This window comes from Paraburkholderia hayleyella (assembly GCF_009455685.1).
GTDB classification, from domain to species: Bacteria; Pseudomonadota; Gammaproteobacteria; order Burkholderiales; family Burkholderiaceae; genus Paraburkholderia; species Paraburkholderia hayleyella.
This window is the reverse complement of sequence record NZ_QPES01000001.1, coordinates 576,158-1,498,903: the sequence shown is the minus strand read 5'-3', so window position 1 is coordinate 1,498,903 and position 922,746 is coordinate 576,158. Positions and strand designations below refer to the sequence as shown.

Below are 922,746 nucleotides of genomic sequence, written 5' to 3'. Positions count from 1 at the left end.
AAGGCGACCAACGAATATCTCGCGGAATCCAACAAGGACTTCAAGGAGATGGTCGAGTTGATGCAAACCTACGTGCCCGACTTCGAGCCGGAAATGTTCGCCAAGGCGCATGCGCTCGCGGTCAGCATCGAACAACTGACCACGATGAGCGACGACGCACCGGCGGCAGACACCGCCACAACACCTGCCGCAACGCCAGCCGCCGCCTCGACACCCTCTGCGGCCAAGCCGCGACGCCGCACCCGCAACCTCGTTTAAGCCTGTTTTTCAACGGCCGGGGCACCTCTGCCGCATCGCATGGCATCGCCTCGGGCCCGTTTCTGTTTCATCACTGGAGTATCGCTATGGGCAGCGCCGTACTACACCCACATTCCACCCAACCCTCGAAGCCGAATCGGTGTGACACACCCTCCGGAGCCCACGCCGACAGCGTTGCGCCATCGGGCCAGCGCCCCGATCTCGCCGCGCCCAACGCTTGCGCGGCAGAGCGCATCGACGCCGTGAAGCGCAACGGTTACGGCCAGACCGTGCCGATGAGCAGCGACAGCCAGAATACGATCGCCGTGGAGTTCATCACCGCCAGCGCGTCGGTCACCAACCTGAAGCTGCAAACCGATGGCATTGCGATCTTCGAAAACAGCATCAAGTGGCGCTCCTACCAGATCCAGCAATTGCAGGTCTTCATCGACATGCTCAACGACTCGATCCACGGCAGCAATACTTCGACCTATTTGCCGCTGCGCAAGGTCGACATAGACAGCCTGATCGACCCCAACGGCCAGCCGCTAGCGTTCTCCCCCTCCTCACGCGCTTCGCCCACTGGCAAGGATGACCTCTGGTACACCAGCCGCGAAAGCAAGGAATACCTCGAGCAGGTGCTCGGCATGACCTGGGACACGGATTACACGCGCGGCCCCTCGAACAAGGACGCAGCCGATGCCACCGTGGGGCAAATGCAGACGTGGATCAAGATCTGCCAGACCACGCAAAACACGCTCACCACACTCAACCAGCAAGACACCGGGCAAATCAACAAGATCGAGGGTCAATATCAGACCGACATCAACCAGGCCACTGATTCGATCGCCGCGATGACTGCCGCGGGGCTCTCCGTCTTTACCTGAGCCAAGCCGGATCGCCCGGATCGCATCCAGCAACCGCCGCCGGACAGTTTTTGCCGCCCTGCTTTTTGCTTTGTGTCCGCTTTGTATCCGTTGTATTCGCTTTGTGCTTTTTGCTTTTTGCCACACTAATTTTTCCTGGAGCTCACGATGAGCGCAGCAATCGACAACCGGTCCGCCAAGCCCGACGTCTCCCATCACGCCCCGCTCGACCATGAGCGCCACGCGCGGGTCCATACCGACAAGATCAAGCACGCCAGTAAAGGCTTAAACCGCCACCAGGCGAGCTACAAAAAGGAAAAGACCCCGCACGTCTCCAGCCTGAAGATCATGCAGTTGCGCGAGGATCTGGAGCGCAAGTTCGGTTACGACGATCCGAACGACGACGACAGCCAGGACAACCAGCCCATCAACCCATCGACCGATGATCTGAAGCAGCAATCGAAGCTGTTCAGCGGCACGCCACGGCACGAGGAGCATCAGCAGCCAGGCGCCGCCCAACCGGGCCGGCCCACCGGCACAGGTCTCGGCGCCGCGCGCAAGGAACAGGCCGCGGCGGCCTGGCTAGGGGCGGCGCCTATTACGCCCCCGGCGAGCTCCATGCCTGAGGTCAGCGATTTCAACATGGGCATCGAGGTGATGCTGATGGCGTTGAACAGCATGAGCATCCAGCAGGCTTCCGTGGAGGAGTACACCAACGCGATGAACGCCCGCACCGATCAGGCCAAGCTGGTGGAAGCCGCCATCACGGCGTTGCAGAACACCCAGGCCGGCGCGGCCCCGGGGGCGACAAGCACCCCGTTCAACGGGATCGATACCTCGTCGCTCATCGACTCCAACGGGCAGCCGTTCCAGTGGCCGCCAGGCACATGGAATAATACTGATGGCAGCAACACCCCTCCCGCAGGCACCTCTCCCAGTGCGATCACTGACGTTTACCTCGCCAAGGTACTGGGGCTCAGCAACGTCCCCCCCTATGACTCCACTAAATCCCCCGATACGACCTACGGCGCATCGAACGACCAGATGAGCAAATGGGTCGATCAGTTGCAGGTCCAGCAAAGCACACTGAGCAACAGCAACGCCAAGGACATGATCAACCTGCAAACCAACATGGGGCAGTACCAGACCGACGGCACCGAAGCGGCCCAGATCCAGGAGAAGTGCTACACGATGAATACCACCATCATCAGCAAGATCTAGGCGTCACACGTGCGCCAGCGGCCCTTCTGCGGCCAGGCGCCCGGGTTTCCCCGCTCCATGGTTGTCGCCCTGCGCGCGTGCCCGAACAGCCCGCGCGGCCCTTTTTGCGTCCGGCTTCTTTGGCATCCAGCCTCTTTGGTATCCGGCACATCCGGCCCGTCCCGCGCGACAAAATATTTTCGTTCTGGTTTTTATGCATGAGGTAAAGCATGACTGCACTCATCGATCACACGCGTTCCGCCCGTCTCGACACAGAACGGCACACCAGCATGGTCAAGACGTGCCGCGACGACGTCAAAAAACGCGAAAGACCCACGACCCCCAATGCCCGCAAGATGTACGACTACATGTGCGGCACGCTCTCCAGCAGCGATAACGATCAGGACGACGTCGACGGCGACGTCGACGTCGCCACGCTCAATCCGGATGCGCAAACCGACACCAACGCCTATGTGCCAGAACAGCCCGCCCGGGAAAAGCCCACTCCGGAACAGCACGGGAGCGGCTCGCCCGCAGCCGGACATGACGCTTTCACCGCCCCCGCCCCCACTGACGATTACACCGCCGCCCCACCCGCGCACGACGATCAGCGCCTGACCTTTACCCTGCGTCCCGCGAACAGCCTGCCCTATCTGGGCGATTTCAATATGGCGATCAGCGTGGCGCAGATGGAAATTTCCGGAATGGACGTGCAGCAAACCGCGCTCCTGCAGCTCAAGTTCGGCGCGGACCTGAGCAGCTACTCGGCCAAGCTGATCCAGGCCGCGATCACCATGCTGCAAAACAGTATCGAAGCCAAAAACATCGGCTCTGACTCCGCCTATGAAACGCTGACCTCGCTGGGCGACTGGCAAAGCTTCGGCAGCGGGCCCAACGGTGGAACCTTCGCCTGGCCTAATAACACGTTCATATACTGGTACCAGCGGACCGGCCAGAGCGGTGACCCAAGCACTCCCATCTCTCCCGCGGTGAGCGACAGCGTGATCTCAATGATGTTTCTCCAGTCGGTTTTGGGCCTCCCGGGATCAAACGCTCCGGACATAGGCGAATCCTGGTCCAAGCCCAAGATGCCCAATGGCAACGACAATCCGGATATAAAAACGTGGAGCTATATCTACACGGTTCCGGTCGGGACCATTAAAACCTGGACCACGACGTTGCAAAGCAGGATGAGCACGCTGACCACCAATAACAGTCAGGCCATGAACAACATGGAGAACGCCACGAGTCAGTACCAGACTGCCGTCAGCACCGCCGCGCAAAACCTGCAAAAGATGATCGACATGCTGATGTCGCTCATCAGCAAGCTGTAAGCCCTGCGCACGCTCCCTCAAACGCGCCTTCCAGAACGGCTGCCACGGAAAACGCGCGTTTGATGGAACGGTTTGCCGCGAATTGTTACTCACCCTCTGAAACCCTTGCTGCAAGCCGCTTCCAACTTAAATCAGGGCCATGACGCGTTCGGGTCCGCGCCAGCCCCCGAACGCAAGAACCCAGAACCTGCCCCCGGTGCGCTCCGGCGTACTTCCCGAGCCGCCGGGGCAAACCAAAAGCCAGAGATTCAAGGCAGTTTGAAGCCCTATATAGCGAGACGCAGGCTTTTACATGACCAGTCAATCGTTTGCCCAAACCCCGATCCAGCAAGCGGCCGCCGAAGCGCTCAGCCCTATCCAGCAGGCTGCGCAAGCCGCACTCAGCGCCATCCTCGAAGGCGTGACGCCGGGGCAACTGGCCGGCATCCCCCCCGATGGCTACGAAACGCTCTACGCGCTCGGCCACCGGCTATATCAGCAAGACGAATACCTCGATGCCCTGCGCATCTTCGGCTTTCTGCTGACACAAAATTTTCATGACCGCCGCTTCATGCTCGCCTTTGGCGCCACGCTGCAAATGCTAGGCCGCTTTGAGGAAGCCCTGAAGTACTACGTGGTCTGCGGCACGCTGAAGCTGGACGACCCGGCCCCAGCGTTTCATCTGGCCGAATGCCTGCTGAAAATGGGCCGCACCAGTGACGCCCGCGAAGGGTTTGAAGCCATTTTGATGGATGGTGAAAGAACGGGAAAACACCATCCATTTATTGACCGCGCACAGGCAATGCTGGATCTGCTGTCGCGCGAATCCTCCCCAAAGGAAGCTGTATGACTACTTCAATCGCTGCTAAACCTGTTCTCGCTCATCCTGCGCTGGATGCCTTGCCGCAAAACGGCAAGCTCGCGGCGCCGCTGGAGCTGGGAAGCACAAGGTTGCACGACAAAAAACAGGCTCAGGCCGATCAGGCGCTGACGCTCGCGCTCGATTCAGTCCCGCAAGGGCTGACATTTTCCAGCCAGAAAGTAGAGCTGGAAGCGCCTGCCGATCCGAGCCTCCTGAACAACATGGACAGCACCCGCATCCTCGGCATCCTGAACGCACTCGGCAAGCGCCCGAGCGGCGGCAGCCAGGACGCCAAGACCAAAGAAGCCAAGGGTCAGGCCGGCCATGGCCACGCGGTCTCGACAAACGTCGACGACATGGGCTCGCTGATGCTGATGCTCGGTCTGATGCAAGGCAACCTCGCCGCCGAGGAAGCGTCCGCGGCCACCAGTGACATCACGACCTCGAACGAGACGCTGGCCGCGCGGCAAAAAGCCCAGATCGACGCCCTGCAGAAACAGCTCGACGCCCAGGCCAAAGCCGACAAGGTTCAAAGCCCGGTGCTCAAGTGGTTCACCAAGATCGCAGCCGTGGTCGGCGCGGTCGTGGGTGTGGCCGCGGCCATTGCCCTGTCAGCCGTCAGCGGGGGCCTCGCCACGCCGCTGCTCGCCGTGGCCTGTATCGGTCTTGCCGCCGCCACGTTCGACCTGGCCAGCACGATCAGCCAGGCCAATGGCGGCCCCTCGTTCGACATCAGCGGGCCCCTCGAGACGAAGATCAGCAGCGGACTGATTGCGCTGGGCGTGCCGAAAAGCAAGGTCGATGGCATCAGCAAACTGATTACCGGGATAGCCCTGTCCGTCACGGGGTTCGCGCTGATCAACCCCTCGTCATTTGGTGAAACCTTTGGCGGTATCGCCGAACTGGCGGGCGCCAGCCAGGACCAGGCCGCCTACGTCGCGGGCGCCTTTACCGCGGCGCTCGAAATCGGCATGGCGATTGCCGCTATTGCCATGACCGGCGGCGCCTCTGCCGCTGGCGAAGTGTCCGAAGCCACCGGCCTCGTCGGCAAGATCCAGCAACTCGTCATGCAAGGCGGCGCCAAGCTTCAATTTGGCATGAAGTGCGTCAACATCACCACCGATGTCGTGTCGGCTGGCGGCAACATCGCTGCCGGCGGCGTCAATATTGATGCGAGCGTGCTGCAGCGCTCGGCTGACGAACTGACTGCGCAAGGCACCTCGCTGGGTGCGGATATTGCAAGCCTGCAAATCGAAACCGCGCAGGATACGCAAGTGCTCAACACCGTCATGAACTACTACAAGTCCTTGCCGCAACTGATCTCAAGCATCATTAAAAGCCTGGCTCAAGCGCGCCAGCAGGCCACCTCGATCGCGGTGGCCTGACCTTCTGCCGCGCCCTGGCCATAAGGCCATGGCGTGGCGCGCTTGTGAAAACGTAACGTTGCCAAAGGAATTCATCATGACAGCCATTGTTTCCAACCCGTTCGCGGCACTGACCAACACCTTGCCCACAGGCTTTGCCTCACCCGCACCCACGCTGAAAGAACCCTCGCACTCCGTCAAACACGGCGCGATGGTCACGTCCGTGCTGACGCAAGGCAAATCGCCCTTGTCCAGCACCGATTCAGAAATCGATGCGCTCAACGCCGATATCGACAACACCCAGCTCAACCCCACCACAGCCGCTCAGCCTCCGCTGACCTACGCCCAGCGTGAGCGCGGTCTGGCGCTGGCAGCGATGTCGGAAAATACCTTTTCGATGGCTCAGGTGTTCAGCTTTCTCACGCAGTTGCTGACGATGTTCGCGGATCTCCGGGCGAAGAACAATCTGATCCAGCAGAAAAGCAACCAGCTGAATGTCGAGGCCATTGCCGATAAAGCCAACGATCAAGCCGCTGCGGCCAAGTCGGCGTTTATCGCGGGCCTCCTCGCCGGCATTGCGGGCGTCGCGGGCGGCATGCTGGCATTAGGTTTCGGCGTCATGTCAGGCCGTGCCACCAACGATTCCAAAGCCTTCATGATTCAGCCGGATGCGCCCGAAACAGCCACGCTCAACAACCAGCAATTCGACGAATTGAATGAACCGGTTCTGCACGGCACGACGGGCGAAGAAGAAAACCTGTCGTTCGCTGACGTCCAGAACAACTACATCATCGAAACGGACGATCAGGTAGCGCTCGAGCCGCAAGATGAGGTCTTCAAGCCTCACTCTGAGCAAATGCAGGCGCAAGCGTCCCAGCCTTCCGCGGCGCCCACGACAAGCGCCAAAAAACTGGCTGCCGGCATCAGCCAGGATGATTCGCTCAACGCCCTGAATGGTGCAAACCCGCCGCAAACCTCGAACGGCGTGCTTGAGCAGGATATCGAGCTGGACGTGATCAAGAGCCCGAAGGCGACCGAAAACGCCACGGAGTCCGTGCTCGATACCCAGGAAAAGATCCAGTCCAGCATCGAAACCGGTGCCACGACCTCGTCAGATACCGAAACGCCTGACATGTCGACGGTCAGTCTGGAAAAAGCGGCCTCGCTTGACGACCCGGACGCCCCGGACGCCCCATCGCCGACGGACACGGCCAAAGCCGAGGCGGCAGCGAAAAAACAGGCGGAGATGAACAAACAGCACTTCGAGATGCATCTGAACCAGGCTGGCGCGTGGAGCGAAAAGGGCCGCGCACTGTCGACGCTGAGCGATGGCCTCAGCAATTTTGTGGCCGCGTTCTTCAAGAAAGCCTCGGATGCCCAAACAGCCGCCGCCACGACGCAAGATTCTTTGGTCGCGCAAGATCAGGCGAACAAGGACATGGCGAACCAGATGTATCAGCAGTTCGACAGTGCAGCGGCAACCATTATCGACGGTGAAAAGCAGCTCGTGCAAAGCATGAACGCCGCTGCCCAGCAGGTTCGTTTCTCATGAACCAGGCCGCCCTCATGCCGTCCGCCGCCCAGGAAGAAGAAGAGCAGGCGCTGGCGCTTCTGCACCAGGCGCTGGCCGCGCATGCGGCGGCTTCTCCCCTGCCGGCCGAAGCCCTGGCTGCCGTCGCGGGTTTGGGTCACACCCTGCTCAGCCAGGGGCGTTACCTCAAGGCGGTGGATGCTTACCGCTTTCTGGTGATTCATGACCCGGTCACGCTGGCGTACCGCTATGGGCTGGCCCGCTCGCTGCAACTGGCTGAGCTGTTCGAAGATGCCTTGATGCAATACCAGACGGCGCTCGTGCTGGATGGCAACCCCTCGACCTACGGCCTGCGGCTGGCCGAGTGCCAGTTGGCGCTCGGCCAGCGGCCGCAGGCGCTCGCCACCCTGCGCATGGCGCTGGCCAACCATGACCCCGCGACGGGCTCGGCCTCCGCGCTGACCCGTGTGCAACAACTGTTATCCGTTCTGGAAGCCCATCATGAAGAAACCCGTGTCCAAACCGGTGAATGAGCCGCTGGACAGCGATGAAATCCGCCTGCTCACCAGCATCGGGTTCATTGCCGCCAGCGTCGGCGCATTGCGTTACGCCACAGAGATTTTCGAGGCGTTGCGTGTGCTTCGGCCTGGCGCGCCGTTTCCCTATATCGGCATCGCGGTGGCGATGATGAATGCCGGACGCCCCGCCGATGCCGCGCTTTTTCTGCAACGTCATGCCACCCCTGCATGCCCGACCGACGTGACGTTGCAGACCTTTCTCGCGCTCGCGCAGCGGCAATCCGGAGAAAACGGCCGCAGCGAAAAACTGCTGGGCGACATCGTGCAGCGCAAGGACACACTCGCCTCCGAGCGGCGTCTGGCCCAAACCCTGCTGGCTAATCCGCCGCGCTGAATGTTCGGCGCCCGCCAGGGGCTGGGCCTGAACCTGAATCAGGGCCGCCTGCCGTGCGTCGATTGTCATGTGCGGCACAGGCTGCTCGACATCTGTTTTTTGTTTTTTGTTTTGTGTTTTTGCCTGACCCTTCGGAGATTTGCCTCATGTCCGCCGCCGCCCCTATCAACCCGCTCGCCGCCGATGCGCTCTCTAGCGTCACCTCTGACATCGCGGTCACGGACACGTCAGTCGCGGCCCCCATGGCGGTTCCCGTTCCGCCTCCGCCCAGCCAGGCGACGCTCGAAGCATTTCGCAATGCGCTCGCGGGCGCCACGCCACCGGCTAGCGTCACGCCAACCAGCGTCACTGGCGCCACCGCCAATGCCCGTAACGTGGCCAGCGCTGCCAGCGCAGGCGCGGGCAGCGCCGACACGGGGCTCGCCAGCACACCGATTGGCGCACGCATCATCGACAAGCTGCAAGGCATGTCGAACACCATGGACCACAACTTCCGCATCGCCGACCAGGCACTCAGTGGTGCGGGCACGGTGCACGACATCATGCGGGTGCAGATGTCGCTGGTGTCGTGGTCCTACCAGACCGAACTGGTCACCAAGGCCGTCGCCAAGGCGTCGCAGGATGTCGATCAACTACTGAAGATGCAATGAACCTCCGTCTTTGTTGTGCCGCCCTCTCCGATTTCACCGGCGCTCTGGCTCGCGGAGCAAGCCTCCGGTTTGTCGCGCTCACCCGTCTGATGCCTCGGCGGCGCACCGTCGCCATCGCCCTCACGGCCTGCATGCTGGCTGCCTGTAGCGGCCGCACCGAGCTGCTCTCCGGCCTGCAGGAAAACGAGGCCAACGACATGCTCGCAGTGCTGCTGTCGGCGGGTATCGGCGCGGACAAGGAAGTCAGCAAGACCGGCGCGACCGTGCGTGTCGATACCAACCGTGTCGCCCAGGCCGTCTCCCTGCTGCAAAGCCAGGGCCTGCCGCGCGATCCGCACGTGACCTTCGGCGATGTGTTCCGCAAGGACGGGCTGATCTCGTCACCGGTTGAAGAGCGCGCCCGCTATGTGTATGCGATGTCGCAGGAACTGTCCTACACGCTGAGCAAGATCGACGGCGTGCTCGTGGCGCGCGTGCATATCGTGCTGCCCGAGCAGACCACGCGCGGCGATGCGCCCCCCCACCGTCGTCGGCGGCGATCTTTATCAAGTACCGGCCCGATTCGCCGCTCGATACGCTGCAGCCGCAGATGCGGCGGCTGATCGCCGATAGCATTCCGGGCCTCTCGCCCGACAAGATTTCGTTCGTCTTCGTGCCGGGTGAAGCGGCACCGGTATTCAACGCGCGCCCGGCGCAAATGAGCAGCTTGCTGGGCGTGCGGGTCGCGCCTGAATCGTTCTGGCTGCTGGCCATCCTGCTGGGTGGGGCATGCCTCATCACGCTGGGCGCGCTGGGCTATGCGCTGCGGGGCAACGCGGGCAACCTGCGCCTGCCCGTACGCCGCGCCGTGCCGAACGAAGCCGCCGACGATTAGCCGGAGCCCCTCATGTTCAGCCCTGAGCTCTGGCGCGCCGTTTTCGAACACCATCGCGCACGGGTGCCCGCGCTAGTGGATTTCGTGCTGAACCCCGCGCATGGCGCGCTGCCTTCGCGGGTGGCGCGGGCCTTGCGCGTCAGTGCCGAACCGGTGCGCGCCACGCTGCCCTACGATGCCCGCCCCTGGTCGCGTTGCCTGTTGCTGGGCTACGCCGAACTGGAAGCGGCCAGCCCCGAACTGAACTGTGACATGGACATGATCTGGTTTGCCAGCCAGGGCGCCGCGCAGCAAATGCGGGTCGCCACGCATTTAGGTGCGCTGCAGCTCGCACTGCCGCTGCGCCGCCGCGTCAGCCGCGCGCTGCTGGCGCCATTCGTCGAGCGCGACATGCTGGATGCCGTGCGCTTTGCCCAGCGCCAGCCCGCCGCCGACGACGCTTTTTTGCTCGAAGAAGCCCACGCCTGGAGCAGCGAACAGCTCGCCCAGGCCATGGCGCCGTTAGGGCTGGCCTGCCTGCACCGGGCGCAAGCGATGGTGCCTGCGCGCCTCGCCTGGCGCTGGCAGTTGCGCCGCCCTACCGCTTCGATCCGCACCGACATGGAGCCCGCCCTGGCGTGGCGCATGTCGCTTGATGTCGCCCGCCAGCTGGAGCCCGTATGGTTTTCCTAAGCCGCCAGCCTGCCGCTGCCAGCAGCACCGAAGACAACACCGAAGGCCATCTGCCGCCGCGCCATCCGCCAGGCCAGGTGGTCCTGCGGCGTGAGGCCGTCTGGCAACTGAACGACGCGCAGCAGATGCTGGCCGAAGCCCGCGCCGAGGCCAGCCGTCTCGCACGCGCCGCGCAGGATGCTTACGACGAAATGCGCGAGCGCGGCTACAAGGATGGCCGCGAAGCGGCCAAGCGCGAACACTCGATGCACATGATCGAGCAGGTGGCCAGTTCGCTGGGCTATCTCGAACAGGTCGAAACCCGCATGGTCGAACTGGTGCTCAGCGCGGTGCGGCGCATCGTCTGCGATGCGCCCGAACATCAACGCGTGACGGATGTCGTGCGCAGCGTGCTGGCCACGGCCCGCACCCAGCCCCAGTTGACCTTGCGCCTGTCGCCCTCGCAAGCCGACCTGATCCAGCCCCGGCTGGACGCGATCCTCTCGGCCTACCCCAACATCCGCGCCGTGCATGTGCAGCCGGATACGCATATCGCGCCGGATAGCTGCATTCTCGAATCCGATCTCGGCTTTATCGAAACCTCGCTCGAAACCCAGCTCGATGCGCTGCGCACCGCCTTCGTCAAGGTACTGGGCGAAGGCCGCAGCAGCGAGTCCACGCCGCGTCACAGCCCCGGCGCCTTCGGCCTCCCGGCCGAAGGCCACGACAGCGGCTACGCCGGCACGCTTCCCGGTCACCAGGACCTGCAATGAAACAGTACGGCCACATCATGGATCTGATGACGCTCGCGGTGCAGGACGCCGAGCTGATCCAGTTCAAGGGCCGCGTGATGCAGGTGGTCGGCACGCTGATTCGCGCCACCGCGCCTTCGGTGCGCATCGGCGAGATCTGCCGTTTGCGCAACCCTGGCGAGCCACACGACATGCATGCCGAAGTCATCGGCTTGACGCGCGATGCCGCGCTCCTGACGCCGCTGGGCAGCACCCACGGCATTTCGTCGTTTACCGAAGTGATTCCCACCGGCAAGGCGCATGAGGTTCCCGTTGGCGAAGGCTTGCTGGGCCGTGTGCTGGATGGCCTCGGCCAGCCGCTCGATCAGGCCACGCACGGCAACTTGCGCCCGGACGCGACCTACCCGGTGTATGCCGACGCCCCCCATCCGCTGGAGCGGCGCGTGATCGACACCCCGCTGCCGCTCGGCGTGCGTGCCTTCGACGGCCTGCTGACCTGCGGCGAAGGCCAGCGTATCGGCATCTTCGCCGCGGCCGGGGGCGGTAAATCGACCTTGCTCGGGATGCTCGCCAAAGGCGCGGAAGTCGATGTCACCGTGATCGCGCTGATCGGTGAGCGGGGCCGCGAAGTGCGCGAATTCATCGACCGCGATCTCGGCCCCGAAGGGCTGAAAAAAGCGGTCGTGGTGTGCGCCACTTCGGACAAATCCTCGATGGAACGGGTCAAGGCGGCCTACGTCGCCACCGCCATCGCCGAGTACTTCCGCGACCGCGGCAAGAAGGTGCTGCTGCTGATGGATTCGGTCACGCGTTTTGCCCGTGCGCTGCGCGAAATCGGCCTCGCCGCCGGCGAGCCGCCGACGCGGCGCGGCTATCCGCCTTCGGTGTTCGCCACGCTGCCCAAGCTGATGGAGCGCCCTGGCGCCACGCTCACGGGCTCAATCACGGCGATGTACACCGTGCTGGTGGAAGGCGATGACATGACCGAGCCGGTCGCCGACGAAACCCGCTCGATTCTGGATGGCCACGTCGTGCTCTCGCGCGAGCTGGCCAACGCCAACCATTACCCCGCTATCGACGTGCTGGCTTCGGTCAGCCGTGTGATGAGCTCGATTGTGGAGCCCGGCCATCAGGCTGGCGCGCGGCGCATGCGCGAGCTGCTGGCCAAGTATCACGAGGTCGAGCTGCTGGTGAAAATCGGCGAATACAAAAGCGGCAGCGATCCGCTGGCGGACGAAGCCGTGGAAAAAATCGACGAGATCCGCGCCTTCCTGCGCCAGGAAACCGACGAGCATTCGAGCTACGACGACACCATGCAGCATCTGGACGTGCTGACGGGTGGCGGACACCGTCCGCGCAGAAGGAATAGCTGATGAGCGCGAGATCCGACACGGAGGCCTTGAGCGAAGTCTGCGACGTGGTCAGCAAACGCGCCGAAGACAGCGCGGAGAAGCTGCGCTTCGCCCGTGAGGTGACCCAGGCGGCGGCACACGAGAACGAAGTGCTGCAACAGCGGGTGGAGCAGCATTTGCGCGCCGCCAAGGATCTCGTGACGATGCTCGACCGCGAACTAAGCGCGGCCCCGGCGACCGAGCGCAAGGTCAACGACAACAACGCCCGCATCAAGGCCAAATACGAAGAGCTGGCGCTCCTGCGCGAGGCCGCCAGGGAGAGCGAGAAAAAACTGGAGGAAGCGCGCGACGAGGAAATGCAGGCACGCAACCTGTACGTCCAGGCGCGCCAGCGTCAGCAAAAACTCGAAGACACCGTGACGCACATGGTGAACGCGAAAACCTTGCGCGCCACGCGCGTCGAAGACAACGAGCTCGATGAAGTCGCGCTGCAACTGCATCAGCAGCATGTTTTGCAAGACGCCGAGGACGAGCAGGCCGGCGCCGACCGCGCCGCCGTGCCCGTTGTCAGCAAGCGCTGGGCAGGCGCGCGCACCGGCCCGGAGCGTGGCAGCGCGGATGCGGCCACGACCACGGCCACGACCGACCTGCACGCGCCTCAGGACAGCGCCACCGCAGCCGGAGACAACAACACCCAAAACCATAAAAAAGACCACGAAGTCGAGGCCAGACCTATGGGAGCTACGCAATGAAAACGGTTCAGACACCCCCTACCGCGTCGCGCGCACCGAGCCCGCATGACGAAGAACATCGCAGCCACGACAGTCTGGCGCCCGGCACGGGCACGCCTGGACTCAACGCCCCGAAAGGCGTCGGAGACGACGAGCGCGAGCGCTTTCGCCGCGCGCTTCAGACGGACGTGCCTGCTGCGGGCGCAGACCAGGTGCTCACGCACCTCGACGTATCCGCTCGCCTCGCACGGCGCGGCGACGGCGACGACAGCGGCAAGCCACGCGAGGCCGCAGACGAGAGCGGCAGCGATGGCCAGCACGACGGCAACCGCCACAGCGTCACGGCCGCGAGCCCTGGCACGCCCCAGCCGCAAGGCATGGGCGACCTGCTACGCCTGATGCGGCGCGGCGCGAGCGCCCAGAGCAGCAGCGACACGCAGCACCGTTACAGCGCGACGCGCCAGGCACTCGATCTCGAACTCGTGATCAGCGCCGTCGAGCGGCTTTGGACCGATGCCGATGGCGGCCGCCACGGCACACTCAGCGCCGAACTTAACCAGGCCACCCTGCCCGGCGTCACGCTCAGCCTCAGCGATGACGGCACCACGCTCTGGGTCGCCTTCCAGTGCCACCTCAAAGCGCCTTACGAGCGGCTTGGCAGCAACCGCTACGTCCTTGCGGAAAAACTTGCCGTGCGTCTTGAGCGCGACGTCATGGTGCAAGTCAGCCATGGCCGGGAACCCACGCTCGAAGCTCGCGGCCTCTACCAGTCAGATGATGAATAACCTTGTTTTCGCGCCCCAGCAGGACGCTGCGCCAGCGGCCGACAGCGCCACCGCCACCCCGGCCACGGCAACGGCGCACCCCGCTCGTGCAGCGGCCGCGTTACGGCTCCCCCGGCTAAGCCCCCAGGAAGCCCTGGCACGCACCGCGATCGCCCAGCGCGCCCGTGACCTGGCGCTGTGCGCCGCCAACGGCTGGCGCATCACACTCGTGCCCATGCCGCTCAGCGACAGCGCCGCGCCTGACGCCGGCACGCCCAGCGCACCGCTCTTCAGCGCGCTGCGCTGGTCGGACTGCCGCTTCGATCTTTTTTGCGCACCGGAGATGGCGGAGCGCTTCCTGCTCGAAAACTTCGGCGCGTTGCCCGCCACCGAGGGCAGCCCGGTACTGCGCCTGATCGCCTTCGAATACTGGATGCAGGATTTTCTGCGGCAAAGCGGCCTGGCCGTGCGCGGCATGCCAGAAACCCTGCCGCACAACGCCACCGCCCCGGCTACCGCATTGCCGTTTCGCTATCACTGGCATGCCCATGGGCCGGGAGCCTCTGCCGGGCTCGCGGCACTCAGCGGCGAGCTGCATAGCGATACCGCCGGCCACCTGCTGCTCGCCAAGTTGCTGAACCGCCCCAGCATGGAGCGCCCGACGCCCCGCACGCTCGCCCATGTACGGCTGCCACAGCGGCTCAAGGTGGGTCACACCCGCCTCACGCGGCGCGCCTTCAGCGCGCTGCGCCCTTACGACGTGCTGCTGGTGCAGGCCAGCCAGTGGCATGAACGCGTTTTGCACATTACCGCTGGCCCTGGACTCGCATGGCATGCCCGTTGCGAAGGCCAGCATCTCGTTGTCACCCGAGGACTGCACACCATCATGGAATACGCCAACGAACCCAATCTCGACGCCGACGACACCTGGTCGCACGACGATGCCCCCCCTGCCCACGAACAGGTTTCGCGCCCCAGTGCCTCGGCGCCCGCGCCCTACGCCGAAGACGATGACGAGGATCTGCTTTCGGGCGAGCCCTCGCACCAGGCCGTGCTGGACGCGCTGGAGCGCGTGCCAGTTACGCTCGAGTTCGATCTCGGGGACTGCGAGATGACGCTGTCGCAGTTGCGCAGCCTCACGCCGGGTTCGGTGCTGGACCTGGAGCGCCCCGTGTCGCAGGCGGTGTCGATTCGCGCCAACGGCACCCTGCTCGGCACCGGCGAGCTGGTTGAAATCGACGGCCGGATCGGCGTCTCGATCGTGCGCATAGCGTTAGAGGAGGACGCCTCGTGAACCTCCCGGTCGATCCGGTTGGCCTCGCGCTAACGCTTGCGCTGTTTTCCCTCGTACCGATGCTGGTCGTGGTCTGCACCTCGTTTCTGAAAATCTCGACGGTGCTGATGATGCTGCGCAACGCACTCGGCATTCAGCAAGTGCCGCCGAATATCGCGCTCTATGCGTTGTCGCTGATTCTCACGTCATACATCATGGCGCCCGTGGCACAGCGCATGTACGACCAGGTCTCCGCCTCGCCGACCGAAACGCGCAGCCTCGACACGTTTTTCCACCAGATCGACTCCGGCGCCGAACCCTTGCGCCATTTCATGATGCGCAACTCGCAGCCCGCGCAACGCGACTTCTTTCTCGATACCGCACACCGCCTCTGGGGCAAGGACACGCCCGCGGACCTGAAAGAAGACAACTTCATGATCCTGATGCCCGCCTTCATGGTGAGCGAGCTGAAGGTAGCGTTTCAGGTGAGCTTTCTGCTCTTCCTGCCGTTCCTGCTGATCGACCTTGTGATCTCGAACATCTTGCTGGCGATGGGGATGATGATGGTCTCGCCCACCATGATCTCGCTGCCTATCAAGCTGTTTCTTTTCATCATGCTCGATGGCTGGACCCGTCTGATTCACGGCCTCGTGCTGTCCTATTTATGAATACGCCGGATCTCACCGCCTATCTGGCGCAGATGCTGTATCTGACGCTGCTGCTGTCCTTGCCTGTGATTCTCGCGGCCTCGGCGGTAGGTGTGCTGATGGCGATCCTGCAAGCGCTCACGCAAATCCAGGAGCAGACGCTGCCGATCGCCATCAAGCTGATCGCCGCCGGTGTCACGCTGTTCATGACCGCCAGCTGGATGGGCAGCGAGATGTTCATGTACGCCATCAGCATCTTCGATATGCTGCCGCGCCTCGGAGTCCACGGATGACCGAGCTGGACCTGCCCTTGATGTTTGGCCTGCCGCCGAAGGCGCTCGCGCTCGGCTGGCTCACGGCGCTGCCACGCATGACCGCGTTGTGGGCCGTGGTGCCGATCCTCACGCGCCAGACGTTTCCGGGCTTGCTCAGCCTGTCGGTCAGTGCCGGTTTTGCGCTGCTGCTGGCGCCGACCATCGGACGCCATTTCGGCCCTGATGGTGTATCGATGACGCTGATGCTGGTGCTGGCCACCAAGGAGCTGCTGCTCGGGCTGATGCTGGGCTTTTTGCTGGCGCTGCCGTTCTGGGCCATCGAGGCGCTCGGCTTTCTGATCGACAACCAGCGCGGCGAAAGTATTTCCGGCACGCTGAACCCGTTCGATGGCCAGGACACCTCCACGCTCGGCCAGCTGTTTCACATCGCCTTCATCGTCTACATCTTCACCAGTGGCAGTTTCACGTTGTTGCTAGGCATCCTGTACGACTCGTATCTGTGGTGGCCGCCGTTATCGTTCTGGCCAAAAATGACGTTGGCCGATACCGCGTTCTGGCTGCACAGCCTGAACCACATGGTCGAGATCATGTTGCTGCTGGCCTCGCCGGTGGTGCTAGGCATGCTGTTCGTCGAAATGGGGCTGGCGCTGATCTCGCACTTCGCGCCGCAACTGCAGGTGTTCTTTCTGGCGATGCCGCTCAAAAGCGCGCTCGCCTTCATGGTGCTGGCCGCCTACACCCCCACGATGTTCCATTACATCCAGCAGTACGTGAATGAGCTGCCGCTGGCCTTGCCGAATATGTCCCAGATGATGGGGCGGCAATGACCGAAAAGACCGAACAGCCCACCCCCAAAAAGGAACGCGACGCGCGCGAAGAAGGTCAGGTCGCGCACAGCAAGGACTTCTCGCAAGCGGTGCTGGTGCTGATTACGCTCTTGTGGCTGATCTTTGGCGGCAAGAGCATGGCGGAGCATCTGGGACACGCCATTCTCGCGCCCGCCGACCTGCTGACGCTGCCGTTCACGATTGCGCTCGAAGCCATTCTCAAGCGCATGGTGAGCGAGCTGGTCTGGCTGATGCTGCCGTTCGTGCTGATTCCGATCGTGTTCGGGCTGATCGTCGAAATCGCCCAGGTGGGGGTGACGCTGTCGTTCAAGGCGCTGGTGCCGACGGGCAAGCATCTGAACCCGGTCGAAAACGCCAAGAACATCTTTTCCAAAAAGAGTTTGTTCGAACTGTGCAAGACCGTCATCAAGATCACCGTGCTGTCGGCCATCGTCTGGCTGCTGCTGTGGCACAACCTGCCCTCGCTGGTGTGGCTGCCCAGTTCGAGCATTGCGCAATGCGCGGCGGTATTCACCAGCTTGCTGGAAAAACTCACGCTGTTCATGGCGCCGGTTTATGGCACGCTCGCCGCCGCCGATGTGATCTGGCAAAAGCGCCAGCATCACAAGGAACTGATGATGAGCCACGACGAAGTGGAGCGCGAATTCAAGGAGATGGAGGGCGACCCCCATATCAAGCAAAAGCGCAAGGAGTTGCACAAGGAGCTCTCGAATAACAAGGACGTGCAGCGCAGCGCTTCGGCCAGCGCGCTGGTGGTCAACCCGACGCACGTCGCCGTCGCGCTGTACTACGACGAAGCCCGCACCGCGTTGCCGATCGTCTGGGCCAAGGGCGCGGATGGCCTCGCGCGGCAGATGATCCAGGCCGCGAAAGCGGCGAAGGTACCCGTGTTGCGCAATATCGACCTGGCGTGGAAGCTCTACGAACAAGGCGAAAAAAACCAGTACATCCCGAGTGAGCTCATCGGCCCCGTGGCCGACATCATCCGCGTCGTCAACGATATGAAAAACGAAGGACAGCTATGACTGATCTCCTGCAAGCCTGCCCCGGCCTTGAGCACTATCTCGCCCAGCGCCAGTTGCACCGCTCGATGTGGCAGCCGCGCGGCGAACTCGAACTCACGGTCAATGAAAACCTGGTCTTGCGCCTGACGCTGACCGGGCTGCATGCCGTCGTCGTGCAATGCCGCGTGGCAACCCTGCCGCTCGGCGAAACCGCCCGGGCGCGCATGCTGCGCGAAGCGCTCGAAGGCACCGGCATGCTGCTGGCGCAACTGCCCGGCGGCCTTGCCATCGATCCCTCCAACCAGCATCTGTGGTGGCAGGACGCCTTCAGTTGCCAGGCCAACGAACACGAAATCGATGCGGTCCTCGAACAGTTCATCGATGCGGTCCGTACCATCCGCGACACGCTCGAACATGGCAACGCGCCCCGTCCTTCCTCGCTTTTTGATTTGCGCTCACGTATATGACCTTTACGACCTGGGCGACCTGTGCGCCCCACTCCTTTTTACGCCGCCCGCTGTGCACCTTGCTCACGGCGCTGCTGCTGGCAGGCGCCAGCCCGCTGGCGAGCGCGGCGGCCCCCTGGCCCGCGGTCAATTATTCGTACTACGCCGAAAACACGCCGGTGCAACGCGTACTGGCCGACTTCGCGGCAACCTTCAGCCTGAGGCCGCAAATCAGCCCACTGGTCAGTGGCCGCGTCAGTGGTCGCTTCAATACCGCCACGCCCTCCGAGTATCTGAACCGTCTGGGCGGCATTTATGGCTTCACCTGGTTTGCCTATGGCGGCGTGCTGTACGTCAATCCAGCCAACGAGATCGTCACCCGCACACTGCCCGTCAGTGGCGGCAACACCATCGCCGCGCGCGAAGCGTTAAGCGCGCTGGGCGTGATCGATCCGCGTTTTGGCTGGGGTGACATGGCGGATTCGGGGGTCGTGATGGTGTCCGGGCCGCCGCCCTATGTGGACCTGGTGGAGCGCATGCTGAACAGCCTGCCGCGCGTGGACCAGCGCCAGACGGTCGCGGTATTCCGTCTGCAACACGCGCAGGTGGATGACCGGCAGATTCAATACCGCGATTCGCAAATCATCGTGCCTGGGGTGGCCACCACCCTGCGCAACTTGCTGATGGATGCAGGCAGTGTCGGCAACTCGATGCGCGCCGCCGCGAAGCCACCGGGCAGCGGCCCGGCGCCGCTACCGGGGCTGCCCGCGCTATCGCCGATGCAAGCCTTGGGGAGCAACCCGGCGGCAGCGGCCGGCATGGCCGGTATGGGTGCCATGGGAGCAGCAGGCGCGATGGGAGCAGCGGGCGCGGCAGGAGCGGCAGGCGGCGGCGATGTGAGCGGTACCGGCAATCGCGCAGCGGTCGAAGCCTTTCCGGCGCTCAACGCCATCGTGATTCAGGATTCGCCAGACCGCATTCCGGTGTACGCCGCGCTCATCAAGCAGCTCGACGTGCCGACCGCCGTGATCGAAATCGAAGCGATGGTGATCGATATCAACAAGGCGCGCATGGATCAGCTCGGCGTGACCTGGAGCGGCCAGATCGGGAATATCGCGGGTTCGGTGGGTTCGGGCGCGACGGTTGCCTCTGTCGGCCTCGGCGCCGCAGCGGCAGCCGCGGGCGCGGCCGCGACAGGCGGCGCGAGCCTGCTGGCGAGCGCGGGCAACTACTTCGCCAGCAACATCCAGGCGCTGGAGCAAACCGGCGATGCGCACGTGGTCTCGCGTCCGTCGGTGGTCACCAGCGACAACATCGGCGCGGTGCTGAACCTGAACCAGACCTTCTACGTGAAGACGGTGGGCGAACGCGTTGCCTCGGTCACGCCGATCACCGCCAATACGACGCTGAAAGTCACGCCGCGTGTCGTGATCCGCGATGGCCGCCAGGCCATCCAGATGGCGATCGACATCCAGGATGGACGCGTGTTGTCGAATGCCGTGGATGATTTGCCGACGGTCGTGACCAGCGCGGTCAGCACCCAGGCGATCGTGCGTAACGGCGAGAGTCTGCTGGTGGGCGGCTACGACACCGACGAGGCCACGGTGACCGCAGCGGGCGTGCCGTTCCTGAGCAAGATTCCATTGATTGGTTATCTCTTTGGCAGCCGCTACAGCATGAACCAGCAGCGCGAGCGGATGTTCCTGATCCGGCCGCATATCGTCACGCTGGCCAGCGATGTCGAGCAAAGCGCGCCGCCGGGCAGCCTGCCGAGCATCCAGGCGCCGGTGCCACAGCCGTTCCCGGCGCTGCCGCCGCCGCCCGTGCCCGCGATGATTCCGAACCAGCAGCCGTATAGCATCGCGCCGCTGCCGCGCTGAAAGAGGAAGCGGAACGCGTGAGAAATCACGCAAATCACGCGTTCCGGCGCACCCCAGGCGCACCGCGCACGGCTCCTCCGTGCGCGGTGCGCTTTTTTCGTTTTATTCCTGTCTAAATCAGATAAAAAATCAAATAAAATCAGACAAATCCGGCTTAAAGAAAAATTATTTAAAAACGGAACGGTTCGACGCAAACGGTTACCTAACAGGTATTCGTTGCATGGTGCCGTATTGTGCAATACAGGCACGCTGGAGAAGCTGATGAAGATGAGTCAAGTCTGAAGAAAGGAGATTCCGTCATTACGCTACGACACAGACACGTTGTGACGTTATGCGCTCATGCACTTCGCATATTCATGCGCGTAATCCGGTGTGATTCGGTTAAAAATGAATTCACGTCTACCAACGGCAAAGGCCGGGCTCGCGCCCCCCTCGGCCGGGATAATCGCGCTTTTATCCGGGCGCGATCACCCGGGGTTTAATTGGGATAGTCATTAACGAATGATCGCCTATACTGCCGGACACATTACCGCTTACCGCATCATCCATTTGCTGCAAGCTGACTGAAAACCCTAATTATTATTCATTGAGTGAATTCAATCGGGGTTTTCTGAAAACCATGCAATAGCACGCTGCCGTGCCGCCGAATTTTTTCTTGATTAGTCATTTGATCTTAATCACGTAACTCACAGATAAACTACAGACAAAATCATGAGTCAAGCAAAGTTGTTCTTTAAACCATTTTCAAATACAGCACGGTCAGCAGTGTCATCGGAGCACCTTAAGCCGACGTCGTCAGGCACGCCAGGCAGCAAAACCCAGGGCACGTCCCATGAACCGAGAACCACGAACAGCAACGGCAACGAGATCCAGCCCAAAACCCTGAGGGGTCACGCCGCCCTGCAGGACAAACCGCAGGCTTTCCCCAGCAACGCGCTGGGCGCCATGTTCGAGCGTTTGCTGCAAGACAACGATCCACAGCTACAGAAAAAAACCGACTACATCGACTGGGCATTGCAGCAATACAACGACTCTGCAATCCAACGGCTCGCCTCCAAAGCAGGGGTGACTGAGGCTGAAGTGTCGGGTCTTCCCGATTCGTTCACGAATGCGGTGGATCATGCAATCAGTTGCGAAGCCCGGGATCTGCGCCAGAACCTCAAGACACGGCCCATGCGCAGCCTGGTTCTGACCCGTGCCCCTGATTCATCGGTCGCAAGGATTAACAGCAAGATCAGGGAAAACTGGCCGTCTGCCGTGCCGACGCTGGGCCAGCACGCCAGCAAAAATGAAAACGCAAACGAAAAACGGCCAGAAAAACTAAAGGCGCTCAACGGCGCCATTCAATTCATCCTGCAAGACCATGCACGCAATTCGGATGGTGCCAGCCTCACGGACTTCACGGGCCCGCTTTGCTTTGCCAACCAACCGCTCCACACGTATTGCCCCCGCCAGGAGCAGGAATCCATTTCCGAGCAACTGGAACGGGCATTTTTAAAATTCGCGGATCACGATGCGGGCATCGCGTTACAGCTGGCCACTTGCGTATCGCATACGGGTGGCATACACATCGTGGACTTGCTGAATGACATCGGCGCTCATCCGTGGGCTCAATGGGGCAAACAGGCCTTTGCCGGGGTCGCCAAAGAAAGCCTTCAGACCCGTGCCTTTAATCTGGCCCACGAGGCGCAAACCGGATACTGCGTCGAGCACACCATGAAGTTCACCGATATCTGGTCCAACGGCGACGGTGTTCTGCTCGAACCCGAGCTGAGTTTTCTGGAGCTGGATTATCGGTACATCGTGGACCTGAACGGGGTACTGTCATTCGACCCGGCGATCACGCTCAAAACCGCGGCCATCCCGCTTGAGACGGAAGCCGTCGTCGAAAAGCAGTCGCTTGACCTGATCGGCAAGATCACTGCACTTTTCTCACCGGTGAGCGAGCTTCCCTTGTTTGACCCGCAGCGTGACGGTTTTGCCACGCACAACGACTGGCAGACGTTCTCGACGCTCATCACTTTGCTCGACGGCCATGCCGACGCCCCATCCATTTGCGAGAAACTGCTTGCCCTGAACGATCGCTTAGCACCTGTCACGCCAGGCTATGGCAGCGAGCCCATCCCCGCAAGCACCCTGCGCACCCTACCGATACCGCACCTGATTCAGGCACTGAGAACATGGTATTTGCAGCAGCCACGCGGTCAGACACAAACGGCGCTAGCCAATGAAATCGGGCACCTGATCGGCATACTGGAAAAACGGCACTTCACGGCCGCGGGCATTTCCCGCCTGAAAAACCTCCATACAGCCCTTATCCCGCAACCATTAACCAGCCAGGCCTGAGATAACGGACCAGCGGACCAGCGGATCAGCGTCCCAGCCGGAAAGCCTCACGCAGCAATGGAACTGATTGCCCCGTCCTGTTACTCAGACGAGGTAACGGCCCTTCAACCCTGCTACTGCTCAAGGCTTACACATCATGGACGTTTTAAAGTTAATCGAACAAATCGGCGCGGTCATTGGCTTGCCGCAACTCAAGCTGGATGCGCGCGGCCTCGCGCGGGTGCGGATTGAAGGCTCGCCCGACCTGAATCTCGAAGCCGATAACGAGGTCAATTGCCTGCACCTCTACAGCACGATCGGCACGATTCCCGAAACCCTGACGCTCGACCTGTGCGAGAAACTGCTGACCGCCAATACCTTCGGCAGCAAGACCGGCGGGGCCAGCCTCGCGCTCGACAAGCTGGGCGGCGAAATCATTCTGTGTCATCGCATCGAAAGCGACGATATGAAAGCCGAAACGGTTCAGGCAACCCTGGAGCGTTTTGTCGCGGCCGCCGAATACTGGGTCAAGGAACTCAGCGGCACGGGCGATACCCCCGCCGCCGAAGCCCCCCGCGATGAAAAAGCGAAGCAGTTAATGCGTGACAACTTCGCCATGCTCAACAACCGGATCTGATCTGCGCTTACCACGCTTTGCGCAGCGTTAGCTCGTTGCGATTGTCGAACCTGCGGTAGCTCACGTGATCGACCGTATGACGCACCAGCCACAACCCAAGACCTCCCGCATGACGCTGTTCCAGCGGCACGCACAGGTTGGGCTGTGGCGCTTGCGTCGGATCGAAGTACGGGCCGTCATCGTCCAGCACCAGCTCGACTGCGCAATCATCGCGCCATGCACTCACCCTGAACTGCCGCTCACCATCGCGGCCATACGCATGCGACAAAATGTTGGCCAGCAGCTCGTCGACGGCGAGCCCCAGCGCGAGCGCCACGGTATCGGGCACGCCAGCGCCCTCCATCCATTGGTTGAAAGCGTCCATGCACTGGCTCACGGCATGCGGTTCGGCACAAATGCAGCATTGAAATTCAGGAAAGCTCATGGAGAGGATGCACCTGGTGTTGTGTCGGCTAGTTACGCAAATCAGTCAGCGCTGGCGCCAACTAACGCCAGTTTATGAAGCAACGCGTCAATCTGCCAGTTTCCTTTTAAGTTTCATGCGTGCCGCAACACGCCGCCGGGGTCCCGCACTGCTAGTCGAGGCCATTTGGCCATGGTGCGCGACATTGCTCGCGTGCATCGTTTTGACGAGCATCGCCTACGCCGCGATCGAGCGCAGCATGCGCCGTGAACAAGCCATCGAGCAAACCGGCGCGCCTGTCTGGGAGTTGCGCGACCAGTTCGAAACCGCGCTCGCGCGAGGCATGCCGCTCGAAGCGCTGCCAAACGGCGATGCGTTAATCCAGGCCAACCTCGTGCGGCATCCGATGCTGACTTCGGTCGATGTCTTCACGCCACTAGGCCGCACCGTGTTCAGCACCGATGCCAGCACCATCGGCTCGCTGGTGCCGGCGAACTGGCAAGCGGTGTTTCAGCACTGGCGCGTGCACATCACACCGCGCTGGCTGGCGCGCAAGGACGGCTACACCACCTATGGCGTGCCCCTACTCGATCATCGCGCGATGCTGGCAGGCTATATCAGCATCACCTACCGCACCCCCGCCGCCCCGCCGTTCGACATGCCCCTGGTCAGCCTGAAGGGTGCGCTGACCAGCCTCACCTGTACCCTGCTGGCATGCTTCCTGTTTGCCGTGACGTACCGCCCCGTCAACCGTTTCGTGCTCAGTCAGACCACACGCATCGCCCGCGCCCAGGAGCGTAGCGCGGCGGCGCTCATCCCCCACGCGGCCGCCTCTGCCGAACCTGCTGAAGCGGCCGGCACAGCGTCAGCCGAGGTCCGCTCCACGCCCCTCGATGAAGCCCTGGCCCGGCTGCGCGCCAGCGAAGCGCGCATCGCAGCAGCCGAGCGCTTTCTCTCAAACCGGGGCAGCCGCGATGAACAAGCCTGATCGCCCCACGTTCAAGCATCTGCTCTGGCTCACATGGGGTGTTTCGTTCGTGCTGATTGTCTGGTGCAGCATGCAGGCCTTGTGGAAAATGCACCATATCCGCCACGAAGCCGCGAGCATGCATGCGGGGACCTACGCGGCGCGCCTTGCGCGCCAGTTCGACAACATGGGTTTCACCGCACTCGATACCCCGGCCGGGCTGGCTCAGGTCAACGCGATCTTCCACCGGCGCATGGAACGCTTCCCCGATATCGACGAACTCGTATTGCACGACCGCACAGGCAACCAGCCGCTGATGCGCAGCCTGCGCAACAGCGCGCAGGCGGTGCCTGACAGCAGTGTCGTTTTCACGCTGCCGCTTGCTAACACGGGGCATGAGCCGTTCTGGATCAGCGTGCGCGTTTCCGACCGCCTGCGTCTCAACGACTGGCTGCAAATCACGTTGATCGCACTGTGCCTGCTCAGCGCAACCTCGCTGCTGATGGTCGAAGCGCTGTATTTTTCGCTGGAGCGCGGGCCATGGCAGCGCGAGCGCACCATGCGGCGTCTGATCGTGAGCGCCTGTCACGGGCAATTCAACCGGCTCTGGAAAAGCACGCGCCGCAACGATGCCGATCTGCGGCCGCAAATGCTGACCGGCATGATGCTCACGCTGATCGACCGTTACGAACGCGTCGTGCGCCTGGCGCAATCGCAGGCGCGCACCGAAACCTCCTCCGAGCGGCAGCAGATGCTGCGGGCGCTGCCCGATCTCGTGCGCGCTGACGACACCTTCGACACGCCGCAGCGCATCGCTCGCGTCAGCGCGAGTGTCGCCTGCTATCACCGTTTTTCGGCGGTGCTGCATGCCGCGCTCTGGTCGGGCACGGCCTTCGCCTTGCTGCAACCGACGCCCCTTGCACTCGGCGCGCTGGGGTTCGGCGTGGTGCTCGGCGCGTTGGGGCGGTTTCGTCTTGGCACCCTCTATGCATTGCTGCTGGCTGCGCTGCTGCTGACCTTGCTCGGGATCACCGCCGCTTCGCCACCGCCCTTGCCCCAGATCTTGCTGGGCATGGCCGCCACGCTCGGCGCGCGGGTCGCGCTGGCGCTCGATCAGCGCAATCCGCTGAGCCAGCGGCACGAACGGCTTTCGGTCTGCCGTGGCGTGGCGCTGGGAGCGCTCGTGATTGGCCCGGTGTTTGGCGTGTTCGCCGCGACGCTGCTGCATGCCAACGACAGGGTGGTGCTGCTCTGGCTGCTACTCGCCATCGCGCTCGTACTCATGCTGCATGCGGCATTGCCGGTGGCGGCCTATGTGCCGCTACCGATGCGCCGCGTGCGCCGCACTGAACTGCTGAGCGTGCTGCTAGTGGGGCTCGGCACTGGTTTGATCCTGCAAACGGTGTACTACCAGTTCAGCAGCGCGGATCGCATCGCGGTGCGTGACGCCGCCATCGCCGTGCTGTTTTTTTGCACCTGGCTGGGGCTATATCAGACCCGTCGGCTCTCGCTTTATCACGTCCTCGCGCTCGCGTTGCTGACGCTGCTGTGGTCCACTACACAGCATCCGATACCGCCCTTGACCGCGCTCGCGTTGTGGCTAGGCATGCGCGGCCGCAGTTGCCTGTACCGCCGCCCCGGCACGCCCTTCCTGCTACTGCTGTGTCTCGACTGGCTGTGCACCAGCGCAGCGCTGCTCTGGCCTGCGCTGCTGCATCTGGGCACGCCACCGGCCGCCCTCATGATCAAGCGTGACCTGTTCGAGCTGATCGCACTCAGCGCGGGCGTGCTGCTGCTGTGCGCCGGCTGGCTCCATACCCGTCTGGCTGGACGCCCGCATGCTCTCGCGTAACCGTTTTTTCATCTCCACCATCGCCTTGCTGGCGGCGATCGGCTGCATCTGCGGCTGGTTTCTGACTAAAAGCCAGCAGATTTACACCGGCGCCTCGCAGCAAGTCGCGGTGCAGTCGATCAACTGGATCTGGCAGACCGCGCAGCACAACAGCCTCGCGCAACTCGATTTGCAAGCCGGGCGGCTCGACGCTTATCCAGGACTGCCCGAGGCCCTCGCCAACGGCCAGGTGCAAATACTCGAGCGTGCCGCACATGCGGCGACGCGCGGCTTGAGCTCGCAGGCCTGGCTTGAACTCTACGATCATGACGGCACCCTGCTCTATGCCAACCACCATGGCACCGAGACCCAGCCGCTCCTGAGCAGCATGCTGCACACCGCGCTCAAACTGCATCCCGAGCGCAGTATCGGCGGCGTCGTGCCCTGGCAAAACCAGCGTTACATGTGGGTTTATGCCATCGCGCTGGGCAGCAGCCCGGTGTCGGGCTATGCCGTGTTCGGTCTCGACATGGAAGACACGCTGGCGCAAATCGCCACCACCACGGGCTCCGAAGTTTTTCTCGTCAACCTGCGTGGCACCGAGGTCATGCGCAGTGGCAACCGCACGCTGACACTGCCGCCGCAACGCGTGCCGCAAGGCGCGGGCAGTGTCGCGCTCGATACGCTTGAAGGCCAGCGCTACGAAGTGATCTCCGTGCCGATCACCAGCCCCACCGGCCATCTGGCGGGCGCGCTGATCGCCGCGCGGGCGCTGCCCGCCGGGCTCACGCCCGCCGAGCATCATTTCCTGATTTCGCTCGGTGCGATTGGTCTGGCCATCTTCGCGGGGATCCTGTGCGTCGGAGTGTTGCTGAACCGGCTGTCGGGCGCGGCGGAACGCATCGTCGACGCCACGCAACGCCTGGCGCGGCTCGATACCGGGCCGCGCCTCGACCCCGAAGACGAGGAGTTGCCTGGCGTGCTGGGCCAACTGGCGCGTCACACCGGCGCGATCCGCACCTCGCTGATCCAGTTCGAACTCGTGCAGGACGAGCAACGTTTTGCCTGGCAGCGTCAGGAAGCCGTGATCCGCGAACAGCTTGAAGTGCTCTCCGAGCGCCTCGGCGCGGGCGAACGCGATGCGATCCTGCAAGAGCTGCAGCACGTTGGCAGCATTCCCGCTGGCAACCAGCTACTCGCGCTCTCGGGCACGCTCAGCCGCCTCACGCACCTCATCGCCGGACAGCAAAAACGCCTGCTGGCGTTGCTCGAAGAAGTCGAGCGTTCTGTCGAAACCCGCGCCGCGCTCGCCAGCTTGCAGCGCGAACTGGCCATTGCGCACGATCTGCAACAGGCCATCCTGCCGCGCTCGCAACCGGCAACCCAAGCCGTCAACATCGAAGCCAGCATGGTGCCCGCACGGGAGATCGGCGGCGATTTCTATGCCTATACGCTGCTCGACGAGCATCATCTGGCGATTGATCTGGGAGATGTGTCAGGCAAAGGCGTGCCCGCCGCGCTTTTCATGACCTTGGTGCGCACCCTGCTGCGTCATGGCAGCGGCCTGCAAATGGAGCCCGCCGAACAGATCGAATGGCTCAACACGCTGCTGGCCAGTGACAACTCGCAGACCATGTTCGTCACGCTGTTCCATGGCGTGCTGGATTTGCGCAGTGGCACCCTGACCTACGTCAACTGCGGCCATCCGCCGCCGCTCCTGTGCCGCCCAGGCCATCTGCCCGAGCCCCTGCCGCTGCAACCCAACCCAGCGCTCGGCATCATCATGCAGCGGCGCTTTCTGGCCGCCGAGGTCGTACTCGCGCCCGGCGACACACTGTTTATGTATACCGACGGCGTCACCGAAGCGAGCGACGTAAGCCAGACACTGTTTGGCGAAACACGCCTCATCGACACGCTGGACGCGGCGCTCGCCACGGGGAGCCGCGCCCTGCCCGCCCAGGTGATCGCCGCGGTGCGGGCGTTCGAACAAGGCCAGGCCCCCTCCGACGATATCGCCTGCATCAGCCTCACGTATCGCGGGCCCGAAGCAAGGCCAACGGCCTGAAAGCGCCGGACAAGCGCCGGACATATCCCCTGGGCCCGGCCGTGTGTCACCGGTACCGGTACCGGTACCGGCATCGGCATCGGCCCCCCTCCACGTGCGGCCAACCCCTCCCAGCCGCCGCGAAACATGCGCCAACGCTCGCTTAAGGCTCGCCCAGCAAGGGCGGACAAAAAAATGGAACTAACTTCCGGGCACTGTTACTCAAGGTGCGTCTACGGCTTGTTTTGCGTCCGGATCCACGATTCACCCGGGCTACCGTTTTTCACTCTTTCGCACGGAGCGTCCACCTTTTTTGTGGATGACAGATTCCATGACAGCCATTGGCAACATTTCCGGCAAATACGCCCTCAAGCAGCCGACTCAGTTGCAAAACAGCAAAGCCGTCTCGCAAGACGAGGAGCTCACGCTCAAACTTGTTGAAATGCCTGTGTCGCATTTGCCCAGACCACTGTCGAAAACCAGCAAAACCAGCAAGACCAACAACGTCAGCATCTCGCTTGGCTCGAGTAGCAGCGAGCCGCCCATGACCAGCACAGACATGGGCGGCATCATCAGCATCCTGCGCGGCGGCGCGAAGCGGCGTGGCAACGCGCGCGACACAGCTCAACCCGAGCGCCATGACGAAGATGAAACCTCCAGCACACAAGCCGACCTCGACTGGTTCGCTGACCTGTGCCGCGCCAGTGCCGGCACAACAGCCAGACTGGACCAGGCTGCCAGCGACTTGCTTGAGCAGGGAGAGCAGCGCTTTGGCGATCCGGTCGCGCTGTATTACGCGCTGTGGCTGGCCAAGGATTCGGCGCAGCCCAACGCCGTACTGCAGAAAGCCATTGCGCAGCAGGAAGCCAACCACGGCAATCTCATCGAGATTGATACGGCGACCTATCTGGGAATCAAGGACGTCCACGAGGAAGCGAAAACACGGGTCAGTCATCACCAGGCTGCGGGCCTGATCGATGCCGTGAGCAGCTATGTGCTGGACAAACCTGACCTGTATAGCACGCTGAAAGCCATCGTCGCGCTGTTCCCGGGCAAATCCCTCTCCACGGCACTGGATATGGTCGGCAAGGGGCTGCATCGTGCCATCAGCAGAAAGTCCGGCATGTCCGATTCGCGCATGGATATCGAACTGTTCAATCTGGTGCGGGACCACCGCATCGTGCAAAACGTCGTCACGCTACGCGAGAGCGCCATTCCGCTGCTCAAGAAGTTTCCCCCCACCTCGTTGTCTGCCTCGACCCGTTAGCAAGGAAATCGGCTAGATGGAATACAACAGCGACGATGACGACCCGCGCCTCGAACTGATGCTCGAGGAATTACTGCGCCACGTCAGCAGCGCCCAGGTCACCGCCGTCCACTTCGAGGACCTGGCGACGCGGCTCGGCATCACCGATCTGGAGCGGCGCTCGGCGTTTCTCAGCGCTCTTGTGACACTGGTGAAAAGTATTCCGCCCAGCGCCTTCACGGACAAGCAGCGCAGCTCCAATATCCTCGCCATCCTGACCGCTTCCACGCGCGCCGCCGACCTGGCCGATTCGGTCGAGGAAGGTGCGCCAGAGCCCGTTCTGATCAAGCCGCCGGTCACGGGTCACTCACGCACGGTTCTGGGCGCCGCGGCGCCCGCAGCTGGCCGCAAACCCCATGGCACATGAGCCCGACATGCTAGAAGAGATCATCGACCAGTACGGCAAGCGGCTGGGCCTGTCCGGCTGGCCTTGTTCACCCGATCATGTCGCCCAGCTGGTGCTGGATGATGAGCGCCATCTCACGGTCGAGCGCATCGGCAGCGATGTGCTGGTGTACGCCAGCGCGCCGCTGATGGAATCCTCCAGTGAACACCTCGAAACGCTGCTCGGCGAAAACTGGCTCAACGAAACCGCGTTGCTGCCGACCACCGCCACGGGGATCGTACCCGGCGATACCGGCCCGCTGCTGGTCGTGGCCATGCGCCACGCGATCCGCGATTTCGACGAAACCATCCTGCACGATTCCAGCCAGGCACTGCTGGCCCGGCTTGCCAACCTGTAGGGCGTGCGATGCCAATCCAGCGAAAAATCACGGTTCATATTCCGCACACGGTGCCTAGCGCACCGTCGGCCAAATCGCAGTTCATCTACGGCATCGAGGAGATCGTGGATGGCATCGAGCAAGAGCTGGAGCTGCCCGATGCCTCGCTGCTGATCGCCGACGAAACTCCTAACGGCTCGCGGCTCGACTGGCTGTTCCAGATGCCCAGCCTGCGCGATCAGGTGGGGCGCGACTTGCAACCCGAGCGGCGGCTGCTGATGGTGACCACGCGCCACGCCCTCGACATGAACCTGCAACGCCTGCGCCTGCATCTGCGCCGCTTGCGTCACGTGTATCCCGAACATACGGCCCTGCTCGATGAGGCGGAAGCGATCCTGCAAGACTTCAACGCCTCGAAGAACCTGCTTCACATGTACATGAACTCACTGCTTCAGGGATAACACCGTTGACCGATCTCTCCCACGTAAAGGGCAGCCACGTCGCAAGCGCCGCTAATGCCGATGCGGATACCCATGACCTGCTGGCAACCCTGGGTTACATGTACTGGCGTCACGGACGCTCACAGGAAGCGCGCGTGCTGTTCGACACGCTACACCTGTGCGGCGATAGCAGTGCCACGACCGCGGCATTACGCGCGCTGATGCGCATCGACACTAACGCCCCCGAAGAAGCCGAAGCCATCATCAACCAGATCAGCGAAGAAGACGCGCAACTGATGCCGATCCTGCTGCTGCTGCGCTCCGAAATTCTTTCCGAGCTGGACCAGCCGGAGGCCGCCGCCGAAGCGATGCAGCGCTTTTTGCAAGCCCGCATGCAACAGGCCGCACTGGATGCGGCAACGTCCGCCGATGGCGTCACCGCCGAAAACGCCGCAGCCAGCGACGAACTCACACCATGAACCGCCCGATGAATACCCTTCGCACCCAGCTCCAGCGCCTGATTCTCGCCTCCGTTAGCCGAGGCGACCTGATGCTGGCAGCGGGCGTGCTCGGCATCATTTTCATCATGATCTTGCCGTTGCCGACCTTCGTCGTGGACGTGCTGATCGCCTTCAACATGAGCGTGGCCGTGACCTTGCTGCTGGTCGCGCTGTATCTGCCCTCGCCGCTGCATTTCGCCTCGTTTCCATCGGTGCTGCTGGTCACCACGCTGTTTCGTCTCGGCATCAGCATCGCCACCACACGGCTGATCCTGTTGCAAGCGGACGCGGGGCACATTGTCTACACCTTCGGTAACTTCGTGGTGGGCGGCAATCTGGTGGTCGGGCTAGTGGTGTTCCTGATTCTCACGATCGTGCAGTTCGTGGTGATCACCAAGGGCGCGGAGCGGGTAGCTGAAGTGGCCGCGCGCTTTTCACTGGATGCGATGCCGGGCAAGCAGATGTCGATTGACGGCGACTTGCGCGCAGGCTCGATCGACATGGAAGAAGCCCGCCGCCGCCGCTCGCTGGTAGAAAAGGAAAGCCAGCTTTACGGCGCGATGGACGGCGCGATGAAGTTCGTCAAGGGCGATGCCATTGCCGGGCTCATCATCGTCGCGGTCAACCTGATCGGCGGGCTCATCATCGGCACGATGCAAAACGGCCTGTCCGCGAGCGAGGCCATGAGCACGTACTCGGTGCTCACCATCGGCGACGGCCTGATCGCGCAAATTCCCGCGCTCTTTATCGCCATCAGCGCCGGGATGATCGTCACCCGCGTCTCGACCGATACGCAAAAGGGCAGCAACGTCGGCCAGGATATTTCGGCGCAGGTCCTCGCGCGTCCCCGCGCGCTGCTGATCGCCGCGGCGGCCATGCTGACGATGGCGGTGATTCCCGGCATGCCGAGCATGATCTTCGTGATCCTGAGCGTGCTGCTGGCGGCCGTGGGTTATGCGCTGTCGCAAGCCACGCCTGAGCAGATCAGCAGCCGCGCGGGCTCGACCTTTGGCGAGAGTGGCGGCACCCCTGCGGCCAGCGGCGACTCCGCCTCGCACAAGGCGCCGATGGAATACGCCACCGCCGTGCCGGTGATGCTCGACGTGCATGCCGGGCTCAAATCGTCGTTCGGCGTGCAAGCCTTGAATGACGAACTGATCGCCGTGCGTCAGGCGCTCTATAACGATCTCGGCGTGCCCTTCCCCGGCATTCAGTTGCGCTTTAACCCGGAGCTGGAGCCGGGCCGCTACGCCATCCTGCTCAACGAAGTTCCCGTCGCCTCGGGCCACGTGCGCCCGGACAGCCTGCTGGTCCGCGAAAGCACGCGCAATCTCGATGCCTTAGGCGTGGCGCACGAAACCGAGCGCACGTTCTTGCCTGGCATCCCAACAGTGTGGGTTTCGGGCAAGCTGGAGCGTCTGCTCGGCGATGCGGGAATCGGCTTTTTCACGCCCACCAAGATTTTTTCGTATCACCTGGCCGCGGTGCTCAAGCGCTATAGCGCTGATTTCATCGGGATTCAGGAAACCAAATCGCTGCTGTCCGGGCTCGAAACGCGCTTTGGCGAACTCATCAAGGAAGCCACGCGGATTTTACCGGCGCAGAAAATCGCTGAAATTTTGCAGCGGCTGGTCTCGGAAGGCGTGTCGATCCGCAATTTGCGCACCATTCTCGAAGCGCTGATCGAATGGGGGCAAAAGGAAAAGGATTCGGTGCTGCTGACGGAGTACGTGCGCTCCGCGCTCAAACGCCAGATCAGCTACCGCCATAGCAGCAACCAGAACGTGTTGAGCGCCTACATGCTGACGCCCGATGTCGAGGAAACCGTGCGCGACGCCGTGCGGCAAACCTCGGCGGGCAGCTATCTGGCACTCGACCCGGATGTGTCGAAGCAGTTGCTGCAAAACATTATCGAAATGGTGGGCGATGTGACTCAATCGTCGCTGCGGCCCGTGCTGCTGACCTCGATGGATATCCGCCGCTATTTGCGCAAGATGATCGAAGCAGATTTGTATGAACTCGCGGTGCTGTCGTACCAGGAGCTCGCCACTGAAATAAACATCCAGCCGCTGGGCCGTATCGGCCTTTAACGTAACGGATGGGGGGCTGGACATCGTCCAGCAGGAAATACATGCAAGTGACTACAACAACACAGCGCGATGTTTGCGCCAACGCAAAGCGGCGAGGCAACCTGCTACCTGCCCCGCTGCGACAACACTTATTGCGCCACCAGCGCCGCCTCGACCGATGCGGCGGTTTCGAACAGGATCAGGAAACCGCAGGTTTCGAACACCTGCTGCACCAGCCCATGCAAGCCGACCAGCACCATCCGGCCATGCATCGCGTGCAACTGCTTGCCCGCGATCAGGATGGAGCGCAGGCCCGCCGAACTGATGTAGGTCAGCGCCGAGAAATCGATGATGAGCTGCCTGATGTCTGGGTGGATCGCCTCGCTCAGCGTCTTGCCAAAGCTTTCGGACACACTGCTGTCCAGCCTGCCTGTCAACGCCACAATCAGGGCGTCTCCACGTTGATCGATCGTCGTGCTGAGTGTCTTGCCTTGTGCCATGAGTTCCTCCTGACATCCCCGTATGCATTATGAGTAGCGACGATACCTCATATCGCCCGTCAGATGAACTCTATATTGTCTCTGGCGTTCATGGCGGAACCCGCGTGCCTTTGCCGCTGGCCGAAAACGAACTGTTATCGCTCGGCCAGGATGATGACAACGATATCGCGCTAGCTGACGAGGGCATCGCCCCGAACCATGTGCAGATCCGTCACGAAGACGGCGTCTGGCAATTGCTCTTGCTCGCCCCCGGCCGCAATGAGCAGGGCGAGGCGCTCGAAACCGATGAATGGCATCCCATGCCGCAGGCGTTTCAGGTCGGCGACGTGTGGCTAAGCGTGCTGCCCGAGAACAGCCCGATGCCCGATCCAGCTACGTGGCTTGCCACCGGACAGCGTGAGCATGAAGCCGCGCACAAACGCGGCAACGATGACGGCGCGGATGGCGCGGATGGCACGGATCACGGCAGCGAAGAGGCCGGCCGCGAGCGCCACGACGATGACGACGATGACGACGATGAGGATGAAGACCAGCGTCATACGCCAGGCCATACAACGTGGCGTGCGAGCGACACTCATCACGATGCGCCCGGTGACGATGACGATGATGAAGACGCTCAGCGCCCGCCAGCGGCGAAACTCGCGCGTCATCGCCGCACCTCGGTGCTAGCCCTCGTCGCGCTCGGCGTCTGCGCCTTGCTGCCACGCGCGCTAGGGCCCGGGCATCTGTTTCACCTCAATGGCAGCAGCAACCACACGGCAACGACAACGGCAACGGCCAAGGCCACGGGCAAAACCCTGGCCCCCGCCACCGCCCAGGTTCAGGCGCATGCGCCACGCGCCGCGTCGGCCAGTGCCGTGCCGCTCAATCCGCAACTTGTCGCCATTCTGGCCTTGCCGCGCTGGTCCGGCCTGCGAGCAACGCGCCGTGCCGACGGGGTCGAACTGGTGTCGGGCTCGCTGCCCGATCGCGCCAGCTATGACGCGCTCGCCGCGCAACTCTCGCGGGTCGTGCCGCGTCCGGCACTCAATGTGCTCACGGGCGAGGACGTGCGCGACATCGTGCGCAGCACGCTTGACGACTACGCGCCCACGCTCAACGTCGATCTCGACAACAAGCGCCACGTCACGCTGAGCGGCGCGGCCATGACGCCGCAGCAAGTCGACATGGTGCTGGGCCGCTTGCGTCACGCCTTGCCTGACTACACCATCAACGCCGGACAGATCGACTTTCCCACGGACGTGGTGCGGCGCACGCGCGCCGACCTCGCCGCGGCGGGGCTCAAGCAGGCCGAAGTGCAATGGGATGGCCAGCGGATCATGGTGAGCGGCGATTTCAACGCGGAGCAGGAAAATGCGCTCGATGGCGCGCTGCATGTGCTCGATGAGCGTTATCGCAGCCGTATTCCGTTCACCGCGCACATCGCACATGCTGGCGATCCAGGCAGTGGCACCACGGAAGCCTCCGACAATTCGCTGCCCTTCACGATCCGCTCGGTGGTAGGCGGCCTCAACCCCTATCTGATGATTGCCGACGGCACGATCATTTCCCCTGGCGGCACTTACCGCGGCTGGCATCTCAAGGCAATCGAGGCCGATCGCATTCTCTTTGATTCTCCACGTCTTCTGATGGTGCAACGATGACAACCAGGCTACCGCTTACTCCCCAGCAGCCCGCTCCCATGACCGACCTCGAGGCCGAACTGCAAGGCCCCCAGGGCGAGCAGCGAGCCCAGGCCCTGCTCGCGCAGCTCAAGACGATCGCCGAGCGTATCGACCACGAGTTGCGCCAGAAATCGACTCCCGAGCGCTTCCGGGAGCTAATGGCCGTCAAGCAGGCGCTGAGCGCATCCAGCACCGTCATTTCCACCCTGAGCCGCATAACACATTGATTGATGCCCAGCCGGCCCCGCATTCACGGAGATCCACGCGATGACAACCTACAACTCGCCTAATTCACTGAGTATCGACAACTTCGCCACGGTCGTGGGCAACTCCGTCGAGAACAGCGAAACCGATTTGCAGACTTCGATCAATGCGCTCGGCAAAACGCCGACGCAAGAAAGCCTGCTGCTGCTGCAACAAAAAATGCAAACGTGGTCGATGCTGGTATCGCTGCAGGCGACGGTGATCAAGGAAATTGGCGACACACTTAAAGGCATCATCCAGAAATCGGCCTGATGCCAGGCGAGGCTCGATGACAAAACGGTTTGGCATGCACCACGTCACGCCTAGCCGTTTTAAACGCTGGCGTTTTAAAACGGTTGGCCGGATCGAGGCAGCCGTCTTTAAAGATTTCGTCAGACCGGCGCGGGCGGAGTCTTACTCGCCAGCAACCGGTCGATCCAGCCACGCAGCGCATCGACTTCGACAGGCTTGTGCAGCAATGGAATTTCCCGCTCGGCAGCTTGCGTGAGGCGCGAGGGATCGGTGTCGCCGCTGACCAGCAGCACCGGAATGTCGGGGTCGTTGTATTCCTCGCGCACCCGGTCAATCACCTGGATGCCGGTCTCGTGATCGCGCAGCCGGTAATCGCTGACAATCAACGCCGGTTTGTCACGCATATGGGCCACCTTGTCGAGCAGGCTGTTGCCGCTCGCGGCCGCCACCACCCGGTAACCCCACCCTTCCAGCAGCAAACTCAGGCCTTCGCGGTTTTGCGCGTCGTCGTCCACCACCAGAATCAGTTGCCCCGCATGCCGTTTCGTTTCGGCCAGCTCAGCCGCGCTGGCCTCGTGCAACGCGGCGGCGGCGGGCCATTGCAACGCCTCCGGTGCCGCACGCGCCACGCTCAGCATGAACACCGTGCCACGCCCTTCAGTGGAACGCAGTGTCAACGTATGACCGAGCAGCGCGGCGGTACGGCGCACGATCGCCAGCCCCAAACCCAAACCTTTGCCCCGGTCGCGCTCCGGGTTTCGCAACTGGTGAAACTCAAGGAAGATCCGCTCGTGCTCGCGTGCCGGAATGCCCGGGCCGGTATCCCAGACCTGAATCTCAAGCCGCTCGCCACGGATGCGGCAGCCGAGCAGCACCCGCCCGCGCACGGTATGCACGATCGCGTTGCTCACCAGGTTGCGCAAGATGCGATCGAGCAGCATCGGGTCCGAACGCACCACCGCATGGCTGGGCCGCACATGCAGCGACAAACCCTTTTGCTGCGCCTGCGGCGTGTATTCGGAACGGATCTGGTCAAGCAGTCCATCCAGCGCGAACGCTTCGATCCGTGGGTTAATCACACCGGCATCGAGACGCGAAATATTCAGGAGCGCATCGAACAGATGCCCCATGGCCGAAGTCGCGCGCGTAATGTTCTCGACCAGATAGCGGCTGCGGCTGGAGAGTTTTTCGAGCGCCAGCAAGCCTAAAAAAAGACTCATCGCGTGCACCGGCTGACGCAAATCATGGCTGGCGGCCGCGAGAAAACGGGATTTTTCGAGGTCGCTGCGTTCGGCGGCGTCTTTTTCCAGCCGCACCTGATCGAGCAGCGCGAGATTCTCGAAGCCCAGCCGCAAGGCATCGAGATGCGTTTTGTTCATGCGGTGAATAAAGGCCAGCGTGGCCACCAGATAAGCGCTGCCAGCGATCACCAGCGAAAAGTTGAGCGCGGAAGGCTGCACGGCCAAGGCCAGGAACGGCGGCGCGAAGGCAGGCACTTCAAACGCGTACACCACCGGCAACACCATGTAATTCGAATAAATGGCCCCGGTGCCGAGGCCAAACAGCACAACGATAAAAAACAGCTGGTATTCGAGCGGAACGAAAAACGTCCAGTACGCAAACGGAAACCCCCAGAGCGCACCGGACAGCAGATTGCCGAACATCATCTGTCGCAGCCAGCGCAATGACGCACTGGGCTCATGCCGTGTGCGGTCGTAATACAGCATCGCCAGACAACGTGCGAGCGCGAGGCAAAGCATCAACACCAGCCAGCCCATGACTTGCGGCAACGCCACGACGTCGCGCATCACCGCCGCCACACCGCACGCGGAGAGCACCGAGCCGGTTAGCGCAAACGGAAAACTGCGACGTAACGAAGAAACCTGCACAGCCGCGATCCGCTCACTGTAAACGGACGGCTGTGCAGGCCGATCAGGAAAAAACCGGATCACAACGTGGCCTATTTAGAAGCCCATGCAGCAAAACGTTGTTCCAGTTCGTCCCCGTGGTCGGTCCAGAATTCACCATCCTGGCGCACGGCGTTCTTGATGTTTTGCGGCGAGTTGGGCAACAGCGCCAGGGTCTTGGCGTCGAGTTTGGCAATGCCGCCATTGTTGACCGGACCATAACCGATGCGTTTGGCGAAATCCGCCGTGGCGCCCGGTGACGTGGCATAGGCAATGTACTTGTAGGCGGCGGCCAGGTTCGGCGTGCCCTTGACGATGGCCCAGTAGTCGAGATCGTAGATGCTGCCATTCCAGGCGACCTGCAGGTTCTTGCCATCCTTGCGCGCGGCGTTGATCCGGCCATTGAAGGCCGACGTCATCACCACGTCACCCGCCACGAGGAACTGCGGCGCCTGCGCACCGGCTTCCCACCACTGGATGTAAGGCTTGAGTTCGGTCAGCTTCCTGAAGGCGCGATCAACACCCGCCGGCGTGGCCAGCACGCTGTATACGTCTTTAGGCGCAACGCCATCGGCCATCAGCGCAAACTCAAGATTGCCGCGCGCCATCTTGCGCAGGCCGCGCTTGCCAGGAATCTTCTTCACGTCCCAGAAGTCTTTCCAGCCTGTCGGCGCGGTTTTCAGCGCATCGGCGTTGTAGGCTAGCGCGGTCGACCAGACAAAGGCCCCCACGCCGCATTCGTCGATCGAGCCTGGAATGTAATCGGCGCGTTTGCCAATCTTCGAGAAATCCAGCTTTTCGTACAGCCCTTCGCTACAGCCGCGCCCCAGATCGCCCGATTCCACATCGACCACATCCCACGAGATGTGTTTGGCTTCGACCATCGCCTTGACCTTGGCCTGCGAGCCGTCGTATTCGACCACCGAAACCTTGGTGCCCGACGCCTTCTCGAAGGGTTGGACAAATGCCGCGCGCTGCGCATCGCCATTCGCGCCGCCGAAGTTAACGACAGTCAGGCTTTGCGCTTGCGCCGCGCCTGCAATCATCATCAGACCGGTGACCGGCCATACGATGCTCTTCATCATGAGTCTCTCCTCGCACCTTCAGTACTTCAGTATTGGACTGCTTCGGTACTGCTCCTGTTTTACTGCTCCTGTTTTTATGCCTGCTTGCCCTGTACCCCGTGCCACGCGCGGCATGTCGCGGCGACACGAGCGCCACACACGCCACACACGCCACGAACGCCACGGCTGTTACGCGTGAGCGCTCACCGCCAACGTCAGCGCGCCATCGAGCGCATCCAGCAAAAGGTCAGCATGTTCTCCTGAAAACGGTAGCGGCGGGCGAATTTTCAATACATTTCCTTGCACACCGGTGGCCGAAATCAGCACGCCCGCCTCGCGCATGCCATTGACCACGCGCGCGGCAAGCTGCGCGACGGGCTGTGACGCATCCTCGGGGGCCTTCAGCTCGACCCCGGCGAAAAGCCCCGTGCCCCGTACTTCGGCAATCAGCGGGTGACGCCCTGCCAGCCAGCGCAAGCCCGCGTGCAGATGCTCGCCGACGTAAAGCGCGTTCTCACCGAGCTTTTCTTCCTCGAGTACATCCAGCACGGCCGAGGCGGCCGCGCACGACACCGGATTGCCCCCGAAGGTATTGAAGTAACGCACCGCCGCGCCAAACGACGCGATGATCTCCGCGCGCAATGCCACGCCCGCCACCGGATGACCGTTGCCCATCGGCTTGCCCATGGTCACGATGTCGGGCACCACGCCATGGCGCTCGAAACCCCACATCCGCTCACCCAGACGCCAGAAGCCCGCTTGCACCTCATCGGCGATCAGCACGCCACCGGCGCGACGGATCGCTTCGGCCGCGCCCGCAAGCGCGTCGCACGGATGCGAGCGCACGCCATCGCTGGAAAAAACCGTATCGACCAATAGCGCCGCCGGACGCACGCCATGCGCTTGCAGGTCGTCGATCGCCGCTTGCACGTGCCCGGCGAAACTGAGCGCGCCACCCGTGCCCGGCGCGGGCACGGTGCGTACCATCGGGCCCAGCGCCATGCCCAGCGATGGCGAGACTTCCGCCACCGCCGCCGTCACGCCGTGATACGCGCATTCGGTCACGATCACCCCCGTGCCGCCGGTAAAGGCACGCGCGGCACGCAGCGCCAGATCGTTGGCTTCGCTGCCCGTGCAAGTCAGCATCAGCTGATAACCGGCCGCCGGTAACAGCGCCAGCAAACGCTCCGCGTAATCGAGAATGCCGGTATGCAGATAACGCGTGTGCGTGTTGAGTTGCGCGGCCTGGCGCGCGATCGCCTCGACCACGCGCGGATGACAATGGCCTACCGCCGCCACATTGTTATAGGCATCGAGGTAACGCCGCCCTTCGTCGTCGTAAAGCCAGACGCCCTCGCCGCGCACCGGATGCAACGGGCGCTCATAAAACAGACGGTAAGCCGGCCCGAGCAGATGCGCGCGGCGCGCCAGTAAACTGGCCGCCGTTTCAGCCGCCGCCGCGGCCACCCGGATCTCGCGCGCTTCAATGACGGACATCGCAAACCTCCGTAACACAACAGGTATGAAGATAATCGCGCGCTTCATCGCGCGACAGTGTCAGAAGCCGGTGCAGCCCACGCCAGGCCAGCGCGTTGTTGCGCAAGATGTATGTGCTGTTTTCCGGCATGTGCTGGGCCCGCCATTCGGTGATCGCCACGGTCATCACCAGCCGCGCGGCGATCAGGTCGAACAGCACGTCGATCTCCGCCGCTTCGAGCGGCAGCACCGCGTGATAGCCCCGCACCATGTCAGCGACATGCTGCAGCGGATTGCCTTCGATACTGATGTGGTACGAACACGCCACGGCCAGGTCCTGGATCAGCGGGGCGTAGATGATATCGCCGAAATCGAGAATGCCGGACACCGTTTCTTGCCTCGCGGTATCCACCAGCACGTTGTGGCCATTCATATCGTTATGGATCACCTGAGCGCGCAAGGCAGGCAGCACGGGGTTGGTGTAGCACTCGAAATTGCGCACGAAGCCCTCCGCCATGCTGCGCCGCTCGTCGCCCTCAAGCCGCTCGACTAGCCGTGTCAAGGCCTGCATGCGCTTGACGTCCCACAACAACGGATAATTGGCCGCCGGATGAAAAAAGCCGCGCAACGCAAGGTCAAGCTGTGCCAGACTCATGCCCAGATTGCGGCGTAAAAGCGGGGTAGCCACAATACGATGCAGAGGTTCGCCTTGCAGATACGAAAAGAGTCGCACCACGCGCTGGTCATCCACACCAATTTCCACGACAGGCTCGTAGCTGCCATTGAGCCCCGGATACAGCATCGAAACCGGCAACCCCGGATCGACGCGCGCCACATGACGAAACGCTTCGGTCTGAAAGTTGACGACGTCTTGCGGCTCGCTGGGATGGGTGATTTTCAGCAGGTATTCGTGGCCGTCGGCAGTCTTCAGATGAAAGTTCTGGTCACGCTCGCCGGTCAGCAGTGTGACGTCTCCTGCCAGACCGAATACCGATACGGCAATATCGCGTGCGGCGCTGGCCGACACCTGGCCCGCTGGATTGAGCAGCGAAGCCTGCAAGGTCAGCGGATAAAGATCCGACATAGCACTCCCAATGCGTGATGAACGTGAGGAACGTGAGGAACGTAAAGAACGTGATAAACGTGATGAAAATATTTTTATCTGCCCCCCGGCAAGCGAATCGGGAACTTGCGGGAACTTGCCGGGGAAGATTTCCCAGCCATCGTAGCGACAATGGCGCGGCACGATAGGGCCAATTTCCACGTCTGATTGAGACCACCTCCCACAGAAGACCCCATGGAAGCGATTCTCCTCAGCGATCTGATCTTGCCGCAGCTCACCCCTGACAGCGGCGAATCGCTACAAAACCAGATTGCGCAGTGCATTCAGCGTTGCGTCCTCGATGGCTTGCTCAAGGTGGGGCACCGCATGCCCTCCACCCGGGCGCTGGCCAGCCAGCTCAAGGTGTCGCGCATCACCGTGCTGCGCGTGTACGAACGTTTGACTAGCGAAGGCTATTTGAGCGCGAGCGTCGGCAGCGGCACCTATGTCGCCGATACCTTCGCCCAGCGTGGGCCGCGTGAGCGCGTGGCGCCTGCGGCCACGGGCATTTCGCGGCGTGGCGCGCAAATCGTCTCCAGCACGCAAGGGCTGGTGCAACTGGAAGGCGCCTTCGTGCCCGGTGTCGCGGATATCTCGCAGTTTCCGTTTCATGTCTGGCAGCGCCTGCAAAACCGCTATCTGCGCAAGGAATTCAACATGCTGACCGGCTATGGCGCAGGCGGAGGCTATATGCCGCTGCGACGGGCGCTGGCCAGCTATCTGCGCATCTCGCGCGGGGTTCAGTGCGAACCTGAGCAGGTCATCATCACAGCGGGCACGCATCAATCGCTCGACTTATGCGCACGCATGCTGACCGATCACGGCGACACGGCCGCCACCGAGGATCCCTGCCACTGGGGCATTCCCACCGTGATGCGCGCGGCCGGTTTGAACCTGCTGACCTGCAAGCTCGATAGCGAAGGCGTGGTGCTCGATGAAGCCGCCCTCGCCGCCACGCCGAAGCTACTGGTCACCACCCCTTCACATCAATATCCGTCGGGCGCGGTGATGTCATTGCAGCGGCGCACCGAACTCCTGCACCTCGCGCACGAACGTGACTTCTGGATTCTCGAGGACGACTACGACAGCGAGTTTCACTACGACGAGCGGCCCTTGCCGTCGCTGCAAGGCCTCGATACCCATGGCCGGGTGCTGTACATGGGCACCTTCAGCAAGGTGCTGTATCCGGGCTTGCGGATGTCATATGTGGTGGTGCCGCCCGCGCTGGCCGAGGCTTTCGCCACCAGCCTCGCGCAACTCTTTCGCCCAGGGCAGATCACCACGCACGCGGCGATGACGGACTTCATCACCTCAGGGCATTTCTCCACTCACGTGCGCACGATGCGCGGCGTGTATGCCGAACGGCGGGCGGCGCTGCTCGATTCGTTCGCGCGGCATCTGGAAGGCGCCGCGGTGCTTTCGGGCGGCCGCGCCGGGTTGCATCTGCAATGTCATTTCGACCCGGCGCTCGACGTCCCGGCGCTGGTTGCCGCAGGCGCCGCCGTCAAGCTTTCGCTGCGCGAACTGCAGTACTACCAGATCGAGCCCGGCCAGCCGAACGGGCTAGTGCTTGGCTACGGTGGCGTGCCGACCTCACAGATCGACGAGAAAGTCGCGCTGCTGGCGCAATGCCATCAGCAGTTGCACCGATGAAAAAGTGACAAAGCCCGGGCGCAAGAGACGTTCCGTTCAGGACCGGTTCGAGGCCCGAGCTGAAAGCCCCCGCGCAGGGTTGACCTGAAGCGCGCGAGCAGTGCATCGGGCGTGGCATTACAGGCAGGGTATGGCTTCAGCGGCAAGTGCGAGACGTAACTCACGGCGTGGTTCATGACGAGGTTCACGCCGCACCGCCACAGCCACAGCCACAGCCGCTGGTGCTGGTGCTGGTGCTGGTGCTGGTGCTGGTGCTGGTGCTGGTGCTGGTGCTGGTGCTGGTGCTTCGGCTTGAACCGCGCTATCGCACAAGCCACTTTGCACCGCGAGCAGCGCGGCCTGGGTACGGTTCGGTACGCCCAGCACGCCGAAGATCGAGGAGATATGGTTCTTCACGGTTTTCTCGGTCATCGCCAGACGCTCGCCGATTTCGCGGTTGCGCAGCCCCACGCCAATCAGGCGCAGCACGTCGCACTGACGCGAGGTCAGCCGTCCAATCACACTCGTGGCGGACGTCGCGGCCGCAGCGCGCGTGGGCGCATGCATGAGCAGCAAGCCGCGCGCACCGCGCGCGACCCGCGTCATGACGCCGAACAGTTCATCGCAATCGCAGGATTTATGCACGAAAGCACTGGCTCCGGCAGCAAACGCTTCATGCGCATCGCGCAGGCTATCCGTCGAGGAAAGAACAATCAGGGGGGCATTGCGCGCCGCCGCCCGAAGCCGCCTGATCAGATCCGCACCGCCCAGATCGGGCAAGTAATAATCGGCGACGATCATCTCGACGTCCGGCATGCGGCTCAGCCGGACCAGCGCTTGCGCCCCGCTCTCCGCCATCAGCAACTGCAGCTGTGGCATCCGTGCTCGTAACGTCAACGCCAGCCCTTCCCTGAACATGGCGTGGTCGTCAATCAGGCAGATTGTTCCCATTGCATCACCCCCGTGATTGCCGCCTGTCGCTGCCGCCTCAACACCTTTGCGATATGTGCCAAAAACTCACATTGCAAATCACGCTAGCGGTCATATTCAGGCAGCTAGATAAACCTGTTGCATCTGGTCTTGCGAATTTTTTTGTCGTACTGAGTCTTTGGTGGGAATTCTAATTCGCCAGATTGCAAAGCTGTAAGGCCAATTCAAATCGCATCGTATAGCCAACCCAAATTTTCCTGATGAGGGTCATCAGCGAGACTAATACCGCTACCGCTACCGCCACCGTTACCGGCTATGGCTGAACCCGCGACGCGTGCTGCCGCCAGGTTTAGTTTTCGGCACAGTCCGGATAGCCGGCCAGCGCGCCTGGCATAGCGTGACGCCGCGCCAGGCGCTCGCCCGCCACGTGCGGCGGCTCCGGCGCCAGCATATCGAGCCGGTAGCCCAGCGCATACACCGTGCGGATATTGCACGGCGCTGACGCCGAGAGCGCGAGCTTTTTGCGCAGCATATGAATGTGCTGCTCGATCGAACGCGCGGCAATCTCCTTGCCCGCATCCCAGACACTCGCGGCGATTTGCGCCCGGCTCAGCAATTTTCCGGGGTTGGAGAAGAACAGCCAGGCTAGCGAAAACTCGCGTGCCGTCAACGCGACCTCGACGTCATGCACGAAGAGCGTCCCCACGCCCCGGTGCAACGTATACGGCCCATGCTGAATACAGTCGCTCAAACCACGACGCCCTTCGCGCTGCAAGATCAGATACACGCGAAAGCGGATCTGCTCGACGTCGTCACGATGCACAACGTCCTGTGCACCCGCATGCGCCAGCGCCAGCAGGTCAGACCAGTCTGGATGGCGCGTCAGCACAATCACGGGCGTAAACAGGTCCGGATTGGCATTGCGCCACGACAGCAACGGTTGCGCGGCAACGGTGTCGTTCTTCACGTCGATCAGCACCATGTCGTAGCGCCCGCCACGCATTGCGTGCAGCAACTTGCGATCATCGCTGTAGGCATCCACCGCGACACCATCGTGACCCAAACATTCTCCGATGCCGTGTATCAATACGGCATCACCACTCGCTATCCCCACTCTCACGCGATTCTCCATAACGATTTTTATAGATATTGAAAAATGACAAAGCGGCAGTCATGCACTTTTATCTTGCTGATTTGCACCATTTTTGTGCCATGACTCAACCGCTGTTTTAAGTCCAACTCCCGTTAGTGCAATAAAAAGCGAATCCGGATGCATCACAAACGAAATTTTTACTGGATATAACGTTTTATTCAGGTGCGCCTGAATTTTCTACTGTCACACTCCAGCTATTGAATAGTTCATTGAATGCAGGCTGAATGAAATAATTCTTTATTCAAGGAACCAGGCGCCATCACGCAATTTCTCTATCCAGCTAATTCTGGAAAAACGACAATTCGCTACACATGAAAAATTCCATGTATGCTACCGTCCGCGCAACAATTTATTTTCGTTCAATTCTTCTTCCAGTTAGCCTTCTCCGAAATTACGTCATGGCTTTATCCGCGGCGCGTTCACATTAATTACACAATGCGTTCCACCCTGCGCTGCAGGGTTTTCGTGAGCCGTGCATGGCATGCGGCAATCCAGCGATTACATGGCAATTCAATACGTTTCGGTTCAACTGGAATTATGGCTAGCAAAGAAATGCGTTGTATTAATCTGCTTCGTGTGATGCCGATGTGCTGCATCGGTTTTGGCAAAACCGCTTCACTTCCGTCACCCTTTTTGTACGCCTCAGATCATGCGGGGTTTTTCCTGTGTCACGGGCAGCCCAATGTGTCGCAACGGATCTGTATTCATCGCGGCCGTAGCGCCTGGCACACCCGCACTGGCTACATGGCGCCCGTTTGTGCCGCCACCGATATCCGGCTCTATCCCGCCTCGCAGGCTTCGCTCGCCTTGCGTGCTGAAGGCGCTAAAGAGGCCCCTCTATCCACCGATACCGAAGCGCTTTTGCTGCAACGCATAGCGCGAGGCGAAAGCGCCGCGCTCAGCCAGTTGCACCGGCTCTACCAGCCTCGGCTGGCACGATATCTGGCACGCCTGACACGCAAGCAACACCTGATTGACGAAGTCATCAACGATGTTTTGCTGGTGGTCTGGAACAAGGCGGTGCATTTTCGCGGCGAGTCGCGCCTGTCGACGTGGCTCATCGGCATCGCCTATCGCGCCATGCTCGGCGCGCTGCGTCAGGACGAAGCCCATGCCTGCGAGCCACTCACGCCCGACATGGAAGAAACCTGTGACCTGGCACGGCCCGATTCCGAAGAGCTCAGCGACTGGTTATACAAGGCGCTCGAACAGCTCAACGACGAGCATCGTCAAGTGATCCAACTGGCTTATGTGCTGGGCTATTCGACAGAAGAAATCGCCGAGACCCTGCAATGCCCCATCACCACGGTGAAATCCCGCCTGGTCCATGCGCGCAACCGCTTGCGGACGATCTTGCCCACGCTTTCCGGCCGGCCCCCCATGACGCCCGAGCCGCTCACTCACCTGCCGTGGGGCCCGGATTCCAGCACTGACTGGGCGCCAGACAAACGCTGAGCGGCGCCCGGCGCAGCCGTCCCACTTCGCTCATGCACACCGTATTTCGCTAGCACACTGCACGCGATGCCCTGTGTCCCTTACCTTGCAAAGCGGGACAGCCACCTGGTGGCTGTTGCGCGGCCATTGAAGTCTTGCTGCAGATCCGGCCCACACGCTCCGGATCTGACCCACCATCACTTACTGCAAGAGGCATTCATGGAACAGAGCATCATCGCGTACCACCGCCCGGGTGCGGCAACCCCCGCCCTGACAAGCGCTAACGCCCGCGGTGCCGGAGACGACCAGCAGGCGAACATCGAAAAAATGCTGGAAAACATCCTGGCGATCCTGCAGCAAAAACTGCAAAGCGCGTCGCAAGACTCCGCGGCGGCACCCTCCATCCAAGGCGGGCTGACGGCAACGGATGGCGGCGCTCAGCCAACGGCTGCGGCGCGCTCAGGAACAGGAACAGGAACAGGAACAGGAACAGAGACAGGGACAGGGACAGGGACAGATATAGGTGCCGGAGCCGATACCAGCAGCGCGCCGGAAGCGGGTCCAGCCATGGGCACCGGGTCAGCGGCTTCGACACACGCCGCCTCGGGGCAACAGCTTGCCATCTCGCACGAACAGATTGCCGCGATGCTGCAACAGGTTCGTGAATTGCTGCAGCAAATCCAGCAGCAACCTGCTGGCAGCGTCGGACAGATGGATCCGCAAACCGCGCAAATTCTCGATGACGTCTTGCAGTTGCTGCAGCATCTGGAAGAAGGTCAGCCAGGTGGCGCGCAACCCGCGGGCGGCGCTGCCGCAGGAGGCAGTCCGGCAAGCGGCATGCAACCCGCAGAGGCACCGCCCGGCAGCCCTGCGGAGGCCAAAGCCCAGTTGCCATCGACCCTCATGGCCTTGGCCGGCGATGTCATCAAGCTGCTCTCCGAGCTGAAAGCAATACGGGGTGGACACGCCGGTGGCACTAACGGTGCCGGTGGCGCCAGTGGCCCAGGGAGCGCAGGGAGCGCGGGCGGTACGTCCCCAGCGGGGAACGCAGGCAGCGCAAGTCAGCCGTCCAAGGGCAGCTTCGCCCAAAATCACCCCAACCTCCAAGCGCTCTTTAACCTGCTAACCAAGCTCGCGCCGATGATTCTCCAGTTCGTCAAGCCACTCGCACTAGCGATCTAACGCGAACGCGGCCATCAGACACACGGGCACGGCGAACTGCATTGAGCCGTATTGCCCGTGTGCCGTATTCATCGGCCATGTTCGTGTCGCCCCGGATGCCACGCTTTAACGCATTTAACGTGCTGCATTGAACGTGTTGGGCATGGCATCCGTCCGGCTCGCAGCAGCAGCGGGCGCGGCCAGCGCAACATCCGCACCCTCAGCCGGAGGCTGCGCCGACAAAATGCGTGGCGTCAGCAAAAAGAGCCGCTGAAAACGCCGCCCCTGGCTATGACGAAAGCGAAACAGGCCACCGATGAACGGGATCTGCGACAGCCACGGCACAGCGGTTTCGGAATGATCGTTCTGGTCGATGGAATAACCCGCGATCAGCAGGCTCTCGCCTTCGTTCATCAGCGCCTGGGTGTCGATGGTGCTGCTCTCGATGACAGGCAGCGGGCCCACTTTCTGTTCGGTTAGCTTGCCGTCTTCGATATGCATGTCGAGGCGAATCTGCCGCCCAGGCGCAGCCGTCACGATCGTGGGCAACACGCGCAGGGAAACTCCGGCCGAAACGCTGTACAGATCGCCCGACTGATAACCGCCCACTTCCACGTAGAACGTCTGCTTGTTTTCCATCACGGCCTCGACGTTATCCAGCGTCTCCACTTTGGGGCTGGCGATGATGCGCGCCTGGTCGCTTTGTTGCAGCACGCTGATGCGGCCCAGCAAATAGCGGCCCGAGCCGCCAATCACGGCAGTCAGCACGCCGCCCGGCGCCAGCAGCGCGCCACTGGCATCGCGCTCGCCATTGTCCAGCCGTCCGGTGCCGCTGCTGCCATGCACATGGCTGCCATGCAACTGCCAGTCCACGCCCAGTTCCTGAAGCGCGTTATCGGTGATCTCGATGATGCTGGCGTCGATTTCGAGCACGCCAGGGCGCAAGTCCAGCGAATGAATCAGCGCGCCAAAGGCCTCCATGTTTCCCGCCCGATCGCGCACAAGAATCGAGTTGCTGCGCGTATCCGCCTCAATCATGGGCACCTGGGGCGAGGTCAGCGCCTCATCGGCGGCATCGTGTGCGCGACGCGGAAAGGCCCCGCCTGAGCTGCCTGCCCGGCCCGCGTCGAAGCGCTCCCCGAACCCCACCGGGCGGTCAGAGGTTTCATCGAAACGTTCAGGCCATGACGCGCTGCCGGCCTCCCCACTCAAGCCCAGGCCCCCGAGCCCAGGCAACGGCGGCATCCCACTCCCCCCGGCTTGCTGTACACCGCTGGCCACCCCTCGCGCCTCTTCGCTACGTGCACTGGGCATGCGATAAGCCGAACGCTCGGGCGCGGCCAGGGCCGCTATCGCGCCATCGTTTTGCCCATACAGGCTGCGCAACACCGCCGCCACTCCGCGCACGGTCACCGCGCGGCCATTCACCGTGATGTGCCGGTCCGTCGCCCATGCGTACTGCAACGGAAAGCGCTGCACGATGACACGTGCATCGGGCACCGAGGCGTGATCGATCAGCGCTGCCACGCTGGCCACGAGCTCAACGTAGCGCGGCGGCCCAGACACCAGCGCCGTGCGCGACAAGCTGTCGTAGCGCACAGGAAAACGCGGATCATCGATCTTCAAACGCTGCAACGTGCCACGCAAGGCCTCGACGCTGACATGGGCGAGACCGACCGTCGCGCTTTTCGCCTCGTTCGCACCGAAAATACGCAGCACGGCGCCGTCGTAATACCAGAGCACCCCAAACGAATTCGCCATCTGCTCCAGAAAGCGCTGCGGACTCGAGGAAAAACTGCCGGACACCGTGCCTTCGACGTTGGGCGAAATCCAGGTCATCAGATGCTGGCTAGCGCTGAAATCGCGCAGTACATCCTTCAGATCCTTGTGCTCGGCGACGTACTCGAAGCGGCTGCTATGCCATGCAATGGGGGCAGCCAGCGCAGCGGCAGACAGCAGGCTGGAAAGACAGGAGAGCGTCGCGCAGGCAACACGGACGCGGCGCAAAAAAAATATCGTCATGAAACCCAGCGAGGCAAAGAGCGAAAAACAGGAACCAGGAGCCAGGAGCCAGGAACTGGCCAGCGGCAGCATGGGGCCATGCCGGCCACCCTGCAGCGGCTCTGGCAAGGTGGCATGGGCATGACCGCGACCGCATGACAACCTGACGACGCGGCAGCTTGAACGCGCAAACGCGTGCCTATTGGCCGAGGGTCTCGGAAGGCGACTCGTTGAACTGCTTGCGATAGCCCTTGGCGAAAGCCGAGCGGCTTTTCACGCCCCAGCGGCTGGCGGTATCGAAGATCGAGGCGTCGGTGCAATCTTCGTTGAGCAGGTCATCGCGGATGCCATCCAGACGCAGACGCCGCACCAGGCTGCCAGGCGACATCCCGAGCGAACGCTTGAAGGTGAGCTGCAAGGCACGCTCGGTAACGTCGATCTGCGCGGCGATTTCGCGCGTGCTGAGATCGCTGCGCTCAAGGTTATCGACGATGTAGCGATACGCGCGGCGATACTTCGGCGGCAAGCGCACAGAGATATCGTCAGTGGGCGGCGCCTGGCGGCTGTGGCGCTGCAAGGGCCCAAGGGTTGGGGCTTCGTTGCGCAAACAGCGCAGCGCCTCGGAGGCATAACTCGAATACAGCTTGAGCGCTTGCACCGCATCGCCCTGGCGTGATGCGACTTTCGCCGCGCAATACAGGTAATCGAAATTGCAGCGGCGGGCATGCCTATCGGTTTCGGTGCTGGCGAGTTTGGCCAGCACCGTATCGGCCAGTTCGTCGTGACCGCCCGCTAGCGCCGCGAGCAATACGTCAAGCCGCGCGAGAAAGATCTGGCCTGGCGCGCTAGCGCCTGGAGGCTGATGCAGCAACGCCAGCAATGCGCCATTGGGCAGCGCTTCGCCCTGGGCCAGTTGCGCGAGCTGCTCCAGATACGCATGACGCTGTGTCAGCAGCAGCGGTGGCGTCTCGGACACCCCGGTGGCGCTCAATTGCTGCGTCAGCACCGCGCGCTCGGCTGGGCCGCACATAGCCGCCGTGCCCGCCGAGCGCCAGAAGGCGTGGTCGCTCAGCAAGGTAGCGTTACGGATTTGCAATTGCACTTCGAACTCGCGCGCAAGCAAGCCGACGACCTGGCGCCAGAGCGGCTCATCATGCCTGTCCGCCAGTTGTGCGGCGTGCAGCAGCGTGGCATCGGCTTCACCTTGACGGCCCACCTGATGATGCGCCAGCGCGAGACCTAGCAGGGCTTCCAGCGTCTCACCCGGTTCTGGGCTGGCATCGCGCGACATGCGTGAAAAGCAGTTCGCCATGGCGCCGTATCGCTCGCGCATCATGAGCTGCCAGCCCGTGTTGCGGCATGACAGGCTACGCAAGCGCGAATCGTTGCCCACCACGCGTTTTTGCGCACGCCGGTACAACTCCTCGGCGTCTTGCGCCGAACCCAGCAACAGCGATACATCAGCGGCGGCGACCAGCCGCACATCATCTTGCGCCTCGAACTTGCGGTTGCGCTCCAGCACATCGTCAACGAAGCACCAGGCGCGTTGTGGCTCGCCATCGAGCATCGCCTGGCAAAACGCTGGAAGCTGCCGACGCAAGGCAAGGCCCGACGACAGCGCGAAGTAAACACCTGAGAACATGGATCGGCACCTCTGTAAAAGCGTCCAGCTAGCGCTTTAAACGCTGGACAGCGGAGACGAGTCATCATAAGCAGAGTGCCGCGCGCAATTTTCAAATACGCGCAGTGCGATCTACAACAATGCTCACTACACATGCCCTCACTACGTTTGACGTCAATGCCCCATGACCTGCGTTGCTGCCGGTGCTACTGCGGGTGCTGCTGCGGCACCGGCTGACGTCGAGGTCGAGGTCGAGGTCGAGGTCGAACCCACCATGCCTTGCGCAAAATCCCTGGCGAAGCCGCCCAGTGCCACGTCGCCCAGCACCTGCGAGGTGAAAACGCTCACCAGCACGATCAGCATCATGAGACCCAACACGCCCCGCAGTGGCTGCGACAGCGAATTCGGCGCAAGCCGGTCAGCCGCGTGCGCGATCACGCCAAAGCCAAGATCGACCAGGAGCAGCACCAGCATGAAGGGGGTGGCCAGCCGCGCGATCATCATCCACATCGAATCGCCACGCTGCAGCAAAAAGGTTTCGGCCATCTGCGACAGCGATGGCCAGAGTGCATACGGTGGCCACCAGCGAAACGACTGGAACAGCGCACTGAGCAAAAACAGCATGCCGCCACCGAGATAGAACAGCGCCACGCTCAACTGCAGCAAGATCGTCGCAACCGGTGTGCTGGAATCCCCGCGCAACGGATTGCTCATCTGCACACTGTTAAAGCCGGTGAGTCCGTCGATCAGCATGCCGACACTTTGCGCGACCCAGAACACGGTCGATGCCACATAGCCCAAGGCCACACCAAGAAATGCTTCCTTGCCCGCCAGCACCAGCAGCAGCGCGCCACTGAGATGCTCGAACGGCTCAAGTGGCTGCCCGGCTGCGACGAAGTACGTCAGCAAATACACCACGCCATTGCGGGCGATGCCGGGCAGCACGATATCGCTGGTAGCGGGCAGCAGCATGAAGGCACACAGGATGCGTACGCCAAACAGCAACAGTGCGACGCACAGGCTTTGGTAAGCGGCAAAACCGTTCAGCAGAGCCTGGGCCACGGCACTCCAGCTCGCGTCCATGGGCTAGCGCGGCTGAAGGGCACGCCGCGCCCATGCCAGATCGAGGGCCTCGTCTTCGGCGCGGCGCTGGGCCGTGCGTGCCGCGCGCAGGGTAAGACGGCGCAGTTGTGCTGCGCCAGCGTCGCGCCGGATGTCGGCACGCACCAGCGCCAGGCGTGCCGAGGTCAGTTCACGCAGCGGCGCTTGCACGGCGCGGCGCGCTTCGTCTTCGCGCGCCAGGGCCTGTTGCAAGGCGTGCCGTAACGGCTCGCCTTGCATGGCGTAATGCAAATACCGTGCCGCGGGCAAGGCGCGTCCCGTGGCCAGCAGCCGGTTCATGTACGCCTCGTGTTCGCTCACTTGCGCATGCGCCGCCAAGCTGCACTCACCAGCGGCTTCCAGCGCGGCTTGCGCTTCGGCATGGCGACGCTGGGCCTCGCGCAATTCGCGCTCAAGCCGCGCGCGGCTCTGCTCGCGCGCCGCAAGCAAGGCGCGCCAGGCTGCCATCGTGGCTGTCGCCGACGTCACTGCCGCGCCGCTCATCGCAAGGCAAACGCCGTGACGGCTGTACGCGTGGCATCCATGCTGGAAATTTCAGCCGTGTCCTGGTTAAACCATGTTTCGATTTCGGCATGGCGTGCAATCGCCTCGTCGGCAAGCGCATCGCGCCCCGTCTGATATTCGCCGATCTGCAATAACAGTTCGACTTCCTGATAGCGCGCCAGCAGCGTGCGTATCCGCGCCGCCCCCGCGCAATGCAGTGCTGACGCGACCTGAGGCATCACCCGGCTCAGGCTACGCAACACATCCAGCGCGGGATAACGGTTGCGTGCCGCTAGCGTGCGCGACAGCACGAGGTGGCCGTCGAGCAAACCCCGGACTTCCTCGCTCACCGGGTCGTCACCGTCATCGTCTTCGGCTAGTACCGTGTAAAACGCGGTGATCGAGCCCTGCCCCGCCATGCCGGCACGTTCCAGCAAGCGCGGCAATTCAGCGAACGCCGAGGGCGGATAGCCGCCGCGCGCAGGCGGCTCGCCCAGCGCCAAGCTCAGTTCGCGCCAGGCCCGGGCAAAACGCGTCAGCGAATCCATCAACAGCAGCACGCGCAAGCCCTGATCGCGGAAGTATTCCGCCAGCGCCGTACCGCTTTGCGCCGCGCGAGCACGCTCCAGCGCGGAACGCTCGGCCGTCGCGCACACCACCACACTGCGCGCCATGCCGGCCGGCCCCAAAACCCGTTCGATGAATTCCCGCACCTCGCGGCCCCGCTCGCCGAGCAGAACGATCACATTGACATCGCAAGCCGTGCCGCGCGCCAGCATCCCCAGCAACGTGCTTTTACCCACGCCTGCTGGCGCAAAAAGGCCCACGCGCTGGCCTTCGCCGATCGTGGCCAGGCCGTCGATCGCGCGCACGCCGGTGGCCAGCGGTGTGTCGATCAAACGGCGCGTCATGGGCTCGGGAGGCTCGCCTACGAGCGGCCGCCAGCCTTCGGCTGGCACCGGGCCGCACCCATCGAGCGGTGCGCCAAACGCATCGACCACGCGGCCCAGCAAGCCCGGCCCAACCGGCACCGAGACCAGGCAGCGCAAGCCCGCCACGCGGGTCACCCGCGACAGGCCCGCGATGCGGCCAAACGGTGCGAGCAAGGCGAACTGCCGCGTAAAGCCCACGACTTCCGCGCGTTGCAGCAAGCTGCCATGGACGTCATAGAGTGCGCACAACTCGCCCAGCATCACGTCGAGTCCACCGACCTTGAGCAAGGTGCCCAGGGCTTCGATCACCTTGCCGTAACGCACCGGTGCAGCGGCGTGGGCCAGGGCGCGATCGAGCGCGGAGAAATAGCTATCGAGTGGAGCTGAGGTGGCCTTCATCGTCACTTTGGCGCGAAGGCGAATAGCGCCGGGACGTCGTCGGCGGCGCCACGCGGCGCTGACGACACTGACGGCGCTGACAGCGGCGGCTCGGGCATGACGTCGGCCAACGCCTGGGCGAGAGCACGCAACTGCGCTTCGAGGCTGGCATGCAGCACGCCATGATCCCATTCGCACACACAAGTGCCCGCCGCCAGCGCTGGATCAGCCTGCACCTTCGGCTGCACCAGCCAGCGATGCGCGAGACACACCTCGGCAAACGCAGCCGCGGCCAGCGTGCATTCATCAGGCGCAACCGTAATGTGCAGAAACGATGCCGCTTCGAGATGCAGGCCCACGGTGCGGGCCACGTGCGCGAATACGTGCGCGCGCGGGACCTCGCCGACAATCTGCGCGACAGTCTGCTCAACGATTTGCGTGATGCGCGTCTGGACGTCTTGCAGCGCTGCCTGTCCGGCCATCACGTAACGCAGGTGGGCCGCATGTTCATGCACCAGGGCGCGCTGCCGCCCGCTGTCTTCACAATGACGGGCATGGCTATCAGCGCGAAGATGAGCGAGATCGAGCACGCAAGCCGCACTCCAGTGCGCGCGACGCACAATCGCATCGGCCTCGCGCTGTGCCTGCTCCCGTTGCGCCTCGGCCGCACGCGTGGCGTATCCGGAGGCCTCGTCGAGCCGCACCAGTTCGGCCCAGTCATGGGCTTGCACGACATCGTCGGCCAGCGCGACGCTCGCATGAGAGGTTCTTAGCCAAATAACCATTGCAACTCCGGAAACAGCAACGGGACCATGGCAAGAAAACAGGCACTTTCAGCGCCAGGTGGCGCCACGTCAGCGTGGCCTGTGCCGGGGTTCATGCTGATGCTGATGCCAACGCCAAGGTCAAAGTCAAGGTCAAGGTCAAAGCCAAAGGCAAGGTCAAGGCCAGCGCCAGGATCCGCACCCAGGGCTTGCAACGTCGAGGTGATGAGCGCCTCGGCCATGGCCACGGGGCAAGCCTGATCGTGCTGAATCCAGCGCCAACCCAATCGTGCCAGCGCGAGCGGCGTGCAAACGTCAGGCAAGGGCCGGGCGCGGCCAGGCAACGCGCGTGCGCTCAGTTGCATGAGCGTGGTGAGCGCAGGCTCGCCGAGCACGAGGCTCAAAGCCTGGCGTTGCGCACGGGCAACCACGAGCCGCAAGGCCGCGCGCGAAGCAAATAGCGCCCGCGCCGCTAGCGCCCGAACGAGCCACTCGGGTTCGAGCAACGCGAGGCGGCTCGCTTGCGGCACCAGCGCACCAAGCGAGACCGGCGTGGGCAGCAAGGCCGCACGCAGCACCGGCCACTGTGCGCTCGCCGCGGACGCTGCAGGACAACGCCCCCATGCATGGCACTGCTGCGCGATAAGGTACTGCAGCACGGCATGCACACGCGCCTGGTACGCGTGCAACCAGGGAATCAGCGCTGCAGCTGAAGGCCCAGGATCGCTGGCGGACGGCATCACGTCTGGCGGCGCATAAGCCCGATGCACCGCGTCATCCACGAGCGCTATCTGCCTCACACTCATGTTGTGCGCCGCCCGCGTTGCAGCCGTTGCAGCAAGCGCGTCCGTTGTGCGTCGAAGCTCCGGCGCAAAGGCGCGTGCCAGCGCCATGCCAGCACACCCGGCAAGATCAGCAACACCCCGGCTGCGCCCAGCCACGCAGCCATGCCCTCGCCCCATGCGTCGTCCCACGTCCCGCGCGCAGCGCCCGCTGCCCGCGCGACAGGCGGCTCAACGCCGGGGACCATCGTGACGCTGACGTTGTCGTAAGTCAGCCCCTCGACCGCATGCACGACGAGATTTTTCAGGCCCGGCGTAAGCGTCGTCACATCCGCTCCGGGCAGGTACTTGATAAACACCGAAGCCGACGAAGGCCGCGTCACCGGTGCCAGTGGATCATTGTTCGGCACCACGATCTGAACGTTGGCATACACCACCCCGTCGATTCTCGAAAGCACTTCCGAGAGCTGCTGCGAGACGCCATAAATAAAACGCACGCGCTCTTCAGTCGGGGTGGAAATCAAGCCTTCCTTTTTAAACAGTTCCCCGAGGTTCTGATAGCGCTGATGCGGCAAGCCATGCGCACGCAACACGTTGAGCGCGCGTGAAAACTGGTTATCGCTGACCGACACCGCCCACGTCTTGCCCTCTTCCTCGCTGTCCTTGGCCGCGCTGATACCCGCGTCGAGCAGCACCGCGAGGGTATCGTTGGCATCGGCTTCGGAGAGTTTCGTGAAGAGCGTCTTGCTGCAGCCACACATCATGGTCAGGGTCAGCATCACGAGCACGCCCGTGCGCCACCCGCCGCTCCAGCCATGCCAACGCATCCCGCAGATACCCGCGAGGGCCTGACGCAGGTTTGTTCGTGCCACAGGGCATCCTCGCCTACTGGTTTTTCATCAAGGTCTGAATCGCGTTCTTGCTGCCTTGCGCGACGGTCTGGCCGAGATACAGCCGGGCCGTCATCGCCGCGACCTGGAACTGGATCTTCATTGATTCAGCCACGGCTTCCTGGGTGCTCATCATGTGCACCGTGCCGCTGAACTGGTTGACCTCGCCATTGAGCGCGCTGAACGCATGATCCTGCTCAGCGACAATCCGCGCCACGGCGGAAGGCCCATGGCCACCCGCCGGATGTGACGTCACGCTCGCTCCAGACGGCATGGAAGAGGCCAACGTCGCTGAGGCCTCGCGCGCAGCATCCAGGCGGCTGCGAAAACGCGCGATGGCATCAGCCTCGGGCGCCTGCCCGGCAGCCAGCTCCGAAGGCGGTGCGATATGTCCGGCCGGGGCCGCGGCCCCGGCCATGTGCCACGTGGGCGGCAGCGGCCCAGCTACAGACAACGGTGGCAGCGCCTGAACGGCGGCAATCGGTAGCGTCATCCATCGCTCCTGGGTTGGGCTTGAGGACCGTTAAAAAATGGCATGCATACCTGCGGCATGCCTCTGAGCATCGGGCAGACAGGTAGCCGCTCAGGCGCGCAGATGATGCCGCTGCAGCCGATGATCCATCACGCCTCCCGGCACCCGCGCGGCCTCTCGTGTCACGGCCAGCGGAGCGGCAGTCTCGCGCGCCTGGTGCTCTGTCTGCAGGCCCAGCAACGTCGCCACCAGTTCCACCGAATCCGGATCTTCATTGCCACTGACCACGTCATGGGCATAGACATGCCATTGCGGATCCTCCATGCCATACAGGCTCACCGCGATCAAGGCCCGGACATAAGGCGCAAACGTGCCGCGCAAGGGCTGATGCTCGAGCTCGCGCAGTACCCGCACCGCCTCGCTGTAGCGTGAACGGCGAATCAGCATCCAGCCGTCGTAAGCCCCCAGTTCGATGAAGTTAGGCCGTAACACACGCAATGCGGCGAGCAACCGTTCCGACTGTTCGAGGTGCCCCAAACGCGCACCATGCATCAGCACTTCCAGCAATGCCGTCACCAGCGTGTCATTGCACGCCATTTCGTTCGCCACGCTCATGCGCTCGTCTCCTCGCTCGATGTGATCCGGGCAGCGCGTGCTTTTTCCTGAAGCGGCACTGCATGGGAGTACGACCGTAGCGCAAACGTGAGGCGCGGCCCTGCCGCGCAGGCGAACTGGCAACGCGGCAAGCGAACTGCTTGCCTGTCATCCCTCGCACTTCGTCCTGGCGCGCGGGATTTCGCTTGTGCTGCCGCTCGCATCCCATTCCCCCAGCACACTGCGCTCCGTCTTCTCCTTCCTGGTCGTGCACACCCATGTCCGAAGAAAAGGCCGAAGCCCCCACCGCGAAAAAACTACGCGAAGCGCGACGCGATGGCAAAACCTCGAAAAGCAGCGACATCCCTTTCGCAGGCTGCCTGCTGGCCGCGAGCCTGGGCTTTAGCATCGCCGCGCCGCAGATGGGCGAACAGTTGCGTTTGCTGATGCAAGACAGCCTTGCCGTGAAGCATGCCAGCGCGGCGGATTTCTCCTTGCGCGATGCGCTGCTCGATGCTGGACGGCATATGGCATGGCTCGTCTTACCCGTCGTGCTCGGCGCGCTTGTGCTCGGGCTGGCGACAGTCATGGCGCAAGTCGGCTTCAGGGTGTCGTTCAAACCCATCGCACCCAAGCTCGATTCGCTCAATCCAGTGACGGGGCTGAAACGGATTTTCTCGCTACGCTCGGCCATCGATCTGGCGAAGGCCGTCATCAAGGCGCTGGTGATCGGCGCTGTGCTCTGGCAAACACTACTGGAACTCATGCCCGTGCTCGTGGGCGCAGCCTGGCAGCCACTCGCCGGGCTGGACCGCATCGCGTGGAGCGTGCTGTGCCAGGTGCTAGGCACAGCCGCACTGTTATTCGCCGCGATCAGCGTGCTCGACTATCGCTTGCAACGCTGGCTGTTTATCCGCGACCAACGCATGAGCAAAAGCGAGATCAAACGCGAATACAAGGAAACCGAAGGCAATCCGCTTATCAAGGGGCAGCGCCGCCGCCTCGCCCAGGAAATGGCTGCCGATAGCGTGATCGGCAAAGTCGCGCAAGCGCAGGTGGTGCTGGTCAATCCCACGCATGTGGCCGTCGCCTTGCGTTACGCCCCCGACGAATGCGGCTTGCCACGGGTCATCGCCAAAGGCGCCGACGCTCAGGCGCGGCGCATCCGGGAACAGGCCATGCGCTCGGGCGTGCCCATCGTCGGCAATCCGCCGCTGGCGCGCGCGCTGTTTCATGTGCCGCTGGAACACACCATCCCCGAGCCGCTCTTCGATGCGGTGGCCGCCGTGCTGTCGTGGCTCGAGGAAATGGGCACGCATATGCCCGAAGCGCCATGACAGCCGGGAGCGCCTCGACATGAAGACCTTCGTACTGCGCGACTTCGGTGGCGAAACCGCGATTGCGGCGCTGGTGATCGCGGTCGTCGCGCTGATGATCCTGCCGCTGCCGCCCTTCCTCATCGACCTGCTGCTAACCCTCAACATCGCCATCAGCATCGTGTTGCTGATGGTGACGATGTACACGCCCAACACGGCCTCGCTATTTGCCTTTCCTTCGCTACTGCTCTTCACGACACTGTTCCGGCTATCGCTGAATATCGCTTCGACCAAATCGATCCTGCTGCATGCCCAGGCCGGACACATCATCGACAGCTTCGGCAAGCTCGTCGTGGGCGGCAACCTGGTGGTCGGGCTGGTGGTGTTTCTGATCATCACCACTGTGCAGTTCATCGTCATTGCCAAAGGCTCGGAGCGGGTCGCCGAGGTAGGCGCGCGGTTTACGCTCGATGCCATGCCAGGCAAGCAGATGAGCATCGATGCCGATGTCCGGGCGGGCAACCTCAGCGCCGATGAAGCGCAGCGCCGCCGCGCCCTGCTCGCCACCGAAAGCCAGATGCACGGCGGCATGGATGGTGCGATGAAGTTCGTCAAGGGCGATGCCATCGCCGGCTTGCTCATCACGCTCGTGAACATCGTCGCGGGCATCGTGATCGGCATCAGCTATCACGGCATGAGTGCCGGGGAAGCCGCCAACCGCTTCTCGGTACTGTCGATCGGCGACGCGATGGTGTCGCAGATTCCCTCGCTGCTGATCTCGGTCGCGGCGGGCATTCTGATTACACGTGTCGCCAATGAGCAGGGCAAGCCGCGCTCGCTGGGGACGGAGATCGCGCTGCAGTTGTCGTCCAGCTCACGTGCGCTCTTTGGTGCGGCCGCGCTGCTGTGCGGTTTTGCCCTGGTGCCGGGGTTTCCCAGCCTGCTCTTCGTGCTGCTCGCGCTGATCCTCTTTGCCGCGGCCATGGTGCTGCAACGTCAGTTGGGCCACGCGGCGCGCACGAAAGGCCCGGAGTTACCCGCGCTGCACATCGAGGGCGCACGCGGCGAGGTGCCTTCGATTACCACGCAAGCGCCGCCTTTCGCGGCACCGCTGGCGCTCAAACTGTCGGCGCAACTGGGGCGGCGGCTCGACAGCAACGAGTTCAACCGCGCCTTCGAAACCATCCGCCGCACGCTGACCCATGATCTGGGGCTGCCGTTTCCGCGCATCGCCGTGTGGACCACCGATACGCTGCCACCTCTGGCCTATCAGTTACTACTCCATGACGTGCCGCAAAACGCTATCGAACTGGGCGAGCACGCCACGAACCTTGAACACACGTTGACGGGCGCGGTCTATCACGCGGTGCAGGCTAGCCCGCACCGGTTCTTTGGCTTACAGGAAACGCAATGGATGCTGGAGCATGCCAGCCGTGATTTTCCGGGGCTGGTAGCGGAAGTGCAGAAGGTGGTATCGACCTTGCGCGTGGCTGAAGTGCTCAAGCGTTTACTCGAAGAGCATGTCCCCATCCGCAACCTGCGCTCGATCCTTGAAAGCCTGGTGGCCTGGGGCGCACGCGAGAAAGATCCGTTGCTACTGACTGAATATGTGCGGGGCGATCTCGGCAGCTTTATCGTCCATCGCGCCACGGCGGGCAGCCAGCGCTTGTCTGCGATCGTGCTGGAAGCGAGCGTCGAGCAGGCGATCCGCGACTCGGTGCGGCAAACGCCAACGGGCAACTTCATCACGCTGGACCCCGAACAGATCGAGCGCCTGGTTGACGACACCGAAGCTATCGCCCAGGCGCACCCTGTGCCGCAACTGGCTGTGGTCACCTCGATGGATGTGCGGCGCTACTTTCGCCGCATGATCGAGTACCGCTTGCCAACGCTGCAGGTGTACTCGTTTCAGGAACTGGGCGATGTCGAACTGCAGCCCGTAGGCTGTGTGATGACGCGTCCGGCGGCTCAGGCTACGTGATGCGCCGCTATTTGCTGCATGAATTGCATCTGACACGCGCGGCAACGCTCGCCGATCCCTCGTTCATGCCACTCAGGCCACACCTGCCGCAACCGCATGAAACGCGGCACGCTCGCGCAACGCATCAGGGCAAGGCGGCCAGCGCCGCGCAACGCGTGTGGGCACAGCGCGATTGGCCCGAGGGGTTGGCTGAGCAACGTTTTATCGCGCTCTTCCATGCCCAGGCGGAAGACTTCGCTCGTGGCAGCACAGCGTGCCAGCACCCTCGCGGCAATGCCGCCGAGTCGCGTGCGGAGGCCGCCAGCCGACGGCTGGAAGACTCCATGGACTATGCGGATCAAAGTGCTGGCATCGATGACGCTCGCGGCATCGGCACGCTTGACCCGGATCACTCCGCCGCCCCCCGTGTCTCTTGCGCCTCGCGCTCCGGAGCCGGACGGGACACCCTGGACGCCTCGCATCTCGCCACCCGGATCGCCTCTTTTTGCCAAAGCCCAACCGCATGCAACGGCGGCAACTGGGATATCTCGCTCGAACTCGATCCTGCCATCGTGCCGCACACACGCTTGCACCTGAAGCTTTCGCCTGGCGCCTTACTGCTTCGCTTCGACGTGCGAAGCTCACACGCCTGCACCCTACTATCGAACGCCCGTGATGCGTTGGGCGCGCATCTCGAAGCCCGGCTCGAACGGCGTATCGAGATTGAAATCGACCCCCTGGATAGATAAACCGTGTCTGACTGTCTCGAAGTGCTTCCCGCGTTTGAACCCCTGGGGCCGTGTTTGCGAACCTACACACCGGCGCTGGCCCGCCTCGCGCGCGCACTCTTTCGTGCCATGCCCGATACGGCTCCGGCAAGCCATGCCGGACAACGCTTCGCCGCGCATGCCTTACGCGATCTGAGCCAGGCGTTCATCGTGCTGCAGCGCCCGCTCACGCTCGTGTTCGATACCGCAGATGGCGCACTCATCGTGCAGCTCGATGCGAGCCGCCATCTCGCACTCGAAGCCATCGCGCTCGAAAGCGATGCCCAGCAACGTCACGCGCTCGCCACACTGTGGCTCGCCGAGGCCCTCGCCGTACTCGCCGATGCCGGTCTCACTCACGTCACGCTCAACGAATTGCGCTACACCAGCACGGCGCAACGGGCTCAGGGGCTGGTGCTGGAGTACAACCTGCGTGCGGCCGAGAATGCGCCCGGTAGTGCGGCCGGTAGTGCGCCCGATAATGCGCCCGATAATGCGGCCGACAACTTGTCCAGGCTACGCGATGTTCTCGTACTGCTCACGGTTCCGGATGCGCTCGCCGCGCGACTCGAACACAACCTGCACGGCCTGCCAGCGCCATCCGCTCATTTCGCTGACCTGCTGCTGCCGACGCGGCTACGCGTGCGCAGCCGTCATTGCAATCGTGCACGGCTCGCGGCCCTGCGCGAGGGCGACATCCTGCTGGGCTGGCCGCGCGCGCGCGGCTACTGCGATGGCGCCCCGCTCCATGGCGTCATGCTGCACTGGGGTGCCGCCAGCGGCCACAGCATCAGCGCACGCGCATGCGTTATCAGACGAACTCTTTTGCTCGAAACTTTCCCCCACACCATGCGCTACCCTCCCGACGACACCCTGCACGAAACAACCGCGAGCCACACGCCCCACGCCACCGGCATCGATCTCAATGCCCTCGAATTGCCCGTGCATCTCGAAGTGATCTGCGCCAGCTTGCCGCTGTCGCAACTCAGCACGCTCGCGCCTGGCTACGTGCTGGAACTCCCGCTGGCCCTCGCCGATGCCCAGGTTCGACTGGTCTCCTACGGCCAGACCCTGGCCTTTGGCGAACTCGTCGCAGTAGGCGACCAGCTTGGGCTGCATATCCAGCGCATCACACATCCCGATGAACGGCACACCTGAAATCGCCTCGCTGCTTGTCGCCGCGCTAGCACTCGCGGTACTGCCTTTTGCCGCGATGGTCGTCACTTCGTACACCAAGATCGTCGTGGTGCTAGGCCTGTTGCGCAGCGCCCTGGGCCTGCAACAGGTGCCTCCCAGCTCCGTGCTGAACGGCGTAGCTATTCTTGTCTCGTGTTTCATCATGGCGCCGGTCGGAATGGAAGCCGCGCAGCGGGCCCATCTGAGCAGCGAGCAAAGCGCTGGTGCGCAAGTCATGCCCCTGCTCGATGCCGCACGTGAACCGTTTCGCGTGTTCTTGCAAAAACACGCCGCGGCCCGTGAAAAAGCCTATTTCATGCGCGTCGCCCACGAGATCTGGCCGGCCGCCCGCGCGGCGGCACTCAAGCCGGATGACCTCATCGTGCTCGCGCCTGCATTCACGTTAAGCGAGCTCTCGGCCGCATTCAGGATCGGTTTTTTGCTGTACCTGTCGTTTGTCGTGGTGGACCTGGTGATCGCCAATATCCTGATGGCGCTTGGCTTGTCCCAGGTCAATCCGACCAATGTCGCCATCCCGTTCAAGCTGCTGCTGTTCGTCTCGCTCGATGGCTGGTCCACGCTGATGCACGGCCTCATCACCACCTATCGCTAGACGATGAGCTATGACGCCCTGACCCATCTGACCACGCAGGCCCTGACGCTGTGCCTGCTGGTATCGCTCCCCGCGGTGGCCGTCGCGGCTTTCAGTGGCCTCGCTATCGCCTTCTTGCAGGCCATCACCTCATTGCAGGATTCGAGCATTGGACAAAGCGTCAAGCTAGTCCTGGTCACACTGGTGGTCGTGCTAAGCGCGCCGTGGGGCGCCGCGCAGATTCAGAACTTCGCTCACGTAGTTTTGCAGTTGATGTTTATCTGAGGCTCAACTTAAGTTCAGCGGGCAAGCTGCATGAAGCGGCATGACGCCTGATGAACAGTCACATGAACTGCGCGGAAAAATATCCGGAATTTTGGAATGCCAGGTTTTCATGCAGGACAAGGAGTTCGCAAGGAGTTCGCTCATGATCCGAGAATTTCGCTTGTTGACCGGAGTTCATGCCGGTGCCCGACTACAGTTCAGCGATCAACCCATGACGCTTGGCCGCAGTGCTCACGCCGATATCGTCATCAACGACTGGGACGGGCCGGATATGCAACTGGTGCTGGAACCCGAAGGACGTGTCACCCTGGGCGTAGCGGACTGCACGCAGCCTGCTGTGGTGCTCGAAGACCTGGTGCCACGGCGCTTCGGTGACATCGTGCTATGCGTGGGCCCGGCTGACGTGCCCTGGCCTGGCGAGCTGCAACTGTTGCAGAACCTCCTGACACCGGCCAAGGCGTCTCATGCGGCTGCACGCGTACAAGGCGTGTCTCGCTCACGTCTCAGCAAAACGGTGCTGGGCGCGGGTGCGCTTGGCGTACTCGCGCTGGTATGGAGCGGCCTCGCGCCACAAGCGGCCAACCCGCCACTGCAGCATGCATCGCTAGCCGAATTACGCGCCGGACTGGCACGTCTGCATCTGCCTGATATCGAACTCCGTGATGAAGCCCATGGCTTCAGCGCCCATGGCATCGTCGCTAGCGCGGCGCAAGGCGATGCGGCCCAACGCGCACTAAACACGCTGGCTGGCACAACGCTGGCGTGGCATGTCAAAACGCAAGCCGAACTCACGCAGCAGTTGCAGGAATCGCTTCACGACGAACCGAATGTGCAGGCGAGCTATCTCGGACAACGCCGTTTCGCACTGCACGGAGAGGCCCTTCACCCCGCGCTGCTACGTCTTTCCGCGCAACGTTTTCGCGCCGATCTTGAACCGCTGGTAGCCGATGTTGCGGTGCAAGTCAGCCGTAGCGCGCCAGCCTCGGCCTATGGCGAAGTTGAATCCGTGCTGTCGAGCTCCGACGTGAGGTACGTCGAATCCAGCGACGGCGCGAAGCACTTCAGCCAGGACACCGCCTTGGCTGCAACGCCTTCCTTATCGGTTCCCGCGCCTTCCCTACAGCCCTGAAATGCCCACCATGTTCGAACTGCTCAACGATGCGCTCGTCAAGACGCTCAATGATTTGCCCCACCATGCCGGCCAGCCTCATGCCCGGGACGCCCTGTTTCAGGCAGCCAGCACACTGGAACAGGCCGCACGCGCCTGTCTCAATGCCAGCAGCCCGACTCAGGCAGCCGCGCATCGGGTGGTAGCCGATGGTCTGAATGCCGCCGCCGAGCTCTGCCGCCTGGCCGCTGCGTAAAGAGTGTCGTGCGCGGGCCCATAACGGCCAGCGCACCGCGCGAAACCCCTCACGGGGTTGTCTTTCCTGTGGTTAAACCCTGATCCAAGGAGATGTGAAATGGAAGCACCAGGCATATCGGCTAACGTCAAGGCTCAAATCGACCAGATGCAAAAAGCTTCAGATGATGAAAACGCGATGAATCTGGCAAACACGCAGGCCAAGTTGGCCACCATGGGTCTCAAGGCGGCCAAGGAACTCGTCGGCTAGCGCTGTGCGGCACGCCACCCGGGCCGCGCGTGGCGTGCTGCGCCAGCCTCATGCCTGCCTGCATGCATGCCGCACATCGCGCCATGCAGCACTCACGCACTCACGTTTTAATCACGTCCATCCTGCCATGTCCGCGATCAACAGCCATTTCCCCGTCTCACCTGATGACACCGGTCACCAGGATGACCAGGCCAGTACCAATGCGAAAGCACTCGAAGCCGCACTCGAAGAATTCGTCTCGAGCACCGTGCTGCGAATTTTCATGAGCACCAAGGCACGTCTTACTGAAAGCAATCGAGCGTTCAATAACGACGACTGAAATCCGTTTGTGCCGCGCATCGGCCACCGGATCAGCGTGGGCCCAGTGCGAGCGTTTTGCACAACCACACCGTTACCAGACAAGGAACACCACGATGCAATACAACGTCGGCAATCCAGGTTCTCCCCTTTTCAATCACTACACACCCGGGTTTTTATCGCAAGACGACCCGGTGTCCAACACGGCGCATGCTCAGGAGGCATCCAGCACGTTGTCGGCGTACATGAAGGAAAACAGTCTGGCGACCGTGCATCTGGAAGACCTGTATCACCTGGCTAACGATCAGTCCGCGCCCGACGCCGTGCGTTCGGCTGCGGCGTTCATGCTGGGCCACCCCAAGATCTATCAGACCATCGAAACCCATGACATAGCGGGCCAGGATGGCATCTCCGGCACGGACAATTTTGACTGGGCCAAAGGGGAGCACGGTTCGCCTGGAAGTACGGCTCCGGCTCCGGCTCCGGCTCCGGCTCCGGCTCCGGCTCCGGCTCCGGCTCCTGCTCCGGCTCCGGCTCCTGCTCCTGCTCCTGCTCCTGCTCCTGCTCCTGCTCCTGCTCCTGCTCCTGCTCCTGCTCCTGCTCCTGCTCCTGCTCCTGCTCCTGCGCAGTCTCCAATATCCGGGATGACATACCAAGCCGCCTCGACCACGCTACTCGCGTACATGAAGCAAGCGAACAAAGCCGTCGTCAATCTGAACGATCTGTATCACCTGGCGACGGATTCTTCCACGGCAAATGCGGTGCGCTCTGCAGCGACGTTCATGCTGCAGCATCCGGACATCTATCAGAAGATCGAAACACATGATGTCGCAGGAAACGATGGCATCTCGGGGCGCTCGAACTTCGAGTGGGCCGCGAAGATCGAAGCCCGCTCACCCGAGCAAATTCTGCTGGAGAGCGAAACCCAGGAGGCTGCGGAAAACCTGCTTGCCTACATGCAGCAGGCGAACAAGCCGGTCGTCAATCTGAAGGACCTGTACCAGCTATCCACCGATGCATCGCTCAGCGATGCGATACGTGAGGCCGCCACGTTCATGCTGCAGCATCCGGACATCTATCAGAAAATCGAAACACACGATGTGGCAGGAGCCGATGGCATCTCGGGGCGCGCGAACTTTGAGTGGGCCGCGCACGGCGGAGCATCACAAGCCGGGACCAACGGTATCAGCCCCAACGTCGCCAAAGCGATCGCGGCCATGGAACAGGCCACACGCGACGAAAACGCGATCAATCTGGCCTCGACCCAGGCCAAGCTGCATGCAATGGGAATGAAGGGGGCCAAAGATATCGTCGGCTAAGCATCAGGCATGTCCGTACCGGGCACTTCACGTTGCTCCAGCGTCAAGTGCCTGGAAACCCGGCCACGCTGCGAACGTGCGGGATCGAGCGCATTGCTGGCAGCGCCGCTCATGCACGCTTCATGCACCACTCAGCTCACGGCCCACTTCGCGCACTATTTCAAGCCAGGCACGGCCTGCTGGCGCAGGCTGGGAATCAGCACGCAGCACGATACCCACTGGCTCATCGGTCGCCACCAAAGGCAAAGGCAAACGTGTCAACGCACCGTATGCCAGGTCATAGCGCACGGCACTGGCCGGCACGAACCAGACCGCATCGTTCTCCAGCGCCAACGCGCGGCCAAGCGAAACCGACAACACTTCAACCACCGCCTGCAAGGGCGGCTCGCCCCACGCCCCGAGCAAGCTCTGTGCCGACTGCCGGATCAGCGTGCCCAGCGGCGGCAACACCAGTGGAAACTGCGCTAGCAACGCAGTGGGCAACCCTTCGTGATGCAGCAGCGGGTGGCCAGGACGCACGACCGCGACCAGCGAATCGCAGTAAAGCTGCTCAAAATTGAGCCCCACCATGCGCTCCGGCTCGGCGATGCGGCCAATGGCGAATTCGATCACACTCGCTTTCAGCTGCTCCAGCAGCGCGTTGTTGGCGGCGGTTGTCACACGCACCACGGCATGCGGCCAGCGCGCAGCGAAGCGCTTCAGCACGAGCGGCACCAACGCGGGCGCAACGCTTGGCAAAATGCCAATTTCCAGAGCCGCCGCCGAACCATCACCTCGCGTCAACAGATCGACCCCCTGACGCAATGCGCTCACGCAGGCGTTTGCATGTGGCATAAAAAGCGCGCCCTCGGGCGTCACGACCGCGCCATGCCGGCCGCGCTCAAATAACGTCACGCCCAGCATCGTCTCAAGCTCGGCAAGCGTCTTCGAGACGGCAGGCTGGGTCAGCGAGAGGCTGGCCGCCGCCTTGTGCATGCTGCCCAACTGCGCCACCGCCAGAACACACTGGAGATGACGCAGCTTGACGCGATTATCTATACCCTGACGTTTCATAAGGAATGGTTATGGATAAAGCGAAAAAACATCATTTTGCATAACTTTTTGTTTTAGATAAAGTCGCACCATCCTGGAACTGCCCCACCCGGACACAACCACAACCACAAACAGGACAATCCGCGATGAACGACCCTCAACTGAGACCCCGCGATTTCGCTTCACACCCCGCTTACGTGACTCCAGACTACCGCTCGTCCATGAAGCGCGGCCCCACGCAAGCGTTGATTCCGCTGCGGGAGCGGCTACGCAATCAGCATGTGCCGGTCTATGGCGCGCAAGACCTCGGCGCACTCGACCATGATCTGACACGCAACGCGGTACGCAATGGCGAGCCATTAGGCGAACGTATCATTGTGACAGGCCGGGTGCTTGACGAAGATGGCCGGCCGGTACGCCATACGCTGGTGGAGGTGTGGCAGGCGAACGCGGCGGGACGCTATGTGCACAAGACAGACCAGCACGGCGCGCCGCTGGATCCCAATTTTCTGGGTGCGGGACGCTGCCTGACAGACGACACCGGATGCTACCGCTTTCTCACGATCAAGCCTGGCGCCTACCCGTGGGGCAACCATCCGAATGCATGGCGTCCCAACCACATTCATTTTTCACTGTTTGGCGAGTACTTCGGCTCACGCCTCGTGACGCAGATGTATTTCCCGGGCGATCCACTCCTCGCGTTCGATCCAATCTACCAGGGCACACCGGCCGCTGCGCGCGAACGTCTGGTGTCACGCCTGTCGCTGGATGCCACCGAAGAAGGTCATGCACTCGGCTACCAATTCGATATCGTGTTGCGCGGCCGCGATGCCACGCCGATGGAGCGTTAAACCATGACTGCATTTAAGCAAACCCCGTCGCAAACAGTTGGGCCGTATTTCGCATATGGTCTGTGCCCGGAGCAATACGGCTACGATTTCAAAAGCCTGCTAACGCCCGCACTGGCCCGCCACGACACCCCTGGCGAAGCCATTGTGATTATCGGACGCGTGTTTGATGGCGATGGCAACACGATAAACGACGCAATGCTCGAAATAAGCCAGGTGGATAGTCAGGGCCACTACCCCGCCACGCGCGAGGAGGTGGCTACAAGCGGCTTTCGCGGGTTCGCCAGGACCGGCACTGGAACCGATCCAGAGCAGCGTTTTATCGTAGAGACGATTAAACCAGGTGTTGCACCCGAACGCGTGGCAGCGGGCGAAGCGCCTCATCTCAATGTGATTGTGACCATGCGGGGCCTGTTGTTGCACGCATTCACGCGGATTTACTTCGGTGACGAAGAGGCCGCCAATGCACGCGACCCGGTGCTTTGTTCAGTGCCTGCTGCGAGGCGCGCCACCTTGATTGCGCAAAAGGACTGCCAGACAGACCAGACGGTGTACCGCTTTGATATTTATATGCAAGGTCCGCTTGAAACCGTCTTTTTTGATTTATGACGCAACACCTGCGTTGATACGCAAGGCCGCAGCCGCGGCCGCGGCCGCGGCCATATTTCCAGGCAAATATGGAATCAGCAGAAAAACGTAGAAAAATGTAAATGCATGCAGTAAAAAAGTAATAGCTCGCTACCTGCGGGCTATTACGCATTATTACGCATTTCGTATTTACAAATAACGATGCTTATCGGTTTGGCTTGCCAGACTAGCGTCGCAAAAATGAATTCAGCACCGAAAATGTTCGATATTTTGTCCAGCGTGAATTGCACGGGTCAGCCAGTCTGGCCGATCCCCGTTTCCATCCCATACATTGCCATAGGCATCACGATACTTTGGCTTTGCTGCTTCGATCTCTATCGCTTCGGATAAAGCCTCAAACGTAATGCCAAATTCGTCCATACGCCGCCGTATCCACAGAATCAAACGCTCACGCGCCTGCCCGTCGAGTTCCAGCACTCGTTGTTCCTCTCGCTGTTTCATAACATACCGGTTTCGCGGCGACCCTGCGCTCGCACTAGAATCAATTACCTTGCGCCTTTCAGCGCAACCTGAATTCAGAATAATGGACCCGTCAATTAAACTCACATTGTTCACAATGCAGTTGCAAAGATGAGCCATATGCACGACGACGTTTTGAATGCGTCATTTCGACAGTGGGTCAAAATTCACGTCCTGGATGGGTGGCATTTTTGCTGTCGATGCCCGTGCCGCGAAAACTCATGGCGCACTGGTGACAACGCTGATCCGAAACGAATTCTAACACTGCTTCCCCCTTGCTAGTCACGCAGTATTTACCCCAGCGGCCAAAGGCCATGCGCCTCGTGCCATGCCAGCCAGCATCAACGGCTGGACCTGCCCCTATCCAGAAACTCAGAGCCGGGAAAATAAAGGCCTGGCGACCGGTGACGGACTGAATGTGTGTCGTTACACAAAATCTCTTGACGCTCAAAGCCTTATCCGGTTAAGGTGCTCCCTGAAGTTCAAGAAGTTCGATTGTTGCTCATCAATTCCCCGCATTCCAAGCGGTATTCGTTGTCCTCTCCCTCCTTGATGCTTCTAGCGCTCCGCTCTGGAGCTATATTTCTTATTTTTCAGGATATTCTATGGATACCGGTACCGTTAAATGGTTTAACGACAGCAAAGGTTTTGGTTTTATCACACCTGATGCAGGTGGCGACGACCTCTTTGCTCACTTTTCTGAAATCAGCGGCGATGGTTTTAAAACACTCGCTGAAAATCAAAAAGTCAGCTTTGAAACAAAGCAAGGCCCGAAAGGCTTGCAAGCAGCCAATATCAAACCGCTGTAAGTTTTACGATTAGTGTGACAAATTCGGGCCCACTTCGATGGGTTCGGATGCAGCGACCTCCCTTGCGTGGAATTTATCCCGAATCCACCATCTTGTTGACTAACAATTAAAACAAAATAACCATTTTTATTTGATTCAAGTCAACCGCATCGCTGCGCTACTTTTTTCAATTCCTTCCAGGAAAAAGCTTTTCCGGCTTAAACCTTTATTTGTACCCTGATGTGTTGCAATTGGGAGCGGGGTACTGCGCTATATTAAAAAATAATATGCAAAAAAATCATACTCATCACTATCAAGGTTATGCAATTCGCCCTTCGGCGCACCAGCTACCCGACGGCTTTTTTTCATCCAATTTATTACTGGAACGTCCTGATCACAGGATGAATGCACAACGCTACCAGTTTTATTCACTCGATTATTTCAAAAGTGAAGAACAGGCACTGCAGCATTCATATATATGGGCACGCAACTGGGTCGATACGCGCGGCTAGCCAATCACTCATTCCCAATAGAAAAAGCCACGCTGTGTTTGCGCACAGCGTGGCTTTTAATTTTTGGTGGGCCTCCCGTGAGTCGAACACGGCACCAACGGATTATGCGTACCAGCTACAGCTTTCGCTGCCCCTTTCGGGTTTGTGGTCTGGACTGTCTCTTGTCTTTACGACTTGCCCGTACAGTCTCTACACGTTCTCCCGATTTCCGGAGAGCTTCGCTCGGGATTGCCACGGCTTGTACCGCTTGCACCTATTGTATAAGCCAGAGGTTTCCCCGAATTTGAGCAATTCTACCAAGGGGCAGAGTGAACTTACCCCAAGGCAACCCATCTGGTGTTTTCCGTGCTCAAGTACTGCAAAGCCGTACTGCAAAGCCGTACTTCAAAGCCTTAGGAAAACAACCGGTCAAGTCCGCTGCTCTAACCAGGCATGAGCTAGAGGCCCTGATACCTTAACTGCAGCCAACCCTCCGGCAACAATTAACAGGCTGCGAATATTACACGAAAAAAATCATCGAAGCAGCAATTGTGTATATGCCACAACGCCAGCAGAAACCTCATTCACCGCCTGTCACCCGGAGGGACCCTGTATGCCCTCTCTCGGCGCACCATCCGCACAACCCTCGTCACGCCGGTCATGCGAATGCTGCAATGGGTTTTAACTTAACTACCCTCGAGGAACGATTTCAGCTTGTCTGAGCGGCTTGGATGACGTAGCTTGCGCAACGCCTTGGCTTCGATCTGGCGAATCCGCTCACGCGTCACATCAAACTGCTTGCCGACCTCTTCAAGCGTGTGATCGGTACTCATCTCGATACCGAAACGCATGCGCAGTACCTTCGCTTCACGCGGCGTGAGCGAATCCAGCACATCCTTGACGACATCGCGCATGCTCGCATGGAGCGCGGCATCCGCTGGCGCCACCGTATTGGTGTCTTCGATGAAGTCGCCCAGATGGGAATCGTCATCGTCACCAATCGGTGTTTCCATCGAAATCGGCTCTTTCGCAATCTTCATGATCTTGCGAATTTTGTCTTCCGGCATTTCCATTTTTTCCGCCAGCGTCGCCGGATCAGGCTCAAGGCCTGTTTCCTGCAAAATCTGGCGTGAAATACGGTTCATCTTGTTGATCGTTTCGATCATGTGAACCGGAATGCGGATCGTGCGTGCCTGGTCAGCAATAGAGCGCGTGATCGCCTGGCGAATCCACCACGTCGCATAAGTCGAAAACTTGTAGCCACGACGATATTCGAACTTGTCCACCGCTTTCATCAGGCCGATGTTGCCTTCCTGAATCAGGTCGAGAAACTGCAAGCCGCGATTGGTGTACTTCTTGGCAATCGAGATCACGAGACGCAGGTTCGCCTCGGTCATTTCGCGCTTGGCCTGACGCGCCTTCAGCTCACCCGCGGCCATCTGGCGGTTGGTCTCTTTCAGGTCTTTCAGCGGCAGCACGACGCGCGCCTGCAAGTCGAGCAAACGCTGCTGCTGCTCACTGATCGCCGGAATATTGCGCGTCAAAATGGCGCTGTACCCATGCCCTTCGGCCACGATCTTTTCCGCCCAGGTCAAATCGGTTTCATTGCCCGGGAAACGGGTGATGAATTCAGCACGCGGCATACCGCATTTATCGACCACCGTATGCAGGATTTGACGCTCCACCTGACGCACTTCGTCGACCTGCGCACGCAGCGTGTCACACAGACGCTCGACCGTGCGCGCCGTAAAGCGGATGGTCATCAGTTCGGTCTGAATGGTTTCCTGTGCCTTCAGGTACGCCTTCGATTTATAGCCTTCTTTCTCGAACGCGCGGCGCATCTTGTCGAACCACTCGCTAATCAGCGCGAATTTTTCCAGCGACGTCCGCCGCAACGCTTCCATCTGCGCAGCGTTTGCCGTGGCCTGTGCCGCGCCATCGTCCTCTTCTTCGTCTTCTTCGCTTTCTTCCGCTTCTTCAGGCTCGCTTTCGATCGCTTCAGCCTCTTGCGGCGAGAAGCCATCGGCATCTTCCGCATTGGCGTCGATCAGCCCATCCACCAGCTCGTCGATGCGAATTTCTTCATTTGCGACGCGCTCAGCCATGGCCAGAATGTCGGCGATCGTCGTCGGGCAGGCGGAGATCGCCATCACCATATGCTTCAGGCCATCTTCGATGCGTTTGGCGATTTCAATTTCGCCTTCGCGGGTGAGCAGCTCGACAGTGCCCATTTCGCGCATGTACATCCGCACCGGATCGGTCGTGCGGCCGAACTCGGAATCGACCGTCGACAACGCGACTTCAGCTTCTTCTTCCACTTCATCATCCGATGAAGCAGCCGGCGCGTTGTCGTTCAGGAGCAGGGTTTCCGCGTCTGGTGCCTGCTCATAGACCGCCACGCCCATATCGTTGAACGTGCTGATAATCCCTTCGATCGCCTCGGTTTCAGCAAAATTGTCCGGCAGGTGATCGTTGATTTCAGCGTAGGTCAGAAACCCCCGTTCCTTGCCAAGCTTGATCAACGCACGCAACTTCGCGCGCCGTTCCTCGAGTTCTTCAGCGGTACCAGGCTGGGTTGAGGCAAAAGCGTCTTTCAACAAGGCCTTTTCTTTTGCACGGCGATCGCGCGCCTTGACCTTTTCGACCTTGGCGGGCACAACGGCAACTTCTTCGCCTGAGGGAGGAATGTCCCCGGCGGGTACTTCGTTCAGCTTTTTCGTCATGGAGTTCGCCGTACCGGCTGTAGTCTCGACTCGCGGCTGCTGGACAACAGCCGGTTGAACCGTGGATGCTTGCGTCTTGCGTACTGCCGTATCGTCCGTCACGGCAGCCGCTTCCCTGGTACTTCTTGAGCCCGGCCGCCTGGCGGCGGGCGCGGCGGCTTTCGCCGCCTTGTGCGGAGCCAGCGCTACTGAAACCGCTGTAGCCTGGGCCTCCTGGGATTCCGGGGATTCCTGTTGCGCAATCGCGGCCTTGCTTGCAGCAGACCCTTTCCTGGCGGAAGAAGCAGTTTTAGCCTGCGTGAGCGGTGCGACCTCTTTTACGGCCTCTTTCGGGGCTTTTTTTGAGCGGGCAGAACGCTTGCCAGCCCCAGCTGTCAGCGTCTTGTCCTTCACCTCGCCCGCCACGTCGGCCTCACTCATATCACCCGCTTTTCTCCCGCTGGTAGTCTTTGCCATTGCAATCGCCCTTTTTTGCCTGGGAATCCTGGAAAAATCCTGGAAATTATGGGAAGACCCTGGAAATATAACTACTGGAAACAGCTGAAAACCTTTAATTATAACACTGCGGCACCTCCCCCTCCTTCGAGCTCGCGTTTCATGGCCGCTCGCATCTGGTTCAGGCTGGTGTATTCCTGCAATTCTTCCGGACTATGTGTGGACTGCCTCGACAGAATTTCAAGACGCTTGCCACATGCGTCATAACGCATTCTGAGAATCGCCGCCTTCAGTTCCTCGCCGACAATCCGTTCCTGTTCCTGACGTTTTTCCGCGACCGCAGGATCATTCGGATTGGCCATCAGCAGGTCACGCACGTTTTCATCATAGTTCAGAATTTTGCGAAAAATTTCTTCAAAAGTTGCTGCATTTGCGCCATTGCGCAGCAAGTCCGACAACAATTGAAATTCCGCCGCATCGCCCAGCGCCCGGGCATGCGTCGTCACTTCTTCAAACAGTTCCGCGTGCCGGCCGATGCTCAGCAATGCCTGTTCGGCTTGCGTATCGAGCACCGCGACAATGCGCGGATACATCACCAGATTGCGCAGCGTGATCTCTTCGATGCCGGTCACACTGCGGCGATCCTTGCGAGCCGGTGCGTTACGAGCTACCGCGGCAATCCGCGCATCGACTTCGCATAACGCCGCCACCTCATCGAATGGCACATCCAGCCGATCCGCAAACAGATGCATGATCTGTGAGCGTAATGCATTTGCAGGCAGCGCTTGCAGCAAAGGTTTGGCGTCGAACAATGCTCGCGCCCGGCCTTCTGGCTGATCCAGCTGCTTGCCCGCCAGCGCCTCATTCAGCAAAAACTGCGATAGCGGCAACGCCCGCTCGACCTGCTCGCCAAACGCCTCGGCGCCAAACTCACGCACATAACTGTCGGGATCATGCTCGGCAGGCAGAAACAAAAAACGGATCGTGCGATTGTCCGCCGCATGCGGCAAGCACGCGTCAAGCGCCCGCCGCGCCGCGCGACGGCCCGCCGCATCGCCATCGAAACTGAACACGACGGTGTCCGTCTGACGAAACAGCTTGTGCACATGAACCGGTGTGCAAGCCGTGCCAAGGGTCGCTACGGCATTCTGAAAACCAAGCTGGGCCAGCGCCACCACATCCATATAGCCTTCAACCACCAGCACGTAACGCTGCTCGCGGATCGCCAGGCGGGCTTCGAACAGGCCATAAAGCTCGCTGCCCTTGTTAAATAGCGGCGTTTCCGGGGAATTCAAATATTTCGGTTCGCCGCCATCCAGCACGCGGCCCCCAAAGCCAATCACCTGACCTTTCACATTCCGGATCGGAAACATGATCCGCTCGCGGAAACGGTCGTACCGGCGTGCCTCACCCGGGCCGGTGGTCTTCTCGCTGACAATCACGAGCCCCGCTTCGATCAGGACATCATCGCGGTAATCGGGAAAAGCGGCTTCGAGATTTTGCCAGTTGCCAGGTGCGTAGCCGAGCCCAAAACGGGCCGCGATCTCTCCCGTCAAGCCACGCTGCTTCAGATACTGAATCGCGTTCGGCGCGCCACGCAACTGTTTGCGATAGAAATCGCAAGCCAGTTGGGTGGCCTCCGCCAGCGCAACCGTCACAGCCTTCGAAACCGGCGCAGCGTAAGCTCCCCCCTGGCTCCCCGTTCCACCCGCGCCTCCTGCGCCGCCACCGCGCGTGGGCGAAGGCTCTTGCGGCACGGTGAGCCCAACCGATTGCGCCAGCTCATTAACGGCCTCGGGGAAGCTCAGCCCCGCGTGCTCCATCAGAAAACCAATGGCTGTGCCATGGGCTCCGCAGCCAAAGCAGTGATAAAACTGCTTGGTGGGACTCACGGTGAACGACGGGCTTTTTTCGTTATGAAACGGGCACAGCCCCATAAAATTCGCGCCGCCCTTTTTCAGTTGCACATACCGCCCGACCACATCGACGATGTCGATGCGGTTTAGCAGATCCTGCAGAAACGAGTGGGGAATCACAGCCGGGCACACCCTTGAAAACGAAGCGGCACGTCGCAACGTGCCGCCCTGAAAGCCAAACAGAAAAACTAGCCGGCGAGTGCTGCCTTGACCCGTGCGGAAACGGCTGTCATGTCAGCGCGGCCAGCCAGCGCGGGCTTGAGCACACCCATCACCCGGCCCATGTCCTGCGGGCCCGCCGCGCCCGTCTGGGCAATCGCCGCGGCCACTTCAGCCTCCACTTCGGCCGCGGAAAGCTGGGCAGGCATATACGCGGTCAGCACGGCTAACTCGGCGTTTTCCTGGGCCACGAGATCCGTGCGCCCGGCGGCCTCGAACTGGCTTATCGAGTCTTTGCGCTGCTTGATCATTTTGTCGATGACGGCGGTAACCGCGCTATCGTCGAGCGTCACGCGCTCATCGACTTCGCGCTGCTTGATCGCCGCCAGCACCAGACGGATCGTGCCAAGACGCTCGCTATCGCGGGCGCGCATGGCGGCTTTCATGTCATCGTTGATCTGGTCTTTAAGACTCATCGGGCTCACCTTTCACCTGAATGCATGGAATTGAAAAAGCGCGCGAAACATTGAAAATTCGCCGAAAACACAAATAATGTGCAACACAAACCACAATACAAACCGCACACAAACCGCACACAAACCGCACACAAACGTTACGCATCAATACAAAAACCCGCTTGGGGCAAAGTCCTCAAGCGGGTTGATGCAAAGGCCGGCAAGTATACCAGAGCAACCGCATTTCACGGCACTCAACGGCCAAGCACACCCTTTCCGGTACGTACCTGTGCGTTCATGCGCCCATGCCGCGCGGCCATCTAGTTTGTACTGGAGAGGCTGCGCGTGTATTCAGCCGCGGCCTCGCCTGCCGCCACGCCCGAAGCCCAAGCCCATTGAAAGTTGTAGCCGCCCAGCCAGCCGGTCACATCGACCGCTTCGCCAATGAAATACAAGCCCGGCACCCGGGCGCTCATCATCGTCGTCGACGAAAGTTCGCGCGTATCCACACCGCCACGCGTCACTTCGGCCTTGCGATAGCCTTCGGTGCCATTCGGCGTGAGACTCCAGCACGACAGCGCCGCGCCGATGTGGCGCAAGGTCTTGTCTGGCAAATCCGCCACCCGGGCTTGCGCAGGCACGCCGTGCGTTGCCAGCCAGGTGTCCGCGACTCGCCCCGGCAGCCATTCAGCGAGCAGGTTCGCCAGATTGCGCCGAACGCTGGTTTTGGCCTCCAGCAACGCTTGCACCGCATCGCGCTCAGGCAGCAAGTTCACCTGGACCGGCTCGCCAGGCTGCCAATAGCTCGAAATTTGCAATACGCCAGGGCCTGACAGCCCACGATGGGTAAAAAGCAGATCTTCGATAAATTCGGCTCCGTTGCGGCCCTTGCCCGTCGCCATCTGCACCTCCATGGAGACGCCCGCCAGCGCGGCAAATGGCGCCCAGTCGCTCGCGGCAAAGGTCAGCGGCACGAGTGCCGGACGGGTATCGACCAGCTTGTGGCCAAACTGCCTGGCCACGCGAAAGGCAAAATCGGTCGCGCCGATCTTCGGGATCGACAAGCCGCCCGTGGCAATGACAAGCGCACGGGCTTCGATGGGCCCGGAAGGCGTATCCAGAATAAAACCAGCGCCCTCACGGCGTCTGACCTGGCTGACTTCAAGCGGCCTGCGCCAACTCACCTGGCCCGCCTCGCATTCGTTTTTCAGCACGTCGATCACGGCATCGCTCGACTGGTCGCAAAAAAGCTGCCCTTTATGCTTTTCATGCCAGCTCACGCGATAGCGCTTGAGCAGCGCAAGAAAATCGCGTGGCGTATAGCGGGCCAGCGCCGAGCGGCAAAAATGCGGGTTGGCCGAGAGGTAATTGGCTGGCCCGGCATGCAGATTCGTAAAATTGCACCGGCCACCGCCAGAAATGCGGATTTTCTCTGCCAGACGCGAGGCGTGGTCAACCAGTACGACACGCCGCCCGCTCTGCCCCGCGACTGCCGCGCACATCATGCCCGCCGCGCCCGCGCCGATTACCGCAATATCAAATACTTTCATGGCGCGGATTGTACCCGCGTACCCGCCTGTCCGCGGCGCTCTCGCCCGCGCTGCTATACTCTGCAATTCGGTTTTTGGGCAATGCCGGTTTTTGTCCACGCCGCCCTCTTTTTTCTGTCTTGCCTTCCTTCCATGCTCGTTCTCGGCATCGAAAGCTCCTGTGACGAAACGGGTCTTGCGCTTTACGACACAGCGCGCGGCTTGCTCGCGCATGCCCTGCATTCACAAATAGCGATGCACCGCGAATACGGCGGTGTCGTACCGGAACTCGCTTCCCGCGACCATATCCAGCGTGCGCTGCCCCTGCTCGAAGAAGTACTGGATCAAGCCCGCATCACACGCGCGGCAATCGACACGATCGACGCGATCGCGTTCACCCAGGGCCCAGGGCTCGCGGGCGCGTTACTGGTCGGCGCCAGCATCGCCAATGCGCTCGCCATGGCATGGGATAAACCCGCCATCGGCATTCATCATCTGGAAGGACATCTGCTCTCGCCGCTGCTAGTGGAGGCTCCTCCGTCCTTTCCGTTCGTCGCGCTGCTAGTCTCAGGCGGCCACACGCAACTGATGCGCGTCACCGATGTCGGCCTGTACGAAACACTCGGCGAAACCCTGGATGACGCCGCAGGCGAAGCCTTCGATAAAACCGCCAAGCTGCTGGGCCTCGGCTATCCGGGCGGGCCGGAAGTCTCGCGCCTGGCGCAGTTCGGCACCCCAGGTGCAGTCATGCTGCCACGGCCCATGCTGCATTCAGGCAATCTCGACTTCAGCTTCAGCGGGCTCAAAACCGCTGTGCTGACGCAGGTGAAAAAGCTCGGCGCGAATGTTTGCGAGCAGGACAAGGCGGATCTGGCGCGAGGATTTGTCGATGCGGCGGTTGACGTGCTGGTCGCCAAATCACTCGCTGCACTCAAGCAAACGGGACTGCGACGCCTGGTCGTGGCAGGCGGGGTCGGCGCCAACCAGCAATTGCGCGAGGCCTTATCGGCAGTTGCCGCGCAACGCGGCTTCGAGGTGCACTATCCCGATCTGGCGTTATGCACCGACAACGGCGCCATGATTGCGCTGGCCGGTGCGCTCAGGCTTCAGCGCTGGCCGGAACAGGCTGACGAACAGGCTGACAAGCGCTACGCCTTCACGGTCAAGCCACGCTGGGATCTGGCTGCACTCGCACGTTAAACCTCTCTAGCCCCTCTACAGGGACAGCAGAAAAGCCAGGGGCCGCTCTCATCAAGCGGCCCCTGGTTTTTTATAGCGTTGCAACAGGAACGTGGCGCCGTCAGGCCGCGATACACCGTTTGTCGTGTTCGATCAGCGCATAGGCGCTGTGATTGTGAATCGACTCGAAATTCTCGGCTTCCAGCACGTAAGCCACAATCCGTTCGTCGGCATTCAGACGCTGTGCGACGTCGCGCACGAGGTCTTCGACAAACTTCGGGTTTTCGTAAGCGCGCTCGGTGACAAATTTTTCGTCCGGGCGTTTGAGCAGACCCCAGAGTTCACACGAGGCCTCTTCTTCGGCAATGCGGATGAGCGCTTCCACCGGCACCTCAGCCGTAAGTTCGGCGTCAATCGTGACGTGCGAACGCTGGTTGTGCGCGCCATATTGCGAGATCTTCTTCGAGCAGGGGCACAGGCTGGTAACCGGCACCATCACCTTGAGAAACACCCTCGTCACCCCAGCGCGCACGTCGCCAGTCAGGCTCACTTCGTAATCGAGCAGACTTTGCACGCCCGACACCGGCGCGGTCTTGTTCACGAAATAGGGAAAAGAGACTTCGATCCGCCCATCTTCGGCCTCTAGCCGCTGCAGCATCGCCGCCAGCAAGGTGCGAAAACTGGACAACTCGAGCGGCATTTTGTTTTCTTCGAGCAGCGCGATGAAGCGCGACATATGCGTGCCTTTTTGCGTTGCAGGCAAGCGCACATCGAGATTCCACACTCCCACCGTGGGCTGCACATCACCATTTTGCGTGCGCACGGTCAGCGGATGGCGCACGGCCTTCACACCCACGCGCTGGATCGGAATCTCACGCGTATCAACGGTGCTTTGCACATCGGGCATGACAAAAGCGGGATTCATCTGATTCATGTTCGGTCCCTGGCTTGCCGCACACACTGCAACCACGGCGCGCAACGGCAAGCCATTCAAAAATGGAAAACGTGAAAAATTCAGGTCAAAGGAGTGCTTAAACCGAGCGCACGGATTTTAATTTAGGCGCGGCTGTGCGACTAGCCGATTGCGCCACGGCAGCGCTCGCACGATCGTCGAAAAAGCGCTCACGGATGGAACGCACGATGCCATCGGCGTCGAGACCGCAATCGGCCAGAAGCTTCGCCGGTTCACCGTGGTCGATGAAACGGTCAGGCAGGCCCAGTTGCAGGACGGGGCGAAGCATGCCCTGCTCCAGCAGCGCTTCGACGCAAGCCGAGCCGGCCCCGCCCATCACGCAGCCTTCTTCGAGCGTGACCAGATAATCGTGAGTCTCGGCAAGCTGACGCACGAGTTCGGTATCGAGCGGCTTGACGAAGCGCATATTGGCCACCGTGGCATCCAGCACCTGTGCCGCAGCCAGCGCAGGCGCGACCATCGTGCCAAAGGCCAGCAGCGCAATGCGCCGGCCGGCCGGTTGCGTGCTCTCGCGGCGAACTTCGCCGCGGCCCACGGGCAGCGCCACCATTTGCCGAACCGTCGCCACCCCCGTACCCGCGCCGCGCGGATAACGCACGGCGCTGGGGTTGGGCTGCTGCAAAGCCGTGTACAGCATCTGACGGCATTCGTTTTCGTCCGATGCGGCCATCACGGTCATGTTCGGAATGCAGCGCAGGAACGCCAGATCGTAAGCGCCCGCGTGCGTCGCGCCATCCGCACCGACAAGCCCCGAGCGATCAATCGCAAACACCACGGGCAAATTTTGCAGCGCGACGTCATGAATCAGCTGGTCATAAGCGCGTTGCAGGAACGTCGAATAAATCGCCACCACCGGTTTCATGCCATCAGCGGCCAGCCCGCCCGCGAACGTCACGGCATGCTGCTCGGCGATGCCCACATCGAAGTAACGCTGCGGAAAGCGCTTTTCGAATTCGACCATGCCCGAGCCTTCACGCATCGCTGGCGTGATCGCCACCACACGCGGATCGAGTTCGGCGGCATCGCACAGCCATTCGCCAAATACCTGCGTATAAGTTTTCCTGGCCGGTGTGGCAGACGGCTTGATGCCTTCAGCCGGATTGAATTTGCCCGGGCCGTGATAGAGCACGGGATCGGCTTCGGCCAGCTTGTAACCCTGGCCTTTTTTCGTGACGACATGCAGAAATTGCGGGCCACGCAGCTCGCGGATGTTTTGCAAGGTCGGGATCAGCGAATCCAGATCATGACCATCAATCGGGCCAATGTAGTTAAAGCCGAACTCTTCGAATAAGGTCGCCGGAACAATCATGCCCTTGGCGTGTTCCTCAAGCTTGCGCGCCAGATCGAGAACCGGAGGCGCAACACGCAGAACCCGCTCGACACCTGCGCGGGCCGCGGCATAAAAGCGCCCCGACATCAGACGCGCCAGATGCCGGTTCAAGGCGCCCACCGGCGGCGAAATCGACATGTCGTTGTCGTTCAGAATGACCAGCAGCGGCACATCATCGGCCACGCCCGCGTTGTTCATGGCCTCGAACGCCATGCCAGCGGTCATCGCGCCGTCGCCGATTACCGCGATGGCGAAACGCTCATCGCCTTGCAGCTTGCCCGCTATCGCCATGCCGAGCGCTGCGGAAATCGACGTACTCGAATGTGCCGTGCCGAAAGTGTCGTAGTCCGACTCGCTGCGGCGCGGAAAACCCGAGATCCCGTCTTGCTGACGCAGCGAATGCATCTGGTCGCGGCGACCCGTCAAAATTTTGTGCGGATAGGTTTGGTGGCCCACATCCCAGACAATCCGGTCGTGCGGTGTATCGAAGACGTAATGCAATGCAATCGTCAGCTCGACCGTGCCAAGATTAGACGACAAATGGCCGCCAGTCTGGGAGACACTATCGAGCACAAAAGCACGCAACTCGTCAGCGAGCGGTTGCAATTGACGGCGCTCAAGGCAGCGCAAGGCGGCCGGGTCGTCGATGGTTTTCAGCAAGTCGTACATGTCGTTCCATTGTAGGAAAACTTGGCGCCAGCACTTCACTCGCGCCGGAGCCCAACACGGTGGGCCAATGCGCTCAGCTCACCCGGTTCACTACCAAGTCAGCCAGCTCGGCGAGACGCAGCGCCCGTGCGCCGAACGGCGCCAGCGCCGCGTGGGCTTCCGAGCGCAAGTGCGCAGCCAGCGTGCGTGAAGCCTCCAGCCCCATGATCGAGACGTAGGTCGGCTTGCCATCCTTCGCGTCCTTACCCGCGGTTTTGCCCAGAACCGCGGAATCAGCCGTGACGTCGAGAATATCGTCCACCACCTGGAATGCCAGCCCCACCGCGGCGGCGTAGGTATCCAGCGCGTGCATCTGCTTGGCATCAGGCGCCACGCCCGCCAGCGCCCCCATGCGCACCGCCGCGCGCAACAGCGCGCCGGTTTTCATGCGGTGCATGGTTTCGAGTTGCGCGCGAGAGAGCACATGGCCCACGCTGGCCAGGTCAATCGCCTGCCCGCCCGCCATGCCGGTCGAGCCGCTGGCCAGCGCCAGCTCACGCACCAGCGCCGCCTGCTGGGCCGGAGCCAGGATCTCGGCGGTCAGCGCGACGAACGCCTGAGACTGCAGCGCATCGCCCACCAGCAACGCGGTCGGTTCATCGTATTGAACATGTACCGTCGGCCGCCCACGGCGTAAGGCATCATCGTCCATGCAAGGCATGTCGTCATGCACCAGCGAATACACGTGAATCATTTCGAGCGCGGCGGCCGCGGCATCGAGGCATTCGGCAGAGGCCCCGCTCAGCTCGCCCGCTGCATGGCACAGCAACGGCCGCACCCGCTTGCCGCCACCCAGCACGGCATAGCGCATCGCCTCATGCAATTGCGCAGGCTCGGTTGTCGCTGGCGGAAGATAATTTTCGAGCGCGGTCTCGACACGTTCGAGCACCCAACGCGTCCACTGTTGAAAAGTCATAAATCGTCTCCGCTCCCGGCAACGAAAGTACCTGCGGCATTCGGGGGAAAGGGCTTGAGGGTTTCGCCATCGAGCATGCGTACCTGCTGCTCGACGGTTTCCAGTTGCTGCTGGCAAAACGTGACGAGCGCCGCGCCGCGCCGGTAGGCCGCAAGCGAGGCTTCCAGGCTCAGGCTGCCGTCTTCCATTTGCGCCACCAGCCCTTCCAGTTCGGCCAGCGCCGCTTCATAGCTCACGGGCAGCGGCACACCCGCAGCCTCCGGCTCCGGAGCAGATGAAGCAGGCCGACGGGCTGACTTGCGAGCGGGCTGGTTGACGGGCTGTTCGGCAGAAATTTCGCCCGCCTCCCCGGCTGCCCCGGCCATCTTCTCGACCTTCTCCTCGACCTTCTCTTCTAATGCGCTTTTCGCCATGAATCATCGCAAAATTAAAACAAGTCGGACATTCTACGGCAAAAGTGGGTTATTCGATCCGCCAAGGCACACAAGGGCCATGGGGCACGCCCCCAAGACCCGCGTCTTGCTGCTGAAAAACAAGATCCAGCATCCCAGCCCCGCGCAACCACGAAATCCGGATATTTTTAACCAGCATCAGTGATTTTTATGCGACTTGTCCGATACTCCCAAAAAAGAAAGCTGATATAGTCAATAGTTCCCTAAGTCGATTTTTCGATGGTTGGGTTGTTCACTGCTTTCACGTTTTTATCGGGAGTGGGAATGTCCAATCTGAGCAATGCTTTGCAGCTAAGGTCAGTCCATAGCCAGTTGCCAGTCACGGCTTACTTTGACACAGCGCTTTTGGCGCGTGAAATCGAAGCCCTTTTCAAGAAAGGCCCCCGTTATATCGGGCACGAACTCATGGTGCCCGAGGCAGGGGACTACTTTGCGCTGCCCAGCGAAAACGAGGGCCGCGTGCTTGTGCGCAACCAGGGCGCACAGCCTAACATCGAGTTGCTCTCCAACGTCTGCCGTCACCGCCAGGCGATCATGCTCAATGGCCAGGGCCAGACCAGCAATATCGTGTGCCCGCTTCACCGCTGGACCTACGATCTGAAAGGCGAGCTTCTCGGCGCACCGCATTTTCCTGACAATCCTTGTCTGAATCTCAATGCCACGCCGTTACAAAACTGGAACGGCCTGCTGTTCGAGGCTGAAGGCCGCCAGGTGGCAAAGGATCTGGCTCGCCTGGGCCCACGGCACTATTTCGATTTTTCGGACTATATGTTCGACCACATCGAAATCCACGAATGCAACTACAACTGGAAAACCTTCATCGAGGTTTATCTGGAGGATTACCACGTTGTGCCATTCCATCCGGGGCTAGGCAGCTTCGTATCGTGCGACGACCTGACATGGGAGTTTGGCGAGTGGTATAGCGTGCAGACCGTTGGCGTGCATAACAAACTGGCCAAACCCGGCAGCCCGGTCTATAGCAAATGGCACGATGAAGTCCTGCGTTATCGCGGTGGCACGCCCCCCGAGTTCGGCGCGATCTGGATGGTGTATTACCCTGGCATCATGATCGAGTGGTATCCGCACGTGCTGGTGGTGTCATGGCTGATTCCGCGTGGCCCGCAACACACCACGAATATCGTCGAGTTTTACTACCCCGAAGAGATCAAGCTGTTTGAGCGCGAGTTTGTCGAAGCGGAACGGGCGGCCTATATGGAAACCGCACGTGAAGACGACGAAATCGGCGAGCGCATGGATGCCGGCCGGCGTGCGCTGATGGAGCGCGGCGAATCACAGGTAGGGCCTTATCAAAGCCCCATGGAAGATGGAATGCAGCACTTTCATGAGTTTTTACGACGCGAGCTTGGGGCGATCTGAGGTTGAGCCAAGGCGCAGTGATCGGGCGAGAGATCTGGACCCTGGACCTTCTCTCGCCGCCGCTGCCGCCTGGCGGCGCCAGCGGGATATCCGCGCCACGGCGGCCATCCACATTCCCGTGCCATGAACCCCACCCTACGCCTTCTCCCCCACCGTATTGCCACGCTTGCCACACCAGTTCCGCTTCGCACAGCACTTCAGGAACACCGGTGTCCGGCTTTCCGCGCGTTCTTGCAACATCGCATCCCGCGGCAATCGGCGCTCATCCTGCCCGCGGCGTTTAGCGTGTAACGAATGACCAATTAGGCTTCCATGCCGTTTGCGGTGAGCGTGCCATGGGCGAGTTTCGTGAAACAGCAAATAGCAAATAGCTGAAGAGTCCGGCATCGCGGTCGATCAGGCCATCGTCGCCGGGAACGAGGATGATCGGTCTCAGCATTTTTGTTTAGACTAGCAACGCCCCATACAAGACGTTCCCTCCCCCGCTTAACGCCGCAACTGCCTGTTTCAGGAGCCGCCATGCCTCACACCCGCTACACGACGCTCATCGCCCCCGATAATCTCGCGCAGCGCCTCGCTGCCGCGCCCGACAGCATCTTTATCGCTGATTGCCGCTTTAATCTGGCTGACACCGCAGCAGGCATGACGGCCTATGCGGCTAACCATCTGCCGGGCGCACATTACCTGCATCTGGATCGGGATCTGTCCGGTGCCAAAACCGGGCTCAATGGCCGCCATCCGCTGCCCGAGCGCACGGCGTTTGCCGACAAGCTCGCGGCACTCGGTTTGCGTCAGGGCCAGCAAGTCGTCGCTTACGATGCGGATGGCGGGATGTTTGCCGCACGCTTGTGGTGGCTGTTGCGCTGGTTAGGACACGACGCAGTGGCACTGCTCGATGGCGGCTTGCCTGCCTGGCAAGCCGCGGGGCTGCCGCTCTCGCAAGCGATTCCTGCCACGCCTCCAGGTGACTTCAAGGCAGGTGCTCCGCTCGCGGTGACGGTCGATGTGCAAACCATCGAGCACAACCTGAAAACCCACGAGCGCATTCTGATCGACGCGCGCGCGGCAGACCGTTATCGCGGCGAAAACGAAACGCTCGATCGTGTGGGTGGGCATATTCCTCACGCACTCAATCACTTTTTCAAGAATAACCTCGCGGCGGATGGCCGTTTCAGAAGCGCTCACGATTTACGCGAGACGTTTAGCCCGCTGCTGGCGGGTGTACCGCCTGAGCGGGTGGTGCTGCAATGCGGCTCTGGCGTGACGGCGTGCCACAACGCATTGGCCATGGAAATCGCGGGGCTCCACGGCGCGGCGCTATATCCCGGTTCATGGAGTGAGTGGAGTGCTAACCCCGCCCACCCCGTGGCCACCGGGGCTCAGCCCTAGCCAGCACAGGGCTTTTAGTACTTCCAGTTCTAGTGCAACTTCACCCGTGGCACGGTCGAGCGACGCAGCCAGTGGGCGAAGGTATCGAGCACCATGCGCGGATAGCCGTGTAGCGCGGCAATGTGCAAGCGGTACAGCGACATGTACATGAAGCGCGCGAAGAGCCCTTCGATCAGCATGTTGCCGCCAATCACCCCGCCCATCAGATTGCCCACGGCACTGAAATGCCCGAGCGAGACGAGCGAGCCGAAATCCCGGTAGGTAAACGACGGCAAGGGCTTGCCGTCGAGCCGGCAGGCCAGCGCCCTGAGCAAAAAGCTGGCCTGCTGGTGCGCGGCCTGGGCGCGCGGCGGCACGTTGTGCCCGGTGCCAGGCCACACGCATGCGGCGCAATCGCCCAGCGCGAAGATGTTGTCGTCGATCTCGCTTTGCAGCGTTTGCCGCACGTTCAATTGACCGAGCCGGTTCACGGGCAGCCCATCAAGCTGGCTCAAAATGGCGGGTGCCTTGATGCCCGCGGCCCACACGGTCAGATCCGCCCGTACGGTCTTGCCGCTTGCGGTACGCACAAGGCTGGGCGTGACTTCGGCAACAGCCTCGCCCGTCATCACCTGCACGCCCAGCTTGAGCAGTAGCTCGGTGGTCGCGTTCGAAACCCGCTCTTGCAGCGCGGGCAAAATGCGCGGCCCTGAGTCAATCAGCACGATGCCGATGTCGGTGCGCGGATCAAGCTTATGCAAGCCGTAAGCAGCCAGCACCTGGGCGGTACTGCGCAACTCGGCGGACAATTCGACGCCCGTTGCGCCTCCTCCGACGATCGCCACCTGAATGCAAGGCCCGGCGTGCGTTCGCGCCACCCCGGGCCCGCCCGAGGCTTCTGACAACGCATCCGATGCATCCGACGGGACAGCCACGCCATCCGCGACCGCTTCCGCGTGCTCATACACCCGATGTTCGGCGCGCATGCAAGCGGCAATCAGGCGTTTGCGAAAGCGCTCGGCCTGGCCGACGCTATCAAGCGCGAACGAATGCTCCGCCGCCCCCTGCACACCAAAGAAATTAGTGGTGCTGCCAACGGCCAGCACCAACGTGTCATATTCGAGAACGCGCGCGGGCAAAAGCTCGGCGCCATCATCCGCATCAATGATGGGAGCCAGCGTAATACGCTGCGCGCCGCGATCCAGCCCAGTCAGCTCGCCCTGCTGAAACTCAAAGCCATGCCAGCGCGCCTGCGCGGCGTATTCGAGTTCTTGTGTGAACGGATCCATGCTGCCTGCGGCCACCTCGTGCAGCAACGGCTTCCAGATATGCGTGGGATAACGGTCAACCAGCGTCACCTGAACCCGTGGTGGGCTTCGACGCTTGCCGCTGACATAGCGGTCGCCGAGCCGGGTGGCGAGCTCCAGCCCGCCCGCCCCCCCACCTACGATAATGAAACGATGCATCCAATCCTCCACGTCCTTCTGTTGCGCGAGCGCCCTACCCCATCAGTGTTCAATGTGCCTCCTCCCAGTTCGCGCCTGCACCCACTTCGGCGACCAGCGGTACTTTCAGTGTGGCAACGCCACACATCAGCTCTGGCAGCCGCTGCCGCACAACGGCCAGCTCGCTATCGGGCACTTCAAGCACCAGTTCATCGTGCACCTGCATGATCATCCGGGTGCCCACGCCCGCCTGCTCAAGCCATTGCTGCACGGCAATCATCGACAGCTTGATCAGATCGGCGGCCGTCCCCTGCATCGGCGCATTGATCGCGGCGCGTTCCGCCGCCTGACGCCGCGGCCCGCTGCCGCCATTGATCTCGGGCAGCCACAGACGGCGTCCAAACACGGTTTCGACATAGCCGTTCTGTTTTGCACTGGCACGGGTTTCATCCATATAGCGCGCGACGCCCGGATAGCGCATGAAATAGCGGTCGATATAGAGCTTCGCTGCCTCACGCGTAATTCCCAGATTGGCCGCAAGACCAAACGAGCTCATACCGTAAATCAAACCGAAGTTGATCACCTTCGCCACACGCCGCTGGTCAGCGGAGACCTCGAGCGGCGTTACCGCGAAAATCTCGGCGGCTGTGGCACGGTGAATGTCCTCGCCTTGTGCGAACGCGCGCAACAGCGCTTCATCGTCCGACAGGTGCGCCATGATGCGCAGTTCGATCTGCGAATAATCCGCCGACACCAGTTGATGTCCCGGCGGCGCGATAAACGCTTCGCGGATGCGCCGGCCTTCAGCGGTGCGCACCGGAATATTCTGCAAATTGGGATCGTTCGAAGCCAGCCGTCCGGTCACGGCCACCGCCTGCGCGTAGTTGGTATGCACGCGGCCGGTATGCGCGTTGATCATGCGCGGCAATTTGTCGGTGTAGGTCGACTTGAGCTTGGACAAACCACGATGCTCGAGCAGCAACTTGGGCAAGGGGTAATCTTCGGCTAGCTTTTGCAGCACTTCTTCATCGGTGGAAGGCGCCCCCCCGGGGGTTTTCTTGACCACGGGCAACTGCAGCTTGTCGAAGAAAATCTGGCCAATCTGTTTGGGCGAACCCAGGTTGAATTCGCCTCCGGCGAGCACATACGCCTCACGCTCCAGCTCGATCAGGCGCGCGGCGATTTCGCTGCTTTGACGCCGCAGTTTTTCGCTGTCGATCAACACGCCCGTGCGCTCCATCTTGCACAGCACACGCGAGGTCGGCAGTTCGATATCGCGGTAAACGTAAGCGAGGCCGGGCTCGGCGGCCACTTGTGGGTACAGCGCCTGATGCAGCCGCAGCGTGATATCCGCATCTTCAGCCGCATAGGCTGCAGCCTGCTCAAGCGCGACTTCGTCAAAGCCGATTTGCTGCGCGCCCTTGCCCGCGACCTCTTCGTACTTGATCGTCTTCACACCGAGATGACGCAGTGCGAGACTGTCCATGTCATGCGTGCGATGCGACTCAAGCACATACGATTGCAGCAGCGTGTCGTGTGCGATGCCGCCTAGCTGGATACCGTAATTGGCGAGGACCTGTTCGTCATACTTCAGGTGCTGGCCGACTTTTTGATGCCTGGCGCTTTCGAGCCATGGTTTAAGCCGCGCCAGCACTTCGTCGCGCGGCAACTGGAGCGGGGCATCCGGCCCGCGATGGGCAAGTGGAATATAAGCCGCCTGCCCCGGCTCGACTGAAACCGACAGTCCAACCAGTTGCGCCTGCATCGGGTCCAGCGAGGTGGTTTCGGTATCAAACGCGGTGAGTTCGGCGGCTTCGATCTTGCCCTGCCAGTGCTCGAACTGCGCCCAGGTTTGCACCGTGTCGTAGTGCCGTTCGACTTCCGCTGCCGCAGAAGCGGCCACGCTCGCGCCAGGCGCATCCGCCACGGCGGCGGCATCGACTTCGCGCAGCCAGGTCTTGAAGCCATGCCGCAAAAAGATGTCGCGCAATGTCTCGCGGGCCTCGGCGCGCGTGGCGAGCGTCATGCCAAACGACGCGACATGGGACGTGAGATCGCAAGCGGTATCGACGGTGACCAGCTTGCGCGCAAGCGGTAAAAAATCGAGCGCACGCCGCAAGTTCTCGCCCACCGCGCCCTTGATTTCATCGGCATGAGCCATCACGCCATCAAGCGAACCATATTGCGCGAGCCATTTGAGCGCGGTTTTAGGGCCGCATTTATCAACGCCAGGCACGTTGTCCACGGTGTCACCGATCAGCGACAGGTAATCGACAATGCGCTCGGGCGGCACGCCAAATTTGGCGATCACACCTTCGCGGTCAAGCACCTCATTGGTCATCGTATTGATCAGCGTGAGGTGATCGGTGACCAGTTGCGCCAGGTCTTTGTCGCCGGTCGAGACCAGCACGTTCATGCCCTGCTGTTCGGCCAGCCGGCCCAGTGTGCCGATGACGTCATCGGCTTCGACACCTTCGACCATCAGGAGCGGCCAGCCCAGCGCCTGCACGGCCTCATGAATCGGGCCGATCTGCTGCGCCAGATCGGCAGGCATGGAAGGACGGTTCGCCTTGTAATCGGGATACCAGTCGTCGCGGAAGGTTTTACCCTTGGCATCGAAGACGCACACGCTATACTCTGCGCTGACTTCCTTGCGCATGCGCCGCAGCATGTTGATGATCCCGTAAAGCGCACCCGTCGGACCACCATCGGGGCCTCGCAGATCAGGCATCGCATGGTAGGCCCGGTACAGATAACTCGAACCGTCGACCAATAGCAGGGTCTTACCTTCCAAGTTTTGATCTTCAGGCATTATGAACAAGAGAAAATTGATTCCGAGTCTGCGATCGCTCGCAGATCAAGAGCGCGCGACAGCCAAGAAGGCCCGCGCATCGTGGCAGATGTTCACGATTATGGCAGAGTTTATTGAGGCGACTGAGTACCTTTCGGAGATCCGCCCGGCTGTCAGCATCTATGGTTCAGCACGTCTGAAACCCGAATCGCCGTACTATCAGTTAGCCATGCAAATCGCCCGCAAGCTCTCCGATGCAGGCTTTGCGGTGATCTCCGGCGGTGGCCCCGGCATCATGGAAGCCGCCAACCAGGGCGCGCATGCGGGCAAGTCGCCTTCGGTTGGACTCAACATCGAACTGCCGCACGAGCAATCCGGCAACCAGTGGCAAGACATCTCGCTGCGCTTTCGCCATTTCTTCACGCGCAAGGTCACGTTCGTGAAAAACTCGGATGCGGTCATCGTGATGCCAGGCGGCTTTGGCACACTCGACGAACTCGCCGAAGTGCTCACGCTGATTCAAACCAAAAAGTCGCGCCACGTACCGATCATTCTGGTGGGCAGCGAGTTCTGGAAAGGCTTGCTGGCGTGGTTCAGCGGTTCGCTCACGCCGATGGGCCTGATCAATCCGGCTGACATGAACTTGATGCAGGTGATCGACGATCCGGATCAGGTCCTCGAAGCCGTGCTGGCGTTTTATGAAGACCGCGAAGAAAGCCCGGAAAACACCGGCGACGAAACCCAGGAAACACGTCCCGACGACGACCGCATGTTCTATCTGTAATCAGGTACGGCGCACAACGTCCGCGCCCTGGTAAAAAGTAACAAGCGGAAGGCTTCACCGGCCTTCCGCTTTTATTTTTCCCACACACAGTCTTGCCACGGCATCACTGCACGGCATCACTGCACGGCATCATTGCACGGCATCACTGAAAGGCGACCTCGGCGAAACTGCGCAGCTTGCGGCTATGCAAACGATGCAAACCATTGGTGCGCAAAATCTCCATGGCCTTCACGCCAATCTGCAGATGCTGGTCCACCTGCGCGCGATAAAACTGGTCAGCCATCCCAGGCAGCTTGAGTTCGCCATGCAGCGGTTTGTCCGACACGCACAGCAAGGTGCCGTAGGGCACGCGAAAACGGAAGCCATTCGCGGCAATCGTCGCGCTTTCCATATCCAGCGCAATCGCGCGGCTTTGCGACAGCCGCTGCACGGGCTCACGATGATCGCGCAACTCCCAGTTGCGGTTATCCACACTCGCTACCGTCCCGGTACGCATCACGTGCTTGAGTTCGACGCCATCGAGCCGGGTCACCTGCGCCACCGCGCGCTCCAGCGCCACCTGGATTTCGGCGAGCGCGGGGATCGGCACCCACAGCGGCAAATCGTCATCGAGCACGTGGTCTTCGCGCACATAACCATGCGCCAGCACGTAATCGCCGAGACGTTGTGTGTTGCGCAAGCCCGCGCAGTGTCCCAGCATGATCCAGGCATGTGGGCGCAGCACGGCGATGTGATCCGTGATGGTCTTGGCGTTCGAGGGGCCCACGCCGATATTCACCATCGTGATGCCGCTGCCATCGGCGCGCTTCAGATGATAGGCCGGCATCTGCGGCAGACGCGGCGGCGGCGTGCCCTGGCTTTCCGCGCAACCCAGGTTGGCGTTGCCCGTCACGACATCGCCCGGCTCGACAAACGAGGTGTATTCGCTGCGATAGGCGCGCACCTCGGGATCATCAGAGGCGGACATCAGCGTGCGGCCCAGTTCGATGAACTCGTCGATATAAAACTGGTAGTTCGTATACAGCACGTAATTCTGGAAATGCGCGGGCGAAGTCGCCGTGTAGTGGCGCAGCCGGTGCAGCGAAAAATCAACCCGCGCCGCCGTGAACAGCGCCAGCGGATGCGGCTCGCCCGCGCCTGGCACATAGGTGCCGTTGACAATGCGGTCGTCCAGCAGCGCCAGATCGGGCGTGTCGAAGACATCGCGCAGCGCCAGCAGCCGTTCGCGGTCCAGGTCGCCTTCCAGATGAATGCCTTCCGTGAAGGCAAAATGCACCGGAATAGGCTGCGCCGACACACCCACTTCAATCTTCACATGATGATTTTTGGCCAGTAACCGCAGCTGCTCGTTGTAATACTCATCAAACAGTTCAAGCCGCGTGACCGTGGTTTCGAACACACCCGGCCCCGCGACAAAACCATATGAACGGCGCGAATCAATGTGCGTATTGACCTCGGTGCGCACCCGCACGAACGGATAGCAGGCCCGCACCCGGCGCTCGAACGGCTCGTTGAGCCGGTAACGTTCGAAAGCATCGCGTAAGAAGGCAGTATTGGTGTCGTAAATTTCGGCAAGCCGTGCGACGGCATCGGCGGCGTCGGCGAAAGCTTCCGTGGGAAAGGGGTTCGGCGGCGTTTGCGCCGTGCGCTGGCTGGTGGGGTTCTTCATCTTCGTCGCTCTCAAGAGATGCGTCGAAGTTACCACGGAACCGCACCACAACAATGGGCCTGAAGCTGCCACAGCCCGCCTCTGGCCGCCGCTCAAACCCGCTAAAACAAAGCAAAATCAGATAATTGCGAGAGTACCGCCAGGCGGGATTTGTTAGAATCGGGCTCCTTTTTGGAGAACCCTCATGAAGCCGCTCGTTCCCGCCGTCCTCGCGCTTACCGTGTTTTTCGCCTGCGGGAGCGCCTTCGCCGCCCCGGACGCCGCTGATGTCACCGAGGCGCAGGCGCAGGAACCCGCCGCCCAGTCCGCCAACGAGCGCGCCGGCCTGCCCGATCTGAAGGCGATCAACCGCCCTCCCGCCGAAGTCAGCTCGAAAGTCGATATTAATGTTCCGCGCACGCCGAGCTTTCATGAACGCAGCGGCAATGGCACCGAAATCACCGAGTACCGGGATAAAGGCAAACCCGTCGAAATCAACGTGCGCTCCAATTTCGGCACGCGCTACCAGATGAGCGCCCCCATCGACACGTCCCCCACCGTGCGCGATAACGGCCGCGCCAGCACACGGCTGCCCTCGGTGAACCTGCGCTACTAGCGCGAACGACGTCAGGGCGTGCGGCATCCGCGCCGTCCGCCTCGTGGCCCTCGTGGCTATTCCTGTTTATCCCACGCCTGTTTGTCTGTTTGTCTGTTTGTCTGTGTTTCCGTAGCGGTCCGTGCCGCGCTCAAAAGCTGCCAAATCGCTGTACGACCGTCAATCGCCCCGCCTGTCGCACACGCTGTACCGCGCCAGTCCATTCCTCCGATTCCCGTTTCTCTGCATGGCTGTCTTTACTGCTGTCTCCTCCTCCGATCTCACCGACTGGCTGCGCCATTACTCACTGGGCGAAGTCATCGAATTTCGCGGCATTACGTCCGGCATCGAAAACAGCAACTTTTTCCTGACGACGTCGCAAGGCGAGTACGTGCTGACGATTTTCGAAAAACTGACGGCCGCGCAACTGCCGTTTTATCTGGACCTGATGCGCCATCTCGCCGCCCATCAGGTGCCGGTGCCCGACCCGCTGCCACGCGACGATGGCGCGCTGTTCGGCATGCTGCATGGCAAGCCCGCGGCCCTCGTGACCAAGCTGGAAGGCGCGCCAGAGCTCGCGCCCAGCGAAGCGCACTGCATCGAAGTCGGCCAGATGCTGGCGCGGCTGCATCTGGCTGGACGCGATTTCGCACCCTATCAGCCCAACTTGCGCAGCCTGCCATGGTGGCGCGACACCGTACCCACGCTGCTGCCGCATCTGAACGACGCACAGCGCACACTGCTCACCTCCGAGCTGGCCTGGCAGGAGGCCTTCTTCGCCTCCGCCGCCTATGCCGAACTGCCCGCTGGGCCGTGTCATTGCGACCTGTTCCGCGACAACGTGCTGTTTGCCACGCGTCCAGCCGCAAGCGCGTCACACGCACACAGTGCCACCGCCAGCAACACCCGCCTCGGCGGCTTTTTCGATTTTTACTTCGCGGGCTGCGACAAATGGCTGTTCGACGTCGCGGTCACGATCAACGACTGGTGCGTCGATCTGGCTAGCGGCCAGCTTGAGCCACAGCGCACTGGCGCGCTGCTGCGCGCGTACCAGACCGTGCGCCCCTTCACCGCAGCGGAAACCGCACACTGGAACGATATGCTGCGCGCTGCGGCGTATCGTTTCTGGGTTTCTCGCCTATACGACTTCCATCTGCCGCGCACGGCGGAGCTGCTGCAACCGCATGACCCCGGTCATTTCGAGCGCATCTTGCGCACGCGCCTCACGGGCGCGGACCTTTCCCGCTATCTTTCCTGATACCCGACCTCATGCAACTCATCGACGCTCCCGCCAAAAACGGTTATCTCTGGCTGCGGCAAGGCCTCTGGCTCTTGCGCCAGAATCCGCTAGCACTGTTGACCCTCTTTCTCTCCTATCTGCTAGTGATGGCGCTCGTGGCGAGGTTTGTCCCGGTGGTGGGCAGCGTGCTGCCGCTGCTGTTTATTCCAGGCATCGCCGTGGGGTTCATGAGCGCCTGCCGCAACACGATTGCCGCCCAGCCGGTGTTTCCCACCTTGCTAGCCGATGGTTTTCGCACTTATGGCGCTCAGGTCGCGCGGCATCTGCTTCTGCTGGGCGTGCTGTACACGGCCGGCATCATGCTGGTACTAGGGCTCTCGTCGCTGGCCGACGATGGCCTGCTGCTGCAATACCTGCTCAACAACCAGCCACTGCCCACGGACCCCGACGTGTTCGCCAGCAGCGGTGTGCCCCTCGCCGCGCTGACGGCGTTTGTGCTCTATGTTCCGGTGATGATGATGTTCTGGTTCGCGCCGGTGCTCACGGCCTGGCACGATATACCGCCCGTCAAGGCGATATTTTTTAGCCTGGTGAGCTGCTGGCGCAACCGGAGGGCGTTTTTCGTCTACGGCGCGCTGTGGGTGAGCACCATCATCGTGATGTCGCTTGGGATCTCGATGCTGTTGCAAGCATTCGATCTGGGCAAATACGCTTATGGCGTGCTCATGGCAGCATCGATTCTGTTGACGACCGCGCTTTATTGCTCGTTTTACGCCACCTATCGAGGCTGCTTCGACGTCCCCTCACCCGGCCAGCCCGATCTGCCGCCCGCCCTATGAGCGAGCATGCCGGATCGACCGCGACAACCCTGCCCGAGGTCAACGCAAATGCACGCTCGCGTGAGCCCGGTGCACCATCGAGCAGCGCACTGGTGTGGTTTCGCCGCGATCTGCGTAGCACCGATCACGCCGCGCTCTATCACGCGTTACGGGATTACGAGCGAGTCTGGTGCGTCTTCGTTTTCGATACGTCGATTCTCCAGCCGCTGCTCGACGACGCCCGCGAAACCCAGCCCGATACGCCCCCGCAAGACCGCCGCGTCGAGTTCATCCTGAGCGCGCTAGCTGAGCTGGACGAGGCGCTACGCGCCAACGGAGGCGGTTTGCTGGTGCGGCACGGCGATCCACTCGCACTGATTGCTCCTCTCAGCGCTGAACTGGACGTGACGGCGGTCCTGGCCAATCACGATTACGAACCTGCGGCGCTGGCGCGCGATGCCGCCGTCGCGGCGCAACTGCACGCCGCGGGCCGCCAATGGCACACCTTCAAGGATCAGGTGATCTTCGAGGGCGACGAGATTCTGACCGCCGCCCAGACTCCGTTCTCGGTTTTTATGCCGTACCGCCGCAGCTGGATGAAGCGCCTCACGCCCGCCGATCTCGCCCCCTATCCGGTTGAAGCGCACTGGGCGCATCTCGCCGCCGTGCCCGCCGCGCTCGATTGGGCCCCGCCGACACTGGCGCAGCTCGGCTTCGGCCCGGCTCCGTCTCCTGAACGGCAAGTTCCGGGCGGCATGCGTGGGGCGCAACAGCTGCTGGACGATTTCATGACGCGCATCGGGCGCTACGCCGAACAACGCGATTTCCCGGGCGTGAAGGGCCCGAGCTATCTGTCGGTGCATCTACGTTTCGGCACGATCTCGATCCGCACGCTCGCGCGCGCCGCATATGCCGATGCCCTGCAACCGCATGGCCGGGGCAGCGCGACGTGGTTGTCCGAGCTGATCTGGCGAGATTTTTTCTTCATGATTTTGGCGCACCACCCACGGTTAGCCGAGGGCGAAGTCTTCAACCGCAAGTTCAAGGCGCTGTGCTGGGATGACGGCCCTCAGGCGCAGGCGCACTGGCAGGCATGGTGCGCGGGGCTCACGGGCTATCCCCTGATCGACGCCGCCATGCGGCAATTGAACCAGACCGGTTACATGCACAACCGCTTGCGTATGTTGAGCGCGAGTTTTCTGGTCAAGGATCTGGGACTGGACTGGCGCTGGGGCGAGCGTTATTTCGCGGCCCGCCTGAATGATTTCGATTTCGCCGCGAACAACGGCGGCTGGCAGTGGGCGGCTTCGACGGGCTGCGATGCGCAGCCGTGGTTCCGCATGTTTAATCCGGTCAAGCAATCGGAGACGTTTGATCCGGAGGGCCGCTTTATCACGCGTTATTTGCCGCAGCTAGCAAGCTTGCCACCGAAGTGGATTCACAAGCCATGGCTCGCGCCCGCCGATGTGCTCGCCGAGGCAGGCGTCGTGCTGGGGCAGGATTATCCGTGGCCCATCGTCGATCATGCCGAGGCCCGGCTGCTAACGCTGGCGCGCTTTGGGGTTTGACGCGCCAGCGCGGGCCTTCCGGCACGTGCGGCACGTGCGGCACATTAGACAGATGCCTCGATGGCCTTCCGCTTCCACGGCGCGCGGGCCTCTTACGCCTCGGGCAAGCGCCGGGCCTGACTCAAAAAATCCCATATCAGCGCGCTCGCATCGGGCCCGCTCGCCGAATGAAACGGCACCGTATCGTCGCCACCGCTCCACGCATGCCCTAGACCCGACACCTCGCACAGCCGCACCACCGCTTGTCCGGCGCGCCTGTAGTCGTGCCAAGTCACGCTCACCCCGGCTTCACGGCTCTCATGCACCACACTCGCGGCAGGCAAATGGTTCAGATACGCGAAGGCCGCCGCGAGCTGCCTTGCGTTCACCGGTGCGACCACGGAATCGGCGTCGCCCTGAATGATGAGTGCCGGCATGCCAGGATACGCCGCCACATCGAGCGCCTGATCCAGCAGCGCCACCGGCTCGTGCCGCAGGCCTCGGCGCATCACATCCATAGCGGCAATGCCAGAGCGTGCTTCACCGAACGCGGGGCCCGAATGCAGCGCCAGCGCCGCAAAACGCCGCGGATCATGCAGCGCCAGTTGCGTCGCCAGCCCGGCCCCGGCCGATAACCCTGCGACATACACCCGCTCGCTGTCGAAGCCATATTCGGCCAGCAACGCATCCACGAGCGACACCACGGCCTGCGCTTCCGTAACGCCCGCGTGATCGCCTGTGCCATACCAGTGCCAGCAACGATGCGGATGAGCCTGCTGCGACTGCTCGGGGTACGCCACCGCAAAACCAAAGCGGTCGGCCAGCAAGTTCATCCGCGTACCTTCGGCGAATTCGTCGATGGACTGGTTACAGCCGTGCAGCATCACGAGTAGCGGCCTGCCCGCCTGCGTGTGGCCCGCGGGAAGGTAGAGGCCGTACTGCAAATGATTGACGAGCCGCCCTGGCGCCGGGGACACCGGATGCCGCGCGCATGTCCAGACCCCGCCCGCCCATGCCGCGGCGCGGGGACGAACCCGCGATTCATACGCTTCGGGCGCCATGGGCGGCGGACTGGCCGCTGGCTGGCCGGGCGCACGGTGCGGGGAGCTGGGTGGCGTTGCGGCATGGGCAGAATTGGCCTGAATGTCGAGTAAGCGACGCAGACTGCCCATCCAAAATTTAGTCAGGCTTTTGACCATGAGAGAGCCTCGCAAAAAACGCCGTGCCCCGAACAGAACCGGGCACACACGGAAAAATCGATGCCGGATGGTGCAGTGCACCATAACACATCCATCGCACCAGACCGCTGTCAGACACAAGGCTCAGACCTGGCTCAGACCTGGCTTCGGCATGCCCCCAGCACTACGCCGTTACCCCCTCGTTATGGCACCGCCCGCTATACTTACCCTCTGCGCGTTCCGCCGCACTCCGGCCGCGAACGCGCGGTTTCGTTTCCATCTTATGCAAGCCTGCGCGTCAATGCTGTTGCCATGCTTGTCCTGATTGGCCCCGTCATGCCTGATTTCCCGTTTCAGTTCTGGTATCCACTCACCCGTCTGGGTGGCGTGGGCCTGACCCTACCGCTCGCGCTGGCCACCGCGTTGTGGCTTATACCGGGTTATGGCTGGCGTATCGCCTGCCGCTGGCTGGTGCTGCTCGGCGTAGCAATCAGCGTGGTCGCCTTGACCAAGATCGCGTTTCTGGGCTGGGGCATCGGCGTGCGAGCCTGGGATTTCACCGGGATCAGCGGCCACGCCATGCTCTCCAGCGCCGTCTTTCCGGTGGCGTGCAGTCTCGTGCTAGTCAATATGCGGCCGCTGCTGCGTCTGGGCGGCGTGCTGGCTGGGCTCGCCATCGGCGTAGCCGTGAGCGTTTCGCGTGTCGTGCTCGATGCGCATTCATCCGCTGAAGCGGTTGTGGGCTGTCTCTTCGGCGCACTCACGGCAGGGGTGTTCATCGGCAGTATCTGGCACATCCGGCCCCTCAAGCTCAACGTCCGCGTCATCGGGTTCAGCCTGGTGGTGCTGACCGTCGCATTGCATGACGTCCGGCTGCCCACCCATCGTTGGGTCACGCAAATCGCCCTCGACCTTTCCGGCCATGAGCGGCCCTTCGTGCGTGCGCGCTGGAAAACCCAGCGTCCACACCCCGCCGCACCGGCCGTCCCTCCCGCGCTCAAACCCAATCCCCTCGTCACATCGCCCCCGTCATCGGGGCTTTCAGCGCTACCGCACCTCTAACACGTCAATCCGGTAGCGCCTGCCTGCCGTTATCACTGCGGTCCGGTGCCATTCTGGATGCGCTATCACCACGGCTATATTACGATGGCGGTTTTGTTGCGATCCCGCGTGCTTCTGTCACGCTTTTGCCGCGCCTCGCCTCTTGTCGCGCTCTTGCCTCTTGTCGCGCTCTTGCCTCTTGCCGCGCTTTTGCCGACCCCATGCTTTTTCTGGAGACTTCGCCGTGCCGTTCATGCTCCTGCCTCACCTGCCGCATCGGTCTCGTCATTGGCTGCAATGCGCGTTGCTGGGCGCAAGCGCCCTGCTCGGCCTTGCTCCCGGCGGCGCCCACGCCGATGAGGAGCTGGTCGTGTCAGCTGCCGCCAGCCTGACCCAGGCATTCAAGACAGTGAGCACGGCCTTCGAACAACACCATCCGGGCACCCATGTCCTGCTCAACTTCGGCGCCTCCGACGTCCTGATGCAGCAAATCGTGAAAGGCGCGCCCGCCGATGTGTTCGCCTCCGCCGATCAGCCAGCCATGGATCGGGCCGTGGCTCAGCAGGCGGTCGTCGCGGACACGCGGGCCAATTTCGCCGCCAATTCGCTGGTGCTGATCGTCCCCGCCGACAGCCGCTTCGCGCCCGCCACGCTCAACGCGCTCGGTGCGGCGGACATCAAGCGCGTGGCTTATGGCGATCCCGCCTCGGTGCCCGCTGGCCGCTATGCGCAAGGCGCGCTGCAAGCGGCAGGCGTATGGCCCGCCGTCAGCGCCAAAGGCGTGCTGGCAGCGAATGTGCGGCAAAGCCTCGATTACGTCGCCCGGGGCGAAGTGGATGCGGGCTTTGTTTTTGGCACCGATGCGGCACTGATGCCGCAACGCGTGAAGGTCGTGCTCACCGTTCCCACCCCGACCCCGATCACCTACCCGCTCGCGCAAGTCACGGATAGCCGCCATCCCACGCTGGCGCGAGCGTTCATCGCGTTTGTGCGCTCGCCCGCGGGCCAGACACTGCTCGGCCAGTACGGTTTTAAACCGGCCGTCACGGCCACGAGTCATTAACAGCCTGTGATGTTTTTAATCCAGCGCGTCTGACATCCGGCATCCCGGTCATTTTTCCCCACTTTCTTGCTCATGCACCAGGCCTGGATTCCCCTTCTGCTCTCACTCAAGGTGGCCGGCTGGGCCACGGCGCTCAATCTGTTATTCGGTGTTGCCGCAGGCTTTGGTCTTGCGCGCTGGCGCTCAGGCGCGCGTGATCTCGTCGATGCGCTGTTGACGCTGCCGCTCGTGTTGCCGCCCACCGTGCTGGGCTACTACTTGCTGGTGCTGCTAGGGCGGCGGGGCGTGTTCGGCGCCTGGCTCGAACAATGGGGCATTCAACTGGTGTTCACGTGGCAAGGCGCGGTGATCGCATCGAGCGTGGTCGCGTTTCCGCTTGTGCTGAAATCGGCGCGGGCGGCCTTCGAGACCCTTGATCCCCAGCTCGAACGCGCTGCCCGCACGCTAGGCGTGAGCGAAGCCGCGATTTTCTTTCGCGTCACGTTGCCGCTCGCGGCGCGCGGCATTCTGGCGGGGGGCTTGCTGGCCTTCGCCCGGGCACTCGGCGAGTTCGGCGCGACGCTGATGATCGCGGGCAATCTGCCCGGCCGCACCCAGACGCTTTCGGTGGCGGTCTACGCCGCCGTGCAGGCGGGCGACGATCAAACGGCGGGGTTTCTCGTCTTCGTCACGTCAGTGACATGCGTTGTGATTCTTTTGCTCGCCGGCCGCCTCGTGCCGCCGCATGCGCTTGGGACACCCCGCTGATATGCCGCTCACCGTCGTCTTCCGTAAAACGCTCAGCACCGCTGGACGCCACTTCACGCTCGATGCCGAATTTACCGCGCAAGCGCCGCGGCTGGTGCTGTTCGGGCCGTCGGGCGCAGGCAAGAGCCTGACGCTGCAGGCGATCGCGGGGTTGCTGCAACCCGATGAGGGCACGATTGCATTCGATGGCGAGCCATGGTTTGAGCACGCCCGTCACATCGACCTGAAGCCGCAGCAACGCAGGCTGGCGTATCTGTTTCAGGATTACGCGCTGTTTCCGCATCTGAATGTGCGGCAGAACATCGCCTTCGGTCTTCATTCAGGCTGGCGCAATCCGCCTGCGCGAGGGGAAGCCGCGGCAACGCCAGGCCAGGCCGCGGTGAACTACTGGCTTGATGCGCTTGAACTGCGGACGCTAGCCGGACTTCGCCCCGCCCAGCTTTCCGGTGGACAAAAGCAGCGCGTGGCACTGGCGCGGGCGCTCGTCACGCAACCGCGCCTGCTCCTGCTCGACGAACCGTTTTCAGCACTGGATAGCGCTCTGCGCCAGCGGATGCGGCATGAACTGGCCGAGCTGCAGGCACGGCTGGCCATTCCGCTGGTGTTGATCACCCATGATGCCGACGATCTGGCGTTATTCGGCGACCAGGTGATACAGGCCACCCAGGGTCGGGTACGCGCTCAGCATGCCCCGAGCGTCAAGCTGCACATGGTTTGATTTTCGGTTTTGAATCCCGGTCCCAGGGTTCGGGATTCACTCGGGATCCAAGATGCCAGACGGCTTTCAGTCGTTTACGCCAAGAATCACGCTAGACGCCTTGAATACCGCCGTCGCGCGCTGACCCGGCGCCAGAGCAAGCGCATCCACGCTGGCATTCGTCACGACAGCAGCAATGACGGTGCTGTCATCCAGCGCCAGCGTGACCTCGGCGTTCACCGCGCCGCGCTTCACGCTAGCCACCGTCCCCTGCAACTGGTTACGTGCCGAGAGTGTGAACCCGGCCTCATCCCCGGCCTCGTCGTGCGTCAGCAGCATCACCCACGAGGCCTTGATCAGGGCGAATACCGCTACGCCTTCGCTCAAGCCCAGCGCGGCAGTGCTGTCGCTCGTCAGGAGCGCGACGATCGTCTGGCCGCCGGGCAGCGCCAGCGTGACTTCATCGTTGACGGCGCCGCGCTGGAGCGCCACCACCTTGCCGTACAACTGGTTACGTGCACTGGTTTTCATGCTTAATCTCCCGATCAGTTCCCAGTCAGGCGCAAAGCCTTCGATGGCCTGGCTGGCCCGTTCAATAAACTTGCGATGTTCGTGTTCGATCAGTGCAAAGGTTTCGATGAGACGCAGGGCGCGCGGCGTCAGCGTCGTGCCACCGCCGCCCTTGCCGCCCGCCGCGCGGATCACCAGTGCCACGCCCGCCAGATTGTTCATGGCGTCGATGGCGTCCCACGCGGCTTTGTAGCTCATGCCCACGGTTTTAGCCGCGCCGGTAATCGAACCGGTATCGCGGATCGCCGCCAACAACGCCATGCGTGCCGCGCCACCGAGTGTCTGTGCACCGGACTGGAACCAGACCGAGCCGTCGAGTTCAAGTGGGCTGGCAGAGTGGCGGGAAGGTGGCTGGGGCATAGGTTGCATGGCAGGCGGAGAGGACGCTCAGGTGAAACACAGAAGATGTGTTGACGGCGAACCCGGTGATTATAGCGAGCCTCTCCTGTGCCACAGGGATAGCGAGGCAAAGTGGAAACCTTCTGCGGACATTTCCGCCCGAACGGTTACTCAAGCTGCCTATCCATCGTTTATCTGTTAAAAACTTCAAAAATGCCAAAAAATATTTCAGCGCCCTTTAAAATTAATAATATAAATTCCGTCAATTCCGATAATCAGCCGCTCCTGAACGTCCCGAACAATATCAATGACGTTTTAAATAATATCAAGAAATCAATCGAATCCCCCACGGAGCGCCGCGCCACTACCCTCCCGGCATTCAACGTTTTATCAGAAACAACCTTGCCATTTGGCTGCGGTGTTTCACACCCACCTGAAACAGTAGATCTTGATTCAACCAGCAACGCTACGACTATTTTCCCATCTCTTTTTACACCCCAAGCCACATCAAAAGAAAAATACGAAAAATACGAAAAACTCAAGGCAACCTTTTCACATAAGCACAAGCAATTCATCAACGAAACTCAAGCCATTATCATCCATTATCTTGAAACGATTATAGAAGAAGCCAATGGCAAATCTTTTCAAGAAATTTATCAAATTCAAGCCGAGCATCGTCCCAACAGCCAATTCCATCAATATCAAACAGAACTTGAAAAATTAAAATCAATCCAATTTAAAAAAATTTCAAATCTGAGAGAAACTCTGCAATCAATTAATGAAAAATACAGCGCCTTCAAGAAAAGTCAGCCAGCACAATTCAATGAAGGCTCTTTTAATTATGCAGATATCAGTCAAGCCCTTGGTTCGTACAAATATAAAAATGTCGTTCACACGTTGATCAACAAGCTGCCCCCCGAACTCCAGAGGCAGGTCTCTTCCGCTGAAATCGGACTCATTTGCAACACCATTTTTGATAAAAATATTAAATGCCCTGAAAATTTAAATACAGAAATCGATCATGACCTCGATTTAAACCTCTGGAGCCAAGAGCAAAAGAATTATCTCGCAACAATCTTCTCAAGCTATAACTCGCTCGAGTTCAATGCGGACAGTTTTTTCAACTTGCTCAATATGGATACCTTTTCCTCGGTCGCAGCAAAAATACTTGACACAACACCCGATAATGTCAAACCCGATCTGACCATCACCAATTATTTACGTCAAGTCTGGAAAAGATCGAGTTCCCTGCACCGTTTCCCCCGGATTTACTTCACCGATCTCAGACTTCTTGGAAATTCAAAAAAAATCTCTTTTATCCAGATAGAAGAAAATGTTTTATTCGATGGCCATGAAGAATATCTCAAACCCATGGAAACACAAGCAGCACAGCTAGCCCGTTATCAGGAATATCTAGCTTGCTATCTCTTATATATGTGCGAAAAAATCACACATATCACCCTCAATAACGAAAATTACGATTCCATGCCAGCAGGCCTGTTCTCTTCGGCCAAGTTTCCGAAATTACCCGAACTCACGCATCTGAGCCTCAAAGATATTGAGCTAAACGAGGCCGATATCAACAATTTTCTGAAAAACACACCGAAACTCACCTCGATCTCCATTGAGCCGTCTTCCCCCAGCCAGCAAAAGCTGTTGGAAGCCTACGACCTCGCCAAGCTCAAGGCCAGTGGCATCCCGGCATGAGCCAGACTGATCTTTTTTCATTTATGCTTAAAAATTCTTAATTTTTAGGCACAGGCATCGTGGATCTGGATCCTCGTCAAACCGCCGCCGTGCGTGCCGTGATCGAAACCGGCAGTTTCGAGCAGGCCGCCGTGCGGCTCAATCTCACCGCCTCCGCCGTTTCGCAACGCGTGCGCGCCCTGGAGATCCGTCTCGGTAATCCGCTGGTCGTGCGTACCCGGCCCTGCCGCGCCACGCCGGTCGGGCAACGCCTGCTGCAATATCTGCGGCGCACGGCGCTGCTCGAAGATGACTTCGCCAGCGATCTGGCGCACGCCAGCGAGGCGCTGCTTTGCATCGCCGTCGCGGTCAATGCCGATACGCTGTCCACCTGGTTTTTCCCGGCGCTCGCCGATGTGCTGCTGCAGGAAAACGTCCTGCTCGATCTCAGCGTCGAAGACCAGGATCACACGCATGCACGGCTTGCCTCGGGGCTGGCGATTGGCTGCATCACCACCGAAAGCACGCCGCTGCGCGGCTGCTCCGCCGAGCATCTGGGCGCGATGCGCTACCGCCTGGTGGCGGCGCCGCGTTTTGTCGCCCGCTGGTTTCCCGCAGGGCTCACGCGCGAAGCCGCACGGCGTGCGCCGGTGATGCTGTCCTCGCGCAAGGACGCGTTGCAAGCGCGTTTTCTCGAAGCGCATTTCGGCCTGCCGCCAGAGGCCTATCCCAGCCATTACGTGCCCGCCGCCGTGCCGCGCTATCTGGCGATTCAACGCGGCCTGGCCTATGGCATGGTGCCGGAGCTTGAGTTTGGCGATGCGCTCGAACAAGGCGCGTTAATTGATCTCGCCCCGGCCCAGCCCACCGATATCGAGTTGTACTGGCACACGTGGAAAGTTCAGTCGCCGCGTCTGGAGAAGCTTTCCGCGCAGATCGTCACATTGGGTCGCGCCGCGTTAGCCACGGGTCAAACCACGGACGTTGCCACGGATGCCGTCTCAGCCATCGGCTAACGTTCAACGCCAAATGGCGCAAACCGGTGCCAACGTTTTCTCGGCCTCCTTGCGCCGGGCTCGGCCTGGACACGCGCAAGATGAGCGGCCACAATGTCCGCCCCGCTTCCTCTTCGCCTCAATACCCCCGCGAGAAACCAGGCATCATGAAAACCGCCGACCGGCACGCGTTGCTCCAGCAAGCGTTGCAGTTATATAGCCAGGAAGAAATTGCCGCCCAATGCGGCAAGAACATCCGGACCCTCCAGCGCTGGGTGGCGGATCAAAGCTGCCCCGCACTGGCCGAGGCGACGCTGCGGCACATGATCGAAAGCAAAACCAGCACCCCCTCTCTCAAGCATGAACCGGGGTTCCGCCTCATCGACCTGTTTGCGGGAATCGGCGGGATTCGCCGTGGCTTCGAGGTACACGGTGGGCAATGCGTCTTCACCAGCGAGTGGAACAAGTTTTCCCAAAAGACCTATCAGGAAAACTATCGGGATGACGCTGAAGTCCACCCGTTTGTCGGCGACATCGTGACGTATGCCGCCGAGGCCATTCCGGCGCACGACATCCTGCTCGCGGGCTTTCCCTGCCAGCCCTTTAGCATCGCGGGCGTCAGCAAGAAAAATTCGCTTGGCCGCCCTCATGGCTTCGAATGCACGACGCAAGGCACGCTTTTTTATGAAGTGGCACGGATCATTGCCGCCCGGCGTCCGGCGGCCTTTCTGCTGGAGAATGTGAAGAACCTGCTGTCGCACGACAAGGGCAAGACCTTCGCCACCATCATCGACGTGCTGCGTCACGAACTGGGCTACGAGGTTCAATACAAGGTGATCGACGGCAGGCACTTCACGCCGCAACACCGGGAGCGGATCGTGATTGCCGGTTTCCGCGAGAAAACCGGCTTTACCTTCGACGATCTGGAACTGCCGGACGTTGGGCCGCGCCTGGGTTCGATCCTGCACAAAACCGATGGCAGTGAGCCGGTGCTAAAGCATGACGCCGGGCGCTATTTCGACCATGCCACCCGCCAGGTGCAACCCCGGTATACGCTCACGCCCAAGCTGTGGGTCTATCTGCAAGCCTACGCGGCCAAACATCGGGCAGCGGGCAATGGCTTCGGTTATGGCCTGGTCACGCCAGACAGCGTGACACGCACGTTGTCCGCGCGATATTTCAAAGACGGCTCCGAAATCTTGTGCGCGCAGGGCGAGGGCCAACGCCCTCGCCGCTTAACGCCGCGAGAATGCGCCCGCTTAATGGGTTTTCCGGACGACTTCGTGATTCCGGTGAGCGATACCCAAGCCTATCGCCAGTTCGGCAATAGCGTGGTGGTCCCGGTCATGCAGGAAGTCGCCCGGATCATGACACCTCACGTCAAGATGCTGCTTGCCCGAAACACTCACGACCTGCAGTAGCCCGTGGCCCGGCTAATCCGGGCGGGCATGGCAGGCGCACGGGGTACGCGCCGGTTTAATGTTTAATACAGCACGACCGAGCGAATCGACTCGCCCTTTTTCATCAGATCGAACCCCTCGTTGATCCGCTCAAGCGGCAGACGGTGCGTGATCAGATCGTCGATATTGAGCTTGCCTTCCATATACCAGTCGACAATCTTCGGCACATCCGTGCGCCCCCGCGCGCCGCCAAAAGCCGAGCCTTTCCACTCGCGCCCCGTCACCAGCTGAAACGGCCGCGTGCTGATTTCCTCTCCCGCGGCCGCCACCCCGATGATGAACGACTGCCCCCAGCCCTTGTGCGTGCACTCCAGCGCCTGACGCATCACCTTCGTGTTGCCAATGCATTCGAATGAATAATCCGCGCCGCCATCCGTGAGTTGCACGATGTGATCCACCACGTTGTCGACTTCACGCGGATTGATAAAGTGCGTCATGCCAAATTGCCGCGCGAGTTCGATACGCCCCGGGTTCAGATCGACCCCGATGATCTTGTCCGCGCCGACCATCTTCGCGCCCTGGATCACATTCAGGCCTATGCCCCCCAGACCAAACACCACGACGTTCGCACCCGCCTCGACCCGGGCCGAATACACCACCGCGCCAACACCCGTGGTCACCCCGCAGCCGATGTAGCAGATCTTGTCGAACGGCGCATCCTCACGCACCTTCGCCACCGCGATCTCGGGCACCACGATGTAATTCGAAAACGTCGACGTGCCCATGTAATGGAACAACGGCTTGCCCTCAAACGAAAAACGCGTGCTCGCATCCGGCATCAGCCCACGGCCTTGCGTCGAACGAATCGCCTGGCACAGGTTCGTCTTGCGCGACAGGCAAAACTTGCACTGGCGGCATTCCGGCGTATAGAGCGGGATCACGTGATCGCCCTTGCTTAACGTGCCAACGCCCGGCCCCGTATCCACCACGATGCCCGCCCCTTCATGGCCGAGTATCGCCGGGAACAGTCCTTCCGGATCCGCTCCCGACAGCGTGTAGTAATCCGTATGGCAGATCCCCGTGGCCTTCACTTCGATCAGCACTTCTCCCGCTCGCGGGCCTTCCAGATCGACTTCTTCGATCGTCAGGGGCGCGCCCGCTTTCCATGCAATTGCTGCTCTGGTTTTCATCAGCCTTCCTAAAACAGACAAGTTGAACTGCAAAGCCAATCCGGCCAGGGCGCCCCCGATGGCCTGTTCATCGCGGGCGATGCTCACGCCGGATCGCCAGGATCATCAAGCTCAAACGTGTGCAACGGCGGGCTTTTCTGCCTTGATCTCCGCCCACGTGCGGCGAAACCATTCGGCAATCGCCACGTTTTGCTCGAACAGCGAATATTTCACCCCGCCGCCGTAATCGGGCATGTCGATCATGTCTGTGGTGATGTAGCGCAAGGGGCTATCCGGCGTGTCGCGGTGATGCCGCAACACGCGGCGCACGACGTCCTTGCAGGGCTCGACGCGATAAGCGTTCCATGGCAGATGCCATTCGCCTGGCGCTGGCTTGAAAAACGGATACTGACAGGCGCGGCCATACGTGCCGCCGTCTTTCAGTTGCCACGGGTTCTTGGGACCATTCGGCGAGACGGGCCTGATCTGCAGCCAATGCGTCATGTTCATGCCGATCCACTGATCGAGCACATTGCCTTCTTCATAGGGATCAATGACAAACTGCCCGGACTCCACCTCGGCGCGAATGCCGCTTACGTCCTGCTCTTCGGGGTTGTCCACCTTCAGCAGAACATGGCTGTGGTCAAGCACGAAGTTAAACGGCACCCCACGTTGCCGCACCTGCCGGGCGATTGGCGTGATGCGCCGAAGGTCTTCCGACCACATGTAGATATGTACCTCGAAGCCGATGCCAATCCCTATTTTTTGCCCCAGGTCATAGGCATGCAGATAAAACTCGACGATCTCCTGATCGGTGAGCACATGACCTTTGGCGTGCTTCGTGTACAACATGATGTTGTGAAACTCGCCGCCCGCGTCCTTGCACAGGCGCAGATTGACGGCGAGCAGCGCCTCATCGCGGCCCGCCATGTACGACCACAAGCCCGTGCGGATCGGCACGCCATGCCGGTCAGCCGCGCGCAGATATTCTCTTTCCTGGCCCGGTTGCGGCATGCGGTCGAAGTGGTCGAACACGCCGGACGCTTTCAGCATGCGGAACTGCTCGTCTACCGACACGGCTTGCGTATGTTGTACGCCCCGGCCGTTACAGCCAATCGAAAATTCCATCTCATCTTCCTCTCATGTTTCTCTTGTGCGCCTGATGGTTACACCGTGGACGGCTGTGTTGCGCCTGACACCGGGTGCAATACATGTACGGCTGGGGACACCGCTTCCTTTGCCTGCAAACGTTCGATCATCTTGCGAATGCGCGCGGGCGCATTGTCGATGCCGAGCCGGGTGTACTCACGCACGCCAGTGCGCTCCTGTTCACGCTGGACGTAGTCGAGCAGCACAGCGTCTTCCTCGAAGGTCAGTGTCATCAGACGGGCCACATCGTCCGACACAAGGGCATCGTCCGGGTGATAGTTGCGTAGATGCAGCCAGAAATAATGCGTGGTCGATTCCGTTTCGGGCGTCAGGAAGTTGAAGCTGTACGAGCGGAAACCACCATCCTTGTTCGCCTCGGTTGGCTCGAGGCCTGCGTCGATGCTGCCGAAATCCACATAGGACGTAGACGGCAGATGCAGGTAGTAGTACTGCCAGCGATCCACCTTGCCCGCGAAATTCGCCATCGTTGCGACCAGCGGCACAGGCGGCGCATCGTTGATCCAGCGCCAGGCCAGCACGTGCGAATCGCCCTGCTCCACCTTGACGCCGACATCCTCGCCCGCGGCATTGCCAATCGTCTTCTTGTGGACGTAGCTGGTATGCGCCGGATCAACGAGGTTGTCGGTGATATTCAGGTAATTGGTCTTGAAGTGAAGGTATTGCCCATCGACCAGGCCCCAGCCCGCATCGCCGTAATGCGGCACATCGATCACCGTGGTGGTGTCGGCCAGCTCCGGATCGCCCATCCAGATCCACACGGCGTTGTACTTCTCAATGAGCGGAAAGGACCTGGCACGCGCGGTGGGCGGAATATTTTGCTGGCCAGGGATGCGCACGCAAACACCCGAGCCATCGAACGTCATGCCGTGATATCCGCATTGCACATGATCGCCTTTCAGCTCGCCCAGCGAGAGCGGCGCGAGTTTGTGAGGGCAACGATCGACCAGCGCGGCGGGCGTACCGTCTTCGCACCGATACAGCACGACCTGCTCGCCGAGGATCGTGCGCGACAGCAGGTGCCGCCCGACTTCACTGCTCCACGCCGCAACGTACCAGGCATTTTTGACAAACGTACTCATGGGGAGACTCCGTTATCTTGACCTAAACCTCATTGCACCCGACACCCTGTCAGGCATCCAGCACCAGTTCACCTTCGGTGGCTCTTGAAACGCATACGCACATCAGATGTTCGCGCTCTTCATCGGACAAGGCGTAATCGCGGTGGTCCGGCGTACCGCTCAGCACGCGCACCGCACACACGCCGCACTCACCTCGTTGACAATCGAACAGGGGATCGAGCCGCGCGTCGATCATCGCGGCGAGAATGCTGGTTCCCGCGGGCACCTCGAGCGCCAGACCACTCCGTTGCAGCACGACCCGGCAGGGACGATCACCCGCTGCTGCAGGCGGCGCGCCGAACAGTTCGAAGTGGACTTGTGCGGGAGACCATTGTTTGTCGCGCGCGGCGGCGATCACCGCGTCGATCAGGGGACGGGGGCCGCAGACGTAGAGATGACGATGCGGCGCCGGTGATCCGATCACTTCGGCCAATGGCATCCCCCGGGTGGGATCGCCATAGTCGAAGTAGAGACTCGCCTGCTCGCCACACAGCTGCGAGACGTCATCCCGGTACGCCATCGTGTCCGGCGTGCGCGCGGCGTAGTGCAAGTGATACGCCGCACCTTTCGCGCTGAGCTCTCGCGCCATCGACAGGATCGGTGTAATACCGATCCCACCCGCCATCAGCACGGCCTCATGCGGTTCATCGTGCAACGGAAAATCGTTCTGCGGCAACGCGGCACAAATCGGCTCGCCCGTTTGCAGCGCATGCATGAAGCGTGATCCGCCTGCGCCCGCCGCTTCCAGTTTGACCGCGATTTCGTAGTCGCCCGACAGGTCAGCGCTGTTGACCAGCGAATAACAGCGTTCGCCGGGCAGCGATGCTTGCCGTGCCCCCGGCGCAGTGGCGGGCAGGCTCCCGCTAGCGGCCAGGTCCACCTTGAACCTGAGGTGCGCGCCAGCCGAAAAGGCCGGCAACGGTTTGCCATCGGCGGCCTTCAGCTTTAACAGGCGGATCTCCGCCGTCAGCGGGACGGTGTCGGCCACGATGAGTTCGAGTGGCCATTCAGATGTCGTCGACATGAGTTCCCTTCCTGCTCTAGACCTGGTTGCTCCCCGACGCTGCAGTGGGCGACAGCATGTTTAATGGGGGACGTCCGGGATTGGGGATTAAATCGTGCGCTAGCGCATCAGGCGCGCGACGAATGGTGCAGTAATGTGCGCGGCTAGCGCCTCACCGCCTGGCAAGGAAGAACTGTGGGGGAGCCATACGTTTGGCATTGCGATAATTGAGCGGCGCGGGGGCATGCCTGTTCCGCCATTGCAGCGGGATACGCGGCATCGCGTGATGCCGCAGACCCTCTTTCCACGCACATTCGATCGCCACGCGAGACATCGTTGCTTCCCTGAGTTCCTTGTTGCGGGTCAAGTATAGGGAGAGCTTTATGCTGGACGTAGCGGTAAATCAACAGCACCCCGCTGCAAAATTTGCAACGGCGACGCTCAGGCATCCCGCTCAGGCATCCCGATCAGGCATCCCGATCAGGCATTCAGAAGATTAGGGTTAGGCCGCGCCCGTCTCTTCCTTGAGCAGGCTGGCCAGCTGTTCGTTCATGATGGCGATGAGCGCGGTCACCGCTGGCGGCAAGATGCGCGCCGAGCGGACATAGATACCCAGGTGCGCCGCTACGTTGTCCGACTCGCGCAACGGCACATACGCCAGCCGCCGCTCCGCACAGAGCGTTTTGAGGCCGATACGTGTCTGAAACCCGATGCCCGCCCCGCGCATCGCCAACTGGCGCATCAACTCGATCGCACCGGCGTACACCACCGGTTGCACCGGCTTGGCCGCGTTTTGTAGCAACAGCAGCAAGAGCGAATGCACCGCGAAATCCGGGTTGGTCATGACGAGCGGGAACGCCGCACAATCGGCGAATGACACTTCCTCGCGGGCCGCGAGCGGGTGATCCGGCGCCATGATCGCGCACAGGCGGAAAATGCCGCCACCAACACAAGTCAAGTCCGGGCTATCGCGCATCGCAAACGCGACACCCACATCGACCTCGCCGGACGATACCTGCTGCGCAATCGACTCCGAGCCCTGCATGAAGGTATGAAGACGCACCTTCGGATAGCGCCGCAGCATGTCTTCGAGTACCGCGGGCAGAAAGTCGGCGTTCAGGCTCTCCGCCGCCGCCACGCGAATTTCACCGCGCTCCACGCCCTGCAGCTGCTCCAGTTCGGCGAGCGTGCGCTGCTCGTCTTGCAGCACGGTGATGACATGTTGCGCGAAAATCTGGCCAGCTTGCGTCAGACGCAAACCGCTGGGCAAGCGTTCGAATAACGCGGCGCCAATCTCGTCCTCCAGATTGAGCAGTTGCCGGTTAAGCGCCGAACCATCGACGTGCAAACGACGCGCCGCTTCGCGGATCGACCCCGAACGGCAAATCGCATCGAAGTAGCGAATGGCCTTGGCATGAATATTCATGTGCGGATGCTAGCAGAAGCACGCAGCAAACATCATCGTGGGCTTGCCAGGGCTTGGGTTAACTTGGGTTAAGTTAAGGTTAAGCTTTGGCTCACCGGGCGGCGCGGCAAGCGCCCCTCCTTCCCGGCCCCTGAAGCCCCCTGCGATGCAAGCATCTGAACTGCCGATTGTGAACTCACCTTCGCCATGACCGATATCGTCGACCGCGCGACGCGCAGCCGCATGATGTCGGGCATCCGTAGCCGCAACACCCGGCCTGAAATCTTGCTGCGCAGCCTGCTGCACCGGCGCGGGCTGCGCTTTCGCCTCGACGTGCGCACGCTGCCTGGGCGGCCCGATATCGTCTTGCCACGCTATCGCGCAGCGGTCTTCGTGCACGGCTGTTTCTGGCATGGACACACGTGCCCGCTATTCAAATGGCCACAAACCCGGCCCGAATTCTGGCGCGAAAAAATCAGTCGCAATCGCCGTCACGATCTCACCGCGCAAGCCGCGCTTGTGGCCCAGGGCTGGCGTGTGGCGGTGATCTGGGAGTGCGCCTTGCGCGGCCCCCGGTGTCATCCGGAAGAGGTGGCGCAGCGGCTCATCGACTGGCTTCAGGAAGGTGGAACAGCCTTTGAGCAACGCGGCTAGACCGGCTGCAACGGCACACCAGAGCGCCGTGCACGGGTGATACACTCGGGCGCTTCAAGACAGCGGGCGGCAAGGCAGGTGTCCCGCCTCTTGCTTCAAAGCGCTTTTCATACGGCATCCTGAAGGAGAAAAATCATGGCTGAGTTCCGTCTCTGGTCCAGCACATTCCCCGCTAATGGCTTCATGACAAAAGCGCAGGAATTCGACAACAAGGCGTTTGGTGCCAACGGCGAAAACCGCTCACCGGCGTTGCAATGGGACGCGCCACCCGAAGGCACGCAAAGCCTGGCACTGACGGTTTATGACCCTGACGCGCCGACAGGCAGCGGTTTTTGGCACTGGGTCGTGGTCAACCTGCCGGCTGATTTGCGCGCCCTGCCCGAAGGCGCAGGCGCGGCGGATAGCCCCTTGTTGCCGCTTGGCGCGCTGCAATTGCATAACGATTACGGGCTGCCTGGCTTTGGCGGCGCGGCGCCCCCTCGCGGTGACCACGCCCATCGCTACATCTTCAAGCTGCACGCGCTCAAGGTCGCGCATCTGCCGCTCGATGCGTCAACCACCAATGCCATCGGCCGCTTCATGATTCATCTGAATGAACTGGCCTCGGCGGCTTACACCGGGCTCTACGCGCTGCCATAAGCCGACGTATCCGCCAGCAAGCCCTGCCTGGCCGCGGGCGAGCCTTCGGCACCCGCTCCCGGCCTCCCGCTTTACCGCCTGATCCCATGTCTGCCTTGTCACCCCAGTCCCCGCACCCGCTGCGCCCCACACCCGCGGCCTCGAGCGCCGTGCGCGTGCCCAGCGCCGAACCCGGCCTTGCCGTGCCTCAGCGCTACTGGGCCATTCTCGTGGTCGCGCTCGGTGTCACCCTGGCCGTGCTCGATGGCGCGATCGCCAACGTCGCGCTGCCCACCATCGCGCGCCAGTTGCATGCCAGCGCAGCCAGTTCGATCTGGGTCGTCAACGCTTATCAGCTCGCCGTCACGATCTCGCTGCTGCCGCTGGCCGCGCTCGGCGACCGGATCGGCTATCGCCGGGTATACCTCTCGGGCCTCGTCCTCTTCACCGTGGCCTCACTCGGCTGCACGCTCGCGCACTCACTGCCCACGCTCGCGCTGGCCCGGGTGTTTCAGGGCTTCGGCGCGGCGGGCATCATCAGCGTCAACACCGCGCTGGTGCGAATGATCTATCCCAGCGCTCATCTCGGACGCGGCATCGCGCTCAACACGATGGTCGTCGCCATTGCCTCCGCGCTCGGGCCCTCGGTCGCCTCGGGCATGCTCGCCCTCGCTTCATGGCCCTGGCTTTTCGCAGTCAACGTGCCAATCGGCCTCGCGGCCCTGGCGCTCGGCTTCAAGGCCCTGCCCGCCAATTCAAGCCGCAGCAGCGCCCCTTACGATTACCTCAGCGCCTTGCTCAACGCCTGTGTCTTTGGCCTGCTGATCTTTGCCGTCGATGGCCTGGGCCAAGGCCAGAGCCTGGCTTATGTCGCCGCTGAAGCCCTCGGTGCGCTCGTGCTGGGCTACTTCTTTGTGCGGCGGCAACTCACCCGGCCCGCGCCGTTGCTGCCCGTCGATCTGCTGAAGATTCCCATCTTCGCCCTGTCGATTGCCACCTCCGTGTGTTCGTTCTGCGCGCAAATGCTGGCATTCGTCTCGTTGCCGTTCCTGCTGCAAGACACCCTGGGGCTGTCGCAAGTGCAAACCGGGCTGCTCATTACGCCCTGGCCGCTGGCGATCATCGTCATCGCACCGCTCGCGGGCGTGCTGTCGGACCGGGTGTCGGCGGGATGGCTCGGCGGCATTGGGCTAGCGTTGCTAAGCGCCGGGCTGCTCCTGCTCGCCACGCTTGGCGCGCACCCGGAGCCGTTTACGCTCGCGTGGCGCATGGCTTTATGTGGCGTGGGATTCGGCTTGTTTCAGGCTCCCAATAACCGCGCCATGCTGGCCGCAGCGCCGCGCGAACGCAGCGGCGGCGCCAGCGGCATGCTCGGCACCGCGCGTCTGACCGGGCAAACACTCGGCGCGGCGCTGGTGGCGCTGATTTTCGGCATTGCGCCGTTGCGCGGGCCAACGCTCGCGTTATATGTAGCGGCCGGTTTTGCGCTGGCCGCGGCACTCGTCAGCATCTTGCGGGTCAAGCAGCACCATGGCGGCGCGCCGCGTTGCGCCTGATGCCTTGTCTGGCGCCCTCGCCGGGTTTCGGTTGGTTGCAATAGTGCAAATCAAGCGTCAAAGACGGGCTATATCCAGTATCCAGAACCGGGCTGCCTGATTGAGCCTAAACCCGCTACATTTCGTGATCCTGCGGTTTGAGGTTTGATTCCGCATCATTCATAACGGAACGGGCCGAGGCAAAGCGTCCGCTGTCGCTGGGAGAGCTTGTCGTGAGTCGCCGCCGGTCGCATTTTGTTTCCGCTGCTTCAAACCCGTTCTCTTTTACTTTTTCTCTTCCCCTACTCGCACAACTGCTGCTGGCGTTTGCCCTGCTCCTCAGCGTCACCCCCGTCCAGGCCGACTGCTTCGACCTCTACGCGCAGTCCGGCGCGCGTCCCGGTACCGCCTCCTGTCCCAGCGATGTCGCCAGCAACACCCCCGGCGGCATGGGCCACTACGCCTGCCTCAACGACCTCGCCGCCATCCACCGCTACTGCCGCACCCCCAGCCCCGTCCTGCCTGAAACCAGTTGCCCCGTCGCCGATCCGGTCTATCCCGGCACCGGCGTCACCACCCTCGAAGAAACCGATTACGCCACCGGCGATGAACCGCCCGTCGTGTTCCAGCGCCAGTACCGCTCCGCCGCCCTGCTGCCCCGCACCTCGTCCAGCGGCGCAGGCAGCGCATTCGGCGCGGGCTGGTCGCATAACTGGCAGCGCCGCCTCGACCTGGCCGCCTCCTCCTCCGCTGCACCGCGCATCACCGCATGGCGCGATAACGGCATGCCGGTCACGTTCAGCCCGTCCGCTGGCCTCTGGCGTCTCACCCGTGGCACAGGCTGGCTGCTCGCGCGCAGCGGCAACGACTGGACGCTGACCAACGCCCGCACCGGCAACACCGAAACCTATTCCCCCCATGGCGTGCTGCGCTCAGTGCGCACCGTCAACGCGGTCATCACCGAACTCAGCTACAGCGATGCCCAGACCCCCGGCAACATCGCGCCCGTCCCCGGGCTGCTGACCGGGATCGACCACTACCAGTTGCAGCGCCGCTTCGCCGCCTCGTTCAGGCTCGCCTATGACGCCCAGCAGCGTCTGGTGCAGATGACCCGCCCCGACGGCGGCATCACGCGCTATGGCTATGACAGCAACGGCAACCTGAATGCCGTGACCTGGCCTGACGGCACGATCCGCCGCTACGTCTACGACGATCCGCGCTTCGTCAGCGCGCTGACCGGCGTCATCGACGAAACCGGCTCGCGCACGGCCACCTGGACCTATGACGCAGAAGGCCGGGCCATCGCGGTCAGCCATCCGGACAGCACGCGCAATGTGCAGTTCGCGTATGGCGGGGGCCGCACGACCGTCACCCGCAGCCAGGGCAGCACGACGCTCGACTTCAGCGCGGCAGGCGGCGTGCTGCGCCCGGACGGCAGCCGCGAGGCGCGCCTCACCTGGGACGCGGCCGGCAACCTGGACTCACGCAGCACAGGCGAGGGCCGCCGCATCGACTACACCTACGACAGCGCGAACCGGCCCGTCCAGGTGGTGCGCCACGACACGTCCGGCACCACGACAACCCGCGTGCGCTATGCCGATGCGCTGGGGCTGCGGCCTGCCGCCGTGGCTGAGCCGGGGATGATCCGCGCGCTGGTCTATGACGACAGCGGCAGCCTGACGGGCGTCTCGGAGCAGCCGACGACAGATCCAACCGGCGCAAGCGGCTTCGCGGCGACGGCGAGCGGCGCGGCGCAGACCTATGGCATGGCCTATGACCGGCTGAACCAGCCGGTGTCCATGACACGCTACGAACAGGGCGTGCCGACTGACCGCTGGGACTTGCGCTGGGACATGAACGGCAACCTGCGGCTGCTGGCGGGCGGGCCGGACAACGCCGTGCTGGAGATCGGGCGTGACGATGCGCACCGGGTGAACTGGATCAGCGCGGGGGACTTTTCGGTCACGCCGGTCTATGACCTGCGGGGCCGGCTGGTGCAATTCGGCTACAGCGAACGCTACGTGGCGCAGAGCGTGCAGACGTGGCGCAAGCTTGAGGTGACTTACCGCTACGCCGCCGATGGGCGGGTGACCGAGCGTCACGCGACGGTGCGTGTGGGCAGTGGCACGCCGGTGGCGCTGTCGCAGGCCGAGACGGATGGCTGGCTGGATAACTACGAGGCGGGGGTGGTGCCTGCGGGGCCTCAGGCGGGATGGGGGCCGGTGGCGGATGCGCGGTCGTTGCGCGCGGCGACGGGGGGCGCGGCGGCCGGGGCCGGTCCGCCGCAGGAAGCCGGGCTGGAGCCGGTTTGTGTCGAATGCATGCTGCTGCCGCATCCCGCGCTGAAACTGGCGCCGAGGGTGTATGGGTTCATGCGGGGTTACCTGGCCGGGCTGCGCCGGGGGGAGGTCGGGGTTGAGGTTGAGGGGGAGCAGTGCACGCCTGCCATGCTCGACCAGTCAACGATAAACTGGGGGCGAAATGACAATCAGCTTTCTCACACATTCCGGCATCTGGACGCCAGAAATATTCCCCGCAAGCCCGTGATGGACGCAATTGAAAAAGATTTGGCTGAAAAAGGGCATTTTCTGGAGATGGGTGGTGATGGAGTCACTTTTACAGTGAATATACATGGAGTTGCGATTGACTATTCTGCATATAGATTTTTCATTCATGAAATTCGAGTAGGTTCGATTAGGCCAGAAAAATAATCATACAAGGAATAAGGTATGTCACGCCCTCTCGCACCACACGAATACAAACTGCTCGATTTTTTGCTTGAAGCAAACGAACCACTATATGGAAAATGGACCCGGCAATGGAGAGACCAAATTAAAACATGCCAGGTCCGGGAAATTGACACACCCTATTTTTTGGCAGTATGCCATGATGATGAAATAGAAAAATCAGGACAAAAAACTTTAACATTAGGGCGCGAGCTAATTAGTATAGACGGACGTATTCCCGTACTAATTTACGCAATAGTTGTAAAAACACAGGATAATTACTATGTCGATATTTTCTCGATAGACCGGCTGGATGGCGAGAAATTAATAAATTACCCCATGCCGGGCAATGGATTAATGGTGATGGAAGCTGGGATGCGTGTTGGAGGCGCAGATCTAAGATATGCCTATAAAGAAAATCCTCTTGCGCCGCGATGGCGGTTAGTATAAACAACTAGCCCGGCATTTAAATGTTATCAAATTATGAATAAATTAAAGTTTATTAAAAATACAGATGAATTTAACACCTTGCTTTCGCGTGCAGAGTCAGGCATCAGAAAAATTACAGAAGCGCCACCCGAGCAGAAATTTTTATACTTTGATCCGATCGATGCCGGAACTCCTGAATATTATGACTTTATCAAAAATTTAACAAAATTCTCCAATTCAAAAGAATTTTCGTTCTTACTCACAAAGCCAGATCCAATAAATATCTATTTCAAACTTTTTGGCAAATATCCCGCCATGAAATTCAATAACCATCATGATGGAAGTGATTATCAAAAATTCCTTGATGCCGATCCCGGAAACAGTCCTAGCGATGCAGTTATTTGTATTGCAGAACGTTACGTGGTTTTGCCAGATGCAGATGACTGGATAATATATGCCGACCGGAGAGTGGAACTATCAACCCTCTCCGGCTCTCCAGAAATATACGAATTCACCCGAAAAAACTATCCATTCAATGTATTTTTCAACCCGGATGTTTATGATAATGATTTTTATTGAATCAAAACTTTTCAAGTTCGTGTTCGATACAAACCCCTATCAACATGGCACCGTTCAAACGCGGTGCCATGCCGATGCCAGGTCCAACCATACCGGTGCTGCAAAATACCCGACACGCCCAAGTGTTTACTGCTAAGTGGTTGGGTTCTCTAGTGGTCCCTAATACCGGCTACCTAACGCTGAACCCTGGCGCCCGTAAGCCGTCGCATCGACGCGCCGCACCACGTTTCTGGCCACCGCGGACGCCCGCGCCACGCGCCGTAAATCGCCAAGAAACGTATCGCGCCAGACCGACAAATTATTCTCCCGCAGCCGCGCCATCATGTCGGTGTAGCGCGCCTGACGTTCGGCCAGCGGCATCGACAGCGCTCGCTCCAGGGCCTCGGCCATCTGCGACAAATCGAACGGATTCACCACCAGCGCCCCAGGCATTTGCTCCGCCGCGCCCGCGAACTGCGATAGCACCAGCACACCCGGATCCTCGGGATTTTGTGCTGCGACATATTCCTTGGCGACGAGGTTCATGCCATCGCGCAGCGGCGTCACGTAACCGACATGCGCCTGGCGAAACAGCGCCATCAGCAAGTTGCGTTCGTACTTGCGGTTCAGATACTGAATCGGCGTCCAGTCGAGCTGGGCGAAGCGGCCATTGATTCGTCCGGCTTCGCCTTCCAGGTTCTGGCGAATGCGCTGATAAGTCTGCACATCGGAGCGGGTCGGCGGTGCGATCTGCACCAGCGAGACGCGTCCATGCCAGTCCGGTGCCCCCAGCAACAAGCGCTCGAACGCCTGGAAGCGCTCCACCAGTCCCTTCGAATAATCGAGCCGGTCCACGCTCATGATCAGCTTGCGGCCATGCATGCCCTCACGCAGGCTGCGCACGGGTTTGCGCGCCGTGAACTGTTGTGCGACCCGGGCAATCGCATCGGGATAAATCCCGATGGGGTAGGCCGCGACTTTCAGGAACTGGCCCCACGCATACAGCACCCCCGCTTCATCGACGCTGCCATGGCATGACCCGCGTTCAACATAATCGACGAACGACTGGCAATCCGCCTCCGTCTGAAAACCCACGACGTCATAACTGCACATCGCCCTCACGAGTTCCTCATGCGGCGGCACCGTGCGCAGCACTTCGGGCACCGGAAACGGAATATGCAGGAAAAAGCCGATGGGGTTTTTCACGCCCAGCTCACGCAGGCAGCGGGCGAATGGCAACAGGTGGTAATCGTGGACCCAGATGATGTCATCCGGTTCGAGCAACGTTTTGAGTTGCTTGGCAAGCATCGCGTTAACACGCAGATAACCGGCATATTCCTGACGGTCGTAGCGCGACAAGTCGTTGCGGTAATGAAAAGTCGGCCATAGCGTGGCGTTCGAAAACCCCCTGTAATACTGGTCGTAATCGCGTCGGCTCAAGCCCACTGTGGCGTAGGTCACATTGCCCTGGCGCTCGATCACCGGCGAGCGCGTCTGGCTGGCGGCTTCGCCCGTAATTTCACCGCTCCAGCCAAACCAGACACCCCCGGTTTCCTGGAGCGCGTCCAGCACGCCAATCGCCAATCCCCCCGCCGCAGGACGGCCAGGCTGGGTGGGGGCAACACGGTTCGATACCACGATCAATCGGCTCATTACGGACTCACCTCATTCAATGTGTTCGTTGTCTGCGGGAATGTTCCGGAGCAAGGCATGCAAATGCCGTGCCCATATCTTGAAATTGAGCGATGAAAATGTATGCAAATGTTTCAGGCGTCTTGCGCGACACCGAGATCGCGCTGATATTCCAGCCCTTCGGGACGCACGCCATCTGTGCGGGACTCGTCATCCGCCGGGATCACGGGGGTGGCAGGAGTCGTGGGGATGGTAGAAGTAGCAGGCAAGGAAGGCGCCGCGTGGTTCGCTGCAAGCGGAGCGGAAACAGAACACCGCGCGGCGCGCCGGGTGGAATCTCGCATGACGGCTCCTTCGTAATCGGGTGAGAGGCCTGTTTAAGGCTCAAGCGGCAGGTAAAAAATACGCAGGCCTTGTAACAAGGAAAAACAACGAAAAACAGCGAAAAACCGGCTAGCCTGCGAATCAGTCCGCGAAGCGCGGTATTTCCCGCGGTTGCGACGGCGGATCGCCGATGGGGGGAGCAGCAGGCTCGGGGGTGGGGTCCGGTTCGCGGGGATCGTCGGGTAGCGGCGGATCATTGGGCTCGGGGCGATGCCCACTGAGTGGGACACTCTCATGGCATGGATACATGACCTTGGCTCCTGGTTGAGGCGCATTCACGCGAATGCGCGAGATTGCCTCGAACCACTCACGCAAGTCCCGTGCCGCCGTCACCCTGTACTGGCCGCCAGGCCACTACTCATCGAATACCCACTTCGCGTGCGCCCGGCAGCATGGCCGGGGCGGGTTCAAGCTTGCGCAGGCTCGTCCGTGGCCGCATCAGCGGCGGATTGCGCCTCCTGGTTATATTCGACGAGGCGGTTATACAAAGTTTTAAGGCTGATCCCCAACACCTCCGCCGCCCGCGTTTTCACGCCGCCACATTGTTCGAGCGTTGCCAGGATCAGTTGCCGGTCGGCCTGCGCCAGCGACGTCCCAAAGGCAATCGTAACCGCCGTGCCCGCCGCGGGCCGCGCCAGCGAAATCTGCAACGGCACGGCGGCGACCTCCGCCGAATCCGTGCTCGACATGATGTAGGCGCGTTGCAGATAGTTCTTCAACTCACGGACGTTACCCGGCCACGCATAGCCGGACAGCATCTCCTTGAGCACGGTGGGCAGCTGTTTGTGCGTGCCGTGCTGCTCATTGAGTTCATCGAGAAACGCCTGCGCCAGCAGCGCCACATCCTGGCCGCGCTCGCGCAACGGGGGCAGACTGATCGGAAACACATTCAGCCGGTGATACAGATCCAGCCGCAAGCGGCCTTCCAGCACCGCCTGCTCAGGGTCGCAGTTGGTCGCCGCGATCAGCCGCACGTCGGTTTCGATCTCGCGCGTGGTCCCGACCCGCATGAACATCCCGGTTTCCAGCACGCGCAATAGCTTGACCTGAAGCTCGGCGGGCATCTCGGTAATTTCATCGAGAAACAGCGTGCCACCATTCGCTCGCTCGAAATAGCCCTTGTGCTGCCGGTCGGCCCCCGTGAACGCGCCACGCTCGTGACCAAACATTTCGGATTCGATCAGGTTCGGCGAGATCGCGCCGCAATTGACCGCGAGGAAAGCCTGCTTGCGCCGCAAGCTCAACTGGTGGATGGTCTGCGCCGCGACTTCCTTGCCGGTACCGGATTCGCCTGCGAGCATCACCGAGGCGGACGTGGGCGCGACCCGGCTGATCTGGTCGTACACCGCCTGCATCGGCGCGGAGTGGCCCAGCATCATCCCGAAACGTCCCATCCGGCGCAATTCGCCACGCAGCGTGCCAATTTCCGCTTTCAGATCACCCGTGCGCGGCAAGCGCGACAAAATCGCCTTGACGCGTTGCACGTTGGTCGGTTTCACGAGGTAATCGGCGGCCCCCATTTTCAACGCGCTCACGGCGGATTCGACCGTCGCATGACCTGTGATGACAATCACTTCGACGCCCGAGCGGGGGTCCAGCTCTTGTAGCAGATCAACGCCGCTGCCATCGGGCAGCTTAAGATCGGTGAACACCACGTCGGGCATCTGCCGCGTCAACTGGATGCGTGCTTCGCGCAGATCGGCCGCGAGCGCGGTGGTCAGGCCATCTTCCGCGATGATCACGGCAAGCGCGTCGCGGGTCTCGGCGTCATCATCGACAATCAGTACGTGTGGCATCGCATCTCGCAAGCCCGAAGGCATTGATGAAGGTGGAGCGAAACCGCTCACGCGAGGCATGCGTTCAGGCGCACCGTCTACTGGCGTGCACCTTCGCCGCTCTGGCGGAATCATTCAATTAGCATCACACGAACAACAATCATGAATAAAAATCGTAAGAATCGTCTGATTGTTGTTAATTTGTCGATTATACGGCTTATTTGAGATAGCCCATGGCGCGGTGCGGATCTGCAAGCCAGCATGCGGCACGCCAGGCGCCTCAGTTCGCTTTCCTGAACGTGCCGCTTATCTGAAACCGGGCTTTAGCTGCGTGGATAAGGCCAAGGCCTGGCGCCCGCGCGACGCCGCTCGACATTCAGGGTATGGCGAGCGCTCTCCTGCTCATGTGCCGCCTGATTCAGTGGCGGCGCAACGCCCGGCGCGAGTGAACCGCCCTCGCCCTCCCAACGGTTCAGCTCCCGCGCCAGCCGCACCTGGGAGGCACGCTGCTTTTGCGTCCACTGCCACACCAGCATTCCGCCCACCGCGGCCAATGCACCCATCAATATGCCTGTTCTCAGTCGTGCCATCTCTTGCTCCTTTTAAGTCCTTTTAAGTCCTTTTGCAGCGTAAAAATCCTGCTTCGCCTCATGCCGCGCCGCACCATGTCATGTCATGTCCCAGGCAAGACCAAGCGCGACCGCCAAGACTAATCAGGTCCATGGATACCACTCCGAGGCGACTCCCCCGGTTTCATCTGCGTTGCCTGCAAGCATCGTACCCACTGGCACACGAGATCCAGACTGCCCGTGCCTGTGACAGGTGTTCGGCGTCCTGCTGGCACGCATGCATCCATGCTTCCTGCATGACCGCGTTCATGCCGCGCCATGCTTTATGCAAGTGCACCTTGCTGGGACAGGCATGCCAGTGGTTAAATTGCACGCCTGGACACGCTAACGCTCCATTCATCCGTACAGGATCCTTGATGGCACCCACCGATCTGGACGCGCCAGCGGCTCATACAGCTGCCGCGCGCGGGCGCTCTGGCACCGCACCGTCGCACATGGCCCCAAGCGTGAATGGCCTGCAAACGTATGGTTTGCTCTACGGCTCGTCATCCGCGATGCTCGAACTGTACGCGCAGATCGACCACCTCGCGGCCACCGACGCCACGGCGCTGATTGTCGGCGAATCCGGCACGGGCAAAGAACTGATCGCCCGCACCATTCATCTGCACAGCACGCGTCACACGAAACCCTTCATCGCCGTCAACTGTGGCGCCATTCCCGATGACCTGATCGAAGCCGAGCTGTTCGGACACGAAAAAGGCAGTTTCACCGGCGCGGTGCAAGAACGCACCGGTTATTTCGAACACGCCAGCGGCGGGACGCTTTTTCTCGACGAAATCACTGAAATGACTCCCGCGCGGCAAGTCAAACTGCTGCGTGCACTGGAAACCGGAACGTTCTATCGCGTCGGCGGCAATGCGCTGATTCATGCCAACGTGCGAGTGATCGCCGCGACCAACCGCGACCCGGCAACCGCCGTCAAGGAAAACGGCCTGCGTGAAGATTTGCTGTACCGGCTTGCGGTGTTTCCGTTGCGCGCACCGCCGCTGCGCGAACGGGAAGACGACCGCGAACTGCTGGCCCAGCATTTTCTGTCCGAGCTGAACCACCAGGAAAACACGCACAAGGTTTTTAGCAAGCGTTCGCTCGATACCCTGCGCGGCTGGTCCTGGCCGGGAAATGTGCGCGAGTTGAAAAACGTGGTGTATCGCGCCTTCATCCTCGCGGAAAAAACGCTTGAGCTACCCCATCCGCACCAGGCGCTACGCGTGAAAAAACCGTTCGCGCCAAGCGACGCGATGAGCGTCTGGGTGGGCACGCCGCTGGCCGAGGCGCAAAAACAGATCATTCTCGGCACGCTCAAGCATTGCAACGGCGACAAGCGCCGTGCAGCCAAAACGCTCGGCATCAGCCTGAAAACGCTCTATAACCGCCTGAGCCTCTACGATCAGGCGGACGCTAGCGAGATCAACGACCTCCACCACGCTGACGACACGAACAGCGCCAACGCATAACGACAACGTGTAACGCCAACGCATAACGACAACGGCGCGCCCCAGGTATTTTTACAAGACAAGCCAGGGCCTGCGATCCTCCTTGCCGTCATCCCCAAGTTTTTGCAAATCCTTGCAATTCCCCCCTGCCATTTTCAGCAGGCATCCTGCACAATGCCGCTCGCAAACGACCGGATGATGGACCGGATCGCCCCCGGACAAAACCGGATAAAACCCAGCACTACGATGTATCTGGGTGGTGGCACAGCAAGCCGCCAGCAGTCAGGAATGCCTCATGCAAAACACGATGGACCCAACGTGCCCGACGCGCACCTCGCCTCGGGCATACGCGCTTACGGCTGTCGCCGCGATCACACGAGGCGCGTTATTACTCGTAGCAGCCAGCGTGGCGACGGCATTGAGTGGCTGCAGCTCGCTCTATACCGAAACCGCCACCACAGGCGCGGGCATTGCCGGTGCCGCGCTCGCCGCCAAGGTCACGAACAACGCCGCCGTCGCCTCAGGTATTGGCCTCGGCGCAGTAGCCCTGGCCCGTGCAGGCGTGCAGTATTCCCAGCGCGTGATTCATCGTGATACGCAAAACCGCATCGCTGCCGCCGCTGGGGGGCTCGATACCGGAGCCATCGCCAAGTGGAGCGTCCAGCATGCCGTCCCCATCGAAAACGACGAACACGGCAGCGTCACCGTCAGTCGCACGATCAGCAGCGGTGCGCTCGATTGCAAAGAAATTGTGTTTTCGGTCGATCAGGCAACCAGCACCAAGACGGCCGCCAGCAGCGCGTTTTACGTCGCGGCGATCTGCCGCGACGGCACGACATGGAAATGGGCCTCGGCTGAACCCGCCACCGAGCGCTGGGGAGCCCTGCAATGACGGCTCATTTCGAGCGCCTCAAGCATCTCAAGCATCTCAAGCATCTCAAGCAGGCCAGCGTGACTTGGGGAGTGGCGCTGTGTCTCAGCCTGAGCGTACTGTGCAGTGGCTGTGCCTCGGTGGGGGCGGCCAGCGGTGCAGCGGCAGGCATGCTCTCGGGGCTGGTGAGCGCGAACCCTGCCGTAGGGATCGGCGTAGGCATCGCCGTGCAAGCCGCCACGGACGAAGCCGTCAAGCGCTATATGAAATCCATGCACGGCGATCAGCAAGATGCCATTGCCGCCCTGGCGGGCGGGCTGGCAGTGGGTCAGAGCCGTCCTTGGCAAGTGCAACACATACTGCCGCTCGAAAACGGCCGCGGCCAGGTTCGGGTCACGCGGGCCTTCAGTTCGGCGCTCGCGCTATGCAAAGAATTTATGTTTTCGGTCGCGCAAGGCAGCAAGCCCGATGCCCCCGAGGCCTGGTACAACGCCAGCGCCTGCCAGAGCAGCGGTGGCGGCTGGAAGTGGGCTCAGGCCGAACCCGCCGTCGCGCGCTGGGGCAACTTGCAATAACGCTGGACAGGCCGCCGGCCTGAGCACCCATCCAGCGGCTCGGCCGTGCAACGCGATGCCGCAATGCTTTTCTATTTGCCTTTCTGTTTTATCTGCTTGATCTGTTTCATTTGCCTTCAGAACTGGCTCATGGCCTGATTTTCAGCTAAAAATCAGCAATCTTAATCAATTCAATAATCGACTAATACACAATATATAATTCTCAGCAATCCTATTATTTATTGCCTATACTACCCGCACTTTCCAACCTTAATGACAATACTTAAATCGCGCTCAAGTTCACGTCATTAATGCAGGTGAAACGGCAATCGAGTAGCCATTCTTTTTCGCCGCTATTCGTCTGTTTACCGAGACACAGCCCGGTGACGCGCTCCCGCGAACACAACACCCAGATTCTCCACGAACTCATCTCACTGGTTCTTTTTGTCAATCCTCAGCGCTACCTTTTCACGCCATCGCCCCGTGTTTTATATCTAGTCAGGAGGATGCATGACGAACAAGTTCCCGTTTTAATTTACCCGGCCAGCCGTATCGATTCGTCGATGCACACGTGTTAAATAACGTTCTTCATACTCGCCATAACAAGAACAAAGATAAATGCGCGCATGAAATCAGGTACGAGGTACTTAACATGCACAAGATCAATATCAACTGGAATTCAGGCGATAGTAGCCAGTTCTGGAACATGGCGGACCTTTTACAGGAGCAAACCGTTGAGCTTGCTGGCGATCTGTTCGCATTCGTCGAACGCGCCGCGCCCGATGAGCTGAACTCCATCCTCATTCAATACCGCTTCTTCACTGTTTATTACATCCCGGATATCGCCATCCTCATCGCTCGCCTTCAGGATGGCAAACTTCGCAGCTTTATGGCCGACGTCCTGTTCGACGAACTGGGCCGGGGCGACCCTGCCGGAGCGCATCCGCGTCTCTATGACGATTTCCTGAGAAGCCTCAACAGCCAGAACGACGAACTGGACTCGCTGGCGCTAGCCGACAATATCGACATTCTCGACAGTACCCGCAGCAAACTCGTCAGCAGCAACACGAGTTCCGCCTACTCGGTCGGGCTACGAGGCATGGGGGGCGAATGCGTGTGCCAGATCTACCTGGCAAGGCTCTACGAGCACCTCATCAAGAATCCGTTCATTCAGCAAAACCGGCCGTCCATTGACTGGAGGTTCTGGGACCTGCATATCGGCGAACACGATATCGCGCATCGGCTCACGACACGCCAGTTAATCAACGAAGAAATCATCCAGCAAGGCAACGAAGCAATCAGTGACCTCGGGCTCGGCTACCAGGAGAGCATGCATTCGTGGGGAGACTTCTGGAATAACGTCCTCGCCTCCGCGACATCTTCCGATGTCAGACGCACGCGGATTTCCTCCACTTTTGAGTTTCAGCCTGCGGCCTTGTCTGCCGGCATAAGCCATAACGTCACGCTTAACTAGTTTTATTTGCGGAGCCTGATATGAAACAAACTCACGCGCAATTTCACCTCGCCATAGCCGTGTTCGACCTGGAGGTATCGCGGCAGTTTTATCGTGATGTGTTGGGGGGCGAGGAAGGACGGTCCACAGACAACCTGATCGACTTCAACTTCTATGGCCATCACCTGGTGCTGCACATCGCACCGGAACAATGCGCCCGGACATCGGGGACGTTTGAATCGAAGTTTCACGACGAGAAGGTCACCGTGCCACATTTTGGCCTGAATTTCGACAGGCAAACCTGGAGCGAACTGGCTGAGCGAATCAAGTCACGGAATTATCCGTTCGTCGATCCCCCTCACGTGCGCATGGCGGGAAAACCGGGCGAACACGCCACCCTCTTCATCATGGATCCCTCGGGCAACGCACTTGAGTTCAAGGCCTTCAAAAACCACGATGAGGTGTTTTCGAAAATCTTCGATCCGAAGACCCGCGATCTATCCAGCCTTGAGGCAGAAGTGGCTGCCGCCGTCTATCAAACGTAACGTCGAGCATTCGATGCCCGCGCGAACCCGGCTAAAATCATGCCGGTTCGCGCGGGCTCTACTTTCAGGATTCGACATCCTCCAGACTGAAAATTTCAGTCTGGTCGTTGTACGAGAAAATTTCACCATAACGGCCCCAGTTGATCACCGCGTCGAGCGTTTCTTCGGCGGCGCTGTCCGAGAGAAAATCTTCCAGTTCCTGCTCGAAACGCACGCGCGGTGCGCGATGTCCGGGGCGCTCATTGAGCACTTTCTTGATCCGTGCCGCGAGCGGCACATGGCGCAGCAAATGCTCGGCGAACATCAGCTTGCGCTCCTGGGTGCCAAACTCGGCAAACACGCGGGCAGGCGGTGTCAGGAAAATATCGCCCTCGCGCACATCGGCAAAGCCCAGATGCTGCAACACTTCGGCTACCGGGAACAGATCGTCCACCTCCAGATGCAGCGAACGCGCAATTTCAGGCATATCCGCGCGACCGTGATACGGCGCGGCGGCGAGCATTTCGATCAGACCCGCCATCAGGTTGGTCGACACATGCGGCAGCCAGTTGCCCAGCTCCAGCCCCCGGCGCATCGCTTCGCCGATCTGGCGCGCGGTCATCTTGGCGTAGATGTCGTCCACAAGGCGGCGGAACGCCGGATCCAGCCGGTTACGCGGATGCTTGAACGGCACCTTGATTTCAGCGATCACCCGCCCCGGATTGGATGAGAGCACCAGGATCCGGTCGCACATGAACACCGCTTCTTCGATGTTGTGCGTGACGATCAGCACCGCCTTGATCGGCATGCGCCCCTGCGTCCATAAATCGAGCAGGTCGGTACGCAAGGTTTCGGCAGTCAGCACGTCGAGCGCGGAGAACGGCTCGTCCATCAGCAGCAGCGTCGGATCGACCACCAGCGCGCGGGCAAAACCCACGCGCTGGCGCATGCCGCCCGAAAGCTCGCGCGGATAGGCATTCTCAAACCCGTCGAGACCAATCAGGTCGATCGCGGCGAGCGCGCGTTCGCGTCGCTCGCGTGCGCCGACGCCTTGCGCTTCCAGCCCCGCTTCGACGTTTTGCAGCACCGTCAGCCACGGAAACAGCGCGAAGGTCTGGAACACCATCGCCACGCCCTTGGCCGGACCCGAAACCGGCTCGCCCAGATAGCTGACCTCGCCATCGGTCGGCTCGATCAAACCCGCGATGATGCGCAGCAAGGTGGATTTGCCCGAGCCCGAGCGGCCTAGCAGGCCGACAATTTCGCCCTCACGCAGCGTCAGGTTGACATCGTCGAGCACGAGCAGTTCGCCCTGGGTTTTATTGAACCCCCGGCAAACATCCTTCACTCGCAGGATTTCAACGCTCGTGTTCGCCCCTTGTGCACCCGTGTGGGACGGCGTGGCCGCCGAAGCAGAAGCCGCAACGGTGGCGGTTTTAGGGGGTTTGGAATTTTGCATCGCGTTTTGCCTCAATGTTGCCCAGTCTCAGTCTTCATTCCAGTTTCAGTCGAGCCGCAGCTTCGCTTCGGCATACGCGTACAGCGGACGCCATAGCAGGCGGTTAAACAAGGTCACGAATAGCGACATCACGGCAATGCCCATGATGATCTTCGGATAGTCGCCCGCCTCGGTGGTCTGCGCAATGTAGGCGCCCAGGCCATGAGCCACCACCCGGGTGTCGCCCCACTGCACGTATTCGGCGACGATGCTGGCGTTCCACGCACCGCCCGAGGCCGTGATCGCACCCGTGACGTAATACGGAAAAATACCTGGCAGCATCACCTGACGCCACCATTGCCAGCCGCGAATCTGGAGGTTCGCCGCGGCTTCGCGGTAATCGTTGGGATAAGCGCTGGCCCCGGCGATCACATTGAACAGGATGTACCACTGCGTGCCCAGCACGATCAGCGGTGACAGCCAGATGTCCGGGTTCAGGTGAAAACGCACGATCAGCAGCACGAATACCGGAAACAGCAGGTTGGCCGGAAACGCCGCCAGAAACTGCGCGAGCGGCTGGATTTTTTCAGCGAGTGCGGGCCGCAGGCCGATCAGCACACCGATCGGCACCCACACCACCGACGCCAGCGCAATCAGCAAAATCACCCGCAGCAGCGTGGCGAGCCCAAGCAGGAACACATGACCGACCTCATCAAGCGAGACACCCGTACGCACGTAGGCCACGACGTAATACACGATGTACACCGTCGCGGCGAGCACCACGCTGGCCCAGACGAGATCGCCCCAGCGCGAGGCGGGCCCGGACTGCGAGCGGGTATGCCTCGCTTGCTTGCGCCATGCGGGCAAACGCAGCGGTACGCGCGCGGCTTTGGCAAAGAGCCAGCCCACCGGCACCAGCAAACGATGAATCAGCCGCGTGCGGCGGATCAGGTCGAGCAGCCAGGATTCGGGGGCATTGCCAGAGCTGGTGGTTTCCATGCGGAACTTGTCGGCCCACGCCACCAGCGGACGGAACAGAAGCTGGTCATAGGCGAGGATCACGATGGTCATGGTCAGGATGACCCAGCCAATTGCATGCAGATCGGTGTTCGAGATCGCCTGTGCCAGATAAGAGCCAATGCCAGGCAATGTGATGGTGTTGTTGCCAACCGTGATGGCCTCGGAAGCGACGACGAAAAACCAGCCGCCCGACATCGACATCATCATGTTCCAGATCAGGCCGGGCATCGAAAACGGCACTTCCAGCTTCCAGAAGCGCTGCCAAGCGGTCAGATGAAACCCGCGCGAGACTTCATCAAGATCGCGTGGCACCGTGCGCAGCGACTGATAAAAGCTGAAGGTCATGTTCCACGCCTGGGCGGTGAAAATAGCGAAGATCGCCGCCAGTTCCGCGCCCAGCACGCGCGCTGGAAACAGCGCGAGAAAAAACGTCACCGTAAAGGAGATATAGCCCAGCACCGGCACCGATTGCAGGATGTCGAGAATCGGCACCAGCACCTGCCCGGCCCGGCGGCTCTTGGCCGCCAGCGTGCCATAGAGCAGCGTAAACACCAGTGATGCGACCATCGCCGCCAGCATGCGCAACGTGGTGCGCATCGCGTATTCCGGTAAATGGGTCGGATCCAGCGAGATGGTCTGGGTTTTGAGCGTGGCAATGGGCGCCATCGTTTCGTGAAAACCGATCGCAGCCATCGCTATCACGCAGATGATCAGGGGAAACGCCACAAAGTCCCAGCGGTTGGGTAAAACCCGCCACGCCGAGGCACTAGCCGTCCGGTTTGGGTTGAAATCCATCAAAGCCCCTCCCCGCGCACAAGCTGCGAGATGTGCGCGATGTGCGAAATGTGCGAGATGTGCAATGGCGCCGGGATAATGCCGGGGGTCACCCAGGCACGGCTGCAAAAAAGGCGGTCCGGACAGTGGAATTCAAACATGGCTAAACGCATGGGCGCGGTGATTCGTTGGCGTGAACAACGCGTGGACCGGCGAGAGACAAACCGGCACGACACTACTACTTCCTGTATTTCAGGGCCATCCGCGACATGCCCGGCGATCGGGCCTGGATTGCAGCGGGATTCAGTTCAGAGTCAAAACGGATAAGACTGCAATTTGGCCGACAATTTGGCCGACAATTTGGCTGACAATTTGGCTGACATCAGACGCAGCAGCGAATAAGCCGCCAGCGCCTCATGCCGGCTGGCGGCCCGTGGCCAGGTCACGTGAAGGCTTAAACGCTTCCCGTAATGCGTGCAGGCGCCCAGCAGAAGCCTCTGGCGGCACCATGGCAAGTGGGCGCAAGCCGTTCAGCAGTTCAAGCCATTCCGTTAACTTTCAGCTCATTGAATGAAGCCAACGGTGATCGCGGAGCGGATGGTACAGCAAGAGCGGAATGCCGCCGTGCGTGCGCCAGACCGCAAACCCCGCAAACCAGATAGCCGCAGCAGCGGCGGACCCCAGGCGTTAAGACCGGTACCCACAATCTGGCGGTATCACACGCCATCCCGGCAACGCTAGCCAAACCCGCCTCCCCAGCGCGTCCTGGCACAATCCCGGAATTATGCCGTGAAGCCCGCCATCGCGGAACCCGCCGTGACGAACAATCCGTTAAAAACTTTCACGCGAGCCGCGAACAACATGCTGAAAATGCGCTGAAAACGGGGTCAAGGCAAAGCCCGCCTTGCTTTCCGGCTCCTTCTCGGGCCATGCCGGCGGGCGGGCCATTTCAAGGCTTTTGTGAAGGCGGGTATGATCGACCCTCACCACGCATTGCGTAACAGGAGGTTTGCATGAAGGGAAATCTGGTGATTGTCTGCCGCGATCAGGACGCTAATGCGTTCGACCAGTTGATGGCCGAATATGGCGCATTCCAGACGCGCTTATCGTCCACCGCGTGGTATCTGAAAATGGACGTCGCGCCAGAAATTATTCAGGAAGAAATTCTCGCGCTGCTCGGCAAATACACCACGCATTACATCTTCGAAGCCGAAACCGTCACCTGGAATACCGTCGATAGCGATGCCGCTACCGCACTCAACACGTTATTCGGCGAGTAAGGCCCGCGCTACAGCCCGGCACCTTGCAACCTGCGCCGCGTCCCTCGCCCGGGCCGCGCGGCGCTTTCCCCCCGAGGGCTCCAGCCACCGCGCTCACCCTGCATCGGTCATGGCCGCTGTCCGTGAGCGCGATGCCAGCGGAAACACCATGCGCACACGCAAACCATGCCCCGTCTCCGTCTGATTGGTAATTTCGCACTCGCCGCCCGCGCGCCGCACTAGCCGCTCGACAATCGCCAGCCCCAAGCCGCTATGGCCGTTACCGCCGCGCGCCGGATCGAGCCGCACAAAGGGCCGGCTGGCATTTTGCAAATCGTGCGCAGCAATGCCGCGGCCATGATCGCTGACCGATAGCGTAAAACCCTCTGCCGTGCGCGCCGTGGCCACCACTACTGGCGGCTCGCCATACGCATGCGCGTTATCCAGCAGGTTCGATAAAATCCGGTCCAGCGTCGCCGCCGGCAAACGAAATGCCGCCCCCGCCGCCAGATCGGTTTGCACCGCGGCAGCGGGGGCGCTCACCGCACGGTAGTTGTGAATCACGCGCTCACACTGTGCGTCGACCTCCACCACCCCGCTGCGATCCGCGCTATCGTGCGCGAACACCAGAAACTGCTCGACGATATGCGTCATCGAATCCACATCGCGCACGACGCCATCGCGCATCCTGGCGTCATCCATCATTTCGGCGCGCAGGCGCAAGCGCGCGAGCGGGGTCTTCAGATCGTGCGCGACGCCCGCTAGCATCACCGCGCGGTCATTCTCGGTGCGGGCGACTTCCTGCACCATCTGGTTGAAACCTTGCGTGAGCTGACGCAACTCACGCGGGCCCCGTTCGGGCAGCGGCGGCACAGGCAAGTTGCGGCCAAAGCGCGTCACCGCCTGGGCCAGCAAACGCAAGGGCCGCTGCAACTGCCAGGCCGCGAGCAGCGCCGCCATCACCGCCGCCGAAAAAATCATCGTCAGCCACAACACCATGCGATCCAGCGAGCGCGGCGGCCGCAGCGGCTGAACCGGCACCACGATCCAGTTGCGATCGCGGGCGGCTTTCACCCAGAGTGTCGGCGGCTTGCCCGGCATGCCAAGACGAACTTGCGTCGTGGCTGGCAAACGCTCGCGCAGATCATCGAGAAAACGACGCAGCGGCTCTGGCAAATCGGTGCGGTTTTCAGGCACATCGGGGCTTTGCGGATCGACGAGCTGCACCCGCGAAGGCAAAGGTTGATCGGGTGCATGGATCACGTGCTGTCGCACGGCATCGACCACGAACACGGCTTCTTCGACGGCGTAACGGGTCTGCTGCTGGTTGCGCTCAAGGCGCATCAAGGCATACCAGGCGAAATGCGACAGCAGCAGCGAACCGATGACCAGTAGCGCCAGCCGCCCGAACAGCGAATCAACCGCTCGTCGCATGCTGCTCGCCATTCGGCACGAAAACATACCCCCGGCCTCGCACCGTCTGGATAAAACGCGGCAGCGCCGGATCGGTTTCGAGAATGCGGCGCAAACGCCAAACCTGCACGTCGATGCCGCGATCGGTGCCGTCGTATTCAGGACCGTGGAGCAGCTCCAGCAAACGCTCACGGGTGAGCGTGCGCATCGGATGGTTGACGAAAATTTTCAGGAGCGCGAATTCGCTACCGGAAAGCACGACCGGTTTGCCATCGTGATCCAGCATGCGCGCCTGGAAATCGAGCGAGAAACGGCCGAAGACGAACGGCTCGCGTTGCTCGGGTGCGGCAGCCGTTACCGAGGTTTGCCTGCGGCGCAGCACGGCCTGCACCCGCGCCAGTAACTCGCGCGGATTAAACGGTTTGCCAAGATAATCATCCGCGCCCAGTTCGAGGCCGACGATGCGATCGATGTCATCGGCGCGAGCCGTCAGCATGATGACCGGAATGTCATCGCCCGACGCGCGCAGCCGCCGCAGCGCCGTCAGGCCATCCACCCCGGGCATCATCAGATCGAGCACGATCAGATCGGGCCGTTCGCGCTCCAGCCTGCGCTCAAGTGTGGCGGCATCATGCAGCACCGAAACCTCGATGCCTTGCCGGACCAGATATTCGCGCAACAAATCGCGCAATTCGGCGTCGTCATCGACGACAAGAATTTGAGTAGTCATGGGACGCAAGTTTAAACCGCGCGGCCCTGCTTTCAGGTGTGTGGCAGGGGGCAAAAGGTTACCGGGAGTTACCGCCTGTTACGACGAAAGGCGCTCGTAATGCCGCGTAACAACGGCGCCTCTGTGCGTAATACAGCACAGCGCGGCAGCGCTTAGGCTGTGCCCTGACCCGCGTGAAGTCCGCGCTTTCCTGACGTCAGCCAAGCCGCGCCCCCTGTTTTTGTTTTTGCCGCGGCCGCTGTGTCATGACAAGCATGAGGCTCTCAGCGGCCTGGTTTTTCATTTAAGGAGCTCTGCCATGTTTGCCATGTTCAATCGTTTTTCCACACGCTCGCCGCGTCTGCTCACCGTCACCGCCACGGCCCTGTCGCTGGTCATGGGCAGCGCCTACGCCGCCTCGTCCGATGACACCCCCGGCCCCGGCTGGCATGGCCACGGGATGCTGCGGCAGATTAGTCAGCTACACGACCCGTTGCATCTGAATGCCGCCCAGGAACAACAATGGCAAACGGCGCTCGCCACCACTCAGCAAAACCGTCAGGCCGCCCGCGCCAGCCATGAGCAAATGAAACAGCAATTCCAGGCGCTGCAACAGCAGCCGATTCTTGACCTGAATGCATTGCACGCCGCCCAGCAACAGGCGCAGCAGCAAGCGGCGCAACGCCGTGAGCAAACTATTGGCGCCTGGCTAGCGGTCTACAACGGTCTCGACGATCAGCAAAAAACGTTAGTCAGCACCGCGCTCAAACAGCATTTCGCGCGGATGGAAGCGCGCCACGGCAAGATGCGCAAGCTCATGAAACCGCATGGCCCGGCTACATCCGCAGCAGCAGCGGCACCGGCAGCGTCGGCTCCGGTGGTCCAGCCGTAAGCGGCTCAGCCCGCACAGAGCAGCAAGGCCCCGGCCAGGCGTGAGCCTGGCCGGGGCCTGATCCGCCTTTCAGGCCAGATCGAACAGCAACACCTCGGCGTTCTCACCCTGCTCCAGCGTGACAGCCTCCACCGCGCTCAACATCGCCGCGTCGCCCGCCGTGAGTATCGTACCGTTCACGCTCAACCTGCCGCGTACCAGATGCACATAGGCCTGCCGTCCAGGCGCGAGCGCCAGCACCGCGCGCTCCGGGCCATCGAACAAGCCCGCATAGATCGACGCATCCGCGTGAATCGTCACCGCGCCCTCGCGTCCATCGGGTGCGGCTACGATGCGCAAGCGCCCGCGTTTTTCCGCCTCGCCGAAGCGCTTTTCTTCGTAACCGGGCGGCTCGCCGATGCGCTGCGGCAAGATCCAGATTTGCAGCAGATGCAGCGGCGCTTCTTTCGACGCATTGAATTCGCTATGCCTCACGCCCGTGCCCGCGCTCATCCGCTGCACGTCACCGGGGCCGATCGTCGAGCCATTGCCCATGCTGTCGCGGTGCGCCAGCGCACCTTCGAGCACATAGGTGACGATCTCCATGTCACGGTGACCATGCGCGCCAAAGCCTTGGCCCGCTTCGATGCGGTCTTCGTTGATGACCCGTAGCGGGCCGAAATGCATGTGCTTCGGATCGTGATAATCGGCAAACGAAAAGCTGTGATACGAATCGAGCCAGCCGTGATTGGCGTGGCCGCGTTCGGCAGAACGACGAATCTCGAGCATGATGTTCTCCCTGACCCTGCGTGTGAATGTGAATGCGGGAAATACCGTGGCGCATCGAGGCGTCTCGATGCGCCTCAAGGAAGCGAGTCTCGAATGTAGGGGTGAAGCGCGCTTTTCACAATCGCGCCAAAAGCACCGGATCGTTCTATTAATCACGGTAATAAAACGAATCCAATCTCCGGCGATGCCCCTCGCCAACGCCCTCGCGCAGCCTGCCGCCGGTTGTCTGGCGGTTGCCAGTTTCCAGCCCGGCGGTGTATCGTGTGCGCTGCTAACGCGGGGGTCCTGCGGTGCAGCCTGTTGCAAACGGCGCGCCACGTGGGTGAGAAATACCCTTTGAACCTGATCTGGATAATGCCAGCGCAGGGAAGCGTCCGGGCTTCGCCATACTCCTGCGCCCATCCAGCGCATCCCGTCTGCGAACCCGCCCTCTTCCCCTCGCCCGTCTTCCTTCCAGCCTCCAGCCGTTCCGCCCCGTCTCCTGCGTAGCCCCCACCCCATCAGGAGAGACGCATGAACGCCAACCCCAAATTCCTTTCGGCCGACGCCCATGTCGATGAAGCCGCCGTTGCACCGCTGCCGAATTCCCGCAAAATCTACGTCACGGGCTCCGAGCCCGACATTCGCGTGCCGATGCGCGAAATTATCCAGGCCGATACGCCTGACAGCTTCGGTGGCGAAAAAAATCCACCGGTCTACGTCTACGACACCTCGGGCCCCTACACCGACCCGCAAGCCCAGATCGACATCCGCGCGGGCTTGCCCGCCCTGCGTCAGCGCTGGATCGAAGCACGCGGCGATACTGAGGCGCTATCCGGCCTGAGCAGCCATTTCAGCCGCGAGCGTGCGAGCGACGACGCCACCACCGATCTGCGCTTTCCGGGGCTACAGCGCACCCCGCGTCGCGCACGCAGCGGCGCCAACGTGACCCAGATGCATTACGCCCGGCAGGGCCTCATCACGCCCGAGATGGAATACATTGCGATCCGCGAAAACCAGTGCCGCGCGGAGTACCTCGAAAGCCTGCGCACGAGCGGCCCGAACGGCGCCAAGCTGGCCGCCATGATGGGCCGCCAGCATCCGGGCCAGAGCTTTGGCGCGGCCACGTTCGATCCCGGCGCGCTCACGGCCATCACGCCGGAGTTCGTGCGCGATGAAATCGCCCGCGGACGCGCGATCATCCCCGCCAACATCAATCACCCGGAAAGCGAGCCGATGATCATCGGCCGCAATTTCCTCGTGAAGGTCAATGCCAATATCGGCAACTCGGCGGTGACCTCGTCGATTGGCGAGGAAGTCGACAAGATGACCTGGGCGATCCGCTGGGGCGGCGACACGGTGATGGACCTGTCGACCGGCAAGCACATTCACGAAACACGCGAATGGATCATCCGCAACAGCCCCGTGCCCATCGGCACGGTGCCGATTTACCAGGCACTCGAAAAGGTCAACGGCCGCGCCGAAAACCTGACCTGGGAAATCTTCCGTGACACGCTGATCGAGCAGGCCGAGCAAGGCGTCGATTACTTCACGATTCACGCGGGCGTGCGTTTGCAATACGTGCCGCTGACAGCGAAACGCATGACCGGCATCGTCTCGCGCGGCGGCTCGATCATGGCGAAATGGTGTCTCGCGCATCACCGCGAAAGCTTTCTCTACGAGCATTTCGAAGACATCTGCGAAATCATGAAAGCGTATGACGTGAGCTTTTCGCTAGGCGATGGCCTGCGTCCCGGTTCGATCTACGACGCCAACGACGAAGCCCAGCTCGGCGAGCTCAAAACCCTGGGCGAACTGACGCAAATCGCATGGAAGCACGATATCCAGACCATGATCGAAGGCCCCGGCCACGTGCCGATGCAGCTCATCAAGGAGAACATGGATCTGCAATTGCAATGGTGCGACGAAGCCCCGTTCTACACGCTCGGCCCGCTCACCACCGATATCGCGCCAGGCTACGACCACATCACCTCGGGTATCGGGGCGGCGATGATCGGCTGGTTTGGCACGGCGATGCTCTGCTACGTCACACCCAAGGAGCACCTGGGGCTACCCAACAAGGACGACGTCAAGACCGGCATCATCACCTACAAGCTCGCGGCCCACGCCGCAGATCTGGCCAAGGGCCACCCTGGCGCGCAGGTGCGGGATAACGCGCTGTCGAAAGCGCGTTTCGAGTTCCGCTGGGAAGACCAGTTCAACCTCGGGCTCGATCCGGACAAGGCACGTGAATTTCACGACGAAACGCTGCCCAAGGATTCGGCCAAGGTCGCGCATTTTTGCTCGATGTGCGGGCCGCATTTCTGCTCGATGAAAATCACTCAGGACGTGCGCGAATTCGCCGCGCAGCAAGGTCTCAGCGATGACGAGGCACTGCAAAAAGGCATGGAAGTCAAAGCGGTCGAATTTATCAAAAACGGCGCGGAAATCTATCGCCGCCAGTAAGAGCGACTTACGCCAGGCGAGGCCGGTCCGGACGTAGCCCGGAACCGGCTGCTCGCGCAGCGTGCGGCTGCAACATCTCATTACAACAATCTCGCGGCCACCCGTTACCATCCTGCAAGTAAGCTGTTCAACCTGTCGTTTGCCGTTTGCCTTTTTCCCTTTAATTAACCAGAGGAATACACCATGAAATCCATTCAACGAATAAGCGCGCTGGCGATTGTCCTAGCCACCGTCATGAGCCTGTCTGCCTGTGACAACATGACCCGCCGCCAGCGCGATACCGCCATCGGCGCAGGTATTGGCGCTGCCGCTGGCGCGGCCATTGGCGACAATGCGCTGTCAACGATCGGTGGCGCGGCAGCGGGTGGCCTGATCGGCAATCAGATCGGGAAGTAAACCGAAACCGCGCACGCGGCGCTTTTGCGCAGCATTTTGCAATACCGCCTACCTGTTTTCCCCGCAGCGCCTGCCTGTTGTACAGTCAGGCGCTGTTTTCATTGCTTCAGACCTGAACTGAAATAAGCGGTTACCCGATCGCAACCTGGCACAAGCCGCAACGACGTATGCTCCAGGCATCATGTCGTGTGCGTCGTCTGCACCCTGCGATGCCTCATCAGGAGTTTGCCGTGTCTACCGTTTTTTCTGCCTATCGTTTCATCAGTTCCATCAGTTCCATCAGTTCCATCAGTTTCATCAGCTTCATCAGCTTCATCAGCCGCGCCCTCAACGCCGTCCCCAGCCACTCAAGCACTCGTTCAGCCCGCCGCTGGGCCCGGCCACTGGTCTTGCCCGCGCTCGCGCTGAGCCTTTCCGGCTGTTATTACGCTGGCCCCTATGGTTATGGCTATAGCCCGTATGGCTATGGCAGCTATTACTCCACTGATTACTCCACTGTTCTCCCTGGCACGGCGGTTCAAACAGAAACCGTTGTCACTCCGTCTGGCGTAGATACCAGCGCCAACGTCCAGCAAACCACGTTCACCACCACCACCACGCAATACGCACCGGTTGTCGTCGCACCGCCGCCCGTCTATCTCGCTCCTCCGCCCGTTCCCGTTTACTACCCGGCTTATTCGACGTGGTACGGCGGCCCCCGCTGGTGGGGCGCGCCAGCGATATCGCTCAACTTTAACGGCTATTGGGGCGGGCACCGGGGATACGGGGCATACGGAGGCGGTCGCCGGGGATACTGGGGCGGATATCGGGGCTACCGGGGACGCGGGCGGCGCTAAACCCGCTGTTCGTGAGCAATAAGCCCGGGCAAGCCACTCGCAAACCCTCCCCGCGCTCGCCAATCGAGGCGTGCTGAGGCATGCTGTTTCATTCAAATGTAAAAATTTTTGTTAAAAAGAGGTGCTACCATGCCCTCGCGTTCCGCTTGACTCCTTGCGCGAGGCTTCTTCGATGACCCCCGGTAACCTCCTTCAGTTGCTCATCCTCGCGGCCTTATGGGGTGCCTCTTTTCTTTTTATCCGGGTGGGAGTGGGCGATTTCGGCGTTGCGCCACTCATGGCGCTGCGAGTCGGCATCGGCGCGCTGTTTTTACTGCTTGTGCTTTTCGCCCGGCGTCCCGCACGCGAAATCTTTGACACCGTTCGCCGCCGCGCCAAGCCATTGCTTGTGGTGGGCATTCTGAACTGCGCCGCGCCGTTTTGCCTCTTCGCCTATGCGGAGCTGACGCTATCGGCCGGCGCCACCTCGGTGATCAACGCGGCCACGCCGTTATGGGGCGCGCTCATCGCGTTTCTCTGGCTCAAGGAACGTTTGAGCCCGTTGCGCAGCATCGGGCTCATCATCGGCTTCGCAGGCGTGCTGCTGCTCGTCTGGAACCAGATCGCCGCGCCGCATGACAGCACTGCCACCGTGCTCACTACCGCGCTCGCCGCGGCCGCCGCGCTGGCCGCAACCTTGTTCTACGGCATCGCCGCAAACTGCACGAAACGCTATCTGGGTGGTGTCGATCCCCTGACCTCGGCCGCAGGCACCATGACGGGCGCCACGCTCGTATTGCTGCCTTTTGCCTTCGCCAGCTGGCCTGCGGCACCGGTCTCAGTGTCAGCCTGGAGCGCCGTCATCGCGCTGGGCGTGGCCTGCACCGGGGTCGCCTATATGCTGTTTTTTCATCTGATCGCCGCAGCGGGCCCTACTCGCACGATCACCGTGACCTTCGTGATTCCTGTCTTCGGGATTTTGTGGGGCACGCTGTTTCTTGACGAACAGGTTTCTGGCGGCATGCTGCAAGGCTGTGCGGTGATCCTGCTCGGCACGGCGCTGGCAACCGGTGCCATTCGGCGCATCCCAGGCATGAGTCGCGCCACGACGCCTGAATAAAGCCCGAATCAGTGCGCCCGGCCAGCCGGACACACCCAAAAAAAATGCCCGTGCTTCATCGAAGCACGGGCTATTAAACCGTCACCTTACGAGGATAGGTGACGGGGCCAGCGGGGCCCATAAGAGGTCTTCGCACCCGGCGAACCCTACATGGACCAGCATCGGGCCTGGCACAGACGTATCCGCCTGAGCCTGCAACCATTCAATGGCTCGTAAAACATCCTTTTATCTTTCTCTACACCGCCCCATCACGCCCCCGGATACAGCGCTTCAGCCAATAAAAGCAGGTTGCATGCCAGAAACCTTCACGCACGCCAAAGCCTCAATAAGCTATTGATTTTTAATAAAATTAATCAAATGGAAGAAGCTTGAAGGACGCTGCGAGGGAGTTTGACGGCAGCAATGTCACGTTACGTTACGTGTGGGCGCCGGAACATGGGGAGGCCTCAGGTACCCACCGCAAAGCGCTAGCGTCAGGCGTTCCAATGCAGCAGTGACCAGCTTTGGCCCGCCCGCGCACGGCGCAACCAGACAATACGACCCGTTTCAAGCGGCCATGCAAGGCAGTGTTCAAGTGGCAGCGCCAGGGCCTGCGCTGCCAGCACGCGCATCACGCCCGCATGCGTGACGGCATGCAACACGGCGTCATCATGAGAAGAAACAGCCGCCAGCCACTGCCCGACCCGCGCGCTCACCTGCGCCACGCTTTCGCCGCCATGTGGCCGTGCGCCCAGAAGATCCGCAGCCCAGGCCTCTAGCGCCGCCCGTTCGATCGCATCCCAGCGCTGGCCTTCCCATGTGCCGAAATTCATCTCGCGCAAGCGCTCGTCGCTGTGCCATACCCCGCCGCCGTCGCGGCCCCATTGAGCCGCGAGCGCCGCGGTCACCGCAGCGGCCCGCGTCAGCGGGCTCGACTGCATGGCGTCGGGAGCCGGTGCGCCCAGCCTGTGCAGCCGCTGCATCAGCGCCCGCGCGCCTTGTTCGGGGGGCTCGGCTAGCGCCACATCGAGCGCGCCGTAGCACACACCTTCTGCAATGGCTAGCGCCGGATGGCGCATCAAGATGAGATCCATGCCAGCCCCAGCAGATAAAGCGCCAGCTCGAACACTTGCTGGGCGAAGCCCAGGCAATCGCCGGTATAGCCGCCGAGACGCCGCACGAAATAACGGCCCAGCGCCATGCGCAAGCCCAGCAGCAGCGCCAGCGCTGCCACGCCCAGGCGCCAGTCGGGCCAGAACAGCCAGATACCGCCCGTGCCCAGCGCCCAGGCAAACCCCGCCTTCGACAACCGCTGGGCCACGGGCTTGGCCCGGCCTTCGGGGCGCACGTAGTCGAGCGTCAGCAAATAGCTGATCGCGCCCATCCGGCTCGCGGCATGCGCGGCGATCATGAGCCAGGCCGCTCGCATGGGCGGCAGCGCCGCCAGCGTCTGCCATTTCAGGCCAAGCACCAGCAGCAGCGCCAGCGCGCCAAAAGCGCCGATGCGCGAATCGTGCATGATGCGCAAGGTGTCCTGGCGCGTATAAGCCCCACCAAACGCATCGACGCTATCGGCCAGCCCATCCTCATGAAACGCGCCTGTCACCAGCAGCGTCGCCACCAGCGACAGCAGCACCGCGACCGGCGCGGGCCACAGCCGCAAGGCGGCGAGATACACGCCCGCCCCGAGCGAGCCCACCAGCGCGCCGACCAGCGGAAAATACCGCGCCGCCGCATTCAGGTAATGCGGCTCATAACCCACCCAGCGGGGCACCGGGATACGTGTGAAATACCCCAGCGCGGTAAAGAAGTAGCGCAGCTCCCGCAGCAACCACACGCGCAGCCCGGCTCGCAAGGGGCCGGGGCCCTTAACGGACGTCACCCTGGACATCGCGTTCGGCAATGCCTGCGGATTCGAAGCTCGCCATTTCGTTGAGAATCGCCAGCGCCGCGCGCAAGAGCGGCAACGCCAGCACCGCGCCCGTGCCTTCGCCCAGGCGCAAATCGAGCGTCAGAAGCGGCTGCGCGCCAAAGTAATCGAGCATGCGCCGATGGCCCGCTTCATTCGAGGCGTGCGCAAACACGCAGTATTCGCGGACCGCTGGCGCCAGCGCATCCGCGACCAGCAGTGCCGCACCCGCGATAAAACCATCGACCAGAATCGTCATGCGTGCCTGTGCGGCGGCAAGATAGGCACCCGCCATCATCGCAATCTCGAAACCGCCGAAGGTTGCCAGCACGTCCACGATCTCCATCGCGTCCATCGTGTCGGGCCGGCTCGCGCCCACATCGTGATGCGCCAGCGCCGCCGCCAGCACATTGCATTTTTTCGCCAGCCCGGCGTTGTCGAGACCGGTGCCGCGCCCTACGCATTCTTCGATCGGCACACCGCACAGGCAGCTCATCAGGCACGCCGCCGACGAGGTATTGGCAATACCCATCTCGCCCAGCCCGATCACATTCGTGCCAAGCGCCGCATGACGGCGCACGCAGGCGGCCCCGGCTTCCAGAGCGGCCAGCGCCTGAGCGTGGGTCATCGCGCGTTCATGGGCAAAATTGCGCGTGCCGGCCCCAAGCGGAATATTGATCAAACCCGCTGCCGCCGGGAGCGGCACGACCACGCCCGCATTGACCACTTCGAGCGTGACACCGCTCACGCGGCTCAACACGTTGATCGCCGCCCCACCGGAGAGAAAGTTCGCCACCATCTGCGCGGTCACGGCTTGCGGATACGAACTCACGTCTTCGTGCGCGATACCGTGATCGGCGGCAAAGACAATCATCACGGGCCGCTCGATGGTCGGCTGCAGGCTTTGCTGAATCAGGCCCATCTGGCGCGCCAGGGTCTCAAGCCGCCCGAGGCTGCCTGGCGGTTTGGTCTTGGTGTCGATCCGGTGTTGCAGCTCAGTACGTAACGTCTGGTCTAGCGGCTCAACAACCGGCACGGCAAAAGAAGCATTCATGGGATTCCGGGTGAAAGGGAAAAATCAGCGAAACGGCAAGGCCTGCACAGCAGGTCTTGCCCTATCAGGCATGCCTTTGCCATGCCTTTGCTTTTAGTCAAAGCCACAAGCCCGGCGCATAGCCATGGAGCGCGGGCACCAGCGCCTCATACCCGCCGTCCCGGATCAGCACCAGCGGATAGCCAAATGCGCGGCTCGCCCGTTCGGGCGTCAGCACCTCGTGCACCGGCCCGCCCTGCGCCCCCCCCTGGCCATCGAGCAATAAGGCATGAGTGGCAAAACGGCGTGCAAGGTTCAGGTCATGGCACGAAAACACGACGATCCGCCCGGATTCCCCGGCCCATTTGCCGAGCGCCTCAAGGCAGCCGACCTGATGCTGCAAGTCGAGATGCGACAGCGGCTCGTCGAGCAGCAGCAAGGGCGCCGCCTGGCACAACACGCCCGCGAGCGCGACCCGTTGCCGCTCGCCGCCCGAAAGCGACAGCACATCGCGTGCCGCCAACGCGGCCAGCCCTAATGTATCGAGCGCGGCAGACGCAGCGACGCGATCGGCGGGCTGCTCCCAGCCCCAGCCCGCCAGATGCGGCAAGCGGTTCGCCAGCACGCTTTCCAGCACGCTCAGGCTAAAGGCGTCATGCGTGTCCTGCGGCATCAATGCCCGACGGCGCGCGAGCGCCATAGCCGGCCAGTGCGCCAGCGCCACCCCATCCAGCTCGATCTGCCCCGCCGCGGGCGGCAGCACGCCCGCCAGCACCGAAATCAGCGTTGTCTTGCCCGCGCCGTTCGGCCCCGCAAGACACCAGATCTGGCCTGCCGCAAACGTCTGGGTCAATGGCGCCAGCAGCAGGCGGCCCCCCGCGCGCAACGTCAAATCGCGCACGCAGAGCGATGCCGCGGCGGGTGCCACGGCAAAAGGCCAAAAAGGGGAAGAAAGTTCGATACCGGACCTCATCCACGCCGCCTGCGCAAAAGCATCCAGAGAAAAACCGGCACGCCGCTCAAAGCGGTGATCACGCCGACGGGCAATTGCGCGGGGGCGATCACTGTACGAGCCACCAGATCCGCGCCCATGACGGCGATACCGCCGCCAAACGCCGCCGCGGGCAGCAACATGCGCTGATCGTTGCCGAACAGCAGCCGCAGCATATGCGGCACCACCAGCCCGACGAAGCCAATCGTGCCGCCCGTAGTCACCGCCGCGGCTGCCGCGAGCGACGCCACCAGATACACCCTCAGCCGCAACCGCAGCACAGGAACACCCAGCGTCTGGGCTACGACATCGCCCCGCAACAGCACATTGAGTTGCGCGGCCACCGGCACGATCAGCGCCAGCCCGACCAGCAAGGCCGCGAGGGCAACCCAGGGCACACCGCCCGCACTCAGATCGCCAGTCAGCCAGAACAGCATGCCGCGCAGACGGCTATCGGGTGCGAGCGTCAAGAGCAGTGTGATGAGCGCGCCCCAGCCCGCCGCGACGACCACGCCCGTCAGCAACAGGCGTGGCGAGGCATCGTACGGTTCGCCCTGCCACAGCGTGCGGTGCGCGAGACCCAGCACCAGCACGATCGAAACCAGCGCACCCGCCAGGGCGCTGGCATTGACCCACCACCACGCGGCCCCGCTCATCATGGCGAGCAACGCAAAACTGGCCGCACCGCCCGACACACCCAGGACATAGGGCTCTGCCAGCGGATTGCGCAGCAGCACCTGCAACAGCGCCCCCGCCAGCGCCAGCAGCGCGCCGCAAGCGAAGCCCGCGAGCGCGCGGGGCAAACGCAGGGTGAGGATGATGTCGGATGCCAGATCGCCCTGCGCGGGCATTCGCCCCCAGGACGTGAGCGCCGCCAGCACCTGACGGGGTGTCAACAGCACACTGCCGATCGCCAGCGAGGCCAGCAGCGCCAGCAACGCCAGTAGCGCCAGAGCCAGCCAGATCAGCCGCGCCCGCCGGCCGTTCATGGCATGGCGTCCGCCAGCGTGGTATTGCGCCGCCGGCTCAGACATCCCGCCTCAACCCACGGCGCACGTTCTCGCTGCAGTGACTGCCACGCTCACTGCTGTTGCCAGCCCAGCGTGAAGTACGCGCCTCGCCCAGGGGTATTGTAGGTATAAGCCAGTTCATAGTCTTTATTGAAGAGATTCTGGATTTGCGCCGAGACGTACCATGCTTTCGTGATGTTGTAGCGCGCCGAGAGGTTCACAAGGCCATAGCCGCCCAGCGCATTGCCGGTATCGTTACGCTCACCGCTCACGAGCCATTCTCCCCCGACACGCCAGCCTGAAATCGAACGGTTCGCCGAAAACGAGGCGAAATGACGCGCCCGGCGATTCAAATCAATGTGTTTGTCTTCATCGACCGGATTTTGAAACGTCAGCGCCGCACGCACCTCCGTTTTGCCCAGTTGCCCGCTCCACGAGCCTTCAACGCCTTGCACTTTAGCCTGGCCAATGTTTTGCGCGACGAAGGTACCGGGGCTCACCTGGGCGTAATCAATCAGGTTCGAATAGCGCGTCTGAAACGCCGTGAGCCGTAACACACCGAGCGCCTCTGAGGCATATTGCACGGCAGCCTCGACGGAATGACTGCGCTCAGGCGCAAGCGCCGGATTACCGCTATAGGGGTAATACAGATCGTTAAAGCTCGGCACGCGAAAGGCATTCGACCAGCTCGCCGTGACCTTCCAGTTTTCGTTGAAATCATAGCCGTAGCCGAGATAGTAGCTGTTCGCCCCGCCAAAACTGGAATACTGGTCGCGCCGCAGGTTGGCCTGAAACTGGTTCGCGCCGAGACGCCCGGTATAGCCGATGAAACCCGAATTCACATGACGTTGCGGCGCGCTGTACTGGTCCGAGTCAAGGCTCTGGTCGAGATGTTCGTAGCCCAGCTGGAGCTTGTGCTGCGGCGCGAGGACAAAATCGTTTTGCCACGTGTATTGCCGGTTATCGGTGTTGTAGTGGTACGTATAAACGTTGTTCTCGGCATTCTGGCTACGGTCGTTGCCCGTTGCGACGATGAAATGCGTCTTCCACCAGTCAGTCAGCTGGCCGTTGGCGAACACGGATATCTGCTGCACCTTGCTATACAGATTGTTCAGGTCGGTCGGCCGGCCAAATGCATTGTCGTAACTATCGTTGCCGTTGGACTGAAAGTAACGCACGCCGGCATTCCACTTCTCGCTGAACTTGTGCTTGAGCATGGCCGAAATGCTCTCGTTCAGATAACCGTTGGCATTCGGATTCGCACTCGGCGCGAGCGCCGGGTTCATCGCTGAAAACCCGTCATCCTTGGCTCGCGCCAGCGCCAGGCTGAAGGTGGTCTTGCCCTCGCCATCGAGCGCCCCATTGACGCCCATCTGCTGGCGTTGCGTGTGATAGCTGCCGTATTCGGCCGAGAAGTTAAAACGCGGCGGATGATTGCCCCCGTCTTGGGTGAACACCTGCACCACCCCGCCAATCGCCCCCGAGCCGTACAACGCCGAGACATTGCCATTGACCACTTCAACGTGATCGACCTGATCGAGCGGAATCTGCGCCAGTTGCGCATTGCCAAGGCTGGCCGAATCGACCCGCACCCCATCTATCAGCACGAGCGACTGGGTCGACGAGGCACCGCGCAAAAAGAGGCTGGTAGGCGAGCCTGGGCCGCCATTGCGCACAATCTGCACGCCAGGGCCGAGTTCGAGCAAGCCAGGCAGATCGCGGGCGGTGGTATCGGCAATTGCTTGCGGCGTGAACAAGGTGGTTTGCGGAATCGCTTCAGCCAGCCGTTGCGGCCCACGGCCCGCCGTCACGACCACGGGCGCGAGCGTCTGCTCAGCGGGGGCGGGCTGGCCGCGGAGAGGGAAGCCGCCACAGCGGACTGAGCCCGCGTAGGCAGCGATAACGTGGCAAACGGCAAACAGACAACAGAGCACAGCATCGCGCGGGCGATGGGGGTGAGCATTGGAGGGTTTCCTGTGGATAGCATGCGCGACCCGCTCCCCGCAGGCCATTGCGTAACAAGGGGTGCGCCCTGGTGCCGGCGCAACTGCAGCTGTCAACGCAAGCGTTGGCACAGCGGCAAAACAGCACACCATCCAGCCTGAATCGCACCCGCTCACTTTGGCCGGTATCCGGGCTGGCGACTCATCGGCTGGCCTTCCCGCGCGTGCAACTCATTGCGCAGTGGCATGGGCGCGCATCTGGCAAAACCATTGCCAAACGCGCGTATCAGGTCGATTTGCATCGAAATGCGGTCGCTTACCGTTGCGGGGGCAGCGCAGGTTGGCTCAGGTCCAGGCGGACTTCGCTCCCTGCTTCCCGTTTAACTGCGCACGCTATGGACAAGCGGGCGCGGGCACCAAAAGTGGCGCCAGTGTAGAAGTGCCCATGCCACGCGTCAACGTCAGGAAAAATCGAACGCTCATTAAAAATGACCTGGGCTCCGCTGCCACCCGCATGCTTTGCGCCCTCGATGCACGTCGCCTGACAGCGTTGTGCTACATCTAGAAACGAGACTCTTTAAGACCATTCTCTATTCCGCGCTAAAATGCACAGCCTATAGAGGACGCAGCACATGCTCACCGAACTCGAAACACTTTCACAAAATATTGGCCAGCTGATTTCCATCAGCCGCCAACACCACGAAGCACGCCTTGCACTCGAAGCCCAACTGGCTCACAAGCATGCTGAATGCGATGCCGCACGTGCCGAGCTCGAAGCCGTCCGGGCCCAGCGCGACGCACTACAGGCCGAACGCGACACCCTCTCAGCAAAAATCGACGATGCCCAGGTACGGCTGAACGCCATTCTCGAAAAACTGCCGCATGGTAAAACCCCCTCCGGGCCCGACGATCCGCTTGACCTGCTCGCTTCCGCTTCGCCATCAGGCTCGCTGGCCGGCATGCCCCGCAAGGAGCGCTCATGACCACCAAGCAAATCGAAGTCACGATTCTCGACCAGCCTTACCGCCTCGCCTGCTCGCCCGAAACCGAGGCCGCACTGCTTGAAGCCGTTGCCCGGGTCGACGCCGAAATGTCGAAAGTGCGAATGCACAGCACGGTACGCGGCACGGACCGTGTAGCGGTGATGGCAGCACTGTCGCTAGCCTCGGAGTTGATCCAGCTGCAAGCCAGCGTGCGTCACGGAGAATCGTTTCCCGCCGAGGAAATCCGGCGTACAATGCACCAGATGAACGAGCAGCTCGGTACTGTGATCAAGCAATATGGTACGCAGTAACCGCAGTAACGAAACGTAGCAAGCCACGTCATTCAAGCTGCAGCAAGTCTGTTTTTAAGGTTTAATTAGCTTCCCTGCCTGGTTCGCCAAGGTCATACATTCCTTGAACCAATGCCTTGTGCACGGTTGCGGAAATTTGTAGCACGGGTGTGCGCGTCACTCTGTCTGATGTACCCGAAGTGCTGCTAACTGCGACCAATTCTGAACCCCAGGTTCAGGATGCCGGCCTAGCGGCTATGGCGGGGACCTATTCAAACGGCACCGGTATTTCCGGTGCCGTTTTCTTTTCAGCCGCATTTTTGTCACCCGTTTTTGCCCTTTTTGTTTTTGCCCTTTCTTTTTGTTTTTGCCTTTTTTCCTTCGGCCTTTCAACGTTCACACCGACTCATGCGCTACTGGCTAATGAAGTCCGAACCAGACGAAGCAAGCATCGACGACCTCGCTCGGGCTCCCCAACGCATCTTGCCCTGGACCGGCGTACGCAATTACCAGGCCCGCAACTTCATGCGTGACACGATGCAGGTCGGCGATGGCGTGCTGTTTTATCACTCCAGTTGCCCGGAGCCTGGCATCGCAGGGTTTGCCGAAGTCGCTTCGATGGCCTATCCGGACCCCACCCAGTTCGATCCCAGAAGCCCTTATTTCGATCCGAAGGCGACTCACGAGACACCTCGCTGGCAACTGGTCGATGTTGTGTTCAAGCAAAAAATTGCGCTGCTTTCGCTCGCCGTACTGCATGCGCATCCGGCGCTCGCTCAGATGCAGGTACTCGCCCGCGGCAACCGCCTGTCGATCACGCCCGTCACCCCTGCCGAATGGCGTTACATCACCCAGCAACTCGCCGTCCCGGCCTGATCCGGCTTAACGTTTCGCCCGCGTTTCGCCCGCGTTTCGCCCGCGTTTCGCCCGCGCTCCGCCCGGCATTCCATTCGCTCACCCAGGCTGCCGGCCAATCGCAAACATTACGTCATCGGGTACCATGAGCGCCTCGCCCGTGCCCGTTGGCCCTGGCGGCGCATGGCGCGATCCTGTGCGTCATGCGCATTACCTTCAAGCAAGGAACCTGATAATGAACAGAAAAACTGCACTCGCTCTGGCGCTGGCCGGCGCCTGCGCCGCTCCGCTCATCCTGGCGTTTACGCCAACCGCTGCCGTGGCAGCCCAAGACGCCTCGCAATCCCAGCCAGCTGGCGTGCTGTCGCTCAATGCACAGTCCAGCATGGATGTCCCGCAGGACACCGTCCACATCACCCTGTTCTATGAGCAGGAAGCCAAAGATCCCGCCACCCTCACCACCGCGCTCAACCAGCACGCGGATGCCGCGTTGCAAAAAGCCAAAGGCGTCACTGGCGTGACCGCTCACACTGGCTCATTCTCCATTGGCCCTTCGAACAATCGTGATGGCCGCATCTCGGCCTGGCGTGGCCGCACTGAAGTCGTGCTCGAATCGCACGATTTCGCAGCCGCATCAAAGCTCGCGGGACAAATGGCTCCGGGCATGCAAGTCGGTGACGTGCAGTTCTCGCTGTCACCTGAAGCCCAGCGTGCCGCCGAACAGAAACTGACTGGCCAGGCCATTGCCACATTCCGTCAGCAAGCCAGCTCAGCCGCGCAGGCCTTCGGCTACGGCAGCTACTCGATCCGCGAAGTGAATGTCGGACGTAACGGCGGCATCTCGCCACGACCCATGATGATGAGCGTGCGCGCCATGAGCAGCGATAACGCCCAGTCAGCGCCCGTGCCGATCGAAGGCGGCACAACAACGGTCACCGTCAGTGTGTCCGGCTCAGTGCAGATGAAGTAAGCCCCCGCGGGCAGCGCGGCACGTCACACCACGCACAGCCTGCCCAGCCAGCAAAAACGCCACGATGATTCAGTCATACCGAATCACCGTGGCGTTTCATCAAGACCCGCCGCCGTGTGCATCTCAGCGCGATGGCGCGATGACGCGATGGCGCGATATTCAGCCAGGGCCTGGCACGCTCGTTTGCCGGACACGCCGGTACGCCCACAGCAGCATCATGACGCCAGCGAACACCATCGGCAGCGACAGCCATTGCCCCATCGAAAAACCCAGCGCAAGCAAGCCGAGAAAATCATCCGGCTCGCGGGCAAATTCAACGATAAAGCGGGCGAGCCCATAGCCAATCAGGAACACCGCGGAGATCGCGCCCACCGGGCGCGGCTTGCTCGAGAAAAACCACAGCACGAGAAACAGCACGACCCCTTCCAGCGCGATCTCGTACAACTGCGATGGATGGCGCGGCAGCAAATGATATTGCGCATACACCGCGCCAAGGTTCCATTGCAGCAGCAGGTGCGGATGCATGACGAACCAGCTTGCGTCTTCGTTGGCCGCGCTGGGAAACAGCATCGCCCAGGGCGCGGCCGGATCGGTCACGCGCCCCCATAGCTCGCCATTGATAAAGTTGCCGAGGCGCCCCGCCGCCAGCCCCGCAGGCACCATCGGCGCGACGAAGTCCGTCACTTGCAGCCACGTGCGCTGCCGCTGCCGGGCAAAAAGCACCATCGCCAGCGTCACGCCCAGAAAGCCGCCATGAAACGACATGCCGCCTTCCCAGACCTTGAAGATATCGAGCGGATGAGCGAAGTAAAAACTCGCCTTGTAAAACAGCACATAACCGAGGCGCCCGCCCAGCACCGTGCCGAGCACGCCGTAAAACAGCATGTCGTCGATATCCTTGCGGGTCCAGCCTTGCGCGGCCACAAACGGCAGCCGCAGCCGCAAACGCGCGACGACAATCGCCGAGATAAAAGCCACCAGGTACATCAGGCCATACCAGCGCACCGCAAGCGGCCCCAGATGAAGGGCGATGGGATCGAAATTCGGATGAATGAGCATCGTAGGAGGAGCGTAGGAAGAAAAAGGAAGAAAGGGTCAGGAAACAGTAGCCGCCATGTTCAAGGCACATTCGGAGAAAGAGTCGGGCTTCAATCGGAAGTCAATCGTGCTTGAATCGGGCTTCAATCGGTCCCCGTTCAGGGCGCACTGCCCGCATGGGCGCGCACGATGTCGATAAAGCCTGCGAGCACGGGGCTGACATGCGCCGTGCGCCAGACCAGGCCGGTTTCGATCGCAGGCACTGATTCGCGCAGCGGCCGGTATACCACCCCCGTGCGGCGCAAGTTGCGCAGCGACTGCGGCACAAGTGCCACGCCCATACCCGCCGAAACGAGACTCACGATGGTCTGCATCTGGATCGCTTCCTGACCAATAGACGGCGTCAGGCCTGCAACGCGATAGCAGCCCATGATGATGTCATAAAAACCCGGCGCCAAATGTCTGGGAAAGATCACGAGCGGTATCTGCCCTACATCGTGCAGGCTCACCGGGGTGTCATGCCACTCCGTGCCGGCGGGCCCATCGGGTGCCACGCGTGCCGCATGCTCAGTCGACAGCGCAATCACAAGGGGCTCGCGCGCGAGCGCCAGCCACGACAGTTGCGCGGCATGGCGTGGTGGCAATGGCGCAATCACCAGCCCCGCGTCGATACGGCCCGCAATCAGCTCGTCGATCTGCACATCGCTGGTGGCTTCGGTGAGCTGCAAGCGCACGCGTGGGTAGCGTGCGCCAAAGTCGCGCAGCAGCAACGGCAGCAGCCCGTAATCCGCCGTCGATACAAACGCCAGCGACAAGCGCCCCGCTTCGCCATGGGCCAGGCTTTGCGCCAGCGGGCGCAAAGCGTCGGCATCGGCCAGCAGCCGCTGCACCTCCGGCAACAAGTCAGCCCCAACGGCCGTCAGTTCGACCGAGCGCCGGGTGCGGGCAAAAAGCGCCACCCCCAGCGACTCTTCCAGCGCGCGAATCGCCTGCGAAAGCGGCGGCTGAGTCATCAGAAGGCGCGCCGCCGCGCGGCCGAAGTGTTTTTCCTCGGCCACCGCGACGAAATAACGTAACTGGCGCAAATCAGGAGTAGCGCTCACAGGAGGCATGATTGATATCTTTTACGACTGAATAAGCCACGAATAATATATTGGACACACAGATCAGGAGGCGGCATGCTTGCGCGACGTTTCTGCAACCGGCTTCTTTACCCCACATACGCTTTCAAACAAAACAGTCTGGATGGAGTTCCTCATGCCCTACAACCGCCGTTCAAAGAACATCACGCAAGGCGTGGCGCGTTCGCCGAACCGTTCGATGTTTTACGCCCTCGGCTACAAAAAAGACGATTTCGACAAGCCGATGATCGGCATCGCCAACGGCCATTCCACCATCACGCCGTGCAATGCAGGCCTGCAACGTCTCGCGGATGCAGCCGTGGCCGCCGTCAAAAGCGCGGGCGCCAACCCTCAAATTTTCGGCACGCCGACCATCTCCGACGGTATGTCGATGGGCACCGAAGGCATGAAGTACTCGCTCGTGTCGCGCGAAGTCATCGCCGATTGCATCGAAACCTGCGTGCAGGGCCAATGGATGGATGGTGTCGTCGTGATCGGCGGCTGCGACAAAAACATGCCAGGCGGCATGATCGGCCTCGCGCGCATGAACGTGCCCGGCATCTACGTGTACGGCGGCACGATTCGCCCAGGCAACTGGAAAGGCACTGACCTGACCATCGTGTCCTCGTTCGAGGCAGTCGGCGAATTCACTGCGGGGCGGATGTCGCAGGAAGATTTTGACGGGATCGAAAAAAATGCCTGTCCTTCAACAGGCTCATGCGGCGGCATGTATACCGCCAACACCATGAGTTCCTCGTTCGAGGCGCTGGGCATGTCGTTGCTATATTCGTCGACGATGGCCAACCCTGACGAGGAAAAAGTCACGTCCGCCGCCGAATCCGCTCGCGTGCTGGTCGAAGCCGTGAAGCGCGACCTCAAACCGCGCGACATCATCACCCGAAAGTCGATTGAAAATGCCGTCGCGGTGATCATGGCGACCGGCGGCTCGACCAACGCGGTGCTGCATTACCTCGCCATTGCGCACGCCGCCGAAGTCGAGTGGGCCATCGACGACTTCGAACGGATCCGCAAACGCGTGCCGGTGATCTGCAATCTCAAGCCCTCGGGCCAGTTCGTCGCCACCGATCTGCACAAGGCAGGCGGTGTGCCGCAAGTGATGAAGATCCTGCTCGACGCCGGGCTGCTGCATGGCGAGTGCATCACGATCACCGGCAAGACGCTGGCCGAAGAGCTCAAAGATGTGCCCTCCGCGCCCCCGCCGATCAGCAAGTGATTTTCCCGATCGCGCAGGCGCTTTATAAGGAAGGCCATCTGGCCATTCTGAAAGGCAACCTGGCCACCGATGGCGCGGTCGCCAAGATCACCGGCCTGAAGAACCCGGTCATCACCGGGCCGGCACGGGTGTTCGACAACGAGCAAAGCGCGCTCGAAGCGATTCTCGCCGACAAGATTCAGGCGGGCGATGTCATCGTGCTGCGCTATCTCGGCCCGAAAGGCGGCCCCGGCATGCCGGAAATGCTGGCGCCGACTTCCGCCATCATCGGTAAAGGGCTGGGCGAGACCGTGGGCCTGATTACGGATGGCCGCTTCTCTGGCGGAACGTGGGGCATGGTCGTCGGGCACGTGGCGCCCGAAGCCTTTATCGGCGGCACGATTGCGCTGGTACGCGAAGGCGATTCGATCACTATCGACGCCCATCGGTTGCTGCTGCAACTGAACGTCGATGACGCCGAACTCGAACGCCGCCGCGCGGCATGGCAACCGCCCGCACCGCGTTACACCCGTGGCGTGCTAGCGAAGTACGCCGCGCTGGCCCTGCCCGCCCACCAGGGCGCAGTCACGGGCTAGCCCGCCAAAGCTCCCGTGCTGGCTGGGCACAATCGCCAGTCAGCACGGCCTGTCAAACCCGCTAACAGAATGTGGGATGCAGCTCACCAGGTGGCCGCGCCGCGCTTTGCTTCTATAATGCGGCGACGATAAGCCGGGCCTATGCCACGGCGGGGAGCGCAATGAAACCAATGTTGTTTGCCGCACTCACGCTAGCGAGTGTTCTGTTGTCTGGCGTTGCCTCACAAAACGCTTCGGCGCAAGGTCTGATGCTCGCCCAGCAGCAAAACTGCATGAGCTGCCACGCCATAGATCGCACTTCAATGGGCCCCGCGCTACGCGACGTAGCCCAACGCTATGCCTCGCGCGACGATGCGCAGGCCTATCTCGCCCGCAAAATCACCGAAGGCAGTACCAGCCTCTGGGGCCCAGTGCCAATGCCCGCCAACACGCAACTCACCCCTGAACAGGCCGCCACGCTGGCTAGCTGGATCCTCTCGCTCAAATAAAAACCGTCTGATTGTTGACTGACTGCTCCGGCATGGGCCTCGTCCACGGATTGGGGCCGTCCTGCCGGGAGGGGCTGCGTTAGCCCTCCGCGTTAGTCTTTGGTCCCGCAGGCATTTCTGCCAGACGCACAGCCAGCTCTTCATGCACCGCCTCGCGTACCCACTCCGCCATTTTAGTTTCGAGCGAGAGCGCGACTTCACGCGTGATCTGGTTGACGAGCCATTGGGTCTGGTCTTGCAGCAGGTCACGACAGCGGGCTTCGACCGCCTCGCGCCCTTCCCCCGTCAGATAACTCATGCAGCGTCCCTGAAGCCGCTCGGCCAGCAGGTCGGCGTTGAGCGCAAGGTAAAGATCGGGCGCCTGAACGGATGAGACGGCGGGGGACGCCACGGCGGCTGCCGCCACGTCCATTTCAGGCACGGCGGGAGACATCACGGCCTCGGCCGCGCCAGGTTCCGGCGCGCCGCGCACGGGATCGCCCACGACCAGGATATCGGTCAGAACCGGAATCGGGGAATCGAGAGAATCAGACGAATCAGACACAAATACACTCCAGCGATAAAGCGGCTGAGCCGATGGATCGATGAGTCGACGGATCAAACAAGAGCCGGCGGTAACAGTCAGGCCTGCTCGCGCCCCGAGGCCTGATCGCCCTGCTTGTAATTGTTCAGCGGATAACCGCGATCACGATAAAAACGATAACGGTCACGACCTGCGGCCAGATCACTGGGGGTATCGCCCACCACTTCCAGCAAGCGCTCGAAGCGGGCGAATTGCGGCGGCACGCTAGCCCCCAGATTCAACAACACCGGATAAGGCGGCACATCGTCAAGCTGTTCAGTCAGCACCACGGGGGTTTGCGCGGCCAGCGCGTTGTCCGCCATGCAATGCGGCACGAAATCGAGCGGTGCGAAGGTCCACAACCGCTCGTCGAACGCGCGCAGGCGCGGGCCTTCAGCCAGGACGACAAGCGGCTGGCCAGCCTGATACGCCTTGCGCACGAGGCGGCATGCATACAGCAACGCATCCCCCACGTTCGAATGAAAATCGATGCGCGTCACAGCACGCCCCAGCGCATTATTGCCCCGCGCGGTCGATCAGGAACTGCGCGAGCAGCGGTACCGGACGGCCCGTCGCCCCCTTGGCCGCACCGCTCTTCCAGGCTGTGCCCGCGATATCGAGGTGAGCCCACGGATACGCCCCGGTGAAGCGCGAGAGGAAGCATGCCGCCGTCACGCTGCCCGCCGGCCGGCCACCAATATTGGCCAGATCGGCGAAATTCGACTTGAGCTGCTCCTGATATTCGTCATCGAGCGGCAAGCGCCAGGCGGGATCGCAGGCTTCTTTTGAGGCATCGAGCAATTCACCCGCCAGCGCATCGTCTTTCGAAAAAAGCCCGCTGTTATGGTGACCCAGCGCGATGATGCAAGCGCCCGTCAGCGTGGCGATATCAATCACGGCAGCGGGTTTGAAGCGCGCCGCGTAAGTCAGCGCATCGCACAAAATCAGGCGCCCTTCGGCATCGGTGTTCAGCACTTCGATCGTGAGGCCCGACATGCTGGTGACGATATCGCCAGGCTTGGTGGCATGGCCCGAGGGCATGTTCTCGCAAGTCGGAATAATACCGACCACATTGAGCTTCAGCCCCATCTCCGCCACGGCGCGCAGCGTGCCGAGCACGGAGCCCGCGCCGCACATGTCGTACTTCATTTCGTCCATGCCCTCGCCAGGCTTGAGCGAAATGCCACCGCTATCGAACGTAATGCCCTTGCCGACCAGCACCACCGGCGCAGCCTTGGCCGCCGCGCCCTGATACTGCAGGACGATGAATTGCGGTGGTTCAACCGAGCCGCGTGTCACCGATAAAAACGAACCCATTTTCAGCGCTTCAAGGCGCTTTTGGCCCAGCACCTCGACTTTCAGGTTCCAGTCTTTGGCCAGTTTTTTCGCGGTGTTCGCCAGATAAGTGGGGGTGCAGACGTTGCCCGGCAAATTGCCGAGATCACGGGTGAGATCCATGCCATTGCCCAACGCCGCGCCGTGTTTGGCGGCGATGCGCGCCGCTTTTTCGTCGCCCGCGTCAACGCTGAACATGACGCGCTTAAGCGAACGCGGGCTGTGATCGGCCTGGCTTTTCAACTGGGTGAATTTATACGACAGTTCGCGCAACGCGACGATGGCGGCGCGCACGCACCAGCTAGCGGCACGCTCTTGCACCGGCAATTGCGCCAGCGTGAACGTCACCTGAGCGAGCTGGGTGCCCAGCAACGCGCGCCATGCCGCCCGCACCGCATCGCCGTAGGCCTTTTGACTGAAGGCATCCTGCTTGCCCAGCCCCACGAGCAGCACGCGCGAGGCGCCGATGCCCGGCACTTCATGCAAAAACAGCGTGGTGCCGTTTTTTCCGTCCATGTCGCCCGCCTTGATGAGGCGGGTCAAAAGGCCTTTGGTGGCCTTGTCGATCTCGCGTGCAGCGCCAAAGAGCGTCTGCGACTCGAATATCCCGATGACGATGCAATCGGATTTTCCGGCGGCAAAGCCGTTTGTCGAGCCTTTGTTCCAGTCACAGGCTTTTATGCTAAAGTCCATCGCGCTTGGTCCTCGGATAAGATCTGGGCTTAGGATGAAAGCCGCGATTATCCGCTATTTTTTCCCCTGGCGGCGGCTCGGACAGTACCTGGGCATTTCATTTACCGGCTTCACCGGCAATCGCCCAGGCGCCATTCAGACGCGCCCTCTCTCCACCCGGAATGATTTTCGAACGCTCCCTCCAGCGCGAACTCGCGTATACGGCTGGTGCCGTGTTCATGGTGCTTCTCACGCTCGTGCTCACGACGATGATGATCCGCATCGTCGGTTTTGCCGCTTCAGGCGAAATCGATCCACGCGATGTGCTGGTTCTCATCGGCCTCACCGTGATCGGCTATCTGGCGATCATGCTGGTCGCCACCCTGTTTATCTCCATCCTGTTCGTGCTGACGCGCTGGTACAAGGATTCCGAGATGGTCGTCTGGTTTGCCTCGGGCGTCAGTCTCACGCGCTTCATCAAACCCATTGGCATTTTTGCCACCCCAATCATCCTTCTCATCGTGTTTTTCGTGTTCGTGGGCTGGCCCTGGTCGAATCAGCAAAACAAGCTGATTCGTGCGCGGTTTCAGCAACGCGACGAGGTTTCGTTGCTCGCGCCCGGGCAATTTCGTGAATCCGCCGCGAGCCACCGGGTGTTCTTCATCGAGAAAATGTCGCCCGACCAGGGCCACGTCGAAAATGTCTTCGTCACGGGCACCGAGAACGGCAAGGTCAACCTGGTCGTGTCCAAAAATGGCCACACTGAAACCCATAAAAACGGTGACCGTTTTGTCGTGCTCGAAAATGGCCGGCGCTACGATGGCGAACCCGGCCATCCGAATTTCCGCATCATGGAGTTCGAGCGCTACGGCGTGAAAATCCAGAGCCAGCCGGTCGTCAACGCACCCAGCACAACCGGCACACCCACGCTCGAACTATTGCGCAACCCGACACGCAACAACCTCGCCGAACTCGCCTGGCGCGCAGGTCTGCCACTGATCGCCATCAACCTGATGCTGCTGGCGATCCCGCTGGCGCACCAGAACCCGCGCCGCAGCCGCACGATCAACCTGGTGATGGCCGTGCTGATCTATCTGACTTATTCAAACCTGCTCAACGTCGTGCAATCGTGGATCGAGCAAGGCAAACTGTCGTTTGGCGTCGGGCTCGTCGGGCTACATCTCATCGTGGCGGCTGTGGTGGCGTTTATTTTCTGGCTGCGAGTGCGCAACCGGCCGCTCTTTTCACGCACTTCACGCACTTCACGCACGCGGCAGCACCGTGCATCGCGGGGGGCTTAAGCGATGCGTCTGTATGAAAAATATTTCGCGCGCCAGATCTACCTGACGTTCATCTTCATCCTGTTCGCGTTTTCCGGGCTGTTTTTCTTTTTCGACCTGATCAACGAGCTGAACTCCGTCGGCCATGGCAATTACCGCCTGGGCTATGCGGTGCTGCGCGTCACGCTGCAAACCCCTTCGCGCTTTTACGAAATCATTCCCGTGGCCGCGTTGATTAGCGCCATCTACGTCTTCGCCCAGATGGCGGCCAACTCCGAATACACCATTTTTCGTGTCTCAGGGCTGGCGACCAACCAGGCGTTGCGCTCACTCCTGAAGATCGGCATTCCGCTGGTGTTTCTCACCTACCTGATCGGCGAAGTGATCGGGCCTTACACCGACCAGCTCTCCGAACGGGTGCGTCTTGAGGCGATGGGCTCATCCGTTTCGAGCAATTTCGAATCCGGCGTCTGGGTCAAGGACACCCTCACCGCCCGTGCCGATGGCGCGCAGGTCACGCGTTTTGTCAACGTCGGAGAACTCAAGCCTGATTCGACTATCAGCAACGTGCGCATTTACGAATTCGACCCGCAGTTCCGTTTGTCGAACGTGCGCATTGCCCAAAGCGGCACCTACCGGCCCCCAGGCCACTGGCAACTCACGGGCGTCACCGACACGCAACTGCTGGATGTCGCACCGTTGCGCGGCAAGCCCACCGATGCCCTGAATCCGGTTTATCAGGCGAAACAAATCGCGCTGCCCGAGTATTTGCTGCGCTCGGAGCTGACGCCGCAAATCCTCTCGGTACTGCTGGTGTCGCCAGAACGCATGTCGATGTTCAACCTCTTTCGCTACATCCAGCATTTGACGGAAAACCATCAGGACAGCCAGCGCTACGAAATCGCGCTCTGGCGCAAGCTGCTGTACCCGTTCGCGGTATTCGTGATGCTGGTGCTGTCGTTGCCCTTTGCCTATTTGCATACACGCGCAGGCGTGGTGGGCATCAAGGTGTTCGGCGGCATCATGCTGGGCATGAGTTTTCAGTTGATCAACACGCTTTTTTCCCACATCGGCACGCTCAATACCTGGCCTGCACCGCTCACCGCCGCCACGCCGGGCCTGATCTATCTCGCACTCGGGCTCATCGGCCTGAAGTGGGTCGACCGGCATTAAGCATGACGCCCGCCACCCTGAAGCCGCACGGCATCGTTTTATTTGGGCATGGTGCGCGCGAGCCGCGTTGGGCCGAACCGTTTGCCCGGCTAGCGGAAAAATTACGGGCCGCACGCGGTACGGCCGGGCCGGTATCGCTCGCGTTTCTTGAACTGATGCAGCCCGACTTGCCGCACGCGATTGCCGCACAGGTACAGGAAGGCTGCCGCACCATCACCGTGGTCCCTGTGTTTTTCGGCCAGGGCGCTCATGTGCGGCGCGATTTGCCTGCCGTGCTTGAGCAGTGCCGCGCCGCGCACCCGAAGGTGACGATCCATTGCGCGCTCACCATCGGCGAAGACGAAACCGTGCTCGATGCACTCGCCGGATATTGCCTGCGGCAAATCTGAGATTCGGCTGTGGCACGGAAAGACTTCCAGTAAAAATCTGACTGCTTCGGCAAATTTCCTGAAAGTCTTCCGTTCGCGCCCAACGTCAAGCCGCGCGCGACATCCCAGGCTGGACAGCGGGCTCAACCGCAACGGCAGCCGAAGCCACCGCGCCCCGCGCCGCAAACGCCTCACCGATCATCAGCAGGCTCGGCTGGGCCGCATCCAGCCACGTGAGCGCCGCGCCCGCCGCAAGCGCAGCCAGCGTCAACGTCAGCACCCGCTCGCGCGGCGTGCTGCACGCTTCAACCAGCGCCACCGGCGTCGTACCCGGCCGCCCGGCCGCAATCAGTTGCTGCGCGATCTCGGGCGCACTGTCGCGGCCCATATAGAACACCAGCGAATCCGCATTCACTTGCTCGCGGATCGCTACGGTATCGGCAGCGCGGCTATGCGTGGCCAGCGCCACACTGCGCGACACGCCACGCAACGTCAGGGAGCGCTTGAGCGAGGCAGCCCCCGCCAGCGCGGCCGTAATCCCCGGCACGACTTCGTACTCGATGCCCGCGGCTTCGAGCGCACGCATTTCTTCGTCAGCGCGGCCAAACAGCATCGGATCGCCGCCCTTCAAGCGCACGACAATCGCATGCCGTTGTGCGGCGTCGATGATCTGCCGGTTGATGAACTGCTGCGCCGTGGAGCGCTGACCGCAACGTTTCCCCACGGCGATCTTGCGTGCCCCTGGCGCATGTTCAAGCATGGCGGGCTCGACCAGCGCGTCGTGCAGCACAAGGTCCGCCGCCGCCAGCAAACGCGCGCCGCGCACCGTAATGAGGTCCGCCGCGCCAGGCCCTGCGCCCACTAGATACACCTTGCCCATAACCGTCGATCCGCTTTGTTGAGTCTCTTCAGTGCGCGTTCTGCCGCTCATGCCGCTCAAGCGGCATACGCCCGGATCATGCCCGCGGCAACCGTATGATGCGTGGCTTCGTCGATCAGGACGAAGGCGCCAGTAGCCGGATGCGAATCGTAGGCGTCGCACACCAGCGGCTTTTGCACGGTCAGCGCAACGCGGCCAATGTCGTTCATCGTGAGTTCATGGCGGTCGGTCGCTTGCAGCAACGTCTGCACATCGAGCACCTGGCGAATCGCGCCAATCCGCGCGAACACCGTGTGGGTGGTTTGCTTCAGCAGATATTTGCGTTGCGTCGAAAGCGGCGTTTCGTCGAACCAGCACAGATCGGCTTCGAGTTTCTTCGCGGGCGTGGGAGCGTCGGTGGACAGCACAAACGTGTCGCCGCGCGAGACATCGATGTCTTCGGCCAGCCGCAAGGTCACGGTCTGCCCGGCAAACGCGCGCTCCACCTGGGCGGTGCCGCCTGGCACGGGGGCGATGATCTCGGCGATGGTCGCGGCACGGTTTGCGGGCAGCACGACAACCGCATCGCCCCGCTTCACTTCGCCCGCTTCGATGCGGCCCATGTAGCCACGAAAATCATCGGCCTGGCTGCCGTCCTGACGCGCGACCCATTGCACCGGAAAGCGCAGCGCCTGACCGGTTGGCAACTCAACAGGCAGCGCTTCCAGCACATCGAGCAAAGGCTCGCCCGCATACCACGGCATGCGTTCGCTGGCCCTGACGATGTTGTCGCCCTTCAGGGCCGAGACGGGCACGAAACGCACCCCAGTCAGCCCGAGCTGACTGGCCAGCGCGACATACGCTTCACGGATTTCATTGAAGCGCGCTTCGCTGTAATCGACCAGATCCATCTTGTTGACCGCGACGATCACATGCTGCAAGCCGAGCAGCTTGACGATCGCGCTATGACGCCGGGTTTGCGGCAGTAATCGCGCGGTGCCCCCTGCATCGTGGGCATCGTGCTCGTGAGTGATACGCGTGGCGTCAATCAGAATGATTGCAGCGTGCGCGGTCGAGGCGCCCGTCACCATGTTGCGGGTGTACTGCTCGTGGCCGGGGGTGTCGGCAATGATGAACTTGCGCCGCGCGGTAGCGAAGTAGCGATAGGCGACGTCGATCGTAATGCCTTGCTCGCGCTCCGCTTCAAGACCATCGGTCAGCAACGAAAGATCAATTTCATCGCCAACGGTGCGTTTGTTTTTGGCCCGTGACAGCGCCGATAACTGATCCGACAACACGGCCTTGCTGTCATACAGCAGGCGGCCGATCAGCGTGCTTTTACCGTCATCGACGCTGCCCGCCGTAATAAAGCGCAGCACGCCGAGGTCTTCAGGTTGATCGATGTTCATGATGAATAATTCCTCGGATGACGGTCTAGAAATAACCTTGTTTCTTGCGCTGTTCCATCGCGGCTTCGGAGGTCTGATCGTCCATCCGGGTCGCGCCGCGCTCGGTGATTTCGGTCACGGCGGTTTCGGCGATGATCTTCTCGACGTCGTCGGCATCGCTGGCGACGGGGCAAGTGCAGCTAATGTCGCCGACGGTGCGAAACCGCACTAACGCGGTTTCGCTGGTTTCGCCATCGCGCAACGGTGTAAGCGGCGTGACCGGCACGAGCAGGCCATTGCGACGCACGATTTCGCGCTGATGCGCGTAGTAGATAGAGGGCAACTCAAGCTGCTCACGGGCGATGTATTGCCAGATATCGAGCTCAGTCCAGTTGGAAATGGGAAACACGCGCAGGTGTTCACCCTGATGCAAGCGGGCGTTGTACAGGCTCCAGAGTTCTGGACGCTGGGCCTTGGGGTCCCACTGGCCAAACTCATCGCGGAACGAGAAGATGCGCTCTTTAGCCCGCGCTTTTTCTTCGTCGCGGCGTGCGCCGCCAATCAGTGCGGTATAGCCGTGTTCAGCGATGGTTTCGAGCAGCGTGACGGCCTGCGCGGCGTTACGCGAATCAGTGGCGCGGCGCAAGCGCACGGTGCCGCGCCGGATCGACTCCTCGACATGGCCCACGACAAGTTGCGCGCCGATTTGCGCGGCACGCCGGTCACGGAAATCAATCACTTCGCTGTAGTTGTGACCGGTGTCGATATGCACCAGCGGAAACGGCAGCGTGGTTTTGCGTTGTGCGCCCAGGCCAAATGCCTTGAGCGCGAGATGCAGCACCACCACGGAATCTTTACCGCCTGAAAACAGCAACGCCGGGCGGCTGCATTCGGCAACGAGTTCGCGCAGGATGTGAATCGACTCCGCTTCGAGCCAGTCGAGGTGGTCCATGCGGCTGGAGGCGCTGGCGTGCGGCGCGGGGGCAGTGCGAGCGAGATCAGGAATCATGGCAGTCAGGGAATCGGGCACGGCAGTCATGGTCGGGGCCTTTCAAAGTTCGGTAGGGTCGCTAGCGGCGGTGGCATGGCGACGTAAAACGGATGTCCTGGAATCCTGGAAATGAGGTGTTACAAACGTTCTCAAGCACGTTCTCAAGCACGTCCTCAAACGTCATGAGTGGCACCCGGCGGAAGAATTCGTGATCAATGAGCCGTGCCTTGTGCCGGCAGCGCACTGGCGACATGCAAACCACATTCCTTCGTATCGCGGTTTTCCCACCACCAGCGTCCCGCGCGGCTGTCTTCGCCGGGGCGAATCGCCCGGGTGCAGGGTTCGCAGCCAATGCTGGGATAGCCGCGCGCGTGCAGCGGATTCACCGGCACCGCGAAGGCCTTCAGATAGGCCCACACTTGCGCCTCGTTCCAATCGGCCAGCGGATTGAACTTGACGATATCGCGTGCGGCGTCGTGCTCCTCTTCATGCAGCTCGGTGCGCGTCACCGACTGCTCGCGGCGCTGCCCGGTCACCCAGGCACTGACGCCGGCGAGCGCCCGGTTCAGGGGTTCGACCTTGCGGATTTCGCAGCACTGGCGCCGCAAGTCGACGCTTTCGTAAAACGCATTCAGTCCATGAAGCCGCACGTATTCATCCACGGCAGCGGCTTGCGGATGCCACTGCTCAATCTCATAGCCATAGCGCTCGCGTACCCGATCGAACATGCCGAGCGTCTCGGCATGCAGACGCCCGGTATTGAGCGAAAAAATGCCGATGCGCACGCCGCGCGAGAGGATCGCATGCGTCAGCAGCATGTCTTCGGCGGCGAGGCTGCTAGCGAGCTTCACGCGGGCATGGCGTGCGGCAATCGAATCGAGCAGCGCATCCAGCCGCTCGACCTTCGCTTCGAGCCCGGCGGGCAACGTCGTGTCGAGGGTCGCGGCGCTCATGATGCAAGGGCCGCACGGCGGCGAAAAAGCGGCTCAGGTTGATCGACCGCACCCTGGTACTGCACGGTGAATTCGTCGAAGGCTTTCAGCGCATCATGTAAATCCTTGTCGGCGCGCACGGCAAAGGCATCGAAGCCGCAACGCGCGAGATAGCCCAATTGATCGCGCAACACATCGCCGATCGCGCGCAGCTCGCCCTGATAGCCATAACGCTCGCGCAACAAACGCGCAATGCTATAGCCGCGGCCATCGCGGAACACCGGAAAATCAACGGCGATGAGCGCGATGTGGGCGAAATCGGCCACGATCTCAGCGGGTTCGCTATCGGGGCTGAGCCACACGCCGAGTTCCGCGGCAGGCCGGGCGCTCAATGCTTCGCGCTCGGCCTGCCATAACGCCAGCGGCAGCAGAAGCGGCCCGCCAGGCAACGCGGCAACAGCAGGCAGGGTGCCGTCTTCGGCTGGGCGCACGACGCTCCAGCCATCGTCCACGATCATGCGGTTTTTAATGATCAAAGCCATTTGGCGGGTTCCTTGTTTCATCCTGGTCCCAAGCGGGAAATCCGGCCTGCCCGGGCCTGTGGGCCTGTGGGCCTATATCAGGCATGTGCGGCATGTACGGGCTGGCGCATGGCGTACACGCGCTCCTTGAAGGGCGCCATGCCGATGCGGTTATAGGTGTCGATAAAGCGTTCGCCATCCTGACGATGGGCGACAAACGTATCAATCACCCTGGAAACCACGTCGGGCATTTCGTCAGCGGAGAACGACGGACCCATCACCCGGCCCAGTTGCGCGCCCTCCGCGCCACTGCCCTGCTCGCCGCCGAGCGTCACCTGATACCACTCCGAGCCATCCTTATCGACCCCTAACACGCCAATGTTGCCGACGTGATGATGGCCGCAGGCGTTGATGCAGCCGGAGATGTTCAGCGACAGGTCACCCAGGTCATGAACGTAATCGAGATCGCTGAAACGCTGCTGGAGCGCGAGCGCAATCGGGATCGATTTGGCGTTGGCCAGTGAGCAAAAATCGCCGCCAGGGCAAGCGATGATGTCTGTCAGCAAGCCGATGTTCGGGGCGGCGAAACCCACGGCCCGGGCTTTTTCCCACAAGGCGAACAGATCGCGTTTTTGCACGTTGGCGAGAATCAGGTTTTGCTCGTGCGACACGCGAATCTCACCGAGCGAATACGCATCGGCCCAATCCGCGACGGCGTCCATCTGGCTATCGGTGGCATCTCCCGGCGCGATGGTCGGGGACTTCAGCGACAGCGTCACCGAGGCATAACCCGGCACCCGGTGCGGCCGGACATTGCGCTCCACCCAGCGGGCAAACGCGCGGTTTTCGAGCAAATGACTTTCGAAGGAGGCATCGGTATCCGGCAGCTTCGCGTACTGCGGCGGCTCGAAATAACGCGCGACGCGGCTCACCTCGGCTTGCGTAAGCGTGGCGGGGCCGTCTTTCAGGTGCTGCCATTCCGCTTCGACTTGCTGGGCGAATTTTTCAGGCGAAAGCGCCTTCACCAGAATCTTGATCCGTGCCTTGTAAATGTTGTCGCGCCGGCCGTAGCGGTTATAGACCCGCAACACGGCTTCGCAATAGCTCAGCAGATGCTGCCAGGGTAAATCTTCACGGATGATCGCGCCCACGATCGGCGTGCGTCCGAGGCCCCCTCCGGCCAGAATGCTGGCCACGATCTCGCCCTGCGCGTTTTTCTTCAGGTACACGCCCAGGTCGTGTACCTGCACGGCGGCGCGGTCCTCGCGCGAGCCCGATACGGCCACCTTGAACTTGCGTGGCAGCCAGGCGAACTCGGGGTGAAACGTCGACCACTGGCGCAAGATTTCAGCCCATGGCCGCGGATCGACGATCTCATCGGGGGCAACGCCGGCGAACTGGTCAGCGGTGATGTTGCGAATGCAGTTGCCTGAAGTCTGGATGCCGTGCATTTGCACCGAAGCGAGCTTAGCCAGGATATCAGGGGTGTCTTCGAGACGGATCCAGTTGTACTGGATGTTCGAGCGAGTGGAAAAGTGGCCATAGCCGCGATCGTAATCGCGGGCGATCTGCGCCAGCATGCGTAACTGGTCCGAGCGCAGGTTGCCATAGGGGATAGCGATGCGATGCATGTAGGCGTGCCGCTGCATGTACAGGCCGTTTTGCAGGCGCAGCGGACGAAATTCTTCTTCGTCCAGCTCGCCCGACAGCCGCCGCCGGACCTGATCCCGGTATTGCGCCACGCGTTCATCAACGATGGTCTGATCGTACTGGTCGTATTGGTACATTTTGGGGACCCTAAAAGTGGCAGAACAAGGCACAACACAAGGGCCCGACACAGGGGCGCCGCAATACAAGGAACACAACATAGGGCGTAACAGCGGCGCGATGAAGTAAGCAAAACCTTCTGACCCCTTCTTCAACCGCGCTCGCTAATGACAGATGCAGCTATGCATATTGGAAAACGTGGATAAATCGTAATAAACTCGCTTTATATTTCAAACGACTAAAAAATTCTTTTTATATGCAACAGGGTTATAAATGAATCTGCACCAGTTTCGCTTTGTGCGCGAGGCCGTCCGGCAAAACTTCAACCTCACCGAAGCCGCCAAGGCCTTGTTTACCAGCCAGCCCGGCGTATCGAAGGCGATCATCGAACTGGAAGATGAGCTTGGCGTCGAAATTTTCACGCGCCATGGCAAACGGGTGCGCTCGCTGACCGAGCCGGGCCGGATCATTCTGGCTTCGGTCGAAAAAATCCTGCAGGAAGTCGAGAGCCTCAAGCGCGTGGGCAAAGACTTCGCCGCGCAAGACCAGGGCAACCTGGTCATCGCGGCGACGCACACCCAGGCGCGCTATGCGTTACCTGCCGCCATCGCCGAATTCAAAAAACGTTTTCCGAAAGTGCATCTGTCGATCCTGCAAGGCAACCCGACCCAGGTCGCGGAAATGGTGCTTCATGACCAGGCTGATCTGGCCATCGCCACCGAATCCCTGGCGGATTACAAGGATCTGGTGTCGTTGCCCTGTTTCCAGTGGCGCCATATCGCGGTGGTGCAGCCAGAGCACCCGTTGCTGGAGCGCAAGCAGTTGTCGCTCGATGATCTGGCGCAATATCCCCTGATTACCTACGGCAATGCCTTCGCCGGACGCAGCAAGATCGACGAAGCCTTCCGCCTGCGCGGGCTCACGCCGGATATCGTGCTTGAAGCAATCGACGCTGACGTGATCAAAACCTATGTCGAACTCGGGCTCGGGGTCGGCATTATGGCTGATCTTGCGTTCAGCGCCGAACGCGATCGCCAGTTACGCGCGATGCCCGTCGGCCACCTGTTCGGCAGCAATGTCACGCGGGTCGCGCTCAAGCAGGGTGCCTACCTGCGCAGCTATGTGTATACGCTGGTCGAGCTGCTCTCGCCGAGCCTGAACCGCAAGCTGATCGAGCACGCGCTCAAGGGCGGACAAGAAACCTACGAGCTATGACGGGCTTCGCGCCTGGCCATGAACGCCCTCTCCTCCCTCCCGACTTGAACCCTCGCTCCTAACCATGCGGACTACACGCGCCATTCACGCCGTCGAACGGCTCAAAACCCGTAGCGGGCATCCTTATTACGCTGCGGTCAGCCTGCCAGGCGGGATGTTTTATCTCACCGACAAAGCCGCGCCGGCAGGGAAACCTCTTTCTGCAGCGCTCGCCCTTGACGAATTCGTCAAGTTTGTCGATGCCTTCGGCCCGCAACAGCCGCGCCGCGCCAGCAAGCTCGATCTCGCCTTCGAAGCGCAGATCAAAAACAGCAAAAGCTGAAAGCGCCATAACAGGCATGAATCATGCGCGCTGGGCGTTTGATACAATCGCTCCAGTTTTTCCTCCCAGACCTTCGCCGTCCCTCACGGGCAGCCTTTACACCGTCGAACCCATCATGAATATCGAGCAAGCGCGTTTCAACATGATCGAACAGCAAATCCGTCCATGGGATGTGCTCGACCTGGACGTGCTGAACCTGCTGTCCATCGTCAAACGTGAAAATTTCGTCCCTGAGGCTTACCGCGATCTGGCTTTTGCCGATTTCGAAATCCCCTTGCCGTGCGGCCAGAACATGCTGCACCCCCGGGTTGAAGCGCGCGTGTTGCAAGCACTCGCGGTCAAAAAACACGAAAACGTGCTGGAAATCGGCACGGGCTCGGGTTATATGGCGGCACTGCTGGCGCATCGGGCACAGCATGTGCTTTCGATCGAAATTGAAGCGGAACTGGTCGCCTACGCCCGCGCCCGGCTCGCGGCCAATGGCGTGCAAAACGCTGACGTCATTTGCGGCGACGGTGCCCGCGGCTGGGACAAGGACAAGGCGGCACCCTACGACGTGATCTGCTTCTCCGGCAGCGTGCCGATGCTGCCGTCCGGCCTGCTTGAACAGCTCAAACCCGGTGGGCGCCTGGCCGTGTTCGTGGGCACCGCCCCGGTGCTGGAAGCGCAAATCATCACGCGTCTCGGCGAACAGCAGTTCCACACCACGGATCTTTTCGAGACGATGGTCACGCCGCTCGTCAACGCGGAACAACCTTCGCGCTTCAAGTTCTGAGCCGGGCCTCGCGTTTGCCCAATCTCCGCCGAACCCCTGCCCCCTGAATCAACCAGACCTGCCGATGCAAAACCTGTCCGCCCCCGCGCTGGCCGCCTGGCTTGCCGATGCGTCACGCGCGGCCCCCGTGCTGCTCGACGTCCGCGAGCCATGGGAAATCGAAACCGCCAAAATCACGGGTAGCCAGACGATTCCCATGCGCGATATTCCCGCGCGCTACGCCGAGCTCGATGACGATGCGCCACTCGTCTGCATCTGCCACCACGGTGCGCGCAGCGCCCAGGTTGCGCGCTTTCTCGAGGCCAATGGTCACGCTGAAGTCTTCAATCTCGAAGGCGGCATTCATGCGTGGTCCCAGCTTGTCGACCCTGCCGTTCCCACGTATTGATCCCACTCACGCCTGCGCCTTGCAGGCGTTCAACGCTTTCCCTCCTTTCGGTCTTCCCGGGCGGGCGGCATGTAATAGCATGAATTACATGCCAATAACTATGCCGAATTCCAGTAAAACACTGGATACATTCAGAAACGTCCTAAATTAATCACCCAGTGTCCTCTGGCACCATGCTCCGACTTGACTTAGGAGCATGTTTGATGAAAATGATCCACGTCGCAGCAACCGTTGCGATGCTTCTCCCCCTTGCTGCTCATGCAACGCTAGGCGCAGCCCCTAGCGAAATTCCGCACTCAACGTCAACGCTCAAACAGCACCCGGCAGCCAAACAGCTCTCGGCGGCACAGGCCGTTGCCCCCAACGCGGCTTACTCCGTACGGCAATCGCAAACATCCGAGGGTGTCACCATCCGCGAATACGTCCTGCCTGACAACATCGTGTTTGCGCTCACCTGGAACGGCCCCATCCGGCCTGACATGACGCAGCTTCTGGGGAGCTATTTCCCCAATTTTGCCCAGGCAAGCCAAGCTGCAGCGCCCGGCCTCGGGCCGTTAGTCGGGGGTGCCGGCGACCTCAAGATCGAATCGTTCGCTCATCCAGGCAGTGCATCCGGCAGAGCTTACCTGCCCAAGCTCGTACCTGCCGGTGTCAATGTCTACGATCTGCCGTGACGCTATTTCCGCGCTATTCCCGTTGAGTGACAAAAATACAAACCATGAAGACTTTTACTTTTAATCAAGCGCTTTGCTGCACTGTACTGGCAGCCAGTACAGTTCTGTCCGCCTGTGGCGGCGGTGGTGGTGGCCAGGATGACAAATCCTGGGTCGCGCCTCCTTCGGTTAACAAGCCCTCCAAACCTGCCGACAAAGGCACGACCGGTGGTGGCAGTGGCACAACGGGCGGCGGTAGCGGAACCACCGGTGGCGGTGGCGGCACAACGGGCGGCGGTGGCGGAACCACCGGCGGCGGCAGTGGCACAACGGGTGGCGGTGGCGGAACCACCGGCGGTGGTGGCGGCACAACGGGCGGCGGTAGCGGAACCACCGGCGGTGGTGGCGGCACAACGGGCGGCGGTGGCGGAACCACCGGCGGTGGCGGCGGCACAACGGGCGGCGATAGCGGAACCACCGGCGGTGGCGGCGGCACAACGGGCGGCGATAGCGGAACCACTGGCGGTGGCGGCGGCACAACGGGCGGCGATAGTGGAGCGAAAGTCGGCAGCAATACGATTCCGATCCTCGTCAAAGAGTTCTCCGCAACGAGCAACAACGTAAATCAGCCATTTGTGACCGTCACCATCTGTCCACCAGGCTCAAAAGATCCCGCCCAGTGCGCGACCATTGACCGCATGGTGCTCGATACCGGTTCAATCGGTGTCCGCGTGCTCAATAGCGCCATCCCGGCAAACTTGCGGGCGCAGTTTACCGCGCTCAATGCTTCAGGCACTTCATCACCACTTACTGAATGTTCGACGTTTGGTTCGGGGTACATATGGGGCCCGATAGCACTAGCCGATGTCCTCATGGGCGATAAAAAAGCCCCCGCCATTCCCATCCAGATTGGCGGCGATCCTAATTTCCCCTCCCTTGATGTCTGCGCACAACGCGGAGGCAAAAACATGGGTACCCCAGAAGCGCTTGATGCGAACGGGCTCGTCGGGATTGGTTTCAGCAAAGTCGACACGTCCGTTGGCTACTACAGTTGCCCAACGGCGACCTCCTGCACGCCGGCAAGCGTCGGCCCCGGCACTCAAGTCACTCACCCTGTGATGGCGTTCGACAGCGATAACAATGGCACTATCATCCGCTTGCCTGATGTACCTGCAGAAGGCGCCCCCACCGTCACGGGAGAACTCATATTCGGCATCGGGACACGCACGAACAATCAAATGCCCGCGAGTGTCTCGATCGTGCCGGTAAACACATTTGGATGGACTACGGTTACGTACGGCGGTATTGCCAGAAACGGCATGTTCGATAGCGGAACCAATTCGATGATGTTTTACGACGGCTCCATCCCTATCAGTGCCACGAACTGGTACATCCCTCCCAAAACACTAAGTCTCACGGCGCTGGTAACGCTCAATGACGGCAGCCAGAAATCCATACCGTTCTCAATAACGAGCCTGGATCAGGTCTGGACCGCCAAGAACCATGCGTACAACAATATTGGCACGCGAGGTTCACAGCACATGTGGGGCCTACCGTTCTTCTTCGGACGAAGCGTTTATAGCGCCGTGCAAGGCGCCACTGTCGGTACGCAAGCGGGGCCATTCACAGCGTTTTAAACCAGCCTGTCTGATTCATCCATGCGGGGGTTGTGAACCGTGTTAACCGAAGAGGGGGCCGATGCCTGATGGCATCGGCCCCCTCTTCCTCTTCACGCTTCACCTCCATTTCACTCGGCCATTACGGCAGCAAGGTCAGCAGCACCTCAACCGTGCGTGCCGTCGCCCCCCGATGCCGTGCGGCAAATGCCGCTGCCGCCGCACCCATCGCGGTACGTTGCGGCTTGTCGCTGAACAGCGTCTGCAGGGTACGCGCCAGTTCAGCCGCGTCTTGCACCTGAAGCACCGCGCCCGCCGCCACGGCATCCGCTGTCGCCTGGGTGAAATTAAACACATGGGGCCCAATCAGCACCGGCACGCCGACGGCACAGGCCTCGATCAGATTTTGTCCGCCAAACGGCAACAGGCTGCCGCCGATAAACGCAATATCCGCCGCCGCGTAATACGCGCCCAGCTCACCCATCGAATCGCCAAGCCAGACCTGGACATCTTCATCCAGCTTCTCAGCCGTCCCGGCGACAGCGCCGTCCACCGCCCATGACGAACGGCGTTCGCAACGCAACCGATGACGCGCCACCAATGCCGCCACCTCGGCAAAACGTTGCGGATGACGCGGCACCAGAATCAGCAGCGCCCGCGCGACATTCAGCGCCGCAAACGCTTGCAGCACCTGTTCCTCCTCGCCTTCACGGGTGCTCGCCGCCACCCACACGGGCCGCGCGCCAAAGGCCGCGCGCCAGGCATGACCCTGCGCCACCTGTTCCGCGGGCGTGTTCATGTCGAACTTGAGATTGCCGAGCACCGTGACATTGCGCGCCCCGAGCGCCAGCAGACGCTCGGCATCGGCGGGGCTTTGCGCCAGCACGCGGGAAAAGCCGCCAAAGACTTCCCGTGTGGCCGCGCCAAAACGCGAGGCACGCCGGAATGAACGCGCCGACATACGGGCATTGGTCAGCACGAGTGGCACACCCCGACGCTGGCATTCTTCGATGAGCGTCGGCCAGACTTCAGTTTCCATGACCAACCCAAGCGTGGGCCGCCAGGCGCGTAAAAAACGCCGCACGGCGTGTGGCACATCGTAGGGCAGATAACTGCGTAGCACGCGCTCGCCGAAAATCTGCTCGCCTGTCGCCCGGCCGCCTGGGGTCATGTGGGTCAGCAGCACCCGTGCGTCAGGGCGTGCTTGCAGCAGCGCCTCGATCAGCGGCTGGGCAGCCCGCGTCTCGCCCACCGAAACGGCATGCACCCAGATCAACGGCGCATGGTCATCGAGCGGCCGCCCCGCGGTGCAGCCAAAACGCTCGGCGATATGCTCGCGGTAACCCCGCTCCTGACGTGAGCGCAACAGCAGGCGCGTCACCGCGGCTGGCGCCGCCAGCCACCAGAGCGCGCGATACAAGGTTCTTAGCATGACGTTCGCGCCCTCTGCTTGCTTCGCACTCGCTCATGCCGCTCTCGAACCCGCTGCACTATCGTATCCACGCTCGCGCTCATGCCTGTCATCGCACTCACCATCCCACTCACCATCGCACTCACACCAGGGCCCGGCCCTGCAGCCGTTGCAAAATGCCTAGCGGAGCGCATTCTGGCTGGACCATCGCTCGCACCGGCAGAAAAAAAGTTTGCTCAAGCATGAACTGGCCCGACATCACGGCGTGCGATGCCTGATCCGAAAAGCAAATCCATACACTGCCAGGCGGAAACGGCATCGTCTGCTGCGGCGAGTTTTTCTGATAATCCTGATCGGCTTTCATGCTGTCGTGCAGCTTCAGCATCAGATGGTCATACGCGCTGCGTCGGGTTTTCGTCACATGCAACAGCTTGAGCAGCCAGGCCGCGCCAGGCAGTTGTGGCCGGATATGAGGCAAAAAGCGCCGCGCCATGTCTTCAAAGGGCTCGCCAACGCGCCACACGCGCGGCATGCCCTGCGGATTCACGTTGGTGAACACGCGCAAGATACGTTCGCCGTAATTGGGCCGCGACGGAAAGGCATCGACATGCAAACGGCTATCGTCCTTGCGCCATGAGGTCTGGCGCGTTTCAACCTGATGCAGCCGCAGGCTGGTGGGTGCCACGCGCAAGGCGCCGCTGTACTCCGGAAAAAGACCGTCGACAAGCGAGCGCGCATTCACCTGATAACGTGTAATCAGCGCACGCACCGCCGAGCGCTGCACGGCGTCGCCCAGCACACCATGCAGCGCCCCTCCATTGGGTTCCAGGCTGATGTTCTTGCGTGCCGGGTCCGCCAGCGCGGGGTCGAGCAAGGCGGACTCACCGCCTTCGACAGCAAAACGCAAATGCGGGAAATACAGCACCTTGCCGCGCTCGACACTCTCCAGCAGCGTTTCGCGCGGCAATGCCAGGTCGTGCCCGCTCCAGTCGGCGGACGTGACTTCGATAATCTGGGATTGGTTCATGGTGGTCTGTGAAAACAAATGGGCCACTGCTGCCTCAACCGGGCGGTGGCAGATGACGCGCAGGGCATGACAGCGCCTGCGCTTAAGGGCTTACAGGCTTACGTGCTGCGTGAGAGCAGGCCGAAACCGGCTAGTGCGGACTTCACCTGTTGCAACGTGGGGGGGTGCCCCGTGGTGCCGAGATTGACGATATTGGTCGACCAGTAGCCTCCGGTGCGCCACGCAGTCTCGAAATTGTACAGTTCGACCGTTGGCCGCTTAAGCGCTGCGGCGATATGAACCAGCCCGGTGTCGACGCCGACCGTGGCCGCTGCGCCATCAAGCAATCCCACCACCGCGGGCAGCGTCAAGGAAGGCGGCACGATCGCCGCCGCGCCGAGCGCCTGGGCGAGACGCTCGCTGGTTGCGCGCTCCGCGGCGCTGCCCCACGGCAGCACAAGCGACGCGCCCCGCTGTACCAGCGCCTCGCCCAGTTCGATCCACGCGGCTTCGGGCCATTGCTTGTCCGCACGTGAGGTGGCATGCACGAACACCACATACGGCACCGGCAAATTCAGCCCGGCTTGCGCGAGCGCCTCTGCGGCGCGCGGCACATTCAGGCCGAAATCAATGAGGTCAGTGGGCTGGGGCGGCGGCTCGTTCAACGCGGCCGCCACCAGTTGCCGCGTGCGCTCGACGACATGCGTATGCGGCGCGATCGGCACACGCCGGTCATAAAAAAAACGCACGGGCCATTCGAAACCTGCGCCTTCGGTCCGGTTCGCCAGCCCCACCAGTTGGCCACGCGCCATGCGCGCCAGCCACGCGGTTTTAATCAGGCCTTGGCAATCGATCACCAGATCGTAGTTTTCCGCCACTAGCGCCTGGCGAAACGCCCGCACTTCGCGCCAGTTGGCCGGTGACAGCAGCCGCTTGCGCCAGCGCCGCAGCGAAACCGGCAGCGCCCGGTGCACCCCGGCCACCAGTTGCACGAGGCTCACGAAGTTTTCTTCGACGAGCCAGTCGATCTGGGCCTCGGGATATTTGCGCCGAATGTCGGCGATCACCGGCATGTTGTGGACGACGTCACCCAGCGATGACACGCGGACAATCAAAATTTTTTGTACGTTCACGAAAGCAGCGCCCGCTAATACGTTAAAACGGCAGTTGGGCAGCCGGCATTTGCGCCAGAATGGCCCGGCGGAAATCATCCTGAATCCGTTCCAGCGCCGCCTGGGTATCGGCTTCGAAGCGCATCACGATAACCGGCGTGGTATTCGACGAACGGGCAAGGCCAAAACCGTCGGCGTATTCGACGCGCAAGCCATCGATGGTCACCACCTGAGCCGCGTCGGGAAACTGGGCGTGTTGCCGCAAGCGCTCGATCAGCGCAACGTTCTCACCTTCTTCGAGCTTGAGCTGCAATTCAGGTGTCGACAGCGAATCCGGCAGCGCATTGAGCACCTGGCTGGGGTCAGCCACGCGCGTGAGAATTTCGAGCAAACGCGCACCGGTGTACAAGCCATCGTCAAAGCCATACCAGCGGTCTTTAAAGAACACGTGGCCGCTCATCTCGCCCGCCAGTGGCGCGCCGGTTTCGCGCAGCTTGGCTTTGACCAGCGAATGCCCCGTCTTCCACATCAGCGGCTCGCCGCCTTTGGCGCGGATCCAGGGCGCGAGATTGCGCGTGCATTTCACGTCATAGATGATCTGCGCGCCCGGATTGCGCGCCAGCACGTCCTCGGCAAACAGCATCAACTGACGGTCGGGATAGATGATCTGTCCATCCTTGGTCACCACGCCGAGACGGTCGCCGTCGCCGTCAAAGGCAAAACCGATTTCAGCATCGGTTTGCTGCAACGTGCGAATCACGTCTTGCAGATTTTCCGGGTGTGCCGGGTCGGGATGGTGATTCGGAAAGGTACCGTCGATCTCGGTGAACAGCTCGACCAGTTCGCACCCCAGCGCCCTGAACAGGCGCGGCGCGAGGCCGCCCGCGACACCATTGCCGGTATCGACCACGATCTTGAGCGGGCGGGCCAGTTTGATATCGCCGACAATGCGCGCGAGGTATTCGGGCGCCACGTCATATTCGACATAACGACCGCTACCGCTGGCAAAACGTCCGGCAACGATGCGCTGATAAAGCGCCTGAATCTGTTCGCCATAAATCGCAGCACCGCGCAGCACCATCTTGAAGCCGTTGTAATCGGGCGGATTATGGCTGCCGGTCACGACAATGCAGGAATCGACGCGGCGCTCGCCATCGGGCAAGGCTAACGGCACGCTCGCCGCGAAATAGCCAACCGGCGTTGGCACCATCCCCACATCCACCACATCGACCCCCACCGAGCGCAAGCCCTGCGCCAGCGCCGTCACCATTTCCGGGCCCGAGAGACGGCCATCGCGCGCCACCACCACGGCATCGCCGCCTTGGGCGCGCACTTCGCTGCCAAAGGCGCAGCCAATCGCATGAGCCGTGGCCGCATCGAGCGTCTTGCCAATCACACCGCGAATGTCATACGCCTTGAAAATGGAAGAGGAGATCATGATGTCGCTCGCTTTTTAACCGTGGAAAGACCGTCGAAACCGGGGCGCCGTGTCATTGGGAAGAGAGGCACAAGAGCCGCACAAGAGCAACACAAGGCCTGTGCGGGACGCGCGCGACGCCACCGCGAACACACGTCAAACACAGGGCTGCTTGAGGGCGGGAAGCCATTCAGTTCCCCCCTATAATTGCGCTTCTTTCGTTTTGAGACGCGCCAGAAAGGCGCCTATTCTAATGCCTCTGCGTGCCCCTCCGATGAAGTTGCTGCCCTGGGCGTCTCCTCGCTTGCACGCCAGCGCGGCGCACACGCCTGGGCGAGCCGCCCTGCCATGCTGAAGCTGATACACCGCAGTCCTCATCCAGACATCGTCCGGGCATTCGCCAACCTCATCTGGCTGGGCCTTGAGCGCTTGACCCAGATCGCCGTGGCCATCGCCATCAGCGGCATGCTCGCGCGCTATTTCGGCCCGGAGGCGTTCGGCAAATGGCAATACGCCAATACCTTGCTGCTCGTGCTGGCGCCCCTCACCTGGGTCTGCGGCGCGGAAATTCTCGTCCCGACCATCGTGCATCGCCAGGCGCCGCTGGGCGTCGTGCTGGGTAGCGCGTTTGCGCTGCGCTTCACGGTTTCCGCCGTGGCGCTGCTACTCACCTGGGGCGGTATTGCCGCGGGGCTCACTGATCCGCTGGTCGGTGCGATGCTCGCGGGGCTCGCGCTGACGATGCTGTTTCGTGAGCCCTTCGTCGGCACAATCAACGCCTGGCTGCAAAGCATGACCTACAGCAAGCCGCAACTGCTGGGCAGCATGGTCATCGCCCTGCTCAAAGCCGGGCTGGTCTATCTGTGCGTGCGCGCCAGCGTGGCGCCGGCACGCTTTGGCTGGCTCTGGGCGCTCGAAGCCGCGCTGCTCGCCGGCGTGCTGCTGGCGTATTACATCGCGCGCCATGGCGGCACGCTCGACTGGCGTCCCGACCGGGCGCTGATGCGCCACTTCGCTAGCGCCGGAAGCGTGTTCTGGCTCGGCCTGATCTGCATGTACCTCTTTCTCAAACTCGACCGGTTGATGCTTGAGCGCACGATCTCGTTCGCCGATCTGGGCCGCTATTCCGCCGCGCAACAGTTGAACGAAAACTGGATCACGCTCGCGCTGATGCTGGCGCAAACGCTCGCGCCCGCTTTCGTCTACCGGGTACACGACGCCTTGCAGCTGCGCCGCAATATTGTGCGGCTCACCGTGCTGACCGCCGGGGTGATGAGCGCTGGCGCGCTCGTGCTCGATCTGCTGGCAGGCGTCATCATTCACCACGTGTTTGGGCCCGATTACGCAGGCGCTAGCGAAATTTTCCGCTGGGCAGTATGGCTCTCGGTACCAGCTGGCATCGAAGCCATCGGTAATCTGGCCGTCCTCAAATACCAGGCTAAATTCGTCTTGCTGGCGAAATGGCTGCTCGCCCTGCTGATCGCGTTCACTGTAAATCAGCTCAGCATTCCGCATTTCGGCGCCTATGGCGCGCTGGTTGGGCTCGCGGCCGGTTATCTGGCGGCGGCGGCGGTCAACTTCTCCTATCTTCGCTATCGGGTGCGCCCATGACGTCCCTTTCCGCTCGCGCACCGGTCACATCCATGACGGCGATGAACACTGAAACTTCGCCACTGGCCGATGTCGCTGTGCTCATGCCCGCCTTCAATGGCCAGGCTGAAGTCGAACGCACCCTCGCATCCTTTAGCGAAAACGCATCGTTCGACGTGCTGCTGGTCGACGATGGCAGCACCCCGCCACTGCAAGCGCCCACACGGCCGGGCATGCGCATCGAAGTGCTGCGGCTGGCGCAAAACGGTGGCATCGAGCGAGCCTTGCAACGAGGCATCGAAGCGCTCGCCGCACGCGGCTACCGCTACGCTGCGCGCATTGATGCGGGCGACCTCGCCGTGCCGCAACGGCTCGCGCAGCAGCGCGCTTATCTCGAGGCCCAGCCGCAGGTGGCAGGGCTCGGCATGTGGGCTCAGGTGGTCACGCCAGCGGGCCAGCCGCTCTTCATGCTGATGCCGCCCACCACGCCCGACGCCATCCGCCGCCTGCGCTTCATGCGGAGTTGCTTCGTGCATCCGTCGATGATGCTGCGCATCGACGCGGTGCTCGCCGTCGGCAATTACCAGGCGCGGTATCGCGCCGCCGAAGATCTCGATTTGTTCTTGCGGCTGATGACGCGTTACGACTGCGCTAATCTGGCGCACACGGGGGTGTATTACGAACTCAACGAAGGCGGCATCAGCGCCACGAAGCGTCGCCGCCAGGTGTGTTCCACCCTGCAGTTGCAACTGCGTTACTTCAATGTCAAGAATCCTTATGACTGGCTCGGCCTGATGAAAAACCTGCTGCATCTGGTCATTCCCTATCGCCTGCTGCGTGGCCTCAAGCGTCGGCTTTTCGCCGCGCGAGGCACGCGCCGCTAACCTGACGCCTGGCGTTTTTCGCCTTCGGCCCTCTCCTTCTTCATGGCTTCGTATGACTTCCACTTCCAAGCCTGCTTCCAGACTTCGCATCAGCCTCGTGTGCAACACCGCATGGGCCATTCACACCTACCGCCACGGCTTGATCCGCACGCTGCTCGCGCGCGGCGTCGAAGTCACGGTGCTCGCGCCACCCGATCGCGCGTTCGAGCCGCTGCGCGCGATGGGTTGCCATTGCATCGCGCTGCCGCTCGCCGCCCAAGGGACCAATCCGCTGGCCGACCTGCGCACGCTGGGCGCGCTATATCGGCGTTACCGCGCGCTCCGGCCGCAGCTTGTGTTCCATTACACCATCAAGCCGAATATCTATGGCTCGATTGCTGCCTGGCTCGCACGCGTGCCATCGGTCGCGGTGACGACCGGGCTCGGTTATGCATTCATCCAGTCCGGGCGCACCGCGCGCTTCGCGCGGCGGCTCTATCGTTTTGCATTTCGGTTTCCGCGCGAAATCTGGTTTCTGAATCAGGATGATCAGGCCACCTTTCTGGCCCAGAAACTGCTCGTGCATCCCGAGCGTGCGCAACTGCTGCATGGCGAAGGGGTCGATCTCGAGCATTTCGCATTTTGCCCACTCCCCCCCTCTGCGCCGCCTGCACCCTTTGTTTTTGTGCTGATCGGGCGCTTGCTCTGGGACAAGGGCGTGGCCGAATACGTCGCTGCCGCGCGCCAGTTGCGCGCGCGCTATCCGCATGCGCGCTTTCAGTTGCTGGGGCCAACGGATGTCGCCAACCCCAGCGCGATTAGCCGGGCCAACGTTGCGACCTGGGAACACGAAGGCGTCATCGATTACCTCGGTGAAGCCGATGATGTGCGGCCCGCGATCACCGCCGCCAGTTGCGTCGTGCTGCCGTCGTACCGTGAAGGCGTGCCCCGCACGCTGCTCGAAGCCGCGGCGATAGGCCGGCCCATCGTCGCTACCGATGTGCCAGGCTGCCGCGATGTCGTCGAGGATGGCGTGAATGGCTTTCTGTGCGCCGCGCGCGATGCCAATAGCCTCGCGGCGGCCCTCACGCGCATACTCGAACTCGATGACGCGGCACGGCAGCAGATGGCCGAGCGCGGCCGGCAAAAAGTCAGCGCCGAGTTCGACGAGCGCGACGTGATTGCCCGCTATCTGGCGCTGATCGAGCGCGTAAGCGCCATCTCACTCCAACCCTGAGACAGGAATCCAGCATGACCATGACAGGCAAGAACCGGGGCACAGTGTTAGTGACAGGCGGCGCGGGCTATATTGGCTCGCATACCTGTGTCGAGCTGCTCGCGGGCGGCTATGAGGTCGTCGTCATCGACAATCTGGTGAATAGCCAGCGCGAAGCACTCAAACGCGTCGAACAGATCAGCGGCAAAAAGCTGACGTTTTATGCCGCCGATGTGCGCGACGAAGCCGCGCTGCGGCACATCTTCGCGCAGCATCCGCTCACGGCGGTGATCCATTTCGCGGCGCTCAAGGCGGTCGGCGATTCGGTCGCCCAGCCGCTCGAGTATTACCGCAACAATCTCGATAGCCTGCTGGTACTGCTCGACGTCATGCGCTCGCAGGCGCTGCGGCATCTGGTGTTTAGCTCGTCGGCCACCGTGTATGGCGTGCCGCAACGCTCACCGATCGATGAATCGTTCCCGCTCAGCGCCACCAACCCTTACGGCCAGACCAAGCTGATGGCCGAGCAGATTCTGCGCGACGTTCAAAGCGCCGATGAGACATGGCGTATCGCCACGCTGCGTTATTTCAATCCGGTCGGCGCGCACGCCAGCGGGCTGATCGGCGAGAACCCGACGGGCGTGCCCAACAATCTGATGCCCTACGTCGCGCAAGTGGCGCTGGGCACGCGGGAGCGGCTGCGTATTTTTGGCGGCGATTACGCCACGCCAGATGGCACGGGTGTACGCGATTACATTCACGTGAGCGATCTGGCGCGCGGACATTTAATCGCGCTCGATGCGCTCACGCAGCGCGATGCGAGCTTCGTCGTCAACCTGGGAACAGGGCGCGGCTACAGCGTGCTCGACGTGGTGCGCGCCTTCGAACAGGCCTCCGGCCGCGCGGTGCCCTACGAGATCGTGGCGCGCCGGCCAGGCGACATCGCCTCATGCTATGCCGACCCCAGCGCCGCGTGGCATCTGCTAGGCTGGCGCGCCACCTGCGATCTCGAACAAATGTGCGCTGACCACTGGCGCTGGCAATCGTCGAATCCACACGGCTTTATATAAACCGCGGTCAATTTTCCGGTCATCTTCATGCTCAGTTTTGCACTTGGCTTCATCGTTTCGCTGACAATCACGCTGCTGATCGTGCGCTACGCACACGTGCATGAAAAATTCTCGACCGATGCGGATCTGGCCGGGGTGCAGAAATTCCACGCGCGCCCTGTGCCGCGTATTGGCGGAGTCGGCATCGTGTTCGGGCTCGTCGTCTCGACGCTCTCCCTGTACGGCACCTATCCCGTGGTCGCGGGCGGTATTCTCGGGCTCAGCGCTTGCGGGCTGCCCGCCTTTGCCTCAGGGCTGAGCGAAGACCTGACCAAGAAAGTCTCGCCGCTCACGCGGCTGCTCTGCACGATGGCGGCAGCGGCCCTCGCCTACTTCATGCTGCAGATCAGCGTCACGCGCATCAGCGTGCCGCCTCTCGACTTCCTGCTGACCTACCCCGTCATTGCGTTCGCCGTGACCGTGCTCGCGGTAGCGGCGCTCGCCAATGCGGTCAATATCATCGACGGCTTTAACGGGCTCGCCGCGATGGTCGCGCTGATGATGTTCGCCTCGCTGGCCTATGTCGCGTTTCAGGTGTCGGACGCAGTCGTGCTGTCCGCCTCGCTCATCATGATGGGTGCGGTGCTGGGATTTTTTATCTGGAATTTTCCGGCCGGGCTGATTTTTCTCGGCGATGGGGGGGCGTACTTTATCGGCTTCATGCTGGCCGAACTCTCGATCCTGCTCGTGATGCGCAATCCGGAAGTTTCGGCCTGGTATCCCGTCTTGCTGTTCATGTATCCGATCTTCGAGACCTGCTTTTCGATTTATCGCAAGAAGTTCGTGCGAGGCATCTCGCCTGGCATACCTGATGGCGTGCATCTGCATATGCTGGTCTACAAGCGGCTGATGCGCTGGGTGGTGGGCTCGCGCACGGCGCGTGAGCTGACGCGGCGCAACTCGCTCACGTCACCGTATTTATGGCTGCTCTGCCTCGTCGCGGTGGTTCCGGCGACACTCTTCTGGCGCCATACGCTGCATCTTTTCTGCTTTGTCGTGGTGTTTGCGCTGACGTATGTGTGGCTTTACCTGAGCATCGTGCGCTTCAGGTCGCCACGCTGGATGGTCGTGCGCCGGAGGGGGAGGTCTTGAGAAGAAGGTTGGGTGAGGAGAAACCGGGCTGTTGCGGGAGCGCGGGTGGCTTCGTCATCGCGCTATCACGTGATTCGTGCGGAGCTGGAGAGAGTTCTAGCCATCAGGCCCGTAACATCAGAGTCGGGTGATAACGCCATACCTTCGGGTCAGCGCTGAGCAACGGCATCCCTTCGTGCAGCGCCTGGGCAATCATCAGGCGATCGAACGGATCAGCGTGATCTACATGGGATGGCAGCAGCGACACAGCCTCCGTATGGTCGCCGGTGATCGGCAGTTCGACGAAACCGGCCAGCCGGAACGCCAAGCGTGCATCTCGAGGATGCACACGCAGATTGCCTTTTGCGTGCTTGATGGTGATTTCCCAGATGGCTGCGACGCTGATCAGCAACGTATTGGCTGAATCCTCGATCAAGCGGGTAGCTTGGGGTGATAGTTGCGGCGCGCCTTCGGCGGCCCACAATGCGATATGCGTGTCGAGCAGCACTCTCACGGCGTTAGCCCCTGCTGTGCGCTTACGTCGAAATCGGCGGCAATCGAGTCGTCACCGGTATTGAACGCCTCGACGCTATCCGGCACCGCAAGGCCAGCGAGCAGATGCCGCGCGGCACCGATGCGGCGAGGCGCCGAAAACGGCACTAGCCGGGCGACCGGCGTACCGTTGCGGGCGATGATAACCTCCGTTTCCTGACCAACCTCGAGCCGCTCGACCAGGCTCGATAGTTTTGACTTCGCATCGTGCATGTTGACTGTGAGCATGCTGCTTCTCCATATTAGCTAATCCAAGTTAGCTAGTATGCGAGGGCAAACCGCAAAATACAAGTAGCTAGCGATGACCCCAAAATCAGGCCAACAAACACTCAATCCGATGCGGCCCAATCCTCAAACCGCAAACCGGTCACACGCGCAAATTCCCGAGTGTTATTCGTCACAAGCACGGCTCCTGCAGCCATCGCATGGCCCGCAATTGCCGAATCATTTCCACCAATAGGCGTCCCGCGTGCGGAAAGGTCACAACGAATCGCGGTGGTGGCATCGACCGCCCTGGCATCCCACGGCAAGATGCCATCCAGTCGCATCACAAATGCCGTCACTAGAATCGAATGCTTCGGCGAAGCTTTTTTCCCAACCGAACCAAAACGCATTTCGGCGTAGGTAATGGCCGAGACAACAACCCGGGATTGCCCGTCTACAGCCGCCTGCAAGCGAGCCAGGACAGCAGACGAGCGCTCACGCATGATGAATGAACAAATGTTGGTGTCCAGCATGTAAAGCTGCTTGCTCATCGGCCAGGCTCGACTTCAACATCGTCAACGCTGGGCAGATTAAAGCGCCCTGCGTCGAGAACATCCGGCCGCTCTCTGAGGAAATCGGGATCGGCCACAGGCTCATTGGAAAACGATGTCCATGTGGGACGAACTGGACGCAGGATCAACGTATCCCCATCCCGACTGATTTCAAGCTCGGCAACACCTTCAAACTCCATATCCTTTGGGATGCGTATCGCCTGGTTTTTTGCATTTTTGAAAATAGATACAGTGCGCATGACATTCTCCTGAATAGTCAACGTTCTTATGCGTCATTCTAAACATAGGTTGGCATATGTCAAACCTGTAGCGACCTGATCTTTAGCGGCCCAACTCCACGAGGCCCGTTCAAACATTTATTCCTTTTCCGTTGGTTCAACCACCCGCCGCCAGCGGCCATCCACGCGCCAGCCGGCTAGCGCCAGCACGCCGTACCACAGCGCCAGCAAGACCCACTGCAACGCAGCAGGCGCTGACCACGCCAGCCATGCCACCCCCGCGCCGCCCAGCATCAGCACGTAGTACCGCAATGCCACCTGCCCATGCGTATGGCCCATTTGCACCAGACGCTGGTAGTAATGTTCGCGGTGCGCCTGCCAAAAGCGCTCGCCGCGCGCGAGGCGGCGCAACAGTGTCACGCTGGCGTCGGCGATAAACGGCGCAAACACCAGCGCAGGAAACCACAGCGGCCACGCGCCATGCTGCCAGCCCCAAAACCCCAGCGCGCCCGCAAGAAAGCCCAGCGGAATCGACCCCGCATCGCCTAAAAAAATACGCGCAGGCGAAAAATTCAGCACGAGAAAACCCAACCCGGCCCCCGCCACGGCAGCACAGACCAGCATCAGTTGTGGTTGCGCGGGCCCGGCCGCCAGCGCATACGTGGCAAAGCCGATGACCGTCATCCCCCGGCGAGGCCATTCACCCCGTCCATGAAGTTGTACAGGTTCACCAGCCAGACCAGCGCCACACCCAGCACCAGCGCCCACCACCAGGCGAGATCCACCGAGCCCGTCACGATGGCGATAGCCACAGCCACCACATGCGCCGCAAAACGCACGCGCGCCGACAGGCCGCGCCGATCGTCGATCTGCGAGACCGCGCCCAGCAGCAACGCCGCGAGCCCGATCCCGTACAAGGCGGGCGCATCCAGCGCGATGAACAACAGCGTGACAGGCAGCACGCCCCAACCGCCGACCCGCGGCACAGGCCGCACATGCAGCGAACGGTGATTCGGCATATCCACCGCCAGCGCCCAGGCCCAGCCCGTGCGCAGCAAGGTCAGCAAGAGGAGAAAACTCAGCGCCGCGGCCAACAGCGCTGTCCCAAACAAGGGAATCAGACTGGACGAGAGCATCTCAACGCGCCTCCCTGAAATCACGCGCGGTCGCAGCCAGGCCTTGTGTCACCGACCACGGCGGGGTCCAGCCCAAGGTCTCGCGCAAGCGGCTGCTATCAATGCGCAGCGCGTTTGTGAGGCGCTCGATTTGCGCCGTTTTGCCGCTTAGCCGCCCAATGCCACGCAGCCATCCAGGGGGCACGGGCAGCAGACGCGCGGGACGCCCCAGCGCGACACCCAACGCGCGCACCAGTTCGGTCACCGTCAGATCGTCGCCATCGCTGACATGCCAGATGCCTGCCACGGAAGTGGAACGTTGCGCCAAAAAACCCATCGCATCGGCCAGATTGCCCGCGTAGACCATGCTGCGTTGCGCGCTCACCGCGCCCAGCGGCAACGGAATACCGTGCGCCACCGCTGCCATTAACCCGCGAAAATTGGCGCGCACCCCCGGCCCATAGACCAGTGGCGGACGCACGATCACCACCTCCAGACCCTGCGCCTCGCCAAACGCCAGCAAAGCCTGCTCCGCCTCATGTTTCGAAATGCCATAAGGATCGGCAGGAGCCGGACGATCGTCTTCGCGCCACGGATGGCCGGGCTCGACATCGCCCAGCGCCTTGACACTGCTGACGAAGATCAGGCGCTGCGCGCCCGAGCGGCGCGCAGCCCGGGCAACATTGAGCGCGCCAGCAACATTGGCTGCCCGGTAGGCCGCGAGTGGATCAAGCGCGGCATCGCGCATCACATGAACCCGCGCCGCCAGATGAACGACCACCTCACACGGCCCGAAGAACGGCATGCCCTCGGCCAGGCTCACAAAATCATCGTCGGCAATCAGGCATTCGCGCACCGGCCCGGCGCACCCGCCCTGGCGCCGCACCAGCCCGGTCACCTCATGGCCGGCCTCGCACAACACCTGACCAAGAGCACGGCCGATAAACCCATTAGCCCCTGTTACAGCAATCCGCATCTTCCGTTTCTCCCCCAGACATCCGCCGAAGCCGCGCAGAATCCGGCCCCTGCCGGGCACAAAAAATGATGGCAGCCGAGATGGTATGAACCCACCTTGGCTGCCATCCTTAGCTACCATCCTTAGCTGCCATCCAACCCGCCCATCGGGCAATCATGAAGCCCCACCCGCACTTCAGCCCGACAACCCCCGTGTGCTGACGCTTTGCAACACCGGCACCGACATCGGCTGATACTCCCGTACCCAGCGCCGCAGGTCACGCCGAACCTCGTCATCGCCAGGAATACGCTGCTGCAACAGCCACGGCAGCAATTCATCGAGGAAATCGCCGTCCACTTCACGCGCCTGGGCAATGCGCAGTTTGGGATGCGGCGTGCGCGTGGTGGCCTCGTCATCGGCCAGCAGTTCTTCGTAGAGTTTCTCACCCGGCCGCAGCCCGGTGAAAACAATCCGGATTTGTCCTTCGCCAAAGCCATACAGCCGGATCAGGTCGCGCGCCAGATCGACGATCTTGACCGGCGAGCCCATGTCCAGAATAAAGATCTCACCGCCCCGGCCCATGCTTGAGGCCTGCAACACCAGTTGCGAGGCTTCGGGAATCGTCATGAAAAAACGGGTGATTTCTGGATGGGTAACGGTAACGGGCCCGCCTTTGGCAATTTGCTGCTGGAACTTCGGAATCACACTGCCCGCACTACCCAGCACATTGCCAAAACGAACGGTTTCAAACTGCGTGCGCGGACTGGTTTGCTGCAACGCCTGGCACACCATTTCAGCCAGACGTTTGCTGGCGCCCATCACGTTAGTCGGATTGACCGCCTTGTCCGTCGAGATCAGGACAAAACGCCGCACATCATGACGAATCGCCGCCCGCGCCACGCGATACGTGCCCAGCACGTTATTGCGCACCGCCTGCCAGGCATTCAGCTCTTCCATTAACGGCACATGCTTGTAAGCCGCGGCATGAAACACAATGTGCGGCGTATAGCGCGCCAGCACCTGGTCGAGCAGCAGTGAATCTTTCGCGTCACCGACCACCGGGACCACGGGTAAATCCGGAAAACGCTCATGCAGCTCCTCGACAAGGCGATACATCGCGTATTCGGACAGATCGAGCGCAATCAGTTGCGCAGGCGCGAAGCGCAGAATCTGGCGGCATAGTTCAGAACCGATCGAGCCGCCCGCGCCGGTCACCATCGCCACCCGGCCTTGCAGCATCGCTTCGACATGCGGCATGTCGATCTTGACCGCCTCGCGGCCCAGCAAATCTTCCAGATCGATGTGCCGCACCTGCGACAAAAATGCCTGACCCTGCGTGAGCGCGGTCAACGCGGGCAAAACCATCGCCCGCACTCCCGCGCGCACGCACACCGTGGCCGCGCGGCGCTGCGCATCCACCGAAGCCGAAGGAATCGCAATGATCGCGTCTTCGACCTTCAACTGCGTGGCCCAATCCTGAAGCTGCTCGATCGGACCCAGCACCCTGTGACCATAAATTTCGCGCCGCTGCTTGGCTGGATCGTCGTCAAGCAAACCCACGAGCCGCCATTCTCCCGAGCGCGACAGTTCGCGCGCAAGGCTCGCACCCGCCGAGCCTGCCCCAATCACAATCACGGGCTTGCCTTGTGCAATCAGGCCGCCATACAGATGGAACTCTTTGGCGGCACGGTACAACGCACGGGAGCCGCCCATCACCAGAAATAACAGCAAAGGAGATACCACCAGCACTGAACGCGGAATGATCGGCGAGGGCTGCAACATCACGGCCCCCGTCATCACAATCAGCGCGCCGGCGGCCACTGCTTTGGAAATACGCAAGAGATCCGGCAGGCTGGCAAACACCCACATACCGCGATACAGACCGAAAATCCGGAACATCGCCGCATAAACAAGCACCACGCCCACCAGCGCCCGCATGCCGCCGAGCCAGAAATCCTGTGGCACCGGGCCGTTAAAACGGATGACATAGGCGGCCAGCCAGGTTGCCACCACCACGCCCAGATCGAATCCGAACGCTGCCAGCGATAGCCAGGATGACTTGGATCTGCTCATAAACGTTTGTCTTAAGAGAACGGAATGAAGGAGGCCTGAAGGCAAAACGCGCCTCCAGGCCCAGAGAGCAAAAATGTCGACAAATAGTAACGTGCGGCTGACTCAATCCGGCAGATAACCGGCCGGGCAAGCCCGTTTGTCGTACTTTTTCAGAAACGGAATGAAACGAAAACGAAAGAAAACGAAACGGGATCGCCCCCATCCTGCGCTATGGCCCTGAGGTGTGGCCCCAATAACGCTAGCGGCTTGCCGTGAACTTCCCAGCCAGGCGAGAATTTTACACGGCGCCCCTCATACGCTCCAGAGCATTCAGGCCGTGAGCCATGCGCTCTGTGATGCCCAAGGATGATCTCAAAAAAATCGTCTAAAATGCGAACCAATTTTTCTGAAATGTTACCTATAGAGCTAGGTATCGCCTGTAGCAGACCCAGGCTGACACCATTCTTTTTTTAAGATTATCCCGATGCGAATTCATACTGGTCGCCACTCAGACTCATTAATTTAGCTGTCTTGCAAAAGCCCAGTTTAAGCATCGGAACAAAACGCCCGAACGAACCTTCGGTGCTTTTTGAGAAAAACTATGTCTTCTGCCCTTCAAATTACGCCCCCCACTCCTGTGATCTGGATGACAGGCTTGCCTGGCGCCGGTAAATCGACACTTGCCAACGCCCTGCACCAGGCCTTCACGGCGCTCGGCAGCCGGTCAATCGTGCTTGACGGGGACGTGCTGCGCAAAAGCCTGTGCTCCGATCTCGACTATTCGGAAACGAGCCGGATCGAAAATATCCGGCGCACGGCTCACGTCGCCAAGCTGTTTCAGCAGCAAGGTTTTATCGTGCTGGTCGCCACGATTTCGCCCTCCAGCGCGCACCGCACGCTCGCACGCTCGATTGTGGGCCATGGGTTTATCGAAACCTATATTCGCGCGCCACTCGCCTTGTGCATGAAACGCGATCCCAAAGGCATGTACGCCAAGGCGCAACGTGGTGAAATGCAGCAGTTCACTGGGGTCTCCGCGAACTACGATGCGCCGCTCACCCCTGACTGGCTCATCGACACCACGGCGAGCAGTCTTGAAGAAGCGGTCGGGTACGTCTTGCATATGCTGCCGCAGGAAACCAGCCGCAGCTGCGCAGATCAATGCGGCTGAATCAAGCACACGGCTGGCGCGCCAGTCTGTTCAGCTTTCCCGCAATGCCCGGTCGAGCGCCACAACCGCAGCCCGGTCACGTGCGCTAGCAAGCGCTGTCTGAAACACCCGCTGACGGTTATGTCCCGCCGTCGCGGGCGAATCCCACAACAGCTCGACTTTCGCCCAGCGCGGCCCACGCCCGCTCTTTGCGGGCACTGACCGGGCTGCAACTGAAACGCGAGGTTCGAACGTGGAGCGCTGAGGTTCGCCTCCCTCCTCATGGGCTCCCGCTGGCGGCATCAGTAACGGCACCGTGCGCGGCACCACCGGCTTGCCAGGCCAGCGCAGCCAAAGCTCACGTGCATCGTACTGGCCCAGTTTGCGGCTCTCTGCCCATACACTCACGGTGCGCGTCGCGGCGTCCAGTGCGACGGCGTACCGCCCAAGCGCAAAACGCCGTGCGGCGAAATTGCTACGCCATAACGGCCGCGGACGACAAATCCAGATAACCACCGCATATAGCGTGGGCGCCGCCACAAGCCAGCCGTTGGTCTCGGCGACAGCCGCTAACGCACGGCGCAAGCCAGCGGTCCAGACAAAAGCGCCGACCGACCATGCCGCAAACAGAAACCCAAAGAAAGCAAAAAGCCGTAGCGCCTGCCGCAACCATTGCGGTAACGGATGAAAGGGGCGCTCAGCGCGAGGACGCGCACCCGGCTGAAAAACCAGCAAAAATACAAACACCAGATTGACATAGGCCCATGGCGACGACTGCATGATGGACAGCGCGTCCGCCAGACTCATGTGCGACAGCGAATACAGCCAGCGCACCAGAATCACGAGCCCGATGGCGCGCAACGCGAAAACCGTCCCGGCACCGGGTATCGTATTCGCTTGCGTTTCTTGCGTGCTCGCCAAGGCATCCTCCTGTCATCCGTCATGGGTTGGCCCGATTCCAGAGTCCAGATTGACCGACTCCCGGTTCACGGCCCGGCCATTATAGGGACAATGCCGGAGGCCCTGACTAGTCAGAGGGTGAAAACCTTTTTACCTGTAACCGAAAAACGTCGGCTGGGAGTACGCCGCACACAGCACAACGCCCCAAGGGCACAAGCCCCTGAGGCGTTGTCATCATTGAGCCCAGACTAGCGACAAGGCAAATGGCTGCCTGATCTAACAGCCCGGTTTGCGCTCAGATGGCGTTCACTTCGCGCAACACGGTACGGCGTTGTTGCCGCAACAGCGCTTCGTAGGAAGCCACGTAGTTTTGCGCCATCACTTTCGATGAAAAACGGGCTTCAAAAGCCTCGCGCACCCGGCTGCGCGGCAGCGACGACAAACGCTTGACGGCGGCCACCGCGCTGATTTCGTCTTCGACGACAAAACCCGACACACCGTTTTCGATCACTTCCGGCACCGAGCCGCGCTTGAAGGCGATCACCGGCGTGCCACACGCCATGGCTTCGATCATCACCAGACCAAACGGCTCCGGCCAGTCGATCGGAAACAGCAAAGCGTGCGCGTTACCGAGGAATTCGGCTTTTTCGGCTTCGCCGATTTCGCCGATGTATTCAACGTGTGGCAACGACATGAGCGGCTTGATGACTTCGTCGTAATAAGCGCGATCAGCACGGTCAAGCTTCGCGGCGATCTTGATTGGCATGCCCGCCTGGCCTGCGATGCGAATGGCGGTATCCAGCCGTTTTTCCGGCGAAATACGGCCGAGAAACGCGAGATAACTTGGCTTGACATCTTGTGGGGTCAGCAGGTTTTCCGGCAAGCCGTGATAAACGGTGGAGAGCCAGTTGGCTTGCGGTAGCGGGCTGCGCTGGTTGTCCGAAATCGACACCACCGGCACATCACTAAAGGTATTGAAAACAGGTTGTAGTTCAGGCAGGTCGAGCCGGCCATGCAGCGTCGTCAGGAAAGGCACCGACTGGCGCGAGAACAGCGAGAAAGGGTAATAGTCGATATGGAAATGCAGCACATCGAATTCGTCAGCGCGACGACGGACTTCTTCCAGCAACAACATATGCGGCGCCATCGTGTCACGAATCGTCGGATCGAGACGCAAGGCCTGCGGCCAGAACGCTTCGAGTTTTGCCGAGGTTTGGGAATCCCCGCTGGCAAAAAGCGTCACGTCATGCCCTTGTTCGACCAGCGCTTCGGTCAGGTAAGACACCACCCGTTCTGTGCCGCCGTACAGCTTGGGAGGAACCGCTTCGTGTAACGGAGCGATTTGAGCGATTCGCATAGGGGTAACTCCTCGAAAAATATCAGGCAAAAAGCAGGTAAAGGCACGGGATTAACGCACGGATGGACCTTCCGTTGACACGTTCAACGGTCTTTTCATAGCGTCAACGCCTGGCGATTATCTGGACCGGACCCCACTGGCGACAGCACTATTTCAAAGTCTTTACCCTGTTACAAAACGGACACATTTTGCAAACCCTTGTTTTATCTCAGGGTTATACCGTCTGACAACACTAGCCGTGCCATACGCCCGTCATTGAATGCAATTTGTAATTATATCTTGAAAACACCCTGGGCTTCCTGATACACAACGCACGGCCCGTTGCCCCATCCTATTTTTAGGATATAAGCCGTACAACATGGCAAACTGCGGCAGCCAGACGACATACCTGGAGGCCTGCAAAGCTGCATCAAACTCTGTGCCACAGCGCTAGATATTGGCTTCAGCATGTTTACAATGCGAGGCATTCGCCCTTGCGGCACCCGCCCCCATCGCCAGAACGGCCGATGACAGCAAACCGATTCCTTCAATCCTCACGCGCAATTGGAACCTCTTACCCTCGTCCAGCGAAATGCCCAGAACGCCCGGTTGGCCCGCTACGCTCACCGGCCGCTGGCGTTTCTCCTGCTCTATATCCGCCGCCATCCGCTCGCACACGGGGTCATCCTGTGCAGCGTGCTGGCGGCAGTCGGCTGCGCGCTCGCATCCCAATACGCGATCAAACATCTGATCGACGTGCTCGGTGCGGGCCGGCACCATCCCGGCCCGCTCTGGGGCGCGTTTGCCATCCTCGTTGGCCTGATCGCCGCCGATAACCTGCTATGGCGTGTGGGCGGCTGGGTGGCCGCCCACACCTTCGTCACGGTCACCGGAGATTTGCGGCGCGACCTGTTCCAGTATCTGAGCGGCCACTCCCCCACCTATTACGCCGAGCGGCAGCCTGGCATGCTGGCCAGCCGTATCACGGCCACCTCGAATGCGATTTACACCGCTGAAAACACCATGGCGTGGAACGTGCTGCCGCCATGCATCGCGGTACTCGGGGCGATCGTGATGATCGTCACGGTCAATCCGCTGATGGCGGCGGGCTTGCTCAGTTGCTCAGCCATTCTCGCCGTGGTGCTCTTCAGGCTCGCCGGACGGGGCTCTGCGCGGCACCACCAGTTTGCAACGCGAGCCGCCTCGGTCGATGGCGAACTGGTCGATGTCATCAGCAACATGGGGCTGGTCCGTGCGTTTGGCATGACGCTGCGGGAACAGGCCCGTTTTGGCACCACCGTGAAAGCCGAAATGGAGGCGCGCCAGCAAAGCCTGCTCTATCTCGAGAAGCTGCGCCTGCTGCATGCGGTGATCACCGCGCTGCTATCGGCCGGGCTTCTCGGCTGGGCCTTATGGCTCTGGGATCAGGGCCGGGCGACCTCAGGCGATATCGTGCTGGTCAGCTCGCTCGGGTTCACCATCCTGCATGGCACACGCGACTTGGCCGTGGCCCTGGTGGATGTGACGCAACACGTTGCACGGCTCGCCGAAGCGGTCAAAACCCTGCTGGAGCCGCATGGCATGCCAGACCGGCCAAACGCGACCGAACTCATCCCGCAAGGCGGTCAGGTCGATTTCGAAAACGTCACGTTTGCCTATCCGCGCCGCAGGCCAATCCTCGATCACTTTGACCTGCATATCGCTGCAGGCCAGCGCGTCGGGCTCATCGGCAAATCCGGCGCGGGCAAATCGACAGTACTGGCGTTGCTGCAGCGCTTTTATGAAACCCAGGGCGGCCAGATCAGGATTGATGGCCAGGATATCGCCAGCACCACGCAAGAAAGCCTGCGCCACGCAATTGCGCTGGTGCCGCAAGACATCTCGCTGCTCCACCGTTCAGTGTATGAAAACATCGCCTACGGGCGGCCAGACGCGAGCCGCGAAGACGTGTTCGCAGCCGCGCGTGAAGCGCGTTGCGCCGATTTCATCGAAGCCATGCCGGATGGCTATGACACCATCGTGGGCGACCGCGGCGTCAAGCTCTCGGGTGGCCAGCGGCAGCGTATCGCCATCGCCCGCGCCATTTTGAAGAACGCACCCATCCTGCTGCTGGACGAAGCGACCTCGGCACTCGACAGCGCCTCTGAAGAAGCCATCCAGCACGCGCTCGATCGCCTGATGACCGGCCGCACCGTGATTGCGATTGCACACCGGCTGTCGACGCTGCATCACTTCGACCGCATCATTGTCATGAGCAACGGCAAGGTGATCGACGATGGCAGCCCGGAAATCCTGCGCAACCGCCCAGGGCTTTATAACGAGCTCCTGTCGAAGCAGCACGGCAAAGCCACGCTGCATCTCGGTGGCAAGAAAGTCGACGAGCAGCAGCCGGCCTGAACCGCTACCGCGCAGCCTGAAGATCGCGGATGAAGTTATCGCGCCAGACCGACACATTGTTCTCGCGCAGTTGCGTCATCATCTCCTCATAGCGCGTCTGACGCTCCGCCAGCGGCATCGCCAGCGCGCGGGCCAGTGCCTCGGCCATGCCGTCGATATCCACCGGATTCACAATCAGCGCGCCATTCAGTTCCTGCGCCGCGCCAGCAAAACGTGAGAGCACCAGCACGCCAGGGTCCGCCGGATCCTGGGCTGCGACGTATTCCTTGGCGACCAGGTTCATGCCGTCGCGCAATGGCGTCACGTAGCCAACATGCGCAGTGCGAAACAACGCCGCTAGCACCGCGCGATCGTACTGGCGGTGAATATAGCGAATCGGCGTCCAGTCGAGCTCGGCAAAGCGGCCATTGATCCGGCCCGACTCGCCTTCCAGCTGCAAGCGGATGTCCTGGTAAGCATGCATGTCAGCCCGCGTCGGCGGCGCGATCTGCAGAAACGACACGTGATTGCGTTGCCAAGGCGCATGTTCGAGCAGACGCTCGAACGCCCGGAAACGCTCGACCAGCCCTTTCGAATAATCGAGGCGGTCCACGCTCATCACCAGCTTGCGCGCGTGCAACGTGGCTTTCATCATGCGCACGGGGCGGCCACGCTCACCCGCTTTCGCCAGTTCGGCGATTTCGTCGGGATACACGCCAATCGGATAAGCCGCCACCTGCAACCTGCGGCCAAACGCCTCGATACGGCGCGGGCCCTGCGGTGGACGCTCGACGCTGCCATTCGCCTCATACACGATGTAATCGCAGAAGGCCTGAACATCGGGCTCGGTCTGAAAACCCAGCAAATCAAACGAACACATCGCCTCCACCAGTTCCCGGTGCGGCGGCACGGCCAGCAGCACCTGGGACGCAGGAAACGGAATATGCAGGAAAAAGCCGATGCGGTTGGTGAGGCCCGCGGCACGCAACGCCTGGGCGAACGGAATCAGGTGATAGTCATGAACCCAGATCACGTCATCGTCCTGCAACAGCGGGACAAGCTGTTGCGCCAGCCAGGTATTGACGCGGCGATAGCCGGCAAAATCGTGGCGGTCGTATTGCAGCAAATCCGCCCGGTAGTGGAACGCGGGCCAGAGCGTCGCATTCGAAAAACCGCGGTAATACTGATCGTAATCGCGCCGCGACAATCCGACTGTGGCGAAGGTCACCGCGCCGCGCTCTTCGAGCCTGATTTGCAGTTGCCCCGACGACTGCACCTCGCCACTCCAGCCAAACCACATGCCACCGGTTTCCTTGAGTGCATCGTAGACGCCGACAGCGAGCCCGCCCGCCGCAGGGCCACCTTCGGAAATCGGGGCGACCCGGTTCGATACGATGATGAGTCGGCTCATAGTGCGATATTTCCGTATGCGAAGCGAAGAGGAATCAAAGTCAAAGACAGGAACAAAAAGGGGGAAGCAGAGGCGAAAGCACGCTCAGGCAGCGCCGCGTAGCCAATCAACGCTAGTTGGCGGCGGCAAGCTGCGCCAGCCACGCCAGCAAAGCCGCGACCGACGCCACACGGGCGCGCGCGCAGGTCTCGCCCGCACCGACCTTGATCGACCAGCCACCGCAGGCATTGACCACGGCAAATCCTTTTTCGTCGGTCAGATCGTCGCCCGCGAACACCGGCGTGCGCCCGGCAAAAGGCAACTCATTGAGAAAAGCTCGCAGCGCCCGGCCCTTGTCCACGTTTTTAGGTTTGATTTCATAGACCATCTTGCCTGGCTGGACCCCGTAAGCCTGCGGGTAATCCGCGACCAGCCGCTGTGTCAGCGTGCGCGCTAGCGGCTCGCATGCCGGTGCATTGCGGTAATGCAGCGCGAGAGCCGCGCCCTTGATTTCGAGCAACATGCCTGGATGCGCCTTCACCGCCTCGGCCAGCACCTGCTCCATCGTCAGCAGCCGCTCATCGTTGAAACCGGTGCGGTGCGTATCGCCATTAGCATCGCGCCGCTCAGCGCCGTGCAACCCCGCGACCGGCAAATCCGGCAGCCCCAGAAAAGCATCGATACTGGCGATGCCCCGGCCCGTCACAATCGCCACGGCGCCTTGCGTGACACGCTGCAACGTCTGCAACAGTGGCACAACCTCGGGCTGAACTTGCACACCCTCCGGCGTCGAAGCCAGTTCAACCAGCGTGCCATCGAAATCAAGAAAAAATGCTGTCTCCCTCAGAGACAGCCCTACCGGAAGTGTTTGCATCGTTTGTATTGTTTGCACCGCTTGCATCGGCTCGTTTTGTGTTGCCACTACGCTGAAGGCAAAGAGCCCGCATCTTACCCCGCCTTCCAGACATTGCCGCAAAAGCAGGAGCCCTCACGCGGCATGCGCCCTGATTTCACCGGCGCTCCGGCCCGATACCCTGCAAAAGCCGCACAATCAGGCTTCGTCAGGCTTTCAGACAGATGCGGCAAATTGCCTCGCCCATCATTTGCGCTCCACGAGACGCGACAGCACACCTGCATTTGCGCTAAAGTCGCAGCCACTGCGACACCCGACACCCGGCCATCAGGCGGCATGAAGACCCAGGCCGTCAGCCATCCTGCTATCAGCCGATCACTTCACGCTCCGTTGGCCGCCTGGCGCTCCCGCATGCTGGAGCGCCCTCGTCCACTCTCGTTCTTTTCCCTGTTCTGGATTCTGTCCGTGCGCTCCTCAATCTCCGCATCCGGCCGCTTCACGCTCCGGCACCTCAAACCTTCGTGTCTTCAGCCCATGGCCCGTGCCGCCTTCTTTTGCATCATGCTTATGCTCGGCTCGCTGGCAGGCTGCTCGCGCGATGCCACGCCGTGGCAATTGACCCATGTATCCGGGCATCTGCCGGATCTCGAGTTCTCGCTCACCGGCGACGATGGTCGGCCCGCGACAGGCGACACCTTCAAAGGCCATACGACGCTGGTGTATTTCGGCTATACCCATTGCCCGGACGTCTGCCCTGAAACCATGGCGCGCCTGATGCAGGTCATGACCTTGCTCGGCGATGCAGCCCAGCAGGTGCGCATTGTGTTCGTCACGGTCGATCCCGCGCGCGACACGCCCCAGGCGCTGCACGCCTACGTCCGCGCCTTCGATACGCAACACATGTTCGGCCTGAGCGGCAGCGAACGGCAAATCGAAGGGCTGGCAAAACGCTACCGCGTTGCCTATCAGATGGAACAGCGCGATCCCAACGGAGACTACGAAGTCACTCATAGCTCGGCGGTTTATATCTTCGATGCGCAAGGCCATGCACGACTACTCGCAACCGATCAGGATTCGGCCGAGGTTATCGCTCACGATTTGCAGCGGCTGATCCAGCACCCCGCCTGAGCCGCGTTCCGGCGTTCAGCGCCCGCGTCTTTTTTCCTTATTTTTTGCCAAAGAACCTATACCTCTGATGAACCTGCTCTACTGGCTCGAACCGTGGGAGCCGTCACCCACTGTCGTCATCGTCATGCTTGTCACCGCCATCCTGTTTGTGCGCGGCGTACGCCGGGCAAAACTCTCCGTGGCACGGCAGATTTCCTTCTGGTTCGGCTTGGGCGCACTGTATGTCGCGCTGCACACGCGCCTCGACTACTTCTTCGAACACGAATTTTTCATGCATCGGGCGCAGCATCTGGTACTGCATCACCTGGGGCCGTTCTTCATTGCGCTGGCGTATCCCGGCACGGCATTACGCGCCGGCATTCCCTTTGCGTGGCGGCAACGTTTCATTCGGCCCGTGCTGCAGACACGTCCCGTGCGAGCCGTACTCGATGTGCTTTTGCACCCGGTGGTCGCGGTCGGGTTATTCGTTGGACTGATTTATTTCTGGCTGCTCTCACCGATTCACTTTATAGCGATGCTCGACTGGCGGCTGTATCGGCTGATGAACTGGAGCATGGTGCTCGACGGCCTGATGTTCTGGTGGCTGGTACTGGATACGCGTCCCGCGCCGCCCGCCCGGCTCGCGCCGGGGGGGCGCGTGTTGATGGTGATCGCCGCGATTCCCCCGCAGATCCTGCTGGGTGCATTCATCTTTTTTTCGCCGCGCGAGCTGTATCCCATCTATTCGATCTGCGGACGCGCCTTCACCTGGCTTAGCCCCATGCGTGACCAGCAAATTGGTGGCCTGCTGCTCTGGATTCCCGGCTCGATGATGAGTGTGATTGGCGCAGTCCTGGCGTTACGTCACTGGATGCGGCTATCGGCTCGCGCCCGGCTGCGTGAAGAACGCATCCAGACATGTGCAATGCCATCTTCATCGTGAATCGCGGAAACCGGATCAAAACCAAACGCGCCGTAAAAAGACTGCAAATGCGCCTGGGCATGCAAACGAATGGCTATTGCTGGCCATTGAGCATCGATATGCGCGAGTGCCTGTTCCATTAGCAGGCGGCCCAGCCCCAAGCCGCGAAAACCCGGACAGGTCAGCACCCGGCCAATCCGGACATCGGCGTCGTCAGGATCGGGAAGCAGCACGCGCAAATAGCCCGCAAGACTGGGCTGCCCAGGCGCGCCCGCATAGGCACGCAAATGCCAGGCGTGCTTGTCCTGGCCGTCGATATCGCCGTAGACACAGTTTTGCTCCACGACAAAAACCGCACTACGCGCTGCCAGCACATCGTAAATTTCAGTCGCCGTGAGTTCGGCAAACGCGCTCCAGCGCCAGGTGAATTCGAAAGTGGAAGAGGAAGCGCCAGGAATCAAAGATGGGGGAGTAAGCGAGGACATGGCGTGTAGAGGATGGTCAGGGGTTTGCTAGCGTAACCTGGCATCGATTTATTCGGTCATTCGTGTGGCCCTCAACCAGACATCCCAAGAGAGGGCAACCGTCATTGCACGAACCGTCTTGTGAATTTGCGCGATATCCATCCCTCTCGCTCGATATCGTCATAGGTTACATGCACGAACAGCCAGTCTCGATTACTAGAGTTCAATACAACAAGAACGACTCCACGAGGCAAGGTCTCAAGCATTGTCGACTGAATCGCCGGGCGTTCATAAAGACGGATGCCCTCGTCGCTGGTATAACGAAGATTTCTCAAGGTCCGGTGCGGTATCTCACATACATTCTGTTGTACCAAATGCCGAATTCCTGCAAGAGAGTTCGCGGATATCAGTCGGGTTTGTAAATCGCAGAGTCCTGTCTGAAAATCAGGCCAAGCGGCAATTGCGTTATACAACATGAGAAGAACCGTGACTATCCAGCGAAGAACGACGAAAGCATCCCTCGAAAGCGGCATTATGGGAGCATCGCCAGTTAACGCCTGCTCGATTTCTGCCTTAATTGTTGCAGGAGTCGGTTGCGCGTGAAAATCATTCTGTCTCTCGCGGAGCAGTGACTCAACGCTCATATCCGAAGAATTCTGTTGTGCGGCCAGTCGGGCAATCATTTGCATCCGGCTTGGCTCGATGCTTGCAATCGACTGAAGGAGCATCGATTTGCCTAGGGAGTGGCCGATTAACCTCTCCAAAGACCCGCTGACGAGCGAGCGCATACCGAGATGTTCATTGTCACCTGTCCTGACTACATCAGCGAATGCCGCTGTGACCTCCATCGATGGTACGTTGCGAAGTGCCCGTACTGATCGCATCGCTGGCGAATCAATAAAGCTTCGCATTGCCCGTAGTGCTGGCGAGTCGATAAGTGCTTGCATCGCGTGCATCGCCGGCGGGTCGATAAGATTCTTCATGGCACGTATCGCCGGCGGATCGATAAGATCCTTCATGGCACGTATCGTCGGCGGATCGATAAGATCCTTCATGGCACGTATCGCCGGCGGGTCGATAAGATTCTTCATGGCACGTATCGCCGGCGGATCGATAAGATCCTTCATGGCACATATCGTCGGCGGATCGATAAGATCCTTCATGGCACGTATCGCCGGCGGATCGATAAGATCCTTCATGGCACGTATCGCCGGCGGATCGATAAGATCCTTCATGGCACGTATCGTCGGCGGATCGATAAGATCCTTCATGGCACGCATTGCGGGCAAGTCGTTGAACACCGGCATTGCCGATTGAGACCGCAAACCTTTTGACCGTTTCCCAGTTTGCGGGTCCGAGAGGTCACCGGGCTCAAACTGTGTATTGTTCTCTGGTCGATCCGAAGCTTCACTCATAACGATAGATCCCTTCTACTTGGGGTGGATTCGGACACAACTATCTTGGGTAAGTCATAACCATCTTCAGCTTCAACTCATCCAGACCCGCTTCTAGAGCGTCAAGGCCATCAGGCGTTGCAAGATGGAAATACTTGGCCTTGAGGCTGCCGAAGAAGCTCCCGATCACCGCGTTGTCAAAACAGTTGCCCTTGCAACTCATGCTCTGCGTAGCTGCGCAACGCACCAGCATCGCCCGATAGGTTGCATCTTGTACTGCCAGCCAGGGGCTGAATGAAGTGTCAATTCGCTGGCGCCCTCTGAGAGGGCGCGATGCTTTCGCCGTTGTAAAAATCCATGCAGGCTGATAGATAGAGCTTCTGTCCGTTTACGTTGAACACAGTTCATCGGTCACCCATTTTGGGTTGGGGACCTTCGCGAAAAAGTTGCGCTGCAGGACATTGGGTACATACGCATCACTCATGCCTAGGACAAGCCGCGAACGCTTCTTCGCCCTAGTCAGTGCGCGCAACCCCATCTTCTTCCGGTTGAAGCTGTTCCATCCAAACACCGTTTTTTCACCATGGGCCATGCGCTCGCGCAGGTTGCCGCGTTCGTCGTATTCGTAGTGCGTGCCTGCGTAGTCCTTCAGCAGGTTGTCAAGCAGGGCGGGACGGCTCTTCGGCCTGGACAGGCTCATATCATGCTCATCGCGCGCGTCACGCTCAAGCAAATTGCTCGCCGGATCAAACGCGAACGTCTCCACCCCCAGCGACGACTGTGCCCATGTCAGCCTCCCGAGCGGGTCATACGCATAGCGGCTCGTGCCACGCCGCATGTCCCCAACCTGCTCAAGCTGGCCCGCCGCGTCATAGCGGTAACGCCGCTCCATGAGCTTGCCCGCGGGATGCTCCCTGATGCCCTGCAGCACCTGATGTGCGAGCCGTCCAGCCGAATCCCGGGTAGTAACCTGCACCAGCCCGTTACCCAGCTCCCGCCCGACGAACTGCACAAGGTATGGCTCGCTCAGGTGCAGACAACCAGGCGCGGCCGAGCATAACCTCCAGGTAGATAAACCAAGGGCCGCAATCGCGGCCCTTGTCCTTGATAAGTCACTTCAGTACGGCTTTCGCAATCCCCTGCGCGGCTGCTTCGATATTTGCTCTTGTCACTGATTCAACAATTACGACATTCTGCATATAGAAGAATCCGCTTTCTTGGACATCATTGTCCGCGTCCTGAGTCAACCTCGCTATATCGTAGAAATTTAGAACAACCTTGCGACCATCTGTGCTCATTTGCACGCCATTTAAATAACCCTTTTCCTCGTGCTCAAACTCAGCAAGCTCGTCGTACCAGCTTGGGTATGTAATCTTAATCTTATCAATCATGATCTCTTACCTTGTCTTTATCTTGCCAAGTGCATCTTTATATGCATTTTCAGTGATAGGCGCGGACGGAGTAATTTCATAGTGAGCCTGATCCTTGCCTCGTTGAATAATCTGCAACGTGTCTGGAACAGTGTCCGAATTAATTTCATGCGGCTCAAATCCTCTGCATGAACAACTTGCTGGATTATCAAAGACAGATACGCCATGCGTAGGCTGAACCATGCCATCTTTGACCTTATATTCCCCTGACCTCGGCTCAAACGAGGGCTCGTTTCCTGGCTTTGCACCACGGAAAACTTTAATCAATCCAAGCGGATCAATCCAGCCAATCGGATTAGGCGCGTACTGGTAAACATTGACCCCACCCACCAGCCCGATCGGATCCCTGCTGATAAACTGCCCCGTGTGCGGATCATAATACCGGTGCCGGTTGTAATGCAGCCCCGTCTCATGATCGAAGTACTGCCCCGCGAAGCGCAACGGATTACTGATCCCGGCCTTGCGTGCCGCATCGCCAATCACTTCCTGCGCCTCACCCCACGCACGGTAATACGCACTCCATGCGATCGTGCCGTTTGCGTCACTCAGCTCCTGCGGCGTCCCGATCTGGTCGCAGTGATAGTACGCGACTGAGTCAAACACCGGCGGCGCAGACGCCGTGGCTTCAGGCACCGCTGCTCCCGTCGCCTGCATGAGCGGCGTGAAGCTCTCCGGCTCATAGACATAATGCGTCGTCGTGCGCTTTTCCCATGACGTTTCATAGGCCAGCAGGTCACCATCCCAGCCGTACAGCGTCAGACCATAGCCAAACTCCCGGTTCAGCCGTTTGCGCTCGGCCTCCCTCCAGCCACTTCCCGCATTCAGATTCCACGGCACCTGCGCTTCCGATGACTTCGCTATCCGCCGTCCCAGCGCGTCGTAGACATAGGTCGCCTCCATCTGTCGTGTAGTCGCTGACACCATCCGGTTGAAGCTGTTCCAGCCAAACACCGTTTTCTCGCCATGGGCCACGCGCTTGCGCAGGTTGCCGCGTTCGTCGTAGTCATAGTGCGTGCCTGCGTAGTCCTTCAGCAGGTTGTCAAGCAGGGCGGGACGGCTCTTCGGCCTGGACAGGCTCATATCATGCTCATCGCGCGCGTCACGCTCAAGCAAATTGCTCGCCGGATCAAACGCGAACGTCTCCACCCCCAGCGACGACTGGGCCCATGTCAGCCTCCCGAGCGGGTCATACGCATAGCGGCTCGTGCCACGCCGCATGTCCCCAACCTGCTCAAGCTGGCCCGCCGCGTCATAGCGGTAACGCCGCTCCATGAGCTTGCCCGCGGGATGCTCCCTGATGCCCTGCAGCACCTGATGTGCGAGCCGTCCAGCCGAATCCCGGGTAGTAACCTGTCTCGGTCCGTTGTAGGAGCCTCCATCCAATCCGGGGCGGTTCACGGAACGGTTCGTGACCATTCAGCAGTCGTGGCACTATCGCCAATGGCAACCTCAAGGCTATCCCAACGATCCGCCGTTTTATCCGTGGATGGAGATCTCAGAAAGGTGAATCGAGCACGCCGAATTCGAAGCAGGGCAGTGCGTAAGGATCAACGTCGAACAGGGGCGATTGACCATTGCCGCCGAATGAACGAAGGGCCGCGCAAGCGGCCCTTCGTTCATTATGGTTAAGCCTTCAGTCTTTTCTTCGCCGCCTCAGAAACAAGCTCATCTTCGTCCGAAGCAAGCTGTACCAGAATGTCCTCTGGCACTTTTGGATTGCATGCAATCCTATGCCTAATACTTGCATCGATATCGTGCGCCAAACGCTCAAATGTAGTACGGCTTATTCTTCGCTTTGTTGCCACGTCCCAGCGGACTTCGCTGTCGCGGCTTTCCGATAAACGCTCAAGCACGTGTACCGAAATGCTGCTGTTAAACGCAACTTGTCGAGACAGTTCGGGATACTTCGACAGCACATCAAACCATACGTCATCTGAAGCGGCTTCTCGAGATTTTAGAAACTCATCTTCGTTATCGCTTTCAACATATTGCTTGAATTCTTCCGCGCTATGAATCATTCTCCGTTTCCCTTAGCATCTCGACACTTCATATTGCCCGTGGGCATTGATTTGCCGGTATCGCCCTTATGTTTACTCATATAGTCGCCGTAAATGTCAGCATCTTGTTTATGAACCAGGTTGTTGTCAACTTGGGCCATTACCTTCCAGGCAGATCCTCCATGCCCCTCGGTATCTTGAGACCACCATAGTTCTGTAGTGGGGTCACGGAAATATTTCACGCGCGTTCCGTTTAACATTGCCTCACAGACCCGATCAAAGCGGTTCACTTCCCACGCCTTTCTACAGGGGCACTTAGCGTTCTGGTTCGCCTTTGGAGACGCTTGTTTTCTTCCTGCACCGACTGGCGTTTTTGACAATCCGAACGGATCGATCCATTCGATAGGATTAGGCGCGTACTGATAAACATTGACCCCGCCCACCAGCCCGATCGGATCCCTGCTGATAAACCGCCCCGTGTGCGGATCATAATACCGGTGCCGGTTGTAATGCAGCCCCGTCTCATGATCGAAGTACTGCCCCGCGAAGCGCAGCGGATTACTGATCCCGGCCTTGCGTGCTGCATCGCCAATCACTTCCTGCGCCTCACCCCACGCACGGTAATACGCACTCCATGCGATCGCGCCGTTTGCGTCACTCAGCTCCTGCGGCGTCCCGATCTGGTCGCAGTGATAGTACGCGACTGAGTCAAACACCGGCGGCGCAGACGCCGTGGCTTCAGGCACCGCTGCCCCCGTCGCCTGCATGAGCGGCGTGAAGCTCTCCGGCTCATAGACATAATGCGTCGTCGTGCGCTTTTCCCATGACGTTTCATAGGCCAGCAGGTCACCATCCCAGCCGTACAGCGTCAGACCATAGCCAAACTCCCGGTTCAGGCGTTTGCGCTCGGCATCCCTCCAGCCACTTCCCGCATTCAGATTCCACGGCACCTGCGCTTCCGATGACTTCGCTATCCGCCGTCCCAGCGCGTCGTAGACATAGGTCGCCTCCATCTGTCGCGTAGTCGCTGACACCATCCGGTTGAAGCTGTTCCAGCCAAACACCGTTTTCTCGCCATGGGCCATGCGCTCGCGCAGGTTGCCGCGTTCATCGTATTCGTAGTGCGTGCCTGCGTAGTCCTTCAGCAGGTTGTCAAGCAGGGCGGAACGGCTCTTCGGCCTGGACAGGACCATGCCGTGTTCATCCCGTTCATCACGCTCAAGCAAATTGCTCGCCGGATCAAACGCGAACGTCTCCACCCCCAGCGACGACTGGGCCCATGTCAGCCTCCCGAGCGGGTCATATGCATAGCGGCTCGTGCCACGCCGCATGTCCCCAACCTGCTCAAGCTGGCCCGCCGCGTCATAGCGGTAACGCCGCTCCATGAGCTTGCCCGCGGGATGCTCCCTGATGCCCTGCAGCACCTGATGTGCGAGCCGTCCAGCCGAATCCCGGGTAGTAACCTGCCCCAGCCCGTTACCCAGCTCCCGCCCGGTTTCCCGGTGCGCCTCATCGCGCTCGAAATCCACCACTGCCCGACCATCAAGCATCAGGCCATGTACGTGGCCAGCCCCGTAAGTCAGCCAGTCGAGCCGGTGGCCATCAGGGCGCACGCTCGCCACCCGCACATCCAGCCCGTTATATTCGTGCCGCCAGACGAAGGTGTGTGCTTTCTGGTCGATCCATATACGCAGCGTCTCGCGCTCGAGGTTGCCCACCGCATCGTAAAACCGCTGTACCCGTGAATGCCCGTTGTTCGCATGCAGCAGGCGGCCCAGCCCGTCGTACGCAAACGACTCGCTCTCCACCTTCACCCCGTCCTGCGGTTGCAGCAACACCCGCCCCCGCTCATTGAACTGCGCCTTCCAGCCCCGGCGGCATTTGAGCCGCCCCATCGCATCGTACTCAAGGGCCTGCATCACATCGCCTTCGAGCTGGTGCGTCACCACGCCGCTGTCCGCCGCGCGGTAATACCGGGTGGTCCTGCCGTCGAAACCCTTCTCGCTGGTGAGCCGCCCGGCCGCGTCATAGCCGAACGTGTATTCGCTGCCGTTCTCGTTGCGCAGGCCCACGATCTGGCCCAGCCGATTCCAGATATAGGACAGCGCATCGCCCTGCGCATTTGTGCGCGATGAAACCAGGCCCGCTGCGTTGTACCGGTAGTGTGTCTGCCGGCTCAGGGCGTCGGTGTGCGTCAGCAGCCGTCCCTCGGCATCGCGTTCGAACACTTCACGGCTCCTGTCAGGCCGCACCAGTGTCACCCGTTGCCCCGCCCCGTATTCATAACGGGTGGTTTCACCTGCCGCGTTGCGCATCGCCGTGAGCCGGCCACGCCCGTCATATGTCCACGTCGTGCTCTTGCCCGGGCAGTCCGTGTAGCGCTCGATCTGGCCATCAGGTCGCCACGCAAGCTGCTTTTTACCCCCCTCCGGATCCGTGATCTCCACCGGCAATCCGGCATCGTTAAAGGCGTACTTCGTCACGCGCCCGGGCGGGTCCGTCGCCTCCGTCACGTTCCCCCTGCTGTCGTGATACCGCTCCCAGCGATGCCCCTCCGGGTCCTGGATACCAGTCAGGTTGTCATGCCGGTCATGCACGAAGTACGCCGTGCGGCCATCGCGTGCCGTGTGCGCAGCCAGGTTGCCGCGCGCGTCCCACGTGAACTGTTCTTCAGCGCCATCAGGATAGACATGGCGGGTGATGTTTTTGGCAGCGTCACGGAAGAACCATTCTTCAGTGTGGTCCGGATACACGACCCGGTACGGGTAGCCATCGATGTCGTAGTACTGCTGCGTGGTGTGGCCCAGCGCATCAGTCACAAGCGTCAGGCGTAGCCGCTCGTGCCATTCGAGCCGCGTGTCGAACGTGCCGTCATCGGCCCATTCGCGGACTGCCTTCGCCTCACGGTGGGTGCCATTCCACTGCAGGTTCATGCCGCGTCCGGTGCGGTCCGTGTAGCGCGTGACGAGATGGTGCGAGTACGTATAGCTCCATGACGCGCCATCTTCGTCGCTCGCCCCGCTCAGGTCACCCGCTTCATCGTAGGTATAACGGGCCAGGGTGCGTCCTTCCTGGCCTGCTTCATCGAGCAGCGCGATGCGCGTGATGCGCCCGTGTTCATCGTGCGTGAGGCCCGCGATCTCGCCTGAACTGCCCGTGACCGTGGCCAGCCGCCCGTCAGCATGGGTGAGCACCAGCGCATTGCCCGAACGGTCCGTGATGCTCCTGAGTACAAAGCGCGTGCCCTCGCGCCCGTAGGTCTCGTTCAGTTGCCCGCCGCGTGTAACCGTGATCTGCGTCTCCGAAACGCGCGTGAGCGTGCTCTGCCCGATGGCGTCGTAATGCGCCTGGCCAGTGGCCAGCAGCGGGTAATCGACACTGCGCCCCGAGGCATCGTGACAGACGAGCGTGTCGCCCCGGATCTCGAAGCCGGTATGAAACGGTGTCGTCCAGCGCGGCCCCAGCGGCCCGCCCGAATCATGTGCGCCAAAGTTCGAGCGGTATGTCCGGGTCCATTCAACAGCCAGTGTGCCGGGCAGGACGAAATCAGTATGGCTGAAGGATTCCTCGCCCAGCCCAAAGCCGATGGCGCCCCCCGTCGCGGCCCTGGGCTGTCCGGCACGGCAGGTTACGCACACCGACGGGCCAGGCATCCGCACCTTCGCCTCGGCAGAGCGTGTTTCAACCTGGTCACCTGCGTGCTGCTTCTTCACCTGGTTGGCCGCGTCGCTCCTGACGCTCGCCTCAAGCCGATGCTTTCTGCTTTCGTAGACCTGTAGCGCACGGAGCAGGAGGTTGAGCATGTACATGATCGTGCCTTCCTTCCCGCTGGCCATGCCGGCGAGCTGCTGCCTGACGACAGGGATGGCCTCGCGCAGCCCCGTGGCCATCTGCCGGATCATGCCCTTTGCCTCTTCCGGCATGAGGGTGGCGGCGAACCCTGTCACCCGGTTGAGCTCATCCTTCGTGGCCGCCTTGCCAACCTCCCAGAGCGCGTCGAACAGGTTGTCAACCGTCTCCAGCGGGCTATGCACGAGCGCGCTGGCCGATACCTGCGAGAACTTGTGGTCCGCCGCTTTCCGGTTCTCCGAGGGGTCGGCCAGCTGTCCGGCGGCGAGATCATCGAGCGCGCGGGCGAGGGTGGCCAGGAGTTTTTCTGCCTCGTCGCCGCAGTCCTTCAGCAGCGCCGTGAGCCGCGCCTTCGCCTCCAGGACAAAGGGTTCCAGCTCGCCCATCAGCGTGGCCGTGACGTGTGCCGCGAGTACCGCCACGATGGCGCTGCCCAGGTCTTTCGCACCCTCCCTGACGGCGTTGCGCACGATGCCCAGGGCCGGGCGCAGCGACATGCGTGCGGCGGCCGTCCCAACCGGGATCGGCAGCACGCCGATCAGGTTGATGCCCAGGCTCGCCCAGTCCAGCGTCTGGTCGATCGCCGGGCGGGGGGTGTTGCGGTTCTGGACGAGCGTCACGATGTCGCCGCAGACGTCGATCGCCGCCATGATGTTGCCGAGTACCGGCAGGGAGGCGGAGACGTCCCGGACTCGCTCCAGTGTTACGTAGCCTCCACTTGACTCGCGCAGCCAGGCATCGAAGCGGGCGGAGCCGGCCGACAGGTCGGCGAGTGTTATCTGGTCAAGTGGGACAACGGCTGCATCGATGCTGGGCAGAAGCGGGGGAGGCTGGGGCATGAGGAACGCTCAGGTAACGCCCGGGGCCCCGATATCCGCAGGCTTCCATCTGGGCGGCTTCTGGTAGCTGCCAGGTGCCCATGGGTCATGGGGATCCTTGCCCAGCTTCACACTGACCGCGCCTGCGACAAGCCCACTTACAAGGGCACGGCCCGCCGCGTCGAGCGTGCCAGCGTGCACTGCGCCCAGACTGTCCGTGACCGTGAACGCGCTGCCACTCACCGGCAAACCGCCCGCGTACTGCCGCAGTACCTCAAGCTGGCCTGGTCCGGATTGGGGCAACGGCGGAAAGCCGCTACCGCTGCCTTGCGGCCCCTCGCTCACGTGACTGGCCGCGTGAACCAGGAACTGCCCCTGCGTGCGGCCGGTGATCCCCTCCGCATTGATGACGAGCTCCGAGTCGCCTGCCCTGAGCCGGATTTCCCTGGCCGCGCCCAGGATGATGCTGTCTGTCGTGCTGGACAGCTCAATGCCCTTCTTCGCGGTGATCCCGATCTGGCCGCTTTGCGCCTCGAGCTGTATCTTTCCCGAGGCCGCTACCAGCCTGATGCCGAGCTGGTGGACAAACAGCGAAAACGCATTGGCCACGCTTACGAAGAACGAGTGGCCAACCGCGATGCCCGCATGCCGGCCCGCTGTCACGGCGAAATCTTCGTTGCTGGCGATGTGCGTGCCTTTCTCCGCTGTCAGGCCGATCCCCGCGCCACTGGCCATGGCGATATGCCGCTCCTTCAACTGCGGAAAATCGTTCCCGCCAGCGCTGGCGCCGGCATGACCCGCCGCGCCCGCCACATCGCCCCGGATCGCATCGTTCTGCGCCCCAATCGCCTTTGCAACTTCACTCTGGTCCGCGTTTTTCTGCTGCGCCTCGTGCTGCTGCGCCAGCTCCGTCAGGCTTTCGTGGAGCTCGCGCGCCCGTGTGAGCCGGGCGAGCGCCTCATCGGCGTTCTTCGCATGCCCCGGCGCTCCCGGCTGGCCATCGGTCGAGATTAGCAGCCCCATCAGCGCGCGCAGCACGCCCCACATATCGGTGCGCAAATCGAAACCCTGGCCCCGTGCGTCCTGTCGTCCCTTCCTGCCCGCGATGCGCCGCAAATTGCCCAGGCTGAGCTGCGACGTACCATGGTCGCTGGCCACCTGCGTCTGGATCTGGCCCCGGGTGTCGTCGATGAGAACCTGCCCGGACTGCGAACCATGATGTTCCTGGCCGCGAAAGCCGGAAACCGGGTTGTTAGCCGCCAGCTCATACGCCGGGCCATTGAACGGGTTGGGCACGCTGGCCGTCACGATGGGCAGGTCAGGGTCGCCGTGATAATGGTCCACGGTGACTTCGTGACCGATGCGCGGGATAAAGGCCGTCCCCATGTTCGCGCCCTGCCACGGCTGCACCACCCTGAGCCAGATACCCGAATGCTCGTCGTTCTGGCCTTCACGGTCCCACGCGAACTGCACCTTCACGCGCCCCAGTGCATCCGTCCATGTGACCTGCCCGGCGGGGCCCACCACCAGCGCTTTTTCCAGCCCGCGGATAAACGGCTTCCCGACGCTGCGCTCAAGCCGGAACGGCTCCCCGAGCGGATGGAGCTCGAACGCCGTCTCGCAGCGGTACGATTGGCCCGCGCCGGACTGCACCCCGATATCCTCGATATCGAGCGTACAGGACACCACCAGGTATTCGCGATTCGCGTCCTGCTGCGGATAGCCTGCCAGCGTGAAGGTGTACCCGGTACTCAGGCCGCGCAGGCTGCCCCTGCCGTGTGCCCGCAATCCGGCACTGCGTCGGGCTTCCATGCGCACGCGCGCCAGATACTGCGCCTCGGCCTGCGGATTGTTGCGCTCGCCAGACATCCCCATCGGCCCTGCCTGCGGCTGGCTATAGTCGGCCCATTCGTAGCTTTCCTGATCCGCCTGGGCCGTCTTGCGCGGGTCCGGGTGTTCCACTCGGAGGTTTGCGCGGGGCTGCGTGTAGTCGTAGTCAACCAGCGTGACGCGGCCGCCCGTCAGCCGGCTTGTCACCGACAGTTCGTGAATGTGTTCTTCGTCAATGCGCTTGCCGGTTGGCGAGACATAGCGAATGGTTTCATATGCCGGGCCGTGGGGCGTGTGCCCGGCAAGCGCATCGCCCAGCACGAGCCGCGCCCGGCCGTCGCTGTATTCCATCCACCACCAGATACCCCATTCTTCCCATAGCCGCTGGAGAAAGGCCCAGTCCGTTTCCCAGGCCTGGCGCTGGATATCGCGCACCGGATAGCCGTTCGCGCTTACGCGGGCATACAGGCGCTTTTCGAGCGGGAAGAGGTATTTGCCGAGCACCGCATCGGTGATCTGCATGACATCCATGTTCTGGAAAATCCGGCAGTCCTGGCTGAGCGTGGCCAGATACAGCCAGGGGCGCAGTTCCAGTTCGTAGACCATTGAGCGGCCATCCTCACCAGCCATGCGCGCGCGGGTTACGATGCCCGTGATTTCCCGTACCCCCGCGCCGATATTGCCTGCGCCCGCGCTTCCCAACTGGCCCGGGACAAAGTGCCCCTTGCCCTCGATCTCGATTCGCACGGTCACTTCGGTGCCGATCACGCTGTCCAGATCCAGGCTAGCCGTCAGGCTCGGCGAAAACGCCAGCGCGTCATCGCTTTTAAGAGTGAGCCGGTAACAGCAGTCATGCAGTCGGCCGAGCGTTTCGGTGCCTTGCAGGCGGACCGGGATGAGGATCGGCTGGCCATCCATGCCGTACGTGGGCAGGGCTGCGCCGGAGACGGCTAGCGTGCGGGGCTGGAGAGGATTGAACATGGGCAGGCGAGTGGGTTCCGGAAAAGGAGCTAGATGCTGGCCAGTATTGAGCCGCACGCGTTCCGCTTGCCGGTGTGCACGGCACGGGGCATCTGTATGGGAGACAGGGTGCGGCCTGGATGAGCTTGCCGCCACCTGTCAGGCAGGCTAGAAAATCATCAGATAAAACACGATCGGATAAATCTGAAAATGGGGTGCGGTCGATGTACCAAGGGGGTGTTCAAATGAATCCAGGCGCCGAACGTATGTATCGCTCTCGACCTCCGTATCGAAGGCCAAGGAAAGTGGCTCGAATGATGTATTCCCACATCCCGTGGCAAACGCATTCTTTTTGTGGACATAGCCCCGCAACAAACCCACGCAAACGACCAATTAGTCAATCAGTCGATATGCGAGTGGTTTGGCGCTTTATTTGAGTGCTAGAGAGGGCTTTGTACTACTTTAGACGGCGCAGTCCCATATATGACAATGGACAATGCGCACAAAAAAGAAAAGCCCTGACGAATCAGGGCTTTATCTTGAGACTGGAGGCGCGAGCCGGAGTCGAACCGGCCTAAACGGCTTTGCAGGCCGCTGCATAACCGCTTTGCTATCGCGCCAAAAACAGAAACGGAAACAATACAACGTGTTGCTCACTAGCTTTTCAAGCAAAAAGGGAAGCGTGGCTTCCCTTTTTAATGGAGCGGGAGACGAGGCTCGAACTCGCGACCTCAACCTTGGCAAGGTTGCGCTCTACCAACTGAGCTACTCCCGCTTAGGGCCTGACTAAACCATGACTGAACGACGATTTAACTATGCTTAACCAACTCAACAACTCAACAACCAAACCCAGCCCAAACTTGAATGACTGGCTTTAAAAAACCTGGAGCGGGAGACGAGGCTCGAACTCGCGACCTCAACCTTGGCAAGGTTGCGCTCTACCAACTGAGCTACTCCCGCATTCCTGCATTCCTGCATTTTCGCCAGCACTTAAAACCTTCAAATGCCGGAGAAAGGAGATTATGTAGAAGCCGCCGAAACGTGTCAACCCCTGCGAGTAGACGAATCATATCTCGTTATGACATGCCGCCCCGCTCACGGATTTGCGGCCACGCCAGCTTCATGTAGTAGAACATCGACCAGATGGTCAGGAACGCCGCCAGATAAATCAGCCACAGGCCATAAATGCGGGTGTCGATCACATACCCGCCTCCCAGCGAGAGTGGCCCATATAGCAGCAGCATCGGAATCGCAATCATCTGGCAGGCGGTCTTGAATTTACCCAGTGAGTTCACCGCCACGCTCTTCGATGCACCGATCTGCGCCATCCATTCACGCAGCGCCGAGATGGTGATTTCACGGCCGACAATCACCAGCGCGATCGCCGCATCCAGCCTTGCCAGTTGCACGAGCACCAGCAGCGCGGCGGTCACCATCAGCTTGTCCGCCACGGGATCGAGAAAAGCACCGAAAGCCGAGGTCTGGTTCCATTTGCGCGCTAAAAAACCGTCGAACCAGTCTGTCAGCGCGGCAAGAATGAAGATGATTGCGGCGGCCCAATTGCGGTTTGTCGCACTCAGCATCGCATCGGGCAGATAAAACACGCCAACGACCAGCGGAATCAAAACGATCCGCAGCCACGTCAGAAATATCGGGAAATTAAACGGCATGAGTTAAGCGTCGCTTCGGACAAGAGAGGGTGCATTGTGCCGTGTCACCGAAGCCGCTACAAGCCAGCACCGGACAAACCCTTTCGGAGGGCCGCCATACGCCTTCGATATCAGCTAGCGCGCCTGAATCCAGACAGCCTTTTGCCTCAGAGGGCCCCTGTGCGCGAGCGCTCAGGGGATTCTTAATGCAGTTGCCGGTAAATCTGCTCGGCCAGCCCGAGCGAAATGCCTTCGACGCTAGCCAGATCTTCGATACTCGCCGCCAGCACGCCGCGCAGGCCGCCAAAACGCGCCAGCAAACGCTGGCGGCGTTTGGCGCCAACGCCCTCCAGTTCTTCAAGCCGTGAGGTTTGCCGTGTCTTGCCGCGCTTCGCCCGCATGCCCGTGATGGCAAAACGATGCGCCTCATCACGAATTTGCGCGACCAGCATGAGCGCCGCGCTTTCTTTCCCAAGCTCCAGGGGTGAGCGGCCATCGGCGAAAATCAGCGTTTCGAGCCCCACCTTGCGCCCTTCGCCTTTGGCTACGCCCACTAGCAAACTGCTGTCGAGGCCCAGCTCCACAAAAACCTGACGCGCAATTTCAACCTGGCCCTTGCCGCCATCAATCAGCACGATCTGGGGTAGCACACTGCTGGCCGCAGCAGTGTCTGCGGCCGGACTGTCCTGCGTTTTATCGGACGTTTTATCGGACGTTTTATCGGGTATTTCATTGAGCCGTTGCGCCGCGGCTTCGGCGATGCGTTTTTCGTAACGACGGGTCAGCACCTGGCGCATGGCCGCGTAATCGTCGCCCGGCGTGATGTCCGTAATGTTGTAGCGCCGGTATTCCCCGGATTGCATCTTGTGATGGTGATACACCACGCATGACGCCTGGGTCGCCTCGCCCATCGTGTGGCTGATATCGAAGCACTCAATGCGCAAACCCGCCAGATCATCGGATTCAAGGCTCAAGATATCGGCCAGCGCACGCGTGCGGGCCTGTTGCGAGCCTTGTTCGGAAAGCAAGCGAGCCAGTGCAAGACTCGCGTTGTGTTCCGCCATTCCAAGCCACGCCCGCTTTTGGCCTTGCGGCTGGCGCAGTAGCGTCACTTTGTGCCCCGCCTGCTGGCTCAACAGTTCAACCAGTTGCCGGTTCGCCGGTGCATGGCTCACCACCAGCACCGGCGGCACGCGATGCCCAAGATAGTGCTGCGCGATAAAGGCTTCGAGCACTTCGGTTTCGATGCTGTCCGGCGCAAAGGAACCCGCGTCGGAACCCGCGTCTTCGCTGCCACTGACATCCGTTCCGGCTTCGGCTTCGGCTGACAGCCGTGGCTCAAGCGCTGACGCTTCAGCCACGGCGGATAAACCCGGCAAATCAGCCGCGGCCGCCTCCGTGGCACCCGTACCGGAAGGCATGGCAAGCGCCAGCCCCCCTTCTGCAACCGTCAGCGCCCGTTCGACATGCAGCGGGAAATGCGCCTTGTCGCCCAGATGGCGCCCACCGCGCACCATCGCCAGGTTCACGCACACGCGCCCGCCCAGCGCGACCACCGCGAGGATATCGACATCGCTCTCGCCGCCCACGTCAATGGCCTGCTGATGCAGCACCGTCGAGAGCGAACTCATCTGGTTGCGCACCGCTGCGGCTTCCTCGAACCTGAGATCGGCGGCCAGCGCCTGCATCTTCTGCTCGAGCTCGTGCATGATTTCGCTTTGCTGCCCAAGCAAAAAACGCGAGGCATTGTTCACATCGCGCGCGTAATCTTCCGCGCCAATCGCACCGACACAAGGTGCCGAACAGCGTCCGATCTGATGCAGCAGGCAAGGCCGGGTGCGGTTATTGAAAACCGAATCCTCGCAGGTGCGCAGTTGAAACACGCGTTGCAGGATCTGAATGCTCTCGCGTACCGCCCATCCGCCAGGGAAGGGGCCGAAGTACTGGTTTTTGCGGTCAACCGCGCCGCGGTAATACGCCATGCGCGGAAAAGGATGGTCGCTCAGCTTCAGATAGGGGTAGGACTTGTCATCCCGGAACAGGATGTTAAAGCGCGGCGCCAATGCCTTGATCAGGTTGTTTTCGAGAAGCAGCGCCTCTGCTTCGGAGCGCGTTACGGTGGTTTCGATGCGCGCGATACGCGCCACCATCATGGCGGTGCGCGGCGAAGCCAGGGTTTTGGTGAAATAGCTCGAAACGCGCTTTTTCAGATCGCGTGCCTTGCCTACATACAGGACGGTATCGCGCGCATCGTAATAACGATAAACGCCTGGCAAATGCGGCAATTGCGCCAGCAGTTTTTTCGGCTCGAACGGGACAGGCGGTTCGGGGCTAGCGGAAGCAGGAGGAGCGGCGGAATCGGTCATTCAGGATCGGGCTGTGCGAGTGCCGCAGCGCAATGAAAGAAGTGGGGCGTGCTTTAGAATCTGGCAGTTTAGAGCATTCTCCGTGCGCCTACGCCATGTTGCGGTAATGAGTAGCAAGGCTTGGCCGCAGGGGTTTCCTTGCAGGCGGCGATGTTCGCCTCTACCGAAGTCAGTGCCCGCCTCATGGTCCCTGGCGCTTCAGCTTTGCTTCAGCTTTGCTTCAGTTTTTTCTCTCCGGCTCATGTCCCCTGCTCTTCCCTCCGACCCACCCGCTTTGCCCTCCGGAAGCCCTGCGTCTCGCACCATGGCCGCTATCACGTGCGATATTTTTTGTGTCGTGATCGACAATTTTGGCGATATCGGAGTCTGCTGGCGGCTCGCGCGTCAGCTCAGCGCGGAGTACGGCTGGCAGATCCGCCTTCTGGTCGATGACCTGCACACGTTCCGCCAGCTTTGTCCCGCGCTCACGCTCGGGCAGACGCGCCAAACGGTCGAGGGCATCATCATCGAACACTGGCATGAGCCCATGCAGGCCAATGCGGCATTGAACGTGGCGGATGTGGTCATCGAAGCATTCGGTTGCGAGCTGCCACCGGCTTATCTCGCGGCCATGGCGCAACGCGCGCGCGCGCCGGTGTGGCTCAACCTCGAATACCTGAGCGCGGAGGACTGGGTCGCCGATTTTCATCTGCGGCCCTCACCGCATCCACGCTATGCGCTGCGCAAAACGTTTTTCTTTCCCGGGCTCGGTGCAGGAACCGGCGGCGTGCTGAAAGAGCGCACGCTGGACGCGCAGCGCAACGCCTTCAGGGCCTCGAACACCGCCCGTGCAATCTGGTGGCAACGCGCCACGGGCACATCACCGCCCGCCTCCAGCGCGACCGTGGTGTCGCTGTTCGCCTACGAAAACCCCGCGCTGCCTTCACTGCTCGAACAATGGCGCGACAGCGCCAAGCCCATCGTTTTACTGGTCCCCGAAGGCCGGATCTCGGGTGCGGTCGCCCATTTTTTGGGGCGGACATCGTTCGCTGCCGGTGCGCAGGCACAGCAAGGCAATCTGAGCGCGCATGCGCTGGCGTTTTCCAGTCAGTCCGATTACGACAGGCTGCTTTGGGCAAGCGATGTCAATTTCGTCCGGGGGGAGGATTCGTTCGTGCGTGCGCAATGGGCGCAAAAACCCTTCATCTGGCACATTTACCCCCAGGCCGACGGGGCGCACCTGCCCAAACTCAACGCAGCCCTCACGCATTACACCCAAGGTCTGCCGCCTGCGGCCGCCACCGCGCTACGCCATCTCTGGCTGGCCTGGAATGGCGTTGGCACGCCTGACTGGGATGAATTCAGCCGTTATCGTCCGCTGTTTGACGCACGCGCCACAAACTGGGCGGAGGAACTCGCCCGAATCGGCGACCTAGCCGGAAATTTGGCCGATTTTGCAAAAAGTCAGTTAAAATAAGCGGTTACCCAACGGCACAAAAGAACGGTCGGCATAAAAACGACACAATCACATAAACCTGCCTCGCACCGCGAGCCGTTGCGCACATTAAAGCTAATTATTTCGTACAGGACAGTTTTATGAAGATCGCTCAGGAACTCCGCACTGGCAACGTCGTGATGATCGGCGGCGACGCAATGGTCGTGCAAAAGGCCGAATACAACAAATCGGGCCGTAATTCCGCCGTCGTCAAGATGAAGTTCAAAAACCTGCTGACTGGCGCAGGCATGGAATCGGTCTACAAGGCCGACGACAAATTCGACGTGGTCATGCTGGAGCGCAAGGAAGTCACCTATTCGTACTTTGCCGACCCCATGTATGTGTTCATGGACACCGACTACAACCAGTTTGAAGTCGAAGCCGAAATGATGGGCGATGCGCTGCATTACCTCGAAGACGGCATGGCTTGCGAAGTCGTTTTCTACAATGAAAAAGCGATTTCAGTTGAACTGCCTACCACGCTGGTCCGGGAAATCATCTACACCGAACCAGCGGTCAAAGGCGATACGTCATCAGGCAAGGTTCTGAAAACGGCCAAGCTCAACACGGGTTTTGAGTTGCAAGTGCCGCTCTTTTGCAATATTGGCGACAAAATCGAAATCGACACCCGCACACACGAATACCGTAGCCGCGCGTAAGCGCCAAGCCTGGCCTGCCTGATCGTGGCGGCCACAGCCTTAAAAAAGCGCCTTCGGGCGCTTTTTTCGTTTCTCCTTATCTCTTTATCTCTTTACACCCATTCCATTGATTTGCGCATGGATGGGAGCAACGCTGCGTTCAATCCTGGCGAAGCGCGTGCACCCGGAAAATTTTTCCGGGTGCACCACCAAATTTGCAACCACGGGCCACCGCATGCCGCCCCAACAGGCCTATTCCGTCGCGTACCTAGCCCTTAACGGGGCTGGCACGTTTTCTGCTGGGAAAGAAACTTCGATCAATCACCCGCCCCCTTAGCAAGGGCGTCACCTGAAATGATTCGATCCGCCATGCCTCATGCCCTGATCGTCGAAGACGACCCCAACAGCCTCTCCGGACTCGCCGCCCTGCTCACCGCTGACGATTTCTCCGTCGCTGTCGCCGCCACGCTCACCGAAGCCCGCGTGGCTATTGCGCGTTTCGTTCCGGACGTTGTGCTAGTCGATCTGAACCTGCCCGACGGCAGTGGGCTCGACCTGTTGCACAGCCTGCCTGCATCGCAGCCAGACCAAGCCGTACCGGTCATCGTGATGACGGGTCACGCAACGGTTGAAAGCGCGATCGAAGGGCTGCGTCACGGCATTTGGGATTACCTGCTGAAACCCGTGAATATTCCGCGTCTGCGCAGTCTGCTGGCACGCATTCCACGCCCCCATGAACTGGGCGAAGAGGTTCACGCCTTGCGTCTGGCCTTGCGGCGACTCGGGCACTTTGGGCCATTGCTAGGAAAAAGCAGCGCCATGCAGCAAGTCTATGACGCGCTAGAACACATCGCATCCACCGAAGCCGCTGTCATGCTTTGCGGTGAGGCCGGCAGCGGCAAGAAACTCACGGCCCGCACACTGCACCAGATGAGCCGCCGCCGCACCGGACCTTTCGTCGTGGCGGACTGCCGCCACATCGCGGCCACCCTGCACGCCACAGGTCAAACGGACATCATGACCTGGTTCGGCGAGACGCCCAACGACGCCAGCCCGCAAGAACCACGCGAACCTGGATTCTTCGAACAGGCCCGCGGCGGCACGCTTTTGCTGGACGGCATGACCGCGCTACCGCTCGCGCAACAAACAGCGTTAATAGAAGCGCTCAAGCTGCAAGAGCGCCTTCGGAGCCGCGGCGCACACGACGCAGGCACGGATTTCCGTCTGGTGCTAGCGCTCAGCCAGACGCCCGCCAACGCTGTTGCACAAGGCACGCTGCATCCAGAACTCGTCTCGCATCTGGACACCACCACCATCACGCTTGCACCGTTACGCGAACGTGGGCACGACCCGGCGTTGCTGGCCTACGCGCTGCTCGACGAGCTGAATCACACCGCGCGCGCCCATGGCACGGCGCACACCACCAAACTGGCCAGCGCAAATTTCATTCAGGAATGTCTCGCTCACGAATGGCCCGGCAACGTCAGCGAATTGCAGGAACGGATTCGCACCGCGTTTTTTGCTTCGGGTGAAGTGCTGGAGTCGCTCTCTACCAGTGCAACCAGCCAGAGTGATGCCTACGCCTTGCAAAGCAGCAGTGTCCGGGTGAACGTTGGAACGGCGCTGTCCGAGGTCGAAGACATGCTGATCCGGGCCACGCTCGAAGCCGTCGGCGGCACCCGGCATCGTGCCGCCTCACTGCTCGGCATTAGCCCGAAAACGCTCTATAACAAGCTGCAACGCATGCAGGCCTAACCGGGGGGCTACACCTGAAGCGTGAACTCTGGCGTGAGACGCACGGGCCGTTGCCGTCGAATGCCAGGCAAACGTCTGGCAAACACCAGGCAAACACCAAGCAAACACCAGGCAAACACCAGGCAAACTTCAGACGGGTTTCAGGCAAAAGCGTGGCGCAACAGCGTTTGGGCTGACTGATATTCCGCCTCGGCGACCAGCTTGCTCCATTTGAGCGCACGGCCGCGCGGCCGCATGCGCCGCAGCCTGCGCTGCGAGGCCTTCGACGGAATAAAACGCAGCCCATCGAGAACCTTGCCCGCTTCATCAGGCTGATTGCACACCAGCACCATGTCACAGCCCGCATTGAGTGCGGCGCTCGCGGCTTCGGTCAGCGTGCCGCCTTGACGGGCGGCTTCCATCGAAAGATCGTCACTGAATACCGCGCCCGGAAAACGCAGCTTGCGCCGCAAGATATCCTGGAGCCAGACCCGCGAGAAACCAGCGGGCATCGAATCGACCTGCGGGTAAATCACGTGCGCCGGAATCACCGCCGCCAGCGATAGCCCCAGCCATTCATAAGGTGCCACGTCATCGCGCAAGATCGTATCGAGCGGGCGCTCATCAACCGGCAGCGCCACGTGTGAATCCGCATGCGCAAAACCATGCCCAGGAAAATGCTTGCCGCAGTTCGCCATCCCCGCCAGGGCCATACCATGATTCAGACTCTTCGCCAGCATCGCCACCACCCGTGGATCACGGTGAAAAGCACGGTCGCCGATCACTTGCGAGTGCCCGTAATCCAGATCGAGCACGGGCGTAAAGCTCATGTCAATGCCACAGGCGCGCAACTCAGCGGCCAGAATGTATCCCACCGCCGTGGCCACTTTGGTCGCTTGCAGCACGTCCTTGTCCCATAGCGCGCCCAATTGGGCCATCGCGGGCAGCACGGTAAAACCATCGGTGCGAAAGCGCTGCACCCTGCCACCTTCGTGATCGACCGCGATCAGCAGATCAGGGCGCACCGCGTGAATCGCGTCCGTCAGCGCCACAAGCTGCTTGCGGCTGCTGTAATGCCGTTTGAACAGAATCACGCCACCAGTCATCGGATGCGACAGACGACGCACATCATCCGCATTGAGTGTCTGGCCCGAGACATCGAGCATTACCGGTCCTGGAGCATTTTTCATCGTTTCCGTTTTCCGTGTTTCGTGTTTAGTTGGTGCATTCCATGGCTGAAAAAACGCGGCGCTCGCAGCCTTAGGGCCTGGGTGATGCGCCAAGGACGCACCTGAAGGCACATCAGGCCGCTCAGGAATGAGTCGTGGCCAACGCAGGCGCCGCCTCGGCGGTTTCAGCGATCACGAAGGACACCGCATAATCACGCTCGTCGCTCAGTGTGACGCGGGCGCTAATGCCGCGTGCCTCGAGCCATGCGGCCAACTCTCCGGATGCGCGCAACACGGGCTGGCCGCTGGCTTCATTCAGCGTCTGCAGGGCGCGCCAGGTCATGGGCCAATGCATGCCAAGACCAATCGCCTTGGAAAAAGCTTCCTTGACGGAAAAACGGGTCGCCAAAAATGCAAGGCCACGGGCGGCGGAGCGCGCATGGCGCGCGTGATAGATCCGCAACTCATCGGGGCCCAGCACTTTTTCCGCGAAGCGGCCACGCGTGCGCGTCATCACCGCTGCCACGCGGCTCACCTGAACGATATCAGTGCCAATGCCATAGACCGTCATCCCGTTTTCCGCCTTATGTCTGTGCGGCAAGACGTGCCGCGACCATCACCGCTTTCATTTCGCGCACCGCGTTATCCCAGCCGGCAAAGATGGCATGCGCCACGATGGCATGCCCGATATTAAGCTCGGCGATGCCAGCGATCGCGGCAATCGTCTGCACGTTGGTGTAATGCAGCCCGTGCCCGGCATTGACCTTGAGGCCGAGTGCCATGCCGAGTTCAACCCCGCGCACAATGCGGGCATATTCGTGCTGTTGCGCGTGGGCGTCATGGGCATCGGCATAACGGCCCGTATGCAGCTCGATCACCGGTGCGCCCGCTTCATGGGCGGCGCGAATCTGCGTCTCGTCCGCGTCGATAAAGAGCGACACGCGCGAGCCCGCTTGCGCGAGCTGCGCGCAGGCCGCGCGCACCAATTCAAATTGGCCCGCGACCTCCAGCCCGCCTTCGGTCGTCAGTTCCGCGCGCTTTTCTGGCACGAGGCATACGTCGTGCGGGCGCACCTCACAAGCGATATCGAGCATCTCCTGGGTGATCGCGCACTCCAGATTCATCCGGGTTTTGAGCTGCGGCCGCAGCGCGCGCACATCGGCGTCCGTGATATGTCGGCGGTCCTCGCGCAAATGCAGTGTGATCGCATCGGCGCCCGCTTCTTCGGCCAGGAGCGCGGCACGCACGGGGTCGGGATAGGCCGTGCCACGCGCATTGCGTAGCGTGGCCACGTGATCAATGTTGACACCCAGGTCAATCACATCGGGGGAAGTCAAAAAGAAGCTCATAGGTTTTGCAAGTCGATCAGAATCTGGCGCGTAGCCAACGGCGTGCCGCCCAGATAGTGGTTGAGCAAAAAACGCATCAGTGTCTTGCTTTGGGCGACCGTCTGCGGTTGATGGTAATCGTCCCGCTCCATGTCCAGCAAAGTCTGCCCCTGGATAACCGGCCAATGCGCGGGTAGTGTGTCCGAGACCTCGCACACGCCGCGCTCAGGATCGAACGTGTAACGCTGTCCGGCTTGCACCGCCTGGCGCGTCACGGTGCGGTCCAGCGCAAGTGCGTAACCGGTCGCGCGCAACAGCACACGTTCAAACGAACGCAATACCTGAACGGGCGGCTCATCATGCGCGAGCCGGGTCAGTGTCAGCACGTAATGCTGGAACAACTGGGGATGAGGGTCTTCGCGGGCACAAAATTTGACCAGCAGTTCATTGACATAAAAGCCGCATAGCAGCGCATCACCGGCTAGTGGCAACATGCCACCCACCCATTCCGCGCCGGTCAGCGTGCGCAGCTCCGAGCGGCCAGACCACGACAGCGAAAGCGGCTGAAACGTTTGCAAGACGCCACGCAATGCCGAATGGGGCCGCTTGGCCCCTTTTGCGACGAGCGCGAGGCGGCCGTGATCGTGCGACAGCACGTCAATGATGAGACTGGTTTCGCGGTACGGGTAGCTGTGCAGCACGAACGCGGGCTGTTCCGTGATCCGCGAACCGGGCGCGGACGGGCGCGGCGGCCGCTGCGTGGGTGTAGCACAGACCTCCGGCGCCGCCGACGCGACAGCGGGCGGTAACAAAGGCGCACGGGCCAGGACATGAGCGTCGGGTCCCTCGCCCGTTTGCAGGGTCAATGCAGCTTCATTCGTACCCATACGCGCGGAGTCCGGCTTCGTTGTCAGCCCAGCCACTCCTCACTTTGATAAACGTTTCGAGGTAAACCGGGCCGCCAAAAAGCTTTTCCATGTCAAGACGCGCTTCGGTACTGATCTGCTTCAGCTTGGCGCCCTTTTGTCCGATGATCATTGCCTTGTGCGTATCACGCTCGACCAGGATCGTGGCAAAAATGCGATGCAAGCGCCCTTCTGTTTCGAACTTGTCGATCAGCACAGTGCTGGTATAGGGCAACTCGTCACCCGTCCAGCGAAACACTTTTTCACGCAGGATTTCAGCCACCAGAAAACGCTCGCTGCGATCGGTCAGATCGTCTTCCGCATAGATCGGCACGCCTTCTGGCAAGTACGGCTTGACGGTCGCCAGCAGACGCTTGATGTCATCGGGATGCTTGGCCGACAGCGGCACGATTTCGCTGAAATCGCGCAACGCGCCCATCTTTTGCATGAAGGGATAAAGCTCGCTTTTATCCTGGATGCGGTCGATCTTGTTGGCGATCAGCAGCGTCGGCACCGACGGCGGAATCAGATCGAGGACCTTCTGGTCGTCCGGGCCGAAACGGCCCGCTTCGATGACAAACAGGATGGCATCGACCGAGGTCAGTGTGGACGTCACGGCCCGGTTCAGCGAACGGTTCAGCGCGCCACTGTGACGCGTCTGGAAACCGGGGGTATCGACAAAAATATACTGGGCGTCGTCAAAGGTATGGATGCCCGTGATGCGATGGCGCGTGGTCTGGGCCTTGCGCGACGTGATGCTGACCTTCTGGCCAACAAGCGCATTCATTAACGTCGATTTGCCCACGTTCGGGCGACCCACGATGGCGACCATGCCGCAACGAAAACCAGGAGGAGTGGGGCTGGAGCTGGGACTATTCATAGTTGGCTACGACAAGTTATGGGGTGAGGCACATGCCGTCTGGCACGCGTTGCGGGCAAGGCAGGCTCAATGGCCAGGCTCAATGACCAGGCTCAATGGCCAGGATCACTGATGCGGACGGAGGCGGCCTCAGGACTAGTCGATTCGAGTGAGGCATCGGCTACAGCCGCGGAAGACGCGAGGGTTAAATCGTGCGGGCCAGGCTTGTCGTCGTCGCGTGCAGCGGCGGGTGGTGCCTCGGTTTTAGCCTCGGTTTTCGGCAAACTCAGCGTGGTGGTGGATACGCCCGGCTTTTCGCTACGCACCGTCCGCTCCGGCCTGTCTTTGTCCTTGTCTTTGTCCTTGTCTTTGTCCTTGTCTTTGTCCTTGTCTTTTTCAGTCCCGGCCACCGGGACCGATTCGACATGCACCGCACGGATCATCGCCAGCGGCGCATGGCCATCCGGCCGCGCCATCGCTTCCAGAACCGTACCCGCACGAGCATCGGCACGCGCCGCGCGCTCGGGCTTGCGCTCCGGTGCGCGCAAATCGAGCGCCGTCTGAACGCCGGTCACACCCGGGACGATCTCCAGTTCAGCATGCTTCGCCGCACGCGCCCCCTTCGAGCGGCGCGGCTTGCCAACCGCAGCAGGCGCACTCGCCAGCACCTCATCCAGCGCCTTGCGGGCTGCGGCCTGCTCTGCCGCCCGGCGGCTGGCGCCAGCCCCCGACACCTTCACCTCCAGCTTCGGCACGGTGCACTCCACCTCAAACTGCTGGTTATGCGCGGCGCCGTGCGTCGCCACCACGGTGTAGGTGGGTAGCGCGATCTTATGACCCTGTAAATACTCCTGCAGCAGCGTTTTGGCATCCTTACCCAGCGTGCGCGGGTCGATATGGTCGAGAATCGGCACATAAAGCCGCTTGATCACGGTCTGCGCCGCCTCAAATCCACCATCCAGGAACACTGCGCCCAAAATCGCTTCCAGTGTGTCTGCAAGAATGGACGGGCGACGGAAACCGCCGCTGCGCAGCTCGCCTTCACCAAGCCTCAGGTTGTCTGAAATATTCAGGGCCTGAGCGATTTCATAAAGGGATTGCTGTTTGACCAGATTGGCACGAACCCGCGATAAATCGCCTTCGTCGAGTTTGCCGAAACGTTGAAATAAAAGTGCAGCCACCCCGCAATTCAGAACGGAATCGCCCAAAAACTCGAGCCGTTCGTTATGCGTGGCGCTATGACTTCGGTGAGTTAAAGCCTGGTGCAGCAATTCCGCATTGCGGAATTCATAGCGCAACCGGCTTTCCAACGGAGATAAAGGCATGGGGCAGAGTATAACGCGGGCACGAGGCCCGCCTGAAAGGCGGGCAGAAGGGACAACCGGGGACGGTGGCTTGCCAGATACCGGAGCCTAAAACAGCAACGCATCGCCGCGATGAGCGATGCGCCGTCATGCATCCAGGCTAAAGAGAAAACCGGTAGGCAAACCGGCCAGCAAACGCGGTGCAAACTCAGTGAAACGAGCCAATACGTTTCATCTGGCCGAAATTCATCCAGATGAAAAACGCCCGTCCTACGATATTTTTGTCGGGCACAAACCCCCAATAACGGCTATCGAGACTGTTATCGCGGTTGTCACCCATCATGAAGTAGCTGCCGGCGGGCACCTTGCAAGTCACGCCGCGGTCGTTGTACGTACAGTTATCGCGTCCGGGGAAATTCTCGGCGCCCACGATAAACGGCGGGACGGCAGCGTTATTCAGAATGGCGTTTTTGCGCCCATCCAGGTCTTCTTCGAAGCGTTTCGCATAATTGAGCCGCTCATCGTCGAAATAATCGGACAGCGGCGTTTCCGCAACGGGTTTGCCGTTGATGCTGAGCTTCTTGTCCTGGTAAGCCACGACATCGCCTGGCAGGCCAATAACACGCTTGATGAAATCGACTGATTCGTCCTTGGGAAAGCGAAACACCACGACATCGCCCCGCTCAAGTGGCCGACCTTCGGTCACTTTGGTATTGAGAATCGGCAAGCGCAGGCCGTAATCGTATTTGTTGACCAGAATAAAATCGCCGACTTGCAGCGTCGGAATCATTGAGCCTGATGGAATCTTGAACGGCTCGACAACAAACGAGCGAACCAGAAACACCACCAGAATGACCGGAAAAAAACTGGCGGAATACTCGAGCCACCAGGGCTGGCGCAACTGCTCATCGCGCAACCGGGCGCGAGTCTGGGCGGCATTTTCGTCGGCAAAACGCTCGCCGACCCGGGCCTGCTGCCGGTCGAATGCGGCAACCGCCTCATCCGCGGCACGCCGCCGCCGTGGGGAAAAAACCAGCTTGTCCGCCACCCACGCCACACCGGTCAAAATGACAAGGATAAAAAGAATCAGGGCAAAATTCATAGGATTCCGTTGCTTCGTATTATTTGTCTTCGACGCGCAAAATCGCCAAAAAAGCCTCTTGTGGAATTTCAACCGACCCCACCTGCTTCATGCGTTTTTTGCCTTCTTTTTGCTTTTCCAGCAATTTCTTCTTGCGCGAAATATCGCCGCCATAACACTTGGCCAGCACGTTCTTACGCAAGGCCTTGATGTTTTCACGCGCGATGATGTGCGCACCGATCGTGGCCTGAATGGCCACGTCATACATCTGGCGTGGAATGATTTCGCGCATTTTCGCCGCGACTTCACGGCCACGGTACTGGCTTTGCGAACGATGCACGATCACGGACAAGGCATCGACTTTTTCACTGTTGATCAGCATATCGACCTTGACCACATCCGACGCGCGATATTCCTTGAACTCGTAATCCATCGAGGCATAACCACGCGATACCGATTTCAGCCGATCGAAGAAATCGAGCACGATTTCACCCATGGGAATTTCGTAGGTCAGTTGCACCTGGCGGCCGTGATATTGCATATTGATCTGGCTGCCGCGCTTTTGCGTGCACAAGGTGATCACCGACCCGACGTAGTCTTGCGGCATATACAGGTTCACGGTGACGATCGGCTCGCGCACCTCTTCGATTTTTGACGGATCAGGCATTTTGGCCGGATTTTCGACCGTCAGCAGTGTCCCATCGCGCTGCACGACCTCGTACACCACGGTAGGCGCAGTGGTGATGAGATCCATATCGAATTCGCGCTCAAGCCGCTCCTGGACGATTTCCATATGCAGCAAGCCCAGAAAGCCACAACGGAAACCAAAACCTAACGCCTGCGAAACCTCGGGTTCGTATTGCAGCGATGCATCGTTAAGCTTGAGTTTTTCGAGCGATTCGCGCAGCGCATCGTACTGGTTCGCCTCAACCGGATACAGCCCGGCAAACACCTGGGGCTTGACTTCCTTGAAACCTGGCAACGGCTCAAGCGCCGGACGCTTTAGCAGTGTCACGGTATCGCCCACCTTCGCCGCCGTCAGCTCCTTGATGCCCGCGATGATGAAGCCCACCTGGCCAGCGGACAGCATCTCGAGATTTTTTGATTTCGGGGTAAAAACCCCGACGTGCTCGACCGGATACTCCGCACCGGTGGCCATCATGCGAATCTTGTCCTTGGGACGCAGCGTGCCGTTCACCAGACGCACCAGCATCACGACACCCACATAGTTATCGAACCAGGAATCAATGATCAGCGCCTGCAAGGGCGCCTCAGGATCGCCCTTGGGGGCCGGCACCTTGGCGATCAGCGCTTCCAGCACGTCTTCCACGCCTAGCCCGGTCTTGGCGCTGCAATGCACGGCGTCCATGGCGTCGATTCCGATGACGTCCTCGATCTCGGCAATGGCATTAGCCGGATCGGCCGCGGGCAGGTCAATCTTGTTCAGAACGGGCACCACCTCGACGCCCAGCTCGATCGCCGTGTAACAGTTGGCGACAGTCTGGGCTTCAACCCCCTGGCTCGCGTCCACCACCAGCAGCGCGCCTTCGCACGCCGAAAGCGAGCGGCTCACTTCATAAGAGAAATCGACGTGCCCTGGCGTGTCGATCATGTTCAGGTTATAGCGCTGGCCATCGCGTGCCCGATACGAGAGGGCCGCAGTTTGCGCCTTGATGGTGATGCCGCGCTCGCGCTCGAGATCCATCGAGTCGAGCACTTGCGACTCCATCTCGCGGTCGGACAGGCCACCGCACAGTTGAATAATGCGATCAGCGAGCGTGGACTTGCCATGGTCGATGTGCGCGATGATCGAGAAATTACGAATATGATCCATTCAGTACCGATCAAGCAAAAAAGGCGCGCTCGGACGGTTACGGAGCACGCCTTGTAGATAGGTGAAAAAGCCGCGCTATTTTAGCCGAAAAGGCCTGCGCCCGGCAGATCTTGCTGAAAACCCGTCTGGATATGCACACAAACGACGGGCAAATCCGGGCATGATTCCCCGTGCGGCGCAGCGTGTGAGAATACGCATTATTATTTATAAAATCAATAACTTATCAGTCACGCCGCAGCGGATTCGGTCCGCGACAATCCTCCGGGGCCAAGCCGTTTACGGGGGACGCCGTGGGAGAGCAAATCGGGCAGTCCATTACCGAATTACCGAAGTCGCGCTGTCGCGCCCCGGCGCGGCCGATGACAACCGCACACTGCGCGACGGCTCGGTATCACGCCACGTCCGCTACCGCTTCGATAACCAGTCCCGCGAAACCACGCTCGGCGTGATGCCCATCGTGATCGAGCGGTGCCTGAACCCTGTGTCGTCGCTCGGCCAGTTCGAGAAGCAGCTCAAGCGGCAGCTCATGCGGCACGATCATCAGTACCGTTACTGGCGGGAAATGCGCGCAGCATGGCAGGAACTCGGAGCATTCATGGAGAAGACCTGCGGGGACGAGATACCGTAGCGGCCCAATCCGAAGTATGAAACCTGCGACATCGGCCCCGGGAATTCACCTGCCTTGTCCGAGGCGATCTGAATAGTCACCCGAACGACAAGCGGGCCCGACGATCTCATCAGCCTGGACGAAGTGCCATTGCCTGAACTCCGGATCGGATAATCGCTGCACACCGATTTTGGCTTAGCGATTTCATTAACGCAGGCATTAAGTTTAAGAATTTTGCATGTGACCCAAGTCAGTTGGAAGATGTGCGAGCACTACTTGATTTGGTCACAGCTGTTGGTGGTAAAAATCCAGACTTTAAGGAAGTGAGGAAATGAAAAAATTACTTGCGCTGACATTTTTCGTTGCCATGTTCTTATCCTTTAATGCGATTGCTGATGAATCAGATATCGAAGGATGTCGAACCGTTAATACAGTGGCTGGTAAGTTAACCATTTCCGGCGCTGACAAAATGAGAGGCGATGGGCTGTACAGTATTGTTGAATTAAATGGGATTGCCTTCGACAAACTATACGGATTCGCTGGATCATGTGACCAGCACGCTTTAAAGAAGGGCTTGGTTGATCGGATATTGATGTACGATTTCAATAATTGAGGGAACAATCCGCCATCGATTTCTCTTTACGACTTCAGGGATAATCCTGCAGTGGTGATTCCTATTAGATGACTGTTACTCATCGATGAAACAAGATGGGTGCCAGATGCCGTATTCCTCAAGCTTCGAGGCGCTAAGTATCGAGATTGGTACAAATTCGACGGTGAGAATCTGGTCAAGGTACGCGTGCAGCGTCCCCCTGAGTAGCATAAGCCAATATGCTTATTGGTTTACAACAGAAAGGCAGCGCCGAACTCCCTTTTTAAGACGAATCTCCGATGCAATAGTCGTGGATTGTCCGCAGTAATTCATTAAATTGACATTCGAAAGATCAAGTTTTACAACATTACCTACCATTTTAATATTCGCCGTATCCGAATCAATTAACTTGAACGCTATTGCATTCCCATCGGAATGCTCTATATCCTTCGCTACGGGATGGACGGAACAACTATTCTTGCCTACCTCACTCTGTGTGATAGCGAGATAGTCAAAATCCGAAATTTTATTATCAACCAATCTAACAGTAAGATTGTGTGTCACCCCATCCTTCTTTATGGAGCACATCCATTTCTCGCCTTCAGCGTGCGAGGCTGTTACGAGCGCAACCGAGCAACAAATTGCAGCCTTAAAAGCGCCGATTGAAATTTTCATTTCTTTCCATCCTTGAGCTCTTTTGTTATTACCGACGTCTCCCCATCTTCAGTAACACCGGGCGTTAGAGCCCGCAGGTTAATGTAACTGTTTTCTCACCAGTTTTCGGGTGTAAGTTGCTCCACCCAATCCAGCACGATTCAATCCTTACTCCTGCAAACATCGCCCTTAAACGTCGTGTAATCAACACTCAACTGGGGGTTCGAGCAGACATCTCGGCAATGTTTATCGAACGCAGTGACATTAAAGCCTTGCTTTTTTTGCATTGCCGCGATTACGCTCCTCGGTGCTCCCGGCAAATACGCACTCGCATGGCGACTCGGACATATATCGCCTAAATCGGCGCATTGAGGAAGAATTTCGTATGCGCGAGTGCATAATTTGTCCGGCAATACACGCGAAACATCACCCATCGCCTTATTAGACAGAAGCTGTCCACCCCCGCCGTCGTTAATAGCACCGTTACACGCAGCAGCTCCAAAAATGATGATGAAAGACACAATATATCCGATCAATCGGCGCATGATTTTCATATAGAAATGTTAGCTTGATACACGTTTAATTAGCTTTTTTTGAACTACCCTTCGGCAAGACTATCGGTTATATCCAAGAGAGCGCGACCCTCCTGAATTTTGCTTTGGTCACAAGAGAACGTCTTGATGATGATATGTCCATTTACGAATCCATTTAACCAATCACGATGCCCTTTTGTGTAATTGCCAGAATTATCTTCCGCAAAACGCGCCGCCAAAGTCGGACCAACTTGAAGGGTAAGTAAGTACTTTGCATAATTACTGCTTATCTCGTTCTTTATAAATGCAGGCGCATCTTTAGGTCCAAGATGGTGAGCCAAATATATGACTTTCGCCTTATCAGCATCACTCAACTCATCAACTGGAAAACCAGATGCCCGTAAACTAGAAAGATTCTCGATTCCATAGTCAACCGCAGTGTAAATTGCCGATTCAGCATCAAAACGCATATCAAGAACTGACTGAACGTTAGCGTCAGACGACGTGGCTTTACCATGAACGTACTTCAACAGCAATTGAGATTTTGCTGAGATATACGTCCGGTCTGCAAGTTTGAACTTGGTGATACCTCCGTCCATCGATACCAAGCCTTTTCCCACCAATTTTTGATAGAGAAACGTTCCCGGTTTAACGGCTAGGCCAATCCATGTGCCATCTAAAAATTGGGTCATCCCTCGTGCAGAAGAGCTCGTAGCCGCAGACTTGCCATCCCACTCGCCAGTGCTTATTCGGATAGTTTTCATCTTCGGCGTCCCGTCCGAATTTAGTACCGCTTTACCCTTCGAAAACACCGGTTTAGTCTGCGGCGTGGTTAGCTTTTTAGCCTCTGCGTTCATAATTGACGCAACGCATTGCGGCGTTATACCTGCGCGTTTTGCTGCGCCGATTACATAATCACGATACTTGTAATTAGAGCCAAGCCGTAGGTTGTCAGCGTTCGGGCACTCGACCCCTACGTTAATAACCGGATGTCCGTCAAGGTCTCGATTATGCTGAACTTCGCCTAGCTCCAACTTGACAGGCTTGCTCGGCTCATGATCCGGCAACCCATCATGCTTGCGCAGTGGAACGTTAATCTTGTGCTTTGGGCTTCTCAAGGTGTGTTGGTGCACTCCGGGGTGAGGCTTGAGTGTCGCAACTTTCTTTTCTCCGCCGCCCATCTTTGAGACGAAGATTTGCGGGCTATCATCCTTTTCCTGCGTCTGGACAAGCGGAATTAAGCCCATATCGTCCGTGGTGAAATGGTATTCACCGCTCGTGGTCACAACCCGCGTAGCGAGGTCGACGATGGGCTTGCCTACCGCGTCGACAAACCTGATCCACAGTTCGCTATAAAAGTCATCGCCATCCTCTTGAGGTGCGGGCTGTTTCGGAATCTTGAGTTTTTGCCCAGGATAAATGTAATTCGGTTCACGTATGCCATTAAGGGTCGCCAACTGGTCTACATCAGTGCCGTGCGCTTGAGCGATCCTGCTGAGCGTATCGCCCGGCGCTACTACATAGGTGCCGTATTCCATTACGCCTGCTCCGATTTGTCATTTGCATCATCGTTTTCCGTGTAGCCGGTCGGCTGCGGGTCATGGTCAATGTCGGAATCCGTGACGACTCCCCATTCGCCCTGTCCAAGAAGTGCCTCTGCCGTGTCGCCGCTATCCGGATTGGTTGTACGCCTTGACCCGCCTGTTGTGCTGTCACCCTGGCTGGCGAGAACGAATGACGCGACATCTTCGTCTCGAGTAAACAGCTTGTAGGACACGTGGGACATGCGCGAGCCGTCAGTCAAATCGCGGAATGCGAGCTTCTGGCTGAACGGTCCAAAACCGCCATGCGGGAGATCTGGCACAGGAATATGCATCGACTCCTTGCCCTTCTTTTGAACGGTGATCGTCTTGAGAAACAAGTCAAACGGACCGCCAAGCGTGATGCTGCCGTCCTTGAGCCGGATGAATGCGCCACCGCATTCCAGAATCAGTTCCTTCTTCGCCACGATACGCACCGTGCCGTTGACGCTGGCGAAACTGATGTCCTTGTCCGCGATAAGGGATATCGGACCGCTCTGCGCCTGCACATCAACAGGACCTTTGCCTGCGAAAATTTTGATGCCGCTCCGCGCGAACATCGATATCTTTTCACCCGTCGCAACCGTGAAGCGCTTGAGCACGCTCCAGTCGGCGTTCTTTCCGGCGACGGCCGACATGTCGCCCTGCGCCGAGAACTGCATGCCCTGGCCCGCCACGAGCGCCGCCGACGCGGGCGTGCTCATCAGCAGTCCCGGCGTCCTCAGACCGTCCAGATTGTCTTTGATCTGCTGCTGCGCGTCGGTGTCCGCAGGTTCGGCCTTGGCACTTTGTGCCGACGCGGCAAGCGCCTTTGCGAGTTCCAATGCGCTCTCAAGCTGCGCGATGGTTTCCTGCATATCGAGCTGGTGCCCGGTTGCGCCGGGGCGCTCATAGGTCGTGACCATCACGCCCCTGCCCGCACGGAGCGCACCCCAGCCCGACGTCCTCTGCTCGTAGCCTTCACCCCGGTACTCCAGCTTGCTGTTCACCAGGTAGCCGAGATTAAGTTGTGACTTGCCCGAATGCTCCGTGCTGAGCTTGATGCCTTCCTGGCCTGCCCAGTCCTCCATGCGCAGTTTGTTGTTCTTCTGCGTGCGGATCACGTTACGCGAGAGCCAGCGCCGGTCATTCGTCACGAGGTCCCGCGCCTGTGAATGGTGATGAAAGCCGCTGATTTCGGGCTTGTCGGGATCGCCATCACGGAAGGAGATTTTTGCTTCATCGTTATCCAGCGCCACGAAGTGCATGCCGGTCTGCAGCTTGCCCGCGAACGGTTTAGCCAGGCGCAGCGGCACGCTCTCCCCCCCTTCGGCCAGTCGTCAAAATCCGCATCGAGCCGCACACCGTAATATCCTGCAGCGTTCAGGTAGCCATAGGGATATTTGTCCGGGCTGCAAACACGTGCGCTGAGCGTGCCGCCGATCTTTGCCCACTTCGCAGGTTCGAGCTGCAGGCGAAAGCGCCGCTTGGCAGGGATCGCCTTGTACTTGTTGGAATAGGGCTGGTCGCGCGCGCCGCTATGCGTAATCTCAGTCATCACCTGCCCCTGGGGGGCATCGGGCAGCATGATGTCGGTTTCGAGCACGCGTGCGCATTGCAGCGCGACGACATTACTCTCGCCTTCATAGATCACCTGGCGGGCCATCGCCGCCTCATGACGCAATTGCGCTTCCCACTTCGCCCCCGCCTGGTCCAGATGCCCGGTGCCATAGATGTACGGCTGGCCGTAGCTTGTGGGATCCTGGGGGGCCACGTTGGCCTCGTCCCTGAATCGCTCCCAGGCGGCCTCGGGGTTGTAGTCCGCGACCACAAATGACTGCGGCACGATCTCCGTGTGCGTCTTCAGTGCCATGACCGCTTCCACGCCAGCCGCCTCAAGGCCAGCCGCCTCACCGTACGGCACAATGAGCCGCGGGTCGTAGATATAGTGATCGATGTCGTCGCCGAAGACGATCTGGTCTCCGTGCTCGGTCTCGACAATGTAGCAATAGATGCCGGCCTTCTCCATGAGCATGTGCACATAGTCGAAGTCCGTCATCTGGTATTGGAAGCGCCACCGCACCTTGGAATAGTTGCTGCGCAACCGGAACAAGATCAGGTGATCGGGAATGCCGTGAGCGCGCAGGATCTTCTGGAGAATCTGCGGGATCGTGAGGTGCTGGAAAACCTGGGTGTTGGTGCCCGCCTGCAGGCGCCCGAAGTGTGACTTGAGTACCACCTGGTACTTCGTGTAGTCCTTCGTAGTCTGCACGGTCGAAAAGCACTCTATGTAGCCAGAGAATGCTCTCGACATCCCGTCGTCGGACACGATCCTGAAAATCGCATCGTGATTAAGATAGTCGGCGCGTGCGAGCTGCTGCGGGTGGGTTAACTCGACGGTGGCGACGTTGGGCTCACCCATCTTTTCGGTTGCCGTAAACGACACGACCGAGAGCGACGCCGCACTGCCCGTGCCAGGCACATCCAGAAAATACGCCTGGCGTCCCGTGACGCCCTGTCGTAATGGATCAAACTCTGCCATTCTCTGCCCTCTGAAAAAGAACCAGCGGCACAACGTCAGTTGCCAAACCCGTTAATTGATCACTTAGAAACCATCAGGTCAATGGAATTAATATGAGATATACATGCCTTGCCTGACAGCGCCAAATTCGGCACTTTTTCAAGCAGGGCATGAAACGTGGCATTTCCTGTACGAACTGGAGATTTGATTCGGAGAGTTCAGCGAAAGTGGTGGAGATTTCTTTCTCGTTCACGGCATCCTGTTCCTTTCCCTGAGGAAAAGACTCGCCACCGCAAAAGTTACTCACAGATTGTGTTGGCAAATCCGTCCGCGAACAGCAAACATTGCACCGGTATTCGGTATTGAGTATTCAGTATTGCCGCCTTGCCAGAATGGCCAAGCCTGTCACGCGCACGAATATCACGGCTTCAAACGCTGGGTCACGGGCCGCGCCAGGGCAGCACGCACGCGGGCTTCATCCAGCCGGTAGTGGCACAGTTCCACACCGTCACAAACCAGCACGGGAACCCGTTCGTCGTAGCGCTGCACGAGCGCCGGGTCGAGATCCACATCCACAACCTCAAGCCGGGCACCCGATTCAGCCAGCAAGGGTGCCAGCGCCGCGCGCATGTCATCGCACAGGTGGCACCACGCACGCCCGTAAAGCATCAGCCGTTGCGACATCCCGTTCGTATCTTCTATCTGGACGCCTCGGCCGGACGCGGAAGTAACGGAATAAACTGGGTGGTTTCGCCACGACGAACCAGCAATGCCACCCGTTTTTGCGGATCGAGATGAGCCGTTGCCGCCTCGAACTGCCGTGCATTAGCAATATCGGTATCGCCCACACGCAAGATCAAATCACCCTTTTGCAAGCCGGCCCGCGCCGCCGGGCCATCGACTCGCTCGATCTGGACACCGCCTTGCAGCTTCAGCACCTTTAACTGATCCGCTGGAATATCGCTGACTGCAATACCGAGCACGTTGGTTGCACGCGGCTTGGGGGCCTTTGATTTTTGCTGCTCGACGGCAGTAGCCACGTCGGCTTGCATCTCCTCAACCATCACCGGCACCTCACGTGTTTGCCCCTTGCGCCAGATGCTCAGCAAGGCCCGGGTTCCCGGCTTCGTGCCGCCCACCATGCGTGGCAAATCCGCCGCTATCTCAACGGGATGGCCATTAAACTTCAGAATAATGTCGCCTGGCTGCACACCGGCCTTGTCGGCCGGGCCACCCGGCTCGACGCTACTGACCAGCGCCCCTTGCGTTTTCGGCAAACCTAGCGAGTCAGCCACATCTTTTGTCACTTCGCCAATGGCTACCGCAATCCGGCCACGCACAACCCGGCCAGACGCCTTGAGCTGCTCAACGACCCGCATCGCTTCGTCAATCGGAATCGCAAACGAAATGCCCATGAAGCCGCCCGTACGGCTATAAATTTGCGAATTGATACCGATCACTTCGCCTTGCATGTTGATCAGCGGCCCCCCTGAATTACCAGGATTCAGCGCGACATCGGTCTGGATAAACGGCAGATAATCGCCGGTATCGCGGCCCTTGGCGCTGACGATGCCCGAGGTCACGGTATTTTCAAGGCCAAACGGGGAACCGATTGCCAGTACCCACTCGCCTACACGCACCTTGTCCGAATCGCCCACCGTGACGACAGGTAAATTAGCCGCGCTAATCTTGACCACCGCAACATCGGTGCGCTCATCGACACCAATCAGTTTGGCCTTGAATTCGCGCTTGTCCGTGAGCGTCACATAAATCGTGTCAGCGCCGTCAATGACATGCGCGTTGGTCATCACATAACCATCGGCGGACAAAATGAAGCCCGAACCCACGCCACTATTTCGTTCCGACCCACCCTTGTCAGGCATGTCCTGACGGCGATCATTCCGGCTACGCGGCACGCCGGGCTGTTTGGGCGCCTGCGGCATGGGAATGCCGAAAAAACGCCGGAAAAAATCCGACATATCGCCATCATCGAACGCAGGCGGCAAACCTTGTGGGTTGTCTCCGGCATCACGCGCAGTCGTGCGGATATTGACGACGGCCGGCCCTACTTTATCAACGAGATCGGCGAAATCGGGAAGATTGATGGTAGGAGCCGCGCAGGCCGCCGGAGAAACGAATGGCAAACACGCTACTACTGCGGCCGCAAGAAATGTGCGCACGCGGAAAATCATCATGGTGTAACCCGCCGAAGAATTGATTACCTGGGAGGCTTGTATTCTATGGCAGATGCAAACTGTTGCAACGCGGCTTGCGGAACTTCCCCGAGCAGCGTGATCCAGAAATCACCCTGACGCTTGACCAGCACGTGGGTCGCGCCACTATTGCCCGCGCCTTCCTTGCGCGTATTTTTTTCTACCGGTTCGATAAAGATCGAAACAGCCGCCAGCCCATCGGAATAAACCATCTGATCGACTGGAATAGGCGGATCTCCGGCATCGCGGGCCGCCATGGGCCGCCGCAACTCACGAATCAGGCGAAACCCCGGCACCACGGGACTGACCTGCCAGCCAAGCGCTTTCATATCAACCGGCTGCACCGGTGTACGCACGACCGTCCAGCCTGCCGTGTTGCGCATGCCGTTGACAATGGCGGCCTTGTCGGTCGGCACACCAATGCGAATCTGGGAAAACGACAGTTGCTCAAGCACCTGTCCGTTGGCATCGAGCGTCTGGGTCCGCAGTAAAAGCCCTGTTTTGACATCTACCCACAACCGGTAGGCGTAACGGTAGGCGTCTTTTGGCGTCAGTTCGATGATCTGGCTTTCCGTGCCCGCGACCCGATCCCGGCCAAGCAGCTTCGGCTCGTAGGTTGCCAGCACCGGCTCACCGCCCGCCATGAGCAAAGCGGGAAAAACATCCTTGTTTTGTCGCTTTTCGACGACGCACAAACGCCGCTCAGGAACGAAGGTATAGAGATCGTCGTTATGGCGAAGCATTTTGCGCGGCTTGCCGTCGAGGCTCTCGATCTGCTCGAATTCACCCTCGGTGCGCGTGGCGTAGTGCGCGATCCGCGATGACTGGACGCTCGTCCCACGCTGGTACAGAAACACGCCTTCGTAATTTTGTTGTTGTGCCGCCAGATGAACGCGGTTGAGCCAGTCGGCCGCAAGACGCGCCGCTGGCTGCTCATTCGATGCGGAAGTGGAGAGGAGCGTCTGAGCCTGGGAAGGCGTGGCCGGCAACAACACAGCCACGCATAGCAGAAATTCAGGTAGCCGCTCCCAAAGCGTTGTCTTGTTCAACCGCAAGGTCTGCATCAGATTATTGACCTTGCGTCGTCATGGCTGCTGTCCGGATAAGGGGCATCGAACCCGCCATCACGGGTTGCTGGGCAAACTGCTGGTGCGCTTCGAGATATTGATCGAGCTGCACATCGCGGATGATATTGCTGGAATCGTCACCGGCCACGGCTGGGGTGATTCGCGCCGCGGAAGCCAGCGCCACGTGCTGCATCGATGCAGACGTCACGTTAGCGGGCATGACGGAAGCATAGGAGGTGTTGGCCTGCGATCCACCCGTGCCTCCCCTCTGTCCCTGCAATTGCGGCACGACAATCCATGTCAGCGTAGCCGCAGCGGCTGCAACGGCAAAGGCCGGCACCATGCGACGACGCAATGCGCCCAGATTAAGCGCGCGGTGCCGTGCGACGGGGGCAACAACATGCGGTTCGTGCTCAAAACGAGCCGCGAAACCGCTAAAAAATGCGCTGCTGGCAGCCGGACTGACGGCTAGCTCATCCGAGCGCAGTACATCCCCGATCAAATGGTAACGGGACCAGGCCTCACGATCAGCGTGATCCAGGTCAGAAAAAAACGTATTGAGATGCGCGTCGCCAAACAGCTCGCCATCAACAAAAGCAGATAGACGCTCGCCGCGCGAGCCCGCCTGTAACTGTGCTTGTGACTGCATCGAGACCGACCCCATGATGCTCTCCATCTTACAAACAACCCTGGTGACACCACCTAACCCAGATATCGCACCGCAGTCCCTTCCAGCAGGCTGGCATTACCAGCGCTTGCCCTCAGGGGTGTCAAGCAACGGACGCAATTTTGCCGCAATGGCTTCACGAGCACGGAAAATTCTTGATCTGACGGTGCCGATCGGACATCCCATCATTTCAGCGATTTCTTCGTAGCTCAGACCTTCAATTTCACGGAGAGTAATGGCGGTGCGCAGTTCGTCCGGCAAAACCGCCATTGCAGCATTGACCGTTTCGGCGATCTGCTTGCTCATCAACATCGACTCGGGCGTGTTGATATCCCTTAGTTGGTCCGCATCGGAGAAAGTTTCCGCTTCTTCTGCATTGGCTTCGGTAGAAGTGGGCGCCCGCCGCCCCTGGGTCGCAAGATAATTCTTCGCCGTATTAACGGCAATCCGGTACAACCACGTATAGAAAGCGGATTCGCCACGAAACTGGGATAGCGCCCGATACGCCTTGATAAAAGCGTCCTGCGCCACGTCCTCGACCTCGGCTGGATCGCGCACGAGACGCGAAATCAGCCGGAGAATCTTGCGATGATATTTACTGACCAGAAGCTCGAACGCCGCCTTGTCGCCCTTCTGGACACGCTCGACCAAAACCTGGTCTATTTCTTTTTCGCTCACCTGATAAATCCGTTTTAACTATGGGGCGCACATCGCGGGGCACCATTGTAGCGTTACCGCCGCAACGTCACGTCGCAGCAATAACAGCCGTTACAGTCTTTACAGTCAAGCGTGTGAGCGACGCCGTGCAAGCACGGCAAGCTCACGGAAAGCGTTAGGCGCGAGCGCATCGGCTGCGACCAGCAGCACCCAGGCGCGACCTGTTTCATTTATCAGCACGATCACAAGCAGGCAGCCCGCCCATTGCGTACACCCTGCAATCTGGCCCTGTGCGAGCGTCATTCCTCTGCGGTCTTGCGCCAGCAGGCTATCAGGCCTGATCTTGAGTAACACGGGCAGACGGCGCCGGTAACGCAGCGCACTCGCCAGCAGCAAGACCAGCGTAACCAACCCCGCCAGCCCAGCCGCTACCCAGCCAAAATGACGCCCTATGGCCTGGCAAACCGCGGCCAGGGCAACCATGGCAAAAAGCGTCGCGGTGCCTTCGAGCATGAAAGAAGGCCGCAACGACAGGCTGCGCGAATCTTCTTGCAGCGCCACCGCTGCGGCGGGATCAAACGCCATTCAGGCGCGCTTGAAAACCAGCGTGCCGTTCGTGCCGCCAAAGCCAAATGAATTTTTCAGGGCGACATCAATTTTCATCTCGCGGGCCGTATTGGCACAGTAGTCGAGATCGCACGCAGGATCCTGGTTGAAAATGTTGATCGTCGGCGGCGATATCTGGTGATGCAGCGCCAGCACCGTGAAGACCGACTCCAGCCCCCCTGCGCCACCCAGCAAATGCCCTGTCATGGATTTGGTCGAGTTTACAACCACGTGCTTCGCATGATCGCCAAGCGCGCGTTTGATACCCGTGGTTTCAGCCAGATCGCCCAGCGGCGTGGATGTGCCGTGCGCGTTCAGGTAATTAACCTGATCGACGTTGACCCCGGCGTTCTTCAGCGCGGCCAGCATGCAGCGGCGCGCACCATCGCCATCCTCTAGCGGCGCGGTCATGTGATAAGCGTCGCCGCTCATCCCATAGCCACCGACCTCGGCGTAAATCTTCGCGCCGCGTGCTTTTGCGTGCTCGTATTCTTCGAGCACCATCACGCCCGCGCCCTCACCCAGCACAAAGCCATCGCGGTCGATATCCCAAGGACGGCTGGCCGTTGCAGGATCATCATTACGCTGCGATAACGCCCGCGCCGCGCCAAACCCGCCGACACCGAGCGGCGATATCGTGGACTCTGCCCCGCCCGCAATCATCACATCGGCATCACCGTATTCGATCAGGCGCGAAGCTTCGCCAATACAGTGCAAACCCGTCGTACAGGCAGTGACGATCGCCAGATTAGGGCCCTTGAAACCAAACTTGATAGACAGATGGCCGGAAATCATGTTGATGATCGACGCGGGCACAAAGAACGGTGAAATCCGGCGTGGCCCACGGTTCAGCAGCTCGGTCTGAGTGACTTCGATCATTGGCAAACCACCAATGCCGGACCCCACCACGACCCCTACGCGCTCAGCGTTTGCCTCGGTAATTTCGAGCCCGCTGTCTTGCATTGCCTGAATACCCGCCGCAACGCCGTAATGGATAAAGGTATCCATATGGCGCGCTTCCTTGCCCGCGATGTAATCCTCAATATTGAAACCCTTCACCTCGCCAGCAAAACGGGTCGAGAAATTCGACGCATCGAACCTGGTGATGTCAGCAATACCGGACTTGCCGGCAACCAGATTGGCCCAGCCATCGGCAACATTATTGCCAACAGGCGAAATCAGCCCCAGGCCTGTAACAACAACACGACGGCGGCTCACGGTAACCCCTTTTTCATAGGATGACAAAAGCGAAAGCCACATCGGTGACAGAAACGGTGTCCTGCCTGCCGTGTGGCTAGTTAACCCGATCGACAAACAAGTCGACTAAAGCGCTAACGCCTGCATCGGCCAGCACGTTATTTCTGCAACCATCGCAAACGACGATCGTGGGGCAGCGCGCAGGAACAATGCACAAACGTAAGCGTAAATGACTAATGATTTAAGCCTTGACGTTCGCGCGAGCGTAATCGATAGCTTGTTGCACCGTTGTGATTTTCTCGGCTTCTTCGTCAGGAATTTCCATGCCGAACTCATCCTCGAGGGCCATAACGAGTTCAACGGTATCGAGCGAATCAGCACCCAGATCATTCACGAACGAAGCCTCGTTCTTGATCTCGGCTTCCGCAACGCCCAGTTGTTCTGCAACGATTTTCTTGACGCGCTGTTCGATGTTGTCCATTACCCCTCCAAGGGAAAAAGTTCAAAAATACAAGTGCGCGCATTTTATCAGGTTTGCCCCCGCAAAAATGCACGGCACACTTCCTGTCCAGCCACCCGTCTGGCACGCATGCAAACATGCCCGACAGGATGGTAGCTGGATCGAATTACGACATGTACATACCGCCGTTGACATGCAACGTCGCACCGGTGATATAGCCGGCATGTGGCGATGCAAGAAATGCTACCGCATGGGCAATGTCTTCGGGACTCCCCAAACGGCCTAGTGGAATCTGGTTTTTTAGTGCGGCCTGCTGTTCGTCAGCTAGCCCTTTGGTCATATCGGTATCGATAAAGCCAGGCGCGACGCAGTTCACGGTAATGTCGCGGCTGCCAATTTCACGCGCTAGCGAACGTGTCATGCCAGCCACGCCCGCCTTGGCCGCCGCGTAATTGACCTGGCCTGGATTACCCGAAACGCCAACCACCGAAGTGATATTGATGATGCGTCCGCTACGAGCCTTCATCATCGGCCGCAACACCGCACGCGACAGGCGAAACACCGACTTCAGATTGGTATCGATGACCACGTCCCAATCTTCGTCTTTCATGCGCAACGCGAGTTGATCCTGGGTAATGCCTGCGTTATTCACGAGCACGTAAAGCGCACCAAACTCCTTGACAATACTGTCGACTAACGCATCAACCGCTGCCGCCTCGTTGACATTCAGCACAGCCCCACGGCCATTCAAACCGGCCTCGGCAAATCCGTTACTAATGGCCTGGGACCCTCTCTCGCTCGTAGCCGTACCTATCACCGTTGCGCCCTGGCGCGCCAGCTCAAGAGCAATCGCGCGACCAATGCCACGTGATGCGCCGGTTACTAGTGCGATTTTTTTATCGAGAATTTTTTCTGTCATAACTATCCAGATTATCTGTTCGTCAATGGCTGAAGACTTGCTGCTCCTTCAGCGCTCAAACGGCAACCAGCCGGAGCGCATCGTCAAGCGATGCTGGATCAACAATCGACAACCCTGCCAGATTGCCATCAATGCGTTTCGTCAAGCCTGACAGAACCTTGCCTGGGCCTGACTCAATCACATGGGTTACGCCTTGCCGGGCCATGACCTGAATGCTTTCGACCCAGCGCACCGGGCCTGCAGCCTGGCGCACCAGCGCGTCCCTGATTGCAGCCGGATCGCTCACCATGGCGACATCGATGTTGTTCACCAGCGCAATAGCCGGAGAACGCACCTCGATCTGTGCCAGATAGTCACGAAGTTTGTCCGATGCAGGCTTCAGCAAGGTTGAATGAAACGGCGCCGATACCGGAAGCGGCAGCGCACGTTTGGCGCCCTTCGCCCTGGCCAGCTCACAAGCCCGCTCAACGGCAGCCGTATGGCCCGCGATCACGACCTGGGCGGGCGCATTGAAATTAACCGCCTCCACGATACCGGCGTCTTTGGCGCTCGATACCTCGAGGCACACGGCCCGCACGACATCATCATCGAGGCCAAGGATCGCGGCCATACCGCCCGCGCCTGGCGCCACCGCCGATTGCATGGCATCGGCACGAAACCGCACCAGCGGTATGGCATCACGAAATGCCAATGCGCCAGCGGCAACCAGCGCCGTGTATTCACCCAGACTATGCCCGGCAACCAGCGCCGGAGCCGGACCACCCGCTGCCTGCCATGCACGGTAAAGGGCATAAGCCGCAGCCAGCATGACCGGCTGGGTATTGGTGGTGAGATTCAGATCCTCGGCCGGGCCCTCGGCAATCAGCCGGCCCAGATCCTGGTTGAGTACATCCGACGCCTCTTGCAGCGTTTCACGCACCACCGCGTGGCCAGCAAAGGCATTGAGCATGCCTACCGACTGAGAACCTTGCCCAGGAAAAACAAACGCAAATTTCATGTCACCCCCAATTCGATATATAGATGCAGCTAACAGGCGGCCGCATTCACGTCCACAAGGACTGCAAATGCGCCAAAGCGCAATCTTCTTTAATAGCGAATAACCGAAGCACCCCAGGTAAAACCACCGCCGACGCCTTCGAGCAGCACGTTCTGGCCGCGCTGAATGCGTCCGTCGCGGACAGCGACATCGAGCGCGAGTGGGATGGAGGCCGCCGAGGTATTGCCATGCTCGCTCACCGTAACGACCATCCGTTCCTGCGGCAAGCCCAGCTTGCGGCAAGTGCTTTGCATGATGCGGATATTGGCCTGATGAGGGATCAGCCAGTCAATCTGATCAGGGGTGAGACTGGCTTTGGCCAGCGCTTCAAGGGCAACCTTTTCGAGCACATTGACAGCAAGCTTGAATACCGCCGGCCCGTCCATGTGCAAAAACGCGCTGCCTGCAATGACGCCACGGTTGACATTGCCTGGCGTGCAGAGAATATGCGCATGACTGCCATCTGCATGCAGCGCGCTAGCCAGCACACCGGGTTCAGCAGAAGCCGAGAGGATAACCGCACCCGCGCCGTCGCCAAACAACACGCAAGTCGTGCGGTCGTTGAAATCGAGAATGCGGGAAAAGGTTTCCGCGCCGATCACCAGCGCGGTGCGATGCTGGCCACTGCGAATAAAGCTGTCAGCCGTGGCCAGCGCATAGGCAAAACCGGAACATACAGCCTGAACATCGAACGCCGCGCCGCCATTACGAATGCCCAGCTTGTTTTGCAGCAAGCAAGCCGTACTGGGGAATACAAAATCCGGTGTGGAAGTTGCAACGATAATCAGATCGATGGATTGCGGATCGATATCAGCAGCTTCAATGGCGCGCTGCGCGGCAATGAATGCCAGATCGCTCGTCGTGGTGTCGCTTTCAGCAAAATAGCGGGCGCGAATGCCGGTGCGTGCAACGATCCACTCATCGCTGGTTTCGACGCCCTGCTGCAAGAGACGCGCAGCAAGTTCCTGGTTAGTCACACGCCCAGGCGGCAGATAGCTGCCGGTGCCAAGCACGCGGGAATAGATTGTCGATTGAGCCATTATGTCTTCAAGAATAGTGGCGCAGCATCAGAGGCCGCAGGAGCAATGGCAAGGGTTACCGAATCTTCATCGCCTGCATGATGCAAGTGTTGAAGAGAACTCGCATTTTCTTCCATCGCCCGCGCAAGGTGTTCAAGCACGCCATTTTTGGCGGCATCATACCCTCGTTTGATCGCCCATTCAAACGCATATGCGTCGGCTGAACCGTGGCTCTTGATGACCAGGCCTCTCAACCCAAGTAGCGCGGCGCCGTTATATTGCCGCGGATCCACCCTCTTTTTAAAACGCAGCAACACAGGCAATGCCAGCACCGCCATGATCCGCGACAGCCACGAACGGCTAAATTCTTCCTTGATGATGTCGGAGAGCATCTGCGCCAAACCTTCCGATGTCTTCAGCGCGACATTGCCGACAAAGCCGTCGCACACAATCACATCGGTCGTGCCCTTGTAGATATCGTCACCCTCGACATTGCCGCGAAAATTCAGCGCGCTGGCGCGCAGCAACTCACCTGCACGCTTGATGGTTTCGTTGCCCTTGATGACTTCCTCGCCGATATTCAGCAAACCGATGGTCGGACGAGCCCGGCCTTCCAGCGCGGACACCAGCGCGTGCCCCATCTCGGCGAACTGCAGCAAGTGCTGTGGCTCGCAATCGACGTTGGCCCCCAAATCGAGCATCATCGTATAGCCCGTGCGGGTGGGCAAGGCAAAGGCGATAGCCGGGCGCTCGATGCCCGGCAGTGTCTTGAGCACGTAGCGGGAAACCGCCATCAGCGCCCCGGTATTCCCGGCTGAAATACAGGCTTGCGCCTCATTTTGCTTGACGCGAGTGAGCGCCACCCGCATTGAGGAATCTTTCTTCTTGCGCAGCGCCACCTCAACCGGGTCATCCATTGCGACGACTTCGGAGGCGGCAACAACCGTGAGCGCGGGATGATCCAGCGCTTTCGCTTTTTTTAACTGGGCGAGAATCGCACTTTCAATGCCGACCAGCACCAGGTGTGCATCAGGATGCGAGCGGACGAAGCTGAGCGCGGCGGGAACGGTCACGGATGGGCCGTGGTCGCCTCCCATGCAATCTATCGTGAGCTTTACAGTCATGGAATGCGACGAATTTCGGGCACAAAAAAGCGGCAATTGAATGCCGCTTTTTTGCTGAGCCGGGAAATGTCAAGCGAGCCGATCACTCAGCAAAACGCTAACGGCATGTGCGTTAAAACAGATAACGACAGGTAACAATTAATCAGCGATTAATCGTTTTTGGTCTTGATGACTTTCCTGCCGCGATAATAGCCATTGGGGCTAACGTGGTGGCGCAGATGAACTTCACCTGTTGTGGGCTCGGTAGCCAAAGGTGCAACGCTGAGAGAATCATGCGAACGATGCATACCGCGCTTTGACGGCGACTTCTTGTTTTGCTGGACTGCCATGACAACTCCTAAAAATTTTTCAGATTCTAACACAGCCAGGCGAAGCCGCTGCCATTACCCAATGGCCAACAAACCGTGCCGCACGCTGGCTCCACTACCTTGCTCAAGCAACTTAAATTAATACTTTCTTCATCCGGGCCGCCGCGTCTTCAGCGCTTCCAGCACCGCAAACGGGTTAGGCCGTTCGGGCTCGATTTCAGGCGCATTCTGCACCCCATCGAGCCCATCAGATGCATCGCCCATGGCATCCGCACCTGAAACACCCGAAACAAGACTTTCGTGCACCACTGGACATACCGCATGTTTCGGTACCAGCGGCAACGCCAGTAATAATTCTTCTTCGATTAACGCCGACAGGTCGAACTGACGTGAACCCACGATAACCTCAACCGTATCCTCATCCAGCGGAAAGGCATCGGCCTCTTCTTCGGAGCTGACAATCCGGTACGTCGCATCGACATCGAACGCCTGTTCATAGGGCGCCAGGCACCGCTGGCATTCAAGCCAGGCCGCACCATGAACCGCAAGCCGCAAGTAGGGCTGCGGCCCCTCGGCGCCGTCATCCTGCAATTCAGGTTGAGTCGCGCCCTCGGCTTGCCAGGTGAACAAGGTGTCGCGGTCTGGCGCCTCGGAGGGAACTTCGTTTAACATGCGCGGCAATTGCGAAACCCGCATCGCACCAGCCGCCTGGCAGCCACTGCGGGCAAATTCGAACAGATCAAGCTCGCGCGGGTCAACCGGTACAGCCGAATGTTGAATCATGCGTATTCCTTCATCAGCAGGGGTTTCGCCACATGATCGCGCCTGACAACGCATCCATCAGTTGCATCCATCAGCTTCTTGAGCAGCTCGCTAACCGGGGCACACTCCAGGACACACCTAGCCGGACGGCACATCGCGTCACATCCTTCGCGTCCTTCGTGTCTGTCCTTCGTGCCATTTCGCATTATTCTTTCGCGTCCAAGTTTCGCCCGAAGCCTAGCCTGGTTGCGTTCGCGCAATGCTGAAAAGCCCAAGATCATAGCCGCTTTGTCTTTTTGAGTCAAACACTTAAGCCCCGTGCGGCCGACCTGGTCGCGCTGCACAGTTCCTGTCTTCTTTTCGCCGCCTAAACACCGCCATGCCGGACTCCGTGATTCGCCCTCCCCGCCTGATTCTCGCGTCAAGTTCACGCTATCGTCGTGAATTGCTTGAACGCCTGCAGCTTCCTTTTGATGTCATCGTTCCGGATCTCGACGAAACCCCACTCAGCCATGAAACACCCGCCGCCACGGCATTGCGGCTAGCCGAAGCGAAGGCGCGTGCTGTCGCGGCCAGCCTCACGGGCAACGACGCGGTACTGGTCATCGGCTCCGACCAGGTGGCCACGCTCGACCAGCGCCAAATCGGCAAACCCGGTAACCACGCCACAGCGCTCTCCCAGCTTCAGGCCATGCGGGGCCGGGAGGTGCTGTTTCACAGCGCGCTCTGCCTGTTCGAGCGCCGTACTGGCGTGGCCCAAATTCAGGATGTCATAACCCGGGTGCGCTTTCGTGACCTGCCCGACACGGCGCTCGAAGCCTATCTGCATGCGGAAAAACCTTACGACGTCGCGGGCAGCGCCAAATCGGAGGGGCTAGGCATCGCGCTGCTCGAAGCGATTCATGCCGACGATCCTACCGCGCTCATCGGCTTGCCCCTGATTGCGCTCACCCAAATGCTGGTCACAGCAGGTTATCCCGTGCTGGAGGCTTCATGAGCGGCATTCTTTACCTGATCCCCAATACGCTGGGAGACGGCGACGCCAGCGCGCTTGACACCGTCTTGCCGGCCTCCGTGCAGGCGCGAGCCGCCGGCCTGGGCTACTACATTGGCGAAAATGCCAAAACCACGCGCGTGTTTCTAAAGAAGATCGGCACTCAACGGCCCATTCAGGAAATCGAGATCCAGGAGCTAAACGTCAATACGCCTGCAGGAGAAATCGACCGCCTGCTCGCGCCCCTGCTGGCCGGTACCGATGCAGGGCTGGTGTCGGAGGCTGGCTGCCCGGCGGTCGCCGACCCCGGCGCGCTGCTGGTGCGGCGCGCACATGAACGCGGGGTCAAAGTGGTGCCCTGCGTTGGACCAAGCTCGATCCTGCTCGCCCTGATGGCATCCGGGCTGAATGGCCAGAGTTTTGCGTTTCACGGTTATCTGCCCATGGATGTCAGCGAACGGGCTAAACGTCTGCGCGATCTGGAACAACTCTCACGCAAAGCACAGCAAACACAGATTTTCATCGAAACGCCTTATCGCAACCGAGCGTTATTCGATACCTTGCTGGCAACCTGCGCCCCATCGACGCGGGTGTGCATCGCGGTCGACCTGACGCTGGAAAGTGAAACGATCATGAGCCGCAGCACCGCCGACTGGAAAAAAAGCGCAGCGCCCGATCTGCACAAGCGTCCTGCGATTTTTCTGCTGCTCGCAACCTGAAACAAAAAAGCCGCGGCGCCCGTTTCCGGGCCGCGGCCTTTTTTCATCTTCTCATCTTCTCATCCACGCTGGCGGCTCATCCGGGCCGCCAGCGGCGCTCAACGCAAGCTCATCTGGCCACCCAGCGCCAGCGCATGCACCGCCGCGCTGCCGGCTGCTGCGCCAAACTTGCGCGCAACCCGGTCCGACAAGCTTTCTTTCACCGTGAAATCAACCAGATCAGGGGCCTTGATGATTTCGCGCGCGACGTAATCGGTATCGCCAAAAGCATCAGCCAGACCCAGCTCAACGCTTGTCGCGCCAGTCCAGAAGAGCCCCGAGAAAATGTCCGGAGTTTCGTGCAGGCGCTTGCCCCGCCCTTCTCGCACGGCCTCAATGAATTGCGTGTGAATCTGGTCAAGCATGGCTTGCGCATGTTCGTCCATTTTCGGCGTATCCGGTGAAAACGGATCGAAGAACGCCTTGTTCTCGCCCGAGGTGCGCATCCGGCGCTGAATGCCCAGCTTGTCCATCAGGCCGGTAAAGCCAAAGCCATCCATCAGCACGCCAATCGAACCGACGATGCTGGCTTTGTCAACGTAGATCTTGTCAGCCGCCGCCGCGATGTAATAGCCCCCCGACGCACACGTGTCGCCCACTACGACATACAGCGGAATCGACGGATGCTTGTGGCGCAGCCTGCGGATCTCGCTATAGACGATGCCCGCCTGCACCGGGCTACCGCCCGGGCTGTTGATACGCAAGATAACGCCCGCGGTGCCCGCATCGCTAAACGCGTCACGCAGCGAGGCGTTGAGATCGCGGGCGTTCGCGGAGGAATCGGCGGCAATTTCGCCATCAAGTGTCACCAGCGCGGTATGACGGCCAGTCGACGCCGCTTTATCGCCCGACACGTCGGAGATACGCCAGATCGCGCCCAGCACGATGAAGAGAAAAACGAAACGGAAAAAAATCTTCCAGCGGCGCGCCGCTTTTTGTTCATGGATTGCAGCCAGCGCAATGCGCTCAAGCGCGGCCCGCTCCCAGCCCGGCTCAGCGGCGGATTGGCGTTTGGGCGGTACGGCAGCGGACTCGAATGGATCAGGGGTGTGATTGTCAGCCATGCTTGCGAATGAAGGTCAGGAAAGTTCAGGAAAGATCGGAGGGACGGGTGGGAAGCGGATACAGCTCAGCATCCGGCAGCCAGAATACCGTACGGCCATCCGCAGTATCGTGCTCCTCAACCCGAACAGGACGCAACCGGCCACCACGGCATGGGCCGCCGACGCATTTTCCGGTGTCGGGCGCATAAATGGCGCCGTGCGTCGCGCACATCAGATACAAGCCGGAAGATTCGAAAAACTGGCCTTCTACCCAGTCAAGCTCCATCGGCACATGCGCGCAGCGGTTCAGATAGCCATGCACCTGGCCGCCATAGCGCACAAAAAACACCACAGCCTCATTTCCGGCAAAAGACGCGGCGCGGCGCACGCCGAGACCGCCATCAATCAGGTCGGCAGCCGTGCAGATCAGTACCGGCGCCAGCGCGGGAGGTTCGGGTTTTGCTTCGCTCATGCGTGCTCGCGCAGCCAGGCCGACAGTTCAGCAACGTTTTGTGCGACAAATTCAGGCTGGAGCGCCTCCAGTGAACTGGCGGCATGCGCGCCGTACGTGACGCCAATCGCGGCAGTGCCTGCGTTCCGCGCCATTTGCAGATCGTGCGTGGTATCGCCAATCATCACCGTGCGGGCAAGGCCCTGTCCCAGTTCGCGGGTGAGTTCGTGCAGCATCGCCGGGTGCGGCTTGGAAAAGGTTTCGTCAGCGCAGCGCGTGCCGTCGAAAAGACTGGTCAGACTGGTCTGATCGAGCGCCCGGTTCAGGCCCACCCGGCTTTTCCCGGTGGCGACCGCCAGCAGATAGCCGTCATCGCGCAACGCCTGCAGCATCTCACGCACCCCGGCAAAAAGCTCAGTGGCCTGATCTTTCAAAAAATAGTGAAACCGGTAGCGTTCAATCAGACGGGGGTAATCAGCCGGGTCCAGGGTCGGTGCGGCCATTTGCAGCGCTTCGCGCAAGCCGAGCCCAATGACATAGCTTGCCGCCTGATCGGCGGGCACCGGCAAGCCGAGATCCTGGCATGCGGCCTGAATGCTGCGCGTAATGTGCGCCGTCGAATCCATCAGCGTCCCGTCCCAGTCGAAGACGATCAGGTCAAATTGCTCACGAGCCATGCGTTGGCCTCTCCGGATGTGCTTCGTTATCGCCTTGCTGCAACAAGGTAAGCTGTTCGAGAAAGCGGCGGCATTCGGCAGGCAGCGGCGCGTCGAACTGCAACGGCGCGCCTGTCACCGGATGGGTCAGTTTCAGGCGGTGCGCATGCAAAAACATTCTCTTCAGGCTGGGGCGGGCATGGGCCCGAACCAGCGCCTTGTTCAGCGCGAAATCGCCATATTTGACATCCCCTGCGATCGGCAGCCCCAAATGCGCCAGATGAACGCGAATTTGATGTGTGCGGCCTGTTTTCAGTTCGGCTTCGAGCAGCGCATATCCGGATTCAGGCCAGCGCTCCACCAGGTTGAATACGGTATGCGAGGGCTGACCGTCCGGCTGCACGCGCACACGCCGCTCGCCGTCTGCGGCGAGGTACTTGTGCAATGGCTCGCGCACGGCACGGCGGTGGCCCCAGCCAGGCTCCCACACGCCATGCACACAGGCAAAATAACGTTTATCCATCTGGTTGGCGCGAATCTGCTCATGCAGATTAACCAGCGCCGCACGTTTTTTTGCCAGCATCAGGATGCCGGAGGTCTCCCGGTCGAGGCGATGCACCAGTTCAAGAAACTTGGCCTGCGGCCGCGCGGCGCGCATCTGCTCGATGACGCCAAATGCCACACCGCTGCCGCCATGCACGGCAACGCCGGCCGGTTTATCAAGCACCAGCAGGCAATCGTCTTCATACAGGGTTGTGAACTGGGCCGCAGGCGCATACGGCACGGCGGGCTCGGCGCTGCTAGCCACCCGGATAGGCGGCACGCGCACCCGGTCGCCCAGCACCAGACGATATTGCGCATCGATCCGGCCCTTGTTCACTCGCACCTCGCCGCTGCGCAAGATACGGTAGATGTGACTTTTCGGCACGCCTTTACAGATGCGCAAAAGAAAATTATCAATGCGCTGGCCCGCCGCATTGTCGTCGATCTCGATGATCGAGACCTGGTCGCTCGCAACCGGTTTATGGGATATTTTGCCTAGCTCTTTCATTCTGAATATAATTTGCCCCAGCAGTCTGCGACGGTCGACGCATTGTCCGGGAGTCTGGCGGATTGCGCAGGCGCAAGCAACAAGGTATTAATTTTACTTGCATACTTGCGTCCGGGCCTGGTTGCTCACCCGAAAAATGAGATGCAACACGCTGTACGCAACGGAAATCCAGTACCCGGCAGGGACGGCGCCCACAGGCGCGTTCGGTCAGGTCGGCTCCGCGGTAACGGAATCCTGGTTAGAAAGAATTTCACTGACAAGCCTCGGCATCGGGCGGTTTGCCCCCTGGCAGGAAGCTTGGCAGTTGGCGAAGATACGGCGTGCGCTCAGTGCGTCCTGCAGAAAGTGCAGGACTGGCGACATCAGAATGAAGCAGGGCACCGCCGGGCGGGACGCCACGAGTTTGTGGCAACCCCTCCCCAACCTGACAATGGCTTTTGCTCCTCCCTCACGCGTCATGGTCACAGTGACGCCCGGCGAGAGCGGTGAAGCGCACGAATGTCAGGTTGCCAGAAACTGCGGCGTGTCCCGCGATGATTTTTTGAAGCCGTGTTCGCCTGTGCCCTGCGGCCCCAGTCCTTCTGACCGGACAAGGCCCTCTCAGGCAGTTCTCCCGCCATGTTTCCCGCTCCAGCGTACTTGTCAACACATCAAAGCGCGGCGCACCACCGTCACGACCCAACGGCTGACAACCGTCCGGGCTCGACGCCAAGCGCGCCGCTCTGGAGCCGTTCATGAAACGCATGCTTTTTAATGCGACGCAGCAAGAAGAACTACGCGTCGCAATTGTCGATGGCCAAAAGCTGATCGACATTGATATCGAAACCGCCGGGCGCGAACAGCGCAAAGGCAATATTTACAAGGGTATCGTGACGCGCATCGAGCCTTCGCTCGAAGCCTGTTTCGTCAACTACGGCGAAGACCGCCACGGTTTTCTCCCGTTCAAGGAAGTCGCCCGCCAATATTTCCGCGATGGTGCTGAAGTCCGTTCAGCGCGCATTCAGGACGCCTTGCGCGAGGGCCAGGAGCTCATCGTCCAGGTCGAGAAGGAAGAGCGCGGCAACAAGGGCGCGGCCCTCACCACGTTTATCTCGCTCGCAGGCCGCTATCTGGTTCTGATGCCCAACAATCCGCGTGGCGGCGGCGTTTCGCGCCGCATCGAGGGCGATGACCGGCAGGAACTGCGCGAAACCATGGGCCAGTTGCAATTGCCCGAAGGCATGAGCATCATCGCGCGCACCGCAGGCATCGGCCGTAGCGCGGAAGAACTGCAGTGGGACCTGAACTATCTGATGCAGTTGTGGCGTGCCATCGAATCCGCCTCGCAAAGCGGCCTGGGCGGCCAGCCAATGCTGATCTACCTCGAGTCGAGCCTCGTCATCCGCGCGATTCGTGACTACTTCCAGCCCGATATCGGCGAAATCCTGATCGACACCACCGAAATCCACGACCAGGCCCGCGCCTTCATGGATATCGTGATGCCGGACAACGTCGGCAAAGTGAAGCGCTATCACGACGATGTCCCGCTCTTCTCCCGCTTCCAGATCGAACACCAGATCGAAACCGCGTACTCGCGCACGGTACCGTTGCCCTCGGGCGGCGCCATCGTGATCGATCACACCGAGGCGCTGGTCGCGGTCGACGTGAACTCGGCCCGCGCCACCAAAGGCGCGGATATCGAAGAAACCGCCGCGCGCACCAATCTCGAAGCCGCCGACGAAGTCGCCCGCCAGTTACGCCTGCGCGATCTGGGCGGCCTGATCGTGATCGATTTTATCGACATGGATTCGCCCAAAAGCCAGCGCGAAGTCGAGCAACGGCTGAAAGACGCACTGCGGCATGACCGCGCACGCGTGCAAATGGGCAAGATTTCGCGCTTCGGGCTGATGGAGCTGTCGCGCCAGCGCCTGCGTCCGGCGCTGTCCGAAGGCAGCCACGTGACTTGCCCGCGCTGCAATGGCACGGGGCACATCCGCGACACCGAATCCTCCGCCTTGCAAGTGCTGCGGATCATTCAGGAAGAAGCGATGAAGGAACACACCGCGGCTATTCATTGCCAGGTGCCGGTTGAAGTCACGGCCTTCCTGCTCAATGAAAAACGCGCGGAAATCAACAAAATTGAAGCGCGCTTCAAGGTCAATGTCGTCCTGATTCCGAACAAGCATCTCGATACGCCGCATTACAAGCTTGAGCGCCTGCGTCATGACGATGCACGCCTGGACGACCCTCGCGCCTCCTGGAAAATGGCGGAAGAAGCCGCACGCGAACTCGAATCCGACACCGGCTACACGAAACGCGCCGAAGACGTCAAACCGAAGCAGGAAGCCGCGGTCAAGGGCATCACCCCCGAAAAGCCCGCGCCCGGCGCGGCGGTTCGCCCCGCGCCTGCAGCGCGCCCGGCAACCCCGGCTGGTGGCGGCTTTATCGGCTGGCTCAAGCAGCTTTTCGGCATCACAACCACTGAACCCGCACCGGCCACCCCGGCAGCACAAAGCAAGTCCGGCCGGCCGGCGCGCGAGCGCGGCGGTGAACGTTCAGGCGAGCGCAACCGTAATCGCCGGAATTCGGCAAGTGGTAACCGTGATACCGCGGGGCGGAGCGAGAATGCCGCGCCGGGCGGACGCCAGGGCCAGACGGCTACGCCACGTCGTGAAGAACGGGAAACACGTGAAGGCCGCGAGGGGCGTGAAAACCGCGAGCCACGTGAAGCACGTGAAACACGTGAGGGCCGCGAGCCACGCGAGGGTCGTGAAGCGCGCGAGGGCCGTGAGCCACGCGAAGGACGCGAGCGTGAAGCACGCGCAGGACGTGAAACACGTGAGCCGCGTGAAGGCCGCGAGCCGCGCGAGCGTGACAACCGCGCGGAACGCGGTGAGGCAACAGAAACAGCCGCGCGCGGCGAGCGTCGGGAACGTGGAGAACGTGGAGAGCGTGGAGAACGCCGGCGCCAGCCAGACTCTGCCGAAGTAGCAGCGAGCAGCCAGACTGGGCAAACCCCAGCGGAAATGGCAGAAAGCGCGTTACTGGCCGATCAGGAAACCGTGGCGCGAGAAGGTGAAGAGCGCCGCCGCCGTCGTCGCGGCCGTCGTGGTGGACGCCGCGAGCGTGACGAAGAGGGCGTCGATCAAACTACGTCATTCAACGACATGGAAGACGATGCCCCTCATGCGCAGGAGATCCAGCCGCAACATGAGCGTGAAGCGACATCCGCTGAGCCAGACTCGGCGGCCGTTATCACCACATCCACAGCAACGCCTGGCACGGTGAGCGTCCTCAGCGCCGAAGCTCCAGCCCAGCCGCAACCGGTGCGGCAACAGCCAGAGCCCCTGACGCGCCAGGTCAGCGCACCACCGCCGCAAGCAGCACCTGTCGTCATGCAGCAAGTCACGACAATGTCTGCCGCCGTTGTGTTCGAAGAAGTCAAAACAGTAACGGCGCAACCTGCCGTGACTAAAGTGACTGAAACCATGGTGACCGAAACCGTGGCAACCGAAACCGCGGTGACTGAAACCGTGGCAGCACCTGCCACCCTGGTGCCCGCCCCAGTGCCCGCACCGGTGGCCGTAGCCGCACCGGTTCAGCCGGAGGCCGCTAGCGCAGTCGCCGCTACACCTGTTACGGCTTTCGCTCCCGTTGCTCCGGTTGCAATTGCTCCTCCACCAGCAGCCGCACCTGTCGTCACGGCACCGCTCGCATCGGCTCCAGCTCCGGCTCCCGCGCCAGCCCCCGTTGCACCAGCAGCAGCGGTGGTTGATACGGCGGCCCTGCAACCGGTACTCGAAAGTGCGGGCCTCGTGTGGGTCAATACCGACGTGAACAAGCTACGTGCCGCCGCAGAAGCCTCCGCGCAAATCGTCCGGCCCAGCCGCGTGCCACGCGAGCGCAAACGCCAGGATGCGGTCGATAGCACGCCCATGCAGCAAATCGAAACCGGCGGGCATTCGCAGTAAGTCCACTGCGCCCGCGCTATCCGGTAGCTCAAAGCCCGTCTTCATTGGCGGGCTTTGGCCGCCGACTCACCCCACGTTTTTCGGAACGTGGGGTTTTTTGTTTTTCAGACGAGGCCCATGGCACAACGCGGCGCGTCCGTGCCAAACAAGGTGCCAAACCGCCTTCCGTTAGAATAGGGGAATAATTTTTCAATAAAATCATCATGTCCCGACGCATCATTCCAGTTGCCGACATCAGCGCTATTCCGGTAATTCCGGCGAACCCGGGGCCACCGTCCCCGGACGGCACGCTGCATGACGCTTTCGCCCGGCCATTACGCGATCTGCGTATCTCGGTAACGGACCGCTGCAATTTCCGCTGCGTCTATTGCATGCCTCGTGCTGTATTCGACAAAAACTATCGCTTCCTCCCCCATAGCGCGCTGCTCAGCTTCGAAGAAATCGAGCGCCTCGCACGGATTTTCGTCGCCCATGGCGTCGAAAAAATCCGTCTCACCGGTGGCGAGCCTTTGTTGCGCAAAAACCTGGAATATCTGATCGAACGCCTTGCCCGGCTGACCACGCCAGGCGGCCAGCCACTTGATCTCACGCTAACCACGAACGGCGCGCTGCTGGCACGCAAGGCACACAGCCTGAAAAACGCGGGCCTGACACGCGTCACGGTCAGCCTCGATGCACTCGATGACCCGCTCTTTCGTCAGATGAACGATGCTGACTTCGCACTCGACGAGGTGCTCACGGGTATCAGTACCGCGCATTCGGCTGGCCTCGCGCCACTCAAGGTCAATATGGTCGTCAAGCGCGGCACCAACGATTCGCAGATCCTGCCGATGGCAAACTATTTCCGCCATTCAGGCATCGTGTTGCGCTTTATCGAATACATGGATGTCGGCACCTCCAATGGCTGGAACATGACCGAGGTGCTGCCATCAGCCGAGGTCATCGCGCAGATCGCGGCGCACTACCCGCTCGTGCCACTCGAAGCGCATAGCGAGGCCGAAACAGCCCAGCGCTGGGGCTATGCCGACGGCGCCGGGGAAATCGGCGTGATTTCTAGCGTGACGCGGGCCTTTTGCGCCACGTGTACTCGCGCCCGGCTTTCGACCGAAGGCAAGCTGTATCTGTGCCTGTTCGCCTCAGCCGGGCACGACTTGCGAGCGCTCGTGCGCCAGGGAACCCGCGATGCCGACCTGGCTGCAGCCATCGCCCATATCTGGCACAACCGCAACGACCGCTATTCGCAACTGCGCGGCAGTGCCCACGGACCCACCCTGCCTGGCGAGCGGCGCGTCGAAATGTCGTACATCGGCGGCTAGCGCCGCCCCACAGGCCCCACTGCCCACTGTTTACCCGGCGTTTCCGTCATGTCCTCCTCCCGCCCCCCTCTCCCCCTCACGGGCCTGCTGCTCGCAGGCGGGCGCGGCACCCGCATGGGAGGCGTCGACAAAGGCTTGCAACTGCTGCACGGCGAGCCGCTCGCGCAACATGTGCTCACACGGCTCGCGCCTCAAACCGGTCCACTGCTAATCAACGCCAATCGCCATCTGGCTGATTACACGGCCCTTGGCGCACCGTTCGCGGCAACGGTGGTCAGCGATACGCTCGCCGGTTTTCCCGGGCCGCTCGCCGGTTTTCCCGGGCCGCTCGCCGGTCTGCTGGCGGGGATGCGCGCGGCCACCACGGAGCTGATGCTGTGCGTGCCGTGCGATACGCCCTTTCTGCCTACCGATCTGGCCCTGCGTCTGATGGAAGCGCTTGAGGCAAGCGAAGCCGATATCGCCACCGCCCTCACCTGTAACCGCGACGGACAGCATGCGCTCCATCCGGTGGTGGCCCTGGTGCGTACGGCGCTGGCTGACGATCTCGCGGCGAGCCTCGCCAGCGGCGAGCGGCGCGTCCGCGCGTGGTACGCGCGCCACACGCTGGCCACAGCGCACTTTCCTGATGAACGTGCGTTCTACAATGCCAACTCTTTGCAGGACCTCGCGCTGCTTGAGCGTTCCTAGGCAAATGGCGCTACCACATTGTTCGCACGAGCTGCACTGCCTGCACCGTGTCTCCCGCTATCCAGCCAGCACCGGCTCCCGCCCGGTCACATCTGCCTGCTTCGATGACACTGTCCAACAATCTTCCTGGTTGTCCAGCCCAGCACGACACTGACGCTTTACCTGTAAACATCGCTCAGGCGCTCGTGCGGCAATGGATTTCACCGCTTGTGGCCACCGAACGGGTACCGCTACGCGAGGCGCTGGGACGCGTCCTCGCCAGCCCTATTGATTCGCCCCTTGCCGTTCCGGCCCACGACAACTCGGCGATGGACGGTTTTGCTTTCTCCAGCGCCGCGCTACAGGCAGCCTCGGCAGCCTCGACATCGTCCGTGCCCGAACTTGAATTAGCCGTGGTCGGCCGGGCGCTCGCGGGCCATCCCTGGCGCGGCGACGTCGGCTCCATGCAGTGCGTGCGCATCACCACGGGCGCGTGGCTCCCCGATGCCTGCGACACCGTGATCCCTCATGAACAGGTTGAACAAACGCCACACGCCATCCGCTTTTCCGCCGCCGCCGTGCGCGGCGGCGCAAACTGCCGCCGCGCTGGCGAGGATCTGCAAGCGGGCCAGATAGCGCTGACGGCAGGCCGGATCGTGCGCGCGGCCGATCTGGGGCTGCTAGCCTCGTTGGGGATCAGCACAGTGAACGTGCGCCGCCGTTTACGCGTGGCTTTTTTCTCGACCGGCGATGAGCTGCGCTCACCTGGCGAGCCACTCGATCCGGGCTGCGTGTACGACAGCAATCGCCACACCCTGTTTGCACTGCTCCAGCGCATGAATTGCGACACGCTCGATCTGGGCATCGTGCGCGACGAGCCCGCCGCGCTCGATGCCGCGTTGCGCACCGCTGTGGCTCACGCCGATGTGGTGCTGACCTCCGGCGGGGTCTCGGCAGGCGAAGCGGATTTCACCCAGACCCTGCTTCAGACGAGAGGCGAGATCGCCTTTCGCGGGCTCGCGCTGCGCCCGGGACGACCGCTCACCTTCGGCCGGATTCATCCAGACAAACCCGCGGAGAGTCCAGCAGACGGGCAACTTGATACAACCCGCGCCACGCTGTTCTTCGGCTTGCCGGGCAATCCGGTCGCAGTAATGGTGACGTTTGCCCTGATCGTGCGCGACGCCTTGCTGGCGCTCGCGGGCGCGCAACCGCAGCCGGTTACACTGCTGGGCGCACGCAGCCGCGTCCTGTTGCGCAAACGGGCCGGGCGCACCGAATACCCACGTGGCATTGCTTCACGCGGCAGCGATGGCCAATGGCAAGTCGCGCCCACCGGCTCGCAAAGCTCTGGCGCACTCAACACGATGAGCGAAGCCAACTGCTTTATCGTGCTGAGCCACGAGCAAACCGACGTGAGTCCAGGCGAGATGGTCGATATCATGCTGTTCGACGGCCTCTTTTGAATTTTTCTGCGACCGCTTTTTTAACGGCAAGCAGGCTTGCGCCAAGCTTTACTTCAACCAACGGGTTTGACCGATATGAAGAAACAAATCACGTTCATCGCACCAGGACAAACAGCCAAAATACTGATTGTGTTTTATATGACGTTCAGCATTCCGCTGCTATTGATCGCAGCCACAGTGATCTTTATCGAATATGGTTCCGTGCCCTTCAGCAAGCTCATCAGCGCGCTGCTGCTGAACGCAATCGTGGCCTTCGTGCTGCTGTGGATCGCCTGCCATATCTACAACTGGGTCGCGGCACGCGTGGGAGGCATCGAGATCCAGCTGTCTGACGTGCCTGAAGAAATCTGATGGCCATCACGATCCGTGCCGCTGTCCCGGCGGATGTCCGCACGATCCTTGCATTGATGGCGGAACTGGCCAGCTTCGAAAAATTGACGCATCTGTTCGTGGCAACTGAGCCCGACTTGCATGAAGCGCTCTTTGGCGTCCAGCCTGCAGCCGAGGTACGGGTTGCCGTGACAGAGGGGCGCATCGTGGGCTACGCGCTCTTTTTTCACAATTACTCGACGTTTATCGGACGGCGCGGGCTGTATCTGGAAGACCTCTACGTGCAACCCGCGCACCGTGGCAACGGCTTGGGCGCTCAGTTGCTGCGCCATCTGGCAGCGCTGGCCATCGAACGGCAATGCGCACGCTTCGAATGGACCGTGCTCGACTGGAACACCTCCGCGATCCGCTTCTACGAAGCCATGGGCGCCAGCGTGCTACCCGACTGGCGCGTCGTGCGCGTCAGTGGCACCGCGCTCGAGCAACTGGCCGCTGCCGCGTCGCAGGCCTGAGGCTACCGCCTCAAGCCTCCCCGTCCAGGGCCGAAACCGGCGCATCGTCCAGCAAGCCGCGGGCCTGCTCCCCCGGCAAGGCTTCGACGTCCCGCAATTTACGGTTCATCGCGCGGGTCCGCACCTCGGCCTGCTCAATCGAACGTGTCACGGTTTCAAGCTGCGAACGGGTTTTCGCCAGCACGTCGCCAAACTTGCCGAACTCCGTCTTCACGGCCCCCAGCACCTGCCAGACCTCGCTTGAACGCTGCTCGATCGCCAGCGTGCGAAACCCCATCTGCAAGCTGTTCAGCAATGCCGTGAGCGTGGTCGGCCCCGCAATCGTCACGCGATACTCGCGCTGCAACAGGTCGGTCAGCCCCGGACGGCGCAGGATCTCGGCGTACAGCCCTTCGGTCGGCAAGAACAGCAGCGCGAAATCCGTCGTATGGGGCGGCGCAATGTATTTTTCGGCAATCGCGCGCGCTTCGGCGCGAATCCGCCCTTCCAGCGCACGCGAAGCTTCCTCCACCGCCACCGCGTCGGCGCGTTCTTGCGCGTCAATCAGACGTTCGTAGTCCTCGCGCGGAAATTTCGCATCGACCGGTAACCACACGGGTACGTTCGCGCCATCCTTGCCCTGCCGGCCCGGCAGCCGGATCGCAAACTCGACGCGCTCGTGACTATGCGGTACGGTCGCCACGTTTTTGGCGTACTGATCGGTCGTCAAAAGCTGCTCCAGCAAGGCTTCAAGCTGCACTTCGCCCCATGTGCCACGGGTTTTGACATTGCTCAGTACTTTTTTCAGATCCCCCACGCCTGCCGCCAGGGTCTGCATTTCGCCCAGCCCGCGATGCACCTGCTCCAGCCGCTCCGAAACCTGCCTGAATGACGCACCCAAGCGCTGTTCAAGCGTGGCGTGCAGTTTTTCATCGACCGTGCGGCGCATCTCTTCAAGCTTCGATGCATTGTTCGCCTCGATGTCTTTCAGGCGCTGCTCGATGGTGGTGCGCACTTCGGCAAAACGACGGTCGTTCGCTTCGCTTAATTGCGTGAACTGAAGCGTCAACGTGTCGCCGAAGCGCTGCAGCGTCACGCCCTGCTCGTCTCGCGCCTGCTGTGACTGCTGCTGCAGGCTGTGGCGCACCGCTTCGAGCTGCTGCGCGTTGGATTCGGTGAGCCGCGCCAGTTGCTGGCCAAAACTGTCGATCTTCCCAGCCTGCACGCTCGTCATGCTGCCGAACTGGGCCGCCAGCGTCTGCTGCAACTGCGCGAAGCCGCCGCCCAGTTCGGTACGCGAGATACGGGCGGTCTCGCTGATCTCGCGGCGCAATTCGCGCTCCAGCCGCTCGCTGGTGCGTGCCTGAGCTTCAGCGGTGGCTTCGAGATGCTCATCGAGTGCTTCGATGCGCGCCACCGTGGACCCACCGCCGGCGCGGCGCAACACCAGCAGCAAGATCAGCACGGCCAGTAGCAAGGCCAGCGCCAGCACCGCGACCGCGGTCAACAACAGCGTGTTCATCGGCGCGGCCGTCCGCTGACCTGCGGATTGACCGGATTCGGCGGATGCCCGGCATTCGGGCCTACGCCCAGCGCCGCGATCAGGTTATCGGCAGCGAGATTGGCCATCGCGCGGCGCGTTGCTTCGGTCGCGCTGGCGATATGCGGTGTCAGCACCACATTGGCCTGCGCCAGCAGCGCCGGATTGAGTTGCGGCTCGCCTTCGAACACATCGAGCCCCGCCGCCGCAATGCGTTTGTGCTGCAACGCATCGGCCAGCGCCGCATCGTCCACGATGCCGCCACGGGCGATATTCGTCAGCGTGGCGCTGGGTTTCATCAACGCCAGTTCGGTCGCGCCGATCGCATGATGATTCTCCTGGGTGTAAGGCAACACCAGCACCACGTGGTCAGCGCGCCGCAGCAGTTCTTCTTTGGCGACGTACTGCGCGTCCAGCGCAGCCTCGATTTCGGGCGCGACACGCGAGCGGTTGTGATAGAGCACCTGCATGTTGAAGCCACGCGCGCGCCGCGCCAGCGCCTGGCCGATCCGGCCCATGCCGATCACCCCCAGTGTCGAGCCGTGGATGTCCGCACCCAGAAAACCGTCATACGACCATTTCTGCCACTGCCCCGCGCGGAGCCAATGCTCCGCTTCCGTCACACGCCGGGCCGCCGCCATCATCAGCGCCCAGCCGAAATCCGCCGTTGATTCGTTGAGCACATCCGGCGTATTGGTGGCCAGCACGTTGGCCGCATTGAACGCGTCCATGTCGAAGTTGTTGTAGCCCACCGCCATGTTCGCCACCACGCGCAAACGGGGTGCTGCCGCGAGCATCGCCGCGCTGACGGTGTCGCCTGCTGTCAGCGCACCGTCCTTGTCCGCCAGGCGCTGGGTAAGCGCCTCAGCGCCAAGCACATCGCCGGTATTCCAGTCGACTTCGAAATACTGCTTTAACCGCTCGACCACCTCCGCGAACATCGGCCGCGCGACCAGGATTTTTTGCATCGTCCTTCTCCCAAAATGTTCTTTAAACACCCTTAAGCCTCCTTAAACACCACTGGGCACATCACGTGCCCAGTGCGCTCAGCGAGAACAGGTGTCACAAGTGCCACAGGTGCCGACTTTAAAAGAACAGCCAGGTCGTCGCCAGAAACAACGGCATCAGCACGACGCCCGACCATGCCAGATAGGCAAAAAAGCTCGGCATGCGAATGCCGCGAGATTCGGCAATCGCTTTCACCATGAAATTAGGTGCGTTGCCGATATAACTGTTCGCCCCCATAAACACCGCGCCCGCCGAAATCGCCATCAGTGTGGTCGCTCCGGTGGTCATCAGCGTGGGCGCATCGCCGCCCGCCAGGTTGAAAAACACCAGATAGGTCGGCGCGTTATCGAGAAAAGACGAAAGCAGGCCTGTCGCCCAGAAATAGGCGGCGTGATTGGGCTGTCCGGAGGCGTCATTGACCAGGCCAACAATGCCGGCCAGCGCGCCGGATGGGCCCGCGCGCAAGATCATGATGACGGGCGCGATCGTGACGAAAATACCGGCGAACAGCTTGGCGACTTCTTCGATCGGCCCCCAGGTAAAGGCATTGCCCGCTCGTGCCGTGCGCGGCGTCACGGCCAGCGACAGCAGCAGCACGCCTAGCAACGCCACATCGCGCACGGCATTTTGCAGCGCGACGTGCGTGCCCAAAACATCGAACGTGATACCGGGCTTCCATAGCCCGCTCATCAACACCAGTGCGATCACCAGCGCCAGCAGCACGAAATTGATCTTGCCGTCGATGCCCAGTGCCGGCGAATCGGGCGTCGGGTCAAGAAAGCGCGAAGACGTTTCTTCGCGGCGGTGGAAGTAATACGAATCGAGCGCATAGAACAGCACCAGCAGCACACCGCAGACGAACAGCATCGGCCGCGCCAGATGCACTGTCGTCCAGAAAAAACTGACGCCGTTCAGAAAGCCCAGAAAGAGCGGCGGATCGCCAATGGGTGACAGCGAACCGCCTGCGTTCGCCACGAGAAAAATGAAAAACACCACCACGTGCACGACATGCTTGCGGTTGTCGTTGGCGCGCAGCAAGGGGCGAATCAGCAGCATCGCCGCACCGGTCGTGCCCATGATGCTGGCAAGCACCGTACCCAGCGCAAGAAATGCGGTATTCAGGCGCGGCGTGCCATGCAGGTTGCCTCGCACGCAAATGCCCCCCGCCACCGTATACAAGGCCGCGAGCAGCACGATGAAGGGGATGTATTCCTCGAGCAGCGCATGCGTCAGGGTTCCGAGCGCAACCTCCATGCCCTGCGTGAGCGCGAAGGGCACGAGAAACACCATGCCCCAGGCCGCGGCGATCTTGCCGAAATGGTGATGCCAGAACGCCGGGGTGATCAACGGGAAAAGCGCGATCGACAGCAAAATGCCTGCAAACGGCATGCACCACCAGGCCGACAGTGCCGCGCCATCGAGCGTGGCCGCACCCGCCAGTTGCGGTCCGCAGGCCAATGCGACGGCGAGCGCCAGGCCCATCCTCGACGCCCTCGATTCAGGTCGTTTCATTTTTCACATCCTGTTAGGTGCGGCGGGAACCCGCCAGAAACCAGAGACTCGATGCCAGACAGCCGGGCAGGGTGGGATATGGCGCCTTGGCCTTTATGCGTCGTGCACGATGATCACGTGAACCCGATACGGCCCATGTGCGCCCAGCACGATGGTCTGTTCGATGTCGCCCGTGCGCGACGGACCCGAAATGAAATTGACCGCGCGCGGCAAGTCTCCCTGCTCGGCGCGAATCAGGCTGAAGGCTTCTTCGTGAGCCGCCACGATCCGCGAAGCAGGCACCAGCGCCAGATGTGTCTCCGGCAACAGCGCCGCGGACGCCCAGGTGTCCGGCCCCGAGAGCAGCACCAGCGAGCCGGTTTCCGCGGTCGCACAGAAGCAACCGGTGATGCCCACCAGATCGCCTGCTACAGGAGGACGGAACGCCACATTGAGACCGGCTTGCGCCCAGGGCAAAGCGGAAAGCGTTTGCCAGGCCACCGCGTCAGTGGGCAAGCCGTTTTGTACCAGATAACGCTGAACCGCCGCCGGCGCGTCATGCAAGGTGGCGACAGTATCGAGCGTCGTGGACATCTTTTGCGCTTCGTCGCAAAACCGTGTGTAGAGCGTGCCGGGATCATCGGGCAGCGCAGGACGTGGCCCCGCTGGATGACGCGTCAGATAATCGGTGACCAGATCGCGCTCGGCGTCGGAAGGTTGTGCTGGGCGTCCCTGGGCCGCGCGAATACGCGCCAGGATATTGCGCCGCGCAATGGATGTATTCATGGGCCAAAACCTCGTGCGTTAAGCCTTACGGTGTGCCGAGAATTATACCGGCGGCCCGGTTTCAACTGGGGCTACCCGAGTGAGCCCCAACCTCGCGCCAACCTCGAACCGGGCGGACGTGCCTCGTTTTTTGCCTGAATTTTTGCGCGAACTCAGGTAGCCCGCTCAACTGGCCGTTTGCGCGGGGGTGGCGATGCCAAAAACCTGACGCAGATAAGCGAGATACGCCGGGTCATCGCACATGTTCTTGCCCGGCGAATCGGACAGCTTCGCCACGGGCTGGCCGTTACAGCGCACCATCTTGATCACGATCTGCAACGGCCGATAGCCCAGATCATTGGTCAGGTTCGTGCCAACGCCGAACGCGAGCTTGCAGCGCCCGCGAAACCGTTCGTAAAGCTGGATCACCTTCGGGATATCCAGCGCATCGGAAAACACCAGCACCTTGGTCCGGGGATCGCAGCGGTTGGCTTCGTAGTGGTTCAAAAGCCGCTCGCCCCAGTCGAACGGATCGCCAGAGTCATGCCGCGCGCCATCGAAGAGTTTGCAGAAATACATGTCGAAATCGCGTAAAAACGCCTGCATGCCGTAGACGTCCGACAATGCAATGCCGAGATCACCGCGATATTCCCGCGCCCAGACTTCGAAGCCGAAGATCTGCGAATCGCGCAAGCGCGGCCCGAGCGCCTGGCACGCCTGGAGATACTCATGCGCCATCGTGCCCAGCGGCGTCAGGCCATGCTTCATGGCATAAAAAACGTTGCTGGTGCCCGCGAGCTGTGCGCCAAGGCCGGACTTCAGCGTGGCGATCACTTCCTCGTGCCAGCGTTTCGAAAAACGTCGGCGCGTGCCGTAATCGGCGATGTTGCATTCAGCGAATTCGGGCCGCCCGCCTAGCAAACCAATCTTCTCCGCCAAGCGCTCGCGCCCTTCGCTATAGTCCGGCTGCTGCTGCGTATGGCGGAAATACACCTCATTGACGATCGCCAGCAATGGAATCTCAAAGAGGATGGTGTGCAGCCAGGGCCCGTTGATCTCGATATCGATTTCGCCATTACCCTTGGCGGAAGGCGTGATCGACACCAGTTTTTCATTGAGATGAAACAGCGCCAGAAAGTCGATGAAATCGCCCTTGATAAAGCGCATGCCCCGCAAATACTCGAGCTCGTCCGCCGTAAAGCGCAACTGGCACAGCTTGCGCACTTCGTCTCGAATCTCGCCGATATATGGCACCAGATCAATATCGGGCGTACGGCAACGAAAACGATATTCGACACTGGCCGCAGGAAAGTGATGCAAAACCACTTGCATCATCGTGAACTTGTACAAGTCGGTATCGAGCAGCGAAGTAATGATCATGGTCTTGCCAGGCGGCAGCGAGGAAGTGACTGAAACGAGGTCGGGGAAATAGCAGGCACAAAGCAGGCACAATTGAGCTGTGGCGCATGTTACCCGAATGCCCGGCGCTCGCCGCCACAGACCCGCCACAAGCGCAAACGCGTGGCGCAACGCCTGGCGCAACTCTTGACGCAGGCCTCATAAACAAATCACGAAACGATCTAGATGCTCATGGGCAGCAAGCTGCCGCGCCCTAAACGTTACGCTACAATAGTGCCTCTCTGGCGTTTCGCCTCTCCCCCCGATACCGCATGCAGGAGCTGCCTGAATGACTCACGTTGTGACCGAAAGCTGCATCCAGTGCCGCTATACCGACTGCGTTGATGTATGCCCGGTGGACTGCTTCCGTGAAGGTCCGAACTTCCTTGCGATCGACCCCGACGAATGCATCGACTGTGCAGTCTGCGTCGCCGAATGTCCGGTCAATGCGATCTACGCAGAAGAAGACGTCCCTGGCGACCAGCAGAAGTTCATCGCCCTGAATGCCGAACTCGCTCAAGGCTGGCCCAGCATCACAAAAACCAAAGCCCCCTTGCCGCAAGCCGACGAGTTCAAGGACGTTAGCGCCAAGCTCGCCCTGCTCGAACGCTAAAACATCCGCGGGCTCGTTCGGCCCGTTCCAGGGTCCAGAGTGTTGACTGTTGACGCCTTGGCGGCATGCTTCTATAATCGCGCTTCTCTGCTGTTTTGTTCCCCGATAGCTCAGTTGGTAGAGCGCCGGACTGTTAATCCGTAGGTCCCTGGTTCGAGCCCAGGTCGGGGAGCCAGAAACCAGCCAGAACAAGTTTTATCTGTTTTTTTGCATGACTGCTGTTCCCCGATAGCTCAGTTGGTAGAGCGCCGGACTGTTAATCCGTAGGTCCCTGGTTCGAGCCCAGGTCGGGGAGCCAAAATATTCGAAGGTTCGCATTAATGCGGGCCTCAAACTGCTGACAACGCTGAAAAAGCCCCGGTTTCGACCGGGGCTTTTTCGTTTAACGGGCGCCATGCTCAGAAACGCTCCGCGCTGGAGCACGCATTTCACAAGCTCAAGTTTTCGTTTCGGCTGTGTTGGCTGTGTTGGCTGGGTTAAGTGATAAAGCAAACTGTTTTTTTTGCTTCCGTCAAAGACAACGCCGAAGCCCTTCAGATTTTTTTAAATCCTGTAAAGCGCTACGCCATCCGGCACACATGTCAAACAACGTCATCGCTGGTATACGATGACGCTTTTCCTTCCGACATCCCGATGAAAGCCCCCCTGTTCCGCCTGTCGCTTGCCGTAGCCGCCACAGCCTTTACGCTTTCCTTCGCCCACAGCGAAGAACTCGCCAGCGTCAACACGCATTTCCGCGTCATGGGTTCCGACCGCGTCGTGGTCGAAGCCTACGATGATCCGCTCGTCACAGGCGTCACCTGCTATGTCTCACGGGCGCGCACGGGTGGCGTCAAGGGCACGCTCGGCATCGCAGAAGATCCGACCGAGGCATCGCTGGCCTGCCGCCAGGTCGGGCCCCTGAGCTTCGCCGGGCCACTTCGGCAACAGTCGGTGGTGTTCTCCGAACGCATGTCGCTGATCTTCAAGACACTGCATGTCGTGCGGGTGGTGGATACCAAACGGAATACCCTGGTTTATCTGACCTATAGCGACCGTGTGATCAGCGGCAGCGCAAAAAATAGCGTCAGCGCCGTGCCTGTTCCGGCGGCCACGCCCATTCCATTGAAGTAACCCGGCACAAGCACCACGGGTCGTGCCGGCCCCCTCTTTTTGCCCACTTTTTGCTCAGGAACACATCCCTTGGCCTCCCCCTCACCCAGCCGCTGGCATGAATTCACTGCAGGTGCGCGCGATACGATTCCGATGATCGTCGGCGCGGCGCCATTCGGCATGATCTTCGGCACGCTCGTCGCCTCCGGGCCGCTGCATCTCTGGCAAGGACAGTTGATGTCGCTTGCGGTGTTCGCCGGGTCCGCCCAGTTCATCGCGCTCGGCCTGATTGCCAGTCATGCCAGCTTCGCCGTGATTCTCGCCACCACCCTGGTCATCAATCTGCGTCACGTGCTCTACAGCGCAACCCTGTCGCCGTATGTCTCGCATCTGCCGCTGCGCTGGCGCTGGGTACTCGGCGGGCTGCTGACCGATGAGGTTTTCGCCGTGGCGTGGGCTCATTACCGGCGACATCCACCCGGCCCTGTCAGCCCGTACTATTTTCTCGGCTCCGGCGTTTCGATGTATGTGAACTGGCAAATCTGGACGCTGGCGGGCCTTCTGTTTGGTGCCGCATTTCCGGGGCTGCAATCGCTCGGGCTCGACTTTGCCATGGTGGCCACCTTTATCGCCATCGTCGTGCCACAGCTCGTCGCGCTGCGCTATCTGGCGGCTGCCGCGACGGCGGGCGTGCTGGCATTTTGCTGGCAGGGCTGGCCTTACAAGCTCGGCTTGCTCGGCGCGGTGCTAGCAGGTGTGATCGTTGGGGTGGTGCTGTCCTGGCGGCACCCCGCCCAAGCTCCAGCAACGGAGTCTGCACCATGAACTATGTGTTGTTGATTCTCGGCATGGCGCTGATCACCTGGCTGGTTCGCGCGGCGGTATTCGTGCTAGGTGAGCGCCTGGTATTTCCTCCACTGCTGCGCACCGCGCTCAGTTTCGTGCCCGTCACCGTGCTGACGGCAATCATCGTCCCGATGACGGTTGCCCCGCATGGCGCAGAAGCGGAACTCACCTGGCGCAATCCGCAGCTTGTCGGTGCGCTGGCGGCGGTGCTGGTCAGCGCATTGACACGCCGCCCGCTGCTGACCATCGCGCTGGGGCTGGCGGTGTTTTTCGCGTGGCAAGGCCTGGTTCTGCGCTAATCGACCAGCAACGAAGCGATGCGGAGGGCCAGACCGCGCAACAAGAGGCTGACAAGAGACCGACAAGAGACCGACAAGAGGCTGGCCCCACATGCCGCGTTCAAGTTTCACGGCCTCCCGCCGATATATCGTTGAAGGCTGTCCTCTGGGCCGGGCCTGACGCAGGAACCATAGGCACGCGCAGGCCCAGGCCGCAAGCCACGACCACCGGGAACCAAGTTCATGGGCCAGATCACCCTTTCACTTAAAGACGAGATCATCAAGTCGCTGCGCCGGGACTTCGAGGCTTTTGTCCGGGTATCGCTCAAGCTCGATCCGCAATTCGCCACCCCTTCCTTCGAAGATTTTCTACGCGCCAAACTGCTCGACAACATGGTGCCGCTGACCGAGCACGCCGTGCAACACATGCTCCAGAACGGCCACTATGCCTGGGCCAAGCGCACGCTCGAAAAAGAGTTTCCGGACGTCGTCACCATCCTGATGCGCCAGGCGGGTGAATTTGGCTTTGGTTTCGCCGCTCGTCCGGAGTGGACGCCGGAGATGCTGGCTCAACAGTGCCACGCATGGGCCGCGGCGATCGTCAACGAAGCGCAGGCCGATGGCACGCTTGTCGAGCCGCTTGCCGCCCAGATCCGGCAATCGGTGCAAGACATTCAGGTACTGGAAGAAAACATGCAAACGCCGGCATGGCGTCTCACGGAAGCGCTGCGGCAACGGGTATACGAAGCGAAGGTCGCATGCGAAACCAGTGTGGGCAGCACCGCCCGCGAAAAACTGGGCGAACTGCGCGGGCTACTGCGGCTTGGCGTATCGCATGGTTTGTTTCAGAAGCAGGAAGCGCAGCAAGTCATGGAATATCTGCGGCTACTGAAACCCGAAATTTTTATCGAAGAGCCCTACGACGTGTTCACCAGGCTCGCGGCGTGGCTGCGCCAGCTTTTCACCGCACCGGCGCCCGCGAAGACGCCTGGCACTTGATTCTTCGTCCTGCGCCCTGCGTCATTGACCCGGCGCCACCCAAAACAGTGGCCCGGGCCAACACGGCACCGGGCCAACCCACTACGTTTGTTGCCTATTGACTGCAGCAGCGCGTTCCAGCCAGCGCGGCTTATTGCACGCCAGGCGCGGTTTGCGCCGGTACCTGGTCAGGTACCGCTTGCATCTGTTCCTTCATTTCGCTGGTTGCCGCTTTTTTCTCGATTTTGCGGTGTTGCTGGGCCTTGTGTACCTGCTGCTTGTAATGATCTTTCGAGATTTTTTTCGAGGCCTTGTATTCAGCGTTGGCCTGCGCATCCGCATCGCGCTTTTGCACCAGCGGATCGGTTGATCCCGGCGCGACCACCGACTGCGGCGCGGGCGTCACGCCAGGCTGAGCCGGGGCGGCCGTCTGAGCGAAAACAGCCGTGGTAGCGAACACGGTCAGGGCAGTGCCAATCAGCAGCGAGCGAATCTGAGTCATGGGAATCCTCTCTATGTTGTAGGGCGCAGGCAGCCAATCTGGCGCAAATGCATGAATCGATGAAAACGTTTGCGCCAGATTGGCCGCCTGGCCTAAGGCCAAGCCTGCGGCGGGATGCAGCAGGCCCCCTAGAGACTAACCGTTCGCCGGCGAAGTTCATAGAAAACCTGACACTGTTACCCAACGTTGCATTTGCTGACAGGTATGAAAACCATGCGCCTTGCATGTGAAAAGCAGGCCCAACTGGCGGTTTCAGCGCCCGCTGGCTTATGATGCAGGCCCACTTTCGTTTTTTCTTGCGTGCTGCGCACCATGCCCAACCTTCATTTCACGCTGACCGGCGATTACGTCGAATTGCATAATCTGCTCAAGCTGACCGGTCTGGCGGACAGTGGTGGTTCAGCCAAGTTGCTGGTGGCGTCGGGAGAGGTCAAGGTCGATGGCCAGACCGAACGGCGCAAGACCTGCAAGGTGCGTGCCGGCCAGGTCGTACTGTTCGGCGACACCCGCATCGCCGTACAGGAAAGCTGAATCTGAGTGTCCGGTTTCCTGTTTCAGCGCCAGCGCTGACTGATCGACAGCGCGGCGCAGAGGCAATAAGCTTTGCCTTCTGTTTGCCCCGCGTTTTCTGTAGCGCGGCAGCGCTCGCGCCCCGGCAACACGCCCGCCTAAGGCAAGCGCCCTGTTCTCGCCCCTCTGTTCCTCGTCCTTTTCATCGCGCAATCCGGCATGCCCAATACCGTCGCCACCCGTCCTCCCACTTACTCGCGCCACGCGATCGATACCGCACGCCTCGCCGCGCCTCTAGCCATCGCCCAGCTCTCGCAGATGGCCATGGGGGTCACCGACACGATCCTGCTCGGCTCGCTCGGCCCGGATGCGCTTGCCGCCGGCGGCCTGAGCGCCAATCTCTTTTTCGTGGTGGTGACGCTGCTGCAAGGCGTACTGACTTCAGTCAGCGTCACGGTCTCACATGCACGCGGCGCACAAGCCGAAGACCGTGTGCCACATATTTACTGGACGGGGTTCGTGCTATCGGTACTGCTCTCCATTCCTGCTTTCATTTTGCTGTCGTTCACCACACCCATTTTGCTGGCGTTCGGCGAGCCTCCCCTGCTGGCGCACAACGTCGGTGAATACGCGGCCGTGCTGCGCTGGGGCACGCTCGGCAGCCTCATCGGAATCGGCCTGATGCGTTCGTTTTTGCCCGCGATTGGCGCGGCCAAACGGCTGCTATGGGTGTCGATCGGAGGCGTGGGGGTCAATGCCTTTCTCAACTACGGCCTGATTCACGGCGCGTTTGGCTTGCCGCACATGGGCTTTCTCGGCTCCGCGATGGCCACCATGATTACTGTCTGGCTCAGCGCCATCGTACTCATGACATTGCTACATCTGCGGCCGCGCTACCGCCATTTCGTCGTGGCGCGGCGGCCAAACCTGCCGCTAATGAGCGAGCTATTTGGTCTCGGCTGGCCGGTAGCGATCACCTACGGCGTCGAAGCCATGCTCTTTCTCGCTACCGGCCTGATGGTCGGGCTGCTCGGCGAAGCGCCGCTGGCGGCGCACCAGATCGCGCTGAATATCGCCTCGGTGGCCTTTATGGTGCCGCTCGCCATCGGCCAGGCCGCCAATGTCCGGGTAGGCTACTGGGCAGGCGCGGGGCAACCGCTAGCCGCACGGCATGCGGGGTTTGTCGCCATTGCGCTGGGCGTGGCGTTCATGGGGCTTTCGGGCCTCGTCATGGTCATCGCACCGCATACGATCGTCGGGCTGTATCTGAACCTCGACAAACCATCGAATGCCACGACCATCGCCCTCGCCAATTCGTTGCTGGCTGTGGCTGCGGTCTTTCAGATCGTCGACGGGATGCAGACCGTGTGTTCAGGCTGCCTGCGCGGCCTGAAAGACACGCGTATCCCCATGCTCGCGGCAGCCTTTGGCTACTGGGGCATTGGCTTTCCCACCGGCTACGTGCTGGCGTTTCATTTCGGCCTCGGACCACGCGGGCTGTGGTGGGGGCTAGCGGCGGGGCTGGCCAGTGTCGCGCTGTTGATGACGCTGCGCTTTCACCGTTTGAGCTTGCGGCTCGTGCCCGCCGTGCCCCAGTTGCCGCAATAAGCCGCCGGGCCCCCGCTTTTTGTCCGTCCAGGGCCCCTCCTCTCATCGTTTGCCGAAGGATCCTGCCTCATGCTTGCCTGGGTTACCCGTCTTTTCCCGTTGTGGGCTGTCCTCGTTTCGCTGGGCGCGTATTTTTCGCCGGGCTCCGTCACGGGCCTCACCCCGTACGTCACCACCTTGCTGATCGTCATCATGCTGGCGATGGGCGTCACGCTTTCGTTCGCCGATTTCCAGCGCGTCTTTACCCGGCCCGCGCCAGTCGTGGCAGGCATCGTGCTGCATTACCTCGTCATGCCGCTCGCCGCCTGGCTCATCGCCAAGGCGCTGCGCATGCCGCCCGATCTCACCGCGGGCATGGTGCTGGTGGGCAGCGTCGCCAGCGGCACGGCCTCCAATGTGATGATCTATCTCGCACGTGGCGACGTCGCGCTGTCCGTGACGATCAGCGCGCTATCGACGCTCGTCGGAGTCTTCGCCACGCCGCTGCTGACACGGCTGTATGTGGATGCGTCGATAGCCGTCAATGTGCATGGCATGCTGCTGAGCATTCTGCAAATCGTCGCGCTGCCGGTCATCGCGGGCCTCATCATCAACCGTCTGTTTAGCCGCTTCGTGCGCAAGATCGAGCCGGTACTGCCGCTGGTCTCGATGGTGGCAATCCTGCTGATCATTTCGGCGATCGTGGGCGGCACGCAGCAAAGCATCGCTTCGGTCGGCCTCATCGTCGCGCTGGGCGTGGTGCTGCATAACACGATCGGGCTCTTGAGCGGCTATTGGGGCGGCCGTCTGCTGGGATTCGACGAGGCGGTCTGCCGCACGCTCGCTATTGAAGTCGGCATGCAGAACTCCGGCCTCGCTGCAACGCTCGGCAAGCTGTATTTCACACCCGTCGCCGCCCTGCCTGGCGCGCTGTTCTCGGTGTGGCACAACCTTTCCGGATCGTGGCTCGCCAGCCGCTGGGCCAGCCGTCCGGCCAAAGGCTCCACGTGGCCCGATGAGACCGCGCGCTAACGCGGCCTCATCAAACGGCCTCATCAAACAACGCCATGACGCAGCGTGCTGCAAGCCCTCCGGCCCGCCCCGTCACACACCTTGCCCAAGTGGCGCGGCGGTTCCTGCCGCGCCCATTCCCCCTTAGAATGACGCGCAGGCTTGGGACTCACCGGAACGGCATGCAACACTCCGCCCCGCCACACCCGCCTGAAACTCGCCCACCCGCCCGCCCAACGGATTAACGCGTCTCTCAAGCCTCGCCAAGCCACTTCACCCTGGCTCCACTCAAGGAGAGCTCTTCGCATGCCGGTGTTTTGCCGATTCCCCACTCGCGCCACCGCACGCCGGCGTGACTGGCACAGTGTGCAAATGCGCATGGTCTGGCTCAGTGCGATGGTCTTGCTGCTTGGCGCCTGTGTCAGCCGCCCCCCTCTCAGTATCGACGAGCGTCCCGTCACGCATGCCCTCTCCACGGCCAGCGCCGCCGCAACGCCGCTCGGACGCGTACTCACCGCGCAGGAGCAAGCTCATCCAGGCCAATCGGGCTTTCGCCTGCTCATCAACGGCGCCGAAGCACTGCAAATGCGCATTGCGCTCGCCCGCGCCGCCACACGCACGCTCGATCTGCAGTACTACATCGCCGATGAAGACACCACCGGCAAACTGCTGCTCGGCTCGGCGCTCTACGCCGCCGATCACGGCGTGCGCGTGCGCATGCTGGTGGATGACCTGAACTTCAAGGATGTCGACCGCGTGATGGCGGCGCTCAATTCGCACGACAACATCGAGATCCGCGTCTTCAATCCGTTTGGCAGCACGCCGCACAGCATGCTGGAGCGAACCACCAACCTCTTCACCCGAATCGACGCGTTCACGCGCCGCATGCACAACAAGGCGATGATCGCGGACAACCAGTTGTCGATTGTCGGAGGACGCAATCTGGGGGATCAGTATTTCAGCGCGAGCGAAACCCTCCAGTTCCGCGATCTCGACGTGCTCGCGGCAGGGCCGGTCACGGCCCTGGTCTCGGCCAGTTTCGACGATTACTGGAATAGCAGCGGAGCCTGGCCGCTACGCGCCCTCAGGCGCCGCACCTTCAGCGCCAGCGAAATCAGCGCAATGCGCGAAGACCTGCGGCAGCACTGGCGCACCAACGCTGAACCCTATAACGCCAAGCCATTGAACGCCACACCGCTCGCCACGCAGATCCGCCAGGATGAGCTCGGCCTCACCTGGGCACCAGCCGAACTCAAAGTCGATTCCCCCGACAAGATCAACCGTCCCAGCAAGCAGTACGTCAGCCCGCCGATGCAGCGTCTGGCTGAACTCATGCAAACGGCGCAGCGCGAGTTTCTGATTACCTCGCCGTATTTCGTGCCGCACCAGGCGGGCGTCGAGCAACTCGGTGCACTCACGGCTCGCGGCGTGCGCGTGGCGGTGCTGACCAACTCGCTGGCCGCCACCGATGCCGTCGCTGTCCAGGCGGGCTACAGCCCTTACCGGGTGCCGCTACTTGAGCGCGGTGTCGAGCTCTACGAATTCAAGCCTTTGCAACAACGCGAACGCGCTCGCGTGGCAGGCTCGAACTCGCGCTCCAGCCTGCATGCCAAAACGTATGTCATCGACCGGAAAATTCTGGTGATTGGTTCGATGAATCTCGATCCGCGCTCGGCGTATCTGAATACCGAACTCGCGCTGGTGATTCATAGCCCGGCGCTGGCCACCGAAGTCGCACGTCTCTTCGAAACGGTGACCACGCCTGAAGTCAGCTACCGCGTCACCCTCGCCAGCCCTGCAGAGCGAGTGCGCCAGCTTCAGGGTGCAACGCGCTCAGCGCTCATCTGGACTGACGAGGAAAATGGCCAGGTGCGCACTTACAGCCTCGACCCCCACGCCGGTTTTTACCGCAACGTGCTAACGGGGCTCTTTTTACTGCTGCCGCTCGATTCGCAGCTTTAGCCGGCACGCCAGCCACGCGCGCGATACCGATACCGATACCGTCGCGCGGCCACGCCAGCCCTGCCCTCGATCCACTGTTCACTGATGGAGCCTAAAGATGACCAGCAACACTCGTATGGAACGCGACACCTTCGGCGAGATCGCCGTCCCCAACGACCGCTTGTGGGGCGCGCAGACCCAGCGCTCGTTGCAAAACTTCCGCATTTCGAGCGAGAAGCAATCACCTGAACTCATCACCGCCCTGGCGCTCATCAAGCGCGCGGCCGCGGAGGTCAATCAAAGCCTCGGCGTGCTCGATGCGAACAAGGCCCGCGCCATCATCCAGGCCGCCGACGAAATCATCGCCGGACAACATGCGAACGAATTCCCGCTGGCGGTGTGGCAAACGGGCTCGGGCACGCAGACCAACATGAACCTGAATGAAGTGATCGCCAACCGGGCCAGCGAGCTGTTAGGCGGCGAGCGTGGCGAAGCCCGCCTCGTGCATCCCAACGACGAGGTGAACCGTGGCCAGTCTTCCAATGATGTGTTTCCGACCGCCATGCATCTGGCCACCGCGCGAGGGCTGGTCGAGCATCTGCTGCCCGCGTTGGGCGCCCTGCGCGACACGCTCGCACAAAAAGCAAAGGCCTTTGCCGGCATCGTGAAAATCGGCCGCACGCACTTGCAGGACGCCACACCGCTCACGCTGGGGCAGGAGTTTTCAGGCTATGTCGCGCAACTCGACCATGGCATGCGCCACATCGAAGTCAGCTTGCCTCATCTGTATGAACTCGCGCAGGGCGGCACCGCTGTCGGCACCGGACTCAACGCGCATCCGCAGTTCGCCACCCAGGTCGCGGCGGTGCTCAGCCGCCTGAGTGGGCTGCCGTTTGTCTCTGCGCCCAACAAGTTCGAAGTGATGGCTGCCGCCGATGCGCTCGTGTTCGCGCACGGCGCGCTCAAAACCGTTGCGGCGAGCCTGATGAAAATCGCCAACGATATCCGCTGGCTAGCCAGTGGACCGCGTTGCGGGCTAGGCGAACTGACGATTCCGGAAAACGAGCCAGGCAGCTCGATCATGCCCGGCAAGGTCAACCCCACCCAGTCCGAAGCCCTGACGATGCTGTGTTGCCAGGTGTTTGGCAACGATGTTGCGGTGAATGTAGGCGGAGCCAGCGGCAATTTCGAACTGAATGTATTCCGCCCGATGATTGCGCATAACGTGTTGCAATCGGTGCGTCTGCTGGCCGATGGCGCACGCAGTTTCAACGAGCATTGCGCAGTGGGCATCGAGCCGAACCGGGCACGCATTGACACACTGCTCAATGAATCCCTGATGCTGGTCACCGCGCTGAATCCGCATATCGGTTACGACAAGGCGGCGCAAATCGCCAAGCACGCGCACAAGCATGGCAGCACGCTGAAGCAGGCCGCGCTGACGCTGGGGTTCGTCACGGAAGCCGAGTTCGATGCCTGGGTGCAGCCGCATGAGATGGTGGGATAGGCCCGTCCATCTCCGTGCTTCACGCTCAGGATCGGTAATACGTTCAAAGGTGGGAAAGCGCCGAAAGCGAATAAGGCCTGGATGAGGTAACCAGGCCTTATTCGCGGAGACTTGAAAGCCGTTGCGAGATGCCATGAAAGTACTGGCCAGGCACTAGCAGGGAAGCTTCGGACGACAGGCGCCCCATGCACTAGTGGTTATCTAGCGGCAGCCCCCGCCCGCGGCTCACGTACTTCTTGCGGCATCGAGCAAACGCCGCAGCGTCACCAGACGCGCGCCCACCAGATCATTGCGCGTGTCGCTATCCACCACGTGTCCGGTCGCGTCGCGGTACCGCTTCCAGGCCTGTTCGGCCCGAGCCAGCGGCGCGCGGGCCGTGGCCGGGAGCTTCATGCGCAAGCGCCGGTAAGTCCGGTTGACGTCCGCGCTGACGCGCTGGCAACGCACATCCGCAGAACACGTCCGATAGCGCGGCCAGCCCGCCTTGCTGGCCACAGCGCGGCGCATGAGCAGCGCCCGCTCGCGCACGGCCTGAAGCTTCATATCAGCGGCCACCAGCGTATACACCGTACCCTGCTTCATGGCGAACACCGCACCCAGCAGCGGCGCTTCGGCCTTGCGCCACGCTAGCCAGCGCTGCTGGCTTTCTTCCCACGCGCGCTGCCGCGCAGCCGGCAGCTTCGAGCGCAACTGCCGGCTAGCCTGATCCAGCACGCTCTGCCAGCCGTTGCGCGCAGCCTCCATGCACTGCACCTGGCCTAGCGTCGATGAACGGTCGGCGCGCGCCAGACACGTGCGCATCGCGGCATCAATCGGCTCAGCCGCCGCAACCTCGGCGCTCGCCATACCGGGGCGCACCAGCATGACGAGCGTCAACGCGGCAGCCAGAAACGCCGTCCGCAGCGCTGCTGCGTCAAATCCAGCAACGGCTCGCCTCATGATCAGTCACGCACGCAGTCAACGAAATATTCGACCCGGCCATCCACTTTCTCACCCACCAGCCCGTGGATATCCGTATGAAATCCTGGGAAGCGTTCGTTGAATTCGCGGGCGAAACGCAGGTAGTTGACGATGGTCCGGTTAAAACGCTCGCCCGGAATCAGAAGCGGAATGCCCGGCGGATAAGGCGTCAGCAAAATCGATGTGACCCGGCCTTCCAGCGCGTCGATGGGCACCCGGTCAATCTCGCGGTGCGCCAGTTTGGCGAAGGCATCCGACGGTTTCATCGCGGGCTCCATGCTGGAGAGGTACATCTCTGTCGTCAGCCGGGCAATGTCATTGGCGCGATAAACGCTGTGAATCTGCCCGCACAGGTCGCGCAAGCCAACGCGCTCGTAGGCGGGATACTGCGCGACGAACTCGGGCAGAACACGCCACAGCGGCTGGTTGTTGTCGTAATCGTCCTTGAACTGCTGCAGCTCGGTGACCATCGAGTTCCAGCGGCCCTTCGTGATGCCAATCGTGAACATGATGAAAAACGAGTACAGCCCGGTTTTCTCGACGATGATGCCGTGCTCCGCCAGGTACTTCGTCACGATTGCAGCCGGAATACCGCTCTCGCCAAAACCACCCCCCATATCCAGGCCCGGCGTCACGATCGTCGCCTTGATCGGGTCGAGCATGTTGAAGCCTTCGGCCAGCGCGCCAAACCCGTGCCAGTGATCGTCTGGACGCAGCATCCAGTCATCGCGCGAGCCAATGCCCTCTTCGGCTAGTTCGTCCGGACCCCAAACCTTGAAGAACCAGTCATCGCCATACTCGGCGTCAACCTTGCGCATGGCGCGGCGGAAATCGAGCGCCTCGGCAATCGATTCTTCCACCAGCGCAGTGCCGCCAGGCGGCTCCATCATCGCTGCGGCGACATCGCACGAGGCGATGATCGCGTACTGCGGGCTGGTCGAGGTATGCATCAGATACGCTTCGTTGAAGCGATGGCGGTCGAACACCCGGTTCTCGGAATCTTGCACGACGATTTGCGAGGCCTGCGAAATCCCCGCCAGCAGCTTGTGCGTGGAGTGCGTGGCAAACACCAGCGCCCCAGTGCGCGGACGGCCCGCGCCAATCGCGTGCATGTCCTGGTAAAACGGATGGAATTCCGCGTGCGGCAGCCAGGCTTCGTCGAAATGCAGCGTGTCGAGCAGATCGCCCAGCAAGTCCTTGATCATCTCGACGTTGTAGACCACGCCGTCATACGTGCTTTGCGTGATGGTCAGAATGCGCGGCCGCAGGTTGGGATTTTTTGCCAGAGCTTCGCGCGCAAACGGATTCGCTTCGATTTTCTTGCGAATGTTTTCCGGCTTGAATTCATCGCGTGGAATCGGCCCGATAATGCCGAAGTTATTACGCGTAGGCGTGAGGAACACGGGAATCGAGCCGGTCATCGTGATCGCGTGCAGGATCGACTTGTGACAGTTGCGGTCCACCAGCACGATATCGCCGGGCGCAACGGTGGCGTGCCAGACGATCTTGTTCGACGTCGACGTACCGTTGGTCACGAAGAACAAATGATCGGCATTGAAAATGCGCGCCGCATTGCGCTCAGACGCCGCCACGGGCCCGGTATGGTCGAGCAACTGGCCCAGTTCATCGACTGCGTTGCACACGTCCGCGCGCAGCATGTTTTCGCCGAAGAACTGGTGGAACATCTGGCCCAGCGGGCTCTTCAAAAACGCCACGCCGCCTGAATGCCCAGGACAGTGCCACGAGTACGAACCTTCCTCGGCGTACTGCACCAGTTCCTTGAAAAACGGCGGAGCGAGCGAATCAAGGTAGACCTTCGCTTCGCGGATGATGTGGCGCGCGACGAACTCCGGCGTGTCCTCGAACATGTGGATGAAACCATGCAGCTCGCGCAGGATGTCGTTGGGCAAATGGCGCGAGGTGCGTGTCTCGCCGTACAGGAAGATCGGGATATCGGCATTGCGCCGCCGCACTTCGGCGACAAACGCCCGCAGCGCCACGATCGCGGCCGCCAGCTCGGGCGTCTCGCCTTCGGCGACGATGCTGGTGTAAGGCAGCAGTTCATCGTCGTCGAGCGACAGGATGAAACATGAGGCGCGGCTTGACTGCTGCGCAAACGATGTCAGGTCGCCATAGCTCGTCAGCCCGAGCACCTCCACGCCTTCTTTCTCGATAGCCTCGGCCAGTGCGCGAATCCCTGAACCCGAGATGTTCTCGGAACGAAAATCCTCGTCGATGATGACGACAGGAAAACGAAACTTCATCGTACTTCTCCAAAAAAACAACCGCTGCCCTGTACTACCCAGCGGTCATTTAGCCAGCGCCCATTGCCGGGCCTGACGCTCAATCATGTACGCCGTGCGGCGCTCACGCCACTCGCTTGCCCCATTCAGGCCCGTGGCAACGTCACACCATGCTGGCCCTGGTACTTGCCGCCGCGGTCCGCGTAAGACACCTCGCACACCTCATCGCTTTCAAAAAACAGCACCTGCGCCACGCCTTCATTGGCATAGATCCTGGCGGGCAACGGCGTGGTATTCGAGAATTCGAGCGTGACGTAGCCTTCCCATTCGGGCTCGAACGGCGTGACGTTGACGATGATGCCGCAGCGTGCGTAAGTGGATTTGCCCAGACACACCGTCAGCACGCTGCGCGGAATGCGGAAATATTCAACCGTGCGAGCCAGTGCAAACGAGTTGGGAGGAATGATGCAAACATCGCCCTTGAAATCGACAAATGATTTTTCGTCGAAGTTCTTGGGGTCGACGATGGTCGAATTGATATTGGTGAAAATCTTGAATTCGTCAGCGCAGCGGATGTCGTAGCCGTAACTGGATGTGCCATAGCTGACGATCTTGCGACCGTCCTCCGCCACCCGGACCTGAGCGGGCGCGAACGGCTCGATCATCTGATGCTCGGCGGCCATGCGCCGGATCCACTTGTCGGATTTGATAGTCATGTTTGAGTGCGTGGCGCGAAAAGCGCGGAAAGAAGAACTGGCCGGCGTGCGGCACGTGACAAGACCCAGTGCTGGCGAGGCCTGGCATGCGCCACCGGGCGATAAGGCGACTATTTTACGTGATGACCTGCAAGACGTTGCTCAAGACGAAAGGCTAAATAGCGCACTCAAAACAGGATCTCAAAACCCACTGTTCAAGATCCACGCCACCCTCACCCTCGTGGCGGGCTTTACTGGCGGATCACGCCGCAGGCCAGCGCCGGACCCACGCCATGGGGCGGCCAGGCATAGGGATCGGTGGCATCGTGATGAATCAGCACCGAGCGTTGCAGCACCGAGCGCACGCCATCCAGCGATACATCCGGCGCGACGATGAAACCCGTTGCCACGCCATTCGCGTCCGCGTGAATATTGCCGAGATCACCCTCGACGCGCGCCCCTGCCCGCAAACGCTCCGCCGCCGGCGAAAACACCGCACCCGCGCTGGAGCCATCGACGGCATTGCAATCGCCCCGCTCATGCACCTGCAAGGCGTGGTCGCTATTCGGCGGCAAACCCGCCACGTTGTAGGTCACTTGCACTCCGTCCGAGCGCTCGATGAAGGTCACCGTGCCCCGCGCGCTATTGCCCATCGTCGAAAACAGCTGGGCATCGGCCCGTTTTTCCTGAGGCGTCAGAAAAGTCGTGCAACCCTCCAGCAACAACGTACAGGCAACCAGAACGAAGAGCCCGGACATCGCCCAGGCATCGAAATCTTTTCTCATGCAATCCTCTTGCCAGCTAGAGGCCGCCCCTGCGGCCACCCTACCCGGCCTGATAGAAGCCGCCATGATACAGCGGACCCAGGCGGGCTCATCGCATTAGGCCTGACTTAGGCCTGACTTAGGCCTGGCATTAGGCCCGGCATCGCCCCACATCGCCCCGGCCCCTCCACGCGCCTCAGGTGTTCTGCACCACGATGTTCGGAAACTTCGATGTCATATCGCGCGCCCGCCCGGCGATATGCAATGCCACTTTGCGCGCGATCGAAGCGTAGATGCCGGCGATGCGCCCGTCCGGATCCGCCACCACGGTGGGTTGGCCCGCATCAGCCTGCTCGCGGATCGAACTCTCCAGCGGCAGGCTGCCCAGCAGGTCGATGCCGTAATCCTGCGCCATCCGCGCGCCACCACCGGCGCCAAACACGTGCTCTTCATGGCCGCAGTTCGAGCAGATATGCAAACCCATGTTTTCGACAATCCCGAGGATCGGAATGCCCACTTTCTCGAACATCCTGAGCCCCTTGCGGGCATCGAGCAGCGCGATATCCTGCGGCGTCGTGACGATCACCGCACCGGTCACCGGGACGCGCTGCGAGAGCGTCAACTGGATGTCGCCCGTGCCAGGTGGCATGTCGACGACCAGATAATCGAGCTCATGCCAGTTGGTCTGGCGCAATAGCTGTTCCAGCGCCGATGTCGCCATCGGGCCGCGCCACACCATGGGATTATCCTGTTCGACAAGAAAACCGATTGAATTAGCCTGCAGACCGTAGCGGCTCAGCGGATTCATCGACTTGCCATCAGGCGATTCAGGCCGCCCTTCGATGCCTAGCATCAGCGGCAATGACGGGCCGTAGATATCGGCATCCAGCATGCCGACCGACGCCCCCTCGCGCACGAGCGCCAGCGCCAGGTTCACGGCGGTGGTGCTTTTGCCCACCCCCCCCTTGCCCGAGGCCACCGCGATGATGTTCTTCACGTTCGGCAGCAACTGGACGCCACGTTGCACCGCATGCGCGGCGATCTGCTGCGACACCTGAACCTGCACGCGCGTCACGCCTGGCACGGCGTGCAATGCGTTGCTCACGCGCGTGCCCAGCGCTTCGAACTGGGTTTTGGCCGGATAGCCGAGGACCAGATCCACGCTGATGGAACCGTCGTCGCCCAGCACGAGATTGCGGAAACTTTTTGTGGCAGCAGACGCAGCAAACGGCAAGCCCGTATTCGGATCAATAACGGTCTCGAGGACCCCGTCCACTAAAACCCGATCAATGCTCATTGAAACTCCATGGGGAAAACACTAATAGCGTGGCAGAAGCGTGGCAGAATCGAACTTCCGTGCCAGCCAAACTGGAAAAAATTGTTGCACGGCATTGCATTAAATGTGCTGGGCGGGCAGTCTTCGCCCGCAGCCAAAACTAAAAGCAGGTAGCAGGGGGTAGAGCAGACGGGCCGGGCCCCCCGCCTGTCTTGCGGCATACTTCAGCCGCTATTGTAGTAGCTGGCGCTGGGCCCTGCCGGTCCTCCTGCTCGACCATCACACCGGTTATAGCAGGGGCGAGGGCGGGAACGTCATCAATAAAGTCGTCAATACTTTTAATTAGAGAGAGGAATCAAAATGAATACAAAAATTGCAACCCGTCTGTCGATATTCGTTGTTGCAGGTACGCTGCTGGCCGGTTGCGCCAGCCAGCAAGGCAACGATGCCGCAGTGGGTACGGGGTTGGGCGCAGGGATTGGCGCAGGCATCGGTGCGCTGATCGGTGGCGGCAAAGGCGCAGCCATTGGCGCAGGCGTCGGCGCGGCAGCCGGTGGCATCACGGGCTACAACTGGCAGGCCATTCGCAACAAGCTGTCGGGCGCAACCGCGGGCACCGGCACGCAGATCACCGAACAGCCGGATGGCTCGCTCAAGCTGAACATCCCCAGCTCGGTGACCTTCGCCACCAACAGCTATGCAATCAAGCCATCGTTTGCGCCAGTGCTCGACCAGGTCGCACAAACACTCGCGCAAAACCCGGAGATCACAGCCCAGGTGGTGGGTTACACCGACAGCACGGGCCGGCCCGCCTACAACCAGACGCTCTCGGTGAACCGTGCGCAAAGCGTGACGAACTATCTCGCACAACGTGGCATCGCAGCACAGCGCCTGTCAGCTGAAGGCCGTGGCGAGACCCAGCCAGTGGGCGACAACAACACCGAAGCAGGACGCGCGCAAAACCGTCGCGTTGAAGTGTTCCTGCGCGCAGTCTCACAACCTGGGCAAACCGTCCAGTAAAAGCCGTACCGGCTTTCAGCGCCCAAACCGGGGGCCGGTTTGGGCGCTGAAAGCAAAAAACCAGGCATGAATTGAATTGGCCAGACTCGGCCAAACGACAAGCAACAGGATTGCAACAAAAAGACTCAAAAGTTTTTCGAACTCCACGGAAAACCCACTGTCTTTCATTACGGTACGTAGCTGGCAGAGCGGCTGCGGCACCATTCTCCTCTTGTCGTTGTTGCTCCGGGGCTCGATAGCGCCCCGGTTTTTTTTGCCACGACGCCGGCCTTCCGCCAAGCCCCCAACGTCTACCGCGAGCTTGCCCCGCGGCCTGCTAGAATCAACGCTTCGTCCGTGGCTCAAGGTCCAGCGCCGCCTGGCCCCGCTCTCCCCCTCTTCAGATTCAGAAAACCTCTATGTCAGCACCCGCCACCGATCCGTCCCGAGGCGTGCCGTCCGGCCGCCGCCAGATTCTCGTCACATCGGCCTTGCCTTATGCCAACGGGCAAATTCACCTGGGTCACCTGGTCGAATACATTCAGACCGATATCTGGGCCCGCACCTTGCGCATGCACGGACACGAGGTCTATTACGTCGGGGCGGACGACACGCACGGCACGCCCGTCATGCTGCGCGCCGAAAAAGAAGGGATCACGCCCAAAGCGCTGATCGAGCGCGTCTGGCAAGAGCACAAGCGCGATTTCGATCATTTCGGCATCTCCTTCGATAACTACTACACCACCGATTCCGACGAAAACCGCGTACTGGCCGAATCGGTCTATGGCGCGCTGAAAGACGCGGGGCTCATCGACGCACGCGAGATCGAACAAGCCTATGACCCTGTACGCGAGATGTTTTTGCCCGACCGTTTCGTCAAGGGTGAATGCCCAAAGTGCGGCGCGAAAGATCAATACGGCGACAGTTGCGAAGTGTGCGGTGCAGCCTATCAGCCTATCGATCTGGTCAACCCGTATTCGGTGGTATCAGGTGCTACGCCAGTCCGCAAAGCCTCCACGCATTACTTTTTCCGCCTGTCCGATCCGCGTTGCGAGCGCTTTCTGCGCGAATGGGTCGGAGGGCTAGCCCAGCCCGAAGCCGCCAACAAGATGCGCGAATGGCTCGGCGACGACGGCGATGCCAAACTGGCCGACTGGGATATTTCGCGCGACGCGCCTTATTTCGGCTTCGAAATTCCCGGCGCACCTGGCAAATACTTTTATGTGTGGCTCGATGCGCCGGTGGGTTACTACGCCAGCTTCAAGCATCTGGCAGCGCAACGCGGCATTGATTTCGATGCGTGGGTGCGCAAGGGTTCGAGCGCGGAGCAATACCACTTCATCGGCAAGGACATCCTTTATTTCCACACGCTGTTCTGGCCCGCGATGCTTGAGTTTTCCGGCTACCGCACGCCGACCAACGTCTTTGCCCACGGCTTTCTGACCGTCGATGGCGCGAAAATGTCGAAGTCACGTGGCACGTTCATCACCGCGCAAAGCATGATCGAAACCGGGCTCAACCCCGAGTGGCTGCGCTACTACTTCGCGGCCCGGCTCAATAGCACGATGGAAGACCTCGATCTGAACTTCGACGATTTCCAGGCGCGCGTGAACAGCGACCTGATCGGCAAGTACATCAATATCGCCAGCCGCACGGCGGGCTTTCTGTTCAAACGCTTCGATGGGCGCGTGCAGGACAGCGCGATGAACCATCCACTGCTTGTCAGCCTGCGCGCGGGCATTCCGCAAATCGCCGCGTTTTATGAAGCACGCGAATACAACCGCGCGTTGCGTCTGACGATGGAATTGGCGGATCTGGTCAATGTCTATATCGATCACGCCAAACCCTGGGATCAGGCCAAGGACGCCGCCAACGCCGTGGCGCTGCATGAAACCTGCAGCGTCAGCCTCGAAGCGTTCCGTCTGCTCACGCTCGCGCTCAAGCCCGTGTTGCCCGCGCTCGCCAAAGCGGTAGAAGGTTTTCTCGGCATTGCACCGCTGCAATGGGCCGATGTCAGCGTGCCGCTCAACTCGGCCCAGCCGGTCAATGCTTACAAGCATCTGATGACACGCGTCGAGCAAAAGCAGATCGACGCCTTGCTGGCCGCCAACCGCGAATCGCTGCAAAGCACCGCTGCGCCTGCTGCCGGCGCGGCGCCAGCCAAACCCGCATCCGCAGCGCCAGGCGCGCCGGCTACGCCAGACACGATCTCGATCGACGATTTCGCCAAGGTCGATTTGCGCATTGCGAAAATCGTCGCTTGCCGTGCGGTGGAAGGCTCTGACAAGCTACTGCAACTCACGCTCGATGTCGGCGAGGAAAAAACCCGCAATGTGTTTTCCGGCATCAAGTCGGCGTATCAGCCGGAGCAACTGGTCGGCAAGCTGACCGTGATGGTGGCCAATCTGGCGCCGCGCAAGATGAAGTTCGGGCTTTCGGAAGGGATGGTGCTAGCCGCCTCAGCCGCCGATGAAAAAACCGAACCTGGCCTCTATGTGCTGGAGCCCGATAGCGGCGCGACCCCCGGCATGCGGGTGAAATAACGCGGGAGTTGCCGCCTGCCTGCCCAACCGGTGCGCAGGCGGCGAAGGCCGCTGGTGGCTGATGTGGCTGATGTAGCTGATGTGGCTGATGCCAAACCTTTAGCGTCTAACCTTTAACGCCGCCACCACCAACGGTCAAAACGGCGCGTATAAAGCAGATCAACCCCTTGAAAGGTTCCGCCATAAGCGGCGACCGACCAGTAACGCGTCAGGTTAAGCGTTGCCTTGACCGCGTTGCTGGCGGACTGCAAGCCTTGTTCGAAGCCGATCACCAGCCGTTCGTTGATCGCCTTCGACACCATCACCACTTGTGAATCGGTCAGGCCCACTTCGCTACGGCCAATCGAAAACTCATCCAGCCCGAATGTCTGCGCGATGCGCTTGCCGCTTTTGGCACCGAGCAGCGCCAGCGCGGCCGTCATCGCACTCTGTTGCCCGAGGTTATTGCCCTGATCCGTGCCATGGTCGAACAACAGCCACGACAGCTTCTCGTTATCGGGCACGTTCGGCTGGGACACGAGCTTGACGTTCGGCGCCTGGAGCGTGCCCGTTACCTGAACCCCTGATTCGACCTGCTGGTTACGGCGCATCGCCAGAATATTGATGCCGGGGTTCGCCACCGGCCCGTTAAACGTGAAGAAGCCATTTTCGATGCCGAGCTTGCGGCCAAACGCGGTATAGGTCGAACCCTGCGCCACGTGGACATTGCCCACCGCACGCAAGGGCTGATTCGGCGCGCTCGTCGCAGTGATGGTGCCGAGCAGCCCTAAATCCGCGCCCTGGCCACGAAAGTGAAAGTTATCGCCCAGGCTGAGTTCAATCTCCGCGCGCGGCGCGAAAGGCCCCACGGGCCGCTCGGAAGTCGTCAGTTTCGGAGGTTTCTCGCCGCGCACAGTACCGTCGGCGCGCACGATCACAACGTCATCGCCGAGCTTCGGCGCGGCTTCCTCTGGCATGTCGAAAAGCGCGCGATCAACCTTGAACTTGCCCTTGATCGCCATGCCGCCCTCCGGGCCCGCACTCGCCACGCTGGCGCTGCCCGAAAGCGACAACTGCCGGTCTGGCGCGGCAAAGAGTTCGAGCTTGTCCGCGACGATGCTCGCATTCAGGTCTGGAGCCGTGCCATCGAAGCGCACCTGCCCTTTGGCACGCAGCGTGCCGCTGCCACCATGAAACTCGACCTGCTGAAAATCGACCTTGTTTTCGGAGAGGCCAATGCGCACGACACCCTCCTTGAGTTGCGCACCCTGGTCGACCAAGGTCGCCGCAAGACCATCGCCCACCAGCGCACCGGAAAGCCGTGGCCGTGCCATCGTGCCCGCCAGCGCGAGCTTGAGCGACAGATGACCATCCAGCAGATAGCTTGGCCCAAGCAGCCCGCCCGTGGTTTTGAGCGAAGGCAGATCGGCATCCAGCTTGCCGCTCAATGGCGCTTCTTCATTGAAGGAGAGCAGGCCGTCACGCAGCGCGAGTGTAGTGTGCGCGTCAGCATCGAGCGCGCCGAGGCGGCTCGCCCGCGCTTGCAAGGTCGCGTTCAGCCGGTTGCCGCCACTGAACTCCGCACGCGCCGCCAGCGCGGTCAGACCCAGCGAAGCAATGCCGTGGCCCACTTCCACCGTGGCATCCCCCTCACGCCGCTGCACCTGGATATGACCGCTGGCCGTATTGCCGAGCGTGAAATCCCAATCGCCATCGAACACCAGATCGGTTTTCACGGGCGGCGGCGTGCCACGGGCCCGCGCTTGCAGCGCTAACAGCCGGGCCAGCGCAACACCGCTCAGCGTCCCTGCCGAGCGGATACGTCCATGATCGAACACCAGCGATTTGAGATCGAGCCGCGCTCCTTCGAACGTTAGCCGGGTGGCACCGAGCGTCACGTGCTGGGGTTCGGCGCTCAGTGCGAGCGGCGTCTCGAGATTGAACGCGGGCAGACCGCGGTTTTGCAGACGCGTGACGCTGCCATTCCAGCGCATGCCACCGCGGCTTTCGCCCAAATGGCCATTGGCGGCTAACGCCAGGTCCAGCGTGCGGCCATAAACCGTGCCGCGTGCCGCCGCCTCCAGCGTATGGTTGGCGCGAGTGCCGCGCAGATGGGCCGTCAGACTCGGCACATCAACGCCGTCGGCGCTCAGTTGGGACGCATCGGTGGTAAAAACCAGCGCCCCGTTCGCGCCATCGCGCAACTCGGCATGGCCTTGTGCCTGGCCGATCCGGTTCGCGCCAAAAGCGACGTTGCTCACCCGGTAATTCAGCATGAAATCGGGATGCGCCAGGTTGCCTGTGATATCGCCATCGGCTTGCACCTTGCCCGCCAGACCGAAACCCAGACGCTCAAGTTCAGGCGCCTCGACACGAAAGCGCAAACGCTCACCCCGTCCGCCGAAACTGCCTTGCAGGCTCACCTGATTGCCCGCCACCGAGAGCGCGGCCTGGCTCGGCAGCAAACGGGTGTCCGCCAGTTGCACCGTACCGCTGCCGGTGAGAGGCAGGCCATCGTAGACACTCTCGCCCAGACGAAACTCCGCGCGCGTCGTCAGTACCGGCGCCAGCGCGCCCGAAGCGTTGAGCGTGCCATTGACACGGGCTTCGATCTTGCGCTTGGGGGAGGCCGCGCGTTCAGCGCCCTTTTTTGCTGGAGCAGGCGTTTGCGCCACCAGCACCAGAGGATTGAAATTCGCCAGCACCGCCTTGAGTGCGTAAGACGAATGCGCATCGTGGTTCAGCACCCCGGAGAGATCGACATGCCCGGCCCCCGCGCTCAGTTTCACCGTATCGAAACTGATCCGTGCCGGAGTGAACGTCGCTTTGGCTTGAGCGCGCAACGCCGCCCTGGCATCGGCGAGATCGAGCGTGAGATGCTGCTCTTCGCCCTTGATCCGGATGCCGATGGGGCCGGCAAGCTGCGTCGGGCTCAGGCTGGCTTCGAGTGCGTTCAGGTCGAGCCCCGCGACGTTCAGGTCAAACTGGCCCTGCTTGCCCGTGAGCGCGCCAGCGCCAGTCAGCGTCGCGTGTTTGACAAGCCGTACAGTCAGGTTCGAGAGCCGTTGGGTCTGGGCGTCGAGATACACCCCGGTACGCGCGTCGATGAGCGGCAGCAAGTTCTGGTCGAGTGCGCCAGGCCGGGCGTTCACGATCGAAACCGTGCCCTTCACCGCGAAGCTGTTGGAGGCGGAAGCGGAAGCGGATGAGGCCGATGACGGAGGCGGCGCCAGTTCAGCGCGCAACGCCAGATCGGCTTGCGGCGCACCTGCGGCAAACGCCTGTGGGTTCACGTGATCGAAAGCCAGCGTTGCGCGCTGCAGCGGCACCGCGGCGAAGGGTGCCGCCTCGATATGCGCGCGGCCCGCGAGTTTCATCCCGCTGGCGTCCAGCTCGGCGCTCAGTTGTTCAAGCGTGCCACTGACCCGCCCTTGCACCTGCACCGCCTCCTCGCTCAGCTTGCCCGCATAGCCCAGCGTGCCATTCAGGGCGAAAGGCCGCACGCCGTCGAGGGTCGCCGTCGCATTCACCGCGCCAAAAGGCGTGCTGAGGCGCTCAACCGACGCTTCGTGATGGCGCCCATCGCTGCGTCCGTGAAAGATCAAGTGCGAGAACGTGGTGGTGCTGGTGCCTTCATGCAAACGAAATGTCTCCACCCGCAAGTCGCGCACGGCCAGTTGCAACGGCAGCCGCAAATCACGCGGCAGCGTCAGCGGGCCACTGCTCGCGGGCGAGGGGGCCAGCCGCAGGTCCAGCGTGCCGAGATGCAGATAATCAAGCGCAAAGCGCCATGGCGCGCGGCTCAGCATCCAGCGCCCCGTCACCCGGTCAAGCGTGAGCGCCATGCCGCTGCCATCCAGGCTGCGCCATTGCAACTGGCGCAACTGCACGCCCGTCGCCAGCGTCCCGCTTTCGAGCGTGCCCGAAAGCCGCCCACCCAGCAGCTTCACCGCGGTTTGCCACGCGTAGCGCGTACCGCGCTCGGTGGTCAGCGCGCCATACAGCAGGCTCGCCAGCAGCACGCTCAGCAGTACGAGCCCGCCCAGCGTCCACACCAGCGTGCGCCATAAGCGACGCCGCCGTCCCGGCGGCGGGGGAAGCGGCGGCGGTGACGACGGAGGCTGATCCGGCGCACTCGGGCTAGCAGAAGTCGCAAAAGCGTCAGTTGTCATGCTCGATCAGTTACGGTGACGGTGCAAAAGTGCCAGACGCGCCTAGAAAGCGATGCCCAGCGTCAGATAAGGACGCACGCTACGGTTGCGGATGCCATAGGCGAGATCAATGTTGACTGGCCCCACCGGGCTACGCCAGCGAGCGCCCAGGCCTGCGCCGGAATAAAAAGTCTTTTCGCTCCAGCTATCGGTGGCCGTCCCGATATCGAAGAACACCGCCGCGCCCCAATCATGGGTAAGCCAGTGCTGATACTCAACCGTTCCGGTCAGCAGATACTTGGTGGGCAGCACCGAGCCGCCCACGTTATTGCCGATGCTCTGGAAGCTGTAGCCCCGCACGGAGTTCGACCCCCCCGCGCGAAACAGCAGCGAAGCCGGAATCCCGCTTGAACCACCGCCACTAAAAACACCGCCCAGCTCGGCGCGCAGCAGTACAAGATCACGCGTGCCCACCGGCAGATATTGCTGGCCACGCACATAGGCGCGCACAAAGCTTTGATCGGCCAGTACGCCCTTCACCGCGAAGCCCGCTTCCGCGTGAATCAGATTGCCGGAATGCGGGAACAGCGGATCGTCGGTATTGCGCCGGGTCCACGACCAGGCAGGCACAAGCGCGTGGCTCGTAGTCGGCGCCCGGGTGTTCTGGTCGAGCCGGTCCTGGTAGTACAGCAGCGAATAAGCGTAATCAATGAACTGCGATGTGCGCGTGCGCTGGATTCCGCCACGCGCACTGTAGATCCGTGTATTGGACACATTCGTGCTGGTGTAGGACGCCAGCACGCTGTTGGTCCACGCGCGCGGGCCAGGCGGCATCGAAAGCTGCACCTGGCCATATTGCTGGATCTGGTCGAGCCGCCCCTGAAGCGAAAACGGCCAGGCCTGACCAAAGGTATCGAGATACGAATAAGAGCCCTGGATATGCGGCCCGTTGTCGGTCGAATACCCCACGCCGCCGCGCACGCTATGGAAAGGATATTCGCTGACCTTGACGTGCATGGGGGTTTCGAGCGGCTTTTGCGGATCGTTATCGACGTCGATCGCCACGCTCGCGTAATAAGGCGTGTTTTGCAACTGACGCTGAAGCTCATTGATGCGCTCCACGTCATAAATCGCACCCACCGTCACGGGGTTCACGTTGGTAACAATCCGCTCGGGATAGCGTTGCGTGCCGCTGACATCAAGCCGGCCCATGGTGAAGGTCGGGCCGCTATCGAACGTCACGCTCAAGCGGGCTTCGTGCTGGCGCGGATTGATGCGGGCTTCGGCCGCGGCGATTTTGGCTCCGATGTAACGGCGCGACTGCAATGCCCTGAGCGCCGCGCTCTTCGCGCTTTCCCAGCTCTCCTGGGAAAACGGATCCCCCTTATGCAGCGCGAATGCCTGGCGAGCGGCCTGTTCCTGGGACGGGTCTTCGCTTTGCACTGGGCCATCGAACGCCAGCGCCACTGCGGCAATCGTCGTGCGCGGCCCGGGATCAACCTTTACCGTCACATGCTGCTTGCCTTCCAGCATGCGGACATCCGTGCGCACCACCGGCGAAAAATAACCTTCGGTCGCCGCCAGATCGCGCACTTGCTGTGGAGTCGCGGTAATCAGGAAATCGAACTGCTCGGCGCTGATGTCGGCGCGTTTGGCAAAGCGCGCGATGTCGAGATGCGCGGCCAGTAGCTTGCGCACCGGACGCGGCTCGACTTCGAGATCCAGCTTGTAGGCCGCCTGCACCGCGCAAGTTTGCAACAGCAGGCCAAGCGCAAGCCCGACGCGCAGCATGCGCAGCAGCCGCGGGAAGCAGGATGCAATGCGGCAGAATGCAATGCGGCAAGATGAAATACGCGACGGGACAGCCGCTGTGGGCGGCCGCAGGCATGTGCCGCACAGGGTTGCATGAATCGCCGCAGACACTGCGCCGGAAGTTTCGCGCCGCGCCTGCGGCGATTTAATCGCACATCCCACCAGACCAAACCTCCAGCCATTGAAAAAAAATGTTGTGCCAACCAGGCTGAAGATGGCGACAGGGGCGACAGCAAAATCAAAACGCGCTATTTGACCACATCGGCATGGTGCCTGGCATCTCTGCCGGCACCCCTGAGCCCCTGGCCTGGACGTTGCCCAAGCCAGGGGCTGGCGCCCCCGTGCGGCTTTTCGGCATATCCTGCTTTGCGGTAAAATCGGCATTCTGGCGGCGGCATTCGGCCCGCCGTCTTTTCTTTTTGCGGACACGCGCCATGTATCAATCGGATATCACCCAGTTCCTGAACCAGCTCAAGGAACAAAAACCCAGCCTCGAAGCCGAACAGCGGCAGGGCCGCTTGCTGCTGTGGGACAAGGCGCCGGTCGATCTCGACGAACGCGAGCGGCAGCAGGCTTCGCGCGTTGAACAGACGCCTTACGTCTACTACCAGAATTTCTAGAGATGGCCCGCGCCGAACGCGCCCGCGCCATGGCGGCCGAGCCCGATGCGGCGCTTGCCGCCCCCGCGACTGATTCGACGCCTAACACCATCGACGGCATAGCATTCGCCCGCCTGTATGGCGAGCCGCTCTTCAAGCTGCCGCATGACCTGTACATCCCGCCTGACGCCCTCGAAGTGTTTCTCGAAACCTTCGAAGGCCCGCTGGACCTGCTGCTCTATCTGATCCGCAAGCAAAACTTCAATGTGCTCGACATTCCGATGGCGGATGTCACGGTGCAATACCTGGGCTACGTCGATCAATTGCGCGAAACCAACCTCGAGCTCGCGGCCGAATACCTGCTGATGGCCGCCATGCTGATCGAGATCAAGTCGCGCATGCTGCTGCCGCTCAAGAAAGCCGATGCCAGCGACGAAGCCGAAGACCCACGTGCCGAACTCGTGCGCCGTTTGCTCGAATACGAACAAATGAAGCTCGCGGCACAACGTCTCGACCAGTTACCGCAACTGGGACGCGATTTTCTGCGTGCCGATGTCTATATCGAGCAGAGCATCACCCCGCGTTTTCCTGATGTGAACGGCGATGATTTGCGCGCCGCGTGGGCCGACGTCATCAAGCGGGCCAAGCTGGTGCAGCACCACCACATCTCACGCGAAGAACTCTCGGTACGCGAGCACATGAGCGTGATCCTGCGCAAGCTGCAACATGCCCGCTTCATGGAGTTCTGCGACTTGTTCGATGTCACGCGTGGCGTACCCGTGGTCATCGTCAACTTTATTGCCATGCTGGAGCTCTCGCGCGAATCGCTGCTGGAAATCACCCAGGCCGAGCCCTTCGCGCCAATCTACGTGCGTCTGGCTTATTTGCCTGTCTGACATCTTGCCCCGAGTGCCTTAAGCGCCAGGCGGCGAACCCCATCCTTGCTCAATCGCTGAGCGGCCTCACACCAACCGGCCCATCATCCTGCCCGAACATGAAAGTCATCAGCTCGATTCACGAATTGCGCGACCAGTTGCGCGGACAAAACCGCACTGCCTTTGTTCCGACCATGGGCAACCTGCACGAGGGCCATCTGTCGCTGATGCGACTCGCGCGCCAGCACGGGGACCCGGTCGTCGCCAGTATCTTCGTCAACCGTTTGCAGTTTGGCCCGAACGAAGATTTCAGCCAATACCCGCGCACGCTCGAAGCCGATATCGAGAAGTTGCAGAAAGAAAACGTGTATGTGCTGTTTGCTCCCACCGAACAGGATTTGTATCCGGAGCCGCAGGCTTATCGCGTGCATCCGCCGCAAGACCTCGGCGATATTCTCGAAGGCGAATTCAGGCCTGGTTTTTTTCAGGGCGTCTGCACGGTCGTGATGAAACTAATGTCGTGTGTGCAGCCGCGCGTTGCCGTGTTCGGTAAAAAGGATTACCAGCAATTGATGATCGTGCGCCAGATGTGTCATCAGTTCGCGCTGCCCACCGACATCATCGCCGCCGAGACCGTGCGTGACGCCGACGGCCTCGCCCTCAGCTCGCGCAACCGCTACCTGCAAGCGGCCGAGCGAACCGAGGCACCGCAACTTGCCACCGCGTTGCATCGCGTGCGCGATGCGGTACTAGGCGGGCGGCGCGATTTCACCACGCTCGAACACGAAGCCATGACGGCGCTCGCGGCACGCGGCTGGCAGCCTGACTACATCGCGGTGCGCCGCCGCTCGGACCTGCTGCCACCCACGGCAAACGACCTGCAAGCGCCCCTCGTGGTGCTCGCGGCAGCCAAAATGGGAGCCACGCGGCTGATCGACAACCTCGAGATCTGACATGGCCTGAGTGCTTTTAACGCCCTGGTTGCACCCCACCTCATCCGCTGGAAAGGAAGCCTCATCATGCAACGCCACATGCTGAAATCGAAGATTCACCGCGCCGCGGTCACTCATTGCGAGCTGCATTACGAAGGTTCATGCGCGATCGACGAAGACCTGCTCGACGCCGCGAACATCATCGAAAACGAGCGGATCGACATCTGGAATATCAACAATGGCGAGCGCTTTTCCACTTACGCGATCAAGGGCGAGCGCGGCAGCGGCATGATTTCGCTGAATGGCTCAGCCGCGCGGCGCGCCCAGCTGGGCGATCTGGTCATCATCGCCGCGTTCGCCATGGTGGATGAAAGCGATCTCAAGGCCGGCTGGAAACCGGATCTGGTATTCATCGCGGAAGGCAACCGCATCAAGGGCCACCGCGATCACGTGCCGGCACAAAGTTGGACCTGAGCGTTGGCCATTGCCTGATTCGCCCGCCCGCTCATTCGTTTTCAAACGCTCATGCCAACTGCCAACCTCACCTTCATCCTGGGCGGTGCGCGTTCCGGCAAAAGCGCGCATGCGGAACAGCTCGCCACCACTCATGCAGCGCACACCGTCACTTACATCGCCACGGCGCGCGGCACCGCTGGCGACCATGAGTTCGCCACGCGCATCGCGCATCACCAGACACGCCGCCCCACGCACTGGCATCTGCTCGAAGCGCCGTGGGATCTGGCTGCGGCCATCGTTCAGGCCGATGGTCATGGTCATTGCATCCTGATCGACTGCCTGACCCTGTGGCTCGCCAATTTTCTCTGTCCATTTGATGAAGCGGATGCCCACGGCATCAGCAAGGACAGCAAGGACAGCGAGGGCGGCAAGCACTACGCGACACAACTCGCAGCCCTCGAAACCGCGCTCACCTCGGCAACCGGCCAGATCATTGTGGTCAGCAATGAGATCGGCCTGGGCGTCGTGCCACTGGGTTCGCTGACGCGTCAGTATGTCGATGAACTCGGGCGGCTCAACCAGCGCATCGCAACGCTCAGCACCCGGGTAACGCTGATGGTGGCAGGCGTGCCTCTCGCCGTGAAAACCGTCGCTCATGCCTAGCCTCAGGACAACGCAGCATGTTTCGAGCTCGCGGTTACGGCAACGTGGCACGCGTCATGGCACGTTGCTTGTACACGCGCTCCGCCACGGCTGCGCCTGCCTCATGCTTTACGCCGGCCTCGCTAGTACACCGGGGCTCATGGCGCACGCGGCCAGCCCTCCCAAGGTCAGCGACGACACCGGCGCAACGGTCTCGCTAGCCGCGCCTGCCAAACGGGTCATCAGCCTGGCACCGCATGCCACCGAGCTGCTTTACGCGGCGGGCGGCGGCGCGCAACTAGTCGGCGCGGCCGCCTATAGCGACTACCCACCCGACGCCCAACGCCTGCCGCGCGTCGGCGACAACAACACGCTCGATCTTGAACGCATCATCGCGCTCAAACCGGATTTGCTAGTGGTCTGGCCGCACGGCGCCACCGAGCGCCAGATCGGGCGCCTGCGTGCCTTGCATATCCCGATGTTCGTGAGCGAGCCACAGCAGCTCGATGATGTTGCACGCACACTCGACAAATTCGGCCAGTTGCTAGGCACCGAATCCCGCGCCCAGGCCGCCGCCCAGGCATACCGGGCTGACATCGCGCAATTGCGGGCGCGTTATGCTGCCCGTTCTCCAGTCCGTGTTTTTTATCAGGTGTGGGATCAGCCGCTGATGACGCTCAACCGGCAAAACATGATCAACGATGTGATAACACTATGCGGCGGACGCAATATCTTCGCGCAACTGCCCCAGCCCGTACCGACGGTGTCGATAGAAGCCGTGCTTGCCGCCAATCCGGAAGCTATCGTGACAACCACGCCCGGCGCGAGCATGCCGGGCCCGCTGCCGCAATCGCTCGAACGCTGGCAGGCATGGCCGAGGCTGACCGCCGTCGCGCGCCATAACCTGTTCGCCCTCAACGGCGACTTGCTCAGCCGCCCCGCGCCCCGCATCGCGCAAGGCGCGCGCAAGGTATGCGAGGCGCTCGACACAACGCGAACGCGGCGTGAAAAAAACGGACGTCCATAAAAAACGCCATTGCCACGGGCCTTGTTGAAGCGCTGCATGAAGCGCTGCACAAGTGCCCATGAAAAAACCCGGGCCCCATGTCATCCATGGGGCCCGGGTTCAGGTCAATGTCAATGTCAATGATTTGAACCTTAGCCACCCAGCCTTGCTTTTTATTTTCGCTAACCGGGTGTCGATGAAAGCCTGATGGTTCAGCGCAACTGACTCGTCATCAGCGTCATGATTTGCCGGGCCGGTTCTGAATCGTCAATCACGCCCTTGTCATCCACCACGGCAATGCGGGTCTGGTTCGGCGTCAGTGCCTTGACGTTGACCAGATACTGCTTCACGACCTTTTCTTTCTTGCCATGGAACATCTGGTTCCAGAAGCCCTGCTCAGCCGTCCCCATGTCTCTCGGATCAGCGTAACGCACGAAGTAAAGGCCGCGCGTGTGGTCACGGTCATCGACGGTGAAATTGCTGCGATCCAGCGCCTGACCCACGTGCAACCAGGCACGCTCATAAGGCTCGTTGATCGTCAGTTCAGACGTGGTGTAAGACGCATCCGTACCGCTTGATGCGGGTGGTTGCGCAGCCAGCGCGACATTCTCCGCAGCGATTTTTGCGGCCTTCGTCTTCGCCGCTTTCGCTTGCGCTGTCGTGCCGCCCGCGAGCGCTGGTGCGGTTTTGGCTCCCGCCGAAGGCATGGCCGCCCCTGGCGTGCCCGTATCCGTGTCAGCGACCGGCCCACGCGTGCTGGCCAGAGCCAGCGAAGCCATCAGCCGCTTCAGATATTCGGTTTCGAGAACGGGATCATTGGGCTTGGCGACCCAGGTCGTGGTGTCATTATGCGGGCCACTCAGCGCTTCGCGCATGCCCTTCTGGCTCACGAACACATAAGTGCCGCCATTGGGTGCCGCTTCCAGCCGGGTGCGGAACTTGTTGCGCTCCGCTGTCACGTATGAATTGCCCGTGGCTATCGCCAGCGTATTGCGAATGATGCCGTCGTTGATTTTGGGGTGCGTTTCGTTCCAGTCGGTTTCCATCACGCCGTTTTCGCGCTGCTCCACCACCAGCAGAAAACCCTGCTCCTGCCAGAAACGCCGGATCTGCGGCCAGGCTTCGGCGGGCGTCTTGTGATCGATGACCAGCCAGCTTTCGGTGCCATCGCGCTGAATATGCATGCCTGCAACTGGCGGCACGACTTCGAGCGCCGAACTCGGCGCGGTATTCTGGATCTGCTTGAGCGTAGAGAGCGACGTCTCGCCGCCCTGCGGCGGCAATGAACGCTGATCGGCCGTCACTTCGATCATGTCCGGCGGTGCTGCCAACGCGGCGGCTTTCGATCTGGAATCGCTCTTATAGTCAATCTGGGTTGGTGCGGGAGAACTGCAACCAGCAGCCAAACCGCCCGCTATCAGCCATGCGGTCAAGCACCGGGTAAGTCGAAGATCATTCATGTTCAGGGAATCCTTCCGCTACGCCACGGGGAGTTTCCGTGGATCAGCCTGCGATTTTACCGTTCCCGGCACAAAGCGGTGGAAAAAGCGCTATTTGCCGGCGTCAGGCTAGCGCGTTGCGTAAAGCCTGGCCCATCGAACAGGTACGCATACCCCCCATTTAAATTCTGCCAGGTGACTCACCAGGCAATACCCTCACTCAATCCCAAAATAATCAATACGCGTACCGGATTTATTTTTTTGGCATCGAAATTTAACACTTATCAACATTTATCCTAGGTTCTTAATTACCCTCTTTTTTAACCCATAACCTATTGTTTAAAAACATTTTTTTATCAAACAAATACACCTGAAAAACATTTTATATTTATCATCATCTGAAAAAACAACATTACGCCAAGAAAACAGAATGCTATCTTGAATTGTAAATCTCAAAATCAGCACCTAATCTACGAGGAGATGTCAATGGCACAAATCCTAAGATATCAAGTGCTCGCGCGATCACTCGCCGCTGCAGCACTTGCGTTTGCTGCCCATGCGCATGCCGAACTTGGCGGAATGATGAGCTCTACACAAAGCGCGTCTGGCGTAGTGCAGCACGTACTGTTAAACGGTGCCGTGCGTGAGCGCTCCAGCGTCGACGCGGGTGGCACCACGATTCGTGAGTACGCCGCAAGCGACGGCCGGATCTTCGCCTATACGTGGCAAGGCCCCACCATGCCCGACCTGCACGCGCTACTCGGCAAATACACCGCTTCGTATCGCACTGGCGCAACGGCCAACCGTGCGATCTCAAACGAACTGCATGCCTCCCGTGTCGAGCGTCCCGATGTGGTCGTGGAGTCGGGTGGCCAGATGCGCAGCTACCTCGGCCGCGCCTGGCTACCCCAGGCCCTGCCTCCGGGCATCTCTCCCAATGACCTGAATTAAAGGAGCGCTACCATGTCTGCCAAACGCGCTTTGCTTCTATTTGTCTGTGCCACGCTCGCCGCTTGCGGTGGGGGTGGAGGGGGTGGCGATGGTGGCTCTGGCAACAACGTTCCACCCGTGACCCAGCAGCCCAACCCACCCACACCGCCTTCATCAAACCTGACGAGTAACGAGGATCCCGCAACGACCAGTCCGCTTCCCGTGACGCAATCGAACATACCGAATGTGCAACCCATCTCGGTAACCACAATGCCAGGCCTGGTGCGCAACATGCTAACGACCAGCGTCACGCTCTGTGTCCCCGGCACCAGCGAATGCGCCACCATCGACAACATCCAGGTCGATACGGGTTCGCAAGGACTGCGGATTCTTAACTCAGCCCTGCCCGCCAGTCTCCAGGCCCTTCCCAGCATTGCCTCCGGCTCAGGAACCAGCGGCCAGTGCGCGGTGTTTGGCTCCGGTTATACCTGGGGCGCGGTGAGAAGCGCCGACATCCGCCTGGCCGGACATATCGCCCCTGGCGCCTCGATCCAGATCATCGCAGACCCCACCGTTCCAACCGTTCCCACCGATTGCGCGAATGCTGGCTTGTCGATGCAAACCGCTTCCAACTTGCGGGCCAATGGCATTTTAGGTGTGGGCCTGTTCACTGCCGATTGCGGTATCAATTGCACTGTTTCGCCGATGCCGCGCTGGTATTACTCATGCAACGCAGCGGGCAACTGCACGCCGAGCACGCAGCCGCTGGCGCAGCAGGTGACCAATCCGGTCAGCCTGTTCAGCGCGGACAACAATGGTGTGGTGATTGATTTGCCTGCGATTACCGATGGAGGCACGCCATCGGTGTCGGGCTCGATGATCTTCGGGATCGGGACGCAAGCCAATAACGGATTGGGCAACGCGAAGGTATTCAAGGCGAACCAGCAATCGGGCTATATCCGAACTGCCATGGACGGCAACGTCTATAACAGCTTTCTGGACAGCGGCTCCAACGGTCTGTTTTTCCCGAATCCCGCCTTGCCGCGCTGTGGTTTATGGTATTGCCCACCCGACACCTCGGACCTTTCCGCCACGATCAGCGGCAGTGACGGCACGAACAGCAGCTTGACGTTTTCAGTCAGCAACGCGCAAACACTCTTCAGCACCTCAAACTACGCGTTTAGCGACCTTGCGGGGCCTTCGGCGAACTCTGTCAACTGGGGGCTCCCGTTCTTCTACGGACGCCGGATTTTTACCGCGATTGAAACCGCTAGCACGCCGGCAGGCGCCGGACCGTACTTCGCGTTCTAGTCTGGAGTAGCCCGGATTCAGAGTCAGCAATAGCTTGAGCAGGGAGAGGAAGGACCCGTGACGAGTGCGCAGGCAATTGTCACGGGCTTTTTTTGCAGGATGCGCAGAACACGTCAGGACAGTAACGGAGACGCGAGGAAAACTAGTCGGAAGCCTCGTTATCTGCAGCCTCTTTCGTTCTCACCATTTTCTGCGGCGCAAGCCAGCGAAACGAAACAAGACCCGCCTGGTTGAACGTGCATTCAACGGCGGCAGGCAGGCTCCTCGTGACCGGTTGAGCCAGCCGTCGTGGCGTAGAGGCGGCCAGAGCGGCTGAAGCGGCCTTTGAAACACCCGCAGCCGCTGAAGCAGCCACAGGCGGCGGAAATGCCAGATACTCAATGCCGCCTTCGACGACCACCCGGCTGCCGCCGATACCGGCGCCAGCATGGGAGACCACCAGTTTGTTCGGCGAGGCTTGCGCCAACGAACGCCGCATCAGTTGCTCACAGGTCGCCGCATTTTTATCCGCTGCGGTACACCCTGTCATCAGCGTGGTCGCGGCCACCAGCGCAGTGGCCGTGAACGCAGTGGCCGCGAAAATACGAACCGTCATCGTGCTTCCTTTTTCGAATCGGCGGCAATTGTAGCGCGAGCCGCCATGGGGCTCGCTGGCACCTGGCCCGCCTCGCTATTGCCCCGTTTGAGCCCGGTTTGAGCCCGGCCACGCGCCAGCACGGGCGCCAGTGCCTGTCCGGTGTAACTGGCTGCCACCCGGGCCAGCCCCTCTGGGTCCGTGGCCGCCACCACACCGCCCCCCGCCGCGCCCCCCTCGGGGCCCAAATCGACAATCCAGTCCGCTTCGGCAATCACATCGAGATCGTGTTCGATCACAATCACGCTATGGCCAGCGTCAACCAGACGATGCAGCACATGAATCAGTTTTTCGACGTCCGCCATATGCAGCCCAACCGTCGGCTCGTCCAGCACGTACAAAGTGTGTGCGGCTTTCTGGCCACGCCGGGTCAGGTCATCGCGCACCTTGCTCAGCTCGGTCACCAGCTTGATGCGTTGCGCCTCGCCACCCGACAACGTCGGTGATGGCTGGCCCAGTGTCAAATACCCCAGCCCCACGTCTTTCATGAGTTGCAACGGATGCGCGATGTTCGTCAACGGTGCGAAAAACACCACGGCTTCGTCAATCTCCATCGTCAGAACTTCGCCGATATTCTTGCCACGCCAGGTCACCGCAAGCGTCTCCGGATTAAAACGCTGCCCATGACAAACATCACACAGTACTTTCACATCGGGCAAGAAACTCATGCCAATGGTTCGCACGCCTTGCCCATCGCATGACGGACAACGTCCATCGCCCGTGTTGAAGGAAAAGCGCGAAGCGCTATAACCCCGCGCCCGCGCTTCCAGCGTATCGGCAAACAGGCGCCGAATCGCATCCCACACACCGATGTACGTCGCTGGACACGAGCGCGGCGTTTTACCAATCGGCGTTTGATCCACCTCCAGCACGCGATCAATCGCCTCCCAGCCCGTGATGCCATCGCAGCCGTGCCAGACCTGCTTCACGTCGAGCGCGGGACGTGCTGCGGTACGGGCCAGCACGCTCGAACGCGAGCGGAGCGCGGTATCCGCGGGAAGGGCCTTGCGCGCGCGCCGCGTCGCGGGCGATGACAGCACCGAGCGTCCCACCGCGTCCAGCAGACTGGTCATCAAGACGTCGCGCGCCAGCGTGGATTTGCCCGAGCCGCTAACCCCGGTGATGGCGACCAGCCGTTGCAACGGCAATGCCACCGTCACCTCGCGCAAGTTATGCAGCCACGCGCGCTGCACGGTCAGCCAGCCGTCGCCGCTCGCGGCAAGCGACACCGGCCGCCGTGGCTGCAGCGGATGCACGATCGGCTGTGCCAGAAACCGCCCTGTCAACGAATCGGGCTGTGCCGCCAGATCGGCAACCTGTCCTTGCGCGACCACCCGGCCGCCCCGCTTACCCGCCCCAGGACCAATATCGATCAGATGGTCAGCATGGCGAATCGTGTCTTCGTCATGCTCGACCACGACCAGCGTATTGCCTTTGTCACCCAGCTTGCGTAAAGCGCTCAGCAAGATCTGGTTATCTCTCGGATGCAAGCCGATCGTGGGTTCGTCAAGCACGTAACACACGCCCTGCAAATTGCTGCCCAGTTGCGCGGCCAGCCGAATCCGCTGCGCTTCTCCGCCAGACAAACTCGGCGCGGCACGGTCAAGCCCGAGATACCCCAGCCCCACCTCCTCCAGAAACTGCAACCGGTTACCGATCTCGCTCACCACATCGCGCGCAATCCCGGCATCGCGTCCTTCCAGCTTCAACGCCTGTATCCAATGGCGGGTTTGCGTCACGGTCCATTGCGCGATTTCAACGATGGGATGCGTATCGAATGTCACCGCCCGTGCGACCGGGTTGAGCCGCGTGCCCGCGCAATCGGGACACGGCGTGTCGCCCATACCATCGGGTTCGGGCTCCTGGGCAGGCAAGCTTTGCTCACGGCCCTGGCCATCCGTGGCAAGCCGGGTGTCGTCGTAGGCCGCACGCTGTTCACGGGTCAGCGCCAGCCCAGTCCCCACGCACGTCGGGCACCAGCCATGCTTGCTGTTATAGGAAAACAGTCGTGGATCCAGCTCCGGATAGCTCGTACTGCATACCGGACAGGCACGCTTGACCGATAACACCTTGAGCGTACCCAGCGATGCGGTCGCCGCACCCTCGCGTAGCGCCTCACTCAAGCCATCGAGCGGCGACAGCAAATGCATCACGCCTTTGCCTAACTCAAGCGTCTCATCGAGTGCCTGACGCAGTTGCGCTTCGTGATCTGGCGTAACGACCAGATCCGCCACAGGCAGTTCAATCGTATGTTCACGGAAGCGATCGAGCTTCGGCCATGCATCGACAGGCACGAACTCGCCATCGACGCGCAAATGGGTATTGCCTCGCGCTTTCGCCCATTTCGCCAGATCGGTATAAACGCCCTTGCGATTGACCACCAGCGGCGCCAGCAGGCCAACATGCTGGCCACGATGCTCGCGCAGCAATTGCGCGGCAATCGCTTCGGCGCTTTGCGCCGTGACGGGCGTGCCGTCGTGGATACAGTGCTGAAGCCCGAGCTTTACATAGAGCAGGCGCAGAAAATGCCAGACTTCGGAGATGGTCGCCACGGTGCTCTTGCGGCCACCGCGCGATAACCGCTGCTCAATCGCAACCGTCGGTGGAATGCCGTACACCGCATCGACTTCAGGACGCCCCGCAGGCTGAACGATCGAACGGGCATATGCGTTCAGCGATTCCAGATAGCGGCGCTGCCCTTCATGAAACAGGATGTCGAACGCGAGTGTCGACTTGCCCGAGCCCGATACCCCGGTAATCACATTGAACTTGCCATGCGGAATATCGACATCGAGCGACTTCAGATTGTGCTCACGCGCATTGACGATACGCACGACATCTTCGCCTTCGATCTTCTGGCGTGCGGTAGCATCGCGGGCCGTCTGGGCCGAAGCGGCCGAGACCTTTGCGCTTGCCGCCACACCGGTGGGCAACGCCTGTTCATACTGGATGAGTGCCTGGCCCGTATACGACGCGGGACACGCCTTCACCGCGTCTGGCGTGCCTGCGCATAGCACGCGGCCACCGCCCTCTCCGCCTTCGGGGCCCAGATCAATCAGCCAGTCCGCCGCACGAATGACATCCAGGTTGTGTTCGATCACGAGCAGCGAATCGCCTCGCGCAAGCAATTTGGCAAACGTCTGCATCAATTTGGCGATATCGTCGAAATGCAAGCCCGTGGTGGGTTCGTCGAACATGAAGAACCTGGCGCCCGGCGCCACAGCTGCCGCACGGGAAGCACGTGCCGGTGCGGCTTCTGCAAGAAAAGCGGCCAGCTTGAGCCGCTGCGCCTCGCCCCCCGAGAGCGTTGGCACTGGCTGCCCAAGCTTCACGTATTCGAGCCCCACATCGACAATCGGCTGTAGCACACGCAACACCTCCGCGTCCTGGGCGAAAAACTGCATCGCCTCGCTCACCGTCAATGCCAGTACGTCTGCAATATTGAGAGCCCGGGAAGGGGCTCCCCGCTCAATCCGGACCTCGAGCAGTTCCGCGCGATAGCGCTTGCCGTCGCAATCCGGGCAACGCAAGTACACATCGCTCAAAAACTGCATCTCGACATGTTCGAAACCGGAGCCACCGCACGTTGGGCAACGGCCATCGCCCGAATTAAAGCTGAACATGCCTGGACCATAGCCACGTTGTAACGCCAGCGGGGCGCGCGCGAACAGCTTGCGAATTTCATCGAAGGCGCCGACATAACTAGCCGGATTCGAGCGTGCGGTTTTGCCAATGGGCGACTGGTCCACGAACACGACATCATGCACGGCCTCTGCGCCCGACAAGCGCCGGTACGCGCCAGGGGTGTGCGACACACGGCCCAATTGCCGCGCCAGCGCGGGATACAGCACATCCTGCACCAAAGTCGATTTACCCGAACCCGATACCCCTGTTACGCAAACCAGGCGTTGCAGGGGTATCTCGATCGTGACATCGCACAAGTTATGCTCGCTCGCACCTTCCAGGACCATGCGTGGCGTTTGCGGCGTCACCGGCCGGCGAGTCCAGCCCGCCGCATCCGCCACATGACGACGCCCGCTCAGATAATCCGCTGTCAGCGTACCGGCGCGACACACCTCGGCCGGCAGACCGTCATAAACAATGGCGCCACCGCGCTCACCAGGGCCAGGCCCCATATCAATGAGCCGGTCAGCCGCGAGCATGACCAAGGGATCATGCTCGACGACCACCAGCGTATTCCCGGCATCGCGCAAACGGTGCATGGCTTCGACAATGCGATTAAGGTCTCGTGGATGCAACCCAATGCTGGGTTCATCGAGTACAAAAAGGGTTTTGGTCAATGAGGTGCCCAGCGCTGTCGTCAGATTGATCCGCTGCACCTCACCGCCTGAAAGCGTACGGCTTTGCCGGTCAAGCGTCAGATAACCCAGGCCGACATCACACAGATAGCGCAGGCGGGTCCGCACTTCAGCGAGCAGCAGACCAAGCGCATCATCAAGCCGTGCCGCCGGCAAGTTAACACCATCGAAGAACTGCCGAACACGGCTAAGCGGCAATAGCATTAAATCGTGAACTGTCAGACCGGGCAACGCTTCGAGCTGCGGCCGTGTCCATTCGACGCCATGTGGCATGAAACGCCGCCCGGCCTCAAGTACGCCATCGGCATTCGCCTTCGTGCCTAAACGCCAAAGCAGCGATTCCGTCTTTAAACGCGCACCGCCACACGTATCGCAGGGCGTATAACTCCGGTATTTCGAGAGCAGCACACGGATGTGCATCTTGTACGCTTTCGATTCCAGATAGCCGAAAAAACGTTTAATGCCATACCAGTGCCGCTGCCATTCGCCATCCCAATCTGGCGCGCCGTCAATCACCCATTCACGCTCCGCCTCCGTCAATTCGGACCATGGGGTATCCGGTCTGATGCCTGACTGGCCCGCATAACGCAGCAAATCGTCCTGACACTCCTTCCATGCGGGCGTCTGCAATGTTTTAATCGCTCCGCCGCGTAAGGTTTTTCGCGGATCAGGAATGACGAGTCCCCAATCCACGCCAATCACCCGGCCAAAACCCCGGCAGGTTTCACACGCACCATAGGCTGAATTGAATGAAAAAAGGGCGGGCTGAGGATCGGCGTAATACAGATCACTTTGGGGATTGTGCAGGCCAGTGGAAAAGCGCCATATTTGCGGCCCGGCCGTTTCATCGGCCATCGCATTCTGAACGTAAATATTTATTCGGCCACCTCCGCGCTTAAGACACGCCTCGATGGCTTCGATCGCACGAGCCCTGTCGACTTGCGCCATGCGAAACCGGTCCGCGACGACATCCAGCACTTTCCGAGGCCCCGTCGGCGTCAGCACCTGACGCTCGGCCTGCACACGCGTATGCCCACTAACCGACAACCATTGCTCAATTTCGTCCGGGGTAGCACTTTCGGGCAACTCAACCGGGAATGTCACGATCAGCCGGTAATCGTGTTCTGCACAGCGGGAAAGCAGTTCGGTATAAATGGTCTCCGGCGTATCGTGACGCACCGGCTGGGCATTTTTACGATCAAAGAGTTCAGCTCCTCGCGCATAAAGCAGTTTCAGATGGTCATTAAGTTCGGTCATCGTGCCAACGGTTGAACGCGAACTGCGAACGGGATTCGTTTGATCAATAGCGATGGCAGGCGGCACGCCTTCTACCCGATCGACTTGTGGACGATCCATCCGGTCAAGGAACTGACGTGCATAAGCGCTAAAGGTTTCGACATACCGTCGCTGCCCTTCTGCGTAAAGCGTATCGAACACAAGACTGGATTTTCCTGAGCCGGAAAGCCCGGTCACAACGGTCATCTCGCCGGTATGAAGATCGAGATCAATATTTTTGAGGTTATGCTGGCGCGCTCCGCGAATGCGGATGAGTCGAGTAGACATCAATTTGATCAACCATCTGGATGAGTTAGCCAAACATCATCCTGCCTGGCTGTAGGGAAGTCCAGTTATATGAAATCGGGAGATGTTGATGCAGGGGAATAATGCAATGCAAAACAGCAAGCACGTTCCGGCAAAAAAAGCGGGGTGATGAGAGAGAAGCGGGGAAAGGGCCGCAGAAAGGACAACGCCCCAGATACGGTTTGTATCTGGGGCGTTGTGCAGAAAGGGGAGCCTGACGATTACCTACTTTCACACGGGAATCCGCACTATCATCGGCGTAGAGTCGTTTCACGGTCCTGTTCGGGATGGGAAGGGGTGGTACCGACACGCTATGGTCATCAGGCAAAGGGGGGGCCGCAGCTGCATGCGCAGGAGCGGCAAACCGGGAAGAAGCAGTAAAAAATGGGGGTGTGAGCGTATGGCACACAGCAAATGACCCACGCATGTCAAACTCCGGTACAGGAGAAGACACACTGGTTATAGGATCAAGCCTTACGGGCAATTAGTATCAGTTAGCTTAACGCATTACTGCGCTTCCACACCTGACCTATCGACGTCCTGGTCTCGAACGACCCTTCAAGGGGCTTGAAGCCCCGGGGATATCTCATCTCAGGGCGAGTTTCCCGCTTAGATGCTTTCAGCGGTTATCTCTTCCGAACATAGCTACCCGGCGATGCCACTGGCGTGACAACCGGTACACCAGAGGTTCGTCCACTCCGGTCCTCTCGTACTAGGAGCAGGTCCCTTCAAATATCCAGCGCCCACGGCAGATAGGGACCAAACTGTCTCACGACGTTTTAAACCCAGCTCACGTACCTCTTTAAATGGCGAACAGCCATACCCTTGGGACCGGCTACAGCCCCAGGATGAGATGAGCCGACATCGAGGTGCCAAACACCGCCGTCGATATGAACTCTTGGGCGGTATCAGCCTGTTATCCCCAGAGTACCTTTTATCCGTTGAGCGATGGCCCTTCCATACAGAACCACCGGATCACTATGACCTGCTTTCGCACCTGCTCGACTTGTCGGTCTCGCAGTTAAGCACGCTTATGCCATTGCACTATCAGCACGATTTCCGACCGTACCTAGCGTACCTTCGTACTCCTCCGTTACACTTTGGGAGGAGACCGCCCCAGTCAAACTGCCTACCATGCACTGTTCCCGACCCGGATAACGGGCCAGGGTTAGAACCTCAAACAAGCCAGGGTGGTATTTCAAGGATGGCTCCACGCGAACTGGCGTCCACGCTTCAAAGCCTCCCACCTATCCTACACAGACCGGTTCAAAATCCAATGCAAAGCTACAGTAAAGGTTCATGGGGTCTTTCCGTCTAGCCGCGGGGAGATTGCATCATCACAAACACTTCAACTTCGCTGAGTCTCGGGAGGAGACAGTGTGGCCATCGTTACGCCATTCGTGCAGGTCGGAACTTACCCGACAAGGAATTTCGCTACCTTAGGACCGTTATAGTTACGGCCGCCGTTTACCGGGACTTCAGTCAGGAGCTTGCACCCCATCATTTAATCTTCCGGCACCGGGCAGGCGTCACACTCTATACGTCCACTTTCGTGTTTGCAGAGTGCTGTGTTTTTATTAAACAGTCGCAGCCACCAGTTTATTGCAACCCCTTCACCCTTCTGGCGCAGGCCAGTCAGGCTACCGGGGCGTACCTTATCCCGAAGTTACGGTACCAATTTGCCGAGTTCCTTCTCCCGAGTTCTCTCAAGCGCCTTAGAATACTCATCTCGCCCACCTGTGTCGGTTTGCGGTACGGTCACCATGAAACTGAAGCTTAGAAGCTTTTCCTGGAACCCCTTCCAGTTGCTTCGTCACCGGAGTGACTCGCCTCGCACCCTTGAATCCTGCGCCCGGATTTGCCAAAGCGCCTTCTCCAATGCAAGGACCGGGACTTCCAACACCCGGACAACCTTCCGCGATCCGTCCCTCCATCGCATTTCATGCTGGTGCAGGAATATTAACCTGCTTCCCATCAGCTACGCATTTCTGCCTCGCCTTAGGGGCCGACTCACCCTACGCCGATGAACGTTGCGTAGGAAACCTTGGGCTTACGGCGAGGGGGCTTTTCACCCCCTTTATCGCTACTCATGTCAGCATTCGCACTTCCGATACCTCCAGCGCACTTTACAGTGCACCTTCGCAGGCTTACGGAACGCTCTCCTACCATGCACATTACTGTGCATCCGCAGCTTCGGTATATTGCTTAGCCCCGTTACATCTTCCGCGCAGGACGACTCGATCAGTGAGCTATTACGCTTTCTTTAAAGGATGGCTGCTTCTAAGCCAACCTCCTGACTGTTTTTGCCTTCCCACTTCGTTTCCCACTTAGCAATATTTGGGGACCTTAGCTGGCGGTCTGGGTTGTTTCCCTCTTGACACCGGACGTTAGCACCCGATGTCTGTCTCCCGTGATTGCACTCTTCGGTATTCGGAGTTTGCTATGGCGAAGTAATCCGCAATGGACCCTTCAACCATGACAGTGCTCTACCCCCGAAGGTGATACACGAGGCACTACCTAAATAGTTTTCGGAGAGAACCAGCTATTTCCAGGTTTGTTTAGCCTTTCACCCCTATCCACAGCTCATCCCCTAACTTTTCAACGTTAGTGGGTTCGGACCTCCAGTACGTGTTACCGCACCTTCATCCTGGCCATGGATAGATCACCTGGTTTCGGGTCTACACCCAGCGACTGGACGCCCTGTTCGGACTCGCTTTCGCTACGCCTGCCCTAATCGGTTAAGCTTGCCACTGAATGTAAGTCGCTGACCCATTATACAAAAGGTACGCAGTCACCCCTTGCAGGGCTCCTACTGTTTGTATGCATGCGGTTTCAGGATCTGTTTCACTCCCCTCCCGGGGTTCTTTTCGCCTTTCCCTCACGGTACTGGTTCACTATCGGTCGATCACGAGTATTTAGCCTTGGAGGATGGTCCCCCCATCTTCAGACAGGATTTCACGTGTCCCGCCCTACTTTCTGTACACTCAGTTCCACACGTCCGTTTTCGCCTACAGGGCTATCACCTGCTAGGGCCGCACTTTCCAGAGCGTTCGGCTAACGGTCATGCTAAAGAGTACTGGCTGCTCCCATTTCGCTCGCCACTACTTTGGGAATCTCGGTTGATTTCTTTTCCTGCGGTTACTTAGATGTTTCAGTTCACCGCGTTCGCTTCGCGCAGCCTATGTATTCAGCTGCGGATGACCCATTCGGGCCGGGTTTCCCCATTCGGACATCTCCGGATCTCAGCTCGTTTGCCAGCTCCCCGGAGCTTTTCGCAGGCTACCGCGTCCTTCATCGCCTGTGATCGCCAAGGCATCCACCACATGCACTTGTTCGCTTGACCCTATAACGAGTGTGTCTCGCACCCCCGCTACAGGTTGAGTTTTTGCGTTGTGCCGTATTCCAGGCCCATCTCTCGATGAACTTTTCATACTTTTGATACAATCACAACCCTGACCAGTCTACTCACGCCCATCTCGAGGCGCTTTTAACCGGTCTCTTTACTACTTCTTCCTGATTTTTAAAGAACGGGACAGCCGGCACTTTCATGCCGCCATGACTGGCGCAAACACCAATGCACAAACCCCGGAGACTTTCCGCTTGCGCGGTGCTCCAGATCCTGTGCAATGATGACTGGCGGGTGACTGGTGGAGGATGACGGGATCGAACCGACGACCCCCTGCTTGCAAAGCAGGTGCTCTCCCAGCTGAGCTAATCCCCCTGTACCCTGTATACCCTGTACAACCCCGGGGATTCCTGCACCCGCCACCACCGCAGACAAAGTTGGTGGGTCTGGATGGACTCGAACCATCGACCCCCGCCTTATCAAGACGGTGCTCTAACCAGCTGAGCTACAGACCCCTGAGTCTGTCCTGATTACAGCCGATAAGCGTGGGCACTTCATCTTGGCACGCAAGCTCCTGAAAGGAGGTGATCCAGCCGCACCTTCCGATACGGCTACCTTGTTACGACTTCACCCCAGTCATGAATCCTACCGTGGTGACCGTCCTCCTTGCGGTTAGACTAGCCACTTCTGGTAAAACCCACTCCCATGGTGTGACGGGCGGTGTGTACAAGACCCGGGAACGTATTCACCGCGGCATGCTGATCCGCGATTACTAGCGATTCCAGCTTCACGCAGTCGAGTTGCAGACTGCGATCCGGACTACGACCGGTTTTCTGGGATTGGCTCCCCCTTGCGGGTTGGCTGCCCTCTGTTCCGACCATTGTATGACGTGTGAAGCCCTACCCATAAGGGCCATGAGGACTTGACGTCATCCCCACCTTCCTCCGGTTTGTCACCGGCAGTCTCCCTGGAGTGCTCTTGCGTAGCAACTAGGGACAAGGGTTGCGCTCGTTGCGGGACTTAACCCAACATCTCACGACACGAGCTGACGACAGCCATGCAGCACCTGTGTTACGGCTCCCTTTCGGGCACTTCCACCTCTCGGCAGAATTCCGTACATGTCAAGGGTAGGTAAGGTTTTTCGCGTTGCATCGAATTAATCCACATCATCCACCGCTTGTGCGGGTCCCCGTCAATTCCTTTGAGTTTTAATCTTGCGACCGTACTCCCCAGGCGGTCAACTTCACGCGTTAGCTACGTTACTAAGGAAATAAATCCCCAACAACTAGTTGACATCGTTTAGGGCGTGGACTACCAGGGTATCTAATCCTGTTTGCTCCCCACGCTTTCGTGCATGAGCGTCAGTATTGGCCCAGGGGGCTGCCTTCGCCATCGGTATTCCTCCACATCTCTACGCATTTCACTGCTACACGTGGAATTCTACCCCCCTCTGCCATACTCTAGCCTGCCAGTCACAAATGCAGTTCCCAGGTTGAGCCCGGGGATTTCACATCTGTCTTAGCGAACCGCCTGCGCACGCTTTACGCCCAGTAATTCCGATTAACGCTTGCACCCTACGTATTACCGCGGCTGCTGGCACGTAGTTAGCCGGTGCTTATTCTTCCGGTACCGTCATCCCCCACCGTATTAGGGCAAAGGTTTTCTTTCCGGACAAAAGTGCTTTACAACCCGAAGGCCTTCTTCACACACGCGGCATTGCTGGATCAGGCTTGCGCCCATTGTCCAAAATTCCCCACTGCTGCCTCCCGTAGGAGTCTGGGCCGTGTCTCAGTCCCAGTGTGGCTGGTCGTCCTCTCAGACCAGCTACAGATCGTCGCCTTGGTAGGCCTTTACCCCACCAACTAGCTAATCTGCCATCGGCCGCCCCTGCAGCGCGAGGTCCGAAGATCCCCCGCTTTCCTCCTCAGAGCGCATGCGGTATTAATCCGGCTTTCGCCGGGCTATCCCCCACTCCAGGACACGTTCCGATGTATTACTCACCCGTTCGCCACTCGCCACCAGGATTGCTCCCGTGCTGCCGTTCGACTTGCATGTGTAAGGCATGCCGCCAGCGTTCAATCTGAGCCAGGATCAAACTCTTCAGTTCAAACCTGTTACTGTTTTCGGCCTCTTTCGAGGCCGGTCGCTCACTCAACGTATTGACAGGTATCTTGCTTCTATACCTGACTTTACTGTGTGAGACTTGATTCTTTCGCTTTATGGGACTCCCGCCCATCCTTACGGACCGGCAGAAACCCCTCGCGCCTCCATCAAGTACCCACACTTATCGGCTGTTAATTTTTAAAGATCATCTGCGAAACCCGCTGCTGCCACACCCGCACAGCACCTGCCAGCCCCACCGTGCCGCCCTGCAGCACAGAAACGAGATTATGGAGAACTTTCCCGATACCGTCAACTTGTTTTTACCAGGGAAGCGCTTTTTCCTGCTCACCCGGACAACCTGCTGCCTGTACCGCCAAAGCCCCGTCCATCAAGGACCTCCCGCTTTCGCACCCCATCCACCCAGAGCGCGAAAGACCGCAATTCTAGTCATGCCGGACTCCGCTGGCAAGCGGTTTTTGCAATAAATCTTTAGCAAAAAATGCGCGACAAAACACTTCGCGGCGTGCTTTAACCGTTAGTGCCGCTCAACCAGCAGGCGGAGGCCCGTCATCGAACAGCGACGTACTAACCTGAAGCTGGACGCCATCAAGTAACTTGCCCTGAATTTGTCGTGCAACCATATCGCCAACATAAGGGATGCTGACATCCAGCTCTACTTGCGCGTAAGCGTTAGCCGTAGCGGACTGGTAAACGACGATGCGCTTCGCGTAGTGGCCCAGCTCACCCATCAGAAAATCGTGTACCTGCTGTTCAGAACACGACTTCGGGATGTTCCAGACCATCAGGTTCATCGTCGTTACCGCCGTGTGCGGCGGACATCGTGTCGCACGCGTATCGGCTGAAACCGCGCACGGCGCCTTGTTTCAGCGATCGCGGCATATCCCAGCGAAACTACGCCCAATAAAGCTAGCGTCACATAAAAGGCCGTCATCGTTGAAACCCTCCTTATGGATTACGTCATCTTATCAGGATCATACGGGTAATACCTGGCGTCTGCCGGGGCCACTCATCGCGCAAAAGCCATCTCTTCGCCGAAGGGCTGGGTCCGCCCTCCAGGCACATCAGGAATTGCAATGAAACATCGCGCCGTAATCATCACTTGCAAACCAGGCTTAACCTGATAGCCGTCCTGCGCAGATCCATTGTCATGGCATCATGACAAGACCCTGATACCCTAACCACAGTATCTCCACCCTATCGACGTTTTCGCTTTGCCCACCTATACCCTTTCCGCCCCGCTAACGGCAGAACTCGAAATCCGTAAAAGCCGCTTTATTGCACACGCGGTCCCCGTCGCGGATCGCACGGCCGCCATGGCCGAACTGCAGCGTCTACGGGATGCGCACCCATCCGCCACGCACGTTTGCTGGGCTTTGCTGGCAGGCGGGCAGTCAGGGATGTCCGATGATGGTGAGCCGTCCGGCACAGCAGGACGGCCGATTCTCGAAGTGCTGCGGCATCACGATCTCGATGGCGTGCTAGCCGCCGTGGTCCGCTACTACGGTGGGGTCAAGCTCGGTGCCGGTGGCCTTGTCCGCGCCTATGCCGACGCCATCGCTACAGCACTACGCGATGCCCCCCGAGTCGAGCGTATTGCGTTGACAACACTGGCTATCGCTATCCCCTATCCTGACGAAGCTCGTGTCCGTCACTGGATCGAGCAAGCACATCATTCACTTCAGGCCAGTGTCCATGACATGGAGGTGCAACTCACCATTCGCTTACCGCTTAATGCCTGCGATCACGCGCGTGTCGCGCTACGCGACCTGACGCAGGGCCGCGCCCAGTTTCCGGAGACCACCGGATAACACCTGCCGTCCTGGTCCAACCCGTTTTCATGCGCTAGCCAGCGCTGTAATTAACGCTCGCTCATCGTGGGCCGCCAACACTATACTGAGACGTCTGACTGGCAAAACAGGAGAACAACGTGGCAATTGATTATCGGGTACGAGTGAAGCGGATAATGCGAGTAACGCAAAACAGCACAAGTTTTGACGGTTACAGCACGCCTCAGGTAACACGCACCCAGGCGCGCGTCGAAATCGTCATGCCACGATGCACACTGGTTTTCAACGACCCGCCATCCATGCAAACGTTTATCAACGCATGTGCCGAGGCGCATGACGAAGCGTTTACCGCGCCCCCTGGCCAAGCGTCAAATACCTCTCCCATCAAACACGTCCACGCTGATGCCGATCAAGCTGCCTGGCGCCGCTTCTACGCGCAGCTGATTGATATGTAAAAAAGCGGGCCGCCAACTGGTTGCGCGAAGCCCGCCAATCTACTTCCTCTGAACAAACCGCCCTAGCCCGCATAAAAAATCAGGCGCCAGGCCATCATATGCCGCGCAGCCCTAGCCCTAGCCCTATTGGCATGGGCCGTGCCAGAGCACTTCCAGCTGCTTTACGGAATCACCCACGCCACCCCACGTCCGCGCGGATCAGACACCGCATCGGGCTTGTTGCCTTCGATCCTGATGACCTGAATATCCCCGTTGAACGCCTGTTCCTTTAGCACATAGCCCTTCGCTTCGACCTGTCTGGCGAGATCGCCGTCAATCGGCTTATAGGGTTCCCAGAAAATCGTATTGGCAGGCAACAACTGGTGGTGAAAGCGCATCTCGCCGACCGCCTGTGCGAGCGGCAAATTGAAGTCGTACAGGTTGTTGATCACCTGGAAAATCGACGTGAAGATGCGCGAGCCTCCCGGTGTACCGATCACCAGCGATACCTTGCCGTCGCGCGTCAGGATCGTAGGAGTCATCGACGACAGCGGGCGCTTTTTCGGTTCGATAGAGTTCGCATCGCTGCCAACCACACCGAACATGTTCGCCACACCCGGCTTGGCTGAAAAATCATCCATTTCATCGTTCAGCACAATGCCCGTGCCTTTGGCAACCATTCCCGAGCCAAAATAGCCATTGATCGTATAAGTGTTGGATACCGCGTTACCCCACTTGTCCACCACCGAAAAATGCGTGGTTTCAGCCTTCTCCGGTAAAGAGGTACCAAGCCCCGGCCGCACGCTTTCGAGAGATGTCGGATTGGTGACATTGACCTCAGCTGCGCGCCTGGCAATGTATGCGTCGCTCGTCAGTTGCTCCACGGGCACCTTGTAAAAATCCGGGTCACCTAGATACTGCGCACGGTCGGCAAATACACGTTTTTCGATTTCTGCAATCAGGTGGATGTACTGGGGCGAATTCAGCGCCACACCCTTGAATGCCAGTGCGAGATCGGCTTTCATCTTCAGCAGTTGCACCAGACCAATGCCGCCCGAACTGGGCGGCGGCGCAGTAATGATGCGGTAGCCGTTCCAGTCCGCCTGAATCGGCTCGCGCCACACCGCCCTGTATTGCGCCAAATCCTGTTTGGTAATCAGCCCGTTGCCGCCACTCATCGACGCCGCAATCAGATCAGCTGTCTTGCCATCGTAGAAATCTTTCGCCCCCTGCTCAGCAATGCGCGTCAGCACCGCAGCCAAGTCTGGCTGTTTGAAGTTCACCCCTTCTTTCATCCCGCTGAAGTAAGTGTCGAAATTAGTCTTGCCGGCGAATTCCTGCGATGCCTTGGCCCGGCGCCTGGCCAGTTGCTCGCTGACGATAAAGCCCTCGCGCGCATATTTAATCGCCGGGGCCAGCACCTGCTTCCACGTCAGCCGGCCAAAGCGGCGTTGTGCTTCCCACATTCCCGCGACCGTGCCGGGCACGCCCACCGCGAAACCGCCATACAAACTTTTGCCCTCAATGACGTTTCCCTGAGCATCAAGAAACATGTTCTTCGTGGCGGCCAAGGGCGCCCGCTCGCGGTAATCAATGAAGTACGGCTTGCCATCCACGTACAGCGTCATCAACCCGCCGCCGCCAATATTGCCCGCCTCGGGATAAGTCACCGCTAGCGTGAAGGCAACGGCAACCGCTGCATCAACCGCATTGCCGCCCTTTCTGAATATTTGTGCGGCCGTGTCAGCACCGTATTGATCGGCCACCGCAATCGCCCCTGCGCTCAATACCGCAGGCTTGGGCGCGGCGGGCGGCTTCGCATGCGCCGGGGCAGCATCGATAAAACCCACCGATATCGACACCCATGCGGCAAACGCAAATGTAGTGGCCGAGAATTTTGCTTTATTGATTAATTTCATTACTTGTCTCCTGAAGCAATCCAACCGTCTGACAAAAAAATACAACGCGGTTTTATAGCAGCAAATAGCGGGTTTGCGAACCCCAAACGAGAGAGATTACGCTCCGCGTTTTACGCCCTCGCCAGCGCCTCGCCAGCGTCAGGCGCGCCCTCTCCCACCCCGTGCAATTTCGTCGCCCGAGCCTTGTGGCAAGCGAGCCGTGACGGGAATCGAGGCCCACGCAAAAAGCCCCGTCACCACAAAAGCTGGGACAAAATCCAGCCAGACCAGGCTCGCGTGACCTTGCACCGTATGTGATATCTGCAGCACGATCCCGCCGAGGGTGACGCCGAGGCCGAGCGAAATCTGTTGAATCACACTCGCCATGCTGGTTGCACGGCCAATGTCGGGGCTCGGAATATCGGCATAGGCGAGCGAATTTAGCGCGGTGAATTGCAGTGAGGGAAACACCCCACCCAGCAACACCACACACCAGATTACCCAGTGCGGCGTACCAGGGAAAAACAGTCCATAGAGGGCAATCACCAGCCCCGCAAAGCCGGCGTTGTACATCAGCACGGTGCGAAAACCATAACGGGCGAGCACGGGCTGCGCGACTGATTTCATGAAAATCGAGCCGAACGCCGACGCACAAGTAATCGATCCAGCCACAAAAGCGTTAAACCCAAGGCCTTCCTGCAGCGCCAGCGGTAATAAAAACGGCACCGCCCCGTGAACTGACCCCCAAGAGTTGGACATAACTCCAATCGTTGGGGGTTTTTTCATGACGAAGTATGACGAGGCGGTTAAGCTCCAGGTGGTTCAGGAGTATTTAGATGGTCGAGGCGGTTTGCGGCACGTGAGTCAGAAGCACGGAATTGGCTATTCGGTGTTGCGGCGCTGGGTGGGCGCTTTTCGGCAACATGGTGAGGCCGGGCTTCGCAAGAAGCACGAAACGTATAGCGCAGAGTTCAAAATGTCGGTGCTCCAGCATATGTGGCGTCACGAACTGTCGTACCAACACACGTGTGCGGTATTCGACTTGCGCGAGGCCAATAGTGTGAGCCGCTGGGAGCGCCAGTATCATGAGGGCGGTCTCGAAGCCCTCAAGCCGCGCCCCAGGGGGCGGCCACCCAAGATGTCACAGCCCAAACAGCACACCCAACCGACGACGCCAGGCGATGAGCGCCCACGCGAAGACTTGCTCAAAGAAATCGAATACCTGCGCGCGGAGGTGGCGTACCTAAAAAAGTTGGACGAGCTGCTCCGGGCCAAGGAGCAGACAGCGCCAAAGAAAAAGCGCAAGCGGTGAGCGTGTTGCGCGAGCATCATCCGCTCGGGGCACTGTTAAGCATTGCAGGCTTGGCGCGCAGCACGTTCTATTACCAGATGGCTGCACGCAAAGCCGGGGATCATCATGCCGAGCTTAAAGCCAGGATTTCTCAGATATTCGCTCGACATAAGGGCCGCTACGGCTATCGCCGTGTGACGGCGGCCCTGCGAAAGGACGGCAGCTTAGTCAATCACAAGACGGTGCAGCGTTTGATGTCGGTATTGCGACTCAAATCGCTGGTACGGCCCAAGAAGTATCGCTCGTACCGCGGAGAACTCGGTCGAGTCGCGCCGAACTTGCTCAAGCGCCAATTCGAGGCGAGCAAGCCCAATGAGAAATGGGTGACGGACGTCACGGAATTTAACGTCGGTGGCAAGAAACTATATCTATCGCCGGTTTTGGATCTTTATAACGGCGAAATCATCGCTTGGGAAAGTAGCGAACGCCCGGATTTTGCACTCATCCAGGGAATGCTAGATAAGGCATTTAGACGCCTGTCGCGCGGCCAAACGCCGATGCTGCACTCCGATCAAGGTTGGGCTTACCAAATGCGCGCCTACCGGGAGCGGCTCGCCAAGCGAGGTTTGGTGCAAAGCATGTCACGCAAAGGTAATTGTCTGGATAATGCCGCGATGGAGAGCTTTTTCGGAACCCTCAAATCAGAGTGCTTTCGCTTGGCCCGCTTCGATTGTGTGGAGCAACTGCGCAGCGCTATTGCTAACTACATCCACTACTACAACCACGAGCGCATCAAGCTAAAGCTAAAAGGGCTGAGTCCTGTGCAGTACAGAACTCAGCCCTTAGCTGCATAACTTAACCGTCCAACTTTACGGGGTCAGTTCACCGAGACTGATACGAAACAGCGAGCCGCCCAGCACACTCGCGTGAAAACTGGGAATCCGCAACAAGCGCAAATCGAGTAATGGCCGCTCCACGCGACGGGCATACGCCACATAGGCAAGCAGCAGCAGCACACCGGCCAGGGTCATGCCGAAGGCCTGGGCATCCGGCACCAAACGCCCGCCAACCAGCGAAAGCCCAAGCAAGGCCAGCGCCGCACCACTGGCGGACAAGACAAAACCGGCCCAGTCGAGCGGCCCCGGATGCGCTTCACGCACATTGGCGATATACCGCTGCGCCAGCCAGATGCCCAGAAGGCCAATCGGAATATTGATGAAGAAAATCAGGCGCCAGTGCAGGTAGGTCGTGATGAACCCACCCAGCGGCGGCCCCAGCACCGGCCCCAGCAGCGCGGGGACGGTCAGATAGTTCACCGCGCGGATGAAATCCGCTTTCGGCACTGAACGGAAAATGATGATGCGCCCAACAGGCACCATCATGGCCCCGCCGACGCCCTCTACAAAGCGCGCGGCGATAAACATCGGCAGCGAGGTCGACGCCGCGCACAGCAGCGAGCCGCCAATAAACACCCCGATGGCGCTGCAAAACACGGTCCGCGGGCCAAACCGGTCCGCCACCCAGCCGCATACCGGAATGAACACTCCCAGACCAATCACATAGCTCGTAATAGCCAGGCGCAGCGTGATCGGGGTTTCGCCAAAATCTCGCGCCAGCGCGGGCAGCGAAGTCACAAGGACGGTCGCGTCCACGTTTTCCATGAACATCGCGCACGCCACGATCAGCGGCACGATGAAAGCGCTTGGAATCAGCAGCATCGGCGGGGCGGCGGACATCAGGCCCGCCGTTTCTGGAGAAAGTTCAGCGGGAGCTAGCGGAACTCAACTCAACTCAACTGAAATCAAATCAGCAAGATCAACGAAAAACGCCTGCCAGCGGCTGCAAAACCGGCTGCAGCAACGGCAGCACCTCGGAGCGGGCGCGCTCGACATCGTTCGGAAAATCGATCTCGATCCAGGGTGCGCCGCTCACATCCGCGACATCGAAAATCTGGCTACGCTCCAGCAGCAGATCGCGCACCGCTTCCTCGTGCGGCATGTGAGCGCAGTCGCGCTCGACATACCCGGCAACGATCTCGGCAAAGCGCCGCGCGGCTTGCGCCCGGAAGCGGAAAAAACCAACCGATTCGCCGATGGTGTCGTAAGCCAGACCCGCCGCGAGCTGTTTGCGCAATTCGACCGGCACACCGTCTTTCAGGCAGAGCTTGACGGGCTCATCGCCCGCTTCGAAATCGCGGTCCAGCAGCAGGCGATTGGCCTGCGGTTGCGCCACCAGCGCCTGCAAAATACTGGCGTCGTACAGCACATCGGCATCCATCAGCAGAACGTCGCCGCCGCGTGTCAGCGCGGGCGCGACGGTATGCACCGTCAGCACGCTGCCCAGGTCATAACGCGGATTGAGCACGATCTCGACCGGATGTGGCCAGCCAATCCGTTGTAGTTCAGCCTCGACCTGTCCGGGCTCAAATCCCAGCGCGAGCACCACGTCTCGCACACCGACCGCCTCCAGCATCTGCAAATGGCGCTCAAGCAAGCTCATGCCGTCAAACTGCAACAGGCATTTCGGAAACTGTCCGCCTTCTGGCTGCTGGAGCCGCAAGCCCATACCGGCGGCAAGAATAATGGCGCGCATTCGCGGTCCTTTGGAAATTAGTCTGTCGCGGGCAAACGCATCGCGCGCCGCCGTTGCCAGTTTCGTTCGCTCAAGTGGAGATACAGCAATCCGGGCACACCTAGCAGCATCTCCCGCGCGCGCTTGGCAAGCGACAGCGCCAGCGCGGCGTCCGGCGGCAAGCCCACGAGCGGCGCCAGCAAAAGATAACCGCCTTCCTGGATACCCAGCGAACCCGGAATCGCAAACGCAGCACCGCGAATCGCCTGGCCGACGCTCTCCAGCAACAACGCGTCAACCCAGCTCACCGGATACCCCAGAAAATACAAGGCGAGCCACACTTCGGCTGTGCCGACAATCCAGCCCGCGAGGCTCAGCGCAAAACTGGCCAGCACCGCGCGGCGCTGGCGATAAAGCGCCTGCACAGCCACATCGACCGCATCGGCGCGCGTCATCAGCACCGACCAGTCGCGCTTGCCGAACACCTTCGAAGCAAAACGCAGCAGCCGTCCGAACAATCCCCGGCGTTGTGCCAGCCAGAACAGCACAATCAGTGCCGCCAGCACTGCCGTCGCCACGCTGGCGGCAAGACGCAAATCCGATGGGGTGTCGTGCGCCGCATAAGCGCCGAAGAGCACGAGGCCCAGCACCGCGAACACGATCTGGGCCAGCGCCTGCAACGTGGTGCTAACCGTGATGGCCGCCGCGGCACGGCGCATGCGCATGCCACGCTGCGTCAGTTGCCGCACCATCATCACCGGGCCGCCGATCTGGCCCGCTGGCAGCAGGCTATTGACGGATTCACCCGCCCAGCGCGCATAGAGCGCATCGCGCGCCGTCACATCCTCGTCATGTCCAAAAAGCACGGAGATCGCAGCGGCATCGAGTACGAGAGGCAGTACATGAAACGCGGCCACCAGCACCAGGCCCCAGCCCGCGGCGAACAAGGTCGCGCTGACCGGGCCAAACCCTTGCCACGCCAGCAAGCCGACGAACAGCGCGGCGCCCGCCGACAGCAAAATCCAGGCAGCCCGATTCACGGGCGAAGCCCCCCGCCTTTGCCACGCTCATGCGAGCCGCGCTGCCTCCATTGCCGGAACACCTGGCGAAAGCCGAAATAGGCAACCGCATCTTTCATGTTGGAAATGAAGCGCCACCAGGGACGCATGGTGGCATGGGTCACGTATTCGAAGGTCAGCGACACGCGCATTTCGTTTGCGCCAGCAGGCGTCACGCGATGACGTAGCTTGTCGCCGTCGAAGAGCACCAGCCCGCCAGGCGCAATCTGCACCGAACCAGGTTCGTCGGGGCGCTCAGGGTCGCGCGTGTGCAACTCGTAGTCGAGCTGGCACGAGGACTGGTCGATCACGCCCAGCAGCACCGTATAGCGGCGTCCATCGTAATAGGACGTGTCGTAATGCCAGCCAATGTGATCGCCTGCACGCGTGTAGTAATAGAGCGCATAGGCGTGGGGGTCATCGGCGGGCGAGAGCTGTAGCTTGTCGCCGCTAATCTGTTCGAGCCATGCCAGCAACGCGGGCGAACGGTACAGCTGGGCGATGAAGGGCGCCAGCCGGTCGATCGTATGGCGGCTGACGCTGCCGCCTTGCTTGTGGCCCGGCAGGTAATTACGGTTCACCTCCGGAAGCAGCGCCTCTGCGCTGCGCACCAGTTGCGCGGTGACTTCGGGAGCCAGGAATCGATCCAGATAGAGAAACGCCCCTTGGCCCGCAAACGCCGTGCGTAGCGACGCGTTATCCAGTGCGCCGAGGCATTCAGCCATCGCGGGTTCAATTTCGGGCACATCAGGCAAAAGCTGTGACTGGGGCGATGCAACAGGTGGGCGCCCGGACGTCGGCTCCGCGACACCCGGCCCGCCAGAATAACCCAGGCTCATTATTGGCTCACTCCCATCTGTCCATTAGCCGCAAGGGGCTGCGCGCGCCGCAGCTCTCGCCGGTAATCGAACATCACCCAGATGGCAAAGAGCGGTGCGCCCATTGAGGCGGCCAGCAAAAAAAACGTCGTGCCCTGCGCCAGCGTGACCAGTGGCAGCAAATACAGCACATCCTCGGTTTCAAAGCCGCCGACCCGCGCTTGCTGGGTGCCGGCCTTGCCACTCATCTCTTCGATTCGCATGCGCAAAAAGAAAATGAGCGCCACGGCAAGACCCGCCAGCACACCGAGCGCCGCCGGCGACACCCACGCACCTTGCATCATGTCTTGCGTTGCCGCGACCCCAATGCCCATCCCCGCGAACAACAGCACCGTGACAAGTGCATCGCTGGCGAGATCGTAAAAATGACCGATGCGGCTAGATTTGCCACTGATACGCGCGAGTTCGCCATCCGTGTGATCGACGAAGTTTGATAACACGATCAGCCAGGCGCCGGCGTTAGACCACGCAAAACCGCCCTGAGCCAGACACCACGCCCCGCAGCAGCCGATCAGCAGGCGCAGGGTCGTCAGATGATTGGGGCTGACACGGGTATTGACGAGCGGCGTCACCAGCCGGCGGGCCAGCCGGGCATCCCATGTGCGGGGCGGTGGAAAAGTCTGAGGAAGGGGGGGGGTTTGAGTCATAGGCGGCAATATATACGGGTTCTACCAACCTTGTCATGTATGCGGCATTCAGGTGCAACCCTGCACACTCACCGGTACCGGCAGCCTGCGAGTCACGCTGCACGGCACCCTGAATCCCGGTAAAGTGCCCTCCCGATACGCCCGGAATAGAACGGGTGACCCGTGATAAAACCGTGCCACCCATCCTGCGCAGCGCAGGCGGCGCATCAAGCATCCGGGCTCTTGACTGATGAAAAGCTGATGAAACTCACCCGTTCCGCCTTGCTCTGCTGCACCTTGCTGACCACGCTACCGCTGGCCTGCCATGCCGCCGCGCTCGATACCCCGCTGGCCTGCACAGTTTCGGCGCACCAGTTTATTGGTGAGCTGCAAGCGCAGCACCTGATCGAACCCAAGCCCATGCGGGTGGAAAGCAATTCGATTAACGCGTTTCGGCCCACGCCGGATGCCGGGCTCACGGCATTCGGCTTTAACGTGTTCGCCGTGGTGGGTTTTGAGAAAGATGATCCGATGTTTCGCCCAGGAACAGGCGAGCCCATCGCGGCATCGGCTTACGGTGCGGTCGTGCTGGGGGGGAAGCCAAGGTGCAAGCGGCCGTGGACAAGGCGGGAAGCCGCGCGATCGTGCATCGGGTGGCGCCGTTTATCACAGCGATTTTTTGCAAGCGAAGCTAAAAACCGCGCAAGCCGCGGCAAACTGCCACAGCCTCAGCGCCGTCGCATCAGAAATACAAAGGTCTTGTCCTGGACCGAACTATCGATCAGTTCGTTGCGGCTTTGCCTGGCAAAAGCCGCGAAATCGCGCTGTGAACCGGGATCGGTGGCAAACACCTTGAGCACCTGACCGCTTTCCATATCGGCCAGCGCTTTTTTTGCCCGCAGAATAGGTAATGGGCAGACCAGCCCCCGGGCGTCGACTTCCTTATGGACCTCAATTTGCATCGGCGATGACCTTCGGAATAAGAGGCTGCGGCAACGCCGCGTGGAATGCCGGATTCTACCGCAGACCTCCGCACCCTGGCGGCCAGGGCCGGCCTGGAAAATGCCCTGGCCGCCCGGGTGATTTCGGCAACGCCAGCCGCGCCGGTGATTGCCGCAGCCCCGGCGCACTCATCCAGGCGCCAGCCAGTCGTCCATGACATCGCGTCGCTGCGCCAGTGCTTCCAGCGTGCCTTCGAACACGAGCGCGCCATGCCCCATCACCGCGACCCGATCCGCCAGACCCGGCGCCAGCACGAAACGCTGCTCGATCAGCAAAAGCGCCACACCGCGCTGCCGCAACTGCGCGAGGCACCCCGCAACTTGCGCCACCGCCTGGTGCGATAGCCCTTCCGCAGGCTCATCGACCAGCAGCAAATCAGGATCGCCGAGTAGCGCCCGTGCCAGCGTCAGCATCTGCTGCTCACCGCCCGATAGCACCCCCGCCCGGGTCGCGGCACGTGTTTGCAAGACAGGAAATAGCGTGTAGGCATCATCCAGCGTGAAGCGCGCGGCCCGCCGCCGCGTCTGCGGGCCCACGCCCAGTTGAAGATTCTCGTGCACGCTCAATGTCGCAAAAATATCCCGATGCTCCGGCACATAGCCGATCCCCTGGCGGGCGATCTCGAAAGTCCGCAACCCGCCTAACGCCGTGCCAGCGAAGCTCACGTGTCCTTCAGTACGCACGAGGCCCATGATGGCGCGTGCCAGCGTGGAACGGCCCGAGCCATTGCGCCCCGCCAGTGCCAGCACTTCGCCCGCGCCCAACCGTAAATCGACATCGCGCAACACCTGGCTTGCGCCATACCAGGCGCGCAAGCCGCGAATCTCCAGCAAGGCCCCGCTCATCCTGGCCACCCCTCGCCCAGATAAGCAGCCCGTACCCCCGCATGGGCGCGAATCGCGGCAGGCGTGCCTGTCGCCAGCACCCGGCCCTGCACCAGCACCGAAATGCGTTCGGCAAAACCAAATACCGCCTCCATATCGTGTTCGACCAGCAACACCGTGCGCCCCGCCGTCGTCGCCCGAATCAGCGCCATGGCCCGTGCCGCTTCAGCGCGGTTCATTCCGGCGGTGGGCTCATCAAGCAAGATCGTGTGGGCTCCGCCCACCAGCGCCAAACCGAGATCCAGTGCACGCTGTCCGGCATAACTCAATGCTTCCGCGCGCGCGTCCTGACATTCATTCAGGCCAAGAGCGTCAAGCATCCGGGCCGCACGTGCGTCAGTTTCCCGCGAATCGCGCCAAAGCCTGCGCCAGTGACCTTTCGCGCCTGCCTGCTGGGCTACGGCGAAACTCACGGCACAACGCAGGTTATCCAGCACGCTCAAACCGCCGAAAACCCGGGTGGTCTGAAAACTGCGCGCGAGACCGAGGCGGCTCACGGCTTGTGGCGTCAAACGGGTGATATCGCGGCCAGCCAGCTCGATGCGGCCCGCGTCCGGATGATCCACACCCGCGATCAAATTGAAGAGTGTCGATTTACCCGCACCATTCGGGCCAATCAGCGCGTGGCGTTCGCCGCGTTCAAGGACCAGATCGACGCCGCACAGAATAGGCGTCGCGCCTATGCACTTTTCAATGCCATACAGCGCCAATGCGGTATCCATGGCGGGACTCATGGCGGGCCTCGGCGAGCCACGCCGGAAGCGCTGCCGGATGCCGTCGTGCGCGCGCGAGGTGAAAGGCTCGAATGGGTTGCGGCTGCGATTGCGGCCAACCCGGCCCAACGCCGGGAGGCACTCCGGGCGGCCAGCCAGCCACTCGCGGCAAGCAGCGCGACCGGCGCCATGACTAACGCTAGCGCGTGGCGGCCAGCCATGGGGGCCGCGGTGCCATCGAGATCAAATGCGACGTCATAAACCCATTGCAGCAAAACGATCACGGCACCGCTCCAGGCCAGCACCGCCCCGGCACCGAGTGCCGTCGGGATCATGCACGCCTGCCAGCCATAACGCCGCCAGTGCGTCACCTGACGCCCGACAAAACCCGTCATGCCATCGGGCGATGCCATCACCACGACGATAAACAGCAAGCCGAGATAAAACGGCCATGCCAAGGTCAGGCTGGCCAGCGCGAGGCTAAACCCCGTCAGCACGATGGCGCCCACAACCGGCCCAAAAAACGATGAAGTGCCGCCGATCACCACCGCGAACAGCACCGCTCCCGAGCGCAGCAGGCTAACGCTTTCCGCTGAAACCAGCTCGACATTGATGAGCCCCAGCGTTCCAGCGATACCGGCAAAAAACGATGCCAGCACAACGACACCGAAACGGATGCGGCGCGGCGAGCCTCCCAGGGCGGCGACCCGCAGCGGGTTATCGCGGACAGCATTCGCCTGGCGCATGAACGGGGTGCGCGTCAAAAACCACATCGCCAGGCTCGCTGCCCCACACCACAAGACGATGACGACATAGGCCTGGCGTGCCGGAGCAAAGGTCCAGGAGCCCCATGGCACGCCATGCGCCCGGTCGATCGAGACACCGGCTTCGCCGCCAAACCAGCCAGGCAAGGTCCAGGCGGCGGCCGCGACCAGCTCCCCCAGACCCAGCGTAATCATGGCGAAAACGGTCCCTGCCTGGCGGGTTGCAATCACGCCAACCACCACGCCCGCCAGCGCACCGCCCAGGCCACCCACCAAGGGCAGCAACGGCAGCGGCACGCCCAGCCGGTTGAACACCTGGGCCGCCAGCAACCCGCCCAGCCCCGAACAGGTGGCATGGCCGAACGACAGCAGCCCCGTGTGGCCCAACAGCAAGTTGCAGGACAGTGCAAACACGATCATCGCGGCTGTCTGCGCCAGATAGGCGAGCAGCCAGCCCGTCGACCAGGCGGGAACCCCAAGCACCGCGACCACCCCCGCCATGGCCAGGACCCACGACAACCCGCGCCAGGTGCCGCGCGTTTGCGGTGACGGTGACGGCGAACCCGCGTAACCGGCACGCGCAGCCGGTCCGCCGCCTGATTCGGGGTTGGGGTGTGCCTTAGGGTGTGCCTTAGGGTGTGCCTTAGGGTGCGTCATCACGCTGTCCAAAAAGACCACGCGGCCGTAAGACCAGCATCACGACCAGCAAACCGTAAGGCACAAGCGGCGCCAGCTCGGCAACGCTTTGCGCCGCCCACTCCGGGGGTAGCACCATACCCAGCGATGCCGCGAGCCCGCCGAATGAAGCGCTGCTAGCGACAGCCAGCGTCTGCACACAGCCAACGAGCAGCGATGCCATCAACGCTCCACCCAGCGACCCCAATCCACCGATCACCACGACCACGAACACCAGCGAACCTACTGCTTGTGCCATCGCGGGTTCAACGACGAAAAGCGGCGCGCCAATCACCCCTGCAAGCGCTGCCAGCCCCGTACCGCAGGCAAACACGCCGGTGAATACACGTGGCACGTTATGCCCGAGCGCCTCGAGCGCACTGGCGTGAGTCAATGCCGCGCGCACGATCAAGCCGGTACGGGAAAAACGCAGCACGCCATAGAGCAGCACGAGCATCGCAGCCGAAACCAGCATCATGAACGCGCGATAGCGCGGAAAAGGCACACCGCCGGGCAGCAGCAAAGGCCCATCAAGCACAGCCGGCACGTTCATGTTGAAGGTTTGCAGGCCCCACACCAGTTTGACGAGCTCGCCAAGCAGATACGCCACGCCGAAGGTCAGCAGCAATTCAGCGAGATGGCCATGCTGGCGCACACGACGCACACGACGCAATAGCCCGCGCTCCAGCAGCGCACCTAGCGCACCGACCGCAAGCGGCGCGAGCAGCAACGCACTCCAGAAGCCCATGCGCAGCGAAATCTCAAGACCGATATAAGCGCCGAGCATGTAAAAGCTCGCATGAGCGAAATTCAACACGCCGAGCATGCTGAAAATCAGTGTCAGGCCTGCCGACAGCATGAAGAGCAACAGCCCGTAGCTGACACCATTCAGCAGATTGATGGCGAACGATTGCACGCGATGCTCGCGCACCAAGGTGTGCGCAGAAAAAGAAAGAGAAAAAGAAAGAAAACCGGGCCGTGCCCGATCAGGCGCGCACAGCCCGCACGTGCAGCCTGTTCATACGTGGCATGTCCATCGGGCCCATCGGATGCGTGGCCATCTGATACAGGTCCCAAAAAAGCGCGCGAGACCGCCGCGCGCCTTTTCCTATTCTGGCTACAGCGGCTCGCCAGCCACGAAACTTAGAGCCGCGCTTCAATCCAGTCTTTCACGCCAGCGAGCGCCGCGGGCAGATTAGCGGGCTCCGTGCCCCCCGCCTGCGCCATGTCGGGACGCCCGCCCCCCTTGCCGCCCACTTGTTGCGCGACAAAATTGACGAGCTCACCCGCCTTCACCTTTTTGCTGGCTTCTGGCGTCACGCCCGCGATCAGGTTGACGCGACCGCCTTCAACCGAAGCCAGAACGATTGCCGCGTTTTTCAGCTTGTCCTTGAGCTTGTCCACTGTTTCACGCAGCGCCTTCACGTCGGCGCCATCCAGCATAACCGCCAGCACCCGGACGCCCGCGACTTCCACCGCCTGGCCTGCCAGCTCATCGCCCTGGCTGGAAGCCAGCCGCGATTTCAACGCGCCCAGTTCTTTTTCGAGCGCTTTCACATGGTCTTGCACCTGTGCGATGCGCTGCGTGAGATCGGACGGCTGTGTTTTAAGTGCGGCCGCAGCGGCATGAACCCGGGCGTCGAGCTCTTGCACATAGCGCACCGCGTTATCGCCCGTGATGGCTTCCACGCGCCGGATACCCGCTGCCACACCACCTTCCATCACGATCTTGAAAAGCCCAATATCGCCCGTGCGATGCACGTGCGTGCCACCACATAATTCGCGCGAAAAGCCCAGATCAAGCACCCGCACTTCATCGCCGTACTTCTCGCCGAAAAGCGCCATCGCGCCACCCTTCACCGCTTCGTCGAACGGCATCAGCCGCACAATGCCAGGCGCGTTAGCCAGAATTTCGGCGTTGACGATATCTTCGACGTGACGGATCTGCTCGTCGGTCATCGGCGCGTTATGGGCGAAATCGAAGCGGGTTTTGTCGGGATCGACCAGCGAGCCTTTTTGCTGTACATGAGCGCCGAGTACTTCGCGCAACGCCTTGTGCATCAAATGGGTCACCGAGTGATTGCGCTCCGTGCGCACGCGCCGCACAGCGTCGATTTCGGCTTTGAGCACATCGCCCAGTTTCAGCACGCCCTGTTCAAGCGTGCCATGGTGGCCCACCACGTCGGCCTGCACCTTGGCCGTATCGACCACGGTAAAACGCACGTCCGCATTGGCCAGCACGCCCTGATCGCCAACCTGGCCACCGGATTCGGCATAAAACGGCGTGTGGTCAAGCACCACGACCGCCTGCTGGCCATGCGTCACCTGGTTGACCGCCGCGCCATCGACATATAGCGCGATCACCTTCGCATCATCGAAAACAACCGTCTCATAGCCATGAAACGTCGTTTTGGCACCGGAATATTCAAGCCCTTGCGCCATCCGGAACTTGCCCGCCGCGCGGGCCTGGTCGCGCTGGCGCGCCATGGCCAGATCGAAAGCGGATTCGTCCACCATCACCTCGCGTTCGCGGCATACGTCCGCCGTCAGGTCCAGCGGGAAACCATAGGTGTCATGCAGCTTGAACGCCAGTTCGCCATCGAGCAGGGTGCCGCCCCGCGCTTCGAGATCAGTCAGCGCGCTGTCAAGAATCGACATCCCGTGTTCGATGGTTTCGAAAAAGCGCTCTTCTTCCTGACGCAGCACCTCGGCCACCCGCACACCGGCCTCTTGCAGCTCGGGATACGCGCCGCCCATCTGCAGGACGAGATCGGGCACCAGCCGGTGGAAAAACGCGTCCTTGCGGCCCAGCTTGTAACCATGGCGAATCGCCCGGCGCACGATGCGGCGCAAGACATAGCCACGTCCCTCGTTACCGGGAATCACACCGTCAACGATCAGGAAAGAACAGGCGCGGATATGGTCGGCAATGACCTTGAGCGAATTGTTGCCCAGATCGGCCACGCTGGTTTCGCGCGCTGCCGCCTTGATCAGGGCCTGAAACAGGTCGATCTCATAGTTACTGTGAACATGCTGCAACACCGCGGCAATCCGCTCGAGCCCCATGCCGGTGTCGACACATTGCTTGGGCAGCGGCGTCATGTTGCCCTGGGCATCGCGGCTGAACTGCATGAACACCAGGTTCCAGATTTCGATGTAACGGTCGCCGTCCTCGTCAGGCGAGCCTGGGGGGCCGCCCCAGACATCCGGGCCATGATCGTAAAAAATTTCGGAGCATGGACCACATGGTCCGACATCGGCCATTTGCCAGAAATTGTCCGAGGCGTAACGCGCGCCCTTGTTGTCGCCAATGCGAATGATGCGCTCGGGCGGCACGCCGACTTCTTTCGCCCAGATATCGTGGGCTTCGTCATCTTCCTGATAGACGGTGACCCACAGCTTGTCCTTCGGCAGTTGATAAACCCCCGTGAGCAACTCCCACGCGTAATGGATCGCATCGCGTTTGAAGTAGTCGCCAAACGAGAAATTGCCCAGCATCTCGAAAAAGGTATGGTGCCGCGCCGTATAGCCGACGTTTTCCAGATCGTTATGCTTGCCGCCCGCCCGCACGCTGCGTTGCGAGGTCGTGGCCCGCGAATAGGGGCGCATCTCGGCGCCAAGGAAAACATCCTTGAACTGCACCATCCCTGAGTTGGTGAAAAGCAGCGTGGGATCGTTGCCAGGCACGAGGCTCGACGAACGGACAATAGTGTGGCCCTTCGACTCGAAGAACTTGAGGAATTTTTCGCGGATTTCGGCAGCTTTCATGGCGGGGCGGGGAGGGTCCTGGCTTGGTCTGGCGGCGTTAGCAGACGCGCCAGACAGTGATTTCATGGTCGGCCGATTATACGGGATCAACACCGCCACGAGGCGGCGCAACCCGCCAGTTGCACCTTGCTGGCCATCCAGCCAGGGCTCACGCACGGCCCCTGCCATCTGGCCTAATCCATCCAGCTGGTTACGACACGGACCCTTAATCGCTTAAGATTGCCTCACCTCACGGGCCTCACGCGGGGTTCACCTGCCGAGGCCGTACATCACCCAGCTTTATTCAGGAGACGAAACCCCGTCATGGGCGCTCTCAGTCATATTCGCGTGCTAGACCTCACCCGCGTGCTGGCCGGTCCGTGGTGTTCGCAAACGCTCGCCGATTTCGGCGCGGACGTCATCAAGATCGAGCGGCCCGGCATGGGCGACGATACCCGGCACTGGGGCCCGCCGTACCTGAAAACACCCGATGGCGCCGAGACTCACGAAGCCGCGTATTACCTCGCGGCCAATCGCAACAAGCGCTCGCTGACCGTGGATATTGCACAACCTGCCGGGCAACAGATTGTCCGCGAACTCGCGGCGCAAAGCGACGTCGTGCTGGAAAATTACAAGGTCGGGCAATTGCAGAAATACGGCCTCGATTACACCTCGCTCAAAGCGCTCAAGCCTGATTTGGTTTATTGCTCCGTGACAGGCTTCGGCCAGACCGGCCCCTACGCGACGCGAGCCGGTTACGACTTTATCGTGCAAGGCATGGGGGGCTTCATGAGCATTACCGGCGAGCACGATGGCCTGCCTGGCGGCGGCCCGCAAAAAGCGGGCGTAGCGATTGCCGACCTGATGACCGGCATGTACGCCACCATCGCGGTCCTCACTGCGCTCACCCATCGTGACCGGACCGGCGTGGGGCAATACATCGACATGGCACTGCTTGACGTGCAGGTGGCCATGCTCGCCAACATGAACACCAATTTCCTCGCTAGCGGCACACCGCCCATGCGCTGGGGCAACGCCCATCCGAACATCGTGCCTTATCAGACCTTTCAGGCAAGCGATGGCTGGATCATCGTCGCCGTTGGCAATGACAACCAGTTTCGCAAGTTCGTCACGGCAGGCCAGCGTGCGGCGCTCGCCGACGACGTGCGCTTTGCCACCAACCCCGAGCGCGTGCGCCATCGTGAGGTACTGGTGCCACTTCTCGCGGCCATGGTGCAAGAAGCCAGCAAGCACCACTGGATCACCACGCTCGAGGCGGCAGGCGTGCCCTGCGGGCCCATCAACGATCTGGCGGAAGTATTCAGCAATGAGCAGGTGCTCGCTCGCGGCCTGCAAGTCGACTTGCCGCATCCGGGCGGCGGCACGGTGCGACTGGTGCGTAACCCCGTCAACATGAGCGAAACACCCCCCGAAACCCGCAGCCACCCTCCGCTCCTGGGCGAACACACCGAGCGCATCTTGCAAGACCTGCTCGGCTACGATGCCAGCAAGCTGGCTACGTTACGCGCGCAGGCGGTGATCTGAGAACACACGAGAACACACCGCCAGCAGCATCAGGCGCCCTAACCGCAAGCCAAGCCACGGATTGCCCGGGTAGCTCGGGTAGAATTGACAGCCCTGTACAGCCGTGCACCGATACGTGGCACGGCACCTCCACCAACCTGCTTCAGCCCGCTCCTTTTTGCATGACTACCGAACGCAACGATCCCCCTGTGGTATCCAATTTCATCCGTAACATCATTGATGACGACAACCGCACCGGCAAATGGGGCCAGCGGGTGGAAACACGTTTTCCACCAGAACCCAATGGTTATTTGCATATCGGACACGCAAAAAGCATCTGCCTGAATTTCGGCATTGCGCGCAGTTATGGGGGCGTGTGTCATCTGCGCTTCGATGACACCAATCCAGAAAAAGAAAGCGTCGAATACGTCGATTCAATCATTGACGCTGTCACCTGGCTCGGCTTCGAATGGAAGCATGATGGCAAGGAGCATCTGTATTACGCCAGTGATTACTACGACAAGCTGTATGCGTTTGCCGAACTGCTCATCGAACGTGGCCAGGCCTACGTGGACAGCCAGTCAGCCGAACAGATGCGCGTCAACCGTGGCTCAGCCACCGAAGCCGGCACGCCATCGCCGTTTCGCCAGCGCACGCCGCAAGAAAATCTCGATCTCTTTCGTCGCATGAAAGCCGGTGAGTTCAAGGAAGGCGAGCATGTGCTGCGCGCGAAGATCGACATGGCCTCGCCCAACTTCAATATGCGCGATCCGGTCATCTATCGCATCCGCTTCGCCCATCACTACCGTACCGGCGACACCTGGTGCGTGTATCCGATGTACGACTACACCCACTGTATTTCGGATGCGCTCGAAAACATCACGCATTCGCTGTGCACGCTCGAGTTCGAAGACCATCGGCCGCTCTACGACTGGATTCTCAACGCGCTGGCCGATGCCGGCGTGTTCAGCCGCCCGCTACCGCAACAAATCGAGTTCTCGCGCCTGAACCTGACTTACGCCATCACCAGCAAGCGCAAACTGCTGCAACTCGTCAACGAAGGCCATGTCGATGGCTGGGACGACCCGCGCATGCCCACTATCGTCGGCATCCGGCGGCGCGGCTATACGCCGGAAAGCATCCAGTTGCTCTGCGAGCGGGTTGGCGTCACCAAGGTGGATTCATGGATTGACATGAGTGTCTTCGAAGGCGCACTACGTGATGATCTGGATGACAAGGCACCACGCATCACGGCTGTGCTCGATCCGCTCAAGCTCATCATCGACAACTTTCCGCAAGACCAGACTGAAACCTGCAGCGCACCGGTGCATCCGCATCATCCCGAACAGGGCACGCGTACCTTTCCGTTCTCGCGCGAGCTCTGGATCGAACGTGAAGATTTCTGCGAAGCACCGCCCAAAGGCTACTTCCGTCTGTTCCCGGGCAACCGCGTGCGGCTGCGTTATGGCTATGTCGTCGAATGCACCGGCGTCGACAAGGATGGCGATGGCAACATCATCGCGGTTCACTGCAACTACTTTGCGGACAGCCGCTCCGGCACCGAAGGTGCGAACAGCTACAAGGTAAAAGGCACGATTCACTGGGTCAGCGCGGCACAAGCCTGCCCCGCCGAAGTCAGGCTATACGACCGCCTGTTCAAGGAAGCACAGCCCGACGCCGGTGGCCGCGATTTTCTGCAGGCGCTCAACCCGGATTCGAAGCGTGTCGTCCGCGCCTGGCTCGAACCTGGCGCAAGCGGAACTCAGGTGGAACAGCGTTTCCAGTTTGAGCGGCACGGCTATTTTATTGCTGACCGTGTCGATTCCACTCCAGACAAACTGGTGTTCAACCGCATCGTGAGCCTGCGCGACAGTTGGGGCAAACCCGCCGCCTGACGTAACCTCTGTGACTTCGCCCGGAGGAATATGGCTGGGGCCCGGCTGCCCTAGCCTGGGGTGGGGTAGCCGGGGTATGAATGAAGCACCCCGCCGCCCCATCACCGCCGCTGCGCTTACAGCGACAAATGCAGTTGCTCAAGCGATAACGTCGTCTGAAAAAGACGCGTGAGGCTCCGGCTGGCATAACGCGCAACATCATCGGGCGCACACCAGCGGTACGCGTCCATTTCGGGAATTAACAGGCCATCCGGGAGCCGTGGAAAAAACGACTCGCATCGGCACTGCGTGAGGTCCAGTTCGCAGGCCTGCGCGCGTGCGGCAAAAAGATGAAGATCCTTGTCGCGCCGAAATACGAAGAGGCCCAGATCCGTCAGCCGTTCTGGCCCAAACACGATGCCCGTCTCCTCGGCCATCTCCCGCAGCGCAGTGACATGCGCGGCCTCCCCATCCTCGCCGTGACCTTTTGGAATGTCCCAGTGCGAAGTCTGCGTGGCATGGGCAAGCAACACCCGGCCCTGCGGATCGAGCAGCACAACGCCACATGAAACAATCCGGCCACTCACGGCCTGCATCCCCCGCTGATCTCCAGGCGCGAGGCCGCTAGCATGCCACGGTGCCCGCCAGCCCTCCGCTCATGGACATAAGCCGCATTCATGGTTTTTTCTGCAATTGCCACTTGCCATGATCCTGGCGGCAGAACTGCGGGTTCAAGCGCATCAACTGCCCTTTCGCTTCGAGCACGACCGTCGCCACGCGGCAAGTCCGGTCGCCATCGGTCGTGGTGTCTTGCGGGGTAATCGTCGCGTCGATACGGACACTATTACGGGTATCGTCGTTGTTCCACTTGTCCGCTTCGCCATCCTGCTTTTTATCGAGCGCATGGAACACGGCCACCTTGATTGAATCAACGTCGCGTTGCTTCATATAACTGATGGGCGTGTCATTCAGAAAACCCAGGTTGGCCGCTTGCGCACTACAAACACCCGCCAGCAACAAGCCAGCCGTAACCAGATGAAACGGAACGCGAATTCGCATCGACATTGATTTTTCTCCTTGAAAAGCCGTTTGCATGATCGTGAAGCGATCATAGAAATAAAGCGGCAAAAGAATAGCATGCGGTCTTCGCGGGCTCACGCGAGTTGCCCCAAGCTCAACGCTTTTATGACACCCGTGGTGAAACCTGGCAGGCGGCTTTTACGCCAAACCCGTTGAAAAACTCACGAGCCGGCATTAAGCGGGGAGGTGTTTATTTTTCAGCGGGGGAACAACGATGTTGCACTTAGGCGCTTTGATAACCTGATCGCCACTCGATCAATGAATCGCTCAAACAGGTCGGCAATCACCAGTGCCGTTGCAAGCGTCGCAAGGAATGCGCCCAGTATGCAAGCCGGAAATTCCGTCAGCGTCAGCGCCTGCGACACGATCAGATACAGCAGGGCATGAGTCGGCGCGGAAACTGTTGGGATACTCAGTCTAATATCGGCTTTAAACGTCGGTCCGATCTGACCCGTGCTGGGATTGGCAAAATTGCCCTGGAGTTGACCTGTCGATCGGGCTCCGACAGTTCCTTTCCACGATCCCACGTCAGAGATTGCCATAAATGGGCAGGCAGGTCCGCCACTGTCTTCTTGAGCGCATCGGCCACGGTGACAGCACCGTAACCTGCGAGCGCAGAGCCGTTTTTTGTGCGGGGAATCAGCCCGTAGTCTTTTTCCCGAGGCAGGTGCACGAGCATGGGATAGCGGCTGGATCGCTCCACCAGTGTCCCGCTTGCGGGGGCTTCTTCCTTAAATAGCAAAGGCCTCCGGTCCTTGCCTACGATCCAGCCCAGCGTCGCTATCCGAAATCCCTTCCAATAGGGCGGACGAGGAATCTCGCCAAGCCCGAAACGGGTGGTCTCGATGGCAACCACCTTTGCCAAGTCTCACCGATCAATCAGAGGATCAGAGGATCAGAGGATCAGAGGATCAGAGGACGTGATTGCTTGCTGGCCCAAGCGCCGATCCAATGCTTCACTGGCGTCATGATTTGTCGGGTTCATGAGAGAGCGCCTAAACGGCAGAGAGCGGTTGACGCTCGGGCAGCAGATTTCGCCACTTATCCGATTCATCGCCTGGCTTGGTCACCAGGTACGCGTGACCATCCTTCGCTACCAGGACTTCACCAGCAGGCGGCACATTCAGAAATTCCATGTGCTGGGTGGCGCAATAGGCGCCAACATCAAGAATGAGCAGATAGTCTCCTGCTTTCACGGATGCGGGAACTGCCACCTCACCCGGCAGAATATAGTCATTCCGCAAGAGCGTGCGTCCTCTGACCTTTACGCTACCGGAGCCTGAATAGTCGGCAATCTCTTGGAAATTCGTGTCCAGAAACACCGTATTGTGAGCGCGTTTGCGCAGCTGGGCAGACGGCATGAGCATGCGAGAGCCATCCGTCACAACGATGTCACCGTTCGAATGGTGCACGATGTCCCGTTTGACGCTCGTGAGCAGGACGCCCGCGTCCGCCAGCACATCGCGGCCAGGCTCGAATAGGAAATTGACCGACTTGGGGATCTGCATCTCGATAGCGAGATCACGGATGGCCGAGAAGTATTGTTCCCAGTCGAAATGCTTCTGGGTCTCCCCCCACAGGCCATAGTCGAATCCATGTCCGCCCGCGAAGTTGATGGATTTGGCTGTCGGAAAGTGTTCCACGAACATCTGGAATATCTGCCGCACGATATTGACCATATCCTGAAGAGAATTCCCGCTGCCGCAATAGACCTCGAAGCACTCCAGTGCCCGTCCACTCGCAGACAGCATCTCAGCGAGCCGCCCCAGTTGCTCGACCTTGATCCCCGGCTTGTCAGAGCACAGGCTGTCAATCCGGGCGCTGATGGTCGGTGCGTTCTGTTGAATAGCAAAGGCTATTTCATCCAGGCTGGCGAGGAACACCCGATGCCCTGTGAGGCTCCAGTAGCTGAGTTCCTGGTCGGAGACATGCCCAGGCGAAATGATGAACCTGTCGAGCCCGTATCTCGTCACAAGTTCATACTCATTGGGCATCTGTAGCAGAAGGCCTGCACCCTCATCGTAAAGCGGTTTCATTATGTGCGGATTGGCGTTCGGGAAGAACGGGACGAATATGGAAACACGCCCTTCCAGGCCGGCTGCTCGATAGGCTGCTTTGACGCGCCTGATGTTCTTGATGAGCTGAGCTTCGCTGTAAATGAAGACGGGTGTTCGGGCTTGCGAGCGAACCTCGGCAAGGTTGACGGTTGAAATCCAGTGATCGGTCAAATGGGCTATATTCGGACGCGCCGAATTGCTCTCTGATACCGCGCATGCAGGCATAATCTTTCTCCTAAGATGACCAAGTGATGAAAATCCTTTGGGAAAAAGGATCTGGGCTATAGCGAAGTGATCGATCGTGTGGCCCGCTCAATGTCGGGCGCCCGCATTAGCTGCTCGCCGATGAGAAGGCTCTTAATCCCACCGGCCCTGAGGCGGAGCACTTCGGTTTCGCTGGTAATGCCGCTTTCGCTCACAACCACGCAATGCGGGTTGAGCATCCTGGATAGTCGTTCTGAAACACTTAAATCGATCGAGAAATCTGAGAGGTTGCGATTGTTGACACCAACCAGCTTGGCGTTCATAGACAGAGCACGCTCGGCCTCGTGCTCGTCATGAACTTCGACCAGCACTCCCATGTCGAGGCGAGCAGCGATTTCTGCCAGCTCCCTGACCAGAAGGTCATCTTCGAGCATCGCCAGAATCAGCAGAATGCAGTCGGCATTCATCGCTCGCGCTTCATAAACTTGGTACGGGTCGACGATGAAATCCTTGCGCAGCACTGGCAAGTGCGAAACTTCTTTTGCGGTCTTCAGATCCTGCGCGCTACCTAGAAAGAAATGTTCGTCAGTCAGGACTGACAGGCAGGTTGCGCCGCCCCGCTGGTAGGCTGTGGCAATTTCTGCCACATTGAAGGCCTCTCTGATGATGCCTTTGGATGGGCTTGCCCGCTTGATCTCAGCGATCAAGGCGATCTGATCCTGCGCGATGCGATCTTCTATGGCCTGTACGAAGTCTCTTGGCGCAGGCAGGCGAGCGGCCGTGCTCTCGAAAGAAGAAAGTGGGCGATCCTTCCAAGCCTTTTGGACTTCCTCGATCTTGTAAGTTTTGATCGTATCCAGGATATTCATTAGTCATCCATTCATGTGTAGAGCAGTTGAGAGGCGGACGACCTCCGGTTAGATACCTCGATCAGGCGCTGCAGACACAAAAGTGCCTTGCCTTCATCAATTGAGGCACAAGCCAAACGCATGGCGTCGAGCCAATCCTCGGCTTCCCCGGCTGCGATCAACGCTCCAGCCGCATTGAGAAGCGCTATATCCCGATAGGGACCAGGCTTCCCTTCGAGCACCTCCCGCAGCGCATCGGCATTGGCTTGTGGATTCCCGCCCTTCAGCGCTTCAGGTCTCACGCGCGACAGGCCGGACATCTCGGGAGTAATCGTGAATTCGCTGAGCCGACCGTTGATGACCATTGAAGCGAAGGTAGGGCCTGTCGTGGTGATTTCATCGAGCCCATCAGAACCATGAACGACGAGCGCCCGTTCGGATCCGAGTTCGGCCAGTGCCTGTGCCAGAGGGCGAACCCAGCGTCGGGAGTAAACCCCGACCAAATGGCGTTTGACGCTCGCAGGATTGACCAAGGGGCCAAGAATATTGAAGATAGTTCTCGTCCCGAGATCAACGCGTACCGACATCACTTGTTTGAGAGCCGGATGGTGCGCCGGTGCAAACATGAAGCCAATGCCGACTTCGGTAATGCAGTGTGCGATATCGTCCGGCGCCAGGTCCAGGTTGACGCCGAGCGACTGCAAGACGTCAGCTGAGCCTGACTTCGAAGAGAACGCCCGGTTACCCTGCTTGGCCACGCGGACTCCTGTCCCGGCTACAACGAATGCCGCGCAGGTTGAGACGTTGTAGGTTCCTGCGTTGTCTCCGCCAGTGCCTAATATGTCCATCGTCCCGGAAGGTGCACTCAGCCTCACCATGTGCGCCCGTATTGATAAAGCTGCGCCGACAATCTCATCAATCGTCTCGCCTCGCATGCGCAAGGCCGTCAGCATCGCTCCGATCTGGGCATGGCTTGCCTCTCCCGAAACGATGCTGTCGATCAGAGTAATCATTTCATGTCGACTCAAAGTGCCCCGAGAAACGAGATGATTGATCATCCACTTGAGATCGCGCGGAACGACTTCTTTTCTGATGTGATTGGGCAATCGGCCTCCCGGTTTTTTATCGGAGAATGTCCGTGATCTTCTGCATGGGTTTTCCGCACTGGCCTCATACGGCGGCGATCTGTTGATCCCAGTCCAGAGCGACGTTTTCCCTGCGGAATGGCGGGCTATCGTGCAGGCGGTTGTCGAGCGTTCGGGCGAACAGATGACCAGAAAAGACAGCTGCTGCGATAGTGCCAGGTGCATAGCAATCACCAATTCGCACCACACGGCGCTGGACACCGTCAATTTCGTTCCTGGCTGGAAGCTGTGCTTCGATTTCCCGATACAGATCGTCGTTCGGCATCTGCGACGTCACTAATACGACCGCGTCAGCCGGCAGGATTCGTTTCCGTCCCGTGAAGACGCAGGAGATCACGACGCCATCTGGCGAGACATGATCCAGCCGCTGCGACACGTGCACGCTACTGCAAAGCTCGATCAGTCTTTTCTGAATTCTGGGTTGTTCAGCCGTGTTGAGCGTGAATGCCGAGACGAGGCTCTCGGGCGTCACGAAATCCACGGCGCAACCTCGATCGACGAGCAGTTCGCCGATCACGCCGGCCATGTAGTAGTGGTCGTCATCGAATATGACCACGCGCCCGCTAGGTATCCTGCCAGCCATCACGTCGTCCGGCGTGAACACGGACAGTCTGTCCAGACCGTCTATCGCTGTCGCATGCGTACGGCCCATGCCATCGGTGCACCATCGCGCGCCTGTCGCTATTGCGATCAGATTGCAATCCGTTTCCAAAGCAATGCTTGCGGAAATAGGGTTTTCTGGCAGCACGAGAACGTTCGGACTCTTGCGCAATTGCCCCAGGCGCCAATCGGCGACACGGCGCCACGCATGCAAGCCAGGCAAGCTGGCCTCCGTCAGTACGCGCCCGCCAAGATGCCGCTCCTTCTCGGCCAGGATCGTCTCGTAGCCGCGGCGGCCAAGCCAGAGTGCTGCTTCGAGGCCCGCCGGTCCTGCTCCAACAACCAGCACCTTGTGCTCGCTTTCCTTTGGCAGGATCGCCTCCGGATGCCAGTCTCTGCGCCATTCCTCGCCTATCGTAGGGTTCTGGGTACAACGCAACGGAACGCTCAGCTTGTCTGATGCGACGCAGATATTGCATCCGATGCATTCGCGGATATCGTCAAATGCTCCGGTTCTGATCTTCTCGGGAAGAAATGGGTCGGCAATAGAAGGGCGTGCCGCTCCGATGAAGTCCAGCTTTCCTGTCGAGATCAGGGAAAGCATGTGATCAGGCGATGTATACCGGCCCACGCCGACTACTGGTTTGCCGGTCACCTGTTTGACGAAGCTGACATAGCGATCCTGAAAACCTTCATCGCTGAAACGGGAAGTTTGCCCGTCATTGTCAAATGGGCCGATGTTTACGTCCCACAGATCCGGCAAGTCTGCCAACATCTCAACAACGTCACGGCCCTCCCCTTCGCTGGAAAGGCCAAACGGACCGGCAAGTTCGTCGACACTGAACCGCAGGGCGACCGCGCAGTTGTCGCCGACCGCGTCCCTGGTGTCCATGATCAGCTCCCGCAGCAGGCGCACTCTGTTTTCGAGGCTGCCCCCGTATTCATCTATCCTCCGGTTATGGTGCCGCGACAGGAAGTGGACCGGAAGGGTCATGTCATGGCCCGCATAGATGTAGACGATGTCGAATCCTGCGCACTTGGCGTTCAACGCCGCATTGCGGTGCCAGCGGCGGACGTCCCGGATGTCGCTCTTGTCCATCTCCCGCGCAGTCACGGGAGCCGTTCCCCGCGTTGGGGTGAGCGATGGTGCGAAGGGAATTGCTCGCGTTTCCAGATTGGTAACGTGAAAACCGTTGTGCGCCAGTTCGATTCCAGCCAGCGCCCCATATCGGTGAATTTCTTCAGATGTCTTAGCGAGAACGGGTATGTCTCGAGCGTCCCAAAGCCGGAGTTCGCGTGGGTGACAGCTGGAATAGTGGATGTCACACTGCTCGGTGCAGATCACACCCCAACCGCCTTCGGCTTTGATCCCCCGCATGCGGGCCATCGCGCTTGGATGCACGCGATTCATGCCGTTGCAGTGTGGGACTTGATAGAAGCGGTTCTTCGCCACGACGGGTCCGATACGCAGTGGCTCAAAAAGCGGTGAGTAGCGGCCCGCATGTGACTCAATCGGGATAGGTGACTTCATTGCACAACGGGCTCACGATCGCCGAATATCGCACTGCCAACCCGGACATGCGTTGCACCATGCGCAATGGCCTGTGCGAAATCGGCGCTCATTCCCATCGACAGGATGGGTAGGCCATGATCGGCAGCTATCGACTTCAAGAGCAAGAAGTAGCTTGATGGATCCTGGCCTGCCGGGGGGATGCACATGAGGCCTTGAACATTCAGGTGGTAGACATTGCGGCATGCCTCAATCAACGATGGCGTATCAGCTGGCAGAACGCCACTCTTCTGAGGTTCATTGCCGATGTTGACCTGGATGTTGACGGTTGGATTACGGCCTTGCTTTTCCGCTTCCTCCGCGATTTCCTGCGCCAACTTAGTGCGATCCACGGATTCGATGACGTCAAATAGCGCGACAGCCTGGCGGGCCTTGTTCGATTGCAGCGGCCCGATCAGGTGGAGCGCCACGCCGGGATTGGCGGCGCGAAGATCGGTCCACTTTGCAACCACTTCCTGCACCCGGTTCTCGCCAAAAATGCGCAGCCCCAGATCAATGGCTGCCTGAATGTCCGCCGCAGCCACGTTTTTCGATGCAGCTACCAACGTCACCGTATCCTGGTATCGGCCATGGGCAATTTCTGCGTTTCGAATAGCATTCGTGATCCGCTCGATGTTAGTGGCAAGTGAGAATTCCATACCTTCTTTCAGAAATCGTGCGTGAACTGGAAACGCCGATGAGAGCTTGTCAGCATGTCTTCGTGCGTGATCGTGATGCCCAGCTCCATTGCCCGGGAAGCGATGCGCTCGCGCAAGGCCTGCAAATCTTCGAGTGCCCCGCCGTGGAGAGCTTCGGCAACGATCAGCACCGTGTCCGACGTGTTGGAGACCACCGATTCCGCTCCTTGCCGGAACACCCAGCGGCGTGAATGGGCATGGTTGGCCTCATCCGCGAAAATGATCTCGCCCACAGCGGGTTGTTCGATCTCGCCTTGAAAGGTCCGATGGGCTTCCAAACCGTTTGCAGGCCGCACGACGATTCCTCCGGAAATATGCGCGCAGTCAAACGCAGCAATCGGAATGGCAGCGTGCATGGATTCCGCGTTGAGCGTATCCACGAGCGGATGAAAATTCGGTAGATTCCGGTCCTTGCGGAAACGACGCAGGAGCGCCTCGGCTGCACAGCGATACTGCGTGGGTTTCAAGTCCATCTCAGCATAGGCCTGGCGCCATGCCTGGATGGATGGAAGCTCGCCCTCCGGTTTCGTTTCCAGCGAAGCGGCAACCTTCGCAAACGTGTCATCGAGAACGCCGGCCTTCAGCTCAGCAGACCGCACCTGTCGAACGACCAGAACCAAGGCCACCAATTCCGGGAATCGATCCCACACCTCGTCGGAATGATTGAAATACATGTTTCGCACCTCTGTGTTGTTATGTGTCCGGGATGAGTGAGGCGCGGCCAAAGGCTCGTGCTCAGACTCGTAGCATTGACTTGGGACGTATCGGAAATGTGAGAACGAGAATGGCGAAAATAACGGCGGCCACGCCGAAGGTCTGTACCAATCCGATCTGTTCGCCGAGTACTAGCGCGGCAAGTGCAACTGCCGTCAACGGAGCGACCGCCGTAAATGTCGCGGCTTCACTCCCGCTCACTCGCGCCGCACCGCTGTACCACAGCAGAAAACCGCCGACCGTGGGCACCAGGGCGTACCAGACGATGGCCGCGATTGCCAAAGTACTGGGCTTGGCAACCGGTAGTTCGAGGAATGCGACGGGCAGCGATACCAGTAAGCCCAACCCCGTCATCGTTGTGGCCTGTAGCAGTGGCTTGAGTGGCACCGGCATGCGCTTGTTGAGCAGGATGAATGCGCTTTCGCAGACGACTGCTCCGAGGATGTAGAGCACACCGGTGAGCGAGGACGGTCCAGTGCCTTTCCATCCCACGGCCATCACCCCAATGGTGGCAAGCAGCACGCTGATGAGCAGCCGCAGCCCCGGTCGATCGCCCAACACCATCACGGAAAAGAGGGCGGAGACAGCCGGCAGAGTACCAATGATCACACCGGCATCCGCAGCAGAAAGATGAGAGAGTCCAGTGATGAGCAGCGTCGTATAGCCAACGCTTCCAGCTCCAGCCTGAAGCAGTAGCAGCCTCCAGTCGCTGCGCGTAAGCTTTGGCCAAGGCTCGCGTTGCAGGAAGATCAGCGTGACCAGCACGGGCAAGGCGAAGGCAAACCGAAGCGCAGTTGCGAGGAACGGCGGCATGTTTCCCGCAATGAGTTTGGACGCGATCACAGTCGAGCCGACAGTCATCATGGCCAACGACAGCAACAAGTATCCGATCGTTCGACTTGACAAATTTTCCCCTTTTACGCACATCAATATGCATAAACAATTCCAGCATTTAAGAGGAACTCAGGGAAACAGTCTTGAACGATATTGCTATGTGCGACTTTTCCTTCAGGTTGGCTCTGCGCGCCGGTGATCGCAAGGCGCAGTGCGCCGCCAAGGCTCCTGCCCTGGCAAGCGCTGCAACGCCGCGAGCGCCGGCGCGCAGAGCCAGCGCGGGTACCTAAAAGGTCATAACATGCTCTAGTCTTACTGTGTCATAAAGTAGATAGTTGAATCCCCCCGACTTCGGGGCGGAGGATCGATGACTGCAGCCGAACACTTTGATCGCTAGTCAGTTGGCGAGAGGGAACCAACGACACACTCAGCGGTCGCTTTGCTGCGGTAAGGGTACGCCATTCCGGGGGCAACACGGGCAAGGCGCGCCTGCGCCCTGAACAATGGCTTCTCATCGAGTGGCCGGTACAGGAAGCCGAGCCCAGCAAATATTTTCTGTCCACGCTGCCTGAGCACATGCCGATCAGCGCTGGCGCATCGAGCGCGACGACCAGGACCTCAAGCAGGACTTCGGCCTGGGGCACTACGAGGGCCGAGGTTGGCGAGGTTTTGCACCATCATGCCGTACTGAGCATCGCGGCCTACGGGTTCCTGATGGCCGAACGCCTCACCGCCGACAAGGGCGTCGGTGGCAAAAAAAACCTCATCGAACGCCAGGTGCCTGCCATGCCCAAGGGTCACATCCCCCGGGGTAGTCCTGCGCGCGCAGCGCCACGTGCCGAACTCGATCACGAGGCCTAAGGAAGGTCTGCAAAAGTCCTGGATTTGATTGGCGCGTGCATTAGAAAGGCAGCAACGGGTACTTCGAAATGAAGGCCCATATTGGTATGGACGCGGAATCGGGCTGGGTTCACACCGTCATTGGCACGGCAGCCAACGCTCACACATCAACGTGGCCGAACAACTGCTTCACGACGAAGAAGCTGATGTGTATGCCGATGCGGGCTATCAGGGTATTGAAAAGCGCTGCGAAAACAGCCCGGTGCGCTGGCACGTTGCAATGAGGCCAGCCAAGCGCAGAAAGCTGGGCCTGAGTGATCGTGTGGATGCGATATTCGATCAGACAGAACGACTAAAAACCGGTGTCCGGGCCAAGGTCGAACATCCGTTTCGCATCCTCAAGCAGCAATTTGGGTACACGAAGACGAGATATCGTGGTTTGAAAAAGAACACCGCCCAAATCACGACACTGTTTGCGCTGGGCAACCTGTGGATGGCGCGCAAGGCTTTATAGAAGGTGCAAACGCCATGGAGGGTGACGTCCATCGCATCGGAAAATACGGGGTGTCATGATTGAGCGCGTTGTGCCACCGTACCGGCAGCAAAAAAACGTGTGGAAAACGGATGATGCAGACCTTCCTTAACTTGTGACAAAGTAAGACTAGTGTCTTGCGTTAGAAGTTTGTTGAACTAATAACTGATTACTGATTCTGCGCGTATAGTGCGTGGATATGATGGAGGTGACGATGAGAGAAAGGCCAAAGGCGCAACTGGTGTTGAGCGAAGTCGAACGCGAACAGCTCGTGGCATTGACGCTGCGTCGCAAGACGGCGCAGACCTTGGCCTCGAGAGCGGGCATTGTGTTGGCTCGTGCGCATGGTATTGACAACAAGGTGGTCGCAGCCCGCCTGCGGGTCACGCCACAGACGGTGTCCAAGTGGCGCGCTCGCTTCGTCAAACAGCGCCTGGACGGATTGTTCTATGCACCGCGCTCAGACGCCCCGCGCAGCATTGATGACGCGCGTGTCGATGCGGTGATCGCCAAGACGCTGGAGTCGGTGCCGGCCGAAGCGACCCACTGGAGCACGCGTACCATGGCGCGCGAGATCGATGTGTCGCAAACGGCAGTCACGCGCATCTGGCGCGCCTTCGGCTTGCAGCCGCATCGCCAAGAAACTTTCAAACTGTCGAGCGGCCTGCTGTTCGTCGAGAAGGTGCGCAACATTGTGGGCCTGTACCTAGATCCACCGCTCAAGGCCATGCGGCTGTGCGTGGTCTGGTGATGGACAACTATGGCACTCACAAGACCCCTTCGATCAAGGCGTGGTTTGCTCGACATCCGCGCTTTCATGTTCACTTCACACCGACCTCGGCATCGTGGTTGAACCAAGTTGAGCGCTGGTTCGCCACCCTCGCCGACAAGTACATCCGCCGCGACACACATCGCTCGACTCTGCAACTCGAGCAAGCAATCAAGCAGTACCTGCAAATCAACAACGCCAACGCCAACCCCAAGCCATTCACGTGGGTCAAGTCCGCAGAGGACATCCTCTCGAGCATCGAGAGATTCAGTTTGCGAATTTCTAACTCAGGACACCAGATCAAGGTAGGCCCAGTTAAATTCCTTCACCGTACCTCTGCGAAAAGAAGGATCGAAAAATGACTCAAGGAGACGCCAAGAGGCAGTTCAAAGCCGGAGTTTGCGGGCAGTCCGGCGTGGTTGCCGTGGAGGCGGCGTCCAGCCGCTCATTCGGCCGGCATACACATGACCAGTTCGGCATAGGTGTGGTCATACGCGGCGCCCAGGACTCCGCCAGCGGCCGCGGGGAAGTGCGCGCTACGTCCGGCAACATGATCACAGTCAATCCGAATGAAGTCCACGACGGCAGACCCGTTGCTGGCGAAGCACGCGCCTGGCGCATGCTCTATCTAGACCCTGCGCTGATCGCGCAATTCTCGAAGGCCATGGGACACAGTACAGGCGTGGAGTTCATCCACCCGGTTCTCAACCACCAGCCTGCGGCAATAGCATTCGGACGCCTCTACACCGCTCTCACCAAGCCTGGTCAGGAACCATGGCAAGAGCTCGTGGAGCAGGAGCTCTTTCAGATCCTGCCCTCGCTCTTGGGACACATTCGATCCACGCAAATGAAGCTGCTGTCCAAGGAGCTGGCACAGGCCAAGGCCCGCATCGACGCTCACCCGGAAGTTCCTGTCTCGCTCACCGAACTCGCTGCCGAAGCAGGATTGAGCCGCTTCCATTTCCTTCGTGCGTTCAAGGCCGCTACACATCTGCCGCCACACGCCTATCGTCTTCAGCGTCAACTGCAGATGGCCCGCCGTCTGATCATGACTGGCTATACGGTTCTCCAAGCGTCCCACCTCGCAGGTTTCGCAGACCAGAGCCATTTGACGCGTCATTTCGTATCGAATTATGGGCTGACGCCAGGGGCACTCTCGCACTCCCTGCGTGCGCAGCATTTACCGGCTCTGTGAATCGCCCCGTGTTTCGCGGAGGCTGATTGGTTTAAGTCAAGCCACCATCGCTGTGGCTTGACTGACGAGTTGCCGATAGTAGTTTGCCTCAGCCTCTGCAGGCGGGATGTACCTGATGGATTCGAGCAGGCGGTGATGGTTGAACCAGGACACCCATGTCGGTCAGTGGCAATATGGGGATATCTGGCTCGAGGGCTACTCCGATACCCCCAGATACCCCAGCTGTAAATGGTTGTCTTCGTGCCTTGCTGGAAACGAAAAACCCCGCGAAGCTTGACTTGACGGGGTTTCGAGGATTTCTTTGGACTTCGTTGGATCTATTTATGGCCCCCCCACGAGGAATCGAACCTCGATTTCAGGTTTAGAAGACCCGTGTTCTATCCGTTGAACTATGGGGAGGCAAGCGGGAGGCAAGCTGCCAACCATGCAAGGCAGCTATAGTAACCGATGAAAGGCGGTTCAAGCGGCTCATGCGTTGCCTCTTGACCGAAAGACTCTACTAAACCGGAATTTATCCGGCTCAAACCGGCTGCGGATGCAGCATAAACCACACCAGACAGCCCGCACCTGCTAGCACGCAGTACCCGCCAAACGCCGCCAGCCGGCCGCGCCCTTCAAAATAACGCATCAAAAAGCGCACACTGAGATACGCCGCAATCGCGGTCAGCACGCCGCCCAGCAAGGCGTCGGCTAATTGATCCGGCGCATGAAACAGCTTTGGCAATTCCAGCAGCCCCGCCGCGAAAATAATCGGCGTGCCCAGCAAAAAGGAAAATTCGGCCGCTTTCGCCGCGCTCAAGCCCGCTGCGTTGCCCGCAATCATCGTGAGACCGCTGCGCGAAAACCCCGGAATCAGCGCACCCACTTGTGCCAGGCCAACCAGAAATGCCTGGCGGAACGTGAGCTTTTCCGGCGCCTGATGCGCACGGGCACGCTGCAACCGGTCGCCCAGCCAGAGCAGTACACCGTTGACGATCAGCGCCAGCGCCACGATGCGCAAATCATGAAAGACGCGCTCGATGCGCTTTTCCAGCAACAGGCCCACCAGACCCGTGGGAATGGTGCCGATCATGAGCGCCCACATCATGTGCCCGTCGTCGCTGCGCCGCCCAGCCAGCGAGCCGCAAAACCCCCGCACGAGCGCCATCCAGCGTTGACGGAAATACCACAGCAAAGCGCATGCCGTACCCAGATGGAGCGCCACCAGAAACGGCAAAAGCTGAGGTGCATGCTTGTCGATATGCAGGCCAAACAGCGCCGGAATCAGTAAGGTATGGCCCAGACTGCTAACCGGAAAGAGTTCGGTCACGCCTTGCAAAACGCTCAGGAAAATCAGAAACAGCAGGCTCAAGGTGGCTCCTCAGCAAAAATCAGTCAGTAAAGAAGCTGGGGGAAATACTCGCGCCAGCCTACCGGATCATGATCGTGAGCGTGACCGTAGACGTCACGCCCGAAAGGGCACCGATTATGCCGGGTGACCCGAGGCGCGCCAAGCGCTGCACACCCCACACACAACAATATCGGGATAAAAAAAGCCGAAACCTGAGTGCGCGTCACTTCAATGAAAGTTTTTTGCGTGTTTGACGAATACCAGGGAAGCCATGCGGAACTGAAGGCTGATCAGGGAAGGGGGCCGCTAAAACGCAGAAGTGGTTCGTCGTTAATTCGCCGGCCCGTGTGTCTGTGCGACTATCGACTCTCCTACTTTCTCATGCAGCCCATGGCTGCCCGCCCTTCATCATGACGCTGCCTTCCGCTCCCCCCACGCTCGAAATCGCCCACGAGGCCTCTGTACTGCGCTTTGCTCCGCAACATGGCGGCCTCTTGCTGTCATGGGTGCTTGACGGCCAACCCGTGATTCATTGGCCCCATGACGCTGACTGGCGCCAGCCCAACAAAATTCGCGGCGGCAATCCGTTGCTGTTTCCCTTTCTGGGGCGTCATTTTGTCGATGGTCAGATAGGCCGATGGCGCGACGCCGAGGGTATCGTGCGCGAATTGCCGATGCACGGCTTCGCCCGCAACCTGCCCTTTGCTGCCCAGATCGACGACACACAGCACAGCATGCGCCTAACGTTGACGGACAGCGCAGCCACCCATCCGGGCTATCCGTTCGGCTTTCGCTTCGAGGCCTGCTATCGGCTAATCGGGTGCGACACGCTGGAAGTCACGCTCACTACGACAAATACTGGCGGCGCGGGTTTGCCTTCGGGTTTGCCTTCGGGTTTGCCTTCGGGTTTGCCTTCGAGGCTGCCTTATTACGCGGGACATCACTTTTATTTCGCGCTGCCTCACGAGCAGCGCAGCACCACCGTGCTCTCCATGCCAGCCAGCGTGCGCCGTCATCAGCTAGCGGATGGCTCAATCAGCCCCGCCGAGGGCGGCGCGCCCCGCTACACGCTCGACGAGGCACGCATTGACGACCGCTTCCATTGCCTTGAGGGGCCACCGCAACAACCCGTGCAACTTATCGCTCCCGGCCTGAAGCGCGTGATCTCGCTCGATCTGAACCGCCCAGGCGCCGTGCCCTGGTACGCCGTGACCACCTGGGCTGAAACCACGGAGGCCGATTATTACTGCATCGAACCCTGGCTTGGCTTGCCCGATGCGATTCATAACGGTGAAGGGTTGCGCTGGCTCGAACCCGGGCAAAGCGAAACAGCCGCGCTCCGCATCAAAGTCACCGCACTGGATTAACGCCGAACCCGCCTTCAATCGCGCAGACAACACGTTCAAGACCTGTCGCCGTATCTCAACACCCTGGGACAAACCCGTTAAAATCGGCGTTTTTGCGCATGCCGCACCGCTGTCATGGGTGAAACCCAGCGGCGAAACCCGGCACACCGCCCTGTCTTGAGAGATTGAATGCTGGGAACACAATTCAGATGGCTGGCCAGTTGCGTGCTGGCCAGCCTGCTAGCCGCCTGCGGTTCGGCGCCCGTGGGGCCGGGATACTACCGCGTCGAGCGCGGCGACACGGTTTCGAAAATCGCGCGCGATCACCGGCAATCCATCCAGAGCATCACGCGCTGGAATACGCTATCCAATCCGGATGCCATCGAGGTCGGCCAGGTGCTGCGCATCGCACCGCCGGCCAATGTGGCCAGCAACAGCAACGGAACGCGCAGCAATACCGCCAAAGGCACAAGCGCCACGACACCCGCACGCCCCGCCGCCACGCGCCCAGCGTCTGCACGCGAGGCCGAGCCCACCAAGCCCCCCGCCTCGTCAATCGCACTCATCTGGCCTGCCGCTGGAACTGTCATACGCCGCTTCGATGGCCGGGATTCGAAGGGCATCGACATCGCCAACAGTGCAGGCACGCCTGTCAAGGCGGCAGCCGCTGGGACCGTGGTTTATGCAGGCAATGGCCTGCGTGGCTATGGCAACTTGCTGATCGTCAAACATAACGCGCAGTACCTGAGCGCCTATGCGCACAACCGGGTACTCCTCGTCAAGGAAGGCCAGAGCGTCACGCAAGGACAAAACATCGCGGAAATGGGCAATACCGACAGCGATCGCGTCATGCTGCATTTCGAATTGCGCTACCTGGGCAAATCAGTTGATCCCTCAACCGCACTGCCCGCTCGCTAGCGCCTGGCCGCCACAGCCCGCCAGGCGCATCAGGCCGCAACGCAGTACCGTTGCCTGATGCGTCACATCACGCGCAACCCCAGTTCCATCACCAGCACCGCTGCCTGTTCGTGCGAAATCGTCGCACCGCGAAACAATCCGGCATCCACCAGCCGCACCCCGCTTAAATCCACCGCGCGCAGGTCCGCGCCCGCGAAACGCGCGTCTTTCAGATTCGCGTCTTTCAGACTGCCGCCCTCAAAAATCGCCTCACGAAAATCGGCGCCCGCCAGATCGGCATCGGAAAAATCGAGCTGCTGCAGCGTCATCTTGCGAAACGACAGGCCGCGTAAATGCGCACCCACCAGCAGTGTCTCGACAAACCTCAGCCCTAACGCCGCGCACGCCTCGAAATTCGCTCCGGTCAGCTTGCAGCCGGTGTAGGTCACTGAGGCGAGATGCGTGCGCCGCCAGTTCGTATTGTTGAAATCGCTCGACTGAAACACGGCGTCGACCAGATCCGCCGAGGCGAAATCGGCCTCACGGCCCCGGCACCGGAGCCAATGACTATGCGCGAGCGATGCGCCGACAAAACGGGTTTCGCTGAGCGTGCAACGCTCGAACACTACGCCACGTAAATCGAGCCGCGAAAGATCCGCTTCAGCGAAGTCGCAATCGACGAAATGCAGGGGCGATGCGACGTGCTGGATCAACCGTTCAACATCGGCCCGTGCGAGTGTCTCGCCGGATAGCGGCGGGTGATTCGCAGAGGGTTCAGACTGGCCCGCGGCAGCGCGTGGCCGGGTGGTAGAAGAAGACATCGTCGGGTTCCTGCGCCGCCCAGTGAAAGACGCGGCGCTAAATGGCAAGCCTGTGGCCAATGTCAGGCATTTGCTGGATAAAGCGGCAGCGTACCTGAACCGCACACAGCGCGAATGCGGCCTGCACGATGGTTTATAGTAGCAAGCCTCTTGCCACGCGCTTCCTCCATGACGTCCTCCGCCCCCGTTCACAGCCCGCTCTATCTCACCTTGCTTGCGGAAACCGCAAAAATCGGCTGGCCCGAACTGGAGCGCTTTTTTGCCCAGGGCATCTTGCTGCACGTCGCACACGATCTTGATCTGGTGAGCGTCGCGGAAGCCATCGCTAGCGACCATACCGGGCTAGTCTCCCAATGGCTCTCGACGGGGCAGGTAACGCGGCTCGAAGCCGCGACCGCTGCGGATTTCACCGCCCGCGATCCCGATTTATGGGCCGTCGTGGTGTCGCCGTGGGTCTGCGTTCAGGAACGCGGTTGAGCCAGCCCCCCTCGGCTATCCCTGCGTCCATACCTGGGGCCAAGGCCCGACTGAATTGCGGACATCGCCGGGTCCTCGCGCTCGCCATTCCTATCGTTCTCGCCAATCTGACTCAACCTCTTCTAGGCGCGGTCGATACCGCCGTCGCGGGACATCTCGACGAGGTGGCCAGCCTGGGCGGCGTTGCGCTCGGCGGGCTGGTTTTCAGTTTCGTGTTCTGGGGCTTCGGTTTTTTACGCATGGGCACGACAGGGCTCGTCGCACAAGCGTTTGGCGCGGGCGATCAGGTTGCGCTCCGTCTGACCCTGGCGCGGGCCCTGCTTCTGGCGGGTGTCATTGGCCTTGCCGTGCTGGCGTTACAAACCCCGTTGATCCACGCAGCACTCACGTTGCTGGGTGGCAGCGCCGCCGTCCAGCAGCAGGCCCAGGCGTACTGCCAGGCGCGGATCTGGGCCGCCCCGCTGGCACTCGCCAATTACGTCATTCTCGGCTGGCTGCTGGGCATCCAGCACGTGCGCCTCGCTCTTGCGCTCCAGGTATTGATTAACGCGATCAATATCGCCGCCGTGCTGCTCTATGTGTATGGCCTGGACAGAGGGGTAACGGGCATCGGCGCCGCCACGGCAACAGCGGATGCGCTTGGCTTTGCTGCTGGGGCAGCGTTGCTGTGGCATCTGCGGCCACGGGGCCTGACTCCACTCAAGTGGGCTGCGCTGTTTGAGCGCCGCGGACTGCAACGTCTCATCGCGCTCAACCGCGACCTCTTCATTCGCACGCTGTGCCTGCTCGCCTCGTTCGGTTGGTTTGCTCACCTCGGCGCGAAGCAAGGGGATATCACGCTCGCCGCCAATGCACTTTTGCTGAATTTTCAAACGTTGATGGCGTATGCCCTGGATGGCTTCGCCCATGCGGCGGAAGCGCTCGTGGGCGCCACGGTTGGCGCGGGTGACCGGCGCGCATTTCGTCAAACGCTGCGCGTGACACTGTTGTGGTCGGTACTTGGCGCGCTCGGGTTTTCGTTGATGTACTGGATGCTGGGCCCCTGGCTGATCGCCCAGCTTACCGACCAGATGGCCGTACGTCTGCATGCCCAGACCTTGCTGCCATGGGCGGTGGCCTTGCCTGTCGTGTCGGTTTGGGGCTTCTTGCTGGATGGCGTGTTCATTGGTGCGACGCGCACGCGTGAGCTGATGCAGGCCATGGTGCTGTCATTCGCGCTATTCGCCATGGCCTCATGGGGGCTGCTCACCGCTTACGGCAACCCTGGCTTGTGGGCAGCGTTACTCCTCTTCATGGCCATGCGCGGCGTCACGCTCGCAGGGTTTTTGCCAGCGCTCATGCGTGGCATCGGGCCCGGCAAGACTTAACACCACGCCGCGCACAGACAGGACACGTCATATCTCACGCATCACCTGTGATTACTCGGGCATGGCCCCCGGCCCATCGACCATCGATGGTGGCTTCTGGTCAATCGGAGCCCCTTTGTAATTGCTGCGGTAGCTGCTGTTACTACAAGCAGCGAGGGCGGATAAAAACAGTATGGTCAAGAGAATGCGTGTCATAAAAGTCCCGTTCAGAAAGATAAAAACGTCCCAAGTTTACCTGTAATGCTGACTGCGGCATGTCAAAAGAACCGATAGTTAAACTCGCTTGGCCAAGCGCGTAAAGCATGTCCTAGTATTGGGAGGTGTTTTTTAATCATTGATGGAGGCTTTTCATGGGTGCCGACGATATTGCGGGATTAATCGGTCTTGGTATTGGGTTACTGATATTGGCTGCTCTCTCTGTATTCGAAATGAAAAGCTATAAAAAAGAACACGACGGCGAAGGCATGATGCATCACTGGCTAGCAAGCCATCATCTGCTCGACTGGCTGCATCGCAGGCATTAACGGCAGATTAGCGGATGAACGGGTTTAACCTCGGCGCGGCACCATTTATCTGCCGCCACGGCAAACGCAACATCGCATTCTACGATGTCATGGCTCACGGCTCGATCCTTTAAAATCAGCGGCTAGTATCCGTCTGCTGTATCTGTCTGATATCTCGCTGTGTTTTCAGGATCCGCCCCGTGTCTTTATTGCCCTTGCCCGAGCCGGCGTTCAACGATGCGCACGCCACCGCCCTGTTCATCCGCGCCGATACGCATTACCTGGCAGGCCAGATTCACGACGCGCTACAACTCTACGAAGCCGTTCAGGTACTGCAACCCGGCCATCCGGATGTCCTGCACCGGCTGGCCCTGGCGTCGCTACAAGCAGATCAGCCCGGGCGCGCCCGCGACTATCTGGACCGTGCCCTGAACGCGGCACCTGCACGCGCGGATATCTGGAACCAGCGCATTGCGCTAGCTAGCGCATATGGCAGCCACCAGGAAGCCTGTGCGTTGTGCCAACTGGCGCTGGACATCGCGGGCGACACGGCCGTGCTACAGCAGCAATTCGGCGACTGCCTGAGACAAACCGGCGAGCCAGCCAAAGCCGGGCAGCACTATCTGCGCGCGCTCGAACTCAATCCGCGGTTGCATGCCGCGAGGTTCGCGCTCGGTACGCTGTACGCTGAAAACGCACAGCACGAAAAAGCGGCTCATCATTTTCAGCAGCTCTGCCACGAAGACCCCACCCATTTGCAAGCCGGCCTCGCGCTGCTCCGCGCGCTCGCCGCACTGGGCGCGCCTCTGTACCCATGGCTGGCGCAGCTCCGTGAGCGTTTTAGCGCCGATGTCTTCGCGCTGAAAGAACTCGCCTTTACGCTCAACCAGCTTGAACACTTCGACGATGCCCTCAGCGTGGCGCAGCAAGGGCTCGCGCTCGATCCGGAACATGCCCTGCTGCATCACAACGCGTCCTACGCCTGCAATATCCTGGGTGACTTCGACGCAGCCCGCGGGCACAGCATCGAAGCTGCCCGCCTCTTGCCTCATGACGCCTCCGCGCAATTTAATCTCGCCCTCACGCAACTGCGTTTCGGCGACTTCGAGCAGGGCTGGAAACAATATGTGTGGCACGAAAAGCTGCCCGAGAACCATGACCTCGTGCGGCCTGACTGGCCCGAGTGGCAAGGCGAAGCCCTCGCGGGATGCCGCTTCCTGCTGATTGGCGAACAAGGTCTGGGCGACCAGTTGCAGTTTTTGCGTCTGGCCGCCTGGCTGCATCAACGCGGTGCGCAAGTAGACGTCTGGGTTGACCAGCCACTCGTCGAACTCGCTCGTCACGTCACGGGTGTGCACACTGCATGGCAAACCTTGCCGCCTGGACCCTACGATTACTGGTGCCGCATGACGCGCGTCGCGGAACACATGAAGCTCGAACTGGCCATGCTGCCCGCCATGACACCCTACCTGGCCGCCCCGCCCGAAGACATCGAGCACTGGCGCAAAAAGCTGGCCATGCTGAACGCCGGACCCTCCGTGCCTTCTATGCGTCCTACGCGCTCCGCGGCGGGCGACACGAAGCGTATCGGTCTCATCTGGGCCGGCAACCCCGATTACAGGTTCGATCGTTACCGCTCGATTGCACTGCCGTTACTCGCGCCCCTGTTGCAGCTACCTGGCGTGACCTGGTTTTCGCTGCAGAAAGGCCCGGCCGAAAATGACCCATGCACCCTCAACGCAGCGGCCCCTATGCAAATGCCCGCCGCGCACATCGAAACCTTCAGCGACACCCTGGCGTTGCTTCATCACCTTGATCTGCTGCTGACCGTCGACACCTCGGTGGCGCACCTGGCCGGTGCTGCGGGGCTACCCATGTGGATCTTGCTGCCAACCTGTACTGACTGGCGCTGGATGGTGAGACGCAACGATAGTCCGTGGTATCCCTCGGCGCGGCTTTTTCGCCAGCGCGAACTGGGCGACTGGGCACCCGTGCTGCAAGACGTCGAAGCCGCGTTGCGCGCATGGCTGAAAACGCCACGCTGACCCTCCCGGGGCATGCCATCGCATGCCATCAAGTGGGCTAGCTCATCGGCCTGCACACACGAAACACGCATGAAAAATCCGCGTCTCGCAAAGAAAAATAACAAGTTTCAATAAACATGCAAACGTCGATTGACGAGTGTATTTGAAACAGGCTAATATCCGTCTCTCTTCGGAGCGTAGCGCAGCCTGGTAGCGCATCTGATTTGGGATCAGAGGGTCGTAGGTTCGAATCCTATCGCTCCGACCAAGCATTTCGGGGAAGACAGCGACATAACATCGTCGCTGTCTGACTTTGAAAAAAACTGCTTGAGCAATGCATCAAATTGGCAAAACACCGCCGCACTCAAAGCACGCCATTGAGCACGCCATTGAACACCCCACCAAGCCCGCCACTAAGCGGGCTTTTTTGCGTCCTTTGGGTTGTTGGGGTTCTTTCCCCCTCCCTTTGCAGCCACGACAGCCGACACCGGATTCAGCCAGCGTTCACCATGCCCAGCGCACGCCGCCATTTCCCGTTATCGTGCGCTGGTGCTCACCGCCCAGGTTCGTCAGATAGCTGAACGTCACATACATGCTGCCGCGCTTCGTCAACTGCGCGGCAAGCCCGACGCCGATTTGTCCGGCCGTCTGCCCGACCTGCGTGCCGAGCGTCGTCGTGCCGCTAAACGTCGTCTTGTCGTTCACGCCGAACGAGCGCAGTACATTCATGCGCAGATACGGCATCCAGTCGACGCCGTTCGCGCTGAACGCCCATTGCAGCCGTGCGCCAATCCGGCCGAGGAAGGTATTACCGTTATTCCACGTGACGTCCGATACGCCATCGTTGAACCGCTCAAGCGCGAGGTACTGCCACACCAGTTGCGCCTGCGGCTCAAGCGTGAGCCCATAGCCAAGCGCAATAGGCAGACCCGCTTCGAGCGAGCCGGTGAACGCGTTGCCATTCGTCGAACCGCTCACGTTGTCATTCGAATGCGTGCGCACCGTTAGCGCGCTGCCCATCACGACAGCGTCCGTGTACCAGCCTCCCGGGCCGATATGCGTCCAGTAGCCGCCCAGGTTGTACGCATTGACCTGCAACGAACCGACATCGAGATCGGGTTGCGCAAGCGCGAAACCCTTGGCGTCCCCCACCGCACGCGAGAACCCGAGAAGAAAGCCGTAGTGATTACGCTGTCCGCCTGGCCGGTTGTCCGCGTATAGTTCCTGCCCAATTTGCGTGCCCCAGACCGTGCCGTCGAACGAGGGGTTCACCTCGCCTTTTTGCTGGATGTCGCTATGCCCGCCCCAAGTGCGCACCCACGATGCGGGCACCGAGCCCTTTTCGGTGAGCAACGACTGTTCACCCTGGCGCTCGTGGAACGTGTCGATCTGCAGCAGGCCGAGCTGGCGCGCGACGGCCGGCGCTTCCGCGTACAGCGGGACTTCAGGACGATAGACAGGCACCTGATTCGCATCCGGTTTCGCCTGCTCGACGGCATTGACGATCGAATCAGGCGTGCCTTCTCCCGTGACGATGGGTGTGACAGGCGGCGTTACAGGTGGCGTCACGGGTGGCGTCACGGGTGGCGTTACAGGCGGTGTAGGCGGTATCACAGGTGGAGGTGGAGAGGGCGCCGACGGAATCGTGTTGCGCAGGTACCAGTTGTTACCCGTGCCACCGGACACTCCACCCTTGGCGAGGAAGTACTTATAGGCCCCGGCACTGACCGCTCCACCCGACAACGCGAATGCACCGGTACCCGTCGTTGCGCCATTCATCACCTGCACAACCTGGATGCCGTTACCTGTCGTCTGTGCACCAGGACCACCGACGTTCGTCACCTTCAGCATGCTGCTACCGCTTGCGTTGCCGCCACTGACGATCAGCTTGTCAGATGCCGCACCGTCACCCGCCAGATAGGTATTCAGCGCAATCGCTGCGTTCTGCCCGACATAGTTGCCCGCAACCGTTAGCGTGTTGCCAACGCCCCGGCCACCCAGTTGCACGAGCCCCGCGTTTATCAGGTTGCCGTTGATCCCGAAGTTGCCCGCAGCCCCGCTGGCGAGGCTCGTAAAGGCATTCGCCACGACAATCGTGCCGTTGTTCGTCACGTTGCCCGTGACGCGGCCGTAGCCGCCAAGCGTCGCGCCCGACGCGACCCTCACGGGGCCGCTGCCGCCCAGGGCAGCCGATGCGCTCGTGCCATCGCCAACGATCACGCTACCTGCATTCACGTTCGTGCCGCCTGCGTAGCTGTTCGCGCCATTCAGCGTCAGCGTGCCGCTGCCCTGCTTCGTCAGCGAACCCGTGCCCGTGATGTTCTGCGCAATCGCCGAATTAAAGCCCTGTGTATCAATCGTGCCGTTGTTCGACGTGATGGACACCGCGCGCTCCGCGGTCAGGTTGAACGTCTGGCCGAACCGCAGCGTGCCGCCATTGAACGTGAGGCCGCCCGACTGTGCGCCCAGCGCATGATCGGTCGCAACCACCAGCGTGCCCTGCGTGATCGTTGTGCCGCCCGTGTAGCTGTTGCCGCCGGCTGCGGTGGGCGTAAGCGTCAATGTGCCCGTGCCCGTCTTCTCGACAGCACCGTTGCCAAGGAGGGTGCCCGCATAGGTGCCGGTCGTGTCCTGCTGGAAGCGTACAAGCCCGTTGCTGGTGACCGACAGCGGCAAGTTCGAGGCATTCGCCTGCAAGGTTGCGCCGGCGTTCACCGTCGCCATGACCGATGCTGTCGTGGTGCCCAGCATGCCCGTGAGATTGAGCGTGCCGCTTTGCACGAGCGCGTTTGAAAACGTTCCCGTGCCCGCCCATGTCCAGTCAGCGCCCTCCATCGTCAGGCTCTGGAAATCCGTGAATGCGTTTGATGCCGTGCCCGAGCCCTGCAACGTCACGGTGTTGGCGCCACGCCCACCTTCGGCCGCGCCGATAATCTGCGAGCCTGTCTGCAGGATCAGCGTCACGTTGCCGTTACCGCCCTTGATCGCGGTGCCGTCACCGCCCTGAATCAGCCCCGCGTTGGTGATGGTTGTGTTGCCGTTGGTCGAGCGCACGCCGATGCCGTTGTTGCTGATGATCTTGCCGCCGGCCAGGTTTGTGATCGTCGCGGTAAACAAACCGCTGACGGTGTTCGACACCACCGCATCAACGTTGCCGCTGCCCGATACGGTGCCCGTGCTCTCGATTGTGCCGCTGTTGATCAGCGTGTCATTGTTGCCCTGCATGTAGACGGCCGTGGCATCGCGGCCGCTCGCATTCATCGTGCCACTGTTGTTGATCGTGCTACTGCCGCCAAGAATCGACACAGCGCGCGCATTGCTGCCCGAGGTTAAAACCGTTCCGGTGTTGGTGATCGTATTGTCCGCCGCACCCGAGTTGACCTGCCCCCATGCAGCTGTCATGCCGTATGAGTTATTGCCCTGGGTCGTGATCGTGCCGTGATTGACGAGTGTGTTGTCGTGACCATTGGCGGCTATGCCATCACTGTAGGCGCCCGTCGTGGCAATCACACCCGACACGCCATTGGTTATCGTATTGCCGTCATGCACGCCGAGCAGTACCGCGCCACGTTGTGTAAAACCCGTACCGTCGCCCGACATCGACAGCTTGCCGTTGTTCGTGATCGCACTCGTGGAATCGACGGTAAAAGGCGTGGTCGTGCCCGGCAGCGTGTAATTGCCGGTTGCGCCTGCATCGATGTTGATCGTCACACCCGAACTGCCGCTCGCCGCGTTCACTGACGAAATGCCGCTGCCTGAGCAGTTCACCGTCGTGTTGCTGCCCGGTACTGGGTTCGTACAGGCGGCCCCGGCGCTGGACGGTACGGCGCCCATGAACAGGATGACTCCGCCAATTCCAGCCACTTTGATTTTTTTCGTCATGTTCAATCCGATCATTCACTTATGTTTTGAAGTCAATCGGTAAAACTGGCGACTTGTATATCATTTATTTCAAAATAACTACAAGAATAATTTTAATGATTTATTTTCAATTACTTATTCGTCTGAATTTATTTATCGAACAATACTGGGCAAGCCATTTTGATTAACGGCGAGACCCGCATTTTTCAGTGGCTTCAGTGGCATGGGTTATTGTCGTTTGCCCTGGATGCTTATTTTTATGTGCTGCGATAGCAATAAAAGCTATTTGCATCATTGCCCGGATTATCATTGCGGCAATCCGGGCATATTTGATGAAACGCCTGCCGCAGGCGGACCTGAAAACCATAAAACGGAAATCTATCCGTGTCCGCCTCGCGGCTTATTCCAGCGCGGCTTATTCCAGCGCTGCTGCCGGGCCAAAAAACTCGTAGTGGGTTTGAGACTCGGGCACGCCAAGCGATTTCAGATATTTTTTCATCGCTTTCATAAATGCAGCCGGCCCCACGAAGTACGCCTCGACATCGCGCGATTGCGGTAACCACTGCGCCAGCAACGCTTCATCGATCAAGCCTGTCGCATCTGCCTCTGCATCCGTCTGGCGCGGCTTCTCATAACAGTAAAAGCGCTTGAGTTGTGGTACGTGGGCTGCGAGCTCTTCAACTTTATTCCGAAACGCCTGAACCCCACCGTTGCGCGCCGCATGAATGAAGTAAATCGGGCGCGGCGCGGCAGCCGCCGCCGTTTGCAGCATCGCCAGCAACGGCGTCACGCCAACGCCTCCGCCAATCAGCACCAGCGGCTTCGTGCCCGGTTTGAGCTGGAACTCACCGGATGGCGCAAAGAGTTCGATGATGTCGCCCTCACCCAGTTGTTCATGCAAATACGTCGAAACCCGGCCATTGGGCTCACGCTTCACGCTGATGCGGTATTCCTGGCCGTTCGCGGCCGCCGATAACGAGTAATTGCGGCGCACCTCCTCGCCGTCAATGACGAGCCGCAAACCGATGTACTGACCCGGTTGGAAATCGAGTAGCGCACCGCCATCCTCGGGCACCAGATAAAACGAGGTGATTTCGTCGCTCTCTTTCACCTTCCGTGCGAGGCGAAAGCGCCGCGTGCCTCGCCAGCCGCCTGGCGCATGTTCTTTCGCGGCGTAGTTCTGCTCTTCAATACCGATCAGCAGCCCGGCAAGCTGCTGATAGGCCGCGGTCCACGCTTCTATCACCGCATCGGTCGCAATGTCCTTGCCGAGTACTTCACGAATCGAACGCAACAGACACTCACCAACGATCGGATAGTGCTCGGGCAAGACATTCAGCGAGACGTGCTTGTTGACGATTTGCGCCACCAGATCACCGAGTTTTTCAAGGTGGTCGATATGGCGTGCGTACATCAACACACTGTGAGCCAGCGCACGGGGTTGTGCGCCGCTGGCCTGGTTGGTCTGATTGAAGAGCGGACGAACCTCCGGATATTCACGCAACATCAAACCGTAGAAATGCGTAGCTAGCGCTTCACCGCCAGCCTCAAGAAATGGCACGGTTGCTTTGACAATCTCACGATGTTCCGCAGAAAGCATGATTGAAACCCTCCTTACTTTTTACTCTTTACTCTCTCAGTAATGCGCCTCACACGATATGCATCGCCAGCGCGCTTTCCCGGTAATGCTCGCCAGCCTTCGCGGCATCACCCAGTTGCTCGTGTAACCGCGCCAGTGCGCGATGCGAGCGAATTTTCAAAGGTTCGTTATCCGCCAGCTTGAGTGCCATTTCAAGGAACGATTGCGCCTTGCCCCACAGTTGCTGATGCAGGCACAGGCGGCCCAGCGCGAACAGCAGATCGGCATCGTCCGGATGGCTCTTTTTCCAGCCTTCGGCTTTTTGAATCAGGGGCAATGCATCGCCGCCCGCGGTCTCGGGATAACGGCGCAGCAAACGGGCATCCCAGTTATGCGCCAACGCTTCCTCGACGATCTTGCGCGCCTCTTGCGGACGGTTCAGCACCACCAGCAATTCGGCAGCCAAATCGGCCAGCCGGGGCGAATGACGCTCGACGGCCGACAGCGAATGCCATAGTTCAAGCAACGCATCCGCGTTATGGCGGCGCTCACGCAACAGGTTCTCCGCCGCAAGCTGGCGCAAGCGCACCGCCGCGGCGGGATGAAGCGCATCGCGTTTTTCCAGCATCCGCACCAGTTTCAGCACTTCGCCCCAAGCCTTGAGCTGCTGTTGCGCACGCAGCGCGATGTGCTGCGCGTGAATGCGGCGCGAGCCCGACGCGGGCAGCTCCGACAGCGCAGCCAGTGCGCCATCGGCGTCATGCGCATCGACGCGCATGTCAGCGGTGGCCATCAAACGTGCGTCCTGCCAGTCAGCCTCGTGAATCTGCGCCAGCCATTCGTCGCGGCGCCCGTACTCGTGCAGCTTGTGCGCCGCATTGGCCGCGATCAGGCCCGCCGCACCCTTGTTACCTGCATCGGCCAGCGCCTCGCGCGCTGATTTTTCGGCCCGCGAAAAACGTCCCGCATACAGGTTGCTGATCGCATCGCGCAACGCCGCATGAGCTTTCGTCACGCGGGCACGGGCGCGATAAGCCGCCACTCGCCGCGGCATGCGCCAGATATTGCGCAGAATGCGCAGCAGCATATAAAGCACGATGAACAGCACGACGAGCCCCACAACGAAGAGGTTCATCGACAGATCGACGCGATAGGGCGGATAGACAAACAGCACCTGCCCCATATCGAAACGCCCAACGGTGGCCAGCGCCACGGCCACCGCGAACAGGATAGCCAGCCAGAGGAGTCCCCGGATTGTCATGATTAACCCCGGCTGCGGTATTGCTGCACCGCTTGCATGCTGCCATCGAGGTTCGGCACCTCAACCCCCGCGGATCCGGCTTGCACCTGCTGCACCAGGCCGCGCACGGTCTGGGTGCGTTTGGCGCTGGCATCGAAGTAACGGGCGAGCGCGGCATCGGCTGCCTGCAGATCGGATTTGAGCGTGACCGGATTGCGCGCCAGCAACGCCAGCCGCGCTGACAGCAAACGCAGTTTGATGTTTTCGCGCACGAAGTAACCCTGATCGGGCGCCACGAGCATCGCATCGGCATGGTCTATACGGCGCACCTGCACCAGGCTGCGCAGTTGCTGCCCCACACCCGAGGCAAACTCTTGCCACCAGACCCGCCAGCGCGGCAAGCCGGTCGCGGCAGCAACCTTCGCGCTATCCGCGGGCGTCGCGGCATGGGGCACGGTGTGACCTAGCGGCGCTTCACCACTCAGCGGCAGTTCGTCGACGAGCGCGACCGCGTTATCAAGCTTGATCGCCATGCCCGTCAGATCAGCCACAGGTGCGGCCTTGAGCTTGTCGATGTCGTGCGCGATGGCACGGCGCACGGCCAATGCCTGCGCGCCTTCCGTGGCGGCAAGGCGCATATCGGCGCTTTGCAGCGCGAACAGCGCCAGTTTGGTGTTGCCTGTTAGTTGCAACTGCTCGCTCGCGCTGGCGAGCATTTGTCCTACTTCGGCAAAGGTCCAGTCGTCACGGTTATGGGCGAGACTGGCGTATTGCTGTTGCAGCGCCTGCTGCGCGCCTTGCGCATCCGCGAGGCGCGTGCCGATCTGCGACATCTGGGTCTCGGCCTGACGCACGCTCGTCAGCGCCTGTTCGGCCTTGGTGCGCAGCTCGGTGGTTTGCACGTCGTTGACCTGCTGACGATGGGTCAGTTGCTGGTCAAGCCGGATCATCTTGCGGTTAAGGGCAACCCCGCCCACGCCAGCGGCACAGGCCAGCACCACGATGACCAGCCACAGCAGCGGCGAGCCCGCGTTGCGTTTGGGTGCCTCACCGGGTGCCTCACCGGGTGCCTCACCGCGTGCCTCACCGCGTGCCTCGGCAGCCGCACGCGGCGGCGCCGGTGGACTGGAACCACCAGCGCCGCTGGGAGGTTGGGGTGAATTCGATGGACGCGCGGCGCTGGACGCGCTGGACGTATCAGGCGCCGCGGCGACAACCGGAGGGGGGGCGAAGCCGGGCCGTTCGGGGAAATATTCGAGTCAGTCATGCGAGCGTGTGCCGGGTTGGACGTTACCGGTTGAACAACGGAAGGAGCAATGGAAGACGAAGGCGCGAAAGAAAGCAGGGCACGGGCAATACGTTCATCGCCCGCGCCAGCCAGCGTCATCCTATCAAAACCCAATGCGCGCGCCGTATCGGCGATACGCGGATGAGAGGTCACGAAATGCGCGCGCTTGAGTGCCGCGCATTCACCGGCGCTCAAGTGCGACTGCGCCAGTTCGTGCAGATTGCGCACGCCTTCAGAGCTAGTCAGCAACCAGGCGTGCGGCGCTCCCGCGAGCAGCGCGTGAACCTGCTCCCAGGCATCGATCGACGGTTCAGGCATGAGGCGGCGGTAAGCCGTCACGGCCTCGACCTGAGCGCCGGCTTCGCCGAGCCGCTGCGCCAGCCATTCGCGTCCGCCATCACCGCGCACGATCAGCACCGGGCGGCCCTCGAACCCCTGTTTGCCGCATTCGGCTTCGAGCGCGGCAAACAGCGCCTCGGAATCGAAACGGGCGTCGTCATCCGGCGCGTCGAGCGGCGGGCTGATCACCCGGTAAGCCGGTGTCGTGATGCCATGCCGCGCCAGCGCCGCCACGCTGCCGGGGCCGACCACCGCAAGCGGCAACGCATGCGGCCAGATTGCGTCGTACTGGGCGAAGGCGTAATCAACCGCATTCGGCGAGACGAACACCACCAGCGCGTAACGCTCGAGCCGCCCGAGCGCCGCGCGCAACGGAGCGAGATCGTTGGCGCTCGCCACGTCGATCAGGGGAAACTCGAGAACAGCCGCCCCGCCGTCTTTGAGTCGCGCCGCCAGCGCCGCGGAACTGCCAGCCGGACGCGTCAACACCGCCGTGAAAACCGCCGCGGGCGGCTGATCGTGAACGCTCCCGCGAGCCGCGGCGCTCATGCCGCGCCTGCCGGGCTGGGTGAATCAGAATCAGGTGAATCAGTTGAACCGGCCGATGCAGCGGAATCGCGGGCACCGGTCACGCCCAGCGCTTGCACGATTTCGAACGCGCCCTGCGCCACCAGATCGGCCGCGACAGCACGGCCCAGCGCGTCCGCTTCGGCGGCGTTTGTCACCGTGGCGGACGCTGCGGCGCTCAGCACGCGCCGGCCATCGGGCAACGCCACGCTGCCGCGCAAATGCAGCACGTGTGCCTGCCACTGCGCGTAAGCCGCCAACGGCACTTCGCAACTGCCACCGAGCATGCGCGACACCGCACGCTCGGCCAATACGGCTAGCGCGCTCGGCTCATGGTGCAAGGGTGCCAGCCAGGCCGCGAGATCGGTACGCGCCGCCGCAATTTCGATGCCGAGTGCGCCCTGTGCCGCAGCGGGCAAACTGTCATGCGCTTCGAGCACGGTACGGATGCGCTCAGTCAGCCCAAGCCGTTTCAAACCCGCCGCCGCGAGGATGATGCCCGCGTAATCGCCACGGTCGAGCTTGGAGAGGCGGGTATCGAGATTGCCGCGCAAAGGCTGGACGACGAGATGTGGATAACGGGCACGCACCATCGCTTCGCGGCGCAGGCTAGAGGTGCCGACCACGCTGCCGGCAGGCAGCGCCGCCAGATTCGGCCAGTGCGGGGAGACAAATGCATCGCGCGGATCGTCGCGCGGCAAGATGACCGGGAGGGCAAAACCGGGCGGCAGCTCCATCGGCACATCCTTGAGCGAATGCACCGCCAGATCGGCGCGACCATCGGCCAGCGCGTTTTCCAGTTCCTTGACGAACAACCCCTTGCCGCCAACCTTCGACAACGTACGGTCGAGAATCTGGTCGCCACGGGTTGTCATGCCCAGAATTTGCACGTCGCAAGCCGGATAGCGCTGGCGCAACGCATCTCGCACATGTTCAGCCTGCCAGAGTGCGAGACGGCTTTCTCTTGAAGCAATCACAAGCGTCCTGGGAGGCGTTGGAAGCGTCTCGGAAGTCATGGCAGGAAGGTCAAATGACAAGAAGGAAGGGTCGGCAATGTTAGCATGCGCTCGCGCTGTATCCGAGCCTTGGCCACGCCCATCCCGGCTTGCCGGGGCACCGGTCAGCGCCCCGCTGGAAGCCGCTGCGAGACCATTGCGCAAGCGCTTTGGCAACCCCTGGAGCGCTTCTCCGGCGACCAACCCGGGGGCGTTTTGCCGCAGTCTCGCCCGCATTGCAACGGACGCTCGCCGGGCCTTCCCCGGCGAGCGCAGTTTCAGCCTTCACGTCTCACGCCTCATGTCTCACGTAATCGCAGTTCATCCATCCACCTGCTCTGGCTTTACTGAGGAACTTCATCGTGACGTCTTCCCGACCGGCGCGCCCTGCCCGCCGCGCTACCGCAACGGCTTCCCCCGACTTCCAGCCAGCCCACGCCGCCGTCATGCCATCCGCTCCGCCTGACGTGCCCGCTGTACAGAAGCCGCTCAGCCGGACCCGCGACAACAAGGATCAGCCGCTCTTCCAGGACATCCGCTACCTGGGACGGCTACTTGGCGATGTCGTACGCGAGCAGGAAGGCGAAGCCGTCTATGAAGTCGTCGAAACGATCCGTCAGACCGCCGTGCGCTTTCGCCGCGAAGACGATAGCGACGCCGCGCTCGCACTCGAAAAGAAGCTGCGCTCGCTGAGCCCTGAGCAAACCGTCAGCGTGGTTCGTGCCTTTAGCTATTTCTCGCATCTGGCGAATATCGCCGAAGACCGCCATCGCAACCGGCGCCATCGGATTCATGCGCTGGCCGGCTCGGCCTCTCAGGCGGGCACCATCGGTTACACGCTGGCGCGCCTGAAGCGCGCCGACGTGGCCACCCCACCTGCGCTGCAACAATTTTTCGCGGCGGCACTGATCATGCCCGTGCTGACCGCCCACCCCACCGAAGTGCAACGCAAGAGCATTCTCGATGCGCAGCACGACATCGCCCGTCTGCTGGCGGAGCGCGATCAGCCGCTCACCCTCACCGAGCGCGCGCACAACGAAACCATGCTGCGCGCCCGCGTGACCTCGCTCTGGCAAACCCGCATGCTGCGCGATGCGCGCCTCACCGTGGACGATGAAATCGAAAACGCGCTGTCGTACTACCACGCCACCTTCCTCAGCGAGATCCCGGCGCTCTACGCGGGCCTCGAAGCCACGCTGGCTGAACACGGCCTGGGCACCCGGCTCGCACCTTTCTTGCAGATGGGAAGCTGGATCGGCGGTGACCGCGATGGCAATCCCAATGTCGATGCCGCGACGCTCAAACGCGCGATCACCCGCCAGGCCGCGGTGATCTTCGAACACTATTTGCAACAGGTGCATGCGCTCGGTGCGGAGCTGTCGGTCTCGAACCTGCTGGCGGGCGCGAGCGATGCCCTTCAGGCGCTCGCCGAAGCATCACCGGATACCTCGCCCCATCGTGTCGATGAACCTTATCGGCGGGCGCTAATCGGCGTCTATGCACGTCTTGCCGCCAGCGCCCGCATGCGGCTCGGCACAGAGGCCCGCGCCATGCTGGACGTCGCGCACGACGCCACGCCTTACGCTGATGCCACGGCGTTCACTGCCGATCTGCAAGTGCTGGTCGATTCGCTCGCCGCGCATCATGGCGCATCGCTGGCCACCCCCCGGCTCGCGCCGCTGATGCGTGCCGCCGAAGTCTTTGGCTTCCATCTGGCGAGCATCGACTTGCGCCAGAGTTCGGACATTCACGAAAGCGTGATCGCCGAGCTGCTGCAACGCGCGGGGGTTGAAGCGCATTACGCCGCGCTGGATGAGGCCGCGAAACAGCGCGTGCTGCTTGCCGAACTCGCGCAAGCCAGGCCGCTGCGCTCGCCCTGGCTCGACTATTCGCCGCTGGCGCAAAGCGAACTGGACATCCTCGAAGCCGCGCGCCAAACGCGTGAGCAGTTCGGCGCGCGTGCCGTGCGCAACTACATCATTTCGCATACCGAAAGCGTCAGCGATCTGCTCGAAGTCATGCTGCTGCAAAAAGAAACGGGCTTGCTGCAAGGGCGTCTCGGCGACCCGGGCGAACCCGCCCAGGCAGGCCTGATGGTGATTCCGCTGTTCGAGACGATCCCCGACTTGCGCGCCGCGCAGCACATCATGGGCGAACTGATGGCGCTGCCCGGCATGAAAGCGCTCATCGAGGCCCAGGGCGGCGAGCAGGAAGTCATGCTGGGCTATTCGGATAGCAACAAGGATGGCGGTTTTCTCACGTCGAGCTGGGAGCTATATCGCGCCGAGCTCGCGCTGGTGTCACTCTTCAGCCAGCACGGCGTCACGCTGCGGCTGTTTCATGGCCGTGGCGGCACCGTCGGACGCGGTGGCGGCCCGACTTATCAGGCCATCCTGTCGCAACCGCCGGGCACGGTCGACGGCCAGATTCGCCTGACCGAACAAGGCGAAGTCATCGCCAGCAAGTTCGGCAACCCGGAGATCGGCCGGCGCAATCTCGAAACCGTGGTTGCTGCGACGCTCGAAGCCTCGCTTCTGCCGAGTGGCAATACGCCCGCGCAATTGCCCGCGTTCGAAGCCACCATGCAAAGCCTGTCCGATACCGCGATGGCGGCCTACCGCGCGCTGGTGTACGAAACGCCTGGCTTTACCGATTATTTTTTCTCGTCCACGCCCATCGCCGAGATCGCTGCGCTCAACATCGGCAGCCGTCCGGCATCGCGCAAGCTGCAAGACCCGAAGCAGCGCCGCATCGAAGACCTGCGAGCGATTCCCTGGGGTTTCTCATGGGGCCAGTGCCGCTTGCTGCTCACTGGCTGGTATGGCTTTGGCAGCGCCATTACGGCTCATCTGGATGAAGCGCCCGACGCCACCGAACGGAACCGCCGCCTGGCGCAGCTCAAGAAAATGCACAAAACCTGGCCGTTCTTCTCGAACCTGCTGTCGAACATGGACATGGTGCTGGCCAAGACTGATCTGGCCGTGGCATCACGCTATGCGCAGCTCGTCGCGGACAAAAAGCTGCGGCAACAAGTGTTCGGCCGCATCGTCGCGGAGTGGGAACGTACCTCGCTCGCGCTGGCCGAAATTACCGGCAAAACCGAACGGCTCGCCGATAACCCCTTGCTGGCGCGCTCGATCAAGAACCGCTTTCCGTATCTCGATCCGCTCAATCACCTGCAGGTGGAACTCCTCAAACGCCATCGCGCGGGTGAGCGCAACCCGCGCCTTGAGCGCGGGATTCACCTGACCATCAACGGCATCGCGGCGGGGCTGCGCAATACCGGTTAGCGGTGAGTGGCCAGGCCAAATTCGGCCAGGAGTGCGTCAGGCCCGTCTTTCACGGCGTGGCAAGGCGCGCTTCAAGCAGCAGCGCGTCAAGTTCGAACGAACCATCGTCCGCGACCGCGTAGTACTGCCGCACTTCGTCTGGAGCGCTGGCCCACAGCGAGCGAATGGCCACCACGCGCGGCTCGGGCGTGCGCATGCGCGCCACCCAGGCCGCGAATTCAAGCGGCAAGCGCCAGCGCTGCCGCACATTCGCCACCATCCCGGCTGCGGCAAAGAACGCGAGCCATTCGTTCGCCCGGTAGTTGCGAATGTGTGAGCCATCGCGCAACAGTTCGACCGCTTGCAGATGCGTGTCGAAGAGTGGCTCGTCATGGCCCGCGATATCGACGAACAACACCCGTCCGCCGGGCTTCAGCACGCGCCGCACTTCAGCAAGCGCGGCACCCACGTCGCGCCAGTGATGCGCACTCATCCGGCTGATCACCCAGTCAAACGAAGCGGCGGCAAACGGCAACTGCTCCGCCGCGCCCTGCTGCGTGCGAATGTTGTCGCAACCCCGCTCGCGCGCGGCGGCCGCCACCGTGGCCAGCATCGGCGGCGCGATGTCATACGCGACCACCGAGGCGGCGTGCGGCGCAACGGCAAAACTGGCGTGCCCCGCGCCACAGCCCATGTCGAGCACCACAGCATCGGGGGTCGTGGCGATCGCCTCAGCCAGCGTGCGCAGGTCCGCACCCGTGGCGTGCACCGGGCTGGCAAGGTAAGCGGCAGCGGTCGCGCCAAAAGCTTCGGCAACCTGATCGTGATGTTTCATGGGAACTCCTGTTTTCAGTTTTGTCGTTGACCTTGTGTCATGAGCCCGCGGCTCGCTGCATCGCTGCATCGCTGGGCCATCGAGCCGCTGCCGCTACAATAGGCCGCCCTCAATACCGGTACAAGACAAGCAATTATTCTGGTATCGACACTACCTGTCGCCGCTCATGACTTCAGCCTCGCCCCCTCCCGATCTCGTCTCCCACGGTTCAGCCAGCGCGCTGGGCGACTTCATCCGCGCCCACCGCGAGCGGCTGACGCCTCAGGCGGCAGGCTTGCCGCCCGGCCCACGGCGGCGCACGCCGGGCCTGCGCCGTGAGGAAGTCGCGCAGCTGTGCGGGGTCAGCCCGACCTGGTACACGTGGATTGAACAGGGCCGCCCGGTGTCGGCCTCCGCCGATGCCCTCGCGCGCATCGCCGTGGCATTACAGTTGTCGCGCGCCGAGCGTGCCTATTTATTCGAACTCGCCGCGCAACGCGACCCCGCCGAGCCGGACCCCGAAGCAGCCGATGCCCCCGCCGCGCTACTCGAAACCGTCGAGCTCGTTGCCGCGCCCGCCTACGTGCTCGATCGTCAATGGAATGCGCTGGCATGGAATGCCCGTGCCGCCGAGCTGTTCACCGGCTGGCTCGATGGCGCGCACGAGCGCAACTTGCTGCGTTTCACCTTCGCCGAAGCCGCCGCGCAAACGCTGATTGTCGACTGGGAGACACGAGCGCGCCGCCTGGTCGCGGAGTTTCGCGCCGACAGCATCCGTCATCTGAACGATGCCCCCACACGCAATCTGATCGACACGCTGAGCGCCACAAGCGAAGCCTTTGCGCGCTTCTGGGCCTCGCAAGACGTGGGCGAGCGCGAAGGCGGCCGGCGCGAATTCAACCATCCAGACCAGGGCCGGCTGGTGTATGACCAGATCACGTTCAAGCCCGCCCAGCGCGAAGATCTCAAGCTGGTCGTGCTGGTACGCCGCTAGCGCACAAGACGCCAGCGGCTTGGGCGCAATGGTAAAATCGGCGGTTTTTCCGGCTGTCTTTCGGCTTTACGGCTGCTGGCTTTCCGGCTGCAATGCCGGCCCTGTTCTTTTTCACCGCGCGCGGATCAGGATCACATTTCTCGCACGCGCCACGCTCTTCACGCTCACGGCACACCATCATGACGTCCCAATTGCATAAAAAAGGCGAGGCCTGGTCGGCCCGTTTCTCCGAACCCATGTCGGATCTCGTCAAACGCTATACGTCGTCGGTGTTTTTCGACAAACGTCTCGGCCTCGTGGATATCGAAGGCTCGCTCGCGCATGCCGCCATGCTGGCCGCGCAAAAGATCATCAGCGCCGACGATCTCGCCGCTATCCAGCAAGGCATGGCGCAGATTCGCGGCGAAATCGAACGAGGCGAATTCGACTGGCAACTCGATCTGGAAGATGTGCACCTGAATATCGAAGCCCGTCTGACCGCGCTGATCGGCGATGCGGGCAAACGCCTGCATACCGGCCGCTCGCGTAACGATCAGGTGGCCACCGATATCCGCCTGTGGCTGCGCGGTGAAATCGACCGCATCGACTCGCTGCTGAAGGCGCTGCGCGCCGCGCTGATCGACCTCGCGCAACAGCACGCCGCGACCATCATGCCGGGCTTCACGCATTTGCAGGTGGCGCAGCCGGTGACCTTCGGTCACCACTTGCTGGCTTATGTCGAGATGTTCGCGCGCGACACCGAACGCATGCGCGACTGCCGCAAGCGGGTGAACCGCCTGCCGCTGGGCGCGGCGGCGCTCGCCGGAACCAGCTATCCGATTGACCGCGCCGCTGTCGCGCGCACGCTGGGTTTTGACGGCCTGTGCGCAAACTCGCTCGATGCCGTCTCGGACCGTGATTTCGCCATTGAATTCACGGCGGCGGCGGCCCTCGTGATGACCCACGTGTCGCGCCTCGCCGAAGAGCTCGTGCTGTGGATGAGCCCGCGCGTCGGCTTCATAGATCTGGCGGACCGTTTTTGCACGGGTTCGTCGATCATGCCGCAAAAGAAAAACCCCGACGTGCCCGAGCTGGCACGTGGCAAGACCGGACGCGTCAATGGCCATCTGATGGCGTTGCTGACGCTGATGAAGGGGCAGCCGCTGGCCTACAACAAAGACAACCAGGAAGACAAGGAACCGCTCTTCGACACGGTCGATACGGTCGTGGACACGCTGCGCATTTTCGCCGAGATGGTCGCGGGCATCACCGTCAAGCCCGAGGCGATGCGTGCCGCCGCCTTGCAGGGGTTTTCGACAGCGACCGATCTGGCGGATTATCTGGTCAAGCGCGGGCTGGCGTTCCGCGATGCTCACGAAGCTGTGGCACGCGCCGTGCGGGTATGCGAGGCCCGTCAATGCGACCTGGCGGAGCTGACGCTCGAAGAAATGCGCGCGGAGTTACCCGGCGTCGCGCACCTGATTGGCGCGGAGGTGTTCGAATATCTGACGCTTGAGGGCTCGGTAGCGAGCCGCAATCATCCGGGCGGTACTGCGCCCGCGCAAGTGCTGGCAGCCGCCAAGGCCGCACGCGAAGCGTTGTGATGGCGACATCCGTGACCAAGCCGCTTTAAAGCGGCTTGAAGGGCCGGACGGCCATGATGTATCGGCGCGGCCTGCCTGCAATACAGGTAGCCCCGCAGGTAGACCCGCAGACAGACCCGCATGCACACCGGCACTCACACCCGGCCTTTCGTTACCTCTTCGGGCTTGAGATCGACAATCGCGTCGAGCGCGGCCCTCACTTCCATGGCGTATTGGGCAAGGCGTTTTTGTTCATCGGTTTCGGGCACGAATGACGGTACCGGTACGGGCTGTCCATTCTCATTCACCGCCACCATCACCACCAGACAATCGGTGGTTTGCAAAAGTTCTCCGCCTTTCGGGTCACCGGCATGCACGGATACATGAATATGCATGCTGGTGCGTCCCGTGTTGACAATCCGCGCGCGCAATTCGACAAGATTGCCCACCAGAACCGGGCGGCGAAAACGGATATTGCCCACGCTCACCGTGACGCAATAGCGTCCGGACCAGACAGCGGAACAGGCGTAAGCGGTCTCGTCAATCCACTTCATGAGCGCTCCGCCGTGTACCTTGCCGCCAAAGTTGACGGAACTCGGCTCGGCGAGAAAGCGGAAGACGGTCTCGGAGCGGTCCATCGCGGCAATCTCAGGAAGATTCATTTTGACTCCGGCTCCAGCCAGCAAATAGGCCACAACGGCCGATTATATGGGCGCAGCCTGGGCGCCACACGCGACGCACTACGGAAGATTCCCGGCTTATTTGTGCCAGGTCACACCTTCGTCAATCGTGCCGTACAGCGTGATGCCGCTAGCGCCGGTTGAGCGCACCGAACTCGAAGTGCCTGTCCCACCTTGCACACAGGCACTACACAGCCAGGCCACCAACGCCAGCGCGAAAACTGTACAAACTGATTTCATCTTCAGGCTTCCTGAAACACATTGATGAATGAGGCTCGCGGCGGCGCCCTATCAGAGCACCACGAGAGCACCACGAGAGCGCCATCAGACCGCTATCAGACCGCCATCGGCGCGCTGAGCGGCGGATGATGCTGGTAGCCTTCTAGCGAAAAATCCGCTGGTTCGATTTTTTCCAGCCACTCTGGCTCATAGACCCCAGTGCGCGCGTAATCGGGCACCCGCTCGGCGATCACGCAGCGCGGGCTCTCATAAGGCTCGCGCGTCAGTTGCTGCTGCAGCATGTCGAGCTGGTTCTCGTAGATGTGCGCATCACCAATGAAATAAGTGAACCAGCGTGGCGTATAGCCCGTCAAGCGCCCCACCAGTTGCAGCAGCGCCGCGCCTTCGGTCAGGTTGAAGGGCGTGCCAAGGCCGACATCGTTGCTGCGAATATAAAGGCATAACGAAATTTCGCGGCGCGCGACATTCGGCAAGAACTGATACAGCAAATGACATGCGGGCAAGGCGATCTGATCGAGCACGGCCGGGTTCCATGCATGAAACAGAATGCGCCGGTCAGCCGGGTTCTTCATGATGGTGTCGAGGCATTGCCGCAGTTGATCGATGGCCTTGTACAGCAGCACCTTGGGCTGGCCGTTCTCCTCGAACCGGGTGACCTGCTGAAAGCCACGCGCCATGGCATCCGCGAGCTGGGCGTGGGCATCGGCGGCGAGCACCTTGTAAGCCGGCCATTGACGCCATTGCACCCCGTACACGTCACCCAGATCATCGGGCCCGCTGCGATAAGGATTCGCCAGCCACTGTGGATTGTCATTGGCATTGGCATCCCAAACCTTGCAACCGAGCGCGCGAAACTCCGCCGCACTGCGCGATGCGCGCAAAAACCCCACGAGCTCGCCCACCGCTGATTTAAATGCGAGTTTTTTCGTCGTCACCGCCGGAAAACCCTGCTGCAGATCGAAGCGCAGCATCGCCCCAGGCAAGCTGATGGTGCGAATGCCTGTGCGGTTCTCCTGCCATGTGCCGGTTTCGAGAATCGTGCGAACGAGGTCAAGGTACTGTTTCATGCGGATCCCTTCGGCCAGGCGCACAGCGCCAGTGGCGATTGAACAACAATCCGCGATTCTAGCAAGCGTGGCCTGCGGTCGCGCGAAAGCCCCTGATGGCATCCCTCTCACGGCAAGCACCGGCGCGAAACATCGCATCAGGTAGAATCGCCGCGCTCCCATTCATTCTTCTTCTGATGACGACCACGCTGACCCTGATCGTCGCTCGCGCCCGCAATGGCGTGATCGGCCGTGACAACCAGTTGCCCTGGCGGCTTCCCGAAGACCTCGCGTTCTTCAAGCGCACAACGATGGGCGCGCCGATCATCATGGGCCGCAAAACGCATGAATCCATCGGCCGCGCGCTACCAGGACGGCGCAATATTGTCGTCACGCGCGATGCCGCGCGACGCTTTCCCAACTGCGATGTCGCCACCAGCCTTGCCGAAGCGCTCACGCTTGCTGCCCAGGATCAGGCGCCGGAAGCCTTTCTGATCGGCGGCGCGCAACTGTACGCCGAAGGCATGCGCTACGCTGACAAGCTGATCATCACCGAGATCTCGGCCGATTTCGAAGGCGATGCGACTTTCCCCGCCCCAGATCCTGTCCACTGGAAAGAAGCCGCTCACGAAACGCATCGGGCGCACGCACCCAACGATTTCGATTACGCCTTCGTCACTTACGAACGGCAAACACCTGGCGAGCACCCTGGCGGCTATTAGCGGCTATTCAATACTCAGCCACATCAGCCGCTTCAGTCGCAACGCTCACCTCGCGCCCATAAAAAAAGCCACGGAATACAAGCTATACGCTTCCGTGGCGGGTTCACTTTGTTACTTTGCCGCGCGCTCAAGTGCGCGCGGCAAACCGCGCCTGCCCCACCTTACTGCCCCGCGATCGTCATCTGTTCGATCAGCACCGAGCCCGTTTGCTTCGTGCCACGCACCAGCGTATCCGCACCGATCGCCACGATATGTCCGAACATCTCCTGCAGCGTGCTGGCCACGGTGATTTCCTCGACCGGATACTGGATCTTGCCGTTCTCGACCCAGAAGCCCGATGCGCCACGCGAATAATCGCCGGTCACGTAATTGACGCCCTGCCCCATGAGCTCCGTCAGCAACAAGCCCGTGCCAAGCTTTTTCAGCATCGCGGCAAAATCGTCTTCCGCGCGTGTCAGGGAACTCACGAACGACAGGTTATGCGAGCCGCCCGCGTTACCCGTGGTCGGCATGCCCAGCTTGCGGGCCGAATACGTCGACAGAAAATAGCCTTCCACCACACCGTCTTTCACAACCGAGCGCCGCTGCGTGCACACGCCTTCTTCATCGAAAGGCGCGCTGCCCATGGCGCGCGGCACATGCGGGTCCTCGACCACTTGCACATGCGGAGCGAACACCGGTTTGCCCAGGCTGTCGACCAGGAACGAAGTCTTGCGATAGAGCGCACCACCGCTCACTGCCTGCACGAAAGCGCCCAGCAGGCCAGCAGCCAGCGGCGCCTCGAACAGCACAGGCACCTTGCGCGTATCGAGCCCACGCGCGCCCAGCCGGGCCAGCGCACGCTCTGCGGCATAGCGGCCCACGGCTTCGGGTGCCGCCAGCTCGGCCGCGCTGCGTTTGGAGGTGTACCAGTCATCGCGCTGCATGTTGCGCCCCGCTCCCGCGATCGGCGCACACGCGATGTAATGCCGCGAATACGGATAACCCGCGAGAAAACCGCGCGAGGTCGCCAGCACAAATTGCGAATGCTGCGCCGACACGCTCGCGCCTTCCGAATTGCGGATACGGGGATCAGTAGCGAACGCCGCGTCTTCAGCGCGGCGGGCAATATCGGCCGCTTCGTCAGCGTCCAGGTTCCATGGCTGGTACAGATCGAGATCGCGCGGCGCAGTTTCGAGCAGTTCGCTTTCAGCCAGCCCGGCACAGTCATCCTCGGCGGTAAAGCGGGCGATGTTGTAGGCCGCCGCGACCGTGTCCCTGAGCGCCGCGGGCGAAAAATCAGAAGTGCTCGCATTGCCGCGCTTGTTGCCGATGAAAACGGTGACGCCCACCATCTTGTCGCGGTTGTGTTCGATTGTTTCAACCTCAGCGCGCCGGACGGAAACCGACAGACCATCGCCTTCGGAAATTTCGGTCGCGGCATCCGTCGCGCCCAGCGACTTCGCGTGGCGCAGGATGTCCGAAGCAATTTCCTTCAGTTCATCTTGCGTATGCGGGAAAAACCGTTGTTTGACGTCCTTGTGTGCAGCCATTGTCGTGCCGTCCTGTCCTGTATTGCCTTTGGATTCGAAAGCCGAAGCCCGCCTGGTGTGGACCTGGTGTGGGCCTGGTATGTGCCTGATATGCGCGCCGGTTCTTCACGACGCCGCGTTACGTCCCGCGATCATAGCAAGGTCCACGTAGGGGCATCCATGATTTGACGATGCAGGCGCGATGAGCCCTGAAGTGCGGACCACGCGATTAGCGCGGTTACAATGCCGCCCATGACACGCAAAACCCGCATCCAGCCCATGGAAACCGCTGTCGTCAACGAAGAAGACGATAACGGTTACGACCGTCCCAGCAAATCGCAGTTAAAGCGCGACATGCATGCCCTTCAAGCGCTCGGCGAAGCGCTGATCGCGCTGCCCAAAGACGCATTGAAACGCATGCCGATGCCAGAAAAACTCGACGATGCCGTGCGCGAAGCACGACGCATCACCGATCACGAAGGCCGGCGCCGCCAGGTTCAGTATGTCGGCCGCGTCATGCGCACACTGCTCGATGACGAAACCGCCGCGTTGCGGCTCGCGCTCGATACGCAGCGCGGCGTCAACAAGGCGGAAACAGCCCGGCTGCACTGGATCGAGCGCACGCGCGACAAACTGCTGGCCGACGACACCGCCCTCACCGATTTCATTCGCCAGCATCCTGGCGTGGATCCGCAGGAAGGCCGCATGCTAATCCGCAATACGCGCCGGGAAACCCTGCAAGGCAAGCCCCCACGTTATTACCGCGAGCTGTTCCAGTGGATCAAGCATGCGGATGATCACGACGCCCATGCCTCTGATGACAACAACCCCGAGGACGCGCATGACGACACCGACACCCAGCCCGACACCCAGCCTTAGGCATCCCGATGAAATCGTCATTGGCCTGGTCTCGGTCAGCGACCGTGCCAGTAAGGGGGTCTATGACGATCAGGGCATTCCGGCGCTGATCTCATGGCTGGATAGCGCGCTCGCCTCGCCGTGGCGGGCGGAAACCCGGTTGATAGAGGACGATGCGGCGGTTATTTCAGCCACGCTAATCGAACTCGTCGATACGGCGGGTTGCGACCTCGTGCTGACAACCGGCGGCACCGGCCCGGCCCGGCGCGATGTCACACCGGAGGCAACGCTCGCGGTGGGGACGAAAGAGATGCCGGGATTCGGCGAGCAGATGCGGCAGATCAGCCTGAATTTCGTGCCAACCGCTATCTTGTCGCGTCAGGTCGCGGTGATCCGCGAGACACCGGGGCACGCCGCACTGATTATCAACTTGCCCGGACAGCCGAAAGCGATCCGCGAAACGCTCGAAGGACTGCGCGAGGCAAGTGGCGCACTACAGGTGCCCGGCATTTTCCCGGCGGTACCTTACTGCATCGACCTGATCGGCGGCCCTTATGTCACCACGCATGCGGCGGTTGTCACGGCATTCCGGCCTAAAAGCGCGCAACGGGCATCCTCCTGAGCCTCATCCGCGGCACGGCTCATGGCACATAAGCCGTGCCGCGTGTCAGACGCGGCGCTTACGCACTGCCCGCTGCGGCATCCGGAGAAACCCGCGCCGCTGGGAGCAAAAAATGCTCGCGGTAGTATTTCAGTTCATCAATGGATTCGTGAATATCGGCCAGCGCGGTATGCATCGCGCGCTTCTGGAAGCCCTTGTAAATACCAGGCTGCCAGCGGCGGCAAAGCTCTTTCAAGGTGCTCACGTCGAGATTGCGATAGTGAAAAAAGCGCTCCAGCTCCGGCATCCAGCGCGCCATGAAACGGCGATCCTGACAAATCGAATTGCCGCACATGGGAGATTTGCCAGGCGGCACATACTCCCCGAGAAACTCGCGGATGCATTCGATCGCGTCGGCCTCGCTCACCATTGAAGCCTGCACCCGCGCGATCAGACCTGAGCGGCCATGGGTGTTCTGGTTCCACTGGTCCATTCTGGCGAGCGTCTCGGCGCTTTGGTGGATAGCGAGCACGGGACCTTCAACAAGGCGGTCCAGCGCCGAGTTCGTGACGACCACGGCAATTTCGATGATGCGGTCGTGATCGGGATCAAGCCCTGTCATTTCCATATCGAGCCAGACAAGATTCATCTCGCTGCGCACGAGCGGTAACGAGGTCGGAGTTACAGAAGTTTCAGTCATGAGAAGACAAGCCCTGGATGTGGTCCGGCATGGAGGCCCCGCCAGGCTGCGCGATACCGGTGAAATAAAAATGCAATGCGGAAATGATGCGGCTAGTACCAATTAATGCCTATTAATGCCAATTGGCGCACATCCACAATACCCATACACCCGCTGCCGCGCCGGTCGGTGCGCCGGTCGGTGCGCTGGTCAGTACATACGCGCCACATGAACCGGCTGCCGCACCAGGCAACAAGAACAAACCTATAATTCTCGCATAGTTACCATGGATCTCTGGATGCCTACCCTGTACTTCACCGTTCTGTTCACCGCCGCCGTTCTGGCCATGACACTCGTCAAACTTTGGCTCGCCACGCGGCAAATCCGCTTTGTCGCGGCGCATCGCGCCGAAGTGCCGGCCCAGTTCAGCAATGCCATCCCCTTGAGCGCCCACCAGCGCGCCGCCGATTACACCATCGCCCGCACCCGGCTGGCGATGGTTGAGATCATTGTGAGCTCGGCGGTACTGATTGGCCTGACACTACTCGGTGGCATCCAGACACTCGATCTGGCCTTCAGCGACTGGCTGGGCCGCGACTACGCCGGACAAATCGCACTGGTCGCCGCCGTCATCGCGCTGCTCAGCGTCATCGATCTGCCCTTCGAGTATTACCGTCAGTTTGTCATCGAAGCGCGCTTCGGTTTTAACCGGATGAGTCGTGGCATTTTCTGCGCCGATCGCGTGAAAGGCCTGATGCTAGGCGTGGCACTCGGACTGCCGCTGCTGTTCGCGGTGCTCTGGCTCATGAATCAGGCAGGCAGCCTGTGGTGGCTATGGACATGGGTGGTCTGGGTCGCGTTCCAGATGCTCGTGCTGGTGCTCTACCCCACACTCATCGCGCCACTCTTCAACAAGTTCGAACCCCTCCAGGACGACGCGCTGAAAAGCCGTATCGAAGCGCTCATGCAGCGCTGCGGTTTTGCCGCCAAGGGGCTCTTTGTCATGGATGGCAGCCGCCGCTCGGCGCACGGCAATGCGTATTTCACGGGCTTTGGCGCCGCGCGGCGCATTGTCTTTTTCGATACCCTGCTCGCCCGCCTAAACGGCTCCGAGATCGAAGCCGTTTTAGCCCATGAACTCGGGCACTTCAAACGGCGCCACGTCATCAAGCGGATGGCTGTCACGTTCGCACTCAGTCTGGTTCTGCTCGCGCTGCTCGGCTGGCTGTCGCAGTGCGTGTGGTTCTACGAAGGGCTCGGCGTGCGGCCCTCGTTGATCGGCGGCAACAACGGTCTCGCGCTTGTATTGTTTTTTCTTGTTGCGCCGGTTTTTCTGTTTTTCGTCACGCCGCTTGGCAGCCTCAGTTCGCGCAAGCATGAATTCGAAGCCGATGCGTTCGCCGCCACCCAAACCGATACCCAGGACCTCGTGAACGCACTCGTCAAACTCTACGAAGACAATGCCTCGACCCTCACGCCTGACCCGCTCTATACCGCGTTCTATTATTCGCATCCGCCTGCGGCACAGCGGATCGAGCGTCTGCAACGGCCCCTCGCATGAGCGCCCACTTGCACGGACGGGTGATTGCGGCACATGGCCGGCACTATCTGGTCGCACCGGAAGACGGCAGTGCCATGCTGCAATGCTTTCCGCGCGGCAAACGCAGCGAAGTCGCCGTGGGAGACCAGGTCACGTACGAACTCGCCTCAGCCAACCAGGGCGTGATTGTCGCTATCGGCGAGCGCCGCAACCTGCTCTATCGTTCCGACCAATATAAATCGAAGCTCTTCGCCGCGAACCTCGACCAGTTGCTGATCGTGCTGGCCACCGAGCCGCATTTCAGCGAAGACCTGCTTGGGCGCGCCCTGGTTGCAGCCGAAGCCAATGAACTCAAACCCCTGATCGTCCTGAACAAAACCGATGTCGAGGCCGAGCTGGCCCGCGCCCGAACACGCCTCGCGCGTTATTCGGCGCTGGGCTATACCGTGCTGGAACTCTCCATCAAAACGCAGCCTGAGCAGGCGCGCGCGGCTTTGGCCCAACATCTGCATGGGCAGGCCACGTTACTGCTCGGACAATCGGGCATGGGCAAATCAACGCTCGTGAACCTGATCATCCCCGATGCCGAAGTCGCCACACGTGAAATTTCCACCGCGTTAAATAGTGGCCGCCACACCACCACGTTCACCCGGCTGTACCCGCTGGAACAAGGCGGCGCGCTCATCGATTCGCCCGGCTTTCAGGAGTTCGGCCTGCATCATCTGACAGAGGGACGGCTGGAGCGCGCGTTTCCGGAGTTTCGTCCGCTTCTCGCACACTGCCGCTTCTATAACTGCCATCACTTGCATGAGCCTGGCTGCGCGATTCTGGAAGCCGTCGCGCAAGGGAAAATCACGCGCGAGCGGCATGCGCTCTACGCGCAACTGGTGCATGAGACCAGCCAGATTGTTCGTTAAGGAAGATTGAAGCGTTTATGCAAAGGCTCAGGCAAGCCACACCGCGATGGTCAGCATCAGCAGCAAGAGCATCCACAGAATGACCGCGCGCCACACCAGCCCCACAGCCGACTGCAACGTGCGTGGCGTGCAGTCGTCACCCACCTGAACCAAACCGCTATCACCGGCGGATAACGCGTCGAGACTCGATGGCTCGGCCAGCGGACCACTGAGCCGTGCGCCCAGCGCGCCGCTGCCGGCGGCAAGCAATACGCCATCGTTTGCATCTGGCCACTGGTGGGCATGATTGCGCCAGGCGTAAATCGCGTCTTCGAAATTGCCCACGATTGCAAAACCCAATGCGGTCAAGCGCGCAGGAACCCAGTCGATCACAAAAAAAGCGCGCTGCGCAAAACTGGAAAAGGCCTCGGTACGCTCAGCGCCCGGCTGGGACCACTGCCGCGAAAGATATTCGGCGATCCGGTACAGCACCGCGCCGGCTGGACCAAACGGCACGATAAACCAGAAAAACACGCCAAATACATGCCGGTGCGAAGCCACCACGGCATGAATCAGGGTCAACCGCACGATTTCGCTAACAGGCATATCCACGGTATCGAGCCCAGTCCACTCATGCAGAATTTCGCGCGCACGGGGCATATCGTCGTTATTGAGCGCGAGATGAATGTCGGTGAAATAGTGGCTGAACTGGCGGAAACCAAGCGTGAAATAAACCACGGCGATATTCCAGAGAAAGGCGAGCGCGAAGTTGATGTGATGCAGCGCGTAATAAACCAGTGCGACAGCGAAGGTCCAGGGCACGACGACGACGAGCCAGGCCAGCACGCCATGCTTTTGCTTGCCCGCGTCGAACCCTTGCGCAGCCCATTGAGCGTGATATTGCAGCAGTGCGGACACCAGATTGCCTGGCGACAACGCACGCATCTGTTCGAGGATGAGAGCCAGCAATACGGAGAAGAAAGTCATGCGATGCGCCGTGTGATTCGGGGTTAGACGAATGATCCAGAACGATAGCACAGGGGCCAAGCCAAAGCTGTTGACAAGCGCCGAGGCAAGTGCAACTCAAGCCGCTAAAAAACGGTAGAGATTGCGCAGCATGCTCGCGGTGGCTCCCCAGATGAAATACGTGCCGCCCGTGTGAGGCACCGCTTCATGGCGCGGATGGCGCGGATATGGCATCGCAAAGAAACGCCGCTCGCCCCCTTTCCAACGCAGCACACGCACTTCGTGATGATCGGGATTCATCAAAAAGGCCAGCGGTACTTCGAAAATTTCTGCCACTTCAAGCCTGTCGGCTTCGAGTGAAAACGGCGTATGGACCAGGCCCACGACTGGCGTCACCAGAAAACCGGTACCCGTCAAATAATCCGGCAACGCACCGAGCACTTCGACCTGTTTCGGATCGAGGCCCACCTCTTCCTCAGCCTCGCGCAATGCCGTAGCAACCGCGCTCTCGTCCGATGGCTCACGACGCCCACCTGGGAAGCTGACCTGGCCCGCATGATCGTGCAGATGATCGGCACGCTGGGTCAGGAGCACGCTCAAGCCTTCGGCGCGCACGACGAGAGGAATCAGCACGGCGGCCACGCGAGGGTCAGTATGCTCACGAGCACGAACGTCCACGGGCTCCGACGTCCATGGCAGCGACTGTCTGAAACGCTCGCGCAAGCCATCGGGTGACAAACGGCGCGGCGCCACTCGCGGCAAACCATGGCCCGCCGATTCGACGGGCAAGGCTTCGGGTTCGAAAACAGGACGAATCAATGGCATTCTCGAAACGGACAAAAAGCGGGGCAATATATGGGGGCGGTTAATCCCCGGTCACACGATGACACGATGACACGATTGTGACGTACCAACAAAAAAGCACCCGGAACGGGTGCTTTTTTGTTGAAGCTTTTACGCCTGGGAAGCTGAACGGTCTTTCAACACCAGCTTTTCCTTGATCCGGGCCGACTTGCCCGAACGCTCACGCAAGTAGTACAGCTTGGCACGACGCACGTCACCGCGACGCTTCACAACGATGCTGGCCAGAATCGGCGAGTACGTCTGGAACGTCCGCTCAACGCCTTCGCCCGAAGAAATCTTGCGAACGATAAACGATGAATTCAGCCCACGGTTACGTTTGGCGATCACGACGCCTTCGTAAGCCTGAACACGCTTGCGCGTACCTTCAACCACGTTCACGTTGACAATCACCGTATCGCCAGGAGCGAAGTCGGGGATGGTTTTGCCAGCGAGCGCGCGCTCGATTTCTTCCTGCTCAAGTATTGCAATCAGATTCATCACTGACTCCTAAAGCCATCTTGTCGGCGTTCGTACCTGCCTTGCGTGCAACGCGTGGCGACGGCCCCGATAGAGGATGGGTTCACATCTGGCACCGTCCACGCATGGCCGGCACCGCCTGTGTCTCATGTAGCATGCGCCCGCAGCCTCAGGCCTCGGGCATGTCCTTCATGAGACTCGCAAGCCATGCCTCATCGGCACGGCTTAACATCTTGCTGATTCTGGCCTGTTCGATCAGTTCAGGCCGCTTGTACAACGTATTACGCAATGCTTCACGCCGACGCCATTTTTCGATCTCGGCATGATGACCGCCGAGCAGTACATCTGGCACCCGCACACCGTCGTAATCTTCTGGACGCGTGTAATGCGGACAATCCAGCAGCCCTGCGACAAAGCTATCCTGCACCGCCGATTGCGCATCGTTGAGCACACCTGGCAACTGGCGCACGACAGAATCCATTAACGCCATCGCGGGTAACTCGCCACCTGACAGCACAAAATCACCCAGACTGATTTCTTCGTCGACACAACGGTCAATCAGGCGCTGATCAATCGCTTCATAACGGCCGCACAGCAAAATCAGGCCCGGCATCTGCGCCAGTTGCATCACCTTGCCGTGATTAAGTGTCGTACCTTGCGGCGACATCATCAGCACGCGCGAGCCGTTGATACCCTGTTGCTCCTGAGCCCGCCGCGCCGCGCCAATTGCGTCTTCCAGCGGTCGCGCCAGCATGACCATGCCGGGGCCACCGCCATAGGGGCGATCGTCAATGGTGCGATAGCTGTCAGTCGTGAAATCGCGCGGATTCCAGGTGCGCAAGCCATAACGCGCCTGTTTCGCCGCGCGGCTGGTAATACCCCAGTCCGTCAGCGCGCGAAACATCTCGGGAAAGAGCGTCACAACATCAAACTGCATCGCCCGCCCCCGCTCTACGCATCATTTAATAGTCTGCTTCCCAGTCAACGGTAATCCGTTTCGCCGCCTGGTCCACCGTCTTGACATACACACCGACGAACGGAATTAACCGCTCACCCATTGCGGGCTTGCCATCCTTGCCACTGACCGGATATTCGATGCGCAAAACCGAATGCGCCCCGTTGTCGATCATGCTGGCAACCTTTCCGAGCGCAACACCTGCCTCGCTCACAACCTCGAGACCAAGCAGATCAACCCAGTAAAACTCACCGGCATCAAGTGCAGGAAAATCACTGCGGCAAAGGTATACCCGTGAGCCGCGCAAGCTGAGCGCCGCGTCACGATCAGCCACGCCATCCAGCGCTGCAACGACACTATCGCCATGGGTTTTCGCGCCCTGTGCCCCAGCTGAGCGCCGCTCGTGATCTTTCAGCAGCCACCAGCGCGGCGCGCCAAGCAAGGCATCCCCACCGCGCCCGGCACCGGCATGAGCGGCAACCTTAACCCAGCCCTTAAGGCCATAGGCATCGACGATCACGCCAACTTCAATGGCATCGGCAGGCCAGCTTTCGGCGGACTCGCCTTGCAGCGGCCAATGAGCCGCTTTTTTATTCGCGCAGACGGGTTCAACGGGTTCAACGGGTTTGCCGGGCTTGCGTGCAAACGCGCCAAACGAAGCTTTGGCACGCCCAGCATCACCAGAACCCGAATCATGCGTTGCCATAAACCGCCCCCAGACTTGCCAGCGTATCAAGCCGCGAATAATTTACCCGGCCAGAACGAACGCCATAACAAACCCGGGTCAACGAGACCCGCGACTGAAGCAGCCGGGCCCACAGCCAGGCCCACATCAGGCTGCGGCCGGTTGTGCCTTTTGTGCTTCCTTGACGAGACGCTGAACGGTCGACGACAGTTGCGCGCCAACACCTTGCCAGTACGTCAGGCGATCCTGGGCGATACGCAGTGCTTCACCCTTCGTGGCGACCGGGTTGTAAAACCCAATGCGCTCGATGAAGCGGCCGTCACGACGGCTGCGTGAATCAGTTGCGACGATATTGAAAAAAGGGCGCTTCTTCGAGCCGCCACGAGCCAAGCGAATGATGACCATACTAGAATCCTTGAAAACCGGGGTTCGGAACCACTGAAACGCGCGATTATAGCCTGAAACCAAAGCCATAACAAACGCTTACCCATTGAAAACTCCGTCAACCCGGTGCCGCCTGAATTGTCATACCGAAAAAAGAGCGCCCGGAAAACAACGACCACAGCCCCAGGGCGGACACAGCGAAAGCCCGGACACCAAGGGAAAGCTGTGTTCAGCGAGGTGCCTGAGCGCGTAAAATGCCTGCGGACGATTTCCCACCTTCAACCCTGCGGCCTACGCCTACATGACAACCCCTGTAACGCAAACCTCCCGGTTCAAATCCAAAACGCTCGCCGCTGCTTTAGCTTTCTTTTTTGGCAGCCTGGGCGCGCATCGCTTCTATCTATATGGACCGCGTGACTGGGCGGGCTGGGCACACCTGCTGGGCACACTCATCGGTATTCCGGGGTTCATGCTGCTCGTGGCAACCGAACGAAGCTCCATCACAGGCTGGGTGCTGGCGTTTGCAGGCGCCGTCTCGCTACTGGCCGCCTTTCTCGCCGCGATTGTTTATGGGCTACGCCCCGACCAGAAATGGGATGCGCAGTTCAACGCCAACACCCAGCGCCGCAGCCACTCCGGCTGGACCGTGATTTTCATCGTCATCTTTTCTTTGCTGATCGGCGCATTTTTGCTGATGACAGGCCTCGCACTGTCGTTTCAGACCTATTTCGAAGCCCAGATTCAAGCCGCCAAAACGCTATCTCAATAATTGCCCGCTCTCAAAACAGCGGCAGTTGCGTCTGGATACGTGCGGCATGCGCCGCCCGGGAGCGCTGAAACTGCGACATATCGAGTATCCCGTGCGTCCGTTCGTTCAAACCGAAACGGCGCACCGCCTGGCGGAAACGCTGTCGCAGCAGGTCTGCCCACAGCCCGTCGCCCTTCATCCTGCTGGCAAACGAAGCATCGTAATTTTTGCCGCCCCGCATATCGCGCACACGGTTCATCACGCGCTCCGCACGATCCGGAAAATGTGCGCTCAGCCAGTCCTGGAATAGCGGCGCAACTTCCCATGGCAAGCGCAACACAATATAGCTGGCGTGAACCGCCCCAGCCACTGCGCAGGCCTCCAGCACCCGTTCAATATCGGGCTCGGTGATAAAGGGAATAACCGGTGCGATGCTGACCCCAACCGGCACCCCCGCGTCGCTCAGCGTACGGATGGTGCGCAGCCTGCGTGCCGGTGCGGCTGCACGTGGCTCAAGCGTGCGTGCAATATCAGGATCGAGCGTGGTGAGGGTGATCGCTGCCATGACCTGCTTGCGCGCCGCCATGGGCGCCAGCAGGTCGAGATCGCGTTCGATCAGCGACGATTTGGTGATGGCCGCGAACGGATGCTGAAACTCCGCCAACACTTCGATGACCCGCCGGGTCAGGCCCAGTTCGCGTTCCGCGGGCTGCCAGGCGTCGGTATTCACGCCCAGCGCGATGGGCTCAACCTCATAAGCGAGTTTTGACAGCTCACGCCGCAACAGGAATGGCGCATTCGTCTTGGCATAGATGCGGCTTTCAAAATCCAGCCCCGGCGATAACCCAAGATAGCTATGCGTTGGCCTGGCAAAACAATAAATACAACCGTGTTCGCACCCCCGATAGGGATTGAGCGACACGTTAAAAGGGATATCGGGTGACGTGTTGCGCGTCAGAATGCTTTTTGCCTGCTCCTCGAAGACCTCGGTGCGCAGCATGGGCGGAGCCTCCGCCAGTGCAGTGGCCCAGCCATCGTCGATCGCATCGCGCTGGTCCACTTCGTAGCGCCCCTGCACATTGGTGATGGCTCCACGGCCCTTGCGTGGTGCAGGAGGGGCAATGGGAAACTCGGGGATGGAATGGGTCACGGGGCACCTGGTTTGAACGGTCGAAATACTGTGCAAATATACAGTATTTCGACCGTTCAAACTGCTTGCTGCCGCTGCCCGCCATGACGATAGCGAGCCGGCCAGGATGCCCCCCCCAACTAATCGTCAAACGCAATAACCAGCGTTTCCTTGACCTCTTCCATCACCACATAGCTCTTCGACTGCACCGCCCCCGGCAGTTGCAGCAAAATGTCGCCGAGCAGCTTGCGGTAATCCGCCATCTCGCCAATCCGCGCCTTGATCAGATAATCAAAATCGCCCGATACCAGATGACACTCAAGCACCTCCGGAATCTTCTGCACCTCACGGCGAAACTGGTCAAACATATTGCCATTCTTGTGGTCGAGCGTAATCTCAACGAATACCAGCAGCGCCGCGCCTAGCTCGCCCGGATTGACCCGTGCGTAATAACCGACAATCACCCCATCGCGTTCCATGCGCCTGACCCGCTCGATACAGGGCGTCACCGAAAGCCCAACCTGTTCAGCGAGATCTTTCATCGCCATGCGGCCGTCTTGCTGCAGTAGCATCAGAATCCTGCGATCGAGCTTGTCCAGCGCGCGAACTGACTGGCGTTGTATACGCATGATTTCCTCCTGAAAAACTCAAAAATACAATAACAAAAACTGTCTCAAGCAAAATATCATAGGCAAAAAACTGGGTACATAGCGCCTGGCCATCTGAATCCGTCATCTGAAAGTCAAACTGCTTCCAGCGCGATTCGCCCTTTGATTCTTTCGGAGCCGTTATGCGTATCGTCGTTCTGGGCAGTGGCGTCATTGGCGTCACCAGCGCGTATTATCTCGCCCGCGAAGGCCATGAAGTCACGGTAATCGACCGTGAGCGTGGCCCGGCCCTCGAAACCAGTTTTGCCAACGCCGGGCAAATCTCTCCCGGCTATGCCGCGCCCTGGGCTGCGCCCGGTATACCGCTCAAAGCCATCAAATGGATGTTCGAAAAACACGCGCCGCTCGCCATCCGGCTGGACGGCACGCAGTTTCAGTTGCGCTGGATGTGGCAGATGCTGCAAAACTGCACCACCGCGCGCTATGTGACCAACAAGGGCCGCATGGTCCGGCTGGCGGAATACAGCCGCGATTGCTTTCAAGCCCTGCGCGCCGATACCGGCATTCAGTACGAAGACCGCACCGGCGGGACGCTCCAGGTTTTTCGCACCCAGCAGCAGCTTGATGGCGCCGCCAAAGACATCGCCGTTCTGCAAGACGCCAACGTTCCCTATGAACTCCTGATGCCCGCCGATCTGGCTCGCGTCGAACCCGCCATGGGCGCGATCTCGCACAAGTTGACGGGCGGGCTGCGTCTGCCCGGTGACGAAACCGGCGACTGCCAGATTTTCACCCAACGTCTCGCTACGCTGGCCGAAGCGCTTGGCGTCACCTTCCGCTATGACACGCCCATCGATGCGCTGGCGCTAAGCGGTGGCCGCATCACGGGCGTGCAATGCGGCGCCGAAATGGTTCAGGCGGATGCTTATGTCGTCGCGCTCGGCTCGTACTCCACCCCACTCCTCGCGCATGCCATCAGGATTCCGGTTTATCCACTTAAAGGCTATTCGCTAACCGCGCCGATCATCGATACCGCCGCAGCCCCGGTTTCGACTGTGCTGGACGAGACCTACAAAATCGCCATCACCCGCTTCGATAACCGGATTCGCGTCGGCGGCATGGCGGAGATCGTAGGCTTCGACAAAACGCTCAAGCGCGCGCGCCGCGAAACACTCGAAATGTGTGTGAACGATCTGTTTCCCGGCGGCGGCGATACTTCGCAGGCGAGCTTCTGGACCGGTCTTCGCCCCATGACACCCGATGGCACGCCGATCGTCGGACGCACGCCGATCCCGAATCTCTTTTTGAATACGGGCCATGGCACGCTCGGCTGGACCATGTCGTGCGGCTCAGGCCAGTTGCTGGCCGATCTGATGTCGGGCAAGCAACCGGCCATTCGCGCGGATGATCTCTCCGTGCATCGTTATTCGCGTGAAGCCAGCGGCACGTCTCTACCCGCTTTCGCTTAAACACGCGCAGCAGCAAAAAAGCCGCGTTCTGTGTCGTTCATACACAGAACGCGGCTTTTTCTCGCCGGTGCAACCACCGCTAGCTAGAACTGGTCCGCCGACAACGCCAGGATACCTTCGCCCCCTCGCGCGCTGACAATCGAGACTTCGAGCGCGACCGCCTGCGGCAAGATATGTTCCGCAAAAAACTGCGCCGTGGCGGTCTTGGCGCCATAAAACGAGGGATCAGTCGCGTGTTTTTCAGCCGCGACCAGCAATGCCCGCGCCATCTGCCAGCCACCCAGCACGATACCCGCCAGCTTCAGATAAGGCACGCTGCCCGCGAACACCGCATTCGGATCGCGCCGGGCGTTCTCCAGCACAAATGCCACGACGTTGGCCAGCGCCTGATGCCCCTGGCTCAAATGAAGATGCATGGAGGCAAACGCCGTGCCGGGCTGCGTCTCAAGCGCCGCCAGCGTGCGAGCAATCTCATCGAGGAGCGTCTGCGCCACGGCACCGCCATCGCGCACGGTTTTGCGCCCGATCAGGTCATTCGCCTGAATCGCGGTCGTGCCTTCGTAGATCGGCAAAATGCGCGCGTCACGGTAATACTGCGCGGCACCGGTCTCTTCAATAAACCCCATGCCGCCGTGAACCTGCACGCCAAGACTCGTCACCTCCAGCGACAACTCGGTGCTCCAGCCTTTCACCACCGGCACCAGAAACTCGTAGATCGCCTGATGGCGCACACGCGCCGCCTCATCCGGATGCGCATGCGCCAGATCGCAATGCGCCGCCGCGACATAAGCCAGCGCACGTGATGCCTCGGTCAGCGCGCGCATCGTTGCCAGCATGCGCCGGACATCAGGGTGGTGAATGATGGGCACCGGTTCTTTCGCCGAACCATCGACGGGACGGCTTTGCACCCGCTCCTTCGCATAGGCCACGGCCTTCTGGCAGGCGCGGTCTGAAATGCCCACGCCTTGCATGCCCACGGCAAAACGCGCGGCATTCATCATGATGAACATGTATTCAAGGCCACGGTTTTCGTCACCGATCCGATAGCCCACGGCACCGCCATGGTCGCCAAACTGCAAGACGGCGGTTGGGCTCGCCTTGATGCCCAGCTTGTGCTCAAGCGAGACGCACTGCACATCGTTGCGCTCGCCCAGCGTGCCATCCGCGTTCAGCAGAAACTTCGGCACGATAAAAAGCGAGAGGCCTTTCACGCCTTCCGGCGCACCCGGCGTGCGCGCCAGCACGAGATGGACGATGTTCTGCGCCATGTCGTGCTCCCCCCAGGTGATAAAAATCTTCGTGCCAAAAAGACGATAAGAGCCATCGCCTTGTGGCTCAGCGCGGCTGCGCACCTGCGCCAGATCCGATCCGGCTTGCGGCTCGGTCAAATTCATCGTGCCCGTCCACTCGCCGGAAATCAGCCTGGGGACATACATCTGCTTTTGTGCTTCGGTGCCGGCGGTCAGCAACGCTTCAATCGCGCCATCCGTCAGTATCGGACAGAGCGCGAAAGACAGGTTCGACGCATTCAGCATTTCGATGCAGGGCGTGGCGACTAGCTTGGGCAAGCCTTGTCCCGCGTAGGCAGCCGGATGCTGAACGCCTTGCCAGCCACCTTGCGCGAACTGGCGAAACGCCTCGCCAAAACCCGGTGTGGCATGCACCACGCCATCGCGCCAGTAGCTGGGATGACGGTCCCCTTCGGCATTCAGTGGCGCCAGCACTTCGCCACACAGTTTGGCCGCCTCTTCAAGCACCGCTTGAACAGTATCGGCATTGGCCTCTTCGAAACCCGGCAGCGCCGCGATCTGTTCGAGGCCAGCCAGCTCTTTCATCACAAACAGCATGTCCTTGACAGGTGCGTGATACATGTCGGTTCTCCTCCAGCCTTTGGCTACGAATCATAAAAAAGGGTGCCAGACAAGCAGGTCCGGCACCCTTTTGTGTATCGCCAAAAACGTCAGTGACGCAAATGGCTTGCGTGTCAGGTAGCGTTAATCAGCCCAGCTCGTTGACGAGCGCAGGAATGACCTCGAACAGATCACCCACCAGGCCATAATCGGCCACTGAGAAAATCGGCGCTTCCGGATCTTTATTGATCGCCACGATGACCTTGGAATCTTTCATCCCGGCGAGGTGCTGGATCGCACCCGAAATGCCAACCGCCACATAAAGCTGCGGCGCGACGATCTTGCCGGTCTGGCCCACCTGATAATCATTGGGCACATAACCCGCGTCAACGGCGGCGCGCGATGCGCCGAGCGCCGCGCCCAGCTTGTCAGCCAAAGGCTCGAGCACGCGGGTGTAATTCTCGCCGCTACCGAGCCCCCGTCCGCCCGACACGATGATCTGCGCCGAAGTCAGTTCAGGCCGCTCCAGCTTGGTCACCTCCCGGCTCACGAACTGCGAGAGGCCCTGATCAGCCGCCGCGTCAATCGTCACCACCGCTGCGCTGCCGCCCGTGGCGGCAACCGGATCAAAACCAGTGGCACGCACCGTGACGACCTTGATGGGGTCCTGCGACTGCACTGTCGCCATCGCATTGCCCGCGTAAATTGGGCGCTCGAAGGTATCCGCCGAAACGACTGCGGTGATGTCGCTGATTTGCGCCACATCGAGCAGTGCGGCGATGCGCGGTGTGATGTTTTTGCCGTAAGCGGTGGCTGGGGCCAGGATATGCGAGTAATTTCGCGCGATCGCCAATACGGTTGCCCCGACGTTTTCCGCCAGCCCGGCTGCCAGCTGCGGCGCATCGGCCAGCAGCACCTGGGTCACACCGGCGATTTTCGCGGCCTGTTCAGCCACGCCCGAAACGTTGTGCCCGGCAACCAGCAGATGAATGTCGCCGCCGATTTTTTGTGCCGCGGCGACCGTGTTGAGCGTCGCCGCCTTGATTGTTGCGTTGTCGTGTTCTGCAATGACCAGAATTGTCATGTCGTCTCTCCCTTACAGCACCTTGGCTTCGGTTTTCAGCTTCTCGACCAGCGTCTTCACATCCGGCACCTTGACGCCCGCGCTGCGCTTGGGCGGCTCGACGACTTTCAGGGTTTTCAGACGGGGGCTGACATCGACACCGAGGTCTTCCGGCTTGAGCGTTTCCAGCGGCTTTTTCTTCGCTTTCATGATGTTGGGTAGCGTCACGTAACGAGGCTCGTTCAAACGCAGATCGGTGGTGATCACCGCGGGCAATGACAACGACAGCGTTTCAGAACCGCCATCGATTTCGCGCGCAACAGCCACCCGGCCATCGGCCACCACGACCTTTGAGGCAAACGTGGCCTGGGGCAAGCCTGCGAGTGCCGCGAGCATCTGGCCGGTCTGGTTCGAATCGTCGTCGATCGCCTGCTTGCCGAGAATGACCAGTTGCGGCTGCTCCTTGTCCATCAGCGCCTTGAGCAGCTTGGCGACGGCCAGCGGCTGCACGTCTTCGTTCGATTCAATCAGGACGGCCCGGTCAGCACCAATAGCCAGCGCCGTGCGCAACGTTTCCTGCGCCTGTGCCACGCCCACCGACACCACAATCACCTCAGTCGCTATACCCGCTTCCTTCAGACGCACGGCTTCTTCCACCGCGATTTCGTCGAAGGGATTCATCGACATCTTCACATTCGCAATATCAACGCCCGTACCGTCCGATTTCACCCGAACCTTGACGTTGTAATCGACCACTCGTTTGACTGGCACCAGGATTTTCATGCACACGCTCCAAAGTTACGAATACGTCAACCTAGCGCACTTTATAGCGATAGCCTTGACGCGGCAACCGCCTCTACACCAGGTGCTGGACGCTGCGATATCTGGCAATCGGGCCTCAGCCCGAGGCCCGATTGCCAGATATCGCAGCAAGAATAGCGAACGATCGTGCGATTTTAATCACAAAAAAATCGGGGAACTAGCCCCGATTGCTGACACGCACTTCTAACGGGAGAATTCTGTGCGGCGGGCACACGGCGGGCACCAGGCCAGCATAACCGCCCGCCACGCAATTACCAGGCGGCAATCACGGCGCCACCGAATTTGCTGTCGATGTATTTCTTCATTTCCGGCGAGTGATAAGCCGCGACCAGTTTAGCCACCCACGGCTCGTTGCGATCCGAGGCCCGGATCACGAGGATATTGGTGTACGGGGCTTTGATGTCTTCAAGCCCAATAGCATCTTGCTGAGGCATCAGGCCCGCCTGCATGGCAAAGTTGGTGTTGATCGCTGCGGCATCGACATCCGCCAGCACACGCGGCACTTGTGCGGCATCCAGCTCGATGATTTTGAATTTTTTCGGGTTGCTCACAATATCCAGCGGCGTCGCCTTCAGGCCCGCTTCGGGGCGCAGCTTCAGCAGCCCCTTTTTTTGCAGCAGCATCAAAGCGCGGCCACCGTTGGTGGGATCGTTCGGCACGGCAATCTTCGCGCCCTCGGGCAACGCGGCCAGCGATTTCACTTTCGCCGAATAAATACCCATCGGGAAGATCACCGTGTCGGCAATTTTGATCAGCTTATAGCCACGATCCTTCACTTGCGCCTGCAAATAGGGGGCGTGCTGGTAGCTGTTGGCATCGAGCTCACCACTGGCGAGCGCCGCATTCGGCTGCACGTAATCGGAGAACTCGACAAGCTTGATGGTCAGGCCGTGCCGGGCAGCGACTTCTTTGGCGACTTCCATCAATTGCGCGTGCGGGCCGGCCGTGACGCCGACCCTGATGGTTTCACCCGCCTGGGCCGCATTCATGAACAGCAACGAGGCACTTGCGAGTGCCGCCAGTTTGAGCATCAGACGACGTTGCATGACAGACCCTTTTAAATGCATAGCAAACAGACCTCGCGGCCCACCCTGTTTTATTTATGGCTCAGGCGACGCACGAGCCAGTCGCCTAACGACTGCACCAGTTGCACGAACACAATCAGAATCACGACGACAGCCAGCATGACCTCCGGCAAAAAGCGCTGATAGCCATAGCGGATACCGAGGTCGCCGAGCCCTCCACCGCCTATCGCACCCGCCATCGCCGAATAGCCAACGAGCGAAACAAAAGTGATCGTCAATCCCGCAACCACGCCAGGCCAGGATTCGGGCAGCAGCACCTTGAACACAATCTGGCGTGTGGTGGCCCCCATGGCTTGAGCGGCTTCAATCAGACCCCGGTCTACTTCGCGCAAGGCGGTTTCGACCAGACGCGCAACGAAGGGCGCGGCGGCGATGGTCAACGGCACAACTGCCGCCATCGTACCGATAGAGGAGCCGACAACGAGCCGGGTAAAGGGAATCACCGCGACCAGCAAAATAATGAAGGGGGTCGAGCGCACGGCATTGACCACGATGCCAATCGTCCGGTTCAACGCGATATTTTGCAGCACGCCCTGACGATCGGTCAGATACAGCAGTACGCCAAGCGGCAAACCGACCAGCGTGCCAATCACCCCGGAAACCCCCACCATTACGAGGGTTTCCCAGAATGACTGGACGAACATGCCGAACATTTCACTCAACATACGAAAGCTCCTCAACCACGACACCCTGTTGCCGCATATACGCCAGGGCCTGCGCCACCTTCACGGGCTCGCCGTTCGCCAGCACCGCGAGCGAACCGAACGCCTGCCCCTGAATCTCATCGATCTGGCCGTGCAGGATGTTGAAATCCAGCTCGTAGCGGCGAATCGTTTCGGAGAGAATCGGCTGGTCCACGCCCGAGCCAATGAACGCCAGACGCAGCAAATGACCACTGCCTGTCTTCAGGCGCTCGGCCACACGGGCCTTTAACGCGGGCGGCAGCTCCTGTGCGATTACATCGCCGATCAATGCACGCGTGACTTCGTGGTGCGGCTGCAGGAACACGTCGATCACCGGCCCCTGCTCCACCACCCGGCCCGCATCCAGCACCGCGACGCGATCGCACACCTGCTTGACGACATCCATCTGATGGGTAATCAGCACCACCGTGAGCCCCAGCTCACGGTTGATTTGCCGCAGCAAGTCCAGAATGGCACGTGTCGTTTCGGGATCGAGCGCGGAGGTCGCTTCATCGGAAAGCAACACTTTGGGCTTACTCGCCAGCGCCCGCGCAATGCCGACACGCTGCTTTTGCCCGCCGCTGATGTGCGCCGGATAGCGGTCTTTTTGCGCCGACAAGCCCACCAGATCAAGCAGCGGCAGCACAACGGCTTTAATTTCAGCACGCTTGAGCCCCGCCAGTTCGAGTGGTAATGCGACGTTGTCAAACACCGTGCGCGATGACAGCAAGTTGAAATGCTGGAAGATCATGCCGATCTCGCGGCGCGCTTCGCGCAATGGCCCGGCTGCAAGCAGCGTCAGGTCGCGGCCATGCACCACGACATTGCCTTCGGTTGGCCGCGTCAGCAGGTTGATGGTGCGCACGAGCGTACTTTTTCCCGCCCCGCTGCGCCCGATGATGCCGAACACTTCGCCCGGCGGAATCGTCAGGTTGACGTTATGTAGTGCTTCGACCCAACCCCGGGGTCCAGCAAAACGCTGGGAGATATTTTTTAGTTCAATCATGAAAAAACGCAAAGGCGGCCCGGCCAATGCGCATCGTTAGCGCTTCGGCAAACGGCCGCTGTTTCTTAACCTGGAATTTGAGTGAGCGGATTCTACCGCAGCCCCGTCATGCCCTTTAATAATCGTTAACCATCTTTTAATAACCCGAAAGCATAAACAGCTCACTCACTCACGCACCGCCATGCCGCTCCTCACAAACCCGCGAGCGTGCGCACATGCGCCACCACGCATCGCCCCAGCGCCGACAGGTTATAGCCGCCCTCAAGACAGCTCACGATCCGGCCTGCGGCATAACGCCGGGCAATCTGGCACACCTGCTCCGTAAGCCAGATGAAATCGTCCTCAACAAGACCCATGTTGCCCAGATCATCCTCGCGGTGCGCATCGAACCCCGCCGAAATAAAGATCATTTCAGGCCTGAACGCCTGCAGGCGCGGCAACCACATCAAATGAGCCGCTTCGCGCATTGCCATACCCTTGGTGCGAGCCGCAAGCGGGATATTGACCATATTGGGCGCCTGGTTATCGGCGCCAGTAAACGGATAGAACGGGTGCTGGAAAAAACCGCACATCAGCACGCGAGGCTCATCCGCAAACGCGGCCTCGGTGCCATTGCCGTGGTGCACATCGAAATCAATGATCGCCACGCGTTGCAAACGGTGGACTTCGAGCGCATGGCGCGCAGCAAGAGCCACGTTATTGAAAAAACAAAAACCCATCGCCCGGGCAGGCTCGGCGTGATGCCCAGGCGGGCGCACGCTGCAAAACGCGTTATCGAAGCGGCCGGCCAACACGGCGTCCGTCGCAGCCAGCGCCGCCCCGGCAGCACGCAGCGCGGCGCGCCATGTATCGGGATTCATTTGGGTATCGGAATCGATGCGGGCATAACCGCTAACCGGGGCATGACTGCGGAGGTAATCGACATGGGCCTGGGTATGCACGCGCAGCAACGCGGCTTCATCGGCCAGCGGCGATGTTTCGCGCTCGATCAGCGCATCGATGCGGCTGGCAATCAGCTGGTCTTCAATGGCCTGCAAGCGCGCAGGACATTCAGGATGATCCGCGCCCATCTCGTGCAGGAAACAGTCAGCGTGAGAATAAAAACCAGTTGCCATGAGCCATTCTTTGATCGCACGGCATGGACGCCAGCCGGGCCTCAGGAGAGTCAGACGCGCCCGGACGCAGCGCACGCAAGCGCCAGGTTACCACATCGCCAGCCGGTTGAAACGCGGCCACGGCCAACCGCCTTCATGAGGCAGAAAGCGTCGGGTATACTGCCCCCCATTCTTTGCCTCTAACTCCCCGTTCCCCAAATATGGCCGCCAAGCTTGCCCTGCCCGCACGAAAGCGTTTTCGCCTGCAGACCATCGCTCTCGCGCTATGTGTCACCGGATCCGTGTTCGCAACGGCGGTGCCGGCCCATGCTCAAAGCCAGCCGGAACGCGCCACACCGGCCAACCAGACCTTCGAAGAAGAAATCGTACCGCAGCGTTACGCCAACAGTACTCAGGTGGACGCGCTCATTAATGAGATGGCGGCGCGCTATGATTTCGATGCCGCCGCGTTGCACGCCTTGTTTTCGCGGGTCAGTTATTCGGCGACAGCCGTCAAGCTGGTAACACCGTCAACGTCGCCCTCAATCAAAAACTGGCAGGTGTATCAGAGGCGTTTTCTGGACGCGGTGCGCATCAATGCGGGGGTGAAGTTCTGGCGTGACAACCAGGCCACACTGCAGCGCGCCTATCAGGAATTCGGCGTGCCGCCGGAAATCATCGTGGGCATTATTGGCGTCGAAACCATTTACGGCCGCTACATGGGCAACTTCCGCGTGCTCGACGCCCTGACCACGCTGAGTTTCGACTACCCCAACACGGCGAACCGGGCTGAGCGTCAGGCACTCTTTCGCAAGAACCTCGAAGATTTCCTGCTGTGGACCCGCGATGCACAGATCGACCCCACCACCGTGCTCGGTTCGTACACCGGCGCCATTGGTATTCCACAGTTCCTGCCAAGCAGCATCGTGCAATACGCGGTGAACTACGACGGCAATCCCCGAATCGACTTACGCAGCAGCCAGGCCGATGCGATTGGCAGTGTCGCCAATTATCTGAAACAAAACGGCTGGGAAAACGGACGCCCCGTGGTATGGAAAATCGCCCAGGACGCGGGCAGCCAGGGAATCGCACAAGCGGCTGCCAATGGCCAGGCGGAACCACGCTGGCCGCTCACGCAATTACTGCGCGCTGGGCTCGTACTCGACGAGCCCAGCGTGGACCTCATGGCTGAAACGGGAACCCCGGTGACGGTGATCGACCTGCCAACGCCTGCCCGCCCAACTGCGTACATGCTGGGCCTAAGAAATTTTTATGTTCTCACGCGCTATAACCGCAGCTTCTTCTATGCGCTAGCGGTTTATCAACTGGGAGAGAAAATTCGGCAGCAAATGCAGGCAAACAGCGTTCCTGACACCGACGCCATGCAATAAAACGCTCTGGCAGCGACACGGCTCAGGCTTGGGCCTTGTCATCCGATGTGAAAACGCCGGTTTGGTAAAAACCGGCGTTTTTTTATGAAGATCCGTGCGCGATGTGGGTTCCGGGTTCCTGGCTCAGGCGGGAAACACGCCCGTGGACAAATACCGGTCGCCCCGGTCGCACACGACAAACACGATTGTCGCGTTCTCAACCTGACGGGCAATCCGCAAAGCCACTTCACAGGCCCCCGCTGCCGAAATGCCGCAAAAAATGCCCTCTGCCGAGGCGAGCCTGCGCGCCATCGCCTCTGACGCCGCCTGGCTCACGTTTTCGACACGATCCACACGGCTACGATCAAAGATTTTCGGCAGGTAGGCTTCAGGCCATTTACGGATACCCGGGATGCGCGAGCCGTCTTCCGGCTGTGCGCCGATAATTTCGACCGCCTGGTTTTGTTCTTTCAGATATTGCGAAACACCCATGATCGTTCCGGTGGTACCCATTGCCGAAACGAAATGTGTGATGCGCCCTTCCGTTTCCTGCCAGATTTCCGGGCCCGTCGTTTCGTAATGCGCCAGCGGATTATCAGGATTCGCAAACTGGTCAAGAATGATGCCCCGGCCTTCGCGCTGCATTTGCCCCGCGAGATCCCGGGCGTACTCCATGCCGCCCGTCACCGGTGTCAGGATGATCTGCGCGCCATAGGCGGCCATGCTCTGACGCCGTTCAACCGATAAATCCTCGGGCATCAGCAGCACCATCTTGTAGCCTCGAATTGCCGCAGCCATAGCCAGCGCAATGCCGGTGTTGCCGCTGGTAGGTTCGATCAGGGTATCGCCCGGCTTGATGAGGCCACGCTCTTCCGCTTTGCGGATCATGAATAACGCCGGGCGGTCTTTCACCGACCCCGCTGGATTGTTGCCTTCGAGTTTGCCAAGAATGACATTGTTGCGACTGCGCACCTCATCATCCGGTACGCGCATAAGCTGTACGAGGGGCGTATTGCCGATCGTGTCTTCGATTGTTTTGTAGGCCATAGCGGAATTTGTCGCCAGATCAGGCGTCAGCGGTGAGCGAAAGCGCAATGGGCGATTCTAAACCACGGGACAAGACTCTGCTGCCGGGCAAAGTGACGCTAAAAAGACTGTTTTCTTCAAGGGACAATGGGAAACCGGGCTGACTGAGGATATTCACAAATTAGCTCGACTAGCATTCTGTCAGTACGGCGCTTAGGGACTGAACCGATTCCACCGCCTGTTCGTTCGTGATGAAGCCGGCAAATCCCATCAGCAAACCGCCCTGCGGCGACCTGCGCATCCGCCATTGGCTCAGGGCCTCGACGGCCAGACCATGGGACTGGGCCGCTTCGGCTAGAACCTTGTCCTTGCATCGCGTATTCAGGTGCGCCAGCACATGGATACCACCCGCCTGGGGCTGGACGTGCAGGCATGAACCGAACGCCTGCACGAGGGCATCGACCAGATAGCCGCGCCGGGCCGCGTACAGTGAACGCATCCTGCGCACGTGCCGGGCAAAGTGGCCTTGTTCCATGAAATCCGCCACCGTGGCCTGAGGCAGGATTGAGCCAGGGCCGCACAGGTAATTCGCTGAATCCGTGAATCGTTCGATCTGCGGTTCAGGCACAACCAGATAGGCCAGGCGCAGGCCGGGGAACAGCACTTTGCTGAAGGTGCCGGTGTAGAGCACGCGTTCATCACGATCCAGGCTTTTCAGTGCAGGCAATGGCCGGCCGTGGTAACGAAACTCACTGTCGTAGTCATCCTCAATGATCCACGCCTGGCGGTGGCTGGCCCATTCCAGCAGTTGTAGCCGCCGGGGCAAGGACAGCGCCACCCCCATCGGGCTCTGGTGCGTGGGTGTCACCACGGCAAAACGCGCCTCGGCGGCCCGCTGTTGGCCGATGTCCACGTTCAGACCCTCCTCATCCACGGGCACCGGCTCCAGCCGCATGCCTGCGCGCGTCAGGAACTGGCGGGCGAAGATATAGCCGGGGTCTTCGTACCATCCGGCATCGCCGGCTCGCAGCAGCGTGCGGCACACCAGTTCCAGCGCGCCCCGGTAGCCCGCCGTGACGAACACCTGCTCGTGCGTGCAAGCGATACCGCGCGAGATGCCCAGATAGGCGGCGATGGCTCGACGCAGCGGTTCATAGCCCACCGGATCGGGATAGCTCATCGCGGCCGCGTCCAGAACGCGCAAATTGTGTCCGGCGAGGCGCGCCCAAGTCTTGCGCGGAAACGCATCCAGCGCCGGCAAGCCGAGCTGGAAAGGCCGGACTTGGCCCGCCTCAGCCTGCAAGCGCGAGGGCGCTGGGGAAAGAAGCCTGGACACAGTGGCATGCCCCGGCTCGCCCAGATTTCCCAGCCGGGGCGAGACGATAGTGCCCGCCGGGCCGCGTGCCAGGAAATAGCCCTCACTGGTCAGCATCTGGTAGGCCATTTCGACTGTGCCTCGTGCCAGGTTCAGTGCACTAGCAAGGCTACGCACGGACGACACTCGATCGCCGGGATGGAGTTTTCCGGTGGCAATCGCATCCCGGTAGCGTCGATACAGCTGCAAATAAAGCGGCGCATCGTGCTCCCGGCTGGGTTTCAGGCGTTGTATATCCATGCCCCATGTCCTATTCATTTATTTAGTTTTTGCACCTTTCTACCAGGACATGAGTTTCCTAAAGTACAGGCTCCATGACAAGGAAAACAACATGAACACCTTTCGCTTGAGCCTCATCGATAACGATCAGGATTACCTGGCCTGTTTCGACGTCATGCGCGCATTGCGGCCTCATCTCCCTCATGCTGCGGCATTCGCTGCGCAGGTCCGTCGCCAGGCTGAACAAGGCTATCGTCTGCTGGCCGCATGGCAGGGCCATCAGGTCATGGGGCTGGCAGGCTATCGCATTCAGGAAAACCTGTTGTATGGACGCTTCCTCTACGTCGATGATCTGGTGAGCATCCCGGGTACCCGCCGCCAGGGTTTGGGCGGCATGCTGATCGCGGCGCTGCGCGAGGAAGCGCAGCGGCAAGGCTGTGCCCATCTGGTGCTCGATACCGCCTTGGGTAATGACCTGGCACAACGCTTCTATTTCCGTCATGGCTTGCTGTCCAAAGGGCTGCATTTCAGCCAGGCGTTACAGGAATAGGAATGAAAAGGCAAAAAAGGCACAAGAAACCATGAACCACCTTCTTTTTCTGGAGTGCAGTCCTGTCGGCAGCGAATCACTAGGCGCGCAGCAGGTGCTGGCGGCTTTGGCCGATTGTGAATCCTTCAGCCACGGCATTCATGTGACCACGCGCAGCCTGGCCATGGAACCGCTTGCGGCGCTGTCGGCGCAATACGCCCAGGCCGTCACTTCGTCCGCGCCATCCGATGATCCGGTCCTGGCACGCTCTGAACGCCTGATTGGCGAACTGGAGGCTTGCGACGGGCTGCTGATCAGCACACCCATGCACAACTTCGCGGTGCCTGCCACGCTGAAATTGTGGATCGACCATGTACTGCGCAAAGAGCGCAGTTTCACCATCACGCCAGAGGGCAAGGCCGGACTGCTGCGGGATCGCCCGGCACTGGTGCTTGTGCGCTCGGGCAACCCGTGCGTCGGAGAGACGGCCAGGCAACCCGACTTCCTGACGCCCTACTTGCGCCATGCGCTGTCCGTCATGGGTATCCACAACGTGCAATTCGTATACTTGCCGGGGTTCCCCTTAAGCGCCGAGATACTGGCTCAAACACGCCATGCACTGACTGCGTTTCTCGTTCCTTCACGTCCCACCGGAGATCTTCCTTGAACACACTTCGCTTGCCCTACCAGACTCTCTCGCCCGAAGCCTATCAAGGCCTCATCCTGACCAAAAAAGCCCTGGACAAGAGCCGTCTCGGACAACAGTTGATCGAACTGGTCTATCTGCGGGTTTCGCAGATCAATGGCTGCGCCTTCTGCCTGGAGATGCACGCAGCGGCTCTGCGCGCCAACGGTGTGCCGGATGCGAAGCTGGACAGCCTGGCGGGCTGGCGTGTGAGCGCACATTTCAGCGACCGCGAACGTGTGGCGCTGGCCTGGACGGAATCGCTGGTGGACGTGGCCGGCCGCCACGCACCTGATGAAGACTTCGAACCGCTCAAGGCGCATTTCAGTGATGCCGAAATCTCCGACCTAAGCTTCGCCATCGCACTGATGAGTGCCTTCAATCGTTTGGCGATTGGCATGCGTCAGTAAGACGTGGATCTACGGATGGCTTTGCCGCAATCCGCAATGCTTTGCTCAAACTGCGTATCGGGCCCGGGCCTAACACAGCCCATTGCAGTCCATCACAGCCCATCGCAGTGCGCGGCTGGAGTCAGCGTGAAATAAAAAACCCGCGGCGAGTACCGCGGGAGCCAGTCATCTGAGTGACGGCTGAAGGAGCATCCAGGCTCTGGCTAACACCGGCCGGATGCCGATGGAAAAGCCGGATGAAACACAGTAGGCGGCTCAGGCCTTGCCCACCGTCCGCCGTCCGCCGCCCACCGCGAGTTATTTTTTGACCGTCACAGCCGGACTATTTCTGGCGGCGGCGTTTTTTTGCGCGACAGCCGCCTGCGAGCCTGCTGCGGCATTCGTCGGGCTCGCTGAACCAGGCCCAATAGCCAAGCCCTCTGCCTCAAGCCGCTCGATGGTATGGCCGCCCAGCCCCTTGACCCGTTTGCCGAGATCGGCGGCATCCTTGAACGGGCCATGTGCCTGCCGTTCATCGAGAATCGCCTTGGCTTTGGCCGGCCCGATACCGCGGATGCCGCGTAGCGCGGCGTCATCGGCCGTGTTGACGTTGACTGCCGCGTAGGCCTGACCGAAGGCCGCCAGCATGGCGGCCGTCACCATGATTTTTCGCATCATGTGGAATCTCCCTCGTGCTACCGGTCAACGACCATCGTCGACCGGGAGACCCCAGTTTAGGCAAACGCCAAGGTGTTTTATAGCTGGCCAGATAGCCAGCGCACGTACTGGCCCACCCCTTCTTGCACACTCAAAAACGGGGCGTCGTAACCGGCTGCACGTAACCGGGTCAAATCGGCCTGAGTAAAGCACTGGTACTTGCCGCGCAATGCATCGGGAAACGGCACGTATTCGATCAGCCCTTGCTGTACCTGCTGTTCGAGCGACAGCGCAGGCTGGTTGTTGAGCGCACGCAGCGTGTTGACAACGCTCGTCGCAATATCGTTGAACGGTTGTGCCCGGCCGCTTCCCAGGTTGAAAATGCCCGAGCGCTCAGGATGATCGAAAAAGAACAGGTTCACCTTCGTGACGTCTTCGACCGAGACAAAATCGCGTGTCTGCTGGCCGGCCGCATAACCGTTGTACTCGCCGAACAGCTTGACCCGGCCTTCGGCGCGAAACTGGTTGAAGTTATGAAACGCCACCGAAGCCATGCGCGCCTTATGGGTTTCGCGCGGGCCATACACATTGAAATAGCGAAAACCCACAATCTGGCTGGCGGCATGAGGCATCAGCCGGCGCACCACCTGATCAAACAGAAACTTCGAATAGCCATAGACATTCAACGGCCGCTCCACTTCACGCGTCTCGACAAAGCGCTCCGAGCCACCGTAAATCGCAGCCGACGACGCATATAAAAACTGCGTGCGTTGCGCGAGGCAGAGCTCCAGTACCGCCCGGCTATAACGGAAGTTGTTTTCCATCATGTAGCGGCCATCGGTTTCCATCGTGTCCGAACAGGCGCCTTCATGAAATACCGCGCGTACCGAACCGAAATCGCCCCGGGCAAAGCGTTCGATGAATTCGGTTTTATCCAGATAGTCGTCAATCTCGCAGTCCACCAGATTGCGAAACTTGTCGGCACGCGTCAGGTTATCGACCGCGATGATGTCTGTATGGCCGCGCTCGTTGAGCGCCTTGACGAGATTGCTGCCGATAAACCCGGCGGCGCCCGTCACGATAATAGTCATGGTCGTTTTGCCTTCATGAAATGCGTTGCAGCGCCCCGATGCCGCCCGCCGCGGCGTGGCGCGCAGGCGCGATCAATCAAAGAGTTCGCTGTATTCAACCGTTGCGGTGCCCAGCTTGCCCACCACCACGCCCGCCGCCCGGTTGGCTAGCGACACGGCATCGACCAGCGAGAGCCCCGCGCCCAGCATCACCGCCAGCGTAGCGATCACGGTGTCACCGGCCCCCGAAACGTCGAAGACTTCGCGCGCCAGCGCCGACACTGTCAGCACCCCGTCATCGGAAAACAGCGTCATGCCTTCTTCCGAACGTGTCAGCAGCAGCGCATCGAACGCCAGCGCTTCACGCAAGCGGGTGACGCGCGCGAGTAAATCGGCTTCGGATTTCCATTGACCGACGACTTCCCGCAGCTCGGCGCGATTCGGTGTGATCAGCGTCGCGCCGCGATAACGCTCCCAGTCATCCCCCTTCGGATCGACCAGAACCGGCTTTTGTGCCGCGCGTGCACGAGCGATCATCTGCGTGACATGCGTCAGGCCGCCTTTGGCGTAATCCGACATCAGGATCACGTCATACGCGGGCAACAGCGCGTCGAAGCGGGCCAGGCCCGCCAGCAGCACCTCGTGCGCGGGCGTGTTTTCGAAGTCGACACGCAACAGTTGCTGCTGGCGCGACAACACGCGCAACTTGATCGTTGTCAGCAAATCCGGGTCACGCTCAAGATGCTCGGTCACCCCGCTGTCCTTGAGCAGATGCACGATGCGCTCGCCCGGCTCGTCATGCCCCACCACGCACAACAGCCCCGCGGAGGCGCCCAGCGCCGCCGCGTTGCGCGCGACGTTCGCCGCGCCGCCGAGACGGTCTTCCTGACGCTGGACATGCACCACGGGCACCGGCGCTTCAGGCGAAATGCGGTTGACGTCGCCAAACCAGTAACGGTCGAGCATCACATCGCCAATGACCAGAACGCGCGCAGCCGCTACCTGGGCACGGGGTACAGACGGCATGGGCAGAGCCTCATCAGCGCTGCCTGGATGATTAGCGGGGCCAGGCGTCGGTGAGTTGAGCATAGGGGCGTCCGATCGAGTGATAGTCGATGCCGAGTTCGGCCATCGCATCTGGTTCGTAGAGGTTACGTCCATCGAAAATCAGCGGTGATTTAAGCACCGATTTCATATGGGCAAAATCCGGGCTCTTGAACTCTGTCCACTCGGTGACAATGACTAGCGCATCCGAGCCCGTCAGTGTTTCATCCTGCGTGCCGGCGAAATGCAGGCGGGCCAGTTGCTGTGGCTCATCGGCCAGATCCAGCGCCAGCACACGACGCGCCTCATCAAGCGCAACCGGATCATAGGCGCGCACACTCGCGCCGCGCTCGAGCAGTTGCGTAATCACGCGACGGCTGGGCGCTTCGCGCATATCGTCGGTATTGGGCTTGAAGGCGAGCCCCCACACAGCGAACGTGCGCCCCGTCAAATCATCGCCCAGCCTGGCTACGATCTTGTTCACGAGCGTTTCTTTCTGTTCGTGATTGACCGCTTCGACCGCTTCCAGAATGCGCAGGTTCTGGCCCATCTCGCCCGCGGTGCGAATCAGCGCCTCGACATCCTTCGGAAAACACGATCCGCCATAACCGCACCCAGCATACAAAAAGTGATAGCCGATCCGGGGATCGGAGCCGATGCCACGTCGTACCGCCTCGATATCCGCCCCCACCCGGTCCGCGAGATTCGCCATTTCATTCATAAACGAGATGCGGGTGGCCAGCATCGCGTTGGCGGCATATTTGGTGAACTCGGCGGAGCGCACATCCATATACAGCATGCGTTCGTGGTTGCGATTGAAGGGTGCGTACAGGCGTTTCATCCGCTCGCGGGCACGCATGCCCGTTTCATCGTTATCGCTGCCCAGCACGATCCGGTCCGGACGCATGAAATCCTCGACCGCCGCGCCTTCTTTCAGAAACTCAGGATTGGAGACAACCGAAAAGCGGTGCTGCGGGCTATTGGCCAGCCCTCGCCGCGCCAGTTCCTCTTCCACTACGGCGCGCACACGCTGCGCGGTGCCAACCGGCACCGTCGATTTATCGACAATCACCTTGAAGCTGTCCATATAGCGGCCAATGTTGCGCGCCGCTTCGAGAACGTATTGCAAATCAGCCGAGCCATCTTCATCAGGAGGCGTGCCGACCGCAATAAACTGCACGTCACCATGCGCAACGCTCGCCTTGATATCTGTCGAGAACGTAATGCGGCCAGCGGCGCGCGTACGCGCGATGATTTCCTGCAAACCCGGCTCGTGAATCGGCACGCCACCGTTATTCAGAATATCGATTTTGCGTGAATCGACATCGACGCAAAAAACATCGTTGCCGATTTCAGCCAGGCATGCGCCTGTCACCAAGCCGACATAGCCCGTACCAATAATGGAGATTTTCATACACGTTCCGGTGTCAAGTTCCGGTAGTAAAGCCAGGGAGAATAAAGCGCGAACGGTGCATGCCATGCGCACCCGGCTTCATCACGCCTGGCGTGGCCTTCAGTTGGGCGCCGCCATGGGTTCGACCCGGCGCGGCGCATAGGTCTCCCAGCCGCTGCAACCCGGACACTGCCAATAAAACAGACGGGCGCGAAAGCCACAGTTCTGGCAGGTATAGCGCGGCAGATTTTTAGTGCGCTGCCGCAGCAGCGAGTACATCGCCGCCAACTCGCTGCGCCGGGGTTCTTCAGCCAGCGCCTGCTGCGCTTCCAGCAGACGCGTCATGCCCGCGAGGCTAGGCGATTTCTCCATCTGGGTACGCGCTAGCGCATGAGCCGTCTCCGGCCCACGCAGCGCTGAAACATACTGATAAGCCACATCGAGCAAATCAGCGGAGGGATAGCGGTCAACCCAGGCGGTCAGCAGATCCGCGCCTTCAGCCTGATGACCCAAGGCTTCATAAGCCTTCATCAACTTGACCGCGACCAGCGGCAAATACGCGGAGTTTTGCGCTTCGACCTGGCGCCAGTGCGTGATCGCCGCCTCATGCTTGCCGCTCATCTCATCGACATCGCCGAAGAGGATCGTCGCCCGCACATTCTGCGGGTTGGCCTTAAGCGCCAGATCGAGTTGCCGCTGTGCTTCATCCGGCTGCTTTTGTTGCAACGCTTCCTGAGCCAGCTCGCAATGAAACTGCGCGATCTCCCGGCTTAACGAAGCGGCGCCCATCGTTTCAAGTTTTCGGGCGGTATCAATGGATTTGTTCCAGTCCTTCTCGATTTCGTAGATCGTCAGCAACGCACGCTGCGCATCCAGGGCATGGGTACCTGACTCGAGCGAGCGAAAGGTCTCTTCCGCCCGGTCGAGCAAACCAGCCTTAAGAAAATCCTGACCCAGCTCGAACAATGCATGATCCCGCTCAGCCGCCGACAAGCTCGTCCGGCTCAGGAGATTTTGATGCACCCGGATCGCACGGTCTGTTTCACCACGACGGCGAAACAGGTTGCCTAATGCAAAGTGGAGTTCAACGGTTTCAGGATCGAGTTTGACGACTTCGATAAACGCGTCGATTGCCTGATCGGGCTGCTCGTTCAACAGAAAATTCAGGCCCCGGAAATACGAGCGCGGCAAATTAGCGCCTTCGGACAACAGCGTCTTGAGGTCATAACGTGCGGCCATCCAGCCAAGCGCGAACGCAACTGGAATAACAAGCAGCCACCAGAAATCTAGATCCATGTGGAATAGCCAGGGAAACGCAATGACAGAAACCGGAAACCGCCTGTGCGAAATCCAGGCGGCAAGGACGAATTAAATCAGTGGCGGCATGGGAGGTTGTGGTTCAACGGCGACAGGTGCTTCACGCGCGATACGCAATTCGCGTTTTAAGCGGCCATTTTCAAAGCGCAGGCGAAACAGCATGGGCAATGCCGACACGAGCCCTGCCAGCAACCCGACAATAAAAAATACGAGACCAATCAGAATAAGCGGTGCTTGCCAGACATAACCCGCCAGAAAATTGAGCGTCGCGGTTTGCGTGTTGGAGAGCGCAAGAACGAGCAACAGCACGAACACCAGAACACGGATCAACCAGACGATAAATTTCATAGTGAGTCTCTGGGCAGAAATATTGGAAGCGGCAGGCCCACCACCGGCGGCACCGCAAAAGTGCCCGTATTGTAATGGAAGCCCCCCAGCGCCGAAAGAAGCCTGATTCCAGCGCGACGATGAGCTGGCGCTTCCCAGCGAGACCCGAACCAGGGCCGCGCCAATAAAAAAAGCGCCCAAAGGCGCTTTTCTGGTCTTTGCCGTCTGGCTATGGCCATCGACGCGATCGGCACAACACTGAGACGCGAGATTGAAAATCGCACAGTGAAGGCAGATCAATCGTCATCTGGCTCATCTGCTTTAAGCGGCTCGCCTGAGCGTCCATCCACCCGTTCACGCAGTTCCTTGCCGGGCTTGAAATGCGGTACGTACTTCTCAGGTACCAGCACCTTTTCCCCTGACTTCGGATTGCGCCCTACGCGGGATGGCCGACGGTTCAGGCCAAAGCTGCCAAAGCCGCGAATTTCGATGCGATGACCGTTGGCAAGCGCCTCCGACATCGCATCAAGCATCGTTTTTACTGCGAAATCCGCATCTTTTAAAACAAGCTGCGGAAAACGCAGGGCCAGTTGAGCGACCAATTCCGATTTGGTCATACTGCAGCAGACCCTCTTAAGGCTTACTGGTTCTGGCCATCAAGTTTGGCTTTCAACAATGCGCCGAGGTTAGTCGTGCCGGTTGCAGCAGCGCTGCTGTCGGACGCCATGCCACGGATCGCTTCTTGCTGTTCAGCCGAATCTTTGGCCTTGATCGACAGGTTAATGCCACGCGACTTGCGGTCGATGTTGATGATCATCGCATTGACCTTGTCACCTTCTTTCAGCACGTTGCGTGCATCTTCCACACGATCCTGAGCGATTTCAGATGCGCGCAGATAGCCCTCAACGTCAGCCGTCAGCGTGACGACAGCACCCTTTGCATCAACCGACTTGACCACGCCGTCAACCGTCGCACCCTTGTCGTTCATGGCAACGAAATTGCTGAACGGATCGCCTTCAAGCTGCTTGATGCCGAGCGAAATACGTTCTTTTTCGACATCAATGCCCAGGACGATGGCTTCCACTTCGTCGCCCTTCTTGTACTTGCGCACGGCTTCTTCGCCAGTTTCGCTCCACGACAGGTCCGAGAGGTGAACCAGACCGTCGATACCGCCAGGCAAACCGATAAACACGCCGAAGTCGGTAATCGACTTGATCGCGCCTTGCAGCTTGTCGCCCTTCTTGAAGTTGCGGCTGAAATCGTCCCATGGGTTCGGCTTGCATTGCTTCATGCCGAGGCTGATACGGCGGCGGTCTTCGTCGATCTCAAGGACCATGACTTCGACTTCGTCGCCCAGCTGGACCACTTTGGACGGTGCAACGTTCTTGTTGGTCCAGTCCATTTCCGACACGTGGACGAGACCTTCAATGCCTGATTCGACTTCAACGAATGAGCCGTAGTCAGTGATGTTGGTGACCTTGCCGAACAGACGCGTGCCCGCTGGGTAACGGCGTGAAATGCCTTCCCACGGATCGTCGCCCAGTTGCTTGATGCCGAGCGAAACGCGGTTTTTTTCCTGATCGAACTTGAGAATTTTTGCTGTGACTTCCTGGCCCACCGACAGCACTTCGCTCGGGTGACGCACACGACGCCATGCGATGTCGGTGATGTGCAACAGGCCATCGATACCGCCGAGATCCACGAATGCGCCGTAATCAGTGATGTTCTTCACCACGCCTTCGACAATCGCGCCTTCTTTCAGCGTCTCGAGCAGCTTGGCGCGCTCTTCGCCTTGCGTGGCCTCGATCACCGCGCGGCGCGACAGCACCACGTTGTTACGTTTGCGGTCAAGCTTGATCACGCGGAATTCGAGCGTCTTGCCTTCATACGGCGTGGTGTCCTTAACTGGACGCGTATCCACCAGCGAGCCCGGCAGGAAAGCACGAATGCCATTGACCATGACGGTCATGCCACCCTTGACCTTGCCCGTGATCGTGCCGGTTACCAGTTCGTTGTTGTCGAGTGCCTTTTCCAGCGACAGCCACGAAGCCAGACGCTTCGCCTTGTCGCGCGACAGAATGGTGTCGCCATAGCCATTTTCCAGTGCGTCGATCGCCACTGAAACGAAGTCGCCCGCCTGCACTTCTACCTCGCCCGCGTCGTTCAGGAACTCTTCGAGCGGGATGTAGGCTTCGGACTTGAGACCTGCATTGACGACCACAAAATTGTGGTCGACACGCACGACTTCGGCGGAAATAACTTCGCCGGCGCGCATGTCTTGCTTGGTCAGCGACTCTTCGAACAGAGCCGCGAAAGATTCGGTATTCGGGTTGGAGGTTTGCAGGTCGGACATAAAGATCGAGATTTACATGGTCCCGCACTGCCGGGTTGTCTGGCAGGCCGATCGGCCTGCTGCTTTAACGACACAGGGCAAAAATGCGAATACCACGCGGAAGGTTAAGGGCTGAACACACGTTGCGCCACACGCTGCAGCACAACACCGACATACCCGCAGGCTTAAAGTACCAGGTACTTTAAGCCTGCGGAACAAGCGCCCGATACCACTGCACCACCTGATTGACCGCCTGGTCGATCGAGAGCGCCGAGGTATCGAGCAGCTTTGCTTCTGCTGCGGGCTTGAGTGGCGCGGCGGCACGCGTACTGTCGCGCTCGTCACGTTCACGCAAATCCTGGAGCAAGTTTTCCATATTAGCAGAAAAACCTTTTTGGATCAATTGCTTATATCGCCGTGCCGCACGCGCTTCGACACTGGCTGTCAGAAACACCTTAAGCACTGCATCCTGAAAGATCACTGTCCCCATATCGCGGCCATCGGCGACAAGGCCTGGCTCCTTGCGAAAAGCCCGTTGCCGGGCCACCAGCGCCGTACGCACCGGTGCGTGCACCGCGATGGCCGAAGCCCGGTTGCCAATGTCTTCCGCACGAATCTCCGCCGAAACATCCATTCCGTCGAGCTGCGCCAGCCCTTCACGAAACGTGATGTGCAGCTCGCCAATCAGTTTCTCGATCGCTACGGCATCGTCAGCCGCGATGCCATAGCGCAGGCTCGCCAGCGCCGCAAGCCGGTAAAGCGCACCGCTATCAAGCAGGTGAAAACCAAGGCTGGCCGCCACCAGTGCGGCAACGGTGCCTTTACCGGATGCAGTCGGGCCGTCAATCGTGATCACCGGCGTTTGATGAAAGGGACGAATGGGTTTCATGAGGAAATCGCGTATAGCCAGATCAAGGTTGAACCAGCGCTAAAAAACGCTCGAAATAATCGGGAAAGGTCTTGCGCACGCAACCCGGATCATTAATGCGTACCGGCACGCCACCCAGACTCACCAGCGAGAAACACATCGCCATCCGGTGATCGTCATAGGTATCAATGACCGCTTGAGGCACAAGCCGTGCCGGGGGCGTGATCACCAGATAATCAGGACCTTCCTGCACCGTCGCGCCCAGCTTGCGCAATTCGGTGGCCATCGCAGCGATCCGGTCGGTTTCCTTCACGCGCCAACTGGCAATATTGCGCAGCGTGGTCGTGCCATCGGCAAACAGTGCCGCCACGGCAATCGTCATCGCGGCATCGGGAATCAGATTGCAATCCATCTCGACCGGCATCAGCTTGCCGTGGTCATGGCCAACGCCACGCACTTCGATCCAGTCTTCGCCCATCGTCACATTCGCACCCATCCGGTTAAGCGCATCGGCAAAACCCACGTCACCCTGGATGCTTGCACGGCCCACGCCCTCCACCCGCACCGGCCCGCCGCCAAGCGCCCCCGCCGCCAGAAAATAGGAGGCCGACGACGCATCGCCTTCCACCATGATCTGCCCCGGCGACTGGTAACGCCGCCCCGCAGGCACGATGAAACGCTGCCAGTTGTCGTGCTCGACCTGAATGCCAAAGCGCGCCATGAGCCGGATCGTGATGTCGATATAAGGTTTGGAGATCAGTTCGCCCTCCACCTCAAGCGTCGTCACACCGCTTGCGCTGCGCACGAGCGGCAGCGTCATCAGCAGCGCCGTCAGGAACTGGCTCGAAACGTCGCCACGAACGCGAATCGGCGCCTCCACGGCAATCCGAGCCGGATGGATGCGCAATGGCGGATAGCCCTCGTTAGCCTCGTAGTCAATCTGCGCGCCGATTTGCCGCAAGCCGTCAACCAGATCCCCGATGGGCCGCTCATGCATCCGCGGCACGCCGTGCACGCGATACTCCCCACCATTCACCGCCAAGGCCGCCGTCAATGGGCGCACCGCCGTTCCCGCATTGCCGAGAAAGAGGTCCGCGTTTTTGGCCGTGAATGCGCCGCGGGTGCCCGAGACCACGCACGCCTGATCGTTATGGCGGAGCTTCACGCCAAGCTGCATGAGTGCCTCAAGCATCACGCGGGTATCGTCGGAATCGAGCAGATGGGTGATTGTGGTTTCGCCTTCCGCCAGCGCGGCCAGCAACAGCACCCGGTTCGAAATACTTTTCGAGCCAGGCAAACGGACCGTGCCGGTCACGCGTGAAAAAGGGCCGAGATCGAGGTAGTTCATGAACGAATCCAGTTCTTCCAGCTTCCTGTTAAGCCGGGCTGCTGCCCGGCTGCCATACACTACGGGCCTCGCGTGAGCGGGCAAAGATGGCTTCGAGTTCGGCGCCGTCAGCGGCGTCGATGGCCGCACGCAAATGAGCCAGAACAGCGCTGTAGGCATCGAGTTCTTCAAGCAGTGCCGTGCGGTTCGCCACGCAAACGTCACGCCACATCTCGGGGCTCGACGCCGCGATGCGCGTGAAATCCCTAAAACCACCCGCTGCAAACGAAAACTTCAGCGCCGCATCAGGCGAGCCCAAAATCTGTTCGACTAGCGCGAAAGACAATACATGAGGCAAATGACTCACAGCAGCAAACACGCGATCATGCTGCGCGCTGGACATTTCATGCACTGTCGCTCCCGTTGCGCGCCACATCGCCGCAATTCGCCCCACGGCTTCTGGCGTGTTTTCCGGCAATGGGCACAACACCACGTTGCGGCCTGAATATAAATCGGCCAGCGCCGCGCCGACGCCACTCGTCTCGCGTCCGGCAATCGGATGTCCTGGGACAAACTGGCCCACCTTTGCACCCAACATGGCGTATGCGGCAGCAACGACATCCGATTTGGTGCTACCCGCATCGGTCACGAGCGTCGCCGGTTCAAGCCAGGGCGCAATCCGTTCAAGCAGCGCCCCGGTTTGCGCCACGGGCGCAGCCAGCAGCACGATATCCGCCCCCGTCAACGCGGCACGCAACGCGGCTTCGTCCGCCCCCGTCAGCGCTTCGTCAATTACGCCTAGCGCCAGCGCATGGGCTAGCGCTGCAGCTGAACGTTCCACGCCGATCACGCATCGCGCGCCCCCGATGCCCGGCTGCTCACGCAATGCCCGCGCGAGCGAGCCGCCAATCAGCCCAACGCCGATCACCACCAGTTTGTTGAAGGAAAACATGGCCACATCGATCATCAGAAGAGTTTTCGGCGCACACCAGGCAAGCGAAGCTGCTCAAGCCAGCGCAAGTGTTTTTTCAAGCGCAGCGAGAAATGCGGTGTTTTCATCAGGCAGGCCAATCGTGACGCGCAACCACTGCGGCAAGCCATAGTTGCCAACCGGCCGCACGATCACACCCTGCTTCAGCAAGGCCAGATTGACCTGGTTGCCAGCGTTGTCGTCATGCCCCACCCGCACCAGCACAAAATTGCCGTGGGACGGGACGTATTCGAGGCCAAGCCGGTCAAATGCCGTGGTCAGATCACGGTAGCCCTCTGCATTGGTCTGCGCGCTTTTGGCGAGAAACGCCTCGTCCTGCAACACGGCAATCGCCGCCGCCTGAGCCAGCGTATTGACATTGAACGGTTGCCGCAGACGGTTCAGCAAATCGGTCAGCGCCGGCTGGGCGATGGCAAAACCCACCCGCAGCCCGGCCAGGCCAAACGCTTTCGAAAACGTCCGCGACACCAGCAAGTTCGGATAGCGCCGCACCCAGCTAATCGCGTCGTAACGCTGGTCTTGCGCGAGATATTCGGTATAGGCCTCGTCCAGCACGACCACCACATTACCCGGCACCTTGTCGAGAAACGCTTCGAGCACCGGGCCCGGAATGAATGTACCCGTCGGATTATTCGGATTGGCGAGGAAGATCAAACGCGTGTCGGCATCGATTGCGGCGAGCATGGCGTCGAGATCATGGCCGTACTGCACCGCGGGCACCACTTTCGCGCGAGCGCCCAGCCCTTGTGTGGCGAGCGCATAAACCGCAAACGAATACTGCGAGTAAATCACCGTCTGCCCTTTTTCGACAAAAGCATGGGCGGCAATTTCAAGAATGTCATTACTGCCATTGCCCAAAGTCACCCAGCCGGCGGGCACACCATAGCGCTGGCTCAATGCAGCCTTCAATTCAAAGCCGTTGGCATCCGGATAGCGGCCCAGCTCGCTCACGGCCCGGCTTATCGCACGCTTCGCTGATTCAGGCATGCCATAGGGGTTTTCATTTGAAGCCAGCTTCACGATGCGCGTTTCGTCCAGACCAAATTCGCGTGCGACTTCCGAGATCGGTTTGCCCGCGATATAAGGTGCGATCTCCCGCACATAAGAAGGGCCGAATGAGAGAGTCATGAGTTTCTCCAGGCAACAGTTAACAGATTGACAGGTGAAAGGCGAAGGAAAAACCGGTTGAAAGACCTGCCCTGAAAAACCAGGCTAACTGGCACGCGGATACGAACCAAGAATCTTCAGGAAAGCGGCTTTTTCCTCGAGTTCGGCCAGCGCCGCAGCAACGGCAGCACTGTCCCGATGGCCTTCGATGTCGATATAAAAGTAGTACTCCCACGTCCCGGCCCGCGCCGGGCGGGACTCGAAACGGGTCATCGAGACGCCATGACGCGCCAGCGGCCCAAGCAGTTTGAAAACGGCGCCCGGCTCGTTCTTTACGGAGACAATCAGTGACGTCTGGTCGCGGCCGCTGCTGCCCACGGGCACCTTGCCGATCATCACGAAACGGGTGCGATTGTGCGGATCATCCTGAATCAGCGCATAAGCGACCTGCAGGCCGTAATGCACCGCCGCGCGGTCACCCGCGATCGCGGCCACGGTCGGATCACTCGCGGCAAGACGCGCCGCTTCCGCGTTACTCGACATCGCCAGACATTCGAGATGAGGCGCATGCGTAGCCAGCCAGCGCTGACATTGCGCCAGCGACTGGGCATGGGCACAAACCCGCGTCACACCCGTCAGCCCGCCGCTTAATGTCAGCAGATTATGGTGAATCGGCAGCGCAAGCTCACCGCCAATGAGCAATTTCGTCTGAAGCAGCAGGTCCAGCGTGCGCGATACCGCGCCTGCCGTCGAATTCTCGACTGGGACAACGCCGAATTCAGCCGCACCCGCATCAACCGAACGAAATACCTCATCAATTGAAGAACAAGGCAAGCCTTCGATCGACTGTCCGAAGTAAAGATGCATAGCCTGTTCGCTATACGTGCCAACCGGGCCCAGATAAGCCGCTCGAAATGGCTGTTCAAGCTCACGGCTGGCCGACATGATTTCACGCCAGATCGCGCTGATATGGTCGCCACCGAGCGGACCCATGCTCATGTCCTGCAGGCGTGCAATCACCTGCTGCTCACGTTCCGGGCGAAATACCGGCGCATTGAAATGCTTCTTGATCTCACCCACTTCAAGCGCAACGGCTGCCCGCTGGTTCAAAAGCGCGATGAGCTGCGTATCAATCGCATCAATACGTTCACGCAAAGGTTTAAGTTGGGAATTAAGTTCGTCGTCCATGCTTGAAAAAAGCGTATCGGTGAGGAGGCTAAACAGGCAAACCCTGCCGCATCAGGCGTGGCGCTGCTCGAATTCGTTCATGTACTCGACGAGTGCCGTCACCGCATCGAGGGGTACCGCGTTATACAGCGATGCACGCATGCCTCCTACCGATTTGTGCCCCTTCAGTTGCACCAGACCTCGTGCCTCGGCACCCGACAGAAAAGCTTCATTGCGCGTGGCATCGGCGAGAAAAAACGGAACGTTCATCCGGGAGCGCGCATGGCGCTCGACCTTGTTCAGATAAAAGCTGCTGGCGTCGATGGTGTCATAAAGCAGTTTCGCTTTGGCGACATTGCGCGCCTCAATGGCCGCCAGACCACCCTGCTTCTTAAGCCATTTGAAGACCAGCCCGGCGATATAGATCGCGTAGGTCGGTGGCGTGTTGTACATCGAATTATTGGCCGCGACGGTTTTCCATTCGAACGCCGTCGGACAAATGCTCAACGCCTGCTCCAGCAGGTCTTCGCGCACAATCACGACCGTCACGCCCGCGATGCCGATGTTTTTCTGCGCACCACCAAACAGAACGCCATATCGGGTGACATCCATGGGACGCGAGAGAAGATGGGATGAAGCATCCGCGACCAGCGGTATCTCGCCCAGGTCGGGAAGATCGAAGGTTTCGATACCGTGAATGGTTTCATTGGTACACAAATGCACGTAGGCCGGATCTTCCGATAGTTGCCACTCCGAACGAGGCGGCACACGCGTGAAACCCTCTGCAGTGGCACCGTTTGCGGCCTGGTGCGCGACGCCATATTTACGTGCTTCGTTCAGTGATTTTTGCGACCAGGAACCGGTCACGACAAAATCAGCGCGCGGCTTCGTGCCAAAGAGATTCATGGGAATAATCGCGTTTTCAGCTAGCCCGCCACCCTGCAGGAAGAGAATACGGTAACTGGCAGGCACGTCGAGCAAATCACGCAAGTCGTGTAACGCTTCTTCGTGAATGGACGAAAACGCCTGGCCACGGTGGCTCATCTCCATCACGCTCATGCCGCTATCGTGCCAGTTGAGCATCTCGTCGGCGGCCTGGCGCAGCACCTCTTCGGGCATCGCCGCTGGACCAGCGGAAAAATTAAAAACGCGCATGAAAAATCCTGGGGCAGGCGAAAAAACGGGAAGACCAATAGCGATAGCGAGAAACGAACTTCGCGCTCAAAAAATAATGGCTGTTTGCGCCTACGCGCAAACAGCCATTATGGCATCACCACCAGAAACCCGCCAAACCTGCTCGCCTGAAAACTCAGGCAGGTCGACGTTGATGCTTCAGCATCTTATTTGGCAGCCTTAACCGCTGCGACATCCTTGTCGGCCTGTTCACGCGTTGCCTTGATCGACTGTGGCATGTACTTTTGCATCAGACCATTCACGACATCACGACCCACCTGATCTTGCACCTGAATAAACTTGCGGCCAGTCGGGCTCTTGTAGAACGTGGTCAGATCCTTGATTTCCTGCGCGCTGTAGTATTTTGCATAGGCATCGTACTGTGCCTGCATTGCATCCTGACGGAATGAATCTGTAGCAAACACCTGGCCTGCGGCTTCAACCAGCTTCGGCACTGCATTTTTTTGCAGCGTCGGCACCGATGCCTGCTTTTGCTTGTCGCTCAACGATTTGTTTTCGCTTAGCGCGTCCGACAGAATTGCCGGAACCAGTTGCTTGGCTTGCATCTGCGCGCTATTGCCAATTGCGCCGACGAGCTTTTGTGCGTCGATCGCATCCAGCAGATCCTTGATCGCAGCCTGCTTGGCCGGGTCAACCGGTGCCGCGGCAGCAGTCGGAGCTGCCTGGTTCTGAAGCGCTTGAGCCATTGCAAAAGTTGGCACGAGTGCTGCCAGCAGCACCAGTTGTTTGAATCGTTTTTGCATCATTACTCCCTCAGAGAAAATAGACGAACTACGCGCCGCGCTGGCTGCGTATCTGGCTGATACGTTAGTCCGTCACCATGCCAGCGCTGCGCTTAACTCTTAACTCAGTTAAACAAAGAAACATCAAACCGTTCAGACGCTATCGTTCTCGCCCGCATCACCTTCACCAGCGGAACTTTCGGCATCATTGTCCACGTCAACTTCCGCTTCCGCTTCCGCTTCCGCTTCCGCTTCCGCTTCCGCTTCCGCTTCCGCTTCCGCTTCCGCTTCCGCTTCCGCTTCCGCTTCCGCTTCCGCTACCTGTTGCAGACCAGAAAGCTTCGTGCCCTCATCAAGACTGATAAGTGTAACACCTTGCGTTGCGCGCCCCATTTCCCGAATCTCCGATACCCGCGTCCGTATTAGCACGCCAGTATTGGTGATCAGCATGATCTGAGCTTCCGGATCGACCAGTGTTGCAGCCACGACCCGACCGTTGCGCTCAGAGGTCTGAATCGCAATCATCCCCTTCGTACCACGCCCGTGACGCGTGTATTCAGTAATCGGCGTACGCTTGCCAAAACCGTTTTCGGTCGCCGTTAAAACGGACTGCTGCTCATCACCCGCCACGAGAAGAGCGATAACCTGCTGCCCGTCTTCAAGTTGCATGCCACGAACACCGCGCGCCTCACGTCCCATCGGGCGGACGTCATTTTCGTCAAAACGGACCGCCTTGCCTGAATCAGAGAAAAGCATCACGTCATGCTGACCATCGGTAATCGCTGCGCCAATCAGGTAGTCACCATCGTCAAGACCGACAGCGATAATCCCCTTGCGCAAGGGTCGACTAAAGGCCTCAAGCGGGGTCTTTTTGACCGTGCCCAGCGCAGTCGCCATAAATACATACTGATCAGCGGAAAACTCCTTCACCGGCAACACGACGTTGATTTTCTCGCCGTCTTGCAGCGGGAACATGTTGACCACCGGACGGCCACGCGAGTTGCGCGAACCCTGCGGCACCTCGTACACCTTGATCCAGTAAACCCGGCCGCGGTTCGAGAAACACAAAATATGATCGTGCGTGTTGGCAATGAAAAGCGTGTCGATCCAGTCGTCCTCCTTCATCGACGTCGCCTGCTTGCCCCGTCCGCCGCGCTTTTGCGCGCGATATTCTGATAGCGGCTGCGATTTGACGTAGCCGGTATGGGACATCGTCACCACCATGTCTTGCGGCGTGATCAGGTCTTCCGTATTGAGCTCGGTGGCGTTGAGTTCGATCTTCGAGCGCCGTGCATCGCCAAATTCGCTTTTAACCGACGTCAGTTCACCGACGATGATTGCCGTGATCCGTTCAGGACGCGCCAAAATATCCAGCAAATCGGCAATCTGGGCCATCACTTCGCGGTACTCGCCAATAATCTTGTCCTGCTCCAGCCCGGTCAGGCGCTGCAAGCGCATCTGCAGAATTTCCTGCGCCTGGACATCCGACAGACGGTACAGGCCACTCTCCTGCATGCCAAACGCCGGGAGCAAGCCATCTGGCCGGTACGCCTCGCGGCCACCCACCAGGGCATTATCGGTTTCAGCACGCGAGAGCATTTCACGCACCAAAGATGAATCCCATGAACGGGACATCAACTCCTGCTTTGCCACAGGCGGTGTCGGTGCGGCCTTGATGAGCCCAATGAATTCGTCAATGTTGGCAAGCGCAACCGCCAGACCCTCAAGTACGTGGCCACGCTCACGCGCCTTGCGCAGTTCGTATACAGTGCGCCGCGTCAGCACTTCACGCCGGTGCGAAAGGAAACACGTCAACATTTCCTTCAGGTTCAGCAACTTGGGCTGGCCGTCAACAAGCGCCACCATGTTCATGCCAAACGTGTCCTGCAACTGGGTCGCCTTGTACAGGTTGTTCAGCACAACCTCGGGCACCTCTCCACGCTTGAGCTCGATCACAACCCGCATACCACTCTTGTCGGACTCGTCCCGAATATCGGAAATACCCTCGAGCTTCTTCTCGTTGACGAGTTCGGCAATGCGCTCCAAAAGTGAGCGCTTGTTCACCTGGTAGGGCAACTCGTCAACAATGATGGCCATGCGCTGGCCGCGATCAATTTCTTCGAAGTGGGTTGTCGCCCGCATCACCACACGGCCCCGGCCGGTGCGGTAACCATCGCGCACGCCAGCGACACCATAAATGATGCCCGCCGTAGGGAAATCAGGTGCCGGGACGATCTCGATCAACTCGTCAATAGTCGCGTCAGGATGCTTGAGCAGATGATGGCAGGCATCAACAACCTCACCCAGATTGTGCGGTGGAATGTTGGTCGCCATCCCCACAGCGATCCCGGACGAGCCATTGATCAGCAGATTGGGAATGCGGGCAGGCAGGATAGAGGGCTGCGTTTCGCTGCCGTCATAGTTAAGTTCGAAATCGACAGTTTCCTTATCGATGTCGGAAATCAGTTCATGGCCAATCTTGGCCATACGAATTTCGGTATAACGCATCGCGGCGGCATTATCGCCGTCAACCGAACCGAAGTTACCCTGCCCATCGACCAGCATGTAGCGCAGCGAAAAACTTTGCGCCATCCGGACAATCGTGTCGTAGACAGCGGTGTCGCCGTGTGGGTGATATTTACCGATGACATCACCGACGATACGTGCAGATTTTTTATAAGCGCGGTTCCAGTCGTTGTTCAGCTCATGCATGGCATACAGGACACGACGATGCACAGGCTTCAGGCCATCGCGGACATCAGGAAGCGCTCGCCCAACGATGACGCTCATCGCGTAATCGAGATACGAGCGGCGCATTTCCTCCTCTAGGGAGATTGGCAGAGTCTCTTTGGCGAATTGATCCATTTATCCGTATCTTTTTGACGTGCAAAAACGGGAGTAAAAAACGGGGACGAACCGGGTGTGGACGAGCCCTGGACAGGAACGAACAGGCGGTAAGCCTGGCGCAGCCCCGCTGCCACCCCTGCCGCCAGCAAAGCCGCAGCGCGCGATTCTAGCATGCAGGACATGGCCCACCGGGTAACGCGCTATATATAACTGGCACATAAGCCCGCCAACGGGCAGTATCCGTCTCTTGCCGGGATCCGCTGCGATGTTGTTCAAGCACCACAATTGCAGCGGGGCTAGAGAGGGGGACGAATTTTTTTTCGTCGGAAGGGAACGATATGGCAGAATGCCAACGCACAAAGTTAGACAGGGCTCGAAGTCTACACAGCGCGTCTTTTGTTTCCGCTCCGATGTTATACTCCGAGCAATGTATGACTTGTCTTTGTCAACAAGCTCGCAGTAAATCTGCGGTAATCTCAATTTCGAGAGGAGAAATATGAATAAACTTTCAAAGCTCGCGTTCATTGCAGCTACCGCAGTAATGGCTGCATCCGCTTCGGCACAGTCGGTGCCGGCTTCGCGACAAGCTATAAACGACAACTGGGTGAACGGCACCGGCGAATACGTGTGGATGAACGGCACGAACGAGCTTTGCTGGCGTGATGCCTTCTGGACACCGGCAACGGCAAACGCAAAGTGCGATGGCGCCCTGGTAGCCCAGGCTCCGACCCCGCCGGCACCGCCTGCTCCGGTTATTACCAGCCAGAAGATCACGTATCAGGCTGATGCGCTGTTCGATTTCGACAAGTCTATCCTGAAGCCTGCGGGCAAAGAAAAGCTGAGCGATCTCGCTTCCAAGATCCAGGGTCTGAACCTGGAAGTCGTGGTTGCAACGGGCTACACCGACCGTATCGGTTCGGACAAGTACAACGACCGCCTGTCGCTGCGTCGTGCTCAAGCTGTGAAGGCCTACCTGGTCAGCAAGGGCATCGAAGCCAACCGTATCTACACGGAAGGCAAAGGCAAGCGCAATCCTGTTACGACTGGCTGCCACCAGAAGAACCACAAGCAACTCATCGCCTGCCTCGCACCGGATCGTCGCGTGGAAGTCGAAGTTGTCGGAACTTCAAAGTAACAAGCTCCGTCGCTTTGCAGCATCGCAAAGCCCCGCTTCGGCGGGGCTTTTTTTATGCGCGTGGCGATCGGTCGCGCGCTTTTCCGTGTTCCCGTGTTTTCGTGGTTTGTATCGCCTATATACTTCGAGGTTCCCTCCTTCGACTTACGCCATTTTCAATGGCCTATCCGCCATGACCAACGCTGATCCCCACGAACTTCAAAAATTTAGCGATCTCGCCCATCGCTGGTGGGACCCGAATGCAGAATTCAAGCCGTTACACGAACTCAATCCCGTCCGGCTCAACTGGATCGACTCACATGCGCGTTTGGCCGGCAAACGCGTACTGGATATCGGATGCGGCGGCGGCATTCTCTCGGAATCCATGGCCGGGCGTGGCGCGCAAGTAAAAGGTATTGACCTCTCCAGCCAGGCGCTGGGCGTTGCCGACCTCCACAGCCTGGAGAGCGGGGTCAACGTTGAGTACGAAGAAATTGCCGCAGAGGCCCTGGCAAACCGCGAACCAGGTTCCTATGACGTGGTGACCTGCATGGAGATGCTCGAACACGTACCGGAACCCGCTGCCATCGTTGCGGCTTGTAAAGCTTTGGTCAAACCTGGCGGCTGGGTCTTTTTCTCGACGCTTAACCGCAATCTTAAGTCGTACCTGTTCGCCGTGATTGGCGCCGAATACATCGTGGGTATGTTGCCCAAAGGCACGCACGATTACGCGCGCTTCATTCGTCCCTCCGAGCTGGCCCGTTTCGTTCGCCTGGCGGAGCTCAACACAGCGGACCTCAAAGGCATTACGTACCATCCCATCAGCAAACATTTTGGTCTGTCGAACAATACCAGCGTCAATTACATGCTGGCCTGCCGACGCGACGGCTGATACGTTACCGCCCTGCATTTTCACCATCTCATGAACCCTGTTACTTCCTCGCCCGCGGCACAGAGCAACGATATCTCGCGGCCAGAACGTGCTTACAAGGCCGTTTTGTTCGACCTCGATGGTACGCTGGCCGACACCGCCCCCGATCTTGCCGCTGCCGTGAACACAATGCGCGAACAACGGGGGCTCGCGCCTGTGCCCTTCGATGTGTTGCGCCCACTGGCTTCAACCGGGGCGCGGGGCCTGATTGGCGCCGCATTTGGTATCACGCCGGAATACGCCGAATTCGCCGCGATGCGAGACGAATTCCTCGCCAATTACGCAACAGATATCTGTGTAAAAAGTGTACTTTTCCCGGGTATCGCTGCCCTGCTGGACGACCTGAACGCACGCGGCATTCGCTGGGGCATCGTCACCAACAAGGTCGCGCGGCTGACCAGCCCGCTGGTCGCGTTGCTCGGGCTGGATACACACGCTCGATGCGTTGTCAGCGGAGACACCACTGCACACTCAAAGCCCCATCCGGCCCCATTGCTTCATGCCGCCACCGCGCTAGGCATCGCGGCGCAAGACATGCTGTATGTCGGCGACGATTTGCGTGATATTCAAGCAGGCCGTGCGGCGGGCATGGCGACGATCGCCGCAGCCTACGGTTATTGCGGCAACAGCCTGAAACCAGCAGATTGGCAAGCCCAGTATCTGGTTCAGTCACCCTCTGAATTGCAGGTGTTACTGCGCGAGATCACCCAGGCAGGATGATGCAAGCACCGCTTGCAAGCGCTCGCGCCTCCCCTGCCAACTTGAAATCCATCGCATTAGCCTCAACTCGGGTTCTATGGGATAATCGACGTCCCATTGGGGCCGACCTGGTTTCGACGTGGGTAGCGAAGCAATTCAGGGCATACCGAGGACCCGTCACCTCGTAAATCAATGGGAAATTTGTAAATGCAAAAATCGAAGTCAAGAACGCGTCTAACGACAGTTCTTTCTCCGCACAAGCCGCCTAAAAACCGGCTTTCCTCGCACAGGCTCGCTGATGGGCCTGGGCCGCAAGGCTAGCGAGGTCATTTACGTCAGATAATCTCCGGTAGTGTCATGACGCCGGGGCCGAAAACTTAGTGACTCGCCGTAACGAAGTGTGTTCGTCCACGTCGGTACGGTTAAATTAAATTGACTGGACTAAGTATGTAGAACTGGTTGTAGAGTGCTTACGGACGCGGGTTCGATTCCCGCCGGCTCCACCACGATTCAAACCCCGCAAGTTCAAAGTTTTGAACTTGCGGGGTTTTTGTTTTTGGGCTTGGTCATGGGGCCTGTCAAAGCCCTGGCTCAGACCTACGCGATGTGAGCCACGCGTGGTTCGTTCTGCCGGCGCCGATAGGCCGTATCCCGGGTCGCCAGCCAGAGGTATAGCGGAGAAGTAACAAGGAGCCCGATCAACCACGAGAGGTCCGCCCCATCGAGGTATCGCGGAATCGGCCCCGTATACATCGGTGTGTTCATGAAAGGTATTTGCACCAGTATGCCAACCGCGTATGCCGCCAACGCCTGCGGGTTAAAGCGCCCATAGATGCCACCGTCCGCCTGGAAAATAGACGGGATGTCGTACTTCCCTTTATGAATCACGTAGAAGTCAATCAGGTTGATCGCAGTCCAGGGAACAAGAACAACGAGCAAGGCCAGCACAAGGTCCACCAGGTTCCCAATAAAGTTTGTGGACGCGCCAATCGCCGCGTAACAGCACGCCGTAAAAATGACAATCGACACCACTGCCCGTGCCTTCGCCGTCGGAATCCAGCGCCATGCGAAGGTTTGTACCGAGGTAATCACAGCGAGGACAGCTCCGTACAGGTTAAGGGCGTTGTGACTAATGACGCTCAGCAGGAAAAGCACGAGCATGAGAGAACCCAGCGGCCCGGTAGCCTGCTTCACCGCGTCCATCGTATCGATTCCCGGCGGAACTGCCAGAACAGCAACGGCACCGAAGATGAACGCCAACGTCGAACCGAGCACACAGCCAAGATAGGTAGCCCAGAATGTCGAGGCAACGCCAACGTTCTCCGGCAGGTAGCGTGAGTAATCCGAAACGTAAGGTGCGAAAGCAATCTGCCAGAGCGCGGACAGTGACACCGTCGCCAGCCAGCCTGCGAAATTGAACCCCCCGCGGGTCAGGAAGTCAGCCGTTCCGATGTGCGTGAGGATGTACCAGAAACCAACCGCGATGCCGATTCCGAGCACCCAGGTGCCGATGCGGTTGAGAATGTGGATGAAGCGGTAACCAATGATGCCGATTAAACCCGAGCCAACCGCGCCAATCACAATACCGGCTGGAACCGATACCGATGACGCGATGCCGTGCACCGACTTGCCTGCGAGCACAATATTGGATGCGAAGAATCCAACGTACATCACTGCGGCGATGACGGTCACCAGCAATGCGCCCCACGAACCAAACTGCGCGCGGCTCTGCACCATCTGCGGGATACCCAGTTGCGGGCCCTGCGCGGAGTGAAGCGCCATTAATATCCCCCGACTGCCTGACCCACGACGATTGCGACGATTCCCCAAAACAGGTTCAGATGAAACATTTGCACGCCAAGCGCACCCGTTACGATAGGCAGGGGTGCGATATTTCCGCCGAACCAGAGTGTGAAAAGGTCTCTAACCTTTCCATGCCGCTCCTCGGGGGGGACGTATCCAATCGTATGCTTCTCGATAAATGGCGACGTGCTGCTATCAACTGTACTCACGATGCTGTCTCCTATATTTCACGCTATCGCACCTATAATTTTTTTGAAATCTTTTGCCCTGAAACCAAAACTCGGCACATACATCGAAACGATGTTGATTGAGTCTCTTTGAACCAGTCCCGCAAAGTGGAACAATTTCCAGCTAAAGCCACGAGAACTGGGTTCTGTACATCACAGAGCCCAGCCCATTGAGTTTGATACGTTTGTGGTTACGGCTATGGTTGCAATCGTGAACGTAGTGCCTGTTTCGTGCCTGTTTCGTGCCTGTTTAGTGTCTGATGTATTCCTGAATAGCGCTTCCTGAGCGCGTCTACACGTTCAAGAAAAATGAGACATGGGTTTATCAGGCAACAGGCAAGCGCACAGGCAAGCACGCTCAAGCTCGACGTCACGACCTTAATTTAGCGAAGCACCTTATTTTTAGAAAATAGGGTTTTATGTGCTTCTAAACAGCTTTTTTATTTCTTCGTCGAGCACCCTTTTCCATAAGGGTTAGCAGAGCACTAGCGCTCATACCGTCAGTACATCGCTGGGTAAACACCGACTACCACACCCTAATCCGCTCTATCTGCTCGCTAGCGGCAAACAGCACCCGCGCGACTTGCCAGATCAAGCGAGTCGCGCTGGCATCCAGGCTCCGTCTTTGCATGTATCCGTTCGGCAGGCTTCTCCTGCTTTTTTTCGCGCGGTATTGTACGTAGGGTTTAAACAGTTTTATTTCACGCCAGGTCGACATGGCTTGATAAAACAACCGAGGTTTACGGTGGCAACTTATACATTGAGACAACTAAAGTATTTTGTAACAACAGTGGAAGCTGGGAGCGTGGCCGAGGCATCGCGTCGCCTCTACATCGCCCAGCCATCCATTTCGGTCGCTATCAAGGGCTTGGAAGAGAGCTTCAATATGCAGCTCTTCATCCGCCATCATGCCCAGGGCGTGTCTCTGACGCCATCAGGAACACGCTTTTACCTTAAAGCGCAGGAACTCCTTCGCATGTCTCACGAGTTCGAACAGAATGCCCTTGCCGACAACGATATCGTGACCGGCCATGTTGACATCGGCTGCTTCGAAACTATGGCGCCACTCTATCTGCCCCAACTCATCGCGGGCTTTCGAACACGCTACCCCGGTGTGGGTATCCGGATGCACGACGGCGAACAACAGGAACTCGTACAGGGGCTCACCACCGGCACCTTCGATCTGGCCTTTCTTTACGATCATGAACTCGACGGGACGATAGAAACCGAACCTCTGATGCCTCCGCAAAAGCCTTATGTCCTGCTGCCAGAGGGCCATCGCTTCGCCAGCCAGAAGCAGGTATCGTTGCACGACTTGTGTCCTGAACCCATGATTTTGCTTGACGTGCAACCTAGCCGAACCTATTTCGTGAGTCTCTTTCACGAACTGGGATTGAAACCCAATATCGTTTTCGGCTCCCCCTCCATCGAGATGGTTCGCGGCATGGTCGGGCAAGGCTTTGGGTTCTCGTTGCTGGTCACGCGCCCGCACTCGGAATGCGCTTATGACGGCAAGAAAGTGGTGATCATCGACATCGCTGAAACCGTCGCCCCATCAGGGCTCGTCAGCGCCCGATCCCGACGGGGCCAACTAACCAGGCCAGCTCAGATCTTTCTGGAGTTTTGTCGAGAGCGGTTGGCCGCCATGCCCCTCCAGCCCAACCCATGACCCCGCCCGACAATCGCGGGCCGCAGCAACCGCCAGAACGGTCACCGCCCCAAGGCTTACAGGTTGATGGGATTGCAAAGGTACTCAACGAGCCGCTCCAGCATCGCATCGCAACCTTCCAGCTGTTCGATCTCAATAAACTCATCGGGCTTGTGCCCCTGGTCCATGCTCGCTGGCCCGCAGATGACAGCCGGAATACCTGCCTGCGTAAACAACCCGCCCTCCGTACCAAAGGCCACCGTGCCGAAATCGCTCGAACCGGTGAGAATCGACAACAGTCGCGCAGCCTGACTATCCGCAGATGTGGCGAGACCCGGATACGAATTCAGTTCTTTCAGGCTGATACCTGTATCTGGCTTTGCCGCCTGCATTTTAGGCAGCAGCTCTTTCTCCGCGAACTGTCGCAGGTCATCAGCCACTTGCTGCGAATTGAAACCGGGTAGCGCCCGTACCTCGAAGTCGAATTCGCACTCGGCGGGCACGATGTTCAGTGCCCGTCCGCCCTTGATCATCCCGGTTTGTACCGTCGAGAACGGCGGGTCGAAACGTTCATCGTGATGAGCCGGCCCGGCGAGTCGCTCACCTATCTCTTCCAGGTGGCCAACAAGACGTGCTGCATACTGAATCGCATTAACACCGTAGGGTGCATAAGCGGAGTGGCACGCATGGCCCTTCACCTGGCACCGCATGGCCAGCTTGCCCTTGTGCCCAAGGACGGGCTTCAACCCCGTCGGCTCGCCAATCAGGCAAAGACGCGGCTTGAGTTCGCGGCTATCAAGTTCGGCCAGCATTGATCGCACACCGAGACACCCCACCTCCTCATCGTAAGAAAAGGCAAAATGCACGGGGAGCTGCAAACGCTGTCGGTAAAACAGGGGCACAGCGGCCAGTACTGAGGCAATGAAACCTTTCATATCGGCCGTCCCCCGCCCATACAGGCGGCCGTCCCGATGCGTCAGCTGGAACGGATCCACGGTCCAGGCTTGCCCCTCTGTCGGAACCACGTCGGTATGACCTGAGAGGGCCACGCCACCGCGGTCTTCCGGGCCGATGGTCGCAAAGAGGTTGGCCTTTGTTCGCTCAGGGTTGTAGAAGAGCTCACTTTTAACGCCGTGGTCGGACAAGTATTGCTGGATAAAAGCAATTAACTGCAAGTTCGAATCACGGCTGACGGTCGGAAACGCAATGAGCCGCTCGAGCAGGTCGCGGCTGGAAAGTTCATTCATTGCCTGGAACGCCATAGCTGGGTGCTGCTGCAGGATTCAAGGCTCGGGCGATGTAATCGTGCATCTGCGGCTGATACGCACGCCATAGCGCATCGACTTTGCCAATAGGGTCGTCGTCGCTCCAGTCGACACGCAAGTTCACGATAGGCCACCTCAGGTCACCGACTATCTTCAGCGCCGCCGAATGAACCGGACCCGCTTCCCCGCCTGCGGCCATTGCTGCATGCATGGCCGCGAGCAGGCGATCTGCCAGGTGTCCTCGCGCGTTTTCAAAAGCAGGCACCATGGCTTCGATGACTTGCCTGTCTGCAAGCAGGTTTCCAGCGGCCACGCATTGCTTTCCTGTCACGGCATGGTGAATGCCAAGCGCTTCTTTCCCACTAAAGCACGCGGTTTGGCCGCGGCTATCAATGACCGTAACTTGCCGATACTGGCTCCATCCATTAGCGCCCAACGCACGGCCCAATGCGGCCTCCGGCGTTAACTGGCCAAACTCGAGCAAATCAAGGATTTCCGGGCCCAGCGCGGGCAACGTGACATTTTGCGTCGCCACAGCACCTACACCCGAGCGTACCCAAGGACAGCGCGCGCCAACGGCAATGCTCGAAGAGCTAATTGCGATACCGAGCTGCCCACTTTCAGGACAGCGCCCGACAATAGAAAACGTCACATGACCTCCGTCAGGTACGGGGCACAAAGCGCGAACGCTTCGGCCCGGATTCTGGTTTTAATCCTGGACATCAGATTTGCTGAGCCTTCCAGTTGTCCGGAATGACTGCGATGACATCGATTTCCATTAACCATTGCGGCTGTCCCAGTGCCGAAACAACGAGCCCGGTAGAAATGGGATAAACGCCCTTGAGCCACTTGCCCACTTCCCGATACACCGGCTCCCGATACCGCGGATCAATGATGTACGTCGTCGTCTTGACGATGTGCGACAGGTCACTACCCGACTCTTCCAACAGTTGCTTGACGTTCTTCATAGCCTGTTCGGCTTGAGCTCCCGGATCACCCAGACCAACGAGCTTGCCATCGAAATCCGTGCCGACCTGACCGCGCACGTAAACGGTATTGCCAGCGCGTACGGCCTGGCACAGGTCGTTATCCAGTATCTGGTTCGGATAGGTATCCTTGGTGTTGAACATCCGAATACGGGTATGGGTAGGCATCAGTTCACTCCAGTTTCGCTGATTTCGTTAGTCTCGCTAACGCTGACGGATTCCTCGACGGCGCGATGGGTCTTTCCCCTGCGTTCCAAGGCATCCTGATAAGAAAGATATGAGCGCTGCGTAGCAATATGTCCCGCCACATGTTTGGCGTCGTGCCAGACGCCCCAGATGAATGACGAACCGCGGCGCGACAGCCAGGGCAAACCCAGGAAATAGATTCCCGGTTCGGACGAGACCCCACGCTGGTGACAGGGCCGCCCCTTGCCGTCGAAAGCATTGACCTTGAGCCACTGGTAATCGAGCGAAAAACCCGTAGCCCAGATAATCGATGTAATGCCTGCCTCAGTGAGGTCGAGGTGATGAAGCGGATTTTTCACGCAATCCGGGTCTGGCAGGAAATCACGGGCGGCCGGTTCTTCAGGGAGGTCAAGGCCGTTTCGCTCAATGTATGCGTCGGCTGCATCCAGCAAGGAAAGATAGTTTTCGTCACCCGCCTTGATATTGGCCGCCAGGTCGGATTCGAACGTCACCACGCCTGCATCGTTAAAAGACTTCGTCAAGCCAACCAGTGTTATTCCTTCGTGCGCGAGACGACGGAAATCTACCGTCTCGCCCCCATGCGCGCCGCTTACCGCGATGGTGACGTGCTCCTTGCCAGGACGCATGGTTTCCGCATCCCATTCACCCAGGACACCAAGCCACCAGCAAAAATCACGCTTGCGATAAGCTCGCGGCGGACGATCATGAGGCCCGACAGAGAGAAATACGTTCCTGCCCGCGCGTCGCAGCTCATCGGCGATCTGCACCCCCGACGACCCTGCGCCCACCACCAGCACGCCGCCAGCGGGTAGTTGCGCGGGGTGGCGATAATCTGCCGAGTGCATCTGGAATAGCTTGTCTTTGTTCGATGTAACCGGTGTAACCGGTGCAATTGGCGGAATCAGCGGGCGCTGAAACGGACCCGTAGCGACAACGACCCGTTGCGCCTCGATAACGCCATCGGAGGTTTCCACGGTGAAGCCCGGCCGATGAGCGTTACGTACGACACTGCGCACTTCAACGCCCGTGCGAACGGGCACATTGAACTTTTTGGCATACACCTCGAAGTAGGCCGCCACGCGATCTTTGGAAGCAAATGCATCAGGGTCCAGATCATCGAACTCAAGGCCAGGGAAGCGGTCATGCCATGCCGGACCATTGGCCACCAGCGAATCCCAGCGGCTTGTACGCCAGCGCTCTGCGATCCGGTCACGCTCAAGGACCAGGTGCGGCACACCCAGTTTGCCCAGGTGCTCGCTCACCGCGATGCCGGCCTGACCGGCGCCAACAACGAGTGTATCGATTGAAGTCCCTGCAACTGTCATGACGGTTTTCCCTCTAGTAGGCATTCGGCAATCCGGTATGTGTCCCGGGAGATCTCTGGCCATCGCAACCGGTTGGATCTTGAATTTTTCGATCCGATAGCGGTTTTAATGAGTTTTGCAATACCGCAGCCTTACGGCTTTGCGTAGACAGGATTCTCTTTAGCCGAGGGGATGAGCGAAATTATTTTTTTTATGGTCGCTAGCTAGGAAAAAGCTCCGATCAAGTTCTGCCGGGCCATGGACACTTCCACGAACCGATTCAGCCCCTTTGCCCTACAGCGGCCTGCACAGCAAGCGGCAAGATTCTGAAAAAGAATGACGTCGCCCTCATCTCTCGATTAAACTTCCAGCTTTGCCTTGAGCTAATAACTGCCGTGTTCCCGCAGTGTTCCTGAGCGTGGCGTTTTTTATTTTCAAGCTATCGTGAATATTAAACGCTGCAGAACAAAATTAATTCACGAATATGAAGTTGAAAATCGCAGTCGTCATTCCAAGTTACAAGGTACGGGAACATATCCTGGATGTATTAAATTCATTCGGCCCCGAGATTTTCCGGATTTACGTTATTGATGATTGCTGCCCTGAAAATTCAGGTGATTTCGTAACCGCCAACTGTAAAGACGAACGCGTCGTCATCATCCGGCATACGGAAAATCGGGGAGTTGGCGGTGCAGTAATGACCGGCTATCAAGCTGCAATTAACGATGGCATGGATATATTCGTCAAGATTGATGGCGATGGGCAAATGGACCCAGACCTGATTCTGGATTTTGTCGCGCCCATTATGGCTGGCGAGGCTGATTACGCCAAAGGCAATCGTTTCTTCGATCTGGAAAAAATTAGCGCAATGCCTAAAATGCGTCTGTTCGGCAATGCGGTGCTGTCATTCATGTGCAAGGTGTCGTCGGGCTACTGGAACCTCTTCGATCCAACCAATGGCTATACGGCCATCCACGCCGATGTCGCGCGCCACCTTCCTTTCCATAAAATCAGCCAGCGTTATTTCTTCGAAACCGACATGCTTTTCAGGCTGAATACCTTGCGTGCCGTGGTCATCGATGTCCCGATGGAAGCAAAATACGGCAACGAGGTTAGCAATCTTAAAATATCCCGGATTGCCGGCGAGTTTTTTGCTAAACATATGCGCAATTTTTTCAAGCGAATTTTTTACAACTACTACCTCCGCGATATGTCGCTGGCTTCTATCGAATTGCCGGTCAGCATTGCGCTACTCGGTTTCGGCTTTGCTTACGGTGGCTATCACTGGATATATTCCGCGCACAAGGATATTCCCACACCATCCGGTACGGTAATGATGTCGGCGTTACCTATTCTTGTCGGCATACAGTTTTTGCTGGGCTTCCTTGGGCAGGATATTGCCTCGGTGCCGGTTCACCCTCTTCATCGAAAAGCCCGCAAGCCTCGCGTCCCCAAAACAGGAACATCTGCATGAATGGGTTTGCCAGTTTCAAGCGCAGGCGGGCCCTGCGTCACCTCGTTATCGCCTGGAAACAAGTCTGATGCAGTTCACGCGTTATCTGATGGTCGGGGGAATCACCTACGCCCTGGACATGGGTGGGTTCTTGCTGTTCTTTAACTATTTCGGAGTAGGCCCGCTCATAGCCAATGCGATCGCCAAAGTACTGGCCGGGCTGTTCGCCTTTTTCGCTCACCGTTATTTCACTTTCGGCGTAGCCAAGGGTGGTGGAACAGCGCGGCAGGCGATCCGCTATTTCTCCCTGCTCGCACTGAATATTCCTTTCTCGGCCCTGATACTGAGCATCATGTTATGGCTGATTCCCATCGCGGTGGTGGCCAAGTTCACGGCGGACATCATTTGCGTATTTTATACGTACTGGTTGAGCAAACACTTCGTGTTTTTGAACCCAGAGGCAGCCTCAAATGCAGCCTCGCCCAGGGTTGCGGCAACCGGAACAAGCCGTGGGCAAAACCGTTTATGAGAAAGCGCTCCATGCCCCATTCATTGCAACGGCTGCAGCCGCTAAACGCCAGCCATCCGTCGAATCACGAATTCGTATACCCATGCCTTACCCGGTAAAGTCTGGTCGGCAAGATTCCTTCTCATTTAAGTGTTTATGAAGACCAGAAACTATGCTTTTATTGGGTTAGGCATCCTCGTGCTAACCGCTTCGCAGTATCTCCTGAACGACCCACTACACCTGGATTCAGTTCGACGCGATAGCCTGGTATGGCTCGCCGGTATTCTGCTAACCGGCGCAATCCTGGGTGTATTGACGCCAGGATATTCACGCGCATGTCTACTCGGCCTCATGCTGGTCTGGCTAATTGCAGGGGTCGGTTTAACCCAGGCACTCGTGGTCGCCGTATGGCTGCTGAGTGCCTGGAGCATCGGCGCAATATTGCTGCGCTGGCTTTACTCCGGTCCGGCCAATCCCAACCCGGCAGTTAGCTCAACCGTAGCCATTCTGCTGGGTACGACAATCTGGCTTGGCATTTGGGGGGTGATGCTGCATTTTCCGGCCAACTACCCGAGCCTTTATCTTGGGCTTTGCCTGTTGCCTCTCCTGGCGCTCCCAAGCCTGAGGCCGCTCATCTTCACGAATCTGCGCGGGCGAACACTAGCGCTCCATCACTGGATGCAGTCCATCCCGTTTTGGGCCTGGGTCGCCGGGCTCGCCCTGATCGCGTGGACCCTGCGCTGGGCCAGCTTGCCAAACCTGGTCTATGACGACCAAGCGCTCCATCTGCGGCTGTGGACCGAACTGCTCTACGAACAACGTGCGTTATTCGATGTGCGCAATCAGATCTGGGCCGTTGCCCCCTTTACGACGGATCTGCTGCATGCAGGCTTGTCGCTGATCGCCGGGGCCACCGCGCGTAGCGCCATGAACCTGACGTTAGCACTCGTGCTGCTCACGCTCTTCGTTCGTATTTTGCAGCGCCTGAATATACCCGCCTGGGTGCAGTGGCTTCTGCTAGTGCTCATGGCCAGCACGCCGATGCTAGGCTATTTGCTGCTGTCGCTACAAACCGAACTCATGCTCGCTGTGCTGGGGCTGGCGGGCCTCTATCTGGTGCTCGAATCAAAGGGCGACTGGCGCAGCCAGGCGATGCCTGGCCTGCTGGCTTGTGCGGCGCTATGCGCTGCCATCAAACTGCCCGGCGCCATATTGGGCGTGGCACTGCTGGCCTCATTCGCGTGGCATTGTTGCTGCAGCCGACGCGCCGCTGCAGCGCCGCCACCTGCGCCACTACGCTGGTCGGCACTGGTTTTATTGATTCCGCTCACCTTCGTAGCATTGCACGCATACCTCATCGCCTGGCAGATGACGGGCAACCCTGTCTTTCCGCTTTACAACGCGGTATTCCGCTCCCCGCTATTGCCGCCCGATAACCTCAGCGATTCCCGCTGGATCCACGGCTTCTCCCTCAACAGCTATATCCGGGCGTTCTTTCAAACCTCTGATTTCCTGGAAAGTGGCAACTATGTAGCAGGCTGGCAATATCTTTTGTTGCTGCCGTTCGCGCTCATCGCAGTCTGGCGCAAGGGCGTACCCGCCGGCTTGCGGCTTGCCTTGCTGCCCCTGTTCGGTTTTGGCCTGGCCATGTTCGCCACAACCCAGTACTGGCGCTATCTGTTCCCGGTCATGCCTATCGCTGGAATCGTGCTGGCCGCGCTTTTCATCAGAACAAGCCGTGGGTGGCAAACCATCGTGATCGCCGTGACCTTGACTTGCATCGGACTCAATTTAGTCTTCTTCAAGCGAATATCGTCGCTGATGAGTTTGCCCGCGCAAGCCGCATACACGAAAGCAGGAAAAATGCAGTTCGAACACCTCCATGCTCCGCCGGCTATCCTGACCGCCGAGGTCAACCGTATAGCTCCTGGCTCCCGCGTTCTTTACCCCCCACGGGACCCTTTTGGGGCAACGCTGCACGGCACCCCCTTATACGTGAACGGGTACGCACCATTCCGTCGTGCTCGCTTTGACGCCTTGAAGAACTCGCAGGACATGGCAAGCTTTCTCGCTGACGAGAAGGTCGATTTTGCGATTTTGCGCCTGGACGGCAAGCTAGACCCTGAAGTGCCCCAAGTGTTGCTACGTGAGTATCTGGCTCAATACGGCATCGCGCTGGCTCAGGAGGGCATGTATATTCTGTATCGCCTGAACCGCACCCCAGTGTCCTACCAGCCGGTATTCGACCTGCACAGCGCCATGCTTAAGCATCCCGGGCAGCCCACCTTACAATTACCGTTACCCGCTTCCGGGACAGAAATCACGGCTACTCAGCAACCATAGGTGCTGACCGTTTTATCGCTGCCGCCAGCGACACAAGTGCGTTACAGCGCGCACCTGCATTGCCCATCGAAAAAAGGCGCTTTTATCGCCCAAATCAATTGGGACGTGGGCACGCCTTATTACCGCCTGGTAGCTTGCCGCGCAGAAGATCAATCGTTTGTCGAAACAGCGCCCATACCGTTGGGCGCGCGCGAGGGGACGCTTTATATTACGGTCCGCGATGCGGCATCGGCACAGATCGAGGACTTGCAGGTGGACGCTCATTAACGGGAACCGGCTGCAAGAACCGGCCGCAAAGCGTCACCATCATGGGTAACAGGAAACTGACAGCGGCACCCGGCGCTCACTGCTCATTGTTCACCGCATGCTTATCGCACCGGCTTAATCATCCTGCGGGCATTTGAGATTACAGCCGTCTGGATCGCCCAGATCACCCTTGCGGCGTCGAGCCGAGGGCGCGCCATGCTGGTACTTCGCCGAAGGAGCCGAGGCCGCAAAAGGCAGCTGCGGATGCGCCTGCAGACGGAACTCCTCTTGCAGGATACCGCCGGGCACACCAGGCGTATTTTGTGCCAGTGCGATTGAACTTGCGCCGAAAAGCGCACCGGTTGCCGCCACAGCGGCGCATGCATGGATCAGTTTCATGTCGTTCGATACGGCGTACAACCGTGCCATGAAGGTGAAATAGAAGGCGTAGAGCGTACCTCAATCGGCTGCCGCACGCAGCCGGTGCTTTTTGGGTCTGCTCCATCCGCACGGTTTGCAGTACGGTTTGCAGTACGGTTTGCAGCAGTTGCCAGACACCTCATCACCCCCTCACCCCACGCCCGCCAGCCCGGCCTCGCACGTCACTAGCGCCCCGCAGTCATGCGGCTCATAACCCGCCAGTTGCGCCACGCTGTGCCGGAACGCTGCCGCGCGCATCACCTCCCGCACCTTCGCCAGCGCACCGTGCGCCAGCGCATCGCGCTCGCAGGCGAAGTAATAATCCTCGTCGACAATCGGAATAAAACCGAGGCCGAAGTGATGCGCCGCGGGCTCCACGCCAAACCCCACATCCGCCATGCCGCTGGCTACGAACGCGGCAATCGCCGAATGCGTCAGTTCGGTCGAGGCATAAGCATTGACCTGCGCCGGATCAATGCCGGCATGCCGCAAGGCAAGATCGAGCAGCATCCGGGTGCCCGATCCCGGCTGGCGGTTCACAAAACGGATATCCTGGCGCGCGAGGTCTTCCAGCCCGCTCACGCCTTTGGGATTGCCTGGCGCCAGAAACAGCCCCTGTTTGCGCCGCGTGAGATGAATCAGCACATGACGTTGCGGGTCTAGCCAGCGCCAGCAGGTTGCAGCGCACGCGGCGCGAAATTCGCCGCGTGGCAGATGAAACCCCGCGAGATCACATTCGCCGCGCGCCAGCGCGGTGACCGCGTCGACGCTATCGCGGTATTTGATGTCGAGCGGAACCCCCTGCGCGCTCAGGGCACTCACCAGTGCCGCCACCGCATAACCATGCGACGCGTGTATCCGGACTTCGGCCCCAAGTGCTTGCAGGGGTTGAACACAGCGGTTCAGATCAGCCGCGACTTCATGGGCCAGGGTCTGCAGACCGCCATCCAGCCGTTCGTGCGCTAGCCGCTGTGCACGCAACACCGCGGCCCCCAGCGCGGAGAGTACCGAGCCGCGCCCGCGGGTTTTTTCGATCAGCGGGGCGCCCAGAGACGCCTCGATTTCACGCAGCACACCCCACGCATGCCGGTAGGACAAACCCTTAAGCACCGCCGCTTGCGCGATGCTGCCGGTTTCTTCGACCAGCATCAGCAGCGGGATGAGATCGGTCAGGCTGGCCGTGTCGCCGTGCTCGCCACGCACCAGCAGGTGTACGGCGCATTCGATCTGGATCATATATGTTGAATGAGTTCCTATTGCGCAAGCCGCTCCGGCCGCCTATCTTTCGCTCTAATTGCCGTCAATAACTGCATTCAATCAACAAAAACAGCGCAGCGCACATTATGCACAAAAATGCATATAGAAACGCTGGAGGAACCCCACGTTGACCGAAACCCCTGTCCTTGCCACGTCATCCGTATCTGCCGTGGAACTGGTGCGGCGTCATGCGCAGCCTGGCCGCTCATTGCTAGCCGTCTTGCACGCCATTCAGGATGAAACCGGCTATGTGCCACCCAGCGCCGTCGCGCCGCTGGCACAGGCGCTCAACCTGTCGCGCGCCGAAGTGCATGGCGTGCTGACCTACTATCACCACTTCCGCACGCAACCGCCCCCGGCCCTCACGATCCAGCTATGCCGCGCCGAAGCATGTCGCAGCATGGGGGTCGAAGCGCTCTCGGCGCATATCGAAGCCTGCACCGGCCAGCGCTTCGACACTTCGGGCAATCCAGCGTTGGGCCTTGAATCGGTCTACTGCCTCGGCCAGTGCGCGCTGGCGCCGGCCATGACCCTCAACGGCACGCTGCACGCCAAAGTCACCGCACAAAAATTCACCGCGCTGCTCGCCGCTGAGCGCGACAGCGCACCGCACACCGGAGAGGGCGCATGACACGCGTCTATCTTCCCCGCGATTCATCCGCGCTGGCGCTCGGCGCGGATGCCCTCGCGGCCACGCTCGTCCGCGAAGCCGCGCGGCGTGGCATGCCACTCGATCTGGTACGCAATGGCTCGCGCGGGCTGCTCTGGCTCGAACCGCTGCTCGAAGTCGTCACGCCAGGCGGGCGCATCGGTTACGCCAACCTCGAAGCCGATGACATCGGCGCGCTGTTCGACGCCGGTTTTCTGACAGGCGGCGCGCATCCGCGCTGCGTCGGCGTGGTCGACGACTTGCCCTATTTAAAGCAGCAGCAGCGGCTCACTTTCGCGCGCATCGGCCTCACCGATCCGCTCTCGCTCGACGACTATCTGGCACACGAGGGCCTGAACGGCCTGAAACAGGCGCTCGCCATGGATGGCAAGGCCGCCTGTGAAGCCCTGATCGAATCGGGTTTGCGTGGCCGCGGCGGCGCAGCGTTCCCCACGGGCATCAAATGGCGCACCGTGCGCGAGGCGACGGCGGCACAAAAATACATCGTCTGCAATGCCGATGAAGGCGACTCCGGCACGTTCTCCGATCGCCTCATCATGGAAAGCGATCCGTTCGCGCTGATCGAAGGCATGGTGATCGCGGGGGTCGTCACCGGCGCAACGCGGGGTTACCTCTACGTGCGCAGCGAATATCCCCACGCCATCGCCACCCTCGAAGCCGCGCTCGCCCAGGCCCGCGCGGCAGGCTGGCTCGGCGAGCGCGTGCTGGGTTCGGCGCACCACTTCGAGTTGCAGGTAGCCAAAGGCGCGGGCGCTTACGTGTGCGGCGAAGAAACCGCACTGCTCGAATCGCTCGAAGGCAAGCGCGGCATCGTCCGCGCCAAGCCGCCGGTACCTGCGCTGGTGGGCCTGCATGGACAACCCACCGTCATCAACAACGTCATCACCCTCGCCACGGTGCCGGTCATCTTTGCGCGCGGCGCGGCGTTTTACCGCGATTTCGGCATGGGCCGCTCGCGTGGCACGCTGCCGTTTCAGCTTGCGGGCAACGTGCGCCAGGGCGGGCTGGTCGAACGGGCTTTCGGCGTCACCTTGCGCGAACTGCTTTTTACCTATGGCGGCGGCAGCGCCAGCGGGCGGCCCATACGCGCAGTTCAGGTCGGCGGCCCGCTAGGCACCTATGTGCCGCCAGCGCAGTGGGACATTCCGCTCGATTACGAGGCCTATGGCGCAATCGGTGCGGTGGTTGGCCACGGCGGCATTGTGGTTCACGACGATACGGCCGATCTCGCCGAGCTTGCCCAATACGCAATGCATTTTTGCGCGCTCGAATCCTGCGGCAAATGCACCCCATGCCGCATCGGCTCGACGCGCGGCGTCGAAGTCATCGCACGGATTCGCCAGGGCGACACCTCTGCCCGTCAGGTGCAACTCTTGCGCGACCTGTGCGACACGATGATGGCAGGCTCGCTGTGCGCCATGGGCGGCATGACGCCTTATCCGGTGCTCTCGGCACTCGAACACTATCCCGAAGATTTCGGTCTCGATGCTGCGGCCCGCACCGCATCCGGCACATCACCTGACGCCGCAGCCGCCTGACCCTGGAGCCCCGCATGTCCGATACCTTTCCCACCTCCGCTCCCGGCGCGTGCGGTTCTGCCGCGTGCGCCTGCCGCAGCACGGCGCGCGCGCCCTTCGACACAACCGATTACGGCACCCCACCGCGCGAAGGCGCAACTGGCATCACACTCGAGATCGACGGCCATTGCGTGAGCGTCGCGGCCGGCACCTCGGTGATGCGCGCGGCAATCGAAGCCGGGGTGAATGTGCCCAGGCTGTGCGCCACCGATTCACTCGAACCGTTCGGCTCGTGCCGTCTATGTCTGGTCGAAATCGAAGGCAAGCGCGGTTATCCCGCATCCTGCACGACGCCCGTCGAAGCCGGCATGAAAGTGCGCACCCAGAGCGAGCGTCTACAGGCGCTGCGGCGCAACGTGATGGAGCTCTACATTTCCGATCACCCGCTCGACTGCCTGACCTGTCCGGCCAATGGCGATTGCGAACTGCAGGACATGGCAGGCGTGACCGGGCTGCGCGAAGTGCGTTATGGCTTCGGCGGCGCGAACCATCTGCAGGCACAGAAAGACGAATCCAATCCGTACTTCACCTACGATCCCGCGAAGTGCATCGTCTGCAACCGTTGCGTGCGCGCCTGCGAAGAAACCCAGGGGACCTTCGCACTCACCATCGCCGGACGAGGTTTTGAATCACGCGTTGCAGCCAGCGAAAACCAGCCGTTCATGGAGTCCGAATGCGTCTCCTGTGGCGCATGCGTGGCGGCTTGCCCCACCGCCACGCTGCAGGAAAAAAGCATCGTGATGCTCGGGCAGGCCGAACATTCGGTCGTCACCACCTGTGCTTACTGCGGCGTGGGCTGCGCCTTCGAAGCGCAGATGAAAGGCAGCCAGGTCGTGCGCATGGTGCCGCACAAAAACGGCCAGGCCAATGAAGGCCACGCCTGTGTGAAGGGCCGCTTTGCCTGGGGCTATGCCACGCACCGGGACCGCATCACAAAACCCATGATTCGCGCGAAAATCACCGACCCCTGGCGCGAAGTCAGCTGGGACGAGGCCCTGGGCCACGCGGCCAGCGAGTTCCGCCGCATTCAGGCCAGACACGGACGCGATTCGATTGGCGGCATCACCTCCTCGCGCTGCACCAACGAAGAGACCTGGCTCGTGCAAAAGCTTGTGCGCGCCGCGTTTGGCAACAACAACGTCGATACCTGCGCTCGCGTCTGTCATTCGCCGACAGGCTATGGCCTCAAAACCACACTCGGCGAATCCGCGGGCACACAGACCTTCGCCTCTGTCGAAAAGGCCGACGTCATCATGGTGATCGGTGCGAATCCCACGGATGGCCATCCGGTTTTCGCCTCCCGCCTGAAGCGCCGGGTGCGCCAGGGCGCGAAGCTGATCGTGATCGACCCGCGCCGGATCGATCTGGTCGAGAGCCCGCATGTGCAGGCGTCACACCATCTGCAACTGCGGCCCGGCACCAACGTCGCCATCGTCAATGCCCTCGCTCATGTGATCGTGACTGAAGGCCTGCTGGACGAAGCGTTTATCGCCCGCCGCTGCGAGCCGCGCGCCTTCGCTGACTGGCGCGCCTTCGCCGCGCGGCCCGAAAACGCCCCCGAAGCCACGGCCGGCCTCACCGGCGTGAGTGCCCAGCAGGTGCGCGCGGCGGCCCGGCTCTACGCCACGGGCGGCAATGCGGCGATCTACTACGGCCTGGGGGTCACCGAACATGCCCAGGGCTCGACCATGGTGATGGGCATCGCCAACCTGGCGATGGCAACAGGCAATCTCGGGCGCGAAGGCGTGGGCGTCAACCCGTTGCGCGGCCAGAACAACGTGCAAGGTTCGTGCGACATGGGCTCGTTTCCCCACGAGCTGCCCGGCTATCGCCACATCGGCGATGCAGCCACCCGCGCGTTATTCGAAGATGCCTGGCAGGCCACGATTCAACCCGAGCCGGGCTTGCGCATTCCGAACATGTTCGATGCGGCGCTGCATGGCAGCTTCCTCGGCCTGTATTGCCAGGGCGAAGACATCGTGCAGTCCGATCCCAATACGCATCACGTGGCCGCGGCGCTCTCGGCCATGGAATGCCTCGTCGTGCAGGATATTTTCCTGAACGAAACCGCGAAGTACGCGCATGTATTTTTACCGGGCGCGTCGTTTCTTGAGAAAGACGGCACCTTCACCAACGCGGAGCGCCGCATTTCGCGCGTGCGCCGCGTGATGCCGCCTCTCGCGGGCCTGGCCGACTGGGAAGTCACATTGCGGCTGGCACGCGCGCTCGGTTATGAGATGGATTACGCTCACCCCAGCGCGATCATGGCTGAGATCGCACGCCTCACGCCGAGCTTTCAGGGCGTCTCGTATGCGAAGCTCGACGCGCTCGGCAGCCTGCAATGGCCCTGCAATGACAGCGCGCCGCAAGGCACGCCCACGATGCACATCGACACTTTCGCACGCGGCCTCGGCAAGTTTGTCATCACCCAGTTCATCGCCTCGCCCGAAAAAATCACGCGGCGCTTTCCGCTGCTGCTGACGACCGGGCGCATCCTGTCGCAGTACAACGTCGGGGCACAGACGCGCCGCACCGAAAACTCCCGCTGGCACGACGAAGACCGACTCGAGTTGCATCCCCACGATGCCGCAGAACGCGGCATCAAAAACAACGACTGGGTAGGCATCGAATCACGCGCGGGTTACACCGTGCTGCGCGCGAAGCTCACGGAGCGCATGCAGCCAGGGGTGGTCTATACGACGTTTCATTTTCCTGAATCAGGCGCGAATGTGATCACCACCGATAGCTCCGACTGGGCCACCAACTGCCCGGAATACAAGGTCACCGCTGTGCAGGTGATGCCGGTCGAACAGCCCTCGCAATGGCAACGGGATTATTCACGCTTCAATACCGAACAGTTGGGCTTGCTGCGCCTCGCGCAAACAGAGCCTGATGGACACGAAACCGCGGATGAGCGTCATGAATGAAGACAACCTGATCGGCATGGCGAACCAGATCGGCGATTTTTTCGCCTCGCTGCCCGGGCACGACGAAGCGCTCGAGGGCATTGCCGATCATATTCGCCGCTTCTGGGAGCCGCGCATGCGGCGCGCCTTGCTCGCCACGCTGGACCTGCCGGAACACGCGGCCGCGCTCTCCGGCCCCGTGCGTGAGGCGCTGCTGAAGTACCGGGCCGAACTGACACCGGCCGCCTGAATCAGACGCCCATCACGGCATACGGCATCACGTGCCGATCATGTGCCGATCATGTGCCCATCATGTGCCCATCACGTGCGGGATCAGCCCGCGGCGGGCAGCGGGGCCGCGAACCATGCTTCGCTATGGCGCAACAGGGCCTCCAGATCATCGCCCAGGTGGCCGCGCGCGCACACATAACCATCGGGACGCAACAAATAGAACGCCGGACGCGTCTGGCCGTAAGCCTGCGTCAAGGACGGCACGCCCTCTTCCAGCCCATCCGTCACGCACCAGACTCGCAACGCTCCGGACAACCGCTGCGAGAGTTCGCCGCTCTGGCGCTGCCATGTAGCCTCCATGGCAGCGCCAGCGGATGTGGTAAAGGCCCCCTCGGACACCTCCTCCGGCGTTGGCGCCAGCAGCAGCCAGAGCGAGAAGAACGCCGGATCGTGCAGCTCATACAGGCGGCCATGTCCCGGCGCGGTGCCGAGCGGCCCATCAAGGACATGCACCATGGCATCGGGTGCGCGTTCGCCAGCGCGTGGGCCGCCATCGAGCGCTCGCTCCAGCGTCAACGGACTGCGCCGATACTGCACCGAGAGCTCGCTCACCTCCTCGCATGCGGCATCGCGCAAAGGCCCAATGCCCGCCAGCACCGGCATCACGTATTCGCGCAGCAGCTTGAGCAGGCCATGGTCAGCCTGCGCCATCTGCGTGACAAAACTGCTCTGGCGCAGCACATCGCGCGCGACCGGATGGCGCTCGGCATGGAATGTATCGAGCAAGGCATCGGGCGCACCACCCGCCAGCACACGCGCGAGTTTCCAGCCCAGGTTGAATGCTTCCTGGATCCCGGTGTTCATGCCTTGCGCGCCCGCAGGGCTATGCACGTGCGCGGCATCGCCCACCAGAAACACCCGTCCAGCACGCATCTGCGTGACCATGCGGCTATTCACGCGGAAATACGACGACCACGTCATCGCCGTCAGATGCACCTGGGCGCCCATGCGCTCGGCAACCAGCGTACGGCATGCATCGAACGAGGGCCCGCCCGTGGCGTTAGCCGCCTCGGCCGCGCTCACGGCCTCGGGGGCATCCGCGCTCGAGGCATGAGGCAAATCGGCAATCAATCGGTACTGCCCCGCGCCCAGCGGAAACAACCCCGCCAGCCCCGCCACCGCAAACAGATGCAACTCGTTATCTGGCCATTCGGTATGGCCTTGCACATCCGCGAGCAAAAACCTCTGCTCGAAGGTCTTGCCCTCAAAACCCATCCCCAGCCGATGCCGGATTGCGCTATGCGCGCCGTCCGCCGCGACCAGACAAGCCGGGTGCAACGTCTCATCATGCCGCCCCGCGCATTGCAGCGTGGCACTCAGGCCCGCCGCACCCTGGGTGAACTCAATCAGCTCCACACCGCGCTCGACCTCGACTCCGAGCGTGGCCAGATGCGCCGTCAAGATATGCTCGGTGAGGGTTTGATCGAGGAACAGCAGATAGGGATAGCGAGTGGCTAACGATTCGAAATCGAACCGCGCGAGGCGCTGTCCCTGCGAATACAGATTGGCGGCATACACCCGGTGGCCGAGTTCGAGAAAGGGTTCGACAGCGCGATGCTGTTCGAGCAGCTCCAGCGTGCGCGCCTGGATGCCGATGGCACGCGAATGCGTCGCGGGCTCGCGGAGCTTGTCGATCAGGCGCACAGGAATGCGCGCGCGGGCCAGACTCATCGCGGCAGCCAGCCCAACAGGGCCGGCGCCCACCACCAGCACAGTCGGAAGAGCGGAAGTCATGACCATGGAACGCTCCTGAAAGTGGCAGGTGGCTTGCAGCTCCAAGCGCCTGCCAAACACACGCCATGCCCGGGCATAGACGTGCCAAATGGTTCGGAAGGCACGAGACAGCCACCCGCGTCAAGCTTGCCGCGTGAAGCATACCGCCGATTCATCCCCCTATCCAGAGACTCACGGAGAGGCCCACGGAGAAACCACCGCCGAGGCCCATGCACATGCCCGCACAGGCTTCCATGCGAACACCCCTGCCGAGTATGGGAAAATGCACGCTTCAGTTGCCCTTCCGCCGCTCCCTCCTTTCCTGGCATTGCGCCCTTCATGGAACACGCTTTCAATCAGGCTTACGCTGCGCACCACAATGGCCGTCTTGAGGAGGCCGCACGCGGCTACCGCACGCTCCTCGACAGCTATCCACTCCATGTCGATGCCTTGCATATGCTGGGCGTGCTGCATCATCAGCAGGGCCAGCACAGCAAAGCCGCCGATCTGGTGCGCCGCGCCGCCGACCTGCGGCCCGGCGATGCCGCACTGCAACTGAACCTCGGCAATGCACTCAAGGCGATGGGGCAGCTGGATGGCGCGATCGAGTGCTTTCGCAACGCGCTCACGCTCGCCCCGACCTTCGTGCTGGCGCATTACAACCTCGGTAATGCTTACGCAGCGGCCGAACGCCACGAAGATGCTGTCGATGCCTTCCAGAAAGCGCTCCGCCTGCAACCGGACGACGTCTCTTCGCACAACAACCTCGGCAATGCCTTGCACGCGCTCGGACAGCATGAAGAAGCCGCCGCCGCATTGCGTCGCGCCCTGGAGCTGCAGCCACAGCATGCCGGCGCACACAACAATCTCGGCATGGCGCTGAATGCGCTGGGCGAATCCGCCAAAGCCACCGAGCATTTCCGCTCAGCACTGGCGCTTCAGCCACAGTTCGTCGCCGCGCATTTCAATCTGGCCAATACGCTCGATGCAACCGGACGCCACGATGAAGCCATCCACGCTTTCGAAGCCGTTCTCGCCTTGCAGCCCAACTTGCCGCTCGCACTCACCGGCCTGGGCAACGCGCTGGCGGCGCTAGGGCAGCACTCGCAGGCCCGGCCGCACTTCGAACGGGCGGTGGGCTTCGATCCGCACCTGGCCCCCGGCTGGTTCGGCCTCGGCACCACCCATCAGGCGCTCGGCGCCCCCGCCGCCGCTGTGCGCGCCTTCGATCAGGCCTTGCGCCTGCGGCCCGATCTGGCTGCCGCGTATCTCAACCGGGCCCTGGCCCGGCTCACGCAGGGCGACTTCGCACGCGGCTTGCCCGATTACGAATGGCGTCTCAAACTGCTCGCGGATGATCCCGCGCCGCCGCTGCCACGCTGGTACGGCGAACCGCTCGCACCGCACCACACCTTGCTGATTCAGGCCGAACAGGGCTTCGGCGATACGCTGCAATTCGTCCGTTTTGTCCCGCTCGCCGCACAGCGCGCCGCACGTGTGATCCTTGCCGTGCAGCGCGAACTGCTGCCGCTACTCGCGCCTGCCGCGCGTAACTGGCGGATCACGCTGGTCGCGCTGGATACCCCTCGCATCGTCGCCGATCTGTACTGCCCGTTACTGAGCCTGCCCCTCGCACTCGGCACCACCTTCGAGACGATTCCGCCACGCACCGCTCATCTGAGCGTGCCGCCCAGTTACCAACGCAAATGGCGCGGCTCACTGGGCGGCCAGTCGCGGCGCAAGATCGGCCTTGCGTGGTCGGGCCGCATCCAGCGCCAGGAAACCCGCTCACTGCCGCTCGCCGCGCTTGAGCCGCTCTTCGCCCTCAAGGGCATCGACTGGATCGTGTTGCAACCCGATCTCAGCCCAGCCGAACACGCCGCACTCACGGCCCATCCGCACGCCGCGTCGATCCACCGTCTGCACGAGAAAATTCACGATTTCGCGGATACGGCCGCCATCATCGAACGGCTCGACGGTGTGGTGTCGGTGGATACAGCGATTGCCCACCTCACAGGCGCGCTGCGTATCCCGCTGTGGCTCATGCTGCCGTTCGCCGCTGACTGGCGCTGGTTCACCGGCACGGCCCGCAGCCCGTGGTATGGCAGCGCGCGGCTTGTGCGCCAACCCCATCCCGGCGCCTGGGCCGAAGTCATCGAAACCGTGGCCCGCGAACTACAACACACGTAAGCGGATTGGCGGATTCATAAAAAAAGCCCCGCACCGTTTCATTCGATATGAATAAAGCGGTGCAGGGCCTGATTCGAACCCGTCTTGAACCCGTCTCGAACCTGTATCAAAGGTGAAGACATCAGGACGCAACCGCCGTTGCGTCCCGCGATGGGCTACTCGCTGCGGGCGACTGTACTGCCCGCGCGGTGCTAGGCCATGCGGTACTGATTGCGCGCCTCCGGCGTGCGATACAGCCAGAGCGTTGCAATCAGGCCGCACAGCGCTGCCGCACTCAACCACAATCCCGGAGCAGCCTTATTGCCTGTGGTGTGGATCAGCAGCGTCGAGATCGCTGGCGTAAATCCGCCGACGGTCGTCGCCAGGCTATACGCCAGCGAAAACCCTGCGGTGCGCACTTCCACGGGCATGACCTCGGTCAAGGCGACGACCATTGCGCCGTTATAGCTGCCGTAGAGAAACGACAGCCAGAGCTCGACTGCCAGCAGACGTTCAAACGACGGTTCAGCCACCAGCCACAGCACAGCGGGATAAGCCGTCAGTAACGTCAGCACAGTAAAGCAGAGCAACACCGGACGCCGCCCGATGCGATCCGACAGCGCCCCCGACAGCGGCAGCCAGATCAGGTTTGACAGCCCCACACACACCGTGACCACCAGCGTATCGAGCGCCGAGAGCTTCAGCACTTCCTTGCCAAAGGTCGGTGTGTACGCGGTGATCATGTAAAACGACACGGTCGTCATGATGACCATACCCATGCCGCCTAACACCACGCGCCAGTTCTGCACCATGGACTGCATGATCTCGCCCATGCCTGGACGATGCTTGCGGGCAAGAAATTCATCGGTTTCTTTCAGCGAGCGGCGAATCAGAAACAGGAACGGCACGATCAAACAGCCAATCAGAAACGGCACGCGCCAGCCCCAGGCACTCATCTGCTCGACGGGCAGCAGTTGGCTGAGCAATACGCCGATCAGCGCGGCGAACACCACCGCGACTTGCTGGCTACCCGATTGCCAGGCGCAGTAAAAGCCCTTGTGGCCTTTGGTGGCCATTTCCGACAGATAAACCGAGACCCCGCCCAGCTCGACTCCCGCCGAGAACCCCTGCAACAGCCGTCCAAGGAGTACCAGCACCGGCGCGAGCACCCCGATCGTGGCGTAGCCGGGAATCGCCGCGACCGTGAGCGTGCCGAGCGCCATCAGCCCAAGCGTAAGAATCAGCCCTTTGCGGCGGCCATGGTGATCAATATAGGCACCCAGCACGATTGCCCCTAACGGGCGCATCAGAAAACCCGCGCCGAATACCGATAAAGACAGCATCAGCGAGACAAATTGATTACCGCTGGGAAAATAAGTGCGGGCAATGGCTGAAGCGTAATAGCCATAAACCATGAAATCGTACATTTCGAGAAAGTTACCGCTAACGACACGGAATACTGTCCGGACTTTCGATTCATTTGGAGACACGTGGGAGACGGTGGACATAGCGCTCTCGATTAGGACGGGCACGCGGCAAAGCACGCGCTTAAACGAAGGGGACAGCGGATAAATAACCAGTAAGGAACCCGCAAGAACGGAAAAAAGCCAGACATCGGATTCAATGCAGCCTCATCACTTCTTCAGGGCAGCGAAGCCCAGCGGCTGGCTGGGGAGGAAAACTGACAGTGCATGCATTTTCATGAAAACGCCAACGTGTAAAGCAAAAGACATTTCCATGAATCGAGGCTGGGGAAAAAGGAACCAGCGATGTTGCCAATGACAATGCCGACGACATTGTGTCGCTTATTAAATACAAATCCCTTTCACAAATTCGCTTTAATCGCACACTCTCATCTGTCTCAATTTAATATCGTTCGGACCGATGCTAAAATCCCCTCGCAGTCATGACTTCGTAACCGATATCTGTGTCGAATACTGATATATACGCATACGCTTTTAGACTTTCAGAGCAATCTGATCGTCTGTTTCCCTGAGCAGCACGGTATTATTACGGCGCTCCCGATGGCTTCACCCTGACCCACCCGGATAACGAGCGCATCCTCGCCTTGTCTGCCGGCGTTTTTTGTCAACATCTGCCCCCCGAGGCCACAAGACCCAACAAGGCGCTGCGAAGAGACCGATGTCGACAACTGTCCCTCTTACCCTGATTGAAGGCAACATGGCGCTGCCGCGGCTGCGCCCACTCGAACTTATCCCTGTGCCATTCGGTCAGGAGTGGTCGCTTCTGCCACCCAACATCAGCTTTCGCACCGAGCTCAAAGCGCTCTACGCCGCGATGCTGCACACCTTTTGCATCGAATCCGGCTCGGTGCATGCGATGTGCCAGTGGGGCCCATCAGGAAATGACGCTACGTCTGCTGCCGCATCTGCTGCTATTGCGGCCGAAGCACCGCCCACGCCCATCATCGTGCCGCTGGCGAAACCAGAAGCCGCGTCCACCATGGCATCGGCCGTGCCAGCCAGCATGCCGCCGCCCTCCACTCGCCGTCATGTGATCGCAGGCAGTGTCTGCGCGCTGAGTGGCGTCGCCCTGCTAGGGTGGCTCGCACTGAGCCATTCGCCAACGTCGAAAACCGTGCTGGATACGCCAGCGTCCGACACCGTGCCGTCCGCCACAACCGGTCAGCCAGAAAGCCATGCCGACAGAATGTCGGGATCTGTCGTGACCGCCCAGGCGCTTCCAGCGCCCGCCTCGGCGTCGACCCAAACGGCCAAAGCGGCCAAAGCGGCCGCGCCAGGCAAATCCGTATTGCCATTGGCCCCAACCACAACGGTTGCTGTCGCTCCCGCGCCGGTCTCGCCGTTAACGCCAACGGCTCCAGAGGCAACGCAACATCCCGCGCAACCACAATCGCAACCATTAACTCAGGCCAAGGCTGCACAGCTCGCCAAACCTCGCTCAACACACGCCAGCAACCGCGTCAAAAAAAGCGCCACGCTGGCCGAACAACCGTCATTCCGCACAGACACGAGAGCGGCCACCCGGATGGCCGCCCGTGCCCCACACCATACAGACAAAACGCGTGGAAAAACCCGTCACGATTACTACGACGACACCTACCTCGCGGCGCCACACAAGATTCATCGGAATGCCAATGTCGCGCGCTGGGATGTCATACCCGACGTCACAGATTCCGCGTATATCCCACCGCGAGCCATGCGTCATGCCGAGGCCACTTCCACTTATTCGGCAGCCGGCCCGTATTCGCCTCCGCCCCCCGCGCCATTGATGACAAACTCTTATCCGTCAGTCGCGCTCTCCGCGAATACCCAGGCGAGCTCCCCCCCTCCGCCGCTGCCACGCACCAACACGGGAGCGGCCGCCCGTGCGCCTTCCGGGGCTGCTGGCAGCGACTGGATGCAAAGCATTTCCCAACGCCGTGTGACCGAAATTCCAGACCAGTTTGCGAAGTAATCACGTGCCGGCTCAAATTCCGGGCTTCCGCGGCTTCCACTCTCACAACGGTTTGAACATAAAAAAACAGCCTGGCAAATTGAATTTGCCAGGCTGTTTTTTTTAAGCTAACGCTATTAATCGTGAAAGCGCGAAAGCGTGAAAGCGCGTCGTGAAAGCGCGGTGAATCCGAATCAGGATTCGGCCACCAAGCCAGAAGGCCCGCGGCTCAACGCGGCATAGGCAAACCGGCTTCGGTCTGACGCTGCAGCACCTGCACCTCGCGCTGCAACTGGCGCAACTGGCCTTGTGCCTTTTCTTTCTCAACACTCAGCGCCACCGCCTGACCTTGTACCTGACGCTGGTAATCGCTCACCTTCGCCTGCTGCGTGCGTGCAACCGAAATATCCGCCTGCAAGCGGCGCGCACGATCTTCCGACAATGCAATCACCCGCTCAATAAATGCTTTTTGTGCCTGCAACTGGGTGCGGCGAATCTCGACCTCCGCCAGTTGCCCCGTTTGCCGCACGAAACCGTCATAAATCGCCTCGGCACGTCCTTCGTCCTGTGATTTGATCACGCGCCAAAAATGCTTGTCCTGGAATAATGCGGCGTAATACGTCATTTCCTGGGGATAGAAAAACAGGCTCGCACCATAACTGCCGTTATAGGTTGTACGTAATTCGACCAGATTTGAATTGTGAATCAGTTGCATCAGCTCAGCGACATCGCCCTGCGCGCCATTAGAGCCTTCTGCAAGCGGTACCGCCGATGTGGTGGGCTGTGGCGTCATGCTTCCCATAGCAGGACGGGTGCCAACCATGGGAATGGTATCGGCGTCTTGTGCGGCGGCAACGCCGCCCTGCAACATCGCGCACGCGGTTGCACACAGCATGACGCGTCGCAGAAGAGAAGGTAAAGGGTACTTCATACGTGCAATGCTCCCTGCGAATCCCAAACAGTTCCGGATTATCACCCGAATTTGCAATCGCGCGAAACTTTCACGTGCCTCACTACAACACTTTAAATCGAGATAAATCACTCAATAGGCATTGGGTCTAATTAATGCACGCATAAACGGCACGCATAAACGGCACGCATAAACGGCACGATTAAACGATTCAGTTTTTTTGAAATACCCGTAGGCGCCTGGCCTGCCGCCGCAGTGGTCCTTAAAAACGGGTTTCCCGCGCCGCGCGCAAAAATGTATCGAGCAAGGGCGTGCAATCGAGCAACTCCGGCCCACCCGCGCGGTGAAACTCCGGATGCCATTGCACCCCCATGACGAATGGCGCGCGCCGCAAGCGCACCGCTTCGATCAGGCCATCCGACGCCGAAACTGCTTCGATATTGAGATCACGCCCCAAGGTTTTGACCGCCTGGTGATGAATCGAATTCACCACGGCATCGCGTTGTCCAGGAAACATGTTCAGCAACGTCGAACCATCCGGAAAATGAATCGCATGCCGATGCTGATCGTAATGCTCGCTGACATGCGCATCGGCCGTGGGCACATCGGTCGCAATGTCCTGGTACAGCGTGCCGCCAAACGCCACGTTAATCAGTTGGCAACCGCGGCAAACGCCCAGTACCGGTTTGCCCGATTCGATGAACTCGTGCAGCAGTTCCAGTTCGTACATGTCGCGCACACGGTCGCCAGGCCATTCCGGGCGGCTCGCTGTTTCCGCGTAAGACTGCGGCGACACATCCGCGCCGCCTTGCAGCAACAGGCCATCCAGATTTCTCGCGTAATCGCGCAGGCGGATATTGCTCGGATGCAGCATGCCCTGATGCCCGACCGTCGGAATCATGAACACCAGCACGTCGCGTGACATGGCCCAATGCGCAATGGATTCTTCGAGATATTGCAAGGTCTTGCCACGCAGCCCCTTAGCACCTGGCTCAGGATGAAAAATCCGCGCGGACACGCCAATACGCAGCGTGCGCTGCGTGATCCGCTGGCCTGCCCGATCGAAGAGCTGGCGGGCGCGGGCCGCGATGATACGGCCAAACACCGACCATGCGGAATCCGTCTGCTTCAGATAGCGCGGCGGCGCAGGCGGCAGCGAGCCAAGCGGTGGCGGGTTCGGAGCGCCGAAATCGGGCGGCACGCCAAACCCGGGGGGGAGTGTCCCGGCCGGACGTGCCGCAGCAGTGGCCGCGCCCCCGGCGCTGGCAGTAGAAGCCATGGCGGGCGGGCTCGCAGCCGCATCCGCATCCGCATCCGTCTGCGACGCTGAGAGGGATGTTGCCGTTGCGGCAGCAACCGGCGCCGCCCCTCCAGCGTCCGGCCCGGCATGCCCAGCCATGGGCTGCCGACGGACCGCCGCCTCTTGCCGGGCGGTCGCAGCCACAGCCGATACCCGCGCCTCAACAGCATCGCGCTGCCGCCCGGCTAACGTGCTACTGCTGTCAGCAGGTTCCGGCGTGAGATTCGAGGCGCTAGCGGGTTCGTCGGTCGCCGCGCGGGCGGCGGGCGAACCCGCTGGATCGGGTTGGGTTGCCTGGATGGCATCGCTGTCCGGGCCTGATACGGCTGAAGAGGAGGGGCCTGGGGAAGGCGAAGGCGGGGAAGAATGGGAAGCAGAAACCGCGCGCGGCGCGTCAGCCGGATCAGACGTTTTTTCATTCATGACGTTGAACCGCCGCGCTGTGGCGCGCGAACGAAAAATGGACGAATCTGGATTATCCGCCAGCCACTCCAGCACGGCAAACCCGCCCGTCCATGCCACCCTGGTTTCAGGGGTCCGGCTGCTCGTCGAACGTCTCGCGCAAGGCAATTTGCATGGCCGCGTGAATCTTCACGCACCAGCGCCACAACAGCATCACCAGAAACGCCGCGCACACCAGAACGGCAATCAGCAAGCCCGTCGGCGGCAAAATACCACCCGAGAGCGCAGCCACCAGCACGAACACGCCCACCATCGAGACCAACGGCACCAGATCCGAAATCGCATAACGCAGCGCTCGCGTAAAGCGCCCCGCCTTGGCAGGTTGCACGCTGACTTCCGCCAGCAACAGCGCCAGCGATTTGGTTTTGCGATACACCGCAACGAGAAACGGCAGCGACAACAGCAACGCCCCACCCCACAGCACCACGCGTTGCATCGGCTCGGACGGCAGCCAGCGCACGAGCCACGGGCTGGCGTAAGGCGCGCTATACGACACCACCAGAAAAATCGCCGCGACCAGCGCCAGATTGATCGCCACTTGCACGACGATGCGGCGGCACAGGCTAAAGAGCGTCGGGCCGCCGCTGCCTGGACGCAAGCTGCCAAGCCACTGCGCATACATGCCAAACACATTGGTCACCAGCGGCGGCATCGCGCGGCCTAGCCGCTGGGTGAGCGGATCAGCCGCGCGAATCAGATAAGGCGTAAACAAAGTGGTCAACGCCGAGACCGCCACGGCAATCGGATAGAGAAACGCACTGGTGACTTTCAGCGTCAGGCCCAGCGACGCGATGATGAAAGAGAACTCGCCAATCTGCGACACGGTCATGCCCACGCGCATCGCCGTGCGGGCGTCCTTGCCCGCGAGAAACGTGCCAAGGCCGCACGAGACAATCTTGCCCAGCACCACGGCAATCGTAATGACCGCGATCGGCCAGGCGTAATCGACCAGCACCCGCGGATTGAGCATCAAACCGATCGTGACGAAGAAAATCGCGGAAAACACGTCGCGCAACGGCATGATCAGGTGCTCGATGCGATGCAGGTGACGCGACTCCGCGATAATCGCGCCGATCAGAAACGCGCCCAGCGCAATGCTGTAATCGAGCTTCATCACCAGCAGGCAAAAGGCAAAGCAAAAACCCAGCACCGCCACCAGCAGCATCTCATCGCTGCCTGCCCGTGCCACGTAGTTAAGCGCGCGCGGTACCAGCAAAATGCCCACGACGAGCGACACCGTCATAAACAGCAGCAGCTTGCCCAGCGTCACCATCGCCACGCCCGCGCTGAGCTCGCCAGTCTGGGCAATGCCGGTAAGCAGCACCAGCATGGCAATCGCCAGGATATCCTCGACGATCAGGATGCCGAACACCAGCTGGGCGAAACGTTCACGCTTCAAACCAAGATCGGACAAGGCCTTGACGATAATCGTAGTGGAGGAAATAGCGAGAATCGCACCCAGAAACAGCGAATCCATCGAACTCCAGCCAAATGCCTGGCCGATTTCATAGCCCACCCACAGCATCAGCACAATTTCCGACAGCGCCGCGACAATCGCGGTCGCACCGACCCGGAACAACTTGCGCAAACTGAATTCAAGCCCCAGCGAGAACATCAGGAAGACCACGCCGAGCTCGCCCAGCGTCTGGATGGTCTGCTGGTCATTGATCAGCTGGAACGGCGGCGTGTAGGGGCCGATGATCACCCCAGCCGCGATATAACCCAGCACCACCGGCTGTTTCAGGCGATGGAACAGCACGGTGACGAGGCCAGCAAAGGCCATCACCACCGCCAGATCCTGAATGAAGCCGAGGCCATGATGCATAGAACCGCTCCTTCTTACATAACGTAATTTCGGGAAGCAAATGGTAACCCACGAGGCATCCCCAGCCGCAGTAAAACAATCCGTTACCGATCTACAATGCACCCACGGCGCGCCTGCCGACGCGGTTTCTAGCCTTATTAGCCGTGTGTCTAGCCTTATTAACCGCGTGATGCGCCAGCCCCGCTCCCCATCGCTCCCCGAGCCGCCTGTCCACAACCGGATTGCCCAGTTTTCTTATGCCTGACATTGCCTCCTCCTTTCCTCCCCTCGCCCAGCTTGCCGCCGATCTCGCCACCGGGCGCACCACCAGCCGCGCCCTGATCGAAACCGCTCTTGAGCGGATCAGCCACCCAGCCGGCCAGGGCGCGACCGTCTTCCTTGAATCAAACGCCCGCGAGGCGCGTGCCACCGCCGCAGCGCTGGACCAGTTACGCGCCTCGGGCATCGTGCTGTCACCCTTGGCGGGCATCCCGGTTTCAGTGAAAGACCTGTTCGATATCGCAGGCCAAGTCACGCGGGCGGGCTCAACCGTGCTCGCCCACGCTGCGCCCGCACGGGTCGATGCGCCCGTTGTTGCGCGGCTACGACGCGCGGGTGCGGTCTTCATCGGGCGCACCAACATGAGCGAATTTGCCTTCTCGGGGCTCGGTCTAAACCCGCATTACGGCACCCCTCTTTCACCCTATCAGCGCGCTGTGCCAGGCGCTGAGCGGATTGCAGGCGGCTCGTCGTCGGGCGCGGCGGCATCGGTCGCGGATGGCATGGCGGCAGTGGCACTCGCCAGCGATACCGGCGGCTCGATCCGCATTCCGGCGGCGCTGTGTGGCCTGACCGGCTTCAAGCCAACCGCAGCGCGCATTCCGCTGCAAGGCGGCGTGCCGCTTGCGCCTTCGCTCGATTCGTATGGCCCCATCGGCGTCTCAGTCGCCTGTTGCGCATTGCTGGACCGGCTGCTCGCAGATCTCGCCCCTGAAATCCCGGCCGCCCGGCCACTGGAAGGTGTGCGGCTGGGTGTGCTAAACCATTACGTCACGGACGATGTCGAACCCGCCGTAGCCCGCGCCATAGAAACTGCGTTACGTCATCTGGACGCCGCGGGAGCGATTGTCAGCGAGATTCGTTTTGCGCCGCTGGAACGGTTACCGGAAATCAACCGTTTCGGTTTTTCGCCCATCGAAGCTTATGCCTGGCAGCGGCCGCTACTCGAGCAGCATCGGCAGCAATACGACCCGCGCGTGCTAAGCCGCATTCTGAAAGGCCAGCCTGCCAGCGCCGCCGATTATCTCGATCTGCTTGCGGAGCGCCGTGCCATGCAGGCAGCCGCTGAGCCGCTGTGGCAGCGCTTTGATGCGCTCGTCGCGCCGACGGTACCCATCATTGCGCCACGCATCGCCGATTTCGCCCATACCGATGCCGCCGATAGCGTATTTACGCGCGTCAATGCGCTCGTGCTACGCAACCCCAGCGTGTTTAATTTCCTTAATAGCTGCGCGCTGTCTCTGCCGTGCCATCCTCACGGCAGCGCGCCCGTGGGCCTGATGCTCGCTGCCGCGCCGTTTCAGGACGAAACGCTGCTAGCGATCGGTCTGGCCGTGGAAGCCGTGCTCAATACCATCCGCTAGCGCACCCGCTCAACGCCCTATCCGCCGCGCCGATCCACCCGATTGCCGTGGATGGCGCGAAGCCTGGCTGCAAGCACAACCAGGCTTCGCGCTAGAATCGTCCCATTGCGTCGTCCCCAAGACATCGGAGCATCGGCTCAACCCTGCTCACCCGTCTCTTTTCCGGTCGTCTTTTCTGCCTCCCTCTTTCCTTTTTGTCACATTGCGATCTATGAACTACCCCTCCGCTACGCTGCGCCACGAGCGCCTGATGCTAGTTCTGCTTGGACTGGTTTGCCTCGGACTCGTCGCCGGTGCTCTGTATTTTCAGCATGTCCGCCATGAAGACCCGTGCCCGCTGTGCATTTTGCAGCGCTATTTCTTTTTGCTCATCGCGCTGTTCGCCTTCCTGGGAGCGCGTTTTCACAGCTGGACCGGGGTCCGCGTACTCGAAGCGATGGCCGCGCTCGCCGCTGCCGGGGGCATCGTCACCGCGGCGCGCCATATGTATGTGCAGGCCAATCCTGGCTTCAGTTGCGGCTTCGATGCACTCCAGCCCATCATCGACAGCCTGCCGCCCGCCACCTGGCTGCCCAGTGTCTTCAAGGTCGGCGGACTGTGCGAAACCCTTTATCCGCCAGTGCTCGGGATCTCACTGCCAGGCTGGTCGCTTATCGCCTTCGTGCTGGCGTTTATTCCATTGGTGCTGAGCCTGTGGCGTCACCGCAATCGTGCCCGTCAGGCGGCACGCCCTTAACCGGTCTGGCAGACACCTGCCGTCAGACCACCCAGAAAATAATGCCCCGGATGCAAACCTGGCTTGCCGATCTGCAACAACTGCTAGCGCATGGCGATGCCGTGGTGCTGGTCACGGTCGCGCGCGCGGAAGGCTCCGCACCGCGCGATGCCGGCACCAAGATGATCGTCACGCGCGATGCCACGCGTCACACCATTGGCGGCGGTCATCTCGAATGGAAAGCCATCGACACCGCTCGCAAGCTACTACGTGATGGCATGCGCGTCGCGCATCTGCGGCGGCTCGAACGCTTCGCGCTCGGCCCCAGCCTCGGGCAATGCTGCGGTGGCGCAGTCGTGCTCGCATTCGAACGGCTTGATATCGGGGACCTGGGTTGGGTCACGACGCTCGCGCGGCGTCTCGCCCACGGCGAAGCCACTGTGCGCAGCGTGGCTTTCGCCACGACGGCCAGCGCGGCCGAAGCCGTGCTGCTCTCCGAGCCGGAAGCGGGTGCCGAACGCGCCGACTGCCTGCTCTGGGACCACGCCAGCGCCTCAGGCATGAGCGCAAACGAAAGTGCGAACGCGAGCGCGCTGCTCACCGAAACCCTCGTGGCCCGCGAATTCGCCATTGAGCTTTTCGGCGCGGGCCATCTGGGCGCCGCACTGGTGCGCGTGCTGGCCACGTTGCCCTGCCGGGTCCACTGGGTGGATGAGCCCGGCGCGGCATTCCCGCCAGACGACATGCTGCACGCCCCCGACGCTCATCCCGACCTGCACTTCGATGCCTGCTCCGACGCCACGCAAGCGGTCATGCAAGCCGCGCCGCAGAGCTATTTCGTCGTCATGACCCAGGATTACATGCGCGACCTCGCGCTCGCCGAGTGCATCTTGCGCCGTGGCGATTACGCGTTTTTTGGCTTGCTCGGCTCCTACGCCCGCCGCCAGCAATTCGAACAGCGCCTCGCCGCACTGGGCATCGATCCCATGCAGATCGCGCGCATGCAATGTCCGCTGGGCATAGCAGGCATCGCCGACAAGGCGCCCGAAAGCATCGCCATCGCCACGGCAGCGCAGCTTTTGCAAGCCTACGAAACCCATGAGCCCGGCCACACGGCTTCCGCGGCCCATACAACGACGCGCCGTTGATCGTTGATCGTTGATCGTTGATCGCTGATTTTCCACTCGCCCTCATCCGGACCTGCTTCCCGTCATGCGCCCTACCTCCACCCCCGCAGCCCCTTCATTCACCACCGCTTTCGCCAACAAAATCGCCACCGCGCCCAAGGCCGAGTTGCACATTCATATTGAAGGCTCGCTTGAGCCCGAGCTGATCTTCAAACTGGCTGAGCGCAATGGGGTGAAGCTTGCCTACGGCAGCATCGAAGCATTGCGGGAAGCCTATGCCTTTACCGACCTGCAATCGTTTCTCGACATCTATTACGCGGGGGCGAGCGTCTTGCTGACAGAACAGGATTTCTACGACATGACCCGCGCCTACACCGAACGGGCGCTGGCCGATCATGTCGCGCATGCCGAAATCTTTTTCGATCCGCAGACCCACACCGAACGCGGCGTGCCGCTTGCGGCCGTCGTGGCGGGCATCGAGCGGGCGCTGGCCGAGGCCGAAACGCGCGGTCTGAGCAGCAAGCTGATCCTGTGTTTCCTGCGCCATCTGCCTGAAGACGATGCGCTCGCCACCTTTGATGCCGCCCTGCCACTCTTTGAGCAATACGCGCACCGCCTGATTGGCGTCGGGCTCGATTCATCGGAAGCCGGCCATCCTCCGGCGAAATTCGAACGCGTCTTTGCCCGGGCACGTTCGCTGGGGTTGAAATGCGTCGCGCACGCAGGCGAGGAAGGGCCGCCGGCCTATATCTATGAAGCCCTTGATCTGCTGCAAGTGGACCGCCTGGATCACGGCGTGCGCAGCATCGAAGACCCGGCGCTGGTCGCCCGTCTTGCGCAAACGCGAGTGGCGCTCACGGTGTGTCCGCTGTCGAACCTGAAACTCTGCGTGTTCGACGACATGGCCCAGCACACGCTCAAGGCACTGCTCGACCAGGGCGTGGCCGTGACCGTGAATTCGGACGACCCGGCTTATTTCGGCGGCTATGTCAACGCGAACTATCTGGCCAGCGCCGAAGCACTCGGGCTGGACGACGCGTCGGTGTATACACTGCTGCGCAACAGCTTCGAGGCATCGTTCATCACTCCCGCCGAGCGCAGCGCGCTGCTCGCCCGGCTCGATGCGCACTGGCATGGGTCGCAAGCCGAAGCCGCGGCGCTCGACGCGAGCTGATCCCCGCCAGGCAACGTTTCAGCGATACAGCTTTTCGTATTTTTGACGCGTCGGCGCGTCAGCCTTTCCCATGCTAGACTCCGCCCTTCATTGGGGAGTAGCCGCCCCGCACTGGCTCCACGTCTTCTGAGCCGTTTCACTCAGAGACCTGGCGCGCACGCTGCGGGGGCGCCTGTCAACAAACTTGGCCTGTCGGGCCATGGCAGCCGCAGCCTCTGGCCTGGCGAGACCGATGATCCATGACTACCGCTATCGGGCCCGGTGTGTCGTGGATCGTCGCTCGCACACATTTCGGCCCGGGGATACCCCACAAAAATGACTCAAGCCTTCCTGATCTCCACCGGCGCCGTCGCGCTCGCTGAAATCGGTGATAAAACCCAGTTGCTCTCACTCGTACTCGCCGCGCGCTATCGCAAGCCGCTGCCGATCATTCTCGGGGTGCTGGTCGCCACGCTCGTGAACCATGCCGGCGCGGGTGCGCTGGGCGCCTGGCTGGGCGCACTCGTCACACCGGGCGCGATGCGCTGGGTGCTAGCGGCATCGTTTATCGCCATGGGGCTATGGATTCTGATTCCCGACAAGCTCGATGCCGACGATGCGCGCGCCACCCGGACCCAGCTCGGGGTTTTCGGCGCAACGGTCATCACTTTTTTTCTCGCGGAAATGGGCGATAAAACCCAGCTCGCCACCGTGGCGCTTGCCGCGCGTTTCCATGATTTTTTTGGCGTGGTGCTCGGCACGACCCTTGGCATGATGCTGGCGAACGTGCCCGCGATCCTCCTCGGCGACCGTTTCGCTCATGCGCTGTCGCCCAGGCTGGTGCACGGAATCGCGGCGGTCATGTTTGTCGTGCTCGGGATCTTGCTGGTTTTGGGCGTGGGTTTTTAGTCAAGGCGCGCAGCGGCCAGGCCCACGTTGCCGCGGCGCCCACCCGCCGCGTGCTATTGGCGTGCTATTGGCGTGCTATTGGCGTGCTATTGGCGTGCTATTGGCGTGCTATTGGCGTGCTATTGCACCGTCTTCACCGCGGAAGCCGGTGCAGCGGGCATCGCGGGGGTAACCACGGGCACCTCGTTGCGGCCAGCGGCAGGAGGCGCCAACGGAATCCTGACGGTGCGGACCACGCCATTACCCAGCGGAAAATCCGCCAGGGCACTGCGCACGAGATACGGCATGGCGTAGACCAGCGCGGGCTGTTGATCGACGTTGCGCGCCTCCACGCGATAGACCTCCTTGCCGCTCACACGCTCCGCGATCCGGATGTTCAGGCTATGTGCAAACACCGGATAGCTCTGGTTCACATAACCCGCCGGAAATGGCCCGTAAGGCCCCCATGGGTCAATGGGCCCGCCCCAGTAATACGGCCAGGGATTGGAGTAATACACCGGCTGCGCCACGGTTATCGTGTCCTGACGCACGCTATACGCCAGCTTCACCAGGTAGTTCGCCTCAGCGGGTTTCACCTGATAGAAGGCATGTGTGGCCAGTTCATTGGCCACGAGCTGTTCGTAGGTGGCTTGCTCAAGGTTGTTTTGCTGGCCTGCGGCGCGGTTGAAGGCATAGGTGCGGGCGGCATCGGCGCCGCTCCAGTCAGAAAATGCCGTCACCTGGCTCGTCACGTAGGTGGTGCAACCGGATAGCAGGGCAGCCAGCGCGACTAGCGCGAGGGTGATGGGGCGGGTCCATCGTTGGAGTGTCATGGTCTTCCTTTCAGGGCAATCATCGCTCGCTTGAAGCGCCCAGATAATACGCTGAGCCAGGCAGACGGCACAATGCGCGACGCGCCTTTGTACAATGAGACGCCTCGTCCGGATGCCTGCAGCGCAATCGTGCTGCCTAGCGCCGGCGTTCCCGGCGCTTCAGGCGACCCAACCCACTCTTTCACTTCCGACGCTCATGGCCGATTCCACCTCCTCCACCGTGATTCACCGCGCCGACTACGCGCCGCCGCCCTTCTTGATCGACACGGTCACACTTGAATTCGATCTCGCGCCCGCTTGCACGACAGTCACCAGCACGCTGCGCATGCGGCGCAATCCCGATGCGGCGCGAGCCGGGCAACTCGAGCTCGCGGGCGAGCAACTCGAATTCGTCAGCGCGGCGCTCGACGGCGCGCCGTATACCGCTCTCCGCGCACATGAACACGGCCTGACACTCGAGCATCTGCCAGACGCGTTCGAGCTCACCCTGGTGGGCCGCTGTAATCCTGGGCAAAACACAACGCTATCGGGCCTTTATGTCTCGGGCGGCAATTTTTTCACGCAATGCGAAGCGGAAGGCTTTCACCGCATCACGTGGTTTCTCGACCGCCCGGATGTGATGTCCGCCTATCACGTCACGCTGCGCGCGGATAAGGCCGCGTATCCCGTGTTGCTCTCCAACGGCAATCTGCTCGAAACGGGCGATCTGCCCGATGGCCGCCACTTCGCGCGCTGGGAAGATCCGTTTCGCAAGCCTTGCTATCTGTTTGCGCTCGTCGCGGGCAAGCTGGTTGCGCTCGAAGAGCGCATTCGCAGCCGCTCGGGGCAAACCAAACTGCTGCAAGTCTGGGTCGAACCGCAGGACCTCGACAAAACCCGGCATGCGATGGATTCGCTGATCCATGCCATTCGCTGGGACGAAACCCGCTTTGGCCTGGAGCTGGATCTGGAGCGCTTCATGATCGTCGCAGTCAGCGACTTCAACATGGGCGCGATGGAAAACAAGGGGCTCAACATCTTCAACACGAAGTACGTGCTGGCGAACCCCGAAACCGCGACCGATACGGACTTCGCTCATGTGGAAGCCGTGGTCGGCCACGAGTATTTTCACAACTGGACAGGCAACCGCGTCACCTGCCGCGACTGGTTCCAGCTCAGCCTGAAAGAAGGGTTGACGGTATTCCGCGATCAGGAATTTTCTGCCGACATGGCGGGCGGCGAGCACAACGCTGCGGCGCGCGCGACCAAGCGCATCGAAGACGTGCGCGTGCTGCGCCAGGCGCAGTTCGCCGAAGATGCGGGCCCGATGGCACATCCGGTGCGTCCGGAAAGCTACACCGAGATCAACAATTTCTACACGATGACGGTCTATGAAAAAGGCGCGGAAGTCGTGCGGATGTATCAGACGCTTTTTGGCCGTGAGGGCTTTCGCCGTGGCATGGACCTGTACTTCCAGCGGCACGACGGCCAGGCGGTGACCTGTGACGATTTCCGCCATGCGCTCGCCGATGCGAACCAGCGCGATCTGACGCAATTCGAGCGCTGGTACAGCCAGGCGGGCACGCCGCGCGTGACCGTCGACACTCACTACGACGCTGCGACATACCGCTATAGCGTCAGCCTCAGGCAGCAGCCAGGCCCGCAGACGCCCGATGCCGCCGCCCGCCCCCTTGAACCGTTGCTGATTCCATTTGCCCTTGGCCTGATCGACGCCCGTGGCGCGGATCTCCCACTGCGTCTCGCGGGAGAAGCCCACGCCGCCGCCAGCACCACGCGCGTGCTGGAACTGACCGAAGCCGAGCAGACTTTCGTCTTCGAAGATATTGCGGCGCGGCCGCTGCCCTCGCTGTTGCGCAACTTCTCCGCGCCCGTGATCGTGGCCTACGATTACAGCGTGGACGAACTGGCATTCCTGCTCGCTCACGACAGCGATCCCTTCAACCGCTGGGAGGCCGGCCAGCGGCTCGCCACGCGTGAGCTGCTCGCGCTCGCCGGGCAAGCCGCACGCGGCGCACCGCTGCAACTGGATGACGCCTTCAGCGCCGCGTTCGCACGCGTGCTGAATGATGCAACGCTCACCCCCGCTTTCCGCGAACTGGCGCTCATGCTGCCTTCCGAAGCCTATCTCGCCGAACAGATGGCCGAATCGAATCCGGCGGCGGTGCATCAGGCACGACAGTTTGTACGTCAGCGTCTGGCGCATGAACTCAGGAACGAATGGCGCGTCGCCTACGAGCACAACCGTACCCCCGGCCCCTACGCCGCGACGCCGGAAGCAGCGGGACAACGTGCGCTCAAGCATCTCGCGCTGTCGTATCTGGCTGAACTGGACGACACCGCCGACGCCGAACGCCTGGCCCGTGCGCAGTACGCCGAAGCGAACAACATGACCGACCGCGCCGCCGCCCTCGTCACACTGATCAGCCTCGCGGCAGCCAGCGGCGGCACCCAGGCCGAGGCCGCGCTCGATGATTTCTATCGCCGTTTCGAAAACCAGCCACTCGTCATCGACAAATGGTTCGCGGTACAGGCAACCCAGCGCGGCAGCGCCACGCGGAATGTCATCGACGTAGTGCGCAAGCTGATGACACACCCCGCGTTCAACCTGAAAAACCCGAACCGTGCCCGCTCGCTGATCTTCAGCTTCTGCATGGCCAATCCGGCGCAATTTCACGCCGCGGATGGCTCGGGTTACGCGTTCTGGGCGGAGCAGGTCATCGCGCTCGATGCGCTCAATCCTCAGGTTGCCGCGCGTTTAGCACGTTCGTTAGAACTCTGGCGGCGCTTCACGCCGGTTCTGCGCGAGGGCATGCACGCCGCGCTAGAGAAGGTCGCCGCACAAGCCAAATCGCGGGACGTGCGGGAAATCGTGGAAAAAGCCTTGAAGTAAATCCCGCTCACGCCGCGACAAAACGCAATGGGCGCCTGATGCCAGGCGCCCATTGCCATCCTTCACGCTGATCGTCCCAGCCCGTCCTCAGGCTTCAGACCAGCGCGCCCGCGGGTTGTTGTAGTTTCTTCGGTTTCAGCGCCAGCGCGGCACGGGCTTTCTTCGCCGCTTCGACCATCGCCAGCAGCGCCGGATCCACCTGTTGCCAATCGCGCGTCTTCAAGCCGCAATCCGGATTCACCCACAAACGTTGCGGCGCAATCCGCTCCAGCGCGAGACCAATCAACGCGGCCATCTCGTCGGATGTCGGCACCCGTGGCGAGTGAATGTCATAGACACCCGGGCCAATCTCATTCGGATAGTCGAAGGTTTCGAAGGCATCGAGCAGCTCCATGTTCGAGCGTGTCGTTTCAATCGAAATCACGTCGGCGTCGAGTGCGGCAATCGAAGCCAGGATGTCGCCGAACTCCGAATAGCACATATGCGTGTGAATCTGCGTCTCGTCCTTCACCCCCGATGACGCCACACGGAACGCATGCACCGCCCACGCGAGATATTCGGCGCGTTCGCGCGCCTTGAGCGGCAAGCCTTCGCGTAATGCGGGCTCATCGATCTGGATCATGCCGATGTGCGCGGCTTCGAGCGCCTGGGTTTCCTGGCGCAGCGCCAGCGCGATCTGCAAGGCGGTCTGCGAACGTGGCTGGTCATCGCGCACGAACGACCATTGCAGCATCGTCACGGGCCCCGTCAGCATGCCTTTCACGGGTTTATCGGTGAGCGATTGCGCATACGTGGCCCAGCCCACGGTCATCGGCTCGGGCAAATACACATCGCCGTAGATCAACGGCGGCTTGACACAGCGCGAGCCATAGCTTTGCACCCAGCCGTTTTCGGTGATCGCGTAGCCCCATAGCAGCTCGCCGAAATATTCAACCATGTCGTTGCGTTCCGCTTCGCCATGCACTAGCACATCGAGCCCGTATGCCAATTGCTTGTCGATCGCCAGGCGAATGTGCTGGCGCATCGCTTCGAGATAGTCGAGATGGCTCAGGCTGCCCTGCTTGTATGCGGCGCGAGCCGCGCGAATCTCGGCCGTTTGCGGAAACGAACCGATCGTGGTCGTGGGCAGGAGCGGCAAGGCAAAACGTTCACGCTGCGCCTGTGCCCGCTGTGCATAAACCGATTCACGCCGGGCTTGCGCCTCGGTCAATTCGGCCAGGGCGCGTTGCACCAGCGGGTTGTGAATCCGGCTCGACGTGCGCCGCGCGGCGCTTGCTGCGCGGGCGTCGTCGAACTCAGCGGCTACCGCACCGCGCCCTTGAGTCAGCGCATCGCGCAAAAGCGCGATTTCGCGTACTTTTTGCACCGCGAACGCGAGCCACGCGCGCAACTCGGCATCGAGTTTCTTCTCATGACCGAGATCGACCGGCGTGTGCAGCAGCGAGCAACTGCTGCCGAGCCAGAGCCGCTCACCCAGACGCTCACGCGCGGCCGTGAGGCGGGCTAGCGTTGCATCCAGATCATTGCGCCAGACGTTGCGGCCATCGACCACGCCACATGACAACACTTTGTCAGCCGGATAAGCGTCGATGAACACATCGAGTTGCGCGGGCGCACGCACGAGGTCAAGGTGCAGCCCGGCCACGGGCAGGGCCTTGAGCCATGCGGCATGCTCGCTGACATCGGCGAAATACGTCGTGAACAGCAGCTTGGGCGCATGCGGCGCCAGCGCGGCATACGCTGCGGGCGCCGCTGCGCGCCAGGCGTCAGGCAAATCCAGCGCGAAAATAGGCTCGTCGATCTGCACCCATTCGATCCCCTGTTCGCGCAAACGCGTCAGCAACCTCTGATACGCAGGCAACAGCCGCTCGAGCAAGCTCAGCGTGTCGCTCAAACCCTCACGCGCCTTGCCTAGCCAAAGCAGCGTCAACGGCCCCACGAGCGCGACCTTCGCCCGATGGCCTGCGGCATGGGCTTCTTCGACTTCTTCGAAAAGCCATTCGACGCCCGCGCCAAATTGCGTCTGCGGCGAATATTCCGGCACCAGATAGTGGTAATTCGTATCGAACCATTTGGTCATTTCCATCGCGGGCTGCGCTGCGTTGCCACGCGCCATCGCGCAGTACTGCGCCAGTGTCAGTTGCGCCGCATCGAAGCCAAAACGTTGCGGCAAGCCACCCACATGGGCCAGGGTTGTCAGCACGTGGTCGTACCAGGCGAAGTCGCCTACGGTGACGTAGGTCAAACCCGCTTCACGCTGCGTCTTCCAGTGGCTCGCCCGCAACTGGCAGCCCGTCTCACGCAGCGCGGCCGCGCCTGCGTCGGTCATGCCATCGCGCCAGTAGCGCTCAAGGGCAAATTTCAGTTCACGCTCCGCGCCAATGCGCGGAAAACCCAGGATGTGTGCAGTGCTCATGGTGTCCTCCAAAGATGGACGCCAGTATTCATTTCAGCGATTTATTATTCAAACGAAAGTTTTTGTGAATTATTATGAATTTCTTTCATGATCCGTAACCGCTCTCCATTGCCTGCCCCATGATCCGCTCCCCCCTCGAACTCCGGCATCTGCAAACGCTAGCCGCCTTGCGCGATACCGGCAACCTGTCACGCGCCGCCCAGCTTTTATGTCTGACGCAATCCGCGCTATCCCATCAGTTGAAGGCGCTTGAAGCGCATTTCGGCATGCCGCTTTTTGTGCGTAAATCAGCGCCGCTCAGCTTTACGCCCGGTGGCAAACGGCTACTGGCGCTCGCCGCAGAGGTGGTGCCCGCGATCGAAGCCGCCGAGCGCGATATTGCCCGCCTCGCGCTCGGCACGGGCGGCACACTGCGTATCGCCGTGGAATGCCATACCTGCTTCGACTGGCTCATGCCCGCGATGGATGTCTTTCGTCAACGCTGGCCGGAGGTCGAGCTCGATATCGTGTCAGGCTTTCACGCTGACCCGATCGGCTTGCTGCATCAGGACCGCGCGGATCTGGCGATCGTCGCCGAAGCCGATCCCGATGAGGCCGTTGCGCATCATCCGCTGTTTCGCTTCCAGATCGTTGGGCTCGTGAGTAACGATCACGCACTGGCGCAACAGTCCCACCTCATCGCGGAAGATTTCCGTCACGAAACCCTCATCACCTATCCGGTGCCAGACGATATGCTCGACATCGTGCGCCAGGTGCTGAGACCTGCCGGTATCGAACCGCGCCGCCGCACCTCCGAACTCACCGTCGCCATTCTGCAGCTCGTGGCAAGCCGTCGCGGCGTGGCTGCGCTACCGTTATGGGCGGTCGCTACCTATCTCGACAAACACTACGTCAGCGCCCGCCCCGTGTTGACGGCGGCAGGCGCAACACTCACAGGCGAGCTATACGCCGCCACCTTGCCCGCGTTTGCCACGCGGCCTTACGCGGCCGATTTCGTTTCGATCATGCGCGAAACCAGCGTGGTGAGCCTGCCGCAAATCGAGCTGCTTTGAGCGCCGTGGACGGCGTTGAACACGAACGATGCGACGCTCAAACCACGAAACGCCAGGGCTCACGGCATAGACGGGTAAAATCGCGGATTCTTTCGCATTTTCCCTTGGCCTTTTTCGGCCCTTTCGGCCCTTTCGTTTTTCCGGAGTCCTGCAATGGCTTTACAGCGCCGCACCACGCTTACGAAATACCTGATCGAGCAACAACGCGAAAACAATAACCTGCCTGCCGATCTGCGCCTTCTGATCGAAGTCGTGGCACGGGCCTGCAAGGCGATCAGTTATCACGTCAGCAAAGGCGCTTTAGGTGAAGCGCTCGGCAGCGCGGGCAGCGAGAACGTGCAGGGCGAAGTGCAAAAGAAGCTCGACATTCTGTCCAACGAAATCTTGCTGGATGCCAACGAATGGGGTGGCAATCTGGCGGGCATGGCATCCGAAGAAATGGAAACGTTCTTCCCGATTCCGAGCAATTATCCAAAGGGCGAATATCTGCTGGTGTTCGATCCGCTCGATGGTTCATCGAACATCGACGTGAATGTTTCGATTGGCACGATTTTCTCGGTCTTGCGCTGCCCCGATGGTCAGCAGCCCACCGAAGCCTCATTTCTGCAGCCAGGTACGCAGCAGGTTGCCGCGGGCTACGCGGTGTATGGGCCGCAAACCGTGCTGGTGCTCACCACGGGCAATGGCGTGAACTGCTTTACGCTCGACCGCGAACTCGGCTCATGGGTGCTCACGCAAAACGACATGCGCATTCCGGCGGATACCCGCGAATACGCCATTAACGCGTCGAACGAGCGCCACTGGTATCCACCGGTCCAGCGTTATGTCAGCGAGCTGCTCGAAGGCCAGGAAGGCCCGCGCCAGAGCAACTTCAATACACGCTGGATTGCCTCGATGGTGGCCGATGTCCATCGCATCCTGAACCGTGGCGGCATCTTTATGTACCCTGCCGACAAGCGCACGCCCGACAAACCGGGCAAGTTGCGGCTGATGTACGAAGCCAACCCGATGGCGTTCATCGTCGAACAGGCGGGCGGCGCGGCCACCAATGGCACCAGGCGAATTCTTGAGATCGCACCGCAAAGTCTGCATGAACGGGTTGCGGTGTTCCTCGGCTCGAAAAACGAAGTGGAACGCGTCACACGCTACCATCTCGAAACAAAAAATTGACCGTCAGGCTTGTCAAGTAGCTGAAAAAATCCATATAATCGCGGTTCTCGTAACGGGACGCCGGTGTAGCTCAGTTGGTAGAGCAGCGCATTCGTAATGCGAAGGTCGGGGGTTCGACTCCTCTCTCCGGCACCATCAAGATTCAAGCAAAAAGCCCAGCCTTATCCTGAACTGACCCCGTAAAGTTGGACGGTTAAGTTATGCAGCTAAGGGCTGAGTTCTGTACTGCACAGGACTCAGCCCTTTTAGCTTTAGCTTGATGCGCTCGTGGTTGTAGTAGTGGATGTAGTTAGCAATAGCGCTGCGCAGTTGCTCCACATAATCGAAGCGGGCCAAGCGAAAGCACTCTGATTTGAGGGTTCCGAAAAAGCTCTCCATCGCGGCATTATCCAGACAATTACCTTTGCGTGACATGCTTTGCACCAAACCTCGCTTGGCGAGCCGCTCCCGGTAGGCGCGCATTTGGTAAGCCCAACCTTGATCGGAGTGCAGCATCGGCGTTTGGCCGCGCGACAGGCGTCTAAATGCCTTATCTAGCATTCCCTGGATGAGTGCAAAATCCGGGCGTTCGCTACTTTCCCAAGCGATGATTTCGCCGTTATAAAGATCCAAAACCGGCGATAGATATAGTTTCTTGCCACCGACGTTAAATTCCGTGACGTCCGTCACCCATTTCTCATTGGGCTTGCTCGCCTCGAATTGGCGCTTGAGCAAGTTCGGCGCGACTCGACCGAGTTCTCCGCGGTACGAGCGATACTTCTTGGGCCGTACCAGCGATTTGAGTCGCAATACCGACATCAAACGCTGCACCGTCTTGTGATTGACTAAGCTGCCGTCCTTTCGCAGGGCCGCCGTCACACGGCGATAGCCGTAGCGGCCCTTATGTCGAGCGAATATCTGAGAAATCCTGGCTTTAAGCTCGGCATGATGATCCCCGGCTTTGCGTGCAGCCATCTGGTAATAGAACGTGCTGCGCGCCAAGCCTGCAATGCTTAACAGTGCCCCGAGCGGATGATGCTCGCGCAACACGCTCACCGCTTGCGCTTTTTCTTTGGCGCTGTCTGCTCCTTGGCCCGGAGCAGCTCGTCCAACTTTTTTAGGTACGCCACCTCCGCGCGCAGGTATTCGATTTCTTTGAGCAAGTCTTCGCGTGGGCGCTCATCGCCTGGCGTCGTCGGTTGGGTGTGCTGTTTGGGCTGTGACATCTTGGGTGGCCGCCCCCTGGGGCGCGGCTTGAGGGCTTCGAGACCGCCCTCATGATACTGGCGCTCCCAGCGGCTCACACTATTGGCCTCGCGCAAGTCGAATACCGCACACGTGTGTTGGTACGACAGTTCGTGACGCCACATATGCTGGAGCACCGACATTTTGAACTCTGCGCTATACGTTTCGTGCTTCTTGCGAAGCCCGGCCTCACCATGTTGCCGAAAAGCGCCCACCCAGCGCCGCAACACCGAATAGCCAATTCCGTGCTTCTGACTCACGTGCCGCAAACCGCCTCGACCATCTAAATACTCCTGAACCACCTGGAGCTTAACCGCCTCGTCATACTTCGTCATGAAAAAACCCCCAACGATTGGAGTTATGTCCAACTCTTGGGGGTCAGTTCAATCCGGCTGGGCTTTTTGCTTTTTGTAGCCATGCAGGCATGGTGTTGGCAAATCCGGGCAAATCCGGGCAACGCAAACCCGCATTTGTTGCTACCGTCCGGCTGCGCACAAGCCATAAGGCTCGCCTGAAACTAAAAGGGCTGAGTCCGTGCAGTACAGAACCCAGCCCTTCGCCGTCCAGTCTTCCTGAACCTTCCAACTTCGGGGAGAAGGCAGTTCAGTTCACGCAAGGTTAGCTTTCCGCATACAGGCCGCCCGTGCTAGCCGGTCAGTCAGTCTGCCCCGTCAAAACCGGTGAACAATCCCCACGCTGGCCGCGAACTGGCTAGCTGACGATGCAGGCGCTGACTGAAACCCATCGCCGATCGTTGCGGTCGCACCGATGATCTTGCCCGCGCCTGCAGTGCCCAGCGTCTGGCCGTTGGCCCGCTGGAACCCCTGTAACGCGTACAGGCCCGTGCGCTTCGACAATGTGTAGTACTCGGACAATGTGACCTGGTGATATTGCGCGGCGTTCTTGATGCCATTCGCCTGAGTCGCCCATGTATAGCTATAGCCAGTGGCAAAATCCCACGCGACGTCAGGCTTCCAGTGCAGTACCGCGCCCGCGGTATTGAAAATAGCCGTATCGGTGTATTTCGAGGCGACGCCTGGAATGTATTGCACGTTCGAATAAGACAGCGCCATATCCCATGTTGAACTGAACTTGTAACCCGCTGTCACGGCAAAGCGTTGCTGCGCCTGTGCGCTCTGATAGCCGTTCGTCAGCGCGGACAAGCCAGGCTGTCCTCCCGAATGCGTTGTCGATGCAGCGCTATAAACACCACCGCCAGGCGTAGCGTTATTACTGCGAGTCAAACCCGCTGCAATTCCGGCCGGCCCATTGGTGTACTGAATCGCACCACTCCATGTCGATCCCTGACTCACACTGCCTGGAATGCCCGCGAAGGCATACGAACCGCTCACGGTGAATCCGTACAACTTGGGCGATGTATAAACCAGCGCGTTGTTCGTGCGATAAAGGCTATCCAGCCCGTCGATATCGCCTGGATGTGCGCCGTAGAACCCCGTCAGCCAGTTCGTCGGACTATAAGCCGAAAGCAGACTGTAATACGAGGTGTATTGCCGCCCGGCAGTCAGCGTGCCATAGGCCGGATGCGTCAACCCAACCCAAGCCTGGCGGCCAAAGAGCGCCTGGTTGTATTGATGCTCACCCGTGTTCAGGTTAAAACCTGACTCAAGCTGAAAAATAACCTTTGTCCCGCCGCCCAGGTCTTCCGCGCCTTTCAGGCCAAAGCGGTTACCCGCCCAGGAACCTGTGGTCGTTCTCACGTTCGCCTTGCCACCCGTTGTCGAGCCCAGCTTGGTCTGACTGCTTTGATAAGTGATACCACTATCCACAACCCCATACAGCGTTACACCACTTTGTGCATGCGCAATGCCGGCCAATAAACCCGCCGCACTCGCCACGACCCTACCTCGCTTTCTCATCAAATCTCTCCAGAGTCTCCTCCAAGAATTACCTATGCCACAGCGCATGTCTGGTGCGACCGCGGCAATCCCATTTCATCCTCAGATGGTCCCATCAGCGGAAAAATGCCGTGAATACTAAGTTTTCTTCAGAGACAAGCATCTTGAAATTGTCTGTATGAACCTGGACAAAATGCCCTCGCACAGTTGACCGGTTAAAAATCGCACGGTCAAAGGGCCAAATACAGGATCCTGGATCCTGTATTGCACGATCTTTGGTCCTTGCAGTTTGAGCCTGGTACCGCCGTGGTTGTAGTAATAGGGTGCGGCTGTAGATCAGAGCCCAAGCTTGTCGCCGTGGCAAAGGCATGTAGCACGACACAAGAACTGAACCCCAAACGGGTTTTGCTGCTTCAAACGTTGCGAGATAAATACATATCCTGACAATGTCATTGAATGTCATTGCATCCGCGCGAAACAACAATCCAATAACAATAATTGTCATATTTTCTTTAATCTAATTTGATACACCTGGAACTGTGCGGTTAATGCAACACAGAATGTAGGCTTTTGTTATCGCACTAGCGTAAAACGGCGAGCCAGGCCGATAATCGCTCCACACAGGAGAAAGATCATGGATGCCAAGTCACCCAAAGCTCCCCCACCACACCAGGTACTCAACGCCGACCCAGAACCGGTCGGTGTTGAATTTTTAGGGGCCGAGCTGCCAGAGCACGTACGTGCTTTTTTTGATGAGCAACGCAAGTTACCAATACAAAAATAACAACATTATGAATTTTTTATTTAAAAATACTTACGGCATCAGGCAAGAAAGTTAACGTCCCGGCTTTATAAAAACGAAGCCGCTTCCTGGCACCCGTAATTCGATATTTGTTTATTTATAAGCCGGTACTTGCGCTGCCACGACAAAGTTTTGTCGTGGCTTTTTATGAGCCCGGCCTTTGCTCACACAGGCCGTTCTCATGAAGTCTTTTTTTCACGCTCACGCACGCCGCGTGGCTGTACTGTGTGCAGGCCTTTTCCTGGCTTGCCCAGCCGTTCACGCGAGTAGCGATGAGAGCGCGTTGACCAGCCTCATCGCCCTTGTCTCGCAACGTCTGACACTCGCTGAACCGCTCGCACGCCTGGAATGGGCTAACCGCGGAGCCCGCTCTCAGAGCGCTTCCCCGTCGGTTGCCACGCGTCAGCATGAAGCGCAATTATTCGCCGAGGTGGAGAAACAAGCCAAAGCGAGCGGCGTGGACCCTGTTTTTGCTCACACGTTTTTTCAAGATCAGATCGACGCAAATCGGGGGCTTCGGCAAGCGCTGTTCGATACGTGGCGCAATCTGCCGCCGGGTGCCGCGCCAGAACCTGCTTCGAGCGCCAGCATTCAAAACCGGCTAGACCGCTTCACGCCGCTCATGATCCTTGCCCTCAGCCGCTTGCAAGATTTGCGGACAGCCGCTGATTGCCCATCACGAATCGCACAAAGTCTGACGGGCTGGAAATCATTGACGCGAGACGACAGTCGCTATACCACCGCACTCAACCAGGCGCTCAGCCATATCTGCGAGACAGGTGGCGTCGGCGCACTGGGATAAATAACTTTTTGTGTACTTTTCGTGTGTTCCGACACGCAACCGGAGGTCACCTCGCCAATCCGTCTGGCACTAGCCCAGTTTTAGCCTGACTGAGTGGCGTCACACGCAAGCCGCGCGCCAGATACGTTTGCAAGATTCGGTATGTGGTCAATTCAAAGCGGCCTGAAGGGCTACGCGCCAATAGCGCTCTGGCCTGATCGAGTGAAGTGGCATGTCCCACGTAACACCACGCATCAACCACATGAAATATCGGTGCAGCTGCGCTGCGTCCATCCTGTTCCTCGAAAACAATCGCGCCATCAAATGGCCATGGCGCACAGACGGGGTCCCCTTTTCCCGCACGAACCTTGCGGTTGTGGCTCGGGCGCAGCGCCGTGATCCATTGCGCTTCCGTCAGCAACGCCCCCAGCTCCCCACCGGTTGCACGCCATTCGACACGTCGCACCTGCTGCGCCAATCGCAAATCTTTCGCTGAACGGCGCTCACCGCTCAAATGTGTCCGCACACGCTGGCGCACACGGACGCTACGTCCAACATAAAGCGGCAGGTCATTCTCACCATAAAACACATACACCCCGCACCCGGTGGGGGCGGCATCGAGCATGGTCTCGGTGATCTCACCCGCCAGCCTGAAACGCCGCACGGTACGCTCGATCTGCGCACGCAACACATCAACCGGCACTAATGTATGGAGCCGCTGCCAAAACTGCCAGAGCAAATCAGCATCTGCCAGCGCCCGATGCCGATCGGAAGGCAGCAGTGCATGGCGCTCAACGAGCGCATCGAGACCATGACGTTTTTCTGCGGGAAACAGCGCGCGTGATAAGCGGACCGTGCACAGCACATCCGGATTGAATGAAAACCCCGCGCGACGGAAAGCACTTTGCAAAAAGCCGCGATCAAAGCTCGCGTTATGCGCGACAAACAGCTTACCGTCCAGTCTTTGAAAAAGCATGGCGGCAATCATTTCAAAAGTAGGCGCGCCCTGAACCATTTCATGAGTAATCCCTGTCAATTGCTGAATGAACGGAGGAATCGGCTGTTGCGGATCAACCAGCGTGCTCCAGCGTGAAACGCCAGCGGGGCCCAGTTCGACGACACCCACCTCGGTGATCCGGTCGCTAGCGGCAGCTCCCCCGGTGGTTTCAAGATCGACGAAGACAATCGGCACATCAACTGCCGCAATCTGCAAAAGTGGTTCAGACATGAAAATAAGGAGGTTTTAAAGCATGCTCGGAAAGACGGCCAGTATGCACCAGTTGTCATCCTCACCAGCATGCGTGCTGCACAATGCCATGCGCACAGGATGAAGCGCATAATGCAAAAAAAAGCCCCCGGCTAACCGGGGGCTTTTTTTGCATCATGCCGCTAATCACTTAGCGGCAGACCAGAATTCCGCGAAAAATTACAGCGGCTGAATATTAGCAGCCTGCTTGCCTTTCGGGCCTGCCTTGATCTCGAAAGAAACACGCTGGCTTTCCTTCAATGACTTAAAACCTTCTGTGCGAATTTCTGAAAAATGGGCGAACAAATCGTCGCCACCCGCGTCCGATGTAATAAAGCCAAAGCCCTTAGCATCGTTGAACCATTTGACGATACCAGTTTCCATAATGCAGTTTCCCTCGAAATTTTAATTAAAACAGGCAATGCCCTCATGCTGATAGCGCGGCGTGCCTTCCGTTCCCCGAAGGCTCATGGCAAATAATATCTGCCAAGCATGACAGCGCAAATGCAGCTGAAACGTTATACGGCCCAGACTCCGCGTCCGTCAAGAAAATTTTTAGTTACGCCATTCGCCTGACGCAAGTTGTTATGCAACCGGCATGAATCACGAGCACGCCACCCTCTGTATGTAAAAGCGAGTGAAAAATCCTGGCGCGACGCAATACAGCATTACGAATATTTCAACCGTGATTTTATTGCACCCGAATGCATCACCTCATGGAATTTTTCTTCGCTAAACGAACCGTCTTTTTATCGGCATACACATAGGTCATGTCGACCATTTCAATGTGATGCGCGATGGCTTGACTATGCATGCAAAAAAAAACTTGCTGTGAGCCGTGATAAACCACACAGCCGAGCCAGCACAATATGGTGATCGCCGCCGCGGCACGCGCGCAAAAAAAGCGCGACTGGAGGGTCGCGCGTGCAAGGTATGGAGATATTTCTAGATGAAAAAGGCTGCCGGTCAGAGCAGCAAGCACAGTATGGAGTTCGGCTGCATCCGGATAAACCAGCTGATTTGCAAACTTCTATTTTGTATATGGCAACAATATTTTTATGCTTTTCCCTATTGCATCCCTATTTCTGCCGATGTAGCAAGCACACAACGCCCAGCGGTTGACACGTTTCAAAAAACTATCTTAAAAATTAATTTCTCTTATTTATCAACTGGTTAGATCAACACCCCATGCATTCCATATCTTGGAATACTTTATTGCGAAAATCGGAAGCTCCCTTGCTGCAGCCCCGTCACTACACTCTGCCTGTCCGGAAACGAACGCGCTGAAATAACACGCGTAATCACGCAGGTTCACCGCAGCATCTCTAACGCCTGCGTGATAGTTTCCCTCAAGCCTGAGCTTTCCAGGCTCACCCCTGCTCTCGGAGTTACAAAGATGAAAAAGACACTACTGGTTGCAGCCCTGACGGGCGTTTTTGCTTCAGCAGCTCAAGCACAAAGCAGCGTGACGTTGTATGGCCTGATCGACGCTGGTATCACTTACACAAACAACCAGAATGGTCATTCGAACTGGCAAGCAACAAGCGGCCAAGTCAATGGTAGCCGCTGGGGCCTGCGTGGTGCTGAAGATCTGGGTGGCGGTCTGAAGGCCATCTTCGTGTTGGAAAACGGTTTCTCGATCATGAACGGTACCCTCGGCCAAAATGGTCGTGAGTTCGGCCGTCAAGCCTACGTTGGTCTGTCGAGCAACGACATTGGCACCGTGTCTCTTGGCCGTCAATACGACAGCGTGGTGGACTATCTGGCTCCACTCGCACTGACCGGCACGCAATACGGCGGCACGCAGTTCGCTCACCCGTTTGACAACGACAACCTGAACAACTCGTTCCGCATCAACAACTCGGTCAAGTTCCAAAGCGCAAACTACTCGGGCTTCCGTTTTGGTGCCCAGTACGGCTTCTCGAACGCAGCAGGCGGCTTTGCCAACAACCGTGCTTACAGCGCGGGCGCATCGTATAACTACGGCGGCCTGAACGTCGCTGCTGCTTACCTGCAACTGAACAACAGCTTCGCACCGGGCGCGACGAACATTTCGAATGCCGGTGGCGCAGTAGCGGGTGACAACACGTTCACCGCAGCCCGTCAGCAAACATGGGGCGCAGGTGTAAGCTACGCGTTCGGCCCGGCAACGGCTGGCCTGGTCTATACGCAAACCAACCTGTCGCAACTGGTTGGTATCGGCGCCAGCGCTTCAGGCATTCCGGGCGGCATTGGCCTCGTGAATGACAGCGCACACTTCCAGAACTTTGAAGTTAACGGCCGTTATGCCATTACACCGGCACTCAGCCTGGCGGGTTCATACACTTACACGCAAGCCAGCATCTCTGGCATCCGTCCAAAGTGGAACCAGTTCAACCTGCAAACAGCCTACTCGCTGTCGAAGCGCACCGATATTTACCTGCAAGGCGAATATCAACGCGCCAACGAAGGTTCGGGCGTGAATGCGAACATCAATGGTCTGGGCGCTGCATCATCGACCAACCAGCAAATCGCTGTGACGGCCGGTATGCGTCACCGCTTCTAAGCCAGCTAGCTGGACTTGCGCCGGAAAACGTTATCTATAACAGTTTCCGGTTGCAAAAAACCCCGCATTTTTCAAATGCGGGGTTTTTTTTATCTGTCGGAATCGCAGACAGAGCCTGACTATCGACCCAATATCCGCGTGTCTCTGGGCCTATGCCCCAAGCATTGAGTGGCACCACGAACACCACGAGAGCAGCAAGGGGACGATGAGGGGACGACAAATGGCCACACTTCTGATCCAGATAAACATGGAGGGAGAAAGGTCATTGAACCAGGAAAGCATTCGCCGGCTCACCGATGAAGAGTGGACCAAAATCAAACACCTTCTACCCGGAACGGAGCCACGCAAAAGCAGCGGGCGGCCCGCCATTAACTCTCGTGCGGTACTGGATGCCATCTACTGGATTGAAGACAGCGGCGAACGCTGGCTTTATCTGCCATCGCACTTCCCTCCCCAACAGACCTGTTATACGAAATATCTGAAGTGGAAACGGGAAGGCATTCTCGACCAGATCCACGCGCTACTTGAGCGCAACGCCTAGCCACCCGAGACATCTTGTGAGGCCAACTTAAGTGGCAGCATCCGGCGCAGGATATTTGACGTCCAGCACGTCAATGAACTGCTGACCCGCCGGCGTATGCAACACGACCCGCTCACCAATCCGGGCCTTTAGCAACGCTCGCGCTACCGGGGAAATCCAGCTCACCCGTCCGTGGTCCAGATCGACCTCATCGACGCCAACGATGGTCACCGTCTGCAACTCACCATCAGGTGCCGCGTAATCGACGGTCGCGCCAAAAAAGACTTGGTCGACATTCTCCTGGCGGCTGCTCTCGACCACCTCAGCCAAATCAAGACGTTTCGTCAAAAAGCGGATGCGCCGGTCGATCTCGCGTAACCGGCGTTTGCCATAGATATAGTCACCATTTTCCGAACGATCGCCATTCGATGCCGCCCAGGACACCAGCCGCACCACTTCGGGCCGTGCCTCGTCGATCAGGTGAAGCAGTTCATCGCGCAAGCGCCGGTAGCCTGCGGGCGTTATATAGTTTTTCGCACCCGCAGGCATCTCGGGCTGGGCGATATCCCGATCGTCATCATTGTCTTCGCTCGACTCCTTAACAAACGCTTTATTCATCGTCATCCACCCTCGCAGCCAAGCCGCCGCCGGTTATCGTTAAGCAAAGCAGCACGATGAAGCAAATTGCCCTTTCGTGCTTTTCTTTTTTTTCAAGTTTGCTATAATCTCGTTTCTGCGTGCGGCTGTAGCTCAGTTGGATAGAGTACTTGGCTACGAACCAAGGGGTCGTGGGTTCGAATCCTGCCAGCCGCACCACTTATTGTTGAAGTGGCCTTCCTGAGGGAAGGCCATTTTATTTCAGGCCGCTGCCGTGTTTAAAAATTTTTGAAGTACGTTGATACATCGCTTTCGCGTGCGGCTGTAGCTCAGTTGGATAGAGTACTTGGCTACGAACCAAGGGGTCGTGGGTTCGAATCCTGCCAGCCGCACCACTCATAAAGGGCTTTCCGCAAGGAAAGCCCTTTATTTTTTAGCAACCGTTTTCAGTACCCGTGATTTAGAGCACTACGCCGCATGTGAGGTAGTGCCGGATATGGCACAGTTCAAAAGCATGAAAAACGGCGCACATTCAATGTCAAGATGAACCGCTCCAGATTGGGTTCCCACTTGATGTCAAATGGCCTCAGCCACCCAATCCAATGCGTAACTTTGCTTTACCGATAACGCTATCCAGCAAATCACAATTGATACGGCAAAAAGTTTTATGGAATTTAGAAAAGATATCAACGGGTTGCGCGCCATTGCCGTCATTGCCGTGGTGTTTTACCACTTTGGTCTCACGCCGTTCCATGGTGGTTTTGTGGGCGTCGATATTTTCTTCGTGATTTCCGGATTTTTGATTACATCGATTGCTTATCAGGATCTGCAAGCCGGAACCTTCTCGGCGGTTCAATTTTTACTGAAAAGGCTACGAAGAATCTTCCCGGCCCTTGCTGTCGTAACGGTCGCCTGCCTGATCTGGGCGGGCTTTTTCTATCTGCCGGGCAACTACAACCGCCTGGTCCGTGATGGGGCGTCGGTTCTGATCATGCGCTCGAATTACATCCTCAACGGAAGAACCGGATATTTTGCACCCCTAGCTGAGCAAAACATTTTTTTACACACATGGTCATTAGCTGTGGAGTCGCAATTTTATCTCGGCTTTGCAGTGTTATGCGGCGTCTTCTGGCCGGCGAACCGTCAGCGACGCGCATCTGGAGCCGCCATGTTCGTGGGGCTGGGTTTGGCTTCTTTCGCGTGGTGTGTCTGGAGAACAGAGATCGATCAGAGTTCGGCGTTTTATCTACTTTGGTCGCGTGCATGGGAGTTCATGGTTGGTGCAGGCGTTGCTGTTTATGGCATGAAAAAATGCAACGACCAGATAGCGAATTTTCTTTCTTTCATCGGCCTAGCGCTGTTATGCGGCAGCATATTTGTTTTTCAGGGAACCGCACCGTATCCCGGATGGCGCGCAGCACTTCCCGTTGGTGGAGCTGCCTTGGTGATTTTTGCTCGTAGCGCCGTTGTTACCCGAATGCTTTCATTCAGGTTTTTGCAGTTTATCGGGCGCATTTCATATTCCGTTTATCTTTGGCATTGGCCCATTTTGCTTGCCTTCCGTGAACGTACAGGCACCAACCCGGAAGGCAAACAAGTCGCTTTATTAATGCTGTTGACGGGTGTGGCGGGCTGGCTATCGTTCAAATTTATTGAGCAGCCCGTACGTCTTCATGACAAGACACACGGCCAGCGACGTTTCGTTACTGCATCGCTGATATGTATTGCCGGAGCATTTTCGTTTTCGGGTGCCATATCTGCCACGAATGGATGGCCGCAACGCTTACCGGAATATTTAAAACCGGTTTTACCTGCCATGAACAATGGCAACCCCCGTTCGACAGAATGCATGCGAACCGTGGATGGAGAGAAAAAAACAGCGGGAGATTTTTGTCATATCGGCACATCCCGGCACAACTCGCCTCCCACGTTAATTCTATGGGGTGATTCGTTTGCGGACCGGCTGCAACCGGTTGTTGATCAGGCTGCCAGTACGCTAGGGCTTGGCGGCATCGTTGCCACGCAAGGCGGATGTCCGCCGTTTAGTGGCAAAGTTTTTAAAGGGTCCGGCGCGGAGATTTTTTCCGGATGTGAACACTACGCGAATTTCGTTTTTGATTATTTCGAAAAAACGCCTTCGATTACCCTCGCCGTTATAGCGGGCGACTGGCAACGTTACGATCCGGATTATGAAGGGGGCGTGATTAAGAAAATCGCGCAAATACTGGCCTCCAGAGGTGGCCAGCTTGTACTGGTAGGGATCGTGCCCAATCCTCGTGAAGACGTGCCTCAGGCATGGGCACGGCGTCAATTTCAAGCCGGGCGTTCGATTCCCGAGTGGACCGTACCCCGGTCAGGGCAGACCGATATTGCCAGTCATGGCGAAAAAATTGTTTCACTGGCCAATGAATCCGGGAACGTGATTAACGTCGACCCATTCAAGTTATTGTGCTTGCCAGATCAGTGTTTTTCAGTGAGAGATGGCCAGGCGCTGTTTAGCGATACCAATCATCTGAGTATGGCGGGTGTCGATTACCTCGCACCCGATCTGATCCACGCGATCAGACATGCTACGGAAAAAATTAAAAACGCCCCGGCGCTGGTCGCCAGGTCAGCGCAGCCAGAAGCGTGGCGGTAAACAAAAACGGGAAATCCGGAAGGCTGGGCGGGTTGTCTGGGGACCATTCCGTTGCATAAAGCGAGTAGGGACGGCATGCCAATCTAGCCCAGCGCGACCTGTCACCGTGCTCCTGATCAGTAATCGCCCCGCTCCCGGTCAATTCGCATCCCGCCGTCCTGACGATGATGTCCTTCGTCGCTCGGCCGCTCACGTGCGATACGCATCACGTCCGGGTTGGTCCGTACACGGCGCATCACGTTGGCCAAATGCACCCGGTCAGCCACCTGAATCACGAAACGCAATACCATTGATTCCTGCGATAAATCTTCATCCATCGCAATGTGAACGATATTGGCATCCGCCGAGGTAATATCGGCAGCGACGCGAGCAAACACGCCCTTCGTATTCTTGACCAGCACTTTCACCGCGACCTCGAACAGGCGCCCAGGCTGAGGCGCCCACGCCACGTCGATCCAGCGTCCCGGATCGCGCTTGTGAATGCGTTGCGCAACACGGCAATCGGTTGTGTGAATCGCCATGCCAAGACCAATGCCGATGTAACCCATGATGCTATCGCCAGGAATCGGGCGGCAGCAGGCCGAAAGCTGAACCGACATGCCCTCGGTACCCGTAATAGCCACCGGCGGAACAGACGAGGCCTGACTGGCCTCACCGCGATTGCTATCGTCATCGGCATCACGGCCACTCATCAGGACTTCAATGCGTTTAGCCATCACTGCGGCAACGCGCCGGCCAAGGCCAATATCCGCAAAAATTTCCTGACTGCTCTTGTTGCCCGTCCATTGCACGAGCTTGTCCCAGACTTCTGGCGTCACCTCCGCCAGCGCCAGCCCGTAGCCCTTCAGCGCTTGCTCAACCAGACGCTCGCCCAGTTGCACAGATTCATTGAGCCGCATCGTCTTCAGATAATGGCGAATCGCCGAGCGCGCCTTACCGGTGCGCACAAAACCTAGCCATGCCGGGTTCGGCTTCGAATACGGTGCGGTAATGACTTCAACGATATCGCCGCTTTTTAGTTCAGTGCGCAAGGGCAGCAATTCGTTATTGATCTTTACCGCCACACACTGGTTGCCGAGATCGCTGTGAATCGAATAGGCAAAATCCAGCGCGGTCGCACCACGCGGCAGCGCCATGATTTTTGACTTCGGGGTGAACACATAAACCGCATCAGGAAAGAGGTCGATCTTTACATGTTCGAGAAACTCGCTGGAGTCCCCCGCTTCGCTCTGGATATCGAGCAAGGACTTGAGCCACTGGTGCGCGCGTTTTTGCACATCATTCAGATCGGCGCCACCGTTCTTGTACAGCCAGTGCGCCGCCACCCCGGCTTCAGCGATTTCGTGCATCTTGCGCGTGCGCACCTGGAACTCGATCGGCGCACCGAAAGGCCCGACTAGCGTCGTATGCAACGACTGATAGCCGTTCATCTTCGGAATGGCAATGTAATCCTTGAACTTGCCAGGTACGGGCTTATAGAGCGCATGCAGTGCACCGACGCAGGTATAGCATTCGAGTGCGCTATCCAGCACGACGCGAAAACCATACACGTCCAGCACCTGCGAGAACGACAACTGCTTGTCGCGCATCTTCTTGTAGATGCTGAAGATGGTTTTCTCGCGGCCCGTGACTTCGGCATCGAGCTTCGCCTCCACGATGGCGCGTTGCACCGCTTCAAGAATCTTGCCAACCACCTCACGCCGGTTACCGCGTGCGCCCTTCACCGCTTTTTCAAGCGTGGCGTAACGGTGCGGGTTGAAGTTGGCGAGGCTCAAATCCTGCAGCTCGCGGTAGGTATTGTTCAGGCCTAGCCGGTGAGCAATGGGCGCGTAGATATCAAGCGTTTCGCGGGCCACACGGCGGCGCTTTTCGGGCGGCACCGCACCCAGCGTGCGCATGTTGTGTAAGCGATCGGCCAGTTTGACGAGAATCACCCGCACATCGCGCGCCATCGCCAGCAGCATCTTGCGAAAATTTTCCGCCTGTGCTTCTTCGCGGCTGCGAAATTCCATCTTGTCCAGCTTGGACAAGCCGTCCACCAGCTCGGCCACCTTCGGGCCAAAACGCTCAGCCAGTTCCGTCTTGCTCACGCCCTGGTCTTCCATCACGTCGTGCAGCAACGCCGCCATGACCGACTGGACGTCAAGCTTCCAGCCCGCACAGACTTCCGCGACGGCAACAGGATGCGTGATGTAGGGTTCGCCACTCTGGCGATACTGGCCAAGATGGGCTTCGTCGCTGAAATGGAACGCCGCCTTGACCTCCTTGATCTCCTCGGGCAGTAGATAGCCCGAAAGCATGGAGGTCAGCGGCGCAATCGAAACGACGTCATGCCGGCGCGGCTGCTCCGGCGTTGCGGTCGGCCCGAACAGGTGGCGAAACGACTGTTCAAGAACCGCATCAATGTACTTGCGTGCAGACGAGGAAGAACCGGCTTCGCGCTCTATATCGGTAGCGGAAGGCGACGGGGTGGTGCTCATGTTCGCCTCCGTTACAGGTGACTTGCCGGTCCGCACGCGCGCCATGGGTTACTGCGTTACTGCTGCGTTACTGCACAACACAGCACAACAGGCGCAACGCGTCTTAGACAGGCACTTTTTTGAGCATTTCAACACCAACCAGCGCAGCTGCGATCTCGCGCAGTGCGACGACGGTCGGCTTGTCACGGCTTTCGATTTTTGGCGTATGGCCCTGGGCGAGCTGGCGTGCGCGATAAGTCGCGGCAAGTGCCAGTTCGAAGCGATTCGGGATCTGTTCAAGACAGTCTTCGACAGTAATGCGAGCCATGTTGGAAATTCCTTCTCAGAATGTTGCGTATTCTACCTTAAGCGCCTGACGTTCCTGCTTGCGGCAGGTGAATCCCCAGTTGCACAAAAAGCCCGGTATGCCGCGCGTACTGCGAAGCGAAGCGCGAACGCGTCGCCGCGACCAGGCATTGCAGCTCGCCGAGTGCACGTTCGAAGTTCTCGTTGATCACCACGTACTCAGCTTCGGCCGCATGAGCCATTTCACTGCCTGCTGCAAGCAGGCGTCGTGTGATCACGTTGGGTTCATCCTGGCCACGCTTTTTCAGACGTTCTTCAAGCGCCTCGAGCGACGGCGGCAAAATAAAAATTTCGACCGCATTGCGAAACTGTTTCTTCACTTGTTGCGCACCTTGCCAGTCGATTTCCAGCAGCACGTCATGGCCCATTTTCATCTGCTCTTCGATCCACAGACGCGACGTCGCATAGTAATTGCCATGCACTTCGGCGCTTTCCAGAAACTCGCCCGCGGCATGACGCGCGAGAAAATCATCGACGCTGGTGAAGCGATAGTGCTCGCCATCCTGCTCTTTCGGACGCGGCGCGCGCGTAGTGTAGGAAATCGACAGGCGAATCGCCGCGTCGCGTGCCAGCAAGGCATTGACAAGCGTCGATTTGCCCGCGCCGGATGGCGCTACCACCATGAACAGGTTACCGGGATAAACGCCTGCATAAGGGTTGCGCCGCGCGCTGCTCTCGCGGCCATCGTGCGAGTCACGTGAATCACGTGAGATATCGGTCATGATTTGCGTGGCTCCATGGTCATTCAAGGTTTTGTACCTGCTCACGCATCTGCTCGATCAGCAGCTTGAGCGTCATCGACGAATCCGCCAGCTCTTTCGCTGCAGCCTTTGAACCCAGTGTATTTGCTTCGCGGTTCAACTCCTGCATCATGAAATCGAGCCGCTTGCCCACCTTGCCGCCCTTCTCGATCACGTGACGCGTTTCGTTCAGATGGGCGCTCAAACGCGAGAGCTCCTCCGTGATGTCGATGCGAATGCCGTACATCGTGACTTCCTGGCGAATACGCTCGGCGATCTCTTCGCGCGAGAGGCTACTACTCGCCGTCCCTTCCGGCATCGCCACGCCTAGCGCTACCTGCAAACGCTCGACGATTTTCTGCTGATGCTTTGTGATCAGTTCTGGCACAAGCGGCGTGATCTTCGCCACGATGGCTTCCATCTCCGTGACATTGCCCAGCAGCATCGCGGCCAGTTGCGCGCCTTCGCGCGCGCGCGCGTCGATCAGTTCAGCCACCGCCTGCTTGCCACACGCGAGCACCGCATCACGCAGTACCTCGGGGGCTACACCGCTTTCTGCCAGTACGCCCGGCCAGCGCAAAATCTCGCCCGCGCGCAAACGCTCTGCTTCGGGAAACACGGCCAGCGCCGCGCGCTCCAGCAGCGCGAGTTGGTCAAGCGCCTGACGATTGGCCGAGCCCGCATTCGTACCCTGCTCGCCGCGCTGCACATTGATACGGATATCAACCTTGCCGCGCGAAAGTTTATTCATCAGCATTTCGCGCAATGTCGATTCACACGCGCGGACTTCTTCCGGCATGCGGAAATTCAGATCAAGAAAACGTGAATTAACCGTACGCAACTCAACCGAGACACTCGCGCCACCTGGGCCCGAAGCCGCTGCAAGTTCGCGCGTGACGCTCGCATAGCCCGTCATGCTGTAGATCATGGTGTATCTCTTGATGGCGGCCATGCCGTTGTAACGGCATGGCCTGGGGGGAAATTCGGCTCGCCTCGTGCGCGCTGGATTCGCTTGATGCACGCTTAAGATCGCTTAAGTACAAGGCCAGAAAACCGCGCATTATCCCATTTTTGAAATGATGTTCCAGCGCACGGGCAAACAGGGACCACGTACTAACCGATGCAGCAACAAGCAGATCCGGTATGCCGCACGGATCAGCGTAAAATCGCGCTTTCCCACCTGCTGGCGCTTTCCCTCCATGAACGACACCTCCCATCGCCCGAGCGGCCGCCGCGCCGACCAGTTGCGCGGCGTGCGCCTCACGCGCCATTACACCCGTCACGCGGAAGGCTCCGTGCTCGTCGAATTCGGCGACACCCAAGTGATCTGCACGGCCAGCATTGCCGAACAGGTTCCCGCGTTTTTGCGCGATCGCGGCCAAGGCTGGCTCACCGCGGAATACGGCATGCTGCCCCGTGCCACGCACACACGCAGCGACCGCGAGGCCGCGCGCGGCAAGCAGTCTGGCCGCACCCAGGAAATTCAGCGTTTGATCGGCCGCGCGTTGCGCTCGGTCTTCGATCTCGAGCTGCTAGGCGCACGCACCCTGCATCTCGACTGCGATGTGATCCAGGCCGATGGCGGCACACGCACCGCAAGCATTACGGGCGCCTTCGTCGCCGCCCATGATGCAGTAAGCACATTGCTCGCCAGCGGCCGGCTCAGCCGCTCGCCGATCATCGATTCAGTCGCGGCTATTTCGGTCGGTATCTTCAAAGGCCAGCCGGTACTCGATCTCGACTACGACGAAGATTCGCAATGCGATACCGACATGAACGTCGTGATGACCGGCAAAGGCGGCTTCGTTGAAATTCAGGGCACAGCGGAAGGCGCACCCTTCTCGCGCACGGAAATGACCGCCTTGCTCGATCTCGCGCAAGGCGGTATCGCCTCGCTGCTAGCCATGCAAAACGCCGCGCTGGAGCTCACGCGTGCCTGAAATGTATCCCCCCAGCACGATCGTGCTGGCGTCGAACAATGCAGGCAAGCTGCGTGAGTTCGAGGCGTTGTTCAGCGCGGCAGGCATCAGTCTGATCGCACAGAGCCAGTTCAATGTGCCGGAAGCCGACGAGCCGCATCCGACCTTCATCGAAAATGCGCTCGCAAAAGCCCGGCATGCCGCGCAACACACGGGGCAAGCGGCGCTGGCGGATGATTCGGGGTTGTGCGTGCCGGCCCTACGCGGCGCGCCTGGGGTGTATTCGGCGCGCTACGCGCAACGTGCAAGCGGCGACACAAACAACGCAAACAACGCAAGCGACGCGGCCAACAACGCCCAGTTGCTCGCTGCGCTACGGCACGAAACCGACCGGCGCGGCTATTACTACTGTGTGCTCGTGCTGGTGCGCCATGCCGACGACCCCGAGCCGCTGCTCGCCGAAGGCCGCTGGCACGGACAGATTCTCGATGCGCCACGCGGTACCCAGGGCTTTGGCTATGATCCGTATTTCTATCTGCCCGAACTCAACGCGACCGCAGCTGAATTGCCTGCCGCCGTTAAAAACCGCCACAGTCATCGCGCGCAGGCATTGCAACAGTTGCTGGCACGCCTGATGGAGGGCGCGTGATCCCCATCAAGCCGGTTTCATCCACGCCGTCCAGCGCGAGCGCAGACCTGCGGGCAAGCAGCAACGTGGTTCAGGCCTTCACCTCGCCGGGCCGAATTCACCTGACCTCGCTGCCGCCGCTGGCGCTTTATGTGCATTTTCCGTGGTGCGTGCGCAAATGCCCGTATTGCGACTTCAATTCGCACGAGTGGAAAGGCGCGACCTTCCCCGAAGACGACTATCTCGACGCCTTGCGCGCAGATCTGGAGCAAGCCTTACCGCTGATCTGGGGCCGTCAGGTGCATACCGTGTTCATTGGCGGCGGCACACCGAGCCTGTTGTCGGCGGCTGGGCTGGACCGGCTGCTGTCCGACGTGCGCGCGCTGTTGCCGCTCGACGCCGATGCGGAAATCACACTCGAAGCCAATCCCGGCACCTTTGAAGCCGCCAAATTCGCGCAGTTTCGCGCCAGTGGAATCAACCGTCTGTCAGTCGGCATCCAGAGCTTCAACGAAGCCCATCTGCAAGCGCTAGGACGGATTCACGATGCAGCCCAGGCACGCCGCGCCGTCGAAGTCGCGGCGAAAACGTTCGACAACTTCAATCTCGACCTGATGTTCGCGCTGCCCCAGCAAACGCTCGCCGAATGCCAGGCCGATATCGAAACCGCGCTGTCGTTCGCGCCGCCTCATCTGTCGCTGTATCACCTGACGCTGGAACCCAACACGCTGTTTGCCAAGTTCCCGCCCGCCCTGCCCGACGACGATCAGTCCGCCGACATGCAGGACTGGATTCACGCGCGCACGACTGAAGCGGGCTATGGCCGTTACGAAGTTTCCGCGTATGCGCAAGCGCACCGGCAAAGCCGGCACAACCTGAATTACTGGCGCTTTGGCGACTACCTTGGGATTGGTGCAGGGGCCCATACCAAGCTGTCATTTCCTGGCCGCATCCTGCGCCAGGCGCGCTATAAGCACCCGGCAACGTTTATCGAACAAACACGGGCCAAACAGCCCGTGCAGGATGAACACGAAATCAGCACCGCCGATCTGCCTTTCGAATTCATGCTGAACGCGCTGCGGCTCGTGGAAGGGTTTCCCGTTCATCGTTTTATCGAACGCACCGGCATGCCGATGACGTCGATCGAATCCGCGCTCAACGAAGCCGAGCGTCGCGGGCTGATTTCGCGCAGCCACGAAACCATTGCCCCCACACCGCTCGGGCAGGCGTTTCTCAACGATTTGCAGGCGCTGTTTTTAAAGGACGCGCGTTGATTCATGGCGTTCGCTATCCGGGGCTTGCCTGAGAGGATGCGTTTCGGGTTACAATCGCGCCTTCCGGAAGAGTGGCAGAGTGGTCGATTGCACCGGTCTTGAAAACCGGCGAAGGGCAACCTTCCGTGAGTTCGAATCTCACCTCTTCCGCCAGAACGTAGCAAAAAACCCCGCGAGCTCAAAAACTCGCGGGGTTTTTTGTTACTGGTTTGCCCTCGATATCCGCCCAACCGATTGGCGCCTGGCGCTGCAACAGCGCTATCGAACCCACGTCACACAAGTACCCATTACAACACCACTGGAGACCCTGCATGTCCTCTTCGCCGCTTGCCGCGAGCCAGCCCGGCGCAACCGTGCCAAACAGCCGCGCGCGAATCGTCTTTGCGAGCTTTATCGGCACCGCTATCGAGTTCTACGATTTCTACGTCTATGCCACAGCCGCTGCGCTGGTCATCGGCCCAGTCTTCTTCCCTCATGGTTCGCCAACAGCACAGGCACTATCCGCTTTTATCACCTTCGGTATCGCGTTCATCGCCCGGCCCATCGGCTCATTTGTGTTCGGTCATTTTGGCGACCGCGTAGGCCGTAAATCGACACTCGTCGCATCGCTGCTCATGATGGGGATCTCAACCACGCTCATCGGCCTGGTTCCCGGCTATGACTCGATCGGCAGCCTCGCGCCAGTGCTGCTGTGCCTGTTGCGTTTCGGGCAAGGCATTGGGCTAGGCGGCGAATGGGGCGGCGCAGCATTGCTGGCCACCGAAAATGCGCCAAAGGGCAAGCGCGGCTGGTTTGGCATGTTCCCGCAACTCGGGCCCTCGATCGGATTTCTCGCGGCGAACGGACTCTTTTTCGGCCTGGCGCTCTCGCTTTCCGACGAGCAGTTCCGCACATGGGGCTGGCGCATACCGTTCCTGGTCAGCGCCGTACTGGTTGTACTGGGCTTGTATGTCCGTCTGAAGATCGCGGAAACCCCTGCGTTCCAGGCGGCGCTAAAGCGCCATGAACGCGTGCGCATTCCTGTCGCCACGCTGCTGACTCAACATGCGAGGCCCACCTTGCTGGGCGCACTGGCGATGGTGGTGTGCTACACGCTGTTCTATATTTCAACGGTGTTTTCGCTGTCGTATGGTGTGTCGACACTGCATTTCACGCGTGAATATTTTCTTGGGCTGCTCTGTCTCGCGGTGATCTTCATGGCGCTCGCCACGCCGCTTTCGGCCTGGGCCTCCGATCGCTTTGGACGCAAGCCCGTGTTATTGAGCGGCATTGTGGCCGCGATCCTCTCCGGCTTCACGATGGCGCCTTTGCTCGGGAGCGGCCAGCCGGCGCTTGTGCTGCTGTTTCTTGTGCTCGAGCTGTTTCTGATGGGCGTCACGTTTGCGCCAATGGGCGCGTTACTACCCGAACTCTTCCCCACGCATGTGCGCTATACCGGCGCGGGGGTCGCTTACAACCTCGGGGGCATTCTGGGCGCGTCAGTGGCACCTTATATCGCGCAGTTGCTGGTGGCGCGCGGCGGACTAACCTGGGTGGGGGGCTATGTGTCGGTCGCGGCTGTCATTAGCCTCGTGGGTGTGCTGTGCATGCGCGAAACACGCGATGCCGAGCTGATACCGACAAACGACGAAGCCACCGAACGCCCATAACGCTCGTAACGCCCATAAGCAGTGGCAACAAAATCACTCGCCAGCGCTGGCGAGTGGCGCACACGCATGGCTAGCGCGTTGGCGCGCTACTCGCTAGACATCAACGCTTTCCGTAGCCGTCTTAGCGCAATCAGGCTGCTGACAACCCGCCTGCCGCAGCCGGTTGCTCTGCATCACCGTGCACATAATCAATCGCACACAGCACTTCATCGACGCAGGGCACACGATGAGTGTCCCCCACCGAGGTCGAACGTAGCGGCGCATACACACCGCAATGAGCCGGTGAGGTCGCCACGAAAATCATCACCGTGCGTTTTTGCAAGGCATGCGCCAGATGCACGAAACCGGTATCCACACCCACCACCAGCGCCGCTCCCTGAATCAGTTGCGCCACTTGCACCACGCTCATTGGCGGCAGCACCGTCGCGCCGGGCACTTGTGCGGCGATCTGCTGTGCCTGCTCCTGCTCAGTGGGCGTCCCCCACGGCAGCACCACACGAAAACCGCGCCGCACAAGCTCATGGCCGACCTCGACCCAATGAGTAAGCGGCCATCTTTTCTCGTCTTTGGAAGTGGCATGAAACAGCAGGGCGAGAGGCGCGTCGTCTGGGTTGGTCCATGGCATTTCAGTATGGGGCACTTGCAGGTTATAAACCGGCGGCCCATCGGGTACATAGCCCAGCGCCTCGCCTGCGCTCACCCGCATGCCCTGCCACGCATCGCACGGCGGACGCGGACCGAAACGGCGGTTATAGGCGAAGGCCGCACCGCGCTCTCCCAGGTCTTGCGACTGATAGCCAAAACGCTGTGATGCACGCGCCAGAAAAGCAATGATGGCGCTCTTGTACACCCCATGAATATCGAGCACGACGTCATAACGTTCGGCGCGTAATTCCGCCAGCGATGCCGCGATCGCCTGAAAATCGGCCCAATGGCGTGCTTTCTTGAAGCGCCGCAGCGGCGCGCACAATACCCGGTCGATGCCCTGGTTCCATTGCGTGACCTCAGCGAAGGCCTCATCCACTGCCCAGTCCACCTTGACGCCCGGAAACGCCCGCTGAATATCGGCAACGACAGGCTGTGCCTGAATCACATCGCCAAGTGACGTTACTTTGACGACAAGAACTCGCTTCATGAAATTTCCGTGGTGTACGTTATTGGCCGACGCAGATTCTAGCCGACCCGCCCCTTGTCTATGACATCCAGACACATTTCGCCGCCGGGCCTTGTCCAGCAAACGGCGGACCTATAATGCTGCGTCCTTTGCTTTCGCAGGCCTGCCATGTCGCGCGTCACGCTTACCCTGAACCTTCCCCGTCTCGTGCGTCGCACCCGGCGTCTGTGGCGCCAGTACGGCATATTCTGGCTCGGCGCTGTAGTGGTCGGCCTAAGCGCTGTGCTCTACGCCAAACTGATCGACTGGGGTTATGACGCGTTTCGCACGATGCAGCAACATTACACCTGGCTGCCGCTGCTGCTCACGCCTGCGCTCGCGGCGCTTTCCGTCTGGCTCACGCGCCGCTTTTTTGTGGGCGCGGAAGGCAGTGGCATTCCTCAGGTGATCGCCACGCTGCACACTCATCCGGGGGAATCGGGCAATCGCCTGCTCACCTGGCGCATCGTGCTGGGCAAGGTGCTGGTTTCGTTTCTAGCTATTCTGGGCGGTTTTACGATTGGCCGCGAAGGCCCCACGGTGCAAATCGGTGCCGCGCTGATGTTCAAGCTGCGACGGCTCTATCCGCGCTCAAATGCACTCATCGAGCATCAGCTTGTGCTGGCGGGCGCAGCGGCAGGGCTCTCGGCGGCCTTCAATACGCCGCTGGCAGGCATCGTCTTCGCCATCGAAGAACTCACCCGCAGCTTTGAAGCACGTACCAGCGGCGTGCTCATCACCGCGATCATCATCTCGGGGGTGATTGCGCTGGGGCTCAACGGCAATTACACCTATTTCGGCACGATCGAGATTGGCACGCATTTTCCCAAGCTGCTCGCGCTCGCGGTGCTGCTCACGGCGGTTGTCACGGGCATCGCTGGGGGGCTCTTCGGCTGGCTGCTGCTCAATACCGCACGCTGGATTCCCGCCCCGCTGCGTACGCTCTATGACAAGCGGCCCATCGTCTTCGCTGCACTGTGTGGCCTCGTCATCGCCGTCTCCGGATTGATCTCGGGTGGCACGACGTTCGGTAGCGGCTATGCCGAAGCGCGCGGATTGCTCGACGGTCACGAGCAGTTATCGCTGTGGTATCCGTTTCTGAAAATGATCTCGATGGTCAGCTCATACCTGCCAGGCATTCCGGGTGGCATCTTCGCGCCGTCGCTGTCGATTGGCGCGGGCTTTGGCAACCTGTTGCATGTTGTGTTCGACGGCATGCAGTTGCAGATGCTGATTGCGCTAGCCATGGTGGGTTATCTGGCGGCCGTTACGCAATCGCCCATTACCTCGTTTGTGATCGTGATGGAGATGATCAACGGTCATGCGCTGGTGATCTCGCTGATGGCGACCGCGCTCATTGCCAGCCGTGTGTCGCGCCTCTTCGCCCCACCGCTGTATGAAACGCTCGCGCTACGCTATATGCCGCCATCGTCCGCGGGCGCGCTTGCGGCTGCGGCACCGGCGCGCTCAGCAGAAAAAAGCGGCACCAGCGACAGCGAGCGCCCTTAACCTGGTCTCACCTGGCCCCACCTGGTCCCTTAACCTGGCGTCATCCACCAAGGCTTAAATGCCCCAATTAAACCCACCGCCTGAAATGACATGAAACAGGCCCAGGCCACTCAGGCCTGGGGAATTTCGATCTTGACTTCGAGTACTTCGAGATTGTCCTGACGCTCAAGACTCACCCGAATATCGTCATCGGAAATCTTGACGTACTTCGAGATAACCGCGACAAGTTCGCGTTGCAACGCTGGCAGATAATCGGCAGGCGCTCGGCCACCGACGCGCTCATGCGCGATGATCAGCTGCAAACGCTCCTTCGCCACCGACGCGGATTTTTTCTTCTCGCCCAGCAAAAACGAAAGAATCGACATGACGTGCGCGCTCCTTACTTGGTGCCGAAGAGGCGCTGCAACAGGCCGGGCTTCTGGTAGTCGGTAAAGCGAAGCGATTTTTGCTCGCCAAGAAAACGTGCCACCACGTCTTTATAAGCTTCGGCCACATCAGTGCCTTCAAGGTGCACGGCAGGCAACCCCTGGTTTGAGGCATGCAACACGGCTTCCGATTCAGGCACCACGCCAATCAGGTCGATGCGCAAAATTTCCTGGATATCGGTGAGCGACAGCATCTCGCCTTCATTCACGCGTTTCGGGTTGTAGCGGGTAATCAGCAAGTGTTCCTTGACTGGCTCGCGGCCTTCGATGGCGCGTTTGGTCTTCGATGACAGCATCCCCAGGATACGGTCGGAATCGCGGACCGATGAGACTTCCGGATTCGTCACGATCAGCGCTTCGTCGGCGAAGTGCATCGCCAGCAGTGCGCCTGATTCGATCCCCGCCGGGGAATCACACACGATGTACTCAAAATCAAGTGCGATCAGGTCGTTGATGATTTTCTCCACACCTTCGAGCGTCAGCGCATCCTTATCGCGCGTTTGCGAGGCAGGCAGGATAAACAGGTTGTCGCACTTTTTATCCTTGATCAGCGCCTGGTTCAGATTGGCTTCGCCCTGAATCACGTTGATCAGGTCGTACACCACGCGGCGCTCGCAGCCCATGATCAGATCGAGATTGCGCAGGCCCACATCGAAATCAATGACGGCTGTTTTTGCGCCACGCAAAGCTAGCGCCGAGGCAAAACTCGCGCTGGTGGTCGTCTTGCCTACTCCGCCCTTGCCCGATGTCACCACAATGATTTTTGCCATTGCCATTTACCTTTACCCTTACCCTGTTATTCGTCAAATGCATGGATTAAATTCTGCAACCGCGACGCCTCATGCGCGCGGCTTCATCAGGTGAGCCGTAATGGCTCGATCACCAGTTTTTCGTGATCCAGCCAGATTTGCACCGCTTGCCCCTGAACCTCAGCGGGCAACGGTGTTTCGGTGGTGCGGTAGATGCCCGCAATCGAGATCAGTTCAGGGTCGAGACACGTGCAAAAAATTCGCGCGTCATGATTGCCTTGCACGCCCGCTAACGCCCGTCCACGCAGTGGCGCGTAAATATGAATGTTGCCTTCCGCGATGACTTCGGCGCCCGCGCTCACCATGCCCAGCACAATCAGATCGCCCTTGGCATAGACCCGCTGGCCGGAACGCAATGGCTTGCTGATCACCATCGCGGGGACAGGTGAACTGGCCTGGCTGTCCGCGCTCGCGTCGGTTGCCGGAGCCGCTGCAGCGGCTTGCACGGTTTCAGCCGCGGCGCTCGCCTCTTGCGCTTCGCTGGCAGGCCGCGCGGCACCACGCCGCTCGGGCGCCTCAAGCAAGGGCAGCCCTGCGGCACCGGCCCAGTCGTGTTGCGCAGGCCGCGCCACCACGCCAACCGGACGCATCCGTACGCTGTGCAGCAAGGTCATGATTTGCTCTAGCGGCACGCGTTCGCCATCGGCCAGCCGCCGCACGTCTATGGCTACGGCATCGTTGGAAAAAAATTCGGGAGTCGCCTCGAAACGGCGAGTCAATTCAGCATGCAACGCATCGAGACCGGTGGTTTTGATCACGAACATCAGCATATCGACCGAGCCGCTGCGCAATTCGAAAAAAGGAGATTTCTTGGGCGACATAGGTTCGACAAAAAATTTTTGCGTATTTTACAGACGTCCTGGCCGCCAGCCAGCTTTTTCGGCTGGGCCAAACGACCGTGGCAATACCGTCACAAGACACGCTACCCGGGCAGAAGAAACTGAAGAATCAGACAGGACGCACCAGCAGCGTTTCCCATTGATCCGAGGCACGCGCCGAGCGGACTTGCTCGCCCGTCGAAATAAAACCGAGGTGTTCGTAAAAATGCCGTGCGTTGCGGTTAGCGTCCGCAACCCAGGCGTAGATATCGGTTGCGCCCTGTGCGACCAGCCACTCGCTCGCGGTGTTGACCAGCAGTTCACCGCCACGTAGATGACGTACCGCAGGCGCGACCCAAAGCGCGCTGACCCGTGCCTGCCAAGCCGTCGCCGCGGCAAAACAGGCGTCGATCAAACCCGCCGGATGGCCCTCTGTATACAAGATGAAGGTCGCCGCGGTGGTGGAAACGGCATGCTGGAAGGCCGTCGCGTCAAGCGTGGCAGGCGCGGCCGCAAGTGCCTCTTCGAGTGTTTCATCGAAGGCATAAGGGGCTTCGCGCAATGCCGCGGTGCGTAGCTGGTGAAGAAGCGCGCCTTGATGGGCCGCAATGCGGCAGACAGTCAGTGAAAGGCTCATGCAGACGGCAACCCGTTGAAACGCCGGCCCGTGGCATACAGCGGCACTGAAACGAAGTTCCAGCCCGATTCGCCTGACTGTACGGACAAAAGGCACCCGGCCACAGCCTCGAGGTGCCTGGCAGCGCTTGGCGCGGAGTCTGGCCGGAGCACGTTCATGGCACTTCGTAAGCGCCGGCGCCATCGGGCCAGGGCGTCAGCAACTCGAAGCCATCGTCGGTGACGGCAACCATATGTTCCCATTGCGCCGACAGCGAACGGTCCTTGGTCACCACCGTCCAGCCATCGCCCAGCACACTCGTTGCCGCACGGCCTGCATTCACCATCGGCTCGATGGTGAACACCATGCCTGGCCTGAGCTTGAGACCCTGCCCCGGCTGGCCATAGTGCAGCACCTGCGGCTCCTCGTGATAAGCCCGGCCAATGCCATGCCCGCAATAGTCCCGCACGATCGAAAAACCTTCCCGCTGCGCCACCGTCTGGATGGCGTGACCCACGTCGCCCAGCGTGGCGCCTGGCCGGACCTGACGAATGCCCGCGAGCATCGCTTCATAGGTGGTATCAACCAGTTGCCGCGCCAGCCTGGCCGGCTGGCCCACGCAATACATGCGGCTGGTATCGCCAAAGTAGCCATCTTTGATGATAGCCACATCGATATTGATGATGTCGCCGTCTTGCAGCATCTCGGTGCGAGCCGGAATGCCATGGCACACCACCTGATTGACTGAAGTGCAAACCGTTTTCGGAAAACCCAGATAACCGACATTGGCGGGAATCACTTTCAGCGTGTTGACGATGTAATCGTTGCATAACGCGTCCAGATAATCTGTCGAGACGCCCGCTTTGACATGCTCGCCAATCATCGCCAGGACTTCGGCTGCAAGAGCGCCCGCCACGCGAAGCCGGGCAATATCGTCAGGGGTTTTACAGGAAATGGCCATGTTCAGTCTTGAATGCGGACATGCGCAAAAGTGGAGGCCGAGCCATTGTACAGATGGCCAGATCAACGCAATGGAAAGGCGTTCGCAATCGCGCAGGCAATGTGGATCGTGCAATCAGGCGCGCCGGGCACGTTGCACGAAAGATGTATAGCTCAAGCTGTTATCAGCGGATGGCAGACATCGTTCGGTCAAAATGCATGGTTTTGCCTGCAGCTTGACCCCGATACAGCAAGAAGCGAGGTGGCTGGACGCGGGCGGGTGAGTCAGGGTAATCGTTAATCATTCGACCCGCCCCGCCCTCGCCTGGCCAGCCACCGATCTTGTTTCCAGGCTGTGTTAAATCCAGTTGCAGATTAATGCCTCACCCCTTTGTTATGGGGTGAGCAACTTGAATGCATCACGATGAACTGCCGACGCCCAAGGCTGTAACGCCAGAAGGCATCGATATTAAAGATGGACTATTACCGGCAGAGTCACTACTCGAACCAGGTGTAATTTGGCTCGCTGCTCCATCCCAGCCAGGTGTGGTTTCATCAAACGCGACTTCATTACTGGAATTTTTTAATTGCTCATCATTTTGAGCATTTATCAATTTTGCCAGCGCGCTCTCGAGACTTTTCATGCGTTCTTCTTGAGATTTAATAATATTTTTAAACTCGTCTTTATTTTTCTTTAACTCCTCAATCTCCCCGCCCTGTTCTTCAATTTTTTTGTTCTGCTCGTCAAGAAGCTTTCTCTGCTCTCCAATAGTATCCTCATACACTCGATTAGACCCATTAGCGGCCACATTAAGTGACACCAATCCATCCTGTGTTTCAACAGCTGATGCCTTCAACGCATCTATCTGATTTTTAACTTCAATGCCCGGAGTCTTGTTTCTAGTGACTTCTTCTGCTAATTTTTTAAATTGAATTTCCATATTTTCAATTTTTTTCTGCTGAACGATCTCACGTGCCGTCCGTTGCACCAGATCATTTAAAATAATGTTCTCACCTATCATTGTTTCAATTCCCTTCATGGCATCCGCAATATTATTCATGACAGCCACCTCTTGAAGCTTTCGCTTCTCATGAAGCCATATAAATAATGCCACCAGGGTTAAAGTTGCGCCAATGAAAGGCACCACTATTCCAAATGCAACAGAAACCACAACACCTAAAGCCCCAATCATGGATACCACTGGAGAAATAAATCCGAGACCCGCAAACAGGCTCTTTTGCGGACCTTCCCATGAAAATGGCCATTTAAACGGAGCACGTTGTGCCGCTTGTACTTTCACCTTGTCACGAAATACTTTTATCTCATCCCGGGCAGCATTAAGTTTTTCGAATGGATTCTGCGTCACATCATTTTTTACGGTTCCAAAAGTGTTGATAGAATGCGCAGCCTGCTCGAGCGAAATCATTGCGGAGCTATATCCCTCCTTCAGGTCCTTCAAATCCTTCAGTGCTTTCGTTGAAAACCCCGCCATAATAACCATGACAGTATTTCCCCGAAGACCGTTTTCCGCACTCTCCAGATTTTTTCTGATTTCCTCAAGATTATTATTTATATTTTTTTTATATGTTTCGAACGTTTGGCAATCTGTTTTGAATGCTGCGGGATCTTTTGCGTTTCCAACAATATTGTCACTGCGGTCCAGCAGGAGCCTAGTTACCTTACCCAGCTTTTCCAATGCGGGAGGGTTTCCATCAAAGCCCGAGGGCTTTTTCTTAGCTGTTTTGGCAGAAGCATCCTTTACCGGCTTGGTACGAGCTTCTTTTTTCGTGTCACTCGCCCCTGGATTTTTATTGATTTTCTTAACATCACCCGCGCCAGAGTTAATAGAAGTTCTGCCAATATTGATCGCCCCCTTTATATTAACCACGGGAGCGCCATCCATCGAAGGATTTTCTTTAACGATAACTGGCGAATAAACTTTAGCATCAGTAAAGTTTGTATTGTTATTTTTATTCGCCCTTTTGATTTTCTCATCACCTAAAAAAGCGTCATCAAAATTGAACCTCGCCCGCGGCGTAAGCTGACCGCCATCTCCACGCGGACCATCCTGATTAACACTTATCGTATGCGTAATAACTTCCTGCTGACAATGTCCAGAGCCACTTTCCTTAGACGAGACTAAGAATTTGTCCTTGTTCTTCAAGCCTGGTTTGTCGTCTTCTGGCTTGTCACCTGACAGGGGATGCCAATCAGAACTGTCAGCCGAGTAGCCGAAGTCCTTGCTCTTGGTATTTGTTGCCACAGTCGACGATGTCATCGCGTCATACCTCGTATCGCTCAAACGAAATTTTTCGTAGAAACCGAGCTTTAGTGACAGCGCATTGAAAATGGTTCGGGAACAGCATTCCGTCTCCCCCCCAACATCGGCCAAACGGGCGCTGAAATTCTGTCAAACCTTTATCGCATAAGGCTGATGCGGCCCAAACCAGACGTTTTTGAGGAACCATTCTAATTTATGTGCAGTGCATAAATGACCGATTTTCGAGCCTCTTCCAGCATGATCTTGCCAGTGGCAGCAAACGAGTCCATAATCGCCCCGCCGCTACGGCCAGCGATACTGTAAAACCTTATATATCAATGAGTTGAATAGCATCAGCTGGGTCAGTTGACGCTGCGGCACAAACTGCAAATGACTGAATCGGTCAGTAACTTGCAGAAGTTACCTAAAGTTCCCCAAGTCCTTGCTTGCCCGCCATGTCCGATCAACCCGCCCATCCTGCAGGCCACTCGATAAACCGCCTCCACGAAGGCGGTTTTTTCATCCGGAGGGCACAGCCCCGGCTCACCGGCTCCCGCACCGGCCTTTTACTGGTCTTTTCTTACCGACTTCATTGACGATGATTCACGACCCCACCGAAACCCACTTGCCGGACTCTCCGCAAAATCCCACCGAAAGCGCCGCAGACAGCGCCACCGCGCCTCGTCACGAAGACCTCCACCATCGCCGCATCCGCAGTTTCGTCACTCGGGCCGGGCGGGTTTCGACGGGGCAGCGCCGTGCCATGGATGAGTTCGGTGCACGCTTTATCGTGCCCTTCGCGCCAGCGCAACCTGACTGGGATGCGCTCTTTGGCCGCCACGCGCCGCGCGTGCTGGAAATCGGTTTTGGCATGGGCGCAAGCACAGCAGAGATCGCCGCACATCGTCCCGGCGAAGACTTCATTGGCGTCGAAGTCCATGAACCCGGCGTCGGTGCGCTGCTCAAGCTAATGGGCGAACAGGCGCTGGCGAATATCCGCATCGTTCAGCACGATGCCGTGGAAGTGCTGGAGCAGATGCTGGCTCCGGCCAGCCTCGACGGTATGCATATTTTCTTTCCCGATCCGTGGCATAAGGCACGCCACCACAAACGCCGCTTGATCCAGCCGCAATTTGTCGCCTTGCTCGCCTCCCGGCTCAAGCCAGGCGCTTATCTGCACTGCGCCACCGACTGGCAGCATTACGCCGAACAGATGCTCGACGTGCTGGGCGCCGAGCCCTCGCTGGAAAATACCGCCGACGGCTACGCCCCCCGCCCCGAATACCGCCCGGTGACCAAGTTCGAACGCCGAGGCTTGCGGCTCGGACATGGCGTGTGGGATCTGGTGTTCCGCCGCCGCCTTACCGGCTGAAGAAGCAAAAAAGGTCTGCCCTCGCGGCGCAGACCTTTTTCGGTTCAAGACCCAGGGATGAGGCGAAAGAGCATCGCTTCATCCCGCACCGCTCGCCCTACCTACTCTGACCAGTTCAACCCGCCGCTATACCCCACCAGCAGGATCAGCAGCCCAAAGCCAATGCGATACCACGCGAACACGGTGAAATCGTGCGTGGCGATGTAGCGCAGCAGCCAGCGCACGCAAGCAAAGGCGCTGATAAAGGCGGCGACAAAGCCAATACCAAACGTGCCGAAAGCATCGAGTGAAAGCGCGCTCCAGTTTTTGTACAGCTCATAAGCCGTCGCGCCAAAAATAATCGGGATTGCCAGAAAGAACGAGAACTCGGTGGCCACCCGGCGCTCGAGACCAAATAGCATGCCGCCGATAATCGTCGAACCTGAACGCGACATACCGGGAATCAGCGCAAAACACTGTGCAAAACCGACTTTCAGCGCATCGAGCGGCCTGATCTCCTCCACCGCTTGCACGCGCGGCGGCGCGGCCCGTTCGTGCTGGCGCGCCTCGACCCAAAGAATCAGCACGCCTCCCACTACCAGCGCCAGCGCAACGGGTACGGGCGAAAACAGCGCCGCCTTGATGGTTTTTTCAAAGAGAAAACCCAGAACCACCGCGGGTATCGTCGCTACACACACATTCAGGACAAAACGCCGGGCACTGGGCTGTGTCGGCAGCCCCACCAGCACGCAGCCAATCCGCCGCCGGAACTCCCAGCACACCGCGAGAATCGCGCCAAGCTGGATCACGACATCAAATGTGTTCGCCTGTTCGCCCGTGAAATTCAGCAAACTGCCGACAACGATCAGATGACCCGTACTCGACACCGGCAAGAATTCAGTCAACCCTTCAACAAGGCCTAAAATCAGCGCCTTGCAACTTAATATCCAGTCCATCCGCAGGCCCTCATTAAATGTTCGTCATGCTTAGAAAGATTGGCCGCGCCTGTCATTTTTCGACGATTTCGACGCGTATGCCATTTGTAAGGACGGTGATTGTACCGGGTTCGTAGTTCACACCGGCAAATTGCAACTGTTCGGGCTTGAACGTGTAGACCGGATAGTTATCCAGCAACTGGGCCGACAGCAGCGTGACGGCTGCGCTGATCTGCTGCGTATAGGCTTGAGCCTGGCCGCTAAGGCTCACGTTTTCAACCTGCGGCGTTTTCAGCACGACGGAGCGGCTGGCCGGATCATAGGCCAGCTGGCTCGACACGGTGAACACGCCCGTCACGGGCTGCGGCATGAACGGGCTCGCCAGACGCACATCCAGTTGCACGGAGACACGGTTCGAATCGGCGAGAAAACCCACGACCGGGTTAGTCAATGCGATCTCGAATACCTGCGAAACCGTGTGCTGATATGGAAACTTGCGCTGCACCGCCGTTTGTACCTGCTGCTGCGAGAACGTGTAGTGCTTGGGGAAAAATGGAAAAATCGAAACAGCGCCAGCAGGCAATGCCAGCGTCACTCCAGCGGCAACCGCTGCGGCACGCAGAAAACGGCGCCTCAGTGGGGCAGCGAAACCAGTCATCGAAATTCTCTCCAGTTGAGATGTCTGCGAGTGCATCGCGGCATAGCGATGCACTCTGTGGGGTGGAGGCGCGGCATCAGGAAAACGAATGCGGGTGCGATTCCCCCTTGGTGTATTCAGGCCAGGTTAACGTGGCACAAGGGTGGCACCAAGGGTGGCACCAAGCGCGACACCAAGGCCGCCGGTTGGGTTTGCCGCTCAAGTTGAGTCAGCCATGCCAGCGCTTCGTCGCGTGAATTGCCGCACATCGGCTGTTGCGCTTGCAGACCGGAGCAGCAAGCAGGCCGCTCAGGCTGGCCGAAAATCGCGCAGCGCAAATCCTCACCAAGTTGCACACAGCGCTCACCTGCGGCCTTGCCTTGCAGCATGCCTGGAATTGGGCTGGAAATGGAAGGTGCAATGCAGCATGCGCCGCATGCCGGGCGGCAGGCAAAACTGGCCTTGTCCGCAGCAAGAAACAGAAACGGGGAAGCAGTAATCGACACTATGTTCCTAAGCTGAAACACCAAACCCGCATTGTGCCATTGCAGTACGCGAGGCTTTCCCTAGCTTCACACCCGGCTTCGCCGCCGTTTGCATGAAGCACATGCTAGCCTTGCTCCGCGCGACAATTTCCGCCATAATTCGCGTCTTCGCCGCGCGCAGTAGCCATGAGTTGCCATGGCCGTCATGGTCAGATGAGCAAAATGGGCAGGTTAGCGCGGGTTCCGGCGAGATAGGTGGTTAAGGTAAGTAAGGTAAGGGGTAAGGGTGTAACAGTGCCGCCATGATTCAAACATGAAACATGGCCAGGTTGCCCCGTCTCTTCAGGTCATGCCTCGGTGGTGAAATTGGTAGACGCGCCGGACTCAAAATCCGGTTCCGAAAGGAGTGCCGGTTCGATTCCGGCCCGAGGCACCAAAGAATATTCAAGCAACGCCAAAGTTTCACCAGAAAACCCCGCCAAGCCTCGCTTCGCGGGGTTTTTTGTTGCCCGCATCTGCAAGGTTTCACCGTTGACAGCGGGGACATGTCGGGGGCACGTACGGGGGCATCAGGGCGAATTCACGGCCCTTGATACCAAAATGCCCCCATAGGTACGGCCATGCCGGAGATACACACCAAGTGTTTCCGCCCTGCTTAAAATCTGCGCAACGCTCATAGACTCTCCTCGTCGTCGCTGTTGATCACATGAACCTCTTCCGCTATGGTTTTCCCGTTGCTATCCGAAACAGCGAAACACCCGCCAGCACGGGTTTGTTTCGATGTTTCGCTTGAAATGGTGGAAGTGGGTGTAACAGACAGATACCGGTTGAAAGCATCATCAAACTGACTGCGCAAGAATCCTTTCTTCGATTCATAGCCAATGCGTATCTGTGCGCTTCGTATGCCGTATTCGCCCAGCCGGTTGGACAGTTGTTTGAGCGTCATCGGCTTGCCGCCGCGCCATGTTGCCCAAGGCTTTTCTTCGTCCAACAGCAGTCCATCCAGCAGGTCAGCAGAAAAGAGGCGCGTTGCTTTCCTCGTTTCGAATACCTCCTGAATGTCCGCCAGCAGTTCGGTCCCTGTGCTTTGGGCCTGTTCGCTACCGCCCGACAGCACAAGCGCAGTCTGCCGCGCCCGCTCTGGCCACGCACCACCTGCATTCCCGGCAATCTGGAGCAACGGCTCCCAGTTGTCAGCGGCGCGGTCGTGCAGCGCATCGAGTATCACTGGGCGCGCAACACGTACTGTTTCTTCGTTGTCGTCGGCCCAGCGCGCCAGTTTCGCGCGCAGACGCTCGAAAAGGCCTGGTTCAGCGTGACGCAGCTTGTCCACTTGTTCGTGCGCCAGCTTGCGCCGTAGCTCCAGCGTGATTGATCGGTCCATCAGCGTGTCAGCAAGGTGGCCGATGCCCGCAATCGCTTTCGCTCCCCATACGAAAAACTGTTTAGGCATGTGATCGTCGCCCACGGTTCGCACCACGTATGCGCTATCCCGTGTGTGTCCGCAGTTCAGCAGGCCCCGCAGTTCCTCGTTCTCGCGCATGAAGGCATCCGCCTCATCAATTAGCAGCGTGGGTTTCCATGCCTCGATAGCGCGAAACAGTGCAGCGGGTGTGATATTGCTGGCGGCAAGCGGGCGGCTCGACAGCCTGCCAATCAGGAAGAGCAACTGTGATTTGCCGCAACGCTTTTCGGGAGCGGTGATGGCTGCAATCGGTGCAACGTCCACCGAATCAATCAGCCAGGTCATCGTGATCCAGAGCGCCGTTGCGTGGGCGGTGGCGGTGTTGCACACAATAAAGCGCTGTACTACGCGCACAAGCTCATCCAGAAGCGCTGCGCCGTCTACTGGCTCGTGCCATGGTTCCACCTCTGGAAAGGGATCATCCGCCCGGCTTTCGCTGCTGCGCGTGGCGAGGATCATCCTGTCGAGCGTCGATACCTTTACGCCCATTCGTCTGGCTTCGGCACCGCGCACCCGGTCGTACTGCATCGGCTTGAGCGCGGCTAGCCGTTCAATGGCCTGTTCGTCGGTTTCGTTTTCCGTTTTCGGTACCGTTGTTTCGGGATCTTCACTGGCAATTGGCGCATCGTCAGTTCGCGGCAATGCCAGCACCTCATCAGCGTTTGGCACCCGCTTATGAGCGACTTCGAACGATACCAGCCAGTCCATCACGTCACCGGCATCAGGCAAGCCGAGCGCGGTCACGTCGAGCCGTTCTACTGTGCAGCGCTGCTCGTCCAGTTTTGCGGTTACCTCGTTGGCATACTTCGCGCCGGGCGCGTCATAGTCCGGCCAAAGCAGGACATGACGGCCTGCCAGCAGCGACCAGTCTGCCGTACCCACGCTCGTCGCGCCGCCGCTGGTGATGCCAATCAACCGGCCCGCGCCAATCTTCGTAAGCGCATCCGCCTTCTGCTCGCCCTCGACGATGACCACCACCGCATCCGCATGTGCGACCAGATCGGGCAAGCCATATAGCAGCTTGCCGCCGCCCTGTTTCGGCTCGCCATGTGTCCAGCGTGCACCGTTGTGCCAGAAGGGACGAATAAACTTCTCGTGCCCGCCGTTAGCCGCTGGCTTGTGCATCCGCACGCGGGCGTAAAGAATCGTACCGTCAGGAACGCGGTACAGATGCAGCGCGACTGGCTCGAAGCCCTCCACCTTCTTTGCCCTGAAGAGCCGTCCCGCTGCTTCCATGTAGTCGGGATCGGTCAAGGCCACGTCCAGAGGAACAGCGCTCATTGCTCCTCCCATGCGCCAAGCTCACGTGCTGCCTGCGTGAATGGAATACCCCTCGCACGTCGATACAGTTCAAGCGCATCGCCGCCAGCTTCTCCACACGCGAAACAGCGCCAGTTACCCTGTTCGGCATGAACGCTTAGGCTTGGATTGCGCTCGCCGTGAATCGGGCAACGCACCTGCATATAGCCCGATGCATTTGGCTTTCCGGCTTCGATGGAGAGCAATGCCAGTACGTCAGCGACGGACGGGATACGGTCGCGGCGAAATGGGAATGAGCTCATTCTGGCCTCTCCATCACGCTGTGTGCATCAGCGCAGGTTGTTACTTCACGGACTGCGGCTTCTTCAAGTGAGTCGATGAACTGCCTAGCGGCCAGTTCGGTGAGTTGCAGCAGGCCTTCTGTCGTAACGGGAGAAAGAGGCAGGCCGGATTCATCACTTTCAGCCGCACCGTTGTTACGCAGGAAACAACAGACGACGCGCGCGCCTGCTGCCAACTGGTGTGCCCGGTTCAGGTACAGGGCAATAGCCGCAGTGGGTAGCCGGAGCGTTTCCGCGTTGGCTGGGAAAATTTCGTAGCCGCTTTCGAGTGGATGCCGCAAACAGTCAGCCAAGGCAAACCTCCACACGGGCAAGTTCAGCAACGGCAACGAGCGCGCCGCCAGCAATGTCGAGTGCGGCACGCTCGGATGGTGCAAGCGCGGCACGACGGATCGCGTCAGCAACGATGGCGGGGATGGATGAAGTTTGGGTTTGCTCGGGACGAGCGAGAACAGGGCGCATGGGATGCGGCCTCCACAGACGGGTTGGATAACCCGACGCCCTACTGTCAAATAGGGTGGCCGGGCACAAGGCAGGGTTGACAGACCGGCGTCCGTGGGAACCGGCGTGCGCGAACGCACCCCCACCAAGGCCCGACCATAAAAGGCACAAGGTATACGGACCGGACGTAAAAAAACCGCTTTGGAGCGGCTGTCCGCCACGAAACATTCCGGCTGTCACCCCGGGTCACTGTTGTTTCAGCGACGCAGCCCGAATAGCGCCACGCATCATTTACCGTCAACCGGTTTTTGTTGATCATTACGATTGAAAGGCATTCCTTGCAATTGATTTTTGTAGTCACATTGACTACAATACTGAAATGATTAAATCCTTCCGACACAAGGGACTTGAGGCGTTTTTCGTCACTGGCAGCAAGGCGGGTATCCAGCCGCATCACGCAGTGAGGCTCAAACTCCTGCTGACCGCGCTGAATCAGGCTAGGCAACCTGAAGACATGAACGCGCCGAACTGGCGCTTGCATCCTCTGCGCGACAACCTGGCCGGACATTGGTCGGTGTGGGTCAACGGCAACTGGCGACTCACATTCCGTTTTGAAGGCGAAGACGCTGAACTGGTTGACTACCAGGACTACCAGGACTACCACTGAAGGAACTGACATGGCACGAATGCACAACCCCGCCCATCCGGGCGAAGTATTGCGGGAATGGATTCCCGAAAACCTGACGGTCACGCAAGCCGCAAAGGCGTTGCAAATCAACCGGGTCACGCTTTCAAACCTGCTTAATGGCAAGGGAAACGTGACCGCGAACATTGCCCTGCGGCTGGCAGCATGGCTTGGCACATCACCTGATTTATGGATCGGGATGCAGTCACAATGGGACTTGTGGCAAGCCGAACAGCAGCCGCGCCCGAAGATCAAGCCACTTGAGCGCGCAGCCGCTTGAATACTGGCAACGTTCAGCATGATCCGGCCTCCGCTTGCGCGATATCCAGCGAGTAGAGGCCAACGCGATGGCGTTCGCCCTGGCCAGTGGTACGCCACACCCATGAAGTAACGATCTGGTGGCCGTCCTGGCGCAGTTCAAACACCCTGCGCGGAACGTGGAGAATATCGAGCCTGGAGTACGCATGAACAGTATCGACTGGGCCATGTTGCAGGGCGCGCAGCAAGCGGACGCGCTGGGCATGGGCTGAATTGTTGTTTGCCATTTCAGCCCTCCGTGCGGTAGTTCACCGGATCGGCAAACCAGCGATGCAATTCGCGGTTTGGCCATGCCGCACAGCGCTGGGTCAGATGCTGACGACGCGGAAAACGGCCTTCGAGTTCACGCTTGCGTAATGTTTCCCGACTGAACGGCACGAACGCGCGCAGGGTGTTCCAGCGGGAAAAACCGTCGAGTGGCAGGGCTTCAGGGGTGGGATCGACGTGTCATCGTTCCAACGGACGCACTTGAGCAAGCCAAGTCGATCCTGTCATCAATCGAGAATGCTCCACCCATCATTGATCTCGACAGCCTAGCAACTACTTAAGCGTTCGTCGACGCATCCGGATCGATCATTCCTAGTGGTGTTCTGCGCTGAAGTTGCGAAATGCGAATGCGATCAAATCGCGCACCAGTTCCAGAAGTCCGCCGACAGGGAAGCCATCGAATGGATCGCCGTGAGCCATCGCATTTCGGCGTTGCGCCAAGGTCGGTCCATGCGTGCCGATCAGTTGACCGATGGCACTACCGCCGCAACGCGCAATCATCGGGATTTGCACATCGGTCAGACCGTCGACTTCCACCAGGTGCTTGAGCGCTCCGGAAAACGTCCGCTCACGTGTTTTAAGCTTGGTCCTATAGCGGTCCATTAAGGCAAGTTCCAGCGTGATCAAAGCAACCAGTTCCCCAGCCTTGATTAAATCGGCGTCTATCCAACCGAGCAAATAGAGCTTCTGCGCGCGGGTGTATTTCAGACGCACAACGTCTGGGATGCGAGCATCCACGTCAAGGTTAGCGATGAAGGTGCGCCATTGATCGGCGTGGTCGAATTGAATGAACACACCCGGATTCCCTTGCACTGGCCACGGCATCAGGAGAGGTTCTCGCCGCGGTGGCAAATCTATATGTGGCAAGTCCACGGATGAGATTTCCTCATTATGGTGATGAGATGGCCGCTTTCTGTGTGCGATCGAGCTTGCGATGAATCAATGACACCAACGTCAGAATGTCGAGCGCATCCTGCTCAGACATGGGCCAGTTCGTTTTGGGTGCATGGGCCAATGGATTACGCACGGCACCGAACAGGCCGATCAGCAGATTCGCAAAGCCTTTCTGTTCGCTTTTCTCCGATTCCGTGATGAGCGGCCCTAACACCAAGACGGGCTGCTGACCAGCAAATGCCTTGTTCACGAGGTCGGCGCCATCGCCGTTCAGGCCTGACAATGCACGAATCCGCTCAGCGACACCTTTTGTCGCCTCGAAGACCGCGTGAAAATAGTTTTCGTCGAGCAATTCGGCACGACAGTAACTCAACACTTCCTCATGCACCGCCCGGCTTTCCAGGGCAGCTTTGAGCCGCCCGGCGCGTGCGCGGGCCACGTCCAAGGTCGTGGCCTTGTCGGCGTGGCCAACCTTGCCATCCTCACGCACGTAGAAGCCCGAGAAGGCCAGCACGACATTGAGTTCATCACGCCGCCAGGCAAACGTCCCCGTATCACGAGCATAACTCACAGGATTCATCGCTCGGTTGATGAACATGATGAGGTGGTTACCCACCTGGTGCTGGTTCTGCGCCGCCGCCAAGGCATTGAATAACCGCTTCCATTTGGTGATGCCTGGAGATACGTCGACGACATTGATCTCCTGGAGCAATCGCTCAATCTGCGTGCCCGTCAGTCCATGTACCGTGTCGGCCAGCACTTGGCAGGCTGCTTCGAGATGCTGCGAGTCGAAAGGGGTAATTCGTGCCGTCACCGCATGCCTCTAAGTTCCGCCAGAAATGCCGTGCCGATTTCCACGGCCTGCTCCGCGCTCATTGGGTCTACATCCGCCCCATGCACGGCCGCATTCATGACGCGAAGGGATTCAAGAAATCGTTCCGCACTGGCCGGCACGATGCCACGTTGATGCAATTCGCGCAGCATATTGCCAATGCCGGCTGGCGCCTTCGACGCAAGGCCGTTGTCGGATAGGATCTCCCGTAAGATCCGCTCGATCTCAATTCGCAACTTGACGACAGACATCAGCGGAAACTCGCGAGCAAACTCCTCGGCGGTTGGCAGCGCCTGCCGCAACTGCGGCGGCAACGCCGGTGAGAGCCAGTATTGGGCGACGCCCATCGGCTTGCTGGAGTCGCGCAAGGCGTATTCGACGATCACTTCATTACGGCCCTTGCACAAAATGATACCGATGGTCGGCTGATCGTCCTTGTGCCGAAGCTGGTCATCGACGGCGGAGAGGTAGAAGTTCATCTTGCCCGCAAACTCAGGCTTGAAGTCTTCGATCTTCAACTCGATTACGACGAAGCAGCGCAGCCGCAGGTGATAGAAAAGAAGATCGAGGTAGTAGTCCTGGCCGCCGACTTCGAGATGGTACTGGTTACCGACGAAAGCGAAGCCCTTGCCGAGTTCGAGAATGAGCGAGCGCAGATGCTCGATAAGGCCGCGCTCCAGGTCACGCTCCAGCATGTCGGGGCCGAACGCGAGGAAATCGAAGGTATAGGGGTCTTTGAGAAGTTGCTGGGCAAGCTCGGACTGTTCAGTGGGCAAGGTCCGCGAGAAATTGGTCAGAGCATTGCCCTGACGAACGAACAACTGGCTCTCGATCTGGTGGACGAGGACAGAGCGACTCCAGCCATGCTCGATCGTCTGCAGGGCGTACCAGGCGCGCTCCTCGGCCACCTTGACCGTATCGAGCAGGCTGACGTTATGCCCCCAGGGCAATTGTGCAACGACCCGTTGCACAAATTCGGCGTCGGGCCAGGCCTCGGCGAACGAACGCATATATTTCAGGTTTCGAGCTGAAAGCCCGGTCATTTCGGGGAAGGCTCGGCGGAGATCGTCCGCCAGCCGGTCAATGACCTTGGTCCCCCAACCCTCGCGCTCCTGCCGGGCCAGAATGTCGCGGCCGATGCTCCAATAAAGCAGGATCAGCTCTCGATTGACCGACAGGCTGGCACGGTGACGCGCCTCGGCAATCTTCCGCTTCAGGTCGCCGACGAAAGCGAAATAGCTCTGCGCGTCGATCTCTGAGGCCGGGTTGGCAGCCTTGGAGCGGCGGGATGGTGGCTTGGACGACGGGGGGCTCATGCCGCTTCCTCCTCTGAAATTACGGCCCGCTTGCTTCCCGGTGGGACGGCACGGCAGCTTTCCTTGCAGTGCCGATAGGGGCGGTAACTCCCTCGGCTCGTGAATGTCTTGTTGCTGTTCGTGTCGGCGGGATTCGCCGTCGGCGACGCAGCCGGCACCATTGGCGCACGGCTGTCGATTGTATCCCGCCGCAGATTGGTCACCTTCTCAGCGGCCGCCCGGATCGGATCGTCCTCGGCATGCACGTACCGCATGAACATGGATACGGTCTTGTGTGCCGTAAGTGCCATGCCGACCTTGACCGGAATCCCGGAGTTGGCAATGTCGGTCGCGGTCCGATGACGGATGCCGTGCATACCGACATGAACCCCATTCGCACGTTTCAGGATTCGCTTCCGGCCGTTGTAATAAGTGCTTTCGGGCAACGGAATCGAGCTGTCAAAGATGGCCGGACACACATAAGGCGAATCGTCGACACGGCAGGCGTTGGACAACAATTGATAGGCTACCTCGCTCATCGGCTTGGAAATATCGCCGGTCTTGCTATCAGGCCAGACGATGCGACGGTTTTCAAAGTCAATCCAAGGCCATTCGAGCAGTCGAATCTCCGACATGCGCGCCGAAAACTCGAATTGCAGGCGAATCGCAAGCGTCAACGTCGGATGTTCCAGACCTTCTGCATCCGCACGGTCAAGATAGGCGTAGAGGCGCGCCAGCTCGTCGTTGACGATGTATCGCGTTTCACCGTTCTCGGGGTATTTCGGCACATGGCGACAGGGATTGGAGCCATCGGGCCGGTAGCGCCAGAGATTCTGGACGCGCTCAAGCGGGTGGATAGCCGTGGCGCACGCTTCACAGCCCACAGTCTTCGCGGCGAGATAAACCGTGTATTTCGATACGGCATCAAGGAAGGCTTGTGCAAAGCCGATCCGGCGCGTGACCTGCAAGGCGCGATACCACCATCGCAGACAAACTACTTCGTGGTGCCACTGCCATCGCGCTTAACCGTGACGTTGAACCTAATCCTGCTGTTAGCTTTCGTAGCTTGTGCGAAGTATTTGGCGCTCATTGCGCCACCTCCGCACGGGCGATGGCTGCAACGGCAAGGAGAGTGGTGCCGGTTATATCGAGCGCTTCCTGGTACGAGGGCGCAAGCGCTGCCGCGCTCAGCGCGTGGCGGATGATGTCGTGGCTGAGGAATTGGGTTTGCCTGGATATGCCAAGGTATGGCCAGAAACACCTGAAAATATCCATCTACTTGTATAATCGCCCCCATGAAAAACCTCCGTTTCGTCGGCTCTACCCAGGACGACCTGCGCAACTTCCCTGCCGAAGCCCGACGCCATGCGGGGTTTGAACTGGACGCTATCCAGCGCGGCATGATGCCCTCCGATTTCAAACCAATGGTCAATGTCGGACCCGGGGCTTACGAAATCCGCATCCACGTCGAAGGAGAGTGGCGCGTAATCTACGTAGCGAAATTTGCTGATGCCGTCTATGTGTTGCACGCATTCCAGAAGAAAACGCAGAAAACCCGCCGTGAAGACATCGAACTGGCTATGCGCCGCTACAGACAACTTGGAGGCTGAATCATGAATGAACCCATCACCGAATCGAGCGGCAACGTGTTTGCCGACCTTGGTTTTTCCGCCGAAGAATCGGCCCTGCTGCAACTGCGCGCCGATCTTATGGCTTCGCTGCGCCAAGCCATCGAAGCGCGAAGCTGGACGCAAGCGCAAGCCGCCAGCATCCTGGGGATTAGTCAGCCGCGTGTGTCGGACCTCATGCGCGGCAAGTGGGGCAAGTTCAGCCTGGATATGCTGGTGACGCTGGCCGTGCGGGCGGGTCTGCATCCCCGCGTGGCGCTTGAGGCAGCCTGAAGGAGGAAACAGCGTGCCGTTCATTGCGACACCTCCAGCGAGTAGAGGCCAACACGATGGCGTTCGCCATGGCCAGTGGTACGCCACACCCATGAAGTAACGATCTGGTGGCCGTCCTGACGCAGTTCAAACATCCTGCGCGGAACATGGAAAACGCACCACAAAGACATCGAAACAAACAAGCCTGGCCTGTATCGCCAGACCCGACGCTATAACGCACATCTATTCGCGCCAAACCACACCTTCATCGGCAAGCGACTGCGTTTAAACATCAAGGCCCATGCACGTAATAAAAATAAAATCGCGCTGTCACGCCCATCACCTTCAGCCATTGCGCTGAGATTAATCAGATAAAACTCTTTTTCGTGTACTCAGTAAATCAAACCGTGTAACGCCCCTCGGAAAATCACCCCCTGCCCGGCCCTTCCTCCCTATTTCATCAGGCATCCGGAAAACCCCCGATCTTCACTGATTTTTACAAAAAGGCCCTGACGACTCGCTCTCCCGGTAAACCCCATTATTTATATTCATTCTGTTTTCGCTAAAAAATCGCGCTTTATCAGCTTGCTCCCGGTGACAAACGGACATCATTTGAGTTTTAATAGCCGACACTCGCCGACGCGCAAAAAACACCAGCAAGCCTGCGCCAGGCAGCCAAATACCCTATCGGCAAATAATTCACCTGACTAGCAGGGAGCAACAATGATAGATGGACTCATCGCGGGCCGAGTCTACGGCCAGCCCTCCGCGCGCGAAGGACAGCAGGGCCGCACCTTCGTCACGGCAAAAGTACGTGCCGCCAGCCAGAACGGCGAGATGCTGTTCGTCAACGTGATTACCTTCGACAGCATGGCGCAGACGGTTCTGCTCGCACTCGATGACGGCGACAGCATCACGCTGGCCGGCACACTCACGCCGAAGGTCTGGACCGACCGCCACGGCGTGGTACGGCCGGCGCTCGATATGGTGGCGCATGGCGTCCTGAGTTCCTACCAGGTACAGCGCAAGCGCCAGGCCACCTGCGTACCGGAACACAAACACTCCCATACCGAAACTGATTTGCAAGACGATCCGCTGGACGTCCCAGCTAGCACCTGACCCCAAGCGGGGCACCCAGCCATTTGCCGGGGCAACCCCATGTCGTTGCTGTGGCTACGGCTCAATCGCTGAATGATTCAGTGGCCTTGGCCGTCACCGAGCGCGGCAAATCTGCGCGACGGCGCGATCAAGCCCCGCCAGGTGCAACGCATCCAGACCGTTTTGTTGCCCCACTTCTCCGGCTGCCAGTGCTATCTGTACCGCACAATCCGCGCTCGTGCGCAATGGCGCCACCTCCTGCAGATTCTGCAAAATCGATACTTGCAATGCATCGAGTTCTGGGCGAATCACGTCACTCAAACTTTGACGTGGCGTCGTCGGCGCCCCCGACAGACGTCGCCAGTTATTGAGCAGCGCGTATTGCACCTCTTTATTGGCTTCGATCTGGTCAGCAAAAATCGCGCGGGCATCAGGCGCATCAATACCATACGTCGGGGCCATCGCAGCGGCATTGGCCAGCACCTGGGCTTCGCGCTGCGGATCATAGACGCTCTGGCCACTGTCCCATTTGCTTAACGCAACCTGATCGGCAATCACAAGGCGGCTCGCCATGGCCTGCACCAGCGGCACAAAGGCATTTGACTGGGCGCTAACGCCGGGTGAGCAGCCTACCGCCAGCCACAACACGGCCATACCGGCAATAAGACGCTGTATCGTGCGTTGCGCCATTCTCATTTGAGATGCCGTCGTCAAGTGGGGAGCAAGTTGCATCATTGATTGAGTCTCTTTATCGTTAGATCGGGCTTCAGGCAGACATCGGCTTCTCTCGCACCGAGGTCGCATCGGCTGATAACCCAGCCAGCTGTTTCAGGGAACCGATGACCGGATTCCCGGATTCCTTAAGTAACACCCCACGACCTGGCGTTCAGATAAAAAACGGCGGCGCAAAATAAAACCGGGTTCGCCGCACTGAACGGCAAACCCGGTTTTTTACTGTACACACCTCAAGCCACGTGAAAACGCCGGCTATCCGCCAAGCTTCATCTGTTATATCCCATCAGCTTGAGACAGTACCGGAATGTTGCAGTATTGCAGTAACGCTTTAACTTATAGCAGCCCCACATCAGCAGCAACCAGACTGGCACGAGCCCGGCCGATATCCACAGGCCGGGTGTCAGGATCAGAATGACCAAAATCATTACCATAAAAGCAAGACAGATCCAGTTGCTCACCGGGAACCAGAACGACTTGAACACCAGCGTCTGGCCCTCGGCTTCCATCGCCCGGCGCGATTTCAGATGGGTCAGGCTGATCAGCGCCCAGTTCAACACCAGCGCGGCCACCACAAGCGCCATCAGTATCTCCAGCGCTCGCGCTGGAACCAGGTAATTAACGATCACACAGGCGAACGTGACCAGCGCCGACAGCCCGATTGCCATGTACGGCACACCACGGCGGTCCACTTTCATCAGCAGGCGCGGCGCGTTGCCCTGCTCGGCCAGGCCGTAAAGCATTCGGCTATTGGCGTACACGCTGCTGTTGTACACCGACAGCGCCGCTGTCAGCACCACCGTATTGAGAATGTTCGCGGTCAAAGTGTAGCCAATCTGCGAAAAGATCATCACGAACGGGCTGGCGCCTGCCGCCACCTGGTTCCACGGATATAGCGACAGCAGCACCAGCAGCGAACCGATATAAAAAATCAGAATCCGGTAAATCACCTGGTTGATAGCTTTCGGAATGCTCTTTTGCGGATCAGCCGCCTCTGCTGCGGTGATTCCGATTAGTTCCAGCCCGCCAAACGAGAACATGATCACGGCCAGTGTCATGAACAAGCCATGAAAGCCATGCGGGAAAAAACCGCCATCGCGCCAGAGGTTGGTGATCGAGGCTTGCGGGCCACCATGGCCGCTCAGCAGCAAATAGCCGCCAAAAAGGATCATGCCGATCACCGCCACGACCTTGACGATGGCAAACCAGAATTCGGTTTCGCCGTAGGCTTTCACATTGGTGAGGTTGATCGCATTAATGCCGATGAAACACACCAGCGTGGACACCCAGGCCGGCACCTGCGGCCACCAGAAATGCACATAGGTGCCGATGGCGGTCAACTCCGCCATGCTGACCAGCACATACAGCACCCAGTAGTTCCACCCAGACAAGAACCCCGGAAAATCGCCCCAGTACTTGTAGGCGAAATGGCTGAAGGTACCCGCCACAGGCTCTTGCGCGATCATCTCGCCAAGTTGGCGCATGATCATGAACGCAATCATGCCGCCCACTGCATAGCCGAGAATCATCGATGGCCCGGCCGACCGCAAGACGCTGGCCGAGCCCATAAAAAGCCCGGTGCCAATGGCACCGCCCAGCGCAATGAGCTGGATGTGACGGTTCTTCAGCCCGCGCTTCAGGCCCTCTTGCTGCTGTGGACTATTCAAGATGTACGCCCCAGTATTGGAAAGTCAGGCCTGGTCGAACGAATCTGGTGAGTCCGATTGCCAGCCATGCGAGAACGGCGAAAAATTTTACACGTCTCAACATCGCCTACCTAGTGGGAAGAACCCGCAGTAAGTGGGGAAAAATTGAATCGAAAGCGCAATACAGTGGCTTAGCGGCTTAGCGACTTGAAATCGTTCGGCGAAGACCCAAGCCGGTTATGTTCCCCCGCCAGATCTTCCACCCAAGCAATCCAGGCAAAACCCCAGCTAAAATACGCGCCGCCGCAAGCGCGCTTCCGTCCATCGCCCAATCTCGCAGTAAAGGCGGCTCGCAGCCCGATCATGCCTTGCGCACCATTCGCTTTTATTTCTCGCTCACTGCTAACGCTAACTTTGACCCGCTTCCCATCCGGATGAATCTCGAAAGCATGCTGTTCAGCCAGGGTTTCGGCGCCCGGCGCCAATGCCGCGCCTTGATCGCCCAGGGTCGCGTCACGCTGGATGGTGTTGCCTGCACCGATCCCGATCACGCCCTCGCACTGTCCGAAGGCTTCACGTTTGGCGTCGATGGCCGCGTCTGGCCGTACCGGGAGCGGGCCTATCTGCTCCTCAACAAGCCCGCGGGCTACGAATGCTCACGCGAGCCCCAGCATCATCCGAGTGTCTTTAGCTTGCTGCCCGCGCAATTTGCCACCCGTGGCGTGCAATGCGTCGGACGGCTCGACCAGGATACGACCGGCCTCCTGCTGTTATCCGATGATGGCCAGTTCGTGCATGCGCTCACCTCGCCCAAACGCAAAGTGCCGAAGCGTTATCTGGCGACAACTCGCCATGCGCTCGATACCGCCCAGCTCGACGCCCTGGCCGCCGGCGTGCTGCTGCATGGCGAAGCCAGGCCGCTCGCCGCACTCGCCGCCCGCGCGCGTAGCGAGCATGTGCTCGAACTCACCGTGCAGGAAGGCAAATATCACCAGGTCAAACGCATGGTGGCAGCCGCAGGCAACCGGGTCGAACACTTGCACCGCGAACGCATCGGCCAGCTCGCGCTGCCCGCCACGCTGGCCGAAGGCGCATGGCAATGGCTTGAAGCCGCCGATCTGGCCTTGTTGCGTAGCTAGCGTCAAGGGATTGGGGGTAGTAGGGTCAGGGCCGGGGGCGGCGAAACCCACGTGCGCAAAAAATCATCCACGCACGGATAACGCAAACGAATATTCAGTTCGCGTTTGAGCCGCAGATTCGACAAACGCCGTGATTCGCGCATGAAAGACAACAACAGCGGATCGAGCTGCTGCTCAGCCTCGGCTGGCGAGATGCGCGGCGGCCGCGGCAAACCGCAGGCGTCCGCCACCCGGTCGAAGTAATCGCCCATTTTCAGTTGCGTGTCGTCGCTCGCGTGAACCACCCGGCCAGGGCGACCATACGTCATTAGCCGCACGATAATCGCAGCGAGATCATCGGCATGGATATGGTTTGTATACACATCGCACGCAGCCTCCAGCGCGGGGGTACCGCGCTCAAGACGAGCCAACGGCAAGCGCCCTGCCGCGTAAATTCCCGGAACACGCGCGATACTCGCCCTGATTGCGCCGCGTGCCGTGGCTTGCCGGAGCTGCCGTTCAGCCGATGCGCGACGCTTAGCCCGCATATTGGCCGGACGCAGCGGCCGTGTTTCATCGATGAGCGCGCCCGCGCAATCGCCATACACCCCCGTCGTACTGGCATACACCAGCCGCAGTGGCGCACGCCTCCGGGCAGGTACAATATCCGCTTTACGTTTACCCCGTATCTGTTCCGCGTAGTGTCCGCATTTGTGCCAGCGGCGGCAGGTATTCGCTGTGTGCGCCGTGTTTTTTGCGGCGCGCATCGGCCTCGCGCTCAGTGCGGCAAGCAGCACCCGGGTACGGTGGTCAGCTTCACCGTCTTTTTGGGGCGGCGCCAGATGCACCACGGTGGTGGCAAGGCCAGCAAGCCGCTTCAGCGTGTGGCGGGCATCGAGATCGCCCACCAGCGGGCTCGCCCCCGCCGCGCGTAAACAGGCCCGGCGCGCGGGCTGGCTGGTGAGGGCAAAAACACGCGCATGGGCGTGCAAACGCTCGACGCAACGCATGCCGATATCGCCACAACCGACAATCAGCACGCGCGGCCTGCGCAAAATCCGGGGCGTTTTCATGGTGGCGCATTGTATGTCAGGCCCAGCCCGCCTTTATTACCGATTCTTCCCTTCCTGATTTCTCTTATGGCATTCAACGTAACCCTTCGGCAAAGCGGCCGACAGTTTCAGGTAGAACCCGACGAACCCGTGCTCACAGCGGCCCTGCGTCAAGGCATCGGCCTGCCTTATGGTTGCAAGAACGGCGCCTGCGGTTCTTGCAAAGGTACGCTCGTCAGCGGCCAGGTCGATCAGGGCGCGCATTCGTCATCCGCTCTATCAAACGATGAAAAAACCCGCGGCATGGCACTCTTTTGCTGCGCCACACCCACGTCCGATCTGGAAATCGACATTCGTGAAATCGCTGGCGCAGGCGACGTGCAAATCAGAAAACTGCCGTGCCGGGTCAACAGCATCGAGCGTCTGGCCGACGACGTCATCGTGCTCAAGCTGCAATTGCCCGCCAACGAGCGGCTGCAATATCTCGCCGGGCAGTATCTGGAGTTTTTGCTGAAGGACGGCAAGCGGCGCAGCTATTCGATGGCCAGCGCACCGCACACCGATGGCCCCATCGAGCTGCATCTGCGCCATATGCCTGGCGGCACCTTCACCGATCATGTGTTTGGCGCCATGAAAGAGCGCGACATCCTGCGCTTCGAAGCGCCGCTCGGCACGTTCTTTCTGCGTGAAGATTCCACCAAGCCCATCGTGCTGCTAGCCTCCGGGACCGGTTTCGCTCCGCTCAAGGCCATCGTCGAACATGCGGTGTTCAAGAACCTCGCGCGTCCGATGACCCTCTACTGGGGCGCGCGCCGCAAGCAAGACCTGTATCTGCTCGAGCTGGCCGAGCAATGGGCCCGTGAGATTCCCAACTTCCGTTTCGTGCCGGTGCTCTCCGAGCCAGACGCCACCGATGCATGGACCGGCCGCACCGGTTTCGTGCACCGTGCGGTGGTAGAAGATCTGCCCGACCTGTCCAGCTATCAGGTGTATGCCTGCGGCGCGCCGGTGATGGTCGAAGCCGCCCAGCGCGACTTCACGCAACATCACGCGCTGCCCGCGGACGAGTTCTACGCCGATTCGTTCACTAGCGCGGCCGATCTGGCCAACCCGGTTTAAAGCGCGCCGCGCAAGCCAGCGGGGCAAGTGCAGCGCCTGCCTCGCCTGGCTGCCCCCGCTGGCTGCCCCCGCTGGCTGCCTGTTGTCTATTCTTTCTTCGCCTTGCCGCATTCCCAGGAGCCTGGCCGCCATGCAATTCAACGATTATCCGATTGATTCACTGATGTACATCACGAACCGGCCTGAGATCGTGTTCACGCACGGCAAAGGTTCATGGCTGCATGACAACAACGGCAAGCGTTACCTCGATTTCGTCCAGGGCTGGGCGGTCAACAGTCTCGGGCACAGCCATGAAGGCATGATCGCCGCGCTCGAACGGCAAGCACGCTTGCTGATCAACCCGTCACCTGCGTTTTATAACGAACCGATGGCGCAGCTCGCGGGCCTGCTGACGCAACACAGCTGCTTCGACAAGGTGTTCTTCGCCAACAGCGGCGCCGAGGCCAACGAAGGTGCGATCAAGCTGGCGCGCAAATGGGGCCGAAAATTCAAAAACGGCGCCTTCGAAATCATCACGTTCAATCACAGTTTTCATGGGCGTACGCTCGCCACCATGTCCGCTAGCGGCAAGCCTGGCTGGGACACGCTCTATGCACCGCAAGTGCCGGGGTTTCCCAAGGCCGAACTCAACGATCTCGACAGCGTGGCGCGGCTCATCAACAGCCAGACGGTCGCGGTCATGCTGGAGCCGGTTCAGGGTGAAGGCGGCGTCGTGCCGGCCACGCGTGAATTCATGCAGCAACTGCGAGCCCTGACGCAGCAGCACAATCTGCTTCTGATCGTCGATGAAGTGCAAAGCGGCTGCGGCCGCAGCGGCACGCTATTCGCCTATGAAAGCGCTGGCATCGAGCCCGATGTCATGACTCTCGGCAAGGGCATCGGCGGCGGCGTGCCGCTCGCTGCGCTGCTGGCCAAGGCTCAGGTCGAAGTCTTCGAAGCGGGCGACCAGGGCGGCACCTACAACGGCAATCCCCTGATGACCGCAGCCGGTTATGCCGTGATGACGCAACTCACCGCGCCGGGCTTTCTCGAGGGCGTGCGGGCACGCGGCGAGTATCTGCGCGCGAAGCTGCTCGAATTATCGCAAGAGCGCGGCTTTGCGGGCGAGCGCGGCGTGGGCCTGCTCCGCGCGTTACTGCTGGGCAAGGATATCGGGCCACAGATCGTCGAAAAAGCGCGCGTGCTCCAGCCCGAAGGCCTGCTGCTCAATGCCGCACGGCCCAACTTGCTGCGCTTCATGCCAGCGCTCAATGTCACCGAAGCCGAAATCGACCAGATGCTGGCGCTGTTGCGCACGGTGCTGGATTCGCTCGATTTTCACCCGGTTGAGCCCTCGGCCTGACCCGCCAGCGCTAGCCCAACAGGCAGGCCTGGACGTAAAAAAAGCGGCAAGCGCTCATGCGCTTGCCGCTTCGTTCCATGAACGCTTTTTCAGCCTATTCGCCCAGATAAGCGGCCCGGACCTTCGGATCGTCGAGCATCTGTTTGGCATCGCCCGACATCGTCACCAGGCCGGAATCCATCACATAGCCGCGATTGGCCGCCTGGAGCGCCAGCCGGGCATTCTGTTCGACGAGCAGTACCGTCAACCCTTCTTTTGAAATTTCCCGCACCACTTCGAAGATCTTCTCGACCATGATCGGCGAGAGGCCCATCGACGGCTCATCGAGCAACAACAACTTTGGTTTGCTGATGATGGCCCGCGCCATGGCTAGCATCTGCTGCTCGCCGCCCGATAACGTGCCTGCGAGTTGCGTGGCACGCTCTTTCAGGCGCGGGAAAAAACCAAACATGCGCTCGACATCCTGACGAATGCCATCCGCGTCCGTGCGCAAATACGCGCCCATCTGCATGTTCTCGATGATCGACATGCGCGCGAAAATACCGCGCCCTTCCGGCACCATCGCCAGCCCGCGCTTGAGCAACTCATGCGCGGGGAGGCCCCTGATTGACTGGCCCATGTACTCGATATCGCCAGCGGCATAGGGTTTGAGGCCGGTAATGGCCTTCATCGTCGTGGTCTTGCCCGCGCCATTGGCACCGATCAGCGTCACCAGTTCGCCCTGAGCGACTTCGAGATCGATGCCTTTGACCGCCTGAATCCCGCCGTAGTTGACCTGCAAACCCTTGATTTTCAGCATGGCTGTGGTTGTCGTGCTCATGTCAGTGAACTCCCGCGCCGAGATAAGCCTCAATCACTTTCGGGTCGCGCCGCACATCCTGTGGCAAACCTTCGGCAATCACCTTGCCGTAATCGAGCACCGAAATCCGGTTGCACAGGCCCATCACCAGCTTGACGTCGTGCTCGATGAGCAGGATCGTGCGGCCATCGGCGCGGATCTTGTCGAGCAAACGGGTCAGTTCGACTTTTTCCGTTGCGTTCATGCCTGCGGCGGGTTCATCGAGCGCGAGCAGCTTCGGCTCGGTCGCCAGCGCGCGAGCAATCTCCAGACGGCGCTGGTGCCCATACGACAGGTTGCGTGCGGTGTAATCGGCGTATTGCAGCACGCCCACATATTCGAGCAACTCCAGCGCGCGCGCCTTGATCTCGCGTTCTTCGCGGCGCTCCGAAGGCGTCTGGAACACCGCGCCCAGCAGCCCATGTTTGGTCCGGACATGACGGCCGACCATCACGTTTTCGAGCGCGGTCATGCCGCCAAAGAGCCGGATATTCTGAAACGTCCGTGCAATCCCCGCGCGGGCCACCTGGTGCACCGCCGTGGGCGTATAAGGCACGCCGTCCAGCTTGAATTCGCCCGAATCCGGTGTGTAGAGCCCGGTAATCACGTTGAAAAAGGTCGTTTTACCTGCGCCATTCGGACCAATCAAACCATAGATTTGCCCTTCTTCGATCTGCAGGCCCACCTCGGACAAGGCCTGAAGGCCACCAAAGCGCTTGTTCACGCCCTTCACCGAGAGCCGGATGCGTTTGCCGCCAGCCCCATTGCTTACGTTATCGCTCATTGTGGTTGTCCTCGAGCCTCAGGCGCGCACCGGCTTCTTGCCGTTGCGCTTCGCCAGTTTCGCCATCTTGTCCTCGTGCTTCGGTGACGGCCACAGGCCCTCCGAGCGATACAGCATGATGAGCACCATCGCCAGGCCGTAAAGCAACTGGCGGATCACTTCGGTATCGACAATCTCATGGCCGAAAAGCGCGTGTTGCAACGGCCCCATCGTCGAGCGCAAAAACTCGGGGAACACCGCCAGCAGCACCGCTCCCAGAATCACGCCCGGAATATGCCCCATGCCTCCCAGCACCACGCACGCGAGCACCACGATGGATTCCCAGAAGGTGAACGACTCGGGCGAAACAAAACCCTGAAACGCGCCGAACATCGCCCCGGACAAGCCGCCAAACGAAGCGCCCATGGCAAACGCCAGCAGCTTCACGTTGCGGGTGTTGATGCCCATCGCCTTGGCGGCGACTTCGTCTTCGCGGATCGCGGCCCAGGCACGGCCAATGCGCGAGTGCTGCAAGCGGGTACACACCCAGATCACGAGCAGCGCGCACAGCACGAACAGGTAGTAATACAGATAGACCGACGGAAACTTCATGCCGAACAACTCATGGGTCTGCGCCAGGCTGAAGCCGCCGATCGTCACCGGATCGATCCCGGTGATGCCCTTCGGCCCATTAGTGATATTCACCGGGCGATCGAGGTTATTCATGAAGATCCGGACGATTTCGCCAAAGCCCAGCGTGACGATGGCGAGGTAATCGCCGCGCAAGCGCAACGTCGGTGCGCCCAGCAAAACGCCAAAGAGCGCCGCCACGGCCATCGCGCACGGCACGATGAACCAGATCGGTGCATGCAGGCCGTTTGGCGCGAGTTGGGCAATCCATTCGAACTGGGTGGTCAGATGCGGCGACGACAGCAGCGCGCCGACATAGGCGCCCACCGCATAGAACGCGATGTAGCCCAAATCGAGCAGCCCCGCGAAACCTACCACCACGTTCAGGCCGAGCGCGAGCATCACGTACAGCATGGCGAAATCGAGCACGCGCACCCAGTAATTGCCGCCCGCCGCCCCAATCAGCATCGGCGCGGCCAGCACCAGCACCGTGGTCACGAAGCCAATCAGCATGGTGCGCGTGCGGTTGTTCTCGGGGATCAGCGTAGTAGAAGGCTCAATCGGTTGAAGCGAAGTCATATGAGTGAGCTCCTTAAGCGCGGTCTGCGACCCGTTCGCCGAGCAGGCCGGACGGACGGAACACCAGCACGACGATCAGCACGATGAAGGCGAAGACATCCTGATAATTACTCCCGAACACGCCATGGGTCAGATTGCCGATATAGCCCGCGCCCAGTTGCTCGATCAAGCCAAGCAAAATCCCGCCGACCATGGCCCCACCGAGATTGCCAATGCCGCCCAGCACCGCGGCGGTGAACGCCTTGATGCCTGGAATAAAGCCCATGTAAAAGTGCGCATTGCCGTATTCGGATGCGATCATCACGCCCGCGAGCGCGGCCAGCGCCGAGCCGATCATGAAGGTCGCGGAGATCACGAAATTCGGGTTCACGCCCATCAGGCTGGCCACATTGGGATTTTCGGCAATCGCCCGCATCGCGCGGCCCAGACGGGTCTTGTGCACCAGCAGCAGCAGCGCGCCCATCACCACAAATGCCGTGACAATGATGACGATCTCGGTCATTGAGATCACCGCACCCGGCGAGGTGTCAGTGGCATGAATCACGTTGATCGGGTTGGTAGGCAGCAGTTGCGGGAACGGTAGCGGATTGCGCGACCAGATCATCATCGCCAGTGTTTGCAACAGGATCGACACGCCAATCGCGGTAATCAGCGGCGCCAGACGGGGAGCACGCCGCAGCGGCCGGTAAGCGACGCGCTCGATGGTATAGCCGACCAGCGCACACACCGCGGCGGCAATCAACAACGCGATGACGAGGGTAGGCACCGCACCCAGTCCAGGAAAATGGTTTTGCAACACGCCAATCGCGGACAACGCGACCATGGCGCCGACCATCAGCACATCGCCATGAGCGAAATTGATAATCCCCAAAATGCCGTACACCATCGTGTAGCCCAGCGCGATGATGGCGTAAATACTGCCCAGCACCAGCCCATTCAGAATCTGCTGGATGAAAATATCCATTTAATGCTCCTTAGCCTGTAACGCCGGATGGCATCCATAAGATGCATGCAACAACCGTGCCACGGCGGATACTCAAAAAGGTCCGATGAAAGATGCAAGCGCAATCAGTACGCCAACGCGCCCTCCTTTCGTTGCCAGCCGCTGGAAGCGGATGTGAAAACGGCACCGCTGGATGATCCGGTGCCGTCAAAGCTTTATTCCCCGTTGATAGTCGTGTTATTGATTCGTACAAACTCCAGCCATTGTCCCGGCTAGCGCCTTGCGATCATCGATCATTTTTCGTGCGGCAGACGAACCAGAAACCCGTCAGCCTGACACTCGATAACGGACCTCCTTAAACCAAGCCTCCCATCTCTCCCAACCCGTCCATTCAAAGGCTGCGGCCCTTGGAACGGGCGCATTGTAACTCCAATTATGCGATAAGCAATATATCGAATCGGCAGGGTTTTCCTCCATTGCAACCATAATTTGAGATAAACCGCGACGCGCTGTCGCAACCGGGTTGCGATTTTCTAAAACGCATAGGTTGCACCATTAATGCATTTTGCATCACCAGGAAAAACCAGAGGGATTTTTAGGCCGTCCATTCAAAATGCTTTATCGCTGGGCCAATGCGTGTACGCGTGTACGAGCGGGTGTCGCGGTTATTTTTGTGTGGCATGGCCGTGAGATATACGGATGGGGCCAGGCGAGACCATGCACGCTGAGCGCGTTGAGGGGGAGGCAAGACTTGTATTAATGCCGTTTTAATTCTCTCGCACTGGCTAAAATCGTTTAAAGCACCGTGGCGCCCTACGCTGGCTGGGCCCACGGCTGAATAACGGTGACATCCCTCAGGCTTCAGGCCCCAGGCTTATAACCCTCTTGCAGCAAGCCTTAAGCCTAACGTTCAGGTTTCATCACGGATGTCCGCGGTCGGGCCATTTGTCTTCACGGAAGCGATACCGTTGTCCCGGCTCGCTTCACTCGCATAGTTTTCGCTGCGCCCAATGACTTCGCCGTTCGCGGCCTTGAGTACGAAAGAGTACGGTTGACTTGCCGTCGATGTCTTGCGCTCGTAGCGGCTATCATTCGCGCTGTTTTCCTGGCACGAAGCGATGCCTTTCTGGGCACTTTGTTTGGAGGCGTAATTCTCACTCGCAAGGATTACCTGATTATTATCAGCACGCAGTACAAAGTGATAGGGCTGAACGGCGCTGGATTTTTTAATGATGTAATGGCCTGGCATTTGAATCTCCTGATTTAGAAGTGGTAAGCCTTGTTGTCGACCGTTTCTGCAACGGCAACGCTTAATATCCAGATAAACGCAAAGGAATTCAAGTGCTGAAGTAGCCTTGGGTAGCAATCACGCATATCTCACGCGTATACCTCATTAAGGCGGCACATTAAAAAAGCCCTCACGGCAAAAACCGTGAGGGCTTTCCAGCACAGAAACCAGCCAATGCCAGCCTCATTGCCTTATTTCAGGCACGCGCCTCACGGCGCATGCTCTCATGTATTCGGCTAAAGCCGAATTACATGTCCATACCCATGCCGCCCATACCGCCAGGCATACCACCAGGCATCGGAGCATCGTCCTTCGGCAACTCACAGACAGCTGCGTCCGTGGTCAGCAGCAGGCCAGCAACCGAAGCGGCATTTTGCAGCGCCGTACGCGTCACCTTCGTCGGATCAACCACGCCCGCGGCAACCAGATCGACGTACTCGCCCGTTGCAGCGTTGTAGCCGTAGTTACCCGTGCCAGCCGCAACCGCTGCCACAACCACGCTGGCTTCTTCGCCGCCGTTCGCTACGATCTGACGCAGCGGCTCTTCCATCGCGCGCAGCACGATCTTGATGCCAGCGTCCTGATCAGGGTTGGAGCCCTTCAGGCCTGCGATTGCCGTGCGTGCACGGATCAGCGCAACGCCACCGCCCGCCACAATGCCTTCTTCCACCGCTGCGCGCGTGGCATGCAGGGCATCTTCGACACGTGCTTTCTTTTCTTTCATTTCGACTTCGGTGGCCGCGCCAACCTTGATCACGGCAACACCGCCAGCCAGCTTGGCCACGCGCTCTTGCAGCTTTTCGCGGTCGTAATCCGACGAGGCTTCTTCGATTTGCGTGCGTACTTGCTTCACACGGGCTTCGATGCTGGCTGCTTCGCCTGCGCCGTCGATGATCGTCGTGTTTTCCTTGCCCACTTCGATGCGCTTGGCTTGACCCAGCTCAGCCAGCGTGGCTTTTTCCAGTGTCAGGCCGGTTTCTTCGGCGATCACCTGACCACCGGTCAGGATGGCGATGTCTTCCAGCATGGCCTTGCGGCGGTCGCCAAAGCCCGGTGCCTTCACCGCCACCGTCTTCAGAATGCCGCGGATGTTGTTCACCACCAGCGTAGCCAACGCTTCGCCTTCGACATCTTCAGCGATGATCAGAAGCGGACGGCCAGCCTTGGCGACTTGCTCCAGTACCGGCAGCAGGTCACGGATGTTCGACACCTTCTTGTCGTGCAACAGCACGAACGGGTTTTCGAGCACAGCAACTTGCTTGTCTGGATTGTTGATGAAGTAAGGCGACAGGTAACCACGGTCGAATTGCATGCCTTCGACGACGTCCAGCTCGTCCTGCAGCGACTTGCCGTCTTCCACCGTAATCACGCCTTCCTTGCCTACCTTGTCCATCGCTTCAGCAATGCGGTCGCCAATCGACGAATCGCTGTTTGCCGAAATCGAGCCCACCTGGGCGATCTCTTTGTTGGTCGTGCAAGGCTTGCTGATCTTGCGCAGCTCTTCGATAGCGGCCGTTACAGCCTTGTCGATACCGCGCTTGAGGTCCATCGGGTTCATGCCCGAAGCGACGTATTTCATGCCTTCGCGGACGATCGACTGGGCCAGCACGGTTGCCGTGGTGGTGCCGTCGCCGGCGTTGTCGCTGGTCTTGGAAGCGACTTCCTTGACCATTTGCGCGCCCATGTTCTGGAGCTTGTCTTTCAGTTCGATTTCTTTGGCGACCGAAACACCGTCCTTGGTGACAGTCGGGCCGCCGAAGCTGCGCTCGAGCACCACGTTACGGCCCTTCGGGCCCAGGGTGACTTTCACTGCGTTGGCGAGAATGTTCACGCCTTCAACCATCTTGGCACGGGCGGAATCGCCGAATACGACATCTTTAGCTGCCATCTTTGTAACTCCTTGAATTCTTTAGAATATGAGACCAAATGAAAGCGTGTGAGCTTACTTTTGCACCACGGCCATGATGTCTTCCTCGCGCATCACCAGCAGTTCGTCGCCATCGACCTTGACGGTCTGGCCAGCGTACTTGCCGAACAGGATGCGATCGCCCACTTTCACGTCAAGCGCAATGTAGGCGCCCTTGTCGTCACGCTTGCCTGGACCAACAGCCATGATGACGCCCTGATCCGGCTTTTCTGCTGCGGCTTCGGGAATCACGATACCTGATGCAGTTTTGGTTTCCTGATCCAGGCGTTTGACGATCACGCGATCATGCAAAGGACGAAGGTTCATAGAGATACTCCTCTCTTAATTGAGATTGAAGAACGCTGAGAAAAACCAGCTGGTGAAACCAACCGGCAAAATTGTTAGCACTCTCGTGCGGCGAGTGCCAAGTATATGGACGACCTGTGACAAATTCAAGAAGGAGGGCGGAAAGTTGTTCAAACCTGTTTTCAAAAAGCAGAAAAAAATCCTTTTAATTCAATGATGTTCAACACCTTATGTTGGCCAGGCGAGCGGGTATACCCGCTCGCCTGGGAGAACTCCACGGAAATCTCCGTATTTTTCCCAAAAAAGCGTGAAAGCGCCGGGGAAAGCTGCTAGCCTCGCCTGACTATTACTGGCCCCATAATCGGCCCCGTCATTTGCCGCCCGCTTACCGCCCACTTACCGCCCGCTTAGGGCTCGCTTCATCCGGCATTCCATGGTTCCATGACTGCGCGTTATTCCAGGCCAGTTCGCATCTGCAGCAAGAAACTGAAACAAGAAATACAACGCTTAAGCGCATTCGTTCGCCTCGTTGCGTCATCGATTGCGCCGGGGCCTGTTTTTTCACGCAGCAGAAACCGGGCAACCTGCTCGTGGTGATCGCTGCTGAGTGCTCATGTGGCCTGTGTTCCACGCCCGGCGCCTGGTACAGCAGGCGCCGTGAGGCAACGGCAGCGATCATGGCTCCAGGCTTCACCTGCAGTCCCTCGCCCTATGTTCCATTCAACTGGGAGAACTTCATCGTGCAACGATCCGAAGCCTACAAGCGCCGTCTGCTGCTTTTGTGCGCCGCGCTCGCGGGTGCGCCGCTCTTTATCGGCACCGCCGCACCCACTGCCGCCTGGGCACAAAACACCGCGAAAACCAGCGCGAAAATATCAAACCCGCAACTGGATGCACTGAGCGCACCCATTGCGCTGTATCCCGACGCGCTGCTCGCCCAAGTGTTGATGGCTTCGACCTTTGCCTCCGATGTCGCCGCCGCGGCGGCCTGGTCGAAAGCCCATCCCAATCTGACAGGCGATGATGCAGTCAAGGCCGTCGCCAGTGAGCCGTGGGATCCCAGTGTGCAATCGCTGGTCGCCTTTCCCCAGGTGCTCGCCATGATGGCGTCCAAACCCAGTTGGGTCTCGCAGTTGGGCGATGCCTTTCTGGCACAACCCAACGACGTCATGGATTCAGTGCAACGCCTGCGGCGGCAAGCACAGCAGGCAGGCAACCTGAAATCTGGCGAGCAGCAAAAGGTCATCGTCGAGCAAAGCACCATCCAGATCGTGCCGGTCAATCCGCAAGTGGTGTATGTGCCGACCTACAACCCAACGGTGGTCTACGGCACATGGCCTTATCCCGCTTATCCACCGGTGTATGTGCCACCGCCACCCGGCTATGCGATTGCGGCCGGCTTCGCCACGGGCCTTGCGTTCGGCGCAGGGGTGGCCGTGGCCAATTCGCTCTGGGGCGGATTCAACTGGAATACCCACGACGTCAATATCAACGTCAATCGTTACAACAACCTCAACGTCAATAACCGGATCAACGCAAATGGCAACACCGCGAACTGGAACCGGAATGACAGCGTCAACCGTCACGCGAATCTGAATCGCGGCCCGGATGGCATGGCAGGCGGCATGGGCATGGCGCAGCGCGATGCCTACCGTGGCCGCGATATCACCGCAGCTCGTACCCAAGCCCAGCAAACCCTGCAAAACCGCACGGGGCAAAGCCTCGGCGGCAACGCCAGCCAGCGCGTTCAGGAGATTCATCAAGGCGGCGCGGCAACCGGTGAAGGTAATTTACGCAGCCAGGCGCACAGCCTGAACCACGACAACGCGTTACGCGGCGCAGGCAACGGCAATGCCGCCCGGCAAGAAATGCAACGCGGCGAAGCTAGCCGTCAGGCGCTCTCCGGCCGCATGCCCTCCGCTACGCGAGGCAGCATGGCGGAGCCCGCCGGCTTGCAAGCGCCGCGGCCCAATGGGCTGGGCGCAAACGGCGGCGGCATCCTGCGGGGTGGCGGCGGGGGTGGCATGCAGCGTGGCGGCGGTCAGCGCCACTTTCATCGCTAACCATTCGCATGATCAAAAAGGAGCCGCTCATGATTCGCTTTTTTGCACCTTTCACCCACCGGATGCAGCGCATTTATCGTATTCACCCGCCTGCTCCGCACCGCACCGTGTTAACGGCAGCGCGCGTCACGCTCGCGTGCGCCGCGCTCGCACTCGGCTCCAGCGCTGTTTGCGCCCAGGCACGCTATCCCACGCCGGATGCGGCCGCCAGCGCCTTCGTCGAGGCGCTCGCCAGCAACGATCACGACGCCATGAAACACGTTCTGGGCAACGATTTCCAGCGCTTCATTCCCACCCGTGAAATCGGCGAAAACGATATTTACGCCTTCCTCGAAGCCTGGTCGAAAGGCCATCAAATCGTTCCGGACACCGCGTCTGCCGCACCCGCATCTGCTGCCCCCCATAGCCAGGCCCCCCAGGCCCCCCACGCCCGTGCTCACCTGGCGGTCGGGACAAGTGGCTGGACCCTGCCGATTCCCCTTGTGCAAAGCGCCAGTGGCTGGCACTTCGATCCTGTCGCCGCCCAGGACGAAATCCTGACGCGCCGCATCGGCCGCAATGAACATGCGGCAATGATGACCGCGCTGGGATATCTCGACGCGCAAAACGACTATCACGCGCTGACGCAGCACTACGCCTCGCGCATCGTCAGCACCCCGAGCCAGCGCGATGGGCTGTACTGGCCAACGGCGCCGGGCGAGCCGCAAAGCCCACTCGGCCCGCTAGCGGCCGTGATGTCACAAAAGGGTGGGCTCAAGGAAGGGTATTACGGTTATCACTACCGGATTCTGACGGCACAGGGCCCGCATGCAAAAGGCGGCGCGCAGAACTATCTCAAGCAGGGTGTGCTCACCCAAGGCTATGCGTTAGTGGCGTGGCCCGTCGAGTACGGCAAGACCGGTGTGATGAGTTTTATCGTCAACCAGGACGGCCAGTTGTACCAGAAGAACCTCGGGCCACGCTCCGCCCGTGCGGCAGCGATGCTCAAGGCGTTCGATCCTGATTCCTCGTGGCAAGCGGTACAGCCTTAACCTCCGGCGGGTGCAACAGGACCGCAGGTCCAACCAGTCCGGCATTCCACCCGCATTCCACCCGCGCCACGCTCGTGGCCGGGTGAGCCGCAAAAATAAAAACGTCCCAAAACCGTTCACAACACTAGCCCGCGCGGCTACGTCCCTGCTGCGCGCGCCACAAACCTTCGAGCGAATACACCGCCAGTGCCACCCAGATCGCGCCATAACCCACCAGCCGGACCTCGCCGAAGGCCTCGTGATAAATCAGCACACCCAGCAGCAGTTGCAACGTCGGCGTGATGTACTGAATCAATCCCAGCATCGATAGCGGAATTCTCCGCGCCCCTGCTGCAAACAGCAGCAGCGGAATCGCCGTGATCGGCCCCGCCAGCACCAGCAGCAGTTTGATACCCAGCGAAGCATCGGCAAAACCGCTTTCACCTTGCGCCGCCATCAGCGCGAGATATACCACCGCCACCGGAAACAACAGCATGGTTTCGAGCGTGAGCCCTTCCAGCGCCCCCAGCTTCGCGGTCTTGCGCAACAGGCCATAGCCGCCAAAGGTCAATGCCAGCGCGAAGCTGATCCACGGCGGCTGTCCATTTTGCCAGGTGAGCCACAACACGCCCGCGGCAGCAATCGCCACCGCCAGCCACTGCACACGCCGCAGCCGTTCGCCGAGAAAGCCCAGGCCAAAGAGCACGTTCATCAGTGGATTGATGAAGTAGCCGAGGCTGGCTTCGACGATATGTCCAGCGTTCACCGCCCAGATATAGATGCCCCAGTTCGTCGAGAGCAATAGGGCGCTGGCTGTAAAACGCGCCAGCAAACGCCGGTCGCGCAACACCGGACCGAGCCAGCGCCACTGCTGACGCCACGTCAGCACGACAAAGAGAAACAGCATCGACCAGACCATGCGGTGAGCCAGCATCTCCAGCGCGGAGATCTGTTGCAGCGCCTTGAAATAAACCGGGAACATGCCCCAGATGACAAATGCGAGAAACGCGTAAATAACGCCCGGATTCATGTTGAATAACCAGCAAAAAGAAGAAAAAGAACGACGGCCCGTCCGCATACAGCAACGATCCGTGCCCCAACTGCAAGCGCCGATTGTAGGCTCGCAGGCGAGCATCCCAGGCAAGCGCCTGTGAAATATCCGCGTTCCGGCCCACCCGCTACACCTTGTCCCGGTACACGCAAGACACGACGGATGCCTGAAATTTCCGCCTTCACGCGAACCTGACCCACGCATGCACGAGTTTTGCGACAATAACGGCTTTTCACTGACCGGGCGGTCGCGCCCTTCGCTTCAGAACAGGACACGGCCGCCTGATTCCAGCCACGCAGCAACGTATCGACACTCGGCACCCGGCACCCGGCACCCTCCTTTCCGCTTCCAGCGCGTTCCTTTATGTGCGCTGTTTTTCGTGATCTCCCGCGCTCCAGGCTCTATGGCACTTCCCGACATCAATCTTCTGTACTCCGCCTCTGGCCTGTTCGTTGGTTTTCTGGTTGGGTTGACTGGCGTGGGGGGGGGCTCATTAATGACGCCTATTCTGGTGTTGCTGTTCGGCGTCCATCCGGCGACAGCCGTCGGCACCGATCTGTTGTACGCCGCGGCAACCAAATCGGTGGGCACGTTCGTGCATGGGATCAAAGGATCGATCGACTGGCGCGTCACGTTACGGCTCGCCGCAGGCAGCGTGCCCGCCGCGGCGCTCACGCTGCTGCTACTGCACCGCTATGGCATGCACTCGTCGAGAACCAGTCAGATCATCCTGAACGTGCTGGGCGCCGCCCTGCTGCTCACCGCCCTGGCGCTGGTGTTCCGGCCGCAACTCGCCGCGCTGGCGGCGCGTCGCACAGCGCCTCCTGGCTCGCGCCGCGCGCTGGGCCTGACGATACTGACCGGAGCCGTATTGGGTGCGCTGGTATCGTTTACCTCGGTCGGAGCCGGGGCGATTGGCGTGACGGTTTTGCTGCTGCTCTATCCTCTGCTGCCCACCACGCGCATCATCGGCTCGGATATCGCGCATGCCGTGCCACTTACGCTGCTGGCGGGCACGGGGCACTGGCTGCTGGGATCGGTGGACTGGACGATGCTGCTGTCGCTGCTGCTCGGCTCGCTGCCAGGTATCGTACTGGGCAGTCATCTTTCATCGCGCGCACCCGATGTGCTGTTGCGGCACATTCTTGCCGTCACGCTGGCGCTGGTCGGCATCAAGCTGGTGTCGAGTTAGGCCTGGAAAAAATAAAACCGGTGAAGCCGTTTGGGCAAGAAAAAACAGCCTGTCTGACACGGAATACCCATTCCGTCCAGACAGGCTGTCTTGCATGGCATACCTGAGCGCACGCCGAGGGTGCCGCTCCCCCCAGCTTAAGCGCGCCCCGGCGCCGCCAGGTTAGTGCGGCTGTATGAACATCTTGTTTTGCACCGACGTCACACCTGCCACGCTTTTCGCGGCCTGGGTCGCCCGCTCGATCTGGCCTGCATCCGGCACCGAGCCCGCCAGGGTCACCGAGCCATTGCGGGCACGCACTGAAATATTCGACACGTCGAGCCCTTGTGCCTTAGCCAGCGCCCCCCTTACCTTGCGCCCCAGCGCGCTGTTCGCATGCTTTCTGGCAGAAGAAGACTTCGCCCCCGAAGCGGCCGCTGGCTGTGCATTGCTCGCCACCGTGCCCAAGGGCGCTGCATCGCTGGTTTGTGCCGACACGTGGCAAGCCGCGACCAATGCCATCGCACCACCCAGCATCTTCAGAAAATCGACCGATTTCATGCCTTTCATACCTTCTCTCCTTTTCACTTCGATTTAAACCGCTTCTAGCCAGCGGCTCAGGGACAACATTCCGAACAGCATCCGGCGCCGCAAGCGGCCTGTGGCATGGCTTGCCATGCGCACGCCATGCCACAGGCCAAACGAGGCCTGGACAAAATACGGAAACCACGAGAGGCGGGAAACAAAAACAGGAAAGCGCGGGCCTATGCAAACCGTCTGAATGCGGTGCTATCCGGGCAGTGCTTGCTGCAGCCTGAGCGAAAGGCATCTGGCTGGCGGCCGGCATGGGCCCGCCGGGCGAGCCGCTTGAAGCCAACCGGAGCCAACCTGAACCTGAAACAGTGGCAACGGGCAACCATGACGCTGTACTGAGCGCAGCGCTGCACAATTTAATCTAGCCGCGCCAGAAGCGCAAAGGGTTTCAGCAGGCGGGCCACACCCGGTTTTTGGCCTGTATGCGCGGCGCGGCCTGTGCCGTCAATCTCATGTACCATCAGCGCGAATCTTCATCCGACCCGCCATCAGGCTAGCGCAAGCGCTCCCCTTCGCAGCCTGGAGCGCCAGGCTGGCCTTGCCTCACACTGTTTTCATGAAGCCATCTTCCGGACGCAAAGCTCCTCCTCGCCTGGTCGCCCGTTTCGTCGCCATCTCCTGGCGCGATCTGGCCCTGTCGTTTGGCCCCATCGTGTTCATCAGCGCCCTCGCCATCTGGGCCGCTGTGCGTCTGATCCAGCCCGCGCCGCCTACCACGCTCACCCTCAGCGCAGGCCCGAAAGACAGCTCGTTTTGGAACTCCGCGCAGAAATACAAGGCGATCCTCGCGCGCAACCACATCACGCTCAATGTCCTGCCCTCCGAAGGCTCGCTCGACAACCTGAAGCGTCTGTCAACGCCTGGCAGCAACGTCGATGTCGGCTTCGTCCAGGATGGCGTCGCCCTTCATGCCACGCATGAGGGGCTGGCTTCGCTGGGGAGCGTGGCCTACGTGCCGCTCGTGATTTTTTATCGCGGCACGCCGCGCACGCGGCTCTCCGAATTCGCCGGCGAGCACCTCGCCATTGGTGCGGAAGGCAGTGGCACCCGCGAGCTCGCGCTCGCCTTGCTCAAAGCCAATGGCATTGTGCCAGGCGGCCCGACAACGCTCGCGCCGCTGTCGGGAGAAGACGCCGCCGCCGCCCTGATCTCAGGCAAGGTCGACGCAGCGTTTCTGGCGGGTGATTCCGCGCAGCCCCCGGTGATGAACCAGCTGTATCGCACCCCGAACGTACTGCTCTACGATTTCATCCAGGCCGATGCTTATGCCCGACGCTTTCCGTATCTGACGAAGATCACCCTGCCGATGGGTTCGTTCAATCTGGGCCAAAACGTGCCTTCGAGTCCGGTTTATCTGGTTGCACCCACCGTCGAACTGGTGGCGCGCGACACCTTGCATCCCGCGCTTTCGGACCTGCTGATCGAAGCGGCTCGTGAGGTGCATGGCAAGGCCGGGCTGCTGCAACAGGCCGGCGAATTTCCCGCGCCGCGCGCCCATGATTTTCCGCTCAGCGACAACGCCCTACGCTATTACCAGTCAGGCAAAAGCTTTTTGTACCGCTCATTGCCCTTTTGGCTCGCCAGTCTCGCGGACCGGTTGCTGGTGCTGCTGGTGCCCCTCATCGTGGTGCTGATTCCCAGCATGCGCCTCGTGCCCGCGCTCTACGCGTGGCGCGTGAAATCGCGGATCTATCGCTGGTACGGCACGCTGATTGCCATCGAACGCGAAGCCCTCAGTGATATCACGGCAGCAGAGCGCCAGGCGCTGCTCGAGCGGCTTGATGTGATCGAGGAATCCGTCAATGGGCTGAAGATGCCGCTCGCCTATGCCGACCAGTTCTATGTATTGCGCGAACACATCGGCTTTGTGCGTTCACGTTTAAGCCGAAGCCACGTCTGGCATGCCACGCCCCCGGATGCGCCCAAGGCTTGATGCACCCGGTCTCCCGAACATCCCCGGCCCGCCCAGGCAAGCGCCCACATGAAGCGTTCAAACCCACGCGTGCCCTCGCCCTCACACCATGAACCCCACTCCGGAAAGCGCCATGACACACGGCATCGAAGCAGCTCAGCCACACTGGTTTTACGATTTCGTCTCACCGTTTAGCTATTTGCTGCTGGAACAGCACGACAAGTGGCCAACCCTCGCTTTCAATGCCACGCCCATCGAACTCGATACGCTCTACCGTCATTGGGGTGGGCGAGCCGCGTACAGCCTGCCCACCAAGCGGATCTTCACTTACCGTCATGCGCTCTTTCGCGCCGAGCAACTGGGCATTCCGTTCCGGATGCCCCCCGTGCATCCGTTTGATTCGCGCGCCGCTATGCAACTGGCGCTCGCCACGAACGCGGATATCCAAGGCGTGCGCGAAATTTTCCGCTTCATCTGGCGCGAAGGGCGTGACCCTTCCACCGCCGAAGGCTTCGCCAGCCTGTGTGAGCGGCTGGGGCAAAACGGCGACGTGCTACAGGCCGCTAACGCTACAGCGCAGGCGCAATTGCAGCGCAATACCGCTGAAGCCATCGCGCTGGGTGTGTTTGGGGTGCCGACGTTTTACCTCGATGGGCAATTGTTCTGGGGCGAAGATGCGCTGCCGATGGTGCTGTACTGCGCCCGCACGCCGAACTGGCTCGAATCGAAAGAAGTCCAGCGCGTCAGCGCACTGCCGTCAGCCGTGAAGCCAGACTAATCCGCGTTAATCCCAGCCCCGGCTCGCAGGCGGCGGCTGTTGCAGCAGCTCGGCACATACGGCCAGCGCAATCGAAGACGGCGCCTTACCGAGAATGCCGGGCACGCCAACGGGGCAAATCATGCGTGCGATCCGAGCTGCGGCAACACCGCGCTCACGCAAGCGCCGCTCGAATTTCACCCGCTTCGTACGCGAGCCAATCATGCCGAAGTAGCCCACAGCACGCCGCCGCATGATGCACTGGGCCAACAGAAAATCAAGCGCGTGGTCGTGTGTCATCACCAGAAAATACGCGCCTGGAGGCGCCTGATCGACCAGCGCTTCAGGCGTGTCGGTGGCTTCGATTGCGACATTGGCGGGCACCGTTGCAGGAAACAGCGCTTCACGTGCATCGACCCATTGCACGACGCACGGCAGTTGCCCCAGCAACGTCACCAGCGCCTGGCCGACATGCCCGGCGCCGAACAGCACGAGATGAAACGATGCATCGCTCATGGCCGGCGCAGGGACAACCACGGACGACGCTGCGACAACTCCGTGGGTAAATCAGTGGGCAACATCACCGGCCTCTTGCATCGGGTTCACCGGGTTCGCTGCGGGCCGCGCCGTTGTCCGTGAAGCACCGCTGGCTGCACGCACCGCACGCACCGCATTCACCGCAGCCAGAATCGCCTCGCCGGTTGCGGGCGCATCGAGCGGCGGATTGACAGGCCGCGCCTCAAAACCCGCGTTTTCGTTTTCGTTTTCGTCCTCGGCCACGCTGGCCACCGCATCGCGCAGCGCGAAAAACACGGAGAACGCCAACAGCAGCGGCGGCTCGCCTACCGCCTTGGAGCGATGAATGCTGTCCGCCACATTGCGATTGTCGAAAAGCTTGACGCGAAACTCCGGCGGGCAGTCATTGCTGGCCGGAATCTTGTAGGTGGATGGCGCATGCGTCATCAAGCGGCCTTGTGCGTTCCACCACAGCGCCTCGGTAGTCAGCCAACCCATGCCCTGGATAAAGCCGCCTTCAACCTGGCCCAGATCCAGCGCCGGATTCAGCGAGGCGCCAGCGTCGTGCAGAATGTCGGCACGCAGCACACGCATCTCGCCTGTCAGCGTATCGATCACCACCTCGGACACCGCCGCGCCATAGGCGTAGTAAAAAAACGGATGGCCTTGCAGCGTGGCGGCGTTCCAGTGCAATCCGGGTGTCGCGTAAAAACCGTCCGACCATAACTGCACGCGCGCCAGATAAGCGGCGGCCACCACCTCATCGAACGGCACCACCGTTGTCCCCACCCTCACCTGATTGTCGGCAAAACGCACCGCGTCAGGTGTGAGCGCCTCATCATGGGCCCCAGCAGCGTAATGCGTCACAGCAAATGCCGCGAGACGCTCGCGCAACTCGCGCGCGGCATTTTGCGCGGCCCGGCCATTCAGGTCAGAGCCGGTCGAAGCCGCCGTGGCCGAAGTGTTGGCGACCTTGCTCGTATCGGTGGCGCTCACGCGCACGCGGTTCAGTGTGAGGCCCAGTTCATGCGCGACGACCTGCGCGACCTTGGTATGAAGCCCCTGCCCCATCTCGGTGCCACCGTGATTCACCAGCACCGAGCCGTCGAGATAGAGATGCACCAGCGCACCCGCCTGGTTCAGATGCGTGACATTAAACGCGATGCCGAACTTGACCGGCGTGAGCGCCAGACCTTTTTTCAGCACCCGGTTTTGCGCATTGAAAACACGTACCGCGGCGCGGCGCGCGCGGTAATCGCTACTCGCTTCCAGTTCGTCGAGCAACTGCGGCAGGACGTTGTCTTCGAGCGTCTGGCCATACGGTGTCTGGTTGCACGAGGTCTGACCATACAGGTTGCGGCGGCGCACATCGAGCGGATCGAGTTTGAGCGAACGGGCGATGTTGTCGATCAGGTATTCGATGGCAAAAGCGCCCTGGGGGCCGCCAAAACCGCGAAACGCGGTATTCGACTGTGTGTGGGTCTTGCCGCAAAAGCCCTCGATCGATACATGGGGCAGCCAGTACGCGTTATCGAAATGACAGATCGCCCGCGTCATCACCGGCCCCGACAGATCGGCGGAATAACCACAGCGCGCCGTCATCTCCACGGCCACGCCTTCGATCAGGCCGCTGTCGTCATAACCGACGTCATAGGTGTAGTGAAAATCGTGGCGCTTGCCCGTGATGAGCATGTCGTCGTCGCGGTCGGCGCGCAGCTTCACGGGGCGCTGCAGCTTCCACGCCGCCAGCGCCGCGCAACAGGCAAACAGGCCCGATTGCGATTCCTTGCCGCCAAACCCGCCGCCCATGCGACGGCATTCGACTTGCACGCCATGCACCGCTACGCCTAGCAGATGCGCCACCAGTTGCTGCATCTCCGAGGGATGCTGGGTCGAACACCACACATGCATGCCGTTGTCTTCTTTAGGTACGGCGTAAGCGATCTGGCCTTCGAGATAGAACTGCTCCTGGCCACCCAATTGCATCTCGCCACGTTCCCGATGCGCCGCGCGGGCGAGATGCGTGGGCGCATCGCCGCGCGTGAGCTTCATCGGCGGCACCACCTGGGCGCCTGCGGCCCGCGCCTGCTGCGCGCTCAGGATCGCGGGCCGCTCGTCATAGACAATCTGCGCGGCACGGGCAGCCCGCCGGGCGATCTCGTGCGAATTCGCCACCACCAGAAAAACCGGTTGCCCCACGTATTGCACGATACCTTCGGCCAGTACCGGATCGTCGTGAACGATCGGACCGCAATCGTTCACGCCTGGAATATCGGCGGCGGTCAACACCGCGACAACGCCGGGCATGGCCCGCACCGCGTCGAGCGAAACCGACACCAGCCGCGCATGCGCCTTTTGCGACAAGCCCAGCGCGGCATGCAGCGTGCCCGCCAGAGGCGGGATGTCGTCGGTGTACGTGGCGCGGCCACTGACATGCAGATGCGCCGATTCATGCGGCGGCGAGGGCTGGCCAGGCTCGATCAAAGAGGCGGCAGAGGCGATATGTGGGTTCATTCAGGAGCTCTCCTTGAGCTTGAGCGGCAATGCGTGCCGCGCGCCTCAGACAGCCGGAGCCAGCGGCGTTGCAACGAGGGCCGCCGCACGAACATCCAGTGCCTGTGGCGGCAAGGGCTCATGGGGCCGGGTTTCGAGCCAGAAGCGATACAGCAGGTTTTGCGCGGCCTGCATGCGGTAGAGGCGGCTCGCGCGCATATCGTCCAGTGGAGTGAAATCGCGGGCCAGCGCCTGCATCGCAGCGCGCACCGTCGCCTCATCCCAGCGCGCCTCCGCGAGCACGGCTTCGGTGTGAGCGGCGCGCTGGGGTGTCGCCGCCATCCCGCCGAACGCGATCCTCGGCGCATGCAGCCGCTCACCGTCCAGCACCAGCGCAAACGCCCCACACACCGCGGAAATATCGGAATCAAAGCGCTTCGACAGCTTGTAGCTGCGGAACTGGAAACCGGGCAGCCCCGCCGCCTGGGTGCTGCGCACAGGCACCTTGAGACTCACGATGAACTCGTGTTCAGCGAGGTCTTTCTTCTGGTACGCCAGATAGAGATCTTCCAGCGCGAGTTCGCGCGTGTGCGCCTCGCGGCCCGCAATCACCACACGGGCGCCGAGCGCAATCAGGCCGGGCATCGCATCGCCAATTGGCGAACCGTTGGCGATATTGCCGCCCAGCGTGCCCGCATTGCGGATCGGCAACGAGGCAAAGCGCCGCCAGATATCGTTCAGCTCGGGATAGTGCTGCACCAGTGCGGCATAGGCGCGCTCCAACGTCACCGCCGCTCCAATTTCAAGCCATTGGGGCGTCATGCCGATCTGTTGCAAGGCATCGATTCGCCCGAGATAAACGAGATCGCCCAGTTCGCGCATCTGCTTCGTCACCCATAAACCGATATCCGTGCCACCCGCCAGAATGCGCGCGGCGGGTCGCTGCGCCTTGAGCTGCGCCAGTGCAGCTAGCGTGCGCGGGGCACTGAAATGCTGGCCGCGATGAACGTAATCAAACGTTTGCGTGCGCTGCAACGGAACCAGCGCAGCGGCCAGCGCGGCCCGGTTAACGCGTGCCGATACCGCCGGCGCGGGCAAGTCGAACATGCGTTCGGCCGCATCGAGAATCGGCCGATAACCGGTGCAGCGGCACAGGTTACCGCTCAGCGCATCGCCGAGCGCCTCGCGCGTGGGCCGTTCGCGCTCGCCATGCACGTGCCCAGCGGTTTCAGGGTCGGGGCCATGCTGTTCATAAAGCGCCCATAGCGACATCACAAACCCCGGCGTGCAAAAACCGCATTGCGAAGCGTGGCACTCCACCATCGCCTGTTGCACCGGATGCAGCGTGCCATCGGGCTGGAGCACATCTTCGACGGTAAACAGAGCCCGGCCATCGAGCGTCGGCAAAAACTGAATGCACGCATTGACCGCCCTGAAACTCACGCCGCCTGCTGTATCCAGTTCGCAGAGGACAACGGTACAAGCGCCGCAATCGCCTTCGGCGCAACCTTCCTTGGTACCGGTGCAATGCACGTCTTCACGCAGATACTGCAAAACCGTGCGCGTCACCGGCGCCTCGCTGATTTCGTGCAAGGTCTGGCGATGGTAAAAACGAATGGGCTGGTTCATGGGGAATGACTCATCAGGAATGACGCGGCTCGATGGATTTGTTCTTGTTCTGGTTTTGGTGCTGACCTGGGCCGCGTCCGCGTTCAACGCGAACCACAAGGCCCAGACGGTTAGAACGCTAACACTGCCCATCAGTGCAACTCATACGGCATGGCACATGCAGATCATGTCAGCAATGCCATAGCGGGATAAACCGCGCGTCTCGCCCAGACAGGACGACGCCTGCAGAAAAAACGGTTCCATGGGAAAATCTCGCGCTTTTGCTGCTTTCAATTGCTGTTTTCCCTATGCCCCCTGATTCGACCGATTCAACCTCCACCGCCCCAACGCCTCCTCCCTGTAACACGCGTATTACCCGCTTTACGCGTTTCAAGCCTCACGCCTCGACTTCACAGATCCTGCCCGTCGTCTTTTTCACCTTTCTCTGTTATCTGACCATTGGCATTCCGCTAGCGGTGCTGCCGGGCTATGTCCACGGCGATCTGGGTTACAGCACGATCCTCGCGGGTGCGGCCATCAGCCTGCAATATCTGGCCACCCTGGCCTCCCGGCCGCTGGCTGGACGCACCGCCGACACCCTCGGGCCGAAACAGGCCGTCGCGCTTGGGCTCACGGGCTGCGCACTGAGTGGCGCGTTGCTGTTCGCAGCCGCGCTGTGTCAGCCTTGGCCCGGGCCGAGCCTGATTCTACTGGCGCTGAGCCGGATCCTGCTCGGCTGCGGCGAAAGCTTGTGCGGCACAGGGGCGATTCTCTGGGGCATTGGCCGCAGCGGCCCAACCAACAACGCTCGCGTCATTTCCTGGAATGGCATCGCCACCTATGGCGCGCTCGCCGCCGGTGCGCCACTGGGCGTGGCGCTCATGCAGACGTTCGGTTTTGCCTCACTCGGGCTCGCGGTGCTGGCCCTGGCCGTGGCGGGCTACACCCTCGCGCGCCGGGTCGCACCCGTGCCCGTGGTGCATGGCGAACGGATGAAGTACCGCAGCGTCTTCACCCGGGTGCTGCCGCATGGCATTGGGCTCGCGCTCGGCTCCGCCGGATTTGGTGTGATTGCGACGTTCATCACGCTGTTTTATGCCGCGCACCACTGGCCGAATGCCGCGCTCTCGCTCACCGTATTCGGCACGCTATTCATCGGTGCACGGCTGCTGTTTTCCAACGCGATTCGTCATTACGGCGGGTTTCGCGTAGCCGTCGTGTCGTTTGCACTGGAATGCGCGGGCTTGCTGATGCTCTGGCTCGCACCCGATGCACACGTCGCGCTCGCGGGCGCGGCATTGACCGGGATCGGTTTCGCGCTGGTGTTTCCGGCGCTCGGCGTCGAAGCCGTGGCGCTCGTGCCGCCCGCCAGCCGTGGAGCGGCGTTGTCGGCGTACTCGGTATTTCTGGATTTATCGCTCGGCATCACCGGGCCGCTAGCGGGGTTGATCGCTGGAGCGTTCGGCTATAGCTCGGTATTTTTGTTCGCAGCAATCGCATCGGCTGCGGCAGCGGGGCTGTCAGCGCTGCTCTATCGGCGCAGCAGGCAAGCGCTAGCCGCCGATCACCGGCAGGCCACGACAGACTAGGCAAAAAAAACCGCAGCGCGTTCGAGACGAACGTGTGCTGCGGCTCAGACTTCCTTTCCTGCCAGGCCAACCCAGTGGCTTAGCGCACCTTGCGCGGGTCCAGCTTCTTGCCGGCTTCCTTGTTGTAACGCTCGACATACTCTTCGATCAGCTTGCGCATGGCGCGTCCGATCTTGCGGTAATCGGATTCGTTCAGGTTCGCCAGCGACACCCGTCCTGAAGGATGCTTGGTGCCAAACCCGCGTCCTGGCAGCAGCACCACGCGCGCCTCGCGCGCCAGGCGGAACAGCAGTTCCGACGGCTCGGTGTTCTTGAACAGCCAGTCGACAAACTCGCGGCCGAACATGCGTTCACCCAGGAACTCCAGATCGAGGATCGTGTAGTAATCCACCTGATTCGGATCGTCGTTTTCGAACGAAATCCCCACCTCCTCATAGAGCGCACGTTTGCGGCTGCGAATCAGACGCTTGAGCGCTTTCTTGTACGCATCCGGCGTATCCATCAGCGAGAACAGCGAGAACAGCACCATCTGCACCTGCTGCGGCGTCGAGAGTCCAGCCGTATGGTTCAGTGCAACGGTACGGCTATCCGCCACCAGACGGTCGATAAACTTGAGCTGATCGGGTTCGGTCGTGATGGATTCGTAACGCTTGTGCAACTCCTGCTTCACGTTTTTTGGCAGCTCCGAAATCAGCCGGTCGAGCACGTTGTCGTAATGCGTTGCAATCGTGCCCAGACGCCAGCCCGTCGCGCCAAAGTACTTCGAATACGAGTACACGAGAATCGTGTTCTGCGGCGCAAGCGCGAAAAGCGAAACGAAATCGTCGGCAAACGTGCCGTACACGTCATCGGTGAGCAAGATCAGGTCTGGTCGCTCCTTGACGATGTCGGCGATGTACTCGAGGCTCTCGTCGCTGATCTTCACCGACGGCGGATTGCTTGGGTTCACGAGGAAGAACGCCTTGACCTTCGGATCACGCAGCTTGTCGAGTTCCTTCTTCGAATACTGCCAGCCGTTTTCCACATCGGCGTTCAGGTTCACGACATTCAACTGGTAGTCGTTCAACTGGGGAATTTCGATGTACGGCGTGAAAATCGGCATACCCAGCGCGATGGTGTCGCCTGGAGCGATCAGATGGTTCTCGCGCATCGTGTTGAAGATGTACGTCATCGCGGCCGTGCCGCCTTCCACGGCGAACACGTCGAATTCGCCAATGAACGGATGGGCGCCGATCATCTCGCGGCGCAAATACTGCCCGACGATGACTTCGGACAGCTTGAGCATGCGGTCAGGCACAGGGTAGTTCGACGCGAGGATGCCTTCGCACATTTCATAGAGAAAATCGCCTGCGTTCAGGCCAAGCTGGTCACGCACATACGACACCGCGCCACGCAGAAAGTCGATACCCGCAACGCCATGGTTTTCGCGCAGGAACAGGTCGAAGCGTTCGGTCAGGCCTTCACGTTGTGGAAAGCCACCGATGCCTTCAGGCATGAACGCAAACGAGCGTTCTGATTCGCGCATGGCGAACAGCCCAAGCTGCCAGAAGCCATGGCGCGGAATCGTGGCGAGAAAGTTCGGGTTGCCGCGCCCGGCGTTCAGCATGGCGACATTCGCCGCACGCTCCACCGCGCCGCCGCCGGCGGCCTTGATCAGTTCATCCTTCAGCTCAAACGGACTGAGTGCGGCCAGTTTGGCCTGTTCACTGCTGCTTTTGCCTTTGGTCATGATGCGGTCTCCGGTAACAGGAAAAAAGGAAAAAAGGAAAAAGATGCTGGCGCTCATGCCGCGCATAGAGCGTGGCGGGCGTCAGCATCGAGCAAAAAATACGGAACAAACAAGGTCAACAGATACGGGACAAGCCGTGCCGCGCGCTAAACCAGCCCCACGACAAGCGGTCCAAGCAAAGTCAAGGCAACGTTGGCGATCGCATAGGTAATGGCAAACGGCACGGTTGGCACGGCGCTTTCGGCCTTGTCGAGCACCCCGCCAAAAGCAGGATTGGCACTGCGCGAACCCGACAGGGCGCCCGCGAGAATCGCCGCATTTTTATAGCCCAGCACGTAGCGGCCAAACAGCATGGTCAGCAAGAGCGGGAACAGGGTGACGAAAACGCCCAGCAAGAAGATCGTCATGCCGCTTTGCTTGACGGTCACGATGGCCTGCAAGCCGGAGTTCAGCCCCACCACCGCGACGAACGCCGCCAGGCCGAAATCCTTGAGCAGTTGCGATGCAGCGGGAGGCATCACGCCATACATCGGGTGCTTGCCGCGCATCCAGCCGAACAGCAGGCCTGCCAGCAGACAGCCGCCCCCTGAACCCAGCGTCAAGGGAATGCCGGCGACATTCACCACCACGAGACCAATCAGCAAGCCCAGCACCAGCCCGACGCCCATATAGATGAAATCGGTCTTGATGCTGTATGGCAGCTCATAACCCGCGGCTTCGACGGCGCGCTTGGTGTCTTTCGACAGACCATAAAACGTGATCACGTCACCGTGTTCGAGCGTGGTTTCGGGCATCACGGGCAGCGGCTTGCCCGCGCGCGTTACCTCCTGCACAAACACGCCGTGACGCAAATCGCGGTCCACACGCGAGCGCACTTCCGCAATCGACGTGTGGTTCATGCCCTTGCGCGTGAACACCCCTTGACGGGTCTGCAGCACGAGACCGCTGCCGTCTTCCGGGCTCACTTCCGGGCCGATCTGCGGCGCGGCGTCGACCATGCCTTCGCGGTGGCCCACGACGAACACCACGTCGTCCTGTTGCAGCACGGTGTCGGGGCTGAGTTCCAGCGCCTTGCCCCCGCGCTGGATGCGCTCGATGGTAATCAGGTCATGCTGCTCGACCTCGATCTCGGACACCTTGCGCCCCACCGCCTGCTTCACGGTATAAGCGCGCCCAACTAACTCAGGCAACGCGGGCAACTGTCCTGCCGTGCGCACGGGGCGTCCTCCGGACATCTCTTTTTCGGCCTCGATGGAGGCTTCGCGCAGCCCTTGCCCCATGAACTTCGGCAAGATGTTGACGCAGACGATGATGGCCCCGAGCGAACCGAACACATAGGTCACCGCATAGGCAATCGCCACATCCGACTGCAAGGATTTCACCTGGTCGGCAGGCAAGCCGAGGCGCGCGATGGCATCGCCCGCGGTGCCGATAATGGCCGACTGGGTGAGCGCACCGCCCGCCAGCCCGGCAGCGAGGCCCTTGTTCAGATGAAACAGCTTGGCGCAGATCACCACGGTCACCAGTGCCGAGATGGCAAGAAACAGCGCCATCGCAATCTCACGCAAGGTTTTGCGGTTCAGCGAGTTGAAAAAGCCTGGGCCCGAATCATAGCCAACGGCATAAATAAAGACCGCGAACATCACAGACTTCACCCCGTTATCGATCGTCACACCCGCCTGGCTAATCACTACGGCAGCCAGCAAGGAGCCCCCGACACCGCCTAGCTGAAACTTGCCGAATTTGATCTGGCCAATGAAATAACCAATGGCGAGCGAGAGGAACAACGCAATCTCGGGTGATTTTTGAAAAATGTCATGTATCCAGGTCATTGTGTCCTCACATTGCAATGCGCGGTGAATAGGAAGCTTGCTTCTGTGGCGTTTTCACTTAGTGCATCATTCAAAAAAAATCCATTGAAAAGAAAATATTCCAGTGGTTATTGCGCAAAACGAAATGATAAAGTTTGCATTAATGTGCGCAGCGAAATTGAATGAAATTCATCGGTCATCATCGTTGAATCTCAAAGCGTGGACTGCGCACACCATACGGCAATATGCTGACAATATCCAGCGTCATATAGCACTTCATTCAGGCTTCGCATCCGCTGGCTAGCCTCTGAAACAGGCCGTGACATATGCATCATGCCCTATAAAAACCCAGGTAATTTAAAGAAAGTTTCCAGAAAATCATGTCCCATCGGTATATCCGGAATTGCACCATCGGCAAAAAATACTTCCGCGCCGCAAGCTCATATCAGCATGCCATTTATTTCAAATTTTTATTGCCGTCAATCATTTTTTATTATTTATTTTTTTCATATCTGAATTGCATGATTTTTGTAAAAAATACCGCCTCACAGCCATTCTCTGAATGAACGGTCCATTTGAGTGAGATCATTCATGGACCTCACTCAACTGGCTTCATCCAGTGATTCATTCCGGAGCATTGCCATGCGCATCATTTTGTTCAGCAGCCACCAGTACGACATCACCACATTTAACGAAGCGAATACCGCATACGGCTACAGCCTGAATTTTCAGGAGTCTCATCTCGATGTGGACACAGCGGTCCTCGCGCGCGGCTATGACGTGGTCTGCCCGTTCGTCAACGATTCACTCGATGCAACGGTGTTGCAACGCCTCCACGAAGGAGGCACGCGTCTGATCGCATTGCGCTCGGCAGGCTCGAACCATGTTGATCTGGACGCGGCACAGCAGCTCGGGCTCACCGTCGTGCGCGTGCCGGCGTATTCGCCCTATGCCGTGGCTGAGCACGCGGTAGGGCTCATCCTCGCGCTGAACCGGCACTTGCCACGCGCCGTGGCGCGCACCCGTGAAGGCGATTTCTCGTTGCACGGCATGATGGGCTTTGACCTGCATGGCAAAACGGTGGGCGTGGTGGGCGCGGGCATCATCGGCCAGGTTTTTAGCCACATCATGGCGGGCTTTGGCATGCAGGTGCTGGCGCATGATCCCGGCCCGCCCGCTGCCGCCATGCTCGCGCTCGGCGCGCGTTACGTGCCGCTCGACACGCTCCTGGCCGAAGCCGATATCGTGAGCCTGCACTGTCCGCTTGTGCCCGCCACTTATCACCTGATCGATGCCACTGCCCTCGCGCGCATGAAACGCGGCGCCATGCTGATCAATACCGGGCGCGGCGGGCTGGTGGAAAGCAACGCGCTGATCGGTGCACTTAAGAGCGGCCAGCTCGGCCATCTGGGGCTCGATGTTTACGAAGAAGAAGGGGGCTTGTTTTTCGAAGACCATTCGAACCAGCCGCTCCAGGACGATGTGCTGGCACGGCTGCTGATGTTTCCAAACGTGATCGTCACCGCGCACCAGGCATTTTTCACCCGCGAGGCCATCAGCGAAATCGCCCATACCACGCTTGGCAACGTCAAAGCGTGGCACAGCGGTGCAGCGCGCAACACCGTCTAGGCAGACACTCAGCAAACGCTTCGCCAGCAACAGGCCCGGAAACGGGCCGCACCGTCTGCTTCGCATCAAGACCGCCGCGGACATGCTTCGATCTGGCCCCCGGCAAGGCTGAAAAGGCCTGGGTACAATCGCCTCCTGATTTACCCTGGTCACCCCAACCAGGCAACCAGGCAACCAGGTTATCCCAGCAGCCACCTGGCTCGACCCCGTGCCTTCCGCTGCGTTTCTCCTTTGCTGCACCTCCCGCCGCCTCTAGCCTCTATTTTCTTCACCATGCCCTTACCTCTACTCGCCCTGGCTATTGCTGCATTCGGCATCGGCACAACCGAATTCGTCATCATGGGGCTACTGCCCGATGTCGCCCGAGATCTCGCTGTTTCCATTCCGGCCGCGGGCATGCTGGTGTCGGCTTACGCGCTCGGCGTCACGATTGGCGCGCCCATCGTCGCTATCGCCGTCGCCAACCTGCCGCGCAAAAAAGCCTTGATGAGCCTGATCGGCGTCTTTATCGTCGGCAACCTGCTGTGCGCGCTCGCGCCCGATTACAGCGTGCTGATGGCCGCGCGCATCGTTACGGCGTTCTGCCATGGCGCGTTCTTCGGCATTGGCTCGGTCGTCGCGGCGGGCCTGGTCGCGCCCAACCGCCGGGCCCAGGCGATTGCGTTGATGTTCACCGGCCTCACGCTGGCGAACGTGCTGGGCGTGCCGTTCGGCACCGCGCTGGGCCAGGCGCTGGGCTGGCGCGCGACGTTCTGGGCGGTGACGGGGATCGGCGTGCTGGCGGCGCTGGCGCTGGCGCTCTGTCTGCCCGCGCGCATCGAGATGAAAGAAGCGAGCCTCATGCGCGAATTCAGCGTGCTGAAAAACCCGCAAGTGCTGCTAGTGCTAGCCATTAGCGTGCTGGCGTCGGCCAGTCTGTTTGCCACCTTCACTTACATCACGCCGATCCTCGAAGACGTCACGGGCTTTTCGCCGCATGCGGTGACCTTCGTGCTGTTGCTATTCGGTCTTGGGCTGACAGTCGGCAGCACGCTGGGCGGCAAGCTGGCCGACTGGCGGCTTCTGCCTTCGTTGCTGGCGTTTTTGCTGGCCATCGTGCTGATTCTCGCGGTCTTCGCCAGCACGATGCACCGGCCGGTGCCCGCGATGGTGACGATCTTCGTCTGGGGCATACTCGCCTTCGCCATCGTGCCGCCGTTGCAAATGCTCATCGTCGATCGCGCCAGTCATGCTCCCAACCTCGCCTCCACGCTCAACCAGGGCGCGTTCAACCTGGGCAATGCGACCGGGGCATGGCTGGGCGGCATGGCGATCGGCACAGGCGTGCCCTTGACCTCATTGCCCTGGGTCAGTGGCCTCGCGGCGCTCGGCGCGCTCGCGCTCACCGCAGGGTCCTTGTCGCTTGAGCGCCGGGCCCAGCGCAACATGTCATTGGCCGCACCGGGTCAATGTAGCCAGGCACCCGCGTCAGCGCCTTCGTCCACCTTGCGCTCTCAACCATGAGAATCATTTTTACGCGTGACTTCATGGCGCTGATCCTGAGCGTCGCCGTTGTTGGGCTGGGCAGCGGCGCGACCTTGCCGCTCACCGCGCTGGCACTCATTCAGGCAGGCTATGGCATTGACGTCGTTGGCCTGCTGAGCGCCGCGCAAGCAGGCGGCGGTTTGCTGATCGCGCCGCTGACGGGCTGGATCACGCGCCGCTACGGAAGCCGTCAGGTCATCATGGGCGCGGTGCTCTGCGCCGGACTCTCCACCCTGCTCATGCAGGCGACGGCCAACCTGTTCGTCTGGGGGATCTTGCGCGTGCTGTGTGGTGCCGCGTTGATGCTGCTCTTCACCATCGGCGAAGCCTGGGTGAACCAGCTCGCCAGCGATACCAACCGGGGCCGCGTGGTGGCGCTCTACGCGACGAACTTCACCCTGTTCCAGATGGCGGGGCCGGTGCTGGTGAGTCAGATCGAAGATTTCACGCAATGGCGCTTCGCGCTGTGCGGCGTCATTTTTCTGTGCGCGTTGCCGGTACTCATGATGATTCGCGCTGCGCCGCACATGACGAGCGCCAGCGAAACCCACGGTAGTTGGCGACACGTGTTACCGCAAATGCCCGCCATCGTCATCGGCACGGGGTTTTTCGCGCTGTTCGATACGATTGCGCTCTCGCTGATGCCACTTTTTGCCATGGAGCACGGCATCGACAGCCGAACCGCCGTATTGTTCGCCTCAGCCCTGTTGCTCGGCGATACCACGATGCAACTGCCCATTGGCTGGCTCGCGGACCGGCTAGGGCGTGAGCGTGTGCACCTGGGCTCGGCGGTGGTGGTCGTGCTGCTCTTGCCGCTCTTGCCCTGGGCCGTGTCATCGCCCTGGATATGCTGGCCCCTGCTGTTTGTGCTGGGGGCCGCAGCGGGCGCGATCTATACCCTGTCGCTCGTCGCCTGCGGTGAACGCTTTCGTGGCACGGCGCTGGTCTCGGCCAGCTCGATGGTCGGCGCGGCGTGGTGCATCGCCAGTTTTGGCGGACCGCTCATCACGGGCTCGCTGATGAAGCACGCCGGTAACGACGCGATGATCGCCGTGCTGCTTGTCGCCGCCCTCGCCTTTCTCACCGCTGCGATATGGGAAAAACGCCGCGCTTTACCGCGCTCTACGTTCTAGTCCTGGTCCTAGTCCTGGTCTCCTGACTCTGGTCCGATAGCGCGAGCGTCACGACGAACCGTGTCACTCGCGCGTGCCATCTCCCTACTCAGCGCGCCGCTCAAAGAGCCGGTTCGCTGTACTCCGATACCAGCTTTGTCGTGAGATAACTTTCAAGCGCCTCGGCGCCGCCTTCCGAGCCAAAGCCCGATTCCCTGATGCCGCCAAACGGCAGCTCGGGCAAGGACAAGCCATGGTGATTCACCGAGAGCATGCCGCACTCCACCTCGCGCGCAATCGCGGCAATCTGGCTCGCCGAACGCGCATAGGCGTAGGCGGCAAGACCAAACGGCAAACGATTGGCTTCGGCAATCGCATCGCCCAGTTCATCAAAACGGTTCAGTAGCGCTACCGGGCCAAACGGCTCGTCATTCATGATGCGCGCGGCAATGGGCACGTCGCCCAACACCGTCGGGGCGTAGGCATAGCCCTTGGCGCCGACGCGCGTGCCGCCTGCGAGTAACACGGCGCCCTGCTCGCGGGCTTCCGCGACCAGCGTCTCGATGTCCGCCACGCGCCGTGCATTGGCGAGCGGCCCGACGTCGGTATCGGCGGCCAGGCCATTGCCCACGATCAGGCGCTGAGCCTCCTGCACAAACGCACTGGCAAAAGCGTCGTACACCGAGCGGTGAATCAGGAAACGAGTCGGCGCGATGCAAATCTGTCCGGCATTGCGGAACTTCGCCGCGCACAAAAGCTGGGCGGCACGGCCAATATCGGCATCGGCGCAGACAATCACCGGCGCGTGGCCGCCCAGCTCCATCGTCACGCGTTTCATATGTTGTCCCGCGAGTGCGGCGAGCTGCTTGCCCACCGCAATCGAGCCGGTAAACGACACCTTGCGGATCACAGGATGCGCAATCAGATGCGTCGAGATCATCGCGGGTGTGCCGAACACGAGATTCACCACGCCCGCCGGCAACCCTGCGTCATGAAACGCCTGAACCAGCATCGCGCACGAGGCAGGCGTCTCTTCGGGACCTTTGAGTATGATCGAGCAACCGGAAGCCAGGGCCGCCGAAATTTTCCGCACGGCCTGATTCACGGGGAAATTCCATGGCGTGAACGCGGCAACCGGGCCCACGGGTTCTTTCACGACCAGTTGCCGCACGGTTTCAGCGCGTGCCGGAACAATCCGGCCATAAGCGCGGCGCGCTTCTTCAGCGAACCAGTCGATGATGTCCGCCGCCGCAAGCACTTCGCCGCGCGCCTGGGCCAACGGCTTGCCCTGCTCTAGTGTCATCAGGTGTGCCGCCTCGGTGGCGCGGTGGCGCACCAGGTCAGCGGCGCGACGCATGAGCGCAGCCCGTTGCTGCGCGCTCTCCCGCCGCCACAGCGCAAAGCCGCGATCCGCCGCCGCCAGCGCCAGATCGAGATCGGCTAGCTCGGCATGGGCTACGTGGCCGATGCGGGTCTCGTCGAAGGGATTGAGTACCTCGATCGTGCGGCCCGCTGCGCCTCCCCGCCATTGGCCGTCGATGAAAAGCTGCGAATCTGGGTAACTGGATTGAATGGTCATGGTTCACGTGCTCTCGGGTAAAACGCGCGGGCTAACCGCGCGGATAACGGATAACAGATAGCGAAAAAGGGAGCCCGACGCGCTCCCGCCAGACGCAGCCTACACCGGTGACCAGGTACCGAACTGACCATTGCGATACACCAGTGGCAAAGCTTCGCTGGCGAGCCAGAGTTTCTGCACCGCGCCAATCATGACGAAGTGCGTATCGATTTGCCAGGCGCTGCGCAAATCGCACGCCATCGCCGCCACCGCGTCATGCAGAATCGGGCAGCCCGGTGTTTCGTCCATCCAGTCACCGCTGGCAAAACGCTGCTCGCCGTGAAGATGGCCCACCCCAGCAAAACATTCGGCCAAACCCTGACGATGACTCGGCAGCAAGTTGATAGAAAACGTACCCGCCTCACGAATCGCGGCGCATGTCGATGACGCGGCATTCAGACAGGCCAGCACTTGCGGCGGATCGACCGTCAGCGAACACACTGCGGTAGCAGTCAAGCCACTGCGCTGCGGCGCGCTGCCGGTCGCCACCACCGTCACCGTGGCCGCAAGCCGGCGCATGGCCTGTCTGAAGGCTTCCTGGCGGGAATCGAGAATCATGATGTTGCCTCATTCACGTTGGATACCGCATCGAGAAACTGGCCCAGGTACTGCGCGACCTGCAGAGGGGCTTCGATCAGCAGGGCATGTTTGAGGGTGTCGAGCACGACAAGCTGGGCATGGGGCATCGCTGCCGCAATCCGCTGGTTAAGCCGGGGCGGGCAGCCGCCATCAAACTCGCCCGTCAGCACGAGTGTGGGGGCTGTCACCTCGGGCAACCACTCCGCCATTTCGGTCGTGGCGTAAATATCGAACACATTGAGAAAAACCCCCGCGTCGGTATCGAGCACCTGCTGCCTGCGCCGTTGCACGATGTCTGGCTGCTGCACGGCAAAAGCGTCCGTAAACCAGCGCGCCACGAGCACCTCCAGCGAGGCGGCAACACCCGTCTTGCGCATCGCCGCCACCAGCCCCTGGACCTTCGCGGCATCGTCCGCGGTACGAAACGCCGCGGTACTCAACAGCGCCAGCGAACGCACATGCTGGGGATAACGTCGGGCATACGCCGGTCCAATCATGCCGCCCAGCGAATGACCAACGAGATGCGCGCGCTCGATGCCAAGCCGCACGCGCAGCGCTTCGAGATCGTCCACCAGATCATCGAGCGTGAATACCGCGTCCGTTGCCGCCGATTCGCCATGTCCACGCAAGTCGTAACTGATGCAGCGATAGCGCGTCTTGAGTTGCCTTGCAGCCTCATCCCACAAGCTGCGCCGGGCGCCAATACCATGCACCATGATCAGCGCTTCACCCTCGCCCTGATCGCTATAGACACATTCCACTGCCTGTTTCATCACAAGATCAAAACGCTCGTCGCGCCGCCTCACACGTTGAAATCGAAACCCGCGCCGCTTTCGGCCAGGCCTGCTGCATCGACATTTGCCACGGCCATTGCCGCCGCGCTTAAGCGCGGGCTTCGCGGTCGCTGCATAGCTCGCCTGCCACGCTCCAGTCCTCCTTGGCGACTTCAGTGAAAATCACATGCACGCTTTCGCGTTTGCCGCCTGCGGCCTCGATGAAAGCATCGGTCAGCGAGCGGCCCAGCTCGCGTTTTTGTTCGAGCGTGCGCCCGGCAAACATTTCGACTTTGATGATTGGCATGACAAAACTCCTGATAAAAAACTGCAACGGGTAAGCGGATGAACCAAAAAAACGGGGGGAAACAAAGCAGGCTGGTTTAAGCTGCCGACGCTACAGCAGGCACACGCTGGCCCGTGAAATGCGGCATCACATCACGTGCGAAACGCTGCATCATGTCGGCCGTTTCTTCATGCGACTGGCCAAACCCTGCGCTGAAAATGACTTCGTCGATTCCGGCCTCAGCGTACTGGCCAAGACGGTCAATCATTTCATCGGGTGGGCAGATCAGGATGTTGCTGGCCATTTCTTCGAGTGTTTGCTTGCGCGGCAGCGGTTCGATCAAGCCGTGGTTCACCACGCCGGGCCCGGAAAACACGTTATCGAAGCGCTTGTAGTACTCGTAGGTGAGCGCGAGCTTGGCGCGCGCATCGGCTTCATCGGTGGCCAGATAAACAGGGCGCTGCAGCGACAGGCGCAAATGCTCGCCGCGTGCGCCCGCCTCGGCCTTGCCGCGATGAAAGGCCTCAACCTGTTGCAGCAAGACGTCGTGTGAGGCTTGCAGCGGTGTGGTCTGAATGTTGAAGCCCTGTTTCGCGCAGTGATAAATGCCTTCAGGCGCCATCGCCGCCACCATCAGCGGCAGCGGCCGCATTGGTCGAGGCATCACGGTCAGCGGATCAAACTTGTAATACGTGCCATCCCATGACACTTCTTCTTCGGTGAGCAGCGCTTGCAGCACCGCGAGCGATTCGTCGAAGCGCTCACGCGTCTCGTTCATCGGCACGCCCAGGCGCTCCAGTTCATAAGCGAAGGCACCGCGCCCTACGCCGACCACCAGGCGGCCATCGCACAGCATGTCGGCTTGAACCGCCTCGCCCGCAAACACGCGCATGTCACGCACAGGCAGCACGACAATGGAAGTCATGATTTCCAATCGCTGGGTAAGCGCGGCAATTTTCACCGCCAGTTGCAGCGGCGAAGGCACGATCAGGATATTCACCAGATGGTGTTCCGGAATGGAAACCGCGCGAAAACCCAGACGCTCGGCTAATACCGCCTGTTCGATCATTTCGTCATAAAGCCGTTTGCCACCGTATTCCTTGCTGGGCAAATAACTCGTTAAAAAATAATTGAAGTCCATCATTGCCTGCCTATAAATAAGTGCCGTGAGTGCCGCCGCACACGCGTGCCGGTACCTGACGCCTGTGCCGTCCGCTTTCGCTCTGGCAGCGTTTGAGTTTGATTACATCTGAAAAAAACAGCGGATCACTCAGTCTTTAAAATCAACCGGGTTCATTTTCGAATTAGCCTGGCTCATTTACATAAACAAGCCACTGCTGAAAATAACCGGGACAGAAAAGCATCGCGTCATTCATTTACCGCAGCCACTTCTGCCCGTACCCGCCTGCCTGGCTTTTCTGCTCGCCTGGGCTTATTTCAAATCAATTGCCAACCCATGCCTTGACCCGGTCAGGATGCCTGGCCACCCAGTCCTCGGCCATCGCATCCGGGGTTTTGCCATTGACCGTCATGTCGTAAATCCATGCGTTAACGTCATCGGTCCTGATCGCTACCCGGGATAAAAAGGCGGCAATCTGCGGCGCTCGCTTTTCAAGCGTGCGGGTGTAACCGATATAAATCGGCTGGGGCGGTGTCTCGCAGGTAATACGGCTTTTTTCGAGCCAGTCCGCACTCTTTTGCGGCTCAATATAGTTGTAGCAACCATCCGCCTTGTATTCCGGCTTGCCTTTCCAGGAATCCATCGCATAGCCATCGAATTTCGGCTCTTCGAGTTTCACCAGATCGTATTGCTGAAATAACGCTTCCGGTTTCCAGTAATAAAACAGCATGCCCTGGTGCGCGGCATAACGTTTTTTCAATTGCGCCTTGAAGAGCGCGTCCGGCACGATATACGCGTCGTAGTATTGCGTCAGTCCGTAGCTTTTCGCCTTGACCCGATAGATATCCGTCACGCCCCAGCCTGGCGCACCCGGCCAGAAATCGCCCCGGCCATCGCCATTGACATCGAACAGCTTCGCAATCTCCGGTTTTTTCAGGTCCGTCACCGAACGGATCTTGTACTTGTCGGCCATATAACGCGGTACGTAAAACCCATCGGTGGCAAAGTACGGTGCCTTGTTCAGCGCCACCGTCTTGCGCTCATCCACGTACTTGCGCAAATTGGCGGTTTGCGCAGCGGACCAGATCGCCGGATGAACATCGACAGCGCCATCGCCCTTGTCCATCGCTGCGAAGATCGCGGATTGATCCGCCGCAATCAAACTCACCTGGGCATCGAGATATTTTTCGAGCACGACTTTGAGCACGGCATCCACCGCGCGAGGTTCGTCCCACGTCAGTTGCCCGAGGACCACCGGGGTTTTGGCGAACGCCGGCGTGATGACCGTCACTGCGGCAGTCACCGCGGCCAGTGTGCAGCGCGCTACAAATCGACGTGCAAATTTTCCAGACATGTGTCTCTCCTCCTAGGGACCAACAGGGCCGCTTGCATTCACGCTTTTCTTGAAGCGCGTTTCTGCCGCGGGGCTTTGACGCCGCATCAGGCGGTCAAAAATAATCGCGCAAAACACAATCGCCAACCCGGCGAGAATGCCGCGTCCGTACTGCACGTTTTGCAACGCGAACATCACGTCGTAGCCCAGCCCGCCGCCGCCAATCAGCGACGCGATCACGACCATCGACAAGCTCATCATGATCGACTGGTTCACGCCTGCGCTGATCGATGGCGCAGCCAGCGGCAATTCCGCTTTGAGCAGGGTCTGCCAAGGCGTCGCGCCATGGGCGTACAACGCTTCCTTGACGACCAGCGGCACCTGATCGAGACCGAGGCACGTCAGGCGAATCAGCGGCGGCATGGAGAAAATCACCGTCGCCACCAGGGCTGGCGGTTTGCCAATCGAGAAGAACGCCACGGCAGGCAGCAGGTAAACAAAGCTCGGCATGGTTTGCATCACATCGAGACAGGGCATGATGCAGGCCTTCACGATGCGGTTTTTAGCCGCCGCGATACCCAGCGGGATCCCCAACACAAGGCACACGATGAAGGCCGCCAGCACCAGTGCCGCCGTGGTCACCGCTTTGTCCCAGAAGCCGAAGAGCCCGAGATAACCCAGCGCCAGCAGCGTGAACACACCCGCTCCGAGGCCGCCCTTGCGCCATGCGGCGAAGCCCAGCAAAGCCAGCGCCAGCGGCCAGGGTACGGCTGCCAGCATGGCTTCGAGCAGCAGCAGCCACGCGTTCATCGCTTGCGTCAAGCCCATGAACTGGCTGGAAAACTGCGTGGTCATCCATTCAACGGCATGATCAATGCCGTTGGCCACAACATCGAGGGCGCCAGGCAAGGCCGGAAAGCTCAGCATCTGCGCATGCAACACAGGCATACCCAAGGCCAGCCAGGGAAGCGCCAGCATCACGAGATACACCAGCACGGCCAGCGCGGCGTAGCCCGTGGCCGGCCTCTGGCTGGCCCCCCCCGGAATACGTCGTGCGCCAGCGGCCAGAACCAAACCGCGCGACGCCAGCGCAGCCAGCCCACCCCATAACGGATGAGTACCGAACAGTTGCAGGAGCGCGGTGAACTCGAGCGCAAGCGCCACCCAGTAGAGCCAGCGGGCACCGTGGCGGGCGCAGTAAAGCGGCGGCAAGGCCCATGCCAGCAGCGTGTGCCGTGACAACATCGAAGCCGTGGAGGGCATCGTTGCCGTTGCCATTGCCGTGGTTGTCGTCGTGGCTGTGCGGGCGGGCTCAAGCGGACGGCCGCGCAGCGTTGCGAGTTTGTCGCTCATGCCTGATGTCCTTGCCGAACGGTTTGCAAAAGAACGCGAGGCGTCACCACCCCCGCGATCGCACCATCGTGATAAATCGCAATCGGCTGTTGCTGCCCGACGGCCAGATCAATCAACGCGTGCAGCGGGCTATCGGTTTGCGCTCGTGGCAGATGCGCCAGATCCGCCGCGCGCGGGCCCTGCAGCTCCATCTCACCCAGATAAGCCGCGAGCGGCAGCATGATCTGCGCGGCCTGCACCACATTCATGCGTGAAATACCCTGCACGAACTCGGCGACGAAACCATCCGCAGGTTGCATCACGATTTCAGCCGGCGTGCCAACCTGAACGAAGCGGCCATCTTTCATGATGGCGATACGGTCCCCGAGGCGGATTGCTTCATCGAGATCATGGGTGATGAACACCGTGGTTTTACCCATGTCGCGCGAGAGGCTCTTGAATTCGTTTTGCAACTGCCGCCGGATCAGCGGATCGAGTGCACTAAACGGCTCATCCATGAGGAGGATGCCAGGGTCGGCGGCGAGAGCACGCGCGAGCCCGACGCGCTGCTGCATGCCCCCGGAAAGCTCGCGCACCTGACAGCCTGCCCAGCCGCCGAGGCCCACCACGTCCAGCACATGCGCCACGGTTTGTGCCCGCGCGGCGGCATTGACGCCGCGCAATTCGAGTGCCAACCCGACATTGCTCTCCACACTACGGTGCGGCAGCAGCGCCATGTTCTGGAACACCATTCCCACCCGGGTCGAACGCAATGCCCGCAACGCACGCGCGTTATAGCGGCAAATCGATTCGCCATCGATCATGACATCGCCCGCCGTCGGCTCGATCAGGCGGTTGATATGGCGAATCAGCGTGGACTTGCCACTGCCCGACAAACCCATCACGCAGAAAATCTCGCCGGGATACACCGAAAAACTGACGTCCTGCACGCTCATCACGCAGCCGTGCTCGCTGCGTACTTGCGCCGCGTCCAGTTCGCCCGCGAGGATGCGCTGCCTCACGTCAGGGGCGAGATGCTCGGCGCCGAAAATTTTCCAGATACCCCGGCAATCGATAATCGCCGGGGCTTGCGCTCCGGCTGACAGAGAACCTTCGCCATCGGGTCCAACCCTTGTTTGTGTCACGGGCTTGCCTTTCGAAAAAGTCGGTTAGCGGAAAACTGCGCCACATCGCTAACGGGTGTGCCTGGGGTGTGCCTGTCTCGCCTGAGAAAAGTCTTAAGTCTGAACCTTTATCTCATTTTTAGGCATCATAGGCCCCTACTACCCTCCAAAAAAGACAATAATCTTGATGGGTATCATCGAAATTTCTAATACAGGTCAATATAGGAAGCGCGATGCACATTGCTGTTCTGGAAACGTTTCTGAAAATTGCTGAAGTCGGCAGTTTCAGCCGCGCATCGCAATTGCTCTTTATCAGCCAGCCCACTGTCAGCGCCCGGATCCAGACGCTGGAAACCAGCCTCGGGCAAAAGCTCTTCCGCCGTCTGAACAATGTCGTGGAGCTCACCCAGGCGGGCCGCGCCTTTCTGCCTTACGCGCAATCGGTGGTGCGTAGCTGGAGCAAGGCGCGTCAGGAAATTGCGCTGCCACAAGGTTTTATCGGCATCCTGACCGTGGGCGCGCCGCCCTCGCTCTGGTGCGACTACCTGCTAGAGCGCATGGCGGCATTCCAGAACACGGTGACGACGGTCGCGTTCAATGCTGTCGTCGCGGATGCCAAGACGGTCCTCGACAAACTCGATGCAGGCGAGATCGACGTTGCGGTGCTGCATGAGCCCACGATCAAAACCGACTGGTCCACCCGCAAGCTGTTTGCCGATTCGCTGGTGCTGGTCTCGACCTCGCCACGCGAGCTGGTGCGCTGGGACCCGCGTTATGTGTTTATCGACTGGGGTGCAGGCTACCGCGAGCAGCATTTCCGTGCGTATCCGGTGGACGATACGCCGCTGGTGTCGTTCAGCGATGCCAGCATCGCGTTGAGCTATTTATTAAATGTCGGGGGCTCGGCTTATTTGCCGCAGCGCTGGCTGGATTTGCCGGAATACCGCGAACGGCTTTTTCCTGTGCCCAATGCACCCGTATTCGAACGGGATGTATTCATGGTGACCGACCGCCAGCTCACGGGCACGGGCTGGCGTAACGATGCGATTGAAACGTTATTCGCTGATTAAATAATATGACATAGTCAGCTAATAACCCCTGTTTAACCCTATCAAATAGTGCAATGCGCATCAATTAGCTGACATGGGCATTCATTTTCGAAGGGTTCTTTATTTTTTTAGGGTGGTTTCACGTTAGACTGCGGGACACAAGAAAAAATGAAGGCACCAAGACATATAAAAATGGCGCTAAAAGCCTGGGGTAACAACATCGTTGGGGAAATTTTCATCAATTGATCGCTGCACGCCATGTCGTGCACGTCAACTCCTTCCATCAACTCGTTACTTTTTTAAAAGGCATAAGCCATGACCCGTATCGGAGCCGCCAATACCTTCAACCCTTACAAGACATCAAATGACGAAGCCCGTAAAAACACCTTTTACAGCGGGCTGAGAACGTGCTCCCTGTCACCCAGTGTGTCCAGTCCAAGGACGCCCTCCCCGAATTTCTTTATCAGCCTCAAGAAATCGCCTGAGCACAATTTGCTCATCATCGCTTCACTGCTGCTCACTATCTTTCCCGACCCAAGCTATCGCACCGCACAAAACGATTCGTTGATTTCGTTACTCGTGAAATTTCCACACCGGCCGGTCAAGGATATTTTTTCCAATGATTTCTGCGGCGACTACATACAAAATTCGGGAAAAATTCCACTAGCCCTGATAGAAGAGCTTCAAGCGCGCCTAAAACATGTAACGCATGAAAACATGCTAAAGCTGTTGCTCACGCTCAGTCTGGACCGCCATATAGGCTCATTCGGAGAACACGCCGAGCTTCAATACGAAGCGTCGAACTACGATATAACCGGAGAACCGGGCCTAGCCGAGCCGACTAATGAGTTAATGCTTGAAGATAAAACAGAAAAAAAACGAAAAAAACGGGAAGCCACCAATGAAAATCAACGTATTGATTGCCCGCTCGAGACACAGCCGAGGTCCCTGCTAGAAACAGCGGTTCACCATGGCAATGGTCCAGCGATAGTGGCACTGATGCGGCCCGGAACAGGTAATGAAGTGCGTGATCACGAAAATAAAACACAGTTGGACCGGGTGATTCTCAGTAACTGGATCAAGACCGTACCCTTTCTGCCATTCGAGACCATTCTGTTTACGCCTGATCTGCATGACGACGCGCTCCGAAAACTCATGACAGCGTTTCCGCCGATGGAACAGCTGGACACCTGGGCGGCCACCGCCCTCCCCAGCGATGCGCTGCTCGTACGCCACCTCATCGGGTTATTCAACGCGGCAACCGGAGCCATCGGAGTCGGCGTCAAGTCAAAAACGACCTCTGACAAGGCCTTCGGGAAAGCGATGAACAAAACCTTTGGCAAAATATTTCTCGACAAGTTATATCGCCGGGTTCATGCAGTCTCAAACGAAGAGGGCCAGCTCAGGCTGGAAAACTTCATCGGACGGGCCTTCACATCGGAGGCGCTCCAGCGTCAGGAATAACGGCACGACAGGAAAATGGCCCGCAGTTGCCGGGCCATCTTTTTGCATCATTTCAGATATCAGGCCGGTTCACACCCTTCACGCGGGCATCACGCGTCCTGCACACAAGCCGAAACCCACTCGGTAGCCCGCCCCCTGGCACCAGCCCGCGAGCGTAATCGTGTCGCCATCCTCAATGAAGCTGCGCGTGCCGCCCGCCAGCGCCAGCGGCGTCTTGCCATTCCAGGTCAGCTCAAGCAGGCTGCCGAACGAATCGGCGGTCGGCCCGCTGATCGTCCCCGAGCCCATCAGGTCACCCACCCGCGTGTTGCAGCCCGACACCGTGTGATGCGCGAGTTGCTGCGCCATGGTCCAGTACAGATGGCGGAAATTCGTGCGGGCAATCACCTCGGCGTACGCGGCGCCCGCTACCTGCATCTGCAATTCGAGCACGATATTGAATGCATGCGGCCCCGCGTCGTGCCTGAGGTAAGCAAGCGGCTCGGGCGTCTGGGGCGGTTGCGCCACGCGGAACGGCTCCAGCGCATCCAGCGTGACGACCCATGGCGAAATCGTCGTGGCGAAGGTCTTCGCGTTAAACGGCCCCAGTGGCACGTATTCCCATTGCTGGATATCGCGGGCGCTCCAGTCGTTTAACAGCACCATGCCGAAGATATGGTCTTCGGCCGTCGCACAGCTCACCGGCTCGCCCAGGGCATTGCCCCGGCCAATGATGAATCCGGTTTCCAGTTCGAAATCCAGCTTGCGGCACGGGCCAAACACGGGCCGCGCCTGATCGGGCAGCTTGAGCTGCCCTTGCGGGCGGCGCACTGGCGTGCCGCTCACCACCACCGATGAAGCCCGTCCGTTATAACCAATCGGCATCTCAGACCAGTTCGGCAACAGCGCATTCGCGGGGTCGCGGAACATCGAGCCCACATTGGTCGCGTGTTCTTTCGAGGAATAAAAATCGGTGTAGCCAGGAATCTCCACGGGCAGATGCAGCGTGGCCTGATCCTGACGCACCAGCACCCGCTCATGCAACACAGGGGCGTCACGCAACGCTGGCGTATCGTGCGCGAAGAGCACGCTCAATTGAACCCGCACGCTGCGCCAGGCATCGCGCCCCAGTGCGATAAACGCATTGAGCGAGCCCTGGCTGAACACTTCACCGCTGGCCGCCTGCGGCAAGTTCAACAGCCCCGCGGCCTGCAACGCAGCCAGGTCGACGATGACCTCGCCCAACGCCACGCCAACCCGCCGCGCCGAATCGCGGGCATCGCTGAACACGCCAAAGGGCAGGTTCTGCAGCGAAAAATCACAGTCTGGTTGATTAGCGCTCTCGATCCAGCTTTTGCGCGACGCGTCCCACGTCATCTGAAGATCATTCACCCTGCTCATCGTTGCTCCGCGTTGAAATGTTTGCTGAGACCTTGCCAGCATTCGAAATAATCAGCCTGTAGCGGCGCATCTTCGAGCGCGAAGCGTGTTGGCCGCAGCAGCGCACGCGTTTCGAACATGAAGGCAAGGGTGTCGCTGACCTTATGCGGCGTCGTCGTGTCGTTCTGCGAGGCGCGCTCGAAGGTTTCGGCATCGGGCCCATGGCCGACCATGCAGTTATGCAGGCTCGCGCCACCCGGCATGAAACCGGTCGCCTTGGCGTCGTACACGCCATGCACCAGACCCATGAATTCGCTGGCCACATTGCGATGAAACCAGGGGGGGCGAAACGTATCTTCCGCCGCCAGCCAGCGCGGCGGAAAGATCACGAAGTCGAGCGTATCGACGCCAGGGGTATCGCTGAGCGACTGCAGCACGAGGAAAATCGACGGATCAGGATGGTCGAAACTGATCGAGCCCAATGTGTTGAAACGGCGCAAATCGTATTTGTAGGGCGCGTAGTTGCCGTGCCACGCCACGACGTCGAGCGGCGAATGACCCAACGGAGCGCGCCAGAGCAAACCGTTGAGCTTGGCCACCAGTTCGAATTCGCCTTCGCGGTCTTCATAGGCCGCATGCGGCGTCAGAAAATCGCGCGGATTCGCCAGGCCGTTCGAGCCAATCGGTCCCAAATCCGGCAAGCGCAGCAACGCACCGAAGTTTTCGCACAGGTAACCGCGCGCGAGCCCATCGGGCAGTGCCACCGCAAAACGAACGCCACGTGGCAACACCGCAATCTCACCGGGCTCGAGGTCCAGCCGCCCCATCTCGGTCGCAATCTGCAAACGGCCCTGCTGCGGCACGATCAACAACTCGGCGTCAGCGTTATAAAAAAAACGCTTCGTCATCGAGCGGTTCGCCACATACAAATGAATGGCGCAGCCGTTCATCGCCTCGGCCGCGCCATTGCCCGCCATCGTCTTCCAGCCCTCGATGAAATCGGTCGGTTGCGTGGGCACGGGTAACGGATCCCAGCGCAAAGGATTAGGCGGGGTGGCGGGCACATCGTGAAAGTTCGCCACGATCCGGCTGGATGGATGAGGCGCCAGCGGCACAAACGGTCGATGAACCGCAGCAGGCCGCAGCCGGTATAGCCAGCTCCTCCGGTTGTTCGCGCGCGGGGCGGTGAATGCGGTGCCGGATATTTGCTCGGCATACAGGCCATACGCCGCGCGTTGCGGCGAGTTACGGCCCTGCGGCAAGGCGCCAGGCAAGGCCTCGCTGGCGAACTCGTTGGCAAAACCAGACTGATAGCCGGGCTCAATCTCTGCTCGCATCGGGTAAGCAGGCTTCGTGGCGGGTTGCATAAAAATCCTTCGTAGAGGTTCAGGCACGCCTTGAAAAGGTGCCCCAGAGGCACGCTACCGCGCGCCACAACACAGCCAGCAACGAGCAGCCAGCAACGAAAAGGCAAAAACAGAGGCGAGCCGATAAACAGTGGCAAATTTACCATAACGAAATTAATTATGAATAGAGGAATTTCAGCCTGACTTTGGCCCGGTTGGCCCTGCTTTGACCCTGCTTTGGCCCCACTGCTTTCAACAAACCACGGTGCCGCCGATATCGTTCTCAACATCCGCGCTATCTCAATATTGAGCATGGCTGTTACCATTAAGCCCCGATTGTCTGCTTCGCTACGGCTTAAGCTCCGCAGCCATACCGCTCCCGCCCCATGATTGCGCAGACCATCCCCGATCTCCTCGCCCGTGCCGCCCGTCATCCGTTCCTGCACGCTCACCTGACGCTGGATGACAACCTCAACGGCGTCTGCCCCGCGCGCGTCATCGCTCATTTTGCGGACAGCACGCTTGGCAGCGTCTACGAGCCCATCTTCGACATCAGCGTGAATGCGCACGCGCAATCGCTGAGCGCAGCGCCTCATAACGCGGAGCGTTTCGGCGACGAATTAGGGTTTCAGGCATTCGTGCAACAGCTGGATCGCGCGCAACCGAATCCGGACGAGCCACGTGATTCAGCCCAGGAATCACCTCGTGAGCTGTTTGAACGCGTTGACGACGAACAGACGCTCGTCACACTGGACCGCATGTCGCGCGCCATGCATGCGATTAATTTTTTTGGCGCGCAACGCCGGGGTTTGCTGTTTTTGCGGGTTCACGAGCGTCTGCTCAAGAGCGTCAAGTATGACCACGGCAAACATTTCTCGACCGTGCTGTTGTCATTTGGCCTGAATCCGGCCCGCATCGTGATTGAACTACCCGGTGCCGCCGTGGCCCATCGCACCTTTCTCGGCTACCTGACGAAGAGTTATCAACGTTATGGCTTCCGGGTCGCGGGGAACCTGTCGAATGCCGGACAGATCCTGTCGGTATCCGATACGGTACGGCTCGACTTCATCAAGATGGATACGGCTAGCGCATTGCGCGATGCCATGATCAAGCCACTGACGAGTTACGCCAAGCGCTTGCATATTCCATTGATCTTCACCCAGGTGAGCGACGAAGCCCAGTTCGAGCTGCTGCGCCAGCACGATGTGCAATTCGTGCAAGGGCCGCTCTTCGCGCCGCCCGCTTCTGCTGCCGTTACAGCCTCATAGGCCCTTGTCAGCCGGTCGCCCCCAGACGACGCGCGAGCGCCTTCAGACGCGGGGCGACGCGCTCACGGAATACGTTTTCATCCATCGACGACGCGGGCCCGCTGCAACTCAGCACCAGCCAGCGCCCATCACGCGGCTCCCGGAACGGGACCGCCACGGCATTGACATCGCCATGCCAGGCGCGAAACGAATAACAACAGCCCGCTTGAGCGAAGGCGTCGATCTCGTGCTGCGCACCGGCCAGCCAAGCCGGGTTCGGTGCCACGTCCGCCAGTTGTGCCAGCAACTCGGCACGAATGGCTGCTGGCTGGACCGCCAGATAAGCCCGCCCCATCGAACTCGTCAGCATCGGTAACTTCGAGCCCGGCGCCAGCCCAAGGGTCAATGCGGTTTCGCTGCGCACGGTGTCCAGATAGATCATGTCGAGCCCATCGCGGCAACCCAGCGATACCGCCGCGCCTACCTCACGGGCCAACGTATGCAAATGAGGCTGGGCGAGCTCTAACGTGCTGGAACCAGAGAGCAGCGCAAAACCCAGCGCCAGCACACCCGCATCCAGAGCGTATTTGCCCAGTGATTCATCAAAACGCAAATAGCCCAGCGTGGTCAGCGTATAAGCCAGGCGATTGACCGTCGCCTTGGGCAAGCCCGTGCGCGCGACAAAATCACGATTGCCAAGAAAAGTCTCGCCCGGGCGAAACGCACGCAACAGCTCAAGCCCGCGTGCGAGCGCGGTGACGAAGCGGCGTTCGTCAACAGCAGCAGCGTCAGATAGATCAGGTGGCAGGAAAGCCGAGAAGGGAGCGATAGAGGAAGAATTCATCGAGTGCTACACTCAAAAAAATTTGCAAAACATTGTTTCGCCTAGCGGAACTATCCGTCAAGTTTATTCGGCGCGTTTTTAATATTTCGACCTTTGGATAAGCCGTTCATCGCGTGCTGTGATGCATCCGTGATGAACGTTCCACCACTTGCCAGACAAGGAACAGGACAAGGAGACAGATGATGGCCGCCGTGCAATTTCACTGGGAAGACCCGTTGTTGCTGGAGCAACAGCTCACCGAAGAAGAGCGGATGGTGCGCGATGCCGCCGCCGCATATGCTCAGGACAAGCTTGAGCCGCGCGTGTTGCGGGCGTTCCGGAACGAAACCACCGACGTTGAAATTTTCCGTGAAATGGGCGCCATCGGCCTGCTGGGTCCGACCATTCCCGAAGAATTCGGTGGCCCGGGCCTCAACTACGTCAGCTATGGCCTGATTGCGCGCGAAGTGGAACGGGTCGATTCCGGCTATCGCTCGATGATGTCGGTACAGTCGTCGCTCGTCATGGTGCCGATCTTCAAGTTCGGCACCGCGGAACAAAAAACCCGCTATCTGCCGAAGCTCGCCAGCGGCGAATGGATCGGCTGTTTTGGCCTGACCGAGCCCGATCATGGCTCCGATCCTGGCAGCATGGTGACCCGGGCCACGCCCGTGGATGGCGGCTATACATTGTCGGGCGCGAAAATGTGGATCACCAATGCGCCCATCGCAGATGTCTTCGTCGTCTGGGCCAAGCTTGCCGAAAACGGCGAGGATGTGATTCGCGGCTTTATCCTCGAAAAAGGCTGGAAAGGCCTGTCTGCGCCCGCCATTCACGGCAAGGTCGGCCTACGCGCATCCATCACCGGTGAAATCGTGCTGGACCAGGTATTCGTTCCCGAGACCCAGCTTTTGCCTGGTGTCCGAGGGCTACGTGGCCCCTTTACCTGTCTGGATTCGGCACGGTATGGCATCGCCTGGGGTGCACTGGGCGCAGCCGAAGCCTGCTGGCATACCGCGCGCAGCTATACCCTGGAGCGCCGGCAATTTGGCCGGCCGCTGGCCGCCAACCAGTTGATTCAGAAAAAGCTCGCTGACATGCAAACCGAATTGACGCTCGCGCTGCAAGGCGTGCTGCGCCTCGGACGCATGAAGGAAGAAGGCAGCGCTGCGGTCGAGATCACGTCGATGATGAAGCGCAATTCGTGCGGCAAGGCACTTGACATCGCCCGGCTGGCGCGCGACATGCTGGGCGGCAATGGCATCTCGGACGAATTTGGCGTGGCCCGCCATCTGGTCAATCTCGAAGTGGTGAATACCTACGAGGGCACGCACGATATCCACGCACTGATTCTTGGCCGGGCGCAAACGGGAATACAGGCGTTTTTCTGAGCGTTTGCCGAAATGGGGCTAAGGGCTCAGGCAGGTTGAAACAGCGGGGTTGAATCAGGTTAAAGGCGATCGGGTTGAAAGCTGCGCGGGGGCACCGTTTGAAACAGCGCCCCCGCACAGCGAATAACATGAATCTGCTGGAAGCCGTGCCGGGTTATTTTCGATCTGGCTGCGGCGTCATCCGCAAATAAGGACGCAACGTGGTATAGCCTTTCGGGAATTTCTGCCGGATCACCTCTTCGTCCTTCAGCGACGGCACGATCACGACATCATCGCCCGGCTTCCAGTTACCTGGCGTTGCCACCTGGTGGTTATCGGTGAGTTGCAGCGAATCAATCACTCGCAACACTTCGTCAAAGTTACGGCCCGTACTCGCCGGATACGTGATGATGAGCCGCACTTTCTTTGCCGGGTCAATCACAAACAGCGAACGCACTGTCACTGTCGTGCTCGCATTCGGATGAATCATGTCGTAGAGCTCGGCCACCTTGCGGTTGCCGTCGGCCAGAATCGGAAAACCCACGTTAGCCGCCTGGGTTTCGTTGATATCCTTGATCCAGCCTTGATGGGATTCGGCGCTATCCACCGACAACGCGATGGTTTTGACATTGCGTTTAGCGAACTCATCGGCAAGCTTTGCCGTCAGGCCAAGCTCAGTCGTGCAAACCGGTGTGAAATCAGCTGGATGGGAAAATAGCACCCCCCAGCTTTGGCCCAACCAGTCATGAAAACGGATCGGGCCGATGCTGGAATCCTGCTCGAAATCCGGGGCGGTATCGCCAAGACGTAGACTCATGATGCAACTCCTTGTGAGGATCAAACGGGCCAGGCCGCAAGTGCCTGCGAGACATGCAATACAGTGTGCAAGACGGGCAGCATACGACAGTAGCACTGCACAATGAACAAACATTGCGTCAGACCGTTATAAGCGGTTGTTATAAGTTTTTGTCATCGTGACGGTTATGTCGCCCATTTCGTTGTCAATTTCTCCTGCGCCGCGGAAACTTTGCCGCCGTGTAAAACTCCATCATGAAATTCGTTTAAACGGGCTGGGCGCCTTTCAGCTATGCCGTACAGGTCATTGCGCAGCCCTATTCCGGCCTCCCTGGAACAAAACATGCGTGAATGCGCTCGCCAGAGGCCGCTTCTTTGGTTACGATTCACGTTCGACGCGACGCGAAGGAAACTGTCAATGTCAGAAATCAATAAGGAGCAATTCATGTCGGATATCAAAACTGTTCTCGCCGATGCTGAGGACCTGTTGAAACAAGCCGCTAGCGCCACAGGCGAACGGGCGTCGGAGCTGCGTGAAACAACACTCGCGCGCATCAAGCAAGCCCGCGAAAAAGCCGCCGACGTACAAGTCGTCGTCGTTGAAAAAGGCAAGAAAGCCGCACGCGCCACCGACGACTACGTCCACGAGCATCCATGGGCCTCCATCGGTATCGCAGCAGGCATAGGCGCACTGATTGGCCTGCTGGTCAATCGCAAGTAAGCGTCTCGCGCTTGGCCCCTGGCAAAGACACGGCAAGCCGGACACGTCTGGCTGGCCGCCAGGACACAACAAAAAACAGACCGCAGACCGGTCAGCGCCCCCCTTTCCGGCCAGCCGGATTTTCTCGCGTATCTCCCCACGCATGGAATGCCTATCAGCCATGACGATCGACACCTCATCGCAGCGCGCGGACCATGGTCCTTTGCGCCGCATCTTCGGCTCTGTCTTCGCAATTTTGCAAACCCGGCTTGAACTGGTCGGCATTGAACTAGCAGAAGAAAAAAGCCGCTTGTTGAGCGTGCTGTTTCTTGGACTCGCCGCGATGATGCTAGCCCTGATGGCATTGATCGCGCTCACCGCGTTAATTGCCATTGTCTTTTGGGATACCCCTTGGCGCTTGGCCGCATTAGGCACAATCACGGGTGTTTATGCGCTCGCAGCCCTTGCGTGCGGCTTGCGCGCACACCATGCCTTGCGCCATTCACCTAATGTTTTCTCCGCCACGCTGAACGAATTCGAAAAAGACCGCGAGATCTTCCGCAAGCAATAGCTCAATAGCGCCCGATAGCCCGATAGCGTCAGGCTGGCTTATTGCCCACCAGGCTTATGCCCCACCTTTTGCCCAACTGCCCATTTCTATGAGCCCAACTCCATCTGATACCGTTCCAGAGCGGCGGCCGGTTGCCCAAGACCTGAGCACGCCGCACCTGCGCGCGGTACGCAAGCAACTGCTGATCGTGCGCGCAAGCATTGAGCGCGAGGAACTCGGCCAGGCCACCACAGAGCTGCGCCAAACCATGACGCATTTCAGCTGGATCAAATTTTTGGTACCCGGTTTTGCCGGGGTACGCGGGAATGCAACAAAACATTCCAGCGCGGGTTTAGGCGCCGTACTCAAACAATATCCACTGTTGAGTTCAATAGCTTCGCTGCTGCTCGCCAAACCCCTGCGCACCACGCTGCTCGCCAGTGCAAAACCCTTGCTCAAATGGGGCGGCCTCGGCCTCGCGGCGTGGGAGGCATACCGCGTCTGGCAACAAGTCCGACGTGACAGCGACAAGCCTGTCCAGCACTAACACCGCTTAACGGGAATGCCAGCATGTCTGTACGGAGGGTCCCATCCCGCCCTCTTCAAAGCGATTAGTGCGCAGCCCGCTGGCGTCAAGCACGAACACCCCGCAAGCGTCCCCATGCATGGGCCCCGACTCCACCGGTTGTGCCTCAAGAACATAGGCTTGCGCAGCGTTATCGCCAGGCAAGACCTTCACGCGGTAAACCATCGTCCCCAATGAGGGCGCCTGGTCAAAACCCACAGGCAATGCCTCGCCACGATAGTGAGGGCGCGCTTCGATGAACTGCGCGGCCCGGTAAAGCGCAGCAACTGCATCCATCCGGTGGGCCCGCCTCACCTGGCCCTGGTACGATGGCACGGCAAACGCGGCGAGTATCGCTCCGATAGCCAGCACGATCATCAGTTCAAGCAGCGTGAATGCGGCCATGCGCTGGCCCATGTGTCTTTCCATGCATCCTCCTAAAAAGGCTGTGTGGCAAGACGCCGCCAATGCGGTTCGACCCGATCATGCTCGATCACCAGTTCAAGCTGCAACCAGACTTGTGACTCCGCGGCAGCGCCAAAACCTTGCGCTGTCAGCCGCCATGCGGCCGCGTCGGGACGAGCCGGCACGGGCAGCAACTGGACCAGACAACGTGGCGGACGGATTGATCCAGGCCAGGCCGGCAGTGGCGCGATAGACGCCTGCTCGAATACGGCTTGCGTGACAGGGCCAGCAGGTTGGGGCAGCGTGTCTGACGACACGCCCAATGTTCCCGCGATGATCGGACGGGCACACAATTTCAACGCAGCATCCGCCGCATGAAACGCCTGCAATACACCGCGCATGTTCGATGCACTGCGGGCCGCCGCGAGCGAGATTTCGAACCAGGCCGCCGTTGTCGCCAGCATCATCGAAACCAGCATCAGAACGACCGGCAGCGCAACGCCAGTCATTCGTGCGCGGCGTGAACCAGCGGCAAATGAGCGCCGCCAAAGCCCTCTCATCGTGTCTCCTTGAGCGCATCACGTGCATCACGTGCATCATGTGCATCACGCCCATCATGTCCGTTACGCACTGCCACATGGCGCCAGAACGCCCGGCGCATGCGGGTATCCGCACTCGTGACCCTCGCCCCGTCACAATCTATATAGGTTGTGCCTTGCTGCCGGGGGGCGCCGCGAACCAGCACGCACAAATCGACTGCCGTAATCTGCTGCCACTGCCCGGGCGCAAAGGCGCTAGCCTCAAGCGCGCGAGCCGCCCCTGCCGGCCAGTAGCGCAAGTGCAAACGCTCCACGCCCTCCACCAGCGGCTGAGCCAAACCTGGCCGGCCATTACCCTCGCAATACAGTTCGGGCTGTCCGGTCGAGCTACTCGTCCTCGCGTAATAACGATTGATGATTTCCGCGCCGCTTGATCCGGCCTGGCCAACGCCTTGCCCGAGACAATCGGTCGGCAACCCCGCAGCCGTTGGCCAGGTGGCCATGCCATCGTCGAAATAGCGCAGCACAATGCCATCGGAAGCGCCCGGCAGAGGTTCGCAGATGACGCTGCCAGCGCTACCCACGGGACGTGCGCCACTGCAACCGAACACCGCAAAGGAACGCTGAACCTGAGTTGCCGCTGCAGGCGTAAATCCGGCTATCTGTATCTGTTGAGCAATCAGCGTGAGCGCGCTCATGCCCGCGTCCTGCATCTGCAAGAAGTCACTGCTCTGCCAGAAGGCCTGCCGTTGCGACTGATACAGCGACACAGCACCCGCCGTCACGATCAGGCCTAGCGCAAGTGCAATCAGCAACTCAGACAAGGTATGCCCGCGCCCGCGAGAGCCCATGCAAATGGGCGCATCTGCGCAAACGCCAACCCGACCCATGCTGAAACAGCACGTCATGGCACAAACACCATGACAGCGCATGCCCGATCGGCTGTGCCAGCAGATTCTCCACAGGATTCTGGCGTGGCACTGGCAGACAGGCCAGACGCTCGCGCCCAGCGCACCTGGACCAGGCTAGCACCGCCCCCACGCGTGATTTCAGTCAGGCCTTTTGGCAAAAGTTGCGCGACGCGCGCCTGCCATTGGGTAACACGCGCGGCACCGCTCCCAGCTTGCCCTTCGTTCGCGGCCTCCGCGATCGCATCAGCGAGAAAAACGGCTTGCTCGCGCTGTAGTAGCGCAACGGTCTCACGGGAGGTCCATAACTGCATGGCAATCAGGCCCATCGCATTCACCGCCATCAAAGCGAGAGCGAGCATCACTTCGATCAGCGAGGCACCCGCGCAATGCGCGATACGGCTCCGTTTCATTGCTCGGCCCCACATCGACCCTCGGCAATCCTGGCGCGACCACCCGCCGCGATCCGGATACAGCGGCGGAAACGCTCGCCTCGCGTTGCCTCGATGCCGAAACGCGGGGCAAAATCAAAGCTGCGAAAACGGCCGATGAGCTGGCCTGCGGGCGGCGTGAACGTAAGATCAGCCAGCATGCCGGAAACTCGCACGCGAGACTCTCCCGACTGCGCCCGCAGCACATGCGTCAATCCAGCAAGCCTAACCACCACCGCCCAGCCACACGACCAGTCGTGCGCGCCGCCGCATACCTGTCCAACAGCCAGACAATGCTGGGCCGAATCCGTGCGGCACAGCGTAACCGGCAGGCCGCGATGCACCGCTTCAGCGCGTGCAAACGCGAGGGCCGCAATGAACTTGCGCGCCTCGGCATCCACCTGATCGCGTACCTGCCAAACCACGAACGACGGCGCCGCCATCATGATGACCAGCATCGTGAGCGCGAGCACCACCAGTGTTTCGACAAGCGTGAAGCCGCGCCACAGCGGCCCTGTGAAAGCATTGTCTTTCATCTGCATCCCTGATCACATTCCAGAATGCAGTCGAATGTAAAGGCTGCGATGCCGCAGAACAATTAGCCAGACGACATAGCCAGATGGCTAGCTGGCGCATGCCTGCGCGTTCACGTAAAAATGTCCACGTAATGCAGGAAGCGGGCTGTGCTGAATACAGCAGGAAGAGCAGGGAAAACGCGGTACTGGCGGATGAAGAGGAAGGACGGGGAAATGCTACAACAGCAGCAACGGCGGCTGATAACCGGACAATCAGCGCTTGGCGGGAGGGCGGCCTTGGGCGGCAGGATTGGCCATGCGGAACTCTTCGATCACGTCCTCAAACTCAGAGACGTCTTCGAAACGCCGGTACACGGAAGCAAAACGGACATAAGCAATGGTATCGAGCGCACGCAATTCGTTCATCACGAGCTCGCCAAGACGCTCGCTGTGCACTTCCCGCTCACCACTGCCCAGCAGTTGATATTCGATGCGCGCCACGGCGGCATCAATCGCATCAGCGGCAACTGGACGCTTGCGCAGCGCCAGTTGCATGCTGGCGACAATCTTTCTGCGGTCGAACTCAGTGCGGCTGCCGTCCTTCTTGACGACCGACGGCAGCGCCAGCTCAACCCGCTCATACGTCGTAAAACGCTTGTCGCAGGCCGGACACCGGCGGCGGCGGCGAATCGCCGCACCGTCTTCGGATACGCGGGAATCGACGACTTGCGTATCGTCATGCCGGCAAAAAGGACAATGCATCGCAGCGGCTTAGCGGTAAACAGGAAAGCGGCGTGTCAGCTCGCTCACCTGGGCACGCACTCGCTCGAGCACGGCTACGTCTTCCGGCGCATCGAGCACGTCAGCAAGCAGATGTCCAACCTGTTGTGCTTCCTGCACGCCAAAACCGCGCGTAGTCATGGCCGGCGAGCCCAAACGCACGCCGCTTGTGACAAACGGCTTTTCCGGATCGTTCGGAATAGCATTTTTATTCACCGTGATGTGCGCGGCGCCCAGCGCAGCTTCCGCCGCCTTGCCCGTGATGTTCTTGGCTCGCAGGTCCACCAGCATCACGTGGCTTTCGGTACGGCCCGAGACAATGCGCAAACCACGTTGCACCAGGGTTTCAGCCAGCACACGAGCGTTATCGAGCACTTGCTGCTGATACACCTTGAATTCTGGCGCCAGCGCTTCTTTGAACGCGACGGCCTTGCCCGCAATCACGTGCATCAGCGGGCCGCCCTGAATGCCTGGGAAAATAGCCGAATTAATGGCTTTTTCGAACTCGGGCTTCATCAGGATCACACCGCCACGCGGGCCGCGCAGGCTCTTGTGGGTTGTCGTGGTGACGAAATCGGCGTGAGGCACGGGGTTCGGATAAACCCCCGCCGCAATCAGACCGGCGTAATGCGCCATATCCACCATGAAATAAGCGCCAGCTTCACGGGCAATTTTTGCCAGACGCTCAAAATCGATCCGCAGCGAAAACGCCGAAGCACCCGCCACGATCAGCTTCGGCTTGTGCTCTTGCGCGAGCTTCCCGGCCGCGTCGTAATCGATATCTTCGGCTTCGTTCAGGCCATAGCTCACCACGTTGAACCATTTGCCCGACATATTGACTGGCGAGCCGTGTGTCAGATGGCCACCATGCGCGAGGCTCATACCCATGATCGTGTCACCGGGTTTGAGCATGGCAAAAAAGACACCCTGATTGGCCTGCGAGCCCGAATTGGGCTGCACATTAGCGGCCCCGGCACCGAAGATCTGCTTGACACGGTCGATGGCAAGCTGCTCGACGATATCGACGTACTCGCAACCGCCGTAATAACGCTTGCCCGGATAGCCTTCAGCGTATTTGTTCGTGAGTTGCGAGCCTTGCGCCGCCATGACGGCCGGGCTCGTGTAGTTTTCCGATGCAATCAGCTCGATGTGATCTTCCTGGCGGCGGTTTTCCTGCTCAATCGCCTGCCACAGGTCAGGGTCGATATTGGCGATGGTGCTCTGGGCTCTGTCAAACATAGCGGTTCCGTTTTGGAGGTTCAGGTTACCGGGATCACATGCGCGATCTTGCACACACAAGCCGCCCACGAGCGGCATGCAATAGCTTGGCCCAGGCTTGGCCCAGCCTGGCCCAAAGCGGGCTAAGACGGGCTAAGGCTGGGGCTAACCCTGAGGTGGCAGATTCAGACAGGACACCGCTCACCCAACAGGCAGCCACCCGCAGTGCGCATTGGCGCAATGATTCCGGCTGCCCAGGCGAACGGCAAAAACGACCCCTTGCGCTTCACGGTGGGTTGCTCCACCTTGGCCCCCAAAAGGGCTTTATCGCCAGTTACACAAGGGTTGAGCGCGCTAGTTTATTGGAAGCGTTACGAATAGGCAACCGAGCCAAAACACGCCCCAAAAAACGGCAAGCTCCCTGTACAGCGGACACTCCTACCCGGCCTTCGCATCACTCGGCGAGCGCCTTGAAGCGCCGCCTCAAGGCACCGTCACGCCTCTTGCTGCACCGCCGCATTGCAAGTAGTCTTGGCATCTTTGCTGGTTTACCGCTCACGGAGCCGTCATGATCGTGTTTGTCACCGGGGCGTCCTCCGGGTTTGGCGCGGCTATCGCCCGCGCTTTTGTCACAGGCGGCCATCGTGTAGTGGCTGCGGCGCGGCGCACCGAGCGTCTGCGTGCACTCGCCGATGAACTCGGTGAAGCCCTGTTGCCATTCGAGCTGGACGTGCGCGACCGGGCCGCCGTCGCAGCCTCACCTGCGCGCTTGCCCACCGGTTTTAACGAAATCAGCGTTCTCGTCAACAACGCCGGCCTCGCGCTCGGGCAGGAGCCCGCCCAGCAAGCTGACATCGACGACTGGCAAACCATGATCGACACCAATTGCAGCGGTCTCGTGCAGGTCACGCGAGCCTTTTTGCCTGGCATGGTCGGGCGCAATCGCGGTCACATATTCAATATCGGCTCAACCGCGGGCAGCTGGCCGTATCCTGGCGGCAATGTGTATGGCGCGACCAAGGCGTTTGTCCAGCAATTCAGCCTGAACCTGCGCGCTGACCTAAGCGGCACGGCCGTGCGTGTCACCAACGTCGAACCAGGTTTATGCGGCGGCACCGAATTTTCGAATGTGCGCTTTCATGGCGATGACGTCAAAGCCGCGAACACCTATCAAAATGTTCAACCCCTGACCGCCGAAGATATCGCTGACTCGGTCTACTGGATCGCCACGCGCCCGGCCCACATCAATATCAATACGATCGAACTGATGCCTGTGGCACAGTCTTTCGCTGGCTTGAGCGTTCACCGGGGCTGAGCTCCTGAATCCGGGCCTGTTAGGCACCACCTGGCACGCCAACCCCGGGCAACGGGTCACGGGCCTGCCCGCTACAAAATGCACGCCAAATGCGTTCCGGTAAAATGCGCCGCTATGATTCCGTCTAACAGTTCGCTTGCAAGCTCGCCCGGCAGCCTGCCCGAGATAAGCGCCCATGGCGCCCATGACGTCCATTTCACATGGCCGGTTCGCGTGTATTACGAAGACACTGACGCAGGTGGCATCGTGTTCTATGCGAACTATCTGAAATTTTTTGAGCGGGCGCGCACTGAATGGCTACGCGCATGCGGCATCGACCAGCGCCGGCTGACCGACGAAACCGGTGTGCAGTTCATCGTGTGCAGCACGGCACTCGATTACCGGGCCCCTGCCCGTCTTGATGACAGGCTGAGCATCACGAGCCGGATCACACGGCTGGGCCGGGCCTCGGTCGATTTTCTGCAAGAAGCCTGGCATAAAGGTACCTTGCTGGCGACAAGCACTAGCCGGATCGGCTGTGTCGGACGGGAGGCGCTGCGTCCCATGGCCATTCCCCCGTCTGTCCTTGCGGCATTGCAGCATGGCATAGCGGAACGCCCCAGCATGGAGCACCGCGCTTGATTTTTCATGCCTCTGCAGCCGCCAGTGCTCGCCAGCGCTGGCCCACAGTCAAGACACGACGAAAAACTGGTTTGGCCATCAGCCTTGCGAGTTCAGGCCTGTTTCAGAACCTTACCGGCGCTTCTTGTGGCCAGATGCCCTTTTCCGGGACGTTATAGCGAAACCCTATGAATCCTACCCAAGACCTGTCGATCATCTCCCTTGTCCTCAACGCGAGCCTGCTGGCTCAGGCGGTCATGGCGCTGCTGCTGCTGCTGTCCCTGCTGTCGTGGACCTTCATCTTTCGCAAATGGTTTGCGCTCCGCCGGGCACGAGCCCAAACCGAGCGCTTCGAGCGCGATTTCTGGTCCGGCGGCGACCTCCAGGCGCTCTATCAAAGTGCCGCCAATAACCGTCACACCATTGGCGCGCTGGAACGTATTTTCGAATCCGGCATGCGTGAATTCCTCAAGGGCAAGGAAAAGCGTCTCAATGATTCCAGCGCGGTTCTGGATGGCGCACGCCGGGCAATGCGCGCGGCTTTCCAGCGCGAAATGGATGCGCTGGAAGCCAATCTGTCGTTTCTCGCGTCAGTCGGTTCGGTCAGCCCGTATATCGGCTTGTTCGGCACAGTCTGGGGGATCATGAATGCGTTTCGAGGCCTCGCCAACGTACAGCAGGCAACCCTCGCCAACGTCGCCCCGGGCATTGCCGAAGCGCTGACCGCAACCGCCATTGGTTTGTTCGCAGCCATTCCGGCCGTCGTTGCCTACAACCGCTACGCGCACGATATCGACCGCCTGGCGATCCGCTTCGAAACCTTCATCGAAGAGTTCTCGAACATCTTGCAGCGTCAAGCGCAATAAGGAGCCCACGATGGCCGGATCCTCCCTTCGCTCCAGCATGCGCGGTGGCCGCTCGCGCCGTGCCATGTCGGACATCAACGTCGTCCCGTATATCGACGTCATGCTTGTCCTGCTTGTGATCTTCATGGTGACCGCGCCGCTCGTCGCGCCCACCATCGTCAATCTGCCGACTGTGGGCGGCGCTTCGCAGCAGCAGCAAGTACCGCCGGTCGTGGTCAACATCCGCGCGAACGGCAATATCAGCATCAAATACAAGGACGATGCGGGCGCCACGCAACAGGAAGACATGACCAAGGCGGATCTGAACAGTTTCGTGACGGATCGCCAGCAGTCTCATCCTGACCAGCCAATGGTGATCGCCGCCGACAAAAGCGTGAAATACGAAGCCGTGATGAATGTCATGTCCGACCTGAAAGCGCGAGGCGTAAAGCGCGTCGGGCTGCTCGTCAAAGCACAATGAACCGCAGGAACACCAGCTACCCGCTCCAGCCACCGCGCGAACGCGGCACCGGGCGCGCGTTCATCTTCGCCCTCGCCATGCACGTGCTGCTGGGGTTCTTTCTGTATCACGGCATTCAGTGGCAAAACAGCACGCCCGCCGGTGCTGAAGCCGAGCTATGGACAGAAATTCCCGATACCCCTGTCCCGCCGCCGCCACCGCCACCTGTGCCGGTACCCGTCGCGCCCGCTCCGGTTGCGCCGGATGAAGACGCGGACATCGCACTCCAGGAAAAAAAGCGCCAGCAACGCGAGGCGGCCCGCGAAGCGCAACTCGCTGAACAACTGCGTCAGCAGCAACAAGCCCAGCAAGAAGCCGAGGCGAAACGCCAGCAACAGCTCGCCGCCGACCAGGCCGCGCAACAAGCCGCGGCGGCAAAACAGAAACAGCTAGCTGAAAAGCAAAAGCAGCAGCAACTGGCCGAACAGCGAAAGCAGCAAAAACAGCAGCAGGAACAGCAAAAGCAGGAAAAATTGGCCGCGCAGGAAAAATTGGCCGCGCAGGAAAAATTGGCCGCGCAGCAAAAGGCACAAACCGAAGCACAAACCGAGGCGCAGAAAAAAATCGACGCGCAAAAAGCCGCCAAAGCCAAGGCTCAGGCCGAGGCGCAAGCGAAGAAGCGCGATGAGGAACGACGCGCGCGTCTCGCCCAGTTGCGCGGCATGGCAGGCGGCGAAGGCTCGAGCGGCGAGGGCCTGGCGAAAAGCGGTACCGGCACTGGCGCGGGCGGCAATGCCACCTCAGCCGGTTATGCGGAAAAAGTTCAGCGGAGCGTGCGCCCGAACATCATCTGGGCAGGCGAGACTCAAGGCCTGGAAACTGTCGTTGCGGTACGCTGTGCGCCGACTGGCACATTGCTAAGTGCGAAGATCATCCGTGCCAGCGGCAACACCCAATGGGACGATGCCGCGTTACGGGCGGTACAGCACTCCGATCCGATGCCGCGTGACACCGATGGCAAAACACCCGCCAACTTTACGATTACATTACGCCCAGCCGGATAGCGGCGGACCCATCTTGAACCGATGGGAACGAATCAGACGTTTGTCAGTCTGTCTGCTGTTATAGCGTGTTGGCACAACTGTTTTAGGGGATTCACACAGCATGAGTTTGATGACCAGACTAGGCCTGCAAACATTTTTGGCATCGTGCCTGATTGCAACGGGCACTGCCGCCCATGCACAACTCAATGTCCTCGTGACAGGCGTCGGTTCCACACAATTTCCGATTGCCGTAGCCAACTTCGCCAATGAAGCCGGCTCAGCCCAACAGGTCAGCGCTATCGTGCGCCAGGATCTGCAGCGCAGCGGCAAGTTCACCAATATTGATGCGGGCACGGCACCCGTCGCCGAAGCCGACTCAGTGGATCTCGGAAGCTGGAAGGCAAAAGGCGCCAATGCGTTCGTGTCGGGCAGCGTAAACCGGCTCGCCAACGGCCAGTATGAAATCCGCTTCAAGCTCTATGACACCGTCAAGCAGCAAAGCCTGGGCGGCCTCGTGCTGGCAGGCCCGGCGACGGAACTCCGGGCCAACGCCCACCGCGTAGCCGACTACATTTATCAGCAGTTAATGGGCGTGCGAGGGGTGTTTAACACCCGTCTGTCGTATATCGTCAAAACGGGCAACCGTTACCAGCTACAGATTTCCGACTCCGACGGGCAAGACGCGCGCATCGCGCTTTCCAGCCCCGAGCCGATTATTTCGCCCTCGTGGTCGCCTGACGGCACGAAAGTCGCCTATGTCTCATTCGAGAAGAAAAAACCCGTCGTCTACATTCACGATCTGCCCACCGGGCGCCGCGTCGTGGTGTCCAACCAGAAAGGCAATAACAGCGCTCCGGCCTGGTCGCCCGATGGCCGCACGCTCGCCGTGGCGCTTTCACGCACAGGCAATACGCAAATCTTCGCCGTCAATGTGGATGGCAGCGGCCTGCGCCGCCTGACTCAAAGCAGCTCGATCGATACCGAACCCGCATTTTCGCCCGATGGCCAGTCGATCTACTTCACCAGTGATCGCGGCGGCGCGCCGCAAATTTACCGGATGCCCGTACAAGGCGAAAGCGCGGGTGCAGCCCAGCGCGTGACGTTCACCGGCAACTACAACACCAGCCCGCGCGTGAGCCCGGACGGCAAGCAGCTCGCGTATATTTCGCGCACGGGTGGCGGCTTCCGGCTGTATGCGCTGGATCTCCAGTCAGGTACCGCGACCGGGTTGACGGACACAACACATGACGAATCGCCAAGCTACGCGGCGAACGGTCAGTACATTCTTTACGCCACACAGGTGAACGGCCGTGGCGTGTTGGCGGCTGTGTCGACAGATGGTCGCAGCCGGCAGGTCCTGTCCGTTCCGGGCGGCAGCGTGCGCGAGCCGTCATGGGGTCCGTTTAGGCAATAACACACAAGGAGAGTAAACATGATGTCGAAATTACGCATTGCATTTGCCGTACTGACCGTAAGCGCATTGGCCGCCTGCCATTCAGGCGTGAAGCTTGATGACAACGCCAACAACAAGGGCGGCGCCGTCGGTACCCAGGTCAACCCCAGCACCGTGACCCAGGTCACGATTGATCCGCTGAACGACCCGAACAGCCCGTTGGCCAAACGCAGCATTTATTTCGACTTTGACAGCTACTCGGTCCAGGACAGCTATCAGCCACTGCTAGAGCAGCATGCGCAGTATCTGAAGAGCCATCCGGAGCGCCGTGTGCTGATCCAGGGTAATACCGACGAACGCGGCACCAGCGAGTACAACCTCGCGCTCGGCCAGAAACGGGCTGAAGCGGTACGCCGTTCGCTGGCGCTGCTCGGCGTACCCGATACGCAAATGGAAGCCGTGAGCCTGGGCAAGGAAAAGCCGATGGCAACGGGTCATGATGAAGCATCGTGGGCACAAAACCGCCGCTCCGATCTCGTCTATCAACAGTAAGTAACCGCAACAGGTGGCAAGCCGTATGACGCACCGTTTCTCCTGGCTGCGGGTAACCGCAGCAACTTGCGCCGCTGGCGCAGCCCTGATATTTGGCACGCCCGCGCATGCGGGCCTGTTCGATGACGATCAGGCCCGCCAGGCCGTGCTGGACCTGCGCGCGAAGTCAGACAATCTGGCTAGCCAGCTGGCCGCGGCACAGCGCACGATCCTCGACCAGTCCAACCGTCTCGACCAGCTTAACCAGCAGGTTGCGACGCTGCGTGGACAAAGCGAAGATCTGGCCAACCAGTTCACCACGTTGCAAAAGCAGCAAAAAGACTACTACACCGATCTGGATAGTCGGCTGAAGAAGTTCGAGCCGCAGCAGCAAACAGTGGATGGCGTGGAAGGTACCGTGCAGCCGGGTGAAACGGAGGCGTTCAATACCGCATCGCAGCAGTTCCGCAACGGCGAATATAAAAACGCAGCGGCTTCGTTCCGCAGCTTTATCGCCCAATACACGCACAGCCCATATCAGCCAACCGCGCAATACTGGCTCGGCAACGCGCTGTATGCGCTGCGCGACTACAAGGGATCGACCGCAGCCTTGCAAAACGTGGTGAAAAACTACCCGCAGCACCCCCGCGCACCGGAAGCGTTACTGGCCATCGCCAACAACCAGGTTGAGCAGGGGCAAAAAACCGCCGCCAAAAAAACCCTCGAGCAACTGATCGCGCAGTACGGCAGCTCAACCGTGGCGCAAACCGCGCAGAGCAAGCTGTCGCAGATCAAATGACGTTTTGTTCGCGGTAACGGCGCTTGCGGCGTTTACGGCGTTTTGCGGTGTTTTTTGTAATCGCCCGCATCAAACAGTTGACAGGGTAAAAAACGGCCCGCTATAATCTCGCTTCTCTTTTGGGTCGTTAGCTCAGCTGGTAGAGCAGCGGACTTTTAATCCGTTGGTCACAGGTTCGAATCCCGTACGGCCTACCAAGAAAATCAAAGGGTTACAGGCCTTACGCCTGTAACCCTTTGTCCGTTTACGGGCTCATGTAGGCACCGTGTAGGCATTTTGGGTCGGCATCAATCCATATCGATCAATCTGCCTTCCGGCAAAATGCTGTCTCATGCCTGGAAGCGAAAATATATCGAAGGTCTGTCGAGAATCGGACTTACAACAGATCACCTACGCTGTCCGGCATCGCCAATCACTCGCTTCCTGCATTTACGACCGCCTTGAAGGGACACCGATGACTGTTTTCACCATAGGCTACGAAGGACTGGACATCGACACGTTCATGTCCCTGCTCACAGAGCACGGCGTTGAGACCATTGTGGACATCCGCGAGCTGCCCCTGTCGCGCAAGCCCGGCTTCTCAAAGAAAGCGTTAGCCAGTGTGCTGAACCTCTCCGGCTTGGAATATGTCCATATGGTCAATCTCGGCTGTCCCAAGCCCGTACGCGATCGCTACCGGGAGGACGGCAACTGGAAGCGGTACACCGGCGGATTCCTCAAATACCTGAAGACACAGACGGCAGCTATCGCAGACCTGTCCAGCCTGGTGAGTTCGTCGAACTGCGCCCTGCTCTGCTACGAGGCTGACTTCAATTTCTGCCACCGCTCAATGGTCGCCAATGCAGTGCGGCAGCACTGCGGCGCTGACGTCGAACACATCTCCAGCGCGAACACTAAAACAGCGCGCCTTGCCGGTCGTCAGCTGGCTTGCGCTTAGGCGGGTAAATCAGACTGATGATCAGCCACTGGTCCTGAAACCGATGCTGGTTACCCATCAGGAACATCAGCTCCTTGCTACCCAGATCTTCCTCCAGCTTGGCGCGGAACGGCTTCTCCCACTCACTACGATAGCTTTCGCGGCATTTCCAGAAGAGCGCCCCCGCCTCCCAGTCGACGATCTTGTGCTTATGCTCCTTCTCGCCGTCAGGCGTGTCACAGACGTATCGGTAGTAGAAGTCAAACGGCACCTTGCGAAGCTGCTTCACCTGCTTGCGCTCTTCTGCCTCAGAAAAGAGATTGCCCTGCATCTGTTCTTGCAGCAGCTTCTCCCGCTCATCATCCGTCCAATCCGGGTTGCGGGCCTTAGTTATGTCGAGGCCGAGCAACCGCTTCGGACGCAGGAGTGCGATCGACAATCCATCGGCAAGCCTCGCCGCGTCGATGGCATCAAAGCTACCAAACGCAGGTATCTTGTCTAACCACTCCCACCGCGACGACCACTCTTTCTTAGGCTCGATCACATTGCTGCAATTGATTGTGTCGACATAGACCTTGTGGCTCTCGGGGCGGTGATCCTTTGTAGCCTTTTCGATGCGCACGTCAATCCACTGCCACTTTCTGAACTGCTGCCCGTCCTCGATCATTCGGAATGGCACCGGGAACAGGCGGCGCATCGCGCCGCTCTGAGCGATGCCCGCGACGCATGAGGTTTCTACGTACTGCGCGCTTGGCGAAGGGTAGGTCTTCGCCAGAATCAGGATGCGCTCGACTCGCCCCAGTGCCATTGCTCTCCCCATCTTCTCGTGTGCAAATACGTCCGCGTAGCAGCAATGCTTCGCAATCTGTCATGCAACATCTGTTTATCCCGACACTACAGCGAGGCCAAATACAATACGGCGCCCCCATCGAGCTCCAATATGGCTAACTCGCCCGGTCACCAAGGCTACTGAGCCGCAACGTCATCCGGAGAAATTACGCTCATACCTGTTCCGTTTTCTCCGTCTGGAAGCCGAGTCTCCGACTGGCACGAAAGAACGTGGAACTGTTGCGGGATATCAGTCTGCCCACGAGTCCCGGCATCGACAAACGATTCTATATCTTCGGTCTGAGGATTATTCAGATCAAGTAACACGCGGGCATGATCCGGCCCAAGAAAAACCACCGAGAATCCTTTGGGGATATTCGTACATTCGTACTTCACATCGAAGTCGAGCGAGTGTGCAAGTCGATATATCTTTGCGGGCCACGCCTCATTTGAGAAGTCCTTGTTCACCCACCTCGCGTACGACACCAGCACTACCGCCGATAGCAAGAGAAACGCAACCGACTGAATGGGCGGCCCGTTATATTTCCCTTCGCCTGACAGTTTCAGCTTTATCCATCCGAAGAGGACAAGTGCATGTATTGCTGCGAACACGGCAACGATTAGTAGAAGCGGATACGCGTACTCGAAGGCTAGCAGTCCCGCCACGATCGCCCTTGTGAAGGGCAATGCCGATGCATCCACCGGGAAGACTCCGTTGATCAGCGAGGAGGCCTTGCCCGTGCTGAATACCACCAAGGCAGACACCGCAATCGATGCCGTAAGCTTCGTAAAACCGTACGCCCATAACCGCGTGAAGAACGAGCTCCGTTCGATAGATACGCCCACGAAGATGGCCGCGAACCCAATCGCCCAAAGTCGTATGGCGAAAAGGTAGTCATCAAGCCATGAGCCTTGGCGACTCATTCCGATAATCATAAGTACGGCGGCTAATACTGCCAACGCGCCCACTGCCCATGACTTGTCCCTTTCCTCTGCTTCCTTTTCATCCGTTCTCTGTCGTTTAGCGACCCGAGCCACATGCAGGAGCTCCGCAATGTGATCCTTCAACGTTTCGGTCGGCCGGCTATTGTTGTACTCTTGGTCGGAAAAGGAAAGCTCCTCATAAAGGGCCTCCAAATGTTGACGAGGGTTGCGTGGTGTCTCGAATCTGTACTTCCGCTCAGTCATTTGATCGCCTGTTTTTTCTTCGCATTCTCAACGCATCCCGACCGGCAGCCGCCGTCGCCAACGGCAAGTGACATGTACCCTTCCACTTTCTGCCCCCGCTGCAACGGACAGCTTCGACCTATGCCTCGATGACGACAGGAAAGGGAAAAGCTCCTCGACGCAGCGAGCCGGCGAGGAAGAGTGATTAGGCATCACTGTCGTCGTGACCCGCCTTCTGAGAACGGTCAGTCATTTGGTAATGCCCTCGTTTTCCAAGGCAGGCAGAAGTAGAAACTAAGCGGCCATGGCCAGCCGCTGCTTCGGGGTAAAACCGCCCAATGCCCTATTCGGGCGCTCGTGATTGTAAGTCCGCATCCAGTCGGCCGCCGCTTCGCGCACCTGCTCCAAGTCTTCCCACAGATATTGCGACAGCCATTCGTATCGCGCAGTCCGGTTGAACCGTTCGATATACGCGTTCTGCTGCGGCTTGCCCGGCTGGATGTATTCCAGCCGGATGCCTTGCCTTTGCGTCCACGTCACGATAGCCGCGCTCAGATATTCCGGGCCGTTGTCGCACCGGATAACCTTCGGCTTGCCTCGCCATTCCAGATGCTGCTTCAGCGTGCGAATCACCCGCTCGGATGGCAACGAGAAATCCACCTCGATGCCCAGCGCCTCCCGGTTGAAATCATCAATTACGTTTAGCGTCCGGATGCTGCGCCCGTCCGCCAGTTGGTCATGCATGAAGTCCATCGACCACACTTCATTGATGGCCTGCGGCACCGACAGCGGCTGTGGCGTCTCCCGCACCAGGCGCTTCTTCGGCTTGATACGCAGGTTCAGTTCCAGCTCGCGGTAAATCCGGTAAATGCGCTTGTGGTTCCAGCCAAATCCCTTCACGTTGCGCAGGTAGAAGTAGCACAGCAGAAAGCCCCAGTTGCGATGGCAGCCCGTGATACGCAGCAGCCAGTCGCCAATCTCTTCGTTCTCCGTGTTCAACTTCGCCTCGTACCGGTAGCACGACTCGCTGATGCCGAACACCGCGCACGCCACACGAATCGACACGCGGCGCTGTTGCACAACCTGCTTTGCCATCTCGCGCCGACGAGATGGCTTCAGAACTTTTTTTGCAGTGCTTCCGAGGCAATCTCTGCCTTGAGTTTCTCCTCGATGTACATCTTGCGAAGCCGGGCATTCTCCGCCTCCAGCTCTTTCATGCGCGACATCATCGACGCGTCCATGCCACCGTACTTCGAGCGCCATTTATAAAACGTGGCCGAACTGATGCACAGTTCCCGGCACAACTCCGGTACCGCCAGTCCAGTCTCCGCGCGCTTAAGCGCTTCCAGTATCTGGCTGTCCGTTAATCTCGACTTCTTCATCTGCAGAACTCCCTCTTAACGAGAAAATTCTACTTCTACAGACGGTGGATTTGCGGGGGCATTACCACTTCAGCATTGGTTTCTCTGATCTGGTAGTAGAGCATATTAACAGCGCTTTCGAATGGGCAGGGCTATCGGATTTCACTGATACGCTGGACATGATGGATACATGGTCAACTGAGCAGATTGCTGACGCAGAGGGACAAGCATTGACGCGTATGCCTCCAGCCACCCATGCCGGTGATCTAGGTAAAACCTCGATAGACCAGTATGCAATTTATGATCCAGAGTCGGGCGACTGGGTATTTGCAGACTTCGATTGAAGAGGGCCGCATGAGACGTTATTTGATTGTACTTGGTGACAAAACCACGGCTGGCGGTGTAGTGATCCAGGCTGAAGAGTCTCACAGGAATCACGGAAAGCCATTGGCGTATCACGGCGCGCAGATATATTGCCATGCGTGCAAGACCACGGGCCACATCTACAACGTGCCGCCATATCGCCCGATGGAGCTGATGGGCAAACAGGTGGCACTCGAAAACGACATCTGTATCTGCAAGTGCAATCCGCCTCCACGACTGATCGCGTCACAGCACAACGCATCAATGTCATTCGAGTCAGGTGAACTGGCTGCGATGGGTTTACATTCAAACGGAAGTGCTATAGCCAAAGAAGAACGGGCAACTCGCGGCGCGTTCGATGAACGGTTCGTCCTCAAGGATGGGAGGGGGAATAGGTTGGCTGATACCCATTACACAATCAGGTTGCCGTCCGGTGAGTTGAAGCACGGGGCGACAGATTCGCAGGGGTACACCCTGCGCTATCAAACCGACAGTGCAGGAAATATTGCTATTTATCTCGGCCACAAACAGGAGGCTTGATGTCTGAAGCACTTTGCACCGCGATAACAAATACTGATCCCAACTCCTGCGTAACGACATCCACCCCGCGATTCGGAAAGCCGTGGCAGGCAACGAATCAATGCCTCGCGTTTCTGGGTGAATGGGAAAGTGGAAGAATGAACGGCATTACGCGTATCTTTTATTCGAATCATACCCATATAGACGTTCAGGTAGTGGAAGGGATGATTTTGCAGGTCTACCGTGATGACCGAGGAAATCCTACGGTCGGATGCGGACACCTTGTCTTGCCGAATGACAATTTGTACGTCGGCCAAATAATATCGGCGGAGCGTGCAAAAAACCTTCTGAGGCACGACTTGGAGCTAGTTCAAAAAAGATTGAACTCTCTTGTGAAAGTCCCGCTTTTTCATTACGAGTACGATGCTATGGTAAGCGTTGTATTTAACGCTGGTGCAGGCAGTGCCGTCAGGGAAATAGCAGATGAAGTCAACCACGGGCACTATGAAACGATGCCTGACCTTATCCGTAGATTCCACGTCAGCAATCCCAGGTTGCGTCAGAGACGCGAATCCGAAGCACGTTTATTTGGAACAGGGGTATACGATGCGCATCATTAAAACACTTTTATTTTTGGTTCCTTGTGTCACGATGTCTTTGTGTTACGCGGACAGTGCGGATGACGACTGCCTCAAGCACCTTAGCGGTAGCAGCAGTATGGACACGACGTGTTATCTCGGGTCTGCGAACGCGATCCAGAAAAAGAGCCAGGCAATAGCAAACAAGTTAGCCGCAGCGATGCCGCATGGCAATCACAATGCTGTGTTACTAAAGGAATTCATGTCCACTGCAGATCGGAACTTGCGGTTTTGCATGCTCAACAAGCAAGCTGGTTCGGAATGGGAGCCTTCTGAAACGGGACCAAACATCCGAAACATGTGGGACGTAATTTACGGAGAGTGTGTCTATAACCGAAGGAAGGAACAATACGCACATCTGCGTGAAATTGAGGAACTGGAAAAGATGAACCATCCATCACAATAGGTAGCGATAAATAATGGAGATGCTGGTGGTCGGCTAAGCCCTTTTTCTTTGCTCCGCAAAATTACATCTGTTCCGCAAAACAGCGAACGCGACACGCTCGGAAAGACGCTCAAGGAAGATCCGCGCCCTCCTAACCCACAGCACCTCAAGCCCCCCTCCCCTCCCCAGCCAACCGTCCCGCATACCAACCCGCCTGACGCCCAAAAAAAGTCGCGTCGGCCAGCGAAAGGCCCGAGCTATAGCCCGGTCCCCAACGCGGCAAGCCGGACGTCGTGCGTCCAGCAGCAAACAGCCCGCGAATCGGCGCTCGTGTTTCGTCGACTACCTGCCCGGTTGGCAAAGTGTCGAGCCCCCCTAGCGTGAAGTGCGGATAGAAAGCGTAGTCAATCCGGCAATCCAGCGCGACAAAGGGTGGCTCATCCAGCGGCTTCAGCCACTTTGCCTCCTTGTGAAAGACCGGATCCCTCCCCTGCGCGGCGAAGTGGTTGTAGGTCTGCACGGTCGCCCAAAGCGTATTTTTCGGCAACTTCAGTTCCTGTTCTACTTCTTCCCAGGTTTCGCCAGCGGCGGCAACATCAATTCGGGCGAAGGCGGGAGGCGCCCGATAAACCGCATGGTCAGCCAGCAGGAATATCCGCTCACCCGCCTGCTGCAGCGCGTGGTAGCCCGTTCTGCCGTGGTAGCCATCCTCATTGATGAAGCGCTGGCCACGCTCATTGACAAAAATTCCTTTGATCAGTGATTCCGGTGCATAAAACGGCAAGCTAACGAACCCCTGATCCATATGAATCGCGGCGCCTCCTACGCTGACGCCCATCAGGATGCCACTGCCGTCATCACCCGGATTGCCAATCGGATCGGCCGAACGCAACAACATAGGCGCGTGACGGCGCACCATGTCACGATTCATCACGAAGCCCCCCGTACACAGCACGATGCCACGCCGCGAGCGCACATAAGCGTCCTGTCCCAACGAGCGAACGACGACGCCACACACGGCTCCAGAGTCATCGACGACCAGCGCCTGCGCGCGAGTGTCATAGCGCACGGTCACCCCAAGCGCGAGCGCACGAGCCGCCAATACGTCCATCAACATCTGCCCGCCGCCCCATCCCGTCCATTGCGGTGTATGTCCACGCGGACACGGACGAGCCACCGTGTTGAAGGGCCACGATTCTTCGCTACCCGACCAGATCAGGCAATCATCGGTTTCCGGCTCGACCATCCGCTCCGGCAAAAAAGTATTCTTGTACCTCAGCCCCTGTGCGACGAGCCAGTCGTGATGCTCAAGACTGCGCTCAGCGTAGAGCCGGATCCTGGCCAGGTCGGCATCGGCACCGCCTGCCAGTTCCAGGTAGCGATATAAATCTTCGGTTTCGTCACAAAATCCAGCTTGTCTCTGGGCAGGCGTACCGCCATTACCGCCCAGATAAATTTCGCCACCTGACAGCGCACTGGTACCCCCATAGCCGGATGCGCGCTCGACGATCAACGTGTCGGCACCGGCCTGTGCCGCCTCAATTGCGGCGCAGGCGCCAGCCGCGCCAAAACCTGTCACGACGACGTCGTGTTCAGCGTCCCATCGAGGGACGTTCCGGCTGTTCAGCGCTTGTGTTGGAGAGCAGTGGACAGGCATAGGCTAACGATTAGTACATTCCCAGAAGCGCTGCGAGGCTGATCCTGCCTGGATCAATGCTCAGGCATATGGATGACTGATTCGAACCCGCTAACTGGCATGCCTCATAGGAGAGCATGGATTCGGGCACGGCCGGCAAATCATTAAGATATCGAAACAAAATAACCGCAGCGAGGGCCGCCGCAGTCACTGAGACCAGCTTCAGAATCGTTAGTCTCATGCTTTCTTCCCCAAGGCAGGACGGACAGCCGCAATCCGATGCGCGCTACTTCCGGTTCGGGCCATACACCTCGAACCAGCATCAGGGTAACGCGCCCTCTTGCCCTGATCTTCATCCGTTTAAATTAGGGGAAAACGTTGACCTGTCGCGCCCGTCAGCGCTTCGGCGCTTCGATGTAACCGCACTTATTCACCTTCATCATCCAGACGGACCATGCGGCGTCACGGCCGATGTTTCTAACATTCATGCATCAGCTTGCGAGGCATGGGGATTTACATCATGCGTCCAACGCTGTCTGCCTCATCCGGAGTCATCGCACCCACGGTAGTGAGGCTGTTTCAGATCAATTCAGTTTAGAGCCAGGACTATGGAAAAAATTATTTACATCCTGTGGCGCGACGGTCAAATTCCCCCCCGACAGTGGAGTCGTACGTTGCGTACAGAACTCACCGACAGGCTTCTTTCTCTCGGTGCACACGGTATCCAGATCAATACGGCCGACACAGAGGTCGAGGCAGCCGCAGCATTGCGCCAGCAAAATACCTACCCCTGCATCGATGGCACCGCAGCCGTGTGGATCGATAGCGCAGTGCCGATGATGCGCCAGCCTTTCGATGACACCGTGCGGGCTATCGTTCCACATTGCGCGGCCTACCTTGTCACCGAATCCCAACTGATTCGCAACACTCGCTTTCCACCCAAAGCAGGCGAACGTACTCCTGGATTCTCACAACTCGTATTCCTGACACGGCCACCGCGACTCACGCATGAGGCATGGCTGGACGTCTGGCAAAACCACCATACCCGTATCGCCATCGAAACCCTCGATAATTTTTTATATATCCAGAATGTCGTGGTCCGACCGCTGACTCATGGAGCCCCTGGATATGACGCGATCATCGAGGAGTGTTATCCGGAGGCTGCCATGACGGATCTTTACGCGATCTTCAAGGCTGTCGGCGATGTCGATCAGTTCCAGCGAAATTTCGACGAGCTAATGCGCAGTTGCGCGCGATTTATCGATTTCGACAAGATCGATGTGGTTCCGACTAGCCAGTACGTCGTCAAGCCCATGCACGGTTGAGAGCGCCATGTATCAGCGCCCGTCACGTCACGATGGCCTCATCAGCGTGCGGTATATCCACCGTCGATCACCAGCTCTGCACCGGTCACATAGCTTCCTGCGGGCGACACCAGATAAAGAATGCCCGCAGCAACATCAACCGGGCTTCCGATTCTTGCGAGCGGCACCTGTGTGGCCATGTAGCCGAACGACGCTTCGGGGTCGCGTTGCATCTGCCGGAATGCTTCTTCAAGCATGGGTGTACGGATATACCCCGGGTGCACTGAGTTAGCCCGGATGTTCTTCGCTGCATAGAGCATCGCGTCGGTTTTCGCCATCATGCGCACAGCAGCTTTTGAAGCGTGATAGGCCGGGACGTCCGGCCCGCCGACAATCCCGTACATCGATGAAAGATTGACGATCGAGCCGCCGCCCGCTGCTTCGATGTGAGGAATCGCGTAACGGGTACAGAGAAATACGCCGTTTACGTTCACATCCATCACGCGCTGCCATTGCGCAAGCGTGATCTCGTGAGTCGGCAGGTTGGGACCATCAATACCTGCATTGTTGACCAGCACATCAAGCCTGCCGAACTGGCTGACAAGCTTGCTGAACGTCCGTTGGACCTCATCCTCACATGTCACGTCCAGCGGCCAGAAAGCAGCTTTGCCGCCAGCCATACCGATCTCCTCCACCAGTTGCCGTCCCTCGCTCACGAGCACATCGAGAATGGCAATGGCCGCACCGGCGGATGCCAGCGTGCGTGCAGTCTCGGCCCCGATCCCGCGCGCACCGCCTGTGATCGCGGCAACCTTGCCGTGCATGCCAAACAGTTTTTCCGTGAGATTCATGTCGTCTCCAAAATTTATGTACTTAATGTACGAACAACGCGTACCCATGATGCCATCGTCATTTCAATTCCAATTCCAGGCCTGCGAGAAACTCAAGACATGTCCGGTTGAAATAATCCCGATGCTCGACCATGACCCAATGGCCGCACTGGCTCATCAGCACGAAACGGGCATGACGGCAGTGTTCGACGAATTTGAGCGCACCCGCGACCGGATTAAACCGGTCGTCCGCGCCCCAGAAACCCAGCACCGGACAGCGTATGTCAGCAAGTGAAGCACTCAGGTTCGGAACACTCATGGTCGACAGCACCTCTACCGGTTGTTCGATGCACACCTTCATGCGCTCGTCGACCAGTGCATCGGTGACAAGCGATGTGTCATACACCAGAAGTTTTAGCAACTCGCGCATGGTGTCCCGATTCATCTGTCGATTCGTGAATAACTGGACCATTTTCTGGATGCCTGGCATTTCGAAATAGGTATCCCGATCTTCGACACCGCCTGGCGCCATCATGATGAGTGCCTCGACATCGGCTGGATACGCCAAGGCATACCCGAGCGCGATGGCCCCGCCTAGCGAGTTGCCGAGCAATACCGCGGGGCCAGCATTGAGCGCCTGCAACTGGCTGCGCAGTGCCTCGACGAAGAAGTCCAGCGTATAAGCCACATCGGCTGGTTTTGCTGATTGCCCATAGCCAGGCAGGTCTACAACAATAGCCCGGTAGCCTGCCGCCCAGAAGGCCGGGTAATTGTGTTTGAAATTGCTGAAACCGCTCGCGCCAGGACCGCTCCCATGAATAAACACAATAGGGCGGCCTGATCCTGTTTCGAAGTGATGCAGCCGCAAAGCGCCGGGCGTATCGGTGAAGATGCCGCTCGGGGCTGCAAGTGGGGGCGTCATGGCTGAATATCTCCGTCGTCGGATGCTGAAGTCATACCAGGATGATTCCTGCCCTTCCCACGCCTGGCATCATCCTTTCAGACTACGAAGAAGCACTACATTTTTTCTATCATCGACATCACTCTCGATGAAGGTAGCGCATGAACAGATTTGATTTCAGTGGCAAGACCGTGCTCGTGACAGGCGGTACCCGAGGCATCGGTCAACGCATTGCAGAACGGTTCCTCGCGGCAGGGGCACAGGTATTCGTTTGCGCACGCACCCAACCGGACACGCTGCCCGAATCCAGTGGTACCTCTGCGACTTTCGTTGCCGCAGATCTGCGCAACATCGAAGAAATCGACGGCCTGCTCGACACGATCTGCCGGGTAACAGGCCGCCTTGATGTACTCGTTAGCAATGCAGGCGGTTCGCCGTTTGTACGGGCTGCAACCGCATCGCCCCGGCTGACTGAATCGATCGTGCATCTGAACCTGATCGCCCCCTTGCACATCGCCCAGCGAGTGAACGCGATCATGCAGCGTCAGGCATGCGGGGGCGTCATGGTATTCGTCGCCAGCGTCAGCGCTTGCCGGCCGTCACCGGGCACTACCGCTTATGGCGCGGCCAAGGCTGGACTGGTGAATGCAGTCGCATCGCTCGCTATCGAATGGGCCCCCCGCGTGCGCCTTTGCGCGGTCAGCCCCAGCCTCGTGCTCACCGATGCCGCAAAAGACGGACATTACGGCAACGCCAGCGCGTTATCAGCAATCTGCGCCACGATTCCAGCCCGGCGGCTTGCTACCCCGGACGACGTGGCATCGGCCTGTCTCTTCCTGGCTTCAGACGACGCAGCCTATAGCTCAGGCACAAATCTTCGGCTTGACGGCGGAGGTGAGATTCCGGCTTTTCTGGCCGCCAGCGGGATGCACGAAGCCTTCGTGGAGAAGTCATAAAGCGGTGTCACCAGGGGCAAGCGCCTAATCCATTCTGATGATTTCCCCCCATCGCATGGGCTCTAGACTCTGTATGCCTAATTCATAAGCAGAAAACGGAGACAGGATGGAGACTCATGCAATTCATCGTCGTCCGCCCCCCATACACAAGGCAAGCATTACATGCAAAGCGTTGCTATGGGGCGCGTGCGCCACCACCATCGGTACACCGGCCTACGCTGGCGATACGATCAACCTGGGTACGGACACCACGCTCGATTACACCTTTACGCTCGGCTACAGTTTGGGCATGCGCACCCGTGCGCCAAGCGGAAACCTGCTTACGCCTGCCAATGCCAACGGAGATGATGGCGAGCGTAACTTCGGAAGAAACAAGCCCATCGAGAACCAGGTCAGCCTGCTGGGGGAGGTCAATCTCAAACACGATGACTGGGGTGTCTTCGTTCGCGCCAACGTGTTCTACAACCAGGCTTATCACCGCCCCAACAATAACGATTCACCTTTTACGGTGAACCACAACGGGGCTTACAACCAGTTCACGAGCGATGCCCGATGGTTCGCGGGAGGTTATCCGCAACTACTAGCCGCCTACGCCTACAACACCTTCCACCTCGGCTCGACCAGCCTGAACGTGAAAGCCGGTGACCAGGTGCTCGCATGGGGCGAAAGCGTGTTTTTTCCGAACATCGCTGGCGCACAAGGGCCGACGAATGCCGCCCGCTCGTATGTCGCAGGTGCCGAGGTCAAAGACATCCTGTTGCCCGTGCCGCAAATTTCGACGCAATGGCAAATCACGCCCAGTTTTAGCCTGCTTGCGTATTACCAGTTTGCCTTCATCGCAAACCGGCTGGTGCCCCCTGGTGGTTACTGGAATTACTCGGATATCGTGGGGCCAGGCGCCCAGTTCATCATTGGCCCCGGCGGGATCCGGATTCCGCGCGGCAACGACATTCGGCCCGGGAACAATCAGCAGTGGGGTGTAGGTGCCCGCTGGCGCGTCTTCGGCGACACGGAGATCGGTGCGTATTACCTGCACTACAACGACATGAACCCCAGCGTGGTCATGACGTACTCTCCGGCGCTGCAATACCAGCAGAAATACTTCGACCACATCAAGCTAACGGGGCTGAGTTTCTCGAGTCAGGTCGGACCGGCCAGCGTTGCCGGAGAGACCTCCTATCGGCAAGGCGCGGCCGTACTGGTGAATACGCCACTGGGCGCGGCTCCAACACGCGGTGACGTGTGGCAATCAAACCTGTCCGCTATTTATTCGATCGGGCCCACCTTCCTCGCGGGATCCCAGACGATCGTCGCGGAAGCCTCGTATGTCCATGTGGGCAATGTCAAACCGCTTAACGGCTCCTCCCAGCTCTACAACTCACGGAATGCCGCGGCGGCCGAGATCGCCTGGACCCTCAGCTACAAAAACGTGTTCAGTGGCTGGGACCTCGACGTTCCCCTCACGTACGCCCATGCGTTCACGGGCACCTCGTCTCTCACCGGCGCCTTGGGATCGTTGACCGGCTCAGGCGACCACCGGGTGACCGCCGGCGCGACGTTCACCCGGCTCAGAAACCTGACGCTGTCGCTGGTCTACGCGAAATTCCTTGGTACACCGAATCCCGTCACGCGCCCACTCGCCGACAGGGACTACATCCTCGGTACCGCCACCTATCGTTTTTGAGCAGCGAGACCGCTCGTCATTCAGCAATGAGGATCTGTCATGAAACGAATCCGTATCACCCTCTTTCAAGCATCCATCCTGACAACATGTGCGCTCGTCTCGATGACGGCATTCTCGAAGATCACTGCCGAAGACCTGAAGGCGCTCGACAGCAAACTGACGCCGCTCGGCGCGCAGCGTAGCGCAAGCAGTGACAGTGGCGTGCCAGCGTGGAGCGGCAAATGGCTCGGCGCACCGCCTGATGTCAAGTACAAGCGGGGCGAGCGCTATCCCGATCCGTTCGCCGACGAGAAGCCGCTCTTTGTGATAACCGCGCAAAACATGGCCCAGTACGCGGACCATTTAACCGACGGCCAGAAAGCCATGTTCAAGCGCTATCCCGACACATTCAAAATGCCTGTTTATCCGAGCCACCGCGATTTTCGCTACACGGATGCGGTGTACAAGGACATCCGCACGTATGCGGCCGGCTCCACGATGACCTCCGATGAAAACGGTCTCATGAATGCACCGCCGCAGGCACCCTATCCCATCTCGCCGACTGCGGCGCAACTGCTATGGAACCAGCGAATGTCATCGGCGATTGGTGCCGAGCAAGCGACCTACGATCAGGCCGTCGTCTACCAGGATGGCAACATCGCATGGGGGAAGGTGCGTTACGACATCTTTTCACCGCGCAACCAGGGGGCGTTCGATATCAAAAGTGACTTGAACAATCGCTCGTTCTACCGCATGGCAACGCAGTTGCCATTGAGCGAACGTGGCACGCTGATTGTCGGCTTCCAGAACTGGGACAAGGCCGGTGCCGATAACGCATCACGCACGTGGGTATACAACCCCGGCACGCGACGCGTGCGTCAGGCGCCTGAGTATGGCTACGACCAGCCGGAAGGTCCGGGTGGGTTTCGCACCGTCGATGACGACCGTCTTTATAACGGGCCAGGTGACCGTTACGAATGGAAGATCATCGGCAAGAAAGAAATTTACGTGCCCTATGACAATTACAAACTGATGGACAGCTCGATCAAATACAGCGACCTGCTGACCAAGGGACATGAAAACCCCGCCTATATGCGCTACGAACTTCATCGCGTCTGGGTCCTGCAGGCAACGCTCAAGCCGGGCTATCGGCACCAATACGCGAAGCGGGTGCTGTATCTGGATGAAGATTCATGGATCGCCCTGCTCGCCGACAACTATGACGCGCGCGGCACGCTGTGGCGCACCAACCTCGCCACGACGGTCTATGCGTATGACGCGAAAACCTTTTATCCCGGCGCGGCGTTCTACCACGACCTCATTTCGGGCGCTTATCTGGCTGACCGCTTAACCAACCAGGAACCCATGCCGAAGCTCAACGATAGTCCGCAATTCAACGAGGCTTATTTCTCGCCCGATGCGATTCGTGGATCGGGTAACTAACTAGCCACGCGATCCAGCCTGTTTCGAACTGCCCAGCCAAGGCCCGATCGTCATCGCGGCAACGTCGCAGGTCACGCTCGTCATCTTGAGGAAATCCTTCATGTCTTCCCCTTTGCTGAGCGCGCTTGGCGACGAACTCTATGCCGCATGGCGCGCTCGCACGCCGGTCAGCCCATTGACCGCGAGGCCGCACCGTCTGTCGTTGCATGACGCTTATTGCATCCAGCAGCGCTTTGTGGAGCGGCGAATCACACTCGGCGAGAAGGTCGTCGGGAAAAAAATCGGTGCCACCAGCAAGGCGGTGCAGGACATGCTCGGCGTGCATCAACCCGATTTCGGCATCCTGCTGTCCGGCATGCACTACAAAACCGGGAAGCCGATTGACATCTCGACGCTGATTGCACCCCGCGCGGAGGGCGAGATCGCTTTCATCCTCAAGCGTGACTTGCGTGGGCCCGGTGTCGAGCGGATTGACGTGATCAACGCGACCGCATCTGTCGCCCCTTGCTTTGAGATTGTCGACTCACGCATTCTCGACTGGGCGATCCGGATTGAAGATACCGTCGCGGATAACGCATCGTGCGGCGTCTATGTGCTGGGCGAGGAACGCGTCGATCCGCGCGCCGTTGATCTGGCCGCCTGCATGATGACGATCGACAAAAACGGCCAGTTAACCGCGCAGGGACGCGGCGATGCCGTCCTGGGGCATCCCGCCGATGCCGTGGCGTGGCTGGCAAACACGCTAAGCGAGTTTGATGTTCCGCTGCGGGCAGGTGAAATTGTGTTGTCGGGTTCGCTCGCCGCCCTGATCCCCGTCATGGCAGGCGACACACTGTCGATGCGCATCAACGGCATCGGTAATTGCACGGTCAATTTTGTCTAACTGAGGAAACAAGGTGCAAAAAATCAGATGCGCGCTGATTGGTCCCGGCAATATCGGCACTGATCTGCTCTACAAGTTACGACGCTCCTCCCTCCTTGAGCCGGTCTGGATGGTTGGAGTCGACCCGGCCTCCGACGGCCTCGCACGCGCCCGTGAATTGGGTTTGAAGACCACCGATCGCGGCGTTGATGGCCTGCTGCCGCACATTCTTGAGGATGACATCCGGATTGCCTTCGATGCAACCTCGGCCTATGTGCACCGCGACAACGCCGACAAGCTCACCGCGCTGGGCGTGCGCATGATCGATTTGACGCCCGCGGCGATAGGCCCATTTTGCGTGCCGCCGGTCAATCTGGACAGCCATCTTGGCGCTGACCAGATGAACGTCAACATGGTCACATGCGGCGGCCAGGCGACCATTCCCATGGTGTATGCGGTCTCCCGCGTACAGCCTGTCGCCTATGCTGAGATCGTCGCAACCGTGGCCTCACGATCAGTCGGGCCGGGTACACGTCGCAATATTGACGAATTCACGCGCACGACCGCTGACGCGATAGAGCGAATCGGCGGTGCGCGCCAGGGCAAGGCCATCATCGTGATTAACCCGGCCGAGCCCCCGCTCATCATGCGCGACACCATTCATTGCCTGACTGACAGCGCCCCCAATGCGAGGCGCTCAGCGCATCCGTGCACGCCATGGTCAAGGACGTGCAGCACTACGTCCCGGGCTATACGTTAAAAAACGGCCCCGTGTTCGATGGCAACCGGGTATCGGTCTTCATGGAAGTCGAAGGTCTTGGAGACTACCTGCCCAGGTACGCCGGCAATCTTGACATCATGACGGCCGCTGCCGCTCGCACCGCCGAACGCTTTGCTGAACAGATGCTGGCCGTCGTGGCCACGAACGGTTAAGGAGCCGCGCCATGTCCGTTACAGGAACCTCAATTACCGTCCACGATATGACGTTGCGCGATGGCATGCATCCGAAGCGGCATCAGATCTCACTGGAGCAGATGCGCACGATTGCGCGCGGCCTGGATGCGGCTGGCGTGCCACTCATCGAAGTCACGCACGGCGATGGGCTGGGCGGTGCATCGGTCAACTACGGCTTTCCCGCGCATTCCGATGAAGCCTATCTAGGCGCCGTGATTCCCGAGCTCAAGCAGGCCAGGGTTTCTGCGCTATTGATACCGGGTATCGGCACCACCGATCATCTGCACATGGCGCATCAACTGGGTGTCGGAACCATTCGCGTGGCGACTCACTGCACTGAGGCGGACGTCGCCGAACAACACATTAGTCTCGCCCGCACGCTCGGCCTGGACACCGTCGGCTTTCTCATGATGGCGCACATGTCATCGCCGGAGCATCTAGCCGAACAAGCCTGTCTGATGGAATCGTATGGAGCGAACTGCATCTACATCACGGACTCCGCCGGATACATGTTGCCGGACGACGTCACCGCGCGTATCCGCCAGGTACGCGATGCGCTCAAGCCTCACACCGAACTCGGCTTTCATGGGCACCACAACCTTGCAATGGGTGTGGCCAACTCGGTCGCGGCAGTCGCGGCTGGAGCCCGCCGTATCGATGCAGCCGCTGCAGGGCTCGGCGCGGGCGCGGGTAATACGCCCATGGAAGTGTTTGTCGCCGTTTGCAAACGGATGGGCATTGAAACGGGCGTCGACGTGTTCAAAATCGCCGACGTCGCGGAAGATCTCGTCGTGCCGATCATGGACGCGCCGATTCGTATCGACCGGGATGCGCTGACACTCGGGTATGCGGGCGTCTATTCGTCTTTCCTGCTTTTCGCCAAGCGTGCGGAAGCGAAATACAAGGTGCCAGCACGTGACATTCTGGTGGAGCTGGGACGCCAGCGCCTCGTCGGCGGCCAGGAGGACATGATCGAAGACACAGCCTTGACCATGGCAAAGGCGCGCAGCAACGCCACCTGAATCCCTTCTATTTCCGGGGACTTCGCAGCGGATGTGACAAAGACCGATTTTTCTGTGTGATTGACTGAACCCAGAAATAACGCAGCGATGTCGTATTCGTTCTTCCATCGTTTCAAAAAGCGGTTGATATGAACTTCAACAAATCAAACGAACCCCACCGTGAACTTCAATCGCGGAGCCGGCGCAAGTTGTTGCAGCAAACGGCTCAGGGAACCCTCAGTACCTTGCTGTTACCCACCGCCGGAAGCTGGTTGCTGGCGGCATGCGGAGCCAGCCTCTCTCCACCGGCTAGCGCGGTAGTCCGGAAAACGCCTGTGCTCGCATCGGTCGATAACTTTCGTGATATGGCGGGTGTCGACGACGACCAGGCCTACCCAAGCGCGATGGGACAAAAATTGCGTCGCGGGGTGTTCTATCGCTCTAATGCGCTTACCCCAACCGCAGCGGATCTCATTACGCTGAACATGCTCGGGATCAAGGCCGTTTATGACCTGAGAACCCCAGCGGAGATCGAAGCGGCCCCTGATATCCTCCCTTCTGGCACGAGCTACATCAACATCAATATAATCGGCACGCCAAACTACACGCTGCCGCCCTTGGCTTCGCCTGCAGATACGGTTGCCATGATGGAGCGGGTCGAGCAGAAGTTCGTCACCGATACGGACGAATGCTCGCGTCTTGGTCAATTATTCACAGCCCTCGCCAACGGCCCGGATACGCAGCTCTACCACTGCACAAGCGGCAAGGATCGTACAGGCTGGGTCGCCGCCGTGCTGCTAACGCTTGCCGGTGTGCCGCAGAGTGTCATCGTTCAAGACTATCTGCTAACGAACACCTATTCGGCGGCGTCTATTCAAGCGGCTCACGAACGCAATATCGCTTCATATGGACAGGCCTACGCGGATATCCTTTATCCCACACTCGGTGTCCAGCAGAGCTTTCTGGATGCCGGGCTAGAGCAGGTCATGGCGAGCTATGGTTCGATGAACAACTACATCACGACAGGTCTGGGCCTGAGCGCTAGCACGCAGACGCGGCTCAAAGAAAAACTGCTGGGCTAAAACAAAAACAAAAAATAACCCTGTAGCGTCAGATATCGTCCATCTTTTCCTCAAGGTCATCCGCCAGCCGGGTCTGACGGATGACGCATCACGACCGGCGACACCCAGCGCAGGGCGACTCACAGGCTTACATGAGCCGCCCTCGCGCGCCCCTCACTCCTCGAACACGTGATGCAATGCGTGAGGAACCGCCCCCTCACGAACCTTGATCTCGAACACCCTGCGCGCGATGCTCGACGGCCTCACGTCCGCAGCATCGAGATAGAACTGGGAGTACCAGTCACGCATCTGATACAAAGGTCCATCGCCCTCGCACAAGAGCGGATTGTCGATCCGGATTTTGTTGTGCCAGATATCCACGTCTTCATAGAAGGCGTTTTGTGCCTCCTTGACGTAAGCCGCGGCAATTTCCATATTTTTCTCGTCCGACAGGCCCTCCACTTTTTTCACAATCACGCCATAACGCAACTCGAAGCTGTTCATGTCAATCGGAACGTGGCAGTTCAGCAGCACTGAATGGATCGGCTGGCCATGGCTTTGCCCCGTCATCTGCGTAAAGTGCACGGCCGGCCCGAAGTAAGTGGACAACGCGATCAGTTGATCATCACCCAGCCGCTCACTGCGCCCAACCAGCAACTGCGTTGCTTTGTGATCCTCAAACAGGTTGGCGAAATAATCGACGGGTGCATGGTGCACTGTGGCGAAGTGCGCCATATCAGAGATGTTGTCCACCAGTTCGCGGCAGTGGGTCTGAATCACCATCTTGTCGATGATCCAGTCTGACCATTCTTGCGAGAAGCAGACGTCAATACGCGGGATTGCGGCCGCAAGCGGTGGTGGGTTGCCTTCCGGATCGTGCCAGACGAACAGGAGGTGGTTCTGTTCACAGGTAGGCCAGGCGCCAATGCGGGCCTTTGGTGGAATTCTCTTGCAATAAGGAATCGATGTGCACTGCCCCGCTCCGTTCCATTGCCAGCCGTGAAACGGACACACCAGCGTGTCGCCCTCCACCCTGCCGAGGCTCAGATCGGCACCCATGTGTGGACAGTACGCGTCCACGATGTTCACCTTGCCGGATGTGTCAGCGAAAGCAACAAGCTTGCGGCCAAAAATAGTGAGCGTGTGGGGCTTTGCATCACGGTAGTCGCGGGCGAGCCCGAGACAATGCCAACCGCGGGCGTAGCGCTCGATGAGAGGTTGGGCTTCGATTCTGTAGGGACGTGCAGACATGAGAGTCTCCTTTCTTAACGAGCGTCAGCAGCCCATGTCTGGAGCCGCGCGCCTCTTGATCAGTGGCACCTGCTTCGGCGAGACCGCACCGGTCTGCGACATCGCACGGCGCTGGGGCTCAATGCAGAAAACGTTGCTGCTTTAAACGGACGGGCGCCTGAACGCTGGACGGCGGTGCCCTGGCCCAGCATGTGGCGGCTGCAGGCCTGCCACGCGTTGCTCCGCGCGCTCGACGCCAAGCCATACAGCGAGTGCAGGGAGCAGAAACACCGCGCCGAACAGGTTGACCAGGAACATGAACGCAAGCAGCACACCCATGTCGACCTGAAACTTCAACGCCGAAAAAGCCCACGTACCGACGCCCATGAACATCGTGACGGCAGTAAACAACGCAGCGGTTCCTCTCTGGCGCATCGCGGTGGCAAACGCATCAGGCAAGCTCGCACCCTGCCTGATTTCATGCTGCAGGCGTTCGTACAGGTAGATGCCGTAGTCAACGCCCACGCCAACGCCCAAGGTGATCACGGGTAATGTGGCGACCTTCAGACCAATCCCGAACCATGCCATCACGGCATTGCACAGAATGGACACGAGCGTGAGCGGCACGATGATGCACAGCACCGCACGCCACGAGCGAAACGTCAGCGCGCACAGCAGCGCAATCGCACCAAAAATGGACAGCAGCATCGTGACCTCAGCGTCTCCCACTGCCTCGTTGGTGGCCGCCATCACGCCCACGTTTCCGCCCGCAAGCCGGAATTCGATACCCGGCACCCGGTCCTGAACCGCGAAGCGCTTGATCTCGTCAATGACATGGGCAATGGTCGCGCCCTCGTGATTCTTCATGTAAATCAGGATCTGAATAGCCTGGCAATTTTGCGTATTCATGCCGTTATCGGGATCGAAACCATGGGCCCCCTGCGTCAGCCCCTCGCTAGAACGTGGAAGTGCCGCCCAGCGCGGATTGCCTTCATTGAAGGCCGCAATCGACACTTTGGCGAGAGAAGCCACGCTCGTCACTGATTGCACGCCATCAATGCCGCGCATTTGCATCTCAAACCGCTCGATGGCATTCATCACGGAAAAATGCATACAGGCATCGTCGAACCCTGTGGTCTCCACGACTACCGACAACACATCCACGCCGATGTTGTACTGATGCGTAATCGCGGCGTTATCGAGGTTGTAACGCGACGTGGCACGCAGTTCAGGCGCACCGACCCCGATGTCGCCGATCTGTAACTTGCGCGATTCCAGCGTGCCAAGCGTGAGCAAACCCAGCGCCACGGCGAAAACGATCAGCGCGGGCAGCGGTTTGGCAAAGACCGCAAAGCCGGACCACAGGCGGCTCCCGCCTCTCGCTGCCACACGTCGTTCACGCAACAGCGTGCGGTTTTCGAGCCGGGTGTAGGACAGTAAAACCGGTAACAACACTTTGTTCGTGACAATCATGAACAGGACGCCAAGACAGGCTGTCACGCCCAGTTCACGCACGATATCAATCTGGATCCGCATGATGACCAGAAAGCCCAACGCGTTGGTCAGAAGTGCGACCGTGCCTGGCACGAACAGCTTGCGGAAAGCCTCGCGTGCAGCTTCAACCGGCTCGCCCCCCGCCACCAGCGCCTGCTTCCATGCGTTGGTCATCTGCACCGCATGCGACACGCCGATCGAAAAAATCAGAAAGGGAACCAGAATCGACATCGGATCAATCCCGAGGCCGAGAACGGGTAACGCACCGAGCAGCCAGACAACAGGCAACAACGCCACCAGCAGGGCCAGCACCGTCACTTTCAATGAGCGTGAATAAAGCAGCAGGAGCACCGCGGTAATGCCAAACGCCAAGGCAAAAAAGCCCATCACGCCGGAAATCCCGTCCTCCACATCACCGACTAGCTTGGCAAAGCCAATGATGTTGACGTCGATGTCCCCCTTCCCGTAATGCGCGCGAATCCGCTCCAGCTCGCGCGCGACCGCCGTGTAATCAAGCCGCTTGCCCGTGGCCGGATCCGTTTCGCGTAATTCAGCACGGATCAGCGCCGATTTGAGATCGTTGCCGACTAGCCGGCCAATCTGTCCGGAACGGGCCACATTGCGTCGCACTTTTGCCAGATCATCCGCATTGGCACTCGAGAACTGGCCGGGCACGACAACATCGCCGCGAAATCCGGCCTCAGTCACCTCCGTGTAGCGAACATTGGGGGTAAACAGGGAAAACACCCGCGACCGGTTAACGCCTGGAATAAAAAATACGTCATCCGTTGCATGACGCAGGTCATCCATAAACTTCTTGTTATAGATGTCCCCCGGACCTTTCCAGCGCAAGCTCACGAGGATCGTGTTGGCGCCAGGAAAAGCGCTGGCATACCGGTCAAAAACCTGCATGTACGGATGTTGCATCGGGATCATCTTGTTGAATCCCGGATCGAGCCGCAGCCGGCTGGCCGACCAGCCCAACGCCACCGTTAGCGCAACGCACAGGGTCAGCAGCAGCCGGCGATGGCGAAAAATAGCATCGCCGCAACATTCGACATACCGCCTCAGCCGCGAGCTGACAACACGATCATTGGGCCGGGAAAGGTCATTCATGTGCGTCTCGCAACAGTATGGGGCGACCCGGCATGCGTCACGCAGCAGGTGCGGCCTGCTTCACCGCCCCCTCCTCGCCACCGAGCAGCCATTCACCGTGCCCCATGTCCAGAACAGCTGCAAGGCTTTGCACGCCACCGAGCTTGCGCACCACAAACGTCCGTCCGCTATCGTCCGACGTCACGATTGCGCCGCCCTGCCCGACCATCACAAGTTCGCCATTGCCAAGCTGTACCGCGCCGAAGAAAGACACCGGAACATGACTGTCCACCGCGCGCCAGGTTTCACCGTGATCGCTGCTTCGCACTACGTTGCCGCGCATGCCGTAGGCAAGCCAGTCACCGTTCGCCAGCATCAACGCCCCGAACAGCGAGCCACTGTACGGCGACACACACTTTTCCCAGGTCGTGCCGTGATCGGTCGAGCGCAACAGCGTGCCGCTCTCGCCGGCGATCAGCAGATTGCCCTTGCCGTCTCCAACGATTGCATTCAGATGGCGATCGCTCCCTGGGTTCCTGACGGCATGCCAAGTCTCGCCTGAGTCGCTGGAAGCCCACAACTGCCCAAAACTTCCGGTGGCAAAAACCCGGCCATCCGGGTCACCCCAGACGGATAGCAAGGGATCGGAATGCATGTGATCCCGATGCACCTCATGCCAATGCAAGCCACCGTCACGGGTCTGCACGATCCACCCATCATGGCCCACCGCGATGCCAAGCTTCGGGGTGGTGAAAAACACCTGGGTCAACGTGGAGGGTTGCTCAGGCGTCACGTCAGCCGGTCGCCATGTCCTCGCACCGTCGTCGCTTAACAAGATCACACCGTGCTCACCAACCGCAACGATGCGCGAACCGGCTCGCGCCAGCCCGTTGATCTGCAGGCGGTCCGCGTGCAATGCGCTCGCCTCGAAAGCCGGCAAGGGCCGTGGCGCGAATGCGATCAATGCAGCACCGAATACCAGCGCCGACAGAGCCAGGCCAGGAAGCGTCCCTTTCACGTTCTTGTCTCCACCATGCGCGGTCTACGCCGCGATCTCGAAGAGAGCGGCAGCGCCCATGCCCCCCCCGATACACATCGTAATCACCACATGCCGTACGCCACGACGTGCACCTTCGAGCAGCGCATGCATGGTCATTCGTGTCCCGGACATACCGAAAGGATGGCCAAGCGCAATGGCTCCGCCATTGACATTCAGGCGATCATCAGGGATCCCAAGCTGATCGCGGCAATACAGCACCTGGCAAGCGAAGGCCTCATTGAGCTCCCACAGGCCAACATCCCGCACAGTGAGGCCATGGCGCCATAGCAGCCTGGGTACGGCCAGCACAGGGCCGATGCCCATCTCGTCTGCACCGCAACCGGCCACGGCCAGGCCACGAAATGTGCCCAGTGGCTGCAAAGCGCGCCGCCGCGCTTCCGCGCGCGACATCACCACCACGGCAGCCGCGCCATCGGATAACTGCGAAGCATTGCCCGCCGTGATGAACGCTCCTTGCGCAATTTCCTGCCCGCCACTCCAGACCGGTTTGAGACTGGAAAGACTCGCCGCCGTGGTGTCTTCACGCCCGCATTCGTCGCGGGCGGCGAGCACGCCTTCATCGCCGGTCAGGTTGCCTTCCTTGTCGAACAAAGCGCGACGAACCTCGAGCGGCACGATTTCTGCATCGAAGCGCCCCGCCATTTGCGCCGCTGCAGTGCGCTGCTGACTCTGCAACGCATAGGCATCCTGCTCGCTCCGGGGGATGCCGTAACGGCGCGACACGATCTCGGCCGTCTCGATCATCGTCATGTAAGCCGCAGGCTGCCAGGCGAGAACCGCTTCGGAACGCGCCCGGTAAACATTCTTGTGCCTGTTCTGGGTCAGCGTGACCGATTCGACGCCACCCGCAACGACGATGCGTTCATCGCCAGACATCACGCTGCGAGCCGCGCTTGCAATTGTCATCAGACCCGACGCACACATCCGGTCCAGCGCCATGCCTGGCACCGAAGCCGGTAAACCCGCCGCGGCGGCTGAAAGCCGCCCGATGTTATAGCCCTGAGTGCCCTGCTGCGCGGCACAGCCCATCAAAACGTCGTCGACGTCTTCGGGTGCAACTGCCGCACGGCGCACGGCTTCACGCACAACATGGCCACCCAGCAGCGGTGCCTCCGTGTCATTGAAAAAACCACGGTACGCTTTGCCGATCGGCGTGCGTGCAACGGAAACAATCACGGCCTCATTCATATTCCGGCTCTCAAAAGCTACAAGTAATAGCGGCTGATCGTGTCGGCCACACAAGCGGGCTTGCTGCTCCCCTCAATCTGGACCGTCACCCGTATCCATGCCTGGACACTACTGTCGAGCAATTCCGCCCGCCGTAACTCACCCACGCCGCGCACCCGCGCACCCACGCGCACCGGCGCCGGAAAGCGAACCCGGTCGCAGCCATAGTTCACTCCGTGGCGCATGCCTGTGATCTGCACGATCTGTGGCAAGAACCCGTTCACCAGCGATAGCGTCAGATAGCCATGCGCGATGCACGCACCGAAGGGCCCATGACGCGCTTGCTCCGGATCAACGTGTATCCATTGGTGATCGCCCGTCGCATCGGCAAAACGCTGAATCCGTGACTGGTCGATCTCAAGCCAGTCGCTGACACCCAGCGGGACACCCGCTGCGGCGATCAACTCGCGCGGATGAGAGAAGACTCGCGGGCCTTCCGTGCCTTCCGGCATGGCAACGGCCTGTTCCTGTGTCGCGGCCATCAGGCTTTCTGACTGCTGACGGACAGGACTTCGCCTGTCATGTACGACGCGTAATCGCTAGCAAGAAACACCATCACGTTTGCCACCTCCCAGACCTCCGCTGCGCGCCCGAACGCCTCACGCGACGCAAGTTGATTCAACAGGTCAGCCGAAGCCGACTTCTTAAGAAAATCGTGCAACGCAATACTCGGCGCGACAGCGTTGATGCGAACCCCGTAGGGTGCGGCCTCGAGCGCCGCACACCGGGTGAAAGCCATCACACCGGCTTTGGCCGCCGCGTAATGCGCCTGCTCTGCCTGCGCCCGCCAGCCCAGCACCGAGGCGTTATTGACGATCGCTCCACGCCCCCTGGCCTGCATGCCAGGCAAGATTGCGCGCGTCATGCGGAAGGTGCCGGTCAAGCTAATATCGATCACGCGCGACCATTCGGCATCGTCCATTTCGACGATGCGCTTTGAACCGCCAAGCCCTGCGTTGTTGATCAAAACGTCGATACCCTCCAGGCACGCTTCGGCGTCGGCAACTAGCGCACGCACGTCGTGTTCCAGCGCAACGTTGCACAACCGGCCGTAGACGTGTTCGAGTCCCGTCTCGTGACGCAAGGTCTGGACAGCCTGGTCAAGCCGCTTTGCGTGAATGTCGGAGAGATATAGCGCGCGGCAACCCTCTTCGGCGCACCGGCGCGCCGCGGCAAAGCCTATGCCCGCACCAGCGGCGGCAGTAATCAGCACGGATTTACCGGCGAGCAACTGGTGACCCGGCACATAGCGGGGCGCCGTTGCAGGGAATGACTCGGTCATGACATACCTCGGGCTTCCTTAGGCATGCCGAGCCCACGCTCGGCAATGATGTTGAGCTGGATCTCGTTGGTACCCGCGTAAATGGTGTCGGCACGGGAGAAAAGGAAGACACGCTGCAAATGGCTTCGCCTGACATCGTCAGGGTCGATCACATTGGCCTGCGGACCTAATACGTCCGCAGCCAGTTGGCCCAGATCACGATGCCAGTTCGACCAGTAATACTTATAAATCAGGGCCTCCCGACGAGGGGGCGCACCGGCTTCGCCGCCACCGGACAACATGCGTAGCGCGTTGTGCCGCATCACACGCAAACCGCTCCACGCTCGTCCGATGCGCTGGCGCAGCACAGGATCGCGCACGGCACCCGTCTCCCGTGCAACGTCGATGATCCATTCAAGTTCACGCACAAACTGCATCTGCTGTCCCAGCGTCGAAAGCCCGCGCTCGAAACCGAGCAGCGTCATGGCAACCCGCCAGCCATCGCCCGGCGCGCCGACGAGATCGCACGCTTTAACGCGCGCGCCGTTAAAGAACACTTCGTTAAACTCGGCGCCCCCGCTCAACTGGCGAATGGGGCGAATCTCCACACCCGGCTGCTCAAGCGGCATGAGCAGAAACGATAAGCCGTCCCTGCCGTGGGAATCCGGGTCGCTGCGGGCTAGCACGAAGATCCAGTCGGATTCGTGGGCGAGTGACGTCCAGACTTTCTGGCCATCCACGCGCCATGAACCGTCATCAGCCCGCGTGGCCCGCGTGCGCACACTGGCGAGATCAGACCCCGCTCCCGGTTCGGAATATCCCTGACACCAGAACTGCGTACCGGCGAGAATCCCCGGCAAAAAACGCTGGCGTTGATCTTCGGTACCGCATGCGATCAATGTCGGGCCGAGAAGGCCTTCACCAATGTGGCCCATGCGCCCAGGCCCCCCCGCGCGGGCATACTCCTCATGAAAAATCATCTGCCCGGTCACAGAAAACCCTCGGCCACCCATTTCGCGGGGCCAGCCCATTCCGCTCCAGCCCGCCTGCGCGAGCACTTGCTCCCAGGCTTTACGCAAGGCTGGCCACGCGTCCTCGTCACCAGGCCAGCCGCGATGTTTCAGACAAGCGAATTCGCCTGTCAGATGAGCCTTCACCCAGCCTGCTACTTCCGCGCGCAGCGCCTCTTGCTTTTCGTTGTTCAAAGCGGCGCTCCTCTGCGAGCAAACGATAAGCGCGCGTCCGGAGCGTTGATATTTTTCATCGCGGGGTTGTGTGTTGCAGAACACCAGGCGGGTTCAATACCGTCAAGGGCATAACGCGCGAGCCAGTCCAGCAACTGCGGCGTGGAGCCGAACCACACACTGGATGCCTGTGCGCGCTTGAAATAAAGATGTGGGTCGTACTCCCACGTAAAACCCACGCCCCCATGCAACTGGATCGCTTCCTGGGCGCAAAACGCATACGCCTCATTGGCCGCGGCCTTGGCGACGGCGACCTCAGACCATAATGAAACGGGCGACCCTGGAATTCCTGCGACCTCATCCCACTCCCGCGCCGCACCGAAGACAGACGAGCGCGCGGCTTCGAGCTGCACCAGCATTTGTGCACAACGGTGCTTGACAGCTTGAAAAGAGGCGATCGTGCGTCCGAACTGCACGCGCTGACTGGTGTAGTCAAGCGTCAGATCGAGACATTGCTGAGCCCCTCCCAGTTGCTCTGCAGCCAAGGCAAGCGCACCTCGCCATGCAGTTTGCTCAAGTATCCTGAGCGCTTCCTTGCCGCCAAGCCATGTGTCAGCGCTTACCGCTACCCCGTTAAACGTCAACCGTGCAAGAGGCCGTGTCCGGTCAAGCGTTTCAAGCACGGTCACGCCCAGCCCCTCAACGCTGGCAGCTTCAAGCGCAAACAAGGCGGTCCTCCGGCCATCCTGTACCAGCGTGGCGGGAACGAGCAATAGATCCGCGCATGCACCGTCAAGCACTTGCTCGACGATGCCGGAGAGCGAAAAACCCTGTGCTGTTTCGTGTGCGAAAACAGTGAGCGGCTGCGTACTGAACGGCATATCGAGCGGCAATGCCAGCGTCGCGCGAACGTCTGCTTGCGCGATCCGTTCGAGCCAGGTTGCAGCGAGCGGCTCGTCACACTGAGCCAGCGCTGCCGCTGCCAGACATCCCGTCGAGAAATAAGGCACGCAGGCAAGACGGCGGCCAAGCTGCTCCATCAGCAGCACTTGCTCCACGACGCCAAGACCTATCCCGCCCATCGCCTCAGGGATTGCCAGCGCACTCCATCCCAGTTCGCAGGCAAGCGTCTTCCAGAGCGCGTCGTCTTGCCCGGCCGAACCATCCAGTACGCGCCGGACATCGGCTGACGCGCTGCGTGCAGCCAGCACATCAGCCGCGGCATTGCGAATCATCTCCTGCTCGTGGGTTAAGGTGGCCTCTCTCACATCACGCTCCATAGACTGGCTGTGCCAGCCGCCTTTGCGTCAGCAATTGCGCCACCGCAGACCCCACCTCATCAGGCACCCAGCGGGCGCCGCGGTCGATTTGCGGGCCTGTCCGCCATCCTTCGGCGAGCGCAATCATGCCGCCGGCAACCTCGAAGACCTGGCCATTCACGTGTGCCGATTGCGCACTGCCGAGCCAGACAACGAGTGGTGCGACGTTGGCAGGATCGAAGTAATCGAACGTGCCGTCCTCGGGCTTGCGCATCATGTCGGCGAACACGCCTTCGGTCATGGAGGTTCGGGCAGCAGGCGCTAACGCGTTGGCACAAACACCGTAACGGTGTAACTCAGCCGCCTGTATCAGCGTCAGTGCAGCAATACCCGCTTTCGCAGCACCGTAATTCGCTTGCCCCACCGAGCCTTGCAGGCCCGCGCCCGAGGTTGTATTGATGATGCGGGCATCAACCGGCTGGCCCGCTTTCGCGGCATCGCGCCAGGTGCGGGCGAGCTGTTGCGACAGGCAAAAGTGCCCGCGCAAATGCACGCGCATGACCTCATCCCAGTCATCGCCGGTCATGCTGGTAAACATCCGGTCCCGGCAAATGCCCGCGTTGTTGACGAGTACATGCACCGTGCCAAAAGCTTCTTGAGCTACGTCGACGATATGCTGAGCCGTGTCAGTGCGCGTAATGTCATCGGAGTTCGCCAGGGCCCGGCCACCGTTTTGCACAATCTCGTGGCACACGGCCTCGGCGGCTTCACGGCGAATATCGTTGACCAGCAATGACGCACCATCACGCGCAAATGCCAAAGCGTACTCACGCCCCAAGCCACCGCCCGCGCCTGTCACGATGACCACGCGTCCGTTGCAGATTCCCATGATTTTCCTCGTGGATAACGTGTCGCTTACAAGCGTTCGATGATGGTTACGTTGGCGAGCCCCCCGCCCTCACACATCGTCTGCAAACCGTATCGGCCACCGCTTCGTTCAAGCTCGTGGAGTAGCGACGTCATCAGCTTTGCTCCCGTAGCGCCCAATGGATGACCCAGGGCGATAGCCCCGCCGTTCGGATTGGTTTTTTCAGGTGCGAAGCCGGTCTCGGCAAACCACGCGAGCACAACGGAGGCAAATGCCTCATTCACTTCGGCGACATCAATCTGATCCATGTCGAGCCCGGCGCGAAAAAGCGCCGCTCGCGTCGCGGGAATGGGGGCGGTGAGCATCCACAGCGGATCGTCACCGAGTACGCTCATGTGATGAATGCGTGCACGAGGTGTCAGGTCGTAGCGCCTCAGTGCCTCCTCCGACACAATCAGGAGCGCCGCAGCTGCATCGCCAGTCTGACTCGCCACTGCGGCGCTCAGCGTGCCGCCCGGCGTCAGGGGGTCGAGTGCCGCCATTTTGGCGAGACTCGTATCGGGACGCGGCGTCTCATCGTGCTTCACGCCTTCGAGCGGAACGATCTCGCGGGCAAAATGCCCAGCCTCGATGGCCGACACCGCGCGCCGATGGCTTTCCAGTGCGTAGCTTTCCATCGCTTCCCGCGACAGATTCCAATGATCGGCAATATTCTGTGCCGCGACAAACTGCGACACGGGTGCATCGCCAAAACGCGCCCGCCAACCCTGGCTGCCAGAAAACGGATCGCTAAAACCAAGTGGAACGGCCACCGTCATCGCAGACGAGATGGGGATTTGAGTCATGGTCTGCACGCCACCCGCAACCACCACATGCTGTACGCCACTCATCACGGCCTGGGCGGCGAAATGCACCGCCTGTTGCGACGAACCACACTGACGATCGACGGTAACGCCCGGCACCTGCAATGGCAGCCCCGCCGCGAGCCAGCAACTGCGGGCAATATTGCCCGCAAGCGGTCCAATCGTATCGACGCAACCGAAGATCACATCGTCGTATTCATTCGAGGGAATCGCATTGCGGCCGACAAGCATGTCAAGCACGAACCCGCCTAGGTCCGCCGCGTGCATATGCGCGAGGCCACCATTGCGCCGCCCCGTTGGCGTGCGGACTGCGTCCACGATATAAGCCTGTTTCACTGTTCCTCCAAAGCGAACGTCTGCGCGGGCCCCACCAGCACACGGCGATCGAGCAGCACGCTGGCCACCCGGGCTTTGTGAAAAGCGCTGTCACCCCAACTGTTCGCCAGCGCCCAGATACGTTTCATGAAAATCTGTAAATCGAGCTCCCACGTGTACCCCATCGCGCCATGCACCTGCATTGCCTGCCGCGCAGCCAGTTGCGCGACAGCCGTCGCCGCAAGCTTGGCGTGAGACACAAAGACAGCACGTTGCGGATGATCTTCGGCTATCGAGCATGCAGCACGTGCGACCACCGGCCGGGCAAACTCATAACGAATCGCCACATCCGCAAGCAGGTGCTTGAGCGCCTGGTACGAACCAATCGCCCGGCCGAACTGCTTGCGTTGCGCGCTGTAGTCAAGCGCCATGTCGAGTAGTCGTTGAGTCAGCCCCAGCATCTGCGCCGCAACCGCGAATGCACCATGGTCCAGCGCGCGCTCGAGCAACGGCTTCGCTTCGCTAGCCGTAGCAATTCGGGCCGCTGGCACAGGTTCCCAATCGAGCGTAAAAAGCCGCCTCGAAGGATCAATGCTGCTCACGGGTTGCCATGCGGCGTCTCCTGGCGCCACGCGATAGAGTTCACCGCGATGCTCACACAGCAGTGTCTGCGCGACGTGAACATCAGCTGTGTAGGGATTGACAGGATGCGTGAAGGCAACGCGCGCACGCCCCTGCGCGATATCGCGCAAAAGCGCATCGCGCCAGGCGCTGGCGGGCAGTCCGCTGAGCACGCCGACAGCGATCAGGGCCGTGTCGATCAACGGCTCCGGGCTACCGAAATAACCGTAAGTCTGGGCCAGCAACGCCCAGTCTGTTTCGTCAAGGCCAAGGCCTCCGTGTTCTTCCGCAACGGACACAGCGGTCAGCCCCTGCGAGGCAAACAAGGACCACAATGCATCGGACCGACCACTGGGAGTGGTCCACAATTCCCGAATCAGCTCCGGCGTCATTTCGATCATCAGGAGACGCTTGACGCTTTCCGCGAGCGCCTCCTGCTCTTCATTGAAGACAAAATCCATGGCATTCCCGTTTAGTCCAATGACGGCTCATGCAGCGTTATGTTCGCGGCATGCCCAGCATCCGTTCCGCGACGATATTGCGTTGAATCTCATTAGTGCCCGCGTAGATTGGGCCTGCCTGCGCAAAGAGGAAGCCATCGAGCCAGTTGCCGAGCGCCTCGTGTTGCGCCAGCGAATCAGGGACGATCTCGGCCTGCGCGCCGAGAATCTCGAGTGCGGTGTAATGCATCCGCAAATCAAGCTCCGACCAGAACACCTTGTTCGTGCTTGATTCCGCGCCGATGTGGCCACCTTTTTGCAGGCGGCTCACCGTCGCGTAAGTCGAGAGCGCGTAGGCCTGTGCATCCATCCATGCTGCGGCGACCCGCTCACCCAGCGTCGGATCGCGCTCAGCCATGAAACGGTTCGCAAGGTACAGGTCACGCAGCGCCTGGGCGGTGCGCTGGAAGCGTGCCGGTGAGCGAAGCATCAGGCCGCGCTCGAAACCGGCCGTCGCCATCGCCACCTGCCAGCCCGCGCCCTCGGCCGCGATGCGGTTCTCAAGTGGAACCCGGACGTCGTCAAAGAAGATCTCGGCAAAGCCGGGCTGACCGTTCAGTTGCCGGATCGGCCGCACGCTCACACCCGGCGCCGATAACGGCACCACCAGGAAAGTCAGGCCGTTGTGACGCAACGATTGCGGCTCGCTGCGAAAAAGTCCGAATAACCAGTCGGCCCATACCGCTCGAGTCGACCAGATTTTTTGGCCATTCAAAATGTATTCGTCGCCGATCCGGATCGCGCTAGCGCGAATCGCCGCCATGTCCGAGCCCGCGTTGGGCTCCGACCAGCCTTGCGCCCAAATATGCTCGCCCGCCGCCATGGCCGGAAGAAATCGCGCCTTTTGCGCCTCCGTCCCAAACTCCATCAGGGTCGGCCCGAGCAGAAAGATACCGTTCTGGTTGACCCGCATCGGCGCATCCGCGCGCCAGTATTCCTCTTCGAAGATGAGCCATTCGATCAGGTCGCAGCCACGCCCTCCCAGCTCGCGCGGCCATGTCACCATGCTCCAGCAGCCCGAATGCAGCGTGCGCTCCCATGCACGATGCGCTGCGAAGCCCTTCTCGGTATCGAAGCTCGGCAACTGTTCGCGCGGGACATGCGTTGCAAGCCACGCCCGGATCTCCGCGCGCAATGCGTTCTGTTGAGCCGTATAGATTAGTTGCATCCGTCAGCCCCTAATGGATCGGCAAAGCGTTCGAACTGCGCGTCGCGCTTCTCCACAAATGCAGCGCGTGCCTCGCCCGAATCCTGAGTCATGTAAGCCTGCAAGGTGAACCCCTGCTCCCAGCGATACTTATCCTCAAGATCGCCATCCTCGATACCATTGAGCGCCTCCTTCGCAAGCCGGACCATAGCGGGGCTCTTGTTCGCTATCTGGCGTGCGATCGTGAGGGCTGCATGACGCAGATCGGCCAGCGGCACGACCCGCTCGAGCGCACCTAGCCGCCAGGCTTCCGCGGCACCGATCATGTCACCCGTGAAGTACATCGAGCGAACTTTCTGCACGCCAAACATCCGTTGCAAATGCGCGCCACCGCCCATTGCACCACGGTCTATTTCGGGCACGCCGAAGCGCGCGCAGTCCGATGCAACAACGATATCGGCGGCCCCACACAGGCCAATGCCACCGCCCAGAACAAAACCGTGCACCGCCGCGATAACGGGCTTGGGATTGCGATGCAGCGCGCGAAATGTTTCATAGTTCCCCGCGTTGACAGCGACGATCCTCTCTGGATAAGTAGCCAGCTCCTTGATATCGACGCCCGCGCAAAAGCCACGTCCTTCACCGCGTACGACGATCACGCGGACGCTATCGTCGCGGCCGATGGCATCGAACGCTTCAGCGAGCGAGTGCCAGCCGGATGCATCCAGTGCGTTGACGGGAGGATGATCGATCACTACCTCAGCGATGCCGCCTTCCCGTTCAATCCGGAACGGCAGCGCTCCGGCAGGCCCAGGGTACTGAGTCTTTTGCATCTTTTACGTCTCCTGCATCTTTTGAGTCTTGTGCGTCACGTTCATTGCTCCCTGTTCGCTGCTATTTACCTCAGGCTGCCTGCACGGCGCAGGCCCGATGTGGCACGCCCAGCATCTCAAGACGCACGGTGGCATCGGCCACCATCCGTGCAATCAGTTCTTCACAGGATTCGATCGCGCCGATCATCGCTGCGGCCTGGCCGCTTGGAAGGATGCCCTCGTCGGGGCGACCTGCAACGATCGCGCGCTGGATCAGAAAAGGCGCATTGGTTGCCATCAACGTCTGGCTGGCGGTATAGCCGTGCTCGCGCAACGCCCGCAGCGCCATGGCAAGCATCGGGCGTATACCCAGACCGCTTTCACGACGCCACGTGTTGGCCGTGCTCAGCGCGAACAGCGTGCGGCGTAGCGGCCCAAAACGTTCAAGCCGCAGCAGATAGGGGTTATCGATCATCCGTTGCGGTAATCCGTCCAGTGCATCGGATACCCGGATCAAGGCTGGATCGGTCACTGCAACGTATCGCGCTAGCGTCGCAGAAGGCACGGGAGACTGGGACGTCATCAGAAAACGCGTACCCATCGCTATGCCTGCCGCACCGTAGCCCAGCGCTGCGGCAAGACCCCGGCCATCGAAAAAGCCGCCCGCAGCCACCACCGGCACGTTGACAAGATCGAGCACGCGAGGCAGCAGTAGCGTAGTTGGCATCGAGCCGGTATGTCCCCCTCCTTCGGAACCCTGAACAGTGACAAGATCCGCACCGAGCTCGACAGCCTTGAGCGCGTGTTTGGGCGCGCCAACGGTTGGCATGCACAGCACGCCGGCGTCCTTGAGGTTGCGAATGGTTTTTGCCTTCGGCCCGCGTCCGTAGCTCACCGCGCGTAGCCCGTGTTCGATAGCCAGATCGACTATCTGCTCAGCGTTCGGCTGAAACATATGAAAATTGATGCCAAACGGCTGGTCCGTCAGCGCTTTGACACGCAGGATCTCGGCCTCGGCATGCTCGGGTGCAAGTGTCGCGCCCGCAAGAAAACCAAAGCCCCCGGCATTGCAGGTCGCCGCAACGAGCTGGGCATCAGCCACCCAGCCCATCGCCGTCTGGACAATCGGATAGCGGCAACCCAGTAAATCACAGAGTTCGGTATGAACGAGATGACTCATGCCGCCTCTCCAGCCGAGGCTTGAGGAACCCCAGCAGGCTCCGGCTCACGCTGCGAATTCGCCATCGCACGCGCGTCGTACCCGCCTAGCCGGTCACCACTTACCAGCTCGTTATGCGCATGGGCAAAGTGATGCCATGCAAATGCGGCATCCATTGCAGCCCGCTTGCCCTGCAGCTCTTCGACATGATTGAGCGCCTGTTTGGTCAAGGCCAAACCCAGCCTCGGCATCTCAGCGATCTTCGCCGCCATCGCGTAGCTCGTCTCGACAAGGCTATCTCGTGGCACAACGCGATTCACCATGCCCATCTCATACGCACGCGCCGCCGACATCCGCTCGCCCAGAAACAGAAATTCTTTCGCAATACGCGGATTCAGCTCGTAGGCATGAGCGAAATACTCCACGCCAGGAATACCCATGCGCACAACTGGATCGGCGAAAAATGCGTCATCCGCTGCGACGATCAGATCGCACACCCACGCAAGCATGAGCCCACCGGCAATGCACGCACCCTGAACCATAGCGATGGTGGGTTTCGGCAGCTCGCGCCACCTGCGGCACATGCCGAGATAGACCTCCTGCTCGCGGACGTAAAGAAACTCGCCGCCGTCCTTGCCAACATGGTCGTACCAGAGAGACGTCCTTTCAAACGACTCATTGATGTCGCGTTCTGGCGTGCCAATATCGTGCCCCGCTGAGAAATGCTTGCCGGCACCGGCTAGAACAATCACTTTGACAGCATCATCATGCGACGCGCGCTGAAAAGCTTCATCAAGCGCATAAGTCATCTTTGAATTCTGCGCATTGTGATAACTGGGACGATTCATCGTGATCGTAGCGACACGGTTCTCGACAGAATAGGCAACCACTTGTCCCGAGTCCTGAGCCTGATTAGTTTGCATCTCGAACCTCAGTGGCGAGGTGCCGGATTGCCACGCACGATGGACGCGCGCAGATTGTGCGGATCAAGCGCACGGATGATTTGCAGTTCCCCGGCAACAGGCGGCGGCGTCGTGTCTAGATCAGGGCTAGCGGCCAGCGGAAACCCGGTGGCATCCTGCACCTCGTCGAAGCTCACACCTGGATGCAGGGAAGCAACACGCACGGCATGATCCGGACCGCCAAAATCCATCACGCAAAGATCTGTGACAATGCGGCGCAAATCAATAAAGGTCTTCGTTCCCGGCAGACGGCGTCCCGGGTTGTAACCCATGCTGCAAACCATATCGACCTCTCCTGCAACGAAGATGCGTTTGCTGTGCCCGGAAACAAAAAACGAATTGGCGTGATGCATGCTGTTGCCCGGAAAACCACGCACGCCCAACAATTGGGTTTTAGGTCGCGCGGGGTCATCGCCAAGCCAGGAGATATTGGTCTGGCCAAAACGGTCAATCTGGGTAGGCATCACGAGCGCATGCCGGTGGCCCTGCCACAGGCAATCGAACACCCGCTCATAAGTCATCCAGCCGCTTGCCTTGACGCGATAGCCTGCCTCTCGCGGACCTGGCGGAACCGGCTCTTCGACAAGCCAGGCTTCACCATCGGTCAACATGAGCGCGTCGTTGTAAGCGAGCCGTGCGAGACCGGCCGCAAGCCGTGGGCCCGTCCCAATGCCCGTCGCCAGCACTTCGCCATCGGCACGCCAGCCCTGCGCAGCCGCGACGATCATCATTTCCGCGAGGGAATAACCGGGAGAATCGCTCACGGGCGCTCCTTTACAAAATCAAAGAATCAAAGAATTAAAGAACTAGAGAACAGGCAACGGCAAAGCCGTTACATGAGACAGACCACCTATCTTTTCGAGGTAATGCGGCTCACTGTGACCGACGATCTCGCGTAGGTACGCGGAAGTTTGCAAAGCGTCTTCCGCGCTTGCCGCGTAGACACGCAGGCACGGCAAATCCCAGCCATACACAGGCGCGCAGGAAGTCGGATGCGCACCGCCCGGTGCGTGCACCACTCCGGTGACGAGTGAGCGCTCAAAAGGGCTGCGGCGCGCCAGTTCGAGATCGTCACTGGCAAGCGACGGGCTGAGCGTTTCAGTCGTGACATAGCAATGCTGCGCGGCACGCGCGAACCATGCATCGAAAAACGGATCGGGACCATCAATGCGCGTATTGCCACGATGATCCGCCGCATTGACGTGCAACAGGGCTGCGTCCAGCTTGATTGCAGGCATCGCTAGTAACGTTTCGCCGTCGTCATAGGGCGACGTAATGGTTCGCAGATGGGGCGCATGATTCATGAGACTCGTGCCCAGACCCACGCGCGTAGGAAGAAAAGGAAGACGCGCGGCTGCGGCGCGCAGGCCAAGCTGCAGCATGCCCTCATCGAGCTCGAAGACGTCGATGCGGCCTTGCTCACGCGCGCGGCGAAAGTGAGGCTCAAGTGCAATCACATCGAGCGACACGAAGCCGAACACGACCTTGCGTACTTTTCCGGCAGCACACAGCAACCCAACATCAGGACCGCCATAGGCGACGATAGTCAGATCCTTCAAAGCCGAGCGGGCTATTTCACGCACGAGTGCCATCGGCTTGCGCCTCGGCCCCCAACCGCCAATGCCGATTGTCATGCCGTCGGCAAGTTGCGCGATCACGTCGCGCGCTGTCATTCGTTTGTCGAGTCGCTTCATCGTCAGGCCTTAGCGGTATCCAATGCTGAAATCGTGGCCCCACATACTGACCTTCGTCGCCTCGAACACCGCGTGCTGCAACCAGTCAACAGTCAACCCGCCAAAGCCATATTCGAAATCGAAACCGCCAGGCGTTTTCATGTAGAACGAGATCATCTGGTCGTTGCAATGCCGGCCCAGTGTTGCCGACAGCTTCACGTCAAACGCTGCGGCGCGATCAAGCGCACGGCCTACCTCGTCCATCGAATCGACCTCGGCCATCACGTGCACACAGCCGGAAGGAACCGCCATTTCAAAGATTGCAAGGCTGTGGTGCCGCGCATTGCGGCAGTGCATGAAGTGAATGCGCTTCTCCGGCTCAGCGGGATCATCGGTGAAGCGAACACGAAAAATGTCTGACAGCTTAAAGCCCAGTACGTCTCGTACAAACGCATCGGTTGCATCAAACTGTGGCGCAGGCAGCACGGTATGGCCGAGCCCCATCGCGCCCGTGACAAAAATCGGCACGCCGACAGGTGAGACGAAACGCCTGAAATCGCAACGCATGCCCCAGTACAGTTCATGCCGGTTACCCGACGGGTCAACGCACCAGGCCATCTCCTGTACGCGGCGGTTCGCTATTTCTTCAAGCGTGCCGCGCATCAGCTCGATCCCTTCGCGCCGAAACGTCGCACACGCCATAGCAAACGCGGCGGCATCGGCCAGTTCCCAACCCGATGCCAGATAGCAGTCGCGGTCTCCAGGAACGATCAGATAGCGGAAATCACGTTCGTCCATCTTGAGATAGAGCGCACCGCCTCGGGCATCCTGGGTTTGCATTCCAAGCACTTCTGCCGCGTAACGGCGCCAAGCCTCAACGCTTGATGCCTGCACGACGACATAACCGAGTGCACAGACATCAATCATGCCGGCCTCCTGAAGAATTCGTTTTCAATGAAAGGATTCTGCAGATGCGAGGCACAAGGCACATCGTCTGTTGGGATGAGGAATCTGTGGAGATTCAGGAGATTTTAGAAAATTCAGGACGCTGCCGTGGCCCGTAGATGGAACTTGAGCACTTTGCCGGCCGCGCTCGTCGGCAATTGCTCGACAAACGTGAAATGACGCGGCACCTTGTAGTTCGCCATGTTGCGGCGTGCCCATTGATTCAGCTCTTCCGCGTTGGCCTGTGCACCCGGTCTGAGCACCACATAAGCGTGGCCGACTTCACCCAGCCGCTGATCCGGCACACCCACCAGGGCCACTTGCGCAATCGCCGGATGTGCAGCAAACAGATGTTCGATCTCAGCGGGGTAGCAGTTAAACCCGCCGACAATAAACAGGTCTTTAATACGGTCGGTGATGTGCAAGTTGCCACGGTGATCGACGCAGCCGAGGTCACCCGTGTGCAACCAGCCGTCACGGTCGATGGCCTCACGCGTCGCCTCCGGCTGCCTGAAATAACCGCGCATCACGTTGTAGCCGCGCACCCAGATCTCGCCTATTTCATCCGGAAGAAGTAACTCGCCGCCTGGCGCTGAAATGCGGATTTCAACATCGGGCATCGGCCTGCCTGAGGTATAGGCAACGGTTTGCGCATCATCGCCATGACGACACAAGGTTGCGAAGCCGCATGATTCTGTCAGTCCGTAGCCCGTGAGCACCGTATCGAATCCTAGTTCAGCGCGCATCCGTTCGATCAGGGTCGGCGCGATTGCGGCGGCACCTGTCACCGCGATCCTCAATGAAGAAAGATCAAGCCCGGCACGCTCAGGCGTGTCGAGCAACGCGTAATAGAGTGTCGGTGGCCCAGGCAAAACCGACACCCGCTCTTTGGCGATGCGTTGCAGTACCTGCTCTGGCCGGAACACGGGATGCGGCAACACGGTCGCACCGCTGACAAACGCGGCAAGCCAGCCAGCCTTGTAGCCAAAGGTATGGAAGAACGGATTGACGATCAGATAGCGGTCATCCTCACGAATTCCCACGATGCGGGCCCAGTCACGCGCAGCCCGAAGATTTTGCCCATGTGTCGTCATCACCCCTTTGGGCCGGCCTGTGGTCCCCGAGGTAAACATCAGGTCCATCACGGTATCTGGCGTTACCTGCGTTTCGCGCTCACGAACCTGGTCAACCGGCACTTGCGCGGCGCGTGCGAGAAACGCCGGCCAGTTTTCGTCATGTGGGTGGGCACGGGCTGTGCTGTCGAACAGGACAATCCGTTCGAGCGTGACAGGCCGGTGTGGCGCCAGCATCGCGGGATAGGACTCGCCGAGGAATGTCTCGCAGCAAAATAGCAGGCGCGCGCCGCTGTCATGCAGAATGCCGCCCGCCTCCATGCCCTTCATCCGCGTATTGACGGGCACTAGTACTGCGCCGACGCTATGGATCGCCAACGCCGTCACGATCCACTCCGGTAAATTCGGTGCCCAGATCGCAACCCGATCTCCGGCCTCTATGCCGCAGGCAAGCAAGGCACGGGCAACCTCGACGCGTGCGTCGTCGAGTTCCGTATAGGTCAGGCTAGCATCGCCGGAGTCGATCGCCAGATGCGTACCGTAACGCTCGGCGGCTTGTGCGATAAGCGCAGGGGTGGTCAGAATGGTGTTGAGTGTCATGATCCAGAGGGCACAAAAAAATGCCTTTCGCGCCGCGGGCACAAAACGGCTCAAACGGCTCAGTCGGGAAAAACCACTCGCAGCGCGGCACTCTCGGGCCTCGCGCAGCACGCGAGGGTCCAGCCTGCAGCGCGTTCCTCATCATCAAGGAGCGGGTTGCGATCAAGCGCAACGCGACCTGTTTCAACCCGGCACATGCAGGCGCCGCACTGTCCCATGCGGCATGAATTCGGCGCGCGTAAACCCGTTCGCAGCATGGCTTCGAGCAAGGTCTCCCCGGGCAGGCTCTCGAACTGGAACGTGGTGCCGTCAAGCACGGTCTCTATCGCCGCCCCCTTTTTTTCCGCAGCGCCAGGCTCCGACGCACCCTGGCCGACATCGCTTGCGGGCGGCAAATCAATCGCATCGGGCAACGAGGCGAACCGTTCCACATGTATCCGCGCCCGAGGCAAGCCCAGCCCGGCCATCGCACCCAGCGCGTGTTCCATGAAGCGCGCGGGGCCACAAATAAAGGTCTCCTGCTGGCTCCAGGGACGAGCCAGTTCTTCCAGATGCCGTTGCTGCGGTATGCCCTGGATGCTGTCGAGCCAGTGAATGAGGCGCAACCGTCCCGGATGCCGCTGCACCAGTTGCCGCAATTCGGCGAGAAAGATCACACTGCTTTCGTCCCGGTTGGCGTAGATCAAGGTCTGTATGCCACGGCCATAGACCAGTGCTGATTTGATAATCGACAAGATCGGCGTGATCCCGCTGCCTCCTGCAAACAGCAGCAGATCGCCATCAAGCGAGCGTGGCGTGAACACGCCCGCAGGGGGCATGACCTCGATCACCTCGCCTTCTTTCAGGCAATCGCATAACCAGTTCGAAGCCCGGCCATCGCGGACACGTTTAACGGTGATCTTGAGTGCTGCATCGACACCGGGTGCGCTCGACAATGAATAGCAGCGCTGCACCTGGGTCTCAGCGCAAGGCACGCGTAACGTGAGGAACTGCCCAGGCTGGTAAGCAAATTCGGGTTCCAGTTCGGGCGGCACGTCGAACATGAAAGAGTAGGCATCGGTGCTTTCCTCAATCACGCTCATGACGGTCAACCGATGAAAACGCACCTCATCCATTACTGTGCACCGTGCGCCTCAGGCTGCGCCCATGATGAGTTGCCCATTGTCGATCCGGTACTCGCTGCCATTGATGAAGCGCGACTCGTCACAGGCGAGGAACAACACAAGGTTTGCTACGTCTTCCGCTAGCGCCAGGCGGCCTTGCGGATCAATACCCTGTTCAAGCAGGCGTCGTGTCTCTTCCGCAGCACCGAAATACTGTGCGGTCATCGGTGTAAAAATCCCGTCTGGATGAATCGAGTTGCAGCGGATCCGATAGCCTTGCTGTTTGCAATAGGCTGCGATCGAACGCGTCATGGCCGTCACCGCCCCTTTACTCGCCGAGTACGCGCAAAACATGCCCATGCCGCCGAGCGCCGCGGCCGACGACATGTTGACGATCGCGCCGCCTTTTGCCTTCATGGCCCGTACGGCAGCGCGGCAACCCAGGAAGTAGCCGTCCGCGTTGACGCGCAGCGTGCGTTGCCAGTCAGCGAGCGAGCCTTCCTCGATGTTGCTGGCAATGAGGATCGCGGCATTGTTGACGAGGATATCCGGTGCGCCGTATTGCTTTTGCGTCGTGCCAAGGACGTCATCCCAGTTCGCCTCCGAGGCGATGTCGTGACGCACAAAATACGCGGCACGCCCAATCTCGCGGGCTAGCTCACGACCATCCTCTTCGTTCACATCGGTCAGGACCACCCGCGCACCTTCGCGTGCGAACAGTAGGGCATCAGCCTTGCCAACGCCACTTGCCGCGCCAGTGACGATTGCGATCTTGCCATCGAGCTTGCCAGTCATTTTTTGTTCCATTCTGGATTTGAACCGTGTTTGAACCGTACCTGAACCGTGCCTGAACCGTGCCTGAACCGTGTGCGTGCGTGTCATGCTGCCGCATGGCTTACCAGTGCCCGAGCGGTTGTGTAGGCTCCATTGACATAGACCAGTGGGTCAACCTCGCCGCTCACCAGCACTTCCGTGAGCCGCCCAATAAAAACGGTATGGGTGCCGTACACGAAACGTCCGTCCTGGGCACAGACAAGACTTGCCTGCGCATCATGAAGATAGGGCACGCCATGAACAGATGTCTGCCAGTTACCGGTAGTAAAACGCGCCTCGCCTTTCAGGCGGCCACTGCAATCTATCGCTATACCCCGATGGCGCGCGGACAGCACGTTCACGCAAAAATCAGCCCCGGCGTCGAGTGGGGCATAGAGCGATGCCGTGCGGTTAATGCAGATCAGGAGCGATGGCGGCTCGGTCGACAAGGCATCCACCGCCGTAGCCGACATCGAATAGCGCCGGCCTGCATGACTGCAACTGATCACGGCCACGGAGCGGGCGAGGCGCCGCATGGCGAGCAACATGTCCGCATGCAAGGGATGGATGGATCCGTCGGTCATGGTGTGACTCCTTCAAGTTCTCTCGATAAGTGCTGCGCAGCCCGACTCGATCCAGCAGCAGCCTGCTGCGCAATATGATTGGCGGCGATGAAACCAAAAGTCATCGCGGGCCCAATGACCGAGCCGGCGCCAGGATAGCTTGTGCCCATCATTGACGCGCTGGTGTTACCAATCGCATAGAGACCTTCAACCGGAGCGCCATTTCCGCGCAAGACCCGCGCTTGTGCATCTGTGACGAGCCCGCCTTTCGTGCCGATATCACCCGCGTCAATACGGACCGCATAGAACGGCGCCTGATCAATCGCGGCCAGGCAGGGATTCGGCTTCACCCCGGGGTCACCGTAGTAGGTATCGAACACGTTATCGCCCTTGCCAAACTCCTCGTCGATCCCTGTCACCGCATACCGCGCCATGTTGCGCAGGGTGCCACTCAGCCCCGCCTCGTCAACCTTGATTCGTGCAGCAAGCGCCTTGATCGTGTCCGCCCGAACCAGCACGTCCCGGAACCGCCTGGGGATAAACGCATCGGGCCTCATTGAGGCGGGCATGATGGGTCCACAGGGATACTTTTGACGAAAGCGTGAATCGAACACCATCCATACCGGCACACTCGCGCCTTCACCGGCATGGTCCCGATACATGGCGCGCACAAATTCCGAATACGGTGCGGCTTCGTTAACAAAACGATGCCCTCGGGCATTGACCACCACGCAACCAGGGAAACTGCGCTCGACAAACAGCGCGCGTTGCTTTTCTTCGCCGGCAACGTCGATGGTTGGCGCCCCCCAAACATGCTCCATTAACGCGAGTGCACCACCGAGCCGTTCACCTTCGGCGATGGCATCGCCCGTATTGGCGGGGGACGCAGCACTCCATTTGGCGCTGGTCGGGTGCGGTAGATAGCGCTCCCGCATCGACTGGTTACGCTCAAACCCTCCTGCCGCGAGAATCACGCCGTGCCGTGCCGACACGTTCAACAGCTGGCCGGCACGCAGCACCTGCACGCCCGTGACGCGGCCGTCCGTTTCAAGCAGGTGATGCATCGGGGTCTCAAGCCAGAGCTGCACGCCACGCTCAAACAGCGCCCAACGCAAACCGCCTGCCAGCGCATTACCCAGCGTCAGACGCCGGTCTCGCGGCGAACGCACGCGCATGCTCCAGTCGAACCAGTAACGCCCGAACTGACCCAACACGAGCCGGATATACCCCGAACTCCGTGAAAACATTTGGTGCGCTTCTTTCGAAGTCACCGCGATACGTCCGCCGATCAGCGTGCCTGGCGACGGTGGACGCAAGTGTCTCAGCTCGTCACCCAGCAACGTGCCGTCAAACGGCAGCGGATCGAGTGTCCGGTAACCGGGCATGGCACCCGGCAGCTTCTGAAAGTAGTCGGCGTACGACGGCAAGGCCTGATAGCGCACCGGCGTTCTCGCTTCCAGATAGCGCAGCATCTCGGGGGCCTGGTCAAGATAGGCATCGATCTTGTCTTCGGGCGTCATGCCTGCTGTGCACGCGTCAAGATACGTGCGTGCTGCCGCGCGCGAATCGCTCGAACCCAACGCGGCAATATGGTGGTTGCATGGAATCCAGATCGAGCCTCCTGAGATCGCCGATGTTCCGCCGTACCACCCGGTTTTCTCGATGACAACAACCGACAGCCCACGATCAGCAGCGCGGCACGCGGCTAGCATGCCGCCAGCACCGGAGCCCACGACAACGATGTCGAAGACATGCCGCTGCATTTTGGTGTCACTCATGGCCGCCCCTTCAGATGAAGAAATCGGTGTTCTCCCGACCGAGCATGACGGCCCCGAGATTCTGGCCAAAGCGGTCGAGGTTATTGGCGTAATGCGCGCGGGCCGCATGCAAATCAAGGAAACGGCGCACAAGCGGGTTGCGTTGATAAATCCCATTGCCGCCCGAATAACGCAGCAGAGAATTCGCAGCCTGGGCACAACGCTCGGCCACTTGTGCGGCCTGGTAGCGGAAGTGCACGCGGCGCTCAATCGAAACCGCACGGCCATCATGAGCGGCGGCAAGCAGTTCGGCGAAGTTGCGCTTGAGGATCACCTGCATCTCATCAATCGCAACTGCCGCACTCGCACAGGCGCTTTGCGCACCGGGATCATCGGTTGTCCTGACGCCACTGTTCGCGCTAACCCGCGTGGCCGCATACGAGGTGAAATCATCAATAGCGCCCTGCAACGCGCCGATGCAAGACGTGCATACCGCGCGCACGAAAATTTGAGCGAAGGGAAGATGAAAAATCACAGCGTCGTTCAGTGCAAGGCCAGGGCTTGTGCCCATCATGCCGTCGAGCGCTTTGTGCGTTCGGTAAGCCGGCACGAATACATCGTCGACAACGATGTCGTGACTGCCCGTCGCGCGCAGCCCGAGCACATCCCAATCGTGTACAACCGTGTAATCGTGTTTGGGCAGAAGGAAGGTTCGATATTCTGGCGCCCCGCCTGCCTTAACGGGAGTCACCAGCGCACCGAGGTACACCCATTCGCAGAGCTCGATGCCGCTCGAAAACTTCCAGTGACCGGACAGCCGGAAGCCTCCTTCTACGGGGCTTACCCGGCCCACGGGCATATAGGAGGAAGCAATGAGCGTCGATACTTCATTGCCCCACACCTCTTCCTGGGCCTGGCCATCGAATAGCGCGAGCTGCCAGTTATGGACACCGATAACGCCATAGATCCAGGCCGTCGACATACAACCGCGCGCAAGCGCAATCTGGATGTCGAAAAAGGTTTGTGGATCGAGTTCGTAGCCACCGTAGCGCCTTGGCTGCAAAACCTTGAAGAAACCCGCTGCCTGCATCTCAGCGATCGTTTCGTCCGGGATGCGCCCTTGTGCCTCCGCCTGTACCGCGCGCTGCGCGAGGACCGGCGCCAGCTCCTGCGCACGAGCGATCAGCGTGGCGGCAAGAGCATCGGAACTGTTATCTCGATGCACGACTGTCTCCTGTTGGGCGGCCTGTGCCGCTCCTGGGTTATGGGTACGGGTGTCAACGATCCGTGCGGCCGGAGATGTGCCACCCCGGCAAGAAAGCGTGATCACGCGTCAAGCACATTCGCGTTGCTCGCGTTGTTCGTGTTGCTTCTCGCAGTTGAAAACCGGGATCACGTGTTCGCCGATATTCCGGATCGTCTCGAGCTGTGCTTCTTGCGGAACCGTGCCCATCTGGCAAAGGAATAGCACTTCGTCGACACCGGCCTCGCGCAAACGCTCCACATATCCGATACAGTCATCAACCGTGCCATACGCGTGATTGGGGTTCATCATCGACAACGCTGGATCGCTGAAATCGACGATCACTTCCTCGGACGCGAAACGTGACCGAATCACCTGCTCGCCATTCCCGGCCTGCATCATGTCGTCGCCCCACTTCGATGGATCGGGACGCTCGCCACCGGTGTACCAGTACGCGAGCGATTCCATGAAATAGCGTTGACCGCGAATGCCAATTTTTCGGGCCTGCTGCCCGTCTTTCATCACCATGGCCGGGCACAACGCGGCAAAATGCTCGGTCGGCCGATAGCCCACCTGATCTTCCGCTTTGCGGTTGGCCCATGCCTCCCGATACAAACGGTTCTTTTTGGCAACCTCATCGGGGCCGCCAAAACCGAGCACGAGTGCGCCCATACCTCTCTGGCCTGCGCGGGTAAGCGCGTCGGAGTTGGTGCAGGCAAGATACATGGGAGGATGAGGATCTTGATAGGGCTTCGGATGAATGGAGCGCTTGGGAATCTTGATGTAGGTGCCATCATGCTCAATTTCATCCTGCACAAACATCTTCGGCACCAGATACATTGACTCGTCGATCATCGGCTGCAGCTTGTCCAGCTCATAGCCGAACGCACCCGCCTCCTGCTGGCTGCCACCTTTGCCAACCCCGAAATGCACGCGGCCTTGCGACAGGATGTCGAGCAAGGCAATACGCTCCGCCACCTTGATCGGATGGTTCATGGCGGGAGGCAGGCAAATCACACCATGGCCGAGTCCAATGCGAGTCGTGCGGCCAGCCAGGTAGGCGAGGAAAGTCTCTGGCGCGCTCATGTGCGCATAGTTGGTGAGCGAGGTATGTTCGACGCACCAGATGGTGTCGAATCCCATCTGTTCAGCGAGAAGAGCCTGTTCCACCGTCTCCTTGAACACTCGATGGTCACCCGCTCGCGTTGCATCCACGGTTTGCGCTTCGTAGATCAGAGAAAATTTCATTATGTAGGTCTCCGTGAATATTTAACCGGACTCTTCCATCACACGCCTGATGAATTCAGGCGCCCATGACTGCCCATGGACGAAAGTGTCGGTGCGCACGTAGAAGCTCGCATCGTCTATTTGGAGTAACGCAGTCAATTTCGTGACCAGACGTGCTGGACCGTTCACAACCACTGACGATCTCATCCAGTCAGACTGGGCGCGCGGGTCAAGGTACGATTACGATCGCAACATGATTTGCGCAATCTGGATCAGACAAATCAGTCACAGAGGAAAAACAAAATGAAAGTCTCGATGCTGCTGTATCCGGTTGACGATATCGACGCAAGCCTGCCATTGTTTGTAGAAGGTCTAGGGCTCAGCATCAAGTTTCGGGACGGCGATCGTTATTGCGCCATCGACGGCGGCGCGATAACAATCGCGCTAGTGTCAAAAGATGAGCAGATCGTCGAAAACACAGCGCTCACGCTAAGGGTCGACGAGGATGAGGATTTGTACTCATCGCTGGAGCGCATGGTTAAGGCAGGAGCGTCGGTTAGGGTTCCGGTGCATGCCGGGCCTCATGAATATCGGGCCGTACTGGAGGACCGCAACGGCGCACTAATCGTGCTATCACAGAAACGCACGGCTGAAGCCAGCTAAGCCATTGTTGGCCACCGCTGGCCACCCGCTGGCCACCCGCTGGCCATCGTTACCTGCCAGCACGCAGGCAGCGCGTTTATCCCAAAGGCACCACACTACCGAGCAAAATGCAGACTAACGTGGCCTGCCTGGTGACACCCGTTTTCGAAAAAATCGATCGAAGATGAGTGCGCACCGTATTTTTGCTAATCCCCGACTCTTCAGCCGCCTCATCGAGTGTGAGTCCATTCGTCAACAACAGCGCGAGCGACGCTTCGGCGGGGGTGAGATCGAACAGCTTGCGGATGATCTCTTGCGCCCCTTGCGGCTTGCGCTCGGGATCACGCAAGAAAAGCGCGACAGCTGGACTGCGCTTGTTATCTTCGGCCCAATCCGATAACAGAATCGAGCGCACCAGCAAACCAAGGCGTGGCTTGTCACGACTACGTGTGATCGGCATCGCCTCGACAATGGCCGCAGCCATGCCTTGATGACCCATCACGGCATGCCGGATCAGCCGTTGCAACGTCCGGTTTTCATGGGCGTTCATGGCTTCCACTTTGCCTCGCGCAATGCATAGCCCATTGGTTTGCGACAGAATTTCGTTTGCGACACTGTTCGCATTAATGATCGAGCCATCCTTGTCGAGTGTGATTGCGCCTACCTGCATGCGGTTGATGGCATTCGCGTACATGGAACGTTCGACCTCCACGCTATCAAGCCGTGAATGCAGTTCGACCGCGCGCTTCAGATGGGGGAGCAGCAAGGTACAGACCGCCTTGTCCTGCGCCGTGAACTGCGTCTCCGCGTGGCTGCGGCAGATGCGAAAACGGCATTCGACACCGGACTGGGTACGCAAATCTGCACCGAGGATGTAGCGCACGTCAGAAGGCTTTAAAAATTGCTTATAGAACTCGCTCGATAACCAGCCGGTATCGCCAAATACTTCGTCAGCTGTCACTACGCGATCCGCTGGAAGCCCAACGAAGGGGTCCAGTGAATAGTAATAATCGTTGTATGACGCTTCATTGGGCACGACCGGGCCGAACTCCGATGCGTGCACCGAAATCGGCGCACGGCGGTCGCTTGCCGCGGCGCGCAAGACTAGCGTGACGTAATTCGCACGCAACTTGTGCCGGATCATTTCGAGAGCACTGGCCCACGGCGTCGGCTCCATCGGCCCTTGATAGATCCGTGCCATCAATTCGCTAAACTCAGCGATACCGTCACCCGCCTGCTCTCTTAATGCCAGGCTCTCTTGCAAAGCCAACCTCGTCGCCATCAGCACTTGCCATCCTCCATAAGATCCATTTGATCCTGCTTCACTAGCAAGCATACGAATCAATCTGGACGACGCTATCGGGAGATTCACTGAAGAGCCAAGCTTTATCTTTTCCTGCGTGTGTCCCATCATCCAAGTGGACGATGCGACAGGCTCGCCATTACACTGCAATGCTTACTATCCATTTCTATCAAGCCTTCTCTGCGACATAGGGGAAAACAACCGAGCGGGTTTACCTGATCCGCGCATGCACCTGATAAACACAGGAAAACACAGGAAAACACAGGATTTCAAATGACACTCGATCCTCAGGCGAAAGCCATGCTTGACGCACTGCCTCTCACACCCGCAGTCGATTTCAGCCAGTTGACCGCTTCTGCCTGCCGTGAAATGGTGACTTCCGGCACCTTCGCCGATGGAGATCCGGTTGCAGTAGAAGAAGACTGGCACATCCCGACACCCCATGGCGAACGCCTGGCGCGGCTGTACCGGCCGGATGGCGAAGGGCCGTTCCCACTGACCGTTTTCTTCCACGGTGGGGGTTTTGTCGTGTGTAGCATCGATACGCATGCGAACCTGTGCCGCTGTCTTGCGCAACGTGCAGGCACGCTGGTGCTTTCAGTTGACTATCGGCTCGCCCCCGAAGCGCGTTTTCCCGCTGCGGCACACGATGCCTGTGAGGCCGTCCGATGGGCCGCCCTGAATGCGCACAAGCTTGGCGCGCGCGATGCGCTGATCGCCCTGGCCGGCGATAGTGCAGGTGGCAACCTGGCCGCCGTCGTGGCGCAACAGATGCGCGGGACCGAGGTCCAGATCGCGCATCAGTTGCTCCTGTACCCTGTGGTTGACTGTGCGACCGAACATCCCTCGTATGAGGCATTCGGTAACGGCTACTTACTCACGGCGGACATGATGCGCTGGTACAAGAACCAGTATTTCGACCATGGCGCCGACCGCGCTGCAGCACTTGCAAGCCCACTCGCCACGACAGATCTCACCGGCATTGCACCCGCCACCGTCATCACCGCCGAATACGACATACTCCGCGACGAAGCAGAGTTGTATGGGTTACGGCTCGCCCAGGCTGGCGTGCCCGTCACCCTGATCCGATGGCCGGGCCAGATGCATGGCTTCGCTAGCGCGCTCGGCGTAGTCGATGCGGCCAACCAGACGCTTTGGTTCGCGGCCGACGCTTTACGGCATGGTTTCGCGCTCGCGGATCAACGGGCCACACATTAAACATTAAGGAACCCGCATCGAGCTCTTGTCACCGCTTCGCCGCTTCACCACTTCACCACTTCACCGTTTCACCGTTTCACCGTTGTGCCAGCGCTGACGGCCAGGCTCAGCTCAACAGGTTCAACCCGGCAAGCTCAACCCAGGTTCTCGAAAATGGCGGCAATACCCTGCCCGCCTCCAATACACATCGTGACCAGCGCATAACGCCCGCCCGTCCGCTGGAGTTCGTAGACCGCCTTGACGGTGACGATCGCCCCAGTTGCGCCAAGCGGATGGCCGAGCGAAATGCCGGAACCATTGGGATTCACCCTGGCCGGATCTAGCTGCAGTTCCTGCGTCACCGCGCAAGCTTGAGCGGCAAATGCCTCATTCGCCTCAACGACGTCGATGTCCCCGATCGTCAGGCCGGCACGCCTTAGTGCGATCTGCGTAGCAGGGACCGGCCCGATCCCCATATACAGGGGGTCGACACCGGCATGAGCGTAGGACACGAGGCGAGCCAGCGGAGTGAACCCGCTCTGCTGGGCTAGCGTGCGCTCCATCAAAAGCACAGCGGCCGCAGCATCGTTAAGCCCCGATGAATTCCCTGCGGTAACCGTACCTTCATCCCGTAAAAAAACAGGACGCAAGGCACTGAGTTCATGCATGGTCAGATCGGTTCTGACATGCTCATCGGTGTCGATTTCAATCTGCTGGCCTTTAACCGTGCTGATCGTGCTGATTAACGGCACGATTTGCTGGCGAAAATACCCTGCCGAAATAGCGTGTGCAGCACGGCGATGAGACTCAAGGGCCAACCTGTCCTGGTCTTCCCGGCTGATAGCGAATCTTCTGGCGACGTTCTCTGCCGTGACGCCCATATGCACCCCATGGAAAGGGTCGCTCAATACGCCAGCCATCATGTCGACCAGGGACGAGTTGCCCATTCTCACGCCGAAGCGTATCTCCGGCGCAAGATACGGCGCACGGCTCATGCTCTCGGCGCCACCGCCGATCGTGACGTCCGCATCACCCAGAATGATGGCCTGAGCCGCGGAAACAATCGCCTGCAGGCCCGAGCCACACAACCGGTTCACGGTCAGCGCAGGTGTCGCGGCTGAAATACCGCCCTGTATTGCCGCAACGCGCGCGAGGTAGCTATCTTTGGGCTCTGTTGCTATCACATTGCCAAAAATCACATGCCCGACCTGATCGCCTGTCACGCCGCTGCGTGCCAATAAGGCTCGCACGACGGCAGCGCCAAGTTCCGTCGGCGTAAAGTTTTTCAGGCACCCACCGAACTTGCCTACTGCCGTTCGAACCGCATCAATCACCACTACCTCACGTTGCATCCCTTGCATCTTTTACACCTCCTAAAATCCAGCTGACCGGGGTACCGCCCGCTTTCTCATGGCAAACCATGAATGATTCGATAGATTCGCCTGAATTATTTTTCGGGCTACCCGGTAACACATCGTCCGACGGGACTACGACAAGCCCCAACACCACGACACTGGAAACTATTCATGCGGAATGCTAAACTGCCGCGCGTCTTTTTAAGCTTTTTATCATGATATTCCGCCCGTACAACCGGATGAACCGGATGACCGCATGGCTTGGCCTGATCGCCATGTGGTTGATCGTTTTCGCTCCGGTTGTGAGCCACATGCGGGCGTCAGTCCGCACGAACGAACCCGTCGCGGAACTGTGCTCGGTGCTTCAACCCCGAGGTATCCAGAGCACGCCAAACATCGCGCAACGGGCTCAAGCCAGCCCGGCACCGGTTCACCTGGGCCATGACGATGCTTTCGGCGCTTGCGGTTATTGCCATCTCTTTAAACATCATGTTGCGATGCCAGGCGTTGCGTCATTCGTGCCGGTCGTGATGTTCGTGATCGCTCATGCCGCGCCAATCGCGCTTTCCACGCGCTTCACCCCGCTCGGTGCCTTTCCGTCCGGGCGCCCAAGAGATCCCCCCGCCATTTCCTGAGCGCCATTACTTCCGATCGCTGTGTCAAACGCGCTGAATCACTGCGTGCGCGGTCGTTCGTCCTACGCATCAAGGAAATGTTCATGTTCAACTTCACATGGGACAAGCTGGGTCTTATCGCCCGCGCTAATGCGCATCGCCGCACCCATCGCGTCACACTCAGCGTGTTACCGCTCTCTATTATTCAGTCACTCGTTCCATCGCTCGCGCATGCAAACGACGCCACCACCAGCACCATGCTGCCCACGGTCACGGTCAACGCTGCGGCAAGCGGCAATGGAGGCGCAGTACAGCCCGCTGTCGACCCCAATCTCCCAGCCTCCGTCGAAACCGTCACCCGCAAGCAGTTTGAAAACTGGAACGTCACCAACACCGAAGACGTGTTGAAGTACATGCCGAACCTTGCCGTGCGCAAACGTTTCATCGGCGATCTGAATTCGATCATCGCCGTGCGTGGCACCAGCAATGCGCAAAGCGCTCGCGGGCTGGTTTATGCCGACGGCCTGCTGCTGAGCAATCTGCTTGGCAATAACTACTCGTTTGCGCCGCGCTGGTCGATGGTCGCGCCAGATGAGATCCAGCAGGTCGACGTTATCTACGGGCCGTTTTCCGCGCTGTATCCAGGCAACTCGCTCGGCGCGACCGTGCTGATCAGCACCCGCATGCCGAAGAAGTTCGAAGCGCAAGCCAACGTAAAAGCGTTCACGCAGCATTTCAGCCTGTTTGGCGTGAACCAGAATTTCAGCGGCACTGAAGCGAGTGCGTCGATTGGCGACCGGATCGGCAAGTTTTCGTATCGGCTCGACGTGAATCATCTGGAGAACACGAGCCAGCCGTTACAGTTCGCCACGCTCACGAAATCCAGCAAACCCGCGACAGCAGGCGACACCCCCGTCACCGGGGCCTATCTCTACAACAATCCGAATAACGTGCCAACGGCCGTGCTTGGCGTGAACGGCGAGGGTATCGAACATACGGTCCAGGACCAGTTCAAGCTGAAACTGCAGTACGACTTCACGCCAACACTCCAGGCCGGTTTCACGCTCGGCTACTGGCACCAGACCTATAACAGTCCAACCTCGACGTTTTTGCGCGATGCGAACGGCAATCCTGTCTATAGCGGCAAGGTCAGCATCGGAGGCTACGAATACACGATTCCGGCTGCCGCGCTCGCGCCAGGCCTTGGACAGAGCGAAAACTGGCTGTACGGTGTCTCGCTGAAAACGCGCAATGCAACGGGCTGGAACGGCGAGGCCATCGCGTCGTATTACGACGTCAGCAATAACGTGGCGCGCACCGCGAACTCAGGCGTGCCAGGCAACGGCGCGGGCACGGTGATTTTCGGTAATGGCACAGGCTGGAAAACGCTGGATCTTAAAACCACATACACGCCAGCTTCGCCCCAGGCTGGGCTGGCGAGCCACTGGCTCAGCTTTGGCTATCACTACGACAACTACTTTCTCGATAACGAAAGCTACAACACGCTGAACTGGCGCGATGGAGCGGCCACGGCGTTTGCCAACTCGTTCAAGGGCAAGACGCAAACACAGGCGGTATACGCGCAGGACGCATGGCACTTCCTGCCGCGCTGGAAGTTCGTCTACGGAGTGCGCTACGAGGACTGGCGAGCCTATGACGGTTCGCAGGCCATCGCCGCAACGACCGTGCCGCTGGCCAATGTGAGCCAGAACCACTTCTCGCCGAAGGCCTCGCTATCGTTCGATGTCACCGATGATCTGACCTTGCGCGCCTCGATTGGCCGGGCGTATCGCTTTGCCACGGTCAGCGAGCTGTTTCAGGGAAAAATCAACGGTTCGTCGATCATCAACAACAATCCCAACCTGAAGCCTGAAGACGCCCTGTCAAAAGAACTGAGCGCCGAATGGGCGCACTGGAACGGGCTGTTCCGTTTCTCGCTGTTTCAGGACGACGTCAAGAACACGATTCTCAGCCAGACCGATACAACGGTGATTCCGAACGTGACGAACTTCCAGAACATCGGCAAGGTACGCTCACGTGGTGTCGAGACCAGCTATCAGGGGCAAGACGTGTTCGTGCGTGGGCTCGACCTGCTGGCAAGCGTGGCTTATACGCAGTCGAAGATCATCGCCAATGCGCAAAACCCCGCCAGCGTCGGCAAGTATTTTTATCGCATCCCGTTGTGGCGCGTCAGCGCCGCCGCGACTTATCACATCGACGCACGTTCAGCGATGACGCTCGCCGCGCGCTATTCAGGCCGTCAATACAACACGCTGACCAATGTGGATACGAATCCGGATGTATTCGGCGGCACCAGTTCGTATCTCGTGGCCGATGCCAAATTCACCTTCAAACCAACGAAGCTCAGTGAAATCGGCGTGGGCGTCGACAACCTGTTCGATGAACGTTACTTCGTCTACCACCCGTATCCGGGCCGCACGTTTTACGTCGAAGCAAGGCTTCGTATGTAAGCGCCGCGATATCTGTCATCAGAGAACAAGCGTTGTTGAGCCCCAGCGCAACGCAAGGCTGCCCGAAACGAAAGATCAATGGATTGACAAGGAAGGATTGAATGACCACTACGACTGCTCAACGTGCCGCCTCACCGGTCAGTGCCGCAAGTGCTGGCTATCGGACGTTATGGCGCTGGCACTTCTACGCAGGCCTTTTTGTGATGCCGTTTCTGCTGATCCTGGCAATCACCGGCACACTGTACTGCTTCCAGCCGCAAATCGAACCGCTGCTTTACCCCCATCGGCTCATCGTCGAAGCGCAAGCCCAACCGCAACTCAGCCGTGATGTCTTGCTGGCCAAAGCCCGCACCGCGATGCCGGCCAATGCGGTCGCGGTGACCGCACCCATTGAAACCGCGCCCAATCGCAGTGTCGAGTTCGTTTTCCGGCTCGCGGATGGCGCCAAACAGAGTGTTTATGTGAACCCCTACAGTGGCGAGGTTCTGGGCACGCTGAGTGTCGAGAACCGCTTCATGCAGGTGGACCGCATGCTGCACCGCAAGCTGCTGCTGGGCAAGCCGGGCGAGTTGCTCATGGAGCTCGCCGCATGCTGGACCCTGGTGATGCTCGGCACAGGCATCGCGCTCTGGTGGCCGCGTGAGAAAACCACGGCACGGGCCGCCTTGTGGCCGCGTTTCGCGTTAAGAGGGCGAGCGCTGTGGAAAAACCTGCATGCGGTCATGGGCATCTGGCTCGCACTCGGCGCACTGGCGTTCGTGCTGAGCGGCCTGCCCTGGACTGGGTCGTGGGGCAAGCAGTTCAAGGCGCTTGCCACCAGTGCGAATCTGGGTGCGCCCGCGGGTTCATGGGGTGGCTTGCCGTTGCGCTCCGCACTGCCGGGGGATCACGCGGCGCACGCCGGGGATATGCCTGCCGCGCCTGCCGCGCCTGCCGCGCCTGCCGTGCCCGACGCGTCCCAAGCGAAGGCCGAGGCGAAGGCGGAGACGGAAGCCATGCCAGGCATGGTCATGGACGACCTGCCACTGCCCCTCACACCATGGGCGGTCGGCAACGTCAAAGTGCCTGAATCCACCGAACCTGGCGGTATGCAAGCACTATCGCTTCAGCGCCTCGTGGCATTGGTGGCATCGCTCGGCGTCAAGAGCGGCTACAACATTGCGCTGCCGACATCGCCCAGCGGGGTCTATACGGTGTCGTATTTCCCTGCCGATCCGAAAATCGAACGCACGATCTATATCGACCAGTACAGCGGTGCGGTGCTCAAAGACATTCGCTACAGCGACTATGGCGTGGTATCCCAGGCTGTGTCCTACGGCACATCGCTGCATATGGGCCGTTATTTCGGCCTCGCCAATCAGATATTGTGTGCGGCGATTTCGTTAGGGCTGGCTGCCATGGCCATCACCGGTTGCGTGATGTGGTGGATACGCCGGCCACGGCGCTCGTTGGGTGCGCCCTCGCGTGAGCGGGCGCCGCCGCCGATGCGCGGCTGGAAAACGGGCCTCGTTTTGCTCGGCATCGTGTTTCCTTTGATGGGCGCAACACTACTGGCCGTCTGGCTCACCGACGGGCTGCTGTTTCGCAGCAAACACGAACTGGCCTCCTGAAGCCGCAAGACAGCCTGTCAAGCGTCGCCGCATCCATTGCACCCATTGCACCCATTGCACCCATTGCACCGACGCTCGACAGGCTGCTAACTCACGCCAGTCTTTACGGTTTGGCAGGACGTCTCGCCTCAAACACAATCGACCATGGGCCGATAATGCCTGCGGATAAATCCTGCAGATTCCAGTAAGAAACAATAAAACCCATGCGGCTCAGTTCAACGAGCATCTCAAGGCCAAATATCGTCCAGACGAGAATCCCTTCGCCAGGCCTGACCGGATCACCGTGGTACAGCTTTTCGCCGAAGTACTCGACGTTATCGCCGGTTTGCACCGCACGGCGTTCGTCCAGCGCTTCCCATGCGTAAAAAGGCACGGTGAAAATGTGACGGCCGCCCGGCTTCAGGACACGATAAATCTCACGGTGCGCATCATAGGGCCGCGGCATATGCTCCAGAACATCGCTTGAAATGACCAGATCGAAAGAGGCATTGTCGAAGGTCAAATCCTGCAAGTCTTCATTCCGGATGCCCTGTACCTCCGAGCCCCTCGGCACGTCAGTGCCAAAATATTCCGAGAAAACGTAAGCGTGCTCATTTTTGAGTGCACTGTGCAGTGGCCCCCCGGACTCGGTGTTATAGATCGAGAATTCTTTCTCACCGAAGCACAGCGGACCGGACGCAGGAAGCTGATACACGGCGCGCACGACAGTGGCAATCTGGCGCTGGCGGTTACTGGAGCCGCAACTGGAACAAGCCCCCGATTCACGCTCGTTATCCGTGAAGCCATTGAACACGGCCGATACACCACACACAGGGCAGTTTCCAGATAACCCTTCGGGCGGAACATCGGCGCGACGGCTTTTGTGCGGCACCATCGGAAAAATCCGGCTTTCACGCAGGCAGGATTCGCCAATGCTTCGATCGTATTTCAACACCATGCTCGCTCCCAAAGGAAAGTCGGAATCGTATCATCCTCGTTCAACCGGAACAGGCTGGAGAACATTTAAAAACGAGGTTTTATTACTGTAAAAGTCAAATATCGGGTTGGGTAATCACACACATTATGTATTTTCAGATAGATGACTGAATCAGGATTGAGCCCTGCGGCGAGAGCAGGCGCATAGTCTGGAGATCAAAAACGGAATACACCATAAGATGATTCACAAGACATGACCGGATAAATCAGCAAAAACCAGCCTGTAACACTTCGCCCACCCGCCCTGATGCCCCCTCGTCCCTACAGATGAACCGCCCACCATGCCGGATGACCTTCGAATTGATCTGAACCTGCTGCGCGTATTTCACGCCATCCTTGAAGAAAACAGCCTGACACTTGCGGGCCGGCGTCTCGGATTATCGCAACCCGCCGTCAGCTATGCGCTTGGGCGGCTGCGCGCGATGTTCAACGATCCGCTTTTCGTGCGTTCCGGCAACGAAATGGTGCCCACCTCAAGTGCCATGGCGATGCGCGAAGCCGTGCGGCAATCCATGGCATCGGCGCAAGACGTGTTGCGCTTCGCCTCGCCGTTCGACGCCGCACACAGCGAGCGCACGTTTCGCCTGGCCATGTCCGATATCGGCACGCTGATCTTTTTACCCAGGCTCTGCGACCAGTTAGCGCTGAGCGCGCCTGGCATCAAGCTGGATGTGCTGTCGCTGCCATTGGCCAGCGTTCAGGAAGCGCTGCGCAGCGGCCAGATCGACCTGGCGATCGGCAATCTGCCCAGCCTCAAACGCACGACCCATTTCACCTCGCTGTTACGCGAGGACTACGTTTGTATGACGCGCTGGCGCGCCGGGCTGCATGGCCGCAAGCTATCGCTCAGCCAGTTTCTTGCGCTCTCACACGTGCTGGTCACATCGGGCGAAAGCGGACATCAGCAAGTCGAGGATCATTTCATCGAACACGATATCCAGCGCAAGATCGTGCTGCGCGTGCCGCATTTCACGGTAGTGCCGGATATTCTCGCGCGCACTGACTGGATCGTTACCGTCCCCCGGCGCGTCGCGCCCGCGTTAAACCGCAGCGAGGCCTTTTCCATTTACGAGTTGCCAGTCAAAGCGCCTGAGATTACGGTGAGCGCACACTGGCATGAAAACTTCGAATACAACGATGCCAACCGCTGGCTGCGTGCGTTAGTCACCCAGACGCTGCGCGAAGAAGCGAAAGACTAAAGGTAGCGCGAGGCTCACATGGCAAAAATCGCGCCCTGCCATCCCGCCACCCCGCACTAAACAATGAACCATTTCCTCTCGATTGTTACTCAGACTGTACCTGCGGCGAGATTTCACTATCTTTACTGCTTTCAAACTTAACAGCTTATAAACGATTATTTTTTAGATTCATATCAATCATGTTATTAGATTCAGGAACATTAAGAGCAAGCGTCGCTATTAATAAAGTAACAAACGCTTTGAATAAGCGCGCCAACCTCGAAAATGGCAAGCTCGGTGGCAAAAAGGTATTCATCACCACACCTGGCTCTGAGTCCGCTCTCAATTACCCCTGTCAAATCAATGACATTTCCACGCCCAATTACATAGCATACAGCCATTCGGCTCAAAAAAATGCTATCAAATCCAATAATACAGAAGAATTATCCAAAAGCAATCAAGCAGCACTTAAATTCGGCATAATCAAAAGCCTGCTGGAAAATACGCAAGAAACAGAAAAATTCAATTTCAGCGAAAACGAATTAAGCTTGCTCATGGAATATGCTTTCGATCAAAATAAAGAAATTCCAGACGATCTTTTTCATGAAGAGAATGCCATGCTGCAGTTTTCACATGAGAAATTAAAAGAAAAAATCATACAGCTGCAAAATTCACAAATTTTGGCAGAAATCAGCGAAAACTCATCGTCTTTTAACAAAGATGATATTTCTGATAGCCTAAGTTATGTACCCGTTGATCCCTACGCCGAATACCGGGGGATGACGAGTTATTCCAGAAAGTCCTGGAAATTAGCCAGAAAGAGGCCTCAATTGGAGAGATGCAGGCCTCATCCATTGCTTTCTCGCGGGAAAAAACCATTGAAATTTTTGCAAAAAAAGGATTGACTCATTTTACCAATAATGGCGGAACCCACGAATCAGGGAAAACAAAAAATAATTGCCTGATCATATCGATAGTCGAGCATCTAATCTGCCTTTTTAAAAACTCAGGCACCTTGCAGAAATCTCGTGAAGATTATGTCAATGATTTCCGTAGGCGACTCAATGAGAAATTTCCGGAGCTAGCCGAAAATAATCTTGGAATTACGGAAGAGCATGGAAAAACTCTGATCGAGATGATCGCCGAAGAGTTTAAAATTAATTTAACCATCAATCACATAGAAGTTATTCCAGATCGGCTTTTTTCAGAAAGCCTCAATCCTCCCTACATTGAAAATCATATAAATTCGACTTTTATCTTCGAGCGCGGTGACTCTATTATCGTTCCGGTACTTAACTGCGAAACTCACTTTGAAGGGTTTTTGCCTAAAACCTCTCTTGACTAAGCTCTCTATCCCAGTGCGCCAGTGCGAACCTCATTCGCACTGCACGAATTATGCAAACCATTAGCAAGATCTCGTTAAAATCACGCCCATTTCATGTTCTCCAGCGCCCGCGAGCAAACAGGAAGCGATAAAAATAAATCCAGTTCTTCTGGAATACCCAGCCCATACATGCCAGCCGCTTCCTGGCCAATATTGTGAATCCCAATCCGCGCACCTTTCCGGATCATCTCGTTATAAGCCAGCGCAACATAATATTCACCATGCGCTTTATGTTTTCTTTTAATCATCGAGGTGACAGCCTTGATAAAATCGCCTCCCTTGCGAAAATTATAGATGCCCACCGCAGCCTCAGCGGGAACAATCTGTTTTTCAGTGACGTTCGTCACGATATTTTCCGACATCGAACAGAAAAATTGCCATTTTGGCTGGCTAGAGGTTATCGTCATAATCATGCCATCCCGGCCATCCTTCGACATATCCGCCAGATAATCGTTAATGTCGACATCAACATATTGATCGCCATTTGCAATCATCAATGGTTCAGCGGGCGTAATAAATTCTCTTGCAGCCAGCACCGCACATGCGGCACCTTCCATTAACCCATCAATACCAATCACACGACAGCCAGGAGCCCACTGTTCGAGCTTTTCTGCCAGGCCATATTGCTCAACATCGGCTTTCTGACAAATAAAAATAAACTGATGTTCACATGCCGGACGTAAGTTATTAATCACGACACGTATCATCGGAATACCCTTTAGCGGAATCAGTGGCTTAGGAGTAGCATAGCCTTCTTTTGTAAAATTATTCCCACTTCCAGCCATTGTAATAACGATATTTAACATCTCATCCTCATTAACGAACTTAATGATACAAACCTATGTATATCTCCGTCGCCAACACAGTCCTTCATGTTTAACCAGCAACGGTACAACAGATTAATTTTCCATCCGGATTATCTTTAAAACATTTGTTCAATGTCCTGATTTTTGCCCGGCATTGTTAATATCCTTTATCGCACGATGAGGCGATTTTTTCATCTGCATCATTTTCACCGAATGGCTGTTTGCTGACCGTATCGGCAACCCTCTGCAGCTCCCCTGCCAGTAATTCAATCACCCGAAAATCGCTTATCGCAACGGAGAGCGCTCGATGATCTTCATGGCTCCCATCCAGGGACGACGGCACTACCAGATGCTTTGATGAAAAGCCGATCTTGCTCCACGGGCGACGCAACGGCACATGATTAAACCGGCCAAAAACCAGCAGGCGACCAAAAGAATCCATTGAGCTGATTTCGAGTAAGACGGGTATACCCTCTACCAGAACAGTCAAGCTAGATAAATTCCAGCCCACTACAAAATAATTAATTCGAAATGAAATACCCACTGCGAGCTGGTTTAATGGCCGGTTCAAGTGCCCATGCAACCCTAGCCAGCGAAAACCACTGCCATCACGAACGTCAATTTCGACTGGATAAAAATTAAACCCCGCATGTTCCGTTTCATGCAATGGAAAAAGTGCATCCCGTCCCGTTATCGCCCTAATCATTTCAATGTAGTTTTTTCGCGCTTCAGTCGTATCTTCCGGCCTACCTGTTTTATATGCCGACAGGCTTGGGTCACGATCCGCCAGTATGCGCAACTGGTTATCGCTCATTTGTGAATGCAAGGCAGCGCAATAAATAATAAAGCGCATTTCCAGCCGTTTTTCACGCAATTCGGCAAGCGCGAGCGATCTCGCCAATACTGCTTCTGGCACAACGATACCTTCTACCGCGACAATATATTTTATTCGCTGAAAAGTTTGTGCATACTGCAAAAATTCTTTTGGTGCACCCACACAAATCATGTCATTCGAACCCGACCAGCTCATTTGTCCAGGTAGCCAAATATCACGATCGTTACCATTTAATTCTGGAAGATACTGATGATGAAAAAATATGTCGTAACGCGTGCGCATGACCCATTCATACTGCAATAAATCAGGTATTTTCTCCGCGCCATAGGCTATTTCATGCCACATCACCAGCAGTGCGGAGTCTATCGGCAAAGCGGATAAATTTCTCAATGCTATTTCTGTTTCAATGGCTGGAACGATAATTATCTCGATACCTCGAATGGCAGCCCTAAGACCTGTTAGCACATCCGGCTGCGCAAATTCCTCACGCAATACCGCGAAATACGATACCGCCCAATCCTCGAGTAAAAACTGAAGTGATTGTGTACAACGCGCATATTCATAATCATATTTATTCAACGACCCCGTTAACATGACTGCAATTTTTTTCTTTCCATAATTTCTCTCAAACATGATTTCACTCTGAATAAATTACAGACATCGAAAATATTTTTAAATCATGAGATCCAGCTGCTTGACAACAGACAACAAACGCATGCTGGCGGGCTGACCAAAAGTGATATCAAAAACAATAATCAGCATTATTTCAAACTCAAACCATCTCCAGCGTCTCTTCCCGGAAAATATCGCTTCATAGAACCTGATTAAATAACAGACTCCAGCAGACTCGGAACTTACCTCAAGCATTGACAACCCAAATTCAAACATTGATCCAGAAAAAAGCGAAGCCCATCACATCTCATTATTTGTAACGATTTACGTCCCATATTAAATGCAGCATGACTACTAGCGTCTCAACCAGTCTTAGTAAATTAGGAAGATAAAACCAATCCATTCCAATATAAGCAACACCCACAGTTATCTCAATAATAGGCGGAGTCCTTTTAATATAAGCCAGATAGCAGATATCTCATATCAAAAAAATACTTCATCACACGTCGGCAGTCATTTTTTATTTAAGCAACGGGATTTTTCTCTCAGAAAATTCCTAGAAATTGACGACCGATTTACTCATTTATTTCCCAAAACGCATAAATTGAATTTATCGTCTCGTAACAAATTCTTTCACTAATGATATTTATAGCGTTCTCGCCATTCCTGCATTGTTCCGAAGCAACCCCGGTGGTATGAAATACCTAAGTTATTCCATCGTATCTAGCCGCTCTTAACGATGCATGCGTCCTGACCGGGTTATTCCGCGACGGGTTTAGCTAGCAGCCATGACGCCCGATGTGCCGACAGCACGCAAGCTATATCTGGGCAAAGAGGATGCGCGGGTTGGGCAACTAAAGAGCAATTCTTCTAAAAATCATCGTGGCAAACTTCGGTGCATCACACATCCTGGAGTGCCTGTGTTAGGTTCGAGACTTGTGGCAGCTGTCCTGAAGGCATACCGTGCCAAGCCTCATGTCACATAGTCATGCCGCATATCGTTCTGGGTAATAGGCGCGCCAGGCGCGCCGGAAATAGCACAACAATGAATCCAGGTTGGAACCAATTAACCGCTGACGTTACGCAAGCCGTGTAAACAAGGTCATTTCTCCATGGCGATTTGTCAGGTTAGACTAAACAGGTTTTTAATACCGTGTCGTGAATAATATGACTTATCCTCTACGACACAAATTTTGCATTTTATTTAAGCTGGCCAAAATTTGGAAATATGTGAATTAATTTAACAGGCGACATAATTGATAAAATTAACTGAAGAACACCCATTCAGATGCCTTTACCCAACCGATAGCGTACTGTATTTGTCACCTTGTCATGAGCTATGCATCCGATTGTTTTTTTCATAATCTTTTTTTATTTATATCATATGTTCAGCCCTCGCATAAATCCAAACTCGCCCCGTCGCAAGGTTTCATTCTCACTGACATCTTCCGATATAAATAGCAATCAATCTTCAAAATTTGATTTCGACAATAAACTCGATAATCAGATCCATCATCACCCCCAGATCACAGCAACAACCCCACTAAATTCCAGCAATGTTTCATGTGAAATTCCGGAATATAATGTCGCAACATCTTTTACGACGCTCCCCCCGGATTTCCCCACTGCTTTTAACCAATTTATTTTTCCATCATTAGATTTATCCATCAACGAAATCGATACTGAAATTCTCGAAAATTCAATTCCTTATCTAGAAACAAGTTTTATTGAATATTTCGGCCTGGATAAAAATAATCCTGAAGCAGGAAACCTTAAATTTGGCGCGCCTCTTTTTTCCGAGCTTTCAGAAGCAGATCATCATTTACTCGAGGCATCAACCAAGCTTTACCGGCATTTCCTTGCCGGGAAAAATCAGATTGAAAATATTCTGCACGAACATGAGATAGATTTTATTGAATCGATCGAACCGCTACCCTCTCTAGCCCAAATAGAAGGAGGATTAAAGGCTGCCAAAGCGTTGATTGACCATATAAATTTCGAATACAATACATATTATTACCTATATCTATCAAGCGAACCTATTCAACCCAGCAATATTTCTGAAAATACTATTCCCAATTCCGATGTTTTTTTTAAATACAGAAAATCTGGCGACGAAGCAACCGCTCTTTACGATCTAAAAAATAACATGGTCCGAGAACGCTCCATCACAAAGGCACTTTCGAAAATCAAAAAACTGAAAATTCATTCAGGCAGTTTTAAAGTAGCTTTAAAAAAAGAATTACATAAATATCTAAAGATACCTAAAAAAAATAGAAATCCAGACGTCATTAAATTTTCCCAGTTGATTATTCTTGGCTGTGTGGTGACCCATCAAAATTATTTGAAATATTCAACCGAGTATTCAAAGCGGATAGAATTTATCAAATTATCCCTTGAGCTGTCCTAGCGCTCGTCATTTTTTATTGCTCAGCCTGTCTGCTCAATGTGCCATCCCGCCAAGGAACCTCGATGGCACCCCAGTTTGCTTACATCAGGACGGAACTAACTCGTCCAGCGTGTTACTCAGCACTCGTGTTACGCGTACGCGCGTCGCAACTTCTTTCATTACTTTCGGCAAGCGGTAGCTCACATTTCACTGTAAAAAAAATGGAGCTTTGTGCGTCCGACGTCTGTCATGATGCAACGCCTAGTTTTCATCATTTAAAATTCTCTAAAACTATGTCAAAGAATTCCTCCTTCCAGAGTATTTCCCCATCGTCGTCGACGACGAATATTTATCAAATTAACCAGGAAATATCATATCCCGTTGGTCAAAACCCGTCTGTTCAACAGATTGAAAATCCTAAAAATTCAACCGCCCACCACACTCAATTTATTCAACCAAAGCCATTTAACGAAAAAGCAAGCGATTCTTCTTCCAACTCAATTGAGTTTAAAACTGAAACCTTTCCGGAATCGAATTTTAACGACCCACTACTTCATCCCGGCAATAAATTTAAGACTACAATTGAATCTAAAAACAGTATTCAAACTGAACCGCCTCCTATCTCACCCAATAAAAACGTAAGCGTTGTCAATACACATCTCCAACAGTCACTTGATCTGAACAAGTTTATCGCTGAATTCACAAAATTCCCCGAGCTTGAATATACTCACAGTAATAAATTTGAAAAAGACACACCCATTTTTAATTTCATCAATTTCAATGAAATACTTGGCTCTATTCAATCCAGTCAAAATCCAGTCCAGTCAAATACTGAAAACAAACTACTCCGCCAGGAGCAGTTTGATAATGCAGAAATTATCCGAAAAACACTAGATAATGAAAAAATTAAGGCCTTTCAAGAACTGTTTTTACATAACAAAATAGAAACTCAAAACGCACCTAAAAAATTGACCCCTGCTTACGATCTATACCAAACCGCGCTCAAATTTCTTCGACGTCACATCCTCGCGGAAAACAACTTGAAAAGCAGAATTGAGAAAATGAATTCATATTGGAATCTTCATCTTCCAAATGATTTTATTTCGATAAAGGATTGTTTAATTCGATTACAAGTAGAATTTTCCTCCTGCATCTCATATTACACTCACAATTCCACTTTGACTGAATTACCCACAGCCTTGAAACCGTATTTTCCAGATTTCTCTAGCCTTAGTCGTGGAGAGCTGCTTGAAAAGCTCAGAGCTTATAAAGAAAATCTGAATAAGGCTATCGACGAGCTAAAGCGGCTCCATCTTTCAACTAAAGATATCAAACTAGAATTTGAAACCTCACTTATAAATTACAAGTTATATTTGAATAATGGAGCACCACGTCATGAATGGACTATTCGTTTCGCTCAAACCGCCGCACTGCTTTCATTTTTGCTTGCCACCGGGTCATTAAGTGATTTTGTCTCTTACTCCAGACCTATGAAATTCATAAACCTCTCCAAAGATCTTTAAATTTCATTTAGCTATTCAATTGCTGGCGCACTACAAACTCCATGCAATTGAATAAACATCCTGCGACGAATAAATATCATATATCCTGAACGGGAACCAATCCGTTCAGGATGTTACTCAAATGCCGCTTTATCAACGACTTTTCAGATCAAATTTATAAATAACCGTTAATGTTTTTCCGCATCGAAGATGTATGAGTACTCGCTCCTGCCTGTCAGGATATTTTTTGACTTCTCTTTATATCGGTACATGCATTAAATATGACATCAATTCATAATTCCTCTTCATACCAGCAGTATCTCTCCCCTGACAACCAAGTTACTCCGCTGCCTCACATCAACCAGAACACCAACGACGATGTTCAAGTTGACCCCAAAAAAACGGGGATTGTCCAGCAAACTATTCAACCTAAATCGATAAAAATCAATAATACGTTATGTAATCAGGAAAATATCCGCCGCTCCGAGCCAGCCATAAAGCAATTCAAAAATTTAATTGTAAATTTTACTTTTCCACCTATTTCCGAAACACCATCTAACGACGATTGCGCTAAAACCGTCAAAATTATCAATACACATCTTCCTAATTTTTTAACTATTTTTTCAGGTCTAACCTTAATAAATAAAGAAGAAATTTTGTCTGAAAAAATAGAAACAGAAAATTCTTCTACGAGCAAGTTCAAGCACGATACAAAAGCAAGAGAGCTAATGAGAACGTCAATGGATTTGCTGAGCAAATTTATTGAGCATAAAAATAAGGCATTAACAAAAATCGAGGAAATTCAAATTCAATCAGAAGTAAAGCTCCATCTCCCAGACACTGCCTTGTTGCATCTAGAATCATTAACGCAACTTAAAGATCAGGTCGATTTGATTATAAAAAATGAAATTTATGATCAACAAAAGAAATTGCCACTGGTACCAGAAAACAACCGTCGAGATTATTGCGGATTAATTACGCAATACAAAAATACAAACACCGAAAAAAATATTTTAGAACCTCTCTTTTCTTATTTAAGATATCTAGATAATAAACTCACCCAACCTAAAATCGCCGATATAGAAAAATATAGAAACACTCTAAATGAAGCGATTTCTTTCGTCAAAAGCATGCAAAACACGCACTACAAAACTGGAGACGTTAAAAAGTCATTTACCAATGCAATAAATGAATACAAATCTCATATAGATAAAACCGGCAAATCTGATCGTTTTGCCATCAACCTTGCACAAATCATGTCACTTGGCGTTTTCTCTATTTATCACGACTTTTTAACCGGGATGGTTTATTTTTCAAATCCCCCAAGATTTTACCAAGCCACCAAAAAATTAGCAGAATCTATTAAATAAGATGCAGCATTCCAAGTGCGCGGGAAATTCGAAATTATTTTCGGCCAATAGTCATGGCAGCGGTAGATTTGTTTTTTCAAAAAAATTTAATCAGTAACAATTTTGCATCATCAATCTTTACTGATTAATATACCGCTTCCATCATCAAACAACGAGATAGTTTTATTTTTAATTAATATGATCAACTATGAGTGAAATTTTAAAATCCGCTTCAAATAACAATTTAACAAATTACAACACCGACTCTAACAATGTAACAGGGCGATCTATAAATCTGGATTCCTTGTCACAAAATAACCGGGCAACACAAGCCCAGCCAATGTTTTTTGATAAAGTCATAAATTCACAATCTGGAACTAACACGCCAGATGGAAAGATTTTAACTGCCATCAAAAAACTAGAATATCCAAAATTCACGGATGTAAATCAAGAAATAAACCTCAGCACCCAAACGCCTAATAATGTAAAAACCATTTGCGACTCTCTGGGCGATCTGGAAAAAATGTTCACGGAGCTTGTTTCTAAAGAAGGTGACCAGGCCTTAAGCAAGCTTATTCTTAGTCTAGGCCGCCGAATTTATGCAACCGAAGAAATTAATCTGATAAGTTCCGCTTTTAATTTATATCAAATACATATTGATGGAAAAAATAAGGTTTTACAAATCAGAAGAGAATGTAAAATTAACTTTTCCGATAAGAAATATCCATCTCGCCAGGAACTCACAACTCAAAACAACAACCTGCATAATATTATAAAACACATTACCGAGCTCGATGAGCGCAAGAATCACCTCTCTCAAAATGTGAAAGCAGACATATTTATCAAAACCATAAAAGAGCAAATTCCAGAAATCGAAAATTTCATCAAAAATACCCGCCTTAATTTTAAAAATAACAAAGAATCCGCCATTTGCGTCATTAAAGAATATCGCTCCGCCCTGACTTCATTAATTAAAAGTATCAAGAATAGTCACATTAAGACAGGCGATATAAAAAAATCATTAAGAAAAACAAAAAAAGAATACGCTGAAAATGTATCAACTCCGGACCCTCTTGTTATAAAGCTGGTTGATGCTTTCTGTTGCGACTCTTATCAAATATATAATGAATTTCTAAAAGATACGTTTACGCACAGCAATCCGGACGAATTTGTTTGCAACCTCAAAAATCCTGACTCAATGCAACCTGTTCACTAACTCACATCCCCCTAGATTTCCCCATCCCTTTTTACGAAAAATTTAATAATCATGTTTCCATCCCGCCCAACTCAAAATAAAAACACTATTTCCCAGCATCCTTCCAATGAAAGCAACACCTTTAATCTCGGAATCTGCAATGAACAAAGTAGCAAAAGACGTAACGAAAACCGCGCTCAAAATCATCCGAAACAATATTACAACAAACCACTCAACAGCAATGTTCATCAAAGCAACAATTTCTCCAGAAACTCCAGCATTAACTTTAATGAAAAATTCCTCGAAGATAAAAACAATTCATCTTCAAATACCGAATCGAATCTCCAACATTTGCAGAATTCCGATTTTTCGCCGGCCATCTCAAACACAACTTCCACCACTCAGACCAATTCCCATTCACAAAACGATAAACCAAATACTCTCCACCAAACATCTGAATCCAAGATCTGGATGGACTCCCTCAGCCCCTCAAAAAATGACAGCAAAATAAATGGCAATTATTTCTTGGATAATTTTTCGCAACTGAAAAAATTATCTTCTAACCAGATCAAAACTCTCGTCACTTTTATTAAAGATAAAAAATCATTCCCTCAGCCCGGGGAAAAATTCGAAAATGAAAAGGATTGCCTCGACGAAATGTTGCTACATTTTTCCAGCATCTATAGCTATCAAATACATGACAAAAAAGTTTTCCTGGATCAAAACGGAACAACAGTATTTGATACAAATTTTTCCGACCCAGAAAGCGATAGTTTATTTCGTAATACGGCTACTTTTCTTGCACTTTTAATTAATAGCATCACCTGCGAATATAAGAAGAGAGATAATATTTTAATTAAACAGCAATCGATCGCTTTTCTTAAGGACACGACCCCTTCGCTTGAAGATTACCGTAAACTAGATAAATTCATCAATGAAATAATTTTAGAAACCACAAATCATCTATCCAAAAATTCAGCAATCGACACTGAATCTTTGCCCGTCAAAATAAAAATCCCCAATCCACCACTTTTTTCAAAAAGACCCATGATCGCCGAGCTTTTTGTAAAATATCTAGAACAAAATAAAATCGAAAACCGTTATGATACGCTGCCTACAATTTCCTCTCTTGCAAAGGAAGTCAAGGAAATCATAGCTTGCATGACAGCCACCCGGATTTCGACTGGCTCGCTCAAAAAATCAATTAGACAAAATTGCGCTGAAATCGAAAAACAAGGATCTTTATCCAATAAACACTGCCTGGAAATTGCCTTATATGTCAGCATATTAACTACAAAAATATTTCTTGAACAAGTCAAAGACGGGCTGTTCCAAGGCTTAATGATATTTAGCAACCCAACCGAATTGATCGAACTTTTACTCAATCTATTGAATAAACATGAGCATACCGCCAGAAAAGGCCAAATTACATTCAACCAATAACCTGAAGCAGAAATAACCCTGCTTTAACAGGCGGCATTATCCATACCCAGGCAGCGCCACAAGAGTTCCCTGGGCTTCTTGTGGCTCCGTTTAAAACATCTGCTTTATTCGGCCGTTCACAATAAATAATCATCAATTTCAGGAACGACTGCCCGAATGGAGTTACTTAGAGCTATCAAGCCATGCTGCCCACTTTCGACGCCATGTGCTGGTTTATTCAAGCTAAAAAGCGCTGAGCGGTTTGGCGGCAGTGCACGAGACATGAAATGTCGTCTCGCATAGGGGTGCCCAGTCCTCATGTAATGCTGGGCCTTCCATCATGTACAGCTACAAACAGGATCCCGATCATGACCACCCTATACGCCCTGTTCCGAGGCCGTTCCAATTCGAGCCCCTCCCGTTCGGATCTCCCAGTCATGCAGCCAGAAAAATCGGACAACATGCCCGAACAGCAACCCAAGGCTGGAGGAACGGCAATAGGAGAATTATCGATGGGCTTAAAATCTCTGCTTTCCCGCTCTTCATCTGCCGGAAATTCACCCAATGAAACGTCGCCCTGCACGACACCACGTATAGATAATACAGACGATTCTTCCCTGCTTTCCATCCGGGAAAAAAGTGAACTCGAAAAAAAACTCGGCAAAATCGAGGCTTCAATTGCTGATTTAAATTGCCCGTCTCAACCTTCCGACAAACACCGCTTTTTTAATTTTATTTCCACCTGCGAGCTGCTTGATCTTGCTCTCTGCGAGATTCACTCCATCACTAATGCCGGCAAAAAAAAGAACATCCTGAATGCATTCACGTCCTGCTTTCATGGCCTGGACTCCGCATTCACCAAACATTGCGAAACATATTTAAACGGCTATCAGGGAACAAGTGCTTCCTCGCTCTTTAACGAGATGGAAATATATTCCTTAGAGGAAGATATTCTTATCATGGCGGTATTTGATTTTTATCGTTTTCTTGTTGCCGAGAAAAACAATCTGTCCGAAAAAACAGAAAAAATCTCCACCAACAAATATAAAAATACAATCCAGCAAGCTCTCGACGAATATGAAAAATCAACTCCCTGGCCCGCATTAAATAATTCGTTTATCAGGATCTTGTATACGCTGACCATTGGCTGCAACTACATTTGCAAGTACAAGCTGGACAACAAAGTCACTTTCGGTCGCAATCTTGATTTTCTGGACCAGATTGCAAACCTCGGCAAGAAACATCAACCGAAAGAATCGGCACTCAAGCTGTCTCCGTCCGGCCCGTCACTCTCCTATTAATTTCAACCGCGACACGCAGCGCGCCTGGGCCAACGACGCGACAGGCTCATCTAGCCTGGCACGTCGTTTCGCATTCTTGATACTTATTACTTACCGCGCCTTCAACAGTACGTTCACCCGCGAGCGGCTCATCCCTTTCAGGCTTGAGCCAATCGCCGCAAGTACCTGAAACCCCGTTGGCTGTTCCAGCGCTTGCGCAAATGCATCCGCCCCTCCGCGTCCGTCCACACCTGCGCGCAAACCGGCCTGGATAGAAACGCTCGCCTCCTCCAGCAAGACATTCATCTGGGCTTGCGCCTGACCGACCTGTTCCAACGCCCGCACCACCTGACGCAGCGTGTCGCGTTGCGCCGATCGATCCCCGATGCTCCAGTTTTGCGGCTCAATCGCTCCCGGCAGCGCAGTTGTGGCCGCCCGGCTCGGGCGGCCCCCCGGAAAACGCTTGCCACCGCCCTGAATCATCATCTGGTCACGCACCTCGGGCCATTCCACTTCGGCTGTCGAGAACACCAGGTCCTGCCTGTCTTTTAACGCTACGCGAATGCCTGCTGGCGCGAGCGCCCGGTCAATCCGGCGCACCAGTGCCTCCTCTGCTTCGGGCGCGGCATCAAAGCTCAGGGTGACCGGCGTCTTGCTCAAGCCACCGGGATACAGCGTCAGCGTCTCGGCGCCACGGTGATTCACCATGGGCCATTCCAGCGCACGCATCTGGAACGGCTGACGTGCACCATGATCTTCGTGATAGCCCAAGTCGCTGTCCAGCACGCCCGCTGTTGCGCTCGCACGTGTTTGCCAGTGTGTGTCGAACGCAGCGAGACGAGACGCCACAGCCGCCCTGTCAGGCGCACCGGCGATGCTCACGCCAAGCGCTTTTTTCAAGGCTTGCAAATGCGTGAGTGTTTGCTCAAGAAACACTTTCGTGCGTTGCGCACCCGTCACGCGCTGATTGAAATCGGCCTGCTGCGCGACAAACGCAATCCGTGCATTCAAGCCCTCGCCGCGATAACGCTCAGCCTTGCGCGCCTGAGGCGTAGCTGACGCCTCGGGCATCTGCGCTGCTGCGGCGCGCGTGGCGGCGGCAGTCTGGGCGCTCGCGCCGCTTGTTAGCGGAGCGACGCGTTCAAGACTGCCGGGAGAAAGATGCACGTTCATCGGATGTCGTTAGCCAATCAATGAGTGCATTAAAGGATATCGAACAGAGAAAGTTGTGCGACCCGTCCATACACTTTGTAGGTGCCTTGCACCGCCACCATGTAGTTGCTCATTTCGTCGTAGGCCTTGGCGTAGTCGAGCTGGCCCACCATGTTCGCCGCCTCGCCGTTCGACACCAGCATCGCTTCGTGGCTCTGGTCGAGCAGGTCAAGCGTGTTTTGCGCGCCGCCGAGCCTGGCGATCTGTGCGCTCAGGTGGTTCACGCCGTTGGTCAGCGAGCCGAGGCTGGCATCGATCAGCGCGCGGGTGGCCGGGTCGTTGGCATTGGCGCCTGGCGCTTTCAGCGCCTCCAGCGCAGCATCGAGATGATTCACCAGTTCGGCCATATGCTCGAGGCTGGTATTGGCAGCCAGGGTCACGTCGTGCCCCACCACCACGTGTTGCTGGCCGTTGTTGCCCGCGTAGGAGTAGCGCGAACCTGCGGGCGCCGACGGGTCATATTGCAACGGCGACGTGCTAGTCAGCGTGCCGGAGAACAGATAGTTACCTTCGCTATCTTTGACACCTGTGCCCTGCACAAGGGTTTCTTTCAGACTCTCCAGGGTGCCTGCCAAGGCGTTCAGGTCGGCAGACGTCGTGCTGCCATCGGCGGCGGCCAGCATCAGGTCCTGGGTTGACATCACGCTCTTGAGCAGGCTATCCAGATGGCTTTCGTTTTGCTGCAGACGGATCGACAACGTGCCGATATTGCCGCGGTACTGGTTCAGCACTGCAGCCTCGCGCTCCAGCAGCAACAAACGCACGCCGCCAATCGGATCATCGGAAGGCTTCAGAATCCGCCGGCCACTATCCATCTGCAGCATCAGGTGAGAGATTTTCTGATTCGACGCACGCAGCGTCTGGATCATCATGTTGCCAAACCGCTGACTGGGAACTCGCATAAAACTCTCCTGCAAAACGTGGGCTTAGAAACTGCTGAGTGTGGTATCGAACAGATCTTTCGCAATGGCGATGATCTTCATGTTCGCCTGATACACCTGGAGGTACTCGCTGATGTTGACGGCTTCTTCATCCTTATCCACGCCGCTCACCGAGAGCCAGTCCAGCTCGGCGTTCTTGCGGATTTCGAGCGCGGTCGCCAGCGCCGCCTGGTTTTGCTGGCTCATCGAGCCCAGCTTGCCAACCAGCATCGTGTAGGTATCGCCGATTGTCACTTCGCCCAAACCTGGCACATTGATTTTTTCATGACTCAAGGCGATCAGCTTGAGCAGGTTGTCGCTGTTGCCTGGTTCGGCTGGATCGCCGGAAAACCCCAGTTGCGTCTGCTTGATGGCTGGATTCACGCCGATCACCCCGGTCACCGGATCGAACGTAAAGAGCGGCTCGCCAGGCTTGCCATCGGTACCAAAACCTGCCGTGATCTGGGCGTTGAACCGGTTGGCGATTTCGCCTGCAAGGGTTTTCAGACCCTCCATTTGCGGCAGCAGCACGCTTTCGCCAAAATCGGCAAGGCCGCCTAGCGTGCCACCCAGCTTCGGTCCGTTGAGCGGAAAACGCGTGCCCGCGACTTCGAGATTGATCGAGAAGGTGCCATCCTGGCGATGTTCGATGGCCACCTTACCCACTTCCGAGCCCGACACCAGCGGCGGACCGCCAGCGAAGGTCACGTCGACTGCGCCATTGGGTTGATGAATCACGCGCACGTCGACCAAACCTGAAAGCTGGTCGATGGCAGCATCGCGCTGGTCGATCAGCTCGGATGGTGTCGCGCCGCTGCTCTGGGACTGGGCGATTTTCTGGTTCAGGTTCGCCACCGTTTGCGCCAGTGAATTGATCTGGCTGGCTGCCGTGCTGCTTTGCTGGCGCAGCATGTCGAGCTGGCCGGCCATCATGTGGCGCAGGTTATTGAAGCTTTGCGTGAGCATCGTCGCCGAGCTGATCACCTGCTCGCGCAGCGGCCCCGACGTCGGATCGGCGCTGACGGCGTCGAGCGCGCCGAAAAAGCCATCGAGCCCGGCCTTAAGACTGCCGTCCTCAAGGTTCATGACTTTCTCGAGCTGGTTGTAATACGACGCTGAAGCACTTTGCTGCCCAAATGCGGAGTTGCTGTACCACATATGCTGGGTTTTGTAGATATCGGCAAAGCGAATCGTCGAGAGCACTTCCACGCCGCCGTTCGGCCTTGCGCCCAGCAAGACCCCTTGACGGGTATAGCCGAGTGTATTGAGGTTAGCGGTATTGCGCGCCGCCACGTTGAGTTGGGCCTGAGCCGCGCGTGTGCCCGACAGGCCAATATGGATCAGGCTCATGATTCGGATTCCGTAGAAGAAGAGGATGGGGCTGGATCAGCCGGAGGCAGCATTTGTGCGATCAGGCAATCAGCGATGCCAAACGCGCGCTGCGAAGCAATCGAATCGGCCACCGCACGGTTAGCATAGGCCAGCATGCTGTCGCTCGTGGTGTCTGCGCCGTTGGCGTCCTTGAAAGTCTGGTTGGCCTGCTGCATGGCGTTAAGCATCTGGTTGATGAACATGCCTTCGAACTGTTCAGCCGCCTGTTCGACCTGGCGCCGGTAAGCGGGATCCTGCGGATCAGCACGGGTGCCGGCATTGCCGCGCACGAGTTCAAGTGGGGTAGATGCGCTCGCCTGGGCAAGCGCCATCGGGTCCAGTGGTGTGACTAACATCTGGCGCTCCTTGATACGTGGGTTCTAAATGGCCACCTGTAGCCTTGAGGCATTCAGTCAATTCTCTAGATCACGACCAGTTCGGCGGAAAGCGCGCCAGCCTCGTCGAGCGCCTGCAAGATCGCCATCAAGTCGTCGGGCGTCGCTCCGGTGCTGTTGATCGTGTCCACAATCGCCTGCAGGCTCGTGCCGCTCTTCCACTGAAACGCGCGCCCACCTGCCTGGGATACCTTCAGATCACTCACGGGCACCACCGTGGATTCGCCTTCACCCAACGCGTTGGGCTGGCTGACAGCAAAGCCTTCGGCGATGGTCACCTTGAGCGAACCGTGGGACACCGCGGCAGGTTTGACAGTGACTCCCTGACTTATAACGACGGTCCCCGTGCGGGAGTTAAATACGATGCGTGGCAGTTCCTTGCCTGCGGTCACATTGAGCGCCGAGAGCTGCGCCACGAAGGCCACGCGCCGGGTCGGATCGTCCGGAGCCACGACATCAACCGAAGTTGCGTCCAGTGTTGTGGCGATGTCGCGCTTAAAAGCGCGGTTGATGACTTCGACGATGTTCGTGGCGGTCTGCACATTGGGCCGCTTCAGGTTGAGCCGCACCGATGGTGTGCTATCGAAGTCAGTGGCAATCTCGCGCTCGATGGTTGCGCCGCGTGGAATGCGTCCGGTGGTAGCGGTATTCACGGTCACACTCGAGCCACTGCGGCCCTGCACCGCGATGCCGGGAATCACGAGGTTGCCTTGTGCCAGCGCATACACCTCGCTGTCCGCACCGCGTAGCGGCGTCATGAGCAAGGTGCCGCCGCGCAGGCTTTTGGCATCGCCCAGCGACGACACCGTGACATCAATCACCTGTCCCTTGCGGTAGCCGGAAGGGAAGGTCGCGCTCACCATCACCGCCGCCACATTGCGTGAGCGCAGGTTGGTGCCATCCGGCAGCCGGGTGCCGAACTGCTTGAGCATGTTCGCCATCGATTGCGTGGTGTACTTCGCCTGAGTGCCATCGCCGGTGCCACTCAAGCCAACCACGATGCCGTAGCCCACCAGGGCGTTCTCACGCAGCCCTTCGACATTCACCAGCGCACCGATGCTTTGCGCCCATGCGCCTGGCAAGCTCAGCGCAAGGACCAGGCCCAGCATCCATCCAGCGATTCTGTTCGTTTTCATCGGCTTTCCTGGTCATCCTGATCGTGTTCGAGTGAGTCTGGCCGCATTTAGAACGGCATCCATGGGCTGTTGAAAAAGCGCATCAGCCAGCCTGGCTGATTCGCTTCCGCCAGCGATCCTTTACCTGAGTACTGAATCCGTGCATTCGCCACACGTTGCGACGACACGCGGTTATCGGTGTCGATATCGGCGGAGCGGACATAGCCGGTCAAGCGCACGGTTTCCTCGCCCTGGTTCAGTAACAAGGTCTTTTCACCCCGCACCTGCAACAGGCCGTTCGGCATCACGCGTTGCACGATCACGGTGACGGAGCCGCGCAAGGTGTTTTGCTGTGAGCTCGAACCGGAGCCGTCGAAGCCACGCTTGACCCCGGCTGAAGCATCGAATGGCAACGCCATGCCAAATACCGCAGGCTTCTTCGCCGCCACGTCGCTGTTCTTGCCGATCTGCGTGCCGCTCTTCTTGCTGGCCTGGGTCGATTCCTGCAACTCGACGGTGAGCACATCACCCGCACGGAAAGCGCGAATATCGGAGGTCAGCGACCACGCCTGATCCGCGACGAACACACCGCCCGCCGTGCCTTTGCGCACTTCCCAGGCGGTGTCAGGCATGTCGTTGGACGGTGGCTCGGCCGGGCCAATGCCGCCCAGGCTGAGGTTGGCGCAGCCGCCCAGCAGCAGCACCAGCGGGGCCAGCCAGGCAACATGGCGAAGCAGCGGCGAAGCGCTCATCGCGCGGCCTGCGACAGGTACTGCATCATGTTGTCGGCTGCAGTCAGCACCTTGGTGTTCATCTCGTAGGTCCGCTGTGCCGCAATCATTTCGACCATCTCTTCAACAGCCTGCACGTTCGAGCCTTCCAGCGCGCCTTGCTTGATCTTGCCCAGCGGGCCGACACCGGGTTCGCCTTCGCTCGGATTGCCGCTGGCGACGGTTTCCAGATACAGGTTGTCGCCAATCGCACGCAAACCTGCCGGGTTGGCGAAATTCGCCAGTTGCAGCTGGCCGACGTCGGTTGAGTTCGTGCCATCGGTGGTCACGGCAACCATGCCGTTCTCGCTGATGGTGATGCCCGTCGCGTTCGGCGGGATCGTCACAGCGGGCACCAGCGGCATCCCTTGCGCATTCGTCATGCGGCCCTGCTCGTTCAGCCGTAACTGTCCCGCACGGGTGTAGCCGGTTTCGCCGTTAGGCATTTCGACTTGCAAAAAGCCGCCGCCAACCACCGCTACATCCAGCGCCTGGCTGGTGGTTTGCAGGTTGCCTGCGGTGAACACTTTTTGCGTGCCCACCAGCCGGGTGCCGTTACCGATCTGAATCCCCGCGCCCGTCGAGTTGTCCGATACCTGTGCGCCAGGCGGCTGTTCGGTGCGGTAAAACAGATCCTCGAACATCGCGCGGTCGCGCTTGAAGCCCACCGTATTGACGTTGGCGAGGTTATTGGCAATCGTCTGCAGCTTGGCTTCCTGCGCCTGAATGCCGGTCTTGCTGATCCACAGTGACTGATTCATGGTGTTGGTATGTCCTTATAAAACAGCTGAGCGCGTCCTTTAAGCACGGATCAACCGGTTACCGGCTTCGCTCAGCTCATCCGCTGTTTTGTAAAGCCGCATTTGCATTTCGAACGAGCGCGTCAGCGCCAGGGTCTGCATCATTTCGTCTACCGCTGAGACGTTGCTGCCTTCCAGGTGCCCGCCCTTGAGCTGCACGGTGTCGTCCGCCTCATAGCTGCTTCCGGTAATAGACGTGATGAAACCGTTCTCATCCTTGCCCACGTCGCTGGCATCGGGGTTCACCAGCAGCAGCTTGCCGACGGTTTGCAACTCGGGTTCGCCGAGCGGCCGCACGTTGATCGTGCCGTCGCTGCCCACCATCACCAGGTCGTGCTCCGGCAAACTCACTGGGCCGCCCTCGCCCATCACGGGCAAGCCCTCTAACGTCAGCGAACCGTCGCTCTCAAGAATCATGCTGCCCGCGCGGGTGTAAACGATGCCGTCCGGGCCATCGAGCGCGAGGTAACCTGGGCCATCAATGGCGACGTCGAGCTTGCGGCCTGTTTCGGTGAGACGGCCCGGCTCGGCATTCACGGCCATCCGGTCGACCTGCACGTCCTGGCGCGAGTCGTAGCCATATCCCTGCACCTTCTTGCTTTGCATCGAGATCAGATCGGCGCGAAAGCCCGGGGTTTGCGCGTTGGCGAGGTTGTTGGCGCGCACGTTCAGAGCGAGCAACGCCTGGTCCGCGCCGCTCATCGCCGTGTAGATAAAGGCGTCCATGGCGTTACAGCGCCTGCATCAAGGTGCGCATCATTTCGTTTTCAGTCGAAAGCACCTTCGAGTTCGCCTGATAGTTCTGCTGCGCGCCCATCAACTGCACGAGTTCGGCGGTCATGTCGACATTCGACTGTTCAAGCGCGCCAATCGCCAGCTTGCCTGCCATGCCGGTACCCGGCACCGAGTACAACGGCTCGCCCGTTCCCGCCGTCATCGCCCAGGCCGAACCTGAGATCGGCTTGAGCGCGTTCTCATTGGCGAAGGTCGCAATCACCAGGCGGCCTGCCGTGACTTTCTGACCATTGCTGTACTGCACTTCCACCGAGCCATCCTCGGCCAGTTGCACGCCGTTCATGGTGCCCGCGGCATAGCCGTCGGTACGGTTGGTCGCCGTGCTTTGCTCGCCTGCGAACATCGTCGTGCCGGTATATTTGATGTCGAGCACCATCGGCTCGGCGCCAGGCGGCGTACCCAGGTCAAACTTGACCGGGCCCGTAGGAGAGGTGAGCTTGCCGTTGGTATCAAAATCCAGCTTCGCCGGCGTGCCCTTGATATCGCCATTCATGGCGTAATGCACTTCCATCTCGTTGTTCGCACCTTTGACAAAATATTGCGTCACGGTGTGCTTACGGCCCAGCGAGTCATACACGGTCGCCACCGACATCCCGTTGTAGGTTTCTGCGTTGTCCTTGTCGAAGGGCGTGACACTCGGCTGCTCCCAGTCCGCCGACATGTTGCCGACGTAATCGAGGCTGCTGCTGGCGGAGGCCGGAACCGATCCGGCAGGCACCTTCAGGTCGCCCATCACGCCACCGTCCGTACCATAGCCTTGCACCTTGCGGCCGAGAAAATCGACGACGTTGCCGTCCTTGTCCGTGTTGAAAATGCCCGCACGGGAGAACTGCAACGCGCCATCGCTGCCGCGCGTGACAAAGAAGCCGCTGCCCTGAATCGCGGCATCCATGCCACGGCCCGTAGAGAAAAAGTTGCCGGTCTGGTCGATCGACTGCGACATCGAACCGACCGACACGCCGGAGGGCTGGGCATTGATGTAGTTCGACGAGAAGTTCGCCCGGCCTGACTTATAGCCATACGTGCCGCTGTTGGCGATGTTGTTGCTGATTGCGCTCAGCTGGTCGTTGACCGCATTGATGCCCGAAAGAGAAATATTGAAGCTCATGACCAGAATCCTTTTTTGGTGGGAGGTGTCTCGCCTGACCCATTCAAGCGGCCAAGGAAGCGTGTAATCGAAGCGGTATCGCACTCGCCGATACCCGCAATGCTCAAGACGATCTTGCCGTCCGGCCCAAGGCGAACGCCTTGCAATTCGCCTTGTATTTCGACCAGCGGTTTCTCGCCAACGTCGGTCTCGACACGCACCGCGTACTGGCCAGGAGGAAGACCGTGTTCAGCGGGATCGAGCGTGAAGTTCACGTCACCCGAGTCTTTCGCTCCCAGCGAAATCTTGTGTTCCTGGCCATCGGGGCCAGTCAGAATGAGATTCACGTCGGCTGCGGCATGCTCTAGCGTCAGGCCGCCCTTGACCGGCTCCGAGCCCAGCTCGAACGAATCCGTCACGACCATCACTTGTGAACCCACTTGAGAACCTAGCGACACCACCAGCATGCTTTCTTGCAGCGCAGCGCTGGCGAGGCTGGTGCTAACCAGCGATTGCATCACCTCGATCTGGTGCATCTGTGCGAACTGCGTGACGAACTGGCTGGCCTCCATCGGCGCCAGCGGATCCTGATTCTGGATCTGCGCGACCAGCAACGTCGTAAACAGATTGGAAAGTTCGTTTTCCTTGGGTTTGGGTGTTTCGCCGGACCCGTGATCCGGTCCTGGTGGAGCGGATGAAGGCGGGACGGCTGCCCTGGATACCGGCTGACCTCCTGCGGCCAGCGGCTCGACACCGGGGTTAGCGTTTGCGTGTGCGGAGCGCATCGCTGGAGTCAAATTCATCATGCTTAGCCCTCGCCTAGTTTGAGCAGATCCTGCTGCATGCCCTTGACCCGAGCCAGCACTTCGATGTTGGTGGAAAACGCGCGTGAAGCCGATAACAAATCGGTCATTTCCTCAACGGGGCTGACGTTGGAATAAAACACCATGCCGTCTTCGTCAGCGAGCGGGTTACCGGGCTCGTGACGACCTACCGGCGGATCGTTGCTGGTGATCACATCGAGCACCTGGACCCGTGTGCCGCCCCCTTCGGGCACGGCGGCAAAGACGGGCTTGCGGGCGCGATAGGCGGTTTCCTCGGTCCCCGCCGTGCCCGCGTTGGCAAGATTGCTGGCGACGGTGTTAAGCCGCACGGTTTGTGCGGTCATGGCCGAGCCGGCGATGCGCGAGATGTCTTTAAAGCTCATGTCGTTCACCCATTGCCTGAGATTGCCGCCTGCAAACCCTTGAACTTCATGTTCAGGAAACGCAGGCTGGTTTGAAAATCGATCGTGTTTTGCGAAAACTCGGCTTGCTCGGTACCCAGCACCACCGTGTTGCCATCTTGCGAAGCACGGGTTGGCAAGCGATACAGCATCTCGTTCGTGTCTGAGCCCAGGGGTGCCGCCGCTGTGGAGTTGGAGAGCGCCTGCTGCAAACTGCGGCGAAAGTCGATGTCGCGCGCCTGATAACCGGGCGTGCTTTCGTTAGCGATATTCGATGCGAGAACCTTGGTGCGTTCCGCGCGCAGCTTCAGCGCAGCGGGGTGAACCCCAAGTGCCTGGTCGAAACTGAGTCCCATCGTGGTAGCTCCCTCTGTTAAGCGCCCGAGCTCGAATGCGTGGGCAACTTGATCCTGATTCCTGATGACAGAGGTGAGGGTAAGAGTCGGCCGCTTGCGCGGCGAGAAATCTGAAAACTTCCTTAATGACGACGTGTTCGCGTCCTGTGCCCTGTATCCCGAATGGGTGTTTGAGGGGAGAGGTGATGTGCAATGTGACGTGAGGCCAGACCTCAAGCCAATATTCGCTACGCGCGGACAAAAGGGTTGCAGCGCCAGGCAGCCCTATAATCCTGGGCATTACCCCTTGCGAGGTCGAGCCTTATGAAGCCGGTTGCCCGTGTGCTGATTGCTGGAATCGCTCTACTGCTCGCCACCCACACGCAGGCGCAAGCCCCTTCCTCCCAGCCTGAAACCGAAGCGCAGGTGCAGCAAGCCGCGTTGAGCTGGCTGAAGCAGGAAATGCAGCGGCGCAAGACCGATCTGCTGCGCGCCACGGCCACCGTGCTGCCCAACCGCCGTCCGGCGCCCGCTTGCGCTGAGCCCTACGCAATCACCCCCGCTGAAACCCGCGCGCTCAACCGTCTGCGTTTTGCGGTGCGCTGCCCAGGCACGGGCCGTGCCACGGTGTATCAGGTGCGCCCCGAGGTCTACGTCAAGCTGCTGGTGAGCACCCATGCCATCGCCCACGGCCAGGCGTTGAGTGCACGTGACGTCACCCTTGCCGAGCGTGATCTGGCGCTCACGCCCGATGCGCTGACCAATCCCGATGACATCGCGCATCGCAGCAGCCGGCGTTCGTTGCAGCCAGGCCAGGTGATTCAGAAACGTTTTTTAAAAAGCACTGAAGCGGTACGGCGCGGACAGGCCGTGCAGATTGTGGCGCGCATCGGCCCCGTCGAAGTTCGGGCGGTAGGAACAGCGCTCCAGGGGGGGGCGCAAGATGACGTGATTCGTGTGCGCAATGCCAGCACGGGCAAGGTCATTCATGCCCGCGTGACGAGCGCGGGTGTGGTCGAGCCCCTCGGCACAGGGGCAAACGCAAACGCTGGCCCGGCTTCGCGTTAAAACTCGCGCTGCAACTGAAACTGAAACTCGCACCGCAGCGTTTTTCGCTCTTGCAAAGCAGGCGTGTGACACGCGTTAGCTGCGTTAGCGCAGCGCCTGAATCTGTCGCGCCACGCTCACGAGCTTGGCTTCATACGCCGGGTCGGTCGCATAGCCGCCTTGCTTCAGCGCTCGCGCAAATGCCCGGGCGTCATCGCCGCTCCCGAGCGCTGCGGCATAACGCGGGCTCTCCTTGATCAGCCGGGTGTAATCCCGAAACGCACTTTCGTAGTCCGGATAAGCGCGAAAACGATCCACCAGGCTAACCGCCGCGCCATTCACGTACTCGGTGGTTCGCGTATCCGCCACGGCACCTTGCCAGCCACCTGTCGCCTTGATGCCAAACAGGTTATGCGCTGAGCGGCCCTGTGCGGTTTGTAGGGGCCGCCGTCCCCAACCCGATTCGAGCGCTGCGTGGGCCGCGATGATGTCAGGCGAGGTTCCCAGATGAGCGCCGGCGCGCGCCGCCCACGGCATGATGTCGTCGAGAAACGCTTGCCGGCCCGCATCCAGGGTTCCGTTCTGCGTCAGCGCCATCACGGCCTGCTTCGCATTGGCGCCTTCAGTAATGGGACCATGGGTGATGGCGCTATCGGACGCCGCGATACGACTTTGCAAACGGGCTACGAGTTGTGCGGCCTGGGCATCCATCGCGCCAGGCAGGCTAGCGTTGCCAAAACCGTTTTGCACCGTGCTCTGGATTTCGCTACGCAGCGCCTTGAACTCCGCCGCGAACGACTGACGGCCCGCATCATGGCGGGCCTGGGGCAACTCGGGGGCGGCAAAACCGCTGCCGCTCTGAGTCGTAAAGTCAGTACGGAACATAGGTATGTTTCTCCCCGTGCAGCAAACGCTGCATCGTTTCGAACTGGGTCGCCAACAGCGTGCTGTTGCGTGCGGCCAAAGCCTTGCAGCGCACGACCAGCGCTTCCAGTTCAGCGTAACGGGCAGCCAGCGCGGCTTGCGCCGCGGGTTGCACACTGCCCGGACGTGTCGCAAATAACCGTTTGAATGCGCCAGGCATGCCACCCAGTACAGAATTGCGCTCACGATGGTTCGCTTCGAGCCGCTCCAACTCAACGCCGATAGCCTCGCCCAGACATTTAAGCGCCGCCGCGTCAAGCTTTTGCGCCACTGTGAACTGCTGCTCAAGCATGATCTGCAGCTTGCGACAGGTTTCGAGATCCGTGGCCAGGCCGGCAATGACCTGGCGTAAAGCCGCCTGGCGTATCGTCATTTGCGGCCACCGTGATAGCGCAACATCAGACTCGCCAGTTTGTCGGCGTCGAAGGTGATTTCGCCTGCATTCAGCGCGCTTTTGATTTCGGCCACGCGTGCAGCGTCGATCGCGGGTGTCTTGTCCAGTGACGCCTGGGTCGCCTTGAGTAACGCGGCATCGCGCCCCGCGCCTTCGCTCGAAGGTGCGCGCTCAGCGCGTACAGCCTTCTTCAGCGCGCCCTCGCCGTCGCGCGCAGGAACTGTTTCGTTAATCATGGTCTGATCGGATAAATTCGTGATTCGCATCGTGGCACCTTGCACCTTGCCCATGTGGACATTAAATAGGACGGGAAACCCCGCTTCACCAAATCAGGACGACACTTTCGCTGCATTGTTTAAATCAGCCGCTGCCGTTGCGCCTTCAGCGTGATCTGACGGGCCCGCGCCGGCGCCAACGCGGGCCCCTGCCTTACCGCGCTGGATGGCGCCATCATTGGACAAATCAAGGGTTGCATCGTGGGGCAACGGTTCTTCTTTCAGGCCAAACTTGCGGGCTACCTCGTGCAAAGTGCGGCCCAGCACGTTAGTGTCATCGTCCACAGCGGCACTACCCGATGTCTTCGCCGCCGCTTGCGCGACAGGTTTGGAGGAGACCGCGTTCGCCCCATCCATCAGCGGCACGATGGTCTTGGGTGCGCCGTACATCGCTTCAAGCATCCGTGCGCGCGATGCGGTCAGCACTAAAAACTCAATCCGGCGATTGGCCGCAGCCCGCGTATCGGGTAACAGTGGGGCACGGTCAGCCATGCCAACAACCTGAAGCACCTGCTTCGAAGCCAGGCCACCGCGCAGCAAATATTCGCGCGAGGCAATCGCGCGCCCGCTCGAGAGCGTCCAGTTCGAATGCACGCGCAAGCCACCGAGGCTGCGGTACTGCACGGAATCGGTATGACCGATGATGAGCAACGAGTTGCCCACTTTCGCAAAGAGCCCGCCCATGCGCTCCAGCAAATCACCGAAGGGCTTGCTGGGATTCGTGCTGCCGCGCTCGAAAACTCCTGTACGTGCGGTGTCATGCAGCATCACGCGCAGCCCATGCGGCGTGACTGCAGTGTGCATGTTGTCTGCCAGATCGCCATCGCTATCGAGCGCCTTGATCAGCGCTTCCAGCGCGTGCAGATCCTCCTGCGATTCGTAATGCACGAGGGTGGGGATCGCACTATCGGCGCTATCGGCACTATCGGAACCCGCCCGGCTCTCGTCCTGAACTGAGGCTTGCCCGGCCAGGCGCTTGCCGTCTTGCGAGGTTGGCGGGTCATTGGGCAGCGCCTCACGCGGCACCGTCGTGGTGTCGAACGGTGCGCGCACGCCATCGAGGAACCCATCGCCACCGTCATACGTCATGCTGCTGGCAAGCTGATGAAGCTTTTGTCGCGTACTTTCCTCATCGCGTGCGCCCAGTACCCACAGCAGCAAAAACAGACACATCAGCGCCAGGCAGAAATCGGCAAACGCGACCTTCCAGTTACCGCCGTGATCGTCGTCATGGTGGCGACGTGCCACCCGCTTGATCACGGTTTCGTGTTTGTGGCTGGCCGCTTTCGCTTTCGCGGCGGGACGGGGAGCGCTCACGCGGGGGCCCCCAACTGGTTAATCCAGGTTTCAAGTTGCACGAAGCTGGGCTTGTTGACCGTTTGCACCAGACGCCGTCCCGAGTCGATCGCCAGCAATGCAGGCTTCCCCGCCGCGAATGACACCAGTACGACTTTCACGCACTCCATGTCGGACATCTCGGACTTGACGAGCTGCTTGAGCGTATTGCACAGCGGGTCCAGCACGCCGTAGCAAAAGAAGATACCGATGAAGGTGCCGATCATCGCGGCAGCCACGCGCTCGGCGATCTCACCGGCGCTCGCGCCCTCGTTCACGCTGTTCATGGCGATCACCACGCCCAGCACAGCAGCGACGATCCCGAAGCCAGGCATCGCCTCAGAGATCTTTTTCAGCGAACTGCACGGCTGTTCGAGATCGGCGTGAATCGCCACGAGTTCCTGCTCCAGCACACCTTCGAGTTCATGCGCGCTGATCTTGCCCATCGCCATCAGGCGGAAGTTATCGACAATGAACGACAGCAGCTTCGGCTCCTTGAGCACCAGCGGATAACGCTGAAAAAGCGGGCTATCGTGAGGCGCTTCGACGTGAACATCGAGCGCCTTGAGGTCGCGCCCAACTTGCAGCAGTTCATACATCAAAAGCAGCAACTGGCGCGGAAACTCTTTATCTTCAGCGCGTGTGGTGGTCGACTTGCGCAACTGGATCATCAGTTCCTTGAGTACGTGCGCGGGATTACCCAGCACCATCGCACCGCCTGCAGCGCCGACGATGATCAGAAGTTCCACGGGCTGCCAGAGCTTGGAGAAATCTCCGCCCATAAACATATAGCCGCCAAAAACGCAGCCCAGCACGATGAAAATACCCAATAACTGTTGCATGATCCTTTCCTGTTTAGCCGATCAGCATCTCAATGCGGATCGAGATACGCACGCATTTTCTGCAGCGCTTTCTTGTTGATCTGGCACACCCGTGCGGTGGTGAGCTCCAGCACAGCGGCGATCTCGGCCAGACTCATATCGAACTCGTAATACAGCTGGATCACCTGCTGCTCGCGCGGGTCCAGTGCGTTGAGCGCCTGCACCAGGCCCAGCCGGTCCAGCACCTGGGCTTCGTGTCCGGGAACATGACCATGCTGCCCATCACGCTCAGCGAGTAGCGCATCGAAACTGATGAGCTCCTGCGCGTTGTCGTCTAGCAATATCTGTTCGCAGGTCGCGCTATCGATACCCAGCTCAGCGCACAACTCATCCTTTTCTGGCTCGCGTCCCAGCTTGCGGCGCAAGGCGCGTTCGGCGGAGCGCAGCCGGTGCGCCCCCTGGCGCGCACCACGTGGACGCCAGTCCTGACGGCGCAGTTCATCGAGAATCGCACCGCGGACGCGCACCACCGCGTAATGAGGAAACTCGTCGTCGGGCTCACCGTAGCGACGTAACGCCTCCAGCAAACCCATGAGGCCAATCTGCTCCAGATCGTCACTATCGATCGCGCTGCCCGTGTGGGAATTCATCTTGCGCACCACACGCCGCACCATCGGCCCGTATTCCAGCATCCAGCGCCGCTCGTCGGCTGGAGCCAGACCCGCACTGGCGCGCTGCACTTGCGTGTATTCGGTATAGGTCGTCGTGCTCATCGTCATATCAGTCAACCATCAGCTTGCCGATGAACAGGTCGGCAAAGGGCAAACGTTTTGCTGAGCCATAGGCCTGGACGTATTCGCGTTTGAGTACGGCGACCAGTTCATCGACGTTCATCTGCCGGATCTGCTCAACCGAATAAGTCGAGAGCACACGGTGCGCGGTTGCGCGCAAAAGTGGCAGCGCCTCGCGGACATGCTTTTCGTGCTTCGCGTCTTCGACCTTGAACACCAGATCCATCGCCAGATAGCGTGACCGTGTGCTACTGCCGCTATCGCGCAACATCACGATCAGCTTGTCGAGCGAGACATAACGGAAGTCACCATCGGCGATCGCCTTTTTTTCTTCCGCACTCACCGGTCCATCCGTCTTGAACGGGCCGATCCTGGCCAGCCAGGCGGTCGTAAGGCCGCCCGCGGCCAGCACGAGCAACGCGACAACCGAGATCACCAGTATCTTTTTCATCAAAATTCACTCTCGTTGAAAAACCGCATGTCAAACCAGGTGTTCGCTACGAAGGCAACGTGAACTGCGCGTTCGGCAAACTCGCCGCCGCCAGCCCCTGGCCGGGTTCATCAGCTCGCTGCTCGCGGGCCTGCTCACGTGCGTCACGGCCTTGGCCGTTACCCTCGTGCTGGCCTGAGCGAGCCGAACTAACCTGCACCGTGACGTCATTGAACTGGCGATTGCCGAGTTCCTGGCGCAATCCTTCGCTGATGGTTTGTAACTGGCGCACGACGTCGCTGTTCGTAGCCGACAGATGCACCTGCACCGAACCCGCTTCATGGCGCAACTCGATCATCACGCTGCCGGCGAGATGTGGATCAAGCCGGATCACTGCACGTTGCGCGCCTTGCTGCGCTTGCATGCTGATGCGCTCGCCCAGTACTTGCAGCAGCTTTTGTTCTGGGCCATCGGCTGTGGCCAGCGCAGCGCCGTTAGCCTGGGCGCTTCTCAGCGTCGTATGCGATGAGCCGAGGTCGAGCAGTGGCGCTGTCATGGCTGAACCTTCGCCCGCATCGCGGCGCGCCCCGGCGAGGCCTGTGCCATCCAGCGCGGGAACACGTTCTGCGAACTGGGCACGCAGCGCTTGTGTCAATGCGGCAGCCAGCGGTGTGATGGGCGCGGCTGCCGATGAGGCTGCCGTTGTCGTGGTAGACGAGGCCGTTGCCGCAAGCTCGCGTACCGCTACCGCACGCCTCAATCCGGACTGTTCCGCGAGAAACGGCATGGCCGTTTGCGCAGCCGTGGCCGCCGATGAGGCAAACGAACGCGCGTCAAGCTCGAGCCCCGAGAGCCGCGAGGCTGCGGCAAGCTGTTGCCGCAGCATGGCGGACGGCACGTCAGACGCGCTGCCTTGCGTTGTCGTGTCAGGCACTGCATCAGCCGCTAGCGCAGCCTGGGGCAACCTGGCGTTGGCCAGTGAATTCACCGTGACAGGCGCCGTCGCGTTCGCCGTCGCGCCTGCATCGGGTGCGCCATGCGTCACGCTCTCTTGCTGCGTCAACAACTGGCTTAAAAATTGTCCTGAAGCGGCCAGTTCCGGTGCCGTCAATAACGCGCCTTCAAATTGCGCGCCAGGAGCGGCCGGATCAAATTCATCGTCCCAAGCGGGCGTCGTCTCACCCGCCCCGCTCACCGCGCCAGGCATCACACCAGACGCATCGGTAGCCAGGCTAAACAGCGATGTGGTCTCAGGCGCTCCGCTCGTGGCGGAAGCCGTGTCCATCGCTAGCGCGACGGGTTTCGTCCGGGGTTGCCCCCCGCGCGCTCCATCATTGCAGGCGAAATCAAAACCGGTCCTCCTCGTGCGCTGCATGCAACGCATACGCTTCCATTCCCACGCGGCGCTCGCCGAGCCCCACCATTTCATTCACCAGACGGCCAGACTCGCTCACCAGCAGTGCCACAGCGGATTGATGAGCGATCTTGACCAGCGCCAGCGCCTGGCGCTCCGAATGATTCAGTGACGGTTTATCCGAGACCCCATTGATCTCGGTCTGAACCTCACGGTTGATCACCGTGAGCGAGCGGAAGTCTTTCCGCAACGTGGAGTCACGCAGCCGCACAGCAAGCTGCAACAGGTTTTCTGTTCGGTCCATGAATGTCATCCGTTACGCTGCTCAACACCTTGCCAGGCATCCAGCAAAGTGGTTATAAGATCCGTCACCTCGTCCACCAGCGTCGGATCGAGCGTGACCCCAGCCTGGTTCAGACGCCAGGAACAGTATTCGTAGAGCTGCGCCAGATTGATCACCACCGGTGCGCCCGATTCGAAATCCAGTGCACTCGACAAACCATTCAGCATGTCGATGCATTTGTTGATGCTCACGCCTTTCTCTTCATAGCGCCTGGCCTCGATGTGCGCGCGAGCGCGGGCCATTTCGTCGAGCAACCCGGTCATCAGCACGATGACCAGTTGCACGGGAGACGCACTGGCTGTCTGCGCTTCGAGGTTCGAGGCTTGATATCCCCCGTAACCGGTGTAATCCATGCTTATTTCCCTCCGAAGGTGGGCAGGCCATCGAACAGTGCGAGCGTTTGCTTCATCTGGCTCTCAAGTTGCTCAACGCGCGTGAACTGGATGAGATAGCGCTTGTAGACTTGATCATATTTGGCCTGAAGAGAGGTTTCCTGCTTGCTCAAGGATTTCTCAATGACCTGTATCGATTCCTGACGTTTCTTCAAATGTCCATCAGTCGGCGACAGCCATGTTTTCAGATAACTATTCATGGACTCACCGATCCCCTGGTTCTTGCCATCGAAGAGGCCCGCCAGCCCATGCGGACTTTTTTCCAGTGCGGCGTTCAGCTTGGTACTGTCCACCGACAGCACGCCAGCGCGATCGGCACTCACGCCGTAATCGAGCAGCCGCACACCATTGACCTGACCGCGCAGCAGGTCATTCAGGCGCTGCTGCAACGCCCGTACCCCGGCATCGGCGGCAAGCGGCCCTGCTGCGGCTGTTTCGCCGCCGCTGGCTGTCAACGTGCGCAACGCTTCAAACAATGCGTTGTATGCGTTGACAAAGCTCTTGACGTTCTCAGCCGTACCGGCCTGGTCGAGCGTGACATCAAGCCGTACCAGCGGATCGTTGCTTCCTGTCACCTGGGTGAAGGTCACGCTGACACCATCGATTCCGCTAAAGGTATTGCTGCTTTGCTCAACCCGTGCGCCGCTAGCCTTGTCGCCGAGATAAAACACGGCGTTCCGGGCTGGCGAGAGTTCTTTCGAGCTTCCCAGTGAAGCGGCAAGTGCAGGATCAGCAATCCCACTCGTATCCAGCGTGATACTGTTTTCGGTGCCGCTCTTGCCTGCGGTCAACACAAGTTGTTGCGTGCCGTTGATCGTCACGACCGAGGCATTCACCCGGCCTTCGTTGCCACTCGCCTGATTGATCGCACGCGCCAGCTCGGCTGGGGTGACATTGCCATTGCTATCGACATTCGCCTTCGAAATATCGACATCGATCGATTCGCCATTCGCCAGCCCGATGCCCAATGTGCCCGCACCGGCGGCGGCCACGCTCGGCATTCCAGAGAACGACAATTGATGTGCGCTGGCCAGTTGCTCGACGAAAAACGAGTAGCTGCCAGGCCTCGCGTTTGAGCCTACCGTGACCGAGCCGAACGCGGGATTCGACAACACGCCACTATGCTTGACCATTTCTTTCGTCAGGCCACCGAGCGCAGTCTCAAAGTTTCTCAGCGCTTCTTGCAGCTTGGCTAGTCCTTCCTTTGCCGCCTTGCTGTTTTCCATTTGCTTATGCAGCCGCGCGGTGGCGTTCTGCATGTAGAGCATCGTTGACTGCTCCGCTAGCATTGCTGGCTTGTTGCCATCCAGTATCGACATAGGAACTCCTTTATTGCCTGACGTTATTCAATCGGATTCGATCAAGGATGAGCCTGGCGCAACCACGCCTGCGTTGCCATCTGGTCCTGGCGCTTTTGCTCACGCACCGCATGGGCTTGCTGCAGCATCTGTTGCTTGCGCTGCAGCACCGTATCGAGACTCTTGTGTTTGATCGCGGCATGCGAGAACGCATCGTGGCTCTCTGCCACGTCTGTCTCGTGACGCACCAGCGTTGCGCGCTGCATCTCAATCAAATCTTGTAAAACGACCTGATAGTCCGCGCGATTAAGCGCAAGCGCCGGGTTATAGCCACGGGCATCGGCAACAATGCCAGGCTCCATGCTGTCCTTGAGGTTTTCCATCCGCGCCAGGGTGTGGCGCTGGCGCTCGCATTGAGCACGCTTGCCTGCCAGATCCAGGCTCAAACGGTCCACTTCGCGGCCGCGTAGCGCGACAAGCCGAGCCAGGCTAGTCACAGTGCGTTCGATTGTCATCGGAGCAGGGCCTCCAGTTGGGCTACGGTGTCGGAAAACGGTGCGGCTTCGGTATTGGTTTGCTGCAAGAAGCGCTCGATCTGCGGATAGCATTCGACCGCGCGGTCGGTTTGCGGGTCCGCCCCGGCGACATAGCCGCCCAGCGGGATCAGGTCGCGCACCTGGGCATAGCGGGACATCAGATCCTTGAGCTCGCGCACGGCGCGCACGTGTCCGGCATCGGCCACCTGAGTCATGCAGCGGCTTACCGAGCGCGCTACGTCGATGGCGGGATAGTGGCCCTGGGACGCAAGATCGCGCGACAGCATGATGTGGCCGTCGAGAATCGCGCGGGCGGTATCGACCACCGGGTCCTGTTCGTCGTCGCCTTCGGCCAGTACCGTGTAAATCGCGCTCATGCTGCCCACGCCTTCGCCATTGCCCGCGCGCTCCACCAGTTGCGGCAACAGGCCAAATACCGAGGGGGGATAACCACGCGTGGCAGGCGGCTCACCGAGCGCCAGTGCCATTTCGCGTTGCGCCATCGCATAGCGCGTCAGCGAATCGACGAGCAGCAGCACATTGCTGCCTGCATCGCGGAAATGCGCGGCCACGGCGTGACACAACTCCGTCGCCATCAGACGCATGAGTGGCGATTCATCGGCCGGGGCAACCACGACAACGGCTTTGCGCAAGCCTTCCGGGCCGAGCGCATGTTCAACGAACTCGCGCACTTCACGGCCACGCTCGCCAATCAGTCCCACCACCACGACATCGGCATCGGTTTGGCGCGTAATCATGCCGAGCAAGACGCTTTTGCCAACACCACTGCCCGCAAAAAGGCCAACACGCTGACCATGTCCCAGCGTGAGCATGCCGTTGATCGCCCGCACACCGACGTCAAGTACACCGTCGATGGGGCGCTTTTTCAGCGGATTGATGTTCTGTGGCTGCAGCGATAGCGGCACGTCACCGCCGAGCGCGCCGAAGCCATCCAGCGGCTCACCGAGACCGTCAATCACCCGACCGCGCCAGCTCGGGCCAATCCGCAATACGCGCTGTGCGCCATCGTCGGGCAGCACGCGTGCACCCGCGACCAGCCCCGCAGGGCGGCGAAACGGCATGAGATAGGACACCTGCTCGCGGAAACCCACCACGCGCGCCTCCAGCCATGTACCCGAAGAGGTTTCGATGCGCGCTTGCTGGCCGGTTTCGAAGGGATAGCCCGTGGCTTCAAGCACGATGCCCGAGACACCGCTCAAACGGCCGACCGCGCGGGCGACGGGGACATCGTTGAACTCCAGGCTGCTGAGGGTCTTGCTGAATGTCGCCGGATTGGCACTGTTGCTGGCAGCAAAAACTGGGGCCGTCATCATGCGTTCTCCGTCCGTGCTGCATCGTCGTGCACGGCCGCACTTGCGCTTTCGATAGTGCTAGTGCTGACCTGTACATCATCGGTCGACGAGGCCACACCCGGTTCGAACGCCGCGCCATTCAGATACTGGTTGATCTGTTCAATACAGGCACTCAGGCGCTGGCCACAGCCCGCATCCATCTCGCGTTCGCCCGCGCCGACGCGGCATTCACCGCTCGCCAGACGGGCATCCGGCGTCAGATGCCAGTGCCGTGCATGCTCAGGCAGCAGCTCATGAATGCGCTGATACTCCTCTGGGTTCAAACGCACTTCAACTGTCTCTGGCGCCTTGGGCATCTCGGCCAGCACTTCGTCCACGAAGGCGAACAGTTGCTCCGGGCGCAGTTCCAGTTCAGCACGAATGACCTGACGGGCTGCCTTCTCCACTAGCGCGGCAATTTCGTTACGCACCGCAGCCCGGTAGTCCTCCTGAACCTGGGTAAAGCCCGCGATCAGCGCCTCAAGCGGCCTGGACATCTCCGCCAGCGCGCTGTTGATGTCACGCTGCCCTGCTTCCCTGGTCGCGGTCCGGCCTCGTTCATAGCCTTCCTGGTAACCCTCGTGATAGCCCGATTGACGCGACTCTTCCAGCATGTCCTCCGAGATAGCCGAAGCCACGCCCGTAAAAACCAGCTCCGTGCCGTCAGGCAGCGGCTCCATGCGTGCGCGCAAGCGCGCCAAGGGAGGAAACACATAGCGGCGGTAAGACTTGGCGGGCTTCATCAGACCACCTCCTCCGCAACCAGTTGCAGCTCAAGCTCACCGCCTTCGGCAAGTTCCTTGACGCGCTCCATGATCTCGCGGCGTGCCTGTTCGACACGGCTCATCGGTGCCGGTGGCGTGCGCCGCAGCATTTCTTCGAACGCCTGTACCGCACGGCGTGGCATCGCGCGCATCAGTGCGGCAGGCAGTGCCGCATCGGCGCCCTTCAATGCCAAGCCCCACAAGTCGTTATCGACCTGATCCAGGATGACGGCAATCACCTCATCGTTTTGGCGCGCGAGGATCGAGAAATCGTAAATCTGCTCTTCAACTTCTGCCACCAGATCCGGATCATGAGCACGCAGCAGCTCAACCAGTTCCATCTGTCCGCTCGGCATACGGTTGATGATTTGCGCCAGTTGACGTACGCCTTCCACTGCGGTGCTTTGCGTACCGAGGTTCTCCAGACAAAGGTCCACCACGGTTTCGAGATCGCGCAGCAAGTCGTAATCAATTTCCTTCAGCCGTGCGATGTTAAGCAAGACCCGTTCACGGCTGGCTTCGGGCAAAGCACGAATCACGAGGCTGGCTTGCTCGGGTGGCAGGAATACCAGGAACATCGCCTGCATACGCACATGCTCGCGCGCCAGGCGATCAGCCAGCCATTGCGGCTGGGCCCATTGCAGGCGAGCCATCTTCGGCCCGATCACATCGCCATAGATGCGGTTCAGCACGCTATTGGCAATCACGCCCCCAGCGCGATATCAAGCGAGCGTTGCAGGAACGAGCGCGAGGCACCACGCACGCCGCTTTGCGCGCGGAACTGCTCGAAAAAGCGTTGCAGCGTGTGCTGTACCGCATCAACCTTGACGCCATTCATACGCGACATCGCCATCGTCACCTCCAGCAGTTCATCGCGCGACAGGCAACGCAGTACTTGCGCAGCAGGCTCTTCGCCCATGCTCAGCAACACGATCGCGGCGCACTCAACGGAGCTGAGATCGACACTCGTGGAAGCGGCGGCCAACGACATCGCGGAAGCCATCGATACAGCGGAAGCAGCCAGTGCCGGCGTAGCGGACGGAGCCGTGGACGGCGTGGCAGATGGGGGAGCGGATACAGCCTGATTCTGGTTATCCATTTTTGCGAATCCACGGTTTGATGACTTCGGCGACACGCTCCGGATCTTGACCCGATAGCAACTTGAGATGCTCGATCAGAACGTCGACATCTGAACCAATCGGCGGCAAGTCATGATCGGTATCGAGCAGCATCATGGGACGGGCCTCTGACGTGATTTCGGCATCGGCCACCGCCGCCATCTCGCCTGCCAGAGCGGCCTGCGGTTGCTGCGCGGTGACCCATTGACGCAGCACGCCAATCAGCGGCCTTAGCACCATGAAGATCAGAAGCAGCCCGGCTAGCGCATAGCCGCCCCAGGTGCCAAACAACACGAGGTTGTCAGGATCCTTCCACCAGATCGTGGCGATCGGGTCAGCCTGCTTGCGGAAATCCAGTGCCGAAACCACCAGGCTATCCTGACGTTCCTTGTCAAGCCCCAGACCATTGCGCAAGATTTTCTCGATCTTCTCGATCTGTTCGGGGCTCCAGCTTTTTGCCTGGCCCGGTGCCGCGGCATTGTTCAGCACGACCGCCACGCTCATCTTTTTGAGCCGCGCTGGGCTACGCTTGATCTGCGTCACGTTGCGGTCGTAGGCGTACTGGCGAGTCTGTGCATTGCGTGCCGAGCGTGATGGCGCAGCCTCACTCGCGGCGGACGGAGGAGCCGGGCGATTCGACAACGAACCCGGCACACCCATCGCAGCGTGAGCGGTATCGTTTTCCTCGCGCACCGCTTCTTGTGTGACCTTGGGTGCTTCGCCGTATTGCTCGCGGGTTTCTTCAATGCGGTCATGGTCGATATCGACCGTGACGCTGGCCCGGAACTGACCCTCGCCCAGCGATGGCAAAAGCAGATCATGAATATTGCGCAGCGCTTCATCACGAATGCGCGTGCTCATTTCGTCATCGGCTGGATTCGCTGAATTCGGGTCCAGCAACGCGGACAAATGATTACCTGCCTGATCGACCACAGCGATGCGCTGCGGATCGAGATTCGCTACGCTGCCGGCCACCAGGGAGACGATCGCCTGCACCTGATCTTTCGACAGCTTGCGGCCGGACTTCAGCGTAAGCACGACCGAGGCGCTGCTTTTATCGCCATCGCCCAGGATGAACGAGGAGGATTTGGCGACCGACAGATGCACCCGCGCCGACGCAACCGGATCGAGCGTTGCAATGCTTTGCATCAACTCGCCTTCAAGACCGCGACGAAAGCGCACATCCTGAACAAACTGGCTCACGCCAAGCGGATCGCTTTTGTCGACTTGCTCAAGCCCCGCAGGCAGCTTCGCCACCACGCCCTTGGCAGCCAGTAGCATGCGCACCTGGCCCAGTTTCGATTCGGGCACCAGAACCTGGCCGCTATCGGGATGCAAGCGGTACGGAATGTGATCCGCTTCAAGCACGGCCATCAAATCAGCCGCAGCCACCGTTTCATGGTTGCCAAAAAGCGGCTTGTACTGGCCATCCTGGTGACGCATCACCATCATCGCCAGCGCCGTAAGACAGATCGCCAGAATCACGACCGGCATGAACTTCATCAGCGCGCTGGATGACGGTAGCTTGATGCCGGTGGGAAACCAGCTAGCGGTCAACGATTTGAATTTATCGAGCACGGTGACGTCTCGTTAGACTTGCATCTTGATGATGTCGTCGAACGCATTCATCATCTTGTTGCGAACCTGGATCAGCATCGAAAACGAGAGGCTGGCCTGCTGGCTGGAAAGCATGGCGCTCACCAGATCATCGCTATCGCCGCGATCAACCGCCGCGACCTGCTCGCTGGCCTGGTGCTGCTGGCCATCGACATTGAATAGCGCCTGTTTGAAGGTATCGGTGAAGTTCTGCGCCGTCGTCGCTTCGGATGCTGTGCTGTCAGCCATCGGCGTATCAGCCGGGCTACGCTGCGTCAGGATCGATGTCAGCATCGGGCTGAGGGATTCAACGTTCATGACCACTCCCAGATAAAGGTCGGTTTAATACAGAACGAATTGTGTCGATCCCGATGGCCGCAGGCGATAAACCTAAACGGAACCTAAATGGCTTTTGATGGATCGTTGATGAGGGCGGCGCAAGGTACGCCAGACGGGCCTGACGGCCAAACGAGCGGGCCTACGGCGATCAGGGGAAAAAAGACACTGGCGCGCGGCATTGCGCCACCACCTCAGACGTGAGCGTGAGACGCGTGAAACGCGTGAAACAAGCGAGCCGTATTTTTAGAATTCGATCGCGTGGTTTATCACGTGCAATGCGACGCATTGCGAGTCAGGCTGCCCCCGGCAATACCCGAGGCGCCTCGGGCGCTTACGGCGCCTGCGGCTCAACAGAAGCAGGCAAGGAAATCCGGAAATCGGTGCCCTGCCCCAGTTCGCTAGACACGTCCACCGTGCCCCCATGGCGCTCAACGACGGCTCGCACGAATGGCAGCCCAAGGCCCACGCCCGCTCCCGCGTCACGTTGCCGCACAGCCTGGAAAAACGGTTCGAACAACCGCTCGATGGTCTCAGCCGTCATGCCAATGCCCTGGTCGATCACGTGCACGACAAACCGTGCATCGGCCGTGGCTACGATCCTCACTTCGATCGTCGTATGCTCGGACGAATACTTGATCGCGTTGTCCAGCACATTCACCACCGAGCGCAACAGCATGTCGAGATTGCCCTGAACATAGGGCTCGCATCCGGTTTCGTTATGCGGGCCGAGCAGCTCAATCGACTTCTCGCTGGCGCTGTGCCACACCTGATCCATGGCTTCGACCGCGAGATCAACCAGCGCCACCGGTGCGAAGACCTTGCGATCCATCCGCTCAGCACGCGAAAGCTGCATGAAGTCTTTCGCCACGCGCAACGAATAATCAACCTGCTCGCGCAAATCTTGCAAAAACACATGGTCGTTACGCACTCCGCCTGCTGCGGTTTCAGCACCGCGCCGCTCGATCAGCGCGAGGATCGTTGTCAACGGGCTACGCAGGTCATGAGCAATATGACGCAGCATCTGCTTGTCGTGCGACACCGTATCGTGCTTTTCTCCGGTATTGATCAGGCAAACCAGATGCAAGGCTTCGCCAGGCTCGGCGGCATCCACGGCTGTGCCGTCAGTGGGCAACAGCGGCTGGCACAACAAGACATGTGCGGCACCGTTCAGCTCAATCTCGCGCACAGCGGGCCGCCCCGCTGCACGGCTTTCGTCGACTAATTCCGTGATGCTCGCCAAGGTGATGCCCTTACCTCCGCTAACATCAGTGGCTGCGCTGCTGTCAAGAAACTCGACCGCTCTCGCATTCCAGATCACCACTTTTCCGCCCATCGCCATGAACACCGGATACGGCAACTGGTTAATCAAGTCGACGTACATTTTTTGCCATACCCGTATTTCGGACATCGCTGTTTTCAGTTCGTGAAGCGTAGCGCTGCTTGCAAGCGCAGATACCGTGCTTGCCGAACCATCCAGTGAACCCATCCCTCCCATCGATGCGGAAATTTCCCGCAAATGCTGGACCTCACGGCGCATCAGCGCGAAGGTTCGACCCAGCCGCTCCCACGCGAAAAACGCATAAATCATCAAGCACGCGGCGGGTAAAAAACCAATCGGTAACCAGATGTGCTGGGTGCACAGCACGACGGGCAACATCAATACCAAAAGGCCCCAGCCAAACGCCATGACATGCATCAGGCGGCCGGAGACAAAACGGCAAATCAGGATCATCCCCAGCGCCAGCACGAGATAAACCGGGACGGTCACTGCCGAGGGCCATTCACGCACCACGCTGCCTGTCATCAATGCGCTGGCAATCAACGCGTCCAGTCCGGCACGTGACACGGCCTCCATATGCAACGACGACACGCGGAACCGGCCTTCCCCTTGCCATGCCGTATATCCGACAAAAACGATTTTTCCGGCGAACGCCGCAGGTGGAACCCGGCCTTCTATCACATCGATGAATGAATAGGATGACAAACTTGACGCACGCGGCAGCATCAGCAACACGGTATCGGTTCGGGTCGCGCCCAGCGACAATGCGTGCGGCTGCTCGTAGTCATCGAGCTTGAAGGGCAACGGCTGGCCCGCCACGCGCAAGGCCTCCAGCGCGATGTGTGAGTACTTCGCATGGCCGATTTGCTGCGAAGGCACGAAGCCGTTCACCACGCCGTAATGGCCTCGCGTCACCGTGCGATGACCATAACCCGCAGCTGCGTCACGCAAGGCAGCGGGCGGACTGAGTGCAGGCTGGCCCGTGCCATCGCTTTCGATACTCGGCAGCGCCAGCACAACCCGGCCATTTTGCCGCACCGCTTGCGTGAAGCCGGGGGTGGCAATGGTGGGAGAAAGCGGGAGATCAATCACGATGCTGCGGGCATCGTGGAGTTTTTCAAGAAGACGCTCGCCGTAATGCAGCGGATCAGTGGGATACAGAATATGGAGGGTTTTTTCGTCGATCTCGATGACCGCGACCCCAGTGGCTTGGGCTGTAGGCAGCCACAGACGCATTGCATCGAACATTGCCCGGTCAAGCGAGCCTGTCGCCATGGTGCCGCCAGGGTGCGAACTCAGCGCTGCCAGCAGCAACATGCCCACCAGGAAAACCCCACGTCCCAATCCCAGACTGGCACAACGCTTCAACCAACGACGCATGAATGGCATCAAGAACCTCTCTTGTCAGTCTGCCGGGAACCCAGCGCTGAAATGCCTGCTCGATGTTTTATGTCCGGACGACGAATGACGGCGCGCCCGAATACGCCGGCGCTGACACAGACTGCTTTCGCGGTGCGGATGCGGCCGATGCTGACGCGATCCGTGTAGTACGCTCCAGCCGATAGCCATAGTTGTAAACCGTCGACACCACCACGTCATTTTTCGCACGCAACTCAAGCGCGCTGCGCAGCTTGCTGATGTAGGTGGCCAGCGTGGCATCGTACTTGCGGTCGATGACGCCCCATATCTGCTTGATCAGCACATCCTTGGTGACGATGCGTCCGATATTCTGAAAGAGATACAACGCCAGATCGAATTCGCGTGCGGATAGCGTCAGCATTTTTTTGCCGTTGACACCATTGACCGTCACGCTGCGCGCATTGGTATCCAGCACATAACGTCCGACCTCCAGCATTGGGGTGCGAGTCACTTCGGGATAGTACTTGCGCAGTTGCGCCTGAACCCGCGCCACCAGTTCGCGCTCACGCACTGGCTTGGAAAGGTAATCGTCCGCGCCGCAGTTCAGGCCGTGAACGATATCGCCCTCGTCATCGTGCTGCGTCACCATCAGCACCGGCAGTAGTTGTGAGAAGCGTTCACGTGTGAGACGCAGCACTTCGATGCCAGGTGTACCCGGCACGTCCCAGTCGAGCAGCAGCAAATCAACGGGTTCGCTTTCAATCATCTGCAGAAAGCTATCGCCGTCATGGCGCACCACTACATCATGTCCCGCCTTCTTGAGCCAGCCCGCCACGGCCTTCGCCTGTTCAATCGAATCTTCCAGGATTGCGATACGCATCTGATACTCCTTACCAGAGTACTAACACTGAAATAACCGGTACAGCCAAATTCGCCTACCCGGAAAACCCTCCATCACTGTTTCTAACTGTAAAAGTATTTTAGGATCGCCTGAATTATTACACTCAGATTTCTTAAATTTCTTAAGATAAATCTTAAAATGTTAAATTTTCATCATAGAAAATAAACTCAGTTTAAAACCTGGGAGAGGTGTGCCGTTTTGTACAGGTGACGCCGCTGCTTAACTCAATGCATGCAATGCAACGCGGCGGACACTCGAAACGATCCCTCGAATCATTTACCCAGGAAATCCTAATCATGTTGAGCCTGCACACCAATTCAGCCGCCATGTCGATCCAGCGCACCCTCAGCAACACGCGGGCCGCAGCGGATACTTCGATGACCCGTCTGGGCACCGGCTTTCGCATCAACTCCGCCAAAGACGACGCAGCAGGCCTGCAAATCGCTACCCGACTGATGGCGCAAACACGCGGCATGAACGTCGCCATGCAGAACACGCAAAACGCCACGTCGATGCTGCAAACCGCCGACGGCGCGTTCTCTGAAGTCAGCAACGTGCTGCTGCGCATGAAAGACCTCGCCACGCAAGCCGCAGACGCATCGTCGTCGGCCGCAGACAAGACCGCCATGCAAGCGGAATACGATGCACTCGGCAGCGAACTGTCGAACATCATGAGCAACACCTCATACGGTGGCGAGAAGCTGCTGAGCGGCGGCAAGCTCGGCGACAAGATGACGTTCCAGATCGGCGCCAGCAAGGCTGAAACAATGGAAGTCAACCTGAAAACTCAATTGAAGACACTGGATGATTCGTTCAAGGCCGTGTCCAAGAACTACACGGCCGCTGCACAAGGCGATGAACTGACGAGCGGCACAGCCTCCGCACAGATCAACGCGATCAATACCGCGCTCAGCGATCTGGGGACCACACGTTCGGCAATCGGTGCGGCACAAAACCGTCTGTCGCACATCAATAACAACCTGGGCAACATGGCCAGCAACACCGCCGACGCTCAGGGCCGCATCATGGACGTCGATTACGCGTCGGAAAGCGCCAACATGACCTCCAAGCAGATTCTTCTGCAAGCCAGCTCCGCCATGCTCAAGCAAAGCTCCAGCATGAGCCAGATGGTGCTGTCGCTGATCCAGTAAGCGGAGTTCATACAGCACTTCGTAGTACCAGAAATGGCAGTACCGACGGCCCGCCTTGTGCGGGCCGTTTTCATTCAGAGAGAGCAGGCGCAGCCTGGACATTCCCCAGAAGCGGGCTCAACGACACACCCGCCAATAAATTTTCATGCCGCTTTAAAGATTCAGCCTCAGCGTCGTTTTGTACAGGTGACGCCGCTGCTTAACTCAACACAACGCGGTGGACACTCGAAACGATCCCTCGAACCATTTACCCAGGAAATCCTAATCATGTTGAGCTTGCATACCAATTCAGCCGCCATGTCGATCCAGCGCACCCTCAGCAACACACGGGCCGCAGCGGATACCTCGATGACCCGTCTGGGCACCGGCTTTCGTATCAACTCCGCCAAAGACGACGCAGCAGGCCTGCAAATCGCTACCCGACTGATGGCGCAAACACGCGGCATGAACGTCGCCATGCAGAACACGCAAAACGCCACGTCGATGCTGCAAACCGCCGATGGCGCGTTCTCTGAAGTCAGCAACGTATTGCTGCGCATGAAAGACCTCGCCACGCAAGCTGCAGATGCATCGTCGTCAGCCGCAGACAAGACTGCCATGCAAGCGGAATACGATGCACTCGGCAGCGAACTGTCGAACATCATGACCAACACCTCATACGGTGGCGAGACGCTGCTAAAAAGCGGCAAGCTGGCATCAAAGATGACGTTCCAGATCGGCGCCAGCAAGGCCGAAACCATGGACGTCAACCTGAAAGTCCAGATCGAAGCACTGGACAAGGCATTCAAAGATTCGAGCGCGAGCTACGACAAAGGCACGGCAGGCACCGAGCTAACCGCGGCAGGCGAAGCTGCCAAGCAGATCGACCTGATCAACACCGCGCTCAGCAGCCTCGGCACATCGCGTTCGGCGATCGGTGCGGTGCAAAACCGTCTGTCACACATCAATAACAACCTGGGCAACATGGCCAGCAACACCGCCGATGCTCAGGGCCGCATCATGGACGTCGATTACGCGTCGGAAAGCGCCAACATGACCTCCAAGCAGATTCTTCTGCAAGCCAGCTCCGCCATGCTCAAGCAAAGCTCCAGCATGAGCCAGATGGTGCTGTCGCTGATCCAGTAAGCGGAGTTCATACAGCACTTCGCAGTACCAGAAATGGCAGTACCGACGGCCCGCCTTGTGCGGGCCGTTTTCATTCAGAGAGAGCTGGCGCAGCCTGGACATTCCCCAGAAACGGGCTCAACGACACATCTGCCAATAAATTTTCATGCCGCTTTAAAGATTCAGCCTCAGCGTCGTTTTGTACAGGTGACGCCGCTGCTTAACTCAATGCACGCAACACAACGCGGCAGACACTCGAAACGATCCCTCAAATCCTTTACCCAGGAAATCCTAATCATGTTGAGCTTGCACACCAATTCAGCCGCCATGTCGATCCAGCGCACCCTCAGCAACACACGGGCCGCAGCGGATACCTCGATGACCCGTCTGGGCACCGGCTTTCGCATCAACTCCGCCAAAGACGATGCAGCAGGCCTGCAAATCGCTACCCGCCTGATGGCGCAAACACGCGGCATGAACGTCGCCATGCAGAACACGCAAAACGCCACGTCGATGCTGCAAACCGCCGATGGCGCGTTCTCTGAAGTCAGCAACGTGCTGCTGCGCATGAAAGACCTCGCCACGCAAGCTGCAGACGCATCGTCGTCGGCCGCAGACAAGACCGCCATGCAAGCGGAATACGATGCGCTCGGCAGCGAACTATCGAACATCATGAGCAATACCTCATACGGTGGCGAGAAGTTGCTGAACAGCGGCAAGCTGGCATCAAAGATGACGTTTCAGATTGGCGCCAGCAAGGCCGAAACAATGGACGTCAACCTCAGCGCCCATTTGACGGCATTGGGCACATCGTTTACGGCCGTGTCCAAGAACTACGCGGCCACGGCACAAGGCGATGAATTGACAGGCAGCACAGCCGCCGAACAGATCGATAAGATCAATACCGCGCTCAGCAATCTGGGGACGACACGTTCGGCAATCGGTGCGGCGCAAAACCGTCTGTCGCACATCAATAACAACCTGGGCAACATGGCCAGCAACACCGCTGACGCTCAGGGCCGCATCATGGACGTCGATTACGCGTCGGAAAGCGCCAACATGACCTCCAAGCAGATTCTCCTGCAGGCCAGCTCCGCCATGCTCAAGCAAAGCTCCAGCATGAGCCAGATGGTGTTGTCGCTGATCCAGTAAGATCAGACCTTTAGCAAGGCCCAATACCTTGTAGTCCTTCAAGCCCGCTTCATGCGGGCTTTTTTTTGCGCCAAGCCACTGCACGGGTGGATCACGGGTCAAGCGCACGTCAATCGGCTTCAAGGCGCTTTTTAAGAATTTATTCAGACTCTTCGCCCGCCTTCTCCAGCGCGACGAAAATCGCGGCATTCGTTCATGTGGAAAAATGCCGTGTCACCACCCAACAGCTCCCCTGCTCCAGCCAAGATTTACTCCGCAGCCAGTGCGGCGTCCGCGCTCGTGCTCGATCCTTGCACGTTGGGACGCCCCTTTCATCTGCTCGAAGATTTCAAGCTGACCTTGCAGCGGCAAATCGACCGCCATCTGCACAACCGTTTCAACCAGCGCCATAACACCGCCTTTACCGTCACCGAAGTGGCCGTCATCGCCTTCGCGCCGACACCTGGCGAAGCCACGTGGCACAGCTATGTCGCCTGCGGCGGCAATATCGCCGTGCGCCTCGACCGGCGCATGCTGCTCGCGCTCCTGGCCTGCCATTACGGCGACCACCGCAACGCCGCGAGCGAAGAACTCGGCCCTGAAACCGCCACGGAACAACGCTATGGACTAGGCACGGGGCTCGCGCTGCTGGGCGAACTGGTCAACTGCATTCAGCCTGACAACAACGAGGACGTCCGTTTCGAGAATCTGTCGCAAACCCCGCCCTCAGCGGGTGCAAGAGTGCTGCGCGTAAACATCATGGAACCCACGCTGGGGCTCTCCGGGTTGCTTGAGTTCGCCATCGACACCATCTGGCTCAACCGGCTTTTTACTTATGCCACGCCGCGCCGCAACCTGAACGCGCCGGGACATGACACCCCGCTCAACACGCGAATTCCCGTCACGCTCATCGCCCAGTTGCTCACCAAGGAAATGATGCTCGACGACATCCTGTACCTGGTGCCGGGCGACATCATTCCCGTGCGCGTACCCGAGACCGCCGACGTGCTGGTCGAAGGCTCGCGCCTTTATAAGGCCGCCATCGCCGAACAGGGCGGCATGCTCTGGCTCACCTCCTTTGAAGACGTGGAGTAACTCCTATGGATATGACCGACGACCTCGATCTGGACGCTGTCCTCGACGGCCTCACGAACGATTCTGCTGAATCGGCTGAAACGGCTGAAACAGCCGCAGCAGCTGGCAGTGCAACGGCACGACGTCCTTCGATCCAGATGCTGCGCAAGATTCCGGTGCGCCTGACGCTCGAAGTCGGCAGCGCCACCCTGCCCCTGTCCGAACTGGTCTCGCTCGAACCCGGGTCAGTCGTCGAACTTGACCGCCTCGCGGGCGAGCCACTGGTCATCAAGGTCAATGGCGCGCCGATCGGGAGTGCTGAGGTGGTCGTCGCAGGCGAAAACTACGGCCTGAAGATTGTTCATCTCGACAATCTCCAGGTGCTCACACAATGAACTCCGGCCTGCACCGGCTCTGGCTTGCAAGCCTCGTTCTGGGCACTGCGTGCCTGGCTTATGCCGCGCCGGCCTCAGCCGATGCCCTCACGCTGCTCTCTGGCGGCAGCAATGGCACACCGCTGACAGTCAAGACCCAGATCCTAGTCCTGATGACCTTGCTAGGGCTCTTGCCCTCGCTAGTGATGACAATGACCAGTTTTCTGCGCTTCGTCATCGTGCTCTCGCTGCTCAAGCAGGCGCTCGGCTTACAGCAGGGGATGCCTGCGCGCATCGTGACCGGTGTAGCGCTGGTACTGACATTGCTCACGATGCGCCCAGTGGGTGAAGCGATCTGGCGCGATGCTTTCGTGCCCTACGACCAGGACAAGATCAGTTTGCAACAAGCGTTAGTAGTCGCCGAAGCGCCGCTATCGCGCTTCATGCTGGCGCAAACCAACAAGGCCGCGCTCCTCCAGGTGGCGCAGCTCTCCGGCACCGGCAATGTGGCCAAAGCGGAAGCCCAGCCGTTTCTGGTGAAGCTGTCAGCGTTCGTGCTGAGCGAACTCAAAACCGCATTCCAGATTGGCGCCATGCTGTTCATTCCATTTCTGGTGATTGATATCGTCGTAGCGTCAGTGCTGATGGCGATGGGGATGATGATGCTTTCGCCCCTTGTGATTTCACTGCCGCTCAAGCTCTTGCTGTTCGTTCTGGTGGACGGCTGGGCGCTGACGGTGAATACGCTGCTGACCAGCGTGCGGAGCGTGTGATGCTGACACCCGATCTCGCCGCGAACCTTGCCATCGACGCCTTGCGTCTGGTCTTGCTCATCGTTTTCGTGCTGATCGTGCCTGGGTTGTTGACCGGGGTGCTGGTGAGCCTCTTTCAGGCCGCCACGCAGATCAACGAACAAACCATGAGTTTTCTGCCGCGTCTGATGGTCACGCTGCTAGCGCTAGCGCTTGCGGGCCACTGGGTCGCTGACCGGCTGATGCATTACACGGTCGAGATCTTCACGCGCGCCGCCCAGCTCGTCGGCTGAGATGGAAGCCACCTTGCACCAGTTGCAGCCGCTGGCGCTGGCGGTGCTCTGGCCGTTTTGCCGGATCGCGGCGGCCTTCGCTACCGCGCCGGTGTTCGGTGAAGCGATGCTGCCCTGGCGCTTGCGCGCACTGATCTCGCTGATTCTCGCGCTGGCGTTGCAGCCATTACTGCCTGCAGCACCCGCCATCGAAGCGCTGTCACTGGCAGGTATCGCCGCGATCGGTGAGCAGATCCTGATCGGCGCGCTGATCGGTTTTGTGTTTCATCTGATTCTTGCTGTGATGACGCTGTTCGGCTCTGTCGTGTCGTCGCAGATGGGGCTGTCGATGGCGGCCATCAACGATCCGCTCAACGGCCAGATGTCGGATGCGCTCTCAAGTGTGATGTACGTGCTGTTCATCTTGCTGTTCTTCAGCGTGGATGGACATCTTTTGCTGTTGCAGGTACTCGCGCGCAGCTTCACCATCTGGCCGGTCGGCAGTGCGTCGTTTAGCGCACAGGCTTTGCAACACCTGGTCTTTGCCATCGGCTGGATGTTCGCTGCGGCGCTCGCGCTGGCGCTGCCGGTGGTGTTCACCACGCTAGTGGTGCAAGTCGGCATGGGCTTGCTCAATCGCGCGGCGCCCACGATGAACCTGTTCGCCTTGGGGTTTTCGATCACAACCATGACCGGCTTACTGTTAGTGACCCTGTTGATCCCTTCGCTGCCTGAGCATTACGGACGCATGGTGAGCCATGTCCTCGACTTGTACGGTGCGCTGGCAAGCGCCAGTCTGGCGCAGGTTACCCCCAGCGCCAACGTTGCCACATTGAGTCATGTCATATCGGGAGGACACCTCGCATGAGCCAGTCCCAAACCGGCGACAAGACCGAAAAAGCCAGCCCGCAGAAACTGCGCAAGGCCAAACAGGAAGGCCAGGTCAGCCGTTCGCGCGATATCGCCACGGCGATCGGCATCTTCGTGAGCCTCAAGCTCATCTTCGCGCTCGCGCCTGGCTGGCTGCAACAGATGAAGAGTCTGTTCGCGCTCTCGATGGCGGATCTGTCCGGCGTCAATGGGCTGGACAACGCGATGTCGCGGCTCTTTCCCGCGACCTTGCTGCTGATCGCCCAGATGCTCGCGCCGCTGGCGCTGGTACCGCTGTGCATTGTGTTCGGCTCGCTCTTTCCAGGCGGCTGGATCATGAGCCACAAGAATTTCATGCCGAAGGGCAACCGTCTGAATCCGCTGTCCAATCTGAAGCGGCTGGTATCGCGCAAGCATTACATCCAGGTGGGTACGACGGTGCTCAAAGCCGTGGCGCTGTCGACTGTGCTGTGGACCGTATGCCGCGCCAATCTCGAACATTTCGTGCACCTGCAAGGCGCAACGTTGCTAGACGCGCTCACAGGAGGCGCCGAACTCTTCCTGAATTCCACGCTCGCATTGAGCGGCGTGCTCATCGCTTTTGCGCTGATCGATGTGCCCGTGCAGCGCGTGCTGTTCATGCGCGAGCAGCGCATGAGCAAGCGCGATATCAAGGATGAAATGAAAAACAGCGAAGGCCGGCCCGAAGTCAAAAGCCGGATTCGCCAGATTCAGCGGCAGTTCGCGCGCCAGGGCATTCGCAAGACGGTGCCCGGCGCGGACGTGGTGATCGTCAATCCGACGCACTATGCCGTCGCGCTCAAGTACGACGAAAGCCGTGCACAAGCGCCCTTCGTCGTAGCCAAGGGCATCGACGAAACCGCCTTGCTGATTCGTGAAGTCGCACGCCAGCACGGCGTCGAGGTACTGGAGCTGCCGCCACTTGCGCGGGCGGTCTATCACACCAGCCAGGTGAACCAGCAGATCCCGGCGGCGCTTTATCGCGCCGTCGCGCAAGTGCTGAGCTATGTCTTGCAAATCAACGCGTTCCAGCAAGGACTGAGCCCGCATCGCCCGCTCATGCCGAACGCTTTCGATATTCCCGAAGAGCTACAGAGGGCCCAGGCATCATGACGTCCAAGCCGCTATCCCGTCTCACCGCGAAGTTCCGCAGCATCAAGTTCTCCGCGCCACTGGCCTTGCTCATCATCCTCTCGATGGTGATCTTGCCGCTGCCGCCGTTCGTGCTGGACATGCTGTTCACCTTCAATATCGTGCTGTCGATCGTCGTGATCCTCGTCGCGGTATCGGTGCGGCGGCCGCTTGAGTTTTCTGCGTTTCCCACGGTGATCCTCGCTGCGACGCTGATGCGCCTGACGCTCAACGTCGCCTCAACGCGCGTCGTGCTGCTCAACGGGCACACGGGCACCAACGCAGCGGGCCAGGTGGTCGAAGCGTTCGGTAACGTGGTGATTGGCAGCAACTTTGTCGTGGGTCTCGTGGTGTTCGTGATTCTGATGATCATCAATTTCGTGGTGGTCACGAAAGGCGCGGAACGGGTCTCCGAAGTCTCGGCGCGCTTTACGCTCGATGCGCTGCCGGGCAAGCAGATGGCGATCGACGCCGATCTCAATGCGGGCTTGATTACCCAGGAAAAGGCGCAACTGCGGCGCGCCGAAGTCACCTCCGAAGCCGATTTCTACGGCGCCATGGATGGGGCATCAAAGTTTGTGCGGGGTGACGCCATCGCCGGGATTCTGGTGCTCATCATCAATTTGCTGGGCGGCTGGGTCATCGGCGTGGTGATGCACGGCCTCTCGACTGCCGATGCCTTCCACCAATACGGCTTGCTGACCATCGGTGACGGCCTGGTGGCACAAATTCCCGCGCTGCTGCTCTCAGCGGCCGCCGCGGTGATCGTGACGCGTATCAGCGATGCCCGCGATTTCGAAGAGCAGGTCAGCCAGCAGATGCTCGCCTCGCCCACCGTGCTGTTCAGTGCTTGCGCGCTGATGGTGGTGCTGGCACTGATCCCTGGAATGCCAACGCTGGTGTTTCTGGGCTTTGCGGCGGTACTGGGTTTTGTAGGCTGGCGCATGATGAAGCGTCGTGCAGTCGAAGCCAGCAGCGATCAGGGCACCGAACGCGAGATGGAAGCCGCGCTGCTCGCCCCGCGCCAGGAACAGCTGGACTGGAGCATGTTGCCGTATGTCGATCCACTGTCGATCTCGCTGGGCTACAAGCTGGTGGCGATGCTCGATGAAAGCCAGGGCGCACCGCTGCTCAAACGCATTCGAGGCACACGCCAGAACCTGTCGGAAACGCTCGGCTTTTTGCTGCCGCCCGTCAGCGCCCGCGACGATTTAAGCCTGCCGCCCGCCAATTACGCCATCGTGCTCAACGGCGCCACCGTCGCTCAGGCCCAGCTTTATCCCGATCGTCTGATGGCGATCCCTTCGCCGACGACTTACGGCGAACCTGATGGCATTCCCGGTATCGACCCGGCTTACAACATGCCCGTCACCTGGATTGATCCGGCGGACAAGGCCCAGGCACTTGGGCTGGGCTATCAGGTCGTGGATACCGCAACGGTCGTCGCCACGCATCTGGCGAAAGTCGTGCGCGATACGCTGCCAGAGCTGTTCAGCTATGACAACGTGAGCGCCATACAGGAGCGCCTCAATGGCATTGCGCCGGTGCTGGGCGATGCGCTCGGCAAAAGCCTCACGCACAGCCAACTGCGTCGCGTGTTCCGCATCTTGCTGACCGAGCATGTCTCGCTCAAGGACATCGAGACGATCGCCGCAACGCTAGTCGAAGCCGCGGACACCACCAAAGACCCGATCTTGCTGGCCGCCGAGGTGCGCTGCGCGCTGCGGCGCCAGTTGACCTCGACCCTGGTCAATCCAGGCAACGAAATCAAGGGCTTCAGTTTGACCAGCGAGCTTGAGAACCTCCTGCTCAGCACGATGAGTCGTGCCGAACAGTCGAACGCAAGGCTGGCGCTGGATAGCATCCCGGTCGAGCCCAATGTGCTGACGCAGTTGCAAACCTATATGCCTGGCGTGCGCGAGCAGATGAAGCAAATGGGTATTACCCCGCTGCTGCTGGTTATTCCACGCTTGCGGCCGCTGCTGGCGCGCTACGCGAAGCTGTTCGCGCCGGGGCTCACTGTGCTGTCGTACAACGAAATTCCAGAGGCCCGCGACGTGAGCGTGGTGGGAACGCTGGGATAAGGTCGCCCGGAAAAGGCGTCGAGCCTGGCTGCGGCTACGGCGGGACAAAGTACACCCGAGCACACTTGGCACACCTGGCACACCTGGATAAACCCGGACAAACCCGCGAGACAAAGGCCAAGGGCCCGGCATTGAACACATTGTGTCGAATGCCGGGCCCTTGGCCTTTGCGGAAAACGGTACGCCAGCCGATTCGCTGGCGCGCCAGTCACGTTACTTCAGCACCGCAAACCACTGATGCAACGACTCCCACTCGCATTGTTTGAGAATGCTTTCGATGTGTGTTGCGAAAGACGTGTTGTGTTGAAAAGCGCGGCAGAACACCTGAATCACCTCAACCGCATCCTCTGCCAGCATGGTCCGCTCCAGCGCATTCGCATAGCCCGCCAGCATCACACGCACCACGCCGAAGCGGACCATGCACTGACGGTAATGCCTCAGCGGTGAACCCTCGCCCCACGGGAACCGTTCGCGGAGCGTTTCGTTTACCAGATAGCGTTCGAGCACCGCTTCCAGATCAGGGCTTTGCGCCAGCCGCGCGCGGCCCTCGCGGTAACGTGCCTCAACGAGACGGGTCTCAGCCTGCCCCTGCTGGTCGGCGCCCAACCCCATCGCCACCTGCTCAAAAATACGCTGCTGATACTCCGAACGGAACGGCGCGCCGGGATTACACAGAAAACGCGCAAACAGCTGGACCTGCAATGCCTCATTGCAAGGCAGGTTCGCCAGGCTTTCGAGAATGGCACCGCTTTCAACCACTTGCGTCATCTGTTCGAGCAAATCCGGCATCAAGTGAAACTGGCCGTCTTGCAGCAAGGTTTCGATCTGGTCGCACAACAGTCCCAGCACAACCAGGCGCTCGACGATAGGCAACTGCCGGGTACGCAGCAATTGCACCGCCCAGGTTCGGGCGGCAAACATCATGTCATCGTTGAGCCCTGAGAGTGGGCGGTGTGTCATGAGCGTGCCCGCACGCGCGGTGACGTCCACGCGCTCGAACTCAAACGCATCGTCGTCGAGCAACGCCAGGCGGGCTGCCTGCGGACAAGACAGCGTAAGGATCTGTTCGTATTGCCCGGCGAACTTGCAGGTATGGCGCGGATACGTGTGACAGGTGTTCGACAGCGCGTCCTCGCCAAGTCTGGCGTGAACCAGGCACAGGCCCGATGCATCCTGCAAGCCACACGAACGCTCCGCTGCATCCAGGCGGATCAGGCCGTAGTCCTCGTCCTTCTGCGCATGGCGGTTACGCTGCACATGCAATTTGAAGAGCGGCTTCATCTCACTATGGTGGGATGCCTTGTAGCGCTGAAAAGTCGCTTTGTCGATCGTTATCCTCCAGCCAGCGCAACACGTATCGGGACACTCGGGCCCCGCACAACTAAACCGCGTCTGATAACGCGGTACGAGCATGGTTTGGGTTAGCAGTTTTGTCATTCGCCTGGCCACTCGTAAAAAATGGGCGGTGAACCTGCGCCAGAGACAAAACGCAGGACTCGATGAAGCGCCATTCTGGAGCGCGGTGCCAGGTGCGGCGAAGAATCTCAAGAAAGCATTAACGGAGGTACAAGAGACGCGGGAGACGCGGGGGACGCAGGGGACGTGGGCAGCGCCGTGCGCGGCAGCGGTGCCAGGCCTGCATCGCATTGGGCCAGCCAGACATCGACGGGAATCAGTCGCAGCCGGGGCAGCGCCTGGCTGAAATGGCGCAGTCCGCCCCAAAGCGTCACGTCGCCGAGGACATAAACGCGATGTTGCGCCCGCGTCAATGCCACGTTCAGCAAGTTCGGCGTCGCGGCCGCCCAGTTCGCCGCGCCAAGACTATTTTGATCCGCGCCCAGCACGAGGATCACGATTTCCTCTTCTTTTCCCTGGAAGGTATGCACAGTGCCGATGCGCTCGCTACACCATTTCTTCCACGCTGCTTTAGAGGGCACGGGGATACCGGCCGCACGCGACCAGTCGAAAGCGAGCAGACGCTGCTGCAACTGGTTGCGCACCGCCTTGAAGGGCGAAATCAGATAGAACGCGGGCAGCGCACGATGCTGTACATAGAGCGATGTCACGAGCGCCAGCACGGCCTGGGTTTGGCGCTCCACGGCCTGCTGTTGCGTGGCGGCCCCCCTGACATCAACCCATGCACTGGCGCCCAGGCCCATCCGGTCGGCAGGCGCCTCGCCCGAGACGCGGCCATACACCATCTTGCCGCGATAGGCGATCTGGTTCGAGATCGAGAACATCGGCTCGGCACAGCGCCGGTGAACCCGCAGCGGGCTGCCAATCCACAAGGGCTCGTCATCGTCGGCAGCCGGCAGCCACGTGCCATAACGGTTGGCCTCGTCGGCCAGACGCTGCACCGAAACACGCGCAGGCGAGTAACGCCCATCCGCCGTATGAGGCGATTGCTGCGACAAAGCGTGAATCAAACGTGAAGGCACATTCAGCACCGGTTCGATCTGTAATGGGTCGCCGACCACCAGCGCACGTTGCGCGCGCCACAACGCACCCAACGCCGCTTGCGGCGTGGCCTGCCCCGCCTCATCAATAAAAAGCCAGCCGATCGAGCCTTGGCCCATGTCACGGAACTGCCGGGCAAACGAAGCAAACGTGGTGGAAACAACCGGCACCACCATGAAGAGGCTTTGCCAGATCAACCGGACATGCTCGGGATCGTCGGGCTGCACACCGCTCAGCATTTTCTGGATCGCCAGCAAATTGCCGCCGAAACCCGGCCCACCCTTTACCGCGACCTCCGCCAGCCACGCCTGATGCAAGGCCAGCGCCGCGGCAAAGAGGGCCGAGCGCAACGCTGATAATTCGGCATCCTGCCAGAGCCCCTGGATTTGATACACATCGCTTTCGAGCGCATCAGGCGATGGGGGCAGCGGAACCTCCGCAAAACGCGTCTGCCATACCGCGAGTTCATCTTGTTTGGCATGCCATTGCGCGCGGGATTCTTCCAATGCCACGCTGGCCTGGTGCCGTTTTATTTGCGCCTGACTCAACCATTCTGCATGGCCCATTGCCACAGCCTGAGCCCGTCTTAAATCGCTGTGCACCTGGCGCTGCGCCAGCGCGTTCGCCGCCACGTCAGCGAGATGCCGCCGCGCTTCAACCGTGCCGAACAGGCGGCTGAGAAAACCGGGGGCGGCGCGGTCGATCAGACGCTCTTCTTCAAGCAGGTGCGCCAGTTGAATCTGGTGCGCTTCAAGATCGCTTTCAGCGGAACGCTTCATTTTTTCCCGCTCCACCACGGTGGCACACGCCGCGTCGAGCGTGACCTGCCAGCGCTGGAGATAAGCGGTTTCAGAGCTGGCGGCTAATTCCGCAGCCAGGTCCGCATAACGCGCGCGCGCCTCCAGCGCATGTCTCACCGCGGCATCGGCCTGGATGAATGCATGACGAGCCTCGGAAAAACTGGGCTGCGGTTGGGGTTGTGGCCAGGCCAGCCAGTCACGGATCGTGCAAGGGCCCTTGGGATCATGGGCATTGGTGCGCGGTGTTGCGGGCCGGTCGTCGAAGTAAAAACGCCGCGCAAAGCGGCGGCGGTTTTGCGCTCGCCCGAGGACGCACGAAAAAAGACCCCACGGCACCTCGCCCGGCGCCAGACGCCTGAAATCACCCTCGTCCTTTTGTGCTGCGATCTTGTGCGCGACCGGCTGCAGGTATTCCGTCCCATGCCATGCCGCACCGATCTGGCTGCGCTGCGGCAACTCACGCGAGATGTTTTCCACCGCCGCGTTGTTCGACGATGCGACCACCATTTCGAACCCGCTTAGCTCTTCGCGCAACGCCCGGATCCGCACCGTCCGCCCCGCGAACGACACCGGCACCGGCGTGCGGGAAATCGCGTCAGCCGCATTGGGCAACGCCGCCAGCCGGCGAGCGCGGCGCACCACATTCTCGGCCATCATGTCGCGCAGCAATGTGGTCTTACCCGTGCCTGGCGGGCCATTCACGGCATACAGGCCGCCCTCTTGCAACAGCTCGAACGCGGAATTAAGCGCGAATTGCTGCATCAGGCTCATCTTCTGCGAGGCGTCGGCGAGCCAATGTCCCGTGTTGAAGCGGCGGGGATGCAACGCCTCCAGGATCACCTCACGGCCCGCTGCGGTGTACAGGTCGATCCGCGACGCGTTGCGCGACTCATTGCATGCGGCACCCAGATACGCCTGGACGGTCGCGGATGTCGCGCCGTTTTGCAACGCGGCGCGGCATTGCTCAAGGTCTTCGATATAAAAGCTGTTCAGGATTTCTACAGTGGGCTCAACAGCCGATGAGGTAGCTTCGGCTTCGGCCTGCGCCGCGGCTGTCGCCGAATCAATGGGCAGGTCTGACGTCCCGGAGGCCTGGGCGCCAACGTCAGCGTCCGCGTTCGTCGTCAGGATTTCGAGCAGGGCAAGCGGTGAACCTGCTGCGGGCGTGTAATCCGACCAGTCAACGAGCAACCGGTACAGATCGAGCAGGCCCGCTGCGTCGAGCGGCGACGGACGCGGCTGCATGGATTGGCTAGCGCGGCGGCTTCGCTCCGCCTCGAAGTTGAACAGCAGATCCGCCAGTTGCTTGCGAGCCGCGGCGAAATGCTCGGCACTCAGCACGGTTAAACCGCTTCGGGCCACCTGGGCCATCGCCCACGGCGCGCTCGACACCCGCACGTGATCGGGCAATACATGCCCTTGTGCATCAAACTGAATGCTCGCCATGCAGGAGCGGCCATCCAGTTCGGTCCGCTCGGCCTCACCGATGGGATGCGCCGCGGCATAGCTACCGTTACCGCTACCGTTGCCGTTGCCGTTGCCGCTACCCGACGGCATAGGCAGTTGCTGCGCGAAAGCGGCGATCTCGCTCATTTCAAACACGCCCAGATACAGTTTGAAACCACGGAGTGTCTTGCCCGGTGCAAGGCTGGCGTGCCAGAGCGGCAAACTGGCGGATACAGCCAGATCGTCGATCCCCAGCCACCTCACACTCCCCTCGTCCGCCTTATCCAGTACCTGCTTTAAATCAAATGGGATAAAAAACTCGATCCTATGCCAGTATTCAATAATATCGAGATATTTTTTTACGGATTTTACGGAGTCGCCCATGACTGTCCACCCCATCAGTTTTTATAATGGATTCGATCATAGCCGAAATTTTGTCCAGCATTTAAATCCCGCCCCAAAATAACGACTGTCATTGAAGCAGCCAGTCTTTATCTCATATTTATTTTTTCTGGCGAATACTATTCTTTTCATTGGATATCTTGCGTGGTTACGCTCTTGTCCAGCTGGACTCTCCCAACGGCTAGCCCATCCTGTCAACCATCTCGCATCAAACCGCTTATTTAAACAACGACTTTTATCGATGTAATCTGATATTAATTAATTTCTATTAATAAGGAAATTTCCGCGGGCCTAAAAATTTGATTCAAAATGGTTTGAGCCAATTAAATTCATCTTCTCGTCTAATGAATTACGCCTCGGATGAAACTGATTTAAATTTCCCACGAACAGACGAGAAATTTCCCAATCGATCAGGCTTTTATTGACAGCCATTCATCCTGCTTCGCCGCTTTATCTGAGCACGCCTACCGTTAGCTAACAGTCTGGCCGCCGGTGTCACGCTCCCGCGCCCGAGACCTCGCACGCTTACGTAGCGGGTGCAACAGCCGTCGCACCGGAGCCCGGATAACGAAACCCCTCGTCGGGTGCATCGCGCTCATACACGCATTCGCCCGCGACGTAGGTTGCCTGGATCGCGCGGTCGTCACCCAGCGTCATCAGCACGAACAACTGTTCGACGATGTCCTTGCAATAGTCCGAACGAAACGCCAGCAATGGCGTCGCCTTGCGATCCAGCAGCACAAGATCCGCTTCAAAGCCTGGCGCCACGGTGCCAATCGTGTCCTCCAGATAAAGCGCTTGCGCTCCTCCCCGGGTGGCCAGATAAAACGCCTGGATCGCATTGAGCCGCGTCTGGTTCAGTTGCGCCACCTTGTACGCTTCGCCCATGGTTCGCAGTTGTGAAAAACTGGTGCCCGCGCCAACGTCCGTTCCCAGGCCAACGCGCACCGGGCGTCGCGGGTCTTTCGCCTCGAACAGACGGAACAGCCCGCTGCCCAGAAAAAGATTCGAAGTCGGGCAATGGGCTAGCGCCGCGCCCATCCGATGGCAGGTACACAGGTCATCTTCACTCAGATGCACGCCGTGGCCGTAGATCGAGCGCGGCCCGACCAGGCCCGCGTGCGCGTAGACCTCCAGATAGCTCGCGCGCTCAGGAAACAGCGCCTGCACCCATTCGATTTCGTTGATGTTTTCACACAGATGGGTTTGCACATAGGCACTCGGCGTGGCATGCCGCAGCGCGCCGCACACCTCAAGTTGAGCCTCGCTGCTAGTCGCGGCAAAGCGCGGCGTGATGCAGTACAACTGCCGCCCACGCTGGTGCCAGCGTTCGATCAGCGCCGTGCTTTGCGACCAGGCAAGCTCAGGGGTATCAAGCAGTGCCGCGGGCGCATGACGATCCATCAGCACCTTGCCCGCGATCATGCGGGTATTGAAACGTGCCGATTCAGCAAAAAATGCGTCCACCGAGGCTGGATGCACGGTGCAATACACCGCCGCCGTAGTTGTGCCCGAGCGCAGCAATTCGCGCAGAAAAACGCCCGCCACGCGCTCGGCATGCGCGGCCTCGGCGAAATGCTGTTCGGCGACGAAGGTGTAAGTGGTCAGCCATTCGAGCAACTGCTCGCCGAACGCCCCGATCATCTCGGTTTGCGGGTAGTGGATATGGGTATCGATGAAGCCTGCCGAAATAATCGCGTCCGGATAGTGCCGCAGTGTCACATCAGGCGGCAGGCGACGTAACACCTCGTGCGCGGGGCCGGTATCGACGATCTTGCCCGCGCCCATCACGACGATCGCATCCGGCGTGTAGGCAAGGCACGTGGCGGGATCCGTGAGGAACGGATCGCCCGTGAACGTCACGAGGTCTGCACGCAGGGCCGTGAGCGGGGCCTTGGCTGGCATGGGCGACATGGCGGTCTCCAGAAAAACGCGGGCTCACATCAGATAATTGCGCCGCAGCGCGGCGACATCGGCTTGCAGTGTGTCGCGCAAATAACGCTCGATGCCACCGTACTGAGCGTCGATGACATCCAGCGCCGCCTGCAAATAATCGGCCTGCACACTAAGCAGGCGCTGGACAACTGCCGGATCCAGCCCAGCCGCCGCTACCCGTTCGCCCATGACTGAATCGGTCGCGGCATTGCTGCGGTTCGACTTGAGATAGTCCTCGAAGATCGCCTCGCGTGCCACGCCCAACGCCGATAGCAGCAAGGCCGTGGCAAAGCCGGTGCGGTCCTTGCCCGCGGTGCAGTGATACAACAGCGTGCGGTTTTGTTCACCCAGCGTCAGCAAGGCCTTGAATTGCGCCTGATACGCCACGGGAAGCTCGCGGTAGAACCCCGTCATCATCGCCTCGGTGTCTTGCGGCGTGGAATGCTTCAGGATCGGCAGCAGTTGCACAGGCGAGAGGTTGCCCCCAAGCACCGGCTCTAACAGCCAGACGAACGCCGCGGCAAAGGGAGCTTCATCCGCCGAGCGCTCCTCGGGCGTGCGGAAATCGACGACGACATCGAGCCCGAACGTCTGAAGCCGGGCGATATCGGCGGGCGATGCCAACCCTGGGTTGGCGCTGCGAAAGAGCCGCCCTTTCTGAATGGTTTGCCCATCCACGGCGGACAACCCGCCCAGATCGCGCAAGTTGCCGATGCGCTCGAACGGTAAATCCGTCCCGGAAGAAAGCGCGTCACCTTGAACCCGGCTCGCGTCATGCGGGATGGACGCTTCGAGCGCCTCATGAGCGGCGGCACGACTGACTTTTGAATGATTTTCCATCTTTGAATGAACCCTTGTTTATATCGATAAAACGTAAAAATTTATATTCGCAGCGCCAATGATCTGGATGCACTTATCCTGCCATACGCGCTGCAGCACCGCATTATCACGCCGGCAAGCTGATTCAGCGGAACGGTTCTTCCATGGCTCGCAGGGATAGGCTGTCAGATGAAGATGAGCCAACCATGGCGAAGACAAGCGGACGGGCTCGGCAAAAAAACGCTCTCGTTAAACGTGGCAGCAAAAGCATGCCCATCGGAAGCTGTCGCTGCGTTTCGCATGAGACGAAACAGGCGCTTGTACCGCGCCGCCTTGCGCGACAAGGCAGGACTCGGACAAATTAGCGCGTGTGACGGCGGCATTCGTTTTGACGCGACTTTTTGCCGAATCAATCCCTCCCTAAAAATCGGGATAAGACTAATCTTAAAATTAAACTGATTTTGAGCACGCTCAAGTCTAATCCTGCGATCAGGTCGATGGGTTGGCTTTGCCGCCAAATCTCAAATTAAGTAGTAGAAAATTCCATGGAAATGTACTTTTCCAGTAAAAATATTCTAAGATATAGACATAAGTACTTGTACTAAAAGCATTTTTCCACATGCAAATAAACGTCAAAAATTGTTCAAACCGTCAAAAAATAAGACAATTCCCATTCATTCTTATTTCATAAAAAGCGATATTCAGTGCATTGAATAGTTATCTTTTTATGGGATAAGTCATGAACAAGGTCTATCGCGTCATCCGTAACAAGAAAACCGGGATGTGGATGGTAGCGCCGGAAAGCGCCAAGGGGCGGGCCAAGAGCCGGGCCCGGTCAACGGTACAGCTCAGCGCGCTGGTCGCTGTCATGGGGTTTTCACTTCCGGCTATGGCAGATAAAACCGATCCGTTCATTGGCGCTGAAGGGCCCACGGGCAATTATTGCTACAACGGGGGAAAGATTGCGACTTGTCTCACTTGGGGCACGGGCTTCAGCGACGTCGCTGGCAAGACTTTTGCTTATATGACGCCATCCGATACCACCTTAAAAGGTGGCGTATGGGCTGGCGATATATCTTCCGGGCTGTTTTATGGCGCCGGGCCGTCTGGCATGAACCGGGTTTTGGTAACGTCAACGGGCACAACCATCTCGGGTACCGATGTCACGCTGAACTCGACGAATGGCGTGAGCGTCGCATCGAAAAAGATCACCTCGCTGGCAGCAGGCACGGCAGATACGGACGCAGTCAACGTCAGCCAGCTCAAAAGCATTACCACGGCGCTCGGCGGCGGCGCAGTCGTTGCCGCCGATGGCACGATCACGGCGCCGTCCTATGTTGTGCAAGGCGGTACTGTCAACAATGTCGGCGCGGCCCTTTCCAGTCTGAACACGGCGGCCAATACCAACGCCGGCAATATCTCAACGCAGACCGGCAGGATCGACACGATCAACAACGGCGGCAGTCGTTACTTCAAGACGGTTGGCAAGAACGACGGTACCGATGACGCCAAAGTCAGCGGCACAAACAGCGTGGCACTGGGCGCCAACTCGGTGGCCGACCGTGACAACACCATCTCGGTGGGCCGCACGGAAATCAAGGACGGCACCGGCGCGGTCACGCAGAGCGGAATCACGCGGCAGATCACGAATGTGGCCGATGGCACACAGACCAAGGACGCGGTGAACAAAGGTCAGCTCGATACGGTGAACACGACACTGACCGCGGCGGTAACGACAGCACAAACGACAGCGGATGAGACCAAGGCGAAACTCAACACGCTGGATGGCCTCGCCGTGAAATACGACAGCACCTCGAAAGACAAGGTGACGCTGGGCGGCGCGGGCACGACCGGCACGGTCACGCTAGGCAACGTGAAGGCGGGCACGGCTGACACCGATGCGGTCAACAAGGGCCAGCTCGATGCAGTGAACACAGCGCTAAACGCGGCGGTGACGACAGCGCAAACGACAGCGGATGAGGCCAAGGCGAAATCCAGCGCGCTGGACGGCCTGGCCGTGAAATACGACAGCACCTCGAAAGACAAGGTGACGCTGGGCGGCGCGGGCACGACCGGCACCGTCGCGCTGGGCAACGTGAAGGCAGGTATCGCCAGCAACGATGCGGTGAACGTGGGACAACTCAAGCCCATGGTCGATGCCCTGGGCGGTGGCGCGAAGCTCGACGCCCAAACCGGCGCGGTCAGCGGCCCCTCCTACGCGATCCAGGGTGGCACCTTCACCACGGTAGGCGATGCCCTGGGCAAGCTCGACACCGCGACGACAAAAAACACCGGCGATATCACCAAGAACACCGGCGACATCACGAACCTGACCAGTACGGTCAATAACCTCAACGCAGGCACAACGGGCCTGGTACAGCAGGACGCAACCAGCAAGGCGATCACCGTCGCCAGCAGCACCGGTGGCACGACGGTGAATATCGCCGGCACGGCGGGAGACCGCCAGTTGAAGGGCATGGCCGCTGGCACTGCCGACACCGACGGCGTCAACCTGAAACAGCTCAAGGGTATGGGCCTGACTACCGACACGGCAGGCAATGTCACGAACGCTTTCGTGGCCTACGACAGCACCTCGAAAGACAAGGTGACGCTGGGCGGTGCAGGCACCACCGGCACCGTCGCGCTGGGCAACGTGAAGGCGGGTATCGCCAGCAATGACGCGGTGAACGTGGGGCAACTCAAGCCCATGGTCGAAGCCCTGGGCGGCGGCGCGAAGCTGGATGCCCAAACCGGCGCGGTCAGCGGCCCCTCCTACGCGATCCAGGGTGGCACCTTCACCACGGTAGGCGAGGCCCTGGGCAAGCTCGACACCGCGACGACAAAAAACACCGGCGATATCACCAAGAACACCGGCGACATCACGAACCTGACCAGTACGGTCAATAACCTCAACGCAGGCACAACGGGCCTGGTACAGCAGGACGCGACGACCAAGGCGATCACGGTGGCCAGTGGCACGGCAGGCACGACGGTGAATATCGCCGGCACCGCAGGCGAGCGCCAGTTGAAGGGCATGGCCGCAGGCACCGCCGACACCGATGGCGTGAACCTGAAACAGCTCAAGGGTATGGGCCTGACTACCGACACGGCAGGCAATGTCACGAACGCTTTCGTGGCCTACGACAGCACCTCGAAAGACAAGGTGACGCTGGGCGGTGCAGGCACCACCGGCACCGTCGCGCTGGGCAACGTGAAGGCGGGTATCGCCAGCAACGATGCCGTGAACGTGGGACAACTCAAGCCCATGGTCGAAGCCCTGGGCGGTGGCGCGAAGCTGGACGCCCAAACCGGTGCAGTCAGCGGCCCCTCCTACGCGATCCAGAGTGGCACCTTCACCACGGTAGGCGATGCCCTGGGCAAGCTCGACACCGCGACGACAAAAAACACCGGCGATATCACCAAGAACACCGGCGACATCACGAACCTGACCAGTACGGTCAATAACCTCAACGCAGGCACAACAGGCCTGGTACAGCAGGACGCGACGACCAAGGCGATCACGGTGGCCAGTGGCACGGCAGGCACGACGGTGAATATCGCCGGCACCGCGGGCGAGCGCCAGCTCAAAGGCATGGCCGCTGGCACTGCCGACACCGATGGCATCAACCTGAAACAGCTCAAGGGTATGGGCCTGACTACCGACACGGCAGGCAATGTCACGAACGCTTTCGTGGCCTACGACAGCACCTCGAAAGACAAGGTAACACTGGGCGGCGCAGGCACGACCGGCACTGTCGCGCTGGGCAACGTGAAGGCGGGTATCGCCAGCAACGATGCCGTGAACGTGGGACAACTCAAGCCCATGGTCGAAGCCCTGGGCGGTGGCGCGAAGCTGGACGCCCAAACCGGCGCGGTCAGCGGCCCGTCCTACGCGATCCAGGGTGGCACCTTCACCACGGTAGGCGATGCCCTGGGCAAGCTCGACACCGCGACGACGAAAAACACTGGCGACATCACGAACCTGACCAGTACGGTCAATAACATCAACGCAGGCACAACGGGCCTGGTGCAGCAGGACGCAACCAGCAAGGCGATCACCGTCGCCAGCAGCACCGGCGGCACGACGGTGAATATCGCCGGCACTGCGGGCGAGCGCCAGCTCAAAGGCATGGCCGCTGGCACTGCCGACACCGATGGCATCAACCTGAAACAGCTCAAGGGTATGGGCCTGACTACCGACACGGCAGGCAATGTCACGAACGCTTTCGTGGCCTACGACAGCACCTCGAAAGACAAGGTGACGCTGGGCGGCGCAGGCACGACCGGCACCGTCGCGCTGGGCAACGTGAAGGCGGGTATCGCCAGCAATGACGCGGTGAACGTGGGACAACTCAAGCCCATGGTCGATGCCCTGGGCGGCGGCGCGAAGCTGGATGCCCAAACCGGCGCGGTCAGCGGCCCGTCCTACGCGATCCAGAGTGGCACCTTCACCACGGTAGGCGATGCCCTGGGCAAGCTCGACACCGCGACGACAAAAAACACCGGCGACATCACCAAGAACACCGGCGACATCACGAACCTGACCAGTACGGTCAATTCAATTACGGGTGGAATGTCGAAGTACACGGCCTTCAATTCGACCGGCACGGCGGCCAGCGCAAGCGGCGCCGATGCGGTGGCGCTGGGCATGGGCACGCTGGCCAGTGGCAAGAACAGCGTGGCGCTGGGCGCCAACTCGGTGGCCGATCGTGACAACACCATCTCGGTAGGCCGCGCGGAAATCAAGGACGGTACAGGCACGGTTACGCAGACAGAGATCACACGTCAGATCACGAATGTGGCCGATGGCACGCAGGCAAAAGACGCGGTGAACAAGGGTCAGCTCGATACGGTACAAACGGCGGCGGCGACAGCCCAAAAGGCCGCAGACGCAGCAAAGTCAGGATTCGACACGCTCGATGGCTTGGCCGTGAAATACGACAGCACCTCGAAAGACAAGGTGACGTTGGGCGGCGCAGGCACCACCGGCACCGTCGCGCTGGGCAACGTGAAGGCGGGTATCGCCAGCAATGACGCGGTGAACGTGGGGCAACTCAAGCCCATGGTCGAAGCCCTGGGCGGCGGCGCGAAGCTGGATGCCCAAACCGGTGCGGTCAGCGGCCCCTCCTACGCGATCCAGAGTGGCACGTACACCACAGTAGGCGATGCCCTGGGCAAGCTCGACACCGCGACGACGAAAAACACTGGCGACATCACGAACCTGACCAGTACGGTCAATAACATCAACGCAGGCACAACGGGCCTGGTGCAGCAGGACGCAACCAGCAAGGCGATCACCGTCGCCAGCAGCACCGGCGGCACGACGGTGAATATCGCCGGCACTGCGGGCGAGCGCCAGCTCAAAGGCATGGCCGCTGGCACTGCCGACACCGATGGCATCAACCTGAAACAGCTCAAGGGTATGGGCCTGACTACCGACACGGCAGGCAATGTCACGAACGCTTTCGTGGCCTACGACAGCACCTCGAAAGACAAGGTGACGCTGGGCGGCACAGGCACGACCGGCACCGTCGCGCTGGGCAACGTGAAGTCAGGTATCACCAGCAATGACGCGGTGAACGTAGCGCAACTGAAGCCCATGGTCGATGCCCTGGGCGGCGGCGCGAAGCTCGACGCCAAAACCGGCGCGGTCAGCGGCCCGTCCTACGCGATCCAGGGTGGCACCTTCACCACGGTAGGCGATGCCCTGGGCAAGCTCGACACCGCAACGACGAAAAACACTGGCGACATCACCAAGAACACCGGCGATATCACGAACCTGGCCAGTACGGTCAATAACATCAACGCAGGCACAACGGGCCTGGTGCAGCAGGACGCGACGTCCAAGACAGTCACCGTAGCGAAAAATCTTGCTGGCACGATTGTCGATTTCACCGGCACGGCTGGAGCACGCCAATTGCGCGGCGTTGCTGCGGGCACGGTCAGTGCCACAAGCACGGACGGGATCAACGGTGCGCAATTGCATGCCGTGGCGACCAGCGTCGCGGGTGCGCTGGGTGGCGGAGCCGCGGTCAACAACGATGGTTCCGTGACGATGCCGAAGTACACGGTCGGCGGCTCGACGGTCAGCGGAGTGGGCGGAGCCATTACCAAGCTGGACGATCGTCTGACGGAAAATTCCACATCGATTAACCAGATCACCAACAGTATTAACAACGGCGGGCTTGGCCTGGTCACACAGGACAAGACGAACGGCAATATCCTGGTGGCAAGTGCGATGGGCGGCAAGCAGGTCAATGTCGCGGGTACCGATGGCCCACGGGTCGTGACGGGCCTGGCGAACGGCAAGGACGATAGGGATGCGGTGTCGATTGCACAGCTCAAGGCCGTCGGCCTGATGGACCCGAATGGTCGGGCGATGGGCGCCGTCGTGTATGACGACCTGTCCCTGGGACGCGCAACGCTGGGCGGCACGAACGGCACCGTGCTGGGCAACGTCGCCAACGGGCTGATTGCCTCTGGTAGCCGGGAAGCCGTGAACGGCAGCCAGTTGTACGCGGTGCAGCAACAGTACGACAAGCTCAATGGCCGGGTCGACGATCTGAATACCCGGGTCGAGAACAACAAGACCAATGGCGGCGGCACGGACGGCAAAGACGGGAACGACACGAGCGACAATGGCCTGATCAAACACGGAGCCGGCGCGGGCAGCATGGTGGTTGACCCGACAGCCCATGCCACCGGCGAGAAAGGCATAGCGATGGGGTCCAACGCCTCGGCTGCAGGTGAGCAAAGCCTGGCGATGGGCGCCGATGCATCGGCACCGGCTAATCGCTCGCTGGCCATGGGTCAGGGCTCGGTGGCAGACCGCGACAACACGGTGTCGATCGGCTCGAAGGGCAATGAGCGTCAGATCACGAATGTGGCAGCGGGCTCGGCGCCCACCGATGCGGTCAATGTCGGCCAGCTCAACAAGGGCTTGACGAGCCTCAACCAGACGGTCAGTTCGGTGGCGCGTAGCGCGTACTCGGGTGTCGCGGCAGCGATGGCGATGCCGAACATGACGCCATCCGGCCCAGGGCGCACGATCGTCGCGGCGGGCGCGGCGAACTACAAGAGTGGTGCGGCGGCAGCAGCAAGCGTGACCTATCGTTCGCTGAACAACCACTGGCTGATGAATGGCGCGGTCTCGCTCACATCGACTGGCGACACGGGGGTACGCGCTCAAGTTGGCTATGAGTTCTAGGGCTATGAGCTCCATGGGCTAGATCCTGGCGCTTGGGCAATAAAGCAGTGCTGGTCCGCCAGCGCTGCTTTTTTATGTGCCCATGTGCCCAGCATGGAGTCATCTCGATAGCGGTTGTCCGCCCCCCCATCCTCACGGCTATCGCTTTTACCGGACACCACCACCCGGGAATTCGTCTGATGCTGCCGCAACAAAACGGTTACCGAATACAGGGTAATCCCGAACCTTGAATTTTCCTGATCTTTATCGACAAAATTCCGTCAATAATTAATCAGCGATTCACTCGGCGCGCCACTCACATCAATCGGCATCAACCGATTATTAAAGATATAGCCATGATGCAGATACCATAAAACATCATGGTCATAATTTTATACAAGCACGCACCGATGGAATCCCCCGAGATAATTTCCAGCCAGCATTGAATTCCGTGCATGACGGAATTTCAACGACTCTTGCACCTGATCCGTGCCATCCAGAAAATAATTTCGCGCCATATCGTCATATTCCTTGATATAAACGTTGTGCATCACACTGGATGCCATATTCATGGGCGGGTTAATTCCATAATTTAGACAGCATATTTCTGGAGGAATAATTTTTATGGAATAGCATAGCGCGGCGCCCTGCTCCAAACGATATGTTCCAGTTGGAAAGCACAAGTTTTTTGCACCGCCCCCTCCCACGCACACCGCCTGGACCATGAATTGCCGCAACAGCACAGGCCGCACCTCGCTCAAGGTCGAATTAATAAATCATTCATATTTTTATTCCATGACTATTTTTTACATGAACAATAACAACTCATCCAAACATTTCAATTAAATTTTGACGCCAGCCCTATGCGACACGGCAACGATTGCAACGCAAGTTCAAGATTTAAAACACCTCATCCCGCCAGCGGCCATTCAATATTTTTCTTCTGATGAAAGAGGCGAAACCCATTACTGTTCTCATGACATTTTTACCACCCATTATTACAAGATAACGCCCGGGTTATGCAAAAAACTTACTTTTTGATTTCTCATAAAAACGTTAATTTCGTACGATCCGATACGGCATCGGGCATTCATCCAGACACATTGTCTCAACACAATGTTGACTTCTGCATTTGCAGATTTTCTTTGGAGTTATGAGCGTGTAAAAAACCGCTGCTGGAGCCATCCCCACAACTCATTACTACCGCCAGCTCCTTTAAAAAGAGATAGCTATGACTGAAACCGAATACTTTCAGCCCCTCAGCGGCAATGCCATGCCCCGCAGCGGTGGAATCGCAACCATGATGCGGCTGCCGCATGTCGAATCGGCGCAAGGGCTCGATGCCTGTTTTGTGGGCGTGCCATTCGATCTGGGCACCTCGAACCGCACAGGCGCGCGTTATGGCCCGCGCCAGATCCGCTGCGAATCCGCACTGCTGCGCCCGTACAACATGGCGACACGCGCCGCGCCGTTCGATTCGCTGCGCGTCGCCGATATCGGCGATGTGGCGATCAACCCCTACAACCTGCCGGATTCGATCAAGCGCATCGAAGCCGCTTTCGACGCCATCCTCAAGCACGGCACGAAGCCCATTACGCTCGGCGGCGACCACACCATCTCCCTGCCCATCCTGCGCTCGATTCATCGCAAGTACGGCAAGGTCGGCATGATCCACGTCGATGCCCATGCCGACGTCAACGACACGATGATGGGCGAGAAGATCGCGCACGGCACGCCGTTTCGCCGCGCCGTCGAAGAGGGTCTGCTGGACTGCCAGCGTGTCGTGCAGATCGGTTTGCGAGGCACAGGCTATGCCGCCGAAGACTTCGACTGGTGCCGCGAACAAGGCTTTCGCGTAGTCCAGGCCGAGGAATGCTGGAACCGCACGCTCGTGCCCCTGATGGCACAAATCCGCGAGCAGATGGGCGATGGGCCGGTCTACTTCACCTTCGATATTGACGGCATCGATCCGGCCTTCGCGCCTGGCACAGGCACGCCCGAGATCGCCGGGCTCACCGTGCCCCAGGCGCTGGAGATTATCCGCGGCACACACGGGATGAACATCGTGGGTTGCGACCTCGTCGAAGTCTCGCCTCCTTACGACCCGTTTGGCACCACCGCGCTGCTCGGTGCGAACCTCGCGTTCGAGCTGCTGTGCGTGCTGCCTGGCGTGCAACGGCGCGATTAAGCCGCGCCACGCCACCAGGCCCCAGGAGCAGCCAGGACGCTTGCGTGAAGCTCAACAGCACGCACTCGCGCCAACCGTCTTGCATCTTGCTGGAATGAAGCAGGTGTGCCGCACACCGGCACGTGCTTCATTGCCATTCATAAAACGATCCGGGCAGTGTCCCGCCGGCTTTCGATCCGGGCGGGACCAGCGACAGCATCGGGCCATTTAGACGGACTACACGGGCTATTCCTATCCATCAGGAGACCATTTTCATGAGCACTTTGAAACAAGTTGCAAACGCCGGCGCCCCAACGGGCGGCGGCATCGAGATCGAGAGCCGCTCGATCGATTACGTTCCTGAAAGCGAACGCCACGCCAAGCTGAGCAGCCAGGGGCCGTTCTGGTTTCTCGGCAACTTTCACTTCTTCACGATCTCGATTGGCTTTGTCGGCCCAGGCATGGGCCTGACTGCGGGCTGGACCACGCTGGCGGGCGCGCTGGGCATCATGTTCGGCACGATTTTCATGGCGTTTCATGGCTCGCAGGGGCCGGACATGGGGTTGCCACAGATGATCCAGTCGCGGGCGCAATTCGGCTATCGCGGCGTGATCCTCGCGCTCATGGCGACGCTCTTTGTTTTCGTTGGCTTCAACGTGGTCAACGTCGCGCTGATTGCCGACGGCATGAAAAGCGTGTTCGGACTCGATCCGACGATGGTCACGATCGTTTCGATTCTCGTCGGCGCGCTGCTGTCCATCTATGGTCACGACCTGATGCACAAGGTGTTCAAGTGGGCGCTGATCGCTACCTTGCCGCTCTATGCGCTGGTGACGCTGGCACTGATGTTCGGCACGACAGGCGCGCCGGTGGTCCATACGCCGGCGCTCGGTTTCAACTGGATCGCATTCGCCACGCAGTTCGCCATCGGCGCGAGCTACAACATCTCGTATGCGCCGTATGTCTCGGATTACACACGCTATCTGCCGAAGAACACCAGCCGCGCCAAGCTCATCGCCGTGATCTTTTTCTCGGCTTCGCTTTCGGGCGCATGGATGATTGGCCTCGGCGCCTGGATGGCGCAGCAGCTCAAATCATCCGATGCGCTCGCTGCCTTGAGCCAGGTGGGTTCGTCGGTCGTGCCGGGGTTAGGCCATCTGATCGTGATCGTGTCGGTGCTGGGCTTTTTGCCGATCATCGCGCTCAATACCTATAGCGCCATGCTGACGCTGCTCACGGGCGTCGATTCGATTCACAAGATCAATCCGACACGCCGTTCGCGCATTCTGTCGATCATCATCATCAGCCTCGTCGTGATGATCTGCGTGATCGCAATTGGCGGCAACGGCATCCACATGCTGCACCAGTTCCTCGTGCTGATGCTGTACTTCCTTGTGCCCTGGACCGCCGTCAACCTGGTCGATTACTTCTTCGTGCGCCATGGCCATTATGCGATCCCCGACTTTTTCACGCCCAAGGGCATTTACGGCGCGTGGCAGTTTCCGGGCATTGCGTCTTATCTGATTGGCTTCGCCGCGATGGTGCCGTTTTTTTACATCAACGATTCCGCCCATCACCACGAAATCTTCATCGGCTACTTCGCCCGTTTGCTGGGTGGCGTGGATATCGCCTGGCTAGTCGGCCTGATCGTCTCGGGTGGGGTGTATCTCTTGCTGAGCCGCTCACTCAACCTCGCCGCCGAAGAGCAGGTGATTCGCGGCTTCAGCGAAAGCGACTTCATCGCTGCCGCGCAGAGTTCGAAAGCAAAGCCACATTAACCGTACGGGCCTCTTTGCCAAGGGCGAGATAGCCTGACGCCCAGGCGTCATGAAAGCGTGGACCTGTAATAAGGTCCACGCTTTTTTTTGGGCGCGCCATGCCATGACGCGGGCAAAAAACAGGGGTAAAAAAAGCCGGCGGCATCAAACAATGCCGCCGGCCTGAAGATCCAGACTTGAATTCACCCCATGAAGCGCCAGACGCGCTCAAGGATTCATCACATCAGTTTTTGACTGTTATGAACAACGCTTCATGTTTCCTGCTTCGCCGCCAGATCGCCCCAGCGCCGCGCCCAAGCGCAGCCCCATGACCATCCGGCGCTCGAATTAATGGGTAATGCGCGCCGAACCACCGCTGGACAACAACCGCACCCGCTCACCCGGACGGAACGTTTCACCATCCGCCGCTTGCGTCACCGCGCGCTCTTCACCGTTATCCAGACGCACGGTGATTTCGAGGCCCGTGCTGACGGCCATGCGGTTTTCAACTGCGTTGCCTGCGACGGCACCTACCAAACCACCCGCGATACCCGTAAGAATCTCGCCCCGGCCACCGCCAATGGCGCTGCCCGCCACCGCGCCCAATGCCGCGCCACCCAGCGCGCCAAGGCCACTGCTATGGCCATCGTTTGAACTCAGTTTCACCGCACGCACGTTGGTGACCGTGCCATACCGCACGGTCGCTTCGCGCTGCGCTTGCGTGGCCGAATACATATTTGCCGAGCTCATATTGGCGCAACCCGTCAGCATCAGCGAACCCGCCACCACAGCGGCAGCAAAAATACGCCCTGTCATTTTCATCTTTCCGTTTCCTTATATCGATCCCCGAAGAGGCTTCAAGGGGATTCATATTTTAGGTGGGGGGATAGACGGTACATCCTGAAAATAAAGGCCTCTGACGATGCGTAACGAATCAGAAACACAACGCGCAAAACGTCTTCCCACGCCTGGCTTCGAACCTTTATCAACGGTCTGGGTTTTCAGGCTTCGACAGGCTGGAGCCACGATGTCGCGCAACGTCGCCTCTGTTCCCGGCGAGCGACGTTGCAGTTACGTAACGTTGCCCCTGTTGTACCCGCCAAACAGCGCGCAACCGGTCCTCAGCGAAATACGCCAGGTACGCCAAGGCCTTGCCGCATAAGGCTTGGCCGCCAGTTGGCAAAACTCGCGCAAACGATGGCCCGATCCTTGCTCAAGAGAAAGCATTCAGCACAAGGCTTAGGGCTCAAGGGGAAAACAATGATTGAATATTTGCCGGACTATCTGATCCGCGAGCAAGCTGCAGTGGGCGCGCTCGTGATCTTTGGCGTCTTGCGGGTGCTAGGCGCGGCGCTGGCGTTTGAGAAAGGCTGGCGCATCTCGACCGTGGAGAAATGCGTGATCGCCACGGCGCTGCTGTACTGCTTGCCGCCGCTGCTTGATTTGCTGCTGAACCTGTACCGGGCTCGCGCGGCGGCAGCGGAATTCGAAGGCCGTGCCGTGGGATGCGCGATTGCGCTATTTTGCGCGCCGATTTTAGGCCACAGGCTCGGCTATGAATAACATCAATGGCGTACAGGGCGTTGAGGGGCGCGCGATGAAGTAAAAAATAAAACGCCATGACCCCGCTGATTCAGACTAGTCGCACGGGAGCCGGTCCCCCGCCGGAGAACCCGTCAGTTAGTGCCGCGCAGTCCCTGCGCGGCACTTTTTTGTCTGAACGCGAAAGCCTTCGAGGACCAGGCTCAACCAGGCTTAAGCAGGCTCAACCCGCTGCGGCCAAGGCCGGCACGCTATGCGCCAGCACGGCCGCCGTGATGAAAACCGCGAGCATCATGAGCGCTTCGAGATGCAACACGTTGACGAACGTGCGCGCATCCATCGTCGAAGCCGTGCGGCGCAACCGGGGCAGCACGAGATAGCGGTTCAGGCCGCCCAGCCCGAGCGCCAGTGCGACCAGCGCGAGCTTGAGCAACAGCACATGGCCCCATAGCGTGGACTGGATCGCTTCGAGCGAGCCCCCCGTGCCGCGCTCAAGGTTAAACGCGCCACTCACCAGCACGAATGCCAGCGCCACCAGCGAGGCATGCGAGAGCTTGAGCGACGTGCGAATCAACACACCGCGCGCAACCGATTCCCCCAGCGCGGGCAGCACCGCAAACCCAGCGGCCAGCACGAGCCCGCCCCAAACACTGGTCGAGAGGACATGCAACGCATGCACCGCGAGCGTCACGGACACGAGGCCATCATCGGCGGCATGCCCCAGTGCAGCCTTGCCCGCAGCGACCGCCAGCGCGCCGACGCCGAACAGCGCATGGCGCGCGCCCCCCCCTGGCCCCAGCAACACGCTCAGCAGCAACAGCAGCGCGCCGCCGAACGCGACACTCCATGCATAGCCGACATACGTTTGCAGCAGCACGACGGGCAGCAGCGCGAACGCGGCGGGCAACCGGACGCCGCCCATCGCGGCCGATTGATACAGCAACCAGCCCAGATCAGCGAGCAGCAGCACGATCGCGGCAGTCAGCATCGAGCGCTGCGCACGCAGCCAGGCCGCCCGGCCTGGTGCGACTGCAGCCCGCGCATCGCTGGCAAGCCACGCGCCCAGCAATGCGGAGCCCACCACGAAGGCAAACGCGACATTCATCAGGGCCGCCATCGCCACCTGCCCCAACCACAAGCCGTCTAGCCTCATTTGACGGTGAAGGCGTAATCGCCCTGGGTACGGTGGCCATCAACCGCAACGGCATTCCAGTGCACCGTATAACGCCCAGGCGCTAATGGTGGGAGCTTCAGATGGAGGATTTTGCTGTTGTTCGCATCGATGCTGGAGGGGCTGGAGGCAGCCGGCTTGCCCGCGGCATCGTTCAGCACGATCTTGCTGAATGCGGCTTCGAGCGGCTCGCTAAACTGGATCACCACCTGGCTGGGCGTGGTGACTTCGGCGTCGGGCGCTGGATCGCGCACGAGCGGCCTGGCATGCGCGAACGCCGCCGAAGCCGCGACACACAGGACAGCCCCCACAGCCAGCGCACGCAACGCTGGTCCGGAAAAATTGAATGGATTCATTGGAGTAGGAAAGTCAGTGAAAGAGAAGAAGGAAGAGGAAAAAGATAGAGGAACGGGTACACACGAACATGAATGAACCCAACGATGAGCACAACGACAGCAGGTACTCATGCAGGGCATGCCGCGAGTGTACGTGCAACGCGGCTGCCCCGTGAAGGCCAAGCGTGTTCTGTGTTTCTGTGTGTTTCTGTGTATTACCAGAGCAGGCCAAATGCCGTCAGCCAGGGCAAATACTCTCCGCGGGCCATCGATGATAGAATGCCCGGTCGTCGCAGCCTCAACTAGCCTCAGCTCAGCCTCAACTGCGCGGCCTTTTAAGAAGTTAAACCGTACCGAATTTAAGCACCGAACCGTTCGAAGTTCGGTCAGGTCCCCCGATCTTGATGGAGTGAAGCGTGTCTTCAAGACGCATTTTCCGCCCGCTGCTTGCCCTTCTGTTGATTGGCAGTGCTGGCGTCTATAGCGCTGCGAAAGCGCAAACCCAGCCTAAAGCCCCTGACACCATGGAAGCACGTGTGCAGGGTTGTACGTCATGTCACGGCTCGCACGGACAAGGCACCGATAACGACTACTTCCCGCGCCTCGCAGGCAAGCCAGCTGATTATCTGTACAACCAGCTCAAGAATTTCCGCGAAGGCCGCCGCAAGTACCCGCCGATGAACTACCTCGTCACGTATCTCTCCGACGATTACCTTCATCAGATCGCCACTTATTTCTCGCAGCAGCGCCCGCCGTATCCGGCGCCAGCCGCGCCGACCGTGTCACCTGAGACACTCGCACGGGGCAAGCAGATCGTGCTGCAAGGCGACGCCAGCAGGCAGGTTCCCGCCTGCGTCGCCTGCCACGGCCAGGCGCTGACGGGCATGCAACCCGCTATTCCGGGCCTCGTCGGCCTGCATGCTGACTACATCAGTGCGCAGCTTGGCGCCTGGCGCTCGGGTACCCGGCACGCGGTGCAACCAGACTGCATGCACACCATCGCCACACGCCTGAGCGACGAGGACGTCAACGCCGCCGCATCATGGCTGGCGCAACAGCCCGCTCCGTCCAACCCCGTGCCGGCACCGGCGCGCTCGCTGAAGCTTCCGCTTGCCTGCGGCAGCGAACCGCAATAAGGCTTCGGGAGAACTCACCTATGAAACGCAAGACCCTGTTCGCCCTTTCGGCTGTCGTCATCGTTGTTGCCGCTGCGTTCGTTCCCATCCGGTGGACGGGCGGCGATAACCTGCATAACGGCACCGCCGTCGCTGCCACGCCTGCCGACCAGGCTGCCCTCGTCAAGCAGGGCGAGTATCTCGCCCGGGCTGGCGACTGTATCGCCTGCCACACCGTGCGCGGCGGCAAGGAGTTCGCTGGCGGCCTGCCGATGGCCACGCCGTTCGGCACGATGTTTACGCCGAACATCACGCCTGACGATCAATACGGCATTGGCAAATGGACCTCGGACGATTTCTATCGCGCGATGCACACGGGCCGCTCGAAAGACGGCAGCCTGCTGTATCCGGGCTTCCCGTTCACGAGCTACACCAAAGTCACGCGCGCGGATTCCGATGCGATCTACGCCTATATCCGCTCGGTGCCACCGGTCAACGTGCCAAGCCATCCGCACGAGCTGAAGTTCCCGTTCAACAACCGCAACCTGCTGATCGGCTGGCGCACGCTGTTTTTCCGTGAAGGCGAGTACAAGGCTGATCCAGCCCAGTCCGTCGAATGGAACCGCGGCGCCTATCTGGTTGAAGGCCTCGCCCATTGCGGCATGTGCCACACCTCGATCAACGCGCTGGGTGGCCCGATCAATTCATCGGCGTTCGCGGGCGGCCTGATTCCGCTGCAAAACTGGTATGCGCCTTCACTCACGTCGAACGCCGAATCCGGCCTCGGCGACTGGGATATCAAGGACATCGCCAGCCTGCTGAAAACCGGTGTATCGCAACGTGGCGCGGTGTTTGGTCCGATGGCTGACGTCGTGCACAACAGCCTGCAATACATGAACGACGCAGATATTCGCGCGATGGCCGTGTATCTGAAGACCATCCCGCAGAAAAGCGACGCGCCGGAGCATCTGCAACTCGAAACCTCGCCACAGTTTGGCAACGAGCTGCTCAAGCAAGGCAAGAAGATCTACGCCGACCAATGCGCGAAGTGTCACGAAGCCAATGGTTTAGGGCAGCCACCGCATTACCCGCCGCTGGCCAACAACCAGTCCATCCAGATGCCATCGGCCGTCAATCCGATTCGCATGGTGCTCAATGGCGGTTATCCGCCGAGCACGGCAGGCAACCCGAAACCCTATGGCATGCCGCCATTCGCGCAATCGCTGTCTAACCAGGAAGTCGCTGCCGTGGTGTCCTACATCCGCATGACATGGGGCAACCATGGCACGGCGATATCGCCGCAGCAGGTGAACGACCTGCGTTCGGCTCCACTCGATTAACCAGCGCAGGATGACTTAAGGGCGCGGCTCGCGGGAAACCGCAGCCGCGCCCTTCGTCTTTCAAGACCTGCTTCAAAACCTGCCTCAAAACCCGTTTAACCTGCTCGATCGATGACGCCGTACCCGAGGAAAAACCTTGCCAGCCGGTGAACGGTTCAACTGCCTGACGCACCTGGCCGGTGCGCTGCTTGCGTTAGCCGGCCTCGTTGCACTCGTCACGCTGGCGGCCCAGCAAGGCGACCCGTACAAGATCGTGAGCTTTGCGATTTACGGCAGCATGCTGGTCGTGCTGTATGCTGTCTCAACGCTTTACCACGGCACGCGTCACCCCCGCTTCAAGGCTGTTTTGCAGAAATGCGATCATTCGGCGATCTATCTGCTGATCGCTGGCAGCTATACCCCATTCACCCTGGTTACCTTGCGCGGGCCGTGGGGCTGGTCGCTGTTTGGCGTGAGCTGGGGGCTGGCTGTGTTCGGCATCGCTCAGGAACTAACGTTAGGGCGGCGCACCCGGCGCGTCTCGATGATGTTGTATGTGCTGATGGGATGGCTAGCGCTGGTCGCCGTGGTTCCTATCGTCGAGACGCTACCTGCGGCTGCCACGGCATGGCTCGTCGCAGGCGGGCTGAGCTATACCGTGGGCATCTGGTTTTTCATCAACGATGAACGCATCCGCCACGGGCATGGCATCTGGCACCTGTTTGTCCTGGCAGGCAGCGTTTGCCAGTTCATCAGCGTGGTGCGCTATGTTGCCTAAACGCCGCATTGCGCGGCACCAGGCTGCGATGGACGCCGCAATAACCATGCAACTTACCGCCAACGAGCGTGTCTGCATGTTGCGTTGAAGCATTAGCATCCGGCATGCCAGACGCGTGCCGCCGATTTTTCCATGACCGGTCACAGGGCGTGAGCCCCTTGAAGTTAGCCCCAAAGTTAGCCCCAAAGTTAGCCCCAGAGTTAGCCTCGGAGTTGGCCTTGAAGCGAGCCCCAAAGCATGCCTCGCAACAATGCGCTGTACCGGTCACCCTACCTGCATTGCAAAGAGTGTTTATGTCTTTTGATTCTCTCGGCTTGTCCGAACCCCTTGTCCGCGCTGTCCACGAACTCGGCTATACCGTTCCCACGCCCATCCAGATGCAGGCTATTCCGGCTGTGCTCAACGGCGGCGACCTGCTGGCAGGTGCGCAAACCGGCACCGGCAAAACCGCGGGCTTCACGCTGCCGATCCTGCAACGTCTAACCACTCTGCCCGCTCCTGCCCATGCCACGGGCAAGCGTCCCGTGCGGGCACTGATTCTCACACCGACGCGCGAGCTTGCCGCACAGGTCGAAGAAAGTGTGCGCCTGTACGGCAAGTATCTGAAACTCAAATCCACCGTGATGTTCGGTGGTGTCGGTATCAACCCGCAAATCGACGCGCTGCGCCGGGGCGTCGATATCGTCGTGGCAACACCCGGACGACTGCTCGATCACATGCAGCAAAAAACGATTGATCTGTCGCAACTCGAAATTCTGGTGCTCGACGAAGCCGACCGCATGCTCGACATGGGTTTCATTCACGACATCAAACGCGTACTAGCCAAACTGCCGCCCAAACGCCAGAACCTGCTGTTTTCCGCGACGTTCTCCGACGAAATCAAAACGCTGGCGGATAACCTGCTCGATTCGCCCGCACTGATCGAAGTCGCGCGCCGCAATACCACCGCCGAAACCATCGCGCAAAAAATCCATCCCGTTGACCGCGATCGCAAACGCGAGCTCCTGACGCATCTGATCCGGCAGCACAAATGGTTTCAGGTGCTCGTGTTCACACGAACCAAGCACGGCGCGAACCGTCTGGCCGAACAACTGGAGAAAGATGGCATCAGCGCCCTGGCGATTCACGGCAACAAGAGCCAGTCGGCACGCACCCGCGCGCTCGCCGAGTTCAAGGACGGCACGCTGCAGGTGCTGGTAGCAACGGACATCGCTGCACGCGGTATCGACATCGACCAGTTGCCGCACGTCGTCAACTATGACCTGCCTAATGTGCCGGAAGACTATGTGCACCGGATCGGGCGCACCGGCCGTGCAGGCGCGACGGGCGAAGCCGTCTCGCTGGTGTGTGTCGATGAGTTGCAATTACTCAAGGATATCGAGCGGCTTATCAAGCGCCCGGTGCCACAAGAGGTCATCGCGGGTTTCGAACCCGATCCAGATGCCAAGCCCGAACCGATTTTGCGACGCAGCCAAGGCGGCGGTGGTGGCAGTGGGCGGCCGCGCCAAGGCTCGGGGGGCGCGGCGGCGCCACGTTCGGGACAGCGTTCAGGGCAACGCTCGGGCGGCCAAAAACCGCAGGCGGCTCAAACCAGTCCGGCGGCGGCCCCCCAAACGTCCAAGCCAGTTAATGCGCCCGCACAGGTCCGCAGGGACAACCCGCGGCACGAAACGACACGCCATCACGGCAAACCCGGCCCGGCGACGCATGATCGTGGCACAGGCAGCGGTGCGCCGCGCGCAACGCCCACTAAAGGCCCGGGGGCATTGCTGGGTGGCGGTGGCCGGACACCCGGACGCGGCGGTGGCAATCGCGGACGTTAAGTACGTTTAACGTACTTAACGTTAACGCTGTCAATACGTCAGATACTTCAAGGCTTCAGCACTGAACCCGGAAATGGCGCGCTATAGCCACCGGGTTCTTTTTTTGTCTCGATCCGGAAAAAGCTGCTGCGCCTACCGCGCGTGCAACGGCATCCACCCTTACCGCTGTACTGCGGCAAACCGCCGTTTCAGTTGCCCGATTTGCCATGCCCAGCGAGCGAGCACCCGATCCCGCTCACCGGTGTCCAGTTCAAAGCCCATTCCGCCCGTCAGATGCGCATAGCGCACACGCTGGGCTTCACCAGTCTCGATCACGCCGGTGAACGTGGCTATTTGCTGTGGCTTCGCTGTGACAAGGTCAGGGGTAACGATGGAAGCAGTGGCCGTGGCAAGGTCGACAGGCACATCAGGCAGCACAGCAAACCGGAGTTGAACCTGATAAAACGCGCCCTCGAAAACATAGGTCAGTGCCGCCCGGCCATTGCAGCGCAACGTCTCCGCCGAGCGCGACTGCGGCCATAGCGCCACGCACAATGTACGGCTATCGGGCGCGTATAGCTCGCCAATGCCGAGTAGCGCCGTGCGTAGTTCACCGGATGAAGCGCTCTGCACCAGCGAGGCGGTAAAACCTGCTTTAGCCACCAACGATGTGCCATCAAACAGCGCGCACAAACCCGGTGGCCAACTCTCGAAGCGTTGCAGCTCAAGGTCTGGCCGCATCGTGGAATGCCTCATCAGACACGTCCAGCAGCAACGGCAATGGCAACGGCAACGGCAACGGTAATGACAACGTTAACGGCCAAGCCAATGCGCCATTGGCTGGGAGCGGAACGAACAGCGTTAGAGAAATCAGCGGAACAGGACATGCTGGGTGAACTTCGTCAGCGGGTAACGGATACCCGGCTGAATTTTTGCAGGCAGATCAAGCGGTTTGAGCAGCATCTTCACGCACATATCAGCGGACATGTACCGGCGCACCACAGCATTCACCTGCGCCGCCCGCCCGCGTTGATAAGCCGGATCGTGCGCATGCCCAGGGTAGCGCGCCGCCAGCACGTGACGCAACGCAATTTCGGAATCCTCATTGCGAATCTCCCTCACCCGGCGCAGCAGCGCACCGAGCACCGCAAGCCGACTATTGCCTTCGATCTTGTTGTACTGGCGGAAGTACTTGAGAAAGTGCTTGTAATGACGCACCTCGTCCGTGCGAATGTTATCGGTAATCTCACGCAACACGGGCTCATCGGACGACTCGCGGATGGCCCGGTACAGTGTTGCGGTCCCGGTTTCGACGACGCAGCGCGCAGCAAGCTCAAGCGCCCGGGTTTTTTCAAAATCTTCGAAAGAGCAGGTTTTCGAATATTCAGCGAAAAACTGTTCGAACGCGTCATCCCAGTCGAACTCCGGCCATACATGGCCGATATAGGCTTTCAGCGCGCGGCCATGCTGAAGTTCCTCCGGTTCCCATTCGGTGTTCAGCCAAGTCGAAATTTCGGGATCGCCATCGAAGAAAACGCTCAGGTTACTGGTGTAAAGATCCGATCCACTTTCAATAAATGACGCTGCACACAGCAACAGAAGAAGATTTTCATTAGCGGCAGCACGCTGGCGATCGATGCGGTTCAGATCGATATCCTCAATTCGCCACGGCATGATATGTAACGGCTCTGTTTGCATGATGTCGCGCTCCCGGAACTCAATTGATGCTCGGCGCATACCAAAACCCTCGATGTTTCGGTTCGATTCCTTGCCGCCTCAAAAAAGCTCATTTGAAATTTGGTTAACCCGCGATTTTTTCATCTTAGCTGGTGTTCAGCAAACGGGCGCTTTCAGCTTTAAAAGACACAGACTATACCGGGCTTACGGTAGTTCCAGTGCCTGCGCTACCCATCCGGCTTAGATGAACGGCTCCAGTCAAGCATTTCGCTCATGCCTTGCGGCCATCTGCCGCGGCCATGAAACCGGCCGTGAGCGAGTTTTGCTCACGCAGTGGTACCTCAATGTGCGGCAGCATCGTGCACCGTTGGGATAAAGGCATCGTGGGTAAGCTCGTCATTCATTGCTTGCATCCGTCGGTTCAAGGTTAATTTGGCCATGGCTAGCATGGGCGAAATGCGAGCGGGCATGCGCAGCAAGATTAACGTCGTCACCTGATTCACACAGGTATTCCTTTCCGTGTTTCCCCCACACTGTTTTTCCGTTGTTTTACATAAGCCATTCATGTTGCAGTGCACACCCAGGTTCATGTGAACTCAAGGAATTTTCCGCTCATGCAACCCGCCGCCAGCATGCTGCAAAGTCAAATAGAAAATTTTCGGCTACGGTTTGGTGTTCGGCTAACACTTGACTACACTCCAGTTCCCCGACGCCCTATCGTGCTTGCCCCGTTGTGCTGGCGTCGGCGGTCAACCGCCTGGCTTCCCGCTTCACCTTAAGGGCCATGGCTGTCGTTTTGCCTACCGCCCGCCGGGTAGCCCGAACACGCGTGTCATGGAGAAAAACGATGCTGAGTCCGCATGAATTCGCCACGTTGTTACTTGTGAAAGATGCTCCAGGTCAGGTCGATATGGAGCGAACCGAACTGGATGCCTTGCTCGAACGACAACTTGTGCAGCTTGAAAACCTCGCCTCTGGCCAACAGCAATGGAGCGTGACCGATATAGGAAATTCAGCCCTCAAAGCGATCAAACGATTTTCGTAACGTCCAGCCTGCCATGGCGTTTCGCTTAACCCCCGCAACGCCCATTCGAGCCTGCTGAACCTGCAATTTGAAACGAGCGCCATCCGGCGAAACCACGCCGGAATAACCTGAGAGCACAAGGCCAGGCCCAGCCCGCACCGCGCATTTTCTGTTGGTGCTGTGAGCTTGGTCTGGCCACCACGGCAAACCCGCTAGCCACCGCGCAACGTGGGATCCACTGATGCGCGCCAGCTCAACGCCTTCACCCGTTGCGCCAAAAGATAAGCAGCCCAATCATTGCGCGCCTGAGCACTGCCGCTAGCCTTCATGGCCGTGTAATACTGCGCGATCGACGCCTGGAACGCACAGTAATCGTCTTGTGACACCCGGCCACGCCGACGTGCGACATACGCATCGAACAAAAGGCTGTACACCGATTGCTCATCAATCCCGTAATCAACGCTAGCCACATTCGCACAACCTTGCTGTAGCGCCCCGACCGAGGGGGCGCCCCATGTCCCCCTTAACTCCGGCGTGCTCACGCAACCCACAAGCAGCACCGCTGTACCACCCAGCAAAAAACCCTGTATTCCACGCATAACTCACCTCGATGTGATGAATGACGCACAGTATCGTGTGTCACTTCAAATTGCGCCATCTGTCAGACGGCATAGGCTAACTGGCTAACTTTACTTTTCCGGACCTGCTCCTTAAAGTCCGGACACGAACAGTTTTCCTGTTCGCGTTCGCTTCAAAGGGGCATTCCAGTGGAATCAGGCAGGCAGTACGATTTGCTCGTCGTGGGCGGCGGCATCAATGGTGTGGGCATCGCCCGCGATGCCGCAGGCCGTGGGCTATCGGTGCTGCTCTGCGAGCAGCATGATCTGGCCGCGCACACCTCATCGGCCAGCACCAAGCTCATTCATGGCGGTTTGCGCTATCTGGAGTACGGCGAATTCAAACTGGTGCGCAAAGCGTTACAAGAGCGCGAAACGCTTTTGCGAGCGGCACCTCACATCATTCGGCCGCTTCGCTTTGTCATGCCGCACATGCCTCTGCTACGCCCGGCCTGGCTGATCCGCGCAGGGCTGTTTTTATACGATCATCTGGCACGGCGCGAGCTGTTACCCGGCTCACGCGGCATTGATTTACGTCAGCATCCTGCTGGCGCACCGCTCAGCAATGTATTCAAGCGGGGCTTTGTCTATTCTGATGGCTGGGTCGATGACGCGCGCCTCGTCGTGCTCAACGCGCTCGATGCTCACGAACGCGGTGCCACCCTTCTCACTCGCACCCAGCTTGTCAGCGCAACGCGCAGCAACGGCACCTGGCACGCCCGGCTAAAGCGAACCGATGGCGAAGCGTTCGATGTGCATGCCAGCGCCATGGTCAACGCGGCAGGCCCGTGGGTCAGCGCGCTCTCACACCAGGCGCTGGGACGTGACACGCAACACAGCGTTCGGCTGGTCAAGGGTAGCCATATCGTCACGCCACGTCTTTTCAGGCACGACCACGCCTACATCTTCCAGAACCCTGATAAACGGATTGTCTTTGCCATTCCCTATGAACACGACTACACGCTCATCGGCACCACCGATCTCGAATATCACGGAGACCCCGCTCAGGTCAGCATCACCGCAGAAGAAACCCGTTACCTGTGCGAGTCAATCAATCGTTATTTCAAAGTACCGCTGACCCCCGCCGAGGTGTGCTGGAGCTACGCGGGTGTGCGCCCGCTGCTCGGAGACGAAATGGCCGGCGAGCCATCAGCGCTCACACGCGACTATCAACTCGAACTCGATGCCCTCCCTGGTGCGGCCCCATTGCTCTCTGTCTTCGGCGGGAAAATCACCACTTTTCGCAAGCTCGCTGAAGAAGCACTCGACCAGCTCTGCCACACGTTACAACGTCCACTACCCGCCTGGACCGCGCATGCACCGCTGCCCGGTGGAGACATCGCGCCAACCGGCTTCGAGCGCTTCGCCACGCATTTTCAGCAGCAGTTCGCCTGGCTACCCTTAAGCCTCACACGCCGTTATGCGCACGCTTACGGCACACGCGCAGTCCAGGTGATTGGCCAGGCTGAATCGATCGAGGGTCTTGGGCAGGCTTTCGCACCAGGCCTGTACGAGGCCGAATTGCGTTACTTGCGCGATACCGAATGGGCCTGCTGTGCGCAAGACGTCCTGTGGCGGCGCTCCAAGCTTGGCTTGCACGCCCTCGCCGCCGGAACACTCGAACCCTTGAGCCGCGCCATTGATGCGTGGTTCGCCCAAACCACGCGAACCACGCCACAGAAACCCGCCCCGTACACTGGCGGAGAGCCTTGAGTTCAAGGCCTAACCCTAAATCTCGCAGCCGGTTCGAGCCTCGGACACCAGGCACCAGATGCTCTAAAGCTCTAAACCTTGGCCCAGCACCTGGCACCCAACCTCGCCGCGGCATTCGCGTATCGTGCCAACCACGCCAGCCCCCACTCATCGCACACGGAAGACACCACCATGCAGGAGCAGTACATTCTCGCGCTTGACCAGGGAACAACCAGCTCACGCGCCATGCTGTTCGACACCCATGGCAACGTGGTGTCACATGCGCAAAAGGAGTTCAGGCAAATCTACCCGCGTCCTGGCTGGGTCGAACATGATCCTCAAGATATCTGGTCGACCCAGGCAGGCGTAGCCGCCGAAGCGGTCACGCATGCCGGGCTCAACGGCACGGCCATCGCCGCCATCGGCATCACGAACCAGCGTGAAACCACCCTCGTCTGGGATCGCACAACCGGTCAGCCGCTCTACAACGCCATCGTCTGGCAAGACCGTCGCACGGCGCATTTTTGTGACGAACTCAAAGCGCAAGGCGTCGAGCCCATGGTACGAAGCAAAACCGGCCTGCCCATCGACGCGTACTTCTCCGCGACGAAAATCCGCTGGATCCTCGATCACGTCGAAGGCGCACGCGAACTAGCGCGCCAGGGCAAACTTGCATTCGGCACGGTTGATAGCTGGCTGGTCTGGAATTTCACGCAACATAGGTTGCACGTCACCGACGTCACCAACGCCTCGCGCACGATGCTATTCAACATCCACACGCTGCAATGGGACGATGAGCTGCTGGCACTCTTCGACATTCCACGCAGCATGCTGCCCGAAGTGCGCTCTTCTTCAGAAATCTACGGGTCCACTCAAACCACGGTGTTCGCCTCGAAAATCCCGCTCGCGGGTATCGCCGGAGATCAGCACGCAGCGCTTTTTGGCCAGATGTGCACGCGTGCGGGCATGGTGAAAAATACTTACGGCACAGGTTGCTTTCTGATGATGAACACCGGCTGCCAGCCCATCGAGTCACGCAATAACCTGATCACCACGATCGCATGGCAACTGGGAGGCGCAACGCCCGCAACCTCCGTTACGCATTACGCGCTGGAAGGCAGCATCTTCATCGGCGGCGCCGTCGTGCAATGGCTGCGTGACGGCTTGGGCCTGATCCGCCATGCCAGCGAAATCGAAGCCCTCGCGCGCAGCGTGCCACACAGCGACGGCGTTTATCTGGTGCCCGCTTTTGCGGGGCTAGGCGCGCCGCACTGGAATGCTCACGCGCGCGGCACGCTCTTCGGCGCCACACGCGGCACCACTTCCGCGCATATCGCGCGGGCAGCGCTCGATTCAATCGCCTATCAGTCGTTCGACGTTTTGCAAGCGATGGAAGCCGATGCAGGCATGCGCATCGGCGAGCTACGCGTCGATGGCGGTGCCTGCGCGAACAACCTGCTGATGCAGTTTCAAGCCGACCTTCTAGGCGTCGATACGGTCCGGCCACACATCAGCGAAACCACGGCACTTGGCGCGGCCTACCTGGCAGGGCTAGCAACCGGTTACTGGCCCGACATTGATGCATTGCAAAATCAGTGGAAGCTGCAACAGCGGTTCACCCCCGCACGGCCACCCGATGAAATTCAAGCCTGCCTGGCGGGCTGGCGGCGCGCGATTCGTGCAGCCATCGCGTGGGCGGATCAGCACTGAGTACGAAGCTCCCTGGCTTTGGCTCATTGGGTTCTTGTCTTTAGCGCCCTGCCTTTGGCCCCTGCCATGGCACATGGCATCGGCCACTCAACCTTCTCTTTCTCTTTTTGGCTCTTCCCTCCCCCATGTTCGACCATCTGATTTGCGACTGTGACGGTGTGCTGGTCGATAGCGAAATCATCGCTGACCATGTTTTGCTCGATACGCTCACCACGTTATTTCCCGGCCACGATTTCGGCCCCGCCGTCAAAACAGCTTTCGGCCAGCAAACCTCAAGCTTTCTCGCCGGAATCGCCACCCGCTTCAATCTCACCTTGCCCACCAATCTGCTCGACACCATCGAACAACGTGTAGCCGAGGCGCTGGCTGTCTCGCTCAGCCCGATTCATGGCGTGCGCGAAGCGCTCCTGCAAATCCCCCTGCCCGCCGCGGTTGTGTCGAATAGCCAGATGGCACGTGTGCGCGCGTCGGTGCAATGCGCGGGTCTCAGCGAGATTTTCGCGGAGCGGATTTTCAGCGCCGAGCAGGTTGCCCGGCCCAAACCTGATCCCGATGTATATCTGTTCGCCGCACAGCAACTGGGCGTTGACCCCGTGCGCTGCCTCGTGCTCGAAGACAGCGTCGTCGGGTTGAATGCGGCTCGCGCCGCAGGCATGCAGACCATCGCATTCATTGGCGCAAGCCATATTCCGCCGGGCTACGCCGACACGCTGCGCCAGTTGGGTATCACGCGGATCATCGAGCGCATGGAGGCACTGCCCGCGCTAGTAGCCGCAGGCATGCGCGGAGAGTTCGGCAACGTGCAGTCGTAGCACGGGGTGGGGAACCCGCCTGTTGGGGCCTGCTGTTGGGGCCTGCTGTTGGGGCCTGCTGTTGGGGCCTGCTGTTGGGGCCTGCTGTTGGGGCCTGCTGTTGGGGCCTGCTGTTGGGGCCTGCTGTTGGGGCCTGCTGTTGGGGCGGAGGCAAAAAAGCTCAATTCAGGAAAAATATGAATCCGGGAAGACGGGGGAAAAAAAGAAAAAAAGAAAAAGACCCACCACGTCCTCCCGGACCTCGCGCTTAAACCACGCCCGCCTCCTCTGCCGCTTCCGTAACGGTCGCAACATCCTCAACCCGTCCCAGGCGCGCCGCCGCCAGCGTCTGGCGAAACTCAACCAGCTCGGCAATTGTCAGCATCGGCAACTGATGCTGCTGCGCGAACCGTTCAACCTGCGCGCCACGCGTCATCGTGCCATCGGCGTTCATCAGCTCACACAGCACACCCGCAGGCTTAAGCCCTGCCAGGATCGCCAGATCCACGGTGCCTTCGGTGTGACCGCGCCGCGCCAGCACCCCCCCTGGAACCGCGCGTAGTGGAAACACGTGGCCGGGCCGGACAATATCAGCGGGGCGCGCATTCTCAGCAATCGCCGCGCGAATCGTCGTCACCCGGTCAGCCGCCGAAACCCCTGTCGTCACGCCCTCACGCGCTTCGATCGAAACCGTGAATGCCGTGCCGTGGCGGCTTTCGTTGTGCACCACCATCGGCGGCAATTCGAGCGCGCGCAGATGCGCGTCCGGCAGGCACAGGCACACGATGCCGCTGCACTCGCGGATCAACAGCGCCATCGTCGCCTCGCTCAGGCGCTCGGCGGCAACAATCAGGTCCGCCTCGTTCTCGCGGTCGTGATCGTCTTGCAGCACCACGGCACGTCCGGCGCGCAACGCCTCAAGCGCGGCGGCAATGCGCGGCGGAACCGGTTCGGTTGCCAGCAGGGGAAGGTCCGCAAAGGCGTCGTCAGCGCGCACAGGGGCCGCCGCCAATACCGTCGCAGCAGAAGTTTGAAACGTCTGGGAAGTTCGAATAGACATAAATGAAACGCTCATCGCAAAAGTGTGGCGAAAAACGTTTCAGGGCATTGCAGACAGGCCAGCCGTTCCCGCTCACACCCATGCCACGACGGCAGGGCCGGGCACGGGGCAAGCAGCGGTAACGGTAACGACCTCTGCACATCTTCTTTCATCCGGACTGTGACCGTCGGCTCTGGCATCGCACCAGATCTGCTAACCCGCAACCGGCGCCGCCCAATAGCGGACGACGTGACTGCGGTGCTCGCGGGCTCGCGGGCTGACGCGAAGCGTTGCCTGCATACCGCCGGTGGGGAATTTCACCCCGCCCTGAAGACGTACTGATTACCGGACAGCGCCGGCCGCCAGAGCATACCGTAGCCAGGTTGATCGCGCAGCGCGGTGCCTCCTCAACAGGCACGCCCCAAATCCGGAACGCCGCACCTGAATCGCCTTGAATGCCCTGCCCCGGCCTCTGGCAGCCAGCCTGCGCCACGGTGTTGTGTTCACGGTGTTGTGCTATATCCCGCCGGGTTGGCATCACGGGTTGGCATCACCTCACGGCATGGCTCCCTTTCCGCCGCCGTTTGCAGCCGCGCCGCCGTCAGGTGCCCAAGGCGCAATCCCGCACAGGCAACGGCTATAATGCGAGGCTTGAATTCGAACCAGGTTCAGGGTCCAGCCGCTGCTGTAACGCGGGCCATCCTGGCAAAATTCAGGCAAAAACTGGTTACTAGTTACTAGTAGCCGATATTCACCCCCTTCACCTGTTGATCACCTGTTGCACCACGCCCCCAGGTCAACCACTGCGAACGGCGACCCCGATGCCCCCCAAAAAAGTTTATGTAAAAACCTTTGGCTGCCAGATGAATGAGTACGACTCCGACAAAATGGTCGACGTACTAGGCGCAGCCGAAGGCCTTATCAAGACCGACACCCCCGATGACGCGGATGTCATTCTTTTCAATACCTGCTCGGTGCGCGAGAAAGCTCAGGAAAAGGTCTTTTCCGACCTGGGCCGGGTGCGCGAACTGAAAGCGGCCAACCCGAACCTGCTGATTGGCGTCGGGGGCTGCGTTGCCAGCCAGGAAGGCGCGGCGATCGTAGCGCGGGCACCTTACGTCGATCTCGTGTTTGGCCCGCAAACGCTGCACCGCCTGCCGCAAATGATCGACGCGCGTCGCGCCAGCGGCCTGCCGCAAGTCGATATCTCGTTTCCCGAGATCGAGAAATTCGATCATCTACCGCCTGCGCGTATCGAAGGCCCCAGCGCCTTTGTCTCGATCATGGAAGGCTGCAGCAAATACTGCAGCTACTGCGTCGTGCCTTACACGCGCGGCGAGGAAGTCTCCCGCCCGCTCGACGACGTGCTGACCGAAATCGCCGGCCTCGCCGACCAGGGTGTGCGCGAAGTCACGCTGCTCGGGCAAAACGTCAATGCCTATCGCGGCCCGCTCACCCTCGGCTCAAACGAGTTTGCCGATTTCTCCACGCTGATCGAATATGTCGCGGAGATGCCCGGCATCGAGCGCATCCGCTACGTCACCTCGCATCCGAAAGAATTCACGCAACGCCTGATCGACACCTACGCCAAAGTGCCCAAGCTGGTCAGCCACCTGCACCTGCCGGTGCAGCATGGCTCCGACCGCATCCTGATGGCGATGAAACGCGGCTACACGGTGCTCGAATACAAATCCGTGATTCGCCGTCTGCGGGCGATTCGCCCGAACCTCTCGCTCTCCACGGACATGATCGTGGGCTTCCCCGGCGAGACCGCTGAAGATTTCGACAAAACCATGGCGCTGATTCACGAGATGAACTACGACACGAGCTTCTCGTTCATCTACAGCCCGCGTCCCGGCACCCCGGCGGCCAATCTGCCCGACGACACGCCGCGCGAGGTCAAGCTCAAGCGCCTGCAACACCTGCAAGCCACCATCGAAGAAAACGTCGTGCGCATCAGCCAGTCGATGCTGGGCAACGTCGAGCGGATTCTGGTGGAAGGGCCATCGCGCAAGGATCCTGCCGAACTGGCAGGACGCACCGAAAACAACCGCGTGGTCAATTTCCCCGCGCCGCTGGCCGCGCATGCGCGGCTCACCGGCCAGATGATCGACGTGAAGATCGTTCAGGCCTATCCGCACTCGCTGCGCGGCGAACTGATACTGGCATCAGACGACACCCTCACCGCCGTGCACGCCACCGCGCACACACCCTTCGTTCACTGACACACTGACAGGATCCCTCCCCGCCTTGAAGCCCGCTCAGCCCCATCTGGAATTCACCGCTCCGCACGATAACAACGCGCAGCTCGCCAACCTGTGTGGCCCGCTCGACGAAAATCTGCGGCAAATCGAACAGGCCCTCGACGTCACGCTGACGCGGCGCGGCCATCGCATTTCGATTCGTGGCCGTGGCGCGAAGATCGCGCTCGCCGCGCTCGAAAATTTCTATCGCCGCGCGGCCGGCGATCCGCTCTCGGTTGACGATATCCAGCTGGCGCTGGTCGAAGCGCGGCATCTGGCCCACCGCGCGAGCGGCACGGGCGAGACGCCCGACGCCTCTGACGTGCGGTTTCGCGGCAACCCCGAGCACCCGTTCGACGAACCCGCGCTCGACGACAGCGACAACGCCGAAGCGCTGGGCCCCAAGCTGTACACGCGCCGCGCCGACCTGCGCGGACGCACGCCCGCACAGCGCGACTATCTGAAGCAGATCATCGCGCACGACGTGACCTTCGGCGTCGGCCCGGCGGGCACGGGCAAGACTTATCTGGCCGTGGCCTGCGCGGTGGATGCGCTGGAACGCGATCAGGTCAAGCGCATCGTGCTAACCCGCCCCGCCGTCGAAGCGGGCGAGCGGCTCGGCTTTTTGCCCGGCGATCTGGCGCAAAAGGTCGATCCGTATTTGCGCCCGCTCTATGACGCGCTCTATGACCTGCTGGGTTTTGACAAAACCGCGAAGATGTTCGAGCGCCAGATGATCGAAATCGCCCCGCTCGCCTACATGCGCGGCCGCACGCTGAATCACGCGTTCATCATTCTCGACGAGGCGCAAAACACCACGCCCGAACAGATGAAGATGTTCCTGACGCGGATTGGCTTTGGCTCGAAGGCGGTGGTGACCGGCGATACGACCCAGGTCGATTTGCCGCGCGGCCACAAGAGCGGCCTGATCGAAGCGCAAAAAGTGCTGGCGGACGTGCGTGGCATCGCCCTCACGCGCTTTACCAGTGCCGATGTGGTGCGCCATCCGCTGGTCGCGCGCATCGTCGAAGCCTATGACGCGCAGGCCCAGAAGGACAGTGTCACCGATGCGCGCTAGACGTGTTCATGGAGGTATCCATGAACACGCTCCGGCACGCCGCGGCGCCGCCCCCTGATATACCGCCTCTCTCTCATTTCCCTCATCTCCCTTACCTCTTTTCGTCCGATGAGCCGCCCTCCCAAGCTGACGCTCAACCTCCAGTTTCCCGCCGCAAAAGCGTGGCCCAGCCACAAAACAGCGTTGCCACGCGCCAGCGTTGCGCGCTGGATCCAGGCTGCCCTGCAGGTGGATGCCGAACTCACCGTGCGGCTCGTCGATGCCGACGAAGGCCGCATGCTGAACCGCACCTGGCGCGGCAAGGACTACGCCACCAATGTGTTGACCTTCGCCTACGCAGAAGGTGATGAGGCCAGCGAGGCCGACGATGCGCCCATCTCCGGCGATCTGATCCTGTGCTGCCCGGTGGTGGAGCGGGAAGCCATCGGGCTGGGCCGGCCGCTGGTCGCGCACTACGTGCATCTACTGGTGCATGGCACGCTGCACGCGCAAGGCTACGATCACGAAGACGATACCGAAGCCGAAGAAATGGAAGCACTTGAGCGCGACATCCTCGCCACGCTTGGCTTTCCTGATCCTTATGCGTGAGGCGCCGATGCCTGCGCTTTTTTTCCAGCACGTTGTCCTCTCCCTCCTCTCTCACGTTTGAACCGCCGCGTCGTGAACCCGTCTCCGCCGCCATCCCGTACCGCCAGCTATCCGCCACAACTGGGCGAAGCGCGGTTACTCACGGCGGAAGAACTCGACGCCTCGCTCGCCCGCACCCTGCAGCACCATGACGCAACGCAAGACCTCTGGCTGTTCGGCTATGGCTCGCTGATCTGGAACCCCGGGCTAGCCGTTGTCGAAGCGACACGCGGCCGGGTGCACGGCTACCATCGCGGGCTGTATTTATGGTCACGGGTGAATCGCGGCACGCCGGAGCAACCCGGCCTCGTGCTGGCGCTCGATCGCGGCGGCGCCTGCACCGGCATCGCATTCCGGCTGGCTGCCGCAGGGCTCGCCGCACATCTCGCCACGCTCTGGCAGCGCGAAATGCCGATGGGGTCGTACCGCCCAACGTGGCTGCGCTGCACGCTCGCGGACGGGCGCCGGGTCAACGCGCTGGCATTCGTGATACGGCGCGATATTCCGGCCTATACCGGCAAACTGCCGGATGAGGTGGTGAAGAGGGTATTGCGCCGCGCAAGTGGCCGTTATGGCACGACGCTGGATTACGTCAGCCACACGGTGCAGGCGCTGCGCGCCAGCGGCATGCCGGACCACGCGCTCGAAGCGCTGCTGGCACGGTGCAGCCCGGGCGCTTGAAGTGAAGCGGAAGTTTTGCCTGAGCGCCTGCTGAACGCACGCTCAGCGCCCCAGCCGCTGCCTGGAACTTTTGGCGAATCCCGTTACGGAAGGCGTATCAATTAACTGAAAATCAGAAATTAATATGTCATTAAACGGCGCGGAAATATTTTATTTAATCCAATTAAAAACAGCATGTGCCATCAGGATAAAAAAACAGATGCTGCGCGCTCCAGCATCAACAACGGCGAAGCCCAAACCGGGCACCTTCCCCGATGAAAAACACCTGAACCCCACGAATGAATATCTCGGATTATTGCTCATGTGCCGCAAGTCAATCATCGAACTACAAATACCCTGTCACAAAGTATCCAGTTAATCAGGATTAATCCGCCCACAGCAGACACAGGTCGTGGGCGGCCATGGCTTGCCCGTTAGCCAAACGGCCAATAGCCCCCTGGCAAGCCTGGTGTATCCTTGTCGCTCTGCAATCACGCGCCCCGCCTCGCCTGGCGCACCACCATGAACGACACGTATCCCAGTCGACGCCCAACCGACCCTCTCCCTGAAAAACGCTCCCTGCTTGAACGGCTGACCGATTTCATCTCGCCCGAGCCCGATTCCCGTGCCGAGCTGCTTGAAATTCTCCAGGATGCGCACGAGCGCAACCTGATCGACGCCGATTCGCTCTCAATGATCGAAGGCGTGTTCCAGATCTGCGAGCTATGCGCCCGCGACATCATGATTCCCCGCGCGCAGATGGATGCGATCAACATCGCCGACGCGCCCGACACCTTTATTCCTTACGTGCTGGAAAAAGCGCATTCGCGCTATCCGGTGTACGAAGGCAACCGCGACAACGTGATTGGCGTACTGCTTGCCAAAGATCTGCTGCGCTATTACGCCGAAGAAGAATTCGACGTGCGCGGCATGTTGCGCCCCGCGGTGTTTATTCCTGAATCGAAGCGCCTGAATGTGCTGCTGCACGATTTTCGCGTCAATCACAACCATATCGCCATCGTCGTGGATGAATACGGCGGCGTGGCCGGCCTGATTACGATCGAGGACGTGCTGGAGCAAATCGTCGGTGATATCGAAGACGAATACGATTTCGACGAGGAAAGCGGCAACATCATCGGCTCGCCGGATGGCCGCTACCGGGTACGCGCGCTGACCGGCATCGAGCAGTTCAATGAGGCGTTCGGCACGCAGTTCTCCGACGACGAAGTCGATACGATTGGCGGCCTGGTCACGCATCACTTTGGCCATGTGCCGCATCGCGGCGAGAAAGTCCGGCTCGAAAACCTGATCTTCGAAGTCCAGCGCGGCGATGCGCGCCAGATCCACATGCTGCTGGTGCGCCGCGATCCAAACGCGGGCGAGCACGAGCGCCGCGCCCAGCACGTACCAACCTGAACGAACGCAAGCGCCCCGCTGTCAGCCGCTGTTCGCGCGCCCGGCATGACCCGTCTGGCGCGCGCCTCCTCCTCTGACCTCTGACCTCTGACGCAACCCATCTGGCATTCCATCCATGGCCGACTCGCTCTTCTCTCGCCTGCGTCGCCGTATGACGCCGGCCACCGCCACCGCGCTGACAGATGAGCGTGCCATGCCCTGGTGGCATTACCTCGCGGCCTGCGTCGCGGGCGCGGCCAATACGCTGTCGTTCGCACCGACGCCACATGGCGGATGGCTTGAGCTGGCACTCTTCGTCTTTTTCTTCGCGTGGCTCACGCGCACCACAAACTGGAAAAGCGCCGCGCTCACCGGTGCGGCGTTTGGTTTCGGCAACTTCGTCACGGGCGTCTGGTGGCTCTATGTCAGCATGCATGTCTATGGCGGCATGGCCGCACCGCTAGCGGGGGCCGCGCTCGTGCTGTTCACGCTGTATCTCGCGTTGTATCCCGCGCTGGCTGCCGCGATCTGGTCGTTTTGCGCCGGACACGTGCGTCCGCGCCAAGGCGAGAGCGAGCGCAACCCGCAATCCCAATCCCGACCTTTTTCGCCGACCTGGCACGGCTCGTTTGCGTTTGCCAGCGCATGGGCCCTCAGCGAATGGTTACGCGGCACGGTCTTCACAGGCTTTCCATGGCTGGCCAGCGGCTATGCGCAGGTCGACGGGCCTCTTGCCGGCTATGCACCACTGGTGGGCGTCTATGGCGTGGGCTGGATGCTGGCGCTGGTCGCAGCGTTACTGGTCCAGGCTTTCACTCGCACATGGCACTCACGGCGCCTCCCTGCGCTAGCCCCCGCCGCGCTCGCGCTGGCCTTGCTCGCGGCGGGCCTCGTCCTGCCGCTCGCCACCTGGACCACCTCCGCCAACGTACCGCTCAAGGTGCGCCTGTTGCAAGGCAACGTGAAGCAGGAGATGAAGTTCGAGCGCGCAGGCATGCTGGCTGCCATCGACGAATATCAACGTTTGATTACCGCCCAGCCGGCTGACTTGATCATTACGCCGGAAACGGCTATTCCCGTGCTGGCGCAGACCATGCCCGAGCCCTTCGCGCTGGCGCTGCGCCGCTTCGCCGACCAGACCGGCAGCGCCATCCTGTTCGGTGCGATTGGCGGCACGCTGACGCCGGACGGCCAGGTGAGCGGTTACACCAATAGTCTTTTTGGCCTGACGCCCCATTCCGGCGAGCTGTACCGCTATGACAAGCACCATCTCGTGCCCTTTGGCGAATTCGTGCCGTGGGGGTTTCGCTGGTTCGTCGATTTGATGGATATCCCGCTGGGTGACTTTGCCCGGGGCGCGCCGGTTCAAAGGCCGTTTCTCGTGCATAACCAGCCGCTGGCGGTCGATATCTGCTACGAAGACATCTTTGGCGAAGAGATCGCCCGCACGCTGCGCGAAAGCCCCATGCCCGCGGGCGTGCTGGTGAATGCCACCAACCTCGCGTGGTTCGGTGACACCATCGCGCTCGACCAGCACCTGCAAATCGCCCGCATGCGCTCGCTGGAAACCGGGCGGCCCATGCTGCGCGCCACCAATACCGGAGCGACAGCCGTGATCGACGCACACGGCAAGGTCACCGGGCGGCTGCCTGCCTATACCGTGGGGGTGCTGGAAGCGAACGTGCAAGGCACCGCGGGCAATACGCCGTATGTGACGAGTGGCAACAATACGGTGCTGGCGGTATCGCTGGTGTTGCTGGCGCTGGGCTTCGCGTTCGGGCCGGGGCGGCGACGAGGTTAAGGGGTGGAAAGCCTGGCGGAACCTCGCAGGGTTTTCGCCTGATTAAAACCATGCCCCAAAAAGCATGAATCAATCTTCATCTTTTTGGGGCCATGAATGACTATATTTTTTCACGCATCAGACCTGTCAAATCGCTCCATTGATTTTGCATAACCCTCCGCATCGAATACGACAAACACGACAAACACGACAAACGAAAATCAGGTTTCTGGGCCCTTCTCCTGAATAAATATATTCAGGCCTTTACGGGCGAATTCACTGCATTCTTTCCTAAACTAAAAATATCCCCCGCAGCAAACTCTCCAGCCGATGCATCAGCAATGGCATCCAGATAGCGCATTTTCTCCTCCCCTGTAATCTTTGCGCCGTCCATGCCGATAATCGCCCATTCAAGCTGGCCGCAACAATCCACGAAAAAAAGCATTTTCAAATCGGATAACGCCGAAAAACCGGCTGGCGCGCTCAGCCACTCAACCTCCGCCAGGGCCGCATACGGGCCGTATATAGCCGCATCTGGTCGCACCTCGCCCCCTTTCCGCTAGAATCCTCCGTTCAGCAGTTTTTGCTCCACCGCCGTCTCGCGCGCCAGGTACTCCCGACGCAACGGCCTCTAGCCCGAAAGGCGCTTCATGCTCACATTTCAGCAAATCATCCTGACGCTGCAATCCTATTGGGACCAGCAAGGTTGCGCGTTACTCCAGCCCATCGATATGGAAGTCGGCGCGGGCACCTCCCACGTCCACACGTTCTTGCGCGCCATTGGCCCGGAGCCCTGGCGCGCGGCTTACGTGCAGCCCTCGCGCCGCCCCAAGGATGGCCGCTACGGCGCCAACCCGAACCGTCTGCAGCACTATTACCAATACCAGGCCGTGCTCAAGCCCGCGCCGGAAAACATCCTCGATCTTTACCTCGGCTCGCTCGAAGCCCTCGGCTTCGATCTGCAGCAAAACGACGTGCGTTTCGTCGAGGACGATTGGGAAAATCCCACCCTCGGCGCGTGGGGTCTCGGCTGGGAGGTCTGGCTCAATGGCATGGAAGTCACCCAGTTCACTTACTTCCAGCAAGTCGGCGGCATCGATTGCAAACCCGTATTGGGCGAGATCACCTATGGGCTCGAACGTCTGGCAATGTATCTGCAAAAGGTCGAAAACGTCTACGACCTGGTCTGGACCGAATGGGAAGAAGCGGGACCGGACGGCCCTGAGCTGCGCCGCCTGACCTATGGCGATGTCTATCACCAGAACGAAGTCGAGCAGTCCACCTACAACTTCGAATACGCCAACGTCGATCTGCTGTTCACCTTCTTCAATAACTACGAAGCCGAAGCCCAGCGCATGATCGAAGCGCAACTCGCGCTGCCGGCCTATGAACTCGTGCTCAAGGCGGGTCATACCTTCAACCTGCTCGATGCCCGTGGCGCGATCTCCGTAACGGAGCGCGCGGCTTACATCGGCCGCATCCGGGCCCTGTCGCGTCTGGTCGCCCAGGCGTATTACGCATCGCGTGAAAAACTCGGCTTTCCGATGCTGGGCAACCCGGTGCGAGGCGTTCCCGGCCTCACCACCGATGCCCAGGATGCCGCGCTGCCCGCCTGGGTACCGCCGCTGAAAGTCGAACGCATGATCGCCCCGGACTGACGAGACCTCACACTCATGAATCATCCTGAACACGCTACCCTGCTCGTCGAGTTACTCACCGAAGAGCTGCCACCCAAAGCACTCAAACGCCTCGGCGATGCCTTTGCCGAAGGTCTCGCGCAGCGCCTCGCGGCGCACGGCCTGAGCGACAGCGCAACAGCTTTCGAGCGCTACGCCACCCCGCGCCGCCTGGCCGTCACCATTCAGAACGTGCGCGCTGTCGCGCCTGACCGGCCCGTGCGCGAGAAGGTGCTACCCGTCTCCGTCGCGCTCGATGCTGCTGGCCAGCCCACCGCGCCGCTGGCCAAAAAGCTCGCCGCCCTGGGCTTTCCCGACTTCCCGCTAGAGCAGCTCGAACGCGCGCCCGATGGCAAGGCCGAAGCCTTCTTTCTCGGTTATACGGCGCCTGGCGCGACGCTCGCCGCAGGCTTGCAAGCCGCGCTCGATGAAACCCTCGCCAGGCTGCCTATCCCCAAGGTGATGACCTATCAGCGCGGCGACGGCACCAACGTGCAGTTCGTGCGTCCGGTACATCGCCTGACCGTGTTGCATGGCGAGCAGGTCGTGCCGGTCACCGCATTCGGCATCGACGCCGACGACACCACGCTCGGCCATCGTTTTTTGTCGGATGGCCTGGTCGCCATCCAGCACGCCGACCACTATGCCCAGACATTGCAACAGCGGGGCTATGTGATCGCCAGCTTCGGCGATCGGCGCGAAACCATCCGCAACCAGTTGCTGGCGCAAGCGGGCGATGACACGGTGGTGATGCCCGAGGCATTGCTCGACGAAGTGAGCGCGCTGGTCGAATGGCCCGCGGTTTATTCGTGCCGTTTCGAGGACGAATTCCTGGGCGTGCCACAGGAGTGCCTGATCCTCACGATGCAGACCAACCAGAAGTATTTCGCCCTCACCGACGCCAGCGGCAAGCTGCGTTCGCGCTTCCTGGTCGTATCGAATATCGAAACCGCCACGCCAGACGACATCATCGAAGGCAATGAGCGCGTCGTGCGTCCGCGCCTCGCGGATGCGAAATTCTTCTTCGAACAGGACCAGAAAAAAACGCTGGAGCAACGTGTACCGTTGCTGGCGAACGTGGTCTATCACAACAAGCTGGGGTCGGCGCTGCAACGCACCGAGCGCGTCGCGGCGCTCGCCGAAGCGATTGCCCGGCTCGCAGGTACCGATGCCGCGCTGGCGCAGCGCGCCGCGCAGCTGGCGAAAGCCGACTTGCTGACCGACATGGTCGGCGAATTCCCTGAACTGCAAGGCACGATGGGCACTTATTACGCCCGTCACGATGGCGAGCCTGAAGAGGTCGCACTTGCCTGCTCGGAGCACTACCGGCCGCGTTTTTCCGGCGATGCCCTACCCACGACTCAAACCGGTACCGTGGTCGCGCTCGCAGACAAACTCGAAACCCTGGTGGGCATCTGGGGCATTGGCTTGCAGCCGACCGGCGAAAAAGATCCATTCGCGCTGCGCCGTCATGCGCTGGGAGTACTGCGTCTGCTACTCGAAAAAGAATGGCCACTGGATCTGCGCGACTTGCTGCGCATGGCCTATGCGCAGTTCAAGAAGCTGCCGCAAGTGGCCGATTCAACCGCCGCGATCTACGAATTTTTCATGGATCGCCTGCGTGGCCTGCTGCGTGAACGCGGTTATGCCGCAGCCGAAATCGATGCGGTGCTGGCGTTGAACCCAACACGCCTCGATGACCTGACCGCGCGTCTCGTAGCCGTGCGCGAATTCGCCGCCCTCCCCGAAGCCGCCGCGCTCGCCGCCGCCAATAAACGCATTTCGAACATTCTGAAAAAGTCGGACGGAGCGCCAGGCAACAACCTGGCGCAGGCTGGCCTGCTCATCGAAGCCGCTGAAAAAGCCCTGCATCACCAATTGCAACAAGTTGCACCCAAGGTGCAGGATCACGTGAAAGCGCACCAGTACACCGATGCGCTCAGCGCGCTGGCGGCACTGCGCGAACCGGTCGATGCCTTCTTCCAGGACGTGATGGTCAACGCCGACGACACTGCCTTGCGTGCCAACCGGCTCGCGCTGCTTGCCCAGCTACATCAGCAGATGAACTGCGTCGCCGATATCTCGCGGCTTGCCGCCTAAGCGCCCACGATGCCAGCCAGCCCAAGAAAAGTCGTCATCCTCGACCGCGACGGTGTGATCAACGTCGATTCCGACGGCTTTATCAAGTCGCCGGACGAATGGGTCGCCCTGCCCGGCAGCCTCGAAGCCATCGCCCGCCTGAACCAGGCAGGCTATCGCGTCGTCGTGGCAACCAACCAGTCCGGCATTGGACGCGGCTTGTTCGACATGAGCGCACTCAATGCCATGCACGAAAAAATGCATCGTCTGGCCGCCACGGTCGGCGGCCGGATCGACGCGGTTTTTTTCTGTCCGCACACCGCCAACGATCAATGCGATTGCCGCAAGCCAAAACCCGGCATGCTGCGCATGATCACCGAGCGCTTCGAAGTCGAAGCGCAGCACACGCCGGTGGTAGGCGATGCGCTGCGTGACCTGCAAGCTGCGGCGGCGCTCGGTTGTCCACCTCATCTGGTATTAAGTGGCAAGGGTCGCCAAACCCAGGCCGCTGGGGAGCTACCACCAGGCACGCAGATCCACGATGACCTGCGCGCTTTCGCCCTCGATTTTCTGGCTGAAGAACATGAATAAGGTTTCGCTCATTTAGCCGCTTGATGTGCCAGCCAAGGTGCGCTCATTCACGCAAGCTTTTTTCTGTCCTTCCTGGAGCTGTTCCTACCGATGCGCTTTCTTCGTTCGCTGTTGTTTCTGGTCTACCTGATTGTTTTCACCGTGCCTTACGCGATCGCCTGCTTTGTCGCGTTTCCGTTTTTGCACGCCGACCGCCGTTACTGGATGGCCGCGGGCTGGTGCCGCACGACGCTCGCCACGGTGCGCTGGCTCAATGGCATTCATTACGAAATCAGAGGCTTTGAGAATCTGCCAGACGGCCCGGCGGTGCTGCTGCCAAAGCATCAGTCAGCCTGGGAAACGCTCGCCTTCCCCGCGCTGATGCCCCGTCCGCTGTGCTATGTGTTCAAGCGTGAACTGCTATACGTACCGTTTTTCGGCTGGACCCTCGGCATGCTGAAGATGGTTCAAATCAACCGCAAGGAAGGCAAGCACGCCTTCGAATCCGTAACCCGTCAAGGCCAGGCCCGGATGGCCGAGGGCGCATGGGTCATCATGTTTCCCGAAGGCACTCGCACCCCGACCGGCACCCAGGGCAAGTACAAAACAGGGGGCGCACGTTTCGCCGTCGCCACCGGCGCGCTTGCCGTGCCCATTGCCCATAACGCAGGCCGCGTGTGGCCACGCAACTCGTTTATGAAGTATCCTGGCGTCGTCATTGTTTCGATCGGCAAACCGATCGACCCCACCGGGCTCACCACCGAAGAAGTCAACCAGCAAGTCGAAACATGGATCGAGGCTGAAATGCGCCGCATTGATCCCACCGCGTATCCCGCTGGGCCACAAGGTCAGGCTTCGCCTTCCACCTCCGCTCCAGCCTGAACCGAATACTCTGCACTCTGCGCTCTGCGCCCTGCCTGCCCATGCTTAAGCCCGTCCCGCCACCAGACAGCGCATCAGCAGATAACCGGCAACTCGATCTGCCACTCTTCGCCGCGCCTGAAGCCACCCCGGCCACTCCCATGGAGGCGGCGCCATCACCGCTGCCGTCCACGGCGCCCGATGGCTCCAAACGGCGCAGCCTCACGCTCGGTACACAGACCCTCCCATACCAGCTCAAACGCTCTTCACGCCGCTCAATCGGCTTTGCCATCGACAGCAATGGGCTCTCGATCACCGCGCCGCGCTGGGTCACGTTGACCGAAATCGAAAACGCCATCATCGGCAAGCAACGCTGGATTTTCGCCAAGCTCAGCGAATGGCAAACCCGGGTGGAACAACGCGCGCTCCCCCGCATCGAGTGGAAGGATGGCACGCAAGTGCCGTATTTAGGGCGCCCGGTAAGCGTGGTGCTCGATGCCTCGCACAGCGTGCCCGGCTTCGACGCACATGAAGCGCGACTGACATTGCCCCTGCCACCCAACGCCGACCCGCAACAAATCAAAGACCGTGTGCAAGGCTGGCTGCAAAGCGAAGCGACACGGCTCTTCGGCGAACGGCTGGCGCTTTATGCGGAGAGGCTCGGCGTGAGTTATCGAACCTATGCGCTGTCGGCGGCGGCAACGCGTTGGGGCAGTTGTTCGAGCGATGGCAAAATCCGCCTGAACTGGCGCTTGATCCACTTTCCGCTACCCGTGATCGATTATGTCGTGGCCCATGAGTTGGCCCACCTGAAGGAAATGAATCACAGTCCGCGCTTCTGGCAGACCGTCGAATCCATTTTCCCGGAGTTTCGCCAGGTACGGCAGACACTCAAACGCCATCCCCCAGAACTGCTGCCAACGCTTTAGTTTTGTTTTTAGTTTTGGCGCTGGTTTTAATGTCGGCAACATGCCATTCATTCTGGCGCGGCACCGCCTGAAACGGCGCGTGCGCGCCATGTCGCACCACTTCACTGCACTGCACCTCACTTCACATCACACCTTCTTCTGAATGAATTCGATCTTGTAGCCATCGGGATCGGTGACAAACGCTATCACCGTGGTGCCATGCTTCATCGGGCCCGCTTCGCGCACCACCTGGCCGCCTTGCGCGCGAATGGCATCGCACGCCGCGTAGGCGTCGTCGACTTCGATGGCCAGATGGCCGAAGGCATTGCCCTGATCGTAGGACGTGGTATCCCAGTTATGCGTCAGTTCGAGCACCGTGCCATGTTGCTCATCGGTGTAACCGACAAAGGCCAGCGTGAACTTGCCCTCAGGAAAATCTTCGCGGCGCAGCAGTTTCATGCCCAGCAAACCGGTATAAAACGCAATCGACCGTTCAAGATTACCCACGCGAAGCATGGTGTGTAGCAGACGCATTGTCATGGTGTATGGACTCCCGTTGCGAAATAGCGAGGCCATCAATGTAACCGGAAATGGTTGGCGCCGCCGGAGGTAAGCGCGGCGGCGGAGTCTGGAATGCTGAACGGCTCACGCTCATGGAACTCGACAAAGCATCGAAGTATTTTCGGTGCGAGTTATGTGGCTTGACCCAACCTGATTCGCCGCCGACGGTCGCCCCAGCGGCTGACGATCCGATACCGGCACCTTCTTTCGCTTGCGGCGGCGCACCTGCAACTTCTCTTCGGCAGACAGCCGCTCGACCCGCTTGTGATTGACTGTCATGCCCGACTGCCGCAGCTTCGGGGAGATCATTCATGTCCAATCTCCTGACTACGTGACTGGACTCCCAATCGGTGTGCTACTCAAATTGAGGGAGACGTCGCTCGACGAAACCTCGTTCAAGAGCGATTCATCGCCTTTGTAAGGCCGATGCCGTTTTCGACGTGACTCCCGCGTGTGCCGGGGATTGTCACGATTTTTTGTCTTTCATCTTGCGCAATCTGTGTTGCCGATTTGGCAATTCTCCCTGAGAAACTCAGTAATTGTCCTGTGGAAAATGGTCTCCTAGAATCACTCGAACGCGTGCAATGTCCAACGTTCGGAGACACGTTGTACGTACTCGATATCAAACAATGAGAAGAATCCATATGCAGACAGTCACGCTGGACCGTCAAGCCGCGAACGGCAGCGGCAAAGCTTCGCGCAGTGCCGTCGTCGCCGCAGTCATCGGCAACGCCCTGGAGTTTTATGATTTCACCGTGTATGCCTTCTTCGCGGCGATCATTGGCAAACAGTTCTTTCCTTCCGACAGTCCACTCGGCGCGCTGCTGCTTTCCGTGGCCGCGTTCGGTGTGGGATTTTTGGCGCGCCCGTTGGGTGGCGTTTTCATTGGCCGATATGCGGATCGTGCAGGGCGCAAACCGGCGATGCTGCTCACGCTCGCACTCATGGCCGTCGGGATGGCGATCATCGCGTTCGCTCCCCCCTACGCGTCGATTGGACTCGCCGCGCCTTGCCTGATTGTGATCGCACGTCTCATCCAGGGATTCGCCTGGGGCGGCGAAGCCGGCCCGACCACAGCCTTCCTCGTCGAATCCGCCCCTGACGACAAGCGGGCGCGATACGCCAGTTGGCAAGTGGTGAGCCAGGGGCTGGCCGTACTGGTTGCGGGCACGGTAGGGGTACTGGCCTCTTCAGTGCTGTCGGAACAAAGTATGAATGCGTGGGGTTGGCGCATTCCGTTCGTGCTGGGTCTGGCTGTGATCCCGGTAGCGCTGATCCTGCGGAAAAACATGCATGAAACGGCGCCGTCCGCCAATGTCGCTCATGCTTTGCCCGCCACGGCCGCATCGATGCAAGGGCGCTATTTGAAGTATGTCACGCTTGCCACGTTGATCATCATTCCCAGTACGGTGACCGTCTACGTCAACAATTACATGACGAGCTACGCACTGACGCTGCTGCAGTTTCCGATGACGATGTCCATCGCCGTCACGATGGTCGTGGGCGCGTGCATGGTCGTCGCGGCACTGGCCGGCGGCATCGCGGCTGACCGTTTCGGCCGTAAGGTAGTCATGATCGTGCCGTGTTCGCTGCTGATGCTGCTGGCATATCCGGCCTTCGTCGTGCTGAATCATTGGCATTCGCCAGTCACGCTGTTTGCCGTGCCGGCGGTGCTCGCGTTGCTCACAGGATCGCACGCGGCAGCCGTCATCACGATCATCCCTGAAACGTTTCCGAGACGAATGCGTAGCACCGGCCTGTCGATAAGCTATGCGATCGCAGCGACGGTCTTTGGCGGCAGCACGCAATTCGTGATCACCTGGCTACTGCGCCTGACTGGAAATCCGATTTCGCCGGCGTTCTACATTATCGGCGCCTGCGCATTGGGATTGCTGGGCATGTCGTTGCTAACTGAGACGCGAGACGCGGCGCTCGAATAAATGAATCGACCAAACCGCTTTGTGGAGTTTTCATGCTGATCGACGCGCACCATCATCTTTGGCGAATTGCGAGAAACGACTATGGCTGGCTGACTCCCGACGAGGGCTTCCTGTATCGAGATTACGTGCCGGAGCACTTCAAGCCCATTCTCGACGCCCATGACATCGCGCGTGCCGTTGTCATACAGGCGGCGCCCAGTCTTGCAGAGACGGAATTCCTGCTGTCGCTTACGGATGCGCACCCCTACCTCGGTGCCGTGGTCGGCTGGGTGGATTTCGCCGACAGGAACACGCCGCAAACGCTTGATCAATTTTCGGCGCATCCGAAGTTCCGGGGGGTACGGCCCATGATCCAGGACATTGCGGAAGACACATGGATGTTGCGTGAAGAATTGAGCGGCACGTTCGTCGCACTCGCCGAACGAGGTCTCAGTTTCGATGCGTTGATCCAGCCGCGGCATTTGGCAACCCTCATCGAATTGGTGTCGCGTTACCCATCGCTTCGCGTAGCAATCAATCATTGCGGCAAGCCGGAGGTTCGCGCCTGGCAAGTGGGCAACGCCGATTTCAACGCGTGGCAGGCGGGCATGACCGAGCTTGCACGTCATCCGAACGTGTTCTGCAAGCTGTCCGCGCTACCAACGCGTGCCGCGCCGGGTTGGACTGCCGAGACGTTCTCGCCCTATGTCGATGTGCTCTTGACGGCATTCGGGCCAACGCGGCTCATGTGGGCGAGCGACTGGCCGATTCTGGAACGTAATGGCCGCTATGACGACTGGTTTCATGTCGCGCGCGCGTTGTTGCCCGAATCGACCCACGCCGATGTGTTCGGCGCGACGGCGAAATCGTTCTATCGAATCGATCAAGTTTGTCCGCGCGCCGTGGCCTGAAGTTTGACTGGAGACAAGAGCATGACACGTAACACCGCCATCGAGCTCGCCGAACGTTATTTCGACGATGGGCATTTCGTCGCGGACCTTAAACGCCGGGTTGCGTGGCGCACGGAAAGCCAGCATCCCGAGTGCGGCCCAATACTCCAAGCCTATTTGCAAGACGAGATGGCGCCTGCGCTTCGAGAACTTGGCTTTGTGAGTACGCTGCACGCCAATCCAGTGGCCTCCGGTGGTCCGTTCCTCGTCGCACAGCGCATGGAGGATCCGGCATGGCCGACGGTATTGATCTACGGTCATGGCGATGTGGTGCGTGGCCAGGAAACACAATGGACACAAGGTGCGGGGCCGTGGGAACTCGCGCAAGACGGTGATTGCTGGTACGGACGCGGCACGGCGGACAACAAAGGCCAGCACACCGTCAACCTCGGCGCGCTTGGCGCAGTCATCGCGGCACGCCGCAACGCAGGGCAACCGTTGGGCTTCAACATGACTTTCCTGATGGAAATGGGCGAAGAGATCGGCTCCCCGGGACTGAATCACATCTGTGCAGCAATGTCGGATACGCTTCGTGCCGACGTATTGATTGCCTCCGACGGCCCACGCATTGCGACGTCTCGTCCCACCGTGTTTCTCGGCTCTCGCGGCGCAGTGAACTTCGAACTGTCGGTGTCTGCGCGTAGCAAGGCATATCACTCGGGCAACTGGGGCGGTCTGCTGAGCAATCCGGCGATTCGTCTTGCGCATGCGCTGGCGAGCATCGTCGATGCCAAGGGACAGATATGTGTGCAAGGCCTGCGGGCACCCGCGATCGAAGCGCCCGTGGCGGCAGCGCTCGCCGATCTCGAAGTCGGTACCGATCCGGAGGATCCGACAATCGACGTGACGTGGGGCGAGCCCGGTTTGACACCCGTGCAACGCGTGTTCGGTAGCAACACGCTGGAAGTGCTGGCGATGATCACCGGTAATCCGGCGAACCCAGTCGGTGCCATCCCGCCCAATGCACGCGCATTCTGTCAATTGCGCTTCGTCGTGGGTACCGATGCCAGTCGCGCCGAAGATTTCCTGCGTGCGCATCTCGATCAGGCCGGGTTCGATGACGTCGAGGTTGCTGTGACATTGACGGCACCCGCTACACGACTGGCGCCGGACCACCCCTGGGTGACATGGGCCGCGCGCTCGATCGCGCAGACGACCGGAAAAAAAGTGGCCATCCTGCCAAATCTTGGCGGTACGATTCCGAACGATGCGTTTGCAGACATCCTCGGCTTGCCTACGCTCTGGATTCCGCACTCCTATCCGGGCTGTGCACAACATGCGCCGAACGAACACCTGCTCGGATCGGTAGCGCGAGAGGGGCTACAAATGATGGCCGCACTTTTCTGGGATCTGGGCGACATCGGCTCGGCAAAAGTGCCAGTCCTCAACGACTGATCCAGCACAGCGGGACGCTCAGCCGGTGAGGGCGCTGCGACTGGCAGGCTGAGCGTGCATGCCGGGCACACGTTTGAGCTCGGCAACGAGGAAGTCCGCGAACTCCCTGACGGACGCGGGCAAGGCGCGTCCGATCATCGTCTGCACCTCAATGCGGCGACGCTGCACCTTGCCCGCCAGAGGCACAACCACGAGGCCATCGTTCTGAAGTCTGCCGCGTATGGAAAGCGAGCCGGAGAAGGTAATGGCGCCGGAGAGCTGGGCGTAGCGATAGAGCGCCTGGCTGTTGTTCGTGACGAAAACCGGGGACAGCGCAACACCTTCCACGCCTGCGGCGATGTCGATCAATGTGCGTATCGTCGTGCCCTGTTCAGCGAGCAGCAATTCGTAATCGGCAATTTCCGCGAGAGTGAGCTTGCGCCGCTTGGCCAGCGGATGATCTTCTCGCATGAGCGCAAACACAGGCGCACGGCACGCATGGACGATATTCACGCCAGTCTGCACGGTAAGGCTGAATGTCAGCGCAAGATCGGCTTCCCCCGTGCACACGCGCCGGGTCGCCTCGGCGGGACCGGTCACCGACAACTCAAACGTAACGCGCGGATTGGCCTGTCGAAACGCATGTATCAGCGATGGCAGAAAGTCAGTTGCGAATCCCTCGGAGCATGTGACCTTCACGGTGCTGGCTAACGTGTTGCGGGCGCTATCGAGATCTCGCACGACTTCTTGCGCTTCCAGCAGACTTCTGCGGGCATAGGCAAACAGCGTCTGGCCCGCTTCGCTCAACGTCATGCCTCGAGATTGGCGATCGAACAACGAGGCCTGAACTTCACTTTCGAGCTTTGCAATCTGCCGGCTAATCGCTGAAGACGCCACGTGGAGACGAACAGACGCCTCGGCAATCGAGCCAGTATTCGCAACTTCAACGAAGTAGCGCAGAGCGGTGGAGTGAAGACTGTACGTCATGAACTGCCAGTGTGATGAGGGAAAACGTGAAGATGAAGGGATTCTAATGGCAACGTCGACGAACGACGAACGACGCATCGAATACACCGCAGGTGATACCGCGGATGTCGCGCCTGCCGGGCACCTATCAAACGGTAGGCAACGCAATGGAGCGCCCCGGCCCTTTGACTTCCTTCAAAACGAACGAGGTATAAATTTCCTTGACGCCCGGCAGTGAGCCCAGCACATAGCGCGTCAGTTCGCCGAAGGCATCCAGATCGCGTGCAATCACCATCAGTTGGTGGTCGTATCGGCCGGATACGCAATGGCAAGTCAGTACCTCAGGAATGCGCATGACGGCATCTTCGAAGGCTTTGACCCGTTCCGCCGCCTTCTGGTCAAGCGAAACGAGCACAAAGGCCGTGACATTGAATCCCAGCTTCTTGACGTCCACGTCTGCGCTGTAGCCGCGTATCACGCCTTCGTCTTCGAGCCGCTTCACACGTCGCCAACAAGGGGATGGCGTGAGGGAGACGCGCTCCGCCAGTTCCGCGCTTGAGAGGCGGCCGTCTGTCTGCAGCGCGACCAGAATCTCCATGTCGGTCGAGTCGAATTTTTTGCTTGGCATAAACGTTTCAAAATTTTAAAAATTACTTAGATTCTATTCCAAAATCTTACATTTTCGCGCCAAAAATTCCGAAGTTTTTCCCGGAATGTCCGTGTAACTTTGTCAACAGGGTGAGGACGAGCTGCGCGTTGCAAAACGTCCCTGTTTTTTTAAGTCATTTGGGAGACATTGTGGAAATTTCAAACCCGATCAAAAAGGCACTGAAGGCGTTAGCCCCTTCAGAGGGATGTTGGTTGATGCTTGCCAGTCCGGCAGTCGCCGAAACGGTCGCGCATTGCGGTTTTGACTGGTTGGTCGTGGACATGGAGCACGCACCGAACGATGTGGCGAGCCTGATGCTGCAATTGCAGGCGATTGATGCGGCACGCGCTAACGGTGCGTCAACCTGTGCAGCGGTACGAGTGGCGGACAACGATCCGGTTCAGGTCAAGCGCGCGATGGATTGCGGCGTGCAAACCGTCGTCTTCCCGAATATCGATACCGTCGAGGACGCGCAGCGAGCGATCAACGCCATGCACTTTCCACTGAACGGAAATGGCGGAGTGCGGGGTGTTGCCGGCTTGGTGCGTGCGGGTACCTTTGGCCAGAATCCCAATTACATCAGTCAGGCGAACGCGCAATCTTGCGCGATCCTGCAGATCGAATCGGCCGAAGCGTTGCGCAACGTCGAGGCGATTGCTGCGCTGCCCGGCGCAGACTGCCTGTTTGTCGGCACAGCAGATCTGGCCGCAAGCCTGGGATACCTGGGAGAGACCGGGCATGCTGAAGTTCGCAAGGCCGTATCTGTTGTGATTGACGTGTGCAGGGCCGCCGGCAAGGCCGTCGGCATCTTTGCCGGCAGCGCCGAAGAGGCTGCAGCGTACCGGAAGCAGGGCGTGAGCTTCATCGCCCTGCATTCGGATGTGGTGTGGCTCGCTCGCGGTGTGCGTCAGGCCCGCGCGCAATTTAAAACTGCATGCCAGTGACCGGCACACCCATCGACTCCCTTTCCTACATGAATACGATGAATATGACGTCAGACAATTCCACCGACTGGTCGGGGCTGCACGCGCGCCCTGGCGTGCAGACACTGCGGTCGTCCAAGATTCGAGAAGTGGCCAATGCCGGCATGGGCCGCGCCGATGTACTGCCGTTCTGGTTCGGTGAGCCTGATGAGCCGACGCCGAAAGTTTTCAGCGATGCCGCCGTCGCCCACATTGCCTCGGGGCAAACGTTCTATGTCCAGACGCTCGGAGTGCCGTCATTACGAGAGCGGTTGGCCACTTATGTGAGTGCCATGCACGGTAAGCGTGATGTCGAGAACATCGCCGTTACCAGTTCCGGCACTTCGGCCCTGATGACCGCTGTGCAGGCGATCGTCGGTCATGGGGATCATGTGGTTGCCGTGACGCCGCTTTGGCCGAATCTGGTAGAGATGCCGAAGGTATTGGGTGCGCGGGTTAGCACCATCGGACTCACTTTTTCCGCCAGTGGCTGGCATCTCGATCTCGATGCTTTGCTGAAGGCACTGACGCCCGGCGTGCGAGCGCTGCTCGTGAACTCACCTAACAATCCGACGGGCTGGGTCATGTCTGCGCAAGACCAGCGGGTCGTGCTCGAGCATTGCCGCAAACACGGCATCTGGATCATCTCAGATGATGTCTACGATCGTTACTACTACGACGGTGCTGTGGCGCCGACGTTCTTGGACATTTCCGAAGCGGGCGACCGAGTGATCAGTTGCAACTCCTTTTCCAAGGCCTGGCTGATGACGGGGTGGCGCGTGGGCTGGCTGGTAGTGCCACGCGATCTTTTGCCCGAAATCGGTAAGCTGATCGAATACAGCAACACCTGTACGCCGGGATTCGTGCAAGCTGCGGCACAGTGCGCGATCGAGCACGGTGAGCCTTTCATCGCGCGAACCGTGTCGCGCTTGCGGTTGGCCCGCGATTATCTGGCGCAGCGCTTGCAGGAAGTCCCAGGTGTCGAGTTGGCGGGTCGTGCGCCGGGAGCGATGTATACATTCTTCCGCGTCCGCGACGTGTCAGACAGCTTGGCCTTTTGCAAGGATCTCGCGGCCAATGGCGGTCTTGGCCTTGCGCCGGGGATTGCCTTCGGCCCCGAAGGCGAAGGATATCTGCGCTGGTGTTATGCGAGCGCGCACGATCGACTCGATGAAGGCGTGGACCGACTTTCCCGATTCTTGACGAAGTTCCGCTCGGAAGGCGCGTAAGCGGTCATGACATGTGACGTACGTTGCTTGAGTTAGGTGACGTACGTTGCTTCAGTCGCGCATGTCCACCGAGACTGCAGAAGTTAGCGGATAGAAAATAGAACGCTCCCAGCAAAATAACTTCATAAAAATCAAATTCTTAGAAATTTTCGCGCGGCGCCGAAACCCTAGCTTCTATCATTCGAGATGATCCGCCTCCAAGTGGCCGACGTGCTCCAGCCCTCCGGGCTGATATATCGGGACAAGTCAGTTCCCGGAACACACCGGCGGCAAGGACGCGTCCGGCTTATGCTCGGCAGCGAAGCCAATCGTGCGCTTCAGCCTGAAATGATGTTCTTCTGCGACTAAAGTGCCCACGACCCTGTCGTACGCCGTGTCGAAGCTGTTCCTGCTGATAAGAAGTGACACAACTCGAGTTGTGTCTTTACGAGTCTCGTCTACGCGGCCCTGGTGTGCCGTTATGGGTTGCGCCAGGAATTCACCACGCCACATTGCCCGCAGCAGCACGGTATGGTCGAGCGCGTGATTCACATGCTCAAGGAAGCAATGCGGATTCGACGGGATAGTTTTTCAGCGCAACGAAAATCGATAATTGAATAAGGTTATCGGAAAATTCATAAATACATTTCCATATTTTCCGACATACAAAAAGATGACAATCATGTAAATTCTCCCATGAAATATATTTACAGCAAAAAAATACATTTATAGGGAGATGCAGTTTTGATAAAAGTAAGTAATAAAAATTATTCTGAGATAAATAATTTTTTAATGGTAATTGGCCTGGCAACGGTTTTTATCTTTGCCGGATGCAAAGATAAAATAGATAGTCATACTGCCCAGCCGGGAATAGGTAGTATCAACGGTATTCAGGTTGTAATTCCGGCTGAGTACAAATTCTTCCCAGTACAATACAAAGGCGACGAAATATGGATTAACCCTCCAGTTCGGCATGCGCCAGGACCAGATGTGCCAATTGAGTCATTTAGCTTGTTACTGCATTATCCTGATTTTGCCCCGCTGAATAGATCTAATCAGGCTAGCTGGCTGGGGCTAAATGGTGGGCGGGCACGACGTGTTGAGTGGATTACTGTTGGTATAGATCCTTGGCAAAATCCAAAAAATCAGAGCCCATCAATGTGGTTTAAAGAATATATTGCCCGCTGCATCAATATAGAAAAAATTCATTTGCAGCCAGGGTTGATTTTTGAGCTATCTCGCGGGGAAAATTTTGAAATTACCAATCCGAATAAAAATATAGACAAAAAAGAGATATTTTTCGATGTCGAGAAAAAAACAACTTATATAGAGTGCGGAAGCAGAAAAAACTCCCCCCAAATATGCGACCAAACTTTCATAGCCCCAGAAATTGAAGCAATCGTTCATATAAATTATGCAAAAGAAAATCTTGATAATTGGAAAAATATTCAAAAAAATATAATTGAGCGCCTGGCTTCATTTAAGCGAGAAAAATTTAAATAGGAAATTCCAATAAAAATTATCGGTGTCGAAGCATTAGTTGATGATATGACGTTGGCATCGGTTATGAACAATGCTCAGCGAGCCGGTAACTGAGTTCCTGCCCGGTGGAGTTATTCTCTTCGCAAGGGCCTCTTTTTTTGAATGCATGACAAATGAAACTTTAATATTGACTGGGGGTAGAGCCATGGTAGGAAAAGAATGCTCAAGAAAAATAAAAATAAGCGACAGCGAAAAAAGGAAAATTATAAAAATAAATTTCTATTTTTTTGCTTTCCTAATATTTTTCATTTCTTTGTTTTCCCCGGGACAAGTGCCTGAAAATGAATGGGCACGTCAATTTTATGATGTTAGTCGTGCAATTCCAATAATTAAAGCCTACTCAGATGTGGCGCAATTTCCATTCGCTTTGTCATCAAGTTTGTTTGGAGGGGCAGCATTCGGATTGATTGCTGGATTTTTGACATGCACCAGTTTCATTCGATATAAATCGATACGGGAAAAAGTGGATTTGCTTAACTGGAGGCAGAAAGGATCTTTTTTTATTGGTCTTGCTGCAATTTTTATGTTTATGAATATATCAAATCCCCCGAAAATTATCGGATGGCGCGATGGGTTGTATTGATATTTGAATATAGAATTGCACTGGCTATTTTTTCAGTAATGATTTTTATGTGTTTCTGGCTGCCATCACTAGGAGTCTTTTTTGTCATTAACCATTCATTAAGAAAGATTGTTTCATGTGTGCGCATAAAATTGAAGAGGTTTATGGTCAAGGCTGGAAAAATATAAACTCAATAATTTCTCAAGTTGCCGACAGCTCATCTGATATATGGCTGGGTGCATATACAGGGTTAATTAATATATTTGACTACATTAAAAAAGAAAAAAGTACACCTTTGCGGAATACGAGGTGCTGGGCCTCCCTGCGTATCTGGCGCGATGGCAACCGCAACGCCGCAACCCAGGATGGCGAACTACTTACCCTCACGCAACTCGCTGAGATATTTTCAATGTCGTTATGCAGTTTGAATAATATTATCGGAAAATTCATAAATACATTTCCATATTTTCCGACATACAAAAAGATGACAATCATGTAAATTCCCCCATGAAATATATTTACAGCAAAAAATACATTTATAGGGAGATGCAGTTTTGATAAAAGTAAGTAATAAAAATTATTCTGAGATAAATAATTTTTTAATGGCAATTGGCCTGGCAACAGTTTTTATATTTGCCGGATGCAAAGATAAAATAGACAACCATACTGCACAGCCGGGAATAGGTAGTATCAACGGTATTCAGGTCATAATTCCGGCTGAATACAAATTCTTCCCAGTGCAATACAAAGGAGACGAAATATGGAGTAATCCTCCAGTTCGGCATGCGCCAGGACCAGATGTGCCAATTGAGTCATTTAGCTTGCTGCTGCATTATCCTGATTTTGCCCCGCTGAATAGATCTAATCAGGCTAGCTGGCTGGGGAGGAGTGGCGAAAAAACTCAACGTCTAGAATGGATTACTGTCGGTATAAATCCTTGGCAAAACTCAAAAAATCAGACTCCAGCTGCATGGTTCAAAAAATATATTGATCTTAGTATAAATATAGAAGAAACACGATTTCAGCCAGGGCTATTTTTTGGGCTGCAACATGAAAAAAGTTTTAAACCCGTCAATCCAAATAGCAAGCTAGGAAGAAAAGAAATATTTTATGATCATGATAAAAAATCAACTTATATTGAATGCGGAGACGGAAGTAATCCGCCAGAAATATGCGATCACACTTTTATAGTCCCGGAGATTGAAGCAATTGTTGATGTGCGTTATGCAAAAGAAAATCTTGAGCATTGGGAAAATATTCAACAAAAAATATCTGAACTAATTGTTTCATTTAGACGAGAAAAAATCAAAAAGGAGATTTGCAATGAAAAACTCACCACTTCAAACATTAAATTACTGGAAAAATCAGATTGACAATGGAAATGTCACTGGCGCATATAATTATTTATCATTCACCAGTTTATGCCCCTATCAAATTTTGTCAAAAACCGGCTTTAAAAATGCCGATGATTCATTTTCCGGCTTACTCACTTAATCAAATGCAACATGACTGACTCAATAAATAGCTTGTTTCATCCAAGCAAAATTATAAGTTTAGCAAAGATACTTCTATTTTATCTGAGCGGCGTTATTTTTAGACTAAGAAAAATATAGAAACAGGATGAAAGACTGAGAGTATGAATTTCATTATAAAAGAGTTAAATAAAAAGACTGTTGAGTTCTACACTCAAACTTTCTGGCGAATTATCTGGCTTGGAGTATTTGTAATTGTTCCTCTAGCTGTGCTATTGCCAGATCAGATTCCCGAGAATAGTCTGGCCCAGAGTCTTGCAAAAATTGGGCTTGTTTTGCCCGTAGTTAAAGATTTTTCGGAGAGGTCATCATTTCCATTTTCATTGCTGGTGAGCTATGGCTTATCTTTTTGGTTTGCATGGGGCGGAGGGTTATTTCTGTATTTAATCAGCACGGTTAATCGAGAAATAAGGGTGAGAAATCGCAATATAACTGGCCACATGCGACAAGCTAGCTTTATCATGTTTTTTATGATTTTGGCACTGGCGTTTGATGCAAATACTTTGGGCGATCCAAAATCAGGTATCTTTGCGGCGATGCTGCACTCAAGGCTAATCTTGGCTTTTACATCGGGAGGAATGTTTTTTCTCTGGTTCATGGCATCATACGGATTTTTTGTATCTAGTGAGTATTATTTAAGGAAGGTTTTATGCCTGCGTTGACTGATAAGCAGATTTTGATGGGAGAATCTAATAAGTCACCTGCTTCTCCTGCTCAACCGATTTTTATTTCCGATGATGATATTAGGGCGGCGATCGAGTTTATTCGGAATGACAATATAGGTGATATATAGACCGCAGGTAGCGGTGGTGCGGGTGAGGTTCTGAAGCGACGAGGCCGTTCATGATGTTGACTATGCGGCGGTAGGCCAAAAGCTGGTAGATGCAACCGGGAAATACGGGCAGCGGATTGACGCAATGGCAACTCGCGTCCAGTCAACAGCGGTAAAAGCGCTCCTTAAATCAACAGCAAACACGATGCTGGAAAGTGCGGCCAGATTAAGCCGTGGTGGTGAAGCCGGGTATGCGAGGTACGGCCGGTCAGTGGTTTCGCTGCCGCGGGTACAGCGTTAGGCCGGGCAAACAAGCTGGTGGATATCATGACGCTCAGCTTTGCTATGGACAGGGGGCGGAGTACGCATGATTGGAGCGAGGTTGTCCGAGTAATTGGAGGGATAGCTGGTTCGCTTCAGGGAGCGGAGCTTGGGGCGACTAGCGGTGTGGCAATTGGAGCATTGTTTGCCGCTTCTGTCGGCTCCACTCTTGCAGGGATTCTGTTGTTACTTGCCGTTGGCGTGGGCGGTGCGGCAGGGGCTTTATTCGGCAGCAAACTCGGCACCGACCTGGACCAGGCACTCTGGACTATTTCGCCGGCGAAGGCAGCCGCACCCACACCGGCTGGATCAGCACCGGCGACGGCCTGCTCGTCCTCGACCGCAACCACAATGGCCTGATCGACACCGGCGCCGAACTCTTCAGCAATTTCACGCAACTCGCCAATGGCACGCTCGCCGCGAACGGCTTTGAAGCGCTGCGCGAGTTCGATTTCAACAAAGACGGCATCATCGACCACAACGATTCGGTCTGGTCCTCCTTGCGTATCTGGCGCGACGGCAACCGCGACGGCGCAACCCAGGATGGCGAACTACTTACCCTCACGCAACCCGCTGAGATATTTTCAATGTCGTTATGCAGTTTGAATAATATTATCGGAAAATTCATAAATATATTTCCATATTTCCCGACATACAAAAAGATGACAATCATGTAAATTCTCCCATGAAATATATTTACAGCAAAAAAAATACATTTATAGGGAGATGCAGTTTTGATAAAAGTAAATAATAAAAATTATTCTGAGATAAATAATTTTTTAATGTCAATTGGCCTGGCAACGGTTTTTATATTTGCCGGATGTAAAGATAAAATAGACAGCCATACTGCCCAGCCGGGAATAGGTAGTATCAACGGTATTCAGGTTGTAATTCCGGCTGAGTACAAATTCTTCCCAGTGCAATACAAAGGGGACGAAATATGGAGTAATCCTCCAGTTCGGCATGCGCCAGGACCAGACGTGCCAATTGAGTCATTTAGCTTGCTGCTGCATTATCCTGATTTTGCCCCGCTGAATAGATCTAATCAGGCTAGCTGGCTGGGGTTAAATGGTGGGCGGGCGCGACGTGTTGAGTGGATTACTGTTGGTGTGGATCCTTGGCAAAATCCAAAAAACCAAAGCCCAGCAGCATGGTTTAACGAATATGTGAATTTTATTATAAGTGAAAAAAGATCGCAATTGCAGCCGGATTTAATTTTTGGGCTATCGAATGAAAAAATTTCTGAAGTCGTTGCTCCAAATAGTCAATTGGGGAAAAGTGAAATATTTTATGATAGGGATAAAAAAGCAACCTATATTATATGCTCAGATGGAAATAACTCACCAAAAACATGCGATCAAACTTTTATAGTCTCAGAGATAGAAGCAATTGCTCGCATAAGTTATTCAAAAGAAAATCTTGGGCATTGGGAGAGCATTCAGAAAAATATAGCCGAACTGGTCGTCTCATTTAAACGAGAGAAAATTTTAAAATGAAATTTATATTTACAGTGAAAAATGTATCATTGCCGACGCTGATTTATTTAAAGAACAAGATTGCAGACGGAAATATAACTGATGCCTACAATTATTTATCATCCCACGGTTATGACTACGCGCGCCTTGCCCAAGGAGTAAACCAGGAAAATACAATAAGCGGTTCGGCTGCGCTTGAATTTCTCAAAATTTCCTCTCAAATAAATGGAAGTAAATTAAATAAATCAGAAATTAAATCTATAAAATCAGATTTAGCTAAAGCATATATCGACAACCTGATTGCCCAGGCAGAAAATTCTCCGGGGAAAACAGCGGAAAGGGATATTAACAGCAAAGAAGCATGGGGCATTCACAATAAAATATTCATAGAACACAACCTAAGCAACGACGCCTGGACATTAAACACCCCATTTTCCGTGCTCCCTGAAAAAGCACGAGAAAAACTATGGCAGGACATATTAAAGTCAGACGGCAGCATTTCAGGCGACAGGGACGCTACCATAGCCCTATTGGAGTCGATGGAAATTGCGGCCGGCAATGCCATTCTGGCTCTCGATACCGGCAAACTGGCGGCCATTAGTTCATGGACCGACCGGATGAGCTCCCCGAATGTATTGCGCAAGGTAAGCGAAACCGGCGCATTACTTGCTCGTGAAGAAATCCGCAAAATGGGTTTGCTGAAAAAACTCGAAATGCTCATCCGGCGCGTACAGGATTCGCTCGATGTCCAACTGTTTTTAAAAGACCTGATATCCGCCTACGCCGTCATCGACCCCCTAATCCTCGATCTCGACGGCGACGGCGTCCACACCACCGGCGTGGACCACTCCGAAGCCCACTTCGATTTCGCCGGCGAAGGCAGCCGCACCCACACCGGCTGGATCAGCACCGGCGACGGCTTGCTCGTCCTCGACCGCAACCATAACGGCCTGATCGACACCGGCGCCGAACTCTTCAGCAATTTCACGCAACTCGCCAATGGCACGCTCGCCGCGAACGGCTTTGAAGCGCTGCGCGAGTTCGATTTCAACAAAGACGGCATCATCGACCACAACGATTCAGTCTGGTCCTCCCTGCGTATCTGGCGCGACGGCAACCGCGACGGCGCAACCCAGGATGGCGAACTGCTCACCCTCACGCAGCTCGGCATCGTCGAAATCCGTTTAAGCCGGGGCAGCACGGTCCGTACGCTGGAAAACGGCAACATCGTGCGCGGCACAGGCAGCTTCGTACACGTTGTGAATGGCATCAAAACCGAACACGAAATGCTCGAAGTCTGGTTCGGCCAGGACAAGGCGCACCAGAAGTTCGACACCCCCATTCCACTACGCGAGGACGTACAGGAACTGCCCAATATCCAGGGCGTAGGCAACGTGCGCGACCTGCGGCAGGCCGCCAGCATGGACACGAAGGAAGGCGCGGCGCTTCGCACGCTTCTCGCGCAGCTCGCTGCCGCCACCACACCTACCCAGCTCCTCGCACTCATCGAGCCCCTGCTCAATGCATGGGTTGCCACCTCGGGCATGGAGACGACACAGGCACGGGTCACACAAGGCCGGCGCACGCTCTCCGGCTGCGACATCGGCGCGCAGTGGCTGGGCCGGCTGGCGGTGCTGGAGAAGTTAAGCGGCACGATGCTGGAGGCGAACCAGAACGAGGTGCTGATATTCACCAGCACCCGCTTCGGGTATATCACCCGGGCCTGGGAGACGCTGACGCATTCGGTCTACAACGCCGCCGCCTCGCAAACGACATGGAAGCCCTGTCTGGACGCGATCCGCTACACGCTGGACACCAGCGGCAAGATCAGCGCGGATTTCAGCGCGATGGTGACGCTGCTAAAGAACGCGGAAAGCCGGATCGGTGCTGTCGAGGTGACACGGCTCATGACGGAGCTCACGCGGCAATACGGCGCGGGCTGGCACACGGCGGGGTTCGACATGACTTCGGTGCTGCGTGACTACGTCATGACGCATGAGTCGGGGGCACTGCGTGAGGCGCTGACGGCGATGGATGTGTTCTACGGCAGTGGCAGGCTGGAAGGGGGGCGCGGCGCGGACATTCTGCTGGCGCGGGACGAGGCTAGCGAACTCCTGGGTGGCGTGGGCGATGATGTCCTGAGAGGCGGCCGCGGCAACGATACGCTGCGCGGCGGCGATGGAAGTGACTCGTACTGGTTCGGCCGGCACTCGGGCAACGATACGGTTAGCGAAGAGTACGACGTCTACGGCGATTACACCGACGTGGTGCGCTTCGATGCGGATGTCAGACCAGAAGACGTGAGCGTCAGACGTGATGGCCGTAGTGATGACCTGCTCATCACGATCAGGGGCTCGGACAGCGTGCTGCGTATCCGCGACCAGCTCCGGCAACACGAACAGAAATTCTTCGCCGCCATCGAGCAGTTCAATTTCGCCGACGGCACGACATGGAGCAAGGAGGACGTCGCGCTCATGACGCTCAAAGGCACGCCGGGCGACGACCTCATCCAGGGCTTCAACGGCGACGACCTCATGGATGGCGGCGCAGGCAACGACACACTCTACGGTGGTGATGGCAACGACACCTATCTCTTCGGCAGACGCTCCGGCAACGACACCATCGCGGAGAGCAGTGACTTCCAGGACAAATACACAGACGTTGTGCGTTTCGATGCGGATATCAAGCCCGAAGACGTAACCGTCAAACGCGATGGCCGCAGCGACGACCTGCTCATCACGATCATGGGTTCGGAAAACGTGCTCCGTATCCGCGACCAGCTCCGGCAACACGAACAGAAATTCTTCGCCGCCATCGAGCAGTTCAAGTTTGCCAACGGCACGACATGGAGCAAGGAGGACGTCGCGCTCATGACGCTCAAGGGCACGCCGGGCGACGACCTCATCCAGGGCTTCAACGGCGACGACCTCATGGATGGCGGTGCAGGCAACGACACACTTTATGGTGGTGATGGCAACGACACCTATCTCTTCGGCAGACGCTCTGGCAACGACACCATCGCAGAGAGCAGCGACTTCCAGGACAAATACACAGACGTTGTGCGTTTCGATGCGGATATCAAGCCCGAAGACGTAACCGTCAGACGCGATGGCCGTAGTGATGACCTGCTCATCACGATCAGGGGCTCGGAAAACGTGCTCCGTATCCGCGACCAGCTCCGGCAACACGAACAGAAATTCTTCGCCGCCATCGAGCAGTTCAAGTTTGCCAACGGCACGACATGGAGCAAGGAGGACGTCGCGCTCATGACGCTCAAGGGCACGCCGGGCGACGACCTCATCCAGGGCTTCAACGGCGACGACCTCATGGATGGCGGTGCAGGCAACGACACACTTTATGGTGGTGATGGCAACGACACCTATCTCTTCGGCAGACGCTCTGGCAACGACACCATCGCAGAGAGCAGCGACTTCCAGGACAAATACACAGACGTCGTGCGTTTCGATGCGGATATCAAACCCGAAGACGTAACCGTCAAACGCGATGGCCGCAGCGACGACCTGCTCATCACGATCAGGGGCTCGGAAAATGTGCTGCGTATCCGCGACCAGCTCCGGCAACACGAACAGAGATTCTTCGCCGCTATCGAGCAGTTCAAGTTTGCCAACGGCACGACATGGAGCAAGGAGGATGTCGCGCTCATGACCCTCAAAGGCACGCCAGGCGACGACATCATCCAGGGCTTCAACGGCGACGACCTCATGGATGGCGGTGCAGGCAACGACACGCTTTATGGTGGTGATGGCAACGACACCTACCGCTTCGGCAAACACTCCGGCAACGACACCATCGCGGAGAGCAGCGACTTCCAGGGCCAATACACAGACGTTGTGCGTTTCGATGCGGATATCAAACCTGAAGACATAGCCGTCAGACGCGATGGTCGTAGTGATGATCTGCTCATCACCATCAGGGGCTCGGATGGCGTGCTGCGTATCCGTGACCAGCTCCGGCAACACGAACAGAAGTTCTTCGCCGCCATCGAGCAGTTCAAGTTCGCCAACGGCACGACATGGAGCAAGGAAGATGTCGCGCTCATGACGCTCAAAGGCTCGCCAGGCGACGACCTCATTCAGGGCTTTAACGGCGATGACCTCATGGATGGCGGTGCAGGTAACGACACGCTTTACGGCGGCGATGGCAATGACACCTATCTCTTCGGCAGACGCTCCGGCAACGACACCATCGCGGAGAGCAGTGACTTCCAGGACAAATACACAGACGTCGTGCGTTTCGACGCAGATATCAAACCCGAAGACATAACCGTCAGACGCGATGGCCGTAGCGACGACCTGCTCATCACGATCAGGGGTTCGGACAGCGTGCTGCGTATCCGCGACCAGTTCCGGCAACACGAACAGAAATTCTTCGCCGCCATCGAGCAGTTCAAGTTCGCCAACGGCACGACATGGAGCAAGGAAGACGTCGCGCTCATGACGCTCAAAGGCACGCCAGGCGACGACATCATCCAGGGCTTCAACGGCGACGACCTCATGGATGGCGGTGCAGGCAACGACACGCTTTACGGCGGCGATGGCAATGACACCTATCTCTTCGGCAGACGCTCCGGCAACGACACCATCGCGGAGAGCAGTGACTTCCAGGACAAATACACAGACGTCGTGCGCTTCGATACGGAGATCAAACCCGAAGACATAACCGTCAAACGCGATGGCCGCAGCGACGACCTGCTCATCACGATCAGGGGCTCGGACAGCGTGCTGCGTATCCGCGACCAGTTCCGGCAACACGAACAGAAATTCTTCGCCGCCATCGAGCAGTTCAAGTTCGCCAACGGCACGACATGGAGCAAGGAAGACGTCGCGCTCATGACGCTCAAAGGCACGCCAGGCGACGACCTCATTCAGGGCTTCAACGGTGACGATCTCATGGATGGCGGCGCAGGCAATGACACGCTCTACGGTGGTGACGGCAGCGACACCTACCGCTTCGGCAAACACTCGGGCCACAACAGGATCATCGAAGGCTACGACTTCAGCAAGCGCTACATCGACGTGGTGAAATTCGATGACGATATTCGTCCCGAAGACGTCATCCTGAGCCGCGAGGAATACAACAGCGAGAACGTGCTCATCACCCTCAAAGGTGCGCACAACGAGCTAAAACTCGTCGACCAGCTGGCAAAATCCGGCAGCGAATACGTCAAGGGCGTCGAGGCGCTGAGATTCGCCGACGGCACCGTCTGGGACAAGGAGACCATCGCGCAACGCGCCAGCCGGGCTCCGCGCGCGCAGAGCCTGATGAGCATGCCCGGCGAGAACCGGCATCTGTCTGACCCGGTGGGTTACTGGCTAGACAAGGCCTACGCGGCAGGGCTCAAGCGCGCAGGTGAAGAAGAGTTTGGCGCGCTGCCCTCGCAGAACTGGAAACCGCTCCAGGCCGAAGCACGCACGCCGCTGCAACAGTCCGCGTTGCAACCCCTGCAATCCCTATCCGCAGCCACGTTAGAGATCGACCGCCAGGCCGAGATGATGTACCAGGGCCTGCTGGCGGCCTATGGCAAATCTCCGGCCATCACCACATGGGAGCCGCGGCGCGAATCCGCTTCCTTCGCACCGCCGCTGATTGCAACGGATTGTTGAAATACTGCCCGCCCCCAGCCACGCACCAACAAATCAGCCAACGCCTGGGGGCTTCGTCATGGCAAAAGCAAACGGAAAAAGCAGCACATTCGCCAAGCCACTCATCTCCTGGCGTTTCGCTCCGCCCTAATCCGCATCATCGACAACCGTCCCCGCCACCACCGGCAGCGGTACACCCGATGCCATCACCTGCTGCGCCACGCGCACATATTCATCCACCGGCACGTCTTCGGCACGCCGCGCCAGGTCGAAACCGAGCGCCGCAAAATCCACCGTCTCACGAAACGCCGCCAGCGTATTGCGCAGCATCTTGCGCCGCTGCGAAAACGCCGCGCTCACCACCGCGCCCAGCGTCGCCACATCGACGGATGGCCTTTCGCCTGCGGCGTAGGGGATCATTCGCACAATCGCTGAATGGACCTTCGGCGGCGGCTGGAAAGCCTCCGGTGGCACGTCGAGCAGCTTGTCGATCACATAACGATGCTGCAGCATCACCGACAGCCGGCTAAAAGCCTTGGTGCCGGGTTCAGCCACCATGCGCTCTACCACTTCGTTTTGCAGCATGAAATGCTGATCAATCACCTTCGGCGCGAACGTTGTCAGATGAAACAGCAGCGGGCTTGAAATGTTGTACGGCAAGTTGCCAACAATGCGCAGCGTCGGCTGTTCGCCAGGCAGCGCCAGTGCACCGAAATCGAACGCGAGCGCATCGCCCGCATGCAATTCGAGCAACACGCCGAACTTCTGCTTGAGCCGTCCCAGCAGGTCACGGTCCAGTTCAACGGCATGCAGCGGTGCTTGCGGTGTCGATAGCCGTTCGATAAGCGGTGCGGTGAGTGCGCCAAGCCCAGGACCGATTTCAACCATGCGTTCGCCGCGTTGCGGACGAATCACGTCAACGATCGAATCAATCACGCTTTCATCGACAAGAAAATTCTGTCCGAAACGCTTGCGCGCAAAGTGGCCCTGATGCTGCCGGCTAGAGTTGTGGTTCATTGAAAAGGCTTTATCAGGTTTGTTGCGGGTTTTCGGTTCATTGCCCGACAGCGGACGGCTGACGGCGATGCATGGCCATCGTGACGGCCGTATCAATCGCGGCAATCAGGCTGCCCGGATCTGCGGTGCCGGTGCCGGCCAGATCGAGTGCCGTGCCGTGATCGACAGAGGTGCGGATGAGCGGCAGCCCTAGCGTGATGTTGATGCCAGCGCCAAACGTGGCGTACTTCAGCACGGGCAAGCCTTGATCGTGGTACATCGCCAGCACGCAATCCGCCTCGTCGAGGTGGCGCGGCTGAAACAGCGTATCGGCGGGATACGGCCCGCGTGCGTCAATACCTGACGCACGGACACGGTTCAGCGCAGGCGTAATCACCGTGATTTCTTCGCGGCCTAGATAACCGTTTTCGCCGGCATGGGGATTGAGTCCGGTCACCAGAATGCGCGGCGAGGGCAAGCCAAAAAAACGCGATAAATCATGATGAATGATGCCCAGGGTTGCAACGAGGCTATCGACAGTCAGCGCGGCGGGAACGTCTTTGAGCGCCAGATGCGTGGTCGCCAGCGCTACGCGCAGCGGGTGCTGGCCCGTGCCCGTCAGCATCATCACGACGCGTGACGTATGGGTACGCTGCGCCAGATATTCGGTGTGGCCGGTAAAGGGCACACCGGCCTCGTTGATCGTGCTTTTTTGCAGCGGCGCAGTGACGATCGCGTCATAAGCCTGAGCCAGCGCGCCATCGATCGCCTCATCCAGTAACGCCAGCACATAGCGGCCATTCGCCGGATTCAGTTGCCCAGGCTCAGACGGCGCGCCCAGCGGGCGATGTGCAATCTGTACCTGTTGGGATGGCAGTGCGGCCCAGTCCAGGCCGACTCTTTGAGCCCGTTGATGCAGCAACGCCGTGTCGCCTAGTACCGTGAATCGCGCCTGCGGCCAACGCGTTGCGGCACCCGCCAGTGCTTGCGCCGTCAGTTCCGGCCCCACGCCCGCAGGTTCGCCTGTGGTCAGCGCTATATGCACCAGGCCGGAGGCTAACGCTGCGGGCGGCATGACGGACACTAACGCGCTGCCGCGTCGCTTAATGCGCCTGGCTTGATATCCACGTAGGCGGTATCGCGCAGTTCACGCAACCAGTCGGAATAAGCCTGCTCGGCCTTGCGCTGACCAATGGCCTGGCGCGCCATATCCATCTGTTGCGCCACTGAGCCTTCCGATTCGCGCCGCGCCAGCACTTCGATCAGGTGATAGCCGTACTCGCTGCGCACGGGGTTGCTGATCTGGCCGTCTTGCAGGCTGTTCATCGCGCGTTCGAACTCGGGCACGGTTTCGCCGGGGCTGACCCAGCCCAGGTCACCGCCTTGCGAAGCCGAGCCATCCTGCGAATACGTCCGCGCGAACTTGCCGAAATCGCCCCCTGCTTCGATCTGCTTGCGAATATCCAGCAGCTTTTGCCGCGCGGCTGGCTCGGACATGCCTTCGCCGACACGCAGCAAAATATGACGTACATGTGTTTGCATGAGCTTCGGCGCGTTACCTGGCGTCAAACCCTTGCCCGCACGGCGGTCCACCAGACGCACGATTTCAAAACCATCGCTGGTACGGATCAGTTGCGGATTGACCTGCCCTGGACGCAACGTGCTCGCGGCCTTGACGAAATCGGCCGGCAGTTGCGAGACCGGCAGAAAACCCAGATCGCCACCCTTCGCGGCATCGCTGGCTTGCGAGCTGGCTTTCGCCAGCTTCCCGAAAGAAGTACCACTGCTAGCTTGTTGCAGCAGCGCCTCGGCCTTTTGCTGAGCCGCTTCGATATCGGTTTGCGATGCGTCCAGCGGCGCTTTCACCAGAATGTGCTCGAGGCGTAAATCGCTGGTCAGACCGGCATTCGGACCGCGCTGGCTGGCGATGTAATTCGCCACTTCGGCGTCCGACACCGTGATTTTGCTGTCCACCTCTTTCTCGCGCAGACGTGAGAGCAGCATCTCGGTTTTGGCGTCACCCACGAAGGTCTCCCACGGCACCCCACGCGCTTCGATCTGCGCACGGTAAGCATCGAGCGACAGGTGATTGGCCTCGGCCAGCCGTCCGAGCGTTTTCTGGAGCATATCGTTGTCGATGACAATGCCGTCTTCACGCGCTCGTTGCAGCTGAATACGCTCCAGTACCATCTGGCTCAATACCTGCTGGCTCAACTGGTCCATGGGAGGCAACGGCGCATTTTGCTGGTTGAGCCGCTGGGCGATCAGTCTCACCCGCTCGTTGAGCTCACGCTGGGTGATCACGCCGTTATTGACCACCGCGGCAATGGTGTCCACCATCCGGCCCGCATTGTTGCTCGCGCTCAGCGCCTGGGCCCGGGCGGGTGACGCCAGCAGGAAGGATGCCGTTACGGCAAAAGAGACCGCCAGGGCAGCCAGACTCAATGACTTGCCGGGCTTGATGAGCTTGAAGGGTTTGATGATCGTCACAGACACTCCGATAAGAAGAGATAGGCGCGAGACACGACGAAACGCGCGCCGTCCGTCTTTTTGCACTGGATGAATGACTTCATGTCCATCATTCGTAATTAGTGAAACGCGCCTCGGGCGGCGGTGGCGGTGGCAAGGGTGCATACCCCGGCACGCTGGCCCGGAATGCATTCATGAGCCCGTTATCGACGCTCGACAAGCCCTTGAACGTCAGTTGAGCCAGAATACGCGTGCTGGAAACCGGGGCGCCCAAGGTATTTACCCCGTTGGCAAAGCGTTGCAGCCCGACCCCCAGCGCCCAGCAATCGGCATCGTATTGCAAACCGATCAAACTATCGACAACGCGCCTGCTGCGCACATCGTAATTGAGACGCCCTACGCCATACACCCGGCGCATGAACGGCCACTGCCCTGACATCACGATCTGGTTGATCGGCTGGTAATCGAGCGTGGTGTTGGCACGGGTATAGCGATATGAAACATTGATCACCTTGCTCGCCGCCGGACTAAAGCCGAAACCCACGCTGGTTTTGACAAACTGGTTGTTGTCGGCGTTGTACTGAAACGCGGTTTCGGATGCAAAACCCGCGCCGAGCTTGATGGATGCGCCCGCGATCAAATCCGAATGCTTCGCCTGGCTGGTGGATTGCCCCGGCAGCAGCGTGACGCGCTGGCCCTCAAAGTAATACTGCTGCGCCAGCACAAAGCGTGCGCGCTCATCGCCCGTCGCCGGGTTGATAAAGCGCGTGGTGATGGCGGCGGTCAGACGGTTGGCGTCAGCAATACGATCGTTGCCGACAAAGGTATTCGGCTGGAAAATTTCCGCCATGCCGAAATCGGATTCGCCGGTGTCGAACAGCGGCGCGAACGCCTGGTTCCGATAAGGCGTGTACACGTAGTACAGCCGGGGCTCAAGAGTCTGAATGAAACTCTGGCCGAAGAGCCGCACCGAACGGTCGAAAATCAGCCCGGTATCAAATGACAGCGTCGGGATCGATTCGGTGAAATTTTTCGGCTGGCCAAGCGGCGCTGTCGATGCAATATGGTTCAGGTTGTACGACGCCAGGTGCCATTGCACTTTCGGCGTGACAAAGTAACCGGGGCCCACCACCGAATAAGACAGATACGGGTTGAAGAGTACCCGGTCGCCTTCGGTGGTATCCGCCGTGGTAATCCGGAACCGCGAATAATCGGCTTCCACGCCAAAATCAAAACCGTGGACGTTGTACTTCGTGTACTTGACGTTTAATTGCGGCTCGCGGCCATAGGGCGCCACGGATGGGCTGAGCGTTTGCCAGTTCTGCTCGCGCGCCAGCACCGACCACGGACCATTGTTGTACGTCAGCCCAACTTCTTGCTGATACAGCAGCTGGGTGCCATTCAGAAACTGGTTCACCGAGGACGACAGGTCTTCCGGATACGTATTGTCCGAAACCTTGTTGTAGTAGATGTAGCCACCAAAACCGCCGCCGAAATTCTGGCTGTGCTGAATATAAAGTGCATACCGGTTGGTATGGGTGATGCGGTCATTCGGCAAAAACTCGCCAGTGATCGAGCCCGCGTAGGTCGGCGACAGATAGCGAAACGACGCCTGCACCTGCACGCCGCGTTTTGTCATCAGGCGTGGCGTCAGGGTCAGGTCGCGGTTGGGTGCGATATTGAAGTAGTACGGCGCGGAGATTTCGAAACCATTGTTCGAACTCATTGACGCGATGGGCGGCAAAATTCCGCTACGGCGCTCCCCTGACAGCGGAAACGACATCCAGGGGCTGGCAAACACGGGCACGCCCTGAAAGAACAGCACCCCATTGCGGGCGGTACCTTCATCTGCGCCGGTATCGAACACAAACTCGCTGCCCTTGATATACCAGGCCGGGTTCACGGCGCACTGGCACCCAGTGTACGTGCCCTGGGTGAACCTCGAGCGCTCGTTGTCGAGCAGATCGACGCGCTCCGCGCTGCCCGAGCCGCCCGTCACATTGAAGCGGTACTTCGGCGCGATCATGTAGCCTTCGTTCGATTCGACCTTCAGATGCGCTTCGGGGCCAGCAAACGTATTGCCGTTGTTGATGACATGCACCTGGCCGTAAGCATCGGCCATATCCGTGTCCTGATCGTAGTGCAGCGCATCACCCTTGATGACCACGGTGTTGCGCCGTACTTCAGCGGCTTCGCGCACTGCCATGTCCTGATCGGTAGTGGCGGTCACCAGCTTGCCCAGCAGGAAAACGGGAGGTTGCTGGCCCGGCGCCAGCGGATGCTCTTCAAGCTGGGGGGCCAGCCGCAAGCCCCATGGCACATCGAGCCGCTGTGGCTGCGCTGCCGCGCCTGACAGCTGAGCCTGCACGAGGCCCGGCACGGCGATCAATGCCGCAGCCAGCTGCCGTTTGCGCGGCATGCGTTCGCAACAGGGAATCTTTTTGGAAAACTGTCTGGGCGGCATGTAGTCGGGTTTGGCAAAGCAGCCCCGCCGGGGTAGTCAAAGCGTGGCAGCCGCGGTGGCATGCATACGCATATCAAAATAACGCCCGGACGCTAAGGCAAGCAGTAAGGCTTAAGCGATGAAGCAAGCAACAAGGCTGGCAGGCAGACGGAATGCGGAAAGCTGGCGCGAATCGCCTCAAAAAAGTCGTGGGGTATTATATGGCAAGACGTTGTTCCTTCTGATTTTGCCCCCCGGTTTTCATGACCCCCATCAGCGCTTCGCCCTCCCCTGACACCCGTCTCGAACAACTCCGCGCGTGGCTTTTACCCCTCGCCGGCTCATACGGCCTCAATCTTGCCTCGCTCGCTCCGGCATCGGCCGATGCCAGTTTTCGCCGCTACTTTCGCCTCGACGCGCATCACGATATGCCTCACGGCCACTTATCGACGCTGATCGCCGTCGATGCCCCGCCGCCTGAAAAATGCCGTGAATTCGCCGCCATCGCCGGCCTGCTGCAAACGGCTGGCGTGCATGTCCCGCAGGTACTGCAAGCCGACTATGAACGCGGTTTCATGCTCGTCACCGATCTGGGCACCACCTCTTATCTGAGTGTGCTGAACGCCGATAACGCCCGTTCGCTGCTGCGCGATGCGCTCGATGCGCTGATCCGCTGGCAGCTCGCCACGCGCGAAGACGTCCTGCCCCCGTTCGACGCAAGCTTCATGCGCCGCGAAATGGAGCTGATGCCTGAATGGTTCATCGGCCGTCATCTGGGCCGCGAAGTCGATGACGCCACGCGCAGGCTGCTCGACCAAACCTTCGCGCTGCTGATCGCCAGCGCCCGCGCCCAGCCTCAGGTGTTCATGCTGCGTGATTTCATGCCGCGCAACCTGATGCAAGCCACGCCCAATCCAGGAGTGCTCGACTTCCAGGATGCCGTTTATGGGCCCATCACCTATGACGTCGTGTCCCTGCTGCGCGACGCCTTCATCAGTTGGGATGAAGCCTTCGAGCTCGACTGCTTCGCCTATTACTGGGAACACGCCAAAAAAGCGGGGCTGCCAGTCGATGCAGATTTTGGCGAGTTCTACCGCCAGCTCGAATGGATGGGTTTGCAACGGCATATCAAGGTGCTGGGGCTCTTTTGCCGAATCCATCACCGCGACGGCAAACCGCAGTACGTACAGGATTTGCCGCGCATCATCGGCTACGCGCGCAAGGTGGCGCAACGCTACCGGCCGCTTGCGCCGCTAGCCCACTTGCTTGATGAACTGGAAGGCCAGACCGCCGACGTCGGCTATACCTTCTAGATCATGGCCACGCCCACGCGCCTCACCAAAGCGATGATCTTCGCCGCTGGACGCGGCGAGCGGATGCGTCCGCTGACCGACGCCACGCCCAAGCCACTGCTCGAAGCGGGCGGCAAACCGTTGATCGTCTGGCAAATCGAGCGGCTCGCGCAAGCAGGCATGCGAACCATCGTGATCAATCACGCGTGGCTCGGCCAACAGATCGAAGCGGCCCTGGGCGATGGCTCGCGCTGGCAGGTTGAGTTGCGCTACTCCCCCGAACCTGCTCCGCTGGAGACAGCTGGCGGCATCGCCAAGGCGCTGCCGCTACTCGAAGACGCCGGTGCACCCGAGATTTTTCTGGCGGTCAGCGGGGACGTTTACGCCGATTTCGACTATGCCCGGCTCAACGCACAGCGCGCCGCGCTCGCTGCGTCAAGCGACCCCGGCATGCATCTGGTCCTGGTGCCCAACCCGCCGTTTCATGCGGCAGGGGATTTCGCCCTGGTTGATGGACAGGTATCGCTCAACGCGATGCCGCGTCTGACATTCGCCAATATCGGGCTGTACGACACGCGCATGTTTCGTACGTTGACGCCTGGCACGCGCTGCGCGCTCACGCCGTTTTACCGCGAGGCCATCGCTGCCGGGCACGTCAGCGGCGAGCGTTACGACGGGCTTTGGGCAAACGTGGGCACGCCTGCGCAGCTTCAGGCGCTCGACCAGCATCTGCTGGCCCATGCGCCCAAGCCTCTTGCCCACCCCGTTCATCCGTCATTGGTCCGCGACGTCCGCGGCGCTCAATGACGACGAAGCGCTGAGCCCACTGGCCGTGGTATCCGCGCCGCTTTGCGCGGCACGCTGCTGCAACGCCCACATCTGCGCAAATGGACCGCCCGCGCGCAATAACTCGGCGTGCGTCCCCCGCTCGACGATGCGCCCCTTGTCCATCACGAGAATCTGCTGCGCGTGCACCACCGTCGAAAGACGATGCGCGATGATCAGTGTGGTGCGCTCCCGCGCGATCTGATCCAGCTCATGCTGGATCGCGCGCTCGGAGCGTGAATCAAGCGCCGAAGTCGCTTCGTCGAAAATCAGGATCGGGGGATTTTTCAGCACGGTGCGGGCAATCGCCACGCGTTGCTTTTCACCGCCGGACAGCTTGAGCCCGCGCTCGCCCACCGGCGTGTCGTAGCCATCGGGCAGCCCTTCGATGAACTCGTGGATATGCGCCGCCCGCGCCGCGGCCAGCACTTCCTCACGGCTCGCGGACGGACGGCCATAGGCAATGTTGTAGTAAATCGTGTCATTGAACAGCACCGTGTCCTGCGGCACGATGCCAATCGCCGCGCGCAGCGAATCCTGAGCGACATCGCGGATGTCCTGCCCGTCTATCGTGATCGCACCGCCGTCAGGACGTTCGAGATCGTAGAAGCGAAACATCAGCCGCGCCAGCGTCGATTTGCCTGAGCCGCTGTGGCCCACCACCGCCGTGGTCGTACCCGCTGCGATGGTGAAGCTTACGTCATGCAGGATCGTGCGTGCAGGCTCATAAGCAAACTTCACATGCTCGAAGCGCACCTCCGCGCCCCGCACCACCAGCGCCGGGGCCGCTGCGGCATCCGGCACTTCGCGCGTCACATCGAGCAGCGTGAACATACGGTCCATGTCTGTCAGGCTTTGTTTGAGTTCGCGGTACACCGCGCCGAGAAAATTCAGCGGAATGTACAACTGCAACATGAACGTGTTGATCAGGACAAAATCGCCCAACGTCAGATGACCGCTCATCACCCCTTGCGTGGCGCGCCACAGGATAAACACGAGCCCCGTGCCGATGATGGCCTGCTGGCCAAAGTTCAGCACCGACAGCGAGTTTTGCGACTTGATGGCCGCGCTGCGATAGCGTTTGAGGTTTTCGTCGTAGCGCTCGGTTTCCCAGGCTTCGTTGCCGAAGTATTTAACGGTTTCGTAGTTCAGCAGCGAATCGATTGCACGGGAGTTGGCGCGCGAATCGAGATCGTTCATCGTCCGGCGAAAATGCGTGCGCCATTCGGTGACCTTGATCGTGAACGTGATGTAGACCACCAACGCGATAAACGTGACGATCGCGTAATAAGCCTCGTACTTGATGACGAAAAACCCCAGCACGAGGCCTACTTCAACCAGCGTCGGCAAGATGCTGTAGAGCGAATATGAAATCAGTTGCGTGATGCCGCGCGAGCCGCGTTCGATATCGCGCGACATACCGCCCGTTTGCCGCTCAAGATGAAAACGTAACGACAGTGCATGAAGATGCTGAAACACTTTCAGCGCCAGTTGGCGCACGGCGCTTTCGGTGACTTTCGCAAACAGGACTTCGCGCAACTCGGTAAACAGCGAGGTAGAAAGCCGCACCAGCGCATACGCCACCACCAGCATGCCCACGCCGCCCAGCAACACAATGGCGGGCGCGTTCTCGGCGCGTCCCAGGGCGCTCAATTGTTGCACCGAGGCCAAGCTATCGACGATCCGCTTCATCACGATCGGCACGCCAAGATTGGCTACCTTCGCCCCGATCAGGCAACTGAGCGCCAGCACGACGCGCCATTTATAGGTGGCGAGATAAGGCAGCAGCGACAGGATGGTCTGCCAGTCGCTGCGCCTGGCAGAGCGTGCGGCTGAAGACGGGGACGGCGAGGAAGAAGCAGAAGTGCTGCGCATAAGGCCCGGCTGAAGAAAAACGAAATGACGTGGAGGATGAACGCGTGACCCCGGACAGGGCCCGGAAAACGCGAGGGTTCCGCGCCCGAGGCCCCCCGATTGTGCGCTGCGCGTGCAACCGCGGTGGCGCTTTCCCGTACAATTCCCGAGCGCTGTATTGTCGCAGAAGGCGCCTCTAGCTGCTCTCGCTGGCTTTATCCGATGCCGCCATGCCGAGGCTCGCAGGACATCGTTCATTTCGGGTAAGCGCCTCCTCTCCTGCTCTGGTGGTATTCCATCGGTATTCCATCTCATTCATCTGTTTTTTGACGATTTTACGAGTTCAAGTGTTCCTCATGACCGAACCCCTCGACCTGCCCATCACCTCCCCCGCACTGCGCGTCATGCCTCAGCCATCCGATGCCAATGTGCATGGCGATGTGTTTGGCGGCTGGATCATGGCGCAAGTCGATATCGCCGGGTCGATCCCGGCAAGCCGCCGCGCCAATGGGCGCGTGGTAACCATCGCGGTCAATTCGTTTGTCTTCAAGCAGCCTGTATTTGTCGGCGATTTACTGAGCTTTTACGCCAGCATCGTCAAAACCGGCCGAACCTCGATCACGGTGGATGTCGAGGTGTACGCGCAACGTATGAGCCTGACCCAGGAGGTCGTAAAAGTCACGGAGGCCACGCTGACCTACGTCGCCACCGATAGCAACCGTCGTCCGCGCGAATTACCCGCACTCGGGCAGGCTAGTCCCGCGTCAGGCCAAACTCCCTGAGCGCAGGGATGAAATCGTGATTGGCGTGCGGCTTGCGCGACAGCTTGGCCAGCACGTAACGCTGAAACAGCGTCAGCGCCGCCCACTGCGCGGCATCTGGCGCAGGCGCATCCGCGAGGATGGCTTGCGCGGTCACGCTGGCTGGCACGGCTTCGCTATTGCGCCAGGCCGGACTAGCCTCCGGGGCGAAGCGTTCAGCCGCGCCGCTGTGATGCGCCTCCAGCAGCGCGTGTAAGGCAGCAGCAAACGTTGCGGCGGCGTGGTCCTCGAGTGGATAGCGCGCCAGTTGTTCGCGCGCGGCATGAGGCAAGGTTTGCCATTGCGCAAGCGAGATGCGCAAGCCACAGCGGTCCAGGTTAAAACGTACCGCCATCGGGATGAACGTCAGGTTCTGCGATGAGGCGATTTCGAAGTTAAACAGCAGCGGTAACGCGTGAAGTTCCATGGACACATCCTCGTGGCGGGTAGTTCGTGGCTAATATGCGGCGCGAAACCTGGTGTGGCGCCTAGCGTTGCATGCGGCATATTGTAGGACGTGGTCGCCCTTAACCCGGAGCCGAACCCATGAACGAACACAACCTCAACGACGAACCAGGCGAGATTCCCTGCCAGGTCAGCCGGTATCGCTCCGGCACGGTCGAAACCTGCACCGATCACGTAGGCCAGGAATGGCCCGTGGCCCTGATATTCAATGGGATTTCGCATGCGGTGATGATGGCGACGCCACGCGATCTGGAAGCCTTTGCGCTGGGCTTTTCGATCTCGGAGGGTATCGCCACCAGCCGCAGCGAGATTCAGGATATCGAAGTCGTTCTGCATGCCGGTGAAATACCGCATGCCGAGGTGCATCTGACGGTGCTACAGCAGACCTTCGCCATGCTCAAGGAAAAACGCCGGGCGCTTACAGGCCGCACCGGTTGTGGCGTGTGCGGCATCGAAAGCATCGCGCTGCTCGATCTGGCGCCTGAGCGCGTACCCGATACGGGTTTTCTGGCGCGCCTCGCCCCCGATGCGCTCGCCCGTGCCGCCCGCGGCTTGCCCGCTCATCAGACACTCACACGACTGACGGGCGGCCTGCATGCAGCGGCCTGGTGCGATGCCAGCGGCACGATCCGCTACGCGTTCGAAGATGTGGGCCGCCACAATGCGCTGGACAAACTGATCGGCCAGCTCATGCTGCGGCGGATGGACCTGCAGGACGGTTTTGTGTTTCTCTCCAGCCGCGCCAGCTATGAACTCGTACGCAAAGCCGCGAGAGTGGGCATGCCGATGGTGGCCACCATCTCCGCGCCGTCTTCGCTGGCGCTGGCGCTAGCGCGTCAGGCGGGAGTGCGCCTCGTCAGCTTTTGCCGCGACGACAGCTATGTCGATTACGGCACGGCTTGATTCAGTGCGAGGCCCATTGAGCCGATTCAGTCGAACTGGCGAAAATCCGGTTTGCGTTTTTCGAAAAAGGCCTTGAATGCCTCGCGTGCCTCCGGCGACAACAGCATTTTGGCGAAGTGCAAAGCCTCGTCGGTCATCTGCGTTTGCAGTTCGTGCTGGCTCGCGCGCTTCATCAAAGTCTTGCTCACCCGCAACGACGAAGCGGGTAGCGCTGTCAATTTCAAGGCTTGCTGACGCGCAAACGCATCAAGCCCGGCAGCGGGCAGCACGCGGTTCACAAACCCCATCCGGTGTGCCTCGGCTGCATCGAAAGCCTCGCCTAGCAACAGCTTTTCCGCTGCCAGTTGATAACCCGCCACCCGTTGCAACAAAAGGCTCGATGCGGCCTCCGGACACAGCCCCAGTTGCGTGAAAGGCAGCGAGAACGTCGCGCTCTCGGCGGCATAGACCAGGTCGCAATGCAACAGCAAGGTCGTGCCTATCCCCACGGCTACACCTTCGACAGCCGCCACTAACGGTTTCTCAGCGGTGCTGATCGCGCGCAAAAACTGGATCGCCGGGGCCTGCTCACCGAGCATCGGCGACCTGGCAAAATCATCGAGATCGTTACCCGCGCTAAATGCGCCTCCACTGCCACGAATCAGGATAACGCGCACCCCTGTATCGTTTTGCGCACCGACGAGCGAATCCGCTAGCGTCTGATACATCGCCGCGGTAATCGCGTTCTTCTTGTCAGGCCGGTTGAAGGTCAGCGTCAACACACCGTCTGCACGCTCGACCAGAATATCCATCGCCATCGCTGTACTCCTCTAATGAAAAACGGCTCGCATGTGAATGATGCGAGCCGTTAACCAATGCCTGTTCGCAATGCCTGTTCGCAATGCCTGTTCGATGTCTGTTAGCCAAGCTGCTGATTACAGGCTACAGACATTCGATAATACCCGCTGCGCCCATGCCGGTGCCGACACACATCGTCACCATGCCGTACTTCAGTTTGCGCCGACGCAAGCCATGAACCAGCGTGGCGGCGCGGATCGCACCCGTCGCACCCAGCGGATGGCCCAACGCAATCGCGCCACCCAGCGGATTGATCTTCGCCGGGTCCAGCCCGAGATCCTGCATCACCGCCAGCGACTGCGCCGCAAACGCCTCGTTCAATTCGATCCAGTCGAGGTCGTCCTGCTTCAGGCCCGCTGCCTTGAGCGCAGCCGGAATCGCTTCTTTGGGCCCGATGCCCATGATTTCCGGCGGCACGCCGCGCACCGCGAAGCTGACAAAACGCGCCAGCGGCGTCAGGTTGAACTGCTTGAGCATCTTTTCCGACACGACGATCAGCGCGCCTGCGCCATCCGACATTTGCGAGCTATTGCCTGCCGTCACCGAGCCCTTGTTCGCAAACACCGCTCGCAGCTTCGCCAGACCTTCGAGCGAAGTGTCCTGACGTGGACCTTCATCGAGCGCGACCTCGCGTGACTTCGTTTTAATTTCGCCGCTAGCGAGATCCGGGAAGCGCTCGATGATCGTGAACGGTGAAATCTCATCCTTGAATTCACCCGCCTGCTGCGCGGCCATCGCCTTGCGATGCGATTCGACCGAGAACTGGTCTTGCGCTTCACGGCTGATCTTCCAGCGCTCCGCGACCTTCTCCGCTGTCAGCCCCATGCCGTAAGCGATACCGATGTTTTCGTCACGCTCGAAGATATGCGGCGACAACGATGGCTTGTTGCCCATCATCGGCACCATGCTCATCGATTCACAACCGCCTGCGATCATCACCTCGGATTCACCGACACGAATACGATCTGCCGCCATCGCCAGCGCGGTCACACCCGAGGCACAAAAACGGTTCACCGTGACACCGCCGACCGTATTCGGCAGTCCCGCCAGCAGCGCGCCGATGCGTGCCACATTGAGGCCCTGCTCCGCCTCGGGAATCGCACAGCCGATGATGGCATCTTCGATCAACCGGGTATCGAGCCCCGGCACTTGTGCCACCGCCGAGCGGATGGCGTGCACCAGCAGCTCATCGGGACGCGTGTTTTTGAACATGCCACGCGGGGCCTTGCCGATCGGCGTGCGGCTGGCGGCGACGATATAGGCATCCTGCAATTGCTTAGTCATTTAAAGCTCCTTTGTCGACCGGCTAAATCAATTACGCACCGGCTTGCCGGTCTGCAACATGCCCATGATCCGCTCCTGGGTTTTTTGCGTGCCGAGCAGATCGACAAACGCACGACGCTCCAGCGCCAGCAGCCATGCTTCATCGACCAGACTGCCCGCTTCGACGTCACCGCCGCAAACGGCTTCGGCAATGCGGCCCGCGATCAGATAATCGTGATCGCTAATGAAACGGCCATCGCGCATGTTCACGAGTGAAGCCTTGATGGTCGCAATCGCCGAGCGGCCCGCAACCGGCACATGCGTCACGCGCAACGGCGGACGATAGCCTGCGGCAGCCAGTGCCCGCGTTTCTTTCTTCGCCGTGTCGAGCAACTCGAACACATTGAAAACGATCGTGTCCGAAGGCTTCAGATACCCCATCTCACGGGCGTCGAGCGCGGAAGCCGAGACCTTGGCCATGGCGGCGTTTTCAAACGATTTCTGCACGAACTTGAGCAAATCGCTAGTCGCGCCCACCGCGCTAGCGGCTTGTGCGGCACGCAACGCCGCTTCTTTCAGGCCTCCGCCTGCGGGCACGAGGCCCACGCCAACTTCAACCAGGCCGATATAGCTCTCGATGTGCGCCACGCGCCTGGCGCTATGCAACAGCAGCTCGCAACCGCCGCCCAGCGCAATGCCGGACACCGCGGCCACCACCGGCACGTTCGCATACTTGACGCGCATCATCCCGTCCTGGAACTTTTGCACAAACGGCTCGATGCCTTTGGCGCCACCCATCATGAACGCAGGCATGGCTTCCTCGAGATTGGCTCCAGCGGAAAAAGGCCCGCCTGGCGTGCCGAGCTTGAGCGATGTCGGCTGCCAGATCACGACGCCCTTGTATTCTTTTTCGGCAAGCTCGATGGCTTGAACCAGACCGTCGAGCACGCTCGGTCCAATCGTGTTCATCTTGCTTTTGAACGACACGATCAGGACGTCGTTCTCGCCTGCGCGGTCATCGACCCAGGCACGCACGGCATCGGTTTCGAACAGCGTCTTGCCCCAGGTTTTCGGATCAGCGCCCGTCTCACCGGCCAGCGGCGCGCGGAATACCTGCTTGTTGTAGATCGCCAGCGACGAGCGCGGCACAAACGATTTCGACGCGGGCGACCATGAGCCTTCGTTCGTATGCACGCCGCCCTTGTCCGCGACCGGGCCTTCCAGCACCCAACCCGGCAGCGGTGTGGCAGAGAGCGATTTGCCCGCGGCGATATCTTCCTGAACCCATTGCGCGACCTGCTTCCAGCCCGCCGTCTGCCAGCCTTCGAAGGGGCCTTCGCTCCAGCCGAAGCCCCAGCGGATCGCCAGATCGACATCGCGGGCATTATCGGCAATGGCTTCGAGATGCACGCCGATGTAATGGAACACATCGCGGAAAATCGCCCACAGGAACTGCGCCTGCGGATGTTCCGATTCGCGCAGCAGCTTTAAGCGCTCGGCAGGCGGACGCTTCAGAATACGGCCCACCAGTTCGTCAGCTTTCGCGCCGCCCTCGACGTATTCACCCGTCTTCGGATCGAGCACCTTGATCGTCTTGCCTTCCTTGCGATAAAAACCGCCGCCGGTTTTCTGTCCGAGCGCGCCTTTTTTCACAAGCTCAGCGAGTACGGCGGGGGTTGCATACACCGGAAAGAACGGATCGTCAGCGAGGTTGTCCTGCATCGTCTTGATGACGTGCGCCATCGTGTCGAGCCCAACCACGTCCGCAGTGCGGAAGGTGGCTGACTTCGCCCGGCCCAGACGGCTGCCCGTCAGGTCATCGACTTCGTCAAAGCGCAGGCCAAACTTCGCGGCCTCGGTCATCACGGCGAGGATCGAGAAAATCCCGACGCGATTGGCGATGAAGTTCGGCGTGTCCTTGGCACGAACCACACCTTTGCCCACGACGCTGGTAAGAAACGATTCGAGCTGGTCGAGAATTTCCGGACGCGTGTACGCGGTTGGAATCAGTTCAACCAGATGCATATAGCGCGGCGGATTGAAAAAGTGCACGCCGCAAAACCGTGCCTTGAGTTCGTCGGAAAAACCTTGCGAGAGCGCGGTAATCGACAGGCCCGAGGTATTGCTGGCGAAGATCGCGTGCGGCGCGATATGCGGCGACACCTTTTTGTACAGATCGTGCTTCCAGTCCATGCGCTCGGCAATCGCCTCGATCACGAGATCGCACTGCGCGAGTTTTTCGATATCGTCGTCGTAATTGGCGGGCTGAATGTACTGCGCGTCGTCCTTCACACCGAATGGCGCGGGCGAAAGTTTTTTCAGGTTGTCGATGGCCTTGAGGGCGATGGCGTTTTTCGGCCCTTCCTTGGCCGGCAGGTCGAACAACAGCACCGGCACCCTGGCGTTAATCAGGTGCGCAGCGATCTGCGCGCCCATGACGCCGGCGCCCAATACGGCTACCTTGCGAATGATCAGATTGCTCACGTCGTTTCTCCGGGGGAGTTAAGCAGTATCTCGAATCGGGTGAATCTTGCAGTTTATGGCTTAGTGGCGCGGCATGCGCTACCGCCCCTGCAGAGGCCTTAAAACAGGGCTTCGTCGACATCCATCAGCGCCTTCGATCCGGCGCGTGCCTGACGAATCGTCATCGCTGTTTCGGGCAGCAACTTGGCGAAGTAAAAACGCGCGGTGGCCAGCTTGGCCTGGTAGAACGGATCGCCCGACGCTTGCTTGTCGAGTGCGATACGCGCCATGCGCGCCCAGAAATACGCGAACACCAGATGGCCCACGGTGCGCAGGTAAGGCACAGCGGCAGCGCCGACTTCATCGGGGTTTTGCATCGCCTTCATGCCGATTTCCATCGTCAGCTTTTGCACCTTGTCGCCAATATCGCCAAGCGGGTTGATGAACTCCTGCATCTCGGGCTTCACGCCTTCTTCTTCGACGAAATCGGTGACGAGCTTACCGAACTTCTTGAGCTTGGCCCCCATGTCACCGAGCACTTTTCGGCCCAGCAAATCGAGCGCCTGAATCGTGTTCGTGCCTTCGTAGATCATGTTGATCCGCGCGTCACGCACGTATTGCTCCATGCCCCATTCCGCGATAAAGCCGTGGCCACCGTAAATTTGCATGGCGTGGTTCGTACTCTCGAAGGCATTGTCCGAGATGAAGGCTTTCAAAATAGGGGTGAGCAGCGCAACCAGATCGGTCGCTTCACGGCGCACGGCTTCGTCGGCATGCGAGAGTTCTTTGTCGATATGCAATGCAGACCAGTAGGAAAAAGCACGGGCGCCTTCGGCATAGGCTTTTTGCGTGAGCAGCATGCGCCGCACGTCGGGGTGAACGATGATCGGATCGGCGGCTTTTTCGGGTGCTTTGGGGCCTGTCAGCGAGCGCATCTGCAAGCGCTCTTTGGCGTACACCAGCGAGTTTTGATAAGCGACCTCGGTCAGGCCCAGGCTTTGCATGCCGACGCCCAGACGCGCCGCGTTCATCATCACGAACATCGCGTTCAAGCCCCGGTTTGGCTCACCCACGAGCCAGCCCCTGGCGCCATCGAGATTGATCACGCACGTTGCATTGCCGTGAATGCCCATCTTGTGTTCGAGGGAGCCGCATTTCACGCCATTGCGCTCACCCGGGTTGCCCGCCTGATCCGGGATGAACTTCGGCACGATGAACAGCGAAATGCCTTTGGTGCCAGACGGTGCATCAGGCAAACGTGCCAGCACCAGATGGATGATGTTTTCCGCGAGATCGTGTTCGCCGCTGGAGATGAAAATCTTGGTGCCGCTGATCGCGTAGGAACCCTCGCCGACCGGCTCGGCCCTGGTGCGCAGGATGCCGAGATCGGTGCCACAGTGCGGCTCGGTCAGACACATCGTGCCGGTCCAGACACCGGACACCAGCTTGGGTAAATAGGTTTGCTGCTGCTCAGGCGTGCCATGGGCGTGCAGGCATTCATAGGCACCATGCGACAGGCCCGGATACATGGTCCATGCCTGGTTGGCCGAATTCATCATTTCGTAGAGCGCGTTGTTGACGAATACCGGCAAGCCCTGGCCACCGTATTGCGGATCGCAACCTAGCGCCGGCCAGCCGGCTTCGACGTACTGCTGATAGGCCTCCCTGAAACCGGCAGGCGTTTTCACCACGCCATCGCCAACATAGGTGCAGCCCTCCCGGTCACCGCTTTGATTGAGCGGAAACAGTACCTCGGAACAAAACTTGCCCGCTTCTTCCAGCACCTGGTTGATCGTGTCGGCATCGAGATCGGCGTGCTTTGGCATCTGGCTGATTTCGGCTTCGACGTTAAGCAGTTCGTGCAACACAAATTGCATGTCGCGCAAGGGCGCGGCGTACTGTCCCATCACTATCTCCCAAGGTGTTGATCAGGTGCGAGCGGCTTGATGCTGCCGCAGCGCGGAGTTGAATCGGTAAGCGTCAGCCTGACAGGCTAGCGGCTTCGGTTTTGACCGTAGTTTTGGTTTTGATAAGAAACAATCAGCTTTTCCAGCGCGGCCCAGGTCAGTTGCACGGCATCGGACAAATGCAGAAAACGCGCGTCGTGATGCAGGCCCAGCGTGAAGCTATACAACTCGAACAGCATCAGTTGCGGATCGGTATCCGGGCGCAGATGCTGTTCTTCCATCGCCTGCGCAATGGCGCGCATCAGGGCCGCGCGCCAGATCGTAACGCTCGCAACCAGTTGTTCGCGCACCGGATTGTCGGCACGGTCATCGTATTCAACCGCGCCACTAATGTAGATGCAACCTGTCGTGACTTCCTGAATGCGTTTTTCAATCCAGCGGGAAAGCATCGCCCGCAAGCGAGGCAAGCCACGCATCTCACGCAAGCTGGGGAAAAACACTTCCGCTTCAAAGCGACGGTGATACTCGCGCACCGCTTCGACCTGCAAATCCTCGCGTGAACCAAAATGGGCAAACACGCCGCTCTTGCTCATCTGCATGCGCTCCGCCAGTAAGCCGATGGTCAAGCCTTCGAGCCCTTCGCGGCTAGCCAGATCGAGGGCAGCGTCGAGAATTGCGACGCGTGTCTGTTCGCCTTTACGCATAACGAGGGAGGGCTCCTGCAAGACTGGGAGAAATCGAACGAGCGTTCTATTATTGTGGGGCGTCCCGGGTGAAACAAGGACTTTATTAGAAACCGGTTTCTAACCGGATCACGGGCATGTTTATTTCCATGTTTATTCCCATGTTTGCTACCTCGTTTGCGCCGTCCATCAGGTCATGTCCAGCCATGCAGAACCTTGAGGAGGCTAGTCGTAGCCACCGACCGTCAGCAGCTTCATCGCTGCGCGGTATGCCGTGTAAGCGCACCAGTTCAGCAACCGCTCACCAGCGGGCCGGGCCGCATAACGGGCCGGATCAATGCACCGGGCTTCGTCAAACGCCTCGAGCAACGCGGTGCGCAGCAGCTCAATTTCCGGATGCAGCACGAGCAATACATTGGCTTCGTTGTTTAGCACCAGGCTCAGCGCGTCGAGATTGGATGAGCCCACCGTGCACCAGTTCGAATCGACAACAGCCACCTTGCCATGCAGCATCGTCTTTTCGTATTCGGCAATTTTCACGCCGGCTTTTAACAACGAACGATATAAAAAGGGCACGGCGTAGTCGAGCGCGGCAAATTCCTTTTTGCCGATGACGAGACGCACCTCCACGCCGCGTCGCGCGGCAAGTGTCAAGGCGCGCCGCAGCTTGCGCCCCGGCATGAAATACGGATTGGCCAGCAGCACTTCCGAGCGAGCCTGACCGATTGCTACCAGATAGGCCTTTTCGATCGCACGCCGGTTAATCAGGTTATCCCGTGCGACGAACGCCACACTGGGCTTGCCCGCCGTCGGCAAGATCCGCTTGCGCACGCGACGCCAGACTGGGCGCTTGCCGGGCTCATCGGCCGCTTCGGTGACGTTGAGGGAAGGTAGCGCCGAAGCCGAGGGCCGGTGGCCCAGTTGAATACGCCGCCACTGCTGCTCAAATGCCGCGCGAACATCCGCCACGGCGGGGCCGCTTAGCTCAACGGTGAAATCCCAACGGGGAAACGGCAGAAGTATCCCGTCTTGCACATCGTCCCTGATGATATTGATACCGCCACAATAGGCGAATGTCTGATCAATCACAGCCAGTTTGCGATGCGTGCGCGAAAAACCAAAGCGGCCGAATAAATGCGGATTGTAAATACGATGTGCCACACCGCCAGCAGGCCATGTGTTGAACAACGGCAAGCGGCCCGTACCCAGGCCATCGGTAATCACGCGCACACGTACGCCACGCGCCGCCGCGCGCAGCAATGCAGCGGACACCGCATGGCCTACGCTGTCGTCGGCAAAAATGTAGGTTTCCAGCATCACGTCCGTGATGGCGGCGTCAATACGTTCGAGCAACGCAGCAAAAAACGACGCGCCACAAGCGAACAGCCGGACCTCATTGCCGACGGTGAGACGGTACCCCGTCCGATAACGCGGACCAGGCAACGCATCGCGCCAGCGCTTGAGATGCCTTGCACCGATGAAGCCGATCACGTGTCGCCCTTCAGCAGCACATCCGGATGGTGAAACAAACGTTCAGACCTGCGTTCAGGCAACTGCAAGATCGCCTCCCGGTTGGATAACGCAAAACAGCGAGCCGCGGCAGCCTGATAAGGCAGCCAGAGAAAAGCCGTGTGTTCACGGGGAGCAAGCGTGACCTCCACGCGGTACGGCACCTGAAGGCTAAACCAATGCTCGGTGTTACGTGTCACGCCAGGAGCATAACGGTGGCGCCACACAGGATAAATTTCGTACTCGATCTGATGCTGCCAGTCGAACAACGCATCCGATGGCACCCCGCCATGCCCCACCACGATACCGGTCTCTTCAGCCACTTCACGCAGGGCGGTTTCGGCAAGCGGTTCATCCAGATGGTCTTTCGAACCGGTCACCGACTGCCAGAACCCAGAGCGGTCGGCCCGTTCGATAATCAGCACCTCCAGCGCAGGCGTGTGAATCACAACGAGGACGGATTGTGGAATCTTTGGCGGCTTTGGCATAGGAAGGAAGAGCGCACGGCGAACCTAAACTCGTGCAGATCACGGCGGGCGGTTCGGCGAGGTTAGGTTGGCTCGGAGTTGAACAGGAGAAAACTGTTCCGACTCTAGTGCAAAAAGCAGAAAAGGCGCTCATGCGCCTTTTCTGCTGCCGGGAACTTAACTACACGGCGACCCTTGCATAACGGGTTTTACGCCTTTTGCTCGGGCAGACGCAAACGGATATGCAACTCGCGCAACTGGCGCTCATCGACTTCGCTTGGCGCTTGCGTCAGCAGACACTGGGCGCGTTGCGTTTTCGGGAAGGCGATCACATCGCGGATCGAATCAGCACCGGCCATCATCGTGATGATGCGGTCGAGACCAAACGCAATGCCACCGTGCGGCGGCGCGCCGTATTGCAGCGCATCGAGCAGAAAACCAAATTTAGCCCGCGCTTCTTCAGCACTGATCTTGAGCGCCCGGAACACCTTGCTTTGCACCTCTTCCTGAAAAATCCGCACTGAGCCGCCACCGATCTCCCAGCCATTCAGCACCATGTCATAGGCTTTCGCCAGACAGCGGCCAGGATCGGTTTCGAGGTACTCGAGGTGCTCATCTTTCGGGCTGGTGAACGGATGATGCGCGGCCACGTAGCGGTTGTCCTCCTCGTCGTATTCGAACATCGGGAAATCCACGACCCACAGAGGCTTCCAGCCAGCCTCGACGAGGCCATTGGCACGGCCGAATTCTGAATGGCCGATCTTCAGGCGCAATGCGCCAAGGCTATCGTTGACGACCTTGGCACGATCGGCAGCGAAGAAAATGATGTCGCCATCCTGAGCACCCGTGCGCTCGATAATGGCCGCCACCGCGGCATCATGCAGATTCTTGACGATCGGGCTTTGCAAACCATCGCGGCCCTTCGCCACTTCATTGACCTTGATCCACGCCAGGCCCTTCGCGCCATAAATACGCACGAACTCGGTGTAGCTGTCGATCTCGCCCCGCGACAGCTCGCCACCCTTCGGCACACGCAGCGCCGCCACACGTCCGTCCTTGTCGTTGGCCGGCGTGCTGAACACCTTGAAATCGACGTCTTTCACCACATCGGTCAGATCGGTAAACTCCAGCTTGACGCGCAGATCGGGCTTGTCGGAACCAAAGCGGCGCATGGCCTCTGAATAGAGCATCACCGGGAATTTATCGCCCAGATCGACATTCATGGTCGCCTTGAACACGTGGCGAATCATCGCTTCGAACAGGTCACGAATTTCCTGCTCGCTCAGGAACGATGTTTCGCAATCGATCTGGGTGAATTCAGGCTGACGGTCAGCGCGCAAATCTTCGTCGCGGAAGCATTTGACAATCTGGTAGTAGCGATCGAAGTTCGCCACCATCAGCATCTGCTTGAAAAGCTGTGGCGATTGCGGCAACGCAAAGAACTGTCCGGCATTGGTGCGCGACGGCACGAGATAATCGCGCGCGCCTTCAGGCGTGCTTTTGGTGAGCATGGGTGTTTCGATATCGATGAAACCCTGCGCATCGAGATATTTACGCACTTCCATCGTCACGCGGTAGCGCAAGCGCAAGTTTTGCTGCATTTGCGGGCGGCGCAAATCGAGCACCCGATGGGTAAGGCGCGTGGTTTCCGACAGGTTGTCGTCATCGAGCTGGAACGGCGGCGTCACCGATGGGTTCAACACGACCAGTTCGTGGCACAGCACTTCAATCTTGCCGCTCTTCAGGCTGGCGTTGACCGTGCCTTCCGGACGGTTGCGCACCACCCCCTTGATCTGCACGCAAAACTCATTGCGCACGCCTTCAGCGGCCTGGAACATCTCCGCGCGATCAGGATCGCACACCACCTGAACCAGACCTTCACGGTCACGCAGGTCGATAAAAATAACGCCACCGTGATCGCGGCGGCGATGGACCCAGCCGCACAGCGAAACAGTTTGGCCCAGCAGTTGCTCGGTCACCAGACCGCAGTATTCAGATCTCATCGACATGATGTTTGGCTTTTGTTTAGTACAAAGTGAACAGTGTGCCCGATATCATCGCGCCCACCGGCATTGATTGATGCATTCGCTGGATGCGCTGACTGACGCATTACAGTGGGGGATCGACCGGACGGCGCGTCGCGGGTGCGACATGCGATGCGGATGGCATCGCTGGTGCCACCACCCCCATCGAAACAATATATTTGAGCGCGGCATCGACCGTCATATCGAGCTCGATGACTTCGCTCTTGGGCATCATCAGAAAGAAACCCGATGTCGGATTAGGTGTGGTGGGAACATAAACGCTGACGTGTTCTTGCGTCAGATGATTAATCACGTCGCCCCCCGGCACACCGGTCAGAAACCCAATCGTATATGACCCCTTGCGCGGATATTCGATCAGCAGCGCCTTGCGAAAGGCATTGCCATTGCTGGACAGCAAGGTGTCGGACACCTGCTTGATGCTGGAATAAATCGGCCCGACCACGGGAATGTGGACCACGACCTGCTCCCACCACTTCACCAGCTTCTGGCCCACGAAATTTTGCGTCAGCAACCCCACGCCGAAGATAAACGCCAGCGTCAGGACTGCGCCCAGCCCCGGCAAACGGAAACCCAGCACCCGCTCTGGCTGCCACATATCGGGCAGCAGCAGCAAAGTCTGATCCATCGTGCCAATAATCAGCCCGACCACCCACAGGGTGATCGCCAGCGGCACCAGCACTAGCAGGCCAGTCAAAAACACTGATTTGAATGTCGCCTTTTTCATCATCGCGTGACCGCCACAAAAACTGTCCCGGCCCAACCCGGAACATCACCACACGCGCCACCATCGGGATGGCGCAACCGCTAGGAACTGCCCGTCGTGCCAGCAGCAGCCGGTGCTGCCGTCGATGCTGCAGCAGCGGAGGTTGCCGGTTGCGCTGTACCGGTTGAACTTGCCGCCGTGCTGGACGTGCTGCCCGCCGCGTCTGTCCTGGCTGAACTGCCGGACGCGGCGGCGTTATCGCTGCCCCCCTCGCCTCCATCACTCCCCGCCACGGGTTTGGCGCTGGCTGTTCCGCCATTGCTGCTACGGAAATCCGTGACATACCAGCCGGAGCCCTTCAGCTGAAAACCCGCCGCCGTCACCTGTTTGCGAAAAGCGTCTTTTCCGCATTCGGGACATTGATGCAGCGGCGCATCGCTCATCTTTTGCAATACGTCCTTGGCAAAACCACATGAGTCGCAACGGTAAGCATAGATCGGCATGATCTGTTCCCTACAAAATTCGAGTAAACGTCAGCAAAGCCTTGAATTATAACAGCAAATAGGCTGCTTCTAACGCCGATAGAGACAGCCGGCTCAAGTGGTCACAGCCGGCGACCCCAGGTCAGCCAGCGCTCCCTTCCGGCAAAAACGGGGAGTGAATCAGTAACGGGTTCGTCTTCGAGCAACTCGAAGGCGGGCAGCAGCAGCGCATCGAGTTCGTCGCGCTCGATTCCGAACGGAGGCCCTTTGGGCGTTGCACCAAGATAAAAGAAACCGGCGAGTAGCCCTCCTGGCGGCAACAGCGCCGCCATACGTGCGGCATAGTCGCGCCGTCGCGCGAGAGGCAGCGCACATAAAAACGCCCGCTCATAAATCCAGCCAGGCCCCGGTGCGGCCAACGGCTGCCAGGTGAAAAAATCCGCCTGTTCGACCACGCTAGCGTATCGGCCCAACTGGAGCCGCGCCGCCTCTACAGCCTGGGTGGAAAAATCAATAGCCCGCACGGCAATGCCTTGCTGAGCCAGCCAAAGCGCCTCCCAGGCGTTGCCGCAACCGGGAATCAGGACCGACGCCTGCGCATGACGCGCGGCGAAAGCCTTGAAGGCTATCTGCACGCCCGCCTGATCCCACGGCATAAAACCGCGCTCAAAGCGCTCATCCCAGAACGCGGGCAAATCGGGGTCACGCGTGACGAAATCCGAAGCGGACACAGCCTGCCCGGACTGGTGCGGCAATGCAGGTTTGTCGTTCATGCAGACTCCAGAGGCCGCGTGCAACCAGACAACCGTTCAACCCACATGCGCAAACGCCAGCCACGTATGGGCAATGACCGCCCCCGCGCCCACGGCAACCCCGAACGCCAGCACACCGACCAGCAGCCGGTTAGTGCGCCGTTGCTGGCGCAGGATCTGACGCATGGTCTCGTCGTTAGCGCCGCGCTGGACTTCGTGATGCTCCGACAACATCTGGTGAATCAGGCGCGGCAGTTGCGGCAAGGTTTTGCTCCACTGCGGCGCTTCGATCCTGAGCCGCTCGTACCAGCCACGCAACCCGACCTGTTCAGTCATCCAGCGTTCCAGATAAGGCTTGGCCGTTTTCCACAGATCAAGTTCGGGATCCAGCGAGCGGCCCAGCCCTTCGACGTTCAGCATGGTTTTTTGCAGCAGAACGAGTTGCGGTTGAATTTCGACATTGAAGCGGCGTGACGTCGAAAACAACCGCATCAGCACTTGCCCCAGCGAGATGTCCTTGAGCGCGCGATCGAAATAAGGCTCGCATACCGCCCGAATCGCGCTTTCGAGCTCTTCGACACGCGTGTTCGGCGGCACCCAGCCCGACTCGAGATGCAAAGTGGCAACACGGTGGTAATCGCGTTTGAAAAAAGCCAGAAAATTTTGCGCCAGATAATTTTTGTCGAAATCGGACAGCGCGCCGACGATGCCGAAATCCAGGGCGATATAGCGGCCAAAATGCGCTGGATCGAGGCTGACCTGAATGTTGCCCGGATGCATGTCCGCATGGAAAAACCCATCACGAAACACCTGGGTGAAAAATATCTCCACGCCTTCGCGCGCCAGCTTCGGAATATCCACGCCCGCCGCCCGCAACATGGCCACCTGGCTGATCGGCACACCGACCATCCGCTCCATCACCAGCACGTTGGGCGTGCAAAACTCCCAGTACATTTCCGGCACCAGCAACAGGTCCAACCCGGCAAAATTGCGCCGTAACTGGCTGGCATTCGCCGCCTCGCGCGTGAGGTCGAGTTCGTCGTGCAAGTATTTGTCGAACTCGGCGACCACCTCGCGCGGCTTGAGCCGCTTGCCATCGGCCCACAAACGCTCGGCCCACACCGCGATATCGTTCAGCAGCGCCAGATCGGAATCAATGACCGGCAACATGTTGGGCCGCAGCACCTTGATAGCGACCGGTTTACCCGCGTGCGAACCCGATTTGAGCCGGGCGAAATGCACTTGGGCAATCGAAGCACTGGCCACCGGCATCCGTTCGAAATCGTCGAAGATCGCAGACACGGGCGCGCCAAGCGCTTTCTCGATGATGCTGATGGCCAAATCCGAATCGAACGGCGGCACCTGGTCTTGCAGCTTGGCGAGTTCGTCAGCAATATCGACCGGCAGCAAATCACGCCGCGTGGACAAAACCTGGCCGAACTTGACGAAGATCGGCCCCAGGCTTTCGAGCGCCAGACGCAAGCGCACCCCCGGCGGCTGCTCGAACTTGCGTCCAAGCGTGGTGAGACGCGCCAGCAGCCGGACACGGCGGTCATTGACCCGCTCCAGCATCATCTCGTCGAGACCGAAGCGGATTACCGTGAAAAAAATCTTGAAAAAACGCAGAAAACGCATGGGGAGCCCAGGGACTAGCGGGTGCGGCGCAATGCGGCGGAAGGGTGTGACGCAGAGGCCTGGCGGGCTTCCAGCACCCGCTCCAGACGTTCGATGCGTTTGTCGGCGCGCGAGAGTGTGTCACGAACCTGCGCGAGCTCGGCATTAAAGGTATCGAGCGCGGCACGGCCCACGAGTTGCGGATTTTCTTCAAGCAGATATTCGGTGACGGTTTCAAGCAGGTTGCGCCCGGCCTGACGCGCACGCCGGTCAACCGAACGCGCCAGCGTGGCGATGCGCCATGCGGGCCCATCACCCAGCACACGGGCCAGATCTTCTTCCGGCTCCCAGCGCAAATGCTCAGCCAGATGAGCGATCACCGTGGCGAACTCCGCATCGCCTTCGATCTTCACATGCTTCATGGCCGCCGCCTGGCCGCCCTGGAGCAGCACCGGCAGCGCCTCAGCCGGCAACGCGATCGTGACGTCCACTTGCTGCGCCTCGTCTTGCGTGACCGTGCTCAGATAGCCTTGCGGCTGCACCAGCAAAAACAGTTCGATACGGCCGCCGACTAGCCGGGCAGTCTTGCCCGCATAGGGCGCAAGACGCTCACGGGCCCATGATTCACGGGCGAGCAGATGATTGACAACAGCGGCAAAGGGTTTGGCGGCGAGGGTCATGAGATGGCATGAAAAAACCCGCGCGAACAAATGCCCGCGCGGGTTTCTATTGTAACGTCCGTTTAGTGTCAGTTCCGCTACACCCAACGGCTTATATACAAAACAGATGCCTAGTGGGTGGTAACTTGCTGAATGCCCGCAAGCAGCCAACCTTCGCCAGGACGGGTCGATTTCGACAGGTTCCAGATCTCGGTGAAAGGCTCTGCCGCAGCATGGGCGGATTCACGGATCAGGCCCGAAAAGCGCACGCTGGCAAAGTACTCGCTGCCACGATCTTCAACGCCCAGCAGGTCGGCATTGAGCTGCACGACATCGGTCTGGTTCGGCTGCGCGCCACGTGAATCAAGATCGACTTTCACTTCAGCAAACATCTCGGGCGTTGTGAATTCGCGGATATCGTCCATGTTGCCGGCATCCCACGCCGCCTGCAGACGAACGAAATAAACCTTCGCATTGCGCACAAACGCTTCGGTATCGAAACCCGCCGGAACCGACGGGCCGGCATCGGTTTCCTGCATTGCCGGCACATTGCCTTGCGAGCCACCGAAATATGAATCGGACGACGCCGTATCGCGTAACGCCTGGTTGTAACCCGTGCCGCCTGAACCTGCACCGGTATTGAACAGGGAACCGGAACCGGAACCCGAGCCCGCATAAGCCGGCGTGTTTGTCTGACGCTTGCGATTCATGAATTTACGGATAAGCCAGATACCCACCATCGCAAGCAGTGCAATCACGATGAAATTGGCCATCGCGCCCGCGAAGGCTTCGCCGAGACCAAAATGCGAGAGCAAGGCCGCGATGCCGAGGCCCGCCGCCAGACCGGCGATCGGCCCAAGCCAGCGGGAGCGGTTAGGCGCGGCAGCGGCCGCACCCGGTGCCGTCTGGGCGCGTTGCGCCTGGGCGGACTGTGCCGACTGGGATTGCGAAGGCTGGGCGGGCGGTGGCGACTGGCGCTGCATGGTGGACTGCCGTCCCATGCTGCGACTGCCGCCCATGCGCCTTGCTTCAGCGTCCAGCGAAGCCAGCGTACCCATGGTAATCAGACCCACCATCGCAACCAGTCCAATTCTTCTAGCCCACGAACCCCGTCTTTTTGTAGAAGATAACGCACGCGAATCAGACATTTTAAGTTTTCCTCATAAGCAACGATGAAGCGGGAACGCTAGTATTTGGTCCCGACGTGCAACGCTACCACACCTGCTGACAAATTGTAATATTTGACAGCATCGAGCCCGGCCGTCTCCATCATTTTTTTCAGGGTGTCCTGATCTGGATGCATCCGGATAGATTCCGCCAGATAACGATAGCTTTCAGCATCCTTGGCAAAGCGGTCGCCAAGCCACGGCAAAACCTTGAACGAATACACGTCGTAAGCCTTTTTAAGCGGCTGCCATACTTTCGAAAATTCGAGCACCAGCAGGCGTCCGGCAGGCTTGAGTACGCGCCGCATTTCCGCCAGCGCAGCTTCCTTGTGGGTCATGTTGCGCAAGCCAAACGCCACCGTCACCACGTCGAAGTAATTGTCCGGAAAAGGGATTTGTTCCGCGTCGCACAGCAACGCCGGCGTGACGATGCCTTTATCGAGCAGGCGGTCGCGGCCAACACGCAGCATGGATTCATTGATGTCGGTGAGCCAGACCTCGCCAGTCGGCCCCGCCTTGCGAGCAAAGGCTTTCGACAGGTCGCCCGTGCCGCCCGCGATATCGAGCACCCTGAAGCCGGGCCGCACATTCGCCTGTGCAATCGTGAACGCCTTCCACGCCCGGTGCAGCCCGCCCGACATCAGGTCATTCATCAGGTCGTAGTTGGAGGCGACAGAATGAAACACGTCCGCGACTTTCTTCGCTTTTTCCTGCTCGTCAACGGTCTGGAAACCGAAGTGGGTTTTACTCATCGCGCTGAATCCTTTAGCGAGTTCGGGGAGATACGCCGCATGGGTGGCGGCTTTCAGGCCGAATCGTATCAGCCTGTCAGGATGTGCCAGGTTTAGTGACAATGCCCGGAGGCGGGGCGCGCGGCGGCCATCGGTGCATCACGCTCGATGCCTGCTGCGTCCAGGCGGGCCAGATAATCACGCCAGTGCTGCTCCTGGCGGCTCGCCAGATCGTAGAGCAAATCCCACGAATACAAACCCGTGGAATGGCCATCCGAGAAAAAAGGCTGCAACGCGTAATTGCCTACGCCCTCAATAGCGGTAATCGTGACGTCGCGCTTGCCCGTTTGCAGCACCTCCTGCCCCGGGCCATGGCCACGCACCTCCGCCGAGGGCGAATAAACCCGGAGCAACTCGAACGGAACGCGAAATGTCACGTCATTGAGATATTGCAACTCAAGCACACGCGACTTCGCATGGACAATCACGCCTGTCGGCACGGGGGTATCGGGAGTCAGTCCGCTCATCATCACCTCAGGCAAGGGCTTGTTCGACTTCGTGGCGCACCGCGTCACGCAGGAGCGTGGCCTGGGCGCGGCGCGATGCCAGCAAGACTTCCGAAACCGTGCGCTGGCGCGGCGCCCAGATGGGCAACGGAAAATGAGCATCGTTGGAATAACGTGGGATCACGTGCCAGTGCACATGCGGCACCTGATTGCCAAGGCTGGCCAGGTTCACCTTGAGGGGCTGCAAAATACGCCGCATCGCACATTCGACCGCGACCACCACGCGCATCACACGCTCGCGGTCAGTGGCCGCCATCTCGGAGAACTCAGCCACATGAGCGCTCCAGATCACGCGGCACAAACCCGGATACTCGGGCTCGCCAGCCAGCACAACGCGCAGTGTCTCGTCCTGCCACAGCACCTCGCCACCGTCTTCACGGCACAGTACACAATCCATCGTTATCCCCAGACGCAAACGTCAAACGTATATCGCGCCATTAGACCAGCACGCGCTCGATTCCGCCATTATTCGCCCGCCGGACATAATCGGCCATCCAGTCCTCGCCCAGCACATGACGTGCCATTTCGACCACGATGTAGTCCGCCTTGGTATTCGCGTCTTCGTTGTAGCGCGAGAGCCCCTGCAGGCAAGACGGACAACTCGTCAGGATCTTGACGCCAGGTTCAGCGCCAGGCGCGAGTGCCGCAGCCGGTGCAGTAGCGATAGAGGCGCCGGTCTGCGCCACCACGGGAATACTGCGTAGTTTTGCCGCACCCTTGCGGATTTCCTCTTCCTTGCGGAACCGCACCTGAGTCGAAATATCCGGCCGCGTCACCGCCAGCGTGCCGGACTCGCCGCAACAACGATCGTTTTTGGCAATCCGGTAGCCGTCGTGTTCTTCCGCACCCATCAACTGGTTCACCAGTGTCACCGGGTCCATCGTCTTGATCGGCGTGTGGCAAGGGTCGTGATACATGTAACGCATGCCGCTCACGCCCTCGAGGCGAATGCCTTTTTCCAGCAAAAACTCGTGAATGTCGATAATCCGGCAGCCGGGGAAAATCTTGTCGAATTCATAGCCCGCGAGCTGGTCGTAGCAAGTGCCGCACGACACCACCACCGTCTTGATATCGAGGTAATTCAGCGTATTGGCTACGCGGTGAAACAGCACCCGGTTGTCCGTCACGATCTTCTCGGCTTTATCGTACTGGCCCGAACCGCGTTGCGGATAGCCACAGCACAGATAGCCCGGCGGCAGCACCGTTTGCACGCCCGCTTCCCAGAGCATGGCCTGCGTCGCCAGCCCCACCTGGGAGAACAACCGCTCCGAGCCGCAACCCGGGAAATAAAACACCGCTTCGGAATCCGCATGCGTCGTTTGCGGGTTACGGATGATCGGCACGATTTTGTTGTCTTCGATATCGAGCAGCGCACGCGCGGTTTTTTTCGGCAAATTGCCGGGCATCTTCTTGTTCATGAAGTGAATGACCTGCTCCACCACCGGTGGTTTGCCTGTCGTGGCGGGCGGGTGCGCGGTCTGCTTCTTCGTGAAGCGCTTCAGCAGGTCGTTGCCGAGGCGCTGCGCCTTGTAGCCCACGCCCATCATCGCGGCACGCGCGATATTGATGGTTTGCGGACTGGTTGCATTGAGAAAGAACATGCCCGCCGCATTGCCCGCGTTGAACTTCTTTTTGCCCATCTTGCGCAGCAGGTTGCGCATGTTCATCGTCACGTCACCAAAATCGATCTTCACCGGACACGGCGTCAAACATTTGTGGCACACCGTGCAGTGATCGGCGACATCGTTGAACTCGTCCCAGTGCTTGAGCGACACGCCCCGGCGCGTCTGCTCTTCGTACAAAAACGCTTCGACCAGCAGCGACGTCGCCAGAATCTTGTTGCGCGGGCTGTACAGCAGGTTCGCGCGTGGCACGTGGGTCGCGCAGACCGGTTTGCATTTGCCGCAGCGCAGGCAGTCTTTGATGGAATCGGCAATCGCACCGATATCCGACTGCTGCATGATCAGCGATTCATAGCCCATCAGCCCAAAGCTCGGCGTGTACGCATTGCGCAGGTCAGCGCCCGCCAGCAACTTGCCCGCGTTGAAACGCCCATGAGGATCGACACGCTGCTTGTACGCCCGGAATTCGCCGATTTCGGCATCGGTCAGGAATTCGAGCTTGGTGATGCCGATGCCATGTTCGCCGGAGATCACCCCATCGAGCGAGCGTGCCAGCTTCATGATGCGCGCCACGGCCTGGTGGGCGTCTTGCAGCATCTCGTAATTATCGGAATTGACCGGCAAGTTGGTATGCACGTTGCCATCGCCCGCGTGCATGTGCAGCGCGACAAAAACACGGCCACGCAGCACCTGCTTGTGGATCGCCTGAGCCTCGTCAAGGATCGGCTTGAATTCGCCGCCATTGAAAATTTGCCGCAACTCAGCACGAATTTCATGCTTCCACGACACCCGCACGGTACGGTCCTGAGCCACATGGAACACGGTGACACCCGGTTGCATGTCCACCCGGTCGGCAAACTTTTCCGCCAGCGGCGCGTAGCCCAACTGCACCATATAGTGCTGCGCCTCGCGCAGCGGCATATCGAGCCGCTCAAGCACGAACGCCCAGCGCGCGCGTACCTGTTTGAGCAAATCGAGCGCCTGCTGCACGCGGTCTTCCAGCAGCTCCGCGCTGGGGATTTCACTGGCGTCATCGCTCTTGCCCAGCGGCAGCTTGCCCGCGCGGAAGAACGCCGCGAGCGCATCCACCAGTTGCAGCTTGTTCTTGATCGAGAGCTCGATATTGATGCGCTCGATGCCATCGGTGTACTCGCCCATGCGGTTGAGCGGGATCACGACGTCTTCGTTGATCTTGAAGGCATTGGTGTGTTTGGCGATGGCTGCCGTGCGGCTGCGGTCCAGCCAGAAGCGCTTGCGCGCTTCGGCGCTGACCGCGACGAAGCCCTCGCCGCTCTTGCCGTTGGCCATGCGCACGACTTCCGAGGTGGCCATGGCGACCGCATCGGCATCGTCGCCGACGATGTCGCCAATCAGCACCATCTTCGGAAACGCATTGCGCTTCGATTTGGTCGCATAGCCCACGGCGCGCAAATAACGTTCGTCGAGATGCTCCAGCCCCGCGAGAATCGCGCCGCCCTGCTTCGACGTTTCGAACAGAAAATCCTTGATTTCGACGATGCTCGGAATCGCTTCGCGTGCCTGGCCGAAAAATTCGAGGCAAACCGTGCGCGTATGCGCGGGCATCTTGTGCAGCACCCAGCGCGCCGAGGTAATCAGGCCATCGCAGCCTTCCTTTTGCACGCCCGGCAGCCCCGCGAGGAACTTGTCGGTGACGTCCTTGCCCAGCCCTTCCTTGCGAAAACGCCGCCCCTCGATATCGAGCGCCTCGCTGCGCAACAGCTTTTCACCCGGCGCATAAGCGCCATCGAACCATTTCAGCTCGAAGCGCGCCAGCTCGATATCGTGAATCTTGCCAAGGTTGTGCTCGAGCCGGGTGACTTCGAGCCAGTTGCCTTCTGGATCGACCATGCGCCACCACGCGAGGTTATCGAGCGCCGTGCCCCATAACACGGCTTTCTTGCCGCCCGCGTTCATCGCTACATTGCCGCCGATGCACGACGCGTCCAGCGAAGTCGGATCAACCGCGAAGACGTAGCCCGCTTGCTCAGCGGCTTCGGTCACGCGGCGCGTGACCACCCCCGCACCGGAAAAAATGGTCGCCACCTGGCGCGCCACGCCTGGCAAGTGGGTCAGCTCGACAGCGCCCAGTTGCTCCAGCTTTTCGGTATTGATCACCGCCGAAAATGGCGTGAGCGGCACCGCGCCGCCGGTGTAACCCGTGCCACCGCCACGCGGAATCACCGTCAAACCCAGTGCGAAGCAGGCTTTGACGAGGCCCGCGATCTCGGCTTCGGTATCGGGGGTCAACACGACGAAGGGGTATTCGACACGCCAGTCGGTCGCATCGGTGACATGCGACACGCGCGAGAGGCCGTCAAAACGAATGTTGTCTTTTTGCGTGCAGCGGCCCAGCGTTTTGGTGGCGCGGCGGCGCAGCTCACCCATCTGGCTGAACTCGCTGGCGAACGCGTCAACCGCGCGGCGCGCGGCGGCGACCAGGATTTCGACCCGCGCGGCACGCCCGACGCCCGCTTCGTCGCCATGCTCGATCAGATCGGCGCGGCGGCGCTTTTCGATCTCGCCGAGACGGTGATTCAGCGCTTCGACCAGCAAGCCACGGCGCTTGGGGTTATCGAGCAAGTCGTCTTGCAGGTAAGGATTGCGGCGCACAACCCAGATATCGCCCAGCACTTCGTACAGCATCCGGGCCGAGCGTCCCGTGCGGCGTTCGGCACGCAGCTCGGCCAGCGCCTGCCAGGCGTCGTCGCCGAGCAGCCGGATGACGATCTCACGGTCGGAAAACGAGGTGTAGTTGTAGGGAATTTCACGCAGGCGAGGCTCAGGGTCTGCCGCGATTGCAGCAGCAGCGACGGTAGCCGCGCGCGGGTCGAAAACTTGAGGTGCGTTCATGTGCGGACAACTCGGTGAGTCAGCAACGCGGCTCAGACAGCGTGAGAGAGCGGGCTGACGATGCGCGTGGAGCGCAATGCTGAAAATTTCTGGTCAGGCCGCGCGGCAGAGGGACAGAACACATCGGCCGCGCTGGGCCTTGGGCTATTTTGCGGTGATTCGCGGTTATTCCGCGGTATTCAGTGAGCGCTACACGATCGGGCTTGCCAGGCGAGCCAACGCGCTGCGGGGCAGGCGTCATGCGAAGCAGACATTAACGGAAGAGGGCAAAGCGACCGGCGCATCTGACGATCCTTGATCGAAACCGGAATTCTACCGCAGGATCTTCTGCCACGTAGCCGCCCGCCAGAGCGGTGCGCCTTGTCCCCGAGGCGCCAGGGCGCATGCGGTTTAACACTCGTTTGGCGCTATCATGGGCGCCTTCCTTGTCTCTTCCAGGCGCGCCGCGCCCCCCTCGCATGCCTTCCCACGACTACCTGAAGAAAATTCTCACGGCACGCGTCTACGATGTCGCGCGCGAGACCGAACTCGAACCCGCTCACAATCTGTCCGCCCGGCTAGGCAACCCGATCTTCCTCAAGCGGGAAGACAACCAGCCGGTGTTCTCGTTCAAGGTTCGGGGCGCCTACAACAAGATGGCGCATTTGCCCGCCAGCGCGCTGGCGCGCGGCGTGATTACCGCCTCGGCGGGCAATCACGCCCAGGGCGTGGCGCTGTCGGCGGCACGCCTGGGGGTCAAGGCAGTCATCGTCGTACCCGTCACCACGCCGCAACTCAAAGTCGACGCAGTACGTGCACATGGCGGCCCGACCGTCGAAGTCGTGCAGCACGGCGAGTCCTACAGCGATGCCTATGCGCATGCCCTCGAATTGCAGGAAGCCGAGGGGCTGACCTTCGTTCATCCGTTCGATGATCCTTACGTCATCGCAGGCCAGGGCACCGTCGCCATGGAAATCCTGCGCCAGCACCAGGGGCCAGTGCATGCAATCTTCGTCCCCATTGGCGGCGGCGGGCTGGCAGCGGGCGTAGCCGCTTATGTCAAGGCCGTGCGTCCGGAGATCAAGGTGATCGGGGTGCAAACCGAAGATTCCTGCGCCATGGCGCAATCGCTCAAGGCCGGGCAACGCGTGACCTTGCCCGAAGTCGGCCTGTTCTCGGATGGCACGGCAGTCAAGCTCGTGGGCGAGGAAACCTTCCGCCTGTGCCAGGCCTATCTCGATGAAGTGCTGACGGTCGATACCGATGCACTATGCGCCGCGATCAAGGATGTCTTTCAGGACACTCGCAGCGTGCTGGAGCCGGCTGGCGCACTCGCCGTGGCGGGGGCCAAGCTCTATGCCGGGCGTAGCAGGATCCAGCAGCAAACGCTGATCGCGGTAACCTCCGGCGCGAACATGAATTTCGACCGGATGCGCTTCGTCGCCGAGCGCGCGGAGGTCGGCGAGGCACGCGAAGCCATCTTCGCCGTCACCATTCCCGAAGAACGTGGCAGCTTCCGGCGTTTTTGCGAACTGATCGGCACGCGCAGCGTGACCGAATTCAACTACCGCATTGCGGATGCACAGGCGGCCCATCTGTTCGTTGGCGTGCAGATCAAAAACCGCGACGAATCCGCGCAAATCGCGCAAACCTTTGAAGCGCACCACTTCGCCACGGTCGATCTGACGGGCGATGAGCTCTCCAAGCAGCACATCCGTTATATGGTGGGTGGCCGCTCGCCGCTGGCGCACGACGAACGCCTGTTTCGCTTCGAGTTCCCCGAGCGGCCAGGCGCACTGATGATGTTTCTCTCGTCGATGGCGCCTCACTGGAATATCAGCCTGTTCCATTACCGCAACCAGGGCGCCGATTACAGCTCGATTCTCGTTGGCATGCAGGTGCCTGGCGCCGATCACGAAGCTTTTGAGCGCTTCATCGCCTCGCTGGGCTACCCGTGCTGGGAAGAAACCGCCAATCCGGTCTATCGCCTGTTCCTGGCATGACAGTGGCAGTGGCGGTGACAACAGCAACTGCATCGCTAAAAGTAAAAGCGTAAAAGCCGGAGCCCAATGACATGGCGTTTTCGCTGGATGACAAACTGGTGGTGGCGATCTCGTCACGGGCGCTGTTCGATTTCGAAGAAGAAAACCGCGTCTACGAAGAAGGCGACCTGCACGCCTATGAACAGCTGCAGCGCACGCGGCTCGCCGTGCCGGCCCCGCCCGGCGTGGCGTTCCCACTGATCCGCAAGCTGCTGGCACTGAATACGGTCCACCATCGGGTCGAAGTCGTGATCCTCTCGCGCAGCGATCCCATCAGCGGGCTGCGTGCGTTCAGTTCGTGCCGCGAGCATGGGCTGGCGATCGAGCGTGGCGTCTTCACCCGGGGACGGGCGCCCTTCGGCTATCTGAAGCCGCTCAACGCCGCCCTGTTTTTGTCCGCCAACCAGGACGACGTGCGCGATGCCCTCGCCGCGGGGTTTCCCGCTGCGCGCGTGCTGCCCGAATCGGCGCGCATGGCCAGCACCTATCCCCATGAAATCCGGATTGCTTTCGATGGCGATGCCGTGCTGTTTTCCGATGAGGCCGAACGCATTTTTCAGCAGGAGGGCTTGCCTGCGTTCATCGGCAACGAAACCAGCAAGAAGGCGCTGCCACTGGCCGATGGTCCGCTCAAGCCGCTGCTCGAAGCGCTGCACCAGCTGCAAAAACTCGCGGATGACGCCGCGCCGATGCACATCCGCACCGCGCTCGTGACCGCCCGCTCAGCGCCTGCGCATGAACGCGCGATTCGCACCCTGATGGCCTGGAACATCGAAATCGACGAAGCGATGTTTCTGGGTGGGCTCGACAAAAGCGCGTTTTTGCGCGAGTTCGAACCCGATTTTTTCTTCGACGACCAAATTCGCCATTGCGAATCAGCCCGCACGGTCACACCGACCGGGCACGTTCCTAACGGCATCGTGAACGGATAAAACCGATAACCATGACACTCGACCACTCTCCACTGGGCAAAACAGCCACCTATACCGAACGCTACGATGCCTCGCTGCTGTTTCCCCTCGCCCGCCAGCCTGCGCGTGAAGCGCTCGGTATCAACGCTGACGCGGGTGTGCCGCTGCCGTTTTTCGGCACTGATATCTGGAACGCGTATGAACTCTCGTGGCTCAACAGCCGCGGCAAACCGCAAATTGCGCTGGCAACCTTTTATGTGAGCGCCGATTCGCCGTTTATCGTCGAATCGAAATCGTTCAAGCTGTATCTCGGATCGTTCGCGCAAACGGTATGCGACTCGGCAGAGGCCCTGCGCGACATACTCCGGCGCGATATCTCGGCGGTTTGTGGCGCCAGCGTTTCCGTGCAGTTAACGCTGGCGGCGGATTTCGCCCGGTTGCGCCTCGAAGAACTGGAAGGCTTGTCGCTGGACCGGCTCGATCTCGATACCGATGTGTACCAACCCGAACCGTCCCTGCTGAGCGCGGCGCTAACCGAAGCGCCTGTCGCAGAAACGCTGTATTCCAACTTGCTGAAATCGAACTGCCCAGTCACCGGTCAACCCGACTGGGGCAGCGTGCAGATTCACTATGCGGGCCCGCAGATCGACCATGCCGGGCTGCTGCGCTACCTCATTTCGTATCGCCAGCACACGGGGTTTCATGAGCAATGCGTCGAGCGCATTTTTATCGACATCCTGCGTATGTGCCAGCCCGTCAAACTCGCGGTCTATGCGCGCTATACGCGACGCGGCGGGCTGGATATCAATCCGTTTCGTACGAACTTCAACCTGCCGCTGCCTGACAACCTGCGCACCGCGCGTCAGTAAGGCACCGGCTCAGCCGGTCGGTCAGTTACCCCGAAACCGCAAACGGCGCGGGCCGCGCTGCCATTCAGCCGCACGGCCCGCACCGTTATCGCGTCTTGCCTTGGACGCCCGGGTGCTCTCGGATGTTGTGCGCCCAATCCAGCGCCACGCTTCAAGGTTTCTTGTACGCCACGCAATCCACTTCAACCTTGCAGTCGATCACCATACTGGACACGACGCACGCGCGCGCGGGCGGATGCTCGCCAAAGTATTCACGGAAGACCTTGTTGAACGAGGCGAAATCACGCGGATCATCCAGCCAGACCCCGCAACGCACCACGTGCTCGGGGCCGTAACCCGCCTCTTGCAGAATCGTAAAGACGTTTTGCAACGTCTTGTGCGACTGCTCGACGATACCGCCGGCAATCACTTCGCCGTTTTCCATCGGCGTCTGGCCCGAGACAAACAGCCAGCCATCCGCTTCAACGGCCCGGGCAAACGGCATATGCTGGCCACCTGTGCCCTTGCCCCCTTCTACGCCATAACGTTTCATCGCTGCTCTCTCCTTGTGCTCAGGCATCGCTCCGGCTGCAACCCGATGCAGCCCAGGCGAATGCTGAATCGCTGAATTGCTGAATCGCTGAATCACTCAATCGTTGAATTTCAGAAGACCTCCACTGCACTCGCGGCTCGCGCACCTCGCGCGATGAAATGCCCCGCACGTTCGCTGCCGGGCTGGCCATCACGATACGACAGCACGCCATTCACCCAGACCGCGTCAATGCCCGCCGCGCTTTGCTCTGGCGCGTCGAATGTCGCAACATCACGCACCCGCGCCTGGTCGAACAACACCAGATCGGCGTGATAGCCCACCCGCACCTCGCCGCGCTGCGCCAGGCCAAAGCGCCGCGCGGACAAACCCGTCATCTTGCGCACCGCGTCCTGGAGCGACAACAGACCTTCGTCGCGGGCGTAGTGGCCCAGCACCCGGGGAAACGCCCCCCACAGACGTGGATGCGGCAGCGGATCGTGCGGCAGGCCATCGGAGCCGATCATCGTTGCCGGATGCGCCAGAATACGCCGCACGTCATCTTCCGCCATGTTGTGATACACCGCGCCCGCGGGCTGCAAGCGCTGCGCAGCTTCAAGTTGCGAGGTCTGCCAGTGCGCGGCGATCTCGCCCAGCAGCTTGCCCGCCATCCCGGGATGCGGCTGGCTCCACGTAATCGTGATGTCGATATCGCCCGTGACCTGCTTCAGATCCAGCGTCGACGAACTGCGGCTATAGGGATAGCAGTCGCAGCCCACCGGCTGCAAACGCCGCGCCTGCTCAAGCGAAGCGAGGATCTCCGTGCCGCGCCCCCAGTTGGCGGGCCCCGCGCATTTCAGATGCGAGATCACCACCGGCACGCGCGCTTGCTGCCCCACCTGGTACGCCTCTTCCATCGCCTCGAGAATCGCGTCGAACTCCGTGCGCAAATGCGTGGTGTAAATCGCACCCGCCGCCGCCAGCAACTGCGCCAGCGCAACGATTTCTGCTACCGGCGCGGCGCAAGCCGAGCCATACGCCAACCCCGAACTCAAACCGAGCGCGCCCTGTGCCAGCGCTTCTTCAAGTTGCGCGCTCATGCGCGCCAGTTCGGCTGGACTCGCCGCACGCCCCAGCTGCGCCATCTGGTTGCTGCGCAACGCCGTATGGCCGACTAGCGCCGCCACATTGACCGCGGGTCGCGCGGCATTCACTGCGGCGACATACGCCGCGAACGTCGGATAGCAAAACGCCTCGCGTGAGCCGAGCAAATTCATAGGGTCGGGTGGCGCGCCGGATAGCGTGACGGGTGCCGCGCTAATGCCGCAATTGCCGACGATCACCGTGGTCACGCCTTGCGTCAGCTTGGGCAGCATCTGCGGCGAGTGGATCACCGCCGTGTCGTCATGCGTATGCACGTCGATGAAACCCGGCGCCAAGGCCCGGCCGTTGGCCTCGACGATTTCTTCGGCCAGCCAGTTCGTCAGGTTGCCAATCGCTACGATCTTGCCCGCGCGCAAGGCGATATCGCGTTCTACCGGGGGGACACCCGTACCGTCATACAACTGTGCGCCGACGATCAACGTATCGGCCGCTTCAGGGTGTGAATGCATGGCTGGTCTCCTGGCCGTTTCGGTAACATGCTCCCGGTCAACGCTGACGCGACTCAACCGGACGAGGGAGCATGACATGAAAGTGACGAATTATCAGGGCGCGGTCATTGATCCTTACAGCAAGGGTCTGGGGCTCGTGCCTGGCAACCGGATTCAGCTGACGGATGCTGCACGGCTCGACTGGAACCTGCTGCGCGAGGACGTCAGCCTGCCTGCGGCGGTGCTCTACGCGGATCGTATCGAACACAACTTGCGCTGGATGCAGGCTTTCGTCGCGCAATACGGTGTCAAGCTCGCACCGCACGGCAAGACGACGATGGCGCCACAGCTTTTTCGACGTCAGATCGACGGTGGCGCCTGGGGCATCACGCTGGCCACCGCGCATCAGGTGCGCGCGGCCTATCACGGCGGCGTTGCACGGGTGCTGATGGCGAACCAGCTAGTAGGGCGGCGCAACATGGCGCTCATCGCCGAATTACTGAGTGACGCCGATTTCGAATTTTTCTGTCTGGTGGATTCGGTGGACGGCGTAGTACAGCTCGGCGAATTTTTCGGTGCGCTGCACAAGCCGTTGCAGGTGCTGCTCGAACTGGGCGTGCCCGGCGGGCGCAATGGCGTGCGTGACGAGGTGCAACGCGATGCGGTGCTCGCGGCGCTCGCCCGCTATCCCGAGACCTTGCGGCTGGCCGGCGTCGAACTGTATGAGGGTGTGTTGCAAGAAGAAAGCGAGATCCGGACCTTCTTGCGCCGCGCCGTGGCCACCACGCGTCAGCTTGCTGCGGCGGGCCGTTTCGCCCGGACCCCGGCACTGCTCAGTGGCGCGGGTTCGGCGTGGTACGACATCGTCGCCGAGGAGTTCGCCCAAGCCTCGCAGACGGGTGACATCGAAGTCGTGTTACGGCCTGGCTGTTATCTGACGCACGACGTGGGTATTTATCGCAAGGCGCAAAGCGATATTTTCGCGCGCAACCCCATAGCCAGGAAAATGGGCGAAGGGCTGCTGCCCGCGCTGCATTTATGGGCGTATGTGCAATCCATTCCTGAAGCCGGGCGGGCGATCGTCGCGCTGGGCAAGCGCGATGCGGCGTTTGATGCGGGCTTGCCTCAGCCCGCGCGCCACTATCGTCCAGGAGACGCCGCCCCCCGCGAGATCGCGGCCAGCGAAGGCTGGAAACTCACCGGAATGATGGACCAGCATGCCTATTTGCAAATCGCGCCGGGTGCGGATCTGAAAATCGGCGATATGCTGGCGTTCGACATTTCTCACCCGTGCCTGACCTTCGATAAATGGCGCCAGTTACTGCTGGTCGATGCGTCGTATCAGGTTACCGAAGTCATCGAAACATTCTTTTAAACGTGGGTGCCTGAGGCCGCGTCAACCGGCATGGCGGACACAACGGGCCCACTCGCCCGGGCGGCGCTTGAGACTTCGCCCATGCGCACCTCAAGCCACTTCATGATGTCCGCTACCCGCGCCAGATCAGCGTCCTGCAAGCCGGCCATCGTGTCATGCAAAAACGCGTTGCGTTGCGGCAGGCTGGTTTGAACCGCTTCGTGGCCAGCAGCCGTAAGCGTCACATTGGTGATGCGGTTATCGCGCGCATCCATGCTGCGCGCGATCCAGCCCAACGTTTCGAGTGCTTTCAGTTGCCGCGTCAGCGCGCCGGGATCGACGTGCAGCAGTTCAATCAAACGCTTTTGCGATGCCGACGCCTCCGGCTGCCCATACAGCGAGCGCAAAATTCTCCAGCGTGGCAACGGATGCCCCACCCGTGCTTCGAACGCTGACATAAACGCCCGATAAGTCCGGCCAAACTGCTGTACGAAAACGACACGATCTTGCTCTTCCATAGAATTCCCATGATGCGATGCAAGGTGAATTAAGCCGCAACTAATCAGCGGCGATGGGCGGCTCGATCTGCCGCTTCAATGTAATACGCGGCACCCGACGGCTTTGCCAGATCGAGATGACGGCGATCAATGCAGCCAGCCCTAACCCCAGATGAATGGCGGCAACCAGCGATTCACGGGCACTTTCCAGCAAGAGCCTGCCGTTGTGGCCCGCGTGGACCAGTTGCTCGAGCAGCGGCACTTGCGCTTCACCGTTGATCAGGATCTGCGGATCGCGCAGATTAGCGAACCAGTGCATGGCCTGGTCCCGCTCCAGCGCGTCTCGCACACCGCTTGCGTACATATGACTGATGAGCGTACCGGTCAACGCCGTACCCATCATCCCGCCGATCATGCGCAACGATTGCAGCAACGCGGTGGCGATACCCAGATGCGCACGCTCCGACACTTGCTGCGCGAAGATCGTCAGATTGGGCAGCACGAAGCCCAAGCCGAGACCGGCAAGCACCATGAGCGCCAGCAGCAGCCACGAAGGCATCGCGCGCGTCACCACGGCCATGCCTGCGCAGGCCAGCGCCACCAGCACAAAACCGATGTAGAGCATCCGGTTCGGATCGCGTATGCGCGAGATGATTTGTCCGTTGGCGATACTGCCCACCGTGATGCACAGCACGCACGGCGTGATAATCAGCCCCGCTTCGCGCGGCGACATGCCAAAGCCGCCCTGGAACAGCAAGGGCGCGTAAAACAGCAGCGAGAACAGCGTGAAGCCGCTGAGAAGCGACAGCATAAACAGCCCGGCCAGATTGCCGCTGCGCAGCATGTCGAGCGGCAAAATCGCCTGCGGGCAACGCTTCTCCCACGTCCAAAGCGTGTAGCCCGCGGCTACCCCCACAACTAGCAGAGTCATCACGCCAAAGGTGAAGCCGTGCATCGGCAACCATTCGACGAAGAGCTGCAGGCACCCCAGCGTGACGGCAATCAATAAAGCACCAGGCCAGTCCAGGCGCATTTTTTCGGTGTGAGCAATCTGGCGTAAATGCGGCAGATAACGCCAAACGAAAAACAACGACAGCAGCCCCACAGGCAAATTGACGTAAAACACCGAACGCCAGCCGTAGTACTGCGTGAGAATGCCGCCCAACGAAGGCCCCACCGCATTGGCGATACCGAACGCCGAACTCATCATCACCTGCCAGCGCAAGCGCACCACGGAATCAGGAAAAAGATCGGGAATACAGGCAAACGCCGTCCCCACCAGCATGCCGCCGCCGATGCCCTGCAAACCTCGGGCGAACACAAGGAACAGCATATTGTCGGCCATGCCGCACAACACCGACGCGGCGGTAAACACAATGATCGACGCAATGACAAACGGCTTGCGTCCGTAGTAGTCCCCCAAACGGCCGAAAATCGGCACGGTAATCACGGAGGTCAGCAAATAGAAGGTGCCCACCCATGCATACAGGTCGAACCCTTTGAGTTCCGCGACAATCGTGGGCAGCGCAGTGCCTACAACCGTTTGATCGAGCGCGACCAGCATGGTGACAAACGAGATGCCCAGCATGGCGAGCAACGACTCGCGGAAAGGCAGGACTTGCTCACGCGAGTGGTGAGCGGCAGTATGGACAGCCATTTATTGATACAACAATAGTTGATTAGTCAAAAGATTGTGAATCATATCATGGCGGCACACGCTAAACTGGCCGCCTTGCCATACGTTTCACCTGACTTTTTCGCCTCCAATCCGTATTCGTCAGCGTCCAAGGAAACCAGGAAATTTATGCTGTCCTCCCCCCCTGCTGCATCCGCGCTTTCAGACGACGATCTGATCCTGTTACGGCAAGCCCGACACGAGCTTGAAAGCCCCGCGCTGGCGATGAAGCTGGCGAGCATCGTCGGAGCGCCGCTCGAAAAGCTCATTGCCCGGATGCCCACGATCGCTCATGAAAAAGTCACGGATGCAACCCAGATCGCCTTGCGCAAATGTCTGCAAATCGCGTTACGCACACTCGGGCGCGGCAACGACGCGATGCCGCAAAACGTGCCCGAACGGCCGCGTAATTTGCTGCACAAGTTTGCCGTGGCCACCACCGGTGCAGCAGGCGGGGCCTTCGGCCTGTTCGCCCTGCCTGTCGAGTTACCTGTCACCACTACGCTGATGTTTCGTTCGATTTGTGATGTAGCGCGCAGCGAGGGAGAAAACCTGAACGACATCGACACCCAGTTGCAATGTCTCGCCGTGCTAGGCATGGGTGGCACCTCGAAAGCCGACGACGATGCCGACTTCGGCTACTTCATCATGCGCGGCGCATTGGCCCAAGCCGTATCGAAAGCCTCCACCGAAGTCGCCGCCAAAGGGTTCACCACGCACGGTTCTGCAGCGCTTTTGCGATTGCTGCAAACCATCGCCGCACGTTTTTCCACGCAAGTCAGCGAGCAGGTCGCGGCCAAATCCATTCCCGCACTGGGTGCCGTGCTAGGTGCGATGGTCAATACGGTTTTTATCGATCACTTTCAACAGGTCGCGCATGGCCACTTCACCGTGCGGCGGCTGGAGCGCCAATACGGTAGCGCAACCGTCGAAGCCGCTTACCAGGCGTTGGGCGTTTCACCCGGGCACTAAGCGCGCTTGCCGCTTGTGACCTTGAGTACGAACGCGGCAGCCTGATCGAGCGCCTGGCTGCTTTCTGGCAGAAAGGGCTCGAGAATCGGCCAGACATCCGGCATGTTCGGCCAGATCTTCAGCTCGGCGGAAACGCCCGCAGCACGAGCCTTATCGGCTACACGCCGGGAATCGTCGAGCAGGACTTCCGTGCTGCCCACCAGCAGAAAAAGCGGCGGCAAACCCTGCAAGGATGCATAAAGAGGCGAGGCATAAGGATGGGTCGCAGGCGTGTCGCCAAGATAAAACCCTGCTGCACGGCCTATGGCTGGGCCACTCATCATCGGATCGACCCCGTCATTAGCGCGGATTGATTCGCCGGTGGCCGCCAGATCGGTCCATGGCGAAAACAGCAGCCCGCCCGCGGGCAAACGCTCGCCTGCGTCACGCAACGCCACGAGTAGCGCCAGCGCGAGGCCCCCCCGGCTGAATCGCCCGCGACAACAATTGACTCAGGCGCCGTGCCCTCGCTCAGCAGTTGTCGATAGGCGGCAAGCGCATCATCGAGCGCTGCCGGAAAACGATGTTCTGGCGCAAGCCGGTAATCGAGCGAGAAGGTACGAGCACGAGTGCGTTTGGCCAAACCAAAAACCAAGGCGCGGTGAGTGCGTGGCGAGCAAAAGAAATAGCCGCCGCCATGCAGATAAAGGATTGTGCCGCCGGCAGGAGAACCTGCTGCATCGGTAGCGGGCTCAAGCCATTCACCGCGTAAAAGCCCGCCATCGGCCGCATAGTGCTCTGCAAGACGCCAGCCAGATGGCACGCGCGGCAACCATAGGCGCCGGGATGCCAAGGCGCGTATGTGCTCCACATCGAAATGCGGCGCACGTGTTCGGGGATAAAACCACTTGCGTAAAATCCAGCAGGCAAGCCCACTTTGCCAACTCATGATTGCCTCCCCTGCCCCGCCCACCAAGTAGTCGTGCACGCTACGTGAGGATGCAGATAATGCAAGCCGCACGGCACATCAAGACTGGATGCTATTTAATTAGCGGGCAATACCTGACCGCGAATCTCGCCGCCCGGATTGGTTGCGGTATGAATATTGAAGTACCACTGGCCCGCCATCAGATCGGTTGACTGCTGCTCGGTCAGGATTGCCGAACCGTTGATCGGACTAGCCAGCGCGGATTTCTCGACAGACACCTGAATTTTCGCATTTTGACCTACCGGCGCAGGGCCATGAAAATGAGCCCCCGTGACAGCTCCGGATAAGCCTGCATAAGTCGCTGTCCACTTGAGCGCCCGGCTCGAGGTGTCGAATGTCGCATTCAGCACGCCGTGTCCATGACTGACACGCGGCGGTACTTCACTGGATGGCTCAAGTTGAGCCTTTAGCGAGACCGTATCGGCAAGCGCCATGCCCGATGCCAGCGCCCAGACTGCAACGGCAAGATTCAGTTTTCGGATTACCTTCATATTTCCCTCTGTTTTTCCGCCAGCAAACCCATGGACATGGTTCGCGCGAAATCTCGTCATACTAGTGCAAATCCACGCCTATCGTGCGGCGCCGAAACCTCAGCAAAATTCCACGCCAGCAAACAAAAAAGCACCGCAAGCGGTGCTTTTTTGCTGAGACAGTAATGCTTAGAAGCGGTGACGGATACCCGTCGTGACCACCACCTGGGTACGCGATGACGAAGGTGCATCAGTACCAAACACCTGGGTCGAAATACCGTTAGTCGCGTTGCCCTTCGCACCTACGTGAGCGATGCCTTCAGCGTAGATATCCGTGCGCTTGGACAGTGCGTAGTCAGCTTGCAGACCGAACTGATTCCAGTGACCTGAGCCGTTTGACACCGCAGGTGTCTTTTGCAGGGCTTGCGTGTACGTGTATGCCGCACCGAGCGCCAATGCAGGCGTCAGGTTGTAACGAGCGTTGACTTCAAAGTTGTTGAAGCGGAACGATGCATCACCCAGCACGAACTGGAAGCGGCTTTGCGTAAACACTGCGCCAACCGTTGCCGGGCCAAATGCGTAGTTACCACCCACGCCCCAAGTACGTTGCGTTGAAGCAAACAACGGCGTCGTGGAATTACCGAAGTTAATCACGCCATCCTGGGTCGCACCAGTCGAATTACGATCGGCACCTTGTGTCTGCAGGTATGCAGCAGCCAACTTCAGGCCAGCGATCTGGTAACCCATACCCGCGCTGTATGCACGGTTGCTAGCAAAGCCACCGGCCTGGTTCGAGAAGCCATACAGGCCGCTGAACGAGAAGCCAGCGTAGTTAACGCTCTGGAACTTGACCGAGTTGTTCATGCGCAGGGAGTTGTCCGCATTATCGTTATCGAACGGATGTGCGAAGAATGTACCGCCCCAGCTGCCAGTTGCTGTCAGTGGGCCGAGGTAATCAACCACGGAGTCGTACTGGCGACCCAGCGTAAGCGTACCGTAGGGGCTCGACACACCGGCGAACGCCTGGCGGCTGAACATGCCACCGTTCTGGGTGGCCTTGCCGTTGCCCATGCTGAAACCGCTTTCCAACGTGAAGATTGCCTTCAGGCCACCGCCCAAATCTTCTGCACCGCGCAAACCCCAGCGGCTACCCTGAATGCCACCACTCGTCAAACCATAGACCGGGCCATGCAGGGAAGACCCTGGTGCAACAACACCGCGCTTAACTTCGTTGTTCACGTAGGCGAAACCGGCATCGATAATACCGTATAGCGTCACACTGCTTTGCGCATGTGCCGCACTCGCGAAGGTCGCGGAAATCGCCGCGAGAATCAAAGTTTTTTTCATGCTAGTCCTCGATATCTTACTGAGAGAGTCGGGTGACTCGATTTTAATTGCACAGCGTGACTGCAAGCCGAAGCGCATGTTTCTCTACGCCGTCATCCTTGAAACCGGAGACCTGCTTGGTCTGCGGGAACGAAGCGAAGTTTAGGGGGGGCACTTTCATCACGGCCATGACAACATGAGAAAAACACTTTTTAAATTATTGAAAAATTTTGCAATTTCGATGCTTAACCATTGATATAAAAGGATGAGTCTTTATCTCATTTTTATCCCTAATTACCTTATCCAATTAAAGCGTTGCCACACAACCACACAACTACCGCCACTCATCATCAGGCTATTTAAGATCATTCTCATTCCAATACATTTTTTCCTTCTTTAACATAAGAACAGAATTACAACGTCGTGAAAAAATAGTTTGTTTCCCTCTCATTAAGTAGCCTTCCTATATTGATTAAACGTCTATTTTTATGATGAACCAGCTACAAGCCATGCGGATCTTCCTCAAGGTCGCCGAGAATGGTTCATTTGGCCGTGCCGCATTGAGCCTGGATCTATCCAACGCCGTTGTCACGCGTTACATCGCGCTACTCGAAACCCATCTCAATACACGGCTGGTCAACCGCAGCACGCGCAGCTTGTCATTGACCGAAGCGGGCGAAGCCTACGCTGAAGGTTGCAGGCAAGTCCTTGAGCAGATCGATGGGATCGAATCAAACATCACCCGCACCGCAACAGACCCAACAGGCACACTGAAACTTGTCGTCGTGGCCTCGTTCGCGCTGTTTGGCCTGACATCGCTCATACAGCGTTATCGGGCCAGCCATCCCAAAGTCAAACTGGCGGTAACGTTATTGCATCGTCCAGTCGACCTGATCGAAGAAGGCTTCGATGTTGGCATCGTCATGCCACAGCAAATCAGTAGCGGTACGTTAATCAAACGCCTGCTCCTCAAGGTTCGCTCTGTCGCCGTGGCATCGCCCACTTACATTGAAAAATGCGGGGCGCCACTCACACCAGCCGAACTTACCTCGCACACGTTCCTGACGCCCTCCACCGATATTCATAGTGCCATCTGGCGGTTTATTGGCCCCGACGGGCAAGAAGAAACGGTTTGTCCCGAGCCCACGTATTCCGTCAACAACGCAGTCATGCTGAGGCAGGCCGCGCTTGCGGATATGGGCGTCACCATCTTGCCGGAAAACCATGTCGCAGAAGACCTCGCGGCGGGTACGCTGATCGAGGTGCTAGCCAACTATCGAATCAAGGATTCCGACAAGGAACTGTCCCTGGTCTATCCCGGGCGCCGGCACGTCTCGGCAAAAACCCGGTCGTTTGTCGATTTCACTGTCGATTATTTTCGGAACAGTCTGCCCCTGCGTGGCGAGGCCTCAACTGGTCAGCCAGCGCACGCATTAAGCCATCCTGACGGATATGAGGGAGAAAAATCAGGTTAGGCCGGGCCACAAGCTCGCAGACACGCAGGCAAAATCCTTTGCGGCAAGCCAGGGCGCTCCACCCTATTGTTAAACAAGCGTTAAACAAGCAATGCAGCCTGCTCCTCGATCCCATCCAGCATCTCATTGCACTTCCTGACCAAGGCCAGCCCTTCGGCACGCAGCTCGTCCGGCCCTTTCGATGTAATCCCGGAACGGTATTTGTCCAGCACCCCTAGCAACGGCGGGTACTGCAACACGCTGACAGCACCTATGACGCGGTGATGCCATTCGCGCAGGCGGTTAATATCCACCTCAGCGTCTTCCAGTAACGGCGGCAGCGCCCGGACATCGTCGCGCATCGCTGAAACAAACGAATCCAGCAACGCCTTCACCGTTGACTCACTACCCCATAATTGCGCCATGTGCCGCAAATCAACCGGCACGAACGAATCATCCGGCGTATCGCGTTCTGCCGGTCCGTCAGGTTTTTTGCTCGCGCCCTCAAACTGGTTCACCGGCCCCACCTGACGCACGCCATCAATGCCAAACCAGCGGTTCAGATACTCGCGCAGCGTGACAAGCCGCGTCGGCTTAATCAGGCAATCGTCCATGCCCGCGCTGCGGCACAAACGTAAATCTTCAGGCGCGGTATTCGCTGTGATACCAAGAATCGGCAGATGATAAGCGCTACCCGCTTCCCGTTCTCTTACCTTTCGGGCCAGTTCATAGCCATTAACATTCGGCATGTGGCAATCGGTAATCAAAAAGCTGTAATGGGTGGTTTCCAGAGCGGCCAGTGCTTCAAGTCCGTCGTTCACGACATCACAGGCAAAACCTAGCAACGCCAGTTGATGACGAATGAGCTCCTGATTAACCGGGTGATCTTCCGCCACCAGAATGAGCCGGTTACTGGCGATCGCGCGGGCGCGATCCGGTGGAGGTGTTCCGATATCAGCGATGTCGGTGGTCCGCGTGGGCATGATGGCTAGCCCGGTCAATGCCGCCGCGCATGCAGCCCCCAAACCACGCCATGAAATCGGGTTAATGCTAAGACGAACGGTATCCTGGACGATACGATAACCCGTTGGCTTGGGTTTCTCGGTAACGTAAATCAGGCGAATGCCAGACTGCTGCACCGCGGGGAAATCCACGCCCTCACTCAGGAAGACCAGATCCAGTTGCTTAAGCTCACACGCATCAATCTGTGCCAGCGCCTCGCCAGGCACCACACAGCGCAACTTAAGGCCCAGCGCGTCACCATAATGCTGGAGCGCGCGGGCAATCCGGGCATCGTGCACGGCAATCAGCCCACGTTTGCCACGCAATCCGCCTGCGGTGTAATGCTGCGCTTCAATAGGCATCGCCAGCCGCAGCGTCATCCGGGTGCCGACACCCAGCGTACTCTCCAGCGTCAGCGTTCCTCCCATCAGATCAACCAGCTTGCGACAAATGGTGAGCCCCAGGCCGGTTCCGCCAAAACGGCGTGTAGTGGACGACTCGGCCTGAACAAACGGTTCGAACAGACGGACCTGCGCCTCCTGTTCAATGCCGATGCCGGTGTCTTCAACCACGATCACAACGGTTTGTTCATCTGCCGTTTGTCCATCCACCGAGACGCAAACGTCGACTTCACCCTTCAACGTAAATTTGATCGCATTGCCAAGCAGGTTGAACAAAACCTGCTTCAGACGCACGCTATCGCCACGCAGTGAGGCTGCGACTTCCGGCTCGACGTCGACGCGCACCTTCAGACCTTTTTCATGCGCCTGCCCAGCTAGCAAACCAACGGCGTTATCCACCAGTTCACGCATGTCGATGGTTTCGGCGTTCATCGTCAAACGGCCGGCTTCGATCTTCGAGTAATCAAGCAGATCGTCGAGAATCTGCAGCAAAGCGCCCGCCGAATCATGAATCATGCCCAGCATCTCGCCCTGGTCGGCGTTGAGTGGCGTACGCTCAAGCAGCTCAACCAGCCCCAACACGCCATTCATGGGCGTGCGTATTTCGTGGCTCATCATCGCCAGGAAGTCGTCCTTGGCGCGTGAAGCTGCTTCGGCAAGATCCCGGGCACGCTCCAGTTCGTCCGAACGGGCATGCTCGACACTCGCATCCACCCAGTAGCCGCTCCATACCATGCCGCCCGTTGCCTCACGTCGCGGGACCAGCTCGGCACGGCCCCAGCGTTGCCCGGTTGGCGTATCGAAGCGGAACTCAAGATGCACGGGTTTTTCAGAACGTGCCGAATGCCTCAGTGCAGACATGACCCGCGGCCGGTCTTCAGCACAGACACGACGCAAGTCGATTGTGTCATCGTGCATCAGCACACCCGTGCCGCCGCCCAGCAAATACTGGGCGTTGCCACCGATATAAGGAAATGAATACTTGCCGCCTGAATCGCGGCGCAGCTGGAAAACCACAGCGGGCAACGAACGCGTTACATCGAAAAGGCGGCGCTCCGTCTCACGGGCGCACATCTCGGCGCGGCGAATATCCGTGATGTCGATCATCGTACCCAGCACGCAGGAGGGCGCGCCATCAATGCCCTTGCAGAGCGCGGTCCAGAAAATGCCATGGCGAATATCGCCCATACGTCCGGTGAACTCCAGTTCAAGCTGGATGCGCTCCCCCGTTAGCAAGGTATCGCGTGTCATTTTCTCGAGATGCTCGCTATTGATCGCTCCCCAAGTCTGTCTCCCCTCGATGGTACGTCCCAGCAAATCTCCGCGTTGCAAGCCGGAAGCCTCTTCGTAAGCGCGATTGATGGCGATATACCGGCCTTCCAGATCTTTTGCCATGAGCGGGTACGGCACCATTTCCATCAAGGTTTGCTGGAAATTAAGCTGCACGGCCAGCGCCCGCTCGGTGCGTTTGCGCCGCCGCACTTCACGCTGCAGCAGCGTATAGGCACGCAATGTGACGAGCAGTGCGATACCAATTCCGATCAGCAGCGGCAATAGCCGCAATGCCGTGACGCTCCAGGTACCCTGCGGCTCAACGTGACCCGTCACCCAGTGCTGCCGGATAAGCTGCTTTTCGGCTGGCGGCATAGCTAACAACGCCCGGTCAATCAACGCTGCCAGCGGCGCAAAATCGGAGCGCACAGCGAAGGTAAGCGTGTCTGATTCGCCCACCGCGCCAAGAATTTTGAGTGTTCCCGAGTATTGCCGCTCGAGCATCAGATCGACCGCGGCCACATTTCCGACGAAAACATCCGCCTTCCCTTGCGCAACCATTTTGAGCGCCGCGTCAAGGCTGGGTGCCACCAAAAGATTCCTGGCGGGAATGTTTGTCGCCGCAGACCCGATCAAACCGGCAACATGCGCCGATACCACGATCTGGCGAGCAGCGAAGTCTCCAAGACTACGCGCAGCAGGTTCATCCATGCGGCCAACGATCACGAGCGGATAGCTCTCATACGCCCGTGTGTAGTACGCATTTTCCAGCCGGGGATCACCACGGGTCGCCGTCGCCAGCAATGCAAGATCGCCGCGGCGAAAAGCCGTGAGCGTTGCGGGCCAGTCCGCCATCGGCGCGCGGCGAAATTTGATACCAAGCGTGCGCTCCAGGTAATTCAGGTACTCGGCAGCGATGCCACTGGAATGCCCGGCTTCATCCAGGTAGCTAAATGGCGGCCAGTCAGCATCAAACCCCACTAACAAGGGCGGCAGCATACGCAACCAGCTTTGTTCTTCGGGACTCAGAGCCAAGCGCTTAACGGTGGAAACCGATCGGGTATCGAAGTCGCTGCCGAGCCAGCGCGACCGGATCATGGCCCCTTCGGTGGGTGGCATGGTGGCTAGCGCACGGTCTAGCTGATCGCGCAATGCCGCACCCGAGCGCGGCAGCGCAAATCGCAGTTCGTCGACCCGGCCGCGTTCTTCGAAAGCAACGCGCAACCTCGAGAACTGCAGATCGGCAAGGTAATACCGTGCCGACGGCGTAAAACCCATGTAAGCATCGGCCTTACCGCTCATCACGGCATTCAGTGCCGCTTCGGTATCGACGTATGTCTCAATCCGGGCACGGGGATAGCGCTCGCGCAAAAATCGTTCGAGTGCAAAATCCCGTTCAATGGCAAAACGGGCATTTTCCAGTTGGGCATGACCAGGCAGCGCACCACTGCGACTGCCATCCACCACCACGGAGGTGGATGCACGAAAATACGGCGCGGTAAAACTCAGGCAATGTTCCCGTTCAGGGGTACGGGCGACGCTCATCACGAGATCGACCTCACCCGCGCACACCGCAGCCAGCAGGCGCGTCATGTCGGGATACGTCTTGGGATTCAGGGCAACATCATGGCCGACGAGCGCCTGCAGATAATCAACGCTCATGCCCGTGAGCCGGCCATTTCTGACACCATCAAACGGTGCCCAGCCCTGCGTCAGCACGCCAACTGACAGTTGCGCCGGAAAAGCACTCACACTTCGCTGTGAAGGATTGGCTGAAACCGGCCCGGCCTGCACGGCGTGAGCCGTCATGAGAAGCACAAGTCCCGCCAGCCGCAGAGCCAGGCGACACCAGTCAAGAGCTAGCTCAGCAGTTTTACAGCAGCGTTTCATTGCGGACATACGACGGTTCTAGCGGCGGATTAATCAGACAACTTCACGACGCTCGGACAAAAATGAGTTCGCATGTTCGGCGTACGAACCCAGCAAACGCTGATACAAGACACCCGCCAATACGCCGCCGACCATCGGAGCAATCCAGAAAAGCCAAAGCTGGTCGAGCGCCCAATCGCCGACGAACAGCGCGGGACCGGTCGAGCGCGCTGGATTAATAGAAGCATTGGTTATCGGCATCGCAACGAAATAGATCAGCATCATCGACGCGCCCATGACAAACGGCGCAACCGGCCGGAGGTCTTTCCGCCGAGTCACCATCAAGCTGATCGTCACGAAAGCAAAAGACAAGAGAAGTTCGATCACCAGCGCGGAATGAAACTGGTAATCAGATGGCGAATGATCGCCATAGCCGTTCGCGCCGAACTCGCTCGCTGCAAGTTCGAAACCAGGCCGGCCGCTCGCTACATAAGCAAGCAGCGCCGCACCCGCAATGGCGCCAAGGATCTGGACAGCAATATAAGGTACAAGGTCACGCACCGGAAACCGCTGCGCAACGGCAAAACCAACCGTAACCGCAGGATTGAAATGAGCCCCGGAATAACGTCCGAACGCATAGGAGGCTGTCGTCAACGCGAGACCAAAGGCCAGAGAGACTTCCAGTATGTTGTGTCCCTGCTGCATCGCCCCTCCATTCAGAACGATACTGCCGCAGCCAATGAACACAATCCAGCAGGTTCCTACGCCTTCGATCAATAACCGCCTACCCAAGCTCACCACAGCGTCCTCCCTTGAAATACTACGCATAGGCCGACCGCACTGGAACGGTCGATTTTTGCTTTTTTTTCATTTGTTAGATAAACGGACCTGTCTTACAAAAATTCAAAACAGCCGGAATCCGTTAGCGAGACGAAGTATGAAATGGAACCCAATGTTGGTCTAATCAGACGATTCTTAAATGAGAGCAAACCCCCGACATTCACTGCGGAAAAATCCCACAAAAAGATCAGACAAGGCCGATTAATCGAGCGTATTCGATGAGCTCGGCATCGGTATCGAGCCCCATCTTTCGCATCGCGCTGCGTTTTTGCGTGCTGATTGTCTTGCCGCTACGGCCTAGCCTCCCGGCAATCTCTCCGTTTGTCATTCCTTGCACATACATCTGAAAAACCTCCCATTCACGTGCGCTTAGCACCCCGGAACAAGCCTGTAGCGGCAAGTCTGGGGAATTAATCACGCTCTGTACCTGGGGAGAAAAATAAGGCATGCCAGCCATGGAAGCGTTGATTGCATCGAGCAGGGAGCCAACGGCATCACGCTTGTCCACGATCGCGGAAACACCAAGCTGCAGCATCCGGGACAACATCTGCGTGTGATGAATCATGGTGAGGATCACAATGGGGCGACCAGGTTCCCGCCGCAAGATCCTGCTGAGGAAAGAAATGGCATTGCTCTCCCCATCGATACCCGGCATGCCAATGTCGGACACAATGACATCGCATGGACACGTATCAAGAAGCTCTGCCAGTTCCAGCGTATCGCATGCCTCGCCAACCACTTTCATATTTGGCACACCATCCAGAAGACGGGATACGCCTAACCGAACGCATCCGTGATCGTCCGCTACTATGACTTTGATGATCTTTTGCATTCTATTTTCAAATTAACTAGCACCCCTCCCCGTCGCGCCCCGAAGCGCTTCAGCTCCGGGGCACCTCAGAGAAAGATCAATGATGGCGCTGTACCTGATCAGCCGATACAACACCGTGATCGACAGCAAACCTGAACAGTTCCGCATCACTGTTCAACGCCAGCTTTCTCATCGCCGTGCATTTTTGCGCACTGATGGTCTTGACACTTCGGCCCAGTCGCGTTGCTATTTCAGTCACGCCCAAACCCGACGCGTACTGCGTAAAAACTTCGAGTTCACGTTGCGAAAGCATTTGACGAACGTACTCGAAACGCTCTGCGATTGACGCGTCCGCCAGCAACATTCTGACCGACGGGCCGAGGTAACATTCGCGCGCCAGCGCAGTGACAATCGCAACATGAATCAGATCAATCCGGTCGCGCTTGCTCACCACGGCACCTACTCCTAGTGCGATGGCTTGCTGCAATGCGTCCGCCCTGGTTTCCATGGTCAAAATAACGAGTGCAACGCCGGGATAGCGTGCCCGAAACTGCTTGACGGTGTCGAGGCCGTCGCCATACATGCCACCCGGCATATACAGATCCATCACGACAATGTCACAAGCGGCACGCTCCGCCTCGGCAAATAGTTGGGTTGAATCAGTGGCCCGTCCAACAATTTCCATGTTTGGAAAACCTGACATCAGATTTTCGATTGCCAAAAGGACCAGCGGATGATCATCGGCGATGATGGTTCGTATTGGTGCGTGTATCTCAGTAATATCGTTCATATTAATTGCCCCCCCCGTTATAACCCGGGCCCTGCTGCCCTCTTACGTGACAATGGGTCTATGCCGCGAGGATCAGACATTTGCCGTGTCACAAACATAAGATTGATCTGAAATGCGTCGATTGACACAAACAATCAATGAATTTATCGCTTAGCTATCCAGATATATTCCTAGGCGAAGCCACGAGACCTCATTAACGCGAACAATCCTGGATCGCTCTTGACGCCTAGCTTAAGCATCGCATCCCGTTTGTAACGGCGGATTGAGCGAATATCGCGCCCAAAATATGTCACCATTTCGTCAAGGGTTCGTCCTTGCGCGAACATTCCCACGATCTTCATCTGTATTTCCGACAAGCAACTAAAAGACGCTGAATCGCCCTCCATACTTTTCAGCGGCATCAGAATCGAAGCGATGGTCGACCGGCTGACATAGGTACCTCCTTCGGATACGCACCTGATCGCCGCCGATATCGAATCCATTGTTTCAGTTTTGCTAACCAATCCAGCCACGCCATCAACCAGCAACGACCGGATGACAAAGATGTTCGTTATTCCGGTAAGCACAACGATATGAATGGATGGCCATTCGCTCTTTATTTTCTTCACGAGTGAAAGCCCGTCTTCGACCTGACCCTGCGTGTCGGGCATGCTCAGGTCAGTGACAAGAACGTCACACTCGGTGGATTTCAGCAAATGGATTAGGGAAGTTGCGTTGGTCGCCTCGCCTACAACCTTGACATCCTGTTGTAGTTCAATGTTGGCCCGTACCCCTAGCAAGACGAACGGATGGTCGTCTGCGAGAATGACTCGAAGATTCACGGTAGTTTCTCTCTATTTAGTATGTTATTTGCATATGCCGGCAGTTATCCGGAAATGCAGCGAATCAGCCGGTTCGCTTCACTCAGTCATGCCGCATGAATACGACATGCCACACATGGATAGAATCATCATCGCCAGACATTGAGAATAAGAAATTTCCTAATCCCGCTCTGTTTTTCCAAGCAAATTGGCAACACCCTATTAATCTCGCTAATCCGTTATTTTTCTGAAGTTTTATTCGCAAAATTTCGATATTTTCTGCCAAAGCCTTGTGGATGCAATGCTAGCGGGCGTGAGCCGTCTTGGCTCATATCATTTTCTCTCTTAAAACAGTCATTTTTCGTCTCGATATCGGGACGATTCAGCATCACGGGTTAGCGTGATGCGTTTTGAGGGCAGGACAATATGCCGCATGGACGATGGAAGCTCCCAGCCCCTCTGATATAGTCTGGCGGTCCAGCTCTCTTCTATTTTTCTCGCGTGGAACAACTCCCCTTATGGGCGCAGATCGGCGCCATTGTCCTGTTGCTTGTCTGCTCCAGCTTTTTTTCTATTTCTGAGACTGCGATGATGGCGCTCAACCGCCATCGGCTGAAACACCTCGCCAGTCAGGGCGCACTGGGTGCAAAAACCACGCAAAAACTGCTGGAGCGCACCGACGAGCTATTAAGCGTCATCCTGATCGGCAATAACCTGCTTAACACCATCATTCCGGTGCTGACCACCGCGATCGCTTTACGTACCTTTGGTCATAGCAACATGGTGCTTTCAGTAGCAACCGGGCTCATCGCATTCCTCGTCATCGTATTTGCAGAAATCACGCCGAAAATCGTCGGCGCCACCTTTCCGGAAAAAATCGCACTGCCTGCCAGCCTGGTCATCGCACCGTTAATACGCGTTGCCCGGCCACTCATCTGGTTTGTCAATCTGTTTGCCAATGGCATCTTGCGCCTGCTCCATATCAACACCCAGAGCGGCCGCGATCAGCGGCTCTCTCCCGAAGAATTGCGCACAGTTGTTCTTGAGTCTGGCAACTTCATGCCCACCAAACATCGAAGCATCCTGCTCAACCTGTTTGATCTCGAAAACATCGCTGTTGAGGACGTGATGATTCCGCGCCGCCGGATTGAAGCGCTTGATTTCAATGCACCGTTCGAGCAAATCCTGCATCAGCTTGAAACCTGCTATCACAACAAGCTGATCGTCTATCAAGGCGATATCGACCGGGTGCTCGGTGTATTGCACGTCCGTAAAACCCTGGCTGCACTGCATAACCAGGAACTCGAACGCGAGACCTTGCGGGCGCTTCTGGCTGAACCCTATTTCGTCCCTGCCGGCACGCCAGTATTTCAGCAACTTCAGTATTTCCAGGAAAGCCGCCAGCGCACTGCGCTCGTGGTAAACGAGTATGGCGAGCTACAAGGACTTATCACGCCAGAAGACATTATTGAAGAGCTTATCGGTGAGTTCACCACATCGATTCCACGCGGAGCGAGTTCACGCGGCGGCTGGAACGAACGTGGCGAATGCATCGTCGCGGGCAGCATGCCATTGCGTGAGCTGAACCGCTGGTTGCAGCTCAGCCTGCCAACTGATGGGCCCAAAACGCTCAATGGTCTTATTCTCGAAGTCCTCGAAGACATACCCGATGGCGATGTCTGCGCCGAGATTCGCGGCGTCAAGCTGGAAGTGATGCGCAGTGATGATCAGGCTATTCGCACCGTCAAGCTCTTCAGGCCACAGCCTCCTGCTAGTGGGAGTGGGCGAACCTGACCATCTGGCCGAGTAGCGCGGACACCCACGCCAGGCGATCATCAAGACATTGTGTTTTACAGGCGGCACGCCGCCAGCGCTCAATGTCCTCTCCTCCCTTTTTCGCCACACCTGAAACAGCAGAACTCCGCCCAAACCGGGATGCGGCCACACACCCCGTGCAAGGGCTAACACCGTTATCTCCTGCGTCCCAGTTATCGCCGATGCCATGGCCCACCAATGCCCGGCCCCGGCCCAACGGCGCAAGCGCTTTCACCGAGACGGACAGCAACAGCCCTGCCGCGCAGTTGCTGGCCGATACCTTGCGGGAAGTCGCCCGTCGCAATGCCTCCGATCTGCATGTCGAACCCGGGGAGCACGGCTGGCGTATGCGTCTGCGCACGGACGGCGTGCTGCACGAGATCAGCCAGCCGCCCACGCATTTGCGCGATGCGTTCATCACGCGCATCAAAGTGCTCGCGCGGATGGACATCGCGGAGCGGCGAATTCCACAAGATGGCCGGCTGCGGCTCGCAACGGCTACCGGGCAGGATGACTACCGGGTCAGTTCGTTGCCCACCCTGTTTGGCGAAAAACTGGTTCTGAGGCGGCTCGATCCACTGCCAGCGGATCTCTCCCTAGCCTCGCTCGGGCTTGATCCAGTGCAGCTTCGCGCGGTGGCTGACGCCATCCATGCACCCCACGGGCTCGTTCTGGTAACCGGGCCCACAGGCAGTGGCAAAACGCTATCCCTATATTGCTTTTTACAAATGCTCAACTCAGGATCGCGCAATCTGTGTTCGGTGGAAGATCCCGCGGAAATCCAGCTGGCGGGCGTCAATCAGGTCAGTGTCCGGGAAAAGGCGGGGCTGACCTTCGCGGCGGCGTTACGCGCATTTTTGCGCCAGGACCCGGACGTCATCATGGTTGGCGAGATTCGTGATGAAGAAACCGCCGATGTCGCAGTCAAGGCGGCACAAACCGGCCATCTGGTGTTATCGACACTGCATACCAATGACGCCCCAGCGGCGATTGCACGTCTGATTGATATTGGCGTCGCATCGTACAACCTTGCCTCGGCGCTCCGGCTAGTCACCGCACAGCGGCTGGTGCGACGGTTATGTCTCGTGTGCCGGATCCCATCCACGGAAACCATTGCCATGCTTCGCACAGCAGGTCTTAACGATGCGCGCCTGGAAAACGGCTGGCGGCCCTACGTCGCGGCAGAGTGTGAGGCGTGCCATGGCATCGGCTATCGGGGCCGTATTGGCATCCATCAAACCATGCCGGTATCGGAAGCCATGCGGGAACACATCGTCGCCGGTGCCAGCACTCATGTGCTGGCACGGCAGGCCCATGCCGAGCACATCACAACGTTACGCGATGCGGCACTTGAGCGCGTGCGTGATGGCACAACAAGCCTTGCTGAAGCACTCAGCGCAACCGCATGCGAATGATCACCCCGCCCCCACCCACTAGCGCGACTGACCTGTGCTTTGCCTGGCATGGCGTCGATGCCACAGGCAAGCGCAAACAGGGCATGCTGGCCGCCCCCGATGTCGCTACTGCATATGCCGCGCTTAAATCGGGCGGGTTGACCATCACCGGGCTCACCTCCCGTGGTCCAGCTCCTCGCGCCAAGGCGCCTCCAGCCGAGGTCACGCGTTTTACCCGCCAACTTGCGGGCCTGCTTCGGGCTGGCTTGCCTCTCGCCTCGGCACTGGAATTGCTAGCCCGCGCCACAGGCCCTAATGGCATGCCCCGAATTGCCCGGACACTGGCACGTGACATCACAGCAGGCCTACGCTTTTCTGCCGCGCTTGAACGCCACCCGATACAGTTCGGCCCACTGTATTGCCAGCTTGTCGCGGTAGGCGAAACCTCCGGCGCGCTGCCTGCGGTACTGGCACGAATAGCAGACGACCGAGAACGCAGTGCGGCGCAACACGCCAAAGTTCGTGCGGCGCTCACCTATCCGGTCGCCATTCTTTTGCTCGCCATTGTCATCACCATTGCTTTACTGGTGTGGGTCGTACCCACGTTCAAACAGATCTTCGATGGCTTTGGCGCCGCCTTGCCTGCGCCAACCCAGGTAGTGCTCACGCTGTCTGCCGCGGCAGCACGCTGGAGCCTGCCTGCTGCCGCGCTCCTGACATTCGCCGTGGCTGCTTTTACCCATCAGCTTCGACGCTCAGAAGCCACACGCCTCGCATTTTCGCGCCTGTGTCTCGCTGCGCCGCTCATCGGCCCCCTACTGACCACGCTTTGCTCCGCGCGCTGGAGCCGCGCGTTGGGCACGCTACTCAGCGCAGGCACACCACTAGCCGATGCCTTCGAATCACTCACACATGCGAGCGGTAATGCATTTTTCGACCATGCGACCACCGCGATCGCCATGCGCTTGCGTCGTGGCGAACGTCTGGCAGCCGCAATGCAAGCGGTTCACTGTTTTCCCGACGAGATCGTGCAACCCATCGCCGTCGCCGAAGAGTCCGGCGCGCTAGACACCATGCTGCTCGATATCGCGGCGCTGGGTGAGCGTCAGGTCGATGAAAAAGCCAGCATGCTGACCGGCCTGTGTGAACCCCTGGTGATTGTCGTGCTGGGTGGGCTCATCGGCGGCCTCGTCATCGCCATGTACCTTCCCATTATTCAGTTGGGCAACGTGGTGTAGCATCCCAGCCGAATGAATCCCTTGTCCTTAGCCTCACCACATCCTGTTCATCGCTCGTGCCAGATTTTCTCTCCCATCCCCCGCCAGATTCGTTCGCGGCCAGCCTCTCCGCCCTGCTCGGCACACTGCCCGCCAGCGTGCTGCTGATCGGCGCAGTAGCGTTTGGGCTGATAATCGGCAGCTTTCTGAACGTCGTCGTGCACCGTGTTCCGATCATGCTGGAGCGGGCATGGCGCGCCGATATCAGCGAACTCACCGGGCAGCCTGCCGGCGAGACCCCAACCGGGCGATACAACCTGTGGTTGCCTCGTAGCGCATGTCCGCATTGCGCGCACACACTCAAAGCCTGGGAAAATATTCCGTTACTCAGTTACGTGCTGTTGCGTGGCCGCTGTTCGCATTGCCATGCGCGTGTGAGCTTGCGTTATCCCCTGCTTGAACTTGCCAGCGCGCTGTGCGCGGTTGCCTCGCTCCTGACATTCGGCCCAAACGGCATGGCGCTGGCCGCTTTTGGCCTGTGCGCCACCTTGCTGGCCATGAGCGCAATCGATATCGATACTCACCTGCTGCCCGATTCCATGACCTTGCCTTTGCTTTGGGCCGGGCTCATCGTCAATTTCAACGGCACATTTGCCTCGTTACCCGATGCCGTGCTGGGTGCCATCGCCGGATATCTGGTGTTGTGGTGTGTCCATTGGCTCTTCAGGCTCGTGCGCGGCATCGAAGGCATGGGCTACGGCGACTTCAAACTGCTCGCGGCATTGGGCGCGTGGCTCGGCTGGGCCGCGTTGCCGCAAATCGTGCTGCTCGCCGCTGTCGCAGGGGCGGCAACAGGGCTCGCCGCGACTGGAATCGGACGCATGCGTTTTGAAGAACCTTTGCCGTTCGGACCGTTTCTCGCTACTGCCGGGGCAATCACGTTATTTTTCGGCACACCGCTTTATCTTGCGCTTGGGAGCTGACACATGTTTGCCGTGGGTTTGACTGGCGGGATTGGCAGCGGCAAGTCCACCGTCGCGGATCTATTCGCCGCGCGAGGCGTGCCTATTGTCGACACTGACGTCATTGCACATCGCATCACGGGGCCACAAGGCCAAGCCATGCCGGCAATCGCGGCCAAACTGGGAGTGCAATTCGTCGCACCCGATGGCTCACTTGACCGCGCGGCAATGCGTGCCCAGGTATTCAGTGACGAAACAGCCCGCAAGCGCCTCGAAGCCATCACGCATCCCCTGATTCGCGCTGAAGCCGCACGTGAACAGCAAACCGCACAGGGCCCTTATGTGCTGGTCGTCGTACCGTTACTGGTCGAGTCAGGCAACTGGCATACCTGGGTCGATCGCGTGCTGGTAGTCGATTGCAACGAAGAGACGCAGATCATCCGGGTCCAGCGTCGTAACGGCTTTACGCGTGACCAGGTGAAGGCCATCATCACACGCCAGGCGAGCCGTGCTGAACGGCTAAACGCTGCCGACGATGTCCTCCTCAACGAAGATGCAACAGCCGCCACCCTCGCGCTGCGGGTCGAAACGTTGCATCAGCATTACTTGCTGCTCGCGGGAGGCCCATCAGCCGACTGATTCAGCAACGGCGCTCTAGCAGACAAACACCTAAAAGAAAAGTGCATGATTGCTAGGGTAGTCCCGCCGCATTAGAATGTGCTGTCCTGCAATTTCCCCCCCTCCACCACGCCCGAGGCGAGCGCGCTTGATTCTTTACGAGTACCCCTTCAACGAGCGAATCCGGACGCTATTGCGCCTCGAAGACCTGTTCGAGCGCTTTACCTTTTTCCTCACACAAGAAGATGCGCGTGAACATCACGTTGCGCTCACGACATTATTCGAGATCACTGATGTCGCAGGGCGCGCGGACCTAAAATCCGACCTGATGAAAGAGCTCGAACGGCAACGGCAAACGCTCGCGCCCTTTCGCGGCAACCCCGGCATCGAACAGGATGCGCTCGAAACCGTGCTGGGCGAAATCGAACAAACGCTGGCGGGACTGGCCAACATGGTTGGCAAAACGGGCCAGCATCTTGCCGATAACGAATGGCTGGCCAGTATTCGCAGCCGCGCGATTATTCCGGGCGGCACCTGCAAATTTGACCTGCCGTCATACCACGCGTGGCAGCAAACGCCCCCCGAACAGCGCCAGCAAGATATCGCCAAATGGGTTACGCCACTCCTGGCCTTGCGCGATGCGGCCACCATCGTCTTGCGCCTTGCCCGTGAATCCGGCCAGGCGTCCAAGGTAATGGCGATGCAGGGTAGCTATCAACAAATGCTTTCGGGCCGGTCGTATCAGTTGATGCAGGTGCGGGTCGCGCCAGAATTACGCGCTATTCCTGAGGCTAGCGCCAACAAGTACATGGTCTGGGTCCGGTTTACCGTGCAAGACGGCGATTTACGGCCACGGGCAGTCGATATCGACGTGCCGTTCCAGCTCACCCTGTGTAGCCTTTGAATGAATCGCGGCTATGGTGCTAGACAGCGCCGCCCGAAAGGGCAATAACACCGCTATTTTTAATCCTGTTTTGTTTGCGATGAATGTCTGACCGTATGCCTACTGTCGTCAAATGCCCCACTTGCGGAAAAAGCGTTCCATGGTTGCCTGAGAACCGCTTTCGCCCCTTCTGTTCCGAACGTTGCAAACAGGTCGATCTCGGCGCATGGGCGACCGGAAAATACCGGATTGGCAGCACCGAAGAAGATCCTTCCATCGAAGATACGCCTGGCGGCGGTGAACCCAGCCAGCATTAACCGGGCTGCCGTAACTGGCAATGCGGCAATGCGGCAATGGGTTGCGGCTCTGCGATTGGGCTACCTGCGGCTAAACATCCGAGCGTTCGGCCTCCAGCCATTCAAGCACAGGAATCGTCGCAGGCAAAAGCGGCGCCACTGCCACGGGAAAAGCTTGCCAGATAAGTGCCTGGCCTTCACGTCCGTGCGGCGCGCCAGACCAGGCCGTGACCTTGCAAAAATACAGCCGGACATACGCGTGCGGATAATCATGCTCTAACGTATGCCAGCGCTGGCTTGTTTCGACCTCGATACCCAACTCTTCATGTAACTCGCGCACCAGCGCGGCTTCAACCGACTCCCCTGGCTCAAGCTTACCGCCAGGGAACTCCCAATACCCTTCGTAAGGTTTTCCCGCCGGGCGCTGCGCCAGCAGATAACGTCCGTCGGGCTGGAGCAGTACACCCACGGCGACCTCGGTCACCGGACGCTGCGCGATCGGCGCTTGAAGTGTGACCGTCATGCGGGCAACCGACGGCCTGACCAGTCGCGGGCAAACTGCCACGCAACACGGCCTGAGCGTGACCCGCGCTCCAGCGCCCAGATCAGCGCATCGCCACGCGCGGCTTCAATGCTCGCATCGTCACAACCAAAATGGCGCAGCCAGTGCGCAACGATCGTCAGGTAATCGTCCTGCTTGAATGGATAAAAACTGACCCATAAGCCAAAACGCTCAGAAAGCGAAATTTTCTCCTCGATGACCTCGCCCGGATGAATTTCACCATCCGCTGTCGGCTTGCAGGTTTCGTTGTCGCTCATGTACTCAGGTAACAAATGACGCCGGTTCGATGTGGCGTAGATCAGCACGTTATCCGATTGCGCCGCCACCGAGCCGTCCAGCGCAACTTTCAGCGCCTTGTAACCGGATTCGCCATCCTCGAACGACAGGTCATCGCAAAACACGATAAACCGCTCAGGCCGCCCAGCGATCAGATCGACGATATCGCCCAGATCGTGCAAATCGTCCTTGTCCACCTCGATCAGACGCAACCCGTCTGCTGCATAAGCGTTCAGACAAGCCTTGATCAGCGACGATTTACCGGTGCCTCGCGCACCAGTCAGCAGCACGTTGTTAGCAGGCTGCTGATGGACAAACTGACGAGTATTTTGCTCGATGAGCCCTTTTTGACGCTCAATGTTTTGCAGATCATCCAGCGCAATCGGCGAAATGGCAGGCACCGGCTGCAAATAGCCACGGCCTTGCCGCTTGCGCCAACGAAACGCCACGGCAGCGGACCAGTCCACCTCGGACACAGCAGGTGGCAGCATGGCCTCCAGACGCTCGAGCACGGCCTCCGCGCGGGTCAAAAATTGTTCGAGATTCATGATGTCAGGAGCGATAGTCGGCGTTAATGCTTACGTAGTCATGTGACAAGTCGCAAGTCCAGATCGTGGCGTGCGCAGACCCCCGGCCAAGCACGACGCGAATCGTAATCTCACTTTGCTGCATAACACGTTGGCCATCTTCTTCACGATAGGCCGGATAACGGCCACCGGCCTGTGCCACGAGCACGTCATCCAGATAAAGATCAATCTTGTCCACCTCAAGGTCCGTGATACCCGCGTAGCCAATTGCCGCCAGAATCCGGCCCAGATTAGGATCTGACGCATAAAACGCGGTTTTGACCAGTGGCGAATGCCCGATTGCATAGGCAATCTGGCGGCATTCGGCGAGGTCTTTGCCGCCTTCGACCTTTACCGTGATGAACTTCGTCGCCCCTTCACCATCGCGCACAATCAGTTGTGCCAGCGTTTGCGCCAGCTCCGTCACGGCATCACACAACGCTGCGTAAGCAGGGGTATCCGTGGACGTGATGGCGGGCAGATGCGACTTGCCTGAAGCAATCAGCATGAATGAATCGTTGGTCGACGTATCGCCGTCGATCGTGATGCAGTTAAACGAGCGATCCGCAACGTGCTTGACCAGTTCATCCATCACAGGTTGGGAAACTGCCGCATCAAATGCGAGAAAGCCCAGCATGGTCGCCATGTTCGGCCTGATCATGCCCGCGCCCTTGCTGATGCCGGTCAGTGTCACGGTATAGCCGTCGATCTGCATCTGACGCGATGCGGCTTTCGGCAGCGTGTCGGTGGTCATGATGGCTTGCGCGGCCTCATACCAGTGAGCCGCCTGACGATTCGCCAGCGCTGCGGGCAATCCGGCCTTCAGGCGCTCAACCGGTAACGGCTCCAAAATGACACCCGTCGAAAATGGCAAAACCTGCTCTGGTGCGATGCCCGCAAGACGCGCCAATTCCTCGCAGGTTTGCTGTGCGTGCCTCATCCCCGGCTCACCTGTGCCAGCGTTCGCGTTGCCCGTATTCACGACCAGCGCCCGAATACCTTTGCCACTCAGGCGCATTTGCTGCAAATGCGCGCGGCAGAGCGTCACCGGCGCAGCGCAAAAACGGTTAGAGGTAAAGACGCCAGCCACTGTCGCCCCCTCATCGAGCGAGATCACGAGCACGTCCTTGCGGTTTGGCTTGCGAATGTTGGCCTCAGCCCAGCCCAGCGTGACGCCGTTGACGGGATGAAGTTGAGCGGGATCAAGTGAAGGAAAGTTGACAGCCATTGGGCAGACCTGGCGTTAAGTTGAAAATGCCGGCACAAAGCCGGCATCGGTAGATCAGAACGGAGCCCGGAATATCACCGAAACACCGCATATTGGCTCACAAAACAAGGCGGCATGCGCCGCCTCCACTCCGTGAACGTTACACAAACTTCCCGTGACACTGCTTGTACTTCTTGCCACTACCACACGGACACGGATCGTTGCGGCCGACCTTCGGCACCGAACCCACAACCGGAGTATCGCTGCCAGCCTCTCTCTGGCCCAGGGCGCTGCCGATCAGCGCAGCCGCCGCGTCCGCCATAACCGGTTCGGCTGATGCCCCCGGAAAATCAGCGTGGCGGAATTCAACGTTTTCCAGATGACTGGTTTGCTCTTCGTATTGCTCAGCCGCCTGCTCAAGCTGTTCCGGTGACTGGATCTGCACGTTCATCACAATGCGCGTGACTTCCTGCTTCACGGCATCAAGCATGGCGGCAAAGAGCTCAAACGCCTCGCGCTTGTATTCCTGCTTCGGATTTTTTTGTGCATAACCACGCAGATGAATACCCTGGCGCAGGTGGTCGAGTGCGGCGAGATGTTCACGCCAGCTTCGATCCAGGGTTTGCAGCATGATTGAGCGCTCAAACGAGCAAAACGACTCCCGGCCTACTTGCTCGACCTTGGTTTCATAGGCTTCGTCAGCAGCAGCCAGCACGGCTTCACGGATTTCTTCAGCGTCGATCGACTTCGATTCGTTGATCATCTCCTGAATCGCCAGATCGAGCTGCCAATCGCTGCGCAGTATTTCCTCGAGTTCTGGCACATCCCATTGCTCTTCGATGCTGCCCAGCGGAACGAACTCGCGCACGATCTCGCTGGTCACGCTATGACGCATCGCGCCAATGGTTTCGGTGATGTCCTGCGCTTCGAGCAACTCGTTACGCTGCTGGTAAATGACTTTGCGCTGATCGTTCGACACATCATCGTACTCAAGCAATTGCTTGCGCACATCGAAGTTGCGCGCTTCAACCTTGCGCTGCGCCGACTCAATCGAGCGCGTCACGATGCCCGCTTCGATCGCTTCGCCCTCTGGCATCTTCAGACGGTCCATGATGGCGCGCACGCGGTCACCCGCGAAAATGCGCAGCAGAGGATCGTCCAGCGAGAGATAAAAACGCGATGAGCCCGGATCGCCCTGACGGCCAGCACGCCCACGCAACTGATTATCGATCCGGCGTGACTCGTGTCGCTCAGTTCCGATGATGTGCAGGCCTCCGGCGGATTTCACCAGACTGTGCAACATCTGCCATTCATCGTGCAGTTTTTTGATCCGACGCTGCTTTTCATCGTCGGGAATCGACGCATCCGCGTTGATAAACATCGCCTGCTTCTCGGCGTTGCCACCCAGCACGATGTCGGTGCCGCGGCCCGCCATATTGGTTGCAATCGTGATGCGCTGCGGCCGCCCGGCTTCCGCGACGATTTCGGCTTCACGCGCATGCTGCTTTGCATTCAGCACTTCATGAGGCAAGCCGGCTTGCTTCAGCAAATTCGATAGCTGCTCGGAATTCTCAATTGACGTGGTGCCAACCAGCACCGGCTGACCACGGTCGTAACATTCCCGAATATCGAGAACAACGGCGTTATCGCGCTCTTTCGCTGTCTTGTAGATCTGGTCTTGCTTGTCGATCCGCTTCGGTGGGCGGTTTGTCGGAATCACAACCGTTTCGAGGCCGTAGATTTCGTTGAACTCATACGCCTCGGTATCTGCCGTACCGGTCATGCCGGCCAGCTTGGCATACATACGGAAGTAGTTCTGGAAAGTGATTGATGCGAGCGTCTGGTTTTCGCTCTGAATCTTGACGTGCTCCTTGGCCTCAACGGCCTGGTGCAGCCCGTCCGACCAGCGCCGACCCGCCATCAGCCGGCCCGTGAATTCATCGACGATCACCACTTCGTCGTTTTGCGTTACATAGTGCTGGTCGAGGTGAAACAGCGTGTGTGCGCGCAAGGCGGCATACACGTGGTGCATCAGCGTAATGTTTTGCGGCGCATAAAGACTTTCGCCTTCGCCAATCAAACCCCATTCGGCCAGCAGACGTTCGGCTTTTTCGTGTCCGGCTTCGGTCAGAAAGACCTGACGCGCTTTTTCGTCCAGCGTGTAGTCGCCCGGAACCTCGACCCCAGTGCCATCAGCCTTTTCTTCGCCGATCTGACGCTCAAGCAACGGCGGCAGCGCATTCATCCGGACATAGAGATCGGTGTGATCTTCGGCCTGGCCAGAAATGATGAGCGGCGTGCGTGCTTCGTCGATCAGGATCGAATCGACCTCATCGACAATGGCGAAATTCAATGGCCGCTGCACACGTGCGTTGGTCTCGTAGACCATGTTGTCGCGCAGGTAATCGAAGCCGAACTCGTTATTGGTGCCGTAGGTAATGTCCGCGGCGTAGGCATCCTGCTTGATGCCGTGATCCATCTGCGACAGGTTTATGCCGACTGACAGGCCCAGGAAGTTATACAGGCGCCCCATCCATTCCGCATCGCGCTGGGCGAGGTAATCGTTCACCGTGACGACGTGGACACCCTGTCCGGACAGCGCATTCAGATAAGCCGCGAGCGTTGCAACCAGGGTTTTACCTTCGCCGGTACGCATTTCCGCGATTTTGCCGTAATGCAGCACCATCCCGCCGATCAACTGCACATCGAAGTGCCGCATCTTCAGTACGCGCTTACTGGCCTCGCGGCAGACCGCAAAAGCTTCTGGCAGCAGCTTGTCGAGTGCTTCGCCACCCGCCACCCGCTGGCGGAACTCATCCGTTTTGGCGCGTAATTGATCGTCCGTCAATTGCTCGATCTGCGGTTCGAGCGCATTGATCGCCATAACGGTCTTTGAGTATTGCTTGACTAGACGCTGGTTGCGGCTGCCAAAAACTTTTTGTAGAAAACCGGTGGTCATCGGATCGGTGTCTGCGTCGCGGCTTCTGTAGGAATCATGTGGAAATTATCAACATGCTTGCCCAATGTGGGAGAGCCCCGGCGGCTTAGGTCCAAGAGTAAATTCGAATCGGGCATTTTAGCACGCACCCTGCCTGCACTCATGCAGCGAACGCGGCAAACATCGATCATCCCCTACCTGTGCCAACGAGTCGCTAGCAGATAGCCGTTGCCGCCTGACAGGGTACAATCGCCCGTACTCCGCCAACTGGATAACAGGCACCCCGCATTCCCCCGATATGGCTCGTCCCCCTTCATTTTCAAGACCATTTAATCCACGCAGCCTGCAGCCTGCCGTCGAGGTATTGAACCGCGCCGATACGTTCGCAGCGTTGCGCGCCGGGATCGAGCAGATTGCCGCATTGCAAAGGGACTTGCGCCAGTTGCTGCCGGACTATCTGGCGACGAGCATCGAGCCGGGATTCATCAAGAATGGGGTACTTGCCCTGTTTGCTGCACATAACGCGCTAGCCGCCCGGCTGCGACATCTTGAACCACGCTTGCTGGCGGATTTGCAGCAGCGTGGCTGGGCAGTCAATACGTTGAAAATCCGTGTGCGGCCGCAAACGCTCAAAGAGCCGCAGCCAGTTAAACAGGCACGCATGACCTCCACTGCCGTAGCGGCACTCCAGGCGCTAAGCGAATCACTCGCGCCATCGCCTTTGCAAGCAGCGCTCGCCAGAATGTCGGCACGGCATCAATCTCATTCAGACGGTCCCGGCCAAAAAAAATGAGCGGCCTCTTGCAGGCCGCTCATTTTTCATGTCTTGTCCGGGGCTCCATTACGGACCCACCCCGAACCGACCTTCAGGCAAATGCTGTTTGCGTATCGTAGGCAAAACCGCCAGGCGCCTTGCGCGTATCATCGAACGTGACAATTTCATACGCATCAACATGCGCCAGCAGTTCGCGTAGCAAGGCGTTATTCAGGCCGTGGCCTGACTTGTACGCGGTATACGACGCTAGCAAGGGATGACCAATTACATAAAGGTCCCCGATGGCATCGAGCATTTTGTGCTTCACGAACTCGTCGTCATAACGCAGGCCATCGTTATTCAGAATGCGGTATTCATCGAGCACGATCGCGTTATCCATGCTGCCGCCACGAGCGAGCCCCAGTTCGCGCATCATTTCGACTTCGTGGGCAAAACCAAAGGTGCGAGCCCGAGCTATTTCACGGACATACGAGGTATTGGCGAAATCGACTTCAAGCGCCTGTCCGGTTTTATCCACGGCTGGATGACGGAAATCAATCGTAAATTTCAGCTTGAAGCCGAAGTAAGGATCAAGACGGGCAAATTTGTCGCCATCACGAACTTCAACCGGCCTGGTAACCTTGATAAATTTTTTCGCCGCACCCTGCTCTTCAATGCCCGCCGACTGAATTAAAAACACAAACGATGCCGCACTGCCATCCATAATCGGAATTTCTTCGGCGGTAACATCAACATACAGATTATCAATACCCAGCCCAGCGCACGCCGACATCAAGTGCTCGACCGTTGATACACGCGCGCCATCCTTTTGCAAAACGGACGCGAGACGGGTATCGCCAATCGACAGCGCGGAGGCGGGAATATCAACTGGAGTAGGTAAATCGACGCGTGTAAATACAATGCCTGTATCAGGGGCAGCAGGACGAAGCGTCAGATTGACTTTGCGGCCCGAATGCAAGCCAATACCCACTGTCTTGACAATTGTTTTGATGGTGCGCTGCTTCAGCATGATGGCTTTACTCGATTGAGAATCCCAATCGGGATTTTTTATTCAATAGCGCGGATTATACTGCATATACATTGATACGTTGTGATAGGGAACGTATCAATCTGTTTCATCCCGTTACCAGAAAAAAAGTGTGGCGGGCTAATGGCCAGAATGGAGGCATTTCCATCCATCAGCCCGCATCACAGGTTGACATACGCACGTTACGGTTTTGTTGTCCTGATACGACACCAGAACTACACGAAGCATGAAGGCACCGTTGCGGCCAGCCTGGTACGGCAAAAATTGGCTTAACCGCTCACTTCAGGCCGACCGGACGCGTTAATGCAAGCGTCTTGACTCCGCTGACATCAGGCGTCACCGCATGCAACCCGAACCCTCATCGGGTCTACCTGCATGCGGCCCATCATGCGTCCGCCGTCTCGTCCATCCACAACCCATCATTGCGCGACAACAACTCGCTTAACGCCGTACCTCAATCCGCCTGCTTGCGCAGGAACGCGGGGATGTCGTAGGTATCGACGCCCTTTTCCTGCAATGCCTGCACGTGCGACGCGGCGGTATCGCGCAATGTGCGCCATACCGTAGGCGTCTCCCGTGAACCATAATCTGCCGCCGTTCCAACCTGCTGTGAGGTAAATCCGTGTTGCGCGGCACTGATTGGCAGATTATCTGTACCGGTGCGCAGCAGCGTCATCGGAGCCGACTGCTGTTTCTTCATTGCACGGCCAAGACCTGTCGCCACCACGGTCACGCGCAGCGCATCGCCCATTGCATCGTCATACACCGCGCCGAAGATCACCGTAGCGTCTTCTGCAGCATAGCTCTTGATCGTGTTCATCACTTCGCGCGTTTCCGACAAGCGCAGCGAACGGCTCGACGTGATGTTCACCAGCACACCACGCGCACCCGACAAGTCGATGCCTTCCAGCAGCGGACTCGCCACAGCCTGCTCAGCCGCAAGGCGCGCGCGGTCGACACCGGCCACTGTCGCGGTACCCATCATCGCCTTGCCCTGCTCGCCCATGACGGTCTTCACGTCTTCGAAGTCGACGTTCACCAAACCATCCACGTTGATGATTTCAGCAATACCTGCGACCGCGTTGTTCAGAACGTCATCTGCGCACTGGAAGCACTTGTCCATCTCGGCGTCATCGCCCATCACCTCGAACAGCTTGTCGTTGAGAACGACGATCAGCGAATCGACGTGATCCTCCAGTTGCTGCGAGCCACTTTCTGCCACACGCATCCGTTTGCCGCCTTCGAATTCGAACGGCTTGCTGACCACACCAACAGTCAGAATGCCCATTTCTTTGGCAATCTGCGCGACAACTGGCGCAGCGCCCGTACCGGTGCCGCCCCCCATGCCCGCGGTGATGAACACCATATGTGCGCCACGCAATGCATCGCTGATGCGCTCGCGTGCTTCCTCTGCTGCGGCACGCCCCATCTCGGGCTTCGCACCCGCACCCAGCCCCGTGCTGCCGAGCTGGATCACAGCCGCTGCGCGTGAACGCGACAACGCCTGGGCATCCGTATTCATCACGATGAAATCGACGCCTTGCACGCCGCGGTTAATCATGTGCTGAACGGCATTGCCGCCAGCGCCACCTACGCCAACCACCTTGATGATGGTGCCGCTGGTTTCCGTTTCCAGCATCTGGAATTCCATATTGCCTCCGTCAAGAAAAAAAATGCCACCATTCGGCCGTTATTCAACAAAAAGATCGGGCACTCTTTCTGCTGTGCGCTAGCCGCCGGCACTAGCGCATGGGGTTAAACCGTGTTTTAGAAATTGCCCAAAAACCAGTCTTTCATCCGCGTCAAAACTTGTCCCATCGAGCCGGACTGCACCGCGACCTTGCGCCCGCGCACCCGTTGCGCATGCCCTTCAACCAGCAGGCCCATCGCTGTCGAATAGCGCGGATTGCGCACCACGTCAGCCAGGCCGCCGGAATACTCCGGCGCGCCAATACGCACCGGTTTGAGAAAAATATCTTCGCCCAGCTCCACCATGCCAGGCATCATGGCCGCGCCGCCGGTCAGCACGATGCCGGAACTCAGCAATTCTTCGTAACCGGATTCGCGCACCACCTGCTGCACCAGCGAGAACAGCTCTTCGACACGCGGCTCAACCACCGCCGCTAACGCCTGGCGCGATAGCGTGCGCGGACCGCGCTCGCCCAGACCCGGCACCTCGATCATCTCGTCTGGATCAGCCAGGGCCTGTTTGGCAATGCCGTAATCGACCTTGATATCTTCGGCGTCCGGTGTCGGCGTGCGCAGTGCCATTGCGATGTCACTTGTGATCTGGTCACCTGCAATGGGAATCACGGCGGTGTGGCGAATCGCGCCTTCGCTGAAAATAGCGATGTCCGTCGTGCCGCCGCCAATGTCGACCAGCACCACGCCCAGTTCCTTTTCGTCTTCGGTCAACGTCGCCAGGGACGAAGCCAGCGGCTGCAGGATCAAATCATTGACTTCGAGGCCACAGCGCCGCACGCATTTGACGATGTTTTGCGCCGCGCTCACCGCGCCGGTGACGATATGCACTTTCACTTCAAGACGAATGCCGCTCATGCCGATCGGCTCGCGCACGTCTTCCTGGCCATCGATGATGAATTCCTGCGTCAGGATATGCAGCACCTGCTGATCCGTCGGAATATTGATTGCTTTCGCGGTTTCGATCACGCGCGCGACGTCTGTTTGCGTCACTTCCTTGTCCTTGATCGCCACCATGCCGCTCGAGTTAAAGCTGCGAATATGGCTGCCGGCGATCCCGGTAAAGACATTCGTGATCTTGCAGTCGGCCATCAGCTCGGCCTCTTCAAGGGCGCGCTGAATCGACTGGACGGTCGCCTCGATATTAACCACCACGCCTTTTTTGAGCCCTTTCGATTCGCTCTGGCCTAACCCGATCACCTCGTAATGCCCTTCGCTTTTCAGCTCGGCAACGATGGCCACGACCTTCGAGGTTCCGATGTCGAGGGCGACCAGCAAATCTTTGTAGTCTTTACTCATAGCGTGCTCATTGCGTGTGATGTCCTGTTATTTCTTGCCCTTGTCGGCTTCGCTGATAAAACGCATGCCGGCGGCATGAATGGCGAAACCGTTCGGATAGCGCAAGTCTGCGTACTCGATATCCTTGCCCCAACGTTGCGTGACAGCTGACCATGCAGCAGTCAGACGCTGGCTGCGATCAAACAGCGTTTGCGCATTGCGTTCACGCCCAAACTCAAGCTGGGTGCCGTTCGATAGCTTCACGGTCCATGCGTAGCGTGGCGACAGCGTCACTTCTTCCGGCGTCGCGCCCAAGGGGGCCAGCCATTTCGTGAAATCGCGGTAACGCCGCACGACTTCTTTTGCTGAGCCGACCGGCCCGTCAAAAGCCGGTAATTCACCTTCGAGTTCGCCCTGATTCGCCGTGAACAACTCGCCATCCACGCTCACCAGTTGATCGCTGCCCCATGTTCCTAGCGGCGTGTATTCATCGAGCGTGACCGCCAGCGTGTCGGGCCAGACCCGCCGCACGCTGGCATGGCGCACCCATGGCATTTGCTCAAAAGCCTGACGCGCACTATCCAGATCAACCGTGAAGTAATTGCCGCCGAGCCGTCCGTTCACCCCTGCGCGCACCACTGGAACGTTGATGTGTTCGGTATCGCCGTCGATCCGGATCTCGCGCAGCGCAAAATTCGGACGGTGAATCAGCCAGTACACGCCCGCCACCAGCAAAACCAGCAGCAGCAACGCGTGCAATGCGCTGGCGGCAAGATTGAGCTGGCGAACGTTATTCCACATGATGGCGGCTCAAGCGTCGAGCGTGAGTGACAAAACATGCACCACCAGTTCCTGATAACTGATGCCTACGGAGCGCGCGGCTTTCGGCGGCAACGAATGGTCAGTCATCCCTGGCGCGGTATTCACTTCAAGGAAATACGGCTTGCCCTGGGTATCCAGCATGAAGTCCGCGCGCCCCCAGTCGGCACACCCCAGCACATCGAATGCGCGGCGTGACAAACGCTTGAGTTCGGCTTCCTGTTCGGCGGCGATGCCGCATGGAATCAGATACTGCGTATCGTCCGCAATGTATTTCGCGTGGTAATCGTAGAACTCACCCGCGGGAATGATTCTGATCAGAGGCAGATCAAGATCGCCCGCAATGCACGCGGTGTACTCGCCGCCCCCTTCGATGCTCTGCTCCACCACCACGATGTGGTCGAACTTCATCGCCTCAGCCAGCGCGGCGGGCAGCGCATCGGCCGTTTTCACTTTCAGCACCGCGACGCTCGAGCCCTCGCTTGCGGGCTTCACGAACAGCGGCAAACCGAGTTTCGCCACAATGTCAGCGGCACGGGCCACATAGTCGTCGCCACGCAGTACCGCCTCGAATGCCGGAGTCGGCACACCCAGTTGCTGCCACACCAGCTTGCTGCGAAATTTATCGAGCCCTAACGCCGAGCCCAGCACACCGCTACCGGTATAACGAATGCCGTAAAAATCGAGGGCGCCCTGAATCTGGCCATTCTCGCCATAACCACCATGCAGTGCGTTGAATGCACGCACGAAGCCCTCGTCGTGCAACGCAGCAAGCGGACGAGTTGCCGGATCGAACGGATGCGCATCAATACCGGCATCGCACAGCCCTTGCAATACCAGACGGCCGGAATTCAGCGACACCTCACGCTCAGCGGAAACGCCGCCAAGCAAAACGGCCACCTTGCCGAACTGTTTTGGATCGATACGGTTCATTTCATTCCTTCGTTTCTTGTACAAGCCGTCCCGGTATTGCACCGATCGACCCCGCGCCCATCATGACCACCACATCACCCGCACGCACAACGACCGCGAGCGCATCGGGCACTTCGTCAACGGCCTCCACAAACACCGGCTTCACCTCGCTCGCGGCACACAGCGCCCGTGCCAGAGCCTGGCCGTTGGCCGTGGCAATCGGCGCTTCGCCTGCGGCATAGACTTCGGTCAACACCAGCGCATCGACCGTAGACAGCACGTTCACAAATTCATCGAAGCAGTCACGAGTGCGGGAATAACGGTGTGGCTGAAACGCCAGCACAAGCCGGCGCCCTGGAAATGCACCACGAGCAGCCTCGATGGTCGCGGCCATTTCGACCGGGTGATGTCCGTAATCGTCGACCAGCGTATAAGTGCCACCACCGGGCACCGGTACCTCGCCATAACGCTGAAAACGGCGGTCCACGCCGTTGAAATCCGCTAGCGCACGCTGAATATCGGCATCCTTGACTTCAAGTTCGGTGGCAATCGCAATGGCCGCCAATGCGTTTTGCACGTTGTGCATACCGGGCAAGTTCAGCACGATGTCGAGCGGCGGCACGCCTTCGCGCAGTACCGTGAAGTACATCTTGCCGTCGCGTGGCACGACATTCACCGCACGTATCTGCGCTCCCGCACTCAAGCCATAGCGAATAACGGGCTTTGAAACGAACGGCAGAATTTCATTCACGTTAGGATCGTCCACGCACAGCACGGCGATACCGTAAAACGGCAAGCGATGCGTGAATTCGATGAACGCCTGTTTGAGCCGTGCAAAATCATGACCGTAGGTATCCATATGATCGGCGTCGATGTTCGTGATGACTTCGATCACCGGCAGCAGATTCAGAAACGAGGCATCGGATTCATCGGCTTCTGCGACGATGAAATCGCCCGTGCCAAGCCGCGCGTTGGCCCCCGCGCTGTTCAGCCGCCCGCCAATCACGAACGTCGGATCAAGCCCGCCCGCCGCCAGCACGCTAGCCACTAACGACGTCGTCGTGGTCTTGCCGTGTGTGCCTGCAATCGCAATACCCTGCTTCAGGCGCATCAGTTCGGCCAGCATCAGCGCACGCGGCACAACGGGAGTACGCGTCAGGCGCGCAGCCCGAACTTCCGGGTTATCGCTGCGCACAGCCGTGGACACCACCACCGCGTCAGCGCCCACGATATTTTGCGCATCGTGTCCCAGCGATACCCGTGCGCCCAGCGCCACGAGCCGCTCAGTCACAGCGCTGCGAGCGACATCCGAGCCGCTCACCTGATAGCCCAGATTGACCAGCACCTCGGCGATACCGCTCATGCCAGAACCACCGATGCCAACGAAATGAACATGTTTGACGATGTGCTTCATGATTTTCCTTCTGGGCCTGTGCCCGCCACGGCAACGCAAATTTGCGCAACCTTTTCGGTGGCATCTGATTTAGCTAGCGCATACGCGCGTTCGGCCATTGCGGAGAGGCTCGCCCGGGTCTGGTTGCGCAGCCAGTCGGCTAGCGTTTCAAGCGATAGGTCGCGCTGCTGGACTAGCACGGCGGCATCGTTATCGGCGAGAAATGCGGCGTTGCTGGTCTGGTGGTCATCGACTGCATGCGGAAACGGCACAAGCAATGCGGCCACACCCACCGCTGCAATTTCGGCGACGGTCATGGCACCGGAGCGGCAAATCACCAGATCCGCACACGCATAGGCGGCGGCCATATCGTCGATGAAGGGCACCAGTTGCAGCGACTCGCCGGGTTGCATGCCAGCCGCCGCGTAATTCGCTCGCAATGCATCGATATGCCTGGCGCCCGCCTGATGAACAACGTGCGGCCGCTCATGCGGTGCCAGCAACGCCAGTGCGCCAGGCACGGCTTCATTAAGCGCTATCGCACCCAGACTGCCGCCCACGACCAGCACATTCAGAGGCCCATGACGATGGATATAGCGTGCCTGCGGTGGCAACGCGCGGGTCAGCTCGTCACGAATCGGATTACCCGTCCATTCCGCACGGGGCAATGCGCCGGGAAACGCAACCAGTACCCGCCTGGCGACTTTGGCCAACACGCGGTTCGCCAGGCCCGCGATCGAATTTTGCTCGTGCAACACTAACGGGCGCCCACTCAGCGCAGCCATCAGTCCCGCCGGAAACGTAATGTAGCCGCCCATGCCAAGCACGACGTCGGGCTTCACCCGGCGCAGCACGCTCATGCTTTGCACGCAGGCACGCAGCAAGTTAAACGGCAAGGTCAGCGCCGCCTTCAGCCCTTTGCCACGCAAACCGCCAAAACGAACGAACTCCATCGGAATACCGTATTTCGGCACGAGCGTCGCTTCCATTCCACCCGGGTTACCCAACCACACCACACGCCAGCCCCAGGCCTGCATCTGCTGCGCCACGGCCAGCCCCGGAAACACATGGCCGCCGGTGCCGCCTGCCATCACTAGCAGCGTGCGTGTCGTGTCTACCGCGCGGCTCATACCTTGCCTCCACGCATGAGCACCCGGTTTTCGTAATCGACTCGCATTAGCACCGCCATCGCCACGCAATTCAGCAAAATGCCGGAGCCACCGTAGCTGACCAGGGGCAACGTGAGGCCTTTGGTTGGCAGCAAACCGAGATTCACACCCATGTTGATAAAGGTCTGCGCGCCGAACCAGATACCAATGCCCTTCGCCACCAGCCCTGCGAAAGTACGATCCAGCGCCAGCGCTTGACGGCCAATCTCAAACGAACGCCGCACAATCCAATAGAACAGCAGAATCACTACCAGCACACCAACGAAACCGAGTTCCTCGCCAATCACCGCGAGGATGAAATCGGTGTGCGCCTCGGGCAAATAATTGAGCTTCTCGACACTACCGCCCAACCCCACGCCGAACCACTCGCCACGGCCAAAAGCAATCAGCGAGTGCGTCAGTTGATACGCCTTGCCTTGCGCGTAACGGTCGTCCCACGGATCGAGATACGCGAAAATCCGTTCACGCCGCCAGGGCGAAGCCCATACCAGCAAACTGAAGGTTCCCACCGCCGTCGCCACCAGACCGCCGAACAGCTTGCCATTCACGCCACCCAGAAACAGCACCCCCATCGCAATCGCAGCGATCACCATGAAGGCACCCATATCAGGTTCGAGCAGCAGCAACGCGCCAACCAGACCCACGGCGATGGCCATTGGCAAGAAGCCTTTCGCCAGGCTATGCATGTATTCCTGCTTGCGCACCGTGTAGTTCGCCGCGTAGATCGTCACGGCCAGCTTCATGATTTCAGAGGGCTGGATATTCGTGATGCCTAATGGAATCCAGCGCCGCGCGCCATTCACGCCTTTGCCCAGATGCGGAATCAGCACGATAACCAGCGCCACCAGCGTAATCAGGAAAAGTTTCGGCGCGTATTTGTCCCACGTTGAAACAGGAATGCGGAACGCGACAACGGCAGCCACCACGGCTACCGTGACGGAGATCAGATGACGCACCAGAAAAGCGTAATTGCGGTAGGCCGCGTATTTCGGCGAATCCGGCATCGCAATCGACGCGGAATACACCATCACAACGCCGAGACCCAGCAACGCCACGACCACCCACAGCAGCGAGTGATCGTAGTCGAGCATGCGTGAGCGTAGCGGGCGCACGCCATTGACAGCATTAGCCAGCCCTCCTTTAACGCGACTAGCCGCACCGCTGGCATCACCCGGCTGGCGGCGTAGTCCACCCAGACGCGAACCGGCACGTTCAAAGCTGCTCATAGCATCGTCCCCTGTTCTGCCGCGAGCGCTTCGACCGTATGGCGAAATACCGCTGCCCGCTGGACGTATCCGTTGAACATGTCAAAGCTCGCGCAAGCGGGCGACAGCAACACCGCATCGCCTGTCTGGGCATGCGCGGCAGCTGCACGGGTCGCGGCTTCAAGTGTTGGGTAGATTTCGAGTACGACCTGGGTATCGGCCAGCGCGGCGCGAATCTGCGAAGCATCGCGGCCAATCAGCAAGACCGCGCGGCACCAGCGAGCAACAGGCGCCGCGAGCGGTGCAAAATCCTGGCCCTTGCCATCGCCCCCCGCTATCAATACCGTCCGCTGCGCGAGGCCATCGAGCGCCGCGACCGTCGCACCGACATTCGTGCCCTTGCTGTCATCGACGTAATCCACCCCGCCAACCGATGCGAGTAATTCCACGCGATGCGGCTCGCCCCGGTATTCACGCAAGCCATGCAAGAGCGGCGCGCCTGGTAAACCAATCGCACGTGCTAATGCCAGCGCGGCTAATGCATTGGCGGCATTGTGCAAGCCGCGAATCCGCAATGCATCGACAGGCATCAGGCGCTTCAAGCCGATATTTGGCGCGGCTGCATCCACCTTGCGACGACGCGTCGGGACGGGCTCATCGCTGGCATCGCGGTCATGCGCCTCAACCAGCCAGTTCATGCCGTTATCACGCAACAGACCATAATCGCCGGCACGCAGCGGCTCATCCAGACCAAATGTAATGACTTGCGCTGGCGTGGCCGCATCACCGGCCACCTGGGAAAACTGCATCACACGCGCGTCGTCGCGGTTCAGCACGCGTATTGTCTGCGCGCCAAAAATCCGCCCCTTAGCCTTGGCATAAGACTCAAAGCCACCGTGCCAGTCCAGATGATCCTGAGTAATGTTGAGAACGGTGGCTGCATCAGGCACAAACGTATGTGCGGTTTCTAGCTGAAAACTCGACAGTTCGAGTACCCAGATATCCGGCAATGCCGTGTTGTCGATCGCTTCGGTCAATTTGTCCAGCACAGCGGGACTGATGTTGCCCGCCACCGCGACTTGCCTGCCCGCACGCTCACATAGCTGACCTGTCAGGCTGGTCGTCGTTGTCTTACCGTTCGTGCCCGTGATGGCGATCACTTTAGGCGTATAGCCGCTCTCTGCGAGCACCCTGAGCGCCTGTGCAAAAAATTCAAGCTCACCCCACAGCGCGATATCCCGCTCACGTGCGGCCGCAAGCACCGGCGACACATCAGCGGCGAGCGGCGATAACCCGGGACTCAGCGCAACCAGATCAATACCGTCGAGCAACACAGGCGAAAACGCAGCGCCAATAAAATCGGCATCAATCCCCGACGCATGAAGCGCAGCGAGCCCAGGCGGCGCTTCACGCGTATCAGCAATGCGCAGGCGGCAGCCGTGCCGCGCGCACCAGCGCGCCATCGCCAGACCCGATTCACCGAGCCCCAGCACAAGCACCGTCGGCTTTTGCCGATCCCGAAACTTCTCGCCAAACATCGCTTGCTTTCCTTTACCGCAACTTGAGCGTGGACAAACCGAACAAACACAACATCAACGTGATGATCCAGAAACGCACAACAACTTGCGTCTCTTTCCAGCCGCACAGTTCGAAATGGTGATGCAACGGCGCCATCCTGAAGATGCGCCGGCCCTCGCCATAACGGCGTTTGGTGTACTTGAACCACACCACTTGCAGCATCACGGAGAGCGTTTCCGCGACGAAAATTCCACCCATGATGAACAGCACGACTTCCTGGCGAACGATCACAGCAACCGTGCCAAGCGCGCTGCCAAGCGCCAGTGCGCCGACATCGCCCATGAAGACCTGTGCTGGATGCGTGTTGTACCAAAGGAAAGCCAGCCCGGCGCCGCCCATCGCTGAACAGAAAATCAGCAACTCACCCGCGCCAGGAATGTGGGGAAACAGCAGATATTTGGAGTACACCGAGCTGCCCATCACATAAGCGAAAAGGCCCAGAGATGAACCGACCAGCACGACAGGCATGATCACCAGGCCATCGAGACCATCGGTGAGATTCACGGCATTGCTCGAGCCAACGATCACAAAATAAGTCAGCGCGATAAAACCCCAGACGCCAAGCGGATAGCTGATCGACTTCAGAAAGGGCAGCAGCAGGTCGGCCCGCGCAGGCAAACCCATCGAGAGGCCGCTTCGCACCCAGGCCATGAACAGATCGAAAACATTCACGTTGCTTGCACCGGACACGCTGAACGCGAGATATACCGCCGCGAAGAGCCCGATCACCGACTGCCAGAAATATTTCTCACGTGATGCCATGCCGCGCGGATCTTTGTAGACCACCTTGCGGTAATCATCGACCCAGCCAATCACACCAAAACCAAACGTGACTAGCATCACAATCCAGATAAAACGGTTGGTCAGATCCGCCCAAAGCAGCGTCGAGACAGCGATGCCAATCAGAATCAGCACGCCCCCCATGGTGGGCGTGCCAGACTTGACGAGATGCGTTTGTGGGCCATCCTTGCGCACGGCCTGACCGACCTTCATCGCGGTCAGTTTTCGGATCACCCATGGACCGCACACCAGCCCGATCAGCAATGCGGTGATCGTCGCCATCAACGCACGAAAGGTCAGATAACTGAACACGCGCAAGAAGCCTGCGTCATTCTGCAGCCATTGCGCTAGCGCCAGTAACATGCTTTTTCCTTGTATCAATGCGCAGCGGGCGTGGCGCCCGCTGCAGTGGGTTGAGAATGCGTCAGCGCATCAACGACACGCTCCATCTGCATGAAGCGCGAGCCTTTCACCAGCACGGTAGCGGTCGGACCCAATTCCGCTTGCAGCAAGCGCGCCACCAGTGTGGCGGCATCCATCACATGACAGGCTGTCGGGCCATAAGCACGGCAGCTGTCGAGTGACGCTTCGCCCAATGCATATAGCGCGTCAATGCCGCGCGCTGCGGCATAAGCACCGATTTCACGATGAAACGCGGGACCGTCATCCCCAACCTCGCCCATGTCGCCCATCACCAGCACACGCGGCGAAGGCTGCGTGGCCAGAACGTCGATCGCGGCCAGCATGGAGTCAGGGTTCGCGTTGTAGGTGTCGTCGATGAGGGTCGCGCCGGCCGCGCTCCCGAGCAGCGCACGTTTCACCTGAAGCCGCCCTGGCACGGCGCCAAACGCTTCGAGACCACGCTGGATTGCATCCAGCGAAACATTCGCAGCCAGCGCCGCGGCAGCCGCGGCCAGTGCATTGCGCGCGTTGTGCTCGCCGAGCACCTGAAGCGCAATTTCGATTTGTCCCTGTGCGCTATTGAGCGTCAAACGATGACCGTTGAACGTCCCAGTGACGGCCGCGGCAACCTGCCGCTCCGGCGTATGCAATGCAAAATCGATGATCCGGCTACCCGTTGCCGCAACCCGCCAGATCGGCGCATAGGTATCGTCAGCCGGAAATACTGCGACACCCTCTGGCGTCAGCGCATGAATCACGCTGGCGTGTTCGAGCGCAACGGCCTCGACACTCGCCATAAACTCCTGGTGTTCGCGCTGGGCATTGTTCACCACGGCGACAGTCGGCTCCGCCAGTTTTGCCAGCAATGCGGTTTCACCCGGGTGATTCATGCCGAGCTCGACCACGGCAAGCTGATGTACAGACGTCAGACGAAGCAGTGTGAGAGGCAAACCGATATCGTTATTGAAGTTGCCAAGCGTAGCCATGCGCGCTTCGGCCCCCACCGCCGCAGCGAAAATCGACGCGATCATTTCCTTGACCGTCGTCTTGCCATTGCTGCCCGTTACAGCCACGAGTGGCAGCGTAAAACGTCTGCGCCAGCCGCGCGCGAGTTCGCCAAGCGCTCGACGGGTATCCGGCACCCGTAATACAGGTACGGCAACGACAGCAGCGGCGCTGTGCGGCATCACCATCACAGCGCTGGGATGCCGCGCCACGACGTCCGGCAGAAAATCATGGGCATCAAAGCGCTCACCCTTCAAGGCGATAAACAGGTCGCCTGGCCCCACGGTACGGCTATCTGTAGCAACACGTTCGAATGTCGTCGCCGCATCGCCTTCGACGCTCGCACCGGGAATGAGTGCCGCGGCTTCGCTCAATGAAAACAGGGTCATGCGTCACCTCCACGCGCCAAAGTGGTACGCGCAGCCAGCGCCAGACGAGCATGATCCTGATCGGAAAACTCACGTTTTCGACCCATGATTTCCTGTGTCGCTTCGTGGCCCTTACCCGCCAGCACGACCACATCTTCACGCGCTGCGCTACGTACCACCTGGAGAATCGCGCTGGCGCGATCTTCGATACAGCGCATCTTTGCGGTGCTGGCCATACCCGCTACGATGTCGTCGATGATGCGTTGTGGCGGCTCACTGCGCGGGTTGTCGCTCGTGACAATGATGCTATCCGCCAGTCGGTCCGCAATCGCTCCCATCAACGGCCGCTTGCCCGCATCACGGTCCCCGCCGCAACCGAACATGCAGACAAGTTGCCCACCGCGTTCGGTGGCAATCGGGCGCAATGCCGTTAGTGTTTTTTCCAGCGCATCAGGCGTGTGCGCATAATCGATCACGACAAGCGGCTCATCACTGGATGGCCGCCCCCCCAGGCGCTGCATACGGCCATTGACCGGCTCGAGTTTCGCCAGTTCAGCCAGCGCGGCATCGAAAGGCACATCGGCAGCCAGCAGAACACCGAGTACAGCAAGCAAGTTACTGACATTAAAACGACCGAGTATCGCCACTTCAATTTCCGCCTGGCCCCAGTCTGACGCCAGATGAAACGCCGACCCTGTCGCCGTGGCCCTGACATTCGATGCGTACAGCCATGCGTCAGCGCTTGTGCCGTCCGGTCCATCGAGGCTGTAGGCGATCGACTGAACCTTGCCGCGCGTTGCCGCCAACAGCCTCCGCCCTGCTTCGTCGTCGCGGTTGATGACCGCATGACGCAGACCCGGCCAGGCAAAGAGACGTGTCTTCGCCGCTTCGTATGCGGCGAATGTACCGTGGTAATCGAGGTGATCTTGTGTGAGATTAGTGAAGACTGCGGTATCAAACGCGGTGCCATTCACGCGTCCTTGATGAAGCGCGTGCGACGATACCTCCATGACCACCGCTTGTGCACCCGCCTGCTTCAGTTGCGCGAGACAGCGTTGCAACTGCGGCGCGACTGGTGTGGTAAAGCCGGTGTGTTCAAGTTGGCCGGGCATACCACTGCCGAGCGTTCCGATAATGGCGCACGGCCGGTTGAACGCACTCAGCGCAGCTGAAATCCATTGCGTACATGACGTTTTACCGTTCGTTCCGGTCACGCCGATAACGTGCATCGCATCACTCGGGTTGCCGTACCAGCCACTCGCAATTGATCCAATCCATTCATCCAGCGCCGGTACCGCGAGCATCCTCGCCGAATCAATGGCACCAGCGAAGTGATCGGGTTGGACCAGCACGGCTGCCGCACCCTGTTCGATAGCCCGATCAATAAACGCGCGATTATCCGCACCGTCGACGGCGTAAGCGCAAAAAACATCCCCTACGGCGAGTTGACGTGTATCGGCATGCAAATGAGCGCCTGGCTGCACATGAGCGTGCAGCCAGGCGAGCGCTTCAGCCACCAGAGGCGGCATCGTCCGGGATTGGAGCAATGCGCTCATCGCACCAACCCCGGTGAGTTTTTGCTGTTGCTGGCAACCCTGATCGGGTTCACACCACCCGGCGCCATCCTCTGAAGCGTATGTGCGGATGCCACTGTCGTACCCGAAACCGCACCATCAGACACGACCAACTGCTTCACCGGCATATCCGGCGGCACGTTCAAAGCGCGCAGCGTACCGCCCACAATGGCAGAAAACACCGGGCCGGAAACCTGTCCGCCAAAGTGGCTACCCGTTGTCGGCTCATCGACTGAAACCGCGACAACAATGCGCGGATCCGGCATCGGCCCCATACCAACAAATGACGCACGATATTTCGATTTTTCATAACCGTGACCGCCATGCTTATACGCCGTGCCACTTTTACCACCCACGCGATAGCCAGGAACAGCGGCGTCAGGCGATGTGCCACCTCGTGCGGTGACGGTTTCAAGCATCGCGCGAACCTCCCGGGTCGTCTCCGGAGAAAACACGCGCGTGCCCACCACTGGCTGGCCCGATGGCGTCCGGAAAATCGACACCGGCAGCATCTGGCCATCGTTCGCAATCGCTGTATAAGCGCGCGCTAGCTGAAACAGTGAGCCCGACAGGCCGTAGCCATATGACATCGTGGCCTGTTCAATACGGCGCCAACTTTTCCATGGACGCAAGCGACCCGCTGCCGCCCCGGGGAAACCCACCTTGGGCGCCTGGCCCAGACCGAGGCTGGTGTACATATTCCACATTTCTTCCGGCCGCAGTTGCATGGCGATCTTGGTCGCACCGATATTGCTCGACTTCTGGATCACGCCACTCACCGTGAGTACGCCAAAACCACTGTCATCAGTAATTTGCGCACCATCCAGCATGAAACGCCCTGCGCCGGTGTCGACCAGCGTGGTAGGAGACACGCGATGCAAATCGAGCGCGAGCGACACCGTAAACGGCTTCATGATCGAGCCGGGCTCGAATACGTCAGTCAGAATCCGGTTACGCAACTGCTCGCCCGTCAAATGCGAGCGATCGTTCGGGTTATAGGTCGGGTAGTTAACGAGCGCGAGTACTTCGCCCGTATGCACATCCACCACCATCGCCGCACCGGCTTTCGCATGAAACTTCTCCACGGCAGCCTTCAGGTTGGTATAGGCGATGTACTGGATTTTGCCGTCTATCGAGAGCTCAACATCTGTACCGTTATGAGGGGCGATTTGCTCGTCCACGTCTTCGATGATGCGTCCCATCCGGTCCTTGATGACACGGCGGCTGCCCGGTGTTCCAGCAAGCAGTTTCTGGTCGCCCAGCTCAACCCCTTCCTGCCCCTCGTCCTCGACGCTCGTGAAGCCGATCAGATGCGCGGTGATTTCACCCTCGGGATAAAAGCGCTTGTATTCGGCGCGCTGATAAATACCCGGAATATTGAGTGCGGCCACTTTGACCGCAATCTCCAGCGGTACCTGGCGCTTGATGTAGACAAACGTTTTGTCTTCCGACAAGCGCGCGCGCAATTCTTTTTGCGTCATGTCAAGCAACTTGCTGAGCTCCGCGAGCCGATCGGCACCGAGATCGTCTGGCACGCCTTCGGGGATCGCCCAGATTGCGCGTACAGGAAGGCTCGTGGCGAGCACCAGGCCATTACGATCAAGAATCTTGCCGCGAGTGGCAGGCAACTCAAGCGTGCGTTGATAGCGGCTTTCACCCTGCTTTTGATAAAACGCGTTGCCCGGGCCCTGAATCCAGAATGCTCTGGCAGTCAGCGCAACAAAGGCCATGAACAGCAGAAACACGACGAGCTTCGAGCGCCACATGGGCAGCCGGACCGAAAGAATCGGATTGGACGAAAAGGCGACGCGCTTGCCGCTGGAGGACTTTTTCATCGCGCCCCACCCTCGTGAGTCGCACTCGACGTCGAGGAAGCCGCGTAGGGAATCTGCGCGTCTTCCGCTTTCAATGCACCAGGTTCAAGTGTCAGATACTGCGTGCGCCCGGTTGTCACGGCTTGCATCTTCAACGAAGCCGTGGCGAGCTGTTCGATGCGCGAAGTTTTAGACAACGCACTTTGCTGATACTGAAGCTGGGAATAATCCTGCTGCAATTGCCGCTCTTGCGACTGCGCACGTTGCAACTGGATGAAGATCTGGCGTTGCTGGTTCGTCGCATTGACGACTGAAAGCGCACAGCCCATGACGACAATGAGCAGGAAGACGTTGAGGCGGTTCATGGTGCAATGCGCTCCGCGATCCGCATCACCGCCGAACGGGAGCGCGGATTCGCCGCGACTTCCGCGTCACTGGGAAACATGCGGCCAACCAGCCTGAGCACAGGGCTCGGCAAATCGGCGGCGCGAATCGGCAGACGCCGATCCACAACAGGCGCACTCGCGTGCGCCCGCATGAATCGCTTAACGATCCGGTCTTCCAGCGAATGAAAGCTGATGACCACCAGCCGCCCCCCTTGCTCCAGCACTGATAACGCGGCCTCTAAAACGACTTGCAGCTCCGCAAGCTCTTGATTGACGTGAATCCGTATAGCCTGAAAGGTGCGGGTTGCCGGATCCTTCCCCTTCTCACGCGTCTTGACGGCGTGAGCCACGATTTGGGCAAGCTCCCCCGTACTGACGAGAGGCCCAAGACGGTCGGATTCTGCCCGGCGAGCAACAAGCGCCTGTGCAATCTGAAAAGCAAACCGTTCTTCCCCATGATCTCTTATTACCTCTGTCAGTTCTTGCACTGTGGCCCGCGCGAGCCAGTCAGCGGCAGACTCGCCGCGCGTTGGGTCCATTCGCATGTCGAGCGGGCCATCGGCGCGAAAACTGAAACCTCGCGCCGGGTCATCGATTTGCGGCGACGACACACCCAGATCCAGCAATACACCCGACACCCGCCCTACCCCGCGCTGTGCCAACGCATCGCGGAGCAAGGCAAAACTCTCATGCACCACTTCAAAACGTGAATCGGTAATCTGCTGCGCCGTGGCAATAGCCAGCGGGTCTTTATCGAAAGCGATGAGCCTCGCACCACTGCCCAGCTGCTCCAGCACCGCGCGGCTATGGCCACCCCGTCCGAACGTGCCATCGACGTACACGCCGTCGCTACGCGTAATCAGCGCATCAACCGCCTCCTGTAGCAGCACGGTGTCATGCAGCCCGTTTCCCATCGCAGATCCCATAGATGTACCGCGATCAGAACGTGAAATTCTTAAGCGCATCGGGCATGCCTTGCGCCATCGCGGCCCGTTCTTTGGCCGCGTAGGTTTCGGCATCCCATAACTCGAAATGACTGCCCATACCGAGCAACATGACTTCTTTTTCTAGCGCGGCGGCCATGCGTAACTCGGGTGAAACCAGCACGCGACCCGCGCCATCAAGATCAACATCGGAAGCGTTACCCAGAAAAATGCGGCGCCACCAGTGAGCATCCATGGGCAACGCCGCGATCTTGATGCGGAAAATCTCCCATTCCGGGCGTGGGAAGAGCAACAAGCATCCATCGGGATGCTTGGTGATCGTCACATGGCCTTCCGCCTGACCTTGCAGCGCTTCCCGATAACGAGACGGAACCGACATCCGCCCTTTCGCATCGAGCGTCAGCGCCGACGCCCCCTGGAACACTTTTATTCCCCTTTGCCATCAAATACCGCTCGACACCCATCAATCCCAAAAACACTTCCGAAGAACACCCAAAAAATCACACAAAAATACACTTTCTCACACTGTTTCCCACTTTAGAGGAACGTCAAACGAGGGTCAAGGGAGAAACGTGATTTATTTTCGAAATTTGTTTGTTAGAACAAGGACTTAGCAGCGCTTCCTCAGGCTGGATAGAAAATAGAAATTCGTTATAAATGAATGAACTAGTGCGAGTTCTGAAAGTGATACGTGAAAAGCGGCGGGGAAATATATGGAAAGCCCGTGTTCTAAACAGGGCAAAAGATAATCAAGCGGGGAATTGAAGCGAGGAAAGCGGCAGCCACTTCAGTGACTACCGCTCAAAGGCAGGGTTAAACGTAATACGCGGTACGCGTCATGATTTTTGATGCAATGCGCATCATAGCGCGCACTGGAAACGGCAGGTCTATCCCACCCGCATCAATGGCAGCTTTGCCATGAGCGATCTCATCAATCCGCATCTGTTCAACGATGGCTCTCGATGCCAGATCGGCTTTGGGCAATTTATCAAGATGCCGGTCCAGATGCTGCTCGACCTGATGCTCGGTTTCTGCCATAAAACCAAGGCTGGCGCGATCTCCACAGCGGCCTGCCGCAAATCCAAGCGCCAGCGCCCCGGCATACCACAAAGGATTGAGCAGGCTCGGACGTGAACCCAGTGCCGCAAGCCGCTGCGCAGTCCACGCTAAATGGTCCTCTTCCTCCTGAGCGGCATGCTCGAACAGTTTTCTCAAACGTGAAGAACGCGTGGAAATTTTTTGCGCCTGATACAGCGCTTGGGCGCAAACCTCGCCAACATGATTCACCCGCATCAAACCTGCCGAATGCATCCGCTCGGATGGCGACAGTTCATCTTCAGCGACAACCGATGCCTGCGGCACCGGGCGCATCATTCGTGAGACACCCGTCATCGAGCGCAGGCCCCGGTCAAATTCAGTTATCCAGTCATCCGGCTGCATTGAACCCTCATTGCATAAAAAATAACTACCTTTTTGCACAGCCACACAACACGCAGTGCACGCTAGTGGCAAAACCCCTCACTCAAAAACAAAAATTGCAGGGGCCAACCTGCTGGTTATCGGGGCGGACTCACGGGATTTTAGACCATGTTGCATAAACGAAACATGATCGTTACAAGCAGATCCTTTCTCTTTGGCCAAAATATTCACTTTGTTACATTACGTGCGACTTCTAACGAAGTTGGACAACAGACTTCGGCGCGCTGTATATACCGTTCGCCGAGGTAAAAAAATTGCAATTAATGGAGATCACCTGATGAAAAAGTCGCTTCTGGCTCTTGCAGCTTTGGGCACCCTAACTGGCGTCGCTCACGCGCAGAGCAGCGTGACGTTGTACGGCATTATCGACGAAGGCTTCAATTACGTTAGCAACGTCCAGTCAGCGAGCGCAGGTGGCCGTACAAGCCATCAACTGTACAACCTGTCTAGTGGCGTGATGCAAGGCAGCCGTTGGGGACTGCGCGGCAAAGAAGATCTGGGCGGTGGTCTCAAGGCAATATTTGTTCTCGAAAACGGTTTTGATATCAATAACGGAAAGCTGGGCCAAGGCGGCAGCGAATTCGGCCGCCAGGCGTATATAGGCCTCTCGGGTCCATTCGGCACCGTGACACTGGGCCGGCAATACGATTCAGTGGTCGACTACGTCGGTGCCCTGGAAGTTGGTTCGCAGTGGGCGGGCTATATCGGCGCTCATCCAGGCGACCTCGACAACTTCAACAATGCAAATCGCGTAAACAACGCTATCAAGTTCGCAAGCGCTAATTACGCTGGCTTCACATTTGGCGGCCTATACAGCTTGGGCGGCATCGCTGGCAGCTTCAATCGCAACCAGATTTGGTCGCTCGGTGCCGGTTACGCCAATGGTCCACTGACGTTGGGCGTCGGCTACCTCAACGTCAAGGATCCGAATACTTCGTTCTGGGGTAACCAGCCGAACGGTACGGCCGGCAACAACATGGGCGCGTCGTCGGTCGCTGGCGTGCAAAGCAATCCGGTTATTTCTGGTTTTGCCACGGCGCACACCTATCAAGTCGTTGGCGCAGGTGGCGCCTATACGTTTGGTGCAGCCACCTTCGGCGCCACGTACTCGAATATCAAATTCAAGGATCTGGGCACGGACACGGTCGCCAATATGCCAGCAGCACAGGCAAGTTACGGCGGTACAGCGACGTTCAACAATGCTGAAATCAGCCTGAAGTACCAGATGACACCTGCGTTGCTGTTCGGCGCGGCTTACGACTACACGCGTGGCAGCAAGATCGGCACGCTTGACCGCGCCCAATATCACCAGGGCGCGCTGGGTGTGGATTACTTCCTGTCAAAGCGTACCGACATCTACATGATTGGCGTGTATCAGCATGCGTCGGGTACCGATTCAACCGGTCAAACGGCAGTGGCTTCGATCAATGGCTTAACGCCGTCGAATTCGAATAACCAAACCGCTGTTCGCGTTGGTCTGCGCCACAAGTTCTAACAAGAAGAACGGTTATTTTCCTCAAGGCACCTTCGGGTGCCTTTTTTATTTCTACTGGCACCGCCTGGAGTACTCCAACCTGATCGTTTATTACACTCCATAGCAAAGTGCCCGATGGATAAATTCCACCGGGCACTTTGCCTTGTATTCACCCTTTTCAGAGCCGCCCAGATTTCATACCAATCCAGTTTCACACACGGCCGTCGCGCAACTCCCGCCGCAAAATCTTGCCGACATTACTTTTCGGAAGTTCGGAGCGAAACTCAATGATTCTTGGCCGCTTGTAACCGGTTAATTGCGTTTTGCAATACGCCAGTAAATCAGCTTCGGAAAGTGCTGGATCTTTCTTTACGATAAACAGTTTGACCGCTTCACCTGAATGGGGATCTGCCACACCAACCGCCGCGACTTCGTAGACGCCCGGGTGTTTTGCCACAACATCCTCAATTTCATTCGGGTAAACATTAAAACCCGATACCAGAATCATGTCCTTCTTGCGATCCACGATTTTTATAAAACCTCGTTGATCCATGATGCCAATGTCACCGGATTTGAAATATCCATCTGGCGTCGTCACTTTGGCGGTTTCATCAGGGCAGTTCCAATAGCCCGCCATGACTTGCGGCCCGCGGATGCAGATTTCGCCGGGCTCGCCAAGCGGTACTTCGTTGCCAGCCTCATCGCGGATCGACACTTCAGTGGACGGAAGCGGCAAACCAATCGTGCCGCTGTATTCAGTCGCCGTAGCCGGGTTACAGGTCACGCATGGCGAGGTTTCTGACAAGCCATAACCCTCGATAATCGGGGTGCCGGTCTGCTCACGCCAACGCATTGCCACAGCTTCCTGAATCGCCATGCCACCACCATTCGATGCAAGCAGATTCGAAAAATCGAGCCTGGAAAAATCAGGATGATTCAACAGCGCGTTATAGAGCGTATTGACCGCAGGAATTGTGGTAATCGCATAACCCCTCAATGCTTTTATCATGCCGCCGATATCTCGAGGGTTCGGAATCAGGACACCCAAACCGCCCGTGCGGATTACCAGCAAACCACATACCGTTAACGCAAACACGTGATAAAGCGGCAATGCCACCACCGTGATGAACTGCGTGATATCGGGACGTTTTATCCGGACAGGATCCAGCCAGACCTCCGATTGCAGCACGTTGGCAATCAGGTTCCGGTGCAATAACGTCGCGCCTTTCGCCACACCGGTTGTACCGCCGGTGTACTGCAAAAATGCAACGTCATCCGGACGCGACTTTACTGGGGTAAATGTCTGACGGCCACCTTGTGCGATAGCGTCGTTGAATTTGATGTGGCCCGGAAGTGACCATGCCGGCACCATTTTCTTGATATGCCGCAGCACAAAATTTGCAACCAGCCCCTTAACGCCGATCAGATCGCCTAGCGTCGCCACAATCACATATTTGATCGACGTTTTATCCTGCACGGCCTGAAGCGTAGCTGCAAAATTTTCCAGCAGAATGATCGCCGTGGCACCACTATCTTTTAACTGATGCTCAAGTTCGCGGGGGGTGTACAACGGATTGACGTTAACCACGACATATCCAGCCCGCAGAATAGCCGCGATCGCAACCGGATACTGCAAAACATTCGGCATCATGATTGCAATACGTGCACCGGGTGCGATGCCCTGTGTCTGAAACCAGGCGGCGAGCTTGCGTGAAAGCATGTCAAGTTCGCCATAGCTGATCTGCTTGCCCATGCAAACAAATGCTGGCTGAGTCCGGTACTGGCGGAAACTCTCATCAAACAGATCACCCAGCGAAGCGTACTGGCCAGGATCGATTTCTGCAGGGGCGCCAGGCGGATATGATTTCAGCCAGATTTTTTCCATGCGGCGTCTCCTTGTAGATTTTCGAATGATCGTGCTGAAAAGCGATCCTAGCATGCACGTTCATGGATCATTGACTCAAAACAATAGGGTTAGACGTCGCGCTCAAACCAGGCAAACTTAACTGCCATTGTTAACGCTTACACGCGCTCGACGTCGACCAGACAGTCGTAAAAAGTCGCCGAGCCGCCAAGATCAGTTAATGCCTGACTCGTCACCTGGTTCGCATTCCGGCCATCCGCAGCCAGCTTTTTCCACCATATCGACAAACCGACGACCACCCCTTCGCGTGCCCGATCCGTTATCCGGGCACATGCCTGCATCGAACCCCGATCATTGAAAATCCGGACCTGATCGCCATCGACGATATGGCGCGCGGATGCATCAACGGGATGAATTTCTAGATGAGGCTCACCTTCGGTAGCGCGCAAGCTCTGAACATTCACGAATGTGCTATTCAGAAAATGACGCATCGGCGGCGAGATCATCGCCAGCGGAAAACGAGCGGCAAGGTCAGGGGCATACTCTGCTGATTCATAAGGCGGCAGATAATCTGGCACCGGCTCTAACCCGTCGTGCGCCAGACGGTCGCTAAAAAATTCACACCGTCCCGAGGGCGTGCAAAAACCCCCTTCAGCAAACGGTGCTTCGGGGACTTTTAACTTGATCCAGCCGGCTTGCTTCAACGTTTGCCAGTCACTCCCAGCCAATGTCGGATCATTCCAGCGCAAGGCGTTCGCAGCCACCGTTTCATCGCTGTCGAATAGCGCAGCATCTGTCAGTCCCATCGCGCGTGCAATGCCTCGAAAAATCTCTGTATTGGGACGTGCTTCGCCGACCGGAGCAATCGCAGGCACATTAGCCATGACATAGGTATGGCCATACGAATGGTGGATGTCCAGATGTTCGAGCTGCGTCGTCGCGGGTAACAACAGGTCCGCATAATCAGCGGTATCCGTCTGAAAATGCTCCAGCACGATCGTGAACAAATCATCGCGGGCAAAACCCGCAGCAACACGATCGGAATCGGGCGCAACGGCAACCGGATTCGAGTTATAGACAACAACTGCTTCAATCTTCGGGCCAAATGACATGCTGCCTGGATTCAGCAACGCATCGCCTATCGTATTCATATTGATGACACGGGGAGCGCGCTCCGGCCAACCCGGCATTAAATCCGGGCGTTCAAGCGATTGAGAATTAACAGGTGCCCATCCTGATGACGATAGCAACAGGCCGCCAGCACGGTTGCGCCAGGCACCGGTTAACGATGGCAGGCAGGCAATAGCACGCACGGCATTACCTCCTCCGCGGACACGTTGCATACCGTAATTCAGGCGAATCGCTGCTTTGCTGGAAGTGCCATACAACCGTGCCAATTCGGTGATGACAGATTCCTCGACACCACAAATCTGGGCGACGCGGCTGGGTGGATAAGCAAGCGCCCGTATTTTCAACGCATCAAATCCTTTTGTGTATTGATGGATATAGCTGTGATCCAGTAAATCTTCATGGATCAGGACATGCATCATGCCGAGTGCGAAGGCGCCATCGGTACCTGGTTTGAGCGCGATGTGCTGATGACATTTTTCAGCTGTCAAAGAGCGATATGGATCTATTGCGATTAGCCTTGCTCCCCGACGCTTCGCCTCTTGTGCCCGAGTCCAGAAATGAAGATTTGATGCAACAGGATTGGCACCCCAAATCAGAATCAGGTCACTTTCTTCGAAAAACTCGGAATGCATCCCAACGCTCGCGCCATAGGTGTATTTCAAACCCGCGGCACCGGCTGCAGCGCAGATTGTGCGATCTAGCTGAGACGCACCCAACTTGTGAAAAAATCGCTGTGCAATGCTTTCACCTTGCACCAAACCCATCGTTCCACCGTAGCTGTACGGCAAGATCGCTTCAGGCATTCGGCGAGCAATATCCGACAACCGATGCGCGGCTAATGAATAAGCATGATCCCAGGTAATCGGCTCAAAACGCCCCACTCCTTTGGGACCAACTCGCTTCATGGGTACCGTAAGACGTTGGGGATGATGTACGCGTTCCGCGTAACGACTGACCTTGGTGCAAAGCACACCGTTGGTTGGTGGATGATCAGGATCTCCGTTCACTTTAATTACCCGCTCGTTTTCAACGGTTACGCGCATCGCACACGTATCGGGACAGTCGTGAGGACATACCGCACGAGAAAACTCAGGCAAAACGGACATAGCACAGGCCAAAAGACAGGAAAAATTAAGGAAACTGCATGCCACCTATTTTATCGGCATAACTATTGTGAAACAGAATGTTCTGTTTGTTTAAATAGTGGCTGTGGCGAGTATTCGTCTAGGGGAGGATCCTAGAGCGGGGTGATGAGAGAGAAGCGGGGAAAGGGCCGCAGAAAGGACAACGCCCCAGATACGGCTGGTATCTGGGGCGTTGAGCAGAAAGGGGAGCCTGACGATTACCTACTTTCACACGGGAATCCGCACTATCATCGGCGTGGAGTCGTTTCACGGTCCTGTTCGGGATGGGAAGGGGTGGTACCGACACGCTATGGTCATCAGGCAAAGGGGGGGCCGCAGCTGCATGCGCAGGAGCGGCAAACCGGGAAGAAGCAGTAAAAAATGGGGGTGTGAGCGTATGGCACACAGCAAATGACCCACGCATGTCAAACTCCGGTACAGGAGAAGACACACTGGTTATAGGATCAAGCCTTACGGGCAATTAGTATCAGTTAGCTTAACGCATTACTGCGCTTCCACACCTGACCTATCGACGTCCTGGTCTCGAACGACCCTTCAAGGGGCTTGAAGCCCCGGGGATATCTCATCTCAGGGCGAGTTTCCCGCTTAGATGCTTTCAGCGGTTATCTCTTCCGAACATAGCTACCCGGCGATGCCACTGGCGTGACAACCGGTACACCAGAGGTTCGTCCACTCCGGTCCTCTCGTACTAGGAGCAGGTCCCTTCAAATATCCAGCGCCCACGGCAGATAGGGACCAAACTGTCTCACGACGTTTTAAACCCAGCTCACGTACCTCTTTAAATGGCGAACAGCCATACCCTTGGGACCGGCTACAGCCCCAGGATGAGATGAGCCGACATCGAGGTGCCAAACACCGCCGTCGATATGAACTCTTGGGCGGTATCAGCCTGTTATCCCCAGAGTACCTTTTATCCGTTGAGCGATGGCCCTTCCATACAGAACCACCGGATCACTATGACCTGCTTTCGCACCTGCTCGACTTGTCGGTCTCGCAGTTAAGCACGCTTATGCCATTGCACTATCAGCACGATTTCCGACCGTACCTAGCGTACCTTCGTACTCCTCCGTTACACTTTGGGAGGAGACCGCCCCAGTCAAACTGCCTACCATGCACTGTTCCCGACCCGGATAACGGGCCAGGGTTAGAACCTCAAACAAGCCAGGGTGGTATTTCAAGGATGGCTCCACGCGAACTGGCGTCCACGCTTCAAAGCCTCCCACCTATCCTACACAGACCGGTTCAAAATCCAATGCAAAGCTACAGTAAAGGTTCATGGGGTCTTTCCGTCTAGCCGCGGGGAGATTGCATCATCACAAACACTTCAACTTCGCTGAGTCTCGGGAGGAGACAGTGTGGCCATCGTTACGCCATTCGTGCAGGTCGGAACTTACCCGACAAGGAATTTCGCTACCTTAGGACCGTTATAGTTACGGCCGCCGTTTACCGGGACTTCAGTCAGGAGCTTGCACCCCATCATTTAATCTTCCGGCACCGGGCAGGCGTCACACTCTATACGTCCACTTTCGTGTTTGCAGAGTGCTGTGTTTTTATTAAACAGTCGCAGCCACCAGTTTATTGCAACCCCTTCACCCTTCTGGCGCAGGCCAGTCAGGCTACCGGGGCGTACCTTATCCCGAAGTTACGGTACCAATTTGCCGAGTTCCTTCTCCCGAGTTCTCTCAAGCGCCTTAGAATACTCATCTCGCCCACCTGTGTCGGTTTGCGGTACGGTCACCATGAAACTGAAGCTTAGAAGCTTTTCCTGGAACCCCTTCCAGTTGCTTCGTCACCGGAGTGACTCGCCTCGCACCCTTGAATCCTGCGCCCGGATTTGCCAAAGCGCCTTCTCCAATGCAAGGACCGGGACTTCCAACACCCGGACAACCTTCCGCGATCCGTCCCTCCATCGCATTTCATGCTGGTGCAGGAATATTAACCTGCTTCCCATCAGCTACGCATTTCTGCCTCGCCTTAGGGGCCGACTCACCCTACGCCGATGAACGTTGCGTAGGAAACCTTGGGCTTACGGCGAGGGGGCTTTTCACCCCCTTTATCGCTACTCATGTCAGCATTCGCACTTCCGATACCTCCAGCGCACTTTACAGTGCACCTTCGCAGGCTTACGGAACGCTCTCCTACCATGCACATTACTGTGCATCCGCAGCTTCGGTATATTGCTTAGCCCCGTTACATCTTCCGCGCAGGACGACTCGATCAGTGAGCTATTACGCTTTCTTTAAAGGATGGCTGCTTCTAAGCCAACCTCCTGACTGTTTTTGCCTTCCCACTTCGTTTCCCACTTAGCAATATTTGGGGACCTTAGCTGGCGGTCTGGGTTGTTTCCCTCTTGACACCGGACGTTAGCACCCGATGTCTGTCTCCCGTGATTGCACTCTTCGGTATTCGGAGTTTGCTATGGCGAAGTAATCCGCAATGGACCCTTCAACCATGACAGTGCTCTACCCCCGAAGGTGATACACGAGGCACTACCTAAATAGTTTTCGGAGAGAACCAGCTATTTCCAGGTTTGTTTAGCCTTTCACCCCTATCCACAGCTCATCCCCTAACTTTTCAACGTTAGTGGGTTCGGACCTCCAGTACGTGTTACCGCACCTTCATCCTGGCCATGGATAGATCACCTGGTTTCGGGTCTACACCCAGCGACTGGACGCCCTGTTCGGACTCGCTTTCGCTACGCCTGCCCTAATCGGTTAAGCTTGCCACTGAATGTAAGTCGCTGACCCATTATACAAAAGGTACGCAGTCACCCCTTGCAGGGCTCCTACTGTTTGTATGCATGCGGTTTCAGGATCTGTTTCACTCCCCTCCCGGGGTTCTTTTCGCCTTTCCCTCACGGTACTGGTTCACTATCGGTCGATCACGAGTATTTAGCCTTGGAGGATGGTCCCCCCATCTTCAGACAGGATTTCACGTGTCCCGCCCTACTTTCTGTACACTCAGTTCCACACGTCCGTTTTCGCCTACAGGGCTATCACCTGCTAGGGCCGCACTTTCCAGAGCGTTCGGCTAACGGTCATGCTAAAGAGTACTGGCTGCTCCCATTTCGCTCGCCACTACTTTGGGAATCTCGGTTGATTTCTTTTCCTGCGGTTACTTAGATGTTTCAGTTCACCGCGTTCGCTTCGCGCAGCCTATGTATTCAGCTGCGGATGACCCATTCGGGCCGGGTTTCCCCATTCGGACATCTCCGGATCTCAGCTCGTTTGCCAGCTCCCCGGAGCTTTTCGCAGGCTACCGCGTCCTTCATCGCCTGTGATCGCCAAGGCATCCACCACATGCACTTGTTCGCTTGACCCTATAACGAGTGTGTCTCGCACCCCCGCTACAGGTTGAGTTTTTGCGTTGTGCCGTATTCCAGGCCCATCTCTCGATGAACTTTTCATACTTTTGATACAATCACAACCCTGACCAGTCTACTCACGCCCATCTCGAGGCGCTTTTAACCGGTCTCTTTACTACTTCTTCCTGATTTTTAAAGAACGGGACAGCCGGCACTTTCATGCCGCCATGACTGGCGCAAACACCAATGCACAAACCCCGGAGACTTTCCGCTTGCGCGGTGCTCCAGATCCTGTGCAATGATGACTGGCGGGTGACTGGTGGAGGATGACGGGATCGAACCGACGACCCCCTGCTTGCAAAGCAGGTGCTCTCCCAGCTGAGCTAATCCCCCTGTACCCTGTATACCCTGTACAACCCCGGGGATTCCTGCACCCGCCACCACCGCAGACAAAGTTGGTGGGTCTGGATGGACTCGAACCATCGACCCCCGCCTTATCAAGACGGTGCTCTAACCAGCTGAGCTACAGACCCCTGAGTCTGTCCTGATTACAGCCGATAAGCGTGGGCACTTCATCTTGGCACGCAAGCTCCTGAAAGGAGGTGATCCAGCCGCACCTTCCGATACGGCTACCTTGTTACGACTTCACCCCAGTCATGAATCCTACCGTGGTGACCGTCCTCCTTGCGGTTAGACTAGCCACTTCTGGTAAAACCCACTCCCATGGTGTGACGGGCGGTGTGTACAAGACCCGGGAACGTATTCACCGCGGCATGCTGATCCGCGATTACTAGCGATTCCAGCTTCACGCAGTCGAGTTGCAGACTGCGATCCGGACTACGACCGGTTTTCTGGGATTGGCTCCCCCTTGCGGGTTGGCTGCCCTCTGTTCCGACCATTGTATGACGTGTGAAGCCCTACCCATAAGGGCCATGAGGACTTGACGTCATCCCCACCTTCCTCCGGTTTGTCACCGGCAGTCTCCCTGGAGTGCTCTTGCGTAGCAACTAGGGACAAGGGTTGCGCTCGTTGCGGGACTTAACCCAACATCTCACGACACGAGCTGACGACAGCCATGCAGCACCTGTGTTACGGCTCCCTTTCGGGCACTTCCACCTCTCGGCAGAATTCCGTACATGTCAAGGGTAGGTAAGGTTTTTCGCGTTGCATCGAATTAATCCACATCATCCACCGCTTGTGCGGGTCCCCGTCAATTCCTTTGAGTTTTAATCTTGCGACCGTACTCCCCAGGCGGTCAACTTCACGCGTTAGCTACGTTACTAAGGAAATAAATCCCCAACAACTAGTTGACATCGTTTAGGGCGTGGACTACCAGGGTATCTAATCCTGTTTGCTCCCCACGCTTTCGTGCATGAGCGTCAGTATTGGCCCAGGGGGCTGCCTTCGCCATCGGTATTCCTCCACATCTCTACGCATTTCACTGCTACACGTGGAATTCTACCCCCCTCTGCCATACTCTAGCCTGCCAGTCACAAATGCAGTTCCCAGGTTGAGCCCGGGGATTTCACATCTGTCTTAGCGAACCGCCTGCGCACGCTTTACGCCCAGTAATTCCGATTAACGCTTGCACCCTACGTATTACCGCGGCTGCTGGCACGTAGTTAGCCGGTGCTTATTCTTCCGGTACCGTCATCCCCCCACCGTATTAGGGCAAAGGTTTTCTTTCCGGACAAAAGTGCTTTACAACCCGAAGGCCTTCTTCACACACGCGGCATTGCTGGATCAGGCTTGCGCCCATTGTCCAAAATTCCCCACTGCTGCCTCCCGTAGGAGTCTGGGCCGTGTCTCAGTCCCAGTGTGGCTGGTCGTCCTCTCAGACCAGCTACAGATCGTCGCCTTGGTAGGCCTTTACCCCACCAACTAGCTAATCTGCCATCGGCCGCCCCTGCAGCGCGAGGTCCGAAGATCCCCCGCTTTCCTCCTCAGAGCGCATGCGGTATTAATCCGGCTTTCGCCGGGCTATCCCCCACTCCAGGACACGTTCCGATGTATTACTCACCCGTTCGCCACTCGCCACCAGGATTGCTCCCGTGCTGCCGTTCGACTTGCATGTGTAAGGCATGCCGCCAGCGTTCAATCTGAGCCAGGATCAAACTCTTCAGTTCAAACCTGTTACTGTTTTCGGCCTCTTTCGAGGCCGGTCGCTCACTCAACGTATTGACAGGTATCTTGCTTCTATACCTGACTTTACTGTGTGAGACTTGATTCTTTCGCTTTATGAGACTCCCGCCCATCCTTACGGACTGGCAGAAACCCCTCGCGCCTCCATCAAGTACCCACACTTATCGGCTGTTAATTTTTAAAGATCATCTGTGAAACCCGCTGCCGCCACACCCGCACAGCACCTGCCAGTTCCACCGTGCCGCCCTGCAGCACAGAAACGAGATTATGGAGAACTTTCCCGATACCGTCAACTTGTTTTTACCAGGGAAGCGCTTTTTCCTGCTCACCCGGACAACCTGCTGCCTGTACCGCCAAAGCCCCGTCCATCAAGGACCTCCCGCTTTCGCACCCCATCCACCCAGAGCGCGAAAGACCGCAATTCTAGTCATGCCGGACTCCGCTGGCAAGCGGTTTTTGAACAGATTTTAACGATGAGTGAAGATCGGCTTTCGCTTTTCCATGAAAGCAGCCATCCCCTCCTTTTGGTCTTCGGTCGCAAATAACGAGTGGAACATCCGGCGCTCGAAATGCACGCCTTCGGCAAGTGTCGTTTCATAGGCTCGATTAATCGACTCTTTGATCATCATCACCGCCGGCAGGGGAAATTCGGCAATTACCGCAGCGGCGGCAAGCGTTTCGTCCACGAGCAACGCAGCGGGGACCACGCGCGAAACCAGGCCAGCACGCTCCGCTTCCGACGAATCCATAAAACGTGCTGTCAGGCATAGGTCCATTGCTTTTGCCTTTGAGATTGCCCGGGGTAACCGCTGCGTGCCGCCAGCGCCAGGCATGACGCCCAGTTTGATTTCCGGTTGGCCGAACTGCGCGGTATCGGCTGCAAAGATGATGTCGCACATCATCGCCAACTCACATCCACCGCCAAGCGCAAAACCTGAAACTGCAGCAATAACGGGCTTTCGCACCGAGCGGAGTACTTCCCAGTTGCGAGTAATGTAGTCCCCTTTATAAGCATCCATATAGCTATAGCCAGCCATCATGCTGATGTCCGCCCCTGCAGCAAAGGCTTTCTCATTTCCAGTAATCACAATCGCGCCAATGCCATCGTCCCCGTCAAATGCTCGCAAAGCCACGCCCAACTCATCCATCAAGGCATCGTTAAGCGCGTTCAGTGATTTGGGGCGGTTTAGCGTGACCAGGCCCACTCTGCCGCGCACATCAACCAGGATATTTTCATAAGTCATGCTCTCCAGCTCCTCAAAAAATGTGATTCCATAACCCCTCCAATACATCCGACAAAAACATCGTGTTAATGCTAATATTTGCCAACCATCCGGCCGGTTAATTATCTGGCCCGCTTTTCCCAGTTAGCACAGCTCATGACACTCCGACCATGCATCCACTGTTCACAAAACACGAAAATCTTCTGCAGCAAGCACTTGCAGCCATTGAAACACGTGGATACTGGAGCCCGTTCAGCGAAACGCCTTCGCCAAAAGTGTACGGTGAAACTGCCAGTGCAGAAGGCGAAGCCACTTTCAGTGCCCATCTGAACAAAACCTTTGCGCTGGACCAGCCAAGCAACGGTCAGCTCGCCAGCGAAGAGGTATCCCCGTTCGGTTTCGCACTAGGCATTCGCTATCCTGAAGCAACGCCGGCTGCATTGATTTCCGCTGCCACCAAAGCTCACGATGACTGGCGCGCGGCCGGCCCAGAGGCATGGATCGGAATTAGCCTCGAAATCCTCGCGCGAATCAATCGGGCCAGCTTTGAAATCGGCCACAGTGTTATGCACACCACCGGCCAGCCTTTCATGATGGCGTTTCAAGCAGGCGGTCCACATGCGCAAGATCGCGCGCTTGAAGCAATTGCCTACGCCTGGGACCAGTTACGCCGTATCCCTGCCGAAAGCCACTGGGAAAAACCACAAGGTAAAAACCCTCCGCTGGCTATGCACAAGCGTTACACCATTACCCCTCGTGGCATAGGCCTCGTGCTCGGATGCTGCACCTTCCCCACGTGGAACGGGTATCCAGGCATTTTTGCCGACCTCGCAACGGGCAATGCCGTGATCGTGAAACCTCATCCCAAAGCTATCTTGCCGCTGGCAATCACCGTGCGTATCGCACGTGAAGTCTTGCGTGAATCCGGCCTTGATCCCAATGTCATCACTTTGCTGGCCACCCAATCCAACGACGGCGAGATTGTTCAGGATTTAGCGTTACGTCCGGAAATCAGGCTGATCGACTTTACCGGCAGCACCCGAAACGGTACATGGCTGGAACGGCACGCCCATCAGGCTCAGGTCTTTACCGAGAAGGCCGGCGTGAACCAGATCGTGATCGACTCGGTCGACGACATCAAAGCCGTGGCACGCAATGTCGCGTTCTCGCTGGCCCTGTACTCCGGCCAAATGTGTACCGCACCGCAAAACATCTACATCCCACGAGACGGCATCAGCACGAGCGAAGGCACGCTAAGCTTCAATTCTGTTGCCCAAAGCATCATTGACGCCTTGCAAAAACTGGTTGCTGATCCGGTTCGTGCCGTTGAGTTACTCGGTGCCATCCAGAATGAAAGCGTTACGCAACGCATCAAGCAAGCACGCGCGCTTGGCCGGGTATGGCTAGATAGCCAACCGCTGCAACACCCAGCCTTTCCGGAGGCGCGAATCCATACACCGCTTGTCCTGCAACTCGATGCCACCCACGACTACGTACAATTCACCCAGGAATGGTTTGGTCCAATCTCGTTTCTGATCGCAACCGATGCAACGGCTCAATCGCTTGATCTCGCCGGCACGATCGCAGCAGAACATGGCGCACTCACGCTTTCGGTCTACAGCACCGACAACACAATCATTCATGCAGCCGAAGAAGCATCGCTTCGCGGTGGAGTAGCGTTATCGATCAATCTGACCGGTGGCGTATTCGTAAATCAGTCAGCCGCATTCTCGGATTTTCATGGCACTGGGGCCAACCCCGCCGCGAACTCCGCACTCACCGATGCGGCATTTGTCTCCAGACGGTTCCACGTCATTCAAAGCCGGGTTCATGTTGCACCACAATCAGCTGATGGAGAAGTCGGCCAAACGGTCTCAGCCATTCGGCTGAATAGCTAAACGCATCAATGCCCGCTAACATGAAAAAACGATGAGCCCGGTAATCCAGATATCGCTCGTGCCATTCGCCGAATAATTAGGAAAGCAAAGCTAATGCCATATGAAACAATTAAAACCGACTTCGACGAATCGACAGGTGTCGCCACGGTGACGCTGAACCGTCCAGACAAGCTGAACAGCTTTACGCTCAAGATGCACAAAGAATTACGCGCAGCGCTGGATTTGTTTGCTGCATCCGGTACTCGTGCGCTGGTGCTAACCGGCACTGGCCGCTCGTTCTGTGCGGGACAAGATCTTGGCGAGCTGGAGTTCACACCCGGCGCAATGACTGACCCTGGCGATCTGCTCGAGCAGCACTTCAACCCACTGATCCGGCGCTTGCACGCTTTGTCATTTCCGGTCATCGCCGCGGTGAATGGCATTGCAGCGGGCGCCGGTGCAAATCTGGCGCTTGCATGCGACATGGTGCTTGCCGCGCGTTCTGCCAGTTTCATTCAGTCGTTCGTGAAAATCGGACTTGTTCCTGATTCGGGTGGCACGTGGTTTCTGCCTCAACGCGTCGGCATGGCACGCGCGCTGGGGCTCGCACTAACTGGGGAAAAACTGGCCGCAGAACAAGCCGAAAACTGGGGGCTGATATGGAAAGTCATCGACGACGCCGACTTACCTGATGCCGCAGCAATGCTGGCGGCACAACTCGCGCAACAACCGGCCAAAGCAATCGCCGCAATTAAGCACGCCATGCGTAAAAGCGTCACGCAAACGCTTGATCAACAACTGGATAGAGAGCGCGACCTACAACGTGAGCTTGGAATATCGCACGATCACATCGAAGGCGTACGCGCCTTTATTGAGAAACGTGCGCCCCATTTCGAGGGGCGCTAACTTGCAAAACAATGCCGCACTGTCCGTCGGTGACATACCCGCCGCCGAGGCCGCCGAACGAAGCTTGCATGGGCACAACGGCATCTACGACATACGCCGAACCAATCGCACAAATGAAACCATCGCAAGGTTTCGTGAAAAATCCGCACGAATCAAAAACAACATGATCGCAGCAAGTACGCCGTACACCGGTGCGGCGCGAAATCTTCAGGGAAAAACATTCCATGACCGCCTCGCTATCGCTAGAACCCATCGAAACAGCAAGCCGCGACGAACTCATCGCCCTTCAGCTCGCCAGGCTTAAATGGTCGCTCATGCACGCGTATGAAAATTCACCGGGTTACCGATGTAAATTCGACGAAGCTCAGGTCCACCCGCATGACCTCAATACGCTCGCTGATCTCGCCCACTTTCCGTTCACGAGCAAAAAAGACCTGCGCGACAACTACCCGTTCGGAATGTTCGCCGTCGCACAAGACCAGATATCGCGCATTCACGCGTCGTCAGGTACAACGGGCAAATCCACTGTCGTCGGCTATACCGCGCGCGATATCGACATCTGGGCCAATCTGGTCGCCCGGTCTATTCGTGCCGCTGGCGCCAAACGCGGCGACAAGGTACATATCAGTTGTGGCTATGGGCTATTTACCGGCGGTCTCGGAGCGCACTATGGCGCAGAGCGCGCTGGGCTAACCGTCATCCCGTTCGGCAGCGGCCAAACCGAAAAACAGGCCCAGTTGCTTCAGGACTTCCGCCCCGACATCATCGTGGTCACACCTAGCTATATGCTCTCCATCGCTGACGAGCTGGAAAGACAAGGTGTCGATCCGGCGCAATGCTCACTGCGAATCGGCATATTCGGCGCAGAGCCCTGGACCAACAAGATGCGCCATACCATCGAGCAGCGCATGGGTATCGATGCGATCGACATCTATGGATTATCCGAAGTAATGGGGCCAGGAGTGGCCTCGGAGTGCGCTGAAACAAAAGACGGTCCAACAATCTGGGAAGATCACTTTTATCCCGAGATCATCAATCCAGACACAGGTGAAGTCCTGCCAGATGGAGAACTCGGTGAGCTGGTTTTCACCTCGCTCACCAAAGAAGCACTACCGGTCATCCGTTACCGTACCCGGGACCTCACCCGCTTGCTGCCCGGCACTGCCCGAACGATGCGCCGGATGGAAAAAGTCACAGGCCGCTCCGATGACATGATGATCGTGCGAGGCGTCAATGTGTTTCCTACACAAATCGAAGAGCTATTGCTCAAACAACCCACGCTCGCACCACACTATCAGATCGTATTGACAAAAGAAGGGCCACTCGATGTCTTGACGCTGAATGTCGAGCCACGTTCCAATTCCACGTCAGACATTGCCACACTCAATCTGGCACAAAAGGCACTGGCCTATGACATCAAGGCGTCGATCGGCATCAACGCAGCCATTAACCTACTGGCAGTCAATGGTATCGAACGTTCCGTCGGAAAAGCTCAGCGGGTAATAGATCGGCGAGACCAGCGAGACCGGCACAGCAGCCCATGACGCAACTCATGACGCAACTCATGATCTAGGCAGCAACAGCCACATGCGCCCGGTCTGCTTCATCTTTCCCGCGAGGCTGCCCGCCTCATCGCCCAACCCCCAGAAATAGTCGGCCCGCACGCCCCCTTTGATCGCTGAACCCGTATCTTGCGCAAAGACCAGCCGGTTCAGAGGGGTGTTACTCAACGGTCGCGTGGTTTGCAAAAAAACCGGGGTGCCAAGCGGAATGGAGGCCGGGTCGACCGCAATCGAGCGCTCCGGTGTCAAAGGCACACCCAAGGCACCGACCGGGCCATCGGCACCGCTACCCGGAACCGTCTCTCCTGAAGCGGGCATTTCCCGAAAAAAAACGAAACGTGGATTGGTATCGAGCAATGCATCAACCCGCGACGGATTGGCCTGAGCCCATGCCTTGATGCCTTGCATCGTGGCCTGGGACGGCGTCAGTTCACGATGATCCAGCAGCCAGCGGCCAATTGATTTATAAGGCTGGTTATTCGTGCCGCCAAAACCGACGCGCATCACGCTCCCGTCATCCATGACGACACGCCCTGAGCCCTGCACCTGAAGAAAAAACGCCTCGATCGGATCGTCAACCCAAACGAGTTCATTACCGTTCAGTACCCCCGCGCGCTCAAGCTGGGCGCGCGCAGGGAGCGCCGCGCCCGCCCGGTAGCCTGCAGGCCAGCGGTATAGCGCGGTTTGATAAACGCCCTGGCGCTTACGCGACCCGCGCAGCAGCGGCTCGTAATAGCCGGTGACCAGGCCGTCGAGCGTTCCATCGGTATTGGCAAACTGAAACGCGGTGAAATAGCTTTCGAAGAAAGCCCGCACACTCGTGATATCAAGATCGTCGATCTGCCCCGCCGCTGTACAGGCACGTTGCCAGCTCGCCTGGGCGGAGAGCCTCAGGCAGTTCTGCCGCAGTGCGGCCGCCGCGCCGATCAGGGAGTCGTCCTGCCAGCCCGGCACTTGTTGCCAGGCGACAGGAGTAAGCCGTTCCCGAGCGATTTTTCCTGGAATCATGGCGCTGCCGGTGGGCGATCCGGAAGAGGGACGTACCGTAGGCCGGCCACCACACGAAGCCAGCATAACGGCGAGCGTAATCACACTAGCCCAACCGACAATGGTCCGCGCAAAACACATACAATGCTCGCTCCTGATGGAAGCCACTGCCATGTCCGATCTGTTCGACGAATACCCTATGCTGATCTTCGCGCTTGAATCGCTTCTGGCGCTCTTTTTGCTGATTTTCATCGTTGTCTGGACTGCATCCGGCAAAAAAAAGATTCCCCGCGACAAACAGCAATAGCAATAAAAATAAAAACAGGCGGCGCATTTACCTGTGGCGCCATGTCCCGCCCACACTCACACGTTTAATGCAACGTGCGTGGCATGCGCAAAATAAACTCTGGAACCCGCGCATCAAAACGCTCGCCGTCTTCAGCCACGCAGAAGTATTCGCCGCGCATCGTGCCAACGGGCGTCGCAATCACGGCCCAACTGGTGTATTCAAACTGCTCACCCGGTTTCAGTAACGGCTGATGGCCTACCACCCCCAAACCTTTGACTTCCTGCACATGTTCATCGCTGTCAGTAATCACCCAATGACGCGCGATCAATTGCGCAGGTATCTGACCGCTGTTACGGATGGTTAGCGTGTATGCGAACGCGTATTTGCGATGATCCGGATCAGATTCCTCGGGCAGATATCGCACCTGCGCCGACACACTCAATTCATACTGGCTCATTCTGGTTCCGGTAGGTAGAAACGGCGAGCCCCCAATGCCACCGGGAACCCTGTACTGGTCTGGCATTCTGCTTGATGGCGCTGCTGCCCGCAAGCCGATGGCCATCTGGACAAGACCTTCATCAGGCTCCACACCCCGGCAAAACGTTAAAATGACGCTTTCCCGCCCGCCAGTGTCTCGACATCATGAAGCAATTCCGCATTGCCCCCAGTATTTTGTCCGCCGACTTCTCCCGTCTTGGCGAGGAAGTCCGCGAAGTCGTCGCGGCAGGTGCCGACTGGATTCACTTCGACGTGATGGACAACCACTACGTGCCGAACCTGACCATTGGCCCACTCGTGTGCGAAGCCATCCGCCCCCACGTACAGGTGCCCATCGACGTGCATCTGATGGTGCGCCCGGTTGACCGTATCGTCCCTGATTTTGCCAAGGCGGGTGCGAATAGCATCAGCTTCCATCCCGAAGGCTCGGATCATATCGACCGCACGCTCGCCCTCATCCGCGATCACGGTTGCAAGGCAGGGCTTGCGTTCAACCCGGCCACACCGCTGAACTATCTCGACCACGTGATGGATCGCATCGATTTGATTCTGATCATGTCTGTCAATCCTGGTTTTGGTGGCCAGTCGTTCATTCCTGAAGCGCTCAACAAGTTACGCGAAGCCCGCACGCGCATTGACGCCTATACCGAAAGAACAGGCCGGTCGATTCATCTCGAAGTGGATGGCGGCGTCAAAACCGACAACATCGCGGAAATCGCTGCGGCCGGTGCAGACACGTTCGTCGCCGGCTCCGCGATCTTCGGCAAACCAGATTACAAGGCAGTGATCGACCAGATGCGCCACGCGTTAGCTAGCGTCGGCCAAACAATATGAGTGTCTCGTTGCAACCCGTATTATCCTGCCCGCGTCTGCGCGCGGCGCTGATCGATCTCGATGGCACCATGATCGACACCGCCAACGATTTCACCGCGGGCTTAAACGGCATGCTCGCACAACTCGACGCGGCGCCCACCTCACGCGAAGAAGTCATCCGTTACGTCGGAAAAGGCTCGGAGCATTTGATTCGCAGCGTACTTGCTCCGCGTTTCAAGGCTCATCTTGCCGAGGCGCGCTTCGCCGAGGCGCTCTCGATCTATCAGGAAGAGTACGCCAGGATCAACGGCCAGCAGACGCAGCTCTACCCGGACGTCGAAGCAGGCCTCATTGCACTGCGCGAAGCCGGTCTGCAACTCGCCTGCGTCACGAATAAACCGCACCGTTTCGCTATTCAGCTGCTTGAGCAATACGGTCTGACGCACTATTTCAATGTAGTTCTGGGTGGTGACAGCGTGCCGCGCAAAAAACCCGATCCACTGCCAATGCTTACCGCTTGCGCCGTTTTGCACGTGGCGCCGGAGGCTACCGTCGCCATCGGCGACTCCGAAAACGATGCGCTGGCAGGCCGTGCGGCAGGCATGGCAACCCTGACCGTGCCTTATGGCTACAACCATGGCGCGCCTGTACAAGCAATAAAATCGGATGGTATAGTGGCAACGCTTCTGGAAGCTGCCAAGGCAATAGCCGCGCACCACACATCGCTTTAACCCTTCCTTCATCTTCATGTTTCTGAATAAAAAACGGAGTCTGAGCAGCATCGACCGGGGAGCATGGCCCTGGCGCCGATGGTCGCGCTAATCCTCTACATCGAGGCTCGCCTGGGCGCCAGGCGTTGAACACCGCCATGCGACCTTGCCCCGTTTTTTACTTCGCTGCGTTTAACGCATTTTTCCCGGTATTTTTCTTGTCTCTGCGCCGAACAGATTTTGCGGCTCACCGCATCCAGTCCCGGGAACATCCGGGCTGGATAATCCGTTCGTCGCTCCGGGAAAACATGCGCCAGCGGTTCTCCGCATGGGCGAACGCTTAAAACCGCCCTCTGCAGCACCTCCGCTTCGTCACCCGTACATTGATTCAGACGCACGAACAGGATCGGAACATGACCGAACTCGAATTTCAGTCCCTCGCTAACGAGGGCTACAACCGCATTCCGATGATCGCCGAAGCACTGGCCGATCTCGATACTCCGCTTTCGCTCTACCTGAAACTCGCGCAAACCGAGCGCAACGGCGCCAATTCCTTTTTGCTGGAATCAGTCGTCGGGGGCGAACGCTTCGGCCGCTATTCGTTTATCGGCTTGCCTGCGCGTATCGTTGTGCGAACGCGTAATGGCGTCACCGAAGTCGTCAAGGACAACCAGGTCATCGAATCGCATGACGGCGATCCGCTCGATTTCATCCAGCAGTTCCAGGCGCGCTTCAAGGTCGCGCAACGCCCAGGCTTGCCCCGTTTTGCAGGCGGCCTCGCGGGTTATTTCGGCTATGACGCAGTGCGCTACATGGAGAAAAAACTCGCACACAATGCGCCGCCCGACGACCTCGATTTACCCGATATCCAGTTGCTCTTAACCGAAGAAGTCGCGGTGATCGATAACCTCGCCGGCAAACTGTATCTGGTGATTTACACGGATCCGTCGGCGCCCGAAGCCTATACCCGCGCGCGGCAACGACTGCGCGAACTGCGTCAGCGGCTGCGCACCAGCGTGCAACCGCCCGTCACCTCAGCCAGCGTGCGCACCGAGACGTATCGGGAATTCGCCAAAGACGATTATCTGGCCGCCGTGCGCCGCGCCAAAGAATACGTCGCTGCGGGCGAGCTCATGCAGGTTCAGGTAGGACAGCGCCTGACCAAACCCTATCGGGACAACCCGTTGTCGCTCTATCGCGCGCTGCGATCGCTCAATCCCTCGCCGTACATGTACTACTACAACTTCGGTGATTTTCATGTGGTGGGAGCCTCGCCGGAAATTCTGGTGCGCCAGGAAAAGCGCGGCGAAGACCGCATCGTCACGATTCGTCCGCTAGCCGGTACGCGCCCTCGTGGCGCCACGCCCGAACGCGATGCCGAACTGGCGACCGAACTGCTCAATGATCCGAAAGAAATCGCCGAGCACGTGATGCTGATCGATCTCGCCCGTAACGACGTGGGCCGTATTGCACAGATCGGCTCGGTCGTCGTCACCGATCAGATGGTCATCGAAAAATACTCACACGTTCAGCACATCGTGAGTTCGGTCGAAGGCAAGCTCAAGCCCGGCGTCACCAATTTCGACGTGCTACGCGCGACCTTCCCCGCAGGCACGCTGTCAGGCGCGCCCAAAGTCCGGGCCATGGAACTGATCGACGAGCTCGAACCCATCAAGCGCGGTCTGTATGGCGGTGCGGTTGGCTATCTGTCGTTCACTGGCGAAATGGACTTGGCCATCACGATCCGTACAGGCGTGATCCGCAATGGCAACCTGTACGTCCAGGCCGCGGCGGGAATCGTGGCTGACTCCGTGCCGGAATCGGAATGGCTCGAAACCGAGAACAAGGCCCGCGCCGTGCTGCGCGCCGCCGAGCAGGTGCAAGACGGTCTCGATAGCGATTTCTAGGCTGGCAGTAAAACAGCGTATCAAGCCCGGCCCCTTGCGTAGAAACGTTCCTCTCGACGCAAGGGGCCGCGTTATTTAGAACGCGGCCAGCACACCGGGCCGGGCGGACGGTCGCGGCCATTTCGAAAGCATGACCGGGTTGCGGTATGCCCCGGTCATCGCGGTATGCATCCACACAATCGGCATGCCGATCGGCAAACCTGTTTCGCTAAAGCCGCACGGCACGGAAAGCACGGGTACTTTGGTCGAAAACAAATATCAGCAGATCCGCATCCAACCGATATAACTCGTGAAGCGTTCGCCCATGAATTCAGTGGTGCAGTGCTAGCTGATAATCATTTATTCGCGTAAAGATCACTAGCCTGTATTTGTAGTGATCTGCAATTCAAACTGGACAAACCGGGATTATCTGCAACTGGGCCTGTATTCGACGGCGCTGATCTGCATTTTGTTAATTAAATATATTGACCGTTATGTATGTCATGGCCAAACCGGCCGGCTTTAGACTCGAATCACATTGAGTCTGAATCGTCAGAAACACGTTCCAGTGAGCGTTTCCATCGATGCCGCGATCTCCCTTCGGTCCTCGCTGCAGGCCTAATGCTTCCCAAAGGAAAAATCATGAAAGTTAGTAATAAAACTGTCAGCCCGTCATTAATCGCAAATGATATATCCCAAAACACCACGACGTCGGCCAAGACTACGCGTCAGCCGCGCCGTGTGGAAGAACCGCAGTACAACCCGGCCAAACAGGATTGGGGCCAATACCAGGCAAGCCACTACAACTGGAGTCAAGGCTCCCCTCAAAACAAACCGGTCGACCCAAAGTCGATCCCGCCAGATGAAGGCAAGGCTCCTCCGCCCAGCGGGAAGGACATTGCGCAGGAACTCGCACTCAGCATCGCGGGCGGCGGGCCGCTGGAGGGCGGGGCAAAACCCGGACGTCCCGTTGAACCCGGGCGCACATCCGCCTCGCGGCCGACTGGCTCGGGTAGCCAACGACCGGCATCGACGCCCGAAACATCATCCCGCCCAAGTGAAACAGCCCCCAGCAAGTCATCAGAACCCAGTAAATCGTCAGACACGCGACCCAGCACGTCGGCGGGCTCAGACACTGCACGGCCTGGTCCGAGCGGAGAACGCGCCAAACAACCCTTTGGGTCGAACGTCCCGGACGCCCCGTGGCAATCATCGAGCTCAAAATTCCAGCGGTTAATCAAGTCACAGTCCAACTTCCAGAATCTGACACCGGAATCCGCCCAGAAGCAGGTCGACCTCAACAAGAAAACCCGATTTTCCGGCGGAGACGACGGACACACCTATCGAGGCTATACATTCCGAGGCGATACCCGATCACCCGACCAGGTCTTCAAAGAAGGGTTCGAGCTGCGCGGAAACATCAACAGCAAAAACGAGGTCAACGGCTCACGCGGCGGTTTTGGCGGTGGAAAGGACGCGTTGGATGCGGATGGCAAAGGCATTTCCACATCGCCGTACTATAAAACGCCAGATCACACGGGAGCTTATTATTACGGCGGCGACAAAAACGGACACACCTATATGATCGATGGGAAAAAGCTCGAGGGCTTCGATTTGTACAAAAATGCCCAATACGCCCAACTCGGTAACAAGGGTGTCCCGGCTCGTGATCTCGAGATCAATTACGGCACGCCAATTGCAGGTTCACAGGTCATCGGTGCGTTCAACAAAAACGGAGCCTACCAGCCGAATCCGCATTACGATCCATCGTATAAACCGCCTTTCGACACGAACTTCATTCAGACGCAAACACTCAAACAGGGACCGAATTACTGATGCGCTGTATTCGTAACCACGTCTTCGGTTAATCACCGCCTTTCCTCAATGCCGGGACCCGGAGGCCCCGGCATCCTTCTTGACAAACATCCTCCCGACCTTAACCAGTTAGCGATGATTTGACGATTTCGTTTCAGCTTTCTGGATCGTTGAGGATCCGTGAAAATGCACGGTCTCCAGCTCACTCATCTCTCACTCATCTGTTTGTTTCGCTTATCAAGACATATCGTGCAAATACCCTTCGTTTGCAGAATCACGCATCCTGAACGCGACGATGTCAGCAATGTCGCCCCACGCTACTGCTAGAATGTGCAAACCATGCGACTCACAGCAAAATTTCCCTCCGGCTTGATCCTTCACGGTTGGCGTTGATCGTCACCGGCGCGTAAGCGCATCTGCTGTATTTCCCCCCAGCTTTCCTCCAGGATGACGTCTGTCGCGGCCTTTCCCCTAGTGGAAAAGTGTTCGCGCTGCTGCGTAATCGCCTGCTCCTACAGGCCTACGGTCCCTACTGGTGGGTGAAAAATGGGTGGCAAATCCAGCCTTCTGATGGTGGAAAAACCGCTGCCCCTTATCTCATAAGGCTTTCGAGGCAAAAATGCTACTCATGATCGACAACTATGACTCTTTCACCTACAACCTGGTGCAGTACTTTGGTGAGCTAGGTGAAGATGTTCAAACCTTCCGCAACGATGAAATCACACTGGACGACATCGCGCGCCTGAACCCCGAGCGTATTTGCCTGTCACCCGGGCCAAGCAATCCGCAGCATGCAGGCATCACGCTCGATGTACTGCGTCAGCTTGCCGGGCGCGTCCCTATTCTGGGTGTCTGCCTCGGCCATCAGGCAATCGGCGAAGCATTCGGCGGCCGTGTGGTCCGAGCCAAAACCATCATGCACGGCAAGGTAAGCCCGATCACAACCGATGGAAAAGGCGTGTTTGCCGATCTGCCCATGCATTTCGCCGTGACGCGCTATCACTCTCTCGCCATCGAGCGCGAATCGCTGCCGGATTGCCTCGAAATCTCTGCATGGACCGATGACGGCGAAATCATGGGCGTGCGGCATAAAACACTGGCCGTTGAAGGCGTGCAATTCCATCCGGAATCCATCCTTTCCGAACATGGCCACGCGCTACTGGAAAATTTTCTGAAGCAATCAAGGCTTGCGCTTACGCAGCACCTCGCCGGATGAAACGGAACGAAATCATGTCAATCACGCCTCAGGAAGCATTGCAGCGAACCATCGAGCATCGTGAAATTTTTCATGACGAGATGCTGCATCTGATGCGGCTCATCATGCGCGGCGAACTGTCGCCTGTGATGTCGGCGGCCATCATCACAGGCTTGCGCGTCAAGAAAGAAACCATCGGCGAAATCGCGGCGGCGGCAACGGTCATGCGCGAATTCGCGTTACGTGTTGACGTGCCAGACAACTCAAACTTCGTCGATATCGTCGGCACGGGCGGCGATGGCTCGCATACCTTCAATATCTCGACGGCTGCGATGTTCGTCAGCGCAGCCGCAGGGGCCAAGGTCGCCAAACATGGTAACCGCAGCGTCTCGAGCAAGTCGGGCAGCGCCGATGTGCTTGAGGCGCTGGGCGTCAATATCGACCTTCAGCCGGAACAGGTCGCCGCCTCCATCGCGCAAACCGGCATGGGCTTCATGTTCGCGCCGAACCATCATCCTGCGATGAAAAACGTCGCCGCCGTGCGCCATGAACTGGGCGTGCGAACCCTCTTCAATATTCTCGGTCCGCTGACCAACCCGGCTGGCGCGCCCAACCAGTTGATGGGCGTGTTTCATGCGGATCTGGTGGGCATTCAGGTGCGCGTGATGCAACGGCTCGGCGCGCAACATGTGCTGGTCGTGCACGGGATGGACGGCATGGATGAAGTTTCGCTCGGCGCCACAACGAAAGTCGGCGAACTGCGCGACGGCGAAATTCATGAATACGACCTGCATCCGGAAGATTTCGGCATGCAGATGATGTCGAACCGCACGCTCAAGGTGGCCGATGCCGCCGAATCCCGCACCATGTTGCTCGCTGCGCTCGATAACCAGCCCAGCGCCGCGCGCGAGATCATCACACTCAATGCGGGCACCGCACTTTATGCAGCCAACGTGGTGGACTCCATCGCGGAGGGCATCCAGCGCGCACGCGAGGTCATCGCCAGCGGTGCCGCACGAGCGAAAGTCGAACAACTGGCCCGCTTCACCCAGCAATTCAAGCCGTAATTTTTGTGTTTTCTGTGTTTTTTGTATTGGGATTCCCATGAGCGATATTCTGGAACGCATCATTCAGGTCAAACGCGAAGAAGTCCGCGCGGCAGAATCAAGCGCGCCGCTCGAAGCCTTACGCCTTGCCGCATCGGCCCGTGACCTGCGCGATTTCGTCGGTGCACTGCGCGCGAAACACACGGCCGGAAAAGCAGCCGTCATCGCGGAAGTCAAGAAAGCGAGCCCATCCAAAGGCGTGCTGCGCGAGCCTTTCGTGCCTGCCGATATTGCCCGCTCTTACGCACAGCATGGTGCGGCATGCTTGTCGGTGCTGACCGACGTGCAGTTTTTCCAGGGCAGCGTGGCCTATCTGGAGCAGGCTCGCGCGGCTTGCGAGCTGCCCGTGCTACGCAAGGATTTCATCATCGATGCCTACCAGGTGCTCGAAGCCCGCGCGATGGGTGCGGATGCCGTCCTGCTGATCGCCGCCGCGCTCGATACGCCGCAGATGCAAGATCTCGAAGCCTTTGCCCATTCGCTGGGGCTCGCAGTGCTGGTCGAAGTTCACGACCGTCATGAACTCGATCAGGCGTTGACGCTGAAAACCCCGCTGATCGGCATCAACAACCGTAATCTGCGCACGTTCGAAACGTCCATCGAAACGACGATTGGCATGCTCGGAGCCATTCCCGACGACCGCATTGTCGTCACCGAGTCCGGCATTCTGACTCGCGCCGATGCCGAGCAACTGCGCGCAGCCGATGTGCAAACGTTTCTGGTCGGCGAGGCCTTCATGCGCGCAGCCGATCCTGGCGCGGAGCTGGCGCGCCTCTTTTTTTGAACCCGACAATGAGCCTCGAGCACGAAATCAAACTCGCGCTACCTACCGCACAGGTCAGCGCCGCCGCACGTGAGTTCGTCGCCCGTAGCGGAGAAGCAGGACGTGACATTGCGCTGACGAATATTTACTTCGACACCCCGAGCCTTGCGCTGGCTCGAACCAAAAGCGCGCTGCGTTTGCGGCATACGCCAGCGGGCTGGCTTCAGACATTCAAGACGCTCGGCGTGGTCCAAGAGGGTCTCCATCGGCGGCACGAATGGGAGTTGCCGGTCGCAGGTGAGGCACTGGAGCTGCCCGCGCTGCTGCGCGCGTGCGATGACGCTCAGGCCGCCGCCGCGCTGCATGAAACCGGGCCCGCACTGGTCGAACTTTTTCGCACCGTGTTCACGCGCACGCTCTGGCTGGTTCGTGACAAAAGCGCGCTGATCGAAGCCGTGATCGACCAGGGTGAAGTACTCGTTTCTGTGTCTGGCGAAGTACGGCGGGCGCCGATTAGCGAAATCGAGCTGGAATTAAAGGACGGTGACGAAGCCGCCTTGCAAAAACTGGCCGCCGAATTGACCGCGATGCTGCCTGGCGTCGTACCCGATAACATCAGCAAAGCCGAGCGGGGTTATCTCCTGCTTCAGCGCGAGACACACTGACCAGCAGATGCACGTTTCGCCCGCCCTCCTTGCCTTAGCCGCTTATGGTTCGATGAACGCCTCATGAACGCTCCAGCCCGCCCTGCGCCATCCCAAGGCACCTTATTTAACGATGTGCCAGCGTCCTCCACAACGAGTCCGCTTCCACTCGAAGCCCAGTTTGCCGCGCTGCCGCCCGCATGGCTCGCGCTGCTTCAGCCGTTCATCACCAGCGCAGCCTTCGCGCCGCTGTGCGATTTCGTCAACCGCGAGCGCGCGGCGGGCAAAACCCTCTACCCCAACGAAGTGTTTCGCGCGTTGCATCTCACCGCACCCGATGACGTCAAGGTGGTCATTCTGGGCCAAGACCCTTATCACGGCGACGATCGTGGAACCCCTCAGGCACATGGTCTGGCGTTCTCGGTCCCGCCATCGGTCCGGCCTCCGCCTTCGCTGCGTAATATCTTCAAGGAACTTGCGCTTCACCCTGGCATCGAGCCACCGGCTCACGGATGCCTAGATTCGTGGGCCACGCAGGGTGTCTTGCTGCTCAACACAGTATTGACCGTCGAACAGCATTTGGCCGCTAGTCACGCCAAACGCGGCTGGGAAAAATGCACGGATACGCTCATCCGCGAACTCGCAGCGCGCCGCGACAACCTGGTGTTCATGCTTTGGGGGGCTCACGCACAAGCCAAGCGGATACTGCTCGAAGGCACCTCGCACGTGGTACTGGAAGCGCCGCATCCTTCGCCACTCTCAGCACATCGTGGTTTTCTGGGCTGCCAGCATTTCGTGCTAGCGAATACCTGGCTTATCGAACAAGGCCATACGCCCATCGACTGGCGGCTTCCCGAGATGGCTTAAACGGTGTTCAGCGCTCATCGCATTGAATCCGCATGGCACGTATAAAAAACCCCAAAAACGAAAAGCATTCGTTTTTGGGGTTTTTTAGGCGGCAAGCCTGGATCAGGCAGCCAGTGCAATCGCCTGACGCGCACCGGCGAATGCAGCATCTGCCAACTCCGGCCCCATGTTGAGCCCTTCCGCATAGATAAAGCTCACATCGCTCATCCCAAGGAAGCCGAGGAATGTCGTCAGGAAAGGCGTCTGGCTATCGCCGGGAGTCCCGAGATACTTGCCGCCGCGCGCCGACACCACATACACCTTCTTGCCTGTCACGAGACCTTCAGCACCCGCTGCGCCATAGCGAAACGTGATGCCCGCGCGAGCGATGAAATCGAAATACGTCTTGAGCTGCGACGACACGCCAAAGTTATACAACGGTGCCCCAATCACGATGATGTCAGCGGCCATCAGTTCGGCGATCAGCATCTCGCTCCGATCAGCAATGGCTTGCTGTTCTGCCGTGCGTTGCCCGGCGGGGGTAAAAAATGCACCGAGAATCGTGTCATCAAGATGAGGTAACGCGTCGGTCAGTAAATTGCGGGTCACCACATGCGCGCCTGGCGTGGCTTGTTGCAGCTTCGCTGTCAGTTCATTGGCAAGCAAGGTAGATTGCGCGCCTTGTGAACGCGCGGCTGAATTGATCTGCAAAATCGTTGTCATGGTTGACGCCACTCCATTAAGGACGCGCTTCGAGCGCGAATGGCACCATTGTGTGGATTTCCCCTGAATTGAAAAAGCGCCTCGGCGACGATGCATTGTTGCAGCGATAGAACAATGAACGCCTGTTTTGACCTGATTAGCGCATTTCAAATGAGAAAAACAACGCGCTGTTTAACTGCTCTTATCTGCTTAACCAGCGCTGACGCGCACGACGCGATGTGGCCTGCTGGTTCGTCACGGTGAGGGTGTAGCACGTCACGTCGGGGGCATCGAGCCGCGCCTGGGTCACGCGCAGCTCGTCACGGCGAAAGGCATGGATCTCCACCTTCGCGCCGGGCAGATAGCGCGTCAGCAGCGCATCGAGATTCGTGCCGGTCACCCGCAAGCCATCCAGCGCGACAAGCACATCGCCTGCCGATAGCCCCGCTTTTTGCGCAGCGCTGCCTTCGTGAACCACGGCCAGCGTACTCTCCGCGCCACCGCGCACGCGCACGCCAAGCGAAGGCTTGCCATTTTTGTCGGACTCAGCGGCAAGCGTGATCCCAAATGGCGCCAACAGCGCCGCCAGCGGCAAGTCCCGTGTGCCATGAACCGCCTCGGCTAGCACGGGGGCCAGATCGATGCCCGTCGCTTCGAAAAACAGGGGGGCGATGTCCGCTTCTTCGATACCCATTGAATGGGTGCGGTAAAAACCACGGCCGAAACGCTGCCACAGCAACCGCATCACATCATCGAGCGACTTGCGGCTACCCGTCTGGGCACGGATCGTCAAATCCAGCGCCAACGCTACCAGCGAGCCCTTTGTGTAATAGCTGACAATCGCATTCGCCGCGTTCTCATCCTGGCGGTAATACTTGATCCACGCATCGAACGAACTCTCGGCGACGCTCTGCCGCAAACGTCCGCTGCCTCGCAGCACGCCAGCCATCACCTTGCCGAGCGAAGCAAAATAATCTTCCTGGGTCATGAGCCCGCTGCGCACTAGCATCAGATCGTCGTAATACGACGTGAAGCCCTCAAACAGCCAGAGCAGCGAAGTGTAGTTCTCTTGCGCGAGGTCGTAGGGCGCAAAGACAGCGGGCTTGATACGCTTGACGTTCCACGTATGGAAATACTCGTGGCTGCAAAGCCCGAGATAAGTGCGATAACCCTCGGTTTGTTCCGCGCGGCCCAGTTGAGGCAAATCCGCGCGATTGCAGATCAAGGCCGTTGAAGCGCGATGCTCGAGCCCGCCATAGCCCTCGCTGACTGCGAGCGTCATAAAGACATAGCGCTCGAAGGGCGCTTTTTTCGATTTCGGCTCAAAGAGCGCAATTTGCGCTTCGCAGACGCGCTTCAGATCCGCGCCAAGGCGCTTGAGGTCCAACCCCACGACCTTGCCGGAGATCACCAGATCATGCGGCACACCATGGGCATCGAAGGTATCCAGGACAAACTCGCCCAGCGTAACCGGATGATCGATCAGCGCATCGTAGTTGGGCGCGTGGTACTCACCAAAGCCGTGGCGCTTTGTCCCTCGCGCCTCGGGCAAGGCCGTCGCCACCCGCCAGTTCCGGTAGCCCGTGCCCGCGGGCTTGCGGATATCGACGACACAGGCCGCCGCCTCACGCCCGAGCGCCAGCAAAAACACGCTCGAGCCGTTGAAAAACCCTATGGTGTCGTCCAGATGCGCGGCCCGCACCGACAGATCCCACGCATACACTTCGTAACGCAACGTCAACGCGCCCTTGACGGGCCTGGCCTGCCAGGTGTGCTTGTCGGTCTTCGCTATGGCGACCTTGCGGCCGGCCTCGTTGAAAGCCCGCAACGTCACGATGTTGCGGGCGAACTCGCGCACCATGTAGCTGCCTGGAATCCAGACCGGTAGCATAAAACGCTGTCCCTCAGGATCAGGATCCGTGACGGTCAACGTGACTTCGAATAGATGTGCTGAAGGCTGCTGCGGAACGATCGTGTAGTGGATGGGCGTCATCGTGCAAAGCGGAGAACATGCGCAGCAGCGCGGAGACTGGGCGGCTTAAGTGGCATCAGGGATGCCGGCGACTTCAGCCGCGCACACCCGATACAACCGCCCAGGCCTGTTACTGGCTCACTGCGGCCAGTTCTTTGGTCAGACGGTCTGCCGGTACCGAGCCTGGCAGGCGGCGGCCATCCGCCAGAAATACCGTCGGCGTGCCTGTCACGTTCATCGCCTGGCCGAGCGTCAGATTGCTGGTGATGGCCGCGGTATCACAAGTGCCGGCTGCCGTCGGCGCGCTGTGATCCAGCATCCAGCTGGTCCATGCTTTCGCGCGGTCGGTGGAACACCAGATCGATTTGGATTTTGCCGTTGAATCCGGCGACAGCACCGGATACAGGAAGGTATAAACCGTCACGTTATTGACCGCCTTGAGCGTCGTTTCAAGCTGCTTGCAGTACGGACAGTTAGGGTCGGAAAAGACAGCGATCTTACGGCTGCCATCGCCATGAACCACCTTGATGGCGTTCGCAAAAGGCAAGCTCGCAAAGTCGATCCGGTTCACATCGGCCAAACGCGCTTCGGTCAGATTTTTTCGGGTTTTAGCGTCGACGATATCGCCCAGCACGATGTAATCGCCCTTGGCATCGCTATACACAATCTGCGTGCCGAGATTCACTTCATACAGCCCTGAAATCGGCGATTTCACCACGCTCTTGATGCTGACGTCACCCAGCCGGGCTTGCAGCGTCGTTTTGAGCTTGTCGGTGGTTTGATCAGCGTGTGCGGTACATCCCAGCGTGATCGTAGCAACGGCCACGGCAAGCGCGACGATACGGATAGCTTTAATCATGGGTATTCAATTCCTGTTTCAGTCAAATGCATGTGGCGTGGAAAACGGGACAGTCTGGCCAGGCTGGCACAAGCGCATTAACCCAGCGCGGCTGACACAAGCCAGCGTTTGAGGAACGGTTGCCCGCCCACCAGCGCCATCCCCGTATTGCGTACCGCCCGGGCTAACGGCCCAGGAACAGCAAAGAGTTTTTGCAAGCCATCGGTGGCCAGCATCAAAGCACGGATGTCTTCGCGGCGCGAACGCTCATAACGGCGCAACAGCACCGTGTCACCCAAGTCACGGAAGGCTTCCTTGCGCCCGATCACGTCGGCCAGCGCAGCAACGTCGCGCAAACCCAGGTTCATCCCCTGGCCCGCTAGCGGATGAATCAGATGCGCCGCATCGCCAACCAGGGCAATACGGGGTGCGATCAGGCGGTCAACCGTTTGCAATGCGAGCGGAAACCCTTGGGCTGGCGTAACGCATTCGAGCGCACCCAGCGTGGCATGCGTGACGCGTTCAACTTCGGCCGCAAGCTGTGCGTTATCGAGGGCGAGCAATTCCTGGGCATGTTCGGTGCGTGCCGACCAGACCAGCGACACATGGTTATCCGGCAGCGGCAGCAACGCGATGATCTCGCCGCCCGCGAACCATTGCCAGGCCGTTTCGCCATGCGCCCGCTCAGCCTTGAAATTGGCCACGACCCCGGTTTGACGATAGTCGCGCCGCTTAAGCGTTGCGCCCATCTGGCCGCGCACCCACGAATGCGCCCCATCCGCGCCAATCACCAGATCGGCTTCTAGCGCCTGGCCATTTGCCAGACCGACGGTTGCCACAGCAGAGGTGATGTCGAGGCTTTGCGCCCGTGTCTCGAACCCGCTCACATTGGGCTGAAAACGCAGCGCGGCATCCAGCGAACGTTCGATATGAGACGATTCGGCGATCCATGCCAGTTGCGGCACAGCGGCCTGGAAAGCAGAAAAATGAAGTTCAGCATGGGCATCGCCATACACACGCATATCGTAGACGGGCCCAAGACGCGACATATCGAGCGCCTGCCAGACACGTAATCGTTCCAACAGCGCCTGTGAGCTCGCGGAGAACGCGTAGATCCGGCTATCGAATACGGCGTCAGGAGGCAGCGGCGCACTCGCCTGAGCGAGCAGCGCGACACGCAGGCCGCTTTGAGCAAGTGCCAGTGCGGTGGCTTTGCCAACAAGCCCGCCGCCAACCACGACAACATTGAAAGTTTTATGGGGTGCAGTCATCCGCGCATTATAGCTGCGGGGCGAGCGGCGGCTGAAATGCATCAGGGCGGTTACGCGAGTGCCGCGTAACCGCCCTGATTAGTTTGGTGCCCCCTGTCTGATTCGAACAGACCACCTCATGATTACAAGTCAAGTGCTCTACCAAATGAGCTAAGGGGGCAAGGAGCGGAATTATAACACTACTTCACGACTTTAAGATGCCCTCTTGCACCGCTTTTTGTTCCATTGCCTCCGCTATCCCCATCCGGGGATGAGTGGGCGTCTGTGTCAGCCGAAACGTCCGCGTGCTCTCCATCCAGCGCACTGTCCTGAACCAGCGCCGTGTCGCTGACAGCAGAGAGCCGGCCCGGCTCGGGAGTGGCCTCGTGACTCGCGGTGGAATCGGTCGTTTCAACGGGAAAGGCCATTCCTTGACCATTTTCCCGAGCATAGATCGCCAGCACGTTGGCGACGGGAACCTCGATCTTGTGCGCCTTCCCGGAAAAACGGGCAGTGAACTCGACCAGCTCGTTGCCAATCTTCAACTGGCTCGTGGCTTCGAAACTGATGTTCAGCACAATCTCGTTGTCGCGCACAAACTGCCGTGGCACCCGCGTCATATTATCGACACGAACCGCCAGATGCGGCGTGTAACCATTATCCGTACACCATTCATACAGTGCGCGTAACAGATAAGGTTTCGTAGAAATCTCTTGCATTAACGATCCCATTCACGATCCTTAAGCCAGGCTGCGCACGCCCGGTGCGGCTTGCGTGCGCTCTCTCCAGCCTGCTTCTTTCAGATGACCCGCACCGGAATTCAGCGGCGCATCACCTTTTCTGAAGGCGTCAGCGCTTCGATATACGCGGGGCGGCTGAAAATACGCTCAGCGTACTTCATGAGCGGTGCGGCATTTTTCGACAGCTCGATACCGTAGTGATCCAGACGCCACAGCAGCGGAGCAATTGCCACGTCCAGCATCGAAAACTCTTCGCCCAGCATGTACTTGTTCTTCAGGAAAATAGGAGCAAGCTGCGTCAGACGGTCGCGTATCGCAACACGTGCCTTCTCGTGATTTTTCTCGGCGGCCTTGCCTTTTTCGTTTTCCAGCGTACCCACATGCACAAACAGTTCTTTCTCGAAATTGAGCAGGAAAAGACGGGCGCGGGCGCGCTGGACTGGGTCTGCTGGCATCAGTTGCGGATGCGGAAAACGCTCGTCGATGTACTCGTTGATAATGTTCGATTCATACAGAATCAGATCACGCTCAACCAGAATCGGCACCTGGCCATACGGATTCATCACGGCGATATCTTCGGGCTTGTTGAACAGATCGACATCGCGGATCTCGAAATCCATGCCTTTTTCGAACAACACCAGCCGGCAGCGCTGGGAGAATGGGCAAGTTGTGCCAGAGTACAAAACCATCATGTTTACGTTTCCTCAAAAAGCTGAAGGGCCCGCGCCCAAATACCCATCCAGCAGGTTTTCCGGCACCGGCCCCACGCCAGTCATGGCGTGATTATTTAATATCTTTCCAATACGCCGCGTTCAGCCGCCAGGCGAAAAAACTCAAAACGGCAAGAAACAGCAGTACCCACACACCAAGCTGCTTGCGGGTTTTCTGCGTCGGCTCTGACATCCATGACAGATACGACACGAGGTCAGCCACAGCCGAATCATAATCTACCGGTGACAGCATTCCCGGCGTCACCTGCTCGAAACCAGCGAAAACACGCGTTTTTTCCCCGGTCTTTTCGTCAATTTCATCCTTGAACTTCGCGCTGCGTTGCCCTTGAAGCTGCCAGAGCACATGCGGCATGCCCACATTGTCAAACACCAGATTGTTCCAGCCCGTTGGCCGCGTATCGTCGCGGTAAAAACCGCGCAAATACGTATACAGCCAGTCGCGTCCACGCGCCCGAGCTTCGACCGACAGATCGGGCGGAGCGGTGCCAAACCAGGCTTTCGCATCGTCGGGCCGCATAGCGACCGTCATGGTGTTGCCTACCTTGTCCGTCGTGAACAACAAGTTGGCCTCGATCTCTCTCGGTGAAATGTCGAGATCGGTCAGCCGGCTATAGCGCATCAGGTTTGCGCTATGGCAATTCAGGCAGTAATTGACAAAGAGTTGCGCGCCACGCTGCAAGGAAACGAAATTGTCCGCGTTATTGGGCGCGCGGTCGAGCCGAATATTCTCGTTCGACCACACGGGCCCAGCTAGCAAGGCGAGCGCGGTAACACCCGCGAGCGCAAGTTTGGCTAACAGATTTTTCATTGTCGTATTCTCCTCGCGCTCGGTTAGTGAGGCTTGAACCGGACTCGCTCAGGCGGCTGCCTGAACTTGCCAAGCCGCGTCCAGAACGGCATGCCGAGGAAAAATGCGAAATAAATCAGTGCGCAGATTTGCGAGATCAATGTCGAAGCAGGCGATGGCGGTTTCGTGCCGAGAAACCCCAGGGTCAAAAACGCCAGCACAAAAATGCCGTAAAACACCTTGTGAAACAACGGCCGGTAGCGAATCGACTTCACCGGCGAGCGATCCAGCCACGGCAGGAAAAACAGAGAAACCACTGCACTGCCCAACACCACGACACCCCAGAACTTGGATTCGGTGAAATACATCGCCAGCACCACCAGCACCGCGAGCAACGGCAAACCGGCGCGCCATTTGCCCCGCGCGCGCCACAGCGCCAGCAGGCCCAGCGCCAGGATCACGCCCATCAACACGATCTTGAATGGATCGGTAGTGGCACGCAGCATCGCGTAAAAGGCCGTGAAGTACCAGACGGGGGCGATCTCCGGCGGCGTTTGCAGGGGATTGGCAGGAATAAAATTGTTGGTTTCGAGGAAATAACCACCCATTTCCGGCGCGAAGAACACAATCGCCGCGAAAATCATCAGGAACACGCTCACACCCATGAAATCGTGCACCGAGTAGTAAGGATGAAATGGAACGCCATCGAGTGGCACGCCATTGGCGTCTTTTTTCTCCTTGATCTCAATGCCGTCCGGGTTGTTCGATCCCACCTCGTGCAATGCCACCAGATGCGCCACCACCAGCCCGATCAGCACCAGCGGAATCGCAATCACGTGAAACGCGAAAAACCGGTTCAGGGTCACGTCGGAAACCACATAATCACCGCGAATCCACAGTGACAAGTCCGGCCCAATAAACGGTATCGCGGAGAACAGGTTGACGATCACCTGTGCCCCCCAGAACGACATCTGTCCCCACGGCAGCAGATAGCCAAAAAACGCTTCCGCCATCAGGCACAGGAAGATGGCACAACCGAAAATCCATACGAGCTCGCGTGGCTTGCGATACGAGCCGTACAGCAACCCGCGAAACATATGCAGATACACCACGACAAAAAACATCGATGCGCCGGTCGAATGCATATAACGAATCAGCCAGCCCCACGGCACCTCGCGCATGATGTATTCGACCGAGGCAAACGCGAGCGTTGCATCGGGCTTGTAATTCATCGCAAGAAAAATACCAGTGACGATCTGATTGACCAGCACCAGCAAGGCCAGCGAGCCGAAGAAGTACCAGAAGTTGAAATTTTTCGGCGCGTAGTACTCGGAAACGTGTTTTTTCCACGTCGAGGTCAGCGGGAAGCGGCGATCAATCCAGCCCACCAGCCCGGTCGTTTCTGCATCATGCCCGGTCGCCATTTACGCGTCTCCTTTCTCGTCCCGGCCAATCACAAGCTGCGTGGCTGACGTGAACATATAAGGCGGAATATCGAGATTTTGCGGCGCAGGTTTGTCCTTGAAAACACGGCCCGCCATATCGTAGGTCGAGCCGTGGCATGGACACAAAAAACCGCCAGGCCAGTTGTCAGGCAAATTGTTCTGCGGACCCTCCTGGAAACGCGGTGTCGGTGTACAACCCAGATGCGTGCAGACAGCTACGGCGACGAAGATATTTTTGTGATCGGGCCGCGAGCGAAACTCGTTTTTACAATAGTCGGGCTCAGGCATCGAGAACGGGTGCAGCGACTGTGGATCAGCAAGCTCAGGATCGGCTTTTTGCACATCGGTCAACATGCGCTCGGTACGGTTGACGATCCACACAGGCTTGCCGCGCCATGCAACCGTCATCATTTCACCCGGCTTGAGGCTGCTGATATCGACTTCAACGGGCGCGCCTGCCGCCTTGGCCTTTTCGGAAGGCGCAAACGAACTCACAAAGGGCACAACAGTGGCAACTCCGCCTATGCCACCCGCTACGGACGTCGCAATCAGCCAGGTACGGCGGCCGCCGTCGACGCGCTTATCTTCTTTAGATCGCATCACTCGCCCCACTTCTGAGTTGGATTTTCCGTCAGTTGAATCTACCGCCGCTAGTGTGCGCGAATGGAGTCTGCATTTACAAGACCCGATTGTTAAAAACCTTGCGAAGTCGTTGATTGACGAGGGTATTCCCCCATGAATCCGCAGACCCTCGAACGCGTCCAGGCCGTTGCATGTTTCGGTGAGTTCCGACGGGTTTCATGCAGAGAGGGGTGGCATCCCAGGTTGCATCATCAAACCGGATTGGGAATGTCAATAAACAGATGTTCGAGACCGAATGTCTCCGACAGATGAGCACCCAGCGCCGCGATGCCGTACCGCTCGGTCGCATGATGCCCAGCGGCCAGGAATGCCACGCCGCTTTCCATGGCGATATGGGTCGTGGGTTCGGAAACCTCGCCGGTCAAATAAACATCGGCGCCTGCGGCAATCGCGGCGTCGAAATAGCCTTGCGCCGCCCCCGTGCACCATGCGATGCGGCGTAGCTCGCGGGTGCCATCGCCTAATACCAGCGGTGCGCGTCCGAGCGTCTGTTCGACCTGGACGGCGAAATGTTCAAGCGTGATGGGCATAGGCAACGTGGCCAGCCAGCCGAGATCATTCTCACCAAAACGGGCATCGCCGATCCATCCCATCCGCGCGCCAAGCTGCGCGTTATTGCCGAGTTCAGGATGGTCATCCAGCGGCAAATGAAACGCGAAGAGATTGAGATCGTTGGCCAGCAACAGCTTCAAACGCCGGTACTTGCGCCCAGTCACTGGCGCCGCCTCATTGCGCCAGAAATAACCGTGATGCACCAGCACGGCATCCGCGCCCCAGGCCAGCGCCGCCTCAAGGAAAGCCAGCGATGCGCTCACGCCCGTAGCGATCTTGTGTACCCGGGGACGCCCCTCCACCTGAAGCCCATTTGGGCAATAGTCCTTGAAGCGCGCCGTTACCAGCAGATTGTTCAAGTACAATTCCAGTTCGATCCGATCCATATAAATTCCCTATTCATCAAATGCTTAGACGCTTCTGGCTGTTCTTTGCCCAAGCGGTGACCGTGCTGTTGGCGCTAATGTTCATCATTGCGACACTCAAACCGCAATGGCTTCAACGCCAGGGGCAGTTTGGCAAACAGCTTGCCGAACCCATCGTCGCGCTTCGGGAAGTGGCGCCGCGCATGGGCGGCGGCCCCATGCAAAACTCCTACGCAGACGCGGCTCAAAAGGCGATGCCTGCCGTCGTCAATGTGTTTTCCAGCAAGGATGGCTCGCTGCCTTCCGACCCGCGCACCAAAGATCCTTTATTCCGCTATTTTTTCGGCGACAAAAATACAACCCGCCAGCAGGATCAGCCTGCGGCCAATCTTGGTTCAGGCGTAATTGTCAGCGCGGAAGGCTACATTCTAACGAACCAGCATGTGGTCGATGGTGCCGACCAGATCGAGATCGCCCTCGCCGACGGCCGCACCAGTACGGCAAAAGTGATTGGGGTCGACCCCGAAACCGACCTCGCCGTACTGAAAGTCAACATGCCCAACCTGCCTGCCATCACGCTAAGCCGCATGGAGCAAACTCGCGTCGGCGATGTCGTGCTGGCCATCGGCAACCCGTTTGGTGTGGGGCAAACCGTCACGATGGGTATCGTCAGCGCGCTTGGCCGCAATCATCTGGGCATCAATACTTTCGAAAATTTCATCCAGACCGATGCCGCAATCAATCCCGGCAATTCAGGCGGTGCGCTCGTCGATATCGAAGGCAACCTGCTTGGAATCAATACGGCGATTTATTCGCGCTCGGGCGGCTCGTTGGGTATTGGCTTCGCCATTCCCGTTTCAACCGCGCGCAATGTGCTGGAAAGCATCATCACCACGGGTTCGGTGACGCGCGGCTGGATTGGCGTCGAGCCGCAAGATGTAACCCCCGAAATCGCAGAGTCATTCGGTCTTGAGCAGAAAACCGGCGCCATTGTGGCAGGCGTACTCAAAGGCGGCCCCGCTGACCGGGCCGGCCTCAAGCCCGGCGATATCCTCGTGAGCGTGAACGGCCAGGACATCACGGACACTACGCGCCTGCTCAACGTGATTGCACAAATCAAGCCTGGCACCAGTGCGCAGGCTCACGTGGTTCGCAAAAACAAGGAACTGGATCTATCCATCGTGATCGGCAAACGTCCACCGCCGCCCAAACGGCCGGATCTCGACGAGAACGATTCCAGCGAAGACGGAAACTGAGGCCGTCATGGCGTCAGGCGAAGACCGTAAATAGAAAAGGGCAGCGCCATTGAACTGACCACCAGGCGTTGCCCTTTTTCCTTGCACTGTCTGTCCCTGTCCTGCTTGTCCTGTTTATTCGCTTTTGCCTGCAAAACCCCGCGACGGGACCCTAGCCCACCGCACTGCCCTCTTTGTTCTCTTTGTCGGCATCGGTCTGGGGCGGTTTGCGCACAAGCAGACGCGCCGCAATGATGCCGGCCTCGTACAGCACAATCAACGGAATCGCCAGAATCAATTGCGAAAACACGTCCGGTGGCGTCACCACGGCGGCAATCACGAAGGCCCCGACAATCACATACGGACGAATTTCCTTCAGTTTGTTCACGCTCAGCAGACCTGTGCGGACCAGCAGCACCACGATAATCGGCACCTCGAACGTCACGCCAAACGCGAGAAACATCGTCATGACAAAACTGAGGTAGTTGTCAATATCGGTGGTCATTTCAGCGCCCAACGGGGCGTTGTAATGCGCCATCACGCGAAAAATCGTGGGAAACACCAGGAAATACGCGAAGGCCATGCCGCACAAAAACAGCGTATAGCTGCTCCCCACCAGGGGCCCAACCAGCCTTTTCTCGTGCTGGTAAAGGCCCGGGGCCACGAAGGCCCAGATCTGGTACAGCACGATGGGCAGGGCGATCACGAAAGCGACCAGCATCGTCACTTTCATCGGAACAAAAAAGGAACCGGTGACGTCCGTGACGATCATCTTGCCGTCCTTCGGCAGGTTCATCATCAGCGGCCGCGCCAGCAAACGAAAGATGTCTGGCGCCCAGTAGACCAGGCTGACAAACACGACGATCACGGCAAGCCCGGCCCGGATAATCCGGTCGCGCAATTCGACGAGATGAGAGATGAAGGTTTCTTCAGTGCCTTCAGACTGAGGTTGCTTGGGGTCGCTCACGCAGGCCCTCGATAAATGATTAGCGAACGGGAATCAGAAAAAACGCGCGGGCCGACGCATCGTGGCCGGGGTATGACGTGCCACACGCGCCGCACCGGACTGGACCCGTGTGCGATGCACCGTCGTGCGCTTGTACCAGAATGGCAGAGCCGCCTGTTTAACACGCCAGTTCTTGCGCTTCGATGCATGGGCCGCCGCACCACCACGCCAGGCACCGTCTGATGATGCCGGTGCGTTGCCGGGACTACCATCGGCCGAAGGGTCAAGAGCCATTGAAGCCGCGCCTGGATTCCAGGCATCGTTCAACTCGGCTTCGTGCTTGCGCAAATTATCGTGAATGGTGTTCTGAACCTCGCCCGCCGCCTTCTGAACGTTGCTCGCCGCCGATTCGAACTCGGTTTTCATGCGCCGCAACTCATCCATCTCGACCTCGCGCGCGACTTCCGCCTTGACGTCGTTGATATAACGCTGCGCCCGGCCAAACAGAGCCCCTGCAGTACGTGCAACGCGCGGCAGACGTTCAGGCCCGAGAACGACCAGCGCGACGACGCCAATCAGCGCCATTTTGGTTAAACCGAGGTCCAGCATGAAATAAGGTTTCCGTCAGTGCGTGCGCGGCCCAAAGCCCCGCAAAAAACCGCTTAGCGGGAATCGCCCGAACGCGGCGCTTTTTCCTTCGCTTCGACGTCAACCGTGCCGCTTTGCGGCAATTCACGCTGTTGCACATCGGCAGGTGTTTCGGCTTCTTTCATGCCTTCCTTGAAGCCCTTAACTGCTCCACCGAGGTCGCTGCCGATATTGCGCAGCTTCTTCGTGCCAAACACCAGCGCGACGATCAGCAAGACAATCAGCCAGTGCCAGATACTCAATGAACCCATGAAATTCTCCTTAGCCCCGAGATGGCGGTAAATGATGGCGAAAATCGCCTGCCTTGCGGCAAATATGAAGCCATACGGCTATTAGCCCATTCGCAGCCAGGGACGCGGCCCAGCCAGAATATGCGCGTGCAGGTGATAAACCTCCTGACCTCCGCCGGGCCCAGTATTGATGACGGTACGAAATCCGGTGTCGCCGCCGGTGTAGGCAACACCCAGCTTGTCAGCCAGGCGTCCCACGAGGACAAGCATTCTACCAAGCAAGGGTGCGTCATCTACGGTGCAACTGGAGAGCGTTTCGATGTGTCGGCGAGGAATCACCAGCACGTGCGTTTGCGTCGCCGGATGAATATCGAGGAACGCGACAAATTCTTCATCTTCATGAATTTTTGTCGCGGGAATATCACCCGCGGCAATTTTGCAAAACAGACAATTGGAATCGTGGCTCATGGTGATCCTGGATCCTGATAAACGAGATTGCTGGGCGGCAGTGCCAGACCGTCAAAACCATGCACCCGGCTCGGGTATCGGTTTGTTGTCGTACAGATAAAACCAGCCTTTGATAATACGGTACAGCATCCAGATGCTGACGGCCCCCATAATGAGTACCCCAACACCGATGATCAACAGCACGCCACCTATCAAAAAACCGATCAGACAGCGCCAGAAAGTGCGAATTTGCCATTCAAAATGCGCTTCATAAGGCGTCCCCTGCGCATCCGGGCGTTTCACATAATTGATGATGATGGCCACCAGCACAGTCAGCCCGCCCGTGATGAAAAACAGTCCATACAGCCCATAGAGCACATGTGTCAGTGTGCGCAAACGCTGCAGGCGTTCGGCCTCATTGACCCCCGGCGAATAAACCCGGGGAGGAAAACCACGGTTCGATTGATCGTCCATTTACGTTGCCCTCTGTTGTAAAGCACGATATGTCACGCTAACTGGCATCAGTTGCGTTAATCGCCGTTTTGCTCACGCGCGAAACTCTTGCGCAGCGCCTTTTCCTCAATGCCTGACAGGCCTTCGCGGCGCTCCAGTTCAGCCAGCACATCCGCCGGGCTCAAATCGAAATGAGACAGCATCACCATGCAGTGAAACCATAAATCGGCCACTTCGCCTACCAGAGCGCCCGGCGCGCCACCGTGCCGCACATCCTTGGCGGCCAGCACGACTTCCGTGGCTTCTTCACCGATTTTCTTGAGCACAGCATCATCACCCTTGTGAAAAAGGCGCGACACATACGAAAGATCGGGATCGCCGCCCTTGCGACTATCAATCACAGCGGCAAGCCGCCGCAGGGTATCTTGCGAAATTGAGTTCATTTATAGATTGTTTCGGGATCTTTGAGTACAGGATCGACCGTCACCCAGCTACCTTGATCGGCCGTACCGGTGAATTTCTGGAAAAAGCACGAATGGCGCCCGGTATGGCAGGCAATGCCCGACACCTGCTCAACCTTCAACAGCACGACATCTTCATCACAATCGAGACGTATCTCGTGCACATGTTGCACGTGACCCGATTCTTCGCCCTTGAACCACAGACGTTGGCGCGAGCGGGAAAAATACACCGCACGGCCGGTTTCGGCGGTTTTCGCCAGCGCCTCGCGGTTCATCCACGCAAACATCAGCACATCATGGGTCGTGGCTTCCTGGGCGATGACCGGCACGAGACCATCAGCGTCCCAGCGCACCTTGTCCAGCCATGCCATACCTGAAAAATTGGCCACTTATAACCTCACCGAAATGCCCTGACTCGCCATGAAACGCTTGGCCTCGCCGACGGTATGTTCGCCGTAGTGAAAGATACTGGCCGCCAGCACGGCATCGGCATGGCCTTGCGTGACGCCATCGGCCAGATCCTGCAAGCCGCCCACGCCACCCGAAGCAATCACTGAAACCGGCACGGCATCCGACACCGCCCGCGTCAGCGCCAGATCAAAGCCACTTTTGGTGCCATCGCGGTCCATGCTGGTCAACAGGATTTCGCCCGCACCGAACTCCGCCATCTGGCGAGCCCATTCAATCGCGTCCAGCCCGGTCGCCTTGCGCCCACCATGCGTGAAAACCTCCCAGCGTGGCGTGTCGTCCGCAGTGGAGACTCTTTTGGCATCAATCGCCACCACAATGCACTGCGAGCCGTACTTGCCCGCCGCATCGCGCACTAATTGAGGGTTGGAGACCGCCGATGAATTCATGCCAACCTTGTCCGCGCCCGCGTTCAGCAAACGCCGCACATCCTCGACCGTGCGCACGCCACCGCCAACCGTCAACGGAATAAAAACCTGTGAGGCCACCGCTTCGATGATCGGCAAGATCAGGTCGCGCTGATCGGAAGTCGCCGTGATATCGAGGAAAGTGATTTCGTCCGCGCCCTGGCCATCGTAGCGGCGAGCGATCTCGACTGGATCGCCCGCATCGCGCAGTTCGACAAAATTGACACCCTTGACGACACGGCCAGCCGTGACGTCAAGACAGGGAATGATGCGTTTGGGAAGGGCCATGATCGTGCCAGTGCGTGCGAATGCCGCTGATGAACCGCGTAAGGCGGAAAACGTATCCAGCCGGCCGCTCATGCCTTGTCTGGCACAACCTCCGGCTGGCTTTATTACCTAGACGCTGTGTGTGTCGTCCGCGTCGTCGGCGTCGCCCAGACCATCTGCATGCGCTTGCGCCGCCGCAAAATCGAGGTCACCCGAATAAATGGCGCGGCCGCAAATCACGCCTTCGATGCCTTCGTCCTCGACTTCGCACAACGCCTCGATATCACCCAGATGCGACAACCCGCCGCTGGCGATCACCGGAATTTTTACCGCTCGCGCGAGGCGCACGGTAGCCTCGATATTGATGCCCTGGAGCATGCCGTCGCGGCCAATATCGGTGTAGATGATGGATTCGCAACCGTAGTCCTCGAACTTGCGCGCGAGATCGGCCACTTCATGCCCCGTCAGCTTGCTCCAGCCATCGGTTGCGACCTTGCCGTCCTTCGCATCCAGCCCGACGATGATATGGCCACCAAATGCCGTACAGGCATCTTGCAGAAAGCCCGGATTCTTGACCGCTGCCGTACCGATAATCACATATGACAGGCCGTCGTCGAGATAGCGCTCGATGGTGTTCAGGTCGCGGATACCGCCACCCAGTTGCACAGGAATTTCGCCCCCCACTTCTTCGATAATTGCGCGAATGGCATCGCCATTTTTAGGCTTGCCAGCAAATGCGCCATTCAGGTCGACGAGATGCAAGCGCCGCGCGCCGCGCTCGACCCAATGTCGGGCCATCGCGGCGGGCTCCTCGGAGAAAATGGTCGCCTGGTCCATATCGCCCTGTTTCAGGCGAACACACTGACCGTCTTTTAGGTCGATGGCGGGAATCAGCAGCATAGCAATCGGGTGGTATCTGGGAAAAAGATTGAAGGCAGCGCTGTCAGCAAAGCGGAAGAGCTCGCGGCAACGCCATGTCGCTAGTCTAGTACAACTCTTTCTAAAACCTTTCGAAAAGAAAGATTACTGCATGAGGCTCGGGCAAACACCCAGGCAAACACAAAGTGCACAAAGTGTTCTCCATGCCCAACCCCGATCGTTCAAGGAACTTATGGGTTCCAGTCAACGAAATTACGATAAACCCGCAAACCGGCTTCGGCGCTCTTTTCCGGGTGAAACTGGGTGGCGAAGATGTTATCCCGCGCTACCGCCGAGGTAAAGGGTGCGCCATACACGGTCTCCCCGACCTTGTCTGTCAATTGATCCGGCACGACATAGTAGCTGTGAACAAAATAAAAGAAGCTATTGTCCGGCACGCCATCCCACAACGGATGAGCCTGCGCCTGGCGCACACGGTTCCAGCCCATTTGCGGCACCTTGAAACGCGAGCCGTCATCTTGCATCAGGCCTTCCAGCGCGAAACGCACCACCTTGCCTGGCAGCAGGCCCAGCCCGCGCGTGTCGCCTTCGGCGCTCCAGTCGAACAGCATTTGCTCACCCACGCAGACGCCCATCAGCGGTTTGCTGCGCGCCGCTTGCAACACGGCATCCTGCAAGCCCGAGGCGCCAAGGCAGCGCATGCAGTCAGGCATCGCCCCCTGGCCGGGCAAGACGATGCGGTCCGCCGCATGCAGCGCTTGCGGCTGATCGACAATCGCCACCTCAGCGTGAGGCGCCGCCTGCTTCAAGGCCTGCGCCACCGAGCGCAAGTTACCCATTCCATAATCAACAATTGCAATCGAAGTTTTCATTTCACGTCAGGCGCGAGGCGCCTGCAATCCGTCCACGATAAATCCCGCCCCGCCAACAGGCCTACAGACTGCCCTTGGTTGACGGAATCTGCCCTGCGGCGCGCTCATCGAGCTCAACCGCCATCCGCAGCGCCCGGCCAAAAGCCTTGAACACCGTTTCCATCTGGTGATGAGCATTCAGGCCACGCAGATTGTCGATATGCAACGTGACCCCCGCGTGATTCACAAAGCCACGGAAAAACTCGATGGAAAGATCGACATCGAAGCTGCCAATGCGCGCCCGGGTAAAGGGCACATGAAACTCAAGACCTGGACGACCCGAGAAATCGATCACCACGCGCGACAGCGCTTCGTCGAGCGGCACATAGGCGCAGCCATAACGGCGAATGCCCTTGCGCTCGCCAACCGCTTTCGCCAACGCCTGGCCTAGTGTGATGCCAACATCTTCAACCGTGTGGTGATCGTCGATATGCACATCACCCTGCGCTTCGATCTCCAGATCAATCAGCCCATGGCGGGCAATCTGGTCGAGCATGTGATCGAGAAACGGCACGCCTGTCGCCAGCTTTTGCTGGCCGGTGCCGTCCAGGCCGATCTTCACACGGATCTGCGTTTCGCTAGTATGGCGAACGACTTCCGCAACGCGCATGGCAATTCCTCGAATTAAGCTTGAAAAGGGTCAAAAGATGCGGGTGAATCGGCACGACCATGCTTGCCGCCGATGCAGGCTTCAGCACTCGCGCCGTTGAATGAGGTTCAGTTTGGAGATTCAGGGGGAGCTGGATGCCAGTGCGGTAAGCAATTGCGCATTTTCAGCGGGAGAGCCCACGGTTAAACGCACGCAATTGGTCAGGAGTGGATGCATTTTACTCACGTTTTTGATCAGGATTCGCGCCGCCAGCAGCTTTTCAAACGTGGCGGCCGCGTCCGCCACCCGGACCAGCAGAAAATTGCCCGCACTCGGAAACACTTCCATTCCGGGCAGTTGTGCCACCGCATGGGCGAGCCGTGTGCGCTCGTCGCGCAACTGCGCCGCCTGGGCTTCCAGCACGTCGAGGTGATCGAGCAAGAAGTGAGTGGCCGCCTGAGTCAGGACATTCACGTTGTAGGGCGGGCGCACCTTGTCGAACTCATTCAGCCAGGCGGGACGGCCAACCAGGTAACCGAGGCGGATACCAGCCAAACCCAGCTTCGATACCGTGCGCATGACTACGACGTTATCGAACTCAGCGGCACGCGGCAGCCAGCTGTGCCGGGCGAACGGCTGGTAAGCCTCGTCAAGCACCACAAGGCCGTGGCGGCTGGCCGCGATGATGCATTCGATATCGGCATCGGCATATAACGTCCCGGTCGGATTGTTCGGATACGCGAGATAGACAATGGCCGGCTGATGCTGCTCAATCGCCGCCAGCATCGCGCCGAGATCCAGCGTGAAATCGGCTTTAAGCGGCACCCCGATAAATTCAAGCTGAGCCAGTTGCGCCGACAGCTGGTACATCACAAAACCCGGCACGGGCGCGAGGATCTTCGCTCCCGGCTTGGCACAGGCGATCGACAACATGCTGATGATTTCATCGGAGCCGTTGCCCAGCAACACGCCACATCCGGCTGGCACGTGCATCGCCTGACTGATCTTGCTGATGAGCGCTGCGGGCCGCGGCGCGGGATAACGGTTCAGCGCCACGCCCGCCAGATGCTGGCCCAATTGCATGGCCAGCGGTTCGGGCAGCGCAAAGGGGTTTTCCATGGCGTCGAGCTTGACGAGGCCCGTGGCGTCAGGCACCGGATAGCTCGTCATGGCAAGCACGTCGGAGCGAATAATATCTTGTGGTGTAGTCATATCAGGCGGGTGAGCCTATAGCGATTGCTTGGTTGCTCGAAAATTGCGTAGATTCTGGGCAATGATCCTGGGCAATGATCCTGGGCAATGAGTCTGGCCAATGAGCCAAGGCAAACAAGCCCGGCTCATGCACCGCGCCAGAACCCATCACGCGCACGGTTGCACTGCATTAACCGTTTTGCTTCATGCGGTACTCGGCGCTGCGGGCGTGCGCTTGCAGGCCCTCGCCATAGGCGAGTTCGGCGGCGATTTCGCCCAGCGTCTGCGCGCCTTCCGCGCTGACTTCGATCACGCTGGAACGTTTGAAGAAGTCATAAACGCCGAGTGGCGACGAAAACCGTGCTGTGCGCGAGGTCGGCAGCACGTGATTGGGCCCGGCGCAGTAGTCGCCCAGGCTCTCGCTGGTGTAGCGGCCCAGAAAAATCGCGCCCGCGTGACGAATCAGTTTGCCCCATTGCTGCGGCTCAAGTGAGGAGATCTCAAGGTGTTCGGGGGCGATATCGTTGGCAATCGCGCACGCCTCGGCCATGTCACGCACCTTGACCAGCGCACCGCGCCCTTCGAGCGACTTGCGGATGGTTTCATGACGCGTCATGGTGGGCAACAGTTCATCGATGGCTTCATGCACCCGGGCAATGAACGCCGCGTCCGGACACAGCAAAATGGATTGCGCCAGTTCGTCGTGTTCCGCTTGTGAAAAGAGATCCATCGCCACCCAGCGTGGATCGGTCGTGCCATCGCACAGCACGAGAATCTCAGAGGGGCCGGCAATCATGTCGATGCCGACCGTGCCAAACACCCGCCGCTTGGCCGAAGCCACATACGCGTTACCCGGCCCGCAAATCTTGTCGACGGCAGGCACGGTTTGCGTGCCATACGCCAGCGCACCAATGGCCTGCGCGCCGCCAATCGTGAAGACCCGATCGACACCGCCCATCAGCGCCGCCGCCAGCACAAGCGGATTTTTCACGCCATCGGGCGTCGGCACCACCATCACGATCTCCCGCACGCCCGCGACGCGCGCCGGAATCGCATTCATCAGCACCGATGACGGATAGGCCGCCTTGCCGCCAGGGACATAAATACCGGCGCGATCGAGCGGCGTAACCTTTTGCCCCAGTACCGTGCCATCGGCCTCGGTGTATTGCCAGCTATGGCTGCCGCACTCGATCTTCTGCTTCTCGTGATAGCCGCGCACCCGTGCGGCGGCGGCTTCCAGCGCCGCACGGCGCTTGGGCTCAAGCGATTCCAGCGCCGCTTCGAGTTCGGCCATCGGCACTTCAAGCGCGGCGATGCTTTTCGCCTCCAGCCGGTCGAAGCGATGGGTGTATTCCAGCACAGCGGCATCGCCGCGCGCTTTCACCTCGGCCAGAATTTGTGCCACCGAGCGCTCGATGGCTTCGTCTTCACTGGCTTCGAAAGCGAGTACGGTGTGCAACTCACGCCGAAAATCGGTGCTGCTGGAATCGAGTTTGCGAATTCGGGTAGACATAGACATGCTGTTATCCATTTCGGTAATACGTGCCCATTCATGTGGCCATGAGCCAGGCCATAAGCATTCAGGCTGGCAACACGCTCAGGCTGCCGCGCCGCGTTGCTGCTGCGAGGCGCGCTCGAAGGCGTCGAGAAAGGGGCGTAACGCCGCACGCTTGAGTTTGAGCGCGGCCTGATTGACCACAAGGCGCGACGAGATCGACATGATCTCTTCGACTTCGACCAGGTTATTGGCCCGTAACGTGCCGCCAGAGCTCACCAGATCAACAATCGCGTCCGCCAGCCCCACCAGCGGTGCCAGCTCCATCGAACCGTACAGCTTGATCAGGTCGACGTGAACGCCCTTGGCAGCGAAATGCTCCCGCGCGGTTTCAACATATTTGGTCGCCACGCGCAGCCGCGCGCCCTGACGCACCGCGCTCGCGTAATCGAAGCCCGCTTTCACGGCCACTGACATGCGGCAACGGGCGATATCCAGATCAACCGGCTGATACAGGCCGCTGCCGCCATGCTCGAGCAGCACGTCCTTGCCCGCCACGCCGAAATCCGCCGCGCCATATTCGACGTAGGTTGGAACATCGGTCGCGCGAACGATGATGACGCGCACGTTCGGATCGGTCGTCGGCAGGATCAGCTTGCGCGAGGTTTCCGGGTCTTCGGTCACCTGCACACCCGCGGCCTCAAGCAGCGGCAAGGTCTCTTCGAAAATCCGGCCCTTCGATAAAGCCAGGGTCAAGGGTGCAGCGGAACTCATGCCGCACTCCCGCCATGGATGCGCCGCACCGTCGCGCCCACCGTGGTGAGCTTGGCTTCCATCCGGTCGTAGCCCCGGTCCAGGTGATAGATCCGGTCGATCAGCGTTTCGCCATCCGCGCACAGCCCAGCGATCACGAGGCTCGCGGACGCCCGCAAATCCGTCGCCATGACCTTCGCCCCGGACAGCTTGTCCACACCCGTGACGAGCGCCGTATTGCCATCCGTCGTGATGTCCGCGCCAAGCCGGTTCAGCTCCTGGACATGCATAAAGCGGTTTTCGAAGATGGTTTCAACCACCTGCGCCCGCCCTTGCGCAATCGTGTTGAGCGCCATGAACTGCGCTTGCATGTCGGTGGGAAACGCGGGGTATTCGGAGGTGCGAAACGTCACCGCCTTGGGCCGCTGGCTCATGCGCACACGCATCCAGTCAGCGCCTTCTTCGAGCGTCACGCCCGCTTCGCGGAGCTTGTCCGTCACCGCCTGGAAAGTCTGCGGCCGCACATGGCGCAAGATCACGTCGCCACCGGCCGCTGCGACAGCACACAGGAAAGTGCCGGCTTCGATACGGTCGGGAATCACGCTATGGCGCGCCCCATGCAGCTTTTCGACGCCCTGGATCACGAGACGGTCCGTGCCAATGCCGCCGATCTGCGCGCCCATCGCCACCAGCAGATGCGCCAGATCACCGACTTCGGGCTCGCGTGCCGCGTTTTCAATCACGGTTTCGCCCTCGGCGAGCACCGCCGCCATGAGCAGATTCTCCGTGCCCGTCACGGTAATCATGTCGGTGACGATACGCGCGCCTTTTAAACGCTTCGCGCGAGCTTCGATAAAACCATGCTCGATGCTGATTTCAGCGCCCATCGCCTGCAAGCCCTTGATGTGCTGGTCAACCGGCCGTGCACCAATGGCGCAGCCGCCTGGCAGCGATACGCGCGCTTCACCGAAACGCGCCACCAGCGGCCCCAGCACGAGAATCGAGGCGCGCATGGTTTTGACCAGCTCATAGGGCGCGACCAGATTGTCCACCCGTGATGCGTCGAGCATCACCTGGCCCGCGCCGGCCTCGCTGCGCACGCCCATCTGGCCCAGCAGCTTCAAGACAGTGCGGACATCCTGCAAATCAGGAACATTTTCGAGATAGACCGGCTCGGCACTGAGCAAGCCCGCACACAAAATAGGCAACGCCGCATTTTTTGCCCCTGAAACGACGATCTCGCCTGCGAGCCGCTGCCCGCCTTCAATCACGAGTTTGTCCATGCCATTCGGTTCCTGAAATTGGGCGGCCGCCGGCCGCTATCATGCTGGTTGCGAGTGCGCTGCCATGTCATCAACAACAACGCGGGGGTCTGAGAGGGGGGCGTTCGAACAAGCGTCCAGATTACGCTTGCCGCCATTCGGCGGGTGTTAGCGTTTTCATACTGAGCGCGTGAATCTCTTCGCGCATGCGGTCGCCCAGGGCTGCATAAACCAGTTGATGACGTTGAATCAGGCGCTTGCCTTCAAACCCCTCGGCCACGATCGTGGCGAAGAAATGCTGGCCATCGCCTTCGACCTCAAGGTGCTGGCAGGCAAGCCCTGCAGCGATGTAGTTTTTGACCTGCTCGGGAGTGGGCAACATAAAACGCTCCTGGATTCGTGAATTACTGGCGCAGCTTGTAGCCGGATGCGAGCATCCGCATCGCCAGCGCCGCCAGCACCACAAAAAAACCGCCGACAATCGCCAGGCTCACGAGCGGATTGATATCCGACATCCCGAAAAAGCCGTAACGAAAACCGTCGATCATGTAGAAAAAAGGATTGAGTTGCGATACTTCACGCCAGCCAGGCGGCAGCGTGTGCGTCGAATAAAACACCCCGGAAAGAAACGTCAGCGGCATGATCAGAAAATTCTGAAATGCGGCAAGCTGGTCGAATTTTTCCGCCCAGATACCCGCGATCAGCCCCAGCGTGCCCAGAATAGCCGAGCCCAGTACGGCGAACGCGACGATATACAGCGGCGCGTTATAACTGAGCGGAATAAACCAGACCGTAGCGATAAACACGCCAAACCCGACCGCGAGACCACGCACGACCGATGCCAGCACATACGCGCTGAACATCTCCCAGTGCGAGAGCGGCGGCAGCAAGACAAACACGAGATTGCCGGTGATTTTGGACTGGATCAGCGACGACGAGCTGTTGGCAAACGCGTTTTGCAGCATGCTCATCATCACGAGGCCCGGCACGAGGAAGCTGGTGTACAGCACCCCTGGATACACCTGAACGTGATCGCGCAACGCATGGCCAAAGATCATCAGATACAGCAGCGCGGTGATGACCGGCGCCAGCACGGTCTGAAACGCCACCTTCCAGAAGCGCAGGATTTCTTTATAAAACAACGTGCGAAAACCGCTCATGCGAGCCCCCCGGTCACTTCCGGACCCTTCATGACCTGAAGAAACACGTCTTCAAGATCGGCCTTGCGGACTTCGATTTCATCGAATGTGCAACCCGCTGCACGACATTGCGCAAGGATCCGCTCGACTTCGTCGTAATTGTTCAGACGCAACAGATGCTGGTTGGCCGGCAAGGCGCCCGGATCGATTGCAAGCGAGCGCAGCTCAACCGGCAAGGCACCTTGTGCCAGGCGGATAAACAGCTGGGTTCCGGCAAAACGTTGCAGCAACGCATGAGTCCGCTCAAGCGCGACGACTTCGCCGCGCCGCAGCATGGCGATACGGTCGCATAACGCCTGGGCTTCTTCCAGATAGTGCGTGGTCAGCACGATCGTATGGCCTTCGCGGTTCAGGCGGGAAATGAACTTCCAGAGTGTCTGGCGTAACTCGACATCGACGCCCGCCGTAGGCTCGTCCAGCACAATCACTGGGGGCCGGTGCACCAGCGCCTGGGCGACCAGCACGCGGCGTTTCATACCACCGGACAGCGCTCGCATATTGACGTCGGCTTTTTCGGTGAGATCGAGATTGGCCATGATTTCGTCGATCCACGCGTCATTGCGGTGCAAGCCGTAATAGCCCGACTGAATGCGCAAGGTTTCCCGCACTGAAAAAAACGGATCGAAAACCAGTTCCTGTGGCACCACCCCAAGCGCACGCCGCGCCGCACGAAAATCGCTCACGACGTCATGACCGCGTATCGTAATGTGGCCTTCCGTCGCACGGGCCAAGCCCGCCAGAATGCTGATGAGCGTCGTTTTGCCCGCGCCATTGGGGCCCAGCAACCCAAAAAACTCGCCTTCTTCCACGGCAAAGCTGACGCCCTTAAGCGCCTGCAAATTCCGGTAGCGCTTTTTGACGTTACGAATTTCGATAGCTGACATGGGCTGCGCGCCGCCTTGAGCAACGCCACCTTGAGAGGAATAAAAAAGAATGGGGGGCCGCTTTGGAACCGCTCGTTCTGGGACGGCTCATGGGGACGGCCGAGACTACTTTGGGCTGCTCGACTAACTGGAGACCGCTTGACTGGCCCGTTCCCACAGTCAAAATCCCCGCCAAAAACGCTCGATTATAGGGCAAAAGGCTCAAATCCCTGAGCCCGGTAGGCATCGAAACAGCCCGGGCGAAATCAGTGAAGCGCTGAAACTACGATGACGTCATCGGCAATAGCTCGGCGATACCGTAGGCTTGCGCGAGGTTCGCCAGCCCAGCGGGCAAATTGACGATATCGAGTGAAGCATGGCGCGCCTGTGCCGCGCGCTGCCATGCCAGCAACACGGCCAGCGCGGACGAATCGAATTGCGTCAGCGCGGCGCAATCCACCTCTTGCGCGCCCGCCTCGATCTGCTGCAGCCCCATGGCTAGCACCGCTGTGGCGCTAGCGTGCGTGAGTGTCGCGCCGCTGGCGAAGCGCTTCATGAATGCTTGCCTGCCGCCAGTTGCTGATTGCGCTGCGTGAGGAACTGGATCAGCCCATTGACGCCATGTTGTTGAATCTCTTCATTGAACTGCTGCTGATACGCCTGAATCAGCCATGCGCCCAACACGTTGATGTCATACACGCGCCAGCCCTGGGGGGTCTTGTACAGGCGGTAATCCAGCTGAATCGGCGTGCCGTTGTTCATCACCATGGAGCGCACGACCACATCGGTCGCGGCGGGATCGGCATGAAATGGCCGGTACTGGATCTGCTGGTCGCGGACCTGGGCCAGCGCGCCAGAGTAGGTGCGAATGAGCAGTATCTTGAACTGCTCGACCACCTGCTGCTGCTGCTGCGGAGTCGCCACGCGCCAGTTACGGCCCATCGCCAGCCGCGTGGTACGGAGGAAATCGGTGTAGGGAAGGATTTTTTCGTTGACGAGCTTCGTGATCTCGTTGATATCGCCTTGCTGCACCGATTTGTCAGTGCGAACAGCATCAATCACCTGCTTCGTGGCTGTCTTAATCAGCATATCCGGTGCACTCGTATCCACACCTTGTGCGGAAGCACTATCCGTCAATGCCAGAAAAGCTGCAAAAAATGACACAAGGAATAATTTTTTCATATCAAATCCTGCCCAAAATGAATGCTTCCGCACGAATGCGGAAGCTACCACGCGTTAGCGCAACTTGAATGAAGGATGGCCAAAAAGTGTGGGAGGAATCATCTGGCTGGCGGGCACAGTCGTCGGTTGCGGCGCGCTCCCCGCGCTGGTCGGCGCTGAAGCCTTCCTCCCGGCCGAAGCCGCCGCCGCTGCACCCGATGCAGCAGCATCAGTCTCGTCCACGTCTTCGTATTTCGGCGGCGGCGTATCGTCGCCATAATCGGGCAACGCCGCGCTCTTGCCATCCGACAGCAAATACTTGCGGCGCTGCAAGTATGCATTGCGGACAAACGAATATTTGTCGAGCGCCGCGCCTTCAAGCACGTCACCCGCGCTCAGCAGGTTGGCCCGCATATCGATCACGTTCAATCCGTACAGCCCCCAGCTTGCCGCATCCGGCTTGACGTAGGAAAGCGGATTGACAAAGTAGTCGCCTACCATCGAAACCGTATCGCGCACCGTGCTTGGGCCCATCAGCGGCAACACCAGATAGGGGCCAGCCGGCACGCCGTAGTGTCCCAGCGTCAGGCCAAGATCGTTGTCGTGTTTAGGCAGCTTCGCCAGCGTGGCGACATCGAACAGGCCGCCCACGCCAAATATCGTGTTGATCACGACACGCATGATGTCACCCACACCATCGGCAATCTTGAGCTGCAGCAGATTGTTCGCCGCGATATACACATCGCCAGCATTCGAAAAGAAATTGGTCACGCTATCGCGCACCGGCTCCGGTGTCAGCCACACATAGCCTTCGGCGACCGGCTTGAGCGCGTACTGGTCGATCTTGTCATTGACCGTGAACATCGTGCGGTTAAAGCCTTCGATCGGATCAGCCTTGATCGGCGTCTGCACGGTCGAGCAACCCGCCAGTGACATCGCCAGCACCAGTACGCCAGTGCGGATACCCTTGTTCTGCATGAGTTTTACTCCTTCCTTGTTTGTTACTGGGGCGCCGTGCCCGAAGCAGGCGCCACCGGTTCCAGCGCAGCGGGTACCGGGACATCTGCCTTCGCGGCGCCCGAATCCGCTGCCTTGCTATAGAGAAACTGCCCAATCAGGTTTTCGAGCACGATCGCCGATTGCGTCATCGTGATCGTGTCGCCTGCCTTCAACATTTGGGTATCGCCACCAGGCTCCAGCCCGATGTATTGCTCGCCGAGCAGGCCCGACGTGAGAATCTTCGCCGAACTGTCTTTCGGAAACGGATATTGACTGTCCAGATCCAGCGTGACGCGCGCCTGATAGGTATTGCTGTCAAAGCCGATGGACGCGACCCGGCCCACCACCACACCCGCGCTTTTCACGGCGGCACGGGGCTTCAGGCCACCAATGTTGTCGAATGTCAACGACACCGGATACGTCTGCTGAAACGACAGCGAACTCATATTGCCAGCCTTCAGCGCCAGAAACAGCAGCGCCACGAACCCCAGCACAACAAACAGGCCGACCCAGAAGTCGAGAGCAGTCTTTTTCATCTTCATTCCAAAGAGAACCGGCTAGCGCGGCAGGGACTTTCCGCGCGGAAACCGTATCCGTGTGGTTCTAGCTGAACATCAGCGCCGTCAGCAAAAAATCGAGACCGAGTACCGTCAGCGAGCCGTACACCACAGTCAGGGTGGTCGCGCGCGACACACCTTCCGGCGTCGGCTTGGCCTCATAACCCTGGTAAAGCGCGATAAAAGTCACGGCAAAGCCAAACACCAGGCTCTTGATCACGCCATTGCCCACATCGCGCCAGACATCCACGCCACCTTGCATCTGCGACCAGAACGCGCCGGAATCCACGCCAATCAGCAACACGCCCACGATGTAGCCGCCGATCACGCCCACCGCGCTGAAAATCGCCGCCAGCACCGGCATCGAAATAATGCCAGCCCACATCCGCGGCGCTATCACCACCTTGAGCGGATCGACCGCCATCATTTCCATCGCGGTGAGCTGTTCACCCGCTTTCATCAGGCCGATTTCAGCCGTGAGCGAGGTACCCGCACGGCCAGCGAAAAGCAGCGCGGTCACCACCGGCCCCAGTTCGCGCACCAGCGACAGCGCCACCAGCATCCCGAGCGCCTGTTCGGAGCCGTAGCGGTTCAGCGTGTAATAGCCCTGCAAGCCCAGCACGAAGCCGACGAACAGCCCCGACACCGCGATAATCAGCAGCGAATAAATGCCGACAAAGTGAATTTGCCGCGTGACAAGCCGTGGCCGCCGCAGCAGTGGAAAAAATTCGAGCATCAGCCGCAGGAAAAAACGCGTCGCATAGCCCGCGCGCTCAAGCCCGCCGATCACCGAACGTCCAATTGCGCTAATCATGCTGCCCCTCCGCCAACGCCAAAATCAGTCGCCAGCGAAGTGCTGCCCGGATAGTCGAATTTAAATGGGCCGTCCGGCGCGCCGTCGAGGAACTGGCGCACGGTGGCATCCGTCGAGGCCCACAGCTGAGACGGCGTGCCTTCGGCATACACACCGCCGTTGGCCAGAAAGTAGACATAATCGGCAATCGCAAACGATTCGGGCACTTCGTGCGTCACCATAATCGAGGTCGCGCCGAGCGCCTGGTTCAGCGTGTGGATCAGTTTGGCGGTAATGCCCAGGGAAATGGGATCGAGGCCAGAAAACGGCTCGTCATACATCATGAGTTCGGGATCGAGCGCGATGGCCCGCGCCAGCGCCACACGCCGCGCCATGCCGCCGGAGATCTCGGAAGGCATGAGATCGCGTGCGGCACGCAAACCCACCGCGTTGAGCTTCATCAGCACGAGGTCATGGATTAGCGCTTCAGACAGATCGGTATGCTCGCGCAGGGCGAAAGCCACGTTGTCGAATACCGAGGCATCCGTAAACAGCGCACCGAACTGGAACAGCATGCCCATTTTTCGCCGCAGCGCGTAAAGACCATCGCGCGTTTGCGCGCCCACGTCCTGCCCCTGAAACAGCACCTGACCGCGCCGCGCCCGCATCAGGCCGCCGATCAGCCGCAACAGGGTGGTCTTGCCGCAGCCCGAGCCGCCCATCACCGCGATCACCTGCCCACGGCGAAAACGCATGTTCAGGGACGACAGAATGAGACGATCGCCGTAACCGAAGTCGACGTCGCGTAATTCAAGCAGGTGATCGGGATTATCGGGATTAAATGGCACGAAACGAGGGGTCTTTTGTCAGCAGCCGGCAATTATAGGGCCATCGTATGAACCGTGCCGTCACACGCCCCGATTAGCCTCCACGCAGTACTGCACTCATGCGTCGCACATAGACTGCAACGCGGCCACAGCCGCCGCGGAATCTGTCGCACCGGTCACCGCGCTCACGACCGCGGCACTGCCGACCCCCGTCGCCAGCACGGCAGACAGCCGCCCGGCATCAATGCCGCCGATCGCCACCAGTGGCATCACGCCATCGAGCAAACGCACATAGCGCGCCAGCCGCGCCAAACCTTGCGCCCCGGTTGACACATGCTTGGTCGCGGTGGGAAACACGGCGCCTAGCGCGATGTAACTAGGGCGATAGTGCAGCGCCCGGAGAATCTCGTAGTAGCCGTGCGTCGATAAACCAAGCCGCATGCCGGCTGCCGCCAGCGCGGATAGATCGGCGCCGGGCAAGTCTTCCTGGCCGAGATGCACGCCGTAAGCGCCCGCGTCCAGCGCCGCTTGCCAGTGATCGTTGATGAAGACCCGGGCATCATGCCGCCGTCCCGCCGCCACACTTTGCCGAATCTCGCACGCGAGTTCCGCAGGCTCTGCCGTTTTACGACGCAACTGCACCGTTTTCACGCCGAAAGCCAGCACACGCTCGACCCATTGCGCCGTCGGCAGCACAGGATAAAGACCCAGTCGCACGGGACACGGCGCAAACGCAACGGCAGGCGCGGCGGGCAAACCCATCACGCGCGGAAAGCGCGCCAGATCGACCGGCCATGGATCAGCCAGGCTCAGTTCGTCGCCAGCGCGCCATGCCAACGCCAGCACTAACGCATCGTGCGGGGCAAAACCGCAATCGAGGAAAGCTGCCAGCGCGGCGATCCAGTCGTCGGACAGCACGCCCTCCAGGGCATAGCGTTCGCCATCAAGGTGGAGCGTCAGCGCGGTGGGCCCGACTACTTCGATCACGCCCGCGCCCTGACGCTGCCAACGCGCGATTGGGCTGCCAGCAAGCGAAGATCTCGCGTCTGGAGAGCGTGCCGAGGAAGGCGCGTGCATCACGACAATCAGATCTCCGCGCCGGGCCTCATCCGGCGCGCTCAAGCAGAGACACCAAGGCTGGCTGGGAGGCGCCCAATCGCCGAGACGCGCGCGAATACGCCCGGCAACGGCAGCCTGTTCATCGGCAGGCGGCCAGAACGGGCCGCGCGCCGAACCTGCCCACGCATCACTCACGCGGCCCCTCCGTCCTGATGCCAAAACGGCAAACCCACCACGGGCGTGCTGGCATGAGCCGTTTCGCGCTCGGCCATCGGCCCCGCCAGCCACGCCTGGCGTCCCGCCTCGACACCCAGCGCAAAGGCCTGTGCCATCGCGGCCGGATGCGTCGCCTGCGACACAGCGGTGTTCAGGAGCACGCCATCGAAACCCCACTCCATCACCTGCGCGGCATGCGACGGCACGCCAAGCCCGGCATCGACAATCAGCGGTACATCGGGCAAACGCTCGCGCAATACGCGCAGCCCATAAGGATTCACCACGCCCTTGCCGGTGCCGATCGGCGCGCCCCATGGCATCAACGCTTCACAGCCCGCATCGAGCAAACGGCGGCCAATCACCAGGTCTTCCGTGCAATACGGCAAAACCTTGAACCCGGCCTTGACCAGCGTGGCCGCCGCCTCAATCAGACCCACGGGGTCAGGCTGCAGCGTGTAATCGTCACCGATCAGTTCGAGCTTGATCCAGTCGGTCTCGAAGACTTCGCGGGCCATATACGCTGTATTGAGCGCTTCGCTCACGCTCTGGCAGCCGGCCGTATTGGGCAGCAGGGGCACGCCATGCCGCTTGAGCAAATCGAAGAAACCCGTTTGCGCGCCATCTGTCTGCATCTGGCGGCGCAGCGCGACGGTCACCATGCCGGGCCGGGCCGCATCAATCGAATCCGAAAGCGATTGCAACGAGGGATAGCGCGAAGTGCCGAGCAGCACCCGGCTGGCGAACGTCTCGCCATACAGCCGGAGTGGATCGGAAAGAACAGGAAAAATCATCGGAACATCCTTGCTGGTGGAGCAATGGAGCAATAGAGCAATGGCAGAGGGCGGGAAAAATCGGGCCAGGGTGCCAGACAAAAGCGCTGAAGGTTCAGCCGCCCGCGACCGGCTGCACGACATCGAGCCGATCGCCCGCGCGAAGGGCGTGCGACGCATGCTGCGACCGGGCCACGAAAGCGCCATTAAGCCCCACGGCAAACGGCGGACGCGCGCCGTAAGCAACGAGCGCATCGGCAATCGTCGCGCCTTCGGGCAGCGACAACGGCTTCTGGTTGAGATGAATATCCATGATGTAAGGAAGTGGTTCGTTCGGTTCGTTCGGTTCGTTCAATCAGTACGAGGGGCGGATGTTCAATCAGCCTGATGAAATAGTGCCGGCCATCGTGTCTCGCGGCGCCAGGCGGCAAACGCATCCGCATCGTGAACCCGGCCATCGAGCAGCCAGTGGGCCAGACTGACAGCCGCCTCAGCGACTTCGGGCGCGATCATGTAGCCATGCCGGTACAGCCCATTGACCCGCAACGTCGCGGCGCCGTCCCACACCAGCGCGGGGCGATGATCAGGCAAGGTCGGCCGGCACTGCGCATTGAGTTCGAGAATCCGCGCCTCGGCAAAACCCGGATGCACCGAAAACGCCGCGCTCAGCAACTCAAGCGCCGAGCGCACGCTGACTGGCGAGGCGTCCTCGCCTTCGATTTCGGTCGCACCGATGACATACACGCTGTCCTGCTTGGGCGCGAGATACAACGGATAGCGCGGATGCAGCAGACGCACCGGCCGCGAAAGCTCAATCCCGGGTGCATGAACCCGCGCGACTTCGCCCCGGATACCACGCAGCCCCGGCCAAACCGGCTTGGACCCTAACCCGCGGCAGTCAATCGTGAGGCCTGCGGCGGGCAACGCAGGCTCGTCGACCGCGGTATTCCAGTGCAGTGCCACACCCCGCTCGGCCAGGCCTAGCGCCAGCGCGTGCAGCACTTGACGGTTATCGAGCTGGCCCTCGCGCGGTAACAGCCAGCCTTGAGGGAAGCGCCCTGCCAGCGCGGGCTCGAGCGCATCGAGTTGCGCGCCCGAGAAGCGCACCAGGCCGTCATCGAGCCATTCCGCCGGCGCATTCGCCCGCAAACGGCGCTCGAACAACGGTGCTTCCGTGCGATCGGCGTGATGCCAGAGCACCAGCGTGCCATTGCGCTGGAAAAAAACCGGTTCGGGCAAGGCTGCGAGCACCTTCGGCCAGGTTTCAAGCGATGCCGCACCTAACTGGGTGATCAGCAGCTCGGCGCTAGCGGCTTCGGCCAGCGGCGCGAGCATCGCCGCGGCCACCCAGGCCGCCGAATGCGATCCGGCCGCGTCTCCGCGCTCATAAAGCGCCACGCGATAGCCCGCGCCCGCAAGCTGCCATGCGACCAGACGGCCGCATAACCCGCCGCCCAGCACCGCGACATCGGGCCTGGCAGAAAAGGACGAAACAGGCGAAGAAGACGGTGACAGAGACGGAGACGGGGTCATCGTGGGCATGATTCGCTTCGCGGATAAGGTCGACCATGTCCGATGCCGTCCATGCCATCAAACGGAGAGCGAATGGAAAAAGGCGCAGGAGCGCAATAGAAATAGAAAACGGAAAAATGAGCGGTCATCGGATCCTGTCTGCACGGCAAAAAGCGCGCACCCAAGACGAAACCGGCGGGCGAAACCGGCCAGACTGTGCATGCCACATGTGGCTGCCGTCTGGCAAGGCGATGGAAGAGGAAGAAGCTTCCGGAAACTTCCCGCGCCGGTATTACCCGGATCGGGTGCGAAGGGTTTTTCTCAGCCGCGCTGCCACGTGTGAACCGCAGCCCAGCACCCCTGTTTCGTCGTGGGGCATTAGAACACAACGGCGCTTCACCAGCAAACCGGCACCCATGCAGCGTAAGCCATCTGGCAAGTCCGGCCAGTCTGGCGCAGCGCACGGCGGCGCTGCGATGCAGCATGCTCTGGCACAATGTCTGATCCGCAAAACAGGCTCGTTCGCCGCAACAGCGTCACCGGGCACGGCGAGACGTCAGCCCAGGGCGCGCGGCACGTTCTATCCCGTTAATGTCCGTTTAAGACATTCCGCTCACACTCGCGCAACTGGACAGCCTGCGGGCGGCCCGCAAGCGGCCTGCCGCGCAACGACATTTCAGACCCGCGCCCACACGTCCACATTTACTTCCACCTAGCGTCGTAGCGCGAGACTTCGGCACTCAAAGGATGGCCATGACACCCGACACACCGAACACCGATTTCCGCCGCATGCCCACCGACGATCAACCCGTCTCCGCGTGGAGCCTGATCAAGCCGTACTGGGTCTCCGAAGAACGCAAGATCGCCTGGAGCCTGCTTGCGGCGATCATCGTGATGAACTTGCTGGTGATCGCAATCAATGTCTGGCTGAACCGCTGGAATGCGAATTTCTACAACGCCCTGCAAGCCAAAAACGTCCGCGATTTCCCCCATCTGTTGCTGGTGTTCAGCGGGCTGGCCTTCGCCTTCATTATTCTTGCGGTTTATGGGCGATATCTGCGGCAGATGCTCGGCTTTCGCTGGCGCCAATGGCTCACGACACGCTATCTGCAAGACTGGCTCCGTGGCGGCACGTTTTATCGTATCGAGCGCGACCGGCTCACGGATAACCCCGATCAGCGAATTAGCGATGACCTCCAGTCATTTGCCAACACCACGTTGTCGCTGACGCTGGATTTGCTCTCGACCGTCATCACCCTGATAACGTTTATTACGATTCTATGGTCGCTCGCCGGGGCACTGAGTTTCACCCTGGGCGGCACGCCCATCCATATTCCTGGCTATATGGTGTGGGCGGCAGCGCTCTATGCCGTAGGCGGCTCGCTGGTGATCCAGAAGTTTGGCCATCCGCTGGTATCGATCAATTACCAGATGCAACGCGTCGAAGCGGATTTCCGTTTCGGCCTGATCCGCGTCCGCGAGAACGCCGAGCAAATCGCGTTCTACGACGGCATGAACACCGAAGAAAACAACGCCAAAAACCTCTTCGTCCGTATCCGCGACAACTGGTGGCAGGTGATGAAATACACCCGCCGTCTCACCTTCGTGCTGAGCTTTTATGGCCAGATTGCAATTATTTTTCCGCTGGTTGTCGCCGCGCCGCGTTACTTCGCGGGCGCGTTCACGTTCGGCGTGCTGATGCAGATTTCGCAGGCCTTCGGCACGGTCAGCAACTCGTTTTCGTGGTTTATCAACAGCTACGGCACGCTCGTCGAATGGCGCGCCACCGTGAACCGGTTGCGTGAATTTAGCCGCACCATGCACGCGCCGCATCTGAAGGAATCCGTTTCGCCCGCTACCGAGCATGGCGGCATCAATCTGCATTACGTCAATGCCGATGCACTCTCCACCCATCAGTTACGCCTCGCGCTGCCCAATGGCGATGCGCTCTCGCGCATTCGTGACATCTCGATCAAGCCAGGCTCGCGCTGGCTTGTTCGCGGGCCATCCGGTGCGGGCAAAAGCACGTTGATGCGAGCGCTCGCCGGTTTATGGCCCTTCGGCGACGGCGCGATTGATGTGCCCGTGAACGCCCGGATGATGTTCATCCCGCAGCAGAGCTATCTGCCCATCGGCACGCTAAAAGCCGCACTCGCCTATCCGTCAGTTGCTGATGCCTATAGCGACGAAGCCTGTCAGGAAGCGCTCCGTGCATGTCATTTGGCAGGCTATACGGAGCGTCTGGAAGAATCCGGGCACTGGAGCCGCATGCTCTCGCCAGGCGAACAGCAACGGTTGGCGGCAGCCCGGGTGCTGCTACACAAACCGGATTATCTGTTTCTCGACGAGGCAACCAGCGCGCTCGATGCAGAAAACGAAGCGCGGCTCTATCGACTGTTTGTCGAGCGGCTAGCGAATGCCGCCATTGTCAGCGTTGCGCATCGGGAAGCGCTCGCGGAGTTTCATGGCGACACGCTCGAGATGGAGCGGCAGACGAAGGAAGCGTGAGAAGTTACATCCGGGAAGAGCACTTCGTGGTTTGTTTGCCTATGTTTTTATCTATGCTGTGGCGCTGGCAGAAACCACTACATCGTGATCGCCTCTTTGGTACAGACATCCGCACGCAACGAGACAAACGGCAAAGTCGTCGGCAACCAGCTCAACGTGATGCCCCCAGCGGCCAGCGCCTCCTTGTCCGGCGAGTTGAAGTAATCCAGCAGGCTGAACTTGCTGGTGTCGGGCGGGCCCTCGCTGACACTGCAAAGTCCTTCCTTGTAGAGCCCGGCTGGGCCAATCCACGTCAAGCTCCGGTCGAAAGCGCCGCTGTTCTGGAGGGCCAGCCAGCCACTCATCCCTTCTGGAAGATAGGGGTCCAGCCCCGCCTGATCGATGCTCCGCCCCTCTGCATCGACGAACACATACGATTTCGCCGCGTCGTAAGGTGCTTTCAGGTAGAACGTCCGTGCCGTGTTGACCCAGGACAGCGGCCAGATGCCATCTGCCACCTGGCTGTTACACGAGGCCTCCATGCCCGGCTGCAGGGCCGCCATCTTCCATGACACCGCCCGGTAGCGGGCGAGGATCGCGCCTGCCTTGTTCGGATGGCCGAGCCGGTCCAGGCCGGTTTGCGTCATCTTTTTGATCGAGGCGCAGGAACGGGATTCCGGATCGACGTAGACGCCCACGAAGCTGTGGCCCATCGGCTGGGTTACCTTGAACCCCAGCTCAGCCCAGGATCTTCTGCCAGTTTTTGTTTTAATACACGGACCAGATCTTTTAAGAAGCCTTCTGTGGGGTTGTCGGACAGACTATATTCTACGGGAGAGCCACCATACGACGATCCAACCATGCTTTTTAATGCATTCATCCCCGCCGTTCTATTAGACAAGCTATTCATAATTCCATTAGCATATGAAATAACAAGCTTCTTTTCACAGCCACTTTCATTATTTGCATAAGCACGCCCCCACAACACAATCAAAATAAATGCAAGTATCACCCCCTCAAAAAACGCATGATGACTCCTTTCTCTCCATATGCAACCATTCTCTCGGGAGAATTGAGCATTCTTGCTTCAATTTCTTTAATTAAATGAAGTCTTTCTTTAATACTAATATCTGACAATTTTTCCGAGATACAACCCAGCGCATCCAGCTCCGATACTGCAGCCCTCGTCGCCCCATCCTCCGTTCCGCCCAGCGCAATACTCGCCTCAAACGCCGCAGCAAATTGCAACATGGCTTTCCGGGTGGGAATATCCGAATATTCTTTCTCAATGTAACTCGCCACATCAGGACGGGGTTTGAAATACTGGCCATCGACCAGCAAGCCACGATGATCAGCGATGGGTGGAAATGGCACATCGTCCTGAGTAATAAAATGCTCCGGGTCTGTATTCGCTGCCGATGCGGCGACAGGAATAGCCAGGCTTCCTGCCGGCTTTATTTCAGCCCTTGATATTTGAGAAATATCCTCATTATTTTTGATAAATTTCCACACAACAAATACCGAAATCACGGCAACAACAGCAAACGCCGTCCCCCACTTCATATATTTCATACGCCACCCATAGAATTATGTGGCAAGCCAAATGCCGCATTTACAGAAGGCTTTAATTTCTATTTTTCAGGCAAGCACAGTCAATCAGGGATTTTACTTAAATCAGGGCGCAAAATTATAGAGATAATAAAAAGGCATAAATCACCCAGGCAACGTTTCTGCGATAACTTATTACAAACCCATAAAATCCCATGCCATAATCCAGCACACCTCATGTACGACGCGCATCTATTACCGCCCATCAAATTACCACGCATCATCTTGCGTTTTAATCCACCCAGTTATTTTCAACCTCAAATATTTATATCAAACCGGCAGCCTTCTATTTTTAAATTATCCATCCTATTAATTTTAATTTGCAATTTCCGGCATAATCCCGGGGGTTTTAACATATAACAAACCAGCAAATCCCAGCTAAGCCCCGCATCATTCCTGATTCCCACCTTGATCGCGGCCTGGGCCATGACAAAAAGCGAGGCCGGAATAATTGCCACCAGCGCGCTGATTTCATCAGCCATAGGAGGCTGGGACGGCGAATGGTCGGTGGGCTGGGCTGTGGCAGCACTTCTTGGGCGGGGAACCCGGCGCTGGGCCACGAAAGCCTAACGCCAGAAACCCGACCCACAAACCAAACCTGTCGTTACCGGGGCAACTCCGAATGCCCCATCAAAAAGGCATCGACCGAACGTGCGCACTGACGTCCTTCGCGGATCGCCCAAACCACCAGCGACTGTCCGCGGCGCATATCGCCCGCAGCAAAAACTTTATCGACCGAGGTGTAATAAGCGTGATCGCCTTCCGTTGCCGCGCGCACATTGCCGCGCGCGTCCCGTTCAACGCCGAAGGCCTCCAGCACAGGTGCAACCGGTTGCGTGAACCCCATCGCCAGCAATACCAGATCAGCCTTCATTTCGAATTCCGAACCGGGCACTTCCTGCATCTTTCCATCCTTCCATTCGACGCGCACGGCAACCAGTTTTTCAACCTTGCCGTTTTTGCCTTCGAAACGTTTGGTCGCCACCGCCCAGTCGCGCTCGCATCCTTCCTCATGCGATGACGAGGTGCGCAGCTTCACTGGCCAGTACGGCCAGACCAGCGGCTTGTTTTCGGTTTCAGGCGGCTGCGGCAGCAACTCAAATTGCGTCACGCTTTTCGCGCCATGCCGGTTCGACGTGCCGACGCAATCCGAGCCGGTATCGCCCCCACCAATCACCACGACATGCCGGCCCTTCGCCAGCAACGGGTTGAGCACCTTATCGCCGGCGTTCGCCTTGTTTTGTTGCGGTAAAAACTCCATGGCGTAATGAATGCCCGCGAGCTCACGGCCCGGCACCGGCAGATCGCGCGGCGTCTCGGAACCCCCTGCAATCACAATCGCATCGAACTGGGCTTTGAGATCGTCGGGCGAGAGCGTCTCTTTTGCGGTATTGCCCACGAAGGCGGGCAAAGGCTCCTTACCGATGAAAACATTGGCACGAAAGCTCACGCCTTCGGCTTCCATCTGCCGCATGCGACGATCGATCAGCCATTTCTCCAGCTTGAAATCAGGAATGCCATAGCGCAGCAAGCCGCCAATCCGGTCGTTTTTCTCGAATACCGTGACCTCGTGTCCGGCACGCGCGAGCTGCTGCGCTGCCGCCAAACCCGCAGGCCCGGACCCCACCACCGCGACTTTTTTGCCGCTTTTGTGCCTGGGTGGCAACGGTGCGACCCACCCCTCGGCCCAGGCTTTGTCGATAATCGCGTGCTCAATCGATTTGATCCCGACCGGATCATTGTTGATGCCCAGCGTGCAGGCGGCTTCACACGGCGCCGGGCAAATCCGGCCGGTGAATTCAGGAAAGTTGTTGGTTGAATGCAGTACCTCAAGCGCGGTCTTCCAATCCCCATGAAATACGAGATCGTTGAAGTCCGGAATGATGTTATTCACCGGGCAGCCGCTATTGCAAAATGGAATACCGCAATCCATACAGCGTGCGCCCTGGATTTTTGCTTCGTCATCAGCCAGCGCTGCAACGAACTCCTTGTAATGCTTGATGCGTGTGAGTGGCGCTTCATATGCCTCGTGGCGGCGCTCATACTCCAGAAAACCGGTTGCCTTGCCCATGGGATGCTCTTCTTTATCTATCAGCAGTATTGATCAGGGATCGGGCGCTGGCTGCATTCACGCGCAGCCAGCGTCGATAATTTGGGGTGCTCGCCGGGTAGCGGGCCACGATGCTCAGGCGGCGAGCGCTTCCTTGCCCGTTTTCTTCGCGCCAATCTCACCGAGCGCACGCTTGTATTCCGTGGGAAAAACTTTCACGAACTGACGGCGCGAGGCATCCCAGTTTTCCAGCAGCACCTTGGCGCGCAGCGAACCGGTGAACTGGAAGTGCCGCTCCACCAGCCCTTTAAGCAAGGCTTCATCGGTGGCCCCGGTGTGCCACAACGCGGGGTTGATCGTGCGTTCCTGCTCGGCTTGCTGCAACACCGGATCGAGCGCGACCATCGACCTGTTGCACTTGCCCGCGAAGCTTCCTTCAGGATCGAACACATAGGCCACGCCGCCCGACATGCCCGCGGCAAAGTTCCGCCCGGTTTCGCCGAGCACCACGACGGTGCCACCGGTCATGTATTCGCAACCGTGGTCACCCGTGCCTTCCACGACGGCTGTGGCGCCGGAGTTACGCACGCAAAAACGCTCACCCGCAACGCCCCGAAAAAACGCCTCACCTTCGAGCGCGCCGTACATCACGGTGTTGCCACAAATGATGTTTTCTTCCGATTTACCGCGGAAATCGTTGGTGGGACGAATGATGATGCGCCCGCCCGAGAGCCCCTTGCCCACGTAATCATTGCCGTCGCCGACCAGATCGAGCGTGACGCCGCGCGCTAAAAACGCGCCGAAGCTCTGGCCAGCCGTACCTTTCAGCTGAATATGGATGGCGTCATCGGGCAAACCTTCGTGACCATGCTTTCTGGCGATCATGCCGGAGAGCATCGCACCCACCGTGCGGTTCACGTTGCGTACCGGCTGGATGAACGACACATGCTCGCCGTGTTCGATCGCGGCCCGGGCCTTTTCAATCAGCGTGTGGTCCAGCGCGCGCACGAGGCCATGGTCCTGCACATCGTTGTGTTTGCGCGCAATCTCCGCGGCGACCGGCGGCTGATAAAACACGCGCGAGAAATCCAGCCCTTTCGCTTTCCAGTGCTCGACGCCTTTTTTCATGTCGAGCAGTTCGGCATGCCCAACGAGGTCATCGAACTTGCGTATGCCGAGTTGCGCCATGATTTCGCGCACTTCTTCGGCGACAAAGAAGAAGAAGTTCACCACATGTTCAGGTTGCCCGGTGAACTTGGCGCGCAAGACGGGATCTTGCGTGGCCACGCCGACGGGGCAGGTATTCAGATGGCATTTGCGCATCATGATGCAGCCTTCGACGACGAGCGGCGCGGTCGCAAAACCAAACTCATCGGCGCCGAGGAGCGCCCCAATCACTACGTCGCGGCCGGTTTTCATCTGGCCATCGGCCTGCACGCGAATACGCCCGCGCAACTGGTTGAGCACCAGGGTTTGCTGGGTTTCCGCCAGACCAAGCTCCCACGGTGTACCCGCATGCTTGACCGACGACAGCGGCGAGGCGCCCGTGCCGCCATCGTGACCGGCAATCACCACATGGTCGGCCTTGGCTTTCGCCACCCCTGCGGCCACCGTGCCCACACCCGATTCAGACACGAGCTTGACCGAAATGCTGGCCGCCGGATTCACGTTCTTCAGGTCGTGAATCAGTTGCGCGAGGTCTTCGATGGAATAAATATCGTGATGCGGCGGCGGCGAGATCAAGCCAACGCCTGGCACTGAATAACGCAAGCGGCCGATGTAGTCGGTCACTTTATGGCCGGGCAACTGGCCGCCTTCACCCGGCTTGGCGCCTTGCGCCATCTTGATTTGAATCTGGTCCGCGGAAGACAGGTACTCCGCCGTGACACCGAAACGGCCCGATGCCACCTGCTTGATCTTCGAGCGTAACGAGTCACCGTCTTGCAACGCGATATCGGCCACCACTTCGCTGCCAATCACGGATGCCAGCGTGTCGCCTTTTTTGATCGGAATGCCGCGCAGCTCATTGCGATACCGGTTTTCGTCCTCGCCGCCTTCGCCCGTGTTCGACTTGCCGCCGATGCGGTTCATCGCCACGGCGAGTGTCGCGTGCGCTTCGGTTGAAATCGAACCCAGCGACATCGCGCCCGTCGCAAAGCGTTTGACGATCTCCCGGGCCGGTTCGACCTCATCGAGCGCAATCGCTTTAGCCGGATCGACGCGGAACTCGAACAAACCCCGGAATGTCATGTGGCGCTTCGTCTGATCGTTGATCAGGTGCGCGTACTCCTTGTAGGTCTGATACGAATTGCTGCGCGTGGAATGCTGCAGGCGAGCAATCGCATCGGGCGTCCACATATGTTCTTCGCCGCGCACGCGATAGGCGTATTCACCGCCTGCGTCGAGCATCGTCGCCAGCAACGGATTGTCGCCAAAGGCGTCGTGGTGCCAACGGATGGCTTCTTCCGCGACTTCAAAAAGACCAATGCCGCCCACCTTCGATGACGTGCCTTTGAAATACTTCGTCACCAGATCTTCAGCCAGGCCTACCGCCTCGAAAATCTGCGCGCCGGTATAGGACATGTAGGTCGAAATGCCCATCTTCGACATGACCTTCAGCAGCCCCTTGCCCACCGCCTTCGTGAAGTTGTAGATGGCTTTGTCCGCGGACAGCTCGCCCTTGAGACCTGCGGCCATGTGCGCAAGCGTTTCCATGGCCAGATAGGGATGCACCGCTTCGGCGCCATAGCCCGCGAGTAGCGCGAAGTGGTGGGTTTCGCGTGCCGAACCGGTTTCGACGACGAGGCCCGTGCTCGTGCGCAGCCCTTGCTGCACCAGATGCGTGTGGATGGCCGCCGTGGCCAGCAACGCGGGAATCGCCACGTGATCCCGGTTGGCCTTGCGATCCGAAACGATCAGCATGTTGTAGCCGGACTTCACGGCATCGACCGCCTCCGCGCACAGCGAGGCCAGACGCGCTTCGATGCCCTCCTTGCCCCACACCACCGGATAACAGATGTTCAGCTCATACGAACTGAATTTGCCACCGGTGTATTGATCAATCGCGCGAATCTTGGCGATGTCGCGGAAATCGAGCACCGGCTGCGAGACTTCGAGCCGCATCGGCGGGTTGATGTTGTTGGTATCGAGCAGATTGGGTTTGGGGCCGACAAACGACACCAGCGACATCACCATGTTTTCACGGATCGGATCGATTGGCGGGTTCGTCACCTGGGCGAACAGTTGCTTGAAGTAGTGATACAGCGTCTTGTTCTTGTTCGACATCACCGCCAGCGGTGAATCGTTACCCATCGAGCCCACGGCCTCCTCGCCCGACTGCGCCATCGGCGCCATCAGGAACTTGAGGTCTTCCTGGGTGTAACCAAATGCCTGTTGCCGGTCGAGCAGCGCCGCTGCCTCGTGGTACCCGCTGACATGGCCCTCGACGGGCGCGTCGATTTCATCGAGCTTGATCCGCACAGCGTCAATCCAGCTCTTGTAGGGCTTGGCGTTGGCGAGGTTGTCCTTGAGCTCCTTGTCGTCAATGATGCGGCCATGCTCCATGTCGATCAGGAACATCTTGCCCGGCTGCAGACGCCATTTCTTGACGATCTTCGATTCGGGAATAGGCAGCACGCCGGATTCGGACGCCATGATGACGAGATCGTCATCGGTAATGATGTAGCGCGCCGGACGCAGCCCGTTGCGGTCGAGCGTCGCGCCAATCTGGCGGCCATCGGTAAAGGCGATGGCCGCGGGGCCATCCCATGGCTCCATCATCGCGGCGTGATATTCGTAGAAGGCGCGGCGGTTGTCATCCATCAACGTGTGCTGCTCCCACGCCTCGGGGATCATCATCATGACTGCGTGAACCAGCGGATAGCCCGCCATCACCAGCAACTCAAGACAGTTATCGAATGAAGCGGTATCCGACTGGCCAGGATAGATCAGCGGCCAGAGCTTGGGCAGGTCATCGCCCAGCACATGGCTGGCGATTGCGCCCGTGCGCGCGTTGAGCCAGTTGACGTTGCCCTTGACGGTGTTGATCTCGCCGTTATGGGCAATCATCCGGTACGGATGCGCCAGCTCCCAGGCTGGGAAGGTGTTGGTCGAGAAACGCTGGTGCACCAACGCCAGCGCGGACACGACCCGCTCGTCCTGCAAATCGCGGTAATACACGCCAACCTGACCGGCAAGCAGCAGCCCTTTATAAACAACCGTACGCGCCGACATGGACGGCACG

The 922,746-nt window shown here is 59.4% G+C and carries 809 protein-coding genes, 18 tRNA genes, 6 rRNA genes, 2 other RNA genes, 18 pseudogenes and 6 riboswitches (2 of these 859 only partly in view); of the genes and pseudogenes, 359 read left to right on the top strand and 494 right to left on the bottom strand.

The annotated features are described in order from the left end of the window. From GH657_RS06885 to GH657_RS06765, 26 genes are all read left to right on the top strand, one after another. Positions 1-258 carry the 3' portion of a hypothetical protein gene (locus GH657_RS06885; protein WP_153100018.1) on the top strand. The gene continues 90 nt to the left of window position 1, outside the view, so only the last 258 of its 348 coding nucleotides appear in the window; its start codon lies off the left edge, out of view; it ends in the stop codon at positions 256-258. Positions 259-344: 86 nt separating this feature from the next. Next, entirely contained in the window at positions 345-1,124 is a 780-nt protein-coding gene (locus GH657_RS06880; RefSeq protein ID WP_153100017.1) for a hypothetical protein, read from the top strand. 147 nt (positions 1,125-1,271) lie between these two features. Beyond that, entirely contained in the window at positions 1,272-2,324 is a 1,053-nt protein-coding gene (locus tag GH657_RS06875) for a hypothetical protein (protein ID WP_153100016.1), read from the top strand. A 209-nt stretch (positions 2,325-2,533) separates the two neighbouring features. After that, positions 2,534-3,637, top strand: coding sequence for a hypothetical protein (locus GH657_RS06870; RefSeq protein ID WP_153100015.1), 1,104 nt, complete (start codon positions 2,534-2,536; stop codon positions 3,635-3,637). 292 nt (positions 3,638-3,929) lie between these two features. Further along, positions 3,930-4,466, top strand: coding sequence for a SycD/LcrH family type III secretion system chaperone (locus GH657_RS06865; protein WP_153100014.1), 537 nt, complete (start codon positions 3,930-3,932; stop codon positions 4,464-4,466). After that, positions 4,463-5,863 (top strand): type III secretion system translocon subunit SseC family protein, encoded by a 1,401-nt coding sequence (sctE, locus tag GH657_RS06860; protein ID WP_153100013.1) that lies wholly within the window; start codon positions 4,463-4,465, stop codon positions 5,861-5,863. Before GH657_RS06865 ends, sctE begins: the two co-directional genes overlap by 4 nt. Positions 5,864-5,939: 76 nt before the next feature. Further along, positions 5,940-7,394, top strand: coding sequence for a hypothetical protein (locus tag GH657_RS06855; protein ID WP_153100012.1), 1,455 nt, complete (start codon positions 5,940-5,942; stop codon positions 7,392-7,394). Next, entirely contained in the window at positions 7,391-7,906 is a 516-nt protein-coding gene (locus GH657_RS06850) for a hypothetical protein (protein WP_153100011.1), read from the top strand. The genes GH657_RS06855 and GH657_RS06850 overlap by 4 nt, the downstream gene beginning before the upstream one ends. Further along, positions 7,875-8,285, top strand: a complete 411-nt coding sequence (locus GH657_RS06845) for a tetratricopeptide repeat protein (protein ID WP_153100010.1) — start codon at positions 7,875-7,877, stop codon at positions 8,283-8,285. The genes GH657_RS06850 and GH657_RS06845 overlap by 32 nt, the downstream gene beginning before the upstream one ends. Positions 8,286-8,431: 146 nt before the next feature. Then, a complete protein-coding gene (gene sctI, locus GH657_RS06840) occupies positions 8,432-8,935 on the top strand; it encodes a type III secretion system inner rod subunit SctI (protein ID WP_153100009.1) in 504 nt (167 codons plus the stop codon). Next, a complete protein-coding gene (gene sctJ, locus GH657_RS06835; protein WP_153100008.1) occupies positions 8,932-9,537 on the top strand; it encodes a type III secretion system inner membrane ring lipoprotein SctJ in 606 nt (201 codons plus the stop codon). The genes sctI and sctJ (GH657_RS06835) overlap by 4 nt, the downstream gene beginning before the upstream one ends. Beyond that, a complete protein-coding gene (locus GH657_RS06830; RefSeq protein ID WP_153100007.1) occupies positions 9,525-9,809 on the top strand; it encodes a hypothetical protein in 285 nt (94 codons plus the stop codon). The genes sctJ (GH657_RS06835) and GH657_RS06830 overlap by 13 nt, the downstream gene beginning before the upstream one ends. 12 nt (positions 9,810-9,821) lie before the next feature. Further along, a complete protein-coding gene (locus GH657_RS06825) occupies positions 9,822-10,481 on the top strand; it encodes a hypothetical protein (RefSeq protein ID WP_153100006.1) in 660 nt (219 codons plus the stop codon). Next, positions 10,469-11,233 (top strand): HrpE/YscL family type III secretion apparatus protein, encoded by a 765-nt coding sequence (locus GH657_RS06820; protein WP_153100005.1) that lies wholly within the window; start codon positions 10,469-10,471, stop codon positions 11,231-11,233. Before GH657_RS06825 ends, GH657_RS06820 begins: the two co-directional genes overlap by 13 nt. After that, positions 11,230-12,585, top strand: a complete 1,356-nt coding sequence (gene sctN, locus GH657_RS06815; protein ID WP_153100004.1) for a type III secretion system ATPase SctN — start codon at positions 11,230-11,232, stop codon at positions 12,583-12,585. The genes GH657_RS06820 and sctN overlap by 4 nt, the downstream gene beginning before the upstream one ends. After that, entirely contained in the window at positions 12,585-13,316 is a 732-nt protein-coding gene (locus tag GH657_RS06810; protein ID WP_153100003.1) for a hypothetical protein, read from the top strand. Before sctN ends, GH657_RS06810 begins: the two co-directional genes overlap by 1 nt. After that, positions 13,313-14,080: a hypothetical protein gene (locus GH657_RS17995; protein ID WP_174769894.1), complete on the top strand. Its 768-nt coding sequence runs from the start codon at positions 13,313-13,315 to the stop codon at positions 14,078-14,080. The genes GH657_RS06810 and GH657_RS17995 overlap by 4 nt, the downstream gene beginning before the upstream one ends. Further along, on the top strand, positions 14,025-15,353 hold the full coding sequence (sctQ, locus tag GH657_RS06805) for a type III secretion system cytoplasmic ring protein SctQ (RefSeq protein WP_174769893.1): 1,329 nt from the start codon (positions 14,025-14,027) through the stop codon (positions 15,351-15,353). The genes GH657_RS17995 and sctQ (GH657_RS06805) overlap by 56 nt, the downstream gene beginning before the upstream one ends. 59 nt (positions 15,354-15,412) lie before the next feature. Beyond that, positions 15,413-16,000 (top strand): type III secretion system export apparatus subunit SctR, encoded by a 588-nt coding sequence (sctR, locus tag GH657_RS06800; protein ID WP_246174130.1) that lies wholly within the window; start codon positions 15,413-15,415, stop codon positions 15,998-16,000. After that, positions 15,997-16,272: a type III secretion system export apparatus subunit SctS gene (gene sctS, locus GH657_RS06795; RefSeq protein ID WP_153100000.1), complete on the top strand. Its 276-nt coding sequence runs from the start codon at positions 15,997-15,999 to the stop codon at positions 16,270-16,272. Before sctR (GH657_RS06800) ends, sctS (GH657_RS06795) begins: the two co-directional genes overlap by 4 nt. Continuing rightward, a complete protein-coding gene (gene sctT, locus GH657_RS06790; RefSeq protein WP_153099999.1) occupies positions 16,269-17,081 on the top strand; it encodes a type III secretion system export apparatus subunit SctT in 813 nt (270 codons plus the stop codon). The genes sctS (GH657_RS06795) and sctT (GH657_RS06790) overlap by 4 nt, the downstream gene beginning before the upstream one ends. After that, positions 17,078-18,127 carry a type III secretion system export apparatus subunit SctU gene (gene sctU / locus GH657_RS06785; protein ID WP_153099998.1) on the top strand — a complete coding sequence of 350 codons (1,050 nt, stop codon included), beginning with the start codon at positions 17,078-17,080 and terminating at the stop codon, positions 18,125-18,127. Before sctT (GH657_RS06790) ends, sctU (GH657_RS06785) begins: the two co-directional genes overlap by 4 nt. Then, positions 18,124-18,573, top strand: a complete 450-nt coding sequence (locus GH657_RS06780; RefSeq protein ID WP_153099997.1) for a CesT family type III secretion system chaperone — start codon at positions 18,124-18,126, stop codon at positions 18,571-18,573. Before sctU (GH657_RS06785) ends, GH657_RS06780 begins: the two co-directional genes overlap by 4 nt. Continuing rightward, positions 18,570-20,432 carry a type III secretion system outer membrane ring subunit SctC gene (sctC, locus tag GH657_RS06775; RefSeq protein ID WP_153099996.1) on the top strand — a complete coding sequence of 621 codons (1,863 nt, stop codon included), beginning with the start codon at positions 18,570-18,572 and terminating at the stop codon, positions 20,430-20,432. Before GH657_RS06780 ends, sctC (GH657_RS06775) begins: the two co-directional genes overlap by 4 nt. A 765-nt stretch (positions 20,433-21,197) precedes the next feature. Further along, positions 21,198-22,778: a hypothetical protein gene (locus tag GH657_RS06770; protein WP_153099995.1), complete on the top strand. Its 1,581-nt coding sequence runs from the start codon at positions 21,198-21,200 to the stop codon at positions 22,776-22,778. Between the two features lie 136 nt (positions 22,779-22,914). Beyond that, positions 22,915-23,394 (top strand): type III secretion system chaperone, encoded by a 480-nt coding sequence (locus tag GH657_RS06765; protein WP_153099994.1) that lies wholly within the window; start codon positions 22,915-22,917, stop codon positions 23,392-23,394. 7 nt (positions 23,395-23,401) lie between these two features. Here the strand turns inward: GH657_RS06765 and GH657_RS06760 are convergent, their stop codons facing one another. After that, complete coding sequence (locus GH657_RS06760; protein ID WP_153099993.1) at positions 23,402-23,818, bottom strand: ATP-binding protein; 417 nt, start codon at positions 23,816-23,818, stop codon at positions 23,402-23,404. Between the two features lie 202 nt (positions 23,819-24,020). Between GH657_RS06760 and GH657_RS06755 the strand changes: the two genes are divergently transcribed. The 9 genes from GH657_RS06755 (at position 24,021) to sctV (ending at position 33,697) form a co-directional block, all read left to right on the top strand. Beyond that, positions 24,021-24,785 carry a hypothetical protein gene (locus GH657_RS06755; RefSeq protein ID WP_220094835.1) on the top strand — a complete coding sequence of 255 codons (765 nt, stop codon included), beginning with the start codon at positions 24,021-24,023 and terminating at the stop codon, positions 24,783-24,785. Next, positions 24,772-26,616 carry a hypothetical protein gene (locus tag GH657_RS06750; protein ID WP_153099991.1) on the top strand — a complete coding sequence of 615 codons (1,845 nt, stop codon included), beginning with the start codon at positions 24,772-24,774 and terminating at the stop codon, positions 26,614-26,616. Before GH657_RS06755 ends, GH657_RS06750 begins: the two co-directional genes overlap by 14 nt. Beyond that, a complete protein-coding gene (locus tag GH657_RS06745; protein WP_153099990.1) occupies positions 26,603-28,660 on the top strand; it encodes a PP2C family protein-serine/threonine phosphatase in 2,058 nt (685 codons plus the stop codon). The genes GH657_RS06750 and GH657_RS06745 overlap by 14 nt, the downstream gene beginning before the upstream one ends. A gap of 310 nt (positions 28,661-28,970) precedes the next feature. Then, entirely contained in the window at positions 28,971-29,906 is a 936-nt protein-coding gene (locus tag GH657_RS06740; protein WP_153099989.1) for a hypothetical protein, read from the top strand. A gap of 16 nt (positions 29,907-29,922) precedes the next feature. After that, entirely contained in the window at positions 29,923-30,312 is a 390-nt protein-coding gene (locus GH657_RS06735) for a TyeA family type III secretion system gatekeeper subunit (RefSeq protein ID WP_153099988.1), read from the top strand. Between the two features lie 7 nt (positions 30,313-30,319). Beyond that, complete coding sequence (locus GH657_RS06730) at positions 30,320-30,688, top strand: hypothetical protein (protein ID WP_153099987.1); 369 nt, start codon at positions 30,320-30,322, stop codon at positions 30,686-30,688. An 8-nt stretch (positions 30,689-30,696) separates the two neighbouring features. Then, positions 30,697-31,128 (top strand): type III secretion apparatus assembly protein SctX, encoded by a 432-nt coding sequence (gene sctX, locus GH657_RS06725; protein ID WP_153099986.1) that lies wholly within the window; start codon positions 30,697-30,699, stop codon positions 31,126-31,128. 5 nt (positions 31,129-31,133) lie between these two features. Then, a complete protein-coding gene (locus GH657_RS06720) occupies positions 31,134-31,586 on the top strand; it encodes a hypothetical protein (RefSeq protein WP_153099985.1) in 453 nt (150 codons plus the stop codon). Then, complete coding sequence (gene sctV / locus GH657_RS06715) at positions 31,583-33,697, top strand: type III secretion system export apparatus subunit SctV (protein ID WP_425495730.1); 2,115 nt, start codon at positions 31,583-31,585, stop codon at positions 33,695-33,697. The genes GH657_RS06720 and sctV overlap by 4 nt, the downstream gene beginning before the upstream one ends. 128 nt (positions 33,698-33,825) lie before the next feature. Here sctV and GH657_RS06710 read toward each other — a convergent pair whose 3' ends face one another. Then, on the bottom strand, positions 33,826-34,176 hold the full coding sequence (locus GH657_RS06710) for an STAS domain-containing protein (RefSeq protein ID WP_153099983.1): 351 nt from the start codon (positions 34,174-34,176) through the stop codon (positions 33,826-33,828). A gap of 29 nt (positions 34,177-34,205) precedes the next feature. Here GH657_RS06710 and sctD point away from each other — a divergent pair, with 29 nt between their 5' ends. The 3 genes from sctD to GH657_RS06695 are packed head-to-tail and all read left to right on the top strand — an operon-like array spanning position 34,206 to position 36,356. Beyond that, positions 34,206-35,819 (top strand): type III secretion system inner membrane ring subunit SctD, encoded by a 1,614-nt coding sequence (sctD, locus tag GH657_RS06705; protein ID WP_153099982.1) that lies wholly within the window; start codon positions 34,206-34,208, stop codon positions 35,817-35,819. A gap of 38 nt (positions 35,820-35,857) precedes the next feature. Further along, on the top strand, positions 35,858-36,067 hold the full coding sequence (locus GH657_RS06700) for an EscE/YscE/SsaE family type III secretion system needle protein co-chaperone (protein ID WP_174769890.1): 210 nt from the start codon (positions 35,858-35,860) through the stop codon (positions 36,065-36,067). Between the two features lie 40 nt (positions 36,068-36,107). After that, positions 36,108-36,356 carry an EscF/YscF/HrpA family type III secretion system needle major subunit gene (locus GH657_RS06695; RefSeq protein ID WP_153099980.1) on the top strand — a complete coding sequence of 83 codons (249 nt, stop codon included), beginning with the start codon at positions 36,108-36,110 and terminating at the stop codon, positions 36,354-36,356. Between the two features lie 119 nt (positions 36,357-36,475). Here GH657_RS06695 and GH657_RS06690 read toward each other — a convergent pair whose 3' ends face one another. The 4 genes from GH657_RS06690 to GH657_RS06675 all read right to left on the bottom strand — a co-directional run bounded on the left by GH657_RS06690 (position 36,476) and on the right by GH657_RS06675 (position 41,866). After that, positions 36,476-38,224 carry an ATP-binding response regulator gene (locus GH657_RS06690; RefSeq protein WP_246174018.1) on the bottom strand — a complete coding sequence of 583 codons (1,749 nt, stop codon included), beginning with the start codon at positions 38,222-38,224 and terminating at the stop codon, positions 36,476-36,478. A 71-nt stretch (positions 38,225-38,295) separates the two neighbouring features. After that, the gene (locus GH657_RS06685; RefSeq protein ID WP_425495751.1) at positions 38,296-39,324 is read right to left on the bottom strand and encodes an ABC transporter substrate-binding protein; all 1,029 of its coding nucleotides are present in this window, start codon (positions 39,322-39,324) and stop codon (positions 38,296-38,298) included. A gap of 171 nt (positions 39,325-39,495) precedes the next feature. After that, positions 39,496-40,803 carry an aspartate aminotransferase family protein gene (locus tag GH657_RS06680; protein ID WP_153099977.1) on the bottom strand — a complete coding sequence of 436 codons (1,308 nt, stop codon included), beginning with the start codon at positions 40,801-40,803 and terminating at the stop codon, positions 39,496-39,498. Next, complete coding sequence (locus GH657_RS06675; protein ID WP_153099976.1) at positions 40,790-41,866, bottom strand: phosphotransferase; 1,077 nt, start codon at positions 41,864-41,866, stop codon at positions 40,790-40,792. The genes GH657_RS06680 and GH657_RS06675 overlap by 14 nt, the downstream gene beginning before the upstream one ends. 213 nt (positions 41,867-42,079) lie before the next feature. On the opposite strand from GH657_RS06675, the gene pdxR (GH657_RS06670) reads away from it, so the two are divergent. Continuing rightward, a complete protein-coding gene (gene pdxR / locus GH657_RS06670) occupies positions 42,080-43,537 on the top strand; it encodes a MocR-like pyridoxine biosynthesis transcription factor PdxR (protein ID WP_153099975.1) in 1,458 nt (485 codons plus the stop codon). Between the two features lie 117 nt (positions 43,538-43,654). Here the strand turns inward: pdxR (GH657_RS06670) and GH657_RS06665 are convergent, their stop codons facing one another. Together GH657_RS06665 and GH657_RS06660 are read right to left on the bottom strand one after the other, a co-directional pair. After that, entirely contained in the window at positions 43,655-44,467 is an 813-nt protein-coding gene (locus GH657_RS06665) for a response regulator transcription factor (protein ID WP_153099974.1), read from the bottom strand. A gap of 328 nt (positions 44,468-44,795) precedes the next feature. Next, the gene (locus tag GH657_RS06660; RefSeq protein ID WP_174769889.1) at positions 44,796-45,566 is read right to left on the bottom strand and encodes a response regulator transcription factor; all 771 of its coding nucleotides are present in this window, start codon (positions 45,564-45,566) and stop codon (positions 44,796-44,798) included. 777 nt (positions 45,567-46,343) lie between these two features. Between GH657_RS06660 and GH657_RS06655 the strand changes: the two genes are divergently transcribed. Together GH657_RS06655 and GH657_RS18115 are read left to right on the top strand one after the other, a co-directional pair. Beyond that, positions 46,344-47,054, top strand: a complete 711-nt coding sequence (locus tag GH657_RS06655; protein WP_153099972.1) for an RNA polymerase sigma factor — start codon at positions 46,344-46,346, stop codon at positions 47,052-47,054. A gap of 198 nt (positions 47,055-47,252) precedes the next feature. Then, the gene (locus tag GH657_RS18115; RefSeq protein WP_174769888.1) at positions 47,253-48,215 is read left to right on the top strand and encodes a hypothetical protein; all 963 of its coding nucleotides are present in this window, start codon (positions 47,253-47,255) and stop codon (positions 48,213-48,215) included. Between the two features lie 114 nt (positions 48,216-48,329). Here the strand turns inward: GH657_RS18115 and sctC (GH657_RS06645) are convergent, their stop codons facing one another. The 10 genes from sctC (GH657_RS06645) to GH657_RS06600 all read right to left on the bottom strand — a co-directional run bounded on the left by sctC (GH657_RS06645) (position 48,330) and on the right by GH657_RS06600 (position 58,254). Beyond that, a complete protein-coding gene (gene sctC / locus GH657_RS06645) occupies positions 48,330-50,288 on the bottom strand; it encodes a type III secretion system outer membrane ring subunit SctC (protein WP_246174017.1) in 1,959 nt (652 codons plus the stop codon). Between the two features lie 106 nt (positions 50,289-50,394). Next, entirely contained in the window at positions 50,395-51,837 is a 1,443-nt protein-coding gene (locus GH657_RS06640; RefSeq protein ID WP_153099971.1) for a helix-turn-helix transcriptional regulator, read from the bottom strand. A gap of 153 nt (positions 51,838-51,990) precedes the next feature. Further along, complete coding sequence (sctT, locus tag GH657_RS06635) at positions 51,991-52,878, bottom strand: type III secretion system export apparatus subunit SctT (protein WP_246174016.1); 888 nt, start codon at positions 52,876-52,878, stop codon at positions 51,991-51,993. 24 nt (positions 52,879-52,902) lie between these two features. Continuing rightward, positions 52,903-53,421, bottom strand: a complete 519-nt coding sequence (locus tag GH657_RS06630) for a hypothetical protein (protein WP_153099969.1) — start codon at positions 53,419-53,421, stop codon at positions 52,903-52,905. Then, complete coding sequence (locus tag GH657_RS06625) at positions 53,418-54,752, bottom strand: FliI/YscN family ATPase (protein ID WP_153099968.1); 1,335 nt, start codon at positions 54,750-54,752, stop codon at positions 53,418-53,420. Before GH657_RS06625 ends, GH657_RS06630 begins: the two co-directional genes overlap by 4 nt. Before the next feature lie 2 nt (positions 54,753-54,754). Then, a complete protein-coding gene (locus GH657_RS06620) occupies positions 54,755-55,516 on the bottom strand; it encodes a FliH/SctL family protein (RefSeq protein WP_153099967.1) in 762 nt (253 codons plus the stop codon). Further along, a complete protein-coding gene (locus GH657_RS06615) occupies positions 55,501-56,301 on the bottom strand; it encodes a type III secretion protein HrpB4 (RefSeq protein ID WP_174769887.1) in 801 nt (266 codons plus the stop codon). Before GH657_RS06615 ends, GH657_RS06620 begins: the two co-directional genes overlap by 16 nt. Further along, the gene (gene sctJ, locus GH657_RS06610; RefSeq protein ID WP_425495729.1) at positions 56,298-57,149 is read right to left on the bottom strand and encodes a type III secretion system inner membrane ring lipoprotein SctJ; all 852 of its coding nucleotides are present in this window, start codon (positions 57,147-57,149) and stop codon (positions 56,298-56,300) included. Before sctJ (GH657_RS06610) ends, GH657_RS06615 begins: the two co-directional genes overlap by 4 nt. A gap of 13 nt (positions 57,150-57,162) precedes the next feature. Further along, positions 57,163-57,660, bottom strand: coding sequence for a hypothetical protein (locus GH657_RS06605; RefSeq protein ID WP_153099965.1), 498 nt, complete (start codon positions 57,658-57,660; stop codon positions 57,163-57,165). 90 nt (positions 57,661-57,750) lie between these two features. Next, positions 57,751-58,254 carry an HrpB1 family type III secretion system apparatus protein gene (locus GH657_RS06600; protein WP_153099964.1) on the bottom strand — a complete coding sequence of 168 codons (504 nt, stop codon included), beginning with the start codon at positions 58,252-58,254 and terminating at the stop codon, positions 57,751-57,753. Positions 58,255-58,511: 257 nt separating this feature from the next. Between GH657_RS06600 and sctU (GH657_RS06595) the strand changes: the two genes are divergently transcribed. From sctU (GH657_RS06595) to GH657_RS06550, 11 genes are all read left to right on the top strand, one after another. Then, on the top strand, positions 58,512-59,570 hold the full coding sequence (gene sctU / locus GH657_RS06595) for a type III secretion system export apparatus subunit SctU (protein WP_153099963.1): 1,059 nt from the start codon (positions 58,512-58,514) through the stop codon (positions 59,568-59,570). 19 nt (positions 59,571-59,589) lie between these two features. Further along, positions 59,590-61,530 carry an FHIPEP family type III secretion protein gene (locus GH657_RS06590; protein WP_153099962.1) on the top strand — a complete coding sequence of 647 codons (1,941 nt, stop codon included), beginning with the start codon at positions 59,590-59,592 and terminating at the stop codon, positions 61,528-61,530. Next, entirely contained in the window at positions 61,530-62,258 is a 729-nt protein-coding gene (gene sctP / locus GH657_RS06585) for a type III secretion system protein SctP (RefSeq protein ID WP_153099961.1), read from the top strand. Before GH657_RS06590 ends, sctP begins: the two co-directional genes overlap by 1 nt. A gap of 3 nt (positions 62,259-62,261) precedes the next feature. Next, entirely contained in the window at positions 62,262-63,434 is a 1,173-nt protein-coding gene (gene sctQ / locus GH657_RS06580; protein ID WP_153099960.1) for a type III secretion system cytoplasmic ring protein SctQ, read from the top strand. After that, positions 63,418-64,065: a type III secretion system export apparatus subunit SctR gene (gene sctR, locus GH657_RS06575; protein WP_153099959.1), complete on the top strand. Its 648-nt coding sequence runs from the start codon at positions 63,418-63,420 to the stop codon at positions 64,063-64,065. Before sctQ (GH657_RS06580) ends, sctR (GH657_RS06575) begins: the two co-directional genes overlap by 17 nt. A 3-nt stretch (positions 64,066-64,068) precedes the next feature. After that, positions 64,069-64,329: a type III secretion system export apparatus subunit SctS gene (gene sctS, locus GH657_RS06570; protein WP_153099958.1), complete on the top strand. Its 261-nt coding sequence runs from the start codon at positions 64,069-64,071 to the stop codon at positions 64,327-64,329. A gap of 142 nt (positions 64,330-64,471) precedes the next feature. Then, complete coding sequence (gene hrpD5 / locus GH657_RS06565) at positions 64,472-65,458, top strand: HrpD5 family protein (protein WP_153099957.1); 987 nt, start codon at positions 64,472-64,474, stop codon at positions 65,456-65,458. Between the two features lie 10 nt (positions 65,459-65,468). Beyond that, positions 65,469-65,693, top strand: coding sequence for a hypothetical protein (locus GH657_RS06560; protein ID WP_174769886.1), 225 nt, complete (start codon positions 65,469-65,471; stop codon positions 65,691-65,693). A 99-nt stretch (positions 65,694-65,792) separates the two neighbouring features. Then, complete coding sequence (locus tag GH657_RS17985) at positions 65,793-65,942, top strand: hypothetical protein (RefSeq protein WP_174769885.1); 150 nt, start codon at positions 65,793-65,795, stop codon at positions 65,940-65,942. Positions 65,943-65,946: 4 nt separating this feature from the next. Next, positions 65,947-66,261: a hypothetical protein gene (locus GH657_RS06555; RefSeq protein ID WP_153099955.1), complete on the top strand. Its 315-nt coding sequence runs from the start codon at positions 65,947-65,949 to the stop codon at positions 66,259-66,261. 94 nt (positions 66,262-66,355) lie between these two features. Continuing rightward, on the top strand, positions 66,356-67,558 hold the full coding sequence (locus GH657_RS06550) for a hypothetical protein (protein ID WP_153099954.1): 1,203 nt from the start codon (positions 66,356-66,358) through the stop codon (positions 67,556-67,558). Between the two features lie 120 nt (positions 67,559-67,678). Here the strand turns inward: GH657_RS06550 and pcaQ are convergent, their stop codons facing one another. After that, the gene (gene pcaQ, locus GH657_RS06545) at positions 67,679-68,611 is read right to left on the bottom strand and encodes a pca operon transcription factor PcaQ (protein WP_153099953.1); all 933 of its coding nucleotides are present in this window, start codon (positions 68,609-68,611) and stop codon (positions 67,679-67,681) included. Between the two features lie 125 nt (positions 68,612-68,736). Here pcaQ and pcaH point away from each other — a divergent pair, with 125 nt between their 5' ends. Together pcaH and pcaG are read left to right on the top strand one after the other, a co-directional pair. Then, positions 68,737-69,441 carry a protocatechuate 3,4-dioxygenase subunit beta gene (pcaH, locus tag GH657_RS06540; RefSeq protein WP_153099952.1) on the top strand — a complete coding sequence of 235 codons (705 nt, stop codon included), beginning with the start codon at positions 68,737-68,739 and terminating at the stop codon, positions 69,439-69,441. A 3-nt stretch (positions 69,442-69,444) separates the two neighbouring features. Further along, a complete protein-coding gene (gene pcaG / locus GH657_RS06535; protein ID WP_153099951.1) occupies positions 69,445-70,047 on the top strand; it encodes a protocatechuate 3,4-dioxygenase subunit alpha in 603 nt (200 codons plus the stop codon). A 225-nt stretch (positions 70,048-70,272) separates the two neighbouring features. Here the strand turns inward: pcaG and GH657_RS06530 are convergent, their stop codons facing one another. Continuing rightward, positions 70,273-70,527, bottom strand: coding sequence for an H-NS family nucleoid-associated regulatory protein (locus GH657_RS06530; protein ID WP_153099950.1), 255 nt, complete (start codon positions 70,525-70,527; stop codon positions 70,273-70,275). 178 nt (positions 70,528-70,705) lie between these two features. Next, a complete protein-coding gene (locus GH657_RS06525) occupies positions 70,706-70,996 on the bottom strand; it encodes a hypothetical protein (RefSeq protein ID WP_153099949.1) in 291 nt (96 codons plus the stop codon). Positions 70,997-71,150: 154 nt separating this feature from the next. On the opposite strand from GH657_RS06525, the gene GH657_RS06520 reads away from it, so the two are divergent. Beyond that, entirely contained in the window at positions 71,151-71,354 is a 204-nt protein-coding gene (locus GH657_RS06520; protein WP_153075660.1) for a cold-shock protein, read from the top strand. 266 nt (positions 71,355-71,620) lie between these two features. After that, on the top strand, positions 71,621-71,845 hold the full coding sequence (locus GH657_RS06515; protein WP_153099948.1) for a hypothetical protein: 225 nt from the start codon (positions 71,621-71,623) through the stop codon (positions 71,843-71,845). 665 nt (positions 71,846-72,510) lie between these two features. Here GH657_RS06515 and rpoD read toward each other — a convergent pair. The 4 genes from rpoD to GH657_RS06495 form a co-directional block, all read right to left on the bottom strand. After that, positions 72,511-74,967: an RNA polymerase sigma factor RpoD gene (gene rpoD / locus GH657_RS06510; protein ID WP_153101670.1), complete on the bottom strand. Its 2,457-nt coding sequence runs from the start codon at positions 74,965-74,967 to the stop codon at positions 72,511-72,513. Between the two features lie 134 nt (positions 74,968-75,101). Continuing rightward, on the bottom strand, positions 75,102-77,018 hold the full coding sequence (gene dnaG, locus GH657_RS06505) for a DNA primase (protein WP_153099947.1): 1,917 nt from the start codon (positions 77,016-77,018) through the stop codon (positions 75,102-75,104). Between the two features lie 68 nt (positions 77,019-77,086). Next, on the bottom strand, positions 77,087-77,533 hold the full coding sequence (locus GH657_RS06500) for a GatB/YqeY domain-containing protein (protein WP_153099946.1): 447 nt from the start codon (positions 77,531-77,533) through the stop codon (positions 77,087-77,089). A gap of 299 nt (positions 77,534-77,832) precedes the next feature. After that, the gene (locus GH657_RS06495; protein WP_153099945.1) at positions 77,833-79,062 is read right to left on the bottom strand and encodes a BaiN/RdsA family NAD(P)/FAD-dependent oxidoreductase; all 1,230 of its coding nucleotides are present in this window, start codon (positions 79,060-79,062) and stop codon (positions 77,833-77,835) included. Between the two features lie 132 nt (positions 79,063-79,194). Between GH657_RS06495 and tsaD the strand changes: the two genes are divergently transcribed. Next, entirely contained in the window at positions 79,195-80,241 is a 1,047-nt protein-coding gene (tsaD, locus tag GH657_RS06490) for a tRNA (adenosine(37)-N6)-threonylcarbamoyltransferase complex transferase subunit TsaD (RefSeq protein ID WP_153099944.1), read from the top strand. Positions 80,242-80,341: 100 nt separating this feature from the next. On the opposite strand, the gene folE2 is transcribed toward tsaD, so the two are convergent. The 4 genes from folE2 to GH657_RS06470 all read right to left on the bottom strand — a co-directional run bounded on the left by folE2 (position 80,342) and on the right by GH657_RS06470 (position 84,512). Then, a complete protein-coding gene (gene folE2 / locus GH657_RS06485; protein ID WP_153099943.1) occupies positions 80,342-81,154 on the bottom strand; it encodes a GTP cyclohydrolase FolE2 in 813 nt (270 codons plus the stop codon). Between the two features lie 97 nt (positions 81,155-81,251). Further along, complete coding sequence (gene dxs / locus GH657_RS06480; protein WP_153099942.1) at positions 81,252-83,192, bottom strand: 1-deoxy-D-xylulose-5-phosphate synthase; 1,941 nt, start codon at positions 83,190-83,192, stop codon at positions 81,252-81,254. A gap of 73 nt (positions 83,193-83,265) precedes the next feature. Beyond that, complete coding sequence (locus GH657_RS06475; protein WP_153099941.1) at positions 83,266-84,147, bottom strand: polyprenyl synthetase family protein; 882 nt, start codon at positions 84,145-84,147, stop codon at positions 83,266-83,268. Then, positions 84,144-84,512, bottom strand: coding sequence for an exodeoxyribonuclease VII small subunit (locus GH657_RS06470; RefSeq protein WP_153101669.1), 369 nt, complete (start codon positions 84,510-84,512; stop codon positions 84,144-84,146). The genes GH657_RS06475 and GH657_RS06470 overlap by 4 nt, the downstream gene beginning before the upstream one ends. A 351-nt stretch (positions 84,513-84,863) precedes the next feature. Here GH657_RS06470 and GH657_RS06465 point away from each other — a divergent pair, with 351 nt between their 5' ends. Both GH657_RS06465 and GH657_RS06460 read left to right on the top strand, forming a co-directional pair. Then, positions 84,864-85,976 (top strand): aromatic ring-hydroxylating oxygenase subunit alpha, encoded by a 1,113-nt coding sequence (locus tag GH657_RS06465; protein WP_153099940.1) that lies wholly within the window; start codon positions 84,864-84,866, stop codon positions 85,974-85,976. A 519-nt stretch (positions 85,977-86,495) separates the two neighbouring features. Further along, a complete protein-coding gene (locus GH657_RS06460) occupies positions 86,496-87,365 on the top strand; it encodes a sulfurtransferase (protein WP_153099939.1) in 870 nt (289 codons plus the stop codon). Positions 87,366-87,394: 29 nt separating this feature from the next. On the opposite strand, the gene GH657_RS06455 is transcribed toward GH657_RS06460, so the two are convergent. After that, positions 87,395-88,810: an NAD(P)/FAD-dependent oxidoreductase gene (locus GH657_RS06455; protein ID WP_153099938.1), complete on the bottom strand. Its 1,416-nt coding sequence runs from the start codon at positions 88,808-88,810 to the stop codon at positions 87,395-87,397. Between the two features lie 49 nt (positions 88,811-88,859). After that, entirely contained in the window at positions 88,860-91,601 is a 2,742-nt protein-coding gene (polA, locus tag GH657_RS06450; protein WP_153099937.1) for a DNA polymerase I, read from the bottom strand. A 1-nt stretch (position 91,602) separates the two neighbouring features. Between polA and GH657_RS06445 the strand changes: the two genes are divergently transcribed. Continuing rightward, the gene (locus GH657_RS06445) at positions 91,603-92,364 is read left to right on the top strand and encodes an LOG family protein (RefSeq protein WP_153099936.1); all 762 of its coding nucleotides are present in this window, start codon (positions 91,603-91,605) and stop codon (positions 92,362-92,364) included. 142 nt (positions 92,365-92,506) lie between these two features. On the opposite strand, the gene GH657_RS06440 is transcribed toward GH657_RS06445, so the two are convergent. Next, positions 92,507-94,033 carry an AMP nucleosidase gene (locus GH657_RS06440; protein ID WP_153099935.1) on the bottom strand — a complete coding sequence of 509 codons (1,527 nt, stop codon included), beginning with the start codon at positions 94,031-94,033 and terminating at the stop codon, positions 92,507-92,509. Positions 94,034-94,217: 184 nt separating this feature from the next. On the opposite strand from GH657_RS06440, the gene GH657_RS06435 reads away from it, so the two are divergent. From GH657_RS06435 to GH657_RS06420, 4 genes are all read left to right on the top strand, one after another. After that, on the top strand, positions 94,218-94,628 hold the full coding sequence (locus tag GH657_RS06435; protein ID WP_153099934.1) for a hypothetical protein: 411 nt from the start codon (positions 94,218-94,220) through the stop codon (positions 94,626-94,628). A 226-nt stretch (positions 94,629-94,854) separates the two neighbouring features. After that, positions 94,855-95,865, top strand: coding sequence for a homoserine kinase (locus tag GH657_RS06430; RefSeq protein ID WP_153099933.1), 1,011 nt, complete (start codon positions 94,855-94,857; stop codon positions 95,863-95,865). 11 nt (positions 95,866-95,876) lie between these two features. After that, positions 95,877-96,686 carry a BPSS1780 family membrane protein gene (locus tag GH657_RS06425; RefSeq protein ID WP_153099932.1) on the top strand — a complete coding sequence of 270 codons (810 nt, stop codon included), beginning with the start codon at positions 95,877-95,879 and terminating at the stop codon, positions 96,684-96,686. Then, positions 96,683-98,233 carry a cryptochrome/photolyase family protein gene (locus GH657_RS06420; protein ID WP_153099931.1) on the top strand — a complete coding sequence of 517 codons (1,551 nt, stop codon included), beginning with the start codon at positions 96,683-96,685 and terminating at the stop codon, positions 98,231-98,233. Before GH657_RS06425 ends, GH657_RS06420 begins: the two co-directional genes overlap by 4 nt. A gap of 92 nt (positions 98,234-98,325) precedes the next feature. Here the strand turns inward: GH657_RS06420 and GH657_RS06415 are convergent, their stop codons facing one another. After that, positions 98,326-99,411, bottom strand: coding sequence for an extracellular catalytic domain type 1 short-chain-length polyhydroxyalkanoate depolymerase (locus tag GH657_RS06415; protein ID WP_153099930.1), 1,086 nt, complete (start codon positions 99,409-99,411; stop codon positions 98,326-98,328). A gap of 315 nt (positions 99,412-99,726) precedes the next feature. On the opposite strand from GH657_RS06415, the gene GH657_RS06410 reads away from it, so the two are divergent. From GH657_RS06410 to GH657_RS06395, 4 genes are all read left to right on the top strand, one after another. Continuing rightward, positions 99,727-100,452 carry a phosphatase PAP2 family protein gene (locus tag GH657_RS06410; protein WP_153101668.1) on the top strand — a complete coding sequence of 242 codons (726 nt, stop codon included), beginning with the start codon at positions 99,727-99,729 and terminating at the stop codon, positions 100,450-100,452. 232 nt (positions 100,453-100,684) lie between these two features. After that, positions 100,685-101,494, top strand: coding sequence for a molybdate ABC transporter substrate-binding protein (gene modA, locus GH657_RS06405; protein ID WP_153101667.1), 810 nt, complete (start codon positions 100,685-100,687; stop codon positions 101,492-101,494). Between the two features lie 72 nt (positions 101,495-101,566). Further along, complete coding sequence (gene modB / locus GH657_RS06400; RefSeq protein ID WP_153099929.1) at positions 101,567-102,241, top strand: molybdate ABC transporter permease subunit; 675 nt, start codon at positions 101,567-101,569, stop codon at positions 102,239-102,241. Position 102,242: 1 nt separating this feature from the next. Next, the gene (locus GH657_RS06395; protein WP_153099928.1) at positions 102,243-102,959 is read left to right on the top strand and encodes an ABC transporter ATP-binding protein; all 717 of its coding nucleotides are present in this window, start codon (positions 102,243-102,245) and stop codon (positions 102,957-102,959) included. Positions 102,960-103,025: 66 nt separating this feature from the next. Here the strand turns inward: GH657_RS06395 and GH657_RS06390 are convergent, their stop codons facing one another. Beyond that, positions 103,026-103,877: a TOBE domain-containing protein gene (locus tag GH657_RS06390; RefSeq protein WP_425495728.1), complete on the bottom strand. Its 852-nt coding sequence runs from the start codon at positions 103,875-103,877 to the stop codon at positions 103,026-103,028. A 102-nt stretch (positions 103,878-103,979) separates the two neighbouring features. Between GH657_RS06390 and GH657_RS06385 the strand changes: the two genes are divergently transcribed. The 3 genes from GH657_RS06385 to dcm all read left to right on the top strand — a co-directional run bounded on the left by GH657_RS06385 (position 103,980) and on the right by dcm (position 107,949). Further along, positions 103,980-105,554: a hypothetical protein gene (locus tag GH657_RS06385; protein ID WP_153099926.1), complete on the top strand. Its 1,575-nt coding sequence runs from the start codon at positions 103,980-103,982 to the stop codon at positions 105,552-105,554. A 59-nt stretch (positions 105,555-105,613) separates the two neighbouring features. Further along, positions 105,614-106,549 carry an HTH-type transcriptional regulator ArgP gene (argP, locus tag GH657_RS06380; protein ID WP_153099925.1) on the top strand — a complete coding sequence of 312 codons (936 nt, stop codon included), beginning with the start codon at positions 105,614-105,616 and terminating at the stop codon, positions 106,547-106,549. Between the two features lie 146 nt (positions 106,550-106,695). Beyond that, entirely contained in the window at positions 106,696-107,949 is a 1,254-nt protein-coding gene (gene dcm, locus GH657_RS06375; RefSeq protein ID WP_153099924.1) for a DNA (cytosine-5-)-methyltransferase, read from the top strand. Between the two features lie 62 nt (positions 107,950-108,011). Here the strand turns inward: dcm and GH657_RS06370 are convergent, their stop codons facing one another. The 5 genes from GH657_RS06370 to GH657_RS06350 all read right to left on the bottom strand — a co-directional run bounded on the left by GH657_RS06370 (position 108,012) and on the right by GH657_RS06350 (position 113,814). Beyond that, on the bottom strand, positions 108,012-109,118 hold the full coding sequence (locus GH657_RS06370) for an S-(hydroxymethyl)glutathione dehydrogenase/class III alcohol dehydrogenase (RefSeq protein WP_153099923.1): 1,107 nt from the start codon (positions 109,116-109,118) through the stop codon (positions 108,012-108,014). A 111-nt stretch (positions 109,119-109,229) separates the two neighbouring features. Continuing rightward, the gene (locus tag GH657_RS06365) at positions 109,230-110,225 is read right to left on the bottom strand and encodes a xylose isomerase (RefSeq protein ID WP_153099922.1); all 996 of its coding nucleotides are present in this window, start codon (positions 110,223-110,225) and stop codon (positions 109,230-109,232) included. Between the two features lie 38 nt (positions 110,226-110,263). Next, positions 110,264-111,346 carry an aromatic ring-hydroxylating dioxygenase subunit alpha gene (locus tag GH657_RS06360; RefSeq protein WP_153099921.1) on the bottom strand — a complete coding sequence of 361 codons (1,083 nt, stop codon included), beginning with the start codon at positions 111,344-111,346 and terminating at the stop codon, positions 110,264-110,266. A 49-nt stretch (positions 111,347-111,395) separates the two neighbouring features. Then, positions 111,396-112,409 carry a PDR/VanB family oxidoreductase gene (locus GH657_RS06355; protein ID WP_153099920.1) on the bottom strand — a complete coding sequence of 338 codons (1,014 nt, stop codon included), beginning with the start codon at positions 112,407-112,409 and terminating at the stop codon, positions 111,396-111,398. A 481-nt stretch (positions 112,410-112,890) separates the two neighbouring features. Beyond that, on the bottom strand, positions 112,891-113,814 hold the full coding sequence (locus tag GH657_RS06350; protein ID WP_153099919.1) for a LysR family transcriptional regulator: 924 nt from the start codon (positions 113,812-113,814) through the stop codon (positions 112,891-112,893). Positions 113,815-114,000: 186 nt separating this feature from the next. On the opposite strand from GH657_RS06350, the gene GH657_RS06345 reads away from it, so the two are divergent. From GH657_RS06345 to GH657_RS06320, 6 genes are all read left to right on the top strand, one after another. Then, positions 114,001-114,447, top strand: coding sequence for a very short patch repair endonuclease (locus GH657_RS06345; RefSeq protein ID WP_153099918.1), 447 nt, complete (start codon positions 114,001-114,003; stop codon positions 114,445-114,447). A gap of 135 nt (positions 114,448-114,582) precedes the next feature. After that, positions 114,583-115,086 carry a YbhB/YbcL family Raf kinase inhibitor-like protein gene (locus GH657_RS06340; RefSeq protein ID WP_153099917.1) on the top strand — a complete coding sequence of 168 codons (504 nt, stop codon included), beginning with the start codon at positions 114,583-114,585 and terminating at the stop codon, positions 115,084-115,086. Between the two features lie 86 nt (positions 115,087-115,172). Further along, on the top strand, positions 115,173-116,621 hold the full coding sequence (locus GH657_RS06335; protein WP_153099916.1) for an MFS transporter: 1,449 nt from the start codon (positions 115,173-115,175) through the stop codon (positions 116,619-116,621). A 212-nt stretch (positions 116,622-116,833) separates the two neighbouring features. Then, positions 116,834-119,311 carry a DUF6531 domain-containing protein gene (locus GH657_RS18375; RefSeq protein ID WP_153099915.1) on the top strand — a complete coding sequence of 826 codons (2,478 nt, stop codon included), beginning with the start codon at positions 116,834-116,836 and terminating at the stop codon, positions 119,309-119,311. Between the two features lie 18 nt (positions 119,312-119,329). Beyond that, positions 119,330-119,776, top strand: a complete 447-nt coding sequence (locus GH657_RS06325; RefSeq protein ID WP_153099914.1) for a hypothetical protein — start codon at positions 119,330-119,332, stop codon at positions 119,774-119,776. Positions 119,777-119,809: 33 nt separating this feature from the next. Then, positions 119,810-120,334, top strand: coding sequence for a hypothetical protein (locus GH657_RS06320; RefSeq protein ID WP_153099913.1), 525 nt, complete (start codon positions 119,810-119,812; stop codon positions 120,332-120,334). 159 nt (positions 120,335-120,493) lie between these two features. Here GH657_RS06320 and otsA (GH657_RS06315) read toward each other — a convergent pair whose 3' ends face one another. From otsA (GH657_RS06315) to GH657_RS06300, 4 genes are all read right to left on the bottom strand, one after another. Beyond that, a complete protein-coding gene (otsA, locus tag GH657_RS06315; protein WP_153099912.1) occupies positions 120,494-121,966 on the bottom strand; it encodes an alpha,alpha-trehalose-phosphate synthase (UDP-forming) in 1,473 nt (490 codons plus the stop codon). A 113-nt stretch (positions 121,967-122,079) separates the two neighbouring features. After that, positions 122,080-122,289: a hypothetical protein gene (locus GH657_RS06310; protein ID WP_153099911.1), complete on the bottom strand. Its 210-nt coding sequence runs from the start codon at positions 122,287-122,289 to the stop codon at positions 122,080-122,082. Positions 122,290-122,736: 447 nt separating this feature from the next. Next, positions 122,737-124,125: a sigma-54-dependent transcriptional regulator gene (locus GH657_RS06305; protein WP_153099910.1), complete on the bottom strand. Its 1,389-nt coding sequence runs from the start codon at positions 124,123-124,125 to the stop codon at positions 122,737-122,739. 302 nt (positions 124,126-124,427) lie between these two features. Continuing rightward, positions 124,428-124,694 carry a hypothetical protein gene (locus tag GH657_RS06300; RefSeq protein WP_153099909.1) on the bottom strand — a complete coding sequence of 89 codons (267 nt, stop codon included), beginning with the start codon at positions 124,692-124,694 and terminating at the stop codon, positions 124,428-124,430. A 395-nt stretch (positions 124,695-125,089) separates the two neighbouring features. Here GH657_RS06300 and GH657_RS06295 point away from each other — a divergent pair, with 395 nt between their 5' ends. From GH657_RS06295 to GH657_RS06275, 5 genes are all read left to right on the top strand, one after another. After that, positions 125,090-126,187: a sigma-54 interaction domain-containing protein gene (locus GH657_RS06295; RefSeq protein ID WP_153099908.1), complete on the top strand. Its 1,098-nt coding sequence runs from the start codon at positions 125,090-125,092 to the stop codon at positions 126,185-126,187. Between the two features lie 274 nt (positions 126,188-126,461). After that, positions 126,462-127,058 (top strand): hypothetical protein, encoded by a 597-nt coding sequence (locus tag GH657_RS06290; RefSeq protein ID WP_246174015.1) that lies wholly within the window; start codon positions 126,462-126,464, stop codon positions 127,056-127,058. Beyond that, positions 127,055-127,612: a hypothetical protein gene (locus GH657_RS06285; RefSeq protein WP_153099907.1), complete on the top strand. Its 558-nt coding sequence runs from the start codon at positions 127,055-127,057 to the stop codon at positions 127,610-127,612. The genes GH657_RS06290 and GH657_RS06285 overlap by 4 nt, the downstream gene beginning before the upstream one ends. A gap of 631 nt (positions 127,613-128,243) precedes the next feature. After that, positions 128,244-129,065 carry an iron-containing redox enzyme family protein gene (locus tag GH657_RS06280; protein WP_153099906.1) on the top strand — a complete coding sequence of 274 codons (822 nt, stop codon included), beginning with the start codon at positions 128,244-128,246 and terminating at the stop codon, positions 129,063-129,065. Between the two features lie 20 nt (positions 129,066-129,085). Next, positions 129,086-129,589, top strand: a complete 504-nt coding sequence (locus GH657_RS06275; RefSeq protein ID WP_153099905.1) for a VOC family protein — start codon at positions 129,086-129,088, stop codon at positions 129,587-129,589. A gap of 64 nt (positions 129,590-129,653) precedes the next feature. On the opposite strand, the gene GH657_RS06270 is transcribed toward GH657_RS06275, so the two are convergent. Continuing rightward, a complete protein-coding gene (locus GH657_RS06270) occupies positions 129,654-131,027 on the bottom strand; it encodes an ABC transporter ATP-binding protein (protein ID WP_153099904.1) in 1,374 nt (457 codons plus the stop codon). Between the two features lie 45 nt (positions 131,028-131,072). Beyond that, on the bottom strand, positions 131,073-132,821 hold the full coding sequence (locus tag GH657_RS06265) for an ABC transporter permease (protein WP_153099903.1): 1,749 nt from the start codon (positions 132,819-132,821) through the stop codon (positions 131,073-131,075). Positions 132,822-133,813: 992 nt separating this feature from the next. Here GH657_RS06265 and GH657_RS06260 point away from each other — a divergent pair. Beyond that, complete coding sequence (locus GH657_RS06260) at positions 133,814-134,080, top strand: double-stranded DNA-specific endonuclease (protein WP_153099902.1); 267 nt, start codon at positions 133,814-133,816, stop codon at positions 134,078-134,080. Positions 134,081-134,173: 93 nt separating this feature from the next. Here the strand turns inward: GH657_RS06260 and GH657_RS06255 are convergent, their stop codons facing one another. Together GH657_RS06255 and GH657_RS06250 are read right to left on the bottom strand one after the other, a co-directional pair. Beyond that, entirely contained in the window at positions 134,174-135,493 is a 1,320-nt protein-coding gene (locus tag GH657_RS06255) for an ATP-binding protein (protein ID WP_153099901.1), read from the bottom strand. Further along, positions 135,477-136,202, bottom strand: a complete 726-nt coding sequence (locus GH657_RS06250) for a response regulator (RefSeq protein ID WP_153099900.1) — start codon at positions 136,200-136,202, stop codon at positions 135,477-135,479. The genes GH657_RS06255 and GH657_RS06250 overlap by 17 nt, the downstream gene beginning before the upstream one ends. 298 nt (positions 136,203-136,500) lie before the next feature. On the opposite strand from GH657_RS06250, the gene GH657_RS06245 reads away from it, so the two are divergent. Further along, on the top strand, positions 136,501-137,073 hold the full coding sequence (locus tag GH657_RS06245) for a Spy/CpxP family protein refolding chaperone (RefSeq protein ID WP_246174014.1): 573 nt from the start codon (positions 136,501-136,503) through the stop codon (positions 137,071-137,073). Positions 137,074-137,142: 69 nt separating this feature from the next. On the opposite strand, the gene GH657_RS06240 is transcribed toward GH657_RS06245, so the two are convergent. Beyond that, positions 137,143-137,841, bottom strand: a complete 699-nt coding sequence (locus GH657_RS06240) for a pirin family protein (RefSeq protein WP_153099899.1) — start codon at positions 137,839-137,841, stop codon at positions 137,143-137,145. A 268-nt stretch (positions 137,842-138,109) separates the two neighbouring features. Continuing rightward, a riboswitch (TPP riboswitch) is annotated at positions 138,110-138,228 on the top strand. Between the two features lie 126 nt (positions 138,229-138,354). Here GH657_RS06240 and thiC point away from each other — a divergent pair. From thiC to GH657_RS06220, 4 genes are all read left to right on the top strand, one after another. Then, positions 138,355-140,286 (top strand): phosphomethylpyrimidine synthase ThiC, encoded by a 1,932-nt coding sequence (gene thiC / locus GH657_RS06235; protein WP_153099898.1) that lies wholly within the window; start codon positions 138,355-138,357, stop codon positions 140,284-140,286. A gap of 183 nt (positions 140,287-140,469) precedes the next feature. After that, on the top strand, positions 140,470-140,682 hold the full coding sequence (locus GH657_RS06230; protein WP_153099897.1) for a glycine zipper 2TM domain-containing protein: 213 nt from the start codon (positions 140,470-140,472) through the stop codon (positions 140,680-140,682). Between the two features lie 230 nt (positions 140,683-140,912). Then, on the top strand, positions 140,913-141,518 hold the full coding sequence (locus tag GH657_RS06225; protein WP_246174012.1) for a hypothetical protein: 606 nt from the start codon (positions 140,913-140,915) through the stop codon (positions 141,516-141,518). 172 nt (positions 141,519-141,690) lie between these two features. Beyond that, a complete protein-coding gene (locus tag GH657_RS06220) occupies positions 141,691-142,617 on the top strand; it encodes a DMT family transporter (RefSeq protein WP_153099896.1) in 927 nt (308 codons plus the stop codon). Between the two features lie 473 nt (positions 142,618-143,090). Here GH657_RS06220 and GH657_RS06215 read toward each other — a convergent pair whose 3' ends face one another. From GH657_RS06215 to GH657_RS06190, 6 genes are all read right to left on the bottom strand, one after another. Further along, complete coding sequence (locus GH657_RS06215; protein ID WP_153099895.1) at positions 143,091-143,690, bottom strand: histidine phosphatase family protein; 600 nt, start codon at positions 143,688-143,690, stop codon at positions 143,091-143,093. Then, complete coding sequence (locus tag GH657_RS06210; protein ID WP_153101663.1) at positions 143,675-144,424, bottom strand: adenosylcobinamide-GDP ribazoletransferase; 750 nt, start codon at positions 144,422-144,424, stop codon at positions 143,675-143,677. Before GH657_RS06210 ends, GH657_RS06215 begins: the two co-directional genes overlap by 16 nt. A gap of 40 nt (positions 144,425-144,464) precedes the next feature. After that, positions 144,465-145,559, bottom strand: coding sequence for a nicotinate-nucleotide--dimethylbenzimidazole phosphoribosyltransferase (gene cobT / locus GH657_RS06205; protein WP_153099894.1), 1,095 nt, complete (start codon positions 145,557-145,559; stop codon positions 144,465-144,467). A gap of 97 nt (positions 145,560-145,656) precedes the next feature. After that, positions 145,657-146,511: an ABC transporter ATP-binding protein gene (locus tag GH657_RS06200; RefSeq protein WP_153099893.1), complete on the bottom strand. Its 855-nt coding sequence runs from the start codon at positions 146,509-146,511 to the stop codon at positions 145,657-145,659. Next, the gene (locus GH657_RS06195) at positions 146,508-147,563 is read right to left on the bottom strand and encodes a FecCD family ABC transporter permease (RefSeq protein ID WP_246174011.1); all 1,056 of its coding nucleotides are present in this window, start codon (positions 147,561-147,563) and stop codon (positions 146,508-146,510) included. Before GH657_RS06195 ends, GH657_RS06200 begins: the two co-directional genes overlap by 4 nt. A gap of 47 nt (positions 147,564-147,610) precedes the next feature. Continuing rightward, positions 147,611-149,635, bottom strand: a complete 2,025-nt coding sequence (locus tag GH657_RS06190) for a TonB-dependent receptor domain-containing protein (RefSeq protein ID WP_174769970.1) — start codon at positions 149,633-149,635, stop codon at positions 147,611-147,613. Between the two features lie 10 nt (positions 149,636-149,645). Next, a riboswitch (cobalamin riboswitch) is annotated at positions 149,646-149,918 on the bottom strand. 196 nt (positions 149,919-150,114) lie between these two features. Between GH657_RS06190 and GH657_RS06185 the strand changes: the two genes are divergently transcribed. From GH657_RS06185 to ssrS, 3 genes are all read left to right on the top strand, one after another. Further along, entirely contained in the window at positions 150,115-150,465 is a 351-nt protein-coding gene (locus GH657_RS06185; protein WP_153099891.1) for an ATPase, read from the top strand. Further along, positions 150,462-150,776 (top strand): cell division protein ZapA, encoded by a 315-nt coding sequence (locus GH657_RS06180; protein ID WP_153099890.1) that lies wholly within the window; start codon positions 150,462-150,464, stop codon positions 150,774-150,776. The genes GH657_RS06185 and GH657_RS06180 overlap by 4 nt, the downstream gene beginning before the upstream one ends. A gap of 68 nt (positions 150,777-150,844) precedes the next feature. Beyond that, positions 150,845-151,026, top strand: a non-coding RNA gene (ssrS, locus tag GH657_RS18515) — 6S RNA. On the opposite strand, the gene GH657_RS18370 is transcribed toward ssrS, so the two are convergent. Next, positions 151,024-151,155, bottom strand: coding sequence for a hypothetical protein (locus GH657_RS18370; RefSeq protein ID WP_281349362.1), 132 nt, complete (start codon positions 151,153-151,155; stop codon positions 151,024-151,026). The genes ssrS and GH657_RS18370 overlap by 3 nt on opposite strands. Positions 151,156-151,163: 8 nt before the next feature. On the opposite strand from GH657_RS18370, the gene GH657_RS06175 reads away from it, so the two are divergent. Beyond that, complete coding sequence (locus GH657_RS06175) at positions 151,164-151,631, top strand: EVE domain-containing protein (RefSeq protein ID WP_153099889.1); 468 nt, start codon at positions 151,164-151,166, stop codon at positions 151,629-151,631. Positions 151,632-151,845: 214 nt separating this feature from the next. Then, the gene (locus GH657_RS06170) at positions 151,846-152,580 is read left to right on the top strand and encodes an SIMPL domain-containing protein (protein WP_153099888.1); all 735 of its coding nucleotides are present in this window, start codon (positions 151,846-151,848) and stop codon (positions 152,578-152,580) included. A gap of 159 nt (positions 152,581-152,739) precedes the next feature. On the opposite strand, the gene lgt is transcribed toward GH657_RS06170, so the two are convergent. Next, positions 152,740-153,639: a prolipoprotein diacylglyceryl transferase gene (gene lgt, locus GH657_RS06165; protein ID WP_153099887.1), complete on the bottom strand. Its 900-nt coding sequence runs from the start codon at positions 153,637-153,639 to the stop codon at positions 152,740-152,742. A 137-nt stretch (positions 153,640-153,776) separates the two neighbouring features. Continuing rightward, positions 153,777-154,730: a LysR family transcriptional regulator gene (locus tag GH657_RS06160; RefSeq protein WP_174769883.1), complete on the bottom strand. Its 954-nt coding sequence runs from the start codon at positions 154,728-154,730 to the stop codon at positions 153,777-153,779. Positions 154,731-154,875: 145 nt separating this feature from the next. Between GH657_RS06160 and ilvD the strand changes: the two are divergent. Together ilvD and GH657_RS06150 are read left to right on the top strand one after the other, a co-directional pair. After that, a pseudogene (gene ilvD / locus GH657_RS06155) lies at positions 154,876-156,548 on the top strand (dihydroxy-acid dehydratase). A 161-nt stretch (positions 156,549-156,709) separates the two neighbouring features. Continuing rightward, complete coding sequence (locus tag GH657_RS06150; RefSeq protein ID WP_153099885.1) at positions 156,710-157,036, top strand: c-type cytochrome; 327 nt, start codon at positions 156,710-156,712, stop codon at positions 157,034-157,036. 79 nt (positions 157,037-157,115) lie between these two features. Here the strand turns inward: GH657_RS06150 and GH657_RS06145 are convergent, their stop codons facing one another. The 3 genes from GH657_RS06145 to GH657_RS06135 all read right to left on the bottom strand — a co-directional run bounded on the left by GH657_RS06145 (position 157,116) and on the right by GH657_RS06135 (position 159,626). After that, positions 157,116-157,580 (bottom strand): DUF2486 family protein, encoded by a 465-nt coding sequence (locus tag GH657_RS06145; protein WP_246174010.1) that lies wholly within the window; start codon positions 157,578-157,580, stop codon positions 157,116-157,118. A 77-nt stretch (positions 157,581-157,657) separates the two neighbouring features. Continuing rightward, positions 157,658-158,098 (bottom strand): DNA polymerase III subunit chi, encoded by a 441-nt coding sequence (locus GH657_RS06140; protein ID WP_153099884.1) that lies wholly within the window; start codon positions 158,096-158,098, stop codon positions 157,658-157,660. Between the two features lie 16 nt (positions 158,099-158,114). Beyond that, positions 158,115-159,626 (bottom strand): leucyl aminopeptidase, encoded by a 1,512-nt coding sequence (locus GH657_RS06135; protein ID WP_153099883.1) that lies wholly within the window; start codon positions 159,624-159,626, stop codon positions 158,115-158,117. 161 nt (positions 159,627-159,787) lie between these two features. Between GH657_RS06135 and lptF the strand changes: the two genes are divergently transcribed. The 3 genes from lptF to GH657_RS06120 are packed head-to-tail and all read left to right on the top strand — an operon-like array spanning position 159,788 to position 162,447. Continuing rightward, entirely contained in the window at positions 159,788-160,906 is a 1,119-nt protein-coding gene (gene lptF, locus GH657_RS06130; RefSeq protein WP_153099882.1) for an LPS export ABC transporter permease LptF, read from the top strand. Between the two features lie 3 nt (positions 160,907-160,909). After that, a complete protein-coding gene (lptG, locus tag GH657_RS06125) occupies positions 160,910-162,058 on the top strand; it encodes an LPS export ABC transporter permease LptG (protein ID WP_153099881.1) in 1,149 nt (382 codons plus the stop codon). 2 nt (positions 162,059-162,060) lie between these two features. Then, positions 162,061-162,447: a sirohydrochlorin chelatase gene (locus GH657_RS06120; protein WP_425495727.1), complete on the top strand. Its 387-nt coding sequence runs from the start codon at positions 162,061-162,063 to the stop codon at positions 162,445-162,447. Between the two features lie 85 nt (positions 162,448-162,532). Here GH657_RS06120 and cobA read toward each other — a convergent pair whose 3' ends face one another. The 6 genes from cobA to GH657_RS06090 form a co-directional block, all read right to left on the bottom strand. After that, positions 162,533-163,306 (bottom strand): uroporphyrinogen-III C-methyltransferase, encoded by a 774-nt coding sequence (cobA, locus tag GH657_RS06115; RefSeq protein WP_153101659.1) that lies wholly within the window; start codon positions 163,304-163,306, stop codon positions 162,533-162,535. Positions 163,307-163,362: 56 nt separating this feature from the next. Then, entirely contained in the window at positions 163,363-164,694 is a 1,332-nt protein-coding gene (locus GH657_RS06110) for a sulfate adenylyltransferase subunit 1 (protein WP_153099880.1), read from the bottom strand. Between the two features lie 25 nt (positions 164,695-164,719). After that, positions 164,720-165,682: a sulfate adenylyltransferase subunit CysD gene (cysD, locus tag GH657_RS06105; protein WP_153101658.1), complete on the bottom strand. Its 963-nt coding sequence runs from the start codon at positions 165,680-165,682 to the stop codon at positions 164,720-164,722. Between the two features lie 194 nt (positions 165,683-165,876). Then, positions 165,877-166,617, bottom strand: coding sequence for a phosphoadenylyl-sulfate reductase (locus GH657_RS06100; protein ID WP_153099879.1), 741 nt, complete (start codon positions 166,615-166,617; stop codon positions 165,877-165,879). Further along, positions 166,614-167,138 (bottom strand): DUF934 domain-containing protein, encoded by a 525-nt coding sequence (locus tag GH657_RS06095; RefSeq protein WP_153099878.1) that lies wholly within the window; start codon positions 167,136-167,138, stop codon positions 166,614-166,616. The genes GH657_RS06100 and GH657_RS06095 overlap by 4 nt, the downstream gene beginning before the upstream one ends. 77 nt (positions 167,139-167,215) lie before the next feature. After that, positions 167,216-168,904: a nitrite/sulfite reductase gene (locus tag GH657_RS06090; protein WP_153099877.1), complete on the bottom strand. Its 1,689-nt coding sequence runs from the start codon at positions 168,902-168,904 to the stop codon at positions 167,216-167,218. Between the two features lie 253 nt (positions 168,905-169,157). On the opposite strand from GH657_RS06090, the gene GH657_RS06085 reads away from it, so the two are divergent. From GH657_RS06085 to GH657_RS06060, 6 genes are all read left to right on the top strand, one after another. Continuing rightward, positions 169,158-170,099 carry a CysB family HTH-type transcriptional regulator gene (locus GH657_RS06085; protein ID WP_153099876.1) on the top strand — a complete coding sequence of 314 codons (942 nt, stop codon included), beginning with the start codon at positions 169,158-169,160 and terminating at the stop codon, positions 170,097-170,099. A gap of 64 nt (positions 170,100-170,163) precedes the next feature. Continuing rightward, positions 170,164-170,421, top strand: a complete 258-nt coding sequence (locus GH657_RS06080; RefSeq protein ID WP_153099875.1) for a hypothetical protein — start codon at positions 170,164-170,166, stop codon at positions 170,419-170,421. A 115-nt stretch (positions 170,422-170,536) separates the two neighbouring features. Continuing rightward, positions 170,537-171,196, top strand: coding sequence for a protein-L-isoaspartate O-methyltransferase family protein (locus tag GH657_RS06075; protein ID WP_153099874.1), 660 nt, complete (start codon positions 170,537-170,539; stop codon positions 171,194-171,196). A 64-nt stretch (positions 171,197-171,260) separates the two neighbouring features. Beyond that, on the top strand, positions 171,261-171,584 hold the full coding sequence (locus tag GH657_RS06070; protein ID WP_153099873.1) for a rhodanese-like domain-containing protein: 324 nt from the start codon (positions 171,261-171,263) through the stop codon (positions 171,582-171,584). Positions 171,585-171,787: 203 nt separating this feature from the next. After that, entirely contained in the window at positions 171,788-172,258 is a 471-nt protein-coding gene (locus GH657_RS06065; RefSeq protein WP_153099872.1) for a DUF2844 domain-containing protein, read from the top strand. Between the two features lie 44 nt (positions 172,259-172,302). Next, on the top strand, positions 172,303-173,874 hold the full coding sequence (locus tag GH657_RS06060) for a DUF3443 family protein (protein ID WP_153099871.1): 1,572 nt from the start codon (positions 172,303-172,305) through the stop codon (positions 173,872-173,874). Between the two features lie 121 nt (positions 173,875-173,995). Here GH657_RS06060 and waaA read toward each other — a convergent pair whose 3' ends face one another. The 4 genes from waaA to GH657_RS06040 all read right to left on the bottom strand — a co-directional run bounded on the left by waaA (position 173,996) and on the right by GH657_RS06040 (position 178,820). Next, positions 173,996-175,285: a lipid IV(A) 3-deoxy-D-manno-octulosonic acid transferase gene (gene waaA / locus GH657_RS06055; protein WP_153099870.1), complete on the bottom strand. Its 1,290-nt coding sequence runs from the start codon at positions 175,283-175,285 to the stop codon at positions 173,996-173,998. A gap of 121 nt (positions 175,286-175,406) precedes the next feature. After that, complete coding sequence (kdoO, locus tag GH657_RS06050) at positions 175,407-176,291, bottom strand: Kdo hydroxylase KdoO (protein WP_153099869.1); 885 nt, start codon at positions 176,289-176,291, stop codon at positions 175,407-175,409. 98 nt (positions 176,292-176,389) lie between these two features. Next, positions 176,390-177,403, bottom strand: a complete 1,014-nt coding sequence (gene waaC, locus GH657_RS06045) for a lipopolysaccharide heptosyltransferase I (protein WP_153099868.1) — start codon at positions 177,401-177,403, stop codon at positions 176,390-176,392. A gap of 22 nt (positions 177,404-177,425) precedes the next feature. Then, positions 177,426-178,820, bottom strand: coding sequence for a phosphomannomutase/phosphoglucomutase (locus GH657_RS06040; RefSeq protein ID WP_153099867.1), 1,395 nt, complete (start codon positions 178,818-178,820; stop codon positions 177,426-177,428). 327 nt (positions 178,821-179,147) lie between these two features. On the opposite strand from GH657_RS06040, the gene GH657_RS06035 reads away from it, so the two are divergent. The 5 genes from GH657_RS06035 to GH657_RS06015 are packed head-to-tail and all read left to right on the top strand — an operon-like array spanning position 179,148 to position 184,669. After that, positions 179,148-180,410, top strand: coding sequence for a lipopolysaccharide biosynthesis protein (locus tag GH657_RS06035; RefSeq protein ID WP_153099866.1), 1,263 nt, complete (start codon positions 179,148-179,150; stop codon positions 180,408-180,410). Positions 180,411-180,442: 32 nt separating this feature from the next. Continuing rightward, the gene (locus GH657_RS06030) at positions 180,443-181,273 is read left to right on the top strand and encodes a glycosyltransferase (RefSeq protein ID WP_246174123.1); all 831 of its coding nucleotides are present in this window, start codon (positions 180,443-180,445) and stop codon (positions 181,271-181,273) included. A gap of 52 nt (positions 181,274-181,325) precedes the next feature. After that, positions 181,326-182,489 (top strand): glycosyltransferase family 4 protein, encoded by a 1,164-nt coding sequence (locus GH657_RS06025; protein ID WP_153099864.1) that lies wholly within the window; start codon positions 181,326-181,328, stop codon positions 182,487-182,489. Positions 182,490-182,509: 20 nt separating this feature from the next. Beyond that, positions 182,510-183,538: a UDP-glucose 4-epimerase GalE gene (gene galE / locus GH657_RS06020; RefSeq protein WP_153101657.1), complete on the top strand. Its 1,029-nt coding sequence runs from the start codon at positions 182,510-182,512 to the stop codon at positions 183,536-183,538. A gap of 27 nt (positions 183,539-183,565) precedes the next feature. Beyond that, entirely contained in the window at positions 183,566-184,669 is a 1,104-nt protein-coding gene (locus GH657_RS06015) for an MraY family glycosyltransferase (RefSeq protein WP_153099863.1), read from the top strand. Positions 184,670-184,772: 103 nt separating this feature from the next. Here GH657_RS06015 and GH657_RS06010 read toward each other — a convergent pair whose 3' ends face one another. The 7 genes and pseudogenes from GH657_RS06010 to GH657_RS05980 all read right to left on the bottom strand — a co-directional run bounded on the left by GH657_RS06010 (position 184,773) and on the right by GH657_RS05980 (position 190,337). After that, positions 184,773-185,162: a type II toxin-antitoxin system VapC family toxin gene (locus tag GH657_RS06010; protein WP_153099862.1), complete on the bottom strand. Its 390-nt coding sequence runs from the start codon at positions 185,160-185,162 to the stop codon at positions 184,773-184,775. Beyond that, positions 185,159-185,428, bottom strand: coding sequence for a type II toxin-antitoxin system Phd/YefM family antitoxin (locus GH657_RS06005; protein WP_153099861.1), 270 nt, complete (start codon positions 185,426-185,428; stop codon positions 185,159-185,161). Before GH657_RS06005 ends, GH657_RS06010 begins: the two co-directional genes overlap by 4 nt. A 101-nt stretch (positions 185,429-185,529) precedes the next feature. Continuing rightward, positions 185,530-185,955: a PIN domain-containing protein gene (locus GH657_RS06000; protein ID WP_153099860.1), complete on the bottom strand. Its 426-nt coding sequence runs from the start codon at positions 185,953-185,955 to the stop codon at positions 185,530-185,532. Further along, the gene (vapB, locus tag GH657_RS05995) at positions 185,952-186,215 is read right to left on the bottom strand and encodes a type II toxin-antitoxin system VapB family antitoxin (RefSeq protein ID WP_153099859.1); all 264 of its coding nucleotides are present in this window, start codon (positions 186,213-186,215) and stop codon (positions 185,952-185,954) included. Before vapB ends, GH657_RS06000 begins: the two co-directional genes overlap by 4 nt. A gap of 117 nt (positions 186,216-186,332) precedes the next feature. After that, positions 186,333-187,330 (bottom strand): annotated as a pseudogene (locus tag GH657_RS05990) (MraY family glycosyltransferase). A gap of 1 nt (position 187,331) precedes the next feature. After that, positions 187,332-188,285 carry a UDP-glucose 4-epimerase family protein gene (locus GH657_RS05985; protein ID WP_153099858.1) on the bottom strand — a complete coding sequence of 318 codons (954 nt, stop codon included), beginning with the start codon at positions 188,283-188,285 and terminating at the stop codon, positions 187,332-187,334. 174 nt (positions 188,286-188,459) lie between these two features. Beyond that, positions 188,460-190,337: a nucleoside-diphosphate sugar epimerase/dehydratase gene (locus GH657_RS05980; protein ID WP_153099857.1), complete on the bottom strand. Its 1,878-nt coding sequence runs from the start codon at positions 190,335-190,337 to the stop codon at positions 188,460-188,462. A gap of 580 nt (positions 190,338-190,917) precedes the next feature. Here GH657_RS05980 and cysC point away from each other — a divergent pair. After that, entirely contained in the window at positions 190,918-191,487 is a 570-nt protein-coding gene (gene cysC / locus GH657_RS05975; RefSeq protein ID WP_246174009.1) for an adenylyl-sulfate kinase, read from the top strand. 30 nt (positions 191,488-191,517) lie between these two features. Here cysC and GH657_RS05970 read toward each other — a convergent pair whose 3' ends face one another. After that, positions 191,518-192,387, bottom strand: a complete 870-nt coding sequence (locus GH657_RS05970; protein WP_153099856.1) for a hypothetical protein — start codon at positions 192,385-192,387, stop codon at positions 191,518-191,520. 274 nt (positions 192,388-192,661) lie between these two features. Continuing rightward, the gene (locus tag GH657_RS05965) at positions 192,662-193,723 is read right to left on the bottom strand and encodes a glycosyltransferase family 4 protein (protein ID WP_153099855.1); all 1,062 of its coding nucleotides are present in this window, start codon (positions 193,721-193,723) and stop codon (positions 192,662-192,664) included. Between the two features lie 543 nt (positions 193,724-194,266). Between GH657_RS05965 and GH657_RS05960 the strand changes: the two genes are divergently transcribed. Then, entirely contained in the window at positions 194,267-196,099 is a 1,833-nt protein-coding gene (locus tag GH657_RS05960; protein WP_153099854.1) for an ABC transporter ATP-binding protein, read from the top strand. A gap of 4 nt (positions 196,100-196,103) precedes the next feature. Here GH657_RS05960 and otsA (GH657_RS05955) read toward each other — a convergent pair whose 3' ends face one another. Next, positions 196,104-197,489 carry an alpha,alpha-trehalose-phosphate synthase (UDP-forming) gene (otsA, locus tag GH657_RS05955; protein WP_153099853.1) on the bottom strand — a complete coding sequence of 462 codons (1,386 nt, stop codon included), beginning with the start codon at positions 197,487-197,489 and terminating at the stop codon, positions 196,104-196,106. 112 nt (positions 197,490-197,601) lie between these two features. Then, positions 197,602-198,342 (bottom strand): trehalose-phosphatase, encoded by a 741-nt coding sequence (gene otsB / locus GH657_RS05950; protein WP_153099852.1) that lies wholly within the window; start codon positions 198,340-198,342, stop codon positions 197,602-197,604. A 390-nt stretch (positions 198,343-198,732) separates the two neighbouring features. Here otsB and GH657_RS05945 point away from each other — a divergent pair, with 390 nt between their 5' ends. Both GH657_RS05945 and GH657_RS05940 read left to right on the top strand, forming a co-directional pair. Continuing rightward, positions 198,733-199,449: an SCO family protein gene (locus GH657_RS05945; RefSeq protein WP_425495726.1), complete on the top strand. Its 717-nt coding sequence runs from the start codon at positions 198,733-198,735 to the stop codon at positions 199,447-199,449. 67 nt (positions 199,450-199,516) lie between these two features. Then, complete coding sequence (locus GH657_RS05940) at positions 199,517-200,371, top strand: cytochrome c oxidase assembly protein (RefSeq protein WP_153099851.1); 855 nt, start codon at positions 199,517-199,519, stop codon at positions 200,369-200,371. Here the strand turns inward: GH657_RS05940 and GH657_RS05935 are convergent. The 13 genes from GH657_RS05935 to uvrC form a co-directional block, all read right to left on the bottom strand. Next, complete coding sequence (locus GH657_RS05935; protein WP_153099850.1) at positions 200,293-200,835, bottom strand: GNAT family N-acetyltransferase; 543 nt, start codon at positions 200,833-200,835, stop codon at positions 200,293-200,295. The genes GH657_RS05940 and GH657_RS05935 overlap by 79 nt on opposite strands. 101 nt (positions 200,836-200,936) lie before the next feature. Then, positions 200,937-202,229 carry an SH3 domain-containing protein gene (locus GH657_RS05930; protein ID WP_153099849.1) on the bottom strand — a complete coding sequence of 431 codons (1,293 nt, stop codon included), beginning with the start codon at positions 202,227-202,229 and terminating at the stop codon, positions 200,937-200,939. A 367-nt stretch (positions 202,230-202,596) separates the two neighbouring features. Continuing rightward, positions 202,597-203,220: an RHS repeat domain-containing protein gene (locus tag GH657_RS18510; RefSeq protein WP_153099848.1), complete on the bottom strand. Its 624-nt coding sequence runs from the start codon at positions 203,218-203,220 to the stop codon at positions 202,597-202,599. Between the two features lie 100 nt (positions 203,221-203,320). Further along, positions 203,321-203,599, bottom strand: coding sequence for a hypothetical protein (locus GH657_RS05920; RefSeq protein ID WP_153099847.1), 279 nt, complete (start codon positions 203,597-203,599; stop codon positions 203,321-203,323). A 6-nt stretch (positions 203,600-203,605) separates the two neighbouring features. Further along, the gene (locus GH657_RS05915; protein WP_153099846.1) at positions 203,606-205,054 is read right to left on the bottom strand and encodes an RHS repeat-associated core domain-containing protein; all 1,449 of its coding nucleotides are present in this window, start codon (positions 205,052-205,054) and stop codon (positions 203,606-203,608) included. Positions 205,055-205,263: 209 nt separating this feature from the next. Continuing rightward, positions 205,264-205,656, bottom strand: coding sequence for a hypothetical protein (locus GH657_RS05910; protein WP_153099845.1), 393 nt, complete (start codon positions 205,654-205,656; stop codon positions 205,264-205,266). Continuing rightward, on the bottom strand, positions 205,653-210,323 hold the full coding sequence (locus GH657_RS05905; protein WP_153099844.1) for an RHS repeat-associated core domain-containing protein: 4,671 nt from the start codon (positions 210,321-210,323) through the stop codon (positions 205,653-205,655). Before GH657_RS05905 ends, GH657_RS05910 begins: the two co-directional genes overlap by 4 nt. A gap of 9 nt (positions 210,324-210,332) precedes the next feature. Continuing rightward, a complete protein-coding gene (locus GH657_RS05900) occupies positions 210,333-213,113 on the bottom strand; it encodes a type VI secretion system Vgr family protein (protein ID WP_153099843.1) in 2,781 nt (926 codons plus the stop codon). Positions 213,114-213,638: 525 nt separating this feature from the next. Further along, a tRNA-Cys gene (locus GH657_RS05895) sits at positions 213,639-213,712 on the bottom strand. 79 nt (positions 213,713-213,791) lie between these two features. Beyond that, positions 213,792-213,867 (bottom strand) — tRNA-Gly (locus GH657_RS05890). A gap of 109 nt (positions 213,868-213,976) precedes the next feature. After that, a tRNA-Gly gene (locus GH657_RS05885) sits at positions 213,977-214,052 on the bottom strand. A 116-nt stretch (positions 214,053-214,168) separates the two neighbouring features. Next, positions 214,169-214,762, bottom strand: coding sequence for a CDP-diacylglycerol--glycerol-3-phosphate 3-phosphatidyltransferase (gene pgsA / locus GH657_RS05880; RefSeq protein WP_153099842.1), 594 nt, complete (start codon positions 214,760-214,762; stop codon positions 214,169-214,171). A gap of 182 nt (positions 214,763-214,944) precedes the next feature. After that, a complete protein-coding gene (uvrC, locus tag GH657_RS05875) occupies positions 214,945-217,107 on the bottom strand; it encodes an excinuclease ABC subunit UvrC (RefSeq protein ID WP_153099841.1) in 2,163 nt (720 codons plus the stop codon). Positions 217,108-217,411: 304 nt separating this feature from the next. On the opposite strand from uvrC, the gene earP reads away from it, so the two are divergent. From earP to GH657_RS05860, 3 genes are all read left to right on the top strand, one after another. Continuing rightward, a complete protein-coding gene (gene earP / locus GH657_RS05870) occupies positions 217,412-218,563 on the top strand; it encodes an elongation factor P maturation arginine rhamnosyltransferase EarP (protein WP_246174008.1) in 1,152 nt (383 codons plus the stop codon). Positions 218,564-218,682: 119 nt separating this feature from the next. Next, positions 218,683-219,240 carry an elongation factor P gene (gene efp / locus GH657_RS05865; protein WP_153099839.1) on the top strand — a complete coding sequence of 186 codons (558 nt, stop codon included), beginning with the start codon at positions 218,683-218,685 and terminating at the stop codon, positions 219,238-219,240. A 348-nt stretch (positions 219,241-219,588) separates the two neighbouring features. Continuing rightward, entirely contained in the window at positions 219,589-220,974 is a 1,386-nt protein-coding gene (locus GH657_RS05860; protein WP_153101654.1) for a sigma-54-dependent transcriptional regulator, read from the top strand. Positions 220,975-221,114: 140 nt separating this feature from the next. Here GH657_RS05860 and nagZ read toward each other — a convergent pair whose 3' ends face one another. The 8 genes from nagZ to lepA all read right to left on the bottom strand — a co-directional run bounded on the left by nagZ (position 221,115) and on the right by lepA (position 229,433). Then, entirely contained in the window at positions 221,115-222,143 is a 1,029-nt protein-coding gene (gene nagZ, locus GH657_RS05855) for a beta-N-acetylhexosaminidase (protein ID WP_153099838.1), read from the bottom strand. 121 nt (positions 222,144-222,264) lie between these two features. Continuing rightward, positions 222,265-222,693, bottom strand: coding sequence for a holo-ACP synthase (gene acpS, locus GH657_RS05850; RefSeq protein ID WP_153099837.1), 429 nt, complete (start codon positions 222,691-222,693; stop codon positions 222,265-222,267). Between the two features lie 13 nt (positions 222,694-222,706). After that, a complete protein-coding gene (pdxJ, locus tag GH657_RS05845) occupies positions 222,707-223,471 on the bottom strand; it encodes a pyridoxine 5'-phosphate synthase (RefSeq protein ID WP_153099836.1) in 765 nt (254 codons plus the stop codon). Beyond that, positions 223,468-224,337: a DNA repair protein RecO gene (gene recO / locus GH657_RS05840; protein ID WP_153099835.1), complete on the bottom strand. Its 870-nt coding sequence runs from the start codon at positions 224,335-224,337 to the stop codon at positions 223,468-223,470. The genes pdxJ and recO overlap by 4 nt, the downstream gene beginning before the upstream one ends. Beyond that, the gene (gene era, locus GH657_RS05835; RefSeq protein WP_153101653.1) at positions 224,324-225,187 is read right to left on the bottom strand and encodes a GTPase Era; all 864 of its coding nucleotides are present in this window, start codon (positions 225,185-225,187) and stop codon (positions 224,324-224,326) included. The genes recO and era overlap by 14 nt, the downstream gene beginning before the upstream one ends. Positions 225,188-225,327: 140 nt before the next feature. Continuing rightward, positions 225,328-226,539, bottom strand: coding sequence for a ribonuclease III (gene rnc / locus GH657_RS05830; protein WP_153099834.1), 1,212 nt, complete (start codon positions 226,537-226,539; stop codon positions 225,328-225,330). 187 nt (positions 226,540-226,726) lie between these two features. Further along, positions 226,727-227,620 carry a signal peptidase I gene (gene lepB, locus GH657_RS05825; RefSeq protein ID WP_153099833.1) on the bottom strand — a complete coding sequence of 298 codons (894 nt, stop codon included), beginning with the start codon at positions 227,618-227,620 and terminating at the stop codon, positions 226,727-226,729. Between the two features lie 19 nt (positions 227,621-227,639). Next, a complete protein-coding gene (lepA, locus tag GH657_RS05820) occupies positions 227,640-229,433 on the bottom strand; it encodes a translation elongation factor 4 (RefSeq protein WP_153099832.1) in 1,794 nt (597 codons plus the stop codon). Between the two features lie 160 nt (positions 229,434-229,593). On the opposite strand from lepA, the gene GH657_RS05815 reads away from it, so the two are divergent. Together GH657_RS05815 and GH657_RS05810 are read left to right on the top strand one after the other, a co-directional pair. Beyond that, entirely contained in the window at positions 229,594-230,061 is a 468-nt protein-coding gene (locus GH657_RS05815) for a hypothetical protein (RefSeq protein ID WP_153099831.1), read from the top strand. A 310-nt stretch (positions 230,062-230,371) separates the two neighbouring features. Further along, positions 230,372-230,653, top strand: coding sequence for a hypothetical protein (locus GH657_RS05810; protein WP_153099830.1), 282 nt, complete (start codon positions 230,372-230,374; stop codon positions 230,651-230,653). Between the two features lie 222 nt (positions 230,654-230,875). On the opposite strand, the gene GH657_RS05805 is transcribed toward GH657_RS05810, so the two are convergent. The 17 genes and pseudogenes from GH657_RS05805 to GH657_RS05725 form a co-directional block, all read right to left on the bottom strand. Continuing rightward, a complete protein-coding gene (locus GH657_RS05805; RefSeq protein ID WP_153099829.1) occupies positions 230,876-231,307 on the bottom strand; it encodes a hypothetical protein in 432 nt (143 codons plus the stop codon). A gap of 577 nt (positions 231,308-231,884) precedes the next feature. Continuing rightward, positions 231,885-233,357, bottom strand: a complete 1,473-nt coding sequence (locus GH657_RS05800) for a LysM peptidoglycan-binding domain-containing protein (RefSeq protein WP_153099828.1) — start codon at positions 233,355-233,357, stop codon at positions 231,885-231,887. Further along, positions 233,357-235,920: pseudogene (locus GH657_RS05795) on the bottom strand (type VI secretion system Vgr family protein). Before GH657_RS05795 ends, GH657_RS05800 begins: the two are co-directional and overlap by 1 nt. Positions 235,921-236,319: 399 nt before the next feature. Next, positions 236,320-236,583, bottom strand: a complete 264-nt coding sequence (locus GH657_RS05790) for a glutaredoxin family protein (RefSeq protein WP_153099827.1) — start codon at positions 236,581-236,583, stop codon at positions 236,320-236,322. Positions 236,584-236,597: 14 nt separating this feature from the next. Beyond that, positions 236,598-238,094: a DegQ family serine endoprotease gene (locus GH657_RS05785; protein WP_153099826.1), complete on the bottom strand. Its 1,497-nt coding sequence runs from the start codon at positions 238,092-238,094 to the stop codon at positions 236,598-236,600. Positions 238,095-238,117: 23 nt separating this feature from the next. After that, positions 238,118-239,176: a MucB/RseB C-terminal domain-containing protein gene (locus tag GH657_RS05780; protein ID WP_153099825.1), complete on the bottom strand. Its 1,059-nt coding sequence runs from the start codon at positions 239,174-239,176 to the stop codon at positions 238,118-238,120. A 4-nt stretch (positions 239,177-239,180) separates the two neighbouring features. Beyond that, positions 239,181-239,843 (bottom strand): sigma-E factor negative regulatory protein, encoded by a 663-nt coding sequence (locus GH657_RS05775; protein WP_153099824.1) that lies wholly within the window; start codon positions 239,841-239,843, stop codon positions 239,181-239,183. Positions 239,844-239,924: 81 nt separating this feature from the next. After that, positions 239,925-240,524: an RNA polymerase sigma factor RpoE gene (rpoE, locus tag GH657_RS05770; protein ID WP_153099823.1), complete on the bottom strand. Its 600-nt coding sequence runs from the start codon at positions 240,522-240,524 to the stop codon at positions 239,925-239,927. Positions 240,525-240,629: 105 nt separating this feature from the next. After that, entirely contained in the window at positions 240,630-241,088 is a 459-nt protein-coding gene (locus tag GH657_RS05765) for a protein YgfX (protein ID WP_153099822.1), read from the bottom strand. Next, on the bottom strand, positions 241,089-242,327 hold the full coding sequence (gene fabF, locus GH657_RS05760) for a beta-ketoacyl-ACP synthase II (protein ID WP_153099821.1): 1,239 nt from the start codon (positions 242,325-242,327) through the stop codon (positions 241,089-241,091). 220 nt (positions 242,328-242,547) lie between these two features. Continuing rightward, positions 242,548-242,787: an acyl carrier protein gene (gene acpP, locus GH657_RS05755; RefSeq protein ID WP_004197638.1), complete on the bottom strand. Its 240-nt coding sequence runs from the start codon at positions 242,785-242,787 to the stop codon at positions 242,548-242,550. Between the two features lie 145 nt (positions 242,788-242,932). Then, positions 242,933-243,685 carry a 3-oxoacyl-ACP reductase FabG gene (fabG, locus tag GH657_RS05750; protein WP_153099820.1) on the bottom strand — a complete coding sequence of 251 codons (753 nt, stop codon included), beginning with the start codon at positions 243,683-243,685 and terminating at the stop codon, positions 242,933-242,935. Positions 243,686-243,740: 55 nt separating this feature from the next. After that, entirely contained in the window at positions 243,741-244,682 is a 942-nt protein-coding gene (fabD, locus tag GH657_RS05745) for an ACP S-malonyltransferase (protein WP_153099819.1), read from the bottom strand. A gap of 89 nt (positions 244,683-244,771) precedes the next feature. Continuing rightward, positions 244,772-245,761: a beta-ketoacyl-ACP synthase III gene (locus tag GH657_RS05740; RefSeq protein WP_153099818.1), complete on the bottom strand. Its 990-nt coding sequence runs from the start codon at positions 245,759-245,761 to the stop codon at positions 244,772-244,774. Further along, positions 245,761-246,864: a phosphate acyltransferase PlsX gene (gene plsX / locus GH657_RS05735; RefSeq protein WP_220094834.1), complete on the bottom strand. Its 1,104-nt coding sequence runs from the start codon at positions 246,862-246,864 to the stop codon at positions 245,761-245,763. The genes GH657_RS05740 and plsX overlap by 1 nt, the downstream gene beginning before the upstream one ends. Before the next feature lie 149 nt (positions 246,865-247,013). Further along, on the bottom strand, positions 247,014-247,193 hold the full coding sequence (gene rpmF / locus GH657_RS05730) for a 50S ribosomal protein L32 (protein WP_153099817.1): 180 nt from the start codon (positions 247,191-247,193) through the stop codon (positions 247,014-247,016). Between the two features lie 129 nt (positions 247,194-247,322). Beyond that, complete coding sequence (locus GH657_RS05725) at positions 247,323-247,955, bottom strand: DUF177 domain-containing protein (RefSeq protein WP_153099816.1); 633 nt, start codon at positions 247,953-247,955, stop codon at positions 247,323-247,325. Positions 247,956-248,313: 358 nt separating this feature from the next. On the opposite strand from GH657_RS05725, the gene GH657_RS05720 reads away from it, so the two are divergent. Together GH657_RS05720 and GH657_RS05715 are read left to right on the top strand one after the other, a co-directional pair. Then, positions 248,314-248,931: a Maf-like protein gene (locus tag GH657_RS05720; protein WP_153099815.1), complete on the top strand. Its 618-nt coding sequence runs from the start codon at positions 248,314-248,316 to the stop codon at positions 248,929-248,931. Further along, positions 248,928-249,647 carry an SAM-dependent methyltransferase gene (locus GH657_RS05715; RefSeq protein WP_153099814.1) on the top strand — a complete coding sequence of 240 codons (720 nt, stop codon included), beginning with the start codon at positions 248,928-248,930 and terminating at the stop codon, positions 249,645-249,647. Before GH657_RS05720 ends, GH657_RS05715 begins: the two co-directional genes overlap by 4 nt. Before the next feature lie 98 nt (positions 249,648-249,745). Here the strand turns inward: GH657_RS05715 and GH657_RS05710 are convergent, their stop codons facing one another. From GH657_RS05710 to GH657_RS05695, 4 genes are read right to left on the bottom strand one after another with little or no spacing between them, the layout of a single operon-like run. After that, positions 249,746-250,750 carry a S49 family peptidase gene (locus GH657_RS05710; protein WP_153099813.1) on the bottom strand — a complete coding sequence of 335 codons (1,005 nt, stop codon included), beginning with the start codon at positions 250,748-250,750 and terminating at the stop codon, positions 249,746-249,748. A 25-nt stretch (positions 250,751-250,775) separates the two neighbouring features. Continuing rightward, the gene (locus tag GH657_RS05705; protein ID WP_153099812.1) at positions 250,776-251,201 is read right to left on the bottom strand and encodes a Rieske (2Fe-2S) protein; all 426 of its coding nucleotides are present in this window, start codon (positions 251,199-251,201) and stop codon (positions 250,776-250,778) included. Then, positions 251,198-251,857, bottom strand: coding sequence for an HAD-IA family hydrolase (locus GH657_RS05700; RefSeq protein WP_153099811.1), 660 nt, complete (start codon positions 251,855-251,857; stop codon positions 251,198-251,200). Before GH657_RS05700 ends, GH657_RS05705 begins: the two co-directional genes overlap by 4 nt. Beyond that, complete coding sequence (locus GH657_RS05695) at positions 251,847-252,887, bottom strand: RluA family pseudouridine synthase (protein WP_153099810.1); 1,041 nt, start codon at positions 252,885-252,887, stop codon at positions 251,847-251,849. The genes GH657_RS05700 and GH657_RS05695 overlap by 11 nt, the downstream gene beginning before the upstream one ends. A 734-nt stretch (positions 252,888-253,621) precedes the next feature. Here GH657_RS05695 and GH657_RS05690 point away from each other — a divergent pair. The 6 genes from GH657_RS05690 to GH657_RS05665 all read left to right on the top strand — a co-directional run bounded on the left by GH657_RS05690 (position 253,622) and on the right by GH657_RS05665 (position 261,130). Next, the gene (locus GH657_RS05690; RefSeq protein WP_153099809.1) at positions 253,622-256,837 is read left to right on the top strand and encodes an Rne/Rng family ribonuclease; all 3,216 of its coding nucleotides are present in this window, start codon (positions 253,622-253,624) and stop codon (positions 256,835-256,837) included. Positions 256,838-257,040: 203 nt separating this feature from the next. Continuing rightward, entirely contained in the window at positions 257,041-258,153 is a 1,113-nt protein-coding gene (gene moaA / locus GH657_RS05685) for a GTP 3',8-cyclase MoaA (RefSeq protein WP_153099808.1), read from the top strand. A gap of 48 nt (positions 258,154-258,201) precedes the next feature. Continuing rightward, positions 258,202-258,843, top strand: a complete 642-nt coding sequence (gene mobA / locus GH657_RS05680) for a molybdenum cofactor guanylyltransferase (RefSeq protein WP_153099807.1) — start codon at positions 258,202-258,204, stop codon at positions 258,841-258,843. A 104-nt stretch (positions 258,844-258,947) separates the two neighbouring features. Further along, positions 258,948-260,288 (top strand): molybdopterin molybdotransferase MoeA, encoded by a 1,341-nt coding sequence (gene moeA, locus GH657_RS05675; RefSeq protein WP_153099806.1) that lies wholly within the window; start codon positions 258,948-258,950, stop codon positions 260,286-260,288. Positions 260,289-260,363: 75 nt separating this feature from the next. Next, complete coding sequence (locus tag GH657_RS05670) at positions 260,364-260,639, top strand: DUF3566 domain-containing protein (protein WP_153099805.1); 276 nt, start codon at positions 260,364-260,366, stop codon at positions 260,637-260,639. Further along, on the top strand, positions 260,639-261,130 hold the full coding sequence (locus GH657_RS05665) for a GNAT family N-acetyltransferase (RefSeq protein ID WP_153099804.1): 492 nt from the start codon (positions 260,639-260,641) through the stop codon (positions 261,128-261,130). Before GH657_RS05670 ends, GH657_RS05665 begins: the two co-directional genes overlap by 1 nt. A gap of 10 nt (positions 261,131-261,140) precedes the next feature. Here the strand turns inward: GH657_RS05665 and GH657_RS05660 are convergent, their stop codons facing one another. The 5 genes from GH657_RS05660 to pncB form a co-directional block, all read right to left on the bottom strand. Further along, positions 261,141-262,631 (bottom strand): DNA recombination protein RmuC, encoded by a 1,491-nt coding sequence (locus tag GH657_RS05660; RefSeq protein ID WP_153099803.1) that lies wholly within the window; start codon positions 262,629-262,631, stop codon positions 261,141-261,143. Next, positions 262,628-263,617: a 2-hydroxyacid dehydrogenase gene (locus GH657_RS05655; RefSeq protein WP_153099802.1), complete on the bottom strand. Its 990-nt coding sequence runs from the start codon at positions 263,615-263,617 to the stop codon at positions 262,628-262,630. The genes GH657_RS05660 and GH657_RS05655 overlap by 4 nt, the downstream gene beginning before the upstream one ends. A 118-nt stretch (positions 263,618-263,735) precedes the next feature. Beyond that, entirely contained in the window at positions 263,736-265,169 is a 1,434-nt protein-coding gene (locus GH657_RS05650) for a sodium:proton antiporter (protein WP_153099801.1), read from the bottom strand. 93 nt (positions 265,170-265,262) lie between these two features. Further along, entirely contained in the window at positions 265,263-265,934 is a 672-nt protein-coding gene (locus GH657_RS05645) for a LutC/YkgG family protein (RefSeq protein WP_153099800.1), read from the bottom strand. A gap of 165 nt (positions 265,935-266,099) precedes the next feature. Beyond that, positions 266,100-267,293, bottom strand: a complete 1,194-nt coding sequence (pncB, locus tag GH657_RS05640) for a nicotinate phosphoribosyltransferase (protein ID WP_153099799.1) — start codon at positions 267,291-267,293, stop codon at positions 266,100-266,102. A 307-nt stretch (positions 267,294-267,600) separates the two neighbouring features. Between pncB and fdxA the strand changes: the two genes are divergently transcribed. The 7 genes from fdxA to GH657_RS05605 all read left to right on the top strand — a co-directional run bounded on the left by fdxA (position 267,601) and on the right by GH657_RS05605 (position 271,139). Further along, positions 267,601-267,924 carry a ferredoxin FdxA gene (gene fdxA, locus GH657_RS05635; RefSeq protein ID WP_153099798.1) on the top strand — a complete coding sequence of 108 codons (324 nt, stop codon included), beginning with the start codon at positions 267,601-267,603 and terminating at the stop codon, positions 267,922-267,924. 99 nt (positions 267,925-268,023) lie between these two features. Continuing rightward, positions 268,024-268,099 (top strand) — tRNA-Asn (locus GH657_RS05630). Positions 268,100-268,146: 47 nt separating this feature from the next. Next, positions 268,147-268,222 (top strand) — tRNA-Asn (locus GH657_RS05625). 335 nt (positions 268,223-268,557) lie between these two features. Then, a complete protein-coding gene (locus GH657_RS05620; protein ID WP_153099797.1) occupies positions 268,558-269,037 on the top strand; it encodes a CreA family protein in 480 nt (159 codons plus the stop codon). A 132-nt stretch (positions 269,038-269,169) separates the two neighbouring features. Continuing rightward, complete coding sequence (locus tag GH657_RS05615; protein ID WP_153101652.1) at positions 269,170-269,841, top strand: AzlC family ABC transporter permease; 672 nt, start codon at positions 269,170-269,172, stop codon at positions 269,839-269,841. Continuing rightward, positions 269,838-270,161, top strand: coding sequence for an AzlD domain-containing protein (locus GH657_RS05610; protein WP_153099796.1), 324 nt, complete (start codon positions 269,838-269,840; stop codon positions 270,159-270,161). Before GH657_RS05615 ends, GH657_RS05610 begins: the two co-directional genes overlap by 4 nt. A 222-nt stretch (positions 270,162-270,383) precedes the next feature. After that, positions 270,384-271,139 (top strand): DUF4088 family protein, encoded by a 756-nt coding sequence (locus GH657_RS05605; RefSeq protein WP_153099795.1) that lies wholly within the window; start codon positions 270,384-270,386, stop codon positions 271,137-271,139. A 130-nt stretch (positions 271,140-271,269) separates the two neighbouring features. Here GH657_RS05605 and GH657_RS05600 read toward each other — a convergent pair whose 3' ends face one another. Next, entirely contained in the window at positions 271,270-271,620 is a 351-nt protein-coding gene (locus GH657_RS05600) for a hypothetical protein (RefSeq protein ID WP_153099794.1), read from the bottom strand. A 312-nt stretch (positions 271,621-271,932) separates the two neighbouring features. Here GH657_RS05600 and GH657_RS05595 point away from each other — a divergent pair, with 312 nt between their 5' ends. From GH657_RS05595 to fumC, 5 genes are all read left to right on the top strand, one after another. Beyond that, entirely contained in the window at positions 271,933-272,151 is a 219-nt protein-coding gene (locus GH657_RS05595) for an RNA-binding S4 domain-containing protein (protein WP_153099793.1), read from the top strand. Positions 272,152-272,349: 198 nt separating this feature from the next. Then, on the top strand, positions 272,350-273,738 hold the full coding sequence (locus GH657_RS05590) for an MATE family efflux transporter (protein ID WP_153099792.1): 1,389 nt from the start codon (positions 272,350-272,352) through the stop codon (positions 273,736-273,738). A 69-nt stretch (positions 273,739-273,807) separates the two neighbouring features. Beyond that, complete coding sequence (gene panS / locus GH657_RS05585) at positions 273,808-274,749, top strand: ketopantoate/pantoate/pantothenate transporter PanS (RefSeq protein ID WP_153099791.1); 942 nt, start codon at positions 273,808-273,810, stop codon at positions 274,747-274,749. Positions 274,750-275,100: 351 nt separating this feature from the next. Next, positions 275,101-276,690, top strand: a complete 1,590-nt coding sequence (locus GH657_RS05580) for a phospholipase D-like domain-containing protein (RefSeq protein ID WP_246174122.1) — start codon at positions 275,101-275,103, stop codon at positions 276,688-276,690. Positions 276,691-276,787: 97 nt separating this feature from the next. Next, positions 276,788-278,176, top strand: coding sequence for a class II fumarate hydratase (gene fumC / locus GH657_RS05575; RefSeq protein WP_153099789.1), 1,389 nt, complete (start codon positions 276,788-276,790; stop codon positions 278,174-278,176). A gap of 225 nt (positions 278,177-278,401) precedes the next feature. Here the strand turns inward: fumC and GH657_RS05570 are convergent, their stop codons facing one another. The 5 genes from GH657_RS05570 to apbC form a co-directional block, all read right to left on the bottom strand. Then, positions 278,402-279,115 (bottom strand): lysozyme inhibitor LprI family protein, encoded by a 714-nt coding sequence (locus GH657_RS05570; protein WP_153099788.1) that lies wholly within the window; start codon positions 279,113-279,115, stop codon positions 278,402-278,404. 2 nt (positions 279,116-279,117) lie between these two features. Then, positions 279,118-281,400, bottom strand: a complete 2,283-nt coding sequence (locus GH657_RS05565; protein WP_153099787.1) for an arginine/lysine/ornithine decarboxylase — start codon at positions 281,398-281,400, stop codon at positions 279,118-279,120. Between the two features lie 125 nt (positions 281,401-281,525). Then, positions 281,526-282,095 carry a dCTP deaminase gene (gene dcd, locus GH657_RS05560; protein ID WP_153099786.1) on the bottom strand — a complete coding sequence of 190 codons (570 nt, stop codon included), beginning with the start codon at positions 282,093-282,095 and terminating at the stop codon, positions 281,526-281,528. Between the two features lie 230 nt (positions 282,096-282,325). After that, the gene (locus tag GH657_RS05555; RefSeq protein WP_153099785.1) at positions 282,326-282,859 is read right to left on the bottom strand and encodes a superoxide dismutase family protein; all 534 of its coding nucleotides are present in this window, start codon (positions 282,857-282,859) and stop codon (positions 282,326-282,328) included. 175 nt (positions 282,860-283,034) lie between these two features. Continuing rightward, complete coding sequence (apbC, locus tag GH657_RS05550; protein ID WP_153099784.1) at positions 283,035-284,135, bottom strand: iron-sulfur cluster carrier protein ApbC; 1,101 nt, start codon at positions 284,133-284,135, stop codon at positions 283,035-283,037. Between the two features lie 339 nt (positions 284,136-284,474). Between apbC and GH657_RS05545 the strand changes: the two genes are divergently transcribed. After that, positions 284,475-285,134, top strand: coding sequence for a YiaD family glycine zipper/OmpA-like lipoprotein (locus tag GH657_RS05545; protein WP_153099783.1), 660 nt, complete (start codon positions 284,475-284,477; stop codon positions 285,132-285,134). A 398-nt stretch (positions 285,135-285,532) separates the two neighbouring features. Beyond that, positions 285,533-287,656, top strand: a complete 2,124-nt coding sequence (metG, locus tag GH657_RS05540) for a methionine--tRNA ligase (protein WP_153099782.1) — start codon at positions 285,533-285,535, stop codon at positions 287,654-287,656. A gap of 113 nt (positions 287,657-287,769) precedes the next feature. Here the strand turns inward: metG and GH657_RS05535 are convergent, their stop codons facing one another. Then, positions 287,770-291,807, bottom strand: coding sequence for a translocation/assembly module TamB domain-containing protein (locus tag GH657_RS05535; RefSeq protein ID WP_153099781.1), 4,038 nt, complete (start codon positions 291,805-291,807; stop codon positions 287,770-287,772). A gap of 42 nt (positions 291,808-291,849) precedes the next feature. Further along, on the bottom strand, positions 291,850-293,577 hold the full coding sequence (locus GH657_RS05530) for an autotransporter assembly complex protein TamA (RefSeq protein ID WP_246174005.1): 1,728 nt from the start codon (positions 293,575-293,577) through the stop codon (positions 291,850-291,852). Positions 293,578-294,032: 455 nt separating this feature from the next. Here GH657_RS05530 and GH657_RS05525 point away from each other — a divergent pair, with 455 nt between their 5' ends. The 6 genes from GH657_RS05525 to GH657_RS05500 all read left to right on the top strand — a co-directional run bounded on the left by GH657_RS05525 (position 294,033) and on the right by GH657_RS05500 (position 298,129). Continuing rightward, a complete protein-coding gene (locus GH657_RS05525) occupies positions 294,033-294,218 on the top strand; it encodes a DUF3460 family protein (RefSeq protein ID WP_153099779.1) in 186 nt (61 codons plus the stop codon). 2 nt (positions 294,219-294,220) lie between these two features. Next, positions 294,221-295,093, top strand: a complete 873-nt coding sequence (locus GH657_RS05520) for a segregation and condensation protein A (protein ID WP_153099778.1) — start codon at positions 294,221-294,223, stop codon at positions 295,091-295,093. A gap of 98 nt (positions 295,094-295,191) precedes the next feature. Continuing rightward, the gene (gene panC / locus GH657_RS05515; RefSeq protein ID WP_153099777.1) at positions 295,192-296,025 is read left to right on the top strand and encodes a pantoate--beta-alanine ligase; all 834 of its coding nucleotides are present in this window, start codon (positions 295,192-295,194) and stop codon (positions 296,023-296,025) included. Between the two features lie 66 nt (positions 296,026-296,091). Then, on the top strand, positions 296,092-296,478 hold the full coding sequence (panD, locus tag GH657_RS05510; RefSeq protein ID WP_153099776.1) for an aspartate 1-decarboxylase: 387 nt from the start codon (positions 296,092-296,094) through the stop codon (positions 296,476-296,478). A gap of 51 nt (positions 296,479-296,529) precedes the next feature. Next, entirely contained in the window at positions 296,530-297,123 is a 594-nt protein-coding gene (cobU, locus tag GH657_RS05505) for a bifunctional adenosylcobinamide kinase/adenosylcobinamide-phosphate guanylyltransferase (RefSeq protein ID WP_153099775.1), read from the top strand. Positions 297,124-297,226: 103 nt separating this feature from the next. After that, a complete protein-coding gene (locus GH657_RS05500; RefSeq protein WP_153099774.1) occupies positions 297,227-298,129 on the top strand; it encodes a cobalamin-binding protein in 903 nt (300 codons plus the stop codon). 191 nt (positions 298,130-298,320) lie between these two features. Here GH657_RS05500 and bamC read toward each other — a convergent pair whose 3' ends face one another. After that, the gene (bamC, locus tag GH657_RS05495) at positions 298,321-299,568 is read right to left on the bottom strand and encodes an outer membrane protein assembly factor BamC (protein ID WP_153099773.1); all 1,248 of its coding nucleotides are present in this window, start codon (positions 299,566-299,568) and stop codon (positions 298,321-298,323) included. 465 nt (positions 299,569-300,033) lie between these two features. On the opposite strand from bamC, the gene GH657_RS05490 reads away from it, so the two are divergent. After that, a complete protein-coding gene (locus GH657_RS05490) occupies positions 300,034-300,498 on the top strand; it encodes a DUF2844 domain-containing protein (protein ID WP_153099772.1) in 465 nt (154 codons plus the stop codon). Positions 300,499-300,510: 12 nt separating this feature from the next. Next, positions 300,511-301,788, top strand: coding sequence for a DUF3443 domain-containing protein (locus GH657_RS05485; protein ID WP_153099771.1), 1,278 nt, complete (start codon positions 300,511-300,513; stop codon positions 301,786-301,788). A gap of 142 nt (positions 301,789-301,930) precedes the next feature. Here the strand turns inward: GH657_RS05485 and GH657_RS05480 are convergent, their stop codons facing one another. From GH657_RS05480 to GH657_RS05445, 8 genes are all read right to left on the bottom strand, one after another. Then, positions 301,931-302,383 carry a hypothetical protein gene (locus tag GH657_RS05480; RefSeq protein ID WP_153099770.1) on the bottom strand — a complete coding sequence of 151 codons (453 nt, stop codon included), beginning with the start codon at positions 302,381-302,383 and terminating at the stop codon, positions 301,931-301,933. Continuing rightward, positions 302,380-308,304, bottom strand: a complete 5,925-nt coding sequence (uvrA, locus tag GH657_RS05475; protein ID WP_153099769.1) for an excinuclease ABC subunit UvrA — start codon at positions 308,302-308,304, stop codon at positions 302,380-302,382. The genes GH657_RS05480 and uvrA overlap by 4 nt, the downstream gene beginning before the upstream one ends. A gap of 230 nt (positions 308,305-308,534) precedes the next feature. Then, a 5S ribosomal RNA gene (gene rrf, locus GH657_RS05470) occupies positions 308,535-308,647 on the bottom strand. Between the two features lie 138 nt (positions 308,648-308,785). After that, a 23S ribosomal RNA gene (locus GH657_RS05465) occupies positions 308,786-311,665 on the bottom strand. Positions 311,666-311,967: 302 nt separating this feature from the next. Next, positions 311,968-312,043: transfer RNA gene (locus tag GH657_RS05460), tRNA-Ala, on the bottom strand. 63 nt (positions 312,044-312,106) lie between these two features. Next, positions 312,107-312,183, bottom strand: a tRNA-Ile gene (locus tag GH657_RS05455). Between the two features lie 62 nt (positions 312,184-312,245). After that, positions 312,246-313,775, bottom strand: a 16S ribosomal RNA gene (locus tag GH657_RS05450). Together the 16S, 23S and 5S rRNA genes with 2 tRNA genes alongside form the textbook arrangement of a ribosomal RNA operon. A 541-nt stretch (positions 313,776-314,316) precedes the next feature. After that, positions 314,317-314,583: an RNA-binding protein gene (locus GH657_RS05445; RefSeq protein WP_153099768.1), complete on the bottom strand. Its 267-nt coding sequence runs from the start codon at positions 314,581-314,583 to the stop codon at positions 314,317-314,319. 420 nt (positions 314,584-315,003) lie between these two features. Here GH657_RS05445 and GH657_RS05440 point away from each other — a divergent pair, with 420 nt between their 5' ends. After that, positions 315,004-315,600: an IMPACT family protein gene (locus GH657_RS05440; RefSeq protein WP_153099767.1), complete on the top strand. Its 597-nt coding sequence runs from the start codon at positions 315,004-315,006 to the stop codon at positions 315,598-315,600. 119 nt (positions 315,601-315,719) lie between these two features. Next, positions 315,720-316,034, top strand: coding sequence for a hypothetical protein (locus GH657_RS05435; RefSeq protein ID WP_153099766.1), 315 nt, complete (start codon positions 315,720-315,722; stop codon positions 316,032-316,034). 161 nt (positions 316,035-316,195) lie between these two features. Here GH657_RS05435 and ggt read toward each other — a convergent pair whose 3' ends face one another. Both ggt and GH657_RS05425 read right to left on the bottom strand, forming a co-directional pair. Continuing rightward, the gene (gene ggt / locus GH657_RS05430) at positions 316,196-317,932 is read right to left on the bottom strand and encodes a gamma-glutamyltransferase (RefSeq protein WP_153099765.1); all 1,737 of its coding nucleotides are present in this window, start codon (positions 317,930-317,932) and stop codon (positions 316,196-316,198) included. A gap of 138 nt (positions 317,933-318,070) precedes the next feature. Further along, a pseudogene (locus GH657_RS05425) lies at positions 318,071-318,643 on the bottom strand (MFS transporter); the annotation flags it as partial. Between the two features lie 52 nt (positions 318,644-318,695). On the opposite strand from GH657_RS05425, the gene GH657_RS05420 reads away from it, so the two are divergent. After that, a protein-coding gene (locus tag GH657_RS05420) for an IS3 family transposase (protein WP_153099763.1) occupies positions 318,696-320,056 on the top strand; the annotation gives its coding sequence in 2 pieces (ribosomal slippage) (positions 318,696-319,163 and positions 319,166-320,056; 1,359 coding nt in all). Between the two features lie 30 nt (positions 320,057-320,086). Here GH657_RS05420 and GH657_RS05415 read toward each other — a convergent pair. The 5 genes and pseudogenes from GH657_RS05415 to GH657_RS05395 form a co-directional block, all read right to left on the bottom strand. Further along, a pseudogene (locus tag GH657_RS05415) lies at positions 320,087-320,920 on the bottom strand (MFS transporter); the annotation flags it as partial. A gap of 97 nt (positions 320,921-321,017) precedes the next feature. Next, the gene (locus GH657_RS05410; protein WP_153099762.1) at positions 321,018-321,794 is read right to left on the bottom strand and encodes a phosphocholine cytidylyltransferase family protein; all 777 of its coding nucleotides are present in this window, start codon (positions 321,792-321,794) and stop codon (positions 321,018-321,020) included. Positions 321,795-321,811: 17 nt separating this feature from the next. After that, the gene (locus tag GH657_RS05405; RefSeq protein ID WP_153099761.1) at positions 321,812-322,813 is read right to left on the bottom strand and encodes a flippase-like domain-containing protein; all 1,002 of its coding nucleotides are present in this window, start codon (positions 322,811-322,813) and stop codon (positions 321,812-321,814) included. Further along, complete coding sequence (locus GH657_RS05400) at positions 322,810-323,556, bottom strand: HalD/BesD family halogenase (RefSeq protein WP_153101651.1); 747 nt, start codon at positions 323,554-323,556, stop codon at positions 322,810-322,812. The genes GH657_RS05405 and GH657_RS05400 overlap by 4 nt, the downstream gene beginning before the upstream one ends. Before the next feature lie 113 nt (positions 323,557-323,669). Continuing rightward, on the bottom strand, positions 323,670-324,356 hold the full coding sequence (locus GH657_RS05395) for a CDP-alcohol phosphatidyltransferase family protein (RefSeq protein WP_153099760.1): 687 nt from the start codon (positions 324,354-324,356) through the stop codon (positions 323,670-323,672). Positions 324,357-324,596: 240 nt separating this feature from the next. Between GH657_RS05395 and GH657_RS18220 the strand changes: the two are divergent. After that, positions 324,597-325,030, top strand: a pseudogene (locus tag GH657_RS18220) (hypothetical protein). Positions 325,031-325,063: 33 nt separating this feature from the next. Here GH657_RS18220 and GH657_RS05390 read toward each other — a convergent pair. From GH657_RS05390 to alaS, 6 genes are all read right to left on the bottom strand, one after another. Beyond that, positions 325,064-325,291, bottom strand: a complete 228-nt coding sequence (locus tag GH657_RS05390) for a sulfurtransferase TusA family protein (RefSeq protein WP_153101650.1) — start codon at positions 325,289-325,291, stop codon at positions 325,064-325,066. Between the two features lie 174 nt (positions 325,292-325,465). Beyond that, positions 325,466-326,182 carry an ABC transporter ATP-binding protein gene (locus GH657_RS05385; RefSeq protein WP_153099759.1) on the bottom strand — a complete coding sequence of 239 codons (717 nt, stop codon included), beginning with the start codon at positions 326,180-326,182 and terminating at the stop codon, positions 325,466-325,468. Continuing rightward, complete coding sequence (locus GH657_RS05380) at positions 326,179-326,943, bottom strand: ABC transporter ATP-binding protein (RefSeq protein ID WP_153099758.1); 765 nt, start codon at positions 326,941-326,943, stop codon at positions 326,179-326,181. The genes GH657_RS05385 and GH657_RS05380 overlap by 4 nt, the downstream gene beginning before the upstream one ends. Before the next feature lie 8 nt (positions 326,944-326,951). After that, the gene (locus GH657_RS05375) at positions 326,952-328,199 is read right to left on the bottom strand and encodes a branched-chain amino acid ABC transporter permease (protein ID WP_153101649.1); all 1,248 of its coding nucleotides are present in this window, start codon (positions 328,197-328,199) and stop codon (positions 326,952-326,954) included. Between the two features lie 142 nt (positions 328,200-328,341). Continuing rightward, entirely contained in the window at positions 328,342-329,289 is a 948-nt protein-coding gene (locus GH657_RS05370; protein ID WP_153099757.1) for a branched-chain amino acid ABC transporter permease, read from the bottom strand. A 227-nt stretch (positions 329,290-329,516) separates the two neighbouring features. Beyond that, entirely contained in the window at positions 329,517-332,141 is a 2,625-nt protein-coding gene (gene alaS / locus GH657_RS05365) for an alanine--tRNA ligase (protein WP_153101648.1), read from the bottom strand. A gap of 303 nt (positions 332,142-332,444) precedes the next feature. Between alaS and GH657_RS05360 the strand changes: the two genes are divergently transcribed. Together GH657_RS05360 and GH657_RS05355 are read left to right on the top strand one after the other, a co-directional pair. Next, entirely contained in the window at positions 332,445-333,665 is a 1,221-nt protein-coding gene (locus GH657_RS05360) for a CaiB/BaiF CoA transferase family protein (protein WP_153099756.1), read from the top strand. Between the two features lie 161 nt (positions 333,666-333,826). Next, positions 333,827-335,539 carry a glutamine--tRNA ligase/YqeY domain fusion protein gene (locus GH657_RS05355; RefSeq protein WP_153099755.1) on the top strand — a complete coding sequence of 571 codons (1,713 nt, stop codon included), beginning with the start codon at positions 333,827-333,829 and terminating at the stop codon, positions 335,537-335,539. 116 nt (positions 335,540-335,655) lie between these two features. Here the strand turns inward: GH657_RS05355 and GH657_RS05350 are convergent, their stop codons facing one another. From GH657_RS05350 to GH657_RS05305, 10 genes and pseudogenes are all read right to left on the bottom strand, one after another. Further along, complete coding sequence (locus tag GH657_RS05350) at positions 335,656-336,105, bottom strand: NUDIX hydrolase (protein WP_153101647.1); 450 nt, start codon at positions 336,103-336,105, stop codon at positions 335,656-335,658. A gap of 88 nt (positions 336,106-336,193) precedes the next feature. Then, the gene (locus tag GH657_RS05345) at positions 336,194-336,583 is read right to left on the bottom strand and encodes a hypothetical protein (RefSeq protein ID WP_153099754.1); all 390 of its coding nucleotides are present in this window, start codon (positions 336,581-336,583) and stop codon (positions 336,194-336,196) included. Between the two features lie 517 nt (positions 336,584-337,100). After that, positions 337,101-337,316: pseudogene (locus tag GH657_RS05340) on the bottom strand (IS30 family transposase); the annotation flags it as partial. 277 nt (positions 337,317-337,593) lie between these two features. Next, complete coding sequence (locus GH657_RS05335; RefSeq protein ID WP_153099753.1) at positions 337,594-338,880, bottom strand: type III PLP-dependent enzyme domain-containing protein; 1,287 nt, start codon at positions 338,878-338,880, stop codon at positions 337,594-337,596. 56 nt (positions 338,881-338,936) lie between these two features. Then, complete coding sequence (trpC, locus tag GH657_RS05330) at positions 338,937-339,728, bottom strand: indole-3-glycerol phosphate synthase TrpC (protein ID WP_174769880.1); 792 nt, start codon at positions 339,726-339,728, stop codon at positions 338,937-338,939. Positions 339,729-339,739: 11 nt separating this feature from the next. After that, positions 339,740-340,813 (bottom strand): anthranilate phosphoribosyltransferase, encoded by a 1,074-nt coding sequence (trpD, locus tag GH657_RS05325; protein ID WP_246174004.1) that lies wholly within the window; start codon positions 340,811-340,813, stop codon positions 339,740-339,742. Positions 340,814-340,877: 64 nt separating this feature from the next. Beyond that, positions 340,878-342,983, bottom strand: coding sequence for an oxidoreductase (locus GH657_RS05320; RefSeq protein WP_153099752.1), 2,106 nt, complete (start codon positions 342,981-342,983; stop codon positions 340,878-340,880). Then, entirely contained in the window at positions 342,980-343,660 is a 681-nt protein-coding gene (locus GH657_RS05315) for a YggS family pyridoxal phosphate-dependent enzyme (protein ID WP_153099751.1), read from the bottom strand. Before GH657_RS05315 ends, GH657_RS05320 begins: the two co-directional genes overlap by 4 nt. Positions 343,661-343,668: 8 nt before the next feature. Beyond that, a complete protein-coding gene (locus tag GH657_RS05310; RefSeq protein ID WP_153099750.1) occupies positions 343,669-344,373 on the bottom strand; it encodes a B3/B4 domain-containing protein in 705 nt (234 codons plus the stop codon). A 61-nt stretch (positions 344,374-344,434) separates the two neighbouring features. Then, entirely contained in the window at positions 344,435-345,319 is an 885-nt protein-coding gene (locus tag GH657_RS05305; RefSeq protein ID WP_153099749.1) for a DMT family transporter, read from the bottom strand. 324 nt (positions 345,320-345,643) lie between these two features. Here GH657_RS05305 and GH657_RS05300 point away from each other — a divergent pair. The 4 genes and pseudogenes from GH657_RS05300 to GH657_RS05285 form a co-directional block, all read left to right on the top strand. Then, a pseudogene (locus GH657_RS05300) lies at positions 345,644-346,108 on the top strand (IS701 family transposase); the annotation flags it as partial. A 44-nt stretch (positions 346,109-346,152) separates the two neighbouring features. Next, a pseudogene (locus GH657_RS05295) lies at positions 346,153-346,601 on the top strand (transposase); the annotation flags it as partial. 217 nt (positions 346,602-346,818) lie between these two features. After that, positions 346,819-347,750 (top strand): annotated as a pseudogene (locus tag GH657_RS05290) (helix-turn-helix domain-containing protein). Then, positions 347,747-348,583: an AraC family transcriptional regulator gene (locus GH657_RS05285; RefSeq protein WP_153099748.1), complete on the top strand. Its 837-nt coding sequence runs from the start codon at positions 347,747-347,749 to the stop codon at positions 348,581-348,583. The pseudogene GH657_RS05290 and the gene GH657_RS05285 overlap by 4 nt, the downstream one beginning before the upstream one ends. A 324-nt stretch (positions 348,584-348,907) precedes the next feature. On the opposite strand, the gene GH657_RS05280 is transcribed toward GH657_RS05285, so the two are convergent. Continuing rightward, a tRNA-Arg gene (locus GH657_RS05280) sits at positions 348,908-348,982 on the bottom strand. Between the two features lie 121 nt (positions 348,983-349,103). Next, positions 349,104-349,934: an undecaprenyl-diphosphate phosphatase gene (locus tag GH657_RS05275; protein WP_153099747.1), complete on the bottom strand. Its 831-nt coding sequence runs from the start codon at positions 349,932-349,934 to the stop codon at positions 349,104-349,106. A 389-nt stretch (positions 349,935-350,323) separates the two neighbouring features. Here GH657_RS05275 and GH657_RS05270 point away from each other — a divergent pair, with 389 nt between their 5' ends. After that, positions 350,324-351,280 (top strand): aldose epimerase family protein, encoded by a 957-nt coding sequence (locus tag GH657_RS05270; protein ID WP_153099746.1) that lies wholly within the window; start codon positions 350,324-350,326, stop codon positions 351,278-351,280. A gap of 168 nt (positions 351,281-351,448) precedes the next feature. Then, entirely contained in the window at positions 351,449-352,177 is a 729-nt protein-coding gene (locus tag GH657_RS05265; RefSeq protein WP_153099745.1) for a peptidoglycan DD-metalloendopeptidase family protein, read from the top strand. A 62-nt stretch (positions 352,178-352,239) separates the two neighbouring features. Here the strand turns inward: GH657_RS05265 and GH657_RS05260 are convergent, their stop codons facing one another. Continuing rightward, entirely contained in the window at positions 352,240-352,977 is a 738-nt protein-coding gene (locus GH657_RS05260; RefSeq protein ID WP_153099744.1) for a pentapeptide repeat-containing protein, read from the bottom strand. 168 nt (positions 352,978-353,145) lie between these two features. On the opposite strand from GH657_RS05260, the gene GH657_RS05255 reads away from it, so the two are divergent. The 5 genes from GH657_RS05255 (at position 353,146) to GH657_RS05240 (ending at position 357,616) form a co-directional block, all read left to right on the top strand. Then, positions 353,146-353,454, top strand: a complete 309-nt coding sequence (locus tag GH657_RS05255) for a DUF2288 domain-containing protein (protein WP_153099743.1) — start codon at positions 353,146-353,148, stop codon at positions 353,452-353,454. A gap of 17 nt (positions 353,455-353,471) precedes the next feature. Beyond that, positions 353,472-354,821, top strand: a complete 1,350-nt coding sequence (locus GH657_RS05250) for an MATE family efflux transporter (protein ID WP_246174119.1) — start codon at positions 353,472-353,474, stop codon at positions 354,819-354,821. 350 nt (positions 354,822-355,171) lie between these two features. Continuing rightward, positions 355,172-355,345, top strand: coding sequence for a hypothetical protein (locus GH657_RS17980; RefSeq protein ID WP_174769879.1), 174 nt, complete (start codon positions 355,172-355,174; stop codon positions 355,343-355,345). 179 nt (positions 355,346-355,524) lie between these two features. Continuing rightward, on the top strand, positions 355,525-357,369 hold the full coding sequence (locus GH657_RS05245) for a tetratricopeptide repeat protein (protein ID WP_246174002.1): 1,845 nt from the start codon (positions 355,525-355,527) through the stop codon (positions 357,367-357,369). A gap of 170 nt (positions 357,370-357,539) precedes the next feature. Next, positions 357,540-357,616, top strand: a tRNA-Pro gene (locus GH657_RS05240). A 236-nt stretch (positions 357,617-357,852) separates the two neighbouring features. On the opposite strand, the gene GH657_RS05235 is transcribed toward GH657_RS05240, so the two are convergent. The 5 genes and pseudogenes from GH657_RS05235 to hemC all read right to left on the bottom strand — a co-directional run bounded on the left by GH657_RS05235 (position 357,853) and on the right by hemC (position 367,238). Continuing rightward, complete coding sequence (locus GH657_RS05235; protein ID WP_153099741.1) at positions 357,853-361,230, bottom strand: autotransporter outer membrane beta-barrel domain-containing protein; 3,378 nt, start codon at positions 361,228-361,230, stop codon at positions 357,853-357,855. 394 nt (positions 361,231-361,624) lie between these two features. Next, entirely contained in the window at positions 361,625-362,809 is a 1,185-nt protein-coding gene (gene hmpA / locus GH657_RS05230; protein ID WP_153099740.1) for an NO-inducible flavohemoprotein, read from the bottom strand. A gap of 49 nt (positions 362,810-362,858) precedes the next feature. Further along, complete coding sequence (locus tag GH657_RS05225) at positions 362,859-364,049, bottom strand: heme biosynthesis protein HemY (protein ID WP_153099739.1); 1,191 nt, start codon at positions 364,047-364,049, stop codon at positions 362,859-362,861. A gap of 2 nt (positions 364,050-364,051) precedes the next feature. Further along, positions 364,052-366,204 (bottom strand): annotated as a pseudogene (gene hemDX / locus GH657_RS05220) (fused uroporphyrinogen-III synthase HemD/membrane protein HemX). Next, positions 366,201-367,238 carry a hydroxymethylbilane synthase gene (gene hemC, locus GH657_RS05215; RefSeq protein ID WP_153099738.1) on the bottom strand — a complete coding sequence of 346 codons (1,038 nt, stop codon included), beginning with the start codon at positions 367,236-367,238 and terminating at the stop codon, positions 366,201-366,203. Before hemC ends, hemDX begins: the two are co-directional and overlap by 4 nt. 341 nt (positions 367,239-367,579) lie before the next feature. Here hemC and ppc point away from each other — a divergent pair, with 341 nt between their 5' ends. Then, positions 367,580-370,507 (top strand): phosphoenolpyruvate carboxylase, encoded by a 2,928-nt coding sequence (gene ppc, locus GH657_RS05210; protein WP_153099737.1) that lies wholly within the window; start codon positions 367,580-367,582, stop codon positions 370,505-370,507. 49 nt (positions 370,508-370,556) lie between these two features. Here ppc and GH657_RS05205 read toward each other — a convergent pair whose 3' ends face one another. Continuing rightward, on the bottom strand, positions 370,557-371,321 hold the full coding sequence (locus GH657_RS05205; RefSeq protein ID WP_153099736.1) for a class I SAM-dependent methyltransferase: 765 nt from the start codon (positions 371,319-371,321) through the stop codon (positions 370,557-370,559). Between the two features lie 166 nt (positions 371,322-371,487). Here GH657_RS05205 and GH657_RS05200 point away from each other — a divergent pair, with 166 nt between their 5' ends. Further along, positions 371,488-372,294: a helix-turn-helix transcriptional regulator gene (locus GH657_RS05200; RefSeq protein ID WP_153099735.1), complete on the top strand. Its 807-nt coding sequence runs from the start codon at positions 371,488-371,490 to the stop codon at positions 372,292-372,294. 179 nt (positions 372,295-372,473) lie between these two features. Beyond that, entirely contained in the window at positions 372,474-373,877 is a 1,404-nt protein-coding gene (argH, locus tag GH657_RS05195) for an argininosuccinate lyase (RefSeq protein ID WP_153099734.1), read from the top strand. A gap of 134 nt (positions 373,878-374,011) precedes the next feature. Here the strand turns inward: argH and GH657_RS05190 are convergent, their stop codons facing one another. The 3 genes from GH657_RS05190 to GH657_RS05185 form a co-directional block, all read right to left on the bottom strand. Beyond that, positions 374,012-374,518, bottom strand: a complete 507-nt coding sequence (locus GH657_RS05190; protein WP_153099733.1) for an acyl-CoA thioesterase — start codon at positions 374,516-374,518, stop codon at positions 374,012-374,014. Positions 374,519-374,614: 96 nt separating this feature from the next. After that, positions 374,615-374,776, bottom strand: coding sequence for a hypothetical protein (locus GH657_RS17975; protein WP_174769878.1), 162 nt, complete (start codon positions 374,774-374,776; stop codon positions 374,615-374,617). Between the two features lie 95 nt (positions 374,777-374,871). Then, positions 374,872-375,843, bottom strand: a complete 972-nt coding sequence (locus tag GH657_RS05185) for a thymidylate synthase (RefSeq protein WP_153099732.1) — start codon at positions 375,841-375,843, stop codon at positions 374,872-374,874. 176 nt (positions 375,844-376,019) lie between these two features. Between GH657_RS05185 and GH657_RS05180 the strand changes: the two genes are divergently transcribed. Then, a complete protein-coding gene (locus tag GH657_RS05180; RefSeq protein WP_153099731.1) occupies positions 376,020-376,544 on the top strand; it encodes a dihydrofolate reductase in 525 nt (174 codons plus the stop codon). A 161-nt stretch (positions 376,545-376,705) separates the two neighbouring features. Here the strand turns inward: GH657_RS05180 and pmbA are convergent, their stop codons facing one another. Beyond that, a complete protein-coding gene (gene pmbA, locus GH657_RS05175; RefSeq protein ID WP_153099730.1) occupies positions 376,706-378,076 on the bottom strand; it encodes a metalloprotease PmbA in 1,371 nt (456 codons plus the stop codon). A gap of 231 nt (positions 378,077-378,307) precedes the next feature. Between pmbA and yjgA the strand changes: the two genes are divergently transcribed. Together yjgA and mog are read left to right on the top strand one after the other, a co-directional pair. Beyond that, the gene (gene yjgA, locus GH657_RS05170; protein ID WP_281349359.1) at positions 378,308-378,934 is read left to right on the top strand and encodes a ribosome biogenesis factor YjgA; all 627 of its coding nucleotides are present in this window, start codon (positions 378,308-378,310) and stop codon (positions 378,932-378,934) included. Next, a complete protein-coding gene (mog, locus tag GH657_RS05165; RefSeq protein ID WP_425495750.1) occupies positions 378,873-379,535 on the top strand; it encodes a molybdopterin adenylyltransferase in 663 nt (220 codons plus the stop codon). Before yjgA ends, mog begins: the two co-directional genes overlap by 62 nt. Before the next feature lie 58 nt (positions 379,536-379,593). Here mog and orn read toward each other — a convergent pair whose 3' ends face one another. Then, a complete protein-coding gene (orn, locus tag GH657_RS05160) occupies positions 379,594-380,214 on the bottom strand; it encodes an oligoribonuclease (RefSeq protein ID WP_153099727.1) in 621 nt (206 codons plus the stop codon). A gap of 277 nt (positions 380,215-380,491) precedes the next feature. On the opposite strand from orn, the gene GH657_RS05155 reads away from it, so the two are divergent. Then, the gene (locus tag GH657_RS05155) at positions 380,492-381,754 is read left to right on the top strand and encodes a M48 family metallopeptidase (protein WP_153099726.1); all 1,263 of its coding nucleotides are present in this window, start codon (positions 380,492-380,494) and stop codon (positions 381,752-381,754) included. Continuing rightward, the gene (gene rsgA, locus GH657_RS05150) at positions 381,751-382,650 is read left to right on the top strand and encodes a ribosome small subunit-dependent GTPase A (RefSeq protein ID WP_153099725.1); all 900 of its coding nucleotides are present in this window, start codon (positions 381,751-381,753) and stop codon (positions 382,648-382,650) included. Before GH657_RS05155 ends, rsgA begins: the two co-directional genes overlap by 4 nt. A 27-nt stretch (positions 382,651-382,677) precedes the next feature. Here rsgA and GH657_RS05145 read toward each other — a convergent pair whose 3' ends face one another. The 6 genes from GH657_RS05145 to rpsP form a co-directional block, all read right to left on the bottom strand. Continuing rightward, a complete protein-coding gene (locus GH657_RS05145; protein WP_153099724.1) occupies positions 382,678-383,616 on the bottom strand; it encodes a CobD/CbiB family protein in 939 nt (312 codons plus the stop codon). Between the two features lie 96 nt (positions 383,617-383,712). Further along, positions 383,713-384,414: a CoA pyrophosphatase gene (locus tag GH657_RS05140; RefSeq protein WP_153099723.1), complete on the bottom strand. Its 702-nt coding sequence runs from the start codon at positions 384,412-384,414 to the stop codon at positions 383,713-383,715. A gap of 135 nt (positions 384,415-384,549) precedes the next feature. Continuing rightward, positions 384,550-384,936: a 50S ribosomal protein L19 gene (gene rplS, locus GH657_RS05135; protein WP_153099722.1), complete on the bottom strand. Its 387-nt coding sequence runs from the start codon at positions 384,934-384,936 to the stop codon at positions 384,550-384,552. Positions 384,937-385,084: 148 nt separating this feature from the next. Then, positions 385,085-385,852 carry a tRNA (guanosine(37)-N1)-methyltransferase TrmD gene (trmD, locus tag GH657_RS05130; protein ID WP_153099721.1) on the bottom strand — a complete coding sequence of 256 codons (768 nt, stop codon included), beginning with the start codon at positions 385,850-385,852 and terminating at the stop codon, positions 385,085-385,087. 25 nt (positions 385,853-385,877) lie between these two features. After that, positions 385,878-386,576, bottom strand: coding sequence for a ribosome maturation factor RimM (gene rimM / locus GH657_RS05125; protein ID WP_153099720.1), 699 nt, complete (start codon positions 386,574-386,576; stop codon positions 385,878-385,880). Between the two features lie 126 nt (positions 386,577-386,702). Further along, positions 386,703-386,960, bottom strand: coding sequence for a 30S ribosomal protein S16 (rpsP, locus tag GH657_RS05120; protein ID WP_153099719.1), 258 nt, complete (start codon positions 386,958-386,960; stop codon positions 386,703-386,705). A 280-nt stretch (positions 386,961-387,240) separates the two neighbouring features. Between rpsP and GH657_RS05115 the strand changes: the two genes are divergently transcribed. Then, positions 387,241-387,708: an NINE protein gene (locus tag GH657_RS05115; protein ID WP_153099718.1), complete on the top strand. Its 468-nt coding sequence runs from the start codon at positions 387,241-387,243 to the stop codon at positions 387,706-387,708. A 10-nt stretch (positions 387,709-387,718) separates the two neighbouring features. On the opposite strand, the gene GH657_RS05110 is transcribed toward GH657_RS05115, so the two are convergent. Beyond that, the gene (locus tag GH657_RS05110) at positions 387,719-388,837 is read right to left on the bottom strand and encodes a PA0069 family radical SAM protein (protein WP_153099717.1); all 1,119 of its coding nucleotides are present in this window, start codon (positions 388,835-388,837) and stop codon (positions 387,719-387,721) included. A gap of 119 nt (positions 388,838-388,956) precedes the next feature. Continuing rightward, a complete protein-coding gene (locus GH657_RS05105; protein WP_153099716.1) occupies positions 388,957-389,445 on the bottom strand; it encodes an Lrp/AsnC ligand binding domain-containing protein in 489 nt (162 codons plus the stop codon). Between the two features lie 161 nt (positions 389,446-389,606). On the opposite strand from GH657_RS05105, the gene GH657_RS05100 reads away from it, so the two are divergent. Next, positions 389,607-390,893 carry a D-amino acid dehydrogenase gene (locus tag GH657_RS05100; protein ID WP_153099715.1) on the top strand — a complete coding sequence of 429 codons (1,287 nt, stop codon included), beginning with the start codon at positions 389,607-389,609 and terminating at the stop codon, positions 390,891-390,893. Between the two features lie 83 nt (positions 390,894-390,976). On the opposite strand, the gene GH657_RS05095 is transcribed toward GH657_RS05100, so the two are convergent. From GH657_RS05095 to GH657_RS05065, 7 genes are all read right to left on the bottom strand, one after another. Further along, positions 390,977-392,764 (bottom strand): acyl-CoA dehydrogenase, encoded by a 1,788-nt coding sequence (locus GH657_RS05095; protein WP_153099714.1) that lies wholly within the window; start codon positions 392,762-392,764, stop codon positions 390,977-390,979. 127 nt (positions 392,765-392,891) lie between these two features. Beyond that, complete coding sequence (locus GH657_RS05090) at positions 392,892-393,827, bottom strand: electron transfer flavoprotein subunit alpha/FixB family protein (protein ID WP_153099713.1); 936 nt, start codon at positions 393,825-393,827, stop codon at positions 392,892-392,894. A gap of 12 nt (positions 393,828-393,839) precedes the next feature. Beyond that, a complete protein-coding gene (locus tag GH657_RS05085; protein ID WP_153099712.1) occupies positions 393,840-394,589 on the bottom strand; it encodes an electron transfer flavoprotein subunit beta/FixA family protein in 750 nt (249 codons plus the stop codon). Between the two features lie 290 nt (positions 394,590-394,879). Next, a complete protein-coding gene (locus tag GH657_RS05080; RefSeq protein WP_153099711.1) occupies positions 394,880-395,674 on the bottom strand; it encodes a MetQ/NlpA family ABC transporter substrate-binding protein in 795 nt (264 codons plus the stop codon). Between the two features lie 50 nt (positions 395,675-395,724). Beyond that, on the bottom strand, positions 395,725-396,378 hold the full coding sequence (locus tag GH657_RS05075) for a methionine ABC transporter permease (RefSeq protein WP_153099710.1): 654 nt from the start codon (positions 396,376-396,378) through the stop codon (positions 395,725-395,727). After that, positions 396,368-397,402, bottom strand: coding sequence for a methionine ABC transporter ATP-binding protein (locus tag GH657_RS05070; protein WP_153099709.1), 1,035 nt, complete (start codon positions 397,400-397,402; stop codon positions 396,368-396,370). The genes GH657_RS05075 and GH657_RS05070 overlap by 11 nt, the downstream gene beginning before the upstream one ends. 191 nt (positions 397,403-397,593) lie before the next feature. Then, positions 397,594-398,517, bottom strand: a complete 924-nt coding sequence (locus tag GH657_RS05065; protein ID WP_153099708.1) for a histone deacetylase family protein — start codon at positions 398,515-398,517, stop codon at positions 397,594-397,596. 200 nt (positions 398,518-398,717) lie between these two features. Here GH657_RS05065 and mltB point away from each other — a divergent pair, with 200 nt between their 5' ends. Then, positions 398,718-399,887: a lytic murein transglycosylase B gene (mltB, locus tag GH657_RS05060; RefSeq protein WP_153099707.1), complete on the top strand. Its 1,170-nt coding sequence runs from the start codon at positions 398,718-398,720 to the stop codon at positions 399,885-399,887. Between the two features lie 123 nt (positions 399,888-400,010). Here the strand turns inward: mltB and cysM are convergent, their stop codons facing one another. Further along, on the bottom strand, positions 400,011-400,913 hold the full coding sequence (cysM, locus tag GH657_RS05055; protein WP_153099706.1) for a cysteine synthase CysM: 903 nt from the start codon (positions 400,911-400,913) through the stop codon (positions 400,011-400,013). Positions 400,914-401,082: 169 nt separating this feature from the next. After that, on the bottom strand, positions 401,083-402,507 hold the full coding sequence (gene pdxR, locus GH657_RS05050; protein WP_153099705.1) for a MocR-like pyridoxine biosynthesis transcription factor PdxR: 1,425 nt from the start codon (positions 402,505-402,507) through the stop codon (positions 401,083-401,085). A gap of 91 nt (positions 402,508-402,598) precedes the next feature. On the opposite strand from pdxR (GH657_RS05050), the gene GH657_RS05045 reads away from it, so the two are divergent. From GH657_RS05045 to GH657_RS05035, 3 genes are read left to right on the top strand one after another with little or no spacing between them, the layout of a single operon-like run. Continuing rightward, positions 402,599-403,036: a GNAT family N-acetyltransferase gene (locus GH657_RS05045; protein WP_153099704.1), complete on the top strand. Its 438-nt coding sequence runs from the start codon at positions 402,599-402,601 to the stop codon at positions 403,034-403,036. 31 nt (positions 403,037-403,067) lie between these two features. Beyond that, the gene (locus GH657_RS05040; RefSeq protein ID WP_174769877.1) at positions 403,068-403,682 is read left to right on the top strand and encodes an FMN-dependent NADH-azoreductase; all 615 of its coding nucleotides are present in this window, start codon (positions 403,068-403,070) and stop codon (positions 403,680-403,682) included. Beyond that, positions 403,679-404,110 (top strand): carboxymuconolactone decarboxylase family protein, encoded by a 432-nt coding sequence (locus GH657_RS05035; RefSeq protein WP_153099702.1) that lies wholly within the window; start codon positions 403,679-403,681, stop codon positions 404,108-404,110. Before GH657_RS05040 ends, GH657_RS05035 begins: the two co-directional genes overlap by 4 nt. Before the next feature lie 297 nt (positions 404,111-404,407). Here GH657_RS05035 and GH657_RS05030 read toward each other — a convergent pair whose 3' ends face one another. The 16 genes from GH657_RS05030 to gyrA form a co-directional block, all read right to left on the bottom strand. Continuing rightward, positions 404,408-404,767 carry a ComEA family DNA-binding protein gene (locus GH657_RS05030; protein ID WP_153099701.1) on the bottom strand — a complete coding sequence of 120 codons (360 nt, stop codon included), beginning with the start codon at positions 404,765-404,767 and terminating at the stop codon, positions 404,408-404,410. 77 nt (positions 404,768-404,844) lie between these two features. Further along, positions 404,845-405,837: an ADP-glyceromanno-heptose 6-epimerase gene (rfaD, locus tag GH657_RS05025; RefSeq protein WP_153099700.1), complete on the bottom strand. Its 993-nt coding sequence runs from the start codon at positions 405,835-405,837 to the stop codon at positions 404,845-404,847. 72 nt (positions 405,838-405,909) lie between these two features. Beyond that, on the bottom strand, positions 405,910-406,842 hold the full coding sequence (gene rfaE1, locus GH657_RS05020; RefSeq protein WP_246174001.1) for a D-glycero-beta-D-manno-heptose-7-phosphate kinase: 933 nt from the start codon (positions 406,840-406,842) through the stop codon (positions 405,910-405,912). 31 nt (positions 406,843-406,873) lie between these two features. Continuing rightward, positions 406,874-408,274 (bottom strand): UDP-glucose dehydrogenase family protein, encoded by a 1,401-nt coding sequence (locus GH657_RS05015; RefSeq protein ID WP_153099698.1) that lies wholly within the window; start codon positions 408,272-408,274, stop codon positions 406,874-406,876. A gap of 99 nt (positions 408,275-408,373) precedes the next feature. Further along, positions 408,374-409,549 carry a lipopolysaccharide assembly protein LapB gene (lapB, locus tag GH657_RS05010; protein ID WP_153099697.1) on the bottom strand — a complete coding sequence of 392 codons (1,176 nt, stop codon included), beginning with the start codon at positions 409,547-409,549 and terminating at the stop codon, positions 408,374-408,376. A gap of 72 nt (positions 409,550-409,621) precedes the next feature. Further along, the gene (locus GH657_RS05005; protein WP_153099696.1) at positions 409,622-409,918 is read right to left on the bottom strand and encodes a LapA family protein; all 297 of its coding nucleotides are present in this window, start codon (positions 409,916-409,918) and stop codon (positions 409,622-409,624) included. A 275-nt stretch (positions 409,919-410,193) separates the two neighbouring features. Further along, a complete protein-coding gene (locus GH657_RS05000) occupies positions 410,194-410,514 on the bottom strand; it encodes an integration host factor subunit beta (protein ID WP_153099695.1) in 321 nt (106 codons plus the stop codon). Between the two features lie 23 nt (positions 410,515-410,537). Then, positions 410,538-412,250: a 30S ribosomal protein S1 gene (gene rpsA, locus GH657_RS04995; protein WP_153099694.1), complete on the bottom strand. Its 1,713-nt coding sequence runs from the start codon at positions 412,248-412,250 to the stop codon at positions 410,538-410,540. A gap of 181 nt (positions 412,251-412,431) precedes the next feature. Further along, positions 412,432-413,118, bottom strand: coding sequence for a (d)CMP kinase (cmk, locus tag GH657_RS04990; RefSeq protein WP_153099693.1), 687 nt, complete (start codon positions 413,116-413,118; stop codon positions 412,432-412,434). Between the two features lie 22 nt (positions 413,119-413,140). After that, positions 413,141-414,445 carry a 3-phosphoshikimate 1-carboxyvinyltransferase gene (gene aroA, locus GH657_RS04985; RefSeq protein WP_153099692.1) on the bottom strand — a complete coding sequence of 435 codons (1,305 nt, stop codon included), beginning with the start codon at positions 414,443-414,445 and terminating at the stop codon, positions 413,141-413,143. 28 nt (positions 414,446-414,473) lie between these two features. Next, a complete protein-coding gene (locus tag GH657_RS04980; protein ID WP_153099691.1) occupies positions 414,474-415,391 on the bottom strand; it encodes a prephenate dehydrogenase in 918 nt (305 codons plus the stop codon). 39 nt (positions 415,392-415,430) lie between these two features. Next, on the bottom strand, positions 415,431-416,543 hold the full coding sequence (hisC, locus tag GH657_RS04975; RefSeq protein WP_153099690.1) for a histidinol-phosphate transaminase: 1,113 nt from the start codon (positions 416,541-416,543) through the stop codon (positions 415,431-415,433). Positions 416,544-416,627: 84 nt separating this feature from the next. Further along, positions 416,628-417,710 (bottom strand): prephenate dehydratase, encoded by a 1,083-nt coding sequence (pheA, locus tag GH657_RS04970; RefSeq protein WP_153099689.1) that lies wholly within the window; start codon positions 417,708-417,710, stop codon positions 416,628-416,630. A 51-nt stretch (positions 417,711-417,761) separates the two neighbouring features. Further along, a complete protein-coding gene (gene serC / locus GH657_RS04965; RefSeq protein WP_153099688.1) occupies positions 417,762-418,844 on the bottom strand; it encodes a 3-phosphoserine/phosphohydroxythreonine transaminase in 1,083 nt (360 codons plus the stop codon). 185 nt (positions 418,845-419,029) lie between these two features. Next, a complete protein-coding gene (locus GH657_RS04960; RefSeq protein WP_153099687.1) occupies positions 419,030-419,626 on the bottom strand; it encodes a DUF2059 domain-containing protein in 597 nt (198 codons plus the stop codon). A gap of 132 nt (positions 419,627-419,758) precedes the next feature. Next, positions 419,759-422,470: a DNA gyrase subunit A gene (gyrA, locus tag GH657_RS04955; RefSeq protein WP_153099686.1), complete on the bottom strand. Its 2,712-nt coding sequence runs from the start codon at positions 422,468-422,470 to the stop codon at positions 419,759-419,761. A gap of 478 nt (positions 422,471-422,948) precedes the next feature. Between gyrA and ompA the strand changes: the two genes are divergently transcribed. The 4 genes from ompA to ssrA all read left to right on the top strand — a co-directional run bounded on the left by ompA (position 422,949) and on the right by ssrA (position 425,702). Then, complete coding sequence (gene ompA / locus GH657_RS04950) at positions 422,949-423,587, top strand: outer membrane protein OmpA (protein ID WP_153099685.1); 639 nt, start codon at positions 422,949-422,951, stop codon at positions 423,585-423,587. Between the two features lie 172 nt (positions 423,588-423,759). Beyond that, entirely contained in the window at positions 423,760-424,458 is a 699-nt protein-coding gene (ubiG, locus tag GH657_RS04945; protein ID WP_153101644.1) for a bifunctional 2-polyprenyl-6-hydroxyphenol methylase/3-demethylubiquinol 3-O-methyltransferase UbiG, read from the top strand. A 30-nt stretch (positions 424,459-424,488) separates the two neighbouring features. Continuing rightward, positions 424,489-425,217 (top strand): phosphoglycolate phosphatase, encoded by a 729-nt coding sequence (gene gph / locus GH657_RS04940; RefSeq protein ID WP_153099684.1) that lies wholly within the window; start codon positions 424,489-424,491, stop codon positions 425,215-425,217. Between the two features lie 98 nt (positions 425,218-425,315). Then, positions 425,316-425,702, top strand: a transfer-messenger RNA (tmRNA) gene (ssrA, locus tag GH657_RS04935). A 91-nt stretch (positions 425,703-425,793) separates the two neighbouring features. On the opposite strand, the pseudogene GH657_RS04930 reads toward ssrA, so the two are convergent. Next, a pseudogene (locus GH657_RS04930) lies at positions 425,794-427,208 on the bottom strand (purine-cytosine permease family protein). Between the two features lie 763 nt (positions 427,209-427,971). Between GH657_RS04930 and GH657_RS04925 the strand changes: the two are divergent. After that, entirely contained in the window at positions 427,972-428,895 is a 924-nt protein-coding gene (locus GH657_RS04925; RefSeq protein ID WP_153099683.1) for a LysR substrate-binding domain-containing protein, read from the top strand. A gap of 56 nt (positions 428,896-428,951) precedes the next feature. On the opposite strand, the gene argE is transcribed toward GH657_RS04925, so the two are convergent. The 4 genes from argE to GH657_RS04905 all read right to left on the bottom strand — a co-directional run bounded on the left by argE (position 428,952) and on the right by GH657_RS04905 (position 432,657). Then, positions 428,952-430,121 (bottom strand): acetylornithine deacetylase, encoded by a 1,170-nt coding sequence (gene argE, locus GH657_RS04920; protein WP_153099682.1) that lies wholly within the window; start codon positions 430,119-430,121, stop codon positions 428,952-428,954. Beyond that, positions 430,114-430,791, bottom strand: coding sequence for a DUF1028 domain-containing protein (locus GH657_RS04915; protein ID WP_153099681.1), 678 nt, complete (start codon positions 430,789-430,791; stop codon positions 430,114-430,116). Before GH657_RS04915 ends, argE begins: the two co-directional genes overlap by 8 nt. Positions 430,792-430,861: 70 nt before the next feature. Next, positions 430,862-431,293 carry a RidA family protein gene (locus GH657_RS04910; RefSeq protein ID WP_153099680.1) on the bottom strand — a complete coding sequence of 144 codons (432 nt, stop codon included), beginning with the start codon at positions 431,291-431,293 and terminating at the stop codon, positions 430,862-430,864. Beyond that, a complete protein-coding gene (locus GH657_RS04905; protein ID WP_153099679.1) occupies positions 431,293-432,657 on the bottom strand; it encodes a flavin-containing monooxygenase in 1,365 nt (454 codons plus the stop codon). Before GH657_RS04905 ends, GH657_RS04910 begins: the two co-directional genes overlap by 1 nt. 463 nt (positions 432,658-433,120) lie before the next feature. Between GH657_RS04905 and GH657_RS04900 the strand changes: the two genes are divergently transcribed. The 4 genes from GH657_RS04900 (at position 433,121) to GH657_RS04885 (ending at position 437,207) form a co-directional block, all read left to right on the top strand. Continuing rightward, positions 433,121-434,110: a glycosyltransferase family 2 protein gene (locus tag GH657_RS04900; RefSeq protein ID WP_153099678.1), complete on the top strand. Its 990-nt coding sequence runs from the start codon at positions 433,121-433,123 to the stop codon at positions 434,108-434,110. Positions 434,111-434,177: 67 nt separating this feature from the next. After that, positions 434,178-434,618, top strand: a complete 441-nt coding sequence (locus GH657_RS04895; protein ID WP_153099677.1) for a GtrA family protein — start codon at positions 434,178-434,180, stop codon at positions 434,616-434,618. A 177-nt stretch (positions 434,619-434,795) separates the two neighbouring features. Continuing rightward, entirely contained in the window at positions 434,796-436,940 is a 2,145-nt protein-coding gene (locus GH657_RS04890; RefSeq protein ID WP_220094833.1) for a hypothetical protein, read from the top strand. Then, positions 436,941-437,207 carry a hypothetical protein gene (locus tag GH657_RS04885; protein ID WP_153099675.1) on the top strand — a complete coding sequence of 89 codons (267 nt, stop codon included), beginning with the start codon at positions 436,941-436,943 and terminating at the stop codon, positions 437,205-437,207. It begins immediately after the preceding gene. A gap of 114 nt (positions 437,208-437,321) precedes the next feature. Here GH657_RS04885 and GH657_RS04880 read toward each other — a convergent pair whose 3' ends face one another. Then, the gene (locus GH657_RS04880; RefSeq protein ID WP_153099674.1) at positions 437,322-437,585 is read right to left on the bottom strand and encodes a hypothetical protein; all 264 of its coding nucleotides are present in this window, start codon (positions 437,583-437,585) and stop codon (positions 437,322-437,324) included. A gap of 171 nt (positions 437,586-437,756) precedes the next feature. Then, a complete protein-coding gene (locus tag GH657_RS04875; RefSeq protein ID WP_153099673.1) occupies positions 437,757-438,842 on the bottom strand; it encodes a substrate-binding domain-containing protein in 1,086 nt (361 codons plus the stop codon). A 148-nt stretch (positions 438,843-438,990) separates the two neighbouring features. Between GH657_RS04875 and GH657_RS04870 the strand changes: the two genes are divergently transcribed. Genes GH657_RS04870 through GH657_RS04855 form a run of 4 tightly spaced genes read left to right on the top strand, consistent with a single transcriptional unit; the run spans position 438,991 to position 444,266 of the window. Continuing rightward, positions 438,991-439,494 carry an NAD(P)H-dependent oxidoreductase subunit E gene (locus GH657_RS04870; RefSeq protein WP_153099672.1) on the top strand — a complete coding sequence of 168 codons (504 nt, stop codon included), beginning with the start codon at positions 438,991-438,993 and terminating at the stop codon, positions 439,492-439,494. Next, positions 439,491-441,071: a formate dehydrogenase beta subunit gene (locus GH657_RS04865; protein WP_153099671.1), complete on the top strand. Its 1,581-nt coding sequence runs from the start codon at positions 439,491-439,493 to the stop codon at positions 441,069-441,071. Before GH657_RS04870 ends, GH657_RS04865 begins: the two co-directional genes overlap by 4 nt. 14 nt (positions 441,072-441,085) lie before the next feature. Beyond that, complete coding sequence (fdhF, locus tag GH657_RS04860; RefSeq protein ID WP_153099670.1) at positions 441,086-444,037, top strand: formate dehydrogenase subunit alpha; 2,952 nt, start codon at positions 441,086-441,088, stop codon at positions 444,035-444,037. After that, on the top strand, positions 444,030-444,266 hold the full coding sequence (locus GH657_RS04855; RefSeq protein WP_153101643.1) for a formate dehydrogenase subunit delta: 237 nt from the start codon (positions 444,030-444,032) through the stop codon (positions 444,264-444,266). Before fdhF ends, GH657_RS04855 begins: the two co-directional genes overlap by 8 nt. Positions 444,267-444,349: 83 nt before the next feature. Here the strand turns inward: GH657_RS04855 and GH657_RS04850 are convergent, their stop codons facing one another. Continuing rightward, positions 444,350-446,041 (bottom strand): FAD-dependent monooxygenase, encoded by a 1,692-nt coding sequence (locus tag GH657_RS04850; RefSeq protein WP_153099669.1) that lies wholly within the window; start codon positions 446,039-446,041, stop codon positions 444,350-444,352. 318 nt (positions 446,042-446,359) lie between these two features. Here GH657_RS04850 and GH657_RS04845 point away from each other — a divergent pair, with 318 nt between their 5' ends. Beyond that, positions 446,360-448,210, top strand: a complete 1,851-nt coding sequence (locus GH657_RS04845) for a tetratricopeptide repeat protein (RefSeq protein WP_153099668.1) — start codon at positions 446,360-446,362, stop codon at positions 448,208-448,210. A 191-nt stretch (positions 448,211-448,401) separates the two neighbouring features. Here the strand turns inward: GH657_RS04845 and tcuC are convergent, their stop codons facing one another. Beyond that, a complete protein-coding gene (gene tcuC, locus GH657_RS04840; protein ID WP_153099667.1) occupies positions 448,402-449,697 on the bottom strand; it encodes an MFS transporter in 1,296 nt (431 codons plus the stop codon). A 634-nt stretch (positions 449,698-450,331) separates the two neighbouring features. Here tcuC and GH657_RS04835 point away from each other — a divergent pair. Continuing rightward, positions 450,332-451,627 (top strand): hypothetical protein, encoded by a 1,296-nt coding sequence (locus GH657_RS04835; RefSeq protein ID WP_153099666.1) that lies wholly within the window; start codon positions 450,332-450,334, stop codon positions 451,625-451,627. A gap of 208 nt (positions 451,628-451,835) precedes the next feature. On the opposite strand, the gene GH657_RS04830 is transcribed toward GH657_RS04835, so the two are convergent. From GH657_RS04830 to GH657_RS04820, 3 genes are all read right to left on the bottom strand, one after another. Beyond that, the gene (locus tag GH657_RS04830; protein WP_153099665.1) at positions 451,836-452,537 is read right to left on the bottom strand and encodes a DUF2968 domain-containing protein; all 702 of its coding nucleotides are present in this window, start codon (positions 452,535-452,537) and stop codon (positions 451,836-451,838) included. A 241-nt stretch (positions 452,538-452,778) separates the two neighbouring features. Continuing rightward, the gene (locus GH657_RS04825; protein WP_153099664.1) at positions 452,779-454,239 is read right to left on the bottom strand and encodes a gamma-glutamyl-gamma-aminobutyrate hydrolase family protein; all 1,461 of its coding nucleotides are present in this window, start codon (positions 454,237-454,239) and stop codon (positions 452,779-452,781) included. Positions 454,240-454,345: 106 nt separating this feature from the next. Further along, complete coding sequence (locus GH657_RS04820) at positions 454,346-456,103, bottom strand: cation:proton antiporter (protein ID WP_153099663.1); 1,758 nt, start codon at positions 456,101-456,103, stop codon at positions 454,346-454,348. A 236-nt stretch (positions 456,104-456,339) separates the two neighbouring features. Here GH657_RS04820 and GH657_RS04815 point away from each other — a divergent pair, with 236 nt between their 5' ends. From GH657_RS04815 to GH657_RS04795, 5 genes are all read left to right on the top strand, one after another. Then, on the top strand, positions 456,340-457,725 hold the full coding sequence (locus tag GH657_RS04815) for an amidase (protein ID WP_153099662.1): 1,386 nt from the start codon (positions 456,340-456,342) through the stop codon (positions 457,723-457,725). 211 nt (positions 457,726-457,936) lie between these two features. Further along, on the top strand, positions 457,937-458,461 hold the full coding sequence (locus GH657_RS04810; RefSeq protein ID WP_153099661.1) for a disulfide bond formation protein B: 525 nt from the start codon (positions 457,937-457,939) through the stop codon (positions 458,459-458,461). A gap of 50 nt (positions 458,462-458,511) precedes the next feature. Next, positions 458,512-459,588 (top strand): xanthine dehydrogenase accessory protein XdhC, encoded by a 1,077-nt coding sequence (gene xdhC, locus GH657_RS04805; RefSeq protein WP_153099660.1) that lies wholly within the window; start codon positions 458,512-458,514, stop codon positions 459,586-459,588. 64 nt (positions 459,589-459,652) lie between these two features. Further along, complete coding sequence (locus GH657_RS04800; protein WP_153099659.1) at positions 459,653-460,741, top strand: adenosine deaminase; 1,089 nt, start codon at positions 459,653-459,655, stop codon at positions 460,739-460,741. An 80-nt stretch (positions 460,742-460,821) separates the two neighbouring features. Next, positions 460,822-461,047, top strand: a riboswitch (yybP-ykoY riboswitch). A gap of 9 nt (positions 461,048-461,056) precedes the next feature. Further along, entirely contained in the window at positions 461,057-461,629 is a 573-nt protein-coding gene (locus GH657_RS04795; protein WP_153099658.1) for a TMEM165/GDT1 family protein, read from the top strand. Positions 461,630-461,748: 119 nt separating this feature from the next. Here GH657_RS04795 and GH657_RS04790 read toward each other — a convergent pair whose 3' ends face one another. After that, complete coding sequence (locus GH657_RS04790; protein WP_153099657.1) at positions 461,749-462,441, bottom strand: DUF4136 domain-containing protein; 693 nt, start codon at positions 462,439-462,441, stop codon at positions 461,749-461,751. A gap of 196 nt (positions 462,442-462,637) precedes the next feature. Here GH657_RS04790 and pepN point away from each other — a divergent pair, with 196 nt between their 5' ends. Then, positions 462,638-465,331, top strand: a complete 2,694-nt coding sequence (gene pepN / locus GH657_RS04785; RefSeq protein WP_153099656.1) for an aminopeptidase N — start codon at positions 462,638-462,640, stop codon at positions 465,329-465,331. A gap of 94 nt (positions 465,332-465,425) precedes the next feature. Here pepN and metE read toward each other — a convergent pair whose 3' ends face one another. After that, the gene (gene metE, locus GH657_RS04780) at positions 465,426-467,747 is read right to left on the bottom strand and encodes a 5-methyltetrahydropteroyltriglutamate--homocysteine S-methyltransferase (protein ID WP_153099655.1); all 2,322 of its coding nucleotides are present in this window, start codon (positions 467,745-467,747) and stop codon (positions 465,426-465,428) included. A gap of 119 nt (positions 467,748-467,866) precedes the next feature. Between metE and GH657_RS04775 the strand changes: the two genes are divergently transcribed. The 3 genes from GH657_RS04775 to GH657_RS04765 all read left to right on the top strand — a co-directional run bounded on the left by GH657_RS04775 (position 467,867) and on the right by GH657_RS04765 (position 470,104). Then, positions 467,867-468,799 (top strand): LysR family transcriptional regulator, encoded by a 933-nt coding sequence (locus GH657_RS04775; protein WP_153099654.1) that lies wholly within the window; start codon positions 467,867-467,869, stop codon positions 468,797-468,799. Between the two features lie 153 nt (positions 468,800-468,952). Next, on the top strand, positions 468,953-469,969 hold the full coding sequence (locus GH657_RS04770; RefSeq protein ID WP_153099653.1) for a class 1 fructose-bisphosphatase: 1,017 nt from the start codon (positions 468,953-468,955) through the stop codon (positions 469,967-469,969). 59 nt (positions 469,970-470,028) lie between these two features. Beyond that, positions 470,029-470,104: transfer RNA gene (locus tag GH657_RS04765), tRNA-Thr, on the top strand. Positions 470,105-470,167: 63 nt separating this feature from the next. Here GH657_RS04765 and GH657_RS04760 read toward each other — a convergent pair. Both GH657_RS04760 and GH657_RS04755 read right to left on the bottom strand, forming a co-directional pair. Continuing rightward, positions 470,168-471,528, bottom strand: a protein-coding gene (locus tag GH657_RS04760) for an IS3 family transposase (RefSeq protein WP_153099652.1) whose coding sequence is annotated in 2 segments (ribosomal slippage) — positions 470,168-471,058 and positions 471,061-471,528 — 1,359 coding nt in all. Because the reading frame shifts where the segments join, the coding sequence is not laid out codon by codon here. 336 nt (positions 471,529-471,864) lie between these two features. Continuing rightward, positions 471,865-473,070, bottom strand: coding sequence for a porin (locus GH657_RS04755; RefSeq protein WP_153099651.1), 1,206 nt, complete (start codon positions 473,068-473,070; stop codon positions 471,865-471,867). 613 nt (positions 473,071-473,683) lie between these two features. Between GH657_RS04755 and GH657_RS17970 the strand changes: the two genes are divergently transcribed. Beyond that, on the top strand, positions 473,684-473,833 hold the full coding sequence (locus GH657_RS17970) for a hypothetical protein (protein WP_174769876.1): 150 nt from the start codon (positions 473,684-473,686) through the stop codon (positions 473,831-473,833). Between the two features lie 199 nt (positions 473,834-474,032). Continuing rightward, positions 474,033-474,653, top strand: coding sequence for a chorismate mutase (locus GH657_RS04750; protein ID WP_153099650.1), 621 nt, complete (start codon positions 474,033-474,035; stop codon positions 474,651-474,653). 46 nt (positions 474,654-474,699) lie between these two features. Here GH657_RS04750 and GH657_RS04745 read toward each other — a convergent pair whose 3' ends face one another. From GH657_RS04745 to GH657_RS04735, 3 genes are all read right to left on the bottom strand, one after another. Next, positions 474,700-475,860, bottom strand: a complete 1,161-nt coding sequence (locus GH657_RS04745) for a 3'-5' exonuclease family protein (RefSeq protein WP_153099649.1) — start codon at positions 475,858-475,860, stop codon at positions 474,700-474,702. Between the two features lie 198 nt (positions 475,861-476,058). Then, entirely contained in the window at positions 476,059-476,262 is a 204-nt protein-coding gene (locus tag GH657_RS04740; RefSeq protein WP_153074801.1) for a cold-shock protein, read from the bottom strand. Positions 476,263-476,587: 325 nt separating this feature from the next. Further along, positions 476,588-476,860, bottom strand: a complete 273-nt coding sequence (locus GH657_RS04735; RefSeq protein WP_153099648.1) for a hypothetical protein — start codon at positions 476,858-476,860, stop codon at positions 476,588-476,590. A gap of 414 nt (positions 476,861-477,274) precedes the next feature. Here GH657_RS04735 and GH657_RS04730 point away from each other — a divergent pair, with 414 nt between their 5' ends. Both GH657_RS04730 and GH657_RS04725 read left to right on the top strand, forming a co-directional pair. Beyond that, on the top strand, positions 477,275-478,423 hold the full coding sequence (locus GH657_RS04730) for a porin (protein WP_153099647.1): 1,149 nt from the start codon (positions 477,275-477,277) through the stop codon (positions 478,421-478,423). A gap of 220 nt (positions 478,424-478,643) precedes the next feature. Beyond that, the gene (locus GH657_RS04725; RefSeq protein ID WP_174769875.1) at positions 478,644-478,964 is read left to right on the top strand and encodes a transposase; all 321 of its coding nucleotides are present in this window, start codon (positions 478,644-478,646) and stop codon (positions 478,962-478,964) included. 27 nt (positions 478,965-478,991) lie between these two features. On the opposite strand, the gene greB is transcribed toward GH657_RS04725, so the two are convergent. Then, complete coding sequence (greB, locus tag GH657_RS04720; protein WP_153099645.1) at positions 478,992-479,561, bottom strand: transcription elongation factor GreB; 570 nt, start codon at positions 479,559-479,561, stop codon at positions 478,992-478,994. Between the two features lie 121 nt (positions 479,562-479,682). Here greB and GH657_RS04715 point away from each other — a divergent pair. The 3 genes from GH657_RS04715 (at position 479,683) to GH657_RS04705 (ending at position 482,178) form a co-directional block, all read left to right on the top strand. Then, positions 479,683-479,759: transfer RNA gene (locus GH657_RS04715), tRNA-Arg, on the top strand. A 99-nt stretch (positions 479,760-479,858) separates the two neighbouring features. Next, positions 479,859-479,935, top strand: a tRNA-Arg gene (locus tag GH657_RS04710). 272 nt (positions 479,936-480,207) lie between these two features. After that, positions 480,208-482,178, top strand: a complete 1,971-nt coding sequence (locus GH657_RS04705; protein ID WP_153099644.1) for an acyltransferase family protein — start codon at positions 480,208-480,210, stop codon at positions 482,176-482,178. A gap of 116 nt (positions 482,179-482,294) precedes the next feature. Here the strand turns inward: GH657_RS04705 and GH657_RS04700 are convergent, their stop codons facing one another. From GH657_RS04700 to GH657_RS04685, 4 genes are all read right to left on the bottom strand, one after another. Further along, complete coding sequence (locus tag GH657_RS04700) at positions 482,295-484,658, bottom strand: RelA/SpoT family protein (protein ID WP_153099643.1); 2,364 nt, start codon at positions 484,656-484,658, stop codon at positions 482,295-482,297. 103 nt (positions 484,659-484,761) lie between these two features. Beyond that, the gene (gene rpoZ, locus GH657_RS04695; RefSeq protein WP_153099642.1) at positions 484,762-484,965 is read right to left on the bottom strand and encodes a DNA-directed RNA polymerase subunit omega; all 204 of its coding nucleotides are present in this window, start codon (positions 484,963-484,965) and stop codon (positions 484,762-484,764) included. A 37-nt stretch (positions 484,966-485,002) separates the two neighbouring features. Next, positions 485,003-485,725: a guanylate kinase gene (gene gmk, locus GH657_RS04690; RefSeq protein ID WP_153099641.1), complete on the bottom strand. Its 723-nt coding sequence runs from the start codon at positions 485,723-485,725 to the stop codon at positions 485,003-485,005. 19 nt (positions 485,726-485,744) lie between these two features. Continuing rightward, on the bottom strand, positions 485,745-486,671 hold the full coding sequence (locus GH657_RS04685) for a YicC/YloC family endoribonuclease (protein WP_153099640.1): 927 nt from the start codon (positions 486,669-486,671) through the stop codon (positions 485,745-485,747). Positions 486,672-486,942: 271 nt separating this feature from the next. Here GH657_RS04685 and rph point away from each other — a divergent pair, with 271 nt between their 5' ends. The 5 genes from rph to GH657_RS04660 all read left to right on the top strand — a co-directional run bounded on the left by rph (position 486,943) and on the right by GH657_RS04660 (position 491,213). Further along, positions 486,943-487,683 (top strand): ribonuclease PH, encoded by a 741-nt coding sequence (gene rph / locus GH657_RS04680; protein WP_153099639.1) that lies wholly within the window; start codon positions 486,943-486,945, stop codon positions 487,681-487,683. Between the two features lies 1 nt (position 487,684). After that, positions 487,685-488,311, top strand: coding sequence for an RdgB/HAM1 family non-canonical purine NTP pyrophosphatase (gene rdgB, locus GH657_RS04675; RefSeq protein WP_153101642.1), 627 nt, complete (start codon positions 487,685-487,687; stop codon positions 488,309-488,311). A gap of 5 nt (positions 488,312-488,316) precedes the next feature. After that, the gene (hemW, locus tag GH657_RS04670) at positions 488,317-489,564 is read left to right on the top strand and encodes a radical SAM family heme chaperone HemW (RefSeq protein WP_425495749.1); all 1,248 of its coding nucleotides are present in this window, start codon (positions 488,317-488,319) and stop codon (positions 489,562-489,564) included. Positions 489,565-489,629: 65 nt separating this feature from the next. Next, a tRNA-Ser gene (locus GH657_RS04665) sits at positions 489,630-489,717 on the top strand. 158 nt (positions 489,718-489,875) lie between these two features. Beyond that, positions 489,876-491,213: an MFS transporter gene (locus GH657_RS04660; protein ID WP_153099638.1), complete on the top strand. Its 1,338-nt coding sequence runs from the start codon at positions 489,876-489,878 to the stop codon at positions 491,211-491,213. A gap of 130 nt (positions 491,214-491,343) precedes the next feature. Here the strand turns inward: GH657_RS04660 and waaC (GH657_RS04655) are convergent, their stop codons facing one another. After that, complete coding sequence (gene waaC / locus GH657_RS04655) at positions 491,344-492,348, bottom strand: lipopolysaccharide heptosyltransferase I (RefSeq protein WP_153099637.1); 1,005 nt, start codon at positions 492,346-492,348, stop codon at positions 491,344-491,346. A gap of 147 nt (positions 492,349-492,495) precedes the next feature. Here waaC (GH657_RS04655) and GH657_RS04650 point away from each other — a divergent pair, with 147 nt between their 5' ends. Next, entirely contained in the window at positions 492,496-493,875 is a 1,380-nt protein-coding gene (locus tag GH657_RS04650; protein WP_153099636.1) for a chloride channel protein, read from the top strand. A gap of 110 nt (positions 493,876-493,985) precedes the next feature. On the opposite strand, the gene minE is transcribed toward GH657_RS04650, so the two are convergent. The 6 genes from minE to GH657_RS04620 all read right to left on the bottom strand — a co-directional run bounded on the left by minE (position 493,986) and on the right by GH657_RS04620 (position 499,761). Next, positions 493,986-494,240 carry a cell division topological specificity factor MinE gene (minE, locus tag GH657_RS04645; protein ID WP_153099635.1) on the bottom strand — a complete coding sequence of 85 codons (255 nt, stop codon included), beginning with the start codon at positions 494,238-494,240 and terminating at the stop codon, positions 493,986-493,988. Between the two features lie 14 nt (positions 494,241-494,254). After that, a complete protein-coding gene (gene minD, locus GH657_RS04640; RefSeq protein ID WP_153099634.1) occupies positions 494,255-495,070 on the bottom strand; it encodes a septum site-determining protein MinD in 816 nt (271 codons plus the stop codon). Positions 495,071-495,156: 86 nt separating this feature from the next. Continuing rightward, a complete protein-coding gene (gene minC / locus GH657_RS04635; RefSeq protein WP_153099633.1) occupies positions 495,157-495,930 on the bottom strand; it encodes a septum site-determining protein MinC in 774 nt (257 codons plus the stop codon). Positions 495,931-496,057: 127 nt separating this feature from the next. Further along, positions 496,058-496,564, bottom strand: coding sequence for a GNAT family N-acetyltransferase (locus tag GH657_RS04630; protein ID WP_153099632.1), 507 nt, complete (start codon positions 496,562-496,564; stop codon positions 496,058-496,060). Positions 496,565-496,718: 154 nt separating this feature from the next. After that, entirely contained in the window at positions 496,719-497,504 is a 786-nt protein-coding gene (map, locus tag GH657_RS04625) for a type I methionyl aminopeptidase (protein WP_153099631.1), read from the bottom strand. 397 nt (positions 497,505-497,901) lie between these two features. Continuing rightward, positions 497,902-499,761, bottom strand: a complete 1,860-nt coding sequence (locus tag GH657_RS04620; RefSeq protein WP_153099630.1) for a hypothetical protein — start codon at positions 499,759-499,761, stop codon at positions 497,902-497,904. Between the two features lie 580 nt (positions 499,762-500,341). On the opposite strand from GH657_RS04620, the gene trmB reads away from it, so the two are divergent. Beyond that, a complete protein-coding gene (gene trmB / locus GH657_RS04615; RefSeq protein ID WP_153099629.1) occupies positions 500,342-501,115 on the top strand; it encodes a tRNA (guanosine(46)-N7)-methyltransferase TrmB in 774 nt (257 codons plus the stop codon). Positions 501,116-501,216: 101 nt separating this feature from the next. On the opposite strand, the gene GH657_RS04610 is transcribed toward trmB, so the two are convergent. The 3 genes from GH657_RS04610 to GH657_RS04600 all read right to left on the bottom strand — a co-directional run bounded on the left by GH657_RS04610 (position 501,217) and on the right by GH657_RS04600 (position 503,148). Continuing rightward, positions 501,217-502,050, bottom strand: coding sequence for an undecaprenyl-diphosphate phosphatase (locus GH657_RS04610; protein WP_153099628.1), 834 nt, complete (start codon positions 502,048-502,050; stop codon positions 501,217-501,219). A gap of 52 nt (positions 502,051-502,102) precedes the next feature. After that, on the bottom strand, positions 502,103-502,687 hold the full coding sequence (locus tag GH657_RS04605) for a DUF1439 domain-containing protein (RefSeq protein ID WP_153099627.1): 585 nt from the start codon (positions 502,685-502,687) through the stop codon (positions 502,103-502,105). A gap of 116 nt (positions 502,688-502,803) precedes the next feature. Beyond that, a complete protein-coding gene (locus GH657_RS04600; RefSeq protein WP_153101640.1) occupies positions 502,804-503,148 on the bottom strand; it encodes a YkgJ family cysteine cluster protein in 345 nt (114 codons plus the stop codon). 354 nt (positions 503,149-503,502) lie between these two features. Between GH657_RS04600 and GH657_RS04595 the strand changes: the two genes are divergently transcribed. Next, positions 503,503-503,587 (top strand) — tRNA-Leu (locus GH657_RS04595). Between the two features lie 237 nt (positions 503,588-503,824). Here GH657_RS04595 and GH657_RS04590 read toward each other — a convergent pair. The 4 genes from GH657_RS04590 to GH657_RS17965 are packed head-to-tail and all read right to left on the bottom strand — an operon-like array spanning position 503,825 to position 506,679. Further along, the gene (locus tag GH657_RS04590; protein WP_174769873.1) at positions 503,825-505,897 is read right to left on the bottom strand and encodes a DUF3631 domain-containing protein; all 2,073 of its coding nucleotides are present in this window, start codon (positions 505,895-505,897) and stop codon (positions 503,825-503,827) included. Next, positions 505,894-506,178, bottom strand: coding sequence for a CHC2 zinc finger domain-containing protein (locus tag GH657_RS04585; RefSeq protein ID WP_153099625.1), 285 nt, complete (start codon positions 506,176-506,178; stop codon positions 505,894-505,896). Before GH657_RS04585 ends, GH657_RS04590 begins: the two co-directional genes overlap by 4 nt. Further along, positions 506,175-506,510 (bottom strand): hypothetical protein, encoded by a 336-nt coding sequence (locus GH657_RS04580; protein WP_153099624.1) that lies wholly within the window; start codon positions 506,508-506,510, stop codon positions 506,175-506,177. Before GH657_RS04580 ends, GH657_RS04585 begins: the two co-directional genes overlap by 4 nt. Further along, entirely contained in the window at positions 506,503-506,679 is a 177-nt protein-coding gene (locus tag GH657_RS17965) for a hypothetical protein (protein ID WP_174769872.1), read from the bottom strand. The genes GH657_RS04580 and GH657_RS17965 overlap by 8 nt, the downstream gene beginning before the upstream one ends. A gap of 358 nt (positions 506,680-507,037) precedes the next feature. On the opposite strand from GH657_RS17965, the gene GH657_RS04575 reads away from it, so the two are divergent. Both GH657_RS04575 and GH657_RS04570 read left to right on the top strand, forming a co-directional pair. Then, positions 507,038-507,325: a type II toxin-antitoxin system RelE/ParE family toxin gene (locus tag GH657_RS04575; protein ID WP_153099623.1), complete on the top strand. Its 288-nt coding sequence runs from the start codon at positions 507,038-507,040 to the stop codon at positions 507,323-507,325. A 10-nt stretch (positions 507,326-507,335) separates the two neighbouring features. Then, positions 507,336-507,623: a HigA family addiction module antitoxin gene (locus GH657_RS04570; protein ID WP_153099622.1), complete on the top strand. Its 288-nt coding sequence runs from the start codon at positions 507,336-507,338 to the stop codon at positions 507,621-507,623. Positions 507,624-507,636: 13 nt separating this feature from the next. Here GH657_RS04570 and GH657_RS04565 read toward each other — a convergent pair whose 3' ends face one another. From GH657_RS04565 to GH657_RS04540, 6 genes and pseudogenes are all read right to left on the bottom strand, one after another. Then, positions 507,637-507,888: a helix-turn-helix domain-containing protein gene (locus tag GH657_RS04565; RefSeq protein WP_153099621.1), complete on the bottom strand. Its 252-nt coding sequence runs from the start codon at positions 507,886-507,888 to the stop codon at positions 507,637-507,639. Between the two features lies 1 nt (position 507,889). Further along, complete coding sequence (locus GH657_RS04560; RefSeq protein ID WP_153099620.1) at positions 507,890-508,084, bottom strand: helix-turn-helix transcriptional regulator; 195 nt, start codon at positions 508,082-508,084, stop codon at positions 507,890-507,892. A gap of 156 nt (positions 508,085-508,240) precedes the next feature. Further along, a complete protein-coding gene (locus tag GH657_RS04555) occupies positions 508,241-508,723 on the bottom strand; it encodes a hypothetical protein (protein ID WP_220094832.1) in 483 nt (160 codons plus the stop codon). A 94-nt stretch (positions 508,724-508,817) separates the two neighbouring features. Continuing rightward, the gene (locus GH657_RS04550; protein ID WP_153099618.1) at positions 508,818-509,636 is read right to left on the bottom strand and encodes a TIGR02391 family protein; all 819 of its coding nucleotides are present in this window, start codon (positions 509,634-509,636) and stop codon (positions 508,818-508,820) included. Then, entirely contained in the window at positions 509,633-510,970 is a 1,338-nt protein-coding gene (locus GH657_RS04545) for a PDDEXK nuclease domain-containing protein (protein WP_153099617.1), read from the bottom strand. Before GH657_RS04545 ends, GH657_RS04550 begins: the two co-directional genes overlap by 4 nt. Beyond that, positions 510,967-511,779 (bottom strand): annotated as a pseudogene (locus tag GH657_RS04540) (tyrosine-type recombinase/integrase); the annotation flags it as partial. The pseudogene GH657_RS04540 and the gene GH657_RS04545, both read right to left, overlap by 4 nt. Between GH657_RS04540 and GH657_RS18215 the strand changes: the two are divergent. From GH657_RS18215 to GH657_RS04530, 3 genes and pseudogenes are all read left to right on the top strand, one after another. After that, a pseudogene (locus tag GH657_RS18215) lies at positions 511,771-511,950 on the top strand (phage integrase central domain-containing protein); the annotation flags it as partial. The pseudogenes GH657_RS04540 and GH657_RS18215 overlap by 9 nt on opposite strands. Before the next feature lie 294 nt (positions 511,951-512,244). After that, positions 512,245-512,559: a type II toxin-antitoxin system RelE/ParE family toxin gene (locus tag GH657_RS04535; protein WP_153099616.1), complete on the top strand. Its 315-nt coding sequence runs from the start codon at positions 512,245-512,247 to the stop codon at positions 512,557-512,559. Between the two features lie 3 nt (positions 512,560-512,562). After that, on the top strand, positions 512,563-512,850 hold the full coding sequence (locus GH657_RS04530; protein WP_153099615.1) for a helix-turn-helix domain-containing protein: 288 nt from the start codon (positions 512,563-512,565) through the stop codon (positions 512,848-512,850). Positions 512,851-512,870: 20 nt separating this feature from the next. Here the strand turns inward: GH657_RS04530 and GH657_RS18505 are convergent, their stop codons facing one another. After that, a complete protein-coding gene (locus GH657_RS18505; RefSeq protein WP_153099614.1) occupies positions 512,871-513,020 on the bottom strand; it encodes a helix-turn-helix domain-containing protein in 150 nt (49 codons plus the stop codon). Between the two features lie 532 nt (positions 513,021-513,552). Between GH657_RS18505 and GH657_RS04520 the strand changes: the two genes are divergently transcribed. Continuing rightward, on the top strand, positions 513,553-513,948 hold the full coding sequence (locus tag GH657_RS04520) for a single-stranded DNA-binding protein (RefSeq protein ID WP_153099613.1): 396 nt from the start codon (positions 513,553-513,555) through the stop codon (positions 513,946-513,948). A gap of 93 nt (positions 513,949-514,041) precedes the next feature. On the opposite strand, the gene GH657_RS04515 is transcribed toward GH657_RS04520, so the two are convergent. Both GH657_RS04515 and GH657_RS04510 read right to left on the bottom strand, forming a co-directional pair. Beyond that, entirely contained in the window at positions 514,042-514,623 is a 582-nt protein-coding gene (locus tag GH657_RS04515) for a chorismate mutase (RefSeq protein WP_153099612.1), read from the bottom strand. Positions 514,624-514,928: 305 nt separating this feature from the next. Then, the gene (locus GH657_RS04510; RefSeq protein WP_153099611.1) at positions 514,929-516,326 is read right to left on the bottom strand and encodes an amino acid permease; all 1,398 of its coding nucleotides are present in this window, start codon (positions 516,324-516,326) and stop codon (positions 514,929-514,931) included. Positions 516,327-516,739: 413 nt separating this feature from the next. On the opposite strand from GH657_RS04510, the gene GH657_RS04505 reads away from it, so the two are divergent. Continuing rightward, positions 516,740-517,444, top strand: coding sequence for a 16S rRNA pseudouridine(516) synthase (locus GH657_RS04505; protein ID WP_153101639.1), 705 nt, complete (start codon positions 516,740-516,742; stop codon positions 517,442-517,444). A gap of 2 nt (positions 517,445-517,446) precedes the next feature. Here the strand turns inward: GH657_RS04505 and GH657_RS04500 are convergent, their stop codons facing one another. Further along, positions 517,447-518,496, bottom strand: coding sequence for an NAD-dependent epimerase/dehydratase family protein (locus GH657_RS04500; protein WP_153099610.1), 1,050 nt, complete (start codon positions 518,494-518,496; stop codon positions 517,447-517,449). A gap of 66 nt (positions 518,497-518,562) precedes the next feature. Here GH657_RS04500 and GH657_RS04495 point away from each other — a divergent pair, with 66 nt between their 5' ends. Then, on the top strand, positions 518,563-519,594 hold the full coding sequence (locus tag GH657_RS04495; RefSeq protein WP_153099609.1) for a CDP-6-deoxy-delta-3,4-glucoseen reductase: 1,032 nt from the start codon (positions 518,563-518,565) through the stop codon (positions 519,592-519,594). Positions 519,595-519,724: 130 nt separating this feature from the next. Beyond that, positions 519,725-520,936 carry an acetylornithine transaminase gene (locus GH657_RS04490; protein ID WP_153099608.1) on the top strand — a complete coding sequence of 404 codons (1,212 nt, stop codon included), beginning with the start codon at positions 519,725-519,727 and terminating at the stop codon, positions 520,934-520,936. Between the two features lie 94 nt (positions 520,937-521,030). On the opposite strand, the gene GH657_RS04485 is transcribed toward GH657_RS04490, so the two are convergent. The 7 genes from GH657_RS04485 to GH657_RS04455 all read right to left on the bottom strand — a co-directional run bounded on the left by GH657_RS04485 (position 521,031) and on the right by GH657_RS04455 (position 528,210). Next, positions 521,031-521,735 carry an ABC transporter ATP-binding protein gene (locus GH657_RS04485; RefSeq protein ID WP_153101638.1) on the bottom strand — a complete coding sequence of 235 codons (705 nt, stop codon included), beginning with the start codon at positions 521,733-521,735 and terminating at the stop codon, positions 521,031-521,033. A 22-nt stretch (positions 521,736-521,757) separates the two neighbouring features. Continuing rightward, positions 521,758-522,558, bottom strand: a complete 801-nt coding sequence (locus GH657_RS04480) for an ABC transporter ATP-binding protein (RefSeq protein ID WP_153099607.1) — start codon at positions 522,556-522,558, stop codon at positions 521,758-521,760. 18 nt (positions 522,559-522,576) lie between these two features. Beyond that, positions 522,577-523,746 (bottom strand): ABC transporter permease subunit, encoded by a 1,170-nt coding sequence (locus tag GH657_RS04475; protein ID WP_153099606.1) that lies wholly within the window; start codon positions 523,744-523,746, stop codon positions 522,577-522,579. 13 nt (positions 523,747-523,759) lie between these two features. Continuing rightward, positions 523,760-524,710, bottom strand: coding sequence for a branched-chain amino acid ABC transporter permease (locus GH657_RS04470; protein WP_153099605.1), 951 nt, complete (start codon positions 524,708-524,710; stop codon positions 523,760-523,762). An 889-nt stretch (positions 524,711-525,599) separates the two neighbouring features. Then, positions 525,600-525,938 (bottom strand): YegP family protein, encoded by a 339-nt coding sequence (locus GH657_RS04465; RefSeq protein ID WP_153099604.1) that lies wholly within the window; start codon positions 525,936-525,938, stop codon positions 525,600-525,602. A 286-nt stretch (positions 525,939-526,224) separates the two neighbouring features. Further along, on the bottom strand, positions 526,225-527,865 hold the full coding sequence (gene groL / locus GH657_RS04460) for a chaperonin GroEL (protein ID WP_153099603.1): 1,641 nt from the start codon (positions 527,863-527,865) through the stop codon (positions 526,225-526,227). 54 nt (positions 527,866-527,919) lie between these two features. Beyond that, a complete protein-coding gene (locus GH657_RS04455) occupies positions 527,920-528,210 on the bottom strand; it encodes a co-chaperone GroES (protein ID WP_153099602.1) in 291 nt (96 codons plus the stop codon). A 719-nt stretch (positions 528,211-528,929) separates the two neighbouring features. On the opposite strand from GH657_RS04455, the gene GH657_RS04450 reads away from it, so the two are divergent. Both GH657_RS04450 and GH657_RS04445 read left to right on the top strand, forming a co-directional pair. Further along, a complete protein-coding gene (locus tag GH657_RS04450; protein ID WP_153101637.1) occupies positions 528,930-530,252 on the top strand; it encodes a DUF3300 domain-containing protein in 1,323 nt (440 codons plus the stop codon). Positions 530,253-530,314: 62 nt separating this feature from the next. Further along, complete coding sequence (locus tag GH657_RS04445) at positions 530,315-531,283, top strand: DUF2950 domain-containing protein (RefSeq protein WP_153101636.1); 969 nt, start codon at positions 530,315-530,317, stop codon at positions 531,281-531,283. 124 nt (positions 531,284-531,407) lie between these two features. Here GH657_RS04445 and rarD read toward each other — a convergent pair whose 3' ends face one another. Continuing rightward, positions 531,408-532,292 (bottom strand): EamA family transporter RarD, encoded by an 885-nt coding sequence (rarD, locus tag GH657_RS04440; protein WP_153099601.1) that lies wholly within the window; start codon positions 532,290-532,292, stop codon positions 531,408-531,410. Between the two features lie 424 nt (positions 532,293-532,716). Between rarD and GH657_RS04435 the strand changes: the two genes are divergently transcribed. Beyond that, positions 532,717-533,505, top strand: a complete 789-nt coding sequence (locus tag GH657_RS04435) for a sulfite exporter TauE/SafE family protein (protein ID WP_153099600.1) — start codon at positions 532,717-532,719, stop codon at positions 533,503-533,505. A gap of 162 nt (positions 533,506-533,667) precedes the next feature. Here GH657_RS04435 and GH657_RS04430 read toward each other — a convergent pair whose 3' ends face one another. Then, entirely contained in the window at positions 533,668-534,045 is a 378-nt protein-coding gene (locus tag GH657_RS04430) for a BON domain-containing protein (protein WP_153101635.1), read from the bottom strand. A 589-nt stretch (positions 534,046-534,634) separates the two neighbouring features. Between GH657_RS04430 and GH657_RS04425 the strand changes: the two genes are divergently transcribed. Both GH657_RS04425 and GH657_RS04420 read left to right on the top strand, forming a co-directional pair. Beyond that, positions 534,635-536,011: a TAXI family TRAP transporter solute-binding subunit gene (locus tag GH657_RS04425; protein ID WP_153099599.1), complete on the top strand. Its 1,377-nt coding sequence runs from the start codon at positions 534,635-534,637 to the stop codon at positions 536,009-536,011. Between the two features lie 112 nt (positions 536,012-536,123). After that, the gene (locus GH657_RS04420; RefSeq protein WP_153101634.1) at positions 536,124-536,768 is read left to right on the top strand and encodes a 2-hydroxychromene-2-carboxylate isomerase; all 645 of its coding nucleotides are present in this window, start codon (positions 536,124-536,126) and stop codon (positions 536,766-536,768) included. A 6-nt stretch (positions 536,769-536,774) separates the two neighbouring features. On the opposite strand, the gene xdhC (GH657_RS04415) is transcribed toward GH657_RS04420, so the two are convergent. Genes xdhC (GH657_RS04415) through xdhA form a run of 3 tightly spaced genes read right to left on the bottom strand, consistent with a single transcriptional unit; the run spans position 536,775 to position 541,385 of the window. Continuing rightward, the gene (gene xdhC, locus GH657_RS04415) at positions 536,775-537,263 is read right to left on the bottom strand and encodes a xanthine dehydrogenase accessory protein XdhC (RefSeq protein ID WP_153099598.1); all 489 of its coding nucleotides are present in this window, start codon (positions 537,261-537,263) and stop codon (positions 536,775-536,777) included. A gap of 51 nt (positions 537,264-537,314) precedes the next feature. Continuing rightward, a complete protein-coding gene (gene xdhB, locus GH657_RS04410; RefSeq protein WP_153099597.1) occupies positions 537,315-539,777 on the bottom strand; it encodes a xanthine dehydrogenase molybdopterin binding subunit in 2,463 nt (820 codons plus the stop codon). Between the two features lie 45 nt (positions 539,778-539,822). After that, a complete protein-coding gene (gene xdhA, locus GH657_RS04405; protein ID WP_153099596.1) occupies positions 539,823-541,385 on the bottom strand; it encodes a xanthine dehydrogenase small subunit in 1,563 nt (520 codons plus the stop codon). Between the two features lie 287 nt (positions 541,386-541,672). On the opposite strand from xdhA, the gene GH657_RS04400 reads away from it, so the two are divergent. Further along, entirely contained in the window at positions 541,673-542,953 is a 1,281-nt protein-coding gene (locus GH657_RS04400; protein WP_153099595.1) for an MFS transporter, read from the top strand. Positions 542,954-543,032: 79 nt separating this feature from the next. Here the strand turns inward: GH657_RS04400 and GH657_RS04395 are convergent, their stop codons facing one another. Continuing rightward, positions 543,033-544,682 (bottom strand): bifunctional aspartate transaminase/aspartate 4-decarboxylase, encoded by a 1,650-nt coding sequence (locus GH657_RS04395; RefSeq protein ID WP_153099594.1) that lies wholly within the window; start codon positions 544,680-544,682, stop codon positions 543,033-543,035. A 146-nt stretch (positions 544,683-544,828) separates the two neighbouring features. Continuing rightward, positions 544,829-546,514: an aspartate-alanine antiporter gene (gene aspT / locus GH657_RS04390; RefSeq protein ID WP_153099593.1), complete on the bottom strand. Its 1,686-nt coding sequence runs from the start codon at positions 546,512-546,514 to the stop codon at positions 544,829-544,831. Positions 546,515-547,135: 621 nt separating this feature from the next. Between aspT and GH657_RS04385 the strand changes: the two genes are divergently transcribed. The 3 genes from GH657_RS04385 (at position 547,136) to GH657_RS04375 (ending at position 550,779) form a co-directional block, all read left to right on the top strand. Then, positions 547,136-548,122 carry a 2-hydroxyacid dehydrogenase gene (locus GH657_RS04385; RefSeq protein WP_153099592.1) on the top strand — a complete coding sequence of 329 codons (987 nt, stop codon included), beginning with the start codon at positions 547,136-547,138 and terminating at the stop codon, positions 548,120-548,122. A gap of 273 nt (positions 548,123-548,395) precedes the next feature. Next, positions 548,396-549,625, top strand: coding sequence for an MFS transporter (locus GH657_RS04380; RefSeq protein WP_153099591.1), 1,230 nt, complete (start codon positions 548,396-548,398; stop codon positions 549,623-549,625). After that, positions 549,622-550,779, top strand: a complete 1,158-nt coding sequence (locus GH657_RS04375) for an MFS transporter (RefSeq protein ID WP_153099590.1) — start codon at positions 549,622-549,624, stop codon at positions 550,777-550,779. The genes GH657_RS04380 and GH657_RS04375 overlap by 4 nt, the downstream gene beginning before the upstream one ends. 100 nt (positions 550,780-550,879) lie before the next feature. Here the strand turns inward: GH657_RS04375 and GH657_RS04370 are convergent, their stop codons facing one another. From GH657_RS04370 to GH657_RS04335, 8 genes are all read right to left on the bottom strand, one after another. Continuing rightward, the gene (locus tag GH657_RS04370) at positions 550,880-552,337 is read right to left on the bottom strand and encodes an NAD-dependent succinate-semialdehyde dehydrogenase (protein WP_153099589.1); all 1,458 of its coding nucleotides are present in this window, start codon (positions 552,335-552,337) and stop codon (positions 550,880-550,882) included. 99 nt (positions 552,338-552,436) lie between these two features. Next, positions 552,437-552,934 (bottom strand): flavin reductase family protein, encoded by a 498-nt coding sequence (locus tag GH657_RS04365; protein WP_153099588.1) that lies wholly within the window; start codon positions 552,932-552,934, stop codon positions 552,437-552,439. Beyond that, positions 552,931-553,728 carry an alpha/beta fold hydrolase gene (locus GH657_RS04360; protein ID WP_153099587.1) on the bottom strand — a complete coding sequence of 266 codons (798 nt, stop codon included), beginning with the start codon at positions 553,726-553,728 and terminating at the stop codon, positions 552,931-552,933. The genes GH657_RS04365 and GH657_RS04360 overlap by 4 nt, the downstream gene beginning before the upstream one ends. A 109-nt stretch (positions 553,729-553,837) precedes the next feature. Beyond that, positions 553,838-554,062, bottom strand: a complete 225-nt coding sequence (locus GH657_RS04355; RefSeq protein ID WP_281349358.1) for a 2-hydroxymuconate tautomerase — start codon at positions 554,060-554,062, stop codon at positions 553,838-553,840. A gap of 49 nt (positions 554,063-554,111) precedes the next feature. Next, positions 554,112-555,158: an LLM class flavin-dependent oxidoreductase gene (locus tag GH657_RS04350; protein WP_220094831.1), complete on the bottom strand. Its 1,047-nt coding sequence runs from the start codon at positions 555,156-555,158 to the stop codon at positions 554,112-554,114. Positions 555,159-555,456: 298 nt separating this feature from the next. Next, a complete protein-coding gene (locus tag GH657_RS04345) occupies positions 555,457-556,488 on the bottom strand; it encodes an ABC transporter substrate-binding protein (protein WP_153099585.1) in 1,032 nt (343 codons plus the stop codon). A gap of 12 nt (positions 556,489-556,500) precedes the next feature. Continuing rightward, positions 556,501-557,820, bottom strand: a complete 1,320-nt coding sequence (locus tag GH657_RS04340) for an ABC transporter permease (protein WP_153099584.1) — start codon at positions 557,818-557,820, stop codon at positions 556,501-556,503. Beyond that, a complete protein-coding gene (locus GH657_RS04335; protein WP_220094830.1) occupies positions 557,817-558,944 on the bottom strand; it encodes a quaternary amine ABC transporter ATP-binding protein in 1,128 nt (375 codons plus the stop codon). The genes GH657_RS04340 and GH657_RS04335 overlap by 4 nt, the downstream gene beginning before the upstream one ends. A gap of 212 nt (positions 558,945-559,156) precedes the next feature. Here GH657_RS04335 and GH657_RS04330 point away from each other — a divergent pair, with 212 nt between their 5' ends. After that, positions 559,157-559,993 carry a LysR family transcriptional regulator gene (locus GH657_RS04330; protein WP_153099583.1) on the top strand — a complete coding sequence of 279 codons (837 nt, stop codon included), beginning with the start codon at positions 559,157-559,159 and terminating at the stop codon, positions 559,991-559,993. 294 nt (positions 559,994-560,287) lie between these two features. Then, on the top strand, positions 560,288-561,436 hold the full coding sequence (locus tag GH657_RS04325; RefSeq protein ID WP_153099582.1) for a hypothetical protein: 1,149 nt from the start codon (positions 560,288-560,290) through the stop codon (positions 561,434-561,436). Positions 561,437-561,514: 78 nt separating this feature from the next. Here GH657_RS04325 and fahA read toward each other — a convergent pair whose 3' ends face one another. After that, positions 561,515-562,816 (bottom strand): fumarylacetoacetase, encoded by a 1,302-nt coding sequence (gene fahA / locus GH657_RS04320; RefSeq protein ID WP_174769870.1) that lies wholly within the window; start codon positions 562,814-562,816, stop codon positions 561,515-561,517. After that, entirely contained in the window at positions 562,813-564,132 is a 1,320-nt protein-coding gene (gene hmgA / locus GH657_RS04315) for a homogentisate 1,2-dioxygenase (protein WP_343031280.1), read from the bottom strand. Before hmgA ends, fahA begins: the two co-directional genes overlap by 4 nt. 395 nt (positions 564,133-564,527) lie before the next feature. Here hmgA and GH657_RS04310 point away from each other — a divergent pair, with 395 nt between their 5' ends. Continuing rightward, positions 564,528-565,409, top strand: a complete 882-nt coding sequence (locus tag GH657_RS04310) for an EAL domain-containing protein (protein ID WP_153099579.1) — start codon at positions 564,528-564,530, stop codon at positions 565,407-565,409. Positions 565,410-565,416: 7 nt separating this feature from the next. On the opposite strand, the gene GH657_RS04305 is transcribed toward GH657_RS04310, so the two are convergent. Then, positions 565,417-566,232 carry an IclR family transcriptional regulator gene (locus GH657_RS04305; protein WP_153099578.1) on the bottom strand — a complete coding sequence of 272 codons (816 nt, stop codon included), beginning with the start codon at positions 566,230-566,232 and terminating at the stop codon, positions 565,417-565,419. 182 nt (positions 566,233-566,414) lie between these two features. Here GH657_RS04305 and GH657_RS04300 point away from each other — a divergent pair, with 182 nt between their 5' ends. Beyond that, on the top strand, positions 566,415-567,602 hold the full coding sequence (locus tag GH657_RS04300) for an acyl-CoA dehydrogenase (protein WP_153101631.1): 1,188 nt from the start codon (positions 566,415-566,417) through the stop codon (positions 567,600-567,602). Positions 567,603-567,756: 154 nt separating this feature from the next. Here GH657_RS04300 and GH657_RS04295 read toward each other — a convergent pair whose 3' ends face one another. Continuing rightward, complete coding sequence (locus tag GH657_RS04295; protein WP_153099577.1) at positions 567,757-568,398, bottom strand: peroxiredoxin; 642 nt, start codon at positions 568,396-568,398, stop codon at positions 567,757-567,759. A 396-nt stretch (positions 568,399-568,794) separates the two neighbouring features. Here GH657_RS04295 and GH657_RS04290 point away from each other — a divergent pair, with 396 nt between their 5' ends. The 3 genes from GH657_RS04290 (at position 568,795) to GH657_RS04280 (ending at position 570,173) form a co-directional block, all read left to right on the top strand. Further along, on the top strand, positions 568,795-569,097 hold the full coding sequence (locus GH657_RS04290) for an ElaB/YgaM/YqjD family protein (protein ID WP_153099576.1): 303 nt from the start codon (positions 568,795-568,797) through the stop codon (positions 569,095-569,097). 160 nt (positions 569,098-569,257) lie between these two features. Further along, on the top strand, positions 569,258-569,647 hold the full coding sequence (locus tag GH657_RS04285; RefSeq protein WP_153099575.1) for a phage holin family protein: 390 nt from the start codon (positions 569,258-569,260) through the stop codon (positions 569,645-569,647). Positions 569,648-569,735: 88 nt separating this feature from the next. After that, positions 569,736-570,173 carry a DUF3318 domain-containing protein gene (locus GH657_RS04280; RefSeq protein ID WP_153099574.1) on the top strand — a complete coding sequence of 146 codons (438 nt, stop codon included), beginning with the start codon at positions 569,736-569,738 and terminating at the stop codon, positions 570,171-570,173. Positions 570,174-570,179: 6 nt separating this feature from the next. Here the strand turns inward: GH657_RS04280 and GH657_RS04275 are convergent, their stop codons facing one another. The 7 genes from GH657_RS04275 to glyA all read right to left on the bottom strand — a co-directional run bounded on the left by GH657_RS04275 (position 570,180) and on the right by glyA (position 575,008). Beyond that, positions 570,180-570,620: a type IV pilin protein gene (locus GH657_RS04275; protein ID WP_246173997.1), complete on the bottom strand. Its 441-nt coding sequence runs from the start codon at positions 570,618-570,620 to the stop codon at positions 570,180-570,182. Between the two features lie 8 nt (positions 570,621-570,628). Next, on the bottom strand, positions 570,629-571,156 hold the full coding sequence (locus tag GH657_RS04270; protein WP_246173996.1) for a pilus assembly PilX family protein: 528 nt from the start codon (positions 571,154-571,156) through the stop codon (positions 570,629-570,631). Continuing rightward, complete coding sequence (locus GH657_RS04265) at positions 571,153-571,986, bottom strand: PilW family protein (protein ID WP_343031261.1); 834 nt, start codon at positions 571,984-571,986, stop codon at positions 571,153-571,155. Before GH657_RS04265 ends, GH657_RS04270 begins: the two co-directional genes overlap by 4 nt. 53 nt (positions 571,987-572,039) lie before the next feature. Next, positions 572,040-572,456 (bottom strand): type IV pilus modification PilV family protein, encoded by a 417-nt coding sequence (locus GH657_RS04260; RefSeq protein WP_153099573.1) that lies wholly within the window; start codon positions 572,454-572,456, stop codon positions 572,040-572,042. Beyond that, the gene (locus tag GH657_RS04255; RefSeq protein WP_174769869.1) at positions 572,453-573,010 is read right to left on the bottom strand and encodes a pilus assembly FimT family protein; all 558 of its coding nucleotides are present in this window, start codon (positions 573,008-573,010) and stop codon (positions 572,453-572,455) included. The genes GH657_RS04260 and GH657_RS04255 overlap by 4 nt, the downstream gene beginning before the upstream one ends. A 252-nt stretch (positions 573,011-573,262) precedes the next feature. After that, a complete protein-coding gene (gene nrdR / locus GH657_RS04250) occupies positions 573,263-573,751 on the bottom strand; it encodes a transcriptional regulator NrdR (RefSeq protein WP_153099571.1) in 489 nt (162 codons plus the stop codon). A gap of 9 nt (positions 573,752-573,760) precedes the next feature. Beyond that, positions 573,761-575,008: a serine hydroxymethyltransferase gene (gene glyA / locus GH657_RS04245; protein WP_153099570.1), complete on the bottom strand. Its 1,248-nt coding sequence runs from the start codon at positions 575,006-575,008 to the stop codon at positions 573,761-573,763. A gap of 224 nt (positions 575,009-575,232) precedes the next feature. Next, positions 575,233-575,335, bottom strand: a riboswitch (ZMP/ZTP riboswitch). 220 nt (positions 575,336-575,555) lie between these two features. On the opposite strand from glyA, the gene ydfG reads away from it, so the two are divergent. The 10 genes from ydfG to GH657_RS04195 all read left to right on the top strand — a co-directional run bounded on the left by ydfG (position 575,556) and on the right by GH657_RS04195 (position 582,910). Beyond that, positions 575,556-576,302 carry a bifunctional NADP-dependent 3-hydroxy acid dehydrogenase/3-hydroxypropionate dehydrogenase YdfG gene (gene ydfG, locus GH657_RS04240; RefSeq protein WP_153099569.1) on the top strand — a complete coding sequence of 249 codons (747 nt, stop codon included), beginning with the start codon at positions 575,556-575,558 and terminating at the stop codon, positions 576,300-576,302. Between the two features lie 114 nt (positions 576,303-576,416). Then, a complete protein-coding gene (gene ybgC / locus GH657_RS04235) occupies positions 576,417-576,923 on the top strand; it encodes a tol-pal system-associated acyl-CoA thioesterase (RefSeq protein WP_153099568.1) in 507 nt (168 codons plus the stop codon). Between the two features lie 167 nt (positions 576,924-577,090). Then, entirely contained in the window at positions 577,091-577,768 is a 678-nt protein-coding gene (gene tolQ, locus GH657_RS04230) for a protein TolQ (protein WP_153099567.1), read from the top strand. A 10-nt stretch (positions 577,769-577,778) separates the two neighbouring features. Beyond that, a complete protein-coding gene (gene tolR / locus GH657_RS04225) occupies positions 577,779-578,228 on the top strand; it encodes a protein TolR (protein ID WP_153099566.1) in 450 nt (149 codons plus the stop codon). Then, positions 578,225-579,271, top strand: a complete 1,047-nt coding sequence (tolA, locus tag GH657_RS04220; RefSeq protein WP_153099565.1) for a cell envelope integrity protein TolA — start codon at positions 578,225-578,227, stop codon at positions 579,269-579,271. The genes tolR and tolA overlap by 4 nt, the downstream gene beginning before the upstream one ends. Before the next feature lie 100 nt (positions 579,272-579,371). Then, positions 579,372-580,664 carry a Tol-Pal system beta propeller repeat protein TolB gene (gene tolB / locus GH657_RS04215; protein WP_153099564.1) on the top strand — a complete coding sequence of 431 codons (1,293 nt, stop codon included), beginning with the start codon at positions 579,372-579,374 and terminating at the stop codon, positions 580,662-580,664. An 18-nt stretch (positions 580,665-580,682) separates the two neighbouring features. Continuing rightward, positions 580,683-581,195, top strand: coding sequence for a peptidoglycan-associated lipoprotein Pal (gene pal / locus GH657_RS04210; RefSeq protein WP_153099563.1), 513 nt, complete (start codon positions 580,683-580,685; stop codon positions 581,193-581,195). Positions 581,196-581,220: 25 nt separating this feature from the next. Continuing rightward, complete coding sequence (gene ybgF / locus GH657_RS04205; protein ID WP_153099562.1) at positions 581,221-581,973, top strand: tol-pal system protein YbgF; 753 nt, start codon at positions 581,221-581,223, stop codon at positions 581,971-581,973. A gap of 121 nt (positions 581,974-582,094) precedes the next feature. After that, positions 582,095-582,170: transfer RNA gene (locus GH657_RS04200), tRNA-Lys, on the top strand. Positions 582,171-582,427: 257 nt separating this feature from the next. After that, positions 582,428-582,910, top strand: a complete 483-nt coding sequence (locus GH657_RS04195; RefSeq protein WP_153099561.1) for a DUF488 domain-containing protein — start codon at positions 582,428-582,430, stop codon at positions 582,908-582,910. On the opposite strand, the gene GH657_RS04190 is transcribed toward GH657_RS04195, so the two are convergent. From GH657_RS04190 to GH657_RS04180, 3 genes are all read right to left on the bottom strand, one after another. Next, a complete protein-coding gene (locus GH657_RS04190) occupies positions 582,867-583,697 on the bottom strand; it encodes a hypothetical protein (protein ID WP_153099560.1) in 831 nt (276 codons plus the stop codon). The genes GH657_RS04195 and GH657_RS04190 overlap by 44 nt on opposite strands. 158 nt (positions 583,698-583,855) lie before the next feature. Next, positions 583,856-584,905, bottom strand: coding sequence for a hypothetical protein (locus tag GH657_RS04185; protein WP_153099559.1), 1,050 nt, complete (start codon positions 584,903-584,905; stop codon positions 583,856-583,858). Positions 584,906-585,178: 273 nt separating this feature from the next. Beyond that, a protein-coding gene (locus tag GH657_RS04180; RefSeq protein ID WP_153099558.1) for an IS3 family transposase occupies positions 585,179-586,266 on the bottom strand; the annotation gives its coding sequence in 2 pieces (ribosomal slippage) (positions 585,179-586,017 and positions 586,017-586,266; 1,089 coding nt in all). A gap of 158 nt (positions 586,267-586,424) precedes the next feature. On the opposite strand from GH657_RS04180, the gene GH657_RS18105 reads away from it, so the two are divergent. From GH657_RS18105 to GH657_RS04165, 4 genes are read left to right on the top strand one after another with little or no spacing between them, the layout of a single operon-like run. Continuing rightward, complete coding sequence (locus tag GH657_RS18105; RefSeq protein WP_220094829.1) at positions 586,425-586,589, top strand: hypothetical protein; 165 nt, start codon at positions 586,425-586,427, stop codon at positions 586,587-586,589. 10 nt (positions 586,590-586,599) lie between these two features. Continuing rightward, on the top strand, positions 586,600-587,148 hold the full coding sequence (locus GH657_RS04175; protein ID WP_174769867.1) for a PAAR domain-containing protein: 549 nt from the start codon (positions 586,600-586,602) through the stop codon (positions 587,146-587,148). Further along, the gene (locus GH657_RS04170; RefSeq protein ID WP_153099556.1) at positions 587,148-587,747 is read left to right on the top strand and encodes a lysozyme; all 600 of its coding nucleotides are present in this window, start codon (positions 587,148-587,150) and stop codon (positions 587,745-587,747) included. The genes GH657_RS04175 and GH657_RS04170 overlap by 1 nt, the downstream gene beginning before the upstream one ends. Further along, a complete protein-coding gene (locus GH657_RS04165) occupies positions 587,734-588,171 on the top strand; it encodes a hypothetical protein (protein ID WP_153099555.1) in 438 nt (145 codons plus the stop codon). The genes GH657_RS04170 and GH657_RS04165 overlap by 14 nt, the downstream gene beginning before the upstream one ends. A 145-nt stretch (positions 588,172-588,316) precedes the next feature. On the opposite strand, the gene GH657_RS04160 is transcribed toward GH657_RS04165, so the two are convergent. Next, positions 588,317-589,807: an FAD-dependent oxidoreductase gene (locus GH657_RS04160; RefSeq protein WP_153099554.1), complete on the bottom strand. Its 1,491-nt coding sequence runs from the start codon at positions 589,805-589,807 to the stop codon at positions 588,317-588,319. Between the two features lie 587 nt (positions 589,808-590,394). On the opposite strand from GH657_RS04160, the gene GH657_RS04155 reads away from it, so the two are divergent. Next, on the top strand, positions 590,395-591,111 hold the full coding sequence (locus GH657_RS04155; RefSeq protein WP_153099553.1) for an EthD domain-containing protein: 717 nt from the start codon (positions 590,395-590,397) through the stop codon (positions 591,109-591,111). Between the two features lie 41 nt (positions 591,112-591,152). Here the strand turns inward: GH657_RS04155 and GH657_RS04150 are convergent, their stop codons facing one another. Together GH657_RS04150 and GH657_RS04145 are read right to left on the bottom strand one after the other, a co-directional pair. Then, a complete protein-coding gene (locus tag GH657_RS04150; protein WP_153099552.1) occupies positions 591,153-591,941 on the bottom strand; it encodes an SDR family NAD(P)-dependent oxidoreductase in 789 nt (262 codons plus the stop codon). Positions 591,942-591,999: 58 nt separating this feature from the next. Continuing rightward, positions 592,000-592,842, bottom strand: coding sequence for an alpha/beta fold hydrolase (locus tag GH657_RS04145; protein WP_153099551.1), 843 nt, complete (start codon positions 592,840-592,842; stop codon positions 592,000-592,002). A gap of 140 nt (positions 592,843-592,982) precedes the next feature. Here GH657_RS04145 and GH657_RS04140 point away from each other — a divergent pair, with 140 nt between their 5' ends. The 7 genes and pseudogenes from GH657_RS04140 (at position 592,983) to GH657_RS04110 (ending at position 600,782) form a co-directional block, all read left to right on the top strand. After that, positions 592,983-593,777: an SDR family oxidoreductase gene (locus tag GH657_RS04140; RefSeq protein WP_153099550.1), complete on the top strand. Its 795-nt coding sequence runs from the start codon at positions 592,983-592,985 to the stop codon at positions 593,775-593,777. Positions 593,778-593,883: 106 nt separating this feature from the next. Then, entirely contained in the window at positions 593,884-595,461 is a 1,578-nt protein-coding gene (locus GH657_RS04135) for a DUF1302 domain-containing protein (RefSeq protein WP_153099549.1), read from the top strand. A gap of 39 nt (positions 595,462-595,500) precedes the next feature. Further along, positions 595,501-596,883: a DUF1329 domain-containing protein gene (locus GH657_RS04130; protein ID WP_153099548.1), complete on the top strand. Its 1,383-nt coding sequence runs from the start codon at positions 595,501-595,503 to the stop codon at positions 596,881-596,883. Between the two features lie 100 nt (positions 596,884-596,983). Beyond that, entirely contained in the window at positions 596,984-597,766 is a 783-nt protein-coding gene (dmpE, locus tag GH657_RS04125; RefSeq protein ID WP_153099547.1) for a 2-oxopent-4-enoate hydratase, read from the top strand. A 13-nt stretch (positions 597,767-597,779) separates the two neighbouring features. Continuing rightward, a pseudogene (locus GH657_RS04120) lies at positions 597,780-598,678 on the top strand (acetaldehyde dehydrogenase (acetylating)). Positions 598,679-598,689: 11 nt separating this feature from the next. Next, positions 598,690-599,721, top strand: a complete 1,032-nt coding sequence (gene dmpG, locus GH657_RS04115; protein ID WP_153099546.1) for a 4-hydroxy-2-oxovalerate aldolase — start codon at positions 598,690-598,692, stop codon at positions 599,719-599,721. A 128-nt stretch (positions 599,722-599,849) separates the two neighbouring features. Further along, complete coding sequence (locus tag GH657_RS04110) at positions 599,850-600,782, top strand: tyrosine-protein phosphatase (protein ID WP_153099545.1); 933 nt, start codon at positions 599,850-599,852, stop codon at positions 600,780-600,782. A 153-nt stretch (positions 600,783-600,935) separates the two neighbouring features. Here GH657_RS04110 and GH657_RS04105 read toward each other — a convergent pair whose 3' ends face one another. The 25 genes from GH657_RS04105 to GH657_RS03985 form a co-directional block, all read right to left on the bottom strand. Continuing rightward, positions 600,936-602,012, bottom strand: coding sequence for a 3-ketosteroid-9-alpha-monooxygenase, oxygenase component (locus tag GH657_RS04105; RefSeq protein ID WP_153099544.1), 1,077 nt, complete (start codon positions 602,010-602,012; stop codon positions 600,936-600,938). A gap of 141 nt (positions 602,013-602,153) precedes the next feature. Further along, positions 602,154-604,601, bottom strand: a complete 2,448-nt coding sequence (locus GH657_RS04100; protein WP_153099543.1) for an efflux RND transporter permease subunit — start codon at positions 604,599-604,601, stop codon at positions 602,154-602,156. Positions 604,602-604,638: 37 nt separating this feature from the next. Continuing rightward, positions 604,639-605,598 (bottom strand): WD40/YVTN/BNR-like repeat-containing protein, encoded by a 960-nt coding sequence (locus tag GH657_RS04095; protein WP_153099542.1) that lies wholly within the window; start codon positions 605,596-605,598, stop codon positions 604,639-604,641. A 24-nt stretch (positions 605,599-605,622) separates the two neighbouring features. Next, positions 605,623-606,828: an acetyl-CoA C-acyltransferase gene (locus GH657_RS04090; protein WP_153099541.1), complete on the bottom strand. Its 1,206-nt coding sequence runs from the start codon at positions 606,826-606,828 to the stop codon at positions 605,623-605,625. 17 nt (positions 606,829-606,845) lie between these two features. Beyond that, entirely contained in the window at positions 606,846-607,349 is a 504-nt protein-coding gene (locus GH657_RS04085) for a MaoC family dehydratase (protein ID WP_281349356.1), read from the bottom strand. Beyond that, on the bottom strand, positions 607,349-608,149 hold the full coding sequence (locus GH657_RS04080; RefSeq protein ID WP_153099540.1) for an SDR family oxidoreductase: 801 nt from the start codon (positions 608,147-608,149) through the stop codon (positions 607,349-607,351). The genes GH657_RS04085 and GH657_RS04080 overlap by 1 nt, the downstream gene beginning before the upstream one ends. Next, on the bottom strand, positions 608,146-609,333 hold the full coding sequence (locus GH657_RS04075; RefSeq protein WP_153099539.1) for an acyl-CoA dehydrogenase family protein: 1,188 nt from the start codon (positions 609,331-609,333) through the stop codon (positions 608,146-608,148). The genes GH657_RS04080 and GH657_RS04075 overlap by 4 nt, the downstream gene beginning before the upstream one ends. Then, the gene (locus GH657_RS04070) at positions 609,330-610,547 is read right to left on the bottom strand and encodes an acyl-CoA dehydrogenase family protein (RefSeq protein WP_425495748.1); all 1,218 of its coding nucleotides are present in this window, start codon (positions 610,545-610,547) and stop codon (positions 609,330-609,332) included. Before GH657_RS04070 ends, GH657_RS04075 begins: the two co-directional genes overlap by 4 nt. 34 nt (positions 610,548-610,581) lie before the next feature. Continuing rightward, on the bottom strand, positions 610,582-611,460 hold the full coding sequence (locus tag GH657_RS04065) for an SDR family oxidoreductase (RefSeq protein ID WP_153099537.1): 879 nt from the start codon (positions 611,458-611,460) through the stop codon (positions 610,582-610,584). 26 nt (positions 611,461-611,486) lie between these two features. Then, the gene (locus GH657_RS04060) at positions 611,487-612,638 is read right to left on the bottom strand and encodes an acetyl-CoA C-acetyltransferase (RefSeq protein ID WP_153099536.1); all 1,152 of its coding nucleotides are present in this window, start codon (positions 612,636-612,638) and stop codon (positions 611,487-611,489) included. Continuing rightward, positions 612,635-613,699, bottom strand: a complete 1,065-nt coding sequence (locus GH657_RS04055; RefSeq protein WP_153099535.1) for an acyl-CoA dehydrogenase family protein — start codon at positions 613,697-613,699, stop codon at positions 612,635-612,637. Before GH657_RS04055 ends, GH657_RS04060 begins: the two co-directional genes overlap by 4 nt. Positions 613,700-613,736: 37 nt before the next feature. After that, on the bottom strand, positions 613,737-614,906 hold the full coding sequence (locus GH657_RS04050) for an acyl-CoA dehydrogenase family protein (RefSeq protein WP_153099534.1): 1,170 nt from the start codon (positions 614,904-614,906) through the stop codon (positions 613,737-613,739). After that, on the bottom strand, positions 614,897-615,718 hold the full coding sequence (locus GH657_RS04045) for an enoyl-CoA hydratase family protein (protein ID WP_153099533.1): 822 nt from the start codon (positions 615,716-615,718) through the stop codon (positions 614,897-614,899). The genes GH657_RS04050 and GH657_RS04045 overlap by 10 nt, the downstream gene beginning before the upstream one ends. Before the next feature lie 70 nt (positions 615,719-615,788). Further along, positions 615,789-616,877 carry an NAD(P)H-dependent flavin oxidoreductase gene (locus GH657_RS04040; protein ID WP_153099532.1) on the bottom strand — a complete coding sequence of 363 codons (1,089 nt, stop codon included), beginning with the start codon at positions 616,875-616,877 and terminating at the stop codon, positions 615,789-615,791. Continuing rightward, entirely contained in the window at positions 616,874-617,779 is a 906-nt protein-coding gene (locus GH657_RS04035; RefSeq protein ID WP_153099531.1) for an enoyl-CoA hydratase, read from the bottom strand. The genes GH657_RS04040 and GH657_RS04035 overlap by 4 nt, the downstream gene beginning before the upstream one ends. An 8-nt stretch (positions 617,780-617,787) precedes the next feature. After that, positions 617,788-618,549, bottom strand: a complete 762-nt coding sequence (locus tag GH657_RS04030) for a CoA-transferase subunit beta (RefSeq protein ID WP_425495747.1) — start codon at positions 618,547-618,549, stop codon at positions 617,788-617,790. Positions 618,550-618,624: 75 nt separating this feature from the next. Then, complete coding sequence (locus GH657_RS04025) at positions 618,625-619,512, bottom strand: CoA transferase subunit A (protein WP_153099529.1); 888 nt, start codon at positions 619,510-619,512, stop codon at positions 618,625-618,627. A gap of 9 nt (positions 619,513-619,521) precedes the next feature. Then, positions 619,522-620,418 (bottom strand): VOC family protein, encoded by an 897-nt coding sequence (locus GH657_RS04020; RefSeq protein WP_153099528.1) that lies wholly within the window; start codon positions 620,416-620,418, stop codon positions 619,522-619,524. Between the two features lie 113 nt (positions 620,419-620,531). Then, complete coding sequence (locus GH657_RS04015) at positions 620,532-622,109, bottom strand: FadD3 family acyl-CoA ligase (protein WP_153099527.1); 1,578 nt, start codon at positions 622,107-622,109, stop codon at positions 620,532-620,534. A gap of 59 nt (positions 622,110-622,168) precedes the next feature. Beyond that, positions 622,169-623,224: a ferredoxin--NADP reductase gene (locus tag GH657_RS04010; protein WP_153099526.1), complete on the bottom strand. Its 1,056-nt coding sequence runs from the start codon at positions 623,222-623,224 to the stop codon at positions 622,169-622,171. An 18-nt stretch (positions 623,225-623,242) separates the two neighbouring features. After that, positions 623,243-624,007, bottom strand: coding sequence for an SDR family oxidoreductase (locus GH657_RS04005; RefSeq protein ID WP_153099525.1), 765 nt, complete (start codon positions 624,005-624,007; stop codon positions 623,243-623,245). 83 nt (positions 624,008-624,090) lie between these two features. Further along, positions 624,091-624,609 (bottom strand): flavin reductase family protein, encoded by a 519-nt coding sequence (locus tag GH657_RS04000; RefSeq protein ID WP_153099524.1) that lies wholly within the window; start codon positions 624,607-624,609, stop codon positions 624,091-624,093. Continuing rightward, complete coding sequence (locus tag GH657_RS03995; protein ID WP_153099523.1) at positions 624,606-626,366, bottom strand: FAD-dependent oxidoreductase; 1,761 nt, start codon at positions 626,364-626,366, stop codon at positions 624,606-624,608. The genes GH657_RS04000 and GH657_RS03995 overlap by 4 nt, the downstream gene beginning before the upstream one ends. Before the next feature lie 10 nt (positions 626,367-626,376). Beyond that, the gene (locus GH657_RS03990; RefSeq protein WP_153099522.1) at positions 626,377-627,570 is read right to left on the bottom strand and encodes an acyl-CoA dehydrogenase family protein; all 1,194 of its coding nucleotides are present in this window, start codon (positions 627,568-627,570) and stop codon (positions 626,377-626,379) included. Positions 627,571-627,678: 108 nt separating this feature from the next. Next, entirely contained in the window at positions 627,679-628,836 is a 1,158-nt protein-coding gene (locus GH657_RS03985) for an LLM class flavin-dependent oxidoreductase (protein ID WP_153099521.1), read from the bottom strand. A 282-nt stretch (positions 628,837-629,118) separates the two neighbouring features. Between GH657_RS03985 and GH657_RS03980 the strand changes: the two genes are divergently transcribed. Continuing rightward, entirely contained in the window at positions 629,119-629,478 is a 360-nt protein-coding gene (locus GH657_RS03980) for a VOC family protein (protein WP_153099520.1), read from the top strand. 76 nt (positions 629,479-629,554) lie between these two features. On the opposite strand, the gene GH657_RS03975 is transcribed toward GH657_RS03980, so the two are convergent. Continuing rightward, the gene (locus GH657_RS03975; RefSeq protein WP_153099519.1) at positions 629,555-630,739 is read right to left on the bottom strand and encodes a helix-turn-helix transcriptional regulator; all 1,185 of its coding nucleotides are present in this window, start codon (positions 630,737-630,739) and stop codon (positions 629,555-629,557) included. A gap of 294 nt (positions 630,740-631,033) precedes the next feature. Between GH657_RS03975 and GH657_RS03970 the strand changes: the two genes are divergently transcribed. Beyond that, positions 631,034-631,978, top strand: a complete 945-nt coding sequence (locus tag GH657_RS03970) for an alpha/beta hydrolase (protein ID WP_153099518.1) — start codon at positions 631,034-631,036, stop codon at positions 631,976-631,978. A 134-nt stretch (positions 631,979-632,112) separates the two neighbouring features. On the opposite strand, the gene bktB is transcribed toward GH657_RS03970, so the two are convergent. Beyond that, the gene (gene bktB, locus GH657_RS03965; protein ID WP_153101626.1) at positions 632,113-633,309 is read right to left on the bottom strand and encodes a beta-ketothiolase BktB; all 1,197 of its coding nucleotides are present in this window, start codon (positions 633,307-633,309) and stop codon (positions 632,113-632,115) included. A 218-nt stretch (positions 633,310-633,527) separates the two neighbouring features. On the opposite strand from bktB, the gene GH657_RS03960 reads away from it, so the two are divergent. The 3 genes from GH657_RS03960 (at position 633,528) to GH657_RS03950 (ending at position 638,007) form a co-directional block, all read left to right on the top strand. Beyond that, complete coding sequence (locus GH657_RS03960) at positions 633,528-633,947, top strand: DUF2946 domain-containing protein (RefSeq protein WP_153099517.1); 420 nt, start codon at positions 633,528-633,530, stop codon at positions 633,945-633,947. An 83-nt stretch (positions 633,948-634,030) separates the two neighbouring features. Next, positions 634,031-636,397, top strand: coding sequence for a TonB-dependent receptor (locus tag GH657_RS03955; protein ID WP_153099516.1), 2,367 nt, complete (start codon positions 634,031-634,033; stop codon positions 636,395-636,397). 101 nt (positions 636,398-636,498) lie between these two features. After that, positions 636,499-638,007, top strand: a complete 1,509-nt coding sequence (locus GH657_RS03950; RefSeq protein ID WP_153099515.1) for a PepSY-associated TM helix domain-containing protein — start codon at positions 636,499-636,501, stop codon at positions 638,005-638,007. Between the two features lie 103 nt (positions 638,008-638,110). Here the strand turns inward: GH657_RS03950 and GH657_RS03945 are convergent, their stop codons facing one another. After that, on the bottom strand, positions 638,111-638,944 hold the full coding sequence (locus GH657_RS03945; protein WP_153099514.1) for a class I SAM-dependent methyltransferase: 834 nt from the start codon (positions 638,942-638,944) through the stop codon (positions 638,111-638,113). A 319-nt stretch (positions 638,945-639,263) separates the two neighbouring features. Between GH657_RS03945 and GH657_RS03940 the strand changes: the two genes are divergently transcribed. The 3 genes from GH657_RS03940 (at position 639,264) to GH657_RS03930 (ending at position 641,505) form a co-directional block, all read left to right on the top strand. After that, entirely contained in the window at positions 639,264-640,181 is a 918-nt protein-coding gene (locus GH657_RS03940; RefSeq protein ID WP_153099513.1) for a LysR family transcriptional regulator, read from the top strand. Positions 640,182-640,360: 179 nt separating this feature from the next. Then, the gene (locus tag GH657_RS03935; RefSeq protein WP_153099512.1) at positions 640,361-641,065 is read left to right on the top strand and encodes a hypothetical protein; all 705 of its coding nucleotides are present in this window, start codon (positions 640,361-640,363) and stop codon (positions 641,063-641,065) included. Next, positions 641,062-641,505 carry a hypothetical protein gene (locus GH657_RS03930; RefSeq protein WP_174769866.1) on the top strand — a complete coding sequence of 148 codons (444 nt, stop codon included), beginning with the start codon at positions 641,062-641,064 and terminating at the stop codon, positions 641,503-641,505. Before GH657_RS03935 ends, GH657_RS03930 begins: the two co-directional genes overlap by 4 nt. A gap of 80 nt (positions 641,506-641,585) precedes the next feature. Here the strand turns inward: GH657_RS03930 and GH657_RS03925 are convergent, their stop codons facing one another. Together GH657_RS03925 and GH657_RS03920 are read right to left on the bottom strand one after the other, a co-directional pair. Beyond that, entirely contained in the window at positions 641,586-642,350 is a 765-nt protein-coding gene (locus GH657_RS03925) for a glycosyltransferase family 2 protein (RefSeq protein WP_153099510.1), read from the bottom strand. A gap of 157 nt (positions 642,351-642,507) precedes the next feature. Continuing rightward, on the bottom strand, positions 642,508-643,818 hold the full coding sequence (locus tag GH657_RS03920) for a hypothetical protein (RefSeq protein ID WP_153099509.1): 1,311 nt from the start codon (positions 643,816-643,818) through the stop codon (positions 642,508-642,510). A gap of 1,363 nt (positions 643,819-645,181) precedes the next feature. On the opposite strand from GH657_RS03920, the gene GH657_RS03915 reads away from it, so the two are divergent. The 6 genes from GH657_RS03915 (at position 645,182) to GH657_RS03890 (ending at position 652,955) form a co-directional block, all read left to right on the top strand. Further along, the gene (locus GH657_RS03915) at positions 645,182-646,207 is read left to right on the top strand and encodes a hypothetical protein (RefSeq protein WP_153099508.1); all 1,026 of its coding nucleotides are present in this window, start codon (positions 645,182-645,184) and stop codon (positions 646,205-646,207) included. Between the two features lie 62 nt (positions 646,208-646,269). Further along, entirely contained in the window at positions 646,270-647,709 is a 1,440-nt protein-coding gene (locus GH657_RS03910; protein ID WP_153099507.1) for a hypothetical protein, read from the top strand. Between the two features lie 260 nt (positions 647,710-647,969). Further along, complete coding sequence (locus tag GH657_RS03905; RefSeq protein ID WP_153099506.1) at positions 647,970-649,058, top strand: hypothetical protein; 1,089 nt, start codon at positions 647,970-647,972, stop codon at positions 649,056-649,058. Between the two features lie 187 nt (positions 649,059-649,245). Further along, on the top strand, positions 649,246-650,253 hold the full coding sequence (locus GH657_RS03900; protein ID WP_153099505.1) for a hypothetical protein: 1,008 nt from the start codon (positions 649,246-649,248) through the stop codon (positions 650,251-650,253). A gap of 51 nt (positions 650,254-650,304) precedes the next feature. Further along, positions 650,305-651,675 carry a hypothetical protein gene (locus GH657_RS03895; RefSeq protein WP_153099504.1) on the top strand — a complete coding sequence of 457 codons (1,371 nt, stop codon included), beginning with the start codon at positions 650,305-650,307 and terminating at the stop codon, positions 651,673-651,675. A gap of 347 nt (positions 651,676-652,022) precedes the next feature. Beyond that, a complete protein-coding gene (locus tag GH657_RS03890) occupies positions 652,023-652,955 on the top strand; it encodes a hypothetical protein (protein ID WP_153099503.1) in 933 nt (310 codons plus the stop codon). A gap of 90 nt (positions 652,956-653,045) precedes the next feature. Here GH657_RS03890 and GH657_RS03885 read toward each other — a convergent pair whose 3' ends face one another. The 12 genes from GH657_RS03885 to flgB form a co-directional block, all read right to left on the bottom strand. Continuing rightward, positions 653,046-654,107 (bottom strand): hypothetical protein, encoded by a 1,062-nt coding sequence (locus GH657_RS03885; RefSeq protein WP_153099502.1) that lies wholly within the window; start codon positions 654,105-654,107, stop codon positions 653,046-653,048. 29 nt (positions 654,108-654,136) lie between these two features. After that, positions 654,137-655,048: a flagellin N-terminal helical domain-containing protein gene (locus GH657_RS03880; RefSeq protein ID WP_153099501.1), complete on the bottom strand. Its 912-nt coding sequence runs from the start codon at positions 655,046-655,048 to the stop codon at positions 654,137-654,139. A 24-nt stretch (positions 655,049-655,072) separates the two neighbouring features. Next, on the bottom strand, positions 655,073-656,416 hold the full coding sequence (gene flgK / locus GH657_RS03875) for a flagellar hook-associated protein FlgK (protein ID WP_153099500.1): 1,344 nt from the start codon (positions 656,414-656,416) through the stop codon (positions 655,073-655,075). Beyond that, positions 656,413-656,793: a flagellar biosynthesis protein FlgJ gene (locus GH657_RS03870; protein ID WP_153099499.1), complete on the bottom strand. Its 381-nt coding sequence runs from the start codon at positions 656,791-656,793 to the stop codon at positions 656,413-656,415. The genes flgK and GH657_RS03870 overlap by 4 nt, the downstream gene beginning before the upstream one ends. A 65-nt stretch (positions 656,794-656,858) precedes the next feature. Continuing rightward, on the bottom strand, positions 656,859-657,941 hold the full coding sequence (locus GH657_RS03865) for a flagellar basal body P-ring protein FlgI (RefSeq protein ID WP_281349404.1): 1,083 nt from the start codon (positions 657,939-657,941) through the stop codon (positions 656,859-656,861). Positions 657,942-658,015: 74 nt separating this feature from the next. Beyond that, positions 658,016-658,699, bottom strand: coding sequence for a flagellar basal body L-ring protein FlgH (gene flgH / locus GH657_RS03860; RefSeq protein ID WP_153099497.1), 684 nt, complete (start codon positions 658,697-658,699; stop codon positions 658,016-658,018). After that, on the bottom strand, positions 658,696-659,478 hold the full coding sequence (flgG, locus tag GH657_RS03855) for a flagellar basal-body rod protein FlgG (RefSeq protein WP_153099496.1): 783 nt from the start codon (positions 659,476-659,478) through the stop codon (positions 658,696-658,698). Before flgG ends, flgH begins: the two co-directional genes overlap by 4 nt. Before the next feature lie 39 nt (positions 659,479-659,517). Further along, on the bottom strand, positions 659,518-660,243 hold the full coding sequence (locus tag GH657_RS03850; RefSeq protein ID WP_153099495.1) for a flagellar basal body rod protein FlgF: 726 nt from the start codon (positions 660,241-660,243) through the stop codon (positions 659,518-659,520). 4 nt (positions 660,244-660,247) lie between these two features. Beyond that, complete coding sequence (locus GH657_RS03845; protein ID WP_153099494.1) at positions 660,248-661,420, bottom strand: flagellar hook-basal body complex protein; 1,173 nt, start codon at positions 661,418-661,420, stop codon at positions 660,248-660,250. Then, on the bottom strand, positions 661,417-662,205 hold the full coding sequence (locus tag GH657_RS03840; RefSeq protein ID WP_246173994.1) for a flagellar hook capping FlgD N-terminal domain-containing protein: 789 nt from the start codon (positions 662,203-662,205) through the stop codon (positions 661,417-661,419). The genes GH657_RS03845 and GH657_RS03840 overlap by 4 nt, the downstream gene beginning before the upstream one ends. A gap of 2 nt (positions 662,206-662,207) precedes the next feature. After that, positions 662,208-662,606 carry a flagellar basal body rod protein FlgC gene (flgC, locus tag GH657_RS03835; protein WP_153099493.1) on the bottom strand — a complete coding sequence of 133 codons (399 nt, stop codon included), beginning with the start codon at positions 662,604-662,606 and terminating at the stop codon, positions 662,208-662,210. A 5-nt stretch (positions 662,607-662,611) separates the two neighbouring features. Next, on the bottom strand, positions 662,612-662,980 hold the full coding sequence (gene flgB, locus GH657_RS03830; RefSeq protein ID WP_153099492.1) for a flagellar basal body rod protein FlgB: 369 nt from the start codon (positions 662,978-662,980) through the stop codon (positions 662,612-662,614). Positions 662,981-663,283: 303 nt separating this feature from the next. Here flgB and flgA point away from each other — a divergent pair, with 303 nt between their 5' ends. Further along, positions 663,284-664,027, top strand: a complete 744-nt coding sequence (gene flgA, locus GH657_RS03825) for a flagellar basal body P-ring formation chaperone FlgA (RefSeq protein WP_153099491.1) — start codon at positions 663,284-663,286, stop codon at positions 664,025-664,027. Positions 664,028-664,111: 84 nt separating this feature from the next. Here the strand turns inward: flgA and GH657_RS03820 are convergent, their stop codons facing one another. From GH657_RS03820 to GH657_RS03730, 19 genes and pseudogenes are all read right to left on the bottom strand, one after another. Next, positions 664,112-664,891 carry a glycoside hydrolase family 73 protein gene (locus GH657_RS03820; RefSeq protein WP_153099490.1) on the bottom strand — a complete coding sequence of 260 codons (780 nt, stop codon included), beginning with the start codon at positions 664,889-664,891 and terminating at the stop codon, positions 664,112-664,114. Continuing rightward, entirely contained in the window at positions 664,878-665,303 is a 426-nt protein-coding gene (flgN, locus tag GH657_RS03815) for a flagellar export chaperone FlgN (RefSeq protein WP_153099489.1), read from the bottom strand. Before flgN ends, GH657_RS03820 begins: the two co-directional genes overlap by 14 nt. Then, positions 665,300-665,590, bottom strand: coding sequence for a flagellar biosynthesis anti-sigma factor FlgM (flgM, locus tag GH657_RS03810; protein ID WP_220094828.1), 291 nt, complete (start codon positions 665,588-665,590; stop codon positions 665,300-665,302). The genes flgN and flgM overlap by 4 nt, the downstream gene beginning before the upstream one ends. A gap of 63 nt (positions 665,591-665,653) precedes the next feature. Next, positions 665,654-666,916, bottom strand: a complete 1,263-nt coding sequence (locus GH657_RS03805) for a flagellar motor protein MotB (RefSeq protein WP_153099487.1) — start codon at positions 666,914-666,916, stop codon at positions 665,654-665,656. Next, positions 666,913-667,776 (bottom strand): flagellar motor stator protein MotA, encoded by an 864-nt coding sequence (motA, locus tag GH657_RS03800; RefSeq protein ID WP_153099486.1) that lies wholly within the window; start codon positions 667,774-667,776, stop codon positions 666,913-666,915. Before motA ends, GH657_RS03805 begins: the two co-directional genes overlap by 4 nt. Positions 667,777-667,805: 29 nt before the next feature. Then, positions 667,806-668,528, bottom strand: coding sequence for a FliA/WhiG family RNA polymerase sigma factor (locus tag GH657_RS03795; RefSeq protein WP_153099485.1), 723 nt, complete (start codon positions 668,526-668,528; stop codon positions 667,806-667,808). A 7-nt stretch (positions 668,529-668,535) separates the two neighbouring features. Further along, a complete protein-coding gene (locus tag GH657_RS03790) occupies positions 668,536-668,997 on the bottom strand; it encodes a flagellar basal body-associated FliL family protein (protein ID WP_153099484.1) in 462 nt (153 codons plus the stop codon). Between the two features lie 46 nt (positions 668,998-669,043). Then, on the bottom strand, positions 669,044-670,261 hold the full coding sequence (locus GH657_RS03785) for a flagellar hook-length control protein FliK (RefSeq protein WP_174769864.1): 1,218 nt from the start codon (positions 670,259-670,261) through the stop codon (positions 669,044-669,046). A gap of 61 nt (positions 670,262-670,322) precedes the next feature. Continuing rightward, on the bottom strand, positions 670,323-670,634 hold the full coding sequence (locus GH657_RS03780; protein ID WP_153099482.1) for a hypothetical protein: 312 nt from the start codon (positions 670,632-670,634) through the stop codon (positions 670,323-670,325). A gap of 5 nt (positions 670,635-670,639) precedes the next feature. Continuing rightward, the gene (fliS, locus tag GH657_RS03775) at positions 670,640-671,026 is read right to left on the bottom strand and encodes a flagellar export chaperone FliS (protein WP_153099481.1); all 387 of its coding nucleotides are present in this window, start codon (positions 671,024-671,026) and stop codon (positions 670,640-670,642) included. A 2-nt stretch (positions 671,027-671,028) separates the two neighbouring features. Then, positions 671,029-672,384: a flagellar filament capping protein FliD gene (fliD, locus tag GH657_RS03770; protein ID WP_153099480.1), complete on the bottom strand. Its 1,356-nt coding sequence runs from the start codon at positions 672,382-672,384 to the stop codon at positions 671,029-671,031. Between the two features lie 41 nt (positions 672,385-672,425). Then, complete coding sequence (gene fliJ, locus GH657_RS03765; protein ID WP_174769863.1) at positions 672,426-672,878, bottom strand: flagellar export protein FliJ; 453 nt, start codon at positions 672,876-672,878, stop codon at positions 672,426-672,428. Continuing rightward, complete coding sequence (gene fliI, locus GH657_RS03760) at positions 672,875-674,230, bottom strand: flagellar protein export ATPase FliI (protein ID WP_153101624.1); 1,356 nt, start codon at positions 674,228-674,230, stop codon at positions 672,875-672,877. Before fliI ends, fliJ begins: the two co-directional genes overlap by 4 nt. Continuing rightward, the gene (locus tag GH657_RS03755) at positions 674,230-674,994 is read right to left on the bottom strand and encodes a FliH/SctL family protein (RefSeq protein WP_153099478.1); all 765 of its coding nucleotides are present in this window, start codon (positions 674,992-674,994) and stop codon (positions 674,230-674,232) included. The genes fliI and GH657_RS03755 overlap by 1 nt, the downstream gene beginning before the upstream one ends. After that, positions 674,994-676,018, bottom strand: a pseudogene (locus tag GH657_RS03750) (FliG C-terminal domain-containing protein). Before GH657_RS03750 ends, GH657_RS03755 begins: the two are co-directional and overlap by 1 nt. Before the next feature lie 88 nt (positions 676,019-676,106). After that, positions 676,107-677,636 carry a flagellar basal-body MS-ring/collar protein FliF gene (gene fliF, locus GH657_RS03745; protein WP_153101623.1) on the bottom strand — a complete coding sequence of 510 codons (1,530 nt, stop codon included), beginning with the start codon at positions 677,634-677,636 and terminating at the stop codon, positions 676,107-676,109. Between the two features lie 87 nt (positions 677,637-677,723). Then, the gene (gene fliE, locus GH657_RS03740) at positions 677,724-678,047 is read right to left on the bottom strand and encodes a flagellar hook-basal body complex protein FliE (protein WP_153099477.1); all 324 of its coding nucleotides are present in this window, start codon (positions 678,045-678,047) and stop codon (positions 677,724-677,726) included. 352 nt (positions 678,048-678,399) lie between these two features. Next, complete coding sequence (locus tag GH657_RS03735) at positions 678,400-680,727, bottom strand: ATP-binding protein (protein WP_246173992.1); 2,328 nt, start codon at positions 680,725-680,727, stop codon at positions 678,400-678,402. A 67-nt stretch (positions 680,728-680,794) separates the two neighbouring features. Further along, complete coding sequence (locus GH657_RS03730; RefSeq protein WP_153099475.1) at positions 680,795-681,586, bottom strand: response regulator transcription factor; 792 nt, start codon at positions 681,584-681,586, stop codon at positions 680,795-680,797. Between the two features lie 317 nt (positions 681,587-681,903). Here GH657_RS03730 and GH657_RS03725 point away from each other — a divergent pair, with 317 nt between their 5' ends. The 10 genes from GH657_RS03725 (at position 681,904) to GH657_RS03680 (ending at position 691,571) form a co-directional block, all read left to right on the top strand. Beyond that, complete coding sequence (locus GH657_RS03725; protein WP_153099474.1) at positions 681,904-682,758, top strand: flagellin N-terminal helical domain-containing protein; 855 nt, start codon at positions 681,904-681,906, stop codon at positions 682,756-682,758. Between the two features lie 267 nt (positions 682,759-683,025). Next, on the top strand, positions 683,026-683,883 hold the full coding sequence (locus tag GH657_RS03720) for a flagellin N-terminal helical domain-containing protein (protein WP_153099473.1): 858 nt from the start codon (positions 683,026-683,028) through the stop codon (positions 683,881-683,883). A 276-nt stretch (positions 683,884-684,159) separates the two neighbouring features. Then, on the top strand, positions 684,160-685,014 hold the full coding sequence (locus tag GH657_RS03715; RefSeq protein ID WP_153099472.1) for a flagellin N-terminal helical domain-containing protein: 855 nt from the start codon (positions 684,160-684,162) through the stop codon (positions 685,012-685,014). Positions 685,015-685,224: 210 nt separating this feature from the next. After that, positions 685,225-686,088, top strand: a complete 864-nt coding sequence (locus tag GH657_RS03710; protein WP_174769862.1) for a FliM/FliN family flagellar motor switch protein — start codon at positions 685,225-685,227, stop codon at positions 686,086-686,088. A gap of 5 nt (positions 686,089-686,093) precedes the next feature. Continuing rightward, complete coding sequence (gene fliN / locus GH657_RS03705) at positions 686,094-686,462, top strand: flagellar motor switch protein FliN (protein ID WP_153099470.1); 369 nt, start codon at positions 686,094-686,096, stop codon at positions 686,460-686,462. Beyond that, on the top strand, positions 686,459-687,214 hold the full coding sequence (gene fliP / locus GH657_RS03700; protein ID WP_153099469.1) for a flagellar type III secretion system pore protein FliP: 756 nt from the start codon (positions 686,459-686,461) through the stop codon (positions 687,212-687,214). The genes fliN and fliP overlap by 4 nt, the downstream gene beginning before the upstream one ends. Continuing rightward, on the top strand, positions 687,214-687,486 hold the full coding sequence (locus tag GH657_RS03695; RefSeq protein ID WP_153099468.1) for a flagellar biosynthetic protein FliQ: 273 nt from the start codon (positions 687,214-687,216) through the stop codon (positions 687,484-687,486). Before fliP ends, GH657_RS03695 begins: the two co-directional genes overlap by 1 nt. 1 nt (position 687,487) lies before the next feature. Beyond that, the gene (fliR, locus tag GH657_RS03690; RefSeq protein ID WP_153099467.1) at positions 687,488-688,333 is read left to right on the top strand and encodes a flagellar biosynthetic protein FliR; all 846 of its coding nucleotides are present in this window, start codon (positions 687,488-687,490) and stop codon (positions 688,331-688,333) included. Beyond that, positions 688,330-689,469, top strand: coding sequence for a flagellar type III secretion system protein FlhB (gene flhB, locus GH657_RS03685; RefSeq protein WP_153099466.1), 1,140 nt, complete (start codon positions 688,330-688,332; stop codon positions 689,467-689,469). The genes fliR and flhB overlap by 4 nt, the downstream gene beginning before the upstream one ends. After that, a complete protein-coding gene (locus tag GH657_RS03680; RefSeq protein WP_153099465.1) occupies positions 689,466-691,571 on the top strand; it encodes a flagellar biosynthesis protein FlhA in 2,106 nt (701 codons plus the stop codon). The genes flhB and GH657_RS03680 overlap by 4 nt, the downstream gene beginning before the upstream one ends. A 213-nt stretch (positions 691,572-691,784) precedes the next feature. Here GH657_RS03680 and fliB read toward each other — a convergent pair whose 3' ends face one another. The 4 genes from fliB to GH657_RS03660 all read right to left on the bottom strand — a co-directional run bounded on the left by fliB (position 691,785) and on the right by GH657_RS03660 (position 699,451). Continuing rightward, positions 691,785-692,984: a flagellin lysine-N-methylase gene (gene fliB, locus GH657_RS03675; protein WP_246174116.1), complete on the bottom strand. Its 1,200-nt coding sequence runs from the start codon at positions 692,982-692,984 to the stop codon at positions 691,785-691,787. 131 nt (positions 692,985-693,115) lie between these two features. Next, positions 693,116-696,658 carry a DEAD/DEAH box helicase gene (locus tag GH657_RS03670; protein WP_174769861.1) on the bottom strand — a complete coding sequence of 1,181 codons (3,543 nt, stop codon included), beginning with the start codon at positions 696,656-696,658 and terminating at the stop codon, positions 693,116-693,118. 543 nt (positions 696,659-697,201) lie between these two features. Next, positions 697,202-698,590, bottom strand: coding sequence for a guanine deaminase (gene guaD, locus GH657_RS03665; protein ID WP_153099462.1), 1,389 nt, complete (start codon positions 698,588-698,590; stop codon positions 697,202-697,204). Positions 698,591-698,614: 24 nt separating this feature from the next. Continuing rightward, positions 698,615-699,451, bottom strand: coding sequence for a tyrosine-protein phosphatase (locus GH657_RS03660; protein WP_246173991.1), 837 nt, complete (start codon positions 699,449-699,451; stop codon positions 698,615-698,617). Between the two features lie 718 nt (positions 699,452-700,169). Here GH657_RS03660 and GH657_RS03655 point away from each other — a divergent pair. From GH657_RS03655 to GH657_RS03645, 3 genes are all read left to right on the top strand, one after another. Further along, a complete protein-coding gene (locus GH657_RS03655) occupies positions 700,170-706,637 on the top strand; it encodes an ESPR-type extended signal peptide-containing protein (protein WP_153099461.1) in 6,468 nt (2,155 codons plus the stop codon). Between the two features lie 1,210 nt (positions 706,638-707,847). Then, positions 707,848-708,804, top strand: coding sequence for an agmatinase (gene speB, locus GH657_RS03650; protein WP_153099460.1), 957 nt, complete (start codon positions 707,848-707,850; stop codon positions 708,802-708,804). A 254-nt stretch (positions 708,805-709,058) separates the two neighbouring features. Continuing rightward, positions 709,059-710,561 (top strand): purine-cytosine permease family protein, encoded by a 1,503-nt coding sequence (locus GH657_RS03645; RefSeq protein ID WP_153099459.1) that lies wholly within the window; start codon positions 709,059-709,061, stop codon positions 710,559-710,561. A 327-nt stretch (positions 710,562-710,888) separates the two neighbouring features. On the opposite strand, the gene GH657_RS03640 is transcribed toward GH657_RS03645, so the two are convergent. After that, a complete protein-coding gene (locus tag GH657_RS03640) occupies positions 710,889-711,362 on the bottom strand; it encodes an outer membrane lipoprotein (RefSeq protein ID WP_153099458.1) in 474 nt (157 codons plus the stop codon). Positions 711,363-711,800: 438 nt separating this feature from the next. Here GH657_RS03640 and GH657_RS03635 point away from each other — a divergent pair, with 438 nt between their 5' ends. Beyond that, on the top strand, positions 711,801-712,103 hold the full coding sequence (locus GH657_RS03635) for a hypothetical protein (RefSeq protein ID WP_153099457.1): 303 nt from the start codon (positions 711,801-711,803) through the stop codon (positions 712,101-712,103). A 202-nt stretch (positions 712,104-712,305) separates the two neighbouring features. Here GH657_RS03635 and GH657_RS03630 read toward each other — a convergent pair whose 3' ends face one another. Further along, the gene (locus GH657_RS03630; RefSeq protein WP_153099456.1) at positions 712,306-713,235 is read right to left on the bottom strand and encodes a CopD family protein; all 930 of its coding nucleotides are present in this window, start codon (positions 713,233-713,235) and stop codon (positions 712,306-712,308) included. After that, positions 713,232-713,609 carry a copper resistance protein CopC gene (locus GH657_RS03625; RefSeq protein ID WP_153099455.1) on the bottom strand — a complete coding sequence of 126 codons (378 nt, stop codon included), beginning with the start codon at positions 713,607-713,609 and terminating at the stop codon, positions 713,232-713,234. The genes GH657_RS03630 and GH657_RS03625 overlap by 4 nt, the downstream gene beginning before the upstream one ends. Positions 713,610-714,004: 395 nt before the next feature. Between GH657_RS03625 and GH657_RS03620 the strand changes: the two genes are divergently transcribed. From GH657_RS03620 to GH657_RS03605, 4 genes are all read left to right on the top strand, one after another. Further along, positions 714,005-714,724, top strand: a complete 720-nt coding sequence (locus tag GH657_RS03620) for a c-type cytochrome (protein ID WP_174769860.1) — start codon at positions 714,005-714,007, stop codon at positions 714,722-714,724. A 20-nt stretch (positions 714,725-714,744) separates the two neighbouring features. Beyond that, on the top strand, positions 714,745-716,043 hold the full coding sequence (locus GH657_RS03615; RefSeq protein WP_153099454.1) for a cytochrome c: 1,299 nt from the start codon (positions 714,745-714,747) through the stop codon (positions 716,041-716,043). A gap of 136 nt (positions 716,044-716,179) precedes the next feature. Next, complete coding sequence (gene trhA / locus GH657_RS03610) at positions 716,180-716,800, top strand: PAQR family membrane homeostasis protein TrhA (protein WP_153099453.1); 621 nt, start codon at positions 716,180-716,182, stop codon at positions 716,798-716,800. Between the two features lie 293 nt (positions 716,801-717,093). Then, positions 717,094-718,623 carry a DEAD/DEAH box helicase gene (locus GH657_RS03605; RefSeq protein WP_246173989.1) on the top strand — a complete coding sequence of 510 codons (1,530 nt, stop codon included), beginning with the start codon at positions 717,094-717,096 and terminating at the stop codon, positions 718,621-718,623. 159 nt (positions 718,624-718,782) lie between these two features. Here the strand turns inward: GH657_RS03605 and GH657_RS03600 are convergent, their stop codons facing one another. The 3 genes from GH657_RS03600 to GH657_RS03590 all read right to left on the bottom strand — a co-directional run bounded on the left by GH657_RS03600 (position 718,783) and on the right by GH657_RS03590 (position 720,782). After that, a complete protein-coding gene (locus GH657_RS03600; protein ID WP_246173987.1) occupies positions 718,783-719,343 on the bottom strand; it encodes a hypothetical protein in 561 nt (186 codons plus the stop codon). A 129-nt stretch (positions 719,344-719,472) separates the two neighbouring features. Next, complete coding sequence (locus GH657_RS03595) at positions 719,473-720,300, bottom strand: ferritin-like domain-containing protein (RefSeq protein ID WP_153101620.1); 828 nt, start codon at positions 720,298-720,300, stop codon at positions 719,473-719,475. Between the two features lie 320 nt (positions 720,301-720,620). Beyond that, positions 720,621-720,782 (bottom strand): hypothetical protein, encoded by a 162-nt coding sequence (locus tag GH657_RS03590; RefSeq protein WP_153099451.1) that lies wholly within the window; start codon positions 720,780-720,782, stop codon positions 720,621-720,623. Positions 720,783-721,126: 344 nt separating this feature from the next. Between GH657_RS03590 and GH657_RS03585 the strand changes: the two genes are divergently transcribed. Further along, on the top strand, positions 721,127-721,324 hold the full coding sequence (locus GH657_RS03585; RefSeq protein WP_153099450.1) for a hypothetical protein: 198 nt from the start codon (positions 721,127-721,129) through the stop codon (positions 721,322-721,324). Positions 721,325-721,515: 191 nt separating this feature from the next. Here GH657_RS03585 and GH657_RS03580 read toward each other — a convergent pair whose 3' ends face one another. Next, on the bottom strand, positions 721,516-721,902 hold the full coding sequence (locus tag GH657_RS03580; RefSeq protein ID WP_174769859.1) for a hypothetical protein: 387 nt from the start codon (positions 721,900-721,902) through the stop codon (positions 721,516-721,518). Positions 721,903-722,070: 168 nt separating this feature from the next. Between GH657_RS03580 and glpD the strand changes: the two genes are divergently transcribed. The 3 genes from glpD to GH657_RS03565 all read left to right on the top strand — a co-directional run bounded on the left by glpD (position 722,071) and on the right by GH657_RS03565 (position 726,134). Further along, positions 722,071-723,633, top strand: a complete 1,563-nt coding sequence (gene glpD / locus GH657_RS03575; RefSeq protein WP_153099449.1) for a glycerol-3-phosphate dehydrogenase — start codon at positions 722,071-722,073, stop codon at positions 723,631-723,633. Between the two features lie 171 nt (positions 723,634-723,804). After that, the gene (glpK, locus tag GH657_RS03570; RefSeq protein WP_153101618.1) at positions 723,805-725,322 is read left to right on the top strand and encodes a glycerol kinase GlpK; all 1,518 of its coding nucleotides are present in this window, start codon (positions 723,805-723,807) and stop codon (positions 725,320-725,322) included. Positions 725,323-725,447: 125 nt separating this feature from the next. Then, a complete protein-coding gene (locus GH657_RS03565; RefSeq protein ID WP_153099448.1) occupies positions 725,448-726,134 on the top strand; it encodes an HAD family hydrolase in 687 nt (228 codons plus the stop codon). 247 nt (positions 726,135-726,381) lie between these two features. Here GH657_RS03565 and ribB read toward each other — a convergent pair whose 3' ends face one another. Further along, complete coding sequence (gene ribB / locus GH657_RS03560) at positions 726,382-727,173, bottom strand: 3,4-dihydroxy-2-butanone-4-phosphate synthase (protein WP_153099447.1); 792 nt, start codon at positions 727,171-727,173, stop codon at positions 726,382-726,384. Positions 727,174-727,309: 136 nt separating this feature from the next. Beyond that, a riboswitch (FMN riboswitch) is annotated at positions 727,310-727,491 on the bottom strand. A 482-nt stretch (positions 727,492-727,973) separates the two neighbouring features. On the opposite strand from ribB, the gene miaB reads away from it, so the two are divergent. The 6 genes from miaB (at position 727,974) to lnt (ending at position 734,956) form a co-directional block, all read left to right on the top strand. Next, entirely contained in the window at positions 727,974-729,377 is a 1,404-nt protein-coding gene (gene miaB, locus GH657_RS03555; RefSeq protein ID WP_153099436.1) for a tRNA (N6-isopentenyl adenosine(37)-C2)-methylthiotransferase MiaB, read from the top strand. A gap of 25 nt (positions 729,378-729,402) precedes the next feature. Beyond that, the gene (locus GH657_RS03550; protein WP_153099433.1) at positions 729,403-730,473 is read left to right on the top strand and encodes a PhoH family protein; all 1,071 of its coding nucleotides are present in this window, start codon (positions 729,403-729,405) and stop codon (positions 730,471-730,473) included. A gap of 108 nt (positions 730,474-730,581) precedes the next feature. Beyond that, positions 730,582-731,061: an rRNA maturation RNase YbeY gene (ybeY, locus tag GH657_RS03545; protein ID WP_153099431.1), complete on the top strand. Its 480-nt coding sequence runs from the start codon at positions 730,582-730,584 to the stop codon at positions 731,059-731,061. Between the two features lie 72 nt (positions 731,062-731,133). Beyond that, positions 731,134-731,781, top strand: a complete 648-nt coding sequence (locus GH657_RS03540) for a gamma-glutamylcyclotransferase (protein WP_153099430.1) — start codon at positions 731,134-731,136, stop codon at positions 731,779-731,781. A gap of 501 nt (positions 731,782-732,282) precedes the next feature. Then, positions 732,283-733,176, top strand: a complete 894-nt coding sequence (locus GH657_RS03535; RefSeq protein WP_153099427.1) for a CorC family transporter — start codon at positions 732,283-732,285, stop codon at positions 733,174-733,176. A gap of 115 nt (positions 733,177-733,291) precedes the next feature. Continuing rightward, positions 733,292-734,956: an apolipoprotein N-acyltransferase gene (lnt, locus tag GH657_RS03530; protein ID WP_153099426.1), complete on the top strand. Its 1,665-nt coding sequence runs from the start codon at positions 733,292-733,294 to the stop codon at positions 734,954-734,956. A gap of 235 nt (positions 734,957-735,191) precedes the next feature. Here lnt and GH657_RS03525 read toward each other — a convergent pair whose 3' ends face one another. Next, positions 735,192-735,479 (bottom strand): hypothetical protein, encoded by a 288-nt coding sequence (locus GH657_RS03525; RefSeq protein WP_153099424.1) that lies wholly within the window; start codon positions 735,477-735,479, stop codon positions 735,192-735,194. Positions 735,480-735,585: 106 nt separating this feature from the next. On the opposite strand from GH657_RS03525, the gene glyQ reads away from it, so the two are divergent. The 5 genes from glyQ (at position 735,586) to GH657_RS03500 (ending at position 741,050) form a co-directional block, all read left to right on the top strand. Beyond that, complete coding sequence (glyQ, locus tag GH657_RS03520) at positions 735,586-736,593, top strand: glycine--tRNA ligase subunit alpha (protein ID WP_153099422.1); 1,008 nt, start codon at positions 735,586-735,588, stop codon at positions 736,591-736,593. Positions 736,594-736,608: 15 nt separating this feature from the next. Continuing rightward, a complete protein-coding gene (gene glyS / locus GH657_RS03515; RefSeq protein ID WP_153099420.1) occupies positions 736,609-738,711 on the top strand; it encodes a glycine--tRNA ligase subunit beta in 2,103 nt (700 codons plus the stop codon). 9 nt (positions 738,712-738,720) lie between these two features. Further along, positions 738,721-739,281 carry a D-glycero-beta-D-manno-heptose 1,7-bisphosphate 7-phosphatase gene (gene gmhB / locus GH657_RS03510; RefSeq protein ID WP_153099418.1) on the top strand — a complete coding sequence of 187 codons (561 nt, stop codon included), beginning with the start codon at positions 738,721-738,723 and terminating at the stop codon, positions 739,279-739,281. Between the two features lie 90 nt (positions 739,282-739,371). Then, entirely contained in the window at positions 739,372-740,142 is a 771-nt protein-coding gene (locus GH657_RS03505; protein ID WP_153099416.1) for a lysophospholipid acyltransferase family protein, read from the top strand. 41 nt (positions 740,143-740,183) lie between these two features. Then, positions 740,184-741,050 carry a M48 family metallopeptidase gene (locus GH657_RS03500; protein WP_153099415.1) on the top strand — a complete coding sequence of 289 codons (867 nt, stop codon included), beginning with the start codon at positions 740,184-740,186 and terminating at the stop codon, positions 741,048-741,050. Positions 741,051-741,176: 126 nt separating this feature from the next. On the opposite strand, the gene gloA is transcribed toward GH657_RS03500, so the two are convergent. Next, positions 741,177-741,563, bottom strand: a complete 387-nt coding sequence (gene gloA, locus GH657_RS03495) for a lactoylglutathione lyase (protein ID WP_153101617.1) — start codon at positions 741,561-741,563, stop codon at positions 741,177-741,179. 168 nt (positions 741,564-741,731) lie between these two features. After that, a pseudogene (locus GH657_RS03490) lies at positions 741,732-741,899 on the bottom strand (IS3 family transposase); the annotation flags it as partial. 320 nt (positions 741,900-742,219) lie between these two features. Here GH657_RS03490 and GH657_RS03485 point away from each other — a divergent pair. From GH657_RS03485 to GH657_RS03475, 3 genes are read left to right on the top strand one after another with little or no spacing between them, the layout of a single operon-like run. Further along, positions 742,220-743,530, top strand: coding sequence for an MFS transporter (locus GH657_RS03485; protein ID WP_220094827.1), 1,311 nt, complete (start codon positions 742,220-742,222; stop codon positions 743,528-743,530). A 32-nt stretch (positions 743,531-743,562) separates the two neighbouring features. Next, a complete protein-coding gene (locus tag GH657_RS03480; RefSeq protein WP_153099411.1) occupies positions 743,563-744,420 on the top strand; it encodes an amidohydrolase family protein in 858 nt (285 codons plus the stop codon). Positions 744,421-744,441: 21 nt separating this feature from the next. Continuing rightward, positions 744,442-745,854, top strand: coding sequence for a M20 family metallopeptidase (locus tag GH657_RS03475; protein ID WP_153099409.1), 1,413 nt, complete (start codon positions 744,442-744,444; stop codon positions 745,852-745,854). 18 nt (positions 745,855-745,872) lie between these two features. Here the strand turns inward: GH657_RS03475 and GH657_RS03470 are convergent, their stop codons facing one another. Beyond that, positions 745,873-746,820 (bottom strand): LysR family transcriptional regulator, encoded by a 948-nt coding sequence (locus GH657_RS03470; protein ID WP_153099407.1) that lies wholly within the window; start codon positions 746,818-746,820, stop codon positions 745,873-745,875. Positions 746,821-746,947: 127 nt separating this feature from the next. Further along, the gene (locus GH657_RS03465) at positions 746,948-747,427 is read right to left on the bottom strand and encodes an Lrp/AsnC family transcriptional regulator (RefSeq protein WP_153099405.1); all 480 of its coding nucleotides are present in this window, start codon (positions 747,425-747,427) and stop codon (positions 746,948-746,950) included. A 128-nt stretch (positions 747,428-747,555) separates the two neighbouring features. Here GH657_RS03465 and GH657_RS03460 point away from each other — a divergent pair, with 128 nt between their 5' ends. The 7 genes from GH657_RS03460 to GH657_RS03430 all read left to right on the top strand — a co-directional run bounded on the left by GH657_RS03460 (position 747,556) and on the right by GH657_RS03430 (position 753,916). Next, positions 747,556-748,392 carry an HpcH/HpaI aldolase family protein gene (locus GH657_RS03460; RefSeq protein ID WP_246173986.1) on the top strand — a complete coding sequence of 279 codons (837 nt, stop codon included), beginning with the start codon at positions 747,556-747,558 and terminating at the stop codon, positions 748,390-748,392. A 29-nt stretch (positions 748,393-748,421) separates the two neighbouring features. Continuing rightward, entirely contained in the window at positions 748,422-749,639 is a 1,218-nt protein-coding gene (locus GH657_RS03455; RefSeq protein WP_343031259.1) for a pyridoxal phosphate-dependent aminotransferase, read from the top strand. A gap of 723 nt (positions 749,640-750,362) precedes the next feature. After that, a complete protein-coding gene (locus GH657_RS03450; protein ID WP_153099403.1) occupies positions 750,363-751,121 on the top strand; it encodes a hypothetical protein in 759 nt (252 codons plus the stop codon). A 145-nt stretch (positions 751,122-751,266) separates the two neighbouring features. Continuing rightward, the gene (locus GH657_RS03445; RefSeq protein ID WP_153099401.1) at positions 751,267-751,743 is read left to right on the top strand and encodes a hypothetical protein; all 477 of its coding nucleotides are present in this window, start codon (positions 751,267-751,269) and stop codon (positions 751,741-751,743) included. Between the two features lie 115 nt (positions 751,744-751,858). Then, a complete protein-coding gene (locus GH657_RS03440; protein WP_153099399.1) occupies positions 751,859-752,221 on the top strand; it encodes a hypothetical protein in 363 nt (120 codons plus the stop codon). Positions 752,222-752,276: 55 nt separating this feature from the next. Then, positions 752,277-753,095 carry a hypothetical protein gene (locus GH657_RS03435; protein WP_153099397.1) on the top strand — a complete coding sequence of 273 codons (819 nt, stop codon included), beginning with the start codon at positions 752,277-752,279 and terminating at the stop codon, positions 753,093-753,095. 263 nt (positions 753,096-753,358) lie between these two features. Continuing rightward, entirely contained in the window at positions 753,359-753,916 is a 558-nt protein-coding gene (locus tag GH657_RS03430; protein WP_153099395.1) for a hypothetical protein, read from the top strand. Positions 753,917-754,442: 526 nt separating this feature from the next. Here GH657_RS03430 and GH657_RS03420 read toward each other — a convergent pair. Next, entirely contained in the window at positions 754,443-754,826 is a 384-nt protein-coding gene (locus tag GH657_RS03420) for a hypothetical protein (protein WP_153099392.1), read from the bottom strand. Positions 754,827-755,081: 255 nt separating this feature from the next. Between GH657_RS03420 and GH657_RS03415 the strand changes: the two genes are divergently transcribed. Both GH657_RS03415 and GH657_RS18360 read left to right on the top strand, forming a co-directional pair. After that, positions 755,082-755,843 (top strand): hypothetical protein, encoded by a 762-nt coding sequence (locus GH657_RS03415; RefSeq protein ID WP_153099390.1) that lies wholly within the window; start codon positions 755,082-755,084, stop codon positions 755,841-755,843. A 518-nt stretch (positions 755,844-756,361) separates the two neighbouring features. After that, on the top strand, positions 756,362-761,446 hold the full coding sequence (locus tag GH657_RS18360; protein WP_174769857.1) for a calcium-binding protein: 5,085 nt from the start codon (positions 756,362-756,364) through the stop codon (positions 761,444-761,446). 126 nt (positions 761,447-761,572) lie between these two features. Here the strand turns inward: GH657_RS18360 and rsmA are convergent, their stop codons facing one another. From rsmA to GH657_RS03390, 4 genes are all read right to left on the bottom strand, one after another. Continuing rightward, on the bottom strand, positions 761,573-762,442 hold the full coding sequence (gene rsmA, locus GH657_RS03405; RefSeq protein ID WP_153099387.1) for a 16S rRNA (adenine(1518)-N(6)/adenine(1519)-N(6))-dimethyltransferase RsmA: 870 nt from the start codon (positions 762,440-762,442) through the stop codon (positions 761,573-761,575). Positions 762,443-762,479: 37 nt separating this feature from the next. Then, positions 762,480-763,496, bottom strand: coding sequence for a 4-hydroxythreonine-4-phosphate dehydrogenase PdxA (pdxA, locus tag GH657_RS03400; protein ID WP_153101614.1), 1,017 nt, complete (start codon positions 763,494-763,496; stop codon positions 762,480-762,482). An 8-nt stretch (positions 763,497-763,504) separates the two neighbouring features. Continuing rightward, the gene (locus tag GH657_RS03395) at positions 763,505-764,911 is read right to left on the bottom strand and encodes a peptidylprolyl isomerase (protein ID WP_425495725.1); all 1,407 of its coding nucleotides are present in this window, start codon (positions 764,909-764,911) and stop codon (positions 763,505-763,507) included. An 88-nt stretch (positions 764,912-764,999) separates the two neighbouring features. After that, positions 765,000-767,354 (bottom strand): LPS-assembly protein LptD, encoded by a 2,355-nt coding sequence (locus GH657_RS03390; RefSeq protein WP_153099385.1) that lies wholly within the window; start codon positions 767,352-767,354, stop codon positions 765,000-765,002. 242 nt (positions 767,355-767,596) lie between these two features. Between GH657_RS03390 and GH657_RS03385 the strand changes: the two genes are divergently transcribed. Both GH657_RS03385 and murU read left to right on the top strand, forming a co-directional pair. Beyond that, positions 767,597-768,646, top strand: a complete 1,050-nt coding sequence (locus tag GH657_RS03385; RefSeq protein ID WP_153099383.1) for an aminoglycoside phosphotransferase family protein — start codon at positions 767,597-767,599, stop codon at positions 768,644-768,646. A 3-nt stretch (positions 768,647-768,649) separates the two neighbouring features. Then, positions 768,650-769,432, top strand: a complete 783-nt coding sequence (gene murU, locus GH657_RS03380; protein WP_153099381.1) for an N-acetylmuramate alpha-1-phosphate uridylyltransferase MurU — start codon at positions 768,650-768,652, stop codon at positions 769,430-769,432. Here murU and GH657_RS03375 read toward each other — a convergent pair. Further along, positions 769,400-771,325 carry an ABCB family ABC transporter ATP-binding protein/permease gene (locus GH657_RS03375; RefSeq protein ID WP_153099379.1) on the bottom strand — a complete coding sequence of 642 codons (1,926 nt, stop codon included), beginning with the start codon at positions 771,323-771,325 and terminating at the stop codon, positions 769,400-769,402. The genes murU and GH657_RS03375 overlap by 33 nt on opposite strands. Before the next feature lie 335 nt (positions 771,326-771,660). Between GH657_RS03375 and GH657_RS03370 the strand changes: the two genes are divergently transcribed. Continuing rightward, positions 771,661-772,086, top strand: coding sequence for an acyl-CoA thioesterase (locus GH657_RS03370; protein ID WP_153099378.1), 426 nt, complete (start codon positions 771,661-771,663; stop codon positions 772,084-772,086). Here GH657_RS03370 and GH657_RS03365 read toward each other — a convergent pair. Then, entirely contained in the window at positions 772,058-772,531 is a 474-nt protein-coding gene (locus GH657_RS03365) for a nitrate reductase associated protein (protein WP_153099376.1), read from the bottom strand. The genes GH657_RS03370 and GH657_RS03365 overlap by 29 nt on opposite strands. 119 nt (positions 772,532-772,650) lie before the next feature. On the opposite strand from GH657_RS03365, the gene fdhD reads away from it, so the two are divergent. After that, positions 772,651-773,472 (top strand): formate dehydrogenase accessory sulfurtransferase FdhD, encoded by an 822-nt coding sequence (gene fdhD, locus GH657_RS03360; protein WP_153099374.1) that lies wholly within the window; start codon positions 772,651-772,653, stop codon positions 773,470-773,472. A gap of 26 nt (positions 773,473-773,498) precedes the next feature. On the opposite strand, the gene GH657_RS03355 is transcribed toward fdhD, so the two are convergent. The 18 genes from GH657_RS03355 to GH657_RS03270 all read right to left on the bottom strand — a co-directional run bounded on the left by GH657_RS03355 (position 773,499) and on the right by GH657_RS03270 (position 795,812). Next, entirely contained in the window at positions 773,499-774,269 is a 771-nt protein-coding gene (locus GH657_RS03355) for an enoyl-CoA hydratase (RefSeq protein WP_153099372.1), read from the bottom strand. A gap of 124 nt (positions 774,270-774,393) precedes the next feature. Beyond that, positions 774,394-775,593, bottom strand: coding sequence for an acetyl-CoA C-acyltransferase (locus GH657_RS03350; protein WP_153099371.1), 1,200 nt, complete (start codon positions 775,591-775,593; stop codon positions 774,394-774,396). Positions 775,594-775,620: 27 nt separating this feature from the next. Then, positions 775,621-778,056, bottom strand: a complete 2,436-nt coding sequence (locus tag GH657_RS03345; RefSeq protein ID WP_153099369.1) for a 3-hydroxyacyl-CoA dehydrogenase/enoyl-CoA hydratase family protein — start codon at positions 778,054-778,056, stop codon at positions 775,621-775,623. A gap of 98 nt (positions 778,057-778,154) precedes the next feature. After that, a complete protein-coding gene (locus GH657_RS03340) occupies positions 778,155-779,942 on the bottom strand; it encodes an acyl-CoA dehydrogenase C-terminal domain-containing protein (protein WP_153099367.1) in 1,788 nt (595 codons plus the stop codon). A gap of 86 nt (positions 779,943-780,028) precedes the next feature. Next, positions 780,029-780,646 carry a TetR/AcrR family transcriptional regulator gene (locus tag GH657_RS03335; RefSeq protein ID WP_153099365.1) on the bottom strand — a complete coding sequence of 206 codons (618 nt, stop codon included), beginning with the start codon at positions 780,644-780,646 and terminating at the stop codon, positions 780,029-780,031. A 204-nt stretch (positions 780,647-780,850) separates the two neighbouring features. After that, positions 780,851-782,068, bottom strand: coding sequence for a phospholipase D-like domain-containing protein (locus GH657_RS03330; protein ID WP_246174112.1), 1,218 nt, complete (start codon positions 782,066-782,068; stop codon positions 780,851-780,853). Positions 782,069-782,112: 44 nt separating this feature from the next. After that, positions 782,113-782,622: a dihydroneopterin triphosphate diphosphatase gene (nudB, locus tag GH657_RS03325; protein ID WP_153099364.1), complete on the bottom strand. Its 510-nt coding sequence runs from the start codon at positions 782,620-782,622 to the stop codon at positions 782,113-782,115. 188 nt (positions 782,623-782,810) lie between these two features. After that, complete coding sequence (aspS, locus tag GH657_RS03320) at positions 782,811-784,610, bottom strand: aspartate--tRNA ligase (RefSeq protein ID WP_153099363.1); 1,800 nt, start codon at positions 784,608-784,610, stop codon at positions 782,811-782,813. Between the two features lie 100 nt (positions 784,611-784,710). Continuing rightward, on the bottom strand, positions 784,711-785,373 hold the full coding sequence (locus tag GH657_RS03315; protein WP_174769855.1) for a DUF502 domain-containing protein: 663 nt from the start codon (positions 785,371-785,373) through the stop codon (positions 784,711-784,713). 77 nt (positions 785,374-785,450) lie between these two features. Further along, complete coding sequence (locus GH657_RS03310) at positions 785,451-785,852, bottom strand: FmdB family zinc ribbon protein (RefSeq protein ID WP_153099362.1); 402 nt, start codon at positions 785,850-785,852, stop codon at positions 785,451-785,453. Positions 785,853-785,953: 101 nt separating this feature from the next. Next, positions 785,954-786,604 carry a methyltransferase domain-containing protein gene (locus GH657_RS03305; RefSeq protein ID WP_153099361.1) on the bottom strand — a complete coding sequence of 217 codons (651 nt, stop codon included), beginning with the start codon at positions 786,602-786,604 and terminating at the stop codon, positions 785,954-785,956. Positions 786,605-786,640: 36 nt separating this feature from the next. After that, complete coding sequence (ubiB, locus tag GH657_RS03300; protein ID WP_153099360.1) at positions 786,641-788,218, bottom strand: ubiquinone biosynthesis regulatory protein kinase UbiB; 1,578 nt, start codon at positions 788,216-788,218, stop codon at positions 786,641-786,643. Between the two features lie 14 nt (positions 788,219-788,232). Then, entirely contained in the window at positions 788,233-788,877 is a 645-nt protein-coding gene (locus GH657_RS03295) for a ubiquinone biosynthesis accessory factor UbiJ (RefSeq protein WP_153099359.1), read from the bottom strand. A gap of 110 nt (positions 788,878-788,987) precedes the next feature. Beyond that, a complete protein-coding gene (locus tag GH657_RS03290) occupies positions 788,988-790,004 on the bottom strand; it encodes a Tim44 domain-containing protein (RefSeq protein WP_153099358.1) in 1,017 nt (338 codons plus the stop codon). 38 nt (positions 790,005-790,042) lie between these two features. After that, a complete protein-coding gene (gene ubiE, locus GH657_RS03285; RefSeq protein ID WP_153099357.1) occupies positions 790,043-790,774 on the bottom strand; it encodes a bifunctional demethylmenaquinone methyltransferase/2-methoxy-6-polyprenyl-1,4-benzoquinol methylase UbiE in 732 nt (243 codons plus the stop codon). Between the two features lie 92 nt (positions 790,775-790,866). Further along, positions 790,867-791,280, bottom strand: coding sequence for a gamma-butyrobetaine hydroxylase family protein (locus GH657_RS03280; protein WP_153101611.1), 414 nt, complete (start codon positions 791,278-791,280; stop codon positions 790,867-790,869). 7 nt (positions 791,281-791,287) lie between these two features. Then, positions 791,288-791,716, bottom strand: a complete 429-nt coding sequence (locus GH657_RS03275; protein ID WP_153099356.1) for an HIT family protein — start codon at positions 791,714-791,716, stop codon at positions 791,288-791,290. 40 nt (positions 791,717-791,756) lie between these two features. After that, entirely contained in the window at positions 791,757-795,812 is a 4,056-nt protein-coding gene (locus GH657_RS03270; RefSeq protein WP_153099355.1) for a DUF3683 domain-containing protein, read from the bottom strand. Positions 795,813-795,888: 76 nt separating this feature from the next. On the opposite strand from GH657_RS03270, the gene GH657_RS03265 reads away from it, so the two are divergent. The 4 genes from GH657_RS03265 (at position 795,889) to queF (ending at position 799,613) form a co-directional block, all read left to right on the top strand. Next, positions 795,889-796,110: a hypothetical protein gene (locus GH657_RS03265; RefSeq protein ID WP_153099354.1), complete on the top strand. Its 222-nt coding sequence runs from the start codon at positions 795,889-795,891 to the stop codon at positions 796,108-796,110. A gap of 160 nt (positions 796,111-796,270) precedes the next feature. Next, a complete protein-coding gene (ilvA, locus tag GH657_RS03260; RefSeq protein WP_153099353.1) occupies positions 796,271-797,794 on the top strand; it encodes a threonine ammonia-lyase, biosynthetic in 1,524 nt (507 codons plus the stop codon). 71 nt (positions 797,795-797,865) lie between these two features. Beyond that, positions 797,866-798,765, top strand: a complete 900-nt coding sequence (locus GH657_RS03255; RefSeq protein ID WP_153099352.1) for a 5'-nucleotidase — start codon at positions 797,866-797,868, stop codon at positions 798,763-798,765. Between the two features lie 11 nt (positions 798,766-798,776). Further along, positions 798,777-799,613, top strand: a complete 837-nt coding sequence (queF, locus tag GH657_RS03250) for an NADPH-dependent 7-cyano-7-deazaguanine reductase QueF (RefSeq protein ID WP_153099351.1) — start codon at positions 798,777-798,779, stop codon at positions 799,611-799,613. A 151-nt stretch (positions 799,614-799,764) separates the two neighbouring features. On the opposite strand, the gene GH657_RS03245 is transcribed toward queF, so the two are convergent. Both GH657_RS03245 and GH657_RS03240 read right to left on the bottom strand, forming a co-directional pair. Next, complete coding sequence (locus tag GH657_RS03245) at positions 799,765-800,145, bottom strand: RidA family protein (protein WP_153099350.1); 381 nt, start codon at positions 800,143-800,145, stop codon at positions 799,765-799,767. 110 nt (positions 800,146-800,255) lie between these two features. Further along, positions 800,256-801,734, bottom strand: a complete 1,479-nt coding sequence (locus tag GH657_RS03240; RefSeq protein WP_153099349.1) for an N-acyl-D-amino-acid deacylase family protein — start codon at positions 801,732-801,734, stop codon at positions 800,256-800,258. 76 nt (positions 801,735-801,810) lie between these two features. Between GH657_RS03240 and GH657_RS03235 the strand changes: the two genes are divergently transcribed. Further along, positions 801,811-803,088, top strand: a complete 1,278-nt coding sequence (locus GH657_RS03235; protein ID WP_153099348.1) for an amino acid deaminase — start codon at positions 801,811-801,813, stop codon at positions 803,086-803,088. Here GH657_RS03235 and GH657_RS03230 read toward each other — a convergent pair. Continuing rightward, a complete protein-coding gene (locus GH657_RS03230) occupies positions 803,085-803,585 on the bottom strand; it encodes a MarR family winged helix-turn-helix transcriptional regulator (protein ID WP_153099347.1) in 501 nt (166 codons plus the stop codon). The two genes, GH657_RS03235 and GH657_RS03230, sit on opposite strands and share 4 nt — an antisense overlap. Before the next feature lie 40 nt (positions 803,586-803,625). Next, the gene (locus GH657_RS03225) at positions 803,626-805,221 is read right to left on the bottom strand and encodes an MDR family MFS transporter (RefSeq protein WP_153099346.1); all 1,596 of its coding nucleotides are present in this window, start codon (positions 805,219-805,221) and stop codon (positions 803,626-803,628) included. Positions 805,222-805,368: 147 nt separating this feature from the next. Between GH657_RS03225 and GH657_RS03220 the strand changes: the two genes are divergently transcribed. Further along, positions 805,369-806,211, top strand: a complete 843-nt coding sequence (locus tag GH657_RS03220) for an EcsC family protein (protein ID WP_153099345.1) — start codon at positions 805,369-805,371, stop codon at positions 806,209-806,211. Here GH657_RS03220 and GH657_RS03215 read toward each other — a convergent pair. The 3 genes and pseudogenes from GH657_RS03215 to GH657_RS03205 all read right to left on the bottom strand — a co-directional run bounded on the left by GH657_RS03215 (position 806,208) and on the right by GH657_RS03205 (position 808,995). After that, a pseudogene (locus tag GH657_RS03215) lies at positions 806,208-807,139 on the bottom strand (alpha/beta hydrolase). The gene GH657_RS03220 and the pseudogene GH657_RS03215 overlap by 4 nt on opposite strands. A 95-nt stretch (positions 807,140-807,234) precedes the next feature. Beyond that, positions 807,235-807,669, bottom strand: coding sequence for a CHRD domain-containing protein (locus tag GH657_RS03210; RefSeq protein WP_153099344.1), 435 nt, complete (start codon positions 807,667-807,669; stop codon positions 807,235-807,237). A gap of 168 nt (positions 807,670-807,837) precedes the next feature. Beyond that, the gene (locus GH657_RS03205; protein ID WP_153099343.1) at positions 807,838-808,995 is read right to left on the bottom strand and encodes a porin; all 1,158 of its coding nucleotides are present in this window, start codon (positions 808,993-808,995) and stop codon (positions 807,838-807,840) included. 488 nt (positions 808,996-809,483) lie between these two features. On the opposite strand from GH657_RS03205, the gene GH657_RS03200 reads away from it, so the two are divergent. Next, positions 809,484-810,449, top strand: coding sequence for a LysR family transcriptional regulator (locus GH657_RS03200; RefSeq protein ID WP_246173984.1), 966 nt, complete (start codon positions 809,484-809,486; stop codon positions 810,447-810,449). An 80-nt stretch (positions 810,450-810,529) separates the two neighbouring features. Here GH657_RS03200 and GH657_RS03195 read toward each other — a convergent pair whose 3' ends face one another. The 5 genes from GH657_RS03195 to GH657_RS03175 form a co-directional block, all read right to left on the bottom strand. Then, a complete protein-coding gene (locus GH657_RS03195; RefSeq protein ID WP_174769964.1) occupies positions 810,530-814,993 on the bottom strand; it encodes an ATP-binding protein in 4,464 nt (1,487 codons plus the stop codon). A gap of 33 nt (positions 814,994-815,026) precedes the next feature. Further along, positions 815,027-815,773: an aquaporin Z gene (gene aqpZ, locus GH657_RS03190; RefSeq protein ID WP_153099341.1), complete on the bottom strand. Its 747-nt coding sequence runs from the start codon at positions 815,771-815,773 to the stop codon at positions 815,027-815,029. Between the two features lie 226 nt (positions 815,774-815,999). Further along, complete coding sequence (locus GH657_RS03185; protein WP_153099340.1) at positions 816,000-816,644, bottom strand: response regulator; 645 nt, start codon at positions 816,642-816,644, stop codon at positions 816,000-816,002. A 76-nt stretch (positions 816,645-816,720) separates the two neighbouring features. Beyond that, on the bottom strand, positions 816,721-817,413 hold the full coding sequence (locus GH657_RS03180; RefSeq protein WP_153099339.1) for a response regulator: 693 nt from the start codon (positions 817,411-817,413) through the stop codon (positions 816,721-816,723). 170 nt (positions 817,414-817,583) lie between these two features. Then, on the bottom strand, positions 817,584-818,234 hold the full coding sequence (locus GH657_RS03175; protein WP_246173982.1) for a response regulator: 651 nt from the start codon (positions 818,232-818,234) through the stop codon (positions 817,584-817,586). A gap of 480 nt (positions 818,235-818,714) precedes the next feature. Between GH657_RS03175 and GH657_RS03170 the strand changes: the two genes are divergently transcribed. The 7 genes from GH657_RS03170 (at position 818,715) to GH657_RS03140 (ending at position 825,419) form a co-directional block, all read left to right on the top strand. After that, positions 818,715-820,007 carry an HlyC/CorC family transporter gene (locus GH657_RS03170; protein ID WP_153099338.1) on the top strand — a complete coding sequence of 431 codons (1,293 nt, stop codon included), beginning with the start codon at positions 818,715-818,717 and terminating at the stop codon, positions 820,005-820,007. A 203-nt stretch (positions 820,008-820,210) separates the two neighbouring features. Further along, positions 820,211-821,443, top strand: coding sequence for a GspE/PulE family protein (locus tag GH657_RS03165; RefSeq protein ID WP_153101608.1), 1,233 nt, complete (start codon positions 820,211-820,213; stop codon positions 821,441-821,443). Then, entirely contained in the window at positions 821,434-822,660 is a 1,227-nt protein-coding gene (locus GH657_RS03160; RefSeq protein ID WP_425495724.1) for a type II secretion system F family protein, read from the top strand. The genes GH657_RS03165 and GH657_RS03160 overlap by 10 nt, the downstream gene beginning before the upstream one ends. A gap of 56 nt (positions 822,661-822,716) precedes the next feature. Continuing rightward, on the top strand, positions 822,717-823,622 hold the full coding sequence (locus tag GH657_RS03155) for a prepilin peptidase (RefSeq protein ID WP_153099336.1): 906 nt from the start codon (positions 822,717-822,719) through the stop codon (positions 823,620-823,622). A 3-nt stretch (positions 823,623-823,625) separates the two neighbouring features. Then, positions 823,626-824,240, top strand: a complete 615-nt coding sequence (coaE, locus tag GH657_RS03150) for a dephospho-CoA kinase (protein ID WP_153099335.1) — start codon at positions 823,626-823,628, stop codon at positions 824,238-824,240. Positions 824,241-824,367: 127 nt separating this feature from the next. Beyond that, the gene (gene zapD, locus GH657_RS03145) at positions 824,368-825,123 is read left to right on the top strand and encodes a cell division protein ZapD (RefSeq protein WP_153099334.1); all 756 of its coding nucleotides are present in this window, start codon (positions 824,368-824,370) and stop codon (positions 825,121-825,123) included. 95 nt (positions 825,124-825,218) lie between these two features. Further along, the gene (locus tag GH657_RS03140) at positions 825,219-825,419 is read left to right on the top strand and encodes a DNA gyrase inhibitor YacG (RefSeq protein ID WP_153099333.1); all 201 of its coding nucleotides are present in this window, start codon (positions 825,219-825,221) and stop codon (positions 825,417-825,419) included. Between the two features lie 70 nt (positions 825,420-825,489). Here the strand turns inward: GH657_RS03140 and GH657_RS03135 are convergent, their stop codons facing one another. From GH657_RS03135 to secA, 4 genes are all read right to left on the bottom strand, one after another. Continuing rightward, positions 825,490-825,921, bottom strand: a complete 432-nt coding sequence (locus tag GH657_RS03135; protein ID WP_153099332.1) for an NUDIX domain-containing protein — start codon at positions 825,919-825,921, stop codon at positions 825,490-825,492. Next, complete coding sequence (locus GH657_RS03130) at positions 825,918-826,787, bottom strand: ATP-binding protein (protein ID WP_153099331.1); 870 nt, start codon at positions 826,785-826,787, stop codon at positions 825,918-825,920. The genes GH657_RS03135 and GH657_RS03130 overlap by 4 nt, the downstream gene beginning before the upstream one ends. 1 nt (position 826,788) lies before the next feature. Further along, entirely contained in the window at positions 826,789-828,030 is a 1,242-nt protein-coding gene (gene argJ / locus GH657_RS03125; protein WP_153099330.1) for a bifunctional glutamate N-acetyltransferase/amino-acid acetyltransferase ArgJ, read from the bottom strand. Between the two features lie 139 nt (positions 828,031-828,169). Continuing rightward, entirely contained in the window at positions 828,170-830,968 is a 2,799-nt protein-coding gene (gene secA / locus GH657_RS03120) for a preprotein translocase subunit SecA (protein WP_153099329.1), read from the bottom strand. Between the two features lie 277 nt (positions 830,969-831,245). On the opposite strand from secA, the gene GH657_RS03115 reads away from it, so the two are divergent. Next, positions 831,246-831,740: a DciA family protein gene (locus tag GH657_RS03115; protein WP_153099328.1), complete on the top strand. Its 495-nt coding sequence runs from the start codon at positions 831,246-831,248 to the stop codon at positions 831,738-831,740. Positions 831,741-831,813: 73 nt separating this feature from the next. Here GH657_RS03115 and lpxC read toward each other — a convergent pair whose 3' ends face one another. The 17 genes from lpxC to coq7 form a co-directional block, all read right to left on the bottom strand. Then, positions 831,814-832,731, bottom strand: coding sequence for a UDP-3-O-acyl-N-acetylglucosamine deacetylase (gene lpxC, locus GH657_RS03110; RefSeq protein ID WP_153099327.1), 918 nt, complete (start codon positions 832,729-832,731; stop codon positions 831,814-831,816). A gap of 472 nt (positions 832,732-833,203) precedes the next feature. After that, the gene (gene ftsZ / locus GH657_RS03105) at positions 833,204-834,400 is read right to left on the bottom strand and encodes a cell division protein FtsZ (RefSeq protein ID WP_153099326.1); all 1,197 of its coding nucleotides are present in this window, start codon (positions 834,398-834,400) and stop codon (positions 833,204-833,206) included. 116 nt (positions 834,401-834,516) lie between these two features. Continuing rightward, positions 834,517-835,749: a cell division protein FtsA gene (gene ftsA, locus GH657_RS03100; protein ID WP_153099325.1), complete on the bottom strand. Its 1,233-nt coding sequence runs from the start codon at positions 835,747-835,749 to the stop codon at positions 834,517-834,519. A gap of 27 nt (positions 835,750-835,776) precedes the next feature. Beyond that, positions 835,777-836,529: a cell division protein FtsQ/DivIB gene (locus GH657_RS03095; RefSeq protein ID WP_153099324.1), complete on the bottom strand. Its 753-nt coding sequence runs from the start codon at positions 836,527-836,529 to the stop codon at positions 835,777-835,779. A 9-nt stretch (positions 836,530-836,538) separates the two neighbouring features. Further along, entirely contained in the window at positions 836,539-837,480 is a 942-nt protein-coding gene (locus tag GH657_RS03090; RefSeq protein WP_153099323.1) for a D-alanine--D-alanine ligase, read from the bottom strand. Position 837,481: 1 nt separating this feature from the next. Further along, positions 837,482-838,873 carry a UDP-N-acetylmuramate--L-alanine ligase gene (gene murC / locus GH657_RS03085; protein ID WP_153099322.1) on the bottom strand — a complete coding sequence of 464 codons (1,392 nt, stop codon included), beginning with the start codon at positions 838,871-838,873 and terminating at the stop codon, positions 837,482-837,484. Then, complete coding sequence (murG, locus tag GH657_RS03080) at positions 838,870-839,982, bottom strand: undecaprenyldiphospho-muramoylpentapeptide beta-N-acetylglucosaminyltransferase (protein WP_153099321.1); 1,113 nt, start codon at positions 839,980-839,982, stop codon at positions 838,870-838,872. Before murG ends, murC begins: the two co-directional genes overlap by 4 nt. Continuing rightward, entirely contained in the window at positions 839,979-841,247 is a 1,269-nt protein-coding gene (ftsW, locus tag GH657_RS03075) for a putative lipid II flippase FtsW (RefSeq protein ID WP_153099320.1), read from the bottom strand. The genes murG and ftsW overlap by 4 nt, the downstream gene beginning before the upstream one ends. Further along, positions 841,244-842,764 carry a UDP-N-acetylmuramoyl-L-alanine--D-glutamate ligase gene (murD, locus tag GH657_RS03070; protein ID WP_153099319.1) on the bottom strand — a complete coding sequence of 507 codons (1,521 nt, stop codon included), beginning with the start codon at positions 842,762-842,764 and terminating at the stop codon, positions 841,244-841,246. The genes ftsW and murD overlap by 4 nt, the downstream gene beginning before the upstream one ends. Positions 842,765-842,777: 13 nt before the next feature. Continuing rightward, on the bottom strand, positions 842,778-843,947 hold the full coding sequence (gene mraY / locus GH657_RS03065; protein ID WP_153099318.1) for a phospho-N-acetylmuramoyl-pentapeptide-transferase: 1,170 nt from the start codon (positions 843,945-843,947) through the stop codon (positions 842,778-842,780). A gap of 14 nt (positions 843,948-843,961) precedes the next feature. Beyond that, positions 843,962-845,380 (bottom strand): UDP-N-acetylmuramoyl-tripeptide--D-alanyl-D-alanine ligase, encoded by a 1,419-nt coding sequence (locus GH657_RS03060; protein ID WP_153099317.1) that lies wholly within the window; start codon positions 845,378-845,380, stop codon positions 843,962-843,964. Then, positions 845,377-846,915 (bottom strand): UDP-N-acetylmuramoyl-L-alanyl-D-glutamate--2,6-diaminopimelate ligase, encoded by a 1,539-nt coding sequence (locus GH657_RS03055; RefSeq protein WP_153099316.1) that lies wholly within the window; start codon positions 846,913-846,915, stop codon positions 845,377-845,379. Before GH657_RS03055 ends, GH657_RS03060 begins: the two co-directional genes overlap by 4 nt. Then, positions 846,912-848,768, bottom strand: coding sequence for a peptidoglycan D,D-transpeptidase FtsI family protein (locus tag GH657_RS03050; RefSeq protein WP_153099315.1), 1,857 nt, complete (start codon positions 848,766-848,768; stop codon positions 846,912-846,914). The genes GH657_RS03055 and GH657_RS03050 overlap by 4 nt, the downstream gene beginning before the upstream one ends. Continuing rightward, positions 848,765-849,112, bottom strand: coding sequence for a cell division protein FtsL (gene ftsL / locus GH657_RS03045; protein ID WP_153099314.1), 348 nt, complete (start codon positions 849,110-849,112; stop codon positions 848,765-848,767). Before ftsL ends, GH657_RS03050 begins: the two co-directional genes overlap by 4 nt. Further along, entirely contained in the window at positions 849,109-850,047 is a 939-nt protein-coding gene (gene rsmH / locus GH657_RS03040) for a 16S rRNA (cytosine(1402)-N(4))-methyltransferase RsmH (protein WP_153099313.1), read from the bottom strand. The genes ftsL and rsmH overlap by 4 nt, the downstream gene beginning before the upstream one ends. Before the next feature lie 25 nt (positions 850,048-850,072). Beyond that, the gene (gene mraZ, locus GH657_RS03035) at positions 850,073-850,501 is read right to left on the bottom strand and encodes a division/cell wall cluster transcriptional repressor MraZ (protein WP_153099312.1); all 429 of its coding nucleotides are present in this window, start codon (positions 850,499-850,501) and stop codon (positions 850,073-850,075) included. A 389-nt stretch (positions 850,502-850,890) separates the two neighbouring features. Continuing rightward, positions 850,891-851,517 carry a 2-polyprenyl-3-methyl-6-methoxy-1,4-benzoquinone monooxygenase gene (coq7, locus tag GH657_RS03030; RefSeq protein ID WP_153099311.1) on the bottom strand — a complete coding sequence of 209 codons (627 nt, stop codon included), beginning with the start codon at positions 851,515-851,517 and terminating at the stop codon, positions 850,891-850,893. Positions 851,518-851,833: 316 nt separating this feature from the next. Here coq7 and GH657_RS03025 point away from each other — a divergent pair, with 316 nt between their 5' ends. Next, positions 851,834-853,051, top strand: coding sequence for a porin (locus GH657_RS03025; protein WP_153099310.1), 1,218 nt, complete (start codon positions 851,834-851,836; stop codon positions 853,049-853,051). Between the two features lie 190 nt (positions 853,052-853,241). Here the strand turns inward: GH657_RS03025 and GH657_RS03020 are convergent, their stop codons facing one another. The 8 genes from GH657_RS03020 to GH657_RS02985 all read right to left on the bottom strand — a co-directional run bounded on the left by GH657_RS03020 (position 853,242) and on the right by GH657_RS02985 (position 863,860). After that, positions 853,242-854,915, bottom strand: a complete 1,674-nt coding sequence (locus GH657_RS03020; protein WP_153099309.1) for a long-chain fatty acid--CoA ligase — start codon at positions 854,913-854,915, stop codon at positions 853,242-853,244. A gap of 137 nt (positions 854,916-855,052) precedes the next feature. Beyond that, on the bottom strand, positions 855,053-857,131 hold the full coding sequence (locus tag GH657_RS03015) for a molybdopterin-containing oxidoreductase family protein (RefSeq protein WP_153099308.1): 2,079 nt from the start codon (positions 857,129-857,131) through the stop codon (positions 855,053-855,055). A 227-nt stretch (positions 857,132-857,358) separates the two neighbouring features. Beyond that, positions 857,359-857,471, bottom strand: a 5S ribosomal RNA gene (gene rrf / locus GH657_RS03010). Between the two features lie 138 nt (positions 857,472-857,609). Next, a 23S ribosomal RNA gene (locus GH657_RS03005) occupies positions 857,610-860,489 on the bottom strand. 302 nt (positions 860,490-860,791) lie between these two features. Continuing rightward, a tRNA-Ala gene (locus GH657_RS03000) sits at positions 860,792-860,867 on the bottom strand. A 63-nt stretch (positions 860,868-860,930) separates the two neighbouring features. Then, positions 860,931-861,007 (bottom strand) — tRNA-Ile (locus tag GH657_RS02995). Between the two features lie 62 nt (positions 861,008-861,069). Further along, positions 861,070-862,600, bottom strand: a 16S ribosomal RNA gene (locus GH657_RS02990). Between the two features lie 483 nt (positions 862,601-863,083). Next, complete coding sequence (locus GH657_RS02985) at positions 863,084-863,860, bottom strand: enoyl-CoA hydratase (RefSeq protein ID WP_153099307.1); 777 nt, start codon at positions 863,858-863,860, stop codon at positions 863,084-863,086. Between the two features lie 149 nt (positions 863,861-864,009). On the opposite strand from GH657_RS02985, the gene paaN reads away from it, so the two are divergent. The 3 genes from paaN to paaK all read left to right on the top strand — a co-directional run bounded on the left by paaN (position 864,010) and on the right by paaK (position 868,166). Continuing rightward, positions 864,010-865,737, top strand: a complete 1,728-nt coding sequence (gene paaN, locus GH657_RS02980; RefSeq protein WP_153099306.1) for a phenylacetic acid degradation protein PaaN — start codon at positions 864,010-864,012, stop codon at positions 865,735-865,737. Positions 865,738-865,830: 93 nt separating this feature from the next. Next, complete coding sequence (paaG, locus tag GH657_RS02975) at positions 865,831-866,622, top strand: 2-(1,2-epoxy-1,2-dihydrophenyl)acetyl-CoA isomerase PaaG (protein WP_153099305.1); 792 nt, start codon at positions 865,831-865,833, stop codon at positions 866,620-866,622. Between the two features lie 224 nt (positions 866,623-866,846). Beyond that, positions 866,847-868,166, top strand: a complete 1,320-nt coding sequence (gene paaK, locus GH657_RS02970) for a phenylacetate--CoA ligase PaaK (protein WP_153099304.1) — start codon at positions 866,847-866,849, stop codon at positions 868,164-868,166. An 18-nt stretch (positions 868,167-868,184) separates the two neighbouring features. On the opposite strand, the gene mltA is transcribed toward paaK, so the two are convergent. Then, positions 868,185-869,423: a murein transglycosylase A gene (gene mltA, locus GH657_RS02965; RefSeq protein WP_153099303.1), complete on the bottom strand. Its 1,239-nt coding sequence runs from the start codon at positions 869,421-869,423 to the stop codon at positions 868,185-868,187. 119 nt (positions 869,424-869,542) lie between these two features. Beyond that, positions 869,543-869,917, bottom strand: coding sequence for a Co2+/Mg2+ efflux protein ApaG (apaG, locus tag GH657_RS02960; RefSeq protein WP_153099302.1), 375 nt, complete (start codon positions 869,915-869,917; stop codon positions 869,543-869,545). A 185-nt stretch (positions 869,918-870,102) separates the two neighbouring features. On the opposite strand from apaG, the gene rpe reads away from it, so the two are divergent. From rpe to trpE, 3 genes are all read left to right on the top strand, one after another. Beyond that, the gene (gene rpe / locus GH657_RS02955) at positions 870,103-870,792 is read left to right on the top strand and encodes a ribulose-phosphate 3-epimerase (RefSeq protein WP_153099301.1); all 690 of its coding nucleotides are present in this window, start codon (positions 870,103-870,105) and stop codon (positions 870,790-870,792) included. Positions 870,793-870,800: 8 nt separating this feature from the next. Next, positions 870,801-871,502: a phosphoglycolate phosphatase gene (locus GH657_RS02950; RefSeq protein ID WP_281349352.1), complete on the top strand. Its 702-nt coding sequence runs from the start codon at positions 870,801-870,803 to the stop codon at positions 871,500-871,502. Between the two features lie 392 nt (positions 871,503-871,894). Next, positions 871,895-873,388: an anthranilate synthase component I gene (gene trpE, locus GH657_RS02945; RefSeq protein ID WP_153099299.1), complete on the top strand. Its 1,494-nt coding sequence runs from the start codon at positions 871,895-871,897 to the stop codon at positions 873,386-873,388. Positions 873,389-873,463: 75 nt separating this feature from the next. Here trpE and GH657_RS02940 read toward each other — a convergent pair whose 3' ends face one another. Continuing rightward, positions 873,464-873,643 (bottom strand): hypothetical protein, encoded by a 180-nt coding sequence (locus tag GH657_RS02940; protein ID WP_153099298.1) that lies wholly within the window; start codon positions 873,641-873,643, stop codon positions 873,464-873,466. Between the two features lie 366 nt (positions 873,644-874,009). On the opposite strand from GH657_RS02940, the gene GH657_RS02935 reads away from it, so the two are divergent. The 6 genes from GH657_RS02935 (at position 874,010) to GH657_RS02910 (ending at position 879,757) form a co-directional block, all read left to right on the top strand. Beyond that, entirely contained in the window at positions 874,010-875,203 is a 1,194-nt protein-coding gene (locus GH657_RS02935; RefSeq protein WP_153099297.1) for a hypothetical protein, read from the top strand. A gap of 598 nt (positions 875,204-875,801) precedes the next feature. Further along, the gene (locus tag GH657_RS02930; RefSeq protein WP_153099296.1) at positions 875,802-876,398 is read left to right on the top strand and encodes an aminodeoxychorismate/anthranilate synthase component II; all 597 of its coding nucleotides are present in this window, start codon (positions 875,802-875,804) and stop codon (positions 876,396-876,398) included. Between the two features lie 14 nt (positions 876,399-876,412). After that, complete coding sequence (gene trpD / locus GH657_RS02925; protein ID WP_153099295.1) at positions 876,413-877,444, top strand: anthranilate phosphoribosyltransferase; 1,032 nt, start codon at positions 876,413-876,415, stop codon at positions 877,442-877,444. A gap of 37 nt (positions 877,445-877,481) precedes the next feature. Continuing rightward, the gene (gene trpC, locus GH657_RS02920; protein ID WP_153099294.1) at positions 877,482-878,267 is read left to right on the top strand and encodes an indole-3-glycerol phosphate synthase TrpC; all 786 of its coding nucleotides are present in this window, start codon (positions 877,482-877,484) and stop codon (positions 878,265-878,267) included. An 8-nt stretch (positions 878,268-878,275) separates the two neighbouring features. Beyond that, positions 878,276-878,911, top strand: a complete 636-nt coding sequence (locus GH657_RS02915) for a CYTH domain-containing protein (RefSeq protein ID WP_153099293.1) — start codon at positions 878,276-878,278, stop codon at positions 878,909-878,911. Positions 878,912-878,974: 63 nt separating this feature from the next. After that, entirely contained in the window at positions 878,975-879,757 is a 783-nt protein-coding gene (locus tag GH657_RS02910) for a uracil-DNA glycosylase (protein WP_153099292.1), read from the top strand. A 102-nt stretch (positions 879,758-879,859) separates the two neighbouring features. Here the strand turns inward: GH657_RS02910 and GH657_RS02905 are convergent, their stop codons facing one another. From GH657_RS02905 to GH657_RS02855, 11 genes are all read right to left on the bottom strand, one after another. Continuing rightward, on the bottom strand, positions 879,860-880,459 hold the full coding sequence (locus GH657_RS02905; RefSeq protein WP_153099291.1) for an FMN-dependent NADH-azoreductase: 600 nt from the start codon (positions 880,457-880,459) through the stop codon (positions 879,860-879,862). 181 nt (positions 880,460-880,640) lie between these two features. Then, the gene (locus tag GH657_RS02900; protein ID WP_153099290.1) at positions 880,641-882,431 is read right to left on the bottom strand and encodes a M61 family metallopeptidase; all 1,791 of its coding nucleotides are present in this window, start codon (positions 882,429-882,431) and stop codon (positions 880,641-880,643) included. 109 nt (positions 882,432-882,540) lie between these two features. After that, on the bottom strand, positions 882,541-883,269 hold the full coding sequence (locus tag GH657_RS02895) for a DsbC family protein (RefSeq protein ID WP_153099289.1): 729 nt from the start codon (positions 883,267-883,269) through the stop codon (positions 882,541-882,543). A gap of 77 nt (positions 883,270-883,346) precedes the next feature. After that, positions 883,347-884,519: a UbiH/UbiF family hydroxylase gene (locus GH657_RS02890; protein WP_153099288.1), complete on the bottom strand. Its 1,173-nt coding sequence runs from the start codon at positions 884,517-884,519 to the stop codon at positions 883,347-883,349. Positions 884,520-884,603: 84 nt separating this feature from the next. After that, positions 884,604-884,679: transfer RNA gene (locus GH657_RS02885), tRNA-Thr, on the bottom strand. A gap of 19 nt (positions 884,680-884,698) precedes the next feature. Further along, positions 884,699-885,217, bottom strand: coding sequence for a ClpXP protease specificity-enhancing factor (locus GH657_RS02880; protein ID WP_153099287.1), 519 nt, complete (start codon positions 885,215-885,217; stop codon positions 884,699-884,701). A 101-nt stretch (positions 885,218-885,318) separates the two neighbouring features. Then, positions 885,319-885,930, bottom strand: a complete 612-nt coding sequence (locus GH657_RS02875; protein WP_133651099.1) for a glutathione S-transferase N-terminal domain-containing protein — start codon at positions 885,928-885,930, stop codon at positions 885,319-885,321. A gap of 91 nt (positions 885,931-886,021) precedes the next feature. Further along, positions 886,022-886,777 (bottom strand): cytochrome c1, encoded by a 756-nt coding sequence (locus GH657_RS02870; RefSeq protein ID WP_153099286.1) that lies wholly within the window; start codon positions 886,775-886,777, stop codon positions 886,022-886,024. Positions 886,778-886,800: 23 nt separating this feature from the next. Further along, complete coding sequence (locus GH657_RS02865) at positions 886,801-888,180, bottom strand: cytochrome b (protein WP_153099285.1); 1,380 nt, start codon at positions 888,178-888,180, stop codon at positions 886,801-886,803. Further along, positions 888,181-888,801: a ubiquinol-cytochrome c reductase iron-sulfur subunit gene (gene petA, locus GH657_RS02860; protein ID WP_153101607.1), complete on the bottom strand. Its 621-nt coding sequence runs from the start codon at positions 888,799-888,801 to the stop codon at positions 888,181-888,183. 233 nt (positions 888,802-889,034) lie between these two features. Next, the gene (locus GH657_RS02855; RefSeq protein ID WP_153099284.1) at positions 889,035-889,781 is read right to left on the bottom strand and encodes a Nif3-like dinuclear metal center hexameric protein; all 747 of its coding nucleotides are present in this window, start codon (positions 889,779-889,781) and stop codon (positions 889,035-889,037) included. Positions 889,782-889,801: 20 nt separating this feature from the next. On the opposite strand from GH657_RS02855, the gene GH657_RS02850 reads away from it, so the two are divergent. After that, complete coding sequence (locus tag GH657_RS02850) at positions 889,802-891,016, top strand: Do family serine endopeptidase (RefSeq protein WP_153099283.1); 1,215 nt, start codon at positions 889,802-889,804, stop codon at positions 891,014-891,016. A 151-nt stretch (positions 891,017-891,167) separates the two neighbouring features. Here the strand turns inward: GH657_RS02850 and tatC are convergent, their stop codons facing one another. The 28 genes from tatC to GH657_RS02710 all read right to left on the bottom strand — a co-directional run bounded on the left by tatC (position 891,168) and on the right by GH657_RS02710 (position 912,379). Then, positions 891,168-891,962 (bottom strand): twin-arginine translocase subunit TatC, encoded by a 795-nt coding sequence (tatC, locus tag GH657_RS02845; protein ID WP_153099282.1) that lies wholly within the window; start codon positions 891,960-891,962, stop codon positions 891,168-891,170. A gap of 33 nt (positions 891,963-891,995) precedes the next feature. Continuing rightward, positions 891,996-892,550 carry a Sec-independent protein translocase protein TatB gene (tatB, locus tag GH657_RS02840; protein WP_153099281.1) on the bottom strand — a complete coding sequence of 185 codons (555 nt, stop codon included), beginning with the start codon at positions 892,548-892,550 and terminating at the stop codon, positions 891,996-891,998. 53 nt (positions 892,551-892,603) lie between these two features. Continuing rightward, a complete protein-coding gene (gene tatA / locus GH657_RS02835; protein ID WP_153099280.1) occupies positions 892,604-892,840 on the bottom strand; it encodes a Sec-independent protein translocase subunit TatA in 237 nt (78 codons plus the stop codon). An 81-nt stretch (positions 892,841-892,921) separates the two neighbouring features. Further along, entirely contained in the window at positions 892,922-893,287 is a 366-nt protein-coding gene (locus tag GH657_RS02830) for a histidine triad nucleotide-binding protein (protein ID WP_153099279.1), read from the bottom strand. Between the two features lie 51 nt (positions 893,288-893,338). Beyond that, complete coding sequence (locus GH657_RS02825; protein WP_153099278.1) at positions 893,339-893,740, bottom strand: DUF4870 family protein; 402 nt, start codon at positions 893,738-893,740, stop codon at positions 893,339-893,341. Positions 893,741-893,796: 56 nt separating this feature from the next. Continuing rightward, positions 893,797-894,162 carry a phosphoribosyl-ATP diphosphatase gene (locus GH657_RS02820; RefSeq protein ID WP_153099277.1) on the bottom strand — a complete coding sequence of 122 codons (366 nt, stop codon included), beginning with the start codon at positions 894,160-894,162 and terminating at the stop codon, positions 893,797-893,799. Continuing rightward, positions 894,159-894,551 (bottom strand): phosphoribosyl-AMP cyclohydrolase, encoded by a 393-nt coding sequence (hisI, locus tag GH657_RS02815; RefSeq protein WP_153101606.1) that lies wholly within the window; start codon positions 894,549-894,551, stop codon positions 894,159-894,161. The genes GH657_RS02820 and hisI overlap by 4 nt, the downstream gene beginning before the upstream one ends. Before the next feature lie 18 nt (positions 894,552-894,569). Continuing rightward, entirely contained in the window at positions 894,570-895,343 is a 774-nt protein-coding gene (hisF, locus tag GH657_RS02810; RefSeq protein WP_153099276.1) for an imidazole glycerol phosphate synthase subunit HisF, read from the bottom strand. A gap of 108 nt (positions 895,344-895,451) precedes the next feature. Then, on the bottom strand, positions 895,452-896,222 hold the full coding sequence (gene hisA / locus GH657_RS02805) for a 1-(5-phosphoribosyl)-5-[(5-phosphoribosylamino)methylideneamino]imidazole-4-carboxamide isomerase (protein ID WP_153099275.1): 771 nt from the start codon (positions 896,220-896,222) through the stop codon (positions 895,452-895,454). A gap of 209 nt (positions 896,223-896,431) precedes the next feature. Beyond that, positions 896,432-897,073, bottom strand: coding sequence for an imidazole glycerol phosphate synthase subunit HisH (hisH, locus tag GH657_RS02800; protein ID WP_153099274.1), 642 nt, complete (start codon positions 897,071-897,073; stop codon positions 896,432-896,434). 61 nt (positions 897,074-897,134) lie between these two features. Continuing rightward, positions 897,135-897,722, bottom strand: a complete 588-nt coding sequence (hisB, locus tag GH657_RS02795) for an imidazoleglycerol-phosphate dehydratase HisB (protein WP_153099273.1) — start codon at positions 897,720-897,722, stop codon at positions 897,135-897,137. Between the two features lie 120 nt (positions 897,723-897,842). After that, positions 897,843-898,913 (bottom strand): histidinol-phosphate transaminase, encoded by a 1,071-nt coding sequence (hisC, locus tag GH657_RS02790; protein ID WP_153099272.1) that lies wholly within the window; start codon positions 898,911-898,913, stop codon positions 897,843-897,845. A 169-nt stretch (positions 898,914-899,082) separates the two neighbouring features. Further along, positions 899,083-900,405, bottom strand: coding sequence for a histidinol dehydrogenase (hisD, locus tag GH657_RS02785; RefSeq protein WP_153101605.1), 1,323 nt, complete (start codon positions 900,403-900,405; stop codon positions 899,083-899,085). Positions 900,406-900,489: 84 nt separating this feature from the next. Beyond that, positions 900,490-901,161: an ATP phosphoribosyltransferase gene (gene hisG, locus GH657_RS02780; RefSeq protein ID WP_153099271.1), complete on the bottom strand. Its 672-nt coding sequence runs from the start codon at positions 901,159-901,161 to the stop codon at positions 900,490-900,492. Next, on the bottom strand, positions 901,158-902,423 hold the full coding sequence (murA, locus tag GH657_RS02775) for a UDP-N-acetylglucosamine 1-carboxyvinyltransferase (RefSeq protein ID WP_153099270.1): 1,266 nt from the start codon (positions 902,421-902,423) through the stop codon (positions 901,158-901,160). Before murA ends, hisG begins: the two co-directional genes overlap by 4 nt. 121 nt (positions 902,424-902,544) lie before the next feature. Continuing rightward, complete coding sequence (locus GH657_RS02770) at positions 902,545-902,784, bottom strand: BolA family protein (RefSeq protein ID WP_153099269.1); 240 nt, start codon at positions 902,782-902,784, stop codon at positions 902,545-902,547. A gap of 22 nt (positions 902,785-902,806) precedes the next feature. After that, positions 902,807-903,562 (bottom strand): ABC transporter permease, encoded by a 756-nt coding sequence (locus GH657_RS02765; RefSeq protein WP_153099268.1) that lies wholly within the window; start codon positions 903,560-903,562, stop codon positions 902,807-902,809. After that, complete coding sequence (locus GH657_RS02760) at positions 903,559-904,485, bottom strand: ABC transporter ATP-binding protein (protein ID WP_153099267.1); 927 nt, start codon at positions 904,483-904,485, stop codon at positions 903,559-903,561. The genes GH657_RS02765 and GH657_RS02760 overlap by 4 nt, the downstream gene beginning before the upstream one ends. 262 nt (positions 904,486-904,747) lie before the next feature. Then, positions 904,748-905,020: an STAS domain-containing protein gene (locus GH657_RS02755; RefSeq protein WP_153099266.1), complete on the bottom strand. Its 273-nt coding sequence runs from the start codon at positions 905,018-905,020 to the stop codon at positions 904,748-904,750. Further along, complete coding sequence (locus tag GH657_RS02750) at positions 905,017-905,646, bottom strand: MlaC/ttg2D family ABC transporter substrate-binding protein (protein ID WP_153099265.1); 630 nt, start codon at positions 905,644-905,646, stop codon at positions 905,017-905,019. The genes GH657_RS02755 and GH657_RS02750 overlap by 4 nt, the downstream gene beginning before the upstream one ends. 54 nt (positions 905,647-905,700) lie before the next feature. After that, the gene (locus GH657_RS02745; RefSeq protein WP_153099264.1) at positions 905,701-906,603 is read right to left on the bottom strand and encodes an MlaA family lipoprotein; all 903 of its coding nucleotides are present in this window, start codon (positions 906,601-906,603) and stop codon (positions 905,701-905,703) included. 23 nt (positions 906,604-906,626) lie between these two features. Continuing rightward, entirely contained in the window at positions 906,627-907,166 is a 540-nt protein-coding gene (gene mlaD / locus GH657_RS02740; protein WP_153099263.1) for an outer membrane lipid asymmetry maintenance protein MlaD, read from the bottom strand. 61 nt (positions 907,167-907,227) lie between these two features. Then, positions 907,228-907,995: a lipid asymmetry maintenance ABC transporter permease subunit MlaE gene (gene mlaE / locus GH657_RS02735; RefSeq protein ID WP_153099262.1), complete on the bottom strand. Its 768-nt coding sequence runs from the start codon at positions 907,993-907,995 to the stop codon at positions 907,228-907,230. Further along, on the bottom strand, positions 907,992-908,822 hold the full coding sequence (locus GH657_RS02730; RefSeq protein ID WP_153099261.1) for an ABC transporter ATP-binding protein: 831 nt from the start codon (positions 908,820-908,822) through the stop codon (positions 907,992-907,994). Before GH657_RS02730 ends, mlaE begins: the two co-directional genes overlap by 4 nt. A 96-nt stretch (positions 908,823-908,918) precedes the next feature. Continuing rightward, complete coding sequence (gene thiE, locus GH657_RS02725) at positions 908,919-910,055, bottom strand: thiamine phosphate synthase (RefSeq protein ID WP_153099260.1); 1,137 nt, start codon at positions 910,053-910,055, stop codon at positions 908,919-908,921. Beyond that, on the bottom strand, positions 910,052-910,867 hold the full coding sequence (locus tag GH657_RS02720; protein WP_153099259.1) for a thiazole synthase: 816 nt from the start codon (positions 910,865-910,867) through the stop codon (positions 910,052-910,054). The genes thiE and GH657_RS02720 overlap by 4 nt, the downstream gene beginning before the upstream one ends. A 94-nt stretch (positions 910,868-910,961) precedes the next feature. Beyond that, positions 910,962-911,159, bottom strand: coding sequence for a sulfur carrier protein ThiS (gene thiS, locus GH657_RS02715; protein ID WP_153099258.1), 198 nt, complete (start codon positions 911,157-911,159; stop codon positions 910,962-910,964). A 62-nt stretch (positions 911,160-911,221) separates the two neighbouring features. Beyond that, positions 911,222-912,379 carry an FAD-dependent oxidoreductase gene (locus GH657_RS02710; RefSeq protein ID WP_153101604.1) on the bottom strand — a complete coding sequence of 386 codons (1,158 nt, stop codon included), beginning with the start codon at positions 912,377-912,379 and terminating at the stop codon, positions 911,222-911,224. 240 nt (positions 912,380-912,619) lie between these two features. Then, a riboswitch (TPP riboswitch) is annotated at positions 912,620-912,730 on the bottom strand. Positions 912,731-913,111: 381 nt separating this feature from the next. Here GH657_RS02710 and GH657_RS02705 point away from each other — a divergent pair. Continuing rightward, the gene (locus GH657_RS02705) at positions 913,112-914,866 is read left to right on the top strand and encodes an ABC transporter ATP-binding protein/permease (protein WP_153099257.1); all 1,755 of its coding nucleotides are present in this window, start codon (positions 913,112-913,114) and stop codon (positions 914,864-914,866) included. A gap of 77 nt (positions 914,867-914,943) precedes the next feature. On the opposite strand, the gene GH657_RS02700 is transcribed toward GH657_RS02705, so the two are convergent. The 6 genes from GH657_RS02700 to GH657_RS02675 form a co-directional block, all read right to left on the bottom strand. Continuing rightward, positions 914,944-915,558: a hypothetical protein gene (locus GH657_RS02700; RefSeq protein ID WP_153099256.1), complete on the bottom strand. Its 615-nt coding sequence runs from the start codon at positions 915,556-915,558 to the stop codon at positions 914,944-914,946. A gap of 8 nt (positions 915,559-915,566) precedes the next feature. Continuing rightward, the gene (locus tag GH657_RS02695; protein WP_153099255.1) at positions 915,567-915,857 is read right to left on the bottom strand and encodes a hypothetical protein; all 291 of its coding nucleotides are present in this window, start codon (positions 915,855-915,857) and stop codon (positions 915,567-915,569) included. Then, on the bottom strand, positions 915,854-916,417 hold the full coding sequence (locus tag GH657_RS02690) for a hypothetical protein (RefSeq protein ID WP_153099254.1): 564 nt from the start codon (positions 916,415-916,417) through the stop codon (positions 915,854-915,856). Before GH657_RS02690 ends, GH657_RS02695 begins: the two co-directional genes overlap by 4 nt. Before the next feature lie 293 nt (positions 916,418-916,710). After that, entirely contained in the window at positions 916,711-916,935 is a 225-nt protein-coding gene (locus tag GH657_RS02685) for a hypothetical protein (protein WP_153099253.1), read from the bottom strand. A gap of 122 nt (positions 916,936-917,057) precedes the next feature. Beyond that, positions 917,058-918,524, bottom strand: a complete 1,467-nt coding sequence (locus tag GH657_RS02680; protein WP_153099252.1) for a glutamate synthase subunit beta — start codon at positions 918,522-918,524, stop codon at positions 917,058-917,060. A 114-nt stretch (positions 918,525-918,638) separates the two neighbouring features. Next, positions 918,639-922,746: the 3' portion of a glutamate synthase-related protein gene (locus GH657_RS02675; RefSeq protein WP_153099251.1), read on the bottom strand. The gene runs 599 nt beyond the window's last position; only the last 4,108 of its 4,707 coding nucleotides appear in the window; its start codon lies beyond the right edge, outside the window; its stop codon occupies positions 918,639-918,641.

Excerpts from the sequence above, each read along its gene's own strand:
- GH657_RS06880 (WP_153100017.1), top strand. The coding sequence starts at position 345 with ATGGGCAGCGCCGTACTACACCCACATTCCACCCAACCCTCGAAGCCG.
- GH657_RS06875 (WP_153100016.1), top strand. The coding sequence starts at position 1,272 with ATGAGCGCAGCAATCGACAACCGGTCCGCCAAGCCCGACGTCTCCCAT.
- GH657_RS06870 (WP_153100015.1), top strand. The coding sequence starts at position 2,534 with ATGACTGCACTCATCGATCACACGCGTTCCGCCCGTCTCGACACAGAA.
- GH657_RS06865 (WP_153100014.1), top strand. The coding sequence starts at position 3,930 with ATGACCAGTCAATCGTTTGCCCAAACCCCGATCCAGCAAGCGGCCGCC.
- sctE (WP_153100013.1), top strand. The coding sequence starts at position 4,463 with ATGACTACTTCAATCGCTGCTAAACCTGTTCTCGCTCATCCTGCGCTG.
- GH657_RS06855 (WP_153100012.1), top strand. The coding sequence starts at position 5,940 with ATGACAGCCATTGTTTCCAACCCGTTCGCGGCACTGACCAACACCTTG.
- GH657_RS06850 (WP_153100011.1), top strand. The coding sequence starts at position 7,391 with ATGAACCAGGCCGCCCTCATGCCGTCCGCCGCCCAGGAAGAAGAAGAG.
- GH657_RS06845 (WP_153100010.1), top strand. The coding sequence starts at position 7,875 with ATGAAGAAACCCGTGTCCAAACCGGTGAATGAGCCGCTGGACAGCGAT.
- sctI (WP_153100009.1), top strand. The coding sequence starts at position 8,432 with ATGTCCGCCGCCGCCCCTATCAACCCGCTCGCCGCCGATGCGCTCTCT.
- sctJ (WP_153100008.1), top strand. The coding sequence starts at position 8,932 with ATGAACCTCCGTCTTTGTTGTGCCGCCCTCTCCGATTTCACCGGCGCT.
- GH657_RS06830 (WP_153100007.1), top strand. The coding sequence starts at position 9,525 with ATGCGGCGGCTGATCGCCGATAGCATTCCGGGCCTCTCGCCCGACAAG.
- GH657_RS06825 (WP_153100006.1), top strand. The coding sequence starts at position 9,822 with ATGTTCAGCCCTGAGCTCTGGCGCGCCGTTTTCGAACACCATCGCGCA.
- GH657_RS06820 (WP_153100005.1), top strand. The coding sequence starts at position 10,469 with ATGGTTTTCCTAAGCCGCCAGCCTGCCGCTGCCAGCAGCACCGAAGAC.
- sctN (WP_153100004.1), top strand. The coding sequence starts at position 11,230 with ATGAAACAGTACGGCCACATCATGGATCTGATGACGCTCGCGGTGCAG.
- GH657_RS06810 (WP_153100003.1), top strand. The coding sequence starts at position 12,585 with ATGAGCGCGAGATCCGACACGGAGGCCTTGAGCGAAGTCTGCGACGTG.
- GH657_RS17995 (WP_174769894.1), top strand. The coding sequence starts at position 13,313 with ATGAAAACGGTTCAGACACCCCCTACCGCGTCGCGCGCACCGAGCCCG.
- sctQ (WP_174769893.1), top strand. The coding sequence starts at position 14,025 with ATGGCCGGGAACCCACGCTCGAAGCTCGCGGCCTCTACCAGTCAGATG.
- sctR (WP_246174130.1), top strand. The coding sequence starts at position 15,413 with ATGCTGGTCGTGGTCTGCACCTCGTTTCTGAAAATCTCGACGGTGCTG.
- sctS (WP_153100000.1), top strand. The coding sequence starts at position 15,997 with ATGAATACGCCGGATCTCACCGCCTATCTGGCGCAGATGCTGTATCTG.
- sctT (WP_153099999.1), top strand. The coding sequence starts at position 16,269 with ATGACCGAGCTGGACCTGCCCTTGATGTTTGGCCTGCCGCCGAAGGCG.
- sctU (WP_153099998.1), top strand. The coding sequence starts at position 17,078 with ATGACCGAAAAGACCGAACAGCCCACCCCCAAAAAGGAACGCGACGCG.
- GH657_RS06780 (WP_153099997.1), top strand. The coding sequence starts at position 18,124 with ATGACTGATCTCCTGCAAGCCTGCCCCGGCCTTGAGCACTATCTCGCC.
- sctC (WP_153099996.1), top strand. The coding sequence starts at position 18,570 with ATGACCTTTACGACCTGGGCGACCTGTGCGCCCCACTCCTTTTTACGC.
- GH657_RS06765 (WP_153099994.1), top strand. The coding sequence starts at position 22,915 with ATGGACGTTTTAAAGTTAATCGAACAAATCGGCGCGGTCATTGGCTTG.
- GH657_RS06760 (WP_153099993.1), bottom strand. The coding sequence starts at position 23,818 with ATGAGCTTTCCTGAATTTCAATGCTGCATTTGTGCCGAACCGCATGCC.
- GH657_RS06750 (WP_153099991.1), top strand. The coding sequence starts at position 24,772 with ATGAACAAGCCTGATCGCCCCACGTTCAAGCATCTGCTCTGGCTCACA.
- GH657_RS06745 (WP_153099990.1), top strand. The coding sequence starts at position 26,603 with ATGCTCTCGCGTAACCGTTTTTTCATCTCCACCATCGCCTTGCTGGCG.
- GH657_RS06740 (WP_153099989.1), top strand. The coding sequence starts at position 28,971 with ATGACAGCCATTGGCAACATTTCCGGCAAATACGCCCTCAAGCAGCCG.
- GH657_RS06735 (WP_153099988.1), top strand. The coding sequence starts at position 29,923 with ATGGAATACAACAGCGACGATGACGACCCGCGCCTCGAACTGATGCTC.
- GH657_RS06730 (WP_153099987.1), top strand. The coding sequence starts at position 30,320 with ATGCTAGAAGAGATCATCGACCAGTACGGCAAGCGGCTGGGCCTGTCC.
- sctX (WP_153099986.1), top strand. The coding sequence starts at position 30,697 with ATGCCAATCCAGCGAAAAATCACGGTTCATATTCCGCACACGGTGCCT.
- sctV (WP_425495730.1), top strand. The coding sequence starts at position 31,583 with ATGAACCGCCCGATGAATACCCTTCGCACCCAGCTCCAGCGCCTGATT.
- GH657_RS06710 (WP_153099983.1), bottom strand. The coding sequence starts at position 34,176 with ATGGCACAAGGCAAGACACTCAGCACGACGATCGATCAACGTGGAGAC.
- sctD (WP_153099982.1), top strand. The coding sequence starts at position 34,206 with ATGAGTAGCGACGATACCTCATATCGCCCGTCAGATGAACTCTATATT.
- GH657_RS06700 (WP_174769890.1), top strand. The coding sequence starts at position 35,858 with ATGACCGACCTCGAGGCCGAACTGCAAGGCCCCCAGGGCGAGCAGCGA.
- GH657_RS06695 (WP_153099980.1), top strand. The coding sequence starts at position 36,108 with ATGACAACCTACAACTCGCCTAATTCACTGAGTATCGACAACTTCGCC.
- GH657_RS06685 (WP_425495751.1), bottom strand. The coding sequence starts at position 39,324 with ATGAAGAGCATCGTATGGCCGGTCACCGGTCTGATGATGATTGCAGGC.
- GH657_RS06680 (WP_153099977.1), bottom strand. The coding sequence starts at position 40,803 with ATGTCCGTCATTGAAGCGCGCGAGATCCGGGTGGCCGCGGCGGCGGCT.
- GH657_RS06675 (WP_153099976.1), bottom strand. The coding sequence starts at position 41,866 with ATGTCGGATCTTTATCCGCTGACCTTGCAGGCTTCGCTGCTCAATCCA.
- pdxR (WP_153099975.1), top strand. The coding sequence starts at position 42,080 with ATGGAAGCGATTCTCCTCAGCGATCTGATCTTGCCGCAGCTCACCCCT.
- GH657_RS06665 (WP_153099974.1), bottom strand. The coding sequence starts at position 44,467 with ATGGGAACAATCTGCCTGATTGACGACCACGCCATGTTCAGGGAAGGG.
- GH657_RS06655 (WP_153099972.1), top strand. The coding sequence starts at position 46,344 with ATGGCGCCCGTTTGTGCCGCCACCGATATCCGGCTCTATCCCGCCTCG.
- GH657_RS18115 (WP_174769888.1), top strand. The coding sequence starts at position 47,253 with ATGGAACAGAGCATCATCGCGTACCACCGCCCGGGTGCGGCAACCCCC.
- sctC (WP_246174017.1), bottom strand. The coding sequence starts at position 50,288 with ATGCTGCCGCTGGCCAGTTCCTGGCTCCTGGCTCCTGGTTCCTGTTTT.
- GH657_RS06640 (WP_153099971.1), bottom strand. The coding sequence starts at position 51,837 with ATGTTCTCAGGTGTTTACTTCGCGCTGTCGTCGGGCCTTGCCTTGCGT.
- GH657_RS06630 (WP_153099969.1), bottom strand. The coding sequence starts at position 53,421 with ATGAGCGGCGCGGCAGTGACGTCGGCGACAGCCACGATGGCAGCCTGG.
- GH657_RS06625 (WP_153099968.1), bottom strand. The coding sequence starts at position 54,752 with ATGAAGGCCACCTCAGCTCCACTCGATAGCTATTTCTCCGCGCTCGAT.
- GH657_RS06620 (WP_153099967.1), bottom strand. The coding sequence starts at position 55,516 with ATGGTTATTTGGCTAAGAACCTCTCATGCGAGCGTCGCGCTGGCCGAC.
- GH657_RS06615 (WP_174769887.1), bottom strand. The coding sequence starts at position 56,301 with ATGAGTGTGAGGCAGATAGCGCTCGTGGATGACGCGGTGCATCGGGCT.
- GH657_RS06605 (WP_153099965.1), bottom strand. The coding sequence starts at position 57,660 with ATGACGCTACCGATTGCCGCCGTTCAGGCGCTGCCACCGTTGTCTGTA.
- GH657_RS06600 (WP_153099964.1), bottom strand. The coding sequence starts at position 58,254 with ATGAGCGTGGCGAACGAAATGGCGTGCAATGACACGCTGGTGACGGCA.
- sctU (WP_153099963.1), top strand. The coding sequence starts at position 58,512 with ATGTCCGAAGAAAAGGCCGAAGCCCCCACCGCGAAAAAACTACGCGAA.
- GH657_RS06590 (WP_153099962.1), top strand. The coding sequence starts at position 59,590 with ATGAAGACCTTCGTACTGCGCGACTTCGGTGGCGAAACCGCGATTGCG.
- sctP (WP_153099961.1), top strand. The coding sequence starts at position 61,530 with ATGCGCCGCTATTTGCTGCATGAATTGCATCTGACACGCGCGGCAACG.
- sctR (WP_153099959.1), top strand. The coding sequence starts at position 63,418 with ATGAACGGCACACCTGAAATCGCCTCGCTGCTTGTCGCCGCGCTAGCA.
- sctS (WP_153099958.1), top strand. The coding sequence starts at position 64,069 with ATGAGCTATGACGCCCTGACCCATCTGACCACGCAGGCCCTGACGCTG.
- hrpD5 (WP_153099957.1), top strand. The coding sequence starts at position 64,472 with ATGATCCGAGAATTTCGCTTGTTGACCGGAGTTCATGCCGGTGCCCGA.
- GH657_RS06560 (WP_174769886.1), top strand. The coding sequence starts at position 65,469 with ATGTTCGAACTGCTCAACGATGCGCTCGTCAAGACGCTCAATGATTTG.
- GH657_RS17985 (WP_174769885.1), top strand. The coding sequence starts at position 65,793 with ATGGAAGCACCAGGCATATCGGCTAACGTCAAGGCTCAAATCGACCAG.
- GH657_RS06550 (WP_153099954.1), top strand. The coding sequence starts at position 66,356 with ATGCAATACAACGTCGGCAATCCAGGTTCTCCCCTTTTCAATCACTAC.
- pcaQ (WP_153099953.1), bottom strand. The coding sequence starts at position 68,611 with ATGAAACGTCAGGGTATAGATAATCGCGTCAAGCTGCGTCATCTCCAG.
- pcaH (WP_153099952.1), top strand. The coding sequence starts at position 68,737 with ATGAACGACCCTCAACTGAGACCCCGCGATTTCGCTTCACACCCCGCT.
- pcaG (WP_153099951.1), top strand. The coding sequence starts at position 69,445 with ATGACTGCATTTAAGCAAACCCCGTCGCAAACAGTTGGGCCGTATTTC.
- GH657_RS06530 (WP_153099950.1), bottom strand. The coding sequence starts at position 70,527 with ATGAAACAGCGAGAGGAACAACGAGTGCTGGAACTCGACGGGCAGGCG.
- GH657_RS06520 (WP_153075660.1), top strand. The coding sequence starts at position 71,151 with ATGGATACCGGTACCGTTAAATGGTTTAACGACAGCAAAGGTTTTGGT.
- GH657_RS06515 (WP_153099948.1), top strand. The coding sequence starts at position 71,621 with ATGCAAAAAAATCATACTCATCACTATCAAGGTTATGCAATTCGCCCT.
- rpoD (WP_153101670.1), bottom strand. The coding sequence starts at position 74,967 with ATGAGTGAGGCCGACGTGGCGGGCGAGGTGAAGGACAAGACGCTGACA.
- GH657_RS06500 (WP_153099946.1), bottom strand. The coding sequence starts at position 77,533 with ATGAGTCTTAAAGACCAGATCAACGATGACATGAAAGCCGCCATGCGC.
- GH657_RS06495 (WP_153099945.1), bottom strand. The coding sequence starts at position 79,062 with ATGAAAGTATTTGATATTGCGGTAATCGGCGCGGGCGCGGCGGGCATG.
- tsaD (WP_153099944.1), top strand. The coding sequence starts at position 79,195 with ATGCTCGTTCTCGGCATCGAAAGCTCCTGTGACGAAACGGGTCTTGCG.
- folE2 (WP_153099943.1), bottom strand. The coding sequence starts at position 81,154 with ATGAATCAGATGAATCCCGCTTTTGTCATGCCCGATGTGCAAAGCACC.
- dxs (WP_153099942.1), bottom strand. The coding sequence starts at position 83,192 with ATGTACGACTTGCTGAAAACCATCGACGACCCGGCCGCCTTGCGCTGC.
- GH657_RS06475 (WP_153099941.1), bottom strand. The coding sequence starts at position 84,147 with ATGACTTTTCAACAGTGGACGCGTTGGGTGCTCGAACGTGTCGAGACC.
- GH657_RS06470 (WP_153101669.1), bottom strand. The coding sequence starts at position 84,512 with ATGGCCGGGGCAGCCGGGGAGGCGGGCGAAATTTCTGCCGAACAGCCC.
- GH657_RS06465 (WP_153099940.1), top strand. The coding sequence starts at position 84,864 with ATGTCCAATCTGAGCAATGCTTTGCAGCTAAGGTCAGTCCATAGCCAG.
- GH657_RS06460 (WP_153099939.1), top strand. The coding sequence starts at position 86,496 with ATGCCTCACACCCGCTACACGACGCTCATCGCCCCCGATAATCTCGCG.
- GH657_RS06455 (WP_153099938.1), bottom strand. The coding sequence starts at position 88,810 with ATGCATCGTTTCATTATCGTAGGTGGGGGGGCGGGCGGGCTGGAGCTC.
- polA (WP_153099937.1), bottom strand. The coding sequence starts at position 91,601 with ATGCCTGAAGATCAAAACTTGGAAGGTAAGACCCTGCTATTGGTCGAC.
- GH657_RS06445 (WP_153099936.1), top strand. The coding sequence starts at position 91,603 with ATGAACAAGAGAAAATTGATTCCGAGTCTGCGATCGCTCGCAGATCAA.
- GH657_RS06440 (WP_153099935.1), bottom strand. The coding sequence starts at position 94,033 with ATGAAGAACCCCACCAGCCAGCGCACGGCGCAAACGCCGCCGAACCCC.
- GH657_RS06435 (WP_153099934.1), top strand. The coding sequence starts at position 94,218 with ATGAAGCCGCTCGTTCCCGCCGTCCTCGCGCTTACCGTGTTTTTCGCC.
- GH657_RS06430 (WP_153099933.1), top strand. The coding sequence starts at position 94,855 with ATGGCTGTCTTTACTGCTGTCTCCTCCTCCGATCTCACCGACTGGCTG.
- GH657_RS06425 (WP_153099932.1), top strand. The coding sequence starts at position 95,877 with ATGCAACTCATCGACGCTCCCGCCAAAAACGGTTATCTCTGGCTGCGG.
- GH657_RS06420 (WP_153099931.1), top strand. The coding sequence starts at position 96,683 with ATGAGCGAGCATGCCGGATCGACCGCGACAACCCTGCCCGAGGTCAAC.
- GH657_RS06415 (WP_153099930.1), bottom strand. The coding sequence starts at position 99,411 with ATGGTCAAAAGCCTGACTAAATTTTGGATGGGCAGTCTGCGTCGCTTA.
- GH657_RS06410 (WP_153101668.1), top strand. The coding sequence starts at position 99,727 with ATGCCTGATTTCCCGTTTCAGTTCTGGTATCCACTCACCCGTCTGGGT.
- modA (WP_153101667.1), top strand. The coding sequence starts at position 100,685 with ATGCTCCTGCCTCACCTGCCGCATCGGTCTCGTCATTGGCTGCAATGC.
- modB (WP_153099929.1), top strand. The coding sequence starts at position 101,567 with ATGCACCAGGCCTGGATTCCCCTTCTGCTCTCACTCAAGGTGGCCGGC.
- GH657_RS06395 (WP_153099928.1), top strand. The coding sequence starts at position 102,243 with ATGCCGCTCACCGTCGTCTTCCGTAAAACGCTCAGCACCGCTGGACGC.
- GH657_RS06390 (WP_425495728.1), bottom strand. The coding sequence starts at position 103,877 with ATGCAACCTATGCCCCAGCCACCTTCCCGCCACTCTGCCAGCCCACTT.
- dcm (WP_153099924.1), top strand. The coding sequence starts at position 106,696 with ATGAAAACCGCCGACCGGCACGCGTTGCTCCAGCAAGCGTTGCAGTTA.
- GH657_RS06370 (WP_153099923.1), bottom strand. The coding sequence starts at position 109,118 with ATGAAAACCAGAGCAGCAATTGCATGGAAAGCGGGCGCGCCCCTGACG.
- GH657_RS06365 (WP_153099922.1), bottom strand. The coding sequence starts at position 110,225 with ATGGAATTTTCGATTGGCTGTAACGGCCGGGGCGTACAACATACGCAA.
- GH657_RS06360 (WP_153099921.1), bottom strand. The coding sequence starts at position 111,346 with ATGAGTACGTTTGTCAAAAATGCCTGGTACGTTGCGGCGTGGAGCAGT.
- GH657_RS06355 (WP_153099920.1), bottom strand. The coding sequence starts at position 112,409 with ATGTCGACGACATCTGAATGGCCACTCGAACTCATCGTGGCCGACACC.
- GH657_RS06350 (WP_153099919.1), bottom strand. The coding sequence starts at position 113,814 with ATGAATATTCATGCCAAGGCCATTCGCTACTTCGATGCGATTTGCCGT.
- GH657_RS06345 (WP_153099918.1), top strand. The coding sequence starts at position 114,001 with ATGACCGATATCGTCGACCGCGCGACGCGCAGCCGCATGATGTCGGGC.
- GH657_RS06340 (WP_153099917.1), top strand. The coding sequence starts at position 114,583 with ATGGCTGAGTTCCGTCTCTGGTCCAGCACATTCCCCGCTAATGGCTTC.
- GH657_RS06335 (WP_153099916.1), top strand. The coding sequence starts at position 115,173 with ATGTCTGCCTTGTCACCCCAGTCCCCGCACCCGCTGCGCCCCACACCC.
- GH657_RS06325 (WP_153099914.1), top strand. The coding sequence starts at position 119,330 with ATGTCACGCCCTCTCGCACCACACGAATACAAACTGCTCGATTTTTTG.
- GH657_RS06320 (WP_153099913.1), top strand. The coding sequence starts at position 119,810 with ATGAATAAATTAAAGTTTATTAAAAATACAGATGAATTTAACACCTTG.
- otsA (WP_153099912.1), bottom strand. The coding sequence starts at position 121,966 with ATGAGCCGATTGATCGTGGTATCGAACCGTGTTGCCCCCACCCAGCCT.
- GH657_RS06310 (WP_153099911.1), bottom strand. The coding sequence starts at position 122,289 with ATGCGAGATTCCACCCGGCGCGCCGCGCGGTGTTCTGTTTCCGCTCCG.
- GH657_RS06305 (WP_153099910.1), bottom strand. The coding sequence starts at position 124,125 with ATGCCACACGTACTGATTGTCGATGATGACGCCGAGACCCGCGACGCG.
- GH657_RS06300 (WP_153099909.1), bottom strand. The coding sequence starts at position 124,694 with ATGGCACGACTGAGAACAGGCATATTGATGGGTGCATTGGCCGCGGTG.
- GH657_RS06295 (WP_153099908.1), top strand. The coding sequence starts at position 125,090 with ATGGCACCCACCGATCTGGACGCGCCAGCGGCTCATACAGCTGCCGCG.
- GH657_RS06290 (WP_246174015.1), top strand. The coding sequence starts at position 126,462 with ATGCAAAACACGATGGACCCAACGTGCCCGACGCGCACCTCGCCTCGG.
- GH657_RS06285 (WP_153099907.1), top strand. The coding sequence starts at position 127,055 with ATGACGGCTCATTTCGAGCGCCTCAAGCATCTCAAGCATCTCAAGCAT.
- GH657_RS06280 (WP_153099906.1), top strand. The coding sequence starts at position 128,244 with ATGCACAAGATCAATATCAACTGGAATTCAGGCGATAGTAGCCAGTTC.
- GH657_RS06275 (WP_153099905.1), top strand. The coding sequence starts at position 129,086 with ATGAAACAAACTCACGCGCAATTTCACCTCGCCATAGCCGTGTTCGAC.
- GH657_RS06270 (WP_153099904.1), bottom strand. The coding sequence starts at position 131,027 with ATGCAAAATTCCAAACCCCCTAAAACCGCCACCGTTGCGGCTTCTGCT.
- GH657_RS06265 (WP_153099903.1), bottom strand. The coding sequence starts at position 132,821 with ATGGATTTCAACCCAAACCGGACGGCTAGTGCCTCGGCGTGGCGGGTT.
- GH657_RS06260 (WP_153099902.1), top strand. The coding sequence starts at position 133,814 with ATGAAGGGAAATCTGGTGATTGTCTGCCGCGATCAGGACGCTAATGCG.
- GH657_RS06255 (WP_153099901.1), bottom strand. The coding sequence starts at position 135,493 with ATGCGACGAGCGGTTGATTCGCTGTTCGGGCGGCTGGCGCTACTGGTC.
- GH657_RS06250 (WP_153099900.1), bottom strand. The coding sequence starts at position 136,202 with ATGACTACTCAAATTCTTGTCGTCGATGACGACGCCGAATTGCGCGAT.
- GH657_RS06245 (WP_246174014.1), top strand. The coding sequence starts at position 136,501 with ATGTTTGCCATGTTCAATCGTTTTTCCACACGCTCGCCGCGTCTGCTC.
- GH657_RS06240 (WP_153099899.1), bottom strand. The coding sequence starts at position 137,841 with ATGCTCGAGATTCGTCGTTCTGCCGAACGCGGCCACGCCAATCACGGC.
- thiC (WP_153099898.1), top strand. The coding sequence starts at position 138,355 with ATGAACGCCAACCCCAAATTCCTTTCGGCCGACGCCCATGTCGATGAA.
- GH657_RS06230 (WP_153099897.1), top strand. The coding sequence starts at position 140,470 with ATGAAATCCATTCAACGAATAAGCGCGCTGGCGATTGTCCTAGCCACC.
- GH657_RS06220 (WP_153099896.1), top strand. The coding sequence starts at position 141,691 with ATGACCCCCGGTAACCTCCTTCAGTTGCTCATCCTCGCGGCCTTATGG.
- GH657_RS06215 (WP_153099895.1), bottom strand. The coding sequence starts at position 143,690 with ATGGATCTCATCTTGATGCGCCATCCGGCGCTAGCCATTGCAGAAGGT.
- cobT (WP_153099894.1), bottom strand. The coding sequence starts at position 145,559 with ATGAATGCTTCTTTTGCCGTGCCGGTTGTTGAGCCGCTAGACCAGACG.
- GH657_RS06200 (WP_153099893.1), bottom strand. The coding sequence starts at position 146,511 with ATGAGGTCCGGTATCGAACTTTCTTCCCCTTTTTGGCCTTTTGCCGTG.
- GH657_RS06195 (WP_246174011.1), bottom strand. The coding sequence starts at position 147,563 with ATGTCTGAGCCGGCGGCGCAATACCACGCTGGCGGACGCCATGCCATG.
- GH657_RS06190 (WP_174769970.1), bottom strand. The coding sequence starts at position 149,635 with ATGGTGTGCTGTTTTGCCGCTGTGCCAACGCTTGCGTTGACAGCTGCA.
- GH657_RS06185 (WP_153099891.1), top strand. The coding sequence starts at position 150,115 with ATGCTCACCGAACTCGAAACACTTTCACAAAATATTGGCCAGCTGATT.
- GH657_RS06180 (WP_153099890.1), top strand. The coding sequence starts at position 150,462 with ATGACCACCAAGCAAATCGAAGTCACGATTCTCGACCAGCCTTACCGC.
- GH657_RS06175 (WP_153099889.1), top strand. The coding sequence starts at position 151,164 with ATGCGCTACTGGCTAATGAAGTCCGAACCAGACGAAGCAAGCATCGAC.
- GH657_RS06170 (WP_153099888.1), top strand. The coding sequence starts at position 151,846 with ATGAACAGAAAAACTGCACTCGCTCTGGCGCTGGCCGGCGCCTGCGCC.
- lgt (WP_153099887.1), bottom strand. The coding sequence starts at position 153,639 with ATGCTCATTCATCCGAATTTCGATCCCATCGCCCTTCATCTGGGGCCG.
- GH657_RS06160 (WP_174769883.1), bottom strand. The coding sequence starts at position 154,730 with ATGCCTCCTGTGAGCGCTACTCCTGATTTGCGCCAGTTACGTTATTTC.
- GH657_RS06150 (WP_153099885.1), top strand. The coding sequence starts at position 156,710 with ATGAAACCAATGTTGTTTGCCGCACTCACGCTAGCGAGTGTTCTGTTG.
- GH657_RS06135 (WP_153099883.1), bottom strand. The coding sequence starts at position 159,626 with ATGGACTTTAGCATAAAAGCCTGTGACTGGAACAAAGGCTCGACAAAC.
- lptF (WP_153099882.1), top strand. The coding sequence starts at position 159,788 with ATGATTTTCGAACGCTCCCTCCAGCGCGAACTCGCGTATACGGCTGGT.
- lptG (WP_153099881.1), top strand. The coding sequence starts at position 160,910 with ATGCGTCTGTATGAAAAATATTTCGCGCGCCAGATCTACCTGACGTTC.
- GH657_RS06120 (WP_425495727.1), top strand. The coding sequence starts at position 162,061 with ATGACGCCCGCCACCCTGAAGCCGCACGGCATCGTTTTATTTGGGCAT.
- cobA (WP_153101659.1), bottom strand. The coding sequence starts at position 163,306 with ATGGGCAAGGTGTATCTAGTGGGCGCAGGGCCTGGCGCGGCGGACCTC.
- GH657_RS06110 (WP_153099880.1), bottom strand. The coding sequence starts at position 164,694 with ATGAACATCGATCAACCTGAAGACCTCGGCGTGCTGCGCTTTATTACG.
- cysD (WP_153101658.1), bottom strand. The coding sequence starts at position 165,682 with ATGATTCCTGATCTCGCTCGCACTGCCCCCGCGCCGCACGCCAGCGCC.
- GH657_RS06100 (WP_153099879.1), bottom strand. The coding sequence starts at position 166,617 with ATGAGCGCCGCGACCCTCGACACGACGTTGCCCGCCGGGCTCGAAGCG.
- GH657_RS06095 (WP_153099878.1), bottom strand. The coding sequence starts at position 167,138 with ATGGCTTTGATCATTAAAAACCGCATGATCGTGGACGATGGCTGGAGC.
- GH657_RS06090 (WP_153099877.1), bottom strand. The coding sequence starts at position 168,904 with ATGTACCAATACGACCAGTACGATCAGACCATCGTTGATGAACGCGTG.
- GH657_RS06085 (WP_153099876.1), top strand. The coding sequence starts at position 169,158 with ATGAATCTGCACCAGTTTCGCTTTGTGCGCGAGGCCGTCCGGCAAAAC.
- GH657_RS06080 (WP_153099875.1), top strand. The coding sequence starts at position 170,164 with ATGCGGACTACACGCGCCATTCACGCCGTCGAACGGCTCAAAACCCGT.
- GH657_RS06075 (WP_153099874.1), top strand. The coding sequence starts at position 170,537 with ATGAATATCGAGCAAGCGCGTTTCAACATGATCGAACAGCAAATCCGT.
- GH657_RS06070 (WP_153099873.1), top strand. The coding sequence starts at position 171,261 with ATGCAAAACCTGTCCGCCCCCGCGCTGGCCGCCTGGCTTGCCGATGCG.
- GH657_RS06065 (WP_153099872.1), top strand. The coding sequence starts at position 171,788 with ATGAAAATGATCCACGTCGCAGCAACCGTTGCGATGCTTCTCCCCCTT.
- GH657_RS06060 (WP_153099871.1), top strand. The coding sequence starts at position 172,303 with ATGAAGACTTTTACTTTTAATCAAGCGCTTTGCTGCACTGTACTGGCA.
- waaA (WP_153099870.1), bottom strand. The coding sequence starts at position 175,285 with ATGCTAAGAACCTTGTATCGCGCGCTCTGGTGGCTGGCGGCGCCAGCC.
- kdoO (WP_153099869.1), bottom strand. The coding sequence starts at position 176,291 with ATGAACCAATCCCAGATTATCGAAGTCACGTCCGCCGACTGGAGCGGG.
- GH657_RS06040 (WP_153099867.1), bottom strand. The coding sequence starts at position 178,820 with ATGATCTCCTCTTCCATTTTCAAGGCGTATGACATTCGCGGTGTGATT.
- GH657_RS06035 (WP_153099866.1), top strand. The coding sequence starts at position 179,148 with ATGCTGAAGCTGATACACCGCAGTCCTCATCCAGACATCGTCCGGGCA.
- GH657_RS06030 (WP_246174123.1), top strand. The coding sequence starts at position 180,443 with ATGACGGCGATGAACACTGAAACTTCGCCACTGGCCGATGTCGCTGTG.
- GH657_RS06025 (WP_153099864.1), top strand. The coding sequence starts at position 181,326 with ATGACTTCCACTTCCAAGCCTGCTTCCAGACTTCGCATCAGCCTCGTG.
- galE (WP_153101657.1), top strand. The coding sequence starts at position 182,510 with ATGACAGGCAAGAACCGGGGCACAGTGTTAGTGACAGGCGGCGCGGGC.
- GH657_RS06015 (WP_153099863.1), top strand. The coding sequence starts at position 183,566 with ATGCTCAGTTTTGCACTTGGCTTCATCGTTTCGCTGACAATCACGCTG.
- GH657_RS06005 (WP_153099861.1), bottom strand. The coding sequence starts at position 185,428 with ATGCTCACAGTCAACATGCACGATGCGAAGTCAAAACTATCGAGCCTG.
- GH657_RS06000 (WP_153099860.1), bottom strand. The coding sequence starts at position 185,955 with ATGAGCAAGCAGCTTTACATGCTGGACACCAACATTTGTTCATTCATC.
- vapB (WP_153099859.1), bottom strand. The coding sequence starts at position 186,215 with ATGCGCACTGTATCTATTTTCAAAAATGCAAAAAACCAGGCGATACGC.
- GH657_RS05985 (WP_153099858.1), bottom strand. The coding sequence starts at position 188,285 with ATGCGGATTGCTGTAACAGGGGCTAATGGGTTTATCGGCCGTGCTCTT.
- GH657_RS05980 (WP_153099857.1), bottom strand. The coding sequence starts at position 190,337 with ATGAGCAGATCCAAGTCATCCTGGCTATCGCTGGCAGCGTTCGGATTC.
- cysC (WP_246174009.1), top strand. The coding sequence starts at position 190,918 with ATGTCTTCTGCCCTTCAAATTACGCCCCCCACTCCTGTGATCTGGATG.
- GH657_RS05965 (WP_153099855.1), bottom strand. The coding sequence starts at position 193,723 with ATGCGAATCGCTCAAATCGCTCCGTTACACGAAGCGGTTCCTCCCAAG.
- otsA (WP_153099853.1), bottom strand. The coding sequence starts at position 197,489 with ATGAGCCGACTCATCATCGTATCGAACCGGGTCGCCCCGATTTCCGAA.
- otsB (WP_153099852.1), bottom strand. The coding sequence starts at position 198,342 with ATGCAAACACTTCCGGTAGGGCTGTCTCTGAGGGAGACAGCATTTTTT.
- GH657_RS05945 (WP_425495726.1), top strand. The coding sequence starts at position 198,733 with ATGCTGGAGCGCCCTCGTCCACTCTCGTTCTTTTCCCTGTTCTGGATT.
- GH657_RS05940 (WP_153099851.1), top strand. The coding sequence starts at position 199,517 with ATGAACCTGCTCTACTGGCTCGAACCGTGGGAGCCGTCACCCACTGTC.
- GH657_RS05935 (WP_153099850.1), bottom strand. The coding sequence starts at position 200,835 with ATGTCCTCGCTTACTCCCCCATCTTTGATTCCTGGCGCTTCCTCTTCC.
- GH657_RS05930 (WP_153099849.1), bottom strand. The coding sequence starts at position 202,229 with ATGAGTGAAGCTTCGGATCGACCAGAGAACAATACACAGTTTGAGCCC.
- GH657_RS05920 (WP_153099847.1), bottom strand. The coding sequence starts at position 203,599 with ATGATTGATAAGATTAAGATTACATACCCAAGCTGGTACGACGAGCTT.
- GH657_RS05915 (WP_153099846.1), bottom strand. The coding sequence starts at position 205,054 with ATGGTCACGAACCGTTCCGTGAACCGCCCCGGATTGGATGGAGGCTCC.
- GH657_RS05910 (WP_153099845.1), bottom strand. The coding sequence starts at position 205,656 with ATGATTCATAGCGCGGAAGAATTCAAGCAATATGTTGAAAGCGATAAC.
- GH657_RS05905 (WP_153099844.1), bottom strand. The coding sequence starts at position 210,323 with ATGCCCCAGCCTCCCCCGCTTCTGCCCAGCATCGATGCAGCCGTTGTC.
- GH657_RS05900 (WP_153099843.1), bottom strand. The coding sequence starts at position 213,113 with ATGTTCAATCCTCTCCAGCCCCGCACGCTAGCCGTCTCCGGCGCAGCC.
- pgsA (WP_153099842.1), bottom strand. The coding sequence starts at position 214,762 with ATGCCGTTTAATTTCCCGATATTTCTGACGTGGCTGCGGATCGTTTTG.
- uvrC (WP_153099841.1), bottom strand. The coding sequence starts at position 217,107 with ATGACCGATTCCGCCGCTCCTCCTGCTTCCGCTAGCCCCGAACCGCCT.
- earP (WP_246174008.1), top strand. The coding sequence starts at position 217,412 with ATGGCCGCTATCACGTGCGATATTTTTTGTGTCGTGATCGACAATTTT.
- efp (WP_153099839.1), top strand. The coding sequence starts at position 218,683 with ATGAAGATCGCTCAGGAACTCCGCACTGGCAACGTCGTGATGATCGGC.
- GH657_RS05860 (WP_153101654.1), top strand. The coding sequence starts at position 219,589 with ATGCCTCATGCCCTGATCGTCGAAGACGACCCCAACAGCCTCTCCGGA.
- nagZ (WP_153099838.1), bottom strand. The coding sequence starts at position 222,143 with ATGAAAAATGCTCCAGGACCGGTAATGCTCGATGTCTCGGGCCAGACA.
- acpS (WP_153099837.1), bottom strand. The coding sequence starts at position 222,693 with ATGACGGTCTATGGCATTGGCACTGATATCGTTCAGGTGAGCCGCGTG.
- pdxJ (WP_153099836.1), bottom strand. The coding sequence starts at position 223,471 with ATGAGCTTCTTTTTGACTTCCCCCGATGTGATTGACCTGGGTGTCAAC.
- recO (WP_153099835.1), bottom strand. The coding sequence starts at position 224,337 with ATGGGTACGAATGAAGCTGCATTGACCCTGCAAACGGGCGAGGGACCC.
- era (WP_153101653.1), bottom strand. The coding sequence starts at position 225,187 with ATGGTCGCCATCGTGGGTCGCCCGAACGTGGGCAAATCGACGTTAATG.
- rnc (WP_153099834.1), bottom strand. The coding sequence starts at position 226,539 with ATGCCTTTATCTCCGTTGGAAAGCCGGTTGCGCTATGAATTCCGCAAT.
- lepB (WP_153099833.1), bottom strand. The coding sequence starts at position 227,620 with ATGAATTTTGCCCTGATTCTTTTTATCCTTGTCATTTTGACCGGTGTG.
- lepA (WP_153099832.1), bottom strand. The coding sequence starts at position 229,433 with ATGGATCATATTCGTAATTTCTCGATCATCGCGCACATCGACCATGGC.
- GH657_RS05815 (WP_153099831.1), top strand. The coding sequence starts at position 229,594 with ATGATTCCCCGTGCGGCGCAGCGTGTGAGAATACGCATTATTATTTAT.
- GH657_RS05810 (WP_153099830.1), top strand. The coding sequence starts at position 230,372 with ATGAAAAAATTACTTGCGCTGACATTTTTCGTTGCCATGTTCTTATCC.
- GH657_RS05805 (WP_153099829.1), bottom strand. The coding sequence starts at position 231,307 with ATGAAAATTTCAATCGGCGCTTTTAAGGCTGCAATTTGTTGCTCGGTT.
- GH657_RS05800 (WP_153099828.1), bottom strand. The coding sequence starts at position 233,357 with ATGGAATACGGCACCTATGTAGTAGCGCCGGGCGATACGCTCAGCAGG.
- GH657_RS05790 (WP_153099827.1), bottom strand. The coding sequence starts at position 236,583 with ATGTCGCAACGGCTGATGCTTTACGGGCGTGCGTGGTGCCACCTGTGC.
- GH657_RS05785 (WP_153099826.1), bottom strand. The coding sequence starts at position 238,094 with ATGATGATTTTCCGCGTGCGCACATTTCTTGCGGCCGCAGTAGTAGCG.
- GH657_RS05780 (WP_153099825.1), bottom strand. The coding sequence starts at position 239,176 with ATGCAGACCTTGCGGTTGAACAAGACAACGCTTTGGGAGCGGCTACCT.
- GH657_RS05775 (WP_153099824.1), bottom strand. The coding sequence starts at position 239,843 with ATGGGGTCGGTCTCGATGCAGTCACAAGCACAGTTACAGGCGGGCTCG.
- GH657_RS05765 (WP_153099822.1), bottom strand. The coding sequence starts at position 241,088 with ATGGCGTTTGATCCCGCCGCAGCGGTGGCGCTGCAAGAAGATTCGCGC.
- acpP (WP_004197638.1), bottom strand. The coding sequence starts at position 242,787 with ATGGACAACATCGAACAGCGCGTCAAGAAAATCGTTGCAGAACAACTG.
- fabG (WP_153099820.1), bottom strand. The coding sequence starts at position 243,685 with ATGACAGAAAAAATTCTCGATAAAAAAATCGCACTAGTAACCGGCGCA.
- fabD (WP_153099819.1), bottom strand. The coding sequence starts at position 244,682 with ATGAAATTTGCGTTTGTTTTTCCTGGGCAAGGTTCTCAGTCGGTAGGC.
- GH657_RS05740 (WP_153099818.1), bottom strand. The coding sequence starts at position 245,761 with ATGGCTCAATCGACAATCTATTCCCGCGTGCTTGGCACCGGCAGCTAT.
- plsX (WP_220094834.1), bottom strand. The coding sequence starts at position 246,864 with ATGACTGTAAAGCTCACGATAGATTGCATGGGAGGCGACCACGGCCCA.
- rpmF (WP_153099817.1), bottom strand. The coding sequence starts at position 247,193 with ATGGCAGTCCAGCAAAACAAGAAGTCGCCGTCAAAGCGCGGTATGCAT.
- GH657_RS05725 (WP_153099816.1), bottom strand. The coding sequence starts at position 247,955 with ATGATTCAACATTCGGCTGTACCGGTTGACCCGCGCGAGCTTGATCTG.
- GH657_RS05720 (WP_153099815.1), top strand. The coding sequence starts at position 248,314 with ATGCCGGACTCCGTGATTCGCCCTCCCCGCCTGATTCTCGCGTCAAGT.
- GH657_RS05715 (WP_153099814.1), top strand. The coding sequence starts at position 248,928 with ATGAGCGGCATTCTTTACCTGATCCCCAATACGCTGGGAGACGGCGAC.
- GH657_RS05710 (WP_153099813.1), bottom strand. The coding sequence starts at position 250,750 with ATGGCTGACAATCACACCCCTGATCCATTCGAGTCCGCTGCCGTACCG.
- GH657_RS05705 (WP_153099812.1), bottom strand. The coding sequence starts at position 251,201 with ATGAGCGAAGCAAAACCCGAACCTCCCGCGCTGGCGCCGGTACTGATC.
- GH657_RS05700 (WP_153099811.1), bottom strand. The coding sequence starts at position 251,857 with ATGGCTCGTGAGCAATTTGACCTGATCGTCTTCGACTGGGACGGGACG.
- GH657_RS05695 (WP_153099810.1), bottom strand. The coding sequence starts at position 252,887 with ATGAAAGAGCTAGGCAAAATATCCCATAAACCGGTTGCGAGCGACCAG.
- GH657_RS05690 (WP_153099809.1), top strand. The coding sequence starts at position 253,622 with ATGAAACGCATGCTTTTTAATGCGACGCAGCAAGAAGAACTACGCGTC.
- moaA (WP_153099808.1), top strand. The coding sequence starts at position 257,041 with ATGTCCCGACGCATCATTCCAGTTGCCGACATCAGCGCTATTCCGGTA.
- mobA (WP_153099807.1), top strand. The coding sequence starts at position 258,202 with ATGTCCTCCTCCCGCCCCCCTCTCCCCCTCACGGGCCTGCTGCTCGCA.
- moeA (WP_153099806.1), top strand. The coding sequence starts at position 258,948 with ATGACACTGTCCAACAATCTTCCTGGTTGTCCAGCCCAGCACGACACT.
- GH657_RS05670 (WP_153099805.1), top strand. The coding sequence starts at position 260,364 with ATGAAGAAACAAATCACGTTCATCGCACCAGGACAAACAGCCAAAATA.
- GH657_RS05665 (WP_153099804.1), top strand. The coding sequence starts at position 260,639 with ATGGCCATCACGATCCGTGCCGCTGTCCCGGCGGATGTCCGCACGATC.
- GH657_RS05660 (WP_153099803.1), bottom strand. The coding sequence starts at position 262,631 with ATGAACACGCTGTTGTTGACCGCGGTCGCGGTGCTGGCGCTGGCCTTG.
- GH657_RS05655 (WP_153099802.1), bottom strand. The coding sequence starts at position 263,617 with ATGCAAAAAATCCTGGTCGCGCGGCCGATGTTCGCGGAGGTGGTCGAG.
- GH657_RS05650 (WP_153099801.1), bottom strand. The coding sequence starts at position 265,169 with ATGAAACGACCTGAATCGAGGGCGTCGAGGATGGGCCTGGCGCTCGCC.
- GH657_RS05645 (WP_153099800.1), bottom strand. The coding sequence starts at position 265,934 with ATGAATACATCCATTGCGCGGCGCAATATCCTGGCGCGTATTCGCGCG.
- pncB (WP_153099799.1), bottom strand. The coding sequence starts at position 267,293 with ATGATCATTACTTCGCTGCTCGATACCGACTTGTACAAGTTCACGATG.
- fdxA (WP_153099798.1), top strand. The coding sequence starts at position 267,601 with ATGACTCACGTTGTGACCGAAAGCTGCATCCAGTGCCGCTATACCGAC.
- GH657_RS05620 (WP_153099797.1), top strand. The coding sequence starts at position 268,558 with ATGAAAGCCCCCCTGTTCCGCCTGTCGCTTGCCGTAGCCGCCACAGCC.
- GH657_RS05615 (WP_153101652.1), top strand. The coding sequence starts at position 269,170 with ATGATCGTCGGCGCGGCGCCATTCGGCATGATCTTCGGCACGCTCGTC.
- GH657_RS05610 (WP_153099796.1), top strand. The coding sequence starts at position 269,838 with ATGAACTATGTGTTGTTGATTCTCGGCATGGCGCTGATCACCTGGCTG.
- GH657_RS05605 (WP_153099795.1), top strand. The coding sequence starts at position 270,384 with ATGGGCCAGATCACCCTTTCACTTAAAGACGAGATCATCAAGTCGCTG.
- GH657_RS05600 (WP_153099794.1), bottom strand. The coding sequence starts at position 271,620 with ATGACTCAGATTCGCTCGCTGCTGATTGGCACTGCCCTGACCGTGTTC.
- GH657_RS05595 (WP_153099793.1), top strand. The coding sequence starts at position 271,933 with ATGCCCAACCTTCATTTCACGCTGACCGGCGATTACGTCGAATTGCAT.
- GH657_RS05590 (WP_153099792.1), top strand. The coding sequence starts at position 272,350 with ATGCCCAATACCGTCGCCACCCGTCCTCCCACTTACTCGCGCCACGCG.
- panS (WP_153099791.1), top strand. The coding sequence starts at position 273,808 with ATGCTTGCCTGGGTTACCCGTCTTTTCCCGTTGTGGGCTGTCCTCGTT.
- GH657_RS05580 (WP_246174122.1), top strand. The coding sequence starts at position 275,101 with ATGCGCATGGTCTGGCTCAGTGCGATGGTCTTGCTGCTTGGCGCCTGT.
- fumC (WP_153099789.1), top strand. The coding sequence starts at position 276,788 with ATGACCAGCAACACTCGTATGGAACGCGACACCTTCGGCGAGATCGCC.
- GH657_RS05570 (WP_153099788.1), bottom strand. The coding sequence starts at position 279,115 with ATGAGGCGAGCCGTTGCTGGATTTGACGCAGCAGCGCTGCGGACGGCG.
- GH657_RS05565 (WP_153099787.1), bottom strand. The coding sequence starts at position 281,400 with ATGAAGTTTCGTTTTCCTGTCGTCATCATCGACGAGGATTTTCGTTCC.
- dcd (WP_153099786.1), bottom strand. The coding sequence starts at position 282,095 with ATGACTATCAAATCCGACAAGTGGATCCGGCGCATGGCCGCCGAGCAT.
- GH657_RS05555 (WP_153099785.1), bottom strand. The coding sequence starts at position 282,859 with ATGAGAAAAGATTTCGATGCCTGGGCGATGTCCGGGCTCTTCGTTCTG.
- apbC (WP_153099784.1), bottom strand. The coding sequence starts at position 284,135 with ATGAGCATTGATCGGGTTTTAGTGGACGGGGTCCTCGAGACCGTTATT.
- GH657_RS05545 (WP_153099783.1), top strand. The coding sequence starts at position 284,475 with ATGAATACAAAAATTGCAACCCGTCTGTCGATATTCGTTGTTGCAGGT.
- metG (WP_153099782.1), top strand. The coding sequence starts at position 285,533 with ATGTCAGCACCCGCCACCGATCCGTCCCGAGGCGTGCCGTCCGGCCGC.
- GH657_RS05535 (WP_153099781.1), bottom strand. The coding sequence starts at position 291,807 with ATGACAACTGACGCTTTTGCGACTTCTGCTAGCCCGAGTGCGCCGGAT.
- GH657_RS05530 (WP_246174005.1), bottom strand. The coding sequence starts at position 293,577 with ATGCTGCGCGTCGGGCTTGCGCTTGGCCTGCTGTTGCAAACTTGCGCG.
- GH657_RS05525 (WP_153099779.1), top strand. The coding sequence starts at position 294,033 with ATGTATCAATCGGATATCACCCAGTTCCTGAACCAGCTCAAGGAACAA.
- GH657_RS05520 (WP_153099778.1), top strand. The coding sequence starts at position 294,221 with ATGGCCCGCGCCGAACGCGCCCGCGCCATGGCGGCCGAGCCCGATGCG.
- panC (WP_153099777.1), top strand. The coding sequence starts at position 295,192 with ATGAAAGTCATCAGCTCGATTCACGAATTGCGCGACCAGTTGCGCGGA.
- panD (WP_153099776.1), top strand. The coding sequence starts at position 296,092 with ATGCAACGCCACATGCTGAAATCGAAGATTCACCGCGCCGCGGTCACT.
- cobU (WP_153099775.1), top strand. The coding sequence starts at position 296,530 with ATGCCAACTGCCAACCTCACCTTCATCCTGGGCGGTGCGCGTTCCGGC.
- GH657_RS05500 (WP_153099774.1), top strand. The coding sequence starts at position 297,227 with ATGCTTTACGCCGGCCTCGCTAGTACACCGGGGCTCATGGCGCACGCG.
- bamC (WP_153099773.1), bottom strand. The coding sequence starts at position 299,568 with ATGAATGATCTTCGACTTACCCGGTGCTTGACCGCATGGCTGATAGCG.
- GH657_RS05490 (WP_153099772.1), top strand. The coding sequence starts at position 300,034 with ATGGCACAAATCCTAAGATATCAAGTGCTCGCGCGATCACTCGCCGCT.
- GH657_RS05485 (WP_153099771.1), top strand. The coding sequence starts at position 300,511 with ATGTCTGCCAAACGCGCTTTGCTTCTATTTGTCTGTGCCACGCTCGCC.
- GH657_RS05480 (WP_153099770.1), bottom strand. The coding sequence starts at position 302,383 with ATGACGGTTCGTATTTTCGCGGCCACTGCGTTCACGGCCACTGCGCTG.
- uvrA (WP_153099769.1), bottom strand. The coding sequence starts at position 308,304 with ATGTCTACTCGACTCATCCGCATTCGCGGAGCGCGCCAGCATAACCTC.
- GH657_RS05445 (WP_153099768.1), bottom strand. The coding sequence starts at position 314,583 with ATGAACCTGATGGTCTGGAACATCCCGAAGTCGTGTTCTGAACAGCAG.
- ggt (WP_153099765.1), bottom strand. The coding sequence starts at position 317,932 with ATGAAATTAATCAATAAAGCAAAATTCTCGGCCACTACATTTGCGTTT.
- GH657_RS05410 (WP_153099762.1), bottom strand. The coding sequence starts at position 321,794 with ATGCGCGCCATTATTCTTGCCGCCGGTATGGGCTTGCGGCTCCAGCAG.
- GH657_RS05400 (WP_153101651.1), bottom strand. The coding sequence starts at position 323,556 with ATGGCTGAATGCCTCGGCGCACTGGATAACGCGTCGCTACGCACGGCG.
- GH657_RS05395 (WP_153099760.1), bottom strand. The coding sequence starts at position 324,356 with ATGACTCAAACCCCCCCCCTTCCTCAGACTTTTCCACCGCCCCGCACA.
- GH657_RS05385 (WP_153099759.1), bottom strand. The coding sequence starts at position 326,182 with ATGAGCGGGGCCTTGCTGGAGATTCGCGGCTTGCGCGCCTGGTATGGC.
- GH657_RS05380 (WP_153099758.1), bottom strand. The coding sequence starts at position 326,943 with ATGGATACCGCATTGGCGCTGTATGGCATTGAAAAGTGCATAGGCGCG.
- GH657_RS05375 (WP_153101649.1), bottom strand. The coding sequence starts at position 328,199 with ATGGCGGGGGTGGTCGCGGTGCTTGGGGTTCCCGCCTGGTCGACGGGC.
- alaS (WP_153101648.1), bottom strand. The coding sequence starts at position 332,141 with ATGAAAGCTGCCGAAATCCGCGAAAAATTCCTCAAGTTCTTCGAGTCG.
- GH657_RS05360 (WP_153099756.1), top strand. The coding sequence starts at position 332,445 with ATGGGCGCTCTCAGTCATATTCGCGTGCTAGACCTCACCCGCGTGCTG.
- GH657_RS05355 (WP_153099755.1), top strand. The coding sequence starts at position 333,827 with ATGACTACCGAACGCAACGATCCCCCTGTGGTATCCAATTTCATCCGT.
- GH657_RS05345 (WP_153099754.1), bottom strand. The coding sequence starts at position 336,583 with ATGTCGATGCGAATTCGCGTTCCGTTTCATCTGGTTACGGCTGGCTTG.
- GH657_RS05335 (WP_153099753.1), bottom strand. The coding sequence starts at position 338,880 with ATGCCTGCATGCGCGGTATCAGAGAGCAATTCGGCGCGTCCGAATATA.
- trpC (WP_174769880.1), bottom strand. The coding sequence starts at position 339,728 with ATGAATATCCTGGATACGATCAAAACTTACAAGATCGAGGAAGTCCAA.
- GH657_RS05320 (WP_153099752.1), bottom strand. The coding sequence starts at position 342,983 with ATGAAGTCACCTATCCCGATTGAGTCACATGCGGGCCGCTACTCACCG.
- GH657_RS05315 (WP_153099751.1), bottom strand. The coding sequence starts at position 343,660 with ATGGAATTCTCACTTGCCACTAACATCGAGCGGATCACGAATGCTATT.
- GH657_RS05310 (WP_153099750.1), bottom strand. The coding sequence starts at position 344,373 with ATGTATTTCAATCATTCCGACGAGGTGTGGGATCGATTCCCGGAATTG.
- GH657_RS05285 (WP_153099748.1), top strand. The coding sequence starts at position 347,747 with ATGACTCAAGGAGACGCCAAGAGGCAGTTCAAAGCCGGAGTTTGCGGG.
- GH657_RS05270 (WP_153099746.1), top strand. The coding sequence starts at position 350,324 with ATGACGCTGCCTTCCGCTCCCCCCACGCTCGAAATCGCCCACGAGGCC.
- GH657_RS05265 (WP_153099745.1), top strand. The coding sequence starts at position 351,449 with ATGCTGGGAACACAATTCAGATGGCTGGCCAGTTGCGTGCTGGCCAGC.
- GH657_RS05260 (WP_153099744.1), bottom strand. The coding sequence starts at position 352,977 with ATGTCTTCTTCTACCACCCGGCCACGCGCTGCCGCGGGCCAGTCTGAA.
- GH657_RS05255 (WP_153099743.1), top strand. The coding sequence starts at position 353,146 with ATGACGTCCTCCGCCCCCGTTCACAGCCCGCTCTATCTCACCTTGCTT.
- GH657_RS17980 (WP_174769879.1), top strand. The coding sequence starts at position 355,172 with ATGGGTGCCGACGATATTGCGGGATTAATCGGTCTTGGTATTGGGTTA.
- GH657_RS05235 (WP_153099741.1), bottom strand. The coding sequence starts at position 361,230 with ATGACGAAAAAAATCAAAGTGGCTGGAATTGGCGGAGTCATCCTGTTC.
- hmpA (WP_153099740.1), bottom strand. The coding sequence starts at position 362,809 with ATGCTTTCTGCGGAACATCGTGAGATTGTCAAAGCAACCGTGCCATTT.
- GH657_RS05225 (WP_153099739.1), bottom strand. The coding sequence starts at position 364,049 with ATGACAATCCGGGGACTCCTCTGGCTGGCTATCCTGTTCGCGGTGGCC.
- hemC (WP_153099738.1), bottom strand. The coding sequence starts at position 367,238 with ATGACTTCCGAGACGCTTCCAACGCCTCCCAGGACGCTTGTGATTGCT.
- GH657_RS05205 (WP_153099736.1), bottom strand. The coding sequence starts at position 371,321 with ATGAAACATCACGATCAGGTTGCCGAAGCTTTTGGCGCGACCGCTGCC.
- GH657_RS05200 (WP_153099735.1), top strand. The coding sequence starts at position 371,488 with ATGACTTCAGCCTCGCCCCCTCCCGATCTCGTCTCCCACGGTTCAGCC.
- argH (WP_153099734.1), top strand. The coding sequence starts at position 372,474 with ATGACGTCCCAATTGCATAAAAAAGGCGAGGCCTGGTCGGCCCGTTTC.
- GH657_RS05190 (WP_153099733.1), bottom strand. The coding sequence starts at position 374,518 with ATGAATCTTCCTGAGATTGCCGCGATGGACCGCTCCGAGACCGTCTTC.
- GH657_RS17975 (WP_174769878.1), bottom strand. The coding sequence starts at position 374,776 with ATGAAATCAGTTTGTACAGTTTTCGCGCTGGCGTTGGTGGCCTGGCTG.
- GH657_RS05185 (WP_153099732.1), bottom strand. The coding sequence starts at position 375,843 with ATGAAACAGTACCTTGACCTCGTTCGCACGATTCTCGAAACCGGCACA.
- GH657_RS05180 (WP_153099731.1), top strand. The coding sequence starts at position 376,020 with ATGACGACCACGCTGACCCTGATCGTCGCTCGCGCCCGCAATGGCGTG.
- pmbA (WP_153099730.1), bottom strand. The coding sequence starts at position 378,076 with ATGGCTGCACACAAGGACGTCAAACAACGGTTTTTCCCGCATACGCAA.
- yjgA (WP_281349359.1), top strand. The coding sequence starts at position 378,308 with ATGACACGCAAAACCCGCATCCAGCCCATGGAAACCGCTGTCGTCAAC.
- mog (WP_425495750.1), top strand. The coding sequence starts at position 378,873 with ATGACAACAACCCCGAGGACGCGCATGACGACACCGACACCCAGCCCG.
- orn (WP_153099727.1), bottom strand. The coding sequence starts at position 380,214 with ATGACTGAAACTTCTGTAACTCCGACCTCGTTACCGCTCGTGCGCAGC.
- GH657_RS05155 (WP_153099726.1), top strand. The coding sequence starts at position 380,492 with ATGCCTACCCTGTACTTCACCGTTCTGTTCACCGCCGCCGTTCTGGCC.
- rsgA (WP_153099725.1), top strand. The coding sequence starts at position 381,751 with ATGAGCGCCCACTTGCACGGACGGGTGATTGCGGCACATGGCCGGCAC.
- GH657_RS05145 (WP_153099724.1), bottom strand. The coding sequence starts at position 383,616 with ATGACTTTCTTCTCCGTATTGCTGGCTCTCATCCTCGAACAGATGCGT.
- rplS (WP_153099722.1), bottom strand. The coding sequence starts at position 384,936 with ATGAATCTGATTGCAATACTTGAGCAGGAAGAAATCGAGCGCGCGCTC.
- trmD (WP_153099721.1), bottom strand. The coding sequence starts at position 385,852 with ATGCAGTTTGATGTTGTGACGCTCTTTCCCGAGATGTTTCGCGCGCTG.
- rimM (WP_153099720.1), bottom strand. The coding sequence starts at position 386,576 with ATGGCAACGCATGATTCGGGTTCTGGTGATGCTGGGCGTGCCAAAGCT.
- rpsP (WP_153099719.1), bottom strand. The coding sequence starts at position 386,960 with ATGGTCATCATTCGCTTGGCTCGTGGCGGCTCGAAGAAGCGCCCTTTT.
- GH657_RS05115 (WP_153099718.1), top strand. The coding sequence starts at position 387,241 with ATGACAACCCCTGTAACGCAAACCTCCCGGTTCAAATCCAAAACGCTC.
- GH657_RS05105 (WP_153099716.1), bottom strand. The coding sequence starts at position 389,445 with ATGCGTATACAACGCCAGTCAGTTCGCGCGCTGGACAAGCTCGATCGC.
- GH657_RS05100 (WP_153099715.1), top strand. The coding sequence starts at position 389,607 with ATGCGTATCGTCGTTCTGGGCAGTGGCGTCATTGGCGTCACCAGCGCG.
- GH657_RS05095 (WP_153099714.1), bottom strand. The coding sequence starts at position 392,764 with ATGTATCACGCACCTGTCAAGGACATGCTGTTTGTGATGAAAGAGCTG.
- GH657_RS05090 (WP_153099713.1), bottom strand. The coding sequence starts at position 393,827 with ATGACAATTCTGGTCATTGCAGAACACGACAACGCAACAATCAAGGCG.
- GH657_RS05085 (WP_153099712.1), bottom strand. The coding sequence starts at position 394,589 with ATGAAAATCCTGGTGCCAGTCAAACGAGTGGTCGATTACAACGTCAAG.
- GH657_RS05080 (WP_153099711.1), bottom strand. The coding sequence starts at position 395,674 with ATGCAACGTCGTCTGATGCTCAAACTGGCGGCACTCGCAAGTGCCTCG.
- GH657_RS05075 (WP_153099710.1), bottom strand. The coding sequence starts at position 396,378 with ATGTTGAGTGAAATGTTCGGCATGTTCGTCCAGTCATTCTGGGAAACC.
- GH657_RS05070 (WP_153099709.1), bottom strand. The coding sequence starts at position 397,402 with ATGATTGAACTAAAAAATATCTCCCAGCGTTTTGCTGGACCCCGGGGT.
- GH657_RS05065 (WP_153099708.1), bottom strand. The coding sequence starts at position 398,517 with ATGGCAACTGGTTTTTATTCTCACGCTGACTGTTTCCTGCACGAGATG.
- mltB (WP_153099707.1), top strand. The coding sequence starts at position 398,718 with ATGGCCGCCAAGCTTGCCCTGCCCGCACGAAAGCGTTTTCGCCTGCAG.
- cysM (WP_153099706.1), bottom strand. The coding sequence starts at position 400,913 with ATGGCCTACAAAACAATCGAAGACACGATCGGCAATACGCCCCTCGTA.
- pdxR (WP_153099705.1), bottom strand. The coding sequence starts at position 402,507 with ATGGATATACAACGCCTGAAACCCAGCCGGGAGCACGATGCGCCGCTT.
- GH657_RS05045 (WP_153099704.1), top strand. The coding sequence starts at position 402,599 with ATGAACACCTTTCGCTTGAGCCTCATCGATAACGATCAGGATTACCTG.
- GH657_RS05040 (WP_174769877.1), top strand. The coding sequence starts at position 403,068 with ATGAACCACCTTCTTTTTCTGGAGTGCAGTCCTGTCGGCAGCGAATCA.
- GH657_RS05030 (WP_153099701.1), bottom strand. The coding sequence starts at position 404,767 with ATGATGCGAAAAATCATGGTGACGGCCGCCATGCTGGCGGCCTTCGGT.
- rfaD (WP_153099700.1), bottom strand. The coding sequence starts at position 405,837 with ATGACTATTATCGTGACGGGCGCCGCCGGGTTTATCGGCAGCAATCTC.
- rfaE1 (WP_246174001.1), bottom strand. The coding sequence starts at position 406,842 with ATGCCGTCTGTACCCCGTGCCCAGGTAGCGGCTGCGCGCGTTCTGGTC.
- GH657_RS05015 (WP_153099698.1), bottom strand. The coding sequence starts at position 408,274 with ATGAAAATCTCCATTATTGGTACGGGCTATGTCGGCTTGGTGACAGGC.
- lapB (WP_153099697.1), bottom strand. The coding sequence starts at position 409,549 with ATGGATCTAGATTTCTGGTGGCTGCTTGTTATTCCAGTTGCGTTCGCG.
- GH657_RS05005 (WP_153099696.1), bottom strand. The coding sequence starts at position 409,918 with ATGAAATTTATCGTCTGGTTGATCCGTGTTCTGGTGTTCGTGCTGTTG.
- GH657_RS05000 (WP_153099695.1), bottom strand. The coding sequence starts at position 410,514 with ATGACCAAATCGGAATTGGTCGCTCAACTGGCCCTGCGTTTTCCGCAG.
- rpsA (WP_153099694.1), bottom strand. The coding sequence starts at position 412,250 with ATGTCCGACCTGCAAACCTCCAACCCGAATACCGAATCTTTCGCGGCT.
- cmk (WP_153099693.1), bottom strand. The coding sequence starts at position 413,118 with ATGAAACCCATTCGTCCCTTTCATCAAACGCCGGTGATCACGATTGAC.
- aroA (WP_153099692.1), bottom strand. The coding sequence starts at position 414,445 with ATGAACTACCTCGATCTCGGCCCTTTTTCACGCGTGACCGGCACGGTC.
- GH657_RS04980 (WP_153099691.1), bottom strand. The coding sequence starts at position 415,391 with ATGATCGATGTGGCCATGTTTTCCTTCAACAAACTGGTGGTGATCGGC.
- hisC (WP_153099690.1), bottom strand. The coding sequence starts at position 416,543 with ATGACTCTCTCATTCGGCCCTTCTTATGTGCGGGAGATCGCACCTTAT.
- pheA (WP_153099689.1), bottom strand. The coding sequence starts at position 417,710 with ATGGACGACGAACTTAATTCCCAACTTAAACCTTTGCGTGAACGTATT.
- serC (WP_153099688.1), bottom strand. The coding sequence starts at position 418,844 with ATGCGCGTTTTTAATTTTTCCGCTGGTCCAGCGGCGATGCCCGAAGAG.
- GH657_RS04960 (WP_153099687.1), bottom strand. The coding sequence starts at position 419,626 with ATGCAAAAACGATTCAAACAACTGGTGCTGCTGGCAGCACTCGTGCCA.
- gyrA (WP_153099686.1), bottom strand. The coding sequence starts at position 422,470 with ATGGATCAATTCGCCAAAGAGACTCTGCCAATCTCCCTAGAGGAGGAA.
- ompA (WP_153099685.1), top strand. The coding sequence starts at position 422,949 with ATGAATAAACTTTCAAAGCTCGCGTTCATTGCAGCTACCGCAGTAATG.
- ubiG (WP_153101644.1), top strand. The coding sequence starts at position 423,760 with ATGACCAACGCTGATCCCCACGAACTTCAAAAATTTAGCGATCTCGCC.
- gph (WP_153099684.1), top strand. The coding sequence starts at position 424,489 with ATGAACCCTGTTACTTCCTCGCCCGCGGCACAGAGCAACGATATCTCG.
- argE (WP_153099682.1), bottom strand. The coding sequence starts at position 430,121 with ATGAATGAACTTTCCAGCCGCGACCTGCTCGAGCGGCTCATTGCGTTT.
- GH657_RS04910 (WP_153099680.1), bottom strand. The coding sequence starts at position 431,293 with ATGCCTACCCATACCCGTATTCGGATGTTCAACACCAAGGATACCTAT.
- GH657_RS04905 (WP_153099679.1), bottom strand. The coding sequence starts at position 432,657 with ATGACAGTTGCAGGGACTTCAATCGATACACTCGTTGTTGGCGCCGGT.
- GH657_RS04900 (WP_153099678.1), top strand. The coding sequence starts at position 433,121 with ATGAAGTTGAAAATCGCAGTCGTCATTCCAAGTTACAAGGTACGGGAA.
- GH657_RS04895 (WP_153099677.1), top strand. The coding sequence starts at position 434,178 with ATGCAGTTCACGCGTTATCTGATGGTCGGGGGAATCACCTACGCCCTG.
- GH657_RS04880 (WP_153099674.1), bottom strand. The coding sequence starts at position 437,585 with ATGAAACTGATCCATGCATGCGCCGCTGTGGCGGCAACCGGTGCGCTT.
- GH657_RS04875 (WP_153099673.1), bottom strand. The coding sequence starts at position 438,842 with ATGATCCAGATCGAATGCGCCGTACACCTGCTGGTGCGTGGCGAGCAC.
- GH657_RS04865 (WP_153099671.1), top strand. The coding sequence starts at position 439,491 with ATGACACGCGTCTATCTTCCCCGCGATTCATCCGCGCTGGCGCTCGGC.
- fdhF (WP_153099670.1), top strand. The coding sequence starts at position 441,086 with ATGTCCGATACCTTTCCCACCTCCGCTCCCGGCGCGTGCGGTTCTGCC.
- GH657_RS04855 (WP_153101643.1), top strand. The coding sequence starts at position 444,030 with ATGAATGAAGACAACCTGATCGGCATGGCGAACCAGATCGGCGATTTT.
- GH657_RS04850 (WP_153099669.1), bottom strand. The coding sequence starts at position 446,041 with ATGACTTCCGCTCTTCCGACTGTGCTGGTGGTGGGCGCCGGCCCTGTT.
- GH657_RS04845 (WP_153099668.1), top strand. The coding sequence starts at position 446,360 with ATGGAACACGCTTTCAATCAGGCTTACGCTGCGCACCACAATGGCCGT.
- tcuC (WP_153099667.1), bottom strand. The coding sequence starts at position 449,697 with ATGTCCACCGTCTCCCACGTGTCTCCAAATGAATCGAAAGTCCGGACA.
- GH657_RS04835 (WP_153099666.1), top strand. The coding sequence starts at position 450,332 with ATGTCGACAACTGTCCCTCTTACCCTGATTGAAGGCAACATGGCGCTG.
- GH657_RS04830 (WP_153099665.1), bottom strand. The coding sequence starts at position 452,537 with ATGAAGTACCCTTTACCTTCTCTTCTGCGACGCGTCATGCTGTGTGCA.
- GH657_RS04825 (WP_153099664.1), bottom strand. The coding sequence starts at position 454,239 with ATGAATGAAAAAACGTCTGATCCGGCTGACGCGCCGCGCGCGGTTTCT.
- GH657_RS04820 (WP_153099663.1), bottom strand. The coding sequence starts at position 456,103 with ATGCATCATGGCCTCGGCTTCATTCAGGATCTGGCGGTGGTGATGGCC.
- GH657_RS04815 (WP_153099662.1), top strand. The coding sequence starts at position 456,340 with ATGCCTGACATTGCCTCCTCCTTTCCTCCCCTCGCCCAGCTTGCCGCC.
- GH657_RS04810 (WP_153099661.1), top strand. The coding sequence starts at position 457,937 with ATGAACTACCCCTCCGCTACGCTGCGCCACGAGCGCCTGATGCTAGTT.
- xdhC (WP_153099660.1), top strand. The coding sequence starts at position 458,512 with ATGCAAACCTGGCTTGCCGATCTGCAACAACTGCTAGCGCATGGCGAT.
- GH657_RS04800 (WP_153099659.1), top strand. The coding sequence starts at position 459,653 with ATGCGCCCTACCTCCACCCCCGCAGCCCCTTCATTCACCACCGCTTTC.
- GH657_RS04795 (WP_153099658.1), top strand. The coding sequence starts at position 461,057 with ATGACTCAAGCCTTCCTGATCTCCACCGGCGCCGTCGCGCTCGCTGAA.
- GH657_RS04790 (WP_153099657.1), bottom strand. The coding sequence starts at position 462,441 with ATGACACTCCAACGATGGACCCGCCCCATCACCCTCGCGCTAGTCGCG.
- pepN (WP_153099656.1), top strand. The coding sequence starts at position 462,638 with ATGGCCGATTCCACCTCCTCCACCGTGATTCACCGCGCCGACTACGCG.
- metE (WP_153099655.1), bottom strand. The coding sequence starts at position 467,747 with ATGAGCACTGCACACATCCTGGGTTTTCCGCGCATTGGCGCGGAGCGT.
- GH657_RS04775 (WP_153099654.1), top strand. The coding sequence starts at position 467,867 with ATGATCCGCTCCCCCCTCGAACTCCGGCATCTGCAAACGCTAGCCGCC.
- GH657_RS04770 (WP_153099653.1), top strand. The coding sequence starts at position 468,953 with ATGGCTTTACAGCGCCGCACCACGCTTACGAAATACCTGATCGAGCAA.
- GH657_RS04755 (WP_153099651.1), bottom strand. The coding sequence starts at position 473,070 with ATGAGAAAGCGAGGTAGGGTCGTGGCGAGTGCGGCGGGTTTATTGGCC.
- GH657_RS17970 (WP_174769876.1), top strand. The coding sequence starts at position 473,684 with ATGGATGCCAAGTCACCCAAAGCTCCCCCACCACACCAGGTACTCAAC.
- GH657_RS04750 (WP_153099650.1), top strand. The coding sequence starts at position 474,033 with ATGAAGTCTTTTTTTCACGCTCACGCACGCCGCGTGGCTGTACTGTGT.
- GH657_RS04745 (WP_153099649.1), bottom strand. The coding sequence starts at position 475,860 with ATGTCTGAACCACTTTTGCAGATTGCGGCAGTTGATGTGCCGATTGTC.
- GH657_RS04740 (WP_153074801.1), bottom strand. The coding sequence starts at position 476,262 with ATGGAAACTGGTATCGTCAAATGGTTCAACGATGCTAAGGGCTTTGGC.
- GH657_RS04730 (WP_153099647.1), top strand. The coding sequence starts at position 477,275 with ATGAAAAAGACACTACTGGTTGCAGCCCTGACGGGCGTTTTTGCTTCA.
- GH657_RS04725 (WP_174769875.1), top strand. The coding sequence starts at position 478,644 with ATGGCCACACTTCTGATCCAGATAAACATGGAGGGAGAAAGGTCATTG.
- greB (WP_153099645.1), bottom strand. The coding sequence starts at position 479,561 with ATGAATAAAGCGTTTGTTAAGGAGTCGAGCGAAGACAATGATGACGAT.
- GH657_RS04705 (WP_153099644.1), top strand. The coding sequence starts at position 480,208 with ATGGAATTTAGAAAAGATATCAACGGGTTGCGCGCCATTGCCGTCATT.
- GH657_RS04700 (WP_153099643.1), bottom strand. The coding sequence starts at position 484,658 with ATGAGCACCACCCCGTCGCCTTCCGCTACCGATATAGAGCGCGAAGCC.
- rpoZ (WP_153099642.1), bottom strand. The coding sequence starts at position 484,965 with ATGGCTCGCATTACTGTCGAAGACTGTCTTGAACAGATCCCGAATCGC.
- gmk (WP_153099641.1), bottom strand. The coding sequence starts at position 485,725 with ATGACCGATATCTCACGTGATTCACGTGACTCGCACGATGGCCGCGAG.
- GH657_RS04685 (WP_153099640.1), bottom strand. The coding sequence starts at position 486,671 with ATGATCTACAGCATGACGGGCTATGCGAGCGTCACGCGCGAACTTGCA.
- rph (WP_153099639.1), top strand. The coding sequence starts at position 486,943 with ATGAACGACACCTCCCATCGCCCGAGCGGCCGCCGCGCCGACCAGTTG.
- rdgB (WP_153101642.1), top strand. The coding sequence starts at position 487,685 with ATGTATCCCCCCAGCACGATCGTGCTGGCGTCGAACAATGCAGGCAAG.
- GH657_RS04660 (WP_153099638.1), top strand. The coding sequence starts at position 489,876 with ATGTCCTCTTCGCCGCTTGCCGCGAGCCAGCCCGGCGCAACCGTGCCA.
- waaC (WP_153099637.1), bottom strand. The coding sequence starts at position 492,348 with ATGAAGCGAGTTCTTGTCGTCAAAGTAACGTCACTTGGCGATGTGATT.
- GH657_RS04650 (WP_153099636.1), top strand. The coding sequence starts at position 492,496 with ATGTCGCGCGTCACGCTTACCCTGAACCTTCCCCGTCTCGTGCGTCGC.
- minE (WP_153099635.1), bottom strand. The coding sequence starts at position 494,240 with ATGTCGATTCTTTCGTTTTTGCTGGGCGAGAAGAAAAAATCCGCGTCG.
- minD (WP_153099634.1), bottom strand. The coding sequence starts at position 495,070 with ATGGCAAAAATCATTGTGGTGACATCGGGCAAGGGCGGAGTAGGCAAG.
- minC (WP_153099633.1), bottom strand. The coding sequence starts at position 495,930 with ATGTCGCCCAAGAAATCTCCTTTTTTCGAATTGCGCAGCGGCTCGGTC.
- GH657_RS04630 (WP_153099632.1), bottom strand. The coding sequence starts at position 496,564 with ATGAGCCTTTCACTGACTGTCTGCCGCATTGCGGCCCATCAAGGCGCG.
- map (WP_153099631.1), bottom strand. The coding sequence starts at position 497,504 with ATGGCCATTTCCTGTAAAACCCCTGACGATATTGCCCGGCTTCGCGTG.
- GH657_RS04620 (WP_153099630.1), bottom strand. The coding sequence starts at position 499,761 with ATGACATCGTCGACTGTGGCAACAAATACCAAGAGCAAGGACTTCGGC.
- trmB (WP_153099629.1), top strand. The coding sequence starts at position 500,342 with ATGATTCACGACCCCACCGAAACCCACTTGCCGGACTCTCCGCAAAAT.
- GH657_RS04610 (WP_153099628.1), bottom strand. The coding sequence starts at position 502,050 with ATGGACTGGATATTAAGTTGCAAGGCGCTGATTTTAGGCCTTGTTGAA.
- GH657_RS04605 (WP_153099627.1), bottom strand. The coding sequence starts at position 502,687 with ATGACTGGTTTCGCTGCCCCACTGAGGCGCCGTTTTCTGCGTGCCGCA.
- GH657_RS04590 (WP_174769873.1), bottom strand. The coding sequence starts at position 505,897 with ATGAGCGCTGTTCCTCTGGACGTGGCCTTGACCGATCCCGACTACATG.
- GH657_RS04585 (WP_153099625.1), bottom strand. The coding sequence starts at position 506,178 with ATGAGCTCATTCCCATTTCGCCGCGACCGTATCCCGTCCGTCGCTGAC.
- GH657_RS17965 (WP_174769872.1), bottom strand. The coding sequence starts at position 506,679 with ATGCGCCCTGTTCTCGCTCGTCCCGAGCAAACCCAAACTTCATCCATC.
- GH657_RS04575 (WP_153099623.1), top strand. The coding sequence starts at position 507,038 with ATGATTAAATCCTTCCGACACAAGGGACTTGAGGCGTTTTTCGTCACT.
- GH657_RS04570 (WP_153099622.1), top strand. The coding sequence starts at position 507,336 with ATGGCACGAATGCACAACCCCGCCCATCCGGGCGAAGTATTGCGGGAA.
- GH657_RS04565 (WP_153099621.1), bottom strand. The coding sequence starts at position 507,888 with ATGGCAAACAACAATTCAGCCCATGCCCAGCGCGTCCGCTTGCTGCGC.
- GH657_RS04545 (WP_153099617.1), bottom strand. The coding sequence starts at position 510,970 with ATGAGCCCCCCGTCGTCCAAGCCACCATCCCGCCGCTCCAAGGCTGCC.
- GH657_RS04535 (WP_153099616.1), top strand. The coding sequence starts at position 512,245 with ATGAAAAACCTCCGTTTCGTCGGCTCTACCCAGGACGACCTGCGCAAC.
- GH657_RS04530 (WP_153099615.1), top strand. The coding sequence starts at position 512,563 with ATGAATGAACCCATCACCGAATCGAGCGGCAACGTGTTTGCCGACCTT.
- GH657_RS18505 (WP_153099614.1), bottom strand. The coding sequence starts at position 513,020 with ATGTCTTTGTGGTGCGTTTTCCATGTTCCGCGCAGGATGTTTGAACTG.
- GH657_RS04520 (WP_153099613.1), top strand. The coding sequence starts at position 513,553 with ATGATAGATGGACTCATCGCGGGCCGAGTCTACGGCCAGCCCTCCGCG.
- GH657_RS04515 (WP_153099612.1), bottom strand. The coding sequence starts at position 514,623 with ATGAGAATGGCGCAACGCACGATACAGCGTCTTATTGCCGGTATGGCC.
- GH657_RS04505 (WP_153101639.1), top strand. The coding sequence starts at position 516,740 with ATGAATCTCGAAAGCATGCTGTTCAGCCAGGGTTTCGGCGCCCGGCGC.
- GH657_RS04500 (WP_153099610.1), bottom strand. The coding sequence starts at position 518,496 with ATGAAAACGCCCCGGATTTTGCGCAGGCCGCGCGTGCTGATTGTCGGT.
- GH657_RS04495 (WP_153099609.1), top strand. The coding sequence starts at position 518,563 with ATGGCATTCAACGTAACCCTTCGGCAAAGCGGCCGACAGTTTCAGGTA.
- GH657_RS04490 (WP_153099608.1), top strand. The coding sequence starts at position 519,725 with ATGCAATTCAACGATTATCCGATTGATTCACTGATGTACATCACGAAC.
- GH657_RS04485 (WP_153101638.1), bottom strand. The coding sequence starts at position 521,735 with ATGCTGAAAATCAAGGGTTTGCAGGTCAACTACGGCGGGATTCAGGCG.
- GH657_RS04480 (WP_153099607.1), bottom strand. The coding sequence starts at position 522,558 with ATGAGCGATAACGTAAGCAATGGGGCTGGCGGCAAACGCATCCGGCTC.
- GH657_RS04475 (WP_153099606.1), bottom strand. The coding sequence starts at position 523,746 with ATGACTTCGCTTCAACCGATTGAGCCTTCTACTACGCTGATCCCCGAG.
- GH657_RS04470 (WP_153099605.1), bottom strand. The coding sequence starts at position 524,710 with ATGGATATTTTCATCCAGCAGATTCTGAATGGGCTGGTGCTGGGCAGT.
- GH657_RS04465 (WP_153099604.1), bottom strand. The coding sequence starts at position 525,938 with ATGCCAGGCCATTACATCATTAAAAAATCCAGCGCCGTTCAGCCCTAT.
- groL (WP_153099603.1), bottom strand. The coding sequence starts at position 527,865 with ATGGCAGCTAAAGATGTCGTATTCGGCGATTCCGCCCGTGCCAAGATG.
- GH657_RS04455 (WP_153099602.1), bottom strand. The coding sequence starts at position 528,210 with ATGAACCTTCGTCCTTTGCATGATCGCGTGATCGTCAAACGCCTGGAT.
- GH657_RS04445 (WP_153101636.1), top strand. The coding sequence starts at position 530,315 with ATGCAGCGCATTTATCGTATTCACCCGCCTGCTCCGCACCGCACCGTG.
- rarD (WP_153099601.1), bottom strand. The coding sequence starts at position 532,292 with ATGAATCCGGGCGTTATTTACGCGTTTCTCGCATTTGTCATCTGGGGC.
- GH657_RS04435 (WP_153099600.1), top strand. The coding sequence starts at position 532,717 with ATGGCACTTCCCGACATCAATCTTCTGTACTCCGCCTCTGGCCTGTTC.
- GH657_RS04430 (WP_153101635.1), bottom strand. The coding sequence starts at position 534,045 with ATGAAATCGGTCGATTTTCTGAAGATGCTGGGTGGTGCGATGGCATTG.
- GH657_RS04425 (WP_153099599.1), top strand. The coding sequence starts at position 534,635 with ATGAAGCCATCTTCCGGACGCAAAGCTCCTCCTCGCCTGGTCGCCCGT.
- GH657_RS04420 (WP_153101634.1), top strand. The coding sequence starts at position 536,124 with ATGACACACGGCATCGAAGCAGCTCAGCCACACTGGTTTTACGATTTC.
- xdhC (WP_153099598.1), bottom strand. The coding sequence starts at position 537,263 with ATGAGCGATGCATCGTTTCATCTCGTGCTGTTCGGCGCCGGGCATGTC.
- xdhB (WP_153099597.1), bottom strand. The coding sequence starts at position 539,777 with ATGAACCCACATATCGCCTCTGCCGCCTCTTTGATCGAGCCTGGCCAG.
- xdhA (WP_153099596.1), bottom strand. The coding sequence starts at position 541,385 with ATGAACCAGCCCATTCGTTTTTACCATCGCCAGACCTTGCACGAAATC.
- GH657_RS04400 (WP_153099595.1), top strand. The coding sequence starts at position 541,673 with ATGCCCCCTGATTCGACCGATTCAACCTCCACCGCCCCAACGCCTCCT.
- GH657_RS04395 (WP_153099594.1), bottom strand. The coding sequence starts at position 544,682 with ATGACCAAAGGCAAAAGCAGCAGTGAACAGGCCAAACTGGCCGCACTC.
- aspT (WP_153099593.1), bottom strand. The coding sequence starts at position 546,514 with ATGACCTGGATACATGACATTTTTCAAAAATCACCCGAGATTGCGTTG.
- GH657_RS04385 (WP_153099592.1), top strand. The coding sequence starts at position 547,136 with ATGCGCATCATTTTGTTCAGCAGCCACCAGTACGACATCACCACATTT.
- GH657_RS04380 (WP_153099591.1), top strand. The coding sequence starts at position 548,396 with ATGCCCTTACCTCTACTCGCCCTGGCTATTGCTGCATTCGGCATCGGC.
- GH657_RS04375 (WP_153099590.1), top strand. The coding sequence starts at position 549,622 with ATGAGAATCATTTTTACGCGTGACTTCATGGCGCTGATCCTGAGCGTC.
- GH657_RS04370 (WP_153099589.1), bottom strand. The coding sequence starts at position 552,337 with ATGACCATTCAATCCAGTTACCCAGATTCGCAGCTTTTCATCGACGGC.
- GH657_RS04365 (WP_153099588.1), bottom strand. The coding sequence starts at position 552,934 with ATGATTCTCGATTCCCGCCAGGAAGCCTTCAGACAGGCCATGCGCCGG.
- GH657_RS04360 (WP_153099587.1), bottom strand. The coding sequence starts at position 553,728 with ATGAAACAGGCAGTGGAATGTGTCTATAGCGATCAGGGCGAGGGTGAA.
- GH657_RS04350 (WP_220094831.1), bottom strand. The coding sequence starts at position 555,158 with ATGATGGACTTCAATTATTTTTTAACGAGTTATTTGCCCAGCAAGGAA.
- GH657_RS04345 (WP_153099585.1), bottom strand. The coding sequence starts at position 556,488 with ATGTCTGGAAAATTTGCACGTCGATTTGTAGCGCGCTGCACACTGGCC.
- GH657_RS04340 (WP_153099584.1), bottom strand. The coding sequence starts at position 557,820 with ATGAGCGACAAACTCGCAACGCTGCGCGGCCGTCCGCTTGAGCCCGCC.
- GH657_RS04330 (WP_153099583.1), top strand. The coding sequence starts at position 559,157 with ATGCACATTGCTGTTCTGGAAACGTTTCTGAAAATTGCTGAAGTCGGC.
- GH657_RS04325 (WP_153099582.1), top strand. The coding sequence starts at position 560,288 with ATGACCCGTATCGGAGCCGCCAATACCTTCAACCCTTACAAGACATCA.
- fahA (WP_174769870.1), bottom strand. The coding sequence starts at position 562,816 with ATGAGCAGGGTGAATGATCTTCAGATGACGTGGGACGCGTCGCGCAAA.
- hmgA (WP_343031280.1), bottom strand. The coding sequence starts at position 564,132 with ATGCGAGCAGAGATTGAGCCCGGCTATCAGTCTGGTTTTGCCAACGAG.
- GH657_RS04310 (WP_153099579.1), top strand. The coding sequence starts at position 564,528 with ATGATTGCGCAGACCATCCCCGATCTCCTCGCCCGTGCCGCCCGTCAT.
- GH657_RS04305 (WP_153099578.1), bottom strand. The coding sequence starts at position 566,232 with ATGAATTCTTCCTCTATCGCTCCCTTCTCGGCTTTCCTGCCACCTGAT.
- GH657_RS04300 (WP_153101631.1), top strand. The coding sequence starts at position 566,415 with ATGGCCGCCGTGCAATTTCACTGGGAAGACCCGTTGTTGCTGGAGCAA.
- GH657_RS04295 (WP_153099577.1), bottom strand. The coding sequence starts at position 568,398 with ATGAGTCTACGTCTTGGCGATACCGCCCCGGATTTCGAGCAGGATTCC.
- GH657_RS04290 (WP_153099576.1), top strand. The coding sequence starts at position 568,795 with ATGTCAGAAATCAATAAGGAGCAATTCATGTCGGATATCAAAACTGTT.
- GH657_RS04285 (WP_153099575.1), top strand. The coding sequence starts at position 569,258 with ATGACGATCGACACCTCATCGCAGCGCGCGGACCATGGTCCTTTGCGC.
- GH657_RS04280 (WP_153099574.1), top strand. The coding sequence starts at position 569,736 with ATGAGCCCAACTCCATCTGATACCGTTCCAGAGCGGCGGCCGGTTGCC.
- GH657_RS04275 (WP_246173997.1), bottom strand. The coding sequence starts at position 570,620 with ATGGAAAGACACATGGGCCAGCGCATGGCCGCATTCACGCTGCTTGAA.
- GH657_RS04270 (WP_246173996.1), bottom strand. The coding sequence starts at position 571,156 with ATGAGAGGGCTTTGGCGGCGCTCATTTGCCGCTGGTTCACGCCGCGCA.
- GH657_RS04265 (WP_343031261.1), bottom strand. The coding sequence starts at position 571,986 with ATGGGCTCTCGCGGGCGCGGGCATACCTTGTCTGAGTTGCTGATTGCA.
- GH657_RS04260 (WP_153099573.1), bottom strand. The coding sequence starts at position 572,456 with ATGAAACGGAGCCGTATCGCGCATTGCGCGGGTGCCTCGCTGATCGAA.
- GH657_RS04255 (WP_174769869.1), bottom strand. The coding sequence starts at position 573,010 with ATGAAAGACAATGCTTTCACAGGGCCGCTGTGGCGCGGCTTCACGCTT.
- nrdR (WP_153099571.1), bottom strand. The coding sequence starts at position 573,751 with ATGCATTGTCCTTTTTGCCGGCATGACGATACGCAAGTCGTCGATTCC.
- glyA (WP_153099570.1), bottom strand. The coding sequence starts at position 575,008 with ATGTTTGACAGAGCCCAGAGCACCATCGCCAATATCGACCCTGACCTG.
- ydfG (WP_153099569.1), top strand. The coding sequence starts at position 575,556 with ATGATCGTGTTTGTCACCGGGGCGTCCTCCGGGTTTGGCGCGGCTATC.
- ybgC (WP_153099568.1), top strand. The coding sequence starts at position 576,417 with ATGATTCCGTCTAACAGTTCGCTTGCAAGCTCGCCCGGCAGCCTGCCC.
- tolQ (WP_153099567.1), top strand. The coding sequence starts at position 577,091 with ATGAATCCTACCCAAGACCTGTCGATCATCTCCCTTGTCCTCAACGCG.
- tolR (WP_153099566.1), top strand. The coding sequence starts at position 577,779 with ATGGCCGGATCCTCCCTTCGCTCCAGCATGCGCGGTGGCCGCTCGCGC.
- tolA (WP_153099565.1), top strand. The coding sequence starts at position 578,225 with ATGAACCGCAGGAACACCAGCTACCCGCTCCAGCCACCGCGCGAACGC.
- tolB (WP_153099564.1), top strand. The coding sequence starts at position 579,372 with ATGAGTTTGATGACCAGACTAGGCCTGCAAACATTTTTGGCATCGTGC.
- pal (WP_153099563.1), top strand. The coding sequence starts at position 580,683 with ATGATGTCGAAATTACGCATTGCATTTGCCGTACTGACCGTAAGCGCA.
- ybgF (WP_153099562.1), top strand. The coding sequence starts at position 581,221 with ATGACGCACCGTTTCTCCTGGCTGCGGGTAACCGCAGCAACTTGCGCC.
- GH657_RS04195 (WP_153099561.1), top strand. The coding sequence starts at position 582,428 with ATGACTGTTTTCACCATAGGCTACGAAGGACTGGACATCGACACGTTC.
- GH657_RS04190 (WP_153099560.1), bottom strand. The coding sequence starts at position 583,697 with ATGGCACTGGGGCGAGTCGAGCGCATCCTGATTCTGGCGAAGACCTAC.
- GH657_RS04185 (WP_153099559.1), bottom strand. The coding sequence starts at position 584,905 with ATGACTGAGCGGAAGTACAGATTCGAGACACCACGCAACCCTCGTCAA.
- GH657_RS18105 (WP_220094829.1), top strand. The coding sequence starts at position 586,425 with ATGATGGATACATGGTCAACTGAGCAGATTGCTGACGCAGAGGGACAA.
- GH657_RS04175 (WP_174769867.1), top strand. The coding sequence starts at position 586,600 with ATGAGACGTTATTTGATTGTACTTGGTGACAAAACCACGGCTGGCGGT.
- GH657_RS04170 (WP_153099556.1), top strand. The coding sequence starts at position 587,148 with ATGTCTGAAGCACTTTGCACCGCGATAACAAATACTGATCCCAACTCC.
- GH657_RS04165 (WP_153099555.1), top strand. The coding sequence starts at position 587,734 with ATGCGCATCATTAAAACACTTTTATTTTTGGTTCCTTGTGTCACGATG.
- GH657_RS04160 (WP_153099554.1), bottom strand. The coding sequence starts at position 589,807 with ATGCCTGTCCACTGCTCTCCAACACAAGCGCTGAACAGCCGGAACGTC.
- GH657_RS04155 (WP_153099553.1), top strand. The coding sequence starts at position 590,395 with ATGGAAAAAATTATTTACATCCTGTGGCGCGACGGTCAAATTCCCCCC.
- GH657_RS04150 (WP_153099552.1), bottom strand. The coding sequence starts at position 591,941 with ATGAATCTCACGGAAAAACTGTTTGGCATGCACGGCAAGGTTGCCGCG.
- GH657_RS04145 (WP_153099551.1), bottom strand. The coding sequence starts at position 592,842 with ATGACGCCCCCACTTGCAGCCCCGAGCGGCATCTTCACCGATACGCCC.
- GH657_RS04140 (WP_153099550.1), top strand. The coding sequence starts at position 592,983 with ATGAACAGATTTGATTTCAGTGGCAAGACCGTGCTCGTGACAGGCGGT.
- GH657_RS04135 (WP_153099549.1), top strand. The coding sequence starts at position 593,884 with ATGGAGACTCATGCAATTCATCGTCGTCCGCCCCCCATACACAAGGCA.
- GH657_RS04130 (WP_153099548.1), top strand. The coding sequence starts at position 595,501 with ATGAAACGAATCCGTATCACCCTCTTTCAAGCATCCATCCTGACAACA.
- dmpE (WP_153099547.1), top strand. The coding sequence starts at position 596,984 with ATGTCTTCCCCTTTGCTGAGCGCGCTTGGCGACGAACTCTATGCCGCA.
- dmpG (WP_153099546.1), top strand. The coding sequence starts at position 598,690 with ATGTCCGTTACAGGAACCTCAATTACCGTCCACGATATGACGTTGCGC.
- GH657_RS04110 (WP_153099545.1), top strand. The coding sequence starts at position 599,850 with ATGAACTTCAACAAATCAAACGAACCCCACCGTGAACTTCAATCGCGG.
- GH657_RS04105 (WP_153099544.1), bottom strand. The coding sequence starts at position 602,012 with ATGTCTGCACGTCCCTACAGAATCGAAGCCCAACCTCTCATCGAGCGC.
- GH657_RS04100 (WP_153099543.1), bottom strand. The coding sequence starts at position 604,601 with ATGAATGACCTTTCCCGGCCCAATGATCGTGTTGTCAGCTCGCGGCTG.
- GH657_RS04090 (WP_153099541.1), bottom strand. The coding sequence starts at position 606,828 with ATGAATGAGGCCGTGATTGTTTCCGTTGCACGCACGCCGATCGGCAAA.
- GH657_RS04085 (WP_281349356.1), bottom strand. The coding sequence starts at position 607,349 with ATGGCCGCGACACAGGAACAGGCCGTTGCCATGCCGGAAGGCACGGAA.
- GH657_RS04080 (WP_153099540.1), bottom strand. The coding sequence starts at position 608,149 with ATGACCGAGTCATTCCCTGCAACGGCGCCCCGCTATGTGCCGGGTCAC.
- GH657_RS04070 (WP_425495748.1), bottom strand. The coding sequence starts at position 610,547 with ATGATTCGCAATGCCGCGGCTGATGTGCTGGCTGCACGCAGCGCGTCA.
- GH657_RS04065 (WP_153099537.1), bottom strand. The coding sequence starts at position 611,460 with ATGGGAATCTGCAACGGACGCGTGGTCATCGTGACAGGCGCGGGCGGT.
- GH657_RS04055 (WP_153099535.1), bottom strand. The coding sequence starts at position 613,699 with ATGGATTTTGTCTTCAATGAAGAGCAGGAGGCGCTCGCGGAAAGCGTC.
- GH657_RS04050 (WP_153099534.1), bottom strand. The coding sequence starts at position 614,906 with ATGCAACTAATCTATACGGCTCAACAGAACGCATTGCGCGCGGAGATC.
- GH657_RS04045 (WP_153099533.1), bottom strand. The coding sequence starts at position 615,718 with ATGCAAAAGACTCAGTACCCTGGGCCTGCCGGAGCGCTGCCGTTCCGG.
- GH657_RS04040 (WP_153099532.1), bottom strand. The coding sequence starts at position 616,877 with ATGAGTCATCTCGTTCATACCGAACTCTGTGATTTACTGGGTTGCCGC.
- GH657_RS04035 (WP_153099531.1), bottom strand. The coding sequence starts at position 617,779 with ATGCAAACTAATCAGGCTCAGGACTCGGGACAAGTGGTTGCCTATTCT.
- GH657_RS04030 (WP_425495747.1), bottom strand. The coding sequence starts at position 618,549 with ATGATGATCGTCGCGGCTGCGCAGGGCTGGCGTGCCGATGGCGAAGTG.
- GH657_RS04025 (WP_153099529.1), bottom strand. The coding sequence starts at position 619,512 with ATGAAGCGACTCGACAAACGAATGACAGCGCGCGACGTGATCGCGCAA.
- GH657_RS04020 (WP_153099528.1), bottom strand. The coding sequence starts at position 620,418 with ATGATTGATGTCTGTGCACTCGGTTATGTCGTCGTGCAGGCATCAAGC.
- GH657_RS04015 (WP_153099527.1), bottom strand. The coding sequence starts at position 622,109 with ATGACACTCAACACCATTCTGACCACCCCTGCGCTTATCGCACAAGCC.
- GH657_RS04010 (WP_153099526.1), bottom strand. The coding sequence starts at position 623,224 with ATGGATGAGGTGCGTTTTCATCGGTTGACCGTCATGAGCGTGATTGAG.
- GH657_RS04005 (WP_153099525.1), bottom strand. The coding sequence starts at position 624,007 with ATGACTGGCAAGCTCGATGGCAAGATCGCAATCGTCACTGGCGCGGCA.
- GH657_RS04000 (WP_153099524.1), bottom strand. The coding sequence starts at position 624,609 with ATGACCGACGGATCCATCCATCCCTTGCATGCGGACATGTTGCTCGCC.
- GH657_RS03995 (WP_153099523.1), bottom strand. The coding sequence starts at position 626,366 with ATGAGTGACACCAAAATGCAGCGGCATGTCTTCGACATCGTTGTCGTG.
- GH657_RS03985 (WP_153099521.1), bottom strand. The coding sequence starts at position 628,836 with ATGAAATTTTCTCTGATCTACGAAGCGCAAACCGTGGATGCAACGCGA.
- GH657_RS03980 (WP_153099520.1), top strand. The coding sequence starts at position 629,119 with ATGAAAGTCTCGATGCTGCTGTATCCGGTTGACGATATCGACGCAAGC.
- GH657_RS03975 (WP_153099519.1), bottom strand. The coding sequence starts at position 630,739 with ATGGCGACGAGGTTGGCTTTGCAAGAGAGCCTGGCATTAAGAGAGCAG.
- GH657_RS03970 (WP_153099518.1), top strand. The coding sequence starts at position 631,034 with ATGACACTCGATCCTCAGGCGAAAGCCATGCTTGACGCACTGCCTCTC.
- bktB (WP_153101626.1), bottom strand. The coding sequence starts at position 633,309 with ATGCAACGTGAGGTAGTGGTGATTGATGCGGTTCGAACGGCAGTAGGC.
- GH657_RS03960 (WP_153099517.1), top strand. The coding sequence starts at position 633,528 with ATGATATTCCGCCCGTACAACCGGATGAACCGGATGACCGCATGGCTT.
- GH657_RS03955 (WP_153099516.1), top strand. The coding sequence starts at position 634,031 with ATGTTCAACTTCACATGGGACAAGCTGGGTCTTATCGCCCGCGCTAAT.
- GH657_RS03950 (WP_153099515.1), top strand. The coding sequence starts at position 636,499 with ATGACCACTACGACTGCTCAACGTGCCGCCTCACCGGTCAGTGCCGCA.
- GH657_RS03945 (WP_153099514.1), bottom strand. The coding sequence starts at position 638,944 with ATGGTGTTGAAATACGATCGAAGCATTGGCGAATCCTGCCTGCGTGAA.
- GH657_RS03940 (WP_153099513.1), top strand. The coding sequence starts at position 639,264 with ATGCCGGATGACCTTCGAATTGATCTGAACCTGCTGCGCGTATTTCAC.
- GH657_RS03935 (WP_153099512.1), top strand. The coding sequence starts at position 640,361 with ATGTTATTAGATTCAGGAACATTAAGAGCAAGCGTCGCTATTAATAAA.
- GH657_RS03925 (WP_153099510.1), bottom strand. The coding sequence starts at position 642,350 with ATGTTAAATATCGTTATTACAATGGCTGGAAGTGGGAATAATTTTACA.
- GH657_RS03920 (WP_153099509.1), bottom strand. The coding sequence starts at position 643,818 with ATGTTTGAGAGAAATTATGGAAAGAAAAAAATTGCAGTCATGTTAACG.
- GH657_RS03915 (WP_153099508.1), top strand. The coding sequence starts at position 645,182 with ATGTTCAGCCCTCGCATAAATCCAAACTCGCCCCGTCGCAAGGTTTCA.
- GH657_RS03910 (WP_153099507.1), top strand. The coding sequence starts at position 646,270 with ATGGCACCCCAGTTTGCTTACATCAGGACGGAACTAACTCGTCCAGCG.
- GH657_RS03905 (WP_153099506.1), top strand. The coding sequence starts at position 647,970 with ATGACATCAATTCATAATTCCTCTTCATACCAGCAGTATCTCTCCCCT.
- GH657_RS03900 (WP_153099505.1), top strand. The coding sequence starts at position 649,246 with ATGAGTGAAATTTTAAAATCCGCTTCAAATAACAATTTAACAAATTAC.
- GH657_RS03895 (WP_153099504.1), top strand. The coding sequence starts at position 650,305 with ATGTTTCCATCCCGCCCAACTCAAAATAAAAACACTATTTCCCAGCAT.
- GH657_RS03890 (WP_153099503.1), top strand. The coding sequence starts at position 652,023 with ATGACCACCCTATACGCCCTGTTCCGAGGCCGTTCCAATTCGAGCCCC.
- GH657_RS03885 (WP_153099502.1), bottom strand. The coding sequence starts at position 654,107 with ATGAACGTGCATCTTTCTCCCGGCAGTCTTGAACGCGTCGCTCCGCTA.
- GH657_RS03880 (WP_153099501.1), bottom strand. The coding sequence starts at position 655,048 with ATGCGAGTTCCCAGTCAGCGGTTTGGCAACATGATGATCCAGACGCTG.
- flgK (WP_153099500.1), bottom strand. The coding sequence starts at position 656,416 with ATGAGCCTGATCCATATTGGCCTGTCGGGCACACGCGCGGCTCAGGCC.
- GH657_RS03870 (WP_153099499.1), bottom strand. The coding sequence starts at position 656,793 with ATGTTAGTCACACCACTGGACCCGATGGCGCTTGCCCAGGCGAGCGCA.
- GH657_RS03865 (WP_281349404.1), bottom strand. The coding sequence starts at position 657,941 with ATGCTGGGCCTGGTCCTTGCGCTGAGCTTGCCAGGCGCATGGGCGCAA.
- flgH (WP_153099497.1), bottom strand. The coding sequence starts at position 658,699 with ATGAGCGCTTCGCCGCTGCTTCGCCATGTTGCCTGGCTGGCCCCGCTG.
- flgG (WP_153099496.1), bottom strand. The coding sequence starts at position 659,478 with ATGAATCAGTCACTGTGGATCAGCAAGACCGGCATTCAGGCGCAGGAA.
- GH657_RS03850 (WP_153099495.1), bottom strand. The coding sequence starts at position 660,243 with ATGGACGCCTTTATCTACACGGCGATGAGCGGCGCGGACCAGGCGTTG.
- GH657_RS03845 (WP_153099494.1), bottom strand. The coding sequence starts at position 661,420 with ATGAGCTTCAATATTTCTCTTTCGGGCATCAATGCGGTCAACGACCAG.
- GH657_RS03840 (WP_246173994.1), bottom strand. The coding sequence starts at position 662,205 with ATGATGAATTTGACTCCAGCGATGCGCTCCGCACACGCAAACGCTAAC.
- flgC (WP_153099493.1), bottom strand. The coding sequence starts at position 662,606 with ATGAGCTTTAAAGACATCTCGCGCATCGCCGGCTCGGCCATGACCGCA.
- flgB (WP_153099492.1), bottom strand. The coding sequence starts at position 662,980 with ATGGGACTCAGTTTCGACCAGGCACTTGGGGTTCACCCCGCTGCGCTG.
- flgA (WP_153099491.1), top strand. The coding sequence starts at position 663,284 with ATGAAGCCGGTTGCCCGTGTGCTGATTGCTGGAATCGCTCTACTGCTC.
- GH657_RS03820 (WP_153099490.1), bottom strand. The coding sequence starts at position 664,891 with ATGTTCCGTACTGACTTTACGACTCAGAGCGGCAGCGGTTTTGCCGCC.
- flgN (WP_153099489.1), bottom strand. The coding sequence starts at position 665,303 with ATGACGATACGCCAGGCGGCTTTACGCCAGGTCATTGCCGGCCTGGCC.
- flgM (WP_220094828.1), bottom strand. The coding sequence starts at position 665,590 with ATGCGAATCACGAATTTATCCGATCAGACCATGATTAACGAAACAGTT.
- motA (WP_153099486.1), bottom strand. The coding sequence starts at position 667,776 with ATGCAACAGTTATTGGGTATTTTCATCGTGCTGGGCTGCGTTTTTGGC.
- GH657_RS03795 (WP_153099485.1), bottom strand. The coding sequence starts at position 668,528 with ATGAGCACGACGACCTATACCGAATACACGCAAGTGCAGCGCGCCAGT.
- GH657_RS03790 (WP_153099484.1), bottom strand. The coding sequence starts at position 668,997 with ATGAAAAAGATACTGGTGATCTCGGTTGTCGCGTTGCTCGTGCTGGCC.
- GH657_RS03785 (WP_174769864.1), bottom strand. The coding sequence starts at position 670,261 with ATGGACACGGCTTCCGCCACGAGCGGAGCGCCTGAGACCACATCGCTG.
- GH657_RS03780 (WP_153099482.1), bottom strand. The coding sequence starts at position 670,634 with ATGGACCGAACAGAAAACCTGTTGCAGCTTGCTGTGCGGCTGCGTGAC.
- fliS (WP_153099481.1), bottom strand. The coding sequence starts at position 671,026 with ATGGATTACACCGGTTACGGGGGATATCAAGCCTCGAACCTCGAAGCG.
- fliD (WP_153099480.1), bottom strand. The coding sequence starts at position 672,384 with ATGTCGATACTGGATGGCAACAAGCCAGCAATGCTAGCGGAGCAGTCA.
- fliJ (WP_174769863.1), bottom strand. The coding sequence starts at position 672,878 with ATGACAATCGAACGCACTGTGACTAGCCTGGCTCGGCTTGTCGCGCTA.
- fliI (WP_153101624.1), bottom strand. The coding sequence starts at position 674,230 with ATGACGGCCCCAGTTTTTGCTGCCAGCAACAGTGCCAATCCGGCGACA.
- GH657_RS03755 (WP_153099478.1), bottom strand. The coding sequence starts at position 674,994 with ATGAAGCCCGCCAAGTCTTACCGCCGCTATGTGTTTCCTCCCTTGGCG.
- fliF (WP_153101623.1), bottom strand. The coding sequence starts at position 677,636 with ATGAAGTTCATGCCGGTCGTGATTCTGGCGATCTGTCTTACGGCGCTG.
- fliE (WP_153099477.1), bottom strand. The coding sequence starts at position 678,047 with ATGAACGTTGAATCCCTCAGCCCGATGCTGACATCGATCCTGACGCAG.
- GH657_RS03735 (WP_246173992.1), bottom strand. The coding sequence starts at position 680,727 with ATGCGTCGTTGGTTGAAGCGTTGTGCCAGTCTGGGATTGGGACGTGGG.
- GH657_RS03730 (WP_153099475.1), bottom strand. The coding sequence starts at position 681,586 with ATGCGTATCGCAATCCTGGAAGATTCGATTGAACAGGCGAAGGCCGTG.
- GH657_RS03725 (WP_153099474.1), top strand. The coding sequence starts at position 681,904 with ATGTTGAGCCTGCACACCAATTCAGCCGCCATGTCGATCCAGCGCACC.
- GH657_RS03720 (WP_153099473.1), top strand. The coding sequence starts at position 683,026 with ATGTTGAGCTTGCATACCAATTCAGCCGCCATGTCGATCCAGCGCACC.
- GH657_RS03715 (WP_153099472.1), top strand. The coding sequence starts at position 684,160 with ATGTTGAGCTTGCACACCAATTCAGCCGCCATGTCGATCCAGCGCACC.
- fliN (WP_153099470.1), top strand. The coding sequence starts at position 686,094 with ATGGATATGACCGACGACCTCGATCTGGACGCTGTCCTCGACGGCCTC.
- fliP (WP_153099469.1), top strand. The coding sequence starts at position 686,459 with ATGAACTCCGGCCTGCACCGGCTCTGGCTTGCAAGCCTCGTTCTGGGC.
- GH657_RS03695 (WP_153099468.1), top strand. The coding sequence starts at position 687,214 with ATGCTGACACCCGATCTCGCCGCGAACCTTGCCATCGACGCCTTGCGT.
- fliR (WP_153099467.1), top strand. The coding sequence starts at position 687,488 with ATGGAAGCCACCTTGCACCAGTTGCAGCCGCTGGCGCTGGCGGTGCTC.
- flhB (WP_153099466.1), top strand. The coding sequence starts at position 688,330 with ATGAGCCAGTCCCAAACCGGCGACAAGACCGAAAAAGCCAGCCCGCAG.
- GH657_RS03680 (WP_153099465.1), top strand. The coding sequence starts at position 689,466 with ATGACGTCCAAGCCGCTATCCCGTCTCACCGCGAAGTTCCGCAGCATC.
- fliB (WP_246174116.1), bottom strand. The coding sequence starts at position 692,984 with ATGCTCGTACCGCGTTATCAGACGCGGTTTAGTTGTGCGGGGCCCGAG.
- GH657_RS03670 (WP_174769861.1), bottom strand. The coding sequence starts at position 696,658 with ATGGGCGACTCCGTAAAATCCGTAAAAAAATATCTCGATATTATTGAA.
- guaD (WP_153099462.1), bottom strand. The coding sequence starts at position 698,590 with ATGTCGCCCATGCCAGCCAAGGCCCCGCTCACGGCCCTGCGTGCAGAC.
- GH657_RS03660 (WP_246173991.1), bottom strand. The coding sequence starts at position 699,451 with ATGGAAAATCATTCAAAAGTCAGTCGTGCCGCCGCTCATGAGGCGCTC.
- GH657_RS03655 (WP_153099461.1), top strand. The coding sequence starts at position 700,170 with ATGAACAAGGTCTATCGCGTCATCCGTAACAAGAAAACCGGGATGTGG.
- speB (WP_153099460.1), top strand. The coding sequence starts at position 707,848 with ATGACTGAAACCGAATACTTTCAGCCCCTCAGCGGCAATGCCATGCCC.
- GH657_RS03645 (WP_153099459.1), top strand. The coding sequence starts at position 709,059 with ATGAGCACTTTGAAACAAGTTGCAAACGCCGGCGCCCCAACGGGCGGC.
- GH657_RS03640 (WP_153099458.1), bottom strand. The coding sequence starts at position 711,362 with ATGAAAATGACAGGGCGTATTTTTGCTGCCGCTGTGGTGGCGGGTTCG.
- GH657_RS03635 (WP_153099457.1), top strand. The coding sequence starts at position 711,801 with ATGATTGAATATTTGCCGGACTATCTGATCCGCGAGCAAGCTGCAGTG.
- GH657_RS03630 (WP_153099456.1), bottom strand. The coding sequence starts at position 713,235 with ATGAGGCTAGACGGCTTGTGGTTGGGGCAGGTGGCGATGGCGGCCCTG.
- GH657_RS03625 (WP_153099455.1), bottom strand. The coding sequence starts at position 713,609 with ATGAATCCATTCAATTTTTCCGGACCAGCGTTGCGTGCGCTGGCTGTG.
- GH657_RS03615 (WP_153099454.1), top strand. The coding sequence starts at position 714,745 with ATGAAACGCAAGACCCTGTTCGCCCTTTCGGCTGTCGTCATCGTTGTT.
- GH657_RS03605 (WP_246173989.1), top strand. The coding sequence starts at position 717,094 with ATGTCTTTTGATTCTCTCGGCTTGTCCGAACCCCTTGTCCGCGCTGTC.
- GH657_RS03600 (WP_246173987.1), bottom strand. The coding sequence starts at position 719,343 with ATGCGGCCAGACCTTGAGCTGCAACGCTTCGAGAGTTGGCCACCGGGT.
- GH657_RS03595 (WP_153101620.1), bottom strand. The coding sequence starts at position 720,300 with ATGCAAACAGAGCCGTTACATATCATGCCGTGGCGAATTGAGGATATC.
- GH657_RS03585 (WP_153099450.1), top strand. The coding sequence starts at position 721,127 with ATGCTGAGTCCGCATGAATTCGCCACGTTGTTACTTGTGAAAGATGCT.
- GH657_RS03580 (WP_174769859.1), bottom strand. The coding sequence starts at position 721,902 with ATGCGTGGAATACAGGGTTTTTTGCTGGGTGGTACAGCGGTGCTGCTT.
- glpK (WP_153101618.1), top strand. The coding sequence starts at position 723,805 with ATGCAGGAGCAGTACATTCTCGCGCTTGACCAGGGAACAACCAGCTCA.
- GH657_RS03565 (WP_153099448.1), top strand. The coding sequence starts at position 725,448 with ATGTTCGACCATCTGATTTGCGACTGTGACGGTGTGCTGGTCGATAGC.
- ribB (WP_153099447.1), bottom strand. The coding sequence starts at position 727,173 with ATGTCTATTCGAACTTCCCAGACGTTTCAAACTTCTGCTGCGACGGTA.
- miaB (WP_153099436.1), top strand. The coding sequence starts at position 727,974 with ATGCCCCCCAAAAAAGTTTATGTAAAAACCTTTGGCTGCCAGATGAAT.
- ybeY (WP_153099431.1), top strand. The coding sequence starts at position 730,582 with ATGAGCCGCCCTCCCAAGCTGACGCTCAACCTCCAGTTTCCCGCCGCA.
- GH657_RS03535 (WP_153099427.1), top strand. The coding sequence starts at position 732,283 with ATGAACGACACGTATCCCAGTCGACGCCCAACCGACCCTCTCCCTGAA.
- lnt (WP_153099426.1), top strand. The coding sequence starts at position 733,292 with ATGGCCGACTCGCTCTTCTCTCGCCTGCGTCGCCGTATGACGCCGGCC.
- glyQ (WP_153099422.1), top strand. The coding sequence starts at position 735,586 with ATGCTCACATTTCAGCAAATCATCCTGACGCTGCAATCCTATTGGGAC.
- glyS (WP_153099420.1), top strand. The coding sequence starts at position 736,609 with ATGAATCATCCTGAACACGCTACCCTGCTCGTCGAGTTACTCACCGAA.
- gmhB (WP_153099418.1), top strand. The coding sequence starts at position 738,721 with ATGCCAGCCAGCCCAAGAAAAGTCGTCATCCTCGACCGCGACGGTGTG.
- GH657_RS03505 (WP_153099416.1), top strand. The coding sequence starts at position 739,372 with ATGCGCTTTCTTCGTTCGCTGTTGTTTCTGGTCTACCTGATTGTTTTC.
- GH657_RS03500 (WP_153099415.1), top strand. The coding sequence starts at position 740,184 with ATGCTTAAGCCCGTCCCGCCACCAGACAGCGCATCAGCAGATAACCGG.
- gloA (WP_153101617.1), bottom strand. The coding sequence starts at position 741,563 with ATGCGTCTGCTACACACCATGCTTCGCGTGGGTAATCTTGAACGGTCG.
- GH657_RS03485 (WP_220094827.1), top strand. The coding sequence starts at position 742,220 with ATGAGAAGAATCCATATGCAGACAGTCACGCTGGACCGTCAAGCCGCG.
- GH657_RS03480 (WP_153099411.1), top strand. The coding sequence starts at position 743,563 with ATGCTGATCGACGCGCACCATCATCTTTGGCGAATTGCGAGAAACGAC.
- GH657_RS03475 (WP_153099409.1), top strand. The coding sequence starts at position 744,442 with ATGACACGTAACACCGCCATCGAGCTCGCCGAACGTTATTTCGACGAT.
- GH657_RS03470 (WP_153099407.1), bottom strand. The coding sequence starts at position 746,820 with ATGACGTACAGTCTTCACTCCACCGCTCTGCGCTACTTCGTTGAAGTT.
- GH657_RS03465 (WP_153099405.1), bottom strand. The coding sequence starts at position 747,427 with ATGCCAAGCAAAAAATTCGACTCGACCGACATGGAGATTCTGGTCGCG.
- GH657_RS03455 (WP_343031259.1), top strand. The coding sequence starts at position 748,422 with ATGAATACGATGAATATGACGTCAGACAATTCCACCGACTGGTCGGGG.
- GH657_RS03445 (WP_153099401.1), top strand. The coding sequence starts at position 751,267 with ATGACAAATGAAACTTTAATATTGACTGGGGGTAGAGCCATGGTAGGA.
- GH657_RS03440 (WP_153099399.1), top strand. The coding sequence starts at position 751,859 with ATGTGTGCGCATAAAATTGAAGAGGTTTATGGTCAAGGCTGGAAAAAT.
- GH657_RS03430 (WP_153099395.1), top strand. The coding sequence starts at position 753,359 with ATGAATTTCATTATAAAAGAGTTAAATAAAAAGACTGTTGAGTTCTAC.
- GH657_RS18360 (WP_174769857.1), top strand. The coding sequence starts at position 756,362 with ATGGAAATTGCGGCCGGCAATGCCATTCTGGCTCTCGATACCGGCAAA.
- rsmA (WP_153099387.1), bottom strand. The coding sequence starts at position 762,442 with ATGAACCACAACTCTAGCCGGCAGCATCAGGGCCACTTTGCGCGCAAG.
- pdxA (WP_153101614.1), bottom strand. The coding sequence starts at position 763,496 with ATGCCGCCCGCAGCGTTAGCCTCCGGCCTGGTGCATATAGCGCTGACC.
- GH657_RS03390 (WP_153099385.1), bottom strand. The coding sequence starts at position 767,354 with ATGCCGCCCAGACAGTTTTCCAAAAAGATTCCCTGTTGCGAACGCATG.
- GH657_RS03385 (WP_153099383.1), top strand. The coding sequence starts at position 767,597 with ATGACCCCCATCAGCGCTTCGCCCTCCCCTGACACCCGTCTCGAACAA.
- murU (WP_153099381.1), top strand. The coding sequence starts at position 768,650 with ATGGCCACGCCCACGCGCCTCACCAAAGCGATGATCTTCGCCGCTGGA.
- GH657_RS03375 (WP_153099379.1), bottom strand. The coding sequence starts at position 771,325 with ATGCGCAGCACTTCTGCTTCTTCCTCGCCGTCCCCGTCTTCAGCCGCA.
- GH657_RS03370 (WP_153099378.1), top strand. The coding sequence starts at position 771,661 with ATGACCGAACCCCTCGACCTGCCCATCACCTCCCCCGCACTGCGCGTC.
- GH657_RS03365 (WP_153099376.1), bottom strand. The coding sequence starts at position 772,531 with ATGGAACTTCACGCGTTACCGCTGCTGTTTAACTTCGAAATCGCCTCA.
- fdhD (WP_153099374.1), top strand. The coding sequence starts at position 772,651 with ATGAACGAACACAACCTCAACGACGAACCAGGCGAGATTCCCTGCCAG.
- GH657_RS03355 (WP_153099372.1), bottom strand. The coding sequence starts at position 774,269 with ATGGCGATGGATATTCTGGTCGAGCGTGCAGACGGTGTGTTGACGCTG.
- GH657_RS03350 (WP_153099371.1), bottom strand. The coding sequence starts at position 775,593 with ATGACTAAGCAATTGCAGGATGCCTATATCGTCGCCGCCAGCCGCACG.
- GH657_RS03340 (WP_153099367.1), bottom strand. The coding sequence starts at position 779,942 with ATGGGACAGTACGCCGCGCCCTTGCGCGACATGCAATTTGTGTTGCAC.
- GH657_RS03335 (WP_153099365.1), bottom strand. The coding sequence starts at position 780,646 with ATGCGTAAAGGCGAACAGACACGCGTCGCAATTCTCGACGCTGCCCTC.
- nudB (WP_153099364.1), bottom strand. The coding sequence starts at position 782,622 with ATGCCAAAGCCGCCAAAGATTCCACAATCCGTCCTCGTTGTGATTCAC.
- aspS (WP_153099363.1), bottom strand. The coding sequence starts at position 784,610 with ATGTCGATGAGATCTGAATACTGCGGTCTGGTGACCGAGCAACTGCTG.
- GH657_RS03315 (WP_174769855.1), bottom strand. The coding sequence starts at position 785,373 with ATGATGAAAAAGGCGACATTCAAATCAGTGTTTTTGACTGGCCTGCTA.
- GH657_RS03310 (WP_153099362.1), bottom strand. The coding sequence starts at position 785,852 with ATGCCGATCTATGCTTACCGTTGCGACTCATGTGGTTTTGCCAAGGAC.
- GH657_RS03305 (WP_153099361.1), bottom strand. The coding sequence starts at position 786,604 with ATGAACGACAAACCTGCATTGCCGCACCAGTCCGGGCAGGCTGTGTCC.
- ubiB (WP_153099360.1), bottom strand. The coding sequence starts at position 788,218 with ATGCGTTTTCTGCGTTTTTTCAAGATTTTTTTCACGGTAATCCGCTTC.
- GH657_RS03295 (WP_153099359.1), bottom strand. The coding sequence starts at position 788,877 with ATGACCCTCGCCGCCAAACCCTTTGCCGCTGTTGTCAATCATCTGCTC.
- GH657_RS03290 (WP_153099358.1), bottom strand. The coding sequence starts at position 790,004 with ATGTCTGATTCGCGTGCGTTATCTTCTACAAAAAGACGGGGTTCGTGG.
- ubiE (WP_153099357.1), bottom strand. The coding sequence starts at position 790,774 with ATGAGTAAAACCCACTTCGGTTTCCAGACCGTTGACGAGCAGGAAAAA.
- GH657_RS03280 (WP_153101611.1), bottom strand. The coding sequence starts at position 791,280 with ATGAGCGGACTGACTCCCGATACCCCCGTGCCGACAGGCGTGATTGTC.
- GH657_RS03275 (WP_153099356.1), bottom strand. The coding sequence starts at position 791,716 with ATGGATTGTGTACTGTGCCGTGAAGACGGTGGCGAGGTGCTGTGGCAG.
- GH657_RS03270 (WP_153099355.1), bottom strand. The coding sequence starts at position 795,812 with ATGAACGCACCTCAAGTTTTCGACCCGCGCGCGGCTACCGTCGCTGCT.
- GH657_RS03265 (WP_153099354.1), top strand. The coding sequence starts at position 795,889 with ATGCTGAAAATTTCTGGTCAGGCCGCGCGGCAGAGGGACAGAACACAT.
- ilvA (WP_153099353.1), top strand. The coding sequence starts at position 796,271 with ATGCCTTCCCACGACTACCTGAAGAAAATTCTCACGGCACGCGTCTAC.
- GH657_RS03255 (WP_153099352.1), top strand. The coding sequence starts at position 797,866 with ATGGCGTTTTCGCTGGATGACAAACTGGTGGTGGCGATCTCGTCACGG.
- queF (WP_153099351.1), top strand. The coding sequence starts at position 798,777 with ATGACACTCGACCACTCTCCACTGGGCAAAACAGCCACCTATACCGAA.
- GH657_RS03245 (WP_153099350.1), bottom strand. The coding sequence starts at position 800,145 with ATGAAACGTTATGGCGTAGAAGGGGGCAAGGGCACAGGTGGCCAGCAT.
- GH657_RS03240 (WP_153099349.1), bottom strand. The coding sequence starts at position 801,734 with ATGCATTCACACCCTGAAGCGGCCGATACGTTGATCGTCGGCGCACAG.
- GH657_RS03235 (WP_153099348.1), top strand. The coding sequence starts at position 801,811 with ATGAAAGTGACGAATTATCAGGGCGCGGTCATTGATCCTTACAGCAAG.
- GH657_RS03230 (WP_153099347.1), bottom strand. The coding sequence starts at position 803,585 with ATGGAAGAGCAAGATCGTGTCGTTTTCGTACAGCAGTTTGGCCGGACT.
- GH657_RS03225 (WP_153099346.1), bottom strand. The coding sequence starts at position 805,221 with ATGGCTGTCCATACTGCCGCTCACCACTCGCGTGAGCAAGTCCTGCCT.
- GH657_RS03220 (WP_153099345.1), top strand. The coding sequence starts at position 805,369 with ATGCTGTCCTCCCCCCCTGCTGCATCCGCGCTTTCAGACGACGATCTG.
- GH657_RS03210 (WP_153099344.1), bottom strand. The coding sequence starts at position 807,669 with ATGAAGGTAATCCGAAAACTGAATCTTGCCGTTGCAGTCTGGGCGCTG.
- GH657_RS03205 (WP_153099343.1), bottom strand. The coding sequence starts at position 808,995 with ATGAAAAAAACTTTGATTCTCGCGGCGATTTCCGCGACCTTCGCGAGT.
- GH657_RS03200 (WP_246173984.1), top strand. The coding sequence starts at position 809,484 with ATGCGGATCTTCCTCAAGGTCGCCGAGAATGGTTCATTTGGCCGTGCC.
- GH657_RS03195 (WP_174769964.1), bottom strand. The coding sequence starts at position 814,993 with ATGAAACGCTGCTGTAAAACTGCTGAGCTAGCTCTTGACTGGTGTCGC.
- GH657_RS03185 (WP_153099340.1), bottom strand. The coding sequence starts at position 816,644 with ATGCAAAAGATCATCAAAGTCATAGTAGCGGACGATCACGGATGCGTT.
- GH657_RS03180 (WP_153099339.1), bottom strand. The coding sequence starts at position 817,413 with ATGAACGATATTACTGAGATACACGCACCAATACGAACCATCATCGCC.
- GH657_RS03165 (WP_153101608.1), top strand. The coding sequence starts at position 820,211 with ATGCCATGGCCCACCAATGCCCGGCCCCGGCCCAACGGCGCAAGCGCT.
- GH657_RS03160 (WP_425495724.1), top strand. The coding sequence starts at position 821,434 with ATGCGAATGATCACCCCGCCCCCACCCACTAGCGCGACTGACCTGTGC.
- coaE (WP_153099335.1), top strand. The coding sequence starts at position 823,626 with ATGTTTGCCGTGGGTTTGACTGGCGGGATTGGCAGCGGCAAGTCCACC.
- GH657_RS03140 (WP_153099333.1), top strand. The coding sequence starts at position 825,219 with ATGCCTACTGTCGTCAAATGCCCCACTTGCGGAAAAAGCGTTCCATGG.
- GH657_RS03135 (WP_153099332.1), bottom strand. The coding sequence starts at position 825,921 with ATGACGGTCACACTTCAAGCGCCGATCGCGCAGCGTCCGGTGACCGAG.
- argJ (WP_153099330.1), bottom strand. The coding sequence starts at position 828,030 with ATGGCTGTCAACTTTCCTTCACTTGATCCCGCTCAACTTCATCCCGTC.
- secA (WP_153099329.1), bottom strand. The coding sequence starts at position 830,968 with ATGACCACCGGTTTTCTACAAAAAGTTTTTGGCAGCCGCAACCAGCGT.
- GH657_RS03115 (WP_153099328.1), top strand. The coding sequence starts at position 831,246 with ATGGCTCGTCCCCCTTCATTTTCAAGACCATTTAATCCACGCAGCCTG.
- lpxC (WP_153099327.1), bottom strand. The coding sequence starts at position 832,731 with ATGCTGAAGCAGCGCACCATCAAAACAATTGTCAAGACAGTGGGTATT.
- ftsZ (WP_153099326.1), bottom strand. The coding sequence starts at position 834,400 with ATGGAATTCCAGATGCTGGAAACGGAAACCAGCGGCACCATCATCAAG.
- ftsA (WP_153099325.1), bottom strand. The coding sequence starts at position 835,749 with ATGAGTAAAGACTACAAAGATTTGCTGGTCGCCCTCGACATCGGAACC.
- GH657_RS03095 (WP_153099324.1), bottom strand. The coding sequence starts at position 836,529 with ATGTGGAATAACGTTCGCCAGCTCAATCTTGCCGCCAGCGCATTGCAC.
- GH657_RS03090 (WP_153099323.1), bottom strand. The coding sequence starts at position 837,480 with ATGAACCGTATCGATCCAAAACAGTTCGGCAAGGTGGCCGTTTTGCTT.
- murC (WP_153099322.1), bottom strand. The coding sequence starts at position 838,873 with ATGAAGCACATCGTCAAACATGTTCATTTCGTTGGCATCGGTGGTTCT.
- murG (WP_153099321.1), bottom strand. The coding sequence starts at position 839,982 with ATGAGCCGCGCGGTAGACACGACACGCACGCTGCTAGTGATGGCAGGC.
- ftsW (WP_153099320.1), bottom strand. The coding sequence starts at position 841,247 with ATGAGCAGCTTTGAACGTGCCGGTTCGCGTCTGGGTGGACTACGCCGC.
- murD (WP_153099319.1), bottom strand. The coding sequence starts at position 842,764 with ATGTTTGGCGAGAAGTTTCGGGATCGGCAAAAGCCGACGGTGCTTGTG.
- mraY (WP_153099318.1), bottom strand. The coding sequence starts at position 843,947 with ATGTTACTGGCGCTAGCGCAATGGCTGCAGAATGACGCAGGCTTCTTG.
- GH657_RS03060 (WP_153099317.1), bottom strand. The coding sequence starts at position 845,380 with ATGACCCTGTTTTCATTGAGCGAAGCCGCGGCACTCATTCCCGGTGCG.
- GH657_RS03055 (WP_153099316.1), bottom strand. The coding sequence starts at position 846,915 with ATGAGCGCATTGCTCCAATCCCGGACGATGCCGCCTCTGGTGGCTGAA.
- GH657_RS03050 (WP_153099315.1), bottom strand. The coding sequence starts at position 848,768 with ATGAAAAAGTCCTCCAGCGGCAAGCGCGTCGCCTTTTCGTCCAATCCG.
- ftsL (WP_153099314.1), bottom strand. The coding sequence starts at position 849,112 with ATGAACCGCCTCAACGTCTTCCTGCTCATTGTCGTCATGGGCTGTGCG.
- rsmH (WP_153099313.1), bottom strand. The coding sequence starts at position 850,047 with ATGGGAAACGGGCTGCATGACACCGTGCTGCTACAGGAGGCGGTTGAT.
- coq7 (WP_153099311.1), bottom strand. The coding sequence starts at position 851,517 with ATGCAGCCGGATGACTGGATAACTGAATTTGACCGGGGCCTGCGCTCG.
- GH657_RS03025 (WP_153099310.1), top strand. The coding sequence starts at position 851,834 with ATGAAAAAGTCGCTTCTGGCTCTTGCAGCTTTGGGCACCCTAACTGGC.
- GH657_RS03020 (WP_153099309.1), bottom strand. The coding sequence starts at position 854,915 with ATGGAAAAAATCTGGCTGAAATCATATCCGCCTGGCGCCCCTGCAGAA.
- GH657_RS03015 (WP_153099308.1), bottom strand. The coding sequence starts at position 857,131 with ATGTCCGTTTTGCCTGAGTTTTCTCGTGCGGTATGTCCTCACGACTGT.
- GH657_RS02985 (WP_153099307.1), bottom strand. The coding sequence starts at position 863,860 with ATGACTTATGAAAATATCCTGGTTGATGTGCGCGGCAGAGTGGGCCTG.
- paaN (WP_153099306.1), top strand. The coding sequence starts at position 864,010 with ATGCATCCACTGTTCACAAAACACGAAAATCTTCTGCAGCAAGCACTT.
- paaG (WP_153099305.1), top strand. The coding sequence starts at position 865,831 with ATGCCATATGAAACAATTAAAACCGACTTCGACGAATCGACAGGTGTC.
- paaK (WP_153099304.1), top strand. The coding sequence starts at position 866,847 with ATGACCGCCTCGCTATCGCTAGAACCCATCGAAACAGCAAGCCGCGAC.
- mltA (WP_153099303.1), bottom strand. The coding sequence starts at position 869,423 with ATGAAAATCAGCAAAAAGAGCGCCAGAAGCGATTCAAGCGCGAAGATC.
- apaG (WP_153099302.1), bottom strand. The coding sequence starts at position 869,917 with ATGAGCCAGTATGAATTGAGTGTGTCGGCGCAGGTGCGATATCTGCCC.
- rpe (WP_153099301.1), top strand. The coding sequence starts at position 870,103 with ATGAAGCAATTCCGCATTGCCCCCAGTATTTTGTCCGCCGACTTCTCC.
- trpE (WP_153099299.1), top strand. The coding sequence starts at position 871,895 with ATGACCGAACTCGAATTTCAGTCCCTCGCTAACGAGGGCTACAACCGC.
- GH657_RS02935 (WP_153099297.1), top strand. The coding sequence starts at position 874,010 with ATGAAAGTTAGTAATAAAACTGTCAGCCCGTCATTAATCGCAAATGAT.
- GH657_RS02930 (WP_153099296.1), top strand. The coding sequence starts at position 875,802 with ATGCTACTCATGATCGACAACTATGACTCTTTCACCTACAACCTGGTG.
- trpD (WP_153099295.1), top strand. The coding sequence starts at position 876,413 with ATGTCAATCACGCCTCAGGAAGCATTGCAGCGAACCATCGAGCATCGT.
- trpC (WP_153099294.1), top strand. The coding sequence starts at position 877,482 with ATGAGCGATATTCTGGAACGCATCATTCAGGTCAAACGCGAAGAAGTC.
- GH657_RS02915 (WP_153099293.1), top strand. The coding sequence starts at position 878,276 with ATGAGCCTCGAGCACGAAATCAAACTCGCGCTACCTACCGCACAGGTC.
- GH657_RS02910 (WP_153099292.1), top strand. The coding sequence starts at position 878,975 with ATGAACGCTCCAGCCCGCCCTGCGCCATCCCAAGGCACCTTATTTAAC.
- GH657_RS02905 (WP_153099291.1), bottom strand. The coding sequence starts at position 880,459 with ATGACAACGATTTTGCAGATCAATTCAGCCGCGCGTTCACAAGGCGCG.
- GH657_RS02900 (WP_153099290.1), bottom strand. The coding sequence starts at position 882,431 with ATGACGCCCATCCACTACACGATCGTTCCGCAGCAGCCTTCAGCACAT.
- GH657_RS02895 (WP_153099289.1), bottom strand. The coding sequence starts at position 883,269 with ATGATTAAAGCTATCCGTATCGTCGCGCTTGCCGTGGCCGTTGCTACG.
- GH657_RS02890 (WP_153099288.1), bottom strand. The coding sequence starts at position 884,519 with ATGACTGCACCCCATAAAACTTTCAATGTTGTCGTGGTTGGCGGCGGG.
- GH657_RS02880 (WP_153099287.1), bottom strand. The coding sequence starts at position 885,217 with ATGCAAGAGATTTCTACGAAACCTTATCTGTTACGCGCACTGTATGAA.
- GH657_RS02875 (WP_133651099.1), bottom strand. The coding sequence starts at position 885,930 with ATGATGGTTTTGTACTCTGGCACAACTTGCCCATTCTCCCAGCGCTGC.
- GH657_RS02870 (WP_153099286.1), bottom strand. The coding sequence starts at position 886,777 with ATGAAAAATCTGTTAGCCAAACTTGCGCTCGCGGGTGTTACCGCGCTC.
- GH657_RS02865 (WP_153099285.1), bottom strand. The coding sequence starts at position 888,180 with ATGGCGACCGGGCATGATGCAGAAACGACCGGGCTGGTGGGCTGGATT.
- petA (WP_153101607.1), bottom strand. The coding sequence starts at position 888,801 with ATGCGATCTAAAGAAGATAAGCGCGTCGACGGCGGCCGCCGTACCTGG.
- GH657_RS02855 (WP_153099284.1), bottom strand. The coding sequence starts at position 889,781 with ATGGATCGGATCGAACTGGAATTGTACTTGAACAATCTGCTGGTAACG.
- GH657_RS02850 (WP_153099283.1), top strand. The coding sequence starts at position 889,802 with ATGCTTAGACGCTTCTGGCTGTTCTTTGCCCAAGCGGTGACCGTGCTG.
- tatB (WP_153099281.1), bottom strand. The coding sequence starts at position 892,550 with ATGCTGGACCTCGGTTTAACCAAAATGGCGCTGATTGGCGTCGTCGCG.
- tatA (WP_153099280.1), bottom strand. The coding sequence starts at position 892,840 with ATGGGTTCATTGAGTATCTGGCACTGGCTGATTGTCTTGCTGATCGTC.
- GH657_RS02830 (WP_153099279.1), bottom strand. The coding sequence starts at position 893,287 with ATGAGCCACGATTCCAATTGTCTGTTTTGCAAAATTGCCGCGGGTGAT.
- GH657_RS02825 (WP_153099278.1), bottom strand. The coding sequence starts at position 893,740 with ATGGACGATCAATCGAACCGTGGTTTTCCTCCCCGGGTTTATTCGCCG.
- GH657_RS02820 (WP_153099277.1), bottom strand. The coding sequence starts at position 894,162 with ATGAACTCAATTTCGCAAGATACCCTGCGGCGGCTTGCCGCTGTGATT.
- hisI (WP_153101606.1), bottom strand. The coding sequence starts at position 894,551 with ATGGCATGGCTGGACAAGGTGCGCTGGGACGCTGATGGTCTCGTGCCG.
- hisF (WP_153099276.1), bottom strand. The coding sequence starts at position 895,343 with ATGGCCCTTCCCAAACGCATCATTCCCTGTCTTGACGTCACGGCTGGC.
- hisA (WP_153099275.1), bottom strand. The coding sequence starts at position 896,222 with ATGCTGCTGATTCCCGCCATCGACCTAAAAGACGGTCAGTGTGTTCGC.
- hisH (WP_153099274.1), bottom strand. The coding sequence starts at position 897,073 with ATGAAAACTTCGATTGCAATTGTTGATTATGGAATGGGTAACTTGCGC.
- hisB (WP_153099273.1), bottom strand. The coding sequence starts at position 897,722 with ATGCGCGTTGCGGAAGTCGTTCGCCATACTAGCGAAACGCAGATCCGT.
- hisC (WP_153099272.1), bottom strand. The coding sequence starts at position 898,913 with ATGACTACACCACAAGATATTATTCGCTCCGACGTGCTTGCCATGACG.
- hisD (WP_153101605.1), bottom strand. The coding sequence starts at position 900,405 with ATGTCTACCCGAATTCGCAAACTCGATTCCAGCAGCACCGATTTTCGG.
- hisG (WP_153099271.1), bottom strand. The coding sequence starts at position 901,161 with ATGAGTTCCGCTGCACCCTTGACCCTGGCTTTATCGAAGGGCCGGATT.
- murA (WP_153099270.1), bottom strand. The coding sequence starts at position 902,423 with ATGGACAAACTCGTGATTGAAGGCGGGCAGCGGCTCGCAGGCGAGATC.
- GH657_RS02770 (WP_153099269.1), bottom strand. The coding sequence starts at position 902,784 with ATGTTGCCCACTCCCGAGCAGGTCAAAAACTACATCGCTGCAGGGCTT.
- GH657_RS02765 (WP_153099268.1), bottom strand. The coding sequence starts at position 903,562 with ATGAGCGGTTTTCGCACGTTGTTTTATAAAGAAATCCTGCGCTTCTGG.
- GH657_RS02760 (WP_153099267.1), bottom strand. The coding sequence starts at position 904,485 with ATGTCAGCTATCGAAATTCGTAACGTCAAAAAGCGCTACCGGAATTTG.
- GH657_RS02755 (WP_153099266.1), bottom strand. The coding sequence starts at position 905,020 with ATGAAGCGCTTCGCCAGCGGCGCGACACTCACGCACGCTAGCGCCACA.
- GH657_RS02750 (WP_153099265.1), bottom strand. The coding sequence starts at position 905,646 with ATGAAAAAATTATTCCTTGTGTCATTTTTTGCAGCTTTTCTGGCATTG.
- GH657_RS02745 (WP_153099264.1), bottom strand. The coding sequence starts at position 906,603 with ATGCAGAACAAGGGTATCCGCACTGGCGTACTGGTGCTGGCGATGTCA.
- mlaD (WP_153099263.1), bottom strand. The coding sequence starts at position 907,166 with ATGAAGATGAAAAAGACTGCTCTCGACTTCTGGGTCGGCCTGTTTGTT.
- mlaE (WP_153099262.1), bottom strand. The coding sequence starts at position 907,995 with ATGATTAGCGCAATTGGACGTTCGGTGATCGGCGGGCTTGAGCGCGCG.
- GH657_RS02720 (WP_153099259.1), bottom strand. The coding sequence starts at position 910,867 with ATGATTTTTCCTGTTCTTTCCGATCCACTCCGGCTGTATGGCGAGACG.
- thiS (WP_153099258.1), bottom strand. The coding sequence starts at position 911,159 with ATGGATATTCATCTCAACCAGAAGCCGTTGTCGCTGCCCGAAGGCGCG.
- GH657_RS02710 (WP_153101604.1), bottom strand. The coding sequence starts at position 912,379 with ATGACCCCGTCTCCGTCTCTGTCACCGTCTTCTTCGCCTGTTTCGTCC.
- GH657_RS02705 (WP_153099257.1), top strand. The coding sequence starts at position 913,112 with ATGACACCCGACACACCGAACACCGATTTCCGCCGCATGCCCACCGAC.
- GH657_RS02700 (WP_153099256.1), bottom strand. The coding sequence starts at position 915,558 with ATGGGCCACAGCTTCGTGGGCGTCTACGTCGATCCGGAATCCCGTTCC.
- GH657_RS02690 (WP_153099254.1), bottom strand. The coding sequence starts at position 916,417 with ATGAAATATATGAAGTGGGGGACGGCGTTTGCTGTTGTTGCCGTGATT.
- GH657_RS02685 (WP_153099253.1), bottom strand. The coding sequence starts at position 916,935 with ATGGCTGATGAAATCAGCGCGCTGGTGGCAATTATTCCGGCCTCGCTT.
- GH657_RS02680 (WP_153099252.1), bottom strand. The coding sequence starts at position 918,524 with ATGGGCAAGGCAACCGGTTTTCTGGAGTATGAGCGCCGCCACGAGGCA.